Origin of the sequence: Paenibacillus pedocola, assembly GCF_031599675.1 — a bacterium.
Taxonomy (GTDB): Bacteria; Bacillota; Bacilli; order Paenibacillales; family Paenibacillaceae; genus Paenibacillus_AQ; species Paenibacillus_AQ pedocola.
On record NZ_CP134223.1, the window covers coordinates 4,839,499 to 5,560,000 of the forward strand.

Annotated in this window: 596 protein-coding genes, 18 tRNA genes, 6 rRNA genes, 1 pseudogene, 5 riboswitches and 4 other annotated features (2 of these 630 running past the window's edge); of the genes and pseudogenes, 153 read left to right on the top strand and 468 right to left on the bottom strand. The window is 51.1% G+C overall.

Features of this window, described 5'->3' with window-relative positions; all coding sequences use genetic code 11:
• From QU597_RS21535 to QU597_RS21565, 7 genes are all read right to left on the bottom strand, one after another.
• Positions 1–623 carry the 5' portion of an AAA family ATPase gene (locus QU597_RS21535; RefSeq protein WP_310829757.1) on the bottom strand. Its footprint begins 2,806 nt before the window's first position, so 623 of the gene's 3,429 nt are visible here — the first part of the coding sequence; the start codon lies at positions 621–623; its stop codon lies off the left edge, out of view.
• A 1-nt stretch (position 624) separates the two neighbouring features.
• The gene (locus QU597_RS21540; protein ID WP_310829758.1) at positions 625–1,809 is read right to left on the bottom strand and encodes an exonuclease SbcCD subunit D; all 1,185 of its coding nucleotides are present in this window, start codon (positions 1,807–1,809) and stop codon (positions 625–627) included.
• A gap of 420 nt (positions 1,810–2,229) precedes the next feature.
• Positions 2,230–6,402 carry a UvrD-helicase domain-containing protein gene (locus QU597_RS21545; RefSeq protein ID WP_310829759.1) on the bottom strand — a complete coding sequence of 1,391 codons (4,173 nt, stop codon included), beginning with the start codon at positions 6,400–6,402 and terminating at the stop codon, positions 2,230–2,232.
• The gene (gene addB / locus QU597_RS21550) at positions 6,399–9,923 is read right to left on the bottom strand and encodes a helicase-exonuclease AddAB subunit AddB (RefSeq protein ID WP_310829760.1); all 3,525 of its coding nucleotides are present in this window, start codon (positions 9,921–9,923) and stop codon (positions 6,399–6,401) included. The genes QU597_RS21545 and addB overlap by 4 nt, the downstream gene beginning before the upstream one ends.
• Before the next feature lie 241 nt (positions 9,924–10,164).
• Positions 10,165–10,683 carry a spermidine/spermine N(1)-acetyltransferase gene (paiA, locus tag QU597_RS21555; RefSeq protein WP_310829761.1) on the bottom strand — a complete coding sequence of 173 codons (519 nt, stop codon included), beginning with the start codon at positions 10,681–10,683 and terminating at the stop codon, positions 10,165–10,167.
• Positions 10,684–10,708: 25 nt separating this feature from the next.
• Positions 10,709–11,161 carry a MarR family winged helix-turn-helix transcriptional regulator gene (locus QU597_RS21560; RefSeq protein WP_310829762.1) on the bottom strand — a complete coding sequence of 151 codons (453 nt, stop codon included), beginning with the start codon at positions 11,159–11,161 and terminating at the stop codon, positions 10,709–10,711.
• Between the two features lie 400 nt (positions 11,162–11,561).
• Complete coding sequence (locus QU597_RS21565; protein WP_310829763.1) at positions 11,562–12,962, bottom strand: class I SAM-dependent rRNA methyltransferase; 1,401 nt, start codon at positions 12,960–12,962, stop codon at positions 11,562–11,564.
• 98 nt (positions 12,963–13,060) lie between these two features.
• Between QU597_RS21565 and QU597_RS21570 the strand changes: the two genes are divergently transcribed.
• Positions 13,061–14,053: a Na/Pi cotransporter family protein gene (locus QU597_RS21570; RefSeq protein ID WP_310829764.1), complete on the top strand. Its 993-nt coding sequence runs from the start codon at positions 13,061–13,063 to the stop codon at positions 14,051–14,053.
• A 90-nt stretch (positions 14,054–14,143) separates the two neighbouring features.
• Here QU597_RS21570 and QU597_RS21575 read toward each other — a convergent pair whose 3' ends face one another.
• From QU597_RS21575 to QU597_RS21660, 18 genes are all read right to left on the bottom strand, one after another.
• A complete protein-coding gene (locus QU597_RS21575) occupies positions 14,144–14,971 on the bottom strand; it encodes an energy-coupling factor transporter transmembrane component T family protein (protein WP_310829765.1) in 828 nt (275 codons plus the stop codon).
• Complete coding sequence (locus QU597_RS21580; RefSeq protein WP_310829766.1) at positions 14,968–16,674, bottom strand: ABC transporter ATP-binding protein; 1,707 nt, start codon at positions 16,672–16,674, stop codon at positions 14,968–14,970. Before QU597_RS21580 ends, QU597_RS21575 begins: the two co-directional genes overlap by 4 nt.
• Positions 16,675–16,771: 97 nt before the next feature.
• A complete protein-coding gene (locus tag QU597_RS21585; RefSeq protein WP_310829767.1) occupies positions 16,772–17,341 on the bottom strand; it encodes an ECF-type riboflavin transporter substrate-binding protein in 570 nt (189 codons plus the stop codon).
• A 112-nt stretch (positions 17,342–17,453) separates the two neighbouring features.
• Positions 17,454–19,700 (bottom strand): Ig-like domain-containing protein, encoded by a 2,247-nt coding sequence (locus tag QU597_RS21590; RefSeq protein WP_310829768.1) that lies wholly within the window; start codon positions 19,698–19,700, stop codon positions 17,454–17,456.
• Between the two features lie 340 nt (positions 19,701–20,040).
• Positions 20,041–20,478 (bottom strand): NUDIX hydrolase, encoded by a 438-nt coding sequence (locus tag QU597_RS21595; RefSeq protein ID WP_310829769.1) that lies wholly within the window; start codon positions 20,476–20,478, stop codon positions 20,041–20,043.
• Positions 20,479–20,637: 159 nt separating this feature from the next.
• Entirely contained in the window at positions 20,638–21,981 is a 1,344-nt protein-coding gene (gene mtaB / locus QU597_RS21600) for a tRNA (N(6)-L-threonylcarbamoyladenosine(37)-C(2))-methylthiotransferase MtaB (protein ID WP_310829770.1), read from the bottom strand.
• A gap of 3 nt (positions 21,982–21,984) precedes the next feature.
• Positions 21,985–22,749, bottom strand: coding sequence for an RsmE family RNA methyltransferase (locus QU597_RS21605; RefSeq protein WP_206101542.1), 765 nt, complete (start codon positions 22,747–22,749; stop codon positions 21,985–21,987).
• 149 nt (positions 22,750–22,898) lie between these two features.
• Entirely contained in the window at positions 22,899–23,591 is a 693-nt protein-coding gene (locus tag QU597_RS21610) for a site-2 protease family protein (protein WP_310829771.1), read from the bottom strand.
• A 2-nt stretch (positions 23,592–23,593) separates the two neighbouring features.
• On the bottom strand, positions 23,594–24,643 hold the full coding sequence (gene prmA / locus QU597_RS21615) for a 50S ribosomal protein L11 methyltransferase (RefSeq protein WP_206101544.1): 1,050 nt from the start codon (positions 24,641–24,643) through the stop codon (positions 23,594–23,596).
• A gap of 109 nt (positions 24,644–24,752) precedes the next feature.
• Positions 24,753–25,310 (bottom strand): DNA-3-methyladenine glycosylase I, encoded by a 558-nt coding sequence (locus tag QU597_RS21620; protein ID WP_310829772.1) that lies wholly within the window; start codon positions 25,308–25,310, stop codon positions 24,753–24,755.
• Positions 25,311–25,516: 206 nt separating this feature from the next.
• Positions 25,517–27,175: a DUF4179 domain-containing protein gene (locus tag QU597_RS21625; RefSeq protein ID WP_310829773.1), complete on the bottom strand. Its 1,659-nt coding sequence runs from the start codon at positions 27,173–27,175 to the stop codon at positions 25,517–25,519.
• Entirely contained in the window at positions 27,135–27,695 is a 561-nt protein-coding gene (locus QU597_RS21630; RefSeq protein ID WP_310829774.1) for an RNA polymerase sigma factor, read from the bottom strand. Before QU597_RS21630 ends, QU597_RS21625 begins: the two co-directional genes overlap by 41 nt.
• Positions 27,696–27,867: 172 nt before the next feature.
• Positions 27,868–28,371: an EAL domain-containing protein gene (locus tag QU597_RS21635; RefSeq protein WP_310829775.1), complete on the bottom strand. Its 504-nt coding sequence runs from the start codon at positions 28,369–28,371 to the stop codon at positions 27,868–27,870.
• Positions 28,322–29,593 carry an MHYT domain-containing protein gene (locus QU597_RS21640; RefSeq protein ID WP_310829776.1) on the bottom strand — a complete coding sequence of 424 codons (1,272 nt, stop codon included), beginning with the start codon at positions 29,591–29,593 and terminating at the stop codon, positions 28,322–28,324. The genes QU597_RS21635 and QU597_RS21640 overlap by 50 nt, the downstream gene beginning before the upstream one ends.
• A 169-nt stretch (positions 29,594–29,762) precedes the next feature.
• The gene (locus tag QU597_RS21645; protein WP_310829777.1) at positions 29,763–30,674 is read right to left on the bottom strand and encodes a methyl-accepting chemotaxis protein; all 912 of its coding nucleotides are present in this window, start codon (positions 30,672–30,674) and stop codon (positions 29,763–29,765) included.
• A gap of 302 nt (positions 30,675–30,976) precedes the next feature.
• Entirely contained in the window at positions 30,977–31,351 is a 375-nt protein-coding gene (locus QU597_RS21650) for a hypothetical protein (RefSeq protein WP_310829778.1), read from the bottom strand.
• Between the two features lie 110 nt (positions 31,352–31,461).
• On the bottom strand, positions 31,462–31,641 hold the full coding sequence (locus QU597_RS21655; protein WP_054941820.1) for a YfhD family protein: 180 nt from the start codon (positions 31,639–31,641) through the stop codon (positions 31,462–31,464).
• Positions 31,642–31,679: 38 nt separating this feature from the next.
• Positions 31,680–32,051: a hypothetical protein gene (locus QU597_RS21660; protein WP_054941821.1), complete on the bottom strand. Its 372-nt coding sequence runs from the start codon at positions 32,049–32,051 to the stop codon at positions 31,680–31,682.
• Between the two features lie 561 nt (positions 32,052–32,612).
• On the opposite strand from QU597_RS21660, the gene QU597_RS21665 reads away from it, so the two are divergent.
• Positions 32,613–36,758: a S8 family serine peptidase gene (locus tag QU597_RS21665; RefSeq protein WP_310829779.1), complete on the top strand. Its 4,146-nt coding sequence runs from the start codon at positions 32,613–32,615 to the stop codon at positions 36,756–36,758.
• 209 nt (positions 36,759–36,967) lie between these two features.
• Here the strand turns inward: QU597_RS21665 and dnaJ are convergent, their stop codons facing one another.
• The 4 genes from dnaJ to hrcA form a co-directional block, all read right to left on the bottom strand.
• Positions 36,968–38,092: a molecular chaperone DnaJ gene (gene dnaJ, locus QU597_RS21670; RefSeq protein WP_054941823.1), complete on the bottom strand. Its 1,125-nt coding sequence runs from the start codon at positions 38,090–38,092 to the stop codon at positions 36,968–36,970.
• 118 nt (positions 38,093–38,210) lie between these two features.
• A complete protein-coding gene (gene dnaK / locus QU597_RS21675) occupies positions 38,211–40,046 on the bottom strand; it encodes a molecular chaperone DnaK (RefSeq protein WP_310829780.1) in 1,836 nt (611 codons plus the stop codon).
• Between the two features lie 169 nt (positions 40,047–40,215).
• The gene (gene grpE, locus QU597_RS21680; protein ID WP_054941825.1) at positions 40,216–40,788 is read right to left on the bottom strand and encodes a nucleotide exchange factor GrpE; all 573 of its coding nucleotides are present in this window, start codon (positions 40,786–40,788) and stop codon (positions 40,216–40,218) included.
• A gap of 49 nt (positions 40,789–40,837) precedes the next feature.
• A complete protein-coding gene (hrcA, locus tag QU597_RS21685) occupies positions 40,838–41,869 on the bottom strand; it encodes a heat-inducible transcriptional repressor HrcA (RefSeq protein WP_206101556.1) in 1,032 nt (343 codons plus the stop codon).
• 345 nt (positions 41,870–42,214) lie between these two features.
• On the opposite strand from hrcA, the gene QU597_RS21690 reads away from it, so the two are divergent.
• The gene (locus QU597_RS21690; protein ID WP_310829781.1) at positions 42,215–42,940 is read left to right on the top strand and encodes a hypothetical protein; all 726 of its coding nucleotides are present in this window, start codon (positions 42,215–42,217) and stop codon (positions 42,938–42,940) included.
• A gap of 95 nt (positions 42,941–43,035) precedes the next feature.
• On the opposite strand, the gene QU597_RS21695 is transcribed toward QU597_RS21690, so the two are convergent.
• The 6 genes from QU597_RS21695 to gpr all read right to left on the bottom strand — a co-directional run bounded on the left by QU597_RS21695 (position 43,036) and on the right by gpr (position 50,029).
• A complete protein-coding gene (locus tag QU597_RS21695) occupies positions 43,036–43,530 on the bottom strand; it encodes an N-acetyltransferase (protein WP_310833380.1) in 495 nt (164 codons plus the stop codon).
• A 92-nt stretch (positions 43,531–43,622) separates the two neighbouring features.
• Positions 43,623–44,795 (bottom strand): radical SAM family heme chaperone HemW, encoded by a 1,173-nt coding sequence (hemW, locus tag QU597_RS21700; RefSeq protein ID WP_310829782.1) that lies wholly within the window; start codon positions 44,793–44,795, stop codon positions 43,623–43,625.
• 146 nt (positions 44,796–44,941) lie between these two features.
• The gene (gene lepA, locus QU597_RS21705) at positions 44,942–46,756 is read right to left on the bottom strand and encodes a translation elongation factor 4 (protein WP_310829783.1); all 1,815 of its coding nucleotides are present in this window, start codon (positions 46,754–46,756) and stop codon (positions 44,942–44,944) included.
• A gap of 120 nt (positions 46,757–46,876) precedes the next feature.
• Entirely contained in the window at positions 46,877–47,356 is a 480-nt protein-coding gene (locus QU597_RS21710) for a hypothetical protein (RefSeq protein ID WP_310829784.1), read from the bottom strand.
• A gap of 77 nt (positions 47,357–47,433) precedes the next feature.
• The gene (locus QU597_RS21715) at positions 47,434–48,798 is read right to left on the bottom strand and encodes a stage II sporulation protein P (protein ID WP_310829785.1); all 1,365 of its coding nucleotides are present in this window, start codon (positions 48,796–48,798) and stop codon (positions 47,434–47,436) included.
• Positions 48,799–49,018: 220 nt separating this feature from the next.
• Positions 49,019–50,029 (bottom strand): GPR endopeptidase, encoded by a 1,011-nt coding sequence (gpr, locus tag QU597_RS21720; RefSeq protein WP_310829786.1) that lies wholly within the window; start codon positions 50,027–50,029, stop codon positions 49,019–49,021.
• Positions 50,030–50,406: 377 nt separating this feature from the next.
• Here gpr and rpsT point away from each other — a divergent pair, with 377 nt between their 5' ends.
• The 3 genes from rpsT (at position 50,407) to QU597_RS21735 (ending at position 51,831) form a co-directional block, all read left to right on the top strand.
• Positions 50,407–50,679, top strand: a complete 273-nt coding sequence (gene rpsT / locus QU597_RS21725) for a 30S ribosomal protein S20 (RefSeq protein ID WP_054941831.1) — start codon at positions 50,407–50,409, stop codon at positions 50,677–50,679.
• Positions 50,680–50,940: 261 nt separating this feature from the next.
• On the top strand, positions 50,941–51,438 hold the full coding sequence (locus QU597_RS21730) for a DinB family protein (RefSeq protein ID WP_310833381.1): 498 nt from the start codon (positions 50,941–50,943) through the stop codon (positions 51,436–51,438).
• Between the two features lie 24 nt (positions 51,439–51,462).
• Positions 51,463–51,831: a DUF1304 domain-containing protein gene (locus QU597_RS21735; RefSeq protein WP_310829787.1), complete on the top strand. Its 369-nt coding sequence runs from the start codon at positions 51,463–51,465 to the stop codon at positions 51,829–51,831.
• Between the two features lie 159 nt (positions 51,832–51,990).
• Here the strand turns inward: QU597_RS21735 and holA are convergent, their stop codons facing one another.
• The 5 genes from holA to QU597_RS21760 form a co-directional block, all read right to left on the bottom strand.
• Complete coding sequence (gene holA, locus QU597_RS21740; RefSeq protein WP_206101565.1) at positions 51,991–53,010, bottom strand: DNA polymerase III subunit delta; 1,020 nt, start codon at positions 53,008–53,010, stop codon at positions 51,991–51,993.
• 283 nt (positions 53,011–53,293) lie between these two features.
• Positions 53,294–54,517, bottom strand: coding sequence for an anti-sigma factor family protein (locus tag QU597_RS21745; RefSeq protein WP_310829788.1), 1,224 nt, complete (start codon positions 54,515–54,517; stop codon positions 53,294–53,296).
• A complete protein-coding gene (locus QU597_RS21750) occupies positions 54,514–55,065 on the bottom strand; it encodes an RNA polymerase sigma factor (protein ID WP_054941836.1) in 552 nt (183 codons plus the stop codon). Before QU597_RS21750 ends, QU597_RS21745 begins: the two co-directional genes overlap by 4 nt.
• A gap of 268 nt (positions 55,066–55,333) precedes the next feature.
• Positions 55,334–55,573 carry a hypothetical protein gene (locus QU597_RS21755; protein WP_310829789.1) on the bottom strand — a complete coding sequence of 80 codons (240 nt, stop codon included), beginning with the start codon at positions 55,571–55,573 and terminating at the stop codon, positions 55,334–55,336.
• A 210-nt stretch (positions 55,574–55,783) separates the two neighbouring features.
• Positions 55,784–56,425 (bottom strand): bifunctional 2-keto-4-hydroxyglutarate aldolase/2-keto-3-deoxy-6-phosphogluconate aldolase, encoded by a 642-nt coding sequence (locus QU597_RS21760; RefSeq protein ID WP_310829790.1) that lies wholly within the window; start codon positions 56,423–56,425, stop codon positions 55,784–55,786.
• A 355-nt stretch (positions 56,426–56,780) separates the two neighbouring features.
• Here QU597_RS21760 and QU597_RS21765 point away from each other — a divergent pair, with 355 nt between their 5' ends.
• Positions 56,781–57,734 (top strand): sugar kinase, encoded by a 954-nt coding sequence (locus tag QU597_RS21765; RefSeq protein ID WP_310829791.1) that lies wholly within the window; start codon positions 56,781–56,783, stop codon positions 57,732–57,734.
• Positions 57,735–57,888: 154 nt separating this feature from the next.
• Here QU597_RS21765 and QU597_RS21770 read toward each other — a convergent pair whose 3' ends face one another.
• The 6 genes from QU597_RS21770 to QU597_RS21795 form a co-directional block, all read right to left on the bottom strand.
• Positions 57,889–58,914, bottom strand: a complete 1,026-nt coding sequence (locus QU597_RS21770; protein WP_310829792.1) for a LacI family DNA-binding transcriptional regulator — start codon at positions 58,912–58,914, stop codon at positions 57,889–57,891.
• 120 nt (positions 58,915–59,034) lie between these two features.
• Positions 59,035–60,210, bottom strand: coding sequence for a hypothetical protein (locus QU597_RS21775; protein WP_310829793.1), 1,176 nt, complete (start codon positions 60,208–60,210; stop codon positions 59,035–59,037).
• Positions 60,207–60,743 (bottom strand): RNA polymerase sigma factor, encoded by a 537-nt coding sequence (locus QU597_RS21780; RefSeq protein WP_310829794.1) that lies wholly within the window; start codon positions 60,741–60,743, stop codon positions 60,207–60,209. Before QU597_RS21780 ends, QU597_RS21775 begins: the two co-directional genes overlap by 4 nt.
• A gap of 340 nt (positions 60,744–61,083) precedes the next feature.
• The gene (locus QU597_RS21785) at positions 61,084–63,711 is read right to left on the bottom strand and encodes a ComEC/Rec2 family competence protein (protein WP_310829795.1); all 2,628 of its coding nucleotides are present in this window, start codon (positions 63,709–63,711) and stop codon (positions 61,084–61,086) included.
• Between the two features lie 122 nt (positions 63,712–63,833).
• The gene (locus QU597_RS21790) at positions 63,834–64,352 is read right to left on the bottom strand and encodes a deoxycytidylate deaminase (RefSeq protein WP_236333265.1); all 519 of its coding nucleotides are present in this window, start codon (positions 64,350–64,352) and stop codon (positions 63,834–63,836) included.
• 456 nt (positions 64,353–64,808) lie between these two features.
• Complete coding sequence (locus tag QU597_RS21795) at positions 64,809–65,435, bottom strand: ComEA family DNA-binding protein (RefSeq protein WP_310829796.1); 627 nt, start codon at positions 65,433–65,435, stop codon at positions 64,809–64,811.
• A 140-nt stretch (positions 65,436–65,575) separates the two neighbouring features.
• On the opposite strand from QU597_RS21795, the gene comER reads away from it, so the two are divergent.
• Complete coding sequence (comER, locus tag QU597_RS21800; protein WP_310829797.1) at positions 65,576–66,427, top strand: late competence protein ComER; 852 nt, start codon at positions 65,576–65,578, stop codon at positions 66,425–66,427.
• A gap of 112 nt (positions 66,428–66,539) precedes the next feature.
• Here the strand turns inward: comER and leuS are convergent, their stop codons facing one another.
• Together leuS and QU597_RS21810 are read right to left on the bottom strand one after the other, a co-directional pair.
• Positions 66,540–68,990, bottom strand: a complete 2,451-nt coding sequence (gene leuS, locus QU597_RS21805) for a leucine--tRNA ligase (RefSeq protein WP_310829798.1) — start codon at positions 68,988–68,990, stop codon at positions 66,540–66,542.
• 500 nt (positions 68,991–69,490) lie between these two features.
• Complete coding sequence (locus QU597_RS21810; protein ID WP_310829799.1) at positions 69,491–70,558, bottom strand: AI-2E family transporter; 1,068 nt, start codon at positions 70,556–70,558, stop codon at positions 69,491–69,493.
• A 199-nt stretch (positions 70,559–70,757) separates the two neighbouring features.
• Between QU597_RS21810 and bglS (QU597_RS21815) the strand changes: the two genes are divergently transcribed.
• Together bglS (QU597_RS21815) and bglS (QU597_RS21820) are read left to right on the top strand one after the other, a co-directional pair.
• On the top strand, positions 70,758–71,480 hold the full coding sequence (gene bglS, locus QU597_RS21815; RefSeq protein ID WP_310829800.1) for a beta-glucanase: 723 nt from the start codon (positions 70,758–70,760) through the stop codon (positions 71,478–71,480).
• 224 nt (positions 71,481–71,704) lie between these two features.
• Positions 71,705–72,391, top strand: a complete 687-nt coding sequence (gene bglS, locus QU597_RS21820) for a beta-glucanase (protein ID WP_310833382.1) — start codon at positions 71,705–71,707, stop codon at positions 72,389–72,391.
• Between the two features lie 65 nt (positions 72,392–72,456).
• Here the strand turns inward: bglS (QU597_RS21820) and QU597_RS21825 are convergent, their stop codons facing one another.
• Positions 72,457–74,037, bottom strand: a complete 1,581-nt coding sequence (locus tag QU597_RS21825) for an extracellular solute-binding protein (protein ID WP_310829801.1) — start codon at positions 74,035–74,037, stop codon at positions 72,457–72,459.
• Between the two features lie 116 nt (positions 74,038–74,153).
• On the opposite strand from QU597_RS21825, the gene QU597_RS21830 reads away from it, so the two are divergent.
• Complete coding sequence (locus QU597_RS21830) at positions 74,154–75,899, top strand: sensor histidine kinase (protein ID WP_310829802.1); 1,746 nt, start codon at positions 74,154–74,156, stop codon at positions 75,897–75,899.
• Positions 75,877–77,484, top strand: coding sequence for a response regulator (locus tag QU597_RS21835; protein WP_310829803.1), 1,608 nt, complete (start codon positions 75,877–75,879; stop codon positions 77,482–77,484). The genes QU597_RS21830 and QU597_RS21835 overlap by 23 nt, the downstream gene beginning before the upstream one ends.
• A gap of 5 nt (positions 77,485–77,489) precedes the next feature.
• Here QU597_RS21835 and QU597_RS21840 read toward each other — a convergent pair whose 3' ends face one another.
• The 9 genes from QU597_RS21840 to QU597_RS21880 all read right to left on the bottom strand — a co-directional run bounded on the left by QU597_RS21840 (position 77,490) and on the right by QU597_RS21880 (position 91,372).
• The gene (locus QU597_RS21840) at positions 77,490–80,459 is read right to left on the bottom strand and encodes a GH36-type glycosyl hydrolase domain-containing protein (RefSeq protein WP_310829804.1); all 2,970 of its coding nucleotides are present in this window, start codon (positions 80,457–80,459) and stop codon (positions 77,490–77,492) included.
• Between the two features lie 32 nt (positions 80,460–80,491).
• On the bottom strand, positions 80,492–81,349 hold the full coding sequence (locus QU597_RS21845; RefSeq protein ID WP_310829805.1) for a carbohydrate ABC transporter permease: 858 nt from the start codon (positions 81,347–81,349) through the stop codon (positions 80,492–80,494).
• A complete protein-coding gene (locus QU597_RS21850; RefSeq protein WP_310829806.1) occupies positions 81,346–82,326 on the bottom strand; it encodes a carbohydrate ABC transporter permease in 981 nt (326 codons plus the stop codon). The genes QU597_RS21845 and QU597_RS21850 overlap by 4 nt, the downstream gene beginning before the upstream one ends.
• Positions 82,327–82,391: 65 nt before the next feature.
• Complete coding sequence (locus QU597_RS21855; protein ID WP_310829807.1) at positions 82,392–83,798, bottom strand: sugar ABC transporter substrate-binding protein; 1,407 nt, start codon at positions 83,796–83,798, stop codon at positions 82,392–82,394.
• Between the two features lie 133 nt (positions 83,799–83,931).
• A complete protein-coding gene (locus QU597_RS21860) occupies positions 83,932–88,479 on the bottom strand; it encodes a carbohydrate binding domain-containing protein (protein WP_310829808.1) in 4,548 nt (1,515 codons plus the stop codon).
• Positions 88,480–88,711: 232 nt separating this feature from the next.
• Complete coding sequence (locus QU597_RS21865) at positions 88,712–88,921, bottom strand: YrzR-like zinc ribbon domain (protein WP_054941855.1); 210 nt, start codon at positions 88,919–88,921, stop codon at positions 88,712–88,714.
• Positions 88,922–88,935: 14 nt separating this feature from the next.
• Entirely contained in the window at positions 88,936–89,457 is a 522-nt protein-coding gene (locus QU597_RS21870) for a PRC-barrel domain-containing protein (RefSeq protein WP_054941856.1), read from the bottom strand.
• Positions 89,458–89,548: 91 nt separating this feature from the next.
• Complete coding sequence (locus QU597_RS21875) at positions 89,549–90,694, bottom strand: cysteine desulfurase family protein (protein ID WP_310829809.1); 1,146 nt, start codon at positions 90,692–90,694, stop codon at positions 89,549–89,551.
• A 204-nt stretch (positions 90,695–90,898) separates the two neighbouring features.
• Positions 90,899–91,372, bottom strand: coding sequence for a 2-thiouracil desulfurase family protein (locus QU597_RS21880; RefSeq protein WP_310829810.1), 474 nt, complete (start codon positions 91,370–91,372; stop codon positions 90,899–90,901).
• A 164-nt stretch (positions 91,373–91,536) separates the two neighbouring features.
• On the opposite strand from QU597_RS21880, the gene QU597_RS21885 reads away from it, so the two are divergent.
• Both QU597_RS21885 and QU597_RS21890 read left to right on the top strand, forming a co-directional pair.
• Complete coding sequence (locus QU597_RS21885; RefSeq protein ID WP_310829811.1) at positions 91,537–92,205, top strand: SOS response-associated peptidase; 669 nt, start codon at positions 91,537–91,539, stop codon at positions 92,203–92,205.
• Positions 92,206–92,325: 120 nt separating this feature from the next.
• The gene (locus QU597_RS21890; RefSeq protein WP_310829812.1) at positions 92,326–92,511 is read left to right on the top strand and encodes a hypothetical protein; all 186 of its coding nucleotides are present in this window, start codon (positions 92,326–92,328) and stop codon (positions 92,509–92,511) included.
• 16 nt (positions 92,512–92,527) lie between these two features.
• Here the strand turns inward: QU597_RS21890 and QU597_RS21895 are convergent, their stop codons facing one another.
• Positions 92,528–93,886 carry a voltage-gated chloride channel family protein gene (locus QU597_RS21895; RefSeq protein ID WP_370656207.1) on the bottom strand — a complete coding sequence of 453 codons (1,359 nt, stop codon included), beginning with the start codon at positions 93,884–93,886 and terminating at the stop codon, positions 92,528–92,530.
• Between the two features lie 27 nt (positions 93,887–93,913).
• Positions 93,914–93,973, bottom strand: a riboswitch (Fluoride riboswitch).
• Between the two features lie 644 nt (positions 93,974–94,617).
• On the opposite strand from QU597_RS21895, the gene QU597_RS21900 reads away from it, so the two are divergent.
• The 5 genes from QU597_RS21900 (at position 94,618) to QU597_RS21920 (ending at position 100,468) form a co-directional block, all read left to right on the top strand.
• The gene (locus tag QU597_RS21900; RefSeq protein ID WP_310829813.1) at positions 94,618–96,354 is read left to right on the top strand and encodes a peptide-binding protein; all 1,737 of its coding nucleotides are present in this window, start codon (positions 94,618–94,620) and stop codon (positions 96,352–96,354) included.
• A 125-nt stretch (positions 96,355–96,479) separates the two neighbouring features.
• Positions 96,480–97,451, top strand: a complete 972-nt coding sequence (locus QU597_RS21905) for an ABC transporter permease (RefSeq protein ID WP_236332866.1) — start codon at positions 96,480–96,482, stop codon at positions 97,449–97,451.
• On the top strand, positions 97,448–98,467 hold the full coding sequence (locus QU597_RS21910) for an ABC transporter permease (protein WP_310829814.1): 1,020 nt from the start codon (positions 97,448–97,450) through the stop codon (positions 98,465–98,467). Before QU597_RS21905 ends, QU597_RS21910 begins: the two co-directional genes overlap by 4 nt.
• Positions 98,434–99,453, top strand: a complete 1,020-nt coding sequence (locus QU597_RS21915; protein WP_310829815.1) for an ABC transporter ATP-binding protein — start codon at positions 98,434–98,436, stop codon at positions 99,451–99,453. Before QU597_RS21910 ends, QU597_RS21915 begins: the two co-directional genes overlap by 34 nt.
• Entirely contained in the window at positions 99,446–100,468 is a 1,023-nt protein-coding gene (locus QU597_RS21920) for an ABC transporter ATP-binding protein (protein ID WP_310829816.1), read from the top strand. Before QU597_RS21915 ends, QU597_RS21920 begins: the two co-directional genes overlap by 8 nt.
• Positions 100,469–100,567: 99 nt before the next feature.
• Here QU597_RS21920 and cymR read toward each other — a convergent pair whose 3' ends face one another.
• Positions 100,568–100,987 (bottom strand): cysteine metabolism transcriptional regulator CymR, encoded by a 420-nt coding sequence (gene cymR, locus QU597_RS21925; RefSeq protein ID WP_054941865.1) that lies wholly within the window; start codon positions 100,985–100,987, stop codon positions 100,568–100,570.
• Positions 100,988–101,306: 319 nt separating this feature from the next.
• Between cymR and mnmA the strand changes: the two genes are divergently transcribed.
• A complete protein-coding gene (mnmA, locus tag QU597_RS21930; RefSeq protein ID WP_310829817.1) occupies positions 101,307–102,431 on the top strand; it encodes a tRNA 2-thiouridine(34) synthase MnmA in 1,125 nt (374 codons plus the stop codon).
• Between the two features lie 92 nt (positions 102,432–102,523).
• Here mnmA and QU597_RS21935 read toward each other — a convergent pair whose 3' ends face one another.
• The 12 genes from QU597_RS21935 to QU597_RS21990 all read right to left on the bottom strand — a co-directional run bounded on the left by QU597_RS21935 (position 102,524) and on the right by QU597_RS21990 (position 117,994).
• A complete protein-coding gene (locus QU597_RS21935) occupies positions 102,524–103,831 on the bottom strand; it encodes a replication-associated recombination protein A (protein WP_310829818.1) in 1,308 nt (435 codons plus the stop codon).
• A 132-nt stretch (positions 103,832–103,963) separates the two neighbouring features.
• Positions 103,964–104,245 (bottom strand): CD3324 family protein, encoded by a 282-nt coding sequence (locus QU597_RS21940; RefSeq protein WP_020427765.1) that lies wholly within the window; start codon positions 104,243–104,245, stop codon positions 103,964–103,966.
• Between the two features lie 398 nt (positions 104,246–104,643).
• A complete protein-coding gene (locus QU597_RS21945; RefSeq protein ID WP_310829819.1) occupies positions 104,644–106,845 on the bottom strand; it encodes a HelD family protein in 2,202 nt (733 codons plus the stop codon).
• Positions 106,846–107,019: 174 nt separating this feature from the next.
• Complete coding sequence (locus QU597_RS21950) at positions 107,020–108,321, bottom strand: NCS2 family permease (RefSeq protein ID WP_310829820.1); 1,302 nt, start codon at positions 108,319–108,321, stop codon at positions 107,020–107,022.
• 121 nt (positions 108,322–108,442) lie between these two features.
• The gene (locus QU597_RS21955) at positions 108,443–109,090 is read right to left on the bottom strand and encodes a YdeI/OmpD-associated family protein (RefSeq protein ID WP_310829821.1); all 648 of its coding nucleotides are present in this window, start codon (positions 109,088–109,090) and stop codon (positions 108,443–108,445) included.
• On the bottom strand, positions 109,087–109,842 hold the full coding sequence (locus QU597_RS21960) for a tRNA threonylcarbamoyladenosine dehydratase (protein ID WP_310833384.1): 756 nt from the start codon (positions 109,840–109,842) through the stop codon (positions 109,087–109,089). The genes QU597_RS21955 and QU597_RS21960 overlap by 4 nt, the downstream gene beginning before the upstream one ends.
• Positions 109,843–109,909: 67 nt before the next feature.
• Entirely contained in the window at positions 109,910–111,688 is a 1,779-nt protein-coding gene (gene aspS, locus QU597_RS21965; RefSeq protein WP_310829822.1) for an aspartate--tRNA ligase, read from the bottom strand.
• 81 nt (positions 111,689–111,769) lie between these two features.
• Entirely contained in the window at positions 111,770–113,023 is a 1,254-nt protein-coding gene (gene hisS, locus QU597_RS21970) for a histidine--tRNA ligase (protein WP_236332886.1), read from the bottom strand.
• Between the two features lie 835 nt (positions 113,024–113,858).
• Positions 113,859–114,299, bottom strand: a complete 441-nt coding sequence (locus tag QU597_RS21975; RefSeq protein WP_310829823.1) for a hypothetical protein — start codon at positions 114,297–114,299, stop codon at positions 113,859–113,861.
• A 28-nt stretch (positions 114,300–114,327) separates the two neighbouring features.
• A complete protein-coding gene (locus QU597_RS21980) occupies positions 114,328–114,834 on the bottom strand; it encodes a type 1 glutamine amidotransferase domain-containing protein (RefSeq protein WP_310829824.1) in 507 nt (168 codons plus the stop codon).
• 514 nt (positions 114,835–115,348) lie between these two features.
• Complete coding sequence (gene dtd, locus QU597_RS21985; protein WP_310829825.1) at positions 115,349–115,792, bottom strand: D-aminoacyl-tRNA deacylase; 444 nt, start codon at positions 115,790–115,792, stop codon at positions 115,349–115,351.
• A 21-nt stretch (positions 115,793–115,813) separates the two neighbouring features.
• Positions 115,814–117,994 carry a RelA/SpoT family protein gene (locus QU597_RS21990; protein ID WP_310829826.1) on the bottom strand — a complete coding sequence of 727 codons (2,181 nt, stop codon included), beginning with the start codon at positions 117,992–117,994 and terminating at the stop codon, positions 115,814–115,816.
• A gap of 482 nt (positions 117,995–118,476) precedes the next feature.
• Here QU597_RS21990 and uraA point away from each other — a divergent pair, with 482 nt between their 5' ends.
• Entirely contained in the window at positions 118,477–119,781 is a 1,305-nt protein-coding gene (gene uraA / locus QU597_RS21995; protein WP_310829827.1) for a uracil permease, read from the top strand.
• Positions 119,782–119,939: 158 nt separating this feature from the next.
• On the opposite strand, the gene QU597_RS22000 is transcribed toward uraA, so the two are convergent.
• The 6 genes from QU597_RS22000 to QU597_RS22025 all read right to left on the bottom strand — a co-directional run bounded on the left by QU597_RS22000 (position 119,940) and on the right by QU597_RS22025 (position 126,737).
• Positions 119,940–120,458 carry an adenine phosphoribosyltransferase gene (locus QU597_RS22000; RefSeq protein WP_310829828.1) on the bottom strand — a complete coding sequence of 173 codons (519 nt, stop codon included), beginning with the start codon at positions 120,456–120,458 and terminating at the stop codon, positions 119,940–119,942.
• Positions 120,459–120,606: 148 nt separating this feature from the next.
• Entirely contained in the window at positions 120,607–123,006 is a 2,400-nt protein-coding gene (gene recJ, locus QU597_RS22005) for a single-stranded-DNA-specific exonuclease RecJ (protein ID WP_310829829.1), read from the bottom strand.
• Between the two features lie 29 nt (positions 123,007–123,035).
• Positions 123,036–123,998 (bottom strand): cation diffusion facilitator family transporter, encoded by a 963-nt coding sequence (locus QU597_RS22010; RefSeq protein ID WP_310829830.1) that lies wholly within the window; start codon positions 123,996–123,998, stop codon positions 123,036–123,038.
• Positions 123,999–124,119: 121 nt separating this feature from the next.
• A complete protein-coding gene (secF, locus tag QU597_RS22015) occupies positions 124,120–125,022 on the bottom strand; it encodes a protein translocase subunit SecF (protein ID WP_310829831.1) in 903 nt (300 codons plus the stop codon).
• Positions 125,012–126,265 (bottom strand): protein translocase subunit SecD, encoded by a 1,254-nt coding sequence (secD, locus tag QU597_RS22020; protein WP_236332904.1) that lies wholly within the window; start codon positions 126,263–126,265, stop codon positions 125,012–125,014. Before secD ends, secF begins: the two co-directional genes overlap by 11 nt.
• A gap of 220 nt (positions 126,266–126,485) precedes the next feature.
• The gene (locus QU597_RS22025) at positions 126,486–126,737 is read right to left on the bottom strand and encodes a post-transcriptional regulator (RefSeq protein WP_206101610.1); all 252 of its coding nucleotides are present in this window, start codon (positions 126,735–126,737) and stop codon (positions 126,486–126,488) included.
• A gap of 215 nt (positions 126,738–126,952) precedes the next feature.
• On the opposite strand from QU597_RS22025, the gene spoVB reads away from it, so the two are divergent.
• Positions 126,953–128,542: a stage V sporulation protein B gene (spoVB, locus tag QU597_RS22030; RefSeq protein ID WP_310829832.1), complete on the top strand. Its 1,590-nt coding sequence runs from the start codon at positions 126,953–126,955 to the stop codon at positions 128,540–128,542.
• 4 nt (positions 128,543–128,546) lie between these two features.
• Here the strand turns inward: spoVB and QU597_RS22035 are convergent, their stop codons facing one another.
• Complete coding sequence (locus QU597_RS22035; RefSeq protein WP_310829833.1) at positions 128,547–129,341, bottom strand: YetF domain-containing protein; 795 nt, start codon at positions 129,339–129,341, stop codon at positions 128,547–128,549.
• A 351-nt stretch (positions 129,342–129,692) separates the two neighbouring features.
• On the opposite strand from QU597_RS22035, the gene QU597_RS22040 reads away from it, so the two are divergent.
• A complete protein-coding gene (locus QU597_RS22040; protein ID WP_310829834.1) occupies positions 129,693–130,085 on the top strand; it encodes a TIGR04086 family membrane protein in 393 nt (130 codons plus the stop codon).
• A 95-nt stretch (positions 130,086–130,180) separates the two neighbouring features.
• Positions 130,181–131,020, top strand: a complete 840-nt coding sequence (locus QU597_RS22045) for a phosphatase PAP2 family protein (RefSeq protein WP_310829835.1) — start codon at positions 130,181–130,183, stop codon at positions 131,018–131,020.
• A 90-nt stretch (positions 131,021–131,110) separates the two neighbouring features.
• On the opposite strand, the gene yajC is transcribed toward QU597_RS22045, so the two are convergent.
• The 28 genes from yajC to QU597_RS22185 all read right to left on the bottom strand — a co-directional run bounded on the left by yajC (position 131,111) and on the right by QU597_RS22185 (position 168,396).
• Positions 131,111–131,419, bottom strand: coding sequence for a preprotein translocase subunit YajC (gene yajC / locus QU597_RS22050; protein ID WP_310829836.1), 309 nt, complete (start codon positions 131,417–131,419; stop codon positions 131,111–131,113).
• 44 nt (positions 131,420–131,463) lie between these two features.
• Positions 131,464–132,600 (bottom strand): tRNA guanosine(34) transglycosylase Tgt, encoded by a 1,137-nt coding sequence (tgt, locus tag QU597_RS22055; protein WP_054941885.1) that lies wholly within the window; start codon positions 132,598–132,600, stop codon positions 131,464–131,466.
• Between the two features lie 21 nt (positions 132,601–132,621).
• Complete coding sequence (gene queA / locus QU597_RS22060) at positions 132,622–133,650, bottom strand: tRNA preQ1(34) S-adenosylmethionine ribosyltransferase-isomerase QueA (protein WP_310829837.1); 1,029 nt, start codon at positions 133,648–133,650, stop codon at positions 132,622–132,624.
• 9 nt (positions 133,651–133,659) lie between these two features.
• Complete coding sequence (locus QU597_RS22065; RefSeq protein ID WP_310829838.1) at positions 133,660–135,756, bottom strand: SpoIID/LytB domain-containing protein; 2,097 nt, start codon at positions 135,754–135,756, stop codon at positions 133,660–133,662.
• A gap of 37 nt (positions 135,757–135,793) precedes the next feature.
• Entirely contained in the window at positions 135,794–136,798 is a 1,005-nt protein-coding gene (gene ruvB / locus QU597_RS22070) for a Holliday junction branch migration DNA helicase RuvB (protein WP_236332921.1), read from the bottom strand.
• A 26-nt stretch (positions 136,799–136,824) separates the two neighbouring features.
• Complete coding sequence (gene ruvA / locus QU597_RS22075) at positions 136,825–137,448, bottom strand: Holliday junction branch migration protein RuvA (protein WP_310829839.1); 624 nt, start codon at positions 137,446–137,448, stop codon at positions 136,825–136,827.
• Positions 137,445–137,948, bottom strand: coding sequence for a crossover junction endodeoxyribonuclease RuvC (ruvC, locus tag QU597_RS22080; protein WP_310829840.1), 504 nt, complete (start codon positions 137,946–137,948; stop codon positions 137,445–137,447). The genes ruvA and ruvC overlap by 4 nt, the downstream gene beginning before the upstream one ends.
• 233 nt (positions 137,949–138,181) lie before the next feature.
• Entirely contained in the window at positions 138,182–138,916 is a 735-nt protein-coding gene (locus QU597_RS22085) for a LytR/AlgR family response regulator transcription factor (RefSeq protein ID WP_236332926.1), read from the bottom strand.
• A 15-nt stretch (positions 138,917–138,931) separates the two neighbouring features.
• On the bottom strand, positions 138,932–139,939 hold the full coding sequence (locus QU597_RS22090) for a sensor histidine kinase (RefSeq protein ID WP_310829841.1): 1,008 nt from the start codon (positions 139,937–139,939) through the stop codon (positions 138,932–138,934).
• Positions 139,940–140,416: 477 nt separating this feature from the next.
• Positions 140,417–140,587, bottom strand: a complete 171-nt coding sequence (locus QU597_RS22095) for a cyclic lactone autoinducer peptide (protein WP_082451913.1) — start codon at positions 140,585–140,587, stop codon at positions 140,417–140,419.
• Entirely contained in the window at positions 140,559–141,197 is a 639-nt protein-coding gene (locus tag QU597_RS22100; RefSeq protein ID WP_310829842.1) for an accessory gene regulator B family protein, read from the bottom strand. Before QU597_RS22100 ends, QU597_RS22095 begins: the two co-directional genes overlap by 29 nt.
• A 241-nt stretch (positions 141,198–141,438) precedes the next feature.
• Positions 141,439–142,113, bottom strand: a complete 675-nt coding sequence (locus QU597_RS22105) for a 4'-phosphopantetheinyl transferase family protein (protein WP_310829843.1) — start codon at positions 142,111–142,113, stop codon at positions 141,439–141,441.
• Between the two features lie 12 nt (positions 142,114–142,125).
• The gene (locus QU597_RS22110; protein WP_310829844.1) at positions 142,126–142,779 is read right to left on the bottom strand and encodes a hypothetical protein; all 654 of its coding nucleotides are present in this window, start codon (positions 142,777–142,779) and stop codon (positions 142,126–142,128) included.
• Entirely contained in the window at positions 142,760–144,367 is a 1,608-nt protein-coding gene (locus tag QU597_RS22115; RefSeq protein ID WP_310829845.1) for a non-ribosomal peptide synthetase, read from the bottom strand. The genes QU597_RS22110 and QU597_RS22115 overlap by 20 nt, the downstream gene beginning before the upstream one ends.
• Positions 144,364–145,107: a thioesterase II family protein gene (locus QU597_RS22120; protein ID WP_310829846.1), complete on the bottom strand. Its 744-nt coding sequence runs from the start codon at positions 145,105–145,107 to the stop codon at positions 144,364–144,366. The genes QU597_RS22115 and QU597_RS22120 overlap by 4 nt, the downstream gene beginning before the upstream one ends.
• Positions 145,104–146,339, bottom strand: a complete 1,236-nt coding sequence (locus QU597_RS22125) for a beta-ketoacyl synthase N-terminal-like domain-containing protein (RefSeq protein WP_310829847.1) — start codon at positions 146,337–146,339, stop codon at positions 145,104–145,106. Before QU597_RS22125 ends, QU597_RS22120 begins: the two co-directional genes overlap by 4 nt.
• A complete protein-coding gene (locus tag QU597_RS22130; RefSeq protein WP_310829848.1) occupies positions 146,332–150,825 on the bottom strand; it encodes an SDR family NAD(P)-dependent oxidoreductase in 4,494 nt (1,497 codons plus the stop codon). Before QU597_RS22130 ends, QU597_RS22125 begins: the two co-directional genes overlap by 8 nt.
• Positions 150,826–150,863: 38 nt before the next feature.
• Complete coding sequence (locus QU597_RS22135) at positions 150,864–154,610, bottom strand: SDR family NAD(P)-dependent oxidoreductase (RefSeq protein WP_310829849.1); 3,747 nt, start codon at positions 154,608–154,610, stop codon at positions 150,864–150,866.
• Between the two features lie 42 nt (positions 154,611–154,652).
• Positions 154,653–155,813, bottom strand: a complete 1,161-nt coding sequence (locus QU597_RS22140; protein ID WP_310829850.1) for an ACP S-malonyltransferase — start codon at positions 155,811–155,813, stop codon at positions 154,653–154,655.
• Positions 155,814–157,304: a condensation domain-containing protein gene (locus tag QU597_RS22145; RefSeq protein ID WP_310829851.1), complete on the bottom strand. Its 1,491-nt coding sequence runs from the start codon at positions 157,302–157,304 to the stop codon at positions 155,814–155,816.
• Complete coding sequence (locus QU597_RS22150; RefSeq protein ID WP_310829852.1) at positions 157,288–158,868, bottom strand: non-ribosomal peptide synthetase; 1,581 nt, start codon at positions 158,866–158,868, stop codon at positions 157,288–157,290. Before QU597_RS22150 ends, QU597_RS22145 begins: the two co-directional genes overlap by 17 nt.
• 10 nt (positions 158,869–158,878) lie before the next feature.
• Positions 158,879–160,048 (bottom strand): condensation domain-containing protein, encoded by a 1,170-nt coding sequence (locus QU597_RS22155; RefSeq protein ID WP_310829853.1) that lies wholly within the window; start codon positions 160,046–160,048, stop codon positions 158,879–158,881.
• The gene (locus tag QU597_RS22160) at positions 160,041–162,635 is read right to left on the bottom strand and encodes a condensation domain-containing protein (protein WP_310829854.1); all 2,595 of its coding nucleotides are present in this window, start codon (positions 162,633–162,635) and stop codon (positions 160,041–160,043) included. Before QU597_RS22160 ends, QU597_RS22155 begins: the two co-directional genes overlap by 8 nt.
• A gap of 32 nt (positions 162,636–162,667) precedes the next feature.
• Positions 162,668–163,774, bottom strand: a complete 1,107-nt coding sequence (locus tag QU597_RS22165; RefSeq protein WP_206101634.1) for an ABC transporter permease — start codon at positions 163,772–163,774, stop codon at positions 162,668–162,670.
• Position 163,775: 1 nt separating this feature from the next.
• Positions 163,776–164,927 (bottom strand): ABC transporter permease, encoded by a 1,152-nt coding sequence (locus QU597_RS22170; RefSeq protein ID WP_310829855.1) that lies wholly within the window; start codon positions 164,925–164,927, stop codon positions 163,776–163,778.
• Positions 164,928–164,929: 2 nt separating this feature from the next.
• Complete coding sequence (locus QU597_RS22175; protein ID WP_206101636.1) at positions 164,930–165,847, bottom strand: ABC transporter ATP-binding protein; 918 nt, start codon at positions 165,845–165,847, stop codon at positions 164,930–164,932.
• Between the two features lie 234 nt (positions 165,848–166,081).
• Positions 166,082–166,846 carry a BofC C-terminal domain-containing protein gene (locus tag QU597_RS22180; protein ID WP_310829856.1) on the bottom strand — a complete coding sequence of 255 codons (765 nt, stop codon included), beginning with the start codon at positions 166,844–166,846 and terminating at the stop codon, positions 166,082–166,084.
• A 302-nt stretch (positions 166,847–167,148) separates the two neighbouring features.
• The gene (locus tag QU597_RS22185) at positions 167,149–168,396 is read right to left on the bottom strand and encodes a serpin family protein (RefSeq protein WP_310829857.1); all 1,248 of its coding nucleotides are present in this window, start codon (positions 168,394–168,396) and stop codon (positions 167,149–167,151) included.
• 730 nt (positions 168,397–169,126) lie between these two features.
• On the opposite strand from QU597_RS22185, the gene QU597_RS22190 reads away from it, so the two are divergent.
• Positions 169,127–169,480 carry a hypothetical protein gene (locus QU597_RS22190; RefSeq protein ID WP_310829858.1) on the top strand — a complete coding sequence of 118 codons (354 nt, stop codon included), beginning with the start codon at positions 169,127–169,129 and terminating at the stop codon, positions 169,478–169,480.
• Between the two features lie 466 nt (positions 169,481–169,946).
• Here the strand turns inward: QU597_RS22190 and QU597_RS22195 are convergent, their stop codons facing one another.
• The 3 genes from QU597_RS22195 to QU597_RS22205 form a co-directional block, all read right to left on the bottom strand.
• A complete protein-coding gene (locus QU597_RS22195; protein ID WP_310829859.1) occupies positions 169,947–172,073 on the bottom strand; it encodes a CocE/NonD family hydrolase in 2,127 nt (708 codons plus the stop codon).
• Positions 172,074–172,087: 14 nt separating this feature from the next.
• On the bottom strand, positions 172,088–173,248 hold the full coding sequence (locus QU597_RS22200) for a dipeptidase (protein ID WP_310829860.1): 1,161 nt from the start codon (positions 173,246–173,248) through the stop codon (positions 172,088–172,090).
• A gap of 84 nt (positions 173,249–173,332) precedes the next feature.
• On the bottom strand, positions 173,333–174,307 hold the full coding sequence (locus QU597_RS22205; RefSeq protein ID WP_310829861.1) for an ornithine cyclodeaminase family protein: 975 nt from the start codon (positions 174,305–174,307) through the stop codon (positions 173,333–173,335).
• 180 nt (positions 174,308–174,487) lie between these two features.
• On the opposite strand from QU597_RS22205, the gene fabV reads away from it, so the two are divergent.
• From fabV to QU597_RS22220, 3 genes are all read left to right on the top strand, one after another.
• Positions 174,488–175,678, top strand: coding sequence for an enoyl-ACP reductase FabV (gene fabV, locus QU597_RS22210; RefSeq protein WP_310829862.1), 1,191 nt, complete (start codon positions 174,488–174,490; stop codon positions 175,676–175,678).
• A gap of 213 nt (positions 175,679–175,891) precedes the next feature.
• Positions 175,892–177,022, top strand: a complete 1,131-nt coding sequence (locus QU597_RS22215; RefSeq protein WP_310829863.1) for a glycoside hydrolase family 88 protein — start codon at positions 175,892–175,894, stop codon at positions 177,020–177,022.
• 95 nt (positions 177,023–177,117) lie between these two features.
• Positions 177,118–177,978 (top strand): AraC family transcriptional regulator, encoded by an 861-nt coding sequence (locus tag QU597_RS22220; RefSeq protein WP_310829864.1) that lies wholly within the window; start codon positions 177,118–177,120, stop codon positions 177,976–177,978.
• A 100-nt stretch (positions 177,979–178,078) separates the two neighbouring features.
• On the opposite strand, the gene QU597_RS22225 is transcribed toward QU597_RS22220, so the two are convergent.
• The 9 genes from QU597_RS22225 to QU597_RS22265 form a co-directional block, all read right to left on the bottom strand.
• Positions 178,079–180,472 (bottom strand): GH36-type glycosyl hydrolase domain-containing protein, encoded by a 2,394-nt coding sequence (locus QU597_RS22225; protein ID WP_206101647.1) that lies wholly within the window; start codon positions 180,470–180,472, stop codon positions 178,079–178,081.
• Positions 180,473–180,503: 31 nt separating this feature from the next.
• Complete coding sequence (locus tag QU597_RS22230) at positions 180,504–184,631, bottom strand: glycoside hydrolase family 2 protein (RefSeq protein ID WP_310829865.1); 4,128 nt, start codon at positions 184,629–184,631, stop codon at positions 180,504–180,506.
• Entirely contained in the window at positions 184,624–185,304 is a 681-nt protein-coding gene (locus QU597_RS22235) for a hypothetical protein (RefSeq protein ID WP_232380932.1), read from the bottom strand. Before QU597_RS22235 ends, QU597_RS22230 begins: the two co-directional genes overlap by 8 nt.
• Positions 185,305–185,507: 203 nt before the next feature.
• A complete protein-coding gene (locus QU597_RS22240; protein WP_310829866.1) occupies positions 185,508–189,281 on the bottom strand; it encodes an Ig-like domain-containing protein in 3,774 nt (1,257 codons plus the stop codon).
• 376 nt (positions 189,282–189,657) lie between these two features.
• Entirely contained in the window at positions 189,658–191,211 is a 1,554-nt protein-coding gene (locus QU597_RS22245) for an ABC transporter substrate-binding protein (protein ID WP_206101650.1), read from the bottom strand.
• 36 nt (positions 191,212–191,247) lie between these two features.
• Positions 191,248–192,132 (bottom strand): carbohydrate ABC transporter permease, encoded by an 885-nt coding sequence (locus QU597_RS22250; protein WP_206105270.1) that lies wholly within the window; start codon positions 192,130–192,132, stop codon positions 191,248–191,250.
• Between the two features lie 15 nt (positions 192,133–192,147).
• Entirely contained in the window at positions 192,148–193,134 is a 987-nt protein-coding gene (locus QU597_RS22255; protein ID WP_310829867.1) for an ABC transporter permease, read from the bottom strand.
• 243 nt (positions 193,135–193,377) lie between these two features.
• On the bottom strand, positions 193,378–195,687 hold the full coding sequence (locus QU597_RS22260; RefSeq protein ID WP_310829868.1) for a helix-turn-helix domain-containing protein: 2,310 nt from the start codon (positions 195,685–195,687) through the stop codon (positions 193,378–193,380).
• A 58-nt stretch (positions 195,688–195,745) separates the two neighbouring features.
• On the bottom strand, positions 195,746–196,522 hold the full coding sequence (locus QU597_RS22265; RefSeq protein WP_310829869.1) for a DUF459 domain-containing protein: 777 nt from the start codon (positions 196,520–196,522) through the stop codon (positions 195,746–195,748).
• Positions 196,523–196,653: 131 nt separating this feature from the next.
• Between QU597_RS22265 and QU597_RS22270 the strand changes: the two genes are divergently transcribed.
• Complete coding sequence (locus tag QU597_RS22270; protein WP_310829870.1) at positions 196,654–197,544, top strand: helix-turn-helix domain-containing protein; 891 nt, start codon at positions 196,654–196,656, stop codon at positions 197,542–197,544.
• Here QU597_RS22270 and QU597_RS22275 read toward each other — a convergent pair.
• Positions 197,534–198,442 (bottom strand): AraC family transcriptional regulator, encoded by a 909-nt coding sequence (locus QU597_RS22275; RefSeq protein WP_310829871.1) that lies wholly within the window; start codon positions 198,440–198,442, stop codon positions 197,534–197,536. The two genes, QU597_RS22270 and QU597_RS22275, sit on opposite strands and share 11 nt — an antisense overlap.
• 131 nt (positions 198,443–198,573) lie before the next feature.
• Between QU597_RS22275 and QU597_RS22280 the strand changes: the two genes are divergently transcribed.
• Positions 198,574–200,559, top strand: a complete 1,986-nt coding sequence (locus QU597_RS22280) for a beta-galactosidase trimerization domain-containing protein (RefSeq protein WP_310829872.1) — start codon at positions 198,574–198,576, stop codon at positions 200,557–200,559.
• 150 nt (positions 200,560–200,709) lie between these two features.
• Here QU597_RS22280 and fucU read toward each other — a convergent pair whose 3' ends face one another.
• Genes fucU through QU597_RS22300 form a run of 4 tightly spaced genes read right to left on the bottom strand, consistent with a single transcriptional unit; the run spans position 200,710 to position 205,082 of the window.
• Entirely contained in the window at positions 200,710–201,150 is a 441-nt protein-coding gene (fucU, locus tag QU597_RS22285; RefSeq protein ID WP_310829873.1) for an L-fucose mutarotase, read from the bottom strand.
• A gap of 21 nt (positions 201,151–201,171) precedes the next feature.
• Positions 201,172–201,822, bottom strand: a complete 651-nt coding sequence (locus QU597_RS22290; RefSeq protein WP_206101659.1) for a class II aldolase/adducin family protein — start codon at positions 201,820–201,822, stop codon at positions 201,172–201,174.
• 28 nt (positions 201,823–201,850) lie between these two features.
• The gene (locus tag QU597_RS22295; RefSeq protein WP_310829874.1) at positions 201,851–203,287 is read right to left on the bottom strand and encodes a rhamnulokinase; all 1,437 of its coding nucleotides are present in this window, start codon (positions 203,285–203,287) and stop codon (positions 201,851–201,853) included.
• Between the two features lie 28 nt (positions 203,288–203,315).
• Positions 203,316–205,082: an L-fucose isomerase gene (locus tag QU597_RS22300; RefSeq protein WP_310829875.1), complete on the bottom strand. Its 1,767-nt coding sequence runs from the start codon at positions 205,080–205,082 to the stop codon at positions 203,316–203,318.
• Positions 205,083–205,382: 300 nt separating this feature from the next.
• On the opposite strand from QU597_RS22300, the gene QU597_RS22305 reads away from it, so the two are divergent.
• A complete protein-coding gene (locus QU597_RS22305; RefSeq protein ID WP_310829876.1) occupies positions 205,383–206,153 on the top strand; it encodes a DeoR/GlpR family DNA-binding transcription regulator in 771 nt (256 codons plus the stop codon).
• A 346-nt stretch (positions 206,154–206,499) separates the two neighbouring features.
• Here the strand turns inward: QU597_RS22305 and QU597_RS22310 are convergent.
• The 42 genes from QU597_RS22310 to QU597_RS22515 form a co-directional block, all read right to left on the bottom strand.
• A tRNA-Leu gene (locus QU597_RS22310) sits at positions 206,500–206,578 on the bottom strand.
• 26 nt (positions 206,579–206,604) lie between these two features.
• Positions 206,605–206,681, bottom strand: a tRNA-Arg gene (locus QU597_RS22315).
• 6 nt (positions 206,682–206,687) lie between these two features.
• Positions 206,688–206,762, bottom strand: a tRNA-Gly gene (locus tag QU597_RS22320).
• Positions 206,763–206,817: 55 nt separating this feature from the next.
• Positions 206,818–206,895: transfer RNA gene (locus tag QU597_RS22325), tRNA-Asp, on the bottom strand.
• Between the two features lie 4 nt (positions 206,896–206,899).
• Positions 206,900–206,976: transfer RNA gene (locus QU597_RS22330), tRNA-Met, on the bottom strand.
• Between the two features lie 34 nt (positions 206,977–207,010).
• Positions 207,011–207,086 (bottom strand) — tRNA-Val (locus QU597_RS22335).
• 66 nt (positions 207,087–207,152) lie between these two features.
• Positions 207,153–207,227 (bottom strand) — tRNA-Glu (locus QU597_RS22340).
• Between the two features lie 85 nt (positions 207,228–207,312).
• Positions 207,313–207,837 (bottom strand): ATP-binding protein, encoded by a 525-nt coding sequence (locus tag QU597_RS22345; protein WP_310829877.1) that lies wholly within the window; start codon positions 207,835–207,837, stop codon positions 207,313–207,315.
• 96 nt (positions 207,838–207,933) lie between these two features.
• Positions 207,934–208,050, bottom strand: a 5S ribosomal RNA gene (rrf, locus tag QU597_RS22350).
• Between the two features lie 147 nt (positions 208,051–208,197).
• Positions 208,198–211,124: ribosomal RNA gene (locus QU597_RS22355) — 23S ribosomal RNA — on the bottom strand.
• Positions 211,125–211,405: 281 nt separating this feature from the next.
• Positions 211,406–212,953: ribosomal RNA gene (locus QU597_RS22360) — 16S ribosomal RNA — on the bottom strand.
• The 16S, 23S and 5S rRNA genes sit together here, the layout of an rRNA operon.
• Positions 212,954–213,446: 493 nt before the next feature.
• Entirely contained in the window at positions 213,447–215,051 is a 1,605-nt protein-coding gene (locus QU597_RS22365) for a LysM peptidoglycan-binding domain-containing protein (protein ID WP_310829878.1), read from the bottom strand.
• A gap of 245 nt (positions 215,052–215,296) precedes the next feature.
• A complete protein-coding gene (ilvE, locus tag QU597_RS22370; protein WP_054942691.1) occupies positions 215,297–216,178 on the bottom strand; it encodes a branched-chain-amino-acid transaminase in 882 nt (293 codons plus the stop codon).
• A gap of 4 nt (positions 216,179–216,182) precedes the next feature.
• Positions 216,183–217,070 (bottom strand): prephenate dehydratase, encoded by an 888-nt coding sequence (gene pheA / locus QU597_RS22375; RefSeq protein ID WP_310829879.1) that lies wholly within the window; start codon positions 217,068–217,070, stop codon positions 216,183–216,185.
• Complete coding sequence (thrB, locus tag QU597_RS22380) at positions 217,067–218,047, bottom strand: homoserine kinase (RefSeq protein WP_310829880.1); 981 nt, start codon at positions 218,045–218,047, stop codon at positions 217,067–217,069. Before thrB ends, pheA begins: the two co-directional genes overlap by 4 nt.
• Positions 218,048–218,105: 58 nt before the next feature.
• Positions 218,106–219,392 (bottom strand): homoserine dehydrogenase, encoded by a 1,287-nt coding sequence (locus tag QU597_RS22385; protein ID WP_310829881.1) that lies wholly within the window; start codon positions 219,390–219,392, stop codon positions 218,106–218,108.
• Between the two features lie 103 nt (positions 219,393–219,495).
• A complete protein-coding gene (locus tag QU597_RS22390; protein WP_206101668.1) occupies positions 219,496–219,933 on the bottom strand; it encodes an ACT domain-containing protein in 438 nt (145 codons plus the stop codon).
• 172 nt (positions 219,934–220,105) lie between these two features.
• On the bottom strand, positions 220,106–220,630 hold the full coding sequence (locus QU597_RS22395) for a hypothetical protein (protein WP_310829882.1): 525 nt from the start codon (positions 220,628–220,630) through the stop codon (positions 220,106–220,108).
• 186 nt (positions 220,631–220,816) lie between these two features.
• The gene (obgE, locus tag QU597_RS22400; RefSeq protein WP_310829883.1) at positions 220,817–222,127 is read right to left on the bottom strand and encodes a GTPase ObgE; all 1,311 of its coding nucleotides are present in this window, start codon (positions 222,125–222,127) and stop codon (positions 220,817–220,819) included.
• A 15-nt stretch (positions 222,128–222,142) separates the two neighbouring features.
• Positions 222,143–222,883, bottom strand: coding sequence for a Spo0B domain-containing protein (locus QU597_RS22405; protein WP_310829884.1), 741 nt, complete (start codon positions 222,881–222,883; stop codon positions 222,143–222,145).
• A gap of 199 nt (positions 222,884–223,082) precedes the next feature.
• Positions 223,083–223,394, bottom strand: coding sequence for a 50S ribosomal protein L27 (rpmA, locus tag QU597_RS22410; RefSeq protein WP_039876443.1), 312 nt, complete (start codon positions 223,392–223,394; stop codon positions 223,083–223,085).
• Between the two features lie 18 nt (positions 223,395–223,412).
• Positions 223,413–223,748 carry a ribosomal-processing cysteine protease Prp gene (locus QU597_RS22415; protein WP_206101672.1) on the bottom strand — a complete coding sequence of 112 codons (336 nt, stop codon included), beginning with the start codon at positions 223,746–223,748 and terminating at the stop codon, positions 223,413–223,415.
• A gap of 12 nt (positions 223,749–223,760) precedes the next feature.
• Positions 223,761–224,072, bottom strand: a complete 312-nt coding sequence (rplU, locus tag QU597_RS22420) for a 50S ribosomal protein L21 (RefSeq protein WP_054942699.1) — start codon at positions 224,070–224,072, stop codon at positions 223,761–223,763.
• Between the two features lie 14 nt (positions 224,073–224,086).
• Positions 224,087–224,172: a sequence feature (ribosomal protein L21 leader region), on the bottom strand.
• Between the two features lie 93 nt (positions 224,173–224,265).
• Positions 224,266–225,507 carry an Rne/Rng family ribonuclease gene (locus tag QU597_RS22425; RefSeq protein ID WP_310829885.1) on the bottom strand — a complete coding sequence of 414 codons (1,242 nt, stop codon included), beginning with the start codon at positions 225,505–225,507 and terminating at the stop codon, positions 224,266–224,268.
• Positions 225,508–225,540: 33 nt separating this feature from the next.
• A complete protein-coding gene (locus QU597_RS22430) occupies positions 225,541–226,383 on the bottom strand; it encodes a M50 family metallopeptidase (RefSeq protein WP_310829886.1) in 843 nt (280 codons plus the stop codon).
• Positions 226,376–227,233 (bottom strand): peptidoglycan DD-metalloendopeptidase family protein, encoded by an 858-nt coding sequence (locus tag QU597_RS22435; protein WP_310829887.1) that lies wholly within the window; start codon positions 227,231–227,233, stop codon positions 226,376–226,378. The genes QU597_RS22430 and QU597_RS22435 overlap by 8 nt, the downstream gene beginning before the upstream one ends.
• A 159-nt stretch (positions 227,234–227,392) precedes the next feature.
• Positions 227,393–228,187, bottom strand: coding sequence for a septum site-determining protein MinD (gene minD, locus QU597_RS22440; RefSeq protein WP_054942702.1), 795 nt, complete (start codon positions 228,185–228,187; stop codon positions 227,393–227,395).
• A gap of 5 nt (positions 228,188–228,192) precedes the next feature.
• Complete coding sequence (gene minC, locus QU597_RS22445; RefSeq protein WP_054942703.1) at positions 228,193–228,852, bottom strand: septum site-determining protein MinC; 660 nt, start codon at positions 228,850–228,852, stop codon at positions 228,193–228,195.
• An 80-nt stretch (positions 228,853–228,932) separates the two neighbouring features.
• Positions 228,933–229,463, bottom strand: a complete 531-nt coding sequence (mreD, locus tag QU597_RS22450; protein ID WP_310829888.1) for a rod shape-determining protein MreD — start codon at positions 229,461–229,463, stop codon at positions 228,933–228,935.
• The gene (mreC, locus tag QU597_RS22455) at positions 229,463–230,341 is read right to left on the bottom strand and encodes a rod shape-determining protein MreC (protein ID WP_206101678.1); all 879 of its coding nucleotides are present in this window, start codon (positions 230,339–230,341) and stop codon (positions 229,463–229,465) included. The genes mreD and mreC overlap by 1 nt, the downstream gene beginning before the upstream one ends.
• Positions 230,342–230,400: 59 nt before the next feature.
• Complete coding sequence (locus QU597_RS22460; protein ID WP_054942706.1) at positions 230,401–231,435, bottom strand: rod shape-determining protein; 1,035 nt, start codon at positions 231,433–231,435, stop codon at positions 230,401–230,403.
• 40 nt (positions 231,436–231,475) lie between these two features.
• On the bottom strand, positions 231,476–232,165 hold the full coding sequence (gene radC / locus QU597_RS22465) for a RadC family protein (RefSeq protein ID WP_310829889.1): 690 nt from the start codon (positions 232,163–232,165) through the stop codon (positions 231,476–231,478).
• A gap of 19 nt (positions 232,166–232,184) precedes the next feature.
• Positions 232,185–232,793: a Maf family protein gene (locus tag QU597_RS22470; RefSeq protein ID WP_369698830.1), complete on the bottom strand. Its 609-nt coding sequence runs from the start codon at positions 232,791–232,793 to the stop codon at positions 232,185–232,187.
• A 36-nt stretch (positions 232,794–232,829) separates the two neighbouring features.
• The gene (locus tag QU597_RS22475; protein WP_206101681.1) at positions 232,830–233,075 is read right to left on the bottom strand and encodes a DUF4321 domain-containing protein; all 246 of its coding nucleotides are present in this window, start codon (positions 233,073–233,075) and stop codon (positions 232,830–232,832) included.
• Positions 233,076–233,257: 182 nt separating this feature from the next.
• Positions 233,258–234,445 (bottom strand): SPOR domain-containing protein, encoded by a 1,188-nt coding sequence (locus tag QU597_RS22480; RefSeq protein ID WP_310829890.1) that lies wholly within the window; start codon positions 234,443–234,445, stop codon positions 233,258–233,260.
• 76 nt (positions 234,446–234,521) lie between these two features.
• A complete protein-coding gene (locus QU597_RS22485; protein WP_310829891.1) occupies positions 234,522–235,706 on the bottom strand; it encodes a glycosyltransferase in 1,185 nt (394 codons plus the stop codon).
• A 184-nt stretch (positions 235,707–235,890) separates the two neighbouring features.
• Positions 235,891–237,072 (bottom strand): glycosyltransferase family 4 protein, encoded by a 1,182-nt coding sequence (locus QU597_RS22490; protein WP_310829892.1) that lies wholly within the window; start codon positions 237,070–237,072, stop codon positions 235,891–235,893.
• 266 nt (positions 237,073–237,338) lie between these two features.
• Complete coding sequence (gene murC, locus QU597_RS22495) at positions 237,339–238,727, bottom strand: UDP-N-acetylmuramate--L-alanine ligase (RefSeq protein WP_310829893.1); 1,389 nt, start codon at positions 238,725–238,727, stop codon at positions 237,339–237,341.
• Between the two features lie 7 nt (positions 238,728–238,734).
• Positions 238,735–240,111, bottom strand: a complete 1,377-nt coding sequence (locus QU597_RS22500; RefSeq protein ID WP_310829894.1) for a bifunctional folylpolyglutamate synthase/dihydrofolate synthase — start codon at positions 240,109–240,111, stop codon at positions 238,735–238,737.
• A gap of 5 nt (positions 240,112–240,116) precedes the next feature.
• Positions 240,117–242,753 carry a valine--tRNA ligase gene (locus QU597_RS22505; RefSeq protein WP_310833386.1) on the bottom strand — a complete coding sequence of 879 codons (2,637 nt, stop codon included), beginning with the start codon at positions 242,751–242,753 and terminating at the stop codon, positions 240,117–240,119.
• 159 nt (positions 242,754–242,912) lie between these two features.
• Positions 242,913–243,195: a binding site (T-box leader), on the bottom strand.
• 202 nt (positions 243,196–243,397) lie between these two features.
• Positions 243,398–244,780, bottom strand: coding sequence for a LysM peptidoglycan-binding domain-containing protein (locus QU597_RS22510; protein WP_310829895.1), 1,383 nt, complete (start codon positions 244,778–244,780; stop codon positions 243,398–243,400).
• A 141-nt stretch (positions 244,781–244,921) separates the two neighbouring features.
• Positions 244,922–246,340: a glycosyltransferase family 4 protein gene (locus QU597_RS22515; RefSeq protein WP_310829896.1), complete on the bottom strand. Its 1,419-nt coding sequence runs from the start codon at positions 246,338–246,340 to the stop codon at positions 244,922–244,924.
• 191 nt (positions 246,341–246,531) lie between these two features.
• Between QU597_RS22515 and QU597_RS22520 the strand changes: the two genes are divergently transcribed.
• Positions 246,532–247,770, top strand: a complete 1,239-nt coding sequence (locus QU597_RS22520; RefSeq protein WP_310829897.1) for a GGDEF domain-containing protein — start codon at positions 246,532–246,534, stop codon at positions 247,768–247,770.
• Between the two features lie 96 nt (positions 247,771–247,866).
• Here the strand turns inward: QU597_RS22520 and ypfJ are convergent, their stop codons facing one another.
• Positions 247,867–248,715, bottom strand: coding sequence for a KPN_02809 family neutral zinc metallopeptidase (gene ypfJ / locus QU597_RS22525; protein ID WP_310829898.1), 849 nt, complete (start codon positions 248,713–248,715; stop codon positions 247,867–247,869).
• Positions 248,716–249,009: 294 nt separating this feature from the next.
• Between ypfJ and QU597_RS22530 the strand changes: the two genes are divergently transcribed.
• Complete coding sequence (locus tag QU597_RS22530) at positions 249,010–249,498, top strand: DUF7689 domain-containing protein (RefSeq protein ID WP_310829899.1); 489 nt, start codon at positions 249,010–249,012, stop codon at positions 249,496–249,498.
• 20 nt (positions 249,499–249,518) lie between these two features.
• Positions 249,519–250,202 carry a hypothetical protein gene (locus tag QU597_RS22535; RefSeq protein ID WP_310829900.1) on the top strand — a complete coding sequence of 228 codons (684 nt, stop codon included), beginning with the start codon at positions 249,519–249,521 and terminating at the stop codon, positions 250,200–250,202.
• Positions 250,203–250,369: 167 nt separating this feature from the next.
• Here QU597_RS22535 and QU597_RS22540 read toward each other — a convergent pair whose 3' ends face one another.
• From QU597_RS22540 to QU597_RS22580, 9 genes are all read right to left on the bottom strand, one after another.
• Positions 250,370–251,239, bottom strand: coding sequence for an RluA family pseudouridine synthase (locus QU597_RS22540; RefSeq protein WP_310833387.1), 870 nt, complete (start codon positions 251,237–251,239; stop codon positions 250,370–250,372).
• A gap of 71 nt (positions 251,240–251,310) precedes the next feature.
• The gene (gene hemL, locus QU597_RS22545) at positions 251,311–252,612 is read right to left on the bottom strand and encodes a glutamate-1-semialdehyde 2,1-aminomutase (protein WP_206101690.1); all 1,302 of its coding nucleotides are present in this window, start codon (positions 252,610–252,612) and stop codon (positions 251,311–251,313) included.
• Positions 252,613–252,642: 30 nt separating this feature from the next.
• Positions 252,643–253,641, bottom strand: coding sequence for a porphobilinogen synthase (gene hemB, locus QU597_RS22550; RefSeq protein ID WP_206101691.1), 999 nt, complete (start codon positions 253,639–253,641; stop codon positions 252,643–252,645).
• A 489-nt stretch (positions 253,642–254,130) separates the two neighbouring features.
• Entirely contained in the window at positions 254,131–255,678 is a 1,548-nt protein-coding gene (cobA, locus tag QU597_RS22555; RefSeq protein ID WP_310829901.1) for a uroporphyrinogen-III C-methyltransferase, read from the bottom strand.
• 5 nt (positions 255,679–255,683) lie between these two features.
• Positions 255,684–256,667 carry a hydroxymethylbilane synthase gene (gene hemC / locus QU597_RS22560; RefSeq protein ID WP_310829902.1) on the bottom strand — a complete coding sequence of 328 codons (984 nt, stop codon included), beginning with the start codon at positions 256,665–256,667 and terminating at the stop codon, positions 255,684–255,686.
• Between the two features lie 560 nt (positions 256,668–257,227).
• Positions 257,228–257,875 carry a precorrin-2 dehydrogenase/sirohydrochlorin ferrochelatase family protein gene (locus tag QU597_RS22565; RefSeq protein WP_310829903.1) on the bottom strand — a complete coding sequence of 216 codons (648 nt, stop codon included), beginning with the start codon at positions 257,873–257,875 and terminating at the stop codon, positions 257,228–257,230.
• A gap of 5 nt (positions 257,876–257,880) precedes the next feature.
• Positions 257,881–258,708, bottom strand: a complete 828-nt coding sequence (ccsA, locus tag QU597_RS22570; protein WP_310833388.1) for a cytochrome c biogenesis protein CcsA — start codon at positions 258,706–258,708, stop codon at positions 257,881–257,883.
• A gap of 5 nt (positions 258,709–258,713) precedes the next feature.
• Positions 258,714–260,105, bottom strand: coding sequence for a glutamyl-tRNA reductase (hemA, locus tag QU597_RS22575; RefSeq protein ID WP_310829904.1), 1,392 nt, complete (start codon positions 260,103–260,105; stop codon positions 258,714–258,716).
• 236 nt (positions 260,106–260,341) lie between these two features.
• A complete protein-coding gene (locus QU597_RS22580; protein ID WP_310829905.1) occupies positions 260,342–261,181 on the bottom strand; it encodes a protein phosphatase 2C domain-containing protein in 840 nt (279 codons plus the stop codon).
• A gap of 244 nt (positions 261,182–261,425) precedes the next feature.
• Positions 261,426–261,528, top strand: a riboswitch (purine riboswitch).
• A 122-nt stretch (positions 261,529–261,650) separates the two neighbouring features.
• On the opposite strand from QU597_RS22580, the gene QU597_RS22585 reads away from it, so the two are divergent.
• The 3 genes from QU597_RS22585 to hpt are packed head-to-tail and all read left to right on the top strand — an operon-like array spanning position 261,651 to position 264,349.
• Positions 261,651–262,211 carry a phosphoribosyltransferase gene (locus tag QU597_RS22585; protein WP_310829906.1) on the top strand — a complete coding sequence of 187 codons (561 nt, stop codon included), beginning with the start codon at positions 261,651–261,653 and terminating at the stop codon, positions 262,209–262,211.
• Positions 262,212–262,271: 60 nt separating this feature from the next.
• The gene (locus QU597_RS22590) at positions 262,272–263,783 is read left to right on the top strand and encodes an IMP dehydrogenase (protein ID WP_310829907.1); all 1,512 of its coding nucleotides are present in this window, start codon (positions 262,272–262,274) and stop codon (positions 263,781–263,783) included.
• Positions 263,784–263,815: 32 nt separating this feature from the next.
• Positions 263,816–264,349 (top strand): hypoxanthine phosphoribosyltransferase, encoded by a 534-nt coding sequence (gene hpt / locus QU597_RS22595; RefSeq protein WP_206101700.1) that lies wholly within the window; start codon positions 263,816–263,818, stop codon positions 264,347–264,349.
• An 89-nt stretch (positions 264,350–264,438) separates the two neighbouring features.
• Here the strand turns inward: hpt and QU597_RS22600 are convergent, their stop codons facing one another.
• Positions 264,439–264,750, bottom strand: a complete 312-nt coding sequence (locus tag QU597_RS22600) for a hypothetical protein (RefSeq protein WP_310829908.1) — start codon at positions 264,748–264,750, stop codon at positions 264,439–264,441.
• A gap of 76 nt (positions 264,751–264,826) precedes the next feature.
• On the opposite strand from QU597_RS22600, the gene QU597_RS22605 reads away from it, so the two are divergent.
• Positions 264,827–265,294: a hypothetical protein gene (locus tag QU597_RS22605; protein WP_310829909.1), complete on the top strand. Its 468-nt coding sequence runs from the start codon at positions 264,827–264,829 to the stop codon at positions 265,292–265,294.
• A gap of 100 nt (positions 265,295–265,394) precedes the next feature.
• Here the strand turns inward: QU597_RS22605 and QU597_RS22610 are convergent, their stop codons facing one another.
• The 33 genes from QU597_RS22610 to QU597_RS22770 all read right to left on the bottom strand — a co-directional run bounded on the left by QU597_RS22610 (position 265,395) and on the right by QU597_RS22770 (position 308,359).
• The gene (locus QU597_RS22610; RefSeq protein WP_310829910.1) at positions 265,395–270,698 is read right to left on the bottom strand and encodes an S-layer homology domain-containing protein; all 5,304 of its coding nucleotides are present in this window, start codon (positions 270,696–270,698) and stop codon (positions 265,395–265,397) included.
• A gap of 368 nt (positions 270,699–271,066) precedes the next feature.
• Positions 271,067–271,477, bottom strand: coding sequence for a hypothetical protein (locus QU597_RS22615; RefSeq protein ID WP_369698831.1), 411 nt, complete (start codon positions 271,475–271,477; stop codon positions 271,067–271,069).
• Between the two features lie 44 nt (positions 271,478–271,521).
• Positions 271,522–271,965, bottom strand: a complete 444-nt coding sequence (locus tag QU597_RS22620; protein WP_310829911.1) for a hypothetical protein — start codon at positions 271,963–271,965, stop codon at positions 271,522–271,524.
• Between the two features lie 628 nt (positions 271,966–272,593).
• A complete protein-coding gene (locus tag QU597_RS22625; RefSeq protein ID WP_310829912.1) occupies positions 272,594–273,793 on the bottom strand; it encodes a glycosyltransferase family 4 protein in 1,200 nt (399 codons plus the stop codon).
• A 30-nt stretch (positions 273,794–273,823) separates the two neighbouring features.
• Positions 273,824–274,984, bottom strand: coding sequence for a UDP-galactopyranose mutase (gene glf / locus QU597_RS22630; protein WP_310829913.1), 1,161 nt, complete (start codon positions 274,982–274,984; stop codon positions 273,824–273,826).
• Positions 274,977–276,251 carry a flippase gene (locus QU597_RS22635; protein ID WP_310829914.1) on the bottom strand — a complete coding sequence of 425 codons (1,275 nt, stop codon included), beginning with the start codon at positions 276,249–276,251 and terminating at the stop codon, positions 274,977–274,979. Before QU597_RS22635 ends, glf begins: the two co-directional genes overlap by 8 nt.
• A 185-nt stretch (positions 276,252–276,436) precedes the next feature.
• On the bottom strand, positions 276,437–277,576 hold the full coding sequence (locus tag QU597_RS22640) for a glycosyltransferase family 4 protein (protein ID WP_310829915.1): 1,140 nt from the start codon (positions 277,574–277,576) through the stop codon (positions 276,437–276,439).
• Between the two features lie 41 nt (positions 277,577–277,617).
• Positions 277,618–278,736, bottom strand: coding sequence for a glycosyltransferase family 4 protein (locus QU597_RS22645; RefSeq protein ID WP_310829916.1), 1,119 nt, complete (start codon positions 278,734–278,736; stop codon positions 277,618–277,620).
• Positions 278,737–278,753: 17 nt separating this feature from the next.
• A complete protein-coding gene (locus tag QU597_RS22650) occupies positions 278,754–279,857 on the bottom strand; it encodes a glycosyltransferase (RefSeq protein ID WP_310829917.1) in 1,104 nt (367 codons plus the stop codon).
• Positions 279,854–281,080 (bottom strand): O-antigen ligase family protein, encoded by a 1,227-nt coding sequence (locus QU597_RS22655; RefSeq protein ID WP_310829918.1) that lies wholly within the window; start codon positions 281,078–281,080, stop codon positions 279,854–279,856. The genes QU597_RS22650 and QU597_RS22655 overlap by 4 nt, the downstream gene beginning before the upstream one ends.
• A 59-nt stretch (positions 281,081–281,139) precedes the next feature.
• Positions 281,140–282,270, bottom strand: a complete 1,131-nt coding sequence (locus QU597_RS22660) for a DegT/DnrJ/EryC1/StrS family aminotransferase (protein ID WP_310829919.1) — start codon at positions 282,268–282,270, stop codon at positions 281,140–281,142.
• Positions 282,271–282,285: 15 nt separating this feature from the next.
• Positions 282,286–282,933, bottom strand: coding sequence for an acetyltransferase (locus QU597_RS22665; protein WP_310829920.1), 648 nt, complete (start codon positions 282,931–282,933; stop codon positions 282,286–282,288).
• An 11-nt stretch (positions 282,934–282,944) separates the two neighbouring features.
• Positions 282,945–284,210, bottom strand: a complete 1,266-nt coding sequence (locus QU597_RS22670; protein WP_310829921.1) for an acetyl-CoA acetyltransferase — start codon at positions 284,208–284,210, stop codon at positions 282,945–282,947.
• 20 nt (positions 284,211–284,230) lie between these two features.
• Positions 284,231–285,532 carry a 3-hydroxyacyl-CoA dehydrogenase family protein gene (locus QU597_RS22675; RefSeq protein ID WP_310829922.1) on the bottom strand — a complete coding sequence of 434 codons (1,302 nt, stop codon included), beginning with the start codon at positions 285,530–285,532 and terminating at the stop codon, positions 284,231–284,233.
• A 29-nt stretch (positions 285,533–285,561) separates the two neighbouring features.
• Entirely contained in the window at positions 285,562–286,182 is a 621-nt protein-coding gene (locus QU597_RS22680; RefSeq protein WP_370656281.1) for a sugar transferase, read from the bottom strand.
• 40 nt (positions 286,183–286,222) lie between these two features.
• The gene (locus QU597_RS22685; protein WP_310829924.1) at positions 286,223–287,236 is read right to left on the bottom strand and encodes a stalk domain-containing protein; all 1,014 of its coding nucleotides are present in this window, start codon (positions 287,234–287,236) and stop codon (positions 286,223–286,225) included.
• Positions 287,233–287,985, bottom strand: a complete 753-nt coding sequence (locus QU597_RS22690) for a hypothetical protein (RefSeq protein ID WP_310829925.1) — start codon at positions 287,983–287,985, stop codon at positions 287,233–287,235. Before QU597_RS22690 ends, QU597_RS22685 begins: the two co-directional genes overlap by 4 nt.
• Positions 287,986–288,008: 23 nt before the next feature.
• The gene (locus tag QU597_RS22695) at positions 288,009–289,841 is read right to left on the bottom strand and encodes a polysaccharide biosynthesis protein (protein ID WP_310829926.1); all 1,833 of its coding nucleotides are present in this window, start codon (positions 289,839–289,841) and stop codon (positions 288,009–288,011) included.
• A 42-nt stretch (positions 289,842–289,883) separates the two neighbouring features.
• Positions 289,884–290,570 (bottom strand): CpsD/CapB family tyrosine-protein kinase, encoded by a 687-nt coding sequence (locus QU597_RS22700; protein WP_206101717.1) that lies wholly within the window; start codon positions 290,568–290,570, stop codon positions 289,884–289,886.
• Positions 290,551–291,330, bottom strand: coding sequence for a YveK family protein (locus QU597_RS22705; RefSeq protein ID WP_310829927.1), 780 nt, complete (start codon positions 291,328–291,330; stop codon positions 290,551–290,553). The genes QU597_RS22700 and QU597_RS22705 overlap by 20 nt, the downstream gene beginning before the upstream one ends.
• Before the next feature lie 103 nt (positions 291,331–291,433).
• A complete protein-coding gene (locus QU597_RS22710; RefSeq protein ID WP_310829928.1) occupies positions 291,434–293,410 on the bottom strand; it encodes an S-layer homology domain-containing protein in 1,977 nt (658 codons plus the stop codon).
• Positions 293,411–293,549: 139 nt separating this feature from the next.
• Positions 293,550–294,332: a tyrosine-protein phosphatase gene (locus QU597_RS22715; RefSeq protein ID WP_310829929.1), complete on the bottom strand. Its 783-nt coding sequence runs from the start codon at positions 294,330–294,332 to the stop codon at positions 293,550–293,552.
• 101 nt (positions 294,333–294,433) lie between these two features.
• Positions 294,434–295,021: a non-ribosomal peptide synthetase module gene (locus tag QU597_RS22720; RefSeq protein WP_310829930.1), complete on the bottom strand. Its 588-nt coding sequence runs from the start codon at positions 295,019–295,021 to the stop codon at positions 294,434–294,436.
• Positions 295,022–295,196: 175 nt separating this feature from the next.
• A complete protein-coding gene (yihA, locus tag QU597_RS22725) occupies positions 295,197–295,889 on the bottom strand; it encodes a ribosome biogenesis GTP-binding protein YihA/YsxC (RefSeq protein ID WP_310829931.1) in 693 nt (230 codons plus the stop codon).
• Between the two features lie 12 nt (positions 295,890–295,901).
• The gene (lon, locus tag QU597_RS22730; RefSeq protein ID WP_310829932.1) at positions 295,902–298,265 is read right to left on the bottom strand and encodes an endopeptidase La; all 2,364 of its coding nucleotides are present in this window, start codon (positions 298,263–298,265) and stop codon (positions 295,902–295,904) included.
• Between the two features lie 252 nt (positions 298,266–298,517).
• A complete protein-coding gene (locus QU597_RS22735; RefSeq protein WP_310829933.1) occupies positions 298,518–299,333 on the bottom strand; it encodes a hypothetical protein in 816 nt (271 codons plus the stop codon).
• Between the two features lie 225 nt (positions 299,334–299,558).
• Positions 299,559–301,268: an ATP-dependent protease LonB gene (lonB, locus tag QU597_RS22740; RefSeq protein ID WP_310829934.1), complete on the bottom strand. Its 1,710-nt coding sequence runs from the start codon at positions 301,266–301,268 to the stop codon at positions 299,559–299,561.
• Positions 301,269–301,590: 322 nt separating this feature from the next.
• On the bottom strand, positions 301,591–302,262 hold the full coding sequence (locus QU597_RS22745) for a DUF559 domain-containing protein (protein ID WP_310829935.1): 672 nt from the start codon (positions 302,260–302,262) through the stop codon (positions 301,591–301,593).
• Positions 302,263–302,664: 402 nt separating this feature from the next.
• Positions 302,665–303,804, bottom strand: a complete 1,140-nt coding sequence (gene ispG / locus QU597_RS22750; protein WP_310829936.1) for a flavodoxin-dependent (E)-4-hydroxy-3-methylbut-2-enyl-diphosphate synthase — start codon at positions 303,802–303,804, stop codon at positions 302,665–302,667.
• A gap of 111 nt (positions 303,805–303,915) precedes the next feature.
• A complete protein-coding gene (clpX, locus tag QU597_RS22755; protein WP_206101728.1) occupies positions 303,916–305,172 on the bottom strand; it encodes an ATP-dependent protease ATP-binding subunit ClpX in 1,257 nt (418 codons plus the stop codon).
• 12 nt (positions 305,173–305,184) lie between these two features.
• Entirely contained in the window at positions 305,185–305,775 is a 591-nt protein-coding gene (clpP, locus tag QU597_RS22760; RefSeq protein ID WP_054942759.1) for an ATP-dependent Clp endopeptidase proteolytic subunit ClpP, read from the bottom strand.
• 295 nt (positions 305,776–306,070) lie between these two features.
• The gene (tig, locus tag QU597_RS22765; RefSeq protein WP_310829937.1) at positions 306,071–307,405 is read right to left on the bottom strand and encodes a trigger factor; all 1,335 of its coding nucleotides are present in this window, start codon (positions 307,403–307,405) and stop codon (positions 306,071–306,073) included.
• A 108-nt stretch (positions 307,406–307,513) separates the two neighbouring features.
• Positions 307,514–308,359, bottom strand: coding sequence for a hypothetical protein (locus QU597_RS22770; protein WP_310833390.1), 846 nt, complete (start codon positions 308,357–308,359; stop codon positions 307,514–307,516).
• 220 nt (positions 308,360–308,579) lie between these two features.
• On the opposite strand from QU597_RS22770, the gene QU597_RS22775 reads away from it, so the two are divergent.
• Positions 308,580–308,653, top strand: a tRNA-Arg gene (locus QU597_RS22775).
• A 69-nt stretch (positions 308,654–308,722) separates the two neighbouring features.
• Here QU597_RS22775 and QU597_RS22780 read toward each other — a convergent pair.
• A complete protein-coding gene (locus QU597_RS22780) occupies positions 308,723–310,588 on the bottom strand; it encodes a flagellar assembly protein A (RefSeq protein WP_310829938.1) in 1,866 nt (621 codons plus the stop codon).
• Between the two features lie 126 nt (positions 310,589–310,714).
• Entirely contained in the window at positions 310,715–312,058 is a 1,344-nt protein-coding gene (locus tag QU597_RS22785) for an aminotransferase-like domain-containing protein (protein ID WP_310829939.1), read from the bottom strand.
• Positions 312,059–312,236: 178 nt separating this feature from the next.
• Between QU597_RS22785 and QU597_RS22790 the strand changes: the two genes are divergently transcribed.
• On the top strand, positions 312,237–313,202 hold the full coding sequence (locus QU597_RS22790) for a DMT family transporter (RefSeq protein WP_310829940.1): 966 nt from the start codon (positions 312,237–312,239) through the stop codon (positions 313,200–313,202).
• Between the two features lie 116 nt (positions 313,203–313,318).
• Here the strand turns inward: QU597_RS22790 and QU597_RS22795 are convergent, their stop codons facing one another.
• The 11 genes from QU597_RS22795 to QU597_RS22845 all read right to left on the bottom strand — a co-directional run bounded on the left by QU597_RS22795 (position 313,319) and on the right by QU597_RS22845 (position 326,446).
• Positions 313,319–315,022, bottom strand: coding sequence for an extracellular solute-binding protein (locus QU597_RS22795; RefSeq protein ID WP_310829941.1), 1,704 nt, complete (start codon positions 315,020–315,022; stop codon positions 313,319–313,321).
• A 65-nt stretch (positions 315,023–315,087) separates the two neighbouring features.
• Positions 315,088–315,966 (bottom strand): carbohydrate ABC transporter permease, encoded by an 879-nt coding sequence (locus tag QU597_RS22800; RefSeq protein WP_310829942.1) that lies wholly within the window; start codon positions 315,964–315,966, stop codon positions 315,088–315,090.
• 18 nt (positions 315,967–315,984) lie between these two features.
• Positions 315,985–316,914 (bottom strand): ABC transporter permease, encoded by a 930-nt coding sequence (locus QU597_RS22805; protein WP_236335264.1) that lies wholly within the window; start codon positions 316,912–316,914, stop codon positions 315,985–315,987.
• A 225-nt stretch (positions 316,915–317,139) separates the two neighbouring features.
• Complete coding sequence (locus QU597_RS22810; protein WP_310829943.1) at positions 317,140–318,768, bottom strand: response regulator; 1,629 nt, start codon at positions 318,766–318,768, stop codon at positions 317,140–317,142.
• Positions 318,768–320,567 carry a sensor histidine kinase gene (locus QU597_RS22815; RefSeq protein WP_310829944.1) on the bottom strand — a complete coding sequence of 600 codons (1,800 nt, stop codon included), beginning with the start codon at positions 320,565–320,567 and terminating at the stop codon, positions 318,768–318,770. Before QU597_RS22815 ends, QU597_RS22810 begins: the two co-directional genes overlap by 1 nt.
• A 146-nt stretch (positions 320,568–320,713) precedes the next feature.
• The gene (pstA, locus tag QU597_RS22820) at positions 320,714–321,595 is read right to left on the bottom strand and encodes a phosphate ABC transporter permease PstA (protein WP_310829945.1); all 882 of its coding nucleotides are present in this window, start codon (positions 321,593–321,595) and stop codon (positions 320,714–320,716) included.
• Positions 321,595–322,545 (bottom strand): phosphate ABC transporter permease subunit PstC, encoded by a 951-nt coding sequence (gene pstC, locus QU597_RS22825; RefSeq protein ID WP_236335269.1) that lies wholly within the window; start codon positions 322,543–322,545, stop codon positions 321,595–321,597. The genes pstA and pstC overlap by 1 nt, the downstream gene beginning before the upstream one ends.
• Before the next feature lie 81 nt (positions 322,546–322,626).
• Positions 322,627–323,490, bottom strand: coding sequence for a phosphate ABC transporter substrate-binding protein (locus tag QU597_RS22830; RefSeq protein ID WP_310829946.1), 864 nt, complete (start codon positions 323,488–323,490; stop codon positions 322,627–322,629).
• 59 nt (positions 323,491–323,549) lie between these two features.
• Positions 323,550–324,971: a stalk domain-containing protein gene (locus QU597_RS22835; protein WP_310829947.1), complete on the bottom strand. Its 1,422-nt coding sequence runs from the start codon at positions 324,969–324,971 to the stop codon at positions 323,550–323,552.
• 189 nt (positions 324,972–325,160) lie between these two features.
• Positions 325,161–325,604, bottom strand: coding sequence for a hypothetical protein (locus QU597_RS22840; RefSeq protein ID WP_310829948.1), 444 nt, complete (start codon positions 325,602–325,604; stop codon positions 325,161–325,163).
• A 236-nt stretch (positions 325,605–325,840) separates the two neighbouring features.
• Positions 325,841–326,446, bottom strand: a complete 606-nt coding sequence (locus QU597_RS22845) for a hypothetical protein (RefSeq protein ID WP_310829949.1) — start codon at positions 326,444–326,446, stop codon at positions 325,841–325,843.
• Between the two features lie 134 nt (positions 326,447–326,580).
• Here QU597_RS22845 and QU597_RS22850 point away from each other — a divergent pair, with 134 nt between their 5' ends.
• The 4 genes from QU597_RS22850 to QU597_RS22865 all read left to right on the top strand — a co-directional run bounded on the left by QU597_RS22850 (position 326,581) and on the right by QU597_RS22865 (position 332,701).
• Positions 326,581–327,312: an ABC transporter ATP-binding protein gene (locus QU597_RS22850; RefSeq protein ID WP_310829950.1), complete on the top strand. Its 732-nt coding sequence runs from the start codon at positions 326,581–326,583 to the stop codon at positions 327,310–327,312.
• Complete coding sequence (locus QU597_RS22855; protein WP_310829951.1) at positions 327,309–328,340, top strand: ABC transporter permease; 1,032 nt, start codon at positions 327,309–327,311, stop codon at positions 328,338–328,340. Before QU597_RS22850 ends, QU597_RS22855 begins: the two co-directional genes overlap by 4 nt.
• 66 nt (positions 328,341–328,406) lie before the next feature.
• Positions 328,407–329,099 carry a TetR/AcrR family transcriptional regulator gene (locus QU597_RS22860; protein ID WP_310829952.1) on the top strand — a complete coding sequence of 231 codons (693 nt, stop codon included), beginning with the start codon at positions 328,407–328,409 and terminating at the stop codon, positions 329,097–329,099.
• A gap of 266 nt (positions 329,100–329,365) precedes the next feature.
• Positions 329,366–332,701: a DEAD/DEAH box helicase gene (locus tag QU597_RS22865; RefSeq protein ID WP_310829953.1), complete on the top strand. Its 3,336-nt coding sequence runs from the start codon at positions 329,366–329,368 to the stop codon at positions 332,699–332,701.
• A 113-nt stretch (positions 332,702–332,814) separates the two neighbouring features.
• Here the strand turns inward: QU597_RS22865 and QU597_RS22870 are convergent, their stop codons facing one another.
• The gene (locus tag QU597_RS22870; protein WP_310829954.1) at positions 332,815–333,165 is read right to left on the bottom strand and encodes a hypothetical protein; all 351 of its coding nucleotides are present in this window, start codon (positions 333,163–333,165) and stop codon (positions 332,815–332,817) included.
• A 229-nt stretch (positions 333,166–333,394) separates the two neighbouring features.
• Here QU597_RS22870 and QU597_RS22875 point away from each other — a divergent pair, with 229 nt between their 5' ends.
• The 3 genes from QU597_RS22875 (at position 333,395) to QU597_RS22885 (ending at position 336,114) form a co-directional block, all read left to right on the top strand.
• Positions 333,395–333,700 carry a hypothetical protein gene (locus QU597_RS22875; RefSeq protein WP_310829955.1) on the top strand — a complete coding sequence of 102 codons (306 nt, stop codon included), beginning with the start codon at positions 333,395–333,397 and terminating at the stop codon, positions 333,698–333,700.
• 33 nt (positions 333,701–333,733) lie between these two features.
• A complete protein-coding gene (locus tag QU597_RS22880; protein WP_279306770.1) occupies positions 333,734–333,859 on the top strand; it encodes a hypothetical protein in 126 nt (41 codons plus the stop codon).
• A gap of 109 nt (positions 333,860–333,968) precedes the next feature.
• Positions 333,969–334,187 (top strand) — a binding site (T-box leader).
• A 61-nt stretch (positions 334,188–334,248) separates the two neighbouring features.
• Complete coding sequence (locus QU597_RS22885) at positions 334,249–336,114, top strand: arginine--tRNA ligase (protein WP_310829956.1); 1,866 nt, start codon at positions 334,249–334,251, stop codon at positions 336,112–336,114.
• Positions 336,115–336,671: 557 nt separating this feature from the next.
• Here the strand turns inward: QU597_RS22885 and QU597_RS22890 are convergent.
• Together QU597_RS22890 and QU597_RS22895 are read right to left on the bottom strand one after the other, a co-directional pair.
• Positions 336,672–336,745 (bottom strand) — tRNA-Arg (locus tag QU597_RS22890).
• Positions 336,746–336,944: 199 nt separating this feature from the next.
• A complete protein-coding gene (locus QU597_RS22895) occupies positions 336,945–337,313 on the bottom strand; it encodes a hypothetical protein (protein WP_054942775.1) in 369 nt (122 codons plus the stop codon).
• A gap of 241 nt (positions 337,314–337,554) precedes the next feature.
• Between QU597_RS22895 and asnB the strand changes: the two genes are divergently transcribed.
• Positions 337,555–339,399, top strand: coding sequence for an asparagine synthase (glutamine-hydrolyzing) (asnB, locus tag QU597_RS22900; protein ID WP_310829957.1), 1,845 nt, complete (start codon positions 337,555–337,557; stop codon positions 339,397–339,399).
• A 94-nt stretch (positions 339,400–339,493) separates the two neighbouring features.
• Entirely contained in the window at positions 339,494–340,321 is an 828-nt protein-coding gene (locus QU597_RS22905) for a CPBP family intramembrane glutamic endopeptidase (RefSeq protein ID WP_310829958.1), read from the top strand.
• A 173-nt stretch (positions 340,322–340,494) separates the two neighbouring features.
• Here the strand turns inward: QU597_RS22905 and QU597_RS22910 are convergent, their stop codons facing one another.
• The 8 genes from QU597_RS22910 to QU597_RS22940 all read right to left on the bottom strand — a co-directional run bounded on the left by QU597_RS22910 (position 340,495) and on the right by QU597_RS22940 (position 346,755).
• The gene (locus tag QU597_RS22910; protein WP_310829959.1) at positions 340,495–341,331 is read right to left on the bottom strand and encodes an aldo/keto reductase; all 837 of its coding nucleotides are present in this window, start codon (positions 341,329–341,331) and stop codon (positions 340,495–340,497) included.
• A 275-nt stretch (positions 341,332–341,606) separates the two neighbouring features.
• Positions 341,607–342,062: a cupin domain-containing protein gene (locus QU597_RS22915; protein ID WP_310829960.1), complete on the bottom strand. Its 456-nt coding sequence runs from the start codon at positions 342,060–342,062 to the stop codon at positions 341,607–341,609.
• Positions 342,063–342,160: 98 nt separating this feature from the next.
• A complete protein-coding gene (locus QU597_RS22920) occupies positions 342,161–343,096 on the bottom strand; it encodes an SPFH domain-containing protein (RefSeq protein ID WP_310829961.1) in 936 nt (311 codons plus the stop codon).
• On the bottom strand, positions 343,096–343,530 hold the full coding sequence (locus tag QU597_RS22925; protein WP_310829962.1) for an NfeD family protein: 435 nt from the start codon (positions 343,528–343,530) through the stop codon (positions 343,096–343,098). Before QU597_RS22925 ends, QU597_RS22920 begins: the two co-directional genes overlap by 1 nt.
• Before the next feature lie 293 nt (positions 343,531–343,823).
• A complete protein-coding gene (locus QU597_RS28805; RefSeq protein WP_369698856.1) occupies positions 343,824–343,925 on the bottom strand; it encodes a carbohydrate-binding protein in 102 nt (33 codons plus the stop codon).
• Positions 343,926–344,048: 123 nt separating this feature from the next.
• A complete protein-coding gene (locus QU597_RS22930) occupies positions 344,049–344,684 on the bottom strand; it encodes an XTP/dITP diphosphatase (RefSeq protein ID WP_310829963.1) in 636 nt (211 codons plus the stop codon).
• A gap of 1 nt (position 344,685) precedes the next feature.
• Complete coding sequence (gene rph, locus QU597_RS22935) at positions 344,686–345,444, bottom strand: ribonuclease PH (protein WP_310829964.1); 759 nt, start codon at positions 345,442–345,444, stop codon at positions 344,686–344,688.
• A gap of 189 nt (positions 345,445–345,633) precedes the next feature.
• On the bottom strand, positions 345,634–346,755 hold the full coding sequence (locus QU597_RS22940; protein ID WP_310829965.1) for a GerMN domain-containing protein: 1,122 nt from the start codon (positions 346,753–346,755) through the stop codon (positions 345,634–345,636).
• A gap of 260 nt (positions 346,756–347,015) precedes the next feature.
• Between QU597_RS22940 and QU597_RS22945 the strand changes: the two genes are divergently transcribed.
• A complete protein-coding gene (locus tag QU597_RS22945; RefSeq protein ID WP_310829966.1) occupies positions 347,016–347,612 on the top strand; it encodes a phosphatidylglycerophosphatase A family protein in 597 nt (198 codons plus the stop codon).
• Positions 347,613–347,790: 178 nt separating this feature from the next.
• On the opposite strand, the gene QU597_RS22950 is transcribed toward QU597_RS22945, so the two are convergent.
• The 16 genes from QU597_RS22950 to nifB form a co-directional block, all read right to left on the bottom strand.
• Entirely contained in the window at positions 347,791–348,789 is a 999-nt protein-coding gene (locus QU597_RS22950) for an MBL fold metallo-hydrolase (RefSeq protein WP_310829967.1), read from the bottom strand.
• A 42-nt stretch (positions 348,790–348,831) separates the two neighbouring features.
• Positions 348,832–349,566 (bottom strand): class I SAM-dependent methyltransferase, encoded by a 735-nt coding sequence (locus QU597_RS22955; RefSeq protein ID WP_310829968.1) that lies wholly within the window; start codon positions 349,564–349,566, stop codon positions 348,832–348,834.
• Between the two features lie 140 nt (positions 349,567–349,706).
• Entirely contained in the window at positions 349,707–351,398 is a 1,692-nt protein-coding gene (locus QU597_RS22960) for a glycoside hydrolase family 13 protein (RefSeq protein ID WP_310829969.1), read from the bottom strand.
• A 115-nt stretch (positions 351,399–351,513) separates the two neighbouring features.
• Entirely contained in the window at positions 351,514–351,972 is a 459-nt protein-coding gene (locus QU597_RS22965; RefSeq protein ID WP_310829970.1) for a hypothetical protein, read from the bottom strand.
• A gap of 166 nt (positions 351,973–352,138) precedes the next feature.
• On the bottom strand, positions 352,139–353,431 hold the full coding sequence (locus QU597_RS22970; RefSeq protein ID WP_310829971.1) for a BclA C-terminal domain-containing protein: 1,293 nt from the start codon (positions 353,429–353,431) through the stop codon (positions 352,139–352,141).
• 244 nt (positions 353,432–353,675) lie between these two features.
• On the bottom strand, positions 353,676–354,449 hold the full coding sequence (locus QU597_RS22975) for a Cof-type HAD-IIB family hydrolase (protein WP_054942787.1): 774 nt from the start codon (positions 354,447–354,449) through the stop codon (positions 353,676–353,678).
• 208 nt (positions 354,450–354,657) lie between these two features.
• Positions 354,658–355,800 carry a hydroxymethylglutaryl-CoA lyase-like TIM-barrel protein gene (locus QU597_RS22980; RefSeq protein ID WP_310829972.1) on the bottom strand — a complete coding sequence of 381 codons (1,143 nt, stop codon included), beginning with the start codon at positions 355,798–355,800 and terminating at the stop codon, positions 354,658–354,660.
• Entirely contained in the window at positions 355,797–356,549 is a 753-nt protein-coding gene (locus QU597_RS22985) for a HesA/MoeB/ThiF family protein (RefSeq protein ID WP_310829973.1), read from the bottom strand. The genes QU597_RS22980 and QU597_RS22985 overlap by 4 nt, the downstream gene beginning before the upstream one ends.
• Before the next feature lie 40 nt (positions 356,550–356,589).
• Complete coding sequence (locus QU597_RS22990) at positions 356,590–357,156, bottom strand: DUF269 domain-containing protein (protein WP_310829974.1); 567 nt, start codon at positions 357,154–357,156, stop codon at positions 356,590–356,592.
• Positions 357,140–357,550 (bottom strand): nitrogen fixation protein NifX, encoded by a 411-nt coding sequence (gene nifX, locus QU597_RS22995; protein WP_310829975.1) that lies wholly within the window; start codon positions 357,548–357,550, stop codon positions 357,140–357,142. The genes QU597_RS22990 and nifX overlap by 17 nt, the downstream gene beginning before the upstream one ends.
• Entirely contained in the window at positions 357,525–358,853 is a 1,329-nt protein-coding gene (gene nifN / locus QU597_RS23000) for a nitrogenase iron-molybdenum cofactor biosynthesis protein NifN (RefSeq protein ID WP_310829976.1), read from the bottom strand. The genes nifX and nifN overlap by 26 nt, the downstream gene beginning before the upstream one ends.
• On the bottom strand, positions 358,843–360,204 hold the full coding sequence (gene nifE, locus QU597_RS23005) for a nitrogenase iron-molybdenum cofactor biosynthesis protein NifE (protein WP_310829977.1): 1,362 nt from the start codon (positions 360,202–360,204) through the stop codon (positions 358,843–358,845). Before nifE ends, nifN begins: the two co-directional genes overlap by 11 nt.
• Before the next feature lie 289 nt (positions 360,205–360,493).
• Entirely contained in the window at positions 360,494–362,053 is a 1,560-nt protein-coding gene (nifK, locus tag QU597_RS23010; RefSeq protein ID WP_310829978.1) for a nitrogenase molybdenum-iron protein subunit beta, read from the bottom strand.
• Positions 362,050–363,507, bottom strand: a complete 1,458-nt coding sequence (gene nifD, locus QU597_RS23015; protein ID WP_310829979.1) for a nitrogenase molybdenum-iron protein alpha chain — start codon at positions 363,505–363,507, stop codon at positions 362,050–362,052. The genes nifK and nifD overlap by 4 nt, the downstream gene beginning before the upstream one ends.
• Before the next feature lie 131 nt (positions 363,508–363,638).
• Entirely contained in the window at positions 363,639–364,505 is an 867-nt protein-coding gene (gene nifH, locus QU597_RS23020) for a nitrogenase iron protein (RefSeq protein WP_039876645.1), read from the bottom strand.
• 6 nt (positions 364,506–364,511) lie between these two features.
• A complete protein-coding gene (nifB, locus tag QU597_RS23025) occupies positions 364,512–365,888 on the bottom strand; it encodes a nitrogenase cofactor biosynthesis protein NifB (RefSeq protein ID WP_310829980.1) in 1,377 nt (458 codons plus the stop codon).
• 831 nt (positions 365,889–366,719) lie between these two features.
• Here nifB and QU597_RS23030 point away from each other — a divergent pair.
• Positions 366,720–367,547: a TerC family protein gene (locus QU597_RS23030; protein ID WP_310829981.1), complete on the top strand. Its 828-nt coding sequence runs from the start codon at positions 366,720–366,722 to the stop codon at positions 367,545–367,547.
• Positions 367,548–367,618: 71 nt separating this feature from the next.
• On the opposite strand, the gene QU597_RS23035 is transcribed toward QU597_RS23030, so the two are convergent.
• Positions 367,619–368,587: a glycoside hydrolase family 43 protein gene (locus tag QU597_RS23035; protein ID WP_310829982.1), complete on the bottom strand. Its 969-nt coding sequence runs from the start codon at positions 368,585–368,587 to the stop codon at positions 367,619–367,621.
• Between the two features lie 510 nt (positions 368,588–369,097).
• Here QU597_RS23035 and QU597_RS23040 point away from each other — a divergent pair.
• Entirely contained in the window at positions 369,098–371,695 is a 2,598-nt protein-coding gene (locus QU597_RS23040) for a beta-L-arabinofuranosidase domain-containing protein (protein ID WP_310829983.1), read from the top strand.
• A gap of 100 nt (positions 371,696–371,795) precedes the next feature.
• On the opposite strand, the gene QU597_RS23045 is transcribed toward QU597_RS23040, so the two are convergent.
• The 6 genes from QU597_RS23045 to QU597_RS23070 all read right to left on the bottom strand — a co-directional run bounded on the left by QU597_RS23045 (position 371,796) and on the right by QU597_RS23070 (position 381,548).
• A complete protein-coding gene (locus tag QU597_RS23045; RefSeq protein ID WP_310829984.1) occupies positions 371,796–373,463 on the bottom strand; it encodes a response regulator transcription factor in 1,668 nt (555 codons plus the stop codon).
• Positions 373,438–375,207 (bottom strand): sensor histidine kinase, encoded by a 1,770-nt coding sequence (locus QU597_RS23050; RefSeq protein ID WP_310829985.1) that lies wholly within the window; start codon positions 375,205–375,207, stop codon positions 373,438–373,440. The genes QU597_RS23045 and QU597_RS23050 overlap by 26 nt, the downstream gene beginning before the upstream one ends.
• A gap of 79 nt (positions 375,208–375,286) precedes the next feature.
• Positions 375,287–376,174, bottom strand: a complete 888-nt coding sequence (locus QU597_RS23055) for a carbohydrate ABC transporter permease (protein ID WP_310829986.1) — start codon at positions 376,172–376,174, stop codon at positions 375,287–375,289.
• Positions 376,175–376,191: 17 nt separating this feature from the next.
• Positions 376,192–377,097 carry an ABC transporter permease gene (locus QU597_RS23060; RefSeq protein WP_310829987.1) on the bottom strand — a complete coding sequence of 302 codons (906 nt, stop codon included), beginning with the start codon at positions 377,095–377,097 and terminating at the stop codon, positions 376,192–376,194.
• A 167-nt stretch (positions 377,098–377,264) separates the two neighbouring features.
• Positions 377,265–378,932: an extracellular solute-binding protein gene (locus QU597_RS23065; protein WP_310829988.1), complete on the bottom strand. Its 1,668-nt coding sequence runs from the start codon at positions 378,930–378,932 to the stop codon at positions 377,265–377,267.
• A gap of 273 nt (positions 378,933–379,205) precedes the next feature.
• Positions 379,206–381,548 carry a YcdB/YcdC domain-containing protein gene (locus QU597_RS23070; protein ID WP_310829989.1) on the bottom strand — a complete coding sequence of 781 codons (2,343 nt, stop codon included), beginning with the start codon at positions 381,546–381,548 and terminating at the stop codon, positions 379,206–379,208.
• Positions 381,549–381,913: 365 nt separating this feature from the next.
• On the opposite strand from QU597_RS23070, the gene hisC reads away from it, so the two are divergent.
• On the top strand, positions 381,914–382,987 hold the full coding sequence (gene hisC, locus QU597_RS23075; RefSeq protein ID WP_310829990.1) for a histidinol-phosphate transaminase: 1,074 nt from the start codon (positions 381,914–381,916) through the stop codon (positions 382,985–382,987).
• Positions 382,988–383,101: 114 nt separating this feature from the next.
• Here the strand turns inward: hisC and QU597_RS23080 are convergent, their stop codons facing one another.
• The 9 genes from QU597_RS23080 to QU597_RS23120 form a co-directional block, all read right to left on the bottom strand.
• Positions 383,102–383,386, bottom strand: a complete 285-nt coding sequence (locus QU597_RS23080; protein ID WP_310829991.1) for a hypothetical protein — start codon at positions 383,384–383,386, stop codon at positions 383,102–383,104.
• A 39-nt stretch (positions 383,387–383,425) separates the two neighbouring features.
• On the bottom strand, positions 383,426–384,172 hold the full coding sequence (locus QU597_RS23085; protein WP_310829992.1) for an ABC transporter permease: 747 nt from the start codon (positions 384,170–384,172) through the stop codon (positions 383,426–383,428).
• Positions 384,172–384,948, bottom strand: coding sequence for an ABC transporter ATP-binding protein (locus tag QU597_RS23090; RefSeq protein WP_310829993.1), 777 nt, complete (start codon positions 384,946–384,948; stop codon positions 384,172–384,174). Before QU597_RS23090 ends, QU597_RS23085 begins: the two co-directional genes overlap by 1 nt.
• The gene (locus tag QU597_RS23095; protein WP_310829994.1) at positions 384,929–385,942 is read right to left on the bottom strand and encodes an ABC transporter substrate-binding protein; all 1,014 of its coding nucleotides are present in this window, start codon (positions 385,940–385,942) and stop codon (positions 384,929–384,931) included. The genes QU597_RS23090 and QU597_RS23095 overlap by 20 nt, the downstream gene beginning before the upstream one ends.
• A 250-nt stretch (positions 385,943–386,192) precedes the next feature.
• A complete protein-coding gene (locus QU597_RS23100) occupies positions 386,193–387,293 on the bottom strand; it encodes a Ger(x)C family spore germination protein (protein WP_310829995.1) in 1,101 nt (366 codons plus the stop codon).
• Positions 387,286–388,374: a GerAB/ArcD/ProY family transporter gene (locus tag QU597_RS23105; protein ID WP_310829996.1), complete on the bottom strand. Its 1,089-nt coding sequence runs from the start codon at positions 388,372–388,374 to the stop codon at positions 387,286–387,288. The genes QU597_RS23100 and QU597_RS23105 overlap by 8 nt, the downstream gene beginning before the upstream one ends.
• Positions 388,375–388,384: 10 nt before the next feature.
• On the bottom strand, positions 388,385–389,806 hold the full coding sequence (locus QU597_RS23110; protein ID WP_310829997.1) for a spore germination protein: 1,422 nt from the start codon (positions 389,804–389,806) through the stop codon (positions 388,385–388,387).
• 114 nt (positions 389,807–389,920) lie between these two features.
• Positions 389,921–391,636 (bottom strand): cellulase family glycosylhydrolase, encoded by a 1,716-nt coding sequence (locus QU597_RS23115; protein WP_310829998.1) that lies wholly within the window; start codon positions 391,634–391,636, stop codon positions 389,921–389,923.
• A gap of 1,155 nt (positions 391,637–392,791) precedes the next feature.
• Positions 392,792–393,148 carry a winged helix-turn-helix transcriptional regulator gene (locus QU597_RS23120; RefSeq protein WP_310829999.1) on the bottom strand — a complete coding sequence of 119 codons (357 nt, stop codon included), beginning with the start codon at positions 393,146–393,148 and terminating at the stop codon, positions 392,792–392,794.
• A 202-nt stretch (positions 393,149–393,350) separates the two neighbouring features.
• Here QU597_RS23120 and QU597_RS23125 point away from each other — a divergent pair, with 202 nt between their 5' ends.
• A complete protein-coding gene (locus QU597_RS23125) occupies positions 393,351–393,887 on the top strand; it encodes an NAD(P)H-dependent oxidoreductase (RefSeq protein WP_310830000.1) in 537 nt (178 codons plus the stop codon).
• A 94-nt stretch (positions 393,888–393,981) separates the two neighbouring features.
• Here QU597_RS23125 and QU597_RS23130 read toward each other — a convergent pair whose 3' ends face one another.
• Entirely contained in the window at positions 393,982–394,959 is a 978-nt protein-coding gene (locus tag QU597_RS23130; protein WP_310830001.1) for a LacI family DNA-binding transcriptional regulator, read from the bottom strand.
• A gap of 358 nt (positions 394,960–395,317) precedes the next feature.
• Here QU597_RS23130 and QU597_RS23135 point away from each other — a divergent pair, with 358 nt between their 5' ends.
• From QU597_RS23135 to QU597_RS23150, 4 genes are all read left to right on the top strand, one after another.
• Positions 395,318–395,542, top strand: a complete 225-nt coding sequence (locus QU597_RS23135) for a helix-turn-helix domain-containing protein (protein WP_019908812.1) — start codon at positions 395,318–395,320, stop codon at positions 395,540–395,542.
• A gap of 163 nt (positions 395,543–395,705) precedes the next feature.
• The gene (locus QU597_RS23140; protein WP_310830002.1) at positions 395,706–396,467 is read left to right on the top strand and encodes a SagB/ThcOx family dehydrogenase; all 762 of its coding nucleotides are present in this window, start codon (positions 395,706–395,708) and stop codon (positions 396,465–396,467) included.
• A 207-nt stretch (positions 396,468–396,674) separates the two neighbouring features.
• A complete protein-coding gene (locus tag QU597_RS23145) occupies positions 396,675–397,157 on the top strand; it encodes a DUF2975 domain-containing protein (protein ID WP_310830003.1) in 483 nt (160 codons plus the stop codon).
• A gap of 10 nt (positions 397,158–397,167) precedes the next feature.
• Positions 397,168–397,386 (top strand): helix-turn-helix domain-containing protein, encoded by a 219-nt coding sequence (locus tag QU597_RS23150; protein WP_310830004.1) that lies wholly within the window; start codon positions 397,168–397,170, stop codon positions 397,384–397,386.
• A 108-nt stretch (positions 397,387–397,494) separates the two neighbouring features.
• On the opposite strand, the gene QU597_RS23155 is transcribed toward QU597_RS23150, so the two are convergent.
• Complete coding sequence (locus QU597_RS23155; RefSeq protein ID WP_310830005.1) at positions 397,495–397,680, bottom strand: hypothetical protein; 186 nt, start codon at positions 397,678–397,680, stop codon at positions 397,495–397,497.
• A 430-nt stretch (positions 397,681–398,110) separates the two neighbouring features.
• Here QU597_RS23155 and efeO point away from each other — a divergent pair, with 430 nt between their 5' ends.
• The 6 genes from efeO (at position 398,111) to nagA (ending at position 405,736) form a co-directional block, all read left to right on the top strand.
• Positions 398,111–399,004, top strand: coding sequence for an iron uptake system protein EfeO (efeO, locus tag QU597_RS23160; protein ID WP_310830006.1), 894 nt, complete (start codon positions 398,111–398,113; stop codon positions 399,002–399,004).
• Positions 399,005–399,009: 5 nt separating this feature from the next.
• Positions 399,010–400,314, top strand: a complete 1,305-nt coding sequence (efeB, locus tag QU597_RS23165) for an iron uptake transporter deferrochelatase/peroxidase subunit (RefSeq protein WP_310830007.1) — start codon at positions 399,010–399,012, stop codon at positions 400,312–400,314.
• Positions 400,315–400,381: 67 nt separating this feature from the next.
• Positions 400,382–402,184, top strand: a complete 1,803-nt coding sequence (locus tag QU597_RS23170; RefSeq protein WP_310830008.1) for an FTR1 family iron permease — start codon at positions 400,382–400,384, stop codon at positions 402,182–402,184.
• A 770-nt stretch (positions 402,185–402,954) separates the two neighbouring features.
• Complete coding sequence (locus QU597_RS23175; protein ID WP_310830009.1) at positions 402,955–403,833, top strand: MurR/RpiR family transcriptional regulator; 879 nt, start codon at positions 402,955–402,957, stop codon at positions 403,831–403,833.
• The gene (nagB, locus tag QU597_RS23180; RefSeq protein WP_236335372.1) at positions 403,833–404,561 is read left to right on the top strand and encodes a glucosamine-6-phosphate deaminase; all 729 of its coding nucleotides are present in this window, start codon (positions 403,833–403,835) and stop codon (positions 404,559–404,561) included. The genes QU597_RS23175 and nagB overlap by 1 nt, the downstream gene beginning before the upstream one ends.
• Positions 404,549–405,736, top strand: a complete 1,188-nt coding sequence (gene nagA / locus QU597_RS23185) for an N-acetylglucosamine-6-phosphate deacetylase (protein WP_310830010.1) — start codon at positions 404,549–404,551, stop codon at positions 405,734–405,736. Before nagB ends, nagA begins: the two co-directional genes overlap by 13 nt.
• Before the next feature lie 143 nt (positions 405,737–405,879).
• On the opposite strand, the gene QU597_RS23190 is transcribed toward nagA, so the two are convergent.
• The gene (locus QU597_RS23190; RefSeq protein WP_310830011.1) at positions 405,880–406,803 is read right to left on the bottom strand and encodes a YhcN/YlaJ family sporulation lipoprotein; all 924 of its coding nucleotides are present in this window, start codon (positions 406,801–406,803) and stop codon (positions 405,880–405,882) included.
• A gap of 181 nt (positions 406,804–406,984) precedes the next feature.
• Between QU597_RS23190 and QU597_RS23195 the strand changes: the two genes are divergently transcribed.
• Complete coding sequence (locus QU597_RS23195) at positions 406,985–408,055, top strand: glycosyltransferase family 4 protein (RefSeq protein ID WP_310830012.1); 1,071 nt, start codon at positions 406,985–406,987, stop codon at positions 408,053–408,055.
• An 87-nt stretch (positions 408,056–408,142) separates the two neighbouring features.
• Here the strand turns inward: QU597_RS23195 and QU597_RS23200 are convergent, their stop codons facing one another.
• The 11 genes from QU597_RS23200 to QU597_RS23250 all read right to left on the bottom strand — a co-directional run bounded on the left by QU597_RS23200 (position 408,143) and on the right by QU597_RS23250 (position 419,340).
• Entirely contained in the window at positions 408,143–409,186 is a 1,044-nt protein-coding gene (locus tag QU597_RS23200) for a glycosyltransferase family 4 protein (RefSeq protein ID WP_310830013.1), read from the bottom strand.
• On the bottom strand, positions 409,183–409,905 hold the full coding sequence (locus tag QU597_RS23205; protein WP_310830014.1) for a glycosyltransferase family 2 protein: 723 nt from the start codon (positions 409,903–409,905) through the stop codon (positions 409,183–409,185). Before QU597_RS23205 ends, QU597_RS23200 begins: the two co-directional genes overlap by 4 nt.
• A 28-nt stretch (positions 409,906–409,933) precedes the next feature.
• The gene (locus QU597_RS23210; protein WP_310830015.1) at positions 409,934–410,509 is read right to left on the bottom strand and encodes a class I SAM-dependent methyltransferase; all 576 of its coding nucleotides are present in this window, start codon (positions 410,507–410,509) and stop codon (positions 409,934–409,936) included.
• A 32-nt stretch (positions 410,510–410,541) separates the two neighbouring features.
• Positions 410,542–411,267 (bottom strand): glycosyltransferase, encoded by a 726-nt coding sequence (locus tag QU597_RS23215; RefSeq protein ID WP_370656208.1) that lies wholly within the window; start codon positions 411,265–411,267, stop codon positions 410,542–410,544.
• Entirely contained in the window at positions 411,264–412,259 is a 996-nt protein-coding gene (locus QU597_RS23220; protein WP_310830016.1) for an NAD-dependent epimerase/dehydratase family protein, read from the bottom strand. The genes QU597_RS23215 and QU597_RS23220 overlap by 4 nt, the downstream gene beginning before the upstream one ends.
• Positions 412,229–413,068, bottom strand: a complete 840-nt coding sequence (locus tag QU597_RS23225) for a dTDP-4-dehydrorhamnose reductase family protein (RefSeq protein ID WP_310830017.1) — start codon at positions 413,066–413,068, stop codon at positions 412,229–412,231. The genes QU597_RS23220 and QU597_RS23225 overlap by 31 nt, the downstream gene beginning before the upstream one ends.
• Positions 413,065–414,051, bottom strand: coding sequence for a polysaccharide biosynthesis protein (locus tag QU597_RS23230; protein WP_310830018.1), 987 nt, complete (start codon positions 414,049–414,051; stop codon positions 413,065–413,067). Before QU597_RS23230 ends, QU597_RS23225 begins: the two co-directional genes overlap by 4 nt.
• Positions 414,044–415,135 (bottom strand): non-hydrolyzing UDP-N-acetylglucosamine 2-epimerase, encoded by a 1,092-nt coding sequence (gene wecB / locus QU597_RS23235; RefSeq protein WP_310830019.1) that lies wholly within the window; start codon positions 415,133–415,135, stop codon positions 414,044–414,046. Before wecB ends, QU597_RS23230 begins: the two co-directional genes overlap by 8 nt.
• Before the next feature lie 113 nt (positions 415,136–415,248).
• Complete coding sequence (locus QU597_RS23240) at positions 415,249–416,730, bottom strand: glycosyltransferase family 4 protein (protein ID WP_310830020.1); 1,482 nt, start codon at positions 416,728–416,730, stop codon at positions 415,249–415,251.
• 348 nt (positions 416,731–417,078) lie between these two features.
• Positions 417,079–418,212 carry a CgeB family protein gene (locus QU597_RS23245; protein ID WP_310830021.1) on the bottom strand — a complete coding sequence of 378 codons (1,134 nt, stop codon included), beginning with the start codon at positions 418,210–418,212 and terminating at the stop codon, positions 417,079–417,081.
• Positions 418,213–418,242: 30 nt separating this feature from the next.
• Positions 418,243–419,340 (bottom strand): CgeB family protein, encoded by a 1,098-nt coding sequence (locus QU597_RS23250; RefSeq protein ID WP_370656209.1) that lies wholly within the window; start codon positions 419,338–419,340, stop codon positions 418,243–418,245.
• Positions 419,341–419,562: 222 nt separating this feature from the next.
• On the opposite strand from QU597_RS23250, the gene QU597_RS23255 reads away from it, so the two are divergent.
• Positions 419,563–419,925 carry a hypothetical protein gene (locus QU597_RS23255; RefSeq protein ID WP_310830023.1) on the top strand — a complete coding sequence of 121 codons (363 nt, stop codon included), beginning with the start codon at positions 419,563–419,565 and terminating at the stop codon, positions 419,923–419,925.
• Positions 419,926–419,953: 28 nt separating this feature from the next.
• Here QU597_RS23255 and QU597_RS23260 read toward each other — a convergent pair whose 3' ends face one another.
• The 15 genes from QU597_RS23260 to QU597_RS23330 all read right to left on the bottom strand — a co-directional run bounded on the left by QU597_RS23260 (position 419,954) and on the right by QU597_RS23330 (position 432,886).
• The gene (locus QU597_RS23260; protein ID WP_082452049.1) at positions 419,954–420,127 is read right to left on the bottom strand and encodes an aspartyl-phosphate phosphatase Spo0E family protein; all 174 of its coding nucleotides are present in this window, start codon (positions 420,125–420,127) and stop codon (positions 419,954–419,956) included.
• Positions 420,128–420,218: 91 nt separating this feature from the next.
• On the bottom strand, positions 420,219–421,658 hold the full coding sequence (gene wsfD / locus QU597_RS23265; protein ID WP_310830024.1) for a glycan biosynthesis hexose transferase WsfD: 1,440 nt from the start codon (positions 421,656–421,658) through the stop codon (positions 420,219–420,221).
• Between the two features lie 8 nt (positions 421,659–421,666).
• Positions 421,667–423,565 (bottom strand): LTA synthase family protein, encoded by a 1,899-nt coding sequence (locus QU597_RS23270; protein ID WP_310830025.1) that lies wholly within the window; start codon positions 423,563–423,565, stop codon positions 421,667–421,669.
• A gap of 162 nt (positions 423,566–423,727) precedes the next feature.
• Complete coding sequence (locus QU597_RS23275; RefSeq protein WP_310830026.1) at positions 423,728–424,927, bottom strand: hypothetical protein; 1,200 nt, start codon at positions 424,925–424,927, stop codon at positions 423,728–423,730.
• Positions 424,927–425,574 (bottom strand): RNA polymerase sigma factor, encoded by a 648-nt coding sequence (locus QU597_RS23280; RefSeq protein ID WP_310830027.1) that lies wholly within the window; start codon positions 425,572–425,574, stop codon positions 424,927–424,929. Before QU597_RS23280 ends, QU597_RS23275 begins: the two co-directional genes overlap by 1 nt.
• 405 nt (positions 425,575–425,979) lie before the next feature.
• The gene (locus QU597_RS23285; RefSeq protein WP_310830028.1) at positions 425,980–426,618 is read right to left on the bottom strand and encodes an ABC-2 transporter permease; all 639 of its coding nucleotides are present in this window, start codon (positions 426,616–426,618) and stop codon (positions 425,980–425,982) included.
• Positions 426,611–427,480 carry an ABC transporter ATP-binding protein gene (locus tag QU597_RS23290; protein WP_310830029.1) on the bottom strand — a complete coding sequence of 290 codons (870 nt, stop codon included), beginning with the start codon at positions 427,478–427,480 and terminating at the stop codon, positions 426,611–426,613. Before QU597_RS23290 ends, QU597_RS23285 begins: the two co-directional genes overlap by 8 nt.
• On the bottom strand, positions 427,477–427,857 hold the full coding sequence (locus tag QU597_RS23295) for a GntR family transcriptional regulator (RefSeq protein ID WP_310830030.1): 381 nt from the start codon (positions 427,855–427,857) through the stop codon (positions 427,477–427,479). The genes QU597_RS23290 and QU597_RS23295 overlap by 4 nt, the downstream gene beginning before the upstream one ends.
• A 219-nt stretch (positions 427,858–428,076) precedes the next feature.
• On the bottom strand, positions 428,077–429,414 hold the full coding sequence (locus tag QU597_RS23300; RefSeq protein ID WP_310830031.1) for a 5'-deoxyadenosine deaminase: 1,338 nt from the start codon (positions 429,412–429,414) through the stop codon (positions 428,077–428,079).
• Positions 429,415–429,480: 66 nt separating this feature from the next.
• Positions 429,481–429,579: riboswitch (purine riboswitch) on the bottom strand.
• A gap of 155 nt (positions 429,580–429,734) precedes the next feature.
• Entirely contained in the window at positions 429,735–430,223 is a 489-nt protein-coding gene (locus QU597_RS23305) for a hypothetical protein (protein WP_310830032.1), read from the bottom strand.
• Positions 430,224–430,742: 519 nt separating this feature from the next.
• Positions 430,743–431,267, bottom strand: a complete 525-nt coding sequence (locus tag QU597_RS23310) for a GNAT family N-acetyltransferase (RefSeq protein WP_310830033.1) — start codon at positions 431,265–431,267, stop codon at positions 430,743–430,745.
• Between the two features lie 256 nt (positions 431,268–431,523).
• Positions 431,524–431,928 carry a hypothetical protein gene (locus tag QU597_RS23315; protein ID WP_310830034.1) on the bottom strand — a complete coding sequence of 135 codons (405 nt, stop codon included), beginning with the start codon at positions 431,926–431,928 and terminating at the stop codon, positions 431,524–431,526.
• 4 nt (positions 431,929–431,932) lie between these two features.
• A complete protein-coding gene (locus QU597_RS23320) occupies positions 431,933–432,235 on the bottom strand; it encodes a hypothetical protein (RefSeq protein ID WP_054942851.1) in 303 nt (100 codons plus the stop codon).
• A complete protein-coding gene (locus QU597_RS23325) occupies positions 432,232–432,573 on the bottom strand; it encodes an alpha-helical endospore appendage domain-containing protein (protein WP_310830035.1) in 342 nt (113 codons plus the stop codon). Before QU597_RS23325 ends, QU597_RS23320 begins: the two co-directional genes overlap by 4 nt.
• Positions 432,574–432,598: 25 nt before the next feature.
• Positions 432,599–432,886 carry a hypothetical protein gene (locus QU597_RS23330; protein WP_054942853.1) on the bottom strand — a complete coding sequence of 96 codons (288 nt, stop codon included), beginning with the start codon at positions 432,884–432,886 and terminating at the stop codon, positions 432,599–432,601.
• A 137-nt stretch (positions 432,887–433,023) separates the two neighbouring features.
• On the opposite strand from QU597_RS23330, the gene QU597_RS23335 reads away from it, so the two are divergent.
• A complete protein-coding gene (locus QU597_RS23335; protein WP_310830036.1) occupies positions 433,024–433,623 on the top strand; it encodes a GNAT family N-acetyltransferase in 600 nt (199 codons plus the stop codon).
• A gap of 85 nt (positions 433,624–433,708) precedes the next feature.
• Here QU597_RS23335 and QU597_RS23340 read toward each other — a convergent pair whose 3' ends face one another.
• The 5 genes from QU597_RS23340 to QU597_RS23360 form a co-directional block, all read right to left on the bottom strand.
• Positions 433,709–434,371, bottom strand: a complete 663-nt coding sequence (locus QU597_RS23340; protein WP_310830037.1) for a DNA polymerase III subunit gamma/tau — start codon at positions 434,369–434,371, stop codon at positions 433,709–433,711.
• Between the two features lie 147 nt (positions 434,372–434,518).
• Positions 434,519–435,250 (bottom strand): sugar phosphate nucleotidyltransferase, encoded by a 732-nt coding sequence (locus QU597_RS23345; protein ID WP_310830038.1) that lies wholly within the window; start codon positions 435,248–435,250, stop codon positions 434,519–434,521.
• 47 nt (positions 435,251–435,297) lie between these two features.
• Entirely contained in the window at positions 435,298–436,035 is a 738-nt protein-coding gene (locus QU597_RS23350; RefSeq protein ID WP_310830039.1) for a glycosyltransferase family 2 protein, read from the bottom strand.
• Positions 436,032–436,934: a glycosyltransferase family 2 protein gene (locus QU597_RS23355; protein ID WP_310830040.1), complete on the bottom strand. Its 903-nt coding sequence runs from the start codon at positions 436,932–436,934 to the stop codon at positions 436,032–436,034. The genes QU597_RS23350 and QU597_RS23355 overlap by 4 nt, the downstream gene beginning before the upstream one ends.
• Complete coding sequence (locus tag QU597_RS23360; RefSeq protein ID WP_310830041.1) at positions 436,931–437,785, bottom strand: glycosyltransferase family 2 protein; 855 nt, start codon at positions 437,783–437,785, stop codon at positions 436,931–436,933. Before QU597_RS23360 ends, QU597_RS23355 begins: the two co-directional genes overlap by 4 nt.
• Positions 437,786–438,205: 420 nt before the next feature.
• Here QU597_RS23360 and QU597_RS23365 point away from each other — a divergent pair, with 420 nt between their 5' ends.
• The 3 genes from QU597_RS23365 to QU597_RS23375 are packed head-to-tail and all read left to right on the top strand — an operon-like array spanning position 438,206 to position 440,607.
• Positions 438,206–438,994 (top strand): ABC transporter ATP-binding protein, encoded by a 789-nt coding sequence (locus QU597_RS23365; protein ID WP_310830042.1) that lies wholly within the window; start codon positions 438,206–438,208, stop codon positions 438,992–438,994.
• Between the two features lie 16 nt (positions 438,995–439,010).
• Positions 439,011–439,814, top strand: a complete 804-nt coding sequence (locus QU597_RS23370; RefSeq protein WP_310830043.1) for an ABC transporter permease — start codon at positions 439,011–439,013, stop codon at positions 439,812–439,814.
• Between the two features lie 52 nt (positions 439,815–439,866).
• Positions 439,867–440,607, top strand: a complete 741-nt coding sequence (locus tag QU597_RS23375; protein WP_310830044.1) for an ABC transporter permease — start codon at positions 439,867–439,869, stop codon at positions 440,605–440,607.
• A 135-nt stretch (positions 440,608–440,742) separates the two neighbouring features.
• Here QU597_RS23375 and QU597_RS23380 read toward each other — a convergent pair whose 3' ends face one another.
• On the bottom strand, positions 440,743–446,523 hold the full coding sequence (locus QU597_RS23380; protein ID WP_310830045.1) for a WIAG-tail domain: 5,781 nt from the start codon (positions 446,521–446,523) through the stop codon (positions 440,743–440,745).
• Between the two features lie 229 nt (positions 446,524–446,752).
• On the opposite strand from QU597_RS23380, the gene QU597_RS23385 reads away from it, so the two are divergent.
• Positions 446,753–447,847: a YheC/YheD family endospore coat-associated protein gene (locus QU597_RS23385; protein WP_310830046.1), complete on the top strand. Its 1,095-nt coding sequence runs from the start codon at positions 446,753–446,755 to the stop codon at positions 447,845–447,847.
• Positions 447,848–447,936: 89 nt separating this feature from the next.
• Positions 447,937–448,728, top strand: a complete 792-nt coding sequence (gene asd, locus QU597_RS23390) for an archaetidylserine decarboxylase (RefSeq protein WP_310830047.1) — start codon at positions 447,937–447,939, stop codon at positions 448,726–448,728.
• Positions 448,729–448,826: 98 nt separating this feature from the next.
• Here asd and gpmA read toward each other — a convergent pair whose 3' ends face one another.
• The 3 genes from gpmA to QU597_RS23405 form a co-directional block, all read right to left on the bottom strand.
• Entirely contained in the window at positions 448,827–449,576 is a 750-nt protein-coding gene (gpmA, locus tag QU597_RS23395; protein WP_310830048.1) for a 2,3-diphosphoglycerate-dependent phosphoglycerate mutase, read from the bottom strand.
• Between the two features lie 466 nt (positions 449,577–450,042).
• Positions 450,043–450,828 carry a helix-turn-helix domain-containing protein gene (locus QU597_RS23400; RefSeq protein WP_310830049.1) on the bottom strand — a complete coding sequence of 262 codons (786 nt, stop codon included), beginning with the start codon at positions 450,826–450,828 and terminating at the stop codon, positions 450,043–450,045.
• 107 nt (positions 450,829–450,935) lie between these two features.
• The gene (locus QU597_RS23405; protein ID WP_310830050.1) at positions 450,936–452,549 is read right to left on the bottom strand and encodes an aminotransferase-like domain-containing protein; all 1,614 of its coding nucleotides are present in this window, start codon (positions 452,547–452,549) and stop codon (positions 450,936–450,938) included.
• 132 nt (positions 452,550–452,681) lie between these two features.
• Here QU597_RS23405 and QU597_RS23410 point away from each other — a divergent pair, with 132 nt between their 5' ends.
• From QU597_RS23410 to QU597_RS23420, 3 genes are all read left to right on the top strand, one after another.
• Positions 452,682–453,296: a pyridoxamine 5'-phosphate oxidase family protein gene (locus tag QU597_RS23410; protein WP_310830051.1), complete on the top strand. Its 615-nt coding sequence runs from the start codon at positions 452,682–452,684 to the stop codon at positions 453,294–453,296.
• Between the two features lie 137 nt (positions 453,297–453,433).
• On the top strand, positions 453,434–454,738 hold the full coding sequence (locus QU597_RS23415; protein ID WP_310830052.1) for an aminotransferase class I/II-fold pyridoxal phosphate-dependent enzyme: 1,305 nt from the start codon (positions 453,434–453,436) through the stop codon (positions 454,736–454,738).
• A gap of 145 nt (positions 454,739–454,883) precedes the next feature.
• Complete coding sequence (locus QU597_RS23420) at positions 454,884–454,994, top strand: hypothetical protein (protein WP_020429695.1); 111 nt, start codon at positions 454,884–454,886, stop codon at positions 454,992–454,994.
• 162 nt (positions 454,995–455,156) lie between these two features.
• Here QU597_RS23420 and QU597_RS23425 read toward each other — a convergent pair whose 3' ends face one another.
• The 5 genes from QU597_RS23425 to QU597_RS23445 form a co-directional block, all read right to left on the bottom strand.
• Positions 455,157–456,374: an ABC transporter permease gene (locus QU597_RS23425; protein WP_310830053.1), complete on the bottom strand. Its 1,218-nt coding sequence runs from the start codon at positions 456,372–456,374 to the stop codon at positions 455,157–455,159.
• A 1-nt stretch (position 456,375) separates the two neighbouring features.
• The gene (locus QU597_RS23430) at positions 456,376–457,122 is read right to left on the bottom strand and encodes an ABC transporter ATP-binding protein (protein ID WP_310830054.1); all 747 of its coding nucleotides are present in this window, start codon (positions 457,120–457,122) and stop codon (positions 456,376–456,378) included.
• On the bottom strand, positions 457,119–458,603 hold the full coding sequence (locus tag QU597_RS23435; protein WP_310830055.1) for a DEAD/DEAH box helicase: 1,485 nt from the start codon (positions 458,601–458,603) through the stop codon (positions 457,119–457,121). The genes QU597_RS23430 and QU597_RS23435 overlap by 4 nt, the downstream gene beginning before the upstream one ends.
• A gap of 171 nt (positions 458,604–458,774) precedes the next feature.
• On the bottom strand, positions 458,775–459,551 hold the full coding sequence (locus QU597_RS23440) for an SDR family NAD(P)-dependent oxidoreductase (RefSeq protein WP_310830056.1): 777 nt from the start codon (positions 459,549–459,551) through the stop codon (positions 458,775–458,777).
• Positions 459,552–459,579: 28 nt separating this feature from the next.
• Entirely contained in the window at positions 459,580–460,035 is a 456-nt protein-coding gene (locus QU597_RS23445; protein ID WP_054942873.1) for a chemotaxis protein CheX, read from the bottom strand.
• A 404-nt stretch (positions 460,036–460,439) separates the two neighbouring features.
• Here QU597_RS23445 and QU597_RS23450 point away from each other — a divergent pair, with 404 nt between their 5' ends.
• Together QU597_RS23450 and QU597_RS23455 are read left to right on the top strand one after the other, a co-directional pair.
• Positions 460,440–461,342, top strand: coding sequence for a LysR family transcriptional regulator (locus QU597_RS23450; RefSeq protein WP_054942874.1), 903 nt, complete (start codon positions 460,440–460,442; stop codon positions 461,340–461,342).
• A gap of 56 nt (positions 461,343–461,398) precedes the next feature.
• Positions 461,399–462,208 carry a histidinol-phosphatase gene (locus QU597_RS23455; protein ID WP_310830057.1) on the top strand — a complete coding sequence of 270 codons (810 nt, stop codon included), beginning with the start codon at positions 461,399–461,401 and terminating at the stop codon, positions 462,206–462,208.
• A gap of 114 nt (positions 462,209–462,322) precedes the next feature.
• On the opposite strand, the gene QU597_RS23460 is transcribed toward QU597_RS23455, so the two are convergent.
• The 8 genes from QU597_RS23460 to QU597_RS23495 all read right to left on the bottom strand — a co-directional run bounded on the left by QU597_RS23460 (position 462,323) and on the right by QU597_RS23495 (position 470,311).
• The gene (locus QU597_RS23460) at positions 462,323–463,060 is read right to left on the bottom strand and encodes an NADPH-dependent oxidoreductase (RefSeq protein ID WP_310833392.1); all 738 of its coding nucleotides are present in this window, start codon (positions 463,058–463,060) and stop codon (positions 462,323–462,325) included.
• Positions 463,061–463,272: 212 nt separating this feature from the next.
• Positions 463,273–463,815: a GNAT family N-acetyltransferase gene (locus QU597_RS23465; protein WP_310830058.1), complete on the bottom strand. Its 543-nt coding sequence runs from the start codon at positions 463,813–463,815 to the stop codon at positions 463,273–463,275.
• A 90-nt stretch (positions 463,816–463,905) separates the two neighbouring features.
• Positions 463,906–464,835 (bottom strand): metallophosphoesterase, encoded by a 930-nt coding sequence (locus QU597_RS23470; RefSeq protein ID WP_310830059.1) that lies wholly within the window; start codon positions 464,833–464,835, stop codon positions 463,906–463,908.
• 26 nt (positions 464,836–464,861) lie between these two features.
• A complete protein-coding gene (locus QU597_RS23475) occupies positions 464,862–465,617 on the bottom strand; it encodes an ion channel (protein ID WP_310830060.1) in 756 nt (251 codons plus the stop codon).
• A 68-nt stretch (positions 465,618–465,685) separates the two neighbouring features.
• The gene (locus QU597_RS23480; protein WP_310830061.1) at positions 465,686–466,486 is read right to left on the bottom strand and encodes a DUF3891 family protein; all 801 of its coding nucleotides are present in this window, start codon (positions 466,484–466,486) and stop codon (positions 465,686–465,688) included.
• Positions 466,487–466,742: 256 nt separating this feature from the next.
• Positions 466,743–467,507, bottom strand: a complete 765-nt coding sequence (sdhB, locus tag QU597_RS23485) for a succinate dehydrogenase iron-sulfur subunit (protein WP_236335455.1) — start codon at positions 467,505–467,507, stop codon at positions 466,743–466,745.
• 150 nt (positions 467,508–467,657) lie between these two features.
• Positions 467,658–469,400: a succinate dehydrogenase flavoprotein subunit gene (sdhA, locus tag QU597_RS23490; RefSeq protein WP_310830062.1), complete on the bottom strand. Its 1,743-nt coding sequence runs from the start codon at positions 469,398–469,400 to the stop codon at positions 467,658–467,660.
• A gap of 245 nt (positions 469,401–469,645) precedes the next feature.
• Positions 469,646–470,311, bottom strand: a complete 666-nt coding sequence (locus QU597_RS23495) for a succinate dehydrogenase cytochrome b558 subunit (protein WP_206101864.1) — start codon at positions 470,309–470,311, stop codon at positions 469,646–469,648.
• Between the two features lie 437 nt (positions 470,312–470,748).
• Between QU597_RS23495 and QU597_RS23500 the strand changes: the two genes are divergently transcribed.
• A complete protein-coding gene (locus QU597_RS23500; protein ID WP_310830063.1) occupies positions 470,749–471,648 on the top strand; it encodes a LysR family transcriptional regulator in 900 nt (299 codons plus the stop codon).
• A gap of 107 nt (positions 471,649–471,755) precedes the next feature.
• Here the strand turns inward: QU597_RS23500 and QU597_RS23505 are convergent, their stop codons facing one another.
• The 13 genes from QU597_RS23505 to QU597_RS23565 form a co-directional block, all read right to left on the bottom strand.
• The gene (locus tag QU597_RS23505; protein WP_310830064.1) at positions 471,756–473,402 is read right to left on the bottom strand and encodes a type 2 periplasmic-binding domain-containing protein; all 1,647 of its coding nucleotides are present in this window, start codon (positions 473,400–473,402) and stop codon (positions 471,756–471,758) included.
• A 57-nt stretch (positions 473,403–473,459) separates the two neighbouring features.
• Entirely contained in the window at positions 473,460–474,359 is a 900-nt protein-coding gene (locus QU597_RS23510; protein ID WP_236335462.1) for a carbohydrate ABC transporter permease, read from the bottom strand.
• A gap of 15 nt (positions 474,360–474,374) precedes the next feature.
• Positions 474,375–475,331, bottom strand: a complete 957-nt coding sequence (locus tag QU597_RS23515) for an ABC transporter permease (RefSeq protein WP_310830065.1) — start codon at positions 475,329–475,331, stop codon at positions 474,375–474,377.
• Positions 475,332–475,388: 57 nt separating this feature from the next.
• Positions 475,389–475,562, bottom strand: a complete 174-nt coding sequence (locus tag QU597_RS23520; protein WP_310830066.1) for a hypothetical protein — start codon at positions 475,560–475,562, stop codon at positions 475,389–475,391.
• Positions 475,563–475,572: 10 nt separating this feature from the next.
• Positions 475,573–477,840 (bottom strand): helix-turn-helix domain-containing protein, encoded by a 2,268-nt coding sequence (locus QU597_RS23525; RefSeq protein ID WP_310830067.1) that lies wholly within the window; start codon positions 477,838–477,840, stop codon positions 475,573–475,575.
• Positions 477,841–477,880: 40 nt separating this feature from the next.
• On the bottom strand, positions 477,881–478,984 hold the full coding sequence (locus tag QU597_RS23530) for a rhamnogalacturonan acetylesterase (protein ID WP_310830068.1): 1,104 nt from the start codon (positions 478,982–478,984) through the stop codon (positions 477,881–477,883).
• Between the two features lie 323 nt (positions 478,985–479,307).
• Entirely contained in the window at positions 479,308–480,528 is a 1,221-nt protein-coding gene (metK, locus tag QU597_RS23535) for a methionine adenosyltransferase (protein ID WP_310830069.1), read from the bottom strand.
• Positions 480,529–480,570: 42 nt separating this feature from the next.
• Positions 480,571–481,029: a hypothetical protein gene (locus QU597_RS23540; RefSeq protein ID WP_310830070.1), complete on the bottom strand. Its 459-nt coding sequence runs from the start codon at positions 481,027–481,029 to the stop codon at positions 480,571–480,573.
• Positions 481,020–482,309, bottom strand: a complete 1,290-nt coding sequence (locus QU597_RS23545; RefSeq protein WP_310830071.1) for a radical SAM protein — start codon at positions 482,307–482,309, stop codon at positions 481,020–481,022. Before QU597_RS23545 ends, QU597_RS23540 begins: the two co-directional genes overlap by 10 nt.
• A 287-nt stretch (positions 482,310–482,596) precedes the next feature.
• Positions 482,597–483,403 (bottom strand): carbohydrate ABC transporter permease, encoded by an 807-nt coding sequence (locus tag QU597_RS23550; RefSeq protein WP_310833393.1) that lies wholly within the window; start codon positions 483,401–483,403, stop codon positions 482,597–482,599.
• Positions 483,404–483,426: 23 nt separating this feature from the next.
• Positions 483,427–484,299 (bottom strand): carbohydrate ABC transporter permease, encoded by an 873-nt coding sequence (locus tag QU597_RS23555; protein WP_310830072.1) that lies wholly within the window; start codon positions 484,297–484,299, stop codon positions 483,427–483,429.
• A 2-nt stretch (positions 484,300–484,301) separates the two neighbouring features.
• Entirely contained in the window at positions 484,302–485,606 is a 1,305-nt protein-coding gene (locus QU597_RS23560; RefSeq protein WP_370656210.1) for an ABC transporter substrate-binding protein, read from the bottom strand.
• 14 nt (positions 485,607–485,620) lie between these two features.
• Positions 485,621–486,796, bottom strand: a complete 1,176-nt coding sequence (locus QU597_RS23565) for an LLM class flavin-dependent oxidoreductase (RefSeq protein ID WP_310830073.1) — start codon at positions 486,794–486,796, stop codon at positions 485,621–485,623.
• 314 nt (positions 486,797–487,110) lie between these two features.
• Between QU597_RS23565 and QU597_RS23570 the strand changes: the two genes are divergently transcribed.
• Complete coding sequence (locus QU597_RS23570; RefSeq protein WP_310830074.1) at positions 487,111–487,980, top strand: helix-turn-helix transcriptional regulator; 870 nt, start codon at positions 487,111–487,113, stop codon at positions 487,978–487,980.
• Between the two features lie 15 nt (positions 487,981–487,995).
• A complete protein-coding gene (locus QU597_RS23575; RefSeq protein ID WP_310830075.1) occupies positions 487,996–488,535 on the top strand; it encodes a hypothetical protein in 540 nt (179 codons plus the stop codon).
• 42 nt (positions 488,536–488,577) lie between these two features.
• Here QU597_RS23575 and QU597_RS23580 read toward each other — a convergent pair whose 3' ends face one another.
• Together QU597_RS23580 and QU597_RS23585 are read right to left on the bottom strand one after the other, a co-directional pair.
• Positions 488,578–489,249, bottom strand: a complete 672-nt coding sequence (locus tag QU597_RS23580) for a potassium channel family protein (RefSeq protein ID WP_310830076.1) — start codon at positions 489,247–489,249, stop codon at positions 488,578–488,580.
• A 15-nt stretch (positions 489,250–489,264) separates the two neighbouring features.
• The gene (locus tag QU597_RS23585) at positions 489,265–490,626 is read right to left on the bottom strand and encodes a TrkH family potassium uptake protein (RefSeq protein WP_310830077.1); all 1,362 of its coding nucleotides are present in this window, start codon (positions 490,624–490,626) and stop codon (positions 489,265–489,267) included.
• Positions 490,627–490,856: 230 nt separating this feature from the next.
• Here QU597_RS23585 and QU597_RS23590 point away from each other — a divergent pair, with 230 nt between their 5' ends.
• The 4 genes from QU597_RS23590 to QU597_RS23605 all read left to right on the top strand — a co-directional run bounded on the left by QU597_RS23590 (position 490,857) and on the right by QU597_RS23605 (position 495,426).
• On the top strand, positions 490,857–491,252 hold the full coding sequence (locus tag QU597_RS23590) for a GntR family transcriptional regulator (RefSeq protein WP_310830078.1): 396 nt from the start codon (positions 490,857–490,859) through the stop codon (positions 491,250–491,252).
• Positions 491,239–491,967 carry an ATP-binding cassette domain-containing protein gene (locus QU597_RS23595; protein ID WP_310830079.1) on the top strand — a complete coding sequence of 243 codons (729 nt, stop codon included), beginning with the start codon at positions 491,239–491,241 and terminating at the stop codon, positions 491,965–491,967. The genes QU597_RS23590 and QU597_RS23595 overlap by 14 nt, the downstream gene beginning before the upstream one ends.
• On the top strand, positions 491,964–493,529 hold the full coding sequence (locus QU597_RS23600; RefSeq protein WP_310830080.1) for a hypothetical protein: 1,566 nt from the start codon (positions 491,964–491,966) through the stop codon (positions 493,527–493,529). Before QU597_RS23595 ends, QU597_RS23600 begins: the two co-directional genes overlap by 4 nt.
• A 169-nt stretch (positions 493,530–493,698) precedes the next feature.
• Positions 493,699–495,426 (top strand): CPBP family intramembrane glutamic endopeptidase, encoded by a 1,728-nt coding sequence (locus tag QU597_RS23605; protein ID WP_310830081.1) that lies wholly within the window; start codon positions 493,699–493,701, stop codon positions 495,424–495,426.
• 443 nt (positions 495,427–495,869) lie between these two features.
• Here the strand turns inward: QU597_RS23605 and uvrC are convergent, their stop codons facing one another.
• Complete coding sequence (uvrC, locus tag QU597_RS23610) at positions 495,870–497,837, bottom strand: excinuclease ABC subunit UvrC (protein ID WP_310830082.1); 1,968 nt, start codon at positions 497,835–497,837, stop codon at positions 495,870–495,872.
• Between the two features lie 168 nt (positions 497,838–498,005).
• Entirely contained in the window at positions 498,006–498,323 is a 318-nt protein-coding gene (gene trxA, locus QU597_RS23615; protein ID WP_039306971.1) for a thioredoxin, read from the bottom strand.
• A 351-nt stretch (positions 498,324–498,674) separates the two neighbouring features.
• Here trxA and QU597_RS23620 point away from each other — a divergent pair, with 351 nt between their 5' ends.
• The gene (locus QU597_RS23620) at positions 498,675–498,833 is read left to right on the top strand and encodes a YqzM family protein (protein WP_310830083.1); all 159 of its coding nucleotides are present in this window, start codon (positions 498,675–498,677) and stop codon (positions 498,831–498,833) included.
• A 96-nt stretch (positions 498,834–498,929) separates the two neighbouring features.
• Here the strand turns inward: QU597_RS23620 and dnaI are convergent, their stop codons facing one another.
• From dnaI to QU597_RS23635, 3 genes are all read right to left on the bottom strand, one after another.
• Complete coding sequence (dnaI, locus tag QU597_RS23625) at positions 498,930–499,886, bottom strand: primosomal protein DnaI (RefSeq protein WP_236335480.1); 957 nt, start codon at positions 499,884–499,886, stop codon at positions 498,930–498,932.
• An 18-nt stretch (positions 499,887–499,904) separates the two neighbouring features.
• Positions 499,905–501,452, bottom strand: coding sequence for a replication initiation and membrane attachment family protein (locus QU597_RS23630; protein ID WP_310830084.1), 1,548 nt, complete (start codon positions 501,450–501,452; stop codon positions 499,905–499,907).
• Positions 501,453–501,713: 261 nt separating this feature from the next.
• Positions 501,714–502,010, bottom strand: a complete 297-nt coding sequence (locus QU597_RS23635; protein WP_310830085.1) for a YuiB family protein — start codon at positions 502,008–502,010, stop codon at positions 501,714–501,716.
• A gap of 244 nt (positions 502,011–502,254) precedes the next feature.
• On the opposite strand from QU597_RS23635, the gene hemQ reads away from it, so the two are divergent.
• The gene (hemQ, locus tag QU597_RS23640; RefSeq protein ID WP_310830086.1) at positions 502,255–503,013 is read left to right on the top strand and encodes a hydrogen peroxide-dependent heme synthase; all 759 of its coding nucleotides are present in this window, start codon (positions 502,255–502,257) and stop codon (positions 503,011–503,013) included.
• Between the two features lie 74 nt (positions 503,014–503,087).
• Here the strand turns inward: hemQ and QU597_RS23645 are convergent, their stop codons facing one another.
• Positions 503,088–503,363, bottom strand: a complete 276-nt coding sequence (locus tag QU597_RS23645; protein ID WP_310830087.1) for a hypothetical protein — start codon at positions 503,361–503,363, stop codon at positions 503,088–503,090.
• A gap of 1 nt (position 503,364) precedes the next feature.
• Positions 503,365–504,558, bottom strand: a complete 1,194-nt coding sequence (locus QU597_RS23650) for an NAD(P)/FAD-dependent oxidoreductase (RefSeq protein WP_310830088.1) — start codon at positions 504,556–504,558, stop codon at positions 503,365–503,367.
• Between the two features lie 328 nt (positions 504,559–504,886).
• On the opposite strand from QU597_RS23650, the gene QU597_RS23655 reads away from it, so the two are divergent.
• Positions 504,887–505,861, top strand: coding sequence for an NAD(P)/FAD-dependent oxidoreductase (locus QU597_RS23655; protein WP_206105286.1), 975 nt, complete (start codon positions 504,887–504,889; stop codon positions 505,859–505,861).
• 140 nt (positions 505,862–506,001) lie between these two features.
• Here the strand turns inward: QU597_RS23655 and QU597_RS23660 are convergent, their stop codons facing one another.
• Both QU597_RS23660 and QU597_RS23665 read right to left on the bottom strand, forming a co-directional pair.
• Positions 506,002–506,145: a sporulation histidine kinase inhibitor Sda gene (locus QU597_RS23660; RefSeq protein ID WP_082452054.1), complete on the bottom strand. Its 144-nt coding sequence runs from the start codon at positions 506,143–506,145 to the stop codon at positions 506,002–506,004.
• 322 nt (positions 506,146–506,467) lie between these two features.
• On the bottom strand, positions 506,468–507,130 hold the full coding sequence (locus QU597_RS23665; RefSeq protein ID WP_310830089.1) for a YheC/YheD family protein: 663 nt from the start codon (positions 507,128–507,130) through the stop codon (positions 506,468–506,470).
• Between the two features lie 408 nt (positions 507,131–507,538).
• Here QU597_RS23665 and QU597_RS23670 point away from each other — a divergent pair, with 408 nt between their 5' ends.
• Entirely contained in the window at positions 507,539–507,748 is a 210-nt protein-coding gene (locus QU597_RS23670) for a hypothetical protein (RefSeq protein ID WP_310830090.1), read from the top strand.
• Positions 507,749–508,000: 252 nt separating this feature from the next.
• On the opposite strand, the gene QU597_RS23675 is transcribed toward QU597_RS23670, so the two are convergent.
• The 4 genes from QU597_RS23675 to QU597_RS23690 all read right to left on the bottom strand — a co-directional run bounded on the left by QU597_RS23675 (position 508,001) and on the right by QU597_RS23690 (position 510,246).
• Complete coding sequence (locus tag QU597_RS23675; RefSeq protein WP_310830091.1) at positions 508,001–508,678, bottom strand: DUF4304 domain-containing protein; 678 nt, start codon at positions 508,676–508,678, stop codon at positions 508,001–508,003.
• 52 nt (positions 508,679–508,730) lie between these two features.
• The gene (locus tag QU597_RS23680; RefSeq protein ID WP_310830092.1) at positions 508,731–509,156 is read right to left on the bottom strand and encodes a hypothetical protein; all 426 of its coding nucleotides are present in this window, start codon (positions 509,154–509,156) and stop codon (positions 508,731–508,733) included.
• Positions 509,157–509,194: 38 nt separating this feature from the next.
• Positions 509,195–509,785: a hypothetical protein gene (locus tag QU597_RS23685; RefSeq protein ID WP_310833395.1), complete on the bottom strand. Its 591-nt coding sequence runs from the start codon at positions 509,783–509,785 to the stop codon at positions 509,195–509,197.
• Between the two features lie 101 nt (positions 509,786–509,886).
• Positions 509,887–510,246, bottom strand: a complete 360-nt coding sequence (locus tag QU597_RS23690) for a HesB/IscA family protein (RefSeq protein WP_054942910.1) — start codon at positions 510,244–510,246, stop codon at positions 509,887–509,889.
• Between the two features lie 299 nt (positions 510,247–510,545).
• On the opposite strand from QU597_RS23690, the gene mqnE reads away from it, so the two are divergent.
• Together mqnE and QU597_RS23700 are read left to right on the top strand one after the other, a co-directional pair.
• On the top strand, positions 510,546–511,652 hold the full coding sequence (gene mqnE / locus QU597_RS23695) for an aminofutalosine synthase MqnE (protein ID WP_206101887.1): 1,107 nt from the start codon (positions 510,546–510,548) through the stop codon (positions 511,650–511,652).
• 40 nt (positions 511,653–511,692) lie between these two features.
• Positions 511,693–512,754, top strand: coding sequence for an NAD(P)/FAD-dependent oxidoreductase (locus QU597_RS23700; protein ID WP_310830093.1), 1,062 nt, complete (start codon positions 511,693–511,695; stop codon positions 512,752–512,754).
• A gap of 15 nt (positions 512,755–512,769) precedes the next feature.
• On the opposite strand, the gene QU597_RS23705 is transcribed toward QU597_RS23700, so the two are convergent.
• Positions 512,770–513,024 carry a YuzB family protein gene (locus QU597_RS23705; protein ID WP_310830094.1) on the bottom strand — a complete coding sequence of 85 codons (255 nt, stop codon included), beginning with the start codon at positions 513,022–513,024 and terminating at the stop codon, positions 512,770–512,772.
• Positions 513,025–513,106: 82 nt separating this feature from the next.
• On the opposite strand from QU597_RS23705, the gene QU597_RS23710 reads away from it, so the two are divergent.
• A complete protein-coding gene (locus tag QU597_RS23710; protein WP_054942914.1) occupies positions 513,107–513,355 on the top strand; it encodes a NifU family protein in 249 nt (82 codons plus the stop codon).
• A gap of 231 nt (positions 513,356–513,586) precedes the next feature.
• On the opposite strand, the gene QU597_RS23715 is transcribed toward QU597_RS23710, so the two are convergent.
• The 13 genes from QU597_RS23715 to QU597_RS23775 form a co-directional block, all read right to left on the bottom strand.
• Entirely contained in the window at positions 513,587–514,465 is an 879-nt protein-coding gene (locus QU597_RS23715; RefSeq protein WP_310830095.1) for a MetQ/NlpA family ABC transporter substrate-binding protein, read from the bottom strand.
• A gap of 54 nt (positions 514,466–514,519) precedes the next feature.
• Complete coding sequence (locus tag QU597_RS23720; RefSeq protein ID WP_206101891.1) at positions 514,520–515,188, bottom strand: methionine ABC transporter permease; 669 nt, start codon at positions 515,186–515,188, stop codon at positions 514,520–514,522.
• Positions 515,188–516,204, bottom strand: coding sequence for a methionine ABC transporter ATP-binding protein (locus QU597_RS23725; protein WP_310830096.1), 1,017 nt, complete (start codon positions 516,202–516,204; stop codon positions 515,188–515,190). The genes QU597_RS23720 and QU597_RS23725 overlap by 1 nt, the downstream gene beginning before the upstream one ends.
• A gap of 100 nt (positions 516,205–516,304) precedes the next feature.
• A riboswitch (SAM riboswitch) is annotated at positions 516,305–516,444 on the bottom strand.
• Positions 516,445–516,567: 123 nt separating this feature from the next.
• Positions 516,568–517,296, bottom strand: a complete 729-nt coding sequence (locus QU597_RS23730) for a Cthe_2314 family HEPN domain-containing protein (protein ID WP_310830097.1) — start codon at positions 517,294–517,296, stop codon at positions 516,568–516,570.
• Between the two features lie 34 nt (positions 517,297–517,330).
• Positions 517,331–519,103: a UbiD family decarboxylase gene (locus QU597_RS23735; protein WP_310830098.1), complete on the bottom strand. Its 1,773-nt coding sequence runs from the start codon at positions 519,101–519,103 to the stop codon at positions 517,331–517,333.
• A 28-nt stretch (positions 519,104–519,131) separates the two neighbouring features.
• A complete protein-coding gene (locus QU597_RS23740; protein ID WP_310830099.1) occupies positions 519,132–520,058 on the bottom strand; it encodes a COX15/CtaA family protein in 927 nt (308 codons plus the stop codon).
• 103 nt (positions 520,059–520,161) lie between these two features.
• Positions 520,162–520,506 carry a thioredoxin family protein gene (locus tag QU597_RS23745; protein WP_206101896.1) on the bottom strand — a complete coding sequence of 115 codons (345 nt, stop codon included), beginning with the start codon at positions 520,504–520,506 and terminating at the stop codon, positions 520,162–520,164.
• 111 nt (positions 520,507–520,617) lie between these two features.
• Entirely contained in the window at positions 520,618–522,246 is a 1,629-nt protein-coding gene (locus QU597_RS23750) for a putative polysaccharide biosynthesis protein (RefSeq protein WP_310830100.1), read from the bottom strand.
• 26 nt (positions 522,247–522,272) lie between these two features.
• Positions 522,273–522,758 (bottom strand): DUF456 domain-containing protein, encoded by a 486-nt coding sequence (locus QU597_RS23755; RefSeq protein ID WP_310830101.1) that lies wholly within the window; start codon positions 522,756–522,758, stop codon positions 522,273–522,275.
• A 17-nt stretch (positions 522,759–522,775) separates the two neighbouring features.
• Positions 522,776–523,519: a Cof-type HAD-IIB family hydrolase gene (locus QU597_RS23760; protein WP_310830102.1), complete on the bottom strand. Its 744-nt coding sequence runs from the start codon at positions 523,517–523,519 to the stop codon at positions 522,776–522,778.
• A 58-nt stretch (positions 523,520–523,577) separates the two neighbouring features.
• On the bottom strand, positions 523,578–525,716 hold the full coding sequence (locus QU597_RS23765; protein ID WP_310830103.1) for a peptidoglycan D,D-transpeptidase FtsI family protein: 2,139 nt from the start codon (positions 525,714–525,716) through the stop codon (positions 523,578–523,580).
• 98 nt (positions 525,717–525,814) lie between these two features.
• Positions 525,815–526,960 (bottom strand): transglutaminase domain-containing protein, encoded by a 1,146-nt coding sequence (locus QU597_RS23770; RefSeq protein ID WP_310830104.1) that lies wholly within the window; start codon positions 526,958–526,960, stop codon positions 525,815–525,817.
• A 69-nt stretch (positions 526,961–527,029) separates the two neighbouring features.
• Positions 527,030–527,470: a hypothetical protein gene (locus tag QU597_RS23775; RefSeq protein WP_310830105.1), complete on the bottom strand. Its 441-nt coding sequence runs from the start codon at positions 527,468–527,470 to the stop codon at positions 527,030–527,032.
• Between the two features lie 256 nt (positions 527,471–527,726).
• Here QU597_RS23775 and QU597_RS23780 point away from each other — a divergent pair, with 256 nt between their 5' ends.
• Both QU597_RS23780 and QU597_RS23785 read left to right on the top strand, forming a co-directional pair.
• The gene (locus QU597_RS23780) at positions 527,727–528,899 is read left to right on the top strand and encodes an MFS transporter (protein WP_310830106.1); all 1,173 of its coding nucleotides are present in this window, start codon (positions 527,727–527,729) and stop codon (positions 528,897–528,899) included.
• 197 nt (positions 528,900–529,096) lie between these two features.
• Positions 529,097–529,453 (top strand): hypothetical protein, encoded by a 357-nt coding sequence (locus tag QU597_RS23785; protein WP_054942926.1) that lies wholly within the window; start codon positions 529,097–529,099, stop codon positions 529,451–529,453.
• A gap of 75 nt (positions 529,454–529,528) precedes the next feature.
• Here the strand turns inward: QU597_RS23785 and QU597_RS23790 are convergent, their stop codons facing one another.
• Entirely contained in the window at positions 529,529–530,146 is a 618-nt protein-coding gene (locus tag QU597_RS23790; protein WP_310830107.1) for an SCO family protein, read from the bottom strand.
• A gap of 17 nt (positions 530,147–530,163) precedes the next feature.
• Positions 530,164–531,087 carry a heme o synthase gene (cyoE, locus tag QU597_RS23795; protein WP_206101905.1) on the bottom strand — a complete coding sequence of 308 codons (924 nt, stop codon included), beginning with the start codon at positions 531,085–531,087 and terminating at the stop codon, positions 530,164–530,166.
• A 259-nt stretch (positions 531,088–531,346) separates the two neighbouring features.
• On the opposite strand from cyoE, the gene QU597_RS23800 reads away from it, so the two are divergent.
• Entirely contained in the window at positions 531,347–532,351 is a 1,005-nt protein-coding gene (locus tag QU597_RS23800; protein WP_206101906.1) for a metal-dependent hydrolase, read from the top strand.
• 677 nt (positions 532,352–533,028) lie between these two features.
• Entirely contained in the window at positions 533,029–533,223 is a 195-nt protein-coding gene (locus tag QU597_RS23805; protein WP_310830108.1) for a hypothetical protein, read from the top strand.
• On the opposite strand, the gene trpS is transcribed toward QU597_RS23805, so the two are convergent.
• A complete protein-coding gene (trpS, locus tag QU597_RS23810; RefSeq protein WP_054942930.1) occupies positions 533,220–534,209 on the bottom strand; it encodes a tryptophan--tRNA ligase in 990 nt (329 codons plus the stop codon). The two genes, QU597_RS23805 and trpS, sit on opposite strands and share 4 nt — an antisense overlap.
• 61 nt (positions 534,210–534,270) lie before the next feature.
• Positions 534,271–534,510, bottom strand: a binding site (T-box leader).
• A gap of 135 nt (positions 534,511–534,645) precedes the next feature.
• Here trpS and QU597_RS23815 point away from each other — a divergent pair.
• Both QU597_RS23815 and QU597_RS23820 read left to right on the top strand, forming a co-directional pair.
• Positions 534,646–535,620 (top strand): aldose 1-epimerase, encoded by a 975-nt coding sequence (locus QU597_RS23815; protein WP_310830109.1) that lies wholly within the window; start codon positions 534,646–534,648, stop codon positions 535,618–535,620.
• Positions 535,621–535,721: 101 nt separating this feature from the next.
• A complete protein-coding gene (locus QU597_RS23820; protein ID WP_042180472.1) occupies positions 535,722–535,955 on the top strand; it encodes an alpha/beta-type small acid-soluble spore protein in 234 nt (77 codons plus the stop codon).
• Positions 535,956–536,080: 125 nt separating this feature from the next.
• Here the strand turns inward: QU597_RS23820 and QU597_RS23825 are convergent, their stop codons facing one another.
• Together QU597_RS23825 and QU597_RS23830 are read right to left on the bottom strand one after the other, a co-directional pair.
• The gene (locus QU597_RS23825) at positions 536,081–536,494 is read right to left on the bottom strand and encodes an O-methyltransferase (protein WP_310830110.1); all 414 of its coding nucleotides are present in this window, start codon (positions 536,492–536,494) and stop codon (positions 536,081–536,083) included.
• 472 nt (positions 536,495–536,966) lie between these two features.
• The gene (locus QU597_RS23830) at positions 536,967–538,766 is read right to left on the bottom strand and encodes a M3 family oligoendopeptidase (RefSeq protein ID WP_310830111.1); all 1,800 of its coding nucleotides are present in this window, start codon (positions 538,764–538,766) and stop codon (positions 536,967–536,969) included.
• Positions 538,767–538,895: 129 nt separating this feature from the next.
• Between QU597_RS23830 and QU597_RS23835 the strand changes: the two genes are divergently transcribed.
• Complete coding sequence (locus tag QU597_RS23835; RefSeq protein WP_206101911.1) at positions 538,896–539,078, top strand: YycC family protein; 183 nt, start codon at positions 538,896–538,898, stop codon at positions 539,076–539,078.
• The gene (locus tag QU597_RS23840) at positions 539,075–539,305 is read left to right on the top strand and encodes a hypothetical protein (RefSeq protein ID WP_310830112.1); all 231 of its coding nucleotides are present in this window, start codon (positions 539,075–539,077) and stop codon (positions 539,303–539,305) included. The genes QU597_RS23835 and QU597_RS23840 overlap by 4 nt, the downstream gene beginning before the upstream one ends.
• A 124-nt stretch (positions 539,306–539,429) precedes the next feature.
• On the opposite strand, the gene QU597_RS23845 is transcribed toward QU597_RS23840, so the two are convergent.
• Complete coding sequence (locus tag QU597_RS23845) at positions 539,430–540,131, bottom strand: DUF2225 domain-containing protein (protein WP_310830113.1); 702 nt, start codon at positions 540,129–540,131, stop codon at positions 539,430–539,432.
• Between the two features lie 31 nt (positions 540,132–540,162).
• Positions 540,163–540,546, bottom strand: coding sequence for a globin domain-containing protein (locus QU597_RS23850; RefSeq protein WP_236335525.1), 384 nt, complete (start codon positions 540,544–540,546; stop codon positions 540,163–540,165).
• A gap of 364 nt (positions 540,547–540,910) precedes the next feature.
• Here QU597_RS23850 and spoVV point away from each other — a divergent pair, with 364 nt between their 5' ends.
• The 4 genes from spoVV (at position 540,911) to QU597_RS23870 (ending at position 545,971) form a co-directional block, all read left to right on the top strand.
• On the top strand, positions 540,911–542,176 hold the full coding sequence (gene spoVV / locus QU597_RS23855; protein WP_310830114.1) for a dipicolinic acid transporter SpoVV: 1,266 nt from the start codon (positions 540,911–540,913) through the stop codon (positions 542,174–542,176).
• 134 nt (positions 542,177–542,310) lie between these two features.
• On the top strand, positions 542,311–543,114 hold the full coding sequence (locus tag QU597_RS23860; RefSeq protein ID WP_236335527.1) for an NAD kinase: 804 nt from the start codon (positions 542,311–542,313) through the stop codon (positions 543,112–543,114).
• A gap of 181 nt (positions 543,115–543,295) precedes the next feature.
• On the top strand, positions 543,296–544,462 hold the full coding sequence (locus QU597_RS23865) for a copper amine oxidase N-terminal domain-containing protein (protein ID WP_310830115.1): 1,167 nt from the start codon (positions 543,296–543,298) through the stop codon (positions 544,460–544,462).
• Positions 544,463–544,528: 66 nt separating this feature from the next.
• Complete coding sequence (locus QU597_RS23870) at positions 544,529–545,971, top strand: S41 family peptidase (protein ID WP_310830116.1); 1,443 nt, start codon at positions 544,529–544,531, stop codon at positions 545,969–545,971.
• Positions 545,972–546,053: 82 nt separating this feature from the next.
• On the opposite strand, the gene QU597_RS23875 is transcribed toward QU597_RS23870, so the two are convergent.
• Together QU597_RS23875 and lipA are read right to left on the bottom strand one after the other, a co-directional pair.
• Positions 546,054–546,659, bottom strand: coding sequence for a YutD family protein (locus QU597_RS23875; RefSeq protein WP_310830117.1), 606 nt, complete (start codon positions 546,657–546,659; stop codon positions 546,054–546,056).
• A gap of 280 nt (positions 546,660–546,939) precedes the next feature.
• The gene (gene lipA / locus QU597_RS23880) at positions 546,940–547,842 is read right to left on the bottom strand and encodes a lipoyl synthase (RefSeq protein WP_310830118.1); all 903 of its coding nucleotides are present in this window, start codon (positions 547,840–547,842) and stop codon (positions 546,940–546,942) included.
• A 255-nt stretch (positions 547,843–548,097) separates the two neighbouring features.
• On the opposite strand from lipA, the gene QU597_RS23885 reads away from it, so the two are divergent.
• The gene (locus tag QU597_RS23885; protein ID WP_310830119.1) at positions 548,098–549,186 is read left to right on the top strand and encodes a M23 family metallopeptidase; all 1,089 of its coding nucleotides are present in this window, start codon (positions 548,098–548,100) and stop codon (positions 549,184–549,186) included.
• Positions 549,187–549,208: 22 nt separating this feature from the next.
• Here the strand turns inward: QU597_RS23885 and QU597_RS23890 are convergent, their stop codons facing one another.
• The 7 genes from QU597_RS23890 to QU597_RS23920 form a co-directional block, all read right to left on the bottom strand.
• Positions 549,209–550,909 carry an alpha amylase N-terminal ig-like domain-containing protein gene (locus QU597_RS23890; protein WP_310830120.1) on the bottom strand — a complete coding sequence of 567 codons (1,701 nt, stop codon included), beginning with the start codon at positions 550,907–550,909 and terminating at the stop codon, positions 549,209–549,211.
• Between the two features lie 225 nt (positions 550,910–551,134).
• Positions 551,135–551,803 (bottom strand): alpha/beta hydrolase, encoded by a 669-nt coding sequence (locus tag QU597_RS23895; protein WP_310830121.1) that lies wholly within the window; start codon positions 551,801–551,803, stop codon positions 551,135–551,137.
• 114 nt (positions 551,804–551,917) lie between these two features.
• A complete protein-coding gene (gene yunB, locus QU597_RS23900) occupies positions 551,918–553,075 on the bottom strand; it encodes a sporulation protein YunB (protein WP_370656211.1) in 1,158 nt (385 codons plus the stop codon).
• Between the two features lie 139 nt (positions 553,076–553,214).
• Positions 553,215–553,826: a TVP38/TMEM64 family protein gene (locus tag QU597_RS23905; protein WP_310830122.1), complete on the bottom strand. Its 612-nt coding sequence runs from the start codon at positions 553,824–553,826 to the stop codon at positions 553,215–553,217.
• A 266-nt stretch (positions 553,827–554,092) separates the two neighbouring features.
• Entirely contained in the window at positions 554,093–554,968 is an 876-nt protein-coding gene (locus tag QU597_RS23910; protein WP_310830123.1) for a glycine betaine ABC transporter substrate-binding protein, read from the bottom strand.
• A gap of 13 nt (positions 554,969–554,981) precedes the next feature.
• A complete protein-coding gene (locus QU597_RS23915; protein ID WP_310830125.1) occupies positions 554,982–555,815 on the bottom strand; it encodes an ABC transporter permease in 834 nt (277 codons plus the stop codon).
• Positions 555,812–557,011 carry a quaternary amine ABC transporter ATP-binding protein gene (locus QU597_RS23920; protein WP_310830126.1) on the bottom strand — a complete coding sequence of 400 codons (1,200 nt, stop codon included), beginning with the start codon at positions 557,009–557,011 and terminating at the stop codon, positions 555,812–555,814. Before QU597_RS23920 ends, QU597_RS23915 begins: the two co-directional genes overlap by 4 nt.
• Positions 557,012–557,266: 255 nt before the next feature.
• On the opposite strand from QU597_RS23920, the gene QU597_RS23925 reads away from it, so the two are divergent.
• A complete protein-coding gene (locus tag QU597_RS23925) occupies positions 557,267–557,824 on the top strand; it encodes a GbsR/MarR family transcriptional regulator (protein WP_310830127.1) in 558 nt (185 codons plus the stop codon).
• Between the two features lie 181 nt (positions 557,825–558,005).
• Here the strand turns inward: QU597_RS23925 and QU597_RS23930 are convergent, their stop codons facing one another.
• Complete coding sequence (locus QU597_RS23930; RefSeq protein ID WP_310830128.1) at positions 558,006–563,027, bottom strand: carbohydrate binding domain-containing protein; 5,022 nt, start codon at positions 563,025–563,027, stop codon at positions 558,006–558,008.
• A gap of 225 nt (positions 563,028–563,252) precedes the next feature.
• On the opposite strand from QU597_RS23930, the gene QU597_RS23935 reads away from it, so the two are divergent.
• Positions 563,253–564,269, top strand: a complete 1,017-nt coding sequence (locus QU597_RS23935; protein WP_310830129.1) for a LacI family DNA-binding transcriptional regulator — start codon at positions 563,253–563,255, stop codon at positions 564,267–564,269.
• A 548-nt stretch (positions 564,270–564,817) separates the two neighbouring features.
• On the opposite strand, the gene QU597_RS23940 is transcribed toward QU597_RS23935, so the two are convergent.
• The 8 genes from QU597_RS23940 to QU597_RS23975 all read right to left on the bottom strand — a co-directional run bounded on the left by QU597_RS23940 (position 564,818) and on the right by QU597_RS23975 (position 575,089).
• Positions 564,818–565,828, bottom strand: a complete 1,011-nt coding sequence (locus QU597_RS23940; RefSeq protein WP_310830130.1) for a ketoacyl-ACP synthase III — start codon at positions 565,826–565,828, stop codon at positions 564,818–564,820.
• A 256-nt stretch (positions 565,829–566,084) separates the two neighbouring features.
• Positions 566,085–567,428 carry a glycoside hydrolase family 28 protein gene (locus QU597_RS23945; protein WP_310830131.1) on the bottom strand — a complete coding sequence of 448 codons (1,344 nt, stop codon included), beginning with the start codon at positions 567,426–567,428 and terminating at the stop codon, positions 566,085–566,087.
• A gap of 33 nt (positions 567,429–567,461) precedes the next feature.
• Positions 567,462–568,577, bottom strand: coding sequence for a glycoside hydrolase family 88/105 protein (locus QU597_RS23950; RefSeq protein ID WP_310830133.1), 1,116 nt, complete (start codon positions 568,575–568,577; stop codon positions 567,462–567,464).
• 48 nt (positions 568,578–568,625) lie between these two features.
• Positions 568,626–569,501, bottom strand: coding sequence for a carbohydrate ABC transporter permease (locus QU597_RS23955; protein ID WP_310830134.1), 876 nt, complete (start codon positions 569,499–569,501; stop codon positions 568,626–568,628).
• A gap of 22 nt (positions 569,502–569,523) precedes the next feature.
• Entirely contained in the window at positions 569,524–570,492 is a 969-nt protein-coding gene (locus tag QU597_RS23960) for an ABC transporter permease (protein WP_310830135.1), read from the bottom strand.
• Between the two features lie 133 nt (positions 570,493–570,625).
• The gene (locus QU597_RS23965) at positions 570,626–572,191 is read right to left on the bottom strand and encodes an extracellular solute-binding protein (protein WP_310830136.1); all 1,566 of its coding nucleotides are present in this window, start codon (positions 572,189–572,191) and stop codon (positions 570,626–570,628) included.
• 739 nt (positions 572,192–572,930) lie between these two features.
• On the bottom strand, positions 572,931–573,479 hold the full coding sequence (locus tag QU597_RS23970; RefSeq protein ID WP_310830137.1) for a CueP family metal-binding protein: 549 nt from the start codon (positions 573,477–573,479) through the stop codon (positions 572,931–572,933).
• An 86-nt stretch (positions 573,480–573,565) separates the two neighbouring features.
• Positions 573,566–575,089 (bottom strand): extracellular solute-binding protein, encoded by a 1,524-nt coding sequence (locus QU597_RS23975; RefSeq protein ID WP_310830138.1) that lies wholly within the window; start codon positions 575,087–575,089, stop codon positions 573,566–573,568.
• Between the two features lie 195 nt (positions 575,090–575,284).
• Here QU597_RS23975 and QU597_RS23980 point away from each other — a divergent pair, with 195 nt between their 5' ends.
• Positions 575,285–577,624: a helix-turn-helix domain-containing protein gene (locus tag QU597_RS23980; RefSeq protein WP_310830139.1), complete on the top strand. Its 2,340-nt coding sequence runs from the start codon at positions 575,285–575,287 to the stop codon at positions 577,622–577,624.
• Positions 577,625–577,733: 109 nt separating this feature from the next.
• Here the strand turns inward: QU597_RS23980 and QU597_RS23985 are convergent, their stop codons facing one another.
• Both QU597_RS23985 and QU597_RS23990 read right to left on the bottom strand, forming a co-directional pair.
• Positions 577,734–578,447, bottom strand: a complete 714-nt coding sequence (locus QU597_RS23985; RefSeq protein WP_310830140.1) for a hypothetical protein — start codon at positions 578,445–578,447, stop codon at positions 577,734–577,736.
• A gap of 70 nt (positions 578,448–578,517) precedes the next feature.
• Positions 578,518–580,335, bottom strand: a complete 1,818-nt coding sequence (locus QU597_RS23990; protein ID WP_310830141.1) for a helix-turn-helix domain-containing protein — start codon at positions 580,333–580,335, stop codon at positions 578,518–578,520.
• Positions 580,336–580,732: 397 nt separating this feature from the next.
• Here QU597_RS23990 and QU597_RS23995 point away from each other — a divergent pair, with 397 nt between their 5' ends.
• The 4 genes from QU597_RS23995 to sdaAA are packed head-to-tail and all read left to right on the top strand — an operon-like array spanning position 580,733 to position 585,053.
• The gene (locus QU597_RS23995) at positions 580,733–581,968 is read left to right on the top strand and encodes an MFS transporter (RefSeq protein ID WP_310830142.1); all 1,236 of its coding nucleotides are present in this window, start codon (positions 580,733–580,735) and stop codon (positions 581,966–581,968) included.
• A gap of 45 nt (positions 581,969–582,013) precedes the next feature.
• The gene (locus QU597_RS24000) at positions 582,014–583,477 is read left to right on the top strand and encodes a M20 family metallopeptidase (RefSeq protein ID WP_370656212.1); all 1,464 of its coding nucleotides are present in this window, start codon (positions 582,014–582,016) and stop codon (positions 583,475–583,477) included.
• Entirely contained in the window at positions 583,467–584,135 is a 669-nt protein-coding gene (gene sdaAB, locus QU597_RS24005) for an L-serine ammonia-lyase, iron-sulfur-dependent subunit beta (protein WP_310830143.1), read from the top strand. The genes QU597_RS24000 and sdaAB overlap by 11 nt, the downstream gene beginning before the upstream one ends.
• Before the next feature lie 42 nt (positions 584,136–584,177).
• Positions 584,178–585,053 carry an L-serine ammonia-lyase, iron-sulfur-dependent, subunit alpha gene (gene sdaAA / locus QU597_RS24010; RefSeq protein ID WP_310830144.1) on the top strand — a complete coding sequence of 292 codons (876 nt, stop codon included), beginning with the start codon at positions 584,178–584,180 and terminating at the stop codon, positions 585,051–585,053.
• 73 nt (positions 585,054–585,126) lie between these two features.
• Here the strand turns inward: sdaAA and kimA are convergent, their stop codons facing one another.
• Positions 585,127–586,956: a potassium transporter KimA gene (kimA, locus tag QU597_RS24015; RefSeq protein ID WP_310830145.1), complete on the bottom strand. Its 1,830-nt coding sequence runs from the start codon at positions 586,954–586,956 to the stop codon at positions 585,127–585,129.
• Between the two features lie 113 nt (positions 586,957–587,069).
• Positions 587,070–587,486 carry a MarR family winged helix-turn-helix transcriptional regulator gene (locus tag QU597_RS24020; protein ID WP_310830146.1) on the bottom strand — a complete coding sequence of 139 codons (417 nt, stop codon included), beginning with the start codon at positions 587,484–587,486 and terminating at the stop codon, positions 587,070–587,072.
• A 136-nt stretch (positions 587,487–587,622) separates the two neighbouring features.
• Here QU597_RS24020 and QU597_RS24025 point away from each other — a divergent pair, with 136 nt between their 5' ends.
• On the top strand, positions 587,623–588,096 hold the full coding sequence (locus tag QU597_RS24025) for a DUF2798 domain-containing protein (protein ID WP_054942963.1): 474 nt from the start codon (positions 587,623–587,625) through the stop codon (positions 588,094–588,096).
• 68 nt (positions 588,097–588,164) lie between these two features.
• Entirely contained in the window at positions 588,165–588,533 is a 369-nt protein-coding gene (locus QU597_RS24030; RefSeq protein WP_310830147.1) for a hypothetical protein, read from the top strand.
• A gap of 111 nt (positions 588,534–588,644) precedes the next feature.
• On the opposite strand, the gene QU597_RS24035 is transcribed toward QU597_RS24030, so the two are convergent.
• The 6 genes from QU597_RS24035 to QU597_RS24060 form a co-directional block, all read right to left on the bottom strand.
• Positions 588,645–592,442, bottom strand: a complete 3,798-nt coding sequence (locus QU597_RS24035) for a GH32 C-terminal domain-containing protein (protein ID WP_310830148.1) — start codon at positions 592,440–592,442, stop codon at positions 588,645–588,647.
• A 92-nt stretch (positions 592,443–592,534) separates the two neighbouring features.
• Positions 592,535–593,425 (bottom strand): ROK family protein, encoded by an 891-nt coding sequence (locus tag QU597_RS24040; protein ID WP_310830149.1) that lies wholly within the window; start codon positions 593,423–593,425, stop codon positions 592,535–592,537.
• Positions 593,426–593,443: 18 nt separating this feature from the next.
• Positions 593,444–594,928: a glycoside hydrolase family 32 protein gene (locus QU597_RS24045; RefSeq protein WP_310830150.1), complete on the bottom strand. Its 1,485-nt coding sequence runs from the start codon at positions 594,926–594,928 to the stop codon at positions 593,444–593,446.
• 461 nt (positions 594,929–595,389) lie between these two features.
• Positions 595,390–597,006: an ABC transporter substrate-binding protein gene (locus QU597_RS24050; RefSeq protein ID WP_310830151.1), complete on the bottom strand. Its 1,617-nt coding sequence runs from the start codon at positions 597,004–597,006 to the stop codon at positions 595,390–595,392.
• 59 nt (positions 597,007–597,065) lie between these two features.
• Positions 597,066–597,947: a carbohydrate ABC transporter permease gene (locus QU597_RS24055; RefSeq protein WP_310830152.1), complete on the bottom strand. Its 882-nt coding sequence runs from the start codon at positions 597,945–597,947 to the stop codon at positions 597,066–597,068.
• Between the two features lie 17 nt (positions 597,948–597,964).
• Positions 597,965–598,858, bottom strand: coding sequence for an ABC transporter permease (locus QU597_RS24060; RefSeq protein WP_310833398.1), 894 nt, complete (start codon positions 598,856–598,858; stop codon positions 597,965–597,967).
• 479 nt (positions 598,859–599,337) lie between these two features.
• On the opposite strand from QU597_RS24060, the gene QU597_RS24065 reads away from it, so the two are divergent.
• The 5 genes from QU597_RS24065 (at position 599,338) to QU597_RS24085 (ending at position 605,119) form a co-directional block, all read left to right on the top strand.
• Positions 599,338–600,378, top strand: a complete 1,041-nt coding sequence (locus tag QU597_RS24065; RefSeq protein WP_310830153.1) for a LacI family DNA-binding transcriptional regulator — start codon at positions 599,338–599,340, stop codon at positions 600,376–600,378.
• Positions 600,379–600,424: 46 nt separating this feature from the next.
• Positions 600,425–601,330 carry an ATP-grasp domain-containing protein gene (locus tag QU597_RS24070; RefSeq protein WP_310830154.1) on the top strand — a complete coding sequence of 302 codons (906 nt, stop codon included), beginning with the start codon at positions 600,425–600,427 and terminating at the stop codon, positions 601,328–601,330.
• 221 nt (positions 601,331–601,551) lie between these two features.
• Entirely contained in the window at positions 601,552–603,021 is a 1,470-nt protein-coding gene (locus QU597_RS24075) for a hypothetical protein (protein WP_310830155.1), read from the top strand.
• Positions 603,022–603,035: 14 nt separating this feature from the next.
• The gene (locus tag QU597_RS24080) at positions 603,036–603,731 is read left to right on the top strand and encodes a response regulator transcription factor (protein ID WP_310830156.1); all 696 of its coding nucleotides are present in this window, start codon (positions 603,036–603,038) and stop codon (positions 603,729–603,731) included.
• Positions 603,725–605,119 (top strand): ATP-binding protein, encoded by a 1,395-nt coding sequence (locus tag QU597_RS24085; protein ID WP_369698832.1) that lies wholly within the window; start codon positions 603,725–603,727, stop codon positions 605,117–605,119. Before QU597_RS24080 ends, QU597_RS24085 begins: the two co-directional genes overlap by 7 nt.
• A gap of 22 nt (positions 605,120–605,141) precedes the next feature.
• Here the strand turns inward: QU597_RS24085 and QU597_RS24090 are convergent, their stop codons facing one another.
• The 17 genes from QU597_RS24090 to QU597_RS24170 all read right to left on the bottom strand — a co-directional run bounded on the left by QU597_RS24090 (position 605,142) and on the right by QU597_RS24170 (position 625,721).
• Positions 605,142–605,735: a flavin reductase family protein gene (locus QU597_RS24090; protein WP_310830157.1), complete on the bottom strand. Its 594-nt coding sequence runs from the start codon at positions 605,733–605,735 to the stop codon at positions 605,142–605,144.
• Positions 605,736–605,762: 27 nt separating this feature from the next.
• The gene (locus tag QU597_RS24095) at positions 605,763–606,701 is read right to left on the bottom strand and encodes a ring-cleaving dioxygenase (RefSeq protein WP_310830158.1); all 939 of its coding nucleotides are present in this window, start codon (positions 606,699–606,701) and stop codon (positions 605,763–605,765) included.
• Between the two features lie 257 nt (positions 606,702–606,958).
• A complete protein-coding gene (locus QU597_RS24100) occupies positions 606,959–609,016 on the bottom strand; it encodes an iron ABC transporter permease (protein ID WP_310830159.1) in 2,058 nt (685 codons plus the stop codon).
• 8 nt (positions 609,017–609,024) lie between these two features.
• Positions 609,025–610,056, bottom strand: a complete 1,032-nt coding sequence (locus tag QU597_RS24105; RefSeq protein ID WP_310830160.1) for an ABC transporter substrate-binding protein — start codon at positions 610,054–610,056, stop codon at positions 609,025–609,027.
• A gap of 300 nt (positions 610,057–610,356) precedes the next feature.
• On the bottom strand, positions 610,357–611,061 hold the full coding sequence (locus QU597_RS24110; RefSeq protein ID WP_310830161.1) for a glycosyltransferase family 2 protein: 705 nt from the start codon (positions 611,059–611,061) through the stop codon (positions 610,357–610,359).
• A 141-nt stretch (positions 611,062–611,202) separates the two neighbouring features.
• Complete coding sequence (locus tag QU597_RS24115) at positions 611,203–613,410, bottom strand: MMPL family transporter (RefSeq protein WP_310830162.1); 2,208 nt, start codon at positions 613,408–613,410, stop codon at positions 611,203–611,205.
• 177 nt (positions 613,411–613,587) lie between these two features.
• The gene (locus tag QU597_RS24120) at positions 613,588–614,364 is read right to left on the bottom strand and encodes an NAD-dependent epimerase/dehydratase family protein (RefSeq protein ID WP_310830163.1); all 777 of its coding nucleotides are present in this window, start codon (positions 614,362–614,364) and stop codon (positions 613,588–613,590) included.
• Positions 614,365–614,418: 54 nt separating this feature from the next.
• On the bottom strand, positions 614,419–615,072 hold the full coding sequence (locus QU597_RS24125; protein WP_310830164.1) for a response regulator: 654 nt from the start codon (positions 615,070–615,072) through the stop codon (positions 614,419–614,421).
• Positions 615,073–615,075: 3 nt separating this feature from the next.
• Positions 615,076–616,266 (bottom strand): sensor histidine kinase, encoded by a 1,191-nt coding sequence (locus QU597_RS24130; protein ID WP_310830165.1) that lies wholly within the window; start codon positions 616,264–616,266, stop codon positions 615,076–615,078.
• A gap of 222 nt (positions 616,267–616,488) precedes the next feature.
• Complete coding sequence (locus QU597_RS24135) at positions 616,489–617,196, bottom strand: SDR family oxidoreductase (RefSeq protein ID WP_310833400.1); 708 nt, start codon at positions 617,194–617,196, stop codon at positions 616,489–616,491.
• Positions 617,197–617,649: 453 nt separating this feature from the next.
• Positions 617,650–617,766 (bottom strand): 5S ribosomal RNA (gene rrf, locus QU597_RS24140).
• A gap of 149 nt (positions 617,767–617,915) precedes the next feature.
• Positions 617,916–620,843: ribosomal RNA gene (locus QU597_RS24145) — 23S ribosomal RNA — on the bottom strand.
• Between the two features lie 386 nt (positions 620,844–621,229).
• Positions 621,230–622,777: ribosomal RNA gene (locus QU597_RS24150) — 16S ribosomal RNA — on the bottom strand.
• A gap of 387 nt (positions 622,778–623,164) precedes the next feature.
• On the bottom strand, positions 623,165–623,590 hold the full coding sequence (locus QU597_RS24155) for a protein-tyrosine phosphatase family protein (protein WP_310830166.1): 426 nt from the start codon (positions 623,588–623,590) through the stop codon (positions 623,165–623,167).
• Positions 623,591–623,625: 35 nt separating this feature from the next.
• On the bottom strand, positions 623,626–624,045 hold the full coding sequence (arsC, locus tag QU597_RS24160) for an arsenate reductase (thioredoxin) (protein WP_206101953.1): 420 nt from the start codon (positions 624,043–624,045) through the stop codon (positions 623,626–623,628).
• A gap of 21 nt (positions 624,046–624,066) precedes the next feature.
• A complete protein-coding gene (locus tag QU597_RS24165; protein ID WP_310830167.1) occupies positions 624,067–625,377 on the bottom strand; it encodes an arsenic transporter in 1,311 nt (436 codons plus the stop codon).
• Positions 625,377–625,721 carry an ArsR/SmtB family transcription factor gene (locus QU597_RS24170; protein ID WP_310830168.1) on the bottom strand — a complete coding sequence of 115 codons (345 nt, stop codon included), beginning with the start codon at positions 625,719–625,721 and terminating at the stop codon, positions 625,377–625,379. Before QU597_RS24170 ends, QU597_RS24165 begins: the two co-directional genes overlap by 1 nt.
• Before the next feature lie 132 nt (positions 625,722–625,853).
• On the opposite strand from QU597_RS24170, the gene QU597_RS24175 reads away from it, so the two are divergent.
• Complete coding sequence (locus tag QU597_RS24175; RefSeq protein ID WP_310830169.1) at positions 625,854–626,303, top strand: MarR family winged helix-turn-helix transcriptional regulator; 450 nt, start codon at positions 625,854–625,856, stop codon at positions 626,301–626,303.
• Between the two features lie 36 nt (positions 626,304–626,339).
• A complete protein-coding gene (locus QU597_RS24180; protein ID WP_310830170.1) occupies positions 626,340–626,861 on the top strand; it encodes an arsinothricin resistance N-acetyltransferase ArsN1 family A in 522 nt (173 codons plus the stop codon).
• A gap of 44 nt (positions 626,862–626,905) precedes the next feature.
• Here the strand turns inward: QU597_RS24180 and QU597_RS24185 are convergent, their stop codons facing one another.
• The 10 genes from QU597_RS24185 to QU597_RS24230 all read right to left on the bottom strand — a co-directional run bounded on the left by QU597_RS24185 (position 626,906) and on the right by QU597_RS24230 (position 645,975).
• Positions 626,906–634,237, bottom strand: a complete 7,332-nt coding sequence (locus QU597_RS24185; RefSeq protein WP_310830171.1) for a DUF5695 domain-containing protein — start codon at positions 634,235–634,237, stop codon at positions 626,906–626,908.
• Between the two features lie 61 nt (positions 634,238–634,298).
• A complete protein-coding gene (locus QU597_RS24190) occupies positions 634,299–635,168 on the bottom strand; it encodes a carbohydrate ABC transporter permease (RefSeq protein WP_310830172.1) in 870 nt (289 codons plus the stop codon).
• Positions 635,165–636,088: a carbohydrate ABC transporter permease gene (locus QU597_RS24195; RefSeq protein ID WP_310830173.1), complete on the bottom strand. Its 924-nt coding sequence runs from the start codon at positions 636,086–636,088 to the stop codon at positions 635,165–635,167. Before QU597_RS24195 ends, QU597_RS24190 begins: the two co-directional genes overlap by 4 nt.
• A gap of 71 nt (positions 636,089–636,159) precedes the next feature.
• Positions 636,160–637,551: an ABC transporter substrate-binding protein gene (locus QU597_RS24200; RefSeq protein ID WP_310830174.1), complete on the bottom strand. Its 1,392-nt coding sequence runs from the start codon at positions 637,549–637,551 to the stop codon at positions 636,160–636,162.
• A gap of 330 nt (positions 637,552–637,881) precedes the next feature.
• Positions 637,882–640,308: a hypothetical protein gene (locus QU597_RS24205; protein ID WP_310830175.1), complete on the bottom strand. Its 2,427-nt coding sequence runs from the start codon at positions 640,306–640,308 to the stop codon at positions 637,882–637,884.
• A 145-nt stretch (positions 640,309–640,453) separates the two neighbouring features.
• Positions 640,454–641,500: a LacI family DNA-binding transcriptional regulator gene (locus QU597_RS24210; RefSeq protein ID WP_310830176.1), complete on the bottom strand. Its 1,047-nt coding sequence runs from the start codon at positions 641,498–641,500 to the stop codon at positions 640,454–640,456.
• Between the two features lie 98 nt (positions 641,501–641,598).
• The gene (locus tag QU597_RS24215; RefSeq protein WP_310830177.1) at positions 641,599–642,711 is read right to left on the bottom strand and encodes a DUF4432 family protein; all 1,113 of its coding nucleotides are present in this window, start codon (positions 642,709–642,711) and stop codon (positions 641,599–641,601) included.
• Between the two features lie 28 nt (positions 642,712–642,739).
• Positions 642,740–643,597, bottom strand: a complete 858-nt coding sequence (locus QU597_RS24220; RefSeq protein WP_310830178.1) for a carbohydrate ABC transporter permease — start codon at positions 643,595–643,597, stop codon at positions 642,740–642,742.
• Positions 643,598–643,601: 4 nt separating this feature from the next.
• The gene (locus QU597_RS24225; RefSeq protein ID WP_310830179.1) at positions 643,602–644,531 is read right to left on the bottom strand and encodes a carbohydrate ABC transporter permease; all 930 of its coding nucleotides are present in this window, start codon (positions 644,529–644,531) and stop codon (positions 643,602–643,604) included.
• Between the two features lie 88 nt (positions 644,532–644,619).
• Complete coding sequence (locus QU597_RS24230) at positions 644,620–645,975, bottom strand: ABC transporter substrate-binding protein (RefSeq protein ID WP_310830180.1); 1,356 nt, start codon at positions 645,973–645,975, stop codon at positions 644,620–644,622.
• Positions 645,976–646,165: 190 nt separating this feature from the next.
• On the opposite strand from QU597_RS24230, the gene QU597_RS24235 reads away from it, so the two are divergent.
• The gene (locus tag QU597_RS24235) at positions 646,166–647,056 is read left to right on the top strand and encodes a helix-turn-helix transcriptional regulator (protein ID WP_310830181.1); all 891 of its coding nucleotides are present in this window, start codon (positions 646,166–646,168) and stop codon (positions 647,054–647,056) included.
• 4 nt (positions 647,057–647,060) lie between these two features.
• Here QU597_RS24235 and arfA read toward each other — a convergent pair whose 3' ends face one another.
• The 3 genes from arfA to QU597_RS24250 form a co-directional block, all read right to left on the bottom strand.
• Entirely contained in the window at positions 647,061–648,575 is a 1,515-nt protein-coding gene (gene arfA / locus QU597_RS24240) for an arabinosylfuranosidase ArfA (protein ID WP_310830182.1), read from the bottom strand.
• A 266-nt stretch (positions 648,576–648,841) separates the two neighbouring features.
• Positions 648,842–649,639 (bottom strand): TrmH family RNA methyltransferase, encoded by a 798-nt coding sequence (locus tag QU597_RS24245; RefSeq protein ID WP_310830184.1) that lies wholly within the window; start codon positions 649,637–649,639, stop codon positions 648,842–648,844.
• Positions 649,640–649,669: 30 nt separating this feature from the next.
• On the bottom strand, positions 649,670–650,329 hold the full coding sequence (locus QU597_RS24250; protein ID WP_054943882.1) for a potassium channel family protein: 660 nt from the start codon (positions 650,327–650,329) through the stop codon (positions 649,670–649,672).
• Positions 650,330–650,473: 144 nt separating this feature from the next.
• On the opposite strand from QU597_RS24250, the gene QU597_RS24255 reads away from it, so the two are divergent.
• Positions 650,474–650,710, top strand: coding sequence for a small acid-soluble spore protein SspI (locus QU597_RS24255; RefSeq protein ID WP_310833401.1), 237 nt, complete (start codon positions 650,474–650,476; stop codon positions 650,708–650,710).
• A gap of 118 nt (positions 650,711–650,828) precedes the next feature.
• On the opposite strand, the gene QU597_RS24260 is transcribed toward QU597_RS24255, so the two are convergent.
• From QU597_RS24260 to QU597_RS24310, 11 genes are all read right to left on the bottom strand, one after another.
• Positions 650,829–652,415 (bottom strand): peptide chain release factor 3, encoded by a 1,587-nt coding sequence (locus tag QU597_RS24260; protein WP_236337241.1) that lies wholly within the window; start codon positions 652,413–652,415, stop codon positions 650,829–650,831.
• Positions 652,416–652,663: 248 nt separating this feature from the next.
• Positions 652,664–653,893, bottom strand: a complete 1,230-nt coding sequence (locus QU597_RS24265) for an MFS transporter (RefSeq protein WP_310830185.1) — start codon at positions 653,891–653,893, stop codon at positions 652,664–652,666.
• Positions 653,894–654,048: 155 nt separating this feature from the next.
• Entirely contained in the window at positions 654,049–655,599 is a 1,551-nt protein-coding gene (zwf, locus tag QU597_RS24270; protein WP_310830186.1) for a glucose-6-phosphate dehydrogenase, read from the bottom strand.
• 322 nt (positions 655,600–655,921) lie between these two features.
• The gene (locus QU597_RS24275) at positions 655,922–656,746 is read right to left on the bottom strand and encodes a YwmB family TATA-box binding protein (RefSeq protein ID WP_310830187.1); all 825 of its coding nucleotides are present in this window, start codon (positions 656,744–656,746) and stop codon (positions 655,922–655,924) included.
• Between the two features lie 154 nt (positions 656,747–656,900).
• Positions 656,901–657,551: a response regulator gene (locus QU597_RS24280; RefSeq protein WP_236337245.1), complete on the bottom strand. Its 651-nt coding sequence runs from the start codon at positions 657,549–657,551 to the stop codon at positions 656,901–656,903.
• A 15-nt stretch (positions 657,552–657,566) separates the two neighbouring features.
• Positions 657,567–658,580: a sensor histidine kinase gene (locus QU597_RS24285; RefSeq protein WP_310833402.1), complete on the bottom strand. Its 1,014-nt coding sequence runs from the start codon at positions 658,578–658,580 to the stop codon at positions 657,567–657,569.
• Between the two features lie 59 nt (positions 658,581–658,639).
• Positions 658,640–659,287, bottom strand: coding sequence for a cell wall-active antibiotics response protein LiaF (gene liaF, locus QU597_RS24290; RefSeq protein ID WP_310830188.1), 648 nt, complete (start codon positions 659,285–659,287; stop codon positions 658,640–658,642).
• Between the two features lie 275 nt (positions 659,288–659,562).
• Positions 659,563–660,270 (bottom strand): PspA/IM30 family protein, encoded by a 708-nt coding sequence (locus tag QU597_RS24295; protein WP_054943891.1) that lies wholly within the window; start codon positions 660,268–660,270, stop codon positions 659,563–659,565.
• A gap of 3 nt (positions 660,271–660,273) precedes the next feature.
• Positions 660,274–660,750 carry a PspC domain-containing protein gene (locus QU597_RS24300; protein ID WP_310830189.1) on the bottom strand — a complete coding sequence of 159 codons (477 nt, stop codon included), beginning with the start codon at positions 660,748–660,750 and terminating at the stop codon, positions 660,274–660,276.
• Positions 660,751–660,754: 4 nt separating this feature from the next.
• The gene (locus QU597_RS24305) at positions 660,755–661,432 is read right to left on the bottom strand and encodes a PspA/IM30 family protein (RefSeq protein WP_054943893.1); all 678 of its coding nucleotides are present in this window, start codon (positions 661,430–661,432) and stop codon (positions 660,755–660,757) included.
• 47 nt (positions 661,433–661,479) lie between these two features.
• Positions 661,480–661,782, bottom strand: coding sequence for a LiaF transmembrane domain-containing protein (locus QU597_RS24310; protein WP_236337248.1), 303 nt, complete (start codon positions 661,780–661,782; stop codon positions 661,480–661,482).
• Between the two features lie 258 nt (positions 661,783–662,040).
• Here QU597_RS24310 and QU597_RS24315 point away from each other — a divergent pair, with 258 nt between their 5' ends.
• The 5 genes from QU597_RS24315 to QU597_RS24335 all read left to right on the top strand — a co-directional run bounded on the left by QU597_RS24315 (position 662,041) and on the right by QU597_RS24335 (position 669,399).
• Positions 662,041–662,727 (top strand): response regulator transcription factor, encoded by a 687-nt coding sequence (locus QU597_RS24315; RefSeq protein WP_310830190.1) that lies wholly within the window; start codon positions 662,041–662,043, stop codon positions 662,725–662,727.
• Positions 662,724–663,758, top strand: coding sequence for a sensor histidine kinase (locus QU597_RS24320; RefSeq protein ID WP_310830191.1), 1,035 nt, complete (start codon positions 662,724–662,726; stop codon positions 663,756–663,758). The genes QU597_RS24315 and QU597_RS24320 overlap by 4 nt, the downstream gene beginning before the upstream one ends.
• Positions 663,759–663,849: 91 nt before the next feature.
• Positions 663,850–664,551 carry an ABC transporter ATP-binding protein gene (locus QU597_RS24325; RefSeq protein WP_310830192.1) on the top strand — a complete coding sequence of 234 codons (702 nt, stop codon included), beginning with the start codon at positions 663,850–663,852 and terminating at the stop codon, positions 664,549–664,551.
• Positions 664,548–667,076 (top strand): ABC transporter permease, encoded by a 2,529-nt coding sequence (locus QU597_RS24330; RefSeq protein WP_310830193.1) that lies wholly within the window; start codon positions 664,548–664,550, stop codon positions 667,074–667,076. Before QU597_RS24325 ends, QU597_RS24330 begins: the two co-directional genes overlap by 4 nt.
• Before the next feature lie 130 nt (positions 667,077–667,206).
• Positions 667,207–669,399, top strand: a complete 2,193-nt coding sequence (locus QU597_RS24335; protein ID WP_310830194.1) for an alpha-galactosidase — start codon at positions 667,207–667,209, stop codon at positions 669,397–669,399.
• Positions 669,400–669,489: 90 nt separating this feature from the next.
• Here the strand turns inward: QU597_RS24335 and QU597_RS24340 are convergent, their stop codons facing one another.
• The 5 genes from QU597_RS24340 to QU597_RS24360 form a co-directional block, all read right to left on the bottom strand.
• On the bottom strand, positions 669,490–670,185 hold the full coding sequence (locus QU597_RS24340; protein WP_310830195.1) for a helix-turn-helix domain-containing protein: 696 nt from the start codon (positions 670,183–670,185) through the stop codon (positions 669,490–669,492).
• Between the two features lie 59 nt (positions 670,186–670,244).
• The gene (locus QU597_RS24345) at positions 670,245–671,228 is read right to left on the bottom strand and encodes an EamA family transporter (protein ID WP_310830196.1); all 984 of its coding nucleotides are present in this window, start codon (positions 671,226–671,228) and stop codon (positions 670,245–670,247) included.
• A gap of 51 nt (positions 671,229–671,279) precedes the next feature.
• Positions 671,280–671,732 carry an Lrp/AsnC family transcriptional regulator gene (locus tag QU597_RS24350; protein ID WP_310830198.1) on the bottom strand — a complete coding sequence of 151 codons (453 nt, stop codon included), beginning with the start codon at positions 671,730–671,732 and terminating at the stop codon, positions 671,280–671,282.
• A 389-nt stretch (positions 671,733–672,121) separates the two neighbouring features.
• Positions 672,122–672,292 carry a hypothetical protein gene (locus tag QU597_RS24355; protein ID WP_310830199.1) on the bottom strand — a complete coding sequence of 57 codons (171 nt, stop codon included), beginning with the start codon at positions 672,290–672,292 and terminating at the stop codon, positions 672,122–672,124.
• Complete coding sequence (locus tag QU597_RS24360; protein WP_310830200.1) at positions 672,267–672,827, bottom strand: GbsR/MarR family transcriptional regulator; 561 nt, start codon at positions 672,825–672,827, stop codon at positions 672,267–672,269. The genes QU597_RS24355 and QU597_RS24360 overlap by 26 nt, the downstream gene beginning before the upstream one ends.
• A 220-nt stretch (positions 672,828–673,047) precedes the next feature.
• Here QU597_RS24360 and QU597_RS24365 point away from each other — a divergent pair, with 220 nt between their 5' ends.
• The 5 genes from QU597_RS24365 (at position 673,048) to QU597_RS24385 (ending at position 678,384) form a co-directional block, all read left to right on the top strand.
• Positions 673,048–673,929, top strand: coding sequence for a carbohydrate ABC transporter permease (locus QU597_RS24365; RefSeq protein WP_310830201.1), 882 nt, complete (start codon positions 673,048–673,050; stop codon positions 673,927–673,929).
• 31 nt (positions 673,930–673,960) lie between these two features.
• Positions 673,961–674,803 carry a carbohydrate ABC transporter permease gene (locus tag QU597_RS24370; RefSeq protein ID WP_310830202.1) on the top strand — a complete coding sequence of 281 codons (843 nt, stop codon included), beginning with the start codon at positions 673,961–673,963 and terminating at the stop codon, positions 674,801–674,803.
• Between the two features lie 34 nt (positions 674,804–674,837).
• Entirely contained in the window at positions 674,838–676,187 is a 1,350-nt protein-coding gene (locus tag QU597_RS24375; RefSeq protein WP_310830203.1) for an ABC transporter substrate-binding protein, read from the top strand.
• A gap of 448 nt (positions 676,188–676,635) precedes the next feature.
• On the top strand, positions 676,636–677,460 hold the full coding sequence (locus tag QU597_RS24380; RefSeq protein ID WP_310830204.1) for an HAD family hydrolase: 825 nt from the start codon (positions 676,636–676,638) through the stop codon (positions 677,458–677,460).
• A gap of 39 nt (positions 677,461–677,499) precedes the next feature.
• Complete coding sequence (locus tag QU597_RS24385) at positions 677,500–678,384, top strand: metallophosphoesterase family protein (RefSeq protein ID WP_310830205.1); 885 nt, start codon at positions 677,500–677,502, stop codon at positions 678,382–678,384.
• A 149-nt stretch (positions 678,385–678,533) separates the two neighbouring features.
• Here the strand turns inward: QU597_RS24385 and QU597_RS24390 are convergent, their stop codons facing one another.
• From QU597_RS24390 to QU597_RS24440, 11 genes and pseudogenes are all read right to left on the bottom strand, one after another.
• A complete protein-coding gene (locus QU597_RS24390) occupies positions 678,534–679,367 on the bottom strand; it encodes a MetQ/NlpA family ABC transporter substrate-binding protein (RefSeq protein WP_310830206.1) in 834 nt (277 codons plus the stop codon).
• Between the two features lie 71 nt (positions 679,368–679,438).
• Positions 679,439–680,101, bottom strand: a complete 663-nt coding sequence (locus QU597_RS24395; RefSeq protein WP_310830207.1) for a methionine ABC transporter permease — start codon at positions 680,099–680,101, stop codon at positions 679,439–679,441.
• Positions 680,091–680,855 (bottom strand): methionine ABC transporter ATP-binding protein, encoded by a 765-nt coding sequence (locus QU597_RS24400; protein ID WP_310833403.1) that lies wholly within the window; start codon positions 680,853–680,855, stop codon positions 680,091–680,093. The genes QU597_RS24395 and QU597_RS24400 overlap by 11 nt, the downstream gene beginning before the upstream one ends.
• 291 nt (positions 680,856–681,146) lie before the next feature.
• A complete protein-coding gene (locus tag QU597_RS24405; RefSeq protein WP_310830208.1) occupies positions 681,147–682,160 on the bottom strand; it encodes an endo-1,4-beta-xylanase in 1,014 nt (337 codons plus the stop codon).
• Positions 682,161–682,192: 32 nt separating this feature from the next.
• Positions 682,193–682,429: pseudogene (locus tag QU597_RS24410) on the bottom strand (family 43 glycosylhydrolase); the annotation flags it as partial.
• Between the two features lie 42 nt (positions 682,430–682,471).
• Positions 682,472–683,431, bottom strand: a complete 960-nt coding sequence (locus QU597_RS24415; protein WP_370656213.1) for a carbohydrate ABC transporter permease — start codon at positions 683,429–683,431, stop codon at positions 682,472–682,474.
• 2 nt (positions 683,432–683,433) lie between these two features.
• Positions 683,434–684,405, bottom strand: a complete 972-nt coding sequence (locus QU597_RS24420; RefSeq protein WP_236337259.1) for an ABC transporter permease — start codon at positions 684,403–684,405, stop codon at positions 683,434–683,436.
• Between the two features lie 91 nt (positions 684,406–684,496).
• Complete coding sequence (locus tag QU597_RS24425; protein ID WP_310830209.1) at positions 684,497–686,194, bottom strand: type 2 periplasmic-binding domain-containing protein; 1,698 nt, start codon at positions 686,192–686,194, stop codon at positions 684,497–684,499.
• 113 nt (positions 686,195–686,307) lie between these two features.
• Positions 686,308–687,846 (bottom strand): response regulator transcription factor, encoded by a 1,539-nt coding sequence (locus QU597_RS24430; RefSeq protein WP_310830210.1) that lies wholly within the window; start codon positions 687,844–687,846, stop codon positions 686,308–686,310.
• The gene (locus QU597_RS24435) at positions 687,843–689,663 is read right to left on the bottom strand and encodes a sensor histidine kinase (protein WP_310830211.1); all 1,821 of its coding nucleotides are present in this window, start codon (positions 689,661–689,663) and stop codon (positions 687,843–687,845) included. The genes QU597_RS24430 and QU597_RS24435 overlap by 4 nt, the downstream gene beginning before the upstream one ends.
• A gap of 19 nt (positions 689,664–689,682) precedes the next feature.
• A complete protein-coding gene (locus QU597_RS24440) occupies positions 689,683–691,224 on the bottom strand; it encodes a response regulator (RefSeq protein WP_310830212.1) in 1,542 nt (513 codons plus the stop codon).
• Positions 691,225–691,540: 316 nt separating this feature from the next.
• Here QU597_RS24440 and QU597_RS24445 point away from each other — a divergent pair, with 316 nt between their 5' ends.
• The 16 genes from QU597_RS24445 to QU597_RS24520 all read left to right on the top strand — a co-directional run bounded on the left by QU597_RS24445 (position 691,541) and on the right by QU597_RS24520 (position 704,781).
• Positions 691,541–691,906, top strand: a complete 366-nt coding sequence (locus QU597_RS24445) for a DUF2294 domain-containing protein (RefSeq protein ID WP_310830213.1) — start codon at positions 691,541–691,543, stop codon at positions 691,904–691,906.
• A 198-nt stretch (positions 691,907–692,104) separates the two neighbouring features.
• Entirely contained in the window at positions 692,105–692,713 is a 609-nt protein-coding gene (locus QU597_RS24450) for a UbiX family flavin prenyltransferase (RefSeq protein ID WP_502572714.1), read from the top strand.
• Complete coding sequence (locus QU597_RS24455) at positions 692,714–694,057, top strand: UbiD family decarboxylase (protein ID WP_310830215.1); 1,344 nt, start codon at positions 692,714–692,716, stop codon at positions 694,055–694,057.
• Between the two features lie 248 nt (positions 694,058–694,305).
• Positions 694,306–694,572, top strand: coding sequence for a BMC domain-containing protein (locus QU597_RS24460; protein WP_310833404.1), 267 nt, complete (start codon positions 694,306–694,308; stop codon positions 694,570–694,572).
• 40 nt (positions 694,573–694,612) lie between these two features.
• Positions 694,613–695,188, top strand: coding sequence for a hypothetical protein (locus QU597_RS24465; RefSeq protein WP_310830216.1), 576 nt, complete (start codon positions 694,613–694,615; stop codon positions 695,186–695,188).
• Complete coding sequence (locus QU597_RS24470; RefSeq protein WP_310830217.1) at positions 695,101–695,646, top strand: hypothetical protein; 546 nt, start codon at positions 695,101–695,103, stop codon at positions 695,644–695,646. Before QU597_RS24465 ends, QU597_RS24470 begins: the two co-directional genes overlap by 88 nt.
• Before the next feature lie 49 nt (positions 695,647–695,695).
• Positions 695,696–696,124 carry a BMC domain-containing protein gene (locus QU597_RS24475; RefSeq protein WP_310830218.1) on the top strand — a complete coding sequence of 143 codons (429 nt, stop codon included), beginning with the start codon at positions 695,696–695,698 and terminating at the stop codon, positions 696,122–696,124.
• A 45-nt stretch (positions 696,125–696,169) separates the two neighbouring features.
• On the top strand, positions 696,170–696,451 hold the full coding sequence (locus tag QU597_RS24480; protein ID WP_019908484.1) for a BMC domain-containing protein: 282 nt from the start codon (positions 696,170–696,172) through the stop codon (positions 696,449–696,451).
• 8 nt (positions 696,452–696,459) lie between these two features.
• Positions 696,460–697,200, top strand: coding sequence for a hypothetical protein (locus tag QU597_RS24485; protein WP_310830219.1), 741 nt, complete (start codon positions 696,460–696,462; stop codon positions 697,198–697,200).
• 20 nt (positions 697,201–697,220) lie between these two features.
• On the top strand, positions 697,221–697,502 hold the full coding sequence (locus QU597_RS24490) for a EutN/CcmL family microcompartment protein (RefSeq protein WP_310830220.1): 282 nt from the start codon (positions 697,221–697,223) through the stop codon (positions 697,500–697,502).
• 3 nt (positions 697,503–697,505) lie between these two features.
• Positions 697,506–699,320 carry an adenine deaminase gene (locus tag QU597_RS24495; RefSeq protein ID WP_310830221.1) on the top strand — a complete coding sequence of 605 codons (1,815 nt, stop codon included), beginning with the start codon at positions 697,506–697,508 and terminating at the stop codon, positions 699,318–699,320.
• 33 nt (positions 699,321–699,353) lie between these two features.
• Positions 699,354–700,037 carry a cyclase family protein gene (locus QU597_RS24500; RefSeq protein WP_310830222.1) on the top strand — a complete coding sequence of 228 codons (684 nt, stop codon included), beginning with the start codon at positions 699,354–699,356 and terminating at the stop codon, positions 700,035–700,037.
• A gap of 21 nt (positions 700,038–700,058) precedes the next feature.
• Positions 700,059–700,664 (top strand): DUF1989 domain-containing protein, encoded by a 606-nt coding sequence (locus QU597_RS24505; RefSeq protein WP_310830223.1) that lies wholly within the window; start codon positions 700,059–700,061, stop codon positions 700,662–700,664.
• 172 nt (positions 700,665–700,836) lie between these two features.
• Positions 700,837–703,068, top strand: coding sequence for a helix-turn-helix domain-containing protein (locus tag QU597_RS24510; RefSeq protein WP_310830224.1), 2,232 nt, complete (start codon positions 700,837–700,839; stop codon positions 703,066–703,068).
• 129 nt (positions 703,069–703,197) lie between these two features.
• Positions 703,198–703,863 carry a TetR/AcrR family transcriptional regulator gene (locus QU597_RS24515; RefSeq protein ID WP_310830225.1) on the top strand — a complete coding sequence of 222 codons (666 nt, stop codon included), beginning with the start codon at positions 703,198–703,200 and terminating at the stop codon, positions 703,861–703,863.
• Positions 703,864–704,043: 180 nt separating this feature from the next.
• A complete protein-coding gene (locus tag QU597_RS24520; RefSeq protein ID WP_310830226.1) occupies positions 704,044–704,781 on the top strand; it encodes a hypothetical protein in 738 nt (245 codons plus the stop codon).
• A 474-nt stretch (positions 704,782–705,255) separates the two neighbouring features.
• On the opposite strand, the gene QU597_RS24525 is transcribed toward QU597_RS24520, so the two are convergent.
• The 4 genes from QU597_RS24525 to QU597_RS24540 form a co-directional block, all read right to left on the bottom strand.
• On the bottom strand, positions 705,256–706,869 hold the full coding sequence (locus tag QU597_RS24525; RefSeq protein WP_310833405.1) for an extracellular solute-binding protein: 1,614 nt from the start codon (positions 706,867–706,869) through the stop codon (positions 705,256–705,258).
• 178 nt (positions 706,870–707,047) lie between these two features.
• Positions 707,048–707,941 carry a carbohydrate ABC transporter permease gene (locus QU597_RS24530; protein ID WP_054943930.1) on the bottom strand — a complete coding sequence of 298 codons (894 nt, stop codon included), beginning with the start codon at positions 707,939–707,941 and terminating at the stop codon, positions 707,048–707,050.
• A gap of 15 nt (positions 707,942–707,956) precedes the next feature.
• Positions 707,957–708,823, bottom strand: coding sequence for an ABC transporter permease (locus QU597_RS24535; protein ID WP_310833407.1), 867 nt, complete (start codon positions 708,821–708,823; stop codon positions 707,957–707,959).
• A gap of 397 nt (positions 708,824–709,220) precedes the next feature.
• A complete protein-coding gene (locus QU597_RS24540; RefSeq protein WP_310830227.1) occupies positions 709,221–710,618 on the bottom strand; it encodes an MATE family efflux transporter in 1,398 nt (465 codons plus the stop codon).
• A gap of 167 nt (positions 710,619–710,785) precedes the next feature.
• On the opposite strand from QU597_RS24540, the gene QU597_RS24545 reads away from it, so the two are divergent.
• Positions 710,786–711,667, top strand: a complete 882-nt coding sequence (locus tag QU597_RS24545) for an AraC family transcriptional regulator (protein WP_310830228.1) — start codon at positions 710,786–710,788, stop codon at positions 711,665–711,667.
• Between the two features lie 203 nt (positions 711,668–711,870).
• Here QU597_RS24545 and QU597_RS24550 read toward each other — a convergent pair whose 3' ends face one another.
• The 4 genes from QU597_RS24550 to tnpB all read right to left on the bottom strand — a co-directional run bounded on the left by QU597_RS24550 (position 711,871) and on the right by tnpB (position 716,413).
• Entirely contained in the window at positions 711,871–712,431 is a 561-nt protein-coding gene (locus QU597_RS24550) for a cysteine hydrolase family protein (RefSeq protein WP_236337282.1), read from the bottom strand.
• Positions 712,432–712,681: 250 nt separating this feature from the next.
• On the bottom strand, positions 712,682–714,097 hold the full coding sequence (gene allB, locus QU597_RS24555; protein WP_310830229.1) for an allantoinase AllB: 1,416 nt from the start codon (positions 714,095–714,097) through the stop codon (positions 712,682–712,684).
• Positions 714,098–714,219: 122 nt separating this feature from the next.
• Positions 714,220–714,323, bottom strand: a riboswitch (purine riboswitch).
• A gap of 449 nt (positions 714,324–714,772) precedes the next feature.
• Positions 714,773–715,153 (bottom strand): MerR family transcriptional regulator, encoded by a 381-nt coding sequence (locus tag QU597_RS24560; protein ID WP_054943934.1) that lies wholly within the window; start codon positions 715,151–715,153, stop codon positions 714,773–714,775.
• 180 nt (positions 715,154–715,333) lie between these two features.
• The gene (tnpB, locus tag QU597_RS24565) at positions 715,334–716,413 is read right to left on the bottom strand and encodes an IS200/IS605 family element RNA-guided endonuclease TnpB (RefSeq protein ID WP_310830230.1); all 1,080 of its coding nucleotides are present in this window, start codon (positions 716,411–716,413) and stop codon (positions 715,334–715,336) included.
• A 219-nt stretch (positions 716,414–716,632) separates the two neighbouring features.
• On the opposite strand from tnpB, the gene QU597_RS24570 reads away from it, so the two are divergent.
• The 4 genes from QU597_RS24570 to QU597_RS24585 all read left to right on the top strand — a co-directional run bounded on the left by QU597_RS24570 (position 716,633) and on the right by QU597_RS24585 (position 719,604).
• Positions 716,633–717,553, top strand: a complete 921-nt coding sequence (locus QU597_RS24570) for an aldo/keto reductase (protein ID WP_369698833.1) — start codon at positions 716,633–716,635, stop codon at positions 717,551–717,553.
• A 225-nt stretch (positions 717,554–717,778) separates the two neighbouring features.
• Complete coding sequence (locus QU597_RS24575; RefSeq protein WP_310830231.1) at positions 717,779–718,360, top strand: PadR family transcriptional regulator; 582 nt, start codon at positions 717,779–717,781, stop codon at positions 718,358–718,360.
• Positions 718,353–719,135 carry an EFR1 family ferrodoxin gene (locus tag QU597_RS24580; protein WP_310830232.1) on the top strand — a complete coding sequence of 261 codons (783 nt, stop codon included), beginning with the start codon at positions 718,353–718,355 and terminating at the stop codon, positions 719,133–719,135. Before QU597_RS24575 ends, QU597_RS24580 begins: the two co-directional genes overlap by 8 nt.
• 13 nt (positions 719,136–719,148) lie before the next feature.
• A complete protein-coding gene (locus QU597_RS24585) occupies positions 719,149–719,604 on the top strand; it encodes a hypothetical protein (RefSeq protein ID WP_310830233.1) in 456 nt (151 codons plus the stop codon).
• A gap of 83 nt (positions 719,605–719,687) precedes the next feature.
• On the opposite strand, the gene QU597_RS24590 is transcribed toward QU597_RS24585, so the two are convergent.
• From QU597_RS24590 to QU597_RS24630, 9 genes are all read right to left on the bottom strand, one after another.
• Positions 719,688–719,766: transfer RNA gene (locus tag QU597_RS24590), tRNA-Leu, on the bottom strand.
• A 35-nt stretch (positions 719,767–719,801) separates the two neighbouring features.
• Positions 719,802–719,875, bottom strand: a tRNA-Cys gene (locus tag QU597_RS24595).
• Between the two features lie 7 nt (positions 719,876–719,882).
• Positions 719,883–719,957 (bottom strand) — tRNA-Gly (locus QU597_RS24600).
• Between the two features lie 5 nt (positions 719,958–719,962).
• Positions 719,963–720,037, bottom strand: a tRNA-Gln gene (locus tag QU597_RS24605).
• A gap of 21 nt (positions 720,038–720,058) precedes the next feature.
• Positions 720,059–720,134 (bottom strand) — tRNA-His (locus QU597_RS24610).
• 48 nt (positions 720,135–720,182) lie between these two features.
• Positions 720,183–720,258 (bottom strand) — tRNA-His (locus tag QU597_RS24615).
• Between the two features lie 24 nt (positions 720,259–720,282).
• Positions 720,283–720,356 (bottom strand) — tRNA-Trp (locus QU597_RS24620).
• Between the two features lie 5 nt (positions 720,357–720,361).
• Positions 720,362–720,447 (bottom strand) — tRNA-Tyr (locus QU597_RS24625).
• 5 nt (positions 720,448–720,452) lie between these two features.
• A tRNA-Thr gene (locus tag QU597_RS24630) sits at positions 720,453–720,502 on the bottom strand (it continues 26 nt past the right edge of the window).

The following is a 720,502-nucleotide window of genomic DNA, read 5'->3' on the forward strand; positions in this document are numbered from 1 at the left end:
CCCTGCTGCTCCGCCTCCAGCGCTCGCAGCGCCGCCTCATTGTCCTTGACCCTGCGGCTGAGCTTAAGAGCCAGCTGATCCCCGTATTGCTCCAGATGAAAGAGCCGCTGGAGCATCTGTCTGCGGTCCACACCCCGCAGCGACAGGAATTCAGCAAATTTACCCTGCGGCAGCACTACCGCCCGGGTAAAGTCATCCATTTTGAGTCCGATATGTTCCTCTACACAACGGGTAACGTCAGCCAGCTTATCAGCCATGACATGGTCCCCGTCCTCAGTGACTTGGATGAAACGGCTAATGGTATTGCTGACTGACTGTTCTCCGGTCCGTTTGAATTTCCGCTCCACCCTGTAGCGGCTGGGACCTGCCGAGGAGGTAAGTTCAAAGGTGAACGCTACGCTGAGCTGGTCTTCGGAATGATTCATAATGCCCTGCGTGCCGTTGACGGCGCGCTCCACCTTGCCGTACATCGCCAGCGTAATGGCATCCAGCAGGCTGGACTTGCCGCTGCCCGTCGGGCCGAAGATTCCGAACAGCCCTGTTTCGGTCAGGCTGGCAAAATCAATCTCCTGCTGTTCCCTGTAACTCTGAAGCCCCGAGAGCTTCAATAGAATCGGCTTCAAGCTAGTTCACCTCCCCTTCCTCCGGCTGCCGCCGGTCCTCTTCTTCCGCCAGTTCCAGGAAGAGCCTGATCAGGCTGTCCTCCGGCTCCGCTCCCCCGGTCTGCCGCCGATAGAATTTGCGGAAAAGCTCCTGCACCGGCATGCGTGAGCGGGAGATCTCCTCCAGCTCAAGCTCCATCTGCGGATAAACCGGGCGGATATGTATAATCCCTTCCCGCGATTTGCGCAGCCGCTGAATATCATTCATGGACATCGCTTCCGTCAGGCGCAGCTCCAGATCTATAAAGGCTGAGGCATCCCGGCCTTCATCCAGCCAGCGGTAAACTTCCTCCAGCCCTCCCGAGGATCTCCAGTTCACCAGCGGACGGCCGCAGCGGAGATAGATTTCCTCGAAGACCGGCTCTCCGCCGGGAACGACGTCTACCAGCGTTACCGACTTCGCCTGGCCTGCTTCGGAGAAGCTGTAGGCCAGAGGCGAGCCGCTGTAGCGGATCATCCCGTCAGCTTTGACCCGCTGGGCACGGTGCAAATGTCCAAGCGCCGTATACTGTGCCCCGCAGGACAAAGCAGACGGATCTACGGTATACGCTCCGCCAACCTGAATCGGACGCTCTGAATCACTCTCCACTCCGCCAAGCACATAGATATGGCTCATCGCCAGATTTACGGTCTGCGGGGTGAACTCCCGGCCCAGCAGCTTCATCAGCTTGCCTACCCGGGCACTGTAAGCGAGCCGGAGCTCATCCTCACCGCTCTCCCCGGCAAGCAGCTCACCGAGCCGGGCTTCTGAAGGATAAGGGAGCGCAGCGATTTTGGCGGTTTCGCCTGTCCGGACTGCATGCACCGTTACCGGCATTGAAGTCGGCATACCCACCAGGGTAATGCCCTGTCTGAGTACAAGCGGGGAGACCGAGGCTACGCGTTCCGGCTGGTCATGATTGCCGGAGATGACGACCAGCGGCCTGCCGCCTGCCGTCAGTCTTGCAGCAGCATCATAGAACAGCTGCTCCGCCGCCGCCGGAGGATTCACCGAATCATAGACATCTCCCGCCATCAGAATAAGATCAGCCTGCGCAGAGTCGGCAATCTCCACCAGCTCATCGATGAACTGCTCCTGCTCCTTCTGCCGGCTCCGTCCTTCCAGCGTTCGGCCCAAGTGCCAGTCGCCTGTATGCAATATGCGCATTTCCGCCCTCTTTTCCCCGCCCATCATGCGGCATTCATAGATTCATAGATTTTGTACCTAAACGTGAAACTAGCAATGATGCTCTATAACAATAGAAATCATGGCTTAAAACAATAACTATCGGTTATGAGACTGCACTTTGTGCAATAGAATCCTTATCGACGTTAGACAAATCGCATTCTGTTGTACCCCGTACAATAGAATTTAGAATTATGGAACAAAGGCGCCTGATCCACAAGATTCTGCTGTACAACATACAATAGATTCAATTCCCGAACGAATTTAGGGAACTTCTGTTGCACAAAGTACAATAGAACACGCCCGAAGCCAGCAGAACCCCAAGTGGGATTCGGCTCATTGCAGGCAGCTGCCCATCCAGCTGGAGCAGTGATTCTATTTGCACGTTCAAATAAACTAGATTTATAGTTTCACGGCATGTCCGCCGTCGAAAAAGTACAGCCAAATCTCGCTGACCGGCTCGCCTAATATATCATACAGCGCTTTACTGTACAGCTCGAGCTGGAACCGGTATTTCTCTTTCAGCGCTTCCACTCCGCCTTGGTGCTCCAGCACGGCATCTGTCTTGTAATCCAGCAGAATCAGCCGCCCCTCCTCACGGAACAGACAGTCAATGACCCCCTGGATCAGTACAGCCTCGCCAAGGGCACCGCCGTTTGCGGCTGACAGCCCTTCCGCCTCATCGTAATAATCAAGTCCCTGATACGCTTCACCAGCCGGAACCATGTAGCTGAACGGCTGCTCTCTGCGCTTCCATTCGGCGTGAAGCAATCTGTGCCCCAGCTCGCTGGCATAAAAGGCCTCTACTTCGCCGAGGTCTACCGCCTCCGCCTGCTCTTCGCTGAGAATAGCCACCCGGGTTAGCTCGGCCAGTGAGGCTACCAGTATTGTACGGTCAACAGGCCCGTCCAAGGGGATATGCTGCATTACCGTATGATAGGCCGTTCCGCGTTCCGTACTGGACAAGCCCCGCTTCTCCATGAACTTGGGGCGCCGCAGATGGAGGCTCTCCGCCCGGGCCGCATTGCCCTGCCGTTTATGTCCTTTCACAGATCTGACAGGAACCCCTTCCTCCAACAAATCATAGGACGGCTGCTCCTGCAGCGACAGCATCGCCTTCAGCTCCGTTACTGAGGTTTTGGCAGGAATGGCGGAAGCCGCAGCCAGCGGATACTGCCATTCCAGTCTGACGGCAATCTCCGGAGCGGCTGCTGTTCCGTAGGCAGACACTGGTTTAGCCTTGCGCAGGGCTTCGAGCACCAGCCGCTTCTCCTCGTTCTTCGCCGTGTCATCTTCACCGGCCAGAAAAGCGCCTGAACTCAGTCCGGCAGCGTCCTGCACCGAGATGCTCCAGTTGGAGCTGTCGCCATGCAGCACAGTAGATCCGGTGCCTTCCACTCCGGCCAGCTTGCGTAACATGGCCGCGCCTGGATGCCGGATCAGCGCAGGTCCTACCCAATCCAGGTAGCTGCGTCCCCTGGCCAGCAGATGGTCAGGCAGCAGCAGCTCCTCGCGGTTCTGCGTACTGGTCCAAGCGGACACGGCACGCGGCACATCTCTTAACGTGCCTACGAGAATCATTTTATCCCGCGGCCGGGTTAAGCCCACATACAGCACCCGCATCTCCTCGGCCAGCAGTTCCAGCCGTGACCGGCGGTTGATGGCTAAGTAAGGGAGAGTCGGATAACTGACTCTAGTCTCCCGTTCCACAAAACGCGGTCCGAAACCAAGCTCCTTATGCATGAGGAACGGAGAATACAGGTCCTGGCGGTTGAAGGGCTTAGCCATTCCGGCCAAAAAGACTACCGGAAATTCCAGCCCCTTGGATTTGTGTATTGTCATAATCCTTACTCCGCCCGCTTCCTCACCGCTTCCTCCGGCAACCCCGAGGTCGCCCCCGTTCTCTCTAAGCCGGTTAATAAAGACGAGAAAACGGAACAATCCGCGTGCCGAGGTGTCGTTTTCGAATTGTACAGCCCGGTCATACAGTGCTTTGAGATTGTTCTGGCGCTGGAATCCGCCCGGCAGTCCGCCGACCCATTCCAGATATCCGCTCTCCCCGTATATCCGCCAGATTAATGTGCTGAGGCTGCCCTGCCGTGCCGCATTCCTCCAGCTGTCCAGCTGTTCGAGGAAATGCAGCAGCTTCTCCCGCAGCCGCTGCGGAATCTGTTCAGCCGCGGCTTCTGCAGAATCTTCTCCGGCAAAAGGCTCCATGGATACGGCAGTCTCTGCTTGAACCTTATCTCTTCCATATCTATATTCAGCCGCCGCAGGATCCTCATCCTGATCCAGTCCGGTAAAATAATCGACTCCCCCGCCGCTTCCCGCCCGCCGCTCCCCGGCAGCTGCCAGGAGAGCATCAAAGAAGGTGCCGTTGCTGCACAGGCGAACAGTAGCCAACTCCTCCTCACTTAAGCCGACTACAGGCGAGCGGAGCACTCCGGCAAGCGGAATATCCTGACTTGGGTTGTCGACGATCTGCAGCAGGGAAAGTGCAATTTCCACTTCTGTCGCCTGAAAATATCCTTTGTTCTGATCCCCAAAGGCCGGAATGCCTTCCAGGCGCAGCTCTTCAATCATCAGCGGTGTCCAGATCCGGGCTGAGCGCAGCAAAATTACGATGTCACCATACACCACCGGACGCATGATGCGCAGCGATTTATCGTAAATCAGCAGGGGGGCACTGCCGGTCATCCCGGTCATCTGGGATATACGCCGGGCAATCGCCCGCGCTTCCAGCTGCGCCGTCTCGCTCTCGGCCGCTTCATTCTCCTGCGCCGGGAGCTCCCCGTCTTCTCCGGCTTCCTCGGTACGTCCCCCTGAGGCTCCCCGGTCGATGAGCAGAAGTTCAGGAGCAAAGTAAGTATCCGGCCCCTTCTCTTCCGCTCCGGGAAAGTTCGCTCCGTATACCAGCTCTGCACGCTGGTCGTAGCTGATTTCGGCAACCGTCTTGTCCATAATCTGCCGGAAAATCATATTGACGGCATTCACAACTTCCATCCGGCTGCGGAAATTGCGAGCCAGGTCAATGACCATGCCGCCCGAACCGCTATTCTCACCAGTCCTATTCTCAGCATTCATATCGGTGCCGTCATCCTCCGGCTCACCGTACCCTGCTGCGTTCACGGAACTGAAGCTGTTATATTTGTCCAGAAACAGACCCGGCTCAGCGAGCCTGAACCGGTAAATGCTCTGTTTCATATCGCCGACCATAAAACGGTTGCCCGGTGATTCCCGGGAGATCAGCCGCACAATTTCCTCCTGCACGCTGTTCGTATCCTGATATTCATCCAGCAGCACTTCATCGAACTGGTCACGGTATTCCATTGCCGCATCTGAAGGCAGGGAACGGCCCGGCTGTGAGTCGGGATGGCGCAGGATTTGCAGGCAGTAATGCTCCAAATCACTGAAATCCACAAGCGCCCGGCCAGCCTTCTCTGCGCGGTAGCGTTCCCCGAAGGCGATGACTGTTTCCGCCAGCTCCTGCATCAGCGGGGCCGCCTCATGCAGCTCTGCCAGATAAGAAGCGGCAGGACGGCCGAACAGCGACTTTTGCAGCTCAAGCAGGCTCTTTTTCACATTGTCACGCAGGTCTTTAACCGCCTCCTGCAGTCCGGGATCGGTTGAATCCTTCTTGCAGGCCTTCAGTTTGCCGAACGATATTTCCACAAAGATATCATATAGCTCTCCCCAGGGCCGTGAGGCCACCGCCTCCTGCAGTCCGCGTACCATGGCAAGATCTTCTGCCAGGCTGTCCGCATACGGCGCAGGGCCGCCGGGCTGCAGAGCGATGTCACGTCCCTGTATCAGCTGGCTGGCCGCTCCATCCAGCGTCAGCTTAGCTTCGCCGAGAATGCTCTGCACCCATGCCGTGTGTCCCAGACTCTCCGTGTCCGGGAGCGAAAAGTCAGCTGCGGTATCCCGCAGCCACTGCGACGGCCAGGGATGGCTGCGGGCAAAGTCATGCAGCCGCTGCACAAGAGAATGCACCGCATCGTCGCTGCGTTCCCCGCTGAACCAGTCAACCAGCTTCACGAACACACTGTCCGTCCCGTCTTCCGAGATTTCCCCGTATTTCTCTTCCAGCAATTCTTCCAGCAGTTCCTGCCGCATCATCTCCGCCTCATGCTCATTCAGAATCCGGAATCCGGGATCTATCGGGATGAGCTGGTAATAGCGGCGGATGACCTCCAGGCAGAAGGAGTGCAGCGTGGTAATGGATGCCCTGCCGAGGAGGGCGAGCTGGCGGCGCAAATGATCTGTATCTTCACGTTCTTCCCCATCTGCACCTTCCGCCTCCTCCAGCTTCCGCTCCAGCGCTTCGCGGATCCGCTGGCGCATTTCCGAGGCTGCAGCTTTGGTGAAGGTGGCGACGAGCAGCCGGTCCACACTGAAGCCATTCTGGCTGTTACTGATTTTTCGGATAATCCGTTCTACCAGCACCGCAGTTTTGCCTGAGCCTGCTGCCGCCGCTACCAGAATATCGTCGCCGCTGCCGGCTATGGCCCGCCACTGGTCATCGCTCCAAAAACTGCCCTCCGGCTTCTCTTCGATTGTGCTTCTAATTGTCACGGCTTCTCTCCTCCTTTGCGGGACAGCAGGTCCCAAATAGCGTCTTTGCCGGGTTTGCCCAAGTTGTTGTACCCGTTACCCTCTACAGCCTCATCAAACTGGCATACCGGGCGGAACGAGCAGAAGGTGCAGGCCGTTTCCTGTTGAATCCTGTACGGCTGGATCGCCACATCACCTTCTGTAATGCGTGTCCCGATCTCAGTAATATTGGTTCGTACCGCAGACAGCAAATGCCCCCACTGTTCAGGTGTAGCGACAGATGCGCTGCTATAGAAGGTGCCGTCACTTTTCAGCGCTACCGGTACGATCGAGGAATGTCCTTTATCCAGTGTTGTATCCATCAGGGAGACAACCTCGCGGTCAGCGGTCAGCAGCCCTTTCATTTTGAACCGCTTGAGCAGCTCCTGCTCCGCCTGTTCCCGGTTCAGACCGTTCGGTGAAGAGAGCAGCGGATCATGCACATGGAAATACAGTGTTCCAGCCGGAAGCGCAGCTCTGCCCAGCCACTGCTCCGAGTAGGTGAGCAGCACGTCGAGATAAGTCAGCATCTGCAGCGAAAGCCCGTAATAGACTTCATGCAGCTTCAGGTCCTTCTGGCTGGACTTATAGTCGATGACCCGCAGCAGTACCCCCTGCTCGCTCTCGGCTTTGTCTACACGGTCTATCCGGCCAACAACCTCCATGACACAGCCGTTGGGCAGGGCTATTCTCAGCGGGGGAAGCTCTTTGCCCGGGCCAAAATCCAGCTCGAGCCCCGCCGGCTCAAAGCTGCCCCGGCGGGCATGCTCACCGAGAATAACCGAGGCGCGCCCGACAATGTTCTTCAGCTTGCGGGAAATGTATCCGTATCGCTTGGTGCTCATTAGAATTTCACCCTGAAGCAGCGGGGACAGCTTGTCCACCGTAGCCCCGGCTTCGCGCCGGCATTCCTCTGCTGTCATACTGCCCCAGCCTCTGCCTTGCTCCTGCAGGCGTTTGGCCATATCACTCAGCGCCGCATGGAACAGCTGACCGATATCCGGCGCCTGAAGCTTGTAAAGCTGCCGTTCCTTCAATCTCAGGCCGTAGGAAGCAAAATGCGAGAAGGAGCAAGCGACGAATTTCTCCATACGCGACACGCTGCCCCGCAGTGTTGAGCCTCCATATAACCTGAGGCTGGTATCCCGCCGCAGCGGAACCCCGCTGTTGCGGTAGAATAATGAACCGAGCAGCCGCTCCAGCGGCAATCTCCGCTGCTTATCCCCGCTGAGGTACCAGTTATAGACATCCCACCATATTCCGGGAATCTCTACGCCCTGGCGCCATTGCCGCAGCTGCATAATCAGCATGCGCAGCGTCTGATCCCGCTGTCCGATAAAGCTAAGTTGGAGAGTCTCACCCGCAGCAGCATCCTCCGGAGACACAGCCGGCGGGAAACCGGACAAAGAACGCTCAGCCAGTGCTCCCGGGAACATACCGTGCAATTGGCGGATAATCTCGGACGGCAGCAGCACCTTGCCTTCCTCATCCGCCGTTGCATAGCTGATCCACAGTCTGTTGCTGGCCGTCGTGAGTGCATTGTAAATAAGGAAACGTTCGTCGAGCAGCTTACGGGAAGCCCCGGGAGCCAGCTCCATACCGCTGTTCTCCAGCTGCAGCCGCTCACCCTCGGAGAGTATACCGTCCTCCTTGAATTGTGCGGGCACAACACCTTCATTAAAGCCAAGCAAAAAGGCATATTTCACGCCAGTAGTCCGGGTCCGGTCCATCGTTCCGACCAGCACCTGATCCAGCGCAGGCGGAACAAGCCCCATCCGGAGCTCGGCAAGTCCTGTCTCCAGCACTCCGGCGAACAAGTCAAACTCCAGGCGCTCTCCGCCCATCATTTCGGCAATCTGATCGAGCAAATCAAGCACCGCATCCCATAACTGGCTGTGCTCACGGGCCAGCACAGGCTCCCCGTGCTCCAAAGCCTCTGCGCTTCGTTTCTCCAGCTTGTGCGCTGCCTCCGATTCCTGAAGGAGCAGATACACTGCTGTACACAGCTCCAGACCGCTGCGGCTTTTCTTGACCCGCTTCTCAAACGCAGACAGTGGCCCTGTAATGGCCTCGCGGCAGGCCTCCATTCTCGCCAGCAGCACTTCATCCACAACCCTGGCGCCCTCCAGCGACAGGCTCGGAATCCCCCGCCATGATTTGCCGTCGGTCCAGCGGTAGCCCTGAATGCCGCAGGCAAGCACATAGTTCTCCAGCTGGTCCATATCCTCACGGGTCAGACTGCCGTCAAGCGGAAGCAGCAGCTCAGTCTTCACACAGCGGAACACATCCTCATAACGCCAGCGGCGGCGCACCACATCAAGTGCGGAGCGGATAAACTCCACCAGCGGGTGATGCAGCTCATTCGCCTTCTGGTCCAGAAAGAAAGGCACTCCGTAGTCTTCAAACAATGGGGCAACAAGTGACTCGTAATCGCCAATGTTCCGCATAAACACGGCCATCTCACCATATTTCGCTCCGTCCTCACGGGCCAGGCGGAGCATCTCCCGGAGTGCGCTCTCCACCTCTGTCCGGCGTGAGGAGGCAGCACTGATTGTGATCGCTTCCCTGGCCTGTGCAGCTTCTCCGCTCCAGCGTGCCCGCCGCCCGAAGCCCCGCTCCAGATGGGCAAGGGCTGGACTGTCCGCGAAACGCGGCAGAACCTGCGGAGCCAGCACCTCGTCCCACACCTCAAGACCTGCCTCTTCCGCCATCCCACGCAGCTTGATATAAGTCACAGCCGCCGGATGAAACAGCTCCAGTTCATGAGGCTGCAATCCGGACGCATAAATCCGGTCCAGGGTCAGTGCTACTGTTACCTTAGAGGCATGCAGCATTAACTCACGCAGCACTGCAAATTCCTGAGGGGTAAAGCCATGGAAGCCATCCACCCAAATCTCAGCACCGCGAACATACGAGGAATCCTGAATATGCTCGGCCAGCTCGGCCAGACGGTCCTCTTCATCGATATACAGCCGGGACATTTCCTGCTCCAAATCGCTGAATACCAGCTGCAGATCATCCAGCTTGCCTGTCAGAATAGGGCTTGCCAAGGGTGACTGCCGGATGCCGGACAACTGCTCTTCCAGATCCGCAGCCCCCAGACAGCAGCGCTTCATTTCTGTGTGCAGGCTGCTTAACCGCTCGACGAAACCGGGCCTGTCGCTGGACGCGCCAAACAGCTTCAGCTCATCCTTGCGGCGGCTGATGATTTTGTAGATCAGCATTTTTTTGCCTTCCTCGCTGATCGGCAGACTGGCGCTGCCACCCGTCTCCTGCTTTACCCGGTAAGCCAGCCGGGAGAAGCTGAGCGTCTGGGCGCGGATGCTGCCCTTCACTTTCCCGCTGCTCAGAAGCCCCCGTTCCGCCCCGAATGAGCCCTGCTCCGGCACAAGCACAATAATCGGCGCTCCCAGCGGCTCCGATTCCAGCCGGGAGGAGACCTCCTCCCATATTTTTGTTGTCTTGCCGCTGCCCGAGCGGCCGATCAAAAAGTTTACCGTCATTGCAGTAGACTCCTTCCGTGGCGGAGATAAGGTGAATCCATAACAACACAAGGTGTTGCATTCGTCCCAACATTATAGCATATCTCTACCTCACGGAACAGAACGTACGTTTGCCATTGTTTTCAAATCTCAATATTTACCTGTAGAGAACGCACAAAGGGACTGACCGCCTTACGGTGTCATTCCCTTTGTGCCTGCTCATATTTCCAGCCGCCTGCAGTCCTGTTAAGCCTGGCGCTGGTTACCGGAGTGTGTGGATCATAATAAAGTCGGTTTGTTCTTCATCCCCCATATAAAAGGAGTGGGCACCCGTTTGTACAAATCCCATTTTTTGATAAAAGGCGATCGCATTTTCATTTTTGTCCCATACACCTAACCAGATTCTCTCCAGTTGATGTTCTATTGCAATTTCCTTAGCTTTATTAAGCATATATCTGCCAAGACCATGTTTTTGGAAGGTGTCTTTTATATAAATCCTCTCGATTTCAAGAGAACCCTCACCCATTTCTTCAGTCTGGGCCCCATTGGTATTAACCTTTAAATAGCCGGCGAGCTCCTGATTCAAAAAAACAAAAAAGAATTGCGAAGACCGGTTGGATAATTCTTTTTCCAGTTGATTTAAGTTAAATGCCCTTTCCAGATATGCCTGCATATTATCAGGTGAATTCTGATGCTTGAAAGTATCATTAAAGGTTTCATAACTTAACTCTTGAAGAATGTGTAAATCAGCAAGGGTACACTTTTTGACCTCTATAGTCATTTCAATAGAACACTCCTTTATATTATCAATAATCTCTCTTGTTTCCCTTTTTGACATATTCCCAGTCTTTCTCCACATTTTTTCTTACTCTTTGAAGAAAGCCGGCCATAACTTCAGCTTCACTGCCCGAGAAACCCGCTAAGGCAACGAGGTTTGAATAATCATTTTCTCTTTTTATAAAAGGATATACCTGTTGTCCCTGATCTGTCGGATAGAGTTTTTTAATTTTGAGGTTATGCTCATCCGCTTTCTTTTCAATAAAACCGTTCATTTCAAGTTTTTTTATCGCACGGGCTGCTGTTGTCCGGTCTGCCTTTATCATCTCCGCTAACTTTTCTTGAATGATCCCCGGGTTTTCACATATGCGTACCAGGTACAAATATTGCCCTTTAGTAAGGTCATATTCTTTGAATTCAATATTGCTTATCGAATCTAAGGCCCTTGCTATCATTCCAATTTCCCGAAGAATTTCCTTCATATTTAACTCCTTATAAATTGAACTTCTGAGTATTATACTTTGGATCAGCCGTGACTACAGAGAATATTTGGACTTCCAGCCGCTGCCCATCTGCAGATTTCTTGAATTCATACCGCTGTTAGCGGTGGAAATCCGCAGACTGCTTATGCTTCCGAAGTGAGCTTTCCTACGGAAAGCTTTTAGGCGGACGCTACCGCTCTGTAAGGCTCAAAATTCCCTTCCGCCACTCTTTCCTCGTGTATGTTTCCAGTTCAACTGTATGAGCGCATTTTTTGTTGCAAATACAATAAAAATACCATGAACTAAATCTACTCTAATTTTGTTGTATTTACAACAAATTAATAGTAAAAAAAGAGCCTCCGCTTCCGGAGACTCTTGCCTACCCAGCCTTACGGCTGCATTATTTCTTGCTGGTGACTTCAAAAATCGCAAACTTCAGATAATGTCCTTCGTCCACGCCGAGGATTTGCGGATGATCCTTGCCTGCGGCCCGCCATTCAATCAGTCTCAGCACTTTGCCCGCATCTTTCGCCGCTTCAGCAATGGTATCCAGGAACAGCTGCGGCTGCATATGGTACGAGCAGCTTGCCGTTACCAGGTATCCGCCCTCGTTGACCAGCTTCATACCGTGCAGGTTGATATCCTTGTAACCGCGGCAGGCTCCTGCTACTGCGCTTTTAGTTTTGGCAAACGCAGGCGGGTCAAGAATAACGACATCCCAGGTGCGCCCGCCGCCGGCTGTCATCGGCTTTGCTGTATCTGTTTTGGCCGCCGGCTTACCGCCGGACTTGGCTTCCCCCGTACCCGTTGCCCGCTCGGAACGCTCTTCTAAGCCTTTTACCTGATTGCGCAAAAAGGCAAAAGCATCATCTACGACAAACTCAACGCGGTCCGTGAATCCGTTCAGCTCCACGTTCGCTTTGGCGCTCTCAATCGCATGAGCGGAAACATCCAGGCAGGTTACCTTTTTCGCTCCGTATTTGCAGGCATGCAGCGTAAAGCTGCCTGTATGCGCAAAGCATTCCAGCACTGTCGCCCCGTCCCAGTATGGGAATGTGACCGGCTTACCGCTTTTATTGACTGGCAAAGTCTTCTTGTCCCCGTCTTCCGTCTCTACTTCCTGCAGCGTAATTCCGCTGCGTCCGCCCCAGCCCTTGATCAGCGGTGCAATGGAAGCCCTGTTCTCGCGCTGATCGAAGAAATAGCCGGTCTTCTGGCCTTCTTCAATATCGACGATGACCTTCAGGCCATTCTCGCTTACCGTAATGTGGCGCGGGCAATCCCCGTACAATACGCCGGTTCTTTGCTCCAGTCCCTCCAGTTCGCGGACGGAAACATCGCTGCGTTCATAAATACCGCGCGGAGCCATTACCTGCACCAGCGCCTCCACAATCTCGGTGCGGCACTTGTCCATGCCGAGTGTCAACAGCTGCACGACCAGAATCTCACCGAACCGGTCAATAATCAGACCGGGCAGAAAATCCGCTTCCCCATACACGAAGCGGTAAGCGTCCGCTCCCGGCAGAAACCGTTCCCTATGCTGCAGACAGCTCGTAAACCGCTCGATAAAAAATGCCGTATCCATTGCCGCCAGTGGGGCCTGGGATACAATTCGTACCCGGATCTGCGAAGCCGGATTGTAATAACCTGACGCCAGAAACCGGCCCTGATGTGTAAGCACATCCACCAAACCGCCAGCCTGCGGATCTCCGTCCACTGAGGCTACCTCGCTGGCGTACACCCACGGGTGACCCTGTTCCAGTCTTTTTTTGCGGTTTCGTTCCAGAATAACCGATGCCAATGACTTCAACTCCCTGTTCTTGTTGATGATTTCATACATGTCCACTGCAATGCATTCATATATTGGTGTACAACCCCCGTTCAAAGGAGCCTGTCCTTATGATCCGTGACCTGCTGTTCCCTGTCCTATACGGCCTTGTTATTTTCCTTGCCGGCATGAAGGTGATGGAGGCTGCGCTGGCGAAGCTAGCCGGCCCGCTGCTTACGCGGAGTCTGCATAAAGCCACCTCCACGCCCTTAAAAGGCCTCATCGCCAGCAGCCTGCTGTCGGCGATGCTGCAGAGCAGCACAGCGGTTACCGTGCTGACCATCGGCATGGTCAATGCCGGGCTGCTCACCTATGCCCGCACGCTGGGCATCATTCTAGGCAGCAACATCGGCACCTGCCTGACGACTGAGCTGATCGGACTGCAGATCAGCACGATGGCTGCGCCGCTGCTCACCGCGGCGCTGTGCCTCTGGGCTGCGGCGGTCATGCTCGGCGAGCTCCCGCCCTTCTCCTGGCGGGCAGCCGAAGCCTGCCGCCGTATCTCCGGGCCGCTCCAGTTCATCAGCCTGGCGGTGGCCGGCTTTGCACTGGTGCTGTGGGGGATCGCTGTCATGCAGTCGATCGGCCCGGCTCTTCAGGCCAGCGGACTGTTCCGCTGGTTCCTGGACCATGCGGCGACCAGCGCGCTGTGGGGTCTGGCTGCCGGAGCCTGCCTGACCGCTATGCTGCACAGCAGCGCGGCGGTCATCGGCATGGCAATGGGCCTCGCGGCTTCAGGCACAATGCCGCCCGAGCTCGGCATCGCCATCGTGCTCGGTGCAAACGTCGGCACCTGTGTCACCGCCGTCATCGCTGCCATCGGTGGTTCAGCATCCGGCAAGTTTGTTGCCGGATCGCATGTAGCGCTCAATGTCGGCGGCGCGCTGCTGTTCCTGCCCTTTATCGGGCCGCTCCAGAGCCTATCCGCCGCGCTTGGCGGCGGGCCGGCCTCGCAGCTCGCCCACGCCCAGACGATCTTCAACGTCGTCTGTTCACTCGCGGTGCTGCCGCTGTGCTACCTGCCGCTCTGGTCCAGAATCGAGCAGCGCCTCAGCCGCACATAACTCCGCACAGAAGGCTTCCTGCCGGAAGCCTTCTTAATCGCCGTATTATTATACTTCAAACAGCCTTGCAATACTAATGGTTTCTCGAGTTTAAAAGATACTGTAGAACCTTGAACCATCGTAAAAGGTAACCACTGTCGATCCTGCAGCAATAGCCAGAATCATTCCTAAGGCGAGATAGTCCCTTCGGGTGAACGGACGGCCCCGGTACCAGGTCCGTTTCCTGCCGTTGCCGAAGCCGCGCAGCTCCATCGCCGTGCTGATCTTCTCAATCCGCTCAATACTCGCCAGAATCAGCGGCAGCAGAATCGACACGATATTTTTCAGCCGTGCCGGCAGCTTCTCCTTGCGGGAAATATCAATTCCCCGGGCCTGGGCGGAGAAGGCGATATTCTCGTAATCCCGCTGAATGTCGGGAATATAGCGCAAAGCCAGCGATACGGAATAAGCGATTTTATAGTGAACTCCGATCCGGTTCAGTGATGAGGCAAATTCACCGGGATCGGTTGTCAGCAGGAACAGCAGCGCCATCGGAATGACTACGGAATATTTCAGCGCGATATTGAACTGATAGAACAGCTGCTCAGCTGTTACAGTATACCTCCCTGCCAGATGAACAAGATCATGGCGTGTGCCGTAAATCTGCGTTCCCTCCAGCGGAGAGAAGATAAAGATCGCCAGTTGATTCAATAAAAAAAAGAGCAGAATGAAGTAGAGCACAAAGGCATAATCCTGAAATCGCACCCGCGAGATCCTGAAGATCACTAGGCTGAACAACAGCATCAGAATCAGGCACCGGGTATCATATGTAATCATTGCCGAAACCGACCAGACCGCGAACACAAGCAGCTTCGTTGCTCCCGTCAGCCGGTGTACCGGCGAATCCTGGTTCGTAAACGTCAGCATTTTAGCTTTCATCTGTGGCGGACCCTCCTGTCAAAAGCAATGAACCGGCGGACCAGCTCTTCCGGCTGACCCACTCCCGCCTTTAACGCCAAGGTAAACAGCGAAGTTTCCTTGAGGTTGGCACGCTCCACCACGGCACGGTCCGTCAGAATCCGCTCCGGCCGGTCATCGGCAAGCTTTTTCCCGTCCGCCAGTACGATGGTCCGCTGCGCATACTCCAGCATCAGATGCATGTCATGCGTGATCATGATCACCGTAATTCCCCGGCTGTTCAAGCCCCGCAGAAATTCCATCATTTCATTGTAATGCCGGTAATCCTGCCCCGCGGTCGGTTCATCCAGAATGATCACCTCAGGCTCAAGAACCAGAATAGAAGCGATCGTAACCCGTTTCTTCTGCCCATAGCTAAGCGCAGAAACCGGCCATTCGCGGAATTCATACAGGCCGCATACTTTAAGGACCTCATGGACGCGTCCGCGAATGATATCCTCCGGAATCCCGCGCATCCTCAGCCCCAGTGCAATCTCGTCGTATATAAGCGTCTTGGAGATCATGTGATTGGGGTTCTGTGTGACAAAACCGATTTTCTCCGCCCGCTCCTTGATCGTATCCCGGCTGATATCCCGTCCGTTCAGCAGAATCGCTCCCGAGGACGGGCGGTAAAAGCCGCAGATCAGCTTCGATACCGTCGACTTACCAGCACCGTTTCTCCCGGCGATCGCCAGCATTTCGCCCCGGTTAACGGTCAGCGACAGCCGGTGCAGCACCTCCGTATCCCGCTCGTAGCCGAAGGAAACCTCTCTCAGCTCAAGCAGCGGGGAAGCCTCCAGAACCTCCGCTTCCTCCGCACAGCTGTCCATCCATTGCTGAAGCCTGTCTGCATGTCCCTCCATCCGGAGCTGATCCAGATGCTGGGGCTGCATGTCCGGAGTAATGACAAGACCTGCATATTTGAGTGCCGTCAGATACAGCGGCTCCCGGAGGCCCGCTTCAGCCAGCAGACTGGAGCTTAGCAGCTCAGCCGCAGGCAGATCACCGGCAATTGCCCCGTCCTTCATCACAATAATCCGGTCCACCGGCCTGTGCAGCACCTCTTCCAGACGATGCTCAATAATAATTGCCGTTTTGCCGGTTTCGCGCTGGAGCCGGTCGATCAGTTCAATCGTCTTGGTCCCGGTGTATGGATCTAAGCTGGCCAGCGGCTCGTCGAACAGCAAAATATCAACATTGCCGACTAGGACTCCAGCCAGCATGGTTTTTTGCTTTTGTCCGCCGGACAGCTCCTGGGGTGAAGCAGCCAGCAGCTCGTGAATATCAACAGCTCTGGCCGCAGCCTCTACCCGCTCGGTCATCTCCTGCTTAGGCACTGCCCCGTTCTCCAGCACAAACGCGATATCTTCACCAACAGTAAGACCGACGAACTGGCCGTCCGGGTCCTGCAGCACCGTTCCCGTTATTTCCGCTAACCCAGCGATGCTTAGTCCACTCTGCTCCTGTCCCATAATCCGCAGGCTGCCGCTCATTTCTCCCGGGTAATAAAAGGGAATCAGCCCGTTGATGCAATGGGCCAGGGTGCTCTTGCCGGAACCGGAAGGGCCAACGATCAGCACCTTCTCCCCTTCGTTTATACTCAAGGTTATTCCGCGCAGCGTCGGCTCCTGCTGAGCGCGGTAGGTGAAGCTGAAATCCGTAAATTCAATAACCGCTTTACTCATAATTGATCTTCCTCTTTCAGCTGTATCATGAAGCTGTATTTTCTCTATTTCAACAGAAAAGCCGGTGATTGTCACCGGCTTTCTGTTAAATACTATGTTAGTTCAGCTTTCTTAAGCTTCCCTGCCGTGTCCGGGTCTTAGCATAGGCTGCTGCGAGCAGTGTGCCAATGACCCCCACGGTTACAATATTTGCCGCTCCGGCGATCAGTCCTTGCGTAAATACCTTGTTCGCCGGCTCTGCATAAATGAGAATATCCAGCGTTGGTGCTACAGCGAACCAGGCAATGGCATTTGCTGCGATCTGGGCGAGATTGAACCGGATGATTTCTTTTCTGCCGAACTCCCCGTCCTGTATAGAGATTCCAGCCACAAGCAGGCCGATAATCAGCCCGACCAGTCCTGAGGAGATTACCCAGCTGAACCAGGGGGAACCGTAAAAAATGGCATCCTTCAGCGTGTGGCCGATCAATCCGATCAGCAGTCCGGCAACGGGTCCGTACAACAATGCGAACAATGCAAGCAGCGCATAAGTGGTCTCAATATTCGTATTCGGAATGCCGGAGGGGATCGAACCGAACCTTCCCAAAATTACGAATAATGCCGAACCGATTCCAACCGCTACAATCGTTCTGATAGATAAGATATCTTTTTGGGCCACCTGATTCATCTCCCTTATGTATTTTTAGGAATTATACATCGGTTTACTGGGGATTGCTATAGATTTATAAAAAAAAGATCTGCGTAGCCCTGAAACAGCTGCTTCGCAAATCTTTTACGGTCTATTTTACAGTAACAGACACCGTTACCGTTTTGTTGTTCCACTTGCCTTTGATCGATGTTGTTCCTTTGCTTACTGCTGTAATCGTTCCGGATGCATTCACCTTCGCCACAGATGGTTTGGAGCTTGTCCAGACTACACTTCCTGTGACATTGGCAGTTTTGCCGGTATCATATAGCGCCGTCACGACTACACTCTGAGAGGATCCGGCAGCAAGAACCAGTTTGGTTTCATTCACAGTAAGCTTGGTCAGCTTAGGAACTACTGTAACTTTGACTGTGGCGGTAATCCCCTGGTAAGAACCAGTCAATGTGGCCGTGCCTTCGGCAACAGCCTTAACAGACATCCCCTTCACTGTAGCTACTTCCGGATTGGAGGATTCCCAGTTCATTCCGCCGGAGAAGTTCGCCGACTTGCCGTTAGCGAAAAACCCGGTTACTTTGATAGTTTTGGATGCTTTGACGTTCAATTCCAGTGTAGCAGGCTCTACAACCAGCTTCACAACCTTCTGCTCAATCGTTACCGGGATGCTGATGGTCTTGTTGGCATAGGTACCTTTGAGTGTAGCTGTGCCTTTGGTCAAGCCTTTGATCACTTTGCCGCTAGTAATTTGTTTAATCACGGCATTCGTTCCGGTAACCTCCCAGGCAATCATGCCGGAGACATCAAGCTCGTCACCATTTTCGAGCACTGCGTTCACCGACGGCAGCGGCTGCTCTTCACCAATAACCAGTCCCAGTCCGTCTTCAGGCCCGATCAGGATCAGGACTTTGTTCAGAACGGTCACCTTCAGCTCGACGCTCTTCGCGCGCACTTCGGAGGGCGTCGAGGAGACATTGCCCTTCTTGATCTTGCCGGTAAGGGTTACTGTCCCTGCTTTGACCGCAGCGAGCTTGCCGTCTTTAATCTCAGCGATCTCATTATTGGCTGAAGTCCATACGATTTCCGGGCTGATATCCAGCTTGGTACCATCCAGCTTGGTGCCGCTCACTTTCGGCAGGGTAAGGGTATCGGATGTATACATTTCCTGCTCGGATTTCTCAAGTGTCAGATCCGTAATTGTCGGATACACAGTCACTTTGAGCGTCTTGCTGACACCCAGGTTCTCCGCTTTGATCACTGCCGATCCAACAGCTTTGGCGGTAACAGTCGCAGCGGCATCTGTGGACGCTGTAGCATCCTTTGCCACCGTCACTGCCAGCTGATTGTCGGAAGTCCAGGTTGCATCCGCAGACTGGTTCTGGGTGGAGTTAGCGGCATTTCTCATTTTCGCCATAACCTTCAGGCTTTCACCGAGGAAAAGCGTCTGATCATCCGAAGGCGTCAACAGAATCGCCTCATAAGGAGAACGGACATATACATCCACTGCCTTGGATACTCCAAGGTAGCTTGCTTTAATTACTGTTTTTCCGGAAGCCAGCACGGTGATTGTTCCGGCTTTTACAGTTGCGACGCTCTCATTCGAGCTTGACCATTCGGCCAGACCCGTAACAGATTGTTCCTGACTGCTCTCCGTCGCTTGAGTCATAGCTGTCAATTCCACCGGATCATCTCCGACCAGCAGTTCCAGCTCCTGGACAACGTCAACGGCATCTTTCACTTTCAGTACAATCGCTGAATACGGCAGTCCTACTTCAGCCTTGAACGATGCAGTCAAGCCTTTGTATTTGGCCGTAATGGTGGCGGTTCCTTCTCCCACCAGTGTGATTTGGCCATCATCGACAGTCAGCACACCCGCATTGGAGCTGCTCCAGTCGGCATCGGCGGATACATCCTTAACCGAAGTAGCCGATTCGCCGCCTATTGCTTTAGCTTTAACCAGCAGTGTTTCTTTGCTGTCGCCTAATTTATATTTCCCGTCGGAGCTGCGCTCCAGAGTTAATTCCTTATAGGGATGGGTAACAGACACCTCAAGAGTGGCTACCGCATTGTTGTATGTAGCTGTGATCATAGCTGTACCGGCATTCTGCGGGGTCAGCAGTCCGTTCATCACTTTGACTACATTCGTATTCGAGGATACCCAAGTCGAAGCAGCTGTGACATCCCTTTTAGAGGAGGACCCTTCCAAGCTGGCATAGACTTTGATTTGTTTGGGTGTCTGTCCAACGGTAAGCTCTACTTTTGCCGAACTGTCGAAATCGATTGAGTTGGTATCGCCTGTAGCTGCAAAGACGTTTACCGGAAAAGCTACGGCAGCGAGCAATATCATAATGAGGAGCATTTTCGTCATTTTCCTGTACACGGTCATCTATTCTCTCCTTAGGCAGTAAGTTTATCGGTGGTCAATTACCACACTCTTCCACTATATCGACAATTACGCCTGAAGTGTTTACCTTCTTTTCAGTTTATTTTCAGTTTCGGCCGAATTCGGGACTTTGTAACTATATAAAATGAACCTTTACTTTATCTGATTTGGGGTTGGCCGTGACTACAGAGAATATTTGGACTTCCGGCCGCTGTTGTCTGCAGATTTCTTGATTTTACCGCTCTTTGAGGTAGAAATAAGCAGACAAAGGCGGACGCTACGCTCCTCCAGTTCCAAAATTCCCCTCCGTCACTTTCCCCTTTTGATTATATTCAAATTCATTTTATATAGTAAATTTTTGGGCAAGCATTGACAGCGCCTGTTGGAGAATAGGCACGTTGTTGGCATATAAGCTGCCCTTCCCCCGCTCCCAGGCTGCCTCCGGCTCATGCCATTCCACTGCGTTAATCTCTTCAGCCTGCGCTTTGGTCACCCCACCCACCGCTTCCACCAGGAAGTAATGGACTTCCTTATCGACTTTTCCGTATACCGGATGCTGAAAAGTATATTTAATAATATCGATGGGTGCCTTGATTAATCCGACGGTGCCTGTCTCCTCACGGATTTCCCGCAGCGCTGTCTCCTCTACTGTCTCTCCGTCCTCCATTTTGCCTTTGGGCAGCGCCACTTTGCCGTAGCGGTCCACGATCAGCTGTATTTCCAGCCGCCCGCTGCCTCTCCGGTAAACCACGCCGCCCGCTGAAATTTGCTTATGCGCCATGTTGATAGCTCCTTAAAAGTTTTGTAGCATAGCATCACTGAATCATTAGCGTCAAAACTTGATTCTAAAGCATACGCTTAGTTTTGCAGCCTCAAAATAGCAATAAGGACTTCATCTCCCGCGGGAAATGAAATCCTTACTTGCGGCCATCTATAAATGCTAGTGCGCGACTGGGCGAAGCTCAGTCCGGCTGACGCCTACCAGCTCGCCCTTGCATTCATTGACTCCGGCTTCCGTAATCTTCACCTGGCAGAGTTCACCCTGCAGCGAATCATCGCCGCGGAAGAATACCTGCAGGTAATTGTCACTGAAGCCGTGCTGGGTGCTGCGGCCCGGTGCATCTTTGGCGGACCGCTCGGCAATGACCGATACGGTCTTGCCGACGAAATTGCGGGCATACGCAAGCTGCATCTCTTCGGAGAGGTCGATCAGCTGCTGTACACGGGCATTCTTAATCTCTTCATCGACCTGGTTCAGCATCCGCGCAGCCGGTGTGCCTGTCCGCTTCGAATACGGGAATACGTGCATCTCGGAGTAGTTCACGGCCTTCATGAAGTCATAGCCGGCACGGAACATTTCCTCCGTCTCGCCCGGGAAGCCGACGATTACGTCGGTTGTAATGCCGACATCCGGCATAGCCTGGCGGATCAGCTGCATTTTGGCGTAATATTCCTCAGTCGTATATTTGCGGCGCATCGCTTTGAGTACGTCGTTATGTCCGGCCTGGAGCGGAATATGCAGGTGGCGGCACATTTTGGAGCTCCGGTTAAGTACTTCCAGCAGTTTCTCGTCAATCTGGCTGGCTTCAATCGAGCTGATGCGCACCCGCTCCAGCCCGTCCACTTTGTCCAGCTCCCAGAGCAGATCGGCGAGACGATAATTGTCCAGGTCATCGCCGTAGCCTCCGGTGTGAATGCCAGTGAGCACAAATTCCTTGTAGCCAGCCTCAACCAGCTGATGCGCTTGCGCAACGATGGATTTCGGATCACGGCTGCGTGACAGCCCGCGCGACCACGGAATGATGCAGAAGGTGCAGAAGTTGTTACAGCCGTCCTGAATTTTCATAAAAGCCCGCGTCCGGTCGGCAAAGCCAGGCACATCCAGCTCCTCAAATTCACGCGTCTTCATAATATTGCGCACGGCATTAACCGGCTGGCGGGATTCTTGTATATTCTTGACGTGGGTCATAATATGCTCACGGTCCTGGTTCCCGATCACCAAATCGACCCCGGGAATATCGAGAATCTCGCCGGGTGAGGTCTGCGCATAGCAGCCCGTTACGGCTACGATGGCCTCCGGGTTGCGGCGCACGGCGCGGCGGATCATCTGCCGGCTTTTTTTGTCGCCGGTGTTCGTTACTGTACAGGTATTGATCAAATACACATCGGCAGAGCCCTCGAAATCCACCTGCTCGTAACCTTCATTTTTGAAAAGCTGCCAGATGGCTTCAGTGTCATAGAAATTGACTTTACAACCTAAAGTATAAAATGCTACGGATGGCATTGTTTAAGCTCCCCCCATTTCTCCGGATTCATATAGAATACATGCTGCGGCGACCATACCTGCTGTCTCGCAGCGCAGAATACGGCTTCCAAGTCCAACGGATACTGCCCCGGCTTCTTCGGCCGCACGGCATTCCTCCGGGCTGAAGCCGCCTTCGGGTCCGACGACGATCATGACCTTGCCCGCAGATTCCGGCGGCAGCGCGGATAGCCAAGGAGCGGCGGCACTGCGCAGCTGCAGGCCTTCTTCCTTTTCATAACAGAAGTATACCGCATCGTACCCGCTGAAGCTCTGCAGCAGCTGCTTCCAGCTGAGCGGTGAATGCACGGACGGCACGATATTGCGGTGCGCCTGCTCGGCGGCTTCCTTGGTGATTTTGCGCCAGCGCTCCAGCCGCTTGCTCTCCTTACGCTCATCGTACTGCACGATGGTACGCTCCGAGAGGAAGGGGGCAAAGGCCACCGCACCGATTTCAGTGCATTTTTGAATGACCGTTTCCAGCTTGTCGCCTTTAGGCAGACTCTGGGCCACCGTGATCTGGATACGCGGCTCATGAGTCATCTCCAGGGGTTCCAGGATGTTCACTACAACCTCGCCAATTTCAATCGATGCAATTTCCACCAGGGCTTCACGGGCTACGCCATCGCTTACAATCAGCTTGTCCCCCGCCTTGCCGCGCATGACCTTGGCGATATGGCGGGCATCTTCGCCCCCAATACTCACCTGATCCGTGCCAAACTGCTCGGGTGCTACAAAATAACGCTGCATATTCAACCTCATTCTGTTCGATTATTCAGCGTAAAAACGGCGGCGTTCCTGCTGTCCAGGTCTCCGGCCGCCGTTCCTACGCACATGTAAACCCTCTAAAAATAACACATTACATCATACAACGTTTGCCTGTCTGTGAACAGCCCCTGTTACAGGGTCCCATATCCGAACAGCTTGAGGAACATATTGATAAAGTCAGTGGCAATTTGCTGTGACCATATGTTCAGCGGCCGGATGGTATAAGCGCTCAGTCCGGGAATGAAGATGATCAACAAGAAGATAAAGACGGTCCACTGTTCATACTGCTGTAATTTGCCGCGAATCGGACCCGGTGCGATGTCTTCCACAATCCGGTAGCCGTCCAGCGGCGGCAGCGGAATCAGGTTGAACACAAACAGGAAGAAATTGAACGGAATAAACATTCCGAAGAACCAGTATATCGCTCTTAACAATTGATCATTTGTAATGGAATCCATAACGCCTGTTGCCTGGAGTGCAGCGTAGATCAGCGCACCGAGAATACCAAGCAGCAGATTGCTGATTGGTCCGGCTGCGGATACAATTACTCCCATCAGCCGCGGACGGCTGAAATTGTCGCGGTTCACCGGAACCGGACGGGCCCAGCCGAATCCGGCAATGAGCAGCAATATTATACCGAACAGATCAAAATGAACGGCAGGATTCAGTGTCATGCGGCCCAGCAGTCTTGCCGTCGGATCACCGAATTTGTTGGCAAAGTATGCGTGAGCGAACTCATGCACAGTAAATGCGATCACAATCGTAATCAGAAAAAACGGAAGCTGCTGCAGGGGATATACTAAAATTCGATCCAATGAATCCATCTCTACCTCTTTCCGGCTGTAATTGCCACCCAGTCTTCTTCACGGGTAATTTCCATAATTTCAAAACCGGAAGCCTCAAGTGCCTGTGTCACAAGACCTTCCTTATCCTTATAGATGCCGGAGGTAATATAAATCCCGCCCGGCTGCAGTGCACGGAATACATCATCTGTGAACAGCACAAGAATCTCCGCCAGAATGTTAGCCACTATTAGCTTCACGGGAAGTGTCACTCCAAGGCCAGAATCTGCCGGAGCTTCAGTTTCCTGCGTGTTCGTATAACCGGGTCTTGCCGCAGGCCACATATCTGCCGCTGCAGTATCCGCTGCGCCTTCGCCGCCAAGCAGCGACAGCAGGTCGCTTTCTTTTACAGTAACCGATTCCTGCAGTCTGTTCAGGACCACATTCTCCCGGGCACTTTCTACCGCGACCGGATCAAGATCCAGCGCAAGCACAGACTTTGCCCCAAGCAGAACCGCACCCACAGCCAGAATACCGGATCCGGTGCCTACGTCGATTACTTCCTCACCGCCGCTGATTCTCTTCTCAAGTGCACGCAGGCACAGTGCGGTCGTAGGATGCGTACCTGTTCCGAAGGCCATGCCGGGATCGATTTCAATAATTTTCTCATCCGGGCCGGCTGGTGTATATTCTTCCCAGGTCGGTTTAATGGTCAGACGCTCCGATACACGCAGCGGCTTGAAATACGCCTTCCAGGCATGGGCCCATTCGTCCTCGTCTACGGTCTTCCATGAGATCAGCGCTTTGCCGGGATCAATCCCGAACTCCCGCAGCTCTTCCACACGCGGAGCGACTTCCGAGATCACATCGTCCATCGAAACCGTCTCGGCATAGTAACCTTTAATCACAGCTTCACCGATCGGAATATCATTCAGCGGCTCGTCGTACAATTCGCCGTACCGGGTGTCTCTTATTTTACTCAGTGTTCCTGATTCTTCAATGGAAACACCGCCTGCTCCGGCTTCATACAGCAGATTGGATATCATCTCCTGTGCCTCTTCTGTTGTATGTACCGTCAGTTCATGCCATAACATGTGTGTAGGTCCTCCTAAAATAATATGCAGTGGTTGAATATTTAACAGTATAACATTTCTTCTATAGGTAGCGCCAAAACCGCGACTTCTGTGCCTTAGCTCCGCTATTTCACCGGCGGCAAAAGCAGTCAGCCGTATGGTCATTCACCATGCCCGAGGCCTGCATAAATGCATAACAAATCGTAGAGCCGACAAACTTCATGCCCTTCTTCTTCAGCGCCTTGCTCATCTCATCAGACTGGGCGGTGGTAGCCGGAACCTCGGAACGTGTCTTCCACTGGTTAATCACCGGCTTTCCTCCGGTAAAGCTCCACAGGTACTCGGCAAAGCTGCCCTCATCCCGGCAAATCTGCAGGTAGACCTCCGCATTCCGCAGAATGGCATTGATCTTCAGACGGTTACGGATAATCCCCGTATCCTGCATCAATGATTCAATTTTCGCTTCATCATACTGGACAATCTTCTGCGGATCGAATCCGTCGAAGACTTTCCGGAAATGCTCCCGCTTTTTCAGCACGGTATACCAGCTCAGTCCGGCCTGCATGCCCTCCAGCATCAGCAGCTCGAACAGCTTCCGGTCATGGTGCAGCGGCTTGCCCCATTCTTCATCGTGGTAGGCAATATAGAGCGGGTCTTCGTTAACCCAGGCACAGCGTGTCAGTTCCATTTTTGTTTTCTCCTCCGGTTTTTGCGATTCACATATAGTTTATCTTAAGGATATATGATCCCCCCTCCCAAAAACCAGGGATTTATTCTCCCCATCCATCACTTCCGGACAGACAAAAGAGGCTAACCGGACCTGTTCAGCGTCCAGAATAGCCTCTTTGCTCATTGCCTCTTGTTCATTTGCTGTATGACGAACCCGTTATACTCTTAAGGCTGAAGCTGCACTCTTGTCTCTTTATCCGGCTCATCCGTCGAATAATAAAACGTGTAAATTGAAGCTTCATTGCCCTGGAAATTCTTGTAGACATCGATAGCTTTGTTATTTCCATCTCCGTCAAAATTGGCTGTAACCTGCTTCCCGATTATACGGTCTTTACCCAGCCCGATATGAGTCTGATTGATGCCTCCGAAATGAGGATCTACACTCTCAGTTTCCACAAACAAATCGTCACCCTGCATATAATAAGTCCACACTACAGGATAACCTCCGATTTGCTTAGTCACTGTCTGCTTTTGCTGGGAGATATTCGTCAAAAGTACTGGTGTTCTGTCGTCGCTATGAGTCGTTACCTTATATTTGCCCACAAAAGTAATAGGAGTCTGCTCATCCACCACGAGATCTGAAGGACGCTCGAAGCTCAGGGTAATCAGGCTTGGATCTTCCTTTGAAGATCCCCAGAACAAGCCTTCAAGCGTCTTCCCATTTACCTCCAGATAATATTTCTTATAAGGCAATTGGTAGAAATCAGCCTTCGTTCTTACAGACAATCTGATTTGCGTCGGTGTGACAACCATCTTCTCAATGCTGTTTAAGGTGTCACCCGTTTCCAGAGGTACATTCAGGGCCGTCTTAATCGTTCCGCTCTCCATCTGTTTTTTACTCAATTCCAGATCAAAGGTCCAAGGCCCCGCAAGATTTCGTTCAAGTTTGGTATATTGCAGCTTAAAGGTTGGTTGTCCTGGGGAAATTTGCTTCGCCTCTAAATATTGCTGCATGGTATATTCCCCGTTATCGCCCGGTTTACCAAAGGTTCCCCCGGATAGTTCCTCGATTTGTTTGCCTCCTGCATACGCCACAATCCGCGGCTTGGCCCATTCTTTCGTTTCCTGCTCGTCGAACGTAACTGCCGAACTGAGCAATAGCTTATCCTGGTTTTGTGAAAAAGGCTGCACTTCTAGAGTATTTATGCCGTCCTTTCTGATGGAGAAGCTCTGCACGGCCGACGATCCACTGTCAAGTGGCAGCTCCTGCTCCAGCGTGCTGAAGGCTCTTACAGCATCTGCAGTTAAAGTGATCTTTGCAGTATCCTGCTGCGGTGTCCAGTCCGTTTCGAAGTATCCATTGTAGCGCTGATTCTGCGCATCCCACTGCTGATAGTTATGATTTCCGTCACTTTTCTTCCCGGCTGTATCCTTCAACGACAGGCCATCCACATTCCAAGATTCGTTATCCGGGCGGTCCCCAACATCCAGACTGTACAAAATCACCGTCCGGTTCTCATCCACAATAGCGGTATGGAGCGTCAGTGTTACTCCATCCTTAGTCACAGATTGTCCCAGCTGCTGACCGAGATTTTGAGCCAAAGCGGCCTTAACACCGCTTCTGCTGCTGAGCAGATTTCCCCAGTCATATTGAATAGCCGCATATACCGGGGCGGCAGCAAGCAGTACACTAAGGGAGGCTGCAACCGTAATTCTGCGCCAGTTTCTCGACCGGCGCGGACTAGCAGCTTCCGTAGTGGCAATCCTTAAGGATGCAGCATGCGTCGCCTGCTCTACCCGGCCCCACATGTTGTCAAAATCGGGATAGTTAACGGCGTGTTCTTCATTTAATTGACGCTCCAGCATATTTTCCAGCTTCTTCATAATACTCACCCTTCCATTCCTTATCTTGTATTCCGGCTTCCAGCAGAATCCGCCTCATCATTTTTAGGCCCTTGTGCTGTCTTGACTTCGCTGTACCTAACGGTATGGACAGTGCTTCCGAGATTTCAGCCAAACTGAAATCATGCATGTATCTTAGTGTCAGCACCGCACGGATTTTCGCAGGCAGCCTGGACAAGTACCCTGCCCATTCCAGCTCCGTCTCCTTTTGTTCAATCAGCCGCTCTACCGGTGTTTCGCTGTTCCTGTTCCAAAGATGCAGATTCTGTGCGACCTTATGCTGCAGGCTGCGCGAGCGTTTCAGATGATTCAGGCAGGCGTTAACCGTAATTTTCATAATCCATGCCCGGACATACTCGACATCCTGCCACTGGCTACGAAACACGGTGATAAACACCTCCTGGCACAGATCCTCGGCATCAGCCGCATCATGCACCATGTAATAACAGGTCCGGTATACAGCTTTGTTGTAGGCTTCAAACAATTCCCGGTTGCTCTGCAATTCTAGCCCTCCTTTCTTGTGTGATCTGTCTATTTAACAATCCGGCCCCGAAAAAGGTTCATTTCTTGAGCATAAACATTTGCCGCTGCTTTGACCAGGGCTGGAAGCAGGCTTAGCAGTGCTGGGAAACACAAAAAAGCACACCCCGGAGGGGCGTGCTTTTCAAACTAATCTACTTGGATGCTTCTACCGAAACTATGTACTTCTGCTTCAAATCATCAGCAGCCAGCGGGCGGCTGTAATAGTAGCCTTGAATATCCTGGCACCCGCTGTCCACCACAATTTCCAGCTGCTCCTTGGTCTCGATGCCTTCAGCGATCACCTGCATGTGCATATGCTGTGCCATCGTCAGGATGGTGGCTACAATCGCCCGGTCATTGCTGCTGTCTGTGATACCGCTGATGAACGACCGGTCGATCTTCACTTTATGAATAGGATACAGCTTCAAATAACCGAGTGAGCTGTAACCCGTCCCGAAATCGTCCAGACTGATCCGGATTCCGCTCTTGGCCAGATCATTCAGAATCCCGCTGGACCGCGTTGCATCCATCATCATCCCTTCGGTAATCTCCAGCTCAAGGTATTCAGGAGCAAGTCCGGTCTCCCGGAGAATCTCCCGGATATCCTCAAGTAAACTGTATTGCAGGAACTGCTGGGAGGAGAGATTGACCGCCACTGGAATGCACCTCAATGGTCTGTGCCAGCAGCTGATTAAACATCCGTCTGTTCGGCAATCCCGTCAGCTCATCATGGAATGCAAGATACTGATTCTGCTCCTTAGCCCGTTTCTCTTCTGTCACATCCCGGGCAATGACATAGATCCCTGCCACCTGCCCGTCGACTACGACCGGAGCAACACTCATTCCGATATCAACCGTCCGCCCGTTCTGATGGGTAATGCTAGTCTCGAGGCTAGCCTGTTCTCCGGCCAGGGATTTGACGAACAGTTCCCGGACCGGCTCCTGATCTTTTTCCGCAACAACCGATAGAACCGAAATCAGAGGCTGTTCCTTCAATTCCAGTTCGCTGATCCCGGTGATTCTTGTTGCTGCAGGATTAGAACCGATGATCCGCAGCTTCAGGTCTACAGAGATGATAGCGTCCTGATTATTTTCGTAGAGTGATTTATACCATTTTTCATTTACCAGCAGCTCAGTATCTTTACTGGAGAACCGCCGGGAGATATAGATACCGAGGATCGACAATCCCAGAGTGAGCAGCGTTCCGCCTGTAATCACATAGGCGAGCCACTTTTGATCCAGCACCACACCGGTATGCAGCCAGGAATGACTGGCAGGCTCAAAGGTTGCCGCCAGCATCCCGGTATAGTGCATTCCCACAATGGCGGTACCCATAACCAGACCGCTTATGAACTTTTTCCTGGGCCCTCCGGCTTCCCCGTTCACCATCAGATTAGATGACAGGCCCAGAGCGGCAACGGATACAGCCAGTGCAATCACAAAAGACAGGAACACATAACCAGCTTTATAAGTAACACCTATCTGCATCGCCGACATTCCAATATAATGCATCCCGAAAATGCCGCTGGCCAGCAGGATGCCGCTCCCAAAGAGCGGAAGCATTCCCCGTTTGAACAAGCTGATAACCAACAGAGCCACGAATGATGCAATCATCGCAACCGTAACGGACAGCAAGACAGCCATAAGGTTGTAAGCCACCGGGACAGTGAGTTTCAAGGCCAACATCCCGACAAAATGGGTCGACCAAATGCCCATCCCCATCATCACCGCACCGAACCCGAGCCATACTCCGCGGCGTTTGCCCTTAGACATGCCCACAATGCCTGCTAACTCCAGAACGGTATAGGAGGCTGCAACCGCAATCAAATATGAAAAAAACACGAACAGCTTATCATGACTGCCATGTATATGCTCCATGCACTTCTCCCTTCGTACCATTCCACAAGGCTGGCGAAAACTCATTTCACATAAGCTACTATTATATCGGACGAATCCGGCAAAAATCCAATAAATTTTCCCACTGAAATCCGCATTAAAAAAACAGCATGGCCTCCCTGCAATTAGGGCTCCACACTGTCGGTTCAGGTTAGATAATATTAAGTACTTCCCGTGCCTGGGTATCCAGCTCCTGCGCGGAAACCGCAATTCCGGTGAACTCCTTCAGAGCAGTGTCTATCTGCCGCTGTCCTTCTTCTACATTGCACTGCACTTGATCCAGGCCGTTTGACATTCTGCTGATTTCTTCTGTGATTGCATTGACACTGTCCCGAACCTCGGCAATGGAATGCTGTACTAGACCCGACAGCTTCCTGACCTCTTTAGCCACCACATCAAAACCGCGCCCGAACTCTCCGGCATGCGCCGCTTCGATCGCTGCGTTAAGTGCCAGCAGATGCGTCTGTGATGCAATATCACGGATGGTCTGTACCACCCCCTGAATATCTCCGGCTTTATTCTGCAGATTCATCAGCGTAACTGAGTTTTCGTCTGATACACCGGCGATTTTGTCGATGCTCTGCAGCAGCTCACGGCTCCGTTCAATGCCTTTTTCTGCACGCTGGTTCAGACTGTCCGCCATCTGCTGCATCTTTTCCACCACATTATTCATGTTGATTTGCCTATGTGTAATATTCGTTGCAACCTTGGTTACACCGATAACCAGCTGATTCGCTTCATCGAAAATCGGCATATAAGTCGCTTCGAGCCAGACCATGTTCCCCTCTGAATCCATACGTTCAATTTTGTCCTGAAAGCTTGTCCCGGTAAGCAGATTGTCCCAGAAAGCTTCATAATCCGGACTTTCCGCAAATTCTGGGAAGCACAGCTCCCGGTGATTCATTCCATACATTTCCTCTGGCTTGTATTTCATTGATCCCGCGAACACTTCATTAACATATGCCACCCTGCGGTCCAGATCAAAGCGGATCAGGGCAAGATTTTTCTCTAAAGCTTTGACAACCAGCGCATCTGTGACTGTTTGGGCTGAACCGTTCTCCATAGTAATTTCTCCCTGTCTAGCTTAATTTGTGATCTGTGACTTCCCAATATCATCAAGCCGCTATATTTGTTTGTATGCTATATTAACGGTAAAACTGCAGCTTTGGATTACATACAAAACAACTTTTCCCAAAATATAGCTAAATCTTTCGTCAGTACCGTATGTAAAAGCAAACCGGCATGCGCGTTTCACGGCCATCTCCCGGAACAAAAGCACCCGGTGTCCTCAAGGAAGATGGACACCGGGTGCTTTTGGCGGGTCATGGCTCTCTCGTCTGGTCATTGCTCCCCAAAATCTTATTATTACTTCTTCGGGCCATAATCCCCGAATTTAATTCCCCACACTGAATCCTTCTGATGTGCTGCCGCCTCCTGCAGATCGGGAAGCCTTACATCCTGCGGATAATGCCGCTCCAGGTACATTACAAATCCCCGGCGCAGGCCGATTTCATAATCCAGCTTGTTAAACTCATTCGGGTGCTTCTCCATCTCCGCAAGCGAGGATTCCCAGCTCTCCAGATCAGCAGCTTCAGAGCGGCCGTCACGCACCCGTTCCGTAAGCTCCCTCAGCTCGCGGTAAGCCCGCTTTACTTTAGAAGAATAAACCTGCTTCTGGTTCAAAAAAGTAAGCAGAGCAATCAGCAGCGCCAGGCCGCCCCATAATATAAATGTGTTCATTCCAGTTCCCTCCAAGCATCGCTTATCCACCTCATTATACACGGCAGAGCACAAAAAAACCCCACAGTTCGTGGGGTGTCAGAAGATAACCTTCAAGATCTTAGGCTCAGCTATTCCTTCTTCAAAATTTCATGGAGCTGACGTTTATCGGCCTCACGCGAACGATCAAGCGCTTCAAGATCATCCTGATCAGCCTCCGCCGCCGAAAACTCCACATCCTCTAATTTGGCTTCGTAGAGCATTTTTTGTTTGTCTGTTTTGGAGAATATTTTTGAGTTTTCTCTATCCATATCGGGATCAGCCTCCGTGTTGTTCTAAATGCAAAACTTCAAATCATTCCGCCGGCATCTTCAATGATTTTTAAAGCCTGGTCAAAAGAATCGGAGTCCACAACTACGGTCAGCAAAATATTTCTGCCTGTGGGACCGCCGTCTCCTCCATGGCTCATTCCGCTTGCGCTGGAATCTGCTGCCGCCAGTATCCCCGCTGAATGGCTGTCCATCGTGGAGTTCAACGTCATGGTCGCCAGGCTGGGAATATCTCCAGTCAGCGGGTTATTTCCCGAGTACTGGGCATTGCCGGGGTATTTGCTGAACGTGTCTATGGACATGTCGATTACACGAAGCGCCTGAAGCTTCCGGGAGACGCCTTCTGCTTCTTCAGGAGCCTTAAAATAAGCAAGTATGTTTTTTTCGGACAAGGGTAATCCCTGCTTTCTGCCTGGAATGCACAACGCAAATTCACAGTGTTATTTTGTATTGAAGCATTCCGGTTTATGCATATGCTCTAATTTTTAAAAGCACCTTGTGTCATCTTCTGCATAATCAAAACTTACTTTCTCCCATTCCCAGACTCGGGATTATCACCAGTCCCCGCCAATTCGTGCCTAAATCGATCATAACTATATAGATATCGTTACTTTAGACCCATAAAAATTTAAATATCCAAATGTTGTTCATGTCATAAAATCTTACTTAATGTCTAAAAAACAGAGATGCAGTTATGGTTTAGTTCTTTGTATCTAGTTTATTTTTCGGGAATAAGCAGTGAACATGTCATATTTCACATCACAAAAGAACCTGCACTTTATAAATCAGATAAATTTTATGTAGATTTTACATTTTACCAATGGTAAAATCTTCTTAATATTTTTCCTACTAATCTAGATGGAAATAAAAGATTAATAGAAAGGAGAATCAACTTACTGTCTACAGCGGGGAAAATTGGAATCAGAATAACACACATCTGGAGGGGATTACATTTGGAGTGGACTAAACTACCACGCAAGCTGTCTATCGTTGCCTTGTCACTGGGAGTGACAGCAGGCATGATTCCGGGAGCGGCATTTGCCGCCAGCAGCTTGCAGACGCCATCATCGAGTAAAATATTATCTTCTTTGACTCAGACCTCGAATCAGACGTTTATCTCACCACAGATCAACACCAAATCCTCAAACAATGTCCGAGTTATCGTGCAATTGAGCGGCCAGCCTGCAGCAGTAGGTAAATATGCAGCGAAGCAGGGAATTTCCGCCCTTTCCAAAACAGCTACGGAAGCTGCGGTCAAAAGCCAGCAGACAGAAGTACTAGACAAAGCGGATGACCTGGGAATCGATCTGACCGTAAACTACCAGTATGATACGGTGCTTAACGGTTTTGAAGTATCCGTTCCAGCCAATGAAATTCCGCAGCTGGCAAAGATCTCCGGCGTTACCTCCATTTATCCGAACAGCACCTGGTATGCGCTGCCGGAAGAAACGGTGACTGAAGCTACTTACAGAAATGACAATGCCCCGCTGGAGCAGGTTCATGCCGATTGGGCTTGGGCTCAAGGCCTTAACGGAGCCGGACTAAAAGTCGGCGTTATCGATACCGGTGTAGATTATCATCATCCGGATATCGCAGCGGCTTATAAAGGCGGATACGACTCCTTCTATAATGATAACGATCCCTATGAGGAAGAACCGCTGACCGTTGAAGAAGATCCTTACGGCACAGGTTATGGCGGCACCTCGCACGGAACGCATGTCTCCGGTACAATTATCGGCCAATATGCTGCAAAAGGTGATGTTGCCCAAAAGGGTATCGCTCCTGGCGCAGAGCTTTACGTGTATAAGGTACTGGGACGCAACCTCAATGATCCAAGCACATCGTCAGGTTCATCCGCCCAGGTCATCGACGGTATTGAACGTGCGGTGAAAGACGGTATGAATGTTATTAACCTGTCGCTGGGCTCCGATTCCGAGAAAGATGTGAATTCTCCGGATTCCATCGCCATTAATAACGCGGTACTTTCTGGAGTTGTAGCGGTTATTGCCAACGGTAACAACGGAGAAGCCGGATATTTCTCCCTTGGATCCCCTGCGGTGTCGCAGCTGGCCATTTCTGTCGGTGCCGTGACTAGTCCGATCAAAGCATATTCGGGCAGCTTCAATGCAGCGATTGAAAACTCGGTGACATCGGTGACCTATAGCACCTATTATCCGTTTAACGTTATGGCGTTTGAACTCGCCCAAGAGAATTTTGCCGATATTATCGGTACTAAGCCTCAGAAAATTGTCTATGCCGATCTTGGTGCAGAAGATGATTATCCGGCAGAAGATATCACGGGCTCAATCGTTCTATTATCTCGTGGTGATCTGACATTTGATGCTAAGATCGCAACCGCGAAAGAACACGGCGCCAAGGCCGTTGTTATTTTCAATGGTAATGCTAAAAAAGATCCAAGTGATCCAACTGGAAAGCGTACGATAGCTAATCTGGACGTTTCCTTTACAGAGCGCGAAGGATTTATCGGCAGCAACCTTAGCAGCGGATACGATTATATCCCAACGTTTGATATTGAAGGTAAGACCGGACGTCAACTGGCAAGAGCCATTCTGGCCAGCAAAAGTGACTCCGTCTACTTTACATTCGGCGCTAATTATAATCTCAAATACACTACTGGTGACGAAATCACTTACTTCTCCTCACTAGGCCCAAGTGTTGATGGTAACCTCAGCATCAAACCTGATATTGTGGCTCCTGGAGACGGCGTACTCTCCACATACCCTGCATATGGCGGAGATTATTCCCAGGCTTACCACCGCAGCAGCGGTACCAGCATGGCGACTCCGCATGTTGCAGGCCTGTCTCTTCTGATCAAGCAGGCACATCCGGAATATTCACCGTTCGATATTCGGGCTGCACTGGCTAATACTGCAGACACGCTCTCATATAAGGGTGATCCTGTAGATCTGTATGCACAAGGTCCGGGACGCGCAAATGTTGAAAATGCAATTAAGACACCAGCGCTGCTCGAGGCACTCGAACCGATTTCGATTCTGGATAAAAACTATGTTCCGCAAAGTGTTATTAACTACAATCCTTCCACAAGCTTTGGAACACTGCTGCCAGGATCGTCTGCAAGTAGAGCTCTGCAGCTCAAGAACATTAGCGGCAGCGAAGTAGCTTACACTGCACTTGTAGACTGGAACTATGGTGATCCTGAGCATGTAACTGCAAAGCTGGATAAGACTACAGTAACGGCTTCCGCTTACAGCGCCAGCAGCTTTAATCTGACTGTGAATGTCGCCGCCGATACTGAAGCGCAAATGCTGCAGGGCAATATCGTTCTGGTACCGGATGACGAAAGTCTGCCAGTCCTGCACCTGCCGTTCGCGATCAACGTCGATAAATCTGCAGAACAGCCTGATTGGGGCACAGGGATTCAAGAAGCTGAAATTGTTTCACCTATTGTGTACAACAACACAAGCACTCTTCTTTCCTACAACCTGAAAGCCGAAGATATTAACTACTATGAAGTAGATCTGGTTGGCCTGGATGATGTAACCAAAGGTTACTTCCAATACTACGCCACAGAATCTGCGAACAAATACTTCAACCCTGGCAAGTATAGTACTGTCATCGGATCTACTTATCACCCGTATGACAGCAATGGAGATCCAATTCTCGATGCGAACGGTAAACCAGCTGTTGCTAATTTGACAGAAGGGGTTTACAAGCTTCAAGTTATAGGAATCAATGCGGAAGATAACACCAAGCTTCCGATCAAGATTGATCAATACGATGAAGATTTAGAATTCTATACCGCCTATACCTCTTTCCGCTTCGTTAATGGTGCACAACCAAATGGCGGAAGTAATGGTGGCGGTGGCGGTGGTGGCGGTGCAGTCACACCAACCACGCCAACTGTGCCTGCTGCTGCAGCTGCGCTAGTTGAAGAAGGAGCTGCGCAAGTATCCTTGACTCCTTCCACAGCTTCCAAAGATGGTGTTACCACGGTAACTGTGACCGACAATGATCTGAAGACTGCTCTGGCTAAAGCCACAGCTTCCAAGACCGCTGTCGTGATCTCCGTGGCCGCAATCACTGACAAGGCAGCTGTACTGAGCCTGACTGCGGACCAAGTGAAACTGCTGGCCGGTATCCATGCTGACAGTTCCGTTGTAATCAGTGTTGGCGGATCTGCAGTTTCCCTGCCGGTATCCTTGCTGAAATCTGCTCCTGTAGGTGAAAGCTTCAAGCTGGACATCAAGCAGGCACCTGAAGCCGCAAGCAAATTGACTACCAGCGTACCTGGTTCTACGGTAATCGGAACTCCGGTTTCTTTTGAAGCTTCTTGGACTACCGCTACCAGCAGCACCTATTTGAACACACCAAGCAATGTATTCATTAAGAGATCCTTTACAGTTCCAGGCACGATTCAGCCGAAAACTGCCGGCGTGCTCTTCGAAGAGAAGGGAGTAGTAACTCCGGTTGCTTCCGTGTTCAAGTCTCAGACAGACGGAACAACTCTTGTTACTGTAAACCGCCCAGGCTTCTCGACTTATGCTGCCGTAAGTAAACCAGCAGCAGCCTTTACGGATATCGCTTCTTCGAAATCTGCTGACGCCATCCAGGCGCTGGCTAACAAGCTGATCATCCAGGGTACATCGGCAACGACCTTCTCGCCGAAGAATAACCTGACCCGTGCTGAGTTTACAGCGCTCTTGACCCGCGCACTCGGTCTGCGTACGGATGCTAAAGTTACCTTCTCTGATGTGAAAGCAACAGACTGGTACGCTGCTGACGTAGCTGCGGCTTCCAAAGCCGGCCTGATTCTGGGCATCGGCAACGGTAAATTTGCTCCAACCCAAAATGTAACCCGCCAAGAGCTGGTTGTTATTCTGGACAGAGCGCTTAAATTGACCGGAACCGAACTGAAGAGTGCGAACCCTTCCTTCACGACCTACACAGACAGCGCTAAAGTAGCTGCCTATGCGAAGGACAGCCTGCAATCCCTGTCTGCTGCCGGCATCATCAGCAGCGACCAGGGAACCAGCTTTAACCCGGTCGCTCCGGCAACCCGTGAAACGGCTGCTGCCGCGCTGTATCAACTGCTGAGCAAGATTGGTCTGATCGAATAGTTATAAGTCCCTGTCAGTTCCGGTCTCCCCGGAGGCCGGAACTGAGCAGTGATGCTTGTCCCAGGACCGTGCATGGCTTAACAGCCGTGCACGGTCCTTTTTGGGCCTCTGCATACAGCACAAAAACCCCCAATTTCGTGTAATGATACGAAATTGGGGGTTGATCTGTCTTCTTATGAATTCACTGAAGATGCTGGATGAAGAGATACTCAATCACCACGGAAGGCACGCTTCACACGGTCAAAGAAAGATTGCTCCTGCTCATGCGTGTTCTCTCCGTTGTAGGAAGCGAACTGGCGCAGCAGGTCCTTTTGCTCATCGCTAAGCTTGCTCGGGGTCACTACAATGACCCGCACATGCTGATCACCTGTTCCGTTGCCGCGCAAGTGCGGAACACCTTTGCCTTTGAGGCGGAAGAAGGTGCCGGTCTGTGTTCCGGCCGGAATCTTGAGCTTCACTTTTTCAGTTAAAGTAGGGATTTCGATTTCATCACCAAGCGCCGCCTGGGCGAATGTCAGCGGAACCTCGCACATAATATCGTCGTTCTCGCGCACGAAGAAATCATGGCTCTTCACACGGATCACGATGTACAGATCTCCGGCCGGGCCGCCGCGTGTGCCGCCTTCACCTTCGCCGGTCATGCGCAGCTGTGCGCCGTCATCGACACCGGCAGGAATGCGCACATGAATCTTACGCTGCTTCTTAACCTTACCCTGGCCTGCGCAGGTCGTGCATTTTTCCTTGATGATCTTGCCTGTGCCGCTGCAATGGGAGCAGGGACGGCGGTTGCGCATTTGTCCAAGCGGAGTATTCTGCACGAATTCCTGCTGGCCGCTGCCATGGCAGACGGAACAAGTCTCCGGTTTGGTACCCGGTTTAGCACCGGAGCCGAAGCAGGTATCGCAGGCTTCCGTCCGGGGAATGGTAATGTCGGTCTCTTTGCCGAATACCGCTTCCTTGAATTCAATGGTCATCGTGTACTGCAAATCGCCGCCGCGCTGCGGAGCGTTCGGATCGCGGCGTCCACCGCCTCCGCCGAAGAACATGTCGAAGATATCACCGAGTCCGCCGAAATCTCCGCCTCCGCCAAAGCCGCCGCCCATACCTTGATTAGGATCGATATGACCGTACTGGTCATAACGGGCCCGCGCTTGGCCGTCACTCAGCACGTCGTAAGCTTCCTTCACTTCCTTGAACTTGGCTTCCGCATCACTGGCTTTGTTGACGTCCGGATGATACTGGCGCGCCAGCTTGCGGTAGGCTTTCTTCACTTCATCATCTGATGCATCTCTTCCGAGGCCCAGAACCTCATAATAATCGCGTTTCTCTGCCACTGCTTTCACCTCCGTACATCCATACTGATCATTCTTGACAATTTAAAGGGAAAGTCAAAACACGGGATGCCCCGGTTTGACCTTCCCTCTCTTCCACAATAGTGTTTATCGTTTAAGGTTACCCTTGATTCTTCTCGTCGTCAACAACCTCATAGTCTGCATCAACAACATTGTCCTTCTTAGCGCCTTCCGGAGCGCCTTCAGCGCCTTGTTCAGCCTGTGCAGCCTGTTCATACAGCTTCACGGACAACTGCTGTACAATCTCAGTCAGCGCTTCTGTAGCTGCGTTGATTTCTTCCAGGTTGTCAGTTTCCAGTGCCGCTTTTACTTTGTCCTTAGCAGCGTTTGCTTTCTCGATTTCGGAAGCATCCACTTTGTCGCCGAGGTCTTTGATTACTTTATCAGTAGAATACACGAGCTGGTCAGCATTGTTTTTCGCTTCAACCAGTTCTTTACGCTTGCGGTCTTCCTCAGCGTGCAGCTCGGCATCCTTCATCATTTGTTCAACTTCGGCATCGCTCAAGCCGCTGGAAGAGGTGATCGTGATCTTCTGGCTCTTGTTCGTGCCTTTGTCTGTTGCAGATACATTAACGATACCGTTGGCGTCGATGTCAAAAGTAACCTCGATCTGCGGTACACCGCGAGGTGCCGGCGGAATCTCGTTCAACATGAAGCGGCCCAGCGTTTTGTTGCCGTTCGCCATTTGGCGTTCACCCTGCAGCACGTGAATTTCAACGCTCGGCTGATTGTCGGCGAAGGTCGAGAAGACCTGGGATTTGCTTGTAGGAATTGTAGTGTTGCGTTCAATCATCTTCGTGAACACGCCGCCCGCAGTTTCAATACCCAGGGACAACGGAGTTACGTCGAGCAATACGACGTCTTTAACATCACCGGTCAATACACCCGCTTGAACAGCAGCACCCAGGGCTACCACTTCATCCGGGTTAACACCTTTGTGCGGTTCTTTGCCTGTAAGCTTCTTGATGGCATCCTGTACGGCAGGGATACGTGTAGATCCGCCTACCAGTACGATCCGGTTAAGATCAGCTGGAGTCATGCCAGCATCACTCAGGGCTTGACGTGTAGGTCCGAGCGTACGCTCTACGAGACCTGCAGTCAGCTCATCGAATTTCGCGCGGGTCAGGTTGATTTCAAGGTGCTGAGGCACGCCGTCAACCACAGTGATGAACGGAAGCGATACAGTAGTTGTCAGTACGCCGGACAGCTCTTTTTTCGCTTTTTCCGCTGCATCCTTCAGACGCTGTACAGCCGCTTTATCCTTGCTCAGGTCAATGCCTTGCTCTTTCTTGAATTCAGCTACGAGGAAATCCATAACTACCTGGTCAAAGTCGTCACCGCCAAGGCGGTTGTCACCGCTGGTAGCTTTTACTTCGAAGAAGCCGTCGCCCAGTTCAAGAATCGATACGTCGAATGTACCGCCGCCCAAGTCATAGACGAGGATCGTTTGATCTTCGGATTTCTCCAGACCATAGGCAAGCGCCGCTGCGGTTGGCTCGTTTACGATACGCAGAACTTCAAGGCCCGCGATTTTACCGGCATCCTTGGTAGCTTGACGCTGGCTGTCATTAAAATATGCAGGAACCGTAATAACAGCTTGGGTAACAGGCTGTCCCAGGTATGCTTCGGCATCGGATTTCAGCTTTTGCAGAATCATGGCCGAGATCTCTTGTGCAGAGTAATCCTTGCCGTCGATGCTTTCTTTGTGGCTCGTGCCCATGTGGCGTTTGATTGAAGCGATTGTGCGGTCAGGGTTCGTAATAGCCTGGCGTTTCGCTGTTTCGCCGACGATACGCTCGCCGTCCTTCTTAAAGCCTACAACCGATGGGGTTGTGCGCGCGCCTTCCGGATTTGGAATAACGACGGCTTCCCCGCCTTCCATAACGGCAACGCAAGAGTTGGTGGTTCCAAGGTCAATCCCGATAACTTTACTCACTGTAATGTGCCTCCTCAAAAATATTATGGAGCTTAGGCTCCTGCGGAATGATCAATAGTTGCATAATGAACACAAATGCTTAAAAGGTACCCGCACATGACTGTACGGCCGGAACATCCGGCAGCACCGTATCATAGCAGGCAGGTGATACCTTAGGTATATAGACAGACTACATGCTGACTTTGACCATGGCCGGACGAAGAACCTTATCTTTCAGAAGATAGCCCTTCTGGACCTCTTCCGTCACGATACCTTCTTCGTACTCCTCGCTCTCCACCTGCATAATCGCCTGATGATATTCAGGGTTAAAGGGCTGTCCTACCGTTTCCATTGCTGTAAGTCCTTCAGACTTCAGTACCCCTTCAAGCTGGCGGAAAATCATATTGATGCCTTTGGTGAAGGCTTCAGATTCTGCATTGCCCGGAGCCGTTACCAGCGCACGCTCGAAATTATCAAGTACGGACAGCAGCTCGCCTACAAGCTTGGAGGTGGCGTACTGGGCCAGCTCTTCCTTCTCCTTCTGGGTACGGCGGCGGAAGTTGTCGAAATCAGCCTGCACGCGCAGCGCGCGGGCCTGAGCCTCCTCAGCCAGCTCCTGGAGGCGCTTAGCGGCTTCACCGCCTGAAGCCTCCTCGAAGGCCGCATCGTTCTCCTGTACGGCTTCTGCCTCATCTGCCGCCTGAGTTTCGTTTATAGCTTCATCATTCATCTCATTCGAATCTTGAACCTGTTCCTCTTTCAAGTTGTCTTCACCTCCTTCAAATCATTCACGAAAATCATTTACACTCTGTTCACTTATACCAGTGTGCCAGCATCGCTGTCAAATCCCGGGAGATAATCCCCAGTATGCCCATCACGCGCGCGTATTCCATTCGGGTCGGTCCCAGGATGCCTATACTACCCAGCGCCTTGCCATCCAGTGAATATGTGGCTGTAATCAGGCTGCAGTTGGCAAAGGCCTCATGCTTATTCTCCGTTCCGATGCGCACCTGTATACCGGTTCCGCCAGATGCGGGGGCCAGCATTTTAAGCAGGGTCGGTGTCTCTTCCAGCAGATCGAGAATGGTTTTGACCTTGTCGACGTCCTTGAACTCCGGCTGGGTCAGCATATTGGTCGCTCCGCTGAGATAGATGCGCTGTTCATGATCGCTTTCCAGCGCCTTATCCAGCACCTGCATTAATTCTTCATAGTGGGAGATGTGACGCTGCATTTCCTCGCCCAGCTCGGAATAGAGCTGGCTCTTCAGCTTGTAGAGCGGCACATTCACCAGCTTGCTGTTGAGCAGATTAACCACCTTTTCCATTTCGGAAAGGGAAATCTCCGGCGGTATCTGAACCGTACGGTTCTCTACCTGCCCGGTGCTGGTAACAATAATCGCTACGGCATTATTGCCGTCGAGCGGAAGCAGCTGAAAATGGCGCAATGAAGTATGAAAAACCTCCGGTCCGAGTAGGATGGAAGTGTAATTCGTCATATTGGAAAGAATCATTGCCGCATGCTGGATAACCTGCTCTGTAGCGTTCAGCTTCTCGGCGAAAAAAGCGCGGATCGTGCCCATCTCTGCCGACTCGGCGGAATTCCACGGTACCAGATGATCCACATAATAGCGGTAGCCTTTATGGGACGGAATTCTTCCCGCCGATGTATGAGGCTGCTCCAGATACCCTAACTCCTCCAGATCGGCCATTTCGTTGCGGATCGTTGCCGGGCTGTAGCCCACATCGCCCCGTTTGGAGATGCTGCGCGAGCCTACCGGCTCAGCGGAAGAAATATAATCATCTACGATAGCGTTAAGTATCATTCTCTGGCGTTCAGTTAACATGTAATTCCCTCCTATCGGCTGTGGCTCCGATTCGTTAGCACTCTGTCGAGATGAGTGCTAACCACTAATACAAAAATACCAAACTGACCTTGGCATTGTCAAGTCAGTTCGGCTCCTTGAGTGCGTTATCATGGCGCTTTTTCCTTATTTCGGGATATGTCTGGCTTTCCGCGACAGACTGCAGTCCAGCTGCATAACTTAACCATTCAGAAAGGAAAGTATTGCAAGCAGGGTATTTACAGTCTGCGGAATTACATATTTTTCATTTTTAAGCAAGGATTTCGCGATAATAGCGCAACCTCTGCTTCGGTCCTTCGTCTGATAAACAAGGGGGCGATACGCTTCATGAGACTAAAACGTTCTTCCGTGTTCATGATTTTTGCAGCTGTGCTGCTCTTGGCCAGCGGTGCTTGGGTTTATCTGAGGGACAGGGCCGGTCATTACGAATGTTCCTTCGGTGAATCGGAATATGCTTCAGTGTTTCAGTGGAACGGAATTGTTTATGATGAAAATTGGGATACTCCGCTCACTGGCCTTAAAAAAGGTAAACCCGTAGGCGAGATTACTTACACCAAGGCTGACCATAAATGCCCGCGTACGGTCATGCAGGATGGAGACGCTACTGTCCTTGATACCGGCACGAAGCTGTATGCAGTAACAGGGTATAAGGCATCCGCCAGACTATGGGCGGGGGACAGGCTGTATGAAGCCCACAGCAATCCTAATGCTAAAACACTTAATGATCTATTGGATGTTGCCGGTAAAATTAAGACCGTCCGCTTCATCAGCGGAATGGACGGGACCACCCGCCTGAAGGACTTCACGCCGGAGGCTGCAGAAATATTTATTAGGGAGTTTCCCAAGCTGCGGTATATTCCGTTCGAAACACTATACAAACAGACTAAAGGCTGGGTCGGAGACAACTACTGGCTTGAAATCGAAATGAAGGACGGGTCCACGATGACAATCGTCTATAATACGCTGTCCCCCTCCTTCAACCCTCCTGCGTACGCTACGCCGGAACTTGCAGCACTTGTAGAGCAGCAGCGCAAGCTGATCTATATCAAGTAAGTGACGGATTTAAAAAACCACTATTCTCCCGGAATCGAGCCCCGGACGAATAGTGGTTTCTTTTAATATAGATGACGGAAGCCAATCTGCTCCGGTTAATCCAATCTCTTCAGCACAGCAATTTCATCGCAGGCATGCTGCTTCTTGCAGTTCACGCAATCGGTCCAGACCTTCTCCGGGAAGATTTCCTTCTCGACCACGGTGAACCCGTTTCTGAGGAAAAAATCAACTGCATAGGTCAGAGCCATTATCTTCGGAATGCCCTGGCGTCTTGCCTCTTCCGTGAGCTTCTCCAGAATCATGGAGCCTACACCCTTGCCCTTGCCTTCATCACGCAAACCGATGGAACGGACTTCAACGAGATCATTGCCCAGTCTGAACAGCGATCCGCAGCCTACAAACCTGCCGCCGATTTCGGCTATGACAAACTGATCAATCTGGCGGGTCAGTGCTTGCCTGGAACGGGGCAGCATGATACCGCGCTGGGCGTATTCCTCTATCATTAAATACAGCGGTTCAACATCCTCCACCGTAGCATTTCTGCATATCACCTTGTGATCTCCCGCAGGAGCCGCCGACTGGCGGATCATTTCCGTCTTGACAAGCACTTTGACTCACCCCTCGTTGTTAATATGAATAAATATACAACAGAGTGAATTACAATTCAAGGGGTATTTTAAAATTAAACTTCCGTCAAAGCACCGACAAATTCACCGAAAACATCATTGCCGAACAGGATTCCCTGCTTGCTCAGCCGGTAGGTGTCACCGTCATGTTCCAGCAGCCCTGCATGCAGCATCTTATGCAGCGAAGCCCCGAAAATCTCCTCCAGCGTTCTACCGAACTGCGCCTGGAATGCATTGTCCGATACCCCTTCACGCATCCGCAGACCCACCATCATGAAATCCTCCATAGCCTCCTGTTCGGAGATCTCGAAGGAGTCCAGGCGCGGCAGACCGCTGCGTGAAGCTTCAACATAAGGATTGACGCCTTTAATATTCATATGCCGCTGGCGTTTGACGTATCCGTGTGCCCCCGCGCCAAGGCCGTAGTAATCCTCATTGCGCCAGTACGTAATATTATGGCGGCTCTCCATGCCCGGTTTGGCGAAGTTGCTGATTTCGTATTGGGTATAGCCGGCTGCCTCCATAGTGGACATCAGCAGCAGGTACATCTCCAGCTCATCCTCTTCACTTGGCAGCGGGAGTTTATTCTTGTTAAACAATGTGTGGAAAAGCGTATTCTCCTCCACCTTAAGGCTGTAGATTGAATAATGAGGCAGGTCCAGCTCCAACGCCTTGCGGATGCTCTCCCTCAGCATATCCACGGTCTGGTTAGGCAGCCCGAACATAAGGTCGACCGACAGGTTATGCAGCCCAACACTGCGGGCATTCTCCAGACTGCGGTAGACGTCGTCCACATTATGAATCCGCCCGATGCCGCTTAGCAGCTCATTCTGGAAAGCCTGCACACCGAAGCTAACCCGGTTAACGCCGCCTTCCTTCATCACAGTCAGCTTATCTATATCTGTCGTGCCGGGATTGGCTTCCATTGAGAACTCGATATTGTCATCCCACTGCGGGAAATGTTTGCGCACCGAGCTCAGGAAAAAGGCCATTTCATCCGGCTTCAGCACGGTTGGTGTTCCGCCGCCGACAAAGATTGTCTTAATCACACCCGGAGGGGTCTCTTTCACAGTCAGCTCCATCTCCCGGTCAAGCGCGTGCAGATAATCCATCACCGGCTGATCCTTCAGTACATAGGAATTAAAGTCACAATAAAAGCACTTATTCGTACAAAACGGGATATGAATATATACGGCCTCAGGGGGACGGCCACTTGATTGAGTTGTCATAGCAGTCTCCTTTATCTAATATTCAGCGCCGGAGCTGCGGCGCAGTCATTGATCCAAAAAGTCAGAAAAGGGAAGCCGTAGGGCTTCCCTTGCAGATCAGTTACACACGTCAGTAACAGTGCTGCGCACTGCAATCAAAGATAGATTTACTCGTCGATCTTCAGAACCGCCATGAACGCTTCCTGCGGCACCTCAACGCTGCCGACCTGCTTCATGCGTTTCTTACCTTCCTTCTGCTTCTCCAGCAGCTTCCGCTTACGCGAAATGTCACCGCCGTAGCATTTGGCGAGTACGTTCTTGCGCATGGCCTTAACGGTCTCGCGGGCAACTACCTTGGTTCCGACAGAAGCCTGAATCGGTACCTCGAACATTTGGCGAGGAATAATGCCGCGCAGCTTCTCGCAGATAATCCGTCCGCGGTTATAGGCACGGTCGCGGTGGACGATGAACGACAGGGCATCGACCTGCTCACCGTTCAGGAGAATATCCATCTTCACCAGGTTGGACTGGCGGTAGCCGGAGATCTCATAATCGAAGGAAGCATAGCCCTTCGTACCTGATTTCAGCTGGTCGAAGAAGTCATATACAATTTCCGAGAGCGGAATCTGATAAGTGATTGTTACCCGGTTGGAATCGAGATACTCCATGTTGACGAATTCGCCGCGTTTATTCTGGCACAGCTCCATTACGGTACCTACGTAATCGTTCGGGACGATAACCCCGGCTTTGACATAAGGCTCCTCCACATAATCAATGGTGCCGATTTCCGGATAATGCGACGGGTTGTCGATGGTCAGCATCTCGCCGTTGGTCAGCATAATCCGGTAGATAACGCTTGGCGCGGTTGTAATCAGCGGCAGGTTGAACTCACGCTCAATCCGCTCCTGAATAATCTCCATATGAAGCAGGCCAAGGAATCCGCAGCGGAAGCCGAAGCCGAGCGCACTGGAGCTCTCCGGCTCGAAGCTGAGCGATGCGTCATTCAGCTGCAGCTTCTCCAGCGCTTCGCGCAGGTCGTTGTAATCGGAGGTTTCGATCGGATACAGACCGCAATAGACCATCGGGTTGATCTTGCGGTAACCCGGCAGCGGCTCCGGCGTCGGATTCTTCGCATCCGTGACCGTATCCCCGACACGGGTATCTCCGACATGCTTGATTCCGGCTACGATAAAGCCGACATCACCGATATTAAGCTCATCGACAATGGTCATACGCGGCATGAAGGCGCCGACTTCAATGACATCGAATACTTTCTCGGTCGCCATCATCTTAATCTTCGAACCAGCGCGGATCTTCCCATCCATAACACGGACATAGACGATAACGCCTTTGTACGGATCGTAGTGGGAGTCAAAAATCAGCGCTTTCAGCGGTTCTTCGGAATTGCCGGTTGGTGCAGGGACCTGTTTGACCACCTGCTCCAGAATTTCCTTAATGCCGATGCCCGCTTTGGCAGAAGCAAGCACCGCTTCGCTGGCATCAAGTCCGATTACATCCTCGATCTCCTGCTTCACCCGTTCCGGGTCGGCACTTGGCAGATCGATTTTGTTGATGACTGGCAGAATTTCCAGGTTGTTGTCCAGCGCAAGGTATACGTTAGCCAGCGTTTGCGCTTCGATCCCCTGTGCAGCGTCTACTACCAGCAATGCGCCTTCACAGGCCGCAAGGCTGCGGGAGACCTCGTAGGTGAAATCGACATGTCCCGGTGTGTCAATCAGGTTCAGCAAATAATCCTGACCGTCGTCAGCACGGTAAGTGAGACGTACGGCCTGCAGCTTAATGGTGATCCCGCGTTCACGCTCCAGATCCATCTGATCAAGCACCTGCTCCTGCATTTCGCGCGAGCTGAGTGCGCCTGTATACTCAAGAATACGGTCGGCCAGTGTCGATTTACCATGGTCTATATGTGCAATAATCGAGAAATTGCGGATTTGTTGTTGTCTTTTCTGAACGTCAGTCATTCCTTACCCCCACAGACAGCCTAATGTTAATCCACTTATTATAACAGTACGCGCTCCCCCCATCAATCCCGTGCAGCAGGGAAAGTAAAGAAACAGGAGCACCATCCTGTAATAAGTCTTCTACTCGGCTGAATCAAACAGGGAGACGACCCAGCGGATGCTTTTTTGCGAAGCCTGCTGCAGCAGACCCGCCGTTTTATCCGCAAGCACATCAATCGTCGGTTTCTGTTCCCCGGGAATCAGAATCTGCTCCGGAGTCAGTGTACTGTAATCCTGTACCTCCTGCTGGGGAAGCCCGCCGGCGGCAGGAGTCTGGACTGTTGTCTGCGTCTGAGCACCCGGAACAGATGTGTAAGCACCTGTAGCCGGATCTACAACAACCGGCACGTAAACATAGGTTTGTCCATTCTGGACAATCCCTGTTCCCGTCACGGGTGTTACCGCTGCCTGACCCGTCTGCGCCACCCCGGTTGCCCCGTTCCAGCCCGGCAGCACCGCACTGGTTCTGGTTCCGCCGCTGCTGCCGAACTGCATGCCAACCAATATGCCGATGCCCGCCCAAATGCCGACCATGACCAGCTTCTTGCCGAAACGCGACATGTTGACTCCTCCTTAATCTGCTTATTAATAGTTCTGTTTATTTCTGTCAGTTAATGCTCCGGTATCGTTATCTGCTTCTAGTCTGCCTGTCCGCCGCTCTCCTGTGTACCGGCAGCGTTTTTTTCGGGGGCAGCCGCTTTTTCAGCATCATGACTGTTCCAGTACACATCCGCAATTGCATCGGCCAGCACATCCGCCGTCCGTTTCAGCTCTTCAGCAGAATTGTCGATTCCGCCCACCTCTATTAAGACGCTGTTAGGAGAAAGAGTCTGATTATATTCCCCGTTATTACCATTTCCAGAAGATTTGCCCCAGATGCCGCGTGACAGTCCCGGATAGCTCTTCTCCAGCACTTGATGAATCGAATTGGCGAAGGCTTCATTCTTCTTCCAGTCTTTGTTGGCATGCCCCAGGATAAAATAGACCTGTGCGTAGCTTTCGCCATTGATGACTGCGGTTGTTTTGCCATGCCGCTGCGAATCGCGGTGAATATCGATCAGTTCAGTCATTTCCTGATTGGCAGCCATTGCCGCTTTAATGGTGATCCGGGAATATTTATAGGAAAAGTTCCAATTGTAATCCGGTACTTCTGTCGCATAATCCTCCTGCGCATGCACCGTGCCAATCCCGCGTTGTTCCAGTCTGTCGGCGATATAGGAGCCTACCAGCATTACGTTTTTGGAAGGCGCGCTGGAGCTGGGATTATCACTCTCCGCTCCCAGCAGCGGATTATAGGCTTCACGGGGATGCGAATGGTAGATTAGGATGCGTTTGACCGAAGTATCCTGCTCAGTGCCGCTGTCCTCACCAGCGCTGCCGTTGCTGCCTTGTTCTCCGGCAGTACCGGCATCCGGTGCAGTTGTCGGCTGCGGCTGTGCAGCAGGATCATCCGCAGGCTTGTCCGTATCTTCACCCGCTATAGGATCATTTCCGGATGATCCCGGATCCGTTCCAGTACCCGGCTGCGGATCTTCGCCTGCTGCCAGCTCATCCGTGCCCGGATGATAATCGGCGGGTGCGCCGGCGGTCCCTCCCGAGCCTTCCCGCAGCAAAAAAGGATCATCTGCCGCAAGCCCCGGCACCTCACGCGAGAGCAGGCTCTTGGGATTGCCGGGATCGACGCTGGTCAGCATCCGGAACACAAACGAAGTTACCTTAGGGGCAGAGAAGGCAGAGGGCTCTTCGCCCTTTGGCAAATGCGGAACCTCCATCCCCAGCAGCTCCATGAAAAATCCGCTTGATAGCGAGGCGGCCAGTCCTTTCATAGAAGGAACAGGGGAAGAATTCAGCTTTTGTCCGGCCAAACCGCCGGCTCCAAGCAGCATGAAAAAGACAAGTGAGCCTCCGGCCAGCAGCAGCATCGTTTTTCCCAGCGACAGAACGTCCAGCACTTTTCCCCGCAGTCTGCCGATATTCCATAGCTGAAACCATTTTCTGTTCATTATTGTTATGTCCTCCTCCAGCCCTCTGTAATCTCTTATACTTCAAATCTATGAGCAGGGAAGGAATACTAGAACCAAAAAAAGAGACAAAGAGAGAGTCACGGGATGAACACAGCCGCCAGCAGGCCTTACCGGAGTAGAGAAACCCGCAGCTATGAAAAAGCCCGTATAAGCAGTGCCACTAAGGCAGCTTGTACGGGCCATTTTACTTATATACGGATTAGTGGGTATATGCGCCGACATTCCCCGGATCAACCGCGTCATGCAATGCGGCATTCAGTCCGCTAGCCACAATGTTGGCGATTTCCTCAATAAATTCATCGATCTCCTTGGGTGTAACGATCAGATCATGGCCCAGCGGCTCAAGCACTTCCTTAACCAGCTGCAGACGTTCCTGCTCGGAGATATCATCCAGCATGCCCATGATCTCTTTGGTATGCGCCCCGCCGTCCCCCATTTGACCAAAATGATTCTTCATCATTTCCAGCACATTGTTGACGATCGTAGAAGCATAACAAACAGTAGGAACCCCGATGGCTATACACGGGACTCCAAGAATCTCCTTTGTCAGTCCACGGCGTTTGTTGCCGATGCCTGATCCGGGATGAATTCCGATGTCAGCGATTTGAATCGTTGTATTGATCCGCTCCAGCGAACGGGAGGCCAGTGCATCAATCGCGATGATCACATCCGGCTTGGTCCGGTCCACAATGCCTTGAACGACTTCACTGGATTCAATCCCGGTAAGACCAAGTACACCCGGAGCGATTGCGCTGACATTGCGGTACCCTGGAGACACCTGGTCAGGAACCAGCTCATAAAATTGCCGCGTAATCAGTGCATTCTCCACAACCAGCGGACCCAGCGAATCGGGAGTCACATTCCAGTTCCCGAGGCCGACGATCAGCACTGAGGAATTTTTATTGATGCCGATTCTATTCATAAACTGCTCGAATTCACGGGCAAACACAACGGACACCTTCTGCTGGAGGCCGGTATCTCCGCCGCGCAGCGCCGGAACCTCCAGGGTTACATAGTTTCCGATCGCGCGTCCAATGGCCTGAGAGCCGGCGTTATTCGCCACACCAAGCCGCGTAACCTTGATCCCATCCGCTTCTTCCACTTCTTCGTTCACACCGGGAATCGGCGTTTTGAGCGGTCCTTGGGCCATTTCTTTCGCCTCTACCGCCAGGTCCGTGCGTACCGAATACAGCTGAAGATCCAGTTCCATCGCTAGTTCAGCCTCCTAAAAGTTTTGTGAGCATATGCATCCTTGAATGAACTTCGAGCAAAACTCGCTTCGGAAGCATACCCTTAAGTTTTGTGAGCATATGCATCCTGAATGAACTTCTTTTTGTCCAGTAGTGTGCGAGAGAAGAGCATTGTTTATACAAACGGGACGGATATATAATTGCAGAACAAAAAAATTTCATCCATGAACATGCGAAAAGATAGAGCGCCGGACCTTATCTCCGGGAGTTCACCTGAGGAAGCGGAGGCTTGTTCAATAGTATTTAGTGTTGCATTTTACTACTGGTCATGCTAAACTATTTTAAGTTGTGAATCATTTGATTAATGATTTCGAATGTCTTTCAGGAGGTGAATGCAATGCCAAATATCAAATCCGCGGTTAAACGCGTCAAGACGACCGAAAAACGCCGTGCACTGAACGCTTCCCAGAAATCCGCGCTTCGTACAGCTGTGAAAACTGCTGATGTAGCACTGACAGGAACGGAAGTTGAAACTGCTCATGCTGCTTTCCAAGCTGCTTCCAAAAAGCTGGACAAGGCCGTAACTAAAGGTCTGGTTCATAAAAATGCGGCTGCCCGCAAAAAATCCCGCTTGGCGAAGAAATTGAACGCTCTTAAGGCTCAAGCCTAAGCCAAGGGCGACATTCATAATGAGCACTATAAGAACCTGACCGCTATGCTGCATACGGTTAGGTTTTTTTGTTCCCATTAGAATAAGAAGAGCCTGTCCTGCGCTGAATAAGCGTCTAGGGCAGGCTCTTTTTTTATCCCCTCGCCCAAGACCCGGGCAATTGACAAAATTACTGAATTTAGGTATATTTACTTTTATGAAATTAGATTTTGCAAAATATAATTTGGATGCTATTAGTAAACTAAAGAAAGGAGCTTCATGATGTCCGAATCCAATTCTGCTTTTGGTGAGGCTCTTGTGAAATCACTGATTGGAGAACGCGGGCATATCCCGATTGCCAGAGCATTGCCGGATATTACACCCGAGCTCGCTGGAGAACGCACGGAAGGGATCCCGTACAGCATTTATCAATTATTGAAGCACATGAGCTATTGGCAGGATTTCATGCTAACCTTTCTGGAGGGGGGAAAACCGCAAGCGCCAGGAAATGTAAGGGAGAGCTGGCCGGTAGAGGAAGCCCCTGTAGACGAGGCAGAATGGCAGGACACCGTGAGGCATCTGCTGCAAGGCGTGGAAAAGGCTGTTGCTTTTGCCCGGACCGTACAGCTGGACGAACCGCTCCTAGGTTTTCCGGGGGAAACTAAGGGCGGGATATTACGTAACATCGCCTCTCATAATTCCTACCATTTAGGAGAAATAGTTATACTTCGCCGTCTCCACGGGGCCTGGCCGCCACCTGGCGGAGGCTATCCCGCCTAATCCAACACAAAAGAGGGAATTAAAATGATGATTTTGAGTACTATACTTGTGGCGCTCGTAGCGCTGGAGCATGTGTATATTTTAGCCTTGGAGATGTTTATGTGGACTACCCCCAGAGCGCAGAAGGCGTTCGGGACCACTAGGGAGTTCGCGCAGGACACGAAATCACTCGCAGCCAACCAAGGTCTGTACAATGGTTTTCTGGCTGCCGGTCTGGTGTGGGGCTTGCTCCATCCGAACGACACGTTCGGATTTCAGCTTCAGCTGTTTTTCTTGATCTGTGTCTTGGTTGCAGCGGTCTATGGCGGCATGACGGCTAAGAAATCCATCCTGTTCGTCCAGGGCCTCCCTGCCTTTCTGGCTATTATCGCCCTTCTTGTGGCGAATCTCTAAATCCGGTTTTTGACCATCAACTTGTAACTGGCGCCGATGCTGCATCGGGGCCAGTTTTTTTGCTGCTGATTAAATACGCGGCAATGGGCAAAAAAAGCTCCCCATACAGCGACAGATTTTCATTACCCGTCTGCTATATGGGGAGCGTATCAGGCAAAGTTAGGCGCCCAGACGCAGCATAAACATCTCCAGCCCGAGCACCTTGTCGATGGCACCTGTCTTCATCTGGTAATCCAGATCCGCCAGAATGCTCAGAATTTGCCGCAGCCGCTGGCTCTCAAACTTGCGGGCCTGCTCTCCGGCCAGCTTAACGGCATACGGATGAAGTCCGACTTGAGAGGCAATCTGGCCCTGTGAATAGCTGAGCGCAGACAGATCCTTAACCTGCAGGATGATCCGGAACTGCCGGGCGATCAGCGCGGCAATCTTAATCGGCTCCTCGCGTTGCTTCAGCAGCTCATAGAGTGTATTAAGTGCCTTATCCAGGCGCAGATTCGCTATATCCTCCACCAGCGTGAACACATTCTGCTCGGTTCCCCGGTGTACAAGGCTCTCCACAGCTGCGGCATCCACAGTACCGCCGGCACCGGTGAACAGGCACAGCTTGTCCATCTCTGCGGACAGGTTCTGCAGCCCTGTGCCAGCGCTTGCTACAAGTGCCTCTGCGGTTCCCGGGGCCACTGCGCAGCCGCGGTCTTTAAAACCTTTTTCCACCCAGCGCAGCAGCTCTTCTGCACCCAGCGGATTAAAAGCCAGTACCGTTCCGGCAGCTTTGGCAGCTTTGACTATCTTTTTGCGTTCATCCAGCTTATCGTTATTGACCAGAAACACAATTACACTAAAATCGGCCGGAGCCTGCATGTATTCACTTAACAGCTCTACCCGGTGCTCAATTTTCGCATTCTCTTTGCCCGCTGTAAACAGCGAGGCATCCCTCACCAGCAGCAGCTTGCGCTCCACCATGAACGGGACGGTCTCCGCCTCCTCCACTACCGCCTGCACCGGCGTCTCGGAGAGGTCGAAGGGAATTACCGCAAAATCACGATCCTCTTTGGCGATCAGGTGATCCTCCAGCAAGGCCGCAAATTCATTCATCCGGAATTTCTCACTGCCGTAGAGCACATATAGCGGTGAAACTTTCCCCTGCCTGATGTCTTTGGCCGCCGTTTTGGCATCCATCCTGCCACTTCCTTTTCCATTTCATCATAACCATTTTATAGTTTAACAAAAAAAACGTTTTAAACATAGGGAGCTTCGCTGCTTTGTTCCATGCAAAAACGGAGCAACCTCGGCACTAAAGCCAAAGTTGCTCCGTTTCAGCGGCGCATCTATATAAACGACGGAAGGAGAAGCTCTAGAAACTTCACTTCCGGCGGTCATACCGATGAAACTCGCAAATCCTGTAATTCCTGTCCTCTTACCATAGCATATTCCGGGTGCCCCTAAAAAGTTCCAACTATAATTATTTATTACCCGGAAGGGCTGTCGCCGAAGCGTCCGGCGAAGCTGACGGTGCCCCGGCGGCTCCGGCATCCGGAACGTTGTATACCTTGGAAACTTCGGAGCCATCCTTCAAGGTTACATACGTAAACTGGAGGCTGTCCTCCGACCAAGTACCGGATACCCACGTGCCTTCCAGCGGAAGCGAGGTTACCGCGGTCCGTTCCTCCTGAAGGCCGCTTGACGGAACGTTATAGATTACCAGCTGCTGTCCGGCAAGCTCGGCAGAATACTTTCCGTCCGGTGAGTACCAGGGGGACTGGGCTTTCAGCATAGGCAGCAGCCCCATCGTTCCGGCTTCTTCAGCCGCCGGAGTCTGCTCAACATCCTGCGCCGGCGCTGAATTGTCTGCAGCCGTATCCTCATCATTAAAGGTCCGGGCGTCCTGAGCACTCATATTGCCGCCGCCGCTTTTGATGTCAGACCGGGGGGCCGGAGTAGCCAGTTCACTGTTACGGGTAACTGACGTGCTCCGCTTTGCCGAAGCGGGACCCTCACTCACAGCAGGGCCCGCTTCTGTAGCTTCCGCTGCCGGTCCGGCGTCTATCGTAGCCGGAGCCGCACTGTCCGCTGCTCCACCATCAACGGTTCCACCGTCGCTTGCGCCTGCGGATTCAGAGAGTTGAGCGTTAAGCTCATCAGGCGCAGCAGCGTTATCCGCGCCTTCCGTCGCTGCCGTATCCGAATTCCCCGTTGTCATCTTGCTCATGGCTTCATTGCTTCCAGCCGTATCAGCCGCCTGGTTCAACGCTTGCTCCACATCTGCCGCCGGCATGCTGTCCGGCATATTAAAGAGGGCAATCACCAGAATAATCGCAGCAGCAACTGCGCCAATGCCTGTCCGCGCGGCCATGGAAGCTACTCTGGAGGTTCCTTTCACTGTTTGGCTATGAGTACCTTTGCGTGTCATTGGAATGACTTTAGTGTCCTCCGAAGCTGCTGCATCCTCTGCTTGAACACCAAGATCAATTTTCTCAAGCTGAGGCATAATTGAATCAACCAGGCTGAAAGGAGGCTTAACGTCCGGCAGCTGTTCCAATTGTTCGGAGAGCAGAGTCAACCGGTTAAAGACTTCCGCGCAAGAAGGACAGTTGTCGATATGCCGATACATCTCTATAGTTTCATCTGGACTGAGATCATGATCCAAATAACGGTGCATCCATTCTATCACCTCCGTGCACTTCATCCTGATACACCACCTTTCTGATACTCCTGAAGTCTATTCTGCAGCTGCTGCCGGGCCCGGAACAGATAAGATTTCACCGTGTTCAGCGGCAGGTCCAGACAGTCTGCAATCTCGTTGTAAGAAAAATCCTGTAAATACCGCAGTACAATCACCGTCCGGTGATGCTCCGGCAACTGTTCGATCGCCTCGCGGATATCCTCCGCCAGATAACCGGACATGACTTCGCGCTCTACGTTATGTTTATTATCCTGGAACACCATCTCGTGCTCATCGATAGAAACGGTAGGCTTCGTTCTCCTGAATTTGTCAATGCAAATGTTGGTCACGATCCGCTGAACCCATGTTTTGAATTGGGCTTTCTCTTCATAGGAACCAATTTTGGTATACACTCTGATGAGCGCTTCCTGTGAGGCATCCAGAGCGTCCTGTTCATTATGCAAAATGTAGAAGGCCGTCTTATACACATGTCCTTCAATTTCCCGCAATAGGGTGATTAGAGCGTCGCGATCGCCCGCTTGAGCGGCTCTGATGAGTCCCTGCTCCACCACGAAGGTTCCCCCTCTCTATGCAATCTTACTGACGCGTAAGACTGCGAATTTGTTGCAAGCCTGTAATCAATATTTTAAGAATACCAAACTTTACATGTTATGTCTTGGAGACCTATTGGTTCCGTCCGGAAACCGTCCATAATCCTTACTAAGCATACAAGGGAAGCGCACAATCTTCAAATATTCTTTTACAGAAGTTTATTACAAAATTGAAATCAAATAAGGGCCGCCTCCGCAGCATATTTCGCTACACTGGAGACAGCCCGGATTATCGATATAGTAGGGTAGCACACAGCATCAATACTGCGTAATTGTCCTTGGAGTCATCATCCACTACATACATTTCACCCTGTTCAAAAATATGCGGATTATTATAATTCCGGTGCAATTGATACATCTTACCGGCAGTCACCCGGCAGCCGCGCACAGCAGACAGAATCTGCACATATTCGGCTTCTTCTTCATGCAAGGTCCGGTACAGTGTCCTATGATCTTCATTCCCGCGCATGACGGCTCCTTTCTTAGGTCAGAGACATTCTTCAGAGCTGAGGTCTGTTCTTAAGTGCCTTCTCTGTAAGTATTGCCCTGAACGGAGAAAAACCATCATTTAGCTTCATATAGATGTAGGAATTTCACAAAAAAACTGCCTGGCCGCTAATTGCGACCGGACAGTCCGGATTTTCTGCAGATGTATATCATCAGAGCCTGGAGCCAGTGATTACGCACCCTTAATCTCTTTAAACTTAGCTACATACTGCGCAGCCAGCTCGGTGATCTGGTCGTAGCGGCCTTCCTTGGCCGGAGCGGTCAGGTTGCCGCCGATACCTACTGCAATGCAGCCGTTCGCAATCCATTTCTCCATGTTGTTCAGATCCACACCGCCTGTAGGCATGATGTTGACATGCGGCATCGGTCCTTTGACTGCTTTGACATAATCAGGTCCGAAGGCGCTGCCCGGGAAGAGCTTCAGCACGTCTACGCCCAGCTTCAGCGCTTCCTTCATTTCATTCAGCGTCATACAGCCCGGCATGTAAGGAATCCCGTATAGATTGCACATCTTGGCAGTCTCTTCTTCAAAAGAAGGGCTAACCACAAACTCCGATCCGGCAAGAATGGCAATTCTCGCTGTAAGGGGGTCGAGCACTGTACCTGCACCAATCACTGCACGGCTGCCGTATTCTGCTACCAGGCGCTTGATCGCCACATCTGCATCCGGAGTCGTAAAGGTAACCTCAATGTTGTTCAGTCCGCCCTCGATACAGGCAGCTGACATTTTATAAGCATCGTCGGCATTATCCGCACGAATAACCGCAACTACACCAACAGATGTAATGTTTTGTAAAACTTTTATTTTCTTCATGATTAAACTTCCTCTCCTAATAAAAAATAGATTCCATTGCAAAAATCAAATGCATAAAATATTATTTTAGATAAACTATTTTATCTAATTTACTAACACACTCATAAATACTTCTATGGAAATAGTAATAATAATACCGTTAACAGTCAATAAGTTTTTATACAAATCTGAAGACTAGCTAAAAAAAACCACAAAAAACCTTACCAAATAAGGACTTTTCGATCAACTATATTATTTTCCACAAAATTCTCCCTGCGGAATGAGTAATGCCTTATTGTACAAAACCGATTTATATGATAATTTCAAATTACTAATCAATATACAGGGCTTTGTATGACCCTGAGGAGGAATATTAATGAGCAAACAACTGAACGCCGTCACCTTCGGAGAACCGATGGCGATGTTTTATGCCAATGAGACAGGCCCGCTGCATGAGGTCACCTCATTCTCCAAGGCACTGGCCGGGGCAGAGAGCAATGTAGCAACCGGACTGTCGCGTCTGGCCCACAAGACCGGATACGTAACCAAGCTTGGCGAAGATAACTTCGGCCAATTCATCACCATGGCCTTGAACAAAGAGGGCATTGACACTGACAGCATCACTTATACCAAAGAATTCTCAACCGGCATGCTGATCAAATCCAAGGTGCTTACCGGCGATCCCAAGGTAGAATATTTCCGCAAAAATTCCGCAGCCTCCAAGCTTAGCCTGGCTGATTTTGATGAAAATTATTTTGCATCCGCAGGCCATCTGCATGTAACCAGCATTTCTTCAGCTCTTTCGAAGTCCTGCCATGAATTCTCCCTGCATGCGATGGAATTTATGAAAAAGAACGGCAAAACCGTTTCCCTAGACCCGAATCTGCGTCCAACCCTTTGGCCAGACACAGAGACGATGGTAAAAACGATCAATGATCTCGCTACACGCTGCGACTGGTTCCTGCCGGGCCTTAGCGAAGGCAAAATTCTGACCGGGCTTGAGACACCGGAGGAAATCGCCGGTTACTATCTGCAGCGGGGAGTATCGCTCGTGGTGATTAAGCTGGGCCCGGAAGGTGCTTATTATAAAACTGCCACCGGAGAAGAAGGTTATGTGAACGGGTTCAAGGTGAAAGAGGTCGTTGATACGGTAGGAGCCGGGGATGGATTCGCCGTTGGTGTGATCAGCGCGATGCTTGAGCAGCTCTCCGTAGCCGAAGCCGTGAGACGCGGTAATGCAATCGGCGCACTGGCAGTTATGTCTCCCGGAGATATGGATGGTCTGCCAACCCGTGAAGGATTGGAACAATTCATGAATGCCAGCGTTTAGGGGCAATTGCGAATATCCGCACCGCAGAAATAGTATAACAACAGAAAGAGCAGCGATCCCCGTTATTGAGGGATCGCTGCTCTTTCTTGTTACATTGGCAGCATAGCATCCTGCGGACACAAGGGCCATCGCGTTTGGCGGAGCATAAAACGGTTTATTCAGCTGCTGACGGCGGCTGGACCGACTGGCCCAGCTGGAGTGCAGGCGGAAAACGGTACGTAATCGGGACGGCAGCATCCTGATCCTCAATCAATGAGAGCATCAGCTTCGCCGCCTGCATGCCCATCTCATAAGCCGGCTGGCGGATCGTCGTAATGGCCGGATTGTAAATCCGGGCAAACTCGGCATCGTCTATGCCGATGACGGACAGACGGCTGGGGATGGCAATGGAATGACGGTTCGCATACTTGAGAATTTCGCCCAGCACCAGGTCGTTGGCGGCGAGCAGCGCTGTCGGGGGCTGCGGGTGGCGCAGCAGATCATCCAGCGCAGCGGAGATCTCTTCCCGCGGCACACTGCGCATGTACCGGTCATTGAGTGGCAGACCCGCTTCCTCCATTGCCTTTTTGTAGCCGCTCATTCTTTCCTTGCGCGGTGTAATTGCATGCTCCCCGAGCGGCAGTGAAAGAATCGCAATCGCCTCATGACCGTGGCGCGTCAGCTCCTTAACCGCTGTTTTGACGGCCATTTCATTATCCAGCAGCAGACTCTGGGTCGTTACCCCCTCCACCAGCCGGTCCATGAAAACAAGCGGATATTCTGCATCAATTAACTTGCTATAAGCAGAAGACTGATCGCCTGTAGGGAAAATAATCAACCCGTCTACCTGGCGCGCGATTAACGTTTCCACATAAGTATTCTCTTTATCAGCATTCTCATCGGCATTGCAGATAATGACCTGAATGCCGCGCAGCGACAGCTCATTTTCGATCGCCCGGATGCACTGGATGGACAAGGAATAGTCAATATTCGCGACAATGATCCCGACCATGTGGGTACGGTTCTGCTTAAGGCTGCGGGCCAGGCCGTTCGGCTGATAGTTCAGCTCCTCAATCACATCGGCAATCCGGTTCTTCGTGGCCTCGCTCATATATTTAAACCGTTTATTCAAAAATTGCGAGACTGTGCTTTTGGACACTCCCGCTTTTTGAGCAACATCCTCAATCGTTAATTTCTTCATTTTTCCGCTCCACTCTGCCTATATAAAAAAGCCATACCTTTGATATTATCAAAAGTATAGCTTTTTTTTAGTAAATTATCTAGTAATCAATTATCGGAGCTACAGCTTACGCGAAACTCCTTAGTACTGCTGCTCATACTTCACACCGTATTCTTCAAACCACCAGTCATAGATCCATTGCTGGCCAAGCGGCAGCGTGATTTCAGGTGAGCGTTTCTCGCCGTTTACTTCATAGTGTGCAGTTAGGATCTTACTTTGGATCAAAGTATTCAAGTCGTGGTCTGCAAACGAGGTCGATTTTTTAGCGCCTGAATCCTTTTGATTTGCAGTGAACTCTCCAGTAAGCAACTGCGATTCGCCGGTTTTAAGATCATACAGCTTGTTATGGGCAATCCACTTCCCGTTATCCCCGGGGGTATAGTACACCAGTAGCAATTCCTCATGCTTCAGGTCGATGGAGATAAATGACTTATAGTTTCCATATTCCTTTTCTACCGTAAATATCTCTGTTGGTGTTACAGTTGCTCCCGCAGCTGCCTTTTGCACGTCAATGACAGACAGCTTCCCTTTGGAATAATTGGCGCGTCCTTCCCCTAGCGTATATGTGCTGCTAACCAAAATCGCATACTTCCCGGCACCTTCAACTCCCATCAGGTTATAGTATGTTTGTGCCCCACCGGCATAGAGCGGGAAGGTATAGATGCGTTTTGCTGATGCAGCCGACAGCTCCGGATGACCTTTGGGAGTCAGATAAAGCGAATACGGTTCTGTGTTATGAGTCAGCTTGGGTTTAGTGTAATTTACTACCGGTGGCGGCGGAGACCAGACAATGCCTGCATCTGTCTCGACTGCACGCGCGTTTGACTTATCTCCGCTAAATGACAAAGGCATATAATACTTCTGCCCTCCGATTTCGAACTCTGCCGAGCCTACAGGCGGATTATAATCCTTCGCTTCCGCTGATGGAGAAGGTACAGCCGATGGCTGCACAGCGGCAGCGGTAGATTTACTGAACAAGGAGGCAATTTGAGCTGCGTAATCCCCCTTGCCGAGGCTCCCAAGCGGCCAGACCAGCACACCGAACAGCAGGAGGGCCGATAAACCGGCAAGACTGAAGCTTTTGCGTGAAAAGAATCTTCTGCCCGCCGCAGCACGGCTGTCAGCTGCCAGCTCGATCCGGGCCATCAGCTCCGGGGTGAAGCCGTCCTCCTGAAAAGGACTGCGTCCGGCCTGGCGGTACCATTCCGGCTTTTGATTCGACGTGTTTGCTGATTTCTCAAACTGTTTACTCTTCATCGTTCCTCCTCCTCAAGCGCCTTTCTCACTTTGTCTCTGGCCCGCGACAGCCGGGATTTGACCGTTCCTTCGGCTACACCGAGCAGTAGAGCCATTTCCGCGGTGGACAGTTCCTGCTGAATCTCCAGCACCAGTACCTCCCTGTGCTTATCCGGCAGCTCCATAATCAGCTCCCAGATCCGGCTTACATACTGGTTGCTGATCGCTTCCTTTTCCGCAGACATCGCTTGGCGTACTCCCTGCTCGCTTCCAAGCGGGGCAAACCTGCGCCAAAAGCTGCTCCGTCTCCAGCTGAATGCCGTATTGCGGGTGATCGTCAGCAGCCAGGTTTTCAGGGTGGCGTTGCCGCGGTATTTTCCGATGCTCCGGTAAGCTTTCAGGAACACCTCCTGGCTGATGTCATTCGCCTGCTCGCGGCTGCGGGTCAGGAAAAACGCATAATGCCACACATCCGAGCCGTACGTCTCCATCATCTCCCGAAGCGTCATGGACGGCGCATAGGCCACGGCATAAGGTAATTCTTCACTGTGCATGTTCTCTCTCACCTCTCGCCCAATAAGACTCACCAGGCTGCAATTGGTTCCCTCAATTTTCCTATATTCTATGTAAACATCCGAAGGGGCCGGTAATGGCGGTAATATTTCATAATAGCTTACATGCATCCGATACCGTTCACCAGAGCGCTGGCGAATCAGGCGGGGATTAGCGACAAACCTTACCAGCATGATAACAGCAATTGCAGGAACAGGGTACAGGGGATTGCAAATTCCACTGATGGAGAAGTGATCTTAAAGAATAGTTCATCTGCACCGAAAAGGCGGATAGTCAGCTGCTTGGGGAAATTATTTCATGCAAATGATGGGTGCCGGGTGCTTAAAGCTTATGCCTCACCCTTACCCCTTCCTTCCGTACCCTGAGCTGAATCTCTCCCTGCAGATCCGTCCGGTATACCGCCGCAGCCGAGTCTGACAATCGTTCCAATACACCGGCATTGGGGTGCCCGTACAGATTGTTGACCCCGGCAGAGATCACCGCTGCAGCGGGATTCCAGAACTTCAGCCAGGCTGCACTTGTTGCGGTTTTGCTGCCGTGGTGCGCTACTTTCAGCACGTCGATAGGCCCGCTTTCACCTATTCCGGACTGCTGCCCCGCTTGAATAATGTCTTCCTCCGCCGCCTCATCCATATCTCCAGTAAAAAGAAAGCTGTGGCCGTTCATCTCCAGCCGGAATGCGACAGATTCGTGATTCTGGTCCTCGACTTCATGGAGTAGTGTATGACTATCCTCCTGTGGCTCCGGCCAAAGGAAAAACAACCGCGTCTCATCATCCGGAGCAAGCATCTGCCCCTGATGTACGGCGTACATCCGGACACCCTGCGCAAGCGCCGTATCCATCAGTTCGCCATACGCTTCTGTGCCGGTCAGCGTTCCGTTGAACAGCAGTGCCGAGACTGGCATGCCTTCCAGTACAGCCTGCAGCCCGCCCGCGTGATCCTGATCGCCATGGGTTAATATCACTGCGTCCAGCTGGTGGATGCCCCGCTGCTTCAGCAAGGGCAGCAGCGTTTTGGCACCGATCTCAAACGGGCTGCGGCGGATGCGCCATTCTCCCCGGTCCCCGAAGCTAACCGTCCCCCCGCCGTCGACCAGAATATGCGCTCCCTCCGGTGTAGTAATCAGGATGCTGTCACCCTGGCCCACATCCAGATAGCTGATAGCCCCCTCGCCAGCACTCAGTTCCTCCGCATAATAGCCTCTGTACAGCAGGAGCGCTATCCCGGCGGCGCATAGCACAGCAGCCGGACCACTCCAGCGGGATGAACCCGGAATGGGGAACGGCTGATGAGGCGATAACGCTCCGCCCCTTCTGGCTTTGTGATGGAGTCGACTATCGTCCCCCGGGTGTTCGAGCTCTGACAACGGTCTGGTTTCATCCTCCATGTACTGGGGAGCGACTCTAGCTTCTGTCCGCTGCTTCAGGATATACAGCAGGCCATAGAGCAGCATGTAATAAACGCAAATCCATAATAGTGAAGGTGAACCCCAGATCAGAACTCCCGCACTAAATCCGTTCACCCGCTTCACCCCTGCAAACGTTGCGTTATTCAAAAACTCGGCAAACCGTACAATGACAAGTGCTCCCTCGTTCCAGAACCGTCCTAGCAGCAGCGTCAGCGTTCCGAGCGGCAGCACCAGAAAAGTGATAAACGGAACGAGCAGCAGATTTGCGAGAAAGGACAGCAGCGAAAATTGATTAAAATAATAGATTGTGAGCGGAAAAGAGACCAGCTGCGCGATTAATGTAACCGAAACGGTGCTGCCCAGCCACCTGGGAAGACGTCTAAACAAAGGCGCGGCCAGAGGCGTGTACACCATGAGCCCCGCCGTTACCAGAAAGGACAGCTGAAAGCTGACACTGAGCAGAAGATAGGGATTCCAGACCAGCATCAGCAGCGCTGAAGCAGCCAAGATGTTCATCCCGTCCTTAAGCAGGCCGAACCTGGCGGCCAGCAAGGCGATCATGCTCATCAGCCCGGCGCGAACAATCGACGGCCCGGCACCGGACAGCAGTACATATACCGGAACAAGCAGCAAGGTTATCGTTATAGCCGTTTCTCTGGTAACGCGGCAGCGGCGCAGGACAAATAAGATCACCCCGACGTAAACAGCAACATGCATCCCCGAGATGGCCAGAATATGCGTCAGGCCCAGCTGCGAGAACTGCTTGAAGGTTTCCGGATCCAGATCCTTCTGGATTCCTATGACCAGACCCTTCATATATCCGGCATGCGCCCCATGAAATAAGCGGTCCATCTCTGCACCGAGCACAGCGCGTGCCGCATCATTCCAGCGCAGGATACTGGAAGGCCCCCATGATACCGGAGGTTTATCCTTAACGCTGGCCGTTCCCGCCCCTTTTAGCAGCCAGTGGATTTTCTGGGTCAGCAGATATGCACGGTAGTCGAATCCGCCAAAATTCCGCGCCGCCTGCGGCTGCTCCAGCTCTCCTTCAATGACTACCCTGTCTCCCCGCTGCCATCCGGCAGCCACGGCGATTTCACTTTCAGCCTGGAGCTTAACTTGCACGGCGACAAGTTCACCTGCTGCGTCTTTTACCTGACCCTCCTGCTGATCCATTCCGATCTGGGACAGCTTTACCGTAAAATCCACCCGGTCCCCGTCCCGATCCACCGGAGATGTTATAACACCTGCGGCTGTAACGTAAATCTCATTCAATTCGATTGCCGGTTTTCCCAGCGCCTCCGGCAGCAGGCTGACATTGCGGGCCTCGCTCCATTCCCAATACAGGGCTGCTGCAGCAATTGCCAGACCGAACACCGCTGCTGTTCTCCAGCGTATCCCCCCGCTGATTGCCCAGATCCCGACCAGCAGCAAACAGCCGGCGATGTAGATCAGCAGTCCGTGACCGGAGAATAAGCAGCCTGCCGAGCTGCCGGCAATCCAGCAGATTGTGAAGCTTAAGAGCGGCCTTCTGTTCATGAACATCCTCCTTCTGTAATCGCCTGTTCACAAAAAAAGAACCTCTGCATACGCAAACATAGCGTGTGCAGAGGTTCTTCCCCTGAAGCTTATTCTTACTCCGGCTGCGGCAGCGCCGCCGGTTATTCTGATACAGTGATCATGGTCTCCTTCGGCGGCTCATAGTTCTCCAATTGGCGGAACACGATCCCCTTGGAGCCCAGCATGGCCTCTACCTTCTCCATATCCTTGCGGTAAGGACGCAGATAGACGATCTCCACAATGCCGCTGTTAGCCAGCATATTAGCGCAGGTCCAGCACGGCTCATCTGTGACATAGACTGTACTGCCTTCCCGGTCACTCCGGTCGGTGAACAGCAGCAGATTCTGCTCAGCATGAATTGTGCGGATACAGCGCTGCTTCTTCACCATCGTCTCTACGCCGCCAACGATCTCCCGCTCATATTGCTCAGAGACCATACAGCCAGCTTCCGAGCAGTCCGGAACACCCATGGGTGCGCCGTTATAGGCAGTGCCCAGCAGCTTCTTACCTTGCACCAGCACAGCGCCGACATGGCGGCGGGGGCAGCGTGAGCGGGTGGAGACCATGCAGGCAATGTCCATGAAGTATGTATCCCAGTTCTTACGGTAGGCCACAGTCATCAGCAATCTCCACTTCCTCATAAATAGTTGTTCATTATTGTACCATAATGCTGCATTCTTTCACTATAAAGCATGTCCGGTAAACAGCCTGCTCAGGACGTTTCCGGTGAAAAGTTGATTTCTCACTGCAGCTGCATTCTATACACTTATAACCGCTGAGACTAATTTGAAAAAGAATTTAACTGCACTTCATACACTTGCTTATCACATTATCCAGCCGTAAACGGTACACAGCCCATTCCAAATGTACAAAATACAATTACAGCTAGAAATCAGCTGAATTGATGCTTTTTAACTGCAGCCAGATACAGTTATCGTACTAACCGAGTCTATAGTTCTCTGCTTCGAGCTAAATGACCACCGGATGTGTGGTGAAATGGCCGACAATGGAACTATAAACTACTCCAAGGGCGATTGCTCCAGTTCCCGTCAATATAACACACGGAGCTTTCTGCCTCAAAAAACAACCAGCGACTCCAGTTGCTCCAGCATCTTCGGGCCGATCCCTTTCACCTTACCCAAATCGGCTAAGCTGCGGAACGCCCCTGTACTGCTGCGGTAGTCGATGATCGCCTGCGCTTTCTTCTCCCCGATGCCCGGCAGGTTCATCAGCGCTTGGGCATCTGCTGTGTTCACATTTATCCTGCCGTCCGCCGCTGGTGGGACTGCAGCAGGGGGTGCCGTACTTACAATGGTTTCAGCCGCTGTGCTGCTTGCGCCTCCACCGCTACCCGCCGATCCAGCCGACACACTCCCGCTCACTGCACCTGAAACTGCGGCTCCGCTGCCCGCTGCTGCACCGTCAGCCACTGATCCGCCCGCGCTACCGCTTACGGCATCCGATGCCCCGGCCTCGTTATCCACGTCGCTTTCTAACGCACCATTACCGGAAGCAACGTTACGAGCAACACCACCTTCTCCTGTTTCCGCCCCACCATCTCCCGCCCCCAAAACCTGCGCCATTCCGGCGTTCAGCGTCTCCCAGCCTGCGATCCCCTCTTCTGCCCTGTGGTCCGCAGCCCAGATCAATCCTCCGCCCAGCAGCGCGGCAGCGATCACAGAACCGATCATTCTTTTGTTCATCAAGCCGTCCTCCTTCATCTAACTGGAATTTTATTCAAAAATACGTTTAAAACCTGTCATTTGTCCAAGACTGACCCGCATACATTTAACGAAGAGTATTCCTGTAAGCCCAGCAACATAAGAAAGGAGGTAACCACAGGATGAAAGTGGGATTTATCGGAACAGGCAGCATGGGCGGTCTGCTCATTGAGACCTTTCTTAGTTCGGGAGCACTTGATCCATGTGATGTGCTGGCCAGTAACCGCAGCCCGGGCAAGCTGCTGGAGCTCAAGAAGCTTCACCCCGGTATTACGGTTTGCGCAAACAACAGCGAAACCGCGTCAGGAAGCGATATTGTCTTTTTATGTGTCAAACCTCTGCAGTTCAAAACACTAAGTGATGAAATTGCTCCTTGTCTGCGCAGCGAGCAAATAGTGGTATCCATTACAAGTCCTGTCCAGCTCTACCATCTGGAATCCGTTCTGCCTTCCAAAGTTGCCAAGATTATTCCCAGCATCACTCATTCCGTCAAGAGCGGGACTTCTCTTTGCATCTTCGGCAGCAGGTTAAATAAAAAAGACAGACTGATGCTGCTCCAGCTATTATCATTTATTGGCATCCCTGCGGAAATCCCTGAGAGTCATACCCGGATTGCCTCTGATTTCTCCAGCTGCGGTCCGGCGTTCCTCAGCTATTTTCTGGAACGGTGGATTGAAGCGGCTGTAGAAGCGACCGGCATCGACGAGGCACTGGTCAGCCGGCTGGCCGGTGAAATGCTGCTTGGTACAGGCAAGCTGCTGACGGAAGGGGGGTTCACTCCCCAGGAGCTGCAGGAACGGGTTGCCGTCCGCGGAGGAATTACGGCGGAGGCACTGAACCACCTGCGTTCCAGCCTGGAAGGCGTATTCGAACGGCTGATCACCACAACTCACGACAAATACAATGAGGATCTGCACAGGCTGGATGCTCTCTTTGGCCAGAGCGGGATCATTCAAGGTCCATTGGACCGCTAGTCGACTCTTGTAAGGAAAGCCATTTCCAGTTCCTGCGTCCGTTCATATGGCAAGAAACAAAAACCCGCAGCACGGAATCATCCGTAGCTGCGGGTAGAGTTGCGTTCTTCGCTTAACCCACTACAATATTTACAAGCTTGCCGGGAACCGCAATGATTTTACGTACGGTTTTGCCCTCTACAGCTGCTTTCACATTCGGCAGTGCCAGTGCGTGATCCTGCATTTCCTGCTGGCCCATATCCGCAGCTACCAGTGCACGCTGTACGATCTTGCCGTTCACCTGTACGACGATTTCAACCTCAGCATCCACCGTCCAGGCTTCTTCATAAGCCGGCCAAGGGACATAGCTGATGCTTCCTTCGTGGCCGAGCAGCTGCCACAGCTCTTCGGCAATATGCGGCGCCAGCGGCGACAGCATCTGTACGAAGTGCTCTGCCGCTTCCTTGGACAGGCTCTCCTGCTTGTAGGCATCGTTGATGAAAATCATCAGCTGGCTGATCGCTGTATTGAAGCGCAGGTGTTCGAAATCATCACCCACCTTTTTCAGCGTCTTGTGCCAGGTGCGTTTGAACTCATCAGTACCGCCGCCCGCCGTAATTTTTGCGCTGAGGCTGCCGTCTTCGTTCACGAACAGGCGCCATACACGGGAGAGGAAGCGGTGGATGCCTTCCACGCCTTTTTCATTCCACGGCTTGGTGGCTTCCAGCGGCCCCATGAACATTTCATAGACACGCAGGGTATCTGCCCCGTAGGCTTCCACAATCTCATCCGGGTTGATGACATTGCCGCGCGATTTACTCATCTTCTCATTGTTGTTCCCCAGGATCATGCCCTGGTTCACCAGCTTGTGGAACGGTTCCTTCGTATCCACTACACCGATATCGTACAGCACTTTGTGCCAGAAGCGGGCATACAGTAAGTGAAGCACCGCATGCTCAGCTCCGCCGATGTACAGGTCAACCGGCAGCCATTCCTTTTGCTTCTCCGGTGAACACAGCTCTTTGTCGTTACGCGGATCGATATAACGCAGGTAGTACCAGCAGCTGCCGGCCCATTGCGGCATGGTGTTGGTCTCGCGGCGGGCTTTCATGCCGGTCTCCGGATCAACCGTCTCTACCCACTCGGTAACGTTGGCCAGCGGGGATTCGCCGGTACCCGAAGGCTTAATCGCATCTACATCCGGCAGCATCAGGGGCAGCTGATCTACTGGAACAGTCTTCATCGTGCCGTCTTCCAGATGCAGAATCGGAATCGGCTCACCCCAGTAGCGCTGGCGGCTGAACAGCCAGTCGCGCAGGCGGTAGGTTACTTTGCCTTTACCGCTGCCCTTTTCTTCCAGCCAGGCGATCATCTTCGCGATAGCCTCTTTATTCTCCAGACCATTCAGGAAGTCAGAGTTCACATGCGGGCCGTCGCCAGAGTAGGCTTCTTCCTCCACGTTGCCGCCCTGTACGACTTCGATGATGTTCAGGCCGAACTGCTTGGCGAACTCCCAGTCACGGGTATCATGTCCCGGAACAGCCATGATCGCTCCGGTACCGTAACCGGCCAGTACATAATCGGCAATCCAGATCGGCACTTTAGCGCCGTTTACCGGATTAACCGCATAAGCGCCGGTGAATACGCCGCTTTTCTCCTTGGCGAGGTCTGTACGTTCCAGATCACTCTTGCGGGCTGCTTTGTCGCGGTAGTCTGCAACCGCAGCAGCCTGGGCTTCGGTTGTAATGATATCGACCAGTTTATGCTCAGGTGCCAGCACACAATAGCTTGCTCCGAACAACGTATCCGGACGGGTAGTGAATACTTCCAGACTCGCCTCATGGCCGTCAATGGCAAAGTTCACTTCCGCACCGGTGGATTTGCCGATCCAGTTGCGCTGCATATCCTTGATGCTTTCTTCCCAGTCCAGCTCATCCAGATCCTCAAGCAGACGTTCAGCATACTCCGTAATTCTCAGAATCCATTGGCGCATGGGTCTGCGGACGACAGGATGGCCGCCGCGCTCGCTTTTGCCGTCAATAACCTCTTCATTAGCCAGTACGGTTCCCAGCGCTTCACACCAGTTGACCGATACCTCTGCCACATAAGCCAATCCGCGGTTGTACAGCTGGATGAAAATCCACTGTGTCCATTTATAATATTCCGGATCCGTTGTGCTGATCTCGCGGTCCCAGTCATACGAGAAGCCCAGTGATTTGATCTGGCGGCGGAAGTTGTCGATATTTTTGAACGTAATATCGCGCGGATGCTGTCCCGTGTCCATCGCATACTGCTCTGCCGGAAGACCGAAAGCATCCCAGCCCATCGGATGAAGCACATTGTAGCCGCGCATCCGTTTGTAGCGGGAGATGATATCTGTCGCCGTATACCCTTCCGGATGGCCTACATGCAGCCCTGCGCCAGAAGGATACGGAAACATATCCAGCGCGTAAAATTTCGGTTTGTCCTGGCTCTCGCCGGTCTTGAAGGTTTTGTTCTCATCCCAGAATTTCTGCCATTTCGGCTCGATGGTCTGGGCGCGGTAGCCAGCCCCGGCTGCCGTACTTGTCTGATTCTCGCTCATCTAATTCTCCTCCTTGGAGTAATGCTGCTTGTAAGTGAAAACGGCTTCGCCGTCTTTGAAGGACGGCATCCGTTTTCGCGAGAAATATAAGGGTGATTTATAGCTTAAAATCTATAAATTCTTATATTCGCAAAAAAACCTCCCATCCCTAGCGTATTTACGCTAGGGACGAGAGGTTTGAATTCCCGTGGTACCACCCTAGTTAGCGGCTGGACATGCTCTGCCTGCCACTCACTTTGACACCCTTTATCGGGGGTGAGGCGACGACGGTTCACACGCCGGACGCTGTAAAAATGTTTTACAGGCACCTGCGGTTTGCGCCGTTACTCCGAGGTGAGTTCATCCGCTTCGTTAACCGGCTTGCACCTGTACACCGGCTCTCTGAACTAACGTCCAGCGAATTAATACTCCTCTTCATCGATAGGTATTTGAAATGCTAATCGTAATATTACACAATATTATATACAACTTTGTCGTCTATAGTCAATGTTTTTGCCAGCTCATACAGGCTTACGCCGGATATAATACGTAAAGATATGCTGTATGACGACTTTTCCGGCTGCAAAGATCGGCACCGCGAGGATTAAGCCGATCATTCCTGCAACCTCCCCGCCGACCAGCAGGGCAAAAATGATCATCAGCGGATGAAGATGCAGTCTGCGGCCCACCACCTGGGGAGAGATGACATTGCTCTCCAGCATCTGGCACAGCATATTCACGACCGCCACCAGCAGCACAAGCCGCAGCGAGACCGTAGTCGCCATCACAATCGCAGGAGCCGCCCCGAGAAACGGGCCCATATAAGGAACGATATTGAACACTGCCACCACGCAGGCAAACAATAGGGCGTACGGCATACCAATAATCGCGTAACCGATATAGGCCAGCACTCCGATGATGAGGCAGACCAGAAACTGGCCGCGGATATAATTGCCGAGCGCATCATCAATATCCTTCAGCAGCTTCACCATCGACTTGCGGCGGGAGCGGGGCAGACAGGAAACCACCGTCCGTTCAAATACATCGAAGTCCTTCAATATATAGAAAACAAGAAACGGCACGATAAAGGCGTTGAACAGCAAGCCTATCGTTGTTCCGATATTATCGAGAAAATGGGAGATCCCCTCTGCAAGCCGGTTCTCCAATTGAAAAAACCAGTTATTCATTCCTGTTTCTACACCCGGCGGAATCAGCCTGGTATTCATCTTCCGCATTAAGCCCTGCGCATGCAGCGTCATTTCCGGCAAATGCTCATTCAGCTCCTCCAGCTGTTCGATGAACATCGGGATCAGGTTAATGGCTATAACGGCAAGCGTGGTCAGGAATACAGTATAGATGAGCAGCACCGCCACACCCCGCGGCATTTTCCGCCCGGCCAGCATACTGACTACCGGATTCAGTACGTAGGAAATGATCATCGCAGCCAGAAAGGGCGCCAGAATCGCTTTTAAAAAAACGAATATCCCATGCAGCATCGGACGGAGCAGCCAGACAAAATATAAAATGATCAGGGCGAGCAGCACACCGATCATCCAGCGGAACCATTTGCTTTGCGACCATTGCTCCACATTATCCCTCCTGATCGTATTCAGCCTAAGACAGACATACGATATCAGTATGTGTGGGAGGAAAGCAAAATACTCTTGTTGCCTAACAAATAATTGTTTTTTGTTATACAGGTTCGAAAGTTGGTATGGTGAACGGAATCGGCCTTGGCTAAAATACATATTGTAAAACGCTTACATTTTGAGGAGGGGTGCAATTATTATGAAAAGGCTAAAAAAATTTTGCGGTGCAGGTCTGACTTTGCTGCTTGCCGGACTGCTGGCGGGGGCTCCGTCCGTTTCGGCAGCCACCGTCTTTTATGAACCTCTGACCTACTTCAATTCGGCAACCTGGCAAAAAGCCGACGGCTATTCCAATGGCGGTATGTTTAACTGTACCTGGCGCGCCAACAATATCTCGTTTACCAGCGGAGGACAGCTTCGTTTAGCACTGACCAGCTCCAGCTACAATAAGTTTGACGGGGCAGAATACCGTTCTACAAACAAGTATGGCTACGGCAAATATGAGGTCAGCATGATGCCGGCCAAAAACAGCGGAATCGTCTCCTCCTTCTTCACGTATACCGGTCCTTCCGACGGAACACCATGGGATGAGATTGATATCGAATTCCTTGGCAAGGATACGACTAAAGTACAGTTCAATTATTACACTAATGGCGTTGGCGGACATGAAAAGGTTGTCGATCTGGGCTTTGATGCTTCACAGGGTTATCATACGTATGCCTTCGATTGGCAGGCAGGGTCGATTAAATGGTACGTGGATGGAGTGCTTAAGCATACGGCCACCAGCAATATTCCCTCCCATGCCGGTAAAATCATGATGAACCTCTGGAACGGTACAGGCGTCGATTCCTGGCTCGGATCATATAACGGGGCTAATCCGCTGTATGCCTATTACGATTGGTTGAAATATACAGGCAACTAATAGCGAACAAAAGGACCCCGGGGCTGCACAGGGGTCCTTTTGCATCTGTTCAAAACCGTTATCTTCAGAATTTGTTATCCGGATTGACACATTGGTATGGCGGCTGCAGCCGTCATTCAGTACGATATTAGCAAGAAAACATCACAGGAGGAACAGGTTTGATACGCAGCAGGTTAATCCAAACATTCGCAGCGGTTGCAGCTCTCTCGGCCGCTGTATGGGGAATATGGGCTTTCACTTCAGCATCCGGCTCAGAAGCCGGGAGCGTCAAAGACAATTTCACCACATTCAACACGGAGTTCTGGAAGAAAACGGATGGCTATTCTAATGGAGATATGTTCAACTGCACCTGGCGCGAGGACAACGTTTCTTTCGCCGGGAATGGCCTCATGACCCTGTCGCTCACCAGCCCGTCTCCGGGAGAGTACGACGGTGCAGAGTACCGTTCGCTGGACAAGTACAGCTATGGCCGGTATGAAATCCGGATGAAGCCGGCGGCCCATCCAGGTGTGGTGTCCTCTTTCTTCACTTATACCGGCCCCTCGGAAGGCGAGCCTTGGGACGAAATCGACATTGAATTTTTGGGCAAAAATACACGGCAGGTCCAGCTTAATTACTTCACTGACGGAACAGGGGGGCACGAGCAGGTGATTGACCTCGGCTTTGACGCCTCACAGGAATTCCACTGGTACGCCTTCGACTGGAAGAGGGATTCCATTACCTGGTACATCGACGGCCGGCCCGTTCACACAGCCACCGAGAACATCCCCTCCACCCCGGGCCGCATGATGATGAACCTCTGGAACGGAACCGGTGTGGACTCCTGGCTGGAGCCGTTTGACGGCAAGGTCCCGCTCCACGCTTACTATGACCAGTTCCGCTATATTCCGGATCAAGCGTCGGGCGAGTAAAAATTCCCGGCGCCATTCCGACAAGAAACCGCCTTAATCAAGGCGGTTTCTTGTCCCTGCGGCAATTAGTGGCGGCTGCGGTCCCAGGCATTGACCTCTGAGGTTTCGGTTAATCCCCCGTAGGCTCTCCATTTGCCGACAAATTCGTCAAATTCCCCGATGCCGCTGTCCGCAAAGATGATTTTTTGATAGCTTTTTTGTTCCAGCTTTTTCAGTAGCTCCCCGGCGCTCTTCATCGTCACGGTTGGCGGTCCAGTGAACTGCTCCTTACGGGAAGCCTCCTTCTGGCCGAGCAGCACGGGAGCTATGTCCTCCGGAATTTCCTTGATGACCTTGGAAGGAATTCTCGCTCCATCGAAGGTCAGCGTGTAAGAAGCGACCCGGATGCCGCCCATCGGCAGAGCAGAAGGCATAATGGTCGGACTGCCGTCGACGATGGTCCAATCATATCCCTCTGCAAGACCATTGACGAATTCGCCGGTCGAGGTAGCGTATGAATCAAACAAATAATTCTGATAGGTAAAGAAGATTTCAGGATGCTTCATCTTCTTGTTAATCAGAATAGCACCGTTGACAGGCAAGGTGCCTCTTCTCATGGCGGTGCCGTCCGGTCCGGAAGGTATGGCGACAGCCTGGACGCGTGCCTGCGGGTCTGTATCGGTCAGGAAGGATAAGGGCCACCCGCGCATCCAGTACGGACCGGCAATGATGCCGGCCTTGCCCGAAACGAACAGATTGGCGGCGCCTTCTTCATCCAGCCATGCACTGTCGGTGGACAAGTATCCTTGCCCCACCCAATGCTTCATGAGTGCGACAGCCTTCCGGGCGCCTGGCAGCACGGACCCGTATTCCAGTGTTCCGTCGCTCCGGCGGTTCCATTGCTCAGGAACCGTGCCGAACGCGCCAAAAATCCAGCTGCTGTCGCCCATCCAGGTATTGGCACCATTCCTGAAGCCGACTGCGAGGCCGTAAGTATCCTTAAGACCGTTGCCGTCCGGGTCCCGGTTAACAAAGGCATCCATGACCCGTTCCAGTTCGTCCAGAGTCCGCGGGGCTGCCAGATTCAGCTTGTCCAGCCAATCCTGGCGGATCCAGAGCAGCGGATCGGAGTTATATTCATAGTCCATGATTGGAATTGCATACTTGTGTCCGTCCCGCACGAAGGGATCCCACGCCGAGGGGTCCTCGGCCACGGCCTTCTTCCACACCGCGGAAGCATATTTTTCAAATAAACTGCCTATTTCCATGAACTGCCCGGAATCAATCAGTTCCTGGATGATATCGGCATCCCTTGTCGTTACAACATCGGGCATATTGCCTTTGGCCAGTTCAAGCCTCAGCTTGTTGGCATAGGTCTCGGAGGTGCCGGAGATGGTCCATAGATAACGGATGCGGATACCCAGCCGTTCCTCAGCCCATGTCGTATGCACGTTATGTTCCAGGCTTTCGCCCTTCTTAAAGGTCAGATTGGGGTTGACGGAGCCTACTGTATACAGATCTACAGAAGGAATATATCTGCCTTCACTGACTTCGAAATGAGGCGTTAAGCTCTCCTGGGAAGCTTCCGGGAGACTTTCGCCGGTGCTCTGGAAGCCGCAACCCGACAACGTCAGGAGCAGTATGAATAGCGATACACGGATTTTCATGGAACACCTGCTTTTCGTAAAATACTGGGGAGTTGAACCGATTGTATCACAATCGTCTTCAGCATCGTGTGATACACTGCTTTTAATAGATTGAAGTCTTTGTAAAGGATGATCTTATGACCCGGCGGCCGAACCTATTCATTAAAATGCTTGCCATTCTTCTCTCTCTCATTTCGGTTACGCTCTTATTCTACGGTTTGTCATACCGAAAGGATATCGGCGTCATTACCAATCAGATTAAGACGACCGACTTGAATCATCTGGAGTTCCTGACCCAACAGCTGGACAACAATATCAACCAATTAGCAGGCAGCATGTATGCGCTGCAGAGAGATCCGACCGTCCGCGACTATGAGCAGATCCGGCAACTGGGCCATCTCATTGATCCTGCCCAGACCATTATGACCGTGCTGGAGAAGCTTTCCCTTCAGACCAGCTCCAGTACATGGGAGAACCGGATTGTCCTGTACAAGCCGCTGAGCGGCGAGACCCTTGGCTCGGATTCTTCTCTTTCCTTTGATTTCTCCGTACTGAAGAAGCCTTTGCCTGCGGGCTGGGAGTATATCCCGGAGGACAAGGGCAGTGCTGAAGCGGGCTTCCGCCTGCTGCTGTCGGATCCTATCGAGAGAAGAAATGTGCCCAGCGAGGCGGGACTCCTGTTGTCGATGTATTTTCCTGTATCCAATATTGAACGGTTGTTCGATGCCTACCAGTCGCAAAACAAGGGCGACACTTTCCTGTTTAATCCATCTTTCGGGGTGATTCTTTCCCGCAATACCGACCCTGAAATGGCGAAGCAGATCGTTGCAACGCTGACTTCTTCGACCGGTCAAGGAACATCAGAAATCTTTAGCCTTAAGGGAGGCAGCTTCCTTGTCAGTTCAGTCCCATCCTCTGCCATCAATTGGCAGGTAGTGCATTATTCGCCGCTGAAGCAGATTCTTCAGCCGATCCGGAGCAGCCGCTATTCCTTCCTGACAGGATCGGCCATCCTTTTGGTCATGAGCCTGCTGTTCTCGCTGCAGCTCTACCGCCAAGTTCAGCGTCCGGTAAGCCTCTTGCTGCGCTCCCTTAACAGAATGAAGGAAGGACGCTGGTCTACCCGTATTCATGCCAAGACTAATCCTGAGTTCACGATGCTCAACGAAGAGTTTAACGAGATGGCAGAAAAGATTCAATCGCTAATTGAGCAGGTCTATCTGGAACAGATCCGGGCCAAGGACGCTCACTTGAAGCAGCTTCAATCACAGATCAATCCGCACTTTCTATACAATTGCCTGTTCTTCATCAAGAGCAAGGCCGTTGTCGGCGATACGGATTCGGTGGAGGCGATGGCGCTTAATCTTGGCGAGTATTACCGCTACATCACCAAAGTCGACCATTCCCTCACAACGCTTCAAGATGAACTGAAGCTGCTGGAGAATTACCTGGAAATTCAGAATTTGCGGAAACAGCGCATCCATTATGAGATGGATATTGCCGATGATTTGCTTGGTCTGCAAATCCCCCGGCTGCTGATTCAACCCTTAGTCGAGAACAGTATCATCCATGGCATTGAGAAAAAAATCGGCCAGGGCTTCATCCGGATCACCGCCAGCCAAACGCCTGAAGCAGTCACAGTCACCGTTGAGGACAACGGAGCCGGTATGACCGAGGAGGAGATTGCCTCTCTGTATGCCAGAATATCCGAATCGCGGCGGGAGGACGGAGGCTGCGGACTATGGAATATCCAGCAGCGTCTTAAGTCTCATTATGATGATTCTTCCGGCCTTCTGATCGCCTCTTCACCTGACGGCGGTCTAAAAATCACACTCCGTATGGAGAAGAAAGAGGAAAACGATGCACCAAATTCTGCTGGTTGATGATGAACCCTATGTTGTTGATGATTTATCCATCTCGCTTCCTTGGGCGGAAATGGGGTTCGAACAGGTTCACAAAGCCTACTCCGGGTACGAAGCGCTGGAGCTGCTTCAGCGCTATCCTATCGACATTGTAGTCACTGACATCAATATGCCGGAAATCTCGGGCATTGAACTGATCGCGTCCATCCGCAGCCGCTGGAAGCATATCCGGGTTGTCATGCTGACCGGTTATGCCGAATTTGAATATGCCCGTAAGGCGATAGAAGAGCAGGCCAGCGCCTACCTACTTAAGCCAATTGCAAATAACCAGCTAATCGACGTCATCGTTAAGCTCCAGGAGGAGCTCCGTACAGAATGGGAAACATGGTCCTCCTATCAGCGGACGATGCAGACCTTCCGCGAGCATCTTCCTCTCCTGCGGGACCGCCTGCTTAGTGAGCTGCTCCAGGGACGGAAGCTGTCCGGACAGCAGCTGCAAGAGCGGCTGGCCCAGTTCGATCTGCCGCTGCGGACCGACCTGCAGGTATGCCTCGCAGTCGTCAGACCGGAGGAATTCTTCCGCCAGCAGGACATGCGCAGCATGCTGCTGTTCGAATACGCGATCATCAATATCGCACAGGAGCTGTTCCAAGACCATTTCCACATCTGGTCGTGCAAGGATGTGCATGATTATCTCATATTTTTGCTGCAGCCCAGGGATGACATTGAACCCGGCGGTAATCCGGGGTATGATGTCGCGCAGGCAGCCTATCAGTTGCAGAACCATGTCAGCACGCTGATTGGAGGCGGCCTCTCCGTTGTAACCACAGGCTGGGGAGAATTCCCTGACCAGGTCTATTCGCTCTATCAATCCGCCATTACGGCCATCCGCCAGCATATCGGCAGCGAAACAGGTATTTATCTGGATGTAACGGACACCAGCGGTTCCCAGCCTGTAGAGATTCTCCAGCCGCTCTATGAGCCTCCGCTGCTCTTTCATATGTTCGAAGCAAACAACTGGCAGGGTATCGAAGACAAGCTCAATGCCATTACTTCGGAGCTGGTCCGGAATCCCGACCGCTCACTGGAGCACATTCATGAAGCCCGCCTGCATCTGGAGACGGCATTCTATTATTTCGCCCACAAGAACAACAAAATGCTGAGTGAGATTGTAGGCAATCCGCTGCTGGAGCAAGCTCCCTTCCAGACGCCGGACAAGCTGCGGGAATGGGCGCTTGAGGTCATCGTTCTGCTGAGAGAGCATTTTGAATCGGAACGCCTGAATAGCCGGACTGTCCTGATTCAGAACGTTCATGAATATATCAACAACAATCTGCATTACGTCTCGCTCCAGGCCATCGCCGATCATGTCCAGATGCACCCGGTGTACTTGTCCAAAATGTACAAGCTGGAGACAGGCAAGCGAATCAGCGACTATATCAGCCAGATAAAGATGGAAAAAGCGGCGTATCTGCTGATCCATACGCCGCTGAAAATTTATGAAGTTTCCGCTGAGCTAGGTTACTCCAACGCTCATTATTTCATTAAGCTCTTCAAGGAATACGCCGGCATGACCCCGCAAGAGTTCCGCGACCGGGCGTTATAACGATCTTAGCCTTCAAATCGCAGTTCCACCTCATGGGAGAGGCCATCATCCGCCGTCGGCACAAGACCTTCCTCAAGCGCCCGGCCATCCAGCGACAGGCAGGCTGTTCCGTCTTGTATCCGGCGGAAGCCCTCCGGCTTGCTGATCGTAATCCGGTATGAGGAGCCGCCGAGCTTCAGGGTGTAGGCGAAGTCGGTCTGCTCTTCCCGCAGGATCGGATTAAGCTTAATGCCTTGCGCCGTATATTCAATACCCAGCGCTTCCATCAGCGAGAGGGTGAGCCAGGTCGATGTACCGCTTAGCATCGGACCGACGTTCTCACCCGTCTCGCTGTTGTTGTATTGGGTGCAGAATCGCGGATTCCCGCAGATAGCGAACGGATCTTCCATCGTCTTAAACGGCATGATCCGGTCCAGCAGCCAGTAGCCAAAGCGGCCCAACTCGGCAGCAAGCTTCGCATCTGATACTTCCTTGGCTCCCTTGAACATGGCTGCAGCGGCCATCATGCAGGCATGCTTGAACACGCCGCCGTTCTCCCGGTCACCCGGAAAGTATTCGTCCGAAGCCGTGTGAGAGGACACCCGTCCCAGTGCCACAGGTGAAACCAGCTTCAGCCCAAATGGGGTCATCAGATGTTCCTTCATTGTGTCCAGCATCACAGTGATCTGCGCTTCATCCGCACAGCCGGACAAGATGCTCCAGCTGAAGGAGTTCAGGAAGTAAGAACCGTCACTTGCCGGATCTGAAGACAGACCATCCCCGGCGGCTCCCAAATAGGTGTATTCGCCGTTCTCATACCGGTTGAACAGCACGCGCGCGAAGAAGTTATCCTTCCAGGCATGATATTGAATACGTCCCCGCAGCTCTGCCCCGAAGCGGTCCAGCTCCGCGGCATAGTCCTGCTCTCCCTTCCGCGCAGCCAGTACGGACAATTCATCCACCGCTACCTTCAGCAGGAAAGCATTCATGACGCTCTCGGAATAATCGCTATTCAGCGGATCGCCGAAGACTCCGCCTGCTTGTAGCTGCTTCCGATAGCGTTCTTCCTTGGCCGGGCCGTTGAGATACGTATCGTCGAGCTTCAGGCAATCGTTCCAGTCTGCGAAATCCAGCAACGGAAGACCGTGGCGGCCGACTGAAATCCGCCCTGAATATACAATGATCGCCTTCAAAGTCTCGAATACCGGGCGGCTGGTATCTTGCCCCGCCACCGGGCAGGACTCGTCCAGGAATTTCAGATCTCCTGTGAGCATTACATAGCGGTAGACCGCTTGAACAAGCCATAGTGCGTCGTCGGACCATTTGCCCGGCTCCTTGCCGATCCAGAAGAAATTGTGATAAGCATAGCCCAGCTCGAACACCATACCGGTCCATTCTTTCAGCAGACTCTTCACCAGGCTGCTTCTTCCCATACCGACGAAATAATACATCGAGGCGTACAAATCCTGGATTTCGCGGAAACCAATTTCCCGGTACCCCTTCTGTGTCTGGCAAAAGGAACGGGAGACAAACGTCTGGTAGAGCACCTGAAACGGCAGGTTGCGGTTGACAAACACATCAAAATCCCCGTCACCGGAGGATACCTGCAGGAACTTGCCATACTCCCGCACGAAGCCGGACGATTCCGCCAGCGCCGATTCCGCAGCGCTGCGGTCGGAGAAACGGGCAACCAAGGCCCCCACCTCGTCCGCCAGTACCGTGTCGTTCCAAGGCGCACCGCTCTTGTCGGAGACAAGTCCGGTCAACTGGTCGACAGTTACCGCGCTGCCGGCTGTTATATGAACCTCACCGGCTACAGCGAAGAAGCCCGGTCCCTTGCGGTGCAGAATGCTGCTCAGTTTGAGCGCACCGGCCGGCCGGTGCAGCGAGCCTGTACCGACGAACTCATTGTAGCTGACACAATATTCGCGCGGCAGCACCGGTCCTTCGGCGCCGTGAACGATCATCGTGTGGAAGCGCAGGTCGTGACGTCCGCCTTCCGGATAATAATCGGGACTGATGGCCGCCACTGCTCCCGAGGAATCCTGAAGCACGCCGCCCTGCATGATGACATTGCTGTACAGCACATCCTCGAACAGTGCACCCGGAGCAGCGGAACCGAACATTCCGGTGTAGACAAGCCGGAGACGGCGGCCGCCTTCTCCGTGATTCACAATCTCTATCCGCTGCATTTCGGTAGCCAGAGGCAGACCTTCGGAGTGGGGCAGGATAAAGATCGTGCGTATAATTTCCAATCTGCAATGCGTACGGTAGGTGATTACGGTTGAATTCTGGGAATGCCGGCAGACCGCCGATTCAATCCCTTCATCTCCGGGGTCTGCGGAGTAGAAGATCTGCTTCCCGTTTTCGAACAAATAAAACTGCCGGTTGGCCGGGAAGCCGTTCTCTTCCTGACGCATATCCCAACGGGTAGCCAGCACCTGGGTTGCCGCGTGGGAGCGGAAGCTCCCGCCGCCGAACCGGTCTACAACACTCTTCGGTGTAGTCTGGAGCGGATGGGAGAACTGCAGACGGTTGCCCAGCAGCAGATTGACCGCGAAATGCGGACCCGGCACGGGTGAGCGCAAATCAATGATATGCTCTCCCTCCGTGTTAAGCGACCCGGCCCAGCCGGGTGCGGCTTGCAGTTGCGCCAGCGCTTCCCTTGCGGTGGTCTCCGGTATTTCAGCGCTCTCTTCCTCCCTTCCGGCGTGCCGGATATACAACGACAGTCCCGCGCCATCACCGGTTATTGTGAATAGCGCCGATGCGCCGGCATCAGCCGGCAGCAGCGCAGCCAAGGCGGGCAGCTTGAGCAGCTCCTGAATGGCAGGCACCCGAATCGGCAAACCGGCTATGCCCACAGCCCCCCGGCGTTCCGAATCGGTGAAGAGGGCACTAACGTGCGCGCCAGCTCCTATCCGGTCAGCGAACGCCTGCCTGAGGATGTCTTCGGCCGAAGCCGCTGCTTCTCTTGCGGTAGTAAGTTTTAGCATGATTGCTCTTTCCTTTCCTGGCATGCTGCGGATCAGCCCTTGACGGCCCCCGCGGTCATACCGCTAATAAAGTATTTCTGCGTCATGAAAAATATCACCATAACCGGTACCGTTACTACAGTAGAAGCGGCCATCAGCAGGTCATAACGGGTATTGTACTGGCCGACAAACAGGCGGATGCCGACTGGAATGGTCTGTACATCCGAACTGGTCGTAAGTACCCAGGCGAAGAGAAGCTCATCCCAAGCCGTAAGGAAGATAAAGATACCTGTCGCAATGATCCCGGGCAGAGACAGCGGCAGAATAATTTTGTAAAAGGCTTGGAATTTCGTACAGCCGTCAATGGTAGCTGATTCTTCCAAATCTCTTGGAATCGAGACAAAGAAGCTGCGCATAATCCAGATACTGATCGGGGTATAGAACGCCGTATAGACGAGAATCATTCCCCAGTACGTGTTGATCATCGGCAAGCCGAATGTATTCTTGATCCACAGGAACATCAGATAGATCGGGAACAGGAACATAATCCCCGGAATCAACTGGGTGGATATGATACTCATGCTGAACAGCTTCGATCCCGGAAAATCAAACCGGGCCAGTGCATATCCGGCCAGTACAGCAAAGGTACCGGCAAGCAGAGTCGTCGCACCGCAGATCAGAAGGCTGTTGCGGAAATAGACGGCAAAGTTAACTGTATCCCACATATTGATATAATTGACCCACTGCGGCTTCGGCAGGCTGAAGGTAGTGATCCCGTTCAGAATTTGATCATTGGAGTGCAGTGAGGTGAAGACCATCCACAAGATTGGGAATATCGTCAATAGAACGATAAGCCAGGTTACTGAAGTCAGCAGGAACGAACTGACAGAACGTTTACGATGTGTACTCATTGTGTATTCAACTCCGTTCTAAAAGCGCGGTACCAAACGCCGACGATCATCAGCATGGCAAACATCAGCATGATTGAAGCGGCAGAACCTGAACCGAAGGACCAATAACCGAAGGATTGGCGGGTCAAAGCTGTCATCAGGAGGTCGCCCCATTCCCCTGGATATCCGGCACCGTTGCCGAACATCGTGGAAACGATGTTATAGGAGTAGACGTTGTTAATAATTTGGAATAAAAGCTGTACGGCAATAACCGGCTTAAGCATCGGCAGCGTCATATTCCAGAACTGGCGGAATTTGCCCGCACCGTCAATGGTTGCCGCTTCGTAGATATCTTCCGGAATCGTCTGAAGTCCAGCCAGGAAAATAACCATAAGGAACGGCCAGCCTCGCCAGATGGTCGGGATAATGATCGCCCAAATCGTATTCGGTCCAAGCAGCCAGAAAGGCTTCTCTGCATAGAGATGCAGAACGTCAACCAGGAAATAGTTGATAATACCGTTTTGCTGCCACATGAAGCCCCAGAGTACACCGACAACATAAGACGGTACAACCCATGGAAGCAACATTGCTGTACGGGCAATACTGCGGCCGGGAAAATCACGGTTCAGCAGCATGGCCATCATTAGGCCCATAACCATTACACCAATCGTCACGATGACCGCGTAAATGGCCGTGTTGCGAATGGCGAAATTCAACCCTTGGCGGACCGGATTATCGGAATTGAACAACAGTCCAACATAATTGTCTATCCCTACAAAAGGTGCCTTCAAATATTTGCCCAACGTAAATTGGTTCAGCTTCAAAAAGGACATCCAGAATCCCTGAATCATCGGGAGCAGATGCACCAGCAACATGAAAATGATGGTCGGAACCATCAGCATATAAGCAAATTTATTATCTCTAACCCGCTTGCGCCACACTGCGCGTTTGCTTGCGGCCGCTTTTACGGGAAGATTTTTTTCAGTATGGAGTCCCATCTCTTATCCCTCACTTTGCTAATAGAAGAGCCGCCGCACCCTGCGCGCGGCGGCATCCCAAGATCCTATTGGTTAATAATAGCTTTGACTTCAGCTGCTGCAGAATCCAGCTCTTCCTTGACGCTTTCTCTACTGTACTTGCCCTTCACGCCGGCAACGATATCCCAGACGTTGGCAAAATGCTTTTGCAGTGCTGTTTCTGTAGGTCCCCATTGCGGAATAGCCGGATAGGTTCTTCCGTATTTGGTTGCTTCCGAGAATGCTTTCATGTTGGCATCCAGATCTGGCGATTCCAGAAGAGACAGTCTGGCTGGAAGCTGACCGGATACGGCAGCATAGGCCTTCTGCGCTTCATCAGCGGTCAGGTATTTAATAAGCTCCCAAGTAGCTTCCTTATTCTTCGAGCCGCTGAATACGGTCAATTCACTGCCGCCGACAAAGGTAGCTTGTCCGCCGGGACCGGCTGGAAGCGGAGCAACCGCGAAGTTTTTCGCTGCTTTCTTGTCATCCATACCGCCGTTTGCTTTTGGTGTCGCAAAGTTCTTCGCAAGCCATGGGCCGGAGATAATTACGGCCGATTTGCCATCACCGAAGTCACCCTCGATCTGCGACGAGTTCTTTTCAAGCGATGCCTTGTCAACAAGGCCTTCCGCTGCGAGTCCTGTGTAGTACATAACCCCATCAAGCCCTTTGTCTTCGTTGAAGGTTACGTTTTTGTTATCTTCCGACAGAACGTCGCCGCCTGCAGCCCAGATCCAAGGGAAGATATTATGCACTACGTTCCAGTCGTTTTTACCCGGAAGTCCGAGTGCGGCGATCTTCTTCCCGTCAACCGTCTGTCCGTTGACCGCTTGCAGCGCGCTTTTGAAGGAATCCCAATCCTTAAAAGCTGTTGCTGTGTCAACACCGGCTTGCTTGAATACATCCGTCCGGTAGTAAATCGCACGTGCATCTACGAACCAAGGCACTCCGTATACTTCACTGTCGCCTGCGATGGAGGTTGTTTTCCAGATAGCCGGCAAGAAGGCTTCTGCGCCGCCCACATCAGCAACTTTGTCAGTCACTTTATCAATACCGCCCATGCTGGCAATTGCCGGTACCCAGGTGCTACCCAGTTGAAGCAGATCCGGGCCTTCGCCGCTTGTTGCCGCCGTTGTGATCTTAGTCCAGGCAGAACCCCAGTCAAGTACCGTTACCTTGACGGAGACATTCGGATGCTCTTTCAGGTAGGGATCAATGGTCTTCAGGAAGTCCGCATCCGGTTTCGGGCTGTTCGGCATCACCCAGGCGTTCAGTGTAACAGGTTCCATGCTTGGAGCTTTTGAAGTTGCAGGAGCCGTAGTTGCGCTCGACTCTTCTTTCACTCCTCCGTTGTTAGCCGCATTTGTGGAATTGCTATTGCCTCCACACCCGCTGACAACTACTGAAAATGCCATGAGCAGTGCACTGATTGATACTGCTGTCTTTTTCAAAATAAATCTCCCCCATTGTCGTTTGAAAATCGCGGAGAACGGTTGCCCGTTCCCCATGTCTTGATTATAAAAGCGTTTCTTGCCCGTCTATATAACAAATCCCAAGCCTGGATAACAAATTATTAAGCTTGTCTCAAGGTGCCGGTATTGTTCCGTTGTTCAGCAACACCACATCATCGACATCCACCGCAAGATGGCCTGTGCCTCCGTCCGGAATATTTCCCAGTTCAAAAGAAATGCGGCCGATGGACGTGCTCCCTCCGGTAACGTCGAATTCTAAAGTGTAAGTGTTGTATTCTGTACCAAGATCAACCACTTTGCTCGCATATCCATGCCAGGTGTAATTATTCGCGGCATCCAGCCAGCCGATGCTGATGTTCATTTTGCGAGCTGCTTCTGCCTTGGCTTTAAAAGTGAGTGTATAATGATTGCCTTCGTTGTAGGCTACTCCCTCGTAATAGACCTGCCGGTCCCAGCTGTTCGACCCTGTGGAGCCTACCTGCATGCGCAGCGCCCCATTTACATTGTCAATAGACAATTCTCCGCTGTCGGATGAATAGCTGCTCCAGCCCTGCAGCGGAGCCGAGAAGTCTCCGTTCGGTATCAGATTCTCCCCATAAGCCTCACCAGCCATCACCGGACTCACCTGAAGCAGGGAAATATTGCTTAGCTTGACACTATGCGCTCCAATCAGCTCCGACACCTTACCCAGAGTGAACTGAAGCAGGGCGGCGGGATCGCTTACCGGGGCAGTGAACAGGTATTCGTAATGTCCGCCGGTTTCGCTCAGGCTCGCTGTCTCGTTCATATATGGAGTCCAATCGTTATCTGACGAGCCGTCATGCTGGACCAGTACCCGGATCAGCCGTGCTATGGATGCTTCCGCATCGAAGCGGAGCAAATACTTCTTGCCTTGCTCCATCAGAATCGCGCCTTGCTTCACCTGAACATTCCATTCCTCGTCACCGCTGCCGCCAAGGTCAACCTTTAACGCTCCAGGCTCGGCAGTCATTACAGTATTCTTTACCGGATCATTGTCGACCCAGTCCTTCTTGAACAGCGTCCAGCCTTCGGTCGAAGCCTCCCTGAAGCTGCCGTTCACCACCAGCTCACGAGAAAGATCCAGCCAAGCCAGGTTGTAGCCGCTGCCTTCAAGACGGAAATAATAGCTTCCGGCAGGCAGCTCAAGTGGCACACCGATGACTGTGCGGTAGGATTGGAGTCCTCCCGTATCCCCGATAGCCGCGCTGTAGACGGCTGCTGTCGCCACACTGCGCTTGCCGGCATCCAGAACGGACAGCTCCAGTTCGGAACCGGCCCGTACACTGGATACCCTGGCCACAGGAACTATGCTTGCCGCCTGAGGAAGAACCACTTTGTACTCCGCGTAATCGCCCTTGTCCATGTCGGTGATATCCTTACCGCCTTCGCCGCTTGGCATCAGGCTGATTCCCGATGCCCCGGAGTACTGATCACCCCGGAGATGCAGGTAGCCGTTTAATGCAGGCGGCTCGGCCATACGGACGAGACGCACATTATCGATCTCGGTGTGCCCGGCAGCCTGGCCAAGAAGGAATGATAATGTACCTTCGGTGCCGGCAGAGCTGGACATGGAGATCTCCGCTGTGTAGCTCTTCCATTCCGGCGTTAGAGTAAGCGATGATCCGTCAGGATAGAGGGTATCTCCGCCACCGGCCTCAAGCTTAATACCCATCGGCTGAGACTGTTCCGACCGGGCATCGAAATAGAGTTGATAGACGCCTCCTGCAGACAAAGGCAGACCTGTCTGCGTAAGCATTACATCCTCCGCCGACTTACCGGTGTTATCGACTTGTACACTGAATATCCGTTTCATGAGCGGAAGCTCCAGGATATTGGTTACCTTAGCATCCGCCGCTGCTCCCGATTCCGGCTTAACCGCAAATCTCCAATAGCCCAGCCTGTCTTCTCCCAGCTCAAACCCTCCATTGTAAATGAGGTTGCCGTCAGCCAGCGGAGTGCGGACTACCGGCAGGGGCTGGGTCTCAACTACCCGGACATTAGCGAAATAAGCCGTAATATCGTTTAGACCGAGATTGAATTCAAAACGGACATTGTTGTCGGTAGCCTGCGCCATGTTAAAGGTATACTCAAAAGATTGCCAGTCCGGGGTAAGCTGGAAATTCCGTTCTTTAGAGTACGCTGTCCATCCGCCGCCGAATTCGGTCAGCTTGCTCATCACCGGACGGACCGCATCTGCTTTGGCATCAAACGTTACTTTGTAGGCTTTGCCCTTCTCCAGAAGAAGCGGCATTTGGGTGAGCTGGACGGAATAATTTTGGGTTCCCGCCTCTTGGATAGCCACCTTCACTGCCTTACCCTTATCCTTGTCTTCGATGACGGAAGCTGAGCCCGCACCGCCTGCATTCTTGATTAATTCCCAGTATTGCGGAAGTCCGCCGGCTGCTGCGGCGCCTTTGAAATCACCGTTGTAAATCTGGTTCCCGTCTGCAAGCACAGGACGCTGCGGATCAGAGGTTTCGGGCTTTGTTGGCCGCTTTCCCGTTACGTCAGGCCACTCATCCAGCTGTTTATACTTATAAACCCGGACATAATCGACATACATCTTATCTGACTGGAAGTCCGCAGCCGGGTTGCCCGGCCAATCGCCGCCGACCGCCAGATTGAGAATCATATAGAACGGCCGGTCAAACGGCGCAGGATAAGTATAGTAATCCGGCTGGCCTTCTGCCTTTGTCCCCCAATCGCTCGTTTCAAAATACATTTTACCGTCCACGTAATACCGGATCAGGCCCGGAAGCCATTCAAGCGTGAAATCATGATAATCGTCAGCAAATGTTTTGCCTTCGGGCAGAACATAAGTCTTGGATTGGGACATGTGCGGGATATCGTAATGAAGCGAACCATGCACGGTTCTCGGGTACAGATCAGCCTTCTCCGTATCACCGGCCACCGGTCCCGTCAATTCCATAATGTCCATCTCGCCGCTACCAGGCCAAGGTCCGTACTGCTTCTCTTCATCGGTTGGCATCATCCAGATGGCCGGCCACATGCCTTGCTGAACCGGCAGCTTGGCACGCACCGTGAATTTACCGTAAGTCCAGTCGCCCTTCATCTTGGAGGTCAGCTTGCCGGAAGTATACTCTTTCCCGCCGTAAGCTTCCTTCCGTGCTTCCAGTGCGAGCACACCCTGCCCGCTCTCCATTTCGAGTGCAACGTTGTCCGGATGGTAATATTCCAGTTCGTTGTTGTATACCGTTCCGGTATCCTGTACATTCCATTTGTTTCCGTCAATGGAGCTGCCGTCGAATTCATCGTTCCAGACTAGCTCCCAGGGATCATTATTGGTTGCCGGAGTAGCCGTCGCCGTTGCAGCCGGTGTAGCGCTTGCCGCCGCCGTTGCAGTTGGTGCGGCGCTGGCCGTCGCTGCAGGCGTCGGTGACGGTGTCACTCCTCCTCCGGTTCCACCGCCGGCTGCGGCAGCCGTAGCACTGGCCTGCGGTGAGGCTGCACTGCCGGATAAGCCCCGAAGCGTCTCTCCGGTTTTGAGGGCTGTGCCGTTGAGAAGCACACTGCCCGCCTTTGGATCCAGCAAGCCTATGTGCCCCCGGTTCACAATTTCTGATCCGGCAGCGCCGGTACCGACAATCAGGGCATCCACTCTTGAGCTGGTCCCAATTTCAACTTTGGCCGGATGGATCAATTCGATCCGGGCCGCGGAGCTTTCATCCTCCAGGACGAGCCGCACAGGCACTTTGGCCTTGTCTACAATCGTCTGCCCCAGGGAAGATTTGTGAAAGACCACCGAATGTCCGCCGCCTCCGGAGATACGTGTGGTACCCTTCACCTTGAGTCCGGAAAACGATACTGCTCCCTCACCCGTTCCGGCAGTCACATAGAGATTTCCATTGACCGATCCGCCTTCAATCCGTACGTCCGCCCGGTTGACAATAACATTGCCGGACACCTCACCAATCGAATAGCTTCCTTCGTCCGCACTGATCCATCCGATCATCCGGCCGAGCAGCACCGCCAGCTCGGCGCGTGTCATCGGAGCCTGCGGATTCAGCTTTCCTGCCGAGTCGCCGCGAATATAACCGGCGTCAAGCATAGCGCTCACTGCTTCCCTGGCATAGCCGCTGACCGATGACCCGTCTGCCTGAGCGGCCAGTACATTTTGGGAGGCGGCTTCCAGCATGAAAGCCCGTCCAAGCATCGTTAACACATCCTGCCGCGTTACGGCGGCTTCCGGCTGAAACCGTCCGTCCGCGTAACCCGTGATAATACCCGCTGCGTTGCTCCCGCCAATATCCTTGCTATACCAGGAAGAAGCGCTTACATCACTGAAAGCGGCACTGCCCGAATCGGTGTAGCGAAACACCCGGCCCAGTATAACTGCCATCTCCGCGCGGGAGACTGCCCGGCTGGGCCCAAATTGCCCCTGACCGTCACCTTGCAGAATCCCGGCGGCTGCCAGCCTGTCCGCCGCCTCCGCCGCCCAATGCTGTTTCATATCGGCAAACCTTGCCGTTCCGGCCGCATTAATGCTGCTTACGCTTACTGCTGATCCGGGAAGCCCTTCCGGACCGGCTGCTTTTGCGAGTCCGATGTTCCCCGGAAGCTGCAGACCTGACAGCAGCATAACAGTAACCAGAAGCTTAGATATTCCCCTGCGGTACATCTTCACATTCCCCCTTATGTAAATACATGTAGACTTCCGGCGTTGCCGCCGGTCGATTTCAGTATAGAGTCCGCCCGCTGCAGGTAACATACCAATTCCTTAGTGCGTATAACAAAGATGCAACTTTCGCATAAAATGAAAAAAGCCTAATTCTCAGACAGCTGCAGCAGCTGCCTGAGAATTAGGCGCGGTGAATCTATGTAACTCTTGTTGAGCATCATTAGGTTTCAAATCAGGAGGATGCATGGATTTGGGGGAAATCCTGAGCAATATCCTCACCCGAGAACAGATCGTCAAGCGAACTGAGTGTGCCGTCTTCTTCCACCTGATAAACCGACATTTTCTCACCGTTGACCGTTAGTTCGATGAAACAGCCCCAGCAGTAGAACTGGTGTGAACCGATCTTGCCGATATCCTTGGAGTTACAGTTTGGACACTTCATATAATACATTCCACCTATCCGTTAACAATATTAATGGCTTTTTGTAGCCGTTCTTCGCTCATCGCGGGAACCAGTACGGCATTCTCCCCAATGGACATCCCTTCAGAACAAGGCAGCCATTTGCGGCCTTCGATCAAATCAGTTACCAGCCCGTCACTGATTTCCAGCGCTACTATTGTGTTTCCCAACTTCTGGTCAAAATAAACATCGGATATTCGTCCTAGGTTCGTTCCGGATGCAGTCAGTACCTGCAAATCCTTCAGTTTGTTCTTTCCCAAAAGAAAAGTATATGGTATATGGTCAGTGTCGGCCTTAACAATCGACTCTTTACTGCGAATCATAATAGCATCTTCGCCATAAGCGACAATGTCTTCCCATGCCACAACTTTCACATGACTGGAGAAAAAAGACTTGCTTTCCAGTTCAATACCCGTAATATTCCAGTTTGAATCGAGTAAACAATCGACAAGTTTGCCGACTTCATTACCTTCTTCAACTTCATATATAGTGAGGCCAATCAAATCCTGAAGTTTCATGACTGCTAAGTCCCCTCACTTTGAGTATACTTACGAGTTCCCAGAGAAGTGAAAAACTGAAACAGACACAAGACTGTAGCAATCCCTGGTCTTATTTACGCAGCCGTTTCAGAATAGTTTCAACTTTTTGGGCAACGTACTCCATTTCTTCATTAGTATTACCCAAACCTGTGCTAAAACGAATCGCAGAATGTAAAAGTTCTGCCGGAAGTTTCATGGCCTGCAGAACATGCGAAATTTCCAGCGAACCCGAGGTGCAGGCCGAACCGCTGGCAGCAGCAATCCCCTCCATATCCAGGTTCATCAGGAGCACATCCGTGCTCGCCCCCGGGAAGCTCACATTTAGAATTCCCGGCAAAAAATGCTGTGTATTACCGTTGATCACGTAAGCGTCCCGCCCGATCCGGCGGTCGAGCTCCTGCAGCAGTGTGGTTCGCAGCCGCAGAGCATGGTCCTGCCTCTGTGTCAGGCCCAGTACCGCAAGTTCCACTGCTTTGGCAAACCCCGCCGCACCCGCCAGGCTCTCCGTGCCGGCCCGTCTGCCGCGCTCCTGCAACCCCCCATGCTGTCTGGGGTGCAGCGGCGCACCGCGGCGTACGTAGAGGCCGCCTATGCCCTGCGGACCGCTGATTTTGTGGGCAGTGAAGCTCATGTAATCCACCGGCAGCCCGAGCAGGTTGATCGGCAGCATGCCGAGGGCTTGTACAGCATCAACATGGAACAGGATTCCACGTTCAGCGGCCAATCTCCCAATCTCCTCAATCGGCTGTACCGTTCCAACCTCATTATTGCCAAACATCACACTGATCAGAACGGTATCTTCCCGCAGGGCTGCTTCAACATCTGCAACAGCAACTAACCCTGTGGAATCTACCGGCAGATAGGCGATGGAATAGCCCTGCCGTTCCAATTCCGCGCAGGTATGCAGAATTGCATGATGCTCAACAGCTGTAGTAATGATGTGCCTGCCTTTCTCTGCGGTGCCGGCGGCAGCGCCGAACAAGGCCAGATTATCGCTTTCCGTGCCTCCGCTGGTAAAGATCCATTCATCAGGCGCACAGCCTAAAAAGCCCGCGATAGAATCGCGCGCACCGTTAATAATCTTTTTGGCGGAACGTCCAAACTGATGTACACTGGACGCATTGCCGTATTCTCCGATCATTATATTGTACATAACCTTAGCCACCTCCGGATGAACCGGGGTTGAGGCGGCGTGGTCCAAATAGATGGGCTTCATGACTTGTTTCTCCGCTTCTTGAAATTGAATTTCAGTATTTTCTTACAGGACTACTCGATTATACTGCTGAACAGATTCTTTTACCACCAGGGAATAAACACAATATTGTAATATCTGTCAAGAGGCTGCACCTCTAATCCTCCGGCAGATATTCAGCTTATTTTCAGCTTCCCCTGATATACTGCCTCGGCGGGTACCCTGATTTCAGTGAAATCTAAATTCTTCCAGACGGGCTGCAAGCTCATCTTCGGAGATGACCTCAATGCCGTTTATCCGCAGCAGTGCGGCCGTAACGCCTTCTCCGTGAATTTTTCGGCCTGCGAATTCTCCGTTATAGATCATTGTACTTCCGCAGGATGGGCTGTTCTGCTTGAGCACTACGGAAGTAGCGCCGGATGCACGGGCTTTTTCCAGGGTCACATAAGCTCCCTTTAGATACATCCCGGTAACATCATTTCCCGATCTATCGATCACCCGGGCCTTCCCGTTCAGCACATCTTCGCCGGTTCCGCCGACGATTTCAGCCGGTTCTCTGGGGGTAGAGAAGCCCCCAAGCAGCTCAGGGCAGACCGCAATTGCCTTGCCGCTGTCCAGCAGACTCATCAGACTCTCTTCCAGACAATCTGTACCATTATATCTGACTTTCATCCCGGCCAGACAGGAGCTTACCAATATCATAGGATCACTCTCTTTCTTTACTTCACTATTTAATGCAGCATGATTTATAATAGCTGTAACTGTTCAAGTTCTATTAATAATAAACACTCAGAGCATCGCACGGTGGCCCTGAAAGCTGTAAACTTTGCCGCCCGGTAGCAGATTAAAACGGAGGTGCAGCCAGGATGTGCGGCAGATACACGATTACAGTAACGATGGAAGAATTGATGCTGCGGTATTTTACCGATGACTCCAGTATTGTCCATTACGCGCCTAAATTCAATGCGGCTCCGATGCAGCATATTCCGGCGGTCATTAATAACGGCACCTCTAACAAGCTGGGGGTCCTACGCTGGGGGCTGGTACCTTCCTGGGCCAAGGATGATAAACTCGGAAGCAAAATGATTAATGCCCGTGCAGAATCGCTGCTGGAGAAAGTCTCCTTTAAAGGGCTGATCCGCTCACGCCGCTGCCTCATACCTGCCGACGGGTTTTATGAGTGGAAACAGCAGGCTGGCGGTAAACAACCGATGCGGATTGTACTGCAGGACCGGAGTATTTTTTCGATGGCCGGCTTATATGATATTTGGACAGATGCCAGCGGCAACAAGCTCAGCACCTGCACGATTATTACCACGGAGGCAAACAGCCTGATGGCGGACATTCACGACCGGATGCCGGTTATTCTCAGCCCGGAAGCCGAATCACAGTGGCTGGACCGCAGCAATCAGGATATCCCTTCCCTAATGGGTCTGCTCCGGCCATACAATGCGGCACAGATGCATGCCTATCCGGTATCCTCAGAGGTTGGCAATGTGCGCAATAACTATAAAGAACTGATAAAAGAAGCCTGATGCATAAACGGCAAACATTACAACTTTGTCAATTATCCATTTTTGCGTGTAAAGAAATGTCAGTTGGTTTAATTAAGTACATGGCTATAAAAAGCATATATATTAAGAGGAGATAGTATTTTGCAAACACTAAAATTCCAACAAGCGATCGCTGAAGGAACTCTGCTCGAGATTCATCTGATCAGCGGTGAAACCTATAGAGGGATATGTAAAAAGGGAAAGTTAGCGGATTCCTTCGAGCTAAAAACAGACAAGGGTCTATTGTCCTTGCCCTATTGGACGATAAAACGGTTCAAAAAAATATAGAGGCCGTAAGTAAGTATCATGAGGGGTCTTTGCCTTTCTTTCTAAGCAGCTTGGCCTTGGCCAGAGTTGTCCCTTGCGGGAAGGAAGTGAACTGGCTTTTGGATATGCCGATTTGTTGAGCGGTATAGATGCCGGTATGCCCCGAGAACAAATAACTCACGAGACAAGCGATAAAGAGGTAAACGGCCCCTTCGGCTCCAAACAATTCAATGCCCATCAAAAAGCAGGCGATAGGCGTGTTAGTGGCACCGCAGAATACAGCGACAAAACCGAGTGCGGCCAGAAAAGGGGCATACAGGTGTAAAAAACCGGATAATGCATGTCCCAATGTAGCACCAATGGCAAATAACGGTGTGACTTCCCCGCCTTGAAAACCCGCTCCCAGGGTCAGCGATGTGAATACAAGCTTTCCTAAGAAAGCAAACGGAGCAACGTCCCCGGTAAATGAATCCTGAATCAGAGGGATCCCCAGCCCCAGATAATCTCTAGTCCCCACAACGTAAACCAGCACAATAATCACTACGCCACCGACAGCACTTTTTATCATTGGATTAGCGAACCAGCGGGTATAGCCCTTTTTCAGCGCATGTGTCAGCTCACTGAACAGGATGCTGGTAAGTCCAAACAAAATGGAAGCAAATACAACCTTAAGCAGTACTACAAAAGTCAGAGAAGGAATATCTCCTATGGGATAGTGAAGATGTGTGATGCCCCAGAATGAAGTAGCTGTCAAATTACCGACAAAGCTGGCGATAAAAGCAGGGATAAGCGCTTCATGACTGATTAACCCAATCGCAAGCACTTCCAGTCCAAACACCGTTCCCGCTAAAGGTGTTCCAAAGATCGAGCCAAAGCCGCCGCTAATCCCGCAAATCAGCAGAATCCTCCGGTCAACGGGGCCGACCTTTAACATCTTTCCAAACCAATCCGCTAGGCTGCCGCCCATCTGCACCGCGGTCCCCTCCCGTCCTGCAGAGCCGCCAAACAAATGGGTGATAAGCGTTCCAAATAATACAAGCGGAGCCATCCGCAGCATTACGGGCTCATTGCCAGCCTGAATTTGCTCCAGAATTAAGTTATTTCCCTTAGCACTGCTGCCCCCGTATTTGAAATATAACAAGCTGACCAGTGCCCCTCCCAGAGGAAGCAAAAAGAGCAGCCATGGATGGGCCAGTCTTGTATCCGTCACAAAGTCCAGGCTTTTCAGAAAAAAAGCTGACGCTGTTCCTGTTAATATCCCCACTCCGCCCCCGAGTACAATCCATTTAAGTAAAGTTCCCCAAGATGCAGCAAACCACCATTTCTCAGCAGCCTCAGACCATTTTTGTTTCAACCGGGTCATTATATTCGTTCCTTTCGCATGAAAATCATACATACAAATAGACTCCTACCAGGAAATATTTCGCTGGTAGGAGTCATTAGCCTCGCGGCAGTTACGGCGAACTCCATCGCCCTAGTATCGTAGACTTATTTTAGTATTTCGCATCAGAATCGTCAATAGTGAGGCTGGCCCGTTTCGAAGAGTTCCGGCATTTTATCCAAAGTCTTGTCGACAGATGTCACAAATAACACAATAACACCATAATCTATCGACACAATGTGACATATGGGTCATTTATAATAACAATAGTAAACGGGTAAGTTTTATATACTTTCATAAAACCTACCTATACCTTGCCCTATATGCCTAAATATTTCATTTTTTATCAGTTTACCAAAATAAATGTACTACAAAATATTATATTGACGTAAGAATTATTAACATGTAGTATAAACCATAATTTATATACAAAGGTTTTGCCCGCCAGGTTGGGAAGTTTCTTTCTGTCTCTAATTGACCTCCGGTCTATTCAGCGCCCCGTGCTGTATTGCAGAAACGGACGTCGCCTAACAGAGCAAAGGGTTATTACATGGACAGCAGAAACTCTCCAACATCACTAAGATCCATTCATTGGGCAAGCACTATCTAACTGCCGAGGAGGTCGAACAAAGCCTTAGATTACAGAGAGACAGCAAGAGCGCGGACTACACCCCAGAACAACTCAATTTTAAGTCCAGTATCAGGTAAACTACTTACCCGCACTTAAAAAAGGAGGAGTAAACGGAATGACAAAAAAAAGAAATTGGTGGTCTATCTTACTTATCGTATCGCTCATAGGAATTTTGTTCACTGGCTGCAGTACAAATAACACTGCAAATACTCCTAACGCAACTGCAGAGAGCACAGCTCCTGCAGAAAGTGCGGCACCTGAAGCCTCTGCACCGGCCGCTGACGCACCGGTTGACGGCGGAACCCTCGTAATGAGCACCTTCTCCGATATCGTTAATATTAACCCGCTCCTGATTGGCGACACCTCATCAGGCGATGTCGCCAACTTCGTATTCGCACAAATCTATGATCTGGACCGTGCAGGTAACGTAACCGCTGAACCGTGGTCGCTGGCTGCAGAGCTTCCGGAAATCTCCGCGGATGGTCTGACCTATACCGTTAAATTGAAAGATACCATCAAATGGAGTGACGGCCAGCCGATCACTGCGGATGATGTAGTGTATACAATTGAAACCGCGAAGAATCCGGAAACCGGATCACCGCTGATCAGCCAGTATGATAAGGTGAAAACCGTTGAGAAGGTTGATGACCATACCGTTAAATTTACAATGAGCCAGGTCTATGCACCGTTCCTGTATGCTTTGTGCCAAGCCATCGTACCCGCGCATGTTCTAAAGGATGTAGCTCCAAAAGACATTCAGACGAACGCATACGGGACTGACCCGGCTAAAACCGTAACAAGCGGACCATGGAAATGGACAGCCTGGAAACAAGGCGAAAGCCACACGCTGGATGCCAATCCAGACTACTGGGGAGAAGTTAAACCACATATTTCCCAGCTCGTATACAAAATCTACGCGGATCAGAATACCGAGGTTCAAGCCATTCTGAAAGGCGACACCGACCATATCAGTGCAATTCCGGTAACACAGGTTGAAGCAGCCAAAGCAGATGGCGATATTGCGATCATCCAGAAGCCGGGTGCGCAGTATGAATATCTTGGATTCAACTTTGATGCCAACAATTTCAAGGACAAATATGGATTATTCGAAGGCCAGAAGACCAGACAGGCGATTGCCCACGCTCTCAACCGTCAAGGTATGGTAGACAATATTCTTAAAGGTGTAGGCGCCCTGATGAATGCACCGTTCCTGCCGGATACCTGGGCTGACCCGGGTGATGCAGCCGTGAACTATGACTACAATGCAGAAACCGCCAAGCAGCTCCTCGCTGAAGATGGCTGGGTTGCCGGCACTGACGGTATTCTCACCAAAGACGGTCACCGCTTCTCCTTCGAGCTGCAGTACAATGCCGGCAACAGCCGCCGTGAACAGGTCGCTGCCGTTATCCAGCAGAACCTGAAGGATGTAGGTATCGAAGTAACTCCGAAAGCCATTGACTTCGCTTCCTGGATTGACCAGAATGTCACACCGGGTAAATTCCAGGCGGTTCTCCTGGCCTGGTCCCTGAACAACCCGGACCCGGATGCTGAGAGCATTTTCTCCTCCAAGTACTTCCCGCCTGCCGGACAGAACGCCGGCTGGTATAAGAACGAGAAGCTGGATCAGCTGTGGGTAGACGGATACTCCACCGTTGACCAGGATAAACGCAAAGAGATTTATAAAGAGGTAGGTAAAGAAATCTCCACGGATCTTCCTTATGTATTCTTGTACCAGTACGGTCAGGCGATTGGCACGGGTCCTAGAGTCCACTGGGCAGAAGAAGATGCTCCGGAACCATCCCTCGGCTATGGACAATTCTTCCACGCTATTAAATGGTGGGTAACTGACTAAACATAACGGACACAGGAAATAGAATCTCGGAAGGGGAAAGAGAAGTCTCTTTCTCCTTCTCCTTTTGTCTGAGGGAGATTGCATTCCGGATTCTATACCCTAACTTCTCTAGGAGGATATAGTTCATGACAGAATATCTGATCCGTCGCGTACTGCAATCAGTACTGGTCATCTTTCTGATAACGCTGCTTACATTTCTTCTCATTCACGCTGCTCCCGGAGGGCCGACCAAAGTGATGCTGTCCCCGGGACTGTCCCCTGAGGTGCTTGAGCAGCAAGCTAAGAATCTCGGTCTGGATAAACCTATTCCGGTCCAGTATGTCCACTGGATTGGCGATTTGCTGCAAGGCGATTTGGGTTACACTTTCAAAAACCATATTGCCGTATCGGATCTGCTCTGGCCGCGTATCGCCAATACTTTTATTCTCATGGGGGCTGCCTGGCTGGTTTCGCTGGTGATCTCGATCCCATGGGGCATCTATAACAGCACCAAGGTATACGGCTTGTCTGATCAGACGGCCTCCTTCATCTCCTATCTGGGGTTCGCGATGCCTACCTTTTGGTTCGGAATACTGCTTCAGCAGTGGCTGTCCATTAAGCTGGACTGGTTTCCACTCTCGGATATGCATTCTAGAGGACATGAGGGGGATATCGGAGACTTATTCATGCACCTCGTATTGCCCGTAACGGTTCTGGCACTTGGCTTCCTCGCCTCTTATATGAAATATGCCCGGTCAAGCATGCTCGAGGTCCTGGATCAGGATTATATCCGCACTGCCCGGGCCAAAGGAGTACAGGAACGTAAGGTTGTATTCCGGCATGCGCTGCGCAACGCGCTTATCCCAATTATTACGATACTGGGACTTGATCTGCCTATTCTGGTAGCAGGGGCTACATTGACGGAGAATGTCTTCAACTGGCCGGGGATGGGCCGCTGGTTTGTAGAAATGGCGAACTCACGTGAATACTCGGCGCTTATGTCCATCACCATTGTCATAGCTGTCATGGTCGTCATCGGCAATCTGGTGGCTGATATCCTGTATGCCGTAGTAGATCCCCGTGTAAAACTCGGCAAGCAAGGAGGCAAAGCAGCATGAGTACCGACCATTCACAACTTGTTGCCCAATCGTCTGCATCTGCTTCCGGAACACCTGATAGCGGTTTGACACCTGCTCCCGGCCCGCAGATTTCAGCGGATGTCTCTAAACGGCCTCCCGGCCCATGGGTAGTGCTGTGGAAGAAGTTCTCCCGCAATCCTTACGCGATGAGCGGACTTATTGTATTACTCGTCTTTATTATCGCCGGGATATTAGCCCCTAAGCTCACCAAGTTCGACCCGGCAGCCATTGATTTGATGTTTCCTAATCTGAAGCCGGGTGCCGAAGGCCATTTGCTCGGGACAGACGAGCTTGGACGCGATGTGTTTACCAGACTTTTGTACAGCGCGAGGGTTTCTCTAATGATCGGTTTCTCTGTTGCCTTGGCTTCCGTTGCGATCGGTTCCGTTATCGGGGCAATTTCAGGATATTTTGGCGGCTGGGTCGATACGGTATTCATGCGCATTGTTGATGTGATGAACTCTGTACCTTCACTTTTCCTGAACATCCTGTTCATGGCCATCTTCGGGTCGCAGATTAAATACATGATTCTGATCCTGGCCCTGACGAGCTGGATGAGCATTGCCCGGCTGGTCCGCGGTACCTTCCTGCAGCTAAGGGAGATGCAATATGTTGAAGCCGCCAAAGCGATCGGCGTATCGAGCTGGGGAATTATCTTCCGCCATCTGCTGCGCAATGCGAGCTTCCCGATCATCGTCAATGCGACTCTGATGGTCGGCGGTGCCATCCTGAGTGAATCGGCACTCTCTTATCTGGGGCTAGGTGTTCAGGCACCAAAAGCCAGCTGGGGAGTCATGCTCAGCAACGCCCAGGAATTCATGCTGGTTGACCCGATGCAGGCCGTATATCCGGGCCTTTGCATCCTGCTTGTAGTACTCGCCGTTAACTTTATCGGCGACGGAATCCGGGATGCTCTTGATCCCAGACAGCAAGTGACCAAATCCCGGAGGAGGCTGGAAAAATGGCGGAAAAACTACTCGAAATCCGGAAACTGACCACCGGCTTTGCCACCGAAAAGGGGCTCGTCAAAGCTACAGATGCAATCTCGATTTCGGTTAAGAAAGGCCAGACGGTCTGTCTTGTCGGTGAATCCGGCAGCGGGAAAAGCGTAACCTCACTGGCTATCATGCGTTTGATCGATTATGCCGGAGGAATGATTATGGAAGGCAGCATAGATTTCCATGGTCAGGATCTTGCCGCGAAGAAGCAGGAGGACATGCGTAAAATCCGCGGCAACCAGATCGCGATGATCTTTCAGGACCCGATGTCCTCTCTCAATCCGGTATTCACCGTAGGCGAACAAATAGCCGAGAGCCTTCGGCTGCATCAGAACAAAGGAAACGACGAAGCGATGAAAGCTGCTGTTGATCTGCTTAAGCTGGTTGGCATTCCGGCACCCGAGATCCGGGCTAAGCAATATCCGCATGAACTGTCCGGCGGGATGTGTCAGCGCGTGGTCATCGCCATTGCGCTCGCCTGTAACCCGGAGCTGCTGATTGCCGATGAACCGACGACAGCCCTTGATGTAACCGTCCAGGCGCAGATTCTCGATCTTTTGCGTAAGCTTCAGGCGGAGCTTGGCATGTCGATCCTGCTTATCACTCATGATATGGGGGTAGCTGCAGAGATGGCAGACCGGATCGCGGTTATGTATGCCGGGGCTATCGTCGAGGAAGGTACGGTTGAAGAGATTTTCGATCACCCCAGCCATCCGTATACAGTGGGGCTGCTGCAGTCCATTCCCGGCTTTGAAGGGGAACGCGGCGGTGAGCTGTATACCATTCGCGGAACCATCCCGCCAATCGGCCAGCTTCCGTCCGGCTGCCGTTTTCATCCGCGCTGCCCGCATGCGATGGAGATCTGCCGCAGCCAGGAGCCGCCGAATTTCATGATTACGAGCGATCACCGGACGTCCTGCTGGCTGTTCCAAGACAAACCGGTCCAGACCGATTACAGCGATGAGGTGAGAACACATGGTTAAGGAAGCGGTTGTTACAGCTGACAGTAAAGCTTTGACCTCAGCCGAGGTACTGGTAGACATTAAGGACGTCAAAAAATATTTTCCCATCACCAAAGGCCTGCTGAACCGGACTGTTGGCCAAGTAAAAGCTGTTGACGGGGTAAGCCTGGCCATCCGCAAAGGCGAAACCTTTGGCCTGGTCGGAGAATCCGGCTGCGGGAAGTCTACCTTTGGACGTCTGCTGCTCCGGCTGCAGAGTGTGACAGAAGGAGAAGTGCTTTTTAAAGGTAAAGATATTCATTCTCTGGGGCATCAGGAGATGCGCCGCCTGCGCGAGGAAATGCAGATTATTTTTCAGGACCCTTTCGGTTCACTGAATCCCCGCTTTCTCGTCAAGGATATTATCGGCGAACCGCTGCGCATTCACCGGAGCATGTCTGCACGGGATATCGATGCCAGAGTGGTGGAGCTTATGGAGCTCGTAGGGCTTGATGCCAGCCGGAGAAACCGCTACCCGCATGAGTTCTCCGGCGGACAGCGCCAGCGGATCGGTATCGCCCGGGCAATCGCGCTAAATCCGCAGTTCATCGTTGCAGATGAAGCGGTATCCGCGCTCGATGTATCCGTCCAGTCCCAGGTGATCAATCTGCTCATGAAGCTGCAGAAGGAGCTTGGACTGACCTTCTTATTCATCGCCCACGGCCTGAATGTCGTACGCCACATCTCGGACCGCGTAGGAGTTATGTATCTGGGTAAAATGGTTGAAGTCGCTGAGACGGAGGCGCTGTTCGCCGCTCCTCTGCATCCCTATACAGCAGCGCTTCTCTCCGCCATTCCCAAGCCGACCCCAAGACGCAAGCAGGACCGTATCGTCCTGGAGGGTGATGTTCCTTCTCCCGCCAATCCGCCTTCCGGCTGCAGGTTCCATACCCGCTGTCCTTTGGCACAGGAGAAATGCCGTATGCAGGAGCCGCTGCTTGAGGAGGCAGCACCCGGGCGGATGGTAGCCTGCCATTTCCCGCTGGCTTCTGTGTAGCAGAAGCTTTCACAGGAAGCAGCAAAAACGCCTAACCGGCCGGTTAGGCGTTTTTGGTGTAGAAAGCAATACAGATGAAGAACAGCTCTGAAGAGCAGCTCAGATGTAAAACATATAGTTATCTGCCTTGTTCTCTTCCTTATAGTTAATCAGGTCAGACAAGGTGGTGGAATCCATCACATCGGCGATGCTATCGCGGATGCGCAGCCAGAGATCGCGCTTGGCCGGGTCGTCTTCCTCGGTGAAATCAACCGGGGAGATCGGTCCTTCCAGAACGCGGATAATGTCACCGGCAGTGATGGTCGCTGAATCCCGGGACAGAATATATCCGCCGTAGGCTCCGCGGATGCTCTTTACAAGTCCGGCATTCCGCAGCGGGGCAATTAATTGCTCCAGATAATGCTCGGACAAACCGTTTTTTTCGGCAATGCTTTTAAGCGATGTAGGCCCCTCGCCGAATTTCAGGGCAAGCTCCATCATAATGGTTAATCCGTAACGTCCTTTTGTTGATATTTTCAAAGGGGCACCTCTTTCGGTTTAATTGCTGCTGGTGTCTGAATCATAGAAAGCTCAGTAGACATGAGAAATGTCATATCAACGTATTCCGATGTTTGCTCTATGCTTATGTTATCATATCTGCGGACACATTTGCAGCGCAAAACACAACTTTTTGGCAAAATGTTCGCCTCCGGTGGACAAATTGTCAAAATCGCCTGCTTTTCCGCAACAAATTCCTCTGATCAAAGGGAGCTTGGGGTAGACAGGTGTGTTATAATACAAAATGAGCCGGGTGTTTAGTGTGATACCGGTATTTTTTGCATAGAAAATGGTGATTACGATGACAAAGGCAAATCAGGATACACGTGTCGTCGTCGGAATGTCTGGAGGAGTCGATTCCTCCGTTACAGCGCTTCTGCTCAAGCAGCAGGGCTATGACGTCATCGGCATCTTCATGAAGAACTGGGACGATACCGACGAGTTCGGTGTATGCACGGCAGAGACCGATGCTGAGGATGTACGCCGCGTATGCGAGCAGATCGATATTCCTTACTATACCGTAAATTTCGAGAAGGAATACTTTGATAAAGTCTTTTCCTATTTCCTCGATGAATATAAGGCCGGGCGGACGCCTAATCCGGATGTGATGTGCAACCGCGAGATCAAGTTCGGAGAATTCCTGAACAAAGCGCTGCAGCTGGGTGCTGATTATGTAGCCACCGGACATTATGCCCGTGTTGTGGAGGAAGACGGTGTGTTTAAGCTGCTCCGCGGCGTAGACAGCAACAAAGACCAGACCTATTTCCTGAATGCGCTGAACCAGTACCAGCTCTCCAAAGCGATGTTCCCGATCGGCCACCTACCGAAACCGGAAGTGCGGAGAATCGCTGAAGAAGCCGGACTTTACACCGCGAAGAAAAAAGACAGCACCGGCGTCTGCTTCATCGGCGAACGTAATTTCCGCGAATTCCTCAGCCAGTATCTGCCGGCACAATCCGGGGACATGGTCGATATCGCCACAGGTGAAGTCAAAGGCCGGCATGAAGGCCTGATGTATTACACGCTGGGACAGCGGCAGGGCTTAGGAATCGGAGGTTCCGGAACCGGTGAACCATGGTTCGTCGCGGAAAAGGATTTGGAGCGCAATATCCTGTACGTCGTGCAGGGAGACAAGCATCACAGCCTGTATTCCACAAGTCTCAATGCTTCCGGTGTGAACTGGATTGACGGCCAGACGCTTACGCCTGGTGATGCACCGCTGAAATGCACGGCCAAATTTCGCTACCGTCAGCCCGACCAGGGCGTTACGCTGACTGCGCGGGAAGACGGCACCGTTCATGTCGTGTTCGATGTTCCGCAAAAGGCAATTACACCAGGCCAGGCCGTTGTATTCTATCTTGGTGAACAATGTCTGGGCGGCGGAACCATTGAAGCTGCGGAGAAGGTCATTCCTCAGCCGCACTAAACCAGCAGACAGCATAAACTCTCTTCGGCGAAAGCCAAAGAGAGTTTTTTGTTGCCTTACTTTAGTGTTAGCTCATTAACATCCGCTCAGCGTTAATTCTGCCCGCGCCGCAGCGACTGGTTATGGCGGATCTTCGCTTCATTGCCCTGCTCGGTTGCCTGATAGAATACTCTTCTGGCAATCTGCTTCGGCAGGTAATCCTGTTTGACATAGTGGCCCGGAAAATTATGCGGATACTGGTATCCCTCATGCCCGAGCTTCACCGCTCCTTTGTAATGCGTATCACGCAGATGCAGCGGCACCTCTGCGGATTTGAGTTCTTCGATGGCGTCCATGGCATTCGAGATTGCCGTTACGACACCGTTAGATTTCGGACTTTCTACTGCGAACAGGATGGCCTGGACAATATTTAGCTTCGCCTCCGGCCAGCCGTTATTACGGTAAGCGTCCAGTGCACTGACTGCCTGCACCATGGCCTGCGGGTTCGCCAGTCCAATGTCCTCGCTGCTTGCGGCAATCAGCCGGCGGATGAACGTCATCGGGTCCATGCCGAGCTTCTCGACGGCATAGAGAAACCAGAACAGCGCGGCGTCACTGGAGCCGCGGATGCTTTTGTGAAACGCTGAGAGCACATCGTATTGCGTAGACTCATCTGCCTTTACGATCGGCCGGCGGATCGATTCCTCCGCCACCGCCAGCGTAATGTGCACGCTGCCGTCAGGCTCCGGCGCTGTAGTCATCGCTGCAAGCTCCAGCGCATTCAGCGCCCGGCGGATGTCGCCGTTCGCCATCGCAGCGATATGCATCAGCGCGTCTTCATCCGCCTGCAGCCGCATAAAGCCGAGTCCGCGCTTCTCGTCAGCGAGCGCCCGCCGCATCGCAGTCAGACTATGCTCGCTGGTCAAGGATTCCAGCTGAAACAGCGTGGAACGGCTCATAAGCGCCCCATTCACATAGTGGAACGGATTCTCAGTCGTTGCGCCGATAAAGATAATCGTCCCCTTCTCCACGGCCGGCAGCAGTGCATCCTGGCGGGAGCTGTTGAAGCGGTGCACCTCGTCCAGAAAAAGAATTGTCTTGGTACCGTACAGTGCCTTGTTGCTCTGCGCACGGTCGATCACTTCCCGCACATCCTTTACGGAGGCTTCGACCGCATTCAGCCGCACAAACTCGCCCTGTGTATGGTGGGAAATAATATGGGCCAGCGTCGTCTTGCCGCAGCCCGGCGGGCCATATAGCAGGATCGAAGAGACCTGGTCAGCCTCAATCGCCCTGCGCAGCAGCTTGCCCTTGCCGACAATATGTTCCTGTCCGATATATTCATCGAGATTCTCCGGACGCATGCGGTCTGCCAGCAGACGTCCGCTTCCGGTATCATTCCCGAGGGAAAATAAATCCATAACTCCACTTCCTTGCTGTGATCTTGCAGGCTGTCACCCCCTGCATACCTCTCTCTATCATACCACAAAATATAGAAAGAGCATGACCTCGCTCTATCAGCGGGTGCCATGCTCTTTGTTCAAAGGTTCAGGCTAGCGGTTCATTGCCAGCCGCATTTTTGAAATAATTTTGCGGATGCTTTCTTCTGACAGGTGGTATCTTTTCTGAAGTTCGTTCACCGAGCAGCCGCTGCTGTGACTGCAGAAAATCTCTTCATTGCGGCTGGCAATTTCCTGCCGTGAGCCGCTGTTTTCGCCCCATTTTACCCGTTGCTCCGTTTTCTTGGGAATGTAGAGCAATTCACCTTGGATGTATCCCTGAAGCTCTTCGAGCAGGCCCGGGGGGAGCACATCCTTTCCATTTACATAACTCACGTTCTGCTTCCTCCTTCAAAAGGTGTGTCCCGTTGTATCCGTCAACTGCGCTTAAAGTAATAATCATGTAACCTGTCTCCTTTCTTCAGCTCATATTTGGTAAATACCGTAAGTTCATTATATAAAACCCTATGGTTAGCGTCTACATTCACAGTAATAAATTATTGATTCCTGAGATTTATGCTGTTTTTCCCTATATTTAAAAGTAAGGAGGCCTCGCGGCCTCCCCTTTAACAGGTCTCCGTCTTAGACGGAAACCACCTCGTATACTGAAATCATTTCAATCAGCCTCCTTCCAGAAGTAATCTTGCCCGGCCGGACACTTATTATTAAGCCATAGCCAGGGGAGGGTTACAAGATCAAGAATAGTTATAATCGTTCTTCACCAAAGGAAAAGGTCAGCTTCCGGAGGATTCCGGCCACCCGCTGACTGTCACTTCGCCGGTCATTTGCACATACGCAGGAAGCTCTCCGCTGTGCAGCAGCCATAATTCATGGAGGGCACGTGTACAGCCGACATACATCAGCTTCGCATCCCAGGCGGCGGCTCCATAATGATCTGCATCGGCATCAGCAAGGATAACCGCATCGAACTCCAGACCCTTGGACAGATATACCGGCAGCACAGACAGCCCGCCCAGATATTGGGTCATGCTGCCGTCAATCAGATGCAGGTCGGCAAATTCCGCGGCCAGCTCTGCGTGCAGCTCAGCAGCTTCACGAAGGCTGCGAGTAAGAACAGCAACCGTACGGTATTCACGGCCGGAGAGCGCCTCCAGCGCCGTTCTGACAGCACTGACGCGCGGGTCCGTACTTTTGCCGGCCTTAGGCTGCTCTTCGCCGTAGGCAATCAGCCGGACCGGGTTCCCGCTGCGGAAAACCGGCACGGCCAAGAGCGGACTATGGACACCGGATGACAAGATGCCATTCGCAAACTCGATAATCTCCATCGTGGAGCGGTAGCTTCGGGTCAGTGCATGGTAAGCCGTATGTTCAGGTGCGAACAGGCTCTGCATCTCATCCCATTCATGCACTCCCTTATAGGCGTGAATCCCTTGGGACAAATCGCCGAGAATCGTGAAGGAGTGCCCCTTCACATACAAATCCAACACTGCAATCTGGAACGGCGAGAAATCCTGCGCTTCATCGATTACGATATGGTCAAAGCGCTCGCCGCCTTCGTTTCCGCTGAGCAGATAATGGATGTAGAGCAGCGGCGGCAGATCCTCCTCGCGCAGGATGCCTTTTTTCAGATCCTTGGCCGTCTCCTTGAGGACAGCTTGCGGAATCTGCTCCGGCGCTTCCGCCGGCCAGTCCTCCGGCACCTTCGCCGCGCGGAAAATTTGTTTATAGATCATCAGCGGATCATATTTGGGCCATTTGGCGGCGTAGGCTTTTTCGCGGGCTGCGCCTTTTTTCTTCCGGTCCTTCAGCGCTGCCGCCGAAGGGCTCTTCTTCAGCTCCATTTCAATCCAGCGGTGAATCCGCGCCATAACCCGTTCTTTGCGCTTAAGCGGCGGATAAGGTGCGTATTCCTCATTGTGCCAGCGGAGAATCATCGAGCGGCGCAGCACAGCACCTTCCCAGGGACTGAAATCACCCTCGGGAACCGCACCCGTCTCCAACTGCTTGATCGCTGACTCTATAACCCCCATCAGCACCGTAGAGCCTTTGAAGCGGCCTGGTGTCTCCTCAGTGATCTCCGGCATGCCACCCGCCGATTCAAACCACCGGTTCAGGGTCTCGGCCGTGTTCTGTTCAGGCAGCGTAATATCCAGCACCTCTGCCGCCCAGTCCGGGAACGTGCTCTGGGCAATGTTGCCTACGCCGAGCTCCGGCAGCACATCTGAAATATAATCCAGGAACATCCGGTTCGGAGCGAAAATAATCATTTTCTCCGCCGACACCTGATCCTTGTATTGATACAATAAAAAAGCCAGCCGGTGCAGCGCAACCGTTGTTTTACCGCTGCCCGCCACGCCTTGAATAATCAGCGCCGTGTTCTTCACCGCACGGATAATCTTGTCCTGCTCCTCCTGAATCGTCGAGACGATATCGCGGAGCCGGTTGTCCTTGTTCTCACCCAGACGGTAGACGAGAAATTCATCCGACACCACCGGTGCATCGCTGTCCCGGTTATAGGTATCCGCAACCCGCTCCAGAATGCGCTTGCGGATAACCACGTTGCGCTTGAGATAAACGAGCCCCTCAATCAGCCCTTCCGGTGCTTCATAGGTGACCGGCTCAGTCCCTCCGGTAAACGAATAGAACAGGCTTGCTACCGGTGCGCGCCAGTCAATGACCAGCGGACGGTCGCTTACCTGTTCACGGTCTGCACCGATTTTGCCGATATACAGGGCCTTACGGTCATCCTCGTCGCTGCCTTGGAAATCAAGCCGTCCGAAATAAGGCTCCAGCCTAAGCTTGGCCAGATCTTTGCGCCTCTGCTCCCTGGAATCCTCCAGCACCTGTTCCGTGTAATCGTGTCCCGTGTACACCGGAATGCTGCGCAGTCTCTCAAGGGTAGAATCAATTTCTGTAAGCGTACGATTCAGCCTGTCTTCTTCCTCTTGATAGGCACTTTGAAAGTTGTCTTCCAATTTCAGTTACCTCCTAAAAGTTTTTGAGCATAACAACTGTGAGACAGCTACGAAAAAACTGGCTTCGGAAGCATATGCTTAGTGTATTGAATATACCCCCGTGTAAGGCTGATACCACTTACACAAAAAAGGATTATCATCATATCACAACAAATTCAGGAAATCCAGAATTATCTAACCCATGAAAGCATGCAGCGCAAAGTTTGCCACGAACAGCCCGGCAATCCCGTAAAGCGCCGGCGGAACATCCTTGCCTTTGCCCATGGCCAGCTTAACGATCGGGTAAGTGATGAAGCCAAAGGCCATGCCGTCCACGATGCTGTAGGTAAAGGGAATCATCACCATAATCAGAAATGACGGAAACAGCTCGGTCATATCGCTGAGATCCATTTCACGCACGTTTTGGACCATAAGCCCGCCGATGACAATCAGGATTGGCGCTATTGCGCTGTCCGGCACATAAGCCAGCAGCGGGATGAACAGGAACGTAGCTCCGAACAGCAGTCCGGTAACCAGCGAGGTCAAACCGGATTTACCGCCGGCAGCGATGCCCGCCGTTGATTCAGCAGCCGCTACTACCGGGCTGCTGCCGAACAGTCCGGCTGCAATATTGGCGATCGAGAGCGCCCGCAGACTGCTCTTGAACCGTTCGGGACGGCCGGCCATCAGGGTCTGTGAGGAGATCAGCCCTATATTCTCAAAGACAACAATCAGCAGCAGCAGAAACACGGCGATCCAGAAAACCAGACTTATCCCGCGGCTCCAGTCCATTCCGGCAAATACAGCGCCATACCCGCTGAACACATGTCCGGCATCGCTAGTCTCCGGCTTATGTGCCGCTCCCAGCAGATAGGCCAGCCCGGTGCCAACGATCATACTGATCAGCAGTCCGCCGCGCGTTCCGCGGATAAACAGGACAAGCGCCAGAATCAGCGTTACACAGGACGTAATTACAGCCGGGTCACTAAAGTGCCCGATAGCAACAAAAGTTGTCCGGTGAGCGATCACAATCCCGCTTTTTTGCAGGCCGATAAAAGTCAGGAACAGCCCGATGCCGACCGTAATCGCATGCTGCAGATTATGCGGGATCGCTTCGCTGAGAATACGGTACAGCGAAGTGAACGCAACGATGGCAAATAATACGCCGGTTACCACCACAACGGCCAGCGCCTCACGCCAGTCCAGCTTCATGGAATGCACCAGCGTGTAGGTGAAGAAGGCGTTGATGCCCATGCCGGGAACAACAATAATCGGCGTTTTGCCGCCGAAAGCCATGAGCAGACAGCCCGTAATTGCCGTCAGCAGCGTAGCCACCATCCCCGCCCGCAGCGGCATGCCTGCATCATGCAGAATAGCCGCATTAACCATTACAATATATACAGAGGCAAAATAAGATAGGATACCTGCGGCCCACTCCCGTTTCCAGTTATCACCCGGTTCAAGTCCCACACTATTCCGCCAAACATTCGATTTCATTTACAAACCTCCACAGATTTCTTCTCTAACATAAACGGCTGAAACTCTTTCCCTTTACCCAGCAATAAAAGGGCGTGCAGCCGGCAATCCGGCCGCTTGCGCCCTTTGGTCTATACTTCCTTTATCCATTGTCGGCCGGATTCTTCCGGCCCAGCAGCAGTTTTTCTACAGTCTGCACAATTCGTGAAGCTCTCGTTTCTGCACGCTTGGCATCCGTAATCCATGTAATGTAAGCTTTGCGGTGGGATGGTGCAAGACCCTGGAACAGCGATTTAGCCGCCCCGTTGATCTCCAGCGCTTCAAGAAGATCGTCCGGAACCGGCAGCGGGGCTGCTGGCGTCTTTGGATTGTCCGCTCTTGAAGTGGTGCCGCTGCGCCGGGTCGTGGCACCAAGCGGCCGGAACCGCATGGCTGACCATGTATCATTAATTGAAATGAGCGATACACCTTCGAAGCCGGCATCCTTGACAATTCCCCAGCCTTTGTCCCGGCTGAGATCTGTCTTGATGCTGGAGCTTCCCTTCGGATAGCACAGCCAGAGCAGCCCATCCGGGCGGACTGCCGCAAGCGCCTCCGGGCTGAATTGCTCCAGCTCTTGCACGTTAGCCGCAAAAAGCTGAACGTAATCATAAGTACCCTTGCGGTTCTCGTCCAACCTGGCAGCTTCTGCATCCAATCCAAGTTCCTGCATATAACCCTCAGGCGGCTGGAGTACAAGCAGGCTGCCATCAAGCGGAATACGCAGCTTCTTAATCAGCGCTTCAATCATAAGCTGACCCCGCCGGCCTCCAGCAGATCATTTACAGCAACGCTAACCATAATCAGGCCGACTACCGGCGGTACAAAAGAGTTGCTTGCCGGCGGCTGCTTGGCCTTACGCCGGTCCGGCGCGTCAGCCGGAACGATCTGTTCCGTCACATCGACACGCGGCTTGACCGGCTTCTCGGTTGAGAATACGACCTTCACGCCTTTTTTGATACCTTCCTTGCGCAGCTTCGTGCGGATTACACGGGCAATCGGGTCCATCTCGGTTTTAGAAATGTCGGCCACTTTAAAGCGGGTCGGGTCCATCTTGTTGGCCGCGCCCATGCTCGAAACCATCGGGATTTTCCGGGCCAGACATTCCTTGATCAGATGGATTTTGTAGATAATAGTGTCCGAAGCATCAATTACAAAATCCGGTTTGAGCTTAAACAGCTCTTCATAGGTTTCTTCCGTGTAGAACATATTCAGGGCAATGGCTTCAATCTCCGGGTTGATCAGCTTGACACGCTCGACCATCAGATCGGCTTTTTTCTGGCCGATAGTTGTCGTAAGTGCGTGAATCTGGCGGTTGATGTTAGTAATATCCACCGCATCCTTATCAATCAGGATGATCCGCCCGACCCCCGTACGGGCCAGCGCTTCAACGGACATCGCGCCAACACCGCCGATGCCCAGCACAGCTACGGTGCTGTTCTTCAGAATCTCCAGACCTTCCGGCCCAATGGCCAGTTCTGTACGCGAGAACTGATGCAGCATGATGTTCATGCCTCCTTTATGAAGCTTGTGGAGCGGAAGTAAGCCGCTCCGCAAGCATGTGCTTTAATTAGTTTTTTACTTTCTCCGGCTTCGGTGCAAGCTTAATGTGCAGCTGCTCCAATTGTGCAGCATCTACCGGGGCCGGAGCGTCCATCAGAAGATCGGTTGCACTTGCCGTTTTCGGGAAGGCAATCGTTTCACGCAGGTTGGTACGGCCTGCCAGCAGCATTACCAGCCGGTCAAAGCCGAAGGCAATTCCGCCGTGCGGAGGCGTGCCATATTCGAACGCATCCATCAGATAACCGAACTTCTCGTAGGCAACTTCAGGTGTGAAGCCTAGCGCGTCGAACATTTTCTCCTGTACCTCACGTTTGTAGATACGCTGGGAACCGCCGCCTACTTCGTAGCCGTTAAGCACGATATCGTAGGCCTGGGCACGGATTGCACCAGGATTGGTATCGAAGAGGTGCAGATCCTCATCCATTGGGCGTGTGAACGGATGGTGCTCCGCCACATAACGTTTTTGGTCTTCATCATAGCTGAGCAGCGGGAATTCGGTTACCCAGGCAAATTTGAACACACTGTCGTCAATCAGGCCGAGCTGGCGGCCGATTTTGAGGCGCAGGGCACCCAGTACATCAGCAACCACTTTTTTGTTATCTGCAGAGAAGAGCAGCAGGTCGCCTTCTTCAGCACCGGTACGCTCCTTCACAGCTGCAATTTCTTCTTCGCTGAAGAACTTAACGATCGGGCCTTTGAATTCCCCGTCCTTCACTTGAATCCAAGCCAAGCCTTTCGCACCATAACGTGCGGCATACGGTCCAAGATCGTCGATTTCCTTACGGGTCCAGGTGCCGCAGCCCTTGGCGTTAAGGCACTTCACTTCTCCGCCTTTTTCGATCACGGAAGCGAATACCTTCACACCGCTGTCAGCCACGATATCATTCATCTCTACGAGCTCCAGGCCAAACCGCAGGTCCGGCTTATCCGAACCGTATTTGCCAATGGCTTCAGCATACGTCAGACGCTGGAACGGAACAGCCACATCTACACCTACGGTTTCTTTGAGGAGACGCTGCATCAGTGTTTCCATCATGCTGAGCAGCTCATCCTGCGGCACGAAGGAGGTCTCGATATCGACCTGGGTGAATTCCGGCTGGCGGTCAGCGCGCAGGTCCTCATCGCGGAAGCAGCGGGCGATTTGGTAATAACGCTCGATGCCGCCCACCATCAGCAGCTGCTTGTAAATCTGCGGAGATTGCGGAAGCGCGAAGAATTCGCCTTCATGCACCCGGCTTGGCACAAGATAATCACGTGCGCCTTCAGGGGAGCTTTTGGTCAGGATCGGCGTTTCAATATCAATAAATCCTTCACCGTCAAGGAAATCGCGGAAAATCTTTGCCGCTTTCGAACGAAGCAGCATCGTCTTGTACATTTCCGGACGGCGCAGGTCGAGGTAACGGTATTTCATCCGCAGGGACTCATCCACTTCCACACCGTCTTCGATGAAGAACGGAGGGGTCTTGGCTGCATTCAGCACTTCGATATCGGTGATCTGTACTTCAATCTCACCGGTAGGCAGATTGCGGTTGACGGTTTCATCATCTCTTTTTACAACTTTACCCGTAACAGAGAGCACATATTCACTGCGCACCTTATCGGCAATCTGCAGTGCTTCCCCGGAATAGTCCGGGTTAAAGACGATTTGCACGATTCCGCTGCGGTCGCGGAGATCAATGAACAGCACGCCTCCAAGGTCACGGCGGGTCTGCACCCATCCGTTGAGAGTTACTGTCTGGCCGATATGCTCCGGCGTCAATTGTCCACAGTGATGGCTTCTAGTCATTATTTATCCTACCCCTTCATGGTTAAAATACAGTTTTGGATTACCTGACCGTTCATAGTGCGCATGCTTCCTTACAACAACCTAGACCAGCGACTGCGCCAGCTCTTCCAGCTTCACCGTCCGCTGTTCACCGGTAGCCATCGACTTCAGGGCAATGACGCCGTTATTCAGCTCGTCTTCGCCAAGAATCGCTGTATACCGTGCCGACATGCGGTCAGCCGATTTCATCTGGGCTTTCATTTTGCGGCCGAGATAATCACGCTCTGCAGAGAAGCCCTGGCTGCGCAGATTAAACAGCTGCTTCGTAATCTCCAGGTCTGCGGCTTCGCCCAGTGCTACAAAATACACATCCAGCGGCTTCGCTGTCTCCAGCTCCACGCCCTGATTCTCCAGGATCAGCAGGATACGCTCAAGGCCAATGCCAAAACCGATGCCCGGCTGATCCGGCCCGCCGATTTCCTCCACCAGCCCGTTGTAACGGCCGCCGCCGCCGACCGTATCGATCGAACCAATGCCGGCTGCTTTATACTCAAACGCAGTATGCGTGTAATAATCCAGCCCGCGGACCAGACGGGGATTGATGCTGTACTCCACGCCCATAGTATCCAGATGGCTTTTCACCTTCTCGAAGTGAGTGGTACATTCTTCATCGAGACTATCCAGTATGGAAGGTGCACCGCCGAATTTATCCTGATCCACCTTGCAGTCCAGCACCCGCAGCGGGTTGCGCTCCATACGCCGCTGGCAGTCACTGCACAGATTATCACGCATCGGTCTCAGGAAATTCAGCAGCTTCTCCCGGTAAGCCGCGCGGCTAGGCGCATTACCTACGGAATTCAGCTCCACTCTGACATCCTTAAGCCCCAAATCCTTGTAGAACTGATATCCCAGCGAGATGACTTCCGCATCAATTGCCGGATCAACCGCGCCGAAGGCTTCAATGCCGAATTGATGGAACTGCCGGTATCTTCCCGCCTGCGGGCGCTCATAGCGGAACATGGGCCCAATATAATACAGCTTGCTGACATCCGGCTCGCCGTACAGCTTGTTCTGTACATATGCACGCACAACACCGGCCGTCCCTTCCGGGCGAAGCGCCAGATCACGGTCGCCTTTGTCCTTGAAGGTGTACATCTCGCCTTCCACGATGTCCGTTGTCTCGCCTACACCGCGTTCAAACAGCCCGGTGTGCTCGAACATCGGTGTGCGGATCTCCCGGTAATTGAACCGGCGGCAGAGGTCTCTGGCCTTGCCTTCAACATACTGCCATTTCTCTACTGCACCCGGAAGCACATCCTGTGTGCCCGTAGGTTTCTCAAATCTTTCTTTAGCCACAGCCTATCCCTCCTGAAAATAACCCCTCTTGCTTAGCATTCCCTTGCCTGCACATCTTCAAAAAAATGCAAAAAACCCCTCGCCTCTGTTTGTAACAAACAGGGACGAGGGATTATCATAAACGATTATTCACCCGTGGTACCACCCACATTCCGGACTCATCTGAAACTGAATCCGCTCTAAGCGGTTAACGCCCGCCTACGCGCACCGGCTACTGACCCTCGGCAATATCCATTGCCTCGCGTTCGCCGTGCGTTCTCGGGGAGGTCATTCATCCGTTCATCAACAGAATCCTTACAGCCTGGCCGAAACAGTGCTTACATCCTAAAGGATGGGTAACCATTTCTGCGGGGGATTCCTCTCTGGGGTTGTGGTTCTCGGATTACTTGGTCCCGTCATCAAAACAATTATAAACATTTCGTATATTGTTAGATTCTACTGAACCACTGCGCTAAAGTCAAGAAAGGAAATGAAATTTCTCAGCTAAACATACTCCATTTCCGCCGTTTAAAAAAAGTGACCTGCAGCCGATTGCTGCAGGTCCATCATCATATATTATAAAAAAGGGGGTCATGCTTCTATTATAAACACGCTATATTAAGGAATCATGAATGTAATATTACGGTTATATTACAGAAAAGAAAGCGTTTTATTTTCTGGGACATTCCCTGATCTTCCAGCACAAAATAGTCTACACTACATCAACTTGGGCTGTCCAGTGAAATCTAATTCCGTAAGCTAAAACAAAATAAACAGCATCAGCCAGCCCCTCACGGGGCGGCTTGATGCTGTCTGTCTGAAGTAACCCGCTGATTAACCAGCAGCCATGTTCCTTTTATTCGAAGACCTCTACATAGGCATGTTTGCCGCGCAGTGTCTCTATAACCTCATTGTAATGCTCTTCAGCAACCTTGAGCGCCATAACCACAGTGACATCAGTCAGATCCACATCGTGATTCACATCTGCATTACGCCGGAGCCCGTCATCATTGTTGATATCTGAACGCTCCAGACCATCATCATCAACAGCCGGCACGATGGCCGCACCATTTAAGGTCCCGGTCGTTCCTGCAACACCAAAGGCACCACCGGTCATAGCTGAATTGTTATAAGGTACCAGCGGCAGAAGAATATTAGGTCTGTTGTTTCTGCCAATATCCAAAGGGTCTGTTAAGGGCGAGATTTCAAGGCCCTCCACACCGTAAGGAATTAACGCAGTTTTGGCACCTTCTGCTTCACTTTCCGTTCTGAAATAAGCCTGAATTCTTCTAGTCATTGTCTTTCCCTCCTTCAGAAATGGTTAATTACAGGACCTTCAGCAGCTCGCGCACAAATGCTGGCTCATCTTGAGGTGTGCGCGATGTAATATAATTGCCGTCAACGACGACCTCTTCATCCTTGAACTCCGCTCCGGCATTCACAACATCATCTTTAAGCGGCGGGTAGGAGGTTATGGTACGTCCTTGAAGCAGGTCTGCACTGATTAGAATTTGCGGCCCGTGACAGATGGAGGCAATCGGGGTGCCTGCACGATCAGCTTCCTTCACGAAAGCAAGAACATCCTGGTCCAGGCGCAAATTTTCCGGTGATGAACCGCCAGGGATGACGATAGCGTCATAGTCGCTGGCCTTCACCTCACTGATTGCTTTGTCTGCGGCATAAGAGACGTTTCCCTTTTTGCCCAGCAGCGTCTCATTTTTCTTCAGACCGATGATTTCTGCCTGATGTCCTGCTTGTATAACTTCATCATAGGGTACCTTCATTTCGGAATCTTCAAAACCGCTGGCGAGCAGAAATGCTACCTTACTCATGAGATAAGTTCTCCTCTCCGCTATTTTGTTCTCGCTTTCTTATTACCCTGAATGTCGCGAGTTCTAACGAAACAAACCTTCCGGATTTCTGTTTTTGACCTTCTGCCGCTCGTAATCCGCACATCTTATGTTAAAAAACTTCTGGTTATACAGTTACTTCAGGTGCGTGGAAGAAGGCTCCTCCGTCTCCCATTGAGTACCAGCAATTCTTGCTGCTCCCCGGTATCTTTCGCTGACATCGCAGCTTCTGCGGAGCATCCGGCCGGATTTGCAGGCATACTGTTCCACACCCATGCCTTCTGTGATCGTCTCATATTGAATTCCCTGCCCTTGGCAAATTATCAGTCTCCCCTAGTGTAACCTGCATAGATAGGCTCTATTCCCTATTGCTTACATGAAGTCGAAGCGGCTTCTCCGCAAAAAAGGATGCCGTAAGCTGTTCCTCAAGCGGAACAGATACGGCATCCTTATTAAAAGCATCAATCCTTCAAATAGTTGGAACAGTCCGGCAGAATTACGTCTGGCTGTCGAGAATCAGCGTAACCGGCCCCCAGTTGGTAAACGAAACATCCATCATGGCTCCGAACACGCCGGTTTCCACCCGAAGCCCGCCGGCTCTCAGCTCCTGATTAAAATAGTCGTAGAGCCGTTCTGCCTCAGCTGGTGCAGCGGCAGCCATAAAGTTAGGGCGGCGGCCTTTACGGCAGTCCCCGTACAGCGTGAACTGCGATACAGAGAGGATTGCTCCGCCGGTGTCCGTGACACTAAAATTCATTTTGCCGGCGTCATCCTCAAAAATGCGCAGTCCGGCAATTTTATCGGCCAAATATTTAGCGTCCTTCTCGGTATCCCCGTGGGTAACGCCGACCAGCAGCATCAGGCCTTCCTCTATTTCACCCGTAATTGCTCCGCCGACAGTAACCTTAGCTTCCTTGCAGCGCTGCACAACCACTCTCATTGCGTCTTTCAGCTCCTTGCCTTATTGCATGATACGGTTAACTGTATATACATCCTTTACGCGCTTCACCCGGTCCACGACGGACTGCAGATGATCCGTATTGCGGATGAGAATCGTCATGTGAATCATCGCCATCTTGTTCTTGTCTGATCGTCCGGTGACCGCCGAGATGTTCGTCTTGCTCTCTGACACCGCCTGCAGCACTTCATTCAGCAGACCGTTGCGGTCATGGCCGGTGATCTCAATATCGACACTGTAGTTGGCTTCCATGCTGCCTTCCCACTCGACCTCGATCACCCGTGCCGATTCTTCCCCGTCCCCATCTGTTGGAATATTCGGACAATCCTCACGGTGCACAGATACGCCGCGCCCGCGGGTTACGTAACCAACAATATCGTCACCCGGAACAGGATTGCAACATCGTGCGAAACGGACGAGCAGATTATCAATACCTTTGACACGGACGCCATTGGTCGGCTGGTTACGCTTCTCGCCGCTGGACTTGATCTCCTTCATTTCTGAAGTAAGCTCCAGATGGTTAGCAGCGTCCTCCAGCTCCTTGCGCAGCTTCTCAGTCAGCTTGTTGGCGATCTGCGAGGCGGTAATGCCTCCGAACCCGACGGCGGAGAGCATATCCTCTACATCACCGAAGGCGAACTTCTTCGCCACATCGCTGAGCTTATCCTCTGTCAGGAAATCAGAGACCTCCATATTGAGCCGTTTCAGCTCGCGTTCCACCGCTTCGCGGCCTTTTTCGACATTTTCCTCACGCTTTTCTTTCTTGAACCATTGCTTGATCTTGCTGCGCGCATGTGAGGATTGGGCGATTTTGAGCCAGTCGCGGCTTGGGCCGTAAGAATTTTTGGAGGTCAGAATTTCCACAATATCCCCGGTCTTCAGCTTGTGGTCGAGCGGCACTATCCGTCCGTTAACCTTGGAGCCTATCGTCCGGTTGCCGACCTCGGTATGAATCCGGAAAGCAAAATCCAGCGGAACCGAGCCAGCCGGCAATTCCACAACCTCACCCTTAGGCGTGAATACGAATACGAGATCAGAAAAGAAGTCCATTTTGAGCGATTCCACGAACTCTTCCGCATCCTTGGCTTCATGCTGCAGCTCCAGAATTTCACGGAAGAACGGCATCCGGTTCTCCGGATTGGCGTTGTTGCTGCTGCCCTCTTTGTAGGCCCAGTGTGCTGCGATCCCGAACTCTGCGGTCCGGTGCATTTCCCAGGTGCGGATCTGCACTTCCGTCGGCTCTCCGCCGGGACCTACCACTGTGGTGTGCAGCGACTGGTACATATTTGCTTTGGGCATGGCGATATAGTCCTTGAAACGGCCGGGCATCGGCTTCCAAAGAGTGTGAATAATCCCTAAAGTGGCATAACAATCCTTAATATTATCGACGATGATCCGGATAGCAAGCAGATCATAAATTTCGTTAAACTGCTTATTCTTGGTATTCATCTTATTATAGACGCTATAAATATGCTTGGGACGTCCTGACAAATCGCCTTCAATGCCCATCTCATCGAGCTTGGCGCGAATCCTTCCGATGACACTGTCGATGAACTGCTCACGTTCCGCCCGCTTCTTATGCACTAAATTGGCAATGCGGTAGTACTGCTGCGGATTCAGATAACGGAGTGCAATATCCTCCATCTCCCATTTGATCGCAGAAATCCCCAAACGGTCGGCTATCGGACAAAAAATCTCCAGCGTTTCATACGAAATCCGGCGCTGGCTCTCTTCGGACTGGTATTTAAGCGTCCGCATATTATGCAGCCGGTCCGCCAGCTTGATCACAATTACCCGGATATCCTGGGCCATGGCAATGAACATTTTGCGGTAATTCTCATTCTGCTGCTCTTCCTTGGAGCGGAAGCGGATGCGTTCCAGCTTGGTCAGACCATCCACCAGCATAGCGCAGGTATCGCCAAAATTCTCACGGATCTGCTCCAGGGACACCGTTGTATCTTCCACCACATCATGCAGCAGCGCTGCAATAATGGAGATGACATCCATTTGCATATTAACGACAATATCTGCGACCGCCAGCGGATGCAGAATATAGGGCTCCCCCGATTTCCGAACCTGCCCGTGATGAGCCTGATCGGCAAACTCATAAGCTTCCCGGATGCGGAGAAGATCTTTTTCTTTTATATAGGCGCCGGCCTTTTCCATTAATTGCTCTATGCCCATTCTCGTCGTATCCGTTTCCTTTCTATAAGAAAAATTCCGTTAAGGAGTTTCTCGAAGATGTTGTTGAATTCCTCATTAGTTGTTATTTTTATTGCGATTACAGAATGATTCAGCTGTGCTGAAAACTTATGCATTATGTAATCTTAAGAAAAATTCCGTTAAGGAGTTAATCCATCATTTAATAAAATAAACCCGCAAGTGAAACAATATTTGCAGGTCTTCAGCTCTTCCAAGCTGCACTACACGCAGTTTAAAGTTGTTTATAATTATGACGCTTACGATGCATTACGTCAACACTTCCCATAGCATGGCATTCATACCAAGGCTATATGAACAAGAAAGGACAATTTACAACACAAACAGATAAAGTCTTATTTTTTTGAAAAATGTTGTTGTAAAAAGACGCCGTTCTATTTAATCTAGTAAAGGCGGTTTTCGCCTACCTAACCTAAATCTACATAGAGAAAGAGAAGTGAACTCCATTGCAACGCGAAATTCAAGTTAACGAGAAACTCCCGTGGGGCCCGGGCTTTTTACTGAGTCTGCAGCATCTGTTCGCCATGTTCGGCAGCACTGTGCTCGTCCCTAACCTGTTCGGGGTAGACCCCGGCATGATTCTGCTGATGAACGGTATCGGCACCTTGCTCTATATATTGATCTGCCGCGGCAAAATCCCGGCTTATCTAGGGTCAAGCTTCGCCTTTATCTCACCGGTGCTCAGTGTGCTGGATAAATACAAGGGAGATCATCAGCATGGATATTCGCTTGCACTTGGCGCGTTTATTGTTACCGGCGTTATTTTTATTCTGGTTGCATTAATCGTCCGTTATGCCGGAACTGGCTGGATTGATGTTGTATTTCCTCCCGCAGTTATGGGGGCTATCGTAGCAACCATCGGACTGGAACTGGTGCCGGTAGCTGCGCGTATGTCCGGGCTGATTGCACCGGAAGGCGTTACAGACTGGACTCCGGACGGTAAAGCCATTACACTGTCAATGGTCACACTCGGTGTAACCGTAATCGGTTCCGTGATGTTCCGCGGATTCCCCAAAATTATTCATATCCTCATCGGTATCGTTACCGGCTATGTACTGGCCTATATTATGGGACAGGTTAACACCGGAGCTATTGCTGACGCGAGCTTCTTCTCCCATCCGACGATCACTACTCCGTCCTTTGACTGGCAGGTTATCCTGACCATTATCCCTGTATCGCTTGTTGTTATCGTTGAACATATCGGCCATTTGCTTGTTACCAGCAATATTGTCGGCAAAGACCTGACCAAAGATCCCGGACTTGACCGCTCCCTGATGGGTAACGGGATATCCACTATACTTTCCGGATTTGTAGGGTCTACCCCTAACACCACCTATGGTGAAAATATCGGCGTTATGGCTTTGACCAAAGTGTATTCGGTATTTGTAATCGGCGGTGCAGCAGTGATCGCGATTCTGCTGTCCTTCTCGGGAACATTCTCTTCTGTAATTGCCAATATTCCCGGACCTGTTATGGGCGGGGTGTCGCTCCTGTTATTCGGGGTAATCGCCGCATCCGGCTTGCGTATCTTCGTAGAACAGAAAGTCGACTTCTCCAAAGCAACCAACATGATTCTTGCAACTTTGGTGCTGGTGGTCGGCATTAGTGGCATTTCGCTTAATCTCGGCGGTGTGCAGCTCAAAGGTATGGCGCTTGCTACGATTGTTGGTATGGTTCTCTCCTTGTTCTTCAAGCTGATTGAAGTTCTGGGCTTGTCGAATGAACATGAGTCTGATAAATCCGCTCATTAAGCTCTGAATACTTATGTATATTAAAAAAGGAGTCCTTTTAGTTAAGGGGCTCCTTTTTCTATACTGGCCTTATTCATTTCATCCGTAAAAGAGGACCTCTGTCTTCATCAGGCAGCGGTCCTCTTTTTATTTCCCGGGAAAAGGTTCTGCGGGACAGATTAATCTTCGTAGGTTAACAGGGAAACAACTTCAATGTCATTGAGCTTATTACGTCCGGCAAGCTGTACCAGCTCGATCAGGAAAGCCGCTCCGACAACTTTGCCGCCAAGCTGTTCAACTAGGCTGACAGAAGTAGCAATGGTACCGCCGGTTGCCAGCAGATCATCAGCGATCAGCACGTTTTGGCCAGGCTTGATAGCATCAGTATGAACAGCAAGTGTATCTTTTCCATACTCCAGATCATAGCCTACTTCGATGGTTTCGTAAGGAAGCTTGCCGCTTTTGCGGATAGGCACAAAGCCGACACCAAGTGCATAAGCGAGTGGAGCGCCAACCACGAAACCGCGCGCTTCCGGTCCGGCAATTACGTCGATCTGCAAATGAGCAACAAGCGCTTTAAGTTCATCTATTGCTGCACGGTAGGCTTCACCGTCTTTAAGCAATGTAGTAATATCTTTAAAGCTGATTCCCGCCTGCGGGAAATCCGGAATTACACGAATACTTTTTTTGAAATCCAATCGTATCATCTCCTAAAAGTTTGTGAGCGTTACCTCACTGAATTCTCTCCGAACAAACTCGCTTCGAAAGCATAAGCTTAGTTTTGTGAGCTTATGCCCACCTTAATTACTTCGTACAAAACTTGCCTCGGAAGCTTGAAACCGTACATTAGGACACGCCTTGACGGCGGGCCAGCATCCAATCCTCCAGCTCGCGAAGGCTGCCTTCCATGAAATATTGTTCCATTTCGGCAGTCTGGCCTAATCTGACAAATTGCCGTGAGGCCGTTAAACTCTTGGCTGAAGGCTGGGAGACAAAAGAGATTGTCCCCCCGGAGCGCTCAATAAATTCAAGTTCCTCGAACACATCCAGCATTTTGCCCAGCATGCGCACACTTAACGGCGACTGGCGGCTAAGCCGCAACAGCACCTCATGCTCTGGTGTCGGTGCAGCAGCAATCCCCGCCAGTAATTTATATAAGGCTTTGAAATGATCGCGCGTCGGAATCTGCAGCCGGTCACGTCCGTCGCGGAGTGAATGCAGCAGCGCAATATTCTCTACTTGCGGAAAGGCAGCAAGCAAAGCATCCAGCTGTTCCGGCGTTTCCGGCATGTCGAGCAGACAGAGCAGGGATATCGTCCCGCTTGCCTCCGCTTGTCCAGAAGGGAGCGGGGAAATCCCGGCTTCCTCATCATAAACCCACAGTGACATGCCTTTCAATTGATTAAGCGGTGATAACCGGCTGTTCTGAAAGACCGCAGCTGTTCTGAGAGGCGCGCCACCGCTATAGGGCTGCAGCAATTCTTTGATGTAGACCGCCTGCTTCACCGCATCAGCCGCGCCCCGGAGGTCAAACAGCTGTGATTGCGGCACTGCAAGATCCTGCAGCATAAGCTGCGGCTTGCGCGAGCCGTTCCACTCATTAACCGTCAGCTCAGCCAGTACATCAATGACGGTTCGGCCAGGCAATAATTCAGCCAAAGGGCCTTTGCCAAAGGCTACCGCTTCAATTGTATGCCCGCCTTGCTGCAGGACTAGCTTCAGGTGCTTGCCTTCCTGCCCCATCTTACGGGTCTCTTTCACTGCCGCTCCGCGCACAATGAACTTCGGCAACGGATTAGCCATTCCAAAGGGTGCCAGACGTTCCAGCTCAAGCGCAGCCTGCAGCGTCAAATCTGCGATTTCCGTTTCACCATCTGCCGCCGTTACAGGAACAAGATGTTCCGGTGTCAGTACTGCTGCAGCGTATTCATTTAAAGCCGCTGCAAAAGCATCAAGGTTGTCACGGTGCAGGCTCATCCCGGCAGCAGCCGGATGCCCCCCAAAATGATCCATTAACCCGGCGCATGAGGACAATGCAGCATAAATATCCAGTCCGGGAATCGAGCGGGCTGATCCCTTGCACATCCCGGTCTCCGGATGAATATCGAGAATGATCACCGGGCGGTAATACCGCTCAAGCAGCTTGGAAGCTACGATCCCGACGACACCGACATTCCAGCCTTGTTCCGCAAGGACAATAATATCCGGCGGCTCGCCGTCACCTATTTGTTGGGAGAGCTTCTCTGTAGCTTCAGCAACAATTCGTTCAACTACCAGCTGCCGTTCCTTATTCAACAAGTCAAGTTCGCCGGCCAGTTGTTCCGCTTCGCCCGGGTGGGCAGTAGTCAGCAGGGATACCGCCCGGCCCGCATGATCCAACCGGCCGCTTGCATTAATCCGCGGCGCCATGCCAAAGGCAATATTCACCGCACCTACGGTACTCATCGTTATTCCACTGACCTCGAGCAACGCCCGTATCCCTGGAAAAGGAGAATTCCGCATACTGGAGAGCCCCCTGCGCACGAGGCTGCGGTTCTCACCGAGCAGCGGCATCAGATCAGCTACTGTCCCAATCGCGGCGATTTCACTCCATTCCTCAGGCACCTTGCCATCCAGTAAAGCTTCGGCAAGCTTGTAGGCCACACCTACCCCTGCCAATCCTTTGAACGGGTAAGGACAATCCGGCAGCTTGGGATTAATCAACGCAAACGCTTCCGGCAGATGCTCCGGCGGTTCATGATGATCGGTAACGATTACCTCTATCCCCAGTTCCGTAGCATAAGCGATCTGGTGAACCGCACTGATTCCGGTATCAACCGTAATGATAAGCGAAACGCCTTGCTGCACTGCCCAATCCAGCGCATGATTATGAAGCCCGTAGCCTTCATTAGAGCGGTGCGGGATATATATATCGAATGAAGCACCGAGATAACGAAGCAGATAGATCATAAGTGCCGTGCTGGACACTCCATCCGCATCATAATCACCATATACCAGAATATGTTCTCCGTCTTGCAATGCCTTTCTAATACGCGGGACAGCCTCGGCCATTCCCTTAAGCAGGAATGGATCATGGCTGTCTTCCGCCCCCCCGTCCATAAAGAGCAATGCCTCTTCAGGAGCATCCAGCCCTCTTGTCACAAGCAATGAAGAAAGGAGCGGAGAAATAGAAAGGCTCCGGGCCAAACCCCGAACTGTATCGGGATCGGCTGCCGGAGAATGCCATCTTGTTTTTGAATGAAGCAATAGGGCTCACCTTTCTCTCGCCATGCGTTCTACTGAAGCAGCGTAGGAATATCGTTGTCCACAAGCTGATGGTTGCTTTTGTAGGGATAACCCGGATCATACGGCACGACATCCATATGCACCTCGCCTACATGGACAAAACGGTGCTGAAGCAGCTTTCTCGCACATTCCGAGATATCCTGGGCTTCCATGACGGTAATCCTCGGATTGACGCTGATTTTAACTTGAAGATTAACATATCGTCCCTGTTCGATCGCCTGAAGATGCTCCACACGGATCACACCATGCACACGACCGACGGTTTCAATGAAGTTGGCTGTTTCCTCCGAGGGAAGCTCCTGATTTTTTTTGTCATATACAGAAGCCGTAATCATGGAATAGCCTTTACGGAGAATCAGGGCGCCGGTCAGCAGCGCTGCAATCGGGTCCATATACAGCAGCGGACTCCATTCCATATATCCTCCAACCATAGACAATGTAATCCCGATTAATGCGGTAATTGAACTATATAGACTGAAACGGTGACTATCCGCATAAGCGGCATGGCTGCCATCGCCTATTTTTTTGAAGTAACGGTATTGGTATTGGAAGATACCCTCTTTAAATACAATCGAAATCAGGACGGTAACAAGTGCAGCGGGCGGGACCGTGGACAAATGTCCTCTGGTTAGATCCCGGATGGCAGAAAAGGCAATCTGCAGTCCGGCCATAAGAATCAGTACTGAAAAAAGAATCGCGATAATCGGTTCTTTGTTGCCTTGCCCCTGCTGGGTGCGGCGTGTTTCATTATTCTTCTTAACCTGTTCTGAGCGCCACGGAAGAGCTTCCGACAGCTTGGCTGCAGCGTCTGCTCCGGAATATAATGCATCGCCCAGCAGTGCCTTGCTGCCTGTAAAATAGCCTACACATCCTTTGGCTAACGCCAGAGCAGCATCGCTGACGATCCCGTTCCAGGCAACCGTCTCACTTTGCGGTGATTGTTTGTTATTCATTTTGAGGCCCTCCTTACCTGGTAGCAAGTAATCTCATGATGAGGCATCTACCTGACATCTTACTCCAAAGATTCCGAAAAGCCGCGTCGCCTTTGACGCGGCTTTTCGGAGGAAGTAAAGCTTAGGCTTTGGCCGGATTGTTCTTCACTGCAACCTTCTGGCGCTTTTTGAGCAGCAGCCAGAGCGGGCTTGCGATAAAGATGGAGGAATAGGCTCCGAAGAGCAAACCGATAACCATAGCGAGCGAGAACATTTTAATCGATTCTCCGCCGAGAATAAGCAGGAAGAATGCGGCAATAAATACTGTAAACGCTGTGTAGAGGGAACGCATAAGAGTCTGCGACACACTCTTATTGACAAGCGATTTAAGATCCTCATACGATTTCTGCTTACCAAAGCGCAGATTCTCACGGATACGGTCAAAGATTACAATCGTATCATTAATGGAATATCCGATAATCGTAAGCACCGCGACAATGAAGGTCAGGTCTACCTCCAGGCGGAAGATCGAGAAGATGGCTACAACCATGAATGCGTCATGGAGCAGTGCCACGATCGCCGCAACGGCAAACCGCCATTCAAAACGGATACTTACATAAATGATAATCCCTAAGCTGGACAGAAGCACGGAATAGATCGCATTACGGGCAAGCTCTTTGGCCATTTCCGGATCAACGGTGTTAACTTCGAAGGAAGCCTTGTCATCCAGTTTGGTAATCGCAGTTTTCAATGCAGCACTCTGCTCATTGTCCAGCTCTTCATCGTAGCGGATATTCACCCGCTTGTCACCGATTGTAATATTCGGCTCATGTGAAAGTCCCAGACTGCTTAGAGCAGGCTGAAGTTCATCCTGCGTAATATTCTTCGACAACGACACATCGACGTTGGAACCAGCCTTGAAATCTACACTGTAATTAAGTCCCATAAATCCGAGGAAGATTACACCCATTACAGTAATTACAATTGAAAAAATAAAGAAATATTTACTCAGATGCACGAAATCCATATCTTTCTTAAAGCGCACGGATGTCACTCTCCTTTACCCCAAATTGCTTCGGTTTTTTCAAAGTACCGGCTTTAACCAGTACTGTGAGCAGCCAGTGGGCAAAATAGAGGTTCGTTACGATACTGAGCACGATTTCGACAATCAGGATCAGCGCAAAGCCTTTAACCGCGCCGGTACCGAATGCGAACATAACGGCCGCTACGATAATGGTCGTTACATTGGCGTCCATAACGGTCCGGAAAGAGGTTTTGTTACCCGCTTTAACGGAGGACAGGATACTCTTACCGCTGCGCATCTCTTCTCTTATCCGTTCGTTCGTAATGATATTGGCATCAACCGCCATCCCTATACCGAGGATAAATGCGGCAATACCGGGGAGTGTCAGGGTAAAGTCAGCGATGACAAAGACCAGAATCAGCAGCCAAGTATGCAGGATCAGCGCGAAGCTGGCCAGAACACCAGGCAGACGGTACATAGCCATCATAAAGATCAGGATAATCAAAGAACCTACTAGACCAGCCTTGATCGTTTGATCAAGAGACTGTTTACCAAGAGTAGCTCCAACGCTTTGGGAGTATTTCTCGGTCAGCTTCAGCGGCAGGGCACCCAGGTTAATGGTGTCAGCCAATGCACGTGCTTCATCTATCGTGTAATTTCCGGAGATCGAAGCTTTACCGTCGGTCAATACAGCTCTTACCGTCGGTGGAGAACCTAGCAACTGATCATCGAGATAAATGGCAAGTTCTTTACCCAGCAGACGCTCGGTAATCTCCGCGAATTTTTTCTTATCTTTAACAGTGATGCTGATCTCTGGCTGGTTCAGGTTATTGCGCTGAACTTCTGCAGCATTCTCAACAAAATCACTGCCCACAAGTTCAATCTTGCTATAAACTCCTGTTGCATCGCCTTCGGCAGCGCTGCGGAAAGTCAGAACCGCAGGTTCTTTCATTTTCTTGCGGACTTCAGCTTCGTCGGTAACGCCGGCAATCTTCAGACGAATGCGGTCTGTTCCCTCCGTAGTCACCTCAGGCTCGCTGGTTCCCAGTGCGTTCGCGCGTTTCTCCAAGCTTTCTGCTGTTTTTTGCAGTGAAGCCCGGGTCAGCGTTCCTCCCGTTTCCATCGGCTCAGCGTGGTACAGAATCTCGAATCCGCCCTTCAGATCAAGACCCAGCCGGACTCTGTCCAGCAGCCCGGGAGTTGTAAACGCCATAACGCCTGTTAAAACGAGCACGGTAATGATAAAGCTCAACAGTCTCTTCATGCTCTTGCTAGTTCCCCTTTCATTACTCAATATTCCTATTATAGCTACGTGCGAAATCACCGTCAATTCAAGGAAGAATGACGGTGCCCTATTCACACAAAGAAACGGCCGGCTATGCTACTAGTCGCAAGCCATCCGTTTGGATAGGTACAGCTTAATTGATCCTCTCTTACTTTAACGCTTCCTATAGCTGTTTGCAAAAGAAAATCGTTCCTTTTGATCAGGTGAATCCCCTGTATGCCGCTATTGTCAAATAATTCATATAGCTTGTGGCCTTTAATGAATAAATATCGTTCACCAGCTTGTGCAGAGGCGGCTTGCCCTCCTTGGCATAGTTGCGGCTGACACAATCCCAGATATCCTTGCCCGTTACGTACTCATAGCCCAGCAGCTGGAATTCCTCCGCCTTACTGGAGCACATGGCCTCGATCGCATCGCTAAGTTCGTCAAAATTCAATTGTTCCGATTCCACGTGATGACACCTCCAAAGTTTCCTCGCTAAAAGCAGGCTACAGGAATGTATTCGACCTTCCCTGTCCGCTTTCCTTCTTCCCGTGAAAAGATGTCACATCTAAAGCTTGTCATGGAGAGTACAGGGTCAAGCATATCAATAAACAAGCCCGCTTTATTTCCGGGCAGACATGCTCTACCTGCGTTGATTTCATTTTCAGGAAGAAGGAGTGTCCTTTGAGGAAACAAAGCTTTATTCAAGGAACGATGATTCTGCTGGCCGCGGGCATCATTAACCGGATGCTGGGCTTTATTCCCCGGATTGCGCTGCCGCGGATTATCGGCGCCGAGGGCGTTGGCTTATACCAGCTCGGATATCCCTTTTTCATCGTGCTGGTCACAGTGATTACCGGAGGAATACCTCTTGCCATTGCAAAAATGGTGGCCGAAGCCGAAGGGGAGAACCGCCCGGATCAGTCGCGCCGCATCCTGCATACCGGACTTACGCTAAGCCTGGGCCTTGGGCTTCTGTTCACCCTGGTCGCACTGTTATGCGCTTCATGGGTCTCAAATGTTGTTCTGACGGACAGCCGGGTGTACTATACCTTCGTCAGTATGACCCCCATGATCTCCATTGTCGCGGTGTCTTCCATTTACCGCGGCTATTTTCAGGGCAGACAGAACATGATTCCTTCAGCACTTTCCTCGGTGCTGGAATCGGTCATCCGGATATTTTTCATGCTGTGGTTTTCCTGGATTCTGCTGCCGAAGGGGATTGCTTTTGCGGCAGCGGGGGCGATGCTGGGGGTAACCGTCGGAGAGATTATCGGAATGCTGGCGCTGCTGCTGCAGTACTACTTTATCGTGAATAGAGATAAAAAGGAAAACAGTTTATCCTTAGTGCCGTCAGAGCAAGGACTTGTAAAGCAAAAAATGGAGGATCCACAGGCGGCTCCGGTAATGAGACGGCTGCTTGGTATTGCGGTTCCTGTCACAGCAGGACGGCTTGTCGGTTCCTTTTCCTATTTGCTGGAGTCCATCATTACTGCCCGCAGCCTGGCGCTTGCCGGAATTGCGACTGCTGCAGCCACTGCACAATACGGATCTCTGCAGGGTATGGTCATTCCGCTGCTGCTGCTTCCCGGAGTGCTGAGCTCATCACTTGCAGTTTCGCTTGTTCCCTCATTGTCAGAAGCGGCAGCCCGTCATGATCTGACTACGATTCATAAAAGAATGCATCAGGCTCTGCGGCTGGCGATGGTCACGGGCGCCCCTTTCGCCGCGATCATGTATGTACTTGCCGTACCGCTGTGCACGCTTATGTACGGCAATGCAGATACCGCCCCAATGCTGCGGATGATGGCCCCTTTTGCACTGTTTCTGTATGTTCAGGCACCGTTGCAGGCTGCTCTTCAAGCCATGGACCGGCCGGGCCGGGCCCTCATTAATACGCTGATTGGTGCGGTGGTCAAAATCCTGCTCATCCTAATGCTCGCCTCACAGCCAGAGTACGGGATCTATGGTGCCATCATAGCAATTATGGTCAACAGTATTCTGGTCACTCTGCTGCATGGAGCCAGCGTGGTAAAGCTGATCAAATTGTCGCTAAGAATCGCCGATCCCCTCAAAACACTCACCGCAATGATCATCATGGCAGCCGGAATGTCATATGTGCATACCTCTGTACAGTTCTCTGACGCCGGGTGGCTGCAGTTCTTATTATCCGCTGCGAGCGGCATGGCCCTTTATCTGGGAATCTGCCTGCTCTCCGGCCTCATCTCTGTACGTGATCTGGACCGGGTGCCATTCTTCAAACGGCGGAGTTAAACACTCATCGGCTGTGCAGCCGGTCTACATAAATTTTACCTTTATGATCAATAGAACAGAGAAACACATCACGGAAATCTGAAACCCCTTTTTGACGGATTTGGGTCCGCAGCCAGAACCTGTTTTTACCGATCATTTCCAAGTTATCATCCTGTACCTTTCCGTCCATTATCAGCGGAATCGGCAGTCCTTCATACCTGATCTTTTTGTTGGGCAGCTTAATGCTCCCGGAACTACTATCTGAATTGCCGGAAGCACCCGAATCCCCGCCTTCGTTTGAATTCTGCTCCTGCTCCCCGGCGGCTGTACTGCTATTGCCGGACTGGTTCGTTGATGAGACACCTTTACTTTTTTCTATAACTGTCAGTTGCCCGCTGGTCTCCAATATCGCAAATTCCACGTCAGCAGGGCTATCGATATTCTGACCCCGCAGCTGAAGCAGCAAATCGTCAATATTGTACCGTTGTTTGCGCATTTCATGCCGGTTGAGCTTCCCGTCTGAGATTAGGACACTGGGCTTGCCGTCGATCAGCAGCCGCAGTTTTCTGCTCTTCAGGCTGAGCTGTGCAACTAATATCTGAATCAAAACCAGTGTTGCCATAGGTACAACTCCGTCGTAGACCGGCCGTTCGATATCTTCAATCACAAACACAGCAATTTCTGCAATCATGATGGAGATCGTCAGATCAAATACCGACAGCTTGCCGATTTCACGCTTCCCCATAATGCGCATGCTCAGGAAAATGAGGATATACATCAGCACGGTCAGAAAGATATGGACAGAAATATGCTTGAACATATTCTCTTCGCTCCCCTTCCGCTTCTCACCCGCGGGTACCTGTCTCCGGGGCGGATGATTTGTAACCCTATTCTGGCCTCTCTCCCAAGGGAACATTCGGAAGCTGCCATATAAATTAATGGTAAAAGGACAGCCATGCCTTTCTTGTACTATTGGGGCAAGCCTTCCCATACACTGATTAGTAGTTAAAGACACCCATGCTCAATAAATTAAGCGTATGCTTCCAAAGACAGTTTTTCCGAAGCTGATTCAATGGGGCTATGCTAAAAAACTAAGCGTATGCTTCCGAAGACAGTTTTTCCGAAGCTGATTCAATGGGGCTATGCTAAAAAACTTTTAGGAGGTTGTATCATGTACTTAATCCGGCGCCTGCTTTCGTGGAGAATTTCAAATCCAGTTCTGTCGGGTTTATGCCGATCGTTTATGTGGATGCTCGCAGGGGCATTTATTCTCTCACTCCTGCTGTGGGGCAGCGGCCTTAAGGAACAGGACCTTACAATGTATACTTATATTGTCCACGGTATTGCTGCCGCATTCGGCGGTCTTACAGCCGGAAGCAGAGCCGCAAGCAAGGGCTGGTATCAAGGTGCGCTAACCGGCATTTTTTACGGGGCGATTGTGCTGCTGGTCGGATTTCTCGCGCTTGACAGCTCGCCTGCCGGCATTGACGGCTTGTGGATTTTGGCTGCGGCAGCGATTGGGGCACTTGGAGGAATGTTTGGGGTTAATTTGCAAAAATCCTAATAAATAGAATATTCTAAAAAATTAAAACCTTCTTCGAAAATATGTTACACTGGATTCATCTGACTGTGCAAAAGCTCAAGGAGGCTTTGAATGTTTTGCTGTACCAATCCATGAATCATGTAGTTCTCTATACCGTCGTTATTGTAGTGCTGTTAATCTGGCTCGGTACCCGGCGTAATCCTTTGCTGGCATTTCTAGAAATCGGCAGGGAACTGTTGCGCTCTTATAAGTTTCTGCTGATTATTGCCGGAATGATCAGTGTTCTAACCCTTAACAAATATGAACTGCAGATCGAAAGGAAGATGCATCTCGGTTCCGATTTTACGTCCTTCATCTTTGGGCTGGAGGGGCATTTTGTAGAGTATGTGCAGCAGCTCTTTTATTCTCCCTGGCTGACGCCGATTATTGTTTTCTTCTATATTTTTATGCTCCAGTCTGTACTCGCCGCATCACTTGGCGTCTATTTGCTGGATAAAAACCGCGTGATGCTCTATGCCACGTGCTACACGATCATGATCGTTTATGCGGTTGCCATTCCGTTCTATTTATATTTCCCGGTAAACGAGGTTTGGTCCTATGCTCCGGCAGGTGTCCGGTTTACAATGCTTGACGTTTTCCCGAGATTCGAACAGGAATATAGACCTCTCTCCGGTCTGAACAACTGCTTTCCAAGCCTGCATACGGCCATTTCAGTTTCTACAGCGATCTTGGCTTACCGTTCCGGCAACCGGCGCTGGATGGTCATTACAACGCTCTCTGCAGCCCTGATTGTGTTCGGAATCTTCTATCTCGGCATCCACTGGCTCACCGACATGCTTGGCGGAACACTGCTCGCAGTACTCTCTACCTCCGCAGCTGTCCAGCTCGCGAAGCTTACGCTACGCAGCGGGGAAGAATCACTGGCTGTGCGTAGCCGGGCAACGGATGTTCAGTGATACTCCATATACTGCAAGAACGATTAATGCACACAAAAAAGCGGCATTCTCTTAAAAGAGAATTGCCGCTTTTTATGTATGTTGTGAAAACTACTCTTTACCTTCTGCGATTGTAACAGCATGGCTGATCGAACCGCGGTCAAAGGTGAGCTTGGTTACATCATTAACCCGCAAAACAACGATATCGTCGGAAATCTCTGTGATCGTCCCGTGAAGGCCACCAATCGTGACTACCTTATCGCCTTTTTTCAGAGCTTTTAACATACTGTTTCGCGTTTTGGTTTTCTTCTGCTGCGGGCGGATAAGTAAGAAATAAAACACCACAAACATTAGTACAAACGGGCCTACAAGACCCAGGATGCTGCCCCCGCTACCCGTAGTTGCTGCAAATTGAAACATATCTATTCCCTCCTTTCAGTACACATTAAGCACAATCGAGTGTTCTAGAAGCCTTTAAGATTATCATACAATCCGTATTGTGCAAAAAACTCATCGCGAAAATCAAGCAGCCGATCTTCCCTGATGGCTTCACGCACTTTACGCATCAAATCCAGCAGGAAGTGTAAGTTATGGTATGTCGTTAACCGCAGGCCGAAGGTTTCATCGGCTTTGATTAGATGACGCAAATAAGCGCGGGAATAATTCCGGCAGGTATAGCAGTTGCACTCCGGATCAAGCGGCCCGAAATCACGGGCATACTGGGCGTTGCGTACAACGAGTCTTCCCTGACTGGTCATCGTTGTTCCATTACGGGCAATGCGGGTAGGCAGAACACAGTCGAACATGTCCACACCGCGAATTGACCCCTCAAGCAGCGCATCCGGTGAACCGACACCCATTAAATAGCGCGGTTTAGTCTGCGGCAGGAGTGGAACTGTATAATCCAGCACTTCATACATAAGCTGCTTGGACTCTCCGACGCTGAGCCCCCCAATAGCATACCCCGGGAAATCCATGGAAGTCAAATCAGCTGCACTCTGGCGGCGTAAGTCTTCATACATGCCCCCCTGCACGATTGCAAACAGTCCTTGGTCCTCCGGACGGGCATGAGCTTTAAGGCATCTTTCCGCCCAGCGTGAAGTACGTTCCAGTGATTTTTTGACGTAATCATATTCTGCGGGGAACGGCGGACATTCATCAAAGGCCATCATAATATCCGAGCCGAGCGCGTTCTGAACCTCCATCGCCACTTCCGGGGAGAGGAATTTCTTGTCCCCATTCAGATGGGAACGGAAATGCACGCCTTCTTCGGTAATTTTGCGCATGTCACTGAGTGAGAATACCTGAAAACCGCCGCTGTCTGTCAGGATCGGACGATCCCAGTTCATGAATTTATGCAATCCGCCGGCTTCGCGGATAATATCGTGGCCCGGCCGCAGAAATAAATGGTACGTGTTGCTCAGAATGATGTGAGCGTCCATTTGTTTGAGCTCTTCGGGAGCCATTGTTTTGACTGTAGCCTGTGTGCCTACCGGCATAAATGCAGGTGTCTCAATGACACCATGCGGAGTGTGGACTCTGCCGAGCCGGGCTCCGGACTGTTTGCAGGTCTTAATGTGTTCATAAGTAATTGCTGCCATATGTTTAACCCTTCCTATTGCTTAATAAATAAACATTGCATCACCGAAGCTGAAAAAGCGGTAGTGTTCCTTAATCGCTTCCTCATATGCGGCAAGTATATGCTCCCGTCCCGCTAAAGCACTAACCAGCATAACCAGGGTTGACTTCGGCAGATGGAAATTCGTAATCAGCGCGTTTACTACCGTAAACTGATAGCCGGGATATATAAAAATATCCGTCCACCCGCTGCCTGCCTGAAGGATTCCATCCCCGGCCTGTCTTCCGGCCGTTTCGAGCGTCCGGCAGGAGGTGGTGCCAACGGCGATAATCCGCCCGCCCCTTGACCTTGCCGCATTCAGCAGATCGGCTGTCTCCTGGGATAACTCATAATACTCCGCATGCATCACATGCTCTTCTACCTTCTCCACAGACATCGGGCGGAAAGTGCCGAGTCCAACGTGAAGGGTAATATAGGCGATATTAACGCCTTTTGCAGCAATTTGCTCCAGCAGTTCCTTGGTAAAATGCAGGCCTGCCGTCGGTGCGGCTGCTGAACCTTCATGACGGGCATAAACGGTCTGATAACGTTCACGGTCATCCAGTCTTTCCTTAATATAAGGGGGCAGCGGCATGGAACCCAGTCTGTCCAGAATTTCCTGAAAAATCCCCTGATAGATGAAGCGCAAGGTGCGCCCGCCCATATCCGACTCGTCTTCAATGACTGCACGCAGCTCATCGCTAAAAATAATAACCGCACCGGTCTTCAGCTTCTTGCCCGGCTTCACCAGGGCCTCCCAGCGGTCTTCCCCCAAATTCTTCAGGAGCAGCACCTCGGCTTTGGCACCGGTATCTTCCTTGACCCCGAACAGCCTGGCGGGAATTACCCGTGTATCATTCAGCACCAGCGTATCGCCTGGCTGAAACTGCTCTAGTATATCAGTAAAATGCCGATGTTCGAGCTGCCCGTTCTCCTTATTCACCATGAGCAGCCTTGAAGCACTGCGGTCAGGCAGCGGAGTCTGGGCAATCAGCTCCTCCGGCAGATGAAAGTCATAATCTTCTACATTCATGTTCAGTCTTCATTCCTTAACTATAGTAACGTTATTAAAATAGTGTTGCAATATTTGCCTGTAATCATACCCGCTGTCCGCCATGCCCTTTACACCCCATTGAGACATGCCGAGCCCATGGCCGTTCCCCCAGCCGATAAAGTAAAATCCGCTGGTGCCGGTAACGACTCTGGCGGAGGAATCAGCACCCATAACAACGGTTCCGCTGCTCTGGGCGGAAACCTTGCCGGTGGCAGACAGCACACCTGCAGTTTGAGAACCGCCAATGGTTGCTGTAGAGCCGTCAGCGCCTAATACAGTATAACTGCCGGAAGGTACAATATCAAACAAAGTGCTGGGCAATCCGTTAAATGCTGACCGGAAAAGATCCGGGTATTTCACCTGCAGAATCTCGCCGTTCGCCTTTACTTGCATAGCTCTTCCCGAGGGCCCGCGCTGAGTGACCTGCAGACTCACAATGGAAGACGGCAGCGAATTACTTGTCTTGCCGCTCAGGCTTTTCAGCAGCTCGGCTGAGGTATAGGGCCCTTTAATCCAGCTATAGCTGCCGGATTCGTAGACCTGATCCAGCACAACGGCGTTGTCGCCGGGATTCAGCTTCCCTACAGGACTACTGCTGCTCTCAATAACCGGCAAAGGCCGGATATTCACATCTTTGGTTGTTGCTGTAGCAATACTCAGTCCCGCCGCAGTTGTGTCGCCGGTCAATTTAATATTATCTTCACGGGCATACCCGGAAATGCCGCTTGGCAGGAGCACATAATACCATTTCTTTGAGGACGCGACCGCCGCCGCGTCCTCGGCACTTAGTACACTGACGAACATAGTGCCGCCGTTATTCCATACCTCGGAGGGATCGGCTGTCACACCGCCGCTGTTCGAGGAGAAGACGGCTTCGACAAGCTTGCCGCCGCTCATCAGCACTTCACCGGCGGTGGCATCCACCGCTTTGGTAATGACAGGCGCTTCGGCTCCGATGCCGTTATACACCTGGCTAAGGGTCGTATCCACCACATTCGCCACATCAAATCTGTTGCCCTGGGCCAGCGCATAGCTGCGTGCGGCTACCGCCTGGGCCTTCAGCGCTTCCGCCGGCCAGCCTGAGGAAACCTCTCCGCCGACTACGGCATATAAATACTGCTCCAGCGGAACCTCATTGATCACCGCCAATGATCCCGCCAAACCGCTCAGCTCCAGATCCCCGCGGTAGGTTCGTTTGGATCTCTCCACAATCTGAATGCCGGCTTCATTACCGGCAGCCACAAACTTCGCCCCTGTACCGGATACGATGTAATGGAAGGCCTGGCCTTCGCTGATCCAGTCCATCCCCGCATCCGTCCGGATGATCAGGCCGGTGGCGCCGGCAGCACCGGCAGTCCAGGTCAGCTGCGGCAATGCAGCAGCCGCGCTCACCTGCAGCGCAGCTAACTCGCTGTCATTCGCCGCTTCCCCGGCCCATACCTGATACTTCGTACTGCCGTCAGCACCTGACACCAGCACCTTCCAGGCATCAATTCCGGCAGCGGTAATGCTGCTCAGAACAGGTTCCGCCTCCTGTGAAGTAGCAAATTCTCCGGCGAGCAGATGCTTGTTGCCCTTGACGGCAATCGTCTGGTCAGCCGGAATAGGCAGCCCCGCCTTACCTACACGGGTAAGACCTTCTTTGGCTGCAGCTTCACTTAAATATGGACCTGTATATAATTGATACACGCTGGCACCGCCGCGTGTGGTAACGAACAGCTGCGGTTTATCGGAAGAAGCTTGCAGCTTCTTCGCGGCATCGGCCGCGATCTGCCAGGATGGGGTCTCCATCACCTTAACCCTGAAGCCGTCCAGGCTGATGCGGATCTTGTTATTGGCCGGAACCGGCAGCAGTACTGTTCCGGCAGCGGACTCCAGATTAAAGGCTGCATTGGATTGCAGCGTTACGAACGGGACGGTGGATTTATATTTGCTGCCGATATCGGCATACAGTGCAACCCGGATGGTCCGGCCGGATTCGGCATGGCTGTCACCCGCGGGAAACAGAAAACTGCCGGCAATCAGCGTTGCTGCAAGAAGGGTCCGGCCCAGCTTTCTAATTCCTCTGCGACTGGCAAAATTCATCAGGAAGTCCCCCTTAGAAGTTGTTTTATTATTTGCATTACTGCTGCGGAGGGAGCGGAAGTCCTAAATGCTGGTACGCGGCAGGCGTCACCATTCTTCCTCTCGGCGTCCGCTGCAGAAATCCGATCTGCAATAGATACGGCTCATATACATCCTCAATGGTCTGGCTCTCTTCACCTATCGTAGCAGCAATTGTATCCAGTCCCACGGGACCGCCGCGGAAAACACTGATCATGGAGCGCAGCATTTTATGGTCAATGCTGTCCAGCCCGCGCGGGTCGACCTGCAGCATCTTCAGCGACTCGCCGGCAATGTCCGGGGTAATAATTCCGTCGCCGCGCACCTGTGCAAAGTCACGCACCCGCTTCAGCAGGCGGTTCGCAATCCGCGGCGTCCCCCGTGAACGCAGTGCGATCTCTTCGGCGGCATCGCCGATAATCTCAATACCGAGCAGTTCGGCATTGCGGGAGACGATGAAGCTCAGCTCATCAATGCTGTAATACTCCAGGCGGCTGACCACCCCGAAGCGGTCGCGCAGCGGTGCGGACAAAAGTCCGGCCCGTGTGGTCGCACCGATCAGCGTAAACGGCGGCAGATCCAGCCGGACGGAACGGGCGCTTGGGCCTTTGCCGATCATAATATCGAGCGCAAAGTCCTCCATTGCCGGATACATCACTTCCTCCACCGTACGGTGCAGCCGGTGGATCTCGTCAATGAACAGCACATCGCCCTCCTGCAGATTGGTGAGCAATGCCGCCAGATCCCCGGGCCGCTCGATGGCCGGACCTGACGTTGTCCGCAGATTCACGCCAAGCTCGTTGGCGATAATATTGGCCAGCGTTGTTTTGCCAAGGCCCGGAGGACCGTACAGCAGCACATGATCCAGCGCCTCACTGCGCATTTTGGCAGCTTCAATATATATTTTAAGGTTCTCTTTCACCTGATTCTGTCCGATGTACTCGCCCAAATAACGCGGACGCAGGCTTAATTCCACCGCTTGCTCGTCCATCATCAGATTAGCCGATATAATCCGGTCATCCATTTATTCATCACTCCGTTCTTCAAGGCTTACTTCGCTATATATAGCAGCCCCAGCGCCTTCTTCATCAGCACATCAACAGTTCCTGTATCCGTGCCTTCTTTCTTCATCGTCAGCCAGACACGGTCAAGCTCAGCTTCAGTATAACCCAGCGCCTTCAGCGCGTCCCGTGCTTCTTCCCAAGGCAGCGCGGCGGCTTTGGCATCAGCCTCTGCCGCAACCGCGAATAATCCGGTCTGCATTGAAACGGCGCTTAGTCCGTCCAGCTTGTCGCGCAGATCCAGAATCATCCGCTGCGCGGTCTTTTTGCCGATTCCCGGCAGCTTCGTCAGGAAAGTAATATTCTCCTGATAGATGGCCGCGATCAGCTGATCCGGCGTTCCTCCCGTCAGGATCCCAAGGGCAACGCGCGGACCGATGCCGGATACCTCAATCAGCTTGCGGAACAGCTTCTGCTCTTCCCTTGTCGGAAATCCGAACAGCAGTGTCGCATCCTCACGTGTCTGATAATGGATATAGATTGTCACAGGCCCTTCCGTCTTGGCAAATGCATAAGGATTCGGGCAGAATACCCGGTAGCCAACCCCCTGGACATCCAGCACCACATATTCTGACTCCAAATGTACAACCGGTCCTCTTAAGTAATCTATCATTTTCGCAATACCTCATTTAATTTGGAATTAAGACTTACAGAATGGGCATGACATACCGCTACAGCAAGCGCATCGGCTACATCATCCGGTTTCGGGACAGCAGACAGCTTCAGCAGCAGCTTCACCATTTCCTGCACCTGCTTCTTCTCCGCCTTGCCGTAACCGACCACAGCCTGCTTCACCATCATCGGTGTATATTCGGAGACCGGGAGCCCGCGCTGCACAGCGGCAAGAATCAGCACACCGCGTGCCTGCGCAACAGGCAGCGCAGTTGTTACATTGCGGGCGAAAAACAGCTTCTCCACCGCAACTGCATCCGGCTTGTATTTATCAATAAGCTGAACCATGCCTTCATAGACATGCAGCAGCCGCCCTTCCTCCGGAGTATGCGCCTCGGTCTGAATGGAACCATATTGAACCGGTGTTAATTTATTCCCTTCCTTATCAACGAAGCCGAAGCCGACAATCGCCAGCCCCGGGTCAATTCCCAGGATGCGCAAATCCAATCTCTCCTCTATCACAGGCAGGATATTCCACCGTAATCATCCATTGTCCGTCACTTAAGCGAACATATGTATTCCTTCTAACCATTATAGCAAAAATCACTCTGACGGGAGCATAAAATTTGCTGCGTTCAACAATGACCATCCTTTGCGCAGCAAAAAGAGCGGAATCTGCCAAATAACCCTAGTGCAGAAACCGCCCTTTTATATTTGCAAGCATTCTATAACAGTTAGTGCGGGATAATATCCTTCAGTCCCCCAAGAAAACGGCTGGAAGCATAGCAGATCTCGCCATTGATCATGCGAATCTCGCGGTTCTTAGTATCCACTTCAGCTATATTATCCTTATTGACCACAAAGGAGTTGTGGCAGCGGTAGAACCGGGAGTCCATCTCGAGAATGTCCTTCAGCTTGCCGTAGAATTCAACCTGGCGGTTCTTGGCATGCAGGATGATTTTGTGCAGCTGCGGTGAGGTCTCAAAAAATAAAATATCATTATAATCCACACTGATCATCTTATCGCCCGATTTGGTCTGGAACTTCTTGATATTATTGTACTTATTCTGCAGATAGCGCGTATTGGCTGTATCAATACATTCAATGACCCGCTGGCGGATATCCGTAAATTTATCCTTCGTAATATAATCCATCGCTTCAACCTTATAGGTAAACGTTAAATACGTCAGCTCCGAGTGGGTAGTCACGAAGACGATTGCACCGAGGCTGTCATACTGGCGGATTTCCGCTCCCAGAGCGATCCCGCTCTTCTCCTCCTGCAGATCCACATCCAGAAAATAGAGTCCGGTTACACGGTTATTTTGCAGATAGTCGATGATCTCCTGGGAACGCCCTGTTGAAATCACCAGCTTCATATCCAGATTCTCCATCATTATGTAATTCTCTATGTAAGAGTTCAGGCGCTTCCTTTGCTCCGGGTCATCCTCACACACAAATATCTCCAGCATCAAGCTTCCTCCTGTCTAGTAAACTTCCAGTTCCTGAATAAACTGACCATCTTTTCTGTAGGTATCAAGCGTTACCCCGGCGCACTGAGATACGATCTCCCGCAGATTGCTGAGCCCGAGGCCCCGGCCTGTACCTTTGGTGGAGAAGCCCTTCTCAAAAATCCGGTGCAGCTCCGGGCCGTCCGGCTGGCAGCTGTTCGCTACGGCAATCAGTACCCCTCCGGTCCGCTTGACCAGCGCCACCCGCAAGTTCGACGATTCGCATTTGACGGCTTCTTCGATTGCATTATCCAGAATGATCCCCAGGCAGCGGCAGAGCTTGACGGAATCCATATTGACGGCCTCAATCGGCTCTACCGCCTCCACTACTGCATCGATGTGCAGCTCCTGCGCGCGGATCAGCTTCGAGGACAGAATGCCCTTCAGCTCCTGAATTTTGACATTCTGCAGCGTTCCCAGCTTATAGTTATTGTTCTGCATCCCCTGGCTGATCGGCAGGATTTTTTGGTCAAAATAGGTGCTGAGCCCCTCCACATCCTTGGAGCGTATGTATTCGGACATCGACAGCAGAATATTGATATAGTCATGGCGGAATTTCTGCATGTCGGTGTACATCATTTCCAGATTGTCTGTGTACTCCAGGAGACGCTCATACTGCTCCTGCTTGCCCTGCATAACAGCCTCCTTCATGACACTGCGCGTCAGAACCATGAACACACCGATTAAGAGGATGAAATAAAATACAAACAGCAGACTGTTCGCCTGAATATTGGCATTCGTGAATCCCTGCTGCTTGCCGATTAAGATATTGGCATAAAAAATCACCACCGTAATTACACAAAGAATTGCGAACAGAATTCCGTATCTGCGGAATAACAGCTCATAAGCCTGGAATTTGGCGAAAAGAAACCGGGCCGCGAATGTGAGAAGAATGGCGATCACGAAATAAGTAGGGTAGTAAACAATGTACAAAGTTCCCTGGATAATTTCTTCAAGCGAGGAATGAAAGATCCAGATAAACACATTGCTTGTTATGTAGTCGCTGATTACTGAAATAATTATCGCTATGATCGGAAAGATGATGCTAAATACAATTCCCCTTGATTTCCAGTAACTTAATGCAATACAAAAAAGCAGAATAATAGTTATACTGGGAATTCCAATCATTATGTATAGAGGATATCCGATACAAAGAGAGCCTATAAACATTACAAGACTGAATTTCATATTGAATCTTCCCTGATTTAACATATAAATACTCAAAGAAAGTGTTAACATCTGAACGCCAACCGATAATAATTCTCCCAAAATCCCTATCCCCCTCAGCTTAAGTCCACTCTGTAATTTTATACAAGATTGGTACTTTAACCCTATACATATCATTGTAATTCATACAAGATAATCTAGTAAAGCTGAATAACCCAAAAAAAGCCTCCTATACCGGAGACCTTTTCGGATTCTATTGGTTTCATAGCCGTGCAGTGATGCTTAAATCGCAGGTTATTTATGGGCTGAGGCCTTTAATAACTCCATCGGAATTTTAGGTTCGTGGAAGAATGTCATGCAGCAAGTTTCCATTGCAATATCTCCGCTCTTGATTGCCGCATTTCTCACTGCTGCGGCCATACCGTCTTTTACCTCGTTAAACATTCTCTGCGTCATAGTTTTCATAATTTTTATAGCTCCTTTTCAATAGTTTATAGGTTATTGGCAAGATCATCAGCACTTGAAGCAGAATTCCCATCAGCAGCAAAGCCTTAATTGTCGGACTTGGAATAAGCAGGGCGGTAAGCACAATCAGCAGGCTAGACTTTGTTGTTGTCTTTCTTAATTTCTCTCTTCTTTCCTTGCCCAGCAGCGGAAATTTATCTGTATCCGCCGGTGCATACCGGTAAAGCAGCAATGTAGCTAGTAAACCAATGATTCCTACCTGTATGTTGTTGAACCTTATGTATTGTTCGCATAAATACGGTATGCCTATGAACATAGCAGTACTTGATATACTGCAAATCATGCTGCTGCTTGCATGGAGGCCAAATGCTGTTTTGCGGATAGCGAAGTAGGCGCCGTGCATGATTAATGTCTGCCAGAGCAGATGGAACAGAATTGCCGCTCCGTAGACCAGAACGAGCTTACTCAGGTTAATCAGCAGCATTTCAAATCCCAGCTTCATTTTCAGGTAATCAATGTATTCTCCCTCACGCTCCTTGTTCAGTCTTTGGGCCATTCTGCAGGCCAGCGATTCGGTAAATCCCATCTTTACTGCTTCTTCAGCTTCCATCTTATTTGGTCACCTCTCTTGTCCTTAATATTAAACATTTTTCTGAGAGATTTACGGATCGTGCCCAGGATGAGACTTAGATGTACCAAATGCTGGCATAAACGCAGTGGCATGTCTTAAATGTACCGAAATCATACGTACCTGTGAAAACGAATACAGCGGTCTCTATGAAAAACGCCGCCGTACATCCAGAGAGTCCGGATGCGCGGCGGCGAATTGACGGGTGGAACATATAATCTGCTCAAGTGTTGATCAGAACCTTCAGTACGTCCTGTACCTCAATTTTTTGGGGGACGACCAGGCTGCAGATTTCCTGCTCGTTTTTCATGAAGGAATAGCCGACCAGAAACGGGAAATGTTTGAACTGGATCCGGAATACTTCCGTACCGAACATACTCTCCGGTCTGATGGAGGAGATTTCATAAATGGCATAATCGGCTAGCAGACCCATTTTGAACGCCTTACCCAGCGCTTCCTTGCAGCTGAAGAACATGTAGGCGAAGCGGGCGGGTGATTCATATCCGGACATCAGCTCTTTTTCGCTGCCGCTCAGCATCTCTTCAATCGGCACATCCAGCCGGATGGTTTCCATATCGATGCCCACAATATTATCCTTGGAGTAGACTACCGAGAGCACATACCTTTTGGAATGGCTGAGCCCCACCTCAACCAGCTGGTCTTTAATAATCGGGAAGCGCAGGCTGCCGTACTCCACCGTTATTCCGCTGAGCTCACCTTTGAAGGATTCCGACTGGTCCGCCAGGTTTTTTTTGATCGCATAACGCCCGTACAGAAACTCCTTGCGCCGGCTCTCATTGCAGATATTGCAGTACATCACGTACTCGGTGGAGCTTAATATTTTGTGAACCTCGAAGGTGTGCTGTTCCTTCATATCGATCAAGTGCGGACTAATCATGGCCTCATCCCCTTATCGTTCGCCGGCCTTAGATTTGCGGTGCCAATAATGAAACAAGAGCAGGTCCGCAACAAATCCGGCATTGATCAGCAGTATAAAGCTTAAGTAAATGCTCTGTGTGATGGAATGGACCGGATATTTGAGCAGGATCCCCGCTGTAATCAGCAGACTTGCCATAGCGCTCAGCGGGACAACCCCCGAGCTCCGGTAGTGGATCTTGCGGTACAGTCCGAGCATCAGCATCAGGATTCCCGGCAGAATCAGCGTTTCCCGCAGCTCACCGACATTTGGCATAGCCTCCCCGAAGGTGTACACCGGGAAACGGATGCAGAGCAGAAGGCCTGAAATGATCAGCAGTGAATCTAGCCATTTGCGGTGACTGCTGAGGGCGATGGCGTACCAGGCGCCGAAGACGTTCAGATAGGAAAGGCTAATCAGCACCAGCGCAGCCGCTACACTCAGGACGAACCAATACGTGTCACCCGGAATGAATTTGTCCTCGCCCACAAAGCGTAGGAATAGGAAAAAATAGATTCCGACCACAAGCAGCTTCAGTCCCCAATAGGTCTTCATCCCCGCGATAAACCTTCTGCGGAAGGCGGTGTTACCTCCCTGTAGATTAAAGCCGTACTTTCGGTATAAAAAATCATAGATAGTTCGCTGCATAATGTTCCTCTCCCAGCATATTGGATAGTTGCTCAATGGACGGGTGTTCAAAGACATCGAAGAAGCTGATATCTGCATCGAACTGCTGGTTAATCTCCCGGGCAATCTCCCATACGGTGACGGAATCCACGCCCTGCTCAAAAATGTTGGTCTGCTCATTTAAGGCCGCGCCGGGCAAATACTGCTGCAGGATCAGCGAGAGCTTTTTATTTTTGCTGAGGAAATGGTTCTCGTATAAGGTCTTGGTGTCCGTCTTCCCGTTCGCGGTCAGCGGAATTTCCTGCACATATACGATCTTGGACGGGATCATGTAGATCGGCAGCAGCTGCTTCAGCACCTGGCTGATATTCTCGGAGCGGGTCGTGACCGCCAGATAGATTTTTTTGTCCCGGACAAAAGCATGGCAGTTCTGAATCCCCTGGGCACGGACGGTATATTCGATCTCCTGCAGATCAATCCGGTAGCCGTTGATTTTGACCTGGGTATCCTTCCGGCCGAGATAGACAATTTTGCCTTCCGGATTCAGCCGAACTAGATCTCCTGTCTTATAGACCTCCTGGCCCTGCCACTGGACAAAAGCTTCCTTTGTCTTCTCCGGATTGCCGAGATAACCAAGCGCGACCCCGAGTCCGCTGGCATAAAGCTCCCCTTCTGCGGCGCTCTGCCCTTGCTCATCCACAATATGGGTCAACGTTCCATGAATCGCTGTACCGATGGCAATCTCCTGCATTACACTTCCCTGCTCCATGACATCCAGGGTAGTAAACACGGTGTTCTCTGTGGGACCATAGCCGTTAACTACCGTTGTATGCTTCAGCACTTCATTGACATGGGATAAGCTAAGCTGCTCGCCGCCTACAATTACGCGAGAAAGACTCTTGAACATTTCCGGCTTCTTGTCCACCCAGAAGTTGAACAGGGAGCAGGTGATCCACATCACGTCAATGCCCTGGCTAATCCGTTTTTCCACATGATAGATATTCAGAATCTCCGTCTTCGATAACAGAGAAATGGTCATGCCGGACAGCAGCCCGCCCCAGATCTCAATAATCGATGCGTCGAATTCCAGCGGACTGATATGGGAAATGGTCTTATCCGGGGAAAGTCCCAGACGCTCATCCCCCAGCAGGCGGAGGACACCGCGGTCCGGAATGCCGACCGCTTTGGGCGTGGAGGTTGTGCCTGAGGTGAATACGATGTAGCAGAGCTGCTCCGGAGTACGTGCGGGAAATTCCCATACTTCCCTCAGACTGGGCACCGGCTGCAGCACTTCATTAATTGTAGCTTTGACCTGGATCGTTTCGCGCATGGACTGCTTGCGGCCCTCCGGATAGTCCTTATTGATCACGGTATAGGCGGCTCCCGCCTTCAGCACAGCCACCATAGCGGCAATCGCCTCAATGCTGCGCTCCAGCTCGATTGCTACCACATCATGAGCCTGGACCCCCTTAACCTGCAGCTGCTGCAGATAGACATTGGATAGCGCATTTAAGTCTCCATAGGTGATGGAGCGGCTGCTCTCCACAATCGCCACCTTGTCCCTATATTTCCGCATGTTCTCCCCTAAAATGCCGAGAATATTGTTCATTGTCCGCTTCCTCCTTTGAATGGGCTTGTCTGGCCAGATGTGATGAAACCGATGATATGGTGATAGACCTGCTGCTGGAATTCGTAGTAAAAGAAATGACCGCCCGGATAGGTATGATACGGAATCTCCCGTTCCGACAGGTCGCTCCAGTCCTGCACGGCGGTGACGGACCGGTCTTCAAGCCCCTGAAAAACAGCAATCTGGACGGCAGGATCGAACCTGCGGCAGCGGTACTGATTGTCCAGGTTATAGCGGTTAACCGCCGTAATATCGCTGCGGAGAGCCGGCAAAAACAGTTGGCGCATCTGCTGGGAGGCAAACTGCCCTTCCTTGATCAGGCCATAGATGCGGCAGCGCTCCAGCAGCGTATCGTCGTCCGGCTCCTCTTCATCCACCGCTTCAATCCGGTGCGGCGGGGTGGCCGCCATGAACAGCAGCTTGATTACCGGATAGCCGGACTCTATTAAGGCATGGGCCAGTTCATACGCAATCAGGGAGCCCATGCTGTAACCCAGCAGAATCAGCTCTTCCTGCGGGTCCAGAGATTTCTTCAGCAGGGAGAACAGGTCAGCGGTGATGTCCCGGATCGAGCCGGAGGGCTTCTCGGAGAACCTTCTGCCGTGACCGGGATACTCCAGGGACAGGACTGCAAGCTCCGGGCAGCTGGCCTGAAGCTGCTTCTGCAGCTCAGCGAACACATTGACATGGGCACCTGCGTACGGCAGGAGAATCAGCTTCACTCGCGTGCACCTCCCCGGGAATACCTGCTTTCTGCATCCAGCTGAAGCAGCAGATTGTAGCAGTTGCCGTGCATCGAATACGATACGGCCGAGTACAGCCTGTAGTCTCCAGGGCTGATACTCCACTGCTCCCCGCTGATTCTGCCGATAAAAGCATTCGGGCTGGCGACTTCCCGGCTCTGCAGCAGAGTCTGCATGCGCTGCGAATCCAGCAGACGGCAGGCGCCGATCAGGCCATAGTAGCCTACGATATAATGGACTCCCTCCTTCAGGAATCCGCCTTTCAGGTTCCTGTAGGTTTTCTGGAGCGTCTTCAGGCAGGAGAATTCTGCCGTATCATCGATCTCATTGCCCCGGCCGTACAGCTCCAGAAAAACATCTGCTTCCGGATCAACTCCGGCATTCTCCAGGGAGCGGCTTACCAGCTTCTTGACAGCGGTCCGGTTGACAACGGGGTTGCCCATCGTTCCGGCAGAGATATCCTTAATCTCCGCAAGAATGGTATCGCCGTCGCTAAGTGCGAGTTCCCGCTCCTTCAACAGGAACGCAGCCCCGCCTTCCGAGAAGTACCGGCCTGAGGCCCCGTCCTCAAAAGGTTCGGTGTAGCGTTCAGCGCCTATTCCGAACTGGGACAGCTCATAAGGGACCGGAAAGGTAACCGCGCTTGATCCGCCGGTAAGGGCGATGTCGAACTCCCCTTTGCGGATTTTGGCATAGGCGCTGTACATCGAGCTGATCCCCGAAGTAGAAGCTTCACTGATGAGCTCAACGGCCGGAGGACGGCCCAGCTGAAGCAGCTTAAGATAGCCAAGCGGATCAATAAGCTTCACTGCATGTCCAAATGCCTCGCCTTCCACTCTCATTAATGCGAATTTGGAGAGGCTATCTGTCTGGGCGGTTCCTATCGAGACAAGCAGATTGCTCTTTGGACCCAGCACATTCCGGTCCGCCAGCGTCTGCAGGAGGGAGAGTGTGATCCGTTCGCTGGACAGCAGGAATCTGCTGTCCGGCCCGGAGATATGCTCCAGCTTGAAATGCTCCTCTACGGAGGGATAGAACACCCCGTCGAAGGAGGCAGCCTCACCCGGCTCCTGATTATAGGTTCGTTCAAGCTCACGCACACGGCTCTGCCAGATCGCGTTCTTGCGGCCCATCAGCTCTTCCGTACTCCCTGATTCCCGGCCCGGGTAATCATAGATGAAATCAACGATAACTACTCGGCGTTCATTCATTGGCTTCCTCCAGCAGATCTTTGACGTATTGGCTGAGCTGCGTGATGGTCGGGTAGATGAACACATCGGCCACTTCCATATCAATCTTGAACTGTTCTGCCACCGGACCATAGATGCCGAAGGCCTTGAGCGAATCGCCGCCCAAATCTGTGAAGCTCTTATTCACATCAATGTCATTGCGGTCCAGCACCGAGGCAAACACAACCGTGACGAACTTCTCCACTTCATCCTGGCTGTCGGTACCCGTGATCGTTAAGGCTGAGTACTCCTTAATCTGAATCTTGGCAGCCTCTTCCGCTACAACATCCGAAGCTGCAGCTGCGGCTCTGCTGCCTGCATACTGCTGCGGCATGCGGATATATTCGGCTAAGAATTCCGCCGTCTTGGCTTTGTTGAACTCACCGGCGATAACCTTGCCGAGCTTCTTATCCAGCGAGAGTCTGATGTATTCCCTTCCGACAGGCGAAGAGAGTGACTTCATCAGCAAATGCTCGTCTGCTGCGGCCAGATCGCCGAATTGCAGCGCCATACCGGTATCTTTCCAGCCCGGCCACAATACTGTGGTTGCCGCTTCATCCCTGAAGCCCTCAAGAAAGGCGTTGGCGAAGGTATAAGAGAACTGGCCTGCCGATCCGGCAATCGTGGTCATGGAGGAGCTGGCAATGAAGAACTTCAGCGGCTGACCTTGCAGGTATTTGCGCAGCAGCAGGGTCCCTGTTACTTTTGGAGCTACAATATTTAAGAATTCCTGTTCAGACTTCGTAAAGAGCATGCCCTCTTCCGGAACCCCTGCCAGATGAACAATTCCCGCTATAGTTCCTATACTGGCCAGGCTGCCTACAACCTGCTTGACCTGTTCCTCGTCCGATACATCACAGCTGTGGAAGGACACGTTAGAACCTTTGCCCAGTACCTGGTTCATCCGGCTCAGCTTGCCGCTTTCTTCGGCTGTCAGCGATGCCTTGGCCTGTAAGGCGGAATAGGAATCTTTGCGTCCAAGGATGGCAATGTGCAGCTTCGGCTGGCGTTCCAGCAGAACATCGATGTATTCCATCCCGATACCGCCGTAGCCTCCGGTCACAATCACACAGTCTTCTTCATTCAGCTGAAGGTTCGCATCCGCCGGGGCCTTAGCCTCGACCAGCGTTTCCTCATACAACTGGTTATGGTCAACCAGCATTTTCTTGCCGTCCAGCTCTTCTGTCTCCGCGATACTGAGGATCTTCCCAAGGTCGAATTCCGCCAGGTTCAGCATTTGCGTCTTGAAGCCGGTATTCTCCAGCCCCAGAATTCTTCCTGAGCTCAGCAGGGAATAGTTCAGCGGATTAAGCATGGTGTCAGCCGGATCCAGAGCGAAGCCGTTATCAGCCAGGATCAGCACTTTGCCCTTGCGCTTGACCAGCGAATTGGCCTGCTTGGCAAAGTCAAAATAATGGAGCATTTCCTGCTGGGTGACGCTGGTATCCGGCAGGGACTCCCCAAACCAGGGAGCATAGATCACGAAATCATATTTCTCGGCAGGCTTGAAGGCTTTGAGCGCTCTGTAATCCTGCAGGTCTACACCTTCACGCTGTTCAGCGGCGGCAAGCTCAAGTGCCCGCCCGTTGCCGACGACCAGAACGGTCTTCCCGGCAGCTGCAGAAGCTGCTGTCTCCTGTACACGGTAAGCCGAAGGCGTCCAGTTCACTTCATGCAGATGAGGCTTGAAATAGGCGTTGGCAAAAGCCTTCATAACGTATTTGTCCAGGTAAGCTATAGTCTCGCCAAGCTCGTTGTAGACGGAGATATTGGCCGTAATGACATCATGATCTCCGGCCGGGTCGTAGAGCAGCTCTGTCCTGGAATATATCCGGCCGGTGAACGCTTTGCCGGTGAAGGTGAATTTGCCGTAGGACAGCGGAAGGTAGCTTTTGCCGCGGGCCTGGGCACGCTCATACACCATCGCGCCAAGAATGCCGTCAAGCAGGGAAGGATGCAGGTAGAATTTCTGCAAGTCACCGGCAAATTGCTCATGGAGCGTCAGGGACAGCAGGATCTCGGAGGCGGATGGACGGACCAGGCGGAAATTCTGCTTGGCGAAATCCCAGCGGCCTTTAAAGAAGTTATTCTCCTCGGAGCCGAAGTCCGCGCTTAGCAGCTGCTGTTCGAACATGCTGTTCACATCTACAGCCTCCGATGCAGCCTCAAGCTCCGCCTGTCTGATCGTAAAGGAGGCATGCGTCACATAGTTGTTCATATCCTGGTTCTCATAGGAGAAGACCTCGATGTCCAGCTGCTTGGAGGAACTCTTGCCGACGTGGATCTGGAACTCTCTGCGTTTATCCTCCAGCTGAATCAGATTTTTGAAATAGAGCTTCTCCAGCTGGAACGCCGGGGTTCCGAAATATAGGACCGCCAGCTCAGCGGCGAGCTGTGTATAGGTGGTTCCGGAGAAGGTCCGCTGGCCGCCGATCCGGTGATCGTCGACAAACCAGTCATCCGGTGACAGCTTAACAGTGTACACATCGGAATGACCTGTCTTCAGCGTCTGCTTGGTGATCAGTGTGGATTGTACGGGCAGGCTGGGCCCGGAATTCTCGTAGGTGTTATGCTTTTTAACATTCGCCCACAGCACCTGCCGTTTGAATTCATAAGTCGGCAAGGAGAGCGTAACTGCATCCTGATAAGGATACATTTCCAGCGCCAGGTCATAACCTTCCAGATATAACTGGATCAGTTCGCCTGTCATGTACTGGTCGTAGCCGGTTTTGAGCCGGTGCTGCATCAGCTTCTTCATATCACCGGATATCTCCTGAATTTCGCCCTGAAGGATTCCTTCTGCAGACTGTCCGCTGGCCAGAACACCAATGGCTGCACGCAGCTTGCCGGTGAATTCTGCGAAGGATGCCGCCTCGAACCCGATACCATTCTTAAAATGATTCCGTTTGTGAATCAGCGTATAAGAGATGTTGTGCAGGCTGAAGGCTTCCAGTCTTCCTGCCTGGCGCACGAATTTATTCAGGACTGCAATCAGCTGCTCTGCGGTTTGGGCCGAGAAAACGAATGGATAAGGTGCTGATGACTTCACCGGCTCGCGGCGTGTTTCATATTCCTCCAGTACAATATGGGCATTGGTTCCGCTGAATCCGAAAGAACTGATCCCTCCGCGGCGGGGATATTTGCCTCTTTCCCATTTCCGGACTTTTGTGGGGATATAGAAAGGGCTGTCGACAAATTTGATATATTCATTGGGCGATTCAAAAGACTGGTTGGGGAAAATCTCCTGGTTCCGCAAGGCCAGCGACATCTTGATCAGTCCGCCTACACCGGCTGCACCTACGGTGTGCCCGATATTCTCCTTAAGGCTGGTGAGGGCGCAGAAGCCCTTTTTGTCTGCATGCTGCTTGTACGCATCTGTAAGTCCTCTAACTTCAATCGGGTCACCCAGCTTCGTGCCGGTGCCATGGGCATCGATATATTCCACGGTTTCGGGAGAGATGGAGCTGCGTTCATAAGTCTCCAGCAGCAGGTCCTTCTGGGCATGCGGATTGGGAGCGGTCAGCCCGTTCGATTTGCCGTCGCTGTTGATCATGCTTCCGCGGATAATGGAATAGATATTGTCGTTGTCTTCGATTGCATTCTTCAGCCGCTTGAGGATAACAATCCCCACCCCTTCGCCGAAGATCGTCCCCTGCGACTCCGCATCGAACACCTTCAGGAATGAACGGGAGGTCTCCACATTGCTGTACTGGTCCAGCACACTGCCCTGGCGGGGGAACAGGCCAAGCGCAATACCGCCGACAATCGCTGTATCAATCTCCTTGTCACGCAGCGTCTTCACCGCCAGATGCGCGGCCACCAGCGAAGAGGAGCAGGCGGTATCAATGACAAAGGAGCCGCCCGACATGTTGTAGATATAATTGAGGCGGCTGGCCAGTATGCCCTCCCAGCAGCCGGAGTTCACATAGTTCGAATCCTCCTCAATCTCTGAGCGGTAATTAGCGGTAATGGACTTGTCCTTCCCGATATAAATCGCTGTTTTGCTGTCCTTGACGGCATCCAGCCGGATGCCTGCATCCTCAAGTGCCAGGTAGGAATGCTTCATCACCAGACGGTGCGTAGGGTCAATATATTTGGCCTCCTCCGGGGAAATGCCGAAGAACTCCGGATCAAAGGTATCAATATCCTCCAGGTAAGCGCCCTTCTCCCGGCAGAGCCGCTGCAGGAACTCCTCCGGGGTCGTCTTCAGGTGGTCTGCACCCTTCTGCAGATAGTCATGATCCTTCGGAATGTACTGAATCCGGTTCTCCGGGAACTCCTTAAAGCCCCTCATCCCGTGCTTGACCGCCTGATAGAACTCGAAGGTATCCTTCACATTGCTGTATTCGCAGGAGATGCCCACGATAGCGATATCATCGGGAATAATCTCCTCCAGCAGCGCCTTGCCGGCCGCCGAATCCAGATTTCCTTTTTTGACCTGATCAAATATATACTCGCCTGCTCTCATTGCGTTCGCCTCTTTCAATGTTTTTGGACTTCTATCGCTTATGCCTTCTGGAATCTCAAGAAATCCAGCAGGTCGGCGGCATCCGGGGCAGCTTCAGACATCACCTGCTGCACCGGTACATGTATAGCCTGTTCCATGAGCTCTGCCTGCCCGTTGATGGTCGGAATGGAGAACAGGGTGGTCACATCAAAGCTTCCCGGAAAAGCACGGTTAAGCTCATCACATAGCTGCACGATCGTAATGGAGTCTCCCCCCTGCTCAAAAAAACTGAGCTGCGGATCGTAGCAGTCCTCGCCAAGCGTCCGCTTCCAGGCCTCGGTGACACCTTGCACGGCTGTGGATGCGGCGGCTGACGGAGCTGCTTGCGGCTGCGGGCTGCGGATACCGGAGACCTGCTCCGCTCTGCCGAACAGCGAGGAGTAGTCCTCGGCTGCAGTCTTCAGCTTCAGCATGGAAGCCTGCCGGACTCCCGAATGGACGAACAGATCGATCAGCTTCACGCCATCTCCGCTATGCAGCTTCTCAAAGTAATAATCCGCCTTGCCGGCTGACATGCCGACATCCTCCCATCCGGTCAGATTCAGGGTCCGGATATTGCCGCCGTCCACTGCCAGCCCGGATTGATAAGCGTTCGCCGCGCAATATTCCGTCTGTCCCATGGCACCGATCAGACCGGCGACGGAAGCAAAGTGGATGATCTCCCTGGCATGGGGGAAGTATTTGCCGAGGAGAAAGGAGCCGTTGATTTTGCTGCGTGTCCGCCCGCAGAACTCTGCTTTTGGCTTATTGGCGAACAGTCCTCTTGCCGGTTCTCCGGCAAAATTGAGCACATAATCCACATGCTGTCCTTCCCCCGCGGCCAAGGCCTGCACCTGATGCTCATCGGTAACATCGAAGGCGAGATAGCGCAGATTAGCGGGTTGAGGTTCACCCTTCCATTCCGGGCTGCGTCCAGCTGCAATAATGCATGTGTCAGGGTAGGCCGCAGCCACATACTTGGCGTATTCTCTTCCAATGCCTGAAGCTCCGCCGATGATCAGGAGTGTCCGTCCGGCCAGCTTGCCGGGTTCGTCCGCCTTCAGCTTCAGGCTCTTGAAGCGGAGCGTCCGGAAATCACCGGCTCTATGCACAATCAGATCCTCGTCATGATAGGAATAGCGGCTGAGCTCCATGGATTCCTGGCCATAGGGGCTGTCAATCAGCCTGATCTTAAAATTCAGCTCCAGGCGGAGAGCGTAGATCCCCATAGCCACACTACGGCTCAGGGCATTCATTTCATCCCGGCCGAACAGTCCGGTGCTGATGTAATGAAACTGCTTCAGACGGTTCCCGCGGTTAAGCTCCACAAGCCAGCAGCCGAGATCATAGGTCTCTTCCGCTACGGAGGACTCGTCCCTGTAGGGCTTATCCCACATAAAAATGCTCTGGGCTGCTTCCGCAGCCGGCAGCAGCAGCTGCAGCTCAGAGATTTCCCCGAAGTAATGAACCGGCTCTTCAGGCTGCAATACTCCCTGCCATGACTGATGCATAATCAGCAGCGGCGTCTGCGGCTCTTCCCGTACCTTGAATACCGTTTCGATATAATGCTCCTGCTTGAAGTAATCCCCCCGGGGCTCCCCGCCGGTCGTCAGCGCATTTTTGACCTTGTAGTTTCTAACCGTAAGAACCGCTCTGCCTAAACTGTCATACAGATTAATGTCCAAAGATAATATAATATTCCCGATGTTATCCGAAGTTTTCTCGCGTATCCTCAGATCTGAATAGAAGTCACTTCCGGAAAGTTCGCCGCTGCCGAAATCAATTTCACTCCACAGCCAAGGGAACAGAATATCATTCGGCTCCGCGATCCGGTTCAGGGCGTTGAACGCCGGGTCCAACAGGGACGGATAAAAGCTGTATAATCCAAATTCCCGCTCATAGCCGGCCGGTGCCTTCAACTTTACCAGGGCGCGGCCATGGTCACTGCTAACCCAGAGCTTGTCCACAGTTGCCCATCTGCCGGAGACCTGCAGCCCGCCGTCCCCGCCATCTCCCACCTGGCTGGTGACGGCAATTTCCTGCAATTCCGTTTCGGGGTCCAGCTCTATGGCGGCAAGCCCGCCTTCACACTTGTGCACAAGCTCGAATTGAAGCCAGTTCCGGTGCTCTCCTGTGACAGCATAGGAGACCGTGCCGCGAAGGGTTATTTTATCCAGGATAAGGGTAATCGTAAATGGCTCCTGCCGTACCGAGAGAGGCGCCAGAATATGCAGATTCCGGATATTGAATTGTGCCAGTTCATAGGCGGTAGAGCGCAGGCCCTGGGAGAGGATTTCAAAAATTGCTGTGCCTACCATCAGATGGCTGCCGCCAAAGGTGTGCTCCCTGATCTCCCAGCACTGCTGCAGACTCAGCGGAAATTGAACGCTCAGCGTATGCTCCGTATCCAGCCGTTGAAGGGGACTATTGACCGAGAAGGAGTTTCTGTCCAGCGGGAACCAATAGGGCTGCAGCTGCAGTTCCAATGCCTTCCCCCTGCATACTCTATTGCCTTCGTAGCCTTCCAGGATGACATGGGCATTCGTTCCTGTCATGCCGAAGGAGCTGACCCCGGCCAATGAACGCGGAGGGAGCGGGCGGCTTTTGTCCGGAACATAGAATACTGAATGTTCGAACTCAATTTCTCCATTGGGAATTCTGAAATCGGGATGCGGCAGCAGGACGCTGCGCTGCAGGCTCATCACGGATTTAATCAGTGAAAATAATCCGGAGGCCACATCCAAATGGCCGAAATTCGATTTGCAGGCCGTAAGAGCAACAGATTGCCTGCTCACACCACGCTCCAGGAAAAAAGGATTCAAGCTTTCGAATTCGATGCTGTCCCCAATCGCCGTGCCTGTTCCATGGGCCTCGATGAAGGCCAGCCGGTCCAGCTGATCTGCCAAGGGGCTCCACGCTTCCGCAATCAGGCCCTCCTGGGCCAGCGGGTTCGGGGAGGACATGTTGACGGTATGCCCGTCATTATTCACGGCATAGCCTTTGATCAGGCCATAGATCGCGTCACCGTCACGTTCGGCATCCTCACGTCTTTTGAGAATAACAGCGCCTACCCCTTCCCCGATGGAGGTGCCGGTGCTCCGCTCATCAAAGGCTTTGGTCGTGGCATCGGCTGCCAGAATATCTACCAGCTTGTCGGCCTTCTCGCCGGGCTTAATATACAGGTTGGAGCTGACAACCACCGCATAATCAATATCTCCGCGGCGGAGCTCATTCGAGGCTTGAATCACGGATACCAGTGAAGAGGAGCAGGCCGTATCCGTCATGACTGCCGGCCCTTTCAGGTCAAAAATATAATTGATCCGGCTGGCGATGGTCGAATTCAGCATGCCCAGCAGGTCCGGGGTCAGACCTAGCGCCTGCAGCTGCAGCTGATACTGGTATTGCTGCGTGGTATTCACGCTGCCGTAGACGCCTGTCCGTGTACCCCGGATGTCTTCCAGATAGCCGCTGTCATTCAGCGCCCGTGTTGCGGAGAGCAAGGTCAGCCGCTGGTTGGGGTCCATATACTCCGCACTTTTCCGGGCGATATGATAAAATTTATGATCAAATTCATCGATGGCTCTAAAATAGGAGCCCTCCATGTAACGTTCTTCATCCTCAGACAGCCCGCTCCGGTTCAGCCGCTGCGCAGGGAACTTCCCCTTCGATACCTGTTTGCCGCTTATAAAGCGCCAGACTTCCTCCTGATCCCGGCAGCCTGGCATGGACAGATCCAGACCTATAATAGCAATATCCTCCTTACTCAAGCTCCCTCACCTCCCTCTTCTTCAATGCTGCATTTACCGTTGTTATCCGATCTTCCAGGCTAGACGGTTGCAATATTCGGCAATCTCGTCAGCCGGAACCTCCTTGGTGCTCAGAATCAATTCCAGCAGAGACAACGTCTGCTTGATATCCTCCGGCGAAGCCTCCTTGCCGATTTGCGACTTGATGCGGTTATAGCCGCTCATGACGATATTGTCATAGGCTTCGGCATCCGTGCCGTTATTTTTGGTGGAGACAATGATGCCCAGCGCCCGGGAGAATACATCATAATGCCGGTTTACTTCAATATCATCCTTCAGCTCTGTACGCAGCAGGCCGATGGTCTCTTCACTATGGAAGGCAAATACCCCATCCAGGGATTTGAACATTTTGACGAACATCCCGTTTGGCGACAGATCTACGAAGAGCTGCACGCCCTGGCTGAGCGCATAATCCACCGACGGCTTCCAGCGGACCGGGCTGACCATTTGAGCGGCAATTTCTTCACGGATATTTGTGAAATCATACAGCTCTGCGCTCTTATTGCTGATCACCTGTGTCTGCAGTCTGGTGCTGAAGGACAGCCCGCCAAGCTGCTCATAGACCTGTTCAGCCGCTTCCTTCATATAAGGAGTATGGAAGGCTCCGTTCACGCCGAGCATCACTCCTTCGAGCTGGTGATGTTTGACGAATTCCTGAATGGCCTGCCTTGTACCGGAAATTACAGTTTGCTGCTCCGAGTTCAGATTGGCCGCATAGACCTCATCCCAGCCGGCTGCCAACGCTTCGACCTGCTCAGGTGCGGCGAATACCGCCATCATTCCGAGGCTCTCCTGCTGCTCAATCGCCGCTTTCATTGCCTTCCCGCGGATATCCACCAGCTGCAGCCCTTCTTCGTAGCTCACAGCCCCGGCAATGGTCAGTGCGGTAAGCTCTCCCAGACTGTGGCCAAGCACATAGCTGGGATACAATCCAATCTGCTGTTTGTATAACTGATACATGCACATGGAGCCGACATAGGTGGCAAGCTGCGCTTTGTGGGTGTCCTTGCTCAGATCGGAGGTCAGCCATTCCGAAACCGGATAGCCCAGCTGCCGTTCTGCCGTTTCAATAAGGCCACGGGCTTCCGGAGATTCCAGCCAGAGCTCTTTTACCTGTTCCGTAAATCGGGTTCCCTGTCCGGGCAACAGTAATGCAATATTCATTTAATTAGCCTCCTTTAGATGATCCATAATTTTTCCGGCCAGCAGTTCCGCCGTATGATAATTGAAGAAATCCGAGATTTTGAGATTGATATTGAAGGATTCCCTGATTCTTTTCTTGAACTTCACCAGCAGGAGCGAGTCCATGCCGAGATCGAAAAAGCTTACATTCGCCTGCACTCCCGCCTCCCCCAGCAGCGCGGATACGATTCCGGCGACCTCGTCGTAAATCTTTCCGCCCGGTGTTTCCGGGGCTGCTTCACCGCCATGCTTCTCTTCCTTCGCAGTGAGCGATACTAAATCGCCAACCCGTAATCCGCCGCCGGCATTCGCATACAGCTTCTGAAGAATGGAGTGGAACAGCGTCAGCAGTGCCTGCAGATCTGTAAGTCCGTATTCGCTGGAGATAATGCTGATCTCCCAGTCATTTCCCGTCTTGTATACGGAGAAATGGAGACCATACTTCTCGTCGCGGTAGCCGTGGGCCTCCTCCAGCTGAATGCCGTGAGCCTCATTTAAGGTTTTGGCGATCAGGCTGCCGGATTTATAGTCAAAGATAATATCCCTGAAAATATTCATGCTGCTCATCCCCTCCGTGCGGATCAGCTCATCGTAATAATCTCGTCCGGCGAAGCTTGCGAAAATCTGGCTCTGAATGCCGGCAATGAGCTGATCCGTCTCTGTCCCGAGCTCTTCCTCCAGCTCTATTCCAAACGGAATCAGCTGGACGAAATTACCGAGCGCCTTGTAATTCCGGGGGTCTCTGCCCAGGTAGGGATAGGCCAGATATACGGAGCCGCTGTGCAGAAAGTGGGCCAGACTGAGCGAGAAGGCGGTCAGTGCCACCGCGAAATCCGAATGGCGTTTGGCCGGACTGCCGTCCAGGCTGAAGCACTCGTTCAGGTAATGAATCTCGCTGCTCTGTCTGCCCAGCAGTTTGCTCTTAAACGGGGCATACTTCCCGAAGCTGAGGGTCCGGCCCCCGCCTCCTTCTGCCTGCATGCTTCCCTGCGGAGCCTCCTCCGGCAGCGGCGGATACAGCTGTGAGACGGCCGGTTCCCCGGACAGATAAGCCTGGGTAAGCTCCTGCAGAAACAGATTCATGCTGAATCCGTCGAGAAGAACATGATGGGCATTGATAAACAGATAATCACCGGGCTCATCGAGCACCCTGCAGATCAGGAAACGGACCAGCGCACGGTCCTTGATCGTGATCAGCTGCTCGCCGATGAGACGATCCTTGTCCAGATGCTCAAAGGTTCTAACCTCAATCGTCGGCGGTTCATTCCGGGTTCTTTTATGAATCTCCGAGTGTATTTCATAGGAGGTCCGGAACAGCTCGAAATCCTCCATATAGCGGGTCAGCAGATTATACATTCTGGGAATGTTGAGCCCTTCGGCGAACCTCACAAACAGTGGAATATTATAAGCCGTCGGACTAAGCAGGCAGCTGCTTACGATCCTCTTCTCAGTACTGCTAACCATTGCTGACATTGTCCGCGATCTCTCCTATTGTTCTGCTGAACAGCGTATCGAGGTCCAGCTGATACCCCTTGCTTCCCAGCTGCCAGATGATCTCCATCGCCTTGATGGAATCCCCGCCCACATCCAGGAACGTCTGCTCTGCGGTTAATTCGCTGCTCAGCACACTCGTCATCACCTTCATAATTTCAATCCGGCTCTCATTGGCCTTACAATTGCCACTTATAATCTCCTGGATGTCCGTTTTGCCGTTCGTATTCATAGGAATAATATCCACCACCTTCACTGTAGGAACCATATACTCAGGCAGCCGGCTTCTCAAATGGCCCCGCAGCTGCTCCAGATTGACCTGATCCTTCACGTAGAGCGTGAGCCGTTTACCGTCATAATGCGCCAGGCAATCCTTTTGCAGGCCGAAGTCATAGGCACATTTCTCCACTTCCCCCAGCTCAATGCGGTAGCCGGAGATTTTGACCTGCCTGTCCTTCCGTTCGACGTAGACAATCTCACCAGCATCATTAAGGTACACGGCATCACCGGTACGGTAAAAGCGTACTCCATCCTGCTGAAGCAGGACTCTGCGGCTGGCCTCTTCATCTCCCAGATAGCCGCGCATCACACCGGAATCCGCAATCAGAAGCTCCCCTTGCTGCCCTTGCGGCACCTGAAGGTTATTGTCGCCTACAATCATGAACGTTCCCTGGTCAAACAGTCTGCCGATAGGCATATCTTGTTCGGCACCAGTGACTTTGTGGGAGGTGGCAAAAACGGTCGTCTCCGTGGGTCCGTATACATGCAGGACGGTGCAGTGCCGGGCGGCTTCCTGCAGATGATGCACCGAGCAGCGCTCACCGCCGGTCAGAACCAGCGATACCTTCCTGAACAGCTCCGGGGCCTCATCCACATACAGATTGAACAGCCGTGTGGTCAGAAACAGGGTGTCGATATCCTTGAACCTTTCAGGTACATTTTCGCAATCCAGGCTGTCATCTTTACTGATCAGCTTCAGCGTCATGCCGTTCAGCAGCCCGCCAAAAATCTCATACACCGAGGCATCGAACTCCAGCGGAGCCAGCTGGCCCATTACATTGCCGCTGTAGAAGCTGGGTTCATTCACAATTTTGGCGATCGAATGATCTTCAATAGCTACCGCCTTCGGCTCTCCCGTTGAGCCTGAGGTGAAGATAATGTACAGCAGGCTGTCCGGCTTTCTTACCGCTTCCGGAAGCTCGTCTGCATGGCCGCCTTCTGCCCAGTCTACCTGATGCACACTAAGCTTGGCCTGAACCAGCGCCTTCATCTTCTCCTTGCGGTAGTCCGGATAGGCTTCAGGAATGACACAATAGGCGGCTCCGGCCCGGATGGTGCCGATCATGAGTGCAATAGCTTCGATTCTGCTGACGCATTCGATGGCGACCACATCCCCTTCACCGACTCCCTGCCTGCGCAGACAGGCGGCAATCCCGCGGGTTAGCTCGTCCAGCTGCTGATAGGTAAGGGTGCGGGTATCGTCCAGAATCGCCTGTTTATCCTGGTATATATTAAACTTTTTGTTAAATATTTCTGATAAATTCATATTGAGCCCCCTATTCTGCTAAATGATCAAGCCTGGTGCTGAATTCGCTGATGATTGCAGAAATTTGTTCCTCCGTATATTTAGCCTTGCTGTATTCGGCTTCAATCCCATTCTCCTGCCGGTAACAATACACCCGGATATAGAGCTGGAACTTGCACATCCTGTCCGCCGGGATATACCGGAAATGCCTGAACATATCCTCTTCATAGGAATACATCACTGGATATTCAGTCATTCCCGGCAGCTCATTGCTGCGGTTCATGAGCGTCTGAAGATTATCCCGGTGAATCGTTCTGATCCTGTCCTCCGTTGTACCGGCTGCTTGCATCCGCTTCGGCATGAGCCGCACGTAGCAGCCTGCCTCCGTGAAATTCCCCAGGCCCATGCGCCAGTTGCCAATGGCGCCGTAGGTATCTCCGCTGCAGCAGCGGCTCAGCACTTCCTCCAGCACGCCTTGAAACACGGCGTTTTTGGTTACATTCAGCTGCTTGGCCAGCCGCTGAACAGCCTCCTGCCGGTTATTATCCAGCGGAACTGTAAGCCTTCCGACACCAGGGACCGGCTTGTCCTGCAGCTCAGGCAGCTTCAGCAGCCTGCCGGTTGCTTCCGGTGCACCGGGGTTATCCCGCTGCAGCTCGCAGATTCTGCGGTAGCTGGACAATGGAAGCGAAGCCTGCGGCGGAACCTCCTGTCCTTCCAGCAGCCTGCCGGTAAAATCCTGTTCAAACCGGCGGATGCCCAGCCCGTCAATCACGATATGATGAAACTCTACCCAGAGATACCGCTCATCCCGCCATTCCAGAAAGGCCAGACGCCATGGATAATCTGCGCTCAGATCAATGCCTGCCAGCAGGTTCCGGATATACTCATCAGGCGGTTCAATAATCCTGAGGGATTCCACAATGAACTCTTCCGGCTGCAGCGGAGTATAACGCTGGTAAAATTTCCGCAGCTGCGGCTCATACGTATATTTCACCTGCAGTGTCTTATGTGCCTTGAACGCTGCATATAAGGCTTCCTTCACAGCTGCATAGCTGATTCCGGGTTCCAGCGGATACAGCAGCGGCAGACGGTAGATCGGCAGCTTGTTGCAGATGAACATTTTCCGCTGAATGGAGGTCAGCTCACTGCTCTCCTCCCAGGCTTCCTGGCGGTCTGCCAAGGGTGCATAATCAAGCATGCTCCGCTTCACCTGCCTTCCCAGTGAGCTCTTGTACTGCGGCGTGCACATCACGGACAATCTGTGCTTCTTCCGCCGGATTATAAATCTGATCATCAATATACAGGCTTAAGCGGCATTCTGCGGCGGACAGCTCCAGGTTCAACAGAATCTGGAACTTGGACATCCCTGCGAACTCCAGCGTCCGGTCAAATAATGTACCTTCGCTGCTGCCTGCAACCAGCGTCTGAAACACGATTGAAGGGAATTCAAGTGTAAATCCGGCGCCGTTCAAATCGTAAATCGATGCCGCCTGATACCGGTGTGCCGTAGCAAGGCTCTCCCGGAGGACTTCCTCGTCTGCCGCGTTGAAGAAGATTGGCAGCACTCTGGCGAAGGAATGGATGACTTTCGTCGCGCCCGGTATCACCCTGCCGTGGTATACCGCACCTACATAACCTTGTGTATGATTGAAAGCCAGCGCCAAACGGTTTGTTATGTATGTAAGCAATCTGTGTTCCGTCTCGGAATAGGGGGCCTTTTCCACTTGAAAAGCAATCTCATGCACATGATAGCTTCCCTTGGTCAGCATCGGCTTGCCCTGGCTTGGATAGGCGTTGTAACGGAGGAGCGGCTGCCAGCCCTGTACGGCATCGCTGATTGCCGCTTCATAGCTTCCGGCAATTTGCGCGTACTGGGCATAATCTACAGGCCGGCCATTGAAGCTGTCCTCGATCTGGCGAAGCAGCACGGCAAGCCCTACCTGATCGATCAGCATGTGGTGCATATTAAGATACAGGTAGGTCTCTTGCGTGGAGAGTACCGTGACCAGCCGGATGTCCCACAGCCTTGCACCGCCCTGCAGGCGGAATCCGCTGCTGATACCGTTCAGCTGTTCAAGATCAGCCACAGTGAGATGCTCAATTTCAACATGCCGGTCCGCTTTAACCTTTCCCGACACCTCACCGTCAGCATAGGAATATTCGGTGAAGAATACATCGTTGCATGCAATAACATGCTCGATTACCGCCTGGAGGGCAATTAATTCCGCTGTACCCTGCTCCGAAATCCGGTACGCATATTTCACATCGTACATATTTGAATCTGTAAACCGGAAGCTGTCGATGAACAGCACCTTCATAAAGTTCGGACATACATATTCATCCGGTTCCTGTCCGCCCATGTGCAGCGGAACCGCAGTGCCAGCCTTGCCGAGAATCAGCTGCTTCAGCTCCCGGAGCGTTCCCGATGCATAAATATCCTGATAGCTGAGCTGTACACCAAGATGCTCATAAATATCCGTGATCATCCTGGCAATATCCATTGAAGAGATGGAGGAGTTGAACAGGTTCTCATCCTCATCCACATCGGGGAACCAGTGGCTGCTCCTTTTGGGCTCAGCGCTCCACTCGGCTGCCGCAGCAGTCTCCAACATAACCAGCGGTGTGATCTGCGCCTTACCGGCTGGCTGGGACAGATCCAGCTGATCCAGCTCCAGCAGCATTTCTTCCAGACCTTCACACAGGTGCTGCATGAGATGCTGTTCATAACAGACCTCATAATCCAGCTGCGTCTCGTATTCATTAAACTGCAGGTGGTTATTGTACTTGTGGAGATATTCGCCCAGAGCAAGCCCGGAGAACACCGCCGATTTCCGGTCCAGATCCGGCATTTTTGTATAGGATAGGACGTAATCATACCCGCGATACCCGAGCAGCTCCATATATTCCTCGTAGGATAGTGCGGCGGATCCGTTAATCGCATGAAACAATTCCTTGAAAATGCTCTGCGCATTACCGGCGTAACTTAAGCTTTCGTCAATTTGCAGGAGCACCGGGGCAATGTCCGTAAAGTTCCCGATAACACCGGCCTGCTGCCGGTGATCCCGGCGGGACACCACCACGCCGACGAGGTTCTTCCGCTGCGGCGACAGCAGGGCCAGAGCCAGCAGAATCACACCGAACCGGGTTACTTTCAGTTTACCGGATAATGCGGCAGCTGCCTTAAATGCTTCGGCTGAGAGCCGGTCCCGGCCATACACCGGTTCGGCATACGGACGGGACTCCTTATCCGTGCGGAGGAACTGCCTGATCTTGTCCGTGTATCCGTCAGCTATAGTTAGCGGCTTCCCCTGGCCCGGCTCCCGGAAATAACTTCCCTCCTGAAACACCGGAGAATCCTTGGTCAGCAGCTCTTGTTCCAGACAGTCCAGGAACAGATAAAGGGAATCCCCGTCCATAATCAGATGATGCATCAGAAATTCAATGCAGCGCTCATCCTCTCTCAGGTAAAAGGCGGCTAACTGCTGCCCTTCAAAAATGGAGATTCTTTGGCCGCGGAGCGAAGTCCCGCTTCTGTAATCCTTGAAGCCGCGGTCCACAGCAAAGAGGTACTGCCCCTCCTGTCTGATGATCCTGCCGCTAAAGGCCTCGGCTGCATTCATCACCCGCTGAACGGCCTGCTCCAGGTCTTCCCGGCTCCACCGCTTGTCATAGTGAACCGAGAAATAAATTCCGTAATCCTTGTTATGCTTCTCTGCATAGAGAATTTTCTGCTGCAGGGGTGTAAGCTCATAGTACCGTGTGCCGTTATCTGGCTCCACTTTCATAATGGTCCCCTCCTCCTTTCACGGCAGCTGCTCTAAATATCCTGAGTCTTCACCCGGGTAAGCAGCAGGAAGATCACTGCCGCACAGCCAAACAAACTGATGAAATGGGTTGTTACAGCGCCGCTGTTTCCTGAGAACCCGCTGAACAATTCTGTATTCAGCTCCGTGATCCACCGGGTAGGCAGAATTCTGGCGAAGCGCTGCATCCCTTCGGGCATAATCGAGCTGGGCCAGAGTGTTCCTCCGAGCATCGCCAGCGGCAGGGAGACTACCGTTACCAGCAGGCGGCCGGTGGATTGCTTGGTGGTACGGCTGACCAGCAGCAGGCCAATCCCTGCAGCAATAACATTCAGCAGGCCGTAAGCCAGGACCAGCAGCAGCAGATGAGAGGCGGACAGCTCCAGGTCAATTCCGAAAGCTCCGCTCATCAGCGCAATCATCAGCAGGAACTGGACGACACCGATTGCTGCAAATACTGAGACAGTCTGGAGATAGTAGCTGAGCTTATTTTTAGCCGTCAGCAGTACCCGTTCTGTGGTCGAGTGAACCTTATCACCAAGGAACAGCAGCGTATTGGTCATTGTCAGGAACAGCATGATGAAGACAATCATGTTGAACGTGCTGGTCAGCACCACTGCGTGCGGATTGCCCAGAATACTCGGCTCCACCTTAATCGGTGCCGGGGAACCCTCCATAAGCTTCATATTCTGCTTGAAGGCTCCTGCATCCGGAGCATTTTTGGCCAGCGTCTGCAGGGAAGAGAAGACGCTGTTCAGCTTCACTTCGAGTGATTTTGAATTGAAATTGGTTTCTTTGGCATAGCTTTCAATCTTCATTCCATCCGGGCTGGCATACAATTCATCGGCCGTCTGGGAGAAGACAATTCCGAGATTGGCACTGCTCTTAATGGCACTGTCTGCATCCTCCGCATGAATCAGGGTCACATCCTGCTTTTCCAGCATGGCAGAGACATAAGAGTCAACCGCGGGGTCCGGTGCATACAGGGCTAAGGTAACTTTGGTCGCATCGTTATATTGCGTGACTACCATAAAGGTAAAGAGGATCGGCAGCAGCACCATGAATATAAGCGTCAGCCTTCTTTTCACGATCCGTTTCAAATAGAGTTCAAAGATTCTCATCTTATCTGACTCCTTTCCGTGTCAATGAGAAGACGGAGATGATCACAAAGCCTAAGGACAATGCCAGCGCATTATAGACAGGCATCAGATGAATTACACCCTGCTGGATATAATCGAACAACGGCTGCTGAAACACCTCGTTAATGCTGAGCTTGCTGAGTGAGCCGAAATCCAGCTTGATAAATCCGCCGCCGATAAACGTCATGACCGGAATCAGCAGCGAGACAATACCGTCCAGCGCCTTCATGCGGCGTCCAAGCACTCCGAGAAACAAACCCAGCGCATTGAAGAAAACCGCTCCCACGATGATGATGAACAGGACCACCAGATTGCTTGCGCCATAGGATACATTGAAGAACAGCTTGGCACAGAAGACGATGATCAGTCCCTGAATAATGGAGATCGAGCACCCGGTCAGCCATTGGCTGACTACCAGCGACATTTTGGAAAGCGGAGAAATGAGATAGCGGTCGCCAAGTGCCTCATTGTACTCCTCCTGAATGAAATTCATTGTGTTGGCCAGGCCGTAAAAGAGAATCAGCACCAGCATCGTCACTCCGTAATAGCTTAGCCCTGACATATTGCCCGCATCACTCTGCTTCTCTGACGTATTTCCTGCTGTCAGCAGATTGCTGTAAGCATGCTGATACACGATAGGCTGGTTATTCCGTCCAGACACATCCATCGCCTGATAGCCGTCCCCGAAGGCGGAGAGGGTCAATGCTGTGATGTCCACCTTATCGATGTTCTGGTCCTTGCCGTAGATGGTTACTGCGCTCTCCTGCTTGGCATTAACCCCTTCCGTTAAACCGGCCGGCAGATAAATATATTGGTCATATTCATCAGCCTCCAGAGACTTCCGGGCCTCCTCCGCGCTCTCCGCGACCGTTACCTTGTACAACTCCTGGTTCTCCTTGCCTGTAAGAAAGGACACAATATCCTTACCGAGCTGTCCCTTGTCCTCATTGACCACAACCGTACGGGTCTGTGTGATGTTGATGGCTCCCGCTGTCTTCTCCGGCTCAGAATGAAACATGGTGGATAAGGCATTGCCGAGGATTACAATCAGCAGCAGCGGCAATAGAATGTAGTTGACGAATACGACCGGACTTTTTATTTTCCGCTTCATGCTTGTCAGATAAATGGTCCACATGGCTAATCCCTCAAATTCTTCTTGGTTAATTTGAAGAAAACCTGTTCCAGATTCGGCGAGATGTATTGAAAGCTTTTGACCTCATCACCGAATCTTGCTTTAATTTCACTGAGAATGCTGACGTTATTCTTCGGGACAGAGAGCTCGACCGTGTTCTCGTCTGTAGAGATCACCGTGTATTCCGCCAGCCGCTCGGCATAAGCCGATCCCTTTTGCTGGAACTCAAGCTTAAGAATCGCCTGATCGGTGTGTGCCTCCAGAACTTCGCTCAGCCTGCCTTCACAGAGCAGCGTACCTTTGTCGATAATGCCAACGTGAGAGCAGATTTTCTCTACCTCCTCCATGTAATGCGAGATGTAGACGATGGTTGTGCCCAGCTGGTTCAGCTCAAGAATGGCATCCAGAATCCGGTTGCGCGACTGGGGATCCACACCTACAGTCGGCTCATCCAGAATGATGACATCCGGATTATGCACAATGCCGCAGGCGATGTTCAGCCGCCGCTTCATCCCGCCCGAGAATTTCTTTGGCTTCTGCTTGCGCTCGTCCCACAGCCCGACGAATTCGAGTGCGTAGCGGACCTGATTCTTCAGCCGTTCCCCCTTCAGGTTGTAGAGCTTGCCGAAGAATTCCACATTCTCATATGCCGATAGATCGTAGATTAGCGCCAAATCCTGCGGCACATATCCCACCCGGCTCTTCGTGCTCTGATTGGGATACTCGTTGAACCACTGCAATTTACCGTTCTGCGGGTTCTCCAGCCCCAGCATCACCTTGGTCAAGGTTGACTTCCCGGCTCCGTTAGGGCCCAGCAGTCCATAAATTTGTTTGTCTGTGATAGAGATTGTTAAGCCGTCCAGAACGGGTTCCTTTTTGTTGTAGCTGAAATCTATAGCCTCGCCTGAAAAAATTGTCCTCATTGCTGTTGTACCTCCTACAAATGTTGTGAGCTTCTGCTCCTTTGACATCCTCCGAACGAATTCACTTAGGAATTCATTGCGAGGCCTGTTTCCTACATTCACAGTGTAGCATCGGTGCAAAAGGATATACTTTTATGTCATAACAGGCGGATTTTAGATAATAACTGCATGATTTTGCGCACAAAAAAAACGGCCATGCCGCCTTTCAAGGCGCATAACCGTTTAGTGCATACCCTATTCAGATTGCATAACCTGCTCTGCTGAATCCCTGGCATAATCGCTGAACGTCGAGAGCACACTGTTGTACTCCTCGATATCCTGCACGCGTATGCCTTCGTGAAGCTGCTTCCAGATCTCTTCGGGGAGCGAGGATTTCATCGACCCCATATCCATTTGGAAAAAGGTTTTCAGCACTTCTTCTCCTGCCGGAGGCCCTTTGAACAACGTCAGATTTCCTTGCTCATCCACCCCGATGTAGGCATCCTTTTTAGTCAGCGGCGATAAGTCATTTACCCGCTGCTCCAGCCACAGATCGCCTTCCTTGCTGATCCAGCCGTTCCAGCCCGGATGCTCCTCAATCAATGCCTTCAGCTGGGCGGGACTCTTCACACCGGGCAGCGTCTGCACTTCCTCACCTGCTACATAAGTGGTCTGAAGATGCACTGTTCTGCTGATGCCTCCGCGGCTCACCGCTTCCAGCAGTTGTGCGCGGTCCATTGCGGTACTGCTGTCTTCCCTGTTATTCCCGGTATGATAAACGGCTGCCAGAGCCGCTACACTGTCCCCCTGATTCCCGTTCTGCAGCGGATTATACAATTCCCCCGCTGCTGTAGGGATCCTCCATTCGGAAGTACTTAGCAAACCGCTGATCTCTTCCGGAACCTGCATGCCGCGCCATGCCAGCACCGTTAATGCGATACAAGCCGCTCCAACCCAAGGGGCTTTTTTCCACCGTCTCCATCGCCGCCACAGTTGTTTTTTCAAGCGAAAAGCGTTCACTGTAATCCCTTCATTCTGGTTTTTTCCTATTGTGACCTGTGAAGGGGGCAATTATGCGCTTTATAGATTAAACTTGTGATTTTTCTATTTTAGGACAGGTCGTGACTACAGAGAATGTTTGGACTTCCGGCCGCTGTTGTCTGCAGATTTCTTGATTTATACCGTTGCCACGGTTGAAATCCGCAGACAAAGGCGGACGCTGCCGCTCCTACAGTTCCAAACTTCTCTTCCGTCACTTCTCCTTAAATGTTTATCTTCAAGTTAAAATTATATAAGGCAAAAATATTATTGTGTTCCCGTTACTACTCCGTGAGCAGCGGGTTCTCAATTGCGCCCATGAACAGCCAGACTCCGGTTTGTATGTCTTCAATAATATAGATAAACGGCCGGTTCACGATCATTTCAAAAGGCGCTTCAGCTGGAGAGGCAGCTCCTCCCGCGAGCATTCCAACCAGCGTTGAAGCGGCGGCTTCCGTTCCGGACTCATTCACTTCGATATACGTTTTATGAATAATACTGCTGATGAAGATGGGAGTCCCCGTATCCGCAAGAGCTGAGAAATCCCCTTTGCGGGGGTCAAAAGCAAGCTTCACTCCCAGAGCCTGCACCGCTTCCTTCAAGTCTGTACCATAGCTTGCTGTGAACCGGGGCAAAGAAAGCGATCCCTGCTTACCCGAAAATTGATCATCTGAAGGTAAACCGTCTTTAGCCAGGTGATTAAGAAGCGTATTTAGAGAAGAATCCTTAGCGGGAAGAATCACAATCATATGCATCTGGCCCTCTCCGTAGGGAAGACGCACGGCCTGCCAATCCTTATCTTCTGCATATAGAAAGTGACCAGCCTGATTCATCAGGAGAACCTCCACAGCCGGACCGGAGGCGGGATAGAAATCATCCGGATGCGTATTTCCCTCCAGAAACACTTTCTTCCATCCGCCCTTGAAATAAAGTGCGTTCACAAGTACGGCAACACTTTGCGCTCCGGGCGGCTGCTCCAGCATCCTGTCAATTTTCCCTGACGTGTGGTCAGAGACCCACTCGTTAATTGCTTTTACCGATTTATCTCCCGTCAAATCTGCAGTACGGATCTGAGCATCATAGTAGTCTTTACTTGCTTTCAAATATCCTTTGCGAAGCGGTATATCTTGATTAGCCCACACCGAATTAGCCAGCTCAAGCTGAATGCCGGGCCCGGCATCGTTCAGCAGCGGCAGCAGAGCGCCCTCACTAGTATTAAGCTGATCCAGTTCATCAGGAGCATAGCCCAGCAGCTTGCCCAGCTCCTCTGCCGTTTCTCCCTTACTGCCGTTGTAGGCCAGCGCCAGCGCAGCGGAAATGCTGTAAGGCGAAATCGTCAGATTCCTGCCTCCGCCGCTCTGCTCTCTCAATTGGCTGAACAGCTTAAGCCCAAGCTCATTGCTCTGCCGGGCAAGCCGGGAATCCAGCTTCTTAGCCGCATCTGCTCTTTCGCTGAAGCTCATTGAGGAGCCCGCAGAACTGCAGCTGGTCAGCAGCAGCAACGACAGAAGCAATGCCAGTATCTTGTTCACGACCCTTCCCCCTTTCACAATAATGGCTGAATGTATGTACCGAACATCCGCATACCATCACTGACGCGAGGAATTGGAAAAAGTTTCAAGAGTGGCGGCATACACATTAGGAATAATCGGCTTCTGGATTTGCTATAGATATATGGTATTATTTAACAAAAAAGAGGATTGAGGTGACATTTAGGATGTTCAAACGGTCTGATAAGATATTTATTTTCATCCTCTAATGGATGTATACCAAATTAATAAAAGGAGATAGTTAACTTGCATAAAAAGAAATACTTCACCCTTTTACCACTATTCCTCATTCTAGGGATCATCTTGGCCTTCACTCTTCAATCCACTACAAGATCATTTGCATTATTTACAACCGCGATGGCATTTTGGATGACTTACTATGTTTGGATTTATATTGAGAAGCTGATACGGAAGAATAACGAATAGTATTTGTATTTGTTCCCCATGAGTATCTCGTACTGTGCAACAATCAGGATGACTCTCGTTAAAAAAGCTTCTTTAAAAGTAGCGCAACTTCGCTACAATCCTTTCGTCATATAGTAAAGGTAAAAAATTGTAAAAGTTTGCGTCATATTAGCATTCGTACTGCGCAACAATCACTATGACTCTCGATAAAAAAGCTTTATTAAGTTAACGGGCATTTTATGGAGAAATGAGGTATTTGTGGTATTATATGTAATTATGGATTATTTGAAAATGTGGGAATCAAAATATGGAACGTAAAATTCAACTAATGGAAACCTACGTAAATATCGACTTTGGAAACTCACCCTTTTTAAAATTAGATACAGGGTTGCAAATTCCATACTCTTCAATCAAGGGAATAACAACAGGTAGACCGATACCAAATGCTTTTAAACTATATGGTGCTTTATTAGGAGGAATGAGAAATGGGTTATTTAGATCAAATGGTGGTTATCAACTGCACTTTTTTGAAAATGAGCTTGAAACTCTTCATTTAGATTTGAATAGCTTTAAAGTTGGTAAGTTCAAAATATCAAAGTTGATCATTGGTGTTAAAAATCCTGAAGAAATAAGTAAAAATATTTCCGAAAGAGTGAAGTGATAATTTGTTGATGAACTGTTCTTTGAACTAACGGAAAACGTTAGTGTAAAAATAACAGCAGCAGTCTATGACTTTGATTTTTAGTTCAGAGCTGCTGCGATAAGCTGTACTATCTCTCCCTAAGTGCGCCTTATGCGTCTACTGCTCAGTGTCGTGGATATTTTCTATTCTATTAGCACAGAACCGATTACTGGATAGTCTTAAGTTATACTGCACTAAGAAACCAGCGAATCGCGCTCCACATCAGCGATAGCGGAAGCGCTAGCCTCTGAGACCACGGTATGGGAGAGCGTAGCGGCCCCCCATCGATTAGTATGGTCAATCGCTCGGAAATGGGGGTACACTTTTGGTCGTAACCCATTCAGCGATTGTTTCCTTCCTGATACAGTCAAAGACTAAATGGTTGCATTTATGATCCACATAACACACTGACGAAGTGAATGTGAAATATTTGAATAATGGCGCTCTAAGCGTTAGGAATAACCGGCAGCAGGATATGGCTTGGATAGCTGCTGTCATGGCAGATCGTCTGTTGCACGGTTACATCCTCTGTATCCTCATATGGATTATTTCCGGTATTGCTATTCGGGAAAGCGACAAATTTACTCGACGAAGTAATGGTAAAGCGGATGCGGTGTCCCTCAGCAAAGGTATGTGCGATATTTTGCAGGAAAATATCATACTTCTCCACCTGTCCCGGAACCAGCAGCTGCGGCTGCTCCAGCCCGTGCCGGTACTTCGCTCTGACAATGTAGTTGGAGAGCCGGATGGAATCTCCGTTCTCATGCACATCACTGAGTGTAACGACCCAATCCGTATCGGCCCCCGTGCTTGCAGCATAGATAACCGCAGACAGCTCTCCGGCAATAGTCAGCTTATCCGCTAACGGTTCGCTCGTGTACACGACAATATCGCTGCGCAGCTCATGCTTACGCATATTCTCCGGCTCCCGCTCCCCGCTGTCCGCAACAGGATCAGCCGGATTATAGATATAGGTGTCTGGAATGGAGTTCTCTTCCGGCTGGGATACCAGCCTGCCGTCGCCGAGCGACGAATTCGCCCGCCCGCGGCTTGCCAGGTAGAACGGGGTCACTACCGCTTCGGCAGGTGTCCAGTCCTCCGACGTTCTCCATTTATTTTCTCCTACCACGTAATAAGAAGCTCTGGGCTCCTCATCGATACCATTCGGGATCTCCTTCAGGAACCGGTCGAACCAGCGCAGCACGGATACATCGTAATCGTACACTACGGCGTCGTTGCCAAAACTGACCCCCATCAGGTCCCGGGCCCGGTTCGGTCCATGCTCCCAGGCGCCAAGTCGGATTTTGCGGTTCGGCACATCATGCTCAGTCAGCATCCGCCACGTCTCCGATACACCGGGACTGTCCCCGTCGTACCAGCCGGAGATTACGTACATTGGAACCTTTACCTGATCTCCGCGTTCAGTGAAGGTGCAGTTTTTCCAGAAGTCATCGTATTCCGGATGCTGGCTCCACAGCTCCCACGGTCCTGAGGTCCTGCCGATCATCTGCTGCGGAATGTCCCGGATGGGTCTGGCATCTACAGCTGCCTCCGGGTTCACCGTTACTCCGCCAAAAATATCAAAATCCGTCCGTGTACCCACCGATTGGGCCAGCGTCCAGGACAGCAGCGGCCAGGAGCAGAGCGTCCCCCCCTTGCGCGCAGTATCAACGAACGGTGAACCTACATTCACTTCGTCCACAACCGCTTTGAGGTTCGGATGCCCGCTCGTTGCCGCCGCTACCACGACATAGCCCAGATAAGATGCGCCCCACATCCCGACTTTACCGTCAGACCAGTCCTGGGCAATAATCCAGTCAATCGTGTCATAGCCGTCATCGCGCTCATGATAGAAAGGAATAAGCTCGCCTTCCGAATCCGCCCGGCCACGGACATCCTGGGATATTACGGCATAACCTTTGTTCGCCCAGCGCATAAAAATCTCTTTTTTCCCGTTCCGGTCATAACAGGTTCTCACCAGAATCGCCGGAAGCCTGGTCCCGGGCTTGATGCCTTCCGGCAGGAACACATCGGTAGCGAGCTTAATGCCGTCCCGCATCGGAATCAGGAACGTCCCCAGATCGTTGACCCCATACTCCGGCTTGGACAGCAGCGGCTCATCATATACGGTAAGCGGAGTCAGCCCCTCGTATCCTGCTTTGACGATCATTTCAATGCCATAACGGTTAGGCGTAACAAAAGCAATCACTTCACCGTCCAGCGTGACCACATCCAGCGCGGTATCCCCCCTTAATGCCCATACCTGTGAGACCTGCATTTGCCCGGAAATCTCCGCCTCATAGCGGATATGCTTCTGATACACGTCGCCGTTATCCAGTACAACCTCTTCTCCCGCCCATTGTGCCGATTCGTAAGACCGTAGCTGCCGGGCTATTTTAGCAAAAGGAAGTACATATTTCGCCCCTGGATCCAGCACGTTATCCTGCATTTGTGTGCGCCGGCGGACATCTACCTTGGCATGCATGATCCCTTGTTCCGTGAAATGGATCTTTCCGCTATAGATGCCCGAACAGTAGAAGTTGAAGCTTGTTGTATGTAAATATGTAGTCATCAGTGTAAAATCCCCTATCCGCAAATTTGTTCGAACACCCGCAGCCAGTTCCCGCCCATTATCTTCGCAATCTCATCATCCGTATAACCGCGTGCGACCAATCCCCGGGTGAAATTGATAAAATAGCTATACTTCTCTAATCCGGCCACCGTTTCCGTAGAAGGTCCGTCCCCTTTGGCAAAACCCAGCTTCGGAGCTATATGTTCTTTAAAATAAACCAGAGACCAGTCCAGATCGCTCATCGGCCAGTCCGTGCCAATTCCCACATGATCTACACCAACAAGCCGGATCACGTATTCCATATGATCGAGTACATGGTCAATGGTTGTATGATCAGGATCCTCATGCACAAACCATGGCATAGCAAAAATCCCGATTACGCCGCCTGTATCCGCAATAGCGATGATTTCTTCGTCACTTTTACAGCGCATATGGTGATATATCGCTTCTGCGCCGGTGTGTGAGGCAATTACGGGTGTGCGGGAAACTTTACAGGCATCAAGTGTGGTTTGTTTACCGCAGTGTCCGGTATCGACGATGATACCCAGCTTGTTCATGCGCTCTACGAACCGGACACCGAAATTCGAAAGCCCGCCATTCGCCTGCTCCGCACAGCCGGAGCCGATCAGATTCTGCTTATTGTAGGTTAGTTGCAAAATACGCAGTCCAAAGTGATGCAGTACCTCCAGCAGCTCCAGATTGGTGCCCAGCGCATCCGTTTCCTGCGCCGTCACGATGCCCGCTACACGTCCTTCCCGCTTGGCCCTGCGGATATCCTCAGCGGTCAGTGCTTTTACCAGCCAGTCTGCGGAATCAAACTGCAGCTGCACCTCGCCCATGCTCGTAATCACGCTCTCCATATCATTCAGATGCAGCTCACGGTTGCCGGCGGTAATCCCTGACATGTACCATTCCTCTTTGTACTGGGGAATTCCCCCGCTTGCCGACAGCTTGGTAACCCATTTAGCCGGCATAGCACTGTAGATCATAGGCTCTTCCTTGTATGGCTCACTGAGTTCTTTGATCGCCTCAGAGACAGCAGCGGGGATCGCACGGGGAGACAGCGGGCCCTGGAACAGCAGGTCGATGTTAATGTTCTGCTCATGCAGGCGCTGCGCGCGCTTCTCCTGTTCCTCCGATAAATTGAAATCATACATTCCTGATTGCAGACTCACGTGTTAAGCCCTCCTGTACGCCCGAAGCTCTGACAATTAAATAGAGCGGCGTTACTTATTAATAATAGATTGCGGAATTACCAATTACCAGGTAACCTCAACACCCTTATGGAATACAACAGCCTGATTATAGATATATTCCGCTGCGGCTAAATCTTCAATGGCCAGGCCCAGCCCTTTGAACAGCGTAATCTCCGCAGGATCAGCCCTGCCCTCAATCCGGCCTTGGAGCAGTTCACCGAGCTCACCGATGATATGCCCCTCCCGGATGACTCCCTCACCCAGCGGAATGAGATAATCTCCCGCTTCATGGACTGCGGATTCCAGCCGGTCCACATAGAGCCTGGACATGGCTGCAAGCGCCGAATCCAGCTCACGGTCCTGCGGCCTGCATGCGCCTACCGCGTTAATATGCGCACCTTTTTTCACCCATTCGCCCAGCAGCACCGGAACGGTGGAAGCGGTCACCGTACAGATGATGTCCGCGTCCTGAACCGCCTCGCGTACCGTAGCTGCCGCGGTAATCTTTACATCCCATTGTGCGCTCATGTCTGCCGCAAACTGCTGCGCTTTGGACCCTGTTCTGCCCCACACCCGGACCTCCCGGATGTTACGGACCAGCAGCATTGCCTCCAGGTGGCTCACCGCCTGTTCTCCCGTCCCCAGAATCGCCAATATACCAGCATCCTCCCTCGCCAGCAGCCTGGTTGCAACAGCGCTTACTGCTGCTGTACGGATAGCTGTAATTTTCCGCCCGTCCACGACCGCTTTCAGCACACCAGTTGCCGCATCAAACAAAGCGACCGCCCCTTGATGCGAAGGCAGGCCTGCATGGTGATTATGCGGGAACACACTGATAATCTTGGCTCCGGCTGCCGCTTCCTGACGCAGATGCCCTGGCATAAGACCCAGCAGATTACCTTCGCCGAGCGGCAGCACCTGCCGGAGGCTCTGCACCGCTTCCCCTGCGGAGAGTGCGGCCAATACCTCCTGCATCACATTGATACAAGCTTTCATTGATAACAAATCCGCTACATCATCTCTGTTAATAACCAGCATTCCGCCTAGCCCCCTGTCCTGTTTTTTTTGCATCAGCTTCTTTTATCATAGCGTCATCTATGCCTTTTGAGAAATACCGGAAGTAAAATAACTGCAAAGCTTATCTTTCTAAGCTATCATTTGCTATACTCTATATTAGTGGTTAAAAAGTTAAAAACTAAAACAAAGGGGATTTCCTATATGATCATTCAGCCTAAAACACGCGGCTTTATCTGCACCACCGCCCATCCCGAAGGCTGTGCCAAGCAGGTTCAGCAGCAGATTGACTATGTAAAAGCACACAAGAAGCTGAGCGGGCCTGTTAATGTTCTCGTGGTCGGCGCTTCTACCGGATACGGACTCGCTTCGCGGATTACAGCCGCTTTTGGTGCCGGTGCGAATACCATTGGCGTATTCTTCGACAAGCCTGCTGAGGGTGCACGGACGGCTTCCGCCGGCTGGTATAATTCCGCCGCTCTGGAACAAGCCGCTGCCGAGCAGGGGCTGAAATCCTTCAGCATCGTCGGCGATGCCTTCTCTGACAGCATCAAGACCAAGACGATTGAGCTAATCAAAAAAGAATTCGGCACAGTTGATCTGGTAGTTTACAGCGTGGCTTCCCCGCGCCGTACGCATCCGGTTACAGGCGAAACCTTCTCCTCCGTCATCAAGCCTGTCGGCAGCGCGTATACGAACAAAACGATGAACTTCCACTCCGGCGAAGTGTCTACTGTAACCATTGAACCGGCTACAGAGGATGAGGTCCGCCAGACGATTGCCGTCATGGGCGGAGAAGACTGGGGCATGTGGATTGACCAGCTTCAGGAAGCAGGAGCTCTTGCGGATGGAGCTACTACGGTGGCCTATTCCTATATCGGACCGGAAGTTACCCACCCTATTTACAAAGACGGAACGATCGGCCAAGCCAAAAATGATCTGGAGAAAACAGCTATCGCACTGAATGAGAAGCTGAATGCTACGGGCGGACGGGCTTTTGTATCGGTGAATAAAGCACTTGTCACCCAATCCAGCTCGGCGATTCCGGTAGTACCGCTTTATATCTCTGCCTTGTACCGGGTCATGAAGGAGAAGGAGCTGCACGAAAATTGCATCCAGCAAATGTACCGTCTGTTCTCAGAGCATCTGTATAACGGAGGAGTGGCGGCAGCGGACGGAAGCCACCTGATCCGGATCGATGACTGGGAAATGCGTGAGGATGTGCAGACTGAGGTAATGAAACGCTGGAGCACTATTGAAACCGCCAATGTACCTGAGCTGGCCGATCTTGCCGGCTATCAGGATGACTTCTTCAACCTGTTCGGCTTCCGCACAGAAGGTGTAGATTACGAAGCTGAGAGTGAGCCAGCAGTGGATATTCCGAATTTGGTTTAGCACGGGTTGATTACAGGTTTAATATACATCGTGAACAGCAAAGAAGCCGCTCCCGTCAGGGGGCGGCTTCTTTGCTGTCGTAAACTGCATGAGTCGCAGCCCGGGCGCCCCAGCTCAAAACCGCAACATAGCTAATAATTTGCACAACAAATCAATACAACGCCAGGACTATAATGAACATAATAACAATGAAGCGATACTATGGAGGTTATTATGAACTGGAAAACAGCAATTGAACACACGCTCGTAACCACCCGCCTCAACATCAAACGTTTTGGAGGCTCTTTTCCGATTGTAAGCCTGGGAGACGGCAAATATCATTTGACTGACCATACCAGCTGGACAGAAGGATTCTGGTCCGGAATTTTGTGGCTGAGCTATGAATACAGCAAAGACCCGGAGATTCACGCCGCAGCTATCCGAACGGTTGATTCTTTTAAGAAACGCGTGGAAGCGGAGCAGTCGCTCGATCATCATGACATCGGCTTTCTCTACTCGCTCTCTGCCAAGGCCCGCTGGATTGTAGATAAGGACGAAGACTCCCGTCTGCTGGGGCTACAGGCAGCCGATATTCTGATGAAGCGCTGGCGCTCTGTTCCGCAGCTGTTTCAGGCCTGGGGACCGGAAGGCGATGTGAACGACGGGGGCCGGATTATTATTGACTGCCTGATGAATCTTCCACTGCTCTATTGGGCAACGGAACAGACCGGCGACCGCAGGTATGCCGACTGTGCCAGCATTCAGGCTGAGAAAAGCCGCCGGTTCCTGGTGAGGGGAGATGATTCCTCCTACCACACCTTTTATTTTGACCAGCTGACGGGAAATGCCATTCGCGGAGGAACCGGACAAGGCTTTCAGGACGGCTCCACCTGGACACGGGGGCAGGCCTGGGGTGTTTACGGCTTTGCCTTAGCTTATCGTTATCTTAAAGAACCGCGTTTTCTGGAAACCTCCAAAAGACTGGCCCGCTATTTTCTGGAGCAGCTGTCCGGTGATGGTATTGCGTATTGGGATTTCGATGTTCCGCAGGAGCCCCCCACTCCCCGCGACAGTTCGGCTTCGGCCATCTTTGTATGCGGCATCCTTGAGCTGCTGGAGCACTTGCCCGAGGGTGATCCGGACCGGGATATACTTGCTGAAGCGGTGGGCAAGTCTATGGATTCCCTGCTGGAGCTCTATTTTACTGCAGGCAGTCCAGCAGAGGAAGGTTTTCTCCGGCATGGCTCCTATTCTGTCAGAGGGAACTCTTCGCCTGATGATTTCATGATCTGGGGGGACTATTTCTTCCTGGAAGCGCTACTGCGTCTGCAGCAAGGCGTTCCGGGATATTGGTATGAACGCTAAACGGATGTGCATCAGTTATCCTCTTGTCTTCCGATGGCCGATAGGAAAAGAATGATCTATACTGGAATTAATAAAGGTTAATAAGGGAGCGTTTCATGAACAGGAACGATCATTCACCCCAAAGGCTTGAACCTGGATTACTAATGTTCAATTATAAATATGAAAATGAGGAAGCCCACTGGTTTCACGCTCACAGGGGGATTGAGCTGCTGTATATTTACAAGGGCCGCGGCGAAATTATGGCAGAGAATCAGACCTACCCCATCCGGGATCATACGCTGGTCTGGTTTCAGCCCTATCAGCTGCACCGTGTGATGGTTCCTCCATCACACGGCTGTACTTATATCCGGACCAATCTGACCTTTGATCCCAGTTTTGTGGAGCATTATCTTTCCGCTTTTCCTTTCCTGGAGAAATTTTTCCGCAGGATGTGGAAAGGCAGCCTGCCGAAGCCGGTTTTCTATGAGATGCAGGACACCATGATTCCGGATGTGCTGGAGGAAATAGATCATTCCATCACTAACCCTGCCGTGGACAAAGAAGAAACGATCGGGTTTCTGATGCTTCAGCTGATCCGGCTGCTTCAAAAACAAATGTCTGATGTCATGGGCGAAGTCAACCCGCTGCATTCGCGTGGAGGATCACATGTAGAGCGGATCACCGAATGGCTGGATGAACATTACCAAGAGCCCTTCAGCCTCGAAGCACTGGCTAATACGATGCATCTGTCACCGTATCATATTTCGCATGTATTCAAGCAATTTTCCGGCATCACGCTGTCCGAATATTTGATGCAGCGGCGTGTAAGTGAAGCGTGTATCCTGCTTGCCAATACCGCTAAATCCGTTCAGGAGATCGCGATGGAGGTGGGCAGTTTTTCCCCGTCCTATTTCAGTCAGATGTTCAAAAAAAATAAAGGGATTTCACCGGAGAAATACAGAAAGAGCATCCGCTGAAATCAATCTAATGAATAAAACACAAAAAACCGCCCTTTTATAAAATGGAAGTGATAAGCAGCCATTTTACGAAAGGGCGGTTTGCTGTTTAAAACCTTGTCTATAAAATGACCTCAACCTTGACGGATGAGCGTCCGGGAAATGCGGGCAGAATGTTGCCCTCTACCGCTTCACCGTCGACCGTGATTTGCCGGACACCTTTGCAGACCCTGCTGGCATTCGTAACGGTGATGTCATAGACACAGCCCCGGAATCGCCGTTTTACCGTAAACCCTTCCCATCCGGCAGGAATACAAGGGTCGATGGACAGGCCTTCGAGCACCGGCTTCACCCCCAGGATATATTGGGTAGCAGCAACATACATCCAGGCAGCCGTACCGGTTAACCAGGAGACATTGGCGAGACCGAATTTGTCAGACTCCGGCCCAAACAGGTTGGAGGCATAGACGTAAGGCTCGGCTTTGTAGCGCCATAAGCCTGCCTTATCCATGGCCACGTTCGGCAGCAGCTGGCGGTAATATTTGTAGGCCAGGTCCCCCCGGCCAAGCATGCATTCCGCAATAATGGCCCAGGTATTGGCGTGGCAGAATACCGCCCCGTTCTCCCCCGTCCCCTTGTTGTAATTGGTCAAAGGGTCGGCGGGATCGGGAAAGCTGGTGATGGACGGATGGATTTTTTTGATGCCGAGCTCCGTGTCCAGCATTTCATACACGCTGTCCATGGCCTGCAGCCCCTTCTCAGGGTCCGCCATGCCTGACATCGTCGCCCAGGTCTGGGCGTTGAGCCAGATTTTGGCCTCGTCATGTTCGTCACTGCCGAGAAAACGTCCGTCGTCCATGATGGCCCGCCGGAACCAGCGTCCATCCCAGCCAATGCTGTTGACGAGTTTACGCTGACTCTCATACATAGCTTCATACCGGGCGGTATCCTCCGGATGGCCGCCAGCTGCGGCAAGATCAACCATCCGCAGCAGCACCGTTCCAAGCTGCATCGATGTCCAGATACTTTCGCCCCGCCCTTCCCGGCATACACGGAACAGCTGGTCGTTCCAGTCCGAGCGCAGCATCAGCGGGAATCCGCGGGACCCAAGCTGCGACGCGGTGAAATCAACCGCAGCCTTCAAATGCTCATACACTGTTCCCTCGCCGCCGTCATAATAAGGTATCTTAGTGTTCAGAAAAGCGGCATCTCCGGTTTCCGCAAGCAGATCCCATGCCGCCAGCGCGGTCCACAAATGGTCGTCGGAGTGGATGCTCGTTACCGGGTCCCAGCCTTCGTTCGGGAAGAAGTAATGGTTCACATGCCCGTCCTTGTACTGCTGTCCGAGCAAAAGCCGCAGCTTGTCAAAGGCGAGCTCCGTGTCGAAGGGCACGACTGCCAAAATATCCTGTGCAGTATCCCGGTAGCCGACACCACGGAACGTGCCGGTGGCGTAAAAAGAAATGTTACGCGAGAACAGAAAGTTGCGGTGCGCCTGGTACGGATTCCAGATGTTGATCATCCGCTCGGCATCCTTGTCCGGCAGCCGGCTCTCCCATGCGCCAAGGTAGCTTGACCAGTTCTCCTTAAGCGCCTGGAAAGAGGATTCTACGAACCCGGCTTCCCGGGAGCGGGCAATTGCCCGCGCAACCTCTTCCTCATCTGCTGCAGTCCCAAGAAATACATTGATCATGCGGCTCTCCCCCGGCTGGAGCGTAAGGTTGAACTGCAGCGCCCCGCACGGGTCGCCGCCCATCAGCGTCGATCCGGTGCAGCCGCCGTTCTCAATCGCTGACGGATTGGATTCACTGCGGTAGCTGCCGATAAATTCCTCGCGGTCACCGTCATAGCCGGCTAGAGGCGTATCCGATGCCAGATAGACAAGCGGCGTCTCCTCCGGCTTCGGCTGATTTTCGACCCCGTACCGGTACACCAGTCCTTCCGCTTCATGATATTGCACTGAAACCTGATGTTTGTTGTAGCACTGCCACTGCAGCTCACGCATAAATTCCATCATGCCAAACTCAGCGTATGCGTAGACCTTCAGCTCCTGCGGTGCACTGCCCTGATTGGTCAGGGTCAGATTCCAGATCAGCGAATTCTCATAGGGCCCGACAAAATACACTGTTTGCGCCGCTATACCGCCCTGACTTGCCTCAAAACGCGTATACCCCATGCCATGGGCACTCTTCCACACCTCCGGTTTCTCTAAAGCGGGTTCGCTGGTCGGGCACCAGTAACGGCCTGTTTCTGCGTTCTGTACATAGATATACGGGCCTGAACGGTCCATCGGCAGGTGGAAGAACCGGTAGCGTGTAATCCGCCAGATCTGGGGCGACTTGTAAAAAGCTACACCTCCGCCCGCATGCGACATCATGGTGTGAAAGGTACCGTTCGACAGGTAGTTCATCCATGGCGTCGGCAACTCATGCCGTTTAAATTCCACCTCCTTCTCTTCGTCCCTGAAGGTGTAGTAATCTTTCGGATCCGTATATTTGAAAAGCTCGGCTTTCACTTTGCTTCAGCTCCTTTGTGATGGTAATAGCTTATTTCGGCTCGACTTCATCCAGGGTAAGACGGTATTCCAGGCCTTTCATATAGGTGCCGTCTTCGTTCAGAAAAGTCAGGCCGAACGTCAGGTCTCCGCCCGTTCCGTGCACGATCGCAATCAGCCGGTTAAGACCGGTCTGCAGGGTAAGCTCACGCTCCGGTTCTACCACCAGGGCACCGTTCAGATAAATCTCATAAGGTACGGATGTGTTGATGCGCAGCCGTCCCCGGTGAAGCTGCCCGGCAGCCCCCTCTTTATCCGGAGTCTGCACGAAGCAGCTCAGAAACCAGGGAACAGATCCCGCATCCGCGATGCGCAGTGTACCCTCACCGGAACGCCGCTCTTTCTTCTGCATCCAGCCGTAAAGGCCTTCCCCCAGATTATTCAGAGAAAACTCCGGATCGGTGTAATAAGCCTTCATCTCACCATAATCGACATGGGGCGGACAAGGCAGCGCCATCATCGTTTCCACGGCCCACTCCCCGTCCCCCTTCACGCTGTCCAATAGACCGTCATCAAAGGACACACCCAGATTGGCCAGCAAACGGGTATACAGGCGGAGCGCCTTCTCACTCTCCGGGTCTGTTAACAGCTGGGAGCAGAGTACAGAACCTGCACCAGCCTTAGCTTCCGCCAGGAAGGTTCCAGCGGGCCGGGCGTTTCTGCGGTTCAACTCCACCAGTGCCAGACGGCTGTATTCGGACGTGTAGCCATGCACGAAATAGTCCTTCCAGGCCGTGCCTTCGACGCTCGTACAGAGCACACCGGCGCCTTGAATCTCCAGGCTGTCGGCTGCCAGCACGCGGTTCTTGACCTCCCGCGGCGACAGAAACACCTTGTCGAACCCGAACAGGTCGACAGGGCTGAATCCCTGCACGGCGGCGTAGGCATAGTCCGCCGCCAAGTGATACGTCTCGTGCGGTACCACGCGCACGGGACGGTCCAGCAGGCGGGCAAGCGCCGCCTGCTGGTGTTCCTCCGCCGGCAGGAGCAGCACCTGCCCGCCGGCTTCGGCATGACGCCGGAGCGCCCTAGCGGCTCCCGGCGTCTCCAGCATGCAGGCTTCGGCCACGATCAGGCCGAAGTCCTGCAGCCCGGCGCGCGCGGCAATGCCCGGCGCGCCGATCCAATCCGGCGCTGCGGGATCCAGCGCCGTGTACCGCAGCCGCAGCTTCGCAAGGAAGGCTGCGGCCTGCCCGCCGCGGCGCACCAGCGCTGCCGCGGGCAGGGCCTTAGCCCCGGCTGGCTCCGCGCCGCCGGCGTAGGCCAGCAGGTTCCGCAGCAGCAGGCAGGCCTGCGGAACCTGCTCCAGACTGGCCATCAGCTCCAGCTGGTTGGCCAGGAACATGCCCTCGCCGCTGCGGTACTCCAGCAGCGGAGACCACAGATCGCCGCCGTCTCCGAAATCGCCGGAGCTGCACTCCAGCAGCAGGTTGAAATTACCTGCCGCCGGCTTCTCGAAGGCAGCATGGATGATCGGCTCCGGCCCCTCTTCATGCAGCTTCTCCTGCCAGAACATCAGGTCCCTGTCGCCAAGCCCCTCCAGTACCGGATGCCGGTAGCTCCCGGCATGGGCGCGGAGGAAGGGCCGCCGTGAGAGCGTCAGCTTGCCCAGCGACAGCTGGTTCTGCTCCAGCAGCAGCAGCCGGCCGCCCCGCAAGGCAAAAGCCTTCAGCAACGCCTCGAGTGTGCCGTCACCATCCTCCGCGCGGCTGCCGACAATGAGCAGATAATCGGCCGCCAGCTCAGCCAGCCGGGAACGGTCTATCCTTTCACAGCCTGGAACAAGCCGGCGGATCAGTACGAAATCGCGGTCCGCTCCCCAATAGGCCGACCGCCGTTGTACGTTCACTGGCCGGTTCAGCAGACTTGCCGGCATAAGCCTGTAGTCCAGGCGCAGCTCATGCACCTGCCGCCCGCTGTGGAATAACTGCGCTGTCAGCACCGCCTGCCCGCTTTCAGCCGCGGAGGCCGGCATCCATTCCAGTTGAATAATCTTATGCCCGGCAGGGGGTTGAACGAAGTCGAAGCTCTGCTCATGCACGGTCTTCCCGCCCTGCCGGATAACGAATTCCGCCCTGACTTGCTGTGCAGACAGCGTGTCATTGTATACGTCGAAGTTGCGGGTAACTGGCTTATCGTCATAGAAGCAGCTATTATATTCGGCAGCGATGATCGTTGCCGGCTTGAACGCCTCTGCCATAATCGCAAAGGCCGGATTAGGGGAGTACAACGGATACTCCTCCGGCAGCATTCCGTTGTTGATCGACAGCGAATAGGCCGGAATGACCCCCGGCTTCACTCCGGCAGTATCCGTGCCGGAAGGCGGCAGGACAATGTCCCGCTCCGGCATCGCCTGCATGAAATAATGGGCGAAATTGAAGGTGGAGATGCCGGACACTCCCTGCCGTCTGGCGTACTCCACAAACAGCCGCTCCTTCAGCGCCAGCCCCGCCGTGCTTTCATCTGCACCACGGTAAGCCTGCAGGCCGTTGTACATGCTGCTGTTCTGCGGACAAATATACCACCAGCCGCCATGTTCCCCGAAAGTCAGCGGAACTGTCCGGTCCCACTGGCTGATCGTGCCGTCGATGTTGTAATGACGGCTTTCCACTTCGGTATGTTCTTTTGGCAGCAGACGGTTGTCCCCTTCGGCGATTATCGCGCGGGTAGGATCAAGACTGCGGATCTCGGCCATCAGGCCGGGCATATGCCCCTTGAAGCCGTCCCGCCCGTCCACCCAGCGCATTTCGTTCTGCAGGCTCCAGAGAATGACAGACGGATGGTTTTTGTCGCGCTGCACCAGCCTCCGGACATGCTGCCGGCAGTTCTCCACATAAGCGGGATGGTCGGCCAGCATCGATTTGCCGGAGCCGTAAATCGCCGTTTCATCGATTAGGAGCATGCCCTCTTCATCAGCGATGCGCAGATAATCGGCAGGGTAGGGCTCGGCATGCAGCCGGATACTGTTGATACCAACCGCGCGGCAGATGCGGTACCAGTTGCGGATGTAGGCTTCGGTCATCTGCAGTCCGCCCTGAAAATGCCAGGAGTCACCGCGCAGATTGACCGGGATGCTGTTCAATATAAACTGTGGGCCATCGCACCAGAATTCGCGGAAACCAAAAACTACAGCATGCCTGTCGATAACCTCCCCGTCTTCGAGCAGCTCCAGCACCGCATTGTACAGAAACGGCTCCTCCGGGCTCCACAGCCTGGCGTTGCTCCAGTCCAGCTGGAATGAAGCACTGTATACTTCCCCGCCCCGTTCGTTTTCACAACGTCTAAGACTCTCCGCTGCGAGGGCATCCACATGTTCGGCCGCGCACTCCGCAGACAACACCGGACTGGATTCAGCTTCTAATCTATAATGTTCCGCTCTATACTGTTCCGCCCCTGGCCCTTCCGCAGACTGCTCTAGCACACCTTTTTCCCATATGCTCAGCTTTACCGTAAGCGGGCCGCGGGCCGCTGCTGTGTCTGTCCCGGCAGCAAGCGCCTGCACCCCGATCCGCCCTTCCCTGACGGAAGTCCGGATCGTTACGTCCTCCAGCGCCATTAAGGGGTAACCCTCCAGATACACGTCCTGCCAGATCCCCCGGCTGATTCTTCCATACCAGGAGCCCATAAGCCCGGTGATTTTGGACATGCCGCCGGGAAGCGTCACGGTATCAAATCCGCCGCACACCACATGCAGCTGATGCTCCTGGCCCTGCTTTACTATGGAAGTAATGTCGAGCCTCAGCGGTAAATACCCGTCTTCCCAGACACCAACCTCCTGCCGGTCCACATAAATGACAGCCTTCTGCATAATACCGTCCAGCCGCAGTACGATCTGCTGCCCGGCCATACGCTCCGGGACGCGGAAGCTCCTGTGCAGTACACCCGCTTCCGCGGCATCCCATGCCTCCGGATAACCGTGAAGGTCAAACGGAGCATACGCATACTTCGGAATTTTGCCGAAGCTTTTGCCGTCCGGCTCCGGATAGGTCCTCCTCCAGCTGGAGGGCACCTGTACCTTGCGGGCTTCATACATTATTTTTTCGGGAAGCCTGCGGCATTGCGGCTGATCGTAGAGGGGCATGAAATCCCATTCCCCGTTTAGACATAGCAGATTACGCATCTCTTATTCCCAGCTTTCCGGCGAAGGAGCATACCTCGAGCACCAGCGTAAGCTTGCGCCACAGCTCCTGGCCCTCAGGTGCTCCCTCCCATTTGATAAAATGCGGCTCCATCACTTCCGCCCAGTTATCCGGACGCAGCGATGTCTTCAGTTTTCCTTCATAGGGGGCAGGCTCCCGGGTATCCGGCTGCTCCGCATAAAAAAACAGCACATTCTCATGCAGCCCGATGATTCCGTATTTATCGCCGTCCCCAGGCCGTTCCTCCTGGTATTGATAGTGGTAGTAAACGTAGCTGGCAGCCTCTTCAGGCTTCAGCAGCGCAAGCCGTCCGTAAGGCTTGCCTTCAGGACTGCGGCGTTCCCAGTGCTGCGCTGAAACCGGATGCTGGTAATGAAAAATATCCGTCAGCGGCGCCCAGCGGCGTCCCCTTTCCCCTCCGGGCCAAACGGCAAGCTGCTCCGAGGCTCCCGGCAGCAAAGCTTCCGGGGGAACCGGCGCCCCCGCACATTCATAATAAAGAAACAGCTGGCTGCTGCAGGCAAACAGGCTCAAATGGTCTACATGCAGCCGGTCCATGGCTTCGGTAAGCGGAAGTGAGATTTCCCGGCTGCGGAAAAAATCAGCCGCTTCCCTGCCTTCCGGCCCCTCCGCTCTGTATAAACAGCGCTTCATGCTGCACCTCCCTATCGTTTGGTTCACTCTCATGTTACCGTATACAAACTGCCCCCGCCTTGACGATGGCGACCTTGTTTAGCATGATAACGACATGCGCTTACTACTCGTTTCCAGCCTAGTTCCCTGCTTCTTTCAGGACATTCCCCACCCTCCGGTAAGCGCAAAAGCGCCCTCCCCGCAGGAAGAGCGCTCACGAAGATTTAAGGTAAAACCGAGAAGGTGATGTCATCGAACAGCATGTAGGCGAAGCCGCTGGTGTAGAAGCCGACTTTACCAGACGGCCGATGGCCCGGATCACTGCCGGACAGTCTTGGTGAACCGTCCACAAATACAGAGATATCGCCGTCCTTGGCCGTTACCTTCACCGCATACTCCGTGTCCGGCTGCAGGTCATGTCCCGGGAGGACAGTCTCGGTAAGCTTCTGCCAGGCTGTGTTATACAGAATCCAGGCTGAAGTTCCATCGGCCCGGGTGCGGTAACCGATCCGGGTAGAGCCGGTGCTGTCCTGGCGGTCGAAGATGTACAGGATGCCGTTATCAGGCATCACAGACGGTGTCTTTAGCACGAAATCCAGCTGATAGGACGTAAAGCTGCGGTCGAGCAAAGCAGTCGCCCCGTTCAGAAGCTTATAGCGGCGGTTCCCGTCCGGATCAGCCGCAATGCTGCGGTTCGGATCTACCGGCCAGCCGTTCCCCCCGTTCTCAAAGCCTGTCTCATGCATAATATTGGAAACCGTTATTGCAATATCGGCTTTAATTAACGGATTTACCGTTGACACGGCCGAGATGATTGTCTGCCCTTCATAAACTGCCTCAACCACTCCCGTACTGTCCACCGTAGCCACCGCCGGGTTGGCCGACTGCCAGGTAACGCCCGTCTCCGGTGTATCCGACGGATCAAAGGCCAGCTGCAATTGCCGCTGTTCCCCGGCGGCGAGACGCACGCTGCTCTCTGCCGGGATGATCCCGGCAAGCTCGGTAGTCAGTGCCTTGAACTGAATGTCATCGAACAGCATATGGCTGACATTGCTGACGTAGAAGCCTACTTTACCTTCCGCATTGTGTCCCGGATCATTGCCCTTCAGGCGAAACGCTCCGTCCAGATAGACGCTGATATCACCGCCCTTAACGAGCATTTTGACCGCATATTCCGTATTCGGCTGCAGGTCGTGATGAGGGAGCTTCACTTCCTTCAGTACGGTCCACGCTGAGTTGTAGAGCAGCCAGGCCGAGGTCCCGTCTGCCCGCGTCTTGTAGCCAATCCGGCTGGAGCCGCTGCTGGCCTGGCGGTCAAAAATATACAGGGTCACATTGTCCCCCATCGTCTCTGGGGTCTTCAGCCTGAAGCTCAGCTCATATTCAGAGAAGCTTTTAGGACTAAGCGCCGAGGCTCCATTCAGCACCTTATACCAGCGGTTGCCGTCAAGCTTCACAATGCTGCGGTTCCCGTCCTGGACCCAGCCGTTGGCGCCGGACTCGAAATCGGTGAAATCCATCACGCCGTCGCCCGCTTCTACCGTGACATTAACCGAAGCTGTCAGCAGCGGATTTTCCGCCGATGCCACGGTGATCACCGTGTTGCCGACCGCTTGGCCGGTGACTACGCCTGCGCCATCCACAACCGCGATGCCGGGATCGGCTGAGGTGAAGGTCAGCGCGGGATTATCCGCATTCCACGGAAGGACTGCCGTCTGCAGCTTTACACTTTTCCAGCGGTCCACGGTAATTTCGCTGTCATAAGCGACCACCCCCTGGATAGGATGGCTTATAGGTCCTGCCGTCGTACCTGCTTTACCGGTTAGGCCGATTTCTGCGAATGGAATGTCAGGGAACCCGGGTATGGTAGCGAATACTTCCGCATCCGGCCGGAGCGACAGGTCGCCACCCGCCAGATTGGTGAAGCCGGGATCCTCCGTGGTCACCCAGTTATCTGCATACTGAACCAGCCCGAATTTGTCGTATGCCCCATATACATTGGTCGTTACACTGCGCGGAAGCGACGGATTATAGACGACATTCCCCTGAAACGTATTGGTGTCAGGATAATAACGGTTCTCCGTGAAGAAATTCGCCAGCTCCGGGTATTTGGTCATATAAGGCGTTCCTGTAAAATTGTTATTTGCCGCAAACAGCGCCTGCCACTTCGGCATGTAATTCAGCGGCACCTGATCATCCGGCTCGTCGCCGAGAAACATATCAGCGTAGTCATAGGGGACCTTACTGTCGATAAAAATATTGTTACGGGTCAGAATATGCGCCCCGCCGTTGTTTTTAATGGCCGAATTGCCCATTTTGTAAAAGATATTTTCGTCTATGGTAAGTCCCATGGTGAAATTATCGGGATATACCCCTTCCACCCCGGCTTTGGTTTCACCGATATTGTGAAAGTAGTTACGCCTGATGACCGTGCCCCGTTCCTGTGGCTGCTCACCCGCATTCATGTAGATGGCACCAAGGTCGGAGAAGGTTGTACATACATCGTAGATTTCGTTATACTCCACAACATGGTCGTTGCCGAAGATCAGCACACCGGGATGGGGCGCATCATGCAGCTCATTATGTGACATCCGGTTGCCGACACCTGACAGCAGAACACCGGGGTTATAGGCTTTGTGATAGTAGGCAAAATCATGGATATGCGAATTTTCCACGGCATTATTCCCCGGCTGCAGCGTCGTTTTGTTGCCCCCCGCCAGCGTGACGGCCGTACCGCCGATATGATGAATGTGGGTGCTGATGATGGCGTGGTCCGTACCCGGTGCTCCGTCGAAAATATTGTAATAAAACCGGCTCTGCGTATTGACCAGCACACCGCTGTTAGTGAAATTACGGATTTCGCTGTTCAGGATCCGCATGTGACTTCCGCCCATGAACACGGCTGCCGAATCGCGGCCGTTCTCCAGCACCAGCTCAGAGAAATCGATGTATGATGCATCCAGCGCGTTGATCATCGGCGTCTTCAGCATCGTCACTTCAATATCCGGGTCCGCTGCTGCAAACTCGGCGTTCGGCAGGAAATACAGCTTGCCGGCCTGGCGGTCGATGTAATATTCACCGGGCATATCAATTTCCTCGAGCAGATTTTGCGCAAAATGAAAATCCGGATACCAGTTTTTGAAGAGGCCGCTCATTTCCCCGTAACGGAGCGTGATGCTTTTGGCGGCTGTATCGATAGAGGCAATTTTGTTGTACGACCATTCCCAGCTGTAGCCAAAAATGCCGTCCAGCCAGATGTCGTCAGCCTGTGTCCAGTACTGCGGCCGGTCATACGTATACGTGAAGGTGCCTCCGCGCGTATGCACTTCCCCGTTCGGATCCTTCCGCGTCGGGCCCGGATCAAGAATTTCATCCATCTGCACCGTGCTTTCGTTGGGCCAGCGGGCCAGTGTCATGCCCTGCCCGGCCACATACAATTCCATCGGCGGGACCTGGCTCAGATCATTGGCCAGATAATATCCATGGCGGCTAAGCTGGCCGTAATCGGTGATTCCGAGCGCTGCCAGATCGGCCGTCAGTACTTTCGTTCTCGCCTCTGTACTGATGATACGGCTGAGTACAGCCGGGTCAGTAACCGGAACGAACGCAGACTTGGCAAGCTGCTCCGCACCTGACAACGTCACGGACTCCCCCGGATAAGCAGTGTAAGTGATCGGCTTGCCCGCTTCCCCTGAATCCTGCTGCCGCAATTCGAAGCTGGCCGTCCGTTCATACCTTCCTTCGCGTAAATATACAGTGACGCCGCCATTCGGCAATCCTTTCTTTGCCTTCAAAGAACGGATGGTATCACGTGCCTTCTCAAGCGTCAGAAACGGGGCATCTTTTGTCCCGTTATTGGAATCGCTTCCATTTGTAGCTACATAAAAAGCCTTCCCGGATGTCTTCTCCTCAGCAGATGCAGAAGATGCAAAGGGTGGACAGGGAGTCATCATGAACAACAGACCGGCCATAAGCGCTGCAAGCAACCTTTTTCTCACCAAAGCTCCTCTTCCTTTCCATGTGGGAATGTTGACGGCCACGCCTGTATTTTTCCTAAGCGCAGCCGCCTTTGAGCAGCAGGTTCTTCCGAGTTCCTCCAGCGGTACAGGTGTATCTCTATATAGTTTGAACTTGTGATTTTACCATTTTGGATTGGCCGTGACTCCAGAGAATATTTGGACTTCCGGCCGCTGTTGTCTGCAGATTTCTTGATTTATACCGTTTCCACGGTTGAAATCCGCAGACAGCCTATGCTTCCGATGCTAGCTTTCCTTCGGAAAGCTTTCAGGCGGACGCTAACACTCCTACAGTTCTAAAATTCCCCTCCATCACTTTTCCTAATTTACTATTTTCAAGTTCAATCTATATAGCAGCTTACTTCTTCAAGCCTTTATCCTTAAGGAATTGTTCGAATTGTTTGGTCACTTCCGCTACGTATTTCTCTTCGCCCGCTTCCTTCAGCTTGCCGTATAGTACAGGCCAGGTTTCTTCAAAATCCAGTGTTCCGGTAACAAGTCCGCGCTTGTATTCACCCCACACGGCATTCAGGTTGGCGATCTCTGTATTCACCGGCTCAGAATTGAACTTGAAGGCACCGACAGGGTTGACCTCGGAATCGGAATTGATCTTTTTGGTTTCCTCCCAGACGTTCTCCGGCTGGCCTTCCTTCAGATAAGAATTAAATACACTGCCAAACACCCAGTCCATATTCGGCAGATACCGGGAATCCGGCAGCGCCTTGATGTAATCTCCTGTCGTCTTCTCGTAGTGAACACCGGCAATACCATTGCAGAGCAGATTGTACAGCTCCTTGTCGGTATTCACCAGATTCAGCAGCATCATGGCCCGTTCCGGATTAGGGGCGGTGCGGCTGATCGACTGGTTGGTCGTCGCCGAGTAGCCGTTGGAGAACCAGTCGCTGAGCGGAACCGTGATGACCTCATTGCCGCCGTTTTTCGCCTTAACTTCGGCTTCTACCCCTGGCTTCAGCGTAACGTTGAAATCTACGGCAATCTGTCCTTTAGTCAAATAATCGTTCATCTTTTCAGTAGCAGCGTCTTTGTAAATGTAACCTTCTTTATACCATTTGCTGGCCAGCCGGAAATTGTCCAGCTCTTCTTCCGGATAGCGGTACAGCGTATAATTCGGATCATCTGTTTTGATGTAGAAATGGTCATCCAGTCCCGGAACTACCCAGTACTTGTCGTCATGCGACTGAGGATTGATAAAAGAAGTGCCGAATACGCCAAACGGAATAATATCCGGTTCATTCTGCTTAATCTGGGCCAGGAAAGGTTCAATATCGGCAATCTTTTTGATGGAAGCGGTATCAAGTTTGTACTTGTCAGCAAACCGCTTCTGAATAATGAATCCGTAACGGGAGCCGTTGATCTGCTGGTTCGGGATACCGTAAATCTCCCCGTCAACCGAAAGACCGTCCCACATCACCTGCGGCACATCTGCTTTCAGCTCCGGCGCGTATTCATCCAGGAGAGCATCCATCGGCTGAATAGCTCCTTTGCGTACCAGCTCCTCCGGCTTGAGCATGTAACCAGTCCAGAGAATGTCGAACTTCTCGCCCGCTGCAAGCACAGTGTTCATCTTCTGCACATAGTCCCCGATGGCGACAGGCATCAGCTTGACGGTGGCGTTGATCTTTTCCTTCACAATCTTGTTAACTTCCTCTTGGACCTTCGCCTGGTCGGCCTGAAGCTGCGACAGCGGATAATACCAGGTCAGTTCAACCGGCTTCAGCTCCCCGGCATTTCCCGAATCCGGTGCTGCGCTTTGCACACCTTCTGTACCGCTGCCTTCCGTACTGCTTGCCCCGTTACCGTTAGCATTGCCGTTATTGTTGCCGCCGCAGCCGGACAGAACCGACGCCGCGAGCAATACAAACGCCAAAACCCCAAACAGTCTTTTTTTCATTTGAGTGACCTCCTGTACTTTGTACATGATTGTATGTTAACCCTTTAGGGAGCCAACCGTAAGCCCTTTGACAAAAAACCGTTGAAAGAACGGGAAGATAACCACCATCGGTCCGCCCGCCAGCACGGCAATGGCCATCCGCGCCGAACTATTGGGGAAACTAGCCAGATCAATACCGAGCTGTCCTGTAAACTCCGAATTCGTGGTGAGAAACTCGATACTGTTGAGTGTCCGCACCAGCAGCAGCTGCAGCGGTACTTTATTAGGATCATCGATGTAGAGCATCGCGTTGAACCATTCGTTCCAATACGTAAATGAAATCAGGAGACCCAGAGTAGCAAGCGCCGGTGTGGATAAGGGCAGGATAATCCGGAAGAAAATACGGAACTCCCGCGCCCCGTCGATTTTGGCTGATTCAATGATCTCATGCGGGATTTTGGACATGAACCCCTTCATGACCATGATGTTGAACGGTGACAGCAGGATCGGCAGAATAAGCGCCCACAGGCTGTCTTTCAGATGCAGGTATTGCGTAATGAGGATATAGGAGGGAACGAGCCCCCCGCTGAACAGCATGGTGAAAAAAACATAAAATGTCGTCACCCGGTTATACCGGTAGTCCTGTCTTGAAATGACGTATGCGGTCATCGCAGTCAGCAGCAGGCCGGTCAGCGATCCAATCACAGTCACCGTAAGGGTCACCCCGTAGGCCCTCAGCAGAATATCAGGAGCATCAAGCAAGTAGCGGTAGGCATCCAGACTGAACGACGTAGGAATGAACTGATAGCCGTTTTGGGTCAGCGCCTTTTCATCCGTCAGCGAGACTGCTATGACAAGCAGAAACGGGAGGATAACGATAAGGGAGAGCACCGTAAACAGCAGGTTAATAAACAGCTTGGAGAATTCGAATTTTCGGGCCACTGCCATGGCACCTCCTTACCACAGAGAGTTATCGGGATTGATTTTGCGCACGATTGCGTTGGCCGACAGCACCAGCACCAGACCGACAACCGACTGGTAAAAGCCTGTAGCCGCCGACATGCTTACATTGCCGACTTCCCGCAGCGCACGGTAGACATAGGTATCGATGATATCCGTAGAGCCATAGAGAAACCCGGAGTTGTTCGGTATAAAGTAATGCAGCCCGAAGTCACCGCGGAACATGTTGCCGATAGACAGAATCAGCATAATAATGATGATCGGTGCCATCAGCGGGATCGTGATTTTGAACGCCATCTGCCGCTTGGTCGCTCCGTCGATCCGCGCCGCCTCGTAATATTCGCTGTTAATGCCGATGATGCCGGCAAAATAAATCAGCGTGTTGAACCCGACCACTTTCCACAATTGAACCAGAATGAGGATTACCGGCCACGGTGCGGCATTCTGGTACCAGCTCACCGGCTCGAGACCGAAGGACTCCAGGGTGCGGTTGATAAAGCCATCGGAATGATTCAAAAAGGCATATGCTACATAACCCACCAGTACCCACGATAAAAAATGGGGCAGAAACAAGGCCGTCTGGTAGAACTTGCTCCACTTTGCCTTAATTTCGTTCATGAGTATTGCCAGCAGCAGCGCTGCTGAGGTGCCCACCAGAATGTAAGCGGTGTTATAAAGAACCGTATTGCGGGTAATCCGCCACGCTGTATCCGTGGTGAACAAATAACGGAAATTATCAAGCCCTACCCACTTGCTGCCGAAGATGCCGAGATCATAGCGGTAATTTTTAAAGGCGATAATCAGGCCGATCATAGGAATATAGGCAAAAATTAATTTGTACAATATTCCCGGCAGCGAGAGCAGGAACAGCTCCCGGTTGTTCTTGAAATGGTGAAGCTCTCTTCCGATCCACGTCTTCCTGCGTTTTCCCGGCGGCGCACCCGCATGTGCCCCTTGCTGAGTCAGTGAAACGTTCTTCAACATAGCCAAAGCCCCTTCCTTTCCTTCCTTAGCGGCTGCCTGTGTTCCAGGCTTTGCACGACTAACAATAGCGTGGAATACGGCTTTGGCGGTACTGTACAATTACAGGATTGCTGTACAGCCGGGCTGTATTGTTCACGGATTACTGTTCCGGCATGGCTGAACGCTGCAGCAGTACAGCAAAAGGCCCGCGAAATGAAAATCATTCATCTGCGGGCCCGGATTACGTATGAATTTTGATCTGTTTTATTTGCTGCGGTCTATGGCTGATTTCAGGCGGTACTCCTTAGGCGTCGTCCCGTAGCGGCGTTTGAACAGGCGGTAGAAATAACTCTCATTGCCAAACCCGACCTTCTCCATAATCTCCGTCACGGTTAAGTCCTTCTGCTCCAGGTACTCTTTGGCATAGGCCAGGCGTGCTGCATTGATCTGATCGACTACAGTCGTTCCTTCCTGTGTCTTGAACACCTGACCCAAATAAACGGAGCTCATCTTCAGCATGTCGGCGATCCGCTGCACATTGAGGTCTGGATCAGCGTAATGCTTGTCGATAATTTCCTTTACCGTTTCAGCCAGCAGCCGGTTCTTATCCTCGCGTCCGCTCCGGCGCTGGTCTGCAACCTCACGCACAACCTCCAGCAGAACAGCCTCAATCTCATCCAGTGTCTCTTTTTCAAGAATGCGCCGGTTAATGGCCTGCAGATTGACTGACACCGGATTGACGTTATGATTGTTCATTTCACCAAGCGTGTTGCTCAGTGTAACCGCCAGATGAAGCACCGCGGAGAACATATTTTCGAAGCTGAACCCCCCGATCAGTTCTCTCCAGCTGCGGATTGCCTGCTCCGTCTCCGCCAGATCCCCGCCTTTCAGTCCTTCTGTCAGCTGCCGTTCCAGCTCCTGCGGGATGCGCAGTGATTCATTCCGCTCATTCTCCCGGAGAAGATCAGGCTCAAGTACCGCTCCCTTGCCGTAAATCATCCGGTAGCCCAAATGGCGCACTGCCAGATTGTAATGCTGCGATATGCAGCGGTAGTCCGTGAATATTTCGCTCAGCGTAACCGTAAACGTAATGCGGTAATAGCCAAGAATGGTTTGTTGAAGCTCCTTGAAGCGCTCTCCCAGCTTTTCCAGTTTCCCCGTTTCGCCGCCGGCGATAAAGACAAGATGCCCGCTTTTCATATCCGCCGCTTCACAGGAACCTTCAAGGCGCAGCAGCTCCTGGCCGATATTGCCAATGGCAAAGTATAGCAGTGATTCCATCGGCAGTCCCGGGCCGGGAGCAAGTCCCTGCAGATCATCGATCTGTACCAGCGCCAGGCGGAGCGGCGACGGATAGGCAATATCAATCCCGTACTGCTCCCTGATCTGCAGAAATGCCCGTTCGTCTACACTGCCGCTGAGCCCGATCAGGCTCCGCAGCTGGTAGATCTTCGCTATATTGGATTGCGATGCCCGTTCCTGTTCCAGCCCCTTTAGCTTGCCGAGCATCTCGGTCACGTTGGCTGTAATCAGCGACAGCTCATCCTTCGCCTGCGGAGCGCCGCGCTCATCCTGCGGCACCAGCGTCAGCAGCTGGCCCACCGGCTTATAGAGCCGCAGCGAAAAGAACACGGACAGCATTACAGCAAGCAGCACTACAGACAGCGTTACTGCCAGTTCCGTCCACTTCATCTGCCGGACGCTGCCCAGTACGACATCATAATCCTGCATACTGACAATCTGCCAGTTATTCAGGGCTTTACTCAGATAAGTGACTTTATACTTTCTGTCTCCATACGTGTAGTTAAAAGAATCCAGCGGCGTGTCCGAGGAGGAGATCTGCGGCAGCAGATCCTGCTTAATATTAAGTCCGGCCGGAAGCTGTCCGTCAGTCGAAATAAGCACCTCACCCTCGCTGTCGGTGACGAAAAGCACATCATTTTCCCGCTCAGCCACATGATTAAGCGCTTTCATATTATCCAGCATCCATCCCGGCTTCACCGTCAAAATCAGCACATTGTCATTGATTGAACCCAGGGAATCTCCGTCATACATGAAAAAGGCAAATACATCGATTCCCTCGTCCTTGCCGTCAAGATCCAGGGGAATCAGCTGCAGCTTCGGCAAATCGGCCCGGGAGGTCATATAATCCTCTAAGGCATTGTAAAAGAGGCTGTTATCAATGTCATGATTCAGCGATGAGAAGAACCGGTGCTGTGCACCGTTATAAAAAACCGCAGCATGCAGATACGGGGAAGATGCCACCGTATGATTGAGGCGTTCGATCTTCAGAATGCTTTGCCTGTAATCCGCACCGGACTTCAGCGCAATCAGTTCTTCGTCATTGTACAGGGAAACCGCCAGATCCTTCACGATGCCATTCATGTTCTCAATGTTGTAATTCATTTGGGTCAGCAGCTTGCGGTCAGCTTCATTTTGCAGGCTAAGCACCTTACCGCGGGCACTGGTGTTCAAAACAAACGAAGCTACAGCCAGTATGGCGACAACAAGCATAAAGCTGAGCAAAATCCGCTGTAAATATTTGCGCGAGCGGATCGTCTGCAATACATTCATGGGTCCTCTCTCCCTGCTCTTCGGGTGACCTTAATATAATCCCGCGCGATTTTGCTTGTCAATCCTCGTTATCCTGTAACATCCTCCGGGAGTCTTTCTCATCTGGCCATGTACCCGGCTCTGCATGGAACAGCTCCCGCAGAAGTGTCTGCGCCATCACCCTGTGACCCGATGCATCCGGATGGATACCGTCACCGTAGGTATACGAGGCGTTAAGCGAGCGTTCCTGCCGGATATGCTCCAGCAGCGGAGTGCGCAGATCGATGATGCCGTCGGCGGGGCAGCTCCCCGATAACAGCCAGTCCGTATAACGCTCAAGTACACGGTCATAATCCCTGTAGGGCGCCAGATAGCTGAAACCGGACGCCTCCGCAGGCAGAAGCTGGCCGTTCATTGATTCGGCGTCGAACGGCGGCGGGGTCATCAGTACGACCTTGGCCCCGGCTTCACGGATCTGTGCACTCAGCCGCAGCATTCCTGCCCTATAGGCGGAGAACCGTGCTTCAGAGAAGGGATGGTAGATCCCGTCATTCATGCCATAGCACGCTACGACCACACCGGGAGATGCTTCCGCGAGTTCTTTTGCCAGACGTTCATGTACACAGGGCCGCGGGAACGGATGAGCCGCTTCGCTGAGGCCCGAGGCCGTCTCGCTGGGGACACCGCGTGCATCCAGTTCCACGGCCAGATCCGGACGGTGCTTCCTCAGCCATTCCCCGGCCAGATGGATATAGAGGCCGTCAGCTGTAATGCTGTCCCCGAGAAACAGAATCCGGAGATCCGCAGAATCTTTTATTACCTTATCAGTTATCTTATCAGTAAATAAATGCAGCATATTTCTCCCTCCAGTCGATCGCGCTGGTCCCTTGCCCGGCCGAAATCGGGCGGTACACCCGCAACCTAATGGTAGCGCCGCCTGCCCTTTTTCGCCTTGACGATATCGACCATCTTTAGCATAATATGGCCATGACAACCAAACTTTTTGCGCGGGACATCGGACTTGAACCCGGCTTCACCTTCAGAATCCAGAAATGTCCGCTGACCCATGACTACTATGTCCATAGCCATGACTTCTCCGAGCTCGTCGTCATTTTGTCAGGAAACGCGGTACATATTATCGAAGGGAGGGAGTATCCGGTTAGCGCCGGCCAGGTTTTTCTAATCCACAGCAATGTTTCCCACGGTTACAAGAATGTCGACGGCATCGAATATGTTAACGTGATGTTCCAGCCCGAGCAGCTGCTGCAGCAGTCCGAGCTCAGGCTGATGCCGGGTTTTCAGGCGCTGTTCTATATCGAGCCCTTCTACCGGAAGGAGATGTACTTCAAAGGCATGCTCACCCTTGATGCCGGACAGCTCCAGGAGGCTACACGGCTGCTGGATTGTATTCTGGGTGAGCATGACCATCAGCAGGAAGGGTATCGGCTTATGATCCGTACCTATTTCACCGCACTCGTAGGCATGCTGTCACGGTATTATCAGAACAGCAGCGGACGCGAGGATAACAAGGCGCTGCGGATCGGTGAGACGGTTACCTATATCGAGGAGCATTTTCTGCAGCCGATTACCCTGCAATCCATGGCAGATATGGCCTACATGTCAACCCGCCAGTTCCTGAGAGTCTTCACCCGCAACTATCAGACCACCCCTATGGATTATGTCATCCGCAAGCGGCTGGATTATTCCTGCACGCTGCTGCGGAGCCCCGACCTCTCCATATCCCAAGTGGCCATGGACAGCGGCTTCCACGACCAGAACTATTACTCCCGCCAGTTCCGCAAAGTATTTCACTGCACGCCCAGCGAATACCGCGAGAAAATACGGGATTCAGGGCAAGCATCCCCCGTCAATCCTTGAACCTCTCCGGACCGGCAGCGGACTCATCTCTCTGACGAAGCCGCCGCCGGTACACTCCGGGGGTTACCCCAAACCTTGCACGGAACAGACGCGTCAAGTAGTTGGGATCTTGAATGCCTACCCGTTCGGCAATTTCGGAAATGCCCAGCACCGTACCGCCCAGCAGTTTTTTGGCTTCTTCCAGGCGCAGGTGCAGCACGTACTGCAGCGGTGTTGTGCCGATATGCTGTTTCATGCATCTCGTAATATAATCTGCCTGGAAATGCAGCTCCTCCTCGAGCCCGGCAAGATTAAACGGCTGCCTCCAGTGAACGTTCAGATAGCTTGCTGCTGCCCGGGCAAGCCTGACCGCCGGCTCCGGCAGGGCAGTCCGCGCGCATTCCGCCTGCAATGCCGCCATCAGTCCGGCCAGCAGCAGATGGAGCCGGAGTGCATTTTCTGCGTTCAGCCGGCTGTGAATCTCGTTCATCTCATGCAGAATCGGCTCCAGTGCCTCTACATCGACATCGGCGAACTTCGGCATGTACAGGCGCTGCTGTGCCGAAGGCTCCTCATCCTCTACCGTACCTTTGGCCAGCAGCGACGGCCAGGGAATATCCTCCCGCCGGATATAAGCCGGCTTACAAGTGTGGATGAAGTGCACCCAGTAAATCTCTGTATCCTCTGCACAAGCTCTATGCCCGGCATGCGGCAGCCCCGCCTCCAGCACAAGCAGCTTACCCGGACCAATCTCATATTCCTTATCTTGTTCTGTCATATAGAGTGTTCCCCGCTTGACCAGCAGCAGATCGTACACTGCGAAGGTGCGGGCAAAATGCCGGTCTCCCGGCGACCAGACGGCATGTCCCACCGTGACGAACTGCGGCAGCGGCGGGATGGCGAATTCCAGGCACAGCACCGTATATCTCTCCTGTCCAAGTCGATTTTGTGCTATTCAAAGTCTATATTATCACTGGCTGCTCTGGCGGAAAAGAGGTACATTGACTGGGAATCCGCTTTACATCCAACCATATAAGGGGCTGTTTATCGATGCGTTTTCGTCAGGTTCATCTCGACTTCCATACTTCCGAAGCTATTCCCGGCATAGGACAGGAATTCTCCAAAGCCAATTTTCAAGCTATGCTGCGTACCGGGCATGTAGATTCAATCACTGTGTTCTCCAAATGCCATCACGGCTGGGCTTACCATCCCAGTGAAGCCAATGAAATGCATCCGCATCTCTCCTTTGACCTGCTGGGGGAAATGATCGCGGCGGCTCACGAGATCGGGGTCCGGACACCGGTATATTTGTCGGCTGGTCTTGATGAGAAGCTGGCGCGCCGCCATCCCGAGTGGCTGATCCGTGATGCAGAGGACCGGACCCGCTGGGTGAAGGACTTTATGACGCCGGGTTACCACGAGTTTTGCCTGGGCACACCTTATCTGGACATTTTACTGGCGCAAATCCATGAAGTCGTCTCCCGGTACGATGCAGACGGCATCTTTCTCGACATCGTCGGCGCCCGTAAATGCCGCTGCCAGTATTGTGTAGCCGCACTGCGGGCAGCCGGCCAGGACCCCCGCGACGAAACATCCGTAGTTGCCTTGGGGGAAGCGACTTATCTGAACTATGCGCGCCGCGTAAGGGAGACTATCGACGCCGTGAAGCCCGGTCTTCCGGTCTATCACAACAACGGTCATCAGCAGCGGGGCCGCCGTGATCTTGTCCATGTCAACAGCCATCTTGAACTGGAATCGCTCCCGACCGGAGGCTGGGGCTATGACCATTTCCCGCTGTCGGCACGGTACGCCCAGCCGCTGGGCATGGAATTTCTCGGCATGACCGGCAAATTCCATACGTCGTGGGGCGAATTCGGAGGCTACAAGCATCCGAACGCACTGCGGTTTGAGGCCGCACTCAGTCTCGCCCACGGCGCCAAATGCTCCATCGGCGACCAGCTTCACCCTTCAGGCCGGATGGACGAAGCAACCTACGCCTTGATCGGCGCTGCCTACGCCGAGGTAGAAGCGAAGGAGCCTTGGTGCAGCGGGGTAGAATCAGTTGCCGACATCGCGGTCCTGTCCCTGGAAGCGGCGCGTGAGGCCTGTCCCGGCGGTCACGAACTGAAGGGGCAGCGCAATCTGGCCGATGCCGGTGTCGTGCGCATGCTGACTGAAGGCCACTACCTGTTCGACATCGTGGATATGTCCAGTGATTTCACCGCCTACAAGGTGCTGATTCTGCCGGACGAGGTGCCGGTATGGCCGGAACTGGCCGGCGCCATAGAAACCTTTACGGCAGGAGGCGGCAAGGTGCTGGCCACAGGGCGTTCGGGTCTAAACATGGCCGGGGATGCTTTTGCGCTAAACCTCGGAATCAACTGGCTGGGAGTTAATCCGTACCGGCCATCTTATTTCCGTCCGCATTTCACTCCCGGTGCCCTGCTGCCCGCTTCCTATGTGATGTACAGCGAGGGCCAGCTAGTGGAACTTAAAGGCGGTCATTCACTGGGCCACTTGGAGAATCCGTATTTCAACCGTGATGTCTTCACCTTTTGTTCGCATCAGCACACCCCCGGTACCAGAGAAGACAAGGGTCCAGGCATGGTCGAGAGTGAAGACGGAATCTATATTGCCTGGGAGGTGTTCAGCGATTATGCGGATGGCGGACATCTCATCCTGAAAGAGATGGTGCTCCACGCCCTTTCCCGGCTGCTTCCGCAGCCAGCCCTGAGTACCAGTCTGCCGGCCCGGGGAATAACGACCCTGCAGTACCAGCAGGCAGAGCGGCGCTATGTGAACCATCTGCTCTATGCCGCTCCCGTACTCAAAGGCCGCATTGAAGTCATTGAAGACATCGTGCCGCTGCGGGACATTTCCGTCAGTCTGCGTCTCCCCACCGCTGCCCCCGTCCATCGAGTCTATCTTGCCCCGTCAATGACAGCGCTGCCGTTTACGGCCGGCCAGGAGGGTGAACTCTCGTATACGGTTCCCTACCTGGAGAATCACCAGATGGCAGTGATAGAGCTGGCGTAGCCAAAATACTTGCGGGTGAGCCCGTAGATATATAAAAATAAGGGACGTCGCAGCAGCCTCCGGCTTCTGTAACCTCCCTTTTTTTAATCCGCTATCCGCGTATCAACCCCTTCTAACTGGGTATCTATTACCGTTCGCCCGTAACGAATCTCAGTTGTTATCCTCCGGTTTTATAACACCCTTTTTGATGATTATATTTCCGTATAACGCCTCTTCACCCGTAATTACAATGGCATAACTCTGCCTGGAGCGGTTATAGAACGCAAAGCGTTCCTCGTATTCGATGGTTGCCGCCTCATCATGTTTGGCGATAATGTCTTCATAGGTAGACCAGATCACCGGTACCGTGTTGTCACCTTCAACCACAGCCATGAACGCCGCCTGGTGCGCCGCATAATGATCCAGGGGAAGCAGTTCAAGGATCGCATCCAGCAGCCGGGGAATCCCGATGCCATCGTATCTCAACACTCTGGAATGCAGTGCATGCCCCGGGTAATTGGCGTCTGCCAGCACAAGCTCATCCCCATGGCCCATCTCCATCAGTACAAGAATCAGTTCGGGGGACAGGAGCTTCGGTATTTTCTTCAGCATGTTGTTCCTCCTAGAGCCGGGCTACATTCCATAAAATGATCTTAAAGCAACAAGCTCATCAATACGGTTCTGGGGCAATTCCCGTTCACCGTTAATCATTCGTGTAATAAACGTCAGCTTAGCTGTATATTCGAGCCTTTCCATGTTCAGGTAGGCGCTCATTACATCCTTGCCCCAGGTCAATGCACCGTGACTCTCCAGAAGGACTGCTGTTTTCTTGCCCAGAAAAGGGATCAGCGAATCCGGGATTTCTTCCGTTGAAGGTGTCCCGTACTCTGCCAGTGGAATATCCCCCATGGCAATCACAGACTCAGGCATCATCATCTTGTCCAGGCTCTCGCCTTTGATGGCAAAGGCAGTTGCATAAGGAGGATGCGCATGAACTACGCCTTTCATCTCAGGCAGCTCATTATAAATCTTAAGGTGCATTTTTACTTCAGTAGACGGACGGTAGCCTTCCGCAGCTTCAAGAATCTCCCCCTGCAGATTAACCTTTACGAGCATATGCGGCTTTAGATACCCTTTGCTGACTCCGGTCGGTGAAGTAAGAATCTCTGTTTCCGATAGGCGCGCAGAAATGTTGCCGTCATTAGCGGCTATAAAATCCTTGTTAAACAGATTTCTGCCTATATCACAAATTTGCAGCCGCAATTCCTCTTCAGTATGATTCATGGTTACTCTCCTTTATTTAATGAATGATTTATAAAGCCGGATAATAACTGGAAAGCGTACAGGAGCGTGCCACAAGTTCTCTGACCTCAGAGGTATGAACTGCTCCCAAGGCCGTTAATTGAACCGCAATATTCCCGATCGCACTCGCTTCTACAGGTCCAGCGACAATTTCCTTGCCGGTAGCGTCTGCCGTAAGCTGGCATAGAAGAACATTCTGGATCCCTCCGCCAACCATATGAATTCTCCGGATGATCTGTCCGCTTAGCGCTTCCAGCTCCTTAATCGTCTCTGCGTATGAGAAGGCCAGACTGTTCAGAATCGTTAGAATGATCTCTGCCTTTGTCTGCGGCGGTGTCTGCCCGGTCCGGGTACAATACGCCTCTATCCGTCCCGGCATATCGCCAGGTGTACTGAAGAGCACATCATTCGGATTAATAACCGGTGCAGCATACGCTGTCCTATGAACACTCTGTGCAAGCAGGGCAGCCTCCTGATGAGACACCGGTTCACCCGCATCTGCCCAGCCCCGCTGCGTTTCCTGCAAAATCCACAGCCCTGTAATATTCTTCAGCAGACGATTGCTGCCCCCATAGCAGCTTTCATTGGTAAACCCGTATTCACGGGCCAGCTCCGTAATTACCGGCCGCTCACTCTCCATTCCCACCAGGGACCATGTTCCACAGCTGATAAACGCGGCATCCGGTTTGGATATATAGGGGATTGAGGCCACCGCAGAAGCCGTGTCATGTGAAGCTCCGGCTATCACCTTGAGCGGACCTATGCCAAGCTCTTCCTGCAGGGCAGGCAGTACAGAGCCGATGACCGTGCCAGCCTGAACCCGTGCAGGAATCAGTTCAACCGGGAGACCCAGCCTGTTCAGTACCTCCTGGGAAGGTCCAGCTTCCCCTGCGGCCAGCAGGCCGCTTGTACTCCAAATCGTCTGCTCCGCCACACCAACACCCGAGAACAGGTAATGGAACAAGTCAGGCATCATCAGCATTTTGTCCGCAGTCTCTCTTAGCCAAGGGCTGATTCGCAGATCGGCAAACAGCTGATATACTGTATTGATTCTGGCTGATTGGTTGCCTGTTAACCGAAACTGATCTTCCGGCGGCAATAGGGACTCAAGGATGCCCGCACTGGCAGCTGTTCTCTGATCCCTGTAATGGTGCGGCGAATACAGCAGCTGTCCTTGGCTGTCAATGTAGCCGTAATCGACCCCCCATGTATCTACGCTTAAAGCCGTCAATGCACCCTGAGCCTTAGCGGCTTTCCGTATGCCCTGCTTCATTTCGTGAAAAATCCTCAGAACATCCCAGTATAGATGTCCGCCCGCCTGCACCGGCTGATTAGCGAAACGGTGAATTTCTTCCAGGTGAATACTCTCACCGTCATACACGCCCAGCATAACCCTGCCGGAGCTTGCCCCCAGATCCATCGCCAGCAAATTTATAGCATCGCTCATATTAACCGCACCTGCTTCATTTGAGGAATTAATACAGCGGCCCGAAGTTCCGGCAGGCTCTGTAATCCGCACTCTCCAGATCCTCTGTACCGAATAATGACCATACCCGCGGTCTGAAAATACGTGACTCTTCCACATTGTGCATACTGACTGGAATCCGCAGAATAGATGCAAGCGTGATCAGATCTGCGCCGATATGCCCGTAGCTTATGGCTCCATGGTTGGCTCCCCAATTGTTCATGACATCGTAAACAGATTTAAATGAGCCCTGATTCGTCAGCTTCGGCGCAAACCAGGTTGTTGGCCATGTCGGATCAGTCCGTTCATCCAGCGTCTTATGAACAGCTTCGGGTAATTCCACGGTGAAACCCTCTACAAGCTGAAGTACAGGACCGAGTCCCTTAACCAAGTTGAGACGGGCCATTGTAACAGGCATTCCGCCTTTTGTCAGATAATCTGTAGAGAAGCCTCCCCCCCGGAAATATTCCTGCGATGCAGCGCGGAAACGGGTCTGTGCGATACAGCTATCCGCTTCTTCATCCGTAATCTCCCAGAAAGGCTTAATCGCCGGCTTTCCATCAATACTCTGCTCACCTGTTCCATCCAGCGCCGCGGAGCCGGAGTTAATCAGATGCAATAGGCCGTTTGCCGCGTCTCCCTCCAGCGTATATCCGGTTACACGCTCTACAGCGGCAGGGCTCCAGTACGTGCGGACATCGGCGAAGATTTGCGCGGTATTCGTGAGCAGATAATTGAACAGCATGGTTACGCCATTCAAGCTGTCATTTTCAGTTGCCACAATGTACGGTGCACGTCTGCCGTTCCAGTCAAAGGAAGAGTTCAGCAGGGTCTCCATGAAATCCCCGTTCGGAAAATGATCCGTCCAATGCCGCTGGCCCTGGAAGCCGCCGACAAGTGCATTATGCCCGTTCGCCTCTTCCTCGAAGCCAAGCTCAGCCAGCTTAGGATTACCGACCATGAGGTCGCGCGCAATGAGGGTCATTTTCACACATGTCTCCCATTGCTTTTCCTTTTCCCCATCGCTGATTTGCAGCTCCGGCGGGTTATTATCTGCTCCGATCCGGCAATTCTCCTTGACCCAGGCCAGTGCGTGCTCAAACTCTGCTTGATCATAGATTTCTTCCTCAAACCGGCGGACAAATTCAGACATATCCACATACTCATTGCGCATGCCGAGATAATCCTGGAAAAACTGCTCGTTAACTATCGAACCCGCGATCCCCATGGAGACGGAGCCCATCGACAAATAGGATTTCCCCTTCATCAACGCTACCGCCAGAGCAGATTTGGCAAACTGCAGCAGCTTGGCCTGCACATCCGCCGGTATCTCTTCGCTGCCGGAATCCTGAACATCCTCACCGTATATCCCGAAAGCCGGAATTCCTTTTTGTGCATAGGCAGACAATACCGCAGCCAGATATACCGCACCCGGACGCTCCGTTCCATTAAACCCCCATACTGCATGAGGAATAGTGGCATCCATATCCATGGTTTCCGAACCATAACACCAGCACGGGGTTACAGTAATAGACACTCCAACATTCTCACTTGCAAACTTCTGTGCGGCAGCCGCGGCTTCCTTAACACCGCCGATTGTAGAATCAGCGATAACACACTCTACCTGAGAACCATCCGGATAAAAAAGCTTTTCTTCCAGAAATTCAGCCACACGCTGCGCCATGCCCATCGTTTGGACCTCCAGCGATTCGCGGACACCGCGTCTTCTGCCATCAATGGTGGGCCGGATACCAATCTTCGGATAATTTGTTGCCACTGCTGTTCCTCCTCATAATAAGTGGTTGAATATTGCGGCAAATCCATTTAGAAAAAAATCAATCCTGCGAATAAAGCGCTATCATTAATGTTTTGGGACTGATTAAATGAAGTTCATGTTAATAATAGAATCCAAATTCAACGAAGTCAACAACAAACCACATAATATTCTTATATTTTTGTGGTTTAATGTGATATTATCAAAAAATAGTGTGGAGTTTATGTTGATTTCTGACTATCTCTTAGTAAATTGTAGTACACTATGAATATTAAATGATTAATAATTAAAGGTGGATAATACATGAAGGCATTTGAACGGCGGGACCTCATTATTAACGAGCTTTATAGACATAAAAAAGTGCATGTCGCTGACCTCGCCCAAAAATTCCAGGTATCCGAAGAGACGATCCGGCGCGATCTAGACAAACTCGATAAAGAAGGACTGGCCAAAAAGAATTACGGCGGCGCCATTTTGAATGCGCATACCAATGAAGATCCTTCCTATGCAAGCAGACACCAGATTAATCTTGAAGCTAAAGGCATTATTGCCGCCAATGTACTGGACTTGATTAATGACGGGGACAGTCTGATGACCGATACCAGTACAACAGCTTTTGAAGCCTTACGTAAAATTACCGAAGCCAAACAGAATCTAACGATAATCACCAACTCATTGGCTGTGTTGTCCGAGTTCCAGCATTCCGGTCACAAGCTCATCTCCACCGGCGGTACTTTAGGTCCTGAAACCAGCTCCTTCGTTGGCCCCACAGCTTCCCAGTCCATACAAAAGTACAATGTGGATGTAGCTCTATTCAGCTGTAAAGCGCTGTCTATGACCGGAGGCCTCAGTGATTCCAACGAAGAAGAGAGCGAACTAAAAATTCTAATGCAAAAGCAGGCCAGTAAGGTCGTGCTGCTCGTAGACCATTCCAAATTTGACCGTATCGCCTTCATTAAGCTCTTCAGCTTTGATAAGGTCGATTACATTGTGACCGATCAGAAGCCTTCGGAAGAATGGATCGCTTTTCTGAATACCTATCAGGTATCCGTTCTCTACAGTTCTGAGATGTAAACTATTCTTCACCAGGAAGGGGGTGAGTCCTACAATGGGATCGATAAGTTTGGCTGCTTATCATGCTCCCCAGTGGTTTCCATTCGTTCTTATCGCTGTCGGAGCCTGTCTTATAGTGCTGTTGTGGATGGTATTCAAAAAGCTCCAATAGCAGAATTCTTATCCCTAATTTCGACAGCGCTTTCATTAATAAATATGCACATCCCCCTATTCCACCAGGTCCACGCACCTAAGGAGGTCTATAGCTTTTCGCAGTCTTTCTGTACCCGGAGGTACACATTGTGATAAATATAAAAACAGGCTTACAAAATCGCCCGAAAGCAAATTGTAAGCCTGTGTCTGATAATACCGGCGAGAGGACTCGAACCTCCACGGTTTCCCACTCGATTTTGAGTCGAGCGCGTCTGCCATTCCGCCACGCCGGCATAAATTTAATTGTTATTTAAAATAATGGCGCGCCCTGAGAGATTCGAACTCCCGACCTTTTGATTCGTAGTCAAACGCTCTATCCAGCTGAGCTAAGGGCGCAAATAATGGAGCGGACGACGGGAATCGAACCCGCGACCCTCGCCTTGGCAAGGCGATGCTCTACCGCTGAGCCACGTCCGCACACGGTATGTATTCTTATAACACTGTGGGATTCATATCCCTGAAGCCAACTAAATGGCGGAACCGACGGGATTCGAACCCGCGATCTCCTGCGTGACAGGCAGGCATGTTAGGCCAACTACACCACGGTTCCAAATTGGTTGCGGGGGCAGGATTTGAACCTGCGGCCTTCGGGTTATGAGCCCGACGAGCTACCGGGCTGCTCCACCCCGCGTCAGTAAAAGTATTATCTTCCTCAATGGTTCATCTGGTGGAGGCTGAGGGGTTCGAACCCCCGACCCTCTGCTTGTAAGGCAGATGCTCTCCCAGCTGAGCTAAGCCTCCATTGAAAGAAGCAACTTAATGATCTTATCACACATCCCTTATAAAAGCAATCTTTATTAAGGAAAATGGTGACCCGTATGGGATTCGAACCCATGTTACCTCCGTGAAAGGGAGGTGTCTTAACCCCTTGACCAACGGGCCATATCATCAATGTCGTTTGTGACAACAAAAAATATTATACCAATTATTCTGTAAAATAGCAATACTATATTTACCTATTTTTTATCTATGTACTCTGAGGCCATCCTAAAGAAGACAAAACGGCCTCAGAGACCTCTTCTACGCTTAATGCCTCCGTATCTAGATGCCGCTGGAATAACGCCTGTTGTAGCCCGCTAAGGCATCTGTCGATCTGCTGCGCAGCCCAAGAGTCCTCTCTCTCGCCACGGCTCCTAAGCCGCTTTAACAGGGTCTTCCGGGAAGCACATAAGGTGAAATGATGAACTGTAATTTCTTCATTTTGCAGCCTGCCTGTCAATTCCCTAAAATAAGCTGCTTCTACAATCGTCATGGGTACGATAATCGTGCCGTTATATTCAGAATCAATGTGCTTTAACATCGCATAATTGATTTCACGCCAAAGCGGATAATCCTGAAAATCATTTTTGAGCATACCTGTCGGTACATTTTGACTAATATATTCCCCAGCATTCTCAGGATCAAATATAAAGGAATTTTCTATTCTACGGTTCAGCTCTACAGCAGTTTGTGTCTTTCCGGAACCAAAAGCTCCATTTATCCAAATAATCAACAACATCCCTCCCGTGATTATTCATAACTCCCAGTATAACTAATCCGTAAAACGAACAAAAGACCCCTGCTGATAGTATCAACAGGGGTCTTAAGTGCTTGGCGGCGTCCTACTCTCCCAGGACCCTTCGGTCCAAGTACCATCGGCGCTGGAAGGCTTAACGGTCGTGTTCGGGATGGGTACGCGTGGAACCCTTCCGCTATCGCCACCAAACGGGCATTTACAGCGTAAATGCGTATTCAGGTCTCAGCATCGCCAAATGCTGAATATCAATTCTTTATCAATCAACCGCTAGGGTCTCATGAATCAGAACTTGATTCCTGAAAACTGAATCCGAAACGAATCTGCATTCTTCGAAATTTGGATAAGCCCTCGACCGATTAGTATTGGTCAGCTCCATGCATTACTGCACTTCCACCTCCAACCTATCTACCTCGTCGTCTTCAAGGGGTCTTACTAATTGGGAAATCTCATCTTGAGGGGGGCTTCACGCTTAGATGCTTTCAGCGCTTATCCCGTCCGTACGTAGCTACCCAGCCATGCTTCTGGCGAAACAACTGGTGCACCAGCGGTACGTCCATCCCGGTCCTCTCGTACTAAGGACAGCTCCTCTCAAATTTCCTGCGCCCACGACAGATAGGGACCGAACTGTCTCACGACGTTCTGAACCCAGCTCGCGTACCGCTTTAATGGGCGAACAGCCCAACCCTTGGGACCTACTTCAGCCCCAGGATGCGATGAGCCGACATCGAGGTGCCAAACCTCCCCGTCGATGTGGACTCTTGGGGGAGATAAGCCTGTTATCCCCAGGGTAGCTTTTATCCGTTGAGCGATGGCCCTTCCATGCGGTACCACCGGATCACTAAGTCCGACTTTCGTCCCTGCTCGACTTGTAGGTCTCGCAGTCAAGCTCCCTTATGCCTTTGCACTCTTCGAATGATTTCCAACCATTCTGAGGGAACCTTTGAACGCCTCCGTTACTCTTTAGGAGGCGACCGCCCCAGTCAAACTGCCCGCCTGACACGGTCCCCGTACCCGCTTAGGGTACCAGGTTAGAACCTAGATACGATCAGGGTGGTATCCCAACGGCGCCTCCGCAGAAGCTTGCGCTCCTGCCTCTACGGCTCCCACCTATCCTGTACAGATCGTACCCAAATTCAATATCAAGCTGCAGTAAAGCTCCATGGGGTCTTTCCGTCTTGTCGCGGGTAACCTGCATCTTCACAGGTATTAAAATTTCACCGGATCTCTCGTTGAGACAGCGCCCAAGTCGTTACGCCATTCGTGCGGGTCAGAATTTACCTGACAAGGAATTTCGCTACCTTAGGACCGTTATAGTTACGGCCGCCGTTTACTGGGGCTTCGGTTCATAGCTTCGGGTTGCCCCTAACCACTCCCCTTAACCTTCCAGCACCGGGCAGGCGTCAGCCCGTATACTTCGCCTTGCGGCTTCGCACAGACCTGTGTTTTTGCTAAACAGTCGCTTGGGCCTTTTCACTGCGGCCCCCTCGGGCTATTCACCCTACCGAGGCACCCCTTCTCCCGAAGTTACGGGGTCATTTTGCCGAGTTCCTTAACGAGAGTTCTTCCGCGCGCCTTAGAATTCTCTTCTCGCCTACCTGTGTCGGTTTGCGGTACGGGCACCTTCTCCTGGCTAGAGGCTTTTCTTGGCAGTGTGAGATCATGACCTTCGCTACTATAATTTTCGCTCCCCATCACAGCCCAGCCTTACGATGTGCGGATTTGCCTACACACCAGCCTCACTGCTTAGACGGACATCCATCAGTCCGCGTCACTACCCTCCTGCGTCACCCCATCGCTCATAGCGGATTACGGTGGTACAGTAATTTCAAACTGTTGTCCTTCGACTACGCCTTTCGGCCTCGCCTTAGGTCCCGACTTACCCTGAGCGGACGAGCCTTCCTCAGGAAACCTTGGGCTTTCGGCGGATCAGATTCTCACTGATCTTTTCGTTACTCATACCGGCATTCTCACTTGTATGCTGTCCAGCGCTCCTTACGGTACACCTTCAACCCACATACAACGCTCCCCTACCCCAGATACATACGTATCTAGCCATAGCTTCGGTGGTGTGTTTAGCCCCGTTACATTTTCGGCGCAGAGTCACTCGACCAGTGAGCTATTACGCACTCTTTCAATGGTGGCTGCTTCTAAGCCAACATCCTGGTTGTCTGTGCAACTCCACATCCTTTCCCACTTAACACACACTTGGGGACCTTAGCTGATGGTCTGGGCTGTTTCCCTTTTGACAATGGATCTTAGCACTCACTGTCTGACTCCCGGCAAGAAGTTAATGGCATTCGGAGTTTGACTGAGCTTGGTAACCCTTGCGGGCCCCGCACCCAATCAGTGCTCTACCTCCACCACTCCATTCACCGAGGCTAGCCCTAAAGCTATTTCGGGGAGAACCAGCTATCTCCGAGTTCGATTGGAATTTCTCCGCTACCCCCACCTCATCCCCGTATTTTTCAACATACGTGGGTTCGGGCCTCCAGTGCGTGTTACCGCACCTTCACCCTGGACAGGGGTAGATCACACGGTTTCGGGTCTACGTCCACATACTAAATCGCCCTATTCAGACTCGCTTTCGCTGCGGCTCCGGCTTCTCACCTTAACCTTGCATGTTAAACGTAACTCGCCGGTTCATTCTACAAAAGGCACGCCATCACCCATAGATCGGGCTCTGACTTTTTGTAAGCACACGGTTTCAGGTTCTATTTCACTCCCCTTCCGGGGTGCTTTTCACCTTTCCCTCACGGTACTGTTTCACTATCGGTCGCCAGGTAGTATTTAGCCTTAGCAGATGGTCCTGCTGGATTCATACGGGGTTTCACGTGCCCCGCACTACTCGGGATCCGTCTCGGAGAGAACACAGTTTAGGTTACAGGGCTTTTACCTCTATCGCGGGCCTTTCCAGACCTCTTCACCTACCATATTCCTTTGTAACTCCATGTGAGACGTCCCACAACCCCAAGGGGCAAGCCCCTTGGTTTAGGCTGTTCCGCGTTCGCTCGCCGCTACTGACGGAATCACTATTGTTTTCTCTTCCTCAGGGTACTTAGATGTTTCAGTTCCCCTGGTCTGCCTCTACACACCCTATGTATTCAGATGTGAGTAACTGCGAATTACCACAGCTGGGTTTCCCCATTCGGACACCCCCGGATCAAAGCTTGCTTACAGCTCCCCGAGGCAGTTTCGTTGTTCGCCACGTCCTTCGTCGGCTCCTGGCGCCTAGGCATCCTCCGTGTGCTCTTATTAGCTTAACCTCGATTTTCTCCGGAGGAGAAATATCGGACCATTGAATAAATTCAAGATCTTCATTTCCTTCACAGAAAAATTCGTATCAACTAATAACTATTTCAACTTGCTTACACAAGTTTCAGCTAAAAGATGTTCTAAAACGCAAATTCGTTTCGGTATCCAGTTTTCAAGGATCAAGGTACTGCTGAGAGCTTAAACTCTCAAAACTGACCAACGAGTGAGTAACTAACCGACCGGTTAGATTTAAGCTTTGAATGTCCTCATTGCAGAGAACGATTCTCCATAGAAAGGAGGTGATCCAGCCGCACCTTCCGATACGGCTACCTTGTTACGACTTCACCCCAATCATCTACCCCACCTTCGGCGGCTGGCTCCCTTGCGGGTTACCCCACCGACTTCGGGTGTTGTAAACTCTCGTGGTGTGACGGGCGGTGTGTACAAGACCCGGGAACGTATTCACCGCGGCATGCTGATCCGCGATTACTAGCAATTCCGACTTCATGCAGGCGAGTTGCAGCCTGCAATCCGAACTGAGACCGGCTTTGTTGGGATTGGCTCCACCTCGCGGTTTCGCTTCCCGTTGTACCGGCCATTGTAGTACGTGTGTAGCCCAGGTCATAAGGGGCATGATGATTTGACGTCATCCCCACCTTCCTCCGGTTTGTCACCGGCAGTCACTCTAGAGTGCCCAGCCTTACCTGCTGGCAACTAAAGTCAAGGGTTGCGCTCGTTGCGGGACTTAACCCAACATCTCACGACACGAGCTGACGACAACCATGCACCACCTGTCTCCTCTGTCCCGAAGGCCGCCTCTATCTCTAGAGGATTCAGAGGGATGTCAAGACCTGGTAAGGTTCTTCGCGTTGCTTCGAATTAAACCACATACTCCACTGCTTGTGCGGGTCCCCGTCAATTCCTTTGAGTTTCAGTCTTGCGACCGTACTCCCCAGGCGGAGTGCTTACTGTGTTAACTTCGGCACCAAGGGTATCGAAACCCCTAACACCTAGCACTCATCGTTTACGGCGTGGACTACCAGGGTATCTAATCCTGTTTGCTCCCCACGCTTTCGCGCCTCAGCGTCAGTTACAGCCCAGAAAGTCGCCTTCGCCACTGGTGTTCCTCCACATATCTACGCATTTCACCGCTACACGTGGAATTCCACTTTCCTCTTCTGTACTCAAGCCATCCAGTTTCCAGTGCGACCCCAGGTTGAGCCCAAGGTTTAAACACCAGACTTAAATAGCCGCCTGCGCGCGCTTTACGCCCAATAATTCCGGACAACGCTTGCCCCCTACGTATTACCGCGGCTGCTGGCACGTAGTTAGCCGGGGCTTTCTTCTCAGGTACCGTCACTCCGGTAGCAGTTACTCTACCGGACGTTCTTCCCTGGCAACAGAGCTTTACGATCCGAAAACCTTCATCACTCACGCGGCGTTGCTCCGTCAGGCTTTCGCCCATTGCGGAAGATTCCCTACTGCTGCCTCCCGTAGGAGTCTGGGCCGTGTCTCAGTCCCAGTGTGGCCGTTCACCCTCTCAGGTCGGCTACGCATCGTCGCCTTGGTGAGCCGTTACCTCACCAACTAGCTAATGCGCCGCAGGCCCATCCCTTAGTAGCAGATTGCTCCGCCTTTCATCCTTTCCTCATGAGAGAAAAGGAATTATCCGGTATTAGCTACCGTTTCCGGTAGTTATCCCAGTCTGAGGGGTAGGTTGCCTACGTGTTACTCACCCGTCCGCCGCTAAGCTTACCCCGAAGGATAAGCTCCGCTCGACTTGCATGTATTAGGCACGCCGCCAGCGTTCGTCCTGAGCCAGGATCAAACTCTCCAAATTGGTATTTAGAAAGAGCGATTGCTCATTTTGAAACATCTGACGAGAATTTGCATTCTCAAGATGAATTTCGAAAGCGTACAAGACGCTGTGAAAATCATCAGTTTTGGATCTCACCGAAGTGATTTCCGATACTCACTCGTTGTTCAGTTTTCAAAGATCAAGCTCGTTGTCAGTGTTGATCATCTCGTCACCAGCAACTCTTATAATATATCATGTTTCCCGATTGAATGCAACATTTATTTTTAAGGAAGTTAGCAATTCATATCGGATAATCATGTTCCAGTCCTTCGCATCATCTTGCTGTTCCCGACTGGATTTATAATATAACACGACTCGTCCTATAAAAACAACCCTTAGCTTTTTCTAATTTTTTAAAAAAGTTAAAACTACTATGCATCACTTATGCCCTAAGGGAATGTTAAAAAAGCATGTAAGGCTGCTTATATGACCGCAGCCTTACATGCGTGTACAACTAGTGTAGGACTAAGAATAATTAGTTCGAAATCCATGGATTCTTGCTTTTCTTAACGCTCCCCGACCGGCTGTTCTGGTTCCCCCCCTGTTTGGAAGCAGGTTTACCGGACTTGTTACTAGCAAGACTTGATGTTTTAACCTTAGCAGCTCCTGTTTTATTGCTACGGTTTTTAGTCTTTGTTGCAGCTTCCGTAGTATTAACTGCTGCTTGAGGTGTATGAAGCTCAATAGGCTCGGGCTCCAATATTTCCGGTACCCGGTTATGATGTGCAAAGTTCTCCATGCCCGGATAGGACGGATAGGCAGGAATGCCGGATACCGGGGAGTTTGCATATGTTTCAAACGGTGCTACAGAATTCGCTGCGGCATTGGGAAAGGTATCCGCTCCTACCCCATAAGGAGAGATTACGCCCGGCTGTGGCATATAAACCGGATAACCACTGAAAACCGGCTGTTCATAACCATAGTGCTGCATAGGAACTTCCCCACCGCAGCCACAGGATGGCCATGGCAGATTCATCGTCTGTCCGCCATATTGGGGTACTCCATAAGACGGATAGTCGACGGCTGGGCTTACTGCGGTTAATGGGCCAGCAGTGTAATCAGGGGTATAGTTCGGATACCACGGTTCCTGAGCCTCTGCGACCGGATACATATTCCCCGGATAAATATAGGGAGGCATGCACTCCTGCATATAAGCGTCCGGCTGAATGTAATTCTGTGCGGGATTCACGCCTATCAACGGCATCGCCTGCTCATAATAAGGATATACTTGCGGGCAATCAAAAACATACGGATTCTCGTTTAATCCGGGGTAACCCGCTGTTTTATCGCATGGCATTTCCTTATTTGCAGTCCAGTACGTCTGCTGAACTTCCGTTTTGCCCTTCTCCTTAGGCATCTCGTAAGCGACAGCCTCCTGCGCAGGAACCGAGATTTGTACATACAGGCTCTGAGACTCATGGACCATCTGGACAGGTGAGACCTCAGGTGCCTTGTTTACTTCAGGAGCTATGTTCACTACTTCTGGCGATATGTTTACTTCAGGGGCTATGTTCACTTCAGGAGCTTTTTTCACTTCTGGAGCTATGTTCGCTTCAGGTTCTTTAGAGACTACCGGTTCGGGGACAGGTGCAGGCATAGGAGCTGCTTCCTGAACCACTTCTTCTTTAGGTCCAGTGTATGTTTTACTGCCGACCTTCGTTTTGTCTACCGCTGCAGGGGATGTGGCTTCAGGCTGAATAAGAGTAGTATTTGTTTGAGTGGATTGAGGCTGTATTGGAGTTGCGTTAGACTTTTTAGGAATATTGACGATTTCACCTGTCAGGAGCGCATTGGGGTTTTTAAGCTGCGGATTAGCATCAATAATTTCCTTTAACGTAATTCCCCAAGCCTTGGACAATTTCCAGAGCGTATCTCCTTGTTTAACTGTATGTTTATAGAAAAGCTCACTGTTATCCGGCACTGGTGTCGGAGCGGAAGGGATCTTGACCTTATCCCCTAAGACAAGCACATCAGGATTACTGATTTGCGGATTGGCCTCAATGATTTTTTGCAGCGATACTCCGTACTTTTGCGATAATGCATAGAGCGTATCGCCTTGTTTGACAATGTGTATTTTCACGCAGCATTAACCTCCTAAAAGTGCTTAATTGTTGGAGCGCGTTGCAATCTTTACAGCTGCAAATTCCGGCTCAGAGCTTCCTGCACTGATCTCGAGCATCGTTATATGCGGTACAGCCGCCTCCTTCGTTACTACATCTTATGCAGCCCATGGGCGATTGACATCCCTGGAACAAAAAAAATCCTTTCATGTCAGACATGAAAGGATTTTTCGATATCAATTTAGAAGTGGCAGAAGCGACTGGATTAGCCCCATACCTTATAGCCGTCTTTATCCACGGCATTGCGGAATTCTTCAAGCAGCTGCAGCGTAATCGGGCCTGCATGTCCTTCTCCGATAATCCGGCCGTCGATTTCGCGTGCGGCGATAACTTCGGCTGCGGTTCCGGTAAAGAAAACTTCATCAGCGATATAAACGTCATGCATCGTGAACGGCTCTTCTTTCAAAGGCAGACCCAGCTTCTCGCAGAGCTCGATAATCGCCAGGCGGGTGATGCCTTCCAGCGCTCCCAGGTAGCAAGGCGGCGTATACACTACTCCTCTTTTGACGATGAAGATATTATCACCGGAGCCTTCGGTTACATAACCTTGGGCGTTCATCATAATCGCTTCGTCGGCTTCCGCCAGATTGGACTGGATTTTGACGAGGATGTTGTTCAGGTAGTTAAGCGACTTGATCTTCGGATTGAGTGCATCCGGGATGTTGCGGCGCTGGGATACCGAAACTGCACGTAAGCCGGTCAGGTAAGCCTGTTCGGGATAAATCGCTAACTGCTCCACAATAATGATTACACTGGCCTTAGGGCAGCGGCGCGGATCAAGTCCCAGGTTACCTGGACCGCGTGAAACGATTAAACGGATATAGCCGTTGCGCATTTCATTCAGACGAATCGTCTCTGCCATTGCTTCCAGCATTTCATCGTAAGTCAGCGGAATGTCCAGCATGATTGATTTGGCCGAATCATACAGCCTGTCCAGATGCTCTTTGCATTTAAAAATGTTGCCGTTATAAATACGGATGCCTTCAAAAATGCCATCTCCATAAAGAAACCCGTGATCAAATACGGATACCTTTGCATTTTCCTTTGTTACGTGTTGTCCATCCAGATAGATCCATTGCTCAGCCATGAACTTACTGCACCTCCGCTTTCTCTTCCTCATAGGTGTATGTGGGATACGAGCCCAGAATCCGTACCTGACAGCCCAAAGCCTTGATCTCTTCAATCGCCGCAGGTAGCAGGACAGATTCTATCGGTTCCAGCACATCAATGTAGAAATAATAAGTACCCAATTTCTTCTTCGTTGGCCGTGATTCAATACGTGATAAATTCAGACGCCGCCAGGCAAATGCGGACAGCACCTGATGCAGAGCTCCCGGAAAATCCTCCGGCAGGGTTACAAGAATACTTGTCTTATCACCGGCGCTCTTCTGCGGAAGGGTCAGCTTGTGCGGTCCCACCAGCACGAAACGCGTGTAATTGTTATGGTGATCGGTAATCTTGCGGTCAACGATCTCAAGATCGTGTGTAGACGCCCCAAGCGCCGTACCAATGGCAGCCCAGCCTTTACCGGGATTGTTCTTCACAATTTCCACAGCTTCTGAGGTGCTTCCGACCGATTCCAGCTCGGCCTGCGGGGCATGCTCACGGACGAACTGCAGGCATTGTGCCATAGCGACAGGGTGAGAGAGAATCTTCACTACTTTGCTGTAGTCCTTATGCCCGCTGCTATCCATAAGTTCCCCGGGATTACTGATCAAATTCTGAACCGACGGATAAATCCACTCCGCCTGCATAGGCAGATTCACTTCATTAATGAGCCAGTCAATATGCAAACTGACCGATCCCTCGATCGTATTCTCAATCGGAATTACACTGTAATCGGTAGAACCGCCTGCCGTAGAGAGAAAAACGTCGGAAATCAGCTTGTGATGCACGATTCGGACAGGCTCATCACCAAACAAATGCAGCAGCGCTTCGTGGGATACGGTGCCCTGCGGCAATACCGCTATTGACTTCATAACTGTACTTCTCCTTTTATCATATCCAAAAATGAATGGTTTTGCATCCCGTTTCTTTCCAGCAGCTCTGCAGTCACACCGGCACCAGAAGGCGGCAGCCAGCAGGTCTGTGCCTGAATACCGTGCTCAAGCATCGTTTCCTTCAGAAAAAGCTCCAGTTCCTGCTTCTTACTCTCTTTCCGGTCCACCAGACACAGCAGCGTCGGTCCCGCTCCGCTAAGCGCAATGCCCAGCGCCCCATGCTGTGGAGCTTCAGCCAGTAGCTTCTCCATTCCTGGTACAAGCGGTGCACGGTAGGGCTGATGCAAGCGGTCCTGCATCGCCCGGCTGATTAAATCCAGCCTGCCAGTGGCAAAGGCCGCTGTTAAAAGCGAGGTCCGGCTAATGTTATACACCGCATCACTTACGGTAATTTCAGCCGGCAATACCCCGCGGGCCTTAGTCGTTGCCAGCTCGAATTCCGGAATAACTACCAGCACCTCAAGCTCCTGCGGCGGCTCGATCCGGATATAATCGGCATGTACACCGTCCCAGACAGCCGTAATAATGCCCCCGAACAACGATGCCCCGACATTGTCCGGATGCTTCTCCAGTGCGCAGGCCATGTCGAACAGTTTCGCATTATCCAGCGGTGAACCAATCATAGCATTCGCTGCTGCCATTCCGCCAACGATGGCGGAGGCACTGCTGCCAAGACCTCGTGTCAGCGGAATTTCGGAATACACTGAAATCGACAGCTCGGGAATCGAGACTCCGGCTTCGGCGAACACCATTTGGGCCACCTGATAAATCAGATTGCTTTTGTCACCGGCAACCCCGTTCATTTCATCTCCAAAAAAGTGAAATACCGTCTCCTCCGCCTCTTCCATCTCAATCCATTCATACAGTGACAGGGCCATCCCCAACGTATCAAAGCCGGGACCCAGATTGGCGGTACTCGCGGGCACTTTTACTCTAGACCTTCCGTACATACTCATAGCTGGTGAAATCTCCTTCATTTTTTTTGCGCGGTATAATAGCTGTTCAGAAGGAGTGTTATCCCTCTACGCGATAGTGGCTCTTAATCCGATGGATGACCGCAAGCTCCTCGAGATGCCGCATTACTTTATTCATACTCGCCTTGCTGGCATTATGCGTTACAATAATAATTTCCGCGTCAGGATTATTCGGATTGGCTTGCTGAACTACGGAATCAAGACTGACATCATACTCTGCAAACACCTGGGTAATCTTCGCCAGTACCCCCGCTTTATCATCCACATGCAGCAGCAGAAAGTTCTTATAAAAAATAGCTTCATCGCTCTTAAGTTTCTTCTGTTTGTAAGGCACTATCTGCTTCAGGCCATTTACACCAAGCTTCAGGTTCTTAATCACAGCCACCAGATCAGCGACAATAGAAGTTGCCGTAGGCATGGCCCCTGCACCTGCGCCGTAGAACATAGTTTCTCCAACAGCCTGCCCGTATACATAAACTGCATTAAATACGCCATTTACAGAAGCAAGCGGGTGACTGGTACGGATCATCGTCGGCTGGACGCTGATGCTGAACTCTTCATCCTCACGTTCTGCGATTCCCAGCAGCTTCATATCGTAACCAAGCCGTTTGGCAAAAGCGATATCTTCCTTGCTCACACCGGAAATCCCGCTGACACTGACATCATTCAGCTCCACATTTGTGCGGAAGCCGAGCGTACCCAGAATAGCCATTTTGCGTGCAGCATCCAGGCCTTCCACATCCGAAGTAGGATCCGATTCCGCATAGCCCAGTTCCTGCGCTTCTTTGAGTACATCATTGTAGGAGGCGCCTTCCTGGCTCATTTTACTCAATATGTAATTGGTTGTACCGTTAACTATCCCCATGATCTTCATAATCTTGTCGGAGGAAAAGCCTTCGATCAATGTACGGATTATCGGAATCCCGCCGGCTACACTGGCCTCATAAAATACATCACACTGCTTCTCCTGAGCCTTAGCCAAAATTTCCGATCCATGGAGTGCCATCAGGTCTTTATTAGCGGTTACAATATGTTTGCCCAGCTCCAGCGCCTCAAGAATATATTCCTTCGTTCCGGCGATGCCGCCCATCACTTCGACGATTACATCAATTTCAGGGTCGCGGATGAGCTCCCAGGGATCTGTAGTGATTTTGGCGGAATCGACTTCGATATCACGCGGCTTATCGGCATTCTTAACAGCAATACGTTCAATAATAATCGGTGAGCCCACTTGACTGCTCAGATCCTCCTGATTCCCTTCAACGATACGGACCACGCCCGCACCGACTGTTCCCAGCCCCAATAGTCCAACTTTAACCGGCTTCATTTGGTTCCTCCTAAAAGTTTTATGAAGCTATACTCCTTAGAACGATCTACGTAATAAAACTCGCTTCGTAAGCATTCACTTAAGTTTTATGAAGTTATACTCCTTAACCTTGGCCGATGATTACGGCCCGCTTCACACCGGAGATTTCCTTGAGTCCTTCCAGCATGTCGCCCAGCTCTTCATTCAAATGTGAAATTTCCACAGAGATCACGACATTGGCCCGTCCCTGCAGCGGAATACTCTGGTTAATCGTCAACACGTTAGCCCCATGCACAGCGACACAGCCCAGCACTTTGGACAGCATACCGGATTCATGCTCCAGATCAAGCGAAATCGTAACAATACGCTCACGCTCGAGCTGATGGATCAGATGAATACCATCTTTGTATTTATAAAAAGCACTACGGCTAAGTCCAACCTGTTCTACACCTTCATGTACCGTCTTGGCGTCACCCGCTTCAAGCAGCTGTTTGACCTGCATGGTCTTCAGCACGGCATCAGGCAAAATGTCCTCCCGGACCAAATAATAGCGTTCTTTCACGAACGTCCTCACCCCAAAGACTTTTGTGTTTACATAGTGGACATTATACTTGAAAGGAGCTGAAAAAAGCAATACATTTTCATACCGAGATTGTATTAGATCATCCCCTGGATACAGTAAAACCCCCGACAAAAACGGGAGCCGATGACACTTGACGATCCTGAGATATCTCCTATTTCAGTGCTGCAAGCTCCCTGTTTCGCTGCTGGAGCGTAGCGAAAATACTCTCCGCCAGTTCATTCGCGGACTCTTCCCAATTGCTGCCCGGGCTTTGAAGCGCCATCAGCAGGGTTACCTGATCATGAAGCAAAGAAATTTGTTGAGTAAGGATAACCTCAATTGCGAACAGACTGGAATGGGAAACCTGAGCGCTGTATTGAAACCGTTCTTCTATGCCGGCAACCAGTTCTGTCAGCCATTCCGCTCCAGGATGCCTCCATGTACCGGCAAGCTCCCTTATATCCTGTAATTCCGCCACATGCTGGCGATGGATCCGCGCAGTATCCTTAGTTCTCTGTACCTTTGCCGCAGCATTCCGGCCGTAAATACCGGCTGCTCCAAGGATAACGACACTGATAATCAGCTCGGCCAGCTGTGATTCAGAGAAGCCCAGGATCATAAAGGAAAATAAAGTGAGGATGACTACTACAGCATAAATTATGCTGACGATATCCGTATAGCCCTTGTTCTTCCGCATAACATCCCCCTTTAACCGTTCCTTTTTGTGCTCCCACATTTTACATTCATTTCCGATTATCATTGTAAACGATTTTAGGGCTGTTTAGGGTTGTTTGCACGAAAAAAACGCCGGCGGTGTGCTCCCCTGACGGGGAAACCACTGTCGGCGTTCCATACCTCTCTGCCTAACCGGCAGATGAATTATTTAATAGTAGCTGCTATTCTCTACAAACTCGAATTCGAATTCCCCTATGCGGACGATTGTGCCTTCCACAGCCCCGCGTTTACGCAGCTCTGCGTCTACTCCCATATGCCGCAGCGTACGGGCCAGCTTCAGAATCGCATCATGCGTGCTTAGCTGCATGCGTTTGAGCATCTTCTCAATACGCGGACTGCTGACGACAAACGCATCATTGTCACGTGTAATAGTGAAAGTATTATCATCTTCGGCTTCCAGCTTGTATACCTTACGTTCCGAAGTTTCTGCAACTTCTTCTACTACCGGAGCAACCGGGATGCTGTCGAGAATATCTGTTGCACGGTACAGCAGTTCCTGAACCCCTTGACGGGTTAGGGAAGAGATCGGCATAATCTCCATATCCGGGCGCAGTTCCGCTACCCGTTCACGGAAGGAAATCAGATTCGCTTCCGAATCCGGCATATCCATCTTGTTCGCTGCAACGATCTGCGGACGGTCAATCAGACTCGCGTTGTATTGCTTCAGCTCATCATTAATGAGCACCCAGTCTTCAAAAGGATCACGTCCCTCGGAACCGGACATATCCACTACATGGATAATAATGCGCGTGCGTTCAACGTGGCGCAGGAATTCATGCCCCAGGCCCACGCCTTCGCTGGCACCCTCAATCAGACCGGGCAGATCCGCCATTACGAAGCTGCGGCCGTCACCAACATCAACTACACCCAGATTTGGAGTAATCGTAGTAAAGTGATATGCGCCGATCTTCGGCTGTGCCGCTGACACCACAGACAACAGTGTAGATTTACCTACACTCGGGAAGCCTACCAGTCCTACATCTGCCATGACTTTAAGCTCCATGACAATATAACGTTCCTGGCCTTCTTCACCGTTCTCTGCAAGCTCCGGTGCAGTATTGTTTGCAGTGGCAAACCGGGTATTTCCCCGTCCCCCGCGTCCGCCCTTCGCCACCACCACCTGCTGGCCGTGGCGGGTCATATCAGCAATGACTTCCTGAGTATCATCATCAATCAGTACAGTTCCCGGAGGAATACGCACGATCATATGCTCGGCGTTCGCTCCGTGCTGGCTTTTGTTGCGGCCCTTTACTCCGCGTTCAGCTTTGAAGTGCCGCTGATAACGGAAATCCATCAGGGTACGCAAGCCTTCATCCACGCGGAAAATAACGTCTCCCCCGCGTCCGCCGTCTCCACCGGCAGGACCGCCTTCCGGCACATACTTTTCCCGGCGGAACGCAACGAGTCCATCGCCGCCGTCGCCGCCCTTCACATAAATCTTAGCTTTATCTACGAACATTCATGTTCACCTTCCTTACATTCCCAGCGGTACTCGCAGTTCTACGTAAGCCTCACTTGGCTTCCACTGCTCCGCCTTCATGATTTTGCCTTGTACTATATTATAAATTTGCCCCTGCAGCAGCTCGGGATTACCATGATCTCCCTTGCTTTCGAAAGAGATGAGAATGTCTCCTCCATCCTGTGTAAAGCCGAGGCGGAGTGTCCGTGTATCGCCCTGTAGCGTAAGTCCGCTGTATTGGTAAGCCCTTACCGTCTGCATTATCACAGAAGTCAGTTCATCCCCCTGATCAAGAGTCAGCTTGTCCTCCAGCTGCAATCCGTCCTCTACCTGCACTTCCAGCTCCAGATTACTCCGGAAGGTGCGGAAGGACTGCAGATAGAACACCAGCGATGGAATGCCAAGCTTAGCGATCCGGCTATCCAGTGCTATGCGTTCCTTTATTCTTTCCACACATTGTACGGATTTATCACGCTTCCCCAGCTGGATATATCCGTAAAGTACCTGCAGATCATTCATCCAGTCATGACGATGATGATTCAGTGTCCGGTTTGCCGCCTGTTGCAGAGTTTTCTCCTGTATGCGCAGTTCCTCTTCAAAATGACGCCGGTTGTAATAAAAGCTGAAAGCAAGCACCCCAGCTACCCATAATCCGAGCAGCAGGCATGTGAAAAAGGAGGTTTGCCAATACACGAGACCTAAAGGAAGCGCTACGGATAACATGACTGCCCAGATCAACCTTTTCCAGGATTTCATTCTTTCTCCCCGTCCCTCAGTTCGCAAAATTCATTCAAAATTATTAATTTGCCCCGAAGGGGCTTTTACCATTTTCCAGTATAACACAGGCGCCGAGTGCAATCACCAGTGCGTGCAACCTATAGATTCTTATATTTTATCAAAAAAACCCCCGGCACTCATGCCGGAGGCTTCTACATACAAATGTGGTTCGGAAAGCTTACGCTTCCACTGCCGCTGCTACCGGAGCGACATCAACCGGGTACACGCTCACTTTTTTGCGATCGCGTCCCCAACGTTCGAACTTCACTACGCCATCAACCAGTGCGAACAGCGTATCATCTTTACCGATGCCTACGTTAGTGCCCGGGTGAATTTTTGTTCCGCGTTGACGAACCAGAATGTTACCGCCGGTAACTGCTTGACCGTCAGCACGTTTCACGCCAAGACGCTTGGAGTGGGAATCACGTCCGTTCTTTGTGGAACCTACACCCTTTTTCGATGCGAATAATTGAAGATCCAATTTCAACATGTTGGTCAACCTCCTTCTTTAAATGATGACTTGCTGTATCTTAATATACTTCCCGTATGATTCTGCGATATCACTGAGCATTAAGACCATGGATTCCAGCAGCAGTTGAACTTTCGCGGACGTTTCAGCATCTTCAACAGAACCCAGGGTTCCGCTTAAGAAGCCATTCTTCATGGAAGTATCCATGGAGATTCCGGTCAGACTCTCAATTGAATTGACGGTACCCACCGTAACGGCTGATACTCCGGCACACACAATATCTTCACCGCGTTTGGCATAACCTGCATGCCCTTCCACCTCAAAACCGATAACAGTACCCATGTTCGAAGCCCGTGTAATCCGCACGTTAATCATTAACGCACCTTCTTACGCTTGAATCTTCTCGATAGTTACTTTAGTGTACGGTTGACGATGGCCTTGTTTCTTGTGGTAGTTCTTCTTAGGTTTGTATTTGTAAACTACAACCTTTTGGCCTTTACCATGTTTCTCGACTTTAGCTGTTACAGACGCGCCGCTTACCAGCGGAGTTCCTGCAGTCAGACCACCTTCGTTAGAAACAGCCAATACACGGTCAAACGTTACGCTTGCGCCGTCTTCAGCCACCAGCTTCTCAATGAACAAAACATCGCCCTCTTGGACTTTGTATTGTTTACCACCAGTTTCGATAATTGCATACATTGTACTTGCACCTCCTCATGTCTCAGACTCGCCTAGTCTAGGTGGCAAATTCCCGTAGGAACTGCGCTTATGTACCCGATCGGAGCGGTTACAGCATGTGCAGGATTAGAAGAATCAAACACATACTTGAAGATATTATCATACTTATTACCTATCGTCAATAGTATAGGAAAGGTATTTAAGAAGTTACGGGTCACTCCAGCCAGGCCCCGACCTTACCCGTGCCCCCGCAGCATTGGCAGATCACGGGGGCGAAGCTTGCCGAGTCATGCCTTGCCTTTTTACGCGTCATCTCCAGCAGTCCAAGATGGGTCCAGCCCAGAATATGCGTTTTGGTACGGTCGCTGCTAATCACGCGCCCCAGCCTTTCCACCACTTGCCTGCGATGTTCTTCCAGTTCCATATCAATAAAATCGACAATAATAATGCCTCCGGTATCACGCAGACGGATCAGCCGGCCGATCTCCTCTGCAGCTAACAGATTCGTACGTGTTACTGTCTCTTCGAGTGTCGCTCCGCCGGTATATTGAGCCGTATTGACATCAATGACGGTTAACGCCTCGGTTTCGTCCCAGATCAGTGTTGCTCCGCCCTCAAGGATAATTTTGCGGCTGAAGCTCCGGAGCAGCTGCTCCTGCACGCCGTACGCAGTAAAGATCGGCTCCTGCCCGCGGTAAAATCCTACAGGCTTGTACCCCTCAGGGGCCATCTCCGTCAGAAAAGCCTCCGCTTCCCGCACGGCCTTGGCCGAGTCAATCATCAGCTCATCAAGCTGCGGATTGTAGGCATCACGGATAAAGCGCTGAACAATACTAAGATCGGAATGCAGAAGTGCCGGAGCTGTCGCCTCTTCTGCCCGGCGGAGAATCATTTCCCACTGTGCCCGCAAAAAGGAAAGATCGCCTTCCACCGCATCCGCCTGTTCATCCTCCGAAACCGTCCGCATGATCAGCCCTTCCTCGCGCCGCCGCAGTCTTTCGCCGATGACTTTAAGCCGGTTCCGTTCCGATTCACGGCTGATTTTTTTGGACACCCCGACGTATTCGGCAAAAGGCATGTACACCATCCAGCGTCCAGGCAATGTGTAGTGGGTGGTGACCCTGGCTCCTTTGCCGCCGCGGGGCTCTTTGCGGACCTGAACGATGATCTCTTGGCCGGGCTGCAGCAGTGTATCAATGGAGGGCTTCACCTCCGGCTGCTTGTCCAAGTGTGGATGCAATACATCATCAACATATAAAAAGGCGTTTTTCTTCTGTCCGATATCGACAAAAGCGGCCTGCATGCCTGGCAGAACATTCATAACCCGGCCTTTGTAATAACTGCCGACCAGCCCTTGCTGCTGATCGCGCTCGGCCGCATATTCCACCAGACGCCCGTTCTCCAGAAGAGCCATCCGGGTAACATGCTGCGTGCAGTGAACGATCATTTGTTTCATGGCTTCACCTCTGGTATTCAATCATTCATGTATCTAAATTCCGAAATAGGAAGAGATCAGGCGCTGCTCCGGTACAACGGCTACCACATTTTTATCATCGTTCATCACATAAATAAAATGATATTGATTACGTTTAAATAGACGCAATATATCATCCAAAGGTTTCGCGGAAAAAGCAACAATAGGACGTGCGGCACTCCCCGAGCGTAAATGCCGTTCATAAGCAGCCTCCCTGTTCATCAGAAAAGCCACAAAGCGGTAAGGCAAATTACGCTGATCCGTAACATTCGAATAGAGCAGAAAAGCACCGATCATCAGCAGGTTCAGCCGCAGGCCGCCGCCTGTCATAAGCGGAAGCAGCGCATAGCAAATGACCAGCACGCTTGCTGTTATGCTCACTCTGCCGCTCCATAGGAGAGTGTAATAATAAGGCACCAGCATGCTAAGCGCAGCCTGAAGGATTTTGCCTCCGTCCAGCGGGAGCACCGGCAGAAGATTAAAGAGTGCAATAATGGCATTTGCCTGTATAAAATAAGCAAGAAAAGCACTGTTGCCGCCTCCTGCATGCTGCAGGAGAAGAGCCATCACAATCATAATTCCGTTCTGCAGCGGTCCGGCAAGCGCAATGGTAATCTCCCGGCCGGCGGTGAGCCGTCCGTGATCCTCGATAACAGCCACCCCCCCAAATGGAAGCAGCTGGACAGACTTGACCGTAACCCCATTCAGCAAAGCGGCAATGACATGTCCCATTTCGTGAATAAATACGATTGTAAATAACGTTAGCAGTTCCAGGAACTGTCCGGTAATGACAGAGAGGAGCATAATCAGCACGAACAGCGGATGCAGCGACAGCTGGATTCCTAATATCCTAATCAAACGATACCACTTCAGCGGGATCAATATAAGTCTTGTCTTTCATAATTGCAAAAAAAAGCAGCGGCGCATCCTGGCTCTCCGTCTCCTGCATCCAGCCGACCGTATCCCCGCTCTGCACCCAGTCATCCGCCGATAGTCTGGTTCCGCTTAAATGGCCGTATTCCGCCGTTATATTGCCGGTATGGCGAACAACAACACGGATTCCTCCTTGTGCTTCTTTCGATACAGAGAGCACACGGCCCGTATCTACACTTTTCACCGTGACATTGCCGCTTGAATCGGCCAGAGGCATAATCTCCACGCCTTTCAGCGTGGAAGCGAAGGCGCGTACGATGCTTCCCTCCAGCGGAGCACTTAAGCTGTGCGAGGCATTCACCTTTTGCGCCGGCACTTCATCGTCACCGAAAATCGGGATAAAAGAAGGCGCCCCGTTAAAATGTGCTTCATACCAGACCTGTGCCGCTGCGAAATCCATGTCATTACTCAGTACATCGGTAATAAAGTCCTGCGCCTTAACCGCCCAAGGCTCCCGGGACATGAAGATGCCCCACACTGCCCCGAACACAAGGACACTGGCGACAGTACGCCGGATGAATCCGGCGGCAAACCGCGGTGTACCGCCTCCGCCCCCCTCGTCCATCCAGCCTCCGCGCTGCTGCTTCCACAGGAGCTCAGGATCGGGCTCCGGTCCGGTTTGTGTCTCGCTTCGCTGCCCAAGTCCCCATTCCTTATAGCTCGTCACATTATCGGTCAGCGTAAACAGCGGCGGTGCCGCTGCTTCCGGGTTCTCATCCAGCAGGCTGCGGATACGTTCCTTGCGGCGTCCTTTGATGCCTGAATTCTGTTCCATATTCATCCCTCCGGCGGGCTTGTTTTAATGCTAGTTTATGAGACCGCAGCATCTGTTTAGAACAAGCCCCAGCGGAAGGGGGTACCAAGAAAAATCCCGCCGCAGATACTCTGCAGGCGGGATTATTATGGATAATTCTACAATTGCTCTCCTTACCGTTTAACCCATACCAAAAAATTTCTTGAATTTACTAAATGCACCCGGCTTGCGGTCCAGCTGCATGAGCGGTACGGCATCACCCAGAATACGCCGCGCGATGTTACGGTAAGCAATCGCCGCAGGCGAGTTGGGATTCATCACCGTCGGCTCCCCGCTGTTCGCGGCCTTGATCACAAGCTCATCATCCGGAACAATTCCAATCAGGTCAATATTGAGTACTTGAAGAATGTCCTCTATATCGAGCATGTCTCCCGACTTGACCAGACCCGGCCGGATTCGGTTGACCACCAGTTTCGGGGATTCCACACTGGATTGCTCCAGCAGCCCGATAATCCGGTCCGCATCCCTTACAGCGGCATGCTCCGGAGTGGTAACCACAATGGCTTTATCCGCACCGGCTATGGCATTGCGGAATCCGTGCTCAATCCCGGCGGGACAATCGATCAGGATGTACTCGTACTCCTTCTTCAGCTCCAGAATAATATCCTTTACCTGCTCAGGGGTAACGGACGTCTTGTCTTTCGTCTGTGCAGCCGGCAGCATATATAGCTCATCAAACCGTTTGTCCTTGACCAGCGCCTGATTCAGGCGGCAGCGTCCCTCCGCCACATCGACGAGGTCATAGATGATCCGGTTCTCCAGCCCCATAACTACATCCAGATTCCGCAGTCCGATATCCGTATCCACCAGACATACTTTTTTGCCCTGCAATGCAAGTGCGGTTCCAATGTTGGCTGTTGTGGTTGTTTTGCCAACTCCGCCTTTGCCCGAGGTTACGACAATCGCTTCTCCCATGGAGGCTACACCCCTTTAAACACATTTAAACCCTGACGTAATTTGACTATATTATGAATTTTGTCGATCTGCATAGCGCCGCTCGATAAATAGGCAAATTCCATGCTGCTCTCCCGGGTTCCCCATTCATCCGGAGGCCGGCTAATGACATCGGCGATCCGCAGCTGTGTCGGTGACAATAAAGAAGCGGCAATAATCGCATCCTGATTGCCGTCCACTCCGGCATGAGCCATACCTCTGAGTGCTCCGAGAATATAAATATCACCTGAACAGGTAATTGTACCTCCCGGATTCACATCGCCCAGAAACAACAGATTGCCCTGGTGATGCAGGACTTGCCCGGAACGAAGCATACCACTCATCAGGAACAAGGCCTCAGGATCCACATTACCTTGATCTTCAACCGCTTCAATAGAGCGAATCAGCAGATTGCCCTGACTTTTTAGAATCTCCAGCACTGCCGCTTTGTCTTCATCGGTGACGGGGCGGCTCCCCAGCTTAACATCCACGTGCACAATCGGACCCGTTAAAATATTTTGATGGCTGTGCTCCAGCTTATAGCGAAGCTCGCTTAAGAGATCTTCAAAGGGACACTTGTCGTCTAGCAGGAATACCAGGCCGTCCTTGATGCCCTTAATCCTTACATGCTTGGATTTTACTGTCATATGCCTGTCCCCCCATCCTCATTCATTCGTTCCGGGTCAGGTAAATTCCTTCTTTGCGTGAAAGAAAATGCGGAGCCCGGTTATGCCGGTTCTTCTTTACGGGTCTCTTTCTTCAATAATTCCAGCTGACGCCTTACCGGAATGTATAAGAGTAATCCAGCGGCAAAATGAAAGAGCATGGTTGGAAGCATATAGTTCAGAAGCGCCCAGTTATAGGGCTCCTGATTGAGATTGAACACACTGTAAATCGCAAACAGTATGCTGTCCTCCAGCAGACTGCCAAGCAGCACCACTGTCATCATCAGCGGAAGCGGCGCGCGCGGAATCTGGAAGATTAGGCCAATCAGATAAGCGGACAGACCCATTGCGAAGGAATGGGCACCCAGTATTCTGCCGTAGTAAATAATGTCATGCAGCATGCCGAAAGACAGTCCTAAGATAAGTGCCGTATGCCGGTGATGGTAGATCGTTACAAACAGGATCACGATAAAAACAAGATTAGGAATAATCCGTAATTCCCAGGCATCCGGAAGCAGCCAGGGTAGAATGGTGCCCTGAAGAATAAATAAAAGAAACAATAACAGTACAAGAACAGATCTGCGCATCCTCACTATTCCACACGCTCCTCCGTAAACACCACGAACAGATCCTTCCAATTCTGAAAGTCAGCCGCAGGGTCAATGAGCGCAGTCGAGGTATAACCGAACTCCCCTTCCTGGACACTCTTCACCGTACCAATGGTTAATCCACGCGGGTACACGCCGCCGCTGCCGGAAGAAATAATGGTATCTCCTGGGGTTATAGGGTCACCTACCGGGATCTTGTTCATCTTCAGCATTCCGGTTTGCTGATCATAGCTTTCAATCATTCCAAAGCTTAGCTTTTCTTTATTCAGTACAGTTGCAGCAATTGGCGGCTGGGAATTAGGATCATTCGCATCCATCATTGTCATCAGCTTCACAGTTGAAGTGAAATTACTTACCTGACTGATAACACCGACCAAGCCTTCCACAGAAATTACAGACATATTAGGTTTGATTCCGTCCTTCGAGCCCAGATCAATCACTATCGAGCTATTGCTCGGCTCTGTCGTCAAGCTGATGACCTGAGCAATATGCAGCTCATACTGGTACAGCTTTTTCTGGGCCTCTCGGAATTCAAGCTCTTCTTTGTAATTCTCATTCTCTGCTTTTATGAAGTTGTAGGTCGCTTTGTCCCGTGTGTACTGGGCAGCCAGAATTTTGAGCCGCTCGTTCTCTTCTGCCAGATCATGCAGATTCCCGATATCTTGGAACAAGCCCGCTACATATCCAGCGGGCTTGTAGAACAAACTTTGCACGAATCCGGTTGTATCCCTGAGGAAATTCTCCGGCCAGGACAAGGCTTTCCTTGCGCCCAGGCTGAAGCCCATGACCACGATGAACATTACCAGTGTAATCAGCAGGATGAACAGACGTTTATTGTTAAACAGCTTAAACAGTTTCAACACCCTCTAACAACCGTATTTCACCCATATCAGGGGTTGATGTGCACATGCAGCAGTATATCCTATCGTTTAGGACGAAGTCCCGTATTGTTGCGGCTCTTGAACAGATGAATGTTCTCCAGCGCTTTGCCTGTTCCGATGACGACGCAATCCAAAGGATTCTCGGCAACGATTACCGGCATTCCCGTTTCACGTGCCAGCAGCTTGTCCAGGTTACGCAGAAGCGCTCCACCGCCGGTCAGCACAATGCCCCGGTCCATGATATCGGCAGCCAGCTCCGGAGGACATTTCTCCAGCGTTACTTTTACAGCTTCTACAATCGCATTCACCGTATCCGACAAAGCTTCACAGATCTCATCCGAAGTAATTGTGAGTGTCTTCGGAAGTCCGGTAACGAGATCGCGGCCGCGGATTTCCATCGTTTCCGCCTTCTCCAGCGGAAGGGCAGAACCCACATCCATCTTAAGCTGCTCCGAGGTACGTTCCCCGATCATCAGGTTATATTGGCGTTTGATGTATTGAATAATCGACTCATCTGCTTCATCGCCGGCCACACGCACAGAACGGCTGGTAACAATACCGCCAAGCGAGATGACTGCAACTTCTGTAGTTCCTCCGCCGATATCTACAACCATGCTGCCTGTAGGCTCCCATACCGGAAGATCCGCACCGATTGCTGCAGCAAAAGGCTCTTCGATAATGTAAGCCTCACGTGCGCCTGCCTGCTTGGTTGCATCCTCAACCGCACGCTGCTCAACCGCAGTAATGCCTGAAGGAACGCAAACCATAACATTCGGATGCCGCTGGAACATAGAGCGCTGCTTCTGTGCCTGGCGGATGAAATATTTAATCATTGTCGCTGTTGTATCAAAGTCTGCGATAACGCCATCTTTCATCGGACGGATCGCACGGATATTCCCCGGCGTACGGCCGATCATTTTTTTGGCGGATTCGCCTACAGCTTCAATCGTTTTGGTGTCTGTATTAATGGCCACCACGGAAGGCTCTCTGACTACAATCCCCTTACCGCGTACATAGACAAGCGTATTCGCTGTCCCCAGGTCAATTCCAAGATCTTTCGTAAAACCACCTAACATGCTTGTATTCTCCTTTTCCTAGTGAATCTGGACAATTATATTACATGTACCCTTTTTCTTTCAAACTAAAAAACCGGCTGTCCCCGATAATCAGGTGATCCAGCACATCGATTCCGACAATTTCGCCTGCCTGAATCAGTCTTGACGTCAGGGCGATATCCTCGGGACTTGGCGTAGGATCGCCGCTTGGATGATTATGTGCACAGATTATCCCTGCACTGCTGCATTTCATGGCTGCCCGGAACACCTCGCGCGGATGCACAATAGAGGCGTTCAGACTCCCCATAGACAAAGTCTCCTGCGATATTACATGATTCTTCGTATTCAAAAACAGACAGACAAAGTGCTCCTTCTGTAAATAACGCAGCTGCTCCGTCAGAATCTCTGCTGCGTCCTGCGGGCAACGAATGGTGACCGGCTCAGTAAGCCTCGAATTCGCCATCCGCCTGCCCAGCTCTATGCCAGCTTTCAGTTGCACCGCCTTGGCAGGGCCGATGCCTTTGATATTCGTCAATTCTTCAATGCTCAGGTCCGCAAGCCCGCGCAGACCGCCAGACTTGCCCAGCAGCTGCTGGGCAATATGAATAGCCGATTCCCGGCGTGTACCCGTACGCAGCAGTATAGCCAGCAGCTCCGCTTGACTGAGTGATTCCGCCCCATAGTGCATCATGCGTTCTCGTGGTCGTTCTTCATGGGGGAGGTCCCGCAGCATAAATGATTGCGACTCCATCCCTATCCCTCTCTCCTTGCTATCCTTGCCGGTTCAGTACAGAAATCCCAAACCGGGTCAGCATGCCGCCAAGCAGCGACAACGGTAATCCGACCACGTTAAAATAACAGCCCTCAATCTCTTCCACCAAAGTGGCTCCAAGCCCTTGTATCGCATAGGAGCCGGCTTTGTCGGCAGGCTCTCCGGTCGCTATGTAAGCGGAGATTTCCTCTTCGCCGAGTGCTCTCATCGTTACTGAGGTTACCCGGTGCGCCACTTCAGACTTGCCGTCCGGCAGCCCGATGCAGGCCACGCCGGTATACACCTGATGAGTCCGGCCCTGAAGCAAGCTTAGCATAACTTTGCTGTCCTGCTCATCCACCGGCTTGCCTAGCACCTTGCCATCCAGCACGACAATGGTGTCGCTGCCGACAATAACGGCGTTCCGCCCTCCGGCGGCAGGCAATACGGCTTCCGCTTTGCGTAAAGCGAGCGTATGCACGATCATCTCCGGTGTAAAGTCCGGCGGCGTGCTCTCGTCAGCATCGCTGACCAGCACCTCGAAAGGCAAGCCAAGGTTCGACATTAGTTCCCGGCGGCGAGGTGAGCCTGAGGCAAGGATAATGAGTCGTGAGTTATCATGCTCCACTGTATAAACGTCCCTTCTGAAGTCAGCAGCTGAAAGCTACAGTCTGCGGTACAGCCACACGGCTGTAATGATACCGGCGAGACTGAGCAGGCACAATTTCAAATGAATAGTGATATCATAGGTTATGATGTCCAAATCGGCTTGCGGCGACCACTTAAGAACAGTCGGGGCTGTAAGAAAAGACAGGGCTTTTACAGGCTCCAGCAGCTTGGCGATCCATGCCCCGGCCAGCCAGCCCAGAATAAGAAATAACAGCAGTGTTCCTACATTTTTCTTCTTCATCCACGTCTTCCCTCGCCATTTTTTGACACCTTAATTATTATACGGTGAAACTGAGTTCAATACAAACTCAAAATCCACATCGGTAATGATTACCATTCAGCCCGGTGAAACCGGATGCTCCGGGTATCAAAAATCCCCCGGCCAGGGGCGGGAGACCGGGCCGGGGGATACTATAGTTCCTGTTAACTAAGCAAGGAGAGCAGGCTCTTCTGGCCTGCCAGGAAGCTCATCATCGAATCCTGCACTTCCCAAAGCAGTCCTTGCGCTTGATTCTTATTATATTCGTTAAGTGCTGCAATTCCCTGGCTCACGGATTTCTCCAGCCCTGCACAAAGGCTCTTCCCCTCGGCAGACAGGCCCGGTTCCAGTCCTTTGACCGCCTCATTCCACTGCATATGAAGATCACTGACAGCAGCGCTGTCCACGTTCCCGCCGGCTCCGCTAAGCAATGAAGCAGACAGGCTGCTCAGCTCATCCACCAGTTTCCCGCTGGCAGCAAAGTAGCTGTTCACAGCCTTAGAGGACCCGGCAAAAGCAGCCTGATCGGTGGCCGGCAATGTCACTTCTCTTACGTACAGCTCAATCCCCTGATTCTTAAGTCCGCTGCTAAGCAGCTTGGCCTGCTCGCGGTCAGGCGACATTCCGGCATAGACCCGGTTGCCGCCCTCAGGATCGAATCCGGCGGCGAGTCCCGCGGCGAGTAATTCCTGCTGCGCCTGCTGTGCTCCTGCCGGGGTACTGAACACACCGTATTGCAGCAGATAGTAGCTCTGTTCTGCAATTGCTACGGGTATGCGGCCTGCAGCAGGGATGTCCGGCAGACCAGTGTCGCCGGTGACCGGCTGGCCGGAAGAAGTGTTCGCCTGGCTCTGTACGGCTGCCGTATTGGATCCGGAAGCCCCGCTGCTGCTGCCATCATTCACACCGCTGATAAAGTTCAGCGCCGCGTAGCCCAGCAACACCCCTATTCCCAGCGCTCCGGCAACAGGGAGTGCAAATTTCCACCATGGCGTGGGCCGGCGGGTCTGGTAAGAGCCTCCATAACTCACTCCGGAGTAGGAGATATCCCCGAAGTTCTCCGGTTCGTCAGCAGGCATAAATTCAGGATACTGGCTGCCTAGTCTGTATTCATCCTCATGAATAATAGCCGGGGGACGGCGCGAAGGTCTTTCCCGCAGATCATACACAGGTTCTACTTCGAAATCCCTATAAGACCGAGTCTCTAAAGGGATTGTCTCCTCACGCTGCTGTGTGCTGCTGTAATCCTTGACTGTGCCGAGACCTCCGCCGCCTGCACTTATATCCTGCGGTGCTTGTCCGCTCTTATCCTTGTTCATATCAAAGCGGAACGTCATTCTTCCGTTATTCAAATCTCACACCTCACTATCGTCTATTCGTTAAGAGAATATATGATAGAGAGGGGGCGAATATGCTATTTTGCTATGATTACACCAAACTGAGCACTTTTTCCTTAATATTGCTTGCCTCATAATACTTCAGCAGTGTCCGGTAGGCCTGATCAGCTATAATCGATCCGAGTTCCGGGGTTTGCAGCAGCTTCACCACTTGTTCGGCAACTTCACCGGTGGTGTCGGCCAGCAGAATGCTCCGGCCCGGCTCGCAATATATTCCCTCCGCACTCTTCTGGCCCGTAACTACCGGTGTCCGCAGCGCCCAAGCCTCAAGAATGTTCAGCGGGCTGCCGCAGCCTTCTCGGAGTGTAGTCACAACCGCCTTCACCCGCCGTATGTATGCATATGCCTCTCCGCTCTCTTCAATGATCCGCACAGAGGAATCCAGCTTAGCCAAAGCTGCAACCTCCGGATGAACCTCCCTGCTGACTATGTAACATTTGCAGTCTGAAACCTTAGCCTTAATTAACGGATATACCTTCTTATGAAAGGTCAACGCCGCATTTTTGCCCTGGGTGGTGTGCATATTCCAGTGAAGCAGGATTGCATTCTCTTTGACGGCAGGCTCGCTGTATTGATAATCGTCCAGATCGATAAAATGCGGCACGACATGAACCTTGCCGGCATCCGCAAAGGACAGGGCCTTGAACGATAGGGCATCCCACTCGGAAGCCGTCAGCAGCAGAGCGGTTTTGTTCAATAATTTACGTTCATCCCGCCGGGACAGTGCCGCATTCAGCTTATGATAGCGTCTGCTTAGACCGCGTTTGCCCGCAGCCTTTCCCTCTGACTGTGTGCTCTCCAAGCGCTGTAAATCGGTAATAATTGCAGCTTCCGGCAGCAACGAAGACACTACATCAATGCAATCGCCTGGCACCCCCTGCGCAATAAATACATGGCTGTATGTATGCAAGCTGCACAGACGTCTGATTTCTGCCTGCAGATCCTTATCTGCATAACTATGAACAGCTTTTCCCCGCAGCTTATATAGCGAATCCATCAGAGACTTGCGGGGCCTGGAGACTTGATTTACAGTGTGCATCCTAAGCGCAGGATCAGGGCGTAATGTTGAATCACGCTGGCACTTGCAATATTCAAGCAGATCGATATCGAATCTCTCCAGCAGGATGCTGATCAGACTTTCCGTTCGTATTTCTCCTTCTGCATCATCCCCCAGACCTTGAATCCGGGCAGAAAGAAACAGCATTTTCTCTCTCATATCTCTAGCTCCTTGGTTCTATAAAAATAATAAACCTCATATTAACGTGCAGAAAAAGCAGGCCGGATACATACCCAGCCGCTTTTTATAGAACTTTAGTTGTAGATCAATAGTAGCGCAGTTTATTTAGAAAGATTGTCGATTTATGAGAGAAAAATTTTTTTATTTCTAAATATGAATAGTTTTAGACAAGACTCAGCAGTTTCTCCCTCACACTGTCGGCCTCATAATTAGCCATCAGCGTCCGATGTGCCTGCTCCGCCAGCATGGCTCCCTGTTTACGATCCTGGAGCAATTGCACGACACTGCCGGCAAAAGTCACGGGATCATCGGCAATCATAATATTGCTGCCATGCTTGTAGAGCAAACCTTCCGCGCCTTTGGTACTGGAGACAACAGGGGTCTTCAGCGCCCAGGCTTCCAGTATCTTCAGACGGGTCCCGCTCCCTTCCAGCAGAGGTGCAATAACCACCTGTGCTCTCCGTACATAGTCAGCTACACTGTCTACATAACCGGTGATCACAATGGACGGATCCTTCTCTGCCAGTGCTGCCACATCAGGATGCACATCCCGGCCTACAATATACCATTTGATCTCCGGAACCTGTGCTTTGATCAGCGGATAGATATCGCGGTAAAAATAAACGGCTGCATTAACGTTCGGAAAGTAGTTCATATTCCCGGGAAGGATGATCCACTTCTCTTTCTCCGGTTCTGCTTTTGAACGGTAATCGCCAATCTTGATGAAGTTGGGGATGACATGCACTTTGTAGGAGTTTTTGGTGGACAGCGCTTTGAAGGACAATCCGTCCTGTTCAGAGGTTGTAAGCAGCAGATTGGTCTTGTCCATCAGCTTCAGTTCATCCAGCCGGGTCCAGAACGCATTCAGCTTAAAATACAGCTTGGCGATACCCTGCTTCTTTTGTGCCAGCTGCGCCGAGAGATTGCTCTCGAAATTGTGGGCATCCGTAATAATGACTGCCTCCGGCAGCACTCCGCGAACAATATCAATACAGGATCCTAGCAGGCTATGAGAGATAAAGACGTGACTATAGCTGTTCTGTTTGCTAAGCATAATAATCTCGCTGTGCATATCCATATCTGCATGGCTCATATATGAGCAGTTGCGCCACTTATAGAGTGAACGGAGCATCGCCTTGCGGTAACTCATCCGGCGTTCCACTTCATGCATGGTAAAGGCCGGCACACTCTCTTGCGGCTTCTGCTCCCGCGGGTTCCGGTAGGTTAGCAGGTCCACCTCATATTTCATCATCAAAATATTCAGAATATTGCCAGTCCTCAGTTTGCCGCCGCTGTCTTGCGGAAAAGGATTCTCAGCGGAAATAAACAGTAATCTTTCCTTCATGACCTCGTCTCCTACTCTCCACTTTATCTGTAATTTTTTGGACTTATTTATTCATTTAGGATATATTACCCCAAAGCGGCGCAGGTTTTTGTCGTTTTATGGGATTTTGCAGAAATATTTCAAAATATTCTTCACGTCTAAAAGTGCAGGACCGCCATACAACAGGGTTGTACACGCTTCCATTAAAATTAAATAAATTTTATAAAAAAAGCGTATCCTTTCCGAATGATCAGAAAGAATACGCTTCGAGATACAGCTTCAATCGTTTATGCTTGTTTACCGTGCTCCTTCAGAGCTTCCGCCAAGGTGTACCCGACCTTCCAGATATCTCCGGCGCCCATAGTGAGCACCAGATCACCTGGAGCAATACGGCCTTGCAGGTCTGCCAGTACGGCTTCCTTGGTCGGCAGATGCCTTGCCCCGGCGTTGCTGTTCTGCACGATCAGCTCCACCAGTTTCGCGGAGGTCACGCCTTCAATTTGCTTCTCACCGGCCGGCGAGTAAATGTCGGTAATGATTACCTCATCTGCTTCACTGAAGGCCCGGCTGAACGCATCCAGCAGGAAGAATGTGCGGGTATAACGCTGCGGCTGGAAGACGGCAATAATCCGTTTACCAGTAGCTTTGGCGGCGCTGATCGTAGCCTGAATTTCTGTAGGGTGATGCGCATAGTCATCAATCACCAGAATGTCATTTGCTTCGCCAAGCACCTGGAACCGGCGTTTGGCACCGTGGAACTTCACGATAGCGTCAGCGATGGCCTCGAAAGCGATGCCCGACTTCAGGCAGGCGATAACCGCAGCCATTGAATTGTACAGATTGTATTTTCCGGGAATGGACAGCTCAATCCGTCCCAGCACTTGACCGTGGCTACTCATCGTATATGAGACCAGCCGGTCGCCCAGCACGATGTCAGTGGCGGTATAATCCGCATCCGGCGAATGAATGCCGTATGTGATAACATTGCCTTTCACTTCAGACAACAGCGAGCTTGCCGTTTCATCATCGGCACAGACGATAGCCGTGCCGTCTTCACGAAGCTGATTCATAAACTGGACGTAGGCAGCCTTCAGCTTGCCGAAATCACCGCCATAGTTCTCCAGATGATCCGCTTCAATATTAGTAACAATCGCCAGCCAAGGATGGTACTGAAGGAAGGAGCCGTCACTTTCATCCGCTTCCGCCACGACGAATTCTCCTTGTCCAGCCTTGGCATTGGTGCCGACATTCATAATTTCCCCGCCGATAATATATGTCGGGTCCACTCCGCAATCCTCCATAATCAAAGCGATCATCGAGGAGGTGGTTGTTTTGCCGTGCGCCCCTGCAACGGCAACTCCCTTGCGTTCATTCAGCAGCCGGGCAAGCATCTGGGAACGGTGCAGAACCGGGATTTTGAGACGCTCCGCCTCCACCCATTCCACATTGTCGCTTGCCAGCGCCGTAGAGTAAACTACGAGATCCGCACCTTTTACCTGCTCAGCAGTATGTCCGATATAAACCTTGGCACCTTTGGCAATCAGTTTCTCTGTCAATTCCTGAGCTGCCACATCGGAGCCCGTAACCGTATATCCCATCTCAAGCATTACCCGGGCAATCGCGCTCATTCCGTAGCCGCCGATCCCTATAAAATGCACACGTTCAGTAGTATCCAACAGTTCGTCACCAGCCTTTTTCAGAATCGGGTTGCCGCAAAAGCGTACTGCGCACATCGGAGATCAGATACAGCGTGCCGGACACGACCGCAAGATCTTTCTCTGACGTGATCGACTGCAGCAGCTGCAGCGCCTTACCCCAATTACGTTCTACTATGATTTCCAAATTTTCTTTGGCATATTTCTCCCGCAGACGTTCTGCGATAGCCTGCAGATCTTCCGCGTCCATTTTCTTCCGGAAATCCGGTTCGGTCAGGATGAGCGTATCCACTATAGGCAGTATATGCTTGAAGTATGACTCATGATGCTTATTTGCCAGCATCCCCATGAGCAAATTTAATTTGCCGTACTTATAAAACTGCGGCAGGCTTTTGGCCAGACTCTCCGCGCCTTCAGGATTATGTGCCCCGTCGAGTACTATCCGCGGAGAGCGGCCTACTTCCTCCAGCCTTCCAGCCCAGAACGTATTCTTAAAGCCTTCCAGCACATCCTCGTCCTCCAGCATGAACGCCATGTATTGACGAAGAACCTCCAGCGTCATCATGGCCCCGGCCGCATTACTCAGCTGATGCTCGCCTTTCATGCCAATGCCAACGTTCAGCGAACGGAACGGGCCTTTAAAGTTAAACCGCTGTACACCATCCTCAATCCCCGTCAGATCATAGCTGAAATCTTCTCCCGCCAGATAGAGGGTCGAGCGGCAGGCAGCCGCTTTGGCCTTAAGCACAGCGATCACTTCGGGCTGGCTCACGCAGCTGACTACAGGAACTCCGGGCTTGATGATTCCGGCTTTCTCACCGGCAATCTTCTCCAGGGTATCTCCCAGCACATCGGTATGATCATGGCCGACATTTGTAATCACGGACACGACTGGCGTCACGATGTTCGTTACATCCAGCCTTCCCCCAAGACCCGTCTCCCATACGACTACATCGGGATAACAACGCTCCGCATAGTAGAGGATAGCCAGCGCCGTAGCCACCTCAAACATCGTAGGTGAACCCAGGTCAGTCCCGGCAATTTCTTCGACAAGCGGACGCAGCTTCTCTGCAAGCTCAGCGAGCGTCTCTTCAGGAATATCCATGCCATTATACTGAAAACGGTTGGTGAATTTGGTGATATAGGGAGAAGTGAACGTTCCAACGCTATACCCGCTCTTCAGCAGCACACTTGTCAAAAAAGCGCAGGTCGAGCCTTTGCCGTTCGTCCCCGCTACATGAATGAACTTCAGCTTGCGGTGCGGATTGCCCAGCTTCTCCATCAGCACTTCGATCCGCTCCAGCCCCGGACGGATGCCGAAAGGAATAAGACCGTTAATCCAGTCGACCGCTTCTGTATAAGAACTTAAGGGAGCGGTACCGCCGCTCCCGATCATCTCTTCCATGTCCCTTATCCTCTCAGCTCTGCGATGCGGGCCAGCACTTTCTCGCGCTTAGCGGAATAGTCCGCCTGCTTAGCCCGTTCCTCTTCGATGACTTTAGCCGGTGCCTTGGCAACAAACCCTTGGTTGCCAAGCTTCTTCTCTACGCGTTCTACTTCGCTGTTCAGCGTCTGCACTTCTTTTTCCAGACGGATAATTTCCTGTTCGATATCGATCAGACCGGATAGCGGCAGCAGGAGCTCTGCTCCTGTAACTACTGCGGACATAACCTTATCCGGAGTTTGCGGATTAAGGCCTGCTTCGAACGAAGAAGTATTGCAGAAACGCCCGATGTAATTATCGTTGCGGGTAATGATGCTGAGCGTTTCTTCGCTGCCGGCTTTGATGATCAGCTCAACCTTTTTACTCATCGGCACGTTCACTTCAGCACGGATGTTACGAACCGCACGGATAACATCCATCAGCAGGTTCATTTCTGCAACGGCCTCAGGGTTCTCAAGCGCCGCATCGTACACAGGCCACTGCGCCAGGGTAATCGTCTCACCCTCATGCGGCAGATGCTGCCAGATTTCCTCGGTAATGAACGGCATGAACGGATGAATCAGGCGCAGCGTGCGGTCCAGCACATAGGCAAGCACTGATTGGGTCTTGGCTTTGGCGGCTGCATCCGCACCATAAAGCGACAGCTTCGCGAACTCGATATACCAGTCACACAGATCATCCCAAATGAAGTTGTACAGGAGACGGCCAGTCTCACCGTACTCGTACGAGTCAATTAGACGCGTAATATCGCGAGAAGTTTCGTTCAGGCGGTGTAAAATCCAGCGGTCCGCCGTAGTAAGCTCACCCGTAATGTCAATATCTGCAAAGCTTACGCCTTCCAGATTCATCAGTGCGAAGCGGGAAGCATTCCAGATCTTATTGGCAAAATTACGCGCCTGCTCTACCTTCTCCATACGGAAACGCAGATCCTGTCCGGCCGTGCTGCCCGTTGAAATCATGTACCGCATGGCATCCGCACCATACTGCTCGATCACATCCAGCGGATCAATCCCGTTGCCAAGCGATTTGGACATTTTACGTCCTTCTGCATCACGTACCAGACCGTGCATGAAGACATCACCAAACGGCTTCTTGCCGGTAAATTCGAGTGCGGAGAAGATCATGCGCGCTACCCAGAAGTAAATGATGTCATAGCCGGTAACCAGGACGTTATTCGGATAAAAGCGCTGATAATCGCTGCTGTTCTCATCCGGCCAGCCGAGTGTGGCGAACGGCCACAGATTGGAGCTGAACCAGGTATCGAGAACATCCTCATCCTGCTTCAGATCATCAAGACCGCTGATTTCGCGGGCTTCTTCGATGGAATACGCTACAAACACTTCACCCGTAGACTCAGAGTACCAGGCCGGGATGCGGTGTCCCCACCACAATTGGCGGGAAATACACCAGTCACGTACATTTTCGATCCAGTTCAGATAGGTTTTCTCAAAACGGTCCGGCACGAAGTTAACGCCTTCACCGTTCTTCTGTGCAGTGATGGCGGCTTCGGCCAGCGGCTGCATCTTAACGAACCATTGGGTGGACAGGTAAGGCTCAACTACTGCCCCGGAACGCTCGCTGTGTCCAACCTGATGCACATGGTCCTCGATGGAGATCAGAACACCCTGCTCCTTCAGATCAGCAACGATATTCTTGCGGCATTCGCTGCGGTCCTGACCCTGGTAAGGTCCGGCTTCCTCATTCATCGTGCCGCCTTCGTCCATCACATTAATCTGCGGCAGGTTATGGCGCAGACCTACTTCGAAGTCGTTCGGATCATGGGCCGGAGTGATCTTCACCGCACCGCTGCCGAATTCCTTCTCTACATAATCATCGGCAATAACCGGAATCTCCCGGCCGATAATCGGCAGAATCAGAGTTTTGCCGATCAGGTCTTTGTAGCGTTCATCTTTAGGATGCACCGCTACCGCTGTATCACCCAGCATCGTCTCAGGACGTGTAGTCGCTACCGTAATAAAGCCGCTGCCGTCCTTAAGTGGATAACGCAGGTGATACAGGTGTCCGTTAACTTCCTTATATTCTACTTCGATGTCCGACAATGCGGTACGCGCAGCCGGATCCCAGTTGATAATACGCTTGCCGCGGTAGATCAGGCCTTTGCGGTACAGCTCAACAAAGACTTGGCGTACCCCTTTGGTCAATCCTTCATCCAGAGTAAACCGCTCACGCGAATAGTCCAGAGACAGCCCCATCTTCGCCCATTGCCCGTGAATGGTTTCGGCATACTGCTCTTTCCAGGCCCATACCTGCTCCAGGAATTTCTCGCGCCCGAGATCATGGCGTGAAATTCCCTGCTGGCGTAGCTTTTGCTCCACCTTGGTCTGGGTAGCGATCCCGGCATGGTCCGTTCCCGGCAGCCACAGGGTGTCGAAGCCCTGCATCCGCTTGGTGCGGATCAGGATATCCTGCAGCGTGAAATCCAGCGCATGCCCGATGTGCAGCATGCCCGTTACGTTCGGCGGGGGAATTACGATGCTGTAAGGCTCGGCATCAGGCCGCATGCCGGCCTTGAAGAATTCGTTCTCCATCCAGTAGGTGTACCATTTCTGCTCTGCCGCCTTCGGATCATATGTAGTCGGCATTTCGCTCTTGGCATTATTGTCAGCAGCGGCATTGTCTGCCGCAGCCTGCGTGTCCGGCAGCTCCGCTGCCGCATTAGTGTTGTGATCAGCCATGTTCTGAACCTCCATTAAGATAACTGTATTGTTTGTGGTCATGAAAATACAAAAAGGCCTTTCGTCTCAAAGGACGAAAGGCCATTCTTTCGCGGTACCACCTTTGTTTCGCGCTAACAGAAAATAAACCTCTGCCCGGGTACCTTACGGTTCCAGAGCTTAGCGCGACACTCACGCAGATAACGGCTGCATCCGGCCACATCCTACACTGCAGCCCTGATTCAGGGTATGCATTCAGAAGGGCGACTCCGGGGCGACTTCGGTGGCTGCATCCTGCGGAAATTCACAGCAATTACAATTCCGCTCTCTGAAGGGCTGACCGCCTACTCTTCCCGTTCCCAGTCTTTAGCTAAGTTTTACTTAATCCCATAATACAGTTAGTGCTATTCCTAGTCAACCAGCATACGCACAAACCGCGGGACTTATACCGCCTAAATAAAATATTTGGCGAAATACAAAAAGAAACCTCTCCTTTCTGAAAAATGGAAGTGCGACCAACCATTTTATAAGGAGAGATTTCTTTCGTACCTATTCATGCCGTTCACAAAGCTCTAAGGAATGTATAAGACCTGACCTTCTTCCACATTCTGGCCGGACAGCCGGTTGTACATGACCAGTTCCCGTGCACTCAGCTGATATTTCTCGGCAATAGTGTCCAGAGTATCTTCCCGCTGTACAATGCAGAGCCGGACTTTGCGGAACAGATCCGCGCCGCCCAATCCGCCGATGAAGCGGCTCTTCCATTCACTATCATTCCCGGCCTCAGGAATAGGCGCAGCAGGAACCGCTCCGCTCAGGGCGGCAGTCTCCTGCTCCTTATGGGCACGGCTTGAACTGAGCAATGAAGAAAATGTGAGATGCTCCTTTGCAGGGGTCTCTTCTTCCTTCTTGCTTCCTAAAGCGATTTTCAAGTCAGTCTTTTCTTCCTGGGCGGGCAGCGTCTCCGGTGAATGAAAGACTTCATTCTCCTTATATTCTGCTGGCTCGGGGAGCACCTCTTCATCCTGAGCCTGAACCTCAGGCGGAGCATTATCCTCTGCTTCGGCAGCAACCGTAGGTTCTTCCCGGTTACCCGCATAATCCCCTGCCCCAGCTGCGTTTTCTTCAAAATCAGTCACTTGTGCTGCAGCAGGTATAACAGCATCCGGGAAAGCACTGCCTGAGACTTGCGCTAATTCCGGAGAGTTAAGCGTATTGGCAGCTTCCGCCTTCTCCCGAGCACCAAAAAAGTGTCCGGAAAGCGGCTCTGCATTGCCTTTGTGGGAATCAAAGCTATGCGTCCGCAGCTTCGCTTCCTTGTCCTTCTGCAGCTGTGCTGATGAGCCTGCCGGCTGAGTGTAGACAGAGCCTTCCACGAAAAGCGGATTTATTGGAGCTTCTGCTGTAAAGACAGCATTCTCGTGTTCATCTGCCGGGGCTTCAGCCGCACCTTCGCCGTAGGTCCACAGCGAATTCTCATACAGGGCATCGTTATCATGCTCACGGGGTTCAGCCGGAGCATCACTTCCCCGGCCTTCATCCTCCGGAGAATAAGCAACTGTGTATTCTTCCTGCTGCCAGGCGGCCCCAGTATCCGTTCCGCCGATTCCCCGCAGGGAGAGCACGCCTGTTATGTTGACAGTACGCATTGTAAGCAGGTCAACATCGAAGTTTTCGATCTCCACCCCTATGTCATCAAGTGAACTGACCCGGGTCAGCGGAACTGTGATTTCAACGGGAATGGAATGCTCCAGACGCTCGGTCCGGTCATTCTCTCCCCGGTAAAGTCCGGTGAGCAGCAGCTGGCCGTAGAGCTCGGCCCGGTCCTCCCGCTGAATCACCTGAATATCCGGAATCAGCTCCACCTCTTCCAGCTCAGCTATTCCCGGAAGTTCTGCAGGTAGGTGGATGCGTTCATAAATATCAAACCGCAAGCCGTGGGACTGGTCAAACACGGGAAATGTCCTCCTTCTTGGCATAATCTAACTCTGAGACAAGCCCAGAGTATAAGCCCAAAATGTTACTCCACTCATGTATATGCTTCAATCAGGAAGGCATGACTATTTTGGACACAACAGCATAAGTCACGGGTTACTTCACTTACCGGAGAGGATGCTGGCGTCGGGAATCCAATATTCTGCCGGAAGTCTGCTGCGCAAAATCTGCTCCAGAGGATTACCGGGGTCGGTGAGACTGAGGATATCTGCAGGATGAAAAGCGCCGGGAATAGGCCGGGCTTTCCGTTTGATCAAATGCAATATACCGGCAGCAGCGCTTGGCTGCGGCCATCCCTGCATCCCTGCAGCCAAGCGGTATCCCTTGAGTGTCCCTTCCACCATCGCATCCAGTGAACGGCTGCGCCCAGCCCAGCACTTCGCCTCACTTCCTGTCTTGGCCCGCAGCTCGTCATCTTCCAGCAGCTGTTCCAGCTGTTTCGCCAGCGCCTCCGGATTCTCCGGAGGCACAATCCAGCCCGTTACCCCGTGCTGTACCATTTCCGGCATTCCTGACGTACCGGCTACAACCGGGGCAATGCCGGCAAGCTGCGCTTCAGTAACCGAAAAGGGCTGCGTATCCTGCAGGCTGGGCTGGACATAAATATCCGCTTCTGCCAGGGCAGCGGGGATATTGTCTATTTTGCCGGGGAATAAAACAAAGTCCTGGATGCCAAGCTCCTGCGCCTGCCCTTTCAGCTCCTCCATAAGGCTGCCGTTCCCGACGATCACACAGATCCAGTCCCGGCGCTGCTGCTTCACAATGCCAAGTGCACTGATCAATACATGAACTCCCTTGATATATTCAAGACGTCCGGCATACATAATGACCTTCCGCCCGTGATCCAGATGGAGCGGTGAGGGCATTGCCGCTTTTACCTCATATTCCTTCAGATTGACTCCATAGGGCTGAAGGTGAATCCGCTTCTGCTCCACTCCCAGCTCCACCACCAGCTGCCCGATCCATTCCGATGAGACCATAATCAGGTCCGCAGCGTTCGCACCAAGCTGTTCGATCCGGCGGAAATAGCTCCAGATCGGCCGACGCTCATATTCCAGCTTTGTCAGCCCCGGCTCAAGCCCCTTGTATTCATAAAACGACTCGCGGGCCAGAGCCCCATGAACACTGGAAACCAGCGGTACCGGAACCTTCATAATCCGCCGCAGCGCATAAGAGGAAATAAGATCCTGGGCATGGATCACATCATAATTCTCCAGGCCCAGCGCCGCAGCCCCGCCTTCGAATACATAGCGCCCCAGCTCAAAGCTGAAAATGCCATGCTCCTGATGCAAATGGGGAAACTTCTGCGGATCCAGATAAGGCAGCAGCGCTGTATAAAAAGCTTTTTTGTCAAAAAAAGCGTTCTCGTTCAGCAGATATAAGGTATTGCTCTCCACATGGCTGCCCATGAGCGTTACCGTATGCCCCTGCTCGCCCAGTTTGTCTGAGAGTTGTTTCATGTACGTCCAGATTCCCCCCATATTGGTGAGTCCCCAGTAGGTAACCAGCAATATCCTCATGAATCCCTCTCCCCGGCTAATAGAATTCACTAATGAACAAAGTATTATATGACCGGCGCCGGTTCCCCGACATGGGTGAGAGTCTCTTTTGTACAACAAAGAAAATAGCCTGTAAATTTTCAAAATATATTTTTATCACACTTCGCCATTTCGGGTATAATCGGTATAACTCTGGGAAAGGAAGTCAGGCGATGATGTCAAAAGCGCGAATTTTCGATTTGTCACTGTTTGTTGCTGCTGTAGGCATAGCAATCGGGACACATCCCGATGTAGCCTTGAACTATACATATCTCAAAGCGATGCTGCTGTACTGGGTATTCGCCAGCTTTTATTTCCAGCTGCGTATTGTGACCCGGAGCGGAAACTCAACCATTGACTACGCGATTAGCTACACTTCCTCCTTTGGTATTTTTGCCGGCCCGCTGGGTACGCTGATCTATGAGATTTGTTACCGGTTTACCGTACTTATCTACAAAAAGAAAACGAAAACCGCTGATCCCGGAGAGTTCCTGGATACCTTCTACAATATCGGTTCCTTCACGCTCGGCGGTACTTCCGCCTATTATTTGTACACGCTTCTCTATCCGGTTGCCGCCAATTTCCCGGCCGGATACTGGCTGCTGTTCCTTTTGGTAGTCTGTGTTACAACCTTTCTGTCCTCAGGCTTCCTGGTGATCACCTTTGCACTCTCAGGCGATATTAAGACGCGGAAAGAAGCGCTGAATTTGCTGTTAAAAAGCCGGAATCTGCTGGACTTCAGCAAAGTCGCACTAACCAATGCCCTGCTGCTGCGCCTGCTTCAAATGGAAAAATGGGAGATGCTGATCGCTCTTTTCCTGCTGAATTACATCGTCAGCCTCTCCTTCTTCTCGAAGTCGCAGAGCGCCCAGCATAAGTTCGAACGGGACAAATTCGAGCAGATGGCTTACCGGGACTTTTTGACCGGCAGCTTCAACCGTGCCCATATGGACAAAATGATGAAAGAGCTGGATCATAGCGGTGAATGTATAGGCATCGTAGTGGCGGACATCGACCGGTTCAAAAAAATCAACGACACCTACAATCATGCCGTCGGCGACAAAGTCATCGTCGATTTTGCCGACACCCTGAAATCGCATTTGCAAGAAGACGATACTCTCTTCCGCAGCGGTGGAGAAGAGTTCACTCTGTTCCTGAGAAATAAATCCTTCGTGGAGTGCCGGTCCATAATTGAAGAAATTCAGAATGATATTGCAGAGCATTCCGCTGCGGCGGAGTATGAGGATCAGATGATCAAAGTCAGGTATTCAGCTTCCTTCGGCCTCTATTACTACAAGACAGATCAGAACACCTCTATGCAAAAAGGTTATGTCTGCGCGGACCAGCTGCTGCTGGAGTCCAAAAAACTCGGCAGAAACCGGCTCACGCACAAAAATGAGCTGGCCGATTAATGCCGAGGCAGAAATCAGACAAAGAGCCGTTTCACCGGGTAGTCCGGCTGAAACGGCTCTTTGCGTAGGCGGAGTGCAGCTCCGCCTTCTGTTCTCTTACAGCTCAGTGGCATTGAATGTATCTCCGCCAGCAATCGTGCCGGAATTGAAGCCTTTATAGAACCAGCGTTTCCGCTGCTCCGAGGTTCCGTGCGTGAAGCTGTCCGGTACCGCATAGCCCTGGGTCTGCTTCTGGATCGTATCATCTCCGACTGCACTGGCTGCCGTCAATGCTTCGTCCAAGTCGCCTTCCTCCAGCAGATTCATACCCTGGGCATGATTAGCCCACACACCGGCCAGATAATCGGCCTGCAGCTCAAAGCGGACCTGATATTTGTTGAATTCTGTTTCACTCAGGCTCTGGCGGAGCGCATTCAGCTTCTCCGAGGTTCCAAGCAGGGTCTGTACATGATGCCCTACCTCGTGGGCAATAACGTAAGCCATCGCAAAATCGCCCGGGGCCTGAAAACGCTGCTGCAGCTCATCATAGAAACTAAGATCAATATACAGCTTGCTGTCGCCCGGACAATAAAAGGGCCCAACCGCCGAGCTAGCTGTCCCGCAGGCTGAATCTACACTGCCGCTGTAGAGCACCAGCGTAGGGTCCGTATAGGTCAATCCCTGCTGTGCGAATACCTCTGTCCATACATCCTCCGTATCTGCCAGCACGACAGAGACAAATTCCGCTAGCTCTTTGTCCTGCGCCGTCTCCTGGTAAGGAGCATTGGAGGTAGTGCCGCCGGAAGTCAGACCTCCCAAAATATCACCGACATTGCCGCCGCTGAGCAGCGTTACGATCACCACCAGAATGATACCGCCGATCCCGCCGCCGACCATTTTGCCGCCGCCGCCCATGCCCCTGCGGTCCTCCACATTCGAGCTGCCTCTTCTACCCTGCCATTTCATAGGTGAGCCCCCCAGTCGTATTTACACTAAACGATTCATGTGAACAGAACTCTTAATAGTGTTATACCCAAAATCTGCAGAAGCTCACTTCCACTTGCTGGGTTTGCGGTCGAGGAAGACCTGGAATGGGAAATCGTTGGCTGCAAAATTTTCAGAGTTATATTTCAGAGTTACAATAGAAAACTCGTCCAATAAAGAGGCATTTAATTTTTAGAAATAGTATTTTTTCCCATGTAAAATTTAATATGTTATTAGTTGAACATTTTGTATTTAAAATGAGAGGAAGAGTGAAATTTGAAACTAAAAAAAACCATTGTTTCTGGATTAGTTGCCGCATCCGTTTTTTGTGCAGGCAGTTTAACAGCATTCGCCGGTTACCAAAGTTATTTTTATGCGTCTAAAGCAGAGTATGAAGCTATGGTAAAAACATCTGGAAATTATTACTATTTAGCAGCAGCTACAGGGGATTATAATTGTTTGGGATATGCATTAGGCGATACCAGTCATTGGGTCTGGCCTTGGGGAAGCTCTAACCCAACTTTACAACAGGCGAATAACTATATGACCTCCCAAATGTACAACCCGTATCCCTATTCTTCAACACCATCAAATGTGAAAATAATTGCATATGGTACATCAACCAGTAATGTTACACATTTTTCTAAGGTAGCAGACGCAAATCATTCAAATGCAAAATGGGGCGGCTGGGAAAGATTACAGTCATTGGGCTGGGATCCTTACACTAATCTTGTATACGGTTCAGCATTAGAGAAATATAATTAATTAAACATGGAGGTGAAACAATGAAGAAGCTGATTGTGGGATTGTTCGCCCTTGGTTTTACCGCTACTGCCTTGTTTACTTTGTATCCCAAGAATGCAGAGGCATCCGTTGAGAAACAAATTGATGACAACACTACTTTGCTCGCTCAGCAAATCCAAAATGAAATTAGTAACAAGACAAAATTGTCACTCAGCAGCAATCCTTATGACTATATCAAGGACAGCGAAGAATATGAAAATATAGTGAAACTGGGATATAAAGCTTTCCCGGTACTGGAGAAGAAGATTGATGAAAGCGAAGGCAGTGGTCTCTTTGACTATATATACGCCGCTGCAATTGAAGAGATTGCAAAAGTAAACTTAAAAGAGGACGATCCGACTCCCTGGGACACCGGCGAAAAATTCTCCGAAAAATGGAAGGTGAAATTAGAAAGCATTCCAGGAAATGTTGAGAAAATTGCGTCTTCTTCTGAGCAATCCGATGATGATAAAATCAGATCATTAACAAAGCTTGGACTTCCTGCGGTACCCTTTATAATCGACCAAGTCGAGGCTGGTAAAACTGAATTATTTCCGGCAATTCAATATTTAGTCTCAGACAGCGGGGAGCTGAGCAAGTCAATTTCTCCAGTTGATTCAGCACAATGGACTAAGGAGAATAAGGCTAAATTTGATGATCTGAAAAAATACGTACTGGAAAAATAATAAAAATTCCTGTTGAATTGTGCACAGTTGATTTTGATTGTATTCTCTGCAAACATAAAGGCCGGGGGAAACGCCAGATTACAGGCGTTTCCCCCGGCCTTAACTGTCTATAATGCCGAAGATAGAATATGTTTACTGAATCCGAGATATGCGACGCCATAGGTTGCTTAGAGCTGAGGACCTCCGAGCGACTCCCGCAGCCGCAGCATGTCCTCCGGCCAGGGATCGGCCACCAGGATCTGCTCTTTGCTCCAGGGATGGCGGAAAGCCAGAGACTCACCGTGCAGCGCCTGGCGGCCGCGTTCTGCAAGACCCCAGCGCGGTCCGCCGTAGAGCTCATCACCAATGAGCGGATGGCCGACATGGCTGAGATGGACGCGGATCTGATGCGTACGTCCGGTCTCAAGCTCGACCTTCAGCGAGGTGCCGCCGCGCAGTACCTCACGCCCGATGATCCGCGTTACCGCCGGCTGGCCGCCGGGCGAGACCCGCCGGCGTGACGCATGATGGCGGTCACGGCCGATCGGCTCGTCGATAACGGTAAGCGCGGGCGGCACAATGCCTTCGGCGATAGCCGCGTACAGGCGCGAAATATTCTTGCCGCGCATATCCTCGTCGAGTGCAAGCTGGGCATATTCATTCTTCGCGTACAGCACAGGTCCCGTTGTATCCTTGTCCAGGCGGTGAATATGGCGTACTGCCACACCTCCGCCGGAAGATGCATAATGTCCGGCCACCAGATGATCCAGCGTAGCTTCCGTTCCGCTGCCGTCCGGGTGCACGGCCATGCCCGCTGGCTTATGGACGACAAGGCAGAAGTCGTCCTCATACAGCACGCCGGCTTCCTGCCATATCGGCTCGATCCCTGCTTCCCGGTACGGGAAGAGCGCCAGCCGCAGCCGGTCGCCCCGCCACTGGATGCCGCCCTCGCGGCGCAGCCGCGTGTGCAGCTTCAGCGGCATCCCGGCGGTCTCCAGCAGCCACAGATCTATGGCTGCTTCCTTGTCGGCAGCTCCGGTGACAGCCCGGCCGGGCATGGCTTCCAGCCATTCCCCCCGCCGGGTCCAGGCGCCGCCGCCCTTGAAGCTGGCGCCCTCTCCGCCAGCCGTCACAGCGATTTCAAGGCCTGGTAATGGGCCTCGATCGTATCGTCAATATCCTGCTCGGTGTGCACACCAGAGACGAACATGCCTTCAAACTGCGACGGCGGAACGCTGATGCCCTGATCGAGCATTTTGCCGAAGTAGGTACGGAATCTGTTCAGGTCGCTTGTCTTCGCCGTTTCGAAGTTGTAAACCGGCCCTTCGGTAAAGAACGGACAGACCATCGAACCTACACGGTTGACCGTCAGCGGAACGCCGGTCTCTTCGCTGTTGCGCTTCAGTCCTGCTTCCAAGCGCGCACCGAGCGTTTCCAGCCGGCCGTACACCTCCGGTGTCAGCAGCTTCAGCGTGCTGTAACCGGCAGCCATTGCCAGCGGATTGCCGCTGAGCGTTCCCGCCTGATAGATCGGACCGGAAGGCGCGATCTGCTCCATAATTTCTCTCCGGCCGCCATACGCACCAACCGGAAGACCGCCGCCGATTACTTTGCCGAAGCAGGTCAGGTCAGGATCAATCCCGAACAACCCCTGCGCACAGCCCCGGTTCACCCGGAAGCCGGTCATCACCTCATCAAATATCAGCAAGGCCCCGTACCCCGTCGTCACCTTGCGCAAGCCTTCGAGGAAGCCCGGCTGCGGCGGCACAACGCCCATATTTCCGGCAATCGGCTCGACAATCACAGCAGCGATCTCATTGCCGTAGCGTTCAAACGCGATTTTGGCACCTTCCAGATCGTTATATGGCACAGTGATTGTATTCACCGCAACGCCTTCCGGCACTCCCGGACTGTCGGGCAGACCCAGCGTAGCCACACCCGAACCGGCTTTGATCAGCAAGCTGTCAGCATGTCCATGGTAGGAGCCTTCGAACTTGAGGATTTTGCTACGTCCGGTATAGCCCCGGGCCAGGCGAATGGCACTCATCGTAGCTTCCGTACCGGAGTTAACCATCCGCACGATGTCGACAGAGGGTACGCGCTCCACTACAGTTTTAGCCATTTCCGTCTCCAGCAGGGTAGGCGCCCCGAAGCTTGTCCCTTTTACCGCAGTCTCCTGCAGCGCTTGGACTACCTCAGGATGGGCATGCCCCATAATGAGCGGCCCCCAGGAACAGACATAGTCGATAAAGCTGTTGCCGTCGATATCATAGATGCGCGAGCCGATCCCGTGATCCACGTACACCGGTGTCAGACCCACGGATTTGAACGCCCGCACCGGACTGTTCACCCCGCCGGGAATATACTGCTTTGCTTCTTCAAAAGCCGCCCTGGAAGCCTCTTCCCGGCGCGACAATGGCACATTGCCCATGCTTAATCACTCCTGTTCTGTTCTCTTAATTTAACCGCGCAGCCAGCGGGCGGCATCCTTCGCAAAATAAGTGATGATAATATCCGCGCCTGCGCGCTTCATGCCGGTTAGCATTTCTAGTACAACCGCCTGCTCATCAATCCAGCCTTGCAGCGCCGCTGCTTTGACCATAGAGTATTCACCGCTCACATTATAAGCCACCAGCGGCAGATCGAACTGGTCGCGGATGGTCCGGATCACATCCAGATAAGCCAGCGCCGGTTTGACCATCAGCATATCTGCCCCTTCCAGCACATCGGAATCCGCTTCGCGAATGGCTTCCCGCAGGTTGGCCGGGTCCATCTGATAGGTTTTGCGGTTACCGAACTGCGGTGCGGAATCAGCCGCCTCACGGAACGGGCCGTAGAAAGCAGAAGCGTATTTCACCGAATAGGACATAATCGGCACATGCTCGAATCCGTTCTCATCCAACCCGGTACGGATCGCCTGCACGAACCCGTCCATCATGTTCGAAGGGGCGATAATATCCGCGCCTGCCTTAGCCTGCGATACCGCAGTCCGGGTTAGCAGCTCCAGCGAAGCATCGTTGATCACATCGCCATGCACGACACCATCCACCACATGTGTATGGACCATCCCGCAGTGGCCGTGATCCGTAAATTCGCACAGGCACGTATCCGCAACGACCAGCAGCTCAGGATACCACTGCTTAATCAGCCGCGTCGCTTCCTGCACAATCCCGTCATCCGCGAAGCCGGAAGTACCGATGGCATCCTTGGTTTCAGGAATTCCGAACAGCAGGACAGCCGGAATGCCAAGTGCTGCAATCTCGTCCACCTCGGCCTTCAGCATATCCAGTGAAAAATGATATACGCCCGGCATCGAGCCGATCTCACTCTTCACTCCTGTTCCATAAGTCACAAAAATCGGCTGGATAAAGTCCAGCGTATTCAGCACCGTCTCCCGCACCATTCCGCGGATTCCGGCAGTACCGCGCAGACGGCGGTGCCGGGTAATTGGAAAACTCATTGGTATGTCCTCCTGTATAGTAGATATGTAAACACAATCCGAAAGCAATCAGCGCTGTTAATGCTTACCCGCCAGTTGCAGCAGCATTCATCTGTTGCTTTGTTCATCACACTGCACATGATTCTGTGCATATAAGCTCAGACGCATTATCACTCTGCTTCCGTAAACAGTAATCCTGTTCGTAAACCTGCACCTCTCCAACTAACCGCAACTGCACTTTGTACAGTTAAATCGCCGATTTGCCTTTGAGTAACCAGTCTAGCTGTATTTCATACAGTTATTTTTACGGATGAAGCTATTTTAATCCCAATTGAGCAAATATAACTGCACAGAATACAGTTACTTGGCAGGAAGCACAAATATGGCATTGTTAACTGTACAGAATGCAGTTAGCTCATAAGAGCTCAAAGTTACTTCGCACAAAAGCAAACACAAACACCAGACACAGAACCGGTTGCTCCCGGATCACAGCAACCAGATGACCTGTCTCTATCGTAGTCTCGTCGACTCATTCCAGCGGCACAGCTCCTGCACCAGCCCTTCAATCGTCGCCTCTTCCGGAAGCAGCCCCGGGGTGAGGCCCGCTTCGACTGCGGTTTCTTCCGTCACCGGACCGATGCAGGCGATTGTGACCCCTGCCAGCAGCTGAAGCGGATCTTCCAGCCCCATGCGCTCCAGGATGCTGATGAAATTACGCACTGTCGAAGAGCTGGTGAAGGTAATCGCATGAATCCGCTTCTCCTCCAGCAGCCTGATCAGCTCGATATCATCCTCGCCGGTCACCACCGTCTCGTAGGTGTCCACTTCGGTCACTTCAAGCCCCAGCTCCCTCAGCTTGTCCGGCAGCCACTCACGCGCCAGATCGCCGCGCGGCAGCAGCACCTTCTGCCCCGGCTCAAGCCGCGGGCCAAAGGCTTCGAGCAGCCCTTCCGCCTGGAAGCGGGCGGGCAGCTCCTCGGCCATCAGCCCGCGCTCCGCCAGCGCCGCGGCTGTGGCCGGCCCCACCGCGCCGATCTTCGCGCGGTGCAGGCCGCGGATGTCCACCTTGAGCTCCGCCAGGTGGCGCCAAAAGAACTCCACGCCGTTCGCGCTCGTGAAGAAAACCCAATCATAAGCATCCAGCGCGCCCAGCGCGGAAGCAATGGCGGCTTTCTTCTCTGCACCTTCCGGCATGACCGTCTCAATGACCGGGAACTCGTAGGGTTCCCCGCCGAGTTCCTCAATGCGGTCCACCAGCTCGCTGGCCTGGCTGCGGGCGCGGGTCACGACGATGCGCTTGCCGAACAACGGCAGCGCCTCTACCCACTGCAGCTGCTTACGCTGCAGCACCACGTCGCCGACGACGATCACCGCCGGCGGCTGGAAATCAGCCGCCTTGACCTTGTCCTCTATGTCGGCGAGCGTGCCCACAAGCGTCTCCTGATCGGCGCGCGTGCCCCAGCGGACCAGCGCCACCGGCGTCTCCGGCGGACGCCCGTGCTTGATCAGCTGGGCACTGATGTAGCCGATCTTGGCTACGCCCATCAGGAATACCAGTGTTCCCGTGGCATTCGTGACTTTATCCCAATGAATGGAACGATCCAGCTTATCCGGGCTCTCATGACCGGTGATAATCGACAGGGAGGAGGCGTAATCCCGGTGTGTCACCGGAATGCCGGCATACGCCGGCACGCTGATCGCCGACGTGATGCCAGGCACGATCTCATAGTAGATGCCGTGCCGCCGCAGCAGCTCCGCTTCTTCACCCACCCGGCCAAAAATCGTCGGGTCTCCGCCCTTAAGCCGCACTACCGTTTTCCCCTCGAGCGCCAAATCAACCAGCAGCTGATTGATCTCCTCCTGCTTCATGGTATGGCGGTCAGGCAATTTGCCAACGTAGATTTTTTGACCGCCGGGTTTCATATGTTTCAGCAGCCTCGGGCTTGCGAGCCGGTCATAGACCAGCACATCCGCCTTTTGAATACACTCCAAGCCCTTTACAGTGATCAGCTTCGCATCTCCCGGACCCGCACCTACCAGATATACTTTCCCCGTCATCTCTATCATCCCCTTACATCCGCCAAAATCTTCTCCGCACCCCTGGCAATCAGCTTGCGGGCTACCTCTTCGCCCAGCTGCACCGGGTCTTCGCCGCTGCAGGTTTCCTTAAGGATTACCGAGCCATCCGGTGTTCCGACCATACCGGTCAGTGTAATCACTTGCCCCTTAGTTTCAGCTGTCCGCTCTGTTCCCCCAGCTTCTAGAGCCGCAGCTCCGCCTGCACCGAGCACCGCGTAAGCGCCGATCGGTACCTGGCAGCCGCCGTTCAGCGCGCCCAGGAAGGTCCGTTCTGCCGCAACCGTAAGCGCCGTCTGCTCATCATTGTAGAGTGCAAGCAGCTTCCGCAGCTCCGTATCATCCTCGCGGCACTCAATGCCGAGCGCACCTTGGCCTACCGCGGGCAGGCACACCTCAGGCGGCAGATAGGCGCTTACCCGGTCCTGCCAGCCCATCCGCGTCAGTCCGGCGGCAGCCAGCAGAATAGCGTCATATTCGCCGCTCTCCAGCTTCTTAAGCCGTGAGTCGATATTACCGCGCACCGGCTCAATCACAAGATCCGGCCGCAGGGCAGCCAGCTGGCTGGAGCGGCGCAGACTGCTTGTGCCCACACGCGCGCCCTGCGGCAGTTCCTCCAGGCTCGATCCCCCGGAAGCAATCAGACAGTCCCTCGGATCCACCCGCTTCGGAACAGCGCCATTCATTAAGCCCTCCGGCAATTCGGAAGGCATATCCTTCATACTATGTACTGCCATATCGATTTCACGGGCCAGCATCGCCTGCTCAATTTCCTTCACGAACAGTCCCTTGCCGCCTACTTTGGATAAGGTCACATCCAGAATACGGTCGCCCTTGGTCACGATTTTGTGCACCTCAAAGGTGAAATCGAAGCCATGCTCCGCACTTAGCCGTGTAAGATCCTCAATGACATGCCCTGTCTGGGTCAGCGCCAGAGCACTTTGTCTGCTGCCTACAATAATTTTACGCATTCTTTCATTCCTCCCGGTAACATCGCTCTGTCTTACTGCTCTCCCAATCATTGTACTCTTATCTAATCCGGGGCAAGCCTGCCGTTCATCCGTCTACCTGCTATGAGCAGCTGCTTCTAACTATCCACACTATCTGCCTGGAGCTGTCCGGTGTGGAGTTACCTCCCACAGTAATCATAGGGATAAATAATGGTGTATATGCCGCAAACTAGAGGGCTGCATGGCATAGTTTGTTTCAAAAAAGTATTATCCAATAATTAATTGGATTTGCTCCATCTAATCCCATCATATTCCGATATTTACGATGATTAGTTGGAAAACCTCCACCTAATTCGGTCCACACATCCATCTGGGCTCAATTTCGATACATTTAAGTGGAGTTATTCCCACTAGCACTCTGATTTCAAGTTTAAATTGAGAATTAGGTGGAGTAATTCCACTTAGCTTGAGCTGCAGATGATCTCTACAACAATTTCCTTAAAATCCGTTAAGCCGGGTCATAAAACCGGTTCCGCCATGGCCACTACCCGGCATTAGTACCCCCCGGCTGCCTCCCGGCACTAATCGCCCCGGTTCCCGGCGATCCACGCCTCCACATCCTGCGGAGTCCATTCTATAAAGGTGCCCTGCCGCATCTCATTCAACACGTCCAGCCGGCTAAGCCTGCGCAGAAGCCGCCCCCGCACCTCAGCCGAGGGCTCGCGCCGCTTGATCTCGGTGCGCAGCTGATGCAAAAAATCCAGGTACGGTTCGTATTCCTCACCCAGTACCTCGCTCAGCTGCTCCGTAATCCTGGCGGCAGCAGACGGCCCTGCGCCTGAAGTTGAGACGGCTACAGTCAGTCTTCCCCGGCGCAGAACACCGGGTGTGATGAAATTCCCCGCCTCAGCCCGGCTGGCCACATTCACCGGAAGTCCAAGCGAACGCGCCTCCGCAGCCACTTGCTCATTCACCGCATCATCACTACTCGCGGCATATACCAAAAAAGCCCCCCGGAGATCACCGGGTGCATAGCTGCGGTTCAACCAGTTCAGCCCGCCGGCCTCAACAAGCGCGCTAAGCGCCGCACTCAGCGAGGGGCTGACAACAACGACCGCCGCCTCAGCATCAAGGAGCGCCAGCACTCTGCGCTCCGCTACGGCTCCACCGCCGATAACAATTACCTTCTGTCCCCTGAGATCCAGCATAACCGGCATATAATAGCTCATCCCGCTCACCTCCCGCCCCAGCCATGAAATTCAGACAACGAATTCAGCAGGAAGTTGAGGATAATGAAGGCGTAGCCCGATATGGCCCAGCGGGCCATAATGGTGCCGCTTCTCCGTCCGGACCGTTTAAGGACAATATAAATAACATATACCCCCAGCCCGAGCAGTGTCGTCAGCACCTTGGAATCCTGAAACAGCGGCGTCCGCCCCTCAGCGATAATCGACGTAGCAGCCAGCAGCAGGGAGACGATCAGCAGCGGCACTCCGGCAAGGATTGCGGAATACGAATATTTGTCCATCGTTTCGAGACTCGGCAGGCGGCGGATACGGTCATCCCACTTTTTATTTTTGAGCTTCGTGTGCAGGAACAGGTACATTATCGCAAATACGGTCCCCAGTGTCAGTGCGCCAAAGCTCAGATTGGCCAAAATAATATGCATCGCCAGCCAGCCGTGCACCGCACTCCAGCTTTCTAGGCTATGATCTGCCGCCGTCAGCCATACCCGGTTCAGCAAAAACACACTGAAGCCGGCTCCGCTGAGCAGCAGAATGGTGAATTCACCGCCGCGCGTATACGCAACGGCCAGCGATGTCACAACGATACTGAAGGAAAACCAGAACAGGAAGTCATAGGGAGTAAAAATCGGCAGGCCCCTTTCCTGGGAAAAGCGCACGGCAAGCCCGCCGGATTGCAAAATACCCACAACGGCAAGAAGCCCTGTGCCTATCCGCTTTCCGCCCGGATTACGCCGAAGGCAATCCGAGAAAATAAACAGCAGGCTCAGGGCATATAGCAGCAGAGCAGTATCATATATTCCGTTCAGCAGTTGCATGCTACTCACCCGCCCAGCAGGCCTGCCGGAGCAAAGACGGTCTTAGGCACATTGAAATCAGGGGTAGATGCACGTTCTTTGTCATTCTGCTGCACCGGAGCATTACTGCTTCCGCCTGGGCCGGCTTCAAGCTGCTCCTGCAGGGCGAAGATTTGCGTGAAATACTCCAGAGCTTCATTCCCCTGACTGCCGCCGGACAATTCCTTAATGACGTTAATCGGGTCATGCATCATCTGGTTCACGATGCTCTTCGTCAGACGGCGGATTACCTTGCGCTGATGCTCATCCAGCTCAGGCAGCTTATTGAACAGGCTGTCCATCGTCTCTTCATAAATTCCGTTCGATTTGTCCTGCAGCGCACGGATCACAGGTCTGACCCCAAGTGTCTTCAGCCACACCTGGAATTCGTCCATCTCGCCTGCGATCATGACTTCGATCTTCGCGGCTTCGCTGCGGCGCATCTCAAGATTACTCTCCACGATGCCCTCCAGATCATCAATATCATAGAGGAAGACATCCGGGACGCTCGAGGCCGCCGGATCAATATCACGCGGAACGGCAATGTCTATCATGAACAGCGGCCGCGAAGGGCGGCGCTTCATACCGGCGGCCACCTGATCAGCAGTCAGTATATAGCCATCCGCTCCCGTGGAGCTGATAATAATATCTACATCATCAAGATGCTTCAGGGCTTCATCAATGGTACTTGGCTTGCCGGAGAACTTCTCCGCCAGCTCCACTGCCCGTGCCAGGGTACGGTTGGCGACAATAACCTCAGCCGCGCCGCTGCTGTACAGATGCTTCACCGTAAGCTCGCTCATTTTGCCTGCGCCGAGGATCAGCACTCTTTTGCCGGTAAACATGCCAAAGATACGCTTGCCCAGCTCGACAGCCGCATAGCTGACCGAAACGGCACTCTCTCCAATGGAGGTCTCGCTGTGCGCCCGTTTGCCAAGAGTCACCGCCTGTTTGAACAGCTGGTTGAACCAGGTACCGGTCACACCCTCACTCTGTGCAGTCAAAAAAGAATTGCGCACCTGTCCCAGAATCTGCGTCTCACCAATTACCATTGAATCCAGACCACAGGTCACACGGAACAGATGGGCAATCGCCTGCTCATCTTCATATATATACATATGCTGCGTAAATTGTTCACTTTTCACATGAAACCACTGCTCCATGAAGCTGCGGATGAAATATCCGCACATATGAAGCCGGTCTACGACCACATAAATTTCCGTCCGGTTGCAGGTGGCCACGATGACCCCTTCCAGCACGCTTTTGGTCTTCATCAGCTGATGAAGCGCTCCGGGCAAGTCCCTTTCGGCAAAAGCGAACTGCTCTCTCACCTCAACGGGAGCCGTACGGTAATTCAGGCCAACGACGACAATATGCATCGCTTGTTCACCATCCTAGTCTCTATTCAGTGGTGCAGGCACTGTTACAATTTGATCGGATTAATTGGGTCGTCTTTCACAAGTCCCCAAATCACGTGTGTTAAGTATATCACATCAAAATGTGACTTTTTGTATAACCTTTGAACTATTTATGACATCCAGATAATAATAATTATAAATAAAAAACCATAAAAGCGCTATGGTTTATGATGGGTTATTTTTTCATTATTTATGAATCAGATAAAGCGCAGCACCAGACCTGTTTTGTCATCCGATATTTTCAGGCGGGGAACTTTCTGCAGCATTGCATCTTCCTGTTCAGCAGCATAAATGTCATTTGCACATTGCTGAAGCCCTTTGCGATCGATATCGGCAATAAGACCCTCCCAGCCCCCGGCACCTGTAAACAGACCATCACTAATTAAATAGAGGCTCTCCACATTCGCCCGGTTGAACGTCCCTTTCTCCAGGAAAAGCGGGAACTCCGGACTGCCGTTCATCACTCCGTATCCTTCCAGCGTGTTAGCCTTTCTACGGTTATCCTGAAGCATTGGAGTAAGCAGCCTCCGGAGCTCCACCGGATCTGTTACCCCTCCTGCACGCAGCTCTGCCATCCGGTTCAGCGTCCTCTGATCAATATGAGCTACCTGGGTATGGGTGAGCACTCTCACCGAACCATCCCTGTACCTGCACAGCAGCATGCAGTCTCCGGACTGTATATATTCTATGGAATACGCATGTACTTTGATAATGACGTAAGCAGCAGACCAAAGTGAAGAAGAATCCGTAATATCCACACCTTCCGCTACCATCGCCTCCCGCAAACGCTCGTTGGCTTCAATAGCTGCAAGCTCTAACGGCCGCTGTTCGATCGCTGAAAAATATTCGGCAGCAAGCCGGGCAGCCAAATATCCCCCGGTAAATCCCTCCTGATTACGGTAAGGTGAAAGTGAAGTCGCCCCATCGACCACTCCGTAGATATACGCCGGCTCATTGACCACCAGCGCATCCTCATTCCACTCGCCGTCTCCTTGTAATGAATAGGTCTCCATTTTCCACTGGCTCATGCTGTCCATAGCTCTCAACCTTTCTGTATCAGGAATCCAGTCCTAAAAAAGCAATTACTTCTGCTGGTTCACGCGAAATGTACCGATTGATTGAACTATTTCACTAAAATACCTCAATTCCCCTTCTTTCGCGACAAATTAATACATGCGTCTATTTTATGTTATGTTTCATAACACAAATTCTAGGATTGACACACTTTATTGCGGGTGATAGCATATAACAAAATGATCAAGGTTATGATTCCTTACATGAAGCCCACAATCACATACCTCTTGTATAAGCTCATTAATTTGGTTTGAGCGTTTCTACAGGCAACCGTAAATTGCCCCAGGCTACAAGAGATACCGCAAGACAGAAGAATCCCAGGCCGAGCAGCCGCCGACTTTGATGTGCCCGCTCTTCTCTGGTGACCTTTTGTTCTGCAGGTGTCTCTTGTATTCTGGGGTTTTGTATATCCAGACAAAAGGAGTGAAGGCGATGAGCGCATTTCTTGCAAGACTCAGCGAATCCATCAGCAAGGCCAAAAATGTGAGGATTTATAAAAATAAAGATACCGCCTATGATTTCAAGCTGTATCCTTTTGGCGAACGTGGCACGTATATCGATCCCGAGCTGATTAGTGAAATTACCGATAATCTGGCCAGCAGCATTACAGAGCAGTTCCCCGCTTTTGATTATATCGTTTCGCCCGAGCCGGGCGGTCACACCTGGGGCATGCTGGCAGCCTACAAGCTGATGAAGCCGATGAATATTCTACGCCTCAGCACCGAGTTGTACGAGAATTACGAGGTTTGCATTAAGCGGGAGACGGCTTATAACGAGAACTATATTTATTTTGACGGTTTTACGGCCGGAGATCGGGTACTTATTCTTGATGATGTGATCAGCTCAGGCGCAACGATCCGCTGCATCGCCCAGCAAATGGCGGATATGGGGGTAGAGCTCGTCGGGGTGCAGGGTATTCTGGCCAAAGGTGAGCACTATAAACAGCTGGAAACAGACTATGGAATCCCGGTGCGGGTGCTGTCCAAGGTGTAAGCGGGCGGATACAAGACAATGATTGCAGAGGCCGACAAAACTTTTAAGGAGTGAACAACCATGGCTTACTATTATGATCAGCCGTCCAGAACGTTCAGCGAGTTCCTGCTCGTTCCGAACCTGACGACCAAAGAATGCATTCCCGGGAATGTAGATCTCAGAACCCCTGTGACCAAATTCCGGCGCGGCGAGACTCCGGCGCTGACAATGAATCTGCCGGTTACCTCTGCGGTGATGCAGGCGGTTTCCGACCATAATATGGCCATAGCCCTGGCCAAAAGCGGCGGAATCTCCTTCATCTATGGCTCCCAATCCGTGGAGCAGCAGGTGGAGATGGTCCGCAGGGTCAAGAAGTTCAAAGCCGGCTTTGTCCTGAGCGACTCTAACCTGCGTCCGGAGGATACACTGAAGGATGTGCTGGCACTTAAAAGCCGCAGCGGTCATTCCACCATCGCCATCACGGATAACGGGGAGCCAACCGGCAAGCTCATGGGCATCGTCACCAGCCGCGACTACCGTGAGAACCGGCTGCCGCAGGAATGCCCGATTACTGAATTCATGACACCACTGTCCGCCCTGATCTACGCCGAAGAGGGGATCACGCTAACTGAAGCCAATGATATGATCTGGGACCATAAGCTGAACTGCCTGCCGATTGTGAACAGCAGCGGACATCTGGTGCATCTGGTCTTCCGCAAGGACTATGACAGCCACCAGGAATATCCGCTGGAGCTGCATGACAGTAACAAGCAGCTAATCGTAGGCGCGGGCATTAACTCCCGGGATTACAAGGAACGGGTACCAGCGCTGGTCGAAGCGGGAGCGGATGTGCTCTGCATCGATTCCTCCGACGGTTATTCCGAATGGCAGGCGGAGACGATCCATTATATTAAGGAAACCTTCGGGGAGTCGGTGAAGGTGGGAGCCGGCAATGTCGTCGACAAAGAAGGGTTCCTCTACCTGGTAGAAGCCGGAGCGGACTTCATCAAGGTCGGCATCGGCGGCGGCTCGATCTGCATTACCCGTGAGCAGAAAGGCATCGGCCGCGGCCAGGCCTCCTCCGTCATTGAGGTGGCGGCAGCCCGCCAGGAATATTATGAACAAACAGGCATTTATGTCCCGATCTGCTCTGACGGCGGCATCGTCCATGACTACCATATCGTGCTGGCCCTGGCTATGGGCGCTGACTTCGTCATGCTGGGCCGGTATTTTGCCAGATTCGACGAGAGCCCGGGCCGTAAGCTGCTCGTAGGCGGGAACTTCGTCAAAGAATATTGGGGCGAAGGCTCCAGCCGGGCCCGGAACTGGCAAAGATACGACTTCGGCAACGCCGACAAAGAGAGCAAGCTTGAATTCGAAGAGGGTGTGGATTCCTTCATCCCTTATGCCGGCAGACTCAAAGACAACCTGGACCTCAGCATCAGCAAAATCAAATCCACTATGTGCAACTGCGGCGCGCTGACCATTCCCCAGCTGCAGGAGCATGCCAAAATTACCCTCGTCTCCTCGACTACCATCTACGAAGGCGGGGCACATGATGTTATGCTTAAGGAGAAGGATCGAACATCCTGAGCATTGATTATGATTCACAAGGAGCAGTGGTAATGAAGGAACTTCGCAAGGTACTGGTTAGCAAAGCCCAGCTTGAGAGCCGGGTCAAGGAGCTGGGCGCAGCCATCTCACGCGATTATGAAGGAAAAGAGCTCGTGCTCATTGGCATCCTGAAAGGCGCCGCCGTATTCATGGCCGACCTGATGCGGGAAATCACCTTCCCCGTGGCCATTGATTATATGTCCGTCTCCAGCTACGGCAGCAGCTCTACCACATCAGGCGTAATAACGATCAAGCAGGATATTAACACTGATATCCGCGGCAAGCATGTGCTGCTCGTCGAGGATCTGATCGACACCGGGCTCACCCTGCAGCATCTGGGGCAGCTGTTCGCCCTCCGCGAAGCGGCAAGCGTGTCTATCTGCACCATCCTCAGCAAGCCCTCCCGCCGTCTGGCCGATATTCCCATCGACTACTGCGGCATCGAGATCCCCGATGAATTCGTCGTCGGCTACGGCCTCGACTATGCCGAACAGTACCGCAACCTGCCGGAGGTATGGATTGTGGAGACTGAGGAACAGCAGTAGCACCAGGTACCGCTAAAACAACGGACACCTCTCCCGCCAGCATTCACTCAGAATAACTGGACAGGAGAAGTGTCCGTTGTTTTTTCAAATCACCCTGAGATCCTGTCCCATAGCACCTCAGCAACACTCGGACCATATTCCTGTGGATACATCAGCAGGGCAAAACATAAAGTGACCATAATTATGAAGACCCACAGAACGACCTTATAGCGAAGTTGCAATCGTCCGAGCATCACCAAACTTAGAACGATGAGCAGCAGATTCATTATAATAATGATGGGCAATGCAACAATTCTTCCGAGTCCGGTGTGCGGAAATTGATCTATTAAAATCAGGAGCAAAAGGATACTCGGACTTAGCGCCAACAGAGCTTTCAGCAATACTTTTGATGTTAGGCCCATGAGATGATTCCCCTCCCTACTTGTCTGTTATTACGCCGTGATCGAGCGGATTGAATCAAATTGGAATGAAAGAACGGTGATGGCCTTGAAGCGGTTAACGATTCTACTGCTGCTCAGTGCTATGTTAGTCGGCGGCTGCAGCGGGAAGGACAATATTTATTCGGGCATTGAAAAGCAGGATCTTACGGGAATTAAGACTGCCAAAGAACTGGATTACATCTACGCGTACAAAGGACATACTGACAACTGGGCTTCGACCTATTACGTCTATCAGAAAAAGGATAGCGATAGTCATGTCTCCAGAGTGTTTTTGAAATATATCGGCAAGGAACCCGGTCCGTCAGGTGAAATGAAATACGCTTATACTGCAGAAGGCGCCGGTGGCGGGAGCGGAACCCTATCTGAAGCGGAGTCACCATCCGTCATATACAACCTGGGCGGCAGCGGCGGAACCGGCTCAGTAGCCGGACAGGATTCTGTTGTAAAGATGCATGTGGAGTGGAGCGGGGGTTCGGAGGACATTGAGCTGAAGCCTGAACTGTAGTAATTACATGGGCAGCCCATGCAAAAAAGCAGAGCAGCGGTTATCCGTAACGGAATAATCGCTGCCCTGCGGTTTTGTGATGTTTTTTTCTTTTAAACTACTACTTTAATTGATATAAACGATAGATTAGCGCAGCCGCCTCCGCTTTGCTAGCGGTTTGAGCCGGACGGAAGCTATGATCCTCAAATCCTTCGAATAATTGAATGCTCTTGGTCAATGCTACGCTTGCTGCTGCCCATTTCGATATTTTAGCCTTATCTGTGAAGGTTGCATTTACGGATTCAGGCTGGGAGACAGCTTGCTTGCCATTATAGGCTGTGAGTGCCCGTGCAAGCATTGTCGCGATCTCTTCACGGGTGATAGTTGCTTTCGGGTCAAAAGCATTTGCTGATTTGCCGGTAATAATCCCTGCAGCATAAGCAGCGGCAATCTCATCATAATACGGATTGGATGATGAGATGTCTTTGAACGGCAGAAGCAATCCCTCACCGCTCAAACCATAAGCCCGGGCGATCATAGAAGCAAACTCTTGACGTGTAACTTTGTCCGACGGACGGAACACTGCACTCTGATCCAGGATTCCCTTGTTCAACAAATAATTAATTTCCTGAACTGCCCAATGATTAGCAGAGACATCTGTGAAAGAAGCTTTACCTAACATTACCGTATATCGGCTGAAGTGTCCTCTTGGTGTTGTTACGGTTTGAGTAACCGGGTCATATTTGCCCCCGACAGCTTCCCATGTAAGACTCTCATTATTAAGCAGATATACCGTCAAATTCTCCAAGTTAGCCCCGGAATATTTGGAGGTATCGATCGAAGATACATCAAAAGTAACCTCAATAGGTTTGGCGAAGCTCTTAACCTGCTGACCACCTACAGACGCGCTGAATTCCATCACAGGAATGCTGGCCAGCGGTTCAGCCTCGCTAGGCTTACTTACTACAGCATTTTCTACAACTTCTGCCGCCAGATTAATCGTCTGACCTGCTTCTACAGTACCGAAGGTATCCGGTTCAAGCGTAAATGCCGTTTGATCCATCTGAATTTTCAAGCCGGCAACATCATTCTCTTTGACCAGCGTAAGGATTTCGGACGGGAGCGAGGTATTCAGCTTATGAATTCCTTCTTCTACCGGAGGCACGTTGACGGTGATGCTCACTTTCAGATCTGCTGCACTTCCTGAACCCAGCTTGCTTGTCAGATCCTTGGACAGATCGGACAGCGCCAGCTTCGCAGATTGAATCTGTGTACTAATTAGTGTCTCATCAAGCTTCGAAGAAACAGTATTGCCTGCCACTGTTACATTTGCCTTGGCAATCGTTACTTCTCCTGCTTTATTAAGAGCGGTCTGGCTTGAGGAGATTACGCTGTTCTTCAGCTTCTGGATGTCTTCCGCTGCCACACCCTGCACATTATTGAGTACAGCTGCTGCATTCTCAATAAGCGTATGGGCGAGCGAAACTGCCTTGTCGGAGCTGTCCATTTTATTCAGCAGATATGGCGCACTTCCAACAAGCTCTGTAATCGAGTCCACAATCTTCTGCTTCGCTGCAGAATCTTGGATCGTTGCGAGCAACCCTGCTGCCGTATCCATAGCTTTTGAGAGGCTCTTGCTGTTCTGCTCGGCTTCCGCGGAAGTAGTGGCAGATTTGAGCGAGTCCGCAATGCTTGTGAGGGCCGTTTGTGCTGCTGCAGCCCGCTCCACTGCTGTTCCCGTGGTATTCGTTAATAAATCCTGAAGCTTGTCATTCTGCTTCTGCACATTCTCGGCAGCATTCGCAGCAGCCGGGGTTGGGGTTGGAGTTGGAGTAACCGATCCGGTTCCAGTTCCAGTTCCAGTTCCTCCAGTCCCGGTTCCGGTTCCAGTTCCGCTTCCATTGCCGTTCCCATTACCATTGCCAGTTCCACTTCCATTACCATTACCTACATCTGTTCCCGGCAAATCTGTACCCGGATCTACTACAGTGCCTGTGGTTGTCTCAAGCACAATCTTCTTGTTAAGAGTGTAGCTCTGGCCATCAATAGTCAGGGAAGCCTTAATGACGTACGTTCCATTCGGAAGATAGCCGAAGTTTTCACTTGAAGTGTCATACGTATAGGCAGTCAGCGGATAGTTGAGAGAAGACGTTGAGTATAGTGTTTTTCCGGACTCATCCTGAATTTCATAGGAAGCTGCCTCTGGAGTAACGTATTTATACCCGTTAGACCAGCCACCATTGGATATTACCAAAATCTGCGGCTTCTTAATCTGTCCGATTTGATTACCGGCAGTATCCACGAGTCCGATTGTCAGCCAGTTCACTCCGGCTGGGCGAGTCAGCTTTCCATCCTTCAGCCCAACGATATCCAGCCCCTGTATGGTCTGCGGCGCAAGCTCAGTAAGAGTCCCCGCCTTCAGCGTTCCAGGCGCAAAATGAATATCATACTGATACTCAATTGTACCAAAAGCTTTGTCTACCTGTACTGTGACATCACCCGGAGTCAGCCGTACCTGATCTGCATTATAGGCATAACTCTTTAGTGTCGATTGATTCGGTGTTGAATATTCAACGCTGTAAATCGATCCGGATTCTGGTGCAAGCAAGGTAGCCAGCCCAGAAGCGGAATCATCAAGCGTAAGTGTATTATCTCCCGCTCCAATAACAACGCCGTCACGGTAGATAAAGGTGTCCGATGCAGTTTGCGCCAGCATACTGTAAGTCCCCTGCGTGGCGTAGAAGTAGTTCTCTTCCACCTTATTGCTGTCGATTACAAATGGAACATTGTTTGCACCAGCCAAGTCAGCTCTTACAACAGATAAATCCTCTGCTGGTCTATCTAATAACACTTTACTTACTTCCTGCAGTTCCTGTCTTGCATCCAGCACGAGCGAGTAATCCTTGCCTGGCTCCGTACGGACAGAACCGTACATATAGTAGCCAAATTTAGATTCTACACCTGTATAACTCCGGTTGTAGCGGATGAAGTCAACACCCACTACAGAAGGTGAATCCACAACCAGAATAGCTTGCGCTTCAGAAGTATTAATGAAGTAAGAATCTCCTTGGTAGGAACCATTCTGACTCTTAACAATGGCCTGGACGCTGGCATAATCGAGTGGAACGCCCCCGGCATAACTGCTTCCTTCGGCCTTGTCCAACCCGCGCACGCGAATTACCGCCTGGGTCTGCGGATTAATAACCGCTGCCTTCACCTTTTTAAATAAGAAGCCCGGTTTCTTGAACATGAGTTCACCGATATAATAGGTCTGTTCTGAAGGTATCGTGAACTTCCCTTGAGCATCCGTAACTCCAAGCACTTGACCATAACGGCTAATTTCTACACCGGCCTGCAGTTCGCCTTGTCCGCCAGTGACATGCTGCCGCACAGTAATGGTTACATTTTGTGCCTGGTCTACAGTTAAATAAGGCTTCTCCACCAGGTCAACCAATTTACCGTCTTTGCCTCTGATCTCTACATCAAATTCATTCTTCGGCAGAACCTTCAGTACTGCCTCAGCCAGCGGTTCTCCATTGACATACTGACCGTTGGTATAGGTAGAAGGTGAGAATTGAACTTTATAAGTCCCTGCAGTAACAGGCTTCCAGTCCCGCATATTAATGCGCTCCAGATGGCCGTCCTTCTCCCTGGTCGTCCAAGACAGCGAATCATTCGCTAAGACTGTGCCGCTCTCATCCACAATCGAGAACCTGTAGCTGCCGTTCAGATCGATAATATTGCCGTATTCATCTGTCATAACAACCTGGTTCTGGACACTTTCACCCAGTACAACCTGATTCCGCATTTCATCTTCGCCATAGTAAGACGTGTCCGGTACCACGACATTAATCGCGGTTGTATAGGTGCTGCCGCCCTTCAGCGTATATTCACTCTCAGCCGGATTAAAGAATGCTTTCAGTACAATCTGATTCGCACTGTTACTCTGGCTGTTAGCAGCTGACGCGACAGTGGCAGTCAGACGATGTATTTCTTCACCTTTCCGCACATACAACTTACCGTTGCCCGCAGGAAGAGTGGTACTGATCTGGCTATAATTGAGCTTGTCATTGAGATAAGACACCAGCACTTGGCCTACACCTGCGCTCTGCTGAGGCACCTGAAGCTTCAAGGCACTGTAATCAGCAGGGTTCGCAACCGTTGTTACTTCAACCGCAGCTTCCGTCGGCTTAACCCGATTGCGGAAAACCACTTTGCCGTCTACACCCTGAACGGTACCGATGGCAGTGATTTCATATTCTTTATTCTTTTTGACGTAGACAGCAGGTGAAGTTAACTTTATATTGTTGTATCCACCGTTAATCTGTTTATACTGGTTGTTATCAATCACAGAATAAGATTCCAGCTGCACCGGCTTATTATCCCATGTGTAATGAAGGTTCAGACGGCTATAATCGCTGCCATCCTCAATGACCTCCTTGTGAACTCCGCTAACCGAGGAATATAATGCCGCTTGCCCCGTCTGGAATAAATACGTTCCGGTGTCCGAAGTAACGTAGCCTGTATAATTTCCTGATACTTCACCCGTTCTCAGCACCAGCACATCTATTCCCGAAACTCCATAGCGGTTAACAATTCCGTTTGGCCAAGAAGTGTTGGAATTATAGTTGCGCAGCTGCTTGCCGCCTGCATCCAGGTAACGAATAGCAACAGTGTATGTTCCTGCCTGCTGGAGATCAGTTACATAGATTGGCTTAGCTTCATATTTATCAGTTCCCTGCTTCAACAGCACGAACAGAACAGGAGCATTAATGGTCGAATTTATTTTATCCTTCAATTGAATCTGTCCATTTGCATCCGTTGTAAAGTTGTAAGAGGTGTAATTCATCCAAACAGCGACTGCTTCCTTCGCTAGCGGAACACCATTATTAAGGATGGTAAGTCTTACATTCTTATCATCACTGCGTATCTCTCCATTAGTTGCACTTACATATGTATTAGAATCCTTGGCCATTACTTCCACAGCAATGTTTATCCCCGTTGTCGAGGGTACCCGGATGATCTGTGGCAGGGTAACCACCGAACCTTGCTCCCCTTCAAATTCTGCCCGCAGGGAATATTCTTCACCGGCTGTCAATCCTTCAAAAGGAATGCTGCTATACTCAAGCGAAGTGTATACTGCATCCAGTACGGTTTGCTTCGCCTCGCTTTTAGGCTTCACCTGGCGTGCAATTTCAGTTTCACCCTTAGTAAGGATAAACTTAACCTCTTGCAGAACCTTAAGATCTTTATAGGTGACGTCTACTACACTGTTGACAGTGATCTTTTGCTTGCCATCCGGCGATAGTTCATTGGATGCCATTCCCGCTTTAAGAGAAGCAGCAGACACCCCAAGTACATTAACAAAAGCTAATAATAAAACTAAAACTACCGAAACAGCCATTCGAAATCTCTTTAAATACATAACCCATCTCCTACTCCCCAGTAAATTCATATCCTGCCTATTCGTAATTATTCAAGCCGTACAACCACTCCCCCCTTCTGAACTGAGCCCCTAAAAATTCAGACTCCTAGACGAAATACTACATATATTTCTTTCACGTGTCTATTAATTCCTTAATAGGAAGCTGAATAGAACTAATTCCAGGATAATACTTTCACTAAAATGTCGAAATTTCTGGATTTATGACTGATGTAGTTCTTTATGCAGGTATAAAGACATTCTGGGTGTAGATTCTTGTCATCTTAAATATCCAAAAAGGCGAAACAGAGACATTCTCTGCTTCGCCTTCAGCTGCGTGCATCTATGCTGTATTGAAAATAAATGCAAGACTACTCTTTAGCCGGTGCTGGAGTATAAACTACCGTCTTTTCAATGGTTGTCACCTTTCCAAAACTATTGGTAACTTTGAACACAAAGGTATTGCTACCCTCTTTAAGAGTAACTGATTCGCTAAAGCTTCCATAACTGCTTATCAATTCGTCATTCAAGTAGATTTTTGGATAACTATCATTTTCATCTGTAGCTTTACCACTCAGCGTTATCTGCTTGCTGCTGGTCGTCTCAGGAATATAATCCAGAGTCAGTACAGGTGAACCTACAGAGAAATTAATTGTCTTCGTAATTAGCTCAGAGCTTTTGCCTAAACTATTGGTAGCCTTGAAGATAAAGATATTATCGCCTTCCTTGAGGGTTACCGATTCGCTGAATGAACCGTAGCTGCTTACCAACTTGTCGTTCATATAGATTTTTGGATAACTGTCATTATTGTCCGTAGCTTTGCCGCTCAGCGTGATGGTCTTGCTGCTGCTTGTCTCCGGTATAAATCGAGGGTTAGCGCAGGTCCGCCTACATTGAACTTAATCGTCTTAGTAACTACAGCAGAGCTTTTACCCAAGCTATTGGTAGCCTTGAAGGTAAAGACATTATCGCCTTCCTTGAGAGTTACCGATTCGCTGAACGAGCCGTAGCTGCTTACCAATTCGTTATTCATATAGATTTTTGGATAACTGTCATTCTTGTCCGTAGCTTTACCGCTCAGAGTAAGCGTCTTGCTGCTGCTTGTCTCTGGGATAAAATCAAGTGTCAGCGACGGTCCATCTACATTGAACGTAATCGTCTTGGTAATTACAGCAGAGCTTTTGCCCAGACTATTCGTAGCCTTGAAGGTAAAGACATTATCGCCTTCCTTAAGGGTTACTGTTTCACTAAATGAGCCATAGCTGCTCACCAGTTCATCGTTCAGGTGTTACCACATATTTCATTTCACCCGATGGCTGCTTTTCGAATGGGCGGCAGCGGCGGTAACGGCGTAGTGGCCGATCAGGATCCTATCGTGAAGCTGCATGTAGAATGGAACGGAGGTACGGAGGACATTGAACTGAAGTCTGAGCTATGATGGAGGATTGATTGTATCCATCACTAATCGGAGGTGCTACGTATATAATTCACTCTAATACTGACGGCATGCTCCGAGGATAATGTTTCAACCGAGTACCCGTTGCTTCCATATCCCGACGTAGTGATATGGAATAACTTTGCCTATGTTGTAACCGATTAGATTATAGCTGAGGAGGATATTGGAGCAAGAATAGGCGAAGTCAAACGCTATATCGATCCAAACCAAGCATTTCCTGAAATAAGCAGCAAATTCAATAAGAACTATCAATCCCTCCCTTCCTCTTCAAACAATTTATAATATATTATTTAATGCTATAATGCAGATGACACTCACTTACAGGACGAAACTATTACAAATAGAAAGAGCGAATCGCCTGAATATCAGAAATTCGCTCTTTTGTTATTTCACGATTTGTCTACTCATTGGTAATTCCTCAAGTCAGGATAGTTCTGCACAATCATTGGGTGGTTTCATTATTAATTTCTTTGATCAAGTTAGTGTACGAAGATGCAAACTTATCGTTGTTAAAATTCTCATTAAACACCTGTTTATTTAGTCGTCCTAATTTGTCAATTGAATCTCTATTTAATGACGACAACATCAAAATTTGATTAGCTAAATCATTTGCATTCCCATTTTCAAAACCAATTATACCTTCGGACATTTTTTCAACCTTTTTATTTCCGCCTGTTTTTGAGACTACCGTTGTTTTACCTAGCGAAATTACTTCTAAAAGTACCAAGTCAAAATATGTTCTTCTGTTAGGCAATACGAAAATATCTGATGCATTTATGAGACTACCTGGATCACTTGTCCAGCCTACCTCAATCCATCTTTTATCTTTTAGGGGATTTAACGGACTCACCAAACCGCCAATTAAAAATTTCACTAATGGATTTTTTCTCCAAACTATTTCTGCGGCCTCTTTCAGAAGATCGTATCCCTTTATAGATTCATGTCTCCCAACAAATGAAACGACAAACTCATTTGCACCAATATTTTTATTATGTCTATATGCCTCTTTGTTTGTCTCATAATTTAATTCATTAGTCCCAGTAAGAATATACTTTATTTGTTTGTTTTTTATGATTTTTTCAAACAAAGGCCAAGTTTCAAAATAAGGATCCATGGCCTCCTCACAAGGAAAAATCAATACGTCTGCTTCACTAAAAGCTTTCACATTTAATTTTTCATGTATATCTTTAAAATCTCCTGCCCTTTTCATACCATATCTTAGTTCGTAATATTTATACATTTCTAAAAAATGAGCTTCTGGGGAATGAGAGGTCAGTATCTTTAAAGTATCTTTCTTTTCTTTTTTCAGAAAATTACTTGCTTTAATATAATCAATTGGAGAATGCGCATGCATTGAGTTTATCGAGACATCATTAAAATTTCTCGTATTACTTTCATGAATTATTAAATTTTCTTCCCAATTTTTATAAAATCTCAATTCTTTATCGTAATCAAAATATTTATTCTTTAATAATTTTAGTTTTTTAGATATTTGTTGAGGCATTAAATCATCTATTTTCTGATATATACCTTTATCAGTTTTCTCTTTAGTAATAAATTTACAATCACTATTATTATTTAGTTTTAAACCTTCATGTAGATTGGCTAAATATCCAGATGGACCGCCTTTTCTTTTGTTCATTTCTCCATCAAAATAAATTACATGCACTTATTATTCACCACTTTTTAAAATTTTTTCATTAAATACTCTAAGGGCCTTTGCGATAACTGCATCCATATCATAATATTGATACTCAGCTAATCTACCAATAAAATGTACATTATCGAGTTGACGCACAAGAGTTTTATAGTTTTTTAAATTATCAAAATTCGAATCATTCTTTATTGGATAATAAGGTACATTTACTCCGGGTATATAAGCTTCAGAAAATTCTTTAACAATTGAAGTTGATTCATTTCTCTGACCCGTAAGATGTTTAAATTCAGTTATACGTGTGAAGTCATAATCATTAGGATAATTCACAGTACCTACTTGTTGATAAGAGGCCTGATGGATATCATTAAATTTAAAGTTTATAGACCGGTAAGGTAGTTCACCATACTTATAATCGAAAAAATAATCAATAGGCCCTGTATATATTAGCTGGCCATCAAATTTATTATTCATAAATTTTATCTCTGATGTATTAGTATTTATATCAACTATTTCTTTATAATCAGTGTTTGTTAACACCTTAATATTCTCGTTGTCCAGAATTCTCTCAAACATCTTAGTATAACCAAATTTAGGAGTTCCTTGGTATCTATCTTGAAAATATCGATTGTCTCTGCTTATATATACCGGCACTCTTCCAGTTACAGATGCATCTAAATCTTCAGGTTGCAATCCCCATTGTTTCAATGTATAGTTCAAAAAAACTTTTTCATATACAAAATCCGCTAGATATTTTAAATCTTCATCTTCGGTTTCTTTAAGTTTTAAAATTGGAACTTTGACATTATAACCAAAACTTTGAATTAATTTTTCTTCTAATTTTGATGCAATACTTTTGGGAAACACTTCATAAAGGCTATTTATATTAAAGGGAATAGGAACTTTAACTCCATCAATAACACCTAGTACTTGATGATGATAAATATTCCAATCAGTAAACTGCGACAAGTAATCCCACACTTCTTTGATTTTAGTATGGAAAATATGTGGGCCATAATTATGCACTAATATGCCTGCTTCATTGTATGAATCAAAAGCATTGCCTGCAATATGTTGTCTTTTTTCAATAATTAATACTCTTTTTTGAAGTTGGTTTGCAATCCTTTCGGCTATAACACTACCTGCAAACCCCGATCCAACAATAATATAATCAAACATTAAAGCTCCCCCTTTTTAATATCCCTTTTCTTCTAATAAAATAGTACATAAAAACTGTAACAAATGTCTCTGTTAACACTATTGTCAAGGCGGTACCTTTTGCTTCAAATACATTTATTAACCATAGTGACAAGAAAATGTTAAATATACTGCCATAGACTATGATTCTTGCGAATTCTTTTTTGTAATTGAGAGGTATCATAATGAGAGTTCCGAATGTATGGTTTAAGGACAAGATCAATGGAACAATTGATAAAATCCTCAAAATTAGAATAGAATTTTCATACTGTTCTCCTAAAACTAAATGAACAATATCGCTTGAGAAAATAAGAACTAAAAGAAAAATCAACACATTTATGAAGGTAACAATCTTTATATATTTATTCAAAAATTGAAAAGCTTTACTTTTTTGACCATTCGTATTTGTATTGAAAAGTTTTATTACATAAGGATAAACCGCTTGAGAAACAGGTGCTAATATTCCTTGCAATGCTTTAGTAATTTTGTCAGCAGCAGTAAAATACCCAACATATATATTGCCTGCTATCAATCCAAGTAAAAATGTATTAGTTATCGTATAAATGCTAACGGCAATAGTCGATATAAATAAATGCCACCCTTCTTTTAAATGCCTCAGAAGTTCATTTCCCGATATCTTCAATAATTTAATCCTCAATACTCTTGATACTATAAATAAGCTAATTATTCCGATCAAAATGGATGATATACTATTTATTAACGGTAATAAATAATAATCTTCTTCTTTTTTAATCAACAAAAAAATCGAAATGGTAGAAATAGTCTTTAAAACCATATTCATATATGTAATATATCCCATTCGTTCAATACCTTGAAATAACCATATTGGAAAGAGTACATTACCAACTACCAGTCCAAATGTACTAATATAGATATAAATATTATCTTTAAACATAGGAAGAGTAAATATCAGTACAATGAAAATAGTAAGACTTAATATCATAATCAATAATTTTAATATTAAAATAGCAGAATATATCTCACTAACTTTACTCTTGTCATCTCTAAAAATAGAAATTTCTTTAGTTGCAGATAAGTTAAACCCGTAGTCAGTAAAGATGATGAAATATGTAATAAATACCTGTGCAAAATTTATTAATCCAAATTTCTCAGGTCCAATAATTCTAACTAAATATGGAAGAGTTATAAGAGGTAATAAATAATTAAATGCTTGTAATGTAAATAATGATAATATATTTTTCTTTAACCTTGTGCTTCCGGATTCCATAATGCCTTCCTCATTCTTCATGAATTATTGTGTGAATTCTACTTCACAAGTTTCATTTAGTGATAAAACTATGTCCAGAGCTATTCTGACAGAGCAGTTAAATTTTTAAATTTCTAAATATATTAACTTATAATTGAATCAATATTTTATTGCAATAAAGTTCTTTTATAAAAAAAGCACACGAATTACATCTTAAGAGCTTTTATATAAATATTCTCCAAAATACTTAATACATTTTTTATATCATATTCGTTAGATCTACTCTTACTTCTAATTCCCATTTCATTCTGTAACTCTTTATTGTTTATAATATCTTCCAGTCTTTGAACAGTAGAGATAACATCATCTACATTTACCAAATAACCATTCACTCCGTTTTCGACTAACTCACGATTCCCACGAACATCTGTGGTTATAATAGGTTTTCCAGAGGCTAAAGCTTCTAATAAGGCTTTAGGAAGCCCCTCTTGTCTAGACAACAACACAACCACATCCGATAAACTCATTAATTCAGGAATATCCCTTCTAAATCCAAGAAAAGAGATTATATTTTCTAAGCCAAGGTGATTTACTCTTTCTTCAAGTACTCCTTTGAGATCACCAATACCTACAATCAAGCACTTAACACTATACCCTTTATTTTTCAATTCGAGTATTGAATCTATTAATTGACCATAATTTTTCCTTTCAATAAGTTCAGCTACTGTTAGTATAACAAATTGCTTTTCATTAATACTTAATTCACTTTTTAACTCCATTTCAACTTCCATTGATTTCCTACTACTGAATTTTTGTATATCTACTCCTACACCAGGAACATAAAGTACCTCTTGTTTAACTTTAAAACTTTTGGCCCTTAGTGTGTCCTCTTCATTTATCGTAATTAAAATATCAGTTAAATATGATAAACAGTATTCAATTATATAAAAAGTTATCCAATTAAACCATGACGCACCTTTATAAAAATGGAAACCATGGGCTGTATAAATAATTGTTGGCACTTTAGCAAACTTTGCAGCTATTCTTCCTAATACACTTGCTACAGGAGTGTGAACATGAACAATATCAAATTTTTCCTGCTGAAAACTTTTTTTTAATCTTAAAATAACTCTAAAATTTTTTTTATTAAACGGATTCCTTATCAAATCAATATCATGACAGATTATATTTAAAGCAAGCAACTCTTCCTTATTCCCATCGTCATAAGCGTAAACATGAACCTCAATACCTCTATCTCGAAGTCTATTAATAATAGGAATATGAAAAGCCTTAATATGACCGTAAATTGAAGCTACAAATGCTACTTTTTTTTGTTTTCTATTCATATATTCTCCTATCGTTCAATAATATTGTAAATATTCTTTATTTAAACAAGTTTTTTATATAATTCCAACAACTTAATACCCATAATATCCCATGAATACTTTTTTTCATACAATAGATTTGCTTTTATTCCCATCGCTTTTGCAATATTTTCGTTATTAGCAAGGTATTCAAATGCCTTTCGAATACCTTCCTCATCTCCATAATTAACTGATAATCCAATTTCATTATCCTCAACTAAAATGTCTATTCCTGTATTTTTCGCAACGATAATAGGTTTCCCCAACATCATAGCTTCATATAATTTGTTCGGACTTGAAAATTTATGATTAGGTATGCTTGGATCGTAAATAGCAAATAATACACTTGCATCTTTCGATAAATTTAATCCTTCTTCATAACTCACCTTACCAATGAAACTTATATTATTTGAATTTTTGATTTTTTCCAATATTTCTTGCTCTAATCGTCCAAATCCCGCTATTACAAATTCCCAACCCTCATTTTTTTTAACAAAATCTATAATTTCGAGAAGATATCTACCATTTTGGAGTATACCTATATATACGATTTTAAATTTATAACTTTGATAATTATTCTGAATAGTACTAATTTTCTTTGGGGAATTATGTATTATCTCCAAGTTATGCGGCTGGCTCCCCTTAATTTGTTCTTTTCTAGCCTCATTAACTATTATTACAGCATCGCTCAAGGTGATCACCTTTAAATCAATAAATCTAATAATTGATTTTAAAAATCTTGGTACACTAAAAGCATCGGTATAAAAATCAAAAATATCATAAACTAATTTCTTTTTAAAAGCATATTTCATTATAAGAGAAGGAAGTACTGTGTCAAAATCGCAGGCATGAATTGTGTCAATTGTTTTTCTGTTTTTTAATAACCAAAATAAAAGTTTTATTTGAAATATAAACAAAGGGATTAAAGTCTTTAGACCATTCCCAAAACCAGCTTTGACTCCTATACGATTGATATATATTTTCTTTCCACCAAGGTGTAAGATTCCTTCATTATTGCTATTTAAACTTCGATCCCATCCAATTATTGTAACATCATACCCCCCCTCTATAAGAGTCTCTACTTCTTTTTCAACCCTAGGATCTGGATTAACTGGGTTAGATCTTATAAAGACTATTCTCATATTTCATCCGACTTTCATTATTTATTATATGTTTGTATAAGTATTTTCCCCTGAGTTTGGTTATTTATGAATTTTTCAACGCTTTTAAAACCAGCTTCGGAAATAGAATTATAATCAATACTATTATCTAAAACCTCTAATATCCTTTCATACATATCCCTATAGTTATTTTTTTTAACTACAATACCAGTGCGCAAATGAGAAATTACATCCTTTACACCTTCTACCTCATAACATACAACAGGTAACTTTGCAGCCATAGCCTCTGACAGCACTACTGGCATTCCTTCATATCTTGACGTTAGTATAAAGAGATCTGCGGCAAAATAATATTTCGCAATATCATTTTGATTTCCTATTAATTTCACATATTTACCTAGATCATTTTCAAGAATTCCATTTTCCAGCATTTCACGCTCTAAACCTTCTCCTACAATTATAAAGCAAAAATTTTCGGATTTTTTTTTCAGTAAGTTGGCTATTTTGATTACATCTTCAAACCCTTTCTGAGGACTCAATCTTCCTACGCATAAAATAATGAATATGCCCTCTTGTAGATTTAAAGAATCACGAATTGTAGGTTTGCTCACCTCCCGCCATTCAGATTTCATTATCTTTTCTCCAGAGAATATAGTTGGTAAAATTGTTATCTTTTCAACTGGAACACTTTTTTTTTCGTGCATATATTCTTTCACTTCTGAAGAAACACATATAAACTGAGAAGTAGTATTAACCAAAATCTTCTCTAGAGAAAGAACAATGTTCTTTCTCCACGACTCGACTAAATGTTGAGTGTGAACGTGTTTAACTTTAGTTAGTTTGAACTTTAATAAAAATTGCACAGATATAGCCATTTTACTTTCATGAGTATGAATTACATTAGGCTTATATAAATTAATTAAATTCTTTATCAAAATTAATCGTTTAAAAAAAGAAATTCCGCTTTTATACTTTACTACTTGCACCTTTTTATCTGTAAATTCTTTGAATGACGTCTCAACAGAATCAGGAACAAGCAATGTGACATCATGATTTAGGACTACTAGAGTATTCGCATATTCAATTTGAACTCGTTCTGCACCACCAAAAGCTAAAGCATCGCTAACTTGTAATATCTTCAATTAAAAACCTCCTCATCCCTTTTATATCCAAATAAAACCAAGAAAATAGCTATAGAAGAAATAACAGATATTAATATATAATCTCCTACTATGCATGATAATACGAATGCTATTAAAGGATATATCGCATAACCATTAATCGGATAATTATAACTAGTCAAAATAAAAATAAATCCTGCAAATAAAATAAACAATAATATTAACCCAATCACACCTATTTGACTAACTAATAGTAAATATGAATTTTCCATTGATATACTTCGGCCAGTATTTAAGCCATTCCCAAAGAAAATAGACTTATCTATATTATTAAAAAAGTAAGTCCAATCTTCTGATCTTCCATTTAACCCAACAGTATCATTTCTAAATCTTAACCAATCAAAAATTCTTTCTCTAATTTCATTCTTACCAAGGATATATAAAATATTAACTAATATTCCTCCGGAGGCAAATGATATTAAAAACATATTTCCCTTAAAATTTTTAATTAAAAAAATCACAAAATAAAATAATAATATAACTAGAGCCTGCCTGGAATTTGTTAAGATAATCGCTGCAATTACTAATAACACAAATAAATACTTCTTTAAATTACCAATTTTTCTTATTTTATCAAATAAAAAAATTGAGGGTAATGAAATCAATAAATAGAGAGCAAGAACATTGGGATCATTAAAAACTGAGATTGACCTATTATAATTAGAAAAGGCAATAAAATCAGTTTTCCATCTAAGGATAGAATAATAATCAGGGCTATGAATATTAACTATTAATTTAGGATATACAAACTGTACAATGGCTAATGAGCTAATAGTCAATAATACTAATAGACTCAGTTTTAAAATTTTAAAAGCATCTGTCCAGGAATACTTAGATAGAATAATAATTGAGAGACTTATGATCAAAGGCTCAATATATAATCTCAATGCAGAAATTGAATCTATAATGTCCTTTGACCCTAGTGTAAAAAGTACTAGTATAGTAATGATTGCACTATATAATATAACTACGTTAATAATAAACTTAGTGTTGTTTGTAGCAATTGTTCTGATAAGTGCTATAAATAAAAGTAAAATAAATATTATTTCAAGCATATTCCCCAAATTAAGAGACCATTCTTTAATCAAGGGAAAAAAGGGCATACACCCTAAGAGAATACTTGACGACAACCTAAGAAAGTTAAATTGATTCTTGTAGGTATCGTTTGAATTCAAAAGATTCATTTTATCATTCCTCAAACTAGTATATATAAACTACTATTAATAATTGGAAAAGATTAAAACTAAAATAGATATTCAATAACTTTGATAATTTGAGATTGTTCCTCATTAGTCAATGTACTACCGGAAGGCAAACAAATCCCTTGCTCAAAAACCCACTTACTTGTTGAAACATGCGCGTGAGAAAAAAACGAACAGTTTTTATATAGTTCTTGCATATTCATTGGTTTCCAAGTATGTCTAGATTCAACATTTTTCTTTTCCAATTCAGCAACAATCATACTAGGTAATATTGAATATCCTGTATTAATAGTCATTACTGTTAGCCAATAATTTGGATCACCATTTTCATTAATAGGCATAAATTTAATTGGTAATCTTTTTAATTTATTTATGTATTGCAGATATATTTCTTTCTTCTTCAAGACACGTGAATTTAAAACTTCTAATTGACCTCTTCCAATACCAGCACAAACATTTGACATTCGATAATTATAACCTACTTCTTTATGTTCATAATGATTAACGTTTTCTCTTGATTGTGTAGCCCAAAAGCGCATTTTCTTGATTGCATCCTCATCATTCGAGACAACCATTCCTCCACCTGATGTAGTGATGATCTTGTTTCCATTAAAAGAAAAAATACCGATATCACCAAACGAACCACACTTTTTCCCCTTGTATGTTGCACCTAGCGCCTCCGCAGCATCTTCAATAACTGGAACCCCATATTTCTTACATATCGGTAGCAATTGATCATAATCTGCACTCTGACCATAGAGATCGACAATAATAACTGCCTTGGGCATTTTCTTTTCTTCTACAGCCCATTCAAAAGCCTTTTCTAAAGCGATCGGAGACATATTCCAAGTTTCGGGTTCTGAGTCAATAAACACCGGATTGGCATATTGATACAAAATCGGGTTGCAGCTACCTGCAAAAGTCAAGTCTGAGCAGAACACATAATCTCCTGGGCCAACTCCAAAATACTTTAACGCCAAATGAATCCCGGCTGTTCCGGAAGATAAAGCTAATGCATGATTAACACCAACGTACTCACAAATTTCTTCCTCAAATTTGTCTACATTAGTTCCTAGTGGAGCAATCCAGTTACTCTCAAAAGCTTCTTGGATATATTTCATCTCATTGCCACTCATATGTGGGGGAGAGAGATAAATTCGATCGTTTGTCATATGCTCGTCACCTTTTTATTTATTATACTTAATAGGTTTAGCTGGAGAACCAACTGCAGTGCAATTCGCCGGTAAACTTTTCACAACCACGGCACCTGCTCCAACTATTGTTCCTTCTTCTATAGTAATACCTTGAATGATTTGTGTACCCGTTCCTACTTCAACATTAGATTTAACTATGGTGCTTCCAGAGACATTTACACTAGGATACAATGTGCAAAAATCATTAATTATAGCATCATGACCAATTGTACAATCAAGATTAATAATAACATGACGACCAACTTTGATATTAACAGTTAAAATTGTGCCTGCACAAATTATGCTGCCTTCACCAATCTCTACCCATTCGGACAATATAACAGAAGGATCAATGAGCGTTGCAAAACTTACATTCAAAGAGTTTGAAGCTTTCGTAATCATTTTCTCTCTCAGTATTGTATTTCCGATTGTACAACATACGGAAATTGGTTTATCTGTTGATTCCAACCATTCTATTCCGCCTAATACTGGATAACCATTGATAGTACTCCCTTTTAGACTAGGGTTTTCATCAATAAATCCAATTATATTCCAGGTTTCTTGAACTTTGTTAATATTGCTTACGAGCCAAGCAACCTCTCTTCCAAATCCCCCTGCACCGATAAGAACAAGATCTTGCATGTTCTCCCCCTCTAATCCTTACCTACGATAAAGGTATAGTTTGTTGTTGCTGAACCGCCAATATTTAGCATCATTGCATTCTTGGCACCATCAACTTGGTAGTCTCCTGCGTTATTAGAAATTTGTTTATATAAGTCTAACAACATTCTTACCCCCGAGGCACCAACAGGATGACCGCCACCAATAAGTCCACCGCTCGGATTCACAGGTTGTGAACCTTTGAACGATATTAGCCCTGATTCTATAACTTCAAATTCTTTTCCTGGTTGAGTTAGTCCCAAACATGATAAAGACGCATATTCACTTGATGTAAAACAATCATGGAGTTCGAATAAATCCATATCCTCAACGTTTAACCCCGATCTCACATACGCATCTTGAACTGCGGTTCTAGTCCATTTTAAAAGATAGGGTTCATTGATGCTTTCCCTAACTTTTGAATTAAAAGTGAGTGGAGCAACTCTATGGCCATACCCCTTAATGTATGGCATATCACTTAACTGAAGATTATTTCTCTTACAATAGTCCCTTGCATACTCCTCAGAAGCAAGAAACACTATAGCGGCTCCATCTGTTGTTTGAGAACAGTCACTAACAGCCAATCTTCCTCCTACCAATGGGTTGGAGTCCGTCTTTCTCTGGCTGGATTGTGATTTATTCATGAACCAGTTTCTCGTCTGTGACTTTGGATTTCTCTTAGCATTGGAGTAGTTAATATAAGAGATTTCAGCAAGATTGTCCATATAACGATTTGGGTCAAGATTGTATTTTTCAATCGTCACATCAGCTAATTTACTGAACAAGTTTGGAAATGGAAAGTCAATCCCTTCTGCTTCCTTCTCAAAGTAAGCAGCACTTCCAAGAAAAGATCCGCTTAATTTACTGTTAACAGTCTTCATCATCTCGATACCCACGACAATAGCCAATTCATACTCCTGGCTTTTAATTTTGGCCATCGCAGCATCAATGGCAACCGAACCTGATGCGCAAGCTGCTTCATATCGTGCAGATGGTAAACCATAGAACACATCATCAACTTCAGTTAAGAATGCTCCTAGATGGCCTTGCGACAGGTAGTTTTCTGCTGCAAAGTTTCCTATGAAGGCGCCTATTTTGTTTTGAACATTTAATTTATCTATTTCCTCAATTGAAATATTAGTTGATAGCAATCCATCCTCTATTATTTCTCTAAACATCCCCGTAAGAGACTTACCCTCTTTACTCCAATTTCTTTCATAGTCACTTTGTTCTCCACCGAGTACATATACTCTTCTCATTCTTGTCCCCCACTATATATCTAGAATTTCGCTCTTAAATATCTTCTGTAATTTAACTTTGAAGGAAAAATTTCCGATGTATTGAATGATGGTATGAACGGGATCAGCCTGTTGTCTGTTTTCATAAATTCAATTATTGCTTCTTTACCACCAAATAACTCAAGTAATGCTAGTGGCGGAACCCAATTGAATCCATAAGCCATTACCGTATCTGCATCATGGATACCATAAGCGATTTCATTCGTAACATATACAGAATAGACAACATATTTTATCAAGAAGTAACTACATATTTTCGCTTCTTCGGAGTCATTATCAAGGAGTATTTTAATAGCCTCCTCGTACTTAGACTCTTTTATTGCAGCAACCATTTTCTCAACGAAATAGAATGAATATTTAATTTTAGGTCGATAAGTCTGCGATTTAATATCGTAAACGAATAAATGCTTTTTACCAGTACTGTCTCTATCTAGTTTATATAATCCCTGGCCACATTTTCTTCCCAGCTTACCCTCGTTAATAAGATTATCTACAAATTGAGGTAACATAAATGAGTTACTATATAAATCCGAAATACTATGATAGAGATTATCTGTAATTGCTTTATAAACATCAAGACCTATAAAATCAACTGTCACTAATGGAGCCATTCCTCTTCCTGTAAAAGGGCCTAAAATAGCATCGATATAATCAATGCCACCTCTATCTTCATAGAGTTCCGCAAATTGAAGTGCTTCATTCATAAATTGAAATCCTATACGATTTGCTAGAAAGGCTGGGGCATCCTTTAGTACAACTACTTTTCTGATTAAAACTTGCTCTAAATAAATTTTAAGTGATTCGATAGTTTCCTGATCGGCAGACTCATTAGGTATTAATTCACATAATGGCAGACTATACGGAGGATTGAAAAAGTGAGTGACAAAATACAAAGATTTAGCCTCTTCATCAAACACATTTTTTAATTTTTCTATCGAAAGCCCTGATGTACCGGTACTAACAATCGTCCCCGGCTTTCTATATCTAGCAATAACACTATTAATTTCATCTTTAATCTCATAATCTTCTGCTACTGATTCAAATACCCAATCAGACTCATGGATACATACCGCTAAGTCTTCATATGTACGAGCAACCAAATTACTCCTGATGGAGTCCGCCCTAACAGATTTAACCGCTTTTTCAATTCCGTCCATAGACTTATTAAGTGTTCTGCTTACCATATTTACTTTAACATTTCCAAAAGAAGCAAAAATACCAGCTACAGCTGCTCCCATAGCACCATTAGCCCCTATAACTGTCACTATTTTGATGTTTAGCATAGAATCCTCCATACGAGAATTTTAAAGAATTACAAGTTATGTTTTCTTAAAGAAGATAAAGAAGACATAGTAACGACCTCTGAATTATTTATGTTTGTTTTGCGAATAACGTTTAGAAGTGTTTTTATAACTATTTTTAAATCTAGCAATAAACTTATATGATCTACATACCAAAGATCTAATTCAAACTTTTCATCCCACGATATTGCATTCCGCCCATTTACTTGGGCCCATCCCGAAATCCCCGGAGTTACATCATGTCTCCGGAGTTCTTCTTTAGAATAGTAATCTAAATATTCAACAAGGAGCGGTCTTGGACCAATAAAACTCATATCACCCTTAATAACATTTATTAGCTGGGGCAACTCATCTATACTACCTTTTCTCAAAAAAGATCCAACGCGTGTCATTCTCTCAATATCGGGCAGTAAATTCCCTTCCGTATCTCTTTCTAATGACATAGTTCTAAACTTAAGCACCGTAAAAATATTAGCGTGCTTCCCAGGGCGTCTTTGACGAAATAGAATAGGACCTCTAGAACTTAGTTTTATTGCTATTACCGCTATCATCATAATAGGAAATGTAAGTATAAGTAATATACATGCAAAGAAACAATCAAGTATTCGTTTAACAATTAAATACGGCTTCATTTCACCCTCAACCTCTTCTATATAGAATAAGAGGCGGAGATTAATCCGCCATACCTGCCACTGCTTGTAGTCCATTCTGAATTTCCGACTCAAATGCACTTCTATATTGGGATATAATATCTGTGCTATAGCCATTAGCCTTTAGTTGTTGTTCAGCATCTGCTACTATACTATTAAAACTGGCAGTAAAAGAAGAAAGTTGCTGTTTTCCTTTAGCAATAATACTCTGTTTAGACGCATCATCTTGAGCAGCAAGATACTCCATAGCCGTACTGAATAATGCTGACTGACTTTGTGATTTCAAAGCATTAAGTTTTGCCTCTGTTGCGCTAGTAATCGATTCATAGGAGTCTTTCTCTGTGTTACTATTTGAACTCCCCGTTTTTGAGGGTGTTTCTTGTCCCGCATTACCAGCTGTATTCCCCGCAGTATTTCCTTCATTCAATTGTTCTTGATAGACTTTGGACACAGCAGTAATAACTTTAGCCTTCTGGTTCCAGTTAATTTCGTTCCCTACCGACTCTGAAAGGAAGCGAAGCGGTACATATAATGTTCCATTTAATATATAACTGGTTTGATTTGCAGGCAGACTTTTGACAACGCCATCAAATACAAAGCTTGCCTTCACCGAAGTTAAGGTTATAGTTTTAGAAGCAGAGAAGGTCGCGTTAGTATTCGCTGCATTCATAATGTATTCTTTGATTACAACCAGTTCAGAACTATTTGGTTCACCTACGGTGACCCTGAGATTCTTAGCATCCCAGGTTACGCTTTTTTGCAGTGCATAAGACATAAATCTTACGGGTACATAAGTCGTATTGTTATGAATAAATGCCAGTTGACCGGAAGGCGGCACCATACTTACACCATCAAAGATCATTTTGACATTCATATTTCGAACCTTAATCGAGTTAGAGTTAGTGTTAATTGTTGGTGCTGTGGTAACAGCTACTGACGCAGCTGATGCAGATAGAGGAGCCGAAGCCGTTAATGGAGCAGACCCGATAGATAAGAGGAGCAGGAGAGCTGCTGCAGGAATCTTGACTTTACTCATTGCTGTTCACTTCCTTCTTCTTGTGCTTTAAGCTGTTCTTCTTCAGCCAACACTTGTTCTTGCGTTTTCCCTTCGCTGACACCATACTTCTTGGCAATCTGTGACAGTTCATTATATTGCTCTTCTGATACCTTACCAAGAATAATACTTCGTGCTTCACGTTTCTCATCTAAGGTTAACCCACCTGATGCTAACTCCTGTAAACGCTTGATATCCGATACACTTAGCTGACTCATTACAATAGATGCTACATCTGCTTTTTCCTTAACCGTAACATTTTCTTGTATTTCTTTAGCTTTATCAGCTGAGACCTGTGCAGAATATCCACCGATATCCGCATCCCTGTCCGAAGATGGACTACTTGATGGTTGCGGGGTTGATGCTGGAGAATTAGTGGTTTGACTATTCCCGGTAGTTTCCTTAGTAGTCTCGGGCGGACTACTTTCGATATCAGCAGACGATGATGACTCAGGTACTGTAGTTACAACAGGGGCAGGGGCATTGGTATCGTTAACTTGATTATCCGTAATAGCACCAGTAGGATTTACAGTTTCTGCAGGCGCTATTGTAGGTTCAACGATTACATCCTCACTACTGGACGTATTATCCGATTCTAAATCCAAACCACCCGCCATAGAGGTCATTAATTTATCTACTGCATAATTTGCAGCGAACAATCCACCGATTGCTAATACTATAATTATAGACAGAGACCACGCCAGTATCTTCTTCCATCTCTTGTTGAACATAGTAATCCCTTCTTTCACAATAGTTAGCTAATAGCGGCTTGAGCAACAGGCTGCATGGGAACAATCTGATTAATCACTTCGCGGATCGCACTTGGCTCCTCGGTTAATACACGTTCCAGCCGCTTAAATTCCAGCTCTAGCTGATTCTGACTGATTACATTTGGTTTACCTATAAATATACGATCATGTTGAGTCGATCCTAGATTCTCTTCATCTGTTAAGAGCTCTTCATAGAGCTTCTCACCTTCGCGGATACCTGAGAATGTAATATCGATATCCCTATAAGGCTCATATCCAGACAAGGTTATCAGGTCTTCAGCCAATGTTAGTATCTTCACCGGTTCACCCATATCCAGTACAAAGACCTCCCCGCCTTTGGCGAAAGAACCGGATTGGATAACTAACTGCACAGCTTCAGGAATTGTCATGAAATACCGTACCATCTCCGGATGGGTAACGGTCACAGGTCCACCAGCTGCAATTTGCTGTTTGAAGGCCGGTATTACGCTGCCCCGGCTGCCTAAGACATTTCCGAATCTTACAGCAGAAAACTTAGTGTGGCTTGTAGTATTCAGACTCTGTACGTACATTTCTGCAATCCGCTTGGTTGCTCCCATTACGCTAGTAGGGTTGACCGCCTTATCTGATGAAATCATGACAAAACGTTCTACTCCATAACGATCAGCACAATCGGCAACGTTTCTTGTTCCGAAGACATTATTCTTAATCGCTTCCGATGGATTGCGCTCCATCAGAGGAACGTGTTTATGCGCTGCCGCATGAAAGACAACATGCGGTCTGAACGTGCGGAATACATCCATCATTCGGTTGCGGTCTTGTACATCAGCTATTACCGTAACGATCTCAAGATCAGGAAACTTCTTACGCAGCTCCATTTCAATGGTGTAGATACTATTTTCACCATGACCCAACAATAGAAGCTTCTCTGGAGCAAAGGGGGACACCTGCCGGCATAACTCCGAGCCAATAGATCCGCCAGCACCTGTTACCATAACTGTCTTATTATGAACATAGCCAAGAATGCCATTTAAATCTGCTATAATCGGCTCACGTCCGAGTAAATCTTCCACGCTAACATCACGAAGCTTCTTCACAGAGATTTTCCCGGCAATCAGATCATTAAATGCGGGAATAATTTTAAGCTTAGCACCCGTAGTTTTGGCTAAATTGATAATCTCTGAGATCTCGGTTCTCGATACAGATGGCATCGCAATAATGATCTCATGAATATCTTTTTCTTTAACAAGCCTTGGCAGGTCATACCGATTCCCTAGCACTGGCAAACCTAAGATTGACATGTGATATTTGTTGTGATCATCATCTATGAAACCTATCATTCTCGTACCAGCAAAGGAAGGCCCCATCATTTCTTTCGCAATCAGCATGCCGCAATCCCCTGCTCCAACAATCAGTGCATGGGTTTCGGTTTCTTTATTGGTTACCCGATCATTACGAAACACTCTCCATAAGAACCGCACTCCCCCAACCAAGACTAGAATTGTTTCCATCGAGCGGACTTCCACTCCAAATGGTACACGCGCCGGAAGAAGCAATAGTGCAATTACATAGGAGATGACAGCACCAATGACAATCGCCTTAAGGATGGAGACAATTTCTCCAATACTGGCATATTGCCACATCCGCCGGTAAAGACCGAAGTAGATTAAGCTTCCCCCTAGGACAATCGTCGAGATGATGCCAAACTGCAGCATCTGGACTACATAATCATGAGGGATACCGTCATAGAACCGGAACCAATACGAGGTAGCAATGCTGAACCAAATGATGGCCAGATCAACGAAGAACAACACGAACACTCTAGATTTTGCTGTCATTTTTAGTGCCTCCAAAAATAACATTTTCTCTACCGAACACTGTCAATTTCCGTAGTAGTAATAATAGTAGCCTTCGCTAGCTTTGCGCTTGACGTTATTAAGCACTACCCCCAGCATCTTCGCCCCTACACGATCAAGATTGGCCTTAGCCTTAACAGCAATATCACGTTTCACCTTGCCATAGCTGACTACCATAATCACACCATCACTTTTGGAAGCCACAATCTGTGCATCCGTAACTGCTAAGAGCGGCGGGGTATCGAACATAATCACATCAAACTGCTGACGAAGCTCCTGCAGGACCGTACTCATCCGGTTAGAAGCCATCATCTCCGCCGGATTCGGAGGAATCGGACCAGAAGTCATAAGGTAGAGGTTAGGAACTCCAGATTCCTGTATAACCTCATTCAAATCCGCCTGCTGTGACAACAAAGAAGATAACCCGTAACGGTTGCTTAAAGAAAAGGTTTTATGCGCTGTAGGCTTCCGCAAGTCTCCATCAATCAAAAGCACTTTCTTATCAGCTTGTGCATAGGCGGCCGCAAGGTTCGCAGTTACCGTGGATTTCCCTTCCTCAGGTCCGGAGGAAGTCACCATAATGACCTGAATCTGTTCATCAATCGAAGAAAAGTCAATATTGGTCCGCAAAGCCCGGAATGCTTCCGATACAGGCGAACGCGGATTCGTCACGGTAATCAGATGGCGTTGTTTATTTGGCTGCTGTGACATGTTCGAGATCCCCTGCCTTTCTGGATAGCTTCTGTGCTTGCGTTTCTGTAGACTTGGTCTCTTCTTGTCCGAGTCTGGTTATCATTGCTATAGTTGGCAGACCCAGGTATTTTTCGATGTCCTCTTCCGTCTTCAGGGTGTCATCCATGTACTCCAGCAGGAAGGCAATCCCCAGGCCGATCATCAGCGAAACGATAAAGGCAATCGCCAGGTTCATCACTACATTAGGTTCAACCGGTCCTGGTGCAACTGTAGGGTTAAGCTTGGCTTCATTCAAAATGGATACGTTCTGTACATTGAACAGGGAAGGGATCTCCTGCTTGAACACAAGTGAAATGGCATTCACGATTTCTGCTGCTCTCTGATAAGAATTATCTCGAACGACAAGTGTCATCACCTGCGTATTATTTACGGAACTCACATTTACCTTCTTCAGCAACTCTTCTGCAGTAGTGTTAAATTGCGGATATTCCTTGGCTACAACATCCAGAATGGCTGGTGTCTTAATAATTTCCTTGTACGTGTTAATTAATTGAATATTAGTATTAATCTGATTCAAATCCAGCTGTGATGTTATTGACTGCACTTGCTGTGTCTGATTAACAATAATCTTCGTTGACGCTTCATATACCGGATTCTTAATGTACAGACTATACACACCGGCAAGAAGACAGACGACGATAACAATACTAACAATCATCCACAGTCTCTTTCTTACAATCTGAAAATAATCGCGAAGATCCAATTCTTGTGCTGACAAGTGAATTTCCCTCCAAGCTGTTTCTGTAATATTTCAATTCACGCTAAAAAAGTGCCCCCTCTCACATTAACGAGAGGAGGCTCTCCACTTGCTTGTTTAATTCTTACTTGAAGTTCATTGTACGATAGATGATTACAGCTGCTTCTGCACGGGTAGCAGTAGCGTTAGGGTTGAACTTGCCTGCATTACCGATAACCAGGTTATTGCTGGCTGCAAAGGCTACGCCGTCTTTCAAAGAAGCACTGATCTTCGCTGCATCCGAGAATTTGCTGAGTGCTGTTGCATCTGTAGTTGCAGCAGGCTTGAGTGCTTTCACTGCACGAGAGATCATTGTAGCCATCTCAGCACGTGTGATTGTTGCATTCGGATCAAAGGTGGAAGAATTACGTCCTGTGATGATGCCCTTCTCAGCTGCAACAGCAACGTATGGAGCATACCAAGCTGTAGAGCTTACATCGCTGAAGCTTTCTGTTGCCGTGCTGTTCTCAAGGTTCAGTGCACGGATCAGCATCTTCGCGAACTCAGCGCGGGTAACATTGCTCTTAGGAGCAAACTTGCCGGAGCCGATACCTTCAATTGCGCCTTTAGCAGCTACAACTTGAATTTGTCTTCCAGCCCAAGCTTGTACGCTGGCAGTATCGCTGAAGCTTACTTTGTTCTCTACTACTGCGTAGGAAGAGAAGGTGTCGCGCGGCTCAACGATGAAATCACCGTCAACAACGCCGCCTTGGAACTGCAGTTTGCCGTAAACAATCTTCGATACAGACAGAAGCTCTTTATCCAGCGATGCTGCACCAACCAGAGGAAGTTTGATTGTCAGTGGCTGTTTGAAGGTTGTTGTAGCTACTCCACCAACAGTCAGGTCGAAGGAATACACTTTTGAAGCCAATTTCAAGCTAGTGATCGAAGTTACTGTGGTGTCAGCTTCTGTAGTAACTGTCAAAGTTACTGCTTCGCTGAATTGTCCAACTGGAATTGTAACAGTCAGGCCATTGAAGGTAACTGCGATATTGGCAATGCCTTTAGCTTTAGCAGCTTCAATGATCGCTTTGGACAGTGGAACTTCTACAGTCGTTGCGTTCACTGTACCCAAGTTCAATGTAAGTGTAAGACCCGTCTTGCCTGGGTTAGCTGCCAAAAGTGCATCAAAGGCTTTGAGTACATCAGCGTCTACCAGTTTCAAGGTTGCTTTACCGTTAACAATACTTACCAAAGCGGATACATCATAAACGCCAGGGGTTGCAACTGGGGTAGTAACTGTAGTACCGCCTCCAGTACCACCAGTACCACCACCAGAAACTAGCGGATAAGTACGGATGTAGGCAAGAGCAAGTGCCTGTGCAGCAGGCTTCGCGGATTTGATCTGTGTATTTACATTATCAAATGTCTTCACCAGATCATCAGCTGTGATACCCAGGTTGTATACTGCATCACTAACAGTCAGTGCACCTACGCCAGTCTTGTGCTCAAGCACTTTGTAAACGGCATCCTTAACCAAGGTCTTCTGGGACTCTGGGTTACCGATGAGATTGATCATATCTGCAGTAGACTTACTTCCAAGCAACGCACGAAGTTCTGCCTCTACGCCGTTAGTAGCGAAGAAGAAGTCAAGAATATCGTCGAAGCTAAGGCTGTCCACTTTCGCTTTGGCTGCAATGTTGTTAAACAGCTTAACATTGTTAACATCATAACGAATATTTTTAAGAACATCGAAATCATTTGCATATACATCATAAACTACGCTGGATACGCTCTTGAAGAGCTTCAAGGAAGTCGCCTTATCTTCACTGTTAAGTTGAAGTTTGCCGAGTACTGGTGCAAAAATTTCCTCGAACTTCGCCTGATCAATTCCGGCAACTTCTTTGGAATAGTTCTGTAAATAAGTTACTTCTGTTGCAGTCAGGTTACTGTAGATCGCCTTAATCTTGGTCTTTACTGCATTGTGATCGACTGCTGCTGCAGATGCTACGCCAGTCAGATGTTTAGCCAATCCTTCGCTGCTGAACGGAAACCCTGCTACGGATGCTGCTGCCATGCTTACTGCTAATGTTGATACTGCCAGTTTCTTCTTCAAAGACACTTTTCATCCACCTCTTTGTATGTAGTTATGTTTCTAATACTGCTGCGCTATCAGAGAAGCTTCGCCCTAACTCAAACTAATCTGATAAAATATAACAATAACCCAGTAATACCCATTCTACCATCATTTGAGAGGTTGGTCATCCCTTACGAGAAAAAAAACCGAACATTCTATGAAGTTTCTTGCCAGAACTCGTATAAATGACCCGGATTAGCTCCTCATTTGCGATGATTTTCTGCGAATTTTGGCGGAATTTGTCGGATACTACTGTCCCCAGCTCTTTCTCCACAACCTTGAAAGCTTCACTTAATCCAAACGGACGATGACTACTGTCATGCGCATCCGATGCAATAATATGGACAGCGTTCCTGCGGCACAGATCAAGCGACAGCTTCTGCAGTTTGCTTCCAAAGGTTCCGGCCAGACTCTGGGCGGTTACCTGACCCACTGCTCCCAGCTCTATTAATCTTTCTAATTTGGCGGGACTCGCGGCAACCTCAGCATTGCGCTCCGGGTGGGCGATGACCGGAACGAAGCCTTGAATAACCAGCTCGTGGCAGGTCTCCTCCATTGTGCGCGGCACACGTGAAGAAGGCATTTCCAGCAGGATGTATTTCGAACCCGCCAGGGTCAGCAATTGACTCTGCTCCAAATCATTCAGCAAATCCCCGTAAAGGCGAATCTCCTGGCCGGGAAGCACAAGCAGCGGAAGTCCAGCCTGCTGAATTCTCTCATTGAGCAGCTGCACGGCTTGTCCAATCGTTGGAGCGGGGTTCATATATACTCCATTAGCATGATGTGGTGTGGCAACAACAGTGGAAATGCCATCTTGTACGGCATCCTGTGCCATGGAGAGGGCCGCTTCCCAGTCGGTGGCTCCGTCATCCATATAAGGCAAAATGTGGCTATGAATATCTATCATATACTTTTTATCGGTCCTTTTCCACTAAAATTATATAGCTTCCCAAAAAAATACAACCATTTCACTAGGAAATGATTGCCAAGTATATAGCTATTGTATCCTCAAGCCTCCAAAAATAGCAATCTATGAGCTATGAATGCAAGCTCCCCATCAATATCACCGGGATTCTCGGCAGACTGGAGGGCGTTGCGCTGATCCAGCAAACGATCAACACTCCGGCGCAGTTCTTCTATCTCTCGTTCTATAGCATCTGACTTATACAGATTCATCATTTCTGAAAGAGAGTGCTTATGCTGATAGATCAGCTTGCTGCCAGTGGACGTCAATTCTGAGATCCGGCGGACAGAACCTCTCTCATAATAATAGATCATGGTAAACTCATGATAGATTCTATTCACAGTCCCCGTTCCTTTATAGGTGACGAATAGCTTGCGGACGGCATTGTTTAGATGGGGATTCACCACCCGGCAGGAAAGCGTGCACCAATGGATGTCGCCTTTACGTTCTACAGACAGGCATACCTCCTCACCCCCGGCTTCCTCAAGAACAATCATCTGTTCCCCGCCTCCAAGAACCTTCACCCGGTGGCTGATATAGCAGGTATCGGCTGTGAGCAGAAACTGGTTCATCTGAAATTCCGTCAATTGCATTGTCGCATTTACATATTCTGTAGCCAATCGCTGAGCCATAACCATCCCTCTATTCTTTGTAAGGCCTTTACAATGATTATACATCGATGAGTGTGGGTTTTCTCATGAGCGGAAACAGACTGTAAGCTGATAATTCAACCTATACCTTGAGAATAGGAGGAGAGTCCAAGGATTGCGCTCTATTGCTAACTTATACACAGGATAAAGCCTTGTTTCAGGATTCCTGCTCTTCTTCAGGCACAATTTCAGTTCCTGCTATCTGCTCAGTTTGAGCATTAAGATCATCCGGAGCAGACATCTCATCCGCATCCTCTTCTGCAGACTGCAGACTGTAATTTTCGATTAACGCCCACAGCTCATCCTTGCCAAGACCGATTTCCGACGAAAATGGAATGAAGTTATCCCCCGGCAGCACACCAAGCTCCTGTTTCATCACTTTGATATGTTTGGGCCAGCGCGTCTTAGGAATTTTATCGGCCTTAGTAGCCACCACGCATAACGGAAGGTCATAATGCTTAAGCCAGTCAAACATCATCTTGTCATTGCCGGTCGGCGGATGGCGCAGATCTACAACAAGCAGGATCAGCTTCAGCGTGTCACGCTCTGCCATGTACTTTTCAACCATTTTGCCCCATGAGGCCCGCTGGGTTTTGGATACCTTGGCATAACCATATCCGGGAAAATCGACAAAATACATATCTTCATTCACACGGTAATAGTTCATATGCTGGGTTTTGCCCGGGGTGGAGCTGGTACGGGCCAGGTTCTTGCGGTTAATCATACGGTTAATCAAAGAGGACTTCCCGACGTTGGAGCGCCCTGCCAGAGCAATCTCTGGCAAGGCGTCCGTTGGGTATTGATCAGGGCCTACGGCACTGATGATAAATTCGGCATTGTTAACTTTCATAGGACTTCCTTTCTAATGCACACTACTCGGCGCTTCACTGCTTATTTCTGTATGATGATCTACCAGCGCATGCTGCAGTACTTGATCCATATGGGATACAGGTACGAACTCCACATCATTACGCACACTCTCCGGAATATCCTTGAGGTCGCGTTCATTGTCCTTCGGAAGAAGGATTTTTTTGTAGCCGGCCCGGTGGGCTGCCAGCGATTTCTCCTTAAGTCCGCCAATCGGCAGGACACGTCCGCGGAGTGTAATCTCACCCGTCATCGCTACATCCTTCGAGACATACCGTTTCGTGAGTGCAGAGATCAGCGCGGTAGCAATGGTAATCCCGGCAGACGGGCCATCCTTCGGTATCGCACCTTCAGGGATGTGAATGTGAATATCATTCTTCTCGTGGAAATCAGGCGCCAACCCCAGCTCTTCCGCTTTGGAGCGGGTGTAGCTGAAGGCGGCCTGTGCCGATTCCTTCATTACATCGCCCAGCTGTCCGGTCAGCGTCAGCTTGCCGGTGCCCTGGACTACCGTCACTTCGATCAGCAATGTGTCACCGCCAACCTCCGTCCACGCCAGCCCGGTAACCGTACCGATCTGATCCTCCAGCTCCGCCATTCCATAGCGGTACTTCGAGACTCCAAGATAATCCTTGATCTCTCCTGGAAGGATGCTGACTTCTTCCTTCTCTCCGGATACAATCTGCTTCGCGGCCTTCCGGCACAGTGCAGCAATCTGCTGTTCCAGATTACGAACCCCGGATTCCCGTGTGTATTCACGGACGATCTTCAGCAGCGAATCATCTTCAATCGTCAGCTGTGGATCCTCAAGCCCGTGGTTCTTACGCTGCTTCGGCAGCAGATACCTGCTGGCTATCTGCAGCTTCTCAAGCTCCGTATAGCCGGGAATGAACAGCATCTCCATCCGGTCGAGCAGCGGACGCGGAATGTTATGCACGGCATTCGCCGTTGTCACGAACATTACGTTCGACAAATCAAACGGCAGCTCCACAAAGTGGTCGCTGAAGGTATTGTTTTGTTCCGGGTCCAGCACTTCAAGCAGTGCTGCCGACGGGTCGCCTCGGAAGTCTGCCGCCATTTTATCGATTTCGTCGAGCAGGAAGACCGGATTAATGCTTCCGGCTGTCTTCATCCCTTGGATAATCCGGCCCGGCATAGCACCGACATAGGTGCGGCGATGCCCGCGGATCTCAGCTTCATCACGCACGCCGCCGAGTGAGATACGGACGAACTTGCGGTTCAGGGAACGGGCGATGGAGCGCGCCAGTGAGGTTTTGCCGACGCCCGGAGGCCCTACGAGACAGAGAATCGGACCCTTCAGCTTCTTGACCAGCTTCTGCACAGCCAAGTATTCCAGCACGCGTTCCTTCGGCTTCTCAAGACCGTAGTGATCAGCATCCAGCACCTGTTCCGCTTTCAGAATATCCAGATCATCTTCCGTAGATTCGCTCCAAGGCAGACCAAGCAGCCAATCGACGTAGTTACGAATGACACTGCCTTCAGCCGAACTGGCAGGCATTTTCTCCAGACGGTCGATTTCCTTCTCAATCTTTTCCTGCACCCGCTCCGGCAGATTCTTCTCCTGCATCTGTGAGCGCAGCTCATCAGCTTCACCTGCCCGGCCTTCTTTCTCTCCGAGCTCCTTCTGGATCGCTTTCATCTGTTCACGCAGATAATATTCCTTCTGTGTCTTCTCCATCTGCTTCTTCACCCGCTGGTTGATCTTACGCTCCAGCTCAAGCACTTCGCGTTCATTATTGAGAATATCGAGCAGCTTCTCCAGACGTTTGCTGACGTCAATGGTCTCTAAGATCTCTTGCTTATCCTTAATCTTCAGTGCCAGGTGGCTTGTGATGACATCTGCCAGACGGCCAGGCTCTTCAATATCGGACACGGCAGCAAGCGTCTCTGGGGTGACCTTTTTGGATAAGGTGATGTAATGCTCGAACTGGCTCAGCACCGTCCGCATCAAGGCATCGCTCTCCTGATCGACATCCTCCTGCTCCGGCAGCTCGCGTGCCATAACCTCGTAATACTCCTCATTATCCGTATAATGAATAATTTCGGCCCGTTCCACTCCCTCTACCAGCACACGAATCGTGCCGTTCGGAAGCTTCAGCATCTGCCGCACATTCGCGACGGTGCCGACCCGAAAAATATCTTCTTGTCCAGGCTCCTCAATATTCACTTCTGACTGGGAGCAGAGGAGAATCAGGTTATCTTCAACCATAGCTTTTTCCAGCGCACGAACAGATTTCTCGCGTCCTACGTCAAGGTGAAGAACCATGCTAGGGTACACAAGAAGACCTCTAAGCGGCAATAAAGGAAAACGACGACCTTTGGATTTGTTTGGTATCATCGCTTTCGCACCTCCCATGGTTCTCAAGTTATGTCATATGCATTCATTCTAACAAAAGCGGCATCAAAACACCAACTGGCGGCTCGCGATACAAAGGTTTTTGATCTGTTACCGGACATTTGAAGGCCACAATTGCCCGAAGCAGATTTTTTACACATCCTTTAGTATTTGTGGTTCTTCTGCAGAATATGTTTCAACAGATTTTTCAAACCAGTAGGAATAATTATTAGATAATAAAATAAAAAAAGCGCTTTACAGCGCATCTTCATTGGTTATTATGATTTTGTTCCCTGGACGATCTGCCCAAAATACATTTGATTCTACTCTTTCAACGCCCTGACCAGCCCCATATGTAGGAGGTTTAATTCTTTCAATGAATTTAAAAGAATGCCCATCGAACCTATAATGATCCAGCCCTTGGGCGTACGCCTTTCCGTATTCATTCGATCCATGAAGGTTTGCATAAAGATCTTCTTTCTTGAAAAAGATGCCTTGATATCCACCCTCACCACCAAATTGAGCAGACAGTGGATAAGCAGCCTGAAATCTAAATTTGCTATCAAACCGCCTGATTTCATTCCTATCGTGATATACCACCCAAAAAGAGCCTTTATAAGTAGCCAGGGATTCAGCTGTTCCTTGTCCAATATCGTATTGCGCTACCTGCTTTAAATCAGGGAGCCTATACTTCACCACACGGCTAATACGTTCCTTTTCCGGCGGACACGAATTAAAATTATAGACCGTAGCATACAGAAATCCATTGGTTGCAAAACAATCGCCAAATGACATGAAGCGCATTTTTTTATCCTTGCCTGTGTAGGCCTTTCTTTTCTCTGCTAAATATTTACCGGAAGTTCCATAGACCGATATTGTATTGGAAAGGGAAAAATCCACATCACGATCAGAAGTCACATATACCTTTTCTTTATCTGCAGCTACTCCTTGCCATCCTCGGTAGGACTTATTCATTTGTATGAACTTAGTGCCCACACCTTCGCTACTTGCACTGGCAGAAAAAGAAAGCATAGATGCAACTATAATTTTTAAGATTAATAGCCTTTTCAAAATACAACTCTCCCCCTATAAAGATTATCACGCTATTCAATTGTATATAATATCCATGTTTTCATCAATAATCCACGGTATTACAGACGATCCCATTGTAAAAAAGTTGCAATTTTTTTCGCGTAAAAAAGCGCCCCCTCAAATTGTTGATGAGGGAGCGCTTTTAAACTTCCTACTTCACTTTTATCCTCACAAAATACGGTTCAAAAACCTCATATGCAGCCCTTACCCCTGCGCACTCTCCCCCGAAGCATCCGCCTTAAGCAGCGAAGGCCCGGTAGAAAAGGTCTCGCCCGAGACCGCCGGCAGCCGCACATCGGCAGTTTCAGCTCCGAACAGGTGGCGGAATACCTCTTCTACGGTATCCACAGGAATGACCTGCAGCGGTGCGAGGTCGGCGAACAGGGACTGCCAGTTGTCCTTCGGAATGAGCACGGTTGTCGCGCCGGCCTGGAAGGCTGCCTCAACCTTGGCGATCACGCCGCCGACCGGCTTCACCCGGCCGTGAATGCCGATCTCCCCGGTGATGGCTACGGTGTTGTCCACTGGCAGGTGGCGGATCGCGGAGACAATAGCCACGGCCATGGCAACCCCGGCAGAGGGGCCGTCGATTGGCGTGCCGCCGGGGAAGTTCACATGGATGTCATAACGATCCGGCTCCAGGTTCATTGTCCGCAGAACGGTCAGTACATTCTCTACTGATCCCTTGGCCATGCTCTTGCGGCGGATCGTCCGCGAACCGCCTCGGGTCTCCTCTTCGTCAACAACACCGGTGACATTGAGCCGTCCCTGGCCGTTCTGCGCAGGCGCTGCGGATACTTCGATTTCCAGCAAAGTGCCCATCCCCGGTCCGTAGACCGCCAGTCCATTGACCAGCCCGATCTGCGGGGCTGTCGGGATTTTGCGTTCTGTACGCAGCGGCAGCTGACTGCTGCCGGCTACCCACTCCACTTCTGCCGCACTCAAGGTATCGCGCTGTTCCGTCAGTGCAAGCCCCGCAGCGAGCTGGATCATGTTCACAGCTTCCCGGCCGTTCGTGGCATACTGCTGTACTACTGTCACGGCTTCCGGGCTGGGCTTCAGGCCGATCTTCTGAATGGCATCCCGGGCAATAACGGCAATCTCATCAGGCAGCAGCGGACGGAAATAAATCTCCATGCAGCGTGAACGCAGTGCAGGCGATATTTCCTCGGGCGAACGTGTAGTGGCTCCAACCAGCCGGAAATCAGCCGGCAGGCCATTTTGAAAAATATCATGGATATAAGCAGGCGTATTGCTGTCCTCGGAGTTATAGTAAGCACTCTCCAGCAGCACCTTCCGGTCCTCCAGCACCTTTAGCAGCTTGTTCATCTGAATCGGATGAAGCTCTCCAATCTCATCCAGAAATAATATTCCGCCATGTGCCTTCGTCACTGCTCCCGGCTTCGGCTGCGGCACGCCAGCCACACCCATTGCTCCTGCTCCCTGGTATATCGGATCATGCACAGAGCCGATCAGCGGATCGGCTATCCCGCGTTCATCAAAGCGTGCTGTAGTCGCATCAATTTCTGTAAACTTGGCATCACTTTTAAAAGGGGAAAGTGAATTCTTCTTGGCTTCCTCCATCACAACACGGGCCGCTGCCGTCTTGCCGACTCCCGGCGGTCCGTAGATGATCACATGCTGGGGATTCGCGCTGCACAGCGCGGCCTTTAAGGCACGCAGCCCGTCCTTTTGCCCGACGATATCGCTAATGGAGGCCGGCCGTGTCTTTTCTGAGAGCGGCTTCGTTAGAGAGATCATCCGCATTTTCCGCAGCTTGTCCAGCTCCTTGCGCGATTCCCGGTCCACCGCCGTCTTATTCGTCTTCTGTCCCCGCAGCAGATTCCAAAAATAAACGCCGATAACCAGCGCGAAAAAGAGCTGCACGATCATCAGCAATATTCCTAATTGCATAGGTCACCCTCCTGTTTCATTCAGTCTATCTGTCCTGGCCTTTTGGCTACTACTAGGTAGTATAGCCGTTTCGGTCATTCATAAACGCTCCGGTGCAGGAATAATGAAAGATAGGCCTTAACTTTGAATAAAAACCGGGGGGTAAGTCCATGGACCGGGCGACAGGGAGACAGCGAGGACAGGGAGGATAGGGAGCACTGGAGCACTGGAGCACTGGGAGCACTGGGAGCACTGGGAGCATAGGGAGCACTGGGAGCACTGGGAGCACTGGGAGCAAGGACAGTGGTGTCAACATACCAACAAGGGAATTTGCGATCGCCCCTTAGTCCCAATAGCTAAGAACATTACGAGCCAGCTCATACCTCACCTTTCGGATCCCTTCGCCACGTTTTACCGGATTCAGCCAGCCTTTGTCACACAGTTTGTATAATATTTGCCGCGCGGTCTTAGCATCGATTGAAAAATATTCAGAAACATCTTGTGGACGTACGGATCCAGACTGACGCATGACAAAACGCATGATTTCTCTTTCTCCAAGCAGTAATTTTTCAACCGGAACAACTGCCGCCATATATCTGCTGAGCACCATGCGGAGCAAAGTAATGCACAAATCCGGACGCTGCTCCACATCATCATAGGCGAAGGAAATCACTTGATAGCCCATAGCACACAGAAAAGTTTCTCGATTCAGTTCATTGCTATACCTCTGTCTATCCATATCCTTTACATGTGCGGCGTAGCCTTTAATCTCCAGCAGCAGTCTGATTGTTCCCGGCAAAAAGGCAAAATCAGCAAAATAGGAGCGGCCGCGCCAGTCCAGAACCTCATACTCAGGATGAAGATCACAGAAATCACCACGCAGCGGCCACCACACATTCTGAAGAAATAATGCTTCGGCGTAGCGGTGACCTCTTTCTAGCCTCCCCTTGCGTTCTCCGGTTCTGGAATCCAGATGATACTGAATAAATTCATCCATAAGCTGTTTGCGATTCATATCTGCATATCTCCTTAGTTATAAAAATAAAAAACGCCCCATTCACCGCCGGATCACCCGTGGTATAATGGGACGTTCATCGTCACCTAACTTTTATGCTATTAAAATTAGAGCTTCTCTCTACAACTAAAGGGAAATACACCCGCTATAATACCCATTAAGCATGTTTTTCAAGCAATAAAGGGAATATCGCCCTTTAATTCATTCTATATCTTCGAATCGTCCTACGATGATTGAATTAAAGGGAGGAAATCCCTCTATATTCTTCATTTCCCTGAATCGAGCTAAATTAACGGGAGTATTCCCTTTAGTTAACTTCAGCACTGCTGATCCAGCGGTGTAACTATCCTGAGGTACTACTGCTTATACAAATGTAGGGTAACAAATATAGAATAAGTTCTACTATTGCTCCGGATTACCCACGCTTACAGCCGGAGCCAATCCGGCATGCTTACGGCCCGGAATCTCACCGGTCTCTTCAAAAGCGACAACAATGGCGTCAATTTCTTTCTTAAGCTCGGATACGAGCTCCGCTTCAGGAACTTTACGGATCATTTGACCGTAGCGGAACAGCAACCCTTCACCGCGGGCACCTGCGATACCAATATCAGCTTCACGTGCCTCTCCGGGACCGTTGACGGCACAGCCCAGTACCGAGACTTTGATCGGCACCTTCAGCTTAGAGATATACTCTTCTACTTCATTGGCGATGGAGAAGAGGTCTATGTCCAGACGTCCGCAGGTCGGGCATGAGATCAGTGTAGGTGCGTTAGAGATCAGACCAAAGGTCTTAAGCAGCTCACGCGCCACCTTAACCTCCTCGACAGGGTCAGCGCTCAGGGAGATGCGCACAGTGCTGCCGATCCCCATGGAGAGCAGTGCACCGATCCCGGCGGAGCTCTTTACGGTTCCGGCAAACAGCGTACCCGACTCTGTGATACCGAGGTGCAGCGGATAAGGAATGACTTCGGCCGCTTTACGGTAAGCTTCGATGGCCATCGGCACATCAGAGGCTTTGAGCGATACGATAATATCATGGAAGTCCAGTTCCTCAAGAATCCCGATATGATAAAGGGCACTCTCAACCATCGCTTCCGGTGTCGGATAACCGTATTTCTCCAGGAGATGCGACTCCAGGGAACCGGCGTTTACGCCGATACGGATAGGAATTCCTTTGTCCTTGCAGGCTTTGACTACCGCTTCTACCTTGTCACGGCGGCCGATATTGCCGGGATTAATCCGCACCTTGTCGATGCCGTTCTCAATCGCCAGCAGTGCCAGTTTATAATTAAAGTGAATGTCCGCCACCAGCGGAATGTGGATTTGCTTCTTGATTTCTTTGATCGCTGCAGCCGCCTCTTCATTGTTGACGGTAACACGCACGAGCTGGCAGCCCGCTTCCTCTAACCGCAGAATTTCAGCCACTGTAGCTTCCACGTCAGCGGTCTTGGTCGTACACATGCTTTGAATAGCAACCTCGTTGTTACCCCCGATAATAACTCCGCCGACATTGACGGGCCGGGTCTGGTGTCTCAAGAACATGGTTTTCTCCCCCATAACGATCAAAGCTCCACCCCTTCCGCCCACCTTATGAAGCGGGATCAGCGGAAACGGTGGAGACTATGACTTGTATTATTGTAAGGTCAGCGTGTCTTAGGCGCTTTCCTCTTTTTTCTTGTCTTTCTTAAGCCCCAGCTCAGGCAGAGCCTTCTCTTGCACAACCTGTTCTGTAATCACGCAGTCTTTAATATCATCGCGCGAAGGAACCTCATACATCACATCAAGCATAATGCTCTCAATGATGGCACGCAGACCGCGGGCACCCGTGTTGCGTTTGATCGCTTCCTTGGCAATAGCTTCAAGAGCCTGCGGTTCAAACTTCAGCGCCACATTGTCCATTTCCAGAAGCTTGATGTACTGCTTGGTCAATGCATTCTTCGGTTCAGACAGAATGCGGACCAGTGTATTCTCATCAAGCGGCTCGAGTGTGGAGATTACCGGCAGACGGCCGACAAACTCAGGAATGAGACCGAATTTGAGCAGATCCTCAGGCAATACCATGGAGAGGTATTCTCCGGCTTTCAGATCCTTCTGGCCTTCAACTGCAGCATTGAAGCCGATGACTTTTTTGCCGATACGGCGTTTGATCATTTGCTCCAGACCGTCAAAAGCACCGCCTACGATGAACAGAATGTTCGTTGTATCGATTTGGATGAACTCCTGATGAGGATGCTTGCGTCCGCCCTGCGGAGGTACAGAAGCAACTGTGCCTTCCAGGATCTTCAGCAGCGCCTGCTGTACACCTTCACCGGAAACGTCACGGGTAATGGACGGATTCTCGGATTTGCGTGCTACTTTATCAATTTCGTCAATATAGATAATGCCGCGTTCGGCCTTCTCGACATCATAATCAGCAGCCTGGATCAGCTTCAGCAGAATGTTCTCAACATCTTCGCCGACGTAGCCCGCTTCCGTAAGGGAGGTTGCATCCGCAATAGCAAAAGGAACGTTGATGATCTTCGCCATCGTCTGGGCCAGCAGGGTTTTACCGGAGCCGGTTGGTCCGAGCAGCAGAATGTTGCTCTTCGTCAATTCGACATCTTCAATCTTGCTTTGGCTGTTGACGCGCTTATAGTGATTGTATACGGCAACGGAGAGCGACTTCTTCGCCTGCTCCTGGCCGATTACGTATTGATCGAGAATATCACGGATTTCCTTCGGTTTCGGAATATCCTTCAGATCCAGCTCTTCTTCATGACCGAGCTCTTCCTCCACGATTTCCGTGCACAGCTCGATGCATTCGTCACATATATAAACACCAGGTCCGGCTACAAGCTTACGAACCTGCTCTTGTGATTTGCCGCAAAAGGAACATTTCAGCTGCCCTTTTTCATCGTTAAATTTAAACATCTTACCACCCCTTTAAGATATGATCGGTGAAGAGAGTACCTGGTCAATAAGCCCGTATTCCTTCGCTTCTTCCGCGCTCATGAAGTTGTCGCGGTCCGTATCCCGTTCGATTTTTTCAAGGGGTTGACCCGTGCGATCCACATAAATTTGATTCAACTTCTGTCTCGTTTTGAGAATCCAGTCCGTATGAATCCAAATATCGGATGCCTGCCCCTGAACACCGCCGAGCGGTTGATGAATCATGACTTCACTGTTGGTCAGCGCATATCTTTTGCCTGGTGCTCCAGCGGTAAGCAACAGCGAACCCATACTGGCTGCCATCCCTACGCAAATCGTTGAAACATCCGGTTTAATATATTGCATCGTATCATATATACCCATGCCCGCTGTTACAGAACCACCGGGAGAGTTGATGTACAGGTGAATGTCTTTTTCTGGGTCATCTGCTGCCAGGAACAACAACTGGGCAATAATCAGATTGGCGACATCATCGTCAATCGCATTGCTCAGGAAGATGATGCGGTCCTTAAGCAATCTGGAATAGATATCGTATGAGCGTTCTCCACGACTTGTTGATTCCACAACCATAGGTACCAAACTCATGCCACCAACCTCTTTTCTCTATACAGATTAGTCTTTCCGTTTCAGAAATATTTTAACACGTTCGGGGCGGGATGTCATTTTTTCACTGGTTCGAAAATAACGTAATACCCCGCGTGCCTGCCATTATAGCGCACTTCCAGACAGAATGCCAACCCGCTTCCGGTTATGTACACCCAGACGTGCAGCCGCCGATAAAAAATAAGGCACGTAACAGAACTTACGTGCCTTATTGATTGCTATTTATGGAGGCCGACTTGCTTGGCCGTTCTAGGTAAAATGGACTTATGGAACAATCTTACTCAGCGCTTGCTTCTTCTGCTGCTGGAGCTTCTTCTGCTGCTTCAACTTCCACACTGCTTGCAATCAGCAGGTCGATGGTTTTGCGCAGAGAAATTTCGTCGCTCAAGCTGCTCAGGGAGCCGTTAGCTGCCAGGATGCTGCGGATTTCTTCAGGTGAACGTTTGAAGGATTCAGCCATAGTCGCAAGCTCTTGGTTTACTTCTTCTTCGGAAACTTCGATGTTCTCTTCCTTCGCAATCACTTCAAGCACCAGGTTGTTGCGAACGCGCTTCTCGGCATCGCTCTTCATCTGGCCTTCAAGATCTTCACGGGTTTGGCCGGAGAAGCTGAGGAACATGTCCATGTTCATGCCTTGCTGACGAAGACGGTTGTCGAAATCGCGAACCATGTTCTGAACTTCGCTGTTGATCATTGCTTCAGGAATTTCAACTTCTGCATTAGCTGCCGCTTTGTCAACTACTGCAGTTTCACGAACGCCCTTCAGTTCATCCTGTTTGCGGGATTCCAGCTGTGCCTTCAGGTCTGCTTTGTATTCTTCCAGCGTATCGAATTCACTTACATCCTTAGCGAACTCATCATCCAGTTCAGGAAGCTGTTTGCGTTTGATTTCATGCAGCTTCACTTTGAATACTGCTGCTTTACCGGCAAGGTTCTCTGCATGGTAAGCCTCAGGGAAAGTAACTTCAACATCCTTGAAATCTCCAGTAGCCATGCCTACAACCTGCTCTTCAAATCCAGGAATGAACGAGTTGCTGCCAAGCTCCAGGGAATGACGCTCAGCCGCGCCGCCTTCGAATGGCACACCGTCAACAGAACCGTCGAAGTCGATAACAGCGATATCGCCGTTAGCTGCTGCTCCTTCTTCAACTACAACCAGCTCAGCATGACGCTCCTGCAGACGTTTCAGTTCAGCATTCAGCTCGTCTTCAGTAACTTCAGCCTTTTGAACCGGAACTTCAAGGCCTTTGTACTGGCCAAGTTTCACTTCAGGCTTAACGGTAATCTTCGCTTTGAAGATGAAGGCTTGGCCTTTTGCGAATTGCTCGATGTCCACTTCAGGACGGTCTACAGGGAAGATATCTGTTTGTTCAACAGCTTCGCCGTATACTTCTGGAAGAAGGATGTCAATTGCATCCTGGTAGAGGCTCTCTACACCAAAACGGGATTCAAAAATCGGCCGCGGCACTTTACCTTTACGGAAACCAGGTACGTTTGCTTTCTTAACTACTTTATTAAATGCTTTGTCGAGGGCTGCAGCTACGCGTTCTGCTTCTACTTCGACTTCAAGAACTCCAAGGTTCTTCTCTATTTTTTCCCAAGTTGCTTTCATAATATACTTTTCCCTCCAAAATAGGTTACATGTTTACTTCAAATAATTACGCAAAATAATCACGCAATTCACGCACAGAATAACCATTATATTATATACAACATCGCTTTATTTATCAAGTATAGAACTCTTAACAAATCCTTTGAGAGACCGATAGGCTCCTTCGAATTGAAAGCGCATGCCGTCGGTTATGCCGTACATTACACGCGTCTCTTCCTCCTGGCGGTTCCCGTTCAGGCTCTCCGAAACCATCTGATGCAGCGCCCCCGCCCAAATATCCAGCAGGGCATCCTCACCTTCCAGCAATTTGTGATATTCAGAGGACCCATAAATCGACATAATAAACTGTCCCCAGAGCTCCTGTGCAAAATAATACAGGGTGGGCTCATGCACCTCTGCCTGTTCCGCCACCCGTTCCATGACCTGGCTGATCTGGGGCGGAAACTCGTCGTTCTGCAGCGGGACGGTTTCGATCTCAATCTGCGCCACCTCATGACCGCGGCCCAGTTTCACAATGCCTTGCGCTCCGCGTTTCTTCAGTGTCTGGAGCGTACGAAACTGCAGCAGCGGATGCACCGGAGTCTTTTGCAGCCAGGCAGTCAGCTTCTCATCCACTTGACCGCCCTCCAGATAAGAGAGCTGCTCCAGTGCCAGAATGGTCGCTTCCGACAGCGGTTCATTCATCACCTTCCGCAGCAGCTTGTCGGGATAATCCGCATCCTCTTCCAGCTTCGACTTTGCCAAAATCCGGGCCATATCCTCTTCCTTAAGATCCTGTTCCGCACCGGAAGCGGTATGATCGCTGCCTGTGTTCTCGGCAGCTTCCGGAAAGGCCGCTTCCAGCCAGCCCAGCAGCGACTGCCATTCCTCGTAGTGCCGCTCTTCCTGACCCTGGCATTGCAGCAGGAACCGCAGCAATTCCATCGCTTCCCCGTAGCGTTCACTCTCCAGCATTACCGTAAGCTGGATCTGATAGTAATCCAGCGTTTTCGGAAACAGCACGATATTCTCTTTGGCGGGGGAATTGAATTGATTAATGAGGGCACCTCCTTTTCTCCGAACCATGATTAATTGTAGATTATAGCATAACCTATTAAGGTTTCAAAAAAACAAGTTGAAAAAGTTATTCATCTATGATAACATAATTTTTGCTTGCTTTTCACTGTTATCTCATGTCCCGGTAGCTCAGCCGGATAGAGCATGCGCCTTCTAAGCGCACGGTCGGGGGTTCGAATCCCTTCCGGGACGTCCTACAGAAACAGCCTTCCTTCGGGAGGGCTGTTTTTGCGTTCCGGGGGATGAGAACCCCCTCAAGCTTTAATTCGACTCCATCCGCAGCTTAATAGTGCGGATATTGTCGATGTTGAACACCATATTCTCTACCGGCTCCGTGATATCTGCCGTGTAGCGGTCGATCGTGACCCTGCCCAGATACATTTTGTGGACAGAGATGCTTTGTTTCGCCTTCAGATAAGACTGCGCACCGCTCTCTCCGCCTACATAAAAGGCTGAAATGCTGCCTCCCGCCTCCAGCTTGGAGCCGCGGCACATCGAAAACGTCTTGCGAAACGAGATATTGCCTGAGGAGAACAGCTCGCTCTGCACAATGCCGTCTCTGTGGATCATAATGTCGCCATTGGATTTAAGCGTGCTGTTCTGACATTTTCCGATATTGACCTCCACCTTAGTCTCCTGCAATCGGGCCACGCCCGTGTGCAGCTCTTCCAGCATGCCGATCACTCCATTCAGCGCAGCCTCATTCATGAAGTCGACCAGCTGGGCCGGCTTTAACAGCAAGTTCAGAAAATGCAGTGTTTGCTGAAGATCCTGATGATACGAAGCCTGTACCGTCGCGAGCACGGAGAGCAGTTCCTTAGTGAGCTGCGGGATCTTGTGAAATTTACTCTCCAGCAGCAGGACTACCGCTTGTCCGTATTTCACGCTCTGTTTGCGGGCCTGTACCGCCTGGATGAGCAGCCGGACGGCTGTTCTCAGCAGCAGTGCTTCTTCAATCAACAGCTTGGAGCAATTGAAAATCCGGTTGTACAGCACGCCAAAATAGCCGGAATAGAGCTTGCTGTTCACCACATTTCCTTTGACGAGAATACTGCCGGTTGCGGTTATCGTCGAATTGTAAATGCTGCCGTCCACATATACATTCCCCAGCGACTCAATAATCATATTGTCTTCCACGTTGCCGCGGACAATCACATCGCCGGAAAAAAGAATATTGCCGGTCTTGATGTTCACATTGCCGGGAACGATATAGGTCGTAGTAATGTCAAAATATTTGATTTTGTCACCGGTTACCCGGGGACGGCCTTCACGCAGCGCCCGGATCTCATTATTGATCAGCACCACGGTGTTATTTTTGGCAATGATATTCACATCGTTCGGCAGCGGCGGATATAATATCTCCCCGTATACATCACAGCCGGGAATCCCCTCCACAAAGGGAATTTTACGGGCAATGACCTCTCCCCTGATCACTGAAGGAATGCGGAGATGGCTGCGGAAATCCACTTGCCCTTCAATTTCACTGAACTCATTCTCTATCGTTTCAGAGAAAAACAGCTCCAGCTGCGCATTCTCTCCCGGGACAGCAGCCCTTCCCTTTGCAGCAGTTATCGGCTGATAGGTGGGATTCTGCAGCTCGGCATGAATTCCGGATATATTCAGGTTCTGTATAATTCCCCGATGCTCGAAATCTGTAATGATCCGGTTCAGACCCAGCTGTTCAACCACAGTCTCTGTATCCAATGCGGCCTCTACTTCTACCATACTGGCCGAATAATAGTCATTCAATTTCCATTGATAGCGTTTTGGGGAATATAAGGTGAAAAAAGCCTGCAGACGATCCTCGGACACCGTAATCGTATACAGCGGCGGCTCTATGATCTCCCACTCAATCATATCCTGTGAGGTCACTTCAGCAGGGCCTGAAACGGGCTGGCCGTTGACAAGGATTACCACTGGAGGAGCGGCCGAAATCACCGCAGGTGTTCCGCCGGGCAGGGGGTCCTGAACAAATATTTTGCCCGTACGGACAAGAACCCGTCCGCCGAGGTCATTCTCAAAATACTCAGGCTCCATAAAGGTCTGCAGGGGCTCATCGTCATTCTGCGAAAGCTCCAGCATATTAATCAGCTTGTTCAGTTCCTGTTCGGACATATGATCGGGCATCTCGCTGCACCTCCTGGTTAATGTACAACGGTAGAAAGGCTGCGCTCTGTACGTAACTGCTTTCATTCTATTATTAATATTAATTTTAAGCAATTACGAATCATGGCAGGATTAGGAAATTGGGGCTTACCACCATCCCCCGCCTGCCGTCTCCTCCACAATCGCTGCAACACCGGTGGCAATCTGTTCCGGACGGGCACGTGAAATGCTGATACGCAGGAATTTCTCCCGCTCCAAATAGCCTGATAAATAGAATCCCTTTCCGGAAACCACGCGGATCTTACGCTTGTGAAGACGCTTCTCTAGATGCTCCAGATTTACAGTCTGGGGCAGCTTCATTTGGATATATATCCCGGAGTCTACGCCCGGTGCCTCGATCAGACCGGCAGAATTATAACGCTGCAGGGCTTCATTCAGCCGGGCCATCCGCTCCGCGTACAGGCTGCGGATCTTATGCTTGTGGCGCTCATACATACCGTTTTTGATATAGATATCCAGCGCGGCCTGCGACAAGAGCGAGGTGTCCATGTAGCTCTTATGAGCCTGGAAGACTGGCAGCAGCGTCTCCGGCAGGACAGCGGCTCCAAGGCTGAGACCCGGGAAAATGATTTTGGAGAAGCTTTTTAGATAGATCACATGCCCGGACCGGTCGAAGGCCGCAATGGGATCGAAAGGTCTGCTGTCCCCGAGATCAGCCATGTAGTCATCCTCCACCACATACACGTCATATTTGCCGGCCAGCCGGGCTATTGCCTGGCGCTCCTCTTTCGTGTAAGAGGTTCCCAGCGGATTATGGTATCTCGACATCGTGTAGAAAAACTTTATACCGCCTGTGCGGAAATACTCCTCCAGCAATTGCAGATCTATCCCGTCCCCGGAGCGGGGAATACCGCTGACCGGAATCCCCTCCGCTTCCAAAAATCTCAGGTAAATATCATAACTCGGCTGTTCCACAAGCACCGTCTCTTTTCCGTTAGGAAAAGGCATCTTCGCAAGTATCCCCAGCGCCTGCTGCACCCCTGAGGTAATGAAGATCCGCCCGGGTGCAGCAAATACCTGTGCATCTGCCAAATGCGGCACCAGCGTCTGCCGCAAGGCTGCCAGCCCCTGTGTCTCCCCATAAGTGAACAAATGGTATTTGTAGGTGTCAATCGCTTGGTTCAGGCAGTGCTGAAAGTCCAGATAAGGGAACACATTCAAGTCGGGCGAAGCCGATCCGAAATCAATGGTTCCGTCCTCTGCCTCCACGCTCTCCTCCCCGGGCTGCTCTACGACATAATATCCGCTCTGCGGAATGGAGTAGATTACATGCTTCTGTTCCAGTTCCCGGTAGGCCCGGATTACCGTGCTGACACTACAGCCGTAGCGGGCGGCGGCGCTGCGGACTGACGGGAGCTTATGGCCGGAACGATAAGAGCCGCCGCTAATTTGTTGCTCCATCTCCATCAGGACTTTATCATACTTGCGCATACCCTTCCCCTCCTCCGATATCACCATTATAACGTATACCTCCTAACTGTACCGGTACAGTTGTGATAATCTCCCGTTGTGGCTGAGTGCGAATCCCATTAATTTTAAAATAACAGATGGGGGGGCGGCGTTGGGTCCCCGTATCTCAAACTGCACAGACAGAAAGGAAGCTGCCATCATGAAACAACAACCGGGTGTTAAGACCGCCTATATGCTTGCCGTACTGAATGCGGCGATTATCGGATTTTCATTTCTTTTTACCAAAATGGCTCTGGAGTTCTCCGGCCCGCTCGATACACTGGCCTTCCGGTTTGCCGGCTCGTTCATTGTTATGTCTGTTCCAGTGGCCTGCGGCTGGGTCAAGTTGAGCTACCGGGGCAAGCCGCTGCATAAAGTGCTGCTGCTGGCAGCCATGTACCCGCTGGGCTTCTTCACCCTCCAGGTGTTCGGACTGCAGCATGCGACTTCCGCCGAGGGAGGAATTCTGTATTCCTTTACCCCCGTGGTGACGCTGATTATTGCCTCTCTGTTCCTCAAAGAAGCCACCTCATTCCTGCAAAAGCTGTCCATCTTCCTGTCGGTCTTCGGCGTAGTGTTCATCTTCATCATGAAAGGCAGCAGCATTGACCTGTCGAACATGGCCGGAATAATCATGCTGTTCCTGACCTGTGTGGCTTTTGCCGGATACAGTGTACTGGCCCGTTCGCTTGCTAAGCAGTTCACCCCGTCCGAAATCAGCTACCTGATGATGGCAGTCGGTTTCATCGTATTCTTCGGCACATCGCTCATCAGCCATACGGCGGATAGAACCCTGGGAGACTTGTTCACCCCGCTAAAGAGCGCTACCTTCACGCTGGCAATCCTATACTTAGGCGTAATTTCATCGCTGCTGACCACCCTGACGTCCAATTATATTTTGTCCAAAATCGAAGCTTCGCGGATGAGTGTCTTCACGAATCTCTCGACTCTGGTCTCAATCGCAGCGGGAGCCTTGTTCCTGGGAGAAGAGGTAACCCTATACCACTGGATCGGATCCGCACTGATTATTGCCGGGGTACTGGGGGCAAATATGTTCGGGCGGGGGCAGACACCTGCTTCTCAGCAAGCCTCACGCCGGGAGACAGCACTAAAGAATTTCCGGTAACATAATTGTGTCGCTCTTCTTCATAATAAGGCTGCCCTTTTCCGTTCCCGTCGTATGACATTAAAAAGCAGACGGCCGGAAATCCGGCCGCCCGCAAGTGGCGTTATGCTATTCGATTACAACCCTTTTTTCTTGAGGTCCTCCAGATGGCGCTGGTACATCACTTTTTCTACTTTTTCCGCGCCGACCTGATCCATTTGCTTCACGAATTCATTGTAGGCAGAATCGAACTCTGCATCAGATTTGGACAGGATCAGCTTCGGAATTGTTTTGTTCCACAGATCCTTAACCTTCGCATTGATAGTGCCTTCGGCGGTTGCACCGTCGGGCTCAAGATTCTCCATGCCGAGTGAATAGTTGTCGAAGTTATATTTCTCCAGCATCTTCATCGCTTCATATTGTACCGGCTGGCTTTCCTTCAAATCACGGGCAGAAGCGTCATCCCACAGCTTGCCGGCTCTGAAGAGCAGTGTGGAGTCGTTGAAGCCATATTTGGAATTGAAGGTGGCGTTGTCTTTTACCGACATGTCCAGAATATCCTGTTTGTACTTTGGAAGACCGTCAACCATATCATAGGTTTCACCTTCGGTACCGTATCTCATATCCATTTGCCCTTCATCCGACCAGGCGTATTCGGCGAACTGGATGATGCGTTCCGGATTTTTGGCATTTTTGGTGATGAACAGACCTTGCCAGCCCATCAGGCGGGATGCCGGATAACGAGGGTCTTGGCCGTTAACCTTCAGGCCGTCCAGAATTGTGTACGCTTGTTCCTTGCCGAGTGTGCTTTCGATCTTCGGATTATATTGGGTATACATGTTGTTCATGTACTGGGAAGCGACTGCATATTGCGCGCCGTACAGCTTTTCTTCGTATTGCTCCTGCTTGTAAATCAGCAGCTGCGGATCGAACAGGCCTTCAAGGCTCAGCTTGTTCAGGAAACGGAAGGCGTCGATGAACCCTTTGTTGCGCATCGGGTACTGCACGATTTGCTGGTCGTCCTTCACTTGCTCTTCAAGCAGATGCGGGGAGAAGGAATAGATCAAATAGTCCATAGAGTTGCTGCCGTGGAAGCCATTCTTCGCCACATCGAAAAATTCCACGCCCACCGGACTGACATCCGGGAATTTCTCTTTGGCCAGCTTAAGCGCACTCACTAGATCATCCGGTGTTTGAATGGCCGGGCTGCCGATCGCCGCATAAATATCGGAGCGGATAAACCAAGGCCGGATTGGCGTGATCGGTACGCCGCTGGTCAGTCGGTCTGCGGTTTCGTACAGGTTCGGCAGATACCAGAGCTTGCCGTCGATGGAATGGTATTTAACCATATCCGGGTCCAGCTGAGCTTTGAAGTCAGGCGCATATTTCTCCATCAGCTCATCCATGGAATAGACCATGCCATTCTTGATCAGCTTCGTCACGGCCGGATTGTTCCAGTCCAGCATGATGGTATCGGGAAGATCTCCCGAAGCAATCATCGTGTTCAGGTAGTCATCATCGCTGCCGGTTGCAAGCTTGCGGTCAATGGTAACGCCCGTTTTTTCGGTAGCAAGCTTCATGGCAAATTGGTCTTTCCACAGATAATTGGATGCCCAGTTGCCATAGAAATATTGGGTGAATGTGAACGGGGATGTATCCTTCTGCCACGATGGGCCGTTACTCTCTGCCGGTGCAGACGCCTGCGCATTGCCGCTGTTCGCCGCAGCGGTTTCCGCTGGTGTATTCGTGTTGTTATTCGCGCTGTTGCCGGAACCGCAGCCTGCGAGCATACTCATAGCCAGAATGGCAAGCGCGCTTATCTTTAAGCCTTTCCCTTTCATACTCTAACCCCCTTGATATTTGGTCTTGCTCTATACATGAACGCCCGGTCCGGAATTCTTCCGGCTTACCCTTTCACCGAGCCAATCATGACTCCTTGGACAAAATACTTCTGGACGAAAGGATACGTAAATACGATCGGAAGCGTCGTAATTACCATCGTCGCCAGTTTCAGCGAGGCTGCCGAGACGGCTCCGTAGCCAAGCTGGCTGGCCAGCTGGCTGACATTGCTGTTGGAGCTGATAATCTGCATTAGAATCTGCTGCAGTGTCAGCAGCTTGTCTCCGCCGAACAGCATCGCATCGTACCAGGAATTCCAGTGGAACACGGCGTTGTACAGCGCAATCGTCGCCAGCACCGGCTTGGATACCGGGAGCACCAGCTGGAAAAAGATCCGCAGATCATTGGCCCCATCAATTTTGGCCGACTCCTCGATTTCTTTCGGCAAAGCCTTGAAGAAGGTAAGCATAATGATTGCGTTAAACACATTAAACAGATTAGGGATAATATAGACAAGGAAATGACCTTTCAGATGAAGGTATTTCGCCACTACTAAATAGTAGGGAATAATTCCGCCGCTGAAATACATGGTAACAATTGCCATGATCAGGAAAACCCGCCGGCCGACCAGCTCCGTCTTCGAAATTCCGTAAGCGAAGGCGCCGGTGAACAACACGGCGGTCGCCGTGCCGAGAATGGTCCGGGCCAGCGTAACAATGAAGGCACGCAGCATGTTCTCGTCCTGAAACACAATCCGGTAGTTGTCGATGGAGAATACCCGCGGCCAGAAGGTAATGCCGCCCCGCGCCGCATCCGCAGGATCATTGAATGACGTAATCAGGATGTTATAAAACGGATATAGGGTGATCAGGCACAGGGCGAGCATCACAATGATGTTGAACACATCGAAGGCTCTGCTGCCTAAGCTTCGTGAATGGGTTAGCATGCTTACTCTCCTCCTATCCTAGAACAGGCTTTCTTTGGTGATTTTGTTTGATGTGAAGTTGGCGATGTACATTAGGACAAAGGCGACAATGGACTGGAATAGTCCAATGGCGGTTCCGTATGAGAAGCGTCCGGCGACCAGCCCCATTTTGTAGGAATAGACAGACAGTACATTAGCCGCATCCTGTGTCAGGGAATTCTGCATCATGAACATTTGGTCGAAGTTGGAGTTGACCAGCCCGCCGATGGACAGGATGAGCAAAATAATAATGGTCGGCTTGAGCGCAGGCAAAGTAATATGCCAGACCCGCCGGAAACGGTTCGCTCCGTCCACTACAGCCGCTTCATAAAGCTGCGGATCAATGCCGGCGATGGCTGCCAGATAGATGATGGAGTTCCAGCCGATATTTTTCCAGATTTCCGTAAATACCACGAGCACCAGGAAGGAATGTGAATCCCCCATCAGCATGGTATCGCTTCCAATAATACCGAGATTGACCAGCAGCTTGCTGATTACGCCGGTATCCGGATCAAGCAGCGTATACATAAAGCCTACAACGAGCACCCATGAGACAAAGTAAGGGAGATAGGTGAGTGACTGGACAATACGCTTGAAGCGCTTGAAGACGAGTTCATTTAACAGCAAGGCTAGAATAATCGGGGCCGGAAAGCCAAACACCAGTTTAGCGATGCTAATCTTAAATGTGTTGTAAAGAGAGTCTCTGAAAGTCGGGTCGGCGAAAAGCTCACGGAAATTGCCGAACCCGAGCCATGGGCTGTGAATAAAGCCCTGGAACGGCGTGTATTCCTGAAAGGCGATGATCAGGCCGTACATCGGAATGTAATTGAACACAATCATCCATAAAACGACAGGCAATGTCAAAATCAACAAATAGCGCTGCTGCCAGATCCGGTTTCTCAGCCTGTGCTTGGCGGGTATGCTGCTCATGGTCCTACTTCCTTTCCTACAGTGTGGTTTCTTTTGTCTATACATTTATTATAAAAACGGTTTCAACGCCGAGATATACAAAAAATACACGCAGGTATCAAAAACGAACGATGTTTGAAAGCGTTATCTTTTTTCCTGGCCTTATTTTGCCTCCTGACGCAAAAACCCCATCCGCTAAGCGGACAGGGTAAATGGCAGTGCCTCATTAACAGTTATGCAAAAAGCTTAGCGCTGTGAAACGATCTGATATTCTCCCGGCGACATGCCGTAGGCCTGCTTAAACAGGGTCCCGAAATAGGAGGTATTGGGGATGCCGACCTTCTCGGCGATCACGGAAACCCGCAGCTTCGTCGTCCGCAGCAGATCCTCGGCCCGCGACAGCCGGTAATCCTGGATATATTCAATCGGGGTCCGGCCCGTATTCTTCTTAAAGAGCATGCCGAGATGATTCGGGGAGACGAATACCTCTGCCGCTAGATAGGCCAGGCTGAGCTCAGGGTTGCCATAACGCTCTTCCACCAGCCGGATGACGCGGTGGGCCACATACTCGTCTTTGTGCTCCCGCTTCTCCTGAAGCCTGGAAGCAATGTCCTGAAGCCGGGACAGCATCTGCTTCTTCATCTGTTCCCGGCTCTCGCAGGCCAGCAGCTCTTCCAGGCTGCCCGGCGCTTTATCCGGCTGGCCCGGATGACCCGGAGCGGCCAGCGCCTGCAGATGATCGATCAGCCCGCTCAGCAGTCCCCCGACATAGGGCCGTCCGGCTCCGGGATACGCGGCGATCAGGTCAAACACTTCCTCGGTTACCGCCCCAGCCTCCTGTAACCGGCCGTTTCCCAGAGCGGAGCGTATACGCTTCTCCAGCTCCTTGAATCCGCGGCTCAGCCCTTCCGGATCCAGTGCGAATCTCATACGCGCTGCTTCCTCTTCTTCGGCAGCGACAATACCAGACAGGCCGTTCCATACCGCATGTCTTAGCGAGCGGGCGGCCTGTACACAGGCTTCGGGCAATTGCTCCAGCAGCTGCGCGGAATACCCGCATACCAAAATCCAGCCTCCGTCCGCGCTGTTCCCCAGTGCTTGCGGGTCTGTCCCCTCCTCCCCGGCCAGCCCGCTCCACAGCAAATGCGCCAGCTCCTGCTGCCGCTTCTCTTCCCCCGCATCCAGCGCGTACAGCAGCGCGAAGCCGGCATTCCCGCCTTCTGGAAGTGCCACTGCCAGTACCGGTAAGCCCAGCGCTTCTTCCGCCCGGCGTTCCAGCCGTTCATTCCCTATATCAGCCGGAGTGCGCACCGCTACAAGCGCATAGGCTTCGGGTGTCTGCTCCCCATACCGGGTAAGGTAGAGCTCCAGTTCTGCTGCCACCCCAAGCCCCTCTGTCCGGCCTGACAGCAGATCGCCCAGTGCATGGCGGAGAAACGCCAAATGTCCGGCTTCCAGCAGGTCCAGCTTATGCGCTTCTTCAAGCCGCAGCAGCCGTTCCTCCTGACATCTGGCGACTACCCGTGTCATCACAGCGAGCATTTCCTGCTCTTCAACGGGCTTGAGCAGATATTCCGCCGCATGAAAGCGAATCGCCTCACGGGCGTATTCGAAGTCGTCATAGCCGGTCAAAATGACGATATGCACCTGCGGCAGCTTGTCCCGGATCTGCTTCGCCATATCCAGACCGTTCATTCCCGGCATCTGGATGTCCGTAACGATGATATCAGGCTGCAGCAGAAGCGCTTTTTCCAGGCCGTCGATACCGTCAAAGGCAGTCTCTACGGTCCCTACTCCAAGTGCGGGCCAGTCCAGAAATTCTACCAGCCCTTCGCGCTCCCAGCGTTCATCCTCAACAATCAGCATTGTAAACATTAGATTAGCCTCCTGGCTTTGAAGGAGATGGTAATGACTGTACCGATTCCCGGCCTGCTGAACAGCTCCAGCCGGTATTCTTCCCCGTAATGCGAGCGCAGCCGGCTCGTAATATTCGCGAGCGCATACCCGCTGCCGGCCGATTCTAGCGGACGTTCTTCCCTGACATCAGCCAGCCGCTGCCGCGCCATGCCCACACCGTCGTCGATAATCCGCAGCACGACCCAGCCGTCTTCCACGCCCGCTTTAATGATGATGGTACCGTGGGAGCGTTTCGGTTCGATGCCGTGGACGAGCGCATTTTCCACCAGCGGCTGCAAAATATTTTTCAGCGTGACAAACTCCAGGACGGCGTCCTCAATTTCGAATACCGCATCAAAGCGCTCCTCGAAGCGGAATTTCTGAATCACCAGATAGGCCTTGACCATCTCCAGCTCACCCGCGACCAGCGTCTCCGAGCTCCCCTTATTCAGCACCAGCCGGTAAAATTTAGCCAGCGAATCCGAAATCCGGGTAACATCCGGAGCGTTCGCCTTGCGTGCCGCCCAGGAGATCGTCGCCAGCGTGTTGTACAAAAAGTGCGGATTAATCTGCGCTTCGAGTGCCTTTACCTCCGCCTCTCTTTCCAGCAGCTCGGATTTGTACACCCGTTCGACCAGATCGTGAATCCGCCGGGTCATATGATTGAAGCTGTGGGTCATCTGTGAAAATTCATCATTGCCCGTGACGGGAACCGAAACGCTAAGCGAATCTTCACGCACCTGCTTCATGGCTTTCAGCAACAGCTTCATCCGGGACAGCAGCTTGACCGTAACAAAATAAACGAGAAGGCTCAGCAGCAGCAGCGCTGCAGCCAGCACAATTAAGGTGGTATACAGCGAATCCTGTACCTTATCCACGACATGGCTGACCGGAAACACACCGATAATCCGCAGCTCGGGCCCGGCAAGCGGAATGGAGATGACAATCGACCGGGCCCCGCTCACGTCAGCAAGCCGGTTGATGGATCCGCCTGAGGTCCATGCGCCCAGACCCATCTGTTCAGCGTTGGCGCCGTACGCTTCGGCGATATTATCCGAGACGATCCGCCCGCCACCGTCCACGATGTATACGTTACCAATAGTGCCTGAGACGGCATCCCGCATCGACTTAAACAGCTCGCTCTCCGTAATTTCAATTTCCACCATCCCGGCGATGCCGAAATCATGGAACGAATAGATTTTCCGGTTAAATGAAAGTACATCCGCCACCGGCGATACATCCGGGCGCTCAAGCAGCAGCTTCTCCTTGTGCATACTCCGCCATTCGGATTTGGTGCTGTTATCGTTCAGCAGGGAGCGGTAATTGTCATCTTCTGCGATCCGGCGGATACTGAAAAACCCGTCATACCCTCCGTACAGCTCGGGAATTTGCGGATTGGTCATATAAACATGGATGGAGTGGATGTAAGGATTCTGCCTCATAATATTGTCAATGGTCGGCGCGACATTGTCGCGGTAATCCTGCAATTGAAAGCTCTCATTGATAAAATCGCTGTCAAGCAGCGTCTGGATCCGTGAGTCAAAGGCGATGATCTGCGAAATATTCTCCGTCATCTTGACCTTCTCCTCAATGCTGCTCTTGGTCTGCAGCAGGTTCTGCTCCATGATGGTCTGAGCCTGCTCAATCGCCGATTCCGCCGCCTGCCGGTAGAGGGTATAGCCGGTCAGCAGCAGCGACACAAACAATATGGAAACAAAAATAATGACAAATTTCGAGGTCACGCTCCAATGCTGATAAAAACGTACAAATCGCACCATGCCGGTCCACCCTCCTGTTACGTTCACCGCCCTCCCATTGTACAACTCCCTATGTGCTTCCGCTAGCTCCTTTCCAAACACAAAACAGGCCGCCGGATGAGCCCGGCGGCCTATAAATTCGTACAGCTAGCTGGTCCGGTGCGGCATTACCGCCCCTTGCGGCGGTTTCCCAGCCACAACGGGAACCTGAAAATGAAATTGATCAGCAGGACTACAAAGACAAGCACTGCCGCCGACTTGTCGGCAATTTGCCGCGCATCCTCGACGATCGCCTCGGATTGTACATACCACAGATGCACCGCCAGAGTCTCACCCGGCGAGAACAGATTGAAGTCCCACATTTCGCCGGAGGTACTGAGGCCTGCGGTCAGGATAATGACCGCAGACTCCCCGAACGCGCGTCCGGCCACCAGACAGATGCCTGTGACAATGGCAGGCATAGCCACCGGCAGCACCACCTTGCGGATGACGTGGAATTTGGTCATCCCCAGTGCGTAGCCGGCTTCGCGGATGTCGCCGGGAACCGCGCGCACGGCTTCTTCCGTTACGCGGGCCAGCATCGGCAGGTTAAGCAGCGCCAGGGAGACGCCGCCACCGAGAATGGTCAGGCCGATATTGAAATATTCGGCGAAGATTGCCAGGCCCAGCATCCCGAATACAATCGAAGGCACGGAGGACAGCGACTCCACACAAATGCGCAGTGCACCGGTAAAACGGTTGTCCGGCGCGTATTCTGCCATATAAATTCCGGCCCCTACACCGATCGGAATTGAAATCAGCAGGGAGATAAACAGAATGTAGAAGGAATTGAACAGTACCGGGCCAATTCCGCCTCCGGGATCAATCTCCTCCGGCTGCTTAATCAGGAAATCGGGTCTAAGCGCAGGTAAACCTTTGCTTAGAATGGTAAAGAGCAGCCAGAAAATCAGCAGCATGACCAGCGCTCCCAGTGTATAGAAGCCGATGGTTGCAATTTTGTTGCGCCGCTGCGCACGTGCAGTATAACGTGTACGGGTAAAACCGGTCATTATGCATCCCCCCGTTTCCGGCCGAGCACGCGGATTACAAAAATCAGCACAAACGAAATCAGCAGCAGCAGGAAGGCCATCATATGCAGCGCGTAATTCCAGGAGGAATCAAACTCCACATTGGAGATCTGCATGACAATATTGCTGGTCAGCACCGAGGACGGTGTGAACAAGGTTTTGGCCAGCTGCGGCGTATTGCCGATAACCATGACAACCGCCATCGTCTCACCGACTGCACGGGTCATGCCGAGGATAATAGCCGAGATAATTCCCCGTTTAGCCGCAGGCAGCACTACACGCATAATCACTTGCAGACGGGTAGACCCCAGGGCGTAGGCAGCGTCACGGTATTTGCGCGGAACGGCAATAATGGCGTCATCGCTGATCCGGCAGATTGTTGGCAGCACCATTAGCGCAAGCACTAGCGCAGCCGCCAGCAGCCCGTCGCCAAGTCCTTCCCCGCTGACCCTGCGCAGAAATGGAAGCAATACCGTGAGGCCCAGATAGCCGTATACTATGGAAGGTATGCCGACGAGCAGATCAAGCACCGGACGGATAAAGCTCTTCAGCCACTTCGGAGCGATCTCCGCGCAGAGCACGGCCATCCCGACCGAGACCGGCACCGCGATCAGCAGGGTTAGTGCGGTCAGGGACAATGTATTTACGATAAAGGCTGCAGCTCCAAAAGCATCCTCCTCCGGTGTCCAGTTGAAGGACAGGAAGAATTCTGCCGGAGAGACGTGTGCGAACAGGAGCAGCGCCGTTTTTCCGATGAATACAACTACTAGTCCAAGCACAAAACAAAGTGCAAGGATGCTGAATAAGAAATAAAAGCGGGATAATTTATTGCCGAGCAGATGTCTGCGGTGGCGCTTTTCATTTACGCTGCTTTGCATTTGAGCTGCACGCTTAGGTGTTTTTGATGCCAGGCTTTGGACTGGTGCCCCCATACTTTCCCTCCTGTAAGCGGCCACCCCCGTACATTCCGGAGCTGGCCGCTGTTACCGTTCAATATAATGAAGCTGCTTGGTTTAGCCTTTCATTGCTGCAATCGGAATGAACTTAAGCTTTTTAAGCGATCCGTTCTGGAATTTCTTGCTCTGTACATATTCGATGAATTCTTTGGTTGCGCCGGTCGGCTGGCCTTTGGTCATGTAGTAGCCGTATGCCCAAATCTTGTACGAGCCGTTGATTACGTTATCCGTAGTAGCGGCCACACCGTTAAATTTAACAGCCTTGATGTCGCTGCCGGTTACATAGACGAGGTCGATGTAGCCAATGGAGTTAGGTGTAGTTGCAACCGCCGTTTTCATGTCACCGCTGGAGCCGGTTTCCTTATAATTTTTCTCTTTTTTCACGATATCTCCGCCGCCCAGTGCCTTAGCCTGGTAGTTAACGCGTGTACCGGAACCGAATGAACGGGTAATCACTACGATGTTGGCATCCGATCCGCCGACATCCTTCCAGTTGGTGATTTTGCCGGAGAAAATGCCTGCCAGCTGTTCGGTAGTCAGATTGTCTACACCGACATTTTTGTTCACGATAGTGGCAAAAGGAATGACCGCTACTTTGTTCGCTACCTGTCCTTCAAATGCTTTGAAGCCCGGTACGTCAATGCTGGCATCCCAGTCGCAGGCGCCGATATCGGCGATGCCTTTCTTCACGGCCTGTGGTCCGGTAACCGAACCTTTGCCGGAAGCGGCGATTTTCACTTTTGGATGCAGCTTCTGGAATTCTTTGGCTGCCTGCAGCGTGAGCGGAAGCAGTGCTGTGGAGCCGTTGACTGTGATTTTACCCTTGAGGCTGTCAGCCGCTGCAGCAATCCCTGCAAAAGATGCTGTTACCGCGATGACCGCTGTCAGTGCTGTTACCGTTAATTTTTTGAAAACCTTCATGAAATAATTCTCCTCCCGGCGTTTGCGCCGTTATATTGTGTGGGTGTGGGTGGACTTGCTTATTTGGTGAGCTGAAGTGCCTGGCCGTTCTGGATCAGGAGCACTTTGCCGTCACTTACGATAGCCAGCTTGCTGCCGTCATGGGAAACCGCTACTTCCGAGACATCTTCGGTAGTGTGGAAGAGCGACGTTTTGCTGCCGTTTGCGTCGATCGAATAAATGGTGGTGCTTCCGTCAGCTGCCGTACCGGACACAATAAGACCAGTGGCTACGCCGGTAGACCAGGAAGGCTCCACATCAAGCGCGATGTTGGTAATGGCACCGTCCGCTGCAATGGATTTCAGGGTGTTCGCCGCATTTCCGTCCGGATCTGCGCTCAGGTAGGCTACAGTACCATTTGCCAAAATTTCCGGATACAGTTTGTTATCCAGCGCTGTAGTCAGAGCTGCCGGCTTCGCGTCTTTAGTGGAGAGGTCCAGCTTGTACAATTGCTCTCCGGCTTTGCTGAAGTCTACGGTCAGTGAATCTTCCGTGCTGTCAGCATCATTCTTGGCAACACCAGTTACATTGACAATGTAGACCACGCTTTTCGCATCAGCAGACAGCCGAAGCTCCGATTTATTCTCCACTTTATCTTCAAGAATGGTTTTGACGGCTCCGGTCTCTACAGAGATTTGGCCAATCTTCTCCTGCTTGTCGCCCTGGATGAAGTAGATCGTTTTGCCGTCCTGCGACCAGACCAGATCCACCTTCACGCTCGTATCCGTACCCAGAGGGGAGATCGCGCCGCTCGATAGGCTGATCAGATTCAGCTGGCCTTTGTCATCGGTGAACGCACCCCATTTCTGATCTGGGGATACAGCGAAATCCAGTGCACTTTCATTAGAAGAGAAAACATCATATACGCCAGGGAAGGCGCTGAATTTGAGCAGCTGGGCGGTTTCCGAATCGCTCCGGTTCGCAATGATGCTTCCATCGGCGTTCCAGTGCAGCGTATCGAACTGGCCTTCCGGACGGGCAAAGCTCAGAATCGACTGGTCTTCAGCCGTAAGCTCACCGCCAAGGGCAGTAACCAGCTTGGTCAGCTCTACGTATACTTTTCCGTTATAGAGTACAGGGGCTACCGTGAACTGCTGCGATACTCCGTCCACCAGATAGCTTTTGGCACCCGCCTGAAGCTGTACGGTATGTAATCCTTTACTGTCATTCAATTCAAAACCGTTGCTGCTGAGGATCACTTTGGCTCCTAGCTCCCCGGCCACTTCACTAAGGGAATACAGCTTGTAGCCTCTGCTGTCTATTGTGCTGAACGCAACCGGCAGGCTGTTGACTTTCCATGTCGCCTTAGCTGTTTTGACTGCTGATGTATTGACGGCTGCGGCGGCGCTCACATTGCTGCTAGTTGCCACAATGCTGCCTGCTCCCCCTGTTACGAGAAGTGCTGAAGCCAAAGCCGCGCCGAACCATTTACTATTTCTCAATTAGATTCACCCTTTTCCTATAGGTAACTGCTAATGTTATTTTCATCTACCAGTGTGAATTCTGTTCAAGAGGAATGTTATGGAAATATTAAGTAAATAAAAAGACCGGCCCCGAAATGCTTCGAGGTCGGCCCATGAGTAAACTCAGTGTAAAAACCGGAGTAAAACGTTAAAAAAGAACTGTAAATGTTAATTTTCAATCCACGTGACTATAATCTCGGCACCGCCGGGTTTCGCTGCTGAGCTGCTGCCTATAATGGAATACGAGTAGCTGCCCGGGGCTTTTCCGCTAATAATCAGGTTGTTCTGATCCACAATTTCCGTATTACTATCTAATTCCTTGTCTTGAATATACTTTATATATGTAGTGCCCAGCTTCGCCATACTTTCCTCTGTCTCATAGATCAGCATGGATGATTTCTTGCCGCCGACAAGCTCCCCTTCCGTAAAAGTGATGCCCGCCCCCTCAGGGATCGGCAAATCACCGGGGAAATATTGTGGATCACGAATCTGCTCTTGAGCCAACGTATGGAAATTCTCATCCCCTGTTTCCGTGCGGCTGCAGGCAACTAGTGAAACAGCGGTGGCTAGCAGAACCAGCGTGGAAAAAACAGGTTTCTTGGCAGACCACATACAGAAACCTCCTTTATGATATAAACAGAGATATAAACGGAGATATAAACAGAGATATAAACAGAGTTTGAATTAAAGAGAGATACAAGGTGAGTTTGATTTAAACAAAGATATAGCTGAGTTTGATTTAAAGAGAGATACAAGCTGAGTTTGATATAAGCAGAGCTTACGGTGATTGCAGCATATACCCTTATTTAACCATTTTGATTAGGGTGCAAACGGAATTAGTGAAAATTTTATGTTTCCACATTAGGAGTGGGGGGCGGCGGATTGGCGGAATCAACGGGATTTTTCCCTTTGTTTCTGTGATACCGCGCCGGAGTGGCAGAATCAACGGGATTTTTCCCTTTGTTTCTGCGATATTGCGCCGGAGTGGCAGAATCAACGGGATTTTTCCCTTTGTTTCTGCGATGTTGCGCCGGATTGACGGAATCAACGGGATTTTTCCCTTTGTTTCTGTGATGTCGCGCCGGATTGGCGGAATCAACGGGATTTTTCCCTTTGTTTCTGCGATATTGCGCCGGAGTGGCGAAATCAAAGGGATTTTTCCCTTTGTTTCTGCGATGTTGCGCCGGATTGGCGGAATCAATGGGATTTTTCCCTTTGTTTCTGTGATGTTGCGCCGGATTGGCGAGATCAACGGGATTTTTCCCTTTGTTTCTGCGATATTGCGCCGGAGTGGCGAAATCAACGGGATTTTTCTCTTTGATTCTGCGATGTCGCGCCGGAGTGGCGGAATCAACGGGATTTTTCCCTTTGATTCTCTCCGAGGCTACATACTGATCCTCTAATTTAGATACTTTTTGAAGATAGACAGAGATCCACATATTTTCTATAGTCACAAACCTTTTCATAAATAGAAAATACAAGCTCTTTCTTTATTGAAACCGTAAAAAAAACGGTTTACTTTTCCAAAAGAATATCCTATATTATGAGTGAGTACTCACTCATAATGATGAGAATCGAGGAGATCGACATGAATCAAGACACTCCGGTTATTACAGTAACCCATGTCAGCAGAGCTTTTGGCAGCAAGGAGGTACTTCGGAATATTAATCTTCAGGTAAATAAGGCAGAAACCTTTGGCCTTCTGGGCCCATCCGGCTCCGGCAAAACAACACTGGTGAAGCTTCTTACCGGCATTGATGAGGTTAGCTCAGGCGAAGTGCAGGTCATGGGGGTAAAGATCCCCTCACTGCCGATGCTGCAGCAAATCGGATATATGGCCCAGTCCGATGCCTTATACACGGAGCTAAGCGCGAAGGAAAATCTGGAGTTTTTCGCCGCCCTCTATGGTCTTAAAGGCGGAAACCGTACACGGCGGATTGCCGATGTCATGGAACTGGTGAACCTGCAGGAGCATCTTCGTAAACGCGTGGATCAATATTCCGGAGGCATGAAGCGGCGCTTGTCGCTGGCCATCGCTCTCCTGCATGAGCCCCCGCTGCTCATTCTTGACGAGCCTACCGTTGGCATTGACCCGGTGCTGCGCCAGTCTATCTGGCGGGAGCTGCGGGAGCTAAACCGTCAGGGCACTACCATTGTGCTGACAACTCACGTGATGGACGAGGCCGAGAAATGCGACCGGCTGGGGATGATCCGTGACGGTGAGCTGCTCGCTGTAGATACTCCGGCCGGGCTGATGCAGGCGAGCGGCTCCGCAACGATTGAGGAAGCTTTTCTATACTATGGAGGTGCCCGCAAATGAGAATCCGGGCAATTACAATTCGAATTCTACGGCAGTTTATTCATGATAAACGGACAATGGCGCTGATGTTCATCGCGCCTCTGATCGTGCTCAGCTTAATGAGCCTGGTGTTCAACGGCGACGCTTATAAACCAAATATCGGCGTTACCGCAGGAGCGGCTGTCTTCACCCCTGACCTGGAAGCGCAAGAGGCGGCTGTTACCGCATTCGCTACAGCTGAGCTGGGGAACGCTGCACTGAAGGACGGCGAGATTGATGCGCTAATCACAATGGATGGAACCGCTCCCGGTGTTATGCTGGAAGGCAGCAACCCTACGGCCAACCGGGCTGTCATGCAGGTATTGCAGGAAGCTATGCAGCGGCTGCAGCCTTCAGGCTCCGGACAGATTCAGCCGGCTGTCAGCTATCTGTACGGCGCTGAGGATATGACCACAATCGACCGTTTCGGTCCGATTATGATCGGCGTCTTCATCTTCTTCTTCGTCTTCCTGATCGCCGGCGTCTCCTTCCTGCGCGAACGGACGACCGGAACACTGGAGCGCCTGCTCTCCACGCCGCTGAAGCGCTGGGAGATTGTACTCGGTTATGTCTGCGGCTTCGGCATCTTTACCGTCATTCAGGCGCTGCTGATCTCCTGGTTCTCCATCCAGGTGCTCGGCATTATGATGGCTGGCAGCTTCGGCTATGTGCTGCTGATGACGCTGCTGCTGGCGGTAACAGCGCTCACTCTGGGTACACTGCTCTCCGCATTTGCCGCCAATGAGCTGCAGATGATCCAGTTCATCCCGCTGGTCATTGTGCCGCAGATTTTCTTAAGCGGACTGTTCCCGCTTGATACCCTTCCCCTGTGGCTGCAGCGGGTCGGGCTGGCCACACCGATCTATTACGGTGCACAGGCGCTGATGGATATCATGATCCGCGGCAAAGGCTGGAGCGCTATTGCACTGGAGGTATATGTGCTGATCGGGTTCTCGCTCCTGTTCATGGCACTGAATGTTCTTGCCCTGCGCAAGCACCGGAAGATGTAGCATGGTGTAATTTGCCCGGCGCCCGTGATACTATTAAGGGATAGCATAAATTTGGAGGACATCAACATGAAGAAGGACAGTGCTGAGCAGCACGAAATAGAGCAATGGATGGAGGAGCTGCTGGCGATTGATGGAGACAAGCAAATGACGCCGAAGCAGATTTCTATTCTGGAGGCGGCGGTCGAAATCTTCTCCGATAAAGGCTTCTCGGCAGCGTCCACCAGTGAAATTGCCCAAAAGGCCGGAGTAGCTGAAGGGACGATTTTCCGCTATTACAAGACGAAAAAGGATCTGCTGCTGTCTATTGTAGGACCGACCATGAGCCGTATGATTGCTCCCTTCGTGATGCGCAATTTTAACGGTGTGCTGGATATGTCTTTTGAGAGCTATGAGGCGTTTCTGCGGGCCTTTATCCTTAACCGCCTGGAATTTGCCCGCAACAACTTTAAAATTATACGGATTCTAATTCAAGAGATTCCCTTCCAGCCTGTACTGCGCAAGCATTTTTCCGAGAACATCCTCAGCCAGGTGCTGGAGCGCGTAACCGCTATTACCGAGCATTTCAAGGCCAAAGGCGAAATTATCGAGGCACCTACGCCAGCTATTATCCGCTTCACGGTCTCTTCGGTGATCGGTTATCTGGTGACCCGCCTGCTGCTGATGCCTGAGAAGGACTGGAATGATGAAGAAGAGATCAACCTGATCCTGAGCTTTATGCTCCACGGCATTGGCGGACCAGGACAGCAAGCAGAACAGTAAAGGCGTTCGAACGCCGGGGATTGCACCTTCCGCGGCAGGACTTATAGCATCAGCGGTGGGGATTGTAGTTCAACGGCGGAGTAACCGTATGATAGACCTTGGGGCAGCCCGGAAGTGAATTCTTCCGGGCTGCTTTTTTGTGGAGAATATCACACTGGTCGGAGGATTCCCCGCTGATTCACTCCGCACTTTGAGGCGTACGCTTGTTCTGCTATGATAAAAGAAACGAACGGCGGTATTAAAGCGATTAAGGATGTGAAGTAAGCATGGGATTTTATGTGCCGGAACGGGTGATCAAGCTGCTATGCGGCAGCGCATCCTTGGACAAAGGAATAGCCTACCACGAATCAGACATGGTCCGGTTAACTTATATAGAGAATGACGACACGCTTGAATATTCTAAGTACCGGGCTGAGGTTCAGGGCCTGGAAAATTACGACGTAGCGCTTACGGTCGACAGCGACGGTGATGTGAATGCGGAATGCACCTGTCCTGCTTACTATCGCGGCGGAGCATTCTGCCAGCATATTGCAGCTGTGCTCGTGAGCATTCTCCGTCTTGAAGAGGGCGGGGGCACCGGCGGACGGACGGCCGCTTCCAGTCTTCTGGCCCGGAGAGATTTGCCGGAAACGGCCGGTGTTATTCCACCCCGCTATCCGGGCGCCGGCTCGGCGGAGCGCTCCGGTGACCGCCAGCTCGTAAACAGCATGCTGGGCGTGTTCGAGGGCAGCAGCCGTCCGCGCCCAAGCGGGACGGGGACCTATATCGATCTTAGAACACCGCTGCAGGTAGAGTTCATCTGCAAGCCGGTTTCACTCAGCTATGGCGCACCTATGCTCGGCATTGAACTCAGAATCGGGCCAAAACGCCTCTATATTGTGCAAAAAATCAGAATGTTCCTGGACCGGCTTCAACGCGGCGAGCCGTTTGAGTTCTCCAGGCATTTCATCTACGATCCCGCCCTGCACTCGTTCAATACAGAAGACAATACAGTGCTGCTGAAGCTGATTGAGATTTTTCAGAATGAACAGATCTACCGTGCAGCCGTCAATCCCTATGCAGCACTCTCCGGAGGAATCGGCGGGGAACGACTGCTGGCGGTTCCGCCTTACTTCTGGGAATCTGTGCTTCCGGCGCTGACCGCTGCCCCCTCTGCCTATTTCCAGCAAGGCAACCTGTCCATGGAAAGACTGCAGATTTCCACGGAGGCGCCGCCGCTAAGCTTCCAGTTCGACCAGGCATCTGAGGACGGCTACCGGCTGGATATTCAGGGGATGGCGCAGATTATGGTGCTGGAGGATTACGGGCTGGTGCTGTCCGAAGGCAGGCTGCTGAAGCTGCCGGCTGAGGAATGCCGCAGGCTCGCCGAGCTGAAGCGGATGCTGGCAGCCGCCCGCAAAGACGGAATCGCGATTGCCCCGGAGCAGATGGAGCCTTTTATGGACAAAGTCATTCCCGGTCTAAAAAAGCTGGGGCACGTGCATATTGCCGAAGCAATTGCGGACCGCATTGTCCAGACACAGCTGCAGGCCAGACTCTATCTGGACCGGGTCAGAGACCGGCTGCTGGCCGGCCTTGAATTTCAATACGGCGGCATTGTGATTAATCCGCTTGATGAACAGAGCCGTGATCGGGGCAGCGAGGTCATTCTGGTGCGTGACGGGGAGGCCGAACGGCGGATTCTCGAGCTGATGGAGCATGAGTCTTTTGCCCGGACGGAGGGCGGCTATATCATGAACGATGAAGAGGGAGAATATGATTTCCTCTACCACACGATTCCGCTGCTGGAGCCGCTGCTTCAGGTGTATGCCACCACTGCCGTCAAAGGCCGAATTGCTGCCGATACCTTCACGCCTAAGGCGGTTTTGACCTGGAACGAAAAGACCGATTGGCTGGAGTTCAAATTCGGGATGCAGGGAATACCGGAGGGTGAAATTGTGCTGGTCCTCAAAGCGCTGCAGGAAAAGCGCAGATATTACCGGCTGCCGGACGGAGCGCTGCTGCCGCTGGAGAGTGCAGAATTCTTAGAAGTGATAGCGTTTATGAACGAGCTGGGGGTACATAGCGTTCCTTTCAACAAGCCCCAGTTCTCCCTGCCTCTAGTTCATGGCCTGCAGTTGAATCCAGATGCAAAACATGGAGATGCCGTCACGATCGGACGCTCCTTCCGCCGGCTGATGGCCAATATGGCAAGCCCCGAGAATCTGGATTTCCCAGTGCCGGACAGTCTGGCTCCCATTCTCCGCGATTATCAGCAGTTCGGATTCCAGTGGCTGAAGACCCTGGCCCACTACCGCTTCGGCGGCATTCTGGCCGATGATATGGGGCTCGGCAAAACCCTGCAAGCAATCGCCTTTCTGCTCTCGGAGCTGGCAGATATCCGCGAAGGGGGCAAGCCCGCCCTGATCGTTGCTCCAGCTTCCCTGCTCTACAACTGGCAGAACGAGCTGAAGAAGTTCGCACCCGGAATTAAGGCGGCCATCGCCGACGGGAATCTGAACGAGCGGAGCAAAGCCGTGCGTAATGCCGCAGGCGCTGACGTGATCATTACGTCTTACCCGCTGCTGCGGAGGGATATTGAGCTGTATGCCCGGCTCTCCTTCCATACGCTGATTCTGGATGAAGCCCAGATGATCAAGAACCATGCCACCCAGACTGCGCAAGCGGTAAAAATATTGCAGGCACGCTACCGCTTCGCACTTACCGGAACACCGGTGGAGAATGCGCTGGAGGATCTCTGGTCCATTTTCAGCGTCGTGTTCCCCGGGCTGTTCCCCGGCAAAAAAGCGTTTCATGACCTGCCCAGGGAAACAGTCGCCAAGCGGTCCCGGCCGTTTCTGCTGCGCCGCCTGAAAAGCGACGTGCTTAAGGAGCTGCCGGATAAAATCGAATCGCTGCAGGCCTCCGAGCTGCTGCCGGAGCAGAAAAAGCTGTACGTTGCTTATCTCGCGAGACTTAGGAAAGAAGCACTGAAGCATCTGGATAACGAAGGCTTCGGCCATGGCCGGATCAAGGTTCTGGCCGGGATTACCCGGCTGCGCCAGCTCTGCTGCCACCCTGCACTTTTCGTTGAAGGCTATGACGGGGGCTCCGCCAAGTTTGAGCAGCTGCTCGAAATTATTGAGGAATGCCGAAGCTCCGGCAAACGGATGCTGGTTTTCTCCCAATTCACCGAGATGCTCGGAATGATCGGACGTGAGCTTGCCCTGCAGGGCATCCAGCATTTCTATCTGGACGGCAAGACACCTGCTTCGCAGCGCGTTGAACTGTGCAACAGGTTCAATGAAGGTGAACGGGACCTGTTCCTGGTATCCCTGAAAGCGGGCGGAACCGGTCTGAACCTGACTGGAGCAGACACGGTGATCCTGTATGATCTATGGTGGAATCCTGCTGTCGAGCAGCAGGCTGCTGACCGTGCCCACCGGATCGGGCAGAAAAAAGTAGTCCAGGTAATCCGCCTTGTTGCTCAAGGCACGGTAGAGGACAAAATGTATGAGCTGCAGCAGAAGAAAAAGAATCTGATTGACGAAGTTATCCAGCCTGGAGAAGAAGCACTATCCACATTGAGCGAGCAGGACATCCGCGAGATTCTCATGATCTGATAGACCGCTGGTTCGGGGACTATGCTTCCTCTGAGCTGGTATAGAATGGTTTACCAAAAAGAGGGACTTCCAAAGCCGCTTGGCTGTGGAAGTCCCTCTTGCTCATATTCATACTAGGCCAATTTCTCGTGTGCCACCACCCGATGGACCTCTGCGAGTTGACCATCCGCTTGTTTGCCCCAGACTGAAATGCCGAGCTCCGTTTCAACGTTCCCGTTGGTTGTGAACATAAATTCGAAAGCATCCAGATCTGCAAAATAGTCCCGGCTCAGCGCTTCATTCGGAGCAACACTCAGTACCTCACTCACATATAAATTTCTTAATGTATTAAGATAGTGGCCTTCAATCAAAAGGCCGGCTGTGGACACCGAAGACAGGTTGACGATTCTCACTGTTACAGACTGGGTAGGCCTAACCCCGGATACAGGATTATTTTCTACCGGTCCAGTGGATAATATAGCCATGCTCCTTCATTCCTCCTTTTCATTCTCCGCTCTATGAATCTAAACTTTGACTCTATCGGCGCTTCTAATGAATCGCACAATATACTAATATTCGATTGCTGCATTGTCGGTGTGGACATCCGGCAGCTCCATTCACCGATACCTCTAAATACGCATATGGTGTTCAAAGGAGAGCATGCTCAGGGAGCTCCGCTTTCCTGAAAGAATGTAAACGGAAGAAGGGAGTTCCATGCCCCCTCCTGGAAAAGGAAAGAAAACGGGTGTTAAAAAACAACCGGCGAACCCCAAAGCACAAAGCCCGAAAGGGCTGGAATTTGCGGTCGCTGCGCTCCTTTTGACAGGCAAGCTGAAGGTAGACTCCATTCAGATGTTTAGAGACGCCTCCCTGCTCGTGAGCCTGGTCGGGAAATATACAACCTTGGATCATTTAAGCGAGAGCAATGTAGATAAGCTGGTCAGCTTTCTCGATGATAACAGCAGCCTGACGTTAAATGAAATTATGACCGCCTTAAAGAAAAAAGCCGATCTCTCATAAAAAATGTTGACGATCAAGGGGGCAAAAGAGCTTATGGGAAATTTGGATTTTGACGGGGAGAATTTTGCCGGTGCCCTGCTGCTGGTAATCGTAATTGCCCTGCTGATTTATGGCTCCACGGATATTAAAGATCTGACCGCTGCCCCCGCCTCGGATTAAGACCTCTCCTCCCCCAGGTGCCGGACCTGATATTTTTCAAAAAAAGGAAAAAATTAAGGGATAGCCCCTTGCTTTCTCCCAAAAATTCGCTATACTGAAAAAAATCAATATGCAATCGATGAACGGGATAGTAGTGTTTTGGATCTAGTCCTCAGCGAGCCGGGAGAGTGGAAACCGGTACAGACCAACCCATGAAGCGCACCCGGGAGATGGACTTCTGAACTGACAGTAGGAAGCCCCGGCTGAAGACCGTTAACTTATGAGTGGCTAAACCGGCGGTTTAGCAACGAGAGTGGTACCGCGAGCGCAATAAGCCTTCGTCTCTTTTTTGAGATGAGGGCTTTTTCTTATGCATACATTACGATTCAACATTTCAGGAGGTCATACCCATGTTAAGCCAGCTTATCAAAGAAAGTTTGGAAAAGAGCGTAAGTCATGTATTTACAGCCCTCGGCGCTGGCGGTGCAGAACAGATAACGATTGTGCTTGAACAGCCCGCGAATCCCGATTTCGGCGACTACTCCAGCAACATTGCCATGCAGCTGGCTAAGATACTGCGCAAAGCCCCTATGGCCATTGCAGAGCTGATAACAACTGAGTTAAGTCAGTCAGGACGTTTAGGAGGATTAATTCAACAAATCGATATCGCGGCACCGGGGTTCATTAATCTGTACATTGACTGGCGTGGATGGGCCGGACGAAGGTTTGAACTGCCCACATCTGCAGGGGAAAAGGTCATCGTCGAACACACCTCTGTCAATCCCAATAAATCGATGCATATAGGCCACCTTAGAAACTCGTGTATCGGGGACGCGCTGGTAAGAATTTTGCGTAGAACCGGGTACGACGTAGAGGTCCATAATTATGTGGACGATCTCGGCAATCAGCTGGCGGATACGGTGGTCGGGCTATTGAATGTGCCGCTTGCGGGTGAACATGTGCGTTTTGGTGATTATTGCTGGGATATTTATGCCGGTGTGAACAAGGAATACACACTACATCCTGAGACTGTGCACAAACGGACGGAGATTCTCCATGCTTTGGAAGAAGGGAACGGCAATACGGCCTGGCTGGGTAAACTGGTTGCGGAGCGGATTGTCAAAGAGCATGTGGAGGAGATGAAGGGGTTCGGCATCCGCTATGATTTGCTCGTCTGGGAGAGCAGCATTCTGAAGGAGGGCTTCTGGTCATCTGCCTTTGCGCTGCTGGAACAGACGGAAGTGTTTGTGCAGGAGCATGAGGGGAAGCTTGCTGGCTGCTGGATTTTGAAACAGCCTGTAGAGGAGGAAGAAGGGACAGATTCTGAGGAGCATCACAAAGATAAGGTGCTGGTGCGCTCGAACGGAATTTTGACCTATACAGCCAAGGATATTGCCTATCATCTCTGGAAGTTTGGACTTTTGGATAAAGATTTCACCTACAGTGAGTTTAATGCCGGGCTTTGGACGACGGGTTTAACCGGGGAGCAGCTGCCTTTTGGCGGGGCGGACCGGGTGGTCAATGTTATTGACTACAGACAGGAATATCCGCAGGCGATGGTTAAGCAGGCCCTGGAGGTGCTGGGGTTCAAGGAGCAGGCTGAGAAGCTGCATCATGTGAGCTATGGCGTTGTTTCACTCAGTCCCGCTTCCGCAGCGGAGCTTGGCATCGACACCACGGAGGGCAAATCCTCTTACGCCATGTCCGGCCGCCAGGGTATCGGCATCAAGGTCACCGAGCTGGTGCAGCTGATGGAGCATACCATTGAAACCAGCCGGTCTGATAAAACCGGCCTCTCCAGCCGGCTCATCGCCACCGCAGCCATCCGGTATTATCTGCTGCGCTTCAATCTGGGAACAGAGATTGTTTTTGATTTCAAGCAGGCCACAGAGATTTCCGGCAATACGGGAGTTTACCTGATGTACACCTATGCGCGTGCAGGCAGTGTGCTCAGCAAAGCTGCAGTTCCTGTTGAACAAGCGGACGTTCTCCCGGAATTCCCGCCGTTGCTGGAAAAAGCGGAGCTTGCTTTGCTTAGACATCTCAGCACCTGGCAGGATACTCTCTACAGTGCAAGCGTTCTGCTGACGCCGAATTCAATCTGCAACTATGCACATACTCTGGCTTCACTGTTTAACAACTTTTACTCAGCCTGCCCGATCCTGAAAGGTGAACCTGCCCGGGTCTCCTTCCGCCTCTGGCTAACGTACAAATTTCAGCAGACGCTGGGGGATGTACTGGAGGTGCTGGGACTGCCGAAGCCGGAACGGATGTAATGTATCACGCACCTATTGCAGCTCTTTCCAAAGCTGCAATAGGTGCTGAATAATAGAAGCAGTTCTCTGGTCAGTTGCTGTGATTGTGATAGCGTACAAGTCCGGAATTACAGAAAATTTGTTACCTGATTGCACTTTGTACAACAGAATTCTACTAAATTAGTAACGAATCGCTTTCTACTGTATTTCGTGCAATAGAATTCAGTCATATGGATGAAAAAGGCCAGAATCACAGTATTCTGCTGTACAAAATACATTAGATGCATTTTTCGGGCCGATTATTGCTGTATCTGCTGCAGAAAGTGCAATAGAACATGCTCGCACCTTTATTTTCGATGTTTATGCTCCAACGTCCCCCCACACGGGCTCCTCATCCCCGGACGCACAAACAGCCTTCCCGGAGGAAGGCTGTTTTAGTGACGTCCCGGAAGGGATGCAGCCCTTTCGGGCTGATTGCGATGTAATCCTAACGATGCTTATGCTTCAACGCCCCCCCATCCGGGCTCCTCATCCCCGGACGCACAAACAGCCTTCCCGAAGGAAGGCTGTTTTAGTGACGTCCCGGAAGGGATTCGAACCCCCGACCGTGCGCTTAGAAGGCGCATGCTCTATCCAACTGAGCTACCGGGACATGTCGACGACAGGACTGATTATTAACACTATGTATTAACGCAACGTTATTTATTATACCTCATTGAGATAATTTTTCAAGGCTGGAGACGAAGAAAAACAATTTCTGCCCCCGGCAGCGGATGAAACGGCGCAGAACGCCGCTCACTTTCCCGCCTTCCGCCGCCGGAGCAGAGGCAGCAGCATCTCTGCTGCAGCCCTCAATGCCGTCCTGGCGTAACTTGCCGGAAGTGTTCCTCCAGCTGTTTTTTCAGATGGCCGAAGATGAGCAGCTCGCGCTGGAACTTGGAGCGTTCATCCTCCGGACTCATGACAATACTGCCGGTAAACGCGCTGACTGTCACATCCTGGAAGGCATCATGCATATTGTTATCAAACCAATCGGTTTCGGTGTCCGCATCATTCGTCAGAATGCGCACAATTTCGTACCCTTCCTCACGCTGGTCTTCAACAATGTACACCAAAAGCGCGGAATCGCCTACGGCTCCCGGCAATACCCCTACTTCGGCACAAGGCGCACCGTCATATTCGGTCATTCTGCGGATTTTGGCGTCTTTAATGTAATACACTTGTCATCATCCCTCCTGGCAAATTTCCCTCTCCCTAGTGTTCGGATAAGGACATACATTTTATCCCTTCAATCGGCATATATCTGTATTACTTGGCAAAAAAGAAACAAGTGGAACCGGCTGCGCCGTCTCCAAAGGACCACAACCGTTTCAGCCAGAATATAAGGATCATTTTTTTGCGTAAAGCATATCCATTCTTATATTTGGACAACAATCGCACAAAAAGAGAGGATGAAACAACATGTGCGGAATAACCGGATTTATCCAGTGGCGCGGCGATCTTACACAGCACTCGCAGCTGCTCGTAAAAATGACTGAAACCTTATCCAACCGCGGACCGGATGCGGCCGGAACGTGGATATCGGGGCCTTGTGCCCTTGGACACCGCAGACTCAGCGTGATTGACCCCGAGAACGGCGCACAGCCGATGATCGCCCGCCATGACGAACAGGTCTATGCCCTTGTGTATAACGGCGAATTGTATAATGCGGGCGAGCTCAAAAGCGAACTCAAACAGCGCGGGCACCGCTTCCTGACCCAGTGTGACACGGAGGTTCTGCTCCACGCCTACATGGAATGGGGACCTGACTGCACTGAGAAGCTGAACGGAATCTTTGCCTTTGCTGTCTGGGACAGCGTACGCGAGCATCTGTTTCTGGCACGTGACCGGCTTGGCGTGAAACCCTTGTTCTATAGCCAGGTGGATGATGTATTTGTCTTCGGCTCTGAACCCAAAGCGCTGCTGCAGCATCCCAAGGTTCAGCCGAAGGTCGGACCGGAAGGTCTGGCAGAAATCTTCATCATCGGTCCGGCCCGCACACCGGGACAGGGTGTATACAAAGATATATTCGAGCTTCGCCCGGGTCATGCCATGATTTATAACCGGAATGGAATCCGAAAGTATGCTTACTGGGAACTGGAGAGCTATAATCACACCGATAATGTCGATGAAACAGCCACCAAAGTGCGTGAACTGCTGCAGGATACGCTGGAGCGCCAGCTCGTCTCCGATGTTCCGGTATGCTCCCTGCTGTCCGGCGGTCTTGATTCCAGCGCCCTGACCGCACTCGCCGTTGATTATTACAACCGCAGCGGCCAAGGACAGGTGGACACTTATTCCGTCGATTATGTCGATAACGATAAGCATTTCAAAAGCCATACCTTCCAGCCCGGAGCAGACGGGCCGTGGATTAAGCGGATGGTCGATGAGCTGAATACGAATCACCATTACGTTGCTTTTGACACCCCTGAGCTGGTGACAGCGCTGGATAACGCCCTCTACTCGCGCGATTTGCCGGGGATGACCGATGTGGATTCGTCGCTGTATTTATTTTGCCGGGAAATTAAAAAGAATGCGACCGTAGCCATCTCCGGCGAAGCGGCAGACGAAATTTTTGGCGGATACCCTTGGTTCCACCGGGAAGAGATGCTGTCCTCCGGGACATTCCCCTGGTCAGTGGCCCCCAAAATGCGCGCAGAACTATTGTCGCCCGAAGTCAGGGAATGGATACGTCCGCTGGAATATTTGGGCGACCGTTACAGCGATGCCGTGGCTGAGGTTCCGAAGCTTGACGGGGAGACCGGCAAACAGGCGCAAATGCGCGTGATGTCCTACCTCAATATTACCCGGTTCATGCCTACGCTCCTGGACCGCAAGGACCGGATGAGCATGGGTGTAGGGCTTGAAGTCCGTGTCCCTTACTGCGATCACCGGCTGGTACAGTATGTGTTCAACATTCCCTGGGAAATTAAAACCGTCGGTAACCGCGAAAAAGGCATTCTCCGCAAAGCGCTCGAGGGTGTACTGCCGGATGATGTGCTCTACCGTAAAAAAAGCCCTTATCCCAAAACGCATAATCCCGCTTATTTAAACGCCGTACGTACACAAATGCTGAGCATTCTCGATGATTCCTCCTCTCCGATCCTGCCGTTCATCGATCCGGCCAAAATCCGCGAAATCGCAGCATCGCCGGAATCGTCGAGCAATCTGCCCTGGTTCGGCCAGCTGATGTCCGGACCGCAGCTGTTCGCTTATCTGGCTCAGGTAAATCTCTGGCTGAAAACGTACAACGTTTCGATCGGTTAAATGCGGATGCCCGTGATTATTCCCACAGCAGGATAGGATAAAAACCTCTACAACTATAGATAAACATATCTTCGTAAAAGGGGTATTGTCCTTGATGCCAACCTCTGTAAAACCGGCTGCTCTGCCCACAAAAAAACTGCTTCCCTTCATGCTTGTCGCCTTTGGATTCACCTGGCTGTGCTGGCTGCCGCTCCTGCTCAATAAGCAGTTCGAAGCTGGTATGCCGGTGCTGCCCGGTCAATTCTATCTAGGCTCCTTCGGGCCGCTGCTCGGCACACTGGTCAGCCTCCGGCTGCCCGGTGAAGGAGGGATTACCACCTGGAGCAAAACCGCATTTTCTCTTGCTTTCTCCAAAAAGTGGCTGGCCATTGCCGCAGGTCTGCCGCTCGCTTACGGGGCGGTCGCTGTATTGGCCCACACGCTGATCACGGGGAGTATGCCGGATATGCACAAGTTCGGCCTCACCTCTGACCTGCCGCCGCAGTTTAACATCTGGATGACCTCAGGGGTATGGATGCTGACCTTCGGTATCGGGGAGGAGAGCGGCTGGCGCGGTTATTTGCTGCCTGCACTGCACAAGCGCTACTCCCTGTTCACCTCTGCTCTGCTGGTGGCGCTGATCTGGATGGCCTGGCATTTGCCTGCATTCTGGTTCAACGAAAGCTACCTCGGAATGGGCTTTGGGATCATAGGCTGGGCAATCAGCCTGACTTATGGTTCAGTCGTGCTGGCCTGGATCTGTGCGGGAAGCCGCTGGAGCATCCTTCCTGTCATCGTATGGCACGGCATTTTTGATCTGCTGACCGCCAGTGACCAGGCTGCTGAGGTAATGGCAATGGTCTGCAGTATGCTGGTCATCCTTCATGGCATCCTGCTGATGCGGACCCTTGGCAGACGCCGCAGCCAACCGCCCGGGCTGTAAACGGCATAGGAACAGAATTTAACGGCCGGTGAACAGATAAAACCTGATTAAATAGCATTACTGCTGCTGTTTCATCAAATACTATACTTATCCCCACAAAATAAAGAGCAAGTCACAGGAATGTGACTTGCTCTTTATCTTTTATTGCAGCCTACAGCCGCTATTTATCAGGTTTAGAAATTAAAGTTGTCCGGGTCTGGACCGAAGCGGTGATTCTGGTTCAAATCCTCAATCGCTTTGACGTCATCGTCACTCAGGGTGAAGTCAAAGAATCCGGCATTTTCGACGATCCGCTCGGCATGCACCGATTTCGGAATTGTGATCACACCCTGCTGCAAATCCCAGCGCAGCACAATTTGTGCGACAGTTTTGCCGTATCTTTCCGCCAATTCCTTCAGCAGCGGCACATCCAGGTTGCCTTGCATGAGGGGACTCCAGGCCTCTACCTGAATGTCATGCGCCTTCGCAAATTTCAGCACCTCACGCTGGGTCAGCAGCGGATGGAATTCGATCTGGTCGACTACAGGCACCACTCCGGTGTCATCAATAATATCCTGCAGATGATGGGTCTGAAAGTTGCTGACGCCGATCGATTTGACCAGCCCCTCCTTCTGCAGATGGATCAGTGCTTTCCACGTCTCCCGGTATTTGCCGGCCACCGGCCAGTGGATCAGGTACAGATCAACCCTATCCAGCCCCAGCTTCTTCCGGCTCACCTCGAAGGCCTTCAGCGTGGATTCATAGCCCTGATCGGGATTACGCACCTTGGTTGTGATGAACAGCTCTTCCCGGGGCACCCCGCATTCCCGGATCGCTTGTCCGACACCTTCTTCATTATTATATCCGGCCGCTGTATCAATACTGCGGTACCCTGTTTCAATAGCCGTCTTCACCGCATGGATGACTTCTTCGCCGTCTTTGGTCTGCCATACCCCAAGACCCAGCCACGGCATCGTTACTCCGTCATTCAATGTAGGCCCGCCTGTAAACGGTCCGTTCATTTCGCTCATGGTTCACCCTCCAAGCTTGAATAGTTTGATCAAACTTCCTTAACCTTAATAGAGACTGTGTAATCAGCCGGATGCAAACAACAGTATAGCAGATTGCTGCGGTGCCGCCAAAAGCGCGGATAGCAATAAGAAGAAACGGCTTCGCCGTCCTCTCAGGGACGGTGATCGTTTCTGCGAAAAATAGAAGGATAATTTATAGCGTAAAACTTATAAGTTCTTATATTTCAAAAAAAAGAGCGCCACTGCAATCACAGTAGACGCTCCACCCAACTTATTTACTTGTCGATCAGCTTGAAATCGTCGAAATGAAACTCCGGCGATACGATGCACGAGACCAGCACCGGCTCATCGCCAAGCGGCCGTGCCGCCTGCCAGACACCTGCCGGAATGACCACCTGCGGCTGCTGGCCGGCTGCGACGTCAATGCCGAGAATGACCTCGGTAACGTTCTCCGGCTGTTCGCCGCTGCCGCCGAGGCTGAGCACAATCGGGCTGCCGGAATGCCACAGCCAGATTTCGTCGGAGAGCACGGTGTGCCATTCCGAAGCTTCGCCCGGGTGAAGCAGGAAGTAAATGGACGACGCTGAGGCTCTTGGCCCTGAGTAGCTGCCGCCAAGGGTTTCGTGCGGAATTTCGAAGGATGAATTCCAAAGTCTTTTGTACCATCCGCCTTCAACGTGAGGCTGCAGCCCCAACGCTTCCACCAGCGGAGAAATTTCTTTTTGCGTCACAATATCTTCTCCTTAAAGTTGTGCTGCATAAGCATCCACAGTTAATTTAGGTTTGCTTTTACTTTAACGGAATGTGCCGCGATTGTAAAACCTCCCGCTTATTTGCTCTCCTTACTGGCTTTGAACACCTCAGCAATAGCACCCAGTGTACCCAGCGTTTCAATGGCACTGCTTGGCAGGAACACTTTATTGGCTGCACCCTTGGAGATTTCCGTCAACGCATCGAAGGATTGATAGGCCAGTACCCGCTCATCCAGTCCGGCGGTGCTGATCAGCTGAATGCGCGATTTCTCGGCTTCCGCCACTGCCTGAATCGCCTTGGCCTGACCGAGCGCTTCCAGCTCCTGCGCCTGGCGCAAGCCTTCCGCCTGACGGATACGTGCTTCCTTGTCACCTTCAGCCTTCAGGATCTTACTCTGCTTGTCGCCTTCTGCGCGCAGGATCATATCCTGCTTGGCGGCTTCCGCCTCAAGGACAATCGCACGTTTGCTGCGTTCTGCTTTCATCTGCTTATCCATCGCTTCCTGGATATCGAGCGGCGGCTTAATATCAATGACCTCCACGCGTTCGATCCGTACTCCCCACTTTTCCGTCGCTTCATCCAGGGCTAGCCGGATATCCGAGGAAATTTTTTCACGGCCGGACAAGGTTTCATCCAGCTCCAGCTTCCCGATAATCTGCCGCATTGTTGCCGTGGAGATGTTGCGTACCCCGTATACATAATCAGAGATCCCATAAGTCGCTTCTTCCGGGCCTACCACCTGATAAAAGATGATCGTATCAATCTGCACCTGCACGTTGTCCTTCGTAATGACCGTTTGCGGCGGCACATTGGCCTGCTGAATCCGCAAATCATGATAGGTCCGTACCTGGTCGATAACCGGAATAAGGATGTTCAGACCCGGTGTAAGCAGGCGGTTAAATTTCCCGAGCCGTTCAACTACGCCTACCCTTTGCTGCGGAACGATTTTGATCGTCAGTGCGATAAATACTACGACAACGACAACGATAATTCCTAAAATGGCTAATTGCATCAGTACGTGTCCCCCCATCGTTCTACTTCAATAATTGTGGTACCTCTTTTAACAACGATAACCTTCTGATCTTTGCCCAGCGCTTCTGTGGACGTTGCACTCCACGTATCACCGCCTACTTTGACTTGCCCGTAACGCCCCGGCACAATCGGTTCCACGACCAGCCCCTGTCTGCCGACGATCTCTGTCCCGGTATCCTTGAACCCCCGGGAGCTCCGGAGTCTGGCGGCCAGAGGTTTGGTAAATACCGTCAGACCCAAAGCGACCAGTGAACCGACCACCACCTGCAGGAATATAGCCTCCGGAAACAAGATTGCAACCACACCGCCCGCCAAAGCTCCGATACTGAGCCATAACAAATAAAATGTAAACGTAAACATCTCTACGACAAACAAGACGCCGGCAATGATTAACCATAACGCCCAAACATCCATCGGTGACCCACCACCTTCCGCTATATACTACTATAACGAAATCCAAGGCACTTACGTTCCATAAATGTTAAAAACCGGGCAGCGGCATCATCATTATATTTCAGCTTGTGGAAGCTTATGAATACAGAACCGCACTTCGGCAAAAATACCGGGCTTGGGAGCAGCGGGGGGGGGTGATGATCACGCTATACGTGAACCACAACAAAAAGCCTGCAGAGAAGTTTTCCTTCTCCGCAAGCTTCATTGCCGCTTGAATAATAATGATATACCCAGCGGATGCGGGGTAAGCGGGATTAGTTCAGTTTCCAGAGAGCCGGTGTGGTCGCCGGTTCCCAGCCCGCCAGTGAGGTGTGCGCCTGGAGGCAAGTATAAGATGCTCCATTGCTGGTACCAATTTATTTTGCAGCCGCACAGCACAAAAAGGCCCACCCGCAAAGACTGCGGATAGGGCCTCTAATGGTTCCGATTGAATTATGGTGCAACACTACTGTAATTTTGCCGCAAGCCGTGACAACCGGCTATTTCCGCTGCTTCGCGGCCAGCTTATCCGTAAGCAGCCTAAGCGCCATTCCCCGGTGGCTGATCATCTGCTTCTCTTCCAGCGTCAGCTCAGCCATCGTCTTCTCATACTCCGGAAGGTAAAAGAGCGGATCATAGCCGAACCCTCCGCCGCCCGCGGGCTCAGAGGTAATCCAGCCCTCCACTGTGCCTTCCGCCGTCAGCTCCTGGCCGTCCGCCGGATCATAAAGCGACAAGGCACAGACGAAACGGGCGGGACTGAGCAGCGGCTGGCCGGTGTCCTCCCCCTGCTTCAGCCCTTCCAGCTCGCTGAGCAGCTTGAGGTTATTGTCCTGATCACGGGCGTCCTCTCCGGCATAACGCGCCGAGTATACCCCCGGTCGGCCGTCCAGAGCGTCGACACAAAGACCGGAATCATCGGCCAGCACAGGCAGCCCGAGGGCCTCGCCGACCGCTTTGGATTTTTTGAAGGCATTCTCGGCAAAGGTTGTCCCGTCTTCCACAACATCCGGCAGCTGCGGGTAGTCGAACATACTCTTCACGGTCAGTCCAAGCGGCGCAAAAGCATGCTGGAACTCACGGACCTTGCCTTTATTTTTGGTTGCTACAATCAGAATTCCACCGCCGGCGTTCATGTTACACCTCTTGGCCAGGCTGGCCGGAAGGGATTTTGAGCGCGATCGGACCGAGGACTTCCTTCTGCACGGCAATCAGCTCGTAGATCCCCTTCTCCCCAAGACCAAGCAGCTGGTCAAGCTCCTGGCGGGTGAACGGCCGTTCTTCACCGGTGCCTTGCACTTCAACAAAAGCCCCGCTTCCGGTCATGACTACGTTCATATCGACTTTTGCTTTGGAATCCTCTTCATAGTTCAAATCAAGCAGCGTTTTGTCGCCGACCACACCGACGCTGATCGCGGCCAGATAATCTGTAATCGGGAAAACGCTCAGCTTATGCTGCAGCGCAATTTTGTTAATGGCAAACGCCATCGCTACAAAAGCGCCAGTAATCGAAGCTGTCCGCGTGCCGCCGTCCGCCTGGATGACGTCACAGTCCAGTGTAATGCTGCGCTCGCCGAGCGCCTGCAGATTAACTACGGAACGAAGCGCCCGGCCGATCAGCCGCTGAATCTCCATCGTCCGTCCGGTCAGCTTGCCGCGTGCCGCCTCACGCTGGTTGCGCGTCTGGGTCGCCCGGGGAAGCATGGAATATTCAGCAGTTACCCAGCCTTTGCCTTGTCCTTTCAGAAACGGCGGGACCTTCTCGTCCACCGTTGCGGTGACGATGACCTTCGTGTCTCCCATTTCAATCAGAACTGAACCCTCAGCATATTTATTCGTTTGGGTAGTTATTGTCAGCGGCCGGAGCTGGTCGTCGTTACGTCCGTTTGATCTCATGTTTTCTTCCTCCTGCATCTTGAATAGCTAAAGTTGTGATGTAAGTTCCCGCCTAGCGGGATGTATATTCTCTACTTTGCGCGAGAAACGGATAACATCCAGGGAAGGACGTTATCCGTTTTTTGCTAAGCAAACTTTATTCTATCAAAGAGCAGGCACAAAAGCATCTTTTAGCCCTGAGAAAATCTTTTACAGCGGCAGCGCGTTCACATATTCCGGGGCAGAAACCGGCTTGCCATAGTCCACGTTGTTGGTTCCGGTGACCGTATCAAGTCCGTTCAGACGGATTTGGACCGGAGCATCCTCGGTATTTTGCGCTACTGTCAGCACCACGGATTCCAGCATTTCCTCCGGCACATTTTTGCCGTCTGTGAACATATCGTCAGTCAGGGATACGGTTACTACCCCATTTTGGCCGGCTTCCACGGAATCTAACACCGTTCCCCCTGTCATTACCGTCTCCAGGCCGTTAGCAGACTCCGGTCCGGCGATCAGCTCTCCCAGTGCCGCTTTCACCTTGTCCTCTCCGGCGGGTACAAAACGTGTGACCGGAACATAATACTGGTGGGTACCGTCAGGCGTAGCTGCGGAAAAATATACCGTAACCGCGCTCAGGTTCATCTGCATCGGGCCATTCTTCGGCAGGTTGATCCCGAAGGCGCGTGAGAGCGGATGATCCAGCGGTGTGCCCAGAAGCGGCATTTCTGTAAGCTTTTTACCGTCTACCCAGAGCTGTACACCCTGAATGCCTTCCTGGCCGGTCAATGTCCATGTGATGGCTTCCAGGACCTTGCGTTCATCGGCAGCCTTGTAGTCGTTAAACGCCGAGTTAAATTCAACTACGGCCAGTTTGTCTTTATCCACTGAGACATTCTTCACTTCAGTTCCTGCAGGGAGTACGCCCTGGAAGCCTTCCGGCAATGAAGATGCATACGGGCCTTTGCTGACCAGCGCAGTGAGTGAATCCTTCAGCATTGCCGCACTATTGCCGTCCGGAAGGGCAAGAGATACCGGAGCCAGCAGACCATTAGCATCCTTGAGAAACACGGTAGTCCGTTCCCCGGGTGCAGCAGCTTCCGCCTTATCCGTAGTGCTGCCTTCCGCTGCGGTTCCTTCTTCTGCAACAGGCTCAAATACCCCGGTGTCGAGCGTGGTGTTGTCACTGACTTCCAGCATTTGCGCCTCAATCTCTCCCGGCGGCGGATCAACCGATGCCGATTCCGAGCCGAACAGGCCGCAGCCGGACAAAAGAATGGGAACCGTGAGCAGACAAGCCGCAGACAGCCCGCGGACAGTGTTCATATGCTTCATGAATAATTACCCCTTTCAACACTAAGATCAGTTTGTACTGCTATGTATACGAGCCCTATGCCCAAAAAATAACAACGGCTTATCCTAAATTGTTGGACAATGCAGATCCTATTACACGGACAAGCTCCAAAGACTGATGCCTGTAAGTGCCTGCAAGCTTTCACTAAGCCTCAGGCAATTTAGACAACCGCAGCAGCAGCCGTTATAATAGTGGCAATTCAAATAATCAACCTATCCTTCCGATGAGGTGACTGATGACAATGGCGAATATCAAAAACCCTTACAGTCTCAACAGCAAAGCGGTTGCAGAGGCGACCAAGTACTGGCTGCATAAGCGCGGCGTGACGTTGGAAGAGATCGCTGAGCTTGTTTTGTTTCTGCAGCAAAAATACTATCCGAATCTGACGATCGAGGAATGTATCCATAACGTAGAAATGGTGCTGAGCAAACGCGAAGTACAGAACGCGGTACTGACCGGGATTCAGCTGGATGTGCTGGCAGAGGAAGGCAAGCTGTTCACCCCGCTGCAGGAAATGATCGAGAATGATGAGAGTTTATACGGAGTGGATGAGATCCTCGCCTTCTCCATTGTGAACGTATACGGCAGCATCGGCTTCACCAACTATGGTTACGTGGACAAGCTGAAACCCGGTGTGCTGGAGCGGCTGAACGATAAAACCACCGGGCAAATTCACACCTACCTGGACGACATCGTCGGCGCAGTGGCCGCTGCCGCCAGCAGCCGCATTGCCCACCGCAAGCAAGCAGAACGCGAGCAGGAGCTCGGCCTCCCGCATGCGCCGGAGGATACCGAAGAAGCCGCCAGAAAGCTGGCGGCTGAGGATGGGCTGGAGTAGGCAGACGAGCGCAGGAGCTGGACCCGATTAAGCGCTATGGCAGACGGAGCCAACTAAAAAGCCATGCCACAGAGCAGCGGGAGCATCCCGCCTGCCTTCATGTTGGCATGGCTTTTTGCTGTGCATGTATACTTGCCGCGCGTGGCAAGGGCCGCCACCGGGTAGAGCGCAGCCCGCCCTACCTGTCCGCAGCCGCGAACAGGACCGGCCCGCCGGGCAAAGGCGCATGCTCCGCTGCCCGCCCCCGGCGCACTAGCTCGGCCAGATGCGCCAGCGCCTCGCTCATGGCGAAGCGCATCTGATGCGCGCTGGACACGCGGCTGCGGAACAGCGCTTCGCAGACCGCGAACCCGCTGAGCGGTCCGCTGTCCAGCAGTTGAGCGGCAGTGTCCAGCCGCTCCTCATGGTGCCGGAGCAGGCTGTCCGCCCGCTCCGTCCACGCCGTGAACGGTTCCCGGTGGCCCGGGAACGCACGGCTCACCCGGAGGCTGCGCAGCGCGCGCAGACCATCCAGGAACGTCTGCAGCGGCTGCGGATCGCTGCCCGGCTGCAGGCCGACATTGGGCGAGATCTGCGGCAGAATCGCATCGCCGCAGAACACAAGCCCGCTGCCGGCCTCATACAAAGACACGTGACCCGGTGCATGCCCGCCGGTCAGAACCGGCGTCCACTCCCGGCCGCCCATTACAAGCGGCACCGCAGGGTCAATATAGCTGACCTCTGCCTGCGGGGTAACCTGGGGCAGGAAGCTCACCAGATGCTCCCGGATCCCCCGGATCCAATCCTCCGGCATACCGTGCCGGAGGAACAGCAGCGGCAGCGCCGTATTCAGACTCGCCTCTGCGCCCCAGGACATCCGGGCCTCGGTGTGGGCACGTTCCGACATCCATACCCGGCTGCCGCTGCGGGACTGCAGCCAGCCCGCCAGGCCGTAATGGTCAGGGTGATGATGGGTAACCACAATTTTCTGTATATGGTCCCAGGATAAATCCAGCTCATCCAGCACGCCTTGCCAGGCCAGCTCCGCCTCCTGCGTATGCGGACCGGGGTCAATCACCGTGATGCCGCCCTCCGGTTCTGTCACAATATAACAGTTCACCTGACGCAGCGGCGGATCCATCGGCATGGATACCTGAAGGATGCCGCTCTCCCAAACCTTTATCTGTGCCTTCCGCATGGCCCCTTCACCGCCCTCTTTGAGTCTTCTGCCTGAAACCATCTAAGGACGGACACCAACGAAGATCATCCGTTTCGAATGCTCCTCATCGTACTCCCCTTCATCGTAATTGCCATGCACATCCTCGAGCAGCAGCCCGGCGGCGGCAATCAGCCTGCGGAACGTTTCCTGCGGATAGAGCTTCACACGCTCGTGATATTTGCGGGGCGTATCATTCCCTCGGGAGGTAAGGATGATGTCCTTCTTCACATAACCGTCTTCGATCCGGCGGGACTCGTCAATCAGATTATCCCCGTCCTCACGTGAGGAATGCGGCACAAGATGGCGGATGACATACGCCGGATTCAGAAAATCTATAATGAACCTGCCGCCAGGCTTCAGCATCCGGTAAATTTCGCGCAGCACCTTCACCTGCTCCTCGTCCTCCTCAAAATAGCCGAATGAAGTAAACAGATTAACTACTGCATCAAAACCGCCGGTGAGCGGCAGCCTGCGCATATCGGACTGCACCCAGGTCACTGCCCCGGCACCAGCCTGGGCACGGGCTTCACGCAGCAGGGTTTCGGACAGGTCAACACCAGTTACCTCATAACCCGCTTCGGCAAGCGCCAGCGAATGGCGGCCCATACCGCAGCACAGATCCAGGACCTTCGCTCCCTGCGGCAGCCCCAGCCAGCCGATCATCTGCTCCACCTCATGCCGGGCTCCGCAGAAATCCCTGTGCCGGTATACAATCAAATAGTCTTCCCCGAAGCTTTTCTCATACCATTCAGTCATCTTCCTTCTCCTCCCGCAGTCCAGCAATCATCTCTCTATGTACAATATGGTTACGATTGTACCCCCTTTTCCCTGTAAACTCAAAGAAGAGTCGCCTTTCCGCCATATTTCACACGGTAAGGTAACTCTTCTGATGAAACTCATCTATGCCGTTCTAGGTACACCCTTGCTTCATAAGGCCGAAGCTTCAGCCGGGTCAGATCATCCTCCTTGGCCGGAGGGTAGTTAGAGATCAGCAGCTCCTGCTTCCCGGCCGCAAAATCCGCAGGAAGCTCGAATACCGGCTCATGCTCAAAGAAATTCAGAATGACCAGGAGGCGCTGATCCTCCAGCGTCCGGGTATAGGCATAGATCTCCGGATGATCTTCCAGCAGCAGGGCGTATTCACCGTAGACAATGACCGGATGCTTTTTCCGCAGCTGAATCAGCTTCTTATAGTAGTTGTAGATCGAATCAGGGTCTTTAACCGCACTGGCCACATTGATCTCACGGAAGTTCGAATTCACGCGGATCCACGGTACGCCTGTGGTGAAGCCGCCATCCTCACTGGCGTCCCACTGCATCGGAGTGCGGGCGTTATCCCGGCTTTTTTTGTGGATCGCCGCCATAATGTCAGCCTCTGGGACGCCTTGGGTACGCTTTTCCTCATAGTAATTGAGCGTTTCCACATCCCGGTAATCGTCGATGGACTCGAAAGCCACATTCGTCATGCCGATTTCTTCACCCTGGTAAATATACGGTGTCCCTTCCAGCATGTGAATGAAGGTCGCCAGCATTTTGGCTGAAGGAATACGGTAATAGAGGTCATTTCCGAACCGTGAGACGGACCGCGGCTGGTCATGGTTGCACAAATAATTGGCGTTCCACCCCCGGTCATGGAGAACGGTCTGCCAGTTGCTCATGATTTTTTTGAGATCACGCAGATTCCAGGGGATGGTATCCCATCTCCCTCCGCCCGGAGCCGCACAATCCAGATTCATATGCTCAAACTGGAAGGTCATATTCAGCTCGCGGCGTCCGTCGCCGACATAATCCAGCGCCTGCTCCGGTCCGAGGCCCGACGTCTCCCCGACGGTCATAATATCGTAGAAGTACAGCACCTTGTCATGCAGATTCTGCAGCAGTGTATGCACATGCGCAAGGTTCGAGAACATATCATAGGCGCGCACAGTTGCCGTTCCACCGGGATTCAGCGCATCAGGGTAGCCCTCTGCCTTCACGATATGGGCAATTGCGTCAAACCGGAAGCCGTCGACGCCTTTTTTGAGCCACCACTGTACCATTTCATGCAACTTGTCGATCACCGCAGGGTTCTCCCAGTTCAGATCGGGCTGATATTTGGAGTACAGATGCAGGTAATATTCATCCGTCTGCGGATCAAGCTCCCATACCGAGCCGCTGAAATAGGATTCCCAGTTGTTCGGGGGGCCACCGTTTTTGCCTTTCCGCCATATATAGTAATCCCGCTTAGGATTATCCTTCGAGCTCCGTGATTCTATGAACCAGGGATGCTGATGGGAAGTGTGGTTCAGCACCAGGTCCATCATCAGCTTCATCCCCCGGGAATGCATCTCCCGCAGCATCACGTCAAAATCCTCCATCGTCCCGAATTCCTTCATAATGTCGCAGTAATCACTGATATCATAGCCGTTGTCATGGTTCGGCGACTTATAAATCGGGCATACCCAGATGACATCCACACCCAGGTCCTGCAAATAATCGAGCTTCGAAATAATCCCGCGCAAATCACCGATCCCGTCACCATTGCTGTCCATGAAGCTGATCGGATAAATCTGGTACGCGACGCTTTCTTTCCACCATTTTGGATTCACTTGGACTCTCCTCCGCTTCTCCGGCTCCTGCCCGTGTTAGATATATTAATATATCTTAACCACCCTGAAGGAAGACAATCACACGCCCCTTTTAAAAAATAAAGCTCCCGGGCTGTCAGGCTCCGCTCTCCTTAAGCTCAAGCACTCCCGGAATTACTTTCTCAACCCGTCTGTACAGCTCCTGGCCGATTACTCCTTCATCATGGATATAAAAAACCAGCAGTGACTGTTTCTGATAAGCTTTATATGGCACTAGATCCGCCGTAGCTGTATGTTGTTCAAAATCAGCCCAGCCCGCTTCACGTTCCCCGGCCGTGGCAAACTGATAAATGACCAGTTCTTGCTCATCCAGCAGGAAAACCAGCGGTTTCCTCCCGTTTAGTTCCCCCTGAAATATATTCTCCGGGCGCATTTCCACGCTGTGCAATTCCAGACCCTGCCTGGCAAAATAAGCAGAAATCTCATCTGCGCTAAGCTCCCTTGACTCAACTTTGACCGGGTCATTTCCATGGCCGCAGCCGGTAAGCAGCAGCCCTAAACCCAGGAACAGCATCAGCAAAATCATTCTCCGCATATTCATCCCCCTGTGTTGTTCCCATCTTCTCCAATAGACGGCACCTCTACTGACTAAGTTGCGCAAATTTTCTTATATATGTCAAAATAAAAAGAGCGGGCAACTCTTTCCAGAGTCGTTCCCGCTCTTCTATTAGCTCAGCTCAAACACCTGATTTCATCAAAGGCTAGCCCAATTGTTTGATCACAATCGATGCATTCACATTAGCCTGCGTACCGCCGGCCAAAGTCTGCAAGGTAACTGCAGCAGCCGAGCTATGGTTCCGCAGCGTCAGCACATCACCGGAGGATAAGGCAATAATGGCCTGACCCGTATTCTGCTGGGTACCGGCACCCGAGCCGTAAACCGTACCTGGAACTAAGGCGCCATTTACGAATAATGCGAATTGACTCGGTTCTACGCCCGATACAGAGAAGTTAACCTCATAAATACCGGCATTGGTAACCGAGATCGTTGTCGTCCCGGGAGCATGTGTAATTCCCGGCGTAAGCAGGCCATTGGTATCAAAAGAAACATCGGCTTCAATCGGCACGACCTGTGCTCCGAGGTTATAGACATACCCAAACTGGGCTATTCCGCCTGCGGCTCCAGTAGCCCCGGTAGCTCCTGCAGGGCCAGCTGCGCCAGTTGCACCTGTTGCACCTGTTGCACCTGTTGCACCTGTTGCACCTGTTGCACCTGCAGGCCCCGCTGCTCCAGCCGGTCCTGCTGCCCCCGTTGGTCCGGAGGCTCCCGCTGGGCCGACTGGTCCCGCTGGCCCGCCGGGTCCTACTGGTCCAGCTGGGCCAGCCGCTCCCGTTGCACCCGCAGCTCCCGCGGGTCCTGCTGGCCCTGCGGGTCCTGCCGGACCAGCCAAGCCTGTAATGCCAGCCGGACCGATGGCGCCCAATGCTCCAGCCGCACCGGCTGCCCCAGCGGCTCCCAGTGCTCCTGCCACTCCGGCTGCTCCAAGCGCACCTGTTGCTCCTACCGCCCCTAAGGCACCAGCTGCACCGGCTGCACCCAAAAGTCCGGCGGCGCCTGCAGCACCTAACCCCCCGGTAGCTCCTCGCGCCCCTAACGCTCCTGCCGCTCCAACAGCTCCCAGTGCTCCTGCTGCGCCAACAGCTCCCAGCGCTCCTGCTGCGCCGACAGCTCCCAGCGCTCCTGCTGCACCGGGAGCACCCAAAGCACCTCCAGCTCCTGCTGCTCCCAGTGCTCCTGCTGCCCCAGCCGCACCAGCGGCACCCAGCGCTTCTACAGCTCCGGCAGCGCTAAGCGCTCCGGCGGCTCCCGCTGCGCCTAATGCTCCCAGCGGAATATTAACGCGGACAATCTGCTTCTTAACAATAATCTGTTTGCAGCGGATTTTTTTCTTTACTGCGCACTTACTCTTGCGTGGTTTTTTTCTCGGCAGAGGGCAGTAAACAGGCTCTTCCTTAGGCTTCCGTTCCTTCTTCTTAAGACATACATTCCCCATGTTCAACACCTCCAGCAGACTTGATGGTGTATAGTACTCCATTTACCTATGGAGGGCATGGTCATTCATCTTGTAGGCATAATATATTTTCCGAAACTTAGGTTATTTTACTAGCTGGACGAGCTAAATTCATCTATACCTGCGGCAAATGATTGATCCGCCTTGTCACGTCTAGTCCGCAAAACTTCATATAGTATAGGTGGACAATTCCCTTTGATAGATATATAGTTCGCGGTTGAATGGTCTACAGCAGCCCCACCAGCTTCAGCCCTTCATAAATTCCGTTCTCGCTGACATGACTGGTTACGTAAGAGGCGGCCGCCTTCACCTCATCCTCCGCGTTACCCATTGCGATTCCATGACCGACGAAGCTGAGCATCTCCACATCATTGAGCCCGTCGCCAAACGCATAGACATCTTCTTTCGCCACGCCGAGCGCTTTGATCATCTGGGCTATGCCATTAGCCTTGGAGCCGTTGCCGGGCAGCACATCCATACACAGCGGATGCCACCGGACAAATTTAAACCCGGGATATGCTTCAGCATACATCGCCTGGTTCTCCTGCGGACAGAAGATCATCGCCTGATAAATCTCATTCTGCAGGAAATACTCCGCATCATGCGTGGGAAAAGCCAGCTTCAGCGAACCGATGCTCGTATGAATATATTCATGATCCGCGACATTCACCTTCATATCCAGCGCGTCGATGTAGGCAACGGGATGGTCATTTTTTTCGGCGAACAGCGTAATTTCCTTCAGAGCTCCGGTATCCAGCGGATTGAGGTAGAGCTCCTTCCCTTCAAAAACAACATACTGCCCGTTGAGTGAGACATAAGAGTCGATCCCCAGCTCTTCGCGCAGCTCCTTAAACATATAAGAGGCTCTTCCGGTCGCAATGGCAACATTATGGCCCAGCCGTTTCAGTTCGGCAATGGCTTCCTTCGTGGAAGCAGGCACTACCTTATCTTCATCATAAATTGTACCGTCAATATCAAAAAAGATCGTCTTCTTCATCATGGCTCTCCATTCTCCTAGCTGTCTCTTTGGTTTCATCCTGCCAAAATTGTAGATGCTTGCTGCAAGCTATGCAAGTTTTCATTTCCGGTTACGTCAATTTTCTGAAAAAAAACAGCGGCCAGTCTCCATTAACGGAAACAGCCGCTGCCTAATCTGCAAGACCTCAGCATCCTTCGGAGCCTTCAGCCTTTAGTTATCTCCACTTCATTCAGACCACATTCTGCGCCCGCTGCTGCTCTTCCATCAGCCACTGAATCAGCATGACCTCCGGAACGTTGCTTTTTCGGGCCTCAGCATATTCACGGACCTTCTCCAGCAGGCGTCCCGCCGTATCGGCGCTGACTTCAAGGCCGCGCTGCTCCAGCACATGCGCGACACCGCCGCTGCCGGAATGCTTCCCCAGCACAAAGCGGTGGGCCCGGCCGACCTCCTCAGGATCAAACGTCTGGTACGTTGCCCTCTCCTTCATCAGCCCGTCCACATGAATGCCCGACTCATGGGTAAACGCCAGCTGTCCCACAATCGGCTTGGCATCACCGACATTGCGGCCGGAGGCGGCAATGACCTTATCCGCCAGGCCTTTGAGCATATCCAGCCGTACGCCGCATTCACCGCCGTACAAATGACGCCAGGCCATGGCTACTTCCTCCATGGCCGCATTGCCGGTCCGTTCGCCGATACCGGCTACTGTGGTGCTGGCCCAGACCGCACCGGCGGCAATTCCGCTCAGTGTGTTGGCAACGGCCAGCCCGAAATCATTATGACAATGCACCTCCAGCTCCACATCGGCGGGAACCGCTCCGAGCAGCGTATGAACCCGCTCGGCCATCTGCCCCGGATGAAGAGCGGATACCGTATCCGCATAACGGAACCTGCGGATACCTTCTTTATATAAAGCATTCACCAGCTGAACCAAAAAACCCATATCCGCCCTGGAGGAATCCTCCATACCTACCGACACCGTCATGCCCAGCCTGAGCCCGTATTCTGCCGCATGAAGCAGCTTATTCAGCCCTTCCAGCGGCGACAGCCCAAGCTTGCCCTGCAATTGAATTTCCGAGACCGGAATGGACACATGGCTCCAGTTCACCCCGGTGCTCCGCGCCTTGTCGATATCGCCTAGGGCCGAACGGTTCCAGGTCATCAGCTTCATGGGAAGCCCCAGTTCCGCAACCGCCGCGATGTCCTCCTGCTCCCGCTTGCCCATTGCAGGAATCCCTACCTCTGCCTGCTCTACTCCGCACTCCGACAGCAACTTTGCGATTTCCAGCTTTTCTGCCCGCGTGAATGAAACTCCAGCCGCCTGTTCACCATCCCTAAGTGTCGTGTCACATAGCTTGAGACTTTTCACGGTTTACCTCCTTCTCCGCAGCAAGCGCAATTCGGATTACGGGAAATACGGACGCTATAACAGGCGAAGTCGAGTGAGCTGAAGCGATGCATTACGCCCGCATAAGTTGTCCCTACCCCTGTAATCCATTTTACGGCTTCCAGCGCTGCCAGACAACCCGCAATCCCGGAGGTGGCACCCAAAACTGGAAATCCGAACGGCTCCCACTGCGGCTGCACATCCGGGTAGAGGCATTCGAGGCAAGGGGTCAGGCCGGGGATCATTGTCGTAAGTGAAATTTCGAAGCCGTACATCGCTGCTTCCACCATCGGTGTAGCGGTATCCACACAGAGACGGTTCAAGGCATATCTCTCCGGAAAATCGTATCGGGCGTCGATCACAATATCTGCACTCTCCACCCAGGGTTTAGCAAGCTCATACTCGATTTTGGCATTGTAGCCCTCAATTTCCACATGCGGATTCAGACGTTTCAGCTGCGCTGTTGCCGTGCTGATCCGCTCCATGCCCAAGGAATCGCTATCCATCAGAATCTGCCGGTTAAGATCAGGCGGAAGGATGATTCCTTCATGAGCCAAAATAAGCTTTCCAACGCCTGCCGCTGCCAGGTACAGCGCAGCCGTGCCTCCTAACCCGCCAATGCCGGCTACCATCACCGTTGCTTCCTTCAGCGCCTGCTGTCCGCTCTCTCCGAGCAGCTTCAGCTGCCGGCCATACCGTTCAAGCTCCAACCCTCCGGCAAGCTGCTCCATACCTGTCGCCCCCTGTGACTAATTAGTTGTTGTTTACCGCCTAGCCCTCCAGGCTAAGCAAGCCGTGCAGAGCGGTCACTTCCTTGTATTTAGCCAGAAAGGCCAAACCTTCCTCCACACATTCCACCCCGTACCGGATCACCTTCTCCTCTGAGGTGAACGGGAAGGGAAAACCGGCCCGCAGGCTTTTCTGAACCAGAATGACACGCCCGCTGTAAAGCAGCCCCCGGCCGAAGCCTTCATGGTTAATCTCGGCCGTACTCTGGATCATAGTGCCGCTTCTTTCTTCCATCACGCCGGCAATGGCCTGAAACAGCAGCGGAACCTGCTGGCGTACTTTCGGAGAGACGGCACAGTTGAAATCGGACTGGCTTTTATCCTCAGAAGAAGCCAGGAACTGCTGCACAATCTTCTCCTGCGGCGACAGTGCGGCATAGCGGCCAAAGAAATCTTCCGTATCGAGCAGATTGCATAACCGGCGGATAAAGGCATCCGCCGTCTCCTGATCCGGCTCCTTCCGGCCTGTTCGGCTGCGGCGTTTCGGGTTCCCTCCATCCCGGAGTGCCCCCTCCAGCGGAGTTGAATTCTCCTTAGCCATCGGTTCCATTGGATTCCCCCTCTTCCCCTGTGCCTTCTTCTTCCGCCCGCAGCACCTTGGCCAGCCACATCGGCGGTTTGCCTTGAAGCATCTCAACCAGCCGTTTGACCTGTTCATCTATGGGACTTCCGAACGGAACCTTTACCGGCATGATCTTGCGCCGTGTTACCCGCGCAGCGGCCGAAGCACCAATCTGCATAATGAAGATCAGGGTGCAGTCGCCTACGGTTTCCAGACGACTCTCAATTTTCCCGGCTTCATCCTGGTTCAGAACCACCGGCAGCCTGCGCAGCTCTACAAGATCGCCGCCATTTTTGGTCACATTATATACAGCAAACATCGGACTCTGCCCGAAGTGGGCATTTACCCGGCTTCCATCATCTGTGGCGAACGCTACTTTCACGGTGTTTTGCCTCCCTCTGCATTAACAAATTCCCTGCCTTATTACTCCACTCCATTGCTCCCCTGTAGCCTACTGAAACGGACATATAAGCTCCAAGCTCGTTCCAGACCGGGAATCCCGCAGGCATAAACGCGGCTCCAACCCGCTGCGCGCCGGCAATTCCGTGCGAATTGCTGATCCACAGGTCTGCACCTTTGCCCAGTACCTCGGCATCATCCATGTCGCCTATCCAGACCTCACGCTCCATACCGGCGACGACCGGCGTCTCATAAGAGGCGATCAGTGCCTTCTGCTCTACACCCAATTCTTCCAGCCATGCGGATATAGAGTACAGATGATCCGGCTCAAGCGCAGACACTACAGACATCCCAGCGAACTGGAAGTGCGCGTCCAGCATGCTGTCGAGCAGGTTTTCCCTTTGCCAGCAGTACCGCAGCGGTACCGGTTCACCGCTGATCTGGTGCAGGAAATGCAGCATTTCATCTGAAGCCTTAAGGCCCATCGCTCCGCTGAATACTTTGTAAGGCGTGCCCAGCGCGTTGTGCAATCTTCTTGCCGGGCGTTCCATGCTCGCCCCAACGGCGATGGTCAATCCAGACTGCAGGCTCTGCAGCATCGAATCCAGCGGCACCCCGCCCCGGGTCAGCGGAGAGAAGCCGGTGAGCAGATGTCCGGATAATGAAGTGGAAATATCGGGCACCGCAATGACCTCAAACCCGAAGGCAGAGATCATTTCCTTAAGCTCCATCACATCCGCAGGGGTCAGAAAGGATCCCGGCAGCAGGGTGATCTGGCGGGTGTTTACCGTTCTTGAGCCCCGGTGCCCTACCTGCTGGATCATTTCGTCAATCATCGCTTCCACGGTCGCACTGAAGCCCGATTCGAGCGAACCGCGAAAGTCGGGCAGCACTACGGAGAAAGCCAGCCCGCCCCGCATGTTCCGCTCCCGCTTGTAGCTCTTGAGCATCGTCGCATAATCCACTCCGGCAACATCGGTCAATTCCGTGCCGATAATCCCGATAATGTCGGGGCGGTGTTTGCTCAGCACGATATTGAGCGCTTCTTCCAGATTGCGGTTTGCGTCAAAAATAACATCCATCTCCTGAAGCGCAGAGGTCTGAACGGCAATCGGCTCACGAAAATGCCGGGTCAGCAGCGCCTTAGGAAAAGCTGAACAGCCTTGCGAGCCGTGAATCAGCGGCATGGCCCGGTAGCAGCCCTGAAGGGCAAGTACAGCACCGAGTGACTGGCCGATTTTGATCGGATTAACTGACGCCGGCTTGTTCCGTCTGTTAACGGTCATAAGGCACCTCCTTATCCCAGGGAGCCGGGCTCGCTGCAAGCTTCCAGATCGGATTAGCGAGTGAATAAGTCAGCTCCTTGGCCAGGCGCAGCAGACCTTCATAGCCGGCATAAGCCTTATGTCTTTCCTGGTTGATATCAATGAACGGGATCTGTTCTTTCATGGCTACATACATATTGCGCCCGCCGGCGATCATGATGTCGGCCTTGCGTTCCCTGACGGTTTTGAGAATCCGGGTTGCGCCGCCTTCCGGGATATATTCGGTGTCGTCCCCTACCCGGTCGGCAATCCGCCGCACATCATCCTCTGTGCTTTTGTTCGTACCGACCCCAACCACCTGCACACCGAGCTCCTTCAGAGCGGAAATTACGGACCAGCTCTTGACACCGCCGGTATACAGTACGGCTTTTTTCCCTTTCAGAATCTTGCGGTACGGGCGCAAATCCTGTATCAGACGGCTCTCCTCACGTTCGGTCAGACGGTCAACCCGCCGCTCCATATCACGGTCATTCATCAGATACGCCATCTGGCGCAAGGAATACGTTGTCTCCTTGGCCCCATAGAAGGAACCCTCGAAATACGGGATCCCGTACCTGGATTCCATCTCCTTGGCCAGACCCAGCAAGGCGCGGCTGCAGACGACCATATTCACCTTGGCACGGTGCGCCCAAGTGATCTCCTTATATCTGGCATCGCCTGTAATGCGTGATGTTACAGCGATGCCCGCACTGTTCATCAGCTTCTCAATATCCCACATTTCACCGGCGATATTGTATTCACCGATCAGATTGACACCCGGCGGTAACTCCGGCTCCGGTTCACCTGTACCGATCACATACTGCAGCAGGGCATCGCCCGCCAGCCGGTTGCCCAGATTCTTGCTGCCGACAAAGCCGGGGCTGTTGACCGGAATAACCGGGATACCAAGCCGGTCACCTGCTTCCTTGCATACGGCATCCATGTCTTCACCTATGAGTGCAGTCACGCAAGTTGAATATACAAATATTGCCGGAGGCGCAAAGCGCCCGGCAATGTAGTCAATGCTCTCTTTAAGTTTCTTTTCTCCGCCAAAAATAATATCGGAATCGTTCAGATCCGTGGCAAAACCGTATTGAGAAAGCGAGGGGCCGCTTGAAAGCGTACCTCTGCTCTCCCAGCTGTTCCCGGCACAGGCAATCGGACCATGGACAAGATGTGCAGCGTCCATAATCGGCAGCAGTGTGATTTGGGCTCCGTCGAAAGAGCAGCCTCCGGCTGCTTCACCGGGCTTAGGCCGCGGACAAGGCTTGGATTTGGGTGCCTTACTCCCGCAGGCCTCGGAATCAAACTCGTCTTTTCGAATAGGGTCCATCGGCTTTCATCTCCTTCGTTAAAGGTGGATGCTGACTCTACCTACATGCTAACCTGCATCAGAAACGGCAATTGCACATCACTAGCAAGAATCCCGGCCTACTCTATTCCTGCATTTCGCTTGGGAGAAACTGTAGGCGAAAGCGGATATAGAGAACGCCGGGCACAATATCACTTTTTACATTTATTCAAAATCATGTATGTTAATCATAAAATATCATTACAGAAACTTTCAGTAATTTTCATCACGTACGCATACAATTTAAGCTGTAAAAATCCTGATTTTCGGCTTACCGCACCAAATCATAGTTGAAGCCGGAATTGTTGCGGTCCAGTTCATCCAGAACGGTATTAACGATCTGACTGAGCAGATTCAACGCACCCTGGTATCCGAGGATCGGATAACGGTGCATATGATGACGGTCAAAGATCGGGAACCCTACACGGATCAGCGGAACCACCGCATCCTTGGCTGCGAATTTCAGATGCGAGCTGCCGATAGCCAGATCCACCGGGTCCGTCAGCAGCAGCGAGCGCATATGCCACAGGTCATTTCCGACATATACCGTAGCTTCTGAGCCGTAAGGACTCGAGGCCAGCAGCGCTTCGGCCTCTTCCTTGAATTTCACATCATTGAAATCCACATCACCGTTTGAGCAGACGATATGCACAGGCTCCATGCCTACTTCCATACAGAATCCGATAAGTCCGATCAGCAGGTCCGGATCGCCCACCAGTGCTACCCGCTTGCCGTGGAGATACGGATGGCTGTCGGTAAGTGCATCCACTACCCGGCCGCGCTCTTCCAGAAGCGAAGCCGGAATCGGCAGGCCTGTCAGTTCACTAATCGCTTCCAGCAGCTTGTCGGTTCCGGCAATGCCTAGTGGTGTAGACAGTGCGGAGACTTGCTGCTTCCAGGTTTCACTGATAAAGTCCTGGGTTTTCTTCAGCGTGTACTTCTGAAGGGACAGTGTGCCAAGTGCGTTCGCTGCCAAAGGAACATCCGCCAGCTTCGTTCCGCCATAGTAGTATTCGTACTCACCGGTAGCCGGCGAGTCATAGTTGCCGCTGTGATCACCGAGGAGCGTATACTTGGTATCAAAAGCATCCAGAATTTTGCGGATCTCCGTAAAGTTGCCGGTGTAAGGCTCAAATCCGAGCATCACGTTCAGCTTCTCTCCCGTTTCTTCACCGCTGCCCGGGGCTGCCTTCAGGCCGGAACGTTCATACAGATAACTCAAGATGCCTTTCAGCATCGAATCATAGCCTGTAATATGCGAACCGACGAAGCTCGGCGTATTGCAGAACGCAACCGGGAAATCTTCGGAGATTACGCCTTTTTGGCGGGCATTCCCGATAAAGGAGGACAGGTCATCCCCGATAACCTCAGCCATACAAGTGGTACAGAGTGCAACCATCTCCGGTTTGTAAAGTGCGATACTGTTCTCCAGACCGTCGATCAGATTGCTCATGCCGCCGAATACGGCTGCATCCTCGGTCATGGAAGATGAAACGGCCGGTGTAGGCTCTTTAAAATGGCGGCTCAAATGGCTGCGGAAATACGAGTTGCAGCCTTGCGAGCCGTGAACGAAGGGCAGGGTTTTCTCGAAGCCAAGCGCCGCCATAATCGAGCCAAGCGGCTGGCACGCCTTATGAGGATTAATGACAACCGCCTTACGGTTAAAGTTCTTCTCCATATACTCTGCAGATTGGGAGTAAGCGAGCGCTTCTGCGGTTTCCTGCTCACTGCAGGGCGCTTCGAATTGCTGCTTGTTCAGCCGCTGCTCCACGAACCGGTGTTCCGAGAACAGAGTGTTGTAATCCGGAATGTCCAGTCTGTCCTTACTCATATGCTCGCCTCCTCTTTTTGGACGGTTTCCTTCTTCTTGATCAGATTCCATACCGGGCTGTTTACAGTCATATCCATGTCCTTGGCAAAAATCTTAAACCCGTCGAAGCCATGGTAAGGACCGCTGTAATCCCAGGAGTGCATCTGGCGGAACGGAACACCCATTTTGTGATACACGTATTTTTCTTTAACACCCGAACCTACCAGATCGACATTCATTTTCTGGGCGAGCTCTTCCAGCTCGTAGGCGGTCGGATCATCCATAATGATCGTCCCTTCCTTCATCATCGGGAAGGTCTTCTCATAATCGTCTTTATGGGCAAATTCGTAACCGGAAGCCACGATGTCCATACCGAGATCCTCATAAGCGCCGATTGTGTGGCGGGAACGCAGACCGCCGATCATCAGGAGCACTTTTTTATTTTCAAGACGCGGTTTGTATTTATTGATAATGGCATCCATTGCCGGCTTGTGCTTCGCGATCATCTTCTCGCAATTCTCCTGGATCGTTTCGTCAAACAAAGCGGCAATCGCGCGCAGGCTCTCATACGTTTTGGAAGGTCCGAAGAAGTTGTATTCCATCCAGGGAATTCCGTAGGCCTTCTCCATATGTTCAACCATGTAGTTCATGGAACGGTGGCAGTGAATCAGGTTCAGCTTCGCTTTATGGGCGATTTCGAGCTCGTTCAGGGTACCGTCACCAGACCACTGGGCAATGACACGCAGGCCCATTTCTTCGAGCAGAATACGTGAAGCCCAGGCATCGCCGCCGATATTGTAGTCACCGATGATATTGACATCGTAAGGTCCGGTTTCGGCTAAGTCAGCTTTGCCCAGCACGAAATCACGGATGGCATCATTGGCGATATGGTGGCCCAGCGATTGGCTGACGCCGCGGAAACCTTCACAGCGTACCGGAACGATCGGCATTTCCAGCTCTTTGGACATTTTCTTGGACACCGCTTCAATATCATCGCCGATCAGACCGACCGGACATTCGGATTGAACCGAAATCCCTTTAGCCAGCGGGAACATTTCGGTAATTTCACGCATAATCACTTCAAGCTTTTTGTCACCGCCGAAGACGATATCCGTCTCCTGGAAATCACTTGTAACCTGCATAGCGGTAAAATTATCGATTCCCAGTGTACCGCTCGCATAGTTGCGGCGGGTACCCCAGCTATATTGTCCGCAGCCGATAGGGCCGTGGCTGATATGAACCATATCCTTGATCGGTCCCCAGACCACACCTTTAGAGCCTGCATATGAGCATCCGCGCGGCGTCATGACACCGGGGCGCGATTTGATATTGGACTTCAGGGCACATGTGCCGCAGGTTTGCGCTTCTTCCGTATTGATCTGGAAGTGCTTTTCCCGGTCTTTCTTCGCTTTTTTGGGGTAGGCTTCCAGCACTTCTTCAACCAGCTTCTTATTCGCTTCGATATCCAGTCCCATTGTTGACCCTCCTTTTCGTGGTGCAGGCCGCCTAGGCCTACATTACTTCTCATGCCACTGTGAGCCATTCCGGTGAACCTTCGTCTCTCCACTCCCGTTCACCGGTAACTCCCGACTAACCGGTTTGCTGCTTATTGTCCGGAAGCCTGCAGCTTCTGGATGGCAGCTTCTTCATCTTCGATGATACCGAATTCCATCAGCAGCTCTTCCAGCTCTTCCATGGAAATCGGGGTAGGGATGGTCAGCATTTTATTGTTCAGAATTTTCTCAGCCAGAATTTCGTATTCCTTGGCTTGCTTGTGCTCCGGATTGTACTGGGCAACGGTCATTCTGCGCAGCTCGGCATGCTGAACCACATTGTCACGCGGCACAAAGTGAATCATTTGTGTATTCAACCGGCGGGCAAGCTCCATAATCAGCTCATCTTCACGGTCTGTGTTACGGCTGTTGCAGATCAGGCCGCCCAATCTGACACCGCCGCTGGTGGCATATTTCAGAATCCCGCGGGCAATGTTGTTGGCTGCATACATAGCCATCATTTCACCGGAACAGACGATGTAGATCTCTTGCGCTTTGTTCTCGCGGATCGGCATAGCGAAACCGCCGCATACAACGTCGCCGAGTACGTCATAGGATACGAAATCCAGATCGGTATAAGCACCTTCCTGCTCCAGGAAGTTGATGGCGGTAATGATACCGCGTCCTGCGCAGCCTACGCCCGGTTCAGGTCCGCCGCACTCTACATTGATGATGTCGCCAAACCCGGTTTGCAGCACATCATCCAGTTCCAGATCCTCTACCGAGCCAAGCTCTGCAGCCAGATGAAGCACGGTTTGTTGAGCTTTAGTATTCAGGATCAGGCGGGTGGAGTCTGCTTTCGGGTCGCAGCCAACGATCATAATGCGTTGTCCGAACTTTGTAGCTAACTGAGCCAGGGTGTTTTGTGAAGTTGTCGATTTACCGATACCGCCTTTACCGTAGAAAGCTATTTGTCTCATAATTCATCATCCCTTCGAAATGTTTATATTTTCAAAATATGAGCTGTACTTCACGCTTTCGAGAATGGCTTCCTGTATCCCGCCTTTGCGGACTAGCGGCAATACACCGATTTTGTTCAGGCTGGCCCGGGGGCCGTCTCCGATACCGGAGCAGAGAAGTATACGGCAGTCATTTAAAATGGTTATGATTTCCTGCAGCGTAGCAGCTTTGTCGCCGTTGCAATCCGCTTTGCCGTGACAATAAGCTTGGATCTTGCGGACACCGACCAGCCTGACATCAGCTCCGTCAGTATCATAAATCAGGAACTCTGTCGCATGGCCGAAATGCTGATTGACCTTGTCGCCGCCTCTGGTGGCCACTGCAACTCTTGTTCTCGGTGTTTCCTCCCATCGCCCTTTGGCTCTGGCCTGCTTGGCGCTGACACGTTCGCGGATCTTGGAATCCAGATCACTCTGGAACTGTGCGCGTGCCTCCTGATTGATCACCGGATCGGCTTCCATCGCCTCCAGCGGAAAGTCCTGGTTGCGGTCCTGGCCCAGCAGTCCGATGGCATCGGCCCGGCATTGCCGGCAGTGGCGCATGACCTTCATTCCGTCACGCCCCAGCAGCTCCTGCAGATTGTGCAATTCCTTCGGACGGGGCGCTTTGCGGCCGTCCATTTCATACTGGCTGCCCGGTGCGATAATCAGCGGTGTTACGTTATGCAGTGTGGCCCCGAGCTCTTTTACTCTTTTGGACACTGCAGGAAGATGATGATCGTTGACCCCCGGAATCATGATGGAGTTGACCTTGACGAGAATCCCCAGCTTCGCCAGCATCTCAAGCCCTGCCAGCTGACGGCTGATCAGCAGCTCCGCCGCCTCCCTTCCTTCGTACCGCACCCCTTCATCAAACACCCAGGGATAAATTTCACGGCCGATATCAGGATCAATGGCGTTAATCGTGATGGTAACATGACGGATGCCAAGCTCTACAATCTCATCCACATGCCTGTAAAGCGTTAGTCCATTCGTGCTGAGGCATAGGCTGACGTCAGGTACATGCCGCTTCACCCTTGCGAAGGTGTCGAAGGTCTGCTCCGGATTCGCCAGCGGATCGCCGGGACCGGCTACACCAACCACCGACAGCTGCATGAGCTGCGCCGCAACGCCTTTCACCTTGCGTTCTGCCTGCTCCGGCGACAGCACCTCACTGACCACGCCCGGCCTGCTCTCGTTGACACAGTCGAATTTGCGGTTGCAGTAATTGCACTGGATGTTACAGGCGGGAGCAACCGGGATGTGCATCCTGGCATAGAACCGGTGGGCTTCCTCGCTGTAGCAAGGGTGCCGGCTGATCTCCTCCTCAGCTTCCTTTGATAGACACGACGACGGCTGCATCATTTCCCACCTCCTAAAAGTTTTACGGAGCTTAACTTCTTTTGAAAACTCTTCGCAGTAAAACTCGCTTCGGAAGCATACGCTTAGTTTTACTAGCGTTACTTCACTGATTCAGCTTCGGTAAAACTCGCTTCGGAAGCATACGCTTAGTTTTACTAGCCTCCGCTTTCCTGAATCGACTACACGACAGTTGAGCTAAGGGTAATCTCGCTTGTGTTAGTTTATCTAACAACAACCTCGCTTGACCGCTTGAATTACTTTCATCATATTTTCAACACCCGGCATCGTCAATTACATCCAAGCATAAAAAGCCCTTAATTTCCTCATGTTTGCAGTATCGCCATATCGTATGTTAACTTTCATAACCTATATGTATCATGTTTCCGTTTCCATTTAGTCCACTCTTCAACTGATATTTATTCTCATATCCATTGACAATCGCCCGTTGCTCATATATGATACTTCTAAGTCAATAACACAACTTATAAAATTTAATATATCCCGTAAAGGGGAGTAGCTGTTCGAGCAGATACCGGTTGCCGTCTTCTTATGAAGATGTGTGCGTTTCTGTGAGAAATATAAGATTGTAGTATAGGTGAGAGACCTGTACTTGCTTATATATCAGATAAAGTCGTCAGTACGAGAATATGAGGATATTCTCCGGCTCTATCGGCAATGAATTATTGTTAGCGAGACCTTTACCAATCAGGTTAGACCTTTATTCCAAAGGCTGATCTGTTTGGTAAAGGTCTTTTTTATATATATTTTGGTCAAAATAAGGTACTGTAGGTATTTTTTTGATGATATTTACATCCAAATGAGGAGGAAACAGCAATGGATTGGGGATTATTATTGGAATACGGATGGGTATTGCTCGTTCTCGTAGCACTGGAAGGGCTGCTCGCCGCAGATAACGCACTCGTACTGGCAATTATGGTAAAACATCTTCCTGATGAGGAGCGTAAAAAAGCACTGTTTTATGGATTGGCCGGGGCGTTTGTCTTCAGATTCGGGTCGCTTTTTGTCATCTCTTATCTGGTGGACATCTGGCAGGTACAAGCCATTGGCGCAATTTATCTGCTGTTTATAGCGGGGAATCACATTTTCCGGAAAGTGCTGTTTAAGAAGCCAGTTACGGATGAAGCCAATGAGAGCGGCACTTCTGAAGCCGTCGATAAAAAGAAGTCCAGCTTCTGGTTCACTGTTCTGAAGGTAGAAGTAGCAGACATTGCATTTGCGGTCGATTCGATCCTGGCGGCAGTAGCCCTTGCGGTTGCGCTTCCGGCCAGCGGTATCCGCAACATCGGCGGACTCGACGGCGGACAGTTCCTGGTTATTTTTGCCGGCGGCTTCATCGGTCTGGTAATTATGCGGTTCGCGGCTTCCTTCTTCGTCAAGCTGTTGCATTCCCGTCCCGGTCTTGAAGTGGCTGCATTCTTCATCGTCGGCTGGGTCGGCGTTAAGCTGGCTGTTATTACACTGGCTCACCCCTCCCTGGGTGTTTTGTCCGAGGAATTCGCCCACAGCACCTGGTGGAAAGCAACCTTCTATGTCGTGCTTGTTATCATCGCAGCTACAGGCTGGTTCATGAGTAACCACAAAGTTGAAGAGCATGAAGGCGAGAATCCGGTTAAAGAGGTTGATCAACAGCTTGGCAAATAAAAAAATATCCCGTTAAAACAATAACCCGGAAGATACACACCAGCACAGGTGTAATCTTCCGGGTTATTTGCTTACCGCTTCAATTGGCTGTCCTTGACCGGCACTCCGAAATCCGGAGTGCCGTCCGGGTTCCAGCGGAAGACCTGGGCCCGCGTATGGCGGTTCGGATCATACAGCGGATCGCCGGTAATCTCCTTATAGTTCCGGGCATGGTAGATAAGCACATCTTCCCCGTGCTCATTGACGGTAAAGCTGTTATGCCCCGGCCCGTATTGCCCGTTCTCCTCGGATGTGCAGAATACCGGCTCCGGTGATTTGGACCAGGATGCTGCATCCAGAAGATCGCTGTCTTCATCGGCTGCCAGCAGCCCCATACAATAATTGTAATCGGTAGCGCTGGCCGAGTAGCTGATAAAGATCCGCCCGTTACGCTTGATGACCGCAGCCCCTTCATTGACGCTGAAGCCGATAACCTCCCAGGGATACTGCGGAGTGGAAATCATCGTCTGCTTCCCCTGCAAGGTCCACGGATTGCTCATTTCAGAAATATAGAGATTAGAATTCCCCGGAATCTCCGGATCCTTCTGCGCCCAGACATAATACAATACACCCTTGTGCTGAAAGGTTGTCGCATCCAGCGCGAACGATTCCCACGCAGTTTTCACTTGGCCCTTCTCAGTCCATTCGCCTTCCAGCGGGTTCACAGCATCGTTCTCCAGCACATACATGCGGTGATCGAACAGCCCTTCATTCGTCTCCGTTGTATGCGCTGCAGCAAAGTAAATATACCATTTGCCGGAGATGTAATGAATTTCGGGCGCCCAAATATTGGCGCTAAGCATCCCGGTCTCATACTTACGCCAGGCTACTGCCGGCACCGCATCAGGCAATCCCTCAAGCGTCAGCGATCTTCTTACCTCAATCCGGTCATACTCCGGTACCGAAGCCGTGAAATAATAATAACCGTCTGAATGTTTATACACCCAAGGATCAGCGCGTTGCTCTACCAGCGGATTGACATACTCTTGGTTCCTAGGCATGATCAGTTCTCCTTTTCAATAGCGGCTCTTAAGCTTGCCTCTGTTTCCGTCCTCAAGGTATCATAACGTTTATTTCTTGTAAATATAAATTTATTAATAATTTTATAAACACAATCTAAATACCGACTAATCATTAGTCTTTTAAGTCGAAAAAAACTCTAAAAAAGGGCCCGTTATAGAATATATGAGTTATTGTTTTATATATGAATGAAATATATTAAATAAATGTATATAAATATCAGGTTTCACTCAAACGGCTTAATCAACTTCCCCTTAACCATACCAATGACAGCGATCTGACTTTTTTACATTCACATTTCTCTGGTTCAGTATACCTATTCCCCTGCAGCCTGTCCCCGGATTATGGATAATTCTAACCTTTTCACACAAATTCGAACGTTGCACTATTTACCACTGATCGTATGAAAATATAAGCTAAGTTATGAGCATGAAGGCTTGTCTGCTAAGCAGACTGTCAGCCCTATAATTCAACAGGCAGGAGCTAAAATAATGACTATACCGGGCACCGCCCCAATAACGAAAGACCCTTCTTGGCTGAACGATTTCCGGATGGATCAGGTTCAGGTTACCGATCCCTATTGTGTTAACGCCTTCTCCAAAGAGGTGCTTTATCTCAAAAGCTATGACCTTGACCGGCTGATTGCCGGCTTCCGCGAGAACCGGGGGCTGCCGGCAAAAAGCGAAAAATACCCCGGCTGGGAAAGCACAGAAATCCGCGGCCATACGCTGGGCCATTATCTGACTGCGTTGTCCCAGGCTTACCAGACCACCCGTAACGGCCACCTTCTTGAGCGGCTGGAGTATGTCATAGGAGAGCTTGCGCTCTGCCAATTTGAGAGCGGTTACCTGTCGGCTTTTCCTGAACAATTATTTGATAATGTTGAGAACAAACAACCTGCCTGGGTGCCTTGGTACACAATGCACAAGATCATAGCCGGATTAACCGCTGTATACAATGCCACCGGCAGTAAAACTGCCTATTCGATTGTCACCGGCCTTGGTAACTGGGTGCATCAGCGCAGCTCAGGCTGGTCGGCGGAAATTCAGGAGCGGGTATTGTCAGTAGAATACGGCGGGATGAATGATTGCCTCTATGAGCTGTACAAAATCTCAGGGGATGAGCGCCACTTACAGGCCGCCCACATGTTCGACGAGCTGACCCTGTTCACTCCGGTTCATGAGGGCCGGGATATTCTGAAGGGCAAGCATGCCAATACCACCATCCCGAAATTCCTCGGGGCGCTGAACCGGTACCGGGTGCTGGGTGAGAGCGAACGCTTTTACCTGGAGGCTGTGCAGCAGTTCTGGGAAATGGTCGTCTTCCATCACAGCTATATTACAGGCGGGAACAGCGAATGGGAGCATTTCGGCGACCCGGATATTCTGGATGCGGAACGCTCGAACTTCACGGCCGAGACCTGCAACACTTACAATATGCTGAAGCTGAGCCGGGAATTGTTCAAGATAACTGGGGAAGCCAAGTATATGGATTTCTATGAAAATACGTTCATTAACGCGATTCTTTCCTCGCAGAACCCGCATACCGGAATGACGATGTATTTTCAGCCGATGGCTACGGGGTACTTCAAGGTGTACAGCTCCCCCTTCGACCATTTCTGGTGCTGCACCGGAACCGGCATGGAGAGTTTCACCAAACTGAATGACAGCATCTATTTCTATGGCGGCAGCAGCATTTATGTGAACCAATATATTAGCTCCGAGCTGATCTCTGAGGAATACGGCATTGAGCTGACTCAAACAGCAAATCTTCCGTACAAGGACACTGCTGAATTCAAGATCCGCACGCTCAAGGGCAGTGAACAGTCCTTCGCTCTGCATCTGCGTTTGCCGGACTGGACCGCCGGAGATATTGAGATTACGCTGAACGGGCAGCCGCAGCCTCTTCATCTCTCGGGACGTTATACCGTTCTGGACAGACTGTGGACTGATGGGGATACGCTCAGTATCCGCCTGCCGATGAAGCCGTCGTACCATACCTTGCCGGATGCGCCTAATGTGGCAGCTTTCAAATATGGCCCGGTTGTACTGAGCGCTGCACTGGGAACCGAGGACCTCGCAGAATCCGCTACCGGCGTGGCAGTCAGTGTGCCGACCCGCAACATGCTGGTGAAGGACTTCATCACCCCTGCACAGCAAAGTGTAAGCAGCTGGCTGGATAAGTTTGAAGAGAACTTTGTCCAGAAGGGCGGGGAGCTGACCTTTGTTCTCCGCAATACCGATGAAGATAACCGGCTGGAATTCACCCCGCATTACAAGCAGCATGCTGAGCGGTACGGGATTTACTGGAATCTGGTCGAAGCCGATTCAACGGAGCTGCAGGAGCATATTCTGCAGAGCAAGCAGCGTCAGCGCATACAGGAAGCTACTATCGACAGCCTGCCTGTCGGTAACGACCAGTACGAGCTGGAGCACAGAATCAAAGGTGAGAACACCTCGGTCGCTACCTGGGACGGATATAACATCAGACAGGCGGAGAACAACGGCTGGTTCAGCTATCAGCTTAAAGTTCTTCCGCACAAGGATAACTACCTGGCGGTCACTTACTTCTCCGGCAGCAACGGCAGAACCATCGACATTTATGTACAGGGCGAGCTGCTGGTAAGCGATACGCTGATGACCGATAAGGCGCGGTCTTTCTATACGAAAAGCTATCTGATTCCTGCAGACACTATCAAAGACAGCACCGAGCTTGAGGTCAAATTTGTCATTCCGGGCGAGATGAACGGTATATTCGACCTGCTGCGGACGATGACAGACTTCGATCACAGTGCAGCACTCCACAGTCTGAGCTTTGATACAGGATCACTTGATCAGCCGTTCGCAGGCGATCTTACAAGCTATACGTTGACGGTTCCGGCCGGTACACAAACCGTTGAGCTGCGCGCCGTGCCGGCACACAAAAATGCCTTAATCTACTGCGGAGACATTCTAATTGAAGACACACAACCAAGGACCGTCTTCCTGCAGGAGAATAGCACACAGGTCAACCTGACCGTCAAAGCTGAAGACCATGTAACCAGGCAGGAATACAGCATCACAATCCTTAAAGCACCGGCAATCCAGTAACAAAGGGGAACCTTTCAGCTATAACTGAAAAAGATCGTTCTGCATGCGCTGCTGTTCAGGCGCTCAGAACGATCTTTTTATGTGGATAACGGACTTGAGCTTAGGCTTGAACCTTCCTGTGCTCCCGGTATTCCTGCGGCGTACAGCCGACGGTTTTTTTGAAAAAACGGAAGAAATAGTGCTGGTCACTGAAACCCAGCTGGCCGGAAATTTCATGCATTTTCAGCGCTGTTCCCAGCAGCAGCTCCTTGCTGAGCTCCACCTTCTTGTCCAGGATATAATCGGAAATGCCCTTGCCGGTGGTCCGCTTATACCAGCGGGATAGATAGGAAGGATTAAGGGATACCTCCTGCGCAATCCGGGTCAGCGACAAATCATCCCCGAGATGAGATTTGATATACTGGTGGATCATCGATAGAATGCTGGATTCGTCATGTCTGTACGAGGCGCTGCGTTTGGAAACCACCCATTCGAAGAATGCATGATAGAACGTGATGACCTCGGGCCACCGGGTATGAATAGTGAAATGCAGCAGCTTCGACAGGTCCATTTCGCCCAGGGCATCCTCCGTCAAGCCCAGCTCCTGCAGCGTCTGGAGCAAAGCGCTGCTGATCCCGGACAGCAGTCTCAGCCGGACAAAAGGATCCTCCGGCCCTTCGTCTCCGCACAGCTCTGCCCATTTCCGGAAGAATCCGCTCCATTCGGCATCCCCTTCAAGCAGCCGCTGCTTCAAATAATCGAGCAGCAGTTCAGCAGCCGCATAGCGGTTGATTACTCCGCCTGGGTTCGCACCAGCTTCAGTAACATTGACCCTCAGCAGCTTCTCCATTCCCAGGCCGGGCTGATCATAGACCGCCAGCCGCAGGCGATTCAGGGTATAGTTCAGTTGAGGCCAGGCTACCGCCTCTTCACTGGCGATAACGGATACGGACATTTGCAGACATTTACCGCAGGCCTGCTGAACCGACTCCATCGTGCCGTGTACGAAACGGAGTGTTTTTAACCATTGCTCGGCTTCTGTCACAGGCAAGTGATGATCAGACTCAGGCTGGACAAAGCAAGCAATCGTTCCCGGGTCGAGATCAACCGCCTTCACTTCGGACTTGCCCTTGAACAGCTCCTCTGCAATGTTGGCGACGGCGTAACGGATCAGACTCCGGTCTGAAGCCGTCTCTACATTCCTCCAGGCTTCAATCCGCAAAATAACCGGCAGGACCTGCTGTTCCGCCCGGAACGGCAGCTGAATCGCATCGAATTCATCCTGCAGAACCTGACGGTCAATTCCCTCGGAGCGTCTTAGAATATCCAGCAGCAGCTGCTGCTGCAATTGGGGAAGGGCCCGGGGAAGCTTATCGCGGAGCCATTGGGTCTGGTACTGCTCCACATCCTCCGAGGCAATCATCTCCAGGGTCCGGGTTACCGCGGAACGGATTTTATCCATCCCCTCGGTCTTGAGCAGATAATCCACTACACAGGGATTGCGGATCGCCTGGTGCGCATAATTGAATTCATCGTGTCCCGTTAACAGAATTACTTTGCAGCGCGGCCAGCGGCCGACAATTTCCTGAATCAGCTCCATGCCGTCCATACCGGGCATACAAATGTCGCTAAGGACAATATCTATTTTGACTGCATTCAGCCAGTCTATGGCATAATCTGCGGAATGCACCTTGATAATCTCCAGATCGGGAATATCCGCCTTCAAAAAAAACTCATACAATCCGTCCAGAATAACCGGCTCGTCATCTACTATCATCATCCGCTGCATTTCCGCCGCCTCCTCTTATTGAGATGTTAACCCGTATGCAAAGCCCGCCGAGCGTACTTCGTTCCGCCTGCAGCCCGAAGCCTGAACCGAACTTAATGCGTAGCCGCTGATTTACATTCAGCAGTCCGGTAATTTCGCCCTGGGCACTCTCCCCAGAGCCGAATTGCCGCTGGAGCTGTCTCAGCTTGTCCTCGCTAAGGCTGTCGCCATTGTCTTCGATTTTAATCGACAGCCGGTCCTCTACCTGCTCATAGCTCATCTTAAGCAGGCCGTTTTTGCTTTTATGCTGAAGCCCGTGCTCGAACACATTCTCAATAATCGGCTGCAGCAGTACGCGGGGAACCTGAATCCCGCGCCATCCCGGCTCTATATCGTCGACTTCGGCCCCGATTCTTGATCCGAAGCGGATTCTCTGGATCGCCAGATACACAAGCGCATGGTCCAGCTCCTGCTGCAATGTAACCTCCTGGGCAGAATCACGGGTGATATAACGGAAATATTGACCGAGATAATCGGAAAATTCCTTAATCAGCTCCACATTCTCCACTTCAGCCATCTGTTTGATACTGAACAGGCTGTTGTACAGGAAGTGCGGTGTAATCTGCGACTGCAGATGCTTCAGTTCGGCTTCCCCCGTACGGATCTGCTGCACGTAATTCTCCTGGATTAAGGTGTGCAGATGTCTCAGCATCTCATTAAACTGTGAATACATATACCCGAACTCATCCTTGCGGGAATGGGTAATGAAGATGCCTGTCTGTCCCTGCTCCGCTTTGCGGAAGCCTCGGATAAGTACGGCCATAGGGCGGTGGATTGTCCGGTAAGTCCAGAAAGAGAAGAGAACGATGATTCCTATCGAGACCACTGTTAACAGCCGCAGCAGCTGCGAATAAATATGAATCGGCTTCATTAGAACCGTATTCGGGATATCTGCGGTCAGTGTAAAATTGTTAGCTTGATCATAGAGCGAATAATAAAATGAATCCTCAATCCGGTACCGCTGAACGCTCACCGCCTCCTTTCCGACCACGGGGATGCTGCCCTGCAGGAGCTTCGGCAGTTCTTCTGCGGAAGAAACGACATATTCATTACGGCTGCCGAACGCCAGCGTAATATCACTTCCGCCCGAGGCGGCGAATTCTTTCAGCCGCAGCTTGAGCTCCGCCGAGGAGAGCTTGATCCCCAGCAGAAAATTCGGCGGGACATTACTGTCCAGATTAAACGGATTGCTGCGCAGCAGATACAGCTCGTCCTGATATTTGGATAACGCTCCGTTCAGATTACCCATCGTACCAAGCAGGCTCTGCCACTCCCTGTCCGTAACTTCTCTGATGCCGTCCACGGCGCTGACCCGCTTGTTGATCTGCGGAACATAATAGACGACGTCACTGATGTAAGGACTGGTTTCTTTTACCTGCAGAAGCTTAGTGAGAATATCATTCAAATTGGAATCGATTTCATAACGGCTCATGATTGGAATACGTGTGCTGAAGGTCGATAGCGCATCGTCAAGGGAGTATTCAGTAACCAGCGCGGTCATTCGCTGCAGCTCGAATTCCAGATGGCTGTAGTAAAAGTGAAGCTTCGATTCATTGGCCCGTTCGACTTCAGCCTGCATCTGGTTAGAGCTGTAATAGGTTATCGAGATACTAAGCACGCAGAGCGGCAGCATAACCAATAAAAAGGCGCCGATCAGTTTAATTACGATGGAATTCGGGTTCCAGCGGATTGCGAATGGTTTCATCGGGTAATGGTCCTCTCCTGCAAAACTGGCACAAAGCAGGAACCGCAATACGCGGCTCCTGCTTTTGGCTTATTACAGTTTACCCCTTCACACTTCCAACGACCAGACCGTGCACGAAATATCTCTGCAGAAACGGATAGATCGCCAGGATCGGAAGGATGGATAAAAAGATCTGGCTGGCCTGCGTCGTCCGGTCGGAGATTTCATTCAGCAGCGCAGCCTGCTCAAAGGTAACATTCTCATTCTGCACCGACACCTGCTGAAGAATCGACTGCAGATAAGTAGCCAGCGGATAATGCTCGGGACTGCGCATGTAGATCATTCCGTCAAACCAGGCGTTCCAGTGGCCGACCAGCGAAAACAGTGTCACCGTAGCAATGCTCGGCAGCGAAACCGGGAGATAGACGCTCCATAAGGTGCGCAGATGTCCGGCTCCGTCCATCCAGGCCGCTTCCTCCAATTCTTTGGGCAGCCCGCGGAAAAAGTTCAGCATCAGCAGCACGTTGAAGATTGGCACCGCCCCCGGCAGAACAAGCGCCCATACGCTGTCCAAAAGCCCCATTTCCTTAACGACCAGATATCCGGGAATCAGCCCGCCCCCGAACAGCATCGTAAACACGAAAATCCAGGCATACGCTGTACGTGAACGGAAGGTCGCCGCTTCTTTGGAGAGCGGGTAGGCAACCAGGATAGTGAACAGCAGGTTGACGGATACGCCCAGGACAACACGGAGGAGGCTGGTGCCAAACGAATGAATGAACTGATTGTTCTCCAGCATGTAGCGGTAGGAGGACAAGGTAAAGTCAACCGGCCAAAGCGTCACGCTTCCGGCGTTCACCGCCGTACTTGAACTGAAGGAGATGGCCAGAATATTGACAATCGGAAAGAGACAGAGCAGTGCAATCACAGTAAGAATTACATAATTGAAACGGAGAAACCAGCGGTAAGCGCTAGAGGTATGATGCATTCAGCCCAGTCCTTTCTCTAAAAAATCCGGTATTTAGCAAAACGGTAGGCCAGATAATAGCCAAGGCCGATAAACACAAAGGATACGACCGATTTAATTAAGCCCAGCGCCGTGGAGACCGAATATTGTGCTTCCTGCAAACCAATCCGGTAAATCATCGTATCCAGAATATCGCCTGATTCGTATACCAGAGGATTGTACAGATTGAATACTTGGTCAAAACCGCCGTTCAGTACATTTCCCAGGCTGAGCGTCAGCATCAGAATCATAATCGGGCGGATTCCCGGCAGGGTAATATGCCAGGTCTGCTTCCAGCGTCCGGCACCGTCAATGATCGAGGCTTCGTAGAGCGACTGGTCAATGCTGGTCAGAGCGGCCAGATAAATAATCGTTCCGAAGCCGAATTCCTTCCATTGGTCGGTAATGACCAGAACGTACCGGAACCAGTGATTATCGGCCAGAAATTGAATGGGCTGGATGCCCAGTGATTTCAGGAGCATGTTGACGATTCCGCTGCTCGGAGACAGCACATCGACAATGATTCCGCCGAGGATGACCCAGGAAAAAAAGTGGGGCATGTAAATGATCGTCTGGATGGATCGTTTAAAGCTGTTCGCACGGACCTCGTTCAGCAGCAGTGCTGCAATCACGGGAATAGTCAGTCCGGCAATGATTTTGAGTACGGAGATAATAACGGTGTTCCATACCACCTGTCTAAACCCCGGAAGATCGAATAAATAACGGAAGTTCTCCAGTCCCGTCCAGGTCATATCGCGAAATCCGGAAATGGGGGAAAAGTCCTGAAAGGCGATCACAAGTCCCGCCATCGGGATATAACTGAAAATAATGACCAGCAATAAGGCCGGAAGAATCATTAAGTGCAGCGGAATATTGCGCAGAAACTGCCTGGGATTAAAGTGCATATGCTGTCTCCTCCTTGTTACCTTGATTATAAGACAGCCCTAAATCGGCTTTATAGTGTAGCGTGTTGACTTTGGGTATCTTCTATTGACCTGTTGACTTGGATGCAAAAAAGGACTGCCAGCGGTCATAATCAAACCGCCGGACAGTCCTATTGTAGATTCAAACTCTATTGTCCTTTTACAACCTCGTTTACCTCTTTGGTGATCTCATCTCCGCCAAGCTTTTTCCAGTTGGCCACAAACTTGTCGAAATCATCAACCGGCAGGCTGCCGTAGATGATCTTCACAAAGGTCTCTGCCCTGAGCTTATCCAGCGTGGCTGATTTACTATTCATAGTCTTGGTAGGCGCATAAATGAACTCATTCATCACGATCAGATCATTATCCCGGTAATACTTGATGACCCCTTGTGAGCTGAGTGGTCCAAAAATCCGCTCCATATGCCATTTATCCAGATCGCCGCCGCGGTAGGCCTGAATATCGTCATAGAACAATTTGGCTTCCAGTCCCATCTTGGAGGTATCGCCCGTTTTCAGCGCCTGCTCTACTTCATCCTGTGCCTTCACATTTTTGTTCGGCGGCAGGTTGGATACAACCGCATTCTGGAACCCGAGTCCTGTATCGCCGTTCAAATATTTGGCCCGCTCTGTAGCTGCCGACTCGCCGAACATTTTCTCAGCCTGGAAATTAAGCAGCTTGATCAATGCTTCAGGATGCTCGTAGCCCTTGCGTACAGCGAATACCCCGCCAAGGGATAGGTGGTTCTGGGTCTTGGCCGGCTGATCGTCAATGGACTGTACCGGATACGGAACCCAGTTCACATTCGCATCCTTCTTGATCATATCCTTGACCTGGAAAGGCGCCCATTGCGGCAGGAAGAACATCCCCGCTTTGCCTGCATTGACATCCTCCATCTGCTTGGCGAAATCTTTTACCCCAAACTCCGGATCAATTACACCCTCTTTATACAGGCGCTGCAGTTCCGCAAGGCCTGCCTTCACCTCAGGCTGAATCGTCCCGTTCACAATCTCTCCCTGATCATTCTTGATCCAAGTTTCCAGATAGGCATGGTAGCCCAGCAGGAAGCCGTTAATCGGCAGATCCTTGCTCAGTGAAATCCCGTAAGTATCCTTCTTGCCATTGCCGTCCGGATCGTTAAATGCAAAAGCCTCAGCGATCTTGATGATGTCCTGCATGGACTTCGGTTCAGCCAACCCGAGCTTATCCAGCCAGTCCTTGCGGATCCAGACCATATCCGAGGAATCAAGCGAGCCCCCGTAGCTTACCATTGCGTACTTCTTGCCGTCTTTCGTTACAGGCTTGAGGGCTGCTCCGTCTTCTTCACTGTAATACTCTTTTACCAGGTCAGAAGCGTATTGGTCGTAGACTTCAGTCAAATCCTGGAGCATGCCTGCTTTGTACAGCTGCTCAAACTGCACCATATTTACCTTCAGCACATCCGGCAAATCGCCGCTGGCCAGGGTAACATTCATTTTATCGTTATAGTTGGCATCGGCTACGATCCAGTCGTAAGTAACTTTGATGCCCAGCTCGTCCTCATACCCCCGGGTCCATACGTTATTAGCGTGGGTATCACCCTCTGCCAGCGTCTCCTTGCCGGTTTCATTCATGGTCGAGGTCAGCGTAATCGGCGGATCGTATTTGGTCAGCGGTCCCCCTTGCACCTCTGCAGCGGCCGTAGCCGCGGCCGGGGCCGCATTAGCCTCTTTGGCAGTCGTGCTGTTATTTGCGTTGCTGTTCGAACAGCCGCTAAATGCAATGGATAAAACCAGTGCTGCTGCCATTACAGGAAACTTTCTGCTTTTGCTTGTCATCTCATGAACCTCCCTTTTATTCTACATCCTCATTGTATAAAGAAAGCGTTAACAGCTCGAGTGGTATGCATTTACATTCGGTATCTTCTCTTTACCTTTTGCAGAAATACGCTTCTCATCATAACATGAGACTCAGCCTTTTACAGTTAAGCCTCCTGTTGCCGCCGCCACAAAGAAAAAGCAAGACCGGCACTTTTGGGAAAAGTGCCGGTCTTGCTTTATATAAATACATTCACAGCTATCTTAACTGCTCCGGCAGCTTCTGCCTGGAGATTACTGCTGGCCAATCGGCTGGTCGGTTTTGCCTTGCAGTTCTACCAGCTTCATAATAATGGACGCCGCCTGTGCTTTTGTTATATGCTGCTGCGGGTTGAACTTGCCGTTCTCACCCTGCAGCAGTCCCAGCCGGACAACAAGCGCTACAGCACCTTTATTAGTGATACTGGCACTGTCGCTGAAGCTGGTTACCGTATTATCATTGCCAAGGAAGGCCGCAAGCTTACTGTATTTCAAGAATGAGGATACCAGAACCGCAAGCTCCTCACGGGTGAGTTTATCCTCCGGCTTAATTGCAGCATCCTTGTCCAGCCAGCTTCGGGAAACCGCAAAGTTTACAGCATCGTAGTACGGGCTATCCATACTTACACCGGCTATGGTCTTACGATCCTGCATATTGGAATATTGCGTATAATACGGCGTTGAAGCTTTCGCAATGAAGTTAAGCCATTCTCCTACAGTGATCTCCTGTTCCGGATACACTTTTCCGTCAGCGTCCGGTGTAATAACCCCGTATTTCAGCAGCTCTGTTAATTGTTGTTCCGCAGCATGGCCCTTCACGTCGACCGCGCTTGCTGAAGTATTCACCTGTCCGTACATCTCATAGACCGAGGCCCAGTTACCGGTCTGTGCATTCAGCACCTCGTAAGGCTTACTGGTATCTGCCGGCTGCGGCGCATAGACCAGTTTGACTTTAGGCTCAACATACACACTCGTTCCATAAGATCCGCCAATGAGACTATATTGAAGCTTCAGGATATAGGTGTTCAGATATTTTTGCAGCGCCTCCGCTTTGGTGATTACTGGAGCCGGCTGCTTGGTAATCAGGGCAAAGTCAGAATATCCATAGTTTGTATATGTCCGGAGCCTGCCGTAGCTGTCGAGTTCAAGTGAAACAATACTGTTGCTTACCGGTATACCATCAAAATAACGGATAAATTGATAGCGGTATCCATTCCCTTCCGGCAGAACACTCCAGGTTCCCCCATGCTCGGCAAGCTTCAGATTGCTGCCCGCTCCGTTATACAAGCGGTTGATCAGCTGAATCGCCTGCTTCTTCGCCTCAGCCTGGCTCAGCTTTTTCGTTCCGGCAGCTACGGGCTGCTGTGTCTTGATGTCTGCTGGATTGCCATATTGCTCAATCTGGAACTGAATCACCTCGCCGGTAGTCGCGTTCACTTCAGCATACGTACGTCCTGGCATTCCTGAATACGCAGCTTCTGCAGTATCACTCCAGCCCAGCGTCCAGACTTTCTGTTTACCGTTCTGATAATTAGAGTTTAGCGTCTGCCAGACCAGCTTACGGTTAGCCGGAATTGCGGCTACCTGTTTGACCCGTTTGACAGCTTCCTCCACCGTAAGCTCTTTACCGGTGTTTACCGGCTGGAAGACTTCTTTACCGGCAGGTATTGCCTCATAGACAACCGGTGTGGGCGCGGCTTCTTTACCTTCATAGTCTATCCGTTTACCGGTTTGGGCATCGATCCCATATAAAGCTTCCTCCTGCGCTCTCCAGCCGAGCACCCAGCTGTCTACTACGCCTTTCTTATAGACAGGGGTATAGTACAGCGCGATATCAAAACCCTCTTTAAATTTCTTCTCCGCCTGTTCCTTGGATACAGCAGGTTTCGCGGACGGATACTCCTTCCCAAAGTAAGACTTATTAAATTGAATGATATTTCCGTTGCCGTCTACGGTAACCCGGACGGAGTCACTGTTTGAAGGCAGACCATTGGTCAGCAGCATAAAACTAAACGAATATTGAACCGGGCCAAAGAGTGCCGATTCATTCATCCATGTATTCTCTTCCAGTTCCAGCTCACTGTTCTTCAGCGAAGGCGCTGCTGCGGCAATAAAACTCCGGGCCTTCTCTAAAGCTTCTGCCCGTGACACTTTAGGCGGATAATAATTGTCGGCTTGCATAAACGGGAAGTAGAGATATGTAGAGATCACGTCACCTGTAATGGCATCGACCTCACTGGAAAAGCCATATCCTGTACTGCCGATTTGATATTCCCACTGAATGCTCCAGACCAGCTGGTTAGGATTTGGCGGATAAGAATTGCCCGTGCCGATTTGGGCATTAGAGACCTTTGCATCCTTCAGAGCAGGGAACAACTCCCGCAGCTTCGCCACCGCCTGCTCCTGAGTCACCTTAGCTTTTGCCGGGTCTGCTGTTGCTGCTCCCAACCCTGCCGATGCTGATACTACGATTCCATTCGTAGAGTAACTGGCATCCGCCGCGGCTAGACCGCTTGGCAGCATCAAGGCGAGCGCCACAGTAGTAATCAATGCGGCTTTGGTAGTCTGATGAATGAACTGATTCCTGTCATTTTTCAAAATTTCATCCTCCTAAAGTTTTGTAGGGTATACTCCCTGATGGCGCTTCGGCAAAAACTTACTCCGAAAGCATACGCTTACTTTTCCAAATATATGAAAAAATCCGATACTTCTAAATTATAATTAAATATACATATCTTTACCATATTTTATTTGCGACAGGAAATTACAGGGATGTGCAAAAGCTGAATCTGATCTTGTGCAGCTGCTAAAAAGGAACACTATCAGCCGCTGCTTACCGCGGGGAAACGAATTCTAACGTTCACATTTAACTCTAAATTTTACTTTAGCACTTTATTGCATTAAAGATAAAAGCGGATTATAGTGGATTTAGATCAGAATCTGTTTTAGGAGGATTAAAAGAGATGAGCAAATTTTGGAGTTCCACTGCCGCAGCCCTAACTCCCTATATTCCCGGAGAACAGCCTGCAGAGGGAAGTATGATTAAATTAAACACTAATGAGAATCCGTATCCGCCCTCACCGGCTGTGCTGGAAGCGATTCGCCGTGCAGTGGACGGCAATCTGCGGCTATATCCGGACCCTAACGCAAGCCGGTTGACTGCAGCTATTGCAACGCGGTTCGCTTTAACCCCGGGTGAGGTATTCGTCGGCAACGGATCAGATGAAATCCTGGCGTTTGCGTTCCAGGCTTTTTTTGACCGTGATCAGCCGGTGCTGTTTCCTGACGTTACCTACAGCTTCTATAGCGTGTATGCCAACCTGTTCAATCTTCCCTATAACGCTGTCCCGCTGGACGGGCAGCTCCGGATTCTTCCGGCAGATTATCAAAGGCCGAACAGCGGCATCATTCTGCCGAATCCGAATGCCCCTACTGCTATAGGTCTGCCTCTCCCGCAGATTCGGGAGCTGCTGGAAGGAAATGCGGGCCATGTAGTGATTGTGGACGAAGCCTACATTGATTTCGGCGGCGAATCCGCCGTCCCGCTAATCGCTGAATATCCCAATCTGCTGGTTATTCATACCTTCTCCAAATCCCGTTCGCTGGCCGGTCTCAGAGTCGGTTATGCACTCGGGCAGCCTGAACTGATCGAAGGGCTAAACCGGGTGAAGAACTCATTCAACTCCTATACGCTGGACCGCCTAGCCCTGACAGGTGCGGAGGCAAGCTTCATGGATGAAGCTTACACCCGAAGCAATATCGCCAGAATTGTGCAGACAAGGGAGAACACCCGGTCTGCGCTGGAGCATCTGGGCTTCAGCGTAACGGATTCAGAGGCCAACTTCCTGTTTGTCTCCCATCCTGCTATGCCTGCACCTGTGATCTTTCGCAAGCTGCGGGAGCATGGTATTTTGGTCCGCTATTTTGACAAACCGCGTATAGATGATTATCTGCGGATTACTGTAGGCACCGATACGGAAATGGAGGCCTTGCTTCAGGCCATGATGCAAATACTGCCCGGTGCGGACAGCCTGTAAGTAAAGCAGTATTTGCGGGTACAGGAATATCACCAACCGTATACGCCTCGCCGCTGTGTTCGCCCATAGGGTCAAGCCAAGCAGCCCCTCTTTGGATAAAGAAGGGCTAACAGCTTACTCCCTGAGCGCCTGCGCCGGATTCAACGGGACTTTTCCCTCTGTTTCCACTCGTTTTCCCAATAACGCCAAATTCAATGGTACTTTCCCCTCTGTTTCCACTCTTTTCTCCGATAAGCCCGGATTCAACGGGAGTTTTCCCTCTGTTTCCACTCGTTTTCCCGATAACGCCAAATTCAACGGGAGTTTTCCCTCTAATTCCACTCTTTTTCCCGATAACGCCGGATTCAAGGGGACTTTTCCCGCTCCTCCTACGTTATTAAAACAAAAAAGACGGCTCATCACTGAGCCGCCCTCACAATTTACTTACAATACTCTCCCTCACCGCCGCCACTTCATAAACTTGTAGTCCAGCAGATCCACCAGCAGGAACAATACAAAGCCGACTAAGCTAAACAGCATGATGCCTGCGTACATTTCCGGGTAATCCAGCCGCAGCCAGGCATCCATGATGAAGTAGCCCATGCCATGCTCAGTGCCGTAGATCTCGGTGAAGAACAGCACGGATATCGCCGTACCAAGCGAAATCCGGATCGTGCTGAGAATAACCGACAGTGCACCGGGCAGCGTCACATTCCAGAATTTCTGGACCGTGCCGGCTCCGATACTGGTTAGTACATCGTAGGTGTTCTCGGGGATTGCCTTGACTCCATCACGTACGGAAATGATGATCTGGAACAGCAGAATGAGCATGATCATCAGCACCTTAGAGGTTTCCCCAAGCCCGAAGAACAGCATGACCACCGGCAGCAAGGCAATCTTCGGAATCGGGTAGGTCAGATAGACGACCGGATCAAGCAGTTTGTTCCACAGCGGTGAGCGCCCCATCAGCAGTCCAATGAGGAGACCGATGACCAGCGCCAGCAACACACCTTCAAAGATCCGCAGCAGACTATAGCCGACGTTGAGCAGAACTTCCCGGCCTTCCAGCTGGAACATCGCCTTATAGACCGAACCCGGACTGGGCAGAATCGGATGATTCATCAGCAGGTAGACGATATACCAGACCAGATTCATGCACAAAAAGACAAACAACAACCGCAGTACGTGATTAATCCGCTTGTTCATCACCATTTCTCCTGCATTACCTTTCGGATCCGTTTCGTCTGCTCAAAGAACTCATTACTTCCCCGTTTCTCCTCATGCTTCATCCCGAACACTGCGGTATTATCCAGAACCTCCACCGAATCCTCCTTGCCTGCAGGCAGGATGATAATCTGCTGGCCCAGCAGGATAGCCTCGTCCACATCATGCGTGACGAACAGCGCCGTTGCCGGATGGGCAAGCCAATTGTCGAGAAAAATCTGCTGCAGCGCTTCACGCGTCACGGCGTCCAGGGCCGAAAACGGCTCATCCAGCAGCATAATCTTCGGCAAAATGGCAAAGGCCCGGGCGATCGCTACCCGCTGCTGCTGGCCTCCGCTCAGTGAGAGCGGATAACGGTCCGCCAGATCGGCTATTCCCATGGAGCTAAGCCAGTGCGTAATCCGCGCTTCCCGCTCCGCTCTGTCACCGCCGGCAGACCCGGTAATTTTCATCGCGATTTGGATATTGCCATGAACGGTCTTCCAGGGCAGTAATCCGTAGTTCTGCGGAACAAGCCCGACCAGTATATCTTTGTCATGAACGGGTTTGCCGTTAAACAGCAGCTCTCCTGTATAACCCGGAAGCAGGCCGGCAATCGCCCGCAGCAGCGTCGATTTCCCGCTGCCGGAAGGCCCGATAATCGTATAAATCCCATGCTCCGGCAGGGTCAGATTGACCTGACCCAGTGCCACCTGGCCGCTCTTGTACTCAACCTGGAGCTCTTTGATGCAAAGTCCGCTAATTCTTGAACTGGACATCGGAGATCACATCTTCAGCCGATATATTTTTGGTCAGCAGTCCTGTCTCCCGTGCCCAGGCAAAGGCTGCTTCCACTTCCTTCACATCCACCTGGTTCGCCGGCTGGTATTCCGGGACCTTAATCTCGTCTTTCAATGTTTCCGGGTAGCCTACTTCTTTAATAATCAGATCAATATATTCCGCCTGTTCATGGGATTTCATATACTCAACCGCATCATTATAAGCAGCGTACATATCACGGATGGCTTGCGGTTTGGCATCAATTACGCTTTGCGGAAAGGCGAGCACAAACGGGTTGATCCCAGCAGAATGTGTAGAGCTAAGCACACGCAGGCCGGCGGATTCCCCCATGGTCACAAAAGGCTCCGGCAGCACAGCGGCATCGGCTTTCTTGTTCTTAAGCAGCTCCAGACGGGTCGGAATCTGCGGTACTTCACTCACGGTGATATCCGCTTCGCTCAAGCCCGCCTGCTTCAGCATCATCGCTACTGTATATTGAGTGGACGTATTTTTGGACAAAATAACGGTTTTACCCTTTAGATCCTTTACCTCCTGAATCTCATCGTTACCGGTCAGAAGATCAAATTCACCGGTAGTTGTACTTGTAATCTTCACGTCCAGACCGGCTTCGTTATAGATCGAAATGGCCACCAGATCGGCGCTGATGCCGTCTACTTTGCCTGCCTGGAACGCCACGTCGCGGTCCTTGGCACTCTTGAAGGTCTGAATATCCAGATTGACGTTATGCTCTTTGTCGAAGCCTTGCTCATGGGCAATGATAAATGGAATGGCGTCGATCGAAGGCAGCAGGCCCAGTGTTACGACTGCCGCTTCCGCCGGAGTTTCCGTAGCTGCCGCTTCCCCTGTGTTGTCCGAGCCTGTATTGCTGCCGCCGCTTGCTGTATTGTTATTGCCGCAGCCTGCCGCAACCATGCCCACCGCAGCGACCAGCATAAACAGCATCATCAGTTGTTTCCAATTCTTTCTTTTCATGAATCTTCCTGCCTCCATATCTTCTCTAGTATATTTTGCTTGCGCATTTATTCACATAAGGGCATAGAGAATCCTTTATGCTCCCCCGGGAAGCGTAAGTAATGCAATTTTACACCCATTGCCCTATTTTGTATATTTATAAATTTAAATAATAACGGCTGCATAAAAAAAACGATAGTGATTCAGCGCCTCCCTCGGCTCTGCACTATCGTTAAATTAGTGTGTACGCGATATACACCAGCATCTACACTCAGCTATATTTACCATAGTCTTTGATGACTACTTTGGTATGGCACTTTACTTCTATCTCAGGATATACCTCTCTCCAGTTCAAGCTTGTCCATTCCTTGTAGTTCAGCCCGTTCCGTACATACGTTCCGATCCCCAGGCTGTCTACGTTATGCTCCTGCATCTGCTCCACCATCAAATCAGCTTTGGCCGTGATATATTCGGATATCTTCTGTTCTAATTCATGACGTGCCTTGCTCTCATTAATCTTCTCTTCTCCGGTGTATTCGAGTACCGAGCCCTGGAGGGAAGCAAAAATGTCGACCTTAAAGCGCCCGTCTCCCAGTTGATGCACTTTGATCTTGCGTTTGTTTAACAAGGAGCTTAACATGATGACCACTGGCCTGCCATCCTTGTCCCCTAAGTTAATCGCAACTTCCCCCTGCCTGAGATCATCGCGGAACAGGGCAAAGATAATCCCGTCCTCGGCCGGAATCCTCATCACATACCGGTCCTCCTGAAACATTGCAACGCCCTCAATGACCACCTTGTCCCCCCCGTCTTTCACAATCGGAGCTACAGGGTCAATGCCGTCATCGTTGAAATCCCTGGAGAACTCATATAACGTGGTTGCAGGAACACTATTGCCGTAAGATTCCTTATCCAGCAGATGAGTGATATAGCGCCCGGTATCATTATGCGACTTGAACGTCTTGGACAGCAGATCTCCTGCATCCCCCTCGACGACGGTTACTCTGACTCCAAGCGCAATCGAAGGATCCCGCAGGAGTGTATCGATATAATCGCCTAAGCCCTCTTTTGCCAGCTTCGTTCCGTATAGGGTCTCTCTTACCTGCCCGCTGACGACCTTCAGATCAGTTTGCAGGGAGAACTGCAGCCGGGCTGATTTAAGGCTGTCGCTTACGGTCGTCATGAGTTCACGGCGGACCTTCGAGGTGGGATCTGTAACCGGAACGCAGTAGGTCACCTTGAGCCGTTTATTGTCCAGCAGATCATAGCTTGCCGTTTGGACCATCCCCAGCTTTTCAAGTATCCGCTCATCGCTTTTGCAACCGGTTAACAGCAGCAGCAGAAGCACAGGAATAAGCCTGAGCTTAAGCATGGGAAATTCCTCCTTTCCGTTGTATAAGCAGGATCATAATCAATAACATGGGAAGGCCAAAAGCAATACCTGTCACAGCATAGCCCAAATTGGTGATCCAGACATTTACCTCATCCAAAGTCTTGGGAATAAAAGAGACGCAATAGGAGCTGCCTAGCAAAAAGACCAGAAGTACCGGCGTTTTTACCTTCGGGATGATTCTTTGTATACTCAACTGCGCTGCCCACCAATACATCACAACCGTGACCAGTACTAAAAACAGAAAAAAACCGTAGAGCAGGTTTTCCAGCCGTTCAATAAAAGGCAACTGGATATAGGCCAGTAAGTCCAGCACGGGATACAGCAGCTTTTTTAATTGACCCGGGCCGAAGAAGCCGAAACAGATCAGCGACAGACAGATATAGACGAACGACAAAAAGGCATTTGCGGCATAGATGGCGGCCATAGACTTTTTACTCTTACTCTTATTCATATACGGGAATAGCAGAATGGACAGCTCATAGCCCAAATAAGCGGCATACACTTCTACCGCCCCCTTCACCTGATCATGTCCGCCATGAAGAAGGAACGGAGTGAACCTCGCCCAGCGAAAAGAGGGGAAGAACCACAGCAGCAGTCCAAACATCCAGATGGTCATCCAGAAAAAAAGGGTTACCGCGTTGGACATCCTGTAGATCCCTTTGATCAGCATCATAAAAGCCAGTACGTCAATAGCCAGCTTAAACAGCATCGGATTTGTCGTCGGGAAAGCCAGCATTTGAAAGAGCAGCACATACTTTTTACCGATCATACAGCCAAAAACTAACCACACTGCCGTCAAGCCCAAATAGAAAGGGTAAAGGATCGCCTTCGAAACCGACTGTTCCATTATTTCAAAGATTGAGCGCCCCTTCCCCAGCCGAAAAACCAAGGTGATCAAATAAATATTAAATGACGACAGCAGCAGACACGGAATTAGCACAAGCCAGCCGTTCGTTCCGAAATAATCCGCCAGACTGCGCGGCAGGGTGAAGATAACGATTCCTGACTGAGTCATGTATACAAGAACGGCAATATGAAAGGGACTAAGCTTTTCCGGCATAACACCATTCCTACTTTCTGTTTTTTTGCTTTATCCGGTTGGAGGTCCCCACCTGCTTGGGCCGGGTTCTGAGCATTGAAAAGGGTGCCCGGATGAATACATCCTTCCAATCTGTTGACTTCATCGGTGCAACGGGCATGACATAGGAGGTCCCTAGACTGGTTAGACCGGATAAATGAATCACAATGACTGCGATCCCCATTACAAGCCCCATATTGCCCCAGACTCCGGTCAGAATAATAATCCCGAAACGGATCAGCCGGATCGAGGCGCTCATCATATAGCTGGGAATGACAAAGGACGCGATGGCGGAGGAGGCCACGGCAATAATCAGCACATTACTGGTCAGCCCGGCCTGTACCGCCGCCTGTCCGATTACAATACCGCCTACGATCCCGATGGTCTGTCCGATCTTGGTAGGCAGGCGGGCTCCCGCCTCGCGCAGCAGCTCAATCATGATCTCCATCAGCAGCGCCTCGTAGACTGGAGGGAAAGGGACTCTGTTGCGTGATTCGGCCAGCGTTCTCAGCAGGGCTTCTGGAATCATCTCATAATGAAAAGTGGTCACGGAGACATACATTGCCGTAAAGGTTATGGTGATAAGCAATGCCATATATCTTAGCAGCCGCAAGGCTGTACCGAGTGCCCAACGCTGGTAGTAATCATCGGGAGATGAGAAAAATTCAAAAAATGCAGCAGGTGCGCTGATCGCTGTCGGGCTGTTGTCAACAATGGCAACAATCCGTCCGGCAGCGAGCTTGGACGCGACAACATCCGGCCTTTCTGTGATGAGGAATTGGGGAAACACCGAATTCGGCATATCCTCAATAAATTGGGTCAGCATCCCTCCGTCGTTAAGTGTATCTGTCTCAATGCTTTGAATCCGCCGCCCCATATCTTCAACTAGTTTAGGATTGGCAACATCCTTGATATAGAGCAAATAAACAGCTGTTTTGGATATTTCGCCGACAGCGTATTTTCTGATTTTGAGATGGGGACTTTTGAGTCTGCCGCGGATTAAGGATATATTCGTAAGCGCCGACTCGACAAAAGCATCATGAGGGCCTGCAATAATCGTTTCGGTCTCCGACTGCTGCACACTGCGCATCTCAGGGCCATAGACATCCAGTAAACAGACCGTCCCCCGGTGAAAAATGGCAACATTGCCTGCCAGGATGCCGACAACTACCTGTTTGGGATCACTTCCTGGAGTGAATTGCGACTGCAGCAGCAGCTGGTCAACCTCATCCAGCCGGATTTTGGAAAAGGGCTCCTGAATCTCTTTGATGAATGAAGCCGTGTCCACCAAATGCGAAAAATACACAATATCGGTCTCAATTTCCGGATAGGACCGATGGTTCAAATCGGCGCATTGATCGAACTCTTCAAGAATATGTTCAAGTGAAAGCGGATTGTGCGCCATCGAACGCATTGAATACCCTCCCTGCAGCTACTATTTTGGGGTAGTATTCCCAGAAACCGCATGGTTATTTATAGCAAAAAACCTCCGTTACCCGGTAAGGGTAACGGAGGTTCTTTGCGGAGTTTATTGGGCCACACCGGTAACGGTTGTTCCACTTTTGGTAATCTTGTAGCTCACAATCTCACCGCTCCAGAAATGGAATTTAAGAATGACTTCGCCATCGTTCACTTCTTTGAAGAAGTTCTCCTGCAGGCTGATCTCACCCGTATTGTAGGAAGGACTAAACGTATAGGCAAATTCCTTAAATGAGGTCCAGTTCTGCGGTCCGGCATTGCCGCCGGAGGCATATACGGCTTCCATGGTCGCTAAGATATCACCGTTGAAATTTGTAGGGATTTTAAAGGAAGCTATTGTTCCCTGGGTGCTGCTAAGGACCGGTTTACTGGAAACAATGAGATTAAAGGTCCAGTCGGCACCTTTATTGAACCCGGCCGTAAGAACTGCATTTACGCCCAGCTTGCCGGAAGAGGTAAGGCTCTTCAGCTTGGCAGCTTTGAGCGTCAGCTTATCTCCGTTCAGGCTATAATCCGTCCCTTTCTTCAGCTTGCCGCCCGTAGTGCTGAGCGAGGTCAGCTTGTTGCCGTTCAGGTTCAGCGAAACTGTAACATCCTTAACCTCTTCACCTTTATTCAAATAAATGAGATCGCTTTCAGCAGTTGCCGAACGTGTGCTCCAGCTGTTCTTCATCATCGTAAAGAGCTGGGGATCAGACCATTTATATGTCGTGCGGCCAAAATGCTGACCGTTATCCCACAGCATAGAGGTAATCCGTTTTTCCCTCAGATAGTTGGCAAGGAATTCAAAAAACTTCAGCTTTTCACCCTGCTCAATCGTTCCTGTATTCTTATCGAAGCCGAGCAGGCCATATTCCCCTACGATGACAGGAACGCCTTTGGCGGTGAAGGTAGCATGCACCTTGTCAAAGGTCTGGATAATGTCATTTTGCGTGTCGGCGTCAAATTTGGTGTATCCGGCAATATTAACGCTGAACGGCCAGAAGCCATAATAATGTACCGTCGCAATCAGATTCGGATCTTTCAGTCCGGTGATTGTCTGGTAGAGCACATCCATCCGTTCCTGGGTCGGAGAGGATTCCAGCGAAGGAAGCACCAGCGGCCGTTCCGCATTGTTGCCGCCTGAGCTTCTTACGATACTGTGGAAGGACTTGTTCAGCTCAGTCAGCATTTGAGTCGCTTTGGCTTCGTCGGTAGTTCCCCCATCGGTGAACCGCGGCTCGTTGACGCTCTCGAACATCAGCTTATCCGAGTAGTTCTTAAACTTCGCCGCAATCTGAGTCCAGGCAGCATTGTAGCGGGCCAGCACCTCATCATGCTTCTTCTCCATCCCGCTGATCCACAGCCAGGAATCATGGTGAAGATTAATCATCACATACAGCTTTTCTTTCAATGCCCAGTCCACTACCTGTTGAACTCTGGCGAGATAAGCAGCTTCTATAGTATAGTTCGGAGCCGCCCCAATATGAACGTCCCAGGTTACCGGGATGCGGATGCTCTTGTAACCCTGGTCGGCGATTTTTCGGATCAGTTCCTGGGTTACTGCCGGATTGCCCCATGAGGTTTCATCAGCCCCGGTAGCGTCAAGCGTATTGCCGAGGTTCCATCCCGGCTGCATGGCATCCACATAGGATTGCATGGCGGTTGTTGCAGGTTTTCCTTTGGCCGTCTGGTCTGCAGATGCAGCCGATATACCCGGCGTTATCAGTGCGAGCATCAGCAGCGTGGTGAATGCTAGTGATAGAAATGATTTCTTCTTAGGCATGAATTCGATATTCCTCCCTTATGAATGAACGATCATCTTCTTCAAATCCCCCAAGCCTGGTACACCCGCCACCTCCCATTCATTTCATGTAACCGCTTACCTAAAAGAATATAACATCTTTCCCTCTTGGCAATAAACCCAATAATTAGTGAAAAAATCCTATGAAAATTATTGATTTGGGTGGTTAGAGTGAACTTGGAGGGCTACATTTAGGGATTGGCCGTGGCTGCAGGGAATGTTTGGACTTCCGGCCGCTGTTAGGTTTAGATTTCCTGAATTTAACTGCTATTCGCAATAAAAATCCAAACCTAGCCTATGCTTATGATGCGAGCTTTCCTGCGGAAAGCTTTCAGGCGGACGCTACTGCTCCGTAAGGCTCAAAATTCCCCTCCGCCACTTTTCCCTAAATGTATATTTTCAAGTTCAATCTTATGGGGTGACGGAGGCAGAGTAGCGGGAATTTCTCCATCTAATTTCCGACGAACTGGGTGAAGACAGACTCTAGCGGGATTTTCTCCCGCTAATTTCTACCGTATAGGCCTAAATCAGCGTTTCTAGAGATTTTAAAGGGAGGTTTTCCACCTAAATCCTGCTTCCAGGCGAAAACGGACGGATTAGTTGGAGGATTTCCCGCTAAAATTATTCTCAGGTGATAAAATAGTGTTATTACATCTTCACCAGAGGTGATTGGTTTGCCCAGATTTCCCGCAATGACCGCCATCACGCTCTGCCCGTAGTAGTTTCCCCTTGGAATAACTGCGGGCTGAGCCTTTACCCAAGGGAGCGTGATGGTTATGAAGCCTTACCGGAGCAACCGGAATCAGGCATTAATCCGGCATTACAGAAAACATGCTATTCAACGTAAAAAGCGTCTGCTCAGAACATCGGGATGGAGCTTCAAGTATGAAGGAAGTTTAAGTAAAGGAAAAATCCATTGTTCCTGCCGCTGGTGCTGTAAGAAGACCTCAAGACTTGGATTTTCCAAATCAGAGGCGGCGAGGATTGCTGACTGCGAGGAGCAGCTTCGGGGATCAAAATTCTAAACCACCGTAATCCAAACAAGCGATGCCCTATTTCGGGTAATCGCTTGTTTCCACAACACCCTTTATATCGTCTTCCTCTTAATAGACAAGAACAGAAAGTAAAACAAACTATTCATTTTGATTCATTCTCCAATAGCTCGACCTCTTCCCCCTGCTGCTGCCTCATTTTAATGTTAGCTCTGCCCCAGGAACACATTTGATGAATAATTTCATTCGCTGTAATTCCATATTCGGTTATATAGTACTCCACTTTGGGAGGCATTTGAGAATATACATGTCTGCCGATGATGCCGTCCTGTTCAAGCTCACGCAGCTGCTGGATCAGCACTTTTTGCGAGATCCCCGGAATACTGCGCTGCAATTCGCTTGTCCTTTTGGTGCCGGAAATTAAGTGACATACAATCAGAGCCTTCCATTTCCCTCCGATAATTTCAAGGGTTGCTTCTATGCCTAAATTATATTGTTTCATGTTATTCGTACCACCTCATCACCGCTAGAAATCAATAGCTTATCTGCTTATCTCTATAATCGCATAGATTCACTCTGCGTCCAATGCACACTTTGAGGTAACTAGGTTACTTCATTGTGTGTATTTACATTTTTTTGAACATGAAAAATAATGTAAGCAACTGCAGCAAGCAAATCAGCTTACAAAAGAAAGGTGATTGTTGATGAAAACTCTGGTGATATTAGCACATCCAAATATTGAAGCTTCGAGAGTGAACAAAAGGTGGAAAGAGGGATTACTTCAGCATCCAGACGGGATTACGATTCATGAGCTTTATAAGGAATACCCGGACTGGAGCATAGATGTATTAAGAGAACAGAAGCTATTGGAAGCCTACAGCCATGTCATCTTTCAGTTTCCGTTGTACTGGTATAGTTATCCGCCCTTACTAAAAAAGTGGCTGGATGATGTATTTACCCATGGATGGGCCTATGGTTCAAACGGCAGGAAGCTGCAGGGTAAGAAGCTCGGAATAGCGATGTCGATCGGTGATAAGAAGGAAAACTATCTGCCCGTGGGTTCTGTTTCTTTTACGGTAGATGAAGTTATCGCCCCTTTCAAAGCCAGTGCAATCCATGTAGGCGCAACAGCACTACCGCATTTCGCTGTCTTCGGTGCGTCATTTCAGGTGAGCGATGAAGAGATTGAGCAGAGCGCGGCAGATTATATTGACTATATCAGGCAGCATAGATCCCGCTAAATCCATTCAAACGATAATTTCGGCCGATAGACTGTATATTAGATGGAGAAAATCTGTCCGTACCACACCACGCCCTACTACTTACCGCTTTCCCCTACACCGTCCCCCGCTCAATAATCACGTAATCCAGCTTGCGGTGTACGGGCACGCGGCTGCCGGTGCTGATCTGCTCATGGATAATGCGGAAGGCGGCGGCACCCATCTCGTAGAGGTGGTTGTCGATGGTGGTGATGTCGAGCAGCCGGCCGATCGGCTGATTGTCGAAGCCCATGACCGCCAGATCCTCCGGGATGTGCAGCCCGTGCTTGCGGGCCTCGATGATCAGGCCGGCGGCGACATGGTCGCCGGTAATGATCAGCACCTCGGGCCGGTCCTGCATGTCCAGCAGCGATAGTGCAACTCCCGCCCCATCCTCCTCCGTCATACAGTCGTAAACTATCCACTCCTCCCGGAAGGGAAGCTTATGCTCGGATAGAAACGTGCGGAACGCGGACTGCCGGATCGAGGCGCTGCTGCCGTTCTGCCGGCCTTCACAGTAGCCGATTTTGCGGTAGCCTTTGCTGCTCAAATACTGCAGGCCATCCCAAAAAGCCTCATAATGCTCAATATAAACCGAGGAGAAACGCCGTTCGCCGCTGTCCTGGCAGGTAATAACCGGACCGTACTCCGTATATTCCTCGATCACTTCCGGCTGAAGCGCCGTAGAGACGATGACCACGCCATCAATCTCCTTATTGCGCAGCATCTCAAGCACCTTCAGCTCCTCCTCGGCAGCATAGTTGCTCTGGCAGAGAATCAGCCGGTACTGTGCATTCAGCGCTTCATGGGCCAGCCCGTCCATCACAATCGAGAAGTAGTATAAATTGATATACGGCAGAATTACCGCAATGGCTCCGGTACGCCCGGTAATCAGATGCACGGCATTCATATTCCGGGTGTAGTTTAATTGCTCTATGGTATTAAGCACGGCGGCTCTTTTATTGTCGCTGACATAAGGATGATTATTAAGCACACGGGATACTGTCGTTACAGAAACACCGGCGATGCGGGCGATTTCTTTAATGTTGGCCATCAGCAAGCTTCCTCCTGAATAGGATGATACTGGTTTTATTTTACCACATCGGCCTTCAATACCTTCTCATAAAAAAAGCTTGCTATGGAATCCATTTCATATACTACACTGGTTCTGCAACAGCTTACCGGACTAAACTGGCGTGACCGAAAGGGCGTGACAGACCGGTACAGTACGTGTCTTTGCCGCCGGGAGGGCGGTTTTTTTACGTTCCTAGGAATAGGCTTCAGCTTGTCTGCTTCCCCGCCCATTTTAGGGCAATGACCGCACAATTAACATTGCGCATACATAATATGATTTGACTGTATCCCTTTACCTTGTTATACCAAACAAACCCGAGCAAGGAGGGGTGACACCATTGAAAGGGAACGAACATCACAGCAAATTTCTGTTGACGCACCGCGAGCGCGAAGTATTCGAGCTTCTTGTGCAAGACAAAACTACACGGGATATTGCCGGATTGTTATTCATCAGTGAAAAAACCGTCCGCAACCATATCTCCAACGTCATGCAAAAATTAAACGTAAAAGGCCGTTCGCAAGCGGTTGTCGAGCTGATCAAGCTTGGGGAGCTGAAGATATAGCTGCCGTGCTTCAGAAGTGACACGTTTAAGCCTTCTTTTATCCTTCGGGGTGAGAGGAGGTTTTTTGTTTGCTCACCAAAAGAGCGGATAGTGCGTTCGATCACCGTGAAAAATTCCTGACATGATAAATTAAAGCTATTAAGGCAACTCAGGAGGATTTGTTATGACAAGATACGAGCAACAAAGGCAGTTTCTAAAATCTAATTTCCATGAATTCAAACATATAAAAACAGATAAGATCAAGGGAATAACACAACCGCCAATTGTTAAGCCCTTTGATTCGGAATCCGTACTTATTGATTTGCCAAAGGTCAGCAAAGACGTTGTTAGTAACGACAACATTTTTGATTGTATAGATCAAAGAAGAAGTACCCGGTTTTATTCTGCGGACACTTTAAGTCTCGGGGAGTTATCCTATTTATTATGGGCAACCCAAGGGATTACAGGTATGAATAAAAACGGGCTTACGCTACGGACGGTACCCTGCAGCGGGGCGACACACACCTTTGAAACCTATTTAATGATTATGCGGGTTGAAGGCATTCAGCAGGGAATCTATAGATACCTTCCGGTGGAACACAAGCTCTTATTCATGTTTGAACTGGATGAGCTTGAACAAAAGATTGATGCGGTTACTTTGGATCAGCCCTTTGTCCCTAACTTTGCCAAGAAGGCTGCTGTACTGTTTGCATGGAGTACAACCCCCTACCGGTCCGAATGGAAATATGATATTTCAGCACACAAAAAAATCCTCATCGATGTTGGACATGTATGCCAAAATCTTTATTTAGCCAGTGAATCCATCGGTGCAGGTGCTTGTGCAATTGGAATCTATGATCAACAGCTGATTGATGAAATTTTAAGATTAGACGGTGATGAAGAATTTGTGATCTATATGGGCGCAGTCGGGAAGAAACGGAAATAGCGGCCCCCAGGTGCTTCAGAAGTGACACGTTTATGCCTTCCTTTATCCTCCGGGATGAGGGGAGGTTTTTTGTTGCAGGAATTTATTGGCACAGGAATATTTTGATCTAACAATAATAATATATTCATTAACATGACTTTTTTATTGTAAAACGATATATTTTGTGTTAAATTCGAATTAATCACAAGAATAAGCGGGGGATTTTTTATGGAACGGGGAACTACACTCTTTTTAAGGGCGGCTGTTATTCTGATTGGCATTCCGGTACTTGCTATTTGCATTTTTCTGGTGCCCGAGATTGGGGAATTTGCCGCCGAATTGTATCCGGATTATCGTTTTTTGAAGGTGCTCGTTTGGATCGATCTGTATGCAACGGCACTGCCCTTCTACTTCGCCCTGTATCAGGCCTTTAAGCTGTTAGGCTACATTGACAAGCAAAAAGCGTTCTCGGAATTATCGGTAGAGGCTCTGAAGCGTATAAAATACTCTGCGCTTGCCATCAGCAGCTTGTTTGTACTGGGGATGCCGCTCTTCTACCTTATGGCGGAGAAAGACGATGCACCCGGGATCATAGTCATCGGACTGATTCTGATTTTTGCCTCCATGGTAATCGCCGTGTTTGCGGCAGTGCTTCAAAGGCTTTTAAAAGAGGCCATCGAACTAAAATCCGAAATCGATCTGACGGTCTGAGGTGAAGATAATGGCGATTATAATCAATATTGATGTGATGCTGGCAAAGCGGAAAATGAGCGTAACCGAGCTCTCGGAGCGGGTTGGAATCACGATGGCTAACCTTTCTATACTGAAAAACGGCAAGGCAAAGGCGGTCCGCTTATCTACTTTGGAGGCAATTTGTAAGGCTTTAGAGTGTCAGCCCGGAGATATTCTGGAATACAAAAGCGACGACGGCATTGAGTGATCTGAAGATAAGCAAATAAAAGGCCGCAGCTCCGGAGCATCCTCCGGGCCTGCGGCCTTTGGTTACAGGTTAAGTTATTCATTCCTTCTTTATCTGAAGCCGCTAAGATTAATGGTATTTGACCGTCTTAATCCGGGCCTGTTCCTCATAAGTGAGCGGGCTTGGGGATTGTGGCGTATGAAGATGCCGCTGTACGGTGTATTCCATCTTCAGATAGTCTTCCTCTCCGGAAGTCATCCCCGGCTGCCAAATTCCTACTACCCAATTTTTAAGTTCCTTAAGTCCTTCCAGCATTACGTTCATCCTCCTTGAGCGATGAAATCTATAGTCAACAGCTGTTTTGTTTACGCTTTCATTATAGCATAACCAACGTATTTTGAAAGAGGTGTCCACAGGAAAAAGACAATATTTTGTGACCATTGTATGATAAACCCATATTCTTTAAGGGTTTTGTATTCTTCCGGCGGAACCTTGTATTTATACAGGAGACAGTTTGGACAAGCATTGAATTCGATCCTATGTCTGCAAATCTAGCGTGGCGGAATTACCTAATTTCTCCTTTTTCGGGAGAGGACAGGATTGTATTTGTGATATACGTCACATTTTTTTGTTGACAGCCCCTATGCAGGGATTTATGATAAATCCAGCACAAATGATAACGATTATCATTTACACATGGGGACGTTGCTCTTATAACTTATACATAAACAAAGGGGTGTTCTAATTGAAATTTAATTACGCTGTTCCCGCCGGGCTGCTCGCTGCCTCCATTCTGTTCACCGGGTGTGCAAGCAATGACAACAACAATAACAACAATTCGGGCAATGAGGCCGCTGCTGCGAGCAGCAGTAATACAGCCAGTGCGCCCGCCTCAACAACCGCACCCGCTGCTGCCGATTTAACCTCAGCTATTGAACAATATCGCAATTATGTAATCGAGCAATGCGATGAGTTCGTCAAAATGACCGAAAGCTTCACCACGGCTGTAAAAGCCGGGCAGCTCGAGGAAGCCAAAGCGCTGTACGCACCTTCACGCATGCACTATGAACGGATCGAACCGATTGCCGAAGCGCTGGGGGATCTGGATCCGAATATCGATGCCCGGGAAAATGATGTAGATCCGGCTGACTGGCGCGGCTTCCATAAGATTGAACAGGCCCTCTGGCAAAACGGGACGACTGACGGGATGTCTGAAGTCGCCGACCAGCTGCTGAAGGATGCGCAGCTGCTGCGTGCCAAGGTAGAAACTACCGATATCGACGCCACGCTGCTCGTTACCGGAGCCGTCGGCCTGCTGAACGAGGTTTCCTCCTCCAAAGTTACCGGTGAAGAAGAACGTTACTCCCATACGGACCTCTATGATTTTGTAGCCAATGTTGAGGGAGCACAGAAAATCTACGAGCTGCTGAAACCGGAGCTGGCGAAAAAAGACCCTGCACTGGACCAGACGATCGGCGAACGGTTTACCGCGCTGCTGAACGAACTGGCTCCTTTCAAATCCGGTGACGGTTATGTCTCCTATGAAACCCTGAAGGAAGACGAGATCCGCAAGCTGAGCCAGAATCTGGACGCTTTGGCCGAACCGCTGTCCAATATGGGTACTATTCTAGGAGTGTGACCGGTATGAAAAAAGATAAATCCGCAAAACCCGTGACGAAGCCGAGTGAAGGATTAATGGATCAAAAATTAAGCCGCCGCGATATCCTGCGGCTTACCGGCGTCGGCGGCCTGGGGCTGCTGCTGGGCGGAACCGGTGCAGGCAGCATCATCGCTGCCCGTAAGGCGTCCGAGCCCGCCCCCGCCGCACTGGCTGCGAATGCTGACATCATCCCGTTTTACGGGAGTCATCAGAGCGGAATTCTGACACCTGCGCAGAATTTCATCGTTTTTGCGGCCTTTGATCTGACGACAATCAAGCTCGCCGAGGTGAAGCAGCTGCTGGAAGCATGGACCACCGCAGCCGCCGCGCTCACTTCAGGCAGCCTGATCGGCAACGTCAATGACAACCCCAACCTGCCTCCGTCCGATACCGGAGAAGCCGACGGGCTCTCTCCCTCCAAATGTACACTTACCTTTGGGGTTGGGCCTGCCTTTTTTGACGGACGTTTCGGACTGGCTTCGAAGCGTCCGTCTACGTTTGCGGATCTTCCGGCTTTTGCGGGAGATGCGCTGGAGCCGCAGTGGTGCGGCGGCGATCTCTGCGTGCAGGCCTGCGCCGACGATCTGCAGGTGGCGTTCCACGCCATCCGTAATCTGGCGCGTATCGCCCGCGGCACAGCTGTGCTGCGCTGGACGCAGGAGGGCTTCCAGCGGACCGGCGGCGCCGATCCCAAAGGCGGCACGCCGCGCAATCTGCTGGGCTTCAAGGACGGAACCGGCAATCCGGATGTGACGGATGCAGCCGCGATGCAGGAAATCGTCTGGAGCGGCAGCGGCGACGGTCCTGCCTGGATGAACGGCGGCACCTACATGGCCGTACGGCGCGTACAGCTGCGCGTTGAGGTATGGGACCGCTCCCCGCTGAGCGATCAGGAAAACACCTTCGGGCGGTACCGGCAGAGCGGTGCCCCGATCGGTGCCAAGGACGAATTCGCCGATCTTAATCTGGAAGCGAAGGACGCGGCCGGGCGGCCGGTTGTTCCGCCGAATTCCCACAGCGCGCTGTCGCACGGCGACGGATCGGTCAAGATTCTCCGCCGCTCCTACTCGTACTCCAGCGGAATGAATCTCAAAACAGGCCAGCTCGATGCCGGTCTGCTGTTCATCAGCTTCCAAAAGGACCTGGTGAAGCAGTTCGTCAGCATCCAGCAGCGCCTCGCCAAAAGCGACATGCTGAATGAATACATTCTCCATACCGGCAGTGCCGTATTTGCCTGCTTCCCGGGTGTCCGCGAGGGCGGATATATCGGGGAGACGCTGCTTGGCTAAATGTGGAGCAGCCTATGCAGAGTGAACAGATCAGTGCCAATATCATTGAACGGAAGGGGTAACCCCTATGGGATGGTTGTTACATAACGCTTGGCGCCGCATGCTGGCCGCCGCGCTCTTAGGCGGCCTGCTCCTGCTGCTGCCGGGCAGGCCGGCAGCCTTCGCCGCGGCGGCGGGGCCGGCGCTGGACGAGCTGCTGCCGCCGGTCGGCAGCGCGCTCGTCGAAGCCGGCCAGGGCCGCTGGGATGCGGCCGCCGCCGATGTGGAATCGTTCGCCGCGCTGTGGCGCACCGCGAACGAAGGCACGCCGGACCCGGCACTCGCCGGTCCGGCTGCCGAGGTGGACGCCGCACTCGCAGCTGCGGCGTCGGCCTTAGATGCGGGCGAAGATACGCCCGCATCTAAGGCACTGTCCACGCTCGCCAGAAGCGTGGACGCGTACGTCACTGCCGCGTCAGGCGGCAGTGACGCCAGCGCCGCCGGGCGCGAAGCCGCGGCAAAGCTGCTGCCCGCGGCGAAGGCGACGCGGGATGCGGCGCTGCGCGCCGACTGGACGGCGGCGGCTGAGGCCTACCGCACCGTCGTGAACAGCTGGGCGCCGGCGGAGCGCGGCATCCGGGTGGACAATCCGGCGGTCTACGCCCAGCTGGAGACGAAGATCAGCCTGCTGCGGATCGCGCTGCAGGCCGAGCCGCTCCGCGAAGAAGCGGCCAAAGCCGAAGCAGAGGCGCTTTATACGCTGCTCTCCGATTACAGCGAAGGCAAGGCCATCGCTGCGGGAGACTCGTCAGCGGAGCCTGCTTCCATCGAAGGGCTGATCAGCTACCTGAACAAAGCATCCGCTGCCGCTACAGCCGGGGATAGCTCCGCTGCGGCCGGGATCATGGAGCAGTTCATCGTCGCCTGGCCATCGGCTGAAGGCCAGGTACAAATTGCCTCGCCCAAAACGTACACCAATATCGAGAATGAAAGTGCAGACGTCACCGGCAAGCTGCTCTCTGATCCGCCAAAGCTTGAAGAAGCACTGAAAGTGATCGATAACATGCTGGCGGAGCTGACGCCGCTGGCCGGTGAGACAACCTACACCGCCTGGGATGCTGCCCTGATTCTGCTTCGTGAAGGGCTTGAAGCGATTCTGGTGCTGTCTGCCCTGCTATCCTATCTCAAAAGAGAAGGCGGTCCAAGAACCCAGCGCTGGGTCTGGTCAGGTGCTGCTTCCGGTCTTATCCTCAGTATAGGTCTTGCCTTCCTCCTTACGCTTACGATATCGCAAGCGGCTTCCGGAGGAGCACGGGAGCTCATAGAAGGAATTACCGGACTTGTTGCCGTAGTAATGATGCTCACCATCGGACGCTGGATGCACAACAAATCGAACACTGCCGCCTGGAACCGGTACGTGGGACGGCAGGTGGATGGCGCGCTGGCCAAAGGCAGTCTGTGGTCTCTATTTTTCGTAGCGGCCCTGGCCGTTCTGCGGGAAGGCGCGGAGACAACGATTTTTTATGCCGGGATGGCTTCCTCCATTACAACCCCGCAGCTGCTGCTCGGGATTGGGGCCGCCTTGGCCGTACTGATTATCGTGGGGTATGCCATTATCGCGCTGAGCGCCAAGCTGCCGATCGCTGCGTTCTTCCGCGTAGCTACCCTGCTGATCTATTATCTGGTCTTCCGTTTCCTTGGCGAGAGCCTTCATTCGCTCCAGGTGGCCGGCAAGCTGCCGGCGCATGTGGAGAACGCATTACCTGCCGTGAGCTGGCTCGGGCTGTTTCCGACCTGGGAAACGCTGCTGCCGCAGCTTGTGGTCCTGGTGTTTATCCTCTGGGAGATGCTGCGCGGCAGAACCAACAGGAAAACGCGTACAGCCAATTAATATCATAACTAGCTGAATCCTCGATAATCAGAGGTTATAAGAGCGGAGAACCATTACCCGAAGGTTTGGGAGGTTCTCCGCTTTTTTGGGCTGTTTATCCGTTCTTCTATTCCCCCCAATCCCCCTCTCTACACTTCTGCCGATCCACACATCTATCCCACATCTACCTATATGTCTCCCACTCTCCCACTCGCCCATCCAACGTATCCAACATTCATCCATGCAATTTCCACTAACTTTTATCTGTTAATCCAACTTTTATTACCCTAGCTACTTTGGAATGAGGACTCTATATGAGTAACGCTCGCTTTAACTGGATGAAGGCACAATAATGGGATTTTCTCCATCTAATTTCCTCTCCACGGGACGGAGACAGACGCTAGTCGGATTTTCTCCATCTAATATCTTACATATGGCTCAAAATCAGCATTTTTTGGAGTGTTAGCGGGAGAGTTTCCACCTAAATTACGTTGTTAGGTGAAATAATAGAGATCAGTTGGAGGTTTTCCCACTATTATCTCATCCGTTGAACCTTCGTTTCTATACACTTAGTTAGCTGATCAACAAATCTATATCCACTTTATATTTACCTTATATTTTATATCCTTTTAATATCCGCTCAGTATCCGCAAAAACTCTTGCTTGCATCCGGCAGGAATATGTTTTATTCTGATTATGAAAATAATTTTCTCTAATATACACATAATAATTAAAATAATTTCAATTATGAAGTTGTTGTCCGTTCATCATGAAGAAAAGAAGGTGGAGAAATGTCTCCTATTCTGCATGCCCTGGAGCATGAGCAGGCAAGCTTCTCCCAGATGGAACGCAAGCTGGCGGAGCGCATCCTGTCCTCCCCCGGAGAAGTGGTTCATATGGGAATCACAGAGCTGGCCGAGCAGTGCGGGATCAGCCCAGCTACAATTACACGTTTTTGCAAAGTCCTGCATTTCAAAGGCTTCCCTGATTTCAAGGTCAAGCTGGCGGCAGAGCTTGCGCATAGTGATGCCTCTCCGCAGGAGGGCGGATCCTCCTATCAGGACATCGTTGCCGGAAATCCGCTGCCCTTTATCGTCGAAGCGATGCAGGCCAACCATCTGACCTCCATCCGGGATACCACCTCGCTGCTTGACCTGGAGCGGCTGCAAAGTGCCATTGATTTGTTGTGCCACGCCCGCCGGGTCGATCTGTACGGGATGGCGACCTCGTCGATCGTCGCTCAGGATTTCTACCAGAAGCTGATCCGCATTGGTGTGAACTGCACTGCTTTTGCTGACTCACATATGCAGATCACTTCCGCTTCCTCACTCTCCACGGGTGATGTAGCCTTTGCCATCTCCTATTCGGGCGAAACACCGGAAACCATCGATGCGTTAGCCTGTGCCGGAGCCAGCGGCGCGTCCACCATTTCGCTTACCTCATACGGCAGCAGCACACTGGCTACGCTGGCCGGCATCCCCTTATTCTCCTCCTCGCTGGAGCAGGGAATGCGCCGGGGGGATATGGCTTCACGGATCGCACAGCTGCATATCATTGATATCCTGTTTACCGGGATGGTCAGTACCCGGTTCGGGGATTTCATCCCTAAGCTTGAGAAATCTTATCTGAATGTCCAACATTACCGTCATAAACGGGGAGGCCAATCCTAATGAACATTCTTAAATTCAATAATGAAGAAGATTTCACAGAAACCGGTGCGAACCTGATCGTCAGCCTGCTGCAGAGCAATCCCAAAGCCGTGCTCGGCCTGGCTACCGGAAGCTCTCCGGTCGGCGTATATGCCAGGCTCGTTGAAATGCACCGCAAAGGCATCGTCAGCTTTGCCAAAGCCTCATCTTATAACCTGGATGAATATGTTGGCTTGCCGGAGGATCATCCCCAGAGCTACCGCAGCTTCATGAACGGGCATTTGTTCAATCATGTGGATATCGACCTTGCCCGTACCCATGTCCCTAACGGCAATGCACCCGATCTTACTGCCGAGTGTCTGGCCTATGACCAAATGCTGGAGGAGAACGGTCCGGTGGATCTGCAGATTCTCGGTATCGGCAGCAACGGCCATATCGGCTTCAATGAACCGGACGCCAGTCTAAGCAGCGGAACTCATGTGGTCGACCTGCTGGAAGAAACGCGGGAAGCCAATGCCCGCTTCTTCGACAAGCTGGATGATGTGCCCCGCCAGGCAGTGACAATGGGCATCGGAGGTATCCTCAAAGCGCGGCAGATTGTCCTGCTGGTGCGTGGTGAAGAGAAGGCCGAAGCGGTTAAAAATGCGCTGGAAGGTCCGATTACCACCCAATGCCCCGCCTCGCTGCTGCAGAGCCATCCCAATGTTGTCGTGCTGCTGGATAAAGGAGCTGCAAAATGGCTGAAATAACCCCTTCCGGTGAGCTGCTCTACGGAAGAGTGCTGACTCCTTCCGGCCTGGTAGAACAGGGGGTGATCGCTGTCTCCAGCGGAGTGATCCAGTATGCAGGAGAAGCTGCCTGGCTGCCCGAGGCTTATGCCCAATGGCCGGCGGGATGTACAGAGAACAGCGGCCTGCTGATTCCCGGCTTTGTCGACGTACATGTGCATGGCGGAGCCGGTTACGATTTCATGTACAGTGACAGCGACTCCCTGGAGACGATTACCCGGTTTCACGCTTCGCAGGGAACCACTACGATGCTGGCTACGACCATGACCGCTGCCAAAGCGGATATTGACCGGGTGCTGGCCGAGGTGAATGCCTACCGGGCAGCTGAGATGCCTTATGCCCAGCTGGCCGGTGTGCATCTGGAAGGACCGTTTATTAGTCCGAAATGGCCGGGGGCACAGAATCCCGGGCATATTGTACCTGCCAACATTGAATGGCTGGAAGCCTGGGAGCAGCAGTACCCGGGATTGATCCGCCAGGTTACCCTGGCACCGGAACGCGAAGGCGCGCTGGAGGCGATCTCCTGGCTGAGGAAGCACGGAATTACAGCCGCTCTGGGACATACCAACGCTACCTTCGAGGAAGTTACCGCTGCGGCGGATGCCGGGCTGAACCAGGCTGTGCATATGTTCAATGCCATGACCCCGCTCCACCACCGCAAACCGGGAGCTGCCGGTGCCGTAATGTTCGACGAGCGGATCCGCGCTGAGGTCATTGCTGACGGCATTCATGTGCATCCGGCGGCAATCGGCATTGTCGCCCGGCTTAAGAAGAGTGCTAATCTGCTACTGATTACGGATGCGATGTCCGCAACCGGACTGGACGACGGAGAATATACGATTGGCGATCTGCCCGTGCTTGTTAAGGGCGGTGTTGCCACACTGAAGGATAATCCCGAGGCACTGGCCGGAAGCACGCTCACGATGATCCGCGGCTTCCGCTTTCTTATTCAGGAAGTGGGCCTCAGCCTCGAAGAAGCTTCAAGAGCGGCCAGCCTTACACCTGCCGTTTCCCTTGGCATGCAGCGGACCATCGGATCCCTGGAGGCCGGCAAACGCGGCGATATTCTGCTGCTGGATGAATCGCTGAACCTAAGCGGAGTATGGATAAACGGCCGCAAAGTTGCTGATCGTTAACCGGCATAATGCCGCTTATAACCTAAGGAAGCAGCCATCACAGGATGGCTGCTTTTTATTGTGACGCAGGGCCGGCACGTAAAGAATAGCCCAAACCATTTCCAGGCATACTAGCCTAATCCATTCTTGCGCGGCTGCAGGCTTTAATACCCGCTGCGTGTAGGGAAAATACGTTCAACCATGGTGCCGAATTCCTTGGCAAAGCCTTTTAGCGGATGGCCTGCACGGAACTCTTGCGCATAATAATCGGCCCGTTCCACAAAGTCAGGATTAGCCGAAACGTAGACATTTTTGATGCCCGTATTTTGCTTTTTCACTACGGAAGCGATTCTATCCTTCATATCTGTAGTCAGGTCATTGTTATCCGTCATCTGATAGCTGTTATTTGGAGCGACACTGCGCGTGCCGATCCCGGTTCCCATACTATCATCGATATCCCGCTTCATACGGGTTCCATCGGTATAATTGCTGCTGGACAGTACACCGTTTCCGCCGTTGCCCGGATAGGCTTCCGGATTCGCCGTTCCGGTACCTCCTACCGTCCCTGTCCCGGTATAGCTCTGCGGCACGCCAGTCATGGATCCGCCCATACCGGTCATGCCGGGAGTGCCGTTCACCGTTCCTCTTCGGCCAATTCCATTACCTGCATCCATTCCGTTACTCATCGGTCTGCCGGAGCCGGAAAGCAAGCCGGAGGTATTGTTCTGGAAGCCGTTTCCATTATTATAAGTACGAATTTTATTAGTGCCCAGAGTATTCGGCTTCCCGTTTGTTTCATCAAGCTTTACAGCAACATAAGCGCTTGTTCCGACGACCATTACATTTGCGGTGCTCACCTCCGGCATGTCGGCAACACGGTCAGCAAGCTCCTGACTTATCTCCATCTTGTCATAGGAATTATTATTCCGGACCGAATTCACCTGAATCCGTCCGTCATGCGTTCCCCGTACACTGTTCGGTTGCACATCCGTGCTGTTTGCCGAATTGTTGGTTCCGCAGCCTGTAAGGCTTACTATCCCCAGGAGCAGCGCGGCTGTGACTGACGTGCTAAGCTTTGATCGCAACATGAATTCATCCTCCATCTCTAGACTGTGATGTGCAGCGTAACAAGGTTTAGCATAGCCTGCAGCAGACCGGGCTATCCTGAAAGGATTTGGCACATGCTCCGGTTCACTGTCACGCGCGGAGAAAGATTCGCGTATCCTATAGACAGTAGGGCTCCGCAAGGTGAACTCAGGAGGGGTGAGCATGAAGGTTCTATTTACGTTTTATGTACCCAGCGGCGGGGTGGAGACCCTGAACACGCTGCGGTGTGAGAGTCTGCAGCGCGAGGGCATTGAGTGCCACGTTCTGTACCTCATGCCGGGTTCCTCAAACCAAAACCAGCCGAACTATCCCGTATACATCGCTTCAGGGGATGAAGAAATCCGCACACTGCTTGAAAAAGAGCATTTCGACGCTATTATTGTAACCTCCGATTACTTATTGATGGAACGCCTGCGCCTGCTGGGCTATGACGGTCTTCTGATATACGAATCCCAGGGACTCGGAAGACGCAGTGATGCGAAGGATATGATTATGGATGCCGTTCCTTATCTGCGTTCTTATTGTAATGCCGTACTGATTCCGCCTACTGATCATCTGCTGGAACTATTCATCTCTATCTGCCCCTGGCTGCAGCGTTATATCATTCCTAACATTGTCGATGTCCAGTCCTTCAGGTTCCGTCCCGGCGAACCGCCGTGCGACCCGGTAATCGCCTGGGTAGGACGCCTGGAAACCAACAAGAACTGGAGTGAATATCTGAAGATTGCCCATCAGATCCGCCGCCACAAACCTAATCTGCATCTCTGGATGTTCCATGATCCTGGTCTTGCCAGCGAGGAACAGAAGCAGCTGTTTCATGAAGAATTGCATGCCTTGGGACTGAACGACCGGCTTGTAGTGTTCACCAATATTCCCAACCATGTTATGCCCCTTTATTATTCTTCTATTGCCAGCTCCGGCGGTTTCCTGCTGTCAACGTCGATCACAGAGGGATTCGGTTATGCTGTTGCGGAAGCCGTCTGCTGTACCTGCCCCGTACTTAGCACCGACTCCGACGGTGTCCGGTCCTTTATCGTCCATAATTATTCGGGCAAGTTTTATCCGCTGGGCAATGTTGAGGCCGCTGTCACTGAAGGTCTGGAGCTCATGAATAATCTGGAGCTGCGCAGCAGCATCCAGAGCCAGGGCAGAATGCATATGGTCTCACGTTTCGGCTCTGAGCGTTATGCCCAATCCTTCCGCGAAATGCTGAATTCTTTCTCTATTTTTTAATCCTTATCAGCAAAAAAGCCTTCAAGCCTGCCGGATCACGCATTTCCGGGGGTTGAAGGTTCTTTTTTGGCACGCGGCAGGCCGGGTTCATCCTTGCTTCGAGACCATCTCAAACAGCTCAGACTGGAAAATCTGCACGCTTCTCTCCCAGGTGAACTGTAGTGAATCGCTCTCCCCTTTGCGGGCAATTCGTTCGCGCAGCTCCTTGTCACGGACTAATGAAATAATATCCTGGCCAAGCCTGTTCTCGTGCCGGTAGGACATCAGACAGTTATGGCCGTGCCTGCAGTACTCCATATTGCCTCCTGAATAGACCGTAACCAGCGCTGCCCCGCAGCGCATCGCCTCAAGACCGGGCAGGGAGCCGGAATCGAAGGTGCTGGAGCTGACAAAAATGTCGCTTTCATTATAGTGATAGCTCAGTTCCGTATCATTAGAAGGCGTGCGCAAATGGTAACGGTGATCATTCAGCATCATCTTCAATGCAGCTGACTCAGCATATTCACCCGGAGGAGTAATCAGATAAATTTCCACCTCGGGATGCAGTTCCTTGACCCTATTAAGCTGCTCCAGAAGATATTCCTGCTCCCGGTGGCCCGAGAATCCGCCTTCCGGCTTGCGCAGGATTGCGGATACGACAAGGCTTTTGCCCGCTGCCTCGCGCATATGCATATTCGTGAAGTCAGCGTTTACGCCAACCGGTACAATTCTCCCTTTGATGCCATGGTTGAGCCGGACGACTTCCTGCTGCCAGCGTGACAGCACCATCAGATTGCGGGTAATGCTGTAGGAAGCAAAAGACTGGTTATTATGAGGCAGAAAGGTTGGTTCATAGCAAAGCGCAAGCCTGATATGCAGCCCCTTCCCTTGCTCGCTCGCCCTATGGGCTACAGGCACAGTAGTATAGTAATTCGAGATGATGACATCACTGAAGGGAAAATCATCCTCTGACAGTTTTTCGATCTCCCGCCCGAATTCTACCCTGCATTTCATCTCATACTCCACATTGCCTCCGCTGGGCATAAGGATCACCACTTCATGGCCGATGTCGCTCAGGCGGTTGGCTAATTCTGCCAGCATCCGCTGCGCGCCTCCCCTGGACAACGTCAGAATCGGGAATGTCAGCCTCATTGCCCTCTCTCCTTTCTCAGCAGCCGGGCGAGAACCCCGTTGTGCCTTGCCTGTACGACTTCAATCTCCCGGGTTTGCGCTTCGTTGTGAATGACAGAACCCATCTCCTTGTGGATACGGTAATCCAGCAGCGGCTCCTCGATATAAGACCATTCGTAGTGCGGCAGAATACGCAGCCACAGGTCGTAATCCTGGGTATACAGGAACCTCTCATTAAACAGCCCTACTTTGCGGAAAATATCCATATCGAGCAGAACAGAGCTGCCGTTAACCGGACAGCCCTTCATCATTGTCGCGATCATTTCGCTCCGGCCGGTTATCAGGACACGAACCACCTCGGAGACCCGTTCCCCGTGTTCATTAATGTAGTAATAAGCCGTATGATTAAAAGAGGTGCCCGTCTGCGCGAGGGTTATCATCTGCCGCTCTATTTTATCCGGGTGAAACAGGTCATCCGCGCTTAACCAGGCAAAATAAGCTCCGCTGGCAGCCTGTATTCCCCGGTTGAGCGCCGAGGCCGTGCCGCCGTTAGTCTTACGTATATATACAATTTTGTCCATGAACGGAGCAAGCTTCTCGGCATGCAGGGTTGAACCGTCATCCACCACAATGAGCTCAATATCCGGATAAGTCTGGGCAAGCACGCTTTCCACCGCAAGATGAACATAAGGACAATTATAAAACGGGATGACCACCGAAACCTTGGATTGCTGATTCATGCGCTCACCTCCTTCCCGAATTCGTAGGCTAGACTGTTTTGCAGGCGAGTAAAGCATCCAGCGGCGGGTGGTCTGGCCCGAACGCTTCCCTGAAGGCCGGATTCTCAGCATGGTGAAACCCTTTAAGCACCGTAACTGAATAACCCAGCCCGAGAAAATCCTCCGGCTCCCAGCCGCTCCAGTGCCTCTGATAATACTCGCCCTGCAAATGAAAGTGATCCGTTCCTTCCTGCGGAAAAAAGCCGCGCGGTGTAAACACTACTACACGGTTAGAGGCAATAATCTCTGCTTTTCTCAGAAGCTCCATACCTTCAGCCATGGTGAAATGCTCCAGGGAATCTATCAGTGTAACCGCCGAAAAGGTTCCCGGCAGAAACAGCTTATCAATATGGCCGGCATCCGCGTGAAGCGGAATAATATGCGGTGATTTGTATTTGCGGTGCAGCAGATAAGGTCTGTGAATGTCCAGGCCAATTACCAGAGCAGCCTCATAACGTTCAAGCAGTGTACCTGTGCCGCTGCCGATATCCAGAATACTCTCGCAGAATTTCAGCTGCTCCAGCAGAACCGGCAGGAAGTCATACACTTGAATTTCCCGGTACATAGGCTCTCCTCCCCCAAATGATATTCATGTGCTCATCCGCCCATAGAAGCGATTAGTCCGCGCAGCATTCCCTGATAGCGGCTGTTCGTCGCAGCGGCTTCCGCCATAATGACGTCATAATGCTTGAGTGTGCCCATTCCGCTATGCCGCCGGTAGGCTGTTAAGGACTGGTTCAGCATGACTGGCGGGTAACCATTAAGAATCGCCCGGAACCACAAATCATAGTCATGCGTGTAGGGCAGTGACTCATTAAATAAGCCGATAGCTCCGAACAGTTCACGCTTGAACATTACCGTACAGCCGTTAATGGGATTGCCTTGCAGGAAGCAGCGTAAAAATTCCAGCTGGTCCGGAAATACAAGTGAAGCGTTCATATCGGTCAATTGCGATTCCCCGTTAATATAATTGAAGTTCGTATACGAAATCAGGAGCCCGTTTTGTTCCATAAACTTGACCTGATTGTTGATCTTGTCATGGTAGAACATATCATCCGAGCTAAGCCAGGCAACATAATCCCCCGTAGCATGGATAATCCCGTGATTGAGGGCAGAAGCTGTTCCCCCGTTGGCTTTGCCCAGGTAATGAATATGGTTCAGATAAGGAGCAATCCGGTCCGCATGAGCCGTAGATCCGTCATCGACTACGATGATCTCATAAGGCTGCCAGGATTGGGATAAGGCGCTTTGCAGCGCCTGTTCGATATAGGGGCAATTATAAAATGGAATAATAACCGAGACCTTCGGATAATTCATGTTCATGACAAACTTCCTCCCCTGCCGGAACGGTAATAGTCAACAATATCCTGTATGGAATGCTCAAGGCTGATTTCCGGTTTCCAGCCAAGGATAGCGGCGTTCTTTTCCGGTCCGTCAGCAGCATCCGGCTCACCGGAGCCTGCCGGCTTCACCGTCTGCTCTTCCCCAGTATCCGCCCCCCAGTCCATTAAGACTGGTGCCTCCGCATGGGCCAGCAGCTTCCCGGCAATATCCCCCAGACTCCGCTGAGTTCCCGAATCAATACGGTAGACGGTTCCGGCCTTGCCCTGACGCAGAATGTAGTCGTAAGCCCGCACGGCGTCACGCACATCCAAAAAGTCCCGCAGCACATGCCTTGAAGAGAGCTTGAACGTCTGCGGCTCTGTATTCCTTCCTGCCGCAGCTTCTTCACTGCGCACAATATGCTGCGCGAGCAAAGAACAGAAGCCGGTCGAAGGGCCGGGGCCGATCAGGTTGCAGGGCTCTGCCAGCAGCACGGGCTGTTTGAACAGCGTCCCCCAGGCCAGTGACACCAGCTCCTCCAGTGTTTTGCTGAAGCTGTACGGATGGGGCGGCCCGTCGGCCGTTCCGGGTCTGTATTTGAGCCTGGAGCCGGCCACCAGAATCCGGCCTGCCGGCCGGGCACGCAGGGCTTCAAGCAAATACAGGGTAGCCATTACATTGGTCTCCATATAGAGCAGCGGATCCCGCCAGGATTCCGGAACGGAGTTCTTGCCCGCCAGGTGCAGCACCTCGTCCGGCGCCGCTTCAGCAATCATAGCGGCAACAGCCTTCCGGTCGCTGAGGTCGCATTCCTGCACCCTGACACCCTCCGGGAAGCCCGCGGATAAGGCGGCCGGACGGCGTACCACCGCCGTAACCTCCGCTCCTGCTGCATGGAAATAAGCTACAGCATGCCGTCCGGTAAAGCCGGCGGCTCCGGTAATCAGCAGCCTCCGCCCCTTCATGTGGACATCGCTGACTGGTTCATCCACTCCGCCAGCTCTGAGAGCATTACCGGATAGGAAGGAAGCTCAAAATGAACATCGTTTCTCGTACTTACAAGTGTACGATCCTGAACATGAACAGAATCCGGCATAATCTCGACATCCTGTTTGTGGAATGCATGCTGCATATGAAGCAGCAGCTCGTATTTGCTAAGCGGTTCGGGGTGAGCCAGATGTATCAGGCCGGACACCTCCGAATCCAGCATCTTGTCAACTGCTTTGGCCAGCTCCAGCGTGGTCACTCCATTCCACATGACCCGCTCATAACCGGAGACCGGACCTTTCTGAGCCAGGAACCATTCCATCAGCCCGATGCCGCCCTTGCGGATCTCCGGACCGATGATGGAGGTGCGGATCGTCAGATGGCCGGGTGCTCTGACTTCACCCAGACTTTTGGTAATGGCATAGACGGAAGTGCCGTCGGCCGTATCCTCTTCCGTATAACCGCCGCGTGTTCCTTCGAACACGCAGTCGGTGCTGATATGAATCAGCCGGGCATGCACGGCATCCGCAACCCGGCGCAGCCGGTGAGGCAGAAAACCATTCACATGATAAGCGCCGATCCGGTCACGTTCGGCAAATTGATTAAGGACCCCGAGTGCATTGATAATGCAATGAGGGGAGACCATTTCGACCAGTTTCTCTACACCGGCAATATCGTCGGCATCCACATACAGCCCGCCAAGATCGCTCTTATCCCGGGTTGTATGGAAGACGTGATGTTTGCCCTGGCGGCGAAAGTACGCCGCCAGCATATGACCCGCCATACCGTTTCCGCCGAGGATAAGCAGCTTCACTCTAGGAACCCTCCCCGGATCAGGATGCTCTTGATCTCCTCCTGATCCATAAGATTATTCTCCGAGCTGAAGCTGTTGAAGGACACATGCGGATAATTCCGGTAATGGGCTTTCAGCTCCGGCATATCCAGCGTCGGGAGAATGACCAGGTACTGCTCATCGTAGACGACCGTAGTCAGGCTCTCGAAATCACTCATCAGAATTTCATGAATCTTCTCCCCGGGACGGATGCCGGCTTCAATAATGCTGACATCGCTTTTTCCGGAGGCTTCGATCAGCACTTCGGCCAGATCGACAATCCGGCAGGTCGGCATTGTCATGACGAAGATTTCCCCGCCGATGCTGACCTCGGAAGCTTTGAACAACAGGGTGATCGCATCGCGGAGCGTGAAGAAGAAGCGGGTCATTTTCATATCGGTAATGCGTACCTGGCCCTTATCCTTGATCTGCTTCATGAACAGATGCACCACGCTGCCGTTGGTTCCCAGCACATTACCGCCGCGCACCGTTACGAACCGGGTGCCTGAGCCGAGCAGATTGGCATACACGAACAGCTTTTCGCCGATGGCTTTGGTCATGCCGTAGAAGTTAGACGGGTTCGCAGCTTTGTCAGTGGAGATGTAGATCGCTTTCTCAACGTTGTTGGCAATGGCTGCTTCAATTACATTCTGGGTGCCGACCACATTCGTTTTGAGGGCTTCATACGGCTGATCCTCGCACACGGGAACATGCTTCAGCGCAGCCAGATGGAACACATAGTCCACCCCGCGGCAGGCAGCCACCAGCGCATCCTTGTCTCGGATATCTCCGATAATGAAGCTGAGGCGGTTATCTTCGAATTCCCTGCTCATCGCTACCTGGGCAGACTCGCTGCGGGAGAAGATAATGATTTCTTTAGGATTTTGCGGCAGAAGCTGCCGGATAAGTTCATGCCCCCAGGAACCCGTGCCGCCGGTGACCATAATCCGTTTATTATTAAACATGCAGGTTCCCTCCAAGCAAAAATTTAACTACTTTAGCCGAGACATCCGGTGTCAAATATCCTTCCGGTGCCTCCCATTCTGGACTCAGCGACGTCATCAGCCGGGTACTGCGCAGAATGCTGTTCTGCTCCACACCCGATACTACATTGCTTCCGCAATCCACCGTCTCCGGACGTTCAGTCGTCCTGCGGATCGTTACGGTTGGCACACCCATCAGGCAGCATTCCTCCTGGACGGTTCCGCTGTCGGTAATCGCACAGAGGGCATACTGTTCCAGATGGACAAAATCAAAAAATCCGAAAGGCTCATGGAATTCCACCAGCGGGTTCATAGTCAGCGGGAACGCTTCTGTCAGCTTGGAGCGGGTGCGGGGGTGTATACTGCAGATCAGGCGGATTCCAAAATGCTCAGCCACCAGATTGAGTCCTGACATAATCTGCAGCAGCGCTTCAGGATCATCCACATTCTCCGCCCTGTGGGCGGTCACGAGAAAATACTGGCCTGCTGTCAGATTCAGGCGGGATAGAATATCACTGTTGCTGATTTGCGCCTGATAATGCGTAATGACTTCATGAATCGGGTTGCCGGTGAGCACGATACGCTGGCTGGGAAACCCTTCGCTGACCAAATGCCGCTTGCTCTGCTGTGTATAAGGCATATTAATGGTGGAAACGGCATCTATGACACGGCGGTTTTTCTCTTCCGGCACTTTTAAATCGTAGCAGCGGTTGCCCGCCTCCATATGCACTACCGGAATCCCCATCCGCTCCGCGAGAATGGCACACAGCGCACTGTTCGTATCCCCCAGGAGCAGAATACGGTCCGGCTGCTCCTGCAGCAGGATGCTCTCCAGACTTCCGAACATGGCGGCCAGCTGCCCGCCCAGTCCCGCCTGCTTATCCTGCAGCACATAATCCGGTGCCCGCAGCCCCAGCTCCGCGAAGAAAATCCCGCTGAGACTGGCCGTGAAGTTCTGGCCCGTATGCACCAGCACATGCCGCTCCGCATGCTCGTCGAGCAGCGGAATGATCACGCTGAGGCGGATGATCTCGGGCCGTGTGCCCAAAATCGTCATGATCTTCATGGGTTCACTCCCCTTTGATATTGAACTGCCATACGAATAGGGCAGGGTTGAATGGATGCTGCAGCCGCGCGGCTGCAGCTTGGTGCGGCAAGCACTGCTGCAGCTTGGCGCGGCTACCGGCGGCTATGCGCGCGCCGCCCGGTCCGCTTGCCGCGGTGCCTGCGGCCGCGGCTGCTTTTCCGGCGCGCGGTGCCTCCCCCGCGCCGCCCCGTCCCCCGGCGCTTGCTGCGGCGCGCCCGGGCTTTGGCGCGGCTCAGCTTGCCGCGCCGGAGCTTCGCGCGCCGCAGCCGTGCAGCGCGGCGCGCCTTGCCGCGCGGCGGCTTCGCAGCGGCCGCCGCCGGTTCGACGCCCCCCGGTGCCGGCAGCAGGGGCGGGGCGGGTTCGGCGCCGCCGGGCTCAGGCGGCGCGGGGCAGTAGCGGAGCTGCCAGCGCTCCGCGAGCCCCTGCAGGCGCGTGCGGTAAGCCGCCGGTCCGTAGACGGCGTCCACGCACTCCCGCGCCTGACTGCCGATGGCGGCGGCGAGATGCGGCTCCGCCAGCAGGCTGTTCACGCGCTCGGCCAGTGCGCCGATGTCCGCCGCCGGGGCGAGCAGCCCGCCGCAGCCGGCGGCGTGCAGCACTTCGTACAGCCCGCCGGAGTCATAGGCGACAACCGGCTTGCCGAAGGCCATTCCTTCCAGCGCCGTCATGCCGAAGCCTTCGCGGATCAGGCTGGGAACAACCAGCAGATCCATGGCGCAATAGGCGGAAGGAAGCGATTCTTCATATCCGTAGAATTTAAACCTGGAGGTCAGCCCCTCGAGCTTTACCTTGCGGACGCAGCGTTCATAATAGCTTTTATCTCCCGGAGTGCCGATGACCAGAAACTTGGCATCCGGATGCTGCGCGCTCACCAGGACCGCCATTTTGACGAAATGCTCCAGTCCTTTTTCTTTATTAATGAAAGAAGAAATATAGCCAATGAGCGGTTCTCCGGGCGCTACCCGCAGTTCCCGCCGCCGTTCACTCCGGAGCGTACTCCAGGCTTCCACCATCATTTCCTGGTCATTCCAGGACGGCGGAATCTGTGTCACCTTGCCCTCACGGATATCCTCCGGAAAACAAGCCGCTGCCGTTTGGGAAATGGCCAGTATCTCATCGCTGTTCCTGTGGATCAGCTCTACGCTGATTCCGGTGTAATCGTTGTCGGTGATCGTCTCGGAGATCTTCCATACGACTGGAATGCCCAGAGACTTCGCCGCCATCGCCGGCAAAGCATGCACACAGGTGCTTGAAATAATGAATGCCGGCCGGAGTGCGGCAAGCCAGTCTGTCAGCTCGCGGTATTCCCGGCTCTCCTGAAGCTTGCGGATATCCGCCTCCAGTCCGGCATAAGGGGTATACATTCCGTAGACCAGAGGAATCGGGATCACCTGTACACTCAGCCCGGAGCTGCGGGCCTTACGGGTAAGCTTCCCATCCTGGGGGGCTACGAGAATACAGTTGAAATAGGAAGACAGCTCCCGGGCGAAGAACAGCAGCAGCTTCTCTGCACCCGTTATACTGCGTGTATTGGAAACGTGGGAAAAGAGGACAATTGTAGCTTTGTCGGCCATGGTGTTTCGGCGCTCCCTGGCAAGGGGCCTCGAGCGACCATTCACCTCCTTCAAAGTTTTACGAAGCTTAGGCTACGAAGCACTTCTTCGCAGTAAAACTCGCTTCGGAAGCATTCGCTTAGTTTTATGAAGCATCAGCTACAGGACCATTCTTCGCAGTAAAACCCGCTTCGGAAGCATTCGCTTTGTTTTACTTGCCTCTTGTTTCAGTTGAAGCTGCCCCTGGCTGCGTCTGGTTAGGGGCGAACGCCAAGGTCCAGTACTCAGTATATTGAGGGGGAACAGATGCCGGCACGACACCTGTCCCCTGGTAAGCGCACATTTTCACTTTTTGCCCGCCGCTGCCGGTTAGCCGTAGATTATGGTCAACAGCTGGTTCAGGCGTTTGGTGTAGGTATGATCCTTCAACGTCCGTTCAAAGGCGCGCAGCGCCATATCCCGCCGCTGCTCCTCATGGGTCAGGTAATAACGGATTTTATCCATCATCTCCTGCGGGCTTGAGAACGTATCAATTTCTTCACCGACCTTGTAGAAGGTGCCCATATCATCTCTGGCATCGCTCAGCTGCAGCGTACCGCTGGCTGCAATTTCGAAGGTGCGGGGATTGGGTGAGGCAGCCGGAATATACAGCTTATTGTTATTATCCATTTCATCCACATGGGCACGGTGAAGATTAATAACAATTTTGGAGCCGCTATAGGTGACCGCAGTCTCCTGCGGAGTCATCCACTTGCCGATTTCAATACGCTCCCCGTACAGCGGAGCCTCAGGCAGACGGTCCCACCAAATGCCGTTAATGACAGTGTTGTAGCTCATCAGCTCCGGCATAATGTCACGGAAGAAATTGATCCGGTTCCAGTAGGCGGAGCCGATGAAGCTAACATCCCGTTGTACCGGTGAACGTCCTGTCGTCGGGCGATAATGCTCCCTGTGGGCGGCAAAAGGCAGGTAATGTACCTCAGTGCAGCCAAGGCCGCGGTATATTTCCACGCAATTGCGCTCCAGTGTGAACACATAATCATAATGGGCTACGATATTTATCGTGAAATCTGTATAATACGGATCATCCGTCAGCCAGATCGCGGTCTTGATGCCCCTGCCCCGCAGCTCGGCAACCTGATCAAGCGGCAATTCAAGGCCGTCCAGCACCAGCACCAGATCAGGCCGCTGCGCGTCTACGAGCCCCACCAGATTCTGGCGGACATCGGTAATTGTGACTTGGGTCGTCAGTTTTTGCAGCGCATAAAGAACGGCTTCATCCAGCGGGGAATACGGATAACCTTTGCCCGAGGCTACATACATCACATGAAGGTTCCGCACCGGAATCGGTTCCTCCGGACGGCCGTCCAGAATGGCGAGCCTTCCCCGTAAATATCCCTCATCGTAGCCTATCTTGAAGCCGGTCAGGCGTCCGCGCAGCTTTTCTTCTTCCGCCGGTGTCCGCGGCAGCGGAGGTGCGGGCATTATAAATTCATTGTTCATGAGTAATCGCTCCTTCATCCCATTCTGATTTCACAGTTGTGAAGTAATCACATTCAACAATTGAGGCAGCCTTGCGGTGAATGTATGATGACGCAGTGTTGTCTGCAGCCCCCGGAGGGCAAACTTCCGGCGCTCTTTCTCATGCTTCAGGTAATAGTCGATTTTGCGTTTCAGCTCTTCGGTGGAGGCGAAGGTCTCTAAGTCATGGCCCGGGCGGTAATAGCTTCCTAGATCCTCACGGATATCTGTCAGCTGCATGGTTCCGCAGGCACTGATTTCATAGGTTCGGGGATTAATAGAGCGTGACGGCAGCTGAAAGGTGTTGCGGTTATCCTGCCCGCCCTCCCACGGCCGGTGGATATTAATGACCAGCTTAGCACCGCTGTAATAATTCGCCGTTTCTTCCGGCGGGATAAAGCCGCTTTTAATGAAAGGAGACAGCTCTTCGAACTGGCTCAGCCGCTCCCAGAAGCCGCCGGCGATCAGCACTTTCTTGCCCTTAAGATAGGGCGCCAGCTCGTCGAACAGTGCAGTACGGTTGCGGAAGGCGTTGCCGATGAACACAATATCAAACTTATGCTGCGGTCCGGTCCTGCGCGGATAGAACATTTGGGGATTCACGCAGAGCGGAAGGTAATGAACAGAGCCCGCCCCGAGCGAGCGGTAAAACTCCACACATCCCAGCTCATGCGTAAACACGTGATCATAATGCAGGCAGATGACGGAGGTGTCTTCGGTAAAGTAAGGGTCATCCGCAAACCAGATTGCCGTAGGAATCCCAAGCTTTTTGATTTCATCAATTTGTTCCAGATGGTTCTCCGGAAACACATGCAGCCCGTTCATGACGAGGACTGCTCCCGGCATTTCCCGCGCCGCCACCTCCAGCATCGTCTCAGGTGTGCTGAGCACCAGCTCACTTACCAGCAGCCTGAGTGCTTCTGCGATCCCTGTGTCTATCGCCTCAAAGCCCTGGGGCACATACATCAGCTTAAACGGCCGGCATGCTGCCACCTCCGGAGAATTCAGGCGTTTCACAGCTTCACATAAGCCGAGACGGTATCCTTCCTGATAGCCGTCCCGATAATCCCGCGGACGCGTTCTTCTCTTTTTTGCTTTCACGGCTTTCACCCTGCCCCGTCATATTCTCAAGACAGTAGTACTATATGCGGAGTCAGCATCCGCCTCATGGACATCTGCCACGACTGATGATAAATTGGCAGATGCCCCCTGTCGATCACCCGGGTTGCCCGAACCTTTGCCGATTCCTTCCACTGGGATACACTTGTATCCTGTCACAATGCCCTCTGAAAAGTTGGAGAATGTGATGAATAGCAGGACGACAACGGTTGGATGACGGGGATAAGCGGAGTCCCCCCCTTTGTTCCCACCCTTCCCACCCGCCAGCGGGAAATCAAGGGGAAAAATACCTTTGTTCCCACCCTTCCCGCCCGCCAGCGGGAAATCAAAGGGAAAAATACCTTTGTTTCCGCCCTTTCCACCCGCCAGCGGGAAATCAAAGGGAAAAATACCTTTGTTTCCGCCCTTTCCACCCGCCAGCGGGAAATCAAAGGGAAAAATACCTTTGTTTCCGTCCATTCCGCCCGCCAGTGGGAAATCAAAGGGAAAAATACCTTTGTTTCCAACCCTTCCTGCCCATCCCGCCAACAAACACAAAAAAAGACATCCGGGCGGGATAACCGTCCAGATGTCTAAGGTATACAGCTCTCTATTCTATTATTTCCTAATAAGGCACATCGTCTTTGTCCGTGAGGCAGTCGGTATATTCATTCAACAATGCATCCAGCTTCACGGATTGGCGGAGTACTCTTATATCCTGCATTCCAAATTCCAGGGCAAGCCTGTTCAGCTCCTGCCTTGCCTGCTCAATTCTGTCCCTATGATCATCATTCCCCATAGCGGCCCCCTAACTCAGATGAGGCTGTACAGCCATTTGTTAAACTTTTACTAAAGTTCCAAACACATTGTATTCGATAATTTACAATGGGTCAATTCCCCAAAGTCCGATGAATGCGTCTGCCCATGCTTACGGCAATGTGCACAAGCCCGCCGAACATGATCACGGCCATCAGATCAAAACTCACATTGAACAGAAACAGATGCTTGCCGATATCCGCCCTGCCGTCGCCGAGGACCGGGACCAGGAAAGAGAACAGTCCGATCAGCCCGATCAGCAGCAGCAGTTCGCCGGCAATCCGGCCCGCCAGCTCTCTTGTACGGAAATAATGGAACAACACTCCGGCGTAATACACTAGATAGAATAGGATAAGGAAGCCAAGGGTATGCGGGATATGCTTGTCTTTAAACTGGCTCCAGACGCTGTAGGTCTGGCTCAACGCACCAGCCGGCTTTCCCTCCAACTTCTCATAGTTTCCAAGATACTGCGGGCGGATGTCCATACTGTTCTTGGCCGCATATTTCATATGCTCTATCAGCCGTACGGGATGCTTAATATAGAAGAAGAGCACATCCTTATGGGAGACCCGGTCATAGAATTCCGGCGTAAGCGACGGATCATCCTGTTTGATGGCGGTATCCTTCTGGAAATAATTCGTTCCTGCCAGCACCTCAAGGTGTTCCGGCAGTCCCAGATCACGCAGGTCCCCGCGTACATCCGGTGAATCATTCAGAATCCCGAAAAACACAGTCTGGTACAAATTGATATGCTTGAGTTCCTTGGGAGCCGCCATATACAGAATGACCGAGACCAGAGCCACTGCCACCGCGAACCGGCGGGCCAGCCTCCGGAAGTTCCCCTCCCCGGGAAGTGCACCAAGCCGCAAAAAAATCAAGGAGAAGACGAGCCCGACCGGAGCATTCTGGATTTTGGAGCAGATCAGGAACAATACAGCTAGAAAGAACAGTGTCAGCCCTTTCCGGGTTGGCCTTTCCTGTGCCGTCAGCCTCAAACCCAGCGCAAACGTAAGCAGCATCGATACCATCGACACCGGTTCGCCGAAGAGCGAATTGAAATAAGCCAAATATCCGATATCATAAAAGACAAACAACATCCCGACCCCCAGCAGCAATCCTGTCACCGCAGAGTACTTAGCCCCGAGCTTCACAATCAGCCAGGTCGCGGCAAGCAGCAGAAGCGCATACACCGCTCCCAGCAGGCGGATATCAAAATAGCTGCCATGAAACACTCCGGAGAGGAGTCTCGGAACCAGTACCAGCAGAATCTGTGAGGAAGGATAGAAACCTTGAAACAGATTTTCATAGGAAAACCTTGCATGGCTGAAGCTGAAAAAACGGTCAGCATAGCTTTCTGCAGCATTATAGTAATTCAGCCCGACGGTATCCATCATCCGCTTGAAATCCCCGTTGTCAGCTACCCCGATAAAAGGCTGCAGGAACAGCAGGTAAAGAATTAGGCCGCAGCCGGCAAGAGCCACCAGATACTCGGGTTTCAATATTCTTTTGTTCATAGCTCCCCCTAGCGCTGCGGCAGCAGCTTCACGTATTCATCGGACAGGCCCATCAGCTGCAGAATATAGTTGTAGTCGCCCTCATATGGGCTGAAATCTGCCACCGGCTGGAGCGTATCCAGCGAAACGGCTGTACCGTCAGCGAATCCTTTGCCCGGAACGAACATAATCTCATCATTAAAAAAGGAACCCGTAGGCAGATAATAGCGCATGCCGACGACATTGCGGCCGATATTCAGCAGATCATGCCCGAATGCCGTAAACCCTTCGTCCTTGAGCGAGACACCCAGCAGATTAGCCACAGTCGGAAGAATGTCCAGCTGGCCTCCGGTGCGTTCCACCGTCTGCCCCTGGGTCATACCCGGCACATGCACGATCAGCGGGATATTGAAGCGGCTGATCCGGGAATCATACGGCGTACCGAGTGCTTCCTCCACCTGCTCCGGCGGCACATCCTGCGGCTGCAGCCCGAAATGGTCGCCGTACAGCACAAGCACCGTGTTATCCCATAGTCCCTGCTGCTTCAGCCCGTCAATCAGAGTGCCGACAGCATAGTCCGTATAGTTAATCGCCGTCAGATAATCTCCAAGCATCGTATCCTGCAGATTGTCCGGCAATGTAATTCTTTTGTAGTCATCCGGAATCTTGAACGGGTGATGGCTGGAGGCCGTCACCAGCTGGGCATAGAACGGCGTTCCTTTCTGCTTCAGTTCTGCGAGCTTCTCTACAGCGGTGATATACAGCTGCTCGTCCGAGGCGCCGAAGGCGTTGAAATGATCATTTTTGAAGGAACCTTTATCATAATAGCCGTTAAAGCCCAGGGCCGGATACAGCTCATTGCGGTTCCAGAAGCCAACCTTATTCACATGAAACGTGTAGGCTTCATAGCCTTTATCCCGCAAAAGCCGCGGCAGGCTCGGCAGCTCCCGGTCTCCAAAGCCGGTGGACATCGCCAGCGTACCGATCGGATAGATCGAAGTATTGCTCATAAATTCGGCATCGGAAGTATTACCCGGACCAATCTGCTGGTAAACATGGGGAAAATAAAAACCCTCTCCGGCCAGACTGTTCAGCACCGGTGTCAGCTCCTGCCCGTCAAGCGACTGGTGCAGCGGGAAGTTCTGGAAGGCCTCCATTTGAATCACGATTACATTCTTGCCCTTTTGCGAGCCGAAATACTCCGGCATTGTACCGGCAGGCTTATCACTGTACGGATAGCCAGCCTCCAGCTGCTCCACCTTGGCAATCGTTTCCTTAATATCGCCCGTGCCGATTAAGCCGTTATCCTCCTGTGCCTTAATGGCCGCAACCACCTCATAATTCAGGAACCCGGCGCTCTCTGCCTGTACCAGCTCATTCGTAATGCTGCGCGCAGCATGCACGGAGTAGGCTGACAGCGAGGCGCCGCCTAGAATCGCCACCAGAATTACAATCAGCTGGGTTCTTGTCGCCCGGCCTGCGGTATAGCTGCGGACCGGGTTGACCGGCCCCCGTTGCCATCTGCGGATCAGTGCATACAGCATCATCACCACAAGATCAGCGAAGAACAGGTAATCAATGGCTTGAATCGTTGATTCCACACTCTCTTTGACCTGAAAGACCTGATTCAACTCATAGAAAGCCAGATAAGTCGGAACCGAACCGAAATGATTGAAATACACACTGGCTGCAAACAGCAGCAGCGATAAGATACCATTGAAGATCCAATAAGCGCCCGTCTTCATGCGCCGCGGAAGAATAACGGTCAGAATCCCCATAATCAGCAGTACCGGTGCCAGATCGGCGGCAATCCACTCCCAGGCAATCCGGTCAAAAAACAGTCCTCTCAACAGCAGCAGCTTCAGCCAGATGAATCCGGCTACAATATAGAAATGCACCGGCACTAGCTTGGCTTTGTTCTCGTTCATCTTATCCCCTCTTACTTCTATTCCGTATTTTTCTGTAAAATAACTTCCATTTTTCTGTAAAATATCAGATTTCTCTAGTATAGCAATACTTGTTTTGTTAATCAAAAAGAGACGCCGCCCGGTATGGCGTACGTCTCTTGTATTGCTGCTAATTTTTCTTCATTAATAGGGCAGCGTATTACTCTCACGCTTCACGCTAAAGCTGTACATGGTTCCGTCAAGATTATAAGAGGCTTCGATGGCCGGCGCCTCCCCGCGACTCTCAAAGGTAATGACCCCCGGCCTTGGTCCGTTCTTGTCCAGCATATAATCCTCCAGCCGGATACCATACAGCTTATCGGCAATGGCAGCGGCTGCGCTCTGCAGCTTGGCATTATCCATCTCCAGCAGTTGCTGATCAAATTCAGCTTGTCTCTTAGGATCAGCCGATGGAATCACATTCAGCGAATAATCGGACACGTCCAGGACGGCATGTGTAGCATAATCCAAAGTAACAGATCTGGGTGAACCTGCAGCCGTGCCATAAATCAGAGTGATTTCATCGCCTGCGCCTTCTATGGTGGAACGGAGGATTTTAGTCAAAGCCTCTTCCCCTCCGCTTCTGAGCAGCCTGATCGCCTGTACTCCGGCTTGCTTTAATTCCTCACTAACCTCGTTCTGGTCCATATCGAAGCCTGCCCGGACATATGCTCCGTTTGTAAAGTTAATGTCCGCATCTTCTGCATGCACAACATTCTGAATCTCAACAGTCTTATTGGCCGTACGCCCATATACGGCGTAACGAGTTAAGCCTGTAGCCTGAAAGTCCCGCGTATAGCCAAGCTCCCGCAGCTTCTCTTCAGCTTCACTGAGCAGCTTACTGTCGATCTCTCCAGGTTCATACACAGCACTCATGTCGAACATCGTCGCTTCCCCCGTCTCTTCGTTCATCCAGATTAGAACGTAGGCTTCAGATTGTATGCTCTCCCGATAAATAAGCTGTACCCGGCCCGTATTTCCTTGCCGGACCAGTTTTTCAAAAGGAAGCTTCTTGCCAAGCTGCTCCAGTATCAGCTGCTCCGCATTCTTTTTTAGCGCTTCATCAGTAAGCACAGGATTATTCTCTACCGGCCGGGTTATGCCTGCTGAGGTTCCCTCTTTCGCGGGCATGCTGTTCTGGTACAACGCCCCTGCTCCTGCCAGCACCAGGACAACGGCAGCCGCTGCCAGCAAGCCCCGGAATCTGAATCCGGTTCTGTCTTGGCCCGGCCTGCCCTGCTGTACACGCCGGATCACCCTTTCAGCAGAGGAATCCGTAAATTTCGGCTCCTGGAACGGCCCTTTGCGTGCCTGTTCATACCACTGCGGCTCATGCTCCTCCATCACTTCATCCCCCTTAGTTTGTCCAGGACTTTATGCCGCGCACGGTGCAGCCTTGACTTGACGGTTCCCGGAGGCAACCCGGTCAGACCGGCGATTTCATTAACCGATAGTTCTGCCTTCAGGTCCAGTACCAGCACCTCGCGCAGCTTCTCCGGCAGCTTCATGATGATGTCCCAGATGTCCCTCGTCTGCTGGTTACCTAGATACTCCATCTCCGCAGAACGCGACGTGCCGAGCTGCTCCACCAGGGTGCCATGCTGTCCAGCCTCTGTCCCTTGCCGCTCCGCGTACACAGGCGAAAGGCTCTGAACCCCGCCGCCCCACAAGCCTGTGCGGAAAAACCGCGATTTCCGGTAAGAGAAAACCGTGTTGCGCGCGATCGTAAACAGCCAGGCCTTCAAGCCGGAAGTTCCCCTGTACGTGCCAATCCGGTAAAAGCATTTCACGAATACTTCCTGCGTGAGATCATCCGCCTGCTCCGCATTTTTAGTCAAGTAGTAGATATAGTTCCAGATATCATTTCCGTACAGGCCCATTACCTGCCGCAGCTGATCTTCATTCATGGTTTCGGCATCCTTCAGCTCATCCGGCGTTATCCGTTCATCCCGGTTCTCCCGTTCAACCCGCTTATCCAGCTCCAGCTCCAATTGCACCACCTCACTTTATACGACCCCGTTATCAGGCAAAAGGTTCCCTTTATTTTCTATTTTTTAGTTTGGTAAAAGTAAAATGATTGCACTCTATGCCACGATTGATTGCAGGAAATGCAACCCTTTTAACAGCCTGCGCATTTTGGCTTTAAGTGTAATTCCTGCAGTTATAACGAAGAAAAGACCGGTATTAACAGCTGCAATTGTATGCTCTACAGTTAGAATTAGGTCAGACTCCACTTTTACTTCCTTACTGCCGATTTAATTGTACAGAGTACAGCTACATCAGTTTTAGCGCAAAACAAGCCTCTCCAGTTGTATTAAATACATCTTAGAGCCAATATAACAGAAAAAAATGACCCCCGTATCTCCGGAGATCATTTCTAGAGTTTATTATCATTCCTAGATATCCTTAGCAGCAAACACACGCAGCGAAATCAGATAGGAGCAGAACAGAACCAGAACATAGCCGAGACCCGCAATAACCGGAAGCAGAATGCTGTCCGTCTTGCCTGTGCTGATCCAGCCCGACAGTCCAGGCATCCATTCCACCAGCTTAGAGACCGCGCTAACACTAAGCATAATCAGCATGATGAAGACAAAATTGACCACCTGCGTCCCCTTCCGGCCCAGCCAATAATAGAGAGGGAGGTAGAATGATGCAAGCAGCGGAAAGGCGGAAAGGCACAGCGCAAGCTCTCTCCAGGCTAGAGGGCCGGTTGTCCGGCCAGACAGGAACGCGACCAGGTATAGCAGCAGCGTACATACCAAGCTGACCAGTCCGTAAGGCAGAATTGCCAAATATTTGGCCAGCACCAGCTGCTGTCTAGGAACCGGAAGGCTGATCAGAAATTTCTGATTATTCTGCTGTACATCAAGTGTGCAGGAATTGATAAGCAGAATCATGGCAGGGAACAGGGCGAACAGTGTATAGCCGTCAAAATTCGTATAGCCCATAACCAGATAATACGGGATAAGCAGCAGCATAAATTTTTGCACGAGGATGAGGTCTTTACGGATCAGATACAGCGAATTATACACGTATATCACTTCCTTTTACGGAAAAGTACATAATTTCCTCCAAGCTGGGCGTCTCGCAAATGGCTGTTTCCTTGAAGTAACGTTCCCCCTCTGTCCGGTTCCCGGTCAGCCCCTCGAAGCCGTGCGCACTCTCCCGGATACCGAGAAATAAGCGGCGGACGTCACGGTCTAGCAGTTCCTTACCGCCTTTGACCAGCAGGTATTTCTCGGCCAGCGCCTCCTTCATCTCATGGAACACGATCCGCCCGTCATTAATGAACACAATATAATCGGCAATCCTATCCAGGTCCGTTGTGTTATGGGTTGAGAAAATAATCGACTTCCGCTCGTCCTGAATATGCTCCGTAAGCAAATCCAGCAGCTCTCTGCGGAACACCGGATCAAGTCCTGAAGTAGGTTCGTCCATAATGAGCAAATCTGCCCCATGCGACAAAGCTATTGCCAGTGAAAACTTAACTTTCATCCCTTTGGACAGATCTTTGATCTTCTTGCCCGGGAGCAGCTTGAACAGCTCCTGGTATTTTTCGTATGTATCCTCATCCCAGCGGCTGTAGAACGGGGCGATCACCTTTTTCATCTGCTTAACCGTAAGCTGCTCGTAGTATATATTCTCGTCGGACACGTAGCCGATCCGGTCTTTATTCGCCGGCAGATGCTCCTTGTGATCCAGCCCGAACAACTGAATCTCCCCCTGGTCGGGATGAACCATGCCCATGATCATCTTGATCAGCGTTGTTTTGCCTGCCCCGTTCGGTCCGATCAGTCCGGTAATATACCCTTCCTTCACCCCAAGTGAGATATCCTGCAGCTGAAAATGTCCATAGCTCTTGTGCAGATGCTCCAGTCTGATGCAATCACTCATTCCTGTTCCTCCTCGTATAGCAGCTTCAGCATATCTGTAAGCTCAGCATAATTGAGACCCAGCAGCCTGCTCTCGTCAATAATCTCCTTCAGCTTCTGCTCCAGCATCCGCAGACGCTGCTCTTTGATAAATTCCTGATCCGCCCCGGACACAAAGGAACCCTTGCCGACGATGGAGTTGATCAAACCTTCCCGCTCCAGTTCCTCGTAAGCCCGCTTCGTCGTGATCACACTAATCTGCAGCTCCTTGGCCAGCTGGCGGATGGATGGCAGAGGCGTTCCCGATACAAGCTCCCCCTGCAGAATCAGCTGACGGATCTGAGCCACAATCTGGGCATATATCGGCTCCCCGGATGTACTTGAAATCAATATGTTCATGCTGCGGCACCATCATCCTAACGTTAATTGTATTTAGTGTATATATTTAATATATACATTATATAAAGGCGTGTGTCAAATACTTCCTTAGCCCTGTCCGGCGGCTGAACATGTTTTTTTCACGAAATTAGAGGCTGTTCTACTATACGCTTCATGCAAAATATCCATAAAAAAGAGGGCCTGCCGGCCCCCTGCAACACGTAACCCATACTGTTGGTATCAGCTAATCTTCGAATGCACCAGCAGCCGTTTGATCGAACGGTTGGCCTCCTGCAGCACGGTGTCTTTATCCACGGTCTTTAGCAGCCCTTTATCCATCAGGATTTTACCATCGACAATTGTCGTCTCCACATCCGCGCGGGTGGCAGAATAGACGATGCGGGAGATCGGGTCGATATCATATGAAGGGAAGGTGTGGAAGTTATAGAGATTCAGGATGGCCAGGTCGGCTTTTTTGCCTACCTCGATGCTGCCGATCTTGTCTTCCATACCTACTGCCTTAGCGCCGCCGATGGTTGCCATCCGGAATACGCTGCGTGCATCCATGGTCGTCGGGCCATGATGCGGTTTCTGGATGATCGCCGCCAGCCGCATTTCGTTGAACATATCCAGGTTATTGTTGCACGGTGCGCCGTCAGCTCCGAGACTGAGGTGAACGTGGTCATGAAGCATACCCGGCGTATCCGCAATACCTGAAGCCAGCTTCAGATTGGAGCCCGGGCAGTGGCTGACATGAACCCCGCGGTCCCGCAAAATCCGCTTCTCCTCCGCATCCAGCCACACGCAGTGTGCCAGAATCAGGCGTTCATTCGCCAGCCCTAAGTGATCCAGATACACAACGTTGCGCATGCCGGTCATTGCCTGGACGATTTCGATTTCCCCCTGGTTTTCGGAAGCATGGGTGTGAACTTTGACGTTATAACGCGCCGACAGGTCGCGGACCTCCTTCAGCAGCGGCTCGGTGCAGGAAATGACAAAACGCGGCGAGAACGCGTACTGAATCCGCCCGTTGTCATAGCCGTTCCATTTCTCCAGCAGATCCACACTCTCCTGAAGAGATGCCGCCGTGTCCTCCTGCAGCGCTTCGGGAACATCGCCACCCTTCTGGTCCATCATCACCTTGCCGGAGAGGGCGCGGATGCCGCTTTTGGCAATCGCCTGAAACGCAAAATCCGTATGGTTGACCGTCTCCATATCAACAATCGTCGTCGTGCCGCTGGAGATCAGCTCCCCAATCCCCAGCATGGCAGAATAGTATAGCGATTCCTCATCATGCGCCGCCTCCAGCGGCCAGATCCGCTTGCGCAGCCAGTCCATCAGCTCTAAGTCATCGCCTTTGCCGCGGAACAGCGTCTGGCAGAGATGGATATGCGTCTGTACAAAGCCGGGAATGACCGTACGGTTTGTCGCATCGATTACCCGTTCATCCCCCTGCGCCGTAAGGCCGCTGCCGATTTCAACAATCATGCTGTCTTTAATCCGGATATCTCCGTGAAAAATCTCTTCCTGTTTGTTCATCGTGATAATCTCCGCGTTTTTGATCAGTATGTTCGCCATAATCCGATTCCCCCTCGTTCAATTCACAGTTTGCTTAATGTAGCTAACACAAAAAGGCTACAAAAATATGCCGCAGCATATTTTCGTAGCCAGAAATTTACGGTTCCCGGTAGAGACCCTTAAACCAATTATTAAGGATATACGAAAAAAAGGATTATTCAATTGGTTGCTGAATAACCCCATAATAAACGAAAGACAAATTCTATGTCAATAAAATTAACATTGAACATCTACAAAGATGAAATTAATACTTATAATTAAACAAAACTCGATTTATGTGTCATATTATTTTACATATGATTTATTTTATTCATCTCCATCTAATCTACATCGAATAAATCCGTTTGAGGATCTGCTACTAATCCTTGCGGCGACTCCAATTGAATATTTATCTTCCCGGCTGCTTTTTTTCCGACCCATTTCAGTGCACTTTCTCCTTCGGGAATTTCGAGCGTAATATTCTCTTCCTTCTCTCCATTCCAAACCGTGGTCAATTGACGATCTTCCGTTGTTTGGATCAATTTGAATTTCCCCCGGTTAATAGAGCCTTCTATTTTAATAGTTATAGCTTCATTGTTTGGGCTGTTTATTTTCCAAGCCGTATAAACACCTGAGAATCCGTCAAAATCAAAGCTCGCCTCATTAACACTAATTTCTCCTACTGTATTCTCAAATGTATAACTGTCCCCTGATTCCAGCAGCTGATCATCATTATTAAAAACTTTCGCTTGTGCATTCGCAAAACTCCCGCATCCTCCAATCCACAAAACTGTGCATATAATAAAAACTAACTTTACAGTACGCTTCAACGATTAGCCCCCTCGTCTAACTTTTAAAGTTAACTTACACCAAAAAATATTCCATGACTGTTAATTATGTAATATTATCCCATTAAATAAAAAGAAGGCAAGCCCTACCAAGTGGTCATGTTCGCTTGCGCAAACAAACTTCGCTATCATGCGAATACTATCTTATAGGAACCAGCCTTATTTTTATGTCCAAAACCTTCACCAATATATTTTGAGTCTGAAACTTATAACGTTCATGCCGGGGGAGTAGAAAAGGTTTGAATGATTATATTTACTGCAATAGATTGGCTCCGTATACCGGGGCAAATCTCCTTCTATTGTATTTTGTGCATTAGATTCCCGGGATTCGGGTCCAAATCACCTTTTTCACCGAGTTCTGTTGTATAGAGTGCAGCAGATTCAGTTTTACACCTGATTTTGAGGGAATCTACTGCAGGAAGTGCAACAGAATGCCACTTACCCTATATGAACGGAATTCGGAGTGAAGCACAATCTATGTAGCGATTCACAGTACATATCCTATGCCCCTTCTACAATCAGCACCTTCTCAAACACAGGAAAACTCACTGCCCGGTGAGGAAAAAACACTTCGCCCCTGCGTTCGTAGCCGAGACTCGGATATAAAGCCAGCGCCCGGGTATTCTTCGAGTAGGTATCCAGCCGGATGCTGCTGTAGCCTTCCCTGCGTGCATGCTCTTCGGAAAAAGCGATCAGCTTGCGTGCAATGCCCTTGCCCTGCACCTCGGGATGAACCGCCAGCCGGTGCATGATCAGATGCCGCCCCTGCTCCTGGGACCACTGAATGCTCTGATAGAGCTCACTCGGATGCTCGTCCAGCACAATAATGCCGGCAATGGCTTCATTATCTATGTAGGCGTATAATGTCCCCCGTTCAATATCCTGTCCGATGACTTCCCGGTTAGGATAGCTGTCATCCCATTGGTCACTTCCGCCTGCCTGCATGGCTTGTACGCATTTGGCAATCAGCTCCATAATCTCCCCGGTTTCCTCTGCCAGTGCCTTGCGGATCTCGTTATTGCTCATGGTATCCCTGCTTTCCTGCCTAAAGTTTTGAACCCGTCAAAGATTCTTTAGAGAAGTCTATCATATCCGGAAGCAAATTCAATAGAGGGCCTGCTATCTTAGCACCGCAAGCCCCTGGTTTGTTTAGCAGGCACAAAGGAAGGCGGGAGGAATCAGCGGGGATAAGCGGCCTATAAAGGGAGCCAGGACACATCACCTGAAACGCCCCCCTATAGACCTGCTTCATAAGCCCCTCACCAGTTGGCCCTCCTGCTAATCAGCCCAGCTCCAGCTTATGCCCGTCCTCGAAGCCCTTGGCGAAACCGGCGTCGAATCCCACGTTGTATGCTTCGGTGTAGCCCTGCTGAAAGGCGTCTCCCGGCGGCGTTTCCGGAGGGACGCCTAGGTCCGGGGGGAGCGGAACTACCTGCGGTACCGGTGGAGCCTCGATGACCGGCACGACCTGTACCGGCGGCTGCACCACCACCTGCACTCTCCGGGCAAGCCGGCGGCGGAGTCTTCTTTTCTTGCGCAGCAAAAGCCCTCTCTTCGTAGTCTTGCCATAACGGAGCTTACGGGTTTTACGGCCGGCACCTCTGCGGATTTTGGCCTTCCTTGTCACCAGCAGGACGCGTCTGCGGGCTGCCCTGCCTGAACGCTTGATCGCTTTCTTTCTCTTCATCCTTCTACTCCTCCTGTACTCCATGTACTTTGGAGGTTCCGTTTGCGCATGCCGTGCTTAGCCATGGCGCAGCAGGAATTCCCCGTTTGGGCTGATGCAGCGAAATACCGGACATCATCCGGCACATGGCGCTTTGATATTGGCTTAGGATTCTGATATTGTCACTCAGCTTGCGGGCCGTCAGCTCCGATTGCCCCGTAATTTCGGCGATACTCTCCAGAATCGCAGCGAGTGCGGCCTGGCTGCGGGCGATGGAGCGGATCATCTCCAGCTTGACGGCGTGTTCGGAGAGAAGCCCGCCGCTCATTTGCTGTCGTCCCCGAAATCGAAGCCGTCACCGGACATGCCGCCGAAGCCTTCGCCGCCTTCCTCTTCACCGCTGCCGAGTACCGCTTTTAAGTTGCTGTACAGCCCATTTTCCAGCTTGGTCAGCCCCTCTACCATTTCCACTATCACCTCATGGATGGAGAGGGATTCCTTCAACTGCTCTTGATGGCTGTCGAACGATCTAGCATGGATATGATGCTGTGTCCACTGCTTTACCTTTTCCGCTTCCACCGCTTTGGCCTCGAGAATCATCGCGATGTTCCACTGGATGGTAGCGGTCGACTCCAGCATTTGCAGAAAAGCCTTTTCTCTGCTCATTTTCCGCCTCCTGCCTGCTTAAGCGCTACTCTTCTTCCTGACCGCTTAATTCTTTGATTACCCGGCCTACCCCTTCAGCCATCGCTTCTTCCAGATCGGCAATAGCATTCAAATAAGCAATGATATTCTTGTTGACCTGACCGTGGCTTTCGACCAGTCCGCTGAATCCGCCGAAATCAGGCTCCGCATCCGGCAGATCATGGACTATTTGTGACATACGGACGGCTACGTGGCGTTCGGCGTCAAGAATCCGCGCCATTTGTTCGTGCGTATGGGCCATGTGCTGCAGCACCTTGGTTATTTTATTCTGCACCTTCATGTCTCCTTTGCTCAAACGCCCTGCTACAGCATATGCGGCAGAAGCCCTGACGGTTCCGGGAACCGCAATGCTTGCGAACCAGATCATACAGCGCAGATATTGACAGGTCATAGCGGTCAGGAATATGCTGGATGCTGAAATTGAACTTTTTTCCAGTCGGATATCCGGCGGTAAGAGTTACCTGGATTGGGGGAATTGTGAGAGATATGAAACTTTCCGGCAAACGTTTGGATTTGCAGCCTTTAACTGCCGCAGAGCTGTCCGCAAGTGTCGGTCATTATACTGCGGCCGCACTGGAACAGTCGCTCGGGCTAAAGCTTGCAGCTTCTATACTTGATGAAGAAATGCTATATGCGATGAAGGTCCGCTATTCCAAAGTGCTGCAGAATGAAGACAATTATTTGTGGTTTACTTGCTGGGCGGTGATCCATCGCGGGGAGCAGCAGGTGATTGGATTCCTCATCCTGAAAGGACAACCTAATGAGCGGGGCGAGGTTATCATCGGCTACATTATAGACGAGAGTCACTGGGGCCAGGGATATGCGACAGAAGCGGTGGGGTGTGTGAACGAATGGATCTTCAGCCACCCCGAAGCCTGCTGGGTCATCGCCGATACGGAGCCGGATAATTTCGCATCCCATAATGTGCTTAGACATCTGGGCGCCGAGCAATACCGTGAAACGGAGGAGCTTCTCTGGTGGCGGATTGCCCGGCCACAACCGCAAAGATGACTTCCGGCAAATCCGGAAGCCATCTGGTATTCAATATCCATCTCCTATTCTTAATTCATACCAAAATCATCAATTCCCCCGGCCGCTAAGCATTCGCTCCAACTGCCCGGTTCAGCAGCTGTGCTCCGGCCTTCGCATGATTAACCATCGCACCCAGCCGCTGTTTTGTTTCCGGCGGCAGCTCTGCGTAATCGGTGGTGAAAGTACGGCATTTCAACAGCATACGGCGCAGCCCCTCCGAAGTGGAGACGCTTAGTGCCGTAATCTCCTGAATTTCCTTACGGGTAGCCTCTATCGCCCGGAGATGGGTGCGGATTGCAGCAGCCTCCGTACTGGCCTGCTCGGCGATCTTCCTGTTCTTGCGGCTATTCAGTAAGCCGGCGGTCAGAATTGCACCTCCGCTGCTGGCCCGGCCTACCGGCCCGGCTAATCCCGGCAGCGCCATGCCTGCTGCCGTTCCACCGGAGGCGATATTGGCTTTAGCGATCTCTTTTTCCAGTGGATAGAGCAAGCCCGAGAACTTCTTAGACTCAATCTTGATAACCTTTAGATCCGTATCCAGAGCCGCAGGCTTGTTCCGCAAATTGTGAATAAACTCCCAGGACTCATCAACGATGGACTTAAGCACCCTGCGCTTGTCCAGCAGCCGCTCCGCATCTTCCGCGAGCCGCTTATTTTCCGACTCATATCTGGACTGTTCCTCCCTCAGATTCCCGACAGCTTCTTCACGCAGATCCTTGTTAAACATATGTATGCCTCCCCAGCAGCAATAATTATGTAGTTCCAAAGACGCAAGACTAAATCTCTACATACGCAGTATACCTAAATTTGGGGTAAGGGTCACTAGTAGGGATATTAGCGTCGTAAAAGGGTTACAGCAAAAAGAACACGCCGCCTAAGGCAGCGTGTTCTTCAGCTTTTCTCCGGCCTCCTGCAGCGACTGGAAGGTACCGGCATCGCTCCACCATTCCTTAAGCACATCATAGGTAAGCTTGCGCTCTCCGGCATAAATGTTGTTCACATCGGTAATTTCCAGTTCCCCTCTTCGCGAGGGGGCAATGCGGCGGATAATATCAAACACGGCTTCATCATACATGTAAATTCCGGTTACACAGAACTTGGTCTTCGGCTGCTCCGGCTTTTCTTCGATGTAGGCGATCAAGGAAGCATCCTCACTGTCGAACACGGGAACCCCGTATCTCCGTGCATCTTCCACCGGCTTCAGCAATACTTTTGCCGTCCCCTGTGGCTGCTCCTGATATTTCTCCATGTAGGCGCTAAGATCATCCATAAACAGATTGTCACCCAGCAGTACGACAAACCGTTCGCCCGGGAGAATGAATCCTTCCGCCAGTTCCAGCGCTTCCGCAATCCCTCCTGCTTCTTCCTGGATTTTATAGGTCAGAGATACGCCGAATTCTGCACCGCTGCCCAAAAAATCCGTATACTGCCCCGCAGACTGCTTGCTGATTACCAGGAGAATATCGGTGATCCCGCCCCGGCGCAACCGGTCTATACCGTAACACACCATAGGATATTTGCCGACCGGAAGCAAATGTTTGTTCATAAGCCGGGTCAGCGGATATAGCCTGGTTCCTTTTCCGCCCGCCAGTATGACTCCTTTCACTTACTTTCCTCCCTTTTATCTGTGTCTTTAGCCTTCGAGTCAGCATTTCAGATGAAATGTGCCGGATCCAAATGCCATTTACTCATAAAAAGCTTACGGTTACGCTCCACCAGCTCCTGAAGCTCAGTGGGATAAACTTCCTTAAAGCTGGCGCTTCCTTCATGATGCACCAGACAATCGCCGGCAATCAGCAGCTTGAAACCCTTCAGCCGGGCGCGATAGCAGTAGTCATCGTCTTCGTAATGGCCCGGTGAATACCGCTCATCGAGCAGGCCTACCGTATCAAGCAACGTTCGTTTGAACAAGAAGCACAGTCCTACAAGCCGCACCGTTTCCATCCATTTCAGAGGATTCCGGATATTCGCCGCCAACGCCTCACTATGAAAACCGGGCATATCTGTATAAGCAGTCCTTACCTTCTGCCGTCCGCTGGCATAATTCGTCACAGGACCAACGATGCCGACATCCGCAGCACTATACAGGGCGGCTTTCAGATTGGAGAGCCAGTTATGCGAGACGATCACGTCGTTGTTCAGCAGCAGGAGCTCATCGCCTGAGGCCAGCTGCAGCCCCATATTGCAGGCAAGCGGAAAGCCGCGGTTCTCCGGAAGAGAAATAAACATCAGCTGCTGATTACGGCAGTAGGCATCCGTACCGTCGGTCGAAGCATTATCGACAACAATAATTTCATAGGGAGTATCCGTGTACTGCCTGATCGATTCGACACAGGCCTGCAGCAGATGCCGCCCGTTATAAGTCGGAATAATAATGCTGGTGAGCGTCATATGCCATTCCTCCAGGCCGCCAGCTGGCGCCGCTGCTCCTGCAGACTCTCACCGGAATGCATCCGGCGCTGTGCAAGAACCTCAAGCAGCGCTTCCGCATGATCACCGGCAATCAGCTGCTCCACCCTATTCCCGGCGCCTGTATTGCTTTGCCGCAGCCGGTTCTGCTTGAACACATTGACTGTCCCCGCCTTCTCCACCCGCAGCTGCCTCATTAGTGAGATCGCCTGTGCTTTGGGCGGAACCATCAGTTCACGGTAGCCGATCACTTCCAGCGCACGCCGCGACAAAGCATGGGGCACCGCGGTCATAGAGCTGACCCCGAGATCGCTCCGGCCAAGAACGGCATTCAGGTACAGCTTGCAGCGGGTAACATCATCACTGAATCCAAAGGGCGGCAGCAGATGATCCAGATCATTCAGCGCCACATCCACTCCGCCGTCTACAGCAGCAGCAAACCCGGCCAGCTGCGGAGCAGATATAACCATATCTCCATCCAGGAACAGCAGGATATCCCCGCGGCTAAGCTTGGCACCAAGCGCCCGCCCCACATCATGCCCCGCCGTTTCCGGACAATGCACGATCATCGCCTGCGGACACAATCTGGTGCGCTCAAAGCTGTTGTCGGTGCACCCGTTAAGCACAACGATGATTTCCAGCGGATGCAGGCGCATTACCTGCTTCAGCAGCGGCGGCAGGGTACGCGCTTCATTCCTTGCCGAGATGATCACTGACAGCGATCCGCGCAGCCGCCGAAGCAGCGGCTGCGGCTGACGGCCTGCAGGCTTGCGGCCGGTTGACAGCGCTGTGCCGGCTGCGTTCCGGCGGATGGAAGTGCTGGCGGGACTCCGCCGTTTTTGCTTCGGGCGGAGTCCCGCCTTAGCGCTGGTGGCCTTCATCTCACCATCTCCCTTCGCCGTCCGGCATCGCCATACCCAGCCCGTTTGCCCCTGCGTTCAAGCAGCAGAGCGACCGCCTCCAGGTGATCCCTGAGGATGATCTCCTGCAAGGGATCTTTGCCTTCCGCTTTACGGCGGACAGCGTTCATCCGGCCGACAGGCACCTTGTGCACCGCCTTCACCTTCAGCCCATCCAATATTGCACGGGCATAGGCCAGCGGCGGCCTGGACAGAGAAGCGCTCCCCAGAGCCGTAAGCGCCGCCCGGCTGAGCGCATGGGGAACCGCTGTCAGGGAATATCCCTGCAGATCCGGCCGTCCAAGCATAATATTGAGCGCATACTTGGAGAGCACCACGGGATGCGGCAGCCTGCTGCGGACCGGACCGGAGTAATTATTCAAAGCTACATCCTCCCCGCCGCTGACCGCTTCCACAAACGGGCGCAGTTCCGCAGCGGGAATAACAAGATCCCCGTCAGTAAACAGCAGGATTTCACCCCTGGCTGCTTCCGCTCCAACAGTCCGGCCCACGTCGTGCCCGAGCGGCTGGGTGAAGGAGATGACCTTCGCGCCCATGCTGCACGCAATTTCTGCCGTATTATCGGCAGAGCCGTTGACAATCACTATAACCTCACAGCGCGGATGAACACCTCTGGCTTCAGCAATGACTGCGGCGATCGTCCGTGCTTCATTCATCGCCGGAATAATCACCGACACATAAGGCTCCGGATGATTCGCGGCAGGCAGTAATGCCGCGGGCCGCGGCCGCGGCCGGGAGTTTCTTCGCGCTGCTTGAGAAGCCCGCCGCCCCGAGCGGCGGGCAGATGTTCGTCTATGCTGTTTCAAGCTCATCCACCTTCCTTCGGAGGGCATACTCCCGGGCTGAGGGTTACACCACAGTCTATGTAATCCGCTGTCCCTCGTAACGGCACATGTCTCCCTTCGCACAGAAAATTGGACAAATGCCATCCCTCCCGGCTGCAGATGAACCCCTAATTTTCCGGAGCTTTCTAGACAAACAAAAAAAACCACGGATCAATGAATGATCGGTGGTTTGTATGTACATTTTTTTCAAGACCTTATTCAACATCATACCAAAATAATTATTATAAGTCTATATTTTTCCAGTGGGTTCATTTACGCTAGAGATATAAGCCAATGCTTGGAGCCGCCGGCCTCCACATAATAATTAGGATGGGAAGCCGGAAAGAATACCAAGTCAACTTCTTATAACAAGGTCAAAACTACATAATACAAAGGGGTGAAATCATCGTGAATGAAATCATTTCAGTGAATGACGTTTCGAAGGTATACAAAATCACAAAAAAGGAGCCCGGATTGTTAGCCGGTATTAAAAATTTATTCTTTCGGCAATTTGAGAACAAGGTTGCTGTCGATCACATTAACTTCTCAATCCAAGAGGGGGAGTTTATTGGTTTCATCGGCCCTAATGGTGCAGGAAAAACGACAACCATCAAAATGCTGTCAGGAATCATCCATCCTACAGAAGGTGCGATTAACGTAATGGGATATATCCCGCATCGGTTAGAGCATGGCTTTAAAAAGAACTTTTCGATCACAATGGGGCAAAAAAATCAACTGTGGTGGGACCTTCCGGCCATAGATTCATTTCAGTTGATTAAAGAGATTTACGAAATCACGGAGCCGGATTATACGCGTACGCTTCAGGAATTAACGGAGCTATTAGAGGTACAATCTATCCTTAATACGCCTTTAAGAAATCTGTCTTTAGGTGAACGAATGAAATTCGAACTCATTGGCGCTCTCCTGCATGGCCCAAAAGTATTATTTTTAGATGAGCCTACGATTGGGCTGGACGTTTCATCCAGACGCAGGATCAGGGAGTTTTTAAAGTATATCAATACTGAAAAGAAGGTTACGGTCATTTTGACCAGTCATTATCTGGAGGATATAGAAGAGCTGTGTAATCGCATTATTGCTATCTCACACGGGAACATCATTTACGATGGATCTTTAAGTGATATGACGGCCGGAGAGCAGCCTATCAATGATATTTTCGAAAGCTTATTCAATAAATAACGGATGGGTGTACACGATGAAAAAATATGTCCAGGTACTGAAACTTAATCTGCAGTCCTCCCTTGCCTATAAAGGAAATTTTATATTCACCTCATTAATGGATGTATTCAGGGTCATAGCAGAAATTGCTTTCTGGAAAGTGTTATTCGACAATGCTCAAGGCCGTGAGATTAACGGGTACAATTTCAATTCAATCATCACCTACTACATTTTCATGTTTATTATCGCTTCCTTCACCAATGTTGGGAGTATCGGTTATAAGGTAGCCCATGAGATCAAAGACGGAGCTCTAAATAATTTACTGGTCAGGCCCATCAATTATTTCGGGTATTGCTTTACTGAGACCGTATCCCAGAAGCTGCTTAACCTGCTCATTGCCCTATTGATGTTCATACCGGTGATCGTTTTTCGTTTTGGGGATTTACAGGCGGAAATTCCTGCGGCGCAATTCTGGTTACTCCCGGTGGTGGTACTATGCTCTCTGATCTTGAGCTTTTTGATCAATATCCTGATCAGTTTGTTTGTGTTTTGGATGACAGAGGTGGCCTCCTTATTCCTTCTAAAAGATATTCTTCTTGATCTGGCCTCAGGCAGAGTGTTTCCGTTAGATCTGTTCCCGGGACCCTTGCTTAACGCATTTTCAGTGCTTCCCTTTATGTATTGCACGTATTTTCCGGCCGTTATGATTACGAAAGGATTGTCAGCGGCGGAATTATACCGGGGTCTTGGGATACAGCTGTTGTGGATTCTTGTGCTATACGGCTTGATAAGAATCATTTGGAGATTGGGCCTAAAAAAATATACGGGAACAGGCGCGTGAGGCGGATATGAGATACGTGAGATTATACCGGATATTTATCGGGCAGAGTCTGATGAAAATGGCGGCATACAAAATTAATTTTGGATTAGTGTTCGTTACGAATGCGGCATTTTTTTCTGTACAGCTAATCTTTATGCATCTTGTTTTCTCGAATGTAGATACACTGGCCGGCTGGACAAAATACGAAATGTTTTTCTATATCGGCACTTTTAATATTATCGATTCGCTGTGGACGTTTGGCCCATTTTTCAACCTTTTAGCGATTCCGGGCATGATTAGGAGCGGGGCACTGGATTATTATTTAACCAAGCCGGTAAACTCCCAGTTTCTGATCAGTCTCAGAAATGCAGATCCAGGTTCATTGATAAGCGTACTGACAGGTATGATACTGATTACATTTTCGCTTATCCAGGGGGGGATGGAGTTAACCTATGGAAGAGCTGTACTCTACATTGTTTCCATCTTTCACGCTTTAATGATTCAATACTCCGTCTATTTTATCCTTACATGCTCATCGTTTTGGCTGGTAAAAGCAGACTTTGTAGACTCCATACACGGAATTCTGTGTTACTTTTCCACCCGGCCGGTAGATATTTATAAAGGCTTTATCCGGTTTATACTCAGCTATGTATTGCCGTATGGATTAGCCTTAACCGTTGCCTCAAAAACAGTGGTGAAAACAATTCACTTTACGGAGTACACCTTGTTCCTTATACTCAGCTGGTCCATTTTCGCAGTTTCGGTCGGCGTTTGGAAGTTTTCTTTAAAGCACTATAGTTCTGCGAGCTCTTAAGAACAGCGTTATTGCCCAAAGTCCACAAAATAACCCCACAAAGTGGGGCCTCAGCTTCGATGACATATAAATTCTTATCAAAAAAGCGCAGCCACCGGCTGCGCTTTTCCCCCTTCTATTCCGTTCTTCCTCTATTTAATCGAAGGCCTGATGATCTGCCGCCGGTCTAGCCAGCGGGGCGCCAAGAGCAATCCACGACAACACGCCGTAGAAATGCGGAGTTTCGCGCAAACGGTCTACAACTACAACTGCTTCCCCGCTGGCTCTGCTCTTCAGTGAAACATGGAAGAACGGCTGATTCGTCATCGCCACGAGCACATAACCGGTATGGCCAAAGGCTTCATCGAAGGGCACAGTAACTTCCACGCTTTCTGCATTGCCGTTGAACATGAATGCTGTCATTCCAAACTGCTGCAGCACCTCCCGGTTTCCGGCACTCTGTACCGGACTGAAGGATAGATGCTCCGCACTAACTGCGCCGCGGGCCAGATGGTCTCCGTTAACTGCGCCGGATGCGATATGATAGCTCTGCACACTCTCTTCTTCCAGGTGCCGGGATTGAATTGCAAAGGAAGCCAGTTTAGAAGCGTCCACCGCTTCGTCCTGAAGCGCGGAGGTGCCAACGGCATCCTCAGCCAAATGCTCCTCCCCAATACTGCCGGAAGCCAGTTTGGCACCGGTAATACTGCCGTCAGGGAGCAGCTCTGCACTGCGGACTTCTTCTGCCAGATGCGTCAGTTTAATGATTTCCGGAAGCAAATGCCGCTCTTCCAGAATCCCGTCGGCCAGATGCTCACTGCAGACACTTTCCTGCTGCAGATGGTGTGAATGCACTGCTCCGGCCGCAAGCTTCTCAGAACCGATGCTGCCGTCGGACAGCATCTCAGATTTCACTGCCCCTTCAGCGAGATGATCTGCCGTTATGCTGCCACTCTGGATGTGCCTGCTTCCCACCGCATCGGCTGCCAGGTGGCCTCCATATACACTGCCCGGAGCCAGCTGGAAAGAACCGACAGCGCCCTCTGCCAGTTTCGCAGAGCCGATACTGCCATCAGGCAGCAGCTCCGAGGTCAGCGTTTCCTCGGACAAATGCTTCAAGGTAATGCTGCCGCTCCGGATATGGCGGCTATCCACCGCCTCTGATGCTAAGTGGCCTCCATATATACTGCCGGGGGCCAGCTGGAAGGAGCCGATAGAGCCTTCTGCCAGCTTCTTCGAGGTTATGCTGCCATCAGGCAGCAGCTCAGAAGTCAGCACCTCCTTGGACAGATGCTTCAAGGTAATGCTGCTGTTCCGGATATGGCGGCTATCCACGGCTTCCGGAGCCAAGTGACCTCCATATACGCTCCCGGCTGCCAGCTTCCGTGAGCCGACAGAGCCGTCTGCCAGCTTATCTGCACCGATGCTGCCGTCCGGCAGAATGTCCGAGCTGCGGACTTCTTCCGCCAGATGGGCCAGCGTAATCTCGCCTTCACCGATATGCCGGCTCTCCACTGCGGCTTCCGCCAGATGGCTGCCGTCAATACTTCCAGCCGACAAATGGCGGGAGGCTATAGCAGCATCAGCCAGTTTGGCGCCGCCGACACTGCCGTCAGGCAGCAGCTCGGAGGTCAGTGCCTCCTCGGAAAGATGCCTCAAGGTAATACTGCTGTTCCGGATATGGCGGCTATCCACGGCCTCCGGAGCCAAGTGGTCTCCGTATACGCTCCCGGCTGCCAGCTGGGAGGAGCCGACAGAGCCGTCTGCCAGCTTATCTGCACCGATGCTGCCGTCCGGCAGAATGTCCGAGCTGCGGACTTCTTCCGCCAGATGGGCCAGCGTAATCTCGCCTTCACCGATATGCCGGCTCTCCACTGCAGCTTCCGCCAGATGGCTGCCGTCAATACTTCCAGCCGACAAATGGCGGGAGGCTATAGCAGCATCAGCCAGTTTGGCGCCGCCGACACTGCCGTCAGGCAGCAGCTCAGAAGTCAGTGCCTCCTCGGACAGATGCCTCAAGGTAATACTGCCGCCCCGGATATGGCGGCTATCCACGGCCTCCGGAGCCAAGTGGCCTCCATATACGCTCCCGGCTGCCAGCTGGGAGGAGCCGACAGAGCCGTCTGCCAGCTTATCTGCACCGATGCTGCCGTCCGGCAAAATGTCCGAGCTGCGGACTTCTTCCGCCAGATGGGCCAGCGTAATCTCGCCTTCACCGATATGCCGGCTCTCCACTGCGGCTTCCGCCAGATGGCTGCCGTCAATACTTCCAGCCGACAAATGGCGGGAGGCTATAGCAGCATCAGCCAGTTTGGCGCCGCCGACACTGCCGTCAGGCAGCAGCTCAGAAGTCAGTGCCTCCTCGGACAGATGCCTCAAAGTAATACTGCCGCCCCGGATATGGCGGCTGTCCACGGCCTCCGGAGCCAAGTGGCCTCCATATACGCTCCCGGCTGCCAGCTTCCGTGAGCCGACAGAGCCGTCTGACAGCTTATCTGCACCGATGCTGCCGTCCGGCAGAATCTCTGCGCTGCGGACTTCTTCCGCCAGATGGGCCAGCGTAATCTCGCCTTCACCGATGTGCCGGCTCTCCACTGCAGCTTCCGCCAGATGGCTGCCGTCAATACTTCCAGCCGACAAATGGCGGGAGGCTATAGCAGCATCAGCCAGTTTGGCGCCGCCGACACTGCCGTCAGGCAGCAGCTCAGAAGTCAGTGCCTCCTCGGACAGATGCCTCAAGGTAATGCTGCCGCTCCGGATATGGCGGCCATCCACCGCTTCCGGTGTAATATGGCCTGCATAAACACTGCCGGGAGCCAGCTGGGAAGAACCGACAGAGCCGTCTGACAGCTTATCTGCACGGATGCTGCCGTCCGGCAGAATGTCCGTGCTGCGGACTTCTTCGGCCAGATGGGCTAGCGTAATCTCGCCTTCGCCGATATGCCGGCTCTCCACTGCGGCTTCCGCCAGATGTCTGCCGTCAATGCTGCCGGGAGACAGGTGGCGGGAGGTTATGGCTTCATCTGCCAGCTTGGCGCCGCCGACACTGCCGTCCGGCAGCAGCTCGGAAGTCAGTGTCTCCTCGGAAAGATGCTTCAGCGTAATGCTGCCGCTCCGGATATGGCGGCTATCCACCGCTTCCGGTGTAATGTGGCCTCCATATACACTGCCGGGAGCCAGCTGGGAGGAGCCAACGGAGCCGTCTGCCAGCTTAGCTGCATCAATGCTGCCGTCCGGCAGAATGTCCGCACTGAGAACATCTTCGGCCAGATGGGCCAGCGTAATCTCGCCTTCGCCGATGTGCCGGCTCTCCACTGCAGCTTCCGCCAGATGGCTGCCGTCAATGCTGCCGGAGGACAGGTGGCGGGAGCCTATAGAAGCGTCTGCCAGCTTGGCGCCGCCGACACTGCCGTCAGGCAGCAGCTCGGAGGTCAGAGTCTCCTTGGACAGATGCTTCAAGGTAATGCTGCCGCTCCGGATATGGCGGCTATCCACCGCTTCCGGTGTAATGTGGCCTCCATATACACTGCCGGGAGCCAGCTGGGAAGAGCCAACGGAGCTGTCTGCCAGCTTAACTGCACCGATGCTGCCGTCCGGCAGAATGTCCGCGCTGAGAACTTCTTCGGCCAGATGGGCCAGCGTAATCTCGCCTTCGCCGATATGCCGGCCCTCCACTGCGGCTTCCGCCAGATGACTGCCGTCAATGTTGCCAGGGGACAGGTGGCGGGAGGTTACAGCTTCATCTGCCAGCTTGGAGCTGACAATACTGCCGTCCTGCACTTGTATAGAAGAGACTGAACTAGGGAGGATATGCCCGTTACCGATTGACATCGGGCGGATATGTGCCCCGCCGACGCTTCCCGGCGCCAGATGTCTTCCCTGCACTGCTGTATCGCTGATAGAGGCAGGAACGACTGCTCCCGGCGCTAAGTGCTCGGCGGTCACCGCAGCAGGCGCCAGCTTGGGAGAACTCACACTGCCATCAGCCAGCTTGATGGACGTAACGGACAAATCGCTGAGCTTATCGGTCGAGATGCTTTCCGGCGATATTTTCAATGAAGTCACAGCATGATCTGCCAGGTGATGCGGCTGCACCGCCCCTGCAGCCAGGTGAACTTCCTTCACTGCCCCTGAAGCCAGCTTGTCGCCGGTCACCGCTCCGGCCTGCAGAGCTGTGCTGCTGACACTGTTCTCGGCGAGATGTTTGCGCTCAACGGCACCCGGAGCCAGATGTTCGGTATCTACTACCGCACCTTGCAGCACCCGGCCGCTGACGCTGGCATCCGCCAGATGTTTTTCCTCGACCGCACAGAAAGCGATATGCTCCCCGCTCACGGCTTCCCGGACAATGGTATGGCTGCTTACGGAACCGGGAGCCAGCTTCGCACCGGTAACCGCCCCGTCTGTTAATTTGGCAGTAGTTACACTATGCGGGAGGAGATGGTCTGCCGTGACGGACTCATGCGCCAGCTGTTTGCCGGTTACCGCACCGGAAGCCAGGTGGGTATTCAGCACCGCACCCGCCTGCAGCTGTTCTGAACCTACGGATTCAGTGCTTAAGTGGGACTGATCCACCGCTTCACGCTGGATGTGAGCGGAGGTAATCGCCTGCATGGCAATCTGCGGACTGCGGACTGCCGACTTCGCCAGATGGCGGGTCGTCACCGCTTCATCGGCCAGCTTATGCGTCAGGATGCTTTGGTCGGCGATTTTGGAGGAGGTCACCGCCTGCTCGACAATCTGCGCCGTCCCCACAGCCCCTTCCGCCAGCTTCACAAACGAAATACTCCGGTCAGCCAGATGATTCGCCTTGATTTCCCCGTCGCCGATATGGGTCCCGTTTACGCTCTCGGGACTCAGGTGCTGGCTGCGTACAGCCTTCTCTCCGAGCTGCCGTGAGCCGACCGAACCATCGGCCAGATGCCCGCTCTCGATCACGGCGGAGCCCAGCTGCTCTTTGCCAATCAGCTTGCTGGCCAGTTGCTCCCGCCCGATCGCACCGGGGGCCAGATGCTTCGCGGTCACAGCCCCTTCCTTCAGATGGCGGCTGCTGATGCTGCCCTCAGCCAGCTTGGCGCCGGTAATTTCGCCATCGGCAATTTTGTCACCGGATACCGCTTCATCCGCCAGCTTGGAGCGGTCTATAATGCCATTTGCCAGGTGGCGGCTGACAATGCTGCTGCTTAGAATTTTCTCGCCGCTAACGGCACCGTCCTCCAGCAGCTCGGAGGTGATCAGCAGCTCGCTCAAATGGCGGCCGGAGATCGAGCGGTCCGCGATCTGCTCTCCTCCGATCGTGCGGTCAGCCAGCTTTTCCGGCCCGATACTTCCGTTTTTCAGCTTCTCGCCGCCGATCGAATAATCCAGCAGCTTGCCTCCGCTGACACTTCCTTCGGCCAAATGCTCGCCCGACACCGACTCGGGGGCCAGTTTGGACGAGGTAATCGCCTTATCCGCGATGTTAATACTCTGTACTGCATAATCCTGCAGCCATGGCGTGCCGATAATGCCGAATTTCAGCTTAGACCCGTCAATCGTCCGGGGAGCGATTTTCGGGCCGGTCACTGCGGCTTCCGATATATCATCAGTGTACACCTTCTGCAGTCGTTCCTTCTCCGTCACAAGCGGCGCCGCCGGCACCTTTAATGGAGGAACCGCCTCAATCTCAAGCGCTTCTTCCACTGCCGGCTTCAGCAGCTGATTCGTTTCAAGGGCGGCCGGCTGTGCCGGAAGCTCCGCCGTGCCTACGCCGCTTACCTGCAGGGTCTGGTCTGGTGTACTGACCTCCGCCACCGTATCCGCGCCTTCAGCTGACGGTTCCCCCTCCTGTACCTTTGGACCGCTTCGCAGCATGCTCAGTTCTGTTAAATTGGGATTATCTACATAATAGAGTCGTTTTTTGGAGCTGGTATGCCGGTTCTTTCTGGAGCTCTTCACAAGCAGTCTCCTCCTTCCATCGATTGTTTCTCCTAGGCATCATATGCAGTAAGGTAGGCGGATGACACCCTTTTACAGCATGCCTGCCATTCTTTACACCCGTAAGATCCTGCTTCAAAAAAGGGCATCTGCCGCCGCGCATTCGTCCATCCCCCGAGGCCCCGTACAAACATACAATGCTAAAGAAGGGGAACCGCCGTAATTACAGAAGATAACGGGAGGAACGAACATGGGGCAAAAGCTCGTGGGAATACTGCTAAATGCCGCTATGCACCGGGGCGTTCCCCGGTTAAAAACGGGACAGGAGTCGCTGGAAAGCTATGAGGAGGCTGCCGCCGCCTACGGAATGATCCCCTGCTTTCTGCAGCTCTCCGACATCAATCCGGAATCAGGATTCAGCATTGCTTACGTGAAGGGAAGTCAGGGATACGTCAAAACCGTCATCCCGACACCGGGCGTGATTCATAACAGGGCGATCTACAGCCAGGGCAGCACCGGGATTGACCGGCTGCTGGGGCAGGGCCTCCTGATATTTAATACATGTAACCGCTACGGAAAAGATCAGATTCACGGGCTGCTGGAGCAGAATGAAGCACTGCAGTGCTTTTTGCCTGACTCAAGGACCGGAATGTCCGGGCTGAAGGAAATGATGAACCGCTATTCAGACCTCATTCTCAAACCGTGCCGCGGCAGTGTCGGCAAGGGCGTCATGCGCCTGTCCCGGATCAGTGCACGACGCTGGACCTGGAGTTTTCTCCCTTCCGGCTCGCGCCGCTGGCTGAGCAGCACGGTGGACCCGCAGGCCTTGCCCAGGGCCCTGCGGTTACGCTTCGCATCCGTACCCTATCTGGTACAGGAACGCATTCCGCTGGCTGAGGTCAACGGCAGGCCCTTTGATCTGCGGGTCACCGTGCAACGCGGCTGGGGAGGAGAGTGGCAGGTAACCGGCATGTTCGCCAAACTTGCGGCACCCGGCGGCTTTGTCTCGAACATTGCCAGAGGCGGCGAAGCGTTAAGCACCTCAGCTGTTCTGAATGAGGTATTCACCGGTAGTGCAGCTGCACGCATCCGCATGTCCGTCATATCCCTTAGTCTCTCCATCGCTCACCAGCTGGAGAAAAACCTGCCCGGCCTTGCCGATATCGGACTGGATATCGGAATCACCAGGGACCAGCGTCTGTATTTCATCGAATGCAACGGGCGCGACCAGCGCTATGGATTCCAGAAAGCCGGACTTAGCGGAACCTGGAAAGACAGCTACCGCAGGCCGATGGGCTATGCCCGTTTCCTGATTGAAGATCCCGCAAGGTATATCCGTTATTGATTTGTCTCTTATTCTATGTCAATATAATGCAGAGCGGTAACGGTCCCGGAAGCGGAACCGTTACTCTGCATGATGGAAGGGAGATAATCATGGTTAAACAATTGCTGCGGCTGATGACCGAGCTGTCCTCACACCGATGGCTTTCCCGGTTAATGGGAGCTTTCTCCCATAGCAGACTCAGCCGTTTTTTGATCCCGGTATTTATTCGGACTTATCATATTCCTGCCGCCGAAGCGGAGAAGCCGTCCGGGGAATACCACACGCTAAATGAATTTTTCAGCCGCCGGCTGAAGCCTGGAATGCGCTTGGTAGCGGATGGGGCTGATGTGGTTGCCAGTCCGGTAGACGCTCTGATTACCGCCATGGGTGAGATTCATTCGGGAACAATCATGAATGTGAAAGGGCAGGATTACCTGCTGGAAGAATTGCTTAACCACTCTCCGCATATGGAGCTGTACAAAAAGGGCTTCTTCTTCGTATTGTACTTAAGCCCGACGGATTATCACCGGATTCACGCGCCGCTTACCGGACGGAAGATTGAGAGTGACTATATCCGAGGCCGGGCCTATCCCGTCAACGAATTCGGCATGAGACATATGAAGAGTGTGCTGAGCCGCAATGAACGGCTCATTACTTATATTGCCGGAGCCAACGGTGAAGCCGCCGTTGTGAAGGTTGGTGCGATGAATGTCAGCAGCATCCATTATTCGGATGCTGAAGCGGACCAGTGGCAGATCGGAGAGGACCTCGCTTATTTCGAGTTCGGCTCTACGGTGGTGCTGCTGCTTGAGAACGGCACCTTTACTCCGCAGCCCGGACTAACGAGCGAGACCAAGGTTAAGATGGGGGAACTGCTGGGGACACTGCGGCGCCCTGGTTAAACCGCCAAGACATACTTCAAAGCCCCGTCCAAGGGAGCGCAGGCAATCCCTTGGACGGGGCTTTGATTATTATACATATACTCATTCACTACTGGGGCTTATTCCGTCACCTTGCTCGGGTTCGCCACCTCACGGGCTTTCTCCTGCACCTCTTCAGGGACCCCGAGATAAAAGCGGCTGATCGGCTTCACATCATCATCCAGCTTATAAACAAGCGGTACGCCGGTGGGAACGTTCAGCTCCAGCAGCGTTGGCTCATCCAAATCCTCCATGAACTTGATCAGCGCCCGCAGCGTATTTCCGTGCGCCGAGATCAGCACCCGCTCCTTCTTGCGGATCAGCGGCACAATCCGTTTACCCCAGAAATCGCCGACACGGGCGACCGTATCCTCCAGGCTCTCCCCGCGCGGAATATCACCGGGACGGACCTCCTTGTAGCGGATATCGTTTCTGGCATAGCGCGGGTCATCCGGCTCCAGCAGTGGTGGTCGGACCGACAGGCTGCGCCGCCAGATGTGCAGCTGCTCCTCCCCGTATTTAACGGCGGTTTCGCTTTTGCTGAGACCCTGCAGCGCCCCGTAATGGCGCTCGTTCAGCTTCCAGGATTTCTGTACAGGAATCCATAGGAGGTCCATCTCCTCCAGCACATAGTTCAGCGTCTTGATCGAACGCTTCAGCACCGATGCAAAGGCCAGATCGAAGGAGTAGCCCGCCTCCTTTAGCAGCTTGCCGGCGGCTTTGGCTTCCTGAACCCCTTTTTCCGTCAGATCGGGATCACTCCAGCCTGTAAACAGATTCTGACGGTTGTATTCACTCTCTCCATGCCGGATCAACACAACTTCGTACATATCCTCTCACCTCTAACCTTTGATTTCAGTTTCTTCTGCTCCGCTTAAGTATATGTCATCTCGGGCCGCTCATCCTCTTTATCCTTATACCCCGGCAGGTCCATGCGGATACGCCTGAAGCTGAGAGGACGGCCCGTCTACACATAAATTCTAAAAAAACCGGATGCCTACCGGCCCCGGTTCTCTTACATCTATCGCTGTATCCTTGCGTCTTAGTCTGCTTACTTTAGAACCACTGGTCTGTGGTCATGCCGCTATTCTGCTTCAAGCGTCTCCAGCGGTTCCGGCATAATCCGGCGCTCCCGCACTTGAGAGCATTGTTTGAAATCCGGCGTCCTCTTGTCATACCTGTGTTCTCCCCTTCCAGGCTGTATGTAAATGCTCTGTAAACCAGGTTGCAACGTATTTACCCCTGGAGTAAAAAGCTGAAACAAAGCAGCCGGAAGAGGGAGGACGGGGGCAAAGGTCAGCGGATTTCGGACGGGCTTTTCCCCGTGTGCTGCTTGAATTGGCGGCTGAAAAAGAAAATATCACGGTAGCCCAGCGCATCTGCCACCTCGGTGACATTCATTCCGGCGTACAGCAGCAGATGCTGGGCCCGTTCAATCCGGGCACGGATCACATACGACTGGACCGAGGAGCCGGTAATCTCCTTAAATTTAATCGAGAAGTAACGCGGAGACAATCCCGCCCGGGCTGCCAGGTCCTCCACCCGGTGTGCAGCACCCGGATGCTGGCTGACATAATTGGCTACCTCATGGATAATTTCAGTGAGATGGTTGCTTACATGGCGCTCCACCGGCATCATCCGATCCTCACGCAGCAGATGGATCATCAGCTGCTTCAGAATCAGCTGCCCCTCCTCCTCGGCGGCGAAGGTTTTGACCAGAAATAAGCGCACATAACGGGCAAGCAGATGCTCGAATTCCACCGTCTCTGACAGCTCACGGTATGGCTGGGGGATCTCGGTCACCTCTTCGGCAACATCAAAGTGAATGTATGTAATCACCAGCGGCTTTTGCGGATTATGTGTCGCATAAGTAGAATCACCCGGCCGGAACAGGAAGCAGCTTCCCTTGCCCACCTGAAAAGGCACACCGCTGCGTACAACCGTACCTTCCCCGCTCCAGACATAAAATAAATCATAATTTTGCAGCGGCTTCTCTCTTTTCTGCCATCTCCAGCCCGGTTCGCAGACAATCTTTGCCAGGGCCGGCAGAATTACAAAAGAGGACGGCGATGCATGCAGCATAATATTCCCTCCTAAAAGTTTTGTTCAGCATCATCTTCTATGGAATTACTTCGTGAACAAAACTGTCTTCGTAAGCATACATTTTCCTTACAATACATAATACCTTGTCACGTTCCATTTTGCACATCGTTCCAGGCTAACAGCAGGCGGTTTATGCCCTCTTCCAGCGCTGCAGCATCGAGGTGGGCAAAAGAAAAGCAGGCCGCTGCGCTCCCCGGCCTGATCCGGTACAGCGCTGCGTCACGGAAGTCCGTGCCGTGCCGCCGTGCCGCCGCCCGGAAGGCGGCGAACTCCGCATCTGTGCGCAGCCAGCGCGCATAGATATGCAGGCCTGCATCGCCCGGCAGCGCCTGGAAGATCGTCCCGAGCCGCGCGGCCAGCAAGGCGCGAAAGATCCGTGCGCGCTCGCCATAGATGCGCGTCATGCGCCGCAGGTGACGGCTGTACCCGCCGGTGCCCATGAACCGCGCCAAGGCCCGCTGTTCCAGCTGGCCCGCCGGGAGCGGCTCATACAACGCTTTGGCCGCAGTGACCGGCTCTGCCAGCGAAGACGGCAGCACGGCGTAGCCGAGCCGCAGCCCGAAGAACATGCTGCTCGTGAAGGAGCCGACATAGACAACCCGCTCCTCCCGGTCAAGCGCTTTGAGCGGTTCAATGGGCCGGCCGCCCCAGCGGAACTCGCTGTCATAATCATCCTCGATGATGACCGCCTGGTGCCGCCGTGCCCATTCCAGCAGGCTGCGGCGCCGGTCCAGCGGCAGCACCGCGCCGGTGGGGAACTGGCGGCTCGGTGTGACGAACAGCAGCCGTGCCTCCCAGTCCTCCGGGACAAGTCCGGCCTCGTCCACCCGGCCCGGCAGCAGCCTGCCGCCGCCAATCTCCACCGCCCTCCGGATGCCGTGAAATCCGGGATCTTCGACTACAGCACTGCTCCCCTGCTCCAGCAGAAGCTGAGTCAGAATAACAATGCCCTGCATCGAGCCGCTGAACAGCACGATCTGCCCCGCATCGGTGCGGATTCCCCGGGTCATCCGCAAATGGGCGGCAATCGCCCGCCGCAGGCCTTCATCACCCTGGGGAGGACAATAGCTCTCCAGCAGTCCGCCTTGTTTGCCTCCCGCATAGTTGAGTGCGCTCCGCCATTCGGCATACGGAAAGTGCTCCATCTGCATTCCGCTGCTGCGGAAGCTGATGAAGTCTGCTCCGGCCCGTTCATAGACAGAGAGCTTCCGCTCCATCAGACGTTCCCCCCAGGCCGTGAGCATAATTGGCGCTGCGGCCGAAGATGCCGGGCGGGATGTCCTGTTTACACCGGCTCCACTCCCGCTGTTTCCCCCGCCAGCAGCTTCTTCCTCATGTTCTGGTGATACATTAAGAAGATTACCGGAACCATTGCCCGCTGCACGCGGTTCACCGGTTTCCGGCTTACTGCCTCCAGCTCCGCTGCTTCCTCCCGTTCCGGTAAAGAAGCCGTCACCCGAAACAAACGTGCCGCGCCCCCGCTCCGTCTTGATATATCCGTCTGCCAGCAGCATATCGTATACCTGCGAGGCCGACCCGCGTGATAGCAGATACAGCTCGGCCAGCTTCCTTGTGGAAGGCAGCCGGGCCCCTCCCGGGAGGGTCCCGTCAAGAATCGCTGCACGGAGCGCATGATATAACGCCAGATATTTGTAGCGGTACATGTCCAGATACTGGTCATACGGCAGCGTAAAATTCATGTTTTTCCCTCATTTCAAAAGTGGACCATTAAAATTAATGTAAACCGGTACTTTTTCATTGTCAATTCCTCCTCTATGCTAAATAAAATTCCATGGAGCACACGCTTCACATTAAGAGAGAGGATGAACAGGATGCGCAGAAAAGAGTTTAAGATTGAGCAGGAAGAGGAAATCAGGGAATTTTTGCAGGGGATGAGCTTTGGCTTTCTGGGAACCAGTGACGAACAAGGGGCTCCCAGGGTAACCCCGCTGAACTTTGTCTACGATCAGGGCAATTTTTATTTCCACGGCAGCCATGCCGGCGGCAAAATGGAGAGCATCCGGCAGCAGCAGCAGGTCTGCTTCACAGTAGCGGATGAATATGCACTCATTCCCTCCTACTTCAGCGACCCCGAGCTGGCCTGCCCTGCCACCGCTTACTTCAAAAGCGTAACCGCCTACGGGCAAGCCGAAATCGTTGAAGATAGTGCGGAGAAGGCTGCTGTATTGTCGCTTTTCATGCAAAAGCTTCAGCCGCAGGGCGGCTATGCGCCAATTGTTGCCGATGACCCGAGGTACCGTTCACGGTTGAAGGGGGTTGCCGTCGTGCGGATCGTGCCTGAAGAATTAACGGCCAAATTTAAATTCGGCCAGAATCTGAAGGAGGATGAACGGGCGGGGGTCACCAGGGGGCTTGCCGAGCGGAATGGGGAGCGCGATGCTGAAACGCTGGAAATGATGAAAAAATATTGCCCACATCACAGTTAAGGTGGTCGATTCCTCGGAAATTTTTCGAAAAGTATTCATAAAATGCGGCTTTCTTAAGTGACGACAGCAAACCGCGGTGATATAATGTTAGGCAATGTTAACGTATATCCCAGAAGAATACCGGAAGGATGAAACTGATGAATCCACTGGCTGGACAATTGAACGAAAGCATCAAGGCAGGCAATGAACATGTGTACGATATGCTCTCGGGTCTTGGCAAAGCAATCTATTTCCCGAAAGAGGGCATCCTGAGCCAATCCGCCGAAGCGACGGCTCATGCCAAGAAATATAATGCAACCATCGGTATCGCGACGGAGAAGGGCATGCCTATGCACCTTGCCGTCATTCAGGATAAGCTGTCCGCTTACAGCCCCAAAGACCTGTACGGCTATGCTCCACCTGCCGGCAAACCGGAGCTGCGCACCGTATGGCGGGAAAAGATGCTGCGCGAGAATCCGTCGCTGGAAGGCAAATCCTTCAGCAACCCTATCGTAACCAATGCCCTGACACACGGGCTTAGTATTGTTGCCGACCTGTTCGCAGAAGAAGGCGATGCGATCATCTATCCGGATAAGAACTGGGAGAATTACGAGCTGACCTTCGGCATCCGCCGTCTCAGCGAAATCGTCAATTATCCGCTCTTTACTGAAGATATGAAGTTCAACAGCGAAGGCTTGCTGGATGCGCTGCTGGCCCAGAAGGACCGCGGCAAAGCCATCGTACTGCTGAACTTCCCTAATAATCCTACCGGTTATACGCCTGGCCTTGAAGAAGGGGAAGCCATTGTTGCCGCCATTCTCCGCGCGGCTGAGGAGGGCATTAATGTCGTCGTCGTCAGCGATGATGCCTATTTCGGCCTCTTTTTCGAAAACTCACTCAAGGAATCCCTATTCGGGCGTCTGGCCAATCTGCATCCGCGCGTGCTTGCCATCAAGATTGACGGAGCTACCAAAGAAGAATTCGTATGGGGCTTCCGTGTCGGCTTCATTACTTATGCTTCCGAGGACAAGGATCTCTTGGCTGCTCTCGAGCAGAAGACGCTGGGCATTATCCGTGCTACGATTTCCAGCGGGGCGCACCCGTCGCAGACGTTTGTGCTGGATGCCTTGAAATCACCACAGTTCCTGGAGCAGAAGGAAGAAAAGTTCCAAATTATGAAAGGCCGTGCCAACAAAGTGAAGGCGCTGCTGGACAGCGGTAAATACGGCGATGAAGTGTGGACCTATTATCCGTTCAACTCCGGCTATTTCATGTGCCTGAAGCTGCACACCGTGAACGCGGAAGACCTGCGGCTCCATCTGATCCATAATTACGGCCTGGGTACCATTGCCCTGGGCGAGACCGATCTGCGCGTGGCCTTCTCCTGTATAGAAGAAGAACAGCTTGAGGATCTGTTTGATCTGGTATATGCAGGCGTACGTGACTTGGAAAAAGCCGAATAACGAATTTGAGTACTGCGAACAGCTCCGGTTATCCCGGAGCTGTTTTTTTGACGGCTCTCACGGCATTGGCCTATACACGTTCTTCCCCCGGCACATACAATACGATGTACACAAGTACAACAACACATTCGAAAGGGGAATGAACATGAGCGAAGAAGTAAGAGGCGGATACGGATACCCTGGATTTACAAGCACTGGTGCAATTCTTGTTCTCTTTATCCTGCTGGTTATCATCAGCCGTTCACTCTTTGTCTAACCGGGAATGGTGATCCCGGGAGGGAGCCCCCGGCTCTCTCCCCTCTCCCGTGTTACACGCCATTCCCTATCAGGCGGAAGCTAATGAGGGTATGTGAAACTTCTTGATATACAGCAAAGAGGCCTTGAGTAAAGCTGCGGCTTTACTCAAGGCCTCCTGCTGTTATAAATCGTCGTCCGGATCCTCTGCTTTGCGCTTCATGTAGACCTTGAAGAAATAAGCCAGCAGTGCACCGGCCAGTAAGCTGCCGATTGCCGGCAGCGGACGTTCTCCCAAAGTAAACAGAAAAGGCCATCCCAGTACCAGTACCAGTACCAACTGGGTACGAAAAATAAATTGTGTAGTGTTGTCCCCTTTGCTGCCGGGAGGCAGCGGATACACGGTCAGCCAGAACGATTCACTGTGCAGCTTGCGCAGCGCCGACAGCTGGATACCGGTAAGGAACAGGAAGAGCAAATAGATGCCGCTGCCGGCATAGCTCGCACGGTTCCACCAGACCAGGAGCAGCGCCAGCACAGCCATCCGCATGACAATGCCGAAGATATCGCCCCTGGCAAAGCTCTTAGTCAGCAGAAAGCGGTATGCGCTGTCCCGGCGCCAGGCGATGCCGCTACCCCAGCGGGACAGATAGCGCCGGCCATAGACCCGCTGCTCACGCCCCGGAACATCCACGAACCAGCCGAGCATCATCAGGGCTCTTGTCCCCTGATTCCGCTCTGTAGCGATCAGCCGCTCCCAGGGAACGCCATGACGATTCGGAACGCTTAGCGCTGCCAGATAAGCTGCCGCCAGAATAACGATAAAGATTAATGCCTGCAGCGCCGGCTGCCACAGCCATGCTGCGATCATCAGCCCGAGGGCCGACCAGCGCAGCAGTCTAAGCCCGGCCGAAGCAGGACGTGAGAGCATCGCGATTTCCCGCCATAGCCCGTAGCTCGACAGCAGCTTCACAGCAATCAGCACCACGGCTGTAAGCAGCAGCTGCTTCGGCGAATCGTCCGTACGTATGTACAAAGGCCAGAGTGTAATGAGGATAAAAGCCATCCGCAGAATTTTCCACACATTCCCGCTCACCCAGGCCGGAGCGAAGTACTCTCTCATCCGGTGGCCCTGCGGGAGCAGAAAGACCGTATCCGGGCTCTGCAGATAGGTCCGGAAGCTGCTGTGCACTGTTGCAGATAGCAGCAGAATCAGCATAATCCAGCGGATCGGCAGATCTGCCGGGGTATCGCGGAGCAGTGCGGTGTACCAGGCGGAGAAGACGATCAGCACCAGCAGCAGCAGCATCGCTACACCGCTCTTAATGACATAACCCACATACGGGAGCATGCTTCCCATGAACCGGCTGCGCCGCTGCCGGCGCAGCTCTTTCAAATCCATATCATTTCCCTCCCTGCACCAGTTCGTAGAACAGCTGCTCCAGGTTAAGGCCGCGCAGTCCAGCAGCTTCTGTCATTTCCGCAAGCGTACCCTGGGCAATGACCTTGCCGCGGTGCAGCACAATGAAGCGGTCGCAGTAATTCTCGATGGTAGAAAGAATATGAGAGCTAAGCAGGATGGAAGCCCCGGATTTTTTCAGATCCAGCATGAAATCGAGCAGGGAACGGATACCGAGCGGATCAAGCCCCAAAAAAGGCTCATCAATAACATAGAGCGCCGGCCGTGCCACGAAGGCACACATAATCATTACCTTCTGCTTCATGCCCTTGGACAAGTGGGAGGACAATGTATCCATCTTGTCCTCCATATTGAACAGTGCCGCCAGCTGCCCGGTGCGTGATTCATAGTCACTGCGATCCACGCCATAAGCCCTGGCCGTAAATTCTACATGCTCCCGGACCGTCATTTCCTCATACAGCAGAGGCGATTCCGGCACGAACGTCAGCGCACTGTGGTACCCTTCCGGGTCGCTGCTTCGGGTCTTGCCCTGTACGGTAATTTCACCTTTGTGGGGCGACATCAGCCCCAGAATATGCTTCATGGTCGTACTTTTGCCTGCTCCATTGAGCCCGATCAGTCCAACCATTTCACCGGGCTGAACCTGAAGGCCGATATCATGAAGCACCGGCTTGTTGAGACTATATCCTCCGCTTAAGCCCGTAATTTGCAGTACGGGGGCAGTATTCATTGACCGTCACCTCTCGGGGTTTTGTCCTTGAGCCATTTCGGAGCTCCCTTATTCTTACGGTTCTTCTCACGCTCGCTACTGCTGCGTGCTTTGCCCGCAGGACCGGCCGGGCTGCGTCCGCCTGCGGCTTGGCCTGCACCATGATGCGGCTCACGCCGTACTTCTCCACCGGCACTTGGGCTGCCTGCCAGTCCCTGACGTGCTGCCGCCGGTCTGGCACCTGCAGCATCCGGCTGCACAGCTGCCGTCCGCACCAGCTTGCTGCTACCCGGTGCAGCACTTTCCCGGCGCGGTGCATCTGTTCCCCCGCTTCCCCGGCTGCTGCCTGCAGGTCTGCGGACTTCATCCGCCGGCCGCGCCTTGCCGGCGGACATCGCCCGCTCTTCCAGCTGGATGTCCAGCTCACGGGCAAACTTGCGCATGATGAAGGTCTGCTGCTCGGTAACAATCGTAACCGACACGCCGCGCTTGCCCATGCGTCCCGTACGTCCGGCCCGGTGCACATAGTGCTCGGAATCAAATGCCGGGTCGTAGCTGACCACAAGTGTCAGATTCTCAATATCCAGACCCCGGGCTGCTACATCGCTGGCTACCAGCACCCGAAACTTCCCGCTCCTGAACTTAGCCAGCACATTACTGCGCGTAACCTTGTCGGCATCACCGTAGAGCGCCGCTGCGCTCAGTCCGAGATGGTTCAGCTTCGCCTGCACTTCGGCTATGTCCTCTGTGGCGTTAACGAACACAATCGCCCGTTCCGGGTTGTAATGGCGGATGACGCGGCGCAGCATATCCATCTTGTTCCGTTCCTCGGCCACCACGTAATGATGTTCCAGCGATTGCGCGGTCATAACCCCCGGATCAATCCCGACTTCGGCCGGGTTTTTCATTTCCCGGGCAGCCAATGCTTTGGTTTCCGGCCCGATGGTTGCCGACAGCATGATGAGCTGGCGTGTGCGCAGCGCGCTGCTGACGATCTTGGCTACCTCGCCGGCTCCGCTAAGCTGAAACATCTGGTCAGCCTCATCGATGACAATCGTGGTGACTTCGTGCATTTTCAGCTTGCGCAGGCCAATCAGCTCCCGGATGCGGCCCGGAGTGCCGACGACAAGCTGCGGGTGTTCACGCAGCTTGTCGATCTGGCGTTTAATCGCAGCACCGCCGATCAGTCCCATCACCTTAATGCCGCGGTGATCTCCGTACCGCTCCGCCTCGCGGAGAATTTGCATCGCTAGTTCCTGGGTTGGGGCCAGCACCAGCTTCTGCACCACTCTCTGCTCCGGATTAATCCCTTGAAGCAGCGGCAGCAGGTATGCCAAAGTCTTGCCTGTTCCTGTCTGGGAAGCGGCCAGCACATCCCTTCCCTCCAGCAGAAGCGGGATCGTCTGCTCCTGAACAGGGGATGGGGCGGTAATGCCGAATTCCGACAATCTGGCAACAAGGTCTTCCTGGATGCCGATGGCCGCAAAAGATGCGTTAGTCATAATTGTATTTCATCCTTTTCGCTTGAGTTAATATCATCATTATATGCCAAAAAGGCCTCTCCACCAAATGGAAGGCCGTATCGTTAGAGAAGGGCTGATATCAGCTTAGCTCAGCCCGCAGAAAAGAGGATGATCCGCCGGATAACAACGGGCCTCTTCTTCCCTGCACATCTATTTACGGTTCATTGCGTTATAAGTCAGCTTATCCGCCAGGCGGGGGAATAAGGCGTACAGACGGATACCGAAAGCAGCAAGCCCCGGAAGATCCACTTCTTCTTTGCCCTTCTCCATCAGCTTCACGATCTTGGCGGAGACATGCTGCGGAGCCATCATCATTCTGGCTACACTTTTCTCGTAGTTGCCGGAAGGATCCGCCGTCTTGAAGAAATCGGTGGCAATCGGTCCCGGATTGACAGCAGATACGATAATGCCGCTCTTGCGAAGCTCCTGGCGCAGGGCATTCGTAAAGCCCAGTACCGCATGTTTGGTAGCCGTATAGGCAACCGCCCGGGCTGTGCCTATTTTGCCGGCCATGGAGGCCACGTTCACAATCTGCCCGCTCCCCCGCTGAAGCATATGCGGAACAACGGCTTTGGTGCAGCGGACGATCCCCATATAGTTGACGTCCATCATATCAGCAAATTCCTGAGGCTCCATCTCGGTAAATCCGGCAAATTTGCCGTAACCGGCGTTGTTCAGCAGGATATCGATTCTGCCGTAAACGTCAAGAATTTCAGCGAACACCCGCTCAACCTCGGCTTCATTTGTAACATCGCAGGTATACAGTCCAAAAACGCCCGGAATACCGGCCGCCGTTTCTTTCAGCTTATCTTCCGAACGGGCCAGCAAAATGGGAACAGCCCCCCGCTTGCTGAGCATCTGCGCCGTGATTGCACCAATCCCGCTCGAAGCCCCTGTAATAACCACAATTTTGTCTTTAAGTTGCATGAATATCCATCAGCTCCTAATGATCACCCTAAGAAATCATCACTTGAATATCCAGTTCCCCGATCCCTTCCATCAGAAGCGGGATGCTCAGTGCTCTGCGCGGAAATACCGACATGCTTTCGAGCTTCATCAGCTTCGGCGGGGTAATATCCACGGATACTCCCTGATTGGACAGAATCGTACTGGCGTTGCCGCTGATCATATTGCCCAGCTCTGAAATCGCGCTCTGCCCCATTTCATCCATCTCTGCAATCGGATAGCCGCCCATCATTGCCGATACGATCTTGAGTGCCACCTGCTCAGCGATTCCAAAGACGATATCTCCGCTTAACTGACCCGTCATTCCCACTTGAATCCATATATGATTATCGATCAGTTCAATATCCTTAATTCCCAGATTACCGGTGGATGGCGAGACTTGAATCACCTGCTCAATTACAATTCGTGCAGACTCTAGAAACGGATTAATTACTTCTGCTTTCATGAAAGTGCTGTCCCCCTCTACCAGGCTTTAGTCATATACCAAAAGTCCCAAGTAATAATGTTTTATTATACTTCATATATCGGCATTATTCACCAAAAATTAATGCTCTTGTCGAATGAATTCTCAAGATAGTTTTTGTGGTGACATTGCCCTGCAGGTTGTAATCTCCTATAATTTAATCAAATACCAACATTCCGCGTAAGATACACCTGATTATTCCGGCAAAGCATGCCCTGAAACCCTGCACATCCCGGGTGTCAGCCCTGCTCCGAATAAGAAGAAAACAAGAAAAAAGTCTTATTTTCCTGAGTAAAAGTCAGCTTAGCCATCCTGTGAAAACGCCCGGTTTTCACATTATACAAATAACCAGCGACACGATTCGGTAGGCCAAAGGGGGCAAGTCCATGAACATTAGCCAGCTGGAGACACTGATCACGATCTCCAAAACCATGAGCTTTCGCAAGGCGGGCGAACTGCTTAATCTGACCCAGCCGGCAGTTTCGGCACAAATCAAAAGCCTCGAGGAAGAGTTCAAAACGCAGCTCGTTGACCGGAATCAGCCGGTTACCTTAACCGACAGAGGCAAAGTGTTCCTTACGCATGCGGAGCAGATTGTAAGTATTGTGGAGGAATTGAAGCAGCGTCTGGCCGATTTGGAGGAGAATCCCCAGGGGCATATTATTCTCGGTACAACAACCTCCATTGCTATTCAGATTCTGCCGCGCATCCTGTCTTATTTCCAGGACCAGTTCCCGCATATCAAAACTTCGATTTCATCGATGTCCTCATCGCAGATTTATCAGCATGTGGAGAACGGCCTGGTGGATGTCGGCATCGGTTATCTGATCGGGCAAAGTCCGGGTATGACTACCTCGGTCCTTTATTACGACACCTTTGAACTGGTAGTATCACCTAGGCATCCGCTGGCCCAAGTCAAATCTGCAGGCATTGAAGCCCTCGGCAAAACACCGCTCATTCTGCTGTCGCCGGACACCGTCGGCCGCAAATTTGTCGATGAGGTACTCGCTAAGCACGGCATTCAGCCGCAGGTTATCATGGAGCTGACGAGCAGTGAGGAGGTCAAGCGGATGGTCGAGCTGGATCTTGGCGCAGCGGTAATCTCCAAGCAGTCCGTTACGGCTGAAGTCCGGAGCGGCACACTCAAAATCGTTCCGATTATCGAGCTCGAGGTCACGCATCCTGTCGGGGTCATTACCAAATCAGGCAAATACGTCAATTCCGCCATGCGGCAGTTCCTGAGCGATCTGAAAGGCATGCCGGAGACCCAGTTTATCGGTTCTGAGTAAACAGCATCATTTGCTGCTATCGTACACACACTATGGCCAAAGGAGATGTTCCACTCATGAAGTTTGATCTGCATACCCATCATTTCCGCTGCGGCCATGCCGACGGAAGCATCCGGGATTATATAGAGGCGGGTATCGCCGCCGGTCTTAGCGTCATTGGTATTTCCGATCACACGCCTTATTTTGCCAGCCCTTCCGAGCAGGCATTTCCCCGCATCGCAATGGCCAAATCGGAAATAGCGAATTACGTAGATGAAGTATTGTCTCTGCAAAAAGAATATGCCGGCACCATTGATGTCCTGCTTGGCATCGAATCAGACTATTTCCCCCAGCATGCTGAACTGTACCGGACCACGCTGGCCGCCTACCCCTTTGACTATATCATTGGTTCGGTACATAACGTCGAGGGTGACAGCATCTTCAACAAGAGCCGCTGGAAAAAGCTCGGGCCGAAGCAAATGCATGCGGTCAAAGCAGAGTATTACCGGCTGATCACCGAATCCGCCCGCAGCGGTATGTTCCAGATTCTCGGCCACATTGATGCCATGAAGGGGAACTATCCAAACTTCTCGCAGATCCCGGCAGCCGCCGAGATTGACGAGTGCCTCCGAGTTATCGGCGAATGCGGTGTAGCGATTGAGATCAACACCTCAGGCGGTACCAAGCTGTGCGGCGGCTGGTACCCGTCAGATGATATTCTGGAGCGCGCCCTGCATTACGGTGTAGAGGTCAGCTTCGGCTCCGATGCGCATAAGCCTTCCAGGGTCGCGGATCAGCAGGGGGCTGTGGCCGCCCGTCTCAAGGAAATCGGGTTTACCCACTGGGTCTACTTCAAGCGTAAAGAGAAACAGACTGTAGCACTATAGACGGAAATTACAAAAGCCTCCGACTGCATGTAACGTGCAGGTGGAGGCTTTTATTGAGAGTAGCCCATCCATTTAACATGGAATTGCAACCGTAAACCATTGCGGCACTTATTGTTATTTCTGCAGATTGTCGCAGGTAAAGCCCTGCTGCGGAAGTGTCCTTCCGGCATCGCCGTACTGCGGATTCATGGCATAGAAATGGGCGATCGTGGAACTCCAGTCCCGCTCCGTCAGGCCCAGATCTTTAAGATACTCCCGGTATGCCGTGTTGTATTCCTGAATGCTGCTCTTCAGGTCCGGGTTGTAGCACTCCTCATGATACACTGCCTCCAGCGGAAGACGCGGCTTCTTGGGCAGCTCTTCACCAGGGTATCCGACGCACAGGCCGACAACCGGAAATACATACTCCGGCAGCTGCAGAAGCTCGATCACACCTGCCGTATTGCGGCGGATTCCCCCGATTGGAATGATGCCGAGGCCCAGGGATTCAGCAGCGGCAACTGCACTCTCCAGCGCGATCCCCACATCTACTGCCCCGACGAGCAGCGCATCCACATCACCGGCTGTCTCAAACGGCTGCCCCTCCAGCTCGGCGGCTAATTTAGTGCGGTAAAAATCCATACAGAACACTAAAAATACCGGTGCATCAGCCACGTGCTTCTGATTCCCGCTCAGCACCGACAGCTGTTCTTTGCGCTGCTCATTCTGCACAGCAATAACCGTTACCTGCTGCCCGTTGACCCAGGATGGGGCCGATTGTGCAGCTTCGATAATCAGCCTCAGCTTATCCGCTTCCACCGGCCGCTGCTCATATTTGCGGAACGAACGGTGATTGTTCAAGGTCCTTAGCACTTCATTCAAAGTATGATTACCTCCCCAATGTAAAATAAACGTACAACATGTCTATTTATCATACCCCAATAAACTCGGGCACCGCCAGTCTCCGGGGATATACGCAAAAAAATGGACCCGATTCCTCGGGTCCCAGCAGCAGTTATATTTTCAAAAGGGGGTCATGTACTTAGTTTAACCGGACACTGTTAGAGTTTGATAACGGCTTTATTTCAATTGTGTAACAAAGTGAATACTTTCATTACATCGCCGGAGCCATCGGCAATTGGCAGGATACGCTCCAGCGCCAGACCGTTTTTGAGCATGACCCGCTCGCTTCTCAGGTTATCGCCGCGGCAGCGTCCCTCTACCTTAGCCAATCCAAGCTCCTGTCGTGCATAGCCCAGCAGCAGTCCGACTGCTTCTGAAGCGAGCCCCGCTCCCCACCAGTCGGGATGCAGCATATAGCCGAGCACAGCTTTACCTTCATGCCGGTTCCAGTTCTGCAGAGAGACCGTTCCAATCAGCTCCTCCCCGCCTCTCGGATAGATGCCGGCATGTAATGCGCACGGATCATATGCATAGATCATCCGGTGCACCAGTTTGTCCAGCACAGCCTTCTGGGAGCCAGCTCCGCAGCGCAGCACAATATGCGGCTGTACCTCCGGGTGCGAGAGAAGGGCCTGCAGCCTGCCGGCTTCGGCGGGCTGCAGCGGCCTCAGTTCAACCGCTGTTCCTTGTTGGGTGATCAATGATATGGTTTCGTAAGTAATCATGTTTTCCCCTCTTCTCTGCAGCTGATGGTTGAAGTCCTTTAGCTCTTTCCGTCATTAAGCAGCGGACAGCGGATATGCGCTCACCCTCCGCTAGGCCCGGCGGAGGGTGAACACGGTCAGCTCCGGCCTGCACAGCAGCCTGAAAGGCATATAGGTTTCGCCGAAACCTCTGTTCACATAAACCGGCATTGCTTGTTTCGCGGTGTAATATAATCCGTTTATGTATTTCTGCGAGCCGTAAGGCGTGTATGCTGCTCCGACAAAGGGCAGGCGGATCTGGCCGCCATGGCTGTGTCCTGATAATTGCAGATGGAAGGGGTAGCTTTCCGCAGTATCCGCATAATCCGGCTCATGCATAAGCAGCACCGTAAACGTGTCATCCGGTATACCTTTCAGCGCGGCTTCGGGATCAGGAGCACTCTTCAGCATGTCTTCCAGGCCGGCAACCGCGATCCTCGCGCCGCCCTGCCGGATCAGATAGGACTGATTCCGGAGCACGACAAAACCGGCGGTTTGCAATAAGCGGGTTAACAGCTCTGTATTTTTATAATCATGATTGCCAAAAATCGCGTATTTGCCCAGCGGGGCCGTCAACTCTGCAAGCAAGGCCACGGAATCCTCCAGGTCTTCGGCATTGCTGTCCACAATATCTCCGGTGAAGCAGATAATGTCCGGCTGTGCTTCTTTAATATGCTTCACGAGCCGTTTCACATCATGTGCATCCTTGTTGAAGCCCAGATGAACATCGCTGAAATGCACCAGCCGGATCCCGGAAAAAGCGGAAGGAAGCTGCTTCAGGGAAAGCTCCAGCTTCGTAACCTCAAGCCAGTTGGGCTCTCCCTGCCAGACATAACCGCTTGTAAGCAGTCCAGCACCAAACACGGTGGCCGCTCCTCTGGCCAGGAACTGGCGGCGGGTTATTTTGCGTCCCTTTTCCGGTACAGGAGCACTATAACGGCCGCTTCCGTCTGCCGGATTTGTTTCATGATTGGGAGAAGTCCCGGGTGATCCTGTATTCATAGGGAGATTCTCCTTTCTTAACTTGATTATTCTGTAGGATCAGGCTGTGCTGACTTCTCTTTCTCTTTCTCTTTCTCTTTCTCTTTCTCTTTCTCTTCCTCTACCTCCTCCTGCTTATTTTCGACGGCATTCTCTATATCCACTTCAATCGCTGCCTCAATCTCTTCCTCCGTGCCCGAACCCAGGATTTTACGGAACAAACCCAGCATGGACAGGGCATAAGCTACCGTAATGAAGCTGAAGCTGATCTGCATAACGACCACCAGCCGCGAGGTATTATCCGTCGGAGCCACATCCCCGTACCCCACAGTCGTAAAGGTAGCTACACTAAAGTATAGAAAGGTTATCAGCTGGCTGAGCAGATCAGCACCGAGCCCCTGACCTTGAAAGGAGGACTGTCCAAACAGCTTATATATGGATGTATATACAACCGTAAAAAAAATAATGCAGGTGAAGGCAGCGATGCTGATGCGGACCAGCGTTTGCTGCATTCTCACTTCTTTGCTGTTCGACTGCTTAATTTCATGGAAGATAAACAGAATATAGAAAAGCACAGAGGCCAGGACAAAAAGTAAAATCAGCCCCCGCAGCCCTCGGTCGCCCGGCACAATCGTCCCCAGGTCAATCCAGTTCAGCAAATCCTCGACCGAAATCAGCACGTAAATCAGAATTGGCGCGAGCAGCACCGCTTTGCCCATCCAGCTCAGCTTCATCCGGTAAAGCCACAACGACAGCAGGATAATAATTACAGATGCATTGAAGGTCCATATCCAAAAGTCCATGGCTTTACACTCCTGTCCGTGTGGCCTGCGGGCTCACTTCTCATTCTCTCCGTTAGTCCCGCCGCCCGTTATACGGCCTCATCCGGACGGGGGGTCACGGTGATCCGGCATTCTTCATCCGGTGTCTCATGATACGCGCGCGCAATACCTTTATCCGCAATATCCCTACGGCTGACCCGGCGCAGACTGAAGGTTACCTCAACCTCCCGGGTGAACGGGAAGGGTTCAAGCAGCAGTGTAGATGCATCCTGCCATTCTGCCGTAATTATCCTTCCTGAAGTAAAGCTGAAATCCTCGCTGCCCGAAAAACCGTCTGTCCACCAGGGATGCTCCTCGGATTTGGGACTCCCCGGCTCATTCAGTCCCAGATACAGCGACAGATCATCACAGAACTGCAGCAGCCTAGCGTCGTAGTACAGCTCTGCCTCGCCAATCGGATCAGCGTTCTGTTCCAGCTCCCGGTGAATGCGCGCTCTGCGCTCCGCTTCATCCTTCAGATAGTTGTTCAACTCCCGATTTTCCTCGCCGGATACTTCAATTAGCCGTTCGAAATGCAGGCTGCATAGCAGGGCACCATACAGAGTATCCGCTTCTATCTCATTAAGGCCGCGTCTATAGAACGTGAGCTTCGGCACAACCGGAAAATCTATGAAGCTGTAAGGGGCCCCTTCCGCATCATTCCAGAAGGGCGTTTCGTCCAGGTCGATCCAGCCCCGGTCATGGTTGCTGATTGCCCTCAGCACTTCCGCCCGGCGTTTGGGTACCGGCACTTGCTCTTCCTTGAAATTTGCTGCAAATTCTCCGGCCAGCCGCCCGTGCTCATGCTGCTTAATCATTACAAATGCTCCGTCCTGCTCCCGACAAATCACCGTAATTCCTCCTTGATTCTCCATGGCCTGAAAGCCGCTTTAGCTACGGAGATTATAACATATCCATCTATAATTGTTTAAGTTTGGCTTTTCCGGGCTGTTCCTATGTATTCACGGAATGTATACCATGTACCCATTTCTCCGGCCAAAAGAAACACATTACTTTTATAATATCATCCCATGCCAAAAGCCGCCCCCTACGGCAAAATATGCCTTGAGGGACGGCCCGTGACTAATTTAAAGTATGAATGCTGCGTTATACACCCAGCCAGCGTTTGAACATATGCTTGGTGGTCTGTTTGTTGATCTCGGCGATAGAGGTAGTCAGCGGAATACCTTTTGGACAAGCACGTACGCAGTTCTGCGAGTTGCCGCACCCGTCGATACCGCCATCCTCCATCAGTGCCTCCAGGCGTTCGTCGGCGTTCATTTCACCCGTAGGATGGGCGTTGAACAGGCGCACCTGGGAGATGGCTGCCGGACCGATGAAGTTTGTCTTTTCATTCACATTCGGACAGGCCTCCAGACAGACGCCGCAGGTCATGCATTTGGACAATTCGTAAGCCCATTGGCGTTTCTTCTCCGCCATCCGCGGTCCGGGACCCAGATCATACGTCCCATCAATCGGAATCCATGCTTTGACACGCTTGAGCGCATTAAACATCCGGCTGCGGTCGATCACAAGGTCACGCACCACAGGGAACGTCTTCATGGGTTCAATCCGCACCGGCTGTTCCAGATTATCGATCAGCGCAGCGCAGGCCTGGCGCGGCTTGCCGTTGATTACCATTGAGCAGGCGCCGCACACTTCCTCCAGACAGTTAGATTCCCAGCAGACCGGAACTGTGCTGTCGCCCGTAGCATTGACCGGATTACGCTGGATCTCCATCAGGGCGCTGATTACATTCATCCCCGGCCGGTAGGCCAGTTCAAATTCCTCGGTATAGGGCGAGCTCTCTGGTTCGTCCTGGCGGGTAATGATAAACTTTACGTTTTTGGGAGCTGCAACAGTTTCCGCCATATCGGTTACCTCCTAAGTTTTGTGAGCGTTACTCCTCTGGTTTTCCTTCGTACAAAACTCACTTCGGAAGCATACGCTAAGTTTTGTGAGCAATGCTTCTTCGATTTTTCTTCGTAAAACGTTATGATGATCTTCCGACTTCGTTGCTTCTTAGTCCTTCGAGTAGTCGCGTACCCGTGGAGGAATCAGCGAGACATCGACCTCTTCATAGGAGATTTCCGGGCCACTCGGGGTCCAGGTCGCTTTAGTCGTCTTCAGGAATTCCTCGTCGTTCCGCTGCGGGAACTCCGGTTTGTAATGGGCTCCGCGGCTCTCATTCCGCAGCAGCGCGCCAAGCGTCATCGCCTCGGACAGCTCCAGCATATTCCACAGCTGGCGGGTGAAGGCAACGCCCTGGTTATTCCAGCGCGAGGTATCACTCATATTGATTCTGCCGTAGCGCTCTTTGAGTTCCTTAATTTTGCCAATGGTGGCCTCAAGCTTCTTGTTCTCACGCACCACCGTCATGTTCGCGGTCATCCACTCGCCTAGCTCTTTGTGGATCACATAGGCATTCTCCGTGCCGGACATCGCCAGCAGCGATTCGTATTTGTCGGTCTGTTTCTTGTGGAAGCTGTCGAACACGGTGGACGGGATGTCCTGTACCGACTTCTTCAATCCCTTAATATATTCTACGGCTTTGGGGCCTGCTACCATCCCGCCGTAAATGGCTGACACCAGCGAGTTCGCGCCGAGCCGGTTTGCGCCGTGATACTGGTATTCACATTCCCCTGCTGCGAACAGTCCGGGAATATTCGTCATCTGGTTATAATCGACCCACATACCGCCCATGGAGTAATGGACAGCCGGGAAGATTTTCATCGGAATCTTGCGGGGATCATCCCCCATGAATTTCTCATAAATCTCGATAATACCGCCAAGCTTGACATCAAGCTCCTTCGGATCCTTATGCGACAGGTCCAGGTAAACCATGTTCTCGCCGTTAATACCGAGCCCCTGGTCCACACACACATTAAAAATCTCCCGGGTAGCGATATCGCGCGGCACCAGATTTCCGTACGACGGATATTTCTCCTCAAGGAAATACCACGGCTTGCCGTCCTTATACGTCCAGATGCGTCCGCCTTCCCCGCGGGCCGATTCCGACATCAGGCGCAGCTTGTCATCACCGGGAATTGCCGTCGGATGAATCTGGATGAATTCCCCGTTGGCATAATGCACACCCTGCTGGTATACGGCACTGGCTGCAGTTCCAGTATTAATAACCGAGTTCGTCGTTTTGCCGAAAATAATCCCCGGACCGCCGCTGGCCAGAATCACCGCATCTGCCGGGAAGGTCTGAATTTCCATGGTCTTCAGATTCTGGGCACTGATGCCGCGGCAGACGCCGGCATCGTCAAGAATCACTGAGAGGAACTCCCAGTTCTCGCTTTTGGTGACCAGCCCTTCCGATTCCCAGCGCCGTACCTGCTCATCCAGCGCATACAGCAGCTGCTGGCCGGTCGTAGCTCCGGCAAACGCCGTGCGGTGACGCTTCGTCCCGCCGAACCGGCGGAAGTCGAGCAGCCCCTCCGGGGTGCGGTTGAACATGACGCCCATCCGGTCCATCAGATGGATAATGCCCGGCGCGGCCTCGCACATCGCTTTGACCGGAGGCTGGTTCGCCAGAAAGTCACCGCCGTAGACGGTGTCGTCGAAATGCTCCCAGGGTGAGTCGCCCTCACCCTTTGTATTAACGGCTCCGTTGATGCCGCCTTGTGCGCAGACGGAGTGCGATCTTTTGACAGGGACCAGAGAGAATAGATGAACATGCGCGCCGGATTCTGCCGCCTTGATGGTAGCCATCAGGCCGGCCAGCCCGCCGCCCACGATAATGATATCGGCTGATGCCATGATTGTTCACTCCTAAAGTTTTGTTAGGATATACTTCTTGAATCGGCTTCGACAAAACTGGCTTCGGAAGCATTTACTTAAGTTTTGTGAGCATACGCTCCCTGATAGGCTTCGTACAAAACTCTCTCCGGAAGCATACGCTAAAGTTTTGTCGTACCACTAATATATAATGTTTGCTGTGCAGTCCAGCCTCTAAATGGAATGCTGCGGCGGATAAGGGCAGCGTGTCAAATTCCACGCCCCGCTTAAGAGAATGACCGGAGGATCTGTGCAGCCGAAGCTGCAGCCTGGAATTCGTTGTCACGGAACGTGAACAGCGACAGCAGGAACATGGAAGTAACAATGACGAAAAGGCCGAGACAGAGTACAGAGGACACTTTTTGCGAGCGCGGTCCGACGGTAACCCCCCAGCTGATCAGGAAGGACCAGAGGCCGTTGGAGAAATGGAAGCAGGCAGCCACAACACCGATTACATATACGGCTAGCAGCAGCGGCTGGGTTGCGATGTCATGCATTACGCCGCCAAGCTCTTCATGCTCTACATTCCCGACTGCCACCTGGACACGAGTCTGGAACAGATGCCACACGATAAAGATGAAGGTAATAATTCCGCTGATGCGCTGCAGCGTATAACGCCAGTTCCGTTCCAGGTTGAAGCGGTTCAGGTTCGGCTTGGATTGGTAGGCGATATACAGCCCGTAGACTCCATGGTATAGCAGTGGAAGCCAGATGCCGAACAATTCCAGGAAGAAGACCAGCGGCAGACTGTTCAGCCATAGCACACTGTCGGTGAAACCAGAAGCGCCACCCTCTACTGCCGCGAAATTCGTCATCATATGTTCGATGAAGAAGAATGCGAGCGGGATAACGCCGAGCAAGGAATGAATCTTTCTGGAATAAAATCCTCTCATGCAAAGTGTCCCCTTTCCAATTAAAACAGCGTTTTCATTAATGAGCATACACCGCCGGGAGTACAGTTGAAACAGGGGAACGAAGGCCGCAGAAGCTCGCCAAATCTCTATTTTCACCATTATCCATTGTTTTCCCGGACATTGCTCTATTATTCACAATATGTGAATATCTTGTGTCACTTTTCATGTTACTCTTTTTTCGCTTATAAGGGAATTGCAATCTAATTATTAAACGTTATACAATAATTGCATAAGAATATTTTTAATATGATAATAATTCTCATTTAAAGCGAGCATTTCCCAACACAACAGCCTTTTTTCTATATTAAGCAAATATCCTTTAGTGATTCGGCTATGCCTTTTATCACTTTCATCCATATCCGTTCAAGCGTAAAGTAGCAGCATTACAACAGACTTCCTCAAAGGAGAACTCCGTTATGTTTGATGATTTGGACATTTTCGCCGCGGTCGTGGAGCATTCAAGCCTCAACCGGGCATCGCGCCAGCTCAATCTGTCCCAGCCTGCCCTCTCCCGTAAAATCTCCAAGCTGGAGGAGCGCCTTGGCGTTTCATTATTCAACCGCTTCGGCAAACGGCTGGAGCTGACTGAGGTGGGCCGCCTGACCTACACCTATGCCCTGGAGCAGCGGCAGCAGCGTTCCAAATTTCTTGAGGCCCTGTCCAAATTCAGGGAAGGCGAGCCGCAGCTCGTTACCCTGGGGGCCAGCCTGACGACGCTTCAGACGACACTGCCCCCGCTTGTGAATGCTTATATGAATAAATATCCGGCGGCGGAGCTGAAGCTGATCACCGGCAAAACGCATGAAATCGTCTCAGCCGTCAATGAGGGCAAATGCGATGTCGGCATCATCGCCTCCTCGATTCAGGAACCGGGACTGCGCTGCATTCCATTGTTCGAGGACCAGCTCAGGCTGGTCGTCTCCGAGCATCATCCCCTGACCTTAACCGCGAAGCTGACCATGGAGCATCTGTCCCGGCTGCCGATGATCCTCTTCTCCAAAGGCACCTGGTACCGCCGTATGACGGATGAGCTGTTCCAGCGCTGCGGGGTCGATCCGGACGTGCGGATGGAGATCGACTCCTTCGAAGCGATCGTCCGGCTGCTGCCGACGATCAAGGCTGCCGCGCTGCTGCCGAAATCGTACCTTCGTCCGGAGCTGCTGAACGGCGGCGGACTCGTCTCTCTGCACATCAAGGAGCTGGAGCAGACCCAGCGCACCACCTGCCTGATCTATCAGGGCAGCGGGGGGCTAAGTACAGCGGCACGCTGTCTCGTGCAGGTCACGGAGGAAGTATTCCTCGACGGACGCGAATAGTACACGTGAATAACACAATCCCCGGCAGGCCTCCATATATCATATGGATCGGCCCGCCGGGGATTGTTCATCTGTGCGGTTATTCAGTTATTTCGGGCGAAGCGGGATTAACGGAACTTGCCTGCGTCAATGGCCGCCTGCTTCTCATCTAGGATTTCCTGATAACCCGCTTCCAGGTAAGTTTTCTTAGCGGCTTCATAGGTTGCGTCAAACTCAGCTTCCGGAGCAAGTGCGATCTTCACGTACAATTCCTGGAACAGGGTATCCAGGTCCGTCTTATACTCGTTTACCTTATCAAGTACAACGGTGAACAGCGCATCAGGTGTACGGAATTCTGCAGTCTCATCATAATATTTCACCAAATCATCGGCGAGAGCCTCATAGCCGGCCGGCGCCCAGTTGCGGAGATTAGCCTTACGGGTTTTTGCTTCGTCCTGATACTGCGCAATTTCGGTCACAAGGCCCCAATAGTCTTTGTTGTTGTTCTGCGACAGAACGGATTCGCCTTTATAATCCGGATTCTTCAGAGCGATACCTTCTGCATCAAGCGTGTAGTTCTCCCCTTCAATACCGTTCTGGAACTTGAACAGATTCTCCGGCTGGCTGAGCCATTCGAGATACATCCAGACTGCAGCACGTTCCTCAGGTGTAGATTCATAGTTGATCCCCATGATAAAGCCAAACGGCCAGTAAGCGCGTCCCTGAGGCTTAAGTCCTTCCGGAACACCTGCAAACGGAGGAACTACTGCAAATTCAGCATCCGGGTTGTTCACAAGAGTAGCTGCAAACACGTCCGTATTGTTTGTCAGATAGAATCCGTAGCTGCCTGTCTTGCCGGCAACGAATTCAGATTTGACCTTATTCTCGTCATTACGCAGATAGAACTCTTTATCAATGAGGCCGTTATTGTATTGATAGTTCAGATTACGCAGGTAGCGCTCGGTTTCAACGGTGGTCAAGTCACCAACGCTAAGATCGGAATAAAGTGCGCGGTATTTCGCGTCAACCGGCCAATCGCGGAAGGCGTAGTTAAAGTTGAAGCTGTGTTGAATCAGGGCTCCGCCAGTCACACCGAGTCCGGCTTCCTTCCATTTCACCAGCATCTCATTGTATTTCTCAAGTGAAGTCAAATCTTCAACCTTCATGCCCACCTTCTCAACCCAGTCCTTGCGGATAACGTTGACGAAGTTGTCGGCTTGAGGGCGTGCGGCGAAGAAAAAGATATTCTTGTCATCAACGACCCCATATTGCTTGATCGTCTCACCCATGTTTTTCCAGTAAGTCGGAGCATATTTCTCGATTTCAGCATAATCCAGCGGCTGCATAACATCCTCGCCGTAATAAGTAAGTGCCTGCGGCATATCGTAGTGGAAAATAATATCCGGTGCTTTATGCGACGCCAGCAGCTGCTCGAAATCAGTTACTTCACCCTTACGGGTAATTGGCACATAATTGACTTGGATATTGTATTTATCACCGAATTCCTTCTGAACCCAGCGGGTGTAATAGTTATCGCTTACATTCCAGCCCTCGAAAGCACGCTCATAGACCGGAATATCCAGACTGACCCTTTCCTTAAAGCCCTTTGAATAGTCGTTAGAGCTTCCTTCACTCTGATTAGTGGCCGCAGCAGACTCAGCAGGCTTGTTAGTCTCAGCACTCTGATTGTTGTTATTTCCCCCGGAGCATCCGGCCAGCATGCCGGCCGTCATGACAGATGCCATCATTAACGAAACAAATCTTTTTTTGTTCATCGCAATTCCCCCAATTTTAATTTTCGGACTGTAGAATTACTATTCTGGAACATAAGATTACTCCTTGACTGCTCCGAGCATAACACCCTGAACGAAGTATTTCTGAACAAAGGGATACACGCAGAGAATAGGCAGAGTGGCAAACACAACGACTGATGCTTTAAGTACTTCCGGATTACTGAGCGAAACCTGGGTTGCTTCCAGCTGGAAGCTTTCACTTGCCTGAATGACCAGATAATACAGCTTGAGCTGCAGCGGCCGCAGATCCGTTTCATGCTTAATGTAGAACAATGCATCCTGGTAAGCATTCCAGCGTCCAACCGCATAGAAGAGTGCCAGTGTCGCCATAATCGGTTTGGACAACGGGAGAACAATACTAATCAGGATTCGGAAATGCCCGGCACCGTCGATCCGCGCAGATTCTTCCAGACTTACGGGAATACTGCTCGTTAAGGAAGTCTTCATGATCAGCAGATTGAAGGCACTGAATGACAACGGTAAAACCAGTGACCATATCGTATCCATCAGTCCCAGATTGTTAATGTTCATGTAGTCCGGGATGATACCTCCACTAAAGTACATCGTGAACAGGAAGATGAAGGTGATGACTCTACGGCCTTTAAACTGTGTTCTGGACAGCGGGTACGCGGCGCAAATGGTCAGGACCATCCCCAGAATGGTGAACAATACGGTTACTATAACCGAGATGTACAGTGAACGGAGGATACTGGCATCTGCAAATATTTTCTTGTACGCTTCTATGGTGATTCCCTCAGGCCAAAGAAAGACCTTGTTGGCAATGACAAAGGAGTCAGAACTCAGGGATTTGGACACAACATGCAGAAACGGCAACAAGCACGCTAGTGAAGCAATAATTAGAACGAGGCGGATCAGCAATTCCCAGATGTCCAAACGCCCTTTACGTGGTGCGGCAGGGTTGCCGGTTGATGCTCTCATGGTTTCTCTCCTTTCTTATAATATTCCATCCTCGCCAAGCTTCTTAGCCACGCGGTCAGCCGTTATTACAAGGATAATACCGATGACGGACTGGAATAGCCCGAGCGCTGTCGCACGGCTGAAATTGCCGCTCTCGATCCCCCAACGGTACACCAGCACCGGTATGGTTGTTGTGAACTCTGTGGTGGCCTTGTTCTGCAGAGCGAAGATACGCTCGAATGAGCCCTCCATGACTTTCCCCAGGTTCATAATCAGCAAGGTTACAATGGTCGCACGAATGGAAGGAACGGTAATATTCCATACCTTTCTCCAGCGTCCTGCTCCATCGACGGTAGCCGCTTCATACATCTCCGGGTTAATTCCGCTCATGGCTGCCAAGTAGATAATGGTTCCCCATCCCATACTCTGCCACACACCGATTGCCAGATAGCTGATCAGCCAATGGGTGTCTTCCTGCAGGAACGGAATACGATTCCCGCCCATGAGTTCAATTAAATTGTTAACAACACCGCTTCCCTCACTTAGGAGCTGATAACCGATGGCCCCGATAATGACCCAGGAAAGGAAGTGCGGCAAGTACAGCAGCGTCTGATTTACGCGTTTGAATCTTACACTTTTGACCTCATTCAGCAGGATCGCCAGCACGATCGGCATCGTAAAGCTGAAGCACAGATCCAGAATGTTGAGCAGCAGCGTATTGCGGACGGCACGGGCAAAATCAGGTTTGGAGAAGATCTCCTGGAATATCTGAAACCCTACCCACTCACTGCCCCAAAAGCCCCTTGCAATTTTGTAGTCTTTAAAAGCGATTACAAGTCCGGTCATCGGCAGATATTTGAAAACGATTACAAAAGCCAGTGGAAATAATACGAGTAAATATAGCTGCCAGTCACGGTGCAAATAATACCCGATTCCCTGTTTCTTACTTAATAGAGCTGTATGATTTGTTTTTGAAGCGCTTGCAACTTTCAAAGTTTCACCTCCTACACCAAGTTATTACCTTGCCAGTCAGGTCAACCGGCTCGAGTTCTATGCTATTCCCTTTGCCCTGTTTTGAAAATCATGAGTATTGATGATCCCCATCAGATTTGATCGAAGCGCGGTTTTATCAGCTTCTGCAGCGTCATTATGATCAAATATGATAGGCATTCCCAAAAATAAAACGCTTTCATTTACAAACAAAAGCCGCCGCAGAGCGGCCAAGAGGAGGCTCCTAGGAGCTTTTACTCTTGGCCGATTTGTAGCTGCTCGGCGGCATGCCTTCATATTTGCGGAAAAACCGGTTGAAGCTCTGGACGTTGAAGTAACCAACCTCTGCGGCAATTTGCTTAATCGTTAATTCAGTATCCATCAGCAGTTCCTTGGCCTTCTCAATGCGCAGCTGATTCACAAAATCTATCATGCTTTTTCCGGTTTGCTCATACACGATCTTGCGCATATAGGAGTAACTAATGCCGATTTCCTTGGCCATATCCTCGAATACAATTTCTTCACGGTAATTCCCCTTCAAATATTGAATGATCCTTTCTCCATGGTTGGTGTCATCGGCGCTTCGGTCCAGGCTCTGCACAATTTCACGGAAAAATTCATGCAAATACTCCTCCAGTTCATCAAGCGTATCCATCGCAGCCAGAATGGAGTAAATATTACCTTTACCCATAATCATTCTTCCGGTGCCGATATGATTCTCCCGGAGATGCTTGATGGTGGCACCAATCAATTGGTGATAGATAAACATGATATTGTCATAGGAAATATTCTCTTCTGAGCTGATCTGGCAGCGGATGATTTGAAGCTCTTTGATAATCCCGTCGAGATTGCCTGCATCCAGGAAGTTGAGAATCCGCCGCTCGCTGCTTTCGGAATCCATATATTTGCGGCTGTTCTCCTCTTCCTCCTGCCAATACATAATGCTTCCGGCACCATTGATGATCCGTTGCTTAATCAGTTCCATCGCTTCAAACAACCGCTGGGTGAGCATTTCAGGTGCATTAGCCAAATCACTTACGCCAATCGTGACTGAATGCCCCAGCAGTTCTGATGACTGATCGCGGATCGTTTCCAGCGCCTGATGGATCTGGCCGCCGCTTTGCTCGTGCTCATCCGGGCTAAAGTTCATGACAATAACCATACAGCCGTCGTTATGATAGACAGAGCGGGCCAGAATTCCCTCCGGAAAAAGACTTTCGTATTTCGTATTAAGCAGATACCGGTGGTAGCTGCGTGTCTCCACATTGGTATTGCCCACATACCGTCTATACTGGTCGATGGAGACCACGGCGATTCTGTAACATGCTTCCGGAAAAACCTCTGTGATCCGGGGCGTAATCTCCCCGCGCAGAAGACGGTGGACGGCAAGACTGCGGGTATCCTGTTCGCGTTCCTGCAGCAGTTGAAACAGACCTTCCTCTTCCTCCTGCATACGTTTGAACGCCATATCCAGGAAGGCAAGCTCATTCTTATTCACCACACCCAAGTCGCTTTTCGCCCGGATTGTCTGCACCAATTGCCTTAGCGGTCTGGACAACCAAGTCGCCAGAAAGACAGCCAATACAGTTCCCAGCAAAATAATGGCACCGGTAAGCAGGATAATATTTCCCTGCATATCACGGGATTTGGACATCAGCTCATCCATGGAGCTCCAGCTTACATTCCACCATCCGGACAAATCGGAGCGGCTCCACGCATATACCATCCGTTTGCCGTCAAGCTCATGGAACGTATACCCTTCTTTGGCTTCCTCGGTCAGCATTTCCCGGAGAAAGGGCAGCTCAAAGCCGTCCGTGAGCAGCAGCGACTTGTCATTATAGGAAATCACTTTGCCGTCAGATGCCAGGAGCAGGGTGGTATTATCCCCCACCTCTGTGGCATGCAGGTAATTGCCGATCTGGCTCTCACGCATATTGACAACGATTAGCCCGCGCGTGGTGGAAGACAGACGGTTAAGGGGATATACATAAGACACAACATTGACGCCGGAGTCCAGCTTACGGGGAACCCACACGCCGCTGATCCCTCTCCGCCCTTCAAGGGCTTTAGTAGTCCAATCAAGCGACTCATAGTGCTCCAGCTTAGTAATGCCGCTATCCGTAGAAATCACATAATCCGAACCATCCAAGTGAAAATAGGAGGAGTATACGCCGTCTACCCGCCGGTTCAAATTCAGCAGCTCTTTAAATACAGATAACGACCGGCTCACATTGTTGTAATTGGAGTTAAGCTCGCTGTATGTGTCCACACTGCGGATAGGTTCAAAAATATTGGTTGCCGCCAGCCGCGACGTATCCTGCGCAAGATTAGCAAGTGCATTCTCGTTTAATTTGCGGTTGGCATTCAGCCCGGCAAGTGTCGATTCTCCGATGGCTGCTTCTGAGTTCTCTATAATCTGTGATCCGCTGTACCAGGTCAGAACAGCTGTCGGAATGGCCATAATACAGAATAGAATCAATGCCAGCTGCAGCATCATCGGTATCTTTTTCATGTTTGATCCCCCTATGATCTCTATATAAGATTACGAAAGGTTATTTGAGAAACATGATCAGCTTTTGGAGGCCAAGCTCCCTTATTCCTTGAACGACTAATTCCGCAATCCGCAGACTGCCCCGCTCCTGAAAGTGGGTATTGTCAACAATCCCGCCCGGATGGTTCATCCATTCTCCAGGGGCGCCCCAGAGGAAGATCGACTTTGTCTCATGCGGCCCGGCCTCTTCAAATAAGCGTTTGCTCTTCCCGGCAAGATCGATGAGCGGGACCTCTTCTTCAGCTGCGAGCTGCCTTACAGCTTCCAGGTAGTCGCCATGCGTATCCGCCAGCTTGCCGTCGGCATCGTAATACCGCCGGTGTACAGAAGTTATTAGCACCGGAATAGCCTGTTTGGCGCGTGCTCCGGCAATATACTGGCGAAGATGCTCCGGATAGGTTGTGTGCGGATCTGTATGACGGGCCTCGTCCCATTTTTGATCGTTATGTCCAAATTGGATAAATAAATAATCGCCTTCCTTAATTTCTTCCATGATCGTATCCAGGCGTCCTTCTTGAATAAAACTCTTGGAGCTGCGCCCGCCGACAGCATGATTGGCAACGGCAACGTCATGTTTGAAATAGAACTGCAGCATCTGACCCCAGCCGGAGAACGGAAACCCCTTCTCATCGCCTGCATCCGTCACCGTAGAATCACCCGCCAGAAAAAGCGTAATCTGTTCATCCGAACGCATGATTTCAAGCGCATTGATCCGGGGAGCCGCCCCGCCGAAGCGAAGCCTCAGCTGACCCCCTCGGACATTCACACCAAACATTTCACGGGCGGTTTGTCCGGCAACGGTACGGAAATTTTTCAGCACAAGCCTTTCCCCATTGGTTTTCAGCGTTGTGCAGGTGGGAGCCTCCTCATCTCCGATCAGAACAGAGACTATGTAATTTCCGTCCTCCACATCCACCAGAAACGCTGTATCAAATGGAATGATGAAATCCCCGCTGAGCGGCTCCATTCCACGGATATGCCCTGTAACGCGGGAGGAGTCAACAAAGCCGTACCCTTGCCCACTACTATATGTATCAGATGAAGAAACCTTGGTATATCCTGCTGCTGCATCCCCGAAGGGTCCAAAATCAAAACGCAAAGTCATGTTTATTCCCCCTGTTAAGTTAAATAATGGTTTCAAGGACAACACAAAACAAAATGATGACTGTTTAGCCGCGCAAATAGAAGCGCTTACAATAAGCGTTTACATAATTTCTTATCATGGCTACCCCGATTACTGTTATTTTATCATTTAAAGAAACGTTTTATATATATGTCTAGGAATTTTTTTAGAAAATATCGAATAATTAATGACATCACAAGGTGAAACCAGCGATGCTATCTGCGGAACAAATAATAAAAAACGCCCGGATACAAGTCCGGGCGGCCTGTTTGCAGGCGGTCTCATATAAATATTGAATCAATACCTTACAGGCTTACCTTCATTAGCAGATCCGCCTGAGTTTGCAGAAGTCCGATCTTATCCGTTTGCTCCCAGGGAAGATCCAGTCCAATTCTGCCAAAGTGACCATATGATGCAGTCTGCCTGTAAATGGGCCGGCGCAGATCCAGCATGCTTATAATGCCAGCCGGCCGGAGATCAAAGCTGGCGCGAATCAATTCTACCAGCTTGTCTTCATCTATCCTGCCTGTTCCAAAGGTATCAGCATATACCGATACCGGGTTTGCTACCCCGATTGCATAGGCCAGTTGAATTTCGCATTGATCCGCCAGTCCTGCAGCCACAACATTCTTGGCGACATAGCGGGCGGCATATGCTCCCGACCGGTCCACCTTCGTAGGATCCTTACCGGAGAATGCGCCGCCGCCATGCCGGGCATAGCCTCCATAAGTATCCACAATAATTTTACGTCCCGTCAGGCCTGCATCCCCCTGCGGTCCGCCGATAACGAAACGTCCGGTAGGATTGATGAAGTATTTGGTATTCGTATCAAGTAGTTCAGGAGGAATCACAGGCAGAATGACATGGGTCCGGATGTCATGCTCAATTCTCTCAAGCGGTATTTCTTCCGCATGCTGGGCGGATACCACAACCGTATCAACACGAACGGGCTTACCCTCCCGGTATTCAACGGTAACCTGTGTTTTACCGTCAGGACGCAGATAATCAAGGGTACCATTCTTACGTACCTCGGCCAACCGCTCAGCAATGCGATGTGACAAGGCAATCGGCAGCGGCATGAATTCGGGTGTCTCGTTCGTTGCATATCCGAACATCAGGCCCTGATCACCTGCGCCTATATTTACCGTTTCCGCAGCACTGACAGCAGTCCCCCGGTTCTCCAGCGCAGCATTCACACCTCTGGCAATATCAGCAGATTGTTCATTCAGTGAGACCAAGACGGCGCAGGTATCATAGCTGAATCCGCCCTGGGCCTGGACATATCCAATCTCCTTTATGGTATTCCGCACGACAGACTGTATATCCACATAATCGGAGTTCGTACTGACTTCGCCAATGACAAGCACTAGTCCTGTAGCTATGGAGACCTCACAGGCTACTCGGGCGTGGGGATCACTTTTCAGAAACGCATCAAGTACCGCATCCGAGATCTGGTCACAGATTTTATCCGGATGCCCTTCCGTAACCGATTCCGAAGTGAACAGATAACTTCCTCTCACAGACATTAACTGAAACCTCCCGGGATTAATTGCATGGAGCTTCTGGAGCTACTTGGCCAGCCGGTCAAGGTGCATAACAAGCGGATGTTCTGCACGTTCTTTGCTCTTGCGGGCCTCGTAGGTGTCTTCACTGACTTCATCAGGCTCAATCACCCATACGGTCGACAGATCAAATTCCGGATTTCTGGCCGCGCATAATTTGTAATAGTGCTCGAATAACGGACCGCTGATGATGGAGTACACCGGATATCCTTTGATCAGATAGACTTCTCCGGTTCCGGAGAGCTGAATGGCAACCTTCCTTTTGAACCAGATGCTGTTCACCAGATTCACATTCGTCTGCGAAGTTTCGATCAGCTCCAGATAGATAATTTGCCCTTGCTCATTACTTGTAATAGTAGAATCAAGGATGATATGAGGACTGCCGAGCTTATCGGCGGTTGCCAGAACTTTTGTCGCCTGTGGATCTTGCAGCAATGTCTGTATTCTTCCGCTTATTAATGGCATTGGAATGTTGCTCCTCCTATTCCTCTATCCAGATCCGTATCCGGGTGATTACCGCATTTCCGGTAATTGTCCATATCGATATTCAAACGGTATTTCTGCCGTATTCCGCTTAATCCCTTAGCCAGCTGTACATAGTATTCCAGCGACGGGGTGACCTGGTTATGGAAAGCAGAGCCCTGCATCGGTACCCATACGCAATGAACCATGCTAACCCCTTGGCTTGCAAAATCTTCTGCCTCTTCCAGTACAATCTTCAGCGCCTCATCCTCATCCTTGATGCCGTGGGGTTTAGCCATTTCACAGCCGCCGACGATTCCGCTGCTGACGTTGCCTGCTCCGAAGATGTCTACCGCAGCGATAATCCTCCGTTTCCACTCCCTGTACCCGACCTCCTTGTGTTTGCCTTTGCAGATCCAGGCGAATAACGCCTCATTCGGAATTTCAATATCGGAGGTGTAGGTCATCAGCCCGGTATTCTCGTAAATTTTGGCCAACTGCCGCTCGTTAAAAGCCGAGGCCACAAGGGTGCTTGGGAATTTGCGTTCCTTGAAATTGTCTCCGGCGGCCTGCAGCATTTCAATGTACATATCAACTTCATCATCGAATATTTCCTGGCCGCTGAGAATGGAACCAGAGCTCATCTTCAGATTGGTAAAGGCGCCCGGCTGCTTCAGGGCCTCTTTAACCGTTTCGTATACATCCTGGGCCTTCAGCTGCTTTTCCATGTTCCTTTCCTTATGGCTTCGGGTAGAGTTAGCGTTGATATTGCAGAATTTACAACCGTTCCCCCCGCTCCAGAAATGGCAATGACTGTTGGGATCGATATCCAGCCTTTGCGGTCTTGCCGAAGCCACCTGCCACATCGGTTTGCCGGAGCTGGTGAACTGGTCATAATAATGGGGTTTGTACCAGTACTCCACCTCCTCTACCACTCTGCCCTGGTCAGTGATATACAGCTTGCCGTCGATTCGATCGACTACATAAGGATTTCTAGCACCCGGCGAAGGCATAGCTATAATGGAAGTTCCATCTCTGAGCAGGAGCGATACCGGTACAGCGGCATGTTCATCCCCATTGGAGCCGATTAATACACGCTGCTGATATTGATGTTTGTCTTTATCCAGCGCCTGCAGCGCCCGATCCGTATACACAAATGACCTGCGGGTAATATCCGATTTGATAATGACAAACGGTGATACATCATTGTATTTCTCCAACACTTCCTGCAAGGTCAATTCACTTGTCTGTCCGGAAGCCTGAAACGATACTGCACACATCATCCTTCACCTCTTTAGTTTTTAAGTTTATGAATAAAGCTTGCTATTGGGGCTTGCCCGTGACTCCAGAGAATGTTTGGACTTCCGGCCGCTGCCCTTCTGCAGATTTCTTGATTTATACCGTTTCCACGGTGGAAATCCGCAGACAGCATATGCTTCCGAAGCGAGCTTTCCTACGGAAAGCTTTCAGGCGGACGCTATCGCTCCGTAAGGCTCAAAATTCCCTTCCGCCGCTCTTCCCTTTTTGTATATTTTCAAGTTCAATCTCTATAAAACCCGTAATTTCTCCGCTACCCTTTAAGTGCCCCTTCCGTAAGTCCGGCTATAAAATAACGCTGCAGGAACAAGAAGAGCAGCACGAGCGGCAGTGAGGTTACTACTACTCCCGTCAGGAGCATCGGATAATCAGTGACATATTCCCCCCTGAATTGCAGCATCGCCAGCGGTAAGGTCAATTTCGACTTTCCATTCAGCAGCAGCATGGGAATCAGCAGATCATTCCACACCATCACCAGCAGAAAGGTAGCCGTAGCCGCCAGTGATGGGGCGGTCAGCGGAATGGTAATCCGCCAGTATAAGCTCCACTCCCCGCAGCCGTCCAAACTGCCCGCTTCAATCAATTCCCGGCTGAGCAGCTTCATAAATCCGGTCAGCATGAATACGGTCAGCGGCAGCAGCAAGGCGGTGGAGACCAGAATCAGGCCGCCCAAGTGATCCGACAGATACAGCTTGCGGGCAAGAGCAAAGATGGTCAGCATATTCACTTGGGAGGGGACGATCAGTCCCGCTGTAAAAATTGCAAATAATACCGTTCCCGCTGCGCCCCCAAAGCGAATAATTGCAAAAGAGATCAAGCTTCCCAGCAGGAGTACCAGCAGCACCGTGCCTGCCGTCACTTGTATGCTGTTCCAGAAATAACGCCAGATTGGCTGTCCGGCAAACAGCTTCCCCAAATTATCGAGCGTCGGCGCAGCAGGCCATCCCAGTGGGCTTGCATAAAAAGCTTGTGAGGATTTGAACACAGTTACGAATACAAAATAGAGCGGCGCTACGATGATCAGCGAATAGCACACGATAATCGTCCGCCGTACATGCACAATCAATAGAGTGCTCCCCTTCCTTAATAAGAGATGCGGCCGGCACGGAGCGCCTTGAACTGCAGAAACGTAAGCACAGAGAGCAGTACCAGGAATAAAGAGGAGCCGGCCGAGGCCTCTCCGAATGCATAACTGGAGAACGCCAGATGATAAATATAGGTAGTCATTATTTCCGTGGAGAAGTTGGGGCCGCCGTCAGTCATCGTGAAGATAAGATCGAACGCTTTAAAGGACTGGATTGTCGTATACGCCAGCACGATCGTCGCAGAAGGGGCAAGCAGCGGCCAGGTGATCTTCCTGAACACACGCCATCTGCTTCCACCGTCTATCACAGCCGCTTCGTGCAGCTCGGATGGAATGCTCTGCAGTCCCGCAATGAAGACAATCATCATCTGTCCGGCATGGGCCCACACCTGCACGGCTGCAATCGAGTAGATCGCAATTTTTTTGTCTCCAATCCAATTCAACGCCAGTTCCGGCCTACCCAGAGTTTGAAATAAGGTGCTTAGCAAGCCGATCGCCGGATCGTAGACAAACGACCAGATCAGCCCGACAGAAACGGAAGAAAGAATGGCCGGGAAGAAGAACAGCGCCCGTAAAAAGACATACGTTTTTCTGTTTTTGACCAACAGCAGTGCAAGAACCAGCGAAATCACCGATTGTGCCGCTACCACTGCCGCCATAAATTTCACATTGTTCCAGAACGCCTTGCGGAAGACGATACTCTCAAGAATGCTGTGGTAATTCTTCCAGCCTGTCAGCTTGAAGGAGGCAGAGAATCCGTCCCAATCCGTAAAAGAATAAACTAGGCCTAAGACCGTCGGATATACGAACACTACACCATACAGCAGCAGGCCAGGCAGCACGAATATCCATAACAGCTTACGGTTCCGCATGGCTACTTGGACAGCTGCTGATCAACAATCGCCTGTGCTTCCTTGGCAGCATCCTCAGGCGATGAACCGCCCAGTACGGCTTGAATGGAATTCGTCACCGCTTTCTGGTTCTCGCTATTTTTGATCGTGAACCGGGGCTGGAACAGAGTCTTCTTATCTCCCCATTCACTGACGGCCTTCAGCTCCGTCGTGTTGTATTCCACATCTTTGACCGTGACGTTCTGCCCGGTTTCATTGGCATACTGGCCCGCAATATCCGCACGGCTCAAGAACTCCAGAAATTTCTTAGCCTCCTCTGGATGCTTGGATTTACTGTTCACACCCAGCAAAAACGTGCTGGTATGGATGCCCTCATATTTGGCTTGATCCGCAGGTACCGTGATAGGAGCCAGCAGCTTTTGCGTAAGGTCCGGATTCTGCGCCTTGTTCTGGGCAAGCTGGTATGATCCGCTGGCGAGGATAGCCGCCTTCTCTTGGATGAATAAAGCGCCTGCTGCTGCATCTTTAGTGCCAAGTGCATTCGGCTGGAAATAACCTTTATCATTCAGTTCTTTGATCTGGCTGAGCGTCTTGACCCACCAGGCATTAGTGAGCTTGTCTTCGCCCGCCTCTACCTTTGTAAAAGCATCATCCGAGGGCAAATTGTTCATCACCATGGTATTCATGAATTGTCCCGGACCGATATCCGCACCGGCAAAAGCAATCGGGATCAGCCCTTTCTCCTTCAGCTTGGCGCACAGCGCAAGGAAACCTTCCCAGTCTGACGGGGGCTGCAAACCCAATTGCTCAAAAATCTTCACATTGTAAATCGGGTCATTATAGACAAGCTGATAAGGAACCGCCAATTGCTTACTCTCTTTCACACCGGCCTGGATAAGTGCCTCGCTATAATTCGCAAGAAATGGCTCTCCCGACAAATCCGTGTACAATCCGGCATTTGCTACGGCTTCAAACTGTGCCCCCGGAAAAGAGGCAAAGAGATCTCCTGTGGAACCGTCTGAAATCTTGGCAAGTGCGGAGGCCTGGTATTGATCCGACGGGAGCGTCTGCATCTCTACGGTGATATTAGGATTTTCCTCTTGAAATTTCTTAATAATCCCGTTAAACGACTCGGTGTCTTCGCCCCGCCAGTGCAGGAAGCTGAGCGTAACCTTCGGCTGCGCGCTCTCTGCCGGAGCTTCAGAAGCCTTCGCCGGAGAGTTCTCCTGAGCGGAAGAGGATGCTGTATTATTGCTGCAGGCTGAGACAAGAAGCATTACAGCAAGGGCTGCGGCCCACAAACTGGCACGGAATGAACTTTTTTTCAATGAAATACCCTCCTTCAAAGGTTATCGTTCTTGTTCCACCGCTGACGAAAAAGCGGCAATACCTTGTGACCAAAGTTGTCCGCCTCCTCCAGATGAGGGTAGCCGGATAGAATAAATGTGCTTATGCCAATCTCGGCATAACGGATTAGAACATCTGTGACTTGTTCTGCTGTGCCGACAATCATCATGGCTCCTCCTGACCGGACAAGTGATAAACCGCTCCACAGGTTGGGGCCAATGACAAAATTATCAGCGGCTGACTGTTCACGAAGCTCATTCTGTCTGCGCTGCCCGGAGGCATCGGTCTGTGTAAAATCCCGCTTAGCTTGCTGCAGCTTATCTTCAGAGGCAAAGCTGATGAGCTTCCATGCTGCTTCCCATGCCTCCTCTTCGCTATCACGGATGAGTACCTGCGCCCTTAATCCGTACCTAACCTTCCGTTTGATTCCGGTCTCCACCAAATATTGTTCCTGCACTTGCTCCATTTCGGCAATTTGTCCGGCAATCCATTCAGGCGGTTCCCCCCACATCAGGTAAGTATCGGCGTGTTCTGCGGCAGTCTGCCGTGCAACCGGTGAGCTTCCTCCCAAATATAGAGGGGGATGGGGTTGCTGTACGGCAACCGGCATGTTGACCGGACCGTGGAACTGATAGTACTTGCCGGCAAACGCCGATCCGGAATCTGCAGCAGCTGCCAACTCACTCCCCTGATCTGAGAATTCTGAGTAGGCGGTCCCGCCTGACCCGCTCCAGGCAAGCTTCATGACCTGCATGTATTCCTTCGCCCGTTCATACCGTTCGTCGTGGGCATGGGCAAGCGGATCGCCCAGCTGCTCCAAGTCCTGGACGGAGCTTCCGGTTACCACATTAATCATTGCCCGCCCTCCTGACAGCTGATCCAGAGAAGCGGCCATTCGGGCCGCCAGTACCGGAGTAATCAATCCGGGTCTTACAGCCACAAGCGCCTGAAGAGATGTAGTATGGCTTATTACCGCTGAACCGACGACCCATGAATCCAGGCAGGCTCCTCCGGTCGGGATGAGGACGAACTCTAGTCCCGAACGTTCCGCCATCTGCGCCACTTCAATTAAATAGGCAAGTGTTGCTTCCCTCTCAGGAGCAGTTCCTACATAGCGGCCATCCCCGGAGGTAGGCAAAAACCAGCCAAATTGAATTTTTTCTGAAGCCATTAGAGCCCTCCCCTCTTCTCCGCAATGAATACGGGCTGTTTGGTTATATCTCCGGTGAACCGGTTGATTTCCAATAAAACTTATAGGATAAGTTATATAAATATTGTAGCAACCTCCGCCGCGGCAAGGGAATGTCAATTCGCGGTTACTTCTATTTATCAATTTGCGTCTTTCCGGAAGTGTTTTTTACACAAAAATAATGGGGAATTTGCTATTTCCGACTTGTAGTGCGGGCTGTAGTCATCTATTATTTATAAACAACCGATTTTCCATTATTTATTAAATAAATACACATGGCAAAAAGAGGGCTGTCGATGAACAACAAAATGATCGAGGATAATCATGAGTTTTTGGAGCTCTGCTTATTCACTCCTTCCGCATATGAAAAGTGCGGTGCAGCTTGGCCTATCCGGCTGGGGCACAACATCGCCAAACCAAACTATCATATCGGCCCCCGGACAACGCCTTATTATTATTTGCTTTTTGTGCTGGAGGGACAAGGAACGTTCCATCAGAATCACCATACCTACACGCTTGGCAAAAACGATGTGTTCTGCCTGTTTCCGCAGGTCATTCACGAATACTACACGCATCCTGACCATCTCCTGCAAAAAGTCTTTATTGCCTTTGATGGAAAACAGGCTCTCCGGCTGCTCGAAAAAATCGGACTAAGTCTCCACAGCCCCCATGCAGCAGGCATTTTGACTCCCGAAGTGATCCAGCTGATGTGGGATTTTTTCAGCCTGGTGAAATCAGACAGCCACAGTGACCTGGGAAGGCTGATTCTGTTCCACCGTATCTTTGATCAGCTGCTTGCTGCCGTTCAGAATACAGCTTCGGGCGAAGACCCGAATGTATCCTGGCTGCAAAAGGGGCATGAATATATGGAGATTCATTATGCAGAGGGAATTACTGTTGAGAGAGTAGCCGCTTATGTGGGTGTGGACCGCACCTATTTCACCAAACAGTTCCGCAAGACGTACGGAATTACTCCAATCCAGTTTATTCAGGATCTCAAAATGAAAGAGGCCAGGCGCTTATTGGAGCAAACCAGCTACACCCTGTCCGAGATTGCTCAATCTGTAGGATATCCGGATCTCTTCTCCTTCTCAAAGGCATTTAAGAAGCAGCTTGGTGCTGCACCTACACGCTTCAGGTATGAAGTTCGTAACCAAATCCCGTAATAAGGAGTTTTAAGCTTGAAATCTATCTATCTGTTTCTGATCGCGGCGGCCATTCTTTTGACCGGGTGTACTATCACCATTGATACCAAAAAAGATTCCGTAGACACGCCTCCATACGCAGGAAGGGCGCTGCACCTGGCCGTTATCGGAGAAGCCCCGTCCGTTAGAGAGCGACAGGCGAAATTCTCGGCAATCACGTTTGATGACCTGTTGAACAACCAATCGCTGGCAGCAGACTTTGATGCTGTGTTCATTATGAAGGAGCATTTATCTGAGGCTGCGGATGACCAGTATGCAGAGGTGTACAGAACCGCAGGTATCCCGTTCTTTTTTATCGAGTCGAAGAAATCTTACATGCCATTTATACTTGAGGATATTGCCTATGAGGATATTAAGGACACCAATGATGGTCTATATGCCACAGGATATTTTAACTCTGAGGGAAAATGGGAGTTCTGGGGAACCGGACTGTACAACGATAAAGTCAACAGCAGCAACATCCAATCCGCCTATTCGCGGGTATTCGAAACCATCCATAATTGGCCGAAAAAATAACAAAAGCCCGGACTGTTGTCCGGGCTTTGCCGTGTGCCTCTACTATGATTCCACATTCACAGCCTGATCCTCAAACTCTTCAATGCTCTCATTGGAGCCGATGACAACCATAATGTCGCCCTGGCTCACATGGTCATGGGCTGTAGGTGCAACGATAATCCCGTCCTTCCGGTTGAGGGCGATAATGCTGCAGCCGTACTTGGCGCGGGTATTCAGCTCCGAGAGGCTTTTTCCGTCCATGCAGGAGGGCACATTCAGCTCGACAATTTTGTAATCCTTGGAGATTTCGATGTAATCCAGCAAATGGGGAGTCACCAGCTGATGCGCTACACGGATTCCCATATCCCGTTCAGGAAAAATAACCCGGTCCACGCCCAGCTTCGACAGTGCACGCCCGTGCAGGATCGAGATCGCCTTCGCCACTACCTGCTTGATACCCAGCTCTTTCAGCAGAATTGCCGCCAGAATGCTCCGCTCCATGTTATCCCCGATCGCGACAATACCGCAGTCGAAATTGCGAACGCCCAGGGATCGCATAATTCCCTCATCCGTCGCATCCGCCATCACGGCATGAGTCAGCTGCCCGCTCATTTCCTCCACCCGCTCTTCCATGTGGTCGATTCCGAGCACTTCATAGCCCATTGCCATCAGCTCAAGCGCCAGACTTGATCCGAAGCGGCCAAGGCCGATCACCACAAACTGCTGTGCTTTCATAGTTTCATTAACCCCTTATCCAATTATCATTTTGCCTTCCGGATACTTATACAATGCTTTACCCTGTTTCGGGCCCAGTGCATAGGCCAGTGTCAACAACCCTAAACGTCCGGCGAACATAGTCAGGCAGATCAGAATTTTGCCGGTCTCCGACAATTCCGGGGTCAGTCCCATACTGAGTCCTACGGTAGCAAAGGCTGAAGTGGTCTCAAATAAAATCATCAGGAACGGCCGTCCCTCCGTTGTGGAGAGCACCATGGAGACGGCAACAATCAGCAGCAGGGCAAGCAGGGTAATCGTCAGAGCCTTGAAGACACGTTCCTGGGCCAGCCGGTAGCGGAACAGTACAATGTCTTCACGTCCGCGCAGCATCGAAACCACCGCACCGATCATCAGGGTGAAGGTTGTTGTCTTGATCCCCCCGCCGGTCGAGCCCGGAGAAGCGCCGATGAACATCAGAATTACAATGAAAAACTGTGTAGCCTGGCGCAGGCCGGCAATATCCACCGTATTGGCTCCTGCCGTACGCGGCGATACCGATTGAAAGAATGCAGCCCATATTTTACCGCCGAGGTGAAGTTGGCCGAACGTATTAGGGTTCGTAAACTCAAAGATAAAGATTACGACCGTTCCGATCAGGATCAGTGCTGCCGTCATCGACAGAACCACCTTGCTGTGCAGCATCAGCCTGCGGCTTTTGCGGTAATCGATCAGGTCGGCCATCACGATGAACCCGATACCCCCGGAAATAATCAGAAACATGACGACGATATTGACTACAGAATCGCCGGCATATCCGGTCAGGCTGCGGTATTCCCCGAAGATGTCAAATCCGGCATTATTGAACATAGACACGGCATGAAAGACACCGAAATACATAGCGCGGCCAATATCCATATCAGCCGCCCAGCGCAGTGTCAGCAGAACCGCAGCGCTTGCTTCGATAACCAGTGAGTACACCAGCACCTTGCGGATCAGCCGTACAATGCCCTCCATTGAGCTTTGATTCATGGCTTCCTGGAGGATCAGCCGGTCCCGCAGCGAGATTCTGCGTTTCAGCAGGAGTGCAAACAAGGTAGCCATCGTCATAAAGCCGAGGCCTCCGACCTGAATCAGCACCAGGATAACGATTTGTCCGAAGGTACTGAAATAGGTGCCGGTATCCACCACGACAAGTCCGGTTACACAGGTTGCGGATGTTGCAGTGAAGAGTGCATCTATAAATCTTAGGGAATGACCAGATGCACTGGAATAGGGCAGCATTAACAGCAGTGTTCCGATCAGAATAGCCGTAGCAAAGCCAAGCACCAGAATCTGGGGCGGAGACAGCTTCAGGAATCTGAATTCCGCAAATTTAGGAAGGGGTGAAGCCAACATTCTCATCCTCTCGCAAGTTTCTTATTCTTAGAAGCAAATGTAATATTCATCAGATAAACATACAAATTTTAAACGCTAATGTCCAGCATCACAAAGACTGATTTCCCGATGTGAGGAATCTCTCTTGAAATTGTATGGTGGGTAGTGGTACACTCCAATCACAGATTGTATGGTGCCTATCCATACACACAACAACATGTAGATAGTACTTCATTCGGAAGGAGCACCCTATGGATCAGTCCTTTGAGCTTTTGCCGGAGCAGTTTCAAATCAATCCCTCGCTGCCGATCTATGAACAATTTGTAGAGGCTATTCAGGGGAGAATCGTCAGCGGCCTCATTCCGCCCGGCTCGCGGCTGCCCTCAGTCAGAGATCTGGCTGCGGGAAGAGGTGTCAATCCCACTACCGCGGCCAGAACCTATCAGGAGCTGGAGCGTATGGGGCTAATCGTTACCTACCGCGGACAGGGAACGTTTGTCACCAGGGAAGATGCTGTAATCGGCGAGGCGCGCAAGGTCATCATGCGCAAGGCAATAAAGGAATTTAAAGCTGCAGCGGATACACTTGGCATGTCCGCTGAGCAATTGCTGGAATTCGATAAGGAGGATTCAAATGACACCTTATAAGCTCACCACGGAAGCGGCAGAACCTGCGGCGGTAGAGTGCCGCGGCCTAAAACTTAAAATGAAGAAAAAAATCATTCTCGACGATATCAGCTTTGATATTCCGCAAGGCAGCCTGACCGGTCTGCTCGGACCTAACGGTGCAGGCAAGTCCTCCCTGCTGCGCATCATCTCCGGGCTGGTGTCTCCAGATGCCGGTGCGGTGCAAATTTTCGGTAAGCCTGCAGGTGTGAAGCAGCTTGGCAGCCTCTCGCTGCTGCCGGACCGCAGCAGTCTCCCGGGCTGGCTGAGCGTTAAGGAATGGCTGGAATTTGCCTGCGGGATCTACCCGGACTGGGATCAGGCCAAAGCGCAGGAGCTGCAGCAGCAGCTGTCCGTTTCCGGGGAGTCACTGATCTCGGCAATGTCCCGCGGGGAGGAAGCACGGCTTCAGCTCCTGACCTGCCTGTCCCGCAAGGCTCCGCTGATCATTCTGGATGAACCGTTCACCGGCGTTGATCTGATCTCCAGAGAACGGATCGCCTCGGCTGTAGTGGGTGAACTCGCTGACGGTGCGCGGACCTTTCTCATCGCGACCCATGATATCCGCGAAATGGAGCTGCTCTTCGACCGGCTGATTCTGATCGGCGAAGGCAGAGTCCGCAGCATCGAGGATGTAGAACAGCTCCGCCGTTCCGGAAAATCCGTGGAATCACGTTACCGGGAAGTGTTCGCATGACTGTGCTGAAGACGCTTGTCCAGCTGGAATACAGCCGGTACAGCCTGTCCAGGCAGGGGAAATACCGCCCTATAGTACTGGCCTTGTTACTAATTGCTCTGCTGCTGGCTGCCGGAGTCTACCTCCCGGGCCCGAGAGCATCGGAGCGTTCACCGTTCATTTATGCTGTTTTGCTGCTCTGGACAGCCGCTATTGCAATCTCTGCTCTTCATATGCTGATGTTCATGAACCAGAGCCACCGGGATTGGATGCTGGCGTTCCCGCATTCCAGACTGAAGCTGCTGTATGCCAAGGGAATCAGCCTGCTCCGCCATAACCTGAATCTCACGCTTCCCGTCCTGGCTGCCGCCGTCTCCCTCTACTTCATCTCTGTCCAGGCAGGCTGGTATCAGCCGCTGCCGGCTGGCAGTCTGCTCTATATAATAGCAGCTTACGCTCTATTCATAATCGTCTCTCTGCCAGTCGCTGTTACCTTCGGGCTGGCGGTCAGCCTGTTTATGCGGGCAGGCAAAACAGCACTACTGCTGCTAATCCCGTACACTTTACTATGGCTGCTTCCGTTCATAATAGACATTATCCTAAGTACCAGTTACTCCGGAATACAGTCCCTGAAGTTCAGCGCTCCAGGATATGTGCTGTGTGCTGCACTCGCGGTGTGCCTCATCGGTTGGCCGCTCTGCTATCAGTTAATGCGGCTAATTGCAGCAAAAGGACTTAGTGTACCAAGAGAAGCCGGCCGTTCCCCTGATGCCCTCACTTCAGTCCGTCCGGGCTTCGCATTTAAACGGAGCAGCCGGAGCAGCTGCCTTAGCGGCCGAACTGCACCTTTTATTATCCTGTACCGGCTCTCTATCCGCCGGGTTCAACAGATAGAGAGGCATCCGGCTATAGTCGTCCTCAAGCTGGTCTTTCCGTTCATTTTTGCGGCCGCCGCCTATTTCGGCTCCTCAGATGAAGCCGGGAGCTTGTCCGTCGCAAAATTAGTATTTATGCTGCCGGTTCTGTTCAGCAGCTTATGGATGATCAGCCGCAGCAGCATTGAACGCAAGCACCTGTCATGGTGGCTGGGCTTTCCGCAGAGCCGGCTGGTTCTGCTTCTGTCCGGAGTCGCCGTGGTGTGGACCACGGCTATGCGGATAATCACCGTTCTCGCGCTTTCCGCTTTTACCGGAAGCATTACCGGGCTGATTACCGGCAGAACCACTGCTCAGGAGCTGTCCTTCGGACTGACCTGGCTGCTCTTTTCCTTCTTGCTCTATACATTGTCACTAACGGTTATCCTCTGTCTGCTGCAGGCCGAATATTATCTGTTGAAGTCACCGGCATTGACCATTCTGATGCTCCCTCTGGCACTCCTGGGTCCTTTGCACAGTATATTGATTAACAAATATTTGATCCCTGACAGCTTGTCCGGGGGAGCTCTGCCTAACTGGAGTCTGCTCGGCTGGATCGCTGTAATCGCTTTGCCCCTCGCGTTATGCTGTCTTCCGGCGGGTGCCAAGTATTATCATCTCAGCTTAATACAACCCAAGAGTAAAGCCTCTCAAACAAAACAAGCATAAGCCTGGCCTCACTTACGTAAATGTAAAGGAAGAACAGGGAATTTTTTGTAACTCCCCGGCCCGTGCTATTATAATAAGAAAGGTGCGGGCACAACAGACATCCAATCCGCTCACTTGCGGTACTTAAGGGGATGAAAATTCAGATTAATCCATTACTAGGAGGCGTTTCATGAATTCCGTCGGCCAGCCTTTACAGCAGCGGCCTCTTACCACCAGAGTCATTCTCGCGGGCGTGCTTGGTCTTATCGTATTCATTATGTTTCAGGTGGCCCCTCAGCTCCTCTCCGGTTCGGGTGAGGAAGATACTACCGTCATCAGCAAGACCGAGGCCCGTACGAAAGCTGCCGCATTCGCAGCACAGCAGCTCGGCCATCCACAGACTGCTCAGGATGAATGGATGGTCAGCTACCAGACCGACTCCTCCTTTTACGGCTATATGTCCCGGGAGAAGCTTCTGGAGGACTACAGTAAAAAGAAGCTCGATCAACGGTATCCGTTCGATGTCTTTCATGCTGTACTCTATACTTCCGGCACATCTGATCCGCTTCTAGCTGTAGATCTCAATATGTATACAGGCGAGGTTGCAGCCTTTGCACTGGGCGCGAATGCTAATTCCGGTGAGGGACTGAACTACGGAAGTATTCCCGCCGCAGGCACTTCGAAGGGAATCTATCCTGAAGGCAGCGAAAACGGCGGCCTGACGCTTGAACAAAAGGAAAATCTGGCCCGCCCATGGCTTAAGTTATGGGGAGCTAACCCGGCTAAGCTGCAGATCGAAGCGAACACCGAAGGCTACGGGCTTGTCTATTCGAACAGCTCAGTCAAAGTGGGCGAGTCACCGCTGAGTTATCAGTTTAGTTTTCTGGACGGGGGCGTCTCCTACTTCAGAGCCGGCTTTACCGCTCCAGCCTGGCATGACACCTATGTAGAGGATCAGACCTCTCTGGCTAAAAAGCTGACCCTTTACGGGTATGGCCTGCCAACCCTGGCCCTCGGTATTCTCGCGCTGATCTTCAGCATCCTGAGAAGGGGACATACCTCTTTTGTACGGGGGATCTTTCTAAGCTCGGTACATTTTCTGATCATGATGATCAGCACGTACAATATGCTGCCGGAATCAAGCGCCGACAATGCTGAAGCCCGCATAACCGCAGTAGTCATGTTCATCATCTACGCTCTCTACAGCCTGCTGATGTCTTCACTGCTCTACTTCTCACTGGTCGGAGGCAACGGCCTGTGGCGCCAAGAAGAAGGCCTGAATCCCTGGCCGCGTGCCAAAGAGCCCGGTTACGGCAAGTATGTGCTGGACAGTATTCGTGCCGGCTATGTATGGGCGCTTATTCTGCTGGGTGTGCAGACGGTTATGTTCATTATTCTATCGTATACCCTCCATAACTGGTCGACCACGGACGCCAGCCAGTCTCCCTATAATATGAGATACGCCTGGCTGCTGCCGATCGTCGCCTGGCTTGCCGGCTTGTCCGAGGAGGCCGTCTACCGCCTGTTCGGTATCCGGATGCTCAAGAAGCTCGTCAAGAATACCTTTATCGCTTCGCTGATCACCACATTGATCTGGGCTTTCGGCCATACGCTGTATCCGATTTATCCGGTCAGCTCACGGCCGATTGAGCTGACGGTCATCGGATTGCTGTTCAGCTATATCTTCCTCCGTTACGGCTTTATTGCCGTGATGTTCGCCCATGTCGTATTTGACAGCATCCTGATGGGCGCGACATTGATCTTCATGCAGGAGAGTGTGAATATAGGTGCCGGCATCGTCACGATTATCATGCCGTTTGTGGTCGGCTATATCGTGTACCGGTTTAATCCGCCGAACAAGTCAGGTCATCCGAAGCCAAAAGGGCCGGAAGAGCCGCTTCAGCCCGCTGGCATTTAAACTAACTCTCTTAAGCAGAGACGGCTTAGTCCTTATATTTCATAAAAAAGAGGTGTTCCGAGCGCTGATATGCAGCATGCGAAACACCTCTTTTTATTTTCTTTTGAAGAACCGGTCAAAGATCACCAGTGCAACTACTATCGTAAATACCTGCATTAGAAACTGTGGAAGCAGAAAAATATACCCCATAAAGGACCCCCTATATAATACAAAATATTGTAATTATATAGAATTTCTGCATAAATGTTGGTTATCCTTCATTATCCTTCTTGCACATCAGGCGCCGTGTGACCGGCTTTCTGCGAAATCAGAGGGATTTATACCTTTGATTTCACCATGGGGCCGGGATGGAGGCTGACTTAGGTGTCTTAAATTATAAAGGGCCAACCCATAAGGGGCGGCCTGTTAAGATTTCACTACTACAGAAATCAGATACTTCCTGATTAAGACAGCTCCTCATCGTTAAGCGCCGCAAGGATCTGCCCTGCCAGCTTTTCTCCGATGGAGAGCGGACGGAAATCCTCGATAGAGGCTTCCTTGATTTTCTTCAGTGAGCCAAAATGCTTAAGCAGCAGCTTCCGCCGCTTCTCGCCGATCCCCGGAATGGAATCCAGCTTCGAGGTTACCATCGATTTGCCGCGCTGCTCGCGGTGGAAGGTAATCGCGAAGCGGTGAACCTCATCCTGAATGCGCTGCAGCAGGTAGAATTCCTGGCTGTCCCGTGCCAGCGGCACCGGTTCGGCGGAATCTCCGATCAGCAGCTGGGCCGTCTTATGCTTATCGTCCTTAACCAGACCGCAGACCGGGATGTAGAGCCCTAGCTCATTCTGCAATATATCAATCGCCGAGGAGATCTGCCCTTTGCCGCCGTCCACGACTATCAGATCCGGCTGCGGCAGATCCTCCTTCAGCACCCGTTCATACCGGCGGCGGATCACCTCACGCATCGTTTCATAATCATCCGGCCCCTGCACCGTGCGGACCTTGTATTTGCGGTATTCCTTGCGTGCAGGTTTGCCGTCAATGAAGACGACCATGGCTGAGACCGGATTGGTTCCCTGGATATTCGAGTTATCGAATGCTTCAATCCGGTTCAGCGATTCCAGCCCCAGGCTCTGGCCGAGGCCGAATGCCGCTCCGGAAGTACGCTCCTCATCACGTTCAATGAGCCGGAACTTCTCGTCAAGCGCCACGCGGCTGTTCTGGCAGGCCATGCCGACCATCTGCTTCTTCAGCCCGCGCTGCGGCACAAGCACCTTGACGCCCAGCCACTCCTGCAGGGCAGCAGCACCGCCGGCTGCATCTACCGTACCGACTGCGGTAGCTTCGGCGGCCGCAGCTTCGCGTTCCGCGTCCTGCTCTGCCGGCTCCAGCTCTCCGCCGGCATCTTCACTGTCAATCGCCGCAGCTAGTTTGCCGGCCGTCACCGCAGCAGCGGCCGTTGCTCCGGACGGCTTCTCCGTGCCCTCGCTTACCGCCTCCGGCAGCAGAATTTCCTGCGGCAGCGCTGGGTTATCACTGTAATATTGCGTGACATACGACATGAAGTCGCTGTAAGCTTCCCCGTAGAACGGAAAAGCGGACGAGTGGCGCTGGATCATTTTCCCCTGGCGCATGTACAGAATCTGCACGCACATCCAGCCCTTGTCCACGGCATAGCCGAACACATCGCGGTCTTTCGTATCTGCAGTATTTATCTTCTGCTTCTCCATCAGGGCATCGATGTGGATAATCTGATCACGCAGCTCCTTGGCGCGTTCGAAGTACAGCTCCTCCGCAGCCTCCTGCATTTTCTGCTGCAGGTCCTTTTTGACCGCTTCATGTCCTCCCCCAAGGAAAGAGGCGATATCGCGCGTTATTTCATCATAAGCTGACTTAGGGACTTCCTTCTCGCAAGGGGCCAGACATTGACCCATGTGGTAATACAGGCACACTTCTTTCGGCATCACACCGCATTTGCGCAGCGGATACATCCGGTCGAGCAGCTTTTTGGTCTGCTGTGCGGCATAGCTATTCGGATATGGTCCAAAATATTTAGCTTTATCTTTAAGCACCCGGCGTGTCACTTCCAGACGGGGATGCGCTTCATTCGTTATTTTCAAGTACGGAAACGTCTTGTCATCCTTCAGGAGCACGTTATACCGCGGCATATGCTTTTTAATCAGATTACACTCGAGGATGAGCGCTTCCATATTGCTGGAGGTAACAATATATTCAAAATCAACAATATTGGCGACAAGCCGCTGGGTTTTCCCGTTATGGCTGCCTGTAAAATAAGACCGGACACGGTTCTTCAGCACTTTGGCCTTGCCTACATAAATAATGGTGCCTTCTTCATTCTTCATCAGATAGCACCCGGGCAGGTCGGGCAGCAGTGCCAGCTTATTGCGGATATTATCGCTATAGTCCATAATTTCTCCCCCACCTAGTACTGCACAGTCATGAAACAGCCCCGCACAGCAGAGCTTACTTAATAATTAAATGATAAGGTAAGTTTAACACACAAAGCGCCTCCGGATAAACCGAAGGCGCCTGTGTTCAGAGCCGCTAGGCCCCGGGTTCAGCAGTAATAATCAGACTTATTGATGTTTAGCTACAATATTCTTAAGGGAATCCTTGGAGTTCAATCCAACAACTTTATCTACCGGTTGACCGTCTTTGAAGAAGATCAGTGTAGGAATGCTCATTACTCCAAAGCGGGAAGCCGTTTCCGGATTCTCGTCAACATTTAATTTGGCAATTTTAACGCCGTCTCCCAGCTCGGTGGACAATTCCTCCAGAATAGGGGCAAGCATTTTGCAAGGGCCGCACCAAGGAGCCCAGAAGTCTACTACTACAGTACCTTGACCTTCCACTTCATTAACGAAGGATTGGTCAGACACGTTCACGATAGCCATGATATTGTTCCTCCTTTAAGTTTTGCGAAGCAATATCCGCCTCCATAGCGTGCGCTAGCTTAAGCGAATTCACTCCGTAATGTTAGCTGGAAAAAATGCTTCATGTAATATGATAACCAGATTACCATTTACCGACACATTCACAGTATAACATATATACAACGCTTTTGGGAAATGTTTTAGACAATTACATTGTATAAAATCAATTATTTTAGCGTCTTCCGCTTCTTTACAACTTCCCGGAGACTCCGTATACTTGAGGAAAGCGCATTATTTGTCAATGACTTCTCTCACATGTATAACTGTAACCTAATGCAGTACAGACTTGCAAGCCGCAAGGAGGAAGAAGCTATGGATGTCAATGCTAAGGTACGGGACCCGCGGGAGCATATCAACGAAGAGCCCCGCAACGATCTGGGCGATTTAATGACTGGTTTTTTCGGAATGACAGGATTCATGACTGTCGTATTCTTCGGAATGGTTATCATCAAGTTCATTTTTTCCGAGTAACGGCTGATGTATCAAAAATAAACAGCGGAGCTGAGGACTTATTCATCCCGGCCCCGCTGTTTATTATTTTTCCGCGCACATACCCAGGTAGCCGCTTTACCGGTTTGTTCCGCGCTGATTCTCTCCATGCAGAGGAATTACATCAACAAACGGAGCGATCCGGTCCATCAGCCGCTGGCCTTTGTAGACCTCTTCGCCGTCCTTGCTGGTGAAGCTGAGATGCTTCTCCAGGCCATCCAGCGGATAATTCGAGGTATAGAAGGTCGGCTTGCGGTTCATCCGGTAATTCAGAATGGCCCCCAGCACATGGTCACGCGCCCAGGGATTCAAATTCTCCGCACCAATATCATCAAAAATCAGCAGATCACAGTTTTTCAGTGTATCCACCGTTTCCTTCAGCTTCTGGCCGTCCAGCATAATCGACTTCAGATCCTCGATAAAATCAGGCATGTATACAATCACGCCGCTGTACCCGGCAACCGCCAGCTCGTGGAGGAGGTAGCACATCAGGAAGGTTTTGCCTGTCCCGAAGGTACCATGCAGATAGATCCCCTGCGAAGTCAGCCCGTCTTCTTTGACTCCGGTAATATAATCAAATATTTTGTTCACGGCTGAGGCCCTGCGCGGGTCCTTGCCCATAATATCCATTTCATCATAGCCGCCGTTCAGCACGCGCTCATCCACATAGAAGCTGCGGATCCGTTTGCGGATGCTATCCTGGTTGTCTTGCGCTACCTTCAGATTGCAAGCCGTCTTACGTTCATATAAATCCGGCGAGCCGTTCACCGTCTCAACCGTTAACTTGCTGTAATGGCCCTGGAAATCATTCGGGCAGTTGTCTAGACCCGGACAGTTCGCGCAGTTGCGGCTCTCCTGTACATACTGGTACAGCCGGCTCAGATGAAGCCGCAGCCGCGGCTCATCCAGCTCGGGATGCTCGGCCTGAAGCTGCTTAACCAAGGGATGGCTCAGCAAATTCTGCTCAAGATCACGGGAACGCTGGCGCAGAGCCGGATTGTTCATCGAACGCAGCACTTCGCCCATAGACTCCATTGCTGCACCTCGCTTTCTTTACGGCGTCCTAAGAGCGCCCTTCTTCTTGCCGGCCTTAATCTCGGCCGCTTTCTTCATCATCGCCGCGAATTCTTCATCCGATACGGTTCCGGCACTGCCGTCATCGAGCACAATCGGAATCTCCGGCTTGCCTGACCGTCCGCCGCTCTTGGCATACGAACGCTGGCGTGTTCCGGACGCTGCTCCGGAAGACCCGGAGGCTGCTCCTTTGCCCTTGACCTTGGACTGGTCGCGGATGTAACGCACGGCTTTCTCGTAGGTGTTCACTTGCTTCACCAGCATATTGGAGGCAATGGCTTCGACGAAATTGCGGTTCATCCGCTGATCGCCGCCGGAGGCCACCATTGTCATCAAATAATGGATCAGCACATTGATAACTTCTCCGCTCAGCTTGTAATTGAGATCTATTTTCTCAAAAATATCCATTAGCTGGCCCGGAACTGCACCCGGAAAAAAGGTTTGCAGCAGCCGGGTATAAGGCTCGTTGCGGAGCATCATATTATATTGGTGGATATCGCATTTGGTCAGGAATTGCGGAGGCACCTCCACATAATACTCCATCTCTACCGGCTGCTCCTGCAGGATATTGGAATCATCTATTTCCCCGGCGGCAGCCGAGCGCAGTGAAACCACCTTCGCCGCAGCAATTTCCCGTTTCTCCTGGCGTTTCATGTCCTGGCGGAAATGCTGGCTCGCCTTATGCTGCAGCGTATCCAGTATCACTTCGCCGTCCGGTGTGAACACATCATCCTCATCGAGCAAGCGGCATAAATCCTGCGGACCCAGCTCGTACTTGCGGGCTACGTAGTTAATCACGCCCATCTGGGTATGGTCAAAGCGCAGCTTCTCGACATGAACCCGGTTCACTGACTCCCGCGGAAAGCGTAAAATGATATCGCTGTACCCGATCGCCGGCTCACCGTTTTCGCTGAATCCGGGCTGACGCACCGTAGCCACTTCGGCCAGGGCCTGCTCCAGTTCATAATCAATCACATGCGTATTTAATTGGAAAATATCATAAAATGGCAGGGATATATTCTCTTTGCCGATGGAACGGCGGCTCCATTCTTCCGGTTCCCGGTTCCAGAACTGCTCACGCAGCGACAGCACGGCGAACTTGCCGATCTTGTCACGCAGCAGCAGCGTCAAATGCTGGGTTGCAAAAAAATCAGCCGGCGACAGCGGCGGCATCAGCTCGTATTCATACATATAATCATCATTCTCCGGCATGTAAATCCGGCAGGTGGCAAGCAGCCCCACCGCCTCCAGCCTGGAAGCCTGATCCACTAAATATTTACGGCCCTTCTCGTTCGGTTCAACACCCAGCGTCATAAACAGCCTGCGCTGCTGCTCCACTGCGGAGTAGCCGATCGCTTCTGCCGGAATATGCTCAAACAGCAGCCTGTAGAGGCTGATTGCAAAGGCTCCAACCATCGGCTGATAGACCGAGCCCAGCATACGTGAATCCACATGGCTTAGACCGAATTCGCGGGAAACGCAGTACCGATGATGTTCGGTGAAATGATGCAGGTTACTCATGCGCATCTGCGGAAACCTCCCCCTCTTCTACACGAATTCATATAGATTTCTATTCTATCACAAAACACCCGGCCGGAAATGTAAAAAAAGAACCAAATAACCTCCTTTTCAGCGTAAAATCGACATCTTTTGAACGCTTGCTGGCGATAGCGAAAAATAATAGAAATCGGCACAAGAAAAAAATAGCTTGGCTTTCACAATGAAAAAAAAACGGCATCACCGTCCCTTTGCAGGGATAGCTGCCGTTTCTGTGCTGTATATCCTTCATTAAAACATTTTGTAGCCGCCAAGCCGCAGCTTCTGAATGGTCCAGCCGCTTAGTACTGCGCCAGCCAGTCCGGCAATGCCTGTAAGATAGTCAACGACATGGAAAGTGCTCAGGTGCTCCCAGAGCGACATTGCATCCCGGTCCCAGATGGAATAGACGACTACGGGCAGAATTACGATCACAAAAAGATAAGCGGGGAACCAGGTCGTCTTCATTAACATGTTAAGGATAAAGCCGATGCCAAACATCATGACAAAGAATAAAACGGCCAGAACAAATACAGGAATAAACCCCATCGTACCGTCGTCCCCTCTCTCTATAAAGAACCGCACACAAAACCTTATTTAATAGTAAGTTTACTAGAAAAAATGTAGCGAAGCAATGAACATTATTGCTGTTCCAGTTCCGAACCCGGCAAATGCCGGTGCGGGGGTTTGCTCTTGGCCGCCCGCTTGCGATACAATGCTAATAGATCAATCGGATCATACATAGAAGCGTATGCTTTCGAATTAAGTTTTAAAACTTTTAAGGAGTGAGAACATGAACGAAGCCGCTTTGACACTGGAAGGCTGGTATGCACTGCATGACTTCCGCTCTCTGGACTGGACAGCCTGGACAGCTGCCGATGATGAGGAACGCGCTGTTGCCCTGGAGGAGCTTCATGCTTTTATGGAAGAATGGGGTCCTGTAGAGGAAGCCAAGGAAGGAAGCTCTGCAGTATATGCTATCGTCGGCCAGAAGGCTGATTTCGTGATGATGTTTCTGCGGGAAAGCCTTGAAGCCCTGAATGCTCTTGAAACTGCCTTTAACAAAATCGCCTTTGCCCAATATACCACCAAGTCTTATTCCTATGTCAGCATTGTTGAACTAAGCAACTATGCTGCCGGCGGAAGTGCCGGAGATGGAAGCGATCCGATGCAGAATCCGCATGTTGCCGCCCGTCTGAAGCCGATTTTGCCGCAAGCGAAGCATATCTGCTTCTACCCGATGAATAAGAAGCGCGAACTTGCTGACAACTGGTACATGCTCGATATGGACAAACGCCGTGAACTGATGCATTCACACGGACTGATCGGACGCGGTTATGCCGGCAAGGTGAAGCAGATTATCACCGGCTCCGTCGGTTTTGACGACTGGGAGTGGGGCGTAACCCTCTTCGCTGAGGATGCGCTGCAATTCAAGAAGCTGGTGTATGAAATGCGCTTTGACGAGGTCAGTGCCCGCTATGGCGAGTTCGGCCCGTTCTATGTCGGCAACCTGCTGACTCCGGAGACCTTTGAAGATATGCTTAAATTGTAAAATAATAAAGGGTGTGCTTCCGCTTCAAGCGGAGTCACACCCTTTAGTGTATTATTTACCAAATTGTCAGAGGATTAACGGACCTGCTCTTTGTCCGAATCTCCGTCCTCATCGTCTTCTTCGCGCAGACTCTCCAAATATTCAGCCGTTGCCCGGTCGCGGGCCCGGCTCTTATCCTTTAGCCGTTCAATCGCCGGCAGAATAAGCAGATCAATTTCCTTCTGGATATTATAAGCCAGATCATACCGGCTCTGGTCCTCAAGGAAGGATCCAACCTCGATCAGCCCGTTGTAGCGGTCCAGCTCCTCACGCGTCAACAGCCCACGAACTTGCACGCTGCAGTGGCGCATCTTAGAAGAATCTTCCTTTCTTGAGCACCAGCGGAATGCCCCCGATAATGAACAGGTAGCGCATATCGACAACCTTCTTGAGTTGTGCAGCTGTCCAGCCCTTATACTTCTTGTCGCCGACTACGGCAATGCCTTGTCCTTTACCCAGCGAAGCTACAGTACCTTTGTTGCTGAAGGCAAACTTCTTCGGCTGCTGGCTGCGGATGGCGGCCACCAGATTATAGGCGCAGCATTCACCCTGCTGCATCGCGATTTGTGCGGTTGGCGGGTATGGACGCCCTTCAGGGTTAATCATCAGGGAGCCGTCACCAATGATAAAGATATTCTCGTGGCCCGGCACACGCAGGTATTCATCAACCTTCACCCGTCCGCGCATCGCTTCAAAGCCGGCCGCTTCAATCAGACGGTTACCGCGGATACCGCCGGTCCAGACAATTGTCGAAGCTTTGATCTCTTCACCGGTTGCGAGAATGACACCATTCGGCAGGCACTCCTTGATGGCTACACCGATTTTGAACGTAACACCCTTCTTCGTCAGCACAGTCATTGCATGTTCCACAAGCTCAGGGGCAAACCCCGGAAGTGCCGTAGGCGCAGCTTCCACATTGTAGATGTTCACCATGCTTGGATCAACGTCATATTCCTTACACAGGCCCGGGATGCGGTCGGCAAGCTCCGCTACAAATTCAATACCACTGAAGCCCGCTCCTCCTACCACAAAATTAATATGCTCCTGGGCATTATTTTCATTTTTATATTTGGCAAACTGATATTCGATATGCTCCCGGATCAGCCGCACGGAATTAATGCTGCGGATCGTGAGCGCATATTTATCAAGTCCCGGGATACCGAACGTTTCAGGCTCGCCCCCGAGAGCAATCACGAGATAATCGTAAGACAGCGTGCCATCTTCAAGGATGACTTTTTTCTGTTGGGTGCGGATTTCCTGCACGGAAGATTTCACGAGGTCAATCTTAAATTCGTCTATCAATTTGGAAATAGATACACGTGTATGTTCAATGCTGTCCGTTCCCGCAGCTGGCATATGCAGGTGGGTAGTGAAATAGTGATACTCATGGCGGTTAACCAGCGTCACATCAGCTTCGTTGTAGTTCAAAGCTTTCTGCAGCCGTTGGGCGGTCAAAATACCTCCATATCCCGCGCCTAGGATGACAATTTTGGGAATACTGCTCATGTTCCGGCTCCTTCCAACAGGTGAATCTGTCTATGTGTTATTTTTTGTCAAATAATTCAGGTTCTTTTGTGAATTTATACACTTAAATTCAGAAGAATTTCCAATCAAACTTAAAGGATTTCTAAAATAACCATATCCATTGTAAACCTTAGTATCGTTTTAATCAAATATAATCATACAAAAAAACGTCACAATTTTCAGTTCATTCAAAGCCTTTGCAGGGCAGTGCCACAATGATTATAATGAGTAAGTACGCTAAGTATGGCATTTTGAAACTATCAACTCGGAGGTGTAATATTACGTGACACTAGAGCAATCCGGCGTTCCTATGAGCGACCTCTTAATTATAGGCGGCGGTCCTGCCGGCATGTTTGCTGCCTTCTACGGCGGTATGCGCCAGGCGTCGGTAACCCTTATTGAAAGCATGCCCCAGCTGGGGGGGCAGCTCGCTGCCCTTTATCCTGAAAAATATATTTATGATGTGGCTGGTTTCCCGAAAATCACCGCACAGGAGCTGGTAGACAACCTGTCCCGGCAAATGGAGCTGTTCCAGTCCAATATCTGCCTGGAAGAGAAGGTGGTGTCGGTCGAGAAGCGGGATGAACGCCATTTCGTAACAACTACCGATAAAGCCGAGTATCACAGCAAGGCGGTTATCATCACTGCCGGTGTAGGCGCTTTTGAACCCCGGCGTCTGGAGCTTCCGGAAGCGCAGCGGTTTGAGAAAGCCAATCTGCATTATTTTGTAAGCGATTTGAATGCCTTCAAGGGTAAGAAGGTGCTGATCAGCGGCGGCGGAGACTCCGCAGTCGACTGGGCACTCATGCTTGAACCGATCGCGGAGCAGGTCACCCTGATTCACCGCCGCGATAAATTCCGCGCTCATGAACACAGTGTGGAGAATCTGATGGCCTCCAAGGTAAATGTGATTACCCCTTCGGAGATCACTGAACTGCACGGGGAAGAATTCATAACCAAGGTTACCTTGTCCCATATCAAAACCAAGGAAACACAGGAAATTGAAGTAGACAGTGTCATTGTCAATTTCGGCTTCGTATCTTCGCTTGGTCCGATTGCCGAGTGGGGCATTGAAATTGAGAGCAATTCGATCGTAGTAGACTCACGTATGGAGACGAACATTCCTGGGATCTTTGCCGCGGGCGATATTACTACTTACCCTGGCAAGCTGAAGCTGATTGCAGTCGGATTCGGAGAAGCGCCTACAGCGGTTAACAATGCTAAGGTATACCTTGATCCGGATGCCAAGCTATCCCCGGGGCACAGCAGTAATCTTAAGCTCTAGGCGGCAGCTTAGGGCTAGACTAATCCACAAATAAAAGGGTATCCTTTCAGGTTGATTCCACTCCAACTTGAAAAGATACCCTATTTTGTGCCGCTTGCGGTTTTGACTAAGCAGCTGCTGCAAAAATGAAGCTATGTGTTTTAATGTAGAACCGCATGTGCTGGAGAGTGTAAGTTCCGTTTGCGAATTTCAGCGAGCAAAAGAGCGATGAAATCATGCTCTAATTGGAGCTCTATCGCTCTTTGGTAAGAGTCCAACAGCATCTCATCCGACAATTCAACCATAACGTTCACCTACCTTTCCTTTATTTGGATCTGAATCTATCATAGCAAACTATCTTTTTTCGAACAAGCGTTCTTACTATCCACAAGGTTCTGTGGAAATCCTGTGCATAATATGTTAATAAGGGTTACAAAGGCGTTAACTCCGCAGTGGAATGTGGGGATAATAGTTATGCACAGGAGCTTTCCACGCAGATAGTCTAAAAAAATATTTTGGAATGTTCATAATATAGAAATTAATACCCATATTACCTCGGAAAATGCACGACTAAACGCTATTCTATCCTATTATTATCTTTATCGTCAATTCTTAAAAATTTATTAGTTACTTAGGTCTTGTATTCACTTCAAGGATCCAAATTTTTCCGCGCTGGTCAACGGCGTAGTCAAAACCCAGCTCACCGATACCCGGAAAGTGTCTTTCCAGCAGTTCAATACAGACATGCGTCAGACGGCGCATTTCCGCTTTCTTGGCCGATGTGCTGATCTGCGGCAGCGATCTGCGCAGACCATGCCGGCAGCTCATCATCGTACCGCCTTTGCACAGATTCGTTACAAACAGACCCGGCCGCGCTAATCTCCCCACCATAGAACGGAATTCCCAATGCGTGCCGTTCTTCACAACCTTCACTCTGTAATCAATTGGACGGCCGGCAATCCGGGCAAGCGAAATCCCCTGTTGAATCATATAACGCCGTTTAACCTTTACTCTGTCGAGCGCATGTTTCATTGATGTGAAATCACGATATACACGGGTTCTATGCATATAAGTGAAACCATATCCCCGGCGGTCCCGGAATACCTTAATGACTCCATATCCCCCGCCGCCTACAATCGGCTTAATCACTACGTTTCCGTATCTTCCCAGCATAGCTGACAGTCCGGCAGCACTATATTCCTTCGTTCGTGGAATGTAACCGGCAACCCGTGAATCGCTAAGCAGCGCCTCGGTTTTCAGCCACTTGCTGGCCAGTTCTCTTCCTGCCATGTTCCCCTCTCCTTTCGCAATCCCAGCCTACCCTATAGATTACTCAGAAAAGGTCCCGCCCTCCTGTATGATTGTCCGTGTAAGAAGCTCCTCACAGCAAAAAAGGGCATATGGCAGCGGGCCGTATGTCCTGGGGTCTAATCACCCGGATTTCTGCGAAGATTGCGGAAACTGTTGATTTTTCTGCGGTGCCTTCGACGATCCTCGGCAATTTACTGCCCGCTGTCGAATTATCAGTGAAGTGCCACGGAGCTTATAGAAACTATCGCTTGTATCGATAGTGAAGGGACTAACAAGTATGAATTAAGCCCCAAATAATAAGTCTTGCATATCTAGTTCACAAGCCTTTTCCCGCACTGGAAAAATCTTAAAATTCATTGTATTATTACCCTGTGAGGGGGCTTTCTAATGGCACAATTGTTCGAGATATTGTACTGGTTTGCGATGATCGGCATGTCTGTTGTCTTGGCGGGTACCACAATTCTTGTCTGTGCGCTCGGATTCAAGTTTATTAAGGACCGCCGCAGAATCCTCGGTGCGAGCTGCATCGCCTTTTCCCTGGGTGCCGCTGCCCTGATTATGTTTATGATTAACTTCAAGTTCATCATCCCCGCTTGATGCCTGCTGTGAGGAATACTATACTCTATGAAAAAAAGAGCAAACAGCTTGTGCACATAGTCTGGTTGATCCGCTGAAATTCTTTTTCTTCTATAGTAAGTATAGTTAGGACGCTCCGCTGTTTAAGCGGGAATCGCACTTACAAGCTTTCTAAAAAACATAAAAAAGAAAAGAAACCACTCTTTTAGTAAATGGAAGTACAACTAACCCATTTTAAAAGAGAGGTTTCTTTTCTTTGGAACTCAAGCTTATTTAGAGAGATCCCTTCGTTTGTGTAATTCGGCTAATTAACTCTTCGAAATGCGGCTTCAGCCCGGTTGCCTGTCCCAGATGATTCAACCCCCACTCCGCAAACTTCAACGAAGAGTCCAAATCTCCGACGAATTCATGGGTTCTGGCAATAACAAGTGCAAGACGCAAATTCTGCGGAGCCCCCATGCTTATTCGCTGTTTGCTCCTTTCAGCCTTCAAGTGTTCCAGGGTTATAGACAGAATAGGACCAGGAAAGCCCTTGAATTGGTCAAAATATTCCAGACCGCGCACCTTGAATACCTTGTACATTCTATTAATCGTCCTAATGGCGTCGGCTTCACTTTCCCCGTATTCAAACCATCGGGCTTGGGGCTGTCTAGCAAATATTCGCTGAGCCCAGGGAAATCCGGCTTCTATTCGCTCTCTAAATTCACAGTCGTAGACGGTTAGGTTATGGATGTCCGCTTTTCCATTCAATCCGATGGGCAAGAAATCCAAATGTACCCCCAGCTCCATGCAACACGATCCACCGTACCGGTTTCCTTGTATAACCAAGGTGTAGATAAAATGCTCATCCGAATTCTTGCGGAAATGGTGGTCCGAACCCATGAATCCCAGCTGATTCAACCGCGGCTTCAGATGTAACTGCAGTAGTTTTCTAAACTCCGTTGTAGACATGCTGTAATTCCCCCGCCTATTTTCCGGCCGCTTGATTCGTTGAAGCTTATAGTTACCTTATGTATTCGTTCAGCTCGGCTTCCCTTTTTTTCAGGTGAAGATAACGCTCCGCCCGCTCAAAGAGCTGCAAGTAAAGGAACATAAGGGTCAAAATACGCTCCGAATCACCATCGGCCAGCATTTTTTCCATAATCGCTATCTTATCCCTGAAATAACTCGTATCTACAAGCTGGCCATAGTCCGCAATAGCTTGCTTAAATACTGTCAACTGACCGGGAATTTCTGTGTAGATTTCAGCAAAAAACTCCGGTTCTATCTCGTACCGGTTCGTTTGTTTCGACCATATGTAATTCCACTTTTCTGTAAACCACAGATGAAACGGGCCGATTAGCGGATACAGAGGCTCATAGAAGGTGAGCTCGTCCCGCAATTTAACCAGCTCTTTCCGGGCTATTCTTCGTCTTATGTATTTAATCATGTACACCCCTCCTGAGTGATGACGCAAGTCTGCATTTGTTACACCTTAAAAAGGATTTCATCACCGGTCTTATTCTTGTTAAACGGACCTCTGTAATGGATGAATCTAAATTCAATTCCTGACAGTTCATCAGGCAGTGGCGGAGACACTACATATTTGTAAAATGCATGGTCCGAACGGCTGCCCCCGCTCATCATCCGGCAATCATATTGTTCGCTTATGAATAACTCGAAATGGTTATGTTCATGAGCATGCAATAGAGGCTCCGGGTCCCCATCCCAATCTACGTTAAGCACAAGGACACTTGCGTTACGGTATTGTCTTATTGAGGTTAGCGTATAAAAGCGTCCTCCTTTCTCGGCTGCCTTCAGGAGAGATATGTGCTTTCTGAACGCCGCCGGCTCAACCATGGGCTTAAATTGTTCTTCATTCATCATGGTCCCGAAAAGCGCTTTCAGGAAATCCTCATTGACTCCAAAACCTGCTGACCATTCCGAAATCAGCTCAAACGGCGGAAAGCCCGGATTATTCCCCGAGATATCCTTCCTCTGCTTCATCAAGGAACAAATTTGTTCATCAATCCCTATGATTCTCTCATCATAATGCTCTGTTGGACGTTCAAAGGGCATACGTTTCAAAGTGAACCTCCTCACCAATATAAAAAAACCTCCTGAAAAGTGCAGTACATCATACACCATTCAAGAGGTTCAAAACGGTTACCTAACCGACATCAGCACGGCTCAGCGCTCGGCTGACCCGCATCTTCCTTCGTACGGAACGATGAACCACATCCGCATGTAGCGGTAGCATTCGGATTATTAATGGTGAAGCCTCCGGTCATGCCGGATTCCTCAAAATCGATCTCCAGACCGTCCAGGTAACGGATATCATCTTTGCTTACGACTACTTTAAGGCCTTCAATATCCATATATACATCCTGATCGGTTTCGTTATCGTCAAATCCCATAGCGTAAGAGAACCCGCTGCAGCCGCCCGGAGTTACGCCAAGGCGAAGGAACATATTCGGCACTTCCTGTTCAGCCAGCATCGTCTTGAGTTGTCCCGCTGCCGTTTCACTGATTGTAATCATGTTCTCTAGCCTCCTTAAAAATACTCTATATAAAGCTAAGTATACTCCACTATTCCCCTTCCCTCAAGTCATAACTATGCCGCCGCAGAGCTGGGGGTGAACCGGATATGCGAACTTTCTCCACTGGTTGCTCACCCTTGGAGAGAGGTTTATAATAGGGAAAGCGATGCGCTGTAAAATTCGGAAATTTGTCACGAGGCTATTGTCGCCTCTATTTTTATGCTTAATAGCGCCGGCTAGGTATTCCGGTATTAATTCTGCGGGTGCTTTCGCCTCGCCAACCTTCAGGAGGAAATCATATGTCTACACTTATAACACCACACACGGATGCCAGAATGGCGGGCATTATTGAGAAAGTTCGCGGCGGAGAAAGATTAAACTTGGAAGATGGCGTTTATTTATATGAAAGTGATGATTTGCTCACGATCGGCCAGCTTGCGAACGAGGTTAATCTGCGCAAAAACGGCAATAAGGTCTATTTTATTGAAAATATGAGTCTATACTTCACCAATGTTTGCGAATCGCGCTGCGCATTCTGCAATTTCCGCAAAGATGACGGCGAAGAAGGCGCATACACCCTTTCCGGTCAGGAAATGGTGCAATATGTCGAACAGCATATTCATCCCGGGGTACGCGAGTTCCATATTGTCGGGGGCCACAATGATAAGGTGCCCTTCCAGTATTACGTTGATTCACTGAAAGCCCTGAATGAACGTTTTCCTGAGGTAACCCTCAAAGCCTACACGGCAGCTGAAATTGATTTCTTCACCCGTATCAGCGGACTTAGCATCCGCGAGGTACTGGAAGAGCTGCGGGCGGCCGGCCTTAAGTCGCTGACTGGCGGCGGAGCAGAAATTCTGTCCGACCAGTACCGTAAAAAAATGCGGGTTGATAAAGCGAATGTAGAGGAATATCTTCAGGTTCACCGGACGGCACATCAAATCGGCATGAAGACCCACACCACCATGCTGTATGGTTCGATCGAATCCCGCGAAGACCGGATCCGCCATATGCTGCAGATCCGCGAGCTGCAGGATGAGACGAACGGCTTCATGGTGTTCATCCCGCTGTCCATGCAGCCTAAGAACCGGAATGCCGGAATTATGCGCCGCAACTCGGCGTATGAGGATCTTAAGACCATTGCGGTCAGCCGGTTAATGCTGGACAATTTCGACCATATCAAAGCCTACTTCATTAATATCGGCGTGCAGCTGACTCAAGTTGCCCTTAGCTTCGGGGCATCCGATGTACACGGAACGATTCTGAAGGAACGGATCAGCCATGCGGCAGGGGCCTTGACTCCTGAAGGAATTACCCGCGAAGAACTGATCTGGCTCGTAAAAGGCGCCGGACGTATTCCGGTGGAACGGGACACCTTCTATAACGAGATTAAGGTTTACGAATAGCGCCAGCAATGATCCATATTTGAAAGGAAGATCGGTCCGCATGAGAACATTACTCGTCCTAGGCGGCGGCTACGGCGGCCTTGCCCTGATCCAGGAATTACTCGACCACCATCTCCCGCACGATGTTGAGATCGTCTTGATTGACCGGATGCCCTATCAGGGAATCAAGACTGAATATTATGCCCTTGCTGCAGGTACTGTGAACGACTATCATCTGCGTATCCAGTTTCCCGTCCACCCGCGTTTAACTGTACGCTACGGCGAGGTCGGTTCCATTGATCTGGACAGCAGGATCGTCATCCTGGAATCCGGAGAGCCGGTTTCCTATGATATTCTGGCGATTGCTTTGGGCTGCACGGATAACTATCACGGAATTCCGGGGGCGGAGGAATTTACCTGCAGTATCCAGAGCTTCTCCGGCACCCGGGAAACCTACCGCCGGCTGAACGATATTAAGCCTTACGGAACAGTTAATATCGTGGGCGGGGGCCTAAGCGGAGTAGAAATGGCCGCAGAGCTGCGTGAAAGCCGCCCAGACCTCAATATCTCAATCCTGGACCGGGGAGAACGTGTCTTGTCCGCTTTTCCGGCCAAGCTGTCGCAGTACGTAGAGGAATGGTTCAGTGAACATCAGGTGCAGACGCTGGGGCGTGTCTCCGTTTCCCATGTCGAAAAGGATGCCATTTTTAACGGCACCCAGGCGATTCCTGCGGATGTAACGGTATGGACAGCAGGTATCCAGCCAGTGAAAGTTGTGCAGCAGCTGGAGCTGTCCAAAGACCGCGGCGGACGGATTATTGTCGGACCTCATTATAATGTAGCCGACTATCCGGAAGTATACGTGATCGGGGACTGTGCCAGCCTGCCCTTTGCACCAAGCGCACAAGCCGCCGGTGCCCAAGGCGAACAGGTTGCACAGGTCCTGCAGGCGCTATGGCGCGGCGATACGCCGAAGCTGGGCAGGATAAAGCTGAAGGGGACCCTCGGCTCGCTCGGCAAAAATGCCGGTTTCGGTCTCATGGGCCGCCGGTCTGTAATGGGGCGTGTTCCCCGCCTGCTCAAAAGCGGTGTACTCTGGATGTCCAAGCGGCATTTCGGTTAATTAGAATTTTCGGGACTAATCCAATTCGAGGCTGTCCCAAGCCTCCTGCTCTTTGATGGCAGTCTCGATGGCTTCCTCCAGCTCTGCCGGAGAATCCGCCTCGATGATTTCGCCGTCGACCATGGCGAACGGTCTCAGATAACATTCGCCGCAGTTATTCAGGCAACCATATTCAATGACATCATATTCGGGATTCAATTCTAGCTTGTCTTTAAGCGCTTGGGTCCCGTGCCCGATATTGCTGGCACAAAATTCAATAATTGGTCTCATGTTGTTCTCCTTATTCTGCCCTAACCATTTTATTTTTTAACTTTTTGTACTATAATGAACATACGAAAGGAGTGATTGAGAAATGAGTGAGAATGCACAAAGCACCACCATGTATGATGAGGTTCTGGAAGTGCTCGATAAACTTCGTCCGTTCCTGCAGCGCGATGGCGGTGACGTGGAACTGATTGATGTTGAAGACGGCATTGTTAAGCTGAAGCTTATGGGTGCCTGCGGCAGCTGCCCAAGCTCCACGATCACGCTGAAAGCCGGGATCGAACGTGCCCTACTTGAAGAAGTAGAAGGCGTAGAAGAAGTTGTTCAAGTATTCTAATCCCGTTTTATACGTCCCGGCCTCTCTTATCAGAGAGCCGGGATTTTTTATATTATAGAGGATTTCACCAGGAGCCACAACCCGGAGCTGTGCAAAACACCCCCAATCAGCTCCTTTCCGGGGATTCCGGATTGAAACTTTCAGATATGACAAAAAAAAGACGTCCCAGGCAGTCATCGTTATGACTTGGGACGTCTTTTGATTATTCAGCCAGCCGCGTCAGGCAGCTGCTTAAAATGCCGGGATGATCGAACCTTGGTATTTCTCTTCGATGAAAGCTTTTGCTTCTGCAGAGTTCAGTGCTGCAGCAAGCTTCTGGATCGCATCGGAATCTTTATTGTCCGGACGTGCCACCAGAATGTTAGCGTAAGGAGAATCTGTACCTTCGATGAACAGGGCATCCTTCGTTGGCACAAGACCTGCTTCGAGCGCGAAGTTGGTGTTGATCAGGGCCAGGTCAACTTCATCCAGCTGGCGCGGAAGCATAGCTGCATCCAGTTCGATGATGTCCAGGTTCTTTTTATTTTCAGTAATATCAGCTTTCGTGGACGTAATGTTGGTATCGTCCTTCAGGGTGATCAGACCATTCTTGGCCAGCAGAATCAAAGCACGTCCGCCGTTGGTAGCATCGTTTGGAATCGCTACTTTTGCACCATCAGCCAGTTCGTCGATCGATTTGATCTTTTTGGAATAGGCGCCGAATGGCTCCACGTGTACAGCTGTTACAGCTACCAGGTCGGTACCGTTCTTGCTGTTCTGGTCATCCAGGTAAGGCTGGTGCTGGAAGAAGTTCGCATCCAGTGCTTTCTCGGCCAGCTGTGTATTCGGCAGGATATAATCCGTGAATTCTTTGATTTCCAGTGTAATACCTTGTGCTTCAAGCAGCGGAGCGATAGCTTTCAGAATTTCTGCATGCGGTACAGGAGAAGCACCAACAACAAGTGTTACCGGCTCTGCTGCAGGTTCAGTGGTAGGTTCTGCGGAAGCATCTGCTGCCGGTGCATTTGTTGCCGCGGAGTTCGCTGCATTATTGGCATTATTATTGTTGCCGCAAGCCGCCAGCACGAGCACTAAGGTCAAGCTAAAGAACGTCAAAAGTACTTTTTTCATCAGTAAATCCCCCTCTAATATGTGTGTATGAATAAGGCTATATCTGGAAGTACCTTATTTCCGGGTAAAATATTGAACCAGCCGGTCACCGGCCATCTGCAGCAGCTGCACTAGTATAACCATCAGCACTACAGAGATAATCATGACTTCTTTCTCATACCGGTAATAACCATAGCGGATTGCCAGGTCACCAAGACCGCCGCCGCCGATCATCCCTGACATGGCTGTATAGGAAACGAGGGTTACGAGTGTAATCGTTACGCCGGCCAGTAAACCTGGACGAGCCTCCGGCAAAAGCACGCGCAGCACAATCTGCCCTGTAGAGGCTCCCATGCCTTGTGCCGCTTCAATTACCCCCCGGTCAACCTCACGCAATGCTGTCTCCACCAGTCTGGCAAAAAACGGAGCCGCACCGATGACCAGTGCCGGAATTGTTCCCAGGACACCAATCGAGGTGCCCATGATCGTCTTGCTCAGCGGAATCAGAGCCACCATCAGGATCAGGAATGGAACGGACCGCAGGATGTTAACGAGCAACGATAATACCGAGTAAACAGCTCTGATAATATTGTTTTTGGACTTCCCCCATAAATATAACACAATTCCGAGTGGTAAACCAAGAATAATTGTGAATATTCCGGAATAAGCTAACATTTTTAGTGTGGCTACGGATGCATCCAGCATTTCTTCCCAGTTGATATCATTAAAATTCAAGCCGGCCATTACGAAATCACCTCCACATCAAGACCTTGTGCCGCAAGCTCCGCCAGGGTAGCATCAATCGCCTCAAGCGATCCTTCAAAGCGGACAATCAGCTGGCCGTAAGGCACATCTTTAATGGTCGAGATCGTACCCTGAAGAATCGCAAAGCTGACGCCTGTGCCGCGCACAACGTGGGATAACGTGGATTCGTAGGTTTTTTGTCCGAGAAAAGTGATCTTGACCGCTTTGGTGTTCTCTCCGTTTACCGCTTCTATGGCCGCTCTTAGCGGGCCGTCCTGCTGGGTTTCACTACGGATAAAGTCCTTTGTCACCTCATGCTTCGGCTTCAGGAACACCTCTGCCACCTCACCCTGTTCAACAATTCCACCGCCATGAATAACCGCTACCCGGTCGCAGATACTCTGAATGACATGCATCTCATGGGTAATCAGCACAATGGTCAGATGAAACTTGCGGTTAATGTCGAGCAGCAGCCGCAGAATAGAGTCTGTTGTCTGCGGATCCAGCGCCGAGGTCGCTTCATCGCAGAGCAGTACATCCGGATCACTGGCCAGCGCACGGGCTACGCCAACCCGCTGTTTTTGTCCGCCTGAGAGCTGGGCCGGATATTTGTTCCGGTGCTGCTCAAGGCCGACCAGAACCAGCAGATCCTTGACCTTACGTTCAATGTCCGCCTTAGGCGTACCGGCCAGACGCAGCGGAAAAGCGATATTGTCATATACTGTAGCAGAAGACAGCAGATTGAAGTGCTGAAAGATCATCCCGATCTTGCGCCGCTTCTCCTGCAGCTGGCCCTGGCTGAGGCTAGTCAGCTCTACACCATCCACCCAGACCTCACCGTTCGTCGGGCGTTCCAGCAGATTGATGCAGCGGATCAGCGTACTTTTGCCTGCACCGGAATGACCGATCACGCCGAAGATTTCACCCTTTTGAATGGACAGATTTAAGCCCGAGAGCGCCACAGCAGCTTTACTGCCTTTTCCGTATACCTTAGTCAACTCTTTTAACTCTATCAATTTCTGTCGTTCCTCCTTAATGCATATTTCCATGTATCAAAAAAGCCCCTTACGATCGGTTGCAGATCGCAAGAGGCCCTGTGCGTTTAGTTACAATGCCTTCTCATCTGCCAACGGCAATTACCCGCGCCATTGTAGGAATTAGCACCATGACACTTGTACTCAGTACGCTTTGTTTACTGGATACAAATCGGTTGCCGGGCTTCATCGGGCCTATCCCTCCGCCGCTCTCGATAAGATTATGATATGAAATTAGTGCCGTATAGTTATCTTAGGATGTAAGAGTATAATGCAAGCCTAAGTATAGTGAGTTTCAGGTTTTTTGTCAAAGGAAGATTTTTACGCTTTAACGTGAGTCTGTCTTCACACCCGGTTTTGGCTGGAGGCATTCTTGTGCCACTGCTCATTGCTGTACCGGAAAGCGGCACATAAAGATTTGCAGACCATCTCCAAACCCTGCCTCAAATCCTCCAGATGACTGTCCAGATCCTCAAGCTGAATTTTGTCGTGCAGCCCCTGATGCCTCTGCCAGAGATCATCCTGCATTTCAGCATTCATATAATGAATTTCTGCATTCCGGCGTTTGCGCAGATTCTGCAGCGGCTCCCGGTAAGAGTTCTTAATATTCTCCAGTTCATCCGCCAGCGGGGTATGTTCTTTGAGCAGCTGGAACTGCCGCAGTACCGTGAAATAGGAGAAGTGGGCTTTGGTCTGGCTTGTATTCAGATTATACAGGCTGTTCAGCACCGTCCCCAGCTTGTCCAGCAGGGAGAAGACACGGATAAAGCCGTTTTTATAGAAATAAACATAACGGGCATATTCGCCCTGTTCTGTTACCGACATATCATCCATATACCCGGCAACCACCGATTTGCGGTAAAAGGCGGCCGCGAACCAGCTCTGCTCCAGTTCATCCAGTGAGGAGATCAGTCCGCGTGTCCAGACCTCCAGCTTACGGTATTCATGGTCGCGGTCTTCATGTGCGTTCATCTCCTTGCGCAGCATGGATGCCACCTTTGCCATGTTATCCATCGCATCAGCGAGCACCCCGCTGTTCTGGCGCGGAGGTTCTCCCAGTAATACCCGCAGCATGTCTTGTCCCCCTCAAAATAAAGAAAAATGTATACTATCCTTGCCGGAAATAGCTGCTCCAGTTGCGGTCCACCATATCCAGCGTACTCGTGCATGGTGACTGCTCTTCATCATCACCAGACTTCATGCGAGCATCGATCACAATTGGCAGCTTGTAGCCGATGTGGTGCTGCTTCACTTCGGCTTCTGCGTAGATATCGTCGGCCGGATTGAACCGGGTGAACACTGTCCAGAGAAAAGAGGTCTGTGTACGGACTGCCTCAGCAGCGCGATCCACTATAATCACCAGCGGCCAGGCTGTATTCCGTTCGCGCAGCGCAGTGTTCAGCCGGACCGGAAGCTCAGGGTCTTCTTCATAGGATGCACCGGAAACGATTAAACATCCGCCGCAATACGGAATGGCTTCTGTAATTCCTGGCAGCAGGCCTTCCGTGTAAGTACGGGGAAGCTCCCGCACCGCATGTCCGATTCCTATAATCACAGCTTGACTGTCCGGGCCGGGTCCACGTTCAGCCGGTTCCTGCCTCACTCGCGCTGTGCTTCGAAACACATGCAGATCAGTGCCCGGGTTGAACCGTTCCAGCACAGTTTCCAGTAATTTAGGGAAATCGGAAAAAGCGGCCGGCTCACTCGTCAGCAGCAGGAACCGGGTAACAGACAGCTGCCGCTCCCCCAAAATACGGAAAGCAGTACCCAGAGCATCCTGCGGTGAAGTATCCTGTACAACCGCGGCAGCCACTCCATCCGGCCCAGATTCAGAATAAGTCCAGAACGCATGTACCGACGGCATAGCCAAATGATGGACAGGGGATAGCACCTGCTGGAGAAAATCGACTAAGTAGTAATTCTCTTCACGAGGAGTGACGGCAATCGTCGCGGGGTATATCGCATCCTTGCGGTGCCACATCCGCTGCACATGCATTACGGGGGCAGTATGCTGCGGGAAATTATACTTATCATAATCGGCAAAAGCGCCCGCCTGACTCTGCCCATACGGAGGGACCAGTCCGCGGAGCGCAAATTCCGCTTCAGCCGGGATTGAGTGTCCGCCGAGCGGATCTTTGACCATGGGCAGTTTTCCGCCCAGGACAATCGACGCGAATACCAGATCCGGCAGCCATGCCGGTCCGGGAGCGCTTGCTGCCGCAATCAGCGCCGGGGGGCCGCCGATAAATACAGACACCGGCAGCGCCTCACCCTGAGTCTCGGCCTCCTGATGATACAGTCCGGCTCCTTTATGCTTTTGCCAGTGAATACCTGCTGTACTGTCATCAATGATTTGGATCCGGTGCATTCCGAGGTTATGCTTCTGCGGATTACTCAAGCTTTCTGTGTAAACAAGCGGAAGGGTAATATAAGGCCCTCCCGCTTCCTGCCAGCTTGTTACACGCGGCAGCTCGCGGAGCGGATCGGAAGTATGGCATACCCCCAATACCGGAGCCTCACCCTGCGGCACATGTTTAGTTCCGACTTTCAGCAGGTCGAAGACCAGTGCTTTTTCCTTCCACAGGCTGGAGAGTGTAGGCGGAAGCAGTGTTTCAGCTGCACCCATCAGCGCTTTCATTAGCTGCTCCGGACGGCTGCCAAACGCTCTCTCGACCCGCTGGGCGGTCCCGAATAGATTAGTCGCTACGGGAAACGGCGTTCCTTTTACATTGGTAAATAACAGTGCCGGCCCTTCCTCCCGTGCCACACGCCGGTGAATCTCCGGAAGCTCCAGATAAGGGTCCACCTGAGTTTCAATTACGGCAAGATCCTTGTCTTTGCGAAGCTGCTCGATCCACTGGCGCAAATTTCCGTATCCCACTATATCTTTCCTCCTCGAACATGGCAGATTACTTCTTCAATTTACTAAGCTGCCATACACGTACACTCATGTAGCAAAGTACACCAAACAATCCGGCAATCAGCAGGATGTGGGCCAATGCGGCAAATATGTACAATCTCTCGTTATACAGCGTATGAACCACAGCCGCACCGCTCAATACCTGCAGCAGGCAGAGCGTAACGGCACTAACGCCAAGCGCTCTCAGCTCAGCCAGTCCCTTGTACCTCCAGAACGCCAAGTGGCCTAGTACAGCCACCAGAAGAAACAGCAGTGCCGCAGCGATCCGGTGCATAAACACGATGCCTACGCCGCCTGAAAGCTCGGGAACCCATTCCCCGTTGCAGAGCGGCCAGCCGGAGCAGCCTCCCTGTGAATCTGTGTGACTCACATAAGCCCCGATATAGACAACGATATAAGAATATAACGCAGTTACCCATGTTAAGTTGCGGAAGCCCCGGCTGACTGCCGGCTCTCGGCTATCCTTTTCTCCCCCCGGTTCAAAACTTCGTTTCGTACCCAGAGCCAGCATTAATGCGCTTGCAAACGCAATCAGGGAGAAGCCCATATGCAGCGCCATTACCGCAGCAGACTGGGATTTGATTACCGCAAGCGCTCCCATTCCGCCCTGCACAACGACGAACAGGAGCGTTAACAAGGCATAGACCAATAAATCCTTCTGCTTCCGTCCATAACGCCAGAAGGCATACACGGAGGCCAGTGACAATAGACCCGCCAGTCCGCTGAACAGACGATGGGTGTATTCAATCAGCGAGCCGATTGTATAAGCCGGAATCAGTTTACCGTGGCATAGCGGCCATTCATTTCCGCATTCCAGCCCTGAGCCAGTCTTGGTTACTACGGCGCCTCCGAACAAGGCGAGGAACATAATGAGGCAGGTTATGTAGCTGAGCCATTTCAAATGTGTTGTCGTCAATTGGATCACCCGCATTTGTAGGAATGGATGGAAGAAATCATGAAGAGATTGAAAAAAACACCGCTTCTGCTCTGGTAGGGCGAAAGCGGTGCTTCAGGCTTCATTACTTGTGGATGCTCAGATAAACCTCGAGGGCTCTGTTCAGGAAATTCTCGATTTCCTCACGGGATTTGCGCAGCTTGTTAACGAAGCGCACAAGTTCCCGGCCATCGCTGTAAGCGACAAAGCTTGGAATGCCCAGGATATTCTGTTCCTGGCTGACATCACCGACTGCATCTACGTCGACTTCAACCAGCGTGAGGCGGTCTTCATACTTCTGTTCTACTTCCGGCATAAACGGGTCGATAAATTTGCAATCGGAGCACCAGTCGGCTTTGAACACGGCAACTGTTAAGCGGGGCGATTGAATCGCCACCTGAAATTCCGCAGGGGAAGAGATTTTATCCATTAAGGTTCAATCCTTTCTGGGTTAAACTGTATACTGCCTTTCTCTCTAAGTGAAGCAAATTGTGCTCAGGAAGTCAATTGAAAAAGACAAATTAAAACAAATATCACAGCATTATTCGTTTGTACGTACCCGTGCAGGCTGCAGTTTCATCAGCGGGTTCAGCAATTTCTGCAGAACACGGGGATAACCGGCAATCTCCTGCCGGCTGAGCACACCCAGAACAATCAGCAGTACCAGATAAATGATTACAACCGCCGCACCCACAACCAGGCAGGTAATAAGGAAGGCAATGCGTGCAGGCATGAAGTGGGTCAGCATAATACCTGCTTCGTTCAGGCCGTAGCCGATTCCGCCGGACGCCAGTACGGCAACTGCAAAGCCGCCCCAGCGTTTGCCCATAATCTCAAAGGGCACAATCGATTTAAGCATGCGCAGATTCAGCAAAGTAATGACGATAAAGCAGAGTGCCGTTGCACCGATAATACCGTAAATACCGAATACCTTGCTGAGCAGGAAGCTGCCCGCGAGCTTCACGAGAATCCCGGCTAGCACATAATACATGGAGATCCGCGATTTCCCCATCCCCAGCAGGATCGAGTTGGTCGTCATCATCGTAATCTGGAAAATCGTCCCGATCGTCAGCATGGCGACGATTCCGCTGCCTCCCAGACCGGAAAACAGCAGACCGTTCACGGAATAGGCGGCGACAGAGAGTGCCAATACAATCGGCATACCCGTCAAAATGGATATACGCAATGCCAGCGTAATCTGACGCTTAAGATGAACTTCATCACGTCGCGCGTAAGCTGCCGAAATAATCGGAATCAGCGATGTTCCCAGTGCGATGGCCAGAACCGGAGGTATGCCTGCTACGCTTTGGGCCCGGGTAGTTAAGATACCCAGTGCCTCTGTCGCACTCTCCCGTCCGATCTGATCAATTAACAGGGGAACCGCAAGCGAGGTATCAATAACATTTACTACAGGAATAGTAAGGGAAGACAGCACGATTGGAATGGACAAGGTGAAAATATCTTTGTATATACTCCAGATAGGCAGCTTCTCGGCTGAATTATAATTCAGATTCTGCTCCTTATCCGCACGACGCAGCTTTATTGCAAAATAAATCATTACAGCGAATGCCGCTATGCTTCCCAGCACACTGCCGAAGGAAGCCCCGGCAGAGATAACGGTATTGTTATATCCTTGCTGCAATAAAATATAGGCGAGTAAAATAGCTGTTAACACCCGTGCAACCTGCTCCACGATCTGAGAAATCCCGCCGGCCATCATATTATTGCGTCCTTGGAAATATCCCCGCATCATGGCAATAGCCGGGAACAAAAGCAGTGCCGGTGCTATCGCTCTGACCGCCATGGCTGATTCGGGTACATCGGCGATATGAGTGGCATAAAACGGCGCTCCGAAGTACAGCAGCAGGGTCATAATGACACCGGCCCCGACTGAGAAGAGGAGCGCTGCATGGTACACTTGTCTTGCCTCTTCCGGGCGGTTCAACGCATACCGCTCCGAGACCATTTTACTTAATGTACTTGGAATGCCGGCAGTAGCTACGGTCAGCAGCATTAAATAAATATTGTTGGACACCCCGAAGGATGCCCGCCCGATATCATCGAATATATGGTCCAGCGGAACCCGCTGAACCAGACCCAGCACGCGGGCCACCAGTGCCGCTGCGGCCAGTATAAGCGTTCCTTTGACAAAAGACTCTTTCTTGGACAAACTGTTTCGCCTTCTTCGCTGTTAATTTAATACACACTGATCCAGATAAAGAACAGGACCACCATCATAATTTGCAGAATTACTTTGACCACGGTGCTGCTGAACAAACCTAGCAAGGAACCCATGCTGACTTTGAGCGCTTTGCCCGGATTCGAGCCAGCAATCAACTCACCAATGAACGCGCCTGCAAACGGGCCGATGATTAGTCCAATGGCATTAAGTACAAGCGGACCAATAATTATGCCAATCGTACTGCCAATGATTGAGGCACGTGAACCTCCAAATTTCTTGACACCCCAGGCACCGACGACATAGTCGGCCACAAACAATACGACCACAATCAGCGTCTGAATACTCCAAAACCAAGCGCCGAAGGAGTGGAAGGAGAAGAACCATCCGTACACAAAAAAGGCCAGATAAATCGCCAGCGCACCGGGCAGAATCGGATATACCGCCCCGGCCAGCCCTACCGCAAACAAAGCAATGATCAGAACCCAACCCAGGATTGCCATTCATTCATCCCCTAAAGTTATGATGGTAGAATATATTTCTCAATGACTTCTGCGATGCCGTCCTCGTTGTTCGTGGCGACCACAGCGTCCGCCTCCTGTTGTACGGTCTTCTGGGCGTTGCCCATGGCGACGCCCAGCCCGGCCTGCTGGATAGCCGCCAGATCGTTCAGGCTGTCGCCAACCGCAACCACCTCGGACATCTCGATGCCGAGAAGCTTGCAGACTTCGCCGATCCCGTAAGCCTTGTTCACGCCAAGCGGATTAATCTCCAGATTATGCGGGGTGGAATTGGTGATTTCCAGTCCTCCCAGATCCTGAAGCTGCATCAGCAGTTTATGGCGGATCTCATCATCTTCTGTAGAATAGCCGAATTTAAGCCATTCTCTGCCCATGATGTCCCCATCCCAATTCTTGCGGTTGTAGACCTGCTCGGTGGAGTAAGCCCAGAACCAGATGCCGTATTCTTCTGCAATCTGGTACAGCTGTTCAATCAGCGCCGGATCCATCAGGGAGCGCCGGTATAACTCATAGGGCTCGCGCCAGATCTCGCTGCCGTTAACGGTGATCATTGGCGTCTTAAGGCCCAGCTGCTCCGCGTAAGGCATGGCGCTTCTGAACGCCCGCCCGGTAGAGAGGCAGACGTGCACGCCGGCATCGACCGCTTTGGTAATCCATTCCACCGTTTTCGGGGTAATCACTTGGTCATCATTCAGTAAGGTTCCATCCATATCCAGTGCAAGCAGGCGGTATTTGGCAGTCATTTGCCACCCCTCCATTCTTGTATGCCCTATATATATTGAAGGGCTGATTTGTATTTCCTTAATTCGTTGTATCCGCTGCTCCTGTTGGGTCTGCTTCCGTTCCCTTTGTCGCAGCACCCGTCCCATCAGCAGCGGAATCTGCAGATTTCACATTCTTCTTCGGCACCCCGTCGAGACCATATTCCCAGTCATAAGCATCAAAAATTTTACGGGCAATCGGCGCCGCACTGTTGGAACCGAAGCCGCCCTCAGGAATAACTACAGCCACAGCAAGCTTGGGATTTTCGCGCGGAGCAAAAGCGATAAATACCCCGTTATCGCGGTTTTTGTTGGTTCTGTCCGTTTGCTGCGAGGTCCCTGTTTTGCGGGCAAAATCATAAGGAAAATCAGTGAACGCAGTGACGTCACTGTTCATGCCTTTTTTGATCTCATTCCAGAAAGACTTATCGAAGGTGGTTACCTCATCCAGCACCTGACGCCCGAACTCTTTAACCGTATTGCCTTCGGAGTCTGTAATTTTGCTGACCAGCTGCGGCTTAATCCGCACGCCTTCATTCGCCAGTGTCGAAGCATATTGGGCAAGCTGAAGCACCGTATAGCGGCCCTGCTGGCCAAACGAAGCATAGATCAATGCGGCTTGCGCACTGCCGGCTGCTTCAGTATTGGTATAGTTGATCTGTCCCAGATACTCTCTTGGCAATCCGCTTTGCGTCGAGACGCCCAGACCGAATTCCTTCATATATTTATCCCATACTCCGATCCCGCTGCTCTGGTATTTCTCCCACAGCTTCTTACCGACCATATCGACCATGAAGACGTTGGAGGATTTCTCAATCGCTCTCGCCGGATCCATTGAACCGTATACGTGACCGGAAGCATTCCGCACCGAAGCATTATCATTTTTACCGAAATAAGCAATACCCTTATCGTTATAAACCGTTGAAGTAGAAAAGAAACCTTCATTCAAACCAATCAGCACACTCAGCGGCTTGATCGTGGAGCCGAGCAGCACCGTAGAACCAAATTCATGGCCCGACATCCCCGAAGAATAGGGAGTAATGGTTCCGTTCTGATAGTTGCCCATGATCTTATTCCACACATCGGTGTCCATCTTTTCAGCTGTCCATACATTGGTATCGTAGTCCGGCATACTCGCCATGGCGACGATATTTCCGGTGTCTACCTCCATCGCAACCGCGTAACCGGTCAGTGCATCCGGATGGGTCTGCCCTTGGACAGAATGGGTATGCAGCCAGCTGATTTGATCCGTAATGGCCTGTTCCGTTTTCAGCTGTATGTTTTTATTGATCGTGGTCCAAATGTCGTTGCCTTTGACAGGTGGCACAACCTCTTCAACCTTTTCAGCCATATTCTGAGGATTAACCGAAATGACCTGATAGCCGTTCTTGCCGCGGAGCTCGCGCTGATACTGCAGTTCAAGCCCGTCGAATCCGACAAATTCATCATCTTTATAGCTCAGGCCGGGATCAGCATCAATCTTCTTCATGGCCGATTGAATATTCTTATAAATATCCAGACTGCTTGAGGATTTAAACGGCTTGATATAGCCGATCGTCTGCACTGCTACCGTATCCTTGTCATAGTGGCGGCTGCTCTCCTCGACAATTTCCAGACCCGGATATTCGCTTTTATGCTCCATAAAATACGCTACCTCATCTGAAGTCAGTCCCGCCTTAATCCGCCGTGCCATAAATCCTGAATACTTTTTGAAATACAGATCCAGTGAATCGATGATATCCTCTTGCGTCAGCTGTACTGCATTCGGATCACCGTATTTATGAAAATCCTCGACCAGCCTGGCGGCAAGCGCCTCCCCTTTGGCTTTTGCTTCCGGGGTCAGTGTTGTTTCACCAGTAGCTTTGTCTGTGGTTTTGGCAGTGTATTCTTTAGTTAGCGTAATGTACAGAGACTGCACCGAGGTCGAATAGGCGAGTTCTTCGCCTCCTGCTGCACGAATGACGCCCCGGATAGCCGCAAGCGGCACATTCTTGGTATCACGGCTGGTCTCTACCTCAGTCAAGGTAGGGCCTTCCACAAACTGCAAGACTGCAAGACGAATGATGATGACACAAAAAATAATAAACGTGCTGAAGAAAAACACGTTAATCCGCAGGCCAAGTGAACTCTTGCTGGTGGTTTCGTCTGGCGGAGAGGCCTGCTTACGGAAAAAACTCACAATTTTTCACTCCTTTACATCCTAAATAAACCTTAATAGCATCCAGGCCATTATCCCTCTCGAATTGTACCATAGATTCACGGCGTACCGCCTCTTTGTCACAGTACATCCTCTTTCATGTGGGTTTTATCAAAATCCTTGACGTTAAACCAGTTTCCGCTGGATGCCCAGGTGGAATCCAGCGGAATCCAGGCCTGCCTAAGGGGGATATACACTTCATTCCAGGCATGAGGGCCATATCCGCCTTGTCCATCATAACCCCGTCCGGTCACCACCCGCACCTGAAGTCCCTGCGAACGGGCCATAACCGCATACAGCCGGGCATAGTCTATACAGACACCAAGCCGGGTATCGAACGTATCCTGCGGCGTCTGCTCATGCCAGATCCGGTTCTGCTCATAGTTCTCCGCCTTGGCATAGTCATAAGAAATCCGCGAGCCTATCCAATCATACAGCAGCTTGGCTTTTTGCTCCTCATCCTTGCCCGGACCGGCGATATCCGCAGCAGCCTCCGCGATATTCGCGGAAATATCATGATCGATGACCTCATATTTCCGCCGGAGAATATCATTCATCTCAGCGGCCACCGCTTTGGTCAGAACCGGCAGCCTGCTGCGCACCTTCTCACCGGCGAGCGGGTCGAACACGGCAGCGGCGCTCTGGCTGTAGATTGGAGAGGCTTCCACATAGCGGCTGAAGCTGCTGTCCGGATTCAGTCCCACTCCAATATAGAGGGCAAAAACCAGCACCAGCCCGCGGACCAGCCCAATCGCAAGCCCAATGACCGCTCCGCTTAGCCGGCTGGCCTGGGTAATCTTCCTGTCGTGCGGCCTCACTGTCCGTCTAGGCAGCCTAAACGGCAGCAGCAGGAAGAGCAGACCCAGCAGCGGGCGGATGAGACTGTAGCATAAAAGGAGCAGCAGAAAAAAACGCACCAGCGGAGAGCCTTCCATCACCGATACTGCGGTGTAGTATAACTGCTGCCAGCCGCTTAGCTGGCTATCCGGAAGCACAACTCCCGCAGCCCAGACCTGGGCACGGGGAGATACATAGAGCGCTGCGGGAACAGCGATCACCAGAGCTGCCGCAGCAAGCAGTCCCGTTCCCAGAAGACCAAACAAACCGCCTGCTGCCCGGCTGAACCCTCGGCTCCAGCCCTGCAAGAGAGAGAAAAGTACAATCAGCAGTAATATAATTGAGATGACATTGGCCTCACTAAGGCTTTCGATCCAGCTGTTCAGCATACCCTGACCTCCTTTCTGTCGCCCGCTGCCCAATTAAGCGTTGATAAAGCAATCTTATTTATTTCCGGCTTAGTTGCCGTTCTTCCGGGCTTCTTCGATAAAGGTTTTGGTTGTGTCGGTTACACTCCACTTGCCAAGGCTGACCCCGCGGAAGGTCACTTCGACCTTGTCTTCTCCTGCTGTTCCCTTCACTTCCAGATTCGGCGTTGTAATTGTAAACGTGCCGTCACCGTCTGAGGTATATTTAGCTTCTTTGGCTTCGCTCAGCATGACCTCCTGTGCTTCGCTCTTCAGCGTGCTTACAGTACTGTCTGCAACCTTATTCACAGCATTGCCGAGCTGATCCATCGTCACTCCGCTGTAAATGAACAGACCGGCTACAATAACAATAACAATTGCCCATTTAAGTACCGTTTTGACCAGATTAATTACAGCAAACAGCAGGACAAGCGCTATAACAATAACAAGCCAGTTCTCTCTAATAAATTGTGACCACACTGCCGGATCCATCAATTTTACAACACCCCTATCACAAATTTCGTTCGATCAGGGAGCAAGTCCCTCATGATCTTCATTAATATTAATTATTATACATGAATGCCTCTTATAATTCATGGTTGCCTGTCCGTATGCGCTACAGCAGAACAAATTGGTATAAGCCCCCGAGGTCTCACGTAAAGTACAAGTAGGTCTTATCCCATCCCTGTCATTGAAAAAGCCGGCTGTGCCCTCCGGTGCAGGACCGGCCCTTTAGGAGGTGTATTCCGTGAAAACCGCACTGTGGCTTTATTTGTTTTTGTTTCTGGCCTTCTTCGATCTGCACGCCCAGTACCCCATTCTGACTCCGTTTGCGATCTCACTCGGCGCGGGCCCGGCCTTCATCGGCTGGATGATGGGCATGTATTCGCTGACTCACCTTCCCGGCAATCTGCTGGCCGGCGTGCTGGTTGACCGCAATGGCAGCCGCCGCTATATCGTCTTTAGCCTGACGGCGGCCGGAGCGATTCTGCTGCTGCAGGCCCATGCACAGCTCCCTTGGCATTTGCTGATGCTGCGGGCGGCAAGCGGCTTTGCGCTGGCGTTCCTCTCGCCTGCCTGTATGACGCTGCTGGCCTCCCTATCGTCTGATGCGGAGACTCAGGGCAAATACATGTCCGGACATGGCATCATCCACACCCTGGCCTCGGTAGTGTCTCCGGCAGCTGGAGCCTACATCGTGCACAAGGCAGGCTACTCCGGTACATTCAGCACACTTGGCTGGCTATTGATCGCCACCGGGCTCATGGCCTTGTTCAGCGTACCGAAGCATTCCCCTGCGTTATCCCCAGTTTCACTACCCCAAGCTTTACAGGATAAACCGGCCCGACCGGCCGCTGTTCAGGCCAAAGCGACAAAGCGCTATTACCTGCTGCCCTTCTTCGTCTCCTGCTCCCAGGGGGTGCTGTTCTTCGAGCTGCCGCTTTCCCAGGGAAAGGACGGAATGGTCTCCACAGGCATCCTGCTCTCCCTGCTGAGTCTCGGGGCGCTAGCCACGCTCAGCCTGCTTTTTCTGAACCGCCTCTCACCAGCTGCCCGGATCGCTGCTGCGCTGCTCGGTATGGCTCTATGCTTCTTTACCCTGGCTGCATTTACCAGCATTCCTCCGGGTGTCGTGCTCTTCCTGCTCGGAGCAGCAAAAGGCGTGCTGTTTCCGGCCATGGCTTCACTGTTCATCAGTCTGGGCAGCGGCGGCCATTTGGGCCGCACATTCTCGCTGCAATCGATTGCAATGTCCCTTGGCGCTTTTGCCGGACCGGTTGCAGCCGGACAGCTGCGCGATTACGTATCCCCATATTTCATCGCCTTTGTGCTGCTGATGACTGCCATCCTCCTGCTTCCGCCTAGAGGGGATAACAAGCCTGCACCTTACCGCACTGGCCTGAACAGTCATGCTGCTTAAGAAATACTCAGCTCTTTAAATTACCATTAGGTTAGTTAAGAGATCACCCGGCCGCGGCCGGGTGATCTTTCTTTTACGACATTTCCCGGGGAATGAACACCTCTTACGCGCTGCCCTGTTAAAAATGACGAACCTTAGGTAAAATATATGTAAGCACAGGCACGTAATAATTACTTTACTTACGGGGGCGACCGCATATGTCCATTACCATCATTGTCGAAGGCAAAAACGACCGGAGCCGATTACGCCGTCTGCTTGATCCGGAAGTCGACATTTTGTGCACCTTCGGTACCTTGAGCACCCTCAAGCTGGAGTCACTGCGGCATAAAATCGGTGATGGAGACGTATATCTCTACATGGATAACGACAGCTCAGGCAAAAAAATCCGTGGAATTCTGCGTGACGCTTTTCCGGATGCCGTTCATATTTACACCCGCAGAGGATATGCAGGTGTGGAGGGCACCCCGGATGAATACAGCATTACCCAGCTCGAAAAAGCCGGGCTTGAGGAATATATCATCTATCCGCAGCCGCTTCCTTTTATGGAATCATAGCAGCACAAGAAAAGCCTTGCCGGGTCTGCCGCGTAAGAAGCGGAGCCGAGCAAGGCTTTTTAATGTAGGAATTATTTAATTGCGGGCCAGCTTGTTCAATGCATCTGCAAGAAACTCAGGCGTTACGTTCTCCGAATCTCCGGCATCGTAGAGCCCGCGGAGCTGATTATCACGGTCCACCAGTCCAATGAGATTGGCGTGGGCGAAATTATCCTTGTTATCCCCGTAGATGAGAACTTTGAAGGAATCCGCCGCAAGCTTACGGACTTCCTCCTGATCTCCGCGCAGAAAATACCAGCCGTCATAATTAACATGGAAGCGGTCAGCGAATGTTTTGATAGCCTCACGCGTATCATTCTTCGGGTCAAAGGATATGGAGATAAATTCCACGTCTTTACCGAAGCTGCCGTCCTTTTCCAGCAAATCCTGGGTTTCGGACAGCATGTACGTAGTTATGGGACAGACATCCGGACATTCCGTAAAAAAGAAATAGACCAGCCGTGCCTTCCCCTGCGTATCGGCCAGCGTGACCTGCTTTCCATCCACATTCTCCAGAGAGAAATCCTGTACCTCCCCGATCACCGGCAGTTTACTTTTGGCGAAGCTCAGCGAATTGACTGCTAAATAAACCGCCAGACCCAGCGCAATTAGCAGCAGCAGCCAGGTCCATTTGTAGCGTTTCAAGGTATGCACAGGTGTCTCTCCCCCTCTTAACCGTGAATCGTATTCAGCACAAGCACGATCAGACTGACTGTCAGGTAATTAATGGAGAAAAAGAAATTCTTCTTGGCCCAGGCATCATCATCCTTCGCCTTGAAACCGGTCAGAGTTAAATACAGCCACACCAGGGATAAGCCCGCAGATATAATGAGGTAAAAAATTCCGGCGTAATCGTACATGTACATCAGCACCGGAATAGGCAGCAGCAGCGCGACATAAGGAATCATCTGAAACTTGGTCCGCCGGACTCCCTTAACTACGGGCAGCAGCGGAAAACCTGCCGCTCTGTATTCTTCCTTGCGGCGGATGCCAAGCGCCCAGAAATGGGGCGGCTGCCATAGGAACAGCATGGCGAAGAGCAGCCAGGCCCCGAGATCCACTTTGCCTGTAACGGCTACATACCCGATCACGGGAGGCATTGCTCCGGATATTGCTCCTACTGAGGTACTCCATGTAGATGTTCTTTTAAGCCAAAGCGTGTAAACTACTACATAAACAAACATGCCGACAATGCCGAACAGCCCGGCGAGCACACCGCAGAAAGCAAACAGCACAGCCAGACCTGCAATACCAAGCCCGATGGCATAGAGCAGTACTGTGTTCGGCTTAAGTCTGCCGGTCGGCAGTCCGCGTTCGCGGGTCCGCTCCATCTTCATATCCAGGTCGCGGTCAAAATAATTATTGAACACACAGGCTGAAGCCATGACCAGCATTGTTCCAAGCAATGTCAGTATTAATCTGCCGTATTCTACATCCCAGCCCGAGGCCACCCAGTATCCTGCAAAAGCAGCGATCAGGTTAGAGCGGATGATGCCCGGCTTCGTTACCGTAATGAAATCACGCCAGCTGGCGCCTTCCCGGGGCGACTTGGCGGAAGCAGCTGCGGAATCGGAATATCTCAATTGATTGTCCACGTATGGTGTTCCTCCTTCTAAGGGACTTCTAAGCGATCCGTCGGAGTTTAAGAATGGTTACTTCGTTCTTAATTGAGAATGTTATCCACCCCGCTGTTAACTTTATCATAACAAACCGGGAAAGACTTTGACAATCATTGACCAAGATGTTCATCAATTTGACAATTGCGTGACTAAATTTATTCTCTTCCCTTAAATAAGTCAGTGTAAAATTGGGTAGTTATTAATAGGGAACTTCCGTACAAAGGAGATCTGACCAATGGATACTGCAACACATTTTGTAATGGGCCTCGGACTCGCCGGACTTTCTTTTGTTGATCCTGCCGTGGCCTCACAGCCGACGCTGGCTGGTGCTGTTATGATCGCCACAGTACTGGCTTCTCAAGCCCCGGATGCCGACACTGCGCTGCGTCTGAAGAACAACGCCCTGTACATCCGCAATCACCGGGGAATCACCCATTCTCTGCCCTTCCTGCTGCTCTGGCCGGCTCTGATTACGCTTGTTATCGGGCCGATATTCGGATTTACAGATCTTCATAACCTGAGTCATATTGCTCTCTGGAGCTTCATCGGAGTTGCCGTCCATGTGTTCTCAGATCTGTTCAATACCTATGGAACTCAAGCTGCACGCCCGTTTACGGAGAAATGGATCGCCTGGAACATTATCCATATCTTTGATCCATTTATCTTCGGCAGCCATGCGGCTGCGATTATTCTCTGGATCAGCGGGATTATCCCTCCGGCCCCCTTGTTTATCATTCTGTATATCTGCGTGGCCGTGTACTACATCTGGCGGACGCTTGTGCACGCTCGGATTACACGCAACATCAAAAATAAGGATGTGCACCACGATCCGGGTGACCGCTACTTCGTCATCCCTACGATCTCGCCTTCCCGCTGGAATGTAGTTAAAGCCAAACCGGATGGCAGCTACAATGTCGGTTTACTGAATGGCGGGCGTCTCGAATGGTTTAAGCATGCGGTGTGCTCCACTCACCCCGCTGTAGAGCATTCCAAGTCACATCCGGATATTCAGGCCTTTCTTTATTTTACCTCCTACGCCGTAGCCGAGGTCGAAGAACTGACCTCTGGTTATATTGTACGCTGGGGGGATGTGCGTTATTTACACCGCAAGCAATTCCCTTTCGTGGCGGTGCTCGTGATGGACGGCCAGTATCATCCGCTCAATACCTATGTGGGCTGGCTCAGCAGCGAGAAGCTGGACGAGCGCTTTGCGATTGATCCCGGCTCGATGAAGCTGTAGCTATAGAGCCAATGAAACAGCCAACGAAGCAGTGGTTCTCCCGAAAAAGGAGGATCGCTGTTTTGCTTTATTTACCCCTCTTACGGCTGGCTCCAGAATCCGGCCCCAAACCAAAGGGATTAATCCTCTTATTTCCGCATTATTATTGCGGATCGCCCTAAACAAAGGGATTAATCCTCTTATTTCCGCATTATTATTGCGGATCGCCCTAAACAATGGGATTAATCCTCTTATTTCCGCATTATTATTGCGGATCGCCCTAAACAAAGGGATTAATCCTCTTATTTCCCATTATTATTGCGGATCGCCCTAAACAATGGGATTAATCCTCTTATTTCCGCACTTTCGTATCGGACATCCCCCTAAGAATCTGCATCATCGTTCGGATAAGTACCGCCAGCCCCCTCTGCTGAGGGGACTCCATGCACTTTCTGGTAACTTTCCCCATAAAGTCCACTGTAAGATTTCCGAGTTCAGAAATCCGAAATAACTACAACCCGGTTCGTTTAGAGCCGGCTTGCTTTTATTGGCATGCATTCCCCCTCTTGACGCCTGGCGCAGCTTAAGGCACAATCACCATAAAGCGTTTTCACCTATTGATCACGTCAAAGAAAACCCGCAGCGCGGGAGCGCTGCGGGTTCATTCACTTGCTATTATAGAAAGGAAGGCTGCTTGTATGGGTAAAGGTCTGTCACTCTGGTTCGCAACCTCTTCAATATTGATTCTTACAGCCGCCTCCATCTGTATCAGCTATAATATATGGCTGGCACTGCTGCTTGGCGTTCTGTGTGTTCTCAACATCGGCTGGGGGTTTATCCTGAAAGCCCGGCTGAGACGCAAACAGGAGAACAGTAGACACCAGTCCTCTTAACGGTAAGGCAGGAAGCCCATCCGCTCCTTCACTCCGGCCAGGGTCTGGGAAGCCACATTGCGGGCGCGTTCCGCCCCCTCAGCAAGGATGTCACTGAGGGTGCCGGAGCTGCGGATCTCGTGATACCGCTGCTGCAGTGGCTCAAGCGTAGCTACCAGGACCTCACCAAGATCCTTCTTGAAGCCTCCGTACATCTGTCCTTCATACTTGTCGGCAATCTGCTGCAGACTCATGCCGGAGCACTCGGCATAAATGCTCATCAGATTGCTGATTTCCGGCTTGTTCGCCGGATCGAACACAACCTCACGGCCCGAGTCGGTTGTCGCACGGCTGATTTTTTTACGGATGATATCCGGTGTATCCAGCAATGCGATATAGCTGCCAGCGTTAGGATTGCTTTTGCTCATTTTTTTACTGGCGTCATCCAGCGACATGATCCGTGCACCCACTTCTGGAATATAAGGCTCAGGAACAGTAAAGAAATCTCCAAACCGGTGATTGAAGCGGCCCGCCAAATCACGGGTTAATTCCAGATGCTGCTTCTGGTCTTCCCCAACGGGTACCAGGTCTGCATTATAGATCAGGATATCCGCGGCCATCAGTGACGGATACACGAACAGTCCCGCGCCGACAGAGTCTTTGCCGGAGGATTTGTCCTTGAACTGTGTCATGCGCTCCAGCTCACCCATGGCGGTCAGCGTAGTTAAGATCCAGCCCAGTTCTGCATGCTGAGGCACATGCGACTGCATGTAGACATTCGAGATTTTCGGATCAATGCCGGCAGCCAGATAAAGCGCCGCTACCGACTCCGAATTCTCGCGGAGCGCCGCAGGATCCTGGGCGACCGTAATAGCATGCAGATCCACCACCATGAAGAAACATTCATGCTCATTTTGCAGTTTTACGAAATTCTTGATAGCACCAATATAATTACCGAGTGTTAGTGAACCGCTGGGCTGAATGCCTGACAATACTTTTTTAGCCATAATAGTACCTACCTCCATCAATTTATTCCACTTTCCGTGAACGCAAAAAGGTCCCACATCCGCAAGGGACGTGAGACCGTGGTGCCACCCTTATTCGCCGTTTGGACATTTCCCAAAATACCCTCCAAACAGCCTTAGCTTCCGTTAACGGGGAAGAACCGTCCGGTCTACTTAGGCCTGCTGCCTGTTCAAACACGGCGCTCGAGGGTCCATTCAGTCAGGAGTGTCCCACCGGTTCGCATCAACCACCGGCTTTCTGAAGGTGCACTTTCCGCTTACTTGTCCCTGTCATCACATTGTCATCATATCTTAATGCATTCATCATAGAGCGATACAGAGAAGTTGTCAAATCGCCTAACCACGGGTACATAAATCTGTTATGATAAGGATATTCGTGTTCTTTGCGATCAAGTTAAGTTAAAGGAGCAAATCTCTCATGAAACAGGTGACCAAAGGGCAGTGGGGCGGTTATGATACTTATATTCTGCATAGCCGCGAGCTGGAAGTCACGCTTTTGCCGCGGCTTGGAAACAACGTTATTTCCTTATGGGACCACAAGGAACAGCGGCAAATCCTGCGCAGGCCTGATGAAAGTGACTTAGCTTATTATATGCAGAAGCCATACCATTTCGGCATCCCGCTTTTAGTTCCCCCCGGGCGCATACGCAAAGGACAATTTGAGTTCGAGGGCATCCGGTACCAGTTCGATCAGAATACAGCTGGCGATAACCATATTCACGGCCTGCACCGGACGCAGTCCTGGTGTGTAAGCGATATCGAAGAGGATGAAGAAGGCTGCGCGGTAACGACCGAATTCAATACTGCGGACGATACCCACTGGATGGAGCAATTCCCTGAGCCGCTGCGGCTTGAAATGACGTTCCGGCTTCAGGATGCCCGGCTTCAGCAGACGCTGAAGGTTACTCATTTGGGGTCTAACAGCATTCCTTTTGGAATTGGATATCATACCTGGTTTATGATCGATGGTGAACCGGAGCGCTGGAACCTGCGACTGCCGGTTGAAAGCATCTACGAATTGAATCCTGAGCTGCTGCCCAGCGGCAAACTGCTTCCTCTAGGGGCACTAGATTCTTTACACCAGGGAATGAACCTGAAGGGTACGGATCTGGACACTGTACTTAGGATTGGAGATAGGCAGCCGGCAGAAGCTCTGCTGATGCGCGAGGACGGGTACGGGATTCGCTATACTGCGGACAAAGCCCATTTCCGCCACTGGGTGGTTTACACCAAAGGCCCGGCAGAACAGTATTTGTGTGCCGAACCGTATACCTGGCTGCCGGACGCGCCAAACCTTCAGCAGGATGATTCCTTTACAGGTTTAATTACACTAAAGCCCGGTGAGACACTGACTTTGCCGTGCACCTTTGAAATGATCTATCCTAAGCTCTAAACTTCATATAATTACCATCCTTAAAACCTTCTGATCTCGTGCATGAATTCTTCTCCTTGCGCCCATACTATCTTCACAACGGACGAAGGAGGTGAACAAACATGGGTCAAGCAGGTCAACAAGGTCGTGGAAGCCGTTCCAATAACCTGGTCGTTCCACAAGCGAATGCAGCGCTGCAGCAGTTGAAATATGAAGCAGCACAGGAGCTTGGTGTTACGATTCCTCAAGACGGTTACTACGGTAACTACACTTCCCGCGAAACAGGTTCTTTGGGAGGATATATCACCAAACGTCTGGTACAACTGGCAGAACAACAACTGTCTGGTCGTTCGTAGTAGCCTTATTTTAAGTGGATTTATCCGGCAGGCTAATGCCTGATACGGAGTAGTTTTTCAGCCCGTCTATCGCTTCTTGCCGAAGCGTAGGCGGGTTTTTTGCTAAGGGGTGATCTATGTATAGCTCAGCCGAAATATTGATCGGAAGCATCCCCGGAATGCGGGCCTTTCGGTGCGCGGATCATCAGATTGGCCATATTGTAATTCGACTCCAAAATAGCATCGACAACCACCATTCCCTGGCGAACCGCAAATTCATAGCTGATCTCACCGTGTGTCCAGCGCCGTTTGTATTTGAGGCTCTCCAGCGCCATAAGCCGGAACGAGGATTGCTGGCCGGAGCTGAGTCCATCAGGCTCTGCTGTAATTGCACCACCGCGGCCGGACAGCGGATTATGGCGGATACCAAACTTGCCGATGACATTATTCCTGATTTGCATAAAAACCGTACCGGAAGTCAACCCTGACAATTCCTCCTGCAGTTCCTTAAACACTAAATCCACCTGTCTCGCCAGCGAGAGTTGTTCCGTCCGTAGCATATTGTTCCTCCTAAAAGTTTTGTTAGCAATACTTCTCCGCTTATTCTTCGTACAAAACTCGCTTCGAAAGCATAAACTTAAGTTTTGTTAGCAATACTTCTCCGCTTATTCTTCGTACAAAACTCGCTTCGAAAGTATAAACTTAAGTTTTGTAGCAATGCTGCTCCGCTTATCCAGTTTTTGTAGAAAAACACCTTCGCATTTATGTCTAGCAGGCCTTATATAAGGCTTTAGGCTCATTATAGGACACTAAATTCAGCGCTACAACATTATTCAACATAATTGGGTGAAAGTCCCTATAAATGCGCAATTTTCATTATCGATAAATAGAATTACCGTTATATAACGACTAATTTCGACAAATAAACAGTCAAAAAAAGCCCCTAAGCAGGGGCTTTTGCGCGTTCACACATAAGTTGAACATTATAAACCATTATTCAAAAATATGAATTGTCTAACTTTTGACAAACATTTAAGCAAATTGCTCGGTCATCCGCAGGAATTCGTTAATATCTTCGACGATCAAATCGACAGCTCCCTGCCAGAAGTCCGGCTTCTTAAGATCAACGCCGAGATGTCTCAAGACCAGATCCTCCAGTGTCATCACACCGGTATCCCGCAGCAGGCTATCATATTTATCAGCAAACGATGGACCTTCTTGCAGGGCTAACCGGTACAGCCCCGTACTGAACATATACCCGACAGTATACGGGAAGTTGTAGAACGGTACATCCGTGATGTAGAAATGCAGCTTGGACGCCCAGAAATGCGGGTGATATTCAGACAGGACTCCGCAGAAGGCTTCCTTCTGGGCTTCTTCCATCAGTGCCGACAGTTCTTCGGCGTTAACCAGACCTTCTTTGCGCTTCTCGTAAAAACGGGTCTCAAACAGGAAGCGTGCGTGGATATTCATGAAAAAGGCAACGCTGTTCTGAATTTTTGCTTCAAGCAATGCAAGCTTCTCACCGGCTTCAGTGGATGCCTTTACCTGAGCATCGGCTACAATCACTTCGGCAAAAGTCGAGGCTGTCTCCGCGACATTCATCGCATAGTTCTGATTGAACAGCGGCTGGTCATCGAGCAGGAAGGAGTGATAAGCATGGCCCAGCTCATGCGCCAGTGTCGAAACATTGGAAGGCGTGCCGCTATAGGTCATAAAAATGCGTGATTCCTTACTCTCCGGGAAAGATACACAGAAGCCGCCTGGACGTTTAGCCGGACGGTCTTCGACCTCAATCCAGTTATTGTCGAAAGCATGCTCGGCGAAATCCGCCATCCTTGGACTGAATTTGCGGAATTGCGTAACAATGTCTGCTGCTGCTGCTTCATAAGGAATTTTGCCGGAGGATTTGCCGACCGGCGCATCAACATCGACCCAGGACAATGCATCCTTGCCGAGAACCTTGGCTTTCCGCTGCAAATACGATACAAGTGCCGGCTTGTTTCTGGTAATTACATCCCACATCATATCCAGGGTGGCACGCGACATCCGGTTGATGCCAAGCGGTTCCTTGAGCACATCGTCCCAGCCTCTTCCCTTGTACAGCTTCAGGCGGAAGCCTGCCAGATGATTGAGGGTGTCGGCACTGTAATCCGCAGCAGCAGCCCAGGCCTCTTCCCATTTCCGGAACATGGTCTCACGTACATTGGCGTCATCATCGCTCAGCTTGTTGAACGCTTGGCCGACAGACAGCAGTTTCGTTCCGTCTTTGTCTTCAAAGGGAATCTGGATCGAGCCTACAATCGTCTCATAATGCTCACTCCAGCCATGATAGCCGTCTACGGCAAGCTCCAGCGCAAGGCTCTCCAGCTCCGGGCTCATTTTCTCACGGGCCAGGTCACGGCTTTCACTTAGTACGAAAGAGAGCGGTGCGATCTCAGGACGGGCCATCCACTGTGTCCAAACCGCGTCTGATGTCTGGCGAAGTACACTGTCGAACTGCGAACTGATCCCCTCGAACCCGGCGCGCAGCCCTGTCACTTTAGAGGACAGCCGGACAGCTCCTTTGTCCTGCTGATTCTGGGCACCCAGACAGCCGGTAAATTCCGACGCCTGAGTCAGGCGGCCGGCGCAGCTCTGCAGCAGCTCGATTACGCCATCCAACGCTGTGGTAGCTTCTGCGTCAGCAGGAGATTCTGCACCAGCAACCTGCTTGCCCAAAGACTCTATATCCGCTTCGAGCTTCTTAAGAAAGTCCTCAAACTGGGGAGAGGATGAGCCTCCCGGAAAAATAGAATCCAAATCCCAGGTTAACGATATCGGTTGTTTCATTGGTTTCCACCATTCCTTTACTATCATTTGGTTTTCTTTGTATTTGGCCTGAAGCCATGGTAAAGTGAATTACGAAAAGCGTGGCGCCAGCGGCTCCACAGCTAACATTAAACTTAGGAGGGCTGCAACATGAAACCACTGCAAATTTCACCGGAAACAGCGATCACCCTATCCAAACAGCTGGGCGTTCCCCTGGAACACTTGATGCATATGCCTCAACATATTTTGCTGCAAAAAATCGCCGAATTATCCAAGAAGCAGAGTGAAGGTACCAGCGGGACAGAGGCATCACCTGAGAAGGGAACCGAATGATTCCTTTCAGCCATACCTGGCCTTATGACATTATTTATGGTGACCTGTATGTACAATATTGTCCGTTCTGCAACGAGGAAAATGTGCTTTTGCCGATGAAGCCGAAGGAATTGCAGCTCGTGCGCGACGGCAAAAAAAAGCTGCTGGTTTTCCCCTGCTGCAGTACAAGCCCGACGGTCATCGATAATGACGCTGACTATCTGCTGTTTGACCGTGCTGTCCGCTGAGTAATCGGAGTAAACAACCCCATATACCGCTGTTACCATGACAGCTGCTAATAAAGCGCAAAAGAGGGCTCTCTCTGTTTTGCGCTTTTTTTGACTGCACATACCTGCACTCCGTTACAAGCGGCTATAGATTGGGAATGCTGTCCGGATCAACATTGTCACCGCGCATCTGTTCACGCAGCAGCGTCCATTGCTCACGGGCCGCCCGGATCATCGCAGCGTCCATAATCCTCTGGTCATTAATCAGACGCGAGAACCATTTCACTGCGTTTAAATACTCCCCTATTCGTCTGTTCAACTCACCAATCAGAAACATCAGGCGGGCATCATTGCCGCCCATTCCGTCATTCTCAAATACCTTGATATACTCATCCAGGGAATACCGCAGGAAACGCTGCTCCAGCGCCGTCTCCCCCTTATAACGGTACATCCAGGCGATATGGTGCAGATGGCTGGCAATAATCCGTTCCTTGTCCTGGATACATTGGGCGCAGATCAGTGCTAGCTTGTAGGTTTCAAGAGCGGTTTCCCAGTTGCGTTTCCCGCCGAAATCCCGGTTTTTCCAGCGGCTTCCTACCTGTTCGTTAAATGCTTTGCGCTGCCAGTCGGCCAGCTTGTCGGCTGAATTCTCCGTGGAGGCGAACCCGCATTTGGGGCAGACGCGCACAACATAATAATCGGGATTCTCATCTTTGTAATAGGAGCAGAAATCTGCATCACGGCGTATAGCTCTTTTAAGGCTTGGGCGCACCCGCGAGGTGGAAAATTCATGTTCACAGTTGCTGCAAATTACGTTAATTGAATACAGGGGGACTAATTCTGTCAAATGCCCTCATCCTTTCGCGATCAACTACTCCTTACTCCTCAGGCATGTTGACAAAATGATGTGCAGGTCCAGCAAGCCGGCTCAAAACAAATGAACGGAGCGGTTCCTCTACACCGGTTTCCTCCAGTGCCTCTTTCATACAGTCCAGCCATTCGTCGGCACGCTCCGGTGTAATCGGAACATGCATATGTCTTGCTCTCATCATCGGATGGCCATGCTGCTGTGAGAATAGTGCAGGCCCGCCAAAAAACTGACTGAGAAATTGATACTGCTTTTCCATAACAGGAGTAATATCGGCAGGGAATAACGGGCTTAGCTGCGGATGAAGCTGCACCTTGGCATAAAACACTTCCACCAGACGGTGAAGTCCCTCAGCGCCCCCCAGGTTATCATATAGACTAGCGTTTGGATTCATCGGAGGTTACCAGCTTTCTTCCATATTAATGTACGGCTAAATTTATTATACCAAAAAAAAAGGCGCTAAACTTAAGTTTAGCACCTTGGGAGTTATTTAATAGGTCCTAAATTCCTCATCACCTGGAGGGACGAGCGAGACCCGGATAACATATACAAAAGCACAAACGAGAACTCCGGCAACTACACTCATCACCATCACTCCATCCCTAATTATTAATATAAAAAAGGTGTGCATTAATTAATTTTATAATACCATAATTCAAGCTGAAAATCACAGAGAAATGTAATCGCTTTCCGAACTTTTTTGTGCTGTTTGTCCTACTTTCTGCATACATCTAACCATAGACCGGGAGGCGTTGCTTATGACTTTCAAAAAGCTGGGCGGACCGCTGCTGGGCCTGCTCCTGGCCGGCTGTATGCTGCTGGTGCTGCTGCACCCGGCAAATACGCTTGCCGCAGCACTGCGCGGGCTGGCCATCTGGTGGGACGTACTGTTCCCTTCGCTGTTTCCATTCTTCGTCATTTCCGAAATGCTGCTTGGCTTCGGGGTAGTGCATCTTTTCGGGGCTCTGCTCGATCCGCTCATGCGCCCGCTGTTCAATATCCCCGGCAGCGGCGGTTTTGTGGCCGCCATGGGATATGTATCAGGATATCCAGTCGGTGCCAAATTAACCGCAAAGCTGCGCGACCAGCAACTGATCAGCCGGGTGGAAGGCGAGCGGCTGGTGGCCTTCACGACCTCCTCGGACCCGATTTTCCTGCTGGGTGCGGTATCGGTCGGCTTTTTTCACGATGCCTCCTTAGGGCTTGTGCTGGCACTCTCGCACTACGGCGGCGGATTGATTGTGGGTCTTCTGATGTCCTTTCACGGGCGCCAGGACAAACCCGCTGTCATGTCTAAGCACCCTGACGGGTCGTCCGGTCTGCCACAGGCTGCGGAGGGACAACGCGAAGGAAGGCTTCGCTTGGCGCTGAACTCCATGGCTGAGGCCCGGCGCAGGGATGGACGGAGTTTGGGCGAGCTGCTTAAAAGCGCAGTGCAGTCCTCACTGCAGCTTATTATTGTCGTCGGAGGGCTGGTTGTATTCTTCAACGTGCTCATGGAGCTGCTCACCCGCGCCGGCGTTATGTCGGCCCTGTTCAACGTCCTTGGCAGCCTGCTGTCCTTCGCGGGCTTCCCGCCCGGGCTGTCGGCGGCGTTGGCCAGCGGCTTCTTCGAGGTGACGATTGGCGCCCGTTCAGCCGGTGAAGCCGTTGCTTCTGTCCCCCTGCAGTTCAAAGCAGCAACGGCAGCCTTCATCCTCTCTTGGGGCGGATTATCGGTTCACGCCCAGGTAGCGAGCATTCTGAACGGTACAGGCCTGCGCTATCTGCCCTTTATGGCAGCAAGGCTGGTGCATGCCTTCCTGTCTGCGGTCTTACTGCTCCTTCTCTGGAAACCCGTCGTTGGTTCCAGGCTGTCTGCAGGCTTCAGTTCTTTACCTGCTTTTACCGGATTTTCCTCTTCACCGGTCTCCGGCTTGGCCGCCAGCCTCGGTCTGCTGGGCGTGCTGCTGGGAGCAGCCCTGGTGCTGTCTCTGCTGGTCTGGCTGCTGCGAAAAACTCCGCTGCTCCGGCCGCGGCCATAAGCTGACTATTAGTATCCCCTTCAGGCATTCTGCACACCGCCGCTGCGATTCTTTACAGGTTCAAATATTGTGTTCCAGGTCAAGATTGATTATGATCGTTGTATGACTGAAACATACAAAGGAGCCTGTACATCTTGAGATATTATGTTCTGGACCGCGGAGACGAGTTGTCCATTAAACTTGCGGAGCAGTTTCACAAGCTGGCGGCGGAGCGTAACCTGGAGCTGGACGCAGAGTCTCCGGAAATCGTCATCTCCATTGGCGGAGACGGGACCATGCTGCATGCATTTCATACGTTTATCGATCAGATTCCCAATCTTGCTTTTGTCGGTGTGCACACCGGCCATCTCGGCTTTTATGCAGATTGGAAGGCAGAGGAGCTGCCTGCCCTGATCGACCATATGTGCGGAACAACCGATTTAGCGCCACATCAGCCGCGCATCGTGCGCTATCCGCTGCTAGAGCTGGAAATTCACAAGAAATCCGGTTCCACTTCCCACATTGCGCTTAATGAGTTCACTCTAAAGGGTGTTGACGGAACAGTGGTCATCCAGATGGATATCAATGATGTTACGTTCGAAATGTTCCGCGGGGACGGACTGTGCATTTCTACACCGTCAGGCAGTACAGCCTATAACAAGAGCCTTGGCGGCGCAATGGTGCATCCTTCGATAGAAGCGCTGCAGATTGCCGAAATAGCTTCCATTAATAATCGGGTATTCCGTACGATGGGTTCGCCCCTTATGCTGCCCAAGCATCATCACTGCGACATTTTTTCGCGCAAGGATCAGCGTCTTTTGCTGACGGTTGACCATAACAATATTCCTGTGGATGATCTGATTTCTGTCCGCTGCCAAGTATCCGACAAAAAAATAAGCTTTGCCCGGTACCGCCCGTTCCCTTTCTGGAACCGCGTCCGCGAAGCTTTTCTGATCTGAGGATCGGACTCACCTATGATTTACTAGCCGGGAAATGCATGCAATCCCGGCTCTTTTATGCGCAGTAAATTTTACAAACTTTTCTATTCTATCTGACATGAATTGATAGACAGAGAGAAAAATCAAATGGTATAATGAACCTATTTTACATAGTGTTGCTACTTAAAGGAGAGAGAAACTGTTGAAAAAACTATTGTCCTTAATTGGAGTAAGCCTACTGGCTCTCGTGCTTGCGGTCCCCGCTTTTGCCGCCGCCAAACCGATCTCCGTCTATGTCAACGGCAGCAGTCTTACATTCCCTGCCGGCGCCCCGTACCTTGATAATAACTCTGTACTGGTACCTTTCCGGGTTGTTTTTGAAAAGCTTGGAATGCAGGTGTTATGGGATGCCAAGACTGGAACGGTTACCGGAACCAGCGCTAATCTTACAATCAGCCTCAAAATCGGCAGCAACCGTGCTTCCGTCAACGGTACGGTTAAGAAACTGACCGTAGCCCCTGTTTCCAGCAAAGGCACCACCTACGTCCCGCTCCGTTTTGTAGCTGAGGCTACCGGCGGCACTGCGGTCTGGGATGCTGTTAACAGAAGTGTGAAGATCACCACTGCTGTCTCAACAGCAGCAAGTGATGAGAAGGCTATCACAGCACTCATCAAGCAGGCTGTCCAATACTATAATGAGGAAAAAGCCGTAAGCTATTACTCCCTTGTCGATGACGGGGACAGCTATACGGATGAGGTCTCTTCCTTGAACTCCTTTTTCCAGAATTATGATATGGAAACTACACTTGAGACTCTTAAAATCCTAAGTATTCAAGGCGATGAAGCCACTGTCTACACCGTCGAGAATGAAATCCGGACCGGCGGATATTACATGCCGGATGAGAAAGTCGAATATCTGTACAATCTCGTCCGCACCAATGGTGTATGGAAAATTTCCGAAATCAATGCACAGGAAAAGACAGTTCTGCTGACACGTGAACAAGGCATGAAATCCGCCGATATTCCGCAAGGCTATGCAACCACCATCAAGGACAATCTCAACAAGTACTTCCAGGCAATGACGAGTGAGAACATCGACGGAACGATGGCCCAGATGAGCTCATACGGGGAAGAGTATGATGCATCCAGCAAGGCGGATTTGCAGGATATTTTCGATAATTACGATCTTCAATATACACTGAATACCTCGAATATCTACTACTATGCTTCAGGCGAAGCCGCTGTTTACGCTGAAGTTACCGTAAAAGATGCCGGGACCGGTGAAACCTACGAACAGCCAATGATCTTTCTGTACTATCAATCGGAGACAGGAACATGGACGATTGATGATTTCTACTATCTCGATTAGGCTGGCAGCAAGCTCAGGAGGCATTGCAATCGCATTACCAAATAAACTCAAAGGGTGCATCCACTAATGAAATCAGCTAAAGTGATCACTGCTGTTCTCAGCGGCTGTCTGGCGCTGTCTGTCATGTTCTCGCCGGCAGCTCTGGCAGCCGACAGCACGCAGACCTCTTCGAATACCGATCTGATTAATGAAATCATGCAATATTTAGAACAATATAATGTAGAAGGCGTTGATCAGGATACATTGATCCGCGGCGCAATTGACGGAATGGTTAACACACTGGAGGATCCTTACAGCACCTACTTTACCAAAGAAGAAGCCGCTGAGTTTGAGAGTATGGTCGACCTAGAATATGTAGGCATCGGTGTAAGACTGGTGTATACTCCTGTTACTAAAGAGCTATACATTGAAGAGGTTATTGCAGGTTCACCGGCTGAGCAGGCCGGCCTGAAACGCGGGGACACCATCCTCAAAATCAATGGCGTTGCGGTAAGTGATACTGCGGGTGATGAGCTTGCCGGTACCGCGGGAACGAAGGTTTCCCTGCTCATCAGCAGAAACGGCGCCAGCAAAACCATCAGCGTGACCAGAAATGATATCACTTCGACCTCAGTCACCGGACAAATCATTGGTGATCATACCGCCTATATCACGATTACCGGTTTCAGTCAGAGTGCTGATGAAGAATTCTCCACAGTTCTTGACAGCATGCGGGCAGCCGGTATGCAATCACTGGTTCTGGATTTACGCGATAATACAGGCGGCTATATGGATTCGGCCTATAATATTGCCTCTAAATTCATAGATTCAGGGATCATGATGTACACCTCCGATCAAAGCGGCGCGCTGACTCCGGTAACAATTACTGCCGGCAGCAAAATTGGCGTACCGGTGGTTGTACTCACCAATGAATATACTGCCAGCGCTTCTGAAGCGTTGACAGGCGCCTTGCGGGACAACAAACTTGCAACCATTATCGGTACCCGTTCTTACGGTAAAGCTCGGATCCAGAGCCTTCTGCCCGTCTCCAATGGCGACATGCTGAAGCTGACCACCATGAAGTATCTGACTCCGAATAAAGAAGACTTCAACCATATCGGACTGGCTCCGGATATTGAAGTAGAGGGCTCCACGGCTCAGCTGATCACCGCCCTGCAGATTGCAGGTCTGACCAGCATCACTCTGGCCGGCGATAACCATATCCTGGACGTCAATGGTCATGCATTTGCCGGAAATCTGGGGTTGGTGAAGCAGGGAAATAAGGTGTATGCTTCGGCACGTGTACTCGCTGCACTTGTTGAAAGTGACATTACTTGGGATGCCAAGAACAAGAAGGTACTGCTCACGAACGGAGCCGGCAAAGCATTCGGCTTCACGCTGGCCTCTAAAGAGGCCATTACCAAAGACTATGAAACATTGATTGAACTCGGTGCTTTCGCGAAGAAGTTTCCCGCGTTCACTTGGAGCTACAATGCTTCATCTAAACAATTGAAATTATCTGTTAAATAGATTTTTCACGTAGTAAGACGAAAAGAGCACCTCATCACACCATTTAAATGGCTGATGGGGTGCTCTTTTTGGTAGACCGCCGTTAATTCGAAGGGTTTTGCGGCGGATTCGGAGCCTGGTTATGCGAGTGATTCGAATGTTGGTTGTGCTGTCTGCCTTGGGACTCTTTATGGTTTTTCTTGCCCTGCGAGTCCTTATTCCGGTGATTCCGGCTCTGATGCTCGCGTACTGGTCTATCCTTGCCATTATGCTCTCTGGAGGAAGCCCCTCCATTCGCTGAGGATTTGGATGGAGCCTCCCGCTGTTCTCTGACGGTTGCCGCCGGCTCTGCGGATTCCTCTAAGGACTCCTCCTCCGTGCCGGGTTCAGGAATTTCTTTGATCAGAATATCCTTAAAGGTACCCTCTTTCGGCAGTTCCTTCAGCTTATGCAGCACAAAATAGGCACAGCCAAAGTTGCAATACTCATTAATATAATCCACCATGCCGGAAATCGCTGTATCCCGGTTCACCTTAGGGTGATTGTCCCGGTAAAAGCCCTTTAAGCGCAACTGGCTGTAGCCCCAGTCACCGATTATATAATCGTAACGGTCCAGGACCTCGCTGTAACGCCCGCGGAATGCCTCCGGGTTCCAGCCGTCTTTATGATCGAGCATCAGCTCGTAACCTTTTCCACCTATAACGATCAAGCGTGTGTCGCCTGCCTTTCATTTTATCTGAGGGGGGCGTTGATGGAGCCCGTCATTCCGATGGATTTTGGATTTCCGGTCGCTGTTGTTGTCTGATTTCCTCGATTAATCCGCTAAGCGGTTGAAATCAGACAACAAAGGCGAACGCTGCCGCTCCTCCAATTCCAAAATCCCTCTCCATGACTTCCATCAACGCGGGTGTGTGTAGCAAACCCCAAGAGTAAGTTGATCGCTCACGCTCCAACCCCCACCTTTATTAAACCTTAAAAATCCGCAAGCCTTACAGGCTCACAGAACGCTCCTCACGGGTCTTAGCAGCGGACTTGACCTGATCATGCGCATGGTACGAGCTGCGGACAAGCGGTCCTGCTTCCACATGACTGAAGCCGCGTTGCAGCCCCTCTTCCTTAAGCGCAGCGAATTCTTCCGGCGGATAGTATTTCACCACGTCCAGATGTTTGTCGGAAGGCTGCAGGTATTGCCCCAAAGTCAATATATCACAATCTACTGCCCGGAGATCATCCATGGCCTGCAGGATCTCGTCCCATTCCTCGCCTACGCCAAGCATGATGCTCGATTTGGTCGGAATATCCGGCTTCATCTCTTTTGCCCGGCGCAGCAGCTCCAGGGACCGGCGGTACTTGGCTTTCGCCCGTACACGGTCAGACATCCGCTCTACGGTTTCGATATTATGATTCAGAATATCCGGGCGGCTGTTCATGACAATCTCCAGACTCTCCCGGTCTCCAAGAAAATCAGGAATCAGCACTTCCACACTGCATAACGGGAGCCGCTTGCGGATAGCCGCCACAGTCTCGGCAAAGATACTGGCGCCTCCATCCTTCAGATCATCACGGGCTACACTGGTTACTACACAGTGCTTAAGCTTCATACCTTCTGCGGCTTCCGCAACACGTTCCGGCTCGAGAAGATCAAGCTCCGTGGGCTGGCCTGTATTAACAGCACAGAACCGGCAGGCACGTGTACAAATGTCACCGAGAATCATAAAGGTAGCCGTGCGGTTCGCCCAGCATTCATAAATATTCGGGCAGCGCGCTTCCTCACATACGGTATGTAAAGTTTTGGACCGCATCATGCCTTTAATATCCTGATAATTATCACCGGTCGTTAACTTGATTCTAATCCAGTCTGGCTTGGGCTGTTTGGCTGTTCGGTTAGTCAAAATAATAAACCCCGCTTTCACCTGAATATAAGTCTCATGGTTAAAAGTTGCTGCCTCATATTATAGCATGTGCAATAGGCATTTGCCTGTTTTTGTGAAATTTGCCTGACTAAATTTTATCTCTCCATTCAGGAGCTTTGCCAGATACGGATAAAAAACAGCATTTTGCTCCAATCTATAACAAAAGCACCCGGCAGCTGCCTAAGCTAAGGCTGTTGCCGTCATTCCACGCCCGGATTATAGGAGGTAGTTATCATGCTGGCCTTGTTCAAAAAGACCCTACCATGGAGAACCGTATTGTGCCTGTCCGCAGCCGCAATGCTGTGGGGCGCAAGCCAGGCTGCCGCCGCTGAAGCCGCCCGGAAGGACAACCTTCCGGCCGTCCAGTCCGGCAGCACTTCCGCAGCAGGCATAGTTGACCCTGCGGCAGCACGAAAAGAATTGTATGAGCAGATGAGTGCAGCCACTAGTATTCCCTGGTTCCGCTTCGCTGCGATTGATCAATACGAACGAACCATCGCCAAGAAAAAAGCAACCGCAGATGCTCTGGCACCCTCCCGCATTACCGCCATCAGCATTCCGGGTCCGGTATGGTCCGGCCCGCTGAATCCGGACCAGGCGGATACTTCTCCGGAATCGATCAGTTTCTTTGGCGGAATGGGGTATGACGGTTCAGGAGATGGCTTAGCTGATTCTTCAAATGATGCTGACCTGCTCTACAGCATGGCAAGGCATCTGCTGAAATACGGCAATTCTGCCAATGACTTCAGTATCGGCGTCTGGGAGTATTATCATAACGGCCGTGCCGCCCAGCGGGTGGCCCAGTTTGCCAAGCTGTACGAGCATTTTGGACGGCTGGATTTATCCGGCAGCGCCTTTCCGCTGCCCCTCGGAAATAAATATGCTTACCGCAGCACCTGGGGCACAGGCAGAAGCTGGGGAGGCGCCCGTATTCATGAGGGAACGGATCTTTTTGCCCCTCAAGGCCTGCCTGTACGCAGCACCTGCTTCGGCATCGTTGAGACGAAAGGCTGGAACCGCTACGGCGGCTGGCGGATCGGTATCCGGGATATTGAGAACCGCTACCACTATTACGCGCACTTATCCGGTTATGATAAGTCGGTCACAAGCGGAGATATTGTAACACCAGGCCAGATTATCGGCTGGGTCGGCAGCTCCGGCTACGGCAGCCCAGGCACTCAAGGCAAATTCCCTCCGCATCTGCATTACGGCATTTATCGTGACCGCGGCACTACGGAATGGGCCTTTGATCCCTATCCGCTGCTGAAGCAGTGGGAGAATCAGGAGTACCGGGCTCTCCGGAAAAATAAGAAGAGTAAATAAGCATTCGTGAATCTGCCGGATTTCAGTACAGCAGCAAACAGCCGAAGGGTTCAATCTCCACGAGTATCCGGCCAGAATTCCGGATGGTTGCCCCGCTGAGCAGGTCGGTCAGCACATTTTTGTCAGAACGGAGGCTGCATAGTTCAAGCTGGTAGGCATTCGGAGAATTATTAATGATCACGCCGATCTTATCCTGTTCCCAGCGCCGGACAAAACCAAGCACACCCCGCACTTCGTCAGTGAACCAGGGGCGGAATGCACCCTTTTGCAGGATGGTATGCTGTCTTCTCAGGGCAATCAGCGTCTTGTACCATTCATGCAGCTCCGCATTCTGCTCCTGCGCCTGCCAGAGCATTGGTTTCCGGCAGTGCGGATCGGTCGCACCCTCCATGCCAACCTCATCTCCATAATAAATCATCGGAATGCCGATATAGGTCAGCTGAAAAAAAACAGCCAGCTTCATCCGCTTAAGTGCCGTGCCTTCCCGGTCCCAGCCGCGTCCATTCTCCTTGCAGGCTGTCAGGAAGCGCTCTGTATCATGGCTTCCGAGCAGCTGGAACATGGCCGAGTTGGCCTGATCGTTGCATAAGGCTTCAGCATGAAGCAGCTGCTCCATAAAGCGCGCCGGTCCGCTCGCCTGCAGTGCAAAAAACTCCAGCACCGCCTCCCGCAGAACATAATTCATCCCGCCATCAAACTGGTCTCCCCTTAGCCACGGGCCGGATGCATGCATAATTTCCCCAATCAGCAGCAGTTCGGGGAACTCCGCTTTCAGCTCCCGGCGCAGCCGTGTCCAGAACTGGGGATTCACTTCATTCGCCACATCCAGACGCCAGCCGTCAATTCCCGCTTCACGTACCCAATATTTGGCCACAGCAAGCATATAATCAGCGGTCTCGGGGTTATCCATATTCAGCTTAGGCATAGAAGCCTCTGCTTTGGCAAAGGTTTCATAGGTAGGCGACGGAAGCTGACGGACCGGGTAGGAACGGATAAAGAACCAGTCTTTATACCGTGAATGCTCGCCATGCTCCAGGACATCCCTAAACGCAAAAAACGTATCTCCCGCATGGTTGAACACCGCATCCAGCAATACTTTAATGCCATGGCGGTGCGCTTCTTCAACAAGTGCCTTAAGGTCGTCTATGCTGCCAAAAGCCGGGTCAATCCGGTAATAATCCGAAGTATTGTATTTATGTTCAGAAGGTGACTCAAAAATAGGTGTCATGTATACAGCCGTTACCCCCAGCTCCTGGAGGTACGGTATTTTTTCGGTGATGCCCTGCAGAGTTCCCTGGTTGAAGCTGCTGGGATAAATCTGATAGACAACAGACCCGGTGCTCCAGGAGGGCAGCTTCAGCGCCTCCGACCTGTGCATATAGGCATACTGAAAAGACCCGGCATGCTCTCTGTTTACAGCCACTCCCCTCTCTCCGAACCATACATACTCACCTGCCGGGTTCTGGGCATGAAACAAATATCTGCATTTACCCGTTTCCGTTAAAATCACGGCCTCATGAATCTCATAGGCACCGGCAGAACCGACCCGCTCCATCAGCAGCGGCTGTTCGCTGCCGGGTGAATCATAACGGTCGGAATGAATTACGGTACAGCATAACTGCTGGCCGCCTTGCACGAATAACCGCAGCTTCAATGCACCCGGGCCGGCGGGAAAAGCAAACGGGTCTTCGGCAGTATGATAGAAAAACCAGCGTGTAGGCATATTTATACAGTCTCCTTTTGAAGGTATGATTGATCCGGTTCTATTAATAAGAATGAACTATTTACTGATGCTAGGAAACCGGTTTCCCTCAATCGAAATTAACATGTACTGGATATGTTGTCAATGTAATTCAGACGTATTCCATACAGCAAAAGCCTATTCCACAGACTGATGTGAAATAGGCTCTTTCTGAGGGATACCGCTATTCCCCAAGTTCCATACTCGTCATGAAGCTCCTGAGTTTTCAATGAATTGCAGCACTTCGTTCAATACCCGCTTACTGTCGTTGCAATGGCAGACCATATGGCCGCTTTTTTCGATCAAGAGCATCTGCTTGCGTTCGGAGGGAATGGTCTGCTGAAGAAAGCCTGCGCTTTTGGTCTTTACCAGGTGATCCCTTTTGCCCTGCACGATCAGGGTGGGGATTGTTATTTGCGGATAGATGTCAAAGCTCTCACGGACAAGCCGCTGAAATTCCCGGGTGGCCTTTGCCGGTGTGGAGCCGAATTTGCTGAAGTAATTCTTAAGCATGGTCAGGCTGCCCAGCGTTCTCAGAATCTCGAGCGGATTCAGCGGGAATACAGGCGTTGACAGCAGTGTGAGTGATTTGATACGGGCCGGATATTGCACAGACAGATGGGAGGCGATCAGCGCACCGGTAGAAAAACCGATCAGATGGACGGCCTCATGATCTTCAAGCAGCTTATGCAATTCATCTTCAGCACTTTTCTGCCAGTCAAACCGGTCTGACTGCAGCAGATCCTGTCTGCTGCCGCCATGGCCTTTCAAGGTAAACGTCCGGGAGTGGTAATTATGCTGCTCCATAAACTGTGACAACGGGGAGATTTCATATTCGCCGCCGGTGAAGCCGTGAATGAACAAACAGCCGTTCATGACCTGTCCTCTTTTCCTATATGGGATATACCACAGAGTTGAGTTTTACGGCTTATTTTATCCATTTATTGAAAATTAAACCTTAACGGTGTATTCGTCAAGGTTTAATTCATGTTACTCCCCTCCGCCCGCATCTGTGCTGCTGTTCACTGCATTCCCCGCGTTCCCTGAATTCCCGCTGCCGGAAGATGGCGTGTCTGCAGCACCGTTGTCCTGATCCGCACCTGTGCCGCTTTCTCCGGCATCTGCCCCGGCATCCGTTTCCCCGGTCTTGGCTCCGGGCTGTTCAGGCGCCGGAATTGCAATCCCCGGCGCGCTGCTGCCGTTCTCTCCGACAGGCCTGCCCTGGTTGTCGTAATAATACATCGGCACATCTCCCACAACCATCAGATAGGACACAGGAATTTCTGTATCCACCACCTGCGGCTCCATATCAAATGGAACGACGACGGCGACTTCGGTAACGATATGAATATATACCTCGACCAGAATCATATTAATACCCGCATTTTTCTGGCGGGTATTCAACTCTACCTTCACCGCTCCCTGCGGTTCAATCTTAATCGGAACATCGGGGCCGAAGGAGGCAATGAGCGGACTGTCCAGTGCCTGGCCGAGCGGAATATGCTCTGTCCGGTTATGCAGCTCCTGCAGTGTGGACTGAATGACCTCTGCCGCCTGTGAGGTGATCCGCATATGCTCTCTGTAATTAAGCATGAAGCCTGATATTTTGCCGTTCTTATCCGTTTTCCAGTCGATCAGCGCCTCCGCGTTGCCCCCATCGGCGACCTGTGAGGTAATCGCCTTGTTAATCGATTCCGTAGCAATTTGCTTCACCCGGATCTGGGCCAGGTGAATGATCGGCGGGCGCAGATGCTTCTCCACATAACGCAGGCCCTGCAGCACGCCCAGTACCAGCACCAGGCTCAGAATGAGCCAGAAGCGCCCCCGTCTGCGCGGCCGCGTTGCAGCTCCGGCGCTGCCCCCATTCCTGCCGCTGCCGCCCGGCAGCCTGAACAGCTTCCCGCCGCTTCGGACTCCGCCGGTCATGCCCTGGCCCGACAGCCGGCTTGCGGAGCCCCGCGGTCTTGCCTTAAAGGCCGGACTGCGCCCCGCCGGACGCGGAGTTCCGGCTCTCGACGGCTTCGCCTTGAATGCCGGGCTGCGCCCTGCCGGTCTCGGCAAGCCGTTCCAGCTCACCTTCGGCAGCCGCAGGCGGCCCAGGTTCGGCATCACGGCTCTCCGGCTTCCCCACTTTCGAATTCTGCCCATGTTATGTTCGTCCCTCCCGGTATCCCTGCGGTCAAGCCGCCTCCAATTACTATAGGGTATTCAGGCAGGGGGCAAAAAAGAAGAACGTCCCTCCAGTGCAGGCACTGGAAGAAACGTTCTTGTACGATAAAATATGATGTTACTCCATCCGTTTCCGCTTATCCTCCTGCAAATGCCCCCAGTGGAAACGCACGAAGACCGCAAGCAGCACCGCAATGAAGACCGCATACCAGAGCAGGAACCCGTTCCATTCCTCTCTGGGGACAATAAGTGAGGAGCCAATCGTGCCAAACAGCCAGATATAGGACAGGTTGCCAAGCACGGTGCCCCAGATCACAGCCGAAGCCTTAATCGGCGAGACTGCGGCCATAAAATTAATAATATTGCTGGGCATAATGGGTACGGTGCGCAGCAGGACCAGTGTCCAGATCCCGTACCGGTCGAGATAACGCTGCCACTTGTCATAACGTTTCAGCTTGGAGCGCCATTTCCGGTCAAACCAGCCAAACAGGTATCTGCGGAACAGGAAATAAACAAGCACCGAGCCCAAATTGCAGGCCATCCAGCTGACCAGCATCCCGCCAATGATATTAAATTCGGATACATGCAATACAATCAGTACCGCCAGCGGAAAAAATCCGAATAAACTCTGCAGCAGGGTAAGCGGAATCGTTGCCAGTAAAATGTAGGGTCCGCTCAGGCCCAGACTTTGCAGCAGCCAATCAATCCAGTTGTTTATGATCTCTGTCATGGAGCTGTCTCCTTTCTCGGCTATTGCTTCATCAGCTCCGCTAAGTACTTATATATGGTTTATTTTTCAAGAAAAACACCCCTTACGGGGTGTTTATTGAACAAGGATTATAAGGTGCATATGAAAATGTATGTAAAGAACAATCACCGGCTAAAAAAAGGATTCACCGTCATCTTACGGACGGTTACAACTTTGTAGCCATATGTTCTTTTCATCATAGCATACATTTTCAACTGCTGCAAAAGCGGACAAGCCGCCGGGTTATGCTATTCTTGTGCCTGAACAATCCAGCTTTCCACCTGCTCGGCATGCTCTTCCACCCAGCTCTTGGCCGCATCTTCCGGTGCTGCTCCGGCTTGAATATCAACCATAACCTGTTCCATATCTTCAGGAGTCCACTTGAATTGATCCAGGAATTGATACACCTCCGGTATATCCTCCGCTAGGCCCGTACGCACCATAGTATGGATCTCCTCGGCTCCCCCGAATACACCTTTAGGGTCTTCCAGATATTTCAGATCCATATTGGCGAACATCCAGTGCGGGGTCCAGGCCGTCACTACAATCGGCTCATTGTTCTGGTATGCTTTTTCCAGCTCCTGAACCATTGCCGCTGACGAGCTTTCCAGCAGCGTATAGTCACTCAGGCCGTAGTCTGTAATAGCCTGCTCGGTAGACATCATAATCCCGGCCCCCGGCTCAATACCGACAATCCGGCCCTGTAGCTTTTCCGCCAAATCACTGTTCTTCAAATCTTCAATCGAATTGATCTCCACATACGTCGGAACAGCAAGGCCGGTCTTTGTGCCTTCCAGATTCGCGCCTAGATCTTCCATTTTATCGCCGTATTGCTCCAGATATGAAGCATGTGTGCCGGGCAGCCAGGCTGCAACCATCGCATCAGCACTTCCGTCCGCGACACCTGCCCACATCGGACCGGCATCCACCTGCAGCATCTCCACGCTCATCCCGAGCTTCGACTCCAGCACTTCCTTAACAACATAAGTGCTGGCAATCTCCGAATCCCAGGCCACGTAAGCCAGCTTCACCGTTTTCCCGCCGCTTGCCTCCGATGAACATCCGGCCAAGAGAGCTACCAGCAGCACAGTTAGCAGTAATCCTACACTTTTCTTCTTTATCAATCTCATCACACTCCTATAGTTGTTTGGGTTTGAACAGCTTCTGTGTCAGGCGGTCGAGCAGAATCGCAATAATGACGATCGCAATCCCCGCTTCAAAGCCTGCTCCAGTCTTCGCCTGTGATACCGCCCGATATACGTAAGCTCCTACGCCCTGCGCACCGATCATCGACGAGATCACAACCATCGACAGCGACAGCATAATCGTCTGGTTAATGCCGGCCATGATGGTCGGCAGGGCAATCGGCAGCTGCAGCTTGAACAGCTTCTGGCCTGCCGTAGATCCGAAGGCATCCGCCGCTTCGACCAGCTCAGGCGATACCTGGCGAATCCCCAGATTGGTCAATCGGATCGTTGGCGGAATCGCAAATATAATAGAAGCTATCACTCCGGGAACGACGCCCAGCGAGAAAAAAGATACCGCAGGCAGCAGGTACACAAACGCTGGCATGGTCTGCATAAAATCAAGCACCGGAGTCACGATATTCTGCACAGTTTTGCTCTGGGCACAAAGCACACCGACCGGAACGCCGATCAGTACAGCCAGTACCGAGGCGGTCAATACTAGCGCCAGCGACTGCATAGACGGGTTCCACAGGCCGAGATTATCAATCAGCAGCAGCCCGATCACCGCAAACAGCGCCATACGCCACTTGCCGATCCAATAGGCCAGCGCAGTAATAATTAGAGTAAGCACAATGGCCGGAAGGAAGGTTAACACGGCTTCAATCCCGTTTACCATTCCGCCGATCACAGCATGAATGAGGTCAAAGAAAGGGCCAAAATAAGTCATCAGCCAGTCCTCAAGCCACTCGATGCCTTTGCCGACCGGTAATTTAGGGATGTTCATGAGCCAAGACCTCCTTCCGGAACTGCATTGCCGGCAAGTGCGGACAACACGGCTCCTTTAATGACAATTCCCTTAAGCTTGTCGCTGTCGTCCACCACTGCAACGGGCAGATGAGTCTCTGACATGAGCTCAAACAGATCATTCAGCAGGGTATCCGGGCCGACACGGGGAATTTCCCGCTGCAGCACCTCAAGAATGCTTTTATTTTCTTTCAGCGCTCTGGAGGCATCATCCGCCGTAAGCACACCCTGCAGCTTCATTTCATTATTCGCCACGTACAGGCTGGACACACCGCTGTCCCGCATAAGCTGCAAGGCGACCCGGGGGCCGCGCTCCGGCCGGATCATTTCCGGCTGGCGCATGACGTGGGAAGCAGTCAGTACCTTGGACAAATCGACGTCCTCGACAAACCGTTCTACATATTTGTTGGCCGGCTGAATGAGAATTTCCTCCGGTGTGCCGATCTGGACGATCACACCATCCTTCATCAGGGCAATCCGGTCACCGATGCGCAGCGCCTCGTCCAGATCATGAGTGATGAAGACGATCGTCTTCTTCACTCTGGCCTGCAGTTCCAGCAGCTCCTGCTGCATATCCTTGCGGATCAGCGGATCCAGTGCACTGAAGGCTTCATCCATCAGCAGAATATCGGGATCATTGGCAAGTCCCCTCGCCAGACCGACACGCTGCTGCATACCGCCGCTCAGCTGATCCGGGCGGTGGTTCTCCCAGCCTTTAAGGCCTACCAGTTCCAGAGCTTCCATCGCAAGTCTGGTCCGCTCTTTTTTATCTACACCCTGCACTTCAAGGCCGTATTCGGCATTGGCCAGCACCGTCCGGTGCGGGAACAGGGCAAACTTTTGAAATACCATACCGATATTTTTACGCCGGAACGTACGCAGCTCTTCGGAATTCATCTTGACTACATCCTTGCCTTTGAACAAAACCTGGCCCCCGGTGGGCTCAATCAAACGGTTCAATAAACGGACAAGCGTCGACTTGCCGCTGCCTGACAAGCCCATAATGACAAATATTTCTCCTTCGCCGATGCTGAATTCGGCCTTATTGACGCCAACCGTTAGTTTGGCCTCCCGGGCAATTTTCTCTTTGGACCAGCCTTGTTCCAGTAATGGAAGGGCCCGTCCTGCATCGTTACCGAATACTTTGGTAAGTTGCTTCACCTCTATAATTGCCATGGTGACCTCCTTTTCCCCTTATGTTATTCAGGTAGTTGCTTCTCACTAAGTGTAGCGGAGTTGTGAAAAGACACGCAAAGCCCGTATACGCTAAAAATTTAGTGTACAGTTTTAACTTTACGTACTTTACATAAAGAATACTCTGTTTTACGCCATATTCCGTTCCGCATGAATTCTTTACTTATAGATAAGGATTTGATTACAATACATTTGAGAGGTTTGCAGTCTATCAGCCTATTCCTCAGGAGGGACATCATGAACGATTTAGAAGGGCTTCCGCCCGAGCAGATAAAGCGAATCAGCAAAGCCCGCGAGCGGGTAATTGATTCCATCGGCAAAAATATGGATTTGTACGGGATTACGCTGTCCATCGGGCATTTATATGGATATATGTATTTTAATGAGGGTCCTGTAACGCTGGATGATTTAAGCCGCACCATGGGGATGAGCAAGACCTCCATGAGTACAGGCGTCCGCACACTGCTTGATCTGAAAATGATTGACAAAGTGTGGGGAAAAGGGACGCGCAAGGATCTGTTCGAGGTCGTGCCCGACTGGCATCAGAATTTCAGCGACTATTTCTCGATTAAATGGCGCAAAGCCGTGGAGGGTAATATGACTGCACTGGCCAAGTCGCTGGCCGAAATCAAAGAGATGCAGAGCGAGTACGCGGAGGATGCGGAGGTCCTGCGGCTGCTGACGAATGATGAAGCCAAAATTGATGAAGCCATCAAATACTACCGCTGGCTGCTGAAGCTGATCGAGGCGCTGGAGACCGGCAAGATTTTTGAACTTATTCCCAAGGAAACCTAATCGTATATCACAAGAAGAAACGGCTTTGCCGTCCTGCTTAGGACGGTATCCGTTTCTGCGAGAAATAGAAGGATAGTTTATTACGTAAAACAAATAAATTCTTATATTTTCAAAAACAGCCGTGTCCCCCTACAAGGGGCCACGGCCATTTGTTGTTCTAGCAGGCTATTCTTATTTCCGCTTAAGGAATCTCCACGAGTGTTACGTTGTCAATTACAATTTGATTCCCTGCTTTAATCGCTTGATTCGTTTCCGCGCTGTTGCCTGCGATAAGTCCCATGAGAAACACCAGATGCACGAGTGAATCCGTTGCCCCATCCATAGTAAAGGTATAGCTGTATTCGCTCATTGTATTCGTCAGAGCAACCTGCCGGGCCGGCAGATATTTGGTGTAATCCCCTCCTTTATGCTCTACAGCCACTTCGATCAGACGGTCAACGTCAGAGCGGGCCTGAAACGTCAGCTTATACGTCTTACCCTGTTCAAGCTTCAGTTCGGCGTAATCCACCTGCGCACTGTAATTGGCTCCGCCCGTTCCTGTCAGGCTGACAGCCAATTCCCCGTTCAGGGCCTGGGCAGATCCGGTTCCGTCGAAATACTGCGTCCAGCCGGCCAAGCCCTTCGAGGGATCAAAGGTGCCGTTATCCAAGGTGCCCGTTGCAGGCTCCACAGGTGTACCGCCGGTCACCTCTCTGATCGTAATGTCGTCCAAAGATATCGTGTGCGGCGTACTATTCGCTGTTTTGTCAACGCCAAGTGTTGCACCGATCAGATAGTTCAGCTTCAGCGCACTGCCGTCAGCCACCGTAAATTGTGCGCTGTATGTCGCCCAAGTGGCAGTAATATTGAACCGTGCCTGCGCAGAAGCTGCAGAGGTTCCGCTGTATTCCACGATAATCTGCCGCGGTACCGTCGATTTCGCCTTAAAGCTCAGCTCATAGGTTTTGCCGGCCTGAAGCTGGATGCCTTCCTGGAAGAACTGGTTGGCCCAGGTCTGGCTGCCGGCGGCGCTGATCGCGATATTAGCCACACCCTCATCTGCACTAAATGCAGCAGCCCCGCCTTCCCCCGACCATGTAGACCAGCCGGTGCGGCCGCTGCTGAATGACCCGTTAACCACCAGATTATTGTCATTCGCCAGAATGGCCTGCGTGACAGCCGCATTCACATAACCCCCGGCTTCCACAGTGACCGCGTAGCTTCCTTCAGCCGGGAAGACTGCGGCAGCGATAGTGATAACACCGGGCTGAACCGTATATTGTCCGACTGCTACTGCAGTTCCATTCACCTTGACCGCGCCAATCTTGCTGCGCCAGGCGGCATTGTCTATGAATGTCAGCTCAATCGGCTGCCCGACTCTGTTATTGCTGCTGTCAGCCAGCAGCTCCTGCGGCTTGGCGGGGGCATTCTTAATCTCAAACTTCACATTATCAATCGTAATATCATGGGATCCGGGAATACTGACGCCATCCACTTTGCCCATGAGGAATTTCAGCGACAGCGTATCCTTCTCACCCTGGCGGAATTCGAACCTGTAATGGGCGCCATCCGGCGATACATCAATGGTCTGGCTAAAAGAAGGCTTATACGACGCATTCTCAGCGTTGACGCTGATTTTGCGGGCAACGCTGGATTTGGCATCGAACTCAATGATATATTCTGTTCCGCTAGCCACCTTCAGCCCGTTCTGGAACAGCATGACCGAATAATTCTGGCTGCCGGTATTCGAAATGCTAAATTTGGCGGCCCCATCCGTTACGGCTGCCGCGCTCTGTCCGCCCTGCTCAGTCAACAGCCGTTCCCAGCTGCTCCAGCCAAAGCTGAAGTCCCCGTTGACCAGAGGGTAATAGACCAGAGACGGATCATAATAGGTGCTTGTGCGAAGCAGGACGAAATTATCCAGCCCCACGGTGCCCGGTGAGCCGCCGAGCCGCAGAACGAATTGCCCTTCATGATCGGTTGCTCCGGCAAGTCCCGGGAATTCGGCAGTGATGCTGTGCGCCCCCGCAGGTAGCTGCACCTCTCGTGAGGCATAAAGCCTCCCGTCCTTGCCTCGCAGTTCTACTGCCGCTGTACGGGTGGAAGTAACATCCGCGTCAAAGGTCAGCCTGTAATCCTGGCCCTGCACCAGGAAAATCCCCTTCTGCAGCAGGATGACATCTGCTCCTGCTGCACCGCTGCCTGTAATCTGCAGCTGCAGCTGTCCCTCACCGTCAACATGGCTGCTAACCTCTGCCCCGCCGGAAGCTGCGGTATGCCAGTAGCTCAGCCGGTCTGTCTCACCAAGGTCAAAGGTGCCGTTGTACAAATGATTGCCGCTGCCCAGCGGCATCTTGGCGCTGTCATGTTCGAACGGAATGCTGTCAATCTCCTCCAGCCGGGCATTGCCCAGCCACACAGGTGAGCTGTTCGTACCCAGGTTGAATTCAACCCGTGCTGCAATATCGGAATTCTCCTTCATCTGGAACATCATTTCATAGTGGCCCAGTGTTCCGGTCAGCTCAGCCTTGAGTCCCGGCGAATAGGCCTGATAACCCCGTGATGCTCCGCCCGTCAACCTGGCATTCATGCTCCGCGAAGCATCCGTTTTCGCATCAAAGCTGAGCTTGTAGAATCTTCCTTTGGCCAGTGACACGATCGCCTGCGGCTGAATCGAATAGGAATTTCCGCCCGCGCTGCTGATGTTCACCTTAAGGAAATTCCGTCCGTTAACCGGTTCTAGCGATACTGCTGCATCAGCTCCGGCTTCCTTGTACAGCACCCAATGCGCTGTATTCGGAATGCCCATACCGGCATCACCCGCCACCTGCTCCGTGAATCCGTTGTTATGGATAAAGTTGCCGTCTGCCAGCGGAGCTAGTGAACCCTCCAGATAGGGCTCCTTCGCCAGGGTAACCGGAACCGGTTCACGGTAAGCTCTGCCCGTCAGCTCATATACCCGGACATAATCAATTGCCATTGACTGCGGGAAGACCGTCTCAGCTGTCGGATTGCCGTCAAAGTTGCCGCCCACCGCCAGATTCAGCAGGAGATGGAACTCCTGGTTGAACGGTGCCGGATAAGCATTATTGGCCGGCTGGCCGCTGCTGAGGCTGTACCAGTCATTTTTGGTCGAGTAGAGAACGCCGTCTACATACCAGCGGATTTCCCCCGGTTCCCATTCGATGGAGTAGGTGTGGAACTGCGCAATGGTCCCGTTACCCGGGAACACATATTCTTTGCCGGAGTAGACATTATCCGGCCACTGGGACCCGTAATGAATGGTGCCGGCAACAGTGTTCGGACGGCTGCCCCAGCCTTCCATAATATCGATCTCGCCGGATGCGGCCCAATTGCCGTACTCATAATTCTCCGGCAGCATCCAGATTGCCGGCCATAAGCCTTTGCCAGTCGGAGCTTTCGCCCGGATCTCGAATTTACCGTATTTCTTGCTGAACAACCCATTCGTCTTAATCCGTGAGGAGGTATATTCCTTACCGTTCTGCGCCTCTTTGATTGCAGTAATGACCAGATTGCCGTCCGTTTCCTTCACATTCTTCTCGTCATTTGTATACCATTCCAGCTCATTGTTGCCCCAGCCGGGATTGCCGACAGCCGAACCGTCTCCAAGATCATAGGTCCACTTCGCGGGATCGATGACACCGTCATTAAATTCATCATTCCACACCAGTGTCCATGGGTCCGCCGCAGGTGTTGGCGTTGGCGTTGGCGTTGGCGTTGGTGTTGGTGTTGCTGTTGGTGTTGGTGTTGGTGTTGGTGTTGGTGTTGGTGTTGGTGTTGGCGTTGGTGTTGGTGTTGCTGTTGGTGTTGGCGTCGGGGCTGCTGTAGCGCCGGTACCGGAGGAGCCGCCGCTCGCCGGAGACGGGCTGGAGGCTGGTGCAACCACCTTCAGCTCACTGCTGCTGCCTTTAGTTAGCGCCGCACCGCCGCTGGTTACGCCCTCGGCGTTATTCGTGACAGCACCGAAGCTCCCGTTACCCAGCAGCGCTGTACCTGCGGCATTCGCAGAAATCAGCAGCTCTGCAACCCGGGCATTGCCGGCAAGCAGAACCTGGCTTGGGGTATTCAAGGTAAGCTTACCCAGCTTGCCGGAGAGGCTCAGCGCTAAGCTGCCTGCTTGGTTATCCGCTGTACTGGCATTGCTGAACTCACCCTTCAATGTCACCGCCTTGGCTCCTGAGCGGATTTCAACATCCGTAAATCCAGCCCCGGTCAGCTTTCCTTCCTCCAGTGTTGCCGCGGATTCAAGCTGTACTGTTCCCGCGGCGGTTCCGCCGCTGGCCTGAATGCGCACATTACCTCCGGGTCTGGCCACCACTACCTTTCCGAGCTTACTGTTGTCGAGGCTCACGCTATGTTCTCCGCCTCCGCGGATGAAGGTGGTACCCGTCACCTGCACCCCTTGAAGCATGACGTTGCCTTCGCCAATCCCTTCGGTGAGGTAGAGATTGCCTTCGATTACCGTGTCCTGCAAAAGAATATCCGTACTGTTCAGCACTACGTTGCCTTTTACAGTTCCCAAAGAAACCTCTCCCGGCGACGTTACGAGTCCGGGAACCATCAGATCCACGATCCGGGCCAGCTCAGCGCGGCTGATCGCTCCACCCGGCTTAAATAAGCCTCCGGGATAGCCTTGTAAATAACCGGCTGCCGTAAGTGCCGTAATGGCATCGGTCAGTTCAATGCCGGCGCCTGCCAAATCCGTGTAAACCGCCTTCGGTTTAGCATCTTCCAGCCGGAAAATCTTCTGCAGCGCCACCGCTGCCTCCGCACGCGAGAGCATCGCGGAAGGATGAATGAGGTTAGCCGGGTCCGCACTTAAATATCCGGCGGCAATGCCTTTGGCGATATCTTTGCTGAACCAGAGATGCCCTGCAGCATCGGCAGGAAGCACAGCGGCCTCGGCCTTGTAATTAAAGATCCGGTTCATAATGACGGCGAACTCCGCCTTCGTCACCTGGTTATTCGGACGAAAGGTGCCGTCTCCGTACCCGCTGATGATGCCAGTGTCACTCCAGCGCTGCACCGACCGGGCAGCCCAATGGTCCGCTCTCACATCAGTAAACGCTTTCATATTACTGGCTGCAACCGACTGCTGTGGATTTGACGCTGGCGCTGCAGTAACGGCACCACTGCCCAGCGGCGATAACAGTCCGGTTACTAGGGCTACAGCAGCAAGCGCCGCCGAAATATTCTTTTTCATCCAGTGTATTCCTCCTCAATTTACAGTAACGTTTCCTCATGAGAACATCGAAATCGGTTTCGATTTGTCCGGCAAGAATTGTTTGACTTGTTTCGGGAAGTTGAATAGACTTAAATGTGATTATTTTTTGTACCGGACATAAGCTTAAAATTCATTAAATAACGGGATTATAGCAGTCTTTTCAGTTCTTGCTCATTATTAAGCGGAGGGTGGACAAGCATACCAATGAACATCAAAAAAATTGCCGAAATGGCCGGTGTTTCTGTCTCTACCGTTTCGAAAATCATGAATAATTACAGTGATGTTTCCGAAAAAACGAAACAACGGGTACTGGAGATTATCGAACAAACCGGATATTCCCCCTCGAGTTCCGCTAAAACGCTGGCCACCAAGAAGTCCAATCTAATCGGTGTTATATTTGCCGGTGAGCTTAACGTGGAAATTACGCATCCTTTTTTTGTGGAGGTGCTGAACTCCTTCAAGAAGCAGATGGGCGTACTGGGTTACGACCTTATTTTTTTCTCCAATGAGAAGTTCATCAGCGGCGGAGATTACTTCTCCCGTTGCGTACATTTCCATGTGGACGGCTGTGTGATCATCTCAGGGGAAAAGATGGAGCCGGCCATCCGCGATCTGGATATGAGCAGCATTCCCTGCATCGGCGTCGACCTGGAGCTTAAGGGCAGGAAGTCCGGATACGTGATGTCGGATAATTTTCAGATCGCCTCCAAGGTTGTGGAGCATTTCTATCTGCTGGGCTACAGGGAGCTGGGCTTCATCGGCAGCACGGGCGACTCGGATATCTCCAATCAGCGGGAAGCGGGATATATCAAAGCGATCGAAAGCTTTGGGCTGACGCTGAATCCCAAGTGGTTCGCGCATGGCGATGATTTCTTCGAGCCTAGCGGCTACGCGGCGATGAAGCGACTGCTTGAGAGCGGCAGTCTACCACGGGCCATTTTTGCCGCATCTGATTTACTGGCCCTCGGGGCCATCCGCGCCCTGAAGGAGCATGGACTCCGCATTCCTGAGGATGTTGCCGTAATCGGCTGTGATGATATCGAAGCCTGCAAATACACCAGCCCCACGCTGACCACGATCCGCCAGAACAAGGAACGCCTCGGGGTGCTTGCCGCCCACATGCTGTTTGACCTCATCAACAACCAGTCAGAAGGCGGCTCCTTTGTCGTTGAGCCCGCCCTGATCATCCGCGAATCCTGCGGCAGCGGCTTGAACCGCTGACTACGAAATCCGGCGGCGCTATTCTCTAAGACTGAGCTTACGAATCCTGGTTTCGGAAGCAATTTCCGAATTTAATTGCACTTTGTACAGTAGAAACGGGCCATAAAGCGGCCCGCAGCGATTCTATTGTACTCTGTACAGTTAAAATGGTCTGAATCGCCAAATCCATCCCTTTTCCGCAAATTCAGTTGTACAGAATACAATTAAACCCGGTTTCCGGCCCATACTGAGCGATTCTATTGCACAATATGCAATTACAACTAATACGGCCTTGAACTCTACCCGATATCCCTCCAGGCAGACTGCCAAGTAAACCATTAAATGACTCCGTAAATGACACATCTGAGTTTCCAACGCTGTGAATAAGAAAGCTCATGAAGAATAGGCGCTACGCGATCCCCCCTCAGCGAAAACGTTTTCGATAATATAATCTCTCATTTCAAGTTAGCCTTCAAGGCACGGTTTTTCTGATTTCAGGGTCCATTTTTCGGTTATGAGGGGGAGAGAACCTCCAATCAGCCTCTTCCCCCGCAGCAGCTTACACAGCTCTATAAAGCAGCAGGCGGCTTAACCTGCTCATCCAGACTAAGCTCAACCAGCAGACCGGCTTGCGCCAGACCGGCACCAAAGCCGTAAAGCAGCGCCCGCTGGCCGCTCTGCACCTTGCCTTCCCGGATGCCGAGGTCCAGCGCAAGCGGAATACTGGCGGCAGAGGTATTGCCGAAGTATTCGAGGCTGTACAGCGCCTGCTCAAACGGATACTCCAGGCGCTCGCAGATCGGCTCGATCATCCGCAGATTCGCGCTGTGCGGGATGAACCAGTCCACCTGCGCAAGCGTTGCTCCGGCGTTGTCCAGTACCTGCCGCACCCCTTGCGGAACCGTACGCACCGCCCATTTGAACACCTCCCGGCCGTTCTGCACCAGCTTCCCGGTATCCGAAAGCGCTACGCCATTAACCCTACTTGCCAGTCCCGTGCGGTAGACATGATGCGCCCCGCCACCGTCACTGCTGAGATGGTAGCCCAGAAAACGGTCCTGCTGCTCATCGGTCTCCACGAGCACCGCACCGGCCCCGTCGCCAAACAGAATGCAGGTACTGCGGTCACTATAGTCCGTAATTTTGGACAGTGCATCAGCTCCGAGCACGAGCACCTTACGGTGCAGACCCGAAGCCACATAAGCATGGGCGGTGTGCAGGGCATAGACAAAGCCGGCACAGGCAGCGCTTATATCGATCGCTCCTGCAGTCACCGGAATGCCTAGACGGTGCTGGATGATGGAGGCTACCGAGGGGAAGGAGAAATCAGCTGTGCTCGTAGCCACGATAACCATGTCCACATCCGCGGCAGTTTTTCCGTAACGTGTCAGCAAATCCCGGACAGCAGCAACGCATAAATCACTGGTATATTCATCCTCACGGCTGATTCTGCGTTCACGGATACCCGTCCGCTGCACAATCCACTCATCATTCGTCTCCACCATTTGCTCCAAATCGCTGTTAGCCAGTCTGCGGACAGGGACATATGATCCGATGGCTGTAATCTTCGCACCCTTCATTTTTCAATCACCTCATATAGATTATAGTATCTGGTATTAGTACTTGGTACTAATTATATCCGGGCGCACAGTAAATTGCAAAAAAAGAATACTGGAAAGCCGACAAAAAGAGCCATGACCTCAAGTGAGGCCACAGCTCCTTTTAAAATTACTTATAATGCTAATGCTTGCTAAATGCAAACCTGTTTGCGTGTTTTCCTTCAGGTGGTTTCCTTCAGGTGGTTTCCTTCAGGTGGTTTCCTTCAGGTGGTTTCCTTCAGGTGTTCGCCGGTATGACTTCAACCTGCTCGATCAGCTTTTCCGGCTTGGCGGTGTTTCTGGATACACAGCTGATGACCTGAACATTCTCACCATTCTCGACATAAAAAGCGGGGCCTTCATGGTTCTCGACCGTCACCTGCTGAAACTGGACATCACGCACATTCCCCAGGAAAAATCCGCGGTTATTCATGTTTTCGATGCCTGTCATCATATCCGGTTGGCCTGGAACCGCATTATGGGCCATCGAGATATCGACACTCGTGAAGCTGATTTCCGAAACATACTGCTCTGCCAGCCCATACAGAAAACCTGCGGCGGCATGGACATTGCGGGCGGTGATATTGGCGAAATGAATCCGCCTTACAGCCGGCGTTTCGATGGTCACCGGATAGGGATTTTTATCCCAGACATACTTTTCTTTACCCTTTGGCCCGCAGAAATAATACAGGTTGATCGTAAACGGGCAGATGACACCGTCCATCACGATATTGCTGACCCGGATATCTTCGATGATCCCGCCGCGTCCCCGCCGTGATTTCATGCGGATTCCGCGGTCCGTCTCCTTGAACACACAGTTGCTGATCGTCACATTGCGGATATCTCCGCTCATCTCACTGCCCAGCACTACGGCTCCGTGCCCGTGGATCATCGTGCAATTCATGATCGAAATATTCTCGCAAGGGATACGCTCTGCTGTATCTTCGGTTCCCGCTTTGATCGCAATGCAGTCATCGCCGACATCGATGTTACAATTACTGATCCGTACGCCTGAACAGGACTCCGGATTAATCCCGTCCGTATTCGGCGAATCCGCCGGGTTCAGAATCGAGATATTATCGATGGTCACATTGCTGCACTGAATCGGATTGACCGTCCAGCTCGGTGAATTCAGCAGCGTCACGTCCTTGATCGTAACCCGGCGGCAGTTGTTCAGGCCGATCAGCGTCGGCCGTGGATACTCCAGCATCTCCGGATGATTCCGGTGTTTGTTCCACCAGGGTGCGCCATTGCCTTCCAAGGTCCCGCTTCCGGTAATGGATACATTCACGGCATCCTCAGCGTAAATACAAGGGGAATGAACCTGGCGCTTCACCCCCTCCCAGCGCGCTTCCACTGCCGGATAGTCTGCCGGATCTGTGCTGAAGCTCAGCACCGCCCCGGGGCTTAAGCACAGCTCAATGTTGCTCCGCAGCCGCACCGCTCCGGTAATGAAGGTTCCTGCGGGAACATAGACGGTTCCCCCTCCATGATTACCGGCTGCTTCAATAGCAGCTGCAATAGCACCGGTCGCGGGGACCGGGCTATCTCTGAGCGCACCGTAATCTACAATGTTATACATCGCTTACTCTCTCCTCTCAAGCCTCAGCCAGCATCAGCTCTTTGAGCCCGCCCCGTACAGGGACTGCATCTCCACACAAGCCATCACTAGCGCCCCAACGCCGTGAAGGTCATTGCTTACTTTAGGTCGGGTGACGTAGTTCTCGTAATCACCCGCTGAGGTGCCGATGCAGATGTCCGGGAGAATCAGCCGGCCCTGTTCATCCTGCTGAAGCACCCTGATCAGTCCCTCGTAGCCTTTACGGGCCGCAAGAGCAGCTCCTGATTCATCAGTAGTGAGGCCCAGCTTCACCGCTTTGGCAATGGTATACACAAACAGGCAGGAGCCGGAAGTCTCCAGCCAATTGTCCGGCTCAGCACCCTTGTCAACAACCTGATACCACAGACCACTCACCGGATCTTGATAGCGGATCAGCGCCTGCACGAATTCACTCAGTGCAGCGGCCAGCTCCGGCTGTCCCGGCTCCTCTGCCGGCAGCAGGTCCAGAAACTGTGACAGGGCCAGACCGTACCAGCCGAGCGAGCGGCTCCAGAACTCAGGGGAGCAGCCCGTATCCTTATCGGCCCAAGGCATACGCCGGCTCTCATCCCAGGCGTGATAGAGCAGCCCCGTAGCTTCATCTTTCATATATTTGCGCATCAGCTTCTCCTGATGGAGTACACTTTGACGCAGCTCTTCTTCGCCATAGACATTCGCATATTTCAGCGAGAAGACCCCAGCCATATACAGACCGTCTAGCCACATCTGATACGGATATTTATCCTTATGCCAATAGCCGCCTTCGGACGTCCGGTTGACCGTCCGCAGCAGATTCCGCAGCTTCTCCGCAGCAGTCTTATACTTCTCTTTGCCTGTCCGCTCATGCAGCGAGAACAACAGCAGCCCCGCCTGTACCGCATCCAGCTCATCCCGGGCAAAATAGAAATTACCGTATTCATCCACAAGATCATCTACATACGCCTGAATATATTCGATATAACGCTCTTCCCCGTCAGCTTGCCACAGCAGCTCCATTCCGCACAGAAATACGCCTTGATGGTAGTGCCAGCGGTGGGCAGGAGGAAGCTCTCCCGCCTGATAAATATCCATTAAAGAATCACAGGCCTTGCGGGCCCATTCCATGGGCGTTTTTGGCAGACTGCCTATCATCTCTCTTCCTACCCCTTCCATATCAGTATCAGAGTCTCTGTACCGTAGTTATCCCTTCATTGAACCCAGCATGGCTCCTTTGGCAAAATGCTTCTGCAGGAACGGATATACCATCAGAATCGGCAGGGTTGCCACGACGATAACAGCCATCTTGATCGCCTGGTCTGGCGGCGGAACAGCCGCATCGAGGGTGGAGCTGTGATCCATCCCGCTGGCCAGCACGACGATTTGCCGCAGCAGCACCTGAATCGGCCACTTGGCACTGTCATCCAGATACAGAATCGCACTCATATAAGTGTTCCAATAGGTAACCGCGTAGAACAGCGAAATGGTCGCGATCGCCGGCATGGACAGGGGCAGCACGATCCGGAACAGGATGCCGAAGTCGTTGCAGCCGTCGATTTTGGCGGATTCCTCAAGACCCTCCGGAATGTTCTGGAAAAAGTTTTTGAGAATAATCATGTTGAACGCACTGATCGCAGACGGAAGAATAAGCGCCGCATAGGAATCGATCAGCCCCAGCTCCTTCACTACAAGAAATGTAGGAATCATTCCGCCATGGAACAGCATCGTGAACACGACCAGGAAGTTGACCACATTCCGTCCGTCCAGATCTCTTCGCGAGAGGCCGTAAGCCATCAGCGCCGTGATGAACATACTGAACAAAGTACCGATCAGCGTAACCCCAATCGACACACCCATCGCTTTAAAAATCGTATCCGTGGAAAAAATAAACTTATACGCTTCAAAGCTCCACACTTTCGGGATTAGGACAAATTTGCTCGCTGCGATTTCCGCACTCGTTGTGAAGGAGCCTGCCACCACGTGAATAAAAGGCAGCACCGTCACGAGCGCAATGAGGGCCAGCAGCGTAAAGTTAACCGCAGCAAAAATTCTGCCGCCTATAGATCTGTCTTCTACCATTTTCAATTCCTCCCGCAGTCTCTCAATAAACGCCTTCTTCGCCCATTTTTTTGGACAGCTTGTTGACGGACATGACCATAATCAGCCCAATAACCGATTTGAAGAATCCGATAGCTGTACTGTAACTGAACTGCCCTTGTCTCAAACCAGCAGTATAGACATACGTATCAATAATTTCCGCAACCTCTCTATTCATGGAGTTCAGCATCAGGTAGACATGCTCAAATCCAAGATCCAGCACGGAACCAATTTTCAGAATGAGCAGGGTAATGATGACGCTGCGGATCGCCGGCAGGGTAATATGCCAAATCTGTCTCAGCCGTCCGGCACCATCCATACGTGCAGCTTCATACAGCCCGGGATCGATAGCGGCAATGGAGGCCAGATAAATGATCGTTCCCCAGCCCGCTTCCCTCCAAATAATCTGAATGATGTACATCGGCCTGAACCAGCCCGGATTCAGCAGAAAGTTAATCGGCTCGAAGCCAAAATAAATCAACAGCTCGTTGATAATCCCTCCGTCCATCGTGACCATAACATAGGTGATGGAGACGACAATTACCCAGGACATGAAGTGGGGCAGGTAAACGAGAGTCTGAAAAAACCGTTTGAAGAATGTGCCCCTGAGCTCATTCAGCATCAGAGCGAGGATAATCGGCACGGGAAAATAAAAAACAATATTCATTCCGAACAATATGAGCGTGTTACCCAGGATATTGAGGAAATCCGGCTCGGTGAACAGGCGTTTGAAATGCTCCATGCCGACCCATTCGCTGCCGGTGATGCCTTGATAAGGCTTGTAATCCTGAAAAGAAATAATCAGTCCGTACATCGGCAGATATTTAAAAAGAACGAAAAACAGCACTCCCGGTATCAGCATGACGTACAGATATTTATTTCTCCACAGCCGCTTTTTGAGCTCACTGCTGCTCTTATAGCTTACGGGTTTCAGCTCGGGAACCCTACTAGCCTGAGCGGTGACTTCCTGCATAATCCTCTTCCTTTCTGATTCCTAAATTTCCAGCCTGACTGTGGGTTTGGTGTGGTAAAAGAAGGCTGCCGAAGCTGCTTCGCCAGCCTTCTGTACACTGGATTATCTGCGATACATGTTCACAAGCGGCATTCTATTTTTTGTATACAGCGTTGTATTCCTCGATAATGGCCGCTCCGCCGCGGCTCTTCCAGGCTTCCACTTGTTTTTCAAATCCGGCTTTGTCCAGCTGTCCATAAATATAGTTGTAAGTGGCATCCGTAATAATCTGCTGAAGCTCAACACCCTTAGAAGTATAGGTCGGCGAATCCAGAGCAGCTGTCGGATCTGCTACACCCACTTTGACATTCTCAAGCACCAGCTCCTCGGCATGAATCCGTCCAGGCAGTACGTTCAAGCTTTGGTACATGCCATTGGTTTCGTATTCACCGATCACGCTGTCCTTATAGCCTTTGACCTCGCGTTCAATCAGTTCTTTGTCGTCTGCCGGTTTAGCTTTGCCGTCTACAACGGTGTAGTGCTTGCCTTCAATCCCCCAGTACATCAGGTTGGCCACTTCCGGAGTCATCATCTTGTCAAAGAAGGCCAGAATCTTCTTCAGCTCAGCTTCATCCTTAACCGCAGATTTCGGGAACAGCACAACGTTGTTATAACCTGGAATCATCCATTGGGCGAATTTGCCGTCAGGTCCGGCTACCATACTATGCGTATCCAGCACAGCATCCGGGAAGTTTTTGATCAGGTCCTTGTTAAGGGTGTCGATATCCTGCATGGAACCGCCGATGTACAGCCCTGCTTTGCCGCTGACAAACATGTTTACGGCATCCGTCTTACTGGTGGCTGCGAAATCCTTGTTCATGTATCCGCCGTCACGCAGCTTTTTGAAGAAATCCATCGTGTCGATGTATTGCGGGAAGGTGAATTCCGGTGCAAGCTGGCCATCCTTCTCGCCCCAGTTGTTCGGTGTGCCGAACCAGGAGGAGACGGTTTTGAAGGCCCCGTACACCAGCTCATTGCGGTCCACGAGACCGATCGTGTCTTTTTTACCGTTGCCATCCGGATCCTTCTCCGTGAAGGCTTGGGCCATAGCGAACAGTTCATCCAGATTGGCTGGAGCCTTCAGTCCGAGTTTATCCGCCCAGTCTTTGCGGTAGATGATCCCCTGACGGGCCAGCGGACGGCCGATATACAGCGAGTACAGCTTGCCTTCCACTTTGGTATTGTTGAGGATTTCCGGTTTCAGCTTGTTGAGGTTCGGGAACTCCGACAAGTAAGGTCCAATTTCCCAAAACTGTCCGTCCTTGATCGATTCTTTCATCTGGATGAACGTGGTCTGATTCTTCAAATAAGTCACTTGCGGCAGGGAGCCCGTGGCGAAGGAAGAATTCAGCTTCTCTTCATAGGTATCCGCCGGGAAAAATTGATAAGTCAGTTTCGTATTGGTCAACTTCTCCACTTCAGCCTTAATTGTATCCGGAGGGGTTTCTGCCGTATTCAGTGGAAGCATAATCTTAATTTCTGTCGGTTTTTCCGGCTCTGGTGCCGGCTCTGTGGTTGCGGTATTGGTTCCGCCGCTGGTGCCGGGATCTGTGGTGGCCGCTGCTTCATTATTGCCGTTGTTGTTGTTGCCGCACGCCGCAGTCAGCATACTGAATGTTAACAGCGAGCTAAGAAGCAGGGTAAAGGATTTTTTCGTCATACCTTTTTGACCTCCGTTTGACTTGTATTGGTTACAAGCCTCACACTACAGCCTCGCCCAGGTTACGAAAACAATCATTTACTCATAGTAGGGGCTTTGGAGCGGGAGTCTGGGGAAATGATTATCGGGTGATAGGGGGATAAGGTGAAAGGAAACTTGAGGGGAATGCTGGGGAGATGCCTGGGGAGGTGGAGTGGTAACTCCGGGGAATACCAAGCGACCCGATAGGTGATGGCCGCAACTCCGGGGAATGTTTGGACTTCCGGCCGCTGTTGTCTGCAGATGTTTACGATTATATCGCTTTCAGCGGATAACATCTGCAGACAAAGGCGGACGCTTCCGCTCCTACAGTTCCAAACTTCCCCTCCGTTACTTCTCACCTCTCTGAGGGGTTCCTTTCAACTTATCCGGTTGAAAGGGGCAGGGGATTACCGCCGCTCCGGTTTGCGGCGGGTGATACAAAGTGCTGGGAGGTGGAGTCGTAACTGCGGGGAATGTTTGGACTTCCGGCCGCTGTTGTCTGCAGATGTTTACGATTATATCGCTTTCATCGGATAACATCTGCAGACAAAGGCGGACGCTACCGCTCCTACAGTTCCAAACTCCCCCTCCGTTACTTCTCACCTCTCTGAGGGGTTTCTTTCAACCAGACTAAAAAAGCAGAGCCGCGCTCCTCCTGTAGGAGAGGCACCTGCTCTGCTTTTATTCTGCACAAGGGTATGCTTCCGCTTCTGCTAGCTTAGCCCAGCTGCATAGTAGTTACACAAGTATCATTTTTCTCAAATGTAGAAATGTCAGACTCGGCTTTTTTGCCATTTTGTTCAATGGTAACATGATACGTCTTATCCCGCGGGAGCCACAGATCGATAAATCCGTTAGGCTGGGATTTCACCGTTTCGTTGTTCATTACCGGATTGCCTTCGGCATCCTGGACGGACAGGGTGAACTCTTGTTCCACCATCTCGCCCTGACAACCGGTTAAGCTATGGGTTGCGCATGGATGTGTCTGATTGATATAGGGTGCAATTGAGACAAAAAACTCGTCACCCGGCAAGCTGTAAGTAGCCGATTTGCCATCGCTCTCTTTGACGATCAGCTGGGTTGATGAAATGGAAGCCGATTCTGCGGTGATACTGCGGCTGCTGTAATCGTGTACCAGCTGTTTAAGGGTTTGCGTATCCGCCGGGCTTGGGTCTGCACTTTCCCGGGCGTTATTTTCTGCATACAGGTATGTTCCTAAGCCAATGACTACGGCAAATCCGGCAGTCAGCAAGACTTGTTTTCTCATAGAATGTCATCCTCCAGTCTCTCTACTATTATTATAGTCCAGGGAGCACTCCTGCAGACAAGACGAATCTATGACAATATGCCTTCCTACTGCCCGCTCCCCGCTCTGGCCTCCGCCTCAGCGTACTCCTGCATGATCAGACTGCCGCCGCTGGATTTCCATTTTTCCACTTCCTTCTTAAACTCTGCAGCATTGATATTGCCGATAATATAATTATAAGTAGCATCCACAATGATCGTTGAGAGCTCCACATTCTTTTCATCAAAGGTCGGAGAGCTCAGCGTGAGTGTCGGATCGTCCACGAGAAACTGTTCGTTGTCTTGGCTAAGCTGATCCGCCAGGGCGGTCAGCTGCTCTTTTTGCGCCACCTCCATGACGTTCTTGTTGCTGATATCGGCGATCATCAGAGAATACAGCGGGCTGACCTCATTCACCCGCAGCTGCGAGGTTTCCTCCGGCAGAATGACCTTCCCGTTCTCGAGCTTGTAGTGGCGGCCTTCGATCCCGTACCTCATCAGATTCGCTACATCTTTATCCATCGTCCGGTCAAAAAAGCGCAGCACCTGCTTCAGTTCACCTTCCGTCGCAATCGCTTTTTTGGAGAACAGATACAGCCCGTTGTAGTTGGGGATCGACCATACTTTGTAGCCGTCCGGCCCTTTAATCCGGTTGATCAGGGTGAGTTCGGCCCGCGGATTAATCGTTTGCGCTTCAATAGAGAGCCGCTGCACATCCGTCATGCTTCCAATGAAGACCCCCGCAGTCCCGCGGATGAATTTATCCCGCTGTACTTCCTTGCTGGTCAGAGCGAAGTCCTGATTGATGATTTTTTCATTATATAGCTTGCGCATGAAGTTCATCGTGTCCATATATTGAGATGTCGCGAATTCCGGGATGAACTGCCCGTTGTCCAGCTTCCAGTTATTCGGCGTGCCGAAATAAGAGCTGAGCGTTTTGAATACGCCATAGACCAGATCATTGCGGTCAACCAGGCCGATTGTGTCCTGCTTGCCGTTGCCGTCCGGATCCTTATAGGTAAACTGCTTCATGACCTCATACAGCTCATCCAGCGTTTGCGGTTTGCTTAGCTTAAGATGATCCAGCCAATCCTTACGGATGATGATGCCCTGCCGGGAAGAAGGCCGCTCGGTATACAGGCCGTATATTTTGCCGTCCACGGCGGACTGGCTGAGTATCGCAGGATCGAGCTGCTGCAGGTTCGGAAATTCCTTAAGATAAGGGCCGATTTCCCAAAAAGCGTCCGAACGGATCGCCGGTTTCACCAGATTATAATCGGTAAATTTAACAAACGTAACCTTCCCCAGCGAATTGGTCGTTAGGGCGGTGTTCATTTTATCCGTATAGACGCCTTCCGGAACCCAGGTAATATTGAGCCTCACGCCGGTGAGCTTCTCAATTTCCGTTACGATTTCCTTCGAAGGCGTTTGCGGAAAATGCAGCGGAGCCAGAATCGAGATCGACGGCGGAGTCTGGCCGGGACCCGGCTGAACAGAATTTTCATTACTGCAAGCGCTTAATAAAAAAGACGGGAGTATGACAAGCAGGCAGAAATACCGGACTACCAGTCTGCGTGTGAGGTCTCTGAACATTCCTGGTTCCTCCTTAATAGAAATAATCCTAAGCATTATGTATTGATATAACTGCTAATTATTGAATATTCTTCAAACGGTAGTCATTATTAGAGATAATGATTATTGCGGCACCAGATGATTATTGTTATTATCCTTCGTGATGCATAAACTTAAAACAGACTGTTTCTACCTAAAGTAAAGGTGCTGAATCCAGTGAAACACTTAAGCTTCCTGAGTAAATTAACTTTATTCACCTTTGTAATCAGTACGCTTCCTGTGCTGTTCATCGGTTCTTTCTCTTATCTCACATCCTCCAGCGAAATTCAAAAAAATGTTAACAAAAGCAAAAAGGAACTCATTTTACAAATTAACTCAAATGTAGAGCATAAGCTGACTACTGTCAACCAGACCCTTAACCAGGTCGTTAATTCTTCTGTACTCAAAAAAGCTTTGAATAACCCGCTAAATGTAAACGATTTCATTTTATATAACGACTTGAGAAATGAAATCCGTAATATGCAGTCCTTTGACACGAAGCTGGAAGATGTAATTCTGCTGAATCAGCGGGAAAACTGGATGATCAAAAATTCCGGGCTCTACCGCCTGAACGAATACCAGAATTATGAGCAGCTTGCCAACCTGATGAATGTGCCCGACTCCACCTCCTGGGTACTCAACCCCTCTTCCCTGTTCTACAGCGAGGAGAGCATCAACGTTACCGGCTGTGATTACAGCATCAGTCTGATCAAGAAGCTGCCCACCTCCAAGCTGCAAAAATACGGGCTGGCCCTTGCCAATATCCCGGCCTGCAGCCTTCAGGATTTCATCAACTCTGAGATAGATCCGCTGGACAGTATTATTGTCCTTGATGAATCCGGCAGAATATTGCTGCACCCGGATAAGACGCTGATCGGCCAGCCTGCCGTTGCCAGCGGATTTACGGATTTTCCGCTTGTTTCCGGCAAAGTCAAGCCTACAGGACAATTCAAGACTGTCATCGGTAAGCAGGATTACTCTGTCACTTATTTGCGCTCGCAGCTGAACGGCTGGACCTATCTGTCGGTAACCTCCATTGAAGGACTGACCAAGGAGTCGGGCAAAATCGGGACCTACACAATCATTGTCTGTGCCCTGATGCTGCTGCTGTCCATTCTGCTCGCCTGGCTCGGTTCCCGCCGCATGTATACTCCGATCGAGCGGCTGCTGAATCAGATGGGGCTGCGCAGACCGGGCATCAAAGTAAAGTTCACGGATGAGTTCCAGTCGATCGGCGAGCAGATGCATCATTTATTCCAGTCCAAATCGCAGCTCGAAAAGGAGCTGAACCAGCATCTCCGGCAGGTGCGCACCTTTTTCCTGACAAAAGCCTTTCAGGGCAATATAAGAAAACGCGAGCTGCTTGAGGAGCTGGAACAATACGGCTACCAGCCCTTAGTAGAGGAATGGAGAACAATGGCCGTCATTACGCTCAGCATCGACTACTCTGCAGAGAGCAGCTATGACAAAAAAGATCTCCACCTGCTGCTGTTTGCCGCCCATAATATGATTGAAGAGCTCGTTCCGCCGGAAGGCAGACTTGCCCCGGTGATCATCGACCACGCTGTTGTCACGCTGATTGGAAGCACGGAAGATAATGCGGAATCTTTCCACCAGACACTGTATGCCTTAACGGAGAATCTGCAGCAGGAAATTAACAATTACCTGAAGCTGCAGGTCAGTATCGGTTTGAGTCTGCCTTTTCACAACATTGATAAATTGTCTATTGCCTACAAGGAAGGTCTCGAAGCCTTGAAATACCGGATCACTCTCGGCAAAGGCATCATCATCCAGTATGAGAATATCAACTCCGGCAAGCACTATCTCAATTTGAACTATCCGACACATACTGAAAATGACCTGATGGATGCGATCAAGCTGGCCGATGCCGAAAAGGCGAAGGAGCTGCTGCATAAGCTGTTTGCCTGTATTTTTAAGCTTGGACTGTCACCGCAGGAATACCAGATTCCGCTGACCCGTCTGCTGGGCAATATCCTCATTATGATGCAGGAGTCAGGGATTAGCCTGAATCAGATCTATCATGCGAACGGTTCGCTATTCGAGGAGCTGACCGATCTGCATATTGTCGCCGAAATCGAGGACTGGTTCTGGAGTATTGTGATTCTGCCGATGATCAGGATTTTCCACAGCCGGCAAAATGCCCAGTACCATAATATTTCCGAGAAGATTATCGACATTGTGCAGCATGATTATGATAAGGACCTGACGCTGGAGGAATGCGCTTCACGCCTTCATTATAATGCCAACTATATCAGCAGTGTCTTCCGTAAGGAGACGCAGTATTATTTCAGTGAATATCTTGCGATGTACCGGTTCAAAATGGCCAAAAAATGGCTGGAGGAAACCGATATGCCGATTAAGGACATTGCCGCGAAGCTCAGATACAACAATTCGCAGAATTTCATCCGCTCCTTCCGCAAGCAGGAAGGGATGACGCCTGGCCAATACCGCGACAACGCAAGCTCCCGGCCCAAAGCGGTACCGGATGATTACTGAGTATAGCTCATAACGCAAAGACCGCCGGTATGACAGCAGGAACGCTGTACCGGCGGCTTGAATAGGAGTTACTTTCGGTTGCGCTGTGATAATAATGAAGATTACCTTATCATTCAATGGCTTTGGGGGTATGCGACTTCCTTGATCTTATGAAACAAATAATAGCAGCAGCGGCAAGCAGCACCACGCCACCGCCCGCAATAGCGATGTTCTTGACATCCGGTACATATACCACCAGGCGGAGCGGCTCGGAATCCGCCAGCGTAATGCGCCAGGTTAAGGTATTTCCCTCTTGGGAGACTGCATTATTCGCTCCATATAAGTCATAAGGCAGCGTTAATTTAAAATTAACAGCCAAGCTCTGCATCAGCAGCTTTGCCAGTGATTTCGGCACATTCAGCGTCCCAAGTCCGTCTGCGATCTCGTCCGAATAGGCGTTCAGCTTCGGCCGGGCTTCGACATCATATTTGGTATACAGCCATTTGTCTGTTGTAATCACCTGCGTGTCCACAATTTCCATATTTCCCGCGGTCGCCTGCATATCCTCTAAGGAAGTATACGTCTTCATAAACTGATATTTTGTGGATTTGCCGCTTTGGCTCTTATTCAATTGGATGTCCGCAGCCGCAAGCCGGGTTGCCAGTACTTCCTCCAGCTTCCCTCCGATCAGCGACTCTGTGCGGGCATCCAGCAGAATATTGAGGGCAAGGTCTAGACTCCCGTCCTTCTTCACCGTCATATGCGCTGTACCGCTGGCACAGCCGGCCAGGAGAAAGAGCATCGAAGTAATTAGTACGATAAAGCAGAGTTTCTTCCCCTTCAATCTCATTCCTCCCTATGCTTCGTTTCTCAATCTATTATACATAATTTATAATCTGCGTTTTCCTTTATAACTACCTTCCATTGGGCAGCGTCTGCCGCAGGTAGCAGGCAAGCTGGAGATGCAGCAGATGCTCCTGGCTGCTGAAGGACATGCCGAGGAGCTCTTCGATTTTCCGGATGCGCTGATACAAGGTATTGATATGGATATGAAGGGCCGAGGCGGTCTGTGAGGCAGAACCGCCACAGGCCATATAAGCAGTCAGGGTATCCTCAAGCATGGCTGCTTGCCCTTTGGCTGTCCGCAGCGGTTCGAATACTTCAGCAATAAAAGCCTCCAAATCCTCTGCAGGCTGCCGGATGAACAGCCGGTTAACGCCGATTTCGGCATAACGGATCGGAGCCAATTCCCCCCGTGTTTTCTGGTAGGCCAGTGCTTTGTCTGCTTCCTGATAGCTGGTGTTGACTGCATCCAGCCCCGCTCGGATTGAGCCCAGCCCGCCGAATAACTGCGTCCCGGCTTTCTTGCCCCAATCATTGATACAGGCAATCAGTTTACGTTCCAATTGCCCTGCCACATAGGTTTCCGGCGAAATCAGCAGCAGCGTAATCCGGCGCTCACTGCCAAAGGCAACCGGCATCACCGCAAGTGTCATCTTATCCCGCAGGAAAGAGATCAGCTGCAGCGACATCGTGCTGAGCGCCGAAGGGTCGGCCGGTTCCGGGAACTCCAGCAGCCCCACGGCAAGCCGGGTAGAAGGTCCAATCCCGATCTCGCCGGACTTTTCCCAGTACTCCCCTGATTCCTTGCTGAGCCGCAGATCATTGAAGAACTGCTGTGTCTTCTTAAAATAAAATTCAGCGAGCGACTGCTTCCGCATCAGCTCAAGCGCCAGGATAGAGCTCCCCTGCTCCAGAGCGATGAGCTGCAGCGCCTCAAGCGGACCCTCTGAGCGGAGCATCAGATAACCCAGACATTGCCTAGCTGAAGCAATCGGATAAAGATAATGAGATGGATGCTGACCTTCGCCGGGGACTACGGACAGGTAGTCCGGTGCAGTGAGGGACTGGTAAAGCTTCAGCAGCCGTTCCATGCTCCACTCCTTATCTGCTTCTGTCCGCCGTGGATACCATTCATTATCAATGAAATCCACGAAGGTCAGCGGCACGCCGATGACGCGCGACAGTTCGCCCACAATGGAGCCGACTCCTTTATTCTGCAGTGACAGCTTCATCAGGGAGGAGTGAATCTCATCCCGCCGGATCAGCGCCTTGTTCTGCTCGCTCAGATGTGCATACAGCTTTGCGTTGGTAATGGCGATCGATACCTGGTCTGCAAAGCTTTGCAGCAGCCGTACCTCCGCCTCGCCGAACAGGGGGATGGTCCCTTTTTGATAGAAGATCAGCACACATTCGGTCTGCCCCTCTACCTTAATCGGCACCGATATGATGGAACAGACATTCTCAAAATGATAGGCCGTGTACAGATACCCCCTGTTCTCCTCGGACATATTGCCGACATCCTCTTCAAGAATGCGTATGTTGTTGTATAGCCGAGGCTCACCCCGCACATAGGTCTTGCCGATGATCCCCTCGCCCGGCTTCATCCTCATCCTGAGCATTTCTTCGCCCATTTCCCCGGCCCGGGCTTTGACCTTCAATGCATCGATTGCCGGATCGTAGCTCCACAGTACCCCGATGCTTTCATAAGGAATCACTGCAAGCGCACTCGCCAGGATGCGTTCCAGCAGTTCATTCAAATCCAGCAGTTGCGTAACGTCACGGATGCTGTTCATCATTTCGTTAAGAGCATGCTCATGTTTAGCGGCCATAAACTCGCTATAACAAGGATACAACAGAGAGGAGAGCGTCTCCATTTCCGCATCTGTCATCTCCCGTGCTCTAAAGATACGAAGAGCAATACATACATTATTATTATATGGAAGGTAAACTAACATAGATCCATCCGAATCCACCTCTGATTTCGGATGTCGAAAAGGCAGTTGTATATCCGGGTCGGGAGGAGCAGCCGGGCGGCCTCCAGTCTGATGAATGAGTCGCCACTCTGTCCAGTTACGGCTGATCCATACGGAAAACCCCTCGGTTTCCAGGTGTTTTCTTAACATATCCTCAATGAAATCCTGCAATCTGCCCACCTCTGTCAATGTATGTTTTTATATCATGTTGAACTTTATTATATAAGAACATACATTGCAAAGAAACCCTTGATCCTGTAATTTTGTATATAACAACACAACATAAATAACATTTGATGAGAAAGAAGGTAACATGATGTCGAAAGTGATCCAAAGCAAGTACTTCAAGCACATTGTTCTGGCCCTGTTATTTCTCGGTTGGTGCCTCGGAAATCTGGACCGCTTCGTCATCAATTATGCCGTAGTCAGCATTTCTGAGGATTTGGGACTTAGTGCTTCTTCGCAAGGGATTATTCTCAGCAGCTTTTTCCTCGGATATGCGATTATGCAAATTCCCGGCGGCGCCCTTGCGGACCGGTTCGGCTACCGCAAAGTCATCCTGTTCTCCCTGTTCTCCTGGTCAGTCTTCACAATGATTACCGGGTCGGCCTGGTCCCTGATTTCTCTCGTGTTAGTCCGGTTTCTGTTCGGTATCGGTGAGGGCGGCTTCTTCCCCTCCGGCTCGAAGGCTATTGCTGTCAACTTCCCCGTCCACCAGCGCAGCAGTGCCATGTCTGTAATGCTGGCTTCCGGCGCCATTATGGGCGTTGTCACGCCGCTTGTTTCCGGCTTCGCTCTGGAATCTATCGGCTGGCGGACTCTGTTCCACATTTTCGGCATCATCGGCCTTGTCATTACCGTCCTGATGTTTTTCTTCCTTAAAGAACCCGCCCGCACTCCCGTACAGATCTCTTCACCCGCAGCCAAAAAGAATGCTTCCTTAAAAACAGTACTGAAAAGCCCAATCATCTGGGGTCTGTTCCTCAGCTATTTCAGCATCTATGCCGTCAATTGGGGGCTGTCCTCTTGGATGCCTACGTACATGGTCAACGTCCGCGGCCTGAATCTGAAGGAAATGGGCATGCTTTCGGCCATTCCGGGCCTCATCGGCATCGTTACCATGCTGCTGGGCGGCTATGTGATGGACCGCATCCCTGCGGGCAAAGACCGTAAGATCTCCGCCGTTTTCGGACTTATCGTTGCCGTTGCCTTGTACCTGATGAGTACAGCGGAGAGCATCGCCCTATTCATTACCTATGAGACGATTATCCGAATCGCAGCAGGCTTCGTGTCTACGCTGATTATTTCTAAATCCGTGAAATCAATGCCCGAAACCGTTGCGGCAACTGCCAGCGGGTTCGTCAACACGGGTGCCCAGCTTGCGGGCTTCCTGACACCCATGCTGATCGGTTTTCTGGTCGATGCCTCCGGCGGTTCGTATACCTCAGCCTTCACGATGCTGATTGGGTTCGCCGTTATTTGTTCCGCATCACTCCTGTTGGGCCGCCGTACCCAGCCAGACCTGCCTGCTGATCCCCAAACGACCTGATCCGTTACGCCTACCCAATACTACGAAAATGAGGTGCCTTCATTTATGAATATGACCATCGATCTAACCCGTTTTGTATCCGAAGTCATTGAAGCTAAAAAAGAATCGTTTACTTCCGCCAGCGACCAAATCTGGGGGTTCGCAGAAACCCGCTTTGATGAGTACCAGTCAGCCGGTGTATTAATCCGGGCACTGGAGGCCGAAGGCTTCAGTATTGAAAAAGAAGTAGCCGGCCTGACGACCGGTTTCATCGCCTCCTACCGCACAGGTTCCGGCGGACCCGTCATCGCGCTGCTTGGCGAATACGACGCGCTGGCAGACCTCAGCCAGGAAGCCGGGCTCAGTGAATACCGCCCTGTTCAGCCGCGCGGCAACGGCCACGGCTGCGGCCATAATCTTCTGGGCGTAGGCGCCCTCGCTGCCGCTGTGGCGGTCAAGGATTATATGGCTGATCATCCGGAGGCTGCCGGGGAAGTCCGCTTCTACGGCTGTCCCGCTGAGGAGAGCGGCTATGGCAAGACCTATCTGGCCCGCGAGGGCTACTTCAAAGACGTGGACGCTGCATTCTCCTGGCATCCGCATGCGATGAATGCCGTGATGCACGGCAGCTCGAATGCAGTGATTCACGCCTCGTTCTCTTTCAAGGGCATCAGCGCCCACGCTGCTGCCGCCCCGCATTTGGGCCGCAGCGCGCTGGACGCCGTGGAGCTGATGAACATCGGCGCCAATTATATGCGTGAGCATATGCTCGACCAGGCCCGCCTTCATTATGCCATCACGAACTCCGGCGGCTTCGCCCCCAATGTCGTACAGGCCGATGCCGAGGTGACCTATCTGGTACGGGCGCCGAAATCAGCACAGGTCCGGGATCTGTTCGCACGGCTGGTCAAGGTCGCCGAAGGCGCTGCGCTGATGACCGGCACACAAATGCAGTACCGCTATGAGGGAGCCTGCGCCAACCTGATCCCCAATAGTACGCTGGAACGGGTATTGTTTAAACATCTTAGCGCTTTGGGCGCTCCTGCTTACGAAGATGAAGAGTATGCTTATGCCAAAGCGATTTACGAGACACTGCCGGAGAGCAACAAGCAGGAGGCTGCGGCGATGGCCGGCCCTAAACTGGCACCTCTGCTTGCCGAACGGCCGCTGACAGGCTTCGTCGTTCCTTATTCGGACGAGAAGGAAATGTTTATGGGCGGCTCGACCGATGTCGCCGACGTAAGCTGGAACGTGCCTACCGCCCAATGCGGAGCAACCACTATGGCCTTCGGAACCCCGCTCCATGCCTGGCAGACGGTAGCCCAGGGCAAAACGTCCTACGCCCACAAAGGGATGCTTTTTGCAGCCAAGGCCATGGCCGCGGCGGCCATCGAGACACTGCTGCAGCCGGAGCTCGTGGAGAAGGCGCAAGCCGAACTGAAAGAGCGGCTGGGCGGCGAAGCCTACGATTGCCTCGTCCCGCCGGATGTGCACCCTCCGAAGGCAGGAGCGGCTGAGCTTGCGATTTAAGGATGTATTCTCAATTATCGGCCCGGCGATGGTCGGTCCTTCCAGCTCCCATACCGCGGGGGCTGCGCGGATCGGACGCGTAGCCCGGCTGATGTTCGGGGAATGCCCGGGTTTCGCGCAAATTCAGCTGTACGGTTCCTTCGCCGCCACCTACCGCGGCCACGGAACAGATACAGCCCTTGTGGGCGGCCTGCTAAATATGGCAACCGACGACCCCCGGCTGCCTGAAGCCTTTGCCCATGCCGAAGCAGCCGGAATGACGGTCACCATCGAGCCGGGCAAAGGGCTGTATCCTCACCCTAACACAGCCGAATTGTCGCTGGTCAGTCCCTCCGGGAACCGCACACTGCAGCTGACCGGAACCTCAATCGGAGGAGGTAATATTGAGATCGTCCGTATCAACGGCTTCACCCTCAAGCTGACGGCAGCCTATCCGACCCTTATCATCCGCCACTATGACGAGCCCGGCGTCATCGCCGTAGTCACCGGACTGCTGATGGGCAGCGGGATCAATATTGCCCATATGACAGTTGACCGCCGGAGCAGACGCGGCGAGGCGATGATGGTCATGGAATGTGACGGGATGATTGACAAAGATATGGCAGAGCGGATTTCATGGCTGCCCGGAGTACAGGAAGTCAATTTGTTAAAGCTGTAAGGGAGGTTTCCTTCATCATCTCAAGCCAAAAGGAGCGTCATCATGAATTTCCGAACATTGAAAGAGCTTGCCGAATTGGCGGAAGCCCGCTCCAGCACACTGGGCCTGCTGATGCTGGACGAACAGTGCAAGGAGTCGGGTGAAGACAGGGATACCGTGTTTCAGAAGATGGCTGACTATTATCAGATTATGAAAGACGCTGTGAAACAGGGAATCCGGACAGATACAACGTCCAAAAGCGGTCTGACTGGCGGCGATGCACGCCGGATGATGACTTACCAGGAAGAATCCCCATCTCTTTTGGGAGAACACGCCAGCCTGGCCATGACCTATGCGCTGGCTGTATCGGAAGTAAATGCATCAATGGGCCGGATCATCGCAACGCCAACCGCCGGGTCCTGCGGAATCATCCCCGGCGTGCTGATCAGCAGCCAGGAGCGGTTTGGCTGGAGCGACGAGCAAATGGTGCACGGGCTGTTCGCCTCTGGAGCCATCGGGTACGTTATTGCCAACAACTCCTTCATCTCCGGTGCGGAGGGCGGATGCCAGGCGGAAGTCGGCTCAGCCATCGGCATGGCGGCAGGAGCGCTGGTGGATATCCGCGGCGGCACTCCGGCCCAGGCCATCCACGCCGTTGGCCTGGCCCTGAAGAACACGCTGGGCCTCATCTGTGATCCCGTTGCCGGGCTGGTCGAGATTCCTTGCATCGTCCGCAACGGATTCGGGTCGATTACCGCCCTCGGAGCGGCTGACATGGCGCTCGCCGGAGTCCGCAGCATTATCCCTTCCGATGAGGTTGTTCAGGTTATGCTTGAGGTGGGATCGGCCATGCCCGAATCGCTGCGCGAGACGGCAGGCGGTGGGCTGGCACAGACTCCGACCGGCCGCCAGATCACGCGTGATTTGCTGCAGCGCTAAAGACGAAGCAGCATAACAAAGACCGCAAGCCACCGGTAATCCGGATGCCTGCGGTCTTTTGATTTAACAGCGTTTATTTTTTCAAATGATAGGGAACGGTAGTAATAATTACATTTCTGCGGTACAGCAGATGGGCGCGGATCAGCAGGCTGGACTGGTTATGGAGAATGTTATGCCAGCCCTTCTTGGGTATGAACTGCGGTACGATTACAGTCACCTGATAATTGGACTCACTTGCCTTGCGCTGAACCGTATCGATAAACTTGGTCAGCGGATGGATGATGCTGCGGTAAGGCGAATACAGCGTCACCAGCCTGATCTCGGGGTGGAACTTCTTCCACTTCTCTTCAAATATATTCTCATCATCCCGTTCAAACGGGACATGGACAGCAATAATCTGATCGGCGGACAATGATTGCGCGTAGCGCAGTGAGTTCTCCACCACATGGGTAATCCCGGCAACAGGCAGGATGATAATATTGCCTTCAATCGCTAGAGGATCTTCTTCACAGGTTGAAATCCGCAGCTGGTCAGCCACCGCCTCGTAATGCTTGCGGATCCGGTAAAAGAGCAGGATAATCAGCGGCAGGAAAACCAGCACCGGCCACACCTGCGGGAATTTGGTCAGGAAGAACATGATGGTGACGATGAAGCTGATTAATGCGCCAGTCGTGTTGATAATCAGCTTGCTGACCCAGCCTTCCGGCTTCTGGCGGATCCATTTAATCATCATGCCGGTTTGGGACAGCGTAAAGGGGATGAATACCCCTACCGCATACAGCGGAATCAGATGCTCAGTACGCCCCTTGAAGGCGATGATCAGAATAATCGAGAGGATTCCGAGGCTGAGTATACCGTTCGAATACCCGAGCCGGTCACCGCGGACCGTGAACATTCTCGGGATAAATTTATCCTTGGCCAGATTGACCGCCAGCAGCGGAAATGCGGAATACCCCGTATTCGCCGCCAAGATCAGAATCAGAGCCGTGGTCCCTTGGACAAAGAAATACATGAAGTTCCGCCCAAAGACCTGTTCAGCAATCTCAGAAACGACGGTAACTTTTTCATTCGGCGTTATGCCATAGTAATATGCTAAGAGCACAATTCCTGAAAATAACAAAGCCAGCAGTACACCCATAGCAGCGAGCGTTTTGGCCGCATTGTTCGGCGCCGGTGCCTTGAAATTGGGAATGGCATTGGAAATTGCCTCGACCCCGGTCAAGGCCGAGCTGCCCGACGAGAACGCTTTTAGCAGCAGAAACAGGCTGATCCCTGCTACCGGTGTGCCTATAGGGGTATGAAGATCTGCCGGTACGTCTCCGGACACAATCCGGAACAGGCCCATTCCGAGCATTACAAAGATTGCAAGCACAAACAGATACACCGGATAGGCCAGGAATGATGCAGACTCCGTAACCCCCCGTAAATTCAGGGTCGTTATCAGCAGAACAAATATGACAGCGATAATTACATTGTACGAATGCAGGCTGGGAAAAGCTGAAGTAATCGCATCCGTACCGGCAGATACACTTACGGCAACCGTTAGTATATAGTCCACGAGCAGTGAGCCGCCGGCCACCAGACCGGGATATTTGCCCAGGTTCTCTTTGGATACAACGTAAGCTCCCCCGCCATGAGGGTAAGCAAAAATAATTTGCCGGTAAGATAAAATCAGGGCCGTCAGCAGTACAAGAACTCCAATGGCTATAGGAATCGAATACCAGAACGCTGCCGTGCTGAGCGTAATCAGAACCAGCAGAATCTGCTCAGGACCATAAGCAACAGAGGATAATGCATCTGATGATAGAATGGCTAGCGCTTTTGTTTTGTTTAGTTTCTGGTCGCCCAATTGATCTGATTTCAGCGGCCGTCCAATCAGGAATCTTTTTACCGAAATCATCATCTGCCTCACCCGACTTTTTTTAAAGTTATATTACCCAGAAAAGTATTGATTAAATTCAATCCATAATATACATTTCACCAACCGATTGCGCAACAGATTTAATTTGGGGCAACTTAAAGCCAGTCCTCGGCAAGCAGCTGTTTCAGCAGCTGCACCTGCTCCGAGCCGATCCGCGCAGCTATTTCCTGCTCAATCCCCTGCTTGATCTCCAGCATCCTCCGGCACATTTCGATTCCTTTTGACGTCAGTACGATATATTTATCACGGCTGTTCCCCTCCACCTGAACGGTCTTCACATAACCCTCGTCCAGCAGCACATTGATTGATTTTTGTGCTCCCTGGCGGGAAATACTGATCTGCCGGCTGATTTCTGAGATGGACAGCCTGCCGTGCAGCTCCAGCTTCGCCAGGATATGCGTTTCAGTGTGATTCAGCGGATCACCGCTTAGTCTGGTTACTTGTTCCCGCAATACCTTATGTTTCTCACTAACCAGATCGATCAGATTTAAATCGCGGATATAATCCTTCATGTATAGGTCCTCCTGTAATAGATGCAAAATTAAGTTTGAATGATCGCTTTCAGTATTGTCAACTAGGTTGACAATACTCCATCCTCCTGATACTATGAGTGAAGCTTAATAACTTAACTTTAAGGGAGTTTGAACAATGGGTAAAAATAAAAAAGAAGCACTGATTTTCACCAGTATGATGTGCTTTTTAATGGTCGTCGGCATGAGCTTTTATAACGTAATTCTATTCAATGGTGCAACCAATAAAGTATTCCTTGAAGTTGCCGTCGGCTTGCTTCCGGCACTGATTGTTGCCTTATTCCTGGACATTGTTGTCATCAGCAAAATTGCCAAAGGGCTGGCCTTCAAGCTGGTTAAGCCTTCCGATCCGATGATCAAAAAAGTGCTGACCATTTCCGTCTTCATGGTTTGCGGTATGGTTATCTGCATGTCCCTATATGGCACACTAGCACACTACGGATTCGGAGACAACTTCCTCCGTCACTATCTGTCTATCCTCGGACTTAATTTCATCTGTGCCCTGCCGCTGCAGCTGCTGGTGGTTGGACCCCTGACCCGCTTCCTGTTCACCAGAATTTTTCCGGTGAACACTGCGGTGCAAAGCGCATAAGCATTACTTGATCCTGCAGATCCCTGGGTAATAATGGATATCAATCTGCAAGGAGAGGATGTTGTGCCGTGCTTACCAAAAAAGATGGTATCTCGCTCTTCGTTCTAGTCGCAGCTCTTGTACTCATTAATATATTCGGCTCATCCTTGGATTCGCTGATGTGGGACAAATTCACTTTGCTCGTGAACTGTTTTCTGGCCCAAGGTGTGTTCATCACGCTGTTGAATCTGTTCAGGCCAAGTGTTAACCGCAGACCGTCCATCGGCCTGATCCTGCTGTCACTGCTTACGGGGCTCATCGCGCTCGTGATTATTATTGCTTCCGAGTTGAGCCTGCTGAATCAGATTTTACTAATTTTTCTCCAGGCCATGGTTACCTACGCCGAATCCCTGCTGCTGCGTAAGGAGCTTAAGGGAGAGGATGGGCGGCAGATTTAAGCTCTATATCCCCCACAAAAACAAACAGTCCCGTGTGCATTAGATCTGCACCGGGACTGTTTGCCGTAAATCCTTCTATAAAGAATTCCTATTCAAAACTTCGGAGAGGATTTAGAAATTCAGATACCATTTCTGAGCTTCAGCACCGGGTTGAACGGCAGCCAGGGTCAGGCTCAGTCCATCCTCAGAGACAGCCAGCGCCAGATGATTATGAACAGAGAGGATGGCCGCTGAGCCGTCCATATTCTTTTGGATGATCCAGCGCTGGTTGTTGTAACCTAAGTAGGAATAGAGCTGGATTACGTTCCGCTCCGTGTTCAGATCAAGAGCCTGGCCGGAAGCCGTGCGGATGGAGTAAGAGCCTGCTTCATCGCCCGTCGGCACGAACGTCCACTTTTGATCTGTCGCTTCATGGGTATCGCTGACCGTGACGGGTTCACCATTTACCTGGTTAGCCGTATACAGGGATTTCCGGAATTCTTCGTTTACCACGCTTGAGGTCATCAGGGTCGCCGGTACCGCTCCGCTTACATTTACGTTCTGAAAAGAAGCAGCCCCTCCGAATACATGCAGTCCAAAATGGCCTGCCGCAAAGGTTCCGTCCTGCACATCCATGATCCGCTCCCCTCCCAGGTACACTGTAATATGCGGTCCGTCCGCTTGTATCTTTAAACGATACGTACGGTCCGGAAGAATAAAGGCTGGAACCTTCGCCAGCACCTGCCGTTCTTCAAACCGCCCGTCCATTTTATAGAACAGACGGACCGACTCCATATTCGGGTCCAGATTGAGATAATAACCGCTGCGCCCGTCCGGGCTTGCCCGGAACAAGAGGGAGCCCGCTCCTCCGGCCGTGCCGAGCTTCATCTCGGCTTCATAATTGAAATCTCCCGCCTGCTCCCCGGCAACATAATTAGCGTCGCTGGAGTAACTCCCGCGGATACCGTCCTCACCGGCCAGCCAGGAAGCCATGGACAGATCTTTCGTCCAGCCGCTGAGGTTGGTGCGGAACTCCCCGCCGGAGACTTGCACATGAACACTTGCAGATACCTTTCCATTTGGGGTGGATACCGAAATGACGGCCGCCCCTGCTTTTAGCGCCTCAATCACCGCCTGGGAATTGCCTGCCGCCTTTATATTAACAGTTTCCGGATTGCTGGACTTCCATTTCAGCGGCTCTGTACCGCTGCCGGGTCCATTTTCCAGGGCCGCCTGCAGTGTTTCACTTTGCCCTACACCCAGTTCACGGTCACTGGTATCCATTACAATCCGGGTGGAGAGGTTCGCCTCAGGATTCCATACCGATCCAAGTTTATTGACTTTCAAGGCTACAACTTTCACATTGCCTCCCTTGGTATAGAAACTCATCCCCCGGCTGCCCGGATCCGGGAAAATAACATCTGAGAACACGGACCTCCCGCCATTCACAAACACCTCAACTGAAGCTTCATCCACCAGAATGCGCAGCTTGATCCGGCCGTTCTCCGTTAACGCCTGCGTTTCATGCCGGGTACTGAACAGGCTGGAGAAATCGGTTACTCCGGAAAGGGAACGGTCCACAAACACCGTGTTCATGCCCGGCTTGTAGCCCACAACCGTCTTCTGGGCGGCACCCTCACGCAAGTTAAATCCGAATTCCGATACACTGCTGCCGGCGGGAATCTCCACCTCGGCTTCGATTTCGTAGGCACCGGAAGTTATGCCTTTCAGCAGATTTTGCGCAGAAGGGCTGACATCCTTGTTAGATACCGAATATAAGGCGCTGCGCAGCGATTCCAGCTCCTTGACCGGACTCTGGGCAAGCCGGATACCGTCACTCGTCTTCACCAGGGTTACTTCCCTCGGGATTGTCAATTCCCCCTTCCAGCCCAATGTCGGAAAGGCGAACGGATAGTCCCAGTTCGACATCCAGGCCAGCATCACTCTACGTCCATCCTGCATGTCAGAGAAGGACATGGAGGCATAGAACTCTTTGCCAAAATCGGTTCTCAGCACGGTTCCAGCCGGATTATCATTCACGAACTCCCCTTCTGCCGTCAGACTCCCCACGAAATATTCCGCATCCGAACCGCCCGTTGCCGGATTCGCTCCTGTACTGATCATGAGTACCCATTTCTTCTCTGTAGTCCCCTGAACCGTAAGCGGGAACAGGTCAGGGCATTCCCACACCCCGCCGCGGACATAATTGCCATAACCCCAATTGTCGGTCAACGTCCAGTCGAGCAAATTCGTTGAGGTGAAGAAACGGATATGATCGCCGCCCGACACAACCATGACCCAGCGGTTATTCGCCTCATCACGCACTACCTTAGGATCACGGAAATCCCAGCCTCCAGGCTCCTCTCCGTTCTTACCGGGGTTCTCAATCACAATAGGACAATCCTTGGCATATTCCCACGTACGCCCCTGATCCTTGCTGTAAGCCAGACCAATCCGCTGGTTCCCGTTAAAGGCATCCGGATTAAAAGAAGTATAGTAGGCGAGGAGCCCCTGGCCGCCCGAATCCGCGAACAGACCTGAGGTATTATTCAAATCCGCTACAGCAGATCCGGACCAGACATGCCCGTAATCATTCCAGGGAAGGGCGATAGGAAGGCGCTTCCAATTCAGCATATCTTTGCTGACTGCATGAGCCCATGTTCCGCCATCCTGATGAAAGAGATGATATTCTCCGGCAAAATAGACCAGCCCGTTCGGATCACTCACAGAACCGCGCATCGGTGTGTAATGATACTGCGGCCGGTACTTTTCATGATTATAGCTGGCAGCATCTGTAACATAGGTGTTCTGAAAATAAGCAGTCCCGCTGTTTACTACAAGCCCTGCGTTCCCGTTTGCGTACGAACTATCCGTGACATCAATGGCCGCCGGAGTATATCCATCCACAAAAATCTGAATTCTTTTCCCCTTCGCCTGTACCTCTACTGCATGCTTTGCCCCCGCCCGACTCGGATAAGTACTTGACGAGCTTGCGATGACCGTGCCGTTTGCCTGGGTTAAGCGGACGCGAAGCTGATCTCCCTCCTTCACAAGAGAAGCTTCATATCCGCTTAATCCGTCAGCAGAGGACCGGAAGGCGAGGCCTGCAGTCCCATCGTCAGGAAATGAAATCTGCCCCTCGTACACCAGATCAGCAGCCGGCTTGTTATAGATCAGCAGCGCCTTGCTCTGATTGACAGAGGTCCCTTTTTTACCGCTGAGATCAGGCTGCCACTGACCTGTACTTGCCAGCACTGTCGCCAGGTTCCCCTGCAGATCGCTTACGGTGATGTTCTGGAACAACGCAGCCCCATTCCAGACGTGGAGCCCGAGCCGTCCGGAGAGATACGCCTTGTCCTCCGTATCAATCACAGGCTTATATTGATTCCCCCAATATACCTTTAGTGAGGAGCCCTCTGCCTTCACCTTAAGATGATAGATTTCACCCTGGACCAAAGGAACCTGCCGTTCCTCCTTTAGTCTGCCTTCCCCGCCGCCCGCGTCCCGTAAACGGATCATGCCGGCCTGAGGTATGATTTGCAGCATGTAGGCCTGCTGTCCATCCTCACCGGAACGGAATAGCAGCGTAGCATCGGGCTCTCCCTCTTTAATCATTACGTCAGCTTCATAGATAAAATCATCTGCAGTGGTCTGCGATAACGCCAGCACATTTTCCTGCGGGTCCGATTTCAGCAGAAGCCCTTCCGCTGTGTTCTCCATCCTGCCTTTTCCGGCCACATGCCATTCCGTCAGGTTGCCGTTTAGTTTGGTAGCGGTTTCAGAAATAGATATTCCCTCCTTTGTCTCTTTGGCGAACGTCTCATCTGCAGCCAGGGCCCAGTCTGTCTCACGATTAACTGTAATCATCGAAGTCACCAAGATTCCCGCAGTGAGCAGGAGGTTTAATGTGAATTTTGCTTTCCGGTTCATCCTTTCCCCTCTTTTCCTGTAAATGATAAGTCCCGTTTTAAAGAGCAAGGCCGGCTTGTTACTTATGCATAACTGCCGGCCTTGCTTGTTGTTTATATAATTGAAGCTTGATTGTTCATTGCTGCAAGGCCCAAGGCCAGAGCGCCGCATAATCCCGCCTGCTGGCCGAGACCCGGTGCAACAATGTACTCCTCCATGTGATCCAGAATCGCACTTGAACTAACATACCCGTTCAGGTTCCGGCGTACGGCCTCCCGGATCAGGGGAAACAGCTGCGGCTGCTGCATCACACCGCCGCCTAATATTATTTTGTGCGGAGAGAGAAGTAAGATAGCATCAGTTAGAGCCCCTGCAATATAGAAGGCCTCCATCTCCCATGCCTTGTGATCCGCCGGAAGCTCATGACCCTTTTTTCCCCATCTGGCTTCAATCGCAGGACCCGCTGCCATGCCTTCGAGACAGTCCCCGTGATAAGGACAGATACCGACAAAATCATCTTCCGGATGGCGCCTCGTCAGCACATGCCCGCCCTCAGGATGTACAAGCCCATGGACTAAACGGCCTTCTGCATATACACCGACACCAATACCCGTGCCTACGGTAATGTACAGGCAATTGGACATGCCCTGAGCAGCCCCCCACTTGACCTCACCATATACAGCTGCGTTAACATCCGTATCCCAGCCGAACGGAACAGGGAAGACTTGCTTTAGAGTCCCGAGCAGATCATAATTAGCCCATCCCGGCTTAGGCGTTGTCGTAACGTAGCCGTAGGCCGGACTGCCATGAGCGATGTCGATCGGACCAAATGATCCAATGCCGATGGCTTCGACCCCTTTACCTTGAAAATAATCAATCACTTTGGGCATCGTCTGATCCGGATGTCCGGTCGGGAAGCTAATCTGATCCTCAATCCGCCCGCTTTCATCACCAATCCCGCAGACAAATTTCGTTCCGCCTGCCTCAATCGCTCCTATACGCATGTAAGTTCCTCCTTCCGGTTACTGGTTGCTGCCGTCTGCAGCAGATGAGGCCAGCTTATAGATATCCAGCGAAAGGAACACATCCTCTTCATGTTCTGCAAAAGCAGTAAGACCGGCGGATTCAGGCTCAGGGAAAATCAGATCCGTAATGACTGCCTGCCCCCCGCCCGCGAACACCTCAACCGAAGAACGATCCACATAAATACACAGCTCATAGGCAACATTCGATGCCGCAAGCTTTGCGGAATGGAGCCCCGGGAACAGCTCATGGAAGTCAATCTTCCCGGAAGCGGTGCGGTCTATATACAGCTCTTCCGTTTGCGCGTTTATCCCTGCGACGGTCTGCTGCCCGGCACCTGCTTTTACCCGGAAGCCGGCTGATGTACCAGGTGCGAGCTTCGCCTCAATAACGTAAGCATCCAGCTGTAGGCTGGCACAAGCCTTATTAATCTCTTGTACAGAAACATTTGTAAGGGACAAGACCGGGATACGCGCTGCTTCCAGCTCTTTAGCAGGCTTCTGAATGAGTGTCACTTCCCCGTTTCTCGTTTCCAGCGTAAGCTCCCGGGGAATGGTCATCGCTCCGCGGAACCCTTCCGTCGGTGTCTGCTGAGCATACATCCAGTTGCTCATCCAGCCGATGAACAGGCGTCTTCCGTCTTCCTCGGGAAGATCGGACCAGCTCACGCCGGCATAATTATCCCTGCCGTAATCTACCCAGCGGATGCTCCGGGATGCTTCGTCAGGAGTGAATACCGCTCCGTCGAAGTCACCTGTGAAATACTGTGTTCTCGAGCCTTCCTCAAAGGCCGGATCTGCGCCGATACTCACGAGCATCACCCATTTGGTGTTATCCTTATCTCCATCTACAGCGAGCGGGAACAGGTCCGGACACTCCCAGACCCCGTCATGTGAACCGATACCTACGCCAAATTCGCTGGCAAAGGTCCAGTGAATCAGATCAGGCGAATGATACAGGCATACTGTCTGGCCGCAGGCTACGATCATCACCCAGCGGCTCCGTTCTTTATCCCAGAACACCTTGGGATCACGGAAATCAATGAAGCTATCATGGGTCAGCACCGGATTCCCGGCGTATTTAATCCACGTTCTGCCGTTATCCTTGCTGTACGCAATACTTTGGTACTGTACCGGAGGTTTTCCTTCCGGCATATTCAGGTGGTGCGTGAAGATGGCAACCAGCCCCGGCTTATCCTCAAAAAATCCCGTTGTATTCTTCCAGTCAACAACGGCACTGCCCGAGAAGATCATGCCCAGCTCATCCGGTACCAGCGCAACCGACAGCTCCTCCCAAGCTACCAGATCCCTGCTCACCGCATGGCCCCAATGCATCTCCCCCATAGTCATTCCATCCGGGTGATGCTGGAAGAACAGATGGTATTCACCTTCAAAATAGACCAGCCCGTTCGGATCGTTCATCCAATTTTGCTGAGGTGAAAAATGATAGGCACCCCGGTAGTTTTGTTTGGTTATCGCTGACATTATGATTTCTCCTTTTCTCCTGGATAGATTGAACCGGGAAGTTTAGAGCAAAGGTCATTCGCAGCTGCGGGGAATGTTTGGACTTCCGGCTACTAACAGGATTGGACTTAGACTGTACTTGTGATTTTTTATTTGGGGATTGGCCGTGGCTGCAGAGAATGTTTGGTCTTCCGGCCGCTGTTGTCTGCAGATTTCTTGATTTTTACCGCTCTTCGCGGTGGAAATCCGCAGACTGCTTATGCTTCCGATGCTAGCTTTCCTGCGGAAAGCTTTCAGGCGGACGCTACGCTCCTCCAGTTCCAAAATCCCCCTCCGCCACTTTTCCCCTATAATTATATTTCCAAGTTCAATCTATTGGGCCTATCCTTCCGATGTCAGGCTTCAATTCCAAAATCCCCTTCCGCTGCTTCGCTCCCTTTCCTCAAGACTCCAGTTCAATCTAAAATATTTTTATATTTATATTATTTTTGCGTTGCTCTGTCGTAGCCGCCCTGCTTGATCTTCAGCCATTCCTGCAGGCCCAGGCGGTCCAGCTCTTTCAGATAGTCATTCCACTCTGCATCGATTTTGCCGTTCTGGTACCACTCGGTACGCATTCTGAGCACATAGGCGAACAAGTCGGTTTCAATGGTCGTCAGGCGGTCCAGCTCGTCAATGGAATGGAATACGCTCGGCATAACGTTCTCTGCCTTCATTTTTGGAGCCATGATGTTTTTGATGATATCCATTCTTCCCTTGGCATCATCCGGCATGGTTGTATATTTATTATAGTAGGAATCCAGAATCGCCAGCGGTCCGCCGATGCTTGTTTTCTCGCGCAGCTCAACAGGGGCCGTGCCTTCCAGCGGCAAGTGCTTCAGCATACCCTTTGCTTCATCAAATTCGAAGATGTTCTGCTGAGTGTCGTCCCCGTAGGTTCCCCAGTTGTTCTGTACGGACTGGATTGGGTCATACAGCTGATCCACCCACTTCGCCGTGGTTTCCAGGTTTTTATTCGCGCTGGTCACGACCATTTTGCCGCGTCCAAGACCCAGACCGTTCGTACGGGTTACGTTAATCTCACCATCCGGCCCAGCCAGCGGCGGCATAACTTCATAAGCATCGTTAGCTCCGGAGATGTTCGCTTTATCCCAGGAGAAATAGAGGCCGTACTTCTGATCCTTGCCCTTGGCCAGGTAAGTACTCCAGTCCTGGGTATACGCTTCGATATCAATGAGTCCTTCTGTATACAGCTCGTGGATAAACGACACCGCATTTTTATAATCTTCCTGCGCAGCCGTAAAGATCACCTTGCCGTCATTGCTTACGACCGCATGGTCAGGATTCTCACCGAGTCCGAAAGAACCAAACAGGAAGGCCAGATCCTCCGCACCCGGCTTATTAATGAAGGACAGAGGAATTTCATCAGCCTGACCGTTACCGTTCGGATCCTTTGTCTTAAAAGCAATCAGCACCTGCTTCAATTCTTCCGTCGTTGTCGGCATCTTAAGGCCCAGCTTCTTCAGCCATTCCACGTTGATCCAAGGCATACTGTCCACCGCCTGGATTCTTTCTTTGCCATCCCCCAGCTCTTCGATCCAAGGAAATGCGTAGATGTTGCCGTCAGGCGCCGTAATCATACTTTTGTATTCCGGAGCTTCTTCCAGCACTTTTTTAAAGTTAGGCATATTCTGCTCAATCAGATCATTCAGCGGAATGATGGTGCCGTCCTTGGCAAGCTTCAGCAGCTCATAGTCACTGTAGTCGGCATTAAAAATCGCATCAGGAAGATCGCCGCTAGCAACCGCCAGATTTCTTTTTTCCACAAACACATCTCTGGTGAAGTTTTTCCAGTTGATATGCACATTTGTTTTTTCTTCAAGGCGTTTATTGATCAGCTTGTCATTCGGGTCGGACGGGGCCAGCGGGGAGCTTTGGGTAATGAAGTTCAAGGTCACTTTCCCGTTTGGATCCTGTTTTTCACTGGCAGCGTTACCTCCCCCGCCCCCGCCGCCGCATGCGGCAAGGAACATGAAGGAAGCAAGGACAGAGGCAGAAGCTGCTTTTGACAATACCTTTGATCTTTTTGATCTTTTCATCGGATATGACCTCCAAAGTAAAATGAATGAAAGAACCTTATCTATGTGCAGTCCGCTTCCTATTTAATGGAGCCGACCATGACACCTTTCTCAAAGTACTTCTGGAAAAACGGATACATAATGATCAGCGGCAGGCTGGAGACAACGATCGCGGCATATTTGATGATTTCAGACAAACGTTTCATTTCCGCTGCAGCCAGCTGATCACTGATCATGCCGGGGTCTACCTGATTCTGGATCAGGATGGAGCGCAGAACGAGCTGCAGCGGGTGAAGGTTCGGATTATCGAGATAGATCATGGCATCAAAGTACGAATTCCACTGGCCGACAAAGGCATACAGCGCAAGCACAAAAATGATCGGTTTAGAGAGCGGCAATACGATGCTGAAAAAAATCCTCATCTCCGAGGCCCCGTCCACATTGGACGCCTCCTTCAGCTCGTTCGGCACCCCTTTGAAGAAGGTTCTGGACAAAATAATATTCCATACATTGACGGCCCCCGGGATAATTACAGCCCATACGGTATCCAGCAGACCCAGATTCTTAACCAGCAGGTACGTCGGGACAAGCCCGCCGCCAAAGAACATCGTGAACAGGAACAGGGTCATGAAAAAGCCTTTCCCCTTCAAGCGGTCATCTGACAGGGCATACCCGGCACAGACAGAGACCATCACGGTCAGAACAGCAAAGGCAGAGGCATAAAAAACAGCGTTTGCAAATCCCCGCAGCATCGCCGGATTGGTGAGGATCATCTTGTAGCCTTCAGTAGACCAGTCGGAAATCCTGAACGAAATTCCTTGGCTGAGCAGAACGGACGGGTCCATGAAGGAGGCTATCACCACATATATGAGCGGAAGAATCACAATCAGCACGGCCAGTGTTAAAAAGGCGGCGTTCAGTGCGAGCATAAAACGGTCCAGCCGCGAATGTTTTACAAACATGACTTGTTGCTCCTTTCTTAGTAAAGACCTTCGCCCTCATTCAGCTTCTTCACTGTGAAGTTCACCGTGAGGAGCAGGATGACGTTGATGATCGAGTTAAACAGCCCCACTGCAGCTGAGTAAGCATAGTCACCCGACTGCAGGCCGATTTTATAAACATAGGTCGGGATGATCTCCGAGGTCGGCAGGTTCGTGGCCGTCTGCATCAGATAAGCCTTTTCAAATCCGATTGACATGATGCCGCCCGCGGCAAGGATAAAGACAATGGCCATAATCGGCCGGATGGTCGGAAGATCGATATGACGGATTCTTTGCAGAAGGTTCGCGCCATCCAGATTGGCTGCATTATGTAACTCAGGGTCCACATTGGCCAGCGCCGCCACATAGATGATGGAAGCCCAGCCCGCACCCGTCCATATATCAGACAGAATATAAATCCAGCGGAAGTACTCCGGCCGCGACATAAACATTACCGGTTCGCCTGTTATCCAGCTAAACAGCTGGTTTATCGGTCCTGTCGGGGATAAGAAAATGAACAGCATACCCACCACGACAACGACGGATATGAAGTTAGGGGCATACAGGAACAGCTGGATATTCTTTTTCACTCCGGCCCGGCGGACCTGATTGAGCATCAGAGCAAGCAGAATGGGAACAGGGAAGCTCAGAATCAGACCGAAAAAACTCAATTTAAGCGTATTCATAAAAATAACCTCAAAGTTCGGTGATGACAGGAATTTCTCGAAGTTGTACAGTCCCACCCATTCACTGCCCAGGATGCCTCTGATCGGACTGAAATCCTTAAAGGCGATAATCGCACCGTACATAGGACCGTATTTAAAAATCAGGGTCAGGATCAGCGCCGGTGACAGCATTAGATACAGGAAGTAATGCTTCTTGAAATATTCCATCAGGGAACTCTTCCGTCCCGCCGCCAGTTTTCTGTGATTTAATTCTATTGAGTTATGCAATGCCTTTACCTCCATTCTTTACATGGTTTATAGTTCACTGCTTCAGGGCCGCCACTAAAAAGGCTTACATTTTGGCGCATATGCCCTCTGGTTCTTTTACAATTTAACAAAGACCACTTCACCAGTCAATACATTTTGTAAAAATAAATTTGTTCAATTGACTATTATTTTACTTATAAATGTCTTGATAATATTGTCAAAACTCATAAAAGGCTAGTTTATGGCATAGAAAAGCCATTATCTCAACCTAATACACTCAATTTAAGTAGTATCCAGGAAAGTATTAGCAAACATCCACAATGAATAATGTAAACTGAATTGTGCATTTGTAAAATTGAGATTGCTATTTTGAGAAAACTATTATACATTTAAGGGAGTAAAACGAAGAGAAACAATCATGTAGAGGTGAACTTACATATATGGCACGGGGAAAAGTAACGATACAGGACATCGCCGATGCGCTGGGGATCTCCAGAAACACGGCCTCCAAAGCTTTGAACGGAACCGAAGGCCTGCCTGAAGAAACCCGAAACAAAGTGATCAAGAAGGCGATTGAGTTAAAGTATAAACAATTTTCATTGATGGAACCGGACAATGTCCTGCCAAAGAGCTCCCGGAATATTGCGCTATTAACGGAAAATCTGCCGAACACCTCCCACTTTGGATCGACGTTGATCAGCGGCCTGGAGAAGCGGATCAGTGCTGAGGGGTATAATCTATCGATTCATATCATCCGGGAGATTGACCAGAAATCGCTGTCTCTTCCGAATAATTTTGATGTCGCAAATGTGGACGGGATCATCTGTATCGAGCTGTTTAATTTGGCTTACAGCAATCTGATTACAAGTCTTGAAATTCCGACTATTTTCATCGACTGCTCTGCACATGTCTGTTATCCGGATTTCCCTGCGGATGTCTTGTTAATGGAGAACGAGCACAGTACGTACCAGCTTACCAAAAAGTTGATTGATGGCGGTTACACGACCTTGGGGTTCATCGGGGATTATAATCATTGCCGGAGCTTTAATGAGCGCTGGGTAGGGTTTAACCGCGCGCTGACCGAGGCCGGAATCCGGCTGGACCGCACTCAGTGTGTTCTGGATGAGGATAATCTTTTTTTCTCCAGCCCCGGGTGGGCGGATGAGAAATTGAACGGCATCGCGGAGCTCCCGTCTGCTTTTGTATGCGCGAATGATTATATTGCTGTTAACTTTATGAAATCACTGAAAAATCTGAATCATGCCATTCCCGGTGATATTGTCGTCTGCGGATTTGATAATGGTCCGGAATCGAGAATTATTGAACCGCACCTGACCACCGTCCATATCTACAGCAATGAAATGGGTGTCAAAGCTGCCGAAATGCTGCTGTCCCGGATCAATACTCCAGAACAGCCTTATCAGGTCTCTCATATCTATACGAAACCGGTCTACAGGGCATCCACACCGGATATTAAGTAAGAGCTGGAATGGATGATAACCTGCTTTCGAGATGAGGGGGATTGTGATGAGAGTTATTTTCTGCCGGGACCCGCTGGATGCCAAACGGGTGGATATGGATTACGAAGCAGAATGGCACGGGGCGCAGGCTGCCGGCTTCAAGACGGAGCTGCTGTCGCTGGAGGACCTGCTTGAAGGCGAGGCTGTCCGGTCAATCCGGCAGATTGCGCCGGCACTTTACAGGGAATCTGCCGTCTACCGGGGCTGGATGATGAAGCCGGAGCATTATGAGAAGCTCTACTATGCACTCCTATCGAAGAATATTGAACTTATCAATGATCCTTCTGCTTATGCTCACTGCCATTACCTGCCCTATTCCTATTCGTTAATCGCCTCCATGACCCCGCGTACGGTTTGGCGCACAAGTCCGGGCGGGCCGGAAGGCTGGACGGAGCTGTTCGCACAAATTGCCATCTTCGGCCAATCTCCTTTAATTGTTAAGGACTATGTGAAGTCCAGAAAACATGAATGGACTGATGCATGCTATATTCCTGATGCTTCAGACCACGAAAACGTACGGCGGGTAGTGTCCAACTTCGTGGAGAGACAGGGAGACGGGCTGAGCGAAGGCATTGTTCTCCGTGAATTCGTACCTTTGGAGTACCTGCAGACACACGATAAAAGCGGGATGCCGCTTTCCAAGGAGTACCGGATATTTTTCCTGGATCAGCAGATCATAGCTTTCCTGAATTACTGGGATGATGCGGCATATGACGAGGAGCAGCCGGAGTTGACCCCCTTCAGGGACATCGCCCGGACGATTACAAGCCGCTTCTTCACCATGGACATCGCCAAAACATCTGAGGGCCGCTGGATCATTGTTGAACTGGGGGACGGCGGAGTTTCCGGTCTGCCTGTGCAAATGGATGTCAGCGCGTTTTATGAGAAGTTAATGGATGCTACTAGCGGCTGATCCCGCCCTATATAATAGTAATACTCATGACCGCCTTGGCTTAGCCACAGGCGGTTTCCGCGTTTATATAGTCCGCCAACCCTACCCTTTCAATCTCCAATTAACCAGCTATCCTCTTTTTCTATCAGCCGAGGCATTGCTTCGCCTTTACCATTTTGCAACTACTTTGCCGGCAGGTTGGGATATACTAGCCACAGATGAACCAAAGGAGATTATAACTTATGAATAAATCCGCTTTAAGCGCCTTTCTCTTCTTAACCTTAATAGCCTCAGGCTGCGGTGCCCCTAAGGCTCCCAGTGATTTGCTCCGGGCCCCCTCACAGGGCAGCGCCGATGGGACCATTACCAGTGTCGTGAAATCTTTTCTCCCCGCTAATGCCCACCTGACAGTCCCCGTCCATTCCGAATCGGGCAGCGCCATCCAGCTCCAGGATCTCGACAAAGACGGTCAGAATGAGATTCTGGCCTTTTATAAAACAGACAAAACCGACTACGAGATCAATACGCTTATCCTTAGGCAAACCGGCGGGGACTGGAACAAGCTGACCACAATTACCGGAGTGGGCAGCCAGCTGGATTATGTACAGTTTGCAGATGTTACTGCAGACGGGCAGACGGATATGCTGCTGGGTTTCAGCGGCGGCCAGGGACTCAGCAACGAGCTGTCTGTCTACAGTCTGAATAGCGGCGTGCTGACCGAAGTGCTTAAGCAGGCTTATGACTATTTGGCGGTCGGCGATCTGACAGGGGAGAGAAAGACAGATATCGCTCTGTTCCAGACAACCTTTACCACAGACATGCAGCCGGTTGCCCGGCTGCAATTATACCGGCTCCACGGCGGCAAGCAGCAGAGCCTTGCCGATCAGACGCTTGACGGGGCTGTGATTCAGGCTGTATACGCTAAGGCAGCGCCAGCCGCCAGCGCATTGTTCGTAGATATGGCTATTGGTGCACATTCTTCCTATACCCTGCTCCTGACTTGGGAAAATGGTAAATTTATTGATATACTGGCAGCAGATGATTATCATCATGCAGAGCTTGCGGACAGCAAGGATATTACGCTGGCACCCGTAACTCCCGGCCCGGGCGGTAAACTGGTAGAGAACAATATGGCGGTCAAGGATTACCCGTTGTACAGCTCGGACGCGAACGGTGACGGTATTGTTGAGGTCGGATTCCTTGTTCCGCCTGCCGGAACAGAGAGCATGGCTCCGCTGGCCACCCCGTTTATCACCAAATATTATCAGTGGGACGGACAATCAGGACTGAAGTTCACGGAAGAGAAGTTCGACAGATGGGGCTTCAACTTCCATATCCCACAGAACTGGAGAGGCAAATACACGCTTGAGATTGCCGGGGATTCTCCTGACCCGTGGGAGAGTATCAGCTTTATCTACCATGATGCCGCATCCGGAGAAGAAGCGTCGCTGCTTGAACTGCGCCTGCTTACCAAGCAGGACTGGCAGGCCGCAGAAGCCGTACTGAAGGCACAGAACAGGCCCTATCAGCTGCTCTATGAGCTTCAGAATACAGAGGATACTACGGCACCAACGGTGCTCGTTGCAGTGCTGCCGCCGGCGGATGCTGCCGGTAAGCTGAGCGGTGCCTCCCTTCAGGAGTATAACCAGCTTAAATTATCACTTACGAAAGTCCAGGAGCTGGCCGGCACACCGCAGCAGCCTTTGCAATAACAAGGAGGGTCTCCATGAAGGTGCTGGTATTGGAAGATGAAAAGCCTATACGTGATTTTCTTCAGGTGAATCTGAAGCGTGCAGGCTTTGAGGTTGCCGAAGCAGCCACTGGCGAAGCCGCATTGGCTGCCGCCCGGGAACAGCGGGATTTTGACATCGCTATTCTGGATCTGATGCTTCCCGGGATTAGCGGATTTGAGGTGTGCGCACACCTGCGCCGGGAATTCCCCCGGCTCGGAATCATTATGCTGACCGCCAAGAGCCAGGAAATCGACAAAGTGATGGGGCTGGATTCCGGCGCTGATGATTATGTAATCAAGCCCTTCAGCCCGGTTGAATTACTGGCCCGGGTCCGGTCGTTATACCGGCGGATGTATCCGGGGGAAGAGATGCTTCTGGAGAACAGCATCCAGCTGCCTCCCTTTACCCTTATGCTTGATGAACGGAAATTACTGAAGAATACGGCCGAGATTCCTTTGACGCCTACGGAATTCTCCATTGTTAGGCTGCTCATGGAGCAGCCTAACAAGGCGATGAACCGGGATGATATTCTGACCTCGGTCTGGGGGCAGTATTTCATGGGGGAGCTTAAGATCGTTGATGTAAATATCAGCCGGATCCGGCAAAAGATCGGCCAAGACGCCTCCGGGCCGCAATATCTGGAGACGGTGTGGGGATTCGGCTATCTATGGAGGGTACAACATTGCTGAAAGGTATCAGGTCCCGGCTTATACTCTATATTACTATTGTCCTGCTCCTGATCGTACTGCTGCTGGAAGGGGTGTTTATTGTGGCTGTCCACTACTTTTATCTGGGCAGTGCGATGGAGACGCTATCCTCACGGGCCACGACCTCGGCTACCTTTTTCAATAAGTATCTGGAAGGCTATTCAATTAATGAGCGGGCCCGGTATATTCTGGAGAATCTCTCCCCTGAAGAGAGCAGCAAGGTTGAGGTGCTTAACACTGCCGGGAATGTCATAATCAACTCTTTCGGCTTCTCCAGCTCAGAGCTGATCGATACTCCTGACGTCAAATCTGCTCTGGCCGGCGGCAAGGGAAGCTACCAGAGCCTCACACCGGTGAACGGTGAACGGATAATGGCTGTGTCCATCCCCTTAAAGGAATCCGGAATGAATATCGGTGTGCTTCGCTACTCAATTTCTGCAGAGCCTCTATACCACGTGATCCTCAAAATCGTGCTGAATGCGGTATGGGTTGGGCTGCTTGTCATCCTGTTCGGCTTCGTGCTCAGCCTGCTTATCGCCAAGCGTATCGTAGGTCCGATTCAGCAGCTAACCTCAGTAGCCAAAGAAATGGCTACCGGGAACTTTGCAGCCAAGGCGGCGAAGCAGCATGACGATGAAATCGGCACACTTGCAGTCACACTCAATTACATGTCTGAGGAAATCCTCAAGAGCGAAAAAATCAAATATGACTTCATCTCTTCTGTTACGCATGAGCTTCGTACTCCCCTAACCTCCATCAAAGGATGGGGCGAGACACTGCTTATGGGTGACTTGTCCGATAAAAAAGAGACCCTGCAGGGTCTCGAGGTAATGACTGGAGAAACGGACCGGCTAATCGGCCTGGTGGAGGATCTGCTCGACTTCTCCAAATTCCAGGCCGGTGAGATTACTGTAGAGCTTCAGCCGTATGATCTTAGAGGACTGCTTGAGGATCTGCTGCTGCAGTTCAGATACCGCGGGCAGACGAAGCAAATCCGGCTCTACGCGGATATTCCCGACCAGCCCTTGCCGGTCGACGGCGACTTCAACCGGCTGAAGCAGGTTTTTGTCAATCTGCTGGACAATGCCTTTAAGTTCACACCGGCAGAGGGAGCAGTACGTATTACAGCGGTCAGCCAGGATGCGCTGATTGTTATCACGGTAACGGATACCGGTGAGGGTATTGAGGCCGCTGATCTGGAGAAGCTGGGCACCAAATTCTTCAAAGGGAAATCACGCCAGTCGGGAAGCGGTCTGGGTCTGGCTATCTGCAAGGAAATCATCGGACTGCATGGCGGCAGTCTGCGCATCGAGAGTGAATTCACCAAAGGAACCTCTGTCATTGTAGAGCTGCCGCGTTATCAGGTTTAGCAGACAGCTCTAGGGACAGCATTTAAACAGGCCGTTCAATCGTAAAAATCTCACCAATGGCAGCATAGTTATTACCCGCTAAACGGCTTACTGCCGCTAATTGAACCGGGTCGATTCTGCCCTGGTCGTAGATGGCCTCGTCAATGTGAAATTGTACGACCTTGCCGATGATCAGCTCAAATCCGGGGAATTCCACCGCCTGTTCCAGTCTGCACTCCATCCGGACTTTGGCTTCCCTGACCCCCGGTACGGCAATCACAGAGCTGTCCACCGGTGTTAAACCGGCTAATGAAATCTCACTTTGATCGGGGGCAAGGGGAGCGGCGGTCATATTGACCTGCTCCACATTTTGCCGGTCCACGATGTGTACAACAAATTCCCGGGTGTCCAGTATGTTTCTCGCCGTATCCTTCGGTTTGCCTGCTGAGTGCTGGATAGATAATGAAATCATCGGCGGATTCGAAGAGACAATATTGAAATAGCTGAAGGGCGCACCGTTCAGAACCCCCTCCTCCGACACAGTCGTTACAAAAGCAACCGGTCTCGGGATAATAGTTCCCACCAGCAGTTTATAGTTGTCTCTCTCCGTATTCGTTAACGGATCAATTGCAATCACGTCGATCATCCCTTTCTTATTAGCGGTTTAGTCCAGCTCTCTTACTTGAAACGGCAGCAGGATCTGTTCAATCTTGTCTCTGTGCGGCTCATATTGTGCAGGCAGCATCAAGTGGGAGCCCATCGTTTCCGGCGATTCATCATGAGCGAAGCCCGGAGGATCGGTGGCGATTTCGAACAATATCTCTCCGTGCTCTCTAAAGTAAATCGCGTTAAAATAATTCCGGTCCTGCACCGGGGTTACTCCATATCCATTATCGTGCACATAGCTCTGCCATTCCAGCTGATCCTGGTCGTCTTTGGCTCTCCAGGCGATATGATGCACCGTTCCTACACCCATTTCTCCACGCTCTACCGCAGTCAGTTTGAGATCAATCACGTTCCCGAGATCGGCAGCAGATTGATAACGTGCGATATCATCCTCTTTGCCGATGAACGTCAGTCCCAGTACCTTCTCTAACAGCTCAGCTGTTGCATCCGGATGAGTGGACAAAAGTGTGGCACCACCGAAGCCCTTGATCGCCACCTCCGGTGTGACTCCCCCGAAATTCCAGGAGTTGAGGTCTCCGGCCTCCCGTTCCACCAATTCTAAATGCAGCCCGTGCGGGTCGTCAAATTCAAGCACCTGTTCCCCAAAGCGTTCCATTTCCGTAAAAGCGACCTTAAACTTCGTAAGTCTTTCTTTCCAAAAAGCCATGGCCCCTACCGGAATGCTGTAAGTCGTTACACCGACTTGACCTCCGCCGATCTTTCCCTGATAAGCATCCGGCCAAGGGAAGAATGTAATAATCGTGCCCGGCTTCCCGCCGTCATTACCGAAATAAAAGTGATACGTACCCGGATCATCGAAATTAACCGTCTGTTTGACCAGACGCAGTCCAAGTACCCCCGCGTAAAAATCCATATTTTCCTGAGGATGCCCGACAATCGCCGTGATATGATGAATCCCCATGGTTTGCTTAGTCATTAGAATCGACTCCTTTATGTTATTAGTTTGGTTTAAGAAAAAGATGTTAAACAATACTACGCTTTAAAGATTATTAACATTAAGATATTAGGTTTATAATTATCTTTAAATTAAGATATTAACTAATATCAATGTACTCAATTCCCGACACAAAGTCAAGGATTATTCTGATATAAATTCAGATGAATAAAAAAGCCCTGACGGATCAAGGATTTCTTGACCATCAGGACTATTAGTATGAGCTTAAGTTAAATTCTTTATCCCTTTCGGATGAGCGAACGGTACATCAGGAACAGGAAATACGGCGCTCCGATCAGCATAATAATCAGTCCGGATGGAATTTCGACCGGCGCCATAACGGTTCTTCCGATCGTATCGGCAATCACAAGCAGCAGTCCCCCAAGCAGTCCGGACAAAATAATCGAACGTCTTGTGTGATGCCCGATCATCATCCGCACTGCATGCGGCGCCATAAGCCCGAGAAAACCAATCGTTCCTACACTGGCAACGGCTCCGGCTGCAAGCAGAACACCCAGAATCATCGCATAGAGCCGCGTTCCCCGGACCGGCAGGCCAAAGCCTACTGAACTCTCGTCGCCAAACGCCAGCAGATCGAACTTCCGCCCCAGATAGTACGCAAGCGGCAAAAGGAGAAGCAGCAATATAAACAGGCTGTAGAACTGATCCCAGCCCCTTCCATAGGTAGAGCCCGTCAGCCAGATATAGGAGCTGGCGCCATACAGACTTGCTTTGACGATCATAATCTGGATGCCTGCAGAGCCGACAGCCGAGACGGCAATGCCGAGCAGGATAAGAACAGACGGATTCAGGCTTCGGCGCCAGGCCAGCGAAAATACAACGGCGGCTGCGACAGCTCCGCCCGCAATCGCGGCAAACGGAAGCATTGCAATCGTCATTGCAGGCCAGGCGACCATCACGAGCATCGCGGCAAAGCCTGCGCCTGAGGTTACGCCGATAATGGAGGCGTCGGCCAGCGGATTTCGGACAGCGCTTTGAATCAGGACGCCGCTGACGGCAAGCGCGATCCCGCCGCAAGCCGCTACGAGCGTTCGCGGCAGCCGTAAGTTCAGCAGAACGGAATAGGATTGTTCTCCCTTGCCGACAAGACTGCCCAGCAGCTCACCGAGCGGTATTCTGGTTCCTCCGAGCGATAAACTCACGAGGATGATTGCGAGAAGCAGTACCGTCATCAGGATTACAGTCGGAACAAAACGCATACGCAGCGCAGCGCCTCCGACACTCATAGATGACTGCCCGGGGCTGGACCCCGAAATATTTTTCATTTTGGTGAGCACCAGCCAAATAAGCCAAGGTGCCCCGATAAGGGCCATAACGGCACCGACTGGCATTTCCCCTACACTGCTCCTTACTACACGGGCAAGGGTATCCGCTGCCGTAATGAGCAGCGCTCCCCACAGGGCGCTCGCGGGTAGTAACAGGCTATGTTTACGGATCCCGCTAAGCCGGACAAGATGCGGGGCAACCAGGCCGACGAAGCCGATCGGTCCGACGACACTGACTACGACTGCGGCCATCAGGACCGAGATCGCCAGACCCAGCGCCCGGGTTAATCCCACTCGCTGTCCCAGGGAACGGGCAGTAGACTCATCCAGCTCCAGCGCATCGAACTGCCTGCCCGCGAACATCGCTGCCCCTAGAAGTACAAGAACATAAGGCCAGGCATACCGGACGCCGTCCCAATCCAGCTGAATCAGGGAACCTGCTCCCCACAGAAATAAATTTTGCGTCTCTGTCTGCTTGAATATATGTATAGCCGACGTGAACGCTCCAAGCACCAGCGACACGATCATGCCCGACAGTGCCAGCCGAACAGGCGTAGCCGACTTTCCGCCGCTGAGCAGATAAGCAGCCAGGGCAGCCAGCAGTCCCCCTGCAACCGCCAGCAGGAATGGAAACTGCTGCTGCAGCGCCGGGAAAAATACCACGCCAAGAACAACCGTAAAGTAAGCCCCGGCATTTATTCCCAGAGTGTCTGAGGATGCCAGCGGGTTCTTCGTTATGGTCTGCAGTAAAGCGCCGGCTGCTGCCAAAGCCGCCCCGGCCAGAATGCCAATCACCGTGCGCGGCATCCGGATATCCCAGAGCAGATTATGCTCCATCACATCCTGGCGGTGAAGCAGTCCATTCAATACAGTCCCTGCCGGGATCTTCGCCTCCCCGAAGCCGAGGCTCAGCACGAACAGAACGAAAAGGGCGGCAATGCCGCCCCCGAATATCCCAATCAGCTGCCAGGTCAACCTGCTAGACGATTCCTTGCTGTTGTTCCCGTTCATCACGATGCTCATTTCGTTAAAGTTTTTACAACTTCATCCACAATAACTTTAGAGGAAACCGGACCGCCGAACACCCAGGTAGCGCTGTCCAGTGCGAAGGTACGTTTCTCCTTGACGAAATTAAGACCCTTCCACACCGAATTATCCTTGAGCTCGTTCGCAAAAATGTCATCATCCTTTTGGACGATATAAATCAGATTCGTATCCTGTACAGATGGCAGGGCTTCAACCGTCGATGTGCTGAATCCATAAGCCTCAAAGGTTTCAGGTTTCCAGTCGTTCTTCAGGCCAATCCGGTCCAGTGTCTGTACCGCAAGAGAGTTGTCGGTGAAAAGACGCATCGTCGCTGCATTCTGATAGCTGAACGCTTGGGTCAACACGTAATTCAGGCCTTCCTTACCTGCTGCGGCCAGCTTCTCTTTTGCCTCCGCATAATGTGCCTCCAAATCGGCCAATACCTTATCGCCTTCTGCGGTTTTTCCGACAGCGGCTGCAATGGTTTTGAAGGTATCTTCCATCATCGCGTATTGATCGCCTTGCCCTTCTGGCGGATACAAGCCGAAAATCAGTGTTGGCGCAATACCCTTCAATTGCTCATAAATCGCTTCGTGACTATCGGTATTGGCGATAATCAGATCCGGCTGCAATGCAGCAATCGTCTCCAGATTCGGCTCACCGCGCGTACCGACATCTGTTACTTTCTCATCCAGCGGAGCTTCTCCGGTTACCCACACTTTATAGCCTTCATTATCGGCATTCCCTACCGGCTGCATGCCCAAAGCGATAATATCTTCAGTAAATGTCCACTCCAGCACCACGACCTTTTGTGCAGGCTTGTCCAGTGTGATCTCACCTTTAGCATCTTTCAGTACAACCGGGCCTGCAGCGGCTTCATTGCCACTGTTTGCACCAGCTGCATTGTTGACGGCCGCTCCAGCGTCAGTTGCTGCCGGACTATTATTCGTATTGTTTGAACCGCAGCCTGCCACAACCAGTACGACAGCAATAACCATAACCAAACTCAATAACCTTTTGTGCATCTTGTAATATCCCCCTGGTATTCAGATAAAAGTTTCTGGTGATAGCGATTATCATTAGAATGATAATGATTATCATTTATACTCATACTAGTTATCTTATATGTGATTTTCCGGAAAGTCAAAGTTAAAATTTAAATCATAAGAAAAAACACTCCATTCCAACACTCTGGTATGCCGGCTTCGTTTACGCATCAGCGCTATTTTATAAGTATTGAGAAACCATTACACAAACAAAAAACGGCAGCGCCTCCTTAGCAAAGGACAGCGCAGCCGTTTCTATTAGAACTCAAAGGACAAGGTTTAATTCTTCATCTGATACACACTCCCTCGTTTTTTGAGCCAGCCAATCACCATAGCATCTATGAATCCTGCATATGCACCTTTCAGAACACCATATTTAGATACCCCGTATTTCCGCTCATGATGGGTAACTGATACCTCAATGACAGAGAATCCATTCATCTTGGCCAGTGTCGGCAGGAAACGGTGCATTCCGTTGTATAGATGGAAGCTGTCGGCCACCTCCCTGGTAAAGAGCTTTAGGGGACAACCTGCGTCATAAACCGCTTCTCCAGTGATCCAATTACGGACTTTATCTCCGGTACGCGAGGATATTACCTTAAGTCTGCTATCTTTACGCTCCACGCGTCTTCCGTTTACAAAATCAATCTTTCCGATAAACGGCATCAGTTTGAAGATATCCCGGGGATCTGTCTGCAGGTCGGCATCCATTAAGGCGATCAGTTTGCCTTTGGAACTCTTTATTCCAGCTGAAATAGCCGCTGTCTGCCCGTAATTTTTTTTGAAATGAATAACTCTTACAGCTGAATCCATCTGGACAATCTCGTTCAGCAGTAGAATACTCCGGTCCTTGCTTCCGTCATTCACCAGCACGATTTCATAATTTTCAATTTTTCCTTTCAAGGCTTCAGTGACACTCAAGTAAAGATTATATATATTTCCCTCTTCGTTATAGACAGGCACGACGATTGAAAGACGGATCATAGGAAACACCTCAATTTCTAGAAATCTCCGTTCCGCGGGCGCTGTCAGGTTTGGATTTGTATTCGCTCCTACAGTTCCAAGCTTCCCTCCGCCGCTGTTGCCTATAGATAGTTCTTTAGTGCAACTTATATAGCTTAATTTTTAACCGAGCAGTCGTATTTCAGTCTCACCCTCTGCATCCAGCCGCTTCTTCTCCACTTCCTCCATCACTCCCTCACCTTCCACATCAAGATTCGGGAGCAAGCGGTCCAGCCACTTCGGAAAATACCAGGCCGATTTCCCGAGCAACGTCATCACGCCTGGAACAATGAGCATCCGGACGATAAAAGCGTCAAACAGAACACCAAAGGCGAGCGCCAGCCCCATAACCTTAACCATTGGCTCCTCTGCCAGAACGAATCCTGTAAAGACGGCAACCATAATCAGTCCTGCTGCCGTTACCACTCCGCCGCTGTGGCGTATACCGGCAAGAACGGATTTTTTGGCATCTCCGCTCTTTTTGAACTCCTCACGCATCCGGCTGACCAGGAAGACCTCGTAGTCCATCGCCAGACCGAACAGTACACCGACTACAATGATCGGCAGGAAATTAAATACCGGTGCTTTCGCATAAAAGTGGAATAGATTCTGGAAATGTCCGTCTTGAACAACATAGGTTACGAATCCTAAGGTTGCGCCGAGCGACAGGATAAATCCGAGCACTGCCTTGATTGGAACCAGAATCGAACGGAACACCAGCATAAGCAGTACAAAGGCCAGGCCGACAATGATCAGGCAGAACTTAGGCAAAGCCTGATTCAGTTTCTGGGTGATATCGATATTGACAGCAGTGCTGCCGGTTACACCAATCTTGACGTGATCCTGCTGCTCTATTTCCGGTGCCTTATCACGAATTAGGTGGACAAGGTCTACCGTTTCCGAATCATTGGGTCCTGTTGCCGGCATGACGGTAATCAGCGACACTTTTCCAGATGGGCCGGTGACCGCCGGGTTTACCGCAATAACGTTAGGATAGGTTTTCACTTCGTTAATCACTTTAGCGAGATTAGCTGCAGCCTCCTCGCCGCCATCTGTTTCCGCTAGAATGACTAACGGTCCGTGGTAACCTTCACCGTAAGCTTCGGACAGAAGATCGTAGGCCCGGCGTTCGGTCTTATCCGGTGATTTATGCCCATCATTTCCAAGCCCAGTCTCCATGTGAAAGAATGGCAGAGCGATGGTCCCTAGCAGTGCTACACCCAGTACAACGGCCACTAAAGGTTGTCCGGTAACAAATCTTCCCCACACATTGCCTCGTCTTGCCGCTTTTTGATTACTTCCTGTGCCTTTGGCACGCTTAGCTGGCGCCTTAATCTTGCCCCCCAGCACTTCCAGAATCGCCGGAACCACGAAAATGGTCATGAGTATGGCGGTGAATACAGTAAGCGCACCTGCTATACCCATAGTAGTAAGAAATGGTACTCCAACAAAGGAAAATCCGATTAGTGCGATGATAACGGTCACTCCCGCAAACACCACTGCACTCCCGGCCGTTCCGTTCGCGATGGCAATCGCTTCCCGTCTTTCATAGCCTTCAGCAAGCTGCTGACGGTATCTGGCGATAATGAATAGTGCATAATCAATGCCTACGGCCAGTCCAAGCATACCTGCCAGCGATAAGGCAAATGACGGAATGTCAAACAGGTTCGTTCCGATGATAATCAGCATAATCCCAAAGCCAAGGCCCAAAGCCGCCGTTAATATCGGCAAGACTCCGGTAAGGATAGAACCAAGCGCAACCGCAAGGATGACTAGAGCCAATAATACCCCGAGTCCTTCGGTCGGACTGCTGGTTGCCATTTTCACAAAGCCGTCCCCGATCAGTTCGGCCTGCCAGCCGGCATCCCGCAAGCTTTCTGCAACCTGAATTACTGTATCCTTCGATACCTCGGTGACATCTGCACCCGGCACTTTATAAGTGATCGTGGCATAGCCGATCGTGCTGTCTGCATTGAGTGAATGGTTATCGTACGGACTTACAACCGAAGCCACCTCCGGATCTGCTGCCACTTCTTTGAGCTGCGTGCCAATTAGCTGCTGAGCTGCATCGGAAACTAACGTTTCATTATCCGGAGCTTTCAGTACAAGCTGGGTTGTACCAAGGCCACTCTGCGGGTTGGGAAATTCCTTCTCCATAACCTCCAGTGTTTTTTGCGAGGCCAACCCGGGGATGTTGGTCTCCTCTCCAAAATGGATTCCCATAGACAGTGCCACAACAGCTGCTGCTACTAACAGAGTAATGCTTCCTATAAGGACCTTAATCCGGTTCTTTGCCGACCAGAATCCCAGCCGGTACAATAATTTTGACATCTCAGTATCGTCTCCTCTTTATTGTGTTTTCTATGCCTTTATCTTATAGAACCGGGGACCTGCCGCCATCGTCCGAACGGGCGGGACGTTTTTGCCCTTTCGGGCAGCCCTTTAGACACAAAGAAAGGGCCCCACAAAGTAGGGCCCTGCTTCAATGTTTATTCTAATAGCTCCTTGTTACAGCTTCTGTCCTCCCTGATAAGGGGTTTCATCCTGACGTACCTTCCAGCCTGCGGCCTTCGCCTGCTCAAGCAGCTTGGTTCCGTCATCCAGCGGCTTATATCCGATCAATGCTTCCAAATAATCGATATTGTAGTAATTGTCACTATTGGCTGAGGTGCCATACAGATTCAAATACGGCATTCGCTCGTCTGCTTCGATGCAGCAAATAACCAGTTGCAGCATGTCGCGCTCCGAGATCCAAATATGCCCTGCACGCTCCGAATGAGGACGGTCGTCTCCCGGGAAGTTGCCGATGCGGATATTGAAGGACGAGATTTTGCCCTGATCGGCATAAAGCCGGCCAAGCAGCTCGATATAACATTTACTCAGCCCGTAAAAGCTGTCCGGACGGTAAGGGTCCAGCGGATCTGGCTTCTCGTCCGTCTTGTAGAACCCGGTCGCATGGTTGGAGCTGGCGAATACAATGCGCTTCACCCCGTTTTTCACCGCAGCTTCGAACAGCTTGTACGCACCGCTCACATTTCCCGGCAGCACCTTGCCGAGAAAATCCTCCTCATCCTTAATCCAGGCAAAATGGAGCACGGTATCAACATCCTGCGTCAGCTCAGCCAGCCTTGCATCATCCGTAATGTCCAATTGGAGGATTCCTTGCCTGTCGTCCGCCTGAATATCCGCCCCGCTAACGTCATAGCGTCCGCCTTCTTTAAGACCCTGATAGATCACATTGCCTATTCTGCCAGCCGCTCCTGTAATAAGCAGTTTGCGTTTCATTATCGCAAGCTCCTTTCCCGTCCGTAGATTATCGAAATGTTAGTTATTACCCGGTTACATCTGTATAATCCCACGCTCCATAGCGGCAGCCACTGCCTGTGACCGGGAATCCACTCCAAGTTTATTATAAATACTTGTTAAATGAGCTTTTACCGTCCGCTCTGAAATCCCTATGTCATAGGCAATTTCTTTACTCTTGAATCCCCGGGCGACGCTCTGCAGAATTTGCACCTCTTTATCGGTCAACAGGGAACTCGCCCCCTTAGCCGGAACAGGGTTCCTCTGGTACTCACGGGCCGCAATTACTTTTTCCATGATCTCTGCTGACAGCAATGTCTCCCCTCTCACTGCCGATTCAATATTTCTGAACAGATTCTCCCGGCTTGTATCCTTCAGCAGGTAACCTCTCGCCCCCAAGGCAAGACCGTTAATCATTAACTCATCCTCATTGTAGGTCGTCAAAATAATTACCGGTACGGATATATTCCTGTCTCTCAGTATCTGCATCGCTTCCAGTCCGCTCATCACCGGCATATTTAAATCCATCAGGATCACATCCGGCTGCACCTCATCAATCAGGCTTACCGCCTGTTTTCCGTTCTCTGCTTCCCCGACAATCTGAAACTGTTCACTTGTCTCCAGGATTAGCTTTAAGCCTTGCCGGACAACGAAATGATCGTCTACGATCAGGATTCTATGTTGGGTCATCGTTTATTCTCCCTCGGTGAATAATGCTTCAATTGTAATGCTCGTCCCCTCTTGGCTGCTGTCAACCTCCATCTTGCCTCCGATCAACCGAACCCGTTCCTGAAGCCCCAAAAGACCATAATGTCCGGGCTCCTTCCCAATAGCATTCGCGCTGAACCCGATTCCATTGTCTCTGATCACTATCTTCAGCCGTCCGTTCTGGTCAGATACACTCACCCACACTTTGTCCGCCTGGGCATGCCGGGCAATATTGGTAAGGCACTCCTTAACCATGTGCAGACTGTGTTCCCTTAACAGCCTGGATAAGCGTTTCGAGAGCTGGAGCTGAGTTACTGCGTCTATACCGGTCGCGTCTTTAAAATGCTGCACTTCAGCCTCAACGGATTCCCTGAAATCCAGCTCAAAGGCCGACTTCAGCCGCAGATTATCAATGGCCAGCCGTGCTTCCGCCAACGTCCGGCGGGCCTGCTTCATCGACAATCTGATGATTTCCTGCGTTCGCTCGATATTGCCTCGTGTTATATGCGCATCCGCAGCTTCAAGCTGCATAATCAGCCCTGCTACTCCCTGTGCCAGCGTATCGTGCAGATCACGGGCCATACGTTGACGTTCACCCGCAAGGGTCAGCTCCTCAACCTTCATATGCGCTTCCTTAAGATCTCGCAGGAAATTCTGAATCCGAAGCCGTTCCTGAACCTGCTGAAAGAACAATAGGGCATAGGCCACTACAACAATCAGCATCAATGCAAAAAAGGGGAGGATGAAAACCACTTCATCCGTATCGCTTAAAGTAAGGGCTGCATCAAAAAACAGCACCAAACATATAACCGATACAAAAACAACATTTCTGATCCGGTACGAAAAGGCTAAGCTTTGCGCAACTAATACGGGAAGAAGCCCGATTAATACAGCCTGATAACCCTCCGGAAGCAGAATTGCACATAGATAGATTAGTATGCCCTGCACAGCAAAGTGCAGCCAGAATTGTTTGTTGGATATCCGGTAGAAATTCCAGTGCAGCAGAACATGGACCGTAAATAAACCGGTGAACAATATACTTCTTAATATTTGAGGCTCATGAATGAACTGCATCAGTAAGGCCGCTACATAAACGACCGACACCCAGATCAGAACGGTCACTCTGGATTCGAATAATTCATTCATTAACACTAGTCCGTCTTTTTTTTCTTTCACTTGGCCGCCCTCCTTATGTCCTATTATAAGGATTTATGCTCTGTGTTCATATGTACGAAGGTACATGTACCTTCGTACATCCCGGGCTGTCATCCAGCAGCAAGTTCCGGCATTGCGGCAGAAAAACAACAAAAAGCCGGTATTCAAAGAATACCGGCTTAGTCTGAGTCTCACTCTATTCTCAATAACTACATAAACAATAGTAATGTTCAATCTGTTGGGTTACCATGGAAGCTCATTATCCATATAAAAGAAACCGCCTGTTGGACCGTCCGCTGGCAGAGTCGCATACTGAACAGCGGTCCGTGCTCCTTCTTCAGGTGACAATTCAGCTTTCTCTCCGCCCATACGGGTCTTCACCAAGCCTGGATGCACAGTATTAATCTTCAGATTCGTCCCCTCGTACTTCTTCGCCCAATACACAGTCAGCATATTGAGTGCAGCCTTGGACGCTGCATAAGCAGGAGTAGCCAGCCGTTGCGCCAGCTCATTGCTCAGCAGGAACTGAATCGAACCCAAAGCACTGCTCTGGTTTACGATTCTGCCTGCATCGCTCTCCAGCAGCAGCGGCAGCAAAGCTTCGGTAATATGATAAGGCGCAAATGTATTGACCTCAAAAGTGGTTTCAAAAGCACCTTCGACTTTCGCCGGCTCCGCCCAGATCCCGGCGTTATTTACCAGAATATCCAGCTTGCCGTATTCCTCGCCGATCCATTTGGCCAGGGCGGCGATATGCTTACCGTTGGTCACCTCAAGCTCTACCCCTAAGGCATCAATCCCCAGTTCCTTCAACTGGCCGGCTGCTGAATCAGCATCAGCCTTAGTACGTGCCGACACCAATACCGTAATTCCCTGTTCTCCTAATTGTTTTGCGACTTCAAAACCGATCCCTTTGCTGGCTCCTGTTACTAGTGCGATTTTTTTACTCATCATAATTCCTCCTTGTTTTCGAGAACGATCATTCTAATTATCTCAAAAAAATAAACTATTGCCACCGGTGATGTCAGACGGCGCGCAGCCAGTTTTTATTCCATTAAGCTGACAGCAAGCACTGACTACGAAGCCCCCACAGTCCTGCTTAGTGAAAATCCTCAGGTTATCTTTGGTGTAGTGGCTATAAACCGTACTGCTAGTGAAAGTAGTTCATACCCATCTAGTCTCCAGCACATATGGAACTCCCAGATTTTACAACCGGCCGTTCTAATATTGCCATCACTTCTGTTCTCTTTCCTTGCTATGGTCATAGCTTAACATAATGAGAACGATCAGTAAAGTATTAATTTTACCGATCGTTCTCATTATACAACTCCCGGTTTTCAATGTTTTCAATCAATATACGCCCCAGAAACAAAAAAAGCATCCCCTAAGGGATGCTCTCAAAGTGCTTGGCGGCGTCCTACTCTCCCAGGACCCTTCGGTCCAAGTACCATCGGCGCTGGAAGGCTTAACGGTCGTGTTCGGGATGGGTACGCGTGGAACCCTTCCGCTATCGCCACCAAACGGGCATTTACAGCGTAAATGCGTATTCAGGTCTCAGCATCGCCAAATGCTGAATATCAATTCTTTATCAATCAACCGCTAGGGTCTCATGAATCAGAACTTGATTCCTGAAAACTGAATCCGAAACGAATCTGCGTTCTTCGAAATTTTTGGATAAGCCCTCGACCGATTAGTATTGGTCAGCTCCATGCATTACTGCACTTCCACCTCCAACCTATCTACCTCGTCGTCTTCAAGGGGTCTTACTAATTGGGAAATCTCATCTTGAGGGGGGCTTCACGCTTAGATGCTTTCAGCGCTTATCCCGTCCGTACGTAGCTACCCAGCCATGCTTCTGGCGAAACAACTGGTGCACCAGCGGTACGTCCATCCCGGTCCTCTCGTACTAAGGACAGCTCCTCTCAAATTTCCTGCGCCCACGACAGATAGGGACCGAACTGTCTCACGACGTTCTGAACCCAGCTCGCGTACCGCTTTAATGGGCGAACAGCCCAACCCTTGGGACCTACTTCAGCCCCAGGATGCGATGAGCCGACATCGAGGTGCCAAACCTCCCCGTCGATGTGGACTCTTGGGGGAGATAAGCCTGTTATCCCCAGGGTAGCTTTTATCCGTTGAGCGATGGCCCTTCCATGCGGTACCACCGGATCACTAAGTCCGACTTTCGTCCCTGCTCGACTTGTAGGTCTCGCAGTCAAGCTCCCTTATGCCTTTGCACTCTTCGAATGATTTCCAACCATTCTGAGGGAACCTTTGAACGCCTCCGTTACTCTTTAGGAGGCGACCGCCCCAGTCAAACTGCCCGCCTGACACGGTCCCCGTACCCGCTTAGGGTACCAGGTTAGAACCTAGATACGATCAGGGTGGTATCCCAACGGCGCCTCCGCAGAAGCTTGCGCTCCTGCCTCTACGGCTCCCACCTATCCTGTACAGATCGTACCCAAATTCAATATCAAGCTGCAGTAAAGCTCCATGGGGTCTTTCCGTCTTGTCGCGGGTAACCTGCATCTTCACAGGTATTAAAATTTCACCGGATCTCTCGTTGAGACAGCGCCCAAGTCGTTACGCCATTCGTGCGGGTCAGAATTTACCTGACAAGGAATTTCGCTACCTTAGGACCGTTATAGTTACGGCCGCCGTTTACTGGGGCTTCGGTTCATAGCTTCGGATTGCTCCTAACCACTCCCCTTAACCTTCCAGCACCGGGCAGGCGTCAGCCCGTATACTTCGCCTTGCGGCTTCGCACAGACCTGTGTTTTTGCTAAACAGTCGCTTGGGCCTTTTCACTGCGGCCCCCTCGGGCTATTCACCCTACCGAGGCACCCCTTCTCCCGAAGTTACGGGGTCATTTTGCCGAGTTCCTTAACGAGAGTTCTTCCGCGCGCCTTAGAATTCTCTTCTCGCCTACCTGTGTCGGTTTGCGGTACGGGCACCTTCTCCTGGCTAGAGGCTTTTCTTGGCAGTGTGAGATCATGACCTTCGCTACTATAATTTTCGCTCCCCATCACAGCCCAGCCTTAACGATGTGCGGATTTGCCTACACACCAGCCTCACTGCTTAGACGGACATCCATCAGTCCGCGTCACTACCCTCCTGCGTCACCCCATCGCTCATAGCGGATTACGGTGGTACAGTAATTTCAAACTGTTGTCCTTCGACTACGCCTTTCGGCCTCGCCTTAGGTCCCGACTTACCCTGAGCGGACGAGCCTTCCTCAGGAAACCTTGGGCTTTCGGCGGATCAGATTCTCACTGATCTTTTCGTTACTCATACCGGCATTCTCACTTGTATGCTGTCCAGCGCTCCTTACGGTACACCTTCAACCCACATACAACGCTCCCCTACCCCAGATACATACGTATCTAGCCATAGCTTCGGTGGTGTGTTTAGCCCCGTTACATTTTCGGCGCAGAGTCACTCGACCAGTGAGCTATTACGCACTCTTTCAATGGTGGCTGCTTCTAAGCCAACATCCTGGTTGTCTGTGCAACTCCACATCCTTTCCCACTTAACACACACTTGGGGACCTTAGCTGATGGTCTGGGCTGTTTCCCTTTTGACAATGGATCTTAGCACTCACTGTCTGACTCCCGGCAAGAAGTTAATGGCATTCGGAGTTTGACTGAGCTTGGTAACCCTTGCGGGCCCCGCACCCAATCAGTGCTCTACCTCCACCACTCCATTCACCGAGGCTAGCCCTAAAGCTATTTCGGGGAGAACCAGCTATCTCCGAGTTCGATTGGAATTTCTCCGCTACCCCCACCTCATCCCCGTATTTTTCAACATACGTGGGTTCGGGCCTCCAGTGCGTGTTACCGCACCTTCACCCTGGACAGGGGTAGATCACACGGTTTCGGGTCTACGTCCACATACTTAGTCGCCCTATTCAGACTCGCTTTCGCTGCGGCTCCGGCTTCTCACCTTAACCTTGCATGTTAAACGTAACTCGCCGGTTCATTCTACAAAAGGCACGCCATCACCCATAGATCGGGCTCTGACTTTTTGTAAGCACACGGTTTCAGGTTCTATTTCACTCCCCTTCCGGGGTGCTTTTCACCTTTCCCTCACGGTACTGTTTCACTATCGGTCGCCAGGTAGTATTTAGCCTTAGCAGATGGTCCTGCTGGATTCATACGGGGTTTCACGTGCCCCGCACTACTCGGGATCCGTCTCGGAGAGAACACAGTTTAGGTTACAGGGCTTTTACCTCTATCGCGGGCCTTTCCAGACCTCTTCACCTACCATATTCCTTTGTAACTCCATGTGAGACGTCCCACAACCCCAAGGGGCAAGCCCCTTGGTTTAGGCTGTTCCGCGTTCGCTCGCCGCTACTGACGGAATCACTATTGTTTTCTCTTCCTCAGGGTACTTAGATGTTTCAGTTCCCCTGGTCTGCCTCTACACACCCTATGTATTCAGGTGTGAGTAACTGCGAATTACCACAGCTGGGTTTCCCCATTCGGACACCCCCGGATCAAAGCTTGCTTACAGCTCCCCGAGGCAGTTTCGTTGTTCGCCACGTCCTTCGTCGGCTCCTGGCGCCTAGGCATCCTCCGTGTGCTCTTATTAGCTTAACCTCGATTTTCTCCGGAGGAGAAATATCGGACCATTGAATAAATTCAAGATCTTCATTTCCTTCACAGAAAAATTCGTATCAACTAATAACTAATTCAACTTGCTTACACAAGTTTCAGCTAAAAGATGTTCTAAAACGCAAATTCGTTTCGGTATCCAGTTTTCAAGGATCAAGTTTCCGGCTTTAACCCCGGAAGAAGATCATACCACGTTCCAACACTACTTAGCTACAAGTAACTTCTGGAAGTAATATGTTTTTGAGAGCTTAAACTCTCAAAACTGACCAACGAGTGAGTAGAAAGCTTTACGAAGTAAAGCTCGCTTCGGAAGCATGCTTCCTGAAGACTTAGATTTGAATGTCACCGTTGCAGGTGACGATTCTCCATAGAAAGGAGGTGATCCAGCCGCACCTTCCGATACGGCTACCTTGTTACGACTTCACCCCAATCATCTACCCCACCTTCGGCGGCTGGCTCCCTTGCGGGTTACCCCACCGACTTCGGGTGTTGTAAACTCTCGTGGTGTGACGGGCGGTGTGTACAAGACCCGGGAACGTATTCACCGCGGCATGCTGATCCGCGATTACTAGCAATTCCGACTTCATGCAGGCGAGTTGCAGCCTGCAATCCGAACTGAGACCGGCTTTGCTGGGATTGGCTCCACCTCGCGGCTTCGCTTCCCGTTGTACCGGCCATTGTAGTACGTGTGTAGCCCAGGTCATAAGGGGCATGATGATTTGACGTCATCCCCACCTTCCTCCGGTTTGTCACCGGCAGTCACTCTAGAGTGCCCAGCACTACCTGCTGGCAACTAAAGTCAAGGGTTGCGCTCGTTGCGGGACTTAACCCAACATCTCACGACACGAGCTGACGACAACCATGCACCACCTGTCTCCTCTGTCCCGAAGGCCGCCTCTATCTCTAGAGGATTCAGAGGGATGTCAAGACCTGGTAAGGTTCTTCGCGTTGCTTCGAATTAAACCACATACTCCACTGCTTGTGCGGGTCCCCGTCAATTCCTTTGAGTTTCAGTCTTGCGACCGTACTCCCCAGGCGGAGTGCTTACTGTGTTAACTTCGGCACCAAGGGTATCGAAACCCCTAACACCTAGCACTCATCGTTTACGGCGTGGACTACCAGGGTATCTAATCCTGTTTGCTCCCCACGCTTTCGCGCCTCAGCGTCAGTTACAGCCCAGAAAGTCGCCTTCGCCACTGGTGTTCCTCCACATATCTACGCATTTCACCGCTACACGTGGAATTCCACTTTCCTCTTCTGTACTCAAGCCATCCAGTTTCCAGTGCGACCCCAGGTTGAGCCCAAGGTTTAAACACCAGACTTAAATAGCCGCCTGCGCGCGCTTTACGCCCAATAATTCCGGACAACGCTTGCCCCCTACGTATTACCGCGGCTGCTGGCACGTAGTTAGCCGGGGCTTTCTTCTCAGGTACCGTCACTCCGGTAGCAGTTACTCTACCGGACGTTCTTCCCTGGCAACAGAGCTTTACGATCCGAAAACCTTCATCACTCACGCGGCGTTGCTCCGTCAGGCTTTCGCCCATTGCGGAAGATTCCCTACTGCTGCCTCCCGTAGGAGTCTGGGCCGTGTCTCAGTCCCAGTGTGGCCGTTCACCCTCTCAGGTCGGCTACGCATCGTCGCCTTGGTGAGCCGTTACCTCACCAACTAGCTAATGCGCCGCAGGCCCATCCCTTAGTAGCAGATTGCTCCGCCTTTCATCCTTTCCTCATGAGAGAAAAGGAATTATCCGGTATTAGCTACCGTTTCCGGTAGTTATCCCAGTCTGAGGGGTAGGTTGCCTACGTGTTACTCACCCGTCCGCCGCTAAGCTTATCCCGAAGGATAAGCTCCGCTCGACTTGCATGTATTAGGCACGCCGCCAGCGTTCGTCCTGAGCCAGGATCAAACTCTCCAAATTGGTATTTAGAAAGAGCGATTGCTCATTTTGAAACATCTGACGAGAATTTGCATTCTCAAGATGAATTTCGAAAGCGTACAAGACGCTGTGAAAATCATCAGTTTTGGATCTCACCGAAGTGATTTCCAGGTACTCACTCGTTGTTCAGTTTTCAAAGATCAAATTCTCTACTGTTTAGCCGCAACAAAAGCGACTAGAGTAATAATATATCATGTTAATCAAGATAATGCAACTATAAATTTAAACTTCTTCAAAATACGATTCGCAGAATTCGCTGAATACCAAATGAAGACAATATATAGAGCCTAACTTTTAAACGCGGAAAAGAACAAAAAGACTATCTCCCATGGGAAATAGCCTTTCTCTAATGTAGAAATTGAATTATTTTTACGGATAAAAGCCATGCAATACATCACGCATTTCCTGCTTGATATTAATATCCGGACGTTTTTCTTTAGCCAAAGCTTCTGCCTCTGCCACCGTTGAAGCCAAACCAAGCTCCAGCAGAACTCCCGTAGCTACCGTCCCTGTACGATTCCGTCCACCCGCACAATGGAAATACACGGTTTTCCCGCTATTAACTGCTGCTGTAACCGCCCGGATCGCTGCTTGAACTGAATTCTCCTGGCCGCTTTCATCCTCCACAATCGGAAAATGATGACGCGTTACTTTAGCAGGGAAGCCTTCTGCCTCCGTACCATTATCTCTTAAGTCAAACACATCCGAAATCTCCTGCTCTTGAAGAGCTTCAAGCAGTGCATTTTCTCCGCCGATATATACTTTACCTGGAATCAGTTCGTGATAATTGGCCATTATAGTTCTCCCCTATGTCTTTGTTGTACCGTCAATTACTTTCCAGTTTCAGCAAAATGCTTAATGCGCTCTCCAACTTGGTCACGCACCCGCTGGAAGACAGCCCACTTCTCTTCATCCGTTCCTTGCGCTTTGGCAGGATCATCAAATCCCCAGTGCTCACGTTTCACCTTCGGCGGTGTAATCGGGCATTTATCAGCGGCGTCTCCGCATAGTGTAATCACGAGGTCTGCATTATTAAGCAGCTGGGGATCAATAATATCTGAGGTTTGACCTGTGATATCAATACCTACTTCGTTCATAGCCTGTACGGCTTTAGGGTTTAAACCGTGAGCTTCAATGCCTGCACTGTACACATTCCACTCGTCACTCAGGTATTTCTTAGCCCAGCCTTCAGCCATTTGGCTCCGGCAGGAATTTCCCGTACACAAAAAGTAAATGCTTTTCTTATCCATTATTGATAATCTCCTTTGGTTTTAAAATAGGATCAAGGTTATATATAATCCGAGCAGTGTGATGAAGAGCGTTGGAATCGTCAGAATAATACCTGTTTTGAAATACGTTCCCCAGGATATTTTTACCCCTTTGGTAGACAACACATGAAGCCACAGCAAGGTTGCCAGTGAACCGATTGGTGTAATCTTCGGACCTAAGTCAGAACCGATGACATTCGCATAAATCAAAGCTTCCTTAATCAGTCCTGACGTATGCGTAGCATCAATGGCCAGTGCGTCTATCATCACGGTAGGCAAGTTATTCATTATCGAAGAGAGCACAGCAGCAATAAAGCCCATCCCCAGCGTTGCGGCAAGCAGCCCCTGATCGGAAACAGCCTGAATCACATCAGCAAGGACGTCCGTCAGCCCTACATTGCGCAGCCCGTACACGACGACATACATCCCAATCGAAAAGAACACAATCGCCCAAGGCGCACCCTTTACCACTTCCATCGTGGGAACGTAAGGGCTTCTTCTTGCCATAAGCAGGAAAAAGATTGCAATTACCCCGGCCACCACGGATACTGGAATGTTCAGGAACTCACTAATGAAGTATCCAACTAGCAGAACCGCTAGTACCCACCAGGATAGCTTGAACATTTTCTTATCTTTGATGGCATCTTGCGGATTTTTCAGCTCCGAGCTGTCAAATTTAACGGGGATGCTTTTTCGGAAAAAGAAGTACAGAACCAGAATACTTGCCCCCAAGGAGAACAAAGTAGGCATTAGCATCCGGCCCGCGTATTCCATAAAGGTAATCCCGAAAAAGTCTGCCGATACGATATTGACCAGATTGCTTACGACCAGCGGCAAAGACGTAGTATCAGCAATGAATCCGCTGGCAATGATGAACGGAAAGACTTTTTTCTCATCAAAATTGAGTGCACGGACCATCGCCAGCACAATCGGAGTTAAGATGAGCGCCGCACCGTCATTGGCAAAAAACGCGGATACAATGGCCCCAAGAATGGCGACGTAGACAAACATCCGGGTTCCGTTGCCTCGGGCCGCTATGGCCATATGTAAGGCAGCCCACTCGAAGAAACCAATTTTATCAAGGATCAGGGAAATAAGAATGATTGCAACAAAGGCCAGAGTGGCATTCCACACAATTAAGGTGACATCTAAAACATCGTCAAAGCTGACTACACCCACAAGCAAAGCGATGATTGCGCCGCCGCAGGCCGACCAGCCTATGGACAAATTCCGGGGCTGCCAAATGACAAATATTAAGGTAACAACAAAAATAAAACACGCTAAAAATACCGAAACCAATCCGCTAACCTCCATTAATCACATGAAATTCTTAAACCTTTCTTATCGAGCTCTTCCAATTGATGATCTTGTGAAGGAACGAAGGCTATCAGATTCTGAATCAGTTCATGCTGAACGCTGTTGGGATTGACCGAGTAAAAAATCCACTGGCCTTTCCGGTTCTCTTTTACCAGGCCTGCATCTTTTAATTTCCGCAAATGCTGGCTTACCGATGGCTGACTCATCTTAAAAATCTCAACCAGCTCGCATACACAGCATTCCCGCTTTTCTAGAAGCTTCATCATCGTCAGCCTGGTTTTATCACCCAGAAGCTTTAAAATCTGCGAGACTTCATCTAACTCATCCAAATTTAAGCTCATCTTCAGTCCCCCTTTCACTTCATCAGTATATAACTATACGCTTATATGAACAAGCAGGAATATGCATCTAAAATTTAACTTGCATTTTGCAACTATTATGGTTTATAACTTAACTATGAGGTGAAGAAAATCATGGAAACACCCCGAGAATTATTTCAAATTATGACCCGCCGTTTGGGATTATTGAATAAAGACTGCTGCAGTGTAGGCGGATGTAATCTCTCCACGACCCAGAGCCATCTGCTCTATGAAATCAACCGGAGCCATAGCCCCTCCATGCAGCAGATCGCTGAAACGCTCGGGACCGACATTACTACTTTTAGCCGACAAGTACAGTCCTTGATCAAAATGAATCTGGTTAAAAAAACGCCTGATAAGGCCGATCGAAGAGTCTCTACCCTGTCGCTTACCCCCGAAGGGAAAATGGTCGCTGCAACCATTGATCAACAGATGAATGAGTATTTAAATGAAGCTTTTTCGAACATGAGTGAATTTGAAGTAGAAACTTTACTGCGGTCCATTAAGCTGTTCAACGAAGCTATGGGAAAATCCAGCAATTGCTGCGCACCTGTAAAAGGCTGATTTCTCTTAGTAATTTTCCAGGAGGCGATTCTAATTATGGTTACACTTCATGTTCGGCAGGCAACCTTAGAAGATACTGATAGTATCCTACGGATCTACAATCAGGGTATCGAGGACCGGATTGCTACACTTGAGACCGAAACGAAAGATTCATCTTACATGGAAGCATGGTTTCATGATCATCAGGGACGCTTTTGCGTTCTAGTGGCTGAAAGAGAAGGAGAATTTGTTGGCTGGGCCTCCCTTAACCCTTACTCCCACCGCTGCGCCTATAAAGGTGTGGCCGATCTCTCTGTTTACATTGATCGCGGCTTTCGCGGGCAGGGTGTAGGCAGTACTCTCTTGGACGCCTTAGAAAAAGCAGCAAAAGAACATGGATTCTATAAAATTGTTCTTTTCACCTTCCCTTTCAATCAAGGAGGCCAAGGATTATATCTGAAAATGGGATACCGGCAGGTTGGTGTGTTGGAAAAGCAGGGTGTTATGGATGGGAAATTTATTGATGTTATGATTATGGAGAAATTACTGTCCGCAGAATCCAAGTCCGTTAACTTCTAATATAGACACAGGGACAACCGGCTGGAATCGGTTGTCCCTGTGTGTTATTGCTGTAAAAAAATCTTATACAGAACCTGAGCAGCTTCTGCTCTGGTTGTCGTCCCGGCAGGACTAAGGCTAACATTGCCCCGCCCGTTGACGAAGCCCATCTTAACCATGGCTGCCATATCATCGGATGCGTATTTTGCTACTATTGAGGCATCTGTAAATTTCTTGAGATCCTCAGCTGTACCGGTCTGCAGGACTCTGCCGGCTGCCCGCAAGGCCCGCATGGTCATCACAGCCATATCCTGTCTTGTAATTTCCGCTTCTGAATTAAAACTGCCCTTCGAGCCCAGCGCGATTCCAAGAGCTTTGGCGATTCCGATCTCGTCATAATAGGGGTTGGTATTCTCAATATCACTGAAGTTAGTGTTAAATTCCGCGGAAAGCTCCAGTGTCCTTACCAGCCACGCCAGATACTCACTTCTTGTAATTTTGTTACCGGGATTGAAGCTTGTAGCGGATGTCCCGTCAATAAAGCCTTTGGAGGCCATCGTTTCAACCGCTGCCGCATACCATGTATCCTTGGATACATCACTGAAGCTCTTCTTGGTGTAAGCCACTGCATATTGGCCGGTATTCATCGCTGTAAATACCATATCTTGTTGAGCAGTATCGTATTTGGCCTTTTTGATCTGAACAGGTTTGCCGTTTGCATCCAAATGCCAAACAACAAGGTACTCAGAGTTGGCCTGCTCATCAGCTGCAGGAGTATACGGTATTTTAATTTCTGCCGGTGTATTCAGGTTACTTGCTGCTGCTGCCAATCCATCCATCTGGACAGTCCATTCAATAACAGGTCTGCTGCCGATCATCGCTTTTGTGTCAGGATTAAGCTTTGAAGTATCGGCCCAGCCGATTACCAATTGAACACTTTTCGCACCCGCTGCTGCGGTCATAAGCATATTGGAAGGTACTGTTATTGTACCGATTTCAGTAACAACCTCCACCTTTATATTAGCTTTATCCGAAGTTAACACAGTTACGGGAAGCTCCACCGCATAGGCACTTGCTCCAACTGCTTTCGGAATTTCCACTCTGACAGTCTTGACATTACCGCTGTCTGTTTGCGCCTTTTCCAGTGCTTTATTGATGTCCTCCTGACGGATTGGTGCTGCTTTGGCAATGCCGGTTTTTGTATCCGCCTTCGGAACTTCAACCTTAATCGTATGTCCTTCAACTTTGACGCTTACAGGAGCCGGCGTTGATGCTGATGTAGGCAACGGTGTAGGTGTTGGAGCCGGCGTTGCAGTCGGTTCAGGTGCCGCAGGCGTACCGCTTACTTGAATGCCTGCGGAAAGATGGCCTGCCCGATCAGCAGTCTGCAGAGTGAATGTATAGTTCTTTCCGTTGGTAAGCCCGGTGAGGGTCGCACTGCTGCCTCCCCCGCTGATATTTTGTGTAGCGATCCCTGCTCCTGTTACAACGACATGGTCAAAGCCCTCATATGACGGATTACTCCATGTAATGGTTAATTGTCCATCACCAGCCGTCACCTTTGCTCCGCCCACTTCTTCAAGTTTTGGATCTACCGGGTCAACAACCGGACCGTCGGGGACTACAATAATGATAGCGGAGCTCGGATTACTGGTAGCTGTCTCTGCATACCGGAGCTCATAACTGCCGGCCTCCAGACCTTCAATACTGGTTCCGCTGACCGGAAGATACATGCCTCCTTCTACCTTCCGGTATTCCATATCGGCAGTCACATTTTCAATCTTCCCGTCATTTCCGCCTGCAGCTGTAGGCGGGGTCACAACCAGGCTATCCGCTGCTGGCGCTTCTCTGTCATCCTTGGCTTCATTACGAATCTCTACAGTTACCGGCGGGCTTGCCTGCAGCCCCTCTGCCGCTGCATACCGGATTTGATAGCTGCCTGGCAACAGATTGTCGATTCTTGTACCGGTTACAGGCACATAGTTCTCATCGCCAAGCTTCCGGTATTCCATAGTGTCGTTTACGCCCTCAATTACCCCATTTGTCCCGGTGTCCGAATTGGCGTGCGAGATCACCCATTGACTCGGATCCGGTGCCGCCTGCTCCTGTGCCTGCGCTTCCGGAATGATAACTTCCTTATCCAGGCTGGCACTAAGCGAACCGTTCCCCATATACCGGACATAATACTTGCCGGCGGTGAGACCTGTAACCTCAGTTCCTGCGATTGCGGTGTATTCTTCTGTGCCTTCCTTCCTGTACTCCATTTCCGTTGTCACTCCGGTTAGCTTGCCATCGCCTCCGTGAAGGGTTGCCGGTGCAACCCCGGCCGGAGTTAACGGTGCCGGCCGGACCGGATTGGATGCGGCATGGACAACTTCCCATTCCCATATGCCAACACCGTTGTCATCTGCAGGTGATTGCTTCGTCATGGTAACCCGCAGTGCCTTTATCTCCAGCACTGAATCAAACGTATACTGGTTCGAGGATTCCGCCGGATTATGGTCAACTACCTTAATGCCTTCAGTTACAGCACCCGCTGTTACCCATTCATTGGTAACGCTATTGATTGGAATGTAGGAATACACATACTGGCTAGGCGGCATAATACCGCCGGCATCAGACCACAGCACCAGGTTTGAGCTCTGAATTGCAGCACCCTGCGGCCATTCATACTGCACCCATTCCTCAGCGCCTTCATGGCCCCATGTTCCCCAATGCGGGATGTTGCCGCTATCCTTCTTCCCGTCATTTACCGCAGCCAGACTCTCCCAAGGTGAGGTATAGCTGGAAGATGTATTCGCCAGAAATGCCATATTCTTATCCCGCGGACTCAGCAGAGTCAAATCACTCAGCAGCTTCTTATGCGCCCGGGCAATTTCTTCGTCTGTGGCATTCATATTCTTGATCACAGCGGTAGCTTCCGCCTTCGCAGCATCGATCGGTGCCAGACCCGGATCTAAAAAATTCGAAGGATTTAGTGTATTTACATAGTTATACACCTTGACTAGCTCTGACTTATCTGCCGCCCCTGTATATCCGTATACCTTCCATTCCAAAATACCGCAACCATTAACGGAAGGCTTCATGTCGATACGGACGCCTGTAATATATGCAGGCTCGAAGGTGGTTGTATTGTATTTATTAAGTTCATTGCCAAGTCCCTTCATGGCTCGTGGGGTATACCATTTGCCGTCCTCACTGCGAAGCATAAGCTTCATATCCTTCGGACGGAAGTTCCCTCCGCCGTCCTGGAAGACATAGACATCCATGGATGAGGCCAGGAAGGGCTGATCCCATTCATAGGTGACCCATGCCGGATCTCCTTCTCTTCCCCAGTTGTGCCATGCGCTGTTTGCCGCACCGCGGTTCGGCGAGAAATCCGCCGAGCTTTTGGGTTCAATGCCATTATTCATCGCCTCTGGATACCCGTCACCGCCGGAGAAGCTGGCAGACGCTTTGGCTGTCGGCGCAGCATTTTGCAGCCCTGTATTCACGACATACACAGTGGTCCGAACCTCGAGATCACTGCCTTTGACTATACCTTTGGCTTCGAATTCACCTGTATTTGTATAGCTGCCCGGATCAATGGCCTCCCAGACAATTTCCCCTTCACTATATCCGTCATCGGATAGAATATTCACTACTCCGGGCAGTACCGGGGCTGTATCCTTCTTAGTCACTACACTAAGTGCCCGGTAGGTGTCAACGGTGTCTTCCTTAATCTCAATCGTTACATCCTTGCTCGCCATCTTATCTTCGTCTGCCGCAGTAAAGGTAAACACATAGGTGCCTGCCTTACTTACACGCGCATAGGCTGCTGCTTTGTCACTGTCCACCAAAGAGATGTCCCCTGCGCCATCCGGCTTTTGCTTAACCGCCCATGTATAAGTCAACTTAGGCTCTCCTGCCGCACTATACACCGGGTCAGGAGTTGCCTCGCCGGACAATACCACAATACTGTTATTGGCAGTATCCTGGGCCGCAGTCACTTGGCCAATGACCGGCGGCTGTTTCTCCGGAGGGGCAGCCAGCTGGAAGGTCACCTGACCGGAGCCGGTTTTCTGCCCGTCACCCGCGCTGAGCTTAACCGTATAGGAGCCTTCTTTTGTCCCGGTAGCCTGTGTAATGCTTGCGTTCGGATGGTTGAAGCTCAGCTTCCCGCCTTCCGGAGTGCTGACAACCTCCCATTTGTAGGTTAGAATACCATCCGGCGCACCGTCATCGGTCACAATACCATTCAGCATGAACGGAACCAGGGCCTGCGGATTTTGCGTCGCCGTCTCTGCCGTAATATGCGGAGCTTCATTTTCACCGGCAGCTGACTTTTGAATGGTCAATTCAGCACTCTTAGCGCTGTCCATTTGGAACATAGCCACGCCTTTATTGTTCTTTACATAGAACTGTCCGGCTGGTTCATCATTCAGCTTGATGTTATAGTAGCCGTTCTCCATTCCAGCCCCGTCAAAAGTAATCCGGGAAGCATGCTCTTTCTGGGCAGAATTCAGAAGCTGCAGGGTAAAGCCCTTGCCGTCTTTTTGAATTTGCGCACTTTGAATTTTATCGCTTTCCAGTACCAGGTAGATTTTCTCGCCGATCAGATTGATCCGCTTGCCGAAACCGTCTTTTGGCGTAATGTGGTAGCTACCGCCTTCATCCGTGACCTGGGCGCCATATCCGAACAGCCCGAATACCGGATCTGTGACAATATCGGAACTGATACTGAGCAGGGAACCATAGAGGCCTTCCTCCGATTCACCGGAAAAATCATTCCAGCCGTTGTGCATAACGCGGGAGCCCCCGTCGTATACATCCTTGGTGCCGGTTCCTCCTTTATACATAGAATATCTCCAGGAGGTACTGCCTACAGAGTTTGCTGTGATCTGCCCCATATTGACGGCATTGAAGTTCGAAATCTTCGCCGCATAGTTACGCTGCTGCGCGATTGCGGTTTGCTCCGCGGACCTGTCATCCTCCTCATAGCGGAGCCAGTCATCCATAATGTATCCTGCTAAAGACGCTGTATATTGAAAATTCCACCAGCCTTCACCGCCGCGGAAGACCGGCACAGAGTAATGGAACCAGGTAGGCTGAATCCCACGCATGGCACGGGTTTTCCAGTCTGCCATTTCCATGCTTTTCTCGGCCGCGCCTGCACGCCCGTCTTCAGGATAATAAGTCCGCAATGCCTTGGCTGCTGCATAGGCTCCTTCCTCGCCGGTATTATCGTATTCAAATTCCGAACCGTAAGGATAAGTGGCATAAGTTATATTCCGTCCCTTGTCTAGGGCGAATTTCTGTTGCAGATTCGCCGATTCGGCCTGCATCCCCTCTTCTTTCAGGGCCTCAATCATATCCGGGATCTGCTGTTCCCCATAGAACCCGATGGCTCCGCTGGAGACACGGTTATAGTAGATGTTATAAGCCTTCTCCAGATAGAACTGCGGCGATTCCCGGTACTCAATCAGATTGGGATATGCCTTTTGGATTCGATACATGTTAAAAAATCCGGTAGCTTCCATGATCTCAGAGAATGCCCGCGTATAGGGCTTGTCTTTATCTGTGAACGCTCCGGAATCTTTGAGCCAGTTCGCAACCATATAACTTTCCTGCGTATTCTTCATGAACCGTTCCCACATAAAGTCGATCAGGTAAGTCTCAATGGAGCGGATTTCATCCGGATTTGGAGCAAGATAGTTCTTCATTGTCATGAAGTTGATGTTATCGTGGCTCCAGTCATCTCCCCAGTGGCTTGTGTTATGATCGATGCCGCTTGTAAGATACCAGTCAAAATAGTTGCCGTAAGTAGGACTTTCCGGGTCCTTGTCTTGTGTTTGCTCAGCCATAAATTGAGAATGGGCTTCCGATGTTGTATCCAGTTCGGCTAGAACATTGAATTCAAACTGGGTGAATTTATCGACCCATTCATTGCCGGCCTTCAGCTTATATTGCACACGAACACTGTTATTGCCGATAGAGCCAAACTGAAGCGAATAGATATGATGCTGTTCACCGTTGACCATCTTGGTCTCCACTAACTGATACGATTCTGTATAGTCCGGATTGCTGTCCGGAAGCCCGCGGCCGGCACGGGAATTGTCGACCATATCCTCCCTGTCCTTGCCGGGCTTGATATTCGGAATATGCGCTTCGTCAAACGGATCATTCTCACCGACATTCTGAATATCGATTGACTGTACATCAACGATACTGTCATCATAGTGCAGGTCCAGCTTTACAGGCATATTAATAGCTGTCTGAAAGCCTGGCAGCGCTACGGCATCAATCATGCCTGATTTGTACAGGATGGACCGGAGGTTCTTCTCCCGGTCTTCCATAGAGGTTGAACTATTATTCGGGCTTTGGGCATTGTCCTGCGGTGTGTTGTCCCCTGCACGTACCGCTGAGAATTTGAACTTATACGTCTTTTCCTCATCCGGTCCGAGCACCAGGCTGGAAGCATCGGTAAAGTATCCGCGGCCAGTTTTCTGTATGTCTTTGGAGTGGATATACAGAACATTCAGCCCCGGATACCAGCCTCCGCTGTCCCCCGTCCAATTCGAGAAGGTATTCGCAGAACGCTGTTCTCCTTCTTCATGCATCCAATAATCAACATACTCGATACGCGCGCCGCTTTCCGGCAACGGAGTAAACAGCATGAAATTCCCTTCACCGCTGGTACGGATAGCATAGGAATAACCGCTGTCGGCACCGGCAAAATTATGCACAGTCACCCGGTCATCATAGGTATCCGATAATGTCTGGTATTTATTATTCCAAGGCATAGGCAGGCCGATATCACCGAATTCAATATACTCCTTGCTTTTGTTCTTCACGGTAATTTCCCATAGCATTGAACCGTCGCTTGTCTCCATATCAAATACAGACTTTACGTCAAAACCTTTCATTACCCGCTCGGCCGCTGAGTCCAGGTTCTGTCCGATGAAGTTGACTTCTACCCTCTTCCCGTCGGATGAAGCCGTTTTGTTTATATAGGGGTTATCCGGATTGATGGTCGAATATTGTGTAGATCCCCCGGCTGCCAGTGTTTTATTGGTATCCACTTCAACAAAGCCCTCCCTGTTGTCAGGGAACTGTTCGCTGGCACCGGTACGGTAAGAAAAGATCATTTCACCCATCCACTGGTGCTGGATGCCATTCTGCGGCGAAGTAGTATTGGGTAGAACGAAATTGATCGGTTCATCCTGTTTATTGGCAGGGTTATTATTAATATATAATTCTTCGATCTGTCCCAGATCACCGACTTTGGCGGAAAGGCTTGCATTGGAGATATCATTCTTTACTGCGGCAGTCAAGGGCGCTGCGCTGACCCCCAGAGGCAGCGTCTGAAAGACCAGCAGCATCGAGATTGTAAGCGGCCTCAATTTCTTCAAAATCATGGTCATCATAACCTCCTATATACATGTAGTCTTAACAATGTTCTAGTACAAGGGGAACGATCTAATTCTTTAAGCCGGTAAGGGTAATACCCTCTACAAAATACCTTTGACCAATCAGATAGAAAATGACGCCTGGAGCAAAGGACAGGCATGTTGCCGCCATCGTCAACGACCAGTCGCTTTTTAGCTGGCCTCTAAAATTGGTAAGTCCAAGTGCTATCGTATATTTATCGCTAGAATTAATGTAAATCATCTGTTGAAGCAGATCATTCCATAGCCCGATGAAGATAAACAAGGCAACGACGATCATTGCCGGCCTTATGGCTGGCATAATAATATTGAACAGAATACGGAAATAACCGGCACCGTCAATGGTTGCTGCTTGATCAAGCTCCCGCGGGATGGACATTATAAACTGGCGGATCAGAAAGATATTGAATGCACCGCCCCCGCAGAAATACGGCAGAATCAAAGGCCAATAGCTGTCACTGAAGCCCAAACCCCGCGTCCAGCCGATATACAGCGGAATAAGTGTAACCATGGCAGGCAGCAGCATGGACCCTACGCAGAGTGCCCAGATCAGGCTTTTTCCGCGAAAGCGCAGCCTTGCAAAAGCATAACCGCACAAAGTAGCCGTAAAGGTACCTGCCAGGCAGGAAGGGACGATAATCACCATCGTGTTCCATAAGTACTTCCAGAATTTAAATACCTTCAGCGTCTTCTCATAATTGGAAAACAGCCAATTGTCCGGTATTAGCGAGGGCGGATATTTGTAAATCTCCGCATTCGTCATCAGCGAGGTGCGAAAAATCCACCAAATCGGGAAAATTGCCAGGATGGCAAATAATACGACGACGACAAAAGTTATAAGGTTCATTGTTCTGTTTCTGCGCTTCTTGCTTCTTAGCCTGCCGTATGCTGCTACGCTCATTTGTCGTCGCCTCCTTCATTGTAGATCCACCGGCCCGACGTCTTAAATAACAACGTAGTAAAGACTGCCAGGATAGCAAAAATAATCAGGGTCGTTGCACAGGCATAACCTAATTTGTAATTTACAAATGCCTGATCGTACATCAGATAAGTTAAAAACCGGGAAGAGTTGCCCGGGCCGCCATTGGTTAACGCAAGCGCCGGTGTTACAACTTGAAGGTTGGCAATCAGACTCATCAGCAGGTTATAAAAAATAATCGGCGTCATACATGGCAGGGTGATGTGTCGAAAGCGTTTCCAACCACCCGCGCCATCCACTTCAGCTGCTTCATGGTATACAACCGGTACGTTCTGCAGCCCCGCCAAAAAGATAACAATTAGATTCCCGGCCAGCCAAACCGAAATCAGGGAGAGGGAAGGGACGACATAGCTGGAATCAGCGATAAACAGAATCTTTTTCAGTCCCAGTTCAGAAAGGACATAGTTAAAGAATCCGAAGTTCCCCTCGTAAAGCCAAGACCATCCTACATAGATTGCTGCAGCGGGAAGCACATACGGCACATAAAATACAGCTCTAAAAAAACCTCTCGCCGGAATTTTACGGTTCAGCAGCAGCGCAATAAACAATGAATAAATCATGCTTCCGGCTACTGAAAGAGCCGCGTAGTAGATCGTCGAGATGATGGAGTCCTTAATGTAAGGATCAGCAGTAAATATTTTGATGTAATTATCGAAGCCTATGAACACGGGGCTTTTTAACCCGGTCCAATTCGTCAAGCTGATTCCCAGCACCCCGACAAGAGGCAAGTACGTCAGAAAGATTAGGCCTAGAAAAGCTGGAATCAAACATATATAAGCAACGCGTGCCTCGGCTGAAAAAATACGGGAACGCCGTTTTTGCTGTTTATTAATGGTTTCCATACTTCGCTTCCCACCTCATGTTTAGGGGATAACCGCCGCTTGTAGAGTGTCAGCGGTCATCCCCCGGTCTGTTATTGGTTGCCTGTATGAGCCGCCTTCAAAGCATCAAGATTTTTGGAGATCGCATCCTTGGCGGTAGTCTTACCAGTCCAGACATCCCCCAATATTGACCCGAGTAACGTGTTAAAGTCCGTTGTATAGTTCGTATAGAACCATGCTGCAGGTTTGGCGGCAGACGATTGCGCATAATCAACAACGGCAGACTTGTATTCGTCATATGGAGGGAAGTTTGGATTCTCAACCCATTTACGGGTGAGCGTTTCATCCTTATACCATTTATCCAGCGTCGGCATCCAAATACCCGATGAGATGAGTTCCCAGTTGTTTTCTTCGGAGTTATACCATTTCAGCCATTCCATCGCTTCTTTGGGATGTTTGGTCTGGGAAAAGACAACATTGGCGCCGCCTGTACTGATGGTAACTTTATCCTTCATGTAGGGCAGTACAGCTACGCCATAGTTCAACCCTTCTTCTTTTGCCGTATTCAGGCTGGTTCCTACGTTCCATTGACCATTTGTAGCCATAGCGACAGTACCTGCAATAATGGTACGCTGAATCCCATCATCGGTCTGTCCGACGGACAGCGGGGCAACATGGTCCTTCAAGTACAGATCTGCAACCCGCTGAATAGCTTCAACACTGGCGTCATCCCCAACCTTAACCTCTGTACCATCTTCGGAATAGAAGCCTCCACCGTTGCTGAGTGCCCAGGTTTCCAGCTGCCACGGAAGGTTCTCGACAGAAGCGCCATACTGGACGATGCTCTGTGAATTAAAGCCCTCCTCGCCGGGATGCTTGCCGTCCTTGTCATTCGTCAGTTTCTTGGCGGTTTCTACGAATTGATCCCATGTCCATGCCTGATCCAAGGCAGCCGGAGGATAAGGTACGTTCGCTTTATCAAACATGTCCTTGTTGTAATAGAGCAGGAGAATTTCATTGGCAGCAGCATAAGCAACGGTTTTTCCCTTATATTTGTAGGCCAAGCTATCCAGCGGCTTGCTGTCGCTTCCCTCGTACATGCCGCTCACATCGTTCAGCATGCCTTCCGAGGACCATTGAATAACCCCATCCTCCTTCAGCATCCCTGTATCCGGCAACTGGCCGGCTGTTGCAAGCGTATTCAGCTTTGTCATGTAGTTCTCCCAGGGAATCGCCTGCACTTCCACCTCGATTTTATCCTGGGAAGCATTGAACCGGTCCGCCACTGCCTGAGTTGTATTACCTTCAGCCGCACTTCCCCACATGGAGTAAACAATCTTGACCTTTTCAGAAGACGTTTCAGGTATTTTGGCAGGCTCTGATCCAGGTGATGCAGTATTTGTCTCATTGTTTCCGCATCCAGCAGCACTCATTACCAATGCAGCGAGGATAAGACCTGCCCCAAGTTTCTTTCCTGTTTTCATTGCTTCTGATCTCCCTTCGAAATTAGCTTGAATTTGTATGTCTATCCATTTAACCCGGCTTTCAAGTTAAACGTTTAGCATAAAGTCAAAAAGAATTTCCTTAAAAGTGATCTTTCCAGACATGTGCCGCGATATGAACAACCCTCCGTAATCTACCTCTCGTTTCTTACAGACACTCGCTTCGGAAGCGCTTACTTTATTATATCACCCATAGTTTAGATTGAAAAATGATTATTCCAACCTTTATTTATGAATTTTCAATCAGTACATTTAAGTAAAACGTTTAAAAATAAAAACCGCCAGCGCCTAACTGCATTCGGAATCTTCTAGTTAACTCTTAAGTGCTGCCCGTTCAAATTTACCATCGATAAAAAGTATACTCTTAACGTTTTCGCCTGACGCGGAGACGAATGAGAGCCCTTTTTCCAACATCACATATCTGGCCGGATAAGCTGCATAACTGGTAATCTCCCAGCCCCGTTCTGCTGGCTCAATCAGGCCATTTACACACCGCAGCTCTCCTTCGCTATCTGTATACAGGTAGGTTGTTGAACCAAAACCGAGCAGATATGCGACGAGTTCTTCTCCCATATCCCAGTCATCCCCTTCAATATTAGAGAAAAGACTGCTGAATAACGGATCACTCGACTTTTTGAAAATGGATTGGCCAAAACGGTTTCGGGAAAGCTCCGGCATATTTAAATTCGGGGCCGCTATGCTATACGTAGAAGCTGCCTCACCCGGCTTCAGTCTGCGTGTTGTTGAATACACATTCCAATCGTAACAGTTAAACATAGCCATTGTTGCGCGGTAACCGGCCTCCAGCAATCGTGTATCTCCAATCACTTCATAAGAAGACCGGGCTGCACCTGCTACTAACCCGCCCCATAATGAATGCGTCATAAAGGATAATGCTTCCCACCAGCGGTCCGGGGCATTCGCTCTATAATCGTTGCTAAATCCGATATTGGCAATCATCAGCGGGGCATATAATTCTGCTACATCAGTTAACCCAGCCAGGCACAACGCCTCAAAAGTAAGGCCAAAACCGGCATTATCATAGAAATGCTCCGTCACTGCTCCCTGATATTCTTTGGCACCTTGCTGCAATCCTCTTACAAGCTCTAACCATAGCTGATTAAGCTTATTGTACCAATAGGTTAACGCTCTCTTATTCAGATCCTCTAATAAGTCTGCAATATAAAGGATGAATACCCCTACAAGCTTAGATTCTTCCTTCTCGCGTTTATTCCGGTGACACGCCGAATCCAGCCTCATGCACATGACTTGGGCAGCCCAGGTTAAATACATTTCCGGACTTCCGTTAGATAAATATGATTTATCAAATTTAGACAACAAATAATACACATGACCGATATAATCAAAATCATAGATACGGTAAAAAGACCCGTAGAGCGGTTTGGGAAGCATAAAATCCCCATTTTCAAACCAATGATGTCTTAGATCAAAGAAGGCAGAGAGTTCAACTTTTCTGACTTGTGCCGGTACAGGAAGGGATAAAAGATTTTTCATCAGAATAAATGATAATTTGCCAAGCGATTCTCCTTGATTGGATAAGGGCAGTACAGAATAGGGCCGGGTTACTGAGGCTGTATTGAAGCTGTTGTCACATAACCATTCCGCTCTTTCCTCAAGAATTTTATGAACAGGTTCAAGGACATTGCCGACCAGCACATCACATTTTCCGTTATTGAGCTCAGCCACCAGCTTTATTTCCCCGGCTGACTTCAGCGGCAGAACCGCACGTAAACGTTTAGATTTCGCTTCAGAAAGTACTTTGAATTCATTGGAAATATCCGTTTCTTTAACCGTTCCCGCTTCATCTGTTACGCTATACATTTTAACCGACTGCAGAGCTTCCTGTTCCGGCATCTCCACTTCAGCAATAAACTTACCTTCTGTAGTAGTAACGAACGAATAGGTCCAATGGGGATGTCCGTATTTTTTTGCTTTTTGATAAAAATCCTCTTGCTCATTAAAGGTTGTGAAAATAAAAGACCATTCTCTTTCTTCTGAAGGTTCTAAGGTAACAGGTGCGTAGCCGCCGCCGTAGATCCAATCACTGTCTGCGGAGTGCTCCAGAGAACTTCCATCCTCAACAAAAGATAACCGGTGGTACAGCATTCCATCCAGTGACGGGGAGACCTGTTCCAGAAAACGATTTACATAACTGCAATACGTGCCAAAAGCGGCAACACGTTCCCCGGTGCTGTATATGGCAAGATGAGGAGCCTCATTACTTCTGCGGACCGCTGCAAATTTGCTGAAATCCCCGCCTAAATGCGGAAATACCGCGCAAGAATGCTTGATATTCCTCAAGACATCACGATCACGGAACATAATATATGCCAGAGAAAACCAGCTGTGAAATCCATTGATTCTTACCGTATGAGCAGCAGGATTTGAACACCGGATCTTCCATTTCCATTCTCCATTAGTGTTCAGCAGATATTCATATTGGACTTTAAATTTATCATGCACAAAAGTTACCGTAGCCGAGAGATCCTCTACAACTTCAATATACGGTTGCAGGTTAGCGCTTTCAATCCGTTCATCATCCACTACAGCATGCCACTGTCCGAAATGCTTATCCTCGTTAGAGTAACCGGCCTCTTGCTCATAGTTAGAATCAATTACCCAGTTCATCCTTACAGGATCGTCTGCCAAGAATAAGGATTCGACCGTTCCCCGGGAAGAGAGGGACACTTCAAAAGTATCATTACGAAGCAGTCTCAAGTTCTCACTCCTAATGTTTAGATTTAAACGTTTAGATCTCGCGGTATAGCACTCCAATATCCATTTAAAATCTAAGCTAACCGTCTGAACTCATTTGTACAAAAGAGACTGTTTTATTCGCGGGTACAGTCTCCTCCGGCAATCGTTATTTAACACCGCTTCTAGGCGCAGCCACAGAATCCCGCTCAATCAGTTTGCATACCGGGGGATCCTCTATCGCCTCCTCATTTCCGCTGATCCTATTTCTAAGAGCCTTCATCGCCAATATCCCCATATCATGCAGCGGTAAATCCATGGTCGTAATTCTCGGGCTCAAATAAGCGCTGAATTCCCGGTTATCAAAACCTACAATGGACAGATCCTTAGGTACAGAGATCCCCCGTTCAGATGCAGCCCGGAGTGCACCGGCAGCCATCAAATCATTCATAATGAGAATAGCCGTAGGCGGGTCCGGCAATTCCATAAGTTCACCCAGAAGCTGATATCCCGATTCTCCTCCCCAGTCACCTACTTTGATAAACTGCGGGTCGAAATACAGCTGAAATTCAGTCAGCGCCTTATAATAACCGTTAAACCGCAGCCTCGAAGGAATCGAATCCATTAATCCGCTGATGACCGCGATTCGAGAATGTCCCTTACTGACTAAATATTGGATGGCATCATACGAGGCTTGCTCATCATTATATTGAATGGAACACTCATTCTGTGCGTAACAATACGTGTAGACAATCGGCCTGTCATTCGTATGAATCAGTCCCGTTAAATCACGGGGATGTACACCAATATACACGATACCCTCAACCTGGTTAGATAATAGATCCGATACCGCAGCCTGAGCATGCTTTTGATAAGTAGAGGTATCCGCATAATTATAGCCTACCTTTTTTTGCAGCCGCAGGTTGGTTAACAGAATATGCATATCATGCTTCTCTGCATATTCATTGATTCCATCAATAATTTCCGGTGTGTTAAAGACGGTTATGTCTTCCGCAATGACTCCGATCGTGTTCGTTCTTCTGCTCTTTAAGCTCTGTGCAATCGCATTAGGCCTATAATTAAATTCTTCTATTACCTTTAAGACTCTCTCTTTCGTCTCGGGTCTTACGTTGCGTGTGCCATTTATCACATATGATACTATCGCGGTGGATACATTTGCGCGCAAGGCAATATCTTTAATTCCGATTTTTTTCATATAATCACCCTGTTTAAACGTTTTACATTGCGCAAATATTGTATCATTAACGCTACATGACATTCAAACCTTTAATTCATCCTGCCATAATAACAAGATCAGGTAGCAGCAGCTGCAGATAAAATCATATTCTCCAGGTTGTGAATTTCATCTCTGGAATTGGAAAGGCCAATGATACAGCAAGACGATAAAGTTTCACCTTCCCGCATAAATAGTGCCTCGCCGTCTATGATCTTCTGCGACATCCGATTCGGCCGTGTTCTGCAGGGTTCGATGGCGAACATCAAACTGCTGTCAATCTGTTTAGCTATAAGTGATCTGGGGAAATCGTAAAGCGGCCTGATGACATAACCCGCATAAGTCTTTCCCGTATTTACAACCATCTCACCTGTGAGTCCTCTGCTTAGGTTCATTTTACTCATGAACGGGGCAATTTTATCAAAGCTAGATAGGCCCACTACCTGTCCGGGAACATACTGGTAACATCTAATTGGAGATGCCCCCTCTTCCTTGGAGGGAATATGGAAAGGATCCTTCTCCGCAGGAGCTGAGTCTCTTAATAATAACTCATGCTGATTAGCGGGCAGAACATATCTGCCGCCCTGACTCATGTACGCCCCCGACAATTGTATATGGTATCCGTCATCGAGAACCTGTACCTGGCCGCTGCTGTTCCTTACTGTTTCCTCACGTAAAAGAAGAGTTCCACCCCATACTGCACTCATTTGTATCCGTTTCTCAAATATCAGCTCGCCTTCCCGGTTCTTGACCGGGACCCTTCCTTCTATCCTCACGGACTGGTCATCCCAGGTAACTTGAATACTCTCCGGCAGTGTTTCCGAATACGATCCCGTGCCATGCAGAGTAAAGCCTTCACCCGGTGTCCCGAAACATTCCGGACCAATAGCAGCTACCGCTCCGTAAAAGCCCTTCATCCAGCCTGTTCCGTTGGACTCATTAAGATCTACGTTTGAGGGATGCAGTAAATAGTCCTCGCTCCTGTCCCAGCTCATCTTTTCTGACCCCAGATGAAGTTCACCGATGTCCATCCCTCTTTCAAGGAGTACAGTGAACCGTAAGCTTCCATTCGATATCTCGATCATAGTCATTGAGGCTCCCTTTACATCCGTAATGCTGACTTTATTTATATAGCCCTGATTAGGAAGATCCATGCTCTGATTATGAGGGTCTGATAACGTCCACTTATTCATTGCCTGAAGCCCTCCTCTCTGTAACGGCTTAACCTTTGACTCCGCCTACAGTCAATCCCTCAATAAAATAACGTTGGAAGAATAAGAACAGGATCAGGATGGGCAGAATGGCCAGCACAGCACCTGCAATCAGCGCCTCATAATTGCTGCCCAGCGGCGTAACAAAGGATGCGAGTCCAATAGGCAGCGTGAATTTGTCGGTGGTTCTGAGGACGATCAGCGGCCAGAGGAAGTTATTCCAGCTGTTCATCGCCTGCAGAATCGTAATCGCTCCGTAAGCCGGTGCCATCAACGGCACCATAATTCTGAAGAAAATTCCGAATTCTGTACAACCGTCGATCCGCCCGGCATCCATAAAATCCTTTGGCAGCCCAAGCGCAAACTGGCGGAAGAAAAAAATCGGCAGAGGCGCAACCATAAAGGGCAGGATAATGCCCCATACGGTGTTGATCAGCTTCAGGCTTACTGTCAGTTTGTATAATGGAAGCAAAATAATTTCAACCGGGATCATCATTACAATCAGAACCAGTGTGAAAATCAGATTACGGCCTTTGAACCGGTACATGCCAAGTCCATAGCCCACCATGGATGAGAAGAGCAGACTAAGCAAGGTAAACAATACTGTAATGATTACACTATTCGAATACCATTCGAAATAATGGCCCGCCTCACCTTTCCCGGTAAAGATACTGCGGTAATTATCCAGACTCATTACATCAAAATCTAGCCTGACATTCAGCCCGTACCGGAACAGCTCACTGGCCGGCTTCAAGGAAGCCAGAAACAGAGCGTATAGAGGGAACAGCATCAGCACTGCCAGTATGGCGAACAATACCAGCAGGAGCCAAGAAGCAGCAGTGAATTTTTTACGCTGTACAGTTTCCATCCCCCTACTCCTCCTTCTTGAACATGCCGGTTAAAATAAGCTGCAGCATACTGACTGCCAGGGTAATGCCTAACAGCGTAACGCCGATGGCCGAACCAAAGCCAAGATTGAAATACTGAAAACCCTGCTGATAAATGTATCCAACAATCGTCAGCCCAATATTTTGCGGCGACGGCTTACCGGCCCACAGCATGTAGCTTTCGGTGAACATGGCATAACCACCATAAATACTAATTGTCAGCACATAGACAGTGATTGGTTTCAGCAACGGTACTGTAATCTTCATAAACTTCGTTCTTGTACCTGCTCCATCAATATCTGCTGCTTCATACAAATCAGACGGGATATTCTGCAGTGCAGAAAGGAAATAAAGGATGTTAATTCCGATCCAGCGCCAAGAGGCCAGCACCAGCAGCGCAAACATTGAAAGCTCTGAGCTGTACAGCCACCGCTGGCTGGAAATACCGAACAAATGCAGGAACGAATTCATCAAAGCGCCATCCAATTCTCCAAAGATCATGCGGAACACCACCCCGGCTACCACTACTGATGTAAGGGCGGGGATAAACAACGTCGAGCGAAAAAAATTACTGAACGGCATTTTTTTCGAATTCAGCATGACTGCGAGCAGTAAGGGAATCGGTATCAGCAGAAGCAGCGTAAACAGTGTATAGCGGCTGCTGTTGTATAACGCATCTGCGAAATCTGTATTCCACAGCTCGCGGTAATTATCCAGACCGACAAAGGTGACTTCACCGGGCAATACACTTTGAAAGCTCATTATGATAGCATTGATCAACGGATAAGCGAAAAACAACAGAAACGAGATTATAAACGGCAATACAAACAAATATGGGGCGAGATGCTGAGAATTTGCCAGCCGATTTCGCGGCTTAGAGGCCAAAGCCGGCTCTCTGTTTATTTGTTGCTGCATAGAATCGCCTCCACTCCTTTCATTCTTCCTGCACGATTAGATTAAAGGCCGTTATCGGTATTAACGGCCGTCTTAATAAGTATAGAGGTTATTTCAGGCTATCCTGCACCTTCTTCAATACAACTGCCGGATCAGCCATATCGATGAAAATCATTGGAATCGCTTCGTTACGGATGGCGTCAAATACTTTTGGCGAGATTTCACGAATGTTGACTGGTGCGATTTCATCCTTGACGCTAAGCAGCGTATCGAAGATGTCCGTGCCGAAATAGTCCGTGTATTTATTGGATTCCTTCATTGCAGGATCATTCCACACATCGGTACGGATAGGGTCAAATCCGAGCTGCTTCCAAATTTGAATATTCCCCTCCTTGGAAAGCTTGGCGTACGACAGGAATTCCTTCAGCAGTTCCGGATTTTTGGCCTGATTAGTAATAGAGGTTGCGGTTCCTCCCATACCTGCGGAACGGTTTCCGCCCTCAGTCCAAGCCGGCATCGGACGAATGATCATTTTACCTTTGAGATCGGGCATATGGTCGGTGAAGCGGCCCATGAACCAGAACGGCATAAAGACAGAGGCAGCGCTTTCAGAGTCCATGTAGCCAAAGTATTCTTCGGTATCATGGCCTGCACCCGGAGCAACAGCTGCTACGCCCTCCTTGACCAGCTTCTGGAAGAATTGCATTGTCTGCACATTGACCGGGGTATCTACTGTAGCATTGCCGTCTTTATCCACTTGGTCAGAGCCTTGTTGGCTAATCGCCGGCCACCATGACCAGTTGCCGTTGCCTTCAAATGTAATCATAGGCTTGCCAGTCTTTTCCAGCATAGTTTTGCCGGCAGTTTCGAAGTCGGTCCAGGTCTTGATATCGTCGGCGTTCAATCCGGCTTGATCCATCAGTTCTTTATTGTAGTACATCACCGTAGCGCCAACATGGTAGTCAATACCATAATACGTAGAGTCCTTACTATAGATCTCCACTCTGGACTTGACGATATTGCCCAGCTCCGGTTCAAGGATATCATTCAAGGAAACTAGCTGCGGTGTGCCTTTCATGAAATTCGGGAATTTGCTCTGCTCAATATCGACCAGGTCGGGAGCGCCTACACCGGATTGCAGTGCAATCAGCAGTTTGGTATGCATATCGTCATAAGGAATCGTCGTGCCCTCCAGCTCAATTTGCTTGTCGGGATGGGATTGGTTCCAGCTGTCCGCCATACTCTCCATAAATTTCTGATGTGCATCCACAAAAGTCCAGAAGACCAGTTTCTCCGCCTTTGCGCTTCCCCCTGCATTGGTTGTGCTCTCGGCTTGAGCGTTATCTGTTTTTACCGGCGCGCTACCGGTAGCGTTCTTAGTATTATTTCCAGCCCCCCCGCAGCCGCTAAGTCCCATACTCAGAGCCATCATTGCTGCCAGTGTAACTAACCCTTGCTTCTTCATGTATAACCCTCCTTGAATATATTTTTGTTTATCTATCCCACTTAAGGAGATAGGTTCTGCCAACAGATTTTATATCATTACACTGTTAAAGAAAGCGCTTTACTTATAATATGACATGATATAACATTAAAATAAACAAGGTTATTCAACCTGATTTTTAATATTTTCAATCTCTGGAGGAATCCTGTATATGAGTGCACGCATCCTGCATTTCATTTCACCGCCTATTCCTTATTTTGTTGACTGCGGTCATGCATCGTACGAAATCGGTGATTATCATATCGACCGCAACTGCATAGGCGTATTCGATCTGATCGTGGTCGTCAAAGGTATTCTACCGGTCGGCGAGAATGAAGTACTATGGGAATTGCGGGAAGGTGAAGGGATGATTCTCCTCCCGGACGGCCATCATTACGGGTTTGCCCCCTGCACGGAGAAAACAGAAATTATCTGGATTCATTTCCAGACCTTCGGCAGCTGGCAGGAGTGTGCCGATATGAGCGAATGTCTCGGCAATCAGCAGGCATTAATCGAGGAGCACAAAAGTAAAGCCTACCTCAATCACGCCGATGTCTGTTCGATCTTTATCCCGAAGCATATGAAGATCTCTGCCAAAGCAATGGAACAGCTGGAGCTGTTCTTCGAACAGGAATCCGAGCCGAAATCGATGCGTAACTGGCGGCGCCAGGCGATCTTCCAGTCCTTCCTGCAATATCTGGACCGGGATCTGGCCTCGCCGAGCGACGCTACAGCGATTCATCTGGCGGAACAGATCGAGCTGTACATCCGCAGCCATTACATGCATGATCTCACCAATCCGGTGCTCCAGAAGGCATTAAACTATCATCCCAACTACCTGGCGAAAAGCATGCTTAAAGTCTATGGCATGACACCAATGGCGTATCTGCAATATTACCGGATTGAGCAATCCAAGCGGCTGCTGCTCCTAACTTCCTGGCCTGTGGCGCGAATTGCCGAGGAGGTCGGCTTCCATCATGTATCGCATTATTCCTCCTGCTTCTCCAAGAAGGAAGGTCTCTCCCCATCGGCGTTCCGCAGCAAATTTGCAAAGGAGCGCTAGATCGCTAATGCTTCCGCAAACGGATTACATTCCATGACAACGCCGGCAAAACTGCAGTCAGATAGCCATCATCCACCTTGGCATCATGGATCCGGTGCGGAAGGACTGTATCCGGAGCATCGGCAGTATTGACTGCTTTCACATCTCCACTCGTCATCACAATCTGCTCTATCACCCGGTAGCCGGCAAATCCCCGAACATCACACACCAGCTTGTTCGACTCCACAAGGCTTTTATTGACCGCAAAGATCGTCAGCTCCTCCTGTGCTTCATGGTACACAATCGCTGTATCCAGCAGCGGCACATCCGTATAGTCCTTGCAGTCGTATTTCGCACAATTCAGTACTGGCACGAGTACGGTACCTCTGCCATATAGAGAAGCATGCAGATACGGATAATAAATTGTCTGCTTCCAGGCGCGGCCGCCCGTTTCCGTCATTATTGGCGCAATAGCGTTAACAAGCTGGGCCAGGCAGGCGATTTTGACCCGGTCGGCATGATTGAGTAGCGTAATCAGCATGCTGCCGACCATCAGCGCATCCTCGAAAGTATAGCAGTCCTCCAGCAGTTCCGGCGCATGCTGCCAAGGGGCAACCTGTTTGTTGCTCTCCAGCGTATGGAACCACACATTCCATTCATCAAAGGACAGATGCAGCGTCTTACGGCTGCGTTGTTTAGCCTTGATATAATCACAGACGGCGATAATCTCACGAATGAAATGATCCATATCCAATGAGCGGGCCAGATAGTTCGCAGTATCGTTATCGGCGTTGCCGTAATACGTATGCAGTGACAAATAGTCAACTTGCTCATAGGTATGATCGAGCACTACCGCTTCCCATTCTGCGTAAGTGGGCATTGAACGGAATGAGCTGCCGCATGCAACCAGCTCAATCCCGGGGTCGACCAGCCGCATCGCCTTGGCGGTTTCACTGGCTAGGCGTCCGTATTCAACCGCTGTCTTCTGGCCGATCTGCCAGGGTCCATCCATTTCATTGCCGAGGCACCAAGTCTTGATCCGATGAGGTTCCTTGTATCCATGTGCCACACGCAGATCGCTGTACTGCGTTCCGCCCGGATGGTTGCAATACTCCAGCAGATGCCGCGCAGCATCGACACCCCGGGTGCCCAGATTGACAGCCATCATGACATCCGCTCCTATGCTCCTGGCCCATTCAATAAACTCATTTGTTCCAACCTTATTCGGCTCAATACTCCGCCAGGCAAGATCCAGACGGCTTGGACGTTCTTCTACCGGCCCTACGCCATCCTCCCAGTTGTAGCCCGACACAAAGTTGCCGCCCGGATAGCGTATCAACGGCACCCCGATGTCACGAATCAGACCGGCAACATCGCGGCGGAAGCCGGCATTATCCGCTTCGGGATGTCCCGGATCATAGATTCCGCCGTACACGGCGCGACCCAAATGCTCGATAAATGAGCTGTACAGCCGAGGATCAACTTCCGCCAACCGGTACGCTTTGTCGATAATTAATGCGGCGTTATTCATAGTGGTCATGCTAACGCTCCTTATCATTTTTAAATTCACAACCTCCAAGCAATCGCTTACAACAAATATATTACAGGAATTAAGTGGGTTTAAACAGCATAGTATTCAATCAGAATTTTTATATTTACAACCTTTTATTCAGACGAAAAAAACACCGCTGAGGCTCAAGGCGGCCTGGCGGTTTATGTGGAAAATAAACGGGAAGAGCCGTTGGAGCTAGGGTACGTCCCATGGCTCCAACGGCTCTTCCCTGTATATGCTTAGCTGCGACGGATTTATTCCCGTCCGATACCCCGCTGCCGCATCCCCTCGAACAGCAGAATCGTCGCCGCCATCGCCGCGTTCAGTGATTCGGCCCGGCCGGCCATCGGGATGATGATGCTTTTGTCGACCAGCGCTGCCGTTTCCGGTGAGATCCCCTTACCTTCGCTGCCGATCAGCAGCCACTGGCTGCCGCGGAAATCGTGGGTATAGCAGGAGTCCTCTCCGGTCAGCGAGGTGCTGACGAGAAGTGCGCCGCATTCCCGCGCCTGCGGAAGAACCACACTTAAATCCCCCTCCACTACAGGGAGGTGGAACATCGAGCCCATTGTGGAGCGGATGGTCTTCGGGTTATACAAATCCGCGCAGCCCTGGCCGAGAATGACTCCGTCTGCGCCTGCCGCATCCGCGCTGCGGATGATCGTGCCCACATTGCCCGGGTCCTGGACGCCGTCCAGCACAACAACCAGGCTGTCCGGCTTCACGAGGATACCCTCCACGCCCTGCTGCTCCTTGCGGACAACCGCAAAAACCGGCTGCGGGGTATTCGTGCTGCTGCACTTGGCGATGACTGCTGCAGAGACACCAATGACCTCCATGCCCTGTACGGCCTGAAGGTGAGCTTTCAGCTCGGACGGCATGCCTTTGTCGAGATCATAGGCCAGGATTTCTACCTCGGCTTCAGCCAGCAGCGCCTCCTGCACGAGGTGTATACCTTCCACGATATATTTACCGGTCTTGTCGCGGTGCTTCTTCTCCTGCAGCCCGGCCCATTCCTTCACCCGCGTATTTTGCGCAGAAATAATTTCCATGAGGTCCTACCTTTCTATTCTACATTCACTCTACTGATAAGCCATTTCCAGCTTCGTCAGATGCTCCTTGCGCCCGACGATGACAAGCACATCGCCTTCGCTCAGCCGGTCTTCAGCCCGCGGAGAAATGTTCATCTCCTCGCCCCGGCGGATCGCCATGACGTTACAGCCATATTTGGCGCGGATATTCAGCTCTTGGAGATTTTTGCCCAGCATCGGCTTTGGCACTTTCATATCCAGAATGCTGTAATCCGGCGACAGCTCGATATAATCCAGGATGTTCGGCGAAGCCAGATGATGCGCTACCCGCATGCCCATATCCCGTTCGGGATAGATAACTTTGTCCGCACCAATCTTACTTAATACCTTGCCGTGCAGCTCGCTTTTGGCCTTGACCAGAATTGCCGGCACACCAAGATCCTTCAGGATCAGCGTCGTAAGGATGCTGGCCTGAATATCCTCTCCGATTGCCACAACCACAACATCAAAGTTGCGGATGCCAAGCGCGCGCAGCGCTTCCTCATCGGTGGAGTCTGCGGATACGGCATGGGTTACAATACCGGAGATTTCCTGGGTACGCTGCTCATCGGCATCGATCGCCAGTACATCAAATCCCATCCCGCTGAGCGCCTTGGCTACACTTGAGCCGAAACGTCCCATTCCGATGACGGCATATTGTTTTTTGGCCATGTCCGTGTACCTCCCGTAAGCATTTTTCGTTTCAAACAGTATAGCATATGGTCATCTAAACTTGAATTTTCACCGCTCCCGCAGGGTACATTAGTACAGGGCGTTTCAGCATACTTACAGAGTTAACTATTGAGGAGGTTAATGATGCCGGTTACCATCGATTTGCGCCAGGCCGTTCTTCATAAAGTGCACGGCCAGTCCGAAGAGAATCTGCGGGCTATGATTGAAGGCTCCGTAGACGGACCGGAAGCTGCGCTTCCAGGACTTGGTGTGATGTTCGAAATGGTCTGGAAAGACCTTGAACAGGCCAAGCAGGACCGTGTCATTTCTATGCTGCACAGACATCTGGAAGAGGTTACTCCCGGATCGGTCATGTCCTGAGCAGGCGCATATGTACAAAACCTCCGCTACCCGGAATGCGGCTGCACTCCAGGGGGGCGGAGGTTTTTCGTTAAGATGGCGGCAGGGATTACATCTCCCGCAGCTTACTGCCGTTTACTCAAGGAGCTGTTTCCAGGAATTTCGCGGTCGGATTCTTTTCCATTGCGGTACGCATCGCGTATTCGTTCTCGAACAGCACGACATAGTTCCCCTTCTTGTCCGTCACCAGCGTAGAGTTGATGCGGAACTTGGCCGGGTCCGGTTTGTTCTCGTCCACAATCCAGCGTGCGAACTGGTAGCTCATCCGCTGAAGCTGAACGTCCACGCCATATTCGCCCTTCATCCGGTACTCGAAGACTTCGAACTGCAGCTGACCCACTACACCCAGCAGAATATCGTCGAAGTTGACCGTACGGAACACCTGAATCATGCCTTCTTCCGTCAGCTGGTCAATCCCCTTCTGGAACTGCTTCGATTTCAGTGCATTTTTGATGCTCACCTTGGAGAAAATCTCCGGTGAGAACGTCGGCAGCTCATCAAATTCCATATCACCGGCTTGACTAAGCGTGTCGCCGATCCGGAAAATCCCCGGATCAAACAGCCCGATAATATCACCCGGATAAGCTTCCTCGACAATATCGCGGTCCTGCGCCAGGAATTGCTGCGGCTGGGAGAGCTTAATATCTTTGCCTGCCCGGACATGCTTCACGCTCATGCCGCGCTCGAACTTGCCGGACACAATCCGCAGGAAAGCGATACGGTCACGGTGCGCCGGGTTCATGTTGGCCTGGATTTTGAACACGTAGCCGGTAAATTTCTCATTGGTCGGTTCAATCGGACCGGCCGTGCTGCGGCGCGGTTCCGGCTTCGGTGCCAGCTCCAGGAAGTTATCGAGGAATGTCTGCACACCGAAATTATTGATTGCACTGCCGAAGAACACCGGAGTCAGCTCCCCGCGCAGTACCTTTTCATAGTCAAAAGCATCGCCTGCCACATCCAGCAGCTCCAGGTCCTGGCACAGCTGGTCATGCAGATATTCTCCGGCCATCTCACGGATGATCGGGTCGCGGTAGCTCTCCACCTTCTGAACCTTGATCACAGAGTGATCGTCACCCTGGAACAACTCCACCTGATTCTTCATCCGGTCGTATACCCCGCACAGCTCGCGTCCGCTGCCAATCGGCCAGTTCATCGGTACGGAGCGGATGCCCAGTACGTTCTCCAGCTCCTCCATCAGATCAAACGGACTTTGCCCCTCACGGTCCAGCTTATTAATGAAGGTGAAGATCGGAATTCCGCGCTTGGCGCAGACCTGGAACAGCTTGATCGTCTGCGCTTCCACACCCTTCGCTACGTCAATCAGCATGACTGCACTGTCCGCAGCCGTTAAGGTACGATAGGTGTCCTCACTGAAATCCTGGTGACCCGGCGTATCCAGAATGTTCACCCGGTGGTCCAAATAGTCAAATTGCATTACAGAGGAAGTGACCGAAATTCCGCGCTGCTTCTCGATTTCCATCCAGTCACTGGTCGCGTGCTTACTTGCTTTACGGGCCTTGACGGTACCCGCGAGCCGGATCGCGCCGCCGAACAGCAGCAGCTTCTCCGTTAGTGTTGTTTTACCCGCATCCGGGTGGGAAATGATCGCAAACGTTCTGCGTTTGTCCACTTCCTGTAGCAGTTTCTGATCTGGTGCCTTATTCATTGCACATATCCCTTCATATATAAATTCATGCTGCCTATTCCATAGCACGGGGCTAATCTCAAATCGGCGCTCTGCTCATGAGTACAAATCCCTTCTATCCGTGGATTCATTATAATCCCATAATAGTCTCCAGTTCCGCTTCTAGTGAAAGCATCCTTTAAAGTATATCAAAATCCGGCAAACATTATCTACAAAAAAGCAGCGGATGTGAAATAAGTTGTTAAAATTCGCCGTTTGGCTCCCTTAATTTATATAGTTGCCTTCTCAGCTTCAACTTGAGCCGTTCTGGACCGGAGAAACATCGCATTTAAATAGAGCAGAACTGCAACCGAGATCAGCAGGCTTGCCGCTGCCAAATACCAAATCAGGGAGTAGCCCATATGCTCGCTGATTAAGCCCAGCAATAAAGCAATAATGAACCCGGCCAGAGATTTAAGTGAGGACAAGCCGGATGAGAACGTTGCCCGTTTGCTCCGGGGGATTAAATCCTGAATCCAGGCAGCAAATGAAGAAGACTCCATGCCAAGCCCAAATTCAAACAGAATCAAACCGCCCACAAAGATGACCGGATTCGGGAATAAGCCTGCAAGCAGCAACCCTGCAGCCGAGATGAACGTACCTCCGGATATGATTTTAATCGCTGAGACTTTCCGTTTAGCCAAAAAAGAACTAAAGAATGCCGATATGCTCATTACAGCCATGAACACGATCAGCAATACGCCTAAATAGCCGACCGGCAGCTTTAGCTCATTCACACCATACACCTGCCAGCTCAGCAGGAAAGCAAGCAAGGCCGCATGGCTGAAGATGCTTTTTAGCAGAACGAACCGCATCAGCTTATTTCGGGCAAAATCCACCGAAGTGACATATACCTCTTTAAAAATATTATCTTCCGACCGGGTGCCATAATTATCGCTGAACCGGAACCAGACATAGATGCTGAGGCCAATCGTTACTACGCCCGCTATAGCTACAGGGAGATAGAGATGAATATTGCTGCTTAGTGTCGCCAATAAAGCACCCACGATGGCAAAGGCGGACACAAACCCGTTCAAACGTGGCAGCACAACATTCTTATACTCCATCATTCCCAGATCATCCAGTTTATCGATATACCATGCCTGTGGTGAGCCCGAGATTAACGCTACGCCCAGAGACATGATGACAGCGGAAACGATAAATAACAGAAGATGGTCGGCGAGGGCGAATAGACATAACCCGGCCCCCCATGTAAAAAAACCGATAGCAGCCAGCTTCTTGCGTCCATACAAGTCAGATAAATTGCCGCTCGGATAATCAAAAACCGCCAAAGACAGCGAAGAGACAGCGAACACAATGCTAATCTGCAGCGGATCGATCCCCCTCCTACTCATTAGGACGATATATACGGCTCCGTACAGCTTGTCAGCAAGATTATAAACCGAGAGTATGATTCCCAGAAATATACTGTATTGCTTATGAGCATGCAATCTTTCCATTAGCCAAACACCTCCGCTCCAGCACAGATTAGAATCGACGTTTAACCATTTAATGGAATTATATAGAAAATTCCCTGTTTTGAAAACACAAAAACAGCGATCCCCCACGAACTGGAGAACCGCTGCTCTGTTAAGCTTATTGCAAAGTTATGAAATTAGCCGTTCACGCGCCATACCACATTGTCTTCTTCCTGTCCGTTCACCGGCCACCAGTGGAAGCCCTCCTGGGCCAGCAGCTGATCCGCTTCAACCGGTCCCCACGAACCTGCAGGGTAGGAGGCCAGATCACTGCTCTCTTCCTTCCAGGCTTTGGCGATCCGGTCAACGAACGACCAGGCTGACGATACTTCATCCCAGCGGGTGAAATAGGTGGAATCGCCGCGCGCTGCATCATGAAGCAGGCGTTCGTAAGCTTCCGGCGAGTTGATACCGACCATACAGCTCTGGCAGAAATCCATCGCCAGCGGCTGAATTTCCGACTCCGAGCCCGGCTTCTTGGCGTTGATCTTCACGTAGATGCCTTCCATCGGATTCACGCGGATAACGAGCAGGTTCGGCTCAAGATTATGCTTTTGACCCAAGTACACATTAGTCGGCATGCCCTTGAACTCTACAACCACTTCCGTGGTCTTCACAGGGAGGCGTTTGCCGGTACGAATATAGAATGGAACTCCCGCCCAGCGGAAATTGTCTACAAAAATACGCGCCGCAAAGTACGTTTCGGTGTTGGATTCAGGATCCACCTTATCCTCCTGGCGGTAAGCCGGAAGGCTCTTGCCTTTGTAGAGGCCTTGGGTATACTGCCCGCGCACTACATTCTCACGGACCTCTTCGGAGGAAGCATAAGGACGCAGCGAACGCAGCACCTTCACCTTCTCATCCCGGATATCTTCAGCCAGCAGACGGCTTGGCGGCTCCATCGCAATCATCGTCAGCAGCTGCAAAATATGGTTCTGGCCCATATCGCGAAGCGCTCCGGCATGATCGTAATACCCGCCGCGCTCTTCGACCCCGACGGTTTCACCGAGGGTGATCTGAATGTTGGCGATATGCTTGTTGTTCCACAGCGGTTCAAAGAAGGCATTGGCAAAACGGATTACTTCGATGTTCTGCACCATTTCCTTGCCCAGATAGTGGTCGATCCGGTAGATCTCCTCTTCCTTGAACACCTGGCGGATCTGCTCGTTGAGCTGCTCTGCCGACTCCAGGTTGTAACCGAACGGTTTCTCGATGACCAGACGGTTCCAGCCTGAGCCTTGCAGCATGCCGCCGGCTTTGAGGTTAAACGAGACGCTGCCGAACAGCTCGGGAGCAAGAGCCAGATAGAACATCCGGTTGCCCGGGATATGGAATTTCTCTTCGAGCACTTCCGTCTGTGCATTCAGCTCACGGAAGCCGTCGATATTGTTAATGTCCAGCGATTTGTATTCAAAATGCTGTACGAACTCATTCCATTCTGCAGCATCTCCCGCCTGGTAGCGGCAAAATTCACGAATGGACTCCTTCACATCGTCCCGGAATTCCTCCTGGGTACGGGGACGCCGAGCCACGCCAATTACCGCAAAATCATGTGTCAGCTTGCCTTCACGGTACAAACTGTAAATCGCCGGGAAAAGCTTACGCCGGGCTAGATCTCCGGTTGCCCCAAAAATAAAAAATACAGCACCGGGTGTATGCAGTTCATCAAGGGTTTGATTTTCAGCCATGGCTCCTCATCTCTCTGTATGTAATATAGTTGACAATCATTCTCAGCGCCGGTTAAATCATAAAAAACGCATAGCGGCGTGATGTCATTTTATCATATCCGTGGAAAGGATGCTATCACATTCCTGACAGTTTTTCTCGGGATTTCGCAAATTTCCATTACTCTTTCTTATCCCTTTACATATTTCAGCTTATACTCCGGGATAAGGGCAGGTCGCTGCCCGCCATCTTCTATTATACCGCTACGCAAAAAGCTCCGCAAACGCGGAGCTGGTGTGCAAAGCTTCTGGCTGAAATTGTGGTGATCATTAAACTTTCGGCGAATCAATACTCAATAGTAATCAGCGGCAATCCGATGGTTACACGGTTGCTGTTGTCATTGCCGTTCTTATGTACAGCTGCCTGCAGAGCTACCTTGTGATCTCCGCTATTCACAAACCGGCTCAGCCCCGGAACACTATAAGACCGGCTGCAGGTCGTATCATCCTCATAATCCTCCACCGCTTTCAGCCCGGACAACCGGCCGGCAATCGTGCCTTCAGTTCCGGCAAGTGCTTCACGGGGAGAGTTCTGCAATGACGTTACACCTTGAAGTGAAGCATTCCACTCCGGCGCAATGCCAGCTGCCTGCATCAGTGTCCCCGCTTCTTGTGCAACAGCCTGGATGTTGGTCGCCTTAAGCAGATCCCGCGTCTCGATAGTTACAATCACATAGCTGCTGTCCGGACCCAGCTCACTCCAGAACATGGAGATCTTACTATTCAAATCCGGAGCGCCGGAAGCTCTGTAAGTAGCATGTCCATCTTCTTCGCTGGACTCTGCCTTGCCGAGTCCGAGCTGTGCAGCCAGCAGGTCTGCTTCCCTAACGGCGTCTACAGCATTCCCGCTGTATGCTCCCTGCCATTTCAGGACAAGCCGCAGCGGAGACCCTGCTGCCGTAACTTCTTGTCCCACTGATGCCAGGAGTTCCAGCGACTGCGGCAACGCTGCAGGGCCGGATGAAACGGGTGCGGCCGCTGACGCGGCTGCACTTCCCTGGTCAGCACCTCTGCGGAACCCGGCCAGCAAGAGCACCAGCATACACATGCAAAGAACCAGCAGTATCACTTTACCTTTTCCTTTTCCTTGTCCCCGGTTCCCCAGTCCCATACGGCATCTCCCTCTCATCCAATCTAGCAATCTACTAGACAGGATTACCAACTATGAGAGGGAATATACGTGCATACGCAACCAGCCCAATACAACAAAAAGCAGAACAGGCTTATATCCCTGTTCTGCTAAGAAGTCTTATATAGACTAAAAATTATTCCGCCAGCCCGTTCTTATAAGCATAAATGGCTGCCTGGGTCCGGTCTTCTACGCCCAGCTTGGCGAGGATGTTCGTGACGTGGAATTTTACAGTCTTAATTCCGATAATCAGCTGATCGGCAATGTCCTGGTTGGATTTGCCCTGGGCCAGCAGCTTCAGTACTTCCATCTCACGTTCAGTAAGCTCCTTGTAGGCCGGAACCTCGCCTTTGGCATTGTCGCGGAAGCGGTTCATCATTTTGGAAGCCACTTGGGATTCCAGCACCGACTGGCCCCGGGCCGCAGCGCGGATGGCATCCGCGACTTCACTGGCCCGCGAGGTTTTGAGGAGATAGCTGAATGCTCCGGCTTCAATAACAGGATACATCTTCTCATCATCCAGATAACTGGTCAGCACAATGACTTTACATTCCGGATACAGCTTGAGCAGCCGTTTGGTCGTCTCAATACCGTCCATGCCTTCCATGACAAGGTCCATCAGCACAACATCCGGATTATACTCCTGTGCCAGACGTATGCCTTCTTCACCGCTTCCGGCTTCGCCGACCACTTCAATTCCGTCTTCGGTGCCAAGCACTGCGGCAAGTCCGATCCGCACCATCTCATGATCATCTACCAGCAAAACTTTAATATCTTCCGTTTCCATGGCTTCCCTTGCCCCCTATTCATTGACTAACGGTACGGTAATTTCAATGCGCATGCCTTTGCCTGGCGCCGTAATGAATTGGATCGAGCCTCCGGTTTCCGTAATCCGCTCCTGCATATTCGATAATCCGTAGGAAGTCTGCTTGCTCTCATCCATCTCGAATCCGATGCCGTCATCGCGCAGTGTTAGCCGGACGGTATCCCCCCGGCGGTGCAGCCGGATCTCCATTTTCTCAGCCTTGGCATGGCGTAATGTGTTCGAGATCGCTTCCTGTACGATGCGGAACAGATGATTCTCAATGCCTTTCATTAAATGCACATCCGGATCCATCTCGAAAATAATCTCCATCGGTACCTTGATCCTCAGCTCTTTGATCAGCTCCTGCAGCCCCTGCTCCAGCCCTTTGCCCTCCAGGTAGACCGGCCGCAGGTGCAGCAGCAGCGCCCGCATCTCCGACTGGGCTACTGCAGACATCTCTTCAATCAGCGCAATTTGCCGCTGTGCCTTATCAAAATCCTTCTCCAGCGTTCTCCCTACAGCTGTCGCCGTCATGGAAATGGCGAACAGCTGCTGGGACACGGCATCATGCAGCTCCCGAGCAAGCCGCTGCCGTTCCTCCATGATTGCTGTTACCCGCGCCTGCTCAGCCAGCTTGGCATTGTTGGTTGACAGACGCTGCAGCGTATTGACCTGATTCTCCCATTTGCCGCTGATCCGGCCGAGCTGCTCCCCGAGTCTGCCCAGCTCATCGCTGCCGAGCTCCGGCATCGCCGGGGTAAGATTGCCTTTTTCCCACGCCACCAGTGTCCCACGCAGCAGCTCCAGCCGGCGCTTGATCCGGAAGCTCTGATAGAAGCCGAACCCAAGGCCAAAGGCTACCGGCAGCAGAGTCAGCGTCACAGCTGTCCTGATTCCGATTTCCCAATTCTCAAAAGGCTGCAAATAACCATATGTATACATAACGTACAGGATAACCAGCAGCATGACAAAGGAGAATAAAGCTCCCTCACCCATGCTGCGCGTCATCATATTGCTGCTCTTTTTATCCACGCTAAGGAGTCCTCCCTCTCTAATCAAATGTCAGGCTGTCAGGATATCCTCACATCCAGGTCGCCCATCAAATAGGAGATATTGAACTTTACCTTATGCTCACTGGTATCATAGTTGGCCGATTTCCAGTTCAGCCTGTTCATCATCCCCGTGTCGCGGTGGCTGCCGAATTCAATCGATCCGAACAGCACAAACGCTTCAATCTCCACACCATAATCCTCGGACAGATGAAGGTCCATGTCGCCGAATACACCCTGAAACAGCATGACAGTCTCCTTATCCTCGGCCATCGCCAGCGAAAGATCAACATCAGCCTCCCCAAGCACATGCCACGCGCTCAGACTGCGCATTACCCAAGGTGACAGGTCCCAATCAAACCGGGAAGAGAAGCTCTGCTTCTGCATGAACCCTTTTCCGCGCTGCAGCCGCTTGGATTTGACAAAAAACATCCCGAGCGAGATCAGGCAGATGCCCAGCACCAGCAGCAAATGATCCAGCAGCAGCAACACTGCGCCGATTCCGAGCAGCTTATAGCCCTGCTTGACCTTGCCCGACGTCGTCCGGTATATCCCCAGCAGCAGGAACAGAAGCGCGACAACGGAGAAAAATCCGATCCATTTGCCAAAAATCATCAAGCAGCCCACACCAATAAGTCCAATGGCAATCAAACGGTTCCGTTTATCCATTTCGCACCTCCTAAAAGTTTTGCGGAGCAAAACTAACTTCTTAAGCATAGTCTTAAGTTTTGCGGAGCAAAACTGGTCTATGCCTATCCTATATAAAAAGGGAATCTCCACCTGTCTCGCGGAGAATCAGCTTCTTTAGCCTAATTTAATTGTTGCTATAGTATAAAGTCTGTTTACCGCATCCCGCTATAAAAGCCATACCGGTATGGAGATCCATACCGTATGGCTTTACCTTGTTCAGCATATCATATCTGCCTAGTTTTTAGGAACAGGCATTAGTCTTCTTTTTTGTCTAAAGATGGTGTCCCAGCTGTCGGGTTCAATTTGCTCTTCAGTGCTGCAAGCTGTTCTTCCACTTTCAGCTGTTTTTCGGCGTCAACCGGTTTAGTGTACACACCAGCCGACGGGCTGTAAGGGGCGCGCATAACATCTGCTTCTGCTTCGAGCTGCATGATTTTTTCTTCCATGCGGTGGAAGCCGAGGGATGCGCTTCCGCTCTCAATAGAATGAACGCTGCTGATCTGTGACATTTGCTTTTTGGCCTTGGCCATTTGGGCGCGGGATACCAGCTCATTGCGTTTGTTGCGCAGCTTATAGAACTCATCCTTCATTTCATGCAGCTGCTGTACCAGTTCTTTGGCCTGCACTTCTGCCTGAGCGTGAAGATCGCCGTATTCCACTTGCTTCTGGTCGAAGTAGATCTTTTCTTCCAGCAGCTTGCGGGTAACTTCCTCCTGTCCGTTCTTCAGCGCAAGTTCAGCCTGGGCTGCACGCTGTCCGGACATTTTAGCTGCTTCCTCAACACGCTGTTTCATACGGCGTTCGTTAGCCATTTGCTTGGCAACTGTTACCTCAGCTTCGTGAATTTCAGCCTCCATATCGCGCAGATATTGGTTCAGCATTACGATTGGGTCCTCTACTTTATCCAACAAGTCGTTTACCGACGCCTTTGTCATATCCTTAATCCGTTGAAATACTCCCATAATTTACACTTCTCCCTTCTCGTATTTAGCAAGTTTTTGTTTCAGTTCTTCTACTTCTTTTTGCAGTGCCTTCTTCTCAATATCCTTCATCATGGCATCCAGACCGGAGTCTTGAGCCGAGTAAGCATTGGCTTTATCATACCCGGGGTTATAGCCGGGCTGTCCGCCGTGTCCGCCATATCCTCCCTGTCCTTGCGGGCCTTGCGGTCCGCGTCCATATCCGGGGCCGCCAGTGTACGGTCCGCCGTATGGGCCGCCGGGTGCTCCCGGTCCAGGTCCGAACGGATTGTACTGTGTGGGCTCCTTCGGAATAACCATTGCTGCGATGAGATATACCAGAATTGTCGTGCCTCCGGTAAACGGAATGCTGACCAGCAGCAGAATCCGGAACAGGGTAGAGTCAATACCGAGAGTCTCGGACAATCCTCCAGCCAGCCCTGTCATCACCTTGTCACGGGTTGAACGATACAATCGGGTCATAGAACTACTCCTTTCCGCCATTGTTAAGCTTCTCCTTCAGCCGGGCCATTTCTCTTTCCAGCACCGTTGCCACCGTTTCACCGGCCTGCACCGCGTATTCCTGTCCCATGCGGCGCAGGTCGCGGAGACTCTTCGCTTCCAGCTCCCAATCGTTCATGCGGTCTTCGAGCCGGCCGAACATTTTGGGTACGTCACTGCCATTGCCGTAGGCAGTTGCTCTCTGGTTCATGCGCTGCTGTAGCCGCAGTGACTCCATCCGTGCCGCATAATACTGGCGTTTGTTATACACCGTCTGATATTCGACCTTCAGCTCATTCAGCTGACTTTCCAGCTCATACAGTGATCCTTGGCTCTGTTCCAGCAGCCCGCTGTACTGCTCCAACTTTTCCTCGTGAATAATCTTCTCCTGCAAAGCCATTTTCGCCAGATTATCCTCTCCGGCCTTCAGTGCCAGCAGCGCTTGCTCTTCACGTTTATTTCTCATGGCCGTAGCCTGATTCACCTGCTGCTGCAATTGCTTCGTGTGGGAAGCGTATTGCTGGTACAACCTTTCGGCTTCAGTGATCTCCTCACGGGTTGAATGTAAGAATTGATCGATCAGCTTCACGGGGTCCTGGCTTTGTTCCAGACGTTCATTTAGATTAGCTACCGTAATATCCCTCATGCGGCGAAAAACACTCATGATTTCCTGCTCCCTCCCTGCTTCTTAATTAAGTAATCTTCTAAAGCTTAGTATGTTCTGCCTCTTCTGCCTTTCAGTACCGAGATGCCCCAGACAACCAGTGCAACCCCGAGCAGCGGTCCAATAATCCAGGACAGCTTCGAGATCAAAGCCATGACACCGATGAACAGCACTACCCAGCCGATAATCTTGCGTCCGCTTTTAATTCCGTAGTACCCGAGAGCCACCAGCAGGACCGGAAACAGGATTCCGAAGATTCCATGAATCAGGTGTGGCAACACTCCCATCAGCATAATCGCTCCAATCACAATCAGGACAATCGCAAGTCCGTTACCTTTTCTATTTTGCATTTTTTCTCACCGCCTTTCGTTGACCTTAACCTTATAGCCTTATTCTAGGGTAATCCGCAGACTTTCAAAACAGACCGTGGACGGTTTTATGAACTGGACCTTAGACGGGGCAGAGTTAGGACTGCAGGCTGCTGAGGGATGAAACAAGCCCCTTTGCCGCCAATCAGAGACTTTAAAGCTCCAAACTGTGTATAATTGTTGCAGGTATTCCTTAATATAGCTGCTGATTAGATGCGGCAGAGCAAAGGAGCAGTTCCATTGAAGACATTATTGATTGTCGAGGATGACCGGAGCCTGAACAAAGGAATTTCCCTATCGCTTGCCCAGAACGGCCTGAACATTGAACAAGCTTATACGCTGGCTATGGCTGAGCAAATATTTGCCTCGACCCCGGTAGATCTGATTCTGCTGGATATTAATCTCCCTGACGGAAGCGGTTTGGATTTCTGCGAGACAATCCGGAGAACCTCACAGGTACCGGTTATTTTCCTGACTGCAAACGATATGGAGCCGGATATTGTCACCGGGTTTGCCTTGGGGGGAGACGATTATATCACCAAACCGTTCAGCCTGATGATTCTGAGGGCCCGGGTGATGGCTGTTCTCAAAAGAACCGCCCCGCATCCGGAGGACAAAATAACGATTGGCCCCTTGAGCCTGGACTTCGGAAAACTGGAATTCTATAAGCACAAGGAGCAATTGACCCTAAGCAAAACTGAGATCAAGCTGCTGAACCTTCTGGTCTCCAACCCCAGCATCATTTTAAATAGAGAGCAGTTAATTGATAAAATCTGGTCGCAGGATGCGGAGTTTGTGGATGAGAATGCATTGACGGTAGCCGTCAAACGGCTGCGGGCCAAGATTGAGGATGAGCCTGCGGCGCCAAAATACATAAAAACAGTCTACGGCCTGGGATATATGTGGGCGGAAAGGCCAAATACATGAAAAGCGGCAAGGAAGTTCGATCCTCCAATCTTGTTAGCCTTATTTTCCCCGTAATCTTTCTTCTGCTGGTATTGGGATACGCTGGAACAGCCACCTATCTGAACGGAGTACATCCTGTATTCCTTAACCTTACCGCCCTCTTCGTGCTTTCTATACTAATTGTAGGCGCTTTGCGGACATGGATACTGCGGCGGCAGGTTGCCGGCTTCATGAATGCTTTGGATGAAATGGTGGACCGGGCGATTCACGGGCGGGAGCAGCTGACCCATTTTGACGAGACCAGTCTCTCTTCTCTGGAGCATAAATTATTACGCTACATTGAGATCAGCAAAGCGAATGAGCAGCATCTGGAGGCTGAAAAGAATACCATTAAAGAGCTGATTTCGGACATCTCCCATCAGACCAAAACACCCCTCTCCAACATCCTGCTCTACAGCCAGCTTCTTGCCGAAACACCGGACCTGAGCGGGGATACCCGGCTTCTGCTGCACCAGATCGAGGCTCAATCGGACAAGCTGGAATGGCTGATCACCTCGCTGATCAAATTATCCCGGCTGGAAACGGGCATGATCACCCTGCACAGTGAGGTCAAACCCGTCATTGCGACGATTACCAGTGCCTTATCACACATCTATACACGCGCGGAAAATAAAAGGATCAGCATCCAAATTGAATGCGTTCCCGGTACAGCGGCCCGTCATGATCATAAGTGGACCAGTGAAGCGCTGTTCAACCTGCTGGAGAATGCGGTGAAATATACGGATCCGGGCGGCAGCATCCGGGTTGTAGCCGAGAGTAATGAAATGTTTACACGGATTGATATCTCCGATACGGGCATAGGGATTGCGAAGGATGAGCTTGAGCATATTTTCAAACGTTTTTACCGGGGACACAGCGCCAGGGAATATGAAGGCATCGGAATCGGACTGTATTTAACGCGGAAGATCATCAGTATCCAGGGAGGTTTTATTACGGCGGCAGCCGTTCCCGGCCAAGGAACCAAGCTCTCCGTCTTCCTCCCTCAGCTCTAAATGTGTCAATACCGTCAGATTTCAGACACTGCCCGGTTAGATTTGTCTGATATCTTAAGGAGCATTCAAGAATGATGGAGGGGAATCCGCAATGACTATTTTGAGCATCCAGAATCTGAAGAAATATTATGGTAAAGATCCGCAGACCACGGTAAAGGCGCTGGACGATATATCGCTATCCGTTGAGCAAGGGGAATTCCTGGCGGTTGTCGGCACCAGCGGCAGCGGAAAAAGCACCCTGCTGCATATGCTGGGCGGTCTGGACCGGGCTACGGCAGGCAAAGTGATCGTGGACGGGAACGATATTTTTGCGATGAGCGATGAGAAATTGACGATTTTCCGGCGCCGTTCGGTTGGGTTCGTCTTTCAGAGCTACAATCTGGTACCCATTCTGAATGTGCTGGAAAATATTCTGCTTCCAATAGAGCTCGACGGCGGCAGAATCGATCAGGAGTATCTGGATGAGGTGATCCGGGCGCTGGGTCTGCAGGAGAAAATCCACAATCTGCCTGCCAACCTGTCCGGCGGCCAACAGCAGCGTGTTGCGATTGCCAGAGCACTGGCTACCAAGCCCTCGATCATTCTGGCGGACGAGCCTACCGGTAATCTCGACAGTAGAACCAGCCAGGAGGTCATGATTCTGCTGAAGCAGATGAGTGAGAAATTTAATCAGACCATTGTCATGATTACCCACAACGAGGCTATCGCCCAGACCGCTGACCGCATTATCCGGATTGAAGACGGGCGGATTGTATCCGGTAACCCGGCCGCAAACGGAGCTACCCTGCTATGATCACCACTAACAACCGCAAAATTATCACCCGCCTTTCCCTCAAAAGCCTGCGGGCTAATCCGCTGCGCAATCTGGCTGTGATCTGTGCTGTGGTACTGACGACCCTGCTCATTACGTCGATCTTTACAATGACCCTGAGCCTCAACAAATCCATAGAACTGACCCGGATGAAGACCGTCGGCACTGATTTTCACGGCAGCTTCAAACATGTGACTCCGGAACAGATAGAAATGTTAAAGAAGCATCCCTCCATTCAGGAATACAGCATTTCGCTAAATGCAGGGAACTTGCGGAATGAGGTCTTCCGGGACAGCCCGGTGGAGGTTAAACGGATTGATGAGGCCTACGCCAGGCATGGTTTTATTTCCTTTATAGAAGGCCGCCTGCCTGCCGCTGAGAACGAGGTTGTGCTGAATACATGGGTGATGGATAAACTCGGTATCCGCCATGCGCTGGGGCAGCAGGTTCAACTGGACATTGATACGGGGGAGCGTGTGATTCAGCAGGATTTTATCGTGTCGGGGTATTATGAAGCAGACAAAAATTTGTCCCTTGCCGGGCTGGCTTTTGTGTCAGATGCCTGGGTACTAGAGAATCTGTCCGGAATTGATCCGGTAAAGTCCGCGGCCAGCGGTTCCTATGTGAATACCACAGAGCTGAGCGTCATGTTTAAGAATGCGGTAGATATCGAAAAGAAACTGGACAAAGTGCTCGCGGATACAGGTGTGGATGTGCCGATTGGGATCAACTGGGGCTACACAGCCTCTTCCTTCTCAGAAAACCTCATCGATTTCATTCCATATTTGGCTGTAATCCTCATTATTATGCTCAGCGGGTATTTGCTGATTTATAACATCTTTTACATATCTGTCGTGCGCGATGTTAAATTTTACGGCCTGCTCAAAGCGATCGGGACGACGCCAAAGCAGCTGAGGCGGATCATTACCGTCCAGTCACAGCTGCTGTACCTGCTCGGTTTGCCCTTCGGCCTCGCTGCCGGTTACGGAATCGGACGGCTGTTAACTCCGCTGCTGAACACGTTCTCAAGTGAACCCATGGAAGCTGCCTATTCGGCCAGCCCGTGGATTTTTATCGGCGCTGCTATTTTCGCCTATGTAACGGTATGGATCGCTGCCAGCAAGCCGGGACGGATGGCCGCGCGGATTGCCCCGGTGGAAGCGGTCAGGTTCACAGGCATCAGCGCCAAGCACCGGAGGAAGAAACGTTCGAAACGCGGGGGACGGCTCTACAGCATGGCCTTTACTAACCTATTCCGTAATAAAAAGAAGCTGCTGCTCATGTTGACCTCGCTCTCCTTAAGCATGATTCTGTTCAGCATTATTTTTACCGTCATCTCTTCGCTGGATGTGAATAAATACCTTAGCTCATTTATATCCGGAGATGTAGTCATCCGCAATCAAGCGGTCATGCAGTCATTTGGCGAGCGTCCGGGTGATCCTTATAAACTGTCGGAAGCGTTCAGCAGCGAATTAGCAAGGATCGATGGTGTCGAAAGTGTGGAGAAGGTCTATTACACACCCGAGTTGTATAATATGGATGACACCATACGGACTATACTGGAGCCACTGGCAGAGACTTACCCGTCTGATCTTGCCCTGCCTGACGTTCTGAAAAATGATTTCGTTTTCCTTAAGCTGTATGGCATTGATGACGGCTGGTATAACCTGGTGCAGAAGGATGTCGTCGAAGGCCAGTTTGATCCGCAGAAATTCGCCTCGGGAGACTATGTGCTGGTGACCGAAGTCATCATGCCTGATGACAATAACATCTCCTACTATCATCCGGGTGACCATATTGAGTATAAGGAGCTTGGCAGAAGCTATGAGGTCATGGCTGTATTAAACTATGATGCCCTGTATGCAGCTACCACGCAAGCTTTCCCGGCGTATGGCTATAATGCATTTTTTCCTTCCTCTGAGTTGACAAGGGAGCTGCCTGAGGGCAGTGATCCGCCGATGGCGCTGTCAGCAACGCTGCATATTGATCCGGCCAAGCTGGACAGTACTTCGCAGACCGCCAAGTCTCTTGCCGCTTCCAGCGATGAGCTGGTATACAAATCAAGGGAGGATTACAGGCAGGAGCTCGCCGGGTTTATCCGTATTTTTCAGATCGTCGGCTACGGGCTGAGCTTCGTCATTGCACTAATCGGAATCCTTAATTACATCAATACTGTTGTTACGGGGGTCATTACACGAAGGAATGAGTTCGCCCTGCTGGAGAGCATCGGGATGACCAAGCGGCAGCTGAAAAAAATGCTGATCTATGAGGGGCTGTACAATGTGCTTCTCACCACAGCCATTACCTCCACCCTGGGCGTCATTCTGACCTATAGCATCTCGAAAAGCATCGCGGACAGTATGGCCTTTACCGTCTTTCGCATGAGCTGGCTGCCGTTTATCCTGGTCGTTCCGGTTCTTGCTGCTATTGCTTATACAGTAACTCTAAGCTCCTACAGGATGCTGAGCAAGGCCAGCATTGTTGAACGGCTGCGGCAAACGGAATAACTTCATCTCCGTCAAATAAACGACATTTCTCCATATTGATTCTGCTTTTCTCCATACGCTTGCGGGGTGAACAGACTTATAATGAGGCTGAATCTTCACATTCCGCACGCAGCTATAGGAGGTTGTTTCCTTGTCTATTCACTATGCTCCAGAGCATCAGATTTTCCATCTGCAAACCGAAAATACCAGTTATGTATTCAACATTGTCCGCGGTGCCTACCCGACACATCTGTACTGGGGCAAAAAAATCCGCAGCTCCGCTGTCTCCGATCTCTTCGAGCCCCGAGGCAGAGGATTCAGCAGCAGCGTTGTTCCCGGAGACTGGGCGTTCTCTTTGGATACGCTTCCTCAAGAATACCCGGGTTATGGCTCAGGCGATTTCCGGGAACCGGCCTATGTAGCCGGGCTGTCAAACGGCACATCCGTAACAGAACTGACGTATGTATCCCATAGTATTGTAAAAGGAAAAGCTCCGCTTGAAGGCCTGCCGGCGGTTTATGCGGAAAGCGACGAAGAAGCTGAAACGCTGGTGCTGATACTTGAAGACGCCGGTGCGGGGCTGCGGGCAGAATTGTCCTATACCGTAATGACAGGGTATGACGCGATCATCCGCTCAGCACGCCTGATCAATACCGGCAAGCTGCCGCTTAAGCTGGACCGCGCCTTGTCCGCTTCGCTGGATTTCCCGCATGCCAATTATGAGCTGCTGCACCTCTCCGGCTCGTGGGCCCGGGAACGGCATGTTGTCCGTGCTCCGCTGCACAGCGGCCGGCAGGGCATTGACAGCAAGCGGGGGGCGAGCAGCCACCAGCAGAATCCATTCCTTGCCCTGCTCTCCCCGCATGCCGGGGAGAACAGCGGTGAAGCCTACGGCTTCAATCTGGTTTACAGCGGCAACTTCCTTGCCGAAGCGGAGGTGGACCAGTACGGATCTACCCGAGTCACCATGGGTATCAATCCGTTCGGCTTCCAGTGGCTGCTGGAGCAGGGTGACAGCTTCCAGACACCGGAAGCGGTGCTCGTCTATTCCGACCAGGGAATCGGCGGCATGTCCCGGACGTACCACCGGCTCTACCGTCAGCGGCTTGTGCGCGGACTGTTCCGCGACGAACCGCGTCCGGTACTGATCAACAACTGGGAAGCCACGTATTTCGGCTTCGACGCTGATAAAATCGAAGACATCGCCCGTGCCGGACAGGCCCTCGGCATCGAGCTGTTCGTACTCGATGACGGCTGGTTTGGTCATCGTGACGACGATACCACTTCACTCGGAGACTGGTTCGTTGATAAGCGCAAGCTGCCGCTGGGCCTCTCCGATCTGGCCGAACGGGTGAAACGGCTCGGTATGCAGTTCGGGCTCTGGTTCGAGCCGGAAATGGTCTCGCCGGACAGCGAGCTGTACCGCGCCCATCCGGACTGGTGCCTGCATGTGCCGGACAAACGGCGCAGCGAGAGCCGCAATCAGCTGATCCTGGATCTGTCCCGCGTTGAAGTCTGCGACTATATCATCGATGCCGTCAGCAGCGTACTGTCATCCGCTCCGATAACCTATGTCAAATGGGACATGAACCGTCATATGACCGAGATCGGTTCCGCAGCCTTGCCGCCGGAACGTCAGGGGGAAACCGCCCACCGCTATATGCTGGGCCTGTACCGGGTGATGGAAGAAATCACCTCCGCCTTCCCGCATGTGCTGTTCGAAAGCTGCTCCGGCGGCGGCGGCCGGTTCGATCCGGGCATCCTGCATTACATGCCGCAGACCTGGACCAGCGATAACACCGATGCCGTCGAACGGCTCAAGATCCAGTACGGCACCAGCATTGTCTATCCGGCCAGCGCCATGGGCGCCCATATTTCCGATGTGCCTAACCACCAGGTGCACCGCAGCACACCGCTGTCGATGCGCGGCGATGTGGCAATGTCCGGCAACTTCGGTTATGAGCTGGACCTGACCAAGTTCACGGCTGAAGAACAGGAAGAGGCCGCAGCCCAGATCGCCTTCTACAAAGAGATCCGCTCTCTCGTCCAGCAGGGCGAGATGTACCGGCTGCTCTCGCCGTTTGAAGGCAATGACACCGCGTGGATGTTCGTGTCTGCGGACCGCTCCGAAGCGCTTGCCTGCTACTTCCAGGTGCTGGCCGGACCGAACCCGGCTCACACACGCCTGCGCCTGCAGGGTCTTGATCCGGCTAAGGATTATGTGCTCAAGGAGACTGGAGCTGTATACGGCGGCGACCGGCTGATGCATGCCGGCCTGCTGCTGCCTGAGCTGCACGGTGATTTCCAGAGCAAGCTGCTGCATTTCACCGCTGTCGTAGAATAACTGTCCATGCAAAAATGCAGGCCCGCATATATCGCGGGCCTGCGTTTTTGGGTTCATACGTATTAATCGTCAGCACGGTAACTAATGCGGTTATTTAGCAAACATCCGCAGAGCAATTACATCCGCAATATCGCTGTCCAGAAAAGGGGCCAGCGGGACCAGATCGCTGATGTTACCGCTATCTATCACCTTCTGTGCACATTCATTCAGCACTTCTTCGCTCAGAAACGAGGCCAATGGGACCAGATCACTGAGGGTTCCGCCTTCCATCGCCTTCCGTGCACATTCATCCAGCACTTCATCGCTCAGAAACGAGGCCAATGGGACCAGATCACTGAGGGTTCCGCCTTCCATCGCCTTCCGTGCACATTCATCCAGCACTTCATCGCTCAGAAACGGAGCAAGCGGCAATAGATCCCTGAGTGAGACTTTGTCCTTCACTTGTTCGAATACCTCCCCAATCTGCTCCATGTTCAGAAGCGGCGCAACGCCGGAAAGCTCATCTATAGATATCTCATGCTGCTGCAGGTATTCTCCGGTTTTGTTGCCCAACATACTTGTAATTAGCCGGCTTCCTTTTCCTTCTTCAAGAATCTCTTCAATGCTGACATCGAAAATCTCCGCCAGCTGCGGCAGCTTCGCAATATCAGGCATGCTTGTTCCGCGTTCCCAGTTGCTGACCGCCTGGTAGCTGATGCCCAGTTTGTCCGCCAGCCCCATTTGCGTAATCCCCGTCTGCCCTCTTAACTTGGCGATATTGCGGCCTACCTTCAACATATCAAACATGGCTTCCACCCTTTCGTTTAACATGCTTTTAGTGTAGTGGAAGACCCAAAAAATGTATATCAAGCGTTGCTTGAGTCCTTCCGCTTCCCGCCCGGAACACGGCTGCGGAACACGGTGACAATCACCACCGCAGCGATAATGATGACGGCGGCGGTCCGGGCTCCGGCGGTAAGCTGCTCACCAGCCAGCAGCCAGCCAAGCAGGACGGCAACAACCGGATTCACAAAAGCATAAGTGGATACAAGGGACGGCTCCGCATTTTTGAGCAGCCAGATATAGGCCGTATATCCGACAATCGAGCCGAATAAAACCAGGTAGCCAAAAGCAAGATACGAGCGGGCGGTAATTCCAGCCATCTCCAGTTCTCCCCAATCTCCGGTGAAATAAGAGAAAATAATCAGCAGGACGCCGCCGGTCAGCATTTGTGCCGCGGTCGACATCAGCGGGGAACCCGGCAACTTGGCGCTGCGTGAATACATTGAACCAGCTGCCCAGCTGATTGAAGCCGCAAGCAGGGCAGTGATGCCGATGATATCGAAGCCTTTACCGGCAGCACTGTCCTGTCCCGGTTGAAGCACCAGCACGACGATGCCGAGGAAGCCAAGAACAATCCCGGCGATCACTCCTGTGCTGGGGCGCTTGCCGTTTTTACCAAACCAGCCGAGCAGCATCATCCAGACCGGAACGGCCGCAATGATTAGGGAAGCCACCGACGAAGACACCCTCTGTTCCGCCCAGGCCACCATACCGTTGCCGCCAAGCAGCAGCAAAGCACCCACAATCGCGGCCGAACTCCATTCCCGGAATTCGGGACGCCGGGCGCCTGTTAGTCTGGAGATGATATAGAGCACCAGTCCCGCTGAGAAGAAGCGGGCTCCGGCCATCAGAAAAGGCGGCATACTCTCAATCGCTACCTTCATGCCCAGATAGGTGCCTCCCCAGAATAAATAGACGGCTACCAGCGCCAAGCCTACTATGTAGAGCGAACTGCTTGTTTTGCCGGCGTGTGGTGCTTTGGCCTGGACTTTAGCGGTCTCATTCATCGTGTTGTTCCTCCCTCTGCAATTTTGCTTTCTATATAACTTCAAGCAATGCTACATTCCCTTCAAGCCGTCTTCATAGATGGTGGATAACACAAAGGTGGTCGACGTTTCCTTCACTTCGGGTATTTTAACAATTTCATCAATAAGCAGTGTAATCTGCTCCGGAGAGCCTACCCGTACTTTCAGCATCATGCACCACTCCCCGGCCATCCGCAGACATTCCATCAGGGTTACCCCCGGAATCTCCATCTCTACTATTTTGTCCGCAACCTCCTGAAAATGCCGGCTGACCACCTTCACCGAGATGACCACCTTGATTTTCTGATCCAGCCGGCTCCAGTCGATAAGCCCTCTATAGCCTCTGATAATTCCGCTTTTTTCAAGCTTAGCAACCCGCTGGTGAACGGACGGCCGCGAGATATGCAGCAGTTTGCCGATCTCCTCGTGAGACAGCCTTCCGTTCTGTTCCAGCAGCTTTAGAATATTATGATCCAGTTCATCCATTGGCCCATCCTCCTGGAAAAATTATAGCATGATTTATTTCTTCATAAACGATTCGTACTCACGTGCAATCAAAACCAAACGAATCGTATGATAGATTACTAAAAAATTGCTTTTTCGTCATAACACCAGCACTAATCCGCCCCGAAAATAACGATCCGTAAGCCAGTGTTCCCCTTGTCCCTACGCAAAAAATCCCCTTATGGCAGCAACCAGCGGAAGAACATCTGATCTCTTAGCTGTTGCCTTGAGGGGCTCGCAGGCATCTTTCAATCTAATAGATTTATGGCCTGTTGATCATCTAACTTATGGAATCTTAATTATCGTCCGTACTGTGATATCTAAGTGGAATTTCTCTACCAAATTCTCTCACAAACATACGCAACAAGATTCTAGTGGAGAATTTTCCTGTTGATTTCCTCGTTCAGCCCGTCGGCAGCGGAATCAACGGGACTTTTACCGTTGATTCCGCCGCTCGCCCCGTTACCATAGCTCGTTATCCAGCACTCCTGCACGCTGCGGTCTGATACCCTGAACTTACGTCCTGCCTGCCGGGCCGCCAAACACTTCCCCTTCTTCCAATCCGTCCACAAAACGTTGCAGCCAGCTGTAATACTCCTTCGCATGCTGCAGCTTGTCCAGGTCTCTGCGGCAGGACTGGCGCTCTTCCTCCGGAGTATCTTCGGCCTGGATCAACGATTCCAGCTCAGGCATCGCCGTTCCCATCGCGTCCTGCATTACGTCAATCTCCCGCTGCAGCTTCAAGGTGAAGAAGTTCCTGAACGCCTGAAAAAAGTCCGTCTCCGCCGCATACAGCTCCTTCCGGTCCCGCTTCTCCTCAAGCTTCGTTACCATCCGGGAGGCGATCAGCGAACGGACGCCATAGCTCATATTGCTCTTGCTCATATTCATAACCTGCTTCATTTCCTCAAGTGTCATCGGCTTATCCTCAAAGAACATGATCCCGTAGAGCTGTCCGAAGGAATAATTTGCCCCGTATAAATCCATAGTCTGCGCAATCGCATCAATCATGGGACGCAGCACTTGCTCCCGTGGAGATAACTGCCCGTTGTCCTCGCCAAATGCGGCCTGTTTCATTCGCTGCACCTTCACTCCAATTAGACTTGTTTTCTCTACATTACACAAAACTGAAGCAACACAGCGGCTTTTCTGCAAATTTTACATAATTTCTAAACATGCTTTACTTCCGCTTGACCATAAGGCGTCTGCTTGAGTGTACAATTTTTTTTGAACAGAGTGTTCTTTTTCTGCATTATACCGCAAAACTTAGACGATGGAATGGGGTATCCGAACAAAAATGACACGCTCCAAGGTAATAAACGGCCTAAAACCGGTGCTGTTCACACTCCCGGCGATGATCCCGTTCATTCTATTCTGGCTTGCCCCGCTGCTGTATGTGCTGTATCTCAGCCTGACGGAATGGGATTTCATGAGTCCGGACAAAACCTTTGTCGGGCTGCAAAACTATGCCGATCTCTTCAGCAACCCGGCTTTTTACAAAGCGCTGAGGGTCACCGTGCTCTTCTGTGCAGGCAGTGTGCTGCCGGTCATCTCGATCGGACTCGGGCTTGCGCTGCTGATGAACGGGAAGCTGGGAGGCTCCGCACTGTACCAGGCGCTCTTGTTCTCCCCCTGGGTCACGCCAACTGTTGCCGTATCCATTGTCTGGTCCTGGATCTACGAGCCTGATGTCGGACTCGCCAATACCGTGCTGAATTCCCTTGGCCTGGAATCGATCGGCTGGCTGCAGGACCCCAAGTGGGCGCTTATCGGTGTACTGCTCGTAACGATCTGGAAATCGGTAGGCTGGGCGATGATCTTTTATCTGGTGGCACTGCGGAATGTCCCTTCCGATCTGCTGGAAGCCGGCGAGCTTGACGGGGCCAGCGCACTGCAGAAGTTCTTCCGCATTACCCTGCCGCTGATTTCGCCGACCACCCTGTTTCTGTTTGTTGTGCAGATTATCCAAGCCCTTCAGGCTTACGATCAGATCAATGTCCTGACACAAGGAGGCCCGTCCGGCTCCACCCGCACCCTGCTGTATCTGTATTATCAGTCGGCCTTCGAGTCTTTCCAGATCGGTGAGGCTTCAGCCGTGGCAGTGGTTCTGGTCTTCATCTGCATGCTGCTGTCGGTATTCTCGCTCGGCGTCAGTAAACGGACTACTCATTATCAGTGATTTGCGTTTATCCAAAAGGAGGTCTCACCGCTTGCGTATATTCACCCGGCTGGGCCAACCGGTCCGCCACCTTTTTTTCGCCGTACTTGCCCTGCTGATGGCCTTCCCGTTCTACTGGATGGTTACCAGCGCTTTGAAAACTAATGATGAAATCTGGCGCTCCCCGCCAACACTCTGGCCTGAGGTGCCGCTCTGGGGCAATTTTGCCGCAGCCTGGAACGAGGCCCCATTCGCACGGTATATGGGCAACAGCATCTTCGTCGCCACCGCCATCGTCGTTCTGCAGATAATCAACTCAGGCATGATGGCCTATGCGCTTACACATATGAAATTCCGCCTGAAGGGTGTTTTTGCCGGAGTGATCCTGTTCGGTTACATGGTACCTGCTACCGCAGTTTACCTGCCCGGTTATCTGGTCTTGTCTGAGCTGCATCTGCTCAATTCCTACGGCGGCCTGATTCTCTCCAACTGTGTGAGCGTCTTTGCGATCTTTCTGGTCAGACAAGCATTCCTTCAGGTATCGCATGAGCTGGTCGAGGCCGGTGAGGTGGACGGTGCATCCCATATGCGGATTCTCTGGACGGTGCTGGTGCCGGTGACAAGATCCTCTTTTGCCGTGCTGGCGCTGATTACCTTCATCGAGCAGTACAACAACTATTTCTGGCCGATGCTGATCACCAAGGACCCTGCACTGCAGCTGGTGTCTGCCGGTCTGCGCAGCTTCTTCGTGGAAGGAGGTGCTTACGGCTTAAAATGGCCGCTGATTATGGCCGCAAGCAGCTTCACCATCGCCCCGCTGCTGCTTGTCTTCCTGCTGGCGCAAAAAACGATTATGCAAAGTGTTAATATGACCGCTGGTTCCAGTAAAGGCTGAAATCTTACATTTTCAAACAAAGAGGAGAATGATGATGAACGTATTAAAAAGGTTGTCCGCGATGTCCATGATTGCCGGATTTACAGTACTCACCGCTTGTGGCGGAAATACCGCTTCTAATGATGTTACGGAGGCAAGCGGAGCATCGTCTGCTCCTGCTGCAGAAGCTGCTGCGGCGGCTTCTAGTGAACCTGTAACGATTGAATTCTGGTATGGACTCGGCGGCAAGCTTGGAGAAAATATGGAGACGCTCATTCAGAAATTCAACGCCTCACAGCAGGAAGTGATCGTCAAAGGCATCGTACAGGCGGATTATACGGAAACGGAGCAGAAGCTCCAGGCGGCCATCGCCACAGGACAAGTGCCTGCTGCTGTGCTCTCTTCCAATATAGACTGGGCGCGCAAGGGATATTTTGCACCAATGGATGAGCTGATTGCAGAGCAGCCGGATTTCAATAAAGAGGATTTTGTCCAGACCTTCCTGAGCCAGGGCCAGGTCGACGGCAAGCAGTATTTCCTCCCGATGTACGGAACGACACAGATTATGTATTACCGCAAGGATGCTTTTGCGAAAAGCGGGATTGATGCCAGCCAGATCAAGACCTGGGAAGACCTCGCTGCGGCAGCAGAGAAAATGGCGGTCAAAGACGGCGGCAAAACGAGCTTCTACGGCTGGGAGCCGATGTGGGGCTCCGGCAACATGATCGATGCCGTGCTGAGCAAGGGCGGTAACATTCTTAGCGAAGACGGCAAGACCGTAATGATCGATTCCCCTGAGTGGATCGAGACGTGGGACCTGTTCCGCAAATGGATTCATGAGGACAAGATCATGCGGATCCATTCCGGCGGACAGGGCTGGGAGTACTGGTACAAGACCATTGACGATGTGATGAAAGGCCAGGCGGCCGGCTACATTGGTTCCAGCGGCGACCAGGGGGATCTCGATTTCAGCATCGTCTCCGCGATGGAACAGCCGGGCTGGGCCGGAATGGGTGAAGGCAAGCCGGTGGCACAGGCGATTATGGCCGGTATTCCGGCTAAGGCCGGAGATGCCGAGAAGCAGGCCGCCCTGAAATGGCTGGCTTACTTCACGAACTCCGAGAATACCGCCTTCTGGTCAATCAACACCGGCTACATCGCTGTACGCCAGTCTGCACTGGAGGATCCGGCATTCGTCTCGTTCAGCGAGACCAATCCGCAGATCAAAATCCCATTGCTGCAGGCATCTCATGCCTCCGCCCCGTTCCAGGATCCAACCGGCGGCAAAATCAATGATGCGCTGACCATCGCTGCGGACAAGGTCCAGATCGAGAATATTCCGGCAGCCGAAGCGCTCAAGGAAGCGCAGCAGACTGCCCAGGCGGCACTCGATAAGCTAAAATAAACAGCGGTATAGTTAGAAGGGCAACGACCTGTAAAAGTAGCGGTGGCTCCTCAAGAGAAATTTCTGAAATGGCTGCACTCCTAGAGTGATTTCAGTGATTTTCAGTTTGTGGAATGTCTATACTTTCGAGAATGATTGCACTTTGTGCAATAGAAAGTCCATTTTCCTGCGGTACGTTGGCTTCTGTTGTAATTCGTACAATTGATTTTCTGATTTAGGGCCAAAAGCATCTATTTCACCAATTTCTGATGTACAAAGTGCAATAGATGCAAGTTTTCAGCCCAGTTAGAGTTCATCTGTTGTAGAAAATGCAATTGATGTCTTAGCAGCTCATAGATGGCACTCCAAACGAAGTAATTTGGGAGAATGGACTTAAGTTTATTCCAGTATTCTGGCATACGAATAATTCAATGACATGACATAACGGTTGACTAAAGGAGGCCGCCCCATGCCTGAACTCATCACTCCGCAAGGAAATCATGCGATATCTGCAATCCTGTTCGACAAGGACGGCACACTTCTGGAGTTCGTCTCCCTCTGGGGAAGCTGGGCCGAGTGTTTCCTGGAGCAATTCACCCGGCAACTGGAAGCGCGCGGTCTCGAATTCCCTGCACCGTACCTTGCCTCTCTGCTTGGCACCATTCACAATGCCGAGGGCAAAATCACTGACTACGACCGCAATGGCCCGCTGGCCATGGGGACGATGGGCGACCTTTACGCTATTCTCTCCTGGCAGGGCTATCTGCTTGGCCTGTCCTGGGCAGAATCGATGGAGCTGGTGGACATCTGCCGCCAGGAAGCAGATGAAATGCTGGAGCGGAACCGTCCAGCCCTCCCGCTGCCCGGTCTGGTGCGCTTCCTTGATGACTGTGCAGCTCAAGGTCTGGCTATGGCCGTAGTCACTGCTGACGAAACCGCGGCGGCGGAGAAGCATCTCACCTGGCTCGGCATCCGCAGCTACTTCTCCGCCGTGATCGGCACAGATCAGGCAGAACGGGGCAAGCCGTTTCCCGATATGGCCTTGCTGGCCTGTGAGCAGCTCGGGGTGCAGCCGTCTGCAGCCGCTGTAATCGGCGATACGAACGGCGATATGAAGATGGCCAAAGCGGCGGGTGCAGCCGTGGCTATAGGGATAACCGGAGCGGTGGATACAGCCGGGGATGCAGTCGGAGATAAGGTCGCCGATCCCGTCGCAGCACGTTATCTTTTGCCTGATGCCGATTTGGTTGTGCGGTCCTATCAGGAACTGAGCTTCAGCAGCTTTTCCAGTTGATTATCCTGATCTCTTATCTTAAGGAGGCTACGTTTGCATATGCATACAAACAATCCAGGCGGACAAACGCCGCTGTTAACCTTTCAGATTATCACGGATACCCACGTCACTGCCGATCCCGCGCATGAATATAATCTGAATTTCGAACGGGCACTGCAGGATCTGGCTCTTCATGCTCAGGGCAGCAGCGGAATTATGCATATCGGGGATATTACAGACCATGGCTTCCCGGATGAATATGAGGAGGTCCAGCGTATTCTGAAGCGGCATCAAGGGGCCCTGCCGGAAATACGGTTCACCTTGGGCAATCATGACGTTGGTCTCGGCCACTGGGAATCGCGCCTCTCGATGTATACCTCCAGAACTGGTGCGCCTGGACCTTATCACGATCATTGGATCGGCGGGTATCATTTTATTTTCCTCGGAACCGAAGAAGGCCTGCCGGCGTTCTGCAATCTGTCAGGTGAACAGCTCCAGTGGCTGGAACGGAAGCTCGGGGAACAGCCGGCGGCCGGTCAGGCAGCGTCAGCTCAACCCATCTTCCTCTTCCTGCATCAGCCGCTGAAGAACACCGTAGCTGGCTCACTGGAATCGCAGGAATGGTACGGAGTTACACAGGATATGGAGCTGCGATCCATACTGGCCAAGTATCCGCAGACCCTGCTGTTTACCGGGCATACCCACTGGGAGCTTGAGGTAGACAACACGATGTATCCCGGCAACGGGGAGACAGCTACGATGTTCAACAGCGCTTCCGTCGCCTATCTCTGGACCAATGCGGATGAACACAAAGATGGCAGTCAAGGCTACTATATAGAAGTCTATAGTGACAGAGTGCGGGTACGGGGACGGGACTTCACTACCGGAAGCTGGATTGAAGCTGCATGTTACGAGGTTCCCTCTCTGCTGAAAACGCACGGCTAGCACCCGCAGCTAACCTGCCGCCATTTATACGCCACCAAAAACATGCAGAGCAGCGGTTCCTTCCATTAGGAGGAACCGCTGCTCTGCTTTGTTAACGACATGAGGATTCAATTAGAATAAGACGGCTGCTGCTTCTATTGATATTACTTTTACTTAAAAGCAGGCAGTGCAATATCCGCATAATTCTCTTCCAGGAATTTCTTCACTTCCGGGCCGCTGATGCGCTTCGCCAGCTTCTGGATGGCATCGGAATCCTTATTGTCTTCACGGGCTACGAGGGTGATGGTGAACTCAGAATCTTCGCCTTCTGTAATGAGCGCATCCTTCTTCGGTGTCAGGCCGAGCGGGCTGGCATAAGCAGGAGTCATCGCCACCAGATCGCCGTCATCCATCATCCGGGCCAGCATCAGCAGATCGACTTCCTCGAACTTGAAGTTTTTAGGGTTTTCTGTGATATCAGCCTGTGTTGCTTTGATGCCTACGCCATCCTTCAGCTTAATCAGTCCGGCATTTGCGAACATTTGCAGCGAACGTCCGATGTTCGACGGGTCATTGGCCATGACCAGCTTCGCGCCTTCCGGCAGCTCTTCGATCGTCTTGTACTTTTTGGAATAACCGCCGTAGATAGCGTCATAGACCGGCTGGACCCCTACCAGCTTCGAACCTTTGCTTGCATTGAATTGCTCCATATACGGAAGGTGCTGGAAGAAGTTAGCATCGACTTCCTTGTTCGCCAGCGCTTCATTCGGCTGCACATTGTCGGATAGTACTACAATCTCCATATCCACTCCGTCTTCCAGAAGCAGCGGTTTTACAATATCAAGGATCTCTGTCATCGGAGGAATCAAAGTCGCTACTTTGATCTTCACAGGTTCTGTTGCTGTGGCTGCCGGCGCCTCGGCATTCTCCTTATTGCTGTTGTTTCCACAACCAGCGACAATCAGTACAAGCAGCATAAGCATAGCTATCATTGATTTTTTCATAATTTGAAGATAACCCCCCGTGTAATGTATATATTCTCTGTTATTGCGGTCATACAAAGCTTAATGTTCCGTCAGCGTTTATCCAGCAGTCTTGCTGCCGTGCTTCCGGTGAACTGGATGATCTGCACCAGAACGATCATGACAACGATGGCATAGACCATCACTTCCGTCTCAAACCGCTGGTAGCCGTAACGGATGGCAAAATCGCCAACCCCGCCACCGCCGACAACCCCCATAACCGTAGAAAAGGAAATGAAGCTGATCGTTGAGGCCGTGAGTCCAAGCACCAGCCCTGAACGGGCTTCTTTATACAGGAACTTGAAAATCAGCTCGAACTTCGAAGCCCCCATGGAGAGGGCCGCCTCAATCGTGCCTTTGGGAACCTCCAGCAGGGACTGTTCCACAAGCCGCGAGTAATAAGCTACGGCAACAACAGACAGCGGCACTGTAGCCGCTACCGTACCAATCGCAGTCCCTACAAGGAAGCGGGTCACCGGAATCAGCGCCACAACAAGCAGCAGGAACGGGAACGAACGAATGATATTGACGATACTGTTCAGCGTCAGCGACAGACTCCGGTTCTCATACAGCTGGCCCTTGCGGAAAAAGTACAAGAGCGTTCCCAGCGGCAGCCCCAGCAGCACCGCCGCACCCACAGAAATACCGACCATCACGAAGGTTTCCCCGATGGACTGCCACATCTGCTCCTGGTATTTCAGCATACTATCCCACATGGTCTTCACCTGCCTTGCCGGTAATCTGCTGGCGGTATGAACCGGAGTGACCTGCCGGAGGAAGAAATCCATGCTCCTCGCGTGAGAAGGAATCTACAATCTCCCCGTCCTTCATTACAGAAACCTCGCTGCAAATGCTGCGGACCACATCCAGCTCATGAGTCACGATGACAATGGTTACACCAAGCGCAGCATTGATATCCTTCAGCACACCAAGGATATCAGCCGTAGTTCCCGGATCGAGCGCGGAGGTCGGCTCATCGCACAGCAGCAGCTGCGGGCTGTTCGCCAGCGCGCGGGCAATCGCTACCCGCTGCCGCTGCCCGCCGCTGAGCTGTGCAGGATACTGCTGCGCTTTATCTGCCAGGCCGACGTAATCCAGAACCTCGGCTACCCGCTTCAGCCGCTCTCCCCGCTTGACCCCGGCCAGCTCCAGCGGAATCGCAACATTACGGCTGACCGTGGCATTGCCGACAAGATTGAAATGCTGGAAGATCATACCGATCTTCTGCCGCTCCCGGCGCAGCTGTTTCTCCGGCAAGGCTGTCAGCTCTTTGCCGCCTACGGTTACAGTACCCTTATCGGGACGCTCCAGCAGATTGATCAGGCGAAGCAGTGTGGACTTACCGGCCCCGCTTGCGCCGATGATGCCGTGAATCGAAGCGGCCTTAACCTCAAGTGAAACCTGGCGGACCGCCGGATAGGTGCCATTCTTCAGTTCGAAGCTCTTGCTTACTCCACTCAGCGTTAGGATAGTAATCCTCCCCTCTCCGGACTGCCTTGATTAAAGCCTGTGGACCCCGTGGAGTGTATTACAATTATTTAAAATCTGTTTCATTAAAAATCTCTTTAAATAATAAGGTATTTACTGCGCTGTGTCATCATTTTTTTTGAAAATGATATATCAGCGGCATGGTAGAATTCGCCTATCTCTAAGCATGCGCGTCTGCTGTTATAATTATCCTGTATTTCAGCAAAGAAGCCCCGGCAGCCATGTACAGGCTGCCGGGGCTTCTATAATTCCTTAATCTAATGAGGCAAAAACTTAAGAGTTCCGTACTACAATCCGGTTGAACGCAGGCTTCGGTTGATGCTGCTCATCGAACAGAAACGGCCAATTCTTCCGTCCCCGGACCGGGAAATCATCCAGCCACGTGTAATCATCTGCCGCTCCCCAGAAAGTAACCGAGGATATCACTTCCCGGTATTCTTTAAGCAGGCGGAATATGACATCATAACGCTCCGCCTGAAGTTCAAGCAGCTCAGACGGCGGACTCTTCAGATCCGTCCGCTTGTCCTCGAAGCGGAAGAGTGACATGTCCAGCTCCGTCAGCTGCAGCTGCAGCCCGAGTGACGCGTATTTCTCAATCGCTGCGCGGATATCATCAAGTGACGGATCATATAAATTCCAGTGTGCCTGCAGGCCGATGCCATGTACCGGTACACCTTGCGCCAGCAGCGATTTCAGCAGAGTATAGATCTTATCGCGTTTAAGCGGGTTCGATTCATTGTAGTCGTTGTAGAACAACAGTGCCTTAGGGTCGGCTTCATGGGCATATTCAAATGCTTTGGCGATGAAATCCGGTCCGGCAATATCCAGCCATTTGGAAGGGCGCAGCAGCTCCGCGCCTTCATCTGCGATCACCTCGTTGACTACATCCCAGGCGTAGATATCATTCTTGTAACGTCCAACCACGGTGCTAATATGCGACTTCAAGCGGGCCAGCAGAAGCTCCTTGCTTGCAGGACCGCCAGCGTCACCGTTAAACAGCCAATCGCTTGTCTGGTTATGCCATACCAGCGTGTGGCCGCGCATCGCCAGCCCATGCTTCCGGGCAAAAGCAGCCAGCTCGTCTGCTTTGTCGAAGCTGTATATTTCCTCCAGCGGATGCAGGCTCTCAAACTTCATCTCATTCTCTGCAGTTATGCTGTTGAAATGATAGGCGAGCAGCTGCTCCTGCGACTGGATCGTCCACGGATTTACTGCTGCGCCTATCTTGAAATCGTCAGCGAACACAGCCTTCAGCGCAGGCTCGGTAAAGCTGTTAATGCCCCTCATGAATGACCCTCCTAAAAGTTTTGTGAGCACAGGGCATAGATCCCGTCAGAGCTGGCGCAGCTGCGGATGTCCAGCTGGCTGATCCGGTCCAGCACATGACCGATCTGCTTCCAGTGGATTAAATCCCGGCTGTGAAAAATCGGCACCCCCGGAAAATACTCAAAGGAGCTGCAGACCAGATAATAATCTTCCCCCGCCCGGGTAATGCTCGGATCAGGATAAAAACCCGGAAGCACCGGGTTTGAGTAATGGATCGAAGAATGATTCATATTCATGCAGACAACCTTTCTGCAGCCTAAATTAAAGCTGTATTATTCCTTAACACTACCCACATTCAGTCCCACCACGAAATACTTCTGCATGAACGGATATACGAGCAGGATCGGAACCGAGGCTACAACGGTAATGGCTGCCCGGATCGATAACGGAGTCACCAGTGCGCGGGCTGAATTCTGGTCCATCCCCACCCCGGCGGCAACGTTCGGATTACTGTTGGAGTTCATCGTCGAGGATAGCAGCTTCATCAGCTCATACTGCAGCGTACTCAGGTATTGTCTGGAAGAGGTATAGATAAACGCGTCAAACCAGGAATTCCATGCGCCTACAGCGACAAACAGGGCAATTGTAGCGAGTACCGGTTTGCATAACGGGAATACAACTTTCATAAAAATTCTGAAGTCGCCGGCGCCGTCGATTTTCGCTGACTCCAGCAGACTCTCCGGTATTGTGCCGATATACGTGCGGATTACAATCATATTAAATGCGCTGATCATGGACGGGAAAATGTATACCCAGAAGCTGTTAATCAGGTTAAGATCCTTAATCAGGAAGTAACCCGGAATCAGACCGGCGCTGAAATACATCGTCAGTACAAAAATCACAGTGATCGGCTGGCGGAATACATATTCCCTCCGGCTTAGAGTATACGCGAGCATCGTGGTCAGAAAAATATTAAGGATCGTGGACAGCACGGTCCGGGCCACAGAAATCAGGAATGCGTCATAAATGGTGCCGGAGGCGAAGATCGCCTTGTAATTTTGCAGAGTCCAGGCTCTTGGCCATAAGTAGATGCCGCCGCGGATCGTATCATTCCCCGCGTTAAACGAAACGGCGATCGTATTAAGGAACGGATATAGGGTCACAAGCACCAGGCAGATCATAAAAACCGTGTTAAAGGAGCCAAACAGTATCGGTTCAAGTTTGCCCGTGCCTAAGCTTTTTTTCATCGTTAAACCCGCTGTTTGCCGAGGGCTGATTTGTCGGTTATCCATAATTATAACAACCTCTCTTCCCCAAGCCGCTTCGAAATTCCGTTAGCCATAAGCAGCAATGTTACGCTGACCACGGTTTTGAAAATCCCGCCGGCGGTCGCTAGTGAATAGTTACCTTGAGCAAGCCCGTATTTCAGTACAAAAATATCAATCGTTTCTGCCCAGTCCACAACCAGCCCGTTGCCGAGCAGGTACTGCACTTCAAAGCCCGCCTCCAGCACATGTCCGATAGACATAATCATCAGAATAACGATCGTTGCTTTGATCCCTGGAAGGGTTACGAATCTCATTTTTTTGTAGCGGCTCGCGCCGTCGATTTCCGCAGCTTCATAAAGTGCAGGGTCTATGGAAGCAATGGCTGCCAGATAAATAATCGTATTCCAGCCGACTTCCTTCCACACATGTGAAGCCCCGACAATGCCCCAGAAATATTTGCCTTCACTGAGCCAGAGAATCGGCTCTTTAATCAGATGCAGCTTCATCAGTACGATATTGACGATCCCGTCATTGATCGACAGCGAAGTGGCCACAATGCCGGTAACGATAATCCACGATAAAAAATGCGGCAGATAGGAAATCGTCTGCACCGTTCTTTTCCAGAACATGTTCTTGATTTCATTGAGCAGTAATGCAAGCACGATAGCAGTGACAAAACCGAGAATCAGGTTGATCAGCCCCATCGCTACGGTATTACGCAGTACCCTGATGAAGTTATCATCGGTAAACAGGAACTTGAATTGCTTAAATCCTACCCATTCCTGTTCGCTGAAGGACTTGGCCGGCTTATAATTCTGGAAAGCCATGGTCCATCCCCAGACAGGGACGTAGGCAAAAAGAATAATATAGAGCATTAACGGTACAGACATCCAAATCAGCTGATTCTGGCTTTTCAACAGGGACCAGGTGATCGGCTGCTTCTTCTTTTTTTTCTTGGGATGCCGGACGACGGTTTCTATTTCTAGGGTCTCATCCATAGTAGTTGTCTCCCCAATCCATCATTTTAATTTAGGAAGTGGAAGGCCGGAACCGGCCCTCCACCCTCTGATTCCGGAAGCTGATGCTCCGTTATTTGCTCCAGTTATCAATTCTCCACTTAATCTGCTCGTTAATCTTATCTTCATAAGCCTTCACATTGGCCTTTTTAATCTGTCCGACATAATCACTCCAGACGGAATCAAAGTCAGCCGGATCGGCAAGGATGGCTTTAGGCAGGAACTTGGTCTGCAGTTCATTTAGTTTCGTACTTGCAATTTTGGCATCCGAGCCTTCAATAAGGTCGATAGACCAGGCAGGATAATAGACCGGGTTGGCAGGCGGTTCGCTGAAGAAATCGACATAGCTGTTAAAGCCGTAGGCATCAAGAACTTCCTTGTCGAAAGGTTTCAGACCTGCTTTGTACTCTTCAGGCTGTGCAGCAGCATCCGTTGAGTTGCCGTCACTGAAGCTTCCTTCAGTTTTTGGCAGGTAGTCAAACATTGCTTTGGCCTTATTGGCCAGCTGCCAGGTGGCATCAGCTGCATTGTCGCGCTGCTCCTGGGTTCTCATGAATCTGCCATTCTCTACAATATAATCTTCGCCTTCTATGCCCCAGGAGAACGTTTTCTGCCAGTCTTCCTGGATCAGGGTGTCAAGCAGCTTGATAATCTTCACCGGATCTTTGGCATTGATACTGATACCGAAGCCGTTGTTAAGGTTCAGAACTGCCAGATCGCGGTAGTAGTCTTTGGTCGACTCGTCATATACCAGCGGAAGACCTACGTAAGTGCGTTCAATTTTGCCTTGGGTGGTCAGGGAGTCCTCGGCAGCGTTGAAGTTCCAGTGTTGGTCGAACATCCCCAGAACCGTACCGCTGGACAGCTTCGCCATATACTGGTCATAGTTCTGAACAAAAGTCTCTTTATCGATCAGACCTTTTTGGTTCACTTCATTCAGCTTTTGATAGTACTGTTTAGCATAATCCTTGTCTGCAAAAATTTCGGCCACGCCGTTATTTACAACAACACCGCCATCATTCGGATGGCCGATCAGATGCTGCGGTGCATTGAACAGACCCCAGTTTTTCCAGTCATAGTTCAGAATTTCGAACCCGATCGTCGGACTTCCGTCGATTTCCGGATATTTCGCTTTATATTTCTCAATCAGATCAAAATATTGATCCAGCGTCTTCACCTTTGGATATCCGAATTCCTTGAGGACTGCTTTTTGCATCCAGAAGGCAGGTCCCGAATACCATGAACTATTAACCTTACCGTTGTACACACCGTAGTTCGGGAGGATATAAATATGCCCGTCATTCGGATCCTTCATCATGTTCCAGTAATCCGCGTAATGCGCTTTCAAGTTTGGAGCGTATTGCTCAATCAAGTCTTCAAGCGGAATATAAGCCCCTGCTGCTGTAAGTTTTGTATTACCGGTTATCAAATCCGGATAATCCTGGCCGGCAATCATAACCCCAAGCTTCTGGTTGATGTCGCCTGCCAGAAATTCCATATCGAAGCTGGCACCCGTTTCTTCCTTGATTTTCTTATAAATTTTGTTGTCCGGTGTCGGCTGTTGTCCTGCTGCGCCGATGAAGACACTTACCTTAAACGGTTCAACCTTATCCCCTGTGTTAGCTGCTCCGGCAGTTTGTGCCGCACTGGTTTCTTCCGCTGTAGCATTTGTATTACCGTTGTTGTTCCCGCCGCAGCCGGCTAGTGTAAAGCTCAGGGATAACAGCATAATCAGTGAAGACTTAAACGTTCTTTTCGACTTGCCCCCCATAAAGCACCTCCATATTTTTGTTCACGCTTTCTTGTAAGCACTTACATTTATGAATTATAGAGGTGATTTCTATTCTAAAATACAACCGAATTAAAGGTATAACCCCAAAAATTTTAGGTCTTTATATTCCGGTATTCGTTCGGAGACATCTTCAATTTCTTCTCGAACTGCTTCAAAAACTGGCCGTAATTGACATAACCCACCTGCTCGGCAACCTCCGACAGCTTAAGTTTATGCTCATGGAGCAGCCTTGCGGCTTCCTCAATCCGCAGATTATGGAGCAGCTCGTTGAAGCCCATTCCGTTCTTCTTGATCAGGAGCTGGCCGAGATATACAGGATGCAGATAAAAGATTTCCGCCAGCCTCTGAATCGTCAGACTTTCGCGGTAATGCTCCTGAATGTATTGGTTGATATCCCGGACGATATCATGCGACCTCCTGCCCCGCTCTTCTAGAAGGAGCTCTATTCCAGCCTCTCCAGAGGTCAGCAGATAGCCCATTAGTCCGGTTAACGTGAGCCTGTAATGATGGATTTCCGGTAGTTGAAACTCTTTAAGCAGTTCCGGCAGCTTGCCGTTTTCTGTCACATGGGTCAATTCCCGGATCCGGTATATGAGATGTATAACAAACTTCTTCACTGCCTCGGGAGCCACAAGCTTCTCCTGAAAGCTGTGAGCCGCCGAGTCTACCGCGCTGCGGAAGCCTGGCAGATCCAGCGTGTTTATGAATCCGATCAGCTCGTCCGCCATCCGGATATGATCGTATTGCCTGCTGAACGGCGTATTCTTGATCTCGTGATACATCAGTAATCCGGCAGAGGAGGTCCGGTAAAAAAAGTGCTGCAGAGTTTCCTTAGCCGTCCGGTAGCTGTTCGTGATGCCGGTCAATAGAGGCACGCTGGTTCCGGCCGCGATAAACAGGGTCAGGCCGGGACACTCCTGCCGCAGCGAGTCGGCTACCCCGTTGATTGCTTCACTTTCATGGCCAGCCGCGAAACTTCCGAATACAATGGCGCAGCAGCCTGCCTCCAGATCCACCAGATACATCGCGGGCGCCCCGGCGATCAAGGCAGCCGCTTTGCCCCTGACCTCGGCATATTGCTGCGGTGCGGTCTGGATCAGGCAGACATTCCAGCAGCAGATGTCAGCGGGCAACGAGGCGAGAAACTCCGGATCGGCCTTCTCTGCCGGCTGCTCATATAACAGTCCTTTGATTACCGCCGCCGTCTCCTCCGAAGCCGCCATCTGCTTAAACCTCCGGCCGCGCTCCTCCTGCTCCAGTTCCTTGTAAATCTCCCGCAGTTCTTCTGTCGCTTCTTCCGGGAAAACCGGCTTTAGCAAATAATGATTAATACCGTACCGGATAGCAGTCTGGGCATATTCAAATTCGCTGTACCCGCTTAAGATTACAAACTTAATCTCCCTGCCCCCTGCCTGCTGCCAGGCGCCAATCATTTCAAGACCGTTCAATAGCGGCATATTTACATCCGTGATAACCAGATCCGGGTCCAGCTCACCGATTAACCGCAAGCCCTCCTGGCCGTTGCCGCAGGTCCCGCATATCTCGAAGCCAAGCTCCCGCCAGTCAATCCACAGCAGCATCCCTTCGAGAGCACTCGGCTCATCATCAATTAACAGCACTTTATAAGTCATAACCTTCCCTCCCCTCCCGGGGAATGAGTCTTCTCCAGCAGCTTCAGCGGGATGCCGAACGATACTGCAGTTCCCTCACCCGGCACACTGATGATTTCAAAAGTCACCTGATCGGCATAATACAGCTCCAATCTGCGGTACACATTGCGCATACCGATATTTAAGCCGGACGAATCCTCGGTGCGGATATTATGCAGTAAATCCTTGAGCTGCGCAGCCTCGATCCCCTTCCCGTTGTCGGAAACCGTGATCTGCAGGCGGTCCTCCCGGGCCGCTGCCCTCACCTTGATGATGCCCAGCCCTTCTATCGTCTGCAAGCCATGCTTGCAGGAATTTTCCACGAGCGGTTGCATGCTGAGCTTCGGAATTTTGTACTCCAGTGCCTGCTCCTCAATCTCGAACTGATAGTCGAACTTATCGCGGAATCTGAATTTCTCTATCTTTAGGTACATCTCAATAAACTGCATTTCCTCCTGCAGCGACACCAGGTCCTCCTTCCAGCGCAGCAGCCTGCGCAGCAGCTTAGAGAGACTTTTGATAATATCCGTCACATCGTCATATTTATTTTTGGTGCAGACCACAAGAATCGCGTTCAGCGTATTGAACAGAAAATGCGGATTCATCTGGCTTTGCAGAAAATTCAGCTCCGCCCTGACCCGTTCCATCTCCAGATTCTTACTCTGGATCTCCAGCTTATACACATCGTTAATCAGCGAGTTAATCCGCGAGGTCATCCTGTTAAAGTTATGAATCAGCCCGCCGATTTCATCGCGGCCCTCATCAATCCGGATCAGTTCAAACTTCTCGTTGGTTACCTTCTGCATATGCCTGGACAGCCGCTTTACCCGGTAATTGTAGGATCTCAGCATCACATAAATAAAAGCAGAGGTCAGCAGCGTGATCGTGGTCGCCAGCACAGCCGCATACAGCCGGATATCCAGAATGGCCTGTGTGATCCTCTCCCCTTGCGTAATTCCGATGATCCGCCAGCCCTTGAGATAGTTGGCCGTACCAAGCGGCAGCACATGAAGCTCCTGCTGATTATCTTCCTGCAGATTAAACAAAGGATAAGGTTCATCTGTCACCCGCTGATAGCCGCTGTCCGCTGACATGACAATCTGATTCTGCTCATTGACCAGATAGAGGCTGAGGTAATCTTTTTCTCGGGCAATCACGTCATACACTTCGCTTAGATCCAGATCAATCTTTAGCAGCTTTTTATATTCATTGAAGGACCTGAAATTATCCATCCAGTCCAAGACGCTGAGTGTAGGGATCGAAGAAGCGGTATTATCGTTCTCCGATGTCCGGTAAGCGGTAACAAGTACCTTATTGCGGGAGGATTCCGCCTGCTGATACCATTCACTTGCCAGTACTTTCTGGTTCATGATCTGATAATTGCCTCCTGAAACAATAGAACGGTTATCCGTAAACACGCTGATCCGATCAATCTGGTTGTTTACCGGCATGTAGCTGTTCAACCGGTCCCGCAGCTGTTCGTCAAAAGCACCATAAAAATCAATAGAGTCTTTATAGGACCGGTCCAGCATTTCATACAGGTTCTTATCCGTAGACAACGTATAGCTGACAGCAACCCCGCCTTCGATAAAATCATGAATATCCTTTCTCGCCCGCTCCAGGGAGATCTCCAGGTTCTGCTGCTCCCTTGATTTGATCAGATCTGTAATCCGGCCCAGAAACACCAGGTTGATGACCATAATAGGCAGAAGCACACCAACGATATAGATCAGGATAAATTTATAATTCAGCGGAATATCATTAACAATATTAGTGAAACGGATTCTTTTTTTCAGCATGGCTGTGCACCTGTCCTTCTTAGCGCTGCTTACAATTATTCGAATTCTTGTATACCGAAGGCAGGACGCCCACAATTCCTTTGAACTTATCGATAAAATAATCCGTGTTGCTGAATCCGACCTGCGCTGCAACGTCAGAGATTTTCAGCTCGGTCCGCTTCAGCAGCCCTTTGGCGGCTTCAATCCGCTTATCGTTCAGATATTCACAGAAGCTGCGGCCGGTCTCTTTCCGGAACAACTGTCCCAGGTAGGCGGAATTCATATGAAATTGCCGGGCCAGCTCCTGAAGCTGCAATTTATTGCGGAATTCAAGGTCTACGTACTGGATCACATTATAGATCGTGTTCCCTTCGTTAGCCTCCTGCAGCTCAGCCAGATAGCCAGCCGCCCGCCTGCACAGCCCGCTTACATAGCTGCCCAGCCTGAAATAATCGCCCAGCTCACCGAGATTTCCGAACTCCTCATGATGCTGATTCATCATCACGGCGGTTTCGCCATTGCGTTCGGCGACCAGCCGGCATAATGTCATTTCCAGATGGGCGATGCCGGCCTGGACAGCTTCTACCGAAAACAAATGCTGCGTGTAGAACATAAAGATATCCCTCACACAGGGCTCAATCGCCTGAAGCTCGCCTGCCTTTACTTTTTCCAGCAGCTCGGTAAAGGTTTCCTGTTCAATATTCGCTTCTTTACTGGTGCTCCTGAAGTCACAATTGAAAAAGACACCGCCCTTCTCTCTGCGGTACTTCAGCTTCCACATTTCCAGCGTCTGCAGATAAATATCTTTAAGGGACAGTGCGCCTGACATTCTTTCGCTGACCATAACCGCGACCGGCTCCTGCAGCTGTTCAGCCAAATCCTGCTGGAGCCGGGTGACTCCGGCTGTCAGGCTATCCCGGGAAAGGGAAGCGGATTGCAGAATCAGACCGAACCGGTCCGCGCTGTCCTGGAAGCAGCCTGCTAACTCGCAAGGGAAGTAATCCTTCAGATGCTGCTGCAGAAGCGCTGCTGCAGCGGGAGGATCTATAAGAATGCCCAGCAATTCCGCATCCGCCGGTATCTGCATCAGGTTGGCCGCCGTCAGCTGAATCTCCTCATCCTCCTCCCCGTGAATCAGGCGGTTGATCAGATTGCCGACAATCATTGCCTGCTTCTTCTGATACTCCAGACTGGAAGCGATTTCATTATGAATCATAAGACTGAGCCGGCTTAATAAGGCTTCGATCTCCTCTTCGTCGATCGGCTTCAGCAGATATTGATCTACCCGCTGGCGCAGGGCAATTCTTGCATATTGGAAATCGTCGTATCCGCTTAATATTACAAACCGGGGCGGCTTAACCATCGATTCATTCAGCCTGGTAATAAGCTCAAGACCGTTAAAGACCGGGAGATTAATATCCGTTAGTACGAGATCCGGCCTAAGCTCCTCGACCAGTCTCAGTGCATCCGGGCCGTTAAGGGCTTCGCCGCACACTTCAAATCCATACTTTTCCCAGTCCACCATCGTCCGCAGTCCTTCAAGTACCCAGGGCTCATCATCAACAATCATGACTTTCAGCATGTGCCACGCGCCTCCATATTCAGATTTGCAAAGAGATTTCAGCAAAATAACTATAGACCATGCTAACATAGATTTGTGAAAACGTGGAAGAAGAACTGTGAAGAAAAGAGGAAACAGATCAACGTCCTCAATGAAATCTCTCCTGCTGCCCCGCCTGATACTAAGTCATATAATGTAACATTAGTCATTTACTTTGCAGATTTTTTCTCTATAATGGAGTTTAAGTTATCGTAAAAACTGGTGTTTTCGAATATTTATACTTTTTTCGCGTTACATTTCATAACACATTAGACATCACTACAGGGAAGTGAATTTCTTGACAGTCGCCTTGCTTCTCTCATCCAATGAACACAAGAAGAAATTGTCCCGCTGCTACAATGAGGTTCATAAGGAGCTGTACGGAGTCGGAGTGACCCAGCTAAAGATTGAAGCTGTGAACGAGACCATGATTATGTTCCTGGTGAAGCATCAGCGGGTCGCAGCCCTTCGCGCCCTGGAGGACCATTATCCTGAGCTGAAGCAGTCTGTAGACGCCGCGCTGCATCAGGAATTCAAGCGGAGAATCCAGAAGAAGCTTACCGAAGAGCTGGAGCTGCCAGCCGCTGGCGTACTCAGGGATTACGATCCCCAGACGGCCTGGGCCTGCACCGTCATTATATGTGACTCCGGTCCAGATCAATGATGCGGGATTTATCCCGCGGATTTACCGCAGCCGGTGTTCATTCTGGGTTATTCCGATAATTCAAATACCAGGCTTCATCTCGATTCATCCTGATGAGCCACATTCCCTTTAAGGTTCGCCCTATATCTGTTTACAGATTGCAGGAAGCCGTTGAGTAGAGACCTCTCTATTTCAGCGGCTTCTTTTTGTTATATACATCTGACCGCCAAGGCTTCGCAGCAACGCAGCCCTTGGTTAAAGGAGATCCAGCGCATGAGAATTGTAGTAGCCATTACAGGAGCCAGCGGCTCGATTTACGGGTACTCCCTGATCCGCAGCCTGCACCAGCTCGGCATTGAAACCTATATCATTGCCACCGGTGCCGGTGAGAACGTGATGAAATATGAATGCGGCATCGATATGCACGAGCTTGCCCAGTATGGGACCGTCCTATCGAATTCCGACCTGTTCGCTCCCGTTGCCAGCGGATCCTTCAGAACGGACGGAATGGTGATTGTCCCCTGCTCCATGAATACGCTTGGTGCTATTGCGAACGGCATGGGCGACACTCTGCTGAACCGAGCAGCCAGTGTGGTGCTGAAGGAGCGGCGCAGGCTGGTCATTGTACCCCGCGAAACACCACTGCATCTGATTCATCTGGAGAATATGCTCCGGCTCGCCCGGGCAGGTGCCGACATTATGCCAGCCTCCCCCGGCTTCTATAATCATCCGGCCGAAATCTGGGAGCTGGTGAATTTCATGAATGCCCGGGTGCTTGATGCATTCGGAATTGAACATCAGCTGATGAAAAGATGGGGTGAGAACTAAATGGCCGCAGTCAGTATCAGACAATTGCTGGACCGCTGGGAGAGAAGCGGCGAGCTGCTGCATATCCGCAGAGAGGTTGACCCCCGCTTCGAGCTTGGGGCTGTTGTGAAGGCTGTAAAGGGCAAGCAGCCGCTAATCTTCGAGAAGGTTAAGGGATATTCCGGCCCGATGACCGTCGGTCTTGGCGGCTCCAAGGCGCTGATCGCGGACAGCTTGGACCTGACTCCAGCCGAGCTGCTGCCGAGACTGGTTGCAGCCATCGTCTCGCCTACGCCAACCCGGCTGGTGGAGCACGCGCCGGTGCACGAGAAGGTCATCACCAGCCGGATCTGCCTGAAGGAGCTGTTTCCGGTATGTACCTACCATGCGGAGGATAGCGGTGCTTACTATGTCTCCGGTGTGATGGTCGTCAAAGGCGAGGACGGGCGCAAGCGTTATACCTCCATCCGGCGCATGCAGCTGCTGGAAGGTAACCGGACCGGTATTCTGATCTCCTCCCCCGAGCTATTCCAGCAGTACAAACAATTCGAAGAACTCGGAGAGCCGATGGAAGCGGCCTTCATGTTCGGAGTTGTGCCGGCGGTCGTGCTGGCTTCGCAGATCAGTACTCACTTATTCCATACGGATAAGCTGGAAGTGGCCTCTTCCCTGCTCCATCAGCCGCTCGATGTCGTCCAGTGCAAAACGGTTGACCTTGAAGTTCTGGCTGAGGCGGAGGTTGTGTTCGAGGGGCGGATACTCCCCGGTATCCGCGAACCGGAAGGTCCGTTTGGAGAACTGGGCGGCTATTACGGCCCGCGTACTGAGCAGCCGGTGGTCGAAATCTCTGCCGTCACCCACCGGAACCGGCCCATATGGCAGACCATCCTTCCGGCCAGCTACGAGGAGAAGCTGCCGATGGCCATCTCCCGCGAAATCGCCCTGCTCAGCTCCGTCCGCCAGGTTGTTCCGGGAGTGAAGGATGTTCATATTACCATGGGCGGGGTCGGCCGCTACCACGCGGTCATCCAGATCCGCAAAGTCCAGGAAGGCGACGGAAAAACAGCACTGCTGGCTGCTTTTGCCGGCGACAAAGACCTCAAGCATGTTGTGGTGATCGATGATGACGTCAACCCGCTAGACCCGCTGGATGTGGAATGGGCAATTGCCACCCGGGTACAGGCCGATCTCGACCTGTTCATCGTCCCGGGCGCCAAAGGCTCCCCGCTAGAACCGTCCCATAATCTGCGCGGGGTATCGGCCAAAATGGGCATCGACGCCACCTGTCCTCTCGCACACAAAGAGCAGTACCGGAGAACGCATATTCCGGGACAGGATGAGATCCGGCTGGAGGACTATGTGTAGGCTTAGGTTTTTATAAAGATAAGCTCACAAAACTTAAGCTCATGCTTCCGAAGTAGTTTTGTACGATGTGGACTCTGTGAAGGATAGGCTCACAAAACTTTAAGCATATGCTTCCGAAGCAAGTTTTGTACGATGCGGACTCTACGAAGGATGGGCTCACAAAACTTTAAGCTTATGCTTCCGAAGTGAGTTTTGTACGATGCGGACTCTGTGAAGAATGGGCTCACAAAACTTTGAGGAGGTGGATTATGCAAGCAATCGGCTTAATTGAAACACGCGGCCTGACCCCGGCGCTGGAAGCGCTGGATGCCATGTGCAAGGCGGCGAATGTCAGGCTGGTCGACTTCAAACGGGTTGGCTCAGGTCTGGTGACAGTAATCGTTGAGGGCGACGTCGCCTCTGTGGCCGCAGCCGTCGAAGCCGGAATAGCCGCTTATCAGAAGACCGGCGGACAACTGGTGTCATCAAACGTCATTCCGCGCCCGCATCCCGGTCTCGCCAGAATGCTCATCTAAGCTTTCAGCGTAATTCAAGCCACCTAGGAGGTGATTCACCTTGTCCAGTTTTATGAAGGACGTTATTACTGAAGTGCTCCAGAGAAATCGCACTGCCGCTCCGGCGGGCGCAGCGGCCTCTGCTCCTTCCTGCGCGGTAAGCAGCCGGGAGAAATGCCCGCACACCTGTGCTCAGCCGGGCAATTGCTCCAAACCCAAGCTTCCGGTTCAACGTACCAATTACCAGAAGGAGCAGGCTGCCAGACGGCTGGCCGTCCTTTCCGGCCACCCTTCACCGGCACAGGCTCCTGCCGGCCGGCAGCCGGATTCTCTTGCAGCTGCCAGGGTAGTGCAGCCGGCAAACCAGCCGGCAGCGGATGCTGCCCCAGGCCGGGAAATGGCCGGACAATACCTGTCTCCACTGCTTCTGCGCACCTTGTCTCCGCTGGAGCAGAAGGATAACAGCCCCGGGGGAACTCTCCCCCACCGCGGATCACCCCGGAGCCGCAAGATCCGCATGCCCCGGTCCGCCTCCCGGCAGCAGGCGGAATGGAGGTCTGGCTGTTCCCCCGAATCCGCGATGACCTCCGTCCGCTGTTTGGCAGCTCCGGCCGGAATTACAGCTCAGCCGGGATAATCAGCGCAGCAGCTTGTCATCCGGGCCAGCTGTTCGCGGTCGAAGAGCTGCTCTCAGGCGAACCGGAGCTGGAATCGGATATCAACTGGAGTGTGGACGGCGGAGGGTTTGAACTTAAGCTATTCAGCAAGGATCACCATAAGGTGGCTGCCAAGCTTAAAGAGCTCACCGAGTATATGCAAGACGGAGCCGCTTCTGCTGTCCAGGTATGGATCAGCCTCCAGCCCGCCCGGCTGCTGCGGCGGTATTTCGGCGGCGGACAACAGGAAGCCATTGCGGTAGTAGCCGGTTCTTCCCGCTGGAACAGCATCGGCATCGCGGAGCAGTGGCTGCAGCGCTCCCCTTCGCCTTATCTGCACATCCGTACGGAACACGGTTATTGCATTATAAGCGGAACTGCCGAACAGATGGCTGGTGCAGCGCCGGAGCTTACACGCCTGGCAGCGTCAGTCAGATGATTACAACCACCGCTGATCAGCGGATGAATTCAATAAGGAGGCTTCCTTCATGCAAGCACTGGGTTTAATCGAGACGCTGGGCTTTACTACCGCCGTCTCAGCAGCGGATGCCGCGCTCAAAGCGGCGGATGTGCAGCTGGTTGCCGTCGAGAAGGTCATAGGCGTCGGCGGTTCACTGGGCGTGACTCTGCATTTCAGCGGGGATGTTGCTGCCGTAACCTCATCCGTAGAGGCAGGCAAGGCTGAAGCGCAGCGGGTCGGCACAGTGGTCTCCGCGCATGTAATTGCCAAGGCGCATAGTGATGTGACCGGCAAGATACTGGGCAATTACCTGTTGCCTGAGAACAGCATAGAGACTGATTCTGCAGTCTCCACCCCTCCGCCGCACCAGTCTTCTGCCACAACCGCTAAACCGCCCAAGTCAGCGGACTTAGTCCAAGCATCAGATTCACCGGATTCACCGGATCAGCCAAACTAAGAAACATAAAAATTAATATATTTTAAAATAATGGAGGTTTTTAAAATGGGAGAATCACTGGGATTAATCGAAACAAAAGGTCTGGTGGGCGCAATTGAAGCGGCTGATGCAATGGTTAAGGCTGCGAATGTAGAAATTTGCGGGTACGAAAAAATCGGCTTCGGTCTCGTAACGGTCATGGTCCGGGGAGATGTGGGTGCGGTAAAAGCAGCTACCGATGCAGGAGCTGCTGCAGCTAAACGTGTCGGGGAGCTAGTGTCGGTGCATGTCATTCCGCGGCCGCACAGTGAGGTGGAACGCGCGCTGTTGTCCAAGGGAATTGAATAATATTCACCATGGACAGCCGGCATAGCGCGGTTACAGCCAGCGCCCTTCTCGGCCTGGCTTACCGGTCCAGGGAACAGGAATTGAACAAGGACTTCCCCCGGGTCTTTATTCTGCTGGCCGGTCACTTTATTGGCATGGAAGAAGGATATTCCGCTATAAGGCAGCTGGACCGGAACCGGACACGGCTGCGGTTAGCTGCGGATGAACAGCTGTTCCGTGACATTACAGTTCAGGAGCTGGCTGCAGCAACAGGTGTGGACGACATCACTGCACCTGCTGGTCTCCGTTCCTGTTCATCGGAGGCTGCCGATATGCTGTTTATTCCGGTGCTTTCCTTGTCTTTGTTGTCCCGCTTAGTCCAACTGGATGCCTCTGATCCTTTTGTGGAGCTGATTGTACGGTTCCTCTGTGCCGGCAAACCCGTGGGCACGCTGACGCTTGGGGCGAATCCGGGGCATTACCGCTGGGGGGAGCAGGGTATGTTCCAGGCTCCACCCCGGCTGAAGGACGAACTGCAGCATAAGCTTACAGCCATTGAAGATTTCGGCATCACGCTGCTTGAACCGGATCAGGTGAACCGCTGGATAACCTCTGCTCAGGCAAGGCTAAGCAGACAAGTGTTGACCGCCGAGGACATTCAAGCTGCAGTAAGACTCGGCACAACGTCCATCCGCCTGGCGGCTTCTGCGGTGATCACTCCGCTTGCCGCGGATCTGGCCAGGCAGCATGGTATTGAAATTGAATTCTAAACCGAAGAGGTGACAATCACATGAAGCTGGGAATCATTACGGGGCATGTCGTCGCAACGCGGAAAGATGAGAATCTGATCGGCGCCAAGCTGCTGATCATTCAGCCGATCCTGCCCGATGGGGCACCGGCAGGCAAGCCGGTCGTTGCCGTTGATACAGTAGGCGCGGGTATCGGCGAGACGATTATCTATGCGGTGGGCAGCGTGGCATCAAGAGCAACACAGCATCCGAATGCCCCGGTTGATGCAGCCATTGTCGGGATCGTGGACAGTGTCGATTGCGCCCGGACTGGAGGTGTGTAGCAGATGCTGACAACAGAGATTAAAGATGCGATTCAGCGCCGGCGGATGATTGATGTGCTGCTCTCCGGCGATGCTTATGCCGACCTGGTACTGAAAGGCGGCTATATCATTAACGTAATTACCCGGGAGATTTATCCCGGCGATGTCGCCGTCAAAGGCGACCGGATACTGCTTGTCGGTCAGGCTGATAAGCTGATTGGCCCCTCGACCACCGTTGAAGACATGAGCGGCAAATTCATCAGCCCCGGTTTTATTGATTCACATATGCATTTTGAGAGTGCGATGCTGACGGTTACGGAATTCTCGAAGCTGTCCATCCCTACAGGAACAACCACCCTGGTGGCTGATCCGCATGAAATCGGCAACGTGCTGGGTGTGCCCGGCATGAAGGCGATGATTGATGAGGCACGTACACTGCCGAACCGCGTCCTGTTCACCGTCCCCTGCCTTACTCCCGATGTTCCGGGCCTGGAAACCGCTGGCGCAGATATCGGCTCCAAGGATATGCAAGACCTGCTCAACGATGATTATGTGCAGGGGATCGGCGAGCTGCAGGGCTTCAGCAATGTCCATCCGGTGTACAACAATGCGCCTTATTTAATAGATGATCTGCTTGCTTCCGTCTCTTACGCCAAATCAGTCGGCAAAAGCATCGAAGGCAACGCCCCCGGCCTGTTTGGCCGGGAGCTGGCAGCGCATATCATTTGCGGCGGCGGCCATGTCTCCTGCCATGAGACCACCACCAAGGAAGAAATGATGGAGAAGCTGCGCTACGGGGTCAGCGTGTTCATGCGCGAAGGCTCCTCGCAGCGGAACATGGCGGAATGCATCCGCGCCATTACCGAGGAGGGAATGGATTCCCGGCGGGCGATTCTCGTCTCCGATGATATGGTTCCCGAGGATCTGCTGAAGCACGGACATATGAATGATATTGTACGCCGCACTATTGCTGTAGGTATCGACCCCGTTGAGGCGATCCAGATGGTTACGATTAATCCGGCTACCCATTTCGGGTTCCAGGATATCGGACTGCTGGCCCCCGGAGCCAAAGCCGATATCGCTGTCATCAGCGATCTGACGCAGATGACGATATCGCAGGTGTATATCAGCGGAGTCAAGGTAGCCCAGGACGGCGAATTGACCCGTGACATCCCATCCTATACCTATCCCGCTTCCGTGAAGAAATCAGTCAAGCGGAAGCCCGTGAAGCTGGAGGACCTGCAGCTCTCCTCCGGCGGGGCGCACGGCAGCGTGCAGGTCCGCGCTATCGAGGTCATCCCCGACCAGAATCTGACCGGAGCGGGGATCTTCACCGCCGCCGTCAAGGACGGAGTCGTGCAGCCTTCGGTAGAGAACGACCTCCTGCCCCTGCTCGTTGTCGAGCGGCATGGCCGCAGCGGCAAGATCGGCAAAACCTTCGTCCGCGGCATGCAGCTGAAGGCCGGTGCCATCGCCGAAAGTGTGGCCCATGATACCCACAACATCATTGTCACCGGCACCAATTACGCCGATATGGTGACCGCGGTCAACCGGGTCATTGCCATGGACGGCGGGATCGCGATGATTGAAGGCGGCAAGGTGGTCGGTGATCTGCCGCTGCGCATCGGCGGCCTGATGACCGACGAGCTGACTGGCAAAGAGATGAGCGCAAGAATCACCGAGTTGCACCGTCTGGCCCGTGAGGAGCTGGGCTGCACCCTGCATGTGCCGTTTATGCACCTGTCCTTCCTTTCGCTCGTCACCAGCCCGGCCTGGAAAATTACCGACATCGGCCTGATTGATGCCGACGCCTTCACCGTACTGCCGGCGCTGGCCTGATCATCACTAGTTTATCAAAGGAGGCTGCTGCGCTTGGGTATTCAGATAATCGATCTATCCCAGGAGATCTATCAGGGGATGCCGGTGTTCCCGCCGCATCAGAAGACGATGATTTTCCCCAATATGAACCATGAGGAGAGCCGGCAGAAGCTTGGCTTCGAATTCGCTACGAATAACCTGCTTATTAACGAGCATGGCCCGACTCACAGTGATGCCGTCTATGAATATGATCCGCAAGGGGCGACGATTGACGAGATGCCGCTGGAGTATTTTTACGGGCCGGCCGTCTGCCTTGACCTCTCTCATATTTCACCGGATGACTATATTACCCGCAGGGATTTGGAGCTGGCTCTGGGCAAAGGTTATCTTTATCTCGACAAAGGTGACATCGTGCTGCTCTACACCGGTCATTATAACCGCGCATACGGCACGGACGAATGGCTGACCCGCTACACCGGACTCGATTACGAGGCGGCTGAATGGCTGGCCCGGCAGGGGGTCGTTAATATCGGCATCGACGCGCCTTCCATCGACAACCCGCTGGATACCACCTTTGCCGGGCATCTGATATGCCGTGAGTACAAGCTGACCAATACCGAGAACCTCTGCAATCTCGACCAAATCGCACAGAAGCGGTTCCTCTACTTCGGGCTCCCGCTCAAAATCCGCAAAGGCACCGGCTCTCCCATCCGGGCGGTCGCAGTATTCATAGAATAAAATATTAAGCAGGTGAACGACATGAGAAACGGAACATTGATCGAGGAAATTTTCGTACCGGCGTACGAGGGCAGAAGCGCTCTGGTGCGCCAAGGGCAGACCCTGTATATCATCGATGTGGAAGGCAAGCAGGTCGGCGATTTCGTCTGCTTTAATGCCGGTAACCCTGACGAGCATGTTTCCCCCGTGCATATGCGGGCCTCGCTCAGCAGCATCCGGCTCAAACCCGGCGACGGCCTGTACAGCAACTACCGGCAGCCGCTGATGCAGCTGACCCATGATACAGTCGGACGGCATGACTTCTTTTTCCCGGCTTGTGATTATTACCGCTACAAGGTTGATTTCGGGCTGGAGGAGCATCCGAACTGCCACGATAATCTGCAGAAGGCTCTGCATAAATACAACCTTGGAGACCAAGAGCTGCCCGATCCGATCAACTGGTTCATGAATAATGCACTTGACGATAACCTCGACTACGTCATTGAAGAACCGCTCTCGAAGCCCGGTGATTATGTCGCTCTCCTGGCACTGACGGACGTGATCGTTGCCCTCTCCTCCTGCTCGCAGGACCTCGCTCCCGTAAACGGGTTCAAGGTCACTCCGCTACTGATGCAGATAACCGGTTAAGCAGTTTTGTACACTGATATTCGATTTGTTCACACCCCCTGAATTCAATTTTGTTCACTGGTGTCAGTTTGCTGCACTGTTCTGTTCACCCTTGTGAAGTTTATAATCATACTGTGAACAAAACAGAGAGAGCTCAGACGCCGGTACTCACAATGAATTCAGGGGGATGCTAATGAGACTGAACAAGCTCGGCAACCGAAGAGCACTGTACAGCAGGATATTGGTCAGTATGACGCTTTGTGTGTCCTTAACCTTCCTTGTCTCCACCATCATTTATTACAACTATTATATTGGCGTCGAGAAAACACAAGCCTTCCGTTCCGATCTCAGCGATCTCACACAGACCAGCAAAGAGGTTGTGAACATGAACGAAGCCGCGCAATCGCTTTCATTTCAGATTTACCGCAACAGCACCATCTCCAAAATCGTCTTTTACGACAAGCCGGATATATATGACGTCACAGCCGCCATGTCTGAGCTTGGAAATTATTTAAGCTCCATGCCGTATATCGAATCCATCTATGTCTATAATCCGAAAAGCGCAAAGCTCTATATCGCCTCTTCCCACGGCCAGAATGGTGTATTTACCGAGCAGGAGCTGGTAGATACGAATATTCTGGATATTCTGAACCATTACGAGGAATACAAGCCGTTTATGCCGATTCCACGCGTCTATTCGAACGGTGCCGAGGAGAATGATCAGGTCCGGGCTTATACCTTTTTATGCTACGACGCCATTGGCTGGGACCGGACGATTAACTCGGCAGTGATCGTTAACATATCCGCTCCTTGGATCAACAAAGAGATTAACAGCCCTGCCAATTCCAAAAGCGCAACCTTTATCCTGTCTGACAACGGTTCTTTCCTGTCCGGCAACAGCCTGGAGCAGCAGGAGCTTGCGCCCGAGGAAGCCCGCTGGGTAGATCAGAGGATTAAGGGAGACTCCCAGGGCTACTTTATCGGCAAGTTTGCCGGCGTCAATTCACTGATCTCTTATACTGCTCCGGATGATCTGAACTGGCAATATGTGCGCATCACCCCTTATGAGATCATCACCAAACAGACCGACAGTATAAGGAACGCTACTCTGCTCATCGCCGCCCTTATTCTGGTTGGAGGAATCGTTTTATCCTGGATCACCTCCAAAAGCCTGTATCTGCCGATCAACAAGATTGTCAGCGAGATGAACATTCTCGAAAGTGAGAAAAGGGACAGCATGTTTATGATCCGGCAAAATACTATGCGCGATCTGGTTCTGGGCCTAAAGCCGCTGCAATCCATTCAGCAGGTGGAGAAACTTAGGCAGCTCGGCATTCATTTTACCTTCAATGACGATTACCGGCTGATCCTCCTGCGGATTGACAACTACAAGGAACTCAGGGATGAACGGTCGTCCTATCTGCTGGCTTACAAATTTGCGATTATGAACATCGCCTCGGAAATCTGCGGCCAGACGTACCGTGTTGAAACAGTCGATATGAATGATGATGGGATACTTGTGCTCCTGAATATCATTGATTCGATAGAATACACCGACACCGGTCTGATCGAGACCCTCCTGCGGCAAATTCAGCTGGCCTGCTCCGATTATTTGAAAATAAGCCTTACCCTCACCTACAGCCATATCGACCGGAATGCCCTGCAGCTGCACCAGCTCTACAAGCAGGTCAGAGAAGCCTCGAATCACCGGCTGTTTTACGGGCATGGCTGTATCATCAGTGCGCAGTCCATAAGTGCACTTCAGGCTAATACGTACCACTATCCGACGGAAAAAGAAAAACGTCTGACCGACGCGCTGATGTGCGGCAAGATTGAGGAGGCCAAGGAGCATTTCAGCACCATTATCCGGGAAGCGGAATCTTATCCCTTCCATACCGTGCAATTAGCCGTGTCGAGACTTAGTGTGACGATAAAAGAAATCATCAATACCATCCAAAAACGTAACCGTTTACAATGTGATGGCGCGCCCGCCCTGCCTACTCTGGAATCCGTAGAAACCGTCGCTGAGCTGGAAGACGCCTTCTTCGCCCTGTTCAGTGAAATGCGAGGACAGCTGTCTGAGAAAAAAAACGCCAAGCAGCATGATCTGATCCGCCTGATCAATCAAAAGGTCGCCGAAAACTATATGGAGCCGAATCTTAGCCTGAACCAGATCGCCGATGAGCTCGATATGTCTCCGATCTACATCAGCCGGCTCTATAAGCAGCAGACCATGACCAGCATCGTCGATGTCATCCTGGAGGTGCGGATGCGCGAGGTGTGCAGCCTGCTGGAGAATACCGATTTGCCGGTAACCACCATCGCCGAGCGCTGCGGCTTTACCAGCAGTTCCTACCTGCACCGGATGTTCAAGCGCAGCTTCGGCACTACCCCCACCGACTACCGGCGCTCTAAAAATGCTTAGTAATTTGATGATTTCTGCTTAGTGCAACGCAGCTGCCCATGGTTTGATAATCCAGTTAGGCTCCCTTATACTTGAACGAGATATCAACAATTCTGATGAATCTCCAGAGAAAGGGGATCTATTCTTATCATGGCCCGCTCTAAAAATCTAGAGAAACGTAACGAGATACTGAAGATTGCCTACCGCATGTTTTGCGAAAAAGGCTATGAGCATGTATTCATAAGAGAAATAGCAGACGAAGCCGGAATCAGCAAGGCTCTGGTGCAGCATTACTTTGCCAAAAAAAGCGATATTTTAGAGGTCATGCTGGAGGAAATCCTTGAGGTTTCTTTCCGGTATATTAACGATATCGTAACAGAGCAGGAAAGTATTTATCTGAGGCTGTCTGTCTACACCAATCTATTTTTCGAAGTCTCCACGCTTCAGCAGGATTTGCGGCAATTCATTCAAAATATCATTGCAGACAAGACTTTGCTGAAATTATGGGTTAACATTATCTACCGCTGGCTCGGGACACTGAAGAATGAAGAGCTGGCCCATGTGCCGGAAAAAGACTTTCAAATTGCCCTCACCTTTGCGATGGCCGGGGGAACGGAACTGCTGTTGCACCAAGGTGAATGGGAACTGCCGGTTTCCTATATTGCCGAACAAATGGTTACTTCCTTTATGAGAATTCTAAATAATTCTCCGGAAGACATTCTGCAGATCATTCTGCAGACCGCAAATATACTGCGTACTGTTAATTTGGAGGAGTTCAGCCTATATTGCAAACAACAAATCTTCTGGTATGAGTGAACGAAGTACGCTTAGCAATCACCTATTTAATCCAAACAGCTGCCCGGGCATGATGTCCGAAGCGGCTGTTTTTTTGGCATTTTAGCCTATACGCAGCCTGTAAGAATAGATTGACAAAGCAGAAGGTAACGTATAAATTATAACTATACTAGTATAGTTTATTATGAGAGGATGTATATTATGGTTCAAGAAATCATGAACTCCTACACCAATAACCCTGGTCTGGTTGTGATTTCGGCATTTACTTTTTTCATTGGTTACCTCGAATATGTCTACAGCTTCAGATTAGTCATCCGTGAGAAACGCGCCCCCTACCCGGTTTGGATGCATACCTTTTATTTCGCACACGACTTTACCGGAGCCATTATTTTCTTCCTGCTGGCTCTGCATAATGACTGGTTCTGGTTCTTCTCGGCCGCTTCCGCAGCTCTGGTGATCTGGAACTGTTTCGAGATCTTCAATCTTTACAAAGCCGTCAAAGTGGAAAGACAAGAAATCTGGGGCAAGTTCTATGAGTCGCCTGTGACAGTCAAACAGGCTTTTTGGAGAGTTGCGGGCCAGATCATCTTAATGTTTGCTGTCGTCAACCTGTTCCGGGTGTTCATGGACGATGTCGTTATGTTAAAATGGTTCGCATTTACCAACATTCTGATTGCCGTCGCCCCCGGTTACTTATGGAATGAGCGCAAGAGCCGCAGCGGAACTTCCGTCGTCCTGGCGATCATTATCTTCATCGGTACAGTCAACACCTTCCTGCCGCCCGGATACGGAATGTGGACTACAGCTTCGACCTTTTTTGATCAGCCCTGGTTCTATATCGCAGGTGTAATCGTCTCCGCCTATGCGCTAAGAAATCTGATCATGGTCGCGAAGTTCCCGCCCAAAGAGCAGATCGACGGCAAGAAGCCCATCTGGTAAAAGCTTGCGCCTAGATCAGTACCTTACGAATCTTTCCGTCTCCCATGAGCAGCATCGCGGCCGTCTAATGCCGAGGCTGCCTCATGAGGTTGTTTACAACGGGTTGCCACCCAAAGCCAGCCTCCAACTACACAGAGGCTGGCTTTCCTGCTGCTCCCTCCCCTTGCCCCGGAAGCCGGTGGCTGGCAGGCGTTTGCTGCTTTGCAGTCTTGGAAGGCTTGATCCTCACCATTAAGGTGAGAAGCAGCGGAGGGGAAGTTTGGAACTGGAGGAGCGCTAGCGTCCGCCTTTAGGTTTGGATTTCTGCCGCGGACAGCGGAATATAATCAGGAAATCCAAACCTAACAGCGGCCGGAAGTCCAAACATTCACTGCAGTTGCGCAGACACCAAAATGCCCCCTCCAAGCTCTCCCTCACAGCACAGCGACAAATAAAAACACCCCAAAAGCCATCGGCTTCCGGGGCACTCCTCCGCTATTTAATGCCTTTCTCCGCAACATAAGCGTTCCACTGTTTCGTCCACTCGGTCTGGATTTTTTCCAGCCCGGCCTGTTTGGCCTTCTGCATGAAGGTTTCCAGCCCTTTATCAATATCCTCAACCAGACCTGCCTCCAGCGGGAAGAGGTATTGCTTCTCCACTTGCTCCAGTGCCGCTTTCTCAGCCTGATACGAGGAGTAGTCTTCCGCAAAGCCCAGGAACAGGTCAGGCTTCTGGATTTTGTCCAGCTCATCGAAGATGGCCTTCACACCGTCGAAACCTTTATCGAACAGCATGAACTCAGGATTTCTCCAAGCCCATCCGTTCATCCCTTCACGGGAGAAGCCATTGCTTGTGCTGGTGCCGACCAGCTTGTAGTAGCCGTCTTCAACAGTGTAGTTCTTGCCCTCAATACCATACTGCGTCAGCTGATTGTAGCGCTTGTCGAGGACCAGCTTTTCATAGAACGCGAGCGCTCTTTCCGGATTTTTACTGCTCTTTGGAATCGCAAACCCGTTGTGAATCGGATGTACTGGCGTAGCATAACCTGTGGTCAGGCCGAATGGAGAATAGGCCAGCTCCCATTCGGGATGGGTCGTGCTGATCTTCATCTTCATGTCGTTATAGCGCGTCGGGTTATCTCCGAACATGCTGGCCGCTTTACCGGAAGTCATCGGATCCTGCATCGTATCCTTGATGTTCAGCACGTTTTTCGGAATGAAGCCTTTATCCGCCCAGCGTTTCATCGTTTTCAGCTCTTCTTTTTGCTCATCAGAACCCCAGTAGGAGTAGACAGTCGTAGGCGATTCATACTTCACTCCCATCCCGTAAGGGAGAGCGCCAATCATTTTGTTAAGCTCAGTATAAATGTAATGGAGATTATTGCCGATATCGCTGTTCAGGGACATTGGCATCATATCCGGCTCGTTTTTGACAATGCCGTCCATATAAGCCTCGTAGCTGGCCAGATCCTTAGGCACAGGCAGATCATATTTCTTGCGCAGATCCTCGCGGTATACGAAGCCGTTGGTTACGTACTCTTTATAAGTGGCAGGAACGGTATAGATTTTGCCGTCTACCTTCACATCTTCCCACATCGACTCCGGTACGAATTTCTGCAGCTCCGGTGCAGCCTTAGGCAGCAGATCGTCAATTGCCAGGAACGCGCCGCGTTTGGCGTACGATTGATACTGGGTCCAGTCCGCTGTAAAAATCAGATCAATCGCCTGGCCGGAAGACAGCAGCAGCTTATACTTCTGATCCCAGTCCGTCCAGCTTGTATAGTTGAACTTAACCGTGGCGTTCAGCTCTTCCTGAGCCATCTTGTTGATTTCGTCTTGAATGACCGGCAGATCCTTAGGGGCATCACCGAGCATATAGAACTGGAGCTCCACTTTCTTCGACGTGTCTATTCCGATCTCTGCCGGAGCTGCCGTGCTGGTGGTGCTGTCCGTTGCTGCGGCTGTGTCTGTATTGCCGCCATTCCCGCTGTTTGCGCCGTTTGCGCTGTTACCGCTGTTGTTGTTGCCGCCGCAGCCCGCAAGGAGCGAGAACGCCAGCGCAGCCGTTGTAAGCGTAACCAGAGATCTTCGGCCTGTCTTCTTTTTCATCATGAACCCTCCTAAAAGTTTTGTTTAGCATACACATCCTTGAGTCACTTCGAACAAAACTTGCCTCGGAAGCATATGCTTAGTTTTGTTTAGCATACACATCCTTGAGTCACTTCGAACAAAACTATGTTAGCCGGACAACAGGCACTACCTTCACGGCGTGCTCCACTATACGGTTCTAACCTTTTACAGCGCCTATCGTCAAGCCTTTTACAAAATACCGCTGAATGAACGGGTACAGGAACAGAATCGGTCCGGTAACAACAATCGCCATCGCCATCTTGGTCGACTCGGTCGGCAGATCACTACCCAGGCTGACCCCCGTGCCCGCGCCCATGTTGGCGATAAAGGCCGCAGAGTTGATGACATTGTACAGATGGAACTGCAGCTGATATTTGTGCGGATCGTTGATGAACAGGGAAGAGGAGAACCAGTCGTTCCAATACGCCAGGGCCAGAAACAAGCCTACTGTGGCGATGCCGGGCATCGACAGCTGGAGCACGATCCGCCAGTAGATTTTGAAATCACCGGCCCCGTCGATCTTAGCGGACTCGAACAGCTCCTCAGGAACAGCCGAGCGGATAAAGTTTTTCATCAGAATGATCAGGAACGGGGTCATCAGCCCCGGAAAAATCAGCGCGCCGTATGAATCGGTCAGATGCAGATATTTGGTGATCATAATGTACCAGGGCACCAGTCCGCCGCCGAACAGGGTCGTGAAATAGATATAGAAGGAAAAAGTGTTACGGTATTTGAAATCCTTACGGGCCAGCACATACCCGGCCATCGTCATGAAGAACAGCCCCAGCAGCGTGCCCGTTACTGTCGTGAACAGCGTTACGCCGTAAGCCCGCAGCACCTCGTCAGGAAAAGTAAACACCGTCTTGTAGCCCTCCACCGAGAACTGCGCCGGGATCAGATGGTAGCCATCCTTGATGATCGATTCATTGGCAGTCAGGGAAGCCGAGATAATCAGCAGAAACGGAATCAGACAGGCCAGCGAGCCGAGAATGATGACCGTGTACGCCAGACCCTGCAGCAGCCGCGTATAATGATCGTCTTTGATTTGCATACTCCTTGTCTCCTCCTAGAACAACGCGTAATCATCGTTTATTTTGCGGATAATGTAGTTCACCGTCATGATCAGAATGAAGCCGAACAGCGATTGATACAGGCCTGCCGCTGTCGCCATTCCGATGTCAAAAGTAACCTTGAGCGAACGGAACACATACGTATCCAGAATATCCGTCGTATTGTACAGCACCCCGTTGTTGCCGATCAGCTGGTAAAAGAGGTCGAATTGCCCCTTCATAATACTTCCGAGCGAGAACAGCAGCAGCACGACAAAGGTAGATTTCAGCATCGGCACCGTGATGTACCAGATCCGCTGAAAAATATGCGCACCATCGATTTTGGCTGCTTCATAATACTCATCGCTGATTCCAGTGATAGAGGCCAGATAAATGACCATGCTGTAGCCGAGATTTTTCCAGAGGTAAAAAAGAATGATCAGGAATATCCACACCACCGGCTTATTGTAGACATCGACCGGACCTGCGCCGAACCGGGCCAGCAGCGTATTCAAGAAACCGCTGTCATAATTGAATACGTTGTAGACGATGACACTCAGAATTACGAAGGAGACGAAGTACGGCAGGAACATGATAGACTGGGTAAGCTTTTTGAACCATTTCACCCGCAGCTCACTGAGCAGAATCGCACAGACAATCGCCAATACGTTACCCAGTACGATAAAAGCCAGATTGTAACCGATCGTATTGAGGGTAAGCTTCACCAAAGTGCCGGATTTCCAAAGAAACTCAAAATTTTTGAGCCCGACGAACGGTGCACTGAACAGCCCGGAATTGAAGTCAAACTGGGTAAAAGCATAATACACACCGACCATCGGAAAATACGAATTCACCAGGAAGAACAACAGTGCCGGAAGCAGCATCAGAAAAAGAATCCGGTTATGGATCAGCTCATGGAGGAATCCCTTCCTCTTCTTTTTTACCGTGCCTGACCCTAGCGGGGATGCTGCCGGGCCGCCTCCTTTTAAGGGAAGCTCTATCGCGAGCGGTGTTCCGGTCTTGCGTTTGCGCTGTCTCAAAGCCCTCACTCTCCTATGCCTGTATATGACCCAAGTATAGAAAAGCCGCGTCCGGCCGAACAGTGGAGCTTCAGGGTATTCCTGTATTATGTTGAGCAGCGGGGAGTGAACATTTTCAACTTTTGTGAAGGAACGCAGGAATTCCGCCTTTTCACTGCACGCCAAGAAGCCCCGGCTTCTCTTCTGAGCGAAGACAAACCGGGGTGTCCCGATATAACTATGACCTGCAGCAGCTCACACCTTAGACATTCATTTTAAAAAGAGTCTTGCCGCCCTTGCCCCGGACGGACTGCCGCCCGCTGCTCTCTACATCAGCTGCATCCAGCACCTTCTGTCCCCGCCAGCGCCGCAGCACAAGCAGCCCTCTGCCCGCTTCATCGGCGATCATGCAGCAGTAAATGCCCACCAGCCCCCAGCCCCAGCTGATGCCGAGCAGGTAAGAGCCGCCCACACCGATAACTGTCATGGAGATCATTGAGACAATCATCGTGTAACGGGTGTCGCCGATGGCATTCAGCGCATTGCCCATAGCCATATTGAGCATTTTACACGGCTGCAGAATCAGATTCAGCGCGAGCAGCGAGACACCGATGGAGATAATCTCCTGGTCCGTTGTAAAGAAACCCAGCAGCGTTTTGCCGAATACAAACAGCAGCAGTACATTGGCACTGACAATGGCCAGCCCGATATATAGCGTGCGGAAGGCGCTTTGATAGACTTCCGTAAGCTTGCGGGCACCGAACAAATGGGCAATCCGGATCTGGCCCGCCATCGCTATCGCATAACCCAGCGTGAAGCAGAACGATTCCAGAGTGTTCAGATAGGTGCGCGCCGCCAGTTCCTTGGCCCCCAGCATAGCCAGAAAAGAATAAATCGCCAGCTGCGACAATACCCAGGATGAGGAATTGAGTCCCAGCGGCCAGCTGATCTTCACAATTTCCCCGAACAGCTTCCGCTTAAAAGTCCTGAAGTCCCGCAGTTTAATCTTCCGTTCAAAAGTTCCGCAGAACATACCCATCAGAACAGCTGCACCCAGCAGTCTGCTGATCAAATTAGAAATAGCGATCCCGCCGAGCCCCATCTGCGGCAGCCCGAACGCGCCGAAGATCAGGATGTAATTAAGCACTATGTGGATTACATTAACAGCGACCCCTGTATACATGGGTCCTCTGGTATTGCCGGTGTTACGGATAGCCGCACCGAACGAAGCGGTCAGTCCTACCAGAAACAGCCCTCCGCCGACATAAGTGAGATAGACATGCGCCAGCGGGATCAGCTCCCCGGAAATGTGCAGCGAACGTGCGATGGGGTCAGCGAACAGGAACAGAATAATACTGACCGCGAGTCCCAGCACACTGCTCGCTGTAACTCCCATAATGGCTATCGTACGGGCATCCTCCTGCCGTCCCGAACCAAGCCGCTGGGCTACCAGAATACCCGCCCCGCCGGCAAAGGTGGTAAAGAGTGTGATGAGTGCGCCGAACAGCTGATTGGAGATTCCCACAACCGCGACTGCATCATCCGAGATGCGGCTGACCATCACGGTATCGACGGTCCCCAGCAGCGTCTGCAGGAAAATCTCTATAAAAATCGGCCAGGCCAGCATCCACAGTCCGACATTTCCAGCCTTAGGTTTCACTAAATGAACTCTCCCCTCACCTGCTGCGCTCTTCATATTCCGCTGCAACAAGCCCCCAGTACTCCTTGCTAGAAGTAAATTATAGGTGATATACTCTGGGAAATGTAGCAAATTCCCAACCTAAACTTTCAATTTCTAAACCTTAACTACAGGAGGCCGCCAACGCCATGAGCCTGCTTCAATTCTCTATCCCGCCGCTTCCGCATTATATTATCAGCGGACTGACCTATTTCCCTCCGGGCTTCCGTCATGTGAACCGCCAGAACATCCAGGTGTTTGATTTACTGGTTGTCAGGGAAGGCTGTCTCTACATCGGTGAAGAGAAGCGGAACTACGAGGTGCGCGCAGGAGAAGCTTTGATTCTGCGTCCGGACTGCCATCATTTCGGAACTGAAGGCTGCCGGGAGGAAAGCTCCTACTACTGGTTACACTTCCAGACCTCAGGTCCCTGGAGCGCTGTCACCGCTCCCTCTGCAGCCTTAAACGAACAGGATACGCCGGATGAGTCCGCACATTCTGCGCTTTTTGACGTCCGCACCTTCAGCTTGTGGCTATCGCAGTACATGACACTGCTCCAGCCTGCCCGCATGGAAGAGCTGCTGGCTCAGCTGGAGCTGTTGAAGGTCAATGCCCATCTCGATTCCATCCGATTCAAGCAGCAAATGCTGTTCCAGGAGATTCTGCAGCAGCTTTCCGCGTCCGTGCACCGTGAACGTCCCGCTTCACACTCCACAGCCTGCGCTGAACAGGCGGCCTCCTTTCTGCGTGCCCATTACCGCGAGGAGATTACTACCGGCATGCTGGGAGACAGCCTCAACTTTCATCCGGTCTATATCGCCCGCTGCATGAACCGGGAGTATGGTTGCTCACCTATGGAATATCTGCTCCGCTACCGCATTGAGCAGAGCAAGCTGCTGCTGATGCAGACCAGCTTCCCCATCTCCCGGATCGCCGAGGAGGTTGGCTTCAACCAGGCGCCGTATTTCAGCTCCAGCTTCATGAAGCTGGAAGGCATCTCTCCCCGCCAGTACCGCCAGCGCTTCTCGTGAAGCGCAGCTTTGCTCATCGGCCTGCCGCAGAGCAACAGCCCCTGCATAACCGGGAGATCTTCCCGGCAATACAGGGGCTGTGAATTGTGTGCTCATAGGTGTTACCTTGTGCAGCAGCATATAGCTGCTGTACTAACTCTTATTCCCCGGCAGCAGCGGCTCATTAACACTCCTCAGCAGCAGGTAAGAACCTGCTCCCCGGCTCAGCCTTTTACAACTGCGTTCTTCTCTTTATATTGCTCCAGGGTTACAACTTCACCAAAAATCCCGATATCACGCAGTCCGGACAAATGCATCTCCTCGTCCTTGGATGCGCAGCAGTCGCTGATGCAGACTACCTTATACGTGTGGTACATCGCATCGGATGCCGTAGAGCGGACACAGACATTGGTCCACACACCGGTGACCGCCACCGTGTCGATCCCTTCTTCGCGGAGGAACAGGTCCATATCCGTGTAGCTGAACGCGCTGTGGCGTCTTTTTTGAACCACGTAATCGCCTTTTGACTCATCGGGTCTAAGCTCGTCGATGAAATCCGAACCCCAGCTGCCTTTGATCGCGTGGATCGGCCGGACCCGGAAGTCGGCATCGTTCTTACGGTGCGCTTCCTGTACGAAGATAACCTGAATCTCATTCTCATGGCTGAATTCAATCAACTCCTGCAGCGCCGGAACGATTCCCGCACCGTTCGGACAGGTCAGCGCCCCATCCGGATGAATAAAGTCATTCAACATATCTATGATTACTACAGCGTGTTTGCCCATGCTTTTCACTTCCCTCTCGATTTGGTGGTATATATAAGTGAACTTTAGATTTACCAGACCGGCTCAGAGCGCGGGCTGCGGGGAATGTTTGGACTTCCGGCCGCTGTTAGGTTTGAATTCCCTGAATTTGACCGCTATATGCGGTAGAAATTAAACCCTAAAGGCGGACGCTAACGCTCCTACAGTTCCAAACTTCCCCTCCGCCGCTTTAGCCTTTTGCTAGTTCTTCAGTTCAGATTATATATTTTTATTAATATTTCAATAAACGCGGAAGCTCGCTGATCGTCTGCCGTTTTACATATTCACCGTAGCCTGGTTTGCCGACCACACCCAGCTCATCGTCGTACACTAGAGTGCCGCGGACGATTGTTTTATCAACTTTACCTTTGAGCTTCATGCCGTGGAACGGGGTGTACTTCGGTTTGCAGTGCATTTGGTCTTTGTCGATCGTCCATTCCTTCTCCAGATCCACAATCGTGAAGTCGGCATCAGTGCCAATCTCCAGCGCACCTTTCTTCGGATACAACCCGTAATGGATAGCCGGATTGGTGCACAGCAGCTCTACCAGCCGGGAGAGGCTCAGTCTGCCTTTGTTATAGCCTTCGCTGATCATAATTGGCACCAGCGTTTCTACCCCTGGAATACCCGGGAAGGAAGTCCATACATCCATACCCGGCGCATCTTTCTCCGTGGCAATCTCATAAGGTGCATGGTCGGTAGCCATGAAGTCAATCGTTCCGTCTGCCAGACCCTGCCATAGCGCTTCATTATCTTTCGCAGTGCGCAGCGGCGGCGCAATCTTAGCGAACGTTCCGAACTCAGTCATGGCGTCCACAGCGTTCAGCGTCAGGTAATGCGGACAGGATTCCGCCGTCACCTTGGTCCCTTTCAGCTTCGCTTCTTTAATCAGCTGATTACCTGCTCCCGTGCTCATATGCACGATATGCAGACGGGCACCCGTCTCTTCAGCGAAGCTAATCCCGAGCTGGATAGCCGCTTTTTCTGCGAGTGCCATACGCGCTTCTGCCCAGGCCGGATAATCCAGGCGACCTTCGCCCTTCAGCTTATTGGTAAAGTAATCACAGATTGCATAGTTTTCGGCGTGAATACCAATTGGCAGCCCCGTAGGGGATACGGCGGCGAACGCTTCCAGCATCTCTGGGTCGGTTACCCGCGGATAGGATGGCACGGATGGGGTCATGTACACTTTAAAGGCCACTACACCGTTAGCCACCTGCTCACTGATGATCTCCGGCAGCACGTTATTGCGTACATCTTCGCCGGTAATGCCGCCCCACATCGCATAGTCGACGATCCCTTTGCCTTCCAGTGCGTTCAGCTTGTTGAACAGATTATCGGCAGAACGGACCGACGGCACGCTGCAGCATGGCATATCGACAATCATCGTTACCCCGCCCGCTGCGGCGCTGCTTGTTCCGGTTACGAAATCCTCGCGGTGTGTAAATCCCGGATCATTAAAATGGGTATGCGAATCAATTACTCCCGGCAGCACCAGCTTGCCTTCTGCATCAATAATCTCATCGGCTTCAGCCTCAATATCCTTGGCGAACCCGACAATTACACCTTTGTTAACCAGAATGTCAGTCAGCACCTGTCTGTCGCCTTGCGGAATGTTGGCATTTTTAATGATCAGTTCATAACTCATGAATACACACCTCTTCTTTAGGTTTTTGGGTTAATTGGCGCACGACAAAAAAGCCCCGGCACACAAAAGGTACAGAGCAGAACGTATTCCCTACCCGGCATGAAACCGCGCGAAGAACAACATTTCTTAGCTATACCTCTTGTAGCCTGGGGCAATTTACGGTCGCCTGGTCGAAACGCTCAAACCGGATTATTGAGCTTATACAAGAGCTTATTCTGTTAATCCATCCTACAAGGAAGTTTTTCAATTCAATGTTATGTTTAGTAACACCGATCTTTTCAATGCCTTCCTTAATTACCTATATCATAACATTGGCAACTCTTTCGTCAAGATAACAAACCCTTTTGTCATTGAATCGGCAAAATATACGTTAGGTATATTAACACAACAAAGAGCCTACTCTTACTCAATACCTCGTTTTCATTTCCTGTTTGCCGGTTGTTCCTCTTATAACCTCTCCCTGCTGAACTCACACAAACTCAGGCACAGCAAAGGATTTCATACCCGCCGCTCTACCGCTGCCAATTTTCCATTCATAAAACTTGACTCATCCGAGACAAATAACCGCAGGAACGCTTCACCTTCCTTTTTATGGATATCAACGACATTCCTCACAGGAACATATGAACTACACTCACTTATCACCGCTGTCCACTGGCCTATCGCACCCTGAATTTACTTACTCTCCGCTTTAGCCTGTTCTTCAAGGGAAGAGAAATAAGCGATTTTATGCTCCACTTTTTGTGCAAAGGTCTGAAAAAATTTAATCTTCTCATCAATATGCAATTTATGCTCCTGCAGCAATCTGCGCTGCTCGGGAAGTGAACTGTGCCCTTCCTTGGATAGCGAGATAAACTGCTTGATATCAGCAATCGGCATTCCGGTGTCCTTCAGGCAGCAGATTAACGAGATCAGCTCCAGATCCTCATCGTGGAAACAGCGGTTTCCATTCTCATCCCTGGCCACAACGGGCAGCACACCCTCTTTCTCATAATAACGCAGCGTATATTGGCTCAATCCGCTTTTTTGTGATATGGTTTTGATGCTGTATCCCATGATATTAGCTCCCTTCTGCCGTATGGCTACGGCTCCTTCTCTACGTTAACACCATTTCGAGTCTATTAAAAGCGCTGTGAACTACACACTACCTAATAGGCCGGTGCTTCTTGGTCAATAGAGCGACTGCTCCAAGTTTACCCAAGCTTACAGGCTAGTTCCTAACCCAATAAGTGCAATTTATATTGCTAGCTTTAGAAGATTTATAGCAGCATTCTTATCTCTGTCGTGCTCAGTATGACATGCAGGGCATGACCATTCACGTACAGCTAGGTTCTTTAGTTCTGCATTTTTGTAGCCACAGCAGGAACATAATTGACTGCTTGCAAAATTTTTGGGGGCAATGATTAATTCTCTTCCGTACCATTTCGCTTTGTAGGTGAGCATTTCTCTGAACAAAGTCCAAGAGACTTCGGATATGGCCTTTGCTAACATGTAATTCTGCATCATATTCTTTACACGCAAGTCTTCCATAACGATCACTTGGTTGTCGTTTATCATTTGGGTGGACGATTTGTGCAAAAAGTCTTTACGCTGATTCGCTATTTTTTCATGAAGCTTGGCTACCTTCAACCTTGCTTTATATCGGTTATTGCTCCCTTTCTTCTTTCGTGACAAGTCCTTCTGTAGCTTCTCTAACCGTTTTTCAGATGCACGAAGATGTTTAGGATTTTTGATCACTTCACCTTCGGAAGTAGTGGCAAAGTCCTTCAGTCCCAGATCAACTCCAATTTTCTTTTCAGCTTTAGGTATAGGAGTGACGTCTGTTTCAACCAAAACGGAAGCAAAGTATTTGCCTGATCGCGTCTTCGAGAAGGTGCATGATTTGATCCGTCCCGTGAAGGGACGATGGATCTTGATTCGGATTCTTGTCTTTAGCTTTGGAATTTTGAGTGTTTCACCTTCAATAGCTATTGTTCCGTTTTGATTGTTTGTTGTGAAGCTGTCGTGATTTTTTTTTTTGCTTTTGAATTTTGGGAATCCAGCATTCTTATTTTGAAAGAATTGTTTATAGGCTTTCTCCAAGTTGAGTTGGGCATTGGCTAAGGCAAGGCTGTCTGCTGCTTTTAGCCACTGGAATTCTTTCTTGTATCTAGCCGGTGTCGTACGGAGCATGTTTCCGGCCCTTTGATAGTGTTCGATTTTATCCGCAAGCATTTTATTGTAGATGAAGCGGACGGCCCCGAATACGTTAGCTAAATAGTGCTGTTGCTCATAGTTTGGATAGATGCGGTACTTATATGCTTTAAGGATGAGCAATACACACAGCTCCTTTCCATAAATTCACAGTACTATATTAGCACAAATGTTCGCATATTAGGTTAGTAATTTTCTTAATTGAAAAGACCGTAGCAAATCATTCCGCCGCTTTAGAGGTGGAATGATGATTTGCTACTGATGCTTAAAAATCTATTGACTTACAGTTAACTCTAAGGTCTACACTTTACTAGGAACACTACATTAAGGAGTGAATGCAGAGTGGTAAAAAAAATTAAAGCAGGCAGCGGCCAGCTTGAGGTTGCTCAGATTTCTTTAGGATGTATGCGTATTGCCGATCTTTCTCCGCAGGAAGCGGATGTGCATATTCACAGTGCTCTGGAGGCGGGAATAGACTTTTTTGATCATGCGGACATTTATGCCGCCGGCCAGGCTGAAGAGGTATTCGGCGAGGTAGTGGCTGCCAGCCCAGGCATGCGTGAGCAGCTGATGATCCAGACCAAATGCGGAATCCGCAACGGATTCTTCGACTTCTCCAAGGAGCATATTGTGAACTCGGTCGAGAATAGCCTGAAGCGCCTGAAGACCGATTATGTGGATGTCCTGCTGCTGCACCGTCCCGATACCCTGATGGAGCCTGAGGAAGTGGCTGAAGCCTTTGATTATCTGGAGCAAAAAGGCATGGTCAAGCACTTTGGTGTCAGCAACCTGAACCCGCTGCAGATCGAGCTGCTCAAAAAAAACGTCAAACAGCCCCTGCTCTTCAACCAGCTGCAGCTTAGTATTATGGTCTCTGGCATGATTGATGCCGGCTTCAATGTGAACATGACCAACTCTGCTTCGGTTGTACATGATGGAGGCATTCTGGAATACAGCCGACTGCATGATATGACGATTCAGCCTTGGTCCCCGTTCCAATACGGCTTCTTTGAAGGCGTATTCCTGGGCAATGAGAAGTTCCCTGAGCTTAATGAAGTTATCGGCAAACTGGCCGCTGAAAAAGAAGTCGCCGACACCGCTATCGCCATCGCCTGGCTGCTCAGACATCCGGCGAACATGCAGCCGATCGTGGGCACAACTAATACACAGCGTCTGCTCGACATCGCCAAGGCTTCGGATATTACGCTGACCCGCCAGGAGTGGTATGAAATTTACCGTGCAGCAGGCAACAAACTCCCTTAAGCAGCCATACAGACGTGCTAGTCGCAGACAGTCAAACGTATAATTAATATTAGAGTACTCTGTAAGCTTATTACGGCCTAAGGAGTACTCTTTGCTGTGGGCTTTTAATTCATCCTGAAACTTACTACCAGATCAATGATTCCTAGTGTGATTAAATCGTTTGACACTATCCAATTTATAGAATAATTTATATCTAAAAGATATATTTAGATTGGATGAGAGGATATGAGCAGTAAGAAGAGCAAAACATCTTATGTAATACTTGGTCTTTTGAACGAAGAAAACTTATCCGGCTATGAAATCAAAAAAATTGTAGATGACCGGCTGTCCTTTTTTTGGAACGAAAGCTTTGGCCAGATTTATCCGGAGTTGAAACGGCTTACTTCTGAAGGGCTGATTGCAGTTTGTAGCGCTGAACGTCCTGTACATAGTAAGCAAAGCATCAAGTATGAGATTACAGAGCCGGGAAGATTGGAACTGCAGGAGTGGCTCAAATCACCGGTTGAAAAGGAACTTATCCGTTTTGAAATTTTGCTGAAGCTGTTCTTTTCGAATGCAAACTCTTCAGCCACGGTGCTGGAGCATGTAAAAGAGTTTCAAACCAGCCACCTCCGGCAGCAGCAGCTGTTTCAACAATTTGAAGCGCAGCTTAAACAGAATATGGATGTACACAGCAATCACAGGCAAATCTTAATGGTATTGTCTTTTGGCCAAAAGATGTGGGAGGCTTATGCTTCCTGGTCTAAAGAAACGATTCGTTTACTGGAGCAGGATATTACCGCACAGGAGGATTACACGGATGAATAAAAGAATCGATCTCTATTACTTTTCCGGCACCGGCAATACACAGCTTATTGTGGACCACGCAGTGAATTCACTTACAATGAATGGCTGCAACATCTCTCTAAAGCATATCGAAAAAGGATACACCCTCTCTAAAAATGAGCCTGCTGAAGAATTGTGGTTTGCTTTCCCGGTCAACTCCCAGGCCGTCTCCCCTTTCATCTGGAGGTTTTTTCGATCATTGCCGCAGAGCTCCGGAACCAAGGTGTATGTAATTGCTACTCTTAATAATTCTGCTTATATACTAGACCCACTCTCTACATTACTTAAGAACAAAGGATATGCCCCAACCTCCGCCTGTGAGATCAGTATGCCTAACAATATGAGCGATACTCATCAGAGCAAGGAGAACGACCTGCACCAATTAATTGCAGCGTGTGACAAGGTTAATCAATTTGTCAGCGATTCCATTGCAGGAAAGGTTAAGTGGGATTCTGAGTATAAAGGATCTTCATTTGTATCCTTTTTGTCGAGGAGAACGGTACTGCCTTGGAAGTCTATGCGCCTCCTGCTTAAGCTGCGGACCGAAGCCTCTCAATGCACAGGCTGCGGGCTATGTGTAAGACAATGTCCCGTACAAAATATTTCGCTTACCGGTCATGTTTCTGTTCACGGGAACAAATGTGAGTTCTGCATGAAATGTGCTGCCACTTGTCCTAAGAAAGCTATCTATATATCAGGCAAACCAAAAATCAAAATTCGCAGTACAAAGATGCCACATTCCACTATTCAACGTTAGAATGGAGCTTAGTATGGGTTTACATCTCAAAGGCTTTATCTTGCCGTTATTGGTTTTACTGCCGAACCTGCTTTTAATATTCTTCGCGCCGCACAACATTCCAAAAACCGTTTCCCCGCCTTTTATTTTCACTGTATTCGAGCGAATAGGCCAAGTAACTTGTTTCACACTGCCAATCGTGTTCGGCACCAAGATTGCCGCACAGCCTATCAACTTGTTAACATGGTTAATGTTAATTTGTTTAATTATTTACTACCTTTGCTGGGTACGCTTCTTTTGGAGCGGTAGAAAATTCGCCATTCTCTTCAAACCACTAGGCTTCATCCCTATCCCAATGGCCCTATTTCCGATTCTGTATTTCCTCCTGCTTGCAGTATGGCTTAACTCCTATTTGTTTGCTGTCCCTGCGGTTTTGTTCGCCATTGGCCATTTTGTAACCAGCTGGAGCACGTTCAGCCAATCCCAATGAGATTCCCCAGCAGCTAAAAAAAATGTTCATACAGAAAAAGAGGTTGATAATCGTGTTAAACGATTATCAACCTCTTTTTGTTATACCGGCGAGAGGACTCGAACCTCCACGGTTTCCCACTCGATTTTGAGTCGAGCGCGTCTGCCATTCCGCCACGCCGGCGTATTCATGACTTGCAATAATAAGTTCCAAAATAATGGAGGCGCCACCCAGACTCGAACTGGGGATAAAGCTTTTGCAGAGCTTTGCCTTACCACTTGGCTATGGCGCCATAAAAATGGAGCGGACGACGGGAATCGAACCCGCGACCCTCGCCTTGGCAAGGCGATGCTCTACCGCTGAGCCACGTCCGCATAAATGGCTGGGGATATAGGAATCGAACCTATGAATGACGGAGTCAAAGTCCGTTGCCTTACCGCTTGGCTAATCCCCAATATTAATTTCAGAATAAAAATGGGGCGACTGATGGGTCTCGAACCCACGAATGCCGGAACCACAATCCGGTGCGTTAACCCCTTCGCCACAGTCGCCATATTAAACTTTTTTTAACAATTTCGCCAACCAGTCTTTTAAAGAAATGGGGCGGCCGATGGGTCTCGAACCCACGAATGCCGGAACCACAATCCGGTGCGTTAACCCCTTCGCCACGGCCGCCATATTAAGCTTTAAAATTTTCATTGGCAGGGGCAGCAGGAATTGAACCCACACCAACGGTTTTGGAGACCGTTGTTCTACCTTTAAACTATGCCCCTAAAGATGGTGGAGGCTGATGGATTCGAACCACCGAACACGTACGTGAGCAGATTTACAGTCTGATGCGTTTGGCCACTTCGCTAAGCCTCCACAGATGGTGCCGGCGAGAGGACTTGAACCCCCAACCTACTGATTACAAGTCAGT

Bases quoted from the DNA above. Each gene is read 5' to 3' on its own strand.
- QU597_RS21950 (WP_310829820.1), bottom strand. From the start codon at position 108,321: ATGAAATCGAATGTTTGGCGGAATAGTGTGGGACTTGAACCGGGTGAT.
- QU597_RS24580 (WP_310830232.1), top strand. From the start codon at position 718,353: ATGAATAAAAGAATCGATCTCTATTACTTTTCCGGCACCGGCAATACA.
- radC (WP_310829889.1), bottom strand. From the start codon at position 232,165: ATGGAGTCGCAATCATTTATGCTGCGGGACCTCCCCCATGAAGAACGA.
- hemQ (WP_310830086.1), top strand. From the start codon at position 502,255: ATGAACGAAGCCGCTTTGACACTGGAAGGCTGGTATGCACTGCATGAC.
- QU597_RS24185 (WP_310830171.1), bottom strand. From the start codon at position 634,237: ATGATTTTGAAGAAATTGAGGCCGCTTACAATCTCGATGCTGCTGGTC.
- QU597_RS23690 (WP_054942910.1), bottom strand. From the start codon at position 510,246: ATGATTACAATCAGTGAAACGGCAGCGGGACAACTCAAGACGATGCTG.
- QU597_RS23670 (WP_310830090.1), top strand. From the start codon at position 507,539: ATGGCACAATTGTTCGAGATATTGTACTGGTTTGCGATGATCGGCATG.
- QU597_RS21760 (WP_310829790.1), bottom strand. From the start codon at position 56,425: ATGAAGAAAATAAAAGTTTTACAAAACATTACATCTGTTGGTGTAGTT.
- QU597_RS23770 (WP_310830104.1), bottom strand. From the start codon at position 526,960: ATGCTGAACAGCTGGATCGAAAGCCTTAGTGAGGCCAATGTCATCTCA.
- QU597_RS23505 (WP_310830064.1), bottom strand. From the start codon at position 473,402: ATGAACAAAAAAAGATTTGTTTCGTTAATGATGGCATCTGTCATGACG.
- QU597_RS23840 (WP_310830112.1), top strand. From the start codon at position 539,075: ATGATTCCTTTCAGCCATACCTGGCCTTATGACATTATTTATGGTGAC.
- QU597_RS23295 (WP_310830030.1), bottom strand. From the start codon at position 427,857: ATGAACATATTGATTTCAAGTACATCCGGGGAGCCGATATATGCCCAG.
- QU597_RS24535 (WP_310833407.1), bottom strand. From the start codon at position 708,823: ATGCTGCTTCCGGCACTGTTGTTCTTCCTGGTGAATTCGTATTTTCCG.
- QU597_RS22305 (WP_310829876.1), top strand. From the start codon at position 205,383: ATGAAGGCATTTGAACGGCGGGACCTCATTATTAACGAGCTTTATAGA.
- QU597_RS22125 (WP_310829847.1), bottom strand. From the start codon at position 146,339: ATGAATGAACGCCGAGTAGTTATCGTTGATTTCATCTATGATTACCCG.
- hemW (WP_310829782.1), bottom strand. From the start codon at position 44,795: ATGACAACTCAATCAAGTGGCCGTCCCCCTGAGGCCGTATATATTCAT.
- prmA (WP_206101544.1), bottom strand. From the start codon at position 24,643: ATGTTATGGCATGAACTGACGGTACATACAACAGAAGAGGCACAGGAG.
- QU597_RS23755 (WP_310830101.1), bottom strand. From the start codon at position 522,758: ATGGCAATCCTGGGTTGGGTTCTGATCATTGCTTTGTTTGCGGTAGGG.
- QU597_RS23205 (WP_310830014.1), bottom strand. From the start codon at position 409,905: ATGAATCAGCAATCCAAGGTTTCGGTGGTCATCCCGTTTTATAATTGT.
- QU597_RS24175 (WP_310830169.1), top strand. From the start codon at position 625,854: ATGGAAACACCCCGAGAATTATTTCAAATTATGACCCGCCGTTTGGGA.
- QU597_RS23420 (WP_020429695.1), top strand. From the start codon at position 454,884: ATGAGCGAAGAAGTAAGAGGCGGATACGGATACCCTGGATTTACAAGC.
- QU597_RS24385 (WP_310830205.1), top strand. From the start codon at position 677,500: ATGCATACAAACAATCCAGGCGGACAAACGCCGCTGTTAACCTTTCAG.
- QU597_RS23635 (WP_310830085.1), bottom strand. From the start codon at position 502,010: ATGGGGTTTATTCCTGTATTTGTTCTGGCCGTTTTATTCTTTGTCATG.
- QU597_RS22395 (WP_310829882.1), bottom strand. From the start codon at position 220,630: ATGCGGAAGAACAAGGGCTATACGGATATCGTCAGCATAATTTATGCT.
- QU597_RS22685 (WP_310829924.1), bottom strand. From the start codon at position 287,236: ATGAGTAAAGTCAAGATTCCTGCAGCAGCTCTCCTGCTCCTCTTATCT.
- QU597_RS22805 (WP_236335264.1), bottom strand. From the start codon at position 316,914: ATGAGCAGCATACCCGCCAAGCACAGGCTGAGAAACCGGATCTGGCAG.
- QU597_RS22095 (WP_082451913.1), bottom strand. From the start codon at position 140,587: ATGAAAACTATGACGCAGAGAATGTTTAACGAGGTAAAAGACGGTATG.
- QU597_RS24525 (WP_310833405.1), bottom strand. From the start codon at position 706,869: ATGAAAAAGAAGACAGGCCGAAGATCTCTGGTTACGCTTACAACGGCT.
- QU597_RS23950 (WP_310830133.1), bottom strand. From the start codon at position 568,577: ATGATAGGCAGTCTGCCAAAAACGCCCATGGAATGGGCCCGCAAGGCC.
- QU597_RS21845 (WP_310829805.1), bottom strand. From the start codon at position 81,349: ATGAGTACACATCGTAAACGTTCTGTCAGTTCGTTCCTGCTGACTTCA.
- QU597_RS24585 (WP_310830233.1), top strand. From the start codon at position 719,149: ATGGGTTTACATCTCAAAGGCTTTATCTTGCCGTTATTGGTTTTACTG.
- nifB (WP_310829980.1), bottom strand. From the start codon at position 365,888: ATGATGCAGCCGTCGTCGTGTCTATCAAAGGAAGCTGAGGAGGAGATC.
- QU597_RS23065 (WP_310829988.1), bottom strand. From the start codon at position 378,932: ATGACAAGCAAAAGCAGAAAGTTTCCTGTAATGGCAGCAGCACTGGTT.
- QU597_RS24505 (WP_310830223.1), top strand. From the start codon at position 700,059: ATGAGAAACGGAACATTGATCGAGGAAATTTTCGTACCGGCGTACGAG.
- QU597_RS24020 (WP_310830146.1), bottom strand. From the start codon at position 587,486: ATGAAGGATTATATCCGCGATTTAAATCTGATCGATCTGGTTAGTGAG.
- QU597_RS24515 (WP_310830225.1), top strand. From the start codon at position 703,198: ATGGCCCGCTCTAAAAATCTAGAGAAACGTAACGAGATACTGAAGATT.
- QU597_RS24440 (WP_310830212.1), bottom strand. From the start codon at position 691,224: ATGCTGAAAGTCATGATTGTTGATGATGAGCCCTGGGTACTTGAAGGA.
- QU597_RS22540 (WP_310833387.1), bottom strand. From the start codon at position 251,239: ATGCCCGGCCGGGCTGTCACCGGAGCTGCCGACAAGGAAGCAGCCATA.
- ilvE (WP_054942691.1), bottom strand. From the start codon at position 216,178: ATGGCTGAGCAATGGATCTATCTGGATGGACAACACGTAACAAAGGAA.
- QU597_RS21745 (WP_310829788.1), bottom strand. From the start codon at position 54,517: ATGAAGTGCACGGAGGTGATAGAATGGATGCACCGTTATTTGGATCAT.
- QU597_RS24545 (WP_310830228.1), top strand. From the start codon at position 710,786: ATGAGCCTGCTTCAATTCTCTATCCCGCCGCTTCCGCATTATATTATC.
- QU597_RS23945 (WP_310830131.1), bottom strand. From the start codon at position 567,428: ATGTATAACATTGTAGATTACGGTGCGCTCAGAGATAGCCCGGTCCCC.
- QU597_RS24210 (WP_310830176.1), bottom strand. From the start codon at position 641,500: ATGAAAAAAATCGGAATTAAAGATATTGCCTTGCGCGCAAATGTATCC.
- QU597_RS21650 (WP_310829778.1), bottom strand. From the start codon at position 31,351: ATGAACACATTTATATTATGGGGCGGCCTGGCGCTGCTGATTGCTCTG.
- QU597_RS21560 (WP_310829762.1), bottom strand. From the start codon at position 11,161: ATGAAGGAAATTCTTCGGGAAATTGGAATGATAGCAAGGGCCTTAGAT.
- wecB (WP_310830019.1), bottom strand. From the start codon at position 415,135: ATGAAGATCATGACGATTTTGGGCACACGGCCCGAGATCATCCGCCTC.
- fabV (WP_310829862.1), top strand. From the start codon at position 174,488: ATGATCATTCAGCCTAAAACACGCGGCTTTATCTGCACCACCGCCCAT.
- QU597_RS23355 (WP_310830040.1), bottom strand. From the start codon at position 436,934: ATGAAGGCCACCAGCGCTAAGGCGGGACTCCGCCCGAAGCAAAAACGG.
- QU597_RS21875 (WP_310829809.1), bottom strand. From the start codon at position 90,694: ATGAAGCCCATCTATTTGGACCACGCCGCCTCAACCCCGGTTCATCCG.
- QU597_RS23130 (WP_310830001.1), bottom strand. From the start codon at position 394,959: ATGGCCAACATTAAAGAAATCGCCCGCATCGCCGGTGTTTCTGTAACG.
- QU597_RS23730 (WP_310830097.1), bottom strand. From the start codon at position 517,296: ATGCTGCGGGTATTACTGGGAGAACCTCCGCGCCAGAACAGCGGGGTG.
- QU597_RS22145 (WP_310829851.1), bottom strand. From the start codon at position 157,304: ATGTCAGCAATGGTTAGCAGTACTGAGAAGAGGATCGTAAGCAGCTGC.
- QU597_RS23850 (WP_236335525.1), bottom strand. From the start codon at position 540,546: ATGAATCCAAACGCTAGTCTATATGATAACCTGGGGGGCGCTGAGGGA.
- rph (WP_310829964.1), bottom strand. From the start codon at position 345,444: ATGAGATCAAACGGACGTAACGACGACCAGCTCCGGCCGCTGACAATA.
- QU597_RS22700 (WP_206101717.1), bottom strand. From the start codon at position 290,570: ATGTCACAGCAGCCAAATAAACAACGCCATCTGATTACCGTGACGAAT.
- lon (WP_310829932.1), bottom strand. From the start codon at position 298,265: ATGATACCAAACAAATCCAAAGGTCGTCGTTTTCCTTTATTGCCGCTT.
- QU597_RS23145 (WP_310830003.1), top strand. From the start codon at position 396,675: ATGGAACGGGGAACTACACTCTTTTTAAGGGCGGCTGTTATTCTGATT.
- QU597_RS22270 (WP_310829870.1), top strand. From the start codon at position 196,654: ATGACAACCAAACTTTTTGCGCGGGACATCGGACTTGAACCCGGCTTC.
- QU597_RS24365 (WP_310830201.1), top strand. From the start codon at position 673,048: ATGACACGCTCCAAGGTAATAAACGGCCTAAAACCGGTGCTGTTCACA.
- QU597_RS21575 (WP_310829765.1), bottom strand. From the start codon at position 14,971: ATGAAAGCTAAAATGCTGACGTTTACGAACCAGGATTCGCCGGTACAC.
- gpr (WP_310829786.1), bottom strand. From the start codon at position 50,029: ATGGAACTGGATCTTCAGCTGTATTCGGTACGCACGGACCTGGCGGTA.
- QU597_RS24220 (WP_310830178.1), bottom strand. From the start codon at position 643,597: ATGGAAACTGTACAGCGTAAAAAATTCACTGCTGCTTCTTGGCTCCTG.
- QU597_RS21860 (WP_310829808.1), bottom strand. From the start codon at position 88,479: ATGTACCGCAGGGGAATATCTAAGCTTCTGGTTACTGTTATGCTGCTG.
- QU597_RS21585 (WP_310829767.1), bottom strand. From the start codon at position 17,341: ATGAATCAGGTGGCCCAAAAAGATATCTTATCTATCAGAACGATTGTA.
- QU597_RS24165 (WP_310830167.1), bottom strand. From the start codon at position 625,377: ATGGAGGTTAGCGGATTGGTTTCGGTATTTTTAGCGTGTTTTATTTTT.
- QU597_RS24560 (WP_054943934.1), bottom strand. From the start codon at position 715,153: ATGGGATACAGCATCAAAACCATATCACAAAAAAGCGGATTGAGCCAA.
- QU597_RS22170 (WP_310829855.1), bottom strand. From the start codon at position 164,927: ATGTGGACCATTTATCTGACAAGCATGAAGCGGAAAATAAAAAGTCCG.
- QU597_RS21775 (WP_310829793.1), bottom strand. From the start codon at position 60,210: ATGAAGAGTAAACAGTTTGAGAAATCAGCAAACACGTCGAATCAAAAG.
- QU597_RS24490 (WP_310830220.1), top strand. From the start codon at position 697,221: ATGAAGCTGGGAATCATTACGGGGCATGTCGTCGCAACGCGGAAAGAT.
- QU597_RS23885 (WP_310830119.1), top strand. From the start codon at position 548,098: ATGCTGGCCTTGTTCAAAAAGACCCTACCATGGAGAACCGTATTGTGC.
- QU597_RS23500 (WP_310830063.1), top strand. From the start codon at position 470,749: ATGTTTGATGATTTGGACATTTTCGCCGCGGTCGTGGAGCATTCAAGC.
- QU597_RS21960 (WP_310833384.1), bottom strand. From the start codon at position 109,842: ATGCTGCATCAGTTCTCGCGTACAGAACTGGCCATTGGGCCGGAAGGT.
- QU597_RS24255 (WP_310833401.1), top strand. From the start codon at position 650,474: ATGCCGGTTACCATCGATTTGCGCCAGGCCGTTCTTCATAAAGTGCAC.
- QU597_RS22505 (WP_310833386.1), bottom strand. From the start codon at position 242,753: ATGCCGACTACATATGATCCGAAGGCGGCAGAGCAGAAATGGTACACC.
- trpS (WP_054942930.1), bottom strand. From the start codon at position 534,209: ATGGCTAAAAAAGTATTGTCAGGCATTCAGCCCAGCGGTTCACTAACA.
- cobA (WP_310829901.1), bottom strand. From the start codon at position 255,678: ATGACGGGGAAAGTATATCTGGTAGGTGCGGGTCCGGGAGATGCGAAG.
- hemB (WP_206101691.1), bottom strand. From the start codon at position 253,641: ATGAGTTTTCCAATTACCCGGCACCGCCGTCTGCGCGGTACTGCCGGA.
- QU597_RS21915 (WP_310829815.1), top strand. From the start codon at position 98,434: ATGGCGGAAAAACTACTCGAAATCCGGAAACTGACCACCGGCTTTGCC.
- nifN (WP_310829976.1), bottom strand. From the start codon at position 358,853: ATGACCGTTAACAGACGGAACAAGCCGGCGTCAGTTAATCCGATCAAA.
- QU597_RS22885 (WP_310829956.1), top strand. From the start codon at position 334,249: ATGTTAAGCCAGCTTATCAAAGAAAGTTTGGAAAAGAGCGTAAGTCAT.
- QU597_RS22265 (WP_310829869.1), bottom strand. From the start codon at position 196,522: ATGCTGCATTTATTTACTGATAAGATAACTGATAAGGTAATAAAAGAT.
- QU597_RS23475 (WP_310830060.1), bottom strand. From the start codon at position 465,617: ATGGACTTTTGGATATGGACCTTCAATGCATCTGTAATTATTATCCTG.
- QU597_RS24025 (WP_054942963.1), top strand. From the start codon at position 587,623: ATGGGTAAAAATAAAAAAGAAGCACTGATTTTCACCAGTATGATGTGC.
- QU597_RS24415 (WP_370656213.1), bottom strand. From the start codon at position 683,431: ATGGATAACCGACAAATCAGCCCTCGGCAAACAGCGGGTTTAACGATG.
- QU597_RS22155 (WP_310829853.1), bottom strand. From the start codon at position 160,048: ATGCTTGATTATGCACCCTTGGCAGACCGCCAGGAAGCCTGGGAGGAG.
- QU597_RS23835 (WP_206101911.1), top strand. From the start codon at position 538,896: ATGAAACCACTGCAAATTTCACCGGAAACAGCGATCACCCTATCCAAA.
- QU597_RS22615 (WP_369698831.1), bottom strand. From the start codon at position 271,477: ATGAACGACAAGTTGGTAAGCAGCTACGGTTCATTCAGCGAATCGGTA.
- QU597_RS23975 (WP_310830138.1), bottom strand. From the start codon at position 575,089: ATGTTCAGAGACCTCACACGCAGACTGGTAGTCCGGTATTTCTGCCTG.
- QU597_RS23525 (WP_310830067.1), bottom strand. From the start codon at position 477,840: ATGAAAAAGATACCGATGATGCTGCAGCTGGCATTGATTCTATTCTGT.
- QU597_RS24050 (WP_310830151.1), bottom strand. From the start codon at position 597,006: ATGAAAAGATCAAAAAGATCAAAGGTATTGTCAAAAGCAGCTTCTGCC.
- QU597_RS24180 (WP_310830170.1), top strand. From the start codon at position 626,340: ATGGTTACACTTCATGTTCGGCAGGCAACCTTAGAAGATACTGATAGT.
- QU597_RS22950 (WP_310829967.1), bottom strand. From the start codon at position 348,789: ATGCGGAAGGCACAGATAAAGGTTTGGGAGAGCGGCATCCTTCAGGTA.
- QU597_RS22800 (WP_310829942.1), bottom strand. From the start codon at position 315,966: ATGCTAACCCATTCACGAAGCTTAGGCAGCAGAGCCTTCGATGTGTTC.
- liaF (WP_310830188.1), bottom strand. From the start codon at position 659,287: ATGGATAAACGGAACCGTTTGATTGCCATTGGACTTATTGGTGTGGGC.
- QU597_RS23705 (WP_310830094.1), bottom strand. From the start codon at position 513,024: ATGAGACCAATTATTGAATTTTGTGCCAGCAATATCGGGCACGGGACC.
- QU597_RS22585 (WP_310829906.1), top strand. From the start codon at position 261,651: ATGAGCGCATTTCTTGCAAGACTCAGCGAATCCATCAGCAAGGCCAAA.
- secD (WP_236332904.1), bottom strand. From the start codon at position 126,265: ATGAAGAGACTGTTGAGCTTTATCATTACCGTGCTCGTTTTAACAGGC.
- QU597_RS21980 (WP_310829824.1), bottom strand. From the start codon at position 114,834: ATGAGTAAGGTAGCATTTCTGCTCGCCAGCGGTTTTGAAGATTCCGAA.
- QU597_RS21900 (WP_310829813.1), top strand. From the start codon at position 94,618: ATGACAAAAAAAAGAAATTGGTGGTCTATCTTACTTATCGTATCGCTC.
- QU597_RS23905 (WP_310830122.1), bottom strand. From the start codon at position 553,826: ATGACAGAGATCATAAACAACTGGATTGATTGGCTGCTGCAAAGTCTG.
- lonB (WP_310829934.1), bottom strand. From the start codon at position 301,268: ATGCAATTAGGAATATTGCTGATGATCGTGCAGCTCTTTTTCGCGCTG.
- QU597_RS21645 (WP_310829777.1), bottom strand. From the start codon at position 30,674: ATGGAGAACGGTTCAGCCCAAACAGTCACAGATGCGCTGGTTGTCAAA.
- QU597_RS23800 (WP_206101906.1), top strand. From the start codon at position 531,347: ATGGATACTGCAACACATTTTGTAATGGGCCTCGGACTCGCCGGACTT.
- sdaAA (WP_310830144.1), top strand. From the start codon at position 584,178: ATGAATTTCCGAACATTGAAAGAGCTTGCCGAATTGGCGGAAGCCCGC.
- QU597_RS23045 (WP_310829984.1), bottom strand. From the start codon at position 373,463: ATGCAGCGGATGATGATAGTAGATGACGAGCCGGTTATTCTGGACGGA.
- tig (WP_310829937.1), bottom strand. From the start codon at position 307,405: ATGAAAGCAACTTGGGAAAAAATAGAGAAGAACCTTGGAGTTCTTGAA.
- QU597_RS23150 (WP_310830004.1), top strand. From the start codon at position 397,168: ATGGCGATTATAATCAATATTGATGTGATGCTGGCAAAGCGGAAAATG.
- QU597_RS23320 (WP_054942851.1), bottom strand. From the start codon at position 432,235: ATGAGCGGCGGGCTTCTCTCCGAACACGCCGTCAAGCTGGAGATGATC.
- QU597_RS23315 (WP_310830034.1), bottom strand. From the start codon at position 431,928: ATGAAGAGAAAGAAAGCGATCAAGCGTTCAGGCAGGGCAGCCCGCAGA.
- QU597_RS23255 (WP_310830023.1), top strand. From the start codon at position 419,563: ATGACGGGGATAAGCGGAGTCCCCCCCTTTGTTCCCACCCTTCCCACC.
- QU597_RS23680 (WP_310830092.1), bottom strand. From the start codon at position 509,156: ATGATTAAATACATAAGACGAAGAATAGCCCGGAAAGAGCTGGTTAAA.
- QU597_RS22715 (WP_310829929.1), bottom strand. From the start codon at position 294,332: ATGATAGATATTCATAGCCACATTTTGCCTTATATGGATGACGGAGCC.
- QU597_RS21790 (WP_236333265.1), bottom strand. From the start codon at position 64,352: ATGACTGTGGCCTACCGTAAGAACTGGGATACATACTTCATGGACATT.
- hpt (WP_206101700.1), top strand. From the start codon at position 263,816: ATGAAGGAACTTCGCAAGGTACTGGTTAGCAAAGCCCAGCTTGAGAGC.
- QU597_RS21905 (WP_236332866.1), top strand. From the start codon at position 96,480: ATGACAGAATATCTGATCCGTCGCGTACTGCAATCAGTACTGGTCATC.
- QU597_RS24480 (WP_019908484.1), top strand. From the start codon at position 696,170: ATGGGAGAATCACTGGGATTAATCGAAACAAAAGGTCTGGTGGGCGCA.
- QU597_RS22280 (WP_310829872.1), top strand. From the start codon at position 198,574: ATGCGTTTTCGTCAGGTTCATCTCGACTTCCATACTTCCGAAGCTATT.
- QU597_RS24065 (WP_310830153.1), top strand. From the start codon at position 599,338: ATGGCACGGGGAAAAGTAACGATACAGGACATCGCCGATGCGCTGGGG.
- ccsA (WP_310833388.1), bottom strand. From the start codon at position 258,708: ATGCAACTGCTGAACGGAATATATGATACTGCTCTGCTGCTATATGCC.
- QU597_RS24200 (WP_310830174.1), bottom strand. From the start codon at position 637,551: ATGAAAACAGGAAAGAAACTTGGGGCAGGTCTTATCCTCGCTGCATTG.
- mnmA (WP_310829817.1), top strand. From the start codon at position 101,307: ATGACAAAGGCAAATCAGGATACACGTGTCGTCGTCGGAATGTCTGGA.
- QU597_RS22770 (WP_310833390.1), bottom strand. From the start codon at position 308,359: ATGCTGGAGAGTGAACGCTACGGGGAAGCGATGGAATTGCTGCGGTTC.
- QU597_RS21935 (WP_310829818.1), bottom strand. From the start codon at position 103,831: ATGGATTTATTTTCCCTCGGGAATGATACCGGAAGCGGACGTCTGCTG.
- QU597_RS21730 (WP_310833381.1), top strand. From the start codon at position 50,941: ATGTCCGAATCCAATTCTGCTTTTGGTGAGGCTCTTGTGAAATCACTG.
- QU597_RS23425 (WP_310830053.1), bottom strand. From the start codon at position 456,374: ATGGATTTGAAAGAGCTGCGCCGGCAGCGGCGCAGCCGGTTCATGGGA.
- QU597_RS21840 (WP_310829804.1), bottom strand. From the start codon at position 80,459: ATGCTAAAACTTACTACCGCAAGAGAAGCAGCGGCTTCGGCCGAAGAC.
- QU597_RS21835 (WP_310829803.1), top strand. From the start codon at position 75,877: ATGCACCAAATTCTGCTGGTTGATGATGAACCCTATGTTGTTGATGAT.
- QU597_RS23435 (WP_310830055.1), bottom strand. From the start codon at position 458,603: ATGACTAACGCATCTTTTGCGGCCATCGGCATCCAGGAAGACCTTGTT.
- fucU (WP_310829873.1), bottom strand. From the start codon at position 201,150: ATGCTGAAGAAAATACCGAAGCTCCTGTCCCCCGAACTGATTCTTGTA.
- QU597_RS23620 (WP_310830083.1), top strand. From the start codon at position 498,675: ATGGATGTCAATGCTAAGGTACGGGACCCGCGGGAGCATATCAACGAA.
- QU597_RS24475 (WP_310830218.1), top strand. From the start codon at position 695,696: ATGCAAGCACTGGGTTTAATCGAGACGCTGGGCTTTACTACCGCCGTC.
- QU597_RS23580 (WP_310830076.1), bottom strand. From the start codon at position 489,249: ATGAAAGCACAGCAGTTTGTGGTGATCGGCCTTGGCCGCTTCGGATCA.
- QU597_RS22925 (WP_310829962.1), bottom strand. From the start codon at position 343,530: ATGGATGTTTGGGCGTTATGGTTAATCATTGCCGGCGTCTTGTTTGTC.
- QU597_RS22790 (WP_310829940.1), top strand. From the start codon at position 312,237: ATGAAACAACAACCGGGTGTTAAGACCGCCTATATGCTTGCCGTACTG.
- QU597_RS24035 (WP_310830148.1), bottom strand. From the start codon at position 592,442: ATGAACCGGAAAGCAAAATTCACATTAAACCTCCTGCTCACTGCGGGA.
- QU597_RS23710 (WP_054942914.1), top strand. From the start codon at position 513,107: ATGAGTGAGAATGCACAAAGCACCACCATGTATGATGAGGTTCTGGAA.
- QU597_RS23645 (WP_310830087.1), bottom strand. From the start codon at position 503,363: ATGCGCCACTGCAGCGTGCAAGTTCGTGGGCTGTTGACGCGTGAGGAG.
- QU597_RS23170 (WP_310830008.1), top strand. From the start codon at position 400,382: ATGGGATGGTTGTTACATAACGCTTGGCGCCGCATGCTGGCCGCCGCG.
- QU597_RS21850 (WP_310829806.1), bottom strand. From the start codon at position 82,326: ATGGGACTCCATACTGAAAAAAATCTTCCCGTAAAAGCGGCCGCAAGC.
- wsfD (WP_310830024.1), bottom strand. From the start codon at position 421,658: ATGAACAAAAGAATATTGAAACCCGAGTATCTGGTGGCTCTTGCCGGC.
- QU597_RS23595 (WP_310830079.1), top strand. From the start codon at position 491,239: ATGACACCTTATAAGCTCACCACGGAAGCGGCAGAACCTGCGGCGGTA.
- uvrC (WP_310830082.1), bottom strand. From the start codon at position 497,837: ATGGACTATAGCGATAATATCCGCAATAAGCTGGCACTGCTGCCCGAC.
- QU597_RS21540 (WP_310829758.1), bottom strand. From the start codon at position 1,809: ATGCGCATATTGCATACAGGCGACTGGCACTTGGGCCGAACGCTGGAA.
- QU597_RS22175 (WP_206101636.1), bottom strand. From the start codon at position 165,847: ATGAGGACAATTTTTTCAGGCGAGGCTATAGATTTCAGCTACAACAAA.
- QU597_RS22635 (WP_310829914.1), bottom strand. From the start codon at position 276,251: ATGGAATCCGGAAGCACAAGGTTAAAGAAAAATATATTATCATTATTT.
- asnB (WP_310829957.1), top strand. From the start codon at position 337,555: ATGTGCGGAATAACCGGATTTATCCAGTGGCGCGGCGATCTTACACAG.
- nifK (WP_310829978.1), bottom strand. From the start codon at position 362,053: ATGAGTAAGGACAGACTGGACATTCCGGATTACAACACTCTGTTCTCG.
- QU597_RS23700 (WP_310830093.1), top strand. From the start codon at position 511,693: ATGAGAACATTACTCGTCCTAGGCGGCGGCTACGGCGGCCTTGCCCTG.
- QU597_RS24070 (WP_310830154.1), top strand. From the start codon at position 600,425: ATGAGAGTTATTTTCTGCCGGGACCCGCTGGATGCCAAACGGGTGGAT.
- QU597_RS23760 (WP_310830102.1), bottom strand. From the start codon at position 523,519: ATGACTGCCAAATACCGCCTGCTTGCACTGGATATGGATGGAACCTTA.
- QU597_RS22260 (WP_310829868.1), bottom strand. From the start codon at position 195,687: ATGAATGTATTGCAGACGATCCGCTCGCGCAAATATTTACAGCGGATT.
- QU597_RS21710 (WP_310829784.1), bottom strand. From the start codon at position 47,356: ATGTCGCGTTTCGGCAAGAAGCTGGTCATGGTCGGCATTTGGGCGGGC.
- QU597_RS22535 (WP_310829900.1), top strand. From the start codon at position 249,519: ATGAAGAAGCTGATTGTGGGATTGTTCGCCCTTGGTTTTACCGCTACT.
- QU597_RS22520 (WP_310829897.1), top strand. From the start codon at position 246,532: ATGATGTCAAAAGCGCGAATTTTCGATTTGTCACTGTTTGTTGCTGCT.
- QU597_RS24360 (WP_310830200.1), bottom strand. From the start codon at position 672,827: ATGAAACAGGCCGCATTTGGCGAGGACAACGGGCAGTTATCTCCACGG.
- QU597_RS21825 (WP_310829801.1), bottom strand. From the start codon at position 74,037: ATGAAAATCCGTGTATCGCTATTCATACTGCTCCTGACGTTGTCGGGT.
- QU597_RS21610 (WP_310829771.1), bottom strand. From the start codon at position 23,591: ATGGATTCATTGGATCGAATTTTAGTATATCCCCTGCAGCAGCTTCCG.
- QU597_RS24275 (WP_310830187.1), bottom strand. From the start codon at position 656,746: ATGGGACTGGGGAACCGGGGACAAGGAAAAGGAAAAGGTAAAGTGATA.
- QU597_RS23400 (WP_310830049.1), bottom strand. From the start codon at position 450,828: ATGCTGCATGCATCGCCGTCCTCTTTTGTAATTCTGCCGGCCCTGGCA.
- QU597_RS21895 (WP_370656207.1), bottom strand. From the start codon at position 93,886: ATGTATGATTTTCATGCGAAAGGAACGAATATAATGACCCGGTTGAAA.
- lepA (WP_310829783.1), bottom strand. From the start codon at position 46,756: ATGACTGACGTTCAGAAAAGACAACAACAAATCCGCAATTTCTCGATT.
- QU597_RS23650 (WP_310830088.1), bottom strand. From the start codon at position 504,558: ATGAGCAGTATTCCCAAAATTGTCATCCTAGGCGCGGGATATGGAGGT.
- QU597_RS23115 (WP_310829998.1), bottom strand. From the start codon at position 391,636: ATGCCTAAGAAGAAATCATTTCTATCACTAGCATTCACCACGCTGCTG.
- QU597_RS24350 (WP_310830198.1), bottom strand. From the start codon at position 671,732: ATGGATGAACTGGATCATAATATTCTAAAGCTGCTGGAACAGAACGGA.
- QU597_RS22910 (WP_310829959.1), bottom strand. From the start codon at position 341,331: ATGAGCGAAATGAACGGACCGTTTACAGGCGGGCCTACATTGAATGAC.
- rpsT (WP_054941831.1), top strand. From the start codon at position 50,407: ATGCCAAATATCAAATCCGCGGTTAAACGCGTCAAGACGACCGAAAAA.
- QU597_RS24345 (WP_310830196.1), bottom strand. From the start codon at position 671,228: ATGAATGAGACCGCTAAAGTCCAGGCCAAAGCACCACACGCCGGCAAA.
- QU597_RS22780 (WP_310829938.1), bottom strand. From the start codon at position 310,588: ATGCCCGATCATATGTCCGAACAGGAACTGAACAAGCTGATTAATATG.
- QU597_RS22160 (WP_310829854.1), bottom strand. From the start codon at position 162,635: ATGAAAGTGGAGCCAGATAACGGCACACGGTACTATGAGCTTACACCC.
- QU597_RS22785 (WP_310829939.1), bottom strand. From the start codon at position 312,058: ATGCGCAAGTATGATAAAGTCCTGATGGAGATGGAGCAACAAATTAGC.
- ruvA (WP_310829839.1), bottom strand. From the start codon at position 137,448: ATGATAGATTACTTAAGAGGACCGGTTGTACATTTGGAGTCAGAATAT.
- QU597_RS23720 (WP_206101891.1), bottom strand. From the start codon at position 515,188: ATGGCCGGCTTGAATTTTAATGATATCAACTGGGAAGAAATGCTGGAT.
- QU597_RS23360 (WP_310830041.1), bottom strand. From the start codon at position 437,785: ATGAGCTTGAAACAGCATAGACGAACATCTGCCCGCCGCTCGGGGCGG.
- QU597_RS23110 (WP_310829997.1), bottom strand. From the start codon at position 389,806: ATGCGTTCGATGGCGCACAATCCGCTTTCACTTGAACATATTCTTGAA.
- QU597_RS24295 (WP_054943891.1), bottom strand. From the start codon at position 660,270: ATGGGAGTATTTCAACGGATTAAGGATATGACAAAGGCGTCGGTAAAC.
- QU597_RS22515 (WP_310829896.1), bottom strand. From the start codon at position 246,340: ATGAGGATATTGCTGGTTACCTACTGGGGACTCACCAATATGGGGGGA.
- rplU (WP_054942699.1), bottom strand. From the start codon at position 224,072: ATGTATGCAATTATCGAAACTGGTGGTAAACAATACAAAGTCCAAGAG.
- QU597_RS22955 (WP_310829968.1), bottom strand. From the start codon at position 349,566: ATGACTGAATGGTATGAGAAAAGCTTCGGGGAAGACTATTTGATTGTA.
- QU597_RS24040 (WP_310830149.1), bottom strand. From the start codon at position 593,425: ATGCGTATAGGAGCGATTGAGGCAGGCGGAACGAAATTTGTCTGCGGG.
- QU597_RS23385 (WP_310830046.1), top strand. From the start codon at position 446,753: ATGGGGCAAAAGCTCGTGGGAATACTGCTAAATGCCGCTATGCACCGG.
- QU597_RS22150 (WP_310829852.1), bottom strand. From the start codon at position 158,868: ATGAATTTATCAGAAATATTTAACAAAAAGTTTAATATATACCAGGAT.
- QU597_RS24310 (WP_236337248.1), bottom strand. From the start codon at position 661,782: ATGCAAAATAGAAAAGGTAACGGACTTGCGATTGTCCTGATTGTGATT.
- QU597_RS22830 (WP_310829946.1), bottom strand. From the start codon at position 323,490: ATGAAGGTTTTCAAAAAATTAACGGTAACAGCACTGACAGCGGTCATC.
- QU597_RS23745 (WP_206101896.1), bottom strand. From the start codon at position 520,506: ATGGATAAAATCTCTTCCCCTGCGGAATTTCAGGTGGCGATTCAATCG.
- QU597_RS24460 (WP_310833404.1), top strand. From the start codon at position 694,306: ATGCAAGCAATCGGCTTAATTGAAACACGCGGCCTGACCCCGGCGCTG.
- QU597_RS21755 (WP_310829789.1), bottom strand. From the start codon at position 55,573: ATGCGCGGGAATGAAGATCATAGGACACTGTACCGGACCTTGCATGAA.
- QU597_RS22720 (WP_310829930.1), bottom strand. From the start codon at position 295,021: ATGGCTCAGCGATTGGCTACAGAATATGTAAATGCGACAATGCAATTG.
- QU597_RS24230 (WP_310830180.1), bottom strand. From the start codon at position 645,975: ATGAAGAAGCAAGGGTTAGTTACACTGGCAGCAATGATGGCTCTGAGT.
- hemC (WP_310829902.1), bottom strand. From the start codon at position 256,667: ATGCGTAAAATTATTGTAGGCAGCAGACAAAGTGCTCTGGCGCTGACC.
- QU597_RS23080 (WP_310829991.1), bottom strand. From the start codon at position 383,386: ATGAGCCGTCTTTTTTGTTTTAATAACGTAGGAGGAGCGGGAAAAGTC.
- QU597_RS24305 (WP_054943893.1), bottom strand. From the start codon at position 661,432: ATGAGTGTTTTTCGCCGCATGAGGGATATTACGGTAGCTAATCTAAAT.
- QU597_RS22085 (WP_236332926.1), bottom strand. From the start codon at position 138,916: ATGCTGGAGATATTTGTGTGTGAGGATGACCCGGAGCAAAGGAAGCGC.
- nifE (WP_310829977.1), bottom strand. From the start codon at position 360,204: ATGGACCCTATTCGAAAAGACGAGTTTGATTCCGAGGCCTGCGGGAGT.
- QU597_RS22645 (WP_310829916.1), bottom strand. From the start codon at position 278,736: ATGAGAATAGTCTTTATAAGATCTAACCCAGTTAATCCAGATCCTAGG.
- asd (WP_310830047.1), top strand. From the start codon at position 447,937: ATGGTTAAACAATTGCTGCGGCTGATGACCGAGCTGTCCTCACACCGA.
- QU597_RS23055 (WP_310829986.1), bottom strand. From the start codon at position 376,174: ATGCATCATACCTCTAGCGCTTACCGCTGGTTTCTCCGTTTCAATTAT.
- QU597_RS23970 (WP_310830137.1), bottom strand. From the start codon at position 573,479: ATGAGAAAACAAGTCTTGCTGACTGCCGGATTTGCCGTAGTCATTGGC.
- QU597_RS22880 (WP_279306770.1), top strand. From the start codon at position 333,734: ATGGGAAATTTGGATTTTGACGGGGAGAATTTTGCCGGTGCCCTGCTG.
- QU597_RS24000 (WP_370656212.1), top strand. From the start codon at position 582,014: ATGAATATGACCATCGATCTAACCCGTTTTGTATCCGAAGTCATTGAA.
- QU597_RS22385 (WP_310829881.1), bottom strand. From the start codon at position 219,392: ATGAAGCCGGTTAAAGTTGGACTATTGGGGCTGGGAACAGTCGGTGCG.
- QU597_RS24420 (WP_236337259.1), bottom strand. From the start codon at position 684,405: ATGGATGAGACCCTAGAAATAGAAACCGTCGTCCGGCATCCCAAGAAA.
- QU597_RS23450 (WP_054942874.1), top strand. From the start codon at position 460,440: ATGAACATTAGCCAGCTGGAGACACTGATCACGATCTCCAAAACCATG.
- QU597_RS23935 (WP_310830129.1), top strand. From the start codon at position 563,253: ATGAACATCAAAAAAATTGCCGAAATGGCCGGTGTTTCTGTCTCTACC.
- QU597_RS21830 (WP_310829802.1), top strand. From the start codon at position 74,154: ATGACCCGGCGGCCGAACCTATTCATTAAAATGCTTGCCATTCTTCTC.
- QU597_RS23155 (WP_310830005.1), bottom strand. From the start codon at position 397,680: ATGCTGGAAGGACTTAAGGAACTTAAAAATTGGGTAGTAGGAATTTGG.
- QU597_RS23775 (WP_310830105.1), bottom strand. From the start codon at position 527,470: ATGGATCCGGCAGTGTGGTCACAATTTATTAGAGAGAACTGGCTTGTT.
- QU597_RS21735 (WP_310829787.1), top strand. From the start codon at position 51,463: ATGATGATTTTGAGTACTATACTTGTGGCGCTCGTAGCGCTGGAGCAT.
- nifH (WP_039876645.1), bottom strand. From the start codon at position 364,505: ATGAGACAAATAGCTTTCTACGGTAAAGGCGGTATCGGTAAATCGACA.
- QU597_RS24300 (WP_310830189.1), bottom strand. From the start codon at position 660,750: ATGACCCGATTGTATCGTTCAACCCGTGACAAGGTGATGACAGGGCTG.
- QU597_RS21785 (WP_310829795.1), bottom strand. From the start codon at position 63,711: ATGAACAGAAGGCCGCTCTTAAGCTTCACAATCTGCTGGATTGCCGGC.
- QU597_RS23470 (WP_310830059.1), bottom strand. From the start codon at position 464,835: ATGAATACAGGATCACCCGGGACTTCTCCCAATCATGAAACAAATCCG.
- QU597_RS21975 (WP_310829823.1), bottom strand. From the start codon at position 114,299: ATGACTAGAAGAATTCAGGCTTATTTCAGAACGGAAAGTGAAGCAGAA.
- QU597_RS21885 (WP_310829811.1), top strand. From the start codon at position 91,537: ATGTGCGGCAGATACACGATTACAGTAACGATGGAAGAATTGATGCTG.
- QU597_RS22920 (WP_310829961.1), bottom strand. From the start codon at position 343,096: ATGCAATTAGCCATTTTAGGAATTATCGTTGTCGTTGTCGTAGTATTT.
- spoVV (WP_310830114.1), top strand. From the start codon at position 540,911: ATGACTTTCAAAAAGCTGGGCGGACCGCTGCTGGGCCTGCTCCTGGCC.
- QU597_RS23175 (WP_310830009.1), top strand. From the start codon at position 402,955: ATGTCTCCTATTCTGCATGCCCTGGAGCATGAGCAGGCAAGCTTCTCC.
- QU597_RS24135 (WP_310833400.1), bottom strand. From the start codon at position 617,196: ATGAGTAAAAAAATCGCACTAGTAACAGGAGCCAGCAAAGGGATCGGT.
- QU597_RS22745 (WP_310829935.1), bottom strand. From the start codon at position 302,262: ATGAATCGCAAACAGCTTATGGATGAATTTATTCAGTATCATCTGGAT.
- QU597_RS24120 (WP_310830163.1), bottom strand. From the start codon at position 614,364: ATGAAACGCAAACTGCTTATTACAGGAGCGGCTGGCAGAATAGGCAAT.
- QU597_RS24320 (WP_310830191.1), top strand. From the start codon at position 662,724: ATGAAAAGCGGCAAGGAAGTTCGATCCTCCAATCTTGTTAGCCTTATT.
- QU597_RS23370 (WP_310830043.1), top strand. From the start codon at position 439,011: ATGAAAAAATATGTCCAGGTACTGAAACTTAATCTGCAGTCCTCCCTT.
- QU597_RS21955 (WP_310829821.1), bottom strand. From the start codon at position 109,090: ATGATTGAAGCGCTGATTAAGAAGCTGCGTATTCCGCTTGATGGCAGC.
- QU597_RS24575 (WP_310830231.1), top strand. From the start codon at position 717,779: ATGAGCAGTAAGAAGAGCAAAACATCTTATGTAATACTTGGTCTTTTG.
- QU597_RS22795 (WP_310829941.1), bottom strand. From the start codon at position 315,022: ATGAAAGGGAAAGGCTTAAAGATAAGCGCGCTTGCCATTCTGGCTATG.
- QU597_RS23140 (WP_310830002.1), top strand. From the start codon at position 395,706: ATGACAAGATACGAGCAACAAAGGCAGTTTCTAAAATCTAATTTCCAT.
- QU597_RS23200 (WP_310830013.1), bottom strand. From the start codon at position 409,186: ATGAGGCTGACATTCCCGATTCTGACGTTGTCCAGGGGAGGCGCGCAG.
- QU597_RS22690 (WP_310829925.1), bottom strand. From the start codon at position 287,985: ATGTTCAACAAGAGATGGAAGAAGATACTGGCGTGGTCTCTGTCTATA.
- QU597_RS23995 (WP_310830142.1), top strand. From the start codon at position 580,733: ATGATGTCGAAAGTGATCCAAAGCAAGTACTTCAAGCACATTGTTCTG.
- QU597_RS24455 (WP_310830215.1), top strand. From the start codon at position 692,714: ATGGCCGCAGTCAGTATCAGACAATTGCTGGACCGCTGGGAGAGAAGC.
- QU597_RS21595 (WP_310829769.1), bottom strand. From the start codon at position 20,478: ATGGCGCATAAGCAAATTTCAGCGGGCGGCGTGGTTTACCGGAGAGGC.
- QU597_RS23930 (WP_310830128.1), bottom strand. From the start codon at position 563,027: ATGAAAAAGAATATTTCGGCGGCGCTTGCTGCTGTAGCCCTAGTAACC.
- QU597_RS22405 (WP_310829884.1), bottom strand. From the start codon at position 222,883: ATGAAATCCTGGAAAAGGTTGATCTGGGCAGTCATGTTATCCGTAGCG.
- QU597_RS24060 (WP_310833398.1), bottom strand. From the start codon at position 598,858: ATGGAATATTTCAAGAAGCATTACTTCCTGTATCTAATGCTGTCACCG.
- QU597_RS22945 (WP_310829966.1), top strand. From the start codon at position 347,016: ATGGCGAATATCAAAAACCCTTACAGTCTCAACAGCAAAGCGGTTGCA.
- ispG (WP_310829936.1), bottom strand. From the start codon at position 303,804: ATGTTCTTGAGACACCAGACCCGGCCCGTCAATGTCGGCGGAGTTATT.
- thrB (WP_310829880.1), bottom strand. From the start codon at position 218,047: ATGAGTATGTACGGAAGGTCTAGAGTAAAAGTGCCCGCGAGTACCGCC.
- QU597_RS21870 (WP_054941856.1), bottom strand. From the start codon at position 89,457: ATGAAACTTCAGGATTTGATTGGCCTCACTATATATGAAGTTGAAGAA.
- QU597_RS24075 (WP_310830155.1), top strand. From the start codon at position 601,552: ATGAATAAATCCGCTTTAAGCGCCTTTCTCTTCTTAACCTTAATAGCC.
- QU597_RS21620 (WP_310829772.1), bottom strand. From the start codon at position 25,310: ATGGAACTGACACGCTGTGCCTGGGTTAACGAAGACCCGCTCTATATT.
- QU597_RS21795 (WP_310829796.1), bottom strand. From the start codon at position 65,435: ATGAACAAAAGAATGATCGGTTCTGTGATCGCTGCCGCGCTGCTGGGC.
- pstA (WP_310829945.1), bottom strand. From the start codon at position 321,595: ATGACCGGTTTTACCCGTACACGTTATACTGCACGTGCGCAGCGGCGC.
- QU597_RS22065 (WP_310829838.1), bottom strand. From the start codon at position 135,756: ATGAATTTTGCCAGTCGCAGAGGAATTAGAAAGCTGGGCCGGACCCTT.
- QU597_RS23965 (WP_310830136.1), bottom strand. From the start codon at position 572,191: ATGACGAAAAAATCCTTTACCCTGCTTCTTAGCTCGCTGTTAACATTC.
- yunB (WP_370656211.1), bottom strand. From the start codon at position 553,075: ATGGGCAGAATTCGAAAGTGGGGAAGCCGGAGAGCCGTGATGCCGAAC.
- QU597_RS23600 (WP_310830080.1), top strand. From the start codon at position 491,964: ATGACTGTGCTGAAGACGCTTGTCCAGCTGGAATACAGCCGGTACAGC.
- minD (WP_054942702.1), bottom strand. From the start codon at position 228,187: ATGGGAGAAGCGATTGTCGTAACCTCGGGCAAAGGCGGAGTTGGCAAA.
- QU597_RS24095 (WP_310830158.1), bottom strand. From the start codon at position 606,701: ATGACTAAGCAAACCATGGGGATTCATCATATCACGGCGATTGTCGGG.
- QU597_RS21690 (WP_310829781.1), top strand. From the start codon at position 42,215: ATGAGACTAAAACGTTCTTCCGTGTTCATGATTTTTGCAGCTGTGCTG.
- QU597_RS23585 (WP_310830077.1), bottom strand. From the start codon at position 490,626: ATGTTGGCTTCACCCCTTCCTAAATTTGCGGAATTCAGATTCCTGAAG.
- QU597_RS22190 (WP_310829858.1), top strand. From the start codon at position 169,127: ATGGAACGTAAAATTCAACTAATGGAAACCTACGTAAATATCGACTTT.
- QU597_RS21715 (WP_310829785.1), bottom strand. From the start codon at position 48,798: ATGAACAGAAAATGGTTTCAGCTATGGAATATCGGCAGACTGCGGGGA.
- QU597_RS24225 (WP_310830179.1), bottom strand. From the start codon at position 644,531: ATGCAGCAACAAATAAACAGAGAGCCGGCTTTGGCCTCTAAGCCGCGA.
- QU597_RS23105 (WP_310829996.1), bottom strand. From the start codon at position 388,374: ATGCCGGAAAAGCTTAGTCCCTTTCATATTGCCGTTCTTGTATACATG.
- QU597_RS23675 (WP_310830091.1), bottom strand. From the start codon at position 508,678: ATGTCTACAACGGAGTTTAGAAAACTACTGCAGTTACATCTGAAGCCG.
- QU597_RS22815 (WP_310829944.1), bottom strand. From the start codon at position 320,567: ATGGTGCGATTTGTACGTTTTTATCAGCATTGGAGCGTGACCTCGAAA.
- QU597_RS22905 (WP_310829958.1), top strand. From the start codon at position 339,494: ATGCCAACCTCTGTAAAACCGGCTGCTCTGCCCACAAAAAAACTGCTT.
- QU597_RS24325 (WP_310830192.1), top strand. From the start codon at position 663,850: ATGACTATTTTGAGCATCCAGAATCTGAAGAAATATTATGGTAAAGAT.
- ruvB (WP_236332921.1), bottom strand. From the start codon at position 136,798: ATGGATGACCGGATTATATCGGCTAATCTGATGATGGACGAGCAAGCG.
- pstC (WP_236335269.1), bottom strand. From the start codon at position 322,545: ATGGGGGCACCAGTCCAAAGCCTGGCATCAAAAACACCTAAGCGTGCA.
- QU597_RS21880 (WP_310829810.1), bottom strand. From the start codon at position 91,372: ATGATATTGGTAAGCTCCTGTCTGGCCGGGATGAAAGTCAGATATAAT.
- nagA (WP_310830010.1), top strand. From the start codon at position 404,549: ATGGCTGAAATAACCCCTTCCGGTGAGCTGCTCTACGGAAGAGTGCTG.
- QU597_RS22115 (WP_310829845.1), bottom strand. From the start codon at position 144,367: ATGAACAATATTCTCGGCATTTTAGGGGAGAACATGCGGAAATATAGG.
- dtd (WP_310829825.1), bottom strand. From the start codon at position 115,792: ATGAGAGTGGTTGTGCAGCGCTGCAAGGAAGCTAAGGTTACTGTCGGC.
- QU597_RS22675 (WP_310829922.1), bottom strand. From the start codon at position 285,532: ATGCTAAACATCAAAATAGTGACAGTTATAGGGGCTAATGGTGCTATG.
- arsC (WP_206101953.1), bottom strand. From the start codon at position 624,045: ATGGATAAGAAAAGCATTTACTTTTTGTGTACGGGAAATTCCTGCCGG.
- QU597_RS24155 (WP_310830166.1), bottom strand. From the start codon at position 623,590: ATGGCCAATTATCACGAACTGATTCCAGGTAAAGTATATATCGGCGGA.
- QU597_RS21625 (WP_310829773.1), bottom strand. From the start codon at position 27,175: ATGAAGAAGCTGGAAAATATGCTGGAGCGTCAATTAAATGAAGAACAC.
- arfA (WP_310830182.1), bottom strand. From the start codon at position 648,575: ATGACCACTATGAATAACGCCGCATTAATTATCGACAAAGCGTACCGG.
- QU597_RS22680 (WP_370656281.1), bottom strand. From the start codon at position 286,182: ATGAAGCCGTATTTAATTGTTAAACGAATACTTGATTGTTTCTTTGCA.
- QU597_RS23630 (WP_310830084.1), bottom strand. From the start codon at position 501,452: ATGCGCATGAGTAACCTGCATCATTTCACCGAACATCATCGGTACTGC.
- hemA (WP_310829904.1), bottom strand. From the start codon at position 260,105: ATGCATATTGTCGTCGTTGGCCTGAATTACCGTACGGCTCCCGTTGAG.
- QU597_RS23510 (WP_236335462.1), bottom strand. From the start codon at position 474,359: ATGAGAGCATCAACCGGCAACCCTGCCGCACCACGTAAAGGGCGTTTG.
- QU597_RS22660 (WP_310829919.1), bottom strand. From the start codon at position 282,270: ATGACAAACGATCGAATTTATCTCTCTCCCCCACATATGAGTGGCAAT.
- QU597_RS23540 (WP_310830070.1), bottom strand. From the start codon at position 481,029: ATGCCATTAATAAGCGGAAGAATACAGACATTGCTGCAAGATCCACAG.
- gpmA (WP_310830048.1), bottom strand. From the start codon at position 449,576: ATGTACGAAGTTGTGTTGATCCGGCATGGAGAGAGTGAATACAACCGT.
- QU597_RS22810 (WP_310829943.1), bottom strand. From the start codon at position 318,768: ATGTTTACAATGCTGATTGTTGAGGATGAACGCTGGGAGCGCGAAGGG.
- QU597_RS21605 (WP_206101542.1), bottom strand. From the start codon at position 22,749: ATGCAGCGTTATTTTGTAGCACCCGAGCAGTTTGGCACGGATCAGGTG.
- QU597_RS22670 (WP_310829921.1), bottom strand. From the start codon at position 284,210: ATGAGAAGAGTATATGTACTCGGTGGAGAACAAAGTGACTATGAAAGA.
- QU597_RS22870 (WP_310829954.1), bottom strand. From the start codon at position 333,165: ATGGCTATATTATCCACTGGACCGGTAGAAAATAATCCTGTATCCGGG.
- QU597_RS22640 (WP_310829915.1), bottom strand. From the start codon at position 277,576: ATGAATAGAAAACAAAAAAAAGTAGCATTTGTAGCTTCAATTTACGGT.
- QU597_RS22855 (WP_310829951.1), top strand. From the start codon at position 327,309: ATGAGAATCCGGGCAATTACAATTCGAATTCTACGGCAGTTTATTCAT.
- QU597_RS23685 (WP_310833395.1), bottom strand. From the start codon at position 509,785: ATGCCCTTTGAACGTCCAACAGAGCATTATGATGAGAGAATCATAGGG.
- QU597_RS22255 (WP_310829867.1), bottom strand. From the start codon at position 193,134: ATGTTGAAGAACGTTTCACTGACTCAGCAAGGGGCACATGCGGGTGCG.
- QU597_RS23830 (WP_310830111.1), bottom strand. From the start codon at position 538,766: ATGAAACAACCGATATCGTTAACCTGGGATTTGGATTCTATTTTTCCG.
- mqnE (WP_206101887.1), top strand. From the start codon at position 510,546: ATGTCTACACTTATAACACCACACACGGATGCCAGAATGGCGGGCATT.
- QU597_RS22600 (WP_310829908.1), bottom strand. From the start codon at position 264,750: ATGGGCCTAACATCAAAAGTATTGCTGAAAGCTCTGTTGGCGCTAAGT.
- QU597_RS24105 (WP_310830160.1), bottom strand. From the start codon at position 610,056: ATGCACAAAAGGTTATTGAGTTTGGTTATGGTTATTGCTGTCGTACTG.
- QU597_RS24485 (WP_310830219.1), top strand. From the start codon at position 696,460: ATGGACAGCCGGCATAGCGCGGTTACAGCCAGCGCCCTTCTCGGCCTG.
- aspS (WP_310829822.1), bottom strand. From the start codon at position 111,688: ATGACTAGAAGCCATCACTGTGGACAATTGACGCCGGAGCATATCGGC.
- QU597_RS23410 (WP_310830051.1), top strand. From the start codon at position 452,682: ATGCGCAGAAAAGAGTTTAAGATTGAGCAGGAAGAGGAAATCAGGGAA.
- QU597_RS22100 (WP_310829842.1), bottom strand. From the start codon at position 141,197: ATGGAAGCTGAAGAAGCAGTAAAGATGGGATTTACCGAATCGCTGGCC.
- glf (WP_310829913.1), bottom strand. From the start codon at position 274,984: ATGTTTGATTATATTATTGTTGGATCGGGGTTTGCAGGTAGTGTTATA.
- QU597_RS22245 (WP_206101650.1), bottom strand. From the start codon at position 191,211: ATGAAAAAAAGACTGTTTGGGGTTTTGGCGTTTGTATTGCTCGCGGCG.
- QU597_RS24250 (WP_054943882.1), bottom strand. From the start codon at position 650,329: ATGGCCAAAAAACAATATGCCGTCATCGGAATGGGACGTTTCGGCTCA.
- QU597_RS22165 (WP_206101634.1), bottom strand. From the start codon at position 163,774: ATGAGAATCTTTGAACTCTATTTGAAACGGATCGTGAAAAGAAGGCTG.
- QU597_RS21920 (WP_310829816.1), top strand. From the start codon at position 99,446: ATGGTTAAGGAAGCGGTTGTTACAGCTGACAGTAAAGCTTTGACCTCA.
- QU597_RS24340 (WP_310830195.1), bottom strand. From the start codon at position 670,185: ATGTTTGATATGTTGAAGGTAGGCCGCAATATCGCCAAGTTAAGAGGG.
- nifD (WP_310829979.1), bottom strand. From the start codon at position 363,507: ATGGGACTGGATATCGAAGCGAATAAGAAGCTGGTTGAAGAAGTGCTG.
- leuS (WP_310829798.1), bottom strand. From the start codon at position 68,990: ATGAGCGAGAATCAGACAAGTACGGCAGCCGGGGCTGGCTACCGCGCC.
- QU597_RS22425 (WP_310829885.1), bottom strand. From the start codon at position 225,507: ATGAAACAAATGATCGTTCACTGCACGCAGCATGTTACCCGGATGGCT.
- QU597_RS24260 (WP_236337241.1), bottom strand. From the start codon at position 652,415: ATGAATAAGGCACCAGATCAGAAACTGCTACAGGAAGTGGACAAACGC.
- QU597_RS22985 (WP_310829973.1), bottom strand. From the start codon at position 356,549: ATGGAGCAGCTTGCCGGAGGGTTGGAGCTTGAACGGTATGGCCGGCAG.
- QU597_RS21570 (WP_310829764.1), top strand. From the start codon at position 13,061: ATGATCCGTGACCTGCTGTTCCCTGTCCTATACGGCCTTGTTATTTTC.
- QU597_RS23350 (WP_310830039.1), bottom strand. From the start codon at position 436,035: ATGACGCTCACCAGCATTATTATTCCGACTTATAACGGGCGGCATCTG.
- allB (WP_310830229.1), bottom strand. From the start codon at position 714,097: ATGAGTTATGAACTGATCATTAAAAATGCCAACATTCCGCAAGGCGAC.
- QU597_RS23190 (WP_310830011.1), bottom strand. From the start codon at position 406,803: ATGTTGCGATCAAAGCTTAGCACGTCAGTCACAGCCGCGCTGCTCCTG.
- QU597_RS22040 (WP_310829834.1), top strand. From the start codon at position 129,693: ATGTACTTAATCCGGCGCCTGCTTTCGTGGAGAATTTCAAATCCAGTT.
- sdhB (WP_236335455.1), bottom strand. From the start codon at position 467,507: ATGGCGGAAACTGTTGCAGCTCCCAAAAACGTAAAGTTTATCATTACC.
- QU597_RS22035 (WP_310829833.1), bottom strand. From the start codon at position 129,341: ATGTTCAAGCATATTTCTGTCCATATCTTTCTGACCGTGCTGATGTAT.
- QU597_RS22500 (WP_310829894.1), bottom strand. From the start codon at position 240,111: ATGGAAGAGATGATCGGGAGCGGCGGTACCGCTCCCTTAAGTTCTTAT.
- QU597_RS24380 (WP_310830204.1), top strand. From the start codon at position 676,636: ATGCCTGAACTCATCACTCCGCAAGGAAATCATGCGATATCTGCAATC.
- QU597_RS23230 (WP_310830018.1), bottom strand. From the start codon at position 414,051: ATGTTTAATAATAAACGGATTATGGTCACCGGCGGCACGGGTTCCTGG.
- QU597_RS23310 (WP_310830033.1), bottom strand. From the start codon at position 431,267: ATGAGCAATAACGAGATCCGCAAGGCACTGGCAGAGGAAACCGGGGAG.
- QU597_RS22235 (WP_232380932.1), bottom strand. From the start codon at position 185,304: ATGAAGCGCTGTTTATACAGAGCGGAGGGGCCGGAAGGCAGGGAAGCG.
- QU597_RS23605 (WP_310830081.1), top strand. From the start codon at position 493,699: ATGAATTCCGTCGGCCAGCCTTTACAGCAGCGGCCTCTTACCACCAGA.
- sdhA (WP_310830062.1), bottom strand. From the start codon at position 469,400: ATGGCATCAGCCGATATCATTATCGTGGGCGGCGGGCTGGCCGGCCTG.
- yihA (WP_310829931.1), bottom strand. From the start codon at position 295,889: ATGAAAGTTAACAATGCCGAATTTATCATCAGTGCCGTAGGCCCTGAT.
- QU597_RS23195 (WP_310830012.1), top strand. From the start codon at position 406,985: ATGAAGGTTCTATTTACGTTTTATGTACCCAGCGGCGGGGTGGAGACC.
- QU597_RS23990 (WP_310830141.1), bottom strand. From the start codon at position 580,335: ATGACAGATGCGGAAATGGAGACGCTCTCCTCTCTGTTGTATCCTTGT.
- QU597_RS23445 (WP_054942873.1), bottom strand. From the start codon at position 460,035: ATGAAAGCAGAAGTAATTAATCCGTTTCTAGAGTCTGCACGAATTGTA.
- QU597_RS21765 (WP_310829791.1), top strand. From the start codon at position 56,781: ATGAGCAAACAACTGAACGCCGTCACCTTCGGAGAACCGATGGCGATG.
- QU597_RS24265 (WP_310830185.1), bottom strand. From the start codon at position 653,893: ATGGAAAGATTGCATGCTCATAAGCAATACAGTATATTTCTGGGAATC.
- QU597_RS24190 (WP_310830172.1), bottom strand. From the start codon at position 635,168: ATGAGCGTAGCAGCATACGGCAGGCTAAGAAGCAAGAAGCGCAGAAAC.
- QU597_RS23095 (WP_310829994.1), bottom strand. From the start codon at position 385,942: ATGAAAAGAAAGAATTGGAAACAACTGATGATGCTGTTTATGCTGGTC.
- QU597_RS24330 (WP_310830193.1), top strand. From the start codon at position 664,548: ATGATCACCACTAACAACCGCAAAATTATCACCCGCCTTTCCCTCAAA.
- QU597_RS23210 (WP_310830015.1), bottom strand. From the start codon at position 410,509: ATGTACCGGGAAATTCAAGTGTATGACTTCCTGCCGGTTCTGCTGGAG.
- QU597_RS23245 (WP_310830021.1), bottom strand. From the start codon at position 418,212: ATGAACAATGAATTTATAATGCCCGCACCTCCGCTGCCGCGGACACCG.
- QU597_RS23665 (WP_310830089.1), bottom strand. From the start codon at position 507,130: ATGGCAGGAAGAGAACTGGCCAGCAAGTGGCTGAAAACCGAGGCGCTG.
- tgt (WP_054941885.1), bottom strand. From the start codon at position 132,600: ATGGCAGCAATTACTTATGAACACATTAAGACCTGCAAACAGTCCGGA.
- QU597_RS23040 (WP_310829983.1), top strand. From the start codon at position 369,098: ATGACTATACCGGGCACCGCCCCAATAACGAAAGACCCTTCTTGGCTG.
- QU597_RS24245 (WP_310830184.1), bottom strand. From the start codon at position 649,639: ATGGAAATTATTTCTGCGCAAAATACGCGGGTGAAGGAATGGGCCGGG.
- QU597_RS23590 (WP_310830078.1), top strand. From the start codon at position 490,857: ATGGATCAGTCCTTTGAGCTTTTGCCGGAGCAGTTTCAAATCAATCCC.
- hisC (WP_310829990.1), top strand. From the start codon at position 381,914: ATGAGCAAATTTTGGAGTTCCACTGCCGCAGCCCTAACTCCCTATATT.
- QU597_RS24375 (WP_310830203.1), top strand. From the start codon at position 674,838: ATGAACGTATTAAAAAGGTTGTCCGCGATGTCCATGATTGCCGGATTT.
- QU597_RS23925 (WP_310830127.1), top strand. From the start codon at position 557,267: ATGAACGATTTAGAAGGGCTTCCGCCCGAGCAGATAAAGCGAATCAGC.
- QU597_RS23035 (WP_310829982.1), bottom strand. From the start codon at position 368,587: ATGCCTAGGAACCAAGAGTATGTCAATCCGCTGGTAGAGCAACGCGCT.
- QU597_RS24405 (WP_310830208.1), bottom strand. From the start codon at position 682,160: ATGAGGGGCATTAACAGCTTTACCGAGCCTGCGCTGAAGGCTGTGTTC.
- QU597_RS23960 (WP_310830135.1), bottom strand. From the start codon at position 570,492: ATGCAGGAAGTCACCGCTCAGGCTAGTAGGGTTCCCGAGCTGAAACCC.
- QU597_RS23805 (WP_310830108.1), top strand. From the start codon at position 533,029: ATGGGTAAAGGTCTGTCACTCTGGTTCGCAACCTCTTCAATATTGATT.
- QU597_RS22875 (WP_310829955.1), top strand. From the start codon at position 333,395: ATGCCCCCTCCTGGAAAAGGAAAGAAAACGGGTGTTAAAAAACAACCG.
- QU597_RS24280 (WP_236337245.1), bottom strand. From the start codon at position 657,551: ATGGAAACGGAAGATATTAAAGTTTTGCTGGTAGATGATCATGAGATG.
- QU597_RS22840 (WP_310829948.1), bottom strand. From the start codon at position 325,604: ATGTGGTCTGCCAAGAAACCTGTTTTTTCCACGCTGGTTCTGCTAGCC.
- QU597_RS24125 (WP_310830164.1), bottom strand. From the start codon at position 615,072: ATGACCCAACATAGAATCCTGATCGTAGACGATCATTTCGTTGTCCGG.
- QU597_RS23090 (WP_310829993.1), bottom strand. From the start codon at position 384,948: ATGTCCAGTTCAAGAATTAGCGGACTTTGCATCAAAGAGCTCCAGGTT.
- QU597_RS24045 (WP_310830150.1), bottom strand. From the start codon at position 594,928: ATGTCAGCGATAACCAAACAAAACTACCGGGGTGCCTATCATTTTTCA.
- hemL (WP_206101690.1), bottom strand. From the start codon at position 252,612: ATGGGCAATGTGCCATTGTCGCGCCGGGAAGAGGCTTCCAGGGCGGCT.
- QU597_RS24425 (WP_310830209.1), bottom strand. From the start codon at position 686,194: ATGGGGGGCAAGTCGAAAAGAACGTTTAAGTCTTCACTGATTATGCTG.
- addB (WP_310829760.1), bottom strand. From the start codon at position 9,923: ATGACGGTAAACTTTTTGATCGGCCGCTCGGGCAGCGGCAAGACAACA.
- QU597_RS24170 (WP_310830168.1), bottom strand. From the start codon at position 625,721: ATGAGCTTAAATTTGGATGAGTTAGATGAAGTCTCGCAGATTTTAAAG.
- QU597_RS24235 (WP_310830181.1), top strand. From the start codon at position 646,166: ATGAGTGCACGCATCCTGCATTTCATTTCACCGCCTATTCCTTATTTT.
- QU597_RS22975 (WP_054942787.1), bottom strand. From the start codon at position 354,449: ATGATGAAGAAGACGATCTTTTTTGATATTGACGGTACAATTTATGAT.
- QU597_RS22665 (WP_310829920.1), bottom strand. From the start codon at position 282,933: ATGCAAGATCTTGTTCTTATCGGTGCAGGGGGATTTGGAAGAGAGGTT.
- QU597_RS24055 (WP_310830152.1), bottom strand. From the start codon at position 597,947: ATGTTTGTAAAACATTCGCGGCTGGACCGTTTTATGCTCGCACTGAAC.
- QU597_RS21780 (WP_310829794.1), bottom strand. From the start codon at position 60,743: ATGCACAGTGAAGAATTACCTTATGCCGTGGCCTATGCGCCGTCCATG.
- QU597_RS22850 (WP_310829950.1), top strand. From the start codon at position 326,581: ATGAATCAAGACACTCCGGTTATTACAGTAACCCATGTCAGCAGAGCT.
- QU597_RS24470 (WP_310830217.1), top strand. From the start codon at position 695,101: ATGGAGGTCTGGCTGTTCCCCCGAATCCGCGATGACCTCCGTCCGCTG.
- QU597_RS23290 (WP_310830029.1), bottom strand. From the start codon at position 427,480: ATGAGTGATTGCATCAGACTGGAGCATCTGCACAAGAGCTATGGACAT.
- QU597_RS24110 (WP_310830161.1), bottom strand. From the start codon at position 611,061: ATGATCCGTCTTTCAATCGTCGTGCCTGTCTATAACGAAGAGGGAAAT.
- QU597_RS23050 (WP_310829985.1), bottom strand. From the start codon at position 375,207: ATGAAACCATTCGCAATCCGCTGGAACCCGAATTCCATCGTAATTAAA.
- QU597_RS22565 (WP_310829903.1), bottom strand. From the start codon at position 257,875: ATGAGCTATTATATGCCGGTTATGCTGGATCTCAGGGGACAGAAGGTA.
- holA (WP_206101565.1), bottom strand. From the start codon at position 53,010: ATGGATGCCAAAACGGCGGCCAAAGACATCAGGCAGGGGAAAGTTTCA.
- QU597_RS22990 (WP_310829974.1), bottom strand. From the start codon at position 357,156: ATGGAACCGATGGCTAAGGAGAATTCAACTCCGCTGGAGGGGGCACTC.
- QU597_RS23655 (WP_206105286.1), top strand. From the start codon at position 504,887: ATGAGCGACCTCTTAATTATAGGCGGCGGTCCTGCCGGCATGTTTGCT.
- QU597_RS22195 (WP_310829859.1), bottom strand. From the start codon at position 172,073: ATGACTACATATTTACATACAACAAGCTTCAACTTCTACTGTTCGGGC.
- QU597_RS23405 (WP_310830050.1), bottom strand. From the start codon at position 452,549: ATGAATTTTACGCTGCCGTATGACCAGTATCTGGACATGTACCGCTAC.
- QU597_RS22290 (WP_206101659.1), bottom strand. From the start codon at position 201,822: ATGAATCATACTGAAGAGGAATTGCGGCTGCAAATTTGTGATATAGGC.
- QU597_RS23440 (WP_310830056.1), bottom strand. From the start codon at position 459,551: ATGCAACTTAAAGACAAAATTGTGGTTATTACAGGGGCTTCGAGCGGG.
- QU597_RS21580 (WP_310829766.1), bottom strand. From the start codon at position 16,674: ATGAGTAAAGCGGTTATTGAATTTACGGATTTCAGCTTCACCTACCGC.
- QU597_RS24495 (WP_310830221.1), top strand. From the start codon at position 697,506: ATGCTGACAACAGAGATTAAAGATGCGATTCAGCGCCGGCGGATGATT.
- QU597_RS23100 (WP_310829995.1), bottom strand. From the start codon at position 387,293: ATGCTTAAGCTCAGGCTTATTCCTGTGCTTCTGCTGCTGCTGTTAACC.
- QU597_RS23300 (WP_310830031.1), bottom strand. From the start codon at position 429,414: ATGGCGAACATACTGATCAAAAACGCGGAGATTATCACGATGAACAAA.
- trxA (WP_039306971.1), bottom strand. From the start codon at position 498,323: ATGGCTATCGTGAACGTGTCTGACCAATCCTTCGTTAATGAAGTGGAA.
- queA (WP_310829837.1), bottom strand. From the start codon at position 133,650: ATGAATGTAGAAGATTATGACTTTCATCTGCCGGAGGAGCTGATTGCC.
- QU597_RS23270 (WP_310830025.1), bottom strand. From the start codon at position 423,565: ATGAACGAGAACAAAGCCAAGCTAGTGCCGGTGCATTTCTATATTGTA.
- QU597_RS22230 (WP_310829865.1), bottom strand. From the start codon at position 184,631: ATGCGTAATCTGCTATGTCTAAACGGGGAATGGGATTTCATGCCCCTC.
- QU597_RS23465 (WP_310830058.1), bottom strand. From the start codon at position 463,815: ATGATTACTTACGAAACCATATCATTGATCACCCAACAAGGAACAGCG.
- QU597_RS23955 (WP_310830134.1), bottom strand. From the start codon at position 569,501: ATGGTAGAAGACAGATCTATAGGCGGCAGAATTTTTGCTGCGGTTAAC.
- QU597_RS22295 (WP_310829874.1), bottom strand. From the start codon at position 203,287: ATGAGCGATGCTATAAATTTGCTGGCGATGGATCTGGGGGCAAGCTCC.
- QU597_RS24285 (WP_310833402.1), bottom strand. From the start codon at position 658,580: ATGATGACGCGCAGCATGGGTGAGGGAGCTTTATTCTCCTTTGTCATG.
- QU597_RS24430 (WP_310830210.1), bottom strand. From the start codon at position 687,846: ATGACTTATAAAGTGCTGTTAATTGATGATGAGCCGAGTGCTCTCGAA.
- zwf (WP_310830186.1), bottom strand. From the start codon at position 655,599: ATGGCTGAAAATCAAACCCTTGATGAACTGCATACACCCGGTGCTGTA.
- QU597_RS21640 (WP_310829776.1), bottom strand. From the start codon at position 29,593: ATGGAGCATATACATGGCAGTCATGATAAGCTGTTCGTGTTTTTTTCA.
- obgE (WP_310829883.1), bottom strand. From the start codon at position 222,127: ATGTTCGTAGATAAAGCTAAGATTTATGTGAAGGGCGGCGACGGCGGC.
- QU597_RS22215 (WP_310829863.1), top strand. From the start codon at position 175,892: ATGAACTGGAAAACAGCAATTGAACACACGCTCGTAACCACCCGCCTC.
- QU597_RS22460 (WP_054942706.1), bottom strand. From the start codon at position 231,435: ATGTTAGGTGGTTTTACGAAAGATCTTGGAATTGACCTGGGGACAGCG.
- QU597_RS24100 (WP_310830159.1), bottom strand. From the start codon at position 609,016: ATGAACGGGAACAACAGCAAGGAATCGTCTAGCAGGTTGACCTGGCAG.
- QU597_RS24390 (WP_310830206.1), bottom strand. From the start codon at position 679,367: ATGAAAAAATCAATGATAGCTATGCTTATGCTGCTTGTACTGATTGTC.
- QU597_RS22485 (WP_310829891.1), bottom strand. From the start codon at position 235,706: ATGAGAGAGAAAATGCTGTTTCTTTCTGCCCGGATTCAAGGTCTGGGG.
- hrcA (WP_206101556.1), bottom strand. From the start codon at position 41,869: ATGTTAACTGAACGCCAGAGAATGATACTTAACGCTATCGTAGATGAT.
- kimA (WP_310830145.1), bottom strand. From the start codon at position 586,956: ATGATGATTTCGGTAAAAAGATTCCTGATTGGACGGCCGCTGAAATCA.
- QU597_RS21990 (WP_310829826.1), bottom strand. From the start codon at position 117,994: ATGGGCATAGAGCAATTAATGGAAAAGGCCGGCGCCTATATAAAAGAA.
- QU597_RS23495 (WP_206101864.1), bottom strand. From the start codon at position 470,311: ATGAGAGGATTTTATTCCAGAAAGATTCATTCCTTGCTCGGCGTTATC.
- QU597_RS23060 (WP_310829987.1), bottom strand. From the start codon at position 377,097: ATGCACTTTAATCCCAGGCAGTTTCTGCGCAATATTCCGCTGCACTTA.
- metK (WP_310830069.1), bottom strand. From the start codon at position 480,528: ATGTCTGTGAGAGGAAGTTATCTGTTCACTTCGGAATCGGTTACGGAA.
- QU597_RS23890 (WP_310830120.1), bottom strand. From the start codon at position 550,909: ATGCCTACACGCTGGTTTTTCTATCATACTGCCGAAGACCCGTTTGCT.
- QU597_RS24435 (WP_310830211.1), bottom strand. From the start codon at position 689,663: ATGCTGAAAAAAAGAATCCGTTTCACTAATATTGTTAATGATATTCCG.
- QU597_RS21910 (WP_310829814.1), top strand. From the start codon at position 97,448: ATGAGTACCGACCATTCACAACTTGTTGCCCAATCGTCTGCATCTGCT.
- QU597_RS23915 (WP_310830125.1), bottom strand. From the start codon at position 555,815: ATGAACATCCCTAAATTACCGGTCGGCAAAGGCATCGAGTGGCTTGAG.
- QU597_RS23785 (WP_054942926.1), top strand. From the start codon at position 529,097: ATGTCCATTACCATCATTGTCGAAGGCAAAAACGACCGGAGCCGATTA.
- QU597_RS23325 (WP_310830035.1), bottom strand. From the start codon at position 432,573: ATGAGCAGAGAAAAGGCTTTTCTGCAAATGCTGGAGTCGACCGCTACC.
- QU597_RS22140 (WP_310829850.1), bottom strand. From the start codon at position 155,813: ATGAATATTGCATTACTGTTGCCCGGACAGGGAACCCGATTTACGGAA.
- QU597_RS23240 (WP_310830020.1), bottom strand. From the start codon at position 416,730: ATGGCCGACAAAGCTACAATTGTCCTCTTTTCCCACGTTTCCAATACA.
- clpP (WP_054942759.1), bottom strand. From the start codon at position 305,775: ATGAGTTTGGTACCTATGGTTGTGGAATCAACAAGTCGTGGAGAACGC.
- pheA (WP_310829879.1), bottom strand. From the start codon at position 217,070: ATGAAGTCAATAGCGGTATTGCCGCAGGGCACCGTATCCCACGAAGCG.
- QU597_RS23565 (WP_310830073.1), bottom strand. From the start codon at position 486,796: ATGGCTTCAGAAAAAATTCAATTTGGCTGGTTTTTGCCTACCTCCGGG.
- QU597_RS23815 (WP_310830109.1), top strand. From the start codon at position 534,646: ATGAAACAGGTGACCAAAGGGCAGTGGGGCGGTTATGATACTTATATT.
- QU597_RS24550 (WP_236337282.1), bottom strand. From the start codon at position 712,431: ATGGGCAAACACGCTGTAGTAATCATAGATATGTTGAATGACTTTATT.
- QU597_RS21590 (WP_310829768.1), bottom strand. From the start codon at position 19,700: ATGACCGTGTACAGGAAAATGACGAAAATGCTCCTCATTATGATATTG.
- QU597_RS23940 (WP_310830130.1), bottom strand. From the start codon at position 565,828: ATGAAGGGTGCGAAGATTACAGCCATCGGATCATATGTCCCTGTCCGC.
- QU597_RS24395 (WP_310830207.1), bottom strand. From the start codon at position 680,101: ATGTGGGATAGTATGCTGAAATACCAGGAGCAGATGTGGCAGTCCATC.
- QU597_RS23570 (WP_310830074.1), top strand. From the start codon at position 487,111: ATGAACAACAAAATGATCGAGGATAATCATGAGTTTTTGGAGCTCTGC.
- QU597_RS24080 (WP_310830156.1), top strand. From the start codon at position 603,036: ATGAAGGTGCTGGTATTGGAAGATGAAAAGCCTATACGTGATTTTCTT.
- QU597_RS23895 (WP_310830121.1), bottom strand. From the start codon at position 551,803: ATGAACGGCTGTTTGTTCATTCACGGCTTCACCGGCGGCGAATATGAA.
- QU597_RS23120 (WP_310829999.1), bottom strand. From the start codon at position 393,148: ATGAAACAATATAATTTAGGCATAGAAGCAACCCTTGAAATTATCGGA.
- QU597_RS22010 (WP_310829830.1), bottom strand. From the start codon at position 123,998: ATGAATAACAAACAATCACCGCAAAGTGAGACGGTTGCCTGGAACGGG.
- QU597_RS22940 (WP_310829965.1), bottom strand. From the start codon at position 346,755: ATGAAGCATATGAACACTGTCCGCGGGCTGTCTGCGGCTTGTCTGCTC.
- QU597_RS23030 (WP_310829981.1), top strand. From the start codon at position 366,720: ATGGATTGGGGATTATTATTGGAATACGGATGGGTATTGCTCGTTCTC.
- QU597_RS23530 (WP_310830068.1), bottom strand. From the start codon at position 478,984: ATGACTTTGCGTTTTGATTTTGGACCCTTCGGGGATGCAGCAGCAGGA.
- QU597_RS23215 (WP_370656208.1), bottom strand. From the start codon at position 411,267: ATGAACATGAATTATCCGAAGGTCTCGGTTATTATTCCATTTTATAAT.
- QU597_RS22415 (WP_206101672.1), bottom strand. From the start codon at position 223,748: ATGATTAACGTGCGGATTACACGGGCTTCGAACATGGGTACTGTTATC.
- yajC (WP_310829836.1), bottom strand. From the start codon at position 131,419: ATGTTTCAATTTGCAGCAACTACGGGTAGCGGGGGCAGCATCCTGGGT.
- QU597_RS22205 (WP_310829861.1), bottom strand. From the start codon at position 174,307: ATGCTGGTTATTAACAGAGATGATGTAGCGGATTTGTTATCAATGAAA.
- QU597_RS23825 (WP_310830110.1), bottom strand. From the start codon at position 536,494: ATGCTACGGACGGAACAACTCTCGCTGGCGAGACAGGTGGATTTAGTG.
- QU597_RS22475 (WP_206101681.1), bottom strand. From the start codon at position 233,075: ATGAAGAAGAAAAATGTAGGAACACTGCTGTTATTTCTTATTCTGGGC.
- rpmA (WP_039876443.1), bottom strand. From the start codon at position 223,394: ATGTTGAAATTGGATCTTCAATTATTCGCATCGAAAAAGGGTGTAGGT.
- QU597_RS22435 (WP_310829887.1), bottom strand. From the start codon at position 227,233: ATGGAACAGAATTCAGGCATCAAAGGACGCCGCAAGGAACGTATCCGC.
- QU597_RS22580 (WP_310829905.1), bottom strand. From the start codon at position 261,181: ATGGACAGCATGAGCCAGTGGAAAATGGAGACCTATTCATTACAAGGA.
- QU597_RS23455 (WP_310830057.1), top strand. From the start codon at position 461,399: ATGAAGTTTGATCTGCATACCCATCATTTCCGCTGCGGCCATGCCGAC.
- QU597_RS22965 (WP_310829970.1), bottom strand. From the start codon at position 351,972: ATGCGGAGAATGATTTTGCTGATGCTGTTCCTGGGTTTAGGGCTGCTG.
- QU597_RS24510 (WP_310830224.1), top strand. From the start codon at position 700,837: ATGAGACTGAACAAGCTCGGCAACCGAAGAGCACTGTACAGCAGGATA.
- comER (WP_310829797.1), top strand. From the start codon at position 65,576: ATGAAAGTGGGATTTATCGGAACAGGCAGCATGGGCGGTCTGCTCATT.
- QU597_RS21865 (WP_054941855.1), bottom strand. From the start codon at position 88,921: ATGAAGTGTCCAAACTGTAACTCCAAGGATATCGGCAAGATCGGTTCA.
- QU597_RS24115 (WP_310830162.1), bottom strand. From the start codon at position 613,410: ATGTCAAAATTATTGTACCGGCTGGGATTCTGGTCGGCAAAGAACCGG.
- QU597_RS22625 (WP_310829912.1), bottom strand. From the start codon at position 273,793: ATGAACAAAAGAAAAGGCGGTCCATCTGGATATTTAGCCAATCTACAT.
- dnaI (WP_236335480.1), bottom strand. From the start codon at position 499,886: ATGGAGTCTATGGGCGAAGTGCTGCGTTCGATGAACAATCCGGCTCTG.
- QU597_RS23660 (WP_082452054.1), bottom strand. From the start codon at position 506,145: ATGGTTGAATTGTCGGATGAGATGCTGTTGGACTCTTACCAAAGAGCG.
- QU597_RS24195 (WP_310830173.1), bottom strand. From the start codon at position 636,088: ATGGAAACCATTAATAAACAGCAAAAACGGCGTTCCCGTATTTTTTCA.
- bglS (WP_310829800.1), top strand. From the start codon at position 70,758: ATGAAAAGGCTAAAAAAATTTTGCGGTGCAGGTCTGACTTTGCTGCTT.
- QU597_RS23430 (WP_310830054.1), bottom strand. From the start codon at position 457,122: ATGAATACTGCCCCCGTACTGCAAATTACGGGCTTAAGCGGAGGATAT.
- QU597_RS22860 (WP_310829952.1), top strand. From the start codon at position 328,407: ATGAAGAAGGACAGTGCTGAGCAGCACGAAATAGAGCAATGGATGGAG.
- QU597_RS23335 (WP_310830036.1), top strand. From the start codon at position 433,024: ATGCTGAAATTGAACTTTTTTCCAGTCGGATATCCGGCGGTAAGAGTT.
- QU597_RS23415 (WP_310830052.1), top strand. From the start codon at position 453,434: ATGAATCCACTGGCTGGACAATTGAACGAAAGCATCAAGGCAGGCAAT.
- QU597_RS22490 (WP_310829892.1), bottom strand. From the start codon at position 237,072: ATGAAGGAAAGATTACTGTTTATTTCCGCTGAGAATCCTTTTCCGCAA.
- minC (WP_054942703.1), bottom strand. From the start codon at position 228,852: ATGACAGTAAAATCCAAGCATGTAAGGATTAAGGGCATCAAGGACGGC.
- clpX (WP_206101728.1), bottom strand. From the start codon at position 305,172: ATGTTTAAATTTAACGATGAAAAAGGGCAGCTGAAATGTTCCTTTTGC.
- QU597_RS23820 (WP_042180472.1), top strand. From the start codon at position 535,722: ATGGGTCAAGCAGGTCAACAAGGTCGTGGAAGCCGTTCCAATAACCTG.
- QU597_RS21655 (WP_054941820.1), bottom strand. From the start codon at position 31,641: ATGGATAGAGAAAACTCAAAAATATTCTCCAAAACAGACAAACAAAAA.
- QU597_RS22220 (WP_310829864.1), top strand. From the start codon at position 177,118: ATGAACAGGAACGATCATTCACCCCAAAGGCTTGAACCTGGATTACTA.
- QU597_RS22590 (WP_310829907.1), top strand. From the start codon at position 262,272: ATGGCTTACTATTATGATCAGCCGTCCAGAACGTTCAGCGAGTTCCTG.
- QU597_RS23375 (WP_310830044.1), top strand. From the start codon at position 439,867: ATGAAAATGGCGGCATACAAAATTAATTTTGGATTAGTGTTCGTTACG.
- QU597_RS21695 (WP_310833380.1), bottom strand. From the start codon at position 43,530: ATGATCCGCCAGTCGGCGGCTCCTGCGGGAGATCACAAGGTGATATGC.
- QU597_RS22930 (WP_310829963.1), bottom strand. From the start codon at position 344,684: ATGAACGCCGGCGGTGGAATTCTGATTGTAGCAACCAAAAATAAAGGC.
- QU597_RS23870 (WP_310830116.1), top strand. From the start codon at position 544,529: ATGAAATCAGCTAAAGTGATCACTGCTGTTCTCAGCGGCTGTCTGGCG.
- QU597_RS23715 (WP_310830095.1), bottom strand. From the start codon at position 514,465: ATGAAAAAAGTACTTTTGACGTTCTTTAGCTTGACCTTAGTGCTCGTG.
- QU597_RS22695 (WP_310829926.1), bottom strand. From the start codon at position 289,841: ATGACAGCAAAATCTAGAGTGTTCGTGTTGTTCTTCGTTGATCTGGCC.
- paiA (WP_310829761.1), bottom strand. From the start codon at position 10,683: ATGACTATAGAGGTCAAAAAGTGTACCCTTGCTGATTTACACATTCTT.
- ypfJ (WP_310829898.1), bottom strand. From the start codon at position 248,715: ATGAAATGGCAGGGTAGAAGAGGCAGCTCGAATGTGGAGGACCGCAGG.
- QU597_RS23545 (WP_310830071.1), bottom strand. From the start codon at position 482,309: ATGATGTGTGCAGTATCGTTTCAGGCTTCCGGACAGACAAGTGAATTG.
- nagB (WP_236335372.1), top strand. From the start codon at position 403,833: ATGAACATTCTTAAATTCAATAATGAAGAAGATTTCACAGAAACCGGT.
- QU597_RS23260 (WP_082452049.1), bottom strand. From the start codon at position 420,127: ATGGGGAATGATGATCATAGGGACAGAATTGAGCAGGCAAGGCAGGAG.
- QU597_RS21770 (WP_310829792.1), bottom strand. From the start codon at position 58,914: ATGAAGAAATTAACGATTGAGGATGTTGCTCAAAAAGCGGGAGTGTCC.
- QU597_RS22105 (WP_310829843.1), bottom strand. From the start codon at position 142,113: ATGATTAGTCCGCACTTGATCGATATGAAGGAACAGCACACCTTCGAG.
- QU597_RS23340 (WP_310830037.1), bottom strand. From the start codon at position 434,371: ATGTTTAACAAGGATCTGCGTGAAGAAGCTGTCGGGAATCTGAGGGAG.
- efeB (WP_310830007.1), top strand. From the start codon at position 399,010: ATGAAAAAAGATAAATCCGCAAAACCCGTGACGAAGCCGAGTGAAGGA.
- QU597_RS24215 (WP_310830177.1), bottom strand. From the start codon at position 642,711: ATGAATAAGTGGACGTTATCAGACCCTCATAATCAGAGCATGGATCTT.
- QU597_RS22970 (WP_310829971.1), bottom strand. From the start codon at position 353,431: ATGGGGAATGTATGTCTTAAGAAGAAGGAACGGAAGCCTAAGGAAGAG.
- QU597_RS23125 (WP_310830000.1), top strand. From the start codon at position 393,351: ATGAAAACTCTGGTGATATTAGCACATCCAAATATTGAAGCTTCGAGA.
- QU597_RS22130 (WP_310829848.1), bottom strand. From the start codon at position 150,825: ATGAGAGCAGGCGAGTATATATTTGATCAGGTCAAAAAAGGAAATCTG.
- QU597_RS23275 (WP_310830026.1), bottom strand. From the start codon at position 424,927: ATGGAGGAGCATGAGCCGCAGTGGTATGAACAGGCACGCAAAGGGCCG.
- QU597_RS22610 (WP_310829910.1), bottom strand. From the start codon at position 270,698: ATGTATTTAAAGAGATTTCGAATGGCTGTTTCGGTAGTTTTAGTTTTA.
- QU597_RS24520 (WP_310830226.1), top strand. From the start codon at position 704,044: ATGGTTCAAGAAATCATGAACTCCTACACCAATAACCCTGGTCTGGTT.
- QU597_RS23920 (WP_310830126.1), bottom strand. From the start codon at position 557,011: ATGGCAATTATAGAGGTGAAGCAACTTACCAAAGTATTCGGTAACGAT.
- QU597_RS22110 (WP_310829844.1), bottom strand. From the start codon at position 142,779: ATGCAGCGAACTATCTATGATTTTTTATACCGAAAGTACGGCTTTAAT.
- QU597_RS22865 (WP_310829953.1), top strand. From the start codon at position 329,366: ATGGGATTTTATGTGCCGGAACGGGTGATCAAGCTGCTATGCGGCAGC.
- QU597_RS22655 (WP_310829918.1), bottom strand. From the start codon at position 281,080: ATGAATCTTTTGAATTCAAACGATACCTACAAGAATCAATTTAACTTT.
- mtaB (WP_310829770.1), bottom strand. From the start codon at position 21,981: ATGCCATCCGTAGCATTTTATACTTTAGGTTGTAAAGTCAATTTCTAT.
- QU597_RS24530 (WP_054943930.1), bottom strand. From the start codon at position 707,941: ATGCAAATCAAAGACGATCATTATACGCGGCTGCTGCAGGGTCTGGCG.
- QU597_RS23555 (WP_310830072.1), bottom strand. From the start codon at position 484,299: ATGCGGAACCGTAAGCTGTTATGGATATTCGTGCTGCCTGGCCTGCTG.
- QU597_RS23085 (WP_310829992.1), bottom strand. From the start codon at position 384,172: ATGAACAAGCGGATTAATCACGTACTGCGGTTGTTGTTTGTCTTTTTG.